Source organism: Serratia grimesii, from assembly GCF_900186025.1.
Taxonomy (GTDB): Bacteria; Pseudomonadota; Gammaproteobacteria; order Enterobacterales; family Enterobacteriaceae; genus Serratia; species Serratia grimesii.
Map to the genome: position 1 here is coordinate 1506570 of NZ_LT883155.1, position 922746 is coordinate 2429315.

885 protein-coding genes, 11 tRNA genes, 1 other RNA gene, 7 pseudogenes and 2 other annotated features (2 of these 906 running past the window's edge) are annotated in these 922746 nt (G+C 51.6%); of the genes and pseudogenes, 492 read left to right on the forward strand and 412 right to left on the reverse strand.

Annotation, left to right across the window (positions count from 1 at the left end):
• The 3 genes in view from SGBXF1_RS07055 to SGBXF1_RS07065 are tightly spaced (at most 11 nt apart) and all read left to right on the forward strand, a layout consistent with a single transcriptional unit that may run on beyond the window.
• Window positions 1-592: the 3' portion of an ABC transporter ATP-binding protein gene (locus tag SGBXF1_RS07055; protein ID WP_037422629.1), read on the forward strand. The gene continues 344 nt to the left of window position 1, outside the view; only the last 592 of its 936 coding nucleotides appear in the window; its start codon lies beyond the left edge, outside the window; its stop codon occupies window positions 590-592.
• Window positions 589-1365: an ABC transporter permease gene (locus SGBXF1_RS07060; RefSeq protein WP_238321010.1), complete on the forward strand. Its 777-nt coding sequence runs from the start codon at window positions 589-591 to the stop codon at window positions 1363-1365. Before SGBXF1_RS07055 ends, SGBXF1_RS07060 begins: the two co-directional genes overlap by 4 nt.
• 11 nt (window positions 1366-1376) lie before the next feature.
• Entirely contained in the window at window positions 1377-2156 is a 780-nt protein-coding gene (locus SGBXF1_RS07065; protein WP_082797609.1) for a phosphate/phosphite/phosphonate ABC transporter substrate-binding protein, read from the forward strand.
• 2 nt (window positions 2157-2158) lie between these two features.
• Here SGBXF1_RS07065 and SGBXF1_RS07070 read toward each other — a convergent pair whose 3' ends face one another.
• Window positions 2159-2893, reverse strand: coding sequence for an SDR family oxidoreductase (locus SGBXF1_RS07070; protein WP_037422627.1), 735 nt, complete (start codon window positions 2891-2893; stop codon window positions 2159-2161).
• Window positions 2894-3021: 128 nt separating this feature from the next.
• Between SGBXF1_RS07070 and SGBXF1_RS07075 the strand changes: the two genes are divergently transcribed.
• The gene (locus SGBXF1_RS07075; protein WP_186428049.1) at window positions 3022-3933 is read left to right on the forward strand and encodes a LysR family transcriptional regulator; all 912 of its coding nucleotides are present in this window, start codon (window positions 3022-3024) and stop codon (window positions 3931-3933) included.
• On the opposite strand, the gene SGBXF1_RS07080 is transcribed toward SGBXF1_RS07075, so the two are convergent.
• The 3 genes from SGBXF1_RS07080 to SGBXF1_RS07090 form a co-directional block, all read right to left on the reverse strand.
• On the reverse strand, window positions 3921-4097 hold the full coding sequence (locus tag SGBXF1_RS07080) for a hypothetical protein (protein ID WP_165392849.1): 177 nt from the start codon (window positions 4095-4097) through the stop codon (window positions 3921-3923). The genes SGBXF1_RS07075 and SGBXF1_RS07080 overlap by 13 nt on opposite strands.
• A gap of 166 nt (window positions 4098-4263) precedes the next feature.
• Window positions 4264-5178, reverse strand: coding sequence for a drug/metabolite exporter YedA (gene yedA, locus SGBXF1_RS07085; RefSeq protein ID WP_037422624.1), 915 nt, complete (start codon window positions 5176-5178; stop codon window positions 4264-4266).
• A gap of 167 nt (window positions 5179-5345) precedes the next feature.
• The gene (locus tag SGBXF1_RS07090) at window positions 5346-5999 is read right to left on the reverse strand and encodes a helix-turn-helix transcriptional regulator (protein WP_037422621.1); all 654 of its coding nucleotides are present in this window, start codon (window positions 5997-5999) and stop codon (window positions 5346-5348) included.
• Between the two features lie 104 nt (window positions 6000-6103).
• Here SGBXF1_RS07090 and SGBXF1_RS07095 point away from each other — a divergent pair, with 104 nt between their 5' ends.
• The 3 genes from SGBXF1_RS07095 to SGBXF1_RS07105 all read left to right on the forward strand — a co-directional run bounded on the left by SGBXF1_RS07095 (window position 6104) and on the right by SGBXF1_RS07105 (window position 8792).
• The gene (locus SGBXF1_RS07095; RefSeq protein ID WP_061807015.1) at window positions 6104-7582 is read left to right on the forward strand and encodes an MFS transporter; all 1479 of its coding nucleotides are present in this window, start codon (window positions 6104-6106) and stop codon (window positions 7580-7582) included.
• 119 nt (window positions 7583-7701) lie between these two features.
• Window positions 7702-8271 carry a helix-turn-helix domain-containing protein gene (locus SGBXF1_RS07100; protein WP_186428050.1) on the forward strand — a complete coding sequence of 190 codons (570 nt, stop codon included), beginning with the start codon at window positions 7702-7704 and terminating at the stop codon, window positions 8269-8271.
• A gap of 2 nt (window positions 8272-8273) precedes the next feature.
• A complete protein-coding gene (locus SGBXF1_RS07105; RefSeq protein ID WP_186428051.1) occupies window positions 8274-8792 on the forward strand; it encodes a GNAT family N-acetyltransferase in 519 nt (172 codons plus the stop codon).
• A gap of 64 nt (window positions 8793-8856) precedes the next feature.
• Here SGBXF1_RS07105 and SGBXF1_RS07110 read toward each other — a convergent pair whose 3' ends face one another.
• The 3 genes from SGBXF1_RS07110 to ompC (SGBXF1_RS07120) all read right to left on the reverse strand — a co-directional run bounded on the left by SGBXF1_RS07110 (window position 8857) and on the right by ompC (SGBXF1_RS07120) (window position 11989).
• Entirely contained in the window at window positions 8857-9687 is an 831-nt protein-coding gene (locus tag SGBXF1_RS07110; protein WP_037422612.1) for a 5'-nucleotidase, lipoprotein e(P4) family, read from the reverse strand.
• Window positions 9688-9708: 21 nt separating this feature from the next.
• Window positions 9709-10560 (reverse strand): GNAT family N-acetyltransferase, encoded by an 852-nt coding sequence (locus SGBXF1_RS07115; RefSeq protein WP_186428052.1) that lies wholly within the window; start codon window positions 10558-10560, stop codon window positions 9709-9711.
• Between the two features lie 331 nt (window positions 10561-10891).
• Window positions 10892-11989 (reverse strand): porin OmpC, encoded by a 1098-nt coding sequence (gene ompC, locus SGBXF1_RS07120; protein ID WP_037422609.1) that lies wholly within the window; start codon window positions 11987-11989, stop codon window positions 10892-10894.
• A gap of 393 nt (window positions 11990-12382) precedes the next feature.
• Here ompC (SGBXF1_RS07120) and SGBXF1_RS07125 point away from each other — a divergent pair, with 393 nt between their 5' ends.
• The 3 genes from SGBXF1_RS07125 (at window position 12383) to dinG (ending at window position 15352) form a co-directional block, all read left to right on the forward strand.
• A complete protein-coding gene (locus SGBXF1_RS07125) occupies window positions 12383-12715 on the forward strand; it encodes a carboxymuconolactone decarboxylase family protein (protein WP_037422607.1) in 333 nt (110 codons plus the stop codon).
• On the forward strand, window positions 12705-13091 hold the full coding sequence (locus tag SGBXF1_RS07130) for a tautomerase family protein (RefSeq protein WP_037422605.1): 387 nt from the start codon (window positions 12705-12707) through the stop codon (window positions 13089-13091). Before SGBXF1_RS07125 ends, SGBXF1_RS07130 begins: the two co-directional genes overlap by 11 nt.
• A 62-nt stretch (window positions 13092-13153) precedes the next feature.
• Window positions 13154-15352 (forward strand): ATP-dependent DNA helicase DinG, encoded by a 2199-nt coding sequence (gene dinG, locus SGBXF1_RS07135; RefSeq protein WP_037422604.1) that lies wholly within the window; start codon window positions 13154-13156, stop codon window positions 15350-15352.
• On the opposite strand, the gene SGBXF1_RS07140 is transcribed toward dinG, so the two are convergent.
• Window positions 15353-15787 (reverse strand): Lrp/AsnC family transcriptional regulator, encoded by a 435-nt coding sequence (locus SGBXF1_RS07140; protein ID WP_061807018.1) that lies wholly within the window; start codon window positions 15785-15787, stop codon window positions 15353-15355.
• Window positions 15788-15922: 135 nt separating this feature from the next.
• Between SGBXF1_RS07140 and SGBXF1_RS07145 the strand changes: the two genes are divergently transcribed.
• Window positions 15923-16837: a DMT family transporter gene (locus SGBXF1_RS07145; protein ID WP_186428053.1), complete on the forward strand. Its 915-nt coding sequence runs from the start codon at window positions 15923-15925 to the stop codon at window positions 16835-16837.
• Here SGBXF1_RS07145 and SGBXF1_RS07150 read toward each other — a convergent pair.
• A complete protein-coding gene (locus SGBXF1_RS07150) occupies window positions 16796-18148 on the reverse strand; it encodes a DHA2 family efflux MFS transporter permease subunit (RefSeq protein WP_130379757.1) in 1353 nt (450 codons plus the stop codon). The two genes, SGBXF1_RS07145 and SGBXF1_RS07150, sit on opposite strands and share 42 nt — an antisense overlap.
• A gap of 113 nt (window positions 18149-18261) precedes the next feature.
• Between SGBXF1_RS07150 and SGBXF1_RS07155 the strand changes: the two genes are divergently transcribed.
• Both SGBXF1_RS07155 and SGBXF1_RS07160 read left to right on the forward strand, forming a co-directional pair.
• A complete protein-coding gene (locus SGBXF1_RS07155) occupies window positions 18262-19176 on the forward strand; it encodes a LysR family transcriptional regulator (RefSeq protein WP_186428054.1) in 915 nt (304 codons plus the stop codon).
• A 73-nt stretch (window positions 19177-19249) separates the two neighbouring features.
• Window positions 19250-19879, forward strand: coding sequence for a LysE family translocator (locus tag SGBXF1_RS07160; protein WP_186428055.1), 630 nt, complete (start codon window positions 19250-19252; stop codon window positions 19877-19879).
• A gap of 2 nt (window positions 19880-19881) precedes the next feature.
• Here SGBXF1_RS07160 and SGBXF1_RS07165 read toward each other — a convergent pair whose 3' ends face one another.
• On the reverse strand, window positions 19882-20718 hold the full coding sequence (locus tag SGBXF1_RS07165; protein WP_037425399.1) for a helix-turn-helix transcriptional regulator: 837 nt from the start codon (window positions 20716-20718) through the stop codon (window positions 19882-19884).
• Between the two features lie 100 nt (window positions 20719-20818).
• Here SGBXF1_RS07165 and SGBXF1_RS07170 point away from each other — a divergent pair, with 100 nt between their 5' ends.
• The 4 genes from SGBXF1_RS07170 (at window position 20819) to SGBXF1_RS07185 (ending at window position 25841) form a co-directional block, all read left to right on the forward strand.
• Window positions 20819-22240: an MFS transporter gene (locus SGBXF1_RS07170; RefSeq protein ID WP_186428056.1), complete on the forward strand. Its 1422-nt coding sequence runs from the start codon at window positions 20819-20821 to the stop codon at window positions 22238-22240.
• A 62-nt stretch (window positions 22241-22302) separates the two neighbouring features.
• On the forward strand, window positions 22303-22935 hold the full coding sequence (locus tag SGBXF1_RS07175) for an FMN-binding negative transcriptional regulator (RefSeq protein WP_037425397.1): 633 nt from the start codon (window positions 22303-22305) through the stop codon (window positions 22933-22935).
• 38 nt (window positions 22936-22973) lie between these two features.
• Entirely contained in the window at window positions 22974-23933 is a 960-nt protein-coding gene (gene ybiB, locus SGBXF1_RS07180) for a DNA-binding protein YbiB (protein WP_186428057.1), read from the forward strand.
• A gap of 51 nt (window positions 23934-23984) precedes the next feature.
• A complete protein-coding gene (locus SGBXF1_RS07185) occupies window positions 23985-25841 on the forward strand; it encodes a M3 family metallopeptidase (protein ID WP_037425389.1) in 1857 nt (618 codons plus the stop codon).
• A gap of 65 nt (window positions 25842-25906) precedes the next feature.
• On the opposite strand, the gene bhsA is transcribed toward SGBXF1_RS07185, so the two are convergent.
• Both bhsA and SGBXF1_RS07195 read right to left on the reverse strand, forming a co-directional pair.
• Window positions 25907-26167: a multiple stress resistance protein BhsA gene (gene bhsA, locus SGBXF1_RS07190; RefSeq protein ID WP_037425385.1), complete on the reverse strand. Its 261-nt coding sequence runs from the start codon at window positions 26165-26167 to the stop codon at window positions 25907-25909.
• Between the two features lie 165 nt (window positions 26168-26332).
• A complete protein-coding gene (locus SGBXF1_RS07195) occupies window positions 26333-26971 on the reverse strand; it encodes a flavin reductase family protein (RefSeq protein WP_037425382.1) in 639 nt (212 codons plus the stop codon).
• A 119-nt stretch (window positions 26972-27090) separates the two neighbouring features.
• On the opposite strand from SGBXF1_RS07195, the gene rlmF reads away from it, so the two are divergent.
• From rlmF to SGBXF1_RS07220, 5 genes are all read left to right on the forward strand, one after another.
• Window positions 27091-28056: a 23S rRNA (adenine(1618)-N(6))-methyltransferase RlmF gene (gene rlmF, locus SGBXF1_RS07200; RefSeq protein ID WP_167348751.1), complete on the forward strand. Its 966-nt coding sequence runs from the start codon at window positions 27091-27093 to the stop codon at window positions 28054-28056.
• Window positions 28057-28359: 303 nt separating this feature from the next.
• Complete coding sequence (locus SGBXF1_RS07205) at window positions 28360-29664, forward strand: methyl-accepting chemotaxis protein (RefSeq protein ID WP_186428058.1); 1305 nt, start codon at window positions 28360-28362, stop codon at window positions 29662-29664.
• 191 nt (window positions 29665-29855) lie between these two features.
• Entirely contained in the window at window positions 29856-30419 is a 564-nt protein-coding gene (locus SGBXF1_RS07210) for a TetR/AcrR family transcriptional regulator (protein ID WP_186428059.1), read from the forward strand.
• Between the two features lie 10 nt (window positions 30420-30429).
• Window positions 30430-31059, forward strand: coding sequence for a GNAT family N-acetyltransferase (locus tag SGBXF1_RS07215; protein ID WP_186428060.1), 630 nt, complete (start codon window positions 30430-30432; stop codon window positions 31057-31059).
• Entirely contained in the window at window positions 31056-32063 is a 1008-nt protein-coding gene (locus SGBXF1_RS07220; RefSeq protein ID WP_186428061.1) for an alpha/beta hydrolase family protein, read from the forward strand. The genes SGBXF1_RS07215 and SGBXF1_RS07220 overlap by 4 nt, the downstream gene beginning before the upstream one ends.
• A gap of 6 nt (window positions 32064-32069) precedes the next feature.
• Here the strand turns inward: SGBXF1_RS07220 and ybiO are convergent, their stop codons facing one another.
• The 6 genes from ybiO to dps all read right to left on the reverse strand — a co-directional run bounded on the left by ybiO (window position 32070) and on the right by dps (window position 37952).
• A complete protein-coding gene (gene ybiO / locus SGBXF1_RS07225; RefSeq protein WP_186428062.1) occupies window positions 32070-34289 on the reverse strand; it encodes a mechanosensitive channel protein in 2220 nt (739 codons plus the stop codon).
• A gap of 154 nt (window positions 34290-34443) precedes the next feature.
• Window positions 34444-35166: a glutamine ABC transporter ATP-binding protein GlnQ gene (gene glnQ, locus SGBXF1_RS07230; protein WP_037425370.1), complete on the reverse strand. Its 723-nt coding sequence runs from the start codon at window positions 35164-35166 to the stop codon at window positions 34444-34446.
• Complete coding sequence (glnP, locus tag SGBXF1_RS07235; RefSeq protein WP_037425367.1) at window positions 35163-35822, reverse strand: glutamine ABC transporter permease GlnP; 660 nt, start codon at window positions 35820-35822, stop codon at window positions 35163-35165. The genes glnQ and glnP overlap by 4 nt, the downstream gene beginning before the upstream one ends.
• A 105-nt stretch (window positions 35823-35927) precedes the next feature.
• Window positions 35928-36671 (reverse strand): glutamine ABC transporter substrate-binding protein GlnH, encoded by a 744-nt coding sequence (gene glnH, locus SGBXF1_RS07240; protein ID WP_037425364.1) that lies wholly within the window; start codon window positions 36669-36671, stop codon window positions 35928-35930.
• A gap of 349 nt (window positions 36672-37020) precedes the next feature.
• Window positions 37021-37287 (reverse strand): DksA/TraR family C4-type zinc finger protein, encoded by a 267-nt coding sequence (locus SGBXF1_RS07245; protein ID WP_037425403.1) that lies wholly within the window; start codon window positions 37285-37287, stop codon window positions 37021-37023.
• Window positions 37288-37448: 161 nt separating this feature from the next.
• A complete protein-coding gene (dps, locus tag SGBXF1_RS07250; RefSeq protein ID WP_037425361.1) occupies window positions 37449-37952 on the reverse strand; it encodes a DNA starvation/stationary phase protection protein Dps in 504 nt (167 codons plus the stop codon).
• A 394-nt stretch (window positions 37953-38346) separates the two neighbouring features.
• Here dps and SGBXF1_RS07255 point away from each other — a divergent pair, with 394 nt between their 5' ends.
• Entirely contained in the window at window positions 38347-38883 is a 537-nt protein-coding gene (locus tag SGBXF1_RS07255; RefSeq protein WP_186428063.1) for a P-loop NTPase family protein, read from the forward strand.
• Window positions 38884-38971: 88 nt separating this feature from the next.
• Here SGBXF1_RS07255 and nanQ read toward each other — a convergent pair whose 3' ends face one another.
• Window positions 38972-39439 carry an N-acetylneuraminate anomerase gene (nanQ, locus tag SGBXF1_RS07260; RefSeq protein ID WP_186428064.1) on the reverse strand — a complete coding sequence of 156 codons (468 nt, stop codon included), beginning with the start codon at window positions 39437-39439 and terminating at the stop codon, window positions 38972-38974.
• A 145-nt stretch (window positions 39440-39584) separates the two neighbouring features.
• The gene (gene rhtA, locus SGBXF1_RS07265) at window positions 39585-40472 is read right to left on the reverse strand and encodes a threonine/homoserine exporter RhtA (protein ID WP_061807034.1); all 888 of its coding nucleotides are present in this window, start codon (window positions 40470-40472) and stop codon (window positions 39585-39587) included.
• Between the two features lie 398 nt (window positions 40473-40870).
• On the opposite strand from rhtA, the gene ompX reads away from it, so the two are divergent.
• Window positions 40871-41389 (forward strand): outer membrane protein OmpX, encoded by a 519-nt coding sequence (gene ompX / locus SGBXF1_RS07270; RefSeq protein WP_037425349.1) that lies wholly within the window; start codon window positions 40871-40873, stop codon window positions 41387-41389.
• Between the two features lie 101 nt (window positions 41390-41490).
• Here ompX and SGBXF1_RS07275 read toward each other — a convergent pair whose 3' ends face one another.
• Entirely contained in the window at window positions 41491-42474 is a 984-nt protein-coding gene (locus tag SGBXF1_RS07275; protein ID WP_037425346.1) for a nitrilase family protein, read from the reverse strand.
• 94 nt (window positions 42475-42568) lie between these two features.
• Between SGBXF1_RS07275 and SGBXF1_RS07280 the strand changes: the two genes are divergently transcribed.
• The gene (locus SGBXF1_RS07280; RefSeq protein WP_186428065.1) at window positions 42569-43459 is read left to right on the forward strand and encodes a LysR family transcriptional regulator; all 891 of its coding nucleotides are present in this window, start codon (window positions 42569-42571) and stop codon (window positions 43457-43459) included.
• On the opposite strand, the gene SGBXF1_RS07285 is transcribed toward SGBXF1_RS07280, so the two are convergent.
• The 6 genes from SGBXF1_RS07285 to ltnD form a co-directional block, all read right to left on the reverse strand.
• Window positions 43454-43984, reverse strand: coding sequence for a GNAT family N-acetyltransferase (locus SGBXF1_RS07285; RefSeq protein ID WP_186428066.1), 531 nt, complete (start codon window positions 43982-43984; stop codon window positions 43454-43456). The two genes, SGBXF1_RS07280 and SGBXF1_RS07285, sit on opposite strands and share 6 nt — an antisense overlap.
• A gap of 51 nt (window positions 43985-44035) precedes the next feature.
• Complete coding sequence (locus SGBXF1_RS07290; protein ID WP_186428067.1) at window positions 44036-45406, reverse strand: GntP family transporter; 1371 nt, start codon at window positions 45404-45406, stop codon at window positions 44036-44038.
• A 107-nt stretch (window positions 45407-45513) separates the two neighbouring features.
• Window positions 45514-46290 (reverse strand): HPr family phosphocarrier protein, encoded by a 777-nt coding sequence (locus tag SGBXF1_RS07295; RefSeq protein WP_186428068.1) that lies wholly within the window; start codon window positions 46288-46290, stop codon window positions 45514-45516.
• A gap of 3 nt (window positions 46291-46293) precedes the next feature.
• Window positions 46294-46926 (reverse strand): 3-oxo-tetronate 4-phosphate decarboxylase, encoded by a 633-nt coding sequence (otnC, locus tag SGBXF1_RS07300; RefSeq protein WP_037425334.1) that lies wholly within the window; start codon window positions 46924-46926, stop codon window positions 46294-46296.
• The gene (gene otnK, locus SGBXF1_RS07305) at window positions 46923-48185 is read right to left on the reverse strand and encodes a 3-oxo-tetronate kinase (protein ID WP_272947693.1); all 1263 of its coding nucleotides are present in this window, start codon (window positions 48183-48185) and stop codon (window positions 46923-46925) included. The genes otnC and otnK overlap by 4 nt, the downstream gene beginning before the upstream one ends.
• Window positions 48185-49099, reverse strand: a complete 915-nt coding sequence (gene ltnD, locus SGBXF1_RS07310) for an L-threonate dehydrogenase (protein WP_186428069.1) — start codon at window positions 49097-49099, stop codon at window positions 48185-48187. Before ltnD ends, otnK begins: the two co-directional genes overlap by 1 nt.
• A gap of 280 nt (window positions 49100-49379) precedes the next feature.
• Here ltnD and ygbI point away from each other — a divergent pair, with 280 nt between their 5' ends.
• Window positions 49380-50144, forward strand: a complete 765-nt coding sequence (gene ygbI, locus SGBXF1_RS07315; protein WP_186428070.1) for a DNA-binding transcriptional repressor YgbI — start codon at window positions 49380-49382, stop codon at window positions 50142-50144.
• Between the two features lie 170 nt (window positions 50145-50314).
• Here the strand turns inward: ygbI and SGBXF1_RS07320 are convergent, their stop codons facing one another.
• The 3 genes from SGBXF1_RS07320 to SGBXF1_RS07330 are packed head-to-tail and all read right to left on the reverse strand — an operon-like array spanning window position 50315 to window position 52365.
• Complete coding sequence (locus tag SGBXF1_RS07320) at window positions 50315-51082, reverse strand: molybdopterin-dependent oxidoreductase (protein ID WP_037425324.1); 768 nt, start codon at window positions 51080-51082, stop codon at window positions 50315-50317.
• On the reverse strand, window positions 51075-51680 hold the full coding sequence (locus tag SGBXF1_RS07325; protein WP_037425321.1) for a cytochrome b/b6 domain-containing protein: 606 nt from the start codon (window positions 51678-51680) through the stop codon (window positions 51075-51077). The genes SGBXF1_RS07320 and SGBXF1_RS07325 overlap by 8 nt, the downstream gene beginning before the upstream one ends.
• A gap of 58 nt (window positions 51681-51738) precedes the next feature.
• The gene (locus SGBXF1_RS07330) at window positions 51739-52365 is read right to left on the reverse strand and encodes a hypothetical protein (protein WP_037425318.1); all 627 of its coding nucleotides are present in this window, start codon (window positions 52363-52365) and stop codon (window positions 51739-51741) included.
• 140 nt (window positions 52366-52505) lie between these two features.
• On the opposite strand from SGBXF1_RS07330, the gene SGBXF1_RS07335 reads away from it, so the two are divergent.
• The 9 genes from SGBXF1_RS07335 to SGBXF1_RS07375 all read left to right on the forward strand — a co-directional run bounded on the left by SGBXF1_RS07335 (window position 52506) and on the right by SGBXF1_RS07375 (window position 63627).
• Entirely contained in the window at window positions 52506-53177 is a 672-nt protein-coding gene (locus SGBXF1_RS07335) for a heavy metal response regulator transcription factor (protein ID WP_061807042.1), read from the forward strand.
• Window positions 53174-54598: a heavy metal sensor histidine kinase gene (locus SGBXF1_RS07340; protein WP_186428071.1), complete on the forward strand. Its 1425-nt coding sequence runs from the start codon at window positions 53174-53176 to the stop codon at window positions 54596-54598. Before SGBXF1_RS07335 ends, SGBXF1_RS07340 begins: the two co-directional genes overlap by 4 nt.
• 548 nt (window positions 54599-55146) lie before the next feature.
• A complete protein-coding gene (locus SGBXF1_RS07345; protein ID WP_061807043.1) occupies window positions 55147-55986 on the forward strand; it encodes a winged helix-turn-helix domain-containing protein in 840 nt (279 codons plus the stop codon).
• 205 nt (window positions 55987-56191) lie between these two features.
• Window positions 56192-56821, forward strand: coding sequence for a helix-turn-helix transcriptional regulator (locus SGBXF1_RS07350; protein ID WP_186428072.1), 630 nt, complete (start codon window positions 56192-56194; stop codon window positions 56819-56821).
• Between the two features lie 464 nt (window positions 56822-57285).
• Window positions 57286-57873: a common pilus major fimbrillin subunit EcpA gene (gene ecpA, locus SGBXF1_RS07355; RefSeq protein WP_037424538.1), complete on the forward strand. Its 588-nt coding sequence runs from the start codon at window positions 57286-57288 to the stop codon at window positions 57871-57873.
• A 197-nt stretch (window positions 57874-58070) separates the two neighbouring features.
• Window positions 58071-58730: an EcpB family pilus assembly chaperone gene (locus SGBXF1_RS07360; protein WP_186428073.1), complete on the forward strand. Its 660-nt coding sequence runs from the start codon at window positions 58071-58073 to the stop codon at window positions 58728-58730.
• A gap of 101 nt (window positions 58731-58831) precedes the next feature.
• Window positions 58832-61333 (forward strand): fimbrial biogenesis outer membrane usher protein, encoded by a 2502-nt coding sequence (locus SGBXF1_RS07365; protein ID WP_061807294.1) that lies wholly within the window; start codon window positions 58832-58834, stop codon window positions 61331-61333.
• A complete protein-coding gene (gene ecpD / locus SGBXF1_RS07370) occupies window positions 61323-62954 on the forward strand; it encodes a fimbrial adhesin EcpD (protein ID WP_186428074.1) in 1632 nt (543 codons plus the stop codon). Before SGBXF1_RS07365 ends, ecpD begins: the two co-directional genes overlap by 11 nt.
• 10 nt (window positions 62955-62964) lie before the next feature.
• Entirely contained in the window at window positions 62965-63627 is a 663-nt protein-coding gene (locus SGBXF1_RS07375) for a fimbria/pilus periplasmic chaperone (protein WP_186428075.1), read from the forward strand.
• 217 nt (window positions 63628-63844) lie between these two features.
• On the opposite strand, the gene SGBXF1_RS07380 is transcribed toward SGBXF1_RS07375, so the two are convergent.
• The gene (locus SGBXF1_RS07380) at window positions 63845-65311 is read right to left on the reverse strand and encodes a sensor histidine kinase (RefSeq protein ID WP_130379806.1); all 1467 of its coding nucleotides are present in this window, start codon (window positions 65309-65311) and stop codon (window positions 63845-63847) included.
• Window positions 65312-65314: 3 nt separating this feature from the next.
• Window positions 65315-66028, reverse strand: a complete 714-nt coding sequence (locus SGBXF1_RS07385) for a response regulator transcription factor (RefSeq protein ID WP_130379808.1) — start codon at window positions 66026-66028, stop codon at window positions 65315-65317.
• A 150-nt stretch (window positions 66029-66178) separates the two neighbouring features.
• On the opposite strand from SGBXF1_RS07385, the gene SGBXF1_RS07390 reads away from it, so the two are divergent.
• The 4 genes from SGBXF1_RS07390 (at window position 66179) to SGBXF1_RS07405 (ending at window position 68264) form a co-directional block, all read left to right on the forward strand.
• Window positions 66179-66790, forward strand: a complete 612-nt coding sequence (locus SGBXF1_RS07390; RefSeq protein WP_186428076.1) for a cytochrome b/b6 domain-containing protein — start codon at window positions 66179-66181, stop codon at window positions 66788-66790.
• Between the two features lie 10 nt (window positions 66791-66800).
• The gene (locus SGBXF1_RS07395) at window positions 66801-67589 is read left to right on the forward strand and encodes a molybdopterin-dependent oxidoreductase (RefSeq protein WP_186428077.1); all 789 of its coding nucleotides are present in this window, start codon (window positions 66801-66803) and stop codon (window positions 67587-67589) included.
• 58 nt (window positions 67590-67647) lie between these two features.
• A complete protein-coding gene (locus SGBXF1_RS07400) occupies window positions 67648-67953 on the forward strand; it encodes a pentapeptide MXKDX repeat protein (protein WP_186428078.1) in 306 nt (101 codons plus the stop codon).
• Between the two features lie 62 nt (window positions 67954-68015).
• On the forward strand, window positions 68016-68264 hold the full coding sequence (locus SGBXF1_RS07405; RefSeq protein ID WP_186428079.1) for a YdgH/BhsA/McbA-like domain containing protein: 249 nt from the start codon (window positions 68016-68018) through the stop codon (window positions 68262-68264).
• 77 nt (window positions 68265-68341) lie between these two features.
• Here the strand turns inward: SGBXF1_RS07405 and SGBXF1_RS07410 are convergent, their stop codons facing one another.
• Window positions 68342-70381 (reverse strand): choline transporter, encoded by a 2040-nt coding sequence (locus SGBXF1_RS07410; RefSeq protein WP_130379814.1) that lies wholly within the window; start codon window positions 70379-70381, stop codon window positions 68342-68344.
• A 413-nt stretch (window positions 70382-70794) separates the two neighbouring features.
• Here SGBXF1_RS07410 and betI point away from each other — a divergent pair, with 413 nt between their 5' ends.
• The 3 genes from betI (at window position 70795) to betA (ending at window position 74749) form a co-directional block, all read left to right on the forward strand.
• Window positions 70795-71391: a transcriptional regulator BetI gene (betI, locus tag SGBXF1_RS07415; RefSeq protein WP_061807051.1), complete on the forward strand. Its 597-nt coding sequence runs from the start codon at window positions 70795-70797 to the stop codon at window positions 71389-71391.
• Window positions 71392-71411: 20 nt separating this feature from the next.
• On the forward strand, window positions 71412-72884 hold the full coding sequence (gene betB, locus SGBXF1_RS07420; protein WP_186428080.1) for a betaine-aldehyde dehydrogenase: 1473 nt from the start codon (window positions 71412-71414) through the stop codon (window positions 72882-72884).
• 197 nt (window positions 72885-73081) lie between these two features.
• Complete coding sequence (gene betA / locus SGBXF1_RS07425; protein WP_186428081.1) at window positions 73082-74749, forward strand: choline dehydrogenase; 1668 nt, start codon at window positions 73082-73084, stop codon at window positions 74747-74749.
• A 128-nt stretch (window positions 74750-74877) separates the two neighbouring features.
• On the opposite strand, the gene SGBXF1_RS07430 is transcribed toward betA, so the two are convergent.
• From SGBXF1_RS07430 to SGBXF1_RS07440, 3 genes are all read right to left on the reverse strand, one after another.
• The gene (locus tag SGBXF1_RS07430) at window positions 74878-76500 is read right to left on the reverse strand and encodes an FMN-binding glutamate synthase family protein (protein WP_186428082.1); all 1623 of its coding nucleotides are present in this window, start codon (window positions 76498-76500) and stop codon (window positions 74878-74880) included.
• Between the two features lie 173 nt (window positions 76501-76673).
• Window positions 76674-77264: a LuxR family transcriptional regulator gene (locus tag SGBXF1_RS07435; RefSeq protein ID WP_061807054.1), complete on the reverse strand. Its 591-nt coding sequence runs from the start codon at window positions 77262-77264 to the stop codon at window positions 76674-76676.
• Between the two features lie 22 nt (window positions 77265-77286).
• The gene (locus SGBXF1_RS07440) at window positions 77287-78003 is read right to left on the reverse strand and encodes an EAL domain-containing protein (RefSeq protein ID WP_037424564.1); all 717 of its coding nucleotides are present in this window, start codon (window positions 78001-78003) and stop codon (window positions 77287-77289) included.
• A 515-nt stretch (window positions 78004-78518) separates the two neighbouring features.
• On the opposite strand from SGBXF1_RS07440, the gene SGBXF1_RS07445 reads away from it, so the two are divergent.
• The 4 genes from SGBXF1_RS07445 to SGBXF1_RS07460 are packed head-to-tail and all read left to right on the forward strand — an operon-like array spanning window position 78519 to window position 83483.
• The gene (locus SGBXF1_RS07445) at window positions 78519-79058 is read left to right on the forward strand and encodes a fimbrial protein (protein ID WP_037424566.1); all 540 of its coding nucleotides are present in this window, start codon (window positions 78519-78521) and stop codon (window positions 79056-79058) included.
• A gap of 49 nt (window positions 79059-79107) precedes the next feature.
• Complete coding sequence (locus tag SGBXF1_RS07450; protein WP_037424568.1) at window positions 79108-79794, forward strand: fimbrial biogenesis chaperone; 687 nt, start codon at window positions 79108-79110, stop codon at window positions 79792-79794.
• Between the two features lie 12 nt (window positions 79795-79806).
• Window positions 79807-82401: a fimbria/pilus outer membrane usher protein gene (locus SGBXF1_RS07455; RefSeq protein ID WP_037424570.1), complete on the forward strand. Its 2595-nt coding sequence runs from the start codon at window positions 79807-79809 to the stop codon at window positions 82399-82401.
• Window positions 82402-82409: 8 nt separating this feature from the next.
• Entirely contained in the window at window positions 82410-83483 is a 1074-nt protein-coding gene (locus SGBXF1_RS07460) for a fimbrial protein (protein ID WP_061807056.1), read from the forward strand.
• A gap of 86 nt (window positions 83484-83569) precedes the next feature.
• Here the strand turns inward: SGBXF1_RS07460 and SGBXF1_RS07465 are convergent, their stop codons facing one another.
• The 3 genes from SGBXF1_RS07465 to SGBXF1_RS07475 form a co-directional block, all read right to left on the reverse strand.
• Complete coding sequence (locus SGBXF1_RS07465; protein WP_061807057.1) at window positions 83570-84025, reverse strand: helix-turn-helix domain-containing protein; 456 nt, start codon at window positions 84023-84025, stop codon at window positions 83570-83572.
• 201 nt (window positions 84026-84226) lie between these two features.
• Window positions 84227-85804, reverse strand: coding sequence for a malate dehydrogenase (quinone) (gene mqo, locus SGBXF1_RS07470; RefSeq protein ID WP_037424576.1), 1578 nt, complete (start codon window positions 85802-85804; stop codon window positions 84227-84229).
• A gap of 558 nt (window positions 85805-86362) precedes the next feature.
• A complete protein-coding gene (locus SGBXF1_RS07475) occupies window positions 86363-87202 on the reverse strand; it encodes an NmrA family NAD(P)-binding protein (RefSeq protein WP_186428083.1) in 840 nt (279 codons plus the stop codon).
• A 93-nt stretch (window positions 87203-87295) separates the two neighbouring features.
• Here SGBXF1_RS07475 and SGBXF1_RS07480 point away from each other — a divergent pair, with 93 nt between their 5' ends.
• Window positions 87296-87922 (forward strand): TetR/AcrR family transcriptional regulator, encoded by a 627-nt coding sequence (locus SGBXF1_RS07480; RefSeq protein ID WP_238321011.1) that lies wholly within the window; start codon window positions 87296-87298, stop codon window positions 87920-87922.
• On the opposite strand, the gene SGBXF1_RS07485 is transcribed toward SGBXF1_RS07480, so the two are convergent.
• From SGBXF1_RS07485 to SGBXF1_RS07500, 4 genes are all read right to left on the reverse strand, one after another.
• Window positions 87919-88491 carry a GNAT family N-acetyltransferase gene (locus SGBXF1_RS07485; protein ID WP_186428084.1) on the reverse strand — a complete coding sequence of 191 codons (573 nt, stop codon included), beginning with the start codon at window positions 88489-88491 and terminating at the stop codon, window positions 87919-87921. The genes SGBXF1_RS07480 and SGBXF1_RS07485 overlap by 4 nt on opposite strands.
• Before the next feature lie 223 nt (window positions 88492-88714).
• Window positions 88715-90142, reverse strand: coding sequence for an alkaline phosphatase (phoA, locus tag SGBXF1_RS07490; protein WP_186428085.1), 1428 nt, complete (start codon window positions 90140-90142; stop codon window positions 88715-88717).
• A 134-nt stretch (window positions 90143-90276) separates the two neighbouring features.
• Window positions 90277-90984 carry a glutathione S-transferase N-terminal domain-containing protein gene (locus SGBXF1_RS07495; protein ID WP_186428086.1) on the reverse strand — a complete coding sequence of 236 codons (708 nt, stop codon included), beginning with the start codon at window positions 90982-90984 and terminating at the stop codon, window positions 90277-90279.
• A gap of 63 nt (window positions 90985-91047) precedes the next feature.
• Entirely contained in the window at window positions 91048-91731 is a 684-nt protein-coding gene (locus SGBXF1_RS07500) for an ArsR/SmtB family transcription factor (protein WP_130379826.1), read from the reverse strand.
• Between the two features lie 81 nt (window positions 91732-91812).
• Here SGBXF1_RS07500 and SGBXF1_RS07505 point away from each other — a divergent pair, with 81 nt between their 5' ends.
• The 3 genes from SGBXF1_RS07505 (at window position 91813) to SGBXF1_RS07515 (ending at window position 94077) form a co-directional block, all read left to right on the forward strand.
• Window positions 91813-92880 carry a cytochrome P450 family protein gene (locus SGBXF1_RS07505; RefSeq protein WP_186428087.1) on the forward strand — a complete coding sequence of 356 codons (1068 nt, stop codon included), beginning with the start codon at window positions 91813-91815 and terminating at the stop codon, window positions 92878-92880.
• Window positions 92877-93239 (forward strand): antibiotic biosynthesis monooxygenase family protein, encoded by a 363-nt coding sequence (locus tag SGBXF1_RS07510; protein WP_130379830.1) that lies wholly within the window; start codon window positions 92877-92879, stop codon window positions 93237-93239. Before SGBXF1_RS07505 ends, SGBXF1_RS07510 begins: the two co-directional genes overlap by 4 nt.
• Before the next feature lie 346 nt (window positions 93240-93585).
• Window positions 93586-94077 carry a P-loop nucleotide/nucleoside kinase family protein gene (locus SGBXF1_RS07515; protein ID WP_186428088.1) on the forward strand — a complete coding sequence of 164 codons (492 nt, stop codon included), beginning with the start codon at window positions 93586-93588 and terminating at the stop codon, window positions 94075-94077.
• A gap of 52 nt (window positions 94078-94129) precedes the next feature.
• Here the strand turns inward: SGBXF1_RS07515 and SGBXF1_RS07520 are convergent, their stop codons facing one another.
• The 4 genes from SGBXF1_RS07520 to SGBXF1_RS07535 form a co-directional block, all read right to left on the reverse strand.
• Entirely contained in the window at window positions 94130-94636 is a 507-nt protein-coding gene (locus SGBXF1_RS07520; RefSeq protein ID WP_061807065.1) for a GNAT family N-acetyltransferase, read from the reverse strand.
• A gap of 62 nt (window positions 94637-94698) precedes the next feature.
• On the reverse strand, window positions 94699-94956 hold the full coding sequence (locus SGBXF1_RS07525; protein ID WP_012005965.1) for a YjhX family toxin: 258 nt from the start codon (window positions 94954-94956) through the stop codon (window positions 94699-94701).
• A gap of 236 nt (window positions 94957-95192) precedes the next feature.
• Complete coding sequence (cynS, locus tag SGBXF1_RS07530; protein ID WP_186428089.1) at window positions 95193-95663, reverse strand: cyanase; 471 nt, start codon at window positions 95661-95663, stop codon at window positions 95193-95195.
• 21 nt (window positions 95664-95684) lie between these two features.
• The gene (locus SGBXF1_RS07535) at window positions 95685-96338 is read right to left on the reverse strand and encodes a carbonic anhydrase (RefSeq protein WP_037424600.1); all 654 of its coding nucleotides are present in this window, start codon (window positions 96336-96338) and stop codon (window positions 95685-95687) included.
• A gap of 114 nt (window positions 96339-96452) precedes the next feature.
• Here SGBXF1_RS07535 and cynR point away from each other — a divergent pair, with 114 nt between their 5' ends.
• Together cynR and mchS3 are read left to right on the forward strand one after the other, a co-directional pair.
• Window positions 96453-97355, forward strand: a complete 903-nt coding sequence (cynR, locus tag SGBXF1_RS07540; RefSeq protein WP_186428090.1) for a transcriptional regulator CynR — start codon at window positions 96453-96455, stop codon at window positions 97353-97355.
• 24 nt (window positions 97356-97379) lie between these two features.
• A complete protein-coding gene (gene mchS3, locus SGBXF1_RS07545) occupies window positions 97380-97796 on the forward strand; it encodes an MchS3 family protein (protein ID WP_186428091.1) in 417 nt (138 codons plus the stop codon).
• Between the two features lie 78 nt (window positions 97797-97874).
• Here mchS3 and SGBXF1_RS07550 read toward each other — a convergent pair whose 3' ends face one another.
• Complete coding sequence (locus tag SGBXF1_RS07550; protein WP_061807068.1) at window positions 97875-98792, reverse strand: LysR family transcriptional regulator; 918 nt, start codon at window positions 98790-98792, stop codon at window positions 97875-97877.
• 91 nt (window positions 98793-98883) lie between these two features.
• Here SGBXF1_RS07550 and SGBXF1_RS07555 point away from each other — a divergent pair, with 91 nt between their 5' ends.
• Both SGBXF1_RS07555 and SGBXF1_RS07560 read left to right on the forward strand, forming a co-directional pair.
• A complete protein-coding gene (locus SGBXF1_RS07555; RefSeq protein ID WP_061807069.1) occupies window positions 98884-99693 on the forward strand; it encodes an isocitrate lyase/PEP mutase family protein in 810 nt (269 codons plus the stop codon).
• Between the two features lie 183 nt (window positions 99694-99876).
• On the forward strand, window positions 99877-101469 hold the full coding sequence (locus SGBXF1_RS07560; RefSeq protein WP_073963419.1) for an ABC-F family ATPase: 1593 nt from the start codon (window positions 99877-99879) through the stop codon (window positions 101467-101469).
• Window positions 101470-101557: 88 nt separating this feature from the next.
• On the opposite strand, the gene moeB is transcribed toward SGBXF1_RS07560, so the two are convergent.
• Together moeB and moeA are read right to left on the reverse strand one after the other, a co-directional pair.
• A complete protein-coding gene (moeB, locus tag SGBXF1_RS07565; protein WP_186428092.1) occupies window positions 101558-102313 on the reverse strand; it encodes a molybdopterin-synthase adenylyltransferase MoeB in 756 nt (251 codons plus the stop codon).
• Window positions 102314-102315: 2 nt separating this feature from the next.
• Window positions 102316-103554 (reverse strand): molybdopterin molybdotransferase MoeA, encoded by a 1239-nt coding sequence (gene moeA, locus SGBXF1_RS07570; protein ID WP_186428093.1) that lies wholly within the window; start codon window positions 103552-103554, stop codon window positions 102316-102318.
• A 93-nt stretch (window positions 103555-103647) separates the two neighbouring features.
• On the opposite strand from moeA, the gene SGBXF1_RS07575 reads away from it, so the two are divergent.
• The 7 genes from SGBXF1_RS07575 (at window position 103648) to SGBXF1_RS07605 (ending at window position 111092) form a co-directional block, all read left to right on the forward strand.
• Window positions 103648-104184 (forward strand): DUF924 family protein, encoded by a 537-nt coding sequence (locus SGBXF1_RS07575; RefSeq protein ID WP_186428094.1) that lies wholly within the window; start codon window positions 103648-103650, stop codon window positions 104182-104184.
• Between the two features lie 346 nt (window positions 104185-104530).
• Window positions 104531-105487 carry an isoaspartyl peptidase/L-asparaginase family protein gene (locus tag SGBXF1_RS07580; RefSeq protein WP_186428095.1) on the forward strand — a complete coding sequence of 319 codons (957 nt, stop codon included), beginning with the start codon at window positions 104531-104533 and terminating at the stop codon, window positions 105485-105487.
• Between the two features lie 19 nt (window positions 105488-105506).
• Window positions 105507-107384: a dipeptide ABC transporter ATP-binding protein gene (locus SGBXF1_RS07585; protein WP_186428096.1), complete on the forward strand. Its 1878-nt coding sequence runs from the start codon at window positions 105507-105509 to the stop codon at window positions 107382-107384.
• A 23-nt stretch (window positions 107385-107407) separates the two neighbouring features.
• Window positions 107408-108946, forward strand: coding sequence for a glutathione ABC transporter substrate-binding protein GsiB (gene gsiB / locus SGBXF1_RS07590; RefSeq protein WP_186428097.1), 1539 nt, complete (start codon window positions 107408-107410; stop codon window positions 108944-108946).
• 50 nt (window positions 108947-108996) lie between these two features.
• A complete protein-coding gene (gene gsiC / locus SGBXF1_RS07595) occupies window positions 108997-109917 on the forward strand; it encodes a glutathione ABC transporter permease GsiC (protein ID WP_130379846.1) in 921 nt (306 codons plus the stop codon).
• Window positions 109918-109926: 9 nt separating this feature from the next.
• Window positions 109927-110835 carry a glutathione ABC transporter permease GsiD gene (gene gsiD, locus SGBXF1_RS07600; protein WP_186428098.1) on the forward strand — a complete coding sequence of 303 codons (909 nt, stop codon included), beginning with the start codon at window positions 109927-109929 and terminating at the stop codon, window positions 110833-110835.
• 26 nt (window positions 110836-110861) lie between these two features.
• The gene (locus SGBXF1_RS07605) at window positions 110862-111092 is read left to right on the forward strand and encodes a hypothetical protein (RefSeq protein WP_037420231.1); all 231 of its coding nucleotides are present in this window, start codon (window positions 110862-110864) and stop codon (window positions 111090-111092) included.
• A gap of 46 nt (window positions 111093-111138) precedes the next feature.
• On the opposite strand, the gene fghA is transcribed toward SGBXF1_RS07605, so the two are convergent.
• The 3 genes from fghA to ptrR all read right to left on the reverse strand — a co-directional run bounded on the left by fghA (window position 111139) and on the right by ptrR (window position 114194).
• Window positions 111139-111981 (reverse strand): S-formylglutathione hydrolase, encoded by an 843-nt coding sequence (gene fghA, locus SGBXF1_RS07610; protein WP_061807076.1) that lies wholly within the window; start codon window positions 111979-111981, stop codon window positions 111139-111141.
• Window positions 111982-111995: 14 nt separating this feature from the next.
• Window positions 111996-113123, reverse strand: coding sequence for an S-(hydroxymethyl)glutathione dehydrogenase/class III alcohol dehydrogenase (locus SGBXF1_RS07615; protein WP_037420225.1), 1128 nt, complete (start codon window positions 113121-113123; stop codon window positions 111996-111998).
• 153 nt (window positions 113124-113276) lie between these two features.
• A complete protein-coding gene (gene ptrR, locus SGBXF1_RS07620) occupies window positions 113277-114194 on the reverse strand; it encodes a putrescine utilization regulator PtrR (RefSeq protein ID WP_186428099.1) in 918 nt (305 codons plus the stop codon).
• 107 nt (window positions 114195-114301) lie between these two features.
• Here ptrR and SGBXF1_RS07625 point away from each other — a divergent pair, with 107 nt between their 5' ends.
• The 9 genes from SGBXF1_RS07625 to mglC all read left to right on the forward strand — a co-directional run bounded on the left by SGBXF1_RS07625 (window position 114302) and on the right by mglC (window position 125180).
• Window positions 114302-115459, forward strand: coding sequence for a YbfB/YjiJ family MFS transporter (locus SGBXF1_RS07625; protein ID WP_037420218.1), 1158 nt, complete (start codon window positions 114302-114304; stop codon window positions 115457-115459).
• Window positions 115460-115948: 489 nt separating this feature from the next.
• On the forward strand, window positions 115949-116773 hold the full coding sequence (locus SGBXF1_RS07630; RefSeq protein WP_061807079.1) for an acid phosphatase: 825 nt from the start codon (window positions 115949-115951) through the stop codon (window positions 116771-116773).
• 26 nt (window positions 116774-116799) lie between these two features.
• On the forward strand, window positions 116800-117564 hold the full coding sequence (locus tag SGBXF1_RS07635) for a hypothetical protein (RefSeq protein WP_202819437.1): 765 nt from the start codon (window positions 116800-116802) through the stop codon (window positions 117562-117564).
• Window positions 117565-118003: 439 nt separating this feature from the next.
• Window positions 118004-118669, forward strand: coding sequence for a GTP cyclohydrolase I FolE (gene folE, locus SGBXF1_RS07640; protein ID WP_012005993.1), 666 nt, complete (start codon window positions 118004-118006; stop codon window positions 118667-118669).
• Window positions 118670-118739: 70 nt separating this feature from the next.
• The gene (gene yeiB / locus SGBXF1_RS07645) at window positions 118740-119921 is read left to right on the forward strand and encodes a DUF418 domain-containing protein YeiB (protein ID WP_272947694.1); all 1182 of its coding nucleotides are present in this window, start codon (window positions 118740-118742) and stop codon (window positions 119919-119921) included.
• A 129-nt stretch (window positions 119922-120050) separates the two neighbouring features.
• Window positions 120051-121088, forward strand: coding sequence for an HTH-type transcriptional regulator GalS (gene galS, locus SGBXF1_RS07650; protein ID WP_186428101.1), 1038 nt, complete (start codon window positions 120051-120053; stop codon window positions 121086-121088).
• A 254-nt stretch (window positions 121089-121342) separates the two neighbouring features.
• Window positions 121343-122335, forward strand: a complete 993-nt coding sequence (mglB, locus tag SGBXF1_RS07655) for a galactose/glucose ABC transporter substrate-binding protein MglB (protein ID WP_037420206.1) — start codon at window positions 121343-121345, stop codon at window positions 122333-122335.
• A gap of 314 nt (window positions 122336-122649) precedes the next feature.
• Window positions 122650-124158, forward strand: coding sequence for a galactose/methyl galactoside ABC transporter ATP-binding protein MglA (gene mglA, locus SGBXF1_RS07660; RefSeq protein ID WP_037420203.1), 1509 nt, complete (start codon window positions 122650-122652; stop codon window positions 124156-124158).
• 11 nt (window positions 124159-124169) lie between these two features.
• The gene (gene mglC, locus SGBXF1_RS07665; RefSeq protein ID WP_012005998.1) at window positions 124170-125180 is read left to right on the forward strand and encodes a galactose/methyl galactoside ABC transporter permease MglC; all 1011 of its coding nucleotides are present in this window, start codon (window positions 124170-124172) and stop codon (window positions 125178-125180) included.
• A 66-nt stretch (window positions 125181-125246) separates the two neighbouring features.
• Here the strand turns inward: mglC and sanA are convergent, their stop codons facing one another.
• The 8 genes from sanA to metG form a co-directional block, all read right to left on the reverse strand.
• The gene (gene sanA / locus SGBXF1_RS07670) at window positions 125247-125984 is read right to left on the reverse strand and encodes an outer membrane permeability protein SanA (RefSeq protein ID WP_061807084.1); all 738 of its coding nucleotides are present in this window, start codon (window positions 125982-125984) and stop codon (window positions 125247-125249) included.
• Window positions 125985-126154: 170 nt separating this feature from the next.
• A complete protein-coding gene (locus SGBXF1_RS07675) occupies window positions 126155-127852 on the reverse strand; it encodes an NAD-dependent malic enzyme (RefSeq protein WP_037420197.1) in 1698 nt (565 codons plus the stop codon).
• A 221-nt stretch (window positions 127853-128073) separates the two neighbouring features.
• Window positions 128074-128958, reverse strand: coding sequence for a cytidine deaminase (gene cdd, locus SGBXF1_RS07680; RefSeq protein WP_186428102.1), 885 nt, complete (start codon window positions 128956-128958; stop codon window positions 128074-128076).
• 137 nt (window positions 128959-129095) lie between these two features.
• Window positions 129096-129791, reverse strand: coding sequence for a CidB/LrgB family autolysis modulator (locus SGBXF1_RS07685; RefSeq protein WP_037420194.1), 696 nt, complete (start codon window positions 129789-129791; stop codon window positions 129096-129098).
• Complete coding sequence (locus tag SGBXF1_RS07690) at window positions 129788-130195, reverse strand: CidA/LrgA family protein (RefSeq protein ID WP_130379858.1); 408 nt, start codon at window positions 130193-130195, stop codon at window positions 129788-129790. Before SGBXF1_RS07690 ends, SGBXF1_RS07685 begins: the two co-directional genes overlap by 4 nt.
• 137 nt (window positions 130196-130332) lie before the next feature.
• The gene (locus SGBXF1_RS07695) at window positions 130333-131559 is read right to left on the reverse strand and encodes an MFS transporter (RefSeq protein ID WP_061807086.1); all 1227 of its coding nucleotides are present in this window, start codon (window positions 131557-131559) and stop codon (window positions 130333-130335) included.
• Window positions 131560-131691: 132 nt separating this feature from the next.
• Window positions 131692-132762, reverse strand: a complete 1071-nt coding sequence (locus tag SGBXF1_RS07700) for a sugar ABC transporter substrate-binding protein (protein ID WP_186428103.1) — start codon at window positions 132760-132762, stop codon at window positions 131692-131694.
• 230 nt (window positions 132763-132992) lie between these two features.
• The gene (metG, locus tag SGBXF1_RS07705) at window positions 132993-135020 is read right to left on the reverse strand and encodes a methionine--tRNA ligase (RefSeq protein ID WP_061807088.1); all 2028 of its coding nucleotides are present in this window, start codon (window positions 135018-135020) and stop codon (window positions 132993-132995) included.
• A gap of 160 nt (window positions 135021-135180) precedes the next feature.
• Between metG and apbC the strand changes: the two genes are divergently transcribed.
• Window positions 135181-136293: an iron-sulfur cluster carrier protein ApbC gene (gene apbC, locus SGBXF1_RS07710; RefSeq protein ID WP_037420181.1), complete on the forward strand. Its 1113-nt coding sequence runs from the start codon at window positions 135181-135183 to the stop codon at window positions 136291-136293.
• A 48-nt stretch (window positions 136294-136341) separates the two neighbouring features.
• On the opposite strand, the gene SGBXF1_RS07715 is transcribed toward apbC, so the two are convergent.
• Window positions 136342-136971 (reverse strand): phosphatase PAP2 family protein, encoded by a 630-nt coding sequence (locus tag SGBXF1_RS07715; RefSeq protein WP_037420180.1) that lies wholly within the window; start codon window positions 136969-136971, stop codon window positions 136342-136344.
• Window positions 136972-137216: 245 nt separating this feature from the next.
• On the opposite strand from SGBXF1_RS07715, the gene udk reads away from it, so the two are divergent.
• From udk to dcuC, 4 genes are all read left to right on the forward strand, one after another.
• Window positions 137217-137858 (forward strand): uridine kinase, encoded by a 642-nt coding sequence (udk, locus tag SGBXF1_RS07720; protein WP_004942376.1) that lies wholly within the window; start codon window positions 137217-137219, stop codon window positions 137856-137858.
• Window positions 137859-137984: 126 nt separating this feature from the next.
• Window positions 137985-138566, forward strand: a complete 582-nt coding sequence (dcd, locus tag SGBXF1_RS07725) for a dCTP deaminase (RefSeq protein WP_012006010.1) — start codon at window positions 137985-137987, stop codon at window positions 138564-138566.
• A gap of 44 nt (window positions 138567-138610) precedes the next feature.
• The gene (gene asmA, locus SGBXF1_RS07730) at window positions 138611-140449 is read left to right on the forward strand and encodes an outer membrane assembly protein AsmA (protein ID WP_186428104.1); all 1839 of its coding nucleotides are present in this window, start codon (window positions 138611-138613) and stop codon (window positions 140447-140449) included.
• 188 nt (window positions 140450-140637) lie between these two features.
• Window positions 140638-141996, forward strand: a complete 1359-nt coding sequence (dcuC, locus tag SGBXF1_RS07735) for an anaerobic C4-dicarboxylate transporter DcuC (protein WP_130379868.1) — start codon at window positions 140638-140640, stop codon at window positions 141994-141996.
• 33 nt (window positions 141997-142029) lie between these two features.
• Here dcuC and SGBXF1_RS07740 read toward each other — a convergent pair whose 3' ends face one another.
• The gene (locus tag SGBXF1_RS07740; protein WP_130379870.1) at window positions 142030-143616 is read right to left on the reverse strand and encodes a TerC family protein; all 1587 of its coding nucleotides are present in this window, start codon (window positions 143614-143616) and stop codon (window positions 142030-142032) included.
• 679 nt (window positions 143617-144295) lie between these two features.
• On the opposite strand from SGBXF1_RS07740, the gene galU reads away from it, so the two are divergent.
• The 34 genes and pseudogenes from galU to gndA all read left to right on the forward strand — a co-directional run bounded on the left by galU (window position 144296) and on the right by gndA (window position 191490).
• Window positions 144296-145195 (forward strand): UTP--glucose-1-phosphate uridylyltransferase GalU, encoded by a 900-nt coding sequence (galU, locus tag SGBXF1_RS07745; RefSeq protein WP_130379872.1) that lies wholly within the window; start codon window positions 144296-144298, stop codon window positions 145193-145195.
• A 45-nt stretch (window positions 145196-145240) separates the two neighbouring features.
• Window positions 145241-146134 (forward strand): UTP--glucose-1-phosphate uridylyltransferase, encoded by an 894-nt coding sequence (locus SGBXF1_RS07750; RefSeq protein ID WP_186428105.1) that lies wholly within the window; start codon window positions 145241-145243, stop codon window positions 146132-146134.
• A gap of 290 nt (window positions 146135-146424) precedes the next feature.
• Window positions 146425-147558 (forward strand): polysaccharide export protein, encoded by a 1134-nt coding sequence (locus tag SGBXF1_RS07755; RefSeq protein WP_186428106.1) that lies wholly within the window; start codon window positions 146425-146427, stop codon window positions 147556-147558.
• Window positions 147559-147562: 4 nt separating this feature from the next.
• The gene (locus SGBXF1_RS07760) at window positions 147563-147997 is read left to right on the forward strand and encodes an arsenate reductase/protein-tyrosine-phosphatase family protein (protein WP_186428107.1); all 435 of its coding nucleotides are present in this window, start codon (window positions 147563-147565) and stop codon (window positions 147995-147997) included.
• 12 nt (window positions 147998-148009) lie between these two features.
• The gene (gene wzc, locus SGBXF1_RS07765; RefSeq protein WP_186428108.1) at window positions 148010-150181 is read left to right on the forward strand and encodes a tyrosine-protein kinase Wzc; all 2172 of its coding nucleotides are present in this window, start codon (window positions 148010-148012) and stop codon (window positions 150179-150181) included.
• Window positions 150182-150344: 163 nt separating this feature from the next.
• Window positions 150345-151466: a glycosyltransferase family 4 protein gene (locus tag SGBXF1_RS07770; protein WP_186428109.1), complete on the forward strand. Its 1122-nt coding sequence runs from the start codon at window positions 150345-150347 to the stop codon at window positions 151464-151466.
• Between the two features lie 398 nt (window positions 151467-151864).
• Window positions 151865-152962, forward strand: coding sequence for a hypothetical protein (locus SGBXF1_RS07775; protein WP_186428110.1), 1098 nt, complete (start codon window positions 151865-151867; stop codon window positions 152960-152962).
• Complete coding sequence (locus SGBXF1_RS07780) at window positions 152959-154017, forward strand: glycosyltransferase family 4 protein (RefSeq protein WP_186428111.1); 1059 nt, start codon at window positions 152959-152961, stop codon at window positions 154015-154017. The genes SGBXF1_RS07775 and SGBXF1_RS07780 overlap by 4 nt, the downstream gene beginning before the upstream one ends.
• Window positions 154018-154074: 57 nt before the next feature.
• Window positions 154075-155231 (forward strand): annotated as a pseudogene (locus SGBXF1_RS07785) (glycosyltransferase family 4 protein).
• A gap of 151 nt (window positions 155232-155382) precedes the next feature.
• A complete protein-coding gene (gene wbaP, locus SGBXF1_RS07790; protein WP_186428112.1) occupies window positions 155383-156816 on the forward strand; it encodes an undecaprenyl-phosphate galactose phosphotransferase WbaP in 1434 nt (477 codons plus the stop codon).
• Between the two features lie 181 nt (window positions 156817-156997).
• Window positions 156998-158605, forward strand: coding sequence for a hypothetical protein (locus tag SGBXF1_RS07795; RefSeq protein ID WP_186428113.1), 1608 nt, complete (start codon window positions 156998-157000; stop codon window positions 158603-158605).
• Window positions 158606-159211: 606 nt separating this feature from the next.
• Complete coding sequence (locus tag SGBXF1_RS07800) at window positions 159212-162211, forward strand: beta strand repeat-containing protein (RefSeq protein ID WP_186428114.1); 3000 nt, start codon at window positions 159212-159214, stop codon at window positions 162209-162211.
• Between the two features lie 388 nt (window positions 162212-162599).
• Entirely contained in the window at window positions 162600-164366 is a 1767-nt protein-coding gene (locus tag SGBXF1_RS07805; RefSeq protein ID WP_037420148.1) for a type I secretion system permease/ATPase, read from the forward strand.
• 54 nt (window positions 164367-164420) lie between these two features.
• The gene (locus SGBXF1_RS07810) at window positions 164421-165752 is read left to right on the forward strand and encodes an HlyD family type I secretion periplasmic adaptor subunit (RefSeq protein ID WP_186428115.1); all 1332 of its coding nucleotides are present in this window, start codon (window positions 164421-164423) and stop codon (window positions 165750-165752) included.
• A 2-nt stretch (window positions 165753-165754) separates the two neighbouring features.
• Window positions 165755-167131 (forward strand): TolC family outer membrane protein, encoded by a 1377-nt coding sequence (locus SGBXF1_RS07815; RefSeq protein ID WP_186428116.1) that lies wholly within the window; start codon window positions 165755-165757, stop codon window positions 167129-167131.
• A gap of 615 nt (window positions 167132-167746) precedes the next feature.
• Window positions 167747-168982: a flippase gene (locus tag SGBXF1_RS07820; RefSeq protein WP_186428117.1), complete on the forward strand. Its 1236-nt coding sequence runs from the start codon at window positions 167747-167749 to the stop codon at window positions 168980-168982.
• On the forward strand, window positions 168982-170079 hold the full coding sequence (gene glf, locus SGBXF1_RS07825; RefSeq protein ID WP_186428118.1) for a UDP-galactopyranose mutase: 1098 nt from the start codon (window positions 168982-168984) through the stop codon (window positions 170077-170079). The genes SGBXF1_RS07820 and glf overlap by 1 nt, the downstream gene beginning before the upstream one ends.
• Window positions 170080-170087: 8 nt before the next feature.
• Window positions 170088-171071 carry a hypothetical protein gene (locus SGBXF1_RS07830; protein WP_186428119.1) on the forward strand — a complete coding sequence of 328 codons (984 nt, stop codon included), beginning with the start codon at window positions 170088-170090 and terminating at the stop codon, window positions 171069-171071.
• Window positions 171072-171256: 185 nt separating this feature from the next.
• A complete protein-coding gene (locus tag SGBXF1_RS07835; RefSeq protein WP_186428120.1) occupies window positions 171257-172681 on the forward strand; it encodes a mannose-1-phosphate guanylyltransferase/mannose-6-phosphate isomerase in 1425 nt (474 codons plus the stop codon).
• A 15-nt stretch (window positions 172682-172696) separates the two neighbouring features.
• Entirely contained in the window at window positions 172697-174073 is a 1377-nt protein-coding gene (gene cpsG, locus SGBXF1_RS07840; protein ID WP_186428121.1) for a phosphomannomutase CpsG, read from the forward strand.
• Window positions 174074-174228: 155 nt separating this feature from the next.
• A complete protein-coding gene (galE, locus tag SGBXF1_RS07845) occupies window positions 174229-175242 on the forward strand; it encodes a UDP-glucose 4-epimerase GalE (RefSeq protein ID WP_186428122.1) in 1014 nt (337 codons plus the stop codon).
• Between the two features lie 142 nt (window positions 175243-175384).
• Window positions 175385-176449, forward strand: a complete 1065-nt coding sequence (gene rfbB / locus SGBXF1_RS07850) for a dTDP-glucose 4,6-dehydratase (protein WP_186428123.1) — start codon at window positions 175385-175387, stop codon at window positions 176447-176449.
• 20 nt (window positions 176450-176469) lie between these two features.
• Window positions 176470-177339, forward strand: coding sequence for a glucose-1-phosphate thymidylyltransferase RfbA (gene rfbA / locus SGBXF1_RS07855; RefSeq protein ID WP_186428124.1), 870 nt, complete (start codon window positions 176470-176472; stop codon window positions 177337-177339).
• 1 nt (window position 177340) lies between these two features.
• A complete protein-coding gene (gene rfbC, locus SGBXF1_RS07860) occupies window positions 177341-177874 on the forward strand; it encodes a dTDP-4-dehydrorhamnose 3,5-epimerase (RefSeq protein WP_186428125.1) in 534 nt (177 codons plus the stop codon).
• Complete coding sequence (gene rfbD, locus SGBXF1_RS07865) at window positions 177874-178737, forward strand: dTDP-4-dehydrorhamnose reductase (RefSeq protein ID WP_186428126.1); 864 nt, start codon at window positions 177874-177876, stop codon at window positions 178735-178737. Before rfbC (SGBXF1_RS07860) ends, rfbD (SGBXF1_RS07865) begins: the two co-directional genes overlap by 1 nt.
• A 128-nt stretch (window positions 178738-178865) precedes the next feature.
• A complete protein-coding gene (locus tag SGBXF1_RS07870) occupies window positions 178866-179729 on the forward strand; it encodes a glycosyl transferase (protein ID WP_186428127.1) in 864 nt (287 codons plus the stop codon).
• Between the two features lie 562 nt (window positions 179730-180291).
• On the forward strand, window positions 180292-180825 hold the full coding sequence (gene rfbC / locus SGBXF1_RS07875; RefSeq protein ID WP_186428128.1) for a dTDP-4-dehydrorhamnose 3,5-epimerase: 534 nt from the start codon (window positions 180292-180294) through the stop codon (window positions 180823-180825).
• 107 nt (window positions 180826-180932) lie between these two features.
• Window positions 180933-181808 (forward strand): dTDP-4-dehydrorhamnose reductase, encoded by an 876-nt coding sequence (rfbD, locus tag SGBXF1_RS07880; protein WP_186428129.1) that lies wholly within the window; start codon window positions 180933-180935, stop codon window positions 181806-181808.
• Window positions 181809-181829: 21 nt separating this feature from the next.
• A complete protein-coding gene (locus tag SGBXF1_RS07885; protein WP_186428130.1) occupies window positions 181830-182618 on the forward strand; it encodes an ABC transporter permease in 789 nt (262 codons plus the stop codon).
• Between the two features lie 19 nt (window positions 182619-182637).
• Window positions 182638-183999 (forward strand): ABC transporter ATP-binding protein, encoded by a 1362-nt coding sequence (locus SGBXF1_RS07890; RefSeq protein WP_238321012.1) that lies wholly within the window; start codon window positions 182638-182640, stop codon window positions 183997-183999.
• A 1-nt stretch (window position 184000) separates the two neighbouring features.
• Window positions 184001-188008 (forward strand): rhamnan synthesis F family protein, encoded by a 4008-nt coding sequence (locus SGBXF1_RS07895; protein ID WP_238321013.1) that lies wholly within the window; start codon window positions 184001-184003, stop codon window positions 188006-188008.
• A gap of 62 nt (window positions 188009-188070) precedes the next feature.
• Window positions 188071-188997 (forward strand): glycosyltransferase family 2 protein, encoded by a 927-nt coding sequence (locus tag SGBXF1_RS07900; RefSeq protein ID WP_186428133.1) that lies wholly within the window; start codon window positions 188071-188073, stop codon window positions 188995-188997.
• Window positions 188998-189011: 14 nt separating this feature from the next.
• Window positions 189012-189830, forward strand: coding sequence for a glycosyltransferase (locus SGBXF1_RS07905; protein WP_186428134.1), 819 nt, complete (start codon window positions 189012-189014; stop codon window positions 189828-189830).
• Between the two features lie 253 nt (window positions 189831-190083).
• A complete protein-coding gene (gene gndA / locus SGBXF1_RS07910; protein ID WP_037420113.1) occupies window positions 190084-191490 on the forward strand; it encodes an NADP-dependent phosphogluconate dehydrogenase in 1407 nt (468 codons plus the stop codon).
• Between the two features lie 74 nt (window positions 191491-191564).
• Here gndA and hisIE read toward each other — a convergent pair whose 3' ends face one another.
• The 9 genes from hisIE to hisL all read right to left on the reverse strand — a co-directional run bounded on the left by hisIE (window position 191565) and on the right by hisL (window position 198844).
• On the reverse strand, window positions 191565-192179 hold the full coding sequence (gene hisIE, locus SGBXF1_RS07915) for a bifunctional phosphoribosyl-AMP cyclohydrolase/phosphoribosyl-ATP diphosphatase HisIE (protein WP_061807139.1): 615 nt from the start codon (window positions 192177-192179) through the stop codon (window positions 191565-191567).
• Window positions 192173-192949 carry an imidazole glycerol phosphate synthase subunit HisF gene (gene hisF, locus SGBXF1_RS07920; RefSeq protein WP_061807141.1) on the reverse strand — a complete coding sequence of 259 codons (777 nt, stop codon included), beginning with the start codon at window positions 192947-192949 and terminating at the stop codon, window positions 192173-192175. Before hisF ends, hisIE begins: the two co-directional genes overlap by 7 nt.
• The gene (gene hisA, locus SGBXF1_RS07925; protein WP_037420104.1) at window positions 192931-193668 is read right to left on the reverse strand and encodes a 1-(5-phosphoribosyl)-5-[(5-phosphoribosylamino)methylideneamino]imidazole-4-carboxamide isomerase; all 738 of its coding nucleotides are present in this window, start codon (window positions 193666-193668) and stop codon (window positions 192931-192933) included. Before hisA ends, hisF begins: the two co-directional genes overlap by 19 nt.
• A gap of 5 nt (window positions 193669-193673) precedes the next feature.
• Complete coding sequence (gene hisH / locus SGBXF1_RS07930) at window positions 193674-194264, reverse strand: imidazole glycerol phosphate synthase subunit HisH (protein WP_037420102.1); 591 nt, start codon at window positions 194262-194264, stop codon at window positions 193674-193676.
• On the reverse strand, window positions 194264-195331 hold the full coding sequence (gene hisB, locus SGBXF1_RS07935; RefSeq protein WP_061807145.1) for a bifunctional histidinol-phosphatase/imidazoleglycerol-phosphate dehydratase HisB: 1068 nt from the start codon (window positions 195329-195331) through the stop codon (window positions 194264-194266). Before hisB ends, hisH begins: the two co-directional genes overlap by 1 nt.
• Window positions 195328-196416, reverse strand: coding sequence for a histidinol-phosphate transaminase (gene hisC, locus SGBXF1_RS07940; protein ID WP_061807147.1), 1089 nt, complete (start codon window positions 196414-196416; stop codon window positions 195328-195330). The genes hisB and hisC overlap by 4 nt, the downstream gene beginning before the upstream one ends.
• Window positions 196413-197720: a histidinol dehydrogenase gene (gene hisD / locus SGBXF1_RS07945; RefSeq protein WP_186428135.1), complete on the reverse strand. Its 1308-nt coding sequence runs from the start codon at window positions 197718-197720 to the stop codon at window positions 196413-196415. Before hisD ends, hisC begins: the two co-directional genes overlap by 4 nt.
• A gap of 4 nt (window positions 197721-197724) precedes the next feature.
• The gene (hisG, locus tag SGBXF1_RS07950) at window positions 197725-198624 is read right to left on the reverse strand and encodes an ATP phosphoribosyltransferase (RefSeq protein ID WP_012006049.1); all 900 of its coding nucleotides are present in this window, start codon (window positions 198622-198624) and stop codon (window positions 197725-197727) included.
• A gap of 70 nt (window positions 198625-198694) precedes the next feature.
• Window positions 198695-198821 (reverse strand) — a sequence feature (His leader region).
• Window positions 198797-198844, reverse strand: coding sequence for a his operon leader peptide (gene hisL / locus SGBXF1_RS07955; protein WP_101495319.1), 48 nt, complete (start codon window positions 198842-198844; stop codon window positions 198797-198799). Its footprint overlaps the feature before it by 25 nt.
• A gap of 229 nt (window positions 198845-199073) precedes the next feature.
• Between hisL and SGBXF1_RS07960 the strand changes: the two genes are divergently transcribed.
• Window positions 199074-199898, forward strand: a complete 825-nt coding sequence (locus tag SGBXF1_RS07960) for an SDR family oxidoreductase (RefSeq protein ID WP_037420092.1) — start codon at window positions 199074-199076, stop codon at window positions 199896-199898.
• A 60-nt stretch (window positions 199899-199958) separates the two neighbouring features.
• Here SGBXF1_RS07960 and SGBXF1_RS07965 read toward each other — a convergent pair whose 3' ends face one another.
• Entirely contained in the window at window positions 199959-200873 is a 915-nt protein-coding gene (locus SGBXF1_RS07965; protein WP_186428136.1) for a LysR family transcriptional regulator, read from the reverse strand.
• 248 nt (window positions 200874-201121) lie between these two features.
• Between SGBXF1_RS07965 and speB the strand changes: the two genes are divergently transcribed.
• Complete coding sequence (gene speB / locus SGBXF1_RS07970) at window positions 201122-202054, forward strand: agmatinase (RefSeq protein WP_186428137.1); 933 nt, start codon at window positions 201122-201124, stop codon at window positions 202052-202054.
• A 73-nt stretch (window positions 202055-202127) separates the two neighbouring features.
• Window positions 202128-203510, forward strand: coding sequence for a sodium:solute symporter family protein (locus tag SGBXF1_RS07975; protein WP_186428138.1), 1383 nt, complete (start codon window positions 202128-202130; stop codon window positions 203508-203510).
• 40 nt (window positions 203511-203550) lie between these two features.
• Here the strand turns inward: SGBXF1_RS07975 and corA are convergent, their stop codons facing one another.
• Window positions 203551-204531, reverse strand: coding sequence for a magnesium/cobalt transporter CorA (gene corA / locus SGBXF1_RS07980; protein ID WP_186428139.1), 981 nt, complete (start codon window positions 204529-204531; stop codon window positions 203551-203553).
• Window positions 204532-204542: 11 nt separating this feature from the next.
• Window positions 204543-204962: a GNAT family N-acetyltransferase gene (locus tag SGBXF1_RS07985; RefSeq protein ID WP_037420089.1), complete on the reverse strand. Its 420-nt coding sequence runs from the start codon at window positions 204960-204962 to the stop codon at window positions 204543-204545.
• Between the two features lie 131 nt (window positions 204963-205093).
• Here SGBXF1_RS07985 and SGBXF1_RS07990 point away from each other — a divergent pair, with 131 nt between their 5' ends.
• A complete protein-coding gene (locus tag SGBXF1_RS07990; RefSeq protein ID WP_186428140.1) occupies window positions 205094-206203 on the forward strand; it encodes a PQQ-dependent sugar dehydrogenase in 1110 nt (369 codons plus the stop codon).
• 23 nt (window positions 206204-206226) lie between these two features.
• On the opposite strand, the gene SGBXF1_RS07995 is transcribed toward SGBXF1_RS07990, so the two are convergent.
• Entirely contained in the window at window positions 206227-206847 is a 621-nt protein-coding gene (locus SGBXF1_RS07995) for a glutathione S-transferase family protein (RefSeq protein WP_037420083.1), read from the reverse strand.
• A gap of 161 nt (window positions 206848-207008) precedes the next feature.
• Window positions 207009-207665, reverse strand: coding sequence for an HAD family hydrolase (locus SGBXF1_RS08000; RefSeq protein WP_186428141.1), 657 nt, complete (start codon window positions 207663-207665; stop codon window positions 207009-207011).
• A gap of 291 nt (window positions 207666-207956) precedes the next feature.
• Between SGBXF1_RS08000 and SGBXF1_RS08005 the strand changes: the two genes are divergently transcribed.
• On the forward strand, window positions 207957-208988 hold the full coding sequence (locus SGBXF1_RS08005) for an isopenicillin N synthase family dioxygenase (RefSeq protein ID WP_186428142.1): 1032 nt from the start codon (window positions 207957-207959) through the stop codon (window positions 208986-208988).
• 189 nt (window positions 208989-209177) lie between these two features.
• Here the strand turns inward: SGBXF1_RS08005 and SGBXF1_RS08010 are convergent, their stop codons facing one another.
• Together SGBXF1_RS08010 and SGBXF1_RS08015 are read right to left on the reverse strand one after the other, a co-directional pair.
• Window positions 209178-210323 carry a trans-sulfuration enzyme family protein gene (locus tag SGBXF1_RS08010; RefSeq protein WP_186428143.1) on the reverse strand — a complete coding sequence of 382 codons (1146 nt, stop codon included), beginning with the start codon at window positions 210321-210323 and terminating at the stop codon, window positions 209178-209180.
• A gap of 13 nt (window positions 210324-210336) precedes the next feature.
• Entirely contained in the window at window positions 210337-211704 is a 1368-nt protein-coding gene (locus SGBXF1_RS08015; RefSeq protein ID WP_186428144.1) for a pyridoxal-phosphate dependent enzyme, read from the reverse strand.
• Window positions 211705-212168: 464 nt separating this feature from the next.
• Here SGBXF1_RS08015 and SGBXF1_RS08020 point away from each other — a divergent pair, with 464 nt between their 5' ends.
• Window positions 212169-213374 carry a serine hydrolase gene (locus SGBXF1_RS08020; RefSeq protein ID WP_037420071.1) on the forward strand — a complete coding sequence of 402 codons (1206 nt, stop codon included), beginning with the start codon at window positions 212169-212171 and terminating at the stop codon, window positions 213372-213374.
• Window positions 213375-213537: 163 nt separating this feature from the next.
• On the opposite strand, the gene SGBXF1_RS08025 is transcribed toward SGBXF1_RS08020, so the two are convergent.
• The 4 genes from SGBXF1_RS08025 to deoC form a co-directional block, all read right to left on the reverse strand.
• Window positions 213538-214905: an L-serine ammonia-lyase gene (locus tag SGBXF1_RS08025; protein WP_061807160.1), complete on the reverse strand. Its 1368-nt coding sequence runs from the start codon at window positions 214903-214905 to the stop codon at window positions 213538-213540.
• A gap of 90 nt (window positions 214906-214995) precedes the next feature.
• The gene (locus SGBXF1_RS08030; protein ID WP_037420066.1) at window positions 214996-216291 is read right to left on the reverse strand and encodes an HAAAP family serine/threonine permease; all 1296 of its coding nucleotides are present in this window, start codon (window positions 216289-216291) and stop codon (window positions 214996-214998) included.
• Between the two features lie 969 nt (window positions 216292-217260).
• A complete protein-coding gene (deoR, locus tag SGBXF1_RS08035; RefSeq protein ID WP_037420063.1) occupies window positions 217261-218025 on the reverse strand; it encodes a DNA-binding transcriptional repressor DeoR in 765 nt (254 codons plus the stop codon).
• Window positions 218026-218316: 291 nt separating this feature from the next.
• Complete coding sequence (gene deoC / locus SGBXF1_RS08040; RefSeq protein WP_037420061.1) at window positions 218317-218997, reverse strand: deoxyribose-phosphate aldolase; 681 nt, start codon at window positions 218995-218997, stop codon at window positions 218317-218319.
• A 224-nt stretch (window positions 218998-219221) separates the two neighbouring features.
• Between deoC and SGBXF1_RS08045 the strand changes: the two genes are divergently transcribed.
• Window positions 219222-220055 (forward strand): aldose epimerase family protein, encoded by an 834-nt coding sequence (locus tag SGBXF1_RS08045; RefSeq protein WP_130379954.1) that lies wholly within the window; start codon window positions 219222-219224, stop codon window positions 220053-220055.
• A 40-nt stretch (window positions 220056-220095) separates the two neighbouring features.
• Here SGBXF1_RS08045 and ybjG read toward each other — a convergent pair whose 3' ends face one another.
• Window positions 220096-220701: an undecaprenyl-diphosphate phosphatase gene (gene ybjG, locus SGBXF1_RS08050; RefSeq protein WP_037420055.1), complete on the reverse strand. Its 606-nt coding sequence runs from the start codon at window positions 220699-220701 to the stop codon at window positions 220096-220098.
• A gap of 5 nt (window positions 220702-220706) precedes the next feature.
• The gene (locus SGBXF1_RS08055; protein WP_315902255.1) at window positions 220707-221459 is read right to left on the reverse strand and encodes a phosphatase PAP2 family protein; all 753 of its coding nucleotides are present in this window, start codon (window positions 221457-221459) and stop codon (window positions 220707-220709) included.
• A gap of 137 nt (window positions 221460-221596) precedes the next feature.
• Between SGBXF1_RS08055 and SGBXF1_RS08060 the strand changes: the two genes are divergently transcribed.
• The 3 genes from SGBXF1_RS08060 to SGBXF1_RS08070 all read left to right on the forward strand — a co-directional run bounded on the left by SGBXF1_RS08060 (window position 221597) and on the right by SGBXF1_RS08070 (window position 224319).
• Window positions 221597-222445 carry a 5'-methylthioadenosine/S-adenosylhomocysteine nucleosidase gene (locus tag SGBXF1_RS08060; RefSeq protein ID WP_061807164.1) on the forward strand — a complete coding sequence of 283 codons (849 nt, stop codon included), beginning with the start codon at window positions 221597-221599 and terminating at the stop codon, window positions 222443-222445.
• Between the two features lie 140 nt (window positions 222446-222585).
• The gene (gene eco / locus SGBXF1_RS08065) at window positions 222586-223098 is read left to right on the forward strand and encodes a serine protease inhibitor ecotin (protein WP_061807165.1); all 513 of its coding nucleotides are present in this window, start codon (window positions 222586-222588) and stop codon (window positions 223096-223098) included.
• A 252-nt stretch (window positions 223099-223350) separates the two neighbouring features.
• Window positions 223351-224319: a threonine ammonia-lyase gene (locus SGBXF1_RS08070; protein WP_186428146.1), complete on the forward strand. Its 969-nt coding sequence runs from the start codon at window positions 223351-223353 to the stop codon at window positions 224317-224319.
• Between the two features lie 203 nt (window positions 224320-224522).
• Here the strand turns inward: SGBXF1_RS08070 and SGBXF1_RS08075 are convergent, their stop codons facing one another.
• Entirely contained in the window at window positions 224523-226211 is a 1689-nt protein-coding gene (locus tag SGBXF1_RS08075) for an aspartate:alanine antiporter (protein ID WP_061807167.1), read from the reverse strand.
• Between the two features lie 315 nt (window positions 226212-226526).
• On the opposite strand from SGBXF1_RS08075, the gene SGBXF1_RS08080 reads away from it, so the two are divergent.
• On the forward strand, window positions 226527-226916 hold the full coding sequence (locus SGBXF1_RS08080; RefSeq protein ID WP_037420044.1) for an inner membrane protein YbjM: 390 nt from the start codon (window positions 226527-226529) through the stop codon (window positions 226914-226916).
• Window positions 226917-226958: 42 nt separating this feature from the next.
• Here the strand turns inward: SGBXF1_RS08080 and SGBXF1_RS08085 are convergent, their stop codons facing one another.
• Complete coding sequence (locus tag SGBXF1_RS08085; RefSeq protein ID WP_012006074.1) at window positions 226959-227222, reverse strand: GrxA family glutaredoxin; 264 nt, start codon at window positions 227220-227222, stop codon at window positions 226959-226961.
• 241 nt (window positions 227223-227463) lie between these two features.
• Here SGBXF1_RS08085 and SGBXF1_RS08090 point away from each other — a divergent pair, with 241 nt between their 5' ends.
• The 9 genes from SGBXF1_RS08090 to rlmC all read left to right on the forward strand — a co-directional run bounded on the left by SGBXF1_RS08090 (window position 227464) and on the right by rlmC (window position 235885).
• Window positions 227464-227778: a YbjC family protein gene (locus SGBXF1_RS08090; RefSeq protein ID WP_130379958.1), complete on the forward strand. Its 315-nt coding sequence runs from the start codon at window positions 227464-227466 to the stop codon at window positions 227776-227778.
• 57 nt (window positions 227779-227835) lie between these two features.
• The gene (gene rimK / locus SGBXF1_RS08095; RefSeq protein WP_186428147.1) at window positions 227836-228738 is read left to right on the forward strand and encodes a 30S ribosomal protein S6--L-glutamate ligase; all 903 of its coding nucleotides are present in this window, start codon (window positions 227836-227838) and stop codon (window positions 228736-228738) included.
• A 161-nt stretch (window positions 228739-228899) separates the two neighbouring features.
• Entirely contained in the window at window positions 228900-229379 is a 480-nt protein-coding gene (locus tag SGBXF1_RS08100; RefSeq protein ID WP_037420038.1) for a type III secretion system chaperone family protein, read from the forward strand.
• A gap of 408 nt (window positions 229380-229787) precedes the next feature.
• Window positions 229788-230897, forward strand: coding sequence for a spermidine/putrescine ABC transporter substrate-binding protein PotF (potF, locus tag SGBXF1_RS08105; RefSeq protein WP_037420035.1), 1110 nt, complete (start codon window positions 229788-229790; stop codon window positions 230895-230897).
• Between the two features lie 139 nt (window positions 230898-231036).
• Window positions 231037-232170, forward strand: a complete 1134-nt coding sequence (gene potG, locus SGBXF1_RS08110) for a putrescine ABC transporter ATP-binding subunit PotG (RefSeq protein ID WP_037420032.1) — start codon at window positions 231037-231039, stop codon at window positions 232168-232170.
• A 19-nt stretch (window positions 232171-232189) separates the two neighbouring features.
• A complete protein-coding gene (potH, locus tag SGBXF1_RS08115) occupies window positions 232190-233155 on the forward strand; it encodes a putrescine ABC transporter permease PotH (RefSeq protein WP_082797612.1) in 966 nt (321 codons plus the stop codon).
• On the forward strand, window positions 233152-233997 hold the full coding sequence (gene potI / locus SGBXF1_RS08120) for a putrescine ABC transporter permease PotI (protein WP_037420026.1): 846 nt from the start codon (window positions 233152-233154) through the stop codon (window positions 233995-233997). The genes potH and potI overlap by 4 nt, the downstream gene beginning before the upstream one ends.
• Before the next feature lie 154 nt (window positions 233998-234151).
• A complete protein-coding gene (locus SGBXF1_RS08125) occupies window positions 234152-234631 on the forward strand; it encodes a YbjO family protein (RefSeq protein WP_130379960.1) in 480 nt (159 codons plus the stop codon).
• A gap of 126 nt (window positions 234632-234757) precedes the next feature.
• Window positions 234758-235885, forward strand: coding sequence for a 23S rRNA (uracil(747)-C(5))-methyltransferase RlmC (gene rlmC / locus SGBXF1_RS08130; RefSeq protein ID WP_186428148.1), 1128 nt, complete (start codon window positions 234758-234760; stop codon window positions 235883-235885).
• Window positions 235886-235935: 50 nt separating this feature from the next.
• Here the strand turns inward: rlmC and SGBXF1_RS08135 are convergent, their stop codons facing one another.
• From SGBXF1_RS08135 to SGBXF1_RS08160, 6 genes are all read right to left on the reverse strand, one after another.
• Window positions 235936-236670, reverse strand: a complete 735-nt coding sequence (locus SGBXF1_RS08135; protein WP_061807174.1) for an arginine ABC transporter substrate-binding protein — start codon at window positions 236668-236670, stop codon at window positions 235936-235938.
• A 208-nt stretch (window positions 236671-236878) separates the two neighbouring features.
• Window positions 236879-237547, reverse strand: coding sequence for an arginine ABC transporter permease ArtM (gene artM / locus SGBXF1_RS08140; RefSeq protein WP_037426533.1), 669 nt, complete (start codon window positions 237545-237547; stop codon window positions 236879-236881).
• Window positions 237547-238263 (reverse strand): arginine ABC transporter permease ArtQ, encoded by a 717-nt coding sequence (artQ, locus tag SGBXF1_RS08145; protein WP_037426530.1) that lies wholly within the window; start codon window positions 238261-238263, stop codon window positions 237547-237549. The genes artM and artQ overlap by 1 nt, the downstream gene beginning before the upstream one ends.
• Before the next feature lie 9 nt (window positions 238264-238272).
• Window positions 238273-239004, reverse strand: coding sequence for an arginine ABC transporter substrate-binding protein (artJ, locus tag SGBXF1_RS08150; protein ID WP_037426527.1), 732 nt, complete (start codon window positions 239002-239004; stop codon window positions 238273-238275).
• A 33-nt stretch (window positions 239005-239037) separates the two neighbouring features.
• On the reverse strand, window positions 239038-239766 hold the full coding sequence (artP, locus tag SGBXF1_RS08155; protein ID WP_037426524.1) for an arginine ABC transporter ATP-binding protein ArtP: 729 nt from the start codon (window positions 239764-239766) through the stop codon (window positions 239038-239040).
• 260 nt (window positions 239767-240026) lie between these two features.
• Window positions 240027-240575, reverse strand: a complete 549-nt coding sequence (locus SGBXF1_RS08160) for a lipoprotein (RefSeq protein WP_130379964.1) — start codon at window positions 240573-240575, stop codon at window positions 240027-240029.
• Window positions 240576-240736: 161 nt separating this feature from the next.
• On the opposite strand from SGBXF1_RS08160, the gene SGBXF1_RS08165 reads away from it, so the two are divergent.
• Window positions 240737-241060 (forward strand): heavy metal-binding domain-containing protein, encoded by a 324-nt coding sequence (locus SGBXF1_RS08165; protein WP_037426521.1) that lies wholly within the window; start codon window positions 240737-240739, stop codon window positions 241058-241060.
• A 43-nt stretch (window positions 241061-241103) separates the two neighbouring features.
• On the opposite strand, the gene SGBXF1_RS08170 is transcribed toward SGBXF1_RS08165, so the two are convergent.
• The gene (locus SGBXF1_RS08170; RefSeq protein ID WP_037426518.1) at window positions 241104-242690 is read right to left on the reverse strand and encodes a DUF3300 domain-containing protein; all 1587 of its coding nucleotides are present in this window, start codon (window positions 242688-242690) and stop codon (window positions 241104-241106) included.
• 189 nt (window positions 242691-242879) lie between these two features.
• On the opposite strand from SGBXF1_RS08170, the gene SGBXF1_RS08175 reads away from it, so the two are divergent.
• Window positions 242880-243716 carry an N-acetylmuramoyl-L-alanine amidase gene (locus SGBXF1_RS08175; protein WP_037426516.1) on the forward strand — a complete coding sequence of 279 codons (837 nt, stop codon included), beginning with the start codon at window positions 242880-242882 and terminating at the stop codon, window positions 243714-243716.
• Here SGBXF1_RS08175 and SGBXF1_RS08180 read toward each other — a convergent pair whose 3' ends face one another.
• Together SGBXF1_RS08180 and SGBXF1_RS08185 are read right to left on the reverse strand one after the other, a co-directional pair.
• Entirely contained in the window at window positions 243717-244727 is a 1011-nt protein-coding gene (locus SGBXF1_RS08180) for an NAD-dependent epimerase/dehydratase family protein (protein ID WP_061807182.1), read from the reverse strand.
• A 169-nt stretch (window positions 244728-244896) separates the two neighbouring features.
• Window positions 244897-246336, reverse strand: coding sequence for a DUF2867 domain-containing protein (locus SGBXF1_RS08185; protein ID WP_186428149.1), 1440 nt, complete (start codon window positions 246334-246336; stop codon window positions 244897-244899).
• 146 nt (window positions 246337-246482) lie between these two features.
• Here SGBXF1_RS08185 and SGBXF1_RS08190 point away from each other — a divergent pair, with 146 nt between their 5' ends.
• Window positions 246483-246830 (forward strand): DUF1294 domain-containing protein, encoded by a 348-nt coding sequence (locus SGBXF1_RS08190; protein WP_186428150.1) that lies wholly within the window; start codon window positions 246483-246485, stop codon window positions 246828-246830.
• A 35-nt stretch (window positions 246831-246865) separates the two neighbouring features.
• On the opposite strand, the gene ltaE is transcribed toward SGBXF1_RS08190, so the two are convergent.
• The 5 genes from ltaE to SGBXF1_RS08215 form a co-directional block, all read right to left on the reverse strand.
• Window positions 246866-247882 carry a low-specificity L-threonine aldolase gene (gene ltaE, locus SGBXF1_RS08195; protein ID WP_130379971.1) on the reverse strand — a complete coding sequence of 339 codons (1017 nt, stop codon included), beginning with the start codon at window positions 247880-247882 and terminating at the stop codon, window positions 246866-246868.
• 102 nt (window positions 247883-247984) lie between these two features.
• Complete coding sequence (gene poxB, locus SGBXF1_RS08200) at window positions 247985-249706, reverse strand: ubiquinone-dependent pyruvate dehydrogenase (protein ID WP_037426538.1); 1722 nt, start codon at window positions 249704-249706, stop codon at window positions 247985-247987.
• A 180-nt stretch (window positions 249707-249886) separates the two neighbouring features.
• Window positions 249887-250891, reverse strand: a complete 1005-nt coding sequence (gene hcr, locus SGBXF1_RS08205) for an NADH oxidoreductase (RefSeq protein WP_186428151.1) — start codon at window positions 250889-250891, stop codon at window positions 249887-249889.
• 130 nt (window positions 250892-251021) lie between these two features.
• On the reverse strand, window positions 251022-252671 hold the full coding sequence (hcp, locus tag SGBXF1_RS08210; protein WP_186428152.1) for a hydroxylamine reductase: 1650 nt from the start codon (window positions 252669-252671) through the stop codon (window positions 251022-251024).
• A gap of 172 nt (window positions 252672-252843) precedes the next feature.
• Complete coding sequence (locus SGBXF1_RS08215; RefSeq protein WP_037421871.1) at window positions 252844-253740, reverse strand: LysO family transporter; 897 nt, start codon at window positions 253738-253740, stop codon at window positions 252844-252846.
• Window positions 253741-253930: 190 nt separating this feature from the next.
• Between SGBXF1_RS08215 and SGBXF1_RS08220 the strand changes: the two genes are divergently transcribed.
• A complete protein-coding gene (locus SGBXF1_RS08220) occupies window positions 253931-255595 on the forward strand; it encodes an ATP-dependent endonuclease (RefSeq protein ID WP_037421873.1) in 1665 nt (554 codons plus the stop codon).
• Here SGBXF1_RS08220 and SGBXF1_RS08225 read toward each other — a convergent pair.
• Window positions 255592-256560 (reverse strand): VirK/YbjX family protein, encoded by a 969-nt coding sequence (locus SGBXF1_RS08225; protein WP_037421874.1) that lies wholly within the window; start codon window positions 256558-256560, stop codon window positions 255592-255594. The two genes, SGBXF1_RS08220 and SGBXF1_RS08225, sit on opposite strands and share 4 nt — an antisense overlap.
• A gap of 191 nt (window positions 256561-256751) precedes the next feature.
• Here SGBXF1_RS08225 and macA point away from each other — a divergent pair, with 191 nt between their 5' ends.
• Window positions 256752-257867: a macrolide transporter subunit MacA gene (macA, locus tag SGBXF1_RS08230; RefSeq protein WP_370452783.1), complete on the forward strand. Its 1116-nt coding sequence runs from the start codon at window positions 256752-256754 to the stop codon at window positions 257865-257867.
• Window positions 257864-259810 carry a macrolide ABC transporter ATP-binding protein/permease MacB gene (gene macB, locus SGBXF1_RS08235; protein ID WP_061807192.1) on the forward strand — a complete coding sequence of 649 codons (1947 nt, stop codon included), beginning with the start codon at window positions 257864-257866 and terminating at the stop codon, window positions 259808-259810. The genes macA and macB overlap by 4 nt, the downstream gene beginning before the upstream one ends.
• A gap of 77 nt (window positions 259811-259887) precedes the next feature.
• On the opposite strand, the gene cspD is transcribed toward macB, so the two are convergent.
• On the reverse strand, window positions 259888-260109 hold the full coding sequence (gene cspD, locus SGBXF1_RS08240; protein ID WP_037421878.1) for a cold shock-like protein CspD: 222 nt from the start codon (window positions 260107-260109) through the stop codon (window positions 259888-259890).
• Between the two features lie 359 nt (window positions 260110-260468).
• On the opposite strand from cspD, the gene clpS reads away from it, so the two are divergent.
• Both clpS and clpA read left to right on the forward strand, forming a co-directional pair.
• On the forward strand, window positions 260469-260789 hold the full coding sequence (clpS, locus tag SGBXF1_RS08245) for an ATP-dependent Clp protease adapter ClpS (protein WP_186428153.1): 321 nt from the start codon (window positions 260469-260471) through the stop codon (window positions 260787-260789).
• Window positions 260790-260816: 27 nt separating this feature from the next.
• A complete protein-coding gene (gene clpA / locus SGBXF1_RS08250; RefSeq protein WP_037421883.1) occupies window positions 260817-263096 on the forward strand; it encodes an ATP-dependent Clp protease ATP-binding subunit ClpA in 2280 nt (759 codons plus the stop codon).
• Between the two features lie 205 nt (window positions 263097-263301).
• Here clpA and infA read toward each other — a convergent pair whose 3' ends face one another.
• From infA to trxB, 7 genes are all read right to left on the reverse strand, one after another.
• On the reverse strand, window positions 263302-263520 hold the full coding sequence (gene infA, locus SGBXF1_RS08255) for a translation initiation factor IF-1 (RefSeq protein ID WP_002211347.1): 219 nt from the start codon (window positions 263518-263520) through the stop codon (window positions 263302-263304).
• 106 nt (window positions 263521-263626) lie between these two features.
• Window positions 263627-264352: a leucyl/phenylalanyl-tRNA--protein transferase gene (gene aat / locus SGBXF1_RS08260; protein ID WP_037421886.1), complete on the reverse strand. Its 726-nt coding sequence runs from the start codon at window positions 264350-264352 to the stop codon at window positions 263627-263629.
• Window positions 264353-264382: 30 nt separating this feature from the next.
• Window positions 264383-266119, reverse strand: a complete 1737-nt coding sequence (gene cydC / locus SGBXF1_RS08265) for a heme ABC transporter ATP-binding protein/permease CydC (protein ID WP_186428154.1) — start codon at window positions 266117-266119, stop codon at window positions 264383-264385.
• 2 nt (window positions 266120-266121) lie between these two features.
• The gene (cydD, locus tag SGBXF1_RS08270; RefSeq protein WP_186428155.1) at window positions 266122-267888 is read right to left on the reverse strand and encodes a heme ABC transporter permease/ATP-binding protein CydD; all 1767 of its coding nucleotides are present in this window, start codon (window positions 267886-267888) and stop codon (window positions 266122-266124) included.
• A 176-nt stretch (window positions 267889-268064) separates the two neighbouring features.
• The gene (gene gstA / locus SGBXF1_RS08275; protein ID WP_037421892.1) at window positions 268065-268682 is read right to left on the reverse strand and encodes a glutathione transferase GstA; all 618 of its coding nucleotides are present in this window, start codon (window positions 268680-268682) and stop codon (window positions 268065-268067) included.
• A 96-nt stretch (window positions 268683-268778) separates the two neighbouring features.
• On the reverse strand, window positions 268779-269666 hold the full coding sequence (locus SGBXF1_RS08280; RefSeq protein ID WP_130379992.1) for a LysR family transcriptional regulator: 888 nt from the start codon (window positions 269664-269666) through the stop codon (window positions 268779-268781).
• 79 nt (window positions 269667-269745) lie between these two features.
• Window positions 269746-270717 carry a thioredoxin-disulfide reductase gene (gene trxB / locus SGBXF1_RS08285; protein ID WP_037421897.1) on the reverse strand — a complete coding sequence of 324 codons (972 nt, stop codon included), beginning with the start codon at window positions 270715-270717 and terminating at the stop codon, window positions 269746-269748.
• A gap of 672 nt (window positions 270718-271389) precedes the next feature.
• Between trxB and lrp the strand changes: the two genes are divergently transcribed.
• From lrp to dmsD, 6 genes are all read left to right on the forward strand, one after another.
• Window positions 271390-271884 carry a leucine-responsive transcriptional regulator Lrp gene (lrp, locus tag SGBXF1_RS08290; RefSeq protein ID WP_004928318.1) on the forward strand — a complete coding sequence of 165 codons (495 nt, stop codon included), beginning with the start codon at window positions 271390-271392 and terminating at the stop codon, window positions 271882-271884.
• Between the two features lie 120 nt (window positions 271885-272004).
• Window positions 272005-275598 carry a DNA translocase FtsK 4TM domain-containing protein gene (locus tag SGBXF1_RS08295; protein ID WP_186428156.1) on the forward strand — a complete coding sequence of 1198 codons (3594 nt, stop codon included), beginning with the start codon at window positions 272005-272007 and terminating at the stop codon, window positions 275596-275598.
• A gap of 198 nt (window positions 275599-275796) precedes the next feature.
• The gene (gene lolA, locus SGBXF1_RS08300; protein ID WP_037421903.1) at window positions 275797-276408 is read left to right on the forward strand and encodes an outer membrane lipoprotein periplasmic chaperone LolA; all 612 of its coding nucleotides are present in this window, start codon (window positions 275797-275799) and stop codon (window positions 276406-276408) included.
• 7 nt (window positions 276409-276415) lie between these two features.
• Window positions 276416-277759 (forward strand): replication-associated recombination protein A, encoded by a 1344-nt coding sequence (locus tag SGBXF1_RS08305; protein ID WP_073963420.1) that lies wholly within the window; start codon window positions 276416-276418, stop codon window positions 277757-277759.
• A 110-nt stretch (window positions 277760-277869) separates the two neighbouring features.
• A complete protein-coding gene (gene serS, locus SGBXF1_RS08310) occupies window positions 277870-279162 on the forward strand; it encodes a serine--tRNA ligase (RefSeq protein WP_037421909.1) in 1293 nt (430 codons plus the stop codon).
• A gap of 336 nt (window positions 279163-279498) precedes the next feature.
• A complete protein-coding gene (gene dmsD / locus SGBXF1_RS08315) occupies window positions 279499-280116 on the forward strand; it encodes a Tat proofreading chaperone DmsD (protein WP_037421912.1) in 618 nt (205 codons plus the stop codon).
• 82 nt (window positions 280117-280198) lie between these two features.
• Here the strand turns inward: dmsD and SGBXF1_RS08320 are convergent, their stop codons facing one another.
• Complete coding sequence (locus SGBXF1_RS08320) at window positions 280199-280567, reverse strand: DUF1801 domain-containing protein (protein ID WP_037421915.1); 369 nt, start codon at window positions 280565-280567, stop codon at window positions 280199-280201.
• Between the two features lie 179 nt (window positions 280568-280746).
• Between SGBXF1_RS08320 and SGBXF1_RS08325 the strand changes: the two genes are divergently transcribed.
• A complete protein-coding gene (locus SGBXF1_RS08325; RefSeq protein ID WP_037421919.1) occupies window positions 280747-281892 on the forward strand; it encodes an MFS transporter in 1146 nt (381 codons plus the stop codon).
• Between the two features lie 56 nt (window positions 281893-281948).
• On the opposite strand, the gene pflA is transcribed toward SGBXF1_RS08325, so the two are convergent.
• From pflA to ycaO, 4 genes are all read right to left on the reverse strand, one after another.
• Window positions 281949-282689: a pyruvate formate lyase 1-activating protein gene (gene pflA, locus SGBXF1_RS08330; RefSeq protein ID WP_037421923.1), complete on the reverse strand. Its 741-nt coding sequence runs from the start codon at window positions 282687-282689 to the stop codon at window positions 281949-281951.
• A 295-nt stretch (window positions 282690-282984) separates the two neighbouring features.
• Window positions 282985-285267, reverse strand: a complete 2283-nt coding sequence (gene pflB, locus SGBXF1_RS08335; RefSeq protein ID WP_037421926.1) for a formate C-acetyltransferase — start codon at window positions 285265-285267, stop codon at window positions 282985-282987.
• A gap of 54 nt (window positions 285268-285321) precedes the next feature.
• Window positions 285322-286182, reverse strand: coding sequence for a formate transporter FocA (focA, locus tag SGBXF1_RS08340; RefSeq protein WP_037421929.1), 861 nt, complete (start codon window positions 286180-286182; stop codon window positions 285322-285324).
• A gap of 482 nt (window positions 286183-286664) precedes the next feature.
• Window positions 286665-288428: a 30S ribosomal protein S12 methylthiotransferase accessory factor YcaO gene (gene ycaO, locus SGBXF1_RS08345; RefSeq protein WP_186428157.1), complete on the reverse strand. Its 1764-nt coding sequence runs from the start codon at window positions 288426-288428 to the stop codon at window positions 286665-286667.
• A gap of 148 nt (window positions 288429-288576) precedes the next feature.
• On the opposite strand from ycaO, the gene ansB reads away from it, so the two are divergent.
• From ansB to lpxK, 9 genes are all read left to right on the forward strand, one after another.
• Window positions 288577-289623, forward strand: coding sequence for an L-asparaginase 2 (gene ansB / locus SGBXF1_RS08350; protein ID WP_037421934.1), 1047 nt, complete (start codon window positions 288577-288579; stop codon window positions 289621-289623).
• A 287-nt stretch (window positions 289624-289910) separates the two neighbouring features.
• Window positions 289911-290996, forward strand: coding sequence for a 3-phosphoserine/phosphohydroxythreonine transaminase (gene serC / locus SGBXF1_RS08355; RefSeq protein WP_037421937.1), 1086 nt, complete (start codon window positions 289911-289913; stop codon window positions 290994-290996).
• Between the two features lie 115 nt (window positions 290997-291111).
• The gene (gene aroA, locus SGBXF1_RS08360; RefSeq protein WP_061807211.1) at window positions 291112-292398 is read left to right on the forward strand and encodes a 3-phosphoshikimate 1-carboxyvinyltransferase; all 1287 of its coding nucleotides are present in this window, start codon (window positions 291112-291114) and stop codon (window positions 292396-292398) included.
• A gap of 279 nt (window positions 292399-292677) precedes the next feature.
• Window positions 292678-293367, forward strand: a complete 690-nt coding sequence (cmk, locus tag SGBXF1_RS08365) for a (d)CMP kinase (protein WP_037421943.1) — start codon at window positions 292678-292680, stop codon at window positions 293365-293367.
• A gap of 181 nt (window positions 293368-293548) precedes the next feature.
• Window positions 293549-295222 carry a 30S ribosomal protein S1 gene (gene rpsA / locus SGBXF1_RS08370; RefSeq protein ID WP_020826130.1) on the forward strand — a complete coding sequence of 558 codons (1674 nt, stop codon included), beginning with the start codon at window positions 293549-293551 and terminating at the stop codon, window positions 295220-295222.
• A 63-nt stretch (window positions 295223-295285) separates the two neighbouring features.
• A complete protein-coding gene (gene ihfB, locus SGBXF1_RS08375) occupies window positions 295286-295570 on the forward strand; it encodes an integration host factor subunit beta (RefSeq protein ID WP_004942652.1) in 285 nt (94 codons plus the stop codon).
• A 256-nt stretch (window positions 295571-295826) separates the two neighbouring features.
• Complete coding sequence (locus tag SGBXF1_RS08380) at window positions 295827-298121, forward strand: ComEC family protein (protein ID WP_420329901.1); 2295 nt, start codon at window positions 295827-295829, stop codon at window positions 298119-298121.
• Between the two features lie 35 nt (window positions 298122-298156).
• On the forward strand, window positions 298157-299905 hold the full coding sequence (msbA, locus tag SGBXF1_RS08385; RefSeq protein WP_130380008.1) for a lipid A ABC transporter ATP-binding protein/permease MsbA: 1749 nt from the start codon (window positions 298157-298159) through the stop codon (window positions 299903-299905).
• Complete coding sequence (lpxK, locus tag SGBXF1_RS08390; RefSeq protein WP_186428158.1) at window positions 299905-300885, forward strand: tetraacyldisaccharide 4'-kinase; 981 nt, start codon at window positions 299905-299907, stop codon at window positions 300883-300885. The genes msbA and lpxK overlap by 1 nt, the downstream gene beginning before the upstream one ends.
• Before the next feature lies 1 nt (window position 300886).
• Here lpxK and hglS read toward each other — a convergent pair whose 3' ends face one another.
• A complete protein-coding gene (gene hglS, locus SGBXF1_RS08395; protein ID WP_186428159.1) occupies window positions 300887-302293 on the reverse strand; it encodes a 2-oxoadipate dioxygenase/decarboxylase HglS in 1407 nt (468 codons plus the stop codon).
• Between the two features lie 526 nt (window positions 302294-302819).
• Here hglS and cspE (SGBXF1_RS08400) point away from each other — a divergent pair.
• From cspE (SGBXF1_RS08400) to SGBXF1_RS08425, 6 genes are all read left to right on the forward strand, one after another.
• Entirely contained in the window at window positions 302820-303029 is a 210-nt protein-coding gene (gene cspE / locus SGBXF1_RS08400; RefSeq protein ID WP_020826136.1) for a transcription antiterminator/RNA stability regulator CspE, read from the forward strand.
• 222 nt (window positions 303030-303251) lie between these two features.
• Window positions 303252-303473, forward strand: a complete 222-nt coding sequence (locus tag SGBXF1_RS08405; RefSeq protein WP_186428160.1) for a cold-shock protein — start codon at window positions 303252-303254, stop codon at window positions 303471-303473.
• Window positions 303474-303583: 110 nt separating this feature from the next.
• Window positions 303584-304810, forward strand: a complete 1227-nt coding sequence (locus tag SGBXF1_RS08410; RefSeq protein WP_186428161.1) for a winged helix-turn-helix domain-containing protein — start codon at window positions 303584-303586, stop codon at window positions 304808-304810.
• Between the two features lie 289 nt (window positions 304811-305099).
• The gene (locus SGBXF1_RS08415) at window positions 305100-305282 is read left to right on the forward strand and encodes a Trm112 family protein (protein ID WP_006320791.1); all 183 of its coding nucleotides are present in this window, start codon (window positions 305100-305102) and stop codon (window positions 305280-305282) included.
• Window positions 305279-306028: a 3-deoxy-manno-octulosonate cytidylyltransferase gene (gene kdsB, locus SGBXF1_RS08420; RefSeq protein ID WP_037421962.1), complete on the forward strand. Its 750-nt coding sequence runs from the start codon at window positions 305279-305281 to the stop codon at window positions 306026-306028. The genes SGBXF1_RS08415 and kdsB overlap by 4 nt, the downstream gene beginning before the upstream one ends.
• A gap of 147 nt (window positions 306029-306175) precedes the next feature.
• Window positions 306176-307072, forward strand: a complete 897-nt coding sequence (locus tag SGBXF1_RS08425; RefSeq protein WP_037421965.1) for a YcbJ family phosphotransferase — start codon at window positions 306176-306178, stop codon at window positions 307070-307072.
• A 6-nt stretch (window positions 307073-307078) separates the two neighbouring features.
• Here SGBXF1_RS08425 and elyC read toward each other — a convergent pair whose 3' ends face one another.
• Window positions 307079-307852 carry an envelope biogenesis factor ElyC gene (gene elyC, locus SGBXF1_RS08430; protein WP_186428480.1) on the reverse strand — a complete coding sequence of 258 codons (774 nt, stop codon included), beginning with the start codon at window positions 307850-307852 and terminating at the stop codon, window positions 307079-307081.
• 151 nt (window positions 307853-308003) lie between these two features.
• Here elyC and cmoM point away from each other — a divergent pair, with 151 nt between their 5' ends.
• The 7 genes from cmoM (at window position 308004) to SGBXF1_RS08465 (ending at window position 318777) form a co-directional block, all read left to right on the forward strand.
• Window positions 308004-308789: a tRNA uridine 5-oxyacetic acid(34) methyltransferase CmoM gene (gene cmoM / locus SGBXF1_RS08435; RefSeq protein ID WP_037421971.1), complete on the forward strand. Its 786-nt coding sequence runs from the start codon at window positions 308004-308006 to the stop codon at window positions 308787-308789.
• Window positions 308786-310108 (forward strand): chromosome partition protein MukF, encoded by a 1323-nt coding sequence (gene mukF, locus SGBXF1_RS08440; protein ID WP_037421974.1) that lies wholly within the window; start codon window positions 308786-308788, stop codon window positions 310106-310108. Before cmoM ends, mukF begins: the two co-directional genes overlap by 4 nt.
• The gene (mukE, locus tag SGBXF1_RS08445) at window positions 310089-310817 is read left to right on the forward strand and encodes a chromosome partition protein MukE (protein ID WP_037421977.1); all 729 of its coding nucleotides are present in this window, start codon (window positions 310089-310091) and stop codon (window positions 310815-310817) included. The genes mukF and mukE overlap by 20 nt, the downstream gene beginning before the upstream one ends.
• Window positions 310814-315262, forward strand: coding sequence for a chromosome partition protein MukB (mukB, locus tag SGBXF1_RS08450; protein WP_186428162.1), 4449 nt, complete (start codon window positions 310814-310816; stop codon window positions 315260-315262). Before mukE ends, mukB begins: the two co-directional genes overlap by 4 nt.
• A gap of 223 nt (window positions 315263-315485) precedes the next feature.
• A complete protein-coding gene (gene ldtD, locus SGBXF1_RS08455) occupies window positions 315486-317333 on the forward strand; it encodes a L,D-transpeptidase (RefSeq protein WP_186428163.1) in 1848 nt (615 codons plus the stop codon).
• 181 nt (window positions 317334-317514) lie between these two features.
• Window positions 317515-318063: a peptidoglycan L,D-endopeptidase MepK gene (mepK, locus tag SGBXF1_RS08460; protein WP_037421985.1), complete on the forward strand. Its 549-nt coding sequence runs from the start codon at window positions 317515-317517 to the stop codon at window positions 318061-318063.
• Window positions 318064-318129: 66 nt separating this feature from the next.
• Entirely contained in the window at window positions 318130-318777 is a 648-nt protein-coding gene (locus SGBXF1_RS08465) for an MBL fold metallo-hydrolase (protein ID WP_037421989.1), read from the forward strand.
• A gap of 70 nt (window positions 318778-318847) precedes the next feature.
• On the opposite strand, the gene SGBXF1_RS08470 is transcribed toward SGBXF1_RS08465, so the two are convergent.
• The 5 genes from SGBXF1_RS08470 to SGBXF1_RS08490 form a co-directional block, all read right to left on the reverse strand.
• The gene (locus SGBXF1_RS08470; protein WP_130380022.1) at window positions 318848-320038 is read right to left on the reverse strand and encodes an amino acid aminotransferase; all 1191 of its coding nucleotides are present in this window, start codon (window positions 320036-320038) and stop codon (window positions 318848-318850) included.
• A 245-nt stretch (window positions 320039-320283) separates the two neighbouring features.
• On the reverse strand, window positions 320284-321408 hold the full coding sequence (gene ompC / locus SGBXF1_RS08475) for a porin OmpC (protein WP_037421995.1): 1125 nt from the start codon (window positions 321406-321408) through the stop codon (window positions 320284-320286).
• 302 nt (window positions 321409-321710) lie between these two features.
• Window positions 321711-323111, reverse strand: coding sequence for an asparagine--tRNA ligase (gene asnS, locus SGBXF1_RS08480; protein WP_037421998.1), 1401 nt, complete (start codon window positions 323109-323111; stop codon window positions 321711-321713).
• Between the two features lie 226 nt (window positions 323112-323337).
• Window positions 323338-324543: a nicotinate phosphoribosyltransferase gene (gene pncB / locus SGBXF1_RS08485; protein WP_061807228.1), complete on the reverse strand. Its 1206-nt coding sequence runs from the start codon at window positions 324541-324543 to the stop codon at window positions 323338-323340.
• Between the two features lie 254 nt (window positions 324544-324797).
• On the reverse strand, window positions 324798-326498 hold the full coding sequence (locus SGBXF1_RS08490; RefSeq protein ID WP_130380026.1) for a GGDEF domain-containing protein: 1701 nt from the start codon (window positions 326496-326498) through the stop codon (window positions 324798-324800).
• A 448-nt stretch (window positions 326499-326946) separates the two neighbouring features.
• On the opposite strand from SGBXF1_RS08490, the gene pepN reads away from it, so the two are divergent.
• Entirely contained in the window at window positions 326947-329562 is a 2616-nt protein-coding gene (gene pepN, locus SGBXF1_RS08495; RefSeq protein ID WP_186428164.1) for an aminopeptidase N, read from the forward strand.
• A 31-nt stretch (window positions 329563-329593) separates the two neighbouring features.
• Here pepN and ssuB read toward each other — a convergent pair whose 3' ends face one another.
• Genes ssuB through ssuE form a run of 5 tightly spaced genes read right to left on the reverse strand, consistent with a single transcriptional unit; the run spans window position 329594 to window position 333907 of the window.
• A complete protein-coding gene (gene ssuB / locus SGBXF1_RS08500) occupies window positions 329594-330370 on the reverse strand; it encodes an aliphatic sulfonates ABC transporter ATP-binding protein (protein ID WP_061807234.1) in 777 nt (258 codons plus the stop codon).
• On the reverse strand, window positions 330367-331161 hold the full coding sequence (gene ssuC, locus SGBXF1_RS08505; protein ID WP_061807235.1) for an aliphatic sulfonate ABC transporter permease SsuC: 795 nt from the start codon (window positions 331159-331161) through the stop codon (window positions 330367-330369). The genes ssuB and ssuC overlap by 4 nt, the downstream gene beginning before the upstream one ends.
• Window positions 331162-331172: 11 nt before the next feature.
• Window positions 331173-332321, reverse strand: coding sequence for an FMNH2-dependent alkanesulfonate monooxygenase (ssuD, locus tag SGBXF1_RS08510; protein ID WP_186428165.1), 1149 nt, complete (start codon window positions 332319-332321; stop codon window positions 331173-331175).
• A 16-nt stretch (window positions 332322-332337) separates the two neighbouring features.
• Entirely contained in the window at window positions 332338-333303 is a 966-nt protein-coding gene (locus SGBXF1_RS08515; RefSeq protein WP_186428166.1) for a sulfonate ABC transporter substrate-binding protein, read from the reverse strand.
• A gap of 25 nt (window positions 333304-333328) precedes the next feature.
• A complete protein-coding gene (gene ssuE / locus SGBXF1_RS08520) occupies window positions 333329-333907 on the reverse strand; it encodes an NADPH-dependent FMN reductase (RefSeq protein WP_037422018.1) in 579 nt (192 codons plus the stop codon).
• A 259-nt stretch (window positions 333908-334166) separates the two neighbouring features.
• Here ssuE and pyrD point away from each other — a divergent pair, with 259 nt between their 5' ends.
• On the forward strand, window positions 334167-335177 hold the full coding sequence (gene pyrD / locus SGBXF1_RS08525; protein ID WP_037422021.1) for a quinone-dependent dihydroorotate dehydrogenase: 1011 nt from the start codon (window positions 334167-334169) through the stop codon (window positions 335175-335177).
• A gap of 175 nt (window positions 335178-335352) precedes the next feature.
• A complete protein-coding gene (locus SGBXF1_RS08530) occupies window positions 335353-335901 on the forward strand; it encodes a cell division protein ZapC (protein WP_037422023.1) in 549 nt (182 codons plus the stop codon).
• Between the two features lie 6 nt (window positions 335902-335907).
• Here SGBXF1_RS08530 and SGBXF1_RS08535 read toward each other — a convergent pair whose 3' ends face one another.
• Window positions 335908-337011, reverse strand: a complete 1104-nt coding sequence (locus SGBXF1_RS08535) for a YcbX family protein (protein WP_061807237.1) — start codon at window positions 337009-337011, stop codon at window positions 335908-335910.
• Window positions 337012-337114: 103 nt separating this feature from the next.
• On the opposite strand from SGBXF1_RS08535, the gene rlmKL reads away from it, so the two are divergent.
• From rlmKL to rmf, 6 genes are all read left to right on the forward strand, one after another.
• Window positions 337115-339235 (forward strand): bifunctional 23S rRNA (guanine(2069)-N(7))-methyltransferase RlmK/23S rRNA (guanine(2445)-N(2))-methyltransferase RlmL, encoded by a 2121-nt coding sequence (gene rlmKL, locus SGBXF1_RS08540; protein WP_130382976.1) that lies wholly within the window; start codon window positions 337115-337117, stop codon window positions 339233-339235.
• A 5-nt stretch (window positions 339236-339240) separates the two neighbouring features.
• Entirely contained in the window at window positions 339241-341145 is a 1905-nt protein-coding gene (locus SGBXF1_RS08545) for an ABC transporter ATP-binding protein (protein WP_037422033.1), read from the forward strand.
• A gap of 74 nt (window positions 341146-341219) precedes the next feature.
• On the forward strand, window positions 341220-342536 hold the full coding sequence (gene pqiA, locus SGBXF1_RS08550; RefSeq protein ID WP_051922596.1) for a membrane integrity-associated transporter subunit PqiA: 1317 nt from the start codon (window positions 341220-341222) through the stop codon (window positions 342534-342536).
• Window positions 342523-344169, forward strand: coding sequence for an intermembrane transport protein PqiB (pqiB, locus tag SGBXF1_RS08555; RefSeq protein WP_186428167.1), 1647 nt, complete (start codon window positions 342523-342525; stop codon window positions 344167-344169). The genes pqiA and pqiB overlap by 14 nt, the downstream gene beginning before the upstream one ends.
• Window positions 344166-344723, forward strand: a complete 558-nt coding sequence (gene pqiC, locus SGBXF1_RS08560; RefSeq protein WP_061807244.1) for a membrane integrity-associated transporter subunit PqiC — start codon at window positions 344166-344168, stop codon at window positions 344721-344723. The genes pqiB and pqiC overlap by 4 nt, the downstream gene beginning before the upstream one ends.
• Before the next feature lie 271 nt (window positions 344724-344994).
• Window positions 344995-345165: a ribosome modulation factor gene (rmf, locus tag SGBXF1_RS08565; protein WP_071827009.1), complete on the forward strand. Its 171-nt coding sequence runs from the start codon at window positions 344995-344997 to the stop codon at window positions 345163-345165.
• Window positions 345166-345229: 64 nt separating this feature from the next.
• On the opposite strand, the gene fabF (SGBXF1_RS08570) is transcribed toward rmf, so the two are convergent.
• The 4 genes from fabF (SGBXF1_RS08570) to SGBXF1_RS08585 form a co-directional block, all read right to left on the reverse strand.
• Window positions 345230-346504, reverse strand: a complete 1275-nt coding sequence (fabF, locus tag SGBXF1_RS08570) for a beta-ketoacyl-ACP synthase II (protein ID WP_130380040.1) — start codon at window positions 346502-346504, stop codon at window positions 345230-345232.
• A complete protein-coding gene (locus SGBXF1_RS08575; RefSeq protein WP_130380042.1) occupies window positions 346501-347028 on the reverse strand; it encodes a winged helix-turn-helix transcriptional regulator in 528 nt (175 codons plus the stop codon). The genes fabF (SGBXF1_RS08570) and SGBXF1_RS08575 overlap by 4 nt, the downstream gene beginning before the upstream one ends.
• Before the next feature lie 128 nt (window positions 347029-347156).
• A complete protein-coding gene (gene fabA / locus SGBXF1_RS08580; RefSeq protein ID WP_037419266.1) occupies window positions 347157-347675 on the reverse strand; it encodes a bifunctional 3-hydroxydecanoyl-ACP dehydratase/trans-2-decenoyl-ACP isomerase in 519 nt (172 codons plus the stop codon).
• Window positions 347676-347743: 68 nt separating this feature from the next.
• Window positions 347744-349495 carry an AAA family ATPase gene (locus tag SGBXF1_RS08585; RefSeq protein WP_172479775.1) on the reverse strand — a complete coding sequence of 584 codons (1752 nt, stop codon included), beginning with the start codon at window positions 349493-349495 and terminating at the stop codon, window positions 347744-347746.
• A 209-nt stretch (window positions 349496-349704) separates the two neighbouring features.
• On the opposite strand from SGBXF1_RS08585, the gene matP reads away from it, so the two are divergent.
• A complete protein-coding gene (gene matP, locus SGBXF1_RS08590; RefSeq protein ID WP_037419281.1) occupies window positions 349705-350163 on the forward strand; it encodes a macrodomain Ter protein MatP in 459 nt (152 codons plus the stop codon).
• A 102-nt stretch (window positions 350164-350265) separates the two neighbouring features.
• Here the strand turns inward: matP and ompA are convergent, their stop codons facing one another.
• Window positions 350266-351348 carry a porin OmpA gene (gene ompA / locus SGBXF1_RS08595; protein ID WP_061807249.1) on the reverse strand — a complete coding sequence of 361 codons (1083 nt, stop codon included), beginning with the start codon at window positions 351346-351348 and terminating at the stop codon, window positions 350266-350268.
• A 358-nt stretch (window positions 351349-351706) separates the two neighbouring features.
• On the reverse strand, window positions 351707-352213 hold the full coding sequence (gene sulA, locus SGBXF1_RS08600; protein WP_186428168.1) for an SOS-induced cell division inhibitor SulA: 507 nt from the start codon (window positions 352211-352213) through the stop codon (window positions 351707-351709).
• 232 nt (window positions 352214-352445) lie between these two features.
• Between sulA and SGBXF1_RS08605 the strand changes: the two genes are divergently transcribed.
• Complete coding sequence (locus tag SGBXF1_RS08605; protein ID WP_186428169.1) at window positions 352446-353105, forward strand: TfoX/Sxy family protein; 660 nt, start codon at window positions 352446-352448, stop codon at window positions 353103-353105.
• On the opposite strand, the gene yccS is transcribed toward SGBXF1_RS08605, so the two are convergent.
• Together yccS and SGBXF1_RS08615 are read right to left on the reverse strand one after the other, a co-directional pair.
• A complete protein-coding gene (yccS, locus tag SGBXF1_RS08610) occupies window positions 353106-355241 on the reverse strand; it encodes a YccS family putative transporter (RefSeq protein WP_186428170.1) in 2136 nt (711 codons plus the stop codon). It lies immediately after the preceding gene.
• 26 nt (window positions 355242-355267) lie between these two features.
• Complete coding sequence (locus SGBXF1_RS08615) at window positions 355268-355720, reverse strand: YccF domain-containing protein (protein ID WP_130380046.1); 453 nt, start codon at window positions 355718-355720, stop codon at window positions 355268-355270.
• 360 nt (window positions 355721-356080) lie between these two features.
• On the opposite strand from SGBXF1_RS08615, the gene helD reads away from it, so the two are divergent.
• Complete coding sequence (helD, locus tag SGBXF1_RS08620) at window positions 356081-358135, forward strand: DNA helicase IV (RefSeq protein WP_186428171.1); 2055 nt, start codon at window positions 356081-356083, stop codon at window positions 358133-358135.
• A gap of 33 nt (window positions 358136-358168) precedes the next feature.
• On the opposite strand, the gene SGBXF1_RS08625 is transcribed toward helD, so the two are convergent.
• Both SGBXF1_RS08625 and SGBXF1_RS08630 read right to left on the reverse strand, forming a co-directional pair.
• Window positions 358169-358627 (reverse strand): methylglyoxal synthase, encoded by a 459-nt coding sequence (locus SGBXF1_RS08625; protein WP_186428172.1) that lies wholly within the window; start codon window positions 358625-358627, stop codon window positions 358169-358171.
• A gap of 120 nt (window positions 358628-358747) precedes the next feature.
• The gene (locus SGBXF1_RS08630; protein WP_186428173.1) at window positions 358748-359419 is read right to left on the reverse strand and encodes a DUF2057 family protein; all 672 of its coding nucleotides are present in this window, start codon (window positions 359417-359419) and stop codon (window positions 358748-358750) included.
• Window positions 359420-359680: 261 nt separating this feature from the next.
• Here SGBXF1_RS08630 and SGBXF1_RS08635 point away from each other — a divergent pair, with 261 nt between their 5' ends.
• Window positions 359681-360094, forward strand: a complete 414-nt coding sequence (locus SGBXF1_RS08635) for a CoA-binding protein (RefSeq protein ID WP_186428174.1) — start codon at window positions 359681-359683, stop codon at window positions 360092-360094.
• A 61-nt stretch (window positions 360095-360155) separates the two neighbouring features.
• On the opposite strand, the gene hspQ is transcribed toward SGBXF1_RS08635, so the two are convergent.
• Both hspQ and rlmI read right to left on the reverse strand, forming a co-directional pair.
• Window positions 360156-360473, reverse strand: coding sequence for a heat shock protein HspQ (gene hspQ / locus SGBXF1_RS08640; RefSeq protein WP_020826181.1), 318 nt, complete (start codon window positions 360471-360473; stop codon window positions 360156-360158).
• Window positions 360474-360534: 61 nt separating this feature from the next.
• Entirely contained in the window at window positions 360535-361725 is a 1191-nt protein-coding gene (gene rlmI / locus SGBXF1_RS08645; protein WP_061807260.1) for a 23S rRNA (cytosine(1962)-C(5))-methyltransferase RlmI, read from the reverse strand.
• 91 nt (window positions 361726-361816) lie between these two features.
• On the opposite strand from rlmI, the gene yccX reads away from it, so the two are divergent.
• On the forward strand, window positions 361817-362095 hold the full coding sequence (yccX, locus tag SGBXF1_RS08650; RefSeq protein ID WP_037419320.1) for an acylphosphatase: 279 nt from the start codon (window positions 361817-361819) through the stop codon (window positions 362093-362095).
• A 4-nt stretch (window positions 362096-362099) separates the two neighbouring features.
• Here yccX and tusE read toward each other — a convergent pair whose 3' ends face one another.
• Together tusE and yccA are read right to left on the reverse strand one after the other, a co-directional pair.
• Window positions 362100-362429 (reverse strand): sulfurtransferase TusE, encoded by a 330-nt coding sequence (tusE, locus tag SGBXF1_RS08655; RefSeq protein ID WP_037419323.1) that lies wholly within the window; start codon window positions 362427-362429, stop codon window positions 362100-362102.
• A 110-nt stretch (window positions 362430-362539) separates the two neighbouring features.
• Complete coding sequence (gene yccA / locus SGBXF1_RS08660) at window positions 362540-363199, reverse strand: FtsH protease modulator YccA (protein ID WP_004942825.1); 660 nt, start codon at window positions 363197-363199, stop codon at window positions 362540-362542.
• Window positions 363200-363427: 228 nt separating this feature from the next.
• On the opposite strand from yccA, the gene SGBXF1_RS08665 reads away from it, so the two are divergent.
• Window positions 363428-363515, forward strand: a tRNA-Ser gene (locus SGBXF1_RS08665).
• A gap of 119 nt (window positions 363516-363634) precedes the next feature.
• Here the strand turns inward: SGBXF1_RS08665 and SGBXF1_RS08670 are convergent.
• A complete protein-coding gene (locus SGBXF1_RS08670; RefSeq protein WP_037419325.1) occupies window positions 363635-365629 on the reverse strand; it encodes a BCCT family transporter in 1995 nt (664 codons plus the stop codon).
• A gap of 469 nt (window positions 365630-366098) precedes the next feature.
• On the opposite strand from SGBXF1_RS08670, the gene SGBXF1_RS08675 reads away from it, so the two are divergent.
• Window positions 366099-366314 (forward strand): hypothetical protein, encoded by a 216-nt coding sequence (locus SGBXF1_RS08675; RefSeq protein ID WP_037419327.1) that lies wholly within the window; start codon window positions 366099-366101, stop codon window positions 366312-366314.
• A gap of 107 nt (window positions 366315-366421) precedes the next feature.
• On the opposite strand, the gene SGBXF1_RS08680 is transcribed toward SGBXF1_RS08675, so the two are convergent.
• The 8 genes from SGBXF1_RS08680 to SGBXF1_RS08715 form a co-directional block, all read right to left on the reverse strand.
• Window positions 366422-367831 (reverse strand): cytochrome c, encoded by a 1410-nt coding sequence (locus SGBXF1_RS08680; protein ID WP_186428175.1) that lies wholly within the window; start codon window positions 367829-367831, stop codon window positions 366422-366424.
• Window positions 367828-369483: a GMC family oxidoreductase gene (locus SGBXF1_RS08685; RefSeq protein WP_186428176.1), complete on the reverse strand. Its 1656-nt coding sequence runs from the start codon at window positions 369481-369483 to the stop codon at window positions 367828-367830. Before SGBXF1_RS08685 ends, SGBXF1_RS08680 begins: the two co-directional genes overlap by 4 nt.
• A gap of 15 nt (window positions 369484-369498) precedes the next feature.
• Complete coding sequence (locus SGBXF1_RS08690) at window positions 369499-370059, reverse strand: sorbitol dehydrogenase family protein (RefSeq protein WP_037419335.1); 561 nt, start codon at window positions 370057-370059, stop codon at window positions 369499-369501.
• A gap of 412 nt (window positions 370060-370471) precedes the next feature.
• The gene (locus SGBXF1_RS08695; protein WP_037419338.1) at window positions 370472-371269 is read right to left on the reverse strand and encodes a DNA/RNA non-specific endonuclease; all 798 of its coding nucleotides are present in this window, start codon (window positions 371267-371269) and stop codon (window positions 370472-370474) included.
• Window positions 371270-371437: 168 nt separating this feature from the next.
• Complete coding sequence (locus tag SGBXF1_RS08700; RefSeq protein WP_186428177.1) at window positions 371438-372898, reverse strand: TrkH family potassium uptake protein; 1461 nt, start codon at window positions 372896-372898, stop codon at window positions 371438-371440.
• 137 nt (window positions 372899-373035) lie between these two features.
• Window positions 373036-373347 carry a hypothetical protein gene (locus SGBXF1_RS08705; RefSeq protein ID WP_186428178.1) on the reverse strand — a complete coding sequence of 104 codons (312 nt, stop codon included), beginning with the start codon at window positions 373345-373347 and terminating at the stop codon, window positions 373036-373038.
• 239 nt (window positions 373348-373586) lie between these two features.
• Window positions 373587-374186, reverse strand: coding sequence for an NAD(P)H:quinone oxidoreductase (gene wrbA, locus SGBXF1_RS08710; RefSeq protein WP_037419347.1), 600 nt, complete (start codon window positions 374184-374186; stop codon window positions 373587-373589).
• Between the two features lie 77 nt (window positions 374187-374263).
• Window positions 374264-374884, reverse strand: coding sequence for a LysE family transporter (locus SGBXF1_RS08715; protein ID WP_037419350.1), 621 nt, complete (start codon window positions 374882-374884; stop codon window positions 374264-374266).
• Between the two features lie 68 nt (window positions 374885-374952).
• Here SGBXF1_RS08715 and SGBXF1_RS08720 point away from each other — a divergent pair, with 68 nt between their 5' ends.
• Window positions 374953-375876, forward strand: a complete 924-nt coding sequence (locus SGBXF1_RS08720) for a LysR family transcriptional regulator (protein WP_186428179.1) — start codon at window positions 374953-374955, stop codon at window positions 375874-375876.
• On the opposite strand, the gene SGBXF1_RS08725 is transcribed toward SGBXF1_RS08720, so the two are convergent.
• Both SGBXF1_RS08725 and SGBXF1_RS08730 read right to left on the reverse strand, forming a co-directional pair.
• Complete coding sequence (locus SGBXF1_RS08725; RefSeq protein ID WP_186428180.1) at window positions 375860-376330, reverse strand: helix-turn-helix domain-containing protein; 471 nt, start codon at window positions 376328-376330, stop codon at window positions 375860-375862. The two genes, SGBXF1_RS08720 and SGBXF1_RS08725, sit on opposite strands and share 17 nt — an antisense overlap.
• Before the next feature lie 130 nt (window positions 376331-376460).
• On the reverse strand, window positions 376461-377036 hold the full coding sequence (locus SGBXF1_RS08730; protein WP_061807271.1) for an XRE family transcriptional regulator: 576 nt from the start codon (window positions 377034-377036) through the stop codon (window positions 376461-376463).
• A gap of 67 nt (window positions 377037-377103) precedes the next feature.
• On the opposite strand from SGBXF1_RS08730, the gene SGBXF1_RS08735 reads away from it, so the two are divergent.
• Window positions 377104-378021 carry a DMT family transporter gene (locus SGBXF1_RS08735; protein WP_061807273.1) on the forward strand — a complete coding sequence of 306 codons (918 nt, stop codon included), beginning with the start codon at window positions 377104-377106 and terminating at the stop codon, window positions 378019-378021.
• 28 nt (window positions 378022-378049) lie between these two features.
• Here the strand turns inward: SGBXF1_RS08735 and rutG are convergent, their stop codons facing one another.
• From rutG to rutA, 6 genes are all read right to left on the reverse strand, one after another.
• Window positions 378050-379369, reverse strand: coding sequence for a pyrimidine utilization transport protein G (rutG, locus tag SGBXF1_RS08740; protein WP_186428181.1), 1320 nt, complete (start codon window positions 379367-379369; stop codon window positions 378050-378052).
• A 70-nt stretch (window positions 379370-379439) separates the two neighbouring features.
• On the reverse strand, window positions 379440-379967 hold the full coding sequence (gene rutF, locus SGBXF1_RS08745) for an NADH-dependent FMN reductase RutF (protein WP_037419366.1): 528 nt from the start codon (window positions 379965-379967) through the stop codon (window positions 379440-379442).
• A 15-nt stretch (window positions 379968-379982) separates the two neighbouring features.
• Complete coding sequence (gene rutD, locus SGBXF1_RS08750; RefSeq protein ID WP_186428182.1) at window positions 379983-380786, reverse strand: pyrimidine utilization protein D; 804 nt, start codon at window positions 380784-380786, stop codon at window positions 379983-379985.
• Window positions 380787-380810: 24 nt separating this feature from the next.
• A complete protein-coding gene (gene rutC, locus SGBXF1_RS08755) occupies window positions 380811-381197 on the reverse strand; it encodes a pyrimidine utilization protein C (RefSeq protein WP_130380066.1) in 387 nt (128 codons plus the stop codon).
• A 48-nt stretch (window positions 381198-381245) separates the two neighbouring features.
• On the reverse strand, window positions 381246-381992 hold the full coding sequence (gene rutB, locus SGBXF1_RS08760; RefSeq protein WP_186428481.1) for a pyrimidine utilization protein B: 747 nt from the start codon (window positions 381990-381992) through the stop codon (window positions 381246-381248).
• Complete coding sequence (gene rutA, locus SGBXF1_RS08765; RefSeq protein ID WP_037419374.1) at window positions 381992-383092, reverse strand: pyrimidine utilization protein A; 1101 nt, start codon at window positions 383090-383092, stop codon at window positions 381992-381994. Before rutA ends, rutB begins: the two co-directional genes overlap by 1 nt.
• Window positions 383093-383379: 287 nt before the next feature.
• Here rutA and rutR point away from each other — a divergent pair, with 287 nt between their 5' ends.
• Window positions 383380-384054, forward strand: a complete 675-nt coding sequence (gene rutR / locus SGBXF1_RS08770; RefSeq protein ID WP_186428183.1) for an HTH-type transcriptional regulator RutR — start codon at window positions 383380-383382, stop codon at window positions 384052-384054.
• A 51-nt stretch (window positions 384055-384105) separates the two neighbouring features.
• Here rutR and cycA read toward each other — a convergent pair whose 3' ends face one another.
• A complete protein-coding gene (gene cycA, locus SGBXF1_RS08775; RefSeq protein WP_037419378.1) occupies window positions 384106-385506 on the reverse strand; it encodes a D-serine/D-alanine/glycine transporter in 1401 nt (466 codons plus the stop codon).
• A 349-nt stretch (window positions 385507-385855) separates the two neighbouring features.
• On the opposite strand from cycA, the gene SGBXF1_RS08780 reads away from it, so the two are divergent.
• Window positions 385856-385931, forward strand: a tRNA-Lys gene (locus SGBXF1_RS08780).
• Window positions 385932-385946: 15 nt separating this feature from the next.
• On the opposite strand, the gene SGBXF1_RS08785 is transcribed toward SGBXF1_RS08780, so the two are convergent.
• The 21 genes and pseudogenes from SGBXF1_RS08785 to SGBXF1_RS08880 all read right to left on the reverse strand — a co-directional run bounded on the left by SGBXF1_RS08785 (window position 385947) and on the right by SGBXF1_RS08880 (window position 396791).
• On the reverse strand, window positions 385947-387110 hold the full coding sequence (locus SGBXF1_RS08785; RefSeq protein WP_130380070.1) for an integrase: 1164 nt from the start codon (window positions 387108-387110) through the stop codon (window positions 385947-385949).
• 89 nt (window positions 387111-387199) lie between these two features.
• Window positions 387200-387334 (reverse strand): annotated as a pseudogene (locus SGBXF1_RS23805) (helix-turn-helix domain-containing protein); the annotation flags it as partial.
• A 157-nt stretch (window positions 387335-387491) separates the two neighbouring features.
• Complete coding sequence (locus SGBXF1_RS08795; RefSeq protein WP_186428184.1) at window positions 387492-388154, reverse strand: MT-A70 family methyltransferase; 663 nt, start codon at window positions 388152-388154, stop codon at window positions 387492-387494.
• Between the two features lie 2 nt (window positions 388155-388156).
• The gene (locus SGBXF1_RS24025) at window positions 388157-388339 is read right to left on the reverse strand and encodes an ANR family transcriptional regulator (RefSeq protein ID WP_129939022.1); all 183 of its coding nucleotides are present in this window, start codon (window positions 388337-388339) and stop codon (window positions 388157-388159) included.
• Between the two features lie 15 nt (window positions 388340-388354).
• On the reverse strand, window positions 388355-388744 hold the full coding sequence (locus SGBXF1_RS08805; protein WP_186428185.1) for a hypothetical protein: 390 nt from the start codon (window positions 388742-388744) through the stop codon (window positions 388355-388357).
• The gene (locus tag SGBXF1_RS24030; RefSeq protein ID WP_420329896.1) at window positions 388741-388950 is read right to left on the reverse strand and encodes a ParE family toxin-like protein; all 210 of its coding nucleotides are present in this window, start codon (window positions 388948-388950) and stop codon (window positions 388741-388743) included. The genes SGBXF1_RS08805 and SGBXF1_RS24030 overlap by 4 nt, the downstream gene beginning before the upstream one ends.
• Window positions 388951-389202: 252 nt before the next feature.
• Window positions 389203-389460: a hypothetical protein gene (locus tag SGBXF1_RS08810; protein ID WP_186428186.1), complete on the reverse strand. Its 258-nt coding sequence runs from the start codon at window positions 389458-389460 to the stop codon at window positions 389203-389205.
• A 420-nt stretch (window positions 389461-389880) separates the two neighbouring features.
• On the reverse strand, window positions 389881-390060 hold the full coding sequence (locus SGBXF1_RS08815) for a hypothetical protein (protein ID WP_186428187.1): 180 nt from the start codon (window positions 390058-390060) through the stop codon (window positions 389881-389883).
• A gap of 2 nt (window positions 390061-390062) precedes the next feature.
• Window positions 390063-390467 carry a hypothetical protein gene (locus SGBXF1_RS08820; protein WP_186428188.1) on the reverse strand — a complete coding sequence of 135 codons (405 nt, stop codon included), beginning with the start codon at window positions 390465-390467 and terminating at the stop codon, window positions 390063-390065.
• Window positions 390467-390676 (reverse strand): hypothetical protein, encoded by a 210-nt coding sequence (locus SGBXF1_RS08825; RefSeq protein ID WP_186428189.1) that lies wholly within the window; start codon window positions 390674-390676, stop codon window positions 390467-390469. Before SGBXF1_RS08825 ends, SGBXF1_RS08820 begins: the two co-directional genes overlap by 1 nt.
• Window positions 390673-391101 (reverse strand): HNH endonuclease, encoded by a 429-nt coding sequence (locus SGBXF1_RS08830; RefSeq protein ID WP_186428190.1) that lies wholly within the window; start codon window positions 391099-391101, stop codon window positions 390673-390675. The genes SGBXF1_RS08825 and SGBXF1_RS08830 overlap by 4 nt, the downstream gene beginning before the upstream one ends.
• Window positions 391094-391609: a class I SAM-dependent methyltransferase gene (locus SGBXF1_RS08835; protein ID WP_186428191.1), complete on the reverse strand. Its 516-nt coding sequence runs from the start codon at window positions 391607-391609 to the stop codon at window positions 391094-391096. Before SGBXF1_RS08835 ends, SGBXF1_RS08830 begins: the two co-directional genes overlap by 8 nt.
• Window positions 391596-392219 carry an ASCH domain-containing protein gene (locus SGBXF1_RS08840; RefSeq protein ID WP_186428192.1) on the reverse strand — a complete coding sequence of 208 codons (624 nt, stop codon included), beginning with the start codon at window positions 392217-392219 and terminating at the stop codon, window positions 391596-391598. The genes SGBXF1_RS08835 and SGBXF1_RS08840 overlap by 14 nt, the downstream gene beginning before the upstream one ends.
• Entirely contained in the window at window positions 392216-392710 is a 495-nt protein-coding gene (locus SGBXF1_RS08845) for a hypothetical protein (RefSeq protein ID WP_186428193.1), read from the reverse strand. Before SGBXF1_RS08845 ends, SGBXF1_RS08840 begins: the two co-directional genes overlap by 4 nt.
• Before the next feature lie 2 nt (window positions 392711-392712).
• Entirely contained in the window at window positions 392713-392856 is a 144-nt protein-coding gene (locus tag SGBXF1_RS08850; protein WP_186428194.1) for a hypothetical protein, read from the reverse strand.
• 593 nt (window positions 392857-393449) lie between these two features.
• Window positions 393450-393626: a hypothetical protein gene (locus tag SGBXF1_RS08855; protein WP_186428195.1), complete on the reverse strand. Its 177-nt coding sequence runs from the start codon at window positions 393624-393626 to the stop codon at window positions 393450-393452.
• Between the two features lie 36 nt (window positions 393627-393662).
• A complete protein-coding gene (locus SGBXF1_RS08860; RefSeq protein WP_186428196.1) occupies window positions 393663-394001 on the reverse strand; it encodes a hypothetical protein in 339 nt (112 codons plus the stop codon).
• A 674-nt stretch (window positions 394002-394675) separates the two neighbouring features.
• Complete coding sequence (locus tag SGBXF1_RS08865; RefSeq protein ID WP_186428197.1) at window positions 394676-395074, reverse strand: hypothetical protein; 399 nt, start codon at window positions 395072-395074, stop codon at window positions 394676-394678.
• Entirely contained in the window at window positions 395071-395736 is a 666-nt protein-coding gene (locus tag SGBXF1_RS08870; protein WP_186428482.1) for a helix-turn-helix domain-containing protein, read from the reverse strand. Before SGBXF1_RS08870 ends, SGBXF1_RS08865 begins: the two co-directional genes overlap by 4 nt.
• Window positions 395736-396020, reverse strand: a complete 285-nt coding sequence (locus tag SGBXF1_RS08875) for a type II toxin-antitoxin system HigB family toxin (RefSeq protein ID WP_037419418.1) — start codon at window positions 396018-396020, stop codon at window positions 395736-395738. Before SGBXF1_RS08875 ends, SGBXF1_RS08870 begins: the two co-directional genes overlap by 1 nt.
• Window positions 396021-396146: 126 nt before the next feature.
• Window positions 396147-396791: a S24 family peptidase gene (locus tag SGBXF1_RS08880; protein ID WP_186428198.1), complete on the reverse strand. Its 645-nt coding sequence runs from the start codon at window positions 396789-396791 to the stop codon at window positions 396147-396149.
• Between the two features lie 91 nt (window positions 396792-396882).
• Between SGBXF1_RS08880 and SGBXF1_RS08885 the strand changes: the two genes are divergently transcribed.
• The 18 genes and pseudogenes from SGBXF1_RS08885 to SGBXF1_RS08965 all read left to right on the forward strand — a co-directional run bounded on the left by SGBXF1_RS08885 (window position 396883) and on the right by SGBXF1_RS08965 (window position 407337).
• Window positions 396883-397110: a transcriptional regulator gene (locus SGBXF1_RS08885; RefSeq protein ID WP_037419424.1), complete on the forward strand. Its 228-nt coding sequence runs from the start codon at window positions 396883-396885 to the stop codon at window positions 397108-397110.
• Window positions 397111-397125: 15 nt separating this feature from the next.
• Window positions 397126-397452 (forward strand): CII family transcriptional regulator, encoded by a 327-nt coding sequence (locus tag SGBXF1_RS08890; protein WP_186428199.1) that lies wholly within the window; start codon window positions 397126-397128, stop codon window positions 397450-397452.
• 283 nt (window positions 397453-397735) lie between these two features.
• Window positions 397736-398500, forward strand: coding sequence for a phage antirepressor KilAC domain-containing protein (locus tag SGBXF1_RS08895; protein ID WP_238321016.1), 765 nt, complete (start codon window positions 397736-397738; stop codon window positions 398498-398500).
• Window positions 398501-398502: 2 nt separating this feature from the next.
• Window positions 398503-398679, forward strand: coding sequence for a DUF4222 domain-containing protein (locus SGBXF1_RS08900; RefSeq protein ID WP_186428200.1), 177 nt, complete (start codon window positions 398503-398505; stop codon window positions 398677-398679).
• Window positions 398676-399698 (forward strand): helix-turn-helix domain-containing protein, encoded by a 1023-nt coding sequence (locus SGBXF1_RS24035; protein ID WP_186428201.1) that lies wholly within the window; start codon window positions 398676-398678, stop codon window positions 399696-399698. The genes SGBXF1_RS08900 and SGBXF1_RS24035 overlap by 4 nt, the downstream gene beginning before the upstream one ends.
• On the forward strand, window positions 399695-400666 hold the full coding sequence (locus tag SGBXF1_RS08910; protein WP_186428202.1) for a DUF968 domain-containing protein: 972 nt from the start codon (window positions 399695-399697) through the stop codon (window positions 400664-400666). Before SGBXF1_RS24035 ends, SGBXF1_RS08910 begins: the two co-directional genes overlap by 4 nt.
• 197 nt (window positions 400667-400863) lie before the next feature.
• Entirely contained in the window at window positions 400864-400986 is a 123-nt protein-coding gene (locus SGBXF1_RS23820) for a RusA family crossover junction endodeoxyribonuclease (RefSeq protein WP_238321041.1), read from the forward strand.
• 30 nt (window positions 400987-401016) lie between these two features.
• Window positions 401017-401415 (forward strand): antiterminator Q family protein, encoded by a 399-nt coding sequence (locus tag SGBXF1_RS08920; protein WP_186428204.1) that lies wholly within the window; start codon window positions 401017-401019, stop codon window positions 401413-401415.
• A 518-nt stretch (window positions 401416-401933) separates the two neighbouring features.
• Window positions 401934-402527: a DUF4760 domain-containing protein gene (locus SGBXF1_RS08925; RefSeq protein WP_238321017.1), complete on the forward strand. Its 594-nt coding sequence runs from the start codon at window positions 401934-401936 to the stop codon at window positions 402525-402527.
• A 264-nt stretch (window positions 402528-402791) separates the two neighbouring features.
• Window positions 402792-403139 (forward strand): hypothetical protein, encoded by a 348-nt coding sequence (locus SGBXF1_RS08930; protein WP_186428206.1) that lies wholly within the window; start codon window positions 402792-402794, stop codon window positions 403137-403139.
• 270 nt (window positions 403140-403409) lie between these two features.
• A complete protein-coding gene (locus SGBXF1_RS08935) occupies window positions 403410-403763 on the forward strand; it encodes a hypothetical protein (protein ID WP_186428207.1) in 354 nt (117 codons plus the stop codon).
• Between the two features lie 82 nt (window positions 403764-403845).
• Window positions 403846-404091 (forward strand): phage holin, encoded by a 246-nt coding sequence (locus SGBXF1_RS08940; RefSeq protein WP_037419444.1) that lies wholly within the window; start codon window positions 403846-403848, stop codon window positions 404089-404091.
• A gap of 2 nt (window positions 404092-404093) precedes the next feature.
• On the forward strand, window positions 404094-404579 hold the full coding sequence (locus tag SGBXF1_RS08945; protein WP_186428208.1) for a lysozyme: 486 nt from the start codon (window positions 404094-404096) through the stop codon (window positions 404577-404579).
• Entirely contained in the window at window positions 404576-404950 is a 375-nt protein-coding gene (locus tag SGBXF1_RS08950) for a DUF2570 family protein (RefSeq protein WP_186428209.1), read from the forward strand. Before SGBXF1_RS08945 ends, SGBXF1_RS08950 begins: the two co-directional genes overlap by 4 nt.
• Window positions 404934-405140, forward strand: a complete 207-nt coding sequence (gene lysC / locus SGBXF1_RS24040; protein ID WP_420329897.1) for an Rz1-like lysis system protein LysC — start codon at window positions 404934-404936, stop codon at window positions 405138-405140. Before SGBXF1_RS08950 ends, lysC begins: the two co-directional genes overlap by 17 nt.
• A gap of 402 nt (window positions 405141-405542) precedes the next feature.
• Window positions 405543-405797 (forward strand): DNA polymerase III subunit theta, encoded by a 255-nt coding sequence (locus tag SGBXF1_RS08955; RefSeq protein ID WP_186428210.1) that lies wholly within the window; start codon window positions 405543-405545, stop codon window positions 405795-405797.
• A 352-nt stretch (window positions 405798-406149) separates the two neighbouring features.
• Window positions 406150-406500 (forward strand): annotated as a pseudogene (locus SGBXF1_RS08960) (putative metallopeptidase); the annotation flags it as partial.
• A 159-nt stretch (window positions 406501-406659) separates the two neighbouring features.
• Window positions 406660-407337, forward strand: a complete 678-nt coding sequence (locus tag SGBXF1_RS08965) for a DUF4145 domain-containing protein (protein WP_186428211.1) — start codon at window positions 406660-406662, stop codon at window positions 407335-407337.
• Between the two features lie 100 nt (window positions 407338-407437).
• Here the strand turns inward: SGBXF1_RS08965 and SGBXF1_RS23825 are convergent, their stop codons facing one another.
• Entirely contained in the window at window positions 407438-407725 is a 288-nt protein-coding gene (locus SGBXF1_RS23825; RefSeq protein ID WP_420329902.1) for a DUF6953 family protein, read from the reverse strand.
• Window positions 407722-407937, reverse strand: coding sequence for a DUF2158 domain-containing protein (locus tag SGBXF1_RS08970; protein ID WP_186428212.1), 216 nt, complete (start codon window positions 407935-407937; stop codon window positions 407722-407724). The genes SGBXF1_RS23825 and SGBXF1_RS08970 overlap by 4 nt, the downstream gene beginning before the upstream one ends.
• A gap of 26 nt (window positions 407938-407963) precedes the next feature.
• On the opposite strand from SGBXF1_RS08970, the gene SGBXF1_RS08975 reads away from it, so the two are divergent.
• The 18 genes from SGBXF1_RS08975 (at window position 407964) to SGBXF1_RS09060 (ending at window position 420275) form a co-directional block, all read left to right on the forward strand.
• Complete coding sequence (locus SGBXF1_RS08975) at window positions 407964-408494, forward strand: terminase small subunit (protein ID WP_186428213.1); 531 nt, start codon at window positions 407964-407966, stop codon at window positions 408492-408494.
• Window positions 408491-409750, forward strand: a complete 1260-nt coding sequence (locus SGBXF1_RS08980) for a PBSX family phage terminase large subunit (RefSeq protein WP_186428214.1) — start codon at window positions 408491-408493, stop codon at window positions 409748-409750. Before SGBXF1_RS08975 ends, SGBXF1_RS08980 begins: the two co-directional genes overlap by 4 nt.
• A 55-nt stretch (window positions 409751-409805) precedes the next feature.
• Window positions 409806-410000 (forward strand): hypothetical protein, encoded by a 195-nt coding sequence (locus tag SGBXF1_RS08985; protein WP_186428215.1) that lies wholly within the window; start codon window positions 409806-409808, stop codon window positions 409998-410000.
• A 55-nt stretch (window positions 410001-410055) separates the two neighbouring features.
• Window positions 410056-411384, forward strand: coding sequence for an anti-CBASS protein Acb1 family protein (locus SGBXF1_RS08990; protein WP_186428216.1), 1329 nt, complete (start codon window positions 410056-410058; stop codon window positions 411382-411384).
• Window positions 411368-412294: a phage minor head protein gene (locus SGBXF1_RS08995; protein WP_186428217.1), complete on the forward strand. Its 927-nt coding sequence runs from the start codon at window positions 411368-411370 to the stop codon at window positions 412292-412294. The genes SGBXF1_RS08990 and SGBXF1_RS08995 overlap by 17 nt, the downstream gene beginning before the upstream one ends.
• A gap of 3 nt (window positions 412295-412297) precedes the next feature.
• The gene (locus SGBXF1_RS09000; protein ID WP_186428218.1) at window positions 412298-413563 is read left to right on the forward strand and encodes a hypothetical protein; all 1266 of its coding nucleotides are present in this window, start codon (window positions 412298-412300) and stop codon (window positions 413561-413563) included.
• Window positions 413564-413575: 12 nt separating this feature from the next.
• Window positions 413576-414028 carry a gp53 minor capsid family protein gene (locus SGBXF1_RS09005; RefSeq protein WP_186428219.1) on the forward strand — a complete coding sequence of 151 codons (453 nt, stop codon included), beginning with the start codon at window positions 413576-413578 and terminating at the stop codon, window positions 414026-414028.
• An 11-nt stretch (window positions 414029-414039) separates the two neighbouring features.
• Window positions 414040-415116, forward strand: coding sequence for a major capsid protein (locus SGBXF1_RS09010; RefSeq protein ID WP_186428220.1), 1077 nt, complete (start codon window positions 414040-414042; stop codon window positions 415114-415116).
• Window positions 415117-415125: 9 nt separating this feature from the next.
• Window positions 415126-415419 (forward strand): hypothetical protein, encoded by a 294-nt coding sequence (locus SGBXF1_RS09015; RefSeq protein WP_186428221.1) that lies wholly within the window; start codon window positions 415126-415128, stop codon window positions 415417-415419.
• A gap of 67 nt (window positions 415420-415486) precedes the next feature.
• The gene (locus tag SGBXF1_RS09020) at window positions 415487-415885 is read left to right on the forward strand and encodes a DUF7370 family protein (protein WP_186428222.1); all 399 of its coding nucleotides are present in this window, start codon (window positions 415487-415489) and stop codon (window positions 415883-415885) included.
• A gap of 171 nt (window positions 415886-416056) precedes the next feature.
• Window positions 416057-416404 carry a hypothetical protein gene (locus SGBXF1_RS09025; RefSeq protein ID WP_186428223.1) on the forward strand — a complete coding sequence of 116 codons (348 nt, stop codon included), beginning with the start codon at window positions 416057-416059 and terminating at the stop codon, window positions 416402-416404.
• A 2-nt stretch (window positions 416405-416406) separates the two neighbouring features.
• Window positions 416407-416805, forward strand: coding sequence for a hypothetical protein (locus SGBXF1_RS09030; protein WP_037419490.1), 399 nt, complete (start codon window positions 416407-416409; stop codon window positions 416803-416805).
• Entirely contained in the window at window positions 416802-417191 is a 390-nt protein-coding gene (locus SGBXF1_RS09035; RefSeq protein ID WP_186428224.1) for a phage tail termination protein, read from the forward strand. The genes SGBXF1_RS09030 and SGBXF1_RS09035 overlap by 4 nt, the downstream gene beginning before the upstream one ends.
• Window positions 417192-417252: 61 nt before the next feature.
• On the forward strand, window positions 417253-418002 hold the full coding sequence (locus SGBXF1_RS09040) for an Ig-like domain-containing protein (protein ID WP_186428225.1): 750 nt from the start codon (window positions 417253-417255) through the stop codon (window positions 418000-418002).
• Between the two features lie 53 nt (window positions 418003-418055).
• Window positions 418056-418733 (forward strand): DUF6246 family protein, encoded by a 678-nt coding sequence (locus SGBXF1_RS09045; protein WP_186428226.1) that lies wholly within the window; start codon window positions 418056-418058, stop codon window positions 418731-418733.
• A 201-nt stretch (window positions 418734-418934) separates the two neighbouring features.
• The gene (locus SGBXF1_RS09050; protein WP_037419502.1) at window positions 418935-419144 is read left to right on the forward strand and encodes a hypothetical protein; all 210 of its coding nucleotides are present in this window, start codon (window positions 418935-418937) and stop codon (window positions 419142-419144) included.
• Window positions 419145-419147: 3 nt separating this feature from the next.
• The gene (locus tag SGBXF1_RS09055) at window positions 419148-419978 is read left to right on the forward strand and encodes a hypothetical protein (protein WP_037419505.1); all 831 of its coding nucleotides are present in this window, start codon (window positions 419148-419150) and stop codon (window positions 419976-419978) included.
• 147 nt (window positions 419979-420125) lie between these two features.
• Window positions 420126-420275, forward strand: coding sequence for a hypothetical protein (locus SGBXF1_RS09060; RefSeq protein ID WP_186428227.1), 150 nt, complete (start codon window positions 420126-420128; stop codon window positions 420273-420275).
• Between the two features lie 71 nt (window positions 420276-420346).
• On the opposite strand, the gene SGBXF1_RS09065 is transcribed toward SGBXF1_RS09060, so the two are convergent.
• Complete coding sequence (locus SGBXF1_RS09065; RefSeq protein WP_186428228.1) at window positions 420347-421252, reverse strand: phage antirepressor N-terminal domain-containing protein; 906 nt, start codon at window positions 421250-421252, stop codon at window positions 420347-420349.
• Between the two features lie 160 nt (window positions 421253-421412).
• On the opposite strand from SGBXF1_RS09065, the gene SGBXF1_RS09070 reads away from it, so the two are divergent.
• From SGBXF1_RS09070 to SGBXF1_RS09115, 10 genes are all read left to right on the forward strand, one after another.
• Complete coding sequence (locus SGBXF1_RS09070) at window positions 421413-421697, forward strand: Arc family DNA-binding protein (RefSeq protein WP_238321019.1); 285 nt, start codon at window positions 421413-421415, stop codon at window positions 421695-421697.
• Between the two features lie 109 nt (window positions 421698-421806).
• Complete coding sequence (locus SGBXF1_RS09075) at window positions 421807-422088, forward strand: hypothetical protein (protein WP_186428230.1); 282 nt, start codon at window positions 421807-421809, stop codon at window positions 422086-422088.
• 68 nt (window positions 422089-422156) lie between these two features.
• Complete coding sequence (locus tag SGBXF1_RS09080; RefSeq protein WP_186428231.1) at window positions 422157-425339, forward strand: phage tail tape measure protein; 3183 nt, start codon at window positions 422157-422159, stop codon at window positions 425337-425339.
• Window positions 425340-425341: 2 nt separating this feature from the next.
• Window positions 425342-425965, forward strand: a complete 624-nt coding sequence (locus tag SGBXF1_RS09085) for a hypothetical protein (protein ID WP_186428232.1) — start codon at window positions 425342-425344, stop codon at window positions 425963-425965.
• Between the two features lie 37 nt (window positions 425966-426002).
• Window positions 426003-426470, forward strand: coding sequence for a hypothetical protein (locus tag SGBXF1_RS09090; protein ID WP_186428233.1), 468 nt, complete (start codon window positions 426003-426005; stop codon window positions 426468-426470).
• Entirely contained in the window at window positions 426471-426941 is a 471-nt protein-coding gene (locus SGBXF1_RS09095) for a DUF1833 family protein (RefSeq protein ID WP_186428234.1), read from the forward strand.
• Window positions 426934-427365 carry an NlpC/P60 family protein gene (locus SGBXF1_RS09100; protein ID WP_238321020.1) on the forward strand — a complete coding sequence of 144 codons (432 nt, stop codon included), beginning with the start codon at window positions 426934-426936 and terminating at the stop codon, window positions 427363-427365. The genes SGBXF1_RS09095 and SGBXF1_RS09100 overlap by 8 nt, the downstream gene beginning before the upstream one ends.
• A complete protein-coding gene (locus SGBXF1_RS09105) occupies window positions 427313-429808 on the forward strand; it encodes a host specificity factor TipJ family phage tail protein (RefSeq protein ID WP_186428235.1) in 2496 nt (831 codons plus the stop codon). Before SGBXF1_RS09100 ends, SGBXF1_RS09105 begins: the two co-directional genes overlap by 53 nt.
• Window positions 429809-431761 (forward strand): tail fiber/spike domain-containing protein, encoded by a 1953-nt coding sequence (locus SGBXF1_RS09110; RefSeq protein ID WP_186428236.1) that lies wholly within the window; start codon window positions 429809-429811, stop codon window positions 431759-431761.
• Window positions 431762-431771: 10 nt separating this feature from the next.
• Window positions 431772-431969 carry a hypothetical protein gene (locus tag SGBXF1_RS09115; RefSeq protein WP_186428237.1) on the forward strand — a complete coding sequence of 66 codons (198 nt, stop codon included), beginning with the start codon at window positions 431772-431774 and terminating at the stop codon, window positions 431967-431969.
• Window positions 431970-432455: 486 nt separating this feature from the next.
• On the opposite strand, the gene cho is transcribed toward SGBXF1_RS09115, so the two are convergent.
• Together cho and SGBXF1_RS09125 are read right to left on the reverse strand one after the other, a co-directional pair.
• The gene (cho, locus tag SGBXF1_RS09120; RefSeq protein WP_186428238.1) at window positions 432456-433280 is read right to left on the reverse strand and encodes an excinuclease Cho; all 825 of its coding nucleotides are present in this window, start codon (window positions 433278-433280) and stop codon (window positions 432456-432458) included.
• An 84-nt stretch (window positions 433281-433364) separates the two neighbouring features.
• A complete protein-coding gene (locus SGBXF1_RS09125) occupies window positions 433365-433580 on the reverse strand; it encodes a hypothetical protein (protein WP_186428239.1) in 216 nt (71 codons plus the stop codon).
• Window positions 433581-433611: 31 nt separating this feature from the next.
• On the opposite strand from SGBXF1_RS09125, the gene SGBXF1_RS09130 reads away from it, so the two are divergent.
• Window positions 433612-433812 carry a membrane lipoprotein lipid attachment site-containing protein gene (locus SGBXF1_RS09130; protein WP_061807278.1) on the forward strand — a complete coding sequence of 67 codons (201 nt, stop codon included), beginning with the start codon at window positions 433612-433614 and terminating at the stop codon, window positions 433810-433812.
• Between the two features lie 138 nt (window positions 433813-433950).
• The gene (tolA, locus tag SGBXF1_RS09135) at window positions 433951-434394 is read left to right on the forward strand and encodes a cell envelope integrity protein TolA (protein ID WP_186428240.1); all 444 of its coding nucleotides are present in this window, start codon (window positions 433951-433953) and stop codon (window positions 434392-434394) included.
• Window positions 434395-434473: 79 nt separating this feature from the next.
• Here tolA and SGBXF1_RS09140 read toward each other — a convergent pair whose 3' ends face one another.
• On the reverse strand, window positions 434474-434968 hold the full coding sequence (locus tag SGBXF1_RS09140) for a DedA family protein (protein ID WP_186428241.1): 495 nt from the start codon (window positions 434966-434968) through the stop codon (window positions 434474-434476).
• A gap of 86 nt (window positions 434969-435054) precedes the next feature.
• Window positions 435055-436293: an MFS transporter gene (locus SGBXF1_RS09145; protein ID WP_314727905.1), complete on the reverse strand. Its 1239-nt coding sequence runs from the start codon at window positions 436291-436293 to the stop codon at window positions 435055-435057.
• 474 nt (window positions 436294-436767) lie between these two features.
• On the opposite strand from SGBXF1_RS09145, the gene SGBXF1_RS09150 reads away from it, so the two are divergent.
• Entirely contained in the window at window positions 436768-437067 is a 300-nt protein-coding gene (locus SGBXF1_RS09150; protein WP_186428243.1) for a putative quinol monooxygenase, read from the forward strand.
• Between the two features lie 149 nt (window positions 437068-437216).
• Here the strand turns inward: SGBXF1_RS09150 and SGBXF1_RS09155 are convergent, their stop codons facing one another.
• Window positions 437217-438398, reverse strand: a complete 1182-nt coding sequence (locus SGBXF1_RS09155) for an MFS transporter (RefSeq protein WP_186428244.1) — start codon at window positions 438396-438398, stop codon at window positions 437217-437219.
• A gap of 443 nt (window positions 438399-438841) precedes the next feature.
• On the opposite strand from SGBXF1_RS09155, the gene SGBXF1_RS09160 reads away from it, so the two are divergent.
• Both SGBXF1_RS09160 and SGBXF1_RS09165 read left to right on the forward strand, forming a co-directional pair.
• On the forward strand, window positions 438842-439534 hold the full coding sequence (locus SGBXF1_RS09160; protein ID WP_152555886.1) for an autoinducer binding domain-containing protein: 693 nt from the start codon (window positions 438842-438844) through the stop codon (window positions 439532-439534).
• Between the two features lie 177 nt (window positions 439535-439711).
• Window positions 439712-440140, forward strand: a complete 429-nt coding sequence (locus SGBXF1_RS09165) for a universal stress protein (protein WP_037419540.1) — start codon at window positions 439712-439714, stop codon at window positions 440138-440140.
• A gap of 45 nt (window positions 440141-440185) precedes the next feature.
• On the opposite strand, the gene SGBXF1_RS09170 is transcribed toward SGBXF1_RS09165, so the two are convergent.
• From SGBXF1_RS09170 to SGBXF1_RS09190, 5 genes are all read right to left on the reverse strand, one after another.
• A complete protein-coding gene (locus SGBXF1_RS09170; protein ID WP_186428245.1) occupies window positions 440186-441199 on the reverse strand; it encodes an Ldh family oxidoreductase in 1014 nt (337 codons plus the stop codon).
• Between the two features lie 18 nt (window positions 441200-441217).
• On the reverse strand, window positions 441218-442783 hold the full coding sequence (locus SGBXF1_RS09175; protein WP_037419546.1) for an APC family permease: 1566 nt from the start codon (window positions 442781-442783) through the stop codon (window positions 441218-441220).
• Window positions 442784-442827: 44 nt separating this feature from the next.
• Window positions 442828-444438: an aldehyde dehydrogenase (NADP(+)) gene (locus SGBXF1_RS09180; protein WP_186428246.1), complete on the reverse strand. Its 1611-nt coding sequence runs from the start codon at window positions 444436-444438 to the stop codon at window positions 442828-442830.
• Between the two features lie 61 nt (window positions 444439-444499).
• Window positions 444500-445420 carry a dihydrodipicolinate synthase family protein gene (locus SGBXF1_RS09185; RefSeq protein WP_061807285.1) on the reverse strand — a complete coding sequence of 307 codons (921 nt, stop codon included), beginning with the start codon at window positions 445418-445420 and terminating at the stop codon, window positions 444500-444502.
• A 208-nt stretch (window positions 445421-445628) separates the two neighbouring features.
• A complete protein-coding gene (locus tag SGBXF1_RS09190) occupies window positions 445629-446474 on the reverse strand; it encodes an AraC family transcriptional regulator (protein ID WP_037419554.1) in 846 nt (281 codons plus the stop codon).
• A gap of 283 nt (window positions 446475-446757) precedes the next feature.
• Here SGBXF1_RS09190 and SGBXF1_RS09195 point away from each other — a divergent pair, with 283 nt between their 5' ends.
• The 5 genes from SGBXF1_RS09195 to SGBXF1_RS09215 are packed head-to-tail and all read left to right on the forward strand — an operon-like array spanning window position 446758 to window position 450545.
• Entirely contained in the window at window positions 446758-447705 is a 948-nt protein-coding gene (locus SGBXF1_RS09195; protein WP_186428247.1) for a 4-hydroxyproline epimerase, read from the forward strand.
• Entirely contained in the window at window positions 447705-448829 is a 1125-nt protein-coding gene (locus tag SGBXF1_RS09200; RefSeq protein ID WP_186428248.1) for an NAD(P)/FAD-dependent oxidoreductase, read from the forward strand. Before SGBXF1_RS09195 ends, SGBXF1_RS09200 begins: the two co-directional genes overlap by 1 nt.
• Complete coding sequence (locus SGBXF1_RS09205) at window positions 448826-449086, forward strand: (2Fe-2S)-binding protein (RefSeq protein ID WP_130380182.1); 261 nt, start codon at window positions 448826-448828, stop codon at window positions 449084-449086. Before SGBXF1_RS09200 ends, SGBXF1_RS09205 begins: the two co-directional genes overlap by 4 nt.
• Entirely contained in the window at window positions 449079-450341 is a 1263-nt protein-coding gene (locus SGBXF1_RS09210; protein WP_186428249.1) for an NAD(P)/FAD-dependent oxidoreductase, read from the forward strand. The genes SGBXF1_RS09205 and SGBXF1_RS09210 overlap by 8 nt, the downstream gene beginning before the upstream one ends.
• Window positions 450342-450389: 48 nt before the next feature.
• Window positions 450390-450545, forward strand: coding sequence for a hypothetical protein (locus tag SGBXF1_RS09215; RefSeq protein WP_165392859.1), 156 nt, complete (start codon window positions 450390-450392; stop codon window positions 450543-450545).
• A 57-nt stretch (window positions 450546-450602) separates the two neighbouring features.
• Here SGBXF1_RS09215 and SGBXF1_RS09220 read toward each other — a convergent pair whose 3' ends face one another.
• Window positions 450603-450962 carry a hypothetical protein gene (locus SGBXF1_RS09220; RefSeq protein WP_037419565.1) on the reverse strand — a complete coding sequence of 120 codons (360 nt, stop codon included), beginning with the start codon at window positions 450960-450962 and terminating at the stop codon, window positions 450603-450605.
• 418 nt (window positions 450963-451380) lie between these two features.
• On the opposite strand from SGBXF1_RS09220, the gene SGBXF1_RS09225 reads away from it, so the two are divergent.
• Together SGBXF1_RS09225 and SGBXF1_RS09230 are read left to right on the forward strand one after the other, a co-directional pair.
• The gene (locus tag SGBXF1_RS09225; protein ID WP_186336847.1) at window positions 451381-451740 is read left to right on the forward strand and encodes a hypothetical protein; all 360 of its coding nucleotides are present in this window, start codon (window positions 451381-451383) and stop codon (window positions 451738-451740) included.
• Window positions 451741-451966: 226 nt separating this feature from the next.
• Complete coding sequence (locus SGBXF1_RS09230) at window positions 451967-452398, forward strand: hypothetical protein (RefSeq protein WP_186428250.1); 432 nt, start codon at window positions 451967-451969, stop codon at window positions 452396-452398.
• Window positions 452399-452414: 16 nt separating this feature from the next.
• On the opposite strand, the gene SGBXF1_RS09235 is transcribed toward SGBXF1_RS09230, so the two are convergent.
• Both SGBXF1_RS09235 and SGBXF1_RS09240 read right to left on the reverse strand, forming a co-directional pair.
• Window positions 452415-452756 carry a GlpM family protein gene (locus SGBXF1_RS09235; RefSeq protein WP_037419573.1) on the reverse strand — a complete coding sequence of 114 codons (342 nt, stop codon included), beginning with the start codon at window positions 452754-452756 and terminating at the stop codon, window positions 452415-452417.
• Between the two features lie 115 nt (window positions 452757-452871).
• On the reverse strand, window positions 452872-453096 hold the full coding sequence (locus tag SGBXF1_RS09240) for a DUF2594 family protein (RefSeq protein WP_020826235.1): 225 nt from the start codon (window positions 453094-453096) through the stop codon (window positions 452872-452874).
• A gap of 780 nt (window positions 453097-453876) precedes the next feature.
• Here SGBXF1_RS09240 and uvrY point away from each other — a divergent pair.
• The 6 genes from uvrY (at window position 453877) to SGBXF1_RS09270 (ending at window position 457413) form a co-directional block, all read left to right on the forward strand.
• Window positions 453877-454533: a UvrY/SirA/GacA family response regulator transcription factor gene (gene uvrY, locus SGBXF1_RS09245; RefSeq protein WP_037419577.1), complete on the forward strand. Its 657-nt coding sequence runs from the start codon at window positions 453877-453879 to the stop codon at window positions 454531-454533.
• Window positions 454526-456358, forward strand: a complete 1833-nt coding sequence (gene uvrC / locus SGBXF1_RS09250) for an excinuclease ABC subunit UvrC (protein ID WP_037419580.1) — start codon at window positions 454526-454528, stop codon at window positions 456356-456358. Before uvrY ends, uvrC begins: the two co-directional genes overlap by 8 nt.
• Window positions 456359-456416: 58 nt before the next feature.
• Complete coding sequence (pgsA, locus tag SGBXF1_RS09255; RefSeq protein WP_037419583.1) at window positions 456417-456965, forward strand: CDP-diacylglycerol--glycerol-3-phosphate 3-phosphatidyltransferase; 549 nt, start codon at window positions 456417-456419, stop codon at window positions 456963-456965.
• Window positions 456966-457110: 145 nt separating this feature from the next.
• Window positions 457111-457186, forward strand: a tRNA-Gly gene (locus SGBXF1_RS09260).
• 57 nt (window positions 457187-457243) lie between these two features.
• Window positions 457244-457317, forward strand: a tRNA-Cys gene (locus SGBXF1_RS09265).
• Window positions 457318-457327: 10 nt separating this feature from the next.
• A tRNA-Leu gene (locus tag SGBXF1_RS09270) sits at window positions 457328-457413 on the forward strand.
• A 262-nt stretch (window positions 457414-457675) separates the two neighbouring features.
• Here SGBXF1_RS09270 and SGBXF1_RS09275 read toward each other — a convergent pair.
• The 3 genes from SGBXF1_RS09275 to SGBXF1_RS09285 form a co-directional block, all read right to left on the reverse strand.
• Window positions 457676-458578, reverse strand: coding sequence for an AbaSI family restriction endonuclease (locus SGBXF1_RS09275; protein ID WP_238321021.1), 903 nt, complete (start codon window positions 458576-458578; stop codon window positions 457676-457678).
• Window positions 458579-459710: 1132 nt separating this feature from the next.
• The gene (locus tag SGBXF1_RS09280) at window positions 459711-459941 is read right to left on the reverse strand and encodes a hypothetical protein (RefSeq protein WP_037419586.1); all 231 of its coding nucleotides are present in this window, start codon (window positions 459939-459941) and stop codon (window positions 459711-459713) included.
• A gap of 241 nt (window positions 459942-460182) precedes the next feature.
• Window positions 460183-461325 carry a MurR/RpiR family transcriptional regulator gene (locus tag SGBXF1_RS09285; protein ID WP_186428251.1) on the reverse strand — a complete coding sequence of 381 codons (1143 nt, stop codon included), beginning with the start codon at window positions 461323-461325 and terminating at the stop codon, window positions 460183-460185.
• A 408-nt stretch (window positions 461326-461733) separates the two neighbouring features.
• On the opposite strand from SGBXF1_RS09285, the gene SGBXF1_RS09290 reads away from it, so the two are divergent.
• The 4 genes from SGBXF1_RS09290 (at window position 461734) to celB (ending at window position 465191) form a co-directional block, all read left to right on the forward strand.
• Window positions 461734-462039, forward strand: coding sequence for a PTS sugar transporter subunit IIB (locus SGBXF1_RS09290; protein WP_037419593.1), 306 nt, complete (start codon window positions 461734-461736; stop codon window positions 462037-462039).
• A 111-nt stretch (window positions 462040-462150) separates the two neighbouring features.
• Complete coding sequence (locus SGBXF1_RS09295; RefSeq protein WP_061807749.1) at window positions 462151-462477, forward strand: PTS lactose/cellobiose transporter subunit IIA; 327 nt, start codon at window positions 462151-462153, stop codon at window positions 462475-462477.
• Entirely contained in the window at window positions 462470-463771 is a 1302-nt protein-coding gene (locus SGBXF1_RS09300; protein WP_186428252.1) for a 6-phospho-beta-glucosidase, read from the forward strand. The genes SGBXF1_RS09295 and SGBXF1_RS09300 overlap by 8 nt, the downstream gene beginning before the upstream one ends.
• A 58-nt stretch (window positions 463772-463829) precedes the next feature.
• Window positions 463830-465191, forward strand: a complete 1362-nt coding sequence (gene celB, locus SGBXF1_RS09305) for a PTS cellobiose transporter subunit IIC (protein WP_037419600.1) — start codon at window positions 463830-463832, stop codon at window positions 465189-465191.
• Window positions 465192-465315: 124 nt separating this feature from the next.
• Here celB and SGBXF1_RS23940 read toward each other — a convergent pair whose 3' ends face one another.
• Entirely contained in the window at window positions 465316-465450 is a 135-nt protein-coding gene (locus tag SGBXF1_RS23940; RefSeq protein WP_255212230.1) for a hypothetical protein, read from the reverse strand.
• Window positions 465451-465614: 164 nt separating this feature from the next.
• On the opposite strand from SGBXF1_RS23940, the gene SGBXF1_RS09310 reads away from it, so the two are divergent.
• Window positions 465615-466172: a GNAT family N-acetyltransferase gene (locus tag SGBXF1_RS09310; protein ID WP_130382998.1), complete on the forward strand. Its 558-nt coding sequence runs from the start codon at window positions 465615-465617 to the stop codon at window positions 466170-466172.
• A gap of 59 nt (window positions 466173-466231) precedes the next feature.
• On the opposite strand, the gene proP is transcribed toward SGBXF1_RS09310, so the two are convergent.
• The 4 genes from proP to etsA form a co-directional block, all read right to left on the reverse strand.
• Entirely contained in the window at window positions 466232-467734 is a 1503-nt protein-coding gene (proP, locus tag SGBXF1_RS09315) for a glycine betaine/L-proline transporter ProP (RefSeq protein ID WP_037419606.1), read from the reverse strand.
• A 405-nt stretch (window positions 467735-468139) separates the two neighbouring features.
• The gene (etsC, locus tag SGBXF1_RS09320; RefSeq protein ID WP_186428253.1) at window positions 468140-469504 is read right to left on the reverse strand and encodes a macrolide efflux RND transporter outer membrane subunit EtsC; all 1365 of its coding nucleotides are present in this window, start codon (window positions 469502-469504) and stop codon (window positions 468140-468142) included.
• 3 nt (window positions 469505-469507) lie between these two features.
• Window positions 469508-471448: a MacB family efflux pump subunit gene (locus SGBXF1_RS09325; RefSeq protein ID WP_186428254.1), complete on the reverse strand. Its 1941-nt coding sequence runs from the start codon at window positions 471446-471448 to the stop codon at window positions 469508-469510.
• Entirely contained in the window at window positions 471445-472629 is a 1185-nt protein-coding gene (gene etsA, locus SGBXF1_RS09330) for a macrolide efflux RND transporter periplasmic adaptor subunit EtsA (RefSeq protein ID WP_037419612.1), read from the reverse strand. Before etsA ends, SGBXF1_RS09325 begins: the two co-directional genes overlap by 4 nt.
• 257 nt (window positions 472630-472886) lie before the next feature.
• Between etsA and SGBXF1_RS09335 the strand changes: the two genes are divergently transcribed.
• From SGBXF1_RS09335 to SGBXF1_RS23945, 4 genes are all read left to right on the forward strand, one after another.
• A tRNA-OTHER gene (locus tag SGBXF1_RS09335) sits at window positions 472887-472982 on the forward strand.
• A gap of 189 nt (window positions 472983-473171) precedes the next feature.
• The gene (locus tag SGBXF1_RS09340) at window positions 473172-473471 is read left to right on the forward strand and encodes a sigma-S stabilization anti-adapter protein IraP (protein ID WP_037419614.1); all 300 of its coding nucleotides are present in this window, start codon (window positions 473172-473174) and stop codon (window positions 473469-473471) included.
• A gap of 127 nt (window positions 473472-473598) precedes the next feature.
• Window positions 473599-474102, forward strand: coding sequence for a YlaC family protein (locus tag SGBXF1_RS09345; protein WP_037419616.1), 504 nt, complete (start codon window positions 473599-473601; stop codon window positions 474100-474102).
• A 69-nt stretch (window positions 474103-474171) separates the two neighbouring features.
• Window positions 474172-474303, forward strand: a complete 132-nt coding sequence (locus SGBXF1_RS23945; protein ID WP_017892391.1) for a hypothetical protein — start codon at window positions 474172-474174, stop codon at window positions 474301-474303.
• 630 nt (window positions 474304-474933) lie between these two features.
• Here SGBXF1_RS23945 and SGBXF1_RS09350 read toward each other — a convergent pair.
• The 3 genes from SGBXF1_RS09350 to mdoC form a co-directional block, all read right to left on the reverse strand.
• Entirely contained in the window at window positions 474934-476655 is a 1722-nt protein-coding gene (locus tag SGBXF1_RS09350; RefSeq protein ID WP_037419621.1) for a potassium/proton antiporter, read from the reverse strand.
• Between the two features lie 302 nt (window positions 476656-476957).
• Window positions 476958-477185 (reverse strand): hypothetical protein, encoded by a 228-nt coding sequence (locus tag SGBXF1_RS09355; RefSeq protein WP_037419623.1) that lies wholly within the window; start codon window positions 477183-477185, stop codon window positions 476958-476960.
• Between the two features lie 324 nt (window positions 477186-477509).
• A complete protein-coding gene (mdoC, locus tag SGBXF1_RS09360) occupies window positions 477510-478640 on the reverse strand; it encodes a glucans biosynthesis protein MdoC (protein ID WP_130380192.1) in 1131 nt (376 codons plus the stop codon).
• A gap of 259 nt (window positions 478641-478899) precedes the next feature.
• Between mdoC and mdoG the strand changes: the two genes are divergently transcribed.
• The 3 genes from mdoG (at window position 478900) to SGBXF1_RS09375 (ending at window position 483429) form a co-directional block, all read left to right on the forward strand.
• Window positions 478900-480468: a glucans biosynthesis protein MdoG gene (mdoG, locus tag SGBXF1_RS09365; protein WP_172479776.1), complete on the forward strand. Its 1569-nt coding sequence runs from the start codon at window positions 478900-478902 to the stop codon at window positions 480466-480468.
• Window positions 480461-483022, forward strand: coding sequence for a glucans biosynthesis glucosyltransferase MdoH (mdoH, locus tag SGBXF1_RS09370; RefSeq protein WP_061807743.1), 2562 nt, complete (start codon window positions 480461-480463; stop codon window positions 483020-483022). The genes mdoG and mdoH overlap by 8 nt, the downstream gene beginning before the upstream one ends.
• Before the next feature lie 161 nt (window positions 483023-483183).
• Window positions 483184-483429 (forward strand): YceK/YidQ family lipoprotein, encoded by a 246-nt coding sequence (locus SGBXF1_RS09375; RefSeq protein WP_172479777.1) that lies wholly within the window; start codon window positions 483184-483186, stop codon window positions 483427-483429.
• A 2-nt stretch (window positions 483430-483431) separates the two neighbouring features.
• On the opposite strand, the gene SGBXF1_RS09380 is transcribed toward SGBXF1_RS09375, so the two are convergent.
• A complete protein-coding gene (locus SGBXF1_RS09380; RefSeq protein WP_186428255.1) occupies window positions 483432-483980 on the reverse strand; it encodes a GNAT family N-acetyltransferase in 549 nt (182 codons plus the stop codon).
• A gap of 65 nt (window positions 483981-484045) precedes the next feature.
• Entirely contained in the window at window positions 484046-484423 is a 378-nt protein-coding gene (locus SGBXF1_RS09385) for a MysB family protein (RefSeq protein WP_037423934.1), read from the reverse strand.
• A gap of 208 nt (window positions 484424-484631) precedes the next feature.
• Here SGBXF1_RS09385 and leuA point away from each other — a divergent pair, with 208 nt between their 5' ends.
• On the forward strand, window positions 484632-486302 hold the full coding sequence (leuA, locus tag SGBXF1_RS09390; protein ID WP_186428256.1) for a 2-isopropylmalate synthase: 1671 nt from the start codon (window positions 484632-484634) through the stop codon (window positions 486300-486302).
• On the opposite strand, the gene SGBXF1_RS09395 is transcribed toward leuA, so the two are convergent.
• Window positions 486287-487048 carry an AraC family transcriptional regulator gene (locus tag SGBXF1_RS09395; protein WP_061807766.1) on the reverse strand — a complete coding sequence of 254 codons (762 nt, stop codon included), beginning with the start codon at window positions 487046-487048 and terminating at the stop codon, window positions 486287-486289. The two genes, leuA and SGBXF1_RS09395, sit on opposite strands and share 16 nt — an antisense overlap.
• A gap of 141 nt (window positions 487049-487189) precedes the next feature.
• Between SGBXF1_RS09395 and SGBXF1_RS09400 the strand changes: the two genes are divergently transcribed.
• From SGBXF1_RS09400 to SGBXF1_RS09415, 4 genes are read left to right on the forward strand one after another with little or no spacing between them, the layout of a single operon-like run.
• On the forward strand, window positions 487190-487501 hold the full coding sequence (locus tag SGBXF1_RS09400) for an ArsR/SmtB family transcription factor (protein ID WP_186428257.1): 312 nt from the start codon (window positions 487190-487192) through the stop codon (window positions 487499-487501).
• Complete coding sequence (locus SGBXF1_RS09405) at window positions 487498-487932, forward strand: YeeE/YedE family protein (RefSeq protein WP_186428258.1); 435 nt, start codon at window positions 487498-487500, stop codon at window positions 487930-487932. The genes SGBXF1_RS09400 and SGBXF1_RS09405 overlap by 4 nt, the downstream gene beginning before the upstream one ends.
• 4 nt (window positions 487933-487936) lie before the next feature.
• Window positions 487937-488356 (forward strand): YeeE/YedE family protein, encoded by a 420-nt coding sequence (locus SGBXF1_RS09410; RefSeq protein ID WP_037423924.1) that lies wholly within the window; start codon window positions 487937-487939, stop codon window positions 488354-488356.
• Window positions 488356-488754, forward strand: coding sequence for a VOC family protein (locus tag SGBXF1_RS09415; RefSeq protein ID WP_130380204.1), 399 nt, complete (start codon window positions 488356-488358; stop codon window positions 488752-488754). Before SGBXF1_RS09410 ends, SGBXF1_RS09415 begins: the two co-directional genes overlap by 1 nt.
• 49 nt (window positions 488755-488803) lie before the next feature.
• On the opposite strand, the gene SGBXF1_RS09420 is transcribed toward SGBXF1_RS09415, so the two are convergent.
• The 5 genes from SGBXF1_RS09420 to SGBXF1_RS09440 form a co-directional block, all read right to left on the reverse strand.
• Complete coding sequence (locus SGBXF1_RS09420) at window positions 488804-490357, reverse strand: peptide MFS transporter (protein ID WP_037423918.1); 1554 nt, start codon at window positions 490355-490357, stop codon at window positions 488804-488806.
• A gap of 473 nt (window positions 490358-490830) precedes the next feature.
• Window positions 490831-492069, reverse strand: a complete 1239-nt coding sequence (mdtG, locus tag SGBXF1_RS09425) for a multidrug efflux MFS transporter MdtG (RefSeq protein WP_061807737.1) — start codon at window positions 492067-492069, stop codon at window positions 490831-490833.
• Between the two features lie 198 nt (window positions 492070-492267).
• Window positions 492268-492552 (reverse strand): YciI family protein, encoded by a 285-nt coding sequence (locus SGBXF1_RS09430; protein WP_186428259.1) that lies wholly within the window; start codon window positions 492550-492552, stop codon window positions 492268-492270.
• Between the two features lie 100 nt (window positions 492553-492652).
• Window positions 492653-493573, reverse strand: coding sequence for a Kdo(2)-lipid IV(A) acyltransferase (locus tag SGBXF1_RS09435; RefSeq protein ID WP_037423910.1), 921 nt, complete (start codon window positions 493571-493573; stop codon window positions 492653-492655).
• Between the two features lie 455 nt (window positions 493574-494028).
• A complete protein-coding gene (locus tag SGBXF1_RS09440; RefSeq protein ID WP_130380206.1) occupies window positions 494029-495126 on the reverse strand; it encodes an NADH:flavin oxidoreductase/NADH oxidase in 1098 nt (365 codons plus the stop codon).
• Window positions 495127-495335: 209 nt separating this feature from the next.
• Here SGBXF1_RS09440 and trhO point away from each other — a divergent pair, with 209 nt between their 5' ends.
• Window positions 495336-496403 (forward strand): oxygen-dependent tRNA uridine(34) hydroxylase TrhO, encoded by a 1068-nt coding sequence (gene trhO / locus SGBXF1_RS09445; protein WP_037423905.1) that lies wholly within the window; start codon window positions 495336-495338, stop codon window positions 496401-496403.
• Window positions 496404-496544: 141 nt separating this feature from the next.
• Here trhO and SGBXF1_RS09450 read toward each other — a convergent pair whose 3' ends face one another.
• The gene (locus SGBXF1_RS09450; protein ID WP_037423903.1) at window positions 496545-497123 is read right to left on the reverse strand and encodes a YceI family protein; all 579 of its coding nucleotides are present in this window, start codon (window positions 497121-497123) and stop codon (window positions 496545-496547) included.
• 23 nt (window positions 497124-497146) lie between these two features.
• The gene (locus SGBXF1_RS09455) at window positions 497147-497701 is read right to left on the reverse strand and encodes a cytochrome b (RefSeq protein ID WP_037423902.1); all 555 of its coding nucleotides are present in this window, start codon (window positions 497699-497701) and stop codon (window positions 497147-497149) included.
• A 426-nt stretch (window positions 497702-498127) separates the two neighbouring features.
• Between SGBXF1_RS09455 and SGBXF1_RS09460 the strand changes: the two genes are divergently transcribed.
• The gene (locus SGBXF1_RS09460; RefSeq protein ID WP_186428260.1) at window positions 498128-499180 is read left to right on the forward strand and encodes an AI-2E family transporter; all 1053 of its coding nucleotides are present in this window, start codon (window positions 498128-498130) and stop codon (window positions 499178-499180) included.
• Here the strand turns inward: SGBXF1_RS09460 and SGBXF1_RS09465 are convergent.
• From SGBXF1_RS09465 to pyrC, 8 genes and pseudogenes are all read right to left on the reverse strand, one after another.
• Entirely contained in the window at window positions 499167-500147 is a 981-nt protein-coding gene (locus SGBXF1_RS09465; protein ID WP_186428261.1) for a zinc-dependent alcohol dehydrogenase family protein, read from the reverse strand. The two genes, SGBXF1_RS09460 and SGBXF1_RS09465, sit on opposite strands and share 14 nt — an antisense overlap.
• A 3-nt stretch (window positions 500148-500150) precedes the next feature.
• Window positions 500151-500267 carry a DUF2770 family protein gene (locus SGBXF1_RS09470; protein ID WP_037423894.1) on the reverse strand — a complete coding sequence of 39 codons (117 nt, stop codon included), beginning with the start codon at window positions 500265-500267 and terminating at the stop codon, window positions 500151-500153.
• A gap of 134 nt (window positions 500268-500401) precedes the next feature.
• A complete protein-coding gene (locus SGBXF1_RS09475) occupies window positions 500402-501028 on the reverse strand; it encodes a helix-turn-helix transcriptional regulator (RefSeq protein WP_037423891.1) in 627 nt (208 codons plus the stop codon).
• Between the two features lie 224 nt (window positions 501029-501252).
• Window positions 501253-502372 (reverse strand): annotated as a pseudogene (solA, locus tag SGBXF1_RS09480) (N-methyl-L-tryptophan oxidase).
• 143 nt (window positions 502373-502515) lie between these two features.
• A complete protein-coding gene (gene bssS, locus SGBXF1_RS09485; RefSeq protein ID WP_037423884.1) occupies window positions 502516-502770 on the reverse strand; it encodes a biofilm formation regulator BssS in 255 nt (84 codons plus the stop codon).
• A 191-nt stretch (window positions 502771-502961) separates the two neighbouring features.
• The gene (locus SGBXF1_RS09490) at window positions 502962-503240 is read right to left on the reverse strand and encodes a hypothetical protein (protein WP_037423881.1); all 279 of its coding nucleotides are present in this window, start codon (window positions 503238-503240) and stop codon (window positions 502962-502964) included.
• 134 nt (window positions 503241-503374) lie between these two features.
• A complete protein-coding gene (gene dinI / locus SGBXF1_RS09495) occupies window positions 503375-503614 on the reverse strand; it encodes a DNA damage-inducible protein I (protein WP_037423878.1) in 240 nt (79 codons plus the stop codon).
• Between the two features lie 80 nt (window positions 503615-503694).
• Window positions 503695-504741, reverse strand: coding sequence for a dihydroorotase (gene pyrC / locus SGBXF1_RS09500; RefSeq protein WP_061807730.1), 1047 nt, complete (start codon window positions 504739-504741; stop codon window positions 503695-503697).
• Between the two features lie 224 nt (window positions 504742-504965).
• On the opposite strand from pyrC, the gene SGBXF1_RS09505 reads away from it, so the two are divergent.
• Window positions 504966-505253, forward strand: a complete 288-nt coding sequence (locus tag SGBXF1_RS09505) for a putative quinol monooxygenase (RefSeq protein ID WP_061807729.1) — start codon at window positions 504966-504968, stop codon at window positions 505251-505253.
• Between the two features lie 69 nt (window positions 505254-505322).
• Here the strand turns inward: SGBXF1_RS09505 and rne are convergent, their stop codons facing one another.
• A complete protein-coding gene (rne, locus tag SGBXF1_RS09510; protein WP_186428262.1) occupies window positions 505323-508652 on the reverse strand; it encodes a ribonuclease E in 3330 nt (1109 codons plus the stop codon).
• A gap of 552 nt (window positions 508653-509204) precedes the next feature.
• Between rne and rluC the strand changes: the two genes are divergently transcribed.
• Window positions 509205-510167 carry a 23S rRNA pseudouridine(955/2504/2580) synthase RluC gene (gene rluC / locus SGBXF1_RS09515; RefSeq protein WP_186428263.1) on the forward strand — a complete coding sequence of 321 codons (963 nt, stop codon included), beginning with the start codon at window positions 509205-509207 and terminating at the stop codon, window positions 510165-510167.
• 8 nt (window positions 510168-510175) lie between these two features.
• Here rluC and SGBXF1_RS09520 read toward each other — a convergent pair whose 3' ends face one another.
• Window positions 510176-510757: a Maf family protein gene (locus tag SGBXF1_RS09520; protein WP_186428264.1), complete on the reverse strand. Its 582-nt coding sequence runs from the start codon at window positions 510755-510757 to the stop codon at window positions 510176-510178.
• 141 nt (window positions 510758-510898) lie between these two features.
• Between SGBXF1_RS09520 and yceD the strand changes: the two genes are divergently transcribed.
• The 14 genes from yceD (at window position 510899) to ptsG (ending at window position 523229) form a co-directional block, all read left to right on the forward strand.
• On the forward strand, window positions 510899-511420 hold the full coding sequence (yceD, locus tag SGBXF1_RS09525; protein WP_037423869.1) for a 23S rRNA accumulation protein YceD: 522 nt from the start codon (window positions 510899-510901) through the stop codon (window positions 511418-511420).
• Between the two features lie 16 nt (window positions 511421-511436).
• Window positions 511437-511604: a 50S ribosomal protein L32 gene (gene rpmF, locus SGBXF1_RS09530; RefSeq protein WP_004943042.1), complete on the forward strand. Its 168-nt coding sequence runs from the start codon at window positions 511437-511439 to the stop codon at window positions 511602-511604.
• An 11-nt stretch (window positions 511605-511615) separates the two neighbouring features.
• Window positions 511616-512650 (forward strand): phosphate acyltransferase PlsX, encoded by a 1035-nt coding sequence (gene plsX, locus SGBXF1_RS09535; RefSeq protein ID WP_073963455.1) that lies wholly within the window; start codon window positions 511616-511618, stop codon window positions 512648-512650.
• 6 nt (window positions 512651-512656) lie between these two features.
• Window positions 512657-513610 (forward strand): beta-ketoacyl-ACP synthase III, encoded by a 954-nt coding sequence (locus tag SGBXF1_RS09540; RefSeq protein WP_037423865.1) that lies wholly within the window; start codon window positions 512657-512659, stop codon window positions 513608-513610.
• A gap of 16 nt (window positions 513611-513626) precedes the next feature.
• Window positions 513627-514556: an ACP S-malonyltransferase gene (fabD, locus tag SGBXF1_RS09545; protein ID WP_037423862.1), complete on the forward strand. Its 930-nt coding sequence runs from the start codon at window positions 513627-513629 to the stop codon at window positions 514554-514556.
• Window positions 514557-514567: 11 nt separating this feature from the next.
• Window positions 514568-515302 carry a 3-oxoacyl-ACP reductase FabG gene (gene fabG / locus SGBXF1_RS09550; protein ID WP_020826338.1) on the forward strand — a complete coding sequence of 245 codons (735 nt, stop codon included), beginning with the start codon at window positions 514568-514570 and terminating at the stop codon, window positions 515300-515302.
• A 154-nt stretch (window positions 515303-515456) separates the two neighbouring features.
• Window positions 515457-515693 (forward strand): acyl carrier protein, encoded by a 237-nt coding sequence (gene acpP / locus SGBXF1_RS09555; RefSeq protein ID WP_004719003.1) that lies wholly within the window; start codon window positions 515457-515459, stop codon window positions 515691-515693.
• Window positions 515694-515774: 81 nt separating this feature from the next.
• Complete coding sequence (gene fabF, locus SGBXF1_RS09560; RefSeq protein ID WP_037423859.1) at window positions 515775-517016, forward strand: beta-ketoacyl-ACP synthase II; 1242 nt, start codon at window positions 515775-515777, stop codon at window positions 517014-517016.
• Window positions 517017-517193: 177 nt separating this feature from the next.
• Window positions 517194-517991, forward strand: coding sequence for an aminodeoxychorismate lyase (gene pabC, locus SGBXF1_RS09565; RefSeq protein ID WP_061807725.1), 798 nt, complete (start codon window positions 517194-517196; stop codon window positions 517989-517991).
• 13 nt (window positions 517992-518004) lie between these two features.
• Window positions 518005-519030, forward strand: a complete 1026-nt coding sequence (gene mltG / locus SGBXF1_RS09570) for an endolytic transglycosylase MltG (protein ID WP_186428265.1) — start codon at window positions 518005-518007, stop codon at window positions 519028-519030.
• Window positions 519020-519658, forward strand: a complete 639-nt coding sequence (gene tmk / locus SGBXF1_RS09575; protein ID WP_061807723.1) for a dTMP kinase — start codon at window positions 519020-519022, stop codon at window positions 519656-519658. The genes mltG and tmk overlap by 11 nt, the downstream gene beginning before the upstream one ends.
• Window positions 519658-520665 carry a DNA polymerase III subunit delta' gene (gene holB, locus SGBXF1_RS09580; protein WP_186428266.1) on the forward strand — a complete coding sequence of 336 codons (1008 nt, stop codon included), beginning with the start codon at window positions 519658-519660 and terminating at the stop codon, window positions 520663-520665. Before tmk ends, holB begins: the two co-directional genes overlap by 1 nt.
• Before the next feature lie 15 nt (window positions 520666-520680).
• Window positions 520681-521457, forward strand: coding sequence for a metal-dependent hydrolase (locus SGBXF1_RS09585; RefSeq protein ID WP_186428267.1), 777 nt, complete (start codon window positions 520681-520683; stop codon window positions 521455-521457).
• Between the two features lie 338 nt (window positions 521458-521795).
• On the forward strand, window positions 521796-523229 hold the full coding sequence (gene ptsG / locus SGBXF1_RS09590) for a PTS glucose transporter subunit IIBC (RefSeq protein WP_037423844.1): 1434 nt from the start codon (window positions 521796-521798) through the stop codon (window positions 523227-523229).
• 56 nt (window positions 523230-523285) lie between these two features.
• Here ptsG and mntR read toward each other — a convergent pair whose 3' ends face one another.
• Window positions 523286-523756 carry a manganese-binding transcriptional regulator MntR gene (mntR, locus tag SGBXF1_RS09595; RefSeq protein ID WP_061807720.1) on the reverse strand — a complete coding sequence of 157 codons (471 nt, stop codon included), beginning with the start codon at window positions 523754-523756 and terminating at the stop codon, window positions 523286-523288.
• Between the two features lie 229 nt (window positions 523757-523985).
• On the opposite strand from mntR, the gene SGBXF1_RS09600 reads away from it, so the two are divergent.
• Window positions 523986-525290 (forward strand): Nramp family divalent metal transporter, encoded by a 1305-nt coding sequence (locus tag SGBXF1_RS09600; protein WP_037423838.1) that lies wholly within the window; start codon window positions 523986-523988, stop codon window positions 525288-525290.
• A 71-nt stretch (window positions 525291-525361) separates the two neighbouring features.
• On the opposite strand, the gene SGBXF1_RS09605 is transcribed toward SGBXF1_RS09600, so the two are convergent.
• Complete coding sequence (locus SGBXF1_RS09605; RefSeq protein WP_051922611.1) at window positions 525362-525628, reverse strand: hypothetical protein; 267 nt, start codon at window positions 525626-525628, stop codon at window positions 525362-525364.
• A gap of 297 nt (window positions 525629-525925) precedes the next feature.
• Window positions 525926-526837, reverse strand: a complete 912-nt coding sequence (locus SGBXF1_RS09610) for a LysR family transcriptional regulator (RefSeq protein WP_186428268.1) — start codon at window positions 526835-526837, stop codon at window positions 525926-525928.
• A 155-nt stretch (window positions 526838-526992) separates the two neighbouring features.
• Between SGBXF1_RS09610 and SGBXF1_RS09615 the strand changes: the two genes are divergently transcribed.
• A complete protein-coding gene (locus SGBXF1_RS09615; RefSeq protein ID WP_186428269.1) occupies window positions 526993-527511 on the forward strand; it encodes a YybH family protein in 519 nt (172 codons plus the stop codon).
• 53 nt (window positions 527512-527564) lie between these two features.
• Here the strand turns inward: SGBXF1_RS09615 and SGBXF1_RS09620 are convergent, their stop codons facing one another.
• A complete protein-coding gene (locus SGBXF1_RS09620) occupies window positions 527565-528311 on the reverse strand; it encodes an SDR family oxidoreductase (RefSeq protein WP_186428270.1) in 747 nt (248 codons plus the stop codon).
• A 99-nt stretch (window positions 528312-528410) separates the two neighbouring features.
• Here SGBXF1_RS09620 and SGBXF1_RS09625 point away from each other — a divergent pair, with 99 nt between their 5' ends.
• On the forward strand, window positions 528411-528788 hold the full coding sequence (locus SGBXF1_RS09625) for a winged helix-turn-helix transcriptional regulator (protein WP_073963454.1): 378 nt from the start codon (window positions 528411-528413) through the stop codon (window positions 528786-528788).
• Here SGBXF1_RS09625 and SGBXF1_RS09630 read toward each other — a convergent pair.
• Complete coding sequence (locus tag SGBXF1_RS09630; RefSeq protein WP_037423829.1) at window positions 528785-529690, reverse strand: transporter substrate-binding domain-containing protein; 906 nt, start codon at window positions 529688-529690, stop codon at window positions 528785-528787. The two genes, SGBXF1_RS09625 and SGBXF1_RS09630, sit on opposite strands and share 4 nt — an antisense overlap.
• Before the next feature lie 253 nt (window positions 529691-529943).
• Here SGBXF1_RS09630 and hinT point away from each other — a divergent pair, with 253 nt between their 5' ends.
• From hinT to SGBXF1_RS09675, 9 genes are all read left to right on the forward strand, one after another.
• Window positions 529944-530294: a purine nucleoside phosphoramidase gene (gene hinT / locus SGBXF1_RS09635; protein WP_037423826.1), complete on the forward strand. Its 351-nt coding sequence runs from the start codon at window positions 529944-529946 to the stop codon at window positions 530292-530294.
• 12 nt (window positions 530295-530306) lie between these two features.
• Window positions 530307-530693, forward strand: coding sequence for a YcfL family putative periplasmic lipoprotein (locus tag SGBXF1_RS09640; protein ID WP_186428271.1), 387 nt, complete (start codon window positions 530307-530309; stop codon window positions 530691-530693).
• A gap of 27 nt (window positions 530694-530720) precedes the next feature.
• Window positions 530721-531305 (forward strand): penicillin-binding protein activator LpoB, encoded by a 585-nt coding sequence (lpoB, locus tag SGBXF1_RS09645; protein WP_037423820.1) that lies wholly within the window; start codon window positions 530721-530723, stop codon window positions 531303-531305.
• Entirely contained in the window at window positions 531286-532161 is an 876-nt protein-coding gene (gene thiK / locus SGBXF1_RS09650) for a thiamine kinase (RefSeq protein WP_186428272.1), read from the forward strand. The genes lpoB and thiK overlap by 20 nt, the downstream gene beginning before the upstream one ends.
• A 93-nt stretch (window positions 532162-532254) precedes the next feature.
• On the forward strand, window positions 532255-533274 hold the full coding sequence (gene nagZ / locus SGBXF1_RS09655; RefSeq protein WP_061807765.1) for a beta-N-acetylhexosaminidase: 1020 nt from the start codon (window positions 532255-532257) through the stop codon (window positions 533272-533274).
• Window positions 533275-533346: 72 nt separating this feature from the next.
• The gene (gene ycfP / locus SGBXF1_RS09660) at window positions 533347-533889 is read left to right on the forward strand and encodes an alpha/beta hydrolase YcfP (protein ID WP_037423812.1); all 543 of its coding nucleotides are present in this window, start codon (window positions 533347-533349) and stop codon (window positions 533887-533889) included.
• A 332-nt stretch (window positions 533890-534221) separates the two neighbouring features.
• Window positions 534222-535526 (forward strand): NAD(P)/FAD-dependent oxidoreductase, encoded by a 1305-nt coding sequence (locus SGBXF1_RS09665; RefSeq protein ID WP_037423809.1) that lies wholly within the window; start codon window positions 534222-534224, stop codon window positions 535524-535526.
• A gap of 362 nt (window positions 535527-535888) precedes the next feature.
• A complete protein-coding gene (locus SGBXF1_RS09670) occupies window positions 535889-536425 on the forward strand; it encodes a glycine zipper 2TM domain-containing protein (protein WP_227021811.1) in 537 nt (178 codons plus the stop codon).
• Between the two features lie 336 nt (window positions 536426-536761).
• Entirely contained in the window at window positions 536762-537247 is a 486-nt protein-coding gene (locus tag SGBXF1_RS09675; protein ID WP_037423804.1) for an RrF2 family transcriptional regulator, read from the forward strand.
• Window positions 537248-537330: 83 nt separating this feature from the next.
• Here the strand turns inward: SGBXF1_RS09675 and sdeB are convergent, their stop codons facing one another.
• The gene (gene sdeB, locus SGBXF1_RS09680) at window positions 537331-540477 is read right to left on the reverse strand and encodes a multidrug efflux RND transporter permease subunit SdeB (protein ID WP_037423801.1); all 3147 of its coding nucleotides are present in this window, start codon (window positions 540475-540477) and stop codon (window positions 537331-537333) included.
• Window positions 540478-540500: 23 nt separating this feature from the next.
• Window positions 540501-541688, reverse strand: coding sequence for an efflux RND transporter periplasmic adaptor subunit (locus SGBXF1_RS09685; protein ID WP_186428273.1), 1188 nt, complete (start codon window positions 541686-541688; stop codon window positions 540501-540503).
• A 295-nt stretch (window positions 541689-541983) separates the two neighbouring features.
• On the opposite strand from SGBXF1_RS09685, the gene SGBXF1_RS09690 reads away from it, so the two are divergent.
• Window positions 541984-542340, forward strand: a complete 357-nt coding sequence (locus tag SGBXF1_RS09690; protein WP_037423795.1) for a helix-turn-helix domain-containing protein — start codon at window positions 541984-541986, stop codon at window positions 542338-542340.
• 315 nt (window positions 542341-542655) lie between these two features.
• On the opposite strand, the gene SGBXF1_RS09695 is transcribed toward SGBXF1_RS09690, so the two are convergent.
• Together SGBXF1_RS09695 and SGBXF1_RS09700 are read right to left on the reverse strand one after the other, a co-directional pair.
• A tRNA-Ser gene (locus SGBXF1_RS09695) sits at window positions 542656-542745 on the reverse strand.
• Window positions 542746-543126: 381 nt separating this feature from the next.
• A tRNA-Ser gene (locus SGBXF1_RS09700) sits at window positions 543127-543216 on the reverse strand.
• A 412-nt stretch (window positions 543217-543628) separates the two neighbouring features.
• On the opposite strand from SGBXF1_RS09700, the gene SGBXF1_RS09705 reads away from it, so the two are divergent.
• The 6 genes from SGBXF1_RS09705 to SGBXF1_RS09730 all read left to right on the forward strand — a co-directional run bounded on the left by SGBXF1_RS09705 (window position 543629) and on the right by SGBXF1_RS09730 (window position 550593).
• A complete protein-coding gene (locus SGBXF1_RS09705) occupies window positions 543629-545131 on the forward strand; it encodes a peptide MFS transporter (protein ID WP_082797626.1) in 1503 nt (500 codons plus the stop codon).
• 127 nt (window positions 545132-545258) lie between these two features.
• Entirely contained in the window at window positions 545259-546200 is a 942-nt protein-coding gene (ghrA, locus tag SGBXF1_RS09710) for a glyoxylate/hydroxypyruvate reductase GhrA (protein ID WP_037420289.1), read from the forward strand.
• Between the two features lie 88 nt (window positions 546201-546288).
• Window positions 546289-547026: a phosphatase gene (locus SGBXF1_RS09715; protein WP_037420292.1), complete on the forward strand. Its 738-nt coding sequence runs from the start codon at window positions 546289-546291 to the stop codon at window positions 547024-547026.
• 42 nt (window positions 547027-547068) lie between these two features.
• Window positions 547069-547656, forward strand: coding sequence for a TorD/DmsD family molecular chaperone (locus SGBXF1_RS09720; RefSeq protein ID WP_061807712.1), 588 nt, complete (start codon window positions 547069-547071; stop codon window positions 547654-547656).
• Between the two features lie 181 nt (window positions 547657-547837).
• Window positions 547838-548491, forward strand: a complete 654-nt coding sequence (locus SGBXF1_RS09725; protein ID WP_186428274.1) for a tellurite resistance TerB family protein — start codon at window positions 547838-547840, stop codon at window positions 548489-548491.
• Between the two features lie 68 nt (window positions 548492-548559).
• Complete coding sequence (locus SGBXF1_RS09730) at window positions 548560-550593, forward strand: S9 family peptidase (protein WP_186428275.1); 2034 nt, start codon at window positions 548560-548562, stop codon at window positions 550591-550593.
• Window positions 550594-550627: 34 nt separating this feature from the next.
• Here the strand turns inward: SGBXF1_RS09730 and exoX are convergent, their stop codons facing one another.
• A complete protein-coding gene (gene exoX, locus SGBXF1_RS09735; RefSeq protein WP_061807764.1) occupies window positions 550628-551296 on the reverse strand; it encodes an exodeoxyribonuclease X in 669 nt (222 codons plus the stop codon).
• A 431-nt stretch (window positions 551297-551727) separates the two neighbouring features.
• Between exoX and dksA the strand changes: the two genes are divergently transcribed.
• Entirely contained in the window at window positions 551728-552153 is a 426-nt protein-coding gene (dksA, locus tag SGBXF1_RS09740; RefSeq protein ID WP_037420302.1) for an RNA polymerase-binding protein DksA, read from the forward strand.
• Here dksA and SGBXF1_RS09745 read toward each other — a convergent pair.
• Entirely contained in the window at window positions 552150-553046 is an 897-nt protein-coding gene (locus tag SGBXF1_RS09745) for a LysR family transcriptional regulator (protein WP_186428276.1), read from the reverse strand. The two genes, dksA and SGBXF1_RS09745, sit on opposite strands and share 4 nt — an antisense overlap.
• A gap of 149 nt (window positions 553047-553195) precedes the next feature.
• On the opposite strand from SGBXF1_RS09745, the gene SGBXF1_RS09750 reads away from it, so the two are divergent.
• Both SGBXF1_RS09750 and pip read left to right on the forward strand, forming a co-directional pair.
• Window positions 553196-553591 (forward strand): RidA family protein, encoded by a 396-nt coding sequence (locus SGBXF1_RS09750; RefSeq protein WP_186428277.1) that lies wholly within the window; start codon window positions 553196-553198, stop codon window positions 553589-553591.
• Window positions 553592-553746: 155 nt separating this feature from the next.
• On the forward strand, window positions 553747-554700 hold the full coding sequence (gene pip, locus SGBXF1_RS09755; protein WP_130380250.1) for a prolyl aminopeptidase: 954 nt from the start codon (window positions 553747-553749) through the stop codon (window positions 554698-554700).
• A 29-nt stretch (window positions 554701-554729) separates the two neighbouring features.
• Here the strand turns inward: pip and SGBXF1_RS09760 are convergent, their stop codons facing one another.
• A complete protein-coding gene (locus SGBXF1_RS09760; protein ID WP_037420309.1) occupies window positions 554730-554960 on the reverse strand; it encodes a DNA polymerase III subunit theta in 231 nt (76 codons plus the stop codon).
• Between the two features lie 374 nt (window positions 554961-555334).
• Here SGBXF1_RS09760 and ftnA point away from each other — a divergent pair, with 374 nt between their 5' ends.
• The 5 genes from ftnA (at window position 555335) to SGBXF1_RS09785 (ending at window position 558972) form a co-directional block, all read left to right on the forward strand.
• Window positions 555335-555853: a non-heme ferritin gene (gene ftnA / locus SGBXF1_RS09765; protein ID WP_037420311.1), complete on the forward strand. Its 519-nt coding sequence runs from the start codon at window positions 555335-555337 to the stop codon at window positions 555851-555853.
• A gap of 325 nt (window positions 555854-556178) precedes the next feature.
• Entirely contained in the window at window positions 556179-556562 is a 384-nt protein-coding gene (gene yobA / locus SGBXF1_RS09770; RefSeq protein WP_186428278.1) for a CopC domain-containing protein YobA, read from the forward strand.
• A gap of 3 nt (window positions 556563-556565) precedes the next feature.
• Complete coding sequence (gene copD, locus SGBXF1_RS09775; protein WP_037420316.1) at window positions 556566-557447, forward strand: copper homeostasis membrane protein CopD; 882 nt, start codon at window positions 556566-556568, stop codon at window positions 557445-557447.
• A gap of 70 nt (window positions 557448-557517) precedes the next feature.
• Window positions 557518-557859: a YebY family protein gene (locus SGBXF1_RS09780; protein ID WP_037420318.1), complete on the forward strand. Its 342-nt coding sequence runs from the start codon at window positions 557518-557520 to the stop codon at window positions 557857-557859.
• A 399-nt stretch (window positions 557860-558258) separates the two neighbouring features.
• On the forward strand, window positions 558259-558972 hold the full coding sequence (locus tag SGBXF1_RS09785; RefSeq protein WP_186428279.1) for a GNAT family N-acetyltransferase: 714 nt from the start codon (window positions 558259-558261) through the stop codon (window positions 558970-558972).
• A 128-nt stretch (window positions 558973-559100) separates the two neighbouring features.
• Here SGBXF1_RS09785 and SGBXF1_RS09790 read toward each other — a convergent pair whose 3' ends face one another.
• Window positions 559101-559637, reverse strand: coding sequence for a DUF4136 domain-containing protein (locus SGBXF1_RS09790; protein WP_238321023.1), 537 nt, complete (start codon window positions 559635-559637; stop codon window positions 559101-559103).
• A 244-nt stretch (window positions 559638-559881) separates the two neighbouring features.
• Between SGBXF1_RS09790 and SGBXF1_RS09795 the strand changes: the two genes are divergently transcribed.
• From SGBXF1_RS09795 to SGBXF1_RS09820, 6 genes are all read left to right on the forward strand, one after another.
• Window positions 559882-560232, forward strand: a complete 351-nt coding sequence (locus SGBXF1_RS09795) for a DUF4377 domain-containing protein (protein WP_186428281.1) — start codon at window positions 559882-559884, stop codon at window positions 560230-560232.
• A gap of 218 nt (window positions 560233-560450) precedes the next feature.
• Window positions 560451-561650, forward strand: coding sequence for an enoyl-ACP reductase FabV (fabV, locus tag SGBXF1_RS09800; RefSeq protein ID WP_061807652.1), 1200 nt, complete (start codon window positions 560451-560453; stop codon window positions 561648-561650).
• Between the two features lie 147 nt (window positions 561651-561797).
• Window positions 561798-562361 (forward strand): DUF2975 domain-containing protein, encoded by a 564-nt coding sequence (locus SGBXF1_RS09805; RefSeq protein ID WP_037420332.1) that lies wholly within the window; start codon window positions 561798-561800, stop codon window positions 562359-562361.
• A 7-nt stretch (window positions 562362-562368) separates the two neighbouring features.
• Window positions 562369-562584 carry a helix-turn-helix domain-containing protein gene (locus tag SGBXF1_RS09810; protein WP_037420335.1) on the forward strand — a complete coding sequence of 72 codons (216 nt, stop codon included), beginning with the start codon at window positions 562369-562371 and terminating at the stop codon, window positions 562582-562584.
• 227 nt (window positions 562585-562811) lie between these two features.
• A complete protein-coding gene (locus SGBXF1_RS09815; protein ID WP_073963441.1) occupies window positions 562812-563030 on the forward strand; it encodes a hypothetical protein in 219 nt (72 codons plus the stop codon).
• A 514-nt stretch (window positions 563031-563544) separates the two neighbouring features.
• On the forward strand, window positions 563545-563898 hold the full coding sequence (locus SGBXF1_RS09820) for a hypothetical protein (RefSeq protein WP_061807651.1): 354 nt from the start codon (window positions 563545-563547) through the stop codon (window positions 563896-563898).
• Between the two features lie 24 nt (window positions 563899-563922).
• Here the strand turns inward: SGBXF1_RS09820 and SGBXF1_RS09825 are convergent, their stop codons facing one another.
• On the reverse strand, window positions 563923-564855 hold the full coding sequence (locus SGBXF1_RS09825; RefSeq protein WP_186428282.1) for a LysR family transcriptional regulator: 933 nt from the start codon (window positions 564853-564855) through the stop codon (window positions 563923-563925).
• A gap of 118 nt (window positions 564856-564973) precedes the next feature.
• On the opposite strand from SGBXF1_RS09825, the gene SGBXF1_RS09830 reads away from it, so the two are divergent.
• A complete protein-coding gene (locus tag SGBXF1_RS09830) occupies window positions 564974-566083 on the forward strand; it encodes an NAD(P)-dependent alcohol dehydrogenase (RefSeq protein ID WP_186428283.1) in 1110 nt (369 codons plus the stop codon).
• A 20-nt stretch (window positions 566084-566103) separates the two neighbouring features.
• A complete protein-coding gene (locus SGBXF1_RS09835) occupies window positions 566104-566652 on the forward strand; it encodes a nuclear transport factor 2 family protein (RefSeq protein ID WP_037420344.1) in 549 nt (182 codons plus the stop codon).
• Between the two features lie 39 nt (window positions 566653-566691).
• Here the strand turns inward: SGBXF1_RS09835 and dcuR are convergent, their stop codons facing one another.
• The 3 genes from dcuR to SGBXF1_RS09850 form a co-directional block, all read right to left on the reverse strand.
• Entirely contained in the window at window positions 566692-567405 is a 714-nt protein-coding gene (gene dcuR, locus SGBXF1_RS09840) for a two-component system response regulator DcuR (RefSeq protein ID WP_037420347.1), read from the reverse strand.
• A gap of 3 nt (window positions 567406-567408) precedes the next feature.
• Window positions 567409-569010, reverse strand: coding sequence for a sensor histidine kinase (locus SGBXF1_RS09845; RefSeq protein WP_037420350.1), 1602 nt, complete (start codon window positions 569008-569010; stop codon window positions 567409-567411).
• Window positions 569011-569134: 124 nt separating this feature from the next.
• Window positions 569135-569977 (reverse strand): class I fructose-bisphosphate aldolase, encoded by an 843-nt coding sequence (locus SGBXF1_RS09850; RefSeq protein ID WP_186428284.1) that lies wholly within the window; start codon window positions 569975-569977, stop codon window positions 569135-569137.
• 534 nt (window positions 569978-570511) lie between these two features.
• Between SGBXF1_RS09850 and SGBXF1_RS09855 the strand changes: the two genes are divergently transcribed.
• From SGBXF1_RS09855 to SGBXF1_RS09870, 4 genes are all read left to right on the forward strand, one after another.
• A complete protein-coding gene (locus SGBXF1_RS09855; RefSeq protein ID WP_037420357.1) occupies window positions 570512-571441 on the forward strand; it encodes a sugar ABC transporter substrate-binding protein in 930 nt (309 codons plus the stop codon).
• A gap of 96 nt (window positions 571442-571537) precedes the next feature.
• Complete coding sequence (locus SGBXF1_RS09860; RefSeq protein ID WP_186428285.1) at window positions 571538-573022, forward strand: sugar ABC transporter ATP-binding protein; 1485 nt, start codon at window positions 571538-571540, stop codon at window positions 573020-573022.
• Window positions 573023-573039: 17 nt separating this feature from the next.
• Window positions 573040-574068, forward strand: a complete 1029-nt coding sequence (locus tag SGBXF1_RS09865) for an ABC transporter permease (RefSeq protein ID WP_037420359.1) — start codon at window positions 573040-573042, stop codon at window positions 574066-574068.
• A gap of 61 nt (window positions 574069-574129) precedes the next feature.
• A complete protein-coding gene (locus tag SGBXF1_RS09870; protein WP_037420362.1) occupies window positions 574130-575047 on the forward strand; it encodes a sugar ABC transporter substrate-binding protein in 918 nt (305 codons plus the stop codon).
• A 34-nt stretch (window positions 575048-575081) separates the two neighbouring features.
• Here SGBXF1_RS09870 and lhgO read toward each other — a convergent pair whose 3' ends face one another.
• The 6 genes from lhgO to SGBXF1_RS09900 form a co-directional block, all read right to left on the reverse strand.
• Window positions 575082-576272, reverse strand: a complete 1191-nt coding sequence (gene lhgO, locus SGBXF1_RS09875) for an L-2-hydroxyglutarate oxidase (RefSeq protein WP_186428286.1) — start codon at window positions 576270-576272, stop codon at window positions 575082-575084.
• Window positions 576273-576274: 2 nt separating this feature from the next.
• Window positions 576275-576991, reverse strand: a complete 717-nt coding sequence (locus SGBXF1_RS09880; protein WP_186428287.1) for a FadR/GntR family transcriptional regulator — start codon at window positions 576989-576991, stop codon at window positions 576275-576277.
• Window positions 576984-578939 (reverse strand): TRAP transporter permease, encoded by a 1956-nt coding sequence (locus SGBXF1_RS09885; protein WP_186428288.1) that lies wholly within the window; start codon window positions 578937-578939, stop codon window positions 576984-576986. The genes SGBXF1_RS09880 and SGBXF1_RS09885 overlap by 8 nt, the downstream gene beginning before the upstream one ends.
• Before the next feature lie 9 nt (window positions 578940-578948).
• Window positions 578949-579983 (reverse strand): TAXI family TRAP transporter solute-binding subunit, encoded by a 1035-nt coding sequence (locus SGBXF1_RS09890; RefSeq protein ID WP_037420377.1) that lies wholly within the window; start codon window positions 579981-579983, stop codon window positions 578949-578951.
• Window positions 579984-580165: 182 nt separating this feature from the next.
• Window positions 580166-580981: a methionine ABC transporter substrate-binding lipoprotein MetQ gene (gene metQ, locus SGBXF1_RS09895; protein ID WP_061807645.1), complete on the reverse strand. Its 816-nt coding sequence runs from the start codon at window positions 580979-580981 to the stop codon at window positions 580166-580168.
• 130 nt (window positions 580982-581111) lie between these two features.
• Window positions 581112-581891 carry a helix-turn-helix transcriptional regulator gene (locus SGBXF1_RS09900; RefSeq protein ID WP_202819438.1) on the reverse strand — a complete coding sequence of 260 codons (780 nt, stop codon included), beginning with the start codon at window positions 581889-581891 and terminating at the stop codon, window positions 581112-581114.
• An 87-nt stretch (window positions 581892-581978) separates the two neighbouring features.
• On the opposite strand from SGBXF1_RS09900, the gene SGBXF1_RS09905 reads away from it, so the two are divergent.
• The 3 genes from SGBXF1_RS09905 (at window position 581979) to SGBXF1_RS09915 (ending at window position 584009) form a co-directional block, all read left to right on the forward strand.
• Window positions 581979-582803, forward strand: a complete 825-nt coding sequence (locus SGBXF1_RS09905) for a carbon-nitrogen hydrolase family protein (RefSeq protein ID WP_186428289.1) — start codon at window positions 581979-581981, stop codon at window positions 582801-582803.
• A 116-nt stretch (window positions 582804-582919) separates the two neighbouring features.
• Entirely contained in the window at window positions 582920-583438 is a 519-nt protein-coding gene (locus SGBXF1_RS09910; RefSeq protein ID WP_037420385.1) for a hypothetical protein, read from the forward strand.
• A 145-nt stretch (window positions 583439-583583) separates the two neighbouring features.
• The gene (locus tag SGBXF1_RS09915) at window positions 583584-584009 is read left to right on the forward strand and encodes a universal stress protein (protein WP_037420387.1); all 426 of its coding nucleotides are present in this window, start codon (window positions 583584-583586) and stop codon (window positions 584007-584009) included.
• Between the two features lie 45 nt (window positions 584010-584054).
• Here SGBXF1_RS09915 and ygjK read toward each other — a convergent pair whose 3' ends face one another.
• Window positions 584055-586424, reverse strand: coding sequence for an alpha-glucosidase (gene ygjK, locus SGBXF1_RS09920; RefSeq protein WP_420329903.1), 2370 nt, complete (start codon window positions 586422-586424; stop codon window positions 584055-584057).
• A gap of 26 nt (window positions 586425-586450) precedes the next feature.
• Window positions 586451-587518, reverse strand: coding sequence for a protein YgjJ (gene ygjJ, locus SGBXF1_RS09925; protein WP_186428291.1), 1068 nt, complete (start codon window positions 587516-587518; stop codon window positions 586451-586453).
• 423 nt (window positions 587519-587941) lie between these two features.
• On the opposite strand from ygjJ, the gene ebgR reads away from it, so the two are divergent.
• The 11 genes from ebgR to SGBXF1_RS09980 all read left to right on the forward strand — a co-directional run bounded on the left by ebgR (window position 587942) and on the right by SGBXF1_RS09980 (window position 599968).
• Window positions 587942-588922 (forward strand): transcriptional regulator EbgR, encoded by a 981-nt coding sequence (gene ebgR, locus SGBXF1_RS09930; protein ID WP_186428292.1) that lies wholly within the window; start codon window positions 587942-587944, stop codon window positions 588920-588922.
• Window positions 588923-589108: 186 nt separating this feature from the next.
• The gene (gene ebgA, locus SGBXF1_RS09935; RefSeq protein WP_186428293.1) at window positions 589109-592204 is read left to right on the forward strand and encodes a beta-galactosidase subunit alpha; all 3096 of its coding nucleotides are present in this window, start codon (window positions 589109-589111) and stop codon (window positions 592202-592204) included.
• Window positions 592201-592653, forward strand: a complete 453-nt coding sequence (locus SGBXF1_RS09940) for a beta-galactosidase subunit beta (RefSeq protein WP_037420399.1) — start codon at window positions 592201-592203, stop codon at window positions 592651-592653. The genes ebgA and SGBXF1_RS09940 overlap by 4 nt, the downstream gene beginning before the upstream one ends.
• A gap of 100 nt (window positions 592654-592753) precedes the next feature.
• A complete protein-coding gene (locus SGBXF1_RS09945; protein ID WP_186428294.1) occupies window positions 592754-594250 on the forward strand; it encodes an amino acid permease in 1497 nt (498 codons plus the stop codon).
• A gap of 438 nt (window positions 594251-594688) precedes the next feature.
• On the forward strand, window positions 594689-595780 hold the full coding sequence (locus tag SGBXF1_RS09950) for a PfkB family carbohydrate kinase (protein ID WP_390899939.1): 1092 nt from the start codon (window positions 594689-594691) through the stop codon (window positions 595778-595780).
• A complete protein-coding gene (locus SGBXF1_RS09955) occupies window positions 595777-596715 on the forward strand; it encodes a pseudouridine-5'-phosphate glycosidase (RefSeq protein WP_186428295.1) in 939 nt (312 codons plus the stop codon). The genes SGBXF1_RS09950 and SGBXF1_RS09955 overlap by 4 nt, the downstream gene beginning before the upstream one ends.
• Before the next feature lie 173 nt (window positions 596716-596888).
• Window positions 596889-598160, forward strand: a complete 1272-nt coding sequence (locus SGBXF1_RS09960) for a NupC/NupG family nucleoside CNT transporter (protein WP_037420411.1) — start codon at window positions 596889-596891, stop codon at window positions 598158-598160.
• Window positions 598157-598630 carry a DUF1097 domain-containing protein gene (locus SGBXF1_RS09965; RefSeq protein WP_061807637.1) on the forward strand — a complete coding sequence of 158 codons (474 nt, stop codon included), beginning with the start codon at window positions 598157-598159 and terminating at the stop codon, window positions 598628-598630. The genes SGBXF1_RS09960 and SGBXF1_RS09965 overlap by 4 nt, the downstream gene beginning before the upstream one ends.
• 53 nt (window positions 598631-598683) lie before the next feature.
• A complete protein-coding gene (locus tag SGBXF1_RS09970) occupies window positions 598684-598998 on the forward strand; it encodes an ArsR/SmtB family transcription factor (RefSeq protein WP_186428296.1) in 315 nt (104 codons plus the stop codon).
• The gene (locus SGBXF1_RS09975; protein WP_186428297.1) at window positions 598995-599333 is read left to right on the forward strand and encodes an SRPBCC family protein; all 339 of its coding nucleotides are present in this window, start codon (window positions 598995-598997) and stop codon (window positions 599331-599333) included. Before SGBXF1_RS09970 ends, SGBXF1_RS09975 begins: the two co-directional genes overlap by 4 nt.
• 41 nt (window positions 599334-599374) lie before the next feature.
• The gene (locus tag SGBXF1_RS09980) at window positions 599375-599968 is read left to right on the forward strand and encodes an ATP-dependent Clp protease proteolytic subunit (protein WP_037420423.1); all 594 of its coding nucleotides are present in this window, start codon (window positions 599375-599377) and stop codon (window positions 599966-599968) included.
• Here SGBXF1_RS09980 and SGBXF1_RS09985 read toward each other — a convergent pair.
• The 3 genes from SGBXF1_RS09985 to ychF form a co-directional block, all read right to left on the reverse strand.
• On the reverse strand, window positions 599954-600517 hold the full coding sequence (locus tag SGBXF1_RS09985) for a TetR/AcrR family transcriptional regulator (RefSeq protein WP_186428298.1): 564 nt from the start codon (window positions 600515-600517) through the stop codon (window positions 599954-599956). The two genes, SGBXF1_RS09980 and SGBXF1_RS09985, sit on opposite strands and share 15 nt — an antisense overlap.
• Window positions 600514-601053, reverse strand: a complete 540-nt coding sequence (locus SGBXF1_RS09990) for a dihydrofolate reductase family protein (protein WP_130380296.1) — start codon at window positions 601051-601053, stop codon at window positions 600514-600516. The genes SGBXF1_RS09985 and SGBXF1_RS09990 overlap by 4 nt, the downstream gene beginning before the upstream one ends.
• Before the next feature lie 124 nt (window positions 601054-601177).
• Window positions 601178-602269 carry a redox-regulated ATPase YchF gene (ychF, locus tag SGBXF1_RS09995; RefSeq protein ID WP_186428299.1) on the reverse strand — a complete coding sequence of 364 codons (1092 nt, stop codon included), beginning with the start codon at window positions 602267-602269 and terminating at the stop codon, window positions 601178-601180.
• Window positions 602270-603366: 1097 nt separating this feature from the next.
• On the opposite strand from ychF, the gene SGBXF1_RS10000 reads away from it, so the two are divergent.
• Window positions 603367-604896 carry a SulP family inorganic anion transporter gene (locus SGBXF1_RS10000; RefSeq protein WP_186428300.1) on the forward strand — a complete coding sequence of 510 codons (1530 nt, stop codon included), beginning with the start codon at window positions 603367-603369 and terminating at the stop codon, window positions 604894-604896.
• Between the two features lie 43 nt (window positions 604897-604939).
• Here the strand turns inward: SGBXF1_RS10000 and pth are convergent, their stop codons facing one another.
• The gene (gene pth / locus SGBXF1_RS10005; RefSeq protein WP_061807756.1) at window positions 604940-605530 is read right to left on the reverse strand and encodes an aminoacyl-tRNA hydrolase; all 591 of its coding nucleotides are present in this window, start codon (window positions 605528-605530) and stop codon (window positions 604940-604942) included.
• A gap of 312 nt (window positions 605531-605842) precedes the next feature.
• Between pth and ychH the strand changes: the two genes are divergently transcribed.
• The gene (gene ychH, locus SGBXF1_RS10010; RefSeq protein ID WP_037420452.1) at window positions 605843-606121 is read left to right on the forward strand and encodes a stress-induced protein YchH; all 279 of its coding nucleotides are present in this window, start codon (window positions 605843-605845) and stop codon (window positions 606119-606121) included.
• Window positions 606122-606306: 185 nt separating this feature from the next.
• On the opposite strand, the gene prs is transcribed toward ychH, so the two are convergent.
• The 3 genes from prs to lolB form a co-directional block, all read right to left on the reverse strand.
• Complete coding sequence (prs, locus tag SGBXF1_RS10015; RefSeq protein ID WP_012006410.1) at window positions 606307-607254, reverse strand: ribose-phosphate diphosphokinase; 948 nt, start codon at window positions 607252-607254, stop codon at window positions 606307-606309.
• Between the two features lie 172 nt (window positions 607255-607426).
• Complete coding sequence (gene ispE, locus SGBXF1_RS10020; protein ID WP_186428301.1) at window positions 607427-608293, reverse strand: 4-(cytidine 5'-diphospho)-2-C-methyl-D-erythritol kinase; 867 nt, start codon at window positions 608291-608293, stop codon at window positions 607427-607429.
• On the reverse strand, window positions 608290-608913 hold the full coding sequence (gene lolB, locus SGBXF1_RS10025; protein WP_037420458.1) for a lipoprotein insertase outer membrane protein LolB: 624 nt from the start codon (window positions 608911-608913) through the stop codon (window positions 608290-608292). The genes ispE and lolB overlap by 4 nt, the downstream gene beginning before the upstream one ends.
• Window positions 608914-609627: 714 nt before the next feature.
• Here lolB and hemA point away from each other — a divergent pair.
• The 6 genes from hemA to kdsA all read left to right on the forward strand — a co-directional run bounded on the left by hemA (window position 609628) and on the right by kdsA (window position 615111).
• Complete coding sequence (gene hemA, locus SGBXF1_RS10030; protein ID WP_037420462.1) at window positions 609628-610890, forward strand: glutamyl-tRNA reductase; 1263 nt, start codon at window positions 609628-609630, stop codon at window positions 610888-610890.
• Window positions 610891-610921: 31 nt separating this feature from the next.
• On the forward strand, window positions 610922-612007 hold the full coding sequence (gene prfA, locus SGBXF1_RS10035; RefSeq protein WP_037420465.1) for a peptide chain release factor 1: 1086 nt from the start codon (window positions 610922-610924) through the stop codon (window positions 612005-612007).
• Window positions 612007-612843 carry a peptide chain release factor N(5)-glutamine methyltransferase gene (prmC, locus tag SGBXF1_RS10040; protein ID WP_186428302.1) on the forward strand — a complete coding sequence of 279 codons (837 nt, stop codon included), beginning with the start codon at window positions 612007-612009 and terminating at the stop codon, window positions 612841-612843. The genes prfA and prmC overlap by 1 nt, the downstream gene beginning before the upstream one ends.
• Before the next feature lie 175 nt (window positions 612844-613018).
• Complete coding sequence (locus SGBXF1_RS10045; RefSeq protein WP_061807633.1) at window positions 613019-613417, forward strand: SirB2 family protein; 399 nt, start codon at window positions 613019-613021, stop codon at window positions 613415-613417.
• Window positions 613414-614223 carry an invasion regulator SirB1 gene (sirB1, locus tag SGBXF1_RS10050; RefSeq protein ID WP_037420474.1) on the forward strand — a complete coding sequence of 270 codons (810 nt, stop codon included), beginning with the start codon at window positions 613414-613416 and terminating at the stop codon, window positions 614221-614223. Before SGBXF1_RS10045 ends, sirB1 begins: the two co-directional genes overlap by 4 nt.
• Window positions 614224-614256: 33 nt before the next feature.
• Window positions 614257-615111, forward strand: coding sequence for a 3-deoxy-8-phosphooctulonate synthase (kdsA, locus tag SGBXF1_RS10055; protein ID WP_037420478.1), 855 nt, complete (start codon window positions 614257-614259; stop codon window positions 615109-615111).
• Window positions 615112-615160: 49 nt separating this feature from the next.
• On the opposite strand, the gene dauA is transcribed toward kdsA, so the two are convergent.
• The gene (dauA, locus tag SGBXF1_RS10060) at window positions 615161-616849 is read right to left on the reverse strand and encodes a C4-dicarboxylic acid transporter DauA (RefSeq protein ID WP_037420481.1); all 1689 of its coding nucleotides are present in this window, start codon (window positions 616847-616849) and stop codon (window positions 615161-615163) included.
• Between the two features lie 231 nt (window positions 616850-617080).
• Window positions 617081-617566 carry a heme-degrading domain-containing protein gene (locus SGBXF1_RS10065; protein WP_130380312.1) on the reverse strand — a complete coding sequence of 162 codons (486 nt, stop codon included), beginning with the start codon at window positions 617564-617566 and terminating at the stop codon, window positions 617081-617083.
• A gap of 200 nt (window positions 617567-617766) precedes the next feature.
• Here SGBXF1_RS10065 and SGBXF1_RS10070 point away from each other — a divergent pair, with 200 nt between their 5' ends.
• The gene (locus tag SGBXF1_RS10070) at window positions 617767-618867 is read left to right on the forward strand and encodes a GGDEF domain-containing protein (RefSeq protein WP_186428303.1); all 1101 of its coding nucleotides are present in this window, start codon (window positions 617767-617769) and stop codon (window positions 618865-618867) included.
• A gap of 33 nt (window positions 618868-618900) precedes the next feature.
• Here SGBXF1_RS10070 and mfd read toward each other — a convergent pair whose 3' ends face one another.
• Both mfd and SGBXF1_RS10080 read right to left on the reverse strand, forming a co-directional pair.
• The gene (mfd, locus tag SGBXF1_RS10075) at window positions 618901-622383 is read right to left on the reverse strand and encodes a transcription-repair coupling factor (RefSeq protein WP_186428304.1); all 3483 of its coding nucleotides are present in this window, start codon (window positions 622381-622383) and stop codon (window positions 618901-618903) included.
• 151 nt (window positions 622384-622534) lie between these two features.
• Window positions 622535-623518 carry a threo-3-hydroxy-L-aspartate ammonia-lyase gene (locus tag SGBXF1_RS10080; protein ID WP_130380318.1) on the reverse strand — a complete coding sequence of 328 codons (984 nt, stop codon included), beginning with the start codon at window positions 623516-623518 and terminating at the stop codon, window positions 622535-622537.
• An 86-nt stretch (window positions 623519-623604) separates the two neighbouring features.
• Between SGBXF1_RS10080 and SGBXF1_RS10085 the strand changes: the two genes are divergently transcribed.
• From SGBXF1_RS10085 to SGBXF1_RS10120, 8 genes are all read left to right on the forward strand, one after another.
• The gene (locus SGBXF1_RS10085) at window positions 623605-624246 is read left to right on the forward strand and encodes a helix-turn-helix transcriptional regulator (RefSeq protein WP_037420493.1); all 642 of its coding nucleotides are present in this window, start codon (window positions 623605-623607) and stop codon (window positions 624244-624246) included.
• Window positions 624247-624363: 117 nt separating this feature from the next.
• Entirely contained in the window at window positions 624364-625566 is a 1203-nt protein-coding gene (gene lolC / locus SGBXF1_RS10090; protein WP_061807627.1) for a lipoprotein-releasing ABC transporter permease subunit LolC, read from the forward strand.
• Entirely contained in the window at window positions 625559-626263 is a 705-nt protein-coding gene (gene lolD / locus SGBXF1_RS10095; RefSeq protein WP_020826458.1) for a lipoprotein-releasing ABC transporter ATP-binding protein LolD, read from the forward strand. The genes lolC and lolD overlap by 8 nt, the downstream gene beginning before the upstream one ends.
• Window positions 626263-627510 (forward strand): lipoprotein-releasing ABC transporter permease subunit LolE, encoded by a 1248-nt coding sequence (gene lolE / locus SGBXF1_RS10100; RefSeq protein ID WP_037420498.1) that lies wholly within the window; start codon window positions 626263-626265, stop codon window positions 627508-627510. Before lolD ends, lolE begins: the two co-directional genes overlap by 1 nt.
• Before the next feature lie 55 nt (window positions 627511-627565).
• Window positions 627566-628486: an N-acetylglucosamine kinase gene (gene nagK / locus SGBXF1_RS10105; RefSeq protein ID WP_061807625.1), complete on the forward strand. Its 921-nt coding sequence runs from the start codon at window positions 627566-627568 to the stop codon at window positions 628484-628486.
• An 11-nt stretch (window positions 628487-628497) separates the two neighbouring features.
• Window positions 628498-629334, forward strand: coding sequence for a Sir2 family NAD+-dependent deacetylase (gene cobB, locus SGBXF1_RS10110; protein ID WP_061807624.1), 837 nt, complete (start codon window positions 628498-628500; stop codon window positions 629332-629334).
• 253 nt (window positions 629335-629587) lie between these two features.
• Window positions 629588-630817: a peptidase T gene (gene pepT, locus SGBXF1_RS10115; RefSeq protein WP_186428305.1), complete on the forward strand. Its 1230-nt coding sequence runs from the start codon at window positions 629588-629590 to the stop codon at window positions 630815-630817.
• An 85-nt stretch (window positions 630818-630902) separates the two neighbouring features.
• Entirely contained in the window at window positions 630903-631991 is a 1089-nt protein-coding gene (locus SGBXF1_RS10120; protein ID WP_186428306.1) for a malate/lactate/ureidoglycolate dehydrogenase, read from the forward strand.
• Between the two features lie 51 nt (window positions 631992-632042).
• Here SGBXF1_RS10120 and SGBXF1_RS10125 read toward each other — a convergent pair whose 3' ends face one another.
• From SGBXF1_RS10125 to phoP, 3 genes are all read right to left on the reverse strand, one after another.
• Window positions 632043-633164, reverse strand: coding sequence for a ribosomal protein uL16 3-hydroxylase (locus SGBXF1_RS10125; protein ID WP_130380326.1), 1122 nt, complete (start codon window positions 633162-633164; stop codon window positions 632043-632045).
• 84 nt (window positions 633165-633248) lie between these two features.
• Window positions 633249-634706, reverse strand: a complete 1458-nt coding sequence (gene phoQ / locus SGBXF1_RS10130) for a two-component system sensor histidine kinase PhoQ (protein ID WP_037420513.1) — start codon at window positions 634704-634706, stop codon at window positions 633249-633251.
• Between the two features lie 5 nt (window positions 634707-634711).
• On the reverse strand, window positions 634712-635383 hold the full coding sequence (gene phoP, locus SGBXF1_RS10135; protein WP_020826469.1) for a two-component system response regulator PhoP: 672 nt from the start codon (window positions 635381-635383) through the stop codon (window positions 634712-634714).
• A 411-nt stretch (window positions 635384-635794) separates the two neighbouring features.
• Between phoP and pdxR the strand changes: the two genes are divergently transcribed.
• The 3 genes from pdxR (at window position 635795) to SGBXF1_RS10150 (ending at window position 638608) form a co-directional block, all read left to right on the forward strand.
• A complete protein-coding gene (pdxR, locus tag SGBXF1_RS10140) occupies window positions 635795-637318 on the forward strand; it encodes a MocR-like pyridoxine biosynthesis transcription factor PdxR (RefSeq protein WP_186428487.1) in 1524 nt (507 codons plus the stop codon).
• 115 nt (window positions 637319-637433) lie between these two features.
• Window positions 637434-637886 carry a GNAT family N-acetyltransferase gene (locus tag SGBXF1_RS10145; RefSeq protein WP_037420566.1) on the forward strand — a complete coding sequence of 151 codons (453 nt, stop codon included), beginning with the start codon at window positions 637434-637436 and terminating at the stop codon, window positions 637884-637886.
• A 20-nt stretch (window positions 637887-637906) separates the two neighbouring features.
• Complete coding sequence (locus tag SGBXF1_RS10150; protein ID WP_130380330.1) at window positions 637907-638608, forward strand: GNAT family N-acetyltransferase; 702 nt, start codon at window positions 637907-637909, stop codon at window positions 638606-638608.
• Between the two features lie 45 nt (window positions 638609-638653).
• On the opposite strand, the gene purB is transcribed toward SGBXF1_RS10150, so the two are convergent.
• From purB to rluE, 6 genes are all read right to left on the reverse strand, one after another.
• A complete protein-coding gene (gene purB, locus SGBXF1_RS10155) occupies window positions 638654-640024 on the reverse strand; it encodes an adenylosuccinate lyase (protein WP_061807620.1) in 1371 nt (456 codons plus the stop codon).
• A gap of 22 nt (window positions 640025-640046) precedes the next feature.
• Window positions 640047-640673: a high frequency lysogenization protein HflD gene (hflD, locus tag SGBXF1_RS10160; protein WP_061807619.1), complete on the reverse strand. Its 627-nt coding sequence runs from the start codon at window positions 640671-640673 to the stop codon at window positions 640047-640049.
• Window positions 640674-640675: 2 nt separating this feature from the next.
• A complete protein-coding gene (gene mnmA / locus SGBXF1_RS10165; protein ID WP_037420569.1) occupies window positions 640676-641779 on the reverse strand; it encodes a tRNA 2-thiouridine(34) synthase MnmA in 1104 nt (367 codons plus the stop codon).
• 95 nt (window positions 641780-641874) lie between these two features.
• A complete protein-coding gene (locus SGBXF1_RS10170; RefSeq protein WP_037420524.1) occupies window positions 641875-642321 on the reverse strand; it encodes an NUDIX hydrolase in 447 nt (148 codons plus the stop codon).
• A 9-nt stretch (window positions 642322-642330) separates the two neighbouring features.
• Entirely contained in the window at window positions 642331-642666 is a 336-nt protein-coding gene (locus SGBXF1_RS10175; RefSeq protein ID WP_037420527.1) for a lysozyme inhibitor LprI family protein, read from the reverse strand.
• Between the two features lie 21 nt (window positions 642667-642687).
• A complete protein-coding gene (gene rluE, locus SGBXF1_RS10180) occupies window positions 642688-643314 on the reverse strand; it encodes a 23S rRNA pseudouridine(2457) synthase RluE (RefSeq protein WP_186428307.1) in 627 nt (208 codons plus the stop codon).
• Window positions 643315-643446: 132 nt separating this feature from the next.
• On the opposite strand from rluE, the gene icd reads away from it, so the two are divergent.
• From icd to SGBXF1_RS10205, 5 genes are all read left to right on the forward strand, one after another.
• Window positions 643447-644700: an NADP-dependent isocitrate dehydrogenase gene (gene icd, locus SGBXF1_RS10185; protein WP_012006449.1), complete on the forward strand. Its 1254-nt coding sequence runs from the start codon at window positions 643447-643449 to the stop codon at window positions 644698-644700.
• 234 nt (window positions 644701-644934) lie between these two features.
• Complete coding sequence (locus SGBXF1_RS10190; RefSeq protein ID WP_186428308.1) at window positions 644935-645834, forward strand: HNH endonuclease; 900 nt, start codon at window positions 644935-644937, stop codon at window positions 645832-645834.
• Between the two features lie 253 nt (window positions 645835-646087).
• Entirely contained in the window at window positions 646088-647590 is a 1503-nt protein-coding gene (locus tag SGBXF1_RS10195; protein WP_186428309.1) for a PIN domain-containing protein, read from the forward strand.
• A gap of 368 nt (window positions 647591-647958) precedes the next feature.
• Entirely contained in the window at window positions 647959-648390 is a 432-nt protein-coding gene (locus tag SGBXF1_RS23835; RefSeq protein ID WP_238321024.1) for a hypothetical protein, read from the forward strand.
• Window positions 648391-648444: 54 nt separating this feature from the next.
• Entirely contained in the window at window positions 648445-649074 is a 630-nt protein-coding gene (locus SGBXF1_RS10205; protein ID WP_186428310.1) for a hypothetical protein, read from the forward strand.
• Between the two features lie 165 nt (window positions 649075-649239).
• Here SGBXF1_RS10205 and SGBXF1_RS10210 read toward each other — a convergent pair whose 3' ends face one another.
• The 3 genes from SGBXF1_RS10210 to SGBXF1_RS10220 are packed head-to-tail and all read right to left on the reverse strand — an operon-like array spanning window position 649240 to window position 651207.
• The gene (locus tag SGBXF1_RS10210; RefSeq protein WP_186428311.1) at window positions 649240-650364 is read right to left on the reverse strand and encodes a site-specific integrase; all 1125 of its coding nucleotides are present in this window, start codon (window positions 650362-650364) and stop codon (window positions 649240-649242) included.
• Window positions 650345-650590 (reverse strand): excisionase, encoded by a 246-nt coding sequence (locus SGBXF1_RS10215; protein ID WP_186428312.1) that lies wholly within the window; start codon window positions 650588-650590, stop codon window positions 650345-650347. Before SGBXF1_RS10215 ends, SGBXF1_RS10210 begins: the two co-directional genes overlap by 20 nt.
• Entirely contained in the window at window positions 650590-651207 is a 618-nt protein-coding gene (locus SGBXF1_RS10220) for a 3'-5' exonuclease (RefSeq protein WP_186428313.1), read from the reverse strand. The genes SGBXF1_RS10215 and SGBXF1_RS10220 overlap by 1 nt, the downstream gene beginning before the upstream one ends.
• A gap of 259 nt (window positions 651208-651466) precedes the next feature.
• Between SGBXF1_RS10220 and SGBXF1_RS10225 the strand changes: the two genes are divergently transcribed.
• Window positions 651467-651955 (forward strand): hypothetical protein, encoded by a 489-nt coding sequence (locus tag SGBXF1_RS10225; protein WP_186428314.1) that lies wholly within the window; start codon window positions 651467-651469, stop codon window positions 651953-651955.
• 445 nt (window positions 651956-652400) lie between these two features.
• Here SGBXF1_RS10225 and SGBXF1_RS10230 read toward each other — a convergent pair whose 3' ends face one another.
• Window positions 652401-652691 (reverse strand): YdgH/BhsA/McbA family protein, encoded by a 291-nt coding sequence (locus tag SGBXF1_RS10230; protein WP_037420536.1) that lies wholly within the window; start codon window positions 652689-652691, stop codon window positions 652401-652403.
• 135 nt (window positions 652692-652826) lie between these two features.
• Between SGBXF1_RS10230 and SGBXF1_RS10235 the strand changes: the two genes are divergently transcribed.
• The gene (locus SGBXF1_RS10235; protein ID WP_186428315.1) at window positions 652827-653258 is read left to right on the forward strand and encodes a GNAT family N-acetyltransferase; all 432 of its coding nucleotides are present in this window, start codon (window positions 652827-652829) and stop codon (window positions 653256-653258) included.
• Between the two features lie 142 nt (window positions 653259-653400).
• Here SGBXF1_RS10235 and SGBXF1_RS10240 read toward each other — a convergent pair whose 3' ends face one another.
• From SGBXF1_RS10240 to SGBXF1_RS10250, 3 genes are all read right to left on the reverse strand, one after another.
• Complete coding sequence (locus SGBXF1_RS10240; RefSeq protein WP_061807616.1) at window positions 653401-654522, reverse strand: AI-2E family transporter; 1122 nt, start codon at window positions 654520-654522, stop codon at window positions 653401-653403.
• Window positions 654523-655042: 520 nt separating this feature from the next.
• Entirely contained in the window at window positions 655043-655504 is a 462-nt protein-coding gene (locus SGBXF1_RS10245; protein ID WP_061807615.1) for a GyrI-like domain-containing protein, read from the reverse strand.
• 121 nt (window positions 655505-655625) lie between these two features.
• The gene (locus SGBXF1_RS10250) at window positions 655626-662804 is read right to left on the reverse strand and encodes a type I polyketide synthase (protein WP_186428316.1); all 7179 of its coding nucleotides are present in this window, start codon (window positions 662802-662804) and stop codon (window positions 655626-655628) included.
• A 556-nt stretch (window positions 662805-663360) separates the two neighbouring features.
• On the opposite strand from SGBXF1_RS10250, the gene SGBXF1_RS10255 reads away from it, so the two are divergent.
• The 4 genes from SGBXF1_RS10255 to SGBXF1_RS10270 all read left to right on the forward strand — a co-directional run bounded on the left by SGBXF1_RS10255 (window position 663361) and on the right by SGBXF1_RS10270 (window position 667249).
• Complete coding sequence (locus SGBXF1_RS10255) at window positions 663361-663777, forward strand: DUF2000 family protein (protein WP_037422338.1); 417 nt, start codon at window positions 663361-663363, stop codon at window positions 663775-663777.
• Window positions 663778-663890: 113 nt separating this feature from the next.
• Window positions 663891-664928, forward strand: a complete 1038-nt coding sequence (locus tag SGBXF1_RS10260) for a LacI family DNA-binding transcriptional regulator (protein WP_130380342.1) — start codon at window positions 663891-663893, stop codon at window positions 664926-664928.
• A gap of 210 nt (window positions 664929-665138) precedes the next feature.
• Window positions 665139-666062: a TIM barrel protein gene (locus tag SGBXF1_RS10265; protein WP_130383002.1), complete on the forward strand. Its 924-nt coding sequence runs from the start codon at window positions 665139-665141 to the stop codon at window positions 666060-666062.
• A 14-nt stretch (window positions 666063-666076) separates the two neighbouring features.
• Complete coding sequence (locus SGBXF1_RS10270) at window positions 666077-667249, forward strand: Gfo/Idh/MocA family protein (RefSeq protein ID WP_186428317.1); 1173 nt, start codon at window positions 666077-666079, stop codon at window positions 667247-667249.
• 82 nt (window positions 667250-667331) lie between these two features.
• Here SGBXF1_RS10270 and SGBXF1_RS10275 read toward each other — a convergent pair whose 3' ends face one another.
• A complete protein-coding gene (locus SGBXF1_RS10275; RefSeq protein ID WP_186428318.1) occupies window positions 667332-667682 on the reverse strand; it encodes a GFA family protein in 351 nt (116 codons plus the stop codon).
• 174 nt (window positions 667683-667856) lie between these two features.
• Between SGBXF1_RS10275 and SGBXF1_RS10280 the strand changes: the two genes are divergently transcribed.
• From SGBXF1_RS10280 to cspE (SGBXF1_RS10300), 5 genes are all read left to right on the forward strand, one after another.
• The gene (locus SGBXF1_RS10280; RefSeq protein ID WP_037422351.1) at window positions 667857-668066 is read left to right on the forward strand and encodes a hypothetical protein; all 210 of its coding nucleotides are present in this window, start codon (window positions 667857-667859) and stop codon (window positions 668064-668066) included.
• Between the two features lie 186 nt (window positions 668067-668252).
• Complete coding sequence (locus SGBXF1_RS10285) at window positions 668253-669329, forward strand: SMP-30/gluconolactonase/LRE family protein (RefSeq protein WP_186428319.1); 1077 nt, start codon at window positions 668253-668255, stop codon at window positions 669327-669329.
• Window positions 669330-669565: 236 nt separating this feature from the next.
• On the forward strand, window positions 669566-670309 hold the full coding sequence (locus SGBXF1_RS10290) for a DUF3658 domain-containing protein (protein WP_186428320.1): 744 nt from the start codon (window positions 669566-669568) through the stop codon (window positions 670307-670309).
• A gap of 115 nt (window positions 670310-670424) precedes the next feature.
• Entirely contained in the window at window positions 670425-671069 is a 645-nt protein-coding gene (locus SGBXF1_RS10295) for a Qnr family pentapeptide repeat protein (protein WP_037422359.1), read from the forward strand.
• A 317-nt stretch (window positions 671070-671386) separates the two neighbouring features.
• Entirely contained in the window at window positions 671387-671599 is a 213-nt protein-coding gene (cspE, locus tag SGBXF1_RS10300) for a transcription antiterminator/RNA stability regulator CspE (RefSeq protein WP_012006483.1), read from the forward strand.
• 368 nt (window positions 671600-671967) lie between these two features.
• Here cspE (SGBXF1_RS10300) and SGBXF1_RS10305 read toward each other — a convergent pair.
• A pseudogene (locus tag SGBXF1_RS10305) lies at window positions 671968-672140 on the reverse strand (hydrolase); the annotation flags it as partial.
• Window positions 672141-672335: 195 nt separating this feature from the next.
• On the opposite strand from SGBXF1_RS10305, the gene SGBXF1_RS10310 reads away from it, so the two are divergent.
• Window positions 672336-672764 carry a universal stress protein gene (locus SGBXF1_RS10310; protein WP_061807607.1) on the forward strand — a complete coding sequence of 143 codons (429 nt, stop codon included), beginning with the start codon at window positions 672336-672338 and terminating at the stop codon, window positions 672762-672764.
• A gap of 324 nt (window positions 672765-673088) precedes the next feature.
• Entirely contained in the window at window positions 673089-673844 is a 756-nt protein-coding gene (gene budC / locus SGBXF1_RS10315; protein WP_061807606.1) for a meso-2,3-butanediol dehydrogenase, read from the forward strand.
• Window positions 673845-673884: 40 nt separating this feature from the next.
• Here the strand turns inward: budC and SGBXF1_RS10320 are convergent, their stop codons facing one another.
• From SGBXF1_RS10320 to puuD, 4 genes are read right to left on the reverse strand one after another with little or no spacing between them, the layout of a single operon-like run.
• Window positions 673885-675165 (reverse strand): NAD(P)/FAD-dependent oxidoreductase, encoded by a 1281-nt coding sequence (locus SGBXF1_RS10320; RefSeq protein WP_186428321.1) that lies wholly within the window; start codon window positions 675163-675165, stop codon window positions 673885-673887.
• Between the two features lie 11 nt (window positions 675166-675176).
• Window positions 675177-676673 (reverse strand): aldehyde dehydrogenase PuuC, encoded by a 1497-nt coding sequence (gene puuC / locus SGBXF1_RS10325; protein ID WP_186428322.1) that lies wholly within the window; start codon window positions 676671-676673, stop codon window positions 675177-675179.
• A 15-nt stretch (window positions 676674-676688) separates the two neighbouring features.
• The gene (gene puuR, locus SGBXF1_RS10330; protein ID WP_037422370.1) at window positions 676689-677246 is read right to left on the reverse strand and encodes an HTH-type transcriptional regulator PuuR; all 558 of its coding nucleotides are present in this window, start codon (window positions 677244-677246) and stop codon (window positions 676689-676691) included.
• Window positions 677243-678004, reverse strand: coding sequence for a gamma-glutamyl-gamma-aminobutyrate hydrolase (gene puuD / locus SGBXF1_RS10335; protein ID WP_037422372.1), 762 nt, complete (start codon window positions 678002-678004; stop codon window positions 677243-677245). The genes puuR and puuD overlap by 4 nt, the downstream gene beginning before the upstream one ends.
• Before the next feature lie 239 nt (window positions 678005-678243).
• Between puuD and SGBXF1_RS10340 the strand changes: the two genes are divergently transcribed.
• The 6 genes from SGBXF1_RS10340 (at window position 678244) to SGBXF1_RS10360 (ending at window position 684086) form a co-directional block, all read left to right on the forward strand.
• On the forward strand, window positions 678244-679662 hold the full coding sequence (locus tag SGBXF1_RS10340; protein WP_186428323.1) for a glutamine synthetase family protein: 1419 nt from the start codon (window positions 678244-678246) through the stop codon (window positions 679660-679662).
• A gap of 130 nt (window positions 679663-679792) precedes the next feature.
• Window positions 679793-679990, forward strand: coding sequence for a hypothetical protein (locus tag SGBXF1_RS23840; RefSeq protein ID WP_238321025.1), 198 nt, complete (start codon window positions 679793-679795; stop codon window positions 679988-679990).
• Entirely contained in the window at window positions 679980-681350 is a 1371-nt protein-coding gene (locus tag SGBXF1_RS10345; RefSeq protein WP_037422378.1) for an APC family permease, read from the forward strand. The genes SGBXF1_RS23840 and SGBXF1_RS10345 overlap by 11 nt, the downstream gene beginning before the upstream one ends.
• A gap of 221 nt (window positions 681351-681571) precedes the next feature.
• Window positions 681572-682465 (forward strand): aromatic amino acid DMT transporter YddG, encoded by an 894-nt coding sequence (yddG, locus tag SGBXF1_RS10350; RefSeq protein ID WP_186428324.1) that lies wholly within the window; start codon window positions 681572-681574, stop codon window positions 682463-682465.
• Window positions 682466-682537: 72 nt separating this feature from the next.
• Window positions 682538-682810, forward strand: coding sequence for a hypothetical protein (locus SGBXF1_RS10355; protein WP_037422383.1), 273 nt, complete (start codon window positions 682538-682540; stop codon window positions 682808-682810).
• 394 nt (window positions 682811-683204) lie between these two features.
• The gene (locus tag SGBXF1_RS10360) at window positions 683205-684086 is read left to right on the forward strand and encodes a nucleoside-specific channel-forming protein Tsx (RefSeq protein ID WP_037422392.1); all 882 of its coding nucleotides are present in this window, start codon (window positions 683205-683207) and stop codon (window positions 684084-684086) included.
• 55 nt (window positions 684087-684141) lie between these two features.
• On the opposite strand, the gene SGBXF1_RS10365 is transcribed toward SGBXF1_RS10360, so the two are convergent.
• Window positions 684142-684321 (reverse strand): hypothetical protein, encoded by a 180-nt coding sequence (locus tag SGBXF1_RS10365; RefSeq protein ID WP_037422395.1) that lies wholly within the window; start codon window positions 684319-684321, stop codon window positions 684142-684144.
• Window positions 684322-684782: 461 nt separating this feature from the next.
• Between SGBXF1_RS10365 and SGBXF1_RS10375 the strand changes: the two genes are divergently transcribed.
• Together SGBXF1_RS10375 and SGBXF1_RS10380 are read left to right on the forward strand one after the other, a co-directional pair.
• Window positions 684783-685265 (forward strand): anti-virulence regulator CigR family protein, encoded by a 483-nt coding sequence (locus SGBXF1_RS10375; protein ID WP_061807603.1) that lies wholly within the window; start codon window positions 684783-684785, stop codon window positions 685263-685265.
• A gap of 112 nt (window positions 685266-685377) precedes the next feature.
• Window positions 685378-685908 carry a chorismate mutase gene (locus SGBXF1_RS10380; protein WP_061807602.1) on the forward strand — a complete coding sequence of 177 codons (531 nt, stop codon included), beginning with the start codon at window positions 685378-685380 and terminating at the stop codon, window positions 685906-685908.
• Window positions 685909-685916: 8 nt separating this feature from the next.
• Here the strand turns inward: SGBXF1_RS10380 and SGBXF1_RS10385 are convergent, their stop codons facing one another.
• The 4 genes from SGBXF1_RS10385 to hutC all read right to left on the reverse strand — a co-directional run bounded on the left by SGBXF1_RS10385 (window position 685917) and on the right by hutC (window position 690644).
• A complete protein-coding gene (locus SGBXF1_RS10385) occupies window positions 685917-687452 on the reverse strand; it encodes a serine hydrolase domain-containing protein (RefSeq protein ID WP_186428325.1) in 1536 nt (511 codons plus the stop codon).
• Window positions 687453-687705: 253 nt separating this feature from the next.
• Complete coding sequence (hutG, locus tag SGBXF1_RS10390; RefSeq protein WP_186428326.1) at window positions 687706-688509, reverse strand: N-formylglutamate deformylase; 804 nt, start codon at window positions 688507-688509, stop codon at window positions 687706-687708.
• Window positions 688506-689729, reverse strand: a complete 1224-nt coding sequence (hutI, locus tag SGBXF1_RS10395) for an imidazolonepropionase (protein WP_037422413.1) — start codon at window positions 689727-689729, stop codon at window positions 688506-688508. Before hutI ends, hutG begins: the two co-directional genes overlap by 4 nt.
• A gap of 159 nt (window positions 689730-689888) precedes the next feature.
• Window positions 689889-690644 carry a histidine utilization repressor gene (gene hutC, locus SGBXF1_RS10400; RefSeq protein WP_061807599.1) on the reverse strand — a complete coding sequence of 252 codons (756 nt, stop codon included), beginning with the start codon at window positions 690642-690644 and terminating at the stop codon, window positions 689889-689891.
• Window positions 690645-690821: 177 nt separating this feature from the next.
• Between hutC and SGBXF1_RS10405 the strand changes: the two genes are divergently transcribed.
• From SGBXF1_RS10405 to SGBXF1_RS10415, 3 genes are all read left to right on the forward strand, one after another.
• Window positions 690822-692192 carry a formimidoylglutamate deiminase gene (locus SGBXF1_RS10405; protein ID WP_186428327.1) on the forward strand — a complete coding sequence of 457 codons (1371 nt, stop codon included), beginning with the start codon at window positions 690822-690824 and terminating at the stop codon, window positions 692190-692192.
• On the forward strand, window positions 692192-692755 hold the full coding sequence (locus SGBXF1_RS10410; RefSeq protein ID WP_186428328.1) for a HutD/Ves family protein: 564 nt from the start codon (window positions 692192-692194) through the stop codon (window positions 692753-692755). The genes SGBXF1_RS10405 and SGBXF1_RS10410 overlap by 1 nt, the downstream gene beginning before the upstream one ends.
• A 67-nt stretch (window positions 692756-692822) precedes the next feature.
• Entirely contained in the window at window positions 692823-693824 is a 1002-nt protein-coding gene (locus tag SGBXF1_RS10415; protein WP_037422417.1) for a LacI family DNA-binding transcriptional regulator, read from the forward strand.
• Window positions 693825-693945: 121 nt separating this feature from the next.
• On the opposite strand, the gene SGBXF1_RS10420 is transcribed toward SGBXF1_RS10415, so the two are convergent.
• The 4 genes from SGBXF1_RS10420 to SGBXF1_RS10435 form a co-directional block, all read right to left on the reverse strand.
• Window positions 693946-695388 carry a glycoside hydrolase family 32 protein gene (locus tag SGBXF1_RS10420; RefSeq protein WP_186428329.1) on the reverse strand — a complete coding sequence of 481 codons (1443 nt, stop codon included), beginning with the start codon at window positions 695386-695388 and terminating at the stop codon, window positions 693946-693948.
• Window positions 695385-696644, reverse strand: a complete 1260-nt coding sequence (locus tag SGBXF1_RS10425) for an MFS transporter (RefSeq protein WP_186428330.1) — start codon at window positions 696642-696644, stop codon at window positions 695385-695387. The genes SGBXF1_RS10420 and SGBXF1_RS10425 overlap by 4 nt, the downstream gene beginning before the upstream one ends.
• A 174-nt stretch (window positions 696645-696818) precedes the next feature.
• Window positions 696819-698129, reverse strand: a complete 1311-nt coding sequence (locus SGBXF1_RS10430) for an MFS transporter (RefSeq protein WP_037422426.1) — start codon at window positions 698127-698129, stop codon at window positions 696819-696821.
• A gap of 93 nt (window positions 698130-698222) precedes the next feature.
• Complete coding sequence (locus tag SGBXF1_RS10435; RefSeq protein WP_130380378.1) at window positions 698223-698921, reverse strand: DAPG hydrolase family protein; 699 nt, start codon at window positions 698919-698921, stop codon at window positions 698223-698225.
• Window positions 698922-699014: 93 nt separating this feature from the next.
• On the opposite strand from SGBXF1_RS10435, the gene SGBXF1_RS10440 reads away from it, so the two are divergent.
• Window positions 699015-699671, forward strand: coding sequence for a TetR/AcrR family transcriptional regulator (locus SGBXF1_RS10440; RefSeq protein WP_186428331.1), 657 nt, complete (start codon window positions 699015-699017; stop codon window positions 699669-699671).
• Between the two features lie 20 nt (window positions 699672-699691).
• Here SGBXF1_RS10440 and SGBXF1_RS10445 read toward each other — a convergent pair whose 3' ends face one another.
• The 5 genes from SGBXF1_RS10445 to SGBXF1_RS10465 form a co-directional block, all read right to left on the reverse strand.
• Entirely contained in the window at window positions 699692-701338 is a 1647-nt protein-coding gene (locus SGBXF1_RS10445) for an HAL/PAL/TAL family ammonia-lyase (RefSeq protein WP_186428332.1), read from the reverse strand.
• Between the two features lie 52 nt (window positions 701339-701390).
• Window positions 701391-702734 (reverse strand): MFS transporter, encoded by a 1344-nt coding sequence (locus SGBXF1_RS10450; RefSeq protein ID WP_186428333.1) that lies wholly within the window; start codon window positions 702732-702734, stop codon window positions 701391-701393.
• Complete coding sequence (locus SGBXF1_RS10455; RefSeq protein WP_186428334.1) at window positions 702731-704389, reverse strand: urocanate hydratase; 1659 nt, start codon at window positions 704387-704389, stop codon at window positions 702731-702733. Before SGBXF1_RS10455 ends, SGBXF1_RS10450 begins: the two co-directional genes overlap by 4 nt.
• Window positions 704386-705477: a DUF917 domain-containing protein gene (locus SGBXF1_RS10460; RefSeq protein WP_186428335.1), complete on the reverse strand. Its 1092-nt coding sequence runs from the start codon at window positions 705475-705477 to the stop codon at window positions 704386-704388. The genes SGBXF1_RS10455 and SGBXF1_RS10460 overlap by 4 nt, the downstream gene beginning before the upstream one ends.
• 213 nt (window positions 705478-705690) lie before the next feature.
• On the reverse strand, window positions 705691-706587 hold the full coding sequence (locus SGBXF1_RS10465) for a LysR family transcriptional regulator (RefSeq protein ID WP_037422454.1): 897 nt from the start codon (window positions 706585-706587) through the stop codon (window positions 705691-705693).
• 180 nt (window positions 706588-706767) lie between these two features.
• Here SGBXF1_RS10465 and SGBXF1_RS10470 point away from each other — a divergent pair, with 180 nt between their 5' ends.
• The gene (locus tag SGBXF1_RS10470; RefSeq protein ID WP_186428336.1) at window positions 706768-708147 is read left to right on the forward strand and encodes a dihydroorotase; all 1380 of its coding nucleotides are present in this window, start codon (window positions 706768-706770) and stop codon (window positions 708145-708147) included.
• The gene (locus SGBXF1_RS10475; protein WP_186428337.1) at window positions 708144-709394 is read left to right on the forward strand and encodes a Zn-dependent hydrolase; all 1251 of its coding nucleotides are present in this window, start codon (window positions 708144-708146) and stop codon (window positions 709392-709394) included. Before SGBXF1_RS10470 ends, SGBXF1_RS10475 begins: the two co-directional genes overlap by 4 nt.
• 128 nt (window positions 709395-709522) lie before the next feature.
• On the opposite strand, the gene pckA is transcribed toward SGBXF1_RS10475, so the two are convergent.
• Entirely contained in the window at window positions 709523-711142 is a 1620-nt protein-coding gene (gene pckA, locus SGBXF1_RS10480) for a phosphoenolpyruvate carboxykinase (ATP) (protein ID WP_186428338.1), read from the reverse strand.
• A gap of 482 nt (window positions 711143-711624) precedes the next feature.
• Here pckA and SGBXF1_RS10485 point away from each other — a divergent pair, with 482 nt between their 5' ends.
• Entirely contained in the window at window positions 711625-712968 is a 1344-nt protein-coding gene (locus SGBXF1_RS10485; RefSeq protein ID WP_037422471.1) for a 2-hydroxycarboxylate transporter family protein, read from the forward strand.
• A gap of 306 nt (window positions 712969-713274) precedes the next feature.
• A pseudogene (locus SGBXF1_RS10490) lies at window positions 713275-714703 on the forward strand (serralysin family metalloprotease).
• 150 nt (window positions 714704-714853) lie between these two features.
• Here SGBXF1_RS10490 and SGBXF1_RS10495 read toward each other — a convergent pair.
• On the reverse strand, window positions 714854-715063 hold the full coding sequence (locus SGBXF1_RS10495) for a hypothetical protein (RefSeq protein WP_037422475.1): 210 nt from the start codon (window positions 715061-715063) through the stop codon (window positions 714854-714856).
• Window positions 715064-715228: 165 nt separating this feature from the next.
• On the opposite strand from SGBXF1_RS10495, the gene SGBXF1_RS10500 reads away from it, so the two are divergent.
• Window positions 715229-715399 carry a hypothetical protein gene (locus SGBXF1_RS10500; protein WP_186428553.1) on the forward strand — a complete coding sequence of 57 codons (171 nt, stop codon included), beginning with the start codon at window positions 715229-715231 and terminating at the stop codon, window positions 715397-715399.
• Window positions 715400-715432: 33 nt separating this feature from the next.
• Here the strand turns inward: SGBXF1_RS10500 and SGBXF1_RS10505 are convergent, their stop codons facing one another.
• Window positions 715433-715570, reverse strand: a complete 138-nt coding sequence (locus SGBXF1_RS10505; RefSeq protein ID WP_156479096.1) for a hypothetical protein — start codon at window positions 715568-715570, stop codon at window positions 715433-715435.
• An 18-nt stretch (window positions 715571-715588) separates the two neighbouring features.
• A complete protein-coding gene (gene yniD / locus SGBXF1_RS23845; RefSeq protein ID WP_012144841.1) occupies window positions 715589-715696 on the reverse strand; it encodes a small membrane protein YniD in 108 nt (35 codons plus the stop codon).
• A 329-nt stretch (window positions 715697-716025) separates the two neighbouring features.
• On the opposite strand from yniD, the gene SGBXF1_RS10510 reads away from it, so the two are divergent.
• Both SGBXF1_RS10510 and SGBXF1_RS10515 read left to right on the forward strand, forming a co-directional pair.
• On the forward strand, window positions 716026-716418 hold the full coding sequence (locus SGBXF1_RS10510) for an ASCH domain-containing protein (protein ID WP_037422476.1): 393 nt from the start codon (window positions 716026-716028) through the stop codon (window positions 716416-716418).
• A gap of 1 nt (window position 716419) precedes the next feature.
• A complete protein-coding gene (locus SGBXF1_RS10515) occupies window positions 716420-717022 on the forward strand; it encodes a C39 family peptidase (RefSeq protein ID WP_130380386.1) in 603 nt (200 codons plus the stop codon).
• A gap of 53 nt (window positions 717023-717075) precedes the next feature.
• On the opposite strand, the gene SGBXF1_RS10520 is transcribed toward SGBXF1_RS10515, so the two are convergent.
• The 10 genes from SGBXF1_RS10520 to yebS form a co-directional block, all read right to left on the reverse strand.
• Window positions 717076-717315 carry a YebV family protein gene (locus tag SGBXF1_RS10520; protein WP_037422480.1) on the reverse strand — a complete coding sequence of 80 codons (240 nt, stop codon included), beginning with the start codon at window positions 717313-717315 and terminating at the stop codon, window positions 717076-717078.
• Window positions 717316-717451: 136 nt separating this feature from the next.
• On the reverse strand, window positions 717452-718384 hold the full coding sequence (locus SGBXF1_RS10525; RefSeq protein ID WP_037422490.1) for a Csu type fimbrial protein: 933 nt from the start codon (window positions 718382-718384) through the stop codon (window positions 717452-717454).
• 21 nt (window positions 718385-718405) lie between these two features.
• On the reverse strand, window positions 718406-720817 hold the full coding sequence (locus tag SGBXF1_RS10530) for a fimbria/pilus outer membrane usher protein (RefSeq protein ID WP_420329904.1): 2412 nt from the start codon (window positions 720815-720817) through the stop codon (window positions 718406-718408).
• A gap of 82 nt (window positions 720818-720899) precedes the next feature.
• The gene (locus tag SGBXF1_RS10535) at window positions 720900-721664 is read right to left on the reverse strand and encodes a fimbrial biogenesis chaperone (RefSeq protein ID WP_037422492.1); all 765 of its coding nucleotides are present in this window, start codon (window positions 721662-721664) and stop codon (window positions 720900-720902) included.
• Between the two features lie 20 nt (window positions 721665-721684).
• The gene (locus tag SGBXF1_RS10540) at window positions 721685-722221 is read right to left on the reverse strand and encodes a Csu type fimbrial protein (protein WP_130380390.1); all 537 of its coding nucleotides are present in this window, start codon (window positions 722219-722221) and stop codon (window positions 721685-721687) included.
• The gene (locus SGBXF1_RS10545; RefSeq protein WP_037422498.1) at window positions 722221-722721 is read right to left on the reverse strand and encodes a Csu type fimbrial protein; all 501 of its coding nucleotides are present in this window, start codon (window positions 722719-722721) and stop codon (window positions 722221-722223) included. The genes SGBXF1_RS10540 and SGBXF1_RS10545 overlap by 1 nt, the downstream gene beginning before the upstream one ends.
• Window positions 722722-722724: 3 nt before the next feature.
• Complete coding sequence (locus tag SGBXF1_RS10550; protein WP_037422500.1) at window positions 722725-723261, reverse strand: Csu type fimbrial protein; 537 nt, start codon at window positions 723259-723261, stop codon at window positions 722725-722727.
• Window positions 723262-723548: 287 nt separating this feature from the next.
• Window positions 723549-724988 (reverse strand): 16S rRNA (cytosine(1407)-C(5))-methyltransferase RsmF, encoded by a 1440-nt coding sequence (gene rsmF / locus SGBXF1_RS10555; protein WP_037422503.1) that lies wholly within the window; start codon window positions 724986-724988, stop codon window positions 723549-723551.
• Window positions 724989-725093: 105 nt separating this feature from the next.
• Window positions 725094-727724 carry a PqiB family protein gene (locus tag SGBXF1_RS10560; protein WP_037422506.1) on the reverse strand — a complete coding sequence of 877 codons (2631 nt, stop codon included), beginning with the start codon at window positions 727722-727724 and terminating at the stop codon, window positions 725094-725096.
• Window positions 727693-728940: a membrane integrity lipid transport subunit YebS gene (yebS, locus tag SGBXF1_RS10565; RefSeq protein WP_037422578.1), complete on the reverse strand. Its 1248-nt coding sequence runs from the start codon at window positions 728938-728940 to the stop codon at window positions 727693-727695. Before yebS ends, SGBXF1_RS10560 begins: the two co-directional genes overlap by 32 nt.
• A gap of 538 nt (window positions 728941-729478) precedes the next feature.
• On the opposite strand from yebS, the gene SGBXF1_RS10570 reads away from it, so the two are divergent.
• From SGBXF1_RS10570 to htpX, 5 genes are all read left to right on the forward strand, one after another.
• Window positions 729479-729976 carry a GAF domain-containing protein gene (locus tag SGBXF1_RS10570; RefSeq protein ID WP_186428339.1) on the forward strand — a complete coding sequence of 166 codons (498 nt, stop codon included), beginning with the start codon at window positions 729479-729481 and terminating at the stop codon, window positions 729974-729976.
• 95 nt (window positions 729977-730071) lie between these two features.
• Window positions 730072-730782 carry an RNA chaperone ProQ gene (proQ, locus tag SGBXF1_RS10575; protein WP_061807583.1) on the forward strand — a complete coding sequence of 237 codons (711 nt, stop codon included), beginning with the start codon at window positions 730072-730074 and terminating at the stop codon, window positions 730780-730782.
• Between the two features lie 19 nt (window positions 730783-730801).
• Window positions 730802-732838 carry a carboxy terminal-processing peptidase gene (gene prc / locus SGBXF1_RS10580; RefSeq protein WP_130380398.1) on the forward strand — a complete coding sequence of 679 codons (2037 nt, stop codon included), beginning with the start codon at window positions 730802-730804 and terminating at the stop codon, window positions 732836-732838.
• 100 nt (window positions 732839-732938) lie between these two features.
• On the forward strand, window positions 732939-733322 hold the full coding sequence (locus SGBXF1_RS10585) for a DUF4260 domain-containing protein (protein WP_238321026.1): 384 nt from the start codon (window positions 732939-732941) through the stop codon (window positions 733320-733322).
• Between the two features lie 196 nt (window positions 733323-733518).
• The gene (htpX, locus tag SGBXF1_RS10590; RefSeq protein ID WP_012144856.1) at window positions 733519-734397 is read left to right on the forward strand and encodes a protease HtpX; all 879 of its coding nucleotides are present in this window, start codon (window positions 733519-733521) and stop codon (window positions 734395-734397) included.
• 48 nt (window positions 734398-734445) lie between these two features.
• Here the strand turns inward: htpX and SGBXF1_RS10595 are convergent, their stop codons facing one another.
• Window positions 734446-735840 carry an MFS transporter gene (locus SGBXF1_RS10595; protein ID WP_037422514.1) on the reverse strand — a complete coding sequence of 465 codons (1395 nt, stop codon included), beginning with the start codon at window positions 735838-735840 and terminating at the stop codon, window positions 734446-734448.
• Between the two features lie 226 nt (window positions 735841-736066).
• On the opposite strand from SGBXF1_RS10595, the gene kdgR reads away from it, so the two are divergent.
• Window positions 736067-736858: a DNA-binding transcriptional regulator KdgR gene (gene kdgR / locus SGBXF1_RS10600; RefSeq protein ID WP_037422517.1), complete on the forward strand. Its 792-nt coding sequence runs from the start codon at window positions 736067-736069 to the stop codon at window positions 736856-736858.
• A gap of 61 nt (window positions 736859-736919) precedes the next feature.
• On the opposite strand, the gene phnR is transcribed toward kdgR, so the two are convergent.
• Complete coding sequence (gene phnR / locus SGBXF1_RS10605) at window positions 736920-737642, reverse strand: phosphonate utilization transcriptional regulator PhnR (RefSeq protein ID WP_186428340.1); 723 nt, start codon at window positions 737640-737642, stop codon at window positions 736920-736922.
• A gap of 143 nt (window positions 737643-737785) precedes the next feature.
• Here phnR and phnW point away from each other — a divergent pair, with 143 nt between their 5' ends.
• Both phnW and phnX read left to right on the forward strand, forming a co-directional pair.
• Window positions 737786-738889 (forward strand): 2-aminoethylphosphonate--pyruvate transaminase, encoded by a 1104-nt coding sequence (phnW, locus tag SGBXF1_RS10610; RefSeq protein ID WP_186428341.1) that lies wholly within the window; start codon window positions 737786-737788, stop codon window positions 738887-738889.
• An 8-nt stretch (window positions 738890-738897) separates the two neighbouring features.
• Entirely contained in the window at window positions 738898-739707 is an 810-nt protein-coding gene (gene phnX, locus SGBXF1_RS10615; RefSeq protein WP_186428342.1) for a phosphonoacetaldehyde hydrolase, read from the forward strand.
• A 65-nt stretch (window positions 739708-739772) separates the two neighbouring features.
• Here the strand turns inward: phnX and SGBXF1_RS10620 are convergent, their stop codons facing one another.
• The 4 genes from SGBXF1_RS10620 to SGBXF1_RS10635 all read right to left on the reverse strand — a co-directional run bounded on the left by SGBXF1_RS10620 (window position 739773) and on the right by SGBXF1_RS10635 (window position 744314).
• A complete protein-coding gene (locus SGBXF1_RS10620; RefSeq protein WP_186428343.1) occupies window positions 739773-741164 on the reverse strand; it encodes an L-cystine transporter in 1392 nt (463 codons plus the stop codon).
• A 183-nt stretch (window positions 741165-741347) separates the two neighbouring features.
• Window positions 741348-741896 (reverse strand): metal-dependent hydrolase, encoded by a 549-nt coding sequence (locus tag SGBXF1_RS10625; protein WP_037422530.1) that lies wholly within the window; start codon window positions 741894-741896, stop codon window positions 741348-741350.
• A gap of 401 nt (window positions 741897-742297) precedes the next feature.
• A complete protein-coding gene (gene hxpB / locus SGBXF1_RS10630) occupies window positions 742298-742963 on the reverse strand; it encodes a hexitol phosphatase HxpB (RefSeq protein ID WP_037422533.1) in 666 nt (221 codons plus the stop codon).
• 64 nt (window positions 742964-743027) lie between these two features.
• Window positions 743028-744314 (reverse strand): hypothetical protein, encoded by a 1287-nt coding sequence (locus SGBXF1_RS10635; RefSeq protein WP_061807578.1) that lies wholly within the window; start codon window positions 744312-744314, stop codon window positions 743028-743030.
• 195 nt (window positions 744315-744509) lie between these two features.
• Here SGBXF1_RS10635 and SGBXF1_RS10640 point away from each other — a divergent pair, with 195 nt between their 5' ends.
• Window positions 744510-745070: a YniB family protein gene (locus tag SGBXF1_RS10640; protein WP_037418522.1), complete on the forward strand. Its 561-nt coding sequence runs from the start codon at window positions 744510-744512 to the stop codon at window positions 745068-745070.
• Window positions 745071-745110: 40 nt separating this feature from the next.
• Here the strand turns inward: SGBXF1_RS10640 and SGBXF1_RS10645 are convergent, their stop codons facing one another.
• Window positions 745111-745980, reverse strand: a complete 870-nt coding sequence (locus SGBXF1_RS10645; RefSeq protein WP_186428344.1) for a fructosamine kinase family protein — start codon at window positions 745978-745980, stop codon at window positions 745111-745113.
• A 619-nt stretch (window positions 745981-746599) separates the two neighbouring features.
• Between SGBXF1_RS10645 and SGBXF1_RS10650 the strand changes: the two genes are divergently transcribed.
• The gene (locus SGBXF1_RS10650) at window positions 746600-747565 is read left to right on the forward strand and encodes a hypothetical protein (RefSeq protein WP_186428345.1); all 966 of its coding nucleotides are present in this window, start codon (window positions 746600-746602) and stop codon (window positions 747563-747565) included.
• 244 nt (window positions 747566-747809) lie between these two features.
• A complete protein-coding gene (locus tag SGBXF1_RS10655; RefSeq protein ID WP_061807576.1) occupies window positions 747810-748259 on the forward strand; it encodes a GNAT family N-acetyltransferase in 450 nt (149 codons plus the stop codon).
• A gap of 36 nt (window positions 748260-748295) precedes the next feature.
• Here SGBXF1_RS10655 and SGBXF1_RS10660 read toward each other — a convergent pair whose 3' ends face one another.
• From SGBXF1_RS10660 to ghoS, 5 genes are all read right to left on the reverse strand, one after another.
• Window positions 748296-749156, reverse strand: coding sequence for a metal ABC transporter permease (locus SGBXF1_RS10660; protein WP_186428346.1), 861 nt, complete (start codon window positions 749154-749156; stop codon window positions 748296-748298).
• Complete coding sequence (gene yfeC / locus SGBXF1_RS10665; protein WP_186428347.1) at window positions 749156-750016, reverse strand: iron/manganese ABC transporter permease subunit YfeC; 861 nt, start codon at window positions 750014-750016, stop codon at window positions 749156-749158. The genes SGBXF1_RS10660 and yfeC overlap by 1 nt, the downstream gene beginning before the upstream one ends.
• Window positions 750016-750906 carry a manganese/iron ABC transporter ATP-binding protein gene (locus tag SGBXF1_RS10670; RefSeq protein ID WP_186428348.1) on the reverse strand — a complete coding sequence of 297 codons (891 nt, stop codon included), beginning with the start codon at window positions 750904-750906 and terminating at the stop codon, window positions 750016-750018. Before SGBXF1_RS10670 ends, yfeC begins: the two co-directional genes overlap by 1 nt.
• Complete coding sequence (locus tag SGBXF1_RS10675) at window positions 750903-751847, reverse strand: metal ABC transporter substrate-binding protein (protein ID WP_186428349.1); 945 nt, start codon at window positions 751845-751847, stop codon at window positions 750903-750905. Before SGBXF1_RS10675 ends, SGBXF1_RS10670 begins: the two co-directional genes overlap by 4 nt.
• A gap of 131 nt (window positions 751848-751978) precedes the next feature.
• Window positions 751979-752278 (reverse strand): type V toxin-antitoxin system endoribonuclease antitoxin GhoS, encoded by a 300-nt coding sequence (gene ghoS, locus SGBXF1_RS10680; protein ID WP_037418544.1) that lies wholly within the window; start codon window positions 752276-752278, stop codon window positions 751979-751981.
• Window positions 752279-752387: 109 nt separating this feature from the next.
• Between ghoS and SGBXF1_RS10685 the strand changes: the two genes are divergently transcribed.
• The 6 genes from SGBXF1_RS10685 to SGBXF1_RS10710 all read left to right on the forward strand — a co-directional run bounded on the left by SGBXF1_RS10685 (window position 752388) and on the right by SGBXF1_RS10710 (window position 760047).
• Window positions 752388-753053, forward strand: coding sequence for a transglycosylase SLT domain-containing protein (locus SGBXF1_RS10685; RefSeq protein ID WP_037418547.1), 666 nt, complete (start codon window positions 752388-752390; stop codon window positions 753051-753053).
• A 309-nt stretch (window positions 753054-753362) separates the two neighbouring features.
• Entirely contained in the window at window positions 753363-754088 is a 726-nt protein-coding gene (locus SGBXF1_RS10690; RefSeq protein WP_037418550.1) for a gluconate 2-dehydrogenase subunit 3 family protein, read from the forward strand.
• 2 nt (window positions 754089-754090) lie between these two features.
• On the forward strand, window positions 754091-755872 hold the full coding sequence (locus tag SGBXF1_RS10695; protein ID WP_037418554.1) for a GMC family oxidoreductase: 1782 nt from the start codon (window positions 754091-754093) through the stop codon (window positions 755870-755872).
• A gap of 12 nt (window positions 755873-755884) precedes the next feature.
• Complete coding sequence (locus SGBXF1_RS10700) at window positions 755885-757222, forward strand: cytochrome c (RefSeq protein ID WP_061807573.1); 1338 nt, start codon at window positions 755885-755887, stop codon at window positions 757220-757222.
• Window positions 757223-757480: 258 nt separating this feature from the next.
• Window positions 757481-758764 carry an SLC5/6 family protein gene (locus SGBXF1_RS10705; protein WP_037418560.1) on the forward strand — a complete coding sequence of 428 codons (1284 nt, stop codon included), beginning with the start codon at window positions 757481-757483 and terminating at the stop codon, window positions 758762-758764.
• A gap of 149 nt (window positions 758765-758913) precedes the next feature.
• The gene (locus SGBXF1_RS10710) at window positions 758914-760047 is read left to right on the forward strand and encodes an ABC transporter substrate-binding protein (RefSeq protein WP_061807571.1); all 1134 of its coding nucleotides are present in this window, start codon (window positions 758914-758916) and stop codon (window positions 760045-760047) included.
• 36 nt (window positions 760048-760083) lie between these two features.
• Here the strand turns inward: SGBXF1_RS10710 and SGBXF1_RS10715 are convergent, their stop codons facing one another.
• Window positions 760084-760773 carry a MarC family NAAT transporter gene (locus SGBXF1_RS10715; protein ID WP_037418566.1) on the reverse strand — a complete coding sequence of 230 codons (690 nt, stop codon included), beginning with the start codon at window positions 760771-760773 and terminating at the stop codon, window positions 760084-760086.
• Window positions 760774-761648: 875 nt separating this feature from the next.
• Here SGBXF1_RS10715 and thrS point away from each other — a divergent pair.
• The 8 genes from thrS (at window position 761649) to ihfA (ending at window position 768874) form a co-directional block, all read left to right on the forward strand.
• A complete protein-coding gene (thrS, locus tag SGBXF1_RS10720) occupies window positions 761649-763577 on the forward strand; it encodes a threonine--tRNA ligase (RefSeq protein WP_037418568.1) in 1929 nt (642 codons plus the stop codon).
• A gap of 3 nt (window positions 763578-763580) precedes the next feature.
• Window positions 763581-764132 carry a translation initiation factor IF-3 gene (gene infC, locus SGBXF1_RS10725; RefSeq protein ID WP_013812633.1) on the forward strand — a complete coding sequence of 184 codons (552 nt, stop codon included), beginning with the start codon at window positions 763581-763583 and terminating at the stop codon, window positions 764130-764132.
• Between the two features lie 98 nt (window positions 764133-764230).
• Window positions 764231-764428 carry a 50S ribosomal protein L35 gene (gene rpmI, locus SGBXF1_RS10730; protein WP_004931418.1) on the forward strand — a complete coding sequence of 66 codons (198 nt, stop codon included), beginning with the start codon at window positions 764231-764233 and terminating at the stop codon, window positions 764426-764428.
• 43 nt (window positions 764429-764471) lie between these two features.
• Window positions 764472-764828, forward strand: a complete 357-nt coding sequence (gene rplT / locus SGBXF1_RS10735; protein WP_004943595.1) for a 50S ribosomal protein L20 — start codon at window positions 764472-764474, stop codon at window positions 764826-764828.
• A 115-nt stretch (window positions 764829-764943) separates the two neighbouring features.
• Window positions 764944-765066 (forward strand) — a sequence feature (Phe leader region).
• Window positions 764948-764992 (forward strand): pheST operon leader peptide PheM, encoded by a 45-nt coding sequence (gene pheM / locus SGBXF1_RS10740; RefSeq protein WP_130383008.1) that lies wholly within the window; start codon window positions 764948-764950, stop codon window positions 764990-764992. Its footprint overlaps the feature before it by 45 nt.
• Window positions 765067-765187: 121 nt before the next feature.
• The gene (pheS, locus tag SGBXF1_RS10745; protein WP_037418571.1) at window positions 765188-766171 is read left to right on the forward strand and encodes a phenylalanine--tRNA ligase subunit alpha; all 984 of its coding nucleotides are present in this window, start codon (window positions 765188-765190) and stop codon (window positions 766169-766171) included.
• A 14-nt stretch (window positions 766172-766185) separates the two neighbouring features.
• Entirely contained in the window at window positions 766186-768573 is a 2388-nt protein-coding gene (pheT, locus tag SGBXF1_RS10750) for a phenylalanine--tRNA ligase subunit beta (protein WP_186428350.1), read from the forward strand.
• A gap of 4 nt (window positions 768574-768577) precedes the next feature.
• Entirely contained in the window at window positions 768578-768874 is a 297-nt protein-coding gene (gene ihfA, locus SGBXF1_RS10755; protein ID WP_004943604.1) for an integration host factor subunit alpha, read from the forward strand.
• Between the two features lie 213 nt (window positions 768875-769087).
• On the opposite strand, the gene SGBXF1_RS23950 is transcribed toward ihfA, so the two are convergent.
• Window positions 769088-769219, reverse strand: a complete 132-nt coding sequence (locus SGBXF1_RS23950) for a hypothetical protein (protein ID WP_037418578.1) — start codon at window positions 769217-769219, stop codon at window positions 769088-769090.
• Window positions 769220-769453: 234 nt separating this feature from the next.
• On the opposite strand from SGBXF1_RS23950, the gene SGBXF1_RS10760 reads away from it, so the two are divergent.
• The 15 genes from SGBXF1_RS10760 (at window position 769454) to SGBXF1_RS10830 (ending at window position 784923) form a co-directional block, all read left to right on the forward strand.
• The gene (locus tag SGBXF1_RS10760; protein WP_130380422.1) at window positions 769454-769876 is read left to right on the forward strand and encodes a DUF2502 domain-containing protein; all 423 of its coding nucleotides are present in this window, start codon (window positions 769454-769456) and stop codon (window positions 769874-769876) included.
• Window positions 769877-770052: 176 nt separating this feature from the next.
• On the forward strand, window positions 770053-771060 hold the full coding sequence (gene btuC, locus SGBXF1_RS10765; protein ID WP_186428351.1) for a vitamin B12 ABC transporter permease BtuC: 1008 nt from the start codon (window positions 770053-770055) through the stop codon (window positions 771058-771060).
• Window positions 771061-771101: 41 nt separating this feature from the next.
• The gene (locus SGBXF1_RS10770) at window positions 771102-771653 is read left to right on the forward strand and encodes a glutathione peroxidase (protein ID WP_186428352.1); all 552 of its coding nucleotides are present in this window, start codon (window positions 771102-771104) and stop codon (window positions 771651-771653) included.
• 22 nt (window positions 771654-771675) lie between these two features.
• Window positions 771676-772431 carry a vitamin B12 ABC transporter ATP-binding protein BtuD gene (gene btuD / locus SGBXF1_RS10775; RefSeq protein ID WP_037418589.1) on the forward strand — a complete coding sequence of 252 codons (756 nt, stop codon included), beginning with the start codon at window positions 771676-771678 and terminating at the stop codon, window positions 772429-772431.
• A 400-nt stretch (window positions 772432-772831) separates the two neighbouring features.
• Complete coding sequence (arnB, locus tag SGBXF1_RS10780) at window positions 772832-773986, forward strand: UDP-4-amino-4-deoxy-L-arabinose aminotransferase (protein WP_037418591.1); 1155 nt, start codon at window positions 772832-772834, stop codon at window positions 773984-773986.
• Window positions 773973-774953, forward strand: coding sequence for an undecaprenyl-phosphate 4-deoxy-4-formamido-L-arabinose transferase (gene arnC / locus SGBXF1_RS10785; protein ID WP_037418594.1), 981 nt, complete (start codon window positions 773973-773975; stop codon window positions 774951-774953). The genes arnB and arnC overlap by 14 nt, the downstream gene beginning before the upstream one ends.
• Window positions 774953-776935 carry a bifunctional UDP-4-amino-4-deoxy-L-arabinose formyltransferase/UDP-glucuronic acid oxidase ArnA gene (gene arnA / locus SGBXF1_RS10790; RefSeq protein WP_037418597.1) on the forward strand — a complete coding sequence of 661 codons (1983 nt, stop codon included), beginning with the start codon at window positions 774953-774955 and terminating at the stop codon, window positions 776933-776935. Before arnC ends, arnA begins: the two co-directional genes overlap by 1 nt.
• Entirely contained in the window at window positions 776932-777837 is a 906-nt protein-coding gene (gene arnD / locus SGBXF1_RS10795) for a 4-deoxy-4-formamido-L-arabinose-phosphoundecaprenol deformylase (RefSeq protein ID WP_130380430.1), read from the forward strand. Before arnA ends, arnD begins: the two co-directional genes overlap by 4 nt.
• The gene (gene arnT / locus SGBXF1_RS10800) at window positions 777834-779501 is read left to right on the forward strand and encodes a lipid IV(A) 4-amino-4-deoxy-L-arabinosyltransferase (protein WP_186428353.1); all 1668 of its coding nucleotides are present in this window, start codon (window positions 777834-777836) and stop codon (window positions 779499-779501) included. Before arnD ends, arnT begins: the two co-directional genes overlap by 4 nt.
• A complete protein-coding gene (gene arnE, locus SGBXF1_RS10805; RefSeq protein ID WP_061807563.1) occupies window positions 779498-779845 on the forward strand; it encodes a 4-amino-4-deoxy-L-arabinose-phosphoundecaprenol flippase subunit ArnE in 348 nt (115 codons plus the stop codon). Before arnT ends, arnE begins: the two co-directional genes overlap by 4 nt.
• Window positions 779842-780234 (forward strand): 4-amino-4-deoxy-L-arabinose-phosphoundecaprenol flippase subunit ArnF, encoded by a 393-nt coding sequence (gene arnF / locus SGBXF1_RS10810; RefSeq protein ID WP_037418607.1) that lies wholly within the window; start codon window positions 779842-779844, stop codon window positions 780232-780234. Before arnE ends, arnF begins: the two co-directional genes overlap by 4 nt.
• A 172-nt stretch (window positions 780235-780406) precedes the next feature.
• A complete protein-coding gene (locus SGBXF1_RS10815) occupies window positions 780407-780871 on the forward strand; it encodes an NlpC/P60 family protein (protein ID WP_037418610.1) in 465 nt (154 codons plus the stop codon).
• 57 nt (window positions 780872-780928) lie between these two features.
• Window positions 780929-781942: a lipoate--protein ligase gene (locus SGBXF1_RS10820; protein ID WP_130380434.1), complete on the forward strand. Its 1014-nt coding sequence runs from the start codon at window positions 780929-780931 to the stop codon at window positions 781940-781942.
• A 552-nt stretch (window positions 781943-782494) separates the two neighbouring features.
• On the forward strand, window positions 782495-783232 hold the full coding sequence (locus SGBXF1_RS10825; RefSeq protein WP_037418614.1) for an EAL domain-containing protein: 738 nt from the start codon (window positions 782495-782497) through the stop codon (window positions 783230-783232).
• A 248-nt stretch (window positions 783233-783480) separates the two neighbouring features.
• A complete protein-coding gene (locus SGBXF1_RS10830) occupies window positions 783481-784923 on the forward strand; it encodes a protein adenylyltransferase SelO (RefSeq protein WP_130380436.1) in 1443 nt (480 codons plus the stop codon).
• 45 nt (window positions 784924-784968) lie between these two features.
• On the opposite strand, the gene SGBXF1_RS10835 is transcribed toward SGBXF1_RS10830, so the two are convergent.
• From SGBXF1_RS10835 to ppsR, 9 genes are all read right to left on the reverse strand, one after another.
• The gene (locus SGBXF1_RS10835) at window positions 784969-785754 is read right to left on the reverse strand and encodes a heme ABC transporter ATP-binding protein (protein ID WP_037418616.1); all 786 of its coding nucleotides are present in this window, start codon (window positions 785752-785754) and stop codon (window positions 784969-784971) included.
• The gene (locus tag SGBXF1_RS10840) at window positions 785747-786751 is read right to left on the reverse strand and encodes a FecCD family ABC transporter permease (RefSeq protein WP_037418618.1); all 1005 of its coding nucleotides are present in this window, start codon (window positions 786749-786751) and stop codon (window positions 785747-785749) included. The genes SGBXF1_RS10835 and SGBXF1_RS10840 overlap by 8 nt, the downstream gene beginning before the upstream one ends.
• The gene (locus tag SGBXF1_RS10845; protein ID WP_186428354.1) at window positions 786751-787581 is read right to left on the reverse strand and encodes a heme/hemin ABC transporter substrate-binding protein; all 831 of its coding nucleotides are present in this window, start codon (window positions 787579-787581) and stop codon (window positions 786751-786753) included. The genes SGBXF1_RS10840 and SGBXF1_RS10845 overlap by 1 nt, the downstream gene beginning before the upstream one ends.
• A complete protein-coding gene (locus tag SGBXF1_RS10850) occupies window positions 787578-788612 on the reverse strand; it encodes a hemin-degrading factor (protein WP_186428355.1) in 1035 nt (344 codons plus the stop codon). The genes SGBXF1_RS10845 and SGBXF1_RS10850 overlap by 4 nt, the downstream gene beginning before the upstream one ends.
• A 63-nt stretch (window positions 788613-788675) precedes the next feature.
• Window positions 788676-790766: a TonB-dependent hemoglobin/transferrin/lactoferrin family receptor gene (locus tag SGBXF1_RS10855; RefSeq protein WP_186428356.1), complete on the reverse strand. Its 2091-nt coding sequence runs from the start codon at window positions 790764-790766 to the stop codon at window positions 788676-788678.
• Window positions 790767-790859: 93 nt separating this feature from the next.
• Window positions 790860-791045 carry a hemin uptake protein HemP gene (hemP, locus tag SGBXF1_RS10860; protein ID WP_130383010.1) on the reverse strand — a complete coding sequence of 62 codons (186 nt, stop codon included), beginning with the start codon at window positions 791043-791045 and terminating at the stop codon, window positions 790860-790862.
• A 166-nt stretch (window positions 791046-791211) separates the two neighbouring features.
• Window positions 791212-791697: a glutathione peroxidase gene (locus SGBXF1_RS10865; protein WP_037418626.1), complete on the reverse strand. Its 486-nt coding sequence runs from the start codon at window positions 791695-791697 to the stop codon at window positions 791212-791214.
• Window positions 791698-791809: 112 nt separating this feature from the next.
• On the reverse strand, window positions 791810-792856 hold the full coding sequence (locus SGBXF1_RS10870) for a 3-deoxy-7-phosphoheptulonate synthase (protein WP_130380442.1): 1047 nt from the start codon (window positions 792854-792856) through the stop codon (window positions 791810-791812).
• 194 nt (window positions 792857-793050) lie between these two features.
• Complete coding sequence (gene ppsR, locus SGBXF1_RS10875; RefSeq protein WP_037418633.1) at window positions 793051-793872, reverse strand: posphoenolpyruvate synthetase regulatory kinase/phosphorylase PpsR; 822 nt, start codon at window positions 793870-793872, stop codon at window positions 793051-793053.
• Between the two features lie 529 nt (window positions 793873-794401).
• On the opposite strand from ppsR, the gene ppsA reads away from it, so the two are divergent.
• Entirely contained in the window at window positions 794402-796780 is a 2379-nt protein-coding gene (ppsA, locus tag SGBXF1_RS10880) for a phosphoenolpyruvate synthase (protein ID WP_186428357.1), read from the forward strand.
• Between the two features lie 110 nt (window positions 796781-796890).
• On the opposite strand, the gene rprA is transcribed toward ppsA, so the two are convergent.
• Window positions 796891-797001, reverse strand: an RNA gene (gene rprA / locus SGBXF1_RS10885) — antisense sRNA RprA.
• Between the two features lie 257 nt (window positions 797002-797258).
• Window positions 797259-798359, reverse strand: coding sequence for an AI-2E family transporter YdiK (ydiK, locus tag SGBXF1_RS10890; protein WP_186428358.1), 1101 nt, complete (start codon window positions 798357-798359; stop codon window positions 797259-797261).
• 252 nt (window positions 798360-798611) lie between these two features.
• Between ydiK and ydiJ the strand changes: the two genes are divergently transcribed.
• Together ydiJ and menI are read left to right on the forward strand one after the other, a co-directional pair.
• Window positions 798612-801668, forward strand: coding sequence for a D-2-hydroxyglutarate dehydrogenase YdiJ (gene ydiJ, locus SGBXF1_RS10895; protein WP_186428359.1), 3057 nt, complete (start codon window positions 798612-798614; stop codon window positions 801666-801668).
• Window positions 801665-802081, forward strand: a complete 417-nt coding sequence (gene menI, locus SGBXF1_RS10900) for a 1,4-dihydroxy-2-naphthoyl-CoA hydrolase (RefSeq protein WP_037418647.1) — start codon at window positions 801665-801667, stop codon at window positions 802079-802081. The genes ydiJ and menI overlap by 4 nt, the downstream gene beginning before the upstream one ends.
• A 51-nt stretch (window positions 802082-802132) precedes the next feature.
• On the opposite strand, the gene SGBXF1_RS10905 is transcribed toward menI, so the two are convergent.
• Window positions 802133-802537, reverse strand: a complete 405-nt coding sequence (locus SGBXF1_RS10905; protein ID WP_037418867.1) for a hypothetical protein — start codon at window positions 802535-802537, stop codon at window positions 802133-802135.
• A 555-nt stretch (window positions 802538-803092) separates the two neighbouring features.
• Between SGBXF1_RS10905 and sufA the strand changes: the two genes are divergently transcribed.
• The 7 genes from sufA (at window position 803093) to SGBXF1_RS10940 (ending at window position 810055) form a co-directional block, all read left to right on the forward strand.
• Window positions 803093-803464 carry a Fe-S cluster assembly scaffold SufA gene (gene sufA, locus SGBXF1_RS10910; protein WP_037418650.1) on the forward strand — a complete coding sequence of 124 codons (372 nt, stop codon included), beginning with the start codon at window positions 803093-803095 and terminating at the stop codon, window positions 803462-803464.
• 14 nt (window positions 803465-803478) lie between these two features.
• Entirely contained in the window at window positions 803479-804975 is a 1497-nt protein-coding gene (sufB, locus tag SGBXF1_RS10915; RefSeq protein ID WP_037418869.1) for a Fe-S cluster assembly protein SufB, read from the forward strand.
• A 42-nt stretch (window positions 804976-805017) separates the two neighbouring features.
• Entirely contained in the window at window positions 805018-805764 is a 747-nt protein-coding gene (gene sufC, locus SGBXF1_RS10920) for a Fe-S cluster assembly ATPase SufC (RefSeq protein WP_037418653.1), read from the forward strand.
• The gene (sufD, locus tag SGBXF1_RS10925) at window positions 805739-807025 is read left to right on the forward strand and encodes a Fe-S cluster assembly protein SufD (protein ID WP_186428360.1); all 1287 of its coding nucleotides are present in this window, start codon (window positions 805739-805741) and stop codon (window positions 807023-807025) included. The genes sufC and sufD overlap by 26 nt, the downstream gene beginning before the upstream one ends.
• Window positions 807022-808242 carry a cysteine desulfurase SufS gene (sufS, locus tag SGBXF1_RS10930; RefSeq protein ID WP_037418659.1) on the forward strand — a complete coding sequence of 407 codons (1221 nt, stop codon included), beginning with the start codon at window positions 807022-807024 and terminating at the stop codon, window positions 808240-808242. The genes sufD and sufS overlap by 4 nt, the downstream gene beginning before the upstream one ends.
• Before the next feature lie 95 nt (window positions 808243-808337).
• A complete protein-coding gene (gene sufE / locus SGBXF1_RS10935) occupies window positions 808338-808751 on the forward strand; it encodes a cysteine desulfuration protein SufE (protein WP_061807551.1) in 414 nt (137 codons plus the stop codon).
• A gap of 290 nt (window positions 808752-809041) precedes the next feature.
• Window positions 809042-810055: a L,D-transpeptidase family protein gene (locus SGBXF1_RS10940; RefSeq protein WP_037418666.1), complete on the forward strand. Its 1014-nt coding sequence runs from the start codon at window positions 809042-809044 to the stop codon at window positions 810053-810055.
• Window positions 810056-810199: 144 nt separating this feature from the next.
• Here SGBXF1_RS10940 and SGBXF1_RS10945 read toward each other — a convergent pair whose 3' ends face one another.
• The 7 genes from SGBXF1_RS10945 to SGBXF1_RS10975 all read right to left on the reverse strand — a co-directional run bounded on the left by SGBXF1_RS10945 (window position 810200) and on the right by SGBXF1_RS10975 (window position 814842).
• Window positions 810200-810436 (reverse strand): major outer membrane lipoprotein, encoded by a 237-nt coding sequence (locus SGBXF1_RS10945; RefSeq protein ID WP_004943717.1) that lies wholly within the window; start codon window positions 810434-810436, stop codon window positions 810200-810202.
• 308 nt (window positions 810437-810744) lie between these two features.
• Complete coding sequence (pykF, locus tag SGBXF1_RS10950; RefSeq protein ID WP_186428361.1) at window positions 810745-812157, reverse strand: pyruvate kinase PykF; 1413 nt, start codon at window positions 812155-812157, stop codon at window positions 810745-810747.
• Between the two features lie 405 nt (window positions 812158-812562).
• A complete protein-coding gene (locus SGBXF1_RS10955) occupies window positions 812563-812868 on the reverse strand; it encodes a cupin domain-containing protein (RefSeq protein ID WP_037418671.1) in 306 nt (101 codons plus the stop codon).
• Window positions 812869-813003: 135 nt separating this feature from the next.
• Window positions 813004-813080: transfer RNA gene (locus SGBXF1_RS10960), tRNA-Val, on the reverse strand.
• Between the two features lie 20 nt (window positions 813081-813100).
• Window positions 813101-813177, reverse strand: a tRNA-Val gene (locus SGBXF1_RS10965).
• A gap of 19 nt (window positions 813178-813196) precedes the next feature.
• Window positions 813197-813273, reverse strand: a tRNA-Val gene (locus SGBXF1_RS10970).
• 192 nt (window positions 813274-813465) lie between these two features.
• Complete coding sequence (locus tag SGBXF1_RS10975) at window positions 813466-814842, reverse strand: MATE family efflux transporter (RefSeq protein ID WP_186428362.1); 1377 nt, start codon at window positions 814840-814842, stop codon at window positions 813466-813468.
• 241 nt (window positions 814843-815083) lie between these two features.
• Between SGBXF1_RS10975 and SGBXF1_RS10980 the strand changes: the two genes are divergently transcribed.
• Both SGBXF1_RS10980 and SGBXF1_RS10985 read left to right on the forward strand, forming a co-directional pair.
• A complete protein-coding gene (locus SGBXF1_RS10980) occupies window positions 815084-815734 on the forward strand; it encodes a riboflavin synthase (RefSeq protein ID WP_037418675.1) in 651 nt (216 codons plus the stop codon).
• A gap of 29 nt (window positions 815735-815763) precedes the next feature.
• Window positions 815764-816060 (forward strand): I78 family peptidase inhibitor, encoded by a 297-nt coding sequence (locus SGBXF1_RS10985; protein WP_186428363.1) that lies wholly within the window; start codon window positions 815764-815766, stop codon window positions 816058-816060.
• Between the two features lie 68 nt (window positions 816061-816128).
• Here the strand turns inward: SGBXF1_RS10985 and cfa are convergent, their stop codons facing one another.
• Together cfa and punC are read right to left on the reverse strand one after the other, a co-directional pair.
• The gene (gene cfa / locus SGBXF1_RS10990) at window positions 816129-817280 is read right to left on the reverse strand and encodes a cyclopropane fatty acyl phospholipid synthase (RefSeq protein ID WP_186428364.1); all 1152 of its coding nucleotides are present in this window, start codon (window positions 817278-817280) and stop codon (window positions 816129-816131) included.
• Window positions 817281-817620: 340 nt separating this feature from the next.
• The gene (gene punC / locus SGBXF1_RS10995; protein WP_186428365.1) at window positions 817621-818829 is read right to left on the reverse strand and encodes a purine nucleoside transporter PunC; all 1209 of its coding nucleotides are present in this window, start codon (window positions 818827-818829) and stop codon (window positions 817621-817623) included.
• 123 nt (window positions 818830-818952) lie between these two features.
• Between punC and punR the strand changes: the two genes are divergently transcribed.
• On the forward strand, window positions 818953-819897 hold the full coding sequence (gene punR / locus SGBXF1_RS11000) for a DNA-binding transcriptional activator PunR (RefSeq protein ID WP_037418873.1): 945 nt from the start codon (window positions 818953-818955) through the stop codon (window positions 819895-819897).
• Here the strand turns inward: punR and purR are convergent.
• Window positions 819894-820919, reverse strand: a complete 1026-nt coding sequence (gene purR / locus SGBXF1_RS11005) for an HTH-type transcriptional repressor PurR (protein WP_037418687.1) — start codon at window positions 820917-820919, stop codon at window positions 819894-819896. The genes punR and purR overlap by 4 nt on opposite strands.
• 323 nt (window positions 820920-821242) lie before the next feature.
• Here purR and cydH point away from each other — a divergent pair, with 323 nt between their 5' ends.
• A complete protein-coding gene (gene cydH, locus SGBXF1_RS11010) occupies window positions 821243-821332 on the forward strand; it encodes a cytochrome bd-I oxidase subunit CydH (protein ID WP_004943739.1) in 90 nt (29 codons plus the stop codon).
• 53 nt (window positions 821333-821385) lie between these two features.
• Here the strand turns inward: cydH and sodB are convergent, their stop codons facing one another.
• Together sodB and SGBXF1_RS11020 are read right to left on the reverse strand one after the other, a co-directional pair.
• On the reverse strand, window positions 821386-821964 hold the full coding sequence (gene sodB / locus SGBXF1_RS11015; protein ID WP_186428366.1) for a superoxide dismutase [Fe]: 579 nt from the start codon (window positions 821962-821964) through the stop codon (window positions 821386-821388).
• Window positions 821965-822160: 196 nt separating this feature from the next.
• Window positions 822161-822982, reverse strand: coding sequence for a C40 family peptidase (locus SGBXF1_RS11020; RefSeq protein ID WP_037418692.1), 822 nt, complete (start codon window positions 822980-822982; stop codon window positions 822161-822163).
• 414 nt (window positions 822983-823396) lie between these two features.
• On the opposite strand from SGBXF1_RS11020, the gene SGBXF1_RS11025 reads away from it, so the two are divergent.
• Window positions 823397-823744: a Grx4 family monothiol glutaredoxin gene (locus SGBXF1_RS11025; RefSeq protein ID WP_061807546.1), complete on the forward strand. Its 348-nt coding sequence runs from the start codon at window positions 823397-823399 to the stop codon at window positions 823742-823744.
• Between the two features lie 151 nt (window positions 823745-823895).
• Here SGBXF1_RS11025 and rnt read toward each other — a convergent pair whose 3' ends face one another.
• Window positions 823896-824585, reverse strand: coding sequence for a ribonuclease T (gene rnt, locus SGBXF1_RS11030; protein ID WP_037418878.1), 690 nt, complete (start codon window positions 824583-824585; stop codon window positions 823896-823898).
• 82 nt (window positions 824586-824667) lie between these two features.
• A complete protein-coding gene (gene gloA, locus SGBXF1_RS11035; protein ID WP_037418695.1) occupies window positions 824668-825075 on the reverse strand; it encodes a lactoylglutathione lyase in 408 nt (135 codons plus the stop codon).
• Between the two features lie 338 nt (window positions 825076-825413).
• Between gloA and idi the strand changes: the two genes are divergently transcribed.
• Window positions 825414-825953 (forward strand): isopentenyl-diphosphate Delta-isomerase, encoded by a 540-nt coding sequence (gene idi, locus SGBXF1_RS11040; RefSeq protein WP_186428367.1) that lies wholly within the window; start codon window positions 825414-825416, stop codon window positions 825951-825953.
• Between the two features lie 118 nt (window positions 825954-826071).
• Here the strand turns inward: idi and nemA are convergent, their stop codons facing one another.
• The 4 genes from nemA to SGBXF1_RS11060 all read right to left on the reverse strand — a co-directional run bounded on the left by nemA (window position 826072) and on the right by SGBXF1_RS11060 (window position 830417).
• A complete protein-coding gene (gene nemA / locus SGBXF1_RS11045; protein WP_037418701.1) occupies window positions 826072-827178 on the reverse strand; it encodes an alkene reductase in 1107 nt (368 codons plus the stop codon).
• A gap of 89 nt (window positions 827179-827267) precedes the next feature.
• Complete coding sequence (locus SGBXF1_RS11050; RefSeq protein WP_037418704.1) at window positions 827268-827888, reverse strand: TetR/AcrR family transcriptional regulator; 621 nt, start codon at window positions 827886-827888, stop codon at window positions 827268-827270.
• A gap of 103 nt (window positions 827889-827991) precedes the next feature.
• A complete protein-coding gene (gene eptA, locus SGBXF1_RS11055; protein ID WP_186428491.1) occupies window positions 827992-829629 on the reverse strand; it encodes a phosphoethanolamine transferase EptA in 1638 nt (545 codons plus the stop codon).
• 146 nt (window positions 829630-829775) lie between these two features.
• The gene (locus SGBXF1_RS11060; protein ID WP_037418709.1) at window positions 829776-830417 is read right to left on the reverse strand and encodes an NAD(P)-dependent oxidoreductase; all 642 of its coding nucleotides are present in this window, start codon (window positions 830415-830417) and stop codon (window positions 829776-829778) included.
• 141 nt (window positions 830418-830558) lie between these two features.
• Here SGBXF1_RS11060 and SGBXF1_RS11065 point away from each other — a divergent pair, with 141 nt between their 5' ends.
• The 3 genes from SGBXF1_RS11065 (at window position 830559) to SGBXF1_RS11075 (ending at window position 832745) form a co-directional block, all read left to right on the forward strand.
• The gene (locus SGBXF1_RS11065) at window positions 830559-831488 is read left to right on the forward strand and encodes a LysR substrate-binding domain-containing protein (RefSeq protein ID WP_037418712.1); all 930 of its coding nucleotides are present in this window, start codon (window positions 830559-830561) and stop codon (window positions 831486-831488) included.
• Window positions 831489-831509: 21 nt separating this feature from the next.
• Window positions 831510-831749 (forward strand): DUF1289 domain-containing protein, encoded by a 240-nt coding sequence (locus SGBXF1_RS11070; RefSeq protein WP_037418715.1) that lies wholly within the window; start codon window positions 831510-831512, stop codon window positions 831747-831749.
• 99 nt (window positions 831750-831848) lie between these two features.
• Complete coding sequence (locus tag SGBXF1_RS11075) at window positions 831849-832745, forward strand: aldo/keto reductase (RefSeq protein ID WP_186428368.1); 897 nt, start codon at window positions 831849-831851, stop codon at window positions 832743-832745.
• Window positions 832746-832784: 39 nt separating this feature from the next.
• Here the strand turns inward: SGBXF1_RS11075 and SGBXF1_RS11080 are convergent, their stop codons facing one another.
• Complete coding sequence (locus SGBXF1_RS11080) at window positions 832785-834632, reverse strand: polyurethane esterase (protein ID WP_186428369.1); 1848 nt, start codon at window positions 834630-834632, stop codon at window positions 832785-832787.
• A 240-nt stretch (window positions 834633-834872) separates the two neighbouring features.
• Between SGBXF1_RS11080 and sodC the strand changes: the two genes are divergently transcribed.
• The gene (gene sodC / locus SGBXF1_RS11085) at window positions 834873-835397 is read left to right on the forward strand and encodes a superoxide dismutase family protein (protein WP_037418725.1); all 525 of its coding nucleotides are present in this window, start codon (window positions 834873-834875) and stop codon (window positions 835395-835397) included.
• 6 nt (window positions 835398-835403) lie between these two features.
• Here the strand turns inward: sodC and SGBXF1_RS11090 are convergent, their stop codons facing one another.
• The 3 genes from SGBXF1_RS11090 to SGBXF1_RS11100 are packed head-to-tail and all read right to left on the reverse strand — an operon-like array spanning window position 835404 to window position 838544.
• On the reverse strand, window positions 835404-837437 hold the full coding sequence (locus SGBXF1_RS11090) for an FUSC family protein (RefSeq protein WP_130380459.1): 2034 nt from the start codon (window positions 837435-837437) through the stop codon (window positions 835404-835406).
• A 9-nt stretch (window positions 837438-837446) separates the two neighbouring features.
• Window positions 837447-838304, reverse strand: coding sequence for an efflux RND transporter periplasmic adaptor subunit (locus tag SGBXF1_RS11095; RefSeq protein ID WP_037418730.1), 858 nt, complete (start codon window positions 838302-838304; stop codon window positions 837447-837449).
• A gap of 3 nt (window positions 838305-838307) precedes the next feature.
• Window positions 838308-838544, reverse strand: coding sequence for a DUF1656 domain-containing protein (locus SGBXF1_RS11100; RefSeq protein WP_073963435.1), 237 nt, complete (start codon window positions 838542-838544; stop codon window positions 838308-838310).
• Window positions 838545-838724: 180 nt separating this feature from the next.
• On the opposite strand from SGBXF1_RS11100, the gene slyA reads away from it, so the two are divergent.
• On the forward strand, window positions 838725-839159 hold the full coding sequence (slyA, locus tag SGBXF1_RS11105; protein WP_037418732.1) for a transcriptional regulator SlyA: 435 nt from the start codon (window positions 838725-838727) through the stop codon (window positions 839157-839159).
• Between the two features lie 89 nt (window positions 839160-839248).
• Here the strand turns inward: slyA and SGBXF1_RS11110 are convergent, their stop codons facing one another.
• Window positions 839249-839713 carry an outer membrane lipoprotein gene (locus tag SGBXF1_RS11110; RefSeq protein WP_026142354.1) on the reverse strand — a complete coding sequence of 155 codons (465 nt, stop codon included), beginning with the start codon at window positions 839711-839713 and terminating at the stop codon, window positions 839249-839251.
• 370 nt (window positions 839714-840083) lie between these two features.
• Between SGBXF1_RS11110 and anmK the strand changes: the two genes are divergently transcribed.
• From anmK to pdxY, 5 genes are all read left to right on the forward strand, one after another.
• Window positions 840084-841205 (forward strand): anhydro-N-acetylmuramic acid kinase, encoded by a 1122-nt coding sequence (gene anmK, locus SGBXF1_RS11115; protein ID WP_037418734.1) that lies wholly within the window; start codon window positions 840084-840086, stop codon window positions 841203-841205.
• Between the two features lie 45 nt (window positions 841206-841250).
• Window positions 841251-841553 (forward strand): MliC family protein, encoded by a 303-nt coding sequence (locus tag SGBXF1_RS11120; RefSeq protein ID WP_037418736.1) that lies wholly within the window; start codon window positions 841251-841253, stop codon window positions 841551-841553.
• A gap of 87 nt (window positions 841554-841640) precedes the next feature.
• Window positions 841641-842294 carry a pyridoxamine 5'-phosphate oxidase gene (pdxH, locus tag SGBXF1_RS11125; protein ID WP_037418739.1) on the forward strand — a complete coding sequence of 218 codons (654 nt, stop codon included), beginning with the start codon at window positions 841641-841643 and terminating at the stop codon, window positions 842292-842294.
• A gap of 139 nt (window positions 842295-842433) precedes the next feature.
• Window positions 842434-843708 (forward strand): tyrosine--tRNA ligase, encoded by a 1275-nt coding sequence (gene tyrS / locus SGBXF1_RS11130; RefSeq protein WP_037418742.1) that lies wholly within the window; start codon window positions 842434-842436, stop codon window positions 843706-843708.
• A 65-nt stretch (window positions 843709-843773) separates the two neighbouring features.
• Window positions 843774-844634 carry a pyridoxal kinase PdxY gene (gene pdxY, locus SGBXF1_RS11135; RefSeq protein WP_186428370.1) on the forward strand — a complete coding sequence of 287 codons (861 nt, stop codon included), beginning with the start codon at window positions 843774-843776 and terminating at the stop codon, window positions 844632-844634.
• 45 nt (window positions 844635-844679) lie between these two features.
• On the opposite strand, the gene gstA (SGBXF1_RS11140) is transcribed toward pdxY, so the two are convergent.
• From gstA (SGBXF1_RS11140) to SGBXF1_RS11155, 4 genes are all read right to left on the reverse strand, one after another.
• Window positions 844680-845285: a glutathione transferase GstA gene (gene gstA, locus SGBXF1_RS11140; RefSeq protein ID WP_037418749.1), complete on the reverse strand. Its 606-nt coding sequence runs from the start codon at window positions 845283-845285 to the stop codon at window positions 844680-844682.
• Window positions 845286-845377: 92 nt separating this feature from the next.
• A complete protein-coding gene (gene dapA / locus SGBXF1_RS11145; protein WP_186428371.1) occupies window positions 845378-846262 on the reverse strand; it encodes a 4-hydroxy-tetrahydrodipicolinate synthase in 885 nt (294 codons plus the stop codon).
• A gap of 369 nt (window positions 846263-846631) precedes the next feature.
• Complete coding sequence (yjbD, locus tag SGBXF1_RS11150; protein ID WP_037418754.1) at window positions 846632-846898, reverse strand: DUF3811 domain-containing protein; 267 nt, start codon at window positions 846896-846898, stop codon at window positions 846632-846634.
• A 105-nt stretch (window positions 846899-847003) separates the two neighbouring features.
• Window positions 847004-847666, reverse strand: a complete 663-nt coding sequence (locus tag SGBXF1_RS11155) for an HD domain-containing protein (protein WP_420329898.1) — start codon at window positions 847664-847666, stop codon at window positions 847004-847006.
• 234 nt (window positions 847667-847900) lie between these two features.
• Between SGBXF1_RS11155 and SGBXF1_RS11160 the strand changes: the two genes are divergently transcribed.
• Window positions 847901-848296, forward strand: a complete 396-nt coding sequence (locus SGBXF1_RS11160; RefSeq protein WP_186428373.1) for a nuclear transport factor 2 family protein — start codon at window positions 847901-847903, stop codon at window positions 848294-848296.
• Here SGBXF1_RS11160 and SGBXF1_RS11165 read toward each other — a convergent pair.
• Entirely contained in the window at window positions 848293-848562 is a 270-nt protein-coding gene (locus SGBXF1_RS11165) for a hypothetical protein (RefSeq protein WP_037418759.1), read from the reverse strand. The genes SGBXF1_RS11160 and SGBXF1_RS11165 overlap by 4 nt on opposite strands.
• 313 nt (window positions 848563-848875) lie before the next feature.
• Between SGBXF1_RS11165 and SGBXF1_RS11170 the strand changes: the two genes are divergently transcribed.
• The gene (locus SGBXF1_RS11170; RefSeq protein WP_186428492.1) at window positions 848876-849256 is read left to right on the forward strand and encodes a nuclear transport factor 2 family protein; all 381 of its coding nucleotides are present in this window, start codon (window positions 848876-848878) and stop codon (window positions 849254-849256) included.
• Between the two features lie 10 nt (window positions 849257-849266).
• On the opposite strand, the gene SGBXF1_RS11175 is transcribed toward SGBXF1_RS11170, so the two are convergent.
• Entirely contained in the window at window positions 849267-849644 is a 378-nt protein-coding gene (locus SGBXF1_RS11175) for a RidA family protein (protein WP_186428374.1), read from the reverse strand.
• 143 nt (window positions 849645-849787) lie between these two features.
• Here SGBXF1_RS11175 and SGBXF1_RS11180 point away from each other — a divergent pair, with 143 nt between their 5' ends.
• Window positions 849788-850642: an aminoglycoside phosphotransferase family protein gene (locus tag SGBXF1_RS11180; RefSeq protein ID WP_037418767.1), complete on the forward strand. Its 855-nt coding sequence runs from the start codon at window positions 849788-849790 to the stop codon at window positions 850640-850642.
• Here the strand turns inward: SGBXF1_RS11180 and SGBXF1_RS11185 are convergent.
• Genes SGBXF1_RS11185 through SGBXF1_RS11195 form a run of 3 tightly spaced genes read right to left on the reverse strand, consistent with a single transcriptional unit; the run spans window position 850607 to window position 852274 of the window.
• Window positions 850607-851110 (reverse strand): cupin domain-containing protein, encoded by a 504-nt coding sequence (locus SGBXF1_RS11185; protein ID WP_186428375.1) that lies wholly within the window; start codon window positions 851108-851110, stop codon window positions 850607-850609. The genes SGBXF1_RS11180 and SGBXF1_RS11185 overlap by 36 nt on opposite strands.
• A gap of 23 nt (window positions 851111-851133) precedes the next feature.
• Window positions 851134-851799, reverse strand: a complete 666-nt coding sequence (locus SGBXF1_RS11190) for an O-methyltransferase (RefSeq protein WP_061807535.1) — start codon at window positions 851797-851799, stop codon at window positions 851134-851136.
• On the reverse strand, window positions 851786-852274 hold the full coding sequence (locus SGBXF1_RS11195; RefSeq protein WP_186428376.1) for an MEKHLA domain-containing protein: 489 nt from the start codon (window positions 852272-852274) through the stop codon (window positions 851786-851788). The genes SGBXF1_RS11190 and SGBXF1_RS11195 overlap by 14 nt, the downstream gene beginning before the upstream one ends.
• Before the next feature lie 138 nt (window positions 852275-852412).
• On the opposite strand from SGBXF1_RS11195, the gene SGBXF1_RS11200 reads away from it, so the two are divergent.
• Together SGBXF1_RS11200 and SGBXF1_RS11205 are read left to right on the forward strand one after the other, a co-directional pair.
• A complete protein-coding gene (locus SGBXF1_RS11200; protein ID WP_238321028.1) occupies window positions 852413-853282 on the forward strand; it encodes an AraC family transcriptional regulator in 870 nt (289 codons plus the stop codon).
• Between the two features lie 49 nt (window positions 853283-853331).
• On the forward strand, window positions 853332-853766 hold the full coding sequence (locus SGBXF1_RS11205) for a DUF2000 domain-containing protein (protein ID WP_238321029.1): 435 nt from the start codon (window positions 853332-853334) through the stop codon (window positions 853764-853766).
• Here the strand turns inward: SGBXF1_RS11205 and SGBXF1_RS11210 are convergent.
• A complete protein-coding gene (locus SGBXF1_RS11210; protein WP_186428377.1) occupies window positions 853750-854943 on the reverse strand; it encodes a benzoate/H(+) symporter BenE family transporter in 1194 nt (397 codons plus the stop codon). The genes SGBXF1_RS11205 and SGBXF1_RS11210 overlap by 17 nt on opposite strands.
• 112 nt (window positions 854944-855055) lie before the next feature.
• Between SGBXF1_RS11210 and SGBXF1_RS11215 the strand changes: the two genes are divergently transcribed.
• Both SGBXF1_RS11215 and SGBXF1_RS11220 read left to right on the forward strand, forming a co-directional pair.
• Window positions 855056-855619 carry a helix-turn-helix domain-containing protein gene (locus SGBXF1_RS11215; protein ID WP_186428378.1) on the forward strand — a complete coding sequence of 188 codons (564 nt, stop codon included), beginning with the start codon at window positions 855056-855058 and terminating at the stop codon, window positions 855617-855619.
• Between the two features lie 159 nt (window positions 855620-855778).
• Entirely contained in the window at window positions 855779-857869 is a 2091-nt protein-coding gene (locus tag SGBXF1_RS11220) for a prolyl oligopeptidase family serine peptidase (RefSeq protein WP_186428379.1), read from the forward strand.
• Between the two features lie 70 nt (window positions 857870-857939).
• Here the strand turns inward: SGBXF1_RS11220 and dtpA are convergent, their stop codons facing one another.
• The 5 genes from dtpA to rsxD form a co-directional block, all read right to left on the reverse strand.
• On the reverse strand, window positions 857940-859460 hold the full coding sequence (gene dtpA / locus SGBXF1_RS11225; protein WP_037418787.1) for a dipeptide/tripeptide permease DtpA: 1521 nt from the start codon (window positions 859458-859460) through the stop codon (window positions 857940-857942).
• A 607-nt stretch (window positions 859461-860067) separates the two neighbouring features.
• Entirely contained in the window at window positions 860068-860709 is a 642-nt protein-coding gene (nth, locus tag SGBXF1_RS11230) for an endonuclease III (RefSeq protein ID WP_061807531.1), read from the reverse strand.
• Entirely contained in the window at window positions 860709-861407 is a 699-nt protein-coding gene (locus SGBXF1_RS11235; protein WP_037418793.1) for an electron transport complex subunit E, read from the reverse strand. Before SGBXF1_RS11235 ends, nth begins: the two co-directional genes overlap by 1 nt.
• Window positions 861404-862033 carry an electron transport complex subunit RsxG gene (rsxG, locus tag SGBXF1_RS11240; protein WP_186428380.1) on the reverse strand — a complete coding sequence of 210 codons (630 nt, stop codon included), beginning with the start codon at window positions 862031-862033 and terminating at the stop codon, window positions 861404-861406. The genes SGBXF1_RS11235 and rsxG overlap by 4 nt, the downstream gene beginning before the upstream one ends.
• 9 nt (window positions 862034-862042) lie before the next feature.
• Entirely contained in the window at window positions 862043-863128 is a 1086-nt protein-coding gene (gene rsxD / locus SGBXF1_RS11245) for an electron transport complex subunit RsxD (RefSeq protein WP_037418799.1), read from the reverse strand.
• A gap of 381 nt (window positions 863129-863509) precedes the next feature.
• On the opposite strand from rsxD, the gene SGBXF1_RS11250 reads away from it, so the two are divergent.
• Window positions 863510-864403 (forward strand): helix-turn-helix domain-containing protein, encoded by an 894-nt coding sequence (locus tag SGBXF1_RS11250; protein WP_061807529.1) that lies wholly within the window; start codon window positions 863510-863512, stop codon window positions 864401-864403.
• Window positions 864404-864548: 145 nt separating this feature from the next.
• Here the strand turns inward: SGBXF1_RS11250 and rsxC are convergent, their stop codons facing one another.
• The 6 genes from rsxC to SGBXF1_RS11280 form a co-directional block, all read right to left on the reverse strand.
• Window positions 864549-867014, reverse strand: a complete 2466-nt coding sequence (gene rsxC / locus SGBXF1_RS11255) for an electron transport complex subunit RsxC (RefSeq protein ID WP_186428381.1) — start codon at window positions 867012-867014, stop codon at window positions 864549-864551.
• Complete coding sequence (rsxB, locus tag SGBXF1_RS11260; protein WP_037414757.1) at window positions 867007-867579, reverse strand: electron transport complex subunit RsxB; 573 nt, start codon at window positions 867577-867579, stop codon at window positions 867007-867009. Before rsxB ends, rsxC begins: the two co-directional genes overlap by 8 nt.
• On the reverse strand, window positions 867579-868160 hold the full coding sequence (gene rsxA / locus SGBXF1_RS11265) for an electron transport complex subunit RsxA (protein WP_004938443.1): 582 nt from the start codon (window positions 868158-868160) through the stop codon (window positions 867579-867581). Before rsxA ends, rsxB begins: the two co-directional genes overlap by 1 nt.
• Before the next feature lie 145 nt (window positions 868161-868305).
• Window positions 868306-868746, reverse strand: a complete 441-nt coding sequence (locus SGBXF1_RS11270) for a DUF2569 domain-containing protein (protein WP_037414760.1) — start codon at window positions 868744-868746, stop codon at window positions 868306-868308.
• A gap of 159 nt (window positions 868747-868905) precedes the next feature.
• The gene (gene araA, locus SGBXF1_RS11275; RefSeq protein WP_186428382.1) at window positions 868906-870411 is read right to left on the reverse strand and encodes an L-arabinose isomerase; all 1506 of its coding nucleotides are present in this window, start codon (window positions 870409-870411) and stop codon (window positions 868906-868908) included.
• Between the two features lie 31 nt (window positions 870412-870442).
• Complete coding sequence (locus SGBXF1_RS11280) at window positions 870443-872128, reverse strand: ribulokinase (RefSeq protein WP_186428383.1); 1686 nt, start codon at window positions 872126-872128, stop codon at window positions 870443-870445.
• Window positions 872129-872488: 360 nt separating this feature from the next.
• Between SGBXF1_RS11280 and SGBXF1_RS11285 the strand changes: the two genes are divergently transcribed.
• From SGBXF1_RS11285 to SGBXF1_RS11325, 9 genes and pseudogenes are all read left to right on the forward strand, one after another.
• On the forward strand, window positions 872489-873472 hold the full coding sequence (locus SGBXF1_RS11285) for an arabinose ABC transporter substrate-binding protein (RefSeq protein WP_037414770.1): 984 nt from the start codon (window positions 872489-872491) through the stop codon (window positions 873470-873472).
• 60 nt (window positions 873473-873532) lie between these two features.
• Window positions 873533-875068, forward strand: coding sequence for an L-arabinose ABC transporter ATP-binding protein AraG (araG, locus tag SGBXF1_RS11290; RefSeq protein ID WP_186428384.1), 1536 nt, complete (start codon window positions 873533-873535; stop codon window positions 875066-875068).
• A 17-nt stretch (window positions 875069-875085) separates the two neighbouring features.
• Window positions 875086-876069 carry an L-arabinose ABC transporter permease AraH gene (araH, locus tag SGBXF1_RS11295; protein WP_037414784.1) on the forward strand — a complete coding sequence of 328 codons (984 nt, stop codon included), beginning with the start codon at window positions 875086-875088 and terminating at the stop codon, window positions 876067-876069.
• A gap of 101 nt (window positions 876070-876170) precedes the next feature.
• Complete coding sequence (gene araC / locus SGBXF1_RS11300) at window positions 876171-877088, forward strand: arabinose operon transcriptional regulator AraC (RefSeq protein ID WP_130380498.1); 918 nt, start codon at window positions 876171-876173, stop codon at window positions 877086-877088.
• 81 nt (window positions 877089-877169) lie between these two features.
• On the forward strand, window positions 877170-878210 hold the full coding sequence (locus tag SGBXF1_RS11305) for an oxidoreductase (protein ID WP_186428385.1): 1041 nt from the start codon (window positions 877170-877172) through the stop codon (window positions 878208-878210).
• Between the two features lie 66 nt (window positions 878211-878276).
• Window positions 878277-879275, forward strand: a complete 999-nt coding sequence (locus SGBXF1_RS11310) for a bile acid:sodium symporter family protein (RefSeq protein WP_130380502.1) — start codon at window positions 878277-878279, stop codon at window positions 879273-879275.
• A gap of 241 nt (window positions 879276-879516) precedes the next feature.
• Window positions 879517-879639: pseudogene (locus tag SGBXF1_RS24065) on the forward strand (hypothetical protein); the annotation flags it as partial.
• 54 nt (window positions 879640-879693) lie between these two features.
• A complete protein-coding gene (locus SGBXF1_RS24070; protein WP_238321030.1) occupies window positions 879694-880005 on the forward strand; it encodes a colicin E3/pyocin S6 family cytotoxin in 312 nt (103 codons plus the stop codon).
• A 14-nt stretch (window positions 880006-880019) separates the two neighbouring features.
• On the forward strand, window positions 880020-880274 hold the full coding sequence (locus SGBXF1_RS11325; RefSeq protein ID WP_186428386.1) for a colicin E3-like toxin immunity protein: 255 nt from the start codon (window positions 880020-880022) through the stop codon (window positions 880272-880274).
• 152 nt (window positions 880275-880426) lie between these two features.
• On the opposite strand, the gene add is transcribed toward SGBXF1_RS11325, so the two are convergent.
• The 9 genes from add to SGBXF1_RS11370 form a co-directional block, all read right to left on the reverse strand.
• Window positions 880427-881425 carry an adenosine deaminase gene (add, locus tag SGBXF1_RS11330; protein ID WP_037414796.1) on the reverse strand — a complete coding sequence of 333 codons (999 nt, stop codon included), beginning with the start codon at window positions 881423-881425 and terminating at the stop codon, window positions 880427-880429.
• A 186-nt stretch (window positions 881426-881611) separates the two neighbouring features.
• The gene (locus SGBXF1_RS11335) at window positions 881612-882208 is read right to left on the reverse strand and encodes a P-loop nucleotide/nucleoside kinase family protein (RefSeq protein WP_130380504.1); all 597 of its coding nucleotides are present in this window, start codon (window positions 882206-882208) and stop codon (window positions 881612-881614) included.
• A complete protein-coding gene (locus SGBXF1_RS11340; RefSeq protein ID WP_130380506.1) occupies window positions 882205-882642 on the reverse strand; it encodes a PTS sugar transporter subunit IIA in 438 nt (145 codons plus the stop codon). Before SGBXF1_RS11340 ends, SGBXF1_RS11335 begins: the two co-directional genes overlap by 4 nt.
• 9 nt (window positions 882643-882651) lie before the next feature.
• Window positions 882652-882921, reverse strand: a complete 270-nt coding sequence (locus tag SGBXF1_RS11345) for a hypothetical protein (RefSeq protein ID WP_130380508.1) — start codon at window positions 882919-882921, stop codon at window positions 882652-882654.
• Window positions 882922-882987: 66 nt separating this feature from the next.
• Entirely contained in the window at window positions 882988-883830 is an 843-nt protein-coding gene (locus SGBXF1_RS11350) for a class II fructose-bisphosphate aldolase (protein ID WP_037414809.1), read from the reverse strand.
• Window positions 883817-885184 carry a PTS sugar transporter subunit IIC gene (locus SGBXF1_RS11355; RefSeq protein ID WP_186428387.1) on the reverse strand — a complete coding sequence of 456 codons (1368 nt, stop codon included), beginning with the start codon at window positions 885182-885184 and terminating at the stop codon, window positions 883817-883819. Before SGBXF1_RS11355 ends, SGBXF1_RS11350 begins: the two co-directional genes overlap by 14 nt.
• Complete coding sequence (locus SGBXF1_RS11360) at window positions 885177-885491, reverse strand: PTS sugar transporter subunit IIB (RefSeq protein ID WP_012144987.1); 315 nt, start codon at window positions 885489-885491, stop codon at window positions 885177-885179. Before SGBXF1_RS11360 ends, SGBXF1_RS11355 begins: the two co-directional genes overlap by 8 nt.
• 10 nt (window positions 885492-885501) lie before the next feature.
• The gene (locus SGBXF1_RS11365; protein WP_186428388.1) at window positions 885502-886482 is read right to left on the reverse strand and encodes a 6-phosphofructokinase; all 981 of its coding nucleotides are present in this window, start codon (window positions 886480-886482) and stop codon (window positions 885502-885504) included.
• Window positions 886483-886866: 384 nt separating this feature from the next.
• Window positions 886867-887622, reverse strand: coding sequence for a DeoR/GlpR family DNA-binding transcription regulator (locus SGBXF1_RS11370; RefSeq protein ID WP_037414818.1), 756 nt, complete (start codon window positions 887620-887622; stop codon window positions 886867-886869).
• Between the two features lie 100 nt (window positions 887623-887722).
• Between SGBXF1_RS11370 and SGBXF1_RS11375 the strand changes: the two genes are divergently transcribed.
• Complete coding sequence (locus SGBXF1_RS11375) at window positions 887723-888316, forward strand: NUDIX hydrolase (protein ID WP_061806119.1); 594 nt, start codon at window positions 887723-887725, stop codon at window positions 888314-888316.
• Complete coding sequence (locus SGBXF1_RS11380; RefSeq protein ID WP_037415882.1) at window positions 888316-888684, forward strand: hypothetical protein; 369 nt, start codon at window positions 888316-888318, stop codon at window positions 888682-888684. Before SGBXF1_RS11375 ends, SGBXF1_RS11380 begins: the two co-directional genes overlap by 1 nt.
• A 68-nt stretch (window positions 888685-888752) precedes the next feature.
• Here SGBXF1_RS11380 and SGBXF1_RS11385 read toward each other — a convergent pair whose 3' ends face one another.
• Complete coding sequence (locus tag SGBXF1_RS11385) at window positions 888753-889934, reverse strand: MalY/PatB family protein (protein WP_186428389.1); 1182 nt, start codon at window positions 889932-889934, stop codon at window positions 888753-888755.
• Window positions 889927-891546 (reverse strand): maltose/glucose-specific PTS transporter subunit IIBC, encoded by a 1620-nt coding sequence (gene malX / locus SGBXF1_RS11390; protein ID WP_037414827.1) that lies wholly within the window; start codon window positions 891544-891546, stop codon window positions 889927-889929. The genes SGBXF1_RS11385 and malX overlap by 8 nt, the downstream gene beginning before the upstream one ends.
• A 275-nt stretch (window positions 891547-891821) precedes the next feature.
• Between malX and SGBXF1_RS11395 the strand changes: the two genes are divergently transcribed.
• Window positions 891822-892853, forward strand: a complete 1032-nt coding sequence (locus tag SGBXF1_RS11395; protein WP_061806121.1) for a Mal regulon transcriptional regulator MalI — start codon at window positions 891822-891824, stop codon at window positions 892851-892853.
• Between the two features lie 2 nt (window positions 892854-892855).
• Here SGBXF1_RS11395 and SGBXF1_RS11400 read toward each other — a convergent pair whose 3' ends face one another.
• Entirely contained in the window at window positions 892856-893743 is an 888-nt protein-coding gene (locus SGBXF1_RS11400; RefSeq protein WP_200875962.1) for a LysR family transcriptional regulator, read from the reverse strand.
• Window positions 893744-893935: 192 nt separating this feature from the next.
• Between SGBXF1_RS11400 and ampC the strand changes: the two genes are divergently transcribed.
• Window positions 893936-895072: a class C beta-lactamase gene (gene ampC / locus SGBXF1_RS11405; RefSeq protein WP_037414833.1), complete on the forward strand. Its 1137-nt coding sequence runs from the start codon at window positions 893936-893938 to the stop codon at window positions 895070-895072.
• Between the two features lie 36 nt (window positions 895073-895108).
• Here the strand turns inward: ampC and SGBXF1_RS11410 are convergent, their stop codons facing one another.
• The 3 genes from SGBXF1_RS11410 to SGBXF1_RS11420 all read right to left on the reverse strand — a co-directional run bounded on the left by SGBXF1_RS11410 (window position 895109) and on the right by SGBXF1_RS11420 (window position 898005).
• Complete coding sequence (locus tag SGBXF1_RS11410) at window positions 895109-896263, reverse strand: MFS transporter (RefSeq protein WP_130380518.1); 1155 nt, start codon at window positions 896261-896263, stop codon at window positions 895109-895111.
• 77 nt (window positions 896264-896340) lie between these two features.
• Entirely contained in the window at window positions 896341-896943 is a 603-nt protein-coding gene (locus SGBXF1_RS11415) for a TetR/AcrR family transcriptional regulator (protein WP_037414838.1), read from the reverse strand.
• Window positions 896944-897090: 147 nt separating this feature from the next.
• The gene (locus tag SGBXF1_RS11420) at window positions 897091-898005 is read right to left on the reverse strand and encodes a LysR family transcriptional regulator (protein WP_186428390.1); all 915 of its coding nucleotides are present in this window, start codon (window positions 898003-898005) and stop codon (window positions 897091-897093) included.
• Window positions 898006-898107: 102 nt separating this feature from the next.
• Between SGBXF1_RS11420 and SGBXF1_RS11425 the strand changes: the two genes are divergently transcribed.
• Window positions 898108-899259: a serine hydrolase domain-containing protein gene (locus SGBXF1_RS11425; RefSeq protein WP_186428391.1), complete on the forward strand. Its 1152-nt coding sequence runs from the start codon at window positions 898108-898110 to the stop codon at window positions 899257-899259.
• 50 nt (window positions 899260-899309) lie between these two features.
• On the opposite strand, the gene SGBXF1_RS11430 is transcribed toward SGBXF1_RS11425, so the two are convergent.
• Both SGBXF1_RS11430 and manA read right to left on the reverse strand, forming a co-directional pair.
• Window positions 899310-900833, reverse strand: a complete 1524-nt coding sequence (locus SGBXF1_RS11430; protein WP_186428392.1) for a YdgA family protein — start codon at window positions 900831-900833, stop codon at window positions 899310-899312.
• A gap of 141 nt (window positions 900834-900974) precedes the next feature.
• Window positions 900975-902153 (reverse strand): mannose-6-phosphate isomerase, encoded by a 1179-nt coding sequence (gene manA, locus SGBXF1_RS11435; protein ID WP_037414847.1) that lies wholly within the window; start codon window positions 902151-902153, stop codon window positions 900975-900977.
• A gap of 556 nt (window positions 902154-902709) precedes the next feature.
• On the opposite strand from manA, the gene SGBXF1_RS11440 reads away from it, so the two are divergent.
• The 4 genes from SGBXF1_RS11440 to SGBXF1_RS11455 all read left to right on the forward strand — a co-directional run bounded on the left by SGBXF1_RS11440 (window position 902710) and on the right by SGBXF1_RS11455 (window position 905932).
• On the forward strand, window positions 902710-903063 hold the full coding sequence (locus SGBXF1_RS11440; protein WP_186428393.1) for a hypothetical protein: 354 nt from the start codon (window positions 902710-902712) through the stop codon (window positions 903061-903063).
• 260 nt (window positions 903064-903323) lie between these two features.
• On the forward strand, window positions 903324-904721 hold the full coding sequence (fumC, locus tag SGBXF1_RS11445; RefSeq protein WP_037414854.1) for a class II fumarate hydratase: 1398 nt from the start codon (window positions 903324-903326) through the stop codon (window positions 904719-904721).
• 61 nt (window positions 904722-904782) lie between these two features.
• Window positions 904783-905472, forward strand: a complete 690-nt coding sequence (locus SGBXF1_RS11450) for a helix-turn-helix transcriptional regulator (protein ID WP_037414857.1) — start codon at window positions 904783-904785, stop codon at window positions 905470-905472.
• Window positions 905473-905563: 91 nt separating this feature from the next.
• The gene (locus SGBXF1_RS11455; RefSeq protein WP_061806128.1) at window positions 905564-905932 is read left to right on the forward strand and encodes a VOC family protein; all 369 of its coding nucleotides are present in this window, start codon (window positions 905564-905566) and stop codon (window positions 905930-905932) included.
• Here SGBXF1_RS11455 and tus read toward each other — a convergent pair.
• Window positions 905922-906860, reverse strand: a complete 939-nt coding sequence (gene tus / locus SGBXF1_RS11460; RefSeq protein WP_186428494.1) for a DNA replication terminus site-binding protein — start codon at window positions 906858-906860, stop codon at window positions 905922-905924. The genes SGBXF1_RS11455 and tus overlap by 11 nt on opposite strands.
• A 162-nt stretch (window positions 906861-907022) precedes the next feature.
• Window positions 907023-908288 carry an MFS transporter gene (locus tag SGBXF1_RS11465; protein WP_172479810.1) on the reverse strand — a complete coding sequence of 422 codons (1266 nt, stop codon included), beginning with the start codon at window positions 908286-908288 and terminating at the stop codon, window positions 907023-907025.
• A gap of 274 nt (window positions 908289-908562) precedes the next feature.
• Here SGBXF1_RS11465 and SGBXF1_RS11470 point away from each other — a divergent pair, with 274 nt between their 5' ends.
• From SGBXF1_RS11470 to bioD, 3 genes are all read left to right on the forward strand, one after another.
• Window positions 908563-909453 (forward strand): LysR family transcriptional regulator, encoded by an 891-nt coding sequence (locus SGBXF1_RS11470; RefSeq protein ID WP_186428394.1) that lies wholly within the window; start codon window positions 908563-908565, stop codon window positions 909451-909453.
• Window positions 909454-909612: 159 nt separating this feature from the next.
• On the forward strand, window positions 909613-910830 hold the full coding sequence (gene mlc, locus SGBXF1_RS11475) for a sugar metabolism global transcriptional regulator Mlc (protein WP_037414867.1): 1218 nt from the start codon (window positions 909613-909615) through the stop codon (window positions 910828-910830).
• Window positions 910831-910996: 166 nt separating this feature from the next.
• Complete coding sequence (gene bioD, locus SGBXF1_RS11480; RefSeq protein WP_037414870.1) at window positions 910997-911668, forward strand: dethiobiotin synthase; 672 nt, start codon at window positions 910997-910999, stop codon at window positions 911666-911668.
• Here the strand turns inward: bioD and clcB are convergent.
• The gene (gene clcB / locus SGBXF1_RS11485; RefSeq protein ID WP_186428395.1) at window positions 911665-912945 is read right to left on the reverse strand and encodes a voltage-gated ClC-type chloride channel ClcB; all 1281 of its coding nucleotides are present in this window, start codon (window positions 912943-912945) and stop codon (window positions 911665-911667) included. The two genes, bioD and clcB, sit on opposite strands and share 4 nt — an antisense overlap.
• 276 nt (window positions 912946-913221) lie before the next feature.
• Here clcB and SGBXF1_RS11490 point away from each other — a divergent pair, with 276 nt between their 5' ends.
• Window positions 913222-914709 carry an MDR family MFS transporter gene (locus SGBXF1_RS11490; protein WP_061806131.1) on the forward strand — a complete coding sequence of 496 codons (1488 nt, stop codon included), beginning with the start codon at window positions 913222-913224 and terminating at the stop codon, window positions 914707-914709.
• 35 nt (window positions 914710-914744) lie between these two features.
• On the opposite strand, the gene SGBXF1_RS11495 is transcribed toward SGBXF1_RS11490, so the two are convergent.
• Both SGBXF1_RS11495 and SGBXF1_RS11500 read right to left on the reverse strand, forming a co-directional pair.
• A complete protein-coding gene (locus SGBXF1_RS11495; protein ID WP_037414878.1) occupies window positions 914745-915044 on the reverse strand; it encodes a DUF1161 domain-containing protein in 300 nt (99 codons plus the stop codon).
• Window positions 915045-915133: 89 nt separating this feature from the next.
• Complete coding sequence (locus SGBXF1_RS11500) at window positions 915134-915502, reverse strand: DUF1283 family protein (RefSeq protein ID WP_061806132.1); 369 nt, start codon at window positions 915500-915502, stop codon at window positions 915134-915136.
• 146 nt (window positions 915503-915648) lie between these two features.
• Between SGBXF1_RS11500 and SGBXF1_RS11505 the strand changes: the two genes are divergently transcribed.
• On the forward strand, window positions 915649-915975 hold the full coding sequence (locus SGBXF1_RS11505; RefSeq protein WP_037414885.1) for a YnfA family protein: 327 nt from the start codon (window positions 915649-915651) through the stop codon (window positions 915973-915975).
• Window positions 915976-916011: 36 nt separating this feature from the next.
• Here the strand turns inward: SGBXF1_RS11505 and ydfG are convergent, their stop codons facing one another.
• From ydfG to fecI, 6 genes are all read right to left on the reverse strand, one after another.
• Complete coding sequence (ydfG, locus tag SGBXF1_RS11510) at window positions 916012-916761, reverse strand: bifunctional NADP-dependent 3-hydroxy acid dehydrogenase/3-hydroxypropionate dehydrogenase YdfG (RefSeq protein ID WP_037414888.1); 750 nt, start codon at window positions 916759-916761, stop codon at window positions 916012-916014.
• A 184-nt stretch (window positions 916762-916945) separates the two neighbouring features.
• A complete protein-coding gene (locus SGBXF1_RS11515; RefSeq protein ID WP_186428396.1) occupies window positions 916946-917467 on the reverse strand; it encodes a GNAT family N-acetyltransferase in 522 nt (173 codons plus the stop codon).
• Between the two features lie 97 nt (window positions 917468-917564).
• Complete coding sequence (locus SGBXF1_RS11520; protein ID WP_186428397.1) at window positions 917565-919007, reverse strand: MFS transporter; 1443 nt, start codon at window positions 919005-919007, stop codon at window positions 917565-917567.
• Window positions 919008-919173: 166 nt separating this feature from the next.
• The gene (gene fecA / locus SGBXF1_RS11525; RefSeq protein ID WP_186428398.1) at window positions 919174-921495 is read right to left on the reverse strand and encodes a TonB-dependent Fe(3+) dicitrate receptor FecA; all 2322 of its coding nucleotides are present in this window, start codon (window positions 921493-921495) and stop codon (window positions 919174-919176) included.
• Between the two features lie 111 nt (window positions 921496-921606).
• Complete coding sequence (gene fecR, locus SGBXF1_RS11530; protein WP_186428399.1) at window positions 921607-922563, reverse strand: ferric citrate uptake sigma factor regulator FecR; 957 nt, start codon at window positions 922561-922563, stop codon at window positions 921607-921609.
• Window positions 922563-922746, reverse strand: partial view of a ferric citrate uptake sigma factor FecI gene (fecI, locus tag SGBXF1_RS11535; RefSeq protein WP_037414902.1) — the 3' end only. It continues 338 nt past the right edge of the window; the window shows 184 of its 522 coding nt (coding positions 339-522); its start codon lies beyond the right edge, outside the window; the stop codon is at window positions 922563-922565. The genes fecR and fecI overlap by 1 nt, the downstream gene beginning before the upstream one ends.

Sequence of the window (922746 nt, forward strand, 5' to 3'; positions counted from 1 at the left end):
GGAATTGCTGGAGCTGTTGCATCTGGAACCGGATTTGTTCCGTCATCGTTATCCGCACCAGCTTTCCGGTGGGCAGCAGCAGCGGGTTGGGGTGGCGCGTGCATTGGCTGCTGATCCCGAAGTGTTGCTGATGGACGAACCTTTTGGTGCACTCGATCCAGTGACGCGTGCGGCGCTACAAGCGGAGATTGCACGTATTCATCATCTCTCCGGCCGTACCATTGTGCTGGTGACGCACGACATTGACGAAGCACTGGCACTGGCCGACCGTATCGTGTTGCTCGATCAGGGCCGCATCGTGCAGCAGGGCACACCGCTCGCGCTATTGACGGCACCAGTCAACGATTTTGTACGTGATTTCTTTGGCCGCAGCGATCGTGGTATCAAATTACTGTCGCTAGGTACCGTGGCCGAGAGAGTACGCCCTGGTCATGCCGAAGGGGAGCCTATCACTGCCGCCATGAGTCTGCGTGAAGCGCTGTCGGTGTTTGTGGCTCGCAGCACTGAATGTTTACCCGTGATTGGCGACCAAGGTGAGGCGCTTGGCGTGCTGCATTTCAGCGATCTGATTACTCAAAAGGCGCTGTCATGAGTGCGTCTCAAACCCTGCGCTGGCTGCGCGATCCGTTGCCCTGGACCTTTGCCCTGTTGCTGGCATTGGTGTTTGGCATGAATCACTTGCATGGTCTGTTTGCCGCCTGGTTTCCTGATCTGGATCGGCCGGTGTATCAGCAGGACAGTTTTATCTCACTGGTATGGGCGCATCTGTTGTTGGTGGCTGTTTCCAGCCTGATTGCGGTCGTAATTGGCGTGGCGGCTGGGATTGGGGTGACGCGGCGTGCCGGTAAAGAGTTCCGTTCTCTGGTGGAAACTGTGGTGGCGGTGGGGCAGACTTTTCCGCCAGTCGCGGTGTTGGCGGTTGCGGTACCGGTGATGGGGTTTAGCGAACAGCCGGCAATTATTGCGCTGGTACTGTACGGTTTGTTGCCAATATTACAGGGCACGTTGGCGGGCATTGAGTCGGTGCCCAGTGCCACCCGCGAGATTGCGCAAGGGGTGGGGATGAGTCCCCGACAAATCCTGTGGCGCGTCGAACTGCCGTTGGCAGCACCGGTGATTGTTGCCGGTATCCGCACCTCGGTAATCATTAATATTGGTACGGCTGCGATCGCCTCTACCGTCGGCACTAAAACGCTCGGTTCACCGATTATCATTGGCCTTAGCGGCTTTAATACCGCCTATGTGATCCAGGGTGCCGTGGTCGTAGCCCTATTGGCGATCATCACCGACATGCTGTTTGAGCGCTGGGTGCGCCATCTCACCGCCTGGCGTCAGCAGACGCTCATGGCCACTTCTGCGGAATAAGGGAAAACATGATGCAGGTATCCTTGCCGATGTACGGTGTCACTCATCAAATGTCTGAGTCCTTCTGGCACGTGCTGCGCGGAAAATTGCTGCAACTGGGGTTGCCGCAAGCGCCCGAACGGCTCAGTTGGCCACAAGACTTGGCGCAGCACTGGCAGCGGGATGACTTATTGCTCAGCCAAACTTGCGGTTATCCCTTGGTCAGCAGCCTTCAACGGGTTCAGTTGATTGGGACTTACCACTACCGTGTTGAGGGCTGTGAAGGACCGAATTATAGCAGTTGGTTAGTGGTGCGGGATGATGAACCCGGCGAGCGTCTGGCAGACTTTCGTGGTCGGATCGCAGCCTATAACAGCACCGACTCTCAATCAGGTCATAACAGTCTGCGGGCACTGATTGCGCCACTGGCGCAGGAAGGCAAATTCTTTCGTGCCGCCGTGGCGTCCGGTGCACATTACCAGTCGATAAAATTGATCAAAGAGCGGCAGGCGGATATTGCCGCTGTTGATTGTGTCAGCCTGGAACTGTTGAAACGAGCGCAGCCACAGGCGTTGGCAGGGCTGAAAATTATTGGACGAACAGCCATCGTGCCAGGGCTGCCGCTTATTACCTCGGCGCAAACGCCAGCGGCACAGTTGGAAATATTGCGCGCCGGGGCGAGGGCGATGGTGGGCGAAGCGATAAGCGACGACCTGTTGATCGGTGATTTTAGTTTGGTACCGCGTTCGGCATACCAAAAAATCACGGAACTGGAACAACAGGCCGCGGCGCTTGGAGTGACGGTGCTGTAAGCCTACAGCAGCCCACCGCCATCAATATCGATCACGCTGCCGGTGATAAAGCCGTTCTCCATCGCCAACAGATAGCCTGCTGCGACGTCTGCCGCCTGGCCGACACGCCCGACGGGTAACCCTGAGCCTGCCTTGGTAAACATCGCCTGACGTTGCTCGGCACTCAGTGCATCGTAGGCTTCTGTGGCGGTAATGCCTGGGCTGACCACGTTCACCCGCCGTGGCGCCAACTCTTTCGCCAATTGCTTACCGATAGCTTCCAATGCTGCATTTATGCCGGTTTTTATGAGCTGCCCGCTGAGGTATTTACGCGAGAGTTGACCGGAAGTCAGGGTGATAGAGCCTCGCGGTGACAGAGTGGGTAATGCGGCTTGAACGGTACGAAGCGCACCCCACATTTTGACATCGAAGTTGGCTTGCGCCTCGCGAAAGTCGATATCTGCCAATAGCTTGGCCTGCACAATCGGTCCGGCGGTGAAGACCAGATGATCAAACTCACCGACTTCCGCGAACAGTGCACGCAGCGAATTTTCATCGGTTACATCTGCCTGCATGATGTGCAGGTTGCCGTTTTTGTCTGTCGATGGATATTGCTGCATGCTACCGGTACGGCGTGAGGCCAATACGACACTGGCACCGCGAGCGAGCGCGGCATAGGCCACTGCCGCACCTATGCCACTATTGCCGCCCAGTATCACCAGTTTTTGTCGATTCAGAGAAGAAGAAGGGGAAGTCATAAAGTGCCTCAATTTCAGTTAATTTCTGTGTTATCTATCATTCATTATTGAAAATTCGCGAGCAATTGGCCTAAATGGCAAACACTTGTTAAATAATTTTAATAATCAGTACGGCACAGGAATAATCCATGACTTCCTTTATCGATCTTGAGGTGTTTGTCCGTACCGTGGAGGGCGGGAGTTTTTCAGCAGCAGCACGTGCGTTGGATATCACGCCGGCGGCGGCCAGCATTGCGATAAAAAGGTTGGAGCAGCGATTGAGCGTCCGGCTGCTGGTGCGATCTACACGTAGTCTGCGCCTGACGGAAGAAGGGCAGCGGTACCTCGACAGCGCCCGGCTGGCGCTGGGGGCGCTGGCAGAAGGAGAACAGGCAATACGCGAGAAACATCAGGGGCTCTCTGGCGTGTTGCAAATTTCCGCTCCCTCGGATTTTGGTCGTAACTTGCTGCTGGGCTGGCTTGATGAGTTCAAGCAGCAACATCCGCATATCCAACTGCAATTACTGATTAACGATCGCCATGCTGATTTATTTCGCGAACCGGTGGATATTGCGCTGCGCTTTGGTCAATTGGCGGACTCTTCGCTGGTGGCGTTACCGATTCTGCCGCAGCACCGGCGTCTGATTTGTGCCAGCCCCAGTTATCTGCAACAGCATGGTGTGCCACAGACACCCGCTGAACTCACTCAACACAGCATCCTGATTTATCAACCCAGTGGGCGCAGACAGGCACAATGGCGTTTGTGGCGAGGCGATGAGTCGATTGAGGTGGCTCTGAGTGGACGTTATTTTACGGATGACGGTGAGATTGCGCGGCGTTGGGCGCTGGCAGGGCACGGTATTGTCCGCAAGTCGGCGATTGATGTGGTCGCAGACATACATGCCGGACGGTTAGTCCCCGTGTTGCCGGAATGGCAAAGTGACGCAGTGCCCATCAGCCTGGTTTGTCCGCACCGTTCACAGGTGTCGGAGCGCGTCAGGCTGTTACAGCGTTTTTTACAACAGCGCTGTCAGGGCTGGATGGCAGATTACTTGGTGTGAATACTGTCTGCCGGCGTAGCGGTAACAGTAGCTTCACTGGACGCTGGAGCTTCTTCCTGTGGCGTGGTGGAGCGGGTGTACATATTCAGCCCAGCCAGGAATACGCCGCCGAGTGAGCCAAAGGCACACAGAAAGATAACGATAATGAACGATTTTTTCAGCATTGGGATGATTTCGCAGGTTGCTCGGAACAGCGGGAATTATAGTCTCTTTGCCAAGTGAAACAAGAATCGTTTTTATACCCGTCGTCTTTCACGCTGCTTCCGTGATTGTTGGGGGCGAACATATTCGCCCCGATGAATGCGGGCGCGGCATGCGGCGCCCTACATTTTATTCCACGTTTTTTATACGGCTGGTCGGTCGTACAAACAAGAATTTACCCAGCGTTACCAACACCACCGCTGCGACGATAATGACCAGCGCCATCCATTCACGTGGTGCCAGGGATTCGCCGGCAAAACCGATCCCGAGTAGCACTGCCACTACCGGATTGACATAGGCATAACTGGTCGCGACTGCCGGACGCACGTTTTTCAGCAAAAACATATAAGCGCTGATCGCCAGCATTGAACCAAAGATAATCAGATAGCCTAGCGCGAAGAAGCCTTTGGCACTCGGCATCTGTGTGAGGTGTTCGCCGCTCAGTTGGCTAACGATCAACAGCACCACGCCAGCGACCAGCATTTCAGCAGCTCCTGCCATCGGCCCTGCCGGCAACGAAATACGCGATCCTAGCACCGATCCAAAGGCCCAACTGGCGGAAGCCAACAGGATCAACAGTGCACCCGTTGGGTTACCAACCAGGTTATTACCGGTATTCAACAGTACGATCCCAACAAGCCCTAACCCGATACCTGCCCACTCCAGTTTGGTATTACGCATGCCCCAAAACAGGCTGAAGCACAGCGTGAACAGGGGCACGGTTGCCACCATCACGGCGGCAATGCCGGAAGGTACGTGTTGATGTTCTGCAACAGTCACCAGACCGTTGCCTACCGCCAGAAGCAAAATACCGATGGTTCCCGCCGCTAACCATTGCTTTGGGGTGGGTAGCGCGTGGCCACGCAGCGCCAAAAAGCTAAATAGCACAATGCCGGCGACCAAAAAGCGAATGCCAGCCATCATCAACGGCGGCCAGCTTTCTACCCCAAGGCGAATCACGAAGTAGGTCGAACCCCAGACAATATATAACGTGAACAGCGCCCCGATTAACGGCAGGACGTTACGGCTATTTTGGCTCAGCATGGATTTTTATTCTGCAGGGAAAGTTATTATTAGAGCGCTCAGTAAACCCGATCGGACAGAGGATAAGCAACGCTTTTCATGACTTTTTAACGGAATGGTAGGCTGGTGGATCCAGGATAATTCGCCTGATGACACCAGCCAGCACGCTGCTTGATTTTGCGGGTCAGTTATAGCAATGAAATACGATAGGCACAGCGTCGTGCGCCAGCCAGAATGTGTTCGGAGCGTTCAACCTGTGCCTGAAGTACCTCGGTGAAAATGCTCAATTCTGCGCGACAGAACCCTTGGCAAACTGTGGCGGCAGCGCAAATAGGGCAATGGTTTTCCACCAGCAGAAAGGAACCGTCCTCCTGTGTGCGCCATTCGGCCATATAGCCCTCACGAGATCGGATTGCGGTCAGCCGTTCAATGCGTTCCTGCAAATCGGCCGCGCCGATCATCGCCTGTTTGTAGTTAATGCGTGTTTCTTGTTCCCGCGTGTCGATCAATAGCTCGATCGCTTGTTCGCCCAGCTTATCTCGGACGGTACGCAGCAGTTGTACCGTCAGTTCGGAATGGGTATCCGGAAAGCGCGCGTTGCCTGCGGCAGTAAGGTGCCAAAGTTGCACCGGACGGCCAACGCCACGCGTTTCTGCCACGGCTTCCACCAACCCATCTTTTGCCAGTTTAACGAACTGCTGGCGTGCTGCCTCGCCAGTGGTACCAAGGACTTTTCCTGCATCAGACGCTTGCTGTGGGCCGCGGGTTTTTAGAAGTGTCAGCAAACGGTCACTGACCGATTGTGCGGGACTACCGCCATTTTCCAAGTTTATTCTTGACATATTTCTCCGCCTCGCCCTACCATTATTCCAAGTTAACTCTTGTTAAATTTAACGCAATATCACTATTAACTCAATGCCATTCCTCTGAAAACAGGACGACAACCGTGATAACCCATGATGATAGCCGTTGGGCCGATCTCTTTTCCGGCAAAAATGGTGCCAGTGCGATCGCGCTCTCACTCGGCGTAGCCTTGCATGCAATCAATATTCTGGTCGCCACCACCATTTTGCCCTCGGTGGTGCAGGATATTGGTGGTCTGAATCTTTATGCCTGGAACACCACATTGTTTGTTGTGGCATCGATTCTGGGGTCGGCATTATCGGCACGTTTACTCAGTGGCTATGGTGCACGCAGTGCCTATGTGGTGGCATCGCTGTTCTTTATCGTCGGGGCGATGTTATGCGCACTGGCGCCGTCGATGCCGATAATGCTCATAGGTCGAACCGTACAGGGCTTCGGTGGCGGGCTGATTTTCGCGCTTTCGTACGCCATGATCAATCTGGTGTTTGAGCAAAAGCTGTGGCCGCGCGCAATGGCATTGATTTCAGCGATGTGGGGGATCGCGACTTTGGTCGGTCCGGCCGTGGGGGGCATTTTCGCTGAATTGAACGCCTGGCGTTGGGCTTTTGGCATTCTACTGCCGATCATGGTGTTGTATGCCGGGTTTACCTTCCTGATCCTACCGAAAGGCAAGCCGCAACAACAGGCGGCACCGTTGCCGGTAGCCCAGTTATTGCTATTGGCTACTGCGGTGCTGGTGGTTTCCGCGGGTAGTCTGGCGGATAGCGCGTGGGTTAATCTGGGCGGTATTGCGTTGTCTGTGTTGATGATGGCCTGGTTGATACAACGTGAGACGCACTCCCAGGCTCGTCTACTGCCACAGGGCGCTTTACGTCGTGGCTCACCGTTAGCCTCGTTGTATATCACCGTCTCTTTGCTGGTGGTGGGCATGACCAGTGAAATCTTTGTGCCTTATTTTCTGCAAACGCTGCATGGCCAGTCACCACTGATTTCCGGCTATATTGCCGCGACGATGGCGGCTGGCTGGACACTTTCGGAGATCCTCAGTTCCGGTTGGCGCAGTGCGGGTATCCGGCGTGCAATCATCAGCGGGCCGCTGTTTGTGTTGGTTGGCTTGCTGGCGTTGGCAGTGCTGATGCCGACGCCATCTGGCGGCCATTGGGTGGCGTTGACGCCAATTGTGATTGCCTTGACGCTGGTAGGGTTCGGTATCGGGTTTGGGTGGCCGCACCTGCTGACGCGAATTTTGCAGGTATCGCCTGAGGCCGATAAGGACATTGCCGGTGCATCGATCACCACAGTGCAACTGTTTGCGACGGCGTTTGGTGCGGCACTGGCCGGGATGATTGCTAACCTGGCGGGGCTGAATGTGCCGGGCGGGGCGCCAGGGGCAGCCTCGGCGGCGCGTTGGTTGTTCCTGCTGTTCGCCTTGGCACCGCTGCTGGCGGTATTTAGCGCCTGGCGCTGTGCGGCGATTGCACCACCAGCCGTTGCAGTGGATGATGTGGAATCAGACTCGTCATCCACGGAATGCCCGGCGATGCCACGTAATAGTGCGTAAGGAGTGCTGATAGTCTGCTGATTCTTGCGTTTTGTTCGACCGCGTGAAAATTTGATTGACGAATCCCGTATTTGAGATTATTTCTCTTATATGGGATTTTTTGTATCAGAGACGCAATAATGGATAACGGATTGGAAAGTGCCGATCTCCGGCTGGCACAACGGCTGTCTGATTTACGCCAACAGCAGGGCTGGTCACTGGAGGAGTTGGCACAGCAAACCGGTATTAGCCGGGCTACGCTGTCGCGAGTAGAGCGCGCTGAAACCAGCCCGACGGCCTCGTTGCTGAATAAACTGTGTTCGGCGTATGGGTTGACTATGTCGCGGTTGCTCAGTGAGGTTGAGGGCGAACCACCGGAATTACTGCCTCGCGAAGCGCAAACGGTGTGGATTGACTCGGCCAACGGTTTTCATCGTCGTTCAGTATCCCCGCCCGCCGCTTTGTACAAGGCCGAATTTATCGAGTGCCGGCTTGATGCCGGGGCAGTGATTGCCTATGACGGACCCTCAGTACATGCACTTGAGCACCATTTGTGGCTGCTGGAAGGCCAACTCGAACTGACGCTGGAAGCGCGCACTTTTCAGCTTAAACCAGGCGACTGCCTGCGTTATCGGCTGTTTGGCGCTTCAAAATTTCATGCCCCCGGCCCTGAGCCGGCCCATTACACCCTCGTTATCAGCAGGCCTTAACCATGATTGAAATACAGCAACTGAATGCCGACGCAGTACAAAGCGTGATTCCTGAACTGGCGGTGATGCTACAAGCCAGTGTTTCTCAGGGCGCGAGCATTGGTTTTATCATGCCGTTCAGCCTTGAGCAGGCGCAAGCGTTCTGGCATCGACTGTTACCGGCGATTGAGCGTGGAGAAAGGGTGTTGCTGGTCGCCCGCGATGCCGGGCGCGTTGTCGGTACTGTGCAGTTGCTGCTGGATATGCCTGACAACGGCCGCCACCGTGCGGAAGTGGTAAAACTGATGGTGCACCCGGATGCCCGTCGTCAAGGTATCGCTCGTAATCTGATGCTGCAGGTGGAGCGAAAAGCGATTGAGCTTCAGCGGCACTTGCTGGTGCTGGATACCTTGACCGGTGACACCGCGGAGGGCATGTATCATCGATTGGGTTTTCAACTGGCAGGCAGCATTCCGCAATATGCCCGCGCCAGCCAGAGTAGTGCGCTGGATGCCACCAGTTATATGTATAAGTTGCTGTAATTTTCCCCGTCGTCCGTAGGGGGTGGATGCATCCGCCCCCTACAAGACTTGAGTATGTACGGGGTTACTGCCCGTTCCAAGCCTTGATAGCCTGTTGGCGTATCAGCAGTTTTTGCTCTGGCGTCAGTTTGTTATAGTCCTTCGCCATACCGCTCTCCCAGTCGCCGTACAACGGGTTCGGCAGCACGATAAACTCAGTGCCAAACTTGCTCTGGTTATCGCTGACAAACGCCCGACGCTGTACGTTATCTTTGTGGTAGGTCGCCGCACCGAAATCGTTCAGGTTGTCACCGGCGTACACCACGATGTCGTAACCTGCGTTTTTGATGGCGTCGAAACGTGGCTGTTTGTTGGAGGTGTCACCGCTAAGCAGCACGGTTTTTTCCGACATGCCGGTAAAGCCCAGTTTCTGCATATTGGCGACTGTGGCGGCGTATTCAGACTGTTTGCGGTTTGAAACGTAGAACATGGTGCCCTGATGGCTGTTAACGTACCGAGCAAATTGCACGGCACCCGGCACTGCGCCGGCTTGTTCTGCCTGTGACCATTTCGCCCAGGTAGCGCCTGCAAAAGGTTGGCCTTGCTGTGCTTGCCAGCCAGAATACGGGCTGTTATCCAGCATGGTTTCGTCCAGATCCACAACCACCGCTTTCTTCTTGCCAGGCGCGACCTTGGCGTGATCAAACGCCAGCCGGGCGCTGTTGAAAGCCTGATGCGTCAATGCCTGATATTCCCCGGACTGCTGGAACCAGTTCAGTGCCAGCACTGATTGATCCGCCAAGCGCTGTTGGGCTTGCAGATCTGTTTTCGGTGGTTGCGCACAACCGGCCAGGGTCAGTAGCGCAATACCGATTGCTGCGCCAAGGGTCACCTTTTGTCTATTTATTCCTGCCATAAAGGGATAGCTCTCTGTTTGTTATTGTGGTGTCTCTAAGGTCATGGTCATCTCAAACTGACGTAACGGATCTTGCTGCCAGCCGAGTCGATCAAAGAAGGGGGCGGCCACCTCGGGAACGTAAACATTAGCCACTAACGGTAAGGGTGAAAACCGTGCTTGTAGCGCTGCTAACATAGCGCGGGCATGACCTTGGTTGCGGTGCTCTGGTGGCACGTAAATCATGCGCAGAAAACACTTATCCGCACCCACCTGCACTACGCCATAGGCATGGTGTTGTCCAAGGCTAAAGGCGTGAGGTTTACCGGGCAGTTTGAACAGCGATTCTGGGGCGATTAGCCAAGGCAGGTTGGTGGCACCCTCGGCGACCAACCGGTGAGAAACGAATAACGGATCGATCTCCTGCAGGGGCGCAACGGCGGCCGTACTTTGTTCCCCGGCCAAGTGGCCGGTCAGCGTACGGACGATGCGCAATCCGGCCTGGTGGTACAGTGCAATGGCTGGATCGTTACCTTCGATCACCTCCAGCGACAGTTGACGATCGCCACGCTCATGCGCGTCGGCGACAATCCGTTGCATCAGCGCTTTCCCCAATCCTTTTCCGCGCATTTCCGGTCGGATGGACAGTGCCGACACCCGGCGGTGTAAGCCACGTCGACTAATCAACGCCAGTGCTACCGGTTGTTGTTGATGGGTGACGATAATGCTGTCGTTCAGGCTGAGATCTTCCGCGCCAAAGCGGCGAGCGAAGGTATCGCCGTCAATAGCAAAACGTACAATGTAGTTTTCAAAACAATGGCAGAGGATCTGCGCCAGCGCGTTACTGCTGTAGTGCAGCGCGGAGTGGTATTCGAATGGAGAAGTGTTTTGCATGAGTCATCCAGATTGATTTGCGCAAGTATACCCCTCGTCTTGCAAGCCGCGGGGTAGTTGCTCCCCTGAGAGGATGAAGGCATTCACCCGGCCGCATGCAGCCCCTACAATACCTTGGGGTACCCGGTTATAGCGTGAAACCCATAGGGTATATAGATGTAGACCCGTTTGTTTTGTAAGGCAAGTTCTCTGATGCGGTCATGAGAGGCAAGACGTAAAGATAGGGCGAGAAGAGGGAGCGCTAAATGAAAAAAACCGGGCGTAACCGCCCGGTGAAGTAACTCTGGGTATCAAGTGAAGCTAAGGTTTGCAGTGGTGGTTATTCATCACATCAGAACTGGTAAGTCAGGGCGACGGCGATGACGTTGTCATCTTTCAGACCCAACTTATTGTTGCTGTCGAGTTGGTTGATTTTATAATCAACATAGGTCGACATGTTCTTGTTGAAATAGTAGTAAGTACCGATATCGATATATTTCACCAGGTCGGCGTCGCCGATGCCTTCAATATCTTTACCCTTCTGCTGCACATAACCCAGTGATGGGCGCAGACCGAAGTCGAACTGATATTGTGCAACCAGTTCCAGACCTTCCGCTTTATTGGCAAAGCCGCTAACGGAGGTTGAGGTATTATTAATGGTCGCAGTGCCAGAAATAGGCGCGATATTACGGCTTTGTGAATAGGTTGCTGCCAGATAAACGGCATTGTTGTCGTATTTCAGACCGCCAGCCCAGATATCGGCTTTATCGCCTTTGCCGTAAGTGCCCGCTTTTTGGCCTGCTGTACGGTTAGAAGAGGCATAGGCTGCACCCACGCTCAGACCGTCGATAATTTCATAGCTGGAAGACAAGCCCCAACCGTCGCCGTTCGCCTTGCTACCAGCACGACCGTCGTTTTCGTTCTTGCCTTGGTACTGAATGGCAAACTTCAGGCCGTCAACCAGACCGAAGAAGTCGTTATTACGGTAGGTTGCAACACCGTTGGTACGACCATTCATAAAGTTGTCGGTTTTGACGTAAGCATCATCACCGAACTCAGGCAGCATATCCGTCCAGGCGCCGACGTCATAAATAATGCCGTAGTTGCGACCGTAGTCGAATGAACCGAGGTTTTTGTATTTCAAACCGGCGAAGCCCAAACGCGTTTTGGTATCTTTCGCACTGTCGGATTCAGAATGGTTAGCTGAAATCTGATATTCCCACTGGCCATAACCAGTCAGCATATCGTTAATTTGAGTAGCGCCTTTAAAACCGATACGCACATAGGTTTTGTCGCCATCATTGCCGGCATCGTCAGAGAAATAGTGCAGTGCTTTTACGCGGCCGTAAAAATCAAGTTTGTTGCCGTCTTTATTGTAGATTTCTGCTGCCTGTGCTGTCTGCGCAATTAAAAGTGCCGGAATAATAACGGCCAGAAGATTACGTTTCATGATTTACCCTGCTTTATTCGATTGAAAGACGCTTATCATCAGTTGTACTGCTGTTTCACTGTGCCGCTTGATTGTTTGCAGCGCAGGTTTTTTACCGTAGTTATGTGATCTATTTATGACAAAATATTCATTTCCATGTCGAACGATTAAAAAAGTTGCGGAAAGAGTGAATTTCTTCATCGGACAACTGTCGGCGGCGGATCCCACCGCTCGCAATGCTGTTTCTGAATTGTGGAGAAATCATGCATAAGGTTTATACATTGGGTTTACAGGTAGAAAGCTTTACCGCGCTAACCATCCGGTTTTTCAGGATTGTCGGTGTGAAAAATCCCGATTTTCATCCCTGTGGTTAATAGGTAGCGTAATGCTATCCCTTTACAGCAGGAGTGTGTGATGCAACCTTCCCAACAGACAGCCCAGCAAGCATTCGGTGATATTGCCCCCAAGCTGGCGCAACTCAGCGACAGCGTATTATTCGACGACGTTTGGCAGCGACCGGGACTCAGCCCGCGTGAGCGCAGCCTAATTACGGTAGCGGCACTGGTGGCGCTTAACCGTGTAGAGCAATTGCCGTTTCATCTGCACTTGGCCGAACGTCATGGCGTGAGTATTGAACAGCTTGCCGAGTTGATTACCCATTTGGCTTTCTATGCCGGCTGGCCTGCGGCAGCCTCAGCCGTGGCGCGTCTGCGTGAACTGAAACAGGAGCCGTCTCATGCCATTTAGTCGCATCGCTTTGCATCAGGGTAAATCAGAGCAATACCTGAAAACTCTGTCCGACAGTCTTCATCAGGCATTGGTCGAAACCTTCAATGTGCCAGCGGCCGATAAGTTTCAGGCCATCGATCAATACCGCCCAGGTGAGCTGATTTATGATCGTGACTATTTGGGTGGTCCACGTTCTGAAGATTATGTGCTGTTTTACATCACCATTGGACGTCCGCGAGATACCGGCACCAAACAGCGCTTTTACCAGCGGTTGGCAGAGCTGCTGGGGGAAAACATACAGTTACGCCCGCAAGATGTGATGGTGGTAATCACCACAACGCAACGGGATGAGTGGTCGTTCAGTGCGGGCCGCGCCTCAATGATTGAAGGCTAGGCTGACGCGGCAGCCGGTCTGTGGGACAATAGCGCCATCATTTCGTAACGATATAGAGTTGAATGGCGCTCTCCCCCGCAGTTAAAGATCAGATTGGCCAGTGGTACAAAGCCCTGCAGCAACAAATACCGGATTTTATTTCCCGTGCACCGCAACGGCAGATGATCGCCGAAGTCGCTAAAACGCTGGCGGGTGATTATTCACGCCACTTGGCGATTGAAGCACCCACTGGTGTAGGAAAAACCTTGTCGTACCTGATCCCGGGGATCGCCGTTGGTCGTGCCGAAAGTAAACCCTTGGTGGTCAGTACTGCCAACGTGGCGCTACAGGATCAGATCTACAGCAAGGATTTACCGCTGCTGAAGAAGATCATTCCCGATCTGAAGTTTACCGGCGCTTTTGGCCGTGGCCGCTATGTTTGCCCACGTAATTTAGCGGCACTGAGTACAGACGTCAGCGAGCAGGGTGATCTGACACTGTTTTTGGATGACGAACTGGCGCCTTCCAGCGGTGAAGAGCAAGCGTTATGCCAAAAACTCAGCAAAGCACTCAGTCGCCATGAGTGGGACGGATTGCGCGATCACTATCAGTTGTCGATTGACGATCCACTGTGGATCAAGCTGAGTACCGATAAAGCCAACTGCCTGGGGCGCAATTGCCACTATATCCGTGAATGCCCGTTTTATATTGCCCGCAAAGAGATTGAAACTGCCGATGTGGTCGTGGCTAACCATGCGCTGGTGATGGCGGCATTGGAAACCGAATCGGTGCTGCCGAATCCGAAAGAACTGCTGTTGGTGCTAGATGAAGGCCATCATCTGCCGGAAGTTGCGCGTGATGCGTTGGAGATTGACGGTGAAATTACTGCGTTGTCGACCAATCTGCAGCTGGACATGATCGTGCGCCATGTTGAACAGTGCATGACGCAATATCGCCCCAAAAATCCACCGGGCCTGACGAACGACGAACGCTTGAAGAACCACTGTGAAGAGATGCGTGAACTGATCCAGATCTTTGAACATCAGGTCAGCGCGTTTCTGCCGACGGATACGGTGATCGCCGAACACCGCTTTGAAATGGGTGAACTGCCAGTGGAAATGGTGGAAACCAGCGCACGCTTATTCAAACTGACGGATGCCTTACGCGGGGTGGCAGAGTTCATACTGAACGATCTCAGCGAACAGACCGGCAAGCACGACATTGTGCGACTGCACCGTTCGATTATTCAGATGAGCCGCACCCTGGGGTATCTGGAGGCCATGAGTAAACTCTGGCGGTTAGCGGCATTAGACAAGTCATCCAATGCCCCCATTTCAAAATGGGTCACGCGTGATCTGCGTGATAACGTGACGCATCTGTACTTGCACTGCGTGGGCATTCGCGTCAGCGATCAGCTGGAAAAACTGCTGTGGCGCAAGGTGCCGCACGTGGTGATCACGTCGGCGACGCTGCGTTCGTTGAACAGTTTTGCGCGTCTGCAAGAAATGAGCGGGTTGAGCGAAAAAGCCGGCGATCGTTTCGAAGCGCTGTCCTCACCGTTTAATCACGTGGAGCAGGGCAAAATTGTCATTCCGAACATGCGATTTGAACCGGCGATGGCCAATGAAGCCGAGCATCTGGAAGAAATGGCGCGCTTTTTCCGAGCTGAACAGGCCGGTGGCAAGCACAAAGGTATGCTGATTTTGTTCAGTAGCCACCGGGCGATGCAAACCTTCCTCAGCTATGTTACGGATCTGCGCCTGATGTTGCTGGTTCAGGGCGATCAGCCGCGATACCGGTTGGTGGAAGAGCACCGTAAACGTGTCGAGAAGGGCACCGCCAGTGTGCTGGTTGGCCTGCAGTCATTTGCCGAAGGGTTGGATTTGAAAGGTGAACTGCTGACCCAAGTGCATATTCACAAGATTGCCTTCCCACCGATCGACAGTCCGGTGATCTTGACTGAAGGTGAGTGGCTAAAATCGCTGAAGCGTTATCCGTTTGAAGTGCAGAGCCTGCCGAGCGCCTCCTTCAACCTGATCCAACAGGTGGGGCGACTGATCCGCAGCAATGAGTGCCATGGCGAGATCGTGATTTACGATCGCCGCTTGTTGACCAAAAGCTACGGTTCGCGTCTGTTGGCTGCATTACCCGTGTTCCCCATTGAACAGCGGGAAGTTCCGGAAGCCGACAAGGCGCACAAGGCTGCGCTCAAATCCGCCGCTGCGGCGGAGAAAAAAGACAAAAAGCGTAAGAGTCCGTTTCCCCGTCGACGTACGCGTTAATCAAAGCAACGGTGGCAGGCGGCGCTTCACTGGCGTGGTTTTGACGATGGAGGTGTTGCTCTGCGCCCGCTCGGCCAGTTGATCGAGGATCTGGTCGAGCTGCTCCATAGAATGTGCCACCAACCGCACGATAAAGCAGTCTTCACCAGTCACCTTGTCACACTCAATCACCTCTGGGATATCCTGAATCATCTGTTCGACCTTCTTCAGCATGCCCGGCAGCGGCTTGATGCGCACCAGTGACTGAAAAGCATAACCTAACGCCTGCAAATTGACGTTCAGCGTATAGCCCTGAATAACACCATTTTCTTCTAGCCGCCGTAGGCGCTCGGAAGTGCTGGGCGACGACAGTCCCACGCTGGCGCTGAGGGTTTTGAGCGATACTCTTGCATCCTCAGCAACCAGCGTCAGGATCTGGCGATCTATATCATCCATATACCCTCCATTAGGTGATTTTTGTTTTATGCCTTCGATAAAAAGGCAGTTAAGCATATTGTCCTTTTTTATGCCATGGAATCCTGCACGGCAAAGTCGCATGCTAAGCATATGGGCTTATTTGAGGAAACGACGATGAATGCAGAGATAAAACGTGGCTCGCTGGAAATGATTGCCGCAATGCTGATTTCCGGCACCATTGGCTGGTTTGTGCTGATGTCCGGTCAACCGGTGATTAATGTGGTGTTTTGGCGCTGTGCCGTGGGCGCACTGGTGCTGCTGGCAATCTGTGCCGCACTCGGTCAGCTGCGACGTGATGTTTTAACGCGGACCACCTTGCTGTTGGCGATTGCCGGCGGCGTTGCATTGGTGGTCAACTGGTTGCTGCTGTTTGCAGCTTATTCTTATGCGTCGATCTCCATTGCTACCGCGGTGTATAACACCCAACCTTTTATGTTGGTGGCACTGGGCGCGCTGTTTCTGGGAGAGAAACTGACAGCCCGTAAGCTGTTATGGCTGGTCTTGGCGTTTGTCGGCATGATGCTGGTGGTACTGGCACAGCCTAAGCAGCTGGGTGGTCAGAGCAACTACCTGATGGGAATTCTGCTGTCGTTGGGGGCGGCATTTTTTTATGCGCTGATGGCGCTGGCCGCCAAACGGCTGAAAGGGACGCCACCGCACCTGATTGCGCTGATCCAGGTCAAGGTCGGCGTGGTGATGTTGTTGCCGTGGGTTGATTTCCACGCGTCAGCCAGTGCTGGGCAATGGGGAATGCTGGTGACGCTTGGCGTATTACACACCGGACTCATGTATGTGTTGCTGTATGGTGCGATCCAAAAGTTGCCAACCAACCTGATTGGTTCGCTGTCGTTTATTTATCCGGTCGCCGCTATGTTGGTTGATCGGTTGGCGTTTGGTCATCGGTTGGTCGCGCTTCAATTTGCCGGCGCCGCGATCATCTTGCTGGCTGCCGCAGGCATGAACGTGTTGGGTGAGCGTCGCCTGCGGCTAACGGCGATGCGAGACAGCAAGCAGGCACCCGAACAGTGATAGCGCCAGCAGCAACAGCATCACGGCTTGGTAGCCATAGATTGGATAAATCAGTGCCGCCAGGGCCAGTCCGACCGCGCCACCAAGATTGTGCAGCGTCCAGGTGACCCCCAATGCACCGCCGCTTTGCGCTTCGCTGACGGTGCTCAGCGTTGCCAGCACTAATGGACCGAGGATGCATCCCCATCCCAGTCCCATGAGGGCAAAGGCTCCGAGCAATAAGGGGAGCGGACTGTCGGCGTTAAACTGACTTTGCAGTGCGGCAGAAGCGGCCAAAGCGGCAAAACCGAGGACCAACGCCGGCTGTGGGCCGGACTTATCCACCCACCTGCCGACCCAAGGCGAAATCAATGCCATAACGGCAGTTGTCGGCAGCAGTAGCAACCCTAGCATCACGCCCTCATAATGGCGGGTGTTTTCCAGATAAATGGGCATCAGGAAGAAGGCGGCGCAGTAGAAGAAGGCTAACAATGCGCTTAACAGACAGACACGCAATAACGCCGGATGCTGCAATAGCGTTAAGGGTACCAATGGAGAATGCGCCTTACGTTCGACCGGTAACAGCAGGAGCAACGCAGCCGCCGCTAATGACGTCGTGAGCAACGTTTTCATGCTCAGCCACCCCCACTGACCACCTTGGCTGATGGCCAGCAGCAACCCAGCGAGACCAATCACCAGCAATAATAGGCCAGTAATATCCAACCTTGCGCTTTGCTGTACGCGAGATTCCTGCACCGTGCTCAGGCAGAAGGCGAAACTCAGCGCGATCAGCGGTACGTTCAACAAAAAGACCCAGCGCCAGCCAAGTGTGCCGACCAACAGGCCACCGGCGACCGGACCGATTGCCAGCCCCAGACCGTTAACCGCCAATAAAATGCCAATTGCGCGACCGCGCTGCTGTGGTGGCCAGGCATCTGCGACAATGGCGGTGGTGGCGGTATACAACACTGCGCAAGCCGCGCCCTGTACAAAGCGCCAAACATTAAGATGTTCAACACTGCCCGCCAGCCCGGCCCCCAGTGATGCCCCGGCGAAAACCAACATCCCGCAATACAGTACCCGTCGACGACCGTACAGATCTGCCAGTCGCCCGGCGCTGACCATAAAGGCGCACAATGCCATTACGAACAACGTCATTACCCATTGCACCTGACTCAAAGGGGCTGCCAATTCGCGCTGAATGGCGGGAATGGTGGTATTGACGATAGTGAAATCGATGCAGCCCAAAAAGCTGGCGATACTGATGCCAATCAGCAGCCGCCACAGGCGCGGTGTACTGGTGTCGGTCAGAAGTTCGCTGCGTTCGCTCATCGGGTATTTCCTCGGTTAAAAAGCGTGTGTTCAGTTTACTCAGTGCTTGTTATAGCCAGTGGCGGTGTTTCATCGTTTAATAGGCGAATTAATATCGTCAATGAGAGGCCAGCATGATTTCCAGCGAACGGCTACATGCGATCCGCGCTTTTGTACAGGCGGTGCAAGCGGGGGGTTTTAGTCGTGCAGCAGAGCAATTGGGTCTTTCCCGTTCCACCGTGGGGAAAGCGGTAGCGCGATTGGAACAGCGGTTGCAGGTACAGTTATTTCAACGCACTACCCGCAGTCTGTCATTGACTGACGAAGGGCAGCTGTTTTATGACGATTGCCTAAAAGCATTAGCAGCGCTGGAAGCGGCGGAAAGTCATCTCGCAGCCAGAGCCCACACGCCAGAAGGGCGATTGCGGGTATCGCTACCGGTATTGTTCGGCCAAAAGTGGGTTATGCCACCGCTATTGTCGTTGGCGGATCGTTACCCTCAGTTGCAGATCGATGCGCTGTTTTCCAATCGTACAGTTGATCTGGCGGAAGAGGGGATCGATCTGGCGGTACGTATCGGTTCACCAGGCGATGCTGCGGCGATCACTGCCCGCCAATTAGGGGAGCAACAACAAATATTGTGTGCAGCTCCGTCGTATCTGGCAAGGCAAAGTGAGCCAGATACGGTGGCTGCGTTATTGCAGTATCAGGCGGTTGGTCTGTTACGAGATGGGCGCAGCCCTCCCTGGCAGTTAACGGATGAACGGGGAAAAGTGCAACGACTGACGCTGCCGACCCGTTTGCGGTTGAGCAATATGGAGGCGGTACTCAGTGCTGTTTGTGCAGGACAGGGGATTGCCATGCTACCGCGTTGGCTGGCGCACGATGCACTCACTGCGGGGAAACTGCGAGAGATTTTGCCAGGCAGTTGTGGTGCGGGACTGGCGATTAACGTGGTGTGGCTGAAAGGCACGACTATGCCGCTACGGGTACGAGTGGCCATTGACGCTCTGCTGTCGGCTTTCACTCCCAAAGCACCGTGGCAATGATTTAGCGCTGGCAAAAGACGGCGGTATAGCTATGATAAAACCTGCCCCCAGCCCTATTGCACTTAGGTGATTAATGATTGATATTTCAACAATTTTGTTGTTTTCTGGCGCCTGCCTTGCGTTAACGATAACCCCAGGCCCGGATATGCTGCTGATCGCATCGCGCAGTGTCAGCCAAGGACGTCGAGCCGGTTTTGCCTCACTGGCAGGTATCCAACTTGGTACCTACTGCCATGCTTTGGCGGCAGCGCTGGGTCTATCGCAACTGTTCGTTGCAGTACCGCTGGCCTACGATACGGTGCGGCTAGTTGGGGCGACCTATTTACTGTATTTGGCATGGAAAACGTTAGGTTCTGGCAGCAGTTTGCAGGCATCTGCTGGATTAACGGCAGTACCAACCGTCCGCATTTTCCGGCAAGGATTGTTCACCAATATCCTCAATCCCAAAATGGCGCTGTTCGTTTTGGCCCTGTTTCCACAGTTTATCGATCCGCATGCCGGTTCACTGGTGGCGCAAATGTTGCTGCTGGCGACAGTGCTAAATCTGGTGGGCTTGGTGATAAACGGCGGGCTGATCATGGCGGTCAGCAGCATGAAAAGTCGCTTTGTTGGCCGCCAACTCAGTGCCCGTTGGCCGAACTATCTGCTGAGCAGTGTGTTCGCCGGGTTGGCCTGCAAGTTGATTTTTGACAGCCGTAAATAGCCTTACACCTGCAATAATGCTTCAAACGCCGCGCTGGTCGGGCATTGCGCCAGCGCGCTGTACATCACCAATCGCAAATGATTTTCCTCATCGACAATGAACGACGCATGTTCAAAAGTCACCTGACCGGCACCAGGGACATTGAACGTGCGCTCTCCCTGACAACGGCCGTGAATGTCATGCTGTTGCCACAGTTGACGAAACTGTGGTGAGACCTGTTCCAGCGCCTGTACCCGTTGTTGCATGGTGGCGTCCTCCGGGGCGCGGGCGTAGTCACGACGAAAGCTGGCAAGGATTTGTGGCGCTTGCGCCTGCCATTCCACCAGTCGCTGGTTGAGGTGTGGATCGGCGAACAGCATCCACAGCATGTTGCGTTGTTCTGCCGGGCGATCGCCAATGGCGAACAGTCGCTCTGCCGCAGGGTTCCAGGCAATGATGTCCCAACTTAGGTTCATGACGTAAGCCGGGCGAAGTTGCAGGTCGTCCAGCAGGCGACGTACCAGTGGCGACACCTGGCACCATTGATGACCGACCGGTACTGGCGGGCGTTGATGCGCCAGCAAAAACAGATGATAACGCGCGGTTGCATCCAGCTTCAGTACGCGTGCCAGGTTCTCCAGAAAATCCACCGATACGTTGATTTCCCGTCCTTGCTCCAGCCAGGTGTACCAAGTGAGGCCGACGCCTGCCAGCGCAGCGACCTCTTCACGCCGCAGCCCCGGTGTACGGCGTCGGGTGCCGCTCGGCAAACCGACAGCCTGCGGTGACAATTTTTCGCGCTTTTGACGCAGAAAATCCGCCAGATCCTGACGGGTTCGGTTGAGGGTACGCGGCGGCATAGCGACTGTCCTGTTGTTCTTAGTAATAGTATAACTGGCTATATAGTAACAGTTTAGGACATGTTCCATACTGCTGCCATCTCAATATTTGGAGGCATTTATGGAACAGTCATTAACAGATGGCGAGCGTGGCCTGGTCGGGTTGCCGGTGTTGCTGTTGGGGGGCTTTGTTACCGTATTCGACTTGTTCGTGGTGAACGTGGCAGCACCGGTCATTCAGCAGCAGTTCGCTGCTGATTTTGCCAGTATAGGGCTGATTATTGCCGGCTATGAGTTGGCCTTTGGCGTGTTATTGATTGCGGGCGGCCGTCTGGGGGATCGTTTTGGTCGACGCCGCATGTTCAGCCTCGGCATGCTGGGGTTTACGCTGGCGTCGGCATTGTGTGGTGTAGCGGCGTCTCTCCCCATGCTCATCACCGCGCGTTTTCTGCAGGGGGCGATGGCGGCACTGTTGTTTCCGCAGATCTATGCGCTGCTGCGTGTGTTGTACGGCCCACACCAGCGGCGGCGTGCTTTTTCCTGGTTGGGGATGACCTTGGGGCTGGCCGCTATTTTGGGGCAGATCTTCGGTGGCTTCATTATTGAAGCCAATATTTTCGGCAGCGGTTGGCGCATGATTTTTCTGATTAACGTGCCGATTGGTGCATTGGCGATCTTGGCGGCGCGGAGCATCCCGGAATCACGTCTTGAACAGGCACAACGGTTGGATGGCATGGGATTACTGCTGGCCGCGACAGGGTTGTTACTGCTGTTAGTTCCGCTGTTGGAAGGGCCATCACGTGGTTGGCCCTGGTGGGTGTTGCAGGTATTGGCGCTGGGCCTGGGGGTGTTATGGGGTTTTATACGCTGGGAGCGTCGGCTGGCGATGTGTTCCGGAGATGCGGTGTTGGACCCGGCGCTGCTTCGTCAGGGGAGTTTTGCCCCAGGTGTGCTGGTGGTACTGGCGATTTACTCGACGGCGTCTTCATTCTTTCTGTGCTTTGCCCTGTTGTTGCAGTCGGGAATGGGTCTGACGCCGTTTCAGGCAGGCAGCCTGTTTGCGCCCGCCAGCGCGGCGTTTATGTTGGCCTCATTCCTTGCCCCAACACTGTCACAACGTTGGGGAAATGGGGTATTGGCGTTCGGCGTGGTGATTTACGCCGCGGGATTAGCGCTGTTGGTTGTGCAAGTGCTTTGGGGAACCGCGTTGGCACAGCCATTGTGGTTACTGCCGGGGTTGGTGATTTTGGGTTTTGGTCAGGCTATGAGTATGACGCCATTACTTAATCTGGTTCTCGGGCTGGCCAAGGAAGATCAAGCTGGCATGGCTGCGGGGGTGCTCTCCACTGTACAGCAGATTGGCGGCGCAATGGGCATTGCCGCCAGCGGAGCGTTTTTTGTCCCCTTGTTGGTGGGCGGCGCGGGTGCAGAACGATATGGACAGGCGTTTGCCGGAGCGATGATCTACAACCTGTTGGCCATGGCCGTCGCCTTTGTGCTGTTAAGGTGGATCATTCAACAACAGCGCAAAGTGGCTCTTTAATCAACCGGTGTCGGGTGCTATTGCTATCTCATCATTCCATTGCGTTAAGGAAGCCTGACACCATGTATCAACCTGCCTCATTCCGCGACGATTGTTTGGAAAGCCAAATTGCGCTGGTGCGTGCCAACCCGTTGGGGATGCTTATTAGCCATGGGGACCAAGGCTTGGTGGCGGATCCGTTGCCATTTTTGATTGATGCCGATGAACAGGGGCATCTCCAACTGCGGGCGCACCTGTCACGTGCCAACCCACACGGGTCATTGTTGCTGAACGTGCAGGAATGTCTGGTGGTGTTTCAGGGACGGGAAGGCTATATCTCACCGGGTTGGTATGAAACCAAACGGCAAACCGGTAAAGCCGTACCAACCTGGAATTACAGCGTGGTACAACTGCGTGGCGTACCACGAGTGACAGAGGACGCAGGCTGGTTGCGGCAACAGTTGGACGGATTGACGGCGCTGCAAGAGGGTCGTCAACCTGAACCCTGGCATATTGACGATGCGCCTGCCAATTATATCGCCGCGCAGATTAAGGGCATTGTCGGCATTGAAATCACGGTGACCCATCGGGAAGGTAAATGGAAGATGAGCCAAAACCGGAGTGCTGAAGACGTTGACGGGGTAATCGCTGCGTTACGTGCCGGTGACGCAGCCCAACAGCAACTGGCGGATGAGGTTGAGAGACGGCGTGGATAAGGTATGCTAATCCCAGACTGAATCAGGGGAAGCAGGCGATGGATTACACCAAAATTATCAAAGAAATAGGCCGTGGCAAGAACCACGCGCGTGATCTCGACCGGGAAACAGCCTTTCAGCTCTATCAAAAGATGTTGGCCGGTGAGGTGGGGGAGCTTGAGCTAGGCGGTATCTTGATCGCCATGCGCATTAAAGGGGAAGCCGAAGAAGAAATGCTTGGCTTTTACCAAGCGATGCAGCAACAGGTGATGCGCTTGCAGGCACCGCACGGGCGACCGATGCCAGTGGTGTTACCCAGCTATAATGGTGCGCGTAAACAGGCGAACCTGACGCCATTATTGGCACTGCTGCTGACACGTGTTGGCTTACCAGTGGTGGTACACGGTGTGTTGGATGACAGTACGCGTGTGACCAGCGCCGACACCTTCAAGTTGCTTGGCCTGCCCTGGTCACAAGACGCAGCCCATGCCCAACAACGTCTGGATAAGGGGGAAACAGTGTTTGTCCCCGTCTCTGCCCTGTCAGCTCCCCTGGAACGTCAGCTTGGTATGCGCTGGCGCATGGGGGTACGCAACAGCGCCCATACGCTGGCCAAACTGGCGACGCCATTTGCCGAGCAGGACGTGTTGCGTATCGCCAGTGTGTCGCATCCTGAGTACGTTGGTCGTGTAGCGTCATTCTTCCGCCAGATTGGGGCCCGCGGGTTATTGATGCACGGCACCGAAGGTGAAGCCTATGCCAACCCGCAGCGTTGCCCGCAGATTCATTACATTGTTGACGGTGAACAGCACGTGCTGCTAGAGCGCCCGGTGCAGGATGAAATGCCTGATCTACCGGCAGCGAAAGATGCAGAGACTACTGCACGTTGGACCGAACGTTGTCTGGCGGGTGACATCGCGATCCCGCTGGCGATCCAACGCCAGATTGCCTGTTGCCTGGTGGCAACCGGTGAAGTTGACACCCTGGAACAGGGATTGGAACGTTTACGCGACGCGTAAATCCCTTGGCTATACTGGAATATTTCGCTAATCGGCTCTGAAAGGATGGTTATGCAACAGGCTCTCGATTACTTCAATCAATTGAATCAGGATTACCTTGACGTTCACCGCACCAAAGAAGATCTGTTCTGGCAGAATTATATGGGCACAGGCGGTGATGACGTTTCAACGCGTTTCTCTGCGGCAGAGAGCGCTTATAAGCGCTTTATCGCCGAGCCGCGCCGATTGGCGGAAATTCGTCAGTTGTTGGCTGGGCTGGAAGTTCTGCCGCAGGACGCACAGCGCGACGCGCTGCAACATGGGCTGAACGGTTGGCTGCGTTTTTTTGATTGTAACGCGATTGAAGACGCTGAAGCCCAGACATTGTTGGACCAAATTATCAGTGCCGAGGCGGATCTTTATACCCGCCGCAAGAGTCACCCTGTCAGCCATCTGAATGCGGCAGGGCAGCGGGTGAACGCCTCGCTCGGTGAACTGTTAACCAACCAGGCTACTAACGAAAATGAAGAATACCGCCGCAGTTCGCAAAACGCGTTGCGCGAGCTGGAGCAATGGTTGCTGCATAATGGTTTACCGGAGTTGATCAGTCTGCGGAATCGCTTTGCGCGTCAGATGGGTTTTCGTAACTACTTTGACTATAAAGTGAATAAAACCGAGCGTATGACGCCGGAGCAGTTGTTCGCCATTCTGGATCGTTTCGAACAGCAAACCCGCGAAGCGAACTCACGCAGCTTACAGCAGCTGGCGGCGGAAAAAGGCGAGCAAGCGTTAGAGCCCTGGAATGTGCGCTTTGCCAGTGCCGGTGATGTAACCCGCCAACTGGATCCTTACTTCCCATTTGCCCAGTCGCTCGAGCGTTGGATCAACAGTTTTAAGCGTCTGCATATCGGCTTCCGGGGTGCGCAAATGGATCTCGATCTGTTGGTACGCCAGGGTAAATATGAAAATGGTTTTATGCATGGCCCGGTGCCCCCGTTCATTCAAGAGGGCAAATGGTTGCCAGCACGCATTAACTTCACCAGTCTGGCGCAGCCGGATCAGGTGGGTAGTGGTGCATATGGCTTGAACACGTTGTTCCACGAAGGCGGCCACGCGGCACACTTTGCCAATATTTGTCAGAATGCCCCCTGTTTCTCACAAGAGTTTCCGCCGACCTCGATGGCCTATGCTGAAACCCAGTCGATGTTTTGCGACAGCCTGCTGGACGACGCTGATTGGTTGAAGCGCTATGCGAAAAATGCCGCCGGTGAGTCGGTGCCGGATGCATTGATTGAGGCCAGTATCGCTGCGCGTCAACCGATGCGTGCGTTCAACGAACGCCATATTCTGCTGGTGCCTTACTTTGAGTGGGCGCTGTATCAGTGGGATGATGAACAGCGTACGCCAGAAGCGATTACCGCGTTGGCACGTGAGGTTGAAAGTAAAATTCTGGGCATTAGCGGTAGCCCGCGCCCAACGTTGGCAATCCCACACTTGTTGTCTCTGGAATCGGCGTGTTCCTATCAAGGCTATTTGCTGGCGCTTATGGCCGTTGAACAGACGCGCCAATTCTTCCTGCAACGCGACGGTTATCTTACTGATAACCCGGCTATTGGCCCTGACCTGGCACATCACTATTGGCGACCAGGAAACGGTGTTAGCCATGACGATACGTTGCGCAGCCTGACGGGGGAAGGTTTTAACCCCGATTATCTGGCGGAGTCTTGTAACTTGACGGTGGCTCAGGCATGGCAGGATGCGCGTCAAACTATTGCCGATGCTGCTGTACGGCCTCAACCCGCAGCGGATTTTGATCTGTCGGCGCATATCCGTGTGGTAGATGGTGAGCAAGTGCTGGCGGATAACGCGGAAGGCGATGAAAAGATGTGTCATGATTTCGCTGCGGCGATTAACGCACGCATGGCCTGACGACAATGAAAAAAAGCCCGCCGATAGCGTGTATCGGCGGGCTTTTTTATTTTTTAATCGGTCGATCAGTTATAGATGACTGCTGTTGCATGCATCAGATTGTTGCCGCTGGTGGACGTAATGGTGAAAGCTTTGGCACCTGCCGCATCGGCTTTGGCTGAGAGCTGGGCTTTCAGGCTGCTCAGATCGGTTGCACCACTGGCGGAGATCACACCGGCTTTTTCAAACTGCACGGCATCCTGTGCGCTGACGTGCTCTGCCGCTAAAGAAGTGAAAGAAACAGCAGTCAGAGCGATAACAGCAGCAAAAGTTTTGATGTTTTTCATTGTGGTCATTCCTGTCAAGTTTGTAAGTTTGAAAGGGGGTTGCCTTTCGATGGAATGATTATTGCGCAGCGACAGGAAGGATGAAATCGGAGAGTATTGATAATCTTTTTCAGATTTTTTGATTATTAATTAACCCTCTCTCCAAACGGAGAAAGGGCGGCTTACTCAGCGTTTTTGCGCGTCCGGACGAATCATATCGAAACGGTGTCGTTCCGAGATACCGTAGTAGGCAGTGGGTCCCCCCGCTCGCAGGATCGGTTCGGCAGCGGCGGTCTGATAAATGCCGTGCTCGTCCAGCAAGGCAGGATCGATATGCACTGCGACCACTTCCCCCAGTACCAGCCAGGTTTCCAACTGGGTGCCTGTTGCACTTTGCAGTTGAATACACTGTGACAGGCGGCATTCAAAGTTAACCGGACTTTCTGCCACACGCTCGGCTTTTATCTTACTGCTGGGCAGTGGTGTTACACCGGCAAAGGCAAATTCGTCTTCACCGTGTGCCAGGCTGGCGGAGCTGTTATTCATGGCTTCGGCGAGTGGGCGCGTTGCCAGATTCCAGACAAACTCGCCGGTTTCGACGATATTCGCGACGCTGTCTTTCCAGCCACTGCTGGCGAAGCCGATGATTGGCGGGCGGTAGTTGAAGCAATTAAAAAAGCTATAGGGTGCCAGATTACGTTGGCCGGCAGCGCTGATTGATGAGATCCAACCGATCGGGCGTGGGCCGATGATGGCGTTCAGCGGATCGTGCGGCAGTCCATGGCCTGCGGCGGGTTCATAATAATAGCGAGACTCACTGCTCATAAGCGACCTGATAGGAGATAAGCGAGCTTTTATTCTGACGTGTTTCCCGCCAGCTGCAAGTTTGCCGCTGCTTTATGGTATCTTACGCGCCAGAAATACCTTTAAGAGAGCCCGTCACGGTGGAAAAAAAGAAAAGCTTCCCGCAGCAGAAAAGCGGTCTGCACCCGCGTAACCGTCATCGCTCACGCTATGACTTTCCGGCGCTGATCGCCAGTTGCCCGGCGTTGGAGCCGTTCGTCAAGCCGAACGCCTGGGGCGATATCTCGGTAGATTTTGCCGATCCGGCTGCGGTTAAAATGCTCAACCGTGCGTTGCTGCAACATTTTTATGGTATCGAGCACTGGGATATTCCCGCCGATTACCTGTGCCCACCGATCCCTGGGCGTGCCGATTACTTGCACCACCTGGCGGACTTGTTGGCAACCAGCAACAACGGCGAGATTCCGCGCGGTAAAGGTGTGGCGATCCTCGACGTGGGTATTGGTGCCAACTGTATTTACCCCATTGTCGGCCTGCGTGAGTACGGCTGGCGCTTTACCGGTTCTGAGATTGACCCTGTGTCGCTTAATTCGGCCAAAATGATCGTCGAGATGAACCCGACGCTGAGAAACAGTGTGCGTTTGCGGTTGCAAAAACAACCGGAATTCATCTTTAACGGTATCATCGGTGTGGCTGAGAAGTTTGACGCCACATTATGCAACCCACCGTTCCACGGCTCTGAGCAAGAAGCGCACGCGAGCACCCGCCGCAAACTGCACAAGCTGGGCAAAGGCGAAGTGGCGGATAAGCCGGTACAGAACTTTGGTGGCAAAAATAATGAGCTGTGGTGTGAAGGCGGTGAAGAAGCATTTGTACGTAAAATGGTCGAGGAAAGCGTCAGCAAGGCGCAGAATTGCCTGTGGTTCACCTCATTGATTTCTAAAAACACCACTCTGCCGTCGATTTATCATGCGTTGAAATTGGCGGGTGCAGCCGAAGTCCGCACCATTGAGATGGCGCAGGGACAAAAGATCAGCCGTTTCGTGGCCTGGACCTTCCATGACGCCGAACAGCAGGCTGCTTGGGCGGCAGAACGCTGGCGTTAATTCCTCGGGTGCCGGTTATTTAACCGGCACCAACAAAACTTCGCGTTTCCCTTTCAATTTCTTCAACTTGCGTTATTCTCAATGCAGCCTTTAATAACAAAAATCCTAATTTAATTATTTATTCAAAAAATAATAATCACATTACTAAATTGATGTATTTAACTCGGTCAATATCGTCTATCCGGGGAAATAGGCTCGTCTATTTCTCAGGGTATTGCACGTCTGTGTGTGGGCGCAACGTGTGAAAAAATAAAATGAAAAGCGTTTGCTCGCTAAATCATCTGCCAGAAGGATACCCACCCTATGCTGTTACGATTCAGTCAGTTAAATACCCACAGTCGCGCTGAGTTGAGTGCGATAGAAAATGCCGTTGCCATGATTGTATTTAAACCTGATGGGACTGTGCTGCGTGCTAATGATTTATTTTTACAGACCATGAAATTCCAACGACTGGAGGTGATTGGTCAGCATCACCGTATTTTCTGTGATCCGCAATACGTCGTGAGTTCTGCCTATCGCAAGCATTGGGATATGTTAAATAATGGCAAGCCGATTACGGATAATATAAAGCGCATTCGCAAAGACGGTGAAGCCGTCTGGTTACAGGGCACTTATACGCCGGTCTTAGACAAGAAAGGGCGGGTGATAGAGATCGTCAAAATCGCCAGCGTTGTGACAGAGCGCATTATTCAGGCGCAGGAACATCAGAGTTTATTGGCGGCGTTAAATCGTTCCATGGCGATGATCACGTTCAGCGCGCAGGGAACGATTCTCGACGCCAACGACAATATGCTGAATTTAATTGGTTATCGGATAGAAGAAGCACGCGGACAGTCGCACGCTGTGCTTTGCCCGCCTGAATTTGCTGCCTCTGATGATTACCGTCAGCACTGGCAGCGGCTGTCTCGTGGTGAGTTTATCACCGGGCGCTTTGAACGAGTCAACCGGCGTGGGGAGAGAGTCTGGCTGGAAGCCAGCTACAACCCGATCCTCGATGGAAATGGGCGGTTGGTAAAGGTTGTAAAAATCGCCCAAGACATCACCCGACTCATGATGCAGCAACAGCATGAAGAGGAGATGGTACGCAACGTGCACCATTTGTCGTTAGATACTGACAGGCAGGCATCACAGGGTGCACTCATCGTTCAGCAAGCCGTGGAAGGCATGCGGCAGGTTGAGGCGGCAGCGCGTCAAACATCTGATGTGATCAGTGAATTGGGCCAGTGCTCGCAGCAGATTGGTACCATCGTTGAGGCTATCCGCAAAATTGCTTCCCAGACAAACCTCTTGGCGATCAACGCATCGATCGAGGCCGCTCATGCGGGTGAGCACGGGCGGGGTTTCGCCGTGGTGGCCAATGAAGTGCGCACGCTGGCAGAACAATCGCGTAAGGCGGCGACGGAGATAGAGCGGATGACCAAATCTATCCAGCACGGCGTGGCAGCGGCGATTGCCGGCATGGCAACCTGTGTGGATCAGGCCGGTGGTGGCGTGACTCTGACGCACGACGCCGGGGAAGTGATCAATCAGGTGAATGTTGGTATGCAAGATGTCGTGAAACTGATGCAGGCCTTCACCTCGGTTAAGCAGGAAGGTGCACTGCACTGATCGCCTCTGCGCTAACCCTGGGCTGCGGGGTTAGCGCCTTTACTGCCTTATCATCCCCCTGCTTGTTTATCTTTGGTTCAAGATCGTCGGTTTGACATTCTGTATGCTGCTGCTAAAAATGAACGAACGTTCGTTCATTTATTTTAATCGTTTGAATGTCGCTAGCCATCTTTCGACCGCGAGGCAGGACCATGGGAAACCGAGAAAAAATCGTTGATGCTGCACTGCACAGCTTTACCCACAAGGGTTTTCACCAGACCAGTATGCGAGATATCGCACTGGCAGCAGGTGTCAGCGTGGGCAACCTTTACAACCATTTTGCCGGTAAGGACGCCTTAATCGGCGAAATAGCGCTCCTGGAGAATGCGTTCTTCACGGAGTTCGCTGCACAGTTGGCTGAGGGGAAACAACAGCCCAAGCAGGCGCTGTCCGACTTTTTTACCGCTTATCACGCTTTTGTCTCTTCACCGGACAGCGTGCAGTTATCGACGGAAATAGTGGCGGAGGTCGCGCGCAATCCTACCTTGGCGGAAAAATTTGATGCTAACCAGCAGCAACTGACGGAGGCACTGGTACAGGTTATCGTCCTGGCACAGCAAGCTGGCGAGATTGCGGTGGCGTTAAATCCACATGAGCTTGCCCAACTGATCCTCGACGTGATTGAAAGCCAGGCCTGGCGGCAGGTGATTTTTCCGCGCAAGGCGTCGACGGTGGCGAATCACACGCTGGAAAAGTTGATTTTCACGCAAGCGTAATGGGGGACGAATGCTTGATATACAACCTTACCGTGAATCCTGCCGGTTACAGACAGCTGCGCTGATTTACGCTGCTTTTGACGACAAATTCCAACGCCAGTGCGGGCTGAGCGCACGTCAACAATGGCGGTTGTTTTACTGGCTATGGAGCTGGAAACAAAGTAACAGTCAGGAGCACAGCTTTGTTGTTCGGCGAGCGGGCAAGGTGGTGGCAGCATTTGGGCTCAAGTCCGTTGATCGCCTGGGCAATTCTGCCTTGAGGGAACGCCCGTTGCCGATAATGCGTTTGTGCCGCCGCTACGGCATGCTTAACTTTTGGCGCATGTACCTGCAAATAGTGACGTTGCAGCATGTGCCTGCTGCCGGTGAACTGTATCTCTCCTACCTTGCGGTGGATGAAAAGCAGCGGGGTAAAGGCGTGGGGAAAATGTTGATCCAATGGATAACGGATTATGCAGCGGCACAGCGGCCTAACCGTTGGCTGCGTTTGCACGTTAGCCAACAAAATACCGGTGCACGGCGACTGTATCAACAATGCGGTTTCAGCATCGGGCGGCGGGAAAGCCATGCTTCGCTGTGGTTGCTGTTTCGTCAGGCAAACTGGCTGGTAATGGAAAAACGCATCGGGGAAACACGATGAAAAAAATCGTGATTTGTTTACTGGCGTTGATTGTGGTGGCATTAGGCTGGATCTTCTACGTCAATGACTATCAATATGTCACTGAGCCGGTGGGCGTGACTGCGGGTGGCAACTCACTTGCCGGTACCCTGGTGCTGCCGAAAAACATACATGGAAAGCCGGGTGTGATTGTTTTTGTTCATGGTGATGGCCCTGCCAATGCCAGCCGTGATGAGGCCTATTACCGTGTTTGGGAAACCATGGCCGAACAGGGATATGCCGTTTTATCGTTTGATAAAGCGGGTGTTGGCGGCTCTTCCGGTAACTGGTTGCACCAATCCATGGGCGACCGGGCAAAAGAAACGGCGGACATTATTGACTGGGCAAGAAAAGATGGGCGCTTCAATCCGCAGTGTGTCGGATTGTGGGGAACAAGCCAGGCTGGCTGGGTGATGCCGGAAGTCGCACGACTGCGGCCAGATATCGCTTTTACGTTGGTTTTGTCTCCGGCGATCAACTGGCTAACGCAGGGGCGTTATAACACCCGAGCGGAAATGGAGGCCGCGGGTATTGATGAGCAGCGAATCCAGGAGCGTGAAGCAGTGGGACGGCATGTGTTGTCACTGCTGAGACAGTCGGATGGTTACACGCAATACCGCCGGGAATATGGCGAGGCGGCGACGTTGAGCGCTGATCGTTGGCAGTTTATTCGTGCCAATATGTCCAGTGACGCCACCGGGGGGCTGAGCAATTACAAAACACCGGTGCACCTGATGTTGGGTGGGCGTGATATTAACGTTGATGTGAACGAGACAGAGCGCGTATACCGGCAAGTCATTCCTTCCGCTCTGTTGACGGTGATGCGGATCGAACAGGCTGACCATGCCATGGTTAAACCTTTGTTTGTACGTTACCCGTCGTTGATCAACATTATCGGCCTGTTTGCACCGCGAACGATACAGTATGACGCTTATCTGCAGGATGTGGCGGCTTTCCTTGCCGCCCAACCTTGCACGCAGCGGTGATGTTCGTCAGGGCGATGCCGGTTGTGTTCCCGCGCTAGGTGCATAAGACAGTTGCATCGCCTGCTGCGGCATTGCAATGCCCGCCTGTTCAAAATGTATCTTCACCAGCCTATCGAGGGCGTATTGTACGACCCACTGTTTCAGCGCCTGAGTGCGCACGGTTACGCGGGTAGTGAAAGAGCGATCGCCCAGAGCCACCACGCCGTTGAACACCGGTTCGCCAATCAGAAAGTGCTTCACCTGTTCATCCTGTTTCAGCGCGGCAACGGCTTGATGTAGCACGTCGTGGACATGATCAATATCTTCATCACGGCTTACGGTGTAATTGGCCCGGTATACGCCAAATTCGCGGGCGTAGTTCGCCAGTGTGGTGATCGAAGAGAAAGGAACGATGTGATAAACACCAAAGTCATCCCGCAGGCCGATTGAACGGATAGTCATGCGCTCCACCGTGCCAGTAATGCCGCTGACGGTGACGTATTCACCGGTATTCATACCGTTCTCAAACTGGATGAATACGCCGGTAATCACGTCTTTCACCAACGTTTGCGCACCAAAGCTGATGGCAAGGCCCAGCGCTCCGGCGCCTGCCAGCAGAGGCGCAATGTTAATTCCGACCTGCGACAGCACAATCATGATTGTAATGGTGCTGATAACGATGGCCAGAACGTTACGGAACAGTGTCAACAGAGTACGCTCACGTGCGCTTGGGCGAATGCCATTGCTCAGCTCCAGCGCCAGTCGGTGCTCGATGACGCTGGCCATCAACGTCCAACTGAAGACGGCAATGACCAGAATCAGCAGAATATGCATCAGCCCGCCAATTACCTTCCCGCCGTTGTCGCTATTTGCCCATTGATACAGGTTGATCAGATGCCAGGCGTCGAACAGGAACAACGTCACTGCCAATACCACCATCACCCGCAAGATCTTCAAGCCGTTTGGGATATAGGCGTTAATGCGTCTTTCCAGCATGGGATAACGCAGATTAACGTCGGCCGGTAGTGAGATACGGCGAAATATCCAGCGGGTTAACATGCCGGAAAGTAAGGCGCCCAGGCCGATCACCAGCAGGCTTTTCACCGTAGCCGTCATCATAAAGCGCAGGCTGTTGCCAATATCGAATTGCGAAAGCACGAACAGCACCAGGAAATAGGCGATCGCCAACAGATGCCAGACGTGTCCCAGACCGCGAAGAATGACGCTGAAAAACGCCATCGACCGTTCTGCCAGTAGGTTGATTTGATGCTGTATCGGTTTGCGATTGTGCAAAATCAACATGAGGGCGTACAACGTTAAGGCCAGCATCACAGCCAGATTGACCGCCGCCGCCGCTGGGTAGCTGATTTGTACCGCTACCACGGGCACGACAACCATCAGACCATAGCCGATCAGACCGCTAAGCCAGGCGAGGCGTGTATTCCAGTAGTGGGCCGAGGCGTCGCTGAACGGGAAAGGGCGCAGGTAATCAAAGTTGGGGGCAAAGATCAGCCGCAGTACCGCTTTGAAGAATTCAATCACCGCAAAAGCACTCAGAAACAATGTTTGCAGACGCAGTATGGTGGCGCTGTCAGCATTGACATGGCGAGCGAACAGGTTGCCCGCTGCGAGAGCCAACAGTAACACCAGCAGGTCGATAGCAAAGGCACCGAGGATGGCGACAGGGCGTTTATACCAAGGACCGTGTTGCACTCTGGCGTTGTGGCCCCAGTTGCCCATGCGCTTGTACAACGGTGCGATCAGACGACGGATCAGATGGAACAGGGCGAAGGTTACCGCAACAGTCAGCAGGAAGTAGCCCAGGGCGCGGAAAAAACTGTCGGCATTAAACGTGCGTTTTGGGCCGGAGTCGATCAGCTTTTGTAGCGAATTCAACCTTTGGTTGACGGTACTGATGCCTCCCTGCGCCAAATTGCTCAGGTTATCGCTCAGCGATTCGGCAGGTTCTGGTGTATCGGTTTGCGGCGGTGTTGTGGGAGACTCGCCGGCCTGCTGCCTCAGATGACTGATCAGCCCGGCACGGGCTTTGTCATCTTGCAGGATATCCGCCAGCGCGGCGTAAGACGCTTTCTGTTGTTCCGTTTGGTCACCAGGAGTGGCATTTTGTGTGGGTTGCGCTATCGCTAGTGGGGACGCTGCACTGATTATCAGTAGCAATAGCAATGGGAATAAGCGTAAACGTTCTCGCAGATGAGAACCGAATCGGGAGTATGCGGTTGTGGGCATTGATCCTCTCTTGGGGCTCTGTAAATCAGCGGGTTAAATACAAATGCTATAAAAAACAAACCACATAGTAGGAAATGAAGAGGGATGCAGAGTGGGAACGCGTGCTAAATAGAAACGGCGGGTGCAGAGTGCGCCCGCCGTTAAGCAGGATAAATCAGGAAACGTGTTGCAGGAACTCTTTCAAACGCGGGCTTGGTGGGTTGTTGATCAACTCGTGAGGGTTGCCATCTTCCGCAATCCGTCCCTTATCAATAAAGATAAGTCGTGACGCCACTTTTTCGGCAAAGCCGACTTCGTGGGTGACGATCACCATGGTCATGCCTTCTTCCGCCAGATCCTGCATTACCTTCAGTACTTCATGGCGCAGTTCCGGGTCAAGTGCAGAGGTCGGCTCATCAAACAGCATCATTTTCGGCTTGACCGCCAGCGCACGTGCGATCGCTACGCGCTGTTGCTGGCCACCGGACAGCTCGGAAGGATAATGATGTGCGCGTTCGGCCAGGCCAACTTTGGCCAGCAGTTCACGTGCCAGTTTTTCTGCGTCGGACTTCTTCAATCCGCGTACGCGGATTGGGCCAAAGGCGACGTTTTCCAGCGCAGTCAGGTGCGGGAACAGGTAGAACTGCTGGAACACCATACCGGCTTCCTGGCGGATCAGACGATCGTCAACTTTCGGATCGTTGGCTTTCAGGCCGTCGACGAAAAGATCGCCACTGGTGATCTCTTCGAGCTTGTTGATGCAACGCAGCAGGGTCGATTTACCGGAACCAGAAGGGCCGATAATCACCACAACTTCACCTTTTTCGATTTTCAAATCGATGTTATGCAGCACCTGGGTTTGGCCAAAATGCTTGGAGACGTTTTTAAATTCAATCACAGGATTTTCATCCTTCTTTCCAGACGACGCAGAACGAAGCTCAGCACCAGGGTAATAATCAGATAAATAACCGCTACGGCGCTCCAGATTTCTAGCGCACGGAAGTTACCGGCAATAATTTCCTGCCCTTGACGGGTCAGTTCCGCCACGCCAATCACGATGAACAGTGAGGTGTCCTTGATGCTGATGATCCACTGGTTGCCCAGCGGTGGCAGCATACGGCGCAGCGCCAGCGGCATGATGACATAGCGGATGGTTTCACGCCGTGACAAGCCGAGCGCCAGGCCGGCTTCACGGAAGCCGTTATGGATCGACAGCACCGCACCGCGGGTAATTTCCGCAATATAGGCGCCGGAGTTGATCATTATGGTGACTACTGCCGCGCTGAAGGGATCGATGCGTAAATCATTGAACGCCATCGGCAGGGCGAAGTAGATGAACATTACCTGCACCACGATAGGCGTGCCGCGGATAACTTCAATGAATACCAAAGCGACGTGATTGGCAATCCAACCGCCATAGGTACGAGCAAAACCGGCAACAAGGCCGATGATGAGGCCGCCAACAAGACCGAGGACCGAAATCCACAATGTCATTTTGGCGCCTTCTAACAGGATAGGGATGGCGGGCCAGATGGCGCTCCAGTCGAACTGCATGGTGTTTTCTCCCGGTGATCCCAAACGTGGGAATCAGATACAACAAAGCGCAGGGGCTAAGACACCACCCCTGTGCTTAAGTGAATCAGTGACTGACTTCATCCGTTATTTAGGTTCAGTACCGAACCATTTTTTGTAGATTTCGTTGTAAGTGCCGTTTTCGCGCAGGGTTTTCAGTGCGCCATTGACCTTCACGCGTAGCTCGTCACTGCCTTTAGGGAAGGCAATGCCGTATTGCTGAGCTTCCAGTGATTCGCCGACGGTTTTGAACTTGCCAGCACCGGCTGTTTTAATGAAGTACAGGATGTTTGGTGTGTCGTGCAGCACAGCGTCAGCGCGTTTGGTGCCCAGTTCCATATAGGCGTTATCGATGTTCGGGAACTGGCGCAGATCTTTGGTTTTGATGTGCTGTTTAGCGTAATCCACGGAACCGGTGCCGCTCTTCACCGCTACCACTTTACCGTTCAGATCATCAATGCCCTTGATGCTGTTGTCGTTGGCATTAACCATCACCAGCAGACCGCTTTTGTAGTAGCCGTCAGAGAATTCGATGGCTTTTTTACGTTCGTCTGTAATGGTGATACCGGCCAGCGCCAGGTCGATATTTTTGGTTTGCAGTGCCGGGATGATACCGCTGAAATCCATAGGCTTCAGGGTGTAGTCCAGTTTCAGTTCTTTGGCGATTGCGGCCCACAGGTCGATATCGAAACCAACGTACTGATCACCTTGCTTGAACTCAAATGGAACGAATGCGGTGTCGGTGGCGACGACCAGTTTGTCTGCTGCGTGGGAGCTTACGGCAAAGGCCAACGAAAGTGCGGCCAGGGAGACTTTAAAAATTGACTTCATGAGAGGAATTTCCTGTACAGGTTGCGGATTACCCATTTTTTATATTGCAGTTGGTGCCATGAAAAAATCGTGCCATGTTTTCAACTACTATAAAAACAAAGAGTTGTGGTGTGATGTTGTGTCTGAAGGTCGAATTATTATTTTTATGCACCAAATGGAGGCACCAAAATGGTGCTGATGGCTGCTTATTGGTGCACTGCTCTATCATTAACCAAATAATGGGGGTGAAACAACCGATAGTTAACGATTTAGCTTCAATATTGATAACTAACTCTAACTTTTATGCCGCAAAGTTGTTTCATCTGGTGCAGATGTGTTCAGTAAGAGCGGTTCGGAGGGCACCGTTTCCTTATCGTAGCTGACTGTCTTTACTGCCACGGCGGTTATACAGGCTACTCGCCGCCTGTTTTTTATCCAGCTCGGTTTGGCAAGCAAGACAATAGCGCACACCTTTCAGTGCTTGCTGGCGTGCCAATGGAATTTCCTCTCCGCATTCCTGACAATAATGTGCACTTTCGCCCTGACCCAGTGCATGTCTTGCACGTTGCACTGCATCATCTACGGTGGAATCAATTTGATCCTGTACGGCGCCGTCTGACGCCCATCCGCTTGCCATGATGACCTCACTTTGCAGAGCCGCCACGCCCTCTATCTATTTACTATGGGCGATTTTTTGAGCAATTCAAGCGGCGAAAATAAAAGAAAAACAGGCTGGGGCAAAGCCCGCAGCCTGTTCAACCCCGCTACGCGGGCCGTAATTTTCGGTTTTTAAGTGGCTTATTCTATGTTGGATTCGATAAACCACAGGAACTTGTCCAGATCTCGAGATGCTGCAGTGAACATATCGGCAGTATCTTCGTCTTCTACTTCTGTGATGGCTTTGCGAATGTCATTTGCGACTTCGCCGTAACGATCGGCCAACGCTTTCAGGTGTTCCTGTACGCTATGTATGTTGGTTGGATAGCTTTTCAGTGGGGTTTTATCGTTCACCACCTGTACGGTGCCCAGTGCCACGCCACCCAATTGCACAATGCGCTCGGCAAAAGTGTCCTGATGATCGATGATCGCAGTGCGGAACCCGTCCAGCATTTCATGCACGGCAATAAAGTTAGCCCCCCGCATGTTCCAGTGGGCCTGTTTGGTGATCAACGACAGGTCAATAAACTGGATAACCTGGCGGTTGAGTGCCTTGATGGCCTCCAGCTTGGTTTTTTCGTCCATGTTATTGCGTGTATAAAGCAGCTCAGAAGATTTCGTTTTCACCAGTTTAGCGGTACTCATATCAGATATCCTCTTGATGGGTCATGGTCCTATTTTTTCCACGAGAGAAATTATAGCAGTGATAGCGTTTTTTGCAGGAAAAAAATAGCTATGGAATAAATAGGTTTTAACGAATTGAATATTTAATTTAAGAGGAGTAGATTTTTTTGGTTAAATTATTTTTGTTTTAATATACTGTAATTCATGGAAAATATTTTATGTTCTCTCGGTTTTTAATTTCGTAATGTGATTATTTTTTAAATGAGTTTCATCCTCTCTGTAATTTCTATTTTCAATGCCAAAGCTTTTGGCTTAATGATTAAGTGTCCAATCGATAAAACGTCCGTTAATTCATATTGATAGGTTAGTCGCAACTCGCTAAAATATTCTCCCCCCATTTCAGATCTACACGCCTATGAAAATCAATGTCGTTGGGACCAGTGGCAGTGGCAAAAGCACGGTAGCGCGTCAGTTGGCTGAAAAGTTTGCACTGCCTTATATCGAGCTAGACACGCTATTTTGGCGTCCGGACTGGCAAGGTACACCGGATGACATGCTTTTGGCGCGTGTGACACAGGTGTTGGCTGTCGCAGAAAGCGGATGGATACTCGATGGCAACTATAGCCGAACTAAAGCGGTAAAATGGGATGGCGTTGATTGGGTGGTGTGGGTGGACTATGGGTTCTGTCGTACACTGTACCAGGCCGTTCGTCGTGCCGCCACGCGGGCATGGGCGGGTACCGAACTATGGCCAGGGACGGGAAATCGTGAAAGTTTTCGCCGGTCCTTTTTCAGTCGCGATTCCATCATTCTGTGGACCATAAAAACTTACCGTAAAAACCGTCGCGGCTACCTTGCTGATATGAGCAATAGTCAGTATCAACATATCCGCTTTATCCGGCTGCGTTCACCTGAGCAGACTCAACGCTTTATTCGTGAATTGCCCCTTTAATTGCCATCATTGCAGTAATAAGGATGTGTGAGTCTTCACAACGAGAATGTAACACTGAGAAAGCCGGCCATGCAGACCGGCGAACCTGTTACAACAGCAGTGTGTAATGCACTCTCACCACCGTTTTTTTGATGAGCGTCGGTGCGTTCAACTGACAACCGGCTTTATGCGGTTCGTGGGGAAAAAATAGTGCGTACGCGCCAGGGAACATCGCGAGTGTTTGGCGATGGCGCTTAATGTCCACTTGCTGGGTATCCTGAGTCTCGTCATAGGGGGACTCGCTTTGCCAATCACCCGGCATACCATAATCAATGCGTTCTTCACCGCTGATGAGCAAATGAATGTCGGCATACTCATGATGAAGCTTTGCATGCTGAGTCTCCGCTAACCCTGTGGTTAACGTCATCACCTCCATAAAGATCTTGTCACCGTCTATGTCATGGCGTCCCAATGCCAGTGCAGGCAGGTCGTATTGACGAAGCGTGGTAAGGGTTTCGATCAGAACAGGTGACAGCCCACGACCATAGCGTGGGTTAAACAGGGTGTTATAAATCACTTTACTTCTCCATGTGGTAAACCCTGCTGGGTTTGGTTCCATAAACGCGTGGGGGTACTGCGGGGAAAAGTATGCCTGTTTACCGGTGCGAAAACAGTTAACCCGCCTGCATTCCGCTTTTGGCTAATGCAGGCGTTGCTGATTTTTAGGACAAGCTTTCGATTTGTGGTTTTGGCTTGATGGTCAGAGTCGCCCCCATTGATGCCGCGATGATTGCACCTAACGCCAACCATTGCACTGTAGTCAGGTGTTCGTTGAGGAACAACATGCCTGAAAGTGCTGCCATCGCGGGTTCCAGGCTCATCAAGGTGCCAAAGGTGCGTGCCGGTATTCTGGGTAACGCAATAATCTCCAACGAATAAGGTAGTGCGGTGGATAAAACCGCCACGGCCAATGCAATGGGCAGAATATCGATATTGAGTAGCGCACTACCTGCTTGCCAGGCACCGATTGGGCAAAATACTGCCGCAGCGATCAGTGACCCGACCGCCACGGTCCCAGGGCCGTGGTCACCCCCCGCTTTCTGCCCGCAGATAATGTAGACCGCCCAACAGGCACCCGCACCTAATGCGCAGGCGGCGCCTAAGGGATCAATGCTGTCCATGTTATGGCCCAGAGGCAGCAAGAACCACAGCCCAACTACCGCCAGTATGACCCATAAAAAGTCGATCGCGCGGCGTGAGGAGAACATGGCGACCGCGAGGGGGCCGGTGAACTCCAACGCAACGGCGATACCCAGTGGCAGGGTGCGTAAAGAAAGATAAAACAGATAATTCATTGCGCCCAATGTCAGGCCATAGATGAACAAGGGCAGGCGGCTGCCGGCGGCGAAGCGCATGCGCCACGGGCGGAAGATAATAAACAGGATCAGTGTGCCAATACTCAAGCGCAACGTGGTGATGCCTTCTGCACCGACCAATGGAAACAGGCTTTTGGCCAATGACGCGCCGGTCTGGATCGACACCATGGCGATGAGTAGCAAGCAGATAGGCAGCAGCGTGGAAGACGCTTTAGCAGTTGCAGACGAGGACATCCTTTAGAGCCTTTTATGCGTTTCCCACAACCTGGGAAGACTGTCGATATTCGGATGACGGCAGTGTAAATGAAATGAGGTAAATGTGTCTGAGAAATGCGTGTGCAATGGAGAAAAGTGCCAACTCTAGGGTGAGGTGCTGGTTTTTTCGCTCATAAAATGCGCATTTTTTAGGAATTGTCTGGATATTAAATAGGTGATTGTTGTCACAGAAACGAGTAGAATGCGGCTCGAAAATGGAGCGAAAAGAAGAAGATACACTGTTCTTGAAATCTAATGTTACACGATATAAAGCATTAGACACTCATTTTAAGGCAGAGTTTCACGCTAATTTTTGCTATATTTTCAAAGCATGAACAAATGGATTTACTTAAAAATATAACGCGTTTGAGGTGGTTATGAAAAAAATTGCATGTCTTTCCGCAGTAGCAGCCTGTGTATTAGCAGTAACCGCAGGTACCGCATTCGCTGGTCAGAGCACCGTATCCGCTGGCTATGCGCAGGGTGATCTCCAAGGCGTTGCTAACAAAGCCGACGGTTTCAACCTGAAGTATCGTTACGAGTTCGACAACAACCCACTGGGTGTGATCGGTTCCTTTACCCACGTGGAAAAGAACGGTTCTGAGAACGGTTACTACGGTAAATCACAGTACAACTCTATCACTGCTGGTCCAGCTTACCGCTTCAACGACTGGGCAAGCATCTACGGTGTGATCGGTGTTGGCTACGGCAAAAACATCGACAATGCTCAGAACGGCACTGACCGTAACGGCAACAGCGACTACGGCTTCACCTACGGTGCTGGTCTGCAGTTCAACCCAATCCAGGACGTTGCTCTGGATGTAGGTTACGAGCAGAGCCGTATCCGCAGTGTTGACGTTGGTATCTGGAGCGTTGGCGTAGGCTACCGTTTCTAAGATTTCTCCATGCCTACGGGCATGAGTATGTGGCGTAATTGGTCGCATCAGATAAAAATCCGCCTTCGGGCGGATTTTTTTTGCCTGTAGCTCAGGGGCGGTTACTTACCCAGCTTGTGCACCGGCTCTGACGAAAAGCGCGCGCTGCGGGCATCACGTTCGTAACCTTGTGGTTGCGTGAGTATTTCATACAGTGCCGGTCGGCGACCGTGGATCCAGCGGCGTCCGGTGCTAAGCGGGATAAGGGAAAGATCGAGTTCTGCTATAACCATTTGATTTTCGGCCACCCAGGTTTCTGCCAGAATACGGCCATAAGGGTCGAGAATCATCGCGTTGCCAGTGCGCACTTCGTCATCATCACGCCCCACACCGTTGCTAAACAAAACAAACAGGCCATTGTCATGTGCGCGTGCCGGTAACCAGCGTAGCAACCAACCACGGCCATGCTCACCACGAAAAGCCGCTTCTATTGCTGCTGGATTTTCCTGTCGCTGTTGCCAGAGCTCCAGTGGGATAGGCTTCATACCGTGCGGACTGCGTGAATGAGTGCCGCCCGTTTGGTGTGGTGCCAGCAACACCTCTGCCCCTAACAGTGCCGTCGCACGTACGTTCTCCACCAGGTTATTGTCCCAGCAGATGAGCACCCCCATCCGTACGCCCCATGGCGTGTCGAAAACGGTAAAACTGTCGCCGCTGGCTATTGCTGGATGCTCAAAGGCATGCAGTTTGCGGTGGACGTGAAGTGCACCGTCGGGCAAACAGACGGCATAAGCGTTGTAATACTTACCATCTTCACCTTGTTCAATCAGCCCGACGCCGATGGCCATATTGTAGCGTTCTGCCAGTGGACGGATACGTGCCAGTGAAGGGCTGGTGGCTATCGGTTCCGCCAGCGCGGCGATTTCGCCGTCACTGAGGTGCCGTACATGCCAATAGCCGGTAATGCACATTTCTGGGAAGACCAGCACCTGAATGTGTTCGGTAGCGGCTTGGGCGATAAAGCCCTCGATCACCGACAGGTTGTAGTTTTTATCATTGGCACGATGGTGGAATTGCACCGTGGCGGCGCGCAGAGAGGTTGTCATAAGGTTACCTTTTCGCAGTTGTCTGGCGTTGATTACAGCAAAGTGATTGATTACTGTATAATCAATTAAATTCCTTATTTGATAACCTGATGGAATGGATATTCGACAATTACGCGCCTTCGTGGTGCTGGCAGAGCAGGGCAACTATCGTCTGGCGGCAGAGTTGCTGTGTATTACCCAACCGGCGCTGAGCAAACAGATTCAGGCGTTGGAGACGTTGCTCGGTGCTCGTCTGTTTAACCGCGGTCGTCAGGGGGCGCAGCTTACTGCCAGCGGGCAGCGGCTATATCCTGAAGCACAGACGCTGGTTGGACAGCATATGCAATTTCAACAGCGGGCGTTACGCGTGGTGAAGGGAGAAGCAGGGCGCTTGGCCATCGGATTTGGCTTGTCCAGCTTTCATCTGGCACCGCAGCTGGTTGCGTCCTTCCGTGGGCGCTTTCCCGAGGTTGCCGTAGGGTTGGAGGACTTGCCTTCTGAACGGCAATATCAGCTGTTATTACGTGGTGAGCTGCAGATAGGGTTTGTGCGGCTGCCTGTCAACGCGCCATTGCAGGCCAGCGCATTGCTGTGTGATCGGCTGGTGCTGGCAGCACCGACAGCCCTGGCGCTGCGGATAGAGACGCTGATGAGGCAGTTCAATTCGTTGCCATTATTGCAGTTAACACCCAAACGCGGGCGGGGTCTTAGTGACCAGTCGCTCCGTTTTATTGCTGCGAATCAACTGACCCCGAACGTGGTGCAGCAGGCGGGTGATATCCAGACGTTGCTGGCGCTGGTTGCTGCCGGTATAGGTGTGGCCCTGTTGCCGCACAGTGTCACGCATATTGCACCGGCAGGTATCGATATTTTGCCGTTGAGTGGCGAGCAAACCGAATGGCAAGTCGGTATTGCCTGGAATCCGCAGCAACCTGATGCGCTGCGGGATAACTTTATCCAGGTTGCATTGGCTGGGGCGCCGGGAGATAAACCGCCGGTGTTATAACGGACAGTGCATCACCAGTATCGGGCTCTGATGGTATTCACTGCGGTGACTTTCGTTGAAGCCAACCTTCTTTGCCAGTGCTACCGAAGGCTGGTTTTGCGGTGAAATAATACACACTGCCTTATTACCCGGTAAATGGTCTTTCCCCCAAGCGAGTGCGGCACGCAGTGCTTCTGTCGCATAACCTTTTCCGTGTGCCGTCGTCACCAGTGTCCAGCCCATTTCGGGGGCGTCGAGCGCTGGGGTAATATCACGTTGGAAATCGGAAAAACCAATGCCGCCAAGGTAGGCACCGCTGATTTTATCTCGTACCGCCCAGTAGCCATAACCCAGCAGAGCCCAGTGGCCGGCGTAACGCATCAGACGTCCCCAGGAGTCCTCCCGATCCCTCGGTGTACCACCGATATAACGCACGACATCAGGATCGGCCCACATGGCGGCCAGCGAGTCAAAGTCGGCTAGCGTATGCGCGTCCAGGCGTAAGCGTTCGGTGAGCAACTGAGGGGCGGTTGTGATTAGGGTCATTATTTTTTCCTGCACAGAGCCAAAGGCGGTCTGTGCAGTATGCCAGAGAAATTACACTACCAGCCACAGTAACCAGGTGAACAGGAAACCACTGAGGCCGAGAATCGTGGTCAGCACTGTCCAGGTTTTCAGCCCATCGGCGACGGAGAGACCGAGGTATTTGGTGACAATCCAAAAACCGGAGTCATTCACATGTGACAACCCCAATCCACCGAAGCAGGTAGCCAGAGTCACCAAAACCAACTGCAAGTGGTTCAAGCCGCTGACCGCTTCTGACAGCAAGCCGCCGGTGGTCAGGATAGCTACAGTGGCAGATCCCTGCGAGGCGCGTAGGGCCAGAGAGATGATAAATGCGGCGGGGATCAGCGGCAGGCCGATCGTGGTCAAAACATCCGCCAATGCTTTGCCCACCCCGGACTCCACTAAAACCTTGCCGAACACGCCACCAGCACCGGTCACCAGAATCACCACGGCAGCGGTCGGCAGTGCTCCTCCCATGACGTCACTGGTGTGTTGCAGGCTCCAGCCACGACGCATCGCCAGAAAATAGAATGCTAACAGCAGGGCGATCATCAGCGCGACTGCTGGGGAGCCGATCAGCGACAGGGTGTCGCGCAGCGCCGAGCCCGGTTCGAGCAGCGTGGCGGAAACGGTACCCAGCATGATAATAGCAATGGGAATGACGATCAGTGCGGCGACCAGCCCGGCACTCGGCGGGTTAATGCGATCGCTTAATGGCGCTTTGCCCTCCGGGGCGGGTTCTGGGGCTGCTAACTGCAATTGTTCCAGCACTTCAATCGACAACGGATAGGCCTTACGATTCAGCCTCTTGGCGGTAAAGTAGCCGATAATACCCACCGGAATGCAGATGGCGAGGCCAAGAATAGTCAGCCAGCCGATGTCTGCATTCAATAACCCGGCAGCAGCCACCGGGCCGGGGTGTGGCGGCAGTGCAACGTGTACTGTCAGCATCACACCAGCCATGGGCAGGCCGAACTTCAGGGGGGAAACTTTAGCGACCTTGGCAAAACCGTAGATGATAGGGGCGAGGATGATAAAGCCGACGTCGAAAAAGACCGGAATGCCGAGAATAAATGCAGCAATGGTCAGTGCAGCTATAGTACGTTTCGGTCCCAACGCCTTACTGAAGCGTTGGGCCAGCGACTCGGCACCACCGGAATGTTCGATCATTCTGCCAAGCATGGCGCCAAGGCCAATAATGATGGTCACCGACCCTAACACACCCCCCATTCCGGCGGTCATGACTTTCATCACTTCACCGGTCGGGATGCCGCTGGCCAATGCCACCAGCAAACTCACGACCAGCAGGGCGACAAACGGCTGGATCTTGGCTTTGATCACCATCAACAAGAGCAGCACGACACCGAATACGGCAATCATCAAAAGCATAGAGGTAGACATGGGATAGCCTTTAATTGGGTAAGCGTCAGGCACCGCGATCGCCGGTTGGCGATACGGGTGCGTTTAATTTTTATGTTGTTGCTGTGCAGGTGTGGAGGAACGGCCTGTTACAGGTAAGGCCTTATCCAACCCAGTCCGGCGCGGGTGTCGTCACGCGGCTTGTATTCGCAGCCAATCCAGCCGTCATAACCGATGCGATCCAGCTGTGCGAACAACCACGGATAATTCAGTTCTCCGTTGTCTGGCTCATGGCGATCGGGCACTGATGCGATCTGAATATGGGCGTAACGCCCAGCCAATAAGCGCATTAGGCCGCTGATATTACCGTCCACTAGCTGAGCATGGAAAAAATCAAACTGAATGAAGACGTTTGGGCGATCAATTGCGTCGACCAGCTCTGCCGCCTGATGTTGGCTGGAGAACAGATAGTTGGGTTTAACCTGTGGGCTCAGCGCTTCGATCAACACCTTGATGCCCTGTTTAGCGAAGCTATCGGCGGCATAGCGGATATTGTCTATAAAGGTATCGCGGTAGCGCTGCCAGTCTTCCCCCGGGGGAACCACACCGGCCATGACGTGTACGCTGGGGCAACCCAGCGCGATGGCGTAGGCGAGTGCACGATCGATATCAGCGCGAGCAGCTTGTTCACGACCAGGCACGGCGGCCAGGCCCCATTCACCGGCGTCGACATTGCCGGGGGCAGTATTGAACAGGGCTTGTTGCAGACCGTTATGATGCAGTTTTTCCGCCAACAACGCAGCCGGATACTCATAAGGGAACAGGAATTCCACGGCTTGGAATCCCTCCTTTGCAGCGGCCTCGAAACGTTCAAGGAACGGCAACTCGTTAAACATCATTGATAAATTGGCAGCAAATTTAGGCATGGTTCAGCTCCGTAACTCGGCAATTTCATCATCGGTCAAATAACGAATGGGGCGGTTGCCGAGGGTAAAAATCAGCTTCGCCGCATCCTCCATTTCTTCAGTATTATCCGCCGCGGCTCGCAGATCCTTACCTGTGACTACCGGGCCGTGATTAGCCAATAAAAAGGCGCGATGCGTCGGGGCCAATTTGGCCAGGTCTTCTGCCAGTCGTAGGTCGCCGGGACGATAATAAGGAACCACCGGCACCTTGCCGACCCGCATCACCACATAAGGTGTAAAGGGTTTAATGGCGTTCTCTACGTCCAGTCCTTGCAGGCAGGAGAGGGCGGTGAGATACGTGCAATGCAGGTGCACCACGGCTTTACACTCCGGGTTGTTCAAATACAGTGCGCGATGGAAACTGATCTCTTTTGACGGTTTATCACCCGACAGCCATTCGCCGCTCAGGCTAACCTTCGACAAGCGTTCGGCCTGCAATTCTCCCAGACAGGAACCGGTGGGTGTTGCCAGTAGCGTGCCGTCTGCCAACAACAGTGAAAGGTTGCCGGCTGAACCGGTGGCGTAGCCACGCTGGAAAAATGAGGCGCCCAAGCGGACCATTTCTTCACGTGCCTGCTGTTCAGTCGTCGGTGTCATAATGGAAACTCCGTTTGCGCGCGGGCGAAAAAGTTTTCATCGCCAAAATTGCCCGATTTCAGGGCCAGTGAAACAGGTTGATCAATGGCACGTACCCAAGGAACACCGGGAGAAATACAGGGACCGATATGGAAACCACGAATGCCCAACGCCTGCGTCACCACACCGGATGTCTCACCGCCAGCAACGATAAATCGGCGGAAGCCGTGCTGCTGGAGTTGTTTGACCACGTTAGCGAACAGCGACTCTACCGCTTGGCTGGCGGCGGCCATACCGTATTGCTGCTGTATGTGTTGTAGCTTTTCCGGTTCGGCTGTGGCGTAAAGCAACGGAGCCAGTGGATCATCTGCATGCTGCTGCGCCCAGTTGGCCAGTTCTGTGGCATAGGCCATACGGTCAGACTCGGTGAGGCAACGGGCCACATCGATAGCCTTGGCTGCCGCTTGCTGACGGTAACGCGCGACTTGCTGATTGGTCATGATGGAGCAGGAACCGGATAACACTGCGGCTTTTTCTCCCTGCGGGGCACCTGCAACGTGAGGGTTGTTTTGCCCCGGCTGCGCCCATTGACGCGCCAGACCGATCGCCAGACCAGAACCACCGGTGACCAGCTTCATGTTTTTCAGCGCTGCACCCTGAGTGAGCAAATGCTGTTCATTCAGCGTATCCATTACGGCGTATCGCACACCCTGTTGCACTAACTGCTGCAATTTTTTCGTGACTGTTTCGACGCCGCGATCCATTTCTGCGGCCGTCACCAGCCCACATCGGCCCTGAGCCTGTGCTTCCATCAGTCGCAGTAAGTTACTGTCAGTCATTGGCGTAACCGGGTGATGGCGCATACCGGACTCCGACAGCAACTGATCCAACACGAACAAATACCCTTGATACACCGTACGGCCGTTGACCGGCAACGCTGGCGAAATCACCGTTTGGTTTTCGCCCAAGGCATCAAGTAGGGCATCGGTCACTGGGCCGATATTTCCCTGTGCGGTGCTGTCGAAAGTCGAACAATATTTGAAGTAAAATTGTTGGCACCCTTGGCGTTGTAACCACGCCAAGGCGTGCAACGATTGTTCTATCGCCTGTGCCGCCGGGCAGGAGCGTGATTTTAAGCTGATGACCACGGCCTGCGACTCGATGGGAACATCATCTTGTGGAACCCCATTCAACTGGACAGTTGATAGCCCGTTTTCAACCAGAAAACTGGCAATATCGGTGGCTCCGGTAAAATCATCTGCGATGACGCCGAGCAGCATTATGTGTTCTCCTTTTTCTGTGGCAGGTCGATACCAGCGAAGATCTTGATCACTGCGCTGTCGTCTTCTTTACCAAAACCGGCATTGCTGGCAGCGGTGAACATATTGAAGGCGGTGGAGGCCAGGGGCAGCGGGAAATGCAGTTCTTTGGCGGTATCCGCCACCAGCCCCAGATCCTTCACGAAAATATCTACCGCTGATTTAGGGGCATAGTCACCATCGACCACGTGTTGCATACGGTTCTCGAACATCCATGAATTGCCGGCTGCATGGGTGACGACATCGTACATTACGTCCAATGGGATGCCTGCGCGGGCCGCCAGCGCCATGGCTTCTGCTCCGGCGGCAATATGCACACCGGCCAGCAGTTGGTGGATGATTTTCACGGTGGCGCCCAGGCCAATATCTTCGCCAATGCGGTAGACTTTACCGGCAATGGCATCTAATACCGGTTGTAGCTGACGGAACGTCGATTCCGCGCCAGATGCCATCACGGTCATTTGCCCTTCAGCGGCTTTCGCTGCTCCACCGGAAACGGGGGCATCCAGCATGTTCAGGCCCAATGCCAGCAACTGTTGTTCGATGTCTTTGGCATCAGTGGCAGAAATGGTGGAGGACACCATGACCGGCGTATTGGGCTTCAGTTTCGCTGCCAGGCCGTTATCACCAAACAGAATTTGTTTCACCTGCGCGGCATTTACCACCAGCAGTAACAACGCGTCCAAATCCGACGCGAAACCGTCACCGTTGTTAGCGGCTTGCTTGGCCCCGGCCTGTTGTAATGCGGTCAGTGCCTGCGGATTAAGATCGACACCATAAGTCGTTAGCCCGGCGTTAATGCACGACTTTGCTGCGCCCATTCCCATGGAGCCTAATCCAACGATGCAAACTGCAAAATCACGTGGCTGTGTCATGCAACACCTCATGTTAATTTTAGTGATAATTTGTTTTGTTGTGTTAAATGTAAGCACTTTTTTGTACGGTGTCAGCGATCGGTATCACAATTATTAACAGTTGATTTATCAGGCTCACATGGCAAGTAAAATAAGAATGAAGGCTATCTAACTGTTTTAAATATTAAAAATAAACTATCGATAGTATGACTAGCCTCACGGCCTGGAAAGAGGACGCTTTCACAGAACGAAAATTGACGTAAAATCACAATTATTATCACTGCGGTAAAGAGAGGGAACCGTGATACCTGTAGAACGCCACCAGCAAATATTAGCGCTGGTATCAGAACGCGGGGTTGTCAGCATTGCTGAATTGACCGAACGGTTGGGGGTATCGCATATGACCATCCGCCGCGATGTGCAAAAACTCGAAGAGCAGGGAGCGGTGCTGGCGGTCTCGGGGGGCGTGCAGTCTGCAGAGCGGGTGGCGATTGAGCCTTCTCATCAGGACAAAGAAGGGATGTACAGTCAGCAGAAAGCGGCTATCGGTCAGTTGGCGGCTCGACAGATCCCTCCCAATAGTTGTATCTATCTGGATGCAGGGACCACTACGCTGGCACTGGCGAAATACATCAGCGATCGTGAAGATCTGACGGTGGTCACTAATGATTTTGTGATCGCGGGTTTCCTGATCGAACACAGCCAGTGCAAGATCATTCACACTGGCGGTACCGTCTGCCGTGAGAACCGCTCATGTGTCGGTGAAGCTGCGGCGCAGGCCTTACGAGGGCTGTTTATCGATTTGGCGTTTATTTCCGCCTCGTCATGGGGCATGCGTGGCCTGTCGACACCGAATGAAGACAAGGTGATGGTGAAGAAAGCCATTGTTGACGCCAGTCGCCGCTGCATCCTGCTCAGCGACACCTCTAAATACGGCAAAATCGCCACCTATCTGGCGCTGCCGATTGCCGTATTTGACGCCATTATTACCGATGACAATTTACCCACCGCAGCGCGAGAGGCCATTTTGCAGGCAGATATTACGCTGATGACAACGGGGGAGTAAGGTTAAAACAAGAACCCCCTGACGGGGGGATGGCATTGTGTTGAAAGGGGCAAGTTTGACTACGAACTATGGCCCACAGAGGCAACGTTGTTCACATCAAGCCTTACCTTGTGAGCGCCAGTCGGCATCATAGAAAGCGGAATAGCGTGCTGCCGTGACATGCTTTAAACCTAAATTCCGCTGAACCAGTTATAACCCTGATCTTCCCAGTAGCCGCCAGGGTTGGTGTCACTGACAAAAATGGCGGCGATATGTTTGGCGTTCTTAAATCCCAACTTGGTTGGCACTCGCAGCCGCAGCGGATAGCCGTAATCGGCTGGCAGTGGCTTACCCGCGAAATCTAACGCCAGAATGGTTTGTGGATGCAGTGCGGTGGCCATGTCGATACTGGAGTAATAACGGTCCGCGCATTTGAACCCCACATAGCGTGCGTTTAGATCGGCGCCGACATGCTGTAGGAAATTGCGTAGCGGTACGCCGCCCCATTGACCGATGGCGCTCCACCCCTCAATGCAGATCAACCGGGTTATTTGGCTCTGTTGCGGCAAGCGTTGTAACTGTTCCAGTGTCCAGGGGGCTGTTTTCGCGACTTTGCCGGAGACTTCCAGACGATAACTGGCAAGATCCACCTCTGGGACGTTGTACTCCGGGTAGAACGCGTTGAACGGAAACGGATGGGTAATTTGATCCGGGCGATAGGTTTGCGCCAGCTTTTGACCGTTAAACAGCCAGGCTTGCACCCGATCGTTCCAGCGTGACATTGCCCACAGCACTTTATCTACCTGGTCACCGTCTTGTAAGTTGCAACCGGTTAGCATGGCGATACCGCCTAGCGTCAGACCCGAACGTAGCATGAGACGGCGCTGTAGATTGACCAGTTGTTTCTTTTGGTCCGGCTCCAGCGTCGGTGCTAAAGGGCGTTGTTTTTTATCATTCATGTTTGCCACCCGTAATCATTGCCCACAACGTGCGCGGCACGATAATCACCATCAGCAGGTGAATGACCACAAATAAGCCAATACCGGACATGGCAAAAAAGTGAACGTAACGTGCAGTATCAAAGCCACCAAACAGACTCACCAATTCTTGTAATTGCACCGGTTTCCAGATTGCCAGGCCGGAGAGCACCAGTAGCAGTCCCAAAATCAACACGCCGAGGTACATCAGTTTTTGAATGGCGTTATAACGACCATGCTGATGTTTTAGCCGTAACGTCAGTGCTTGCCAGATATCCTGTCGTAGTGCGCCGGGGCTAAGTGGTAACAGGTCACGACGGAAATGGCCGCTGAACAGGCTCCACAGCAAATAACACAGTGCGTTGCAGGCCAGCAGCCACATTACTGCCAGATGCCAGCCAATCGCGCCGCCCAGCCAACCGCCGAGCGTAACCTGAGGCGGAAAGCGAAAACCGAACAAGGGTGAGGCGTTGTAGATCTCCCAGCCGCTCATAAACATGCAGACCATGGCGAACAGGTTAATCCAATGGGTGATGCGGACTGGCCAGCGATGCACTGGCCGTTGTGCGCGGGTTTTCATTATGCACTCCTTAGATGATGCCCCGTCATTACATTGCCAATGGCGGGGCACAACCTAATTACATCGGTGGAACGGTGCCGTCTTTTCCAGCGGAAATACGGGTGGCGACGCGTTCACCTTTGTCGTCCGTGGCTGAGAACAGCACGATGTGTGCACCTGGTTTTAACAGACTGCGGTCGCCGGGATCCAGGGTGACGATCGGTACATCTTCCGGTACGTTAACGGTTTTCTGCTGGTTACCGTAGGTCACAGTCAGCGTGCGGCCCTTGGATTTAACCAGCTTGCCAACGGTGCCGTTGGTCATGGTATCGACTTTGCCGTCGGCAGATTCCCAGGCGGAGTGCCCTTCACCGGTGCCGCGCAGGCTGGCGGCGAAGACATGTACTTCCAGCGCCTTCAGTGTACCGTCGGGTTGTGGTACCGCAGCGGTACCGATAAAGCTATCCGGCTTGATGTCATCCAGAGTGCCTTTCGAGACGCTCAGCACCCGGGTTTGATCGTTGAGTTTAACGCTGACTTTTTCCCCTTTACGGTCGGTGACCTGCAGACTGCTGTCGGTGACCTGATCGATAGTGCCACGCAGTGGGGCAATGACCTTTCCTGTTGTCTGGGCCGCAGCGGCGACCCCGCTGCACAGCATGAGGGTAGACAGCAGCAAACCGGCAAAACGATGACGGGTAATCATAAAGTTTTCCTCTGTTAAGGTTGCCGATTAAGCATGGTTGAACAATGGGGACAGCACCATGTCTGTTTGATGACATTAATGTCATCAAGAATGTCCGCCGAAACTGCTAGTATTTCCGTTGGTGTAATGAGGTGATGACAATGCGAATACTGGTGGTTGAAGATGACATCAGCACGGGCGATTACCTGAAGAAAGGGCTGGCGGAAGCAGGATACAGTGTCGATTTGGCGCGTAACGGTACCGATGGTCTGTTTCAGGCGCTGGAGCATGGTTACGACGCTATCGTGCTCGACGTAATGCTACCAGGGTTGGATGGCTGGCAGATTATTGAGGTTCTACGCAAGAAAAGCGACGTGCCAATTCTGTTTTTGACCGCACGCGACGGGGTGCAGGACCGTATCCATGGTCTGGAGTTGGGCGCTGACGACTATTTGATTAAACCCTTTTCTTTTACTGAGTTGGTGCTGCGCCTACGGACGTTGCTGCGCCGCGGTACGGTGCGAGAAGCTGACCACTATGCAATTGCCGATTTACAGCTTGACGTTCTGCGGCGTAAAGCCGTGCGGCAAGACGTGGTAATTCCGCTGACAAACAAAGAGTTTATGCTGTTGCATCTGCTGGTGCGACGGGAAGGTGAGGTGCTGTCGCGCACCATGATTGCGTCCCAAGTGTGGGACATGAATTTTGACAGTGATACCAATGTAGTGGATGTGGCGATCAAGCGGTTGCGCGCAAAGATTGATCGGCCGTTTGACGTCAAGCTGATCCACAGCGTGCGTGGCATTGGCTACGTTTGTGAGCCGCGCTCATGAAAATACTCACCCAACGTTGGCGTTCACTGTCGCTGACGCTTCGCAGTGCCATGCTGTTTGCGCTGGTCGCGGCATTGGTCGTCAGCGGTGCGGGGTGGTATCTGTATGGTGCGATGCGTCAGGAGATGATCACCCGCAGCGATTTACAGGTCACCGGTCGGGTCGAGTATTACCGCAATTTGCTCAGTCAGCGTTTCCCTCTCGAGCGGCTGACGGCGAATACCGGGTTGTTTGAAAATATGTTGGGTAACGAGCAGGATGTGTTGATTTTTCAACAGCCGGGACAAAAGCCGTTAATCAATGTTAACCCCGCCAAACTGAGCCTGCCGCCGATCACACCAACGCCCGTTGATATACCGCAACGGTTGAGTGCGGTGCAAAGTGGGCAGACGGCACAAGGTGTGCCATTACGCGTCGCGTCGGCGCTTATCAAGCTGGAGGACGGTAACCTGCTGCAAATCTCGGCTGCCCACGTGATGATCAACGAACAGAAGATGCTGGCGCGTTACCTTTGGCGGATAGTGGTGGCTGTTATTGTGGCATTTATCTTGATCGCGTTGCTAGGGTATTGGGTGATGAGGCGCGGTTTACAACCGCTCTGGCGTATGGCAGCTCAGGCAGCAGTGATAACGCCCAATACGCTGTCGACCCGTCTGAGTGAACAAGGAGCACCGAAGGAACTGCAACAGTTGACCCGTTCGTTCAACGCCATGCTCGATCGTCTGAACGAAGGTTATCAGCGCCTGACGCAGTTTTCCGCCGATTTAGCGCATGAAATTCGTACTCCAGTGGGTGCACTGATGGGGCATTGTCAGGTGGCGTTGTATCAGTCACGCAGCGTGGAAGAGTATGAAACTCTGCTGTCGAATAACATGGATGAACTGGAACGCATTTCCCGCATGGTGGAAAACATTCTGTTTTTGGCGCGTGCCGGTGAGGGGCAGGCGGTACTGAACTATAGCCGTCTTGACGTGGCGAAAGAGTTGCAGCGGGTAGCCGACTATTTCGAAGGCTTGGCGGAGGAGCGCGGGATTACGTTGGTTTGTCAGGGAGAAGGGCACTTGCTGGCCGACGCAATGTTGTTCCAGCGCGCCTTGAGCAATCTGGTATCTAATGCTGTGCGTTATGCCGACGAAAACAGCCGGATACGGTTACGGGTTGACGTTCAAGCGACTGGAGAAGTCGCGATACAGGTGGTTAATCAGGGGCCGCCGATTGCACCGGCTCATAGGGATAAGCTGTTTGATCGCTTCTACCGTGCTGATGCTGCCCGCAGTGCCGGTAACCACGCCAGCGGTTTGGGGCTGGCAATTGTCCGGGCGATCATGACGCTGCATGGCGGTACGGCGATCGTCCACTGCACTGAATATGATAAATCTGCACGCATTGTTTTCAGTCTGGTATTTCCTGCCTCAGAGTAATGTATTCCCTGTATTCATGCGTTTTCGTGTTACTCGTCTGAAGCCATTAGGCGGGGCCGATATCGTATTTTATTCGTAACTATTTTCTTTCATTTCCCTCGCGGTTTGCTAAAGCACCACCAAATCAAAAGATGAATTCTGCCTTTAATCGCATAAATTCCGCGTTTTAACGCTGATTTTTGGGCTGAATCCAATGTAGTCAAAATTCACCTTTCATTACTTTCCTATTAAAAGTACTTGCATTAAATGAATGGTGAGGATTTTTAGCTTAAAGGTGGTAATTTACAAAACAAAAAACTAACTTTAAGTTATTTTACATATAAATATATCAATGATAGTGATGTTTGTATAATCTTTGGTTAAGGCTTATGAGAAAAATCTTATATCAAATGCGATAAGGTGGAAAAACATCTAATTTTGGCGTTAATTGATAGTCATTGTCGTTGATGGCCACACTTTGAAAATCAACCTGATTAAATATTGATTAATGTTCTATTAACATTTAGCGCCAGGCGATAAATAATAACTAGAGTGAAACCTGTGAAAAAATGAAATATAGATTAAACGATCACATAATTTTTGATGCGGATACGGGTACCCTGAGCCTGACGGAGTTCTCTGATGATCCAATCTCTATTTCCAACCCTTCAAAGCGATTGCTGCTGCTATTGCTTGCACATCACGGTGAGGCCGTTAGCCGTGACGTGATATTCAAGAAGGTTTGGGACGATTACGGGATGGTTTCAGGTAACAATAATCTTAACCAATGTGTGAGTAAGTTACGTCGGGTCATTAAAAACCTGGGTATTGAGGATGAGGTAATCGCTACCGTCCCCAAGGTGGGTTTTATGTTGCGCTATGAAATTATGGTTGAGTCTTGCGAAGGGCCTGAAAGCCGGCCACCGGACGTAGAAATACCCTTCACTCCGCGCATATCACCCAAACCGGAAATAACGCACTCAACAAAAGATATTGAAAGAGAGGGGGCAGTGTATGCCGGCTACTCTTTACGCTGGTGGGCGATAGCTAGCGTCGTCGCGTTAGGGGTGATCATGCTGGTGGCTGGGATCACGACCTACCTTTCTGGCTCGATTGCCCGACAGGAAATCTATCTGGGTAAAGCCAACAGCTGTAAGGTGTTTATGTCTATGCCGGGGGCTTCGACTATGGTCGGTACAGGTCTAAGCCGCGATATTCTGGCTTATGCCGGTATGCAGGCGGCAGAATGCAACGGTGACGAGTTTTTGCTGGTAGTGCGCAGTAATCAGGTACGCTCATACATTTCCGGCATTTCCCGACTATTTGTTCTGCGCTGCCGCATTTTGCGTGAGCACAGGGTAGAGGTTTGTTCAGGTCTTGAAAGCGACAACGCAGCAATTATCAATTAATCATTAATCGGTGTCAGGATGAACGCCGCCCCGGGGGAAAGGAATATGCCGCCAATATTATTACCGTAATATTAAATACTTAACTTTCGCCTTTTGGTTAATAATGCAGCATTTATTCGACGCAAGTCTTATATTCTGTTAACTGGCAATGTCTAAAATTTCCGCTTCAATCGCTACTTTTATACCTAATTTATGGTAATGGATTATGACGAATACCACTTTCAGGGAGGCTATTCTCTTTTTTGAACCCAATCCCTGGGTGAGAAAAGGATTACGGGCACTTATTGATCCCGAGCCGATAGACTATCAATTTGTTCACAGCACAAGGGGAATAGATGCTGAATTGAAGGAGAATGAGAAGCAAATACTAATTATGGAATTGTATAATGAAAGTGAAAGTTTGTATGATGTATTACGTTACATTCTGACGATAAATGATATCTGGCCGAATACATCACTGATAATATTTACGTCAGTGACTAATGCCAGCATATTGACCATTTTGTCTACACACGTGCATTTATCTTTGGTCGCGAAAGAAGATTCTTTGGATTGTCTGTTTGATGCCATCGCTGCCACTGATACGGGGGCAGGCTATCGTAGCCCGAGTATTAAGGCTGTGCTAAATCCATCTGTAGAACCGCTTTCTCGCAGTGAATGGCGAATACTGGCAATGATGATTGCCGGCGCCAATCCGCAACGTATTGCCAGCCTTACCCATCGCAGTTACAAAACGGTTAGCACACATAAACTGAATATCATGCGCAAGCTGGGCCTTAACCAGGCTGGATTTATGTATTTGATTTTGGCCTTTAGGATCCAACAACCTGTTTGAAATCGGCTGCCGGCATATCTTGTTTTAAGATGGGTCGGCAGCGAATGATATTTCCTGCGTAAGACGACGTATTGATTCTCCTCCCTGCCGTTCTGGCAAAAATTGATTTAAATCAAATTAAACATCCTACAAAAAATAATGGGGTCAACCCTATTTTGACTTGGTGCGTCAGTGCGTTTTATATACAGAAAAAGTAGCGCAATTGGCACGGAAAACAATAAGCATTTTATTCTTACTGAGCTTATCGTCTGGTTTTTTAATGTTAATAAAGGCGATTTAAATATTAATATTAGAATTAAAATCTAAATATTTGTGATTTGATAGTTAATGATTCTTTTTTGACTTCATGGGGTTAGTATTTCTCTCGTCAGGCAGACTGGCTAAAAGCACTCATGTAAGTGACTGACTAAAGCACGTCACGCTAATGGACGCACAATCATTTTAAAGTTGAAGGGAGTTTTACCATGAAGAAAATTACACTGGCTTTGGCAATCATTTCAGCCTTCGCAGCAGTTAGCACGGCACAAGCAGCTGACGTGACTGCTCAAGCGTTGGCGACCTGGTCTGCTACCGCGAAGAAAGACACTACCAGCAAACTGGTTGTTACCCCACTCGGCAGTCTGTCTTTCAACTATGCAGAAGGTATTAAGGGCTTTAACAGCCAGAAAGGTCTGTTTGACGTGACCGTGGAAGGGGATGTTACCGCTACCGCCTTCAAACTGACCTCCAAACTGGTTTCCAACAAATTGACTCAGCTCGACACCTCTGGCTCTACCCTGGACGTTGGCGTGACCTACAACGGGGCTGCTGTAGAGAAAACGGCTGAAACCACCATGATCGACACTTCTGCCGGCATCCTGGGCGGTAACCTGAGCGCATTGTCTAACGCTTACGACAAAGCTTCTCGTACCAGTGCACAGGATCAATTCACCTTTAGCATCATCGGTGCTACCTCAGACGGCACCACTGCCGTGACTGACTTCAGCGCTCTGCCAGAGGGTATCTGGAGTGGTGATGTGAGCGTCGAGTTCAACGCTACCTGGACTGCTTGATCCCCTAAGCTATCACAGCAAAACAGGGAGGCACCCCTAATATTGACGACGTACGTTCAGTATTAGGGGAACCGGGGATGGGCTTTCGATCAGGATGCCCACCTCGGGTTGCCTTGGGTATGTCAATCTCTTGAACGACGGATATTGGTACCCCTCTATTTTTCATCGCTACTGAAGCATGCTACTGGAATACCGTCATGAAACGCATCGCTCTCCTGTTGTTATCGCTGTCTCAACCTGTTCTTGCGCTTGATGTCGGTGAAATTAGCTCTTTCATGCACAGCGATAGCGTGCGTCTGAGTAAAGAAATCAAAAATACCACTGACAGCGGTCGTTTGGTGAACATAAAAATCGAGCGTATTTCAAGCCCGCTGGAGTCCGGTACCGTGATCGCGATGGGCAGCAAAGATGAAATGTTGCTGTCACCAGCCAGTTTGATATTGCCAGCTAACGCCAGCGATGTGATTCGCTTCTATTACAAAGGCCCTAACGATAACCAGGAACGCTATTACCGCATCGTCTGGTTTGATCAGGCGCTGAGTGACGTGGGCCAAAATTCGGCTAAACGCAATGCTGTCGCAACGACGTCGGCGCGTATTGGCACCATTTTGGTTGTGGCGCCAAGACAGGATCAATTCAACTATCAGTTTGCCGACGGCCAGATAAAAAACAGCGGTAACGCCACCTTCAAGGTGGTCGCCTACGGTAACTGCCGCAACAAGAAAGACGGTAATGACTGCAAGGAAAACTACTTTGTCATGCCGGGTAAGACACGCGGTTTTAGCAAAGTGGACGTCACCGATAAAAAAGGCCGCATAGCCCTGTGGCATGGCGAGCAGTTTATTCCGGTGAAGTAGCGCAGAGCATGATCCACTTTGAGGTCAATGCGGAACGGGACTCATAAAAAGAACTCAGGGAGTGGGACGTGAAAGATGCGCTGGATACTGTGCTGTTGAAAATGTTGTTTGCCACTGGTGCGATATTGCTCCCCGCAGTGTTGTTACCGGGCCAATCCGTGATTGCTGCTGGGCTGACTCAAATTGATGGTGTGTTGATCCCGCAAACCTTCAGTCTGGCGTTACGGGAGGGTATGAGCATCCCGTTATTGCTGCACTTTGAAAAAAACAGCGGTGTAAAAGACGATATTCGAATCGGCCATGCTTTCTTGTACCTGGATAACAATCATCTAAAAATCCGCCAGGTCACACTGGAAGACGGTGATGAGGGTACGCCGCTGACCGCAGAGACCATCAAGCAACTGCAACTGCTGCAGGATGTGGAATTTGACCAAAAGCAGCGTATCGCCCTGACCGAAGATGCGTGGTTGGCGCTGGATTTTCGTCAGCTTAATTTGCAATTGGTAGTGAAAGAGTCCGCGATGGGAACCTTGCTGCGTGCGCGCTCTAGCGATATCGGCGCATCCAGCGTGGATGCCATCAGTAGTACGCTGGACTATAACTTCGGGGTTTATGATAACCGTACCCGCGCCAGTGAAGGGAATACATCCAGTTATTTATCGCTCAACAGTGTTACTGCCCTACGTGAGCATCATGTGGAAGTGAACGGCTCAGTGTATGGCATCGGCAGCGGTGATGAGAATGCCACACTGTATAAAGTGATGTATGAACGCGATTTTGCCGGACGCCGTTTTGCCGCTGGGATGCTCGATAGCTGGAATTTACAATCGCTGGGGCCTGTTACCACCGTCAACTCCAGCAAGATTTACGGCATGTCTTATGGCAATCGTGCCAACTCTACCGTTTTCGATAATAGCCAGTCGCTGACGCCAATCGTGGCGTTTTTCCCCTCGGCAGGCGAAGTACATTTATCCCGTGATGGACGGTTGCTGAGCGTGCAGAACTTTGCCATGGGTAACCATGAAGTAGACACCGGCAATTTGCCCTACGGTATTTATGATGTTGAAGTCGAAGTGGTGGCCAACGGCAGGGTGATAGACAAGCGGATACAGCGGGTGAACAAATTATTTAGCCCTAACCGTGGTACCAACGCACCTTTGGCGTGGCAGTTTTGGGGCGGAATGATCCGCATGGATGATTGGCGTGGTGATGGCCAGCGTCATCGACCGGCAAAAGATTCTTATCTGATCGGTGCTTCCGCAACCGGTAACCTGCATACGTTGAACTGGGCGTTGTCTGGTTACTCGTTTGACAGCAATGCCGTTGGCGAAAGCCGTCTCAGCGTACCGCTGAGCGAGTCTATTCAGTTCAATGTGCAGAACATGGCGGCGTCTGACAGCTCCTGGAGCATGGTCAATAGCGTTAGCGCTGCGCTACCCGGCGGTTTTAGTAGCCTGTGGGTCAACCAGGAAAAAACGGTGATCGGTGACAAGTTGCTGCAAAACGATGCGCATAATCGCGCCATCGGCGGCACGATGAACTTTGGTGCGCTTTGGTCACCGCTTGGGAGTTTAAGCCTCAGTTACAACGACGATAAAAAGAACGATAGCCATTATTACAACGCAGATTATTACCAGAATATTTTCACCGGCCGTTTCGGCACGCTGGGCGTGCGTGCCGGGGTACAGCGTTATAACAACGGCGGTAACCGTTCCAATACCGGAAAATACGTCGCTCTGGATTTCACACTGCCGATGGGCAACTGGCTCAGTGCTGGGGTTTCAAACCAGAACGGTTACACCACTGCCAATCTGGCCGCACGTAAAGACATTCAAAACGGACCGATCCGCACCGTCGGGGCCAACTTGTCGCGTGCAATTTCCGGTGATACACACGGCGATAATAGCGTGAACGGCGGTGCCTATGCGCGTTTTGACACCAAGTATTCTACCGGTACGGTCAACGTCAGCAGCTCTGCCGACGGTTATGTTAACTCAAGCTTGAGTGCCAGCGGCAGTGTTGGTTGGCAGGGGCGTGATATTGCGGCCAGCGGTAGGAATGAGGGCAATGCAGGCATCATCTTTAACACCGGTATTGAAAACGACGGCATGCTAACTGCCCGGGTGGACGGGCGGACAGTGAAGCTGACCGGCAATAAGAACTATGTCCCTCTATCGCCTTATGGCCAGTACGAAGTCGAACTGATGAACAATAAAAACTCGGCAGAAAGCTTTGATATTGTCACGAAGCGTAAGAGCAAGCTGACCTTGTATCCAGGCAACGTAGCGGTGATCTCGCCGGAAATTAAACAGATGGTGACGGTGTTCGGCCGTATCAAAGCCGAAGATGGAACGTTGCTGGCTAACGCCTACATCAAAAATCATATCGGCCGTACCCGCACCGATGAAAAAGGCGAATTTATCATGGACGTCGATAAGAAATTCCCGGTGATCGACTTTACCCACAGCGGTGATCAAAGCTGCGAAGTGGGTCTGGACTTGAGTAAGGCGCAAGGCGCCGTTTGGGTCGGTGACGTGATTTGCATTGGGCTGAAAACCTACGCCGGCAATCTGCAAGCAGGAGAAATGACCAATGAAGGTTAAGGCTACGTTGTTGCTCATGCTGATGGCTGCATTTCCACTGCAGGCGGTGAACGTCACCAACTGGCCTGATGCCGCGACAGTGAAGTTTGTATTCGTCGAGAACAACGCTGACGATAATTTTTTTGTCACCCCCGCAGGGGCGTTGGACCCGCGCATGACAGGCGCCAATAAATGGACCGGGCTAAAATACGGCGGGTCCGGCACTATCTATCAGCAAAGCCTGGGTTATGTGGATAACGGCTACAACACGGGGCTGTCGGCGAATAACCGTTTTGACATGTGGTTGGAAAATGCACCGATCAAGAATCCGTTCCTCGGACTGCGCTGCATTAACTGGTATGCCGGCTGTAATATGGATACCAGCTTGATTTTGCCGCAAAGCACCGATGAAAAGGGGTTTTATGGGGCAGTGGTGACTTCTGGTGGGGCCAAATGGATGCACGGTATGATGTCACCGAGCTTCTATCAATATTTGAAGCAATTGGCAGCGGGTGATGCATTTAGCATGGAGATCAATAGCTGTCAGTCTCCCGATGTTTACGATGCCAGTAACGGGGAACGTTGCCAAAATCAAGCCAGAGGCAACTGGTATAAACGTACCGTGACCCACAGCAAGGCAGCCCATTTGCGTTTTATCAATACCAACGCGGTGTCGGAAGTGTTCGTCAACAGCGATGGCGTGCCGATCATCGGTGAGGGTAATGCCGATTGCAAAAATCAGACTATCGGCTCACGCACTGGCATCATGTGTAAAATGGTCAGTTACGATCTGCAGACCGACGGCAGCGTCAGTAATACCTCCATTCATGTGTTTCCGACGATCAACAATGCCGCGCTGACGTCGGCGGTTAACGCGGCTGACTTGCAGTTCAGCCTGAACGGCAACAACTGGAAGAATACCTCAGGTACAGGCAGCTACTACACCTTTAACGATCTGAAGAGCAGCAACGCGATCTACGTCTTTTTCGGCAGTAATTTCTTTAAACAGATGGTGAAACTGGGTATTTCCGACAGTGGCACCCGTGAATTGATTAATTTCCGTTTCCAAAATACGACCTCGCCGGAATCTGGCTGGTATGAGTTTTCCACCTCTAATCAGCTCATCATCAAACCACGTGATTTCAGCATCAGCATCATTGCTGACGACTTCGACAACCGTCCCTATCGAGAAGGCTATGTCGGCCCCGCGGAACCTCCGCTGGAGTTCGGTTATGTCGTTACTACCAGCGGGAAGACGGCTGCCGATCAGGTGAGAGTGATGGCCACCGGGCCGACGCAGGTCATCAATGGAATGAGTTATTGCGTGTTTTCTTCGGCGGATAGTCAGACACGGGTACCGTTCCCTGCGACGCTAAGCATAACCACCAGCACTAACAGCGAACAACGCTATGACGCCGGTTGCGATGGACAGTGGCATGACATGACCAATGCGCTATGGAGCAGCACGCCGTGGAATGACATTTCCGGTGAGGTTGGCATCCTGAATAAAACCCGTGTGAAGTTTAGTATTCCAATGAACAACCCAGTCTCACTGAGGACGGTAGAAGGCCGTGGTTGGTTCGGCGACGTTAGCGCTGCGGGTGAGATCCACGTTGAAGCCACTTGGCGCAATATTAACTAGGGGCGACATCGTGAGAATCTGGCTGTTTTGGTTACTGTGTCTGCCATTTAGCGTGGCGGCAATTAATGTCGGCACGCTGACGTTCACCATGGACCAAGACCAATCGTTCACAGCCAAACGGGTGTTGAACAATAATCGCAGTGCACGTATTTATCAGGTGACGCTGCGTGCGATTGATCGGCCGGGAGAAAATGAAGCACGCAGTCGCCCAGCAGATGGAGAACTGCTGTTTGCTCCCCGCCAGCTCCAATTGCAGGCAGGACAGGGTGAGTATTACAAGTTCTTCTATCGTGGCCCACAGGATAACCGTGAGCGTTATTACCGGGTGTCATTCCGCGAAATTCCGACTCGTTTTATCGACCCGGCGGCGCGCCAAACTACAGGCGTCAATCTGGAGCCGATAGTGGTGATGGACACCATTCTGGTGGTGCGTCCACGCCAAAGTAACTTCGCCTATCGGCTTGATTCGCAACGTGGGACGCTGACGAATACCGGCAACACCTACTTTAAGTTTCTGCTCAAGCCTGGCTGCGATAGCACCGATGAGGAAGGCATAACCGAATACCTGCGCCCCGGTGATACGCTCACCCATGCCGGTATTAGGCTGAAAGGGCAGAAATTTATTATCTATAACGACAAATTTATCAGCGTCGATAAAAGCTGCATTAACTAATGCAGTAAAGGCTGCTGCCAAAGCCCGTTATTAGGGAAAGCGTACCTCTGGGGGAGTAGCTGAACTGCCGCCGACCAATTTGCGGGAACAAATTGGAGCGTCGTCCAGTCGGCCCGTAGGGTGGGGCACATGGATGTGCCCCATCATGGTCTCGGCGCGCTAGGTCCGGGTATCTCTGACTACAAGACAACGTCGCCATTAAACTGAGCAGCCTTGATTAGCGCAGCGGGATCGAGAAGCGGAAGCAGGCACCGGTTTGCGGCCGCTCGACCAGTTGGATATCGCTGTCATGCAGTAGCAAAATACGCCGAACGATCATTAACCCCAAACCACTGGCATGACGTCGGGCACTGCTCAGAATTGAAGGGCGCATAAACAAGTCGGCGCGTAATTCTTGCGGGATACCCGGGCCACTGTCATTAACCTGCACCAGTACCTTGCCTGCCTGTTGCCATAGACGTACCTCGATCTCACCGCCTTGTGGCGTGTGACGGATGGCATTATCCAATAGATTGGTTAGCACCCGTTCAATCATGCTGACATCGGCAAACACCAACGGAATACCAGGGGTGATATCCGCCAGCAGCCTTTGTTGGCGAGCTTCTGCCGCCAACTCGAACTTCTGGAATACGTCCTGTACTAACTCACTCAGAGAGAACGGTTCTTTCTGTGGTTTTACGACGCCATATTCCAACCGTGCCAACTCAAACAGCTCTTGTGCAAGCCTGCCCACTTTACGGCTCTGCGCCAAGGCGATCTCCAGATAACGCTGCCGATCGTTTTCACTCAGGCTGGCAGATTTTACTGACAGAGTCTCCAGGTAGCCGTGTAATGACGTTAGCGGGGTACGCAGGTCGTGTGAAATATTGGCAATAAACTCGCGGCGCTGTTGGTCCTGTTGCGAAAGCGACTGCCATTGTTCGGCGATACGCCGAGACATGCTACTGAACGCTTGCTGTAAGCGGCTGACTTCGTCACGCCCGCCGCTGTCAGCAGGCAGTGCTGCATAGGCTTGCACCGCGGCAATTCCGCCGCTGTCCAGTTCACTGACCTGACGGGTAAGACGACGGATCGGTCGCGTAACCCAGTAGAAAGCGCAACCGCCAGCCACCAGGCTAAATAGCACCATCAGGCCTGATGACCACAGCGCCATTGTCACTGCTGAATTAAACAACGCATTGCTGGCCAGAGCGTCATAGTCTTCGCCGAGCAGCACCACATATAAATAGCCTTCAATCTGACCATTCACCTTTAACGGCGCGGCACTGAAGACTTTTTTTGCATCAGGGTTACGTGGATCATCGCCGTAAACTGGCATGCTCGCACCATCGAGTAGTGCCTGTATCGGTAGCAAATCCACTTTCTGCCGTTTCAGATGACCTGCCGGGGCAGCGTTACCGATGATGTCACCCTGTTTGTCGAGCAGGTATACCTCGACGCTGGGATTTACGGCCATCAGTTGATTGAACAAGCCATGCACCGAATCTGCATTTAGCCCATTTTGTCCCAGCAGTGGGTTGCTGTCGGCAATGTGCTGCGCCAAATTACCGGACAATCGTTGGATCACGGCTTGGCTGTACTGGGTGCTACTGCGTACCTGCATCCAGCCGGAAATAGCGCAGCTGACCACCATCAGCAGAGCGAAAATCAAGGTCAGACGTTGCGTTAGCGTAAGATTTTTCATGGTTCACTCTTGCGGCGCTGCCGCGAATTTATAGCCCATACCCCACACAGTGAGGATGCGCTCGGGTTCCGCTGGGTTGGTTTCGATCTTGATACGCAGCCGGTTGATATGAGTATTCACGGTGTGCTCATAGCCTTCGTGCTGGTAGCCCCACACCTGATTGAGCAAGCTAAGGCGAGAAAAGACTTTGCCGGGGTGCCTGGCAAAAAAATACAACAGGTCAAATTCACGTGGGGTCAGATCGATTGCCTGTTGATTCAAATGCACCTCACGCGCAATCGGATCGATGATTAACCCGTCAAAACTCAGCGTACCGGCATCCATCTTCAAATTACGACTCATCGCTTCCTGACGACGAAACAGAGCTTTGACCCTGGCCACCAGTTCTAACATTGAAAAGGGTTTGGCGAGATAGTCGTCAGCCCCCAGCTCCAACCCGAGCACGCGGTGTACTTCGCTTGATCGCGCGCTGGTGATAATGATCGGTGTGTAACGCGTCATATTGCGTGCACGACGGCAGATCTCCAGCCCATCAATCCCAGGCAGCATCAGATCGAGGATCAGCGCATCCCAACCGCCTTGTTCCAACATCGCCATACCCAGATTGCCATCGGCGGCATGGCTGATGTCATAGCCCTCGTCACGCAGATGTAATTGCAGCAGCTCCGCGATATTACCGTCATCCTCGACGATTAAAATTTTCTTTGGCTTTTCCATTCTTCTCACCGCTGATTGCCAGACCTTATTGAAGTCTACACAACCCCCGTAGTCGGAGTTATCACATTTTATTTAACTTTACGTGAGGTCTTGGGGAACAAATCAGTTGGATACTCAAGTCATCGAAATCACACCGTCTGGAGAGGCATCATGGCTATGTCCATTACGCCGGATAAAACCGAGTTGATTCATCCGTTGTGGCTGCGTTTGACGCACTGGCTGAATGCGCTGGCGATGCTGATCATGGTGACCAGCGGCTGGCGCATCTACAACGCCTCACCCTTGTTTAACTTCAGCTTTATGAACGAGCTGACGCTGGGCGGTTGGTTGGGAGGCGCGTTGCAGTGGCATTTTGCCGGTATGTGGCTGTTTGGGATTAATGGCTTGTGTTATCTGCTGATGAATCTGTTCAGTGGTCGCCTGAAACGCAAATTTTGGCCACTCAGCCCCAAAGTCTTGTTGAGTGATTTGTTTGTAGCGTTGCGGGGCAAGCTTGGGCACAGCGATTTACGGCATTACAACATGGTGCAACGAGCGGCTTATCTGTTTGTCATGGTTGCTGGCGTGGTGATGGTGCTCTCTGGCCTGGTGTTGTGGAAGTCGGTGCAATTTCCGTTGCTGCGTGAGCTGCTCGGTGGCTATGACGCGGCACGCTATATCCACTTTTTTGCCATGTCAGGGCTGGTGGGTTTTGTACTGGTGCATTTGGTGATGGTGGCGTTGGTGCCACGCACGCTGTTGGCCATGTTGCGTGGACGTTAAGGAGAGCGTGATGAAAGCGGAAAAACAACCGATCAGTCTAAGCGAAGGGCGGGAGATCGTGAAAGAAGCGCAGCAATTGCTGGCACGCCAACTGGCGTCATCTTCGCGCCGTCGTTTCCTGCGTAATGGGCTGACACTCGGTGGTATCGCGATGCTCACCGGCTGTGACATCAGCAGTAATGCCAATGTGGAACAAGCGCTGAATCGTATCTCTCGGTTTAACGATCGGGTACAGGGCTGGCTGTTCAATGCTGACCATTTAGCACCTGTATATGCCGAGTCGATGATCACCCGTCCGTTTCCCTTTAACGCGTTTTACGCCGAGGAAGATGCACCGGATATTAATGGTGATGACTACCGGTTGGAGGTCAGTGGCTTGGTGTTGAATAAACAGCCCTGGACACTGCCGCAATTGCACAAAATGACACAAATCAGCCAAGTGACGCGCCATATCTGTGTTGAAGGTTGGAGTGCTATCGGTAAGTGGGGCGGGGTGCCATTTGCACAATTCCTTCAGGCGATCGGCGCGGATCTGAGCGCCAACTATGTCAGCTTTAAATGCGCCGACGATTACTACACCAGCATCGATATGGCTACGGCGCTGCATCCGCAAACCATTATGGCGCTGACCTACGACGGTCAGATCCTGCCGCGAAAATACGGCTATCCGATGAAGCTGCGTATGCCGACCAAGCTTGGCTACAAGAATCCGAAACATATTCAGGTGATTGAAGTCACCAACCGTTTTCCCGGCGGTTACTGGGAAGATCAAGGTTACAACTGGTTTGGCGGCAGCTAACGGCGGCCACAACTATCCCCGGCACACAGGTGCTTTTTAAATGAGAGAAGGAAATACCATGAAAAAGTTATTCGCAGTGATGATGTGCAGCGCGTTGATGTTGGGTTCTATCGGTGCCAATGCTGCAGACAGCATGAGCAAAGACGCGATGAAAAAGGACAATATGGGCCAGATGTCTCATGACGGCATGGCTAAAGATGGCATGAAAAAAGACGCCATGAAGAAAGACTGCATGGGCAAGGACTGCATGAAGAAAGACTCTATGAGTAAGGATGCAATGAAACATGACAGCATGAAGAAAGACGGCATGGCCAAAGACGGCATGAAAAAAGATGAAATGAAAAAAGACGCGATGGGGCAGTAAATCCCGCGCCAACTCCGGCGGCTCGGGTCGCCGGTCTTTTCAGCAATAACGAGGTGTTTATCATGAGAAACCTTATCCTGGCCGTGGTATTGGCCTGCATCAGCGGGGCTGCACTGGCAGCAACACCGGTAACAGCAGAAAACGCCCAGCAACTGCAAAAAATTGGTGTAGTTTCCAGTCAGGCATCAACATTAAATGACTTTGAACAGTCAATAGCTGCCGATGCCAAGCAACAAGGTGCTAGCGGCTATCGCATCACTTCGGTCACCGTCAACAATCATGTCTACGGTACGGCGGATTTGTATAAATAAGGGAAGGTAGGGTGCGATGCAGAGAACATATCCGGTGAGAAGGGGCACAGCTAAGCTGAGCCCCTTTTTTTATCGAGTTACATATCCGGGAAGGTGAGAGTGTTGCCTGGTGCCTCACGGTGGATATGCACAAAGTTCAGGTGTTTCTCGTACTGATCAAGGATATCGCCGATCACCTGCTCCTTGCTGTAATCCATCAGGTCATTGCCTTGGGTGCCTTCCATCAGGAAGGTTTCCAACCGGTAATAGTGCGACTTACCCGAGCGGGCGCGATAGGTAAAGCCCGGTACGGAGTAGCGTTGCGGCCAAATCTGATAGATAAAGTTCTGTTCGTCACCTAAATGTACCAGCAATTCCAGATGGTTTAAGCGTTCATCTTCGGCTGGCGGTACCTCGCTGAACTCCACTTTTGCACCACGCAGTTCCAACTCACGGGCGACTTCTTGCATCGCTGGTCGGCAGCGGGTGTCCAACATTTTTTGAGTGTACTGAGTGCCTGGATAGTTCATTACTCGTGACAGGCGTTGTTTCCAGTTCAGCACGTCGTTGCTGGACACCGGCATCGGTGCGGACGTGTTCAGTGCACTGGCTTTGCGGTAGTCCTCCACCCGTAGCGATTTATACAGCCCGGCCATCACAAAGAAGATCACAAAGCTGAACGGCAGGCCCATGATCACGGTGGTTTTCTGCAATGCAGGTACGCCGTCGGTCATCAGCATGCCGATAGTCAACAAACCAATCGCCACTGACCAGAAGATACGCAGCCAGTTGGGGGCATCGTTATTGATGTCGCTCAGACGTGAGGTGAAATTGCCCAGCACCAGAGAACCGGAATCCGCTGAAGTCACGTAGAACAGCAAACCGGTAATCGTCGCGACGGAAGCGCTGAAGGTAAAGCCCGGATACTGTGCCAGCAGGCTGTAGAAACCGCGTTCAGGATATTGCATGACTTCCTGCGCGAAGGCAGCATTGCCGTGAATAATCTGGTAAAGCGCACTGTTACCGAAGATCGACAGCCAGAGCAGGGTAAACACGAAAGGAATAATCAACGTACCAAGCACAAATTGACGGATGGTGCGTCCGCGAGAGATTCGCGCCAGGAACAAGCCGACAAACGGCGCCCAGGCAACCCACCAGGCCCAGAAGAACAGCGTCCAGTTGTTCATCCATTCTACAGGACGATCAAAGGCGAAACTGTTGAGCGTCATCCCCATAAAGCGGTTGATATAGTCGCCGACATTGAGCACCAGGGCATTGAGCAGGAACTCAGTATCACCGAAGAACAACACAAACAGGATCAACCCCAGTGCCAACAGCACATTGAGTTCGGACAGAATACGGATGCCCTTATTGACGCCAGAGGTCACCGAAATCGTGGCCATAATCACTGAAAGCAGGATCAGTGCGCCCTGTACCGTCAGGTTTTCCGGTATGTGGAACAGCACTTTCAACCCGTAGTTCAACTGCACTACGCCAATGCCGAGAGTTGTGGCGATACCGAAAATGGTGCCCAGTACCGCAGCAATATCCACGCTGTGACCGATTGGGCCGTTGATCCGTTTACCAAAGATGGGATAGAGCGCCGAACGAATGGTCAGCGGCAGGTTATAGCGGTAGCTGAAATAGCCGAGTGCGATACCCATCAATGCATACATCGACCAGCCGGTCAGGCCGTAGTGGAACAGCGTCCACACCATTGCCTGACGTGCAGCCTCCAATGTTTGGCCCTGACCTTCCGGGGGCATCATATATTGTGTCACCGGTTCGGCGACCGAGAAGAACATCAGATCTATGCCGATACCGGCGGCGAACAGCATAGCTGCCCAACTCATCAGGCTGAACTCAGGTTTCGACTGCTCAGGCCCAAGCTTGATCGAACCAAAGCGTGAGGCTGCGATAAACACAACAAATACGATGTACAAGGTAGCGGCCAGTAAGTAGTACCAGCCGAAGGTGGTTGACACCCAATTCAGGGTGCGGGTGATCCATCGCCCGGAGAAATCGGTAAAAAAGATGGTCATCAGTGAGAAGGCCAGTATCAGCCCTGCCGAGGTAAAGAAAACCACAGGATTAAGCCCATCCTGTTGTGGTTTTGAGGAGGTTTCGCGTGTTGTCATCGTCTTCCTCTGTTTTTTAACAACTGAGTAAAATCGTGCCCACACACCAGCCTGAACGACACGCAGGTGCCGTCCGGAAACAGTGCGGATAAAAGCCGCGGCAATCGCTATTTCGCTTGCCAAAGATTGCCGCTTTGCTTGTTAACGAAACGGAAAATCGCTTCGTGGGTGGGAACCGCTTACAGACACTGATTTTGGTCAGATTCGTTAAATACCTCACAAAAATCAGCCAGTTCCACAACCGAAAAGTACATATTTGTAACCAAGCGGTAATAAAATATATGCAATTTTTATTGAACGTTCAATCAAAAAAAAGTTTAATGGTTGGCATGAAGACCACGTTCAGCAGGCGAAAATACCGTGATATTTCGCCGCTGAGATGAGGCCGAAGTCGGTTTTGTGAGAGTCGAATTATGCCAAAGGTAGGAATGCAGCCCATCAGAAGGCAGCAGTTGATAGATGCCACGCTGGCCGCAGTAAACGAAGTCGGAATGCATGACGCCACGATTGCGCAGATAGCGCGTCGGGCGGGCGTTTCCAACGGCATCATCAGCCATTATTTCAAGGATAAGAATGGCCTGCTTGAGGCCACAATGCGCTATTTGATTAGCCATCTGGGCGAGGCGGTAAAGCTGCGGTTACAGGCGTTGAGTGACCACAGCCCGGCATCACGGCTACAGGCAATCGTTGCCGGTAATTTTGACGACAGCCAAATCAACAGCGCCGCGATGAAAACCTGGCTGGCCTTTTGGGCGAGCAGTCTGCACCAACCGCAGCTTAACCGGCTGCAACAGGTAAACGGCCGCCGTCTGTATTCCAATCTGTGTGCTGAATTTAGTCGTGTATTGCCGAAGGCAGAGGCGCGACTGGCCGCAAAAGGGCTGGCGGCGTTGATCGACGGCCTGTGGCTGCGCAGCGCATTGCGTGGTGCGGCGTTCAATCAGACACAGGCGATCGCACTCACGACCGATTACATTACGTTTCAACTCAGGGGGCACACGCCACCTTGAGGACAACCCAAGGAGAACCTATGTCCCGTTTTGGCTTACAGAAGCTCTATATTAATGGCGCCTATGTAGACAGTACCGATGGAAAAACCTTCAGTGCAGTGAACCCGGCGAATGGCGAAGTGCTTGCCGAGATCCAATCTGCCAGCGCTGAAGACGTCAACCGTGCGGTTGCCAGCGCAGCCAGCGGGCAGAAGGTGTGGGCGGCAATGACGGCGATGGCGCGTTCTCGCATCTTGCGTCGTGCGGTGGATATTCTGCGTGAACGCAATGACGAACTGGCTGCGTTGGAAACGCTGGATACCGGCAAGGCAATGTCAGAAACCACGGCAGTGGATATCGTCACCGGTGCCGACGTACTGGAATATTACGCGGGACTGATCCCGGCGATCGAAGGCCAGCAGATCCCGCTGCGCGACAGCGCATTTGTTTATACCCGCCGTGAACCCTTGGGTGTGGTCGCCGGTATCGGTGCCTGGAACTACCCGATCCAAATCGCCTTATGGAAGTCTGCCCCCGCTCTGGCGGCAGGCAATGCGATGATCTTCAAACCGAGTGAAGTGACCTCACTGACGGCGTTGAAACTGGCGGAAATCTACACCGAAGCCGGTTTGCCTGATGGCGTATTCAACGTGGTTACCGGCAGTGGCGCAGAAGTCGGCCAGTACCTGACCGATCATCCGGGTATCGCCAAGGTGTCGTTCACTGGTGGGGTGAAAACCGGCAAAAAAGTGATGGCTAACGCCTCAAGTTCGACGTTGAAAGAAGTCACCATGGAACTGGGGGGCAAATCACCGCTGATCATCTTTGATGACGCCGATCTGGATCGCGCGGCTGATATTGCCATGATGGCCAACTTCTACAGCTCCGGCCAGGTCTGCACCAACGGTACTCGCGTATTTGTGCCGTCAGCGCTACAGGCACAGTTTGAAGCCAAAATCCTTGAGCGTGTAAAACGCATTCGTCTGGGTGATCCCACCGATCCACAAACCAACTTTGGCCCATTGGTCAGCTTCGCGCATATGGAATCAGTGCTGCGCTTTATCGAGAGCGGCAAAAACAGCGGTGCACGCCTGTTGTGTGGCGGTGAACGTGTAACGGCTGGCGAATATGCCAAGGGAGCTTATGTGGCACCGACCGTCTTTACCGATTGCCGTGATGACATGGAAATCGTGCGTGAAGAGATCTTCGGACCGGTCATGAGCATTCTCAGCTATCACACAGAAGACGAAGTGGTACGTCGCGCCAACGACACGACTTTCGGCCTGGCTGCTGGACTGGTGACGAATGATTTGACACGTGCTCACCGGGTGATCCACCAGTTGGAAGCCGGTATCTGCTGGATTAACACCTGGGGCGAATCGGCGGCGGAAATGCCGGTCGGCGGCTACAAGCAGTCCGGCGTTGGCCGTGAGAACGGCCTGACGACGTTGGAGCACTACACCCAGATCAAATCGGTGCAGGTGGAGCTGGGCGAATATATTTCCATCTTTTAAACACCCCATTATCGATTAAATGCTTGTCCGGGCATCCTAAGCTATTAATCATAAAAATATATACCCAATGGATTTCAAGTCACAGCTAGGCGGCAAGTGCGGGAGTCCCCAGGAGCTTACTTAAGTAAGTGACTGGGGTGAGCGCATGCAGCTAACAACGCTGTGGCTTGAAAGACGAAGGGGATAAGGAGATATCGATGGAATACGATTACATTATCATCGGGGCCGGGTCTGCCGGTAACGTATTAGCCACCCGTTTGACCGAAGACGCAGACGTCAGCGTCCTGCTGCTGGAAGCCGGTGGCCCGGACTACCGGATGGATTTCCGTACTCAGATGCCGGCAGCGCTGGCATTTCCGTTGCAAGGCCGCCGTTATAATTGGGCATATGAAACTGACCCTGAGCCACACATGAATAATCGCCGCATGGAGTGTGGTCGTGGCAAGGGGTTGGGTGGCTCGTCTCTGATTAACGGCATGTGTTATATCCGCGGCAACGCGATGGACTTTGATAACTGGGCGAAGGCTCCGGGTCTGGAAGACTGGACTTATTTGGATTGCCTGCCGTATTTCCGCAAGGCGGAAACCCGTGATATTGGACCGAATGATTTTCACGGTGGCGATGGCCCGGTGAGTGTCACTACACCGAAAGCCGGTAACAACGAATTGTTCCACGCGATGGTGGAAGCCGGTGTTCAGGCAGGTTATCCGCGCACCGACGATCTAAACGGCTACCAGCAGGAAGGCTTTGGCCCGATGGATCGCACGGTCACACCGAAAGGCCGTCGTGCCAGTACTGCTCGAGGCTATCTGGATCAGGCGCGTTCTCGCGCTAATCTGAAGATTGTGACTCACGCGCTTACCGATCGCATCCGTTTTGACGGCAAGCGCGCGGTCGGGGTCGATTATTTGCAGGGGGAGAGCAACCAGATCATCAGTGCAGGTGCGCGTCGAGAAGTATTGTTGTGTGCCGGTGCGATTGCTTCGCCGCAGATCTTGCAGCGTTCCGGCGTGGGCCCTGCGTCGTTGCTGAACCGCCTGGATATTAATCTGGTGCATGATTTACCTGGCGTGGGTGAGAACTTGCAGGATCATCTGGAAATGTACCTGCAATACGCGTGCAAAAAACCGGTGTCGTTGTACCCGGCGTTACAGTGGTTTAACCAACCGAAAATTGGTGCGGAATGGCTGTTCAACGGGACCGGTATTGGTGCCAGCAACCAATTTGAAGCGGGTGGCTTTATCCGCAGCCGTGAAGAGTTCGCGTGGCCGAACATTCAGTACCATTTCTTGCCGGTAGCAATTAACTACAACGGCAGCAATGCGGTGAAAGAGCATGGTTTCCAGGCGCATGTTGGCTCGATGCGTTCCCCAAGCCGTGGCCGTGTGCAGGTGAAATCAAAAGATCCGCGCCAGCACCCTAGCATCTTGTTCAACTATATGGCGACCGAGCAGGACTGGCAGGAATTCCGCGACGCTATTCGCATCACGCGCGAAATCATGGCGCAGCCGGCACTGGATGAATACCGTGGCCGTGAAATCAGCCCGGGGCCGGAAGTCCAGACCGACGAGCAATTGGACGCTTTTGTACGTGAACATGCCGAAACCGCTTTCCATCCTTCCTGCTCATGCAAAATGGGTGAAGACGAGATGGCTGTGGTGGATGGGCAGGGCCGAGTGCACGGTATGGAAGGGCTGCGGGTTGTCGATGCGTCAATTATGCCGCTGATCATTACCGGCAACCTGAATGCCACCACTATCATGATTGCTGAGAAAATTGCTGATCGCATCCGTCAGCGCACGCCGCTGCCACGAAGTACTGCCGAGTATTACGTGGCTGGCGACGCCCCGGTGCGCAAGCTGTAATCCAACATGTCCTCTCGCCGCTGAAGGGAAGGGCTGCTGTAGCAAGCAACCCCCTCTCCAAGGCCCTTCCCCGAGGCGGGGGGCACCTCATACCGCTGCAACTTGTAAGCTGTGACGTATAAGTCTGCTTAAGCCGGCAGGGAGATCGCCTGATCAAAACTGTTTGGTGTCGCCATACGCCACATGCGCGCATAGAAATCACTTTCTATCTCTTTTTGCAGTAACGCACCTGGTTCCAGATAGTAATAGATGTCGGCATAAACCTTTATTTCGGTCGAGGTAATGCGGCGTAACATATGGTGCGATGTGAGCTGTTCCGGTCGACTGACCCCGGCCGCCGCCAGCATTTCTGCCAGTGCTTTCACGGTATTTTGGTGGAAATGGTAAACGCGCTCTGCTTTGTTCGGGACCACCAAGGCTTTCTGCCGTAGTGGATCTTGGGTAGCAACACCGGTTGGGCAATGGTTGGTATGGCAACTCTGTGATTGAATACAACCGACGGCAAACATAAAGCCACGTGCTGAATTCACCCAATCGGCACCCAACACCAATACACTGGCGATATCAAAGGCGCTGATGATTTTGCCGCTGGCACCTATCTTGATTTGGTCACGTAGTCCGCAGCCTACCAGGGTGTTGTGCACGAACAATAACCCTTCGCGCAGCGGCATACCCATGTAGTTGGATAACTCGAGCGGCGCGGCACCGGTACCGCCTTCTTTGCCGTCCACCACGATAAAGTCTGGCAATATTTGGGTTTGCAACATCGCTTTGGCGATGGCGACAAATTCCCATGGGTGACCGATACACAGCTTGAAGCCCACGGGTTTGCCGCCGGACAATTCACGTAACTGTTGGATGAAGTGCATCATTTCCACAGGCGTGGAGAAGGCGCTGTGTGACGCTGGCGAAATGCAGTCTACCCCTTCAGGCACACCTCGCGTTGCTGCAATTTCTGCATCCACTTTTTTAGCCGGCAGAATACCGCCATGCCCCGGTTTTGCCCCTTGGCTAAGTTTGATTTCAATCATTTTCACCTGTGGGGTTTTAGCCTGCTCGGCGAAGCGTTGTGGATCAAAATGGCCGTCTGCGGTGCGGCAGCCGAAATAACCACTTCCCAGTTCCCACACTAAATCGCCACCATTTTCACGGTGATAGCGGCTGATGCTGCCTTCGCCGGTGTCATGGTAGAAATTTCCTTTTGCCGCTCCCAGATTGAGTGCACGAATAGCGTTGGCCGACAGTGCGCCGAAACTCATGGCCGAGATATTAAAAATTGAGGCGGAGTAGGGTTTGCTGCAATCCGGGCCGCCGATCGCGACGCGAAAACTGGTTGGATCGGATACGGCGACAGGCCGCATAGAGTGGCCAATGCATTCGTAACCGGTTTGATAAACGTCTAACTGAGTCCCAAAGGGCTTGTCACCCATCTCATTTTTGGCACGGCGGTAGACCAGTGTGCGTTGGGTGCGTGAGAACGGGATCTGCGCGTTATCTTCTTCCAATAAGTACTGGCGTATTTCTGGTCGAATAAATTCGAAGAAAAAACGCAAACGGCCGATGATTGGGTAGTTACGGCAGATAGCATGGCGTTGTTGGGTGAGGTCATAAATACCCAATACGCTCAGTGCACCAAAAATGATCGTCGATAGCCAAAACCAGGGCTGGTGGGGTAATAGCGCCAATGACGCCAGCGTCAGCAAGATACTCAAGACAAAGCAGGTATAACGGCTGAATAACGATGACTTCATAACATCTCCTGATGTTTTTTTAATCCAGACGACATGACTCTCGGGATAATCCCGTGAGTGAATCGTAACCAATAGGCAGGAGTGTTATGTGGCTGTTGCTGCTTTGTCGTTCGTTGTTACATAAATTTAACGAGGTGGAGAGTATTCAGGCCGCCGAGTGGCGGCCTGAAGGATCACTTGCTGGCGACAAAAATCGTGCTCATGCTACGCAGTCGCAGTTTTTTCATCGCACTGTATTTCTGCGAGAAAATCGTTTTGGGGTGAGTACCACGCTTTTGAGCAATATGCAGCAGGCTGTCACCGCGCAGCAGATTGAAGATAACATCACTTTCTGCCGGGCTAAGCTCCCGGGTTTTCTGCATTTTTATCCCACCAGGCTCTTTGCTTTCCAACAGGTTTTGTATTTTTTCCTGTAACGAATAAAGTGGAATACGTGTAGAGACCAATTCAACCGAGATCCCGAGGATCGACAACAGCTTTACAACACGCTCGTCGTCATAAAAAACCAGCAGGCGCGTTTTAGAGTTGTATTGCTGATGAAGAGATACAAGGCTTTCGATGACGTTGACACTTTGTTCCAGATTTTGTGAGGTGAAGATCAGCGCGATATCGTGCTTAATTATTTTCTCCGCCTTAGCTCCGCCATGCATAAAATCCGAAAACAGTCTGATATCGTATTTGCCGTAATGTTTTTTCAGTAACACCGAAAGGCCGACATAGCTGTACTTACACTCACTAATAACAAGGACATTGTTTTTAGACATAATGGTAAACACCCATAATGAGTTAAAAGTATTCAGCTGTAAGAAGCGAGTTCAAATCCTTGATGTCGGATTCCTTCCACAGCTTTCCCTGCAGTGCGTAATATGGCATCTCATCCAGCCATTTTTTATGTTCGGGAGTTTCTACTCCTTCGATAATTACCTTGTAATGATTAAGGTAAAAAAAGCGCAATAAAGCGCGCATTAAACCGTCGCCACCGGACTTCTTCATAAAGTCCCATAATAAAAAGCGGTCGAGTTTAACGAATCGGAACTGGCTGTTATACAACGCGGAAAAACCCGCATAGCCAGAACCAAAATCATCGAGCCAAAATGAATAGCTCTTCAGTGAGGGATCGCCATGAACACGGTCCTTTACCAACCGAGTTGAGTTCTCACTGATTTCGAAATGAATACATCTTGTGGCACTAATTCTTTCTGCAAAATGGCTATTAGCTAAAGATCGAAGAGAATGGTCGTCTACATTTAATGTGGCGATCACCTGATTTTCACGAAACCAGTGATTATATTTCTCTATCAGACTGACCTGATCTAACAAAATCTCAATTCGAGTGGCGCTATCAGCAGTACGAAAGAACTGTTCAGGAGAGAAATGCGCATATTCACTATTAAAAGTGAATCGTGATAGACACTCAACGGCCAGCAATTGTCCGGATTTTGCGAACATAGGCTGGAAAACATAATTAATTCCGTTATTTTTCTCTCTAAAAGAACCGCGCATTCCTCAATCCTTTGATTGATGTACAACTGTTTGTTTTTTAAAAATAATTTAATGAGATTTGGCTATTTATAGGTAAATATCTTATTTAAAGCAGCCAAGGTGTGCAATGCCGCTTACAGACCATCAAAGGTTCATTTTGTCGCGAAGTCTAAAGCGTTCAAAAGGTAACAAAATGTAAATATACGGAATAATGTACTGATAATTAGGTCTTAAGGCAAAATGACTGACTGCATGGCTTTCCAAAACACAGATTATTCCTATTCGATTGAATCGTCAACATCGATCGATAGGTATTTGTTGATAGTTTATTCCTATCAAGAGGGGGGTTATGAATGTTTTAAACGATTTAACAATAAGAATGCCGTTGGTCTATATTTCGTCCGGCAATGGGTTCATCGAGGCAACACTCCTTTTAAGCAAGGAGTGCTATCGCTGAGTGTATGCTCAGTGCCGGGGATTAATATATTCGTCTGTCACTGAATCGATTATTTTATTGTTTTTCTATGGAGCTGGAAATGAAAAAAGTATTATTGCCTTTGGCTGCGCTGGTATTGTCTGTAACTGCTTCTAACGCAATGGCTGCGAACGGCACTGTTAAATTCACCGGTGAAATCAAACAGTCTACCTGCCAGGTAACTAGCGATACTCAAAATAAAGAAGTTTATTTGGGTACTTATCCTACTTCTGCATTCCAAAATGTTGGTGATAAGTCTGCATCTAAAGCTTTCCAGATCTCTCTGGAAAAATGTGATGCTGGCGATTACAGCCTGCGTTTCGACGGTAACACCGTTGCTGGCAACCCTGACCTGCTGTCTGTAAGCAACGTTGGCGGCACTGGTACAGCGGCTACCGGTGTTGGTATCGAAATTACCGACAACAATGGCAAGCCTTTCGCTATCGGCGATGGCAGCAACATCAATGACGACGTAGCTAAAGTGAGCGTTGATGCTGCCGGTACCGCGACCTTCAACCTGCAGGCTCGCTACCGTTCATTCGCTGGTGTGACCGCTGGTCTGGCAAACGCCACCAGCCCGTTCACCATCGAATACAAATAATTGATCTTTTAGGACATAAACGGCCAAGGATGGCCCGTAGAGGAAACCGATGAAAAAGTTCTTTGCTGCTCTGCTGATGCTGGGCACTTTTAGCAGCTACGCCGGGATCCAGGTAGATGCCACCCGGGTAATCTATAAAGGCTCAGATAAATCAGCCTCGTTGCCGATTCATAATGATGCTGCTGAAGCTTATATGGTGCAAACCTGGTTGGATACTGGCGATAGAAATCAGGTGCCGAAAAATCTGCCCATTGTAGTCGTTCCACCGATCCTGAAACTGGATGCGACAAAAACCGCTATTTTACGCTTTATTTATTCCGGCACTGGTCTTCCACAAGATAAAGAAACTTTGCTGTGGATTAACGTGCAGGAAATACCACCCGCACCGAAGCAGGCGAATGTGCTTCAGGTTGCAGTGCGTACTCGAATTAAACTTTTTTATCGACCGGTGGCGTTGAAAACGACGCTGGACGAGCAAGTGCAAAAATTACGCTGGCAGCGTGAAGGTTCGCGTTTACAGGTGATTAACGATGGCCCTCTGCATATTACCTTTGGGGCGCTACATTTGAAAAATAGCGCAGGTAAGACCGTGGATGTGGATGCCAACATGGTGAGTCCAGGTGATCGCCTTGCGATCAACATCCCAGCAGGCGTCAGCGTGAGTAATAAAATTTCGTTCAGTTATATCAATGATTTTGGCGGTAGAACGGAAGTCAAGGACGTTCCAGTACAATAAGAGAGACAGGGAATGGCACATCAACGAAAAGTAGCATGCGGAACGACACGGCTGACACAGTTGATCCGGATTGCAATCATCGCCGCCGCCGCGCCGATGTTATGGAGTGAAGCAGCGCTGGCAGAATTTAACATGTCGTTTGTACACGGCAATGAAAACTTGAGTAACGCCGAAGCTGTGGCTCAGGGTGATGCTTTGCAACCGGGCGTCTATCCATTTGATATCTATGTCAACTTGACCCAAGTCGATCATAAAGATGTTACTTTTCGTCAGGAAAAAGGGCAGGCTGCGTCTCAGCCTTGCCTTAAAGTTGAAGACCTGCTGAATTACGGTATTAAACTGCCGGAAACCCTGCCCGCAGGCAGCTGTGTTGATTTACCTGCGGTGATTAAAGACGCCACTGTTAGTTATGATGCAGGGGTGCAGCAAATTAATATTTCTGTACCACAGACCATGATGGATTTGAGCGCTGTAGGTGCAATTCCATCGAGCATGTACGATGAAGGCATTAATGCCCTGTTCGCCAACTATACTTTCAATTACAACAAGAACAGCTATCGCCGCGATGACGCAGATGACAGTGAATATACTTTCCTGTCACTGAACAGTGGCCTCAACGTGGGAAGATGGCGCTTGCGCAATAACTCCACGTTGGATAAGCAAAGCGGCAGCGGTGCAAACTGGACTAACCTCTCGTCTTGGGCGGAAACTGACATTGCGCCATGGCGCAGCCGTTTGATCATGGGTCAGGCCAGTACTAATAACAATGTGTTTAACAGTTTTCAGTTCCGTGGTGTTCAGCTCTCCAGTGTAGACGACATGCTGCCTGACAGCTTGCGCGGTTATGCGCCAGTGGTTCGCGGCATAGCGGCAACCAATGCTCGCGTAGAGATCCGCCAAAACGGTTACGTCATTTACAGTACTAACGTGGCGCCGGGTCCTTTTGAGATCCACGATGTTTATCCGCATACTAACAACGGCGACTTGATTGTTACCGTGAATGAAGCCGATGGTTCCCATAAAACCTTCAGCGTAGCCTATTCATCCGTGGCAAATATGCTGCGTGAAGGCATTTGGAACTTCCAACTGACGGCCGGTAAGTATCACAATGGCAATGGTGGCTATCAGCCTAATTTGATCCAGGGTACGTTGGCACGTGGTTTGAACTATGGCCTGACGCCTTTTGGCGGGGTGGTTATGGCTGAGCACTATCGCTCCGCTGCTTTGGGCGTAGGTAAAAGCCTGGGGTCATGGGGTGCAGTGTCGGTTGACGGTTCTATTTCAGATACTGAACTGGCTAATGGTGATCGTAAACAAGGCCAGAGCTTCCGCTTCCTATATTCCAAATCGCTTAACCAGATGGGAACCAACTTCCAACTGGCGGGCTATCGCTATGCCACTTCGGGCTATTACGATCTCAGCGACGCAGTTGAAGAGCGTAATCGCTGGCGCAATGGTGTTTACGCGAATGATTACTGGGATCCGAATGATTTGCAGCCGGGACAGCCATCCTGGAGCAATAACCAGAAGCGAACGCGTTACACTGCTCGCTATGGTAACAAACGTGAACGTGTTGAATTGTCGCTCAGCCAACAATTGTGGGCTGGTGCCAGTTTATATGCCAACGTTAGCCATCAGAACTACTGGGGCGTTTCCGGTAACGATCGCACCATTCAGATGGGCTATAACGATGGCTACAAACGTATTTCCTACGGCGTGTATCTGCAAGATACCCGTGGTCAATATGGTTATTCCGATCGCAGCGTAAACTTCACCGTTTCGGTACCGCTGGATTGGGGTCAGAACAATAATTCGACCACTGCCAACTTCAGTGCAGCGCACAGTAAACAGAGTGGCGACAGCTATTCCACTGGTATCAGTGGAACCATGCTGGACGATCGTCGTATGAACTACTCGGTGTCTACTGGGCATACGCAGTCTTCGGGACAGAATAGCAACCTGAACCTGGGTTACAGCAGTAGCATCGGTAATATCGACGGTAGTTACGCTTATAGCAATAACTATCGCCAAGCTGGACTTGGCCTGTCCGGTGGTCTGTTGGTGCACTCTGGTGGTGCAACCTTAACGCAACCATTGCAGAACACAATTTTGCTGGTAGAAGCCAAAGACGCCAAAGGCGTACGCCTGGAAAACCAACCGGGTGTGACGATCGACCGTTTCGGTTATGCAGTGGTGCCATCGGCTAACCCGTATCGCTACAACTATGTTGCTTTGCGTACCGAAGACTTTGGGCCAGGACTGGATGTGCCGATCGCCAGTAAGCAAGTGGTTCCGACAGAAAAATCAGTGGTGAAAGTTACCTTTGATACCTTCAAAGGGGTCAGCTTGTTGATTCATGCACGCCTTGGGGAAGATAACTTCCCAGCGATTGGTGCTGGCGTGTTTAATGAAGATGGCCGGAACAGCGGTACTGTGGGTCTCAATGGCGACACTTATGTTTCCGGTGTAAAACCGGGTGAAAAACTGACGATTAAATGGGGCCCGAAAGCCGATCAGCAGTGCGTACTGCAGATTCCAGCCAGTGTGGGTAATCAACAAGCTGCTATGGGATATCAGGAACTGACCCTGCAATGCCAAAAACTCTAAGGTGCACCATGAACTTAAGCAAATTCGGACGAAATACACTTCTGTCACTGGTGGGGTTGGCAGGGTTGGCAATGGCACAGCAAGCAGCGGCAATGCAATGCCGCTTCGGTAACTCAACCAGTTCCAGCCGGCCAACCGGCAGCGTCACGCAGGATATCGACGTTGGTCGCCCGATCGTGCTGGCCGCCAGTGACTTTGTTAAAGGCAATTTGATCTGGCGTTCGCAGCCCTTCACGTCCACCTTTACCTGCTGGGATACCGATGGTTACCCGCAGGGGGAACACGCCTATATCTACTGGAATCCGCAAAACGCCTTCGGTGGGTTGGACAAATCACTGGAAATTGGGGTTTCGATCAACGGACGTGACTATGACGCGATCAACCTCAAGCAGAGTTCTAATCGGCCAACCGGCCCTGACCTCGGCCCGGGTACCGTGCGTACCAATGGTAGAAACAAGGCGGCTCCTCAGGCAGTAACAGCGAGTTACTCGGTATACATTAAAGCCACCGGGGTTAAACCACCAGCGGGTAATTTTGCGCCATTGGCGCGTGCTTCATTGTTCCAGATTGACGGTGAACTGGGCCTGAATGCTACCAAAGACAGTAACTTTAACGCCTACATCAAAGGACTGGACAAGATCCGCGTGATTCAGTGTAACCCGCAGATCAGCGTGCTGGCGAATAACGGCGCCAGTGTTGATTTTGGTGTATTGAGCACTACCAGCGCCAAAACGGGGACCGTCGCTAAACAGGTACCCTTTGATATCAAAGCTACCTTGACGGGGGGGGAGTGCGCAGGACAGTCATTGCAGGCAAGTTTTAGCAGCACCAACTCGGATCCTTCAGATAACACGCAGATTTTGCCTACAACCAAACCAGGTGTAGCGATCTTTTTGACCCAGCAGCGTGATACTAATAAGAAGCCGATCCCTTTACAGACCAACGTAGACTTTGGTGGTGTATTACAGGATAAGCAGAACGAAGTGTCTGAAACCTTTATTGCTAACCTGAAATGGCTGACGAATACGCCGACACCAGGGGTATTCAACGCGACGGCTAACGTAGACGTCACGTTCAAATAAATGTCGCTGCAGTAAATAATGCCACCGCTATTAAAACACCAACATGGTGCTTAAAAGGGGTGGCATTTTGCCATTCTATTGATGCCTTATTGGCCCATCCAATTACCACATTTACCATCCAGACATTTACCCGCATACCACAGATGCACCCCCGGTGACTCATGGCGATGCCCGTTCAGTGGTTCTATCGGCTGTGGGGTCATCTCTGCGACATCCCAGCGGGTCGTGCGGCGATATACCGCCGGTGTTTTGCCAAATTGTTTTTTAAATGCGCGTGAAAATGACGGTTGGGAATCGAAATGATATTGCAGGGCGATATCGAGAATGGGGCGAGGACTTGAACGCAGCGCCTGCGCGGCCTGCGACAGACGGCGTTCGCGGATATAGCTGCCCAACGCATGCCCGGTGGTGGTGCGGAACATCCTTTGTAAGTGCCACTTGGAGTAGCCTGACTTGGCCGCCACGTTGTCTAACAACAGCGGCTGATCAAGATGAGTTTCAATCCAGTCCAGCAAATCATGAATGATATTAACGCGATCCATTGTTTAAGTTCTCCCGCGGGTACGACATTCAGGTCACAGTAGGTAAAGTAATTATCCAAGCTAGTTCTTTGATAATAGGCTGCGCATTCGGGTTACGCAAGTGTTAACTGGGGTGCGAAAGGTAGCGAAAAGTGCTCTTGCAGTGGCGGGGGAATAAAAAAGGCCGCACGAGGCGGCCTTGAGATAAGGGGGAAACGGGTATCAGTTTGTTTCCGGCTTCACTTCGATATAGTCCAACTGCAACACGCTGCTGGTGTAGCCGCGGATCTTGTTGGTCATTTCAATATCGCCGTTCAGCTTGTGGCCGTAGGACGGAATGATTTCTTTCAGCTTGCTCTGCCATTCCGGTGTCGCCACTTTATCTTTGAACACGGTTTCCATCAGATGCAGCATGATCGGTGCGGCAGTAGATGCGCCCGGTGATGCACCCAGCAGGGCGGCAATGCTGCCATCTTTAGCGCTGACCACTTCAGTACCGAACTGCAGCAGGCCGCCTTTTTCATCATCTTTCTTGATGATTTGTACACGTTGGCCGGCAGTCCACAGCTTCCAGTCCGCCTGTTTGGCTTCAGGGAAATACTCTTTTAGCGCAGCGAAACGGTCGTCGTCGTTCATCATCAACTGACCCACCAGATATTTCACCAGGTCGAAGTTATCCAGACCGACGTGAGTCATTGGCATCAGGTTGGAGGTGCTCAGGGAATGCAGCAGATCAAACAGTGAACCGTTTTTCAGGAACTTGCCGGAGAAAGTGGCGAATGGCCCGAACAGCAGGACGCGTTTGCCATCCAGCATGCGGGTATCCAGGTGTGGAACCGACATCGGTGGTGAACCTACGCTGGCCAGGCCATAAACCTTGGCCAAATGCTGGTTAGCAATTTCCGGGTTGGTGGTAACCAGGAACTGACCGCCGACCGGGAAGGCGCCGTAACCTTCGGCTTCAGGAATGCCGGTTTTCTGCAGCAGCGTCAGTGAAGCACCACCTGCGCCGATAAACACGAACTTGGCGTTAACGGTGGTTTCTTTACCGTCGCGGTTCAAGTCGGCCACGGTTACGCGCCAGGTGTTGTCAGCGTTACGTTTGATATCACGCACTTCATGGCTCAGGTTCAGCTTGAAGTTTGGATTTTTGGTCAGCGTATCCACCAATTGATGGGTGATCACGCCAAAGTTGACGTCGGTACCCAGTGGCATGCGGGTCGCAGCAATTTTTTGCTTCGGATCGCGACCGTCCATCACCAGTGGTGCCCACTGTTTAATTTGGTTGGCGTCTTCTGAGTACTCCATACCACGGAACAGGGTGCTATGTTGCAGCGCCGCATAGCGTTTGCGCAGGAAGTTGACGTTATCGTCACCCCAAACAAAGCTCATGTGTGGCACGCTGTTAATAAAGGATTTTGGATCTTTCAGGACATTGTTTTTCACCTGATAAGACCAGAATTGACGAGAGATTTCAAAAGACTCGTTCACCACCACGGCTTTGCTGATATCAATGGTGCCATCTTTTTTCTCTGGGGTGTAATTCATTTCAGCGAAAGCTGAGTGGCCTGTCCCGGCGTTATTCCAGCCGTTGGAGCTCTCTTCTGCCACGCCGTTCATGCGTTCGTACATGTCGATGGACCAGTTTGGCTCCAACTCATGCAGGTAAGTCCCCAGCGTGGCGCTCATGATGCCGCCGCCAATCAGTACCACATCAACGGTCTTATTCTCTTCTGCTGCGGCCTGTTGCGTGACGCCAAACAGGTTCAGACAGAAAATCAGGACGAGTAATTTTTTCATTTAATCAAATCTCTTGTGTGTATACCCGTCGCCTTTCAAGTTGCGCGTTGTTACCTACACTCGCTCACCCCAGTTACTTACTGAAGTAAGCGCCTGGAGATGAGCGAGCTGGGCGCCTGGCCGCAACTTGAAATTCATAGGGTATAAATTCTACTCATTGCAGGTGAAAGAATTTATCGGGAGCTACCCTGGAAATAAGTAAAACTAACCCGCCCGGCAAAACCGAGTCGCAGTGATAATGTCTTTTTGTTAATCGTTTTTTTAACGAAAAGTAGATTATTACAGGCTGTCTGGGGACAGGTTGTTCAACTCTGGTTACTGAGGGGATATTATTGTTTGCAATATTGTTAAAAACTACTTTTGTAATTAAAAAAAGCGGATTAAAGGCAGGAATAATTCATTTATTATTTTTATCTAAATATAACCGCTATATTTGCAGGGTTTAATTGTCGCTGATTTAAACGATATTCCGTTATCACACAATATTTATGGAATAATGACAATCGGCTTTCGGTAACAAAAAGAAAATGGCCGCTCTACATGCCGGCCATGAGTAGGCTAACGCGGTTGCCACACGCCGCTGTTGAGAGTGTCAGCAATATAGGCACTGAAATCACGCGGCGCACGCCCCAGACTCTGCTGAATGCCTTCGGTCACGGAAGCGTTGCGTCCGTCCAGTACCGTGCTAAATAGATATTCCAGTAGCGTGACCATTTCCGCCGGCAGTTGCGCTTCTCGCAGGTAACCGACGTAATCTGCGACAGGCACTTGCTGGTAGTGAATCTCATGCCCGCTGGCAAGGGCTATTTCGCCAACAGCCTGTGCAAAGGTCATCAAACGCGGGCCGCTCAACTCATACAGCGTATTGCTGTGACCAGGCTGGGTGAGGGCCGCGACAGCAGCGTCGGCGATATCTTCTGCATCAATAAAGGGTTCGGGGATCTCGCCAGGTGGCAAATAGACCTGGCCATTTAACAGGTCGTCGAGAATAAAACTCTCACTGAAGTTTTGCATAAACCAACTGGCGCGCAACACCGTCCAATCCACACCGCTGTTTTTAACCACGTCTTCCGCTTGGTGGGCTTCGTTTTCACCGCGGCCACTAAGCAGCACAATTTTTTGCACACCGCTGTTTACCGCCTGCCGACAAAAGCGCTCCACGGTATCGATGGCGCCGGGTACGGCAAGATCGGGTTGGAAACTGAGGTACAGCTTTTTCACACCTTGTAAGGCCGGTTGCCAGGTGGTGTTATTTTGCCAGTCAAAAGGAAGAGTTGCACTACGATGCCCGGCCCGTACGGGGATCCCCAGCTGTTGTAACCGTGTTGCCACACGGCTGCCAGTTTTCCCGGTAGCGCCTAAAACCAGAATTGGTGACTCGTTTTGGTTGTTGTTCATGGTGTCGCTCCAAATGTGAGTATTACTCATGTTTTGTAAATATGATAAACCCTCGTATTATTGTCAAGGCAGTTTTTGTTCAAAGGACGACGCATGATGAATGATAAGCAAAAAAAATCGCCCGCACTGCGGCGTAAACCCAGCCAAACGCGTAGCCGGGAAAAGGTAAAATTGATTCTTGACTGTGCGACGGCACTGATAGCCGCGCAGGGCAGCGATACGATGCGTATGAGTGAAGTGGCGCAGAATGCCGGTATTTCTATCGGGGCGCTGTATCAGTATTTCCCGGATAAAACGGCGATCGTCCGCGTGTTGGCACAACGCTATAACCAAGAAGCGCGTGAATGTATTGAACAGGGGCTCGTTCAGGTCCAGACGTTACCCCAGTTAATCGAAGCATTTAACTGCCTGATCGATGAATATTATGCGTTGTTTATGGCTGAGCCGGTCATGCGGGATATCTGGGCGGCGACTCAGGCCAACAAAACCCTGCGTGAAGAGGAAGTGACGGAAAGCCGGCTGAACGGCGCATTGCTGGCAGCGGCAATACGTCGGCTGCGGCCGCAAGCGGATCCCGCATCGGTTGAAAATGCGGCCTTCTTGCTGATGCATTTGGGGGAAGCCACAATGCGGCTGGCGGTGAGTACCGGCCCAGATGAGGGCCGTGATTTGGTGGCGAGTTATAAACAGATGGCAGCAAAGATGCTGGCAGATGCCTAAAGGTTGTCTTGTGCCAATGCCTGATTCCACTCTTCATTCAGCATTGCATAAATCAGCTCATCGCCCCATTCGCCGTTGAAGCGATCATTTTGTCGCAGGTGCGCTTCTTTACGCATACCCAAACGTTCAACCACGCCGATCGACCCGCGATTAGCGGCATCGAGACGGGCAAAAATGCGGTGAAAACCCACTTGGCTAAACCCACGTTCCAGGACTGACCGCACTGCCTCAATGGCATAGCCCTTACCCGCGTAGGCTGGGTTGAAGATATAGCCGATCTCCCCTTGTAACGCGGCGCGATTAGCCAGCTTTAACAGGACTTCACCGATCAGATCGCCACTGTCTTTCAAAGTGACGGCACAATAAAAAACGTCGCCGTCTTTGCTGAAACGCGAAGCTACCGCTTCGGTAAGCAAGTCAGTGAGTTGCATGTCGTTGGGTGTTGGTGCGTACAGATAACGATAGACCTCTGGCAAGCGATGGTAAGTTGCATAGGCATCGAGATCGGCAGGCGTAAAGCGGCGTAGTTGCAAGCGTTCAGTAGCGAAGGGCAAAGTAATCAAATTCAAAAGCTGGTCCTTATTTTTTGGCCGGCTCATACTGGTTTTTTTAACAGGCTGGGAAACAATAAACTGACTAGCATAAATAAACGCAGTAACGCCATGAAGAGCCTTTCTCGAAAGTGAAAGCGTTCTTCAATATAGCAGTTGCCTGCTGTTTATAAAGGGTAAAAACGCTATTCATCCCTGGAGCACCAGGCGATGAACAGCGTTTGGATTTCTGGCTATTAACTTACTTAATCGCCATAGCGTCACGCATGGTATAGAACAGATCAGTTTGATCGGTCAGTCCAACCACGTTGGCGGCATGCGGGCCGTAGGCAGCAACCCGTAATTGTGTGCCGGTGTGTCCCTGAGAATCTTCTTCTGAATTACCGTAGCTGATGGTCATTGGTGCACCATCTTTGGTGGTCAGCATTTGCGTCAGACCAGGCGCCTTGGCATCGGCAGCGATAATCTGGCTGGAGTGGGCATGGTCAGCGGTGACGATCACCAGGGTATTGCCATCGGCACGGGCGAATTCCAGCGCTTTCTGTACTGCTTCATCCAAATCGACAGTTTCACCAAATTGACCGCATGGGTTGGCGGCATGATCCTGCTTGTCGATCGATGCCCCTTCAACCTGCAAGAAGAAACCGTTTTGATTGGTTTTCAGCAGGTCGATTGCTTTTTCAGTCATGGCTGCCAGCGTTGGGATATCCGCAGTGCGTGTCGGATTGTTCTCGCAGGTTACCGCAGGTTTGTCGATATTGCCGTGGTAAGTGGCTTTTGGCCCTTGCCAGCGAACCGGCATATTACCTGCGGCAAACAGCCCCAACAGCGGTTTTTGCTGATTAGCCACGCTGACGGCGTTCAGGGCATCAAGGTTTTCGACCCACTGATAACCGAGAGCAGTTGCTTGGTCTTTCAGCGATTTTCCTTGCCATTCACCGCTTTTCGCTAGCTGATTAAAGGATTTGGCACCCCCACCCAATGTGACGTCAGCGCGGGCTTTGAGTAACTGCTCAGTGATGGAACCGCGACCGCCGTTTTCCAGCGCGTTGGTTGCACATTTTTCACTGGTCTCTTCCGGGCCGTAGCATTTACGCGAGGTGACGTGAGAAATTTGTGCTGCCGGCGTCGCATCCTGCAGCTCGGCAGTGGAGACGTTACCGGTGGCTTTACCCGCAGCTTTGGCGATCTCTAACAGTGTCGGCTGGTCTTTACCATTGACGTCGACGCCGAGTGCACCGTTATAGGTTTTAACGCCGCTTGACCATGCAGTCGCTGAGGCGGCGGAGTCGGTAACATAATCTGGCTTATGGGTTTTTTTATCGAGCGAGTAATGGGTGTATTGGCCGGTCAGCGGCAGGGCATCGATACCCTTAAAATAACCGCCGGCACCTTCGGCATAGTTACGTGCCGAAGTAATTTCCGAATCGCCCATGCCATCGCCGATCAGCAAAATCACGTTTTTGGCTGTTTTGTTAGACAGTGACGCTTTTAGCGCAGCGGTTTGATCGCCGTTCAGTCGGCGTGCGCCGCCGGGTTCGACGATGTCGCCGCGTGCTGCACGTTCGGAAAGGCTTGCGGTATTGACAGAAGTGTCATCGGCGAAGGCGGTGGAACATAATAAGGCGGATAATACGGCACCGGCGATCAGGGAAACGGATTGCTGCATGGGGAAAGCTCCTTGTCGTAATATAACAACATAAATAGCATCAATTTGTTACGCAGGGAGAGTAGTGCAGGGGTGTGACATTTTTATGACGGTTGTGAGAATGGGATAACCGGGCGGCTATCCCAGGCAATAAACTACGCGTTACGGGCGGGAATATTCAAACCACGCTGCACTGCTGGACGTGCCTGGCCGCGTTCCAGCCATTGTCCCACGCGAGGGAAGCTGTCGAACTCAACCAGCTCGCGGGCTTCGTAGAAGCCGATCAGATTACGCACCCAACCCAGAAGTGAAATGTCAGCGATGGTGTAATCTTGGCCCATGATCCAATCGCGGCCTTCAAGTCGGCTTTCCAGCACGCCGAGCAGGCGTTTGGATTCATTTTTATAGCGTTCTAATGGGCGTTTATCCTCATATTCACGACCGGCGAATTTGTGGAAGAAACCGAGCTGACCAAACATTGGGCCGACCGCCGCCATCTGGAAAAATACCCACTGGATAGTTTCATAACGTCGGGCGGGATCCTGTGGTAGAAATTTCCCGGTTTTTTCCGCCAGATATAACAGGATGGCACCGGATTCAAACAGGGCCAGTGGTTTGCCATCAGGGCCATCGGGATCGATGATCGACGGGATTTTGCCGTTCGGATTCAGCGACAGAAACTCTGGTGTCCAGGTTTCGTTCTTGCCGATATCGATCAGGTGCGGCTCATAAGGCAGACCTATCTCTTCCAACATGATGGAAACCTTTACGCCGTTGGGCGTCGGCAGAGAGTAAAGTTGCAGCCTTTCCGGATGCTGGGCGGGCCAGCGTTTGACGATCGGGAATTGGGTTTGATCGATCATGAAGAGTCCTCGGGTTGACGGTGTGCTTTCTCAGTATTGCAGCAAAGCTAACGCGGCGCAGGGTTAAAGCGTGATATCAAAATGTGCTTTCAGTACTTTTTTACCGGTGGGGGTGAGTTGCAACTCGCGACTATCGAGTTGGCGTCGGATCCAACTGCGTTCGATAAATGTATTGAGCAGCGCCGCGCCAAGTGCACCACCAAGGTGAGCTTTACGTTCGCTCCAGTCCAGACAGCTGCAGGCGAATCGTCGTCGCGAAAGAGCCGCAGAACAGTCAACGCCCAACTGAGTTAAAGCCGTACGGCCCATATCACTTAGCCGGTAATTTTCGTCGCCCTCCAGCCAGCGTAACTGGTGCAAACGGTCATGCAGTTTTACCGCGATTTCACCCGCCATATGGTCATAACAGGTACGGGCGAACTGTAGGGATGTTGGGGTACTGCTTTTTACGATAGGCTTTTCGACACCGGCCAGCGCCATCAGCGTTTCCAGCGCAGCCGCCACAGCCGGTCCGGTCAGGCGGAAATAGCGATAGCGCCCCTGTTTGATACATACGATCAATCGCTGTTCCAGCAAGCGAGCCAGATGCCCGCTGGCGGTAGAGGCCGCCACCTCAACCGCAGCGCTGAGCTCGGTTGCGGTATAGGCGCGTCCATCCATCAGCAGGCACAGCATGCGTGCCCGGGTGCGGTCGGCAATTGCGGCGGTCAGCGCCGCCAGGCGATCTTCAATATCGATGTTATTCATACTTCGAGCTTAGGCGAAGTATGGCTGTCAGTCTAGCGCTAGGATATGTCCTCACACTGGCTTAGCCTGATGGAGAACAACATGACAGTTTGTCCTTATACCCGTGCCATCTCTGCCGTCACGGCTGATGATCCACTTGCGGATTATTTACAGATGGCACCGATGGCGTTTCAGTCGAGTTTGAATAGTTGGGTTGTGGCTTCCCCGGTAGCAGTGCGAGACGTGCTGCACAATGCCGACTTTGGGGTGCGTCCTGCACATGAACCCATCCCCGCCGCTTTATTAAACACACCAGCGCAGCCTATTTTTGGTGCGCTGGTACGCATGCAGGATGGTGAACAACATCTCAAACTGAAAGTGGCCATCCAGCAAACGTTAGCTACGTTTGATGCCACGCTGATCCAGCAAACCGCATGGGACGTAGCGCAAAAATTAATGCCTTCCCCACCGTCAGACGCACTTCAAATTACCCGTTTCAACTATGCGCTACCGGTTTGTGTTATTGCCGCGCTTCTGGGCGCCCCTGCGGAGGCTTGGCCGGCGTTAGTCGATGACATACTGGATTTTTCTCGTTGCATTGCGCCGGGTGGCAGTGAACAACAGGTTGAACGTGGGATCTTGGCCGGGCGGCGCCTGTCAGTACATCTGGCAGAATGTAGTGGGCCGTTATGGTTAGGTTTACAGCAGACATGCATGACACAAGGTATTGACGGTCAGGTAGTCATGTCCAATGCCATTGGGTTGATGTTTCAGGCATGTGAAGGAACTGCCGGCTTGATCGGACAGGCATTGCTGCTGATGCGGAGCCAACCGGGGAACGCGCAGGAACTGATTGCGCAAGTCCTGTCCGACACTCCCTCGATTCAGAACACCCGTCGTTTTGCGCTCAGGGATACGCGAGTTGCGGGATGCCCGATATTGGCTGGACAGAGCGTCTTGGTATTGTTGTGCGCAGGGGGTGAAAGTTTTGCTTTTGGTGAGGGCGCACATCGTTGTCCAGGAGCAGATTGGGCGGAAATTATCGCGCAGTGCGGCATTGAACATTTATCCGGATTGAGTATTGATCTACAGATGTTGAACAACGTCCATTGGCGGTCTTCGCAAAACGCACGAGTACCTGAATTTACCTCTGGCAGGAGCGCATTATGATTGCCGTTATTTTTGAATTACAGGCTGCCGATGGGCAGCGTGAAACCTATCTTAATTTGGCTGCTGAGTTGAAGCCGCTTCTGGCGGAGATTGACGGGTTTATTTCCATTGAACGTTTTCAAAGTCTGGCCGATCCGCAGCGGTTGCTGTCGCTTTCCTTCTGGCGGGATGAGGCCGCAGTTCAACAGTGGCGGAACATCGAACAGCACCGAGCTGCACAGGCACGTGGCCGCCATGACGTGTTGGCGCACTATCGCCTGCGGGTGGCCGAAGTGGTGCGCGACTATGGTCTGGATCAGCGAGAACAGGCCCCTCAGGACAGTCGCGGCTATCACGTCGGTTCAGAAAAAACCGCCTGAGTGGGCTATCAGGGCGCCATTATTTGGCTTGGCTGTCGACGTTCATCGTGCCAGCGTAGTTTACACCTATACCCCAGTACCTCAGCTTGCACGATGCTCAGCATAGAGCAAGGCTGTTTGCCGATTTCTTCGTGAAACCCGGTGCGCTTAGCGCGTTTCAGTTGGCCGTTGACAGCCTTATCCTTTTATCTTATTGATAACGGATGAACAGAAGCCTTTTTTCATTCGCGCAGATTATTATCACCATTCTCAGAGTGGTGGGATAGCGCGTCTGTTTTAAGCGAAACCCCGCCAGTCAGGCGGGGCAAAAACGTCCTCCGACTGGCAATATCCTCAGGAGGAAGTTATGGAGAATCATCCCCCCGCAGTTTTGCACTTGATGTGTGGTAAAGCCGGTTCCGGCAAGTCAACATTGGCCAATAGCCTCGCACAACAGCCCCATACATTGTTGCTGGTTGAAGACAGTTGGCTGGCAACGCTGTATGAACAACAGATGGAGACTCTGCAAGACTACGTTCGCTATTCAGCCCGGCTACGCCAGGCATTGAGTGAGCATATTGTGCAACTGCTGCGTAATGGGCTGTCGGTGGTGCTGGATTTCCCAATGAATACGCCGGATCGACGGCTGTGGGCACGGCAATTAGCCGAGCAAGCTGGTGTTGAGCATTGCCTGCATTTTTTGGATGTTAGCGATACGCAGTGTAAGGACCGGATAAAAATCAGAAATGAGCGAGGTGATCATCCCTTTGTGTTAACCGAAGAGGCATTTGATCTGCTCACTCAGTACTTTGTTGTTCCCACTGAAGAAGAGCGTTTGTCCATTGCCCGATATGCCTGAGAACCGGAGCGAAGGCAGGCCTAATTAGGCACTGCCTTCTTCAATATTATGATTATGCCGTTGCGTCAAACGCAGAGTGGAAAGCGACCTCACCACCAGGTAGCGTGCCGTCGAATGCAATTACCTGGAAATATTCTGCTGGGATACCCGGTAATATCAGGCCGTCCTGTGCCTTGAAACCAAAGCGTCCATAGTAATCAGGGTTGCCCAGTACCACACAGCCTGCACCGCCGATATCGCGAAGTTGGGCCAGTAACTGACGGATCAACTCACTGCCTACGCCTTGATTTTGCTTCTCCGGTAACACCGAAACCGGTGCCAGCCCGTACCAGCCTTGTGCGCCGTCGCTGACTGTTACCGGTGATAAGGAAGCGTGACCAATCAGTCGGCCATGCTGCTCGGCAACCAAAGACAGAGAAAGTGCACCGGCACGGCGCAACGCGTTGACGATAAACTGCTCGGTATGACTACTGTGTTCTGCATCCATAAATGCTGCCGTGGTCAGGGCTTCGATGGCTCGGATGTCGGTCGATGTTTCATGACGGATAATAAAAGTCATAGTGGTATCCAAATAAATACGTGTGAAACCGGCCGAAGCATACGCCCGGCCGATAAAAATGATTAGCGGTTATCCAATTGCGCGCGTACGGCCTTAAGCCCGTCGATAGTGACGCGATAAGGGCGTCCCTGGCGGGAAAGGATCAGGCGCTTGGTTTTGAGCTTGGTGAAGACGGCCAGAGAACAATCGGCCAGGCCTAACCCTTCGCGGGTTAAGCATTGAACGTGGGTCACACGACCCGCGTCATCACGGGTGAATGCGATATAGCCGCCTTTGGCCAACACGTGCAGCACGCGTTGTTCCGCTTTGGAAATGTTCATGTTGGAAAATCCTGCAGTAAACCCAGATACGCGTATCCCCACGCAAATGCGTGTCAGATACGTCAGAATCCCCCTGCCAAAACGGCAAGGAAATGACTATCGGGTGACTACAATCTCCAACATACAGGCCTCGGGTAGTGATAAACGCCAGAAAGGCGTTAAAGCGCAGTTAATTTAGCCAAAGGTGATTGGGTTGTCAATTTGCCGATGGTGTTGAGGCCATCGGCAATGGGCTATCAGAAAGGCTTGGTCGGCAGGTATTTACCGTCCAGGGTGATCACCGCGCGTTCGCCACCGTCCGGATCCGGCACTTTTTTGATATCCAGTTTGAAGTTAATCGCGCTGATAATGCCGTCGCCAAACTGCTCATGTACCAGTGCTTTCAGCGTGGAACCGTAAATTTGCACCATTTCGTAAAAGCGATAAATGGTCGGATCGGTCGGTACACCGCCAGGGATGCTGCCGCGTAGCGGAATGGTTTGCAGCAGACGCACGGCGTCTTCGTCCAGATCAAGCTTAGCGGCAACAACGCGGGCAGCTTGTTCTGGTAGCGGATGCTGGCCCAGCAGTGCCGCGGTGACAAACGCCAAACTCAGGCCAGTACCTTCATTAATCGCTTCGAAGGTCAGATTTTTGCGGATCTTAGCGTTCATAATGATGTCGGTTAAGGCTTCGCGTGAAGATGAGTGATGCAGTGACTGTGTCATATTGTCTCCTTAATAATGAAATTAAAAACGTGGTACGGCAGGGGTTGCCGTGACATCAGGATTAGTGGCCAGTGGAATAAAACGACGGGTTTCACCGTCCAGCGCTTCAATGCAACCGCTGGCGATGTCATAAACCCAGCCGTGCAGTTTCAATCGCCCTTGTTCAAGCGCCAGGGCAACGGACGGATGGGTTTTAATATTGGTCAACTGTGCGATGACGTTTTCACGTACCATCGAACTGACGCGCTCCTCCTTGGATATGTGCTGATACGCCTGATTTACCGCCTTGGCGGAATCGGCATAGCGCAGCCAGTTAGCCACGGTTGGCATATGATCCAGGCACTGGCAAGTAGCAATCGCAGTCATCGCACCACAGTCGGAATGCCCGCAGATCACGATATCTTCCACTTCGAGTGCAGAGACGGCATATTCCACCGATGCGCAGACGCCACCGGGCTCTGGACCAAATGAAGGCACAATATTGCCGGCATTACGGATCACAAACAGGTCGCCAGGTTCTCGCTGGGTAATCAGTTCTGGCACCAGACGGCTGTCAGAACATGAGATAAACAGGGTGCGTGGGCTTTGTTGAGTAGCCAATTGCTGGAACAATGCCGTACGTTCGACGAATGCTTCGCGCTGGAACTTCAGAAAACCCTCGATCACTTCTTTCATAATTTCTCCATCGGGTTGCTGTTAAGCGATGGATGTATCTTGCGCTGTGCTAGCTATAGGGTCTAAGACCCATTTATAATGATAGTCATAGGAATTACTAATAGTAGGTGCGCTATGTTGTTACGACATATCCGTTATTTTCTTGCTGTAGCCGAGCAGGGCAATTTCACCCGCGCGGCCGAAGCCTTGCATGTCTCACAACCGACGTTATCGCAGCAAATCAAACAGTTGGAAGAGCAACTTGGCACACCCCTGTTTGATCGCAGTGGCCGTGCGGTGCGTTTGACCGACGCTGGCGTTGCCTGGATGCGTTATGCCCGACTGGCATTGCAAGATCTGGAAGCGGGAACGCGGGCAATTCACGATGTGGCGACATTGGAACGTGGCTGCCTACGGTTAGCGATGACACCAACGTTTACTGCCTATTTGGTTGGTCCGGTTATTGATGCTTTTTATCAGCGCCATCCGGGGATATCGTTGAGTATTCAAGAGTTGACGCAGGACAGAATCGAGGCGTTGTTGGCGGAGGACCGACTGGATCTGGGCATAGCTTTCGGCCAGGCACAATCGACGGATATTACGGCTGAAGACCTATTTAGTGAGTCCTTGGAGATGATGGTGGGTGTGAACCACCCCCTGGCCCAACAGCAACACCCTTTGACGGCGGAAGAGTTTGGCCGGCAACCCCTTGCGTTGCTGAGCGAGGATTTCGCGACCCGCCAGTTTATCGACAGTTATTGCCGCCAGCAGGGTATCCGGCCACAGGTGGCCGTTGAGGCCAATGCTATTGGCGCTATCGTTGAAATTGTACGCCGCGGTCAGCTCGCCACTGTGTTACCCGCGGCGATTTCCCAGGCAAATCCGCAGTTGCGCTCAGTGCCGTTGAATAGCACGATGCCTGCTCGTCGGGCGGTATTGTTGCAACGGAAAGACGCGTACCGCAGTGCGGCATTGCGGGCATTTGTGACTGTTTTGCATCAGCAGGATTTGATGTTGGCACATTCCAACCCGGTATAAAACCGGTTGAATAGGGAGACTTTTATGAAAATGATTTTTCGCGTTGTGACTTTGCTTGTTGTTTCTTTCTGTTCCCTCAACGCTTACACCGCTGAGCAAAGCAGTGAAGAGACAGAAAATGTTTTATCCAAAGTCAGCAATTTCTCTTTGGGAATGAATGGGTTTGTTGGCATTGGCAGCGTTGGCGAAACCGAGTTAATAAAAATCCTGACCTATCAGGATGCGGGAGCCATTTTCTTGCGTATTGCCAAAAAACCGCAGGCAACGCCAGAAGCGAAACTTTATGCCGCCTGTGGCTTAAAAAAGCTAAATAACAACGACGGCGAAGCCGATTTTACCCAAGAATGGGATAAACCGGTTTCGGTATTGAAAGGGGATGTTTTAAGGACAGAAAAGTTTAAAGATGTTTATTTCAGTATCTTAAAACATGGCTGCTGGTGATTTCGTTAGTCCAGAAAGCACATTGGCACAGGATTCCCCGCCAGATGGATAATACCGGGTTGGCGGTATCCGGTTCTGTCACCTAATTATGGCGCTTTGCAAACAAGGTTCCTGCTGCCAGCGGTGGCTAAGAAATTCGACCAACGCCCGAGCCGCTGGCCCCACAGGCCCCGGTGGATAAACGGAATAAACCCCTGTCTCTCTACCCGTCCATTGCGGCAACACCTGCACCAACTGACCCAAACTGATGGCGTCGGCCATGGTAGCTGCGGAATGAAACGCGATACCTTGTCCATCGAGACAAAACTGTTTAACTGCATCACTGTTGTCTGCACGCATCCTGCCCTTGGGGCGAAAAAGGGTTTCGCCTTCAGGGCCAAACAGGCGCCAATTATCACCGTCGTGGCTCGCGGTAGAAACCAGACACTCGTGCCATTGCAACTCCTTCAGGGTTTCCGGTATACCACGCTGCTGCAGGTAGTTCGGCGCGGCAACAAGAATGCGCCGATTATTGAGCAACTTGCGTGCTACAAGGCTCGAGTCTGGCAGGCGGCCGATACGGATTGCCACGGCTACGTGTTCTGCGACTATGTCGACATAACGGTCAGTCATCAGCAGGTCTATCCGTAATTTGGGATAGTGCATCATAAAGGCTGACAGGTGCGGCGCGACGTGAAGGCGACCAAAGGACAGAGAAGTACTAACCCGCAGTGTTCCCCGAGGCTGGTTTTGCTCATCGCGCATACGTTCATATGCTATGTGCAATTGCTCAAGTGCGGCACTGCAATCGGTGAAGTAACGCTGGCCGGCATCGGTCAGCGACATGGCCCGAGTGGTGCGATTGATCAGCAGCATATCAACCTGCAGCTCAAGTTTTTTGACCAGGCGACTAATCGCCGAAGGGGTCATATTGAGCCTTTGTGCCGCCTTGGCGAAGCTTTGGTGTTCCGCCACAGTGACAAAGACTTTCACCAGATGCAGGGAAGGTTCTTCCATTCGTTCTCCTGAGGAATGAATATCTGAAATTCGCGGCTATTATCATCCAGATTGACGATGGTTAGAATGCGTTTTTTCTTGGGAGAATTTTATGGACCTCAACAGTAACGCCACCATTTTTGCCAATTTACACCGCCAGCGACATCCCTTGCGTCTGCCCAATGCCTGGGATGCCGGCAGTGCATTGTTGATTGAAAGCCTCGGTGCGGCGGCGATCGCGACTACCAGCGCCGGTGTTGCCTGGTCACTTGGCTACCGCGACGGGGATCAGTTGCCGTTGGAACCCCATCTGGCGAGCATAGCGGCAATAGCCCGGGTGATTAAAGTGCCGCTCAGTGTCGACATTGAAGGCGGCTATGCCACGCATGAACATAGCTTCGAAAATGTAGTAGCCCGCTTTATTGATGTTGGTGCGGTTGGCATCAATATTCAGGATGGTGCAGGCTCCCCGCAAATACTGTGCGAAAAAATTAGTCAGGCGCGTAGTGTGGCGGAACGCTTGGGCGTCAAACTGTATATTAATGCCCGAACGGATGTTTATGCGCGTAATCTGACTTCTGCCGCCAAGCGGATGGATGAGACGCTGTTGCGAGCAAAACTTTATCGCGACGCCGGAGCCGACGGTCTGTTCGTTCTGGGGGTGACAGATCCGGAAGCGATCCGTCAGATTGCCGGCAATACTGATCTGTTACTCAACGTAATCACCTGGCCTGGTCTTCTGCCCGCCGACAGGCTGGCTGAACTTGGCGTTCGGCGAGTGAGTGTTGGTTCATGGATCCCGCAAACGCTGTGGGCAAGCACTATCAAATTAGCCGCGGGCTTTTTGGCTGACGGCAACTCAGAGCCGTTATTCACAGATGCGGCATCTTATGCGGATATCAACGGTCATTTTCCGGATTAACCCGCTTGTCTGTCGGGTGGGGGTTACCGCATCCGACCGTTCTGGCAAACAATCTGCTTGCCTGGCTTCCACCACCGCCGCATCTTTGCTCAAATTGTCACCGAAACTTCCCGCGATCTCTTATCCCCGTTATGGCATAATGCGCGCCAAATCACATTCCCAATGATATGAAGAGCGAGCGCTGTGTTAAGCACTAACAACATCACTATGCAGTTTGGCAGTAAGCCGCTGTTTGAAAACATCTCCGTCAAGTTTGGCGGCGGTAACCGTTATGGTTTGATCGGGGCCAACGGCTGCGGTAAATCCACCTTTATGAAAATCCTGGGTGGCGATCTGGTACCGAGCGGCGGCAACGTGTTCCTCGACCCGAACGAGCGTCTGGGTAAACTGCGTCAGGATCAGTTCGCTTTTGAGCAATACAGCGTGCTGGACACCGTTATCATGGGCCACCATGAACTGTGGGCAGTGAAAGAAGAGCGTGACCGTATTTACGCGATGGCCGAAATGAGCGAAGAAGACGGCTATAAAGTGGCCGATCTGGAAGTGGCTTACGGCGAAATGGACGGTTACACTGCCGAAGCGCGTGCCGGCGAACTGTTGCTCGGTGTAGGCATTCCGGTTGAACAGCATTACGGCCCAATGAGCGAAATTGCACCGGGTTTCAAGCTGCGTGTATTGCTGGCACAGGCGCTGTTCTCCGATCCGGAAATCCTGCTACTCGATGAACCGACGAACAACCTGGACATCGATACTATTCGTTGGCTGGAGCAGGTGCTGAACGAACGTAACAGCACCATGGTTATCATTTCGCACGACCGTCACTTCCTGAACATGGTGTGTACTCACATGGCGGATCTGGATTACGGCGAACTGCGTGTCTATCCAGGCAACTACGACGAATACATGACGGCAGCGACTCAGTCGCGTGAACGTCTGATGGCGGATAACGCGAAGAAAAAGGCACAGATTAACGAACTGCAATCGTTCGTGAGCCGCTTTAGCGCCAACGCCTCCAAATCAAAACAAGCAACCTCACGTGCCCGCCAGATAGACAAAATCCAGCTGGAAGAAGTGAAGGCGTCAAGCCGTCAGAACCCGTTCATCCGTTTCGATCAGGACAAGAAACTGTTCCGTAACGCGTTGGAAGTCGAAGCATTGACCAAAGGCTTCGACAACGGTCCACTGTTCAGCAAGCTTAACCTGATGGTTGAAGTCGGCGAAAAAGTCGCGGTATTGGGTCCGAACGGTATTGGTAAGTCTACCTTGCTGAAAACGTTGGTTGGCGATTCACAGCCGGACAGCGGCAGCGTGAAATGGTCTGAAAACGCCAAGATCGGTTACTACGCGCAGGATCACGAATACGAGTTCGATGACACCCTGACGGTGTTTGACTGGATGAGCCAGTGGAAACAGGAAAAAGACGACGAGCAAGCGGTGCGTAGCGTGCTGGGTCGTTTGCTGTTCAGCCAGGACGATATCAAGAAGAAAGTGAAGGTGTTGTCTGGTGGTGAGAAAGGCCGCATGTTGTTCGGTAAGCTGATGATGCAGCGCCCTAACATCCTGATTATGGATGAACCGACGAACCACCTGGACATGGAATCCATCGAGTCGCTGAACATGGCGTTGGAAATGTATGAAGGCACCTTGATCTTCGTTTCCCACGATCGCGAATTCGTTAGCTCGCTGGCAACCCGCGTACTGGAAATGACACCGACCAAGGTGATCGACTTTACCGGCAACTACGAAGACTATCTGCGTAGCCAGGGTATCGTATAACTCTCAGGTAGGGGCGCTGCATGCTGCGCCCAAAGAAGATAACCAGTGATAATCTAAGGCGGGAATATTCCCGCCTTTTTTGTGTCTGCTATTCTCCGCCACACACCTCGCACTGCGGATTCTTCGGCAGTTTCATTTCGCGGAACTGCATGGTCATGGCATCAAACATAAGTAGTTTACCGGTGAGGGGCTGACCGTATTGTGTCAGTAGCTTGATGGCTTCCATGGCCTGTAAGGTGCCAATCGTGCCGACCAGCGGTGCCATCACTCCGGCTTCAACGCAGGTTAACGCGTTATCACCGAATAATCGGCTCAGGCAGCGGTAACAAGGTTCGTCAGGTTGATAGGTAAAGACACTGAGTTGCCCCTCCATGCGGATCGCCGCACCGGATACTAACGGTGTGCGTTGTGCATGACACAGACGGTTCAGCAAGTCGCGTGTCGCCACGTTGTCTGTGCAATCCAGCACCAAATCACAGGCGGTAATCTGCGCCGCCATCTGTTCATCGTCCAGTTGCCCATCAAGTGTATCAATGTGGACATGGGGATTGATCCCGCTTAATTCGATGCGGGCAGATTCCACTTTTGCCATGCCGATGCGCGCATCGCGATGCAGAATCTGGCGTTGCAGGTTGGAGAGCGAAACGGTGTCGAAATCAACCAACGTCAGGTGACCCACGCCCGCCGCAGCCAGATAGGGGGCGGCGGCGCAACCTAACCCACCGAGGCCGACAATCAGCACCCGTGCGGATTTCAGTTTCTCTTGGCCGTCGAAGTCGAAGCCACGCAGGATAATTTGGCGGTTATAGCGGAGTGCTTCGGCATCGGTTAATTCCGGCAGCATATTCAGTTCCTCAGCAGGGCGTTGAAGGGCTCAATTTCGACCATTTCGCCTGCAGCAACAGAGCCGCGTTCACGCTCCAAGACGATAAAGCAGTTACCCTGACTGAACGAACTGAATATGTGTGACCCTTGATGCCCGGTGGTACTCACTTCTAACTCACCCTGCACATTGCTGGTAAACACACCACGCTGAAAATCGAGGCGGCCAGGTGCCTTCTTCAATGGCGTCAATGCACGTGCTTTTAGACGCGGTGGCAAATGCCAGTCGCTGTGTCCGACCAGTTTTGCCAAGAGGGGTTGTACCAGTTGGTAGAAGGTCAGGGCTGCGGAAACCGGATTGCCCGGCAGGCCGCAGAACCAGGCATGTTTTAATTTACCGAAAGCGAAAGGTTTACCCGGCTTGATTGCCAGCTTCCAGAAACTGACTTCGCCCAATTCATCCAGCATCTGCTTGGTGTAGTCGGCTTCACCCACGGAGACGCCACCGCTGCTGATCACCACATCGGCCTGACTGTCCGCCTGCTCGAAAGCGGCGCGCAGCGCTTCTTGATTATCGCGGATAATACCCAGGTCGATCACCTCGCAGCCCAGCTGTTCCAGCATCAGGCGTACCGCAAAGCGATTGGTATCGTAGATTTGCCCAGCCTGTAACGGCTGGCCGACCGGTTGTAACTCGTCGCCGGTAGAGAACACCGCGACTTTCAGTTTGCGCATCACCTGGACTTCGGCAACGCCGAGCGAGGCCAACAACGGTAACTGTGCTGCACCCAATCTCACACCTGCCGGCAACACGCCTGCACCCTGACGAATATCTTCCCCCGCCAAACGGATGTTTTGCCCGTTTTGCACTTCAGCGGTGAAGCGTACGCCGACATCGCTCACCTCTGCTTGCTCCTGCATGATTACGGCCTCTGTGCCGGCAGGGACAGGCGCGCCGGTCATGATGCGAATACAGGTATTTAGCGGCCAGTCACCGTTGAACGGTGCACCAGCAAAGGCTTTCCCCGCCACAGGCAGCGGCGTGTTAGCCTGCAAATCGGCGAGACGAACAGCGTAACCGTCCATGGCCGAGTTGGCGAACGGTGGCACATCAATAGGAGATATCACCGGTGCAGCAGTAATGCGGCCCGCGGCGGCGGTCAGGGCAATGGATTCAGACTGCTGTAGGGGAGAAAGCTGGCTGAGCATCTTCTCTAATGCCTGCTCCAGGGAAATGAGATCGGATGTATGACAATGATCCATTGGGGGAACTCCGTAATCAGGGTGCGCGAAATTTTCGGCAAAGTAGGGGTATTATGAAGGATGCTATGCTGAAGTAAACAACAGGAGGCAGTGATGCACAGACAGGTATTAGACTTCTGGTTCGATGAGATCGAACCGGCTTTGTGGTTCAAAAAGGATGATGATTTTGATCGCCTTCTGCATACGCGTTTTAATGAGATTTGGCATGGTGCTGCCGCCGGGGAGTTGGCGCACTGGCGAGAAACCATTGAGGGGCGGCTGGCGGAGGTGATTGTGCTCGATCAGTTTAGCCGCAACCTGTTCCGTGGTACGCCACGTTCATTTGCCAGCGATTGCATGGCGCTGGTGTTGGCGCAAGAGGCGATCCGCAGTGGGGAGTGTGAGCAACTCAGCAAGGAACAACGGGGTTTTCTCTATTTGCCGTTTATGCACTCGGAATCGGCGCTGATTCATCAGCAGGCGCTGGTGTTGTATACCGAGCTGGATAATGGTGACCAGCTGGAGTTTGAATTGCGGCATAAAGCCATTATTGACCGTTTTGGTCGTTACCCACATCGTAATGCGATATTAGGCCGCGTCTCAACCCCGGAAGAAGAGGCATTTTTGTTGTTGCCGGGTTCGGGGTTCTGAATATTGATCATCTGCGTTCAGCCTGCAAAAAAACAGCAGGTTGAACGTGTAGCCGCGAGATATTCAGAGATATCGGTTATTTCTCTAGATAATACTTCTCTATCTGCCAGGTGTTTTTACCAAAAATCCCAATCGTTATTTGTGACATTTTGAGTGCGTTCTAACTCTCTGTTTTTATTCCATTAAGCTATTTCAATGTGCGAAATAATCTAAGCGGGCTACGCTAAATGCAGAGTGATGACTTAATGCTTTACATAGAATGCTGGGCTAAATATAGTCGGGAAAAGATAAAATAAATAATTATCAGCCCGGGAACGGTGCGGGATTAACACAGGGTGTCAGGCAAATGAGCAAACCAGTGATTGCTATTCATGGCGGTGCGGGTGCGATTACCCGTGCGGCGCTGAGTGTTGAAAAGGAACACGAGTATATTTTGGCGTTATCCAGCATTGTCGGTGCGGGCCAGGAAATTCTGGCCAGAGGCGGCAGCGCATTGGATGCGGTTACCGAAGCCGTAAGGCTACTGGAAGAGTGCCCGTTGTTTAATGCAGGCAAAGGTTCCGTATTTACTCATCAGGGCACGCATGAATTGGATGCCTGTGTGATGGATGGACGCACGTGTGATGCTGGTGCTGTGGCATGCGTGAGTCGGATACGCAATCCGGTGCTGGCTGCGCGCGCGGTATTGGAAAATAGCCAGCATGTCTTGTTCGCCGCTGAGGGCGCAGAGAAATTCGCTGCCGCCCATGGCCTGGAAATGGTCTCTCCTGACTTCTTCTTTACCCAACAACGTTTTGACCAGTTGCACCGTGCTCAGGCGGAGCAGGGACGCGTGCTGCTCGATCATGATGGTGCAGCACAGGCCAGTGAGCCTATCGATCCCGATCGTAAATTCGGCACCGTGGGTGCGGTGGCGCTGGATGCATTAGGCAACCTGGCGGCGGCCACATCGACCGGTGGTATGACGAACAAACAAGCAGGCCGAGTGGGCGACACGCCAATTATCGGCGCCGGTTGTTACGCCAATAATGCCACCGTGGCCGTGTCCAGTACCGGCACGGGCGAAATATTCATGCGCGGCGTGTCGGCTTATGACGTTTCTGCCTTGATGGAGTATGCCGGCTTCAGTCTGCAGCAGGCCAGCGACCGGGTAGTAATGGAAAAGCTGCTGGCGATGGGCGGCAGCGGCGGCATGATCGCCATCGACAGTCACGGTAACGTGGCGCTACCTTTCAATAGTGAAGGCATGTACCGCGGTTTTGGTTATGTCGGCGATGCGCCGTCGGTAGGGATTTATCGCTAATCGATCACCAGGAGGGTGCATGACCGAGACCTTGATGCCACCAGCGGCCGACAGTGGGCTAGTGCTGCCACCACAGCGTGTACTGTCGGTGCGTGATCTGAGTATTCATTTTAGCCAACAAGGCGACACCGTAGAAGCGGTACGTCACCTGTCATTTGATGTTGATCGCGGTGAAACGCTGGCGATAGTCGGTGAGTCCGGTTCAGGAAAATCTGTCACTTCTCTGGCATTGATGCGCCTGGTCGAACAGGGCGGGGGGCAAATCGTCAGTGGTGCTATGCCATTTCGGCGGCGTAACGGTGAAGTGCTGGATCTGGTCCGTGCGCGTCAGGGTACGCTGCGCACGGTACGCGGTGCCGATATGGCGATGATTTTTCAAGAGCCCATGACCTCGCTGAATCCGGTATTCCCGGTAGGTGAACAGATCGCCGAGTCTTTGCGCCTGCATCAGGCAATGGATCACCGTACCGCAAAACATGCCGCTTTACAGATGCTCGATCTGGTACGAATCCCTGAAGCCAAAGACGTGCTTAACCGCTATCCGCATCAGCTTTCCGGCGGTATGCGCCAGCGAGTGATGATCGCGATGGCGTTATCTTGCAAACCTGCATTGTTAATCGCCGACGAGCCGACTACCGCGCTGGACGTTACCATCCAGGCGCAGATCCTGCAGCTCATCCGAGTGCTTCAGCAGGAAATGCAGATGGGGGTGATTTTCATCACTCACGACATGGGTGTGGTGGCGGAAATTGCCGATCGGGTACTGGTGATGCGTCAAGGGGAAAGCGTCGAACAGGGGGCCGTGAGAGAACTGTTTACTGCCCCACAACAGCCTTATACCCAGGCATTGCTGGCCGCGGTACCGAGGCTCGGTTCAATGGCGACCCAAGACTTTCCAGCCAAATTTCCGTTGCCAAAGGGGACGGAAAATGGCGGGCCGCAGGATACCGTTCCGCCCGGTGTGGCACCGATCCTACAGGTAGAAAACCTGGTCACCCGCTTTGATCTGCGCAGCGGCATTTTGAACCGTGTTACCCGCCGGGTACACGCGGTGGAAAATGTCAGCTTTGAACTTTATCCCGGAGAAACGCTGGGTTTGGTGGGGGAGTCAGGTTGCGGTAAGTCTACTACCGGCCGTTCGCTGCTCAAGCTGGTGGACAGCCAGCGCGGCACCATCACCTTTGACGGCCGCCAAATTAATCAGTTGAAAGGCCCGGCATTGCAGCACCTGCGGCGGGATATTCAGTTTATCTTTCAGGATCCTTACGCCTCGCTCGATCCACGTTTGACCGTCGGTTTCTCGATTATGGAACCCTTGTTGGTGCATAACGTGATGCGCGGTAAGGCAGCACAAGAAAGGGTGGCCTGGTTGCTGGAACGCGTCGGGTTGAAGCCGGAACACGCTCGCCGCTACCCGCATGAATTCTCTGGCGGGCAGCGGCAGCGTATCTGCATTGCACGCGCGTTGGCACTCAATCCTAAAGTCGTGATTGCCGACGAGTCAGTATCGGCACTCGATGTGTCGATTCAGGCGCAGATCGTCAACCTGTTGCTCGATTTACAGCGTGAATTTGGCATCGCCTTTTTGTTTATTTCCCATGATATGGCCGTGGTGGAGCGTATTAGCCATCGCGTTGCGGTGATGTACCTTGGACAAATCGTTGAAATCGGCCCACGTCGTGCGGTGTTTAATAATCCCCAGCATGCCTACACGCGCAAGCTGATGGCGGCAGTGCCGGTGGCCGATCCGGCCCATGCTCACAGACGCCAGCCGTTGTTGGTAGATGAAATCCCCAGCCCGATCCGCGCATTGGGTGATGAACCCGTTACCGCACCGCTGGTGCAGGTTGGCCCCGGGCACTTTGTTGCCCGTCACCCGATCGCCGGTGCCTTTTAGTGACCTCAGGAGAAGCAAGCACCATGAAGCACACATTCAAACGTAAGGCATTAGCGGCCGTTGTGCTGCTGGCGGCGGTGGGCGTAGGCCCAGCTTGGGCTGCAAAGGATGCGGTGATCGCCGTCGCGTCCAACTTCACCACACTTGATCCGTATGATGCCAATGACACGTTGTCACAGGCGGTGGCCAAATCCTTCTATCAGGGCCTGTTCGGTTTCGACAAGGACATGAAGCTGGTGAACGTGCTGGCAGACAGCTATGAGGTGAGTCCGGATGGCCTGACTTACACCGTCAAACTGCATCCGGGGGTGAAATTCCATGACGGTACTGACTTTAACGCCGAAGCGGTGAAGGTGAACCTGGATCGTGCCAGTAACCCGGACAATCATCTCAAACGCTACAACCTGTTCAAGATGATCGACAAAACCGAGGTGGTGGATGCCACTACAGTGAAGATCGTGCTGAAAGCGCCGTTCTCCGCGTTTATCAACAATCTGGCGCACCCGGCTGCGGTGATCATTTCCCCGGCGGCACTGAAACAATACGGTAAAGAGATCGGTTTCCATCCGGTCGGCACCGGCCCTTATCAGTTCGTGACCTGGAACCAGACCGATTTTGTTAAGGTGAAGAAGTTTGATGGCTACTGGAAACCGGGGCTACCGAAGCTCGACAGCATCACCTGGCGACCGATAGTGGACAACAACACTCGAGCAGCGATGTTGCAAACCGGTGAGGCGACCTTTGCCTTCCCGATCCCTTATGAGCAGGCCAAGGTGCTGGAAGGCAATACCAAGCTTGATCTGGTGGCAGCGCCCTCGATCCTGCAGCGTTATATCAGCCTGAATGTGACTCAAAAACCTTTTGATAATCTGAAGGTACGTCAGGCGCTAAACTACGCCATCAACAAAGATGCGTTGATCAAAGTGGCGTTCTCCGGTTACGCGGTACCGGCAGAAGGCCCGGTGCCACCGGCAATCGACTTTGCTACCCGTTACAAACCATGGCCGTACGATCCAGCCAAGGCACGCGAACTGCTGAAAGAGGCTGGCTATCCGAACGGTTTCACGACCACATTGTGGTCTTCTCATAACCACAGCACTGCGCAAAAAGTACTGCAGTTTGCTCAGCAACAGTTGGCGCAGGTTGGGGTGAAAGTGACGGTAACCGCGATGGATGCCGGCCAGCGCGCAGCGCAGGTAGAAAGTGTTGGGGTGAAAGACACCGGCGTACGCATGTTCTATACCGGCTGGTCTGCGTCAACCGGTGAGGCGGATTGGGCACTGTCGCCGTTGTTCTCTACCCAGGCCGCACCGCCTAAGCAGTTCAACACGGCGTTCTACAGCAATCCGCAGGTGGATCAGGATCTGACCAGCGCGCTGGCAACCACCGATCGTGCCGAAAAGCAAAAGCTGTACAAGGACGCGCAGGATCGTATTTGGGCTGACGCACCGTGGATCTTCCTGGCGACAGAACGTCTGCTGTCGGCCAATAACAAACAGTTGAGTGGTTTCTATGTGATGCCAGATACCTCGTTCAACTTTGACAATGCCGACCTTAAATAAGGCACCCATCCCCGCTCTCGTTGAGGGCGGGGTGAGGGGACTCACGCGAGATGCTTAATTATTTTCTGAAACGACTTCTGGGCCTGATCCCGACGCTACTGATTGTTGCGGTGCTGGTGTTTCTGTTCGTCCATATGTTGCCTGGTGACCCGGCGCGATTGGCAGCAGGGCCGGAGGCCGACGACGCGGTGGTGCAATTGGTCCGTAAGGATTTGGGGCTGGATAAGCCATTACCTCAACAGTTTGTACACTTTTTTGTCAATGCGTTGCAGGGGGATTTCGGTACCTCGATGGTATCCAAGCGCCCAGTGAGCGAAGAAATCGGTTCGCGTTTTCTGCCGACTTTGTGGCTGACCCTGACCAGCATGCTATGGGCGACGATCTTCGGTATGGGGATTGGCATGGTCTCCGCGGTGTGGCGTAACCGATGGCCCGATCGTCTTGGTATGACGCTGGCTGTCTCTGGGATTTCATTCCCTGCGTTTGCACTCGGCATGCTGCTGATGCAGGTGTTTTCCGTCAATCTGGGTTGGTTGCCGACGGTGGGTGCCGACAGCTGGCGGCACTATATTTTGCCTTCCATCACGTTGGGCGCCGCAGTGGCAGCGGTGATGGCGCGGTTTACCCGTGCTTCATTCGTGGAAGTGTTGCAAGAGGATTATATGCGCACTGCACGGGCCAAGGGGGTACGGGAAACCATGGTGGTGGTCAAGCATGGGATGCGCAATGCGATGATCCCGGTGGTCACCATGATGGGGCTACAGTTTGGCTTTTTGCTCGGCGGTTCTATCGTCGTGGAGAAAGTATTCAACTGGCCGGGTCTGGGCAGGCTGTTGGTCGACTCGGTGGAGATGCGTGATTATCCGGTGATCCAAGCCGAAGTTTTGCTGTTTTCGTTGGAGTTTATTTTGATTAACTTGTTGGTGGATCTGCTGTACGCGGCAATTAACCCGGCGATACGCTACAAATGAGGACGCTGGATGATTAAGCATTGGCGACGTAATGCCGTACTGAAAGCGATACCGACGATAGATTCTAACGCGGTGCGTACGCCATGGCATGAATTCTGGCGGCGTTTCCGGCAACAACGCGTGGCGCTGTTGGCCGGCGTGTTGGTGTTGCTGCTGGCGGTAGCTGCATTGCTGGCTCCTTATCTGGTGCCCTTTGACGCGGAAAACTACTTTGATTACGACCGATTGAACGAGGGCCCTTCGTTAGTGCATTGGCTGGGTGTGGATTCCCTGGGGCGAGATATTTTTAGCCGTATTCTGATGGGGGCACGTATCTCGCTGGCTGCCGGAGTATTCTCAGTGCTGGTCGGCGGAGTTATTGGCACGCTATTGGGGCTGCTGGCGGGTTACTACGAAGGCTGGTGGGATCGCATCACTATGCGCATTTGCGATGTGCTGTTTGCTTTTCCCGGCATTTTGCTGGCAATCGGCGTGGTGGCGATTATGGGCAGCGGCATGGCGAATGTGATCATTGCGGTGGCCATTTTCAGCATCCCGGCGTTTGCCCGGCTGGTACGAGGCAATACGCTGGTGTTGAAGCACCTGACCTATATAGAGTCGGCACGCAGCATTGGTGCGTCTGACAGGACCATTATCATGCGACATATACTGCCTGGGACGATTTCGTCGATCGTGGTCTATTTTACCATGCGTATAGGGACTTCAATCATTACCGCCGCCAGCCTGTCATTCCTTGGCCTGGGGGCGCAACCTCCGACGCCAGAATGGGGGGCGATGCTTAATGAAGCGCGAGCGGATATGGTGATTGCACCACACGTGGCGATTTTCCCCAGTCTGGCTATATTTATCACCGTGTTGGCGTTCAACCTGCTGGGTGATGGGCTACGCGACGCGCTGGATCCGAAGGTAAAAGGGTAATTTTATGTTGTCAAAAGGGATTAATGATGAGTAATAAAACCCAAAGAAATAACGCACTGGTCGCCATGATCAGTGTTTGGGGTGGGCAAATTTTGGTGCACCGGTCGTCATTATTGATAGCGCAACCCTGTACCCGCTATGTCGATGTTATCATTGGTGTGCTGATATTTTTCGGCATCTGGAAAGTTTGCAATCTGGTGCAAGCCTTCTACCGTTGGTTCAACGGTATCGAGAAGGTTTCTTCTCATCCCGAGTAAGGGATTTGGCAGTTATACACCGCCAACCCCCTTTATTTAGACTTATTCAGCGGAACAGATGTTCGGCGTGGAAACGCAAATGGTCTTCAATAAAACTGGCGATGGTAAAATAGCTGTGATCGTAACCCGGCTGGATGCGCAAGGTCAGCGGCCAGTCGCGTTGACGTGCCAGTTCGGCCAGCTTCGCCGGTTGTAGTTGATCGGCCAGGAATTGATCGTCATCCCCTTGATCTACCAGCACCGGCATTTTTTCTGCACCGCTCGCCAGCAGGTGGCAACTGTCATATTGCAGCCACTGACTTTCGTCATCACCCAAATAGGTGCTGAAGGCTTTACGCCCCCATGGCACCTGGCAGGGGTTAACGATCGGCGCGAATGCCGATACCGAACGGAAGCGCTGTGGATTGCGCAGCGCCATCACCAGTGCGCCGTGTCCCCCCATTGAGTGACCGAAAATCGACTGACGATCACTAACGCTGAAATGCTGATGAATCAACGCCGGCAGTTCATCGCTGATGTAGTCGTACATACGGAAGTGTTTGTCCCAAGGAGCCTGGGTGGCATTCAAATAGAAACCGGCTCCCTGGCCCAGATCGTACCCTTCATCATTGGGGACATCATCGCCGCGTGGACTGGTATCAGCCATCACCAGTACCAGCCCCAGTTCAGCCGCAATGCGTTGTGCGCCAGCCTTCAACGTGAAGTTTTCATCATTGCAGGTCAGCCCCGACAGCCAGTACAGAACTGGCGGCGGGTTATCATCGCGCGGTGGTGGCAGATAGATGCTGAAAGTCATGTTGCAATTCAGGCTCTGCGCCGCATGGCGGTAGCGCTGTTGCCAGCCGCCGAACATACGATGCTCTTCGAGAAGTTCTAATGACAAAGTCATCTCTGCCTCCTGGCTTATTTTTTATCGAAGTGAATAACGGAACGGATAGATTTGCCTTCGTGCATCAAATCGAACGCCTCGTTAATCTGCTCGAGTCCCATGGTGTGGGTGATAAAGTCATTCAGAGCGAACTCGCCGTCCATATAGCGTTGGACGATACCTGGCAGTTGCGAACGGCCCTTCACGCCGCCAAAGGCGGAACCGCGCCACACGCGGCCGGTCACCAGTTGGAACGGACGGGTAGAGATCTCTTGACCAGCCCCGGCGACACCGATAATCACGGATTCGCCCCAGCCTTTATGACAGCATTCCAACGCTGAACGCATCACGTTAACGTTGCCGATACACTCGAAGGAGAAATCAACGCCGCCGTCGGTCAGTTCGACGATCACGTCCTGAATTGGCTTATCGTAATCTTTCGGGTTGATCAGATCGGTAGCGCCCAATTTGCGTGCCAAATCGAACTTGCTGGTGTTGATATCAATACCGATGATACGGCCTGCACCAGCCATCTGTGCACCGATGATTGCCGACAGGCCGATGCCCCCGAGGCCAAAGATGGCAACGGTATCGCCTTTCTGCACTTTGGCAGTATTGATCACTGCGCCCATACCGGTGGTGACGCCGCAACCCAGCAGGCAGACTTCTTCCAGTGGGGCCTCTTTGCTGATTTTTGCCAGTGAGATTTCCGGCACCACGGTGTATTCGGAGAACGTGGAAGTGCCCATGTAGTGGAAGATGGGCTTGCCGTCTTTGAAGAAGCGCGTTGTACCGTCCGGCATCAGGCCCTTACCCTGTGTGGTACGGATCGCCTGGCAAAGGTTGGTTTTGCCGGATTTACAGAATTTGCACTCACCACATTCTGGGGTGTACAGCGGGATCACATGATCGCCGACGGCTACGCTGGTGACACCTTCACCGATGGCTTCTACCACGCCACCGCCTTCATGGCCGAGGATCGCCGGGAACACGCCTTCGGGATCTGCACCTGACAGAGTGTAGGCATCGGTGTGGCAGACGCCGGTGGCGACGATCCGCACCAATACTTCGCCTTTTTGCGGTGGCATCAGATCGACTTCTTCAATCTTCAACGGCTGGTTCGGGCCCCAGGCAACGGCGGCACGGGTTTTGATCATTTTCATCATAGTCTCCAGTGGTCTACCCTTCTTACTTGATGCTGCGACATCGTTGGCGACATGAACTCACCTCCAATTCACTGACGTTAATCACGTTCTTGGGGATTCATACACTTGTCGTCTGACTGCAACGCCAATTAATCAGGGTCTATATTTTTATCAGGCTATGCCAGTAACACCCGATGAAACAGGGTCTGTGTTTTCAACAATAGCGATTTCGGTTTGTTCAATAATTAATTCTTTCAGAGCGCGGACATTCGGGCCAAAGGCATCCCGTCGCCATAACAACCATGTGGCGGTTTGGGCAATATCATCCGGCAGGCTATGTACTTTTACGCGTTCATGACCCGGTAGCAGGCTGAGTACAGAATGGGGGATCATCGCCAATCCGGCGCCGCTGGCAACGCAGGCCAGCATCGCGTGGTAGGACTGGATTTCCATGACTTGGCCTGGCAGCACACCTTCGCGCTTGAACCAGGATTCTAACCGCAGGCGATAAGAGCAACTGGCGCGGAAGGCGAACAACGTTTCACCCTTGGCGTCTTTGGCGTTATTGATCGGCAGGTGATCGAGGCAGGAGATCACCACCATACGTTCGGGAAAGGCGATACAGCCGTTGAGTTCGTCGTATTGAACCGGCCCGTCGACCAACGCTGCTGCCAGCGTACCGGCGCGCACGCGTTCCGTGATTTCGCCAGAGGTTCCGGTGGTCAGCGACAGAGACACCTGCGAGAAACGCTGGTGATATGCCGCCAGCAATTTGGGCAGACGGGTGGCTGCCGTGCTTTCCATTGAACCAATGGCGAAGTTGCCTGCTGGTTCACCGGCGTGGGTGATGCTCATGGCTTCTTCGCTCAGCGCCAGGATGCGATGGGCGTAACAGAGAAAATTATGACCCATTGGTGAGAGCCGCAGGCGTTGTTTTTCGCGGATAAACAGATCGGTACCCAGTTCCACTTCGAGCTGACGCAGGCGCGTGGTCAGGTTCGACGGCACACGGTGCAATTGCTCAGCGGCACGGGCGACAGAGCCAGTTTCGGCAACGCTGCAGAACATTCGGAGCTGGGTCAGATCCATGATCTTCTCTTTTCGTGATGAACTTGATGAGTATTATTCAGTTTTTGTAAGTGTAATGCTGCGGCATGATACTGGCAACTTTCTTTTAACAGTTTGGATAACTCAACATGGCCATAAGAATTGCCCTGAGCGGTTTTATTGCGTTGATCGTCGCTATGGGGATTGGCCGCTTTGCCTTCACCCCGCAGGTGCCGCTGATGATTGCCGAACACCAGTTCACCCTAACCGGTGCTGGGTTGGTGGCAGCCATCAACTATTTGGGATATTTGTGTGGAGCCTACGACGCTATGCGTGCCAGTCGGCATGTCGAACGTCGACTGTGGCTGGGCGTATGGGGTGCGGTGCTCTTGACGCTGCTTTCTGCGTGGGTGCAGGGGGAGTGGTGGCATGGTGCGGTGCGGTTTTTCATAGGTTGGGCCAGTGGTTGGTCGATGGTCTTGGTCGCGGCCTGGACCAACGAGCGGTTGGCACACTATGGCCGACCGGCGCTCAGTGCCGCGGTGTTTGCCGGCCCTGGGGCCGGGATTTTTATCAGCGGCATGCTGGCAGTAGGTATTCACAGTATGGCGCTGACAGCGTCACAAGCCTGGATGGTGTACGGTGTATTGGCACTGGTGTTGATTGGCGCAATCAGCATCAACCTGCCGAAGGCCGGTGAATTACATCGCCCGAATGTTGCACCAGAGCCGTTGCTGCTAACGCCGGCGCTGAAGCGTCTGGTATGGAGCTACAGTTTGGCAGGTTTTGGCTATATTCTGCCGGCAACATTCCTGTCGCAAATGGCAGCCGCGCGTTTTCCCGGCAGTGTCTTCGCACAATTTGTTTGGCCGATCTTCGGTGGGGCGGCAGTCCTGGGGATTATTCTCGGCATTCTAACCCGACACCGACTGACGACCCAGACGCGTTTGGCTATTACTCTGTGGGTACAGGCGTTGGGGGTATTGAGTGCGGAAATTGTACCGGGGGTTGCCGGGTTAGCGTTGGGGGCGTTGCTGACCGGTGGCGGTTTCCTCAGTGTGGTGCAGCTCTCAATTCAACATGGCCGTGAACTGGCGCCCAACCATGCACGTTACATGGCGGGTTTATTGACTACCGGTTATGCGATTGGTCAGTTAGTCGGCCCTACGTTGTCGGCATTATCAACCGCACTGACCCATCGTTTGGAGCCTGCATTATATGTTGCCGTTGTGGCTTTGATCGTGGCAGGTCTGCTGGTAGTGAATACGCCAGCGCGGGAGTTGGCTCGAAAACCGATGTCGTTATGATTCATGTAGACCACGTCAATTTCCCCACTGCGCTGGCAGTGGGGTTCAACAATCAATAAACTGTGCGCAAGGTACAGTAATGATAAATATCGTTAGTACATTATGTCATATCACAATATTTCATTGTTAATGAAAGCGGCGTTTTATTTCTACCTCTTTGGGATGGAGTGACTGTTTTTCTGTTAATTGAATTGACTACTATAGAAAGTAAAGGATACTCAGTAATTATCCTGATTAAAAATAATCTTATCTGGCTAATAATTAATTTTTGCAGGTGATTTCTTATTTTAATTAATATTATTTGTTTATTGTCATGACCAGTGGTAACCCATTTCTATCGGGGGGATTGGATTATTCATAACGCATTGTCCCTTCGAGATATTTTTAGTCACCATTTTCGTAAGTGCGATTAATTCAAAAAGTTATGATGATGCTAACCACTCTGGCTCAGGGGGGCATCTTCCGAGGCAATCAATAAGGATGAATATAATGATGATCTCCGGGTCTTTGCGTTACCGTTTGGTGCCGTTACTTTCTCTATTATGTACGACGTCTGTCTTTGCTACTCAAGAAGTAAAACCCAAGGTGACGGATCCGCATTTCAGTTTAGCCCCCGGTTATTTAGACTCAGCTGAGTTGCCGGCTCGTCTGGCGCTGCTTGGCGCACCGCCGACCCCAGATTCGGCAGCCTTTGCTCGTGATGAAGAAGCTCGTCGCGCTGCTCTTGCTTTACGGGGGACGATTCGCGAGAAACTGGCAGCAGAAGACGCCGAGCTGACTTTCCCGGCACCAGCCACCACCTTTTCCTGCGCACTCGGGGTGAATATCACCGAAAAGGACACTCCCCGTCTTTATACCCTGATGCGCCGTGTCCTGACTGATGCCGGTATTTCTACCTATAGTGCCAAGAACGCATTCAATCGCACCCGGCCATTTGTTATGCATAACGAAGGGACTTGCCGTAAAGATATGGAGGCTGTCTTGCGCCATGATGGCTCTTGGCCATCGGGTCACTCGGCTGCCGGTTGGGGTTGGGGGCTGGTGTTGGCGGAAATACAACCCAAGCGCGCCACTGAACTACTGGCCCGTGGTTTGGCCTTCGGTCAGAGTCGGGTGATTTGTGATGCTCACTGGCAGAGCGACGTGGATGCGGGGCGCATCATGGGAGCGGCCACCGTAGCGAGATTGCATGCAGAGCCGGCTTTCCTGGCCGATGTGGCTGCGGCCCGGGCGGAAGTCCAGGCAGCAGAAAAAAAGGGTCTGAAACCGACTCAGGATTGTGCGGCTGAACGCACCGCCTTGTTCTTGCGCTAATACTGATGAGGATAACGGGGATGGGCATGGCGTACAAAGCGAGTCTTTGTCTCGGTGTTTACCTGCTGCTGCCCGCAGCAACCAGCGCGGCGGGGGGATCTTCATCCGGAGCGCCGATGACGGCGGATGCGCAAGAGTGGCATTTTTCGGTAAGCCCTTATATCTGGGGGGCGGGGGTTGAAGGGGATGTGGGCCATAAAAGGACCGGTAAATCCCACGTGAAGTTAGATTTCTCAGATGTTGCCCGTAACCTTGACGTGGCGTTTATGGGGCTGATGGAAGCGAGAAAAGGGCCCTACAGTATCTTGGCGGATATCATGTATAGCGACTCAACCACGAAAACGGATCTGCCATCCAGCCGCTTGGATACGAAATCAAAAACGGCGTCTGGCTTTCTGGGGGCGGGATACACCTTACTTCAGGATGGAAAAAGTCATCTGGATGTTATTGCCGGCGGGCGAATATGGTACAGCAAAACCACGCTGGCTCTGCATGGTGGTGCTATTGACGGGACACAGAGAAGCGACAGTGCCACCTGGGTTGATGCGGTGGCCGGTATGCGTGGCCACTATGCTATGACCGAACACATATTCCTGACCGGATGGGGCACGGCTGGCGGGGGGCAGGCACGGTTCGACTGGGATATGGCGGGGCTGTTGGGATATCAGTTTGGTTCTACCGTTGCCGTGCTTGCAGGATATCGTGCAATGGGCGTGAATTATCAGCATGACGGGTTTGTCTATGACATGGTGCAGCAGGGACCGGTTATCGGCATGACCGTAGGATTCTGATTGCGGTGTGTCCGCCTGGTGATAATGGCTTCCTCTGAAACAGATTTGGCCGGCGGACAATTTTTGGCAATAGTACTGTTATGATCTTACGCATAGGTGAGGAAGCCCGGGAGATCTCATTGAATAGGTCGCATTTTTTCGCAAAGGCTAAATTTTGAGCGGAAGTTTAAACCGAGCCTTTTAACCGCGAAGGTGCTTTCCTCTCCCGCCGACAGGGTAACGCTGAAAAAACCACGGGCAGGAAAATGCGAATATTTCACCTGCTGATGAAGCACAATCACTGGATAATCGCCGCACTCTCATCTACAGTGGAGCCAAAATCTTGACCAGGTTCACGTTATTAACGACGTAAAGATCTGTTGTCAGGAGAGTACGCAATTCACCAGTTTGCTCGGTAAAGCAGCCGGATTGGCGAGTTCAAGTCCGTTGGAGAGATGAAATGACATCATTAAGTAAAGAAGCTGTACTGGTTCATGCTGCGCTTGAAGAGCGCGGTCTTGAAACACCGTTGCGTGGAGAAGTGCTGGATCGCGAGACACGTAAGCGTCGCATTAAAGAGCACATGACGGAAATCATGCAGCTGCTTAATCTCGATCTGTCCGACGATAGCCTGGCAGAAACCCCACACCGTATCGCCAAAATGTACGTTGATGAGATCTTCTCCGGTCTGGACTACGCCAACTTCCCGAAAATTACCGTCATCGAGAACAAGATGAAGGTAGACGAAATGGTCACTGTTCGCGACATTACCTTGACCAGTACGTGCGAACACCATTTTGTGACTATCGACGGTAAGGCGACAGTTGCCTATATTCCAAAAGATGCCGTTATCGGCTTGTCTAAAATCAACCGTATCGTGCAGTTTTTCTCCCAGCGACCACAGGTGCAAGAGCGTTTGACTCAGCAAATCCTGGTGGCTTTGCAAACCTTGCTGGGGACCAATAACGTGGCAGTATCGATTGATGCGGTCCATTATTGTGTTAAAGCGCGCGGTATCCGTGACGCGACCAGCGCCACTACCACCACCTCGTTGGGTGGGCTGTTCAAGTCCAGCCAGAACACTCGCCAGGAATTCCTGCGCGCGGTGCGTCATCATCAGGGGTGATGAGAGTTTGCTAAACAAGAACAGGCGCCTGCGGGCGCCTTTTTAATGACCGGAATACAGCGGTAAAATAATGAACAACGCTCCGATAACGCCGCTGCCGCGCATCGCCACTCTGGACTGTGTGCGCGGCATCGCCATCCTTGGCATTCTGCTGCTGAATATCAGCGCCTTTGGACTGCCGAAAGCGGCCTACCTTAATCCCGCTTACCTGGGGCTACCGTCGTCGCGCGATGCCTGGACCTGGGCGCTGTTGGATATTTTCGCTCAGGCCAAATTTCTGGCGATGTTTGCGCTGCTATTTGGTGCCGGTTTGCAGATGCTGCTTCGCCGCGGTAAAGGCTGGATACGGGCACGATTGTCTTGGTTGGTGCTCTTTGGCTTGGCACATGCCATCTTCCTCTGGGATGGCGACATTCTGTTGGCCTATGGCCTGATTGGTCTCGTGTGCTGGCGGATGATCCGCGATGCCAAAGAAACCTACCAATTGCTGAAAACGGGTGTGGTGTTGTACCTGATCGGTGTGGGGGTGTTGCTGCTGCTGGGTTTCATATCGCACGGTGAACCGGGCGGTTTTTGGCAGCCCGGTGTAGCAGAACTGCAGTATGAGAAGTTCTGGAAATTACAGGGGGGTATGGAGGCATGGCGCAGTCGTACAGATATGCTCTCTTCCAGCCTTTTGGCCATTGGCGCGCAATATGGCTGGGAGTTGGCGGGGCTGATGCTATTCGGTGCCGGATTGATGCGTAGCGGCTGGCTGCGTGGGACTTATTCACTGGGTTACTATCGTCGGCAGGCGGCTTGGCTGATACCGCTTTCATTGATGATCCAATTACCGGCAGTGGTATTGCAATGGCATCTTCACTGGGACTACCGCTGGAGCGGTTTTTTATTGCAGGTGCCACGTGAACTGGGGGCGCCCTTGCAGGCCATGGGATATCTGGCCTTGTGCTACGGTTTCTGGCCGACGTTGTCGCGTCTACGTATCGGTCATTGGCTGACGCAGGTCGGGCGTATGGCGTTGAGTAATTACCTGCTGCAAACGCTGATTTGCACCACGTTGTTCTACCGCTTTGGTTTGTACCAGCAATTTGACCGTCTGCAACTCTTGGCGTTTGTTCCCGCAGTTTGGTTGGCTAACCTGTTGTTTTCAAACTTGTGGTTGCGTTATTTTTCCCAAGGCCCAGTGGAGTGGCTATGGCGCAAATTGACCACTTTGGCTGCCGGCAAGACGGAGTCCAAGGCACTGAACTGAGATCTGGCGCAGGTAGGTTAAAAAAATGTATGTAAACGTTTTCTTTCCTGTGACGTAATTCACGCAGAGGAGGATGATAAACGGGGTAGGATAGCGCCACTGTCAACTACCCCGACCTCAGGATCTTTCATGACCTCTGTTCACCCAACCACCATTCGCGACGTGGCGAAGCGTGCGGGCGTGTCTGTGGCGACCGTCTCCCGTGTGCTCAACCACAGCGCCCTGACCAGCAAAGAAACGCGTGAACAGGTGCTGAAAGCGGTGGCCGAACTGGGTTATCGGCCCAATGCCAATGCACAAGCATTGGCGACGCAGAGCAGTGATACCCTCGGGGTTGTGGTGATGGATGTCTCCGATCCCTTTTTTGGCGCATTGGTGAAAGCGGTAGACACTGTCGCACAGCAACACCATAAATATCTGTTGATCGGCAACAGTTACCATCAGGCGGATAAAGAACGTCACGCCATTGAGGTGTTGCTCAGGCAGAGATGCAATGCCTTGATTGTTCATGCAAAAACCTTATGTGATGCAGAGTTGATCGGTTTTCTCGATCAGGTGCCAGGTATGGTATTGATCAACAGAATTATCGCCGGTTATGAGCATCGCTGCGTTGGTTTGGACAATGTCAGCGGCGCGGAGATGGCAATGCGTTTGTTGTTATCGCAGGGCCATCAGCGTATCGGCTATCTGGGCTCCAACCACCCCATTGAAGATGGTCCGTTACGCCAGCAAGGCTATACGCAGGCGATGGGGGCCGCAGGCCTCGCGACGCCAGACAATTGGCGCGCTTACGGTTCGCCGGACTTGCAGGGTGGGGAGTCTGCAATGATTGAGTTGCTGGGGCGTAATCTGCACTTGAGCGCAGTGTTTGCCTACAATGACGCCATGGCCGCCGGTGCCATGGCCGTGTTGAAAGAAAACGGTATCACCGTACCGCAAAATTTTTCGCTGGTGGGATTCGATGACATCCCTATCGCGCGTTATACCAGCCCCAAACTCACCACGGTACGCTATCCCATTGTTACCATGGCGACTTTGGCTACTGAACTGGCCCTGCGTGGTGCAGCAGGCCAGCTGGAGCCTCAGGCCCGTCATTTGTTCATGCCCACCTTGGTACGCCGCCATTCTGTCGCCCCTTGGCAAAGTGAGGCGGCGGTCACTCTCTGAACATTTAATCTTGTGTAACCGTTTTCAATCTGTGAGAAAATTCACAGATTATTAACATCACGCCGTCTATGCTCTAGACGTTTTCCAGCGCAAAGGCTCTTGCCGCTGCTGTTTTTAACTCGCGCTGTCAGCATATTTTCAGGAATAACATGATTCACGGATGACAGGGAAACTGCCAGGCCCGGTCGTGCACTTACCGCCGGTTACCTTTGGCTTAATACCGAGCAAGACCCTACATAAACCGGAGACACACAATGAATAAGAAGGTTTTCACCCTGGCCGCGACGGCCGCAGCCATGATGTTTGGCGCCGCAGCACATGCAGATACCCGTATTGGCGTCACTATTTATAAATATGATGACAACTTTATGTCGGTGGTACGCAAGGCGATTGAGAAAGACGCTAAAGCCTCTCCGGATGTCACTTTGCTGATGAATGACTCGCAGAATGACCAATCCAAACAGAACGATCAGATCGACGTGCTGATTGCCAAGGGTGTTAAAGCACTGGCGATCAACCTGGTGGACCCGGCCGCTGCCCCGGTAGTTATTGATAAGGCACGCGCAAACGATATCCCAATCGTGTTCTACAACAAAGAGCCTTCACGTAAAGCATTGGACAGCTATGACAAAGCTTATTACGTGGGGACCGACTCTAAAGAGTCCGGTGTGATCCAGGGCCAGTTGATTGAGAAACACTGGAAGGCTAACCCGAACTGGGATCTGAACAAAGATGGTCAGATTCAGTATGTGTTGCTGAAAGGTGAACCAGGTCATCCGGACGCTGAAGCTCGCACCACCTATGTGGTGAAAACGCTCAATGATGACGGCATTAAGACTCAGCAGCTGCAAATGGATACCGCAATGTGGGATACCGCACAGGCGAAAGACAAGATGGATGCCTGGCTGTCTGGCCCTAACGCCAACAAAATTGAAGTGGTTATCGCCAACAACGATGCAATGGCGATGGGTGCGGTAGAAGCGCTGAAAGCACATAACAAATCCAGCATTCCGGTATTCGGTGTGGATGCGTTACCTGAAGCGCTGGCGATGGTGAAATCCGGCGCGATGGCGGGAACAGTACTGAACGATGCCGACAATCAGGCTAAAGCCACTTTTGAATTGGCGAAAAACCTGGCTGCGGGCAAACCGGCTGCCGATGGCACCAAATATAAGATCGAAAATAAAGTGGTCCGTATTCCTTACGTTGGTGTTGATAAAGACAACCTGTCTCAGTTTGTTAAATAAGTTCTGAGATAACACACAATGCCCCCGCTTGTGGTGCGCTGACCGGCGCCAACACCAGGAAAGCTGCAGGCGGGGCATTTATGATTAATATCAAGTCCATACCCTATGAATTTCAAGTTACAGCAAGGCGGCCAGCACGCTCGGCCCAGGCGCTTACACAGATAAGTCACTGGGGGTGAGTGACAGGTCTGTCGGGAACAGATTTGAACGCTGCTTGCAGTGGCCCCACAGGGGCAAGACCCAAGGATGGGCTTGTAAAGCAGATAACAACGCTGTGACTTGAAAGGCGACAGGTATACTAGCCAGGTGTATTTATGGCCGACAGCCCACGCGAATTTTTGCTGGAAATGACCGATATCAGTAAGTCATTTCCCGGCGTTAAGGCATTGGATAATGTGAATCTACGCGTTCGTCCGCACTCCATTCATGCGTTAATGGGGGAGAACGGCGCGGGCAAATCGACATTATTAAAATGCCTGTTTGGCATTTATAAAAAAGATGCCGGCAGTATTATTTTTCAAGGCCAGGAAGTTGATTTCAAAAGCTCTAAAGAGGCGTTGGAACACGGCGTTTCAATGGTGCACCAAGAATTGAACCTGGTTTTGCAGCGCACCGTGATGGACAACATGTGGCTGGGTCGTTACCCGACCAAAGGCATGTTTGTCGATCAGGACAAGATGCTGAAAGATACCCAGGCAATATTTGACGAGTTGGATATTGATATCAACCCACGGGATAAAGTGGGTACGTTATCGGTATCACAGATGCAAATGATCGAAATTGCCAAGGCGTTCTCCTACGACGCCAAGATCGTCATTATGGATGAGCCGACCTCATCGCTGACGGAAAAAGAGGTGAACCATCTGTTCACCATTATCCGTAAGCTGAAGGAGCGTGGCTGCGGTATTGTTTATATCTCGCACAAGATGGAGGAAATTTTCCAACTGTGTGATGAAATCACCATTCTGCGCGATGGGCAGTGGATCGCGACCCAGCCGCTGGAAGGGCTGGATATGGACAAAATCATTTCGATGATGGTGGGCCGTTCACTCAGCCAGCGTTTCCCCGACAGACAAAATACGCCGGGTGAAGTGATCCTGGAGGTGAAAGGCCTGACCTCAATGCGCCAGCCTTCTATTCGCGATGTTTCCTTTGATTTACATCAGGGTGAAATTCTCGGCATTGCAGGGCTGGTGGGGGCCAAACGTACCGACATCGTGGAAACCCTGTTCGGCATTCGTGAAAAAGTCGCGGGCACCATCAAGCTGCATGGCAAAGCCATCAATAACCACAGCGCCAATGAAGCGATAAACCACGGTTTTGCATTGGTGACGGAAGAGCGCCGATCTACCGGGATTTACGCCTACCTGGACGTTGGTTTTAACTCGCTGATCTCCAACATCCGCAATTATAAAAATAAAATCGGCCTGCTGGACAATGCGCGAATGAAAAGCGATACCCAGTGGGTGATCGATGCCATGCGAGTCAAAACGCCAGGCCACCATACCAACATTGGTTCGTTGTCCGGCGGTAACCAGCAGAAGGTGATCATCGGCCGTTGGTTGCTGACTCAGCCTGAAATATTAATGCTGGATGAGCCGACGCGCGGCATTGATGTGGGTGCCAAATTCGAAATTTATCAGTTGATGACCGAACTGGCGAAGAAGGGCAAGGGGATCATTATTGTCTCGTCTGAAATGCCGGAGCTTTTGGGAATTACCGACAGAATATTGGTGATGAGTAATGGTCAGGTTGCGGGCATCGTTAATACCAAACAGACCTCGCAAAATGAAATTTTACGTCTCGCATCCCTGCACCTTTAAGGATCAGAATTATGAACGCGCTGAATAAGAAAACTTTGTTCACCTATTTCAAGGAAGGTGGCATTTACGTGGTATTGCTGGTGCTGCTGGCAATTATTATTATCCAGGATCCGACATTCCTCAGTTTAATGAACCTGAGTAACATTCTGACGCAGTCCTCAGTGCGTATCATTATTGCATTGGGCGTGGCCGGACTGATAGTTACCCAGGGTACTGACCTGTCTGCTGGTCGCCAGGTTGGGTTGGCCGCGGTGATCGCGGCGACGTTGTTGCAGTCGATGGATAACGTCAATAAGGTGTTTCCGCACATGGAAACCTGGTCGATTCCGTTAGTGATTCTGCTGGTGTGTGCCGTTGGTGCCGTGATCGGTTTGGTTAACGGGTTGATTATCGCTTACCTCAATGTGACACCTTTTATTACCACGTTGGGCACCATGATTATCGTGTACGGCATTAACTCGCTGTATTACGACTCTGTCGGTGCATCGCCAGTGGCGGGTTTTGATCCCAAGTTTTCAACCTTTGCGCAAGGGTTCTTGCGTTTCGGGGATTTTAAGCTGTCGTACATTACCTTCTACGCCATCATTGCGATTATTTTTGTCTGGATCCTGTGGAACAAAACCCGCTTCGGTAAAAATATCTTCGCCATTGGTGGTAACCCAGAGGCGGCAAAGGTTTCCGGCGTGAACGTGCCACTGAACCTGATCATGATTTATGCGTTGTCTGGTGTGTTCTATGCGTTCGGCGGTTTACTGGAGGCGGGTCGTATCGGCAGTGCTACCAACAACCTCGGCTTTATGTATGAGCTGGATGCGATTGCTGCCTGCGTGGTGGGGGGCGTGTCCTTTGCCGGTGGGGTGGGGACTGTGCTGGGGGTGGTGACCGGGGTTATCATCTTCACCGTCATCAACTACGGTCTGACCTACATTGGCGTTAACCCTTACTGGCAGTACATCATCAAGGGCGGCATCATTATCTTCGCGGTAGCGCTGGATTCACTGAAGTACGCCAAGAAAAAATAAACCTCCGTAGCAAGAGAAACGGCCAGCAAATGCTGGCCGTGTCTATTTTTAGTGTTGGGTTTCAGGCTACTTGGCCTTTTGTTTTTCCGCCGCTAACTTGTGTTCCAACTCGACTAACTGTTCTGGCGACACAGCCGGATAACCTTGAGCATCTTCGGGTACGGTGTGCATGGCGGAAATAGGGATCAGTGGGCCAAGGAAACGCGGTTCGCGTTTGAGAATGTACAGATCGGTCAGCGCACCAAGGCGGGCGAAGATCTCGCGAGCACGCACTGTCATCATATCTTTCGGCGAAGGCACCGCATAACACTGTGCCTGGATCCCCATATGCAACGCAATAAACAGCGCGCGCTCGCAGTGGAAGCGTTGAGTGATGATGATGAAGTCGTTAGTGTCGAACACTTTTCGAGTACGGACGATCGAATCCAGAGTGCGGAACCCCGCGTAATCCAGCACGATGTCGCTAGGTGCCACGCCTGCTGCAATCAAATCGCGGCGCATGGTCATAGGTTCGTTGTAGCTTTGCTGAGCATTGTCACCGCTCAGCAGCAGGTATTTTACCTTACCGCTGTTGTAGGCGTTGATCGCACCTTGAATGCGGTAGCGATAATATTGGTTGATCACGCCGGTACGGTAATATTTGGCGGTGCCGAGTACTACACCAACCTGCCGATGGGGCAGACCTTGTAGCTCGTCATAGACGTAAGGCGCGGTTTTCCAACTGATCCAGCGATCAAGCGCGAGAGCCGAAATCATCACCAGGGCAGTGATGATGAACAGGCTGATGATCAGGCGTTTCCACATGTTATTGCCTTACGCGCACAGGGGCCAAAAAAGATGGCTCAAGGCTACTTTACCTGACTGGCTGAAGCAAGCTTGTCCCTCTCTCAAGCACGCATTACGCGGCATTTTTAGGCAGTTTTGCCAATAAAAAAGCCCGGCGAACCGGGCTTGATAACCATCATCTGTTTCAATCAGAATGAGGTGCGCTTATAGCTGCGATATTGTGGACGCCAGAAGTTGTGTTCGATGGCTTTTGACAGCGCTTCTTCAGAGGTGACGACGGCCATTCCCTGCAGTTGCGCCGCTTTACCAACTTCCATTGCGATGCATTTTGACACGCCCTGAATATCATCGATATCCGGCAGTAATGCGCCATGCCCATCGGTCGCCAATGGCGAACATTCTGCCAGCGCACGGCTCGCGGCCATTAACATGGCATCCGTAACGCGGGTGGCGCCGGAAGCCAGAACACCCAAACCAATTCCTGGGAAGATATAGGAGTTGTTGCACTGGGCGATAGGGAACAGCTGGTCTTTATAGGTCACGGGTGCAAACGGGCTGCCAGTTGCGACTAACGCAGCGCCATCGGTCCAGTTGATGATGTCTTCTGGACGGGCTTCCACACGGGAAGTTGGGTTGGACAACGGCATCACGATCGGACGCGGACAATGCTTGTGCATTTCGCGGATCAGTTCTTCTGTGAACAGGCCTGGCTGACCAGAAACGCCAATCAAAATGGTTGGTTTAGCGTTACGCACAACATCCAGAAGTGAAATGGCATCGCTTTCTGTCTGCCATTCGATCAGGTTTTCGCTCTTCTGTACCAGTTTGCTTTGGAAATCGAGCAGGTTAGGCAGTTTGTCGGTCAGCAGACCGAAACGGTCGACCATGAAGACACGTGCACGTGCTTCATCTTCGCTCAAGCCTTCGGATTTCATCTGCGCGATAATTTGCTCGGCAATACCACAACCGGCGGATCCTGCGCCAAGGAAGGTCACAGTTTGATCGCGCAGTTGGCTGCCCGCGGCACGGCTGGCAGCGATCAGGCTGCCAAGCGTGACGGCGGCGGTGCCCTGAATATCGTCGTTAAAGCAGCAGATTTCGTTGCGATAGCGGTTCAACAGAGGGGTAGCGTTATTCTGCGCAAAGTCCTCAAACTGCAACAATACATTCGGCCAGCGGCGTTTTACCGCTTGAATAAATTCCTCTACGAAAGCGTGGTATTCATCACCGGAAATACGCGGATGGCGCCAGCCCATGTACAGTGGATCATTCAGGCGTTGTGGGTTGTTAGTCCCGACATCCAGCACTACCGGTAGGGTATAGGCGGGGCTGATGCCGCCGCAGGCGGTGTACAGAGACAGCTTACCGATAGGAATGCCCATGCCGCCAATGCCCTGGTCGCCCAGGCCGAGAATACGTTCACCGTCAGTGACAACGATCACCTTGACGTTTTGCTTGGTGGCATTTTGCAGCATGTCATCAATACGATCGCGGTTCGGGTAGGAAATAAACAGCCCACGAGCACGGCGATAAATATCGGAGAAATGCTCACAAGCCTCACCCACCGTTGGTGTGTAGATGATTGGCATCATCTCACTCAAGTGTGAGTCAAGCAGACGGTAGAACAGGGTTTCGTTGGTGTCCTGAATGTTACGCAGGTAAATATGCTTATCGCTGTCGTTTTTGAAATCCTGATACTGGCGATAGGCGCGTTCTGCTTGTTCCTCAATGGTTTCTACCGCATCAGGTAGTAAGCCTTGCAGGTTGAAATGGCTGCGTTCTTCTTCAGTGAAGGCGCTACCTTTATTCAGCAGCGGGAATTCCAGCAGAATAGGGCCGGCATAAGGGATGTAGAGGGGGCGTTTGCTTTCGTATTCAAGTTCCATGGCTTTTGCTCTTCAACGTATCGGATAACTTTATGGGGTAGATCCTAAAAGATCGGGAAAATATGTACAGCAATTGTTATCGGATCATGAGGTAATTTGGCGTAATTATCGACGATCACGTCCTAATTTAACTAAAGAAAGTGTTTTAAGACGTGAATGCCATTGTAATCGGCTTGCGGGGCTGTTAACAGCGGTGCCAGGCAGCACCGCCAAGAGCAGGATTAGAAAGTGATGCGGCTGACGTTTTGGCAGCCGAGCGCGGCCAGTGTCGCACGCGTAGCATCCCACTGTGTGAGGATGGCACTTTCCGGTTCAGCCAGCACTGCACGGCTCACTTTTTGGCAATCGCGGCCGGAGACATTCATGAGGATCAATGCGGCTTGCAATGGAGGCAGGCTTGGGTTGAACGCGGCGTTTTCAGCATAGCGACCAGTGTAAATAGTACCGTCTTCGGCTTCGAGCGCGACACCACTGTGGGCATTGCTGTATGGCGCATGACTCTGATTGGCTGCGGCCAACGCGGCTTTTTCCAGTTCGCTGGTTAGCGTCAGTCGGAAACCGTGATCAACCCGGTCCATCAGCAGTGTGGCGATATCCAGGTCTTTAGGGCCGAAGGCATCAGGCAAATAATCGCCAAGCGTTGCCGGTTCACGGCCGGGCAGGCGGATTTTCAGTGCGGCGCCGCTGTTGAGTTCATTCATAAACTGGCGGCAGTGACCACATGGTGTGTAGTTAACCGTGATAGAGACCAAGGCTGTTTCGCCGCGTAGCCAGGCATGGGTCACGGCACACTGCTCTGCATGAATGGTCTGTTGCATCGGCGCGCCACTGAACTCCATATTGGCACCAAAATACAGGTTGCCGCTCTGCCCACGGGCAATGGCGCCGACATAGAACCTGGAGATTGGAGCTAACGAGCAGGCCGCCGCCAGGGGCAACAGAGCGAATGCCAGAGCATCATCATCCAGCCCGCAGCGCTGCTTAATCGCATCCACCTGTTCTGCCTTAAACATGGCCGGAAAATCAGGCGCATCAATATAAGGTAATAGGGCGGATTGCAATGTGGCGGGCAGTTCACCGAAAGCGGTTTGAAAACGCGGGTGCATAGAAACTCTCTCTACAGGTTAACGGGATAACATTCTAGGCAGCTCAGCGTGAATAAAGTGTGATTTAAATCTCTTTATTGATGAAATCAATGCAATGAAATTCATAATTGCGAGACGAATCGCAAGTTTTAAGCCTTTCAACCGAACAGATGCAGTAACACCGGGAACAGAAATGGTGCCAATAGCGAGGTAATGATCCCGCAGATCACTAACGCGAGTGAACCGAATGCACCTTCCTGGTAGTCCATTTCGGCACAGCGTGCGGTGCCCAGTGCATGTGATGCGGTCCCCATTGCCAGCCCGCGTGCCGAACGGGTTGTGATTCCCAATATTTTGAACAAGGTATGTCCAAACACGGCGCCAAGAATGCCGACGAAGATAACGCAGACTGCGCTGATCGCCGGGATGCCGCCGAGCGATTCTGCGACTGCCATGGCGATGGGCGTCGTGACCGATTTCGGCATGATGGATGCGGCAATCTCCGGCGTGGCCCCCATCCATAATGCGATAGCACCACCGCTTATCATGGCTGTCATGCTGCCGATAAAACAGACGGCGATGATAGACTTCCAGCGAGCGCGGATCTGGTGCAGTTGTTCATACAGCGGGTATGCCAGTGCCACTACCGCCGGTTGTAACAAGTCATTGAGGGTTTTGCTGCCCTGAAAATAACGTTCATAAGGAATGCCCGTCAGCAATAGCAGGGGAATGATCACTGCCATTGACACCAGAAGTGGGTTGAGCAGTGGCATATTCAGCCACTGGGCCAGCTTGCGTGCTGCAAAGTAGACCGCCAGCGTCAGCGGCAATGACCACCAGATTTCATGGATCATTTTTCGCCCTCCACCGCATCAGGTTTACCGACGATGCGGCGCTCTCGATGGAAGTAATGTGAGGTATAGCCGACGACGACCAACACCATCAGAGTACTAACGACGCATGAGATCACAAGGGGGCCGAGGTGTTCGATAATCTGGTCATAGTATTTCATCACGCCAACACCGATAGGCACGAACAAAAGCACCATATAGCGGATCAACAGATGGCAACCAGGCTTGACCCACTTGGCAGGCATAATTTGTGTGGAAAGTAGAGCGAACAGCAGCAGCATACCGATAATGCTGCCGGGTATGGCGATCGGCAACAACGCCGCGACCGCATTGCCGATAAACAAACAAAGGTAGATAAGGGCGATTGCCCTTAAGTATTTCCAGCACAGAGTGAGTAGCTTGGTCATAACTTAATCCTGTTTAACCGATGCATTCATCATACAATTAAACTGTGACCTTAGCCACAAATCACACCATGAATTCGCTCTATGGCTACTATGCCGATTGAGTAGGTTGACAGCCTTACACTAAGCCGCATGTATGCTCATTCCGCACTGAGCGCGTTAGGGGTGTCCAACTGCTGTTTCTGCGCCAAGCGGTGCCCGAGGAAAAAGAATAACAGGCTAAATAACGCGGCGGCAATTAACATCAGAAACATCATGTGTGGTGCGGCGTAGCTGAGAATAAAACCGCAGAGCACCGGGTTAATGGCACCGCCCAGCGCGCTGAGGTTTTGCACGCCGTAGTAACTGCCTTTTAGATGTTGCGGCGCGATAAAATCGATAAACATGTATTCCACTGGGATCACAATAATCTCGCCCAGGGTAAATATGGCCATTGCCGCGATCCACAACCAAAGCGATTGCCCGGCCAGGCTAAAACCGATCAACCCGAGAATGAAAAACAGCGTGCCCAACACCAGCCAGCGCAGCATGTTTTCCTGACGCATACCTCGACTTAGCAGGTACTGCAGGGCGATGACGATACAGGCGTTAACGATCATCACTGCACCAATCACCTGGTAGGCGAACTCTGCGTTGGAAACCAGGATCAGGTATTGCGACAAATAGCCGGTGAACTGGCCGAAAACGACCGCCCCGAGGGTGCTGCCGAGGGTAAAGTAAATCAGCCGACGATCGTTGCGCAGGATTTTCAGCGTCTGGCGGAAATTAGGCGATGCGGCCGGTATCACACCGCTTGCTGGTGGTGGTGCAGCGTGTTGTCGGCGCAGACTAAAACTCAACGTTGCCACAGTGAACAACGCCAACCCGCCGGAAAGGTAGAAGGGCAATAACGGGTTCAGCCCTGCGACCATCACTCCCAGTGATGATCCGACCGCCCAACCAACGTTCACCAGTGTGTAATTAATTGAAAAGGCTTTGATACGTTGTGCCACCGGCAGCCAGTCGGCAAAACAGGCCTTGATGGTAATGCCCAGTACTGAATAGGCGGTATGTAGGATAGCCAAGACTACAATGATGCCGCCCGGATGTGGGATCCAAGGGATAGCAAAAAAGCTCAAAGAAAACAGTAGAATGGAGGTCAGGATAAGTGTGTTTTTGTTGAATTTATCTACCAGGTAACCGCCGTACAAACTGGCGAAAATACCGATTGCCAGACTGATGCCCAGAATAATCCCGACACTTTTCGGCAGCAGGTGGAAATGCCCGGTGAGATAAATGGTAATGAACGGCAGAGTGACACCGCGGCCGATGGTTAATACCAGCGAACTCGCCAGCAGTGCGTTGATCAGTGGTGGGAATCCCTTCATGTCAGACCTGTTTATGCATACAGTTATTAATCTTATAGGGATAACATAGCTTATTTTGACCAACATGGCAGGGGAGAAATGGGGAGTTGTGTGAAAAAAGAGGCTACCGGGATAGCCTCGGGCGGAAAGTGATTATTTGCCAGTTTTGGCCTGTAACGTGGCGAACCATGGCTGAATGAAAGCATCGCTACTGCCCCAGCCTGGAATGATTTTGGCCAGACTGGCGACGTTGACAGGACCAGGCTGGCTGACCAGTAACGCCTGTGGGATAGAGGCGGCTTTAAATTCGTAGGTTGCCGGCGTCGGTTCCCCGGCAATTTTGTTCGCCACCAAACGCAAGTTGACTGCACCTATCAGCTTGGTATCCACCGCTACGCTGACTTTCCATGGGCTGTTGGCTTCGCGCATCAGTTGCAGATCCTGATTGGATATGTCGATGCTGTAGAGTTTGATTTCGGTACGGCCATTTTCTTTTAGTGCTTTATAAGCTCCCTGACTGAAAGCATCCCAGGTGCCCCAGATAGCATCAATCTTGCCTTTCGGGTATTTGGCCAGCACAGCACCGACTTTATTGGCGGTATCCCCTTGTACGTCGGATGAGACTGCACCAATCGATTCCAGCTCATGAATGCCCGGGTTTTGTTTCAGTAACTGTTGATAGGCTGCTTGCCGGCGTTCCATTGGTGGAAAGCCCGCTACCCAGAGCTTAATAATATTGGCTTTGCCGTTGAAGTCCTTGACCAGCTGTCCGAAGGATTCATTCGCCAACGAGGCGTCATCCTGCTGTGAAACCGTGACGCCGGGAATACTGCCGCTGATATCGGTATCAAAGGCGGATACGGCAATGCCTGCTGCGGTCATGCGTTTGACCAGCTCGGTAGAATAAGGCGCACGTCCTTGCGAGAGGATAATACCGTCATATTTCTGGCTGATGGCTTGGTTCACGAAATCTTGAAAGCGTGCGTCATCACCATTGCTGAGAAAGGTGTCGACCTTAAAGCCTAGCTTGCGTCCTTCCTGAAGAGTACCTGCTAGAAACTGGGTAGTGTTGTCGTCAGAACCCAAATTGCGGATTACCGCAATACGGATTGGTCCCTGATGTTGCGCGATGGTGGCGGGCACTGGCGCAGGTGTTTCTGCTGCGAACAGTGGCAAAACGGTCAGCAGGCCAATGGCCAGCAGCGGGGTCTTTAAGGTTTTCATTATTATTGGCTCCGAAAGCAGATGAGGACTATCCCGGTAAGACAATATTTATAGCAGTCTTTCCTTCTGGACGTCTACTTGTAATGTCGGAACCTCGTAACGGACCCAAGCTTCACGGGGGATGAGCCTGGTATTGCCCTTTGCTGAGTAGGACAGTGAATCGATAGCATTAGAGATTGAAAATAAAAAGGGCCGAGCAAGCTCGACCCTTGTGGCAGTGGAAGCGGGTGTTATTTCACCTGCATCCCTGGTTGTGCGCCGCTGTCTGGGCTAAGCAGGAAGATCTCTTTACCACCTGGGCCGGCAGCCATCACCATGCCTTCGGAAATGCCGAAGCGCATTTTACGAGGTGCAAGGTTGGCAACCATAATGGTCAGTCGGCCTTCAAGCGCTTTCGGATCTGGGTAAGCGGAGCGAATGCCAGAGAAGATCTGACGCATTTCACCGCCCAGATCTAACTGCAGCTTAAGCAGCTTATCCGAACCTTCAACAAAATCGGCGCTTTTGATCAGTGCGATCCGCATGTCAACTTTGGCGAAATCGTCAAAGGTGATCGTGTCCTGAATGGGATCGTCAGCCAGCGGGCCGGTGACAACTTTAGCCGCTGTCATGTCTTCTTTCGACGCGCTTACCATTTCATTCACCTTGTCCAGATCGATACGGTTGAACAGCGCTTTGAATGGATTGACCTGATGGCTCAGCAACGGCTGCTGAATGCTATCCCAGCTAAGCTCGCAGTTGAGGAAAGCTTCGGTACGTTCGGTCAGTGACGGCAGCACCGGCTTCAAGTAGGTCATCAATACGCGGAACAGGTTGATGCCCATTGAACAGATGGCTTGTAAATCGGCATCGCGGCCTTCTTGTTTCGCCACGACCCACGGCGCCTGCTCATCCACATAACGGTTAGCCAGGTCGGCCAATGCCATGATTTCGCGGATTGCCCGGCCAGACTCACGGCTGGCATAGGCGTCGGCGATACTTTGTGCCGCGTCAACGAAGGTCTGGTACAGCGCAGGGGCCGCCAGTTTGTCGGCCAGTTGGCCACCAAAGCGTTTGCTGATAAAACCAGCGTTGCGAGAGGCCAGGTTCACCACTTTGTTCACGATGTCGGCGTTCACGCGCTGCACGAAATCTTCCAGATTCAGGTCGATATCGTCAATGCGTGAAGACAGCTTAGCGGCGTAGTAGTAACGCAGGCAATCGGCATCCAGGTGTTGCAGATAGGTGCCGGCCTTGATAAAGGTGCCGCGAGACTTGGACATCTTGGCGCCGTTCACCGTCACATAACCGTGTACGAACAGGTTAGTCGGTTTGCGGAAGTTACTGCCTTCCAGCATTGCCGGCCAGAACAGGCTGTGGAAATAAACGATGTCCTTGCCAATAAAGTGATACAGCTCGGTGGTGGAGTCTTTGCGCCAGAACTCGTCAAAGTCCAGGTCACCACGCTTGTCACACAGGTTTTTGAATGAGCCCATGTAGCCGATTGGCGCATCCAGCCAGACGTAGAAGTATTTGCCTGGGGCATCCGGGATTTCAAAGCCGAAATACGGCGCATCACGGGAGATATCCCACTGTTGCAGACCGGACTCAAACCACTCCTGCATCTTGTTCGCGACTTGCTCTTGCAGCGCGCCGGAACGGGTCCACGCTTGCAGCATGGCGCTGAACTCAGGCAGATCAAAGAAGAAGTGCTCGGAATCGCGCAGTACCGGCGTAGAGCCAGATACCACGGATTTCGGATCGATCAGTTCGGTCGGGCTATAGGTTGCACCGCAAACTTCGCAGTTATCACCGTATTGATCTGGTGATTTGCATTTTGGGCAGGTGCCTTTTACGAAGCGGTCAGGCAGGAACATGCCTTTCTCCGGATCGTACAGCTGAGAAATTGTCCGGTTTTTGATAAAGCCGTTTTCTTTCAGGCGACCATAAATCAGGCTCGACAGCTCACGGTTCTCATCGCTATGGGTTGAATGATAGTTATCATAGCTGATGCCAAAACCGGCGAAATCCTGTTGGTGCTCTTGGCTCATCTCCGCAATCATTTCTTCTGGCTGAATGCCCAACTGCTGCGCTTTCAGCATGATCGGCGTGCCGTGCGCGTCGTCCGCACAGATGAAATGAACCTCGTTGCCGCGCATTCGTTGGTAACGAACCCAGATATCTGCCTGGATGTGCTCGAGCATGTGGCCGAGATGGATGGAACCATTTGCGTACGGTAGCGCGCACGTCACCAATAATTTTTTCGCGACTTGAGCCATAGTGAGAACTTGGTTTCTGTAATGAATAAAAAGGGTCTTCGATGTTACCCGATCGTGCTCGCCACGGCTAGGGCGGTTTCTTTATGCAGACATGCGTCGGCGGGCGCGCAGTTCTGATATGCTAAGCAGGAAGCTATCCATTCAAAATCAAGGAGCCGGGATGAGCGCAAAATCCCCTGAGCAGACTAACCCCGAAGTTCTGCGTGCCCTGGTGACCGGAGTACTGGCCGCCTTTGAACACCCGACGTTAAAAAATAATCTGACCGCGCTGAAGGCAATTCACCATTGTGCGCTGCTGGACGATGTACTGCATATTGAATTGACCATGCCATTTGCCTGGCAGAGCGGTTTCGACGTCCTGAAGGACACCGTCAGCGCAGAGTTACTCCGCGTGACGGGGGCTGAGGCGATCGACTGGAAGCTGAAGCATGACATCACCACGCTGAAACGTGCCAACGATCAGGCTGGCATCAAGGGCGTGCGTAATATTATTGCTATCAGTTCCGGCAAAGGCGGGGTGGGTAAATCTACCACTGCGGTTAACCTCGCATTAGCGCTGGCAGCGGAAGGGGCCAAGGTCGGTATTTTGGATGCTGACATTTATGGACCGTCGATCCCGAATATGCTGGGCACTGAAAATGAACGCCCAACGTCACCAGACGGTCAGCATATGGCACCGATTGTGGCGCATGGTCTGGCAACCAATTCGATTGGTTATCTGGTGACTGACGACAATGCTATGGTTTGGCGTGGTCCTATGGCCAGCAAAGCGCTGATGCAGTTGCTGCAAGATACGTTGTGGCCAGATTTGGACTATTTGGTACTGGATATGCCACCGGGCACTGGCGATATTCAGTTGACCTTGTCGCAGAACATCCCGGTTACCGGGGCATTGGTGGTCACTACGCCGCAGGACATTGCGTTGCTTGACGCTGCCAAGGGTATTGTCATGTTCGAAAAGGTTCACGTGCCGGTTTTGGGTATTGTGGAAAATATGAGCGTGCATATTTGCAGCAATTGCGGTCACCATGAGCCGATCTTCGGGACCGGCGGGGCTGAGAAGTTGGTGAAAAAATACCACAGCCGTCTGTTGGGACAATTGCCGCTGCATATTTCACTGCGTGAGGATTTGGATCGCGGTGAACCGACGGTGATCAGTCGCCCGGACAGTGAGTTTGCCGAACTGTACCGTCAACTTGCCGGTCGTGTTGCCGCGCAAATGTACTGGCAGGGTGAAGCGATCCCGACGGAAATCTCTTTCCGCGCGTTGTAATCATCACTGGCTAAAAAACAAAACCCCGGACAAGTTCCGGGGTTTTGCTTATGGGACGATAGCCTGTTTGTGCAAATCAGCCCGGGTATACGGGCGTTCGATCTTCGCCAAAACAGTCGCAATATGTTCCAGCAGCCCTTGCGTCGGCGCGGGTTGTCGTACCCCCATCAGCACCATTGGCAGTGCCAGTGCAACGACGATCTGCGGTGTTGATAGCTGAGGGCGCGGCTTACCGCGCTGCAACCACAAAAACAGCGTACTGGCCAGATAGCCAAGTATCAGGCCGCTCACGACTTCCGAAGGTGAATGGACATGGATAGCTAACCGCGATAGCCCTATGGTGACAGGCAATACCAACCCCACAACCAGTGCCATGCTGCGTACGGCGTGTGAGAAACGTCCGGTCAGTGCCCAGAGCAGTACCGGCCAGATACTGGCCGCCAATGCAGAGTGGCCGCTAAAGCCGGTAAAGTCATAACTTTTTATCCCAATGCCCCAACCCATAAAAGCCAGTTTGGATATGCATACCACACCACCGGCGCAGCCGAAGATCAGCGCCCATTGCCAGCCAGCGGTCCGTGTGGTGCGTGAGGCGACTAATACGGCAAAAAGAATCAGCGAGCAGGGCAACAGCAACATGCTGTCGCCAAAAAATGTCAAAAAATGCCAGTCCAGCACGTTAGTCTCCGGTGAAATACAGCATCCTCGGTCAAGGAGCATCATCAAGCCACGGAGTTTACCTTGTGACGTTGAATTGCCCTAGACGCAATAATCTTAAAACCGTTGAATGCCACTTCTGGCAAAATAACCAGAGATAGCGCCCTTGTGCCGACAATATAGTCTGGCGCAATGCCCGCTAACTCCCTATAATTGTCGCGTTTTAGTTCCCCCCCTTCACACTACGAAATCAGGTCTTCAATTTTATGACTGACAAGCCGCATCAGTGCGTCATTATTGGTATAGCTGGCGCATCTGCCTCCGGAAAAAGCCTTATCGCCAGTACGTTATATCGTGAACTTCGCGATCAGGTTGGCGATGAACACATCGGCGTTATTCCTGAAGACAGTTACTACAAAGACCAGACTCATCTCACCATGGAAGAACGGGTCAAAACAAACTATGACCACCCGAGTGCCATGGATCACAACCTGCTGTTCCAGCATTTGCAAATGCTGAAATCGGGCAAGGCGATAGAGTTACCCTTGTACAGTTACACTGAACACACGCGTAAGAAAGAGACCATTCACCTGGAACCCAAAAAGGTGATTATTCTTGAGGGGATCCTGCTGTTGACGGATATCCGTTTGCGCCAGGAAATGAATTTCTCGATCTTTGTCGATACGCCGCTGGATATTTGCCTGATGCGTCGAATGAAGCGTGACGTGAATGAACGTGGTCGCTCGATGGATTCGGTGATGGCGCAATACCAGAAAACCGTCCGTCCGATGTTCCTGCAGTTTATCGAACCTTCCAAACAATACGCCGACATTATCGTTCCACGTGGCGGGAAAAACCGTATTGCGATCGACATTCTTAAAGCCAAAATTAGCCAATTCTTTGAGTAATGCCACTCAATGGCCGGAAAACCCATGTTTCCGGCCTGCGGGCAACTATTTACGCCGCGGCGTAGACCTTTTGCCCGTTGTGTGGCAATTTTTGTTTTAGTGACACGCCTTGATGGAGATGAATAAATGAGACTGTGCGACCGTGATATAGAAGCCTGGCTGGATTGTGAAAAACTGGTGATTTCACCGCGTCCGCCGATTGAGCGTATTAACGGGGCCACAGTGGATGTCCGTTTAGGCAATCAGTTCCGTGTGTTTCGTGGTCACACTGCGGCATTTATCGACCTCAGCGGGCCGAAAGACGAAGTCAGCGCTGCGTTGGACCGCGTGATGAGTGACGAAATCGTCCTGCCGGAAGGCGAAGCCTTCTTCCTGCATCCGGGGGAACTGGCACTGGCAGTCACTTTGGAGTCGGTCACGCTGCCAAACGATCTGGTGGGTTGGCTGGATGGCCGCTCCTCCTTAGCGCGCTTGGGGCTGATGGTTCACGTTACCGCGCACCGTATCGATCCCGGCTGGCAGGGCCGCATTGTTCTGGAGTTCTATAATTCAGGTAAGCTGCCGCTGGCATTGCGTCCGGGTATGCTGATCGGCGCGTTGAGCTTTGAACCGTTGTCCGGACCGGCAGCACGTCCTTACAATAGCCGCCAGGATGCAAAATACCGCGATCAACAGGGTGCAGTAGCCAGTCGAATTGACAAGGACTAACAGCGCTGGTGATAGGGTTAGTGTGGCGCTGACAAGAGGATGGCATGAGAAGATTACTGACGACTTTGGCGATTTTACTGGTGGTGCTGGTGGCGGGAATATCCGCGCTGGTACTTTTGGTTAATCCGAATGATTTTCGTGCCTATATGGTCACGAAAGTCGAACAAAAGAGCGGTTATCATCTGACATTGGATGGCGATCTGCGTTGGCATATTTGGCCGCAGCTAAGCATTCTGGCAGGGCGTATGACGCTGACCGCTCCCGGAGCCAACGCGCCCGTGGTGAGTGCGGATAACATGCGCCTTGATGTCAAGTTGCTGCCGTTGTTGTCACATCAGCTGTTTGTGAAACAGGTGATGCTGAAAAATGCCGTCATCCGCCTTACACCCGACAGTGAAGAACAAAATCAGCCAGATGCGCCTATCGCGCCCGCGGGCAATCCTACAGAGTCGGTGGATACACCGTGGAAGTTTGACATTGATAATCTGAAGGTGGTAGATAGCCTGCTGATCTGGCAGCGCGCCAACAATGAACAAATCAACGTTCGCGATATTAATCTTACCCTTAAACAAAATGCCAAACGCCAGGCGCAAATGGAACTTTCCAGCCGGGTGAACCGAGATCAACGCGATCTGAGTTTCAACATGGTGGCAGATATCGATCTGCAGCAATATCCGCGACGCATTACGGCCAATATCAGCCAATTCAATTACCAGCTTGAAGGTGCAGATATTTTGGTCGGTGGTATCAAGGGTGATGGCAGCGCTCAGATGGTATATCAACAAATGCCGCAGCAAGTCGCGTTAAGTCAACTGACCCTGAGCGCTAATGACAGTCAATTCTCAGGCGGCGCCAGTGTACAGATTGGTGATGTGCCAACCTATGTGTTAAACCTGACATCCACCACGGTAGATTTAGACGCACTTTCTGGTTGGCAGTCCAAGTCCGGTTCGCAAGTGCAGCCAACACAAGGCACGACATCCGCACCAGTGATTGCCAATCAAATGGACGATCCACAGCAAAATCTCGAAGTGTTGCGAGACTTCAACGCACAACTTAATTTGAGCGTTGATCAACTGACCTACCGCGGCATGAATATTGCCCATTTATCAACGCAAGCGGAAAATCAGCAGGGTTTGCTAACGGTACATTCACTCTCAGGACAGTTAGCCGGCGGCGACTTTGCTTTGCCTGGTTCGCTGGATGCGCGCCACAACCGGCCGGTTATCGCGGTGAAGCCGGTATTGAGGCAGGTTGAGCTGGGCACGGTATTGAAAGCGTTCGATATGCCACAGGTATTAACTGGCAAACTCAGCATGCAAGGGGATTTGACCGGCGATCGCCTGACGTCACAATCGTTTGAGCGGCGTTGGCAAGGAACTGCTCAGTTGGCGATGCAAGATGCACAGTTGCACGGCCTGAATATTCAACAGTTGATTCAGCAAGCGGTGGCTCGCAACGACAGTAGCGTGCGTGGGCAGAACGATTACCAGCGTTATACCGAAGTGAAGCAGCTGTCGGCAAAAGCCAGTTTGAATAGCGGTACGGTAAAAATCACTGAACTGGGCGCCGATTCTCCGTTGTTGAATTTGAGCGGGAGCGGCACGGTGGATATGCCAGGTAAACAGTGCGATATGGCGCTTAATGTACGAGTAACCGGTGGTTGGCAAGGGCGTAGTGATCTTATCGAACAGCTGCAGAAAACGCCTATCCCGCTGCGTGTATACGGTCCATGGAGCCAGCTCAACTACCAGTTACAGGTTGATCAGATATTGCGTAAAACGTTGCAGGACCGGGCGAAAGAAGCGTTAAATAAGTGGGCTGATAAGAACAAGGATTCGCGTGAAGGCCAGGATCTGAAAAAACTGCTCGATAAGCTCTAATCACGAATAGTGTGGGCCGTTTAGCGGCCCGCACACTCTGTGACCCCCTCAAAACTATTCCTCTTTTCCAATAATTTCCTCCTGTAACTTTGACGGATATCATGACGTCTTTGAATGAGTTTGTGCAGAGTGTGCCCAGTTAAATGATTTCTACATTTCAGCACGGTCAAACAATAAGTTGAGGGAATATGATAGAACTTCTGATCGGGGCGGTCGTTGCGGCGGGTGTTGGACGCTACATCATCAAAGGCTACTCCGCTACTGGCGTATTGATGGTGGGGGGACTGCTTTTATTGGCAATCAGCGCCCTGATGGGCAAGAGCCTGCTGCCTGCCAACGCGACATCTACAGGGTGGCGCGCGACGGATATCATTGAGTACGTCAAAATCTTGCTGATGAGCCGCGGTGGCGATCTTGGCATGATGATCATGATGCTGTGCGGGTTTGCGGCGTATATGACCCACATTGGTGCTAATGACGTGGTCGTAAAGCTGGCTTCACGTCCATTACAGATGATCAACTCCCCCTATCTTTTGATGGTGGCAGCCTATTTTGTCGCTTGCCTGATGTCACTGGCTGTTTCCTCCGCAACCGGTTTGGGGGTACTGCTGATGGCCACATTATTCCCACTGATGGTCAACGTGGGTATTAGCCGCGGTGCTGCGGCAGCTATCTGTGCTTCACCGGCGGCGATTATCCTTGCACCAACTTCAGGTGATGTGGTGCTGGCTGCCAAGGCTGCGGAAATGCCGCTAGTCGATTTTGCGTTTAAAACCACCTTACCGATATCCATTGCGGCGATTGTCTGCATGGCCGTTGCGCATTTTTTCTGGCAACGCTACCTCGACAAGAAGAATAACGAACAGCACCACATTATGGATGTGAGTGAAATAACTACGCATGCGCCAGGGTTCTACGCCATTTTACCCTTTACGCCGATCCTCGGGGTATTGGTGTTTGACGGTAAATGGGGACCGGAACTGCACATTATCACCGTGTTGGTAGGGTGCATGTTATTGGCGGCAGTGATTGAGTTCTTGCGAAGCTTCAGTGCCAAACAGGTGTTTACCGGCCTGGAAGTTGCCTACCGGGGAATGGCGGATGCCTTTGCCAGTGTGGTAATGCTGTTGGTTGCGGCGGGCGTATTTGCTCAGGGGTTGAGTACCGTAGGCTTTATCAGCGGGCTGATCAGCCTGGCACAGTCGTTTGGCACCGGCGGCATTATCATGATGCTGGTACTGGTGGTGATTACCATGCTGGCGGCAATGACGACCGGTTCGGGGAACGCACCTTTCTATGCTTTCGTTGAGCTCATTCCCAAGCTGGCGGCGCAGATGGGGGTCAATCCGGCGTATTTGGTGATCCCGATGCTACAGGCGTCGAATCTGGGTCGTACGTTGTCACCGGTTTCTGGTGTAGTAGTAGCGGTATCAGGCATGGCGAAAATCTCTCCGTTCGAAGTCGTAAAACGCACGTCGGTACCGGTGATTGTCGGATTGATTGTTGTGATTGTGGCGACAGAACTGCTGGTTCCTCAGCATTTGTAATAGGTCGCCGGGCGATGGGTGCCCGGCTCCTGTTTATACTTCGTAGTCAGGTTCTGGCACTAACAGTGGGGTGATCTTTACTTTCAAAATACGGTGGCTACTGACTTCCAGCGGTTCAAACAGATAGTCACCAATTCGTAATTGTTCACCCTCTTGAGGAATACGCTGGCTGTGTTCCATCAGTAAGCCGGCCAGCGTGTGATACTCACGTTTCTCCTCCAGCGGGAGCGGTAAATACAACACCAGGTCTTCCAGCGGCATATAACCATTGGCGGTCCAACTGCCATCATCATTTTGCTGGATGTCATGCCGTGCATCGACTTCTTCACCCGCTTCCGGCAGATTACCGGCAATGGTTTCCATCACGTCTGTCAGTGTCACAATTCCTTCGACCGAGCCAAACTCATCGACAACAAAGGCAAAATGCGTCTGTGCCTGGCGGAATTGCTCCAACGCGCTCAACAGAGTTAATTGCTCTGGGAATATCAGCGGCTGAAGGACCAATGCCCGTAAATCGAGCGGCGCCTGAGCTAATTGCTGTTTCAGCACATCAATAGTATGGATGACGCCGAGCGGTTCATCGCTGGCACTGTTCTCCACCACGACAATGCGCGTATGCTGATTTCGCTCAAGCAACTGTGTCAGCTTTTCTTGCGGATCATTCAGCTCAAGATATTCCACATCGTGGCGTGAAGTCATGATGCTGCTTACTGTGCGCTGCGCCATGCCTAACACCCTTTCTATCATATGGCGTTCTTGCTGATTGAAAATCTCACCGCTTTCACTGGTACTATCGGCCAACAGGTTGGCTGAGTGGCTATCCACTTCGGCTTCTTCGTGCTTCCCACTCAGCATGCGCAATACGGCTTCCGCAGTTCGTTCTCGCAACGGTCGCACTGTTGACAGGAAACGACGGCGGTTGAACTGGGACAATTGGTTTAACGCTTCAATCATCACCGAGAAACCAATGGCAGCATACAAATAGCCTTTCGGAATATGGTAGCCGAATCCTTCAGCAACCAAACTGAAGCCAATCATCAACAAGAAGCTCAGGCACAGGATAACGATCGTCGGGTGGGCGTTGACGAATCGCGTGAGCGGCTTGCTGGCCAGCAACATCAGTCCGATCGCGATACAAACTGCTATCATCATCACTGCCAGGTGATCGACCATGCCGACGGCGGTAATCACTGAGTCGAGCGAGAAGACGGCATCCAATACCACGATTTGCGCTACAACAGGCCAGAAACGGGCGCCTTTGCGCTGGCCATGTTGTTGTTCATCTTTACCCTCCAGCCGCTCGTTCAACTCCATTGTGGCTTTAAATAGCAGGAAGATACCCCCGACCAGCATAATAAGATCGCGGCCGCTGAAAGGGTGTCCAGAAGCAAAGAACAGCGGTTGGGTGAGTGTGGCCAGCCATGAGATGGATGCCAACAGCGCTAAGCGCATCAACAATGCGAGCAATAAGCCGACAACACGAGCCTTATCCCTTTGATGTTTTGGTAATTTCTCCGCCAGAATGGCAATAAAGATAAGGTTGTCTATACCCAGAACGATTTCCAGCACGACCAGAGTGGCCAGGCCGGCCCAAATTGTTGGATCTGCGATCCATTCCATACGCCCAATTTCACCTGTAAGTTCGACGGCTTATGCCGCAGGGGAATGATGGGTGCTGAGGCGGGAAAATTCAACTTTTAAACCCTGCTTTGGCAATGTGCATCTAAGATAGGATGGGGTTAAGCCAAAATAATGCATAAAAAATCACCCTCTTATTGGGCTCGTCGGATGAGATTATGCGGTCAGAGGTTTTTTTTGATGCAAAAGGGACGAGTCTTAAGAAAAGGGAGGGGTTAATTGTAGATGAAATGGTGGAAATATAATTTAAAAATATCAATTAGTTATATGTGATTTGGCCTGCTACACTTTGTTCAGTTCACGCCGATGGGTAGTCTTAATCTGAAAAGGGCACTCAGCAGGTATCTTAGACTTGTATCGATAAGTTAATAGTATAAGAATCTTAGCCACATAAACATTTACAAGTATCATCGTTTGGTTTTAAGAGCGCAGTTATTTTTGCTTTTATGTGACATGAGCGTCACTTAGCAAAGAGCATGGCCTTTAATTTACATTGCAAAGCGATTGGGCCTCCTGATTGCTCTATAGAAAATGATGACAGTGCATTGGTAGCTGAGAGCCAGGGGCGGTAGCGTGTCTGCACCACTCGGTTCCTGTTTTGATAAGCGTTCTGGATAAGGCTTAGTTCGGCTACGTCAAAATTATTGATTGGATGAAAAATATGCAAAAGAGACTGAAGGCTGTGATCCCCGTAGCTGGCCTGGGAACCCGTATGTTGCCTGCGACAAAAGCCATTCCTAAAGAAATGCTGCCGGTGGTCGATAAACCATTGATTCAGTACATTGTTAATGAATGTGTGGCCGCAGGGATTAAAGATATTGTATTGGTTACCCATTCCTCTAAAAATGCGATTGAGAACCACTTCGATACCTCTTTTGAACTCGAGGCGGTTCTGGAGTCACGTGTTAAGCGCCAACTTCTCGAAGAAGTACAGACTATCTGCCCAGACGATGTGACGGTAATGCAAGTGCGCCAAGGTCAGGCAAAAGGCTTGGGCCATGCCGTTCTATGCGCTAAACCAATGGTCGGCGATGATCCTTTTGTGGTGTTGTTACCTGATGTATTGTTGGATGATTCGACAGCCGATCTGCGTAAAGAGAACCTAGCCAAAATGATCCAACGTTTCACCGAAACTGGCTATAGCCAGATTATGGTGGAACCGGTACCGGAGCAGGATGTTTCGAAATACGGTGTGGTGGACTGTGGTGGTGCGGCGTTGTCGGCAGGAGAGAGTACTCCGATGACTGCGGTAGTGGAAAAACCTGCTCGTGAGGACGCGCCATCCAATCTGGCTGTAGTGGGCCGTTATGTTCTGTCCGCCGATATCTGGCCGTTGCTGGAAAAAACGTTGCCGGGGGCGGGAGATGAAATCCAGCTTACTGATGCGATTGCCATGCTGATGGATGCACAAACCGTAGAGGCTTTCCATATGAGCGGCAAGTCGCACGACTGTGGTGATAAGCTGGGTTACATGAAAGCGTTTGTGCAATATGGCTTGCGTCATGCCTCTGAAGGGGAGGGTTTTACCCAATGGCTGAAGCAGACATTAAATAGCAAGTAACGGTTGCGGCTGAAAATACGATCACAATATTGAAAGAGGATTATCATGACCACGTTGAAAGCTGTCATTCCTGTTGCAGGCTTGGGTATGCGTATGCTGCCTGCAACCAAGGCCATTCCAAAAGAAATGTTGCCGATCGTAGATAAACCGTTGATTCAATACATTGTCAATGAGTGCGTCGCTGCTGGAATCAAAGAAATTATCCTGGTGACACACTCATCGAAAAACGCGATTGAAAACCACTTTGATACTTCATTTGAATTGGAAGCGATGCTTGAAGCTCGCGTGAAGCGTCAACTGCTGGAAGAAGTTCAGTCAATTACCCCTAAAGGCGTAACGCTGATGCACATTCGTCAGGGGCAGCCAAAGGGGTTAGGTCATGCGGTACTTTGTGCCAAACCCTTGGTAGGGGATTCACCTTTTGTGGTTCTGTTGCCCGATGTCCTGCTTGATGACGCCAAAGCCGACCTGAAGAAAGATAATTTACCTCATATGATTGCCCGCTTTGAACAGACGGGACTGAGCCAGGTATTGGTACAGGCTGCTGATGAGCATGTGCTGTACGATTACTCGGTAGTTGAATGTGAAGCGAATAAATTGCAACCGGGCGAAAGTTCTCGCATGACGTCTATTATCGAAAAACCGGGCCGTGAAGTTCAGTTGAAATCCAATTACTCCGCGGTAGGGCGCTATGTTCTCTCCGCCGATATCTGGCCTATTTTAGAAAAAACCGAACCGGGCGCTTGGGGGCGTATCCAACTAACAGACGCTATTGCTGAATTGCTGAAACACAAACCAGTTGAAGCGACTGAGTTAGTAGGGGAGTCTTTTAACTGCGGTGAAAAAATGGGCTACCTACGCGCGTTTGTTACTTACGGTTTACGCCATCCTACGCAAGGTAAAGCTTTTCGCGAGTGGGCAGAGCAGCTTTCATTATAAATAATTAATGCCGCGAAAAATTTTGAGGGCTGACTAAGTGCAATACCTAGGCGGCCTTCAGTTACGTTTGGTTGACGTGCATACTCTTTTCTTTGATTATTATGTAATAATGCTCTCAACTTAGTGCTTATACTAGCAGACCAAAATTCAATGCTTGCTCAATGAATGCGAATTTTCATATGCGCTTGGGCAGATGACAAACCATTTTGCTGAGTGCCGCGATAAGCGCCACGGTTGGCCAGGGGCTTAGCACCGCAAACGTTCTAACTTTTGATAGTGATGATAACTCGATGGCAAAAAAACAATGGAAACTGATACCACTCCTGGTATCAATTAGTGTGATTAGCGGGTGTACGGTCGTGCCTGGTTCAGGTCTTTCAACGATGGGGAAAGATGTTGTTAAACAAGATGATAGCGATTTCGATCTTGACAAATTGGTGAATATTTACCCAATGACGCCAGGATTGGTTGAAAAAATGCGTCCAAAGGCAGTGACTGCGCAGACTAACCCAGGGCTAGAGCGAGAGCTACAGAATTACGAATACCGGATTGGTGTTGGCGATGTATTGATGGTGACAGTATGGGACCATCCTGAACTGACAACTCCGGCAGGGCAATACCGTAGTGCCAGTGATACCGGGAACTGGGTGAATTCGGATGGTACCATTTTCTATCCTTATATCGGTAAGGTTAAAGTTGCGGGTAAAACCGTTAGCCAGATTCGTTCTGATATTGCTGGGCGACTGGCTCAATATATTGAAAGCCCACAAGTTGATGTAAGTATTGCAGCATTCCGTTCTCAGAAGGCTTACATTACCGGTGAGGTAAAAAACTCTGGGCAGCAGCCGATTACTAATGTGCCGTTAACTGTCATGGATGCAATTAATGCGGCGGGTGGGCTTTCGGAAGATGCGGATTGGCGAAATCTAGTATTAACCCACAATGGGAAAGAAAAACGAATTTCACTGCAGGCCTTGATGCAAAAAGGCGATCTTATGCAGAATCAGCTCCTGTATCCAGGTGATATTCTTTATATTCCACGTAATGATGACCTGAAAATCTTTGTTATGGGGGAAGTCAAAAAGCAAACCACGCTGAAGATGGACCGCAGCGGTATGACGCTGACCGAAGCTTTGGGTAATGCCGAAGGTATGGACCAAGCTGTGGCAGATGCTACAGGGGTATTTATTATTCGCCCTCTACGTGGAAATGAAGGACGGAAAATAGCAAATATTTACCAATTGAATGCCTCAGATGCCTCCGCATTGGTCATGGGAACTGAATTCCAATTACAGCCTTACGATATTGTGTATGTAACCACAGCGCCAATTATTCGTTGGAATCGAGTCATCAGTCAATTGGTGCCAACCATTGCTGGTGTTCATGATATGACTGAAACTGTTCGCTACATTCATACATGGTAAGCTTATGTTTAATTCGATCTTGGTTGTTTGTGTAGGTAATATCTGCCGCTCCCCCACCGGGGAGCGGTTGTTAAAGCAAGCCCTTGATGGTAAGAAGGTGAGTTCTGCAGGGCTTGGTGCTTTAGTCGGTAAAGCGGCTGATGCCACGGCAATTGAGGTTGCCAATGCACATGGTCTATCACTCGAAGGACATCAAGCGCAGCAATTAACCGCAAAAATGTGTCGTGAGTATGACCTTATCCTAGTAATGGAAAAAGAGCATATCGATGGTGTTTGTCGCTTAGCACCAGAAGTCCGTGGAAAAACGATGTTGTTTGCTCATTGGCTTAATCAGCGAGATGTTACGGATCCTTATGGGAAAAGCACTGAAGCCTTCACATTCGTTTACCAATTACTTTCCGAAGCCGCAGATAAATGGGCACAGGCATTAAATCGTTAAACAGAGATAACAATGACTGAGACTACTAAGATGAAGACTGCGGTAAGCAGTAGTAATGATGAAATAGATTTAGGAAGACTAATTGGTAATTTATTAGATAACCGCTGGCTTATTGTTGGCGTTACAACATTGTTTGCTGTTATTGGCATCGTCTATTCATTATTCGCAACCCCAGAATATCAATCAGATTCTTTAATTCAGGTAGAGCAGAATGCAGGTAATTCGCTACTGAATAATTTATCAGAGATGATACCAACAAGCCAACCCGCTTCATCTACTGAAATAGAGCTAATTCAATCGCGAATGGTTATTGGGAAAGCAATTGACGATTTGAATTTGGATACATCAGTTAAAGAAGAATTCTTCCCTATATTTGGTCGCGGCTGGGCCCGATTAACTGGGAAAAAGTCTGGGAAAATAGCACTGTCGCGTTTCAATATGCCATCATCCATGATGGATCAATCTTTAGTTTTGACGGTTACGGGTGAAAATAGTTATACCTTATCTGCAGATTCTAAAGTAATTATTGACGGAAAAGTTGGTGATTTTGTCAGTAAGGACGGCATATCATTATTGGTTAGTGATATTGTTGCTGACGTAGGTACAGAGTTCAAAATAGAAAAAAGGCCAAGATTGGTAACGGTTAATGATATATTGGCTTCATTATCAGTAGAGGATAAAGGAAAAGATACCGGTGTCCTTTCACTGAGCTATGTAGGCGATGACCCAGTCTTGGTGCAAAAAACTTTAGATAGTATTAGCAACAACTATCTATTGCAAAATGTTGAACGAAAATCTGAAGAGGCGGCGAAAAGTCTAGACTTCTTAAAAGATCAATTGCCTTCTGTTCGTAATTCTTTAGATAAAGCTGAAGACAAGCTAAATCAATTCCGCCAACAAAATGATTCAGTAGACTTGTCGTTGGAAGCTAAATCAGTACTAGATACCATAGTATCAGTTGATACACAGTTGAATGAACTTACGTTTAAAGAAGCTGAAATTTCAAAGTTGTATACAAAAGAGCATCCTGCCTACAGAGCTCTCTTAGAGAAAAGAGGCACTCTTGAAAAGGAAAGTGAGCGTCTAAACAAACGTGTCAGTGCGATGCCGAAAACGCAGCAAGAAATCCTTCGTTTAACGCGAGATGTTGATGCGGGGAAAGAAATTTATATGCAATTGCTGAATAAACAGCAAGAGCTAAGCATCACTAAAGCTAGCACTGTCGGTAATGTCAGAATTGTTGATTCTGCCGTTACACAGCCAAAACCAGTGAAACCGAAGAAAGCCATTATTATATTTTTGGCTGTGTTTCTTGGTGCTGTTCTTTCAATTGCAATTGTATTGTTGAAGACAATATTCCGCAAAGGAATTGAAACGCCAGAAGAGCTCGAGCAAGAGGGGATCAATGTCTACGCAAGCATTCCTCTTTCTGAGTGGCAGCAGAAGAAGGACAGAGAAAGTTTTGCTGTTGCAAAGAGAAAGTCAAATACCAGGTCACTGAATTTATTGGCTGTGGGCAATCCAGCGGATCTAGCTATTGAAGCAATCCGAAGCTTGCGAACAAGTTTGCACTTTGCAATGTTAGAGGCAAAAAACAATGTTTTAATGATTTCGGGGGCAAGCCCAAATATTGGTAAGACATTTGTTAGCATGAACTTGGCAGCAGTAATTGCGCAATCAGGACTACGTATTTTAGTGATTGACGCTGATATGCGTAAAGGTTATTCGCATACATTGTTGGGTCTATCTTGGCAAAATGGTCTTTCAGATATCCTGTCAAAGCAGATCACCGCAGCGAACGCAGTTAAAAAGACAAGTATTGATAGTATGGACTTTATTTCTCGAGGACAAATTCCGCCAAACCCATCGGAATTGCTAATGCGACCTGAGTTTAGTGAGTTTGTTAAATGGGCTTCAGAGAGTTATGATCTTGTATTAATTGATACACCACCAATATTAGCGGTTACTGATGCTGCAATTATTGGTAATCATGCAGGCACATCATTAATGATTGTTCGATTTGGCCTAAATACAGTTAAAGAAATTGATGTTAGTATCCGTCGCTTTGATCAGAATGGTGTTGATATTAAAGGCGTCATTCTTAATGCTGTTGAGAAAAGGGCGAGTAGTTATTACGGAAACTACGGGTACTATCAATACGAGTACAAGTCCGAAAATAAATAAATGAATCACGGTGGCATATAGGTTATGCCACCGTGTATATTTATGTTCAGTATTGTATCTGCTTGCTGATTTTTAGATGTCATTTTTTAGCATGAAATAATCATCATGTTTTATTTATTTTGATAAAAAATCAAGTATTAAAATTTAAATCTTAGGAGTACTGGTGAATATATTGATGATTAATACATTATATACTCCTAATGCAATCGGTGGTGCTGAGGTATCTGTGCAGCTTTTAGCCGAGGAGTTAGTTAGGAATGGGAATAAAGTAAGAGTTGTTACACTACACGAATCGGCTAAAAGAGAAGAAAAGGAAATAAATGGTGTTGAAGTCGTTTATTTGCCATTGAAAAATATTTATTGGCCATTCGGAAAAACAAAAAATAAGTTGTCCAAGTTAATATGGCATATCATTGATATGTATAACCCATTTATGTATCATCAGGTAGGCAAGGAAGTTGAAATATTCCAGCCACAAGTTGTACATACAAATAATATATCTGGTTTTTCGGTTTCAATTTGGAAAGCGATAAAAAAAAGAAACATAAAATTAGTTCATACGTCGAGAGATTATTATTTGTTCCATCCTAATTCAACCATGTTTAATCATGGCGAAAACATGGATGTTGATATACTTTCTGTGCGGATTTGGTCTTTTTTAAAGCGTCGAATGAGTCGGTATGTTGATACCTATATTGGGATCAGTAAGTATATAACTCATTTTCACCAAGATGATGGCTTCTTTCCAAATGCGGTAAAAGGTCATATCTATAACTCTGTAGATATGATTGATGTGATATCAGAGTCTTCAGATATTTTAAAAATTGGTTTTATCGGAAGGCTAACAGAGGATAAAGGATTTAGTATATTTTGTGATATTGCAGGAAAAAGAAAAAAAGATCCGTCAATTGAATTCTATGCAGCAGGAAGATTCAATAATGACGAAATAAAACTAAAAGAGTTAGCTGAAAACAGTGGTGTCACTTTACTTGGTTTTATACCGGTGAACGCGTTTTTGGAAAAGGTTGATATAGTTGTTTTACCTGTCAAATGGAGGGAACCATTTGGTCGCGTAGTGGCGGAGTGTGCAATGGCTGGCAAGGTTGTTATTACCAATTTTGTAGGCGGTATCACTGAGATAAGTCAGCAGATTGAAAATATTTATCAGTTGGAAGATATTGATGATTTGATTCTTTCTAGAAAGAAAGGTCTCTTATTTGATAGGGGCAGTAATCCGTTTGAGAATAAAACTATTTCTCTACGCTATCTACAATACTACCAATGAAGCATATATGCCAAATATAAACTGCGAGAAGTAAATGGAAGTGGTCTCATTTCAAGATGGTATAGTCGGAGAGTTATGTGGGTAGCCTAATAATTTTAGACTCAATAGTGTTCTTTATTACATTGATAATTGGGTTTTTATATGTGTGGCGATTTAATAAAAAAAATAATATAGGATTTTCTTTTCTTGTCCTAATGTTTTTTTACATAATATGTTCTTATTCGTCATATAACATAATGGTGAAGCCAATACATGATTATAATTTGGCTATACCAAGAACATTTATATTCCATTTTAAAGTTTTCGGCCCTCTAGTTCCATTAGATATTTTATCGGTGCTCGTATTATTTTTCATCATTATTAGGAAGTTATCTAGCTCCAATCCTCGAATTTTTTCAATGAACTCAACTGTATCCATCTATATAAAATATATGGTTCTACAAGGTGTGTTCTTTGCGATTTTATCAACGGTATCATTCTTTGTTTATATCCAGAGTGGCGGAAAGGGAGGGATCACCGATCAGTTAATTAGCTTCCGAGGGGTAATATATTTCATAATATTTATTTATCTTTTCCAGCTGTGCACAGAAAAAATAAAAGGAATGGATTTTTATACGCTGTTTAAGTTTTTTGTTATTATTGATTTTATTAATGCGGCATCAGGTTTTATATCAAGTGTGATCTACAAGGATTATGTCTGGTCACGCTACGGGATGAATATATCTATTATTGACCAGGATGATGTTTATAACTTCTTCACAATTTATGGGCTTTTATTGATATCATTCTTCTTAACCAAACCACTAAAAAGAAAATTGATATATGTACTCTCCATAATCATTGGCATTTTAGTATATGCTAATATGTACAAATATGTATTTGTTGTAGGGGCTATATATTTCATTTACGACTTTGTGGTAAATGCCTTAAAGGGTCGTATTGCTATTATAAAACTTGGAGCAGTGGCCGTCGCTCTAGTATTCTTGGCATCAACGGTATTAATGCTATCGACAAGTAAGTCAATGAATACACGTTCGGGGCAAATTAGTGACTATTGGGAATATACCGGTAGTAAGTTCCCTGCAATTCTTATAGGTATCGGCAATGGAGGTCAATTTTACTCTCCAACGGATACGGATGATGACGGTGAAATTAAAGTCATCGACAAGGAGAATAATTCTGCTAGTTATAGAAAAAGCATACAAACTCCATTCGTGTCTTTCGTAAAAGTAGTTGGTCCTTTAGGTGTCATTATTCTGATGGTGTTCTCAATATTTGCAATTATTAGAGTTTCCATCCTAAATATTTCATTGCCTTATAATGCTATATATAACGCCGTTCTCTTTAACCTTTTGTGGATATTGGCTGTCTCTACTCCGTTGTTCCAAGTGACGCCATTTACCATGTTGACTGTGGTTAAATTACTTATTTTCGTTTGCGCATTTAGAAGTGAAAATAATATGGATGATAATTTTTCCACTGAGAGGAAGAGATGATATATATCAATTCTAGATTTTTAACTCAAGAACTTACAGGTGTCCAGCGATTTGCTGAGCAAATATGTTTGGCCCTTCAGGATATCCGAAGCGATGTTGTCTTTTTATCTCCTGAGAATATTAAAAGAACAAAAACTGCAAGCAAGCTAAATTTAGAAATAATAGGAAAAAATACTGGACATGCATGGGAGCAAATGGATTTACCTCGTTATCTCAAAGGGATAAACAGTCCATTGCTCGTAAACTTAGGTAACACTGGCCCTATTTTTTATAAGAATAAAATTGTAACTCAGCATGACGTAACTTATAAACGATTCCCACAAAGTTATTCGTGGAAATTCAAGTTGATATACAATCTATTAGTTCCATTATTATTGAAGAATGCAAAGTCGATAGTGACTGTTAGTAACTTTTCCAAGGCAGAGTTGATAGATGTTTACCATTGTGATAGTGACAAGATACATGTCATATATAACTCAGCCAGCGAGATTTTTAGAAGTGATGGGAGAGATGTAAAGAAGGGGGGGTATTTTTTGGCCGTCTCCTCTACAAACTATCATAAGAATTTTCATGGGTTAATTAGTGAATTCTCTAACTTACCTAAAGATCTTAACATAAAATTAAAAATCATAGGCGGGATGGCGAAGAGTTTTACCAACATGGATTTTGAATCACTTGTTGAATCGACCGATCGTGTGGATTTTTTAGGTAGAGTATCTGATGAAGAGCTGTTGGAGCTTTATGCTAATGCCTCAGCATTCGTTTTTCCTTCATTATATGAGGGCTTTGGTATTCCTCCTCTTGAAGCTCAGGCATGTGCTTGTCCTGTCATTTCCTCAAATATGGCTTCGATGCCAGAGGTGTTAGGTAGTAGTGCATTGTATTTTGATCCCTTAAAGCCGGGAGAAATGGCGTCAGCGCTTGAAAAAGTGGCCAGGGACAGTGACCTCAGGAGCCAGTTGGTAACTAGCGGGCTTGACAATATTAAAAGATTTTCTTGGGCTAAATCAGCTGAAGAATTGCATAATTTAATAAATCGATTGTCAAAAAAATGATATAGAATATATGCCTAGTGATTTTCATTTCACTTATGACGTATTTGGAGATGACATATGTCAGGTAAGATAGGTAATGTGGGTATTGTCGCTGATTGGCTCGTGACATATGCTGGTGCGGAAAAGGTAATTAAAGAATTTATTGACATATACCCGGAATCTCAACTCTACTCTGTTGTTGATTTTATTTCGGATAAAGATCGAGTCAACTTCAAAGGTAAAAAGGCAAAGACCACATTCATTCAGTCATTGCCAAAGTCGAATAAGAAATACCAGAAATATTTACCACTAATGCCATTGGCTATTGAGCAGCTCGATGTTTCATCGCATGATATCATTTTATCAAGCAGCCATGCGGTGGCTAAAGGGGTATTGACTGGTCCTGATCAAATGCATGTTAGCTATGTTCATTCACCAATACGCTATGCTTGGGATTTACAGCATCAATATCTCAAAGAGGCTGCTTTTGATAAAGGATTAAAGGGATGGTTGGCGAAGATCGTTCTTCATAAAATGAGAATGTGGGATTGTAGAACAGCAAATGGAGTTGATTATTTTATTGCCAACTCACATTTTATAGCCAGAAGAATAAAAAAAGTTTATGGGCGTAGTGCGGAGGTTATCTATCCTCCTGTTGATGTGACCAAGTTCACATTTAATGAAGATAAAGATGATTATTATCTTACAGCATCCCGACTTGTACCTTATAAAAGAATTGATTTAGTCGTTGAAGCATTTTCGATGATGCCAGAAAAAAACTGGTGGTTATCGGTGATGGTTCAGAAATGAAAAAAATAAAAAGTAAGGCAGGCAAGAATATCGAAATACTTGGTTACCAAAGTAATGAAATTTTAGAGCAACATATGAGAAAAGCAAAAGCATTTGTTTTTGCAGCTGAAGAGGATTTTGGCATCACACCCGTCGAGGCTCAAGCTTGCGGGACGCCAGTGATCGCTTACGGTAAAGGTGGCTCTTTAGAGACTGTTAGACCATATGGGACTGAGCGACCATCAGGCATATTCTTTGATAAGCAAACCGCATCATCTATTATAGACGCAATTCGAATGTTTGAACTCGTTTCAGATAAAATAATTCCCAATGACTGTCGGGAAAATGCGCTTAGATTTTCAACTGAGAGATTTAAACTAGAGATTGACGGATTTATATCATCTAGATGGGATGAGTTCCAGAACGGGAAGAAGATCGTTTATTAGTCGCCTAAGTGACTTGTCTTGATTTTTAGGAACTGGTTTAAGACTAATTCCAAGCATGACAAGCCATACCATGGTATATGTTTTTTGTTTTATAATTATTATATTGGTTGATGTGAGTTAAAAATAAAAAAGCTTATTAGGCGGGCGACTTATGAAGAAAAAGTATGGTTCTTTAATTGGTATTACTTCAAAACTATCATTGGCTATTTCAGATATATTGTTTTTTAACTTTTCAATTATTATATCATATCTTATTATCTATAAATTATTTGGTGGTATTAGTAATTTCGTCCCAAATGATGAATTTTGGGCTCGAATTTTTGCACACTTTGCACTTTCAGTAATCTGTGTTGCGTGGTTTTGGACGCGATTAAGACACTACTCATACAGAAAACCTTTTTGGTTCGAATTGAAAGAGGTTATTAGAACCATTGTTATTTTTGCTGTATTGGATCTTGCTTTAGTCGCATTTTCAAAATGGAATTTTTCACGCTATGTATGGATGTTAACGTGGGTTTTTGTGCTTCTTTTAGTTCCTCTTGGTCGGCATTTTTGTAAAAAGGGATTGGACAAGCTTGGTTTATGGAAAAAGAACGCTGTCATTATTGGTTCGGGAGAGAATGCGTTTGAGGCATATGCTGCATTGCAAAGTGAAGAGGTCCTTGGCTTTAATGTTGTTGCATTTATTTGTACAGATTCCCCATGTGAAGAAGAGTACCTGGGAGTACCCGTAATTAAAACTGAGAAGGAGTTATGGGCATTAGATGATATTAAGAACACACAATTTATCGTTGCATTAGAGTTCGTGCAACACAATTTGAGAGATTGGTGGCTTAAGAACCTCGCTAAGCATAATTGTCGCTCGGTTTCAGTGATTCCTACCCTCCGTGGGGTTCCTCTTTACGGCACAGATATGTCATTTATATTTAGTCATGAGGTCATTATTCTTCGCGTCAATAATAACCTTGCGAAGCTTTCATCACGGATGCTAAAGCGGGCTTTTGATATTATTGGTGCCTTGGGAGCCATAATCACATTGTCGCCGGTATTGTTATTCCTCGCTTATAAAGTGTCACGTGATGGTGGAAAGTCAATATATGGCCATGAACGTATTGGCAAAGGCGGTGAGAAATTTAAGTGTTTGAAGTTCCGTTCAATGGTAACCAACTCTCAAGAAGTCTTGAAAAATTTACTCGAAAATGATCAAGAAGCTAAGGCTGAGTGGGATAAAGATTTTAAATTAAAGAACGACCCTCGGATTACGAAGATTGGCGCATTTATACGTAGAACTAGTCTGGACGAGCTTCCACAGTTATGGAATGTGCTAGTGGGAGAAATGAGTTTGGTTGGTCCTCGGCCAGTTGTTGAGGCTGAACTTGAAAGATATGCAGGTGATGTGGATTATTATTTGATGGCCAAACCTGGTATGACAGGCTTGTGGCAAGTTAGCGGGCGTAATAACATTGATTACGATACTCGAGTTTATTTTGATGCTTGGTATGTTAAGAATTGGGCGCTATGGAATGATATTGTCATTCTTTTCAAGACAATTGGTGTTGTATTGAAAAAAGATGGTGCATATTAGTTTTGCAAATTAACTGGTTTTTATTTATTAAATAAAACTTGGCTGGATTAGGGTAGGTGGCGAGCCTATCCTCCATTTTAGAGCAGTGACTCTTTCTCTGGTGTTTTCCGTTAAACTACAATGAGGTTCATGATTAAATCATGTCCTTAACCAATTAATTTTTACTAGAGGTTAGTTTTTAATGGATAAGAAGCGCAGAGAAATATTGTCATTAGCTTTACCTTCTGCCTTGCTCGCACTAACTCCGGTGACTGTAAGGGCTGGTTCGAAGGAAATAGATAAATCAGTTGCTACCCAAAGTACTACGAACCTTAATATTGAGTCTATGTCATTCAGTAGATTCTTGAGGGAAAAGAAAGGTACCGTTGATGCGACTCAAGCATTAATTGATGCCATCACTTCTGGTTCGCCTGTTGAAATTCCGCATGATTATATCTTGCGTATTGAGTCATCAGATATTCCGACTATTCCAGGATCTCGTCTTTTTGGTCAGGCTGGGACAATGCCACGGATACTTATTGATCACACGGATATCCGAAATCCACAGTTCGTCCTAAAAGGGAGGAACAGATTTGAAAATTTGCTATTTCGCTATCCTAACCAAAGGCTTAGTTTGGCGGCAGGGCAAGAACCTATAAAATACAAGCCCCTTTTCTATGGCGCTGGGTATTTTTCTGAGTTTATAAACATTGATATTGGTAATGCATATTATGGTTTTCTTTTTGGAACCAAAGAAATTTCTTCATCCCATGTAGTGATGAACAATATCATAGGTTCCCCCATATTTCGTGGGTTATCTCTAGATTGTTGTCTTGATATACCCAGGGTCTCGGATGTCCATTTTAATTACAATTATTTGATCGGCGATGGCTTTAGTTATGACCAAACCTTGAAACAATGGATGTATGATCATGCGACAGCATTTCATATAGGTAGGTGTGATTTTTCAACATTTTTCAGACTTTTTTCTTATGGGTATCACAGAGGGATTTATCTACGCTCTGAGAGGTCTACTGGGTCTGCTGATAATTGCCGCTTTATTTCATGTGATATGGATATGTCTAGGCATCCCATATGGTTTCAAAATTGGCAAAATAAAGTTTCAATTACAGACTCTAAATTAGTCGGTAATGCCAAAGGGATTGATATGGGGTTTTCAGCAGGCCCAGCAAGCTATAATGTCATCCGAAATAGTGAAAATGGTTTGGCCGTGCTGGACAATCTCGATGTTAATGGTTACACAAGTCACGCATTAGTGACACAGGCAGATACTGTTGTATCTAATTCACGGTTTGGGGCATATGGTTTTGCCGGTAAGGCTTCTGCGGGGATTTTTGTAAACAGTGATGTACCTCTTAGTCTTGATACAACAACGATAGATGGTGGTGCTGGGAAAAAAACAACGGGAATTTACTCAGATCTTTCGACTCATTTTTTGAATATAGGTAATGGAGTTGAAATAGCTAATCAAGCTGATAAGTCATTTAGTTGGGTTAAAGGGGCTGTATCAATAGGTAATGGGGTTAACCTTGGTGGGAAGGAGGGCGAAAGCGATCTTTCTATTATCTCCCATATTCCAAAAACCTTTTTCTCTGCAAGTGCACCTGTGAAAGGTAGATATTTTATGCCTGGTGATAGTGTCGTATTAACTAACCCTATTAATATTGTGAAAGACCTCAATAATGTAAGTTATATAGTTACAGGCTTTAAAAGATTAACCGCATCTAATGATAACGGGGATAATCATGCTATAGGTATTGACTGGCTTGAGACTCGTTCTTATTTTTAACTTTATGTAAGCTCCTTTCCACTGGGAGCTTATTTCACTTTCTATTGGTGTTCGCATTTTATTCTTCACTACTCATCCCCTCATTTTCTCCCCTGGCTGACGTGGCCTCGTGATTCTTCTGGGTTCTAACCTAATTATTTCTATCCTCCCTTTGTTGTCTCTTGAGTACTTTTAGTTTAAATGAATCAAAAGCGATTCAACTATCACAGGAGATTTATGAACTATTAAACTTCAATAATTAATTTGTTATTTTGTCTGTTATTTTTATTTTTAATCTTTCTGGGTTCCTTTGGGTTTACTTTTGAATTTAATTGCAACTTGAATAGTAACCAGTGAAATCATTTTGAGTGCTTGCTTATCTGTTGGCTCAACTTCTAATCTAATAGCAATAAATGCCTTGGGATTTTTCTTACTAATTAATTTTAATGAGTTTTTACTTTTCCAGGCATCATTGACAAGACAGAAATGATGCACTTAACTTAAATTCAAGCCATATAAAAGCGAAAGCGTATACTGGCTTGAATTCTTTGGTAATACATTAAAGTGCTTAAGTTGCGGAAAAATAATATTTTTCTGATTTAACTACCTGAACTAGTAGGGGGTTTTATGGCTTCTCTGTATTCGCAGCGCGAAGCAGCTGCAATTTTGTATGCTGTACTGGGGCAAAATTCATCACTGGCAAATTATGATGCGATTGGTAATCAGTTACAAAGTGGGGTGATGTTAAATAGTGATTATATCGCTAGCCTGTTGGGTTCTACCGCAGGTCAGGCCTTGTATGGCTCTTCCAGCAACACTGTAATTCTACAAGCAATTTATACTAATGTGTATGGGACGCCTGCAACAGCAGGGCAGTTATCTGCATTACTTGGGGCAGGCTCACTGCAAAGTGCCGCGAGCAGTGTGATTGATGGCCTGTTGAATTATAATGGTTTTGACTCTACGATTTTGGCTGCACAGAACACTTTTAATAATACTGTTTCAACAATACTGTATCCATCGGTTTCTACTCCCGCATCTGGGCAAGGTGCATCAGATGTTTTGGCAATTTATTACACTCTTGGGCTTGTTGCTGAGGCTGCTACAGTAAATGCTTATGGTGTTTTAATTAATGCTGGTTCTACGACTCTGACAGGTGTTTCTCAGGCGTTTGTTACCGGTAAGAGCTTCATTAAAAATATGAGTAACACTGATTTTGTGACATTGCTTTTCACTAGTGGTTACGAGCGTACACCAAGTAGTGCTGAGTTATCACATTATTTGAATGAATTGACCTCTGGCACATCGCGGGGCGCTGTTCTTGCGGAAGTCATCACCTCTTTACGTGGCACAGTCGCTCCTAGCGATGCTCAAGCTAAAGCTGATTTTAATGCTTCTACAATCCAGTATGTACCAGGACAACTTCCTTCATTGGCCGCCCAGGAGCAAGTTGCTGCCGTTTACCTTGCTGTTCCAGATCGGGGTGTTGATGCTAGCGGACTTGATAACTGGAGCAAATATTTAGCTGTAAGTAAAAATACGTACAATAGTTTTATTACTAAAGTTTTATCCTCAAGCGAGTTCCAAAATAAAGGAGCCTCTCTTACTGGCAATGATTTCATCCAGCATGTTTATACTTTGGTACATGGCACAGCGGCTAATGCTGCCCAGTTAGCAACCTACAGCGCGTTAGGATCTAATCAATCAGTCATTACTCAAGCTATTATCAACGATCTACGCACTTCAACTGCAACTGACGCCACAACGGTTACCCAGCAGCACGGCTTTGAATTTGATATAGGTACCAGCCTGCTATATAAAACTGCCGCCTCACTGACGGCAACAGCGGCTGGCGGTAATGCTACAGGCACCGTGAATACCGGCTCTTCACACCAGATCAGTAATGCCGAAACTGCGGTTTTGCAAAATGTTCAGTTGAACGCCAACGCAGCTAGCATCGTTAACCTGAAGTTCGCTGACCATCTGGCGAATCTGACAATTAATGGTACCAGCGCAGCTACGGTCAATCTGTCTGACAACGGCGTTAACCCGGGTGTAGACATTACTGTAAATAACGGCAATGTCATTCTGAATGCCAGTTCTGGTTCGGACGCTGTGGTAGTGACCTCGACCGCGAATATTGCCACCGGTACAGGCCAGTTTAACCTTGGTGCCGGCAACGACAGCTTGCAGTGGGCTGGTAATGGGGTGTCAAACGGCGCTAACACAGTAGCGACTACTATCAAAGCTGACGGGGGCATTGGCACAGACTCTATTTCCGCCAACTTTATCACCAAATCTGTAGTGACTAACCAAAATGCTTTGGGTGTTCGCACCAGCGTTGTAACCAGTAATGCCAATAACTTCTCAAACTTCGAGCAAATTGATCTGACAGGGTACATCGGTAAATCCGTTGGTACTCTGATTACCACACCATTGATTGGTTCACCAACCACCACCAGTGTAACAACTCCAACTCACGTCTTTGATTTTGGTTTAACCAACGGGACGGCTACGGTTGAAGGGACAACTGGGGGCACGGTCACTCAAGGCGCTGCAGCCACTAACCTGGGTGCTCAGGGCTTTGTGATTTCTGGTTTGGCCAATGCCAGCGTGATTAACGCTGCTGGCGGGACTGCGGCACAATTGGAAGTCAAAGGTGATGCAACATCGGCAAGTACGTTGAGCTTCACTTTTGTCCAGAATGCGACTGACCATTTCAATATTAACTTTGATGCGGTGAGTTCTGCGAACGTGAATGCAGGTGCTATCAGCTTGAACAGCAGCAGTAGCGCATTGCTGGGTACTGCGTTGGGTACGGTGAATATTGCTTCTGGTGGTACGGGGTCATTCAGCAACATTATGTCTTTGGCTGGTACCAATGCACAGGTTCAGACCATCAATGTAACAGGTGACCATGCTCTGAATTTAGCGGTAGGTAGCGGTTTTAGCAATGTCCGTGATATCAATGCCTCCACTAATACCGGTGGCCTGAATCTTGATTCAAGCCATGCAGGGACGGGTGATGGTATCATCGTACAGCTGTTGAATGTTCTGCCACTGAGTGCGGTAACTACTGCTCTGTTAACGCCACTGCTAAATACACTGGGTCTGAATGGTTATCAGCTAACAGTTGAAGGTTCTACTACTGCTGATAGCTTCAACATATTGGGAAACACTACTCTGACGGGTGGTGCGGGTGCCAATACGTACGACTTGAAGTCCAGTAACTCACAAGCAGGTGTTACCATCACCGATTTCAGTACCGCGAAGGATAAGATTGTCGATGCTGCATCTGGCTTGACTTTGTCCAATACGGGGAATGCGGTTGGCGACTATGGTACACGTTCAGCGGATACTTTGGACGCCTTGTTAGGTTCATTGGTTGGCGGGTTGACTACCGGTGTTGTGGGGCTGTTGGGGGGAATTCTTGGTCTGAGTAACCCGAACTCACTGACTTCTAAAGTTGGTGTGGCATCAGTGGTGTTCAGCGGAACGGGTAATAATGCTGATTCTTATGTGATTATTGATAACAATAATAACCACACACTTGATGCTAACGATACTGTCGTTTATTTGACAGGTCAAAACCACCAGCAATTAGTGGACAATCTGCACTACGCGTGAGTGTAAGCTCTGCAAAGTAATAGTTCTCATGATAACTGTTACTTATTAAATAATACGGGGAGGTTATTCTCCCCGTTTCTTTAATTTGTGATCGGTATCATTATCTATAAATTATTCCTTTTCATAATAACCTCTCTTGTGTCTTCCTTTCATTTTATCTTGTTGTTTTCACTCGCTTTGACTGTCACTGCTTCCTTGGTTTTTTTTCGTGTTGTACCTTGCTGATATGTGCTTTCTCTACCTATAGTTAAAAAAAGTATCTGCAGTCTCGAGCATGTTTGGGGAGTCTTCTTGAGGATTTTCTTTGTTTTTATTTTCTTTTTAAGAATTTCCTTAGAAGTAATTGATGCGGATTGGGCTGACAGTGCACATGATGTAAGGGCAGAAAGTGAATCAATTTATACCGCGTAATGAAATTGCGGATGTTATACGGACACGTACCAAAGTCTTTTGGACCGTTGGCATATTCACCGCATTTATTAATCTGTTAATGCTCGTTCCTTCAATCTATATGCTCCAGGTTTATGACCGGGTACTTCCATCACGCAATGAGATCACGTTGCTGATGTTAACGCTGATTATGCTGGGAATGTTCGGCATGATGGCGTTGCTGGAGTATGTGCGTAGCATGGTTGTTATCCGTATCGGCAGTCAGCTGGATATGCGTTTAAATACGCGGGTTTACACTGCTGCATATGAGTCTAATCTAAAAAATGGTTCCTCTGATGCAGGACAAATGCTCGGTGATTTGACCACCGTACGGCAGTTTCTGACGGGCAGCGCGTTATTTGCATTTTTCGATGCGCCGTGGTTCCCAATTTATCTGCTGGTGATTTTTCTGTTTAACCCTTGGTTAGGATTGTTCGCGTTGGTTGGTTCGTTGTTGCTGATAGCGCTGGCCGTGATCAACGAAATGGTATCGAAAAAACCTTTGGCTGAAGCCAGCAAGCTCTCAATTATGTCCTCGAGCTTGGCTAGCACCAATCTGCGTAATGCTGAAGTGATCGAAGCATTAGGCATGTTGCCTAACTTAAAAGGCCGCTGGTTTAACTTGCATCAACGGTTCTTGAATAGTCAACGTATAGCAAGTGAGCGCGCCACTACAGTCACCTCAATCACTAAGTTCGTTCGTCTCTCACTACAGTCTTTAGTGCTAGGGTTGGGCGGCTGGTTGGCGATTGACGGCCATATCACTCCAGGAATGATGATTGCCGGTTCTATCCTTATGGGACGCACGCTCGCTCCTATCGAGCAGGTCATTAACGTTTGGAAAAGCTGGAGCTCAGCCAAATTATCCTATCAGCGTCTGGTGAAATTGCTGGATAAGCACCCACCGCGTGGTATGGGTATGTCCTTGCCACGTCCGGAAGGGATTGTCTCTGTTGAAGGTGTAACTGCTACACCTCCGGGTTCGAAGGCTGATGCGGTATTACATAATGTCAGCTTTGCTATCCAACCAGGTGATGTATTGGGGATTATCGGCCCAAGTGCTTCCGGCAAGTCAACGTTGGCGCGTTTGCTTGTTGGTATCTGGCCGGTCAGTGAAGGTATCGTGCGGCTCGATAATGCCGACATATATCAATGGAACAAAGACGAGCTGGGTCCTTATATCGGTTATTTACCGCAGGATATTGAGCTGTTTGGTGGCACTATCGCCGAAAATATCGCACGGTTTAACGATTTAGATGCAGAAAAGGTTATCGAAGCTGCCAAACTGGCCGGCGTGCATGAGCTGATACTGCGCTTCCCAAACGGTTATGACACGATCATCGGCAGTGGTGGGGCAGGGTTATCCGGCGGACAAAAACAGCGTATTGGTCTGGCGCGTGCACTGTATGGCGATCCTTCCCTGGTCGTATTGGATGAACCTAATTCCAATCTCGATGATGCCGGTGAAAAAGCGTTGAATCAGGCAATATTGTTCCTTAAACAGCGTAATAAAACGGTGATTCTGATTACCCACCGTACCAACTTGCTATCAATGACCAGCAAGCTATTGCTGTTAGTGAACGGCACCGTCAATGCATTCGGTCCTACACAGCAGGTGTTGCAAGCACTGACAAATGCGCAAAAGGCGCAAACTCCGCAGCAAGCGGTGCGTGCAGTCAATTCTGAGCCGGATGAAGGCAATATCCCAAAAACTCAAATTAATTAAGCTGTGAACTTGCCGGGCGGCGCTGAAGCGCTGCCTGCAGTCAAAGGAGTTGGTATGTCTACGCACATTGGCGAGCCGCAAGACTCGTATTCAGAACAAATCCCACAGGATGAGCGGCGTTTTACCCGTATGGGATGGTTAGTGATTGGTCTTGGTCTGTTTGGTTTTTTTGCATGGGCAGCGTTTGCACCACTGGATAAAGGGGTTGCGTCACCCGGCTCAGTCACTGTATCTGGCAATCGCAAAACGGTGCAAGCACCGGCCAGCGGTATTATCAAAAGCATTACAGTAAAAGAAGGCGACAAAGTTAAAGCGGGCGAGGTGTTGGTGCAATTGAGCCAGGTACAGGCTCAGGCACAGGTTGATTCTCTTCGCGATCAGTATTACACCACATTGGCCACTGAAGGCCGCCTGCTTGCTGAACGCGACGGCTTAAGCAAAGTCACTTTTTCCCCTGTTTTCGAACAAATCCAGGCTCAGCCACGCGTAGCCGAGATCATCGCACTACAAACGCAGTTATTTTCTTCTCGTCGCCAAGGCTTACAAAGCGAAGTTGATGGCTATAAGCAGTCAATGGACGGTATGCGCTTTCAGCTAAAAGGGTTACAGGATTCCCGGATTAACAAGCAGATCCAACTTTCCAGCCTCCGCGAACAGATGAATAGCATGAAGCAATTAGCCGCAGACGGCTATTTACCACGTAACCGCTATCTGGAAGTGCAGCGTCAATTTGCGGAAGTGAACAGCAGCATTGATGAAACAGTCGGGCGAATTGGTCAGGTACAAAAACAGCTACAGGAGTCTCAGCAACGGATCGATCAGCGGTTTGCTGACTATCAGCGTGAAGTCCGAACCCAACTGGCACAGACTCAGATGGATACCAGCGAGTTCAGAAACAAGCTGGAAATGGCGAACTTTGATCTCGGCAATACGGCTATTACCTCACCGGTGGATGGCACAGTAGTTGGATTGAATATCTTTACTCAGGGGGGCGTCGTGGGAGCGGGTGACCACCTGATGGATGTTGTACCCAGCCAGGCTACGCTGGTGGTTGATTCTCGCCTCAAAGTCGAGTTGATCGACAAGGTGTACAACGGGTTGCCGGTGGATCTGATGTTTACTGCCTTCAACCAGAACAAGACCCCGAAAATACCGGGGACGGTGACATTGGTTTCTGCCGACCGATTGGTGGACAAAACCAATGGCGAACCCTATTACCAAATGCAGGTTACTGTTTCTCCTGAGGGCATGAAATTGCTCAGTGGGGAAGACATTAAACCAGGTATGCCTGTTGAGGTGTTTGTGAAGACCGGTTCGCGCTCACTGCTGAGTTATCTGTTTAAACCTATTTTGGATCGCGCTCATACTTCATTAACCGAGGAATAATTTTGATTCAATTTAAACGACAGGTTGCTGGCCTTACTATCAGTACCCTCTTGTTTGCGATATCTGCGCCGGTTCATTCGATAGGGATTATAGACGCATATTCGCTGGCACTTGAGAAAGATCCGACCTTCCGGGCGGCAATAAAAGAGAAAGAAGCGGGAGACGAAAACGAAAACATCGGCAGGGCGGGGCTGCTGCCGAAGGTATCACTTAATTATCAAAACTCGCCGAGAAACTGGCAGACGCAAAAGTATCCGTCGAGTGACTTTTTTGGCAATGTGAGCGAAGTGACTCAACGGCAGCAGTACCGCAGTTATTCCAGTTCGGTAACGTTGACGCAGCCGTTGTTCGACTATGAGGCCTACGCACGCTATAAGGCTGGTGTAGCGCAAACATTGATGTCTGACGAACGCTACCGCGGCAAGTTTCTGGATCTGGCGGTACGGGTGATCTCTGCCTATGTCGAAGTGGCCTATTCCAAAGATCAAATCGCTTTGGCTTCTGCACAAAAAGCGGCTTATAAAGAGCAGCTGGCGCTGAACGATCGTTTAATGAGTGCAGGGGAAGGCACCATTACAGACGTTTCTGAAACTCAGGCTCGCTATAGCTTGGCAGAAGCTCAAGAGATCGAAGCGCGTGATGCGCTAGATTCGGCTCAGCGTGAGCTCGAGGTTATTATTGGCGTGCCGCTCAACCAACTAGATGAGGTACAGGTCTTGCGTCCTGGGAAATTCCAGGTAGCCCCATTGATTCCTTCAAAGTTTGAAGAGTGGCAAAAAATTGCTCTCGAAAATAACCCGATGCTGGCTGCATCACGTCACGGCGTTGATGCAGCGAAGTATGAAGTAGAGCGTAACCGTGCGGGCTTTATGCCGCAGGTGCAACTTTATGCTTCACACTCGGAGAACGACTCCAGTAGCGATAATACGGTCAACCAGAAATACCGTACTGATAGCATTGGCGTACAGGTGAGCATGCCAATCTATGCCGGTGGTGGTGTTTCTGCATCAACTCGCCAGGCCGCGGCACGATATGGCCAGGCGATGTACGAAATGGATACGCAAGTCGGCAGCACGCTGAACGATCTGCGTAAACAATTCAACCTGTGCATCAGTAGCCGCGCCAAGTTAGCTGCGTACGAACTGGCGGTTAAATCAGCGACCACGCAGGTAACGGCGACACGTCAGAGCGTGTTGGCAGGGCAGCGTGTTAACGTTGATGTGCTCAATGCCGAACAACAGCTCTATAGCGCCCAGCGCGACCTGGCTTCAGCCAAGTACACTTACATAAAATCTTGGATCACATTGTTGAGTGATTCGGGGACGCTTGATGAAAGTGATGTTAAGCGTGTGGCGCAGTATTTTTCGATGAGCCGCTGAGTAATAAAACGCCAAATGATAGGGTTAGTTCTGCGTATTATTCTGAAAGAGCAGCTCAATGCTGCTCTTTCTTCTCTCAATAAGTTATGTTATCCACGTCACGCTCGCAACGGTACAAGCTAATCAAAGAACGAGAATTTTCATTTTGAACATTTGATACAATGTCAATATTTATTTATGCATTGACTTTTTGTATTAGTGTTGTTTATGTCTATGCTAAAAAGGTGGGTTGTAATTATCCATTTGATTTTTAAGGTTATTTTCTGTTGGCGGTGTAGACTGCCATACATGACATTGAACTAGTGGGAATATCGATAAGTGGGCGGTAGTTAAACAGACTTTGGTATCTGAAAGCCAGGGGCGGTAGCGTGGTTTCGTAGTGGCCCCTAAAGTTTACATTTATCTATCCTTTGGAGAACACGAAAAGCTTTTTGTCTAATGGTGATCAATGGAGTGGTACAGGCCTTTTTTATAGGAAAAGTCTTGGTTGGTTGAATTTCAGGCAGCAAAGATATGATGTACTTATCAATGCAGTAACTGAGAAATAATTAAATCTTATAGCGGTAGTAACATTTTTACTGTTGTCGCAAGGGGCATCGTTTGGACAGGAAAATATTGAAAAATATAATTTCACTCATTGGTATTCAAGGAGTGAACTATATAATACCACTAATTACTTTGCCTTACTTAGTTCGAATCCTTCAACCTGCTGGTTACGGAAGTTTAGGTTTCTCTCTTGCAATCATCCAGTACTTTACAATTCTGACGGATTATGGTTTCAACCTATCTGTGACGCAAAAAATAGCTGTCAATAGAGATGATAAACCTTATATAAGTAAAATATTTTGGTCAGTTATTAGTTGTAAGTTGTTATTAGGTGTCGGTGGTGGTGTTGTTTTATCTATGATGTTATTAATAAACGATGACATGTACAATCTCCGCTGGATTCTTATTGCTAGTTATATCACTGTCTTCGGTTCTGCAATCTTTCCCGTCTGGCTATTCCAAGGTAAAGAAAGCATGGGGTGGATTGCATTATCTAATATTACTGCTCGCCTTACCACAATTCCACTAATTTTTGCATTGGTCAAACAGCCTGAGGATGCATGGATGGCGGGTGGGATAACTGGCATGACATCTATCTTGGCTGGATGCATAGCGTTGTTCCTGATTTGGAAGAATCGCTGGGTTTATTGGATTAAACCCGATTGGGATACAATAAGAAAAGAATATCAAGAAGGTTGGCACGTGTTTATATCAAATGCGGCAATTAGTCTTTATACGACAAGTACAACTGTTATCCTTGGTTTTATAGCTGGCCCTATTGCGGTGGGATATTTTGTAGCGGCAGACAAATTACGTCAGGCAGCTCAAGGGTTAATCTCTCCAGTATCTCAGTCATTTTTCCCTCGAGTTAACTCTGCGATGGCGGAGGATCATCGATTAGGATTCCTAGTTGTAAGGAAATTGCTTGCAATCCTTTCTATCATAGGTGTGTCGGCCAGTGCATTTCTATTTGTATTTAGTCCTGACCTGATCATAATTGTTTACGGGGAGAATTACGAGCCGGCTATTACAGTGTTGAGGATTATTTCGTTTATACCGATAATAATTTGTCTTAGTAATGTTTTTGGAATTCAGGTGTTGTTGGTGCTCGGTAAAAAGAAAGTATTTAGTAGAGTGTTGATCCTCTCTGGATTGGTTAATCTATCAATCCTTGTTCCTCTAGCCTATTACTTTAAGCAAGATGGTGCCGCTATCTCTATATTGGTTACGGAATTTTTTGTGACATCCGCAATGCTTTATTTTATTTTTAAATTAAAAATCCCTCTTTTTAAAAAGGAAAAGTAATGAAATATGATTACCTGATTGTTGGTGCTGGACTTTTTGGTGCTACGTGTGCTCATGAACTAAAAAGTAAAGGAAAAAAAGTTCTGGTCATTGAGCAGAGAGATCATATTGGTGGAAATATCTATACGGAGAATCATGATGGAATTCACGTCCATAAGTATGGTGCTCATATTTTCCACACTAATGACAAGAGAGTATGGGATTATGTGAATTTTTTTGCTGATTTTAACCGTTTTACAAATTCACCACTAGCAAACTATGAAGGAAACCTTTTTAACCTGCCGTTTAACATGAATACTTTTCATCAACTTTGGGGAGTTAAAACACCTGCTGAGGCGGAGAGGAAAATTGACGAACAACGTCAGGAAATGGTTGGGAGAGCTCCTGGTAACTTGGAAGAACAAGCAATCGCATTAGTAGGGCGAGATATTTATGAGATTCTTATCAAAGGGTATACAGAAAAGCAGTGGGGTCGTAAGGCAACTGAGTTGCCAGCATTTATTATTAGACGATTGCCAGTTCGGATGACTTATGACAATAATTATTTCTCTGATCGTTACCAAGGAATTCCTATTGGCGGTTATACACAGATTGCAGAAAAAATGCTTGATGGGATTGAAGTGAAAATGGGCACCGATTTCCTTGAGAATAGAGATCATTTCTCGGGACTTGCAGATAAAATTATTTATACTGGCCCTATCGACGAATATTTCCATTTCCAATTTGGAAAACTAGAGTACCGCTCTCTGCGTTTTGACACGGAAACACTACGCAATACTGAAAATTATCAAGGCAATGCAGTTATAAATTATACGGAAAACTCAATACCCTACACTAGGATTATTGAACATAAGCACTTTGATCCGGTTGAAACTGAACATACAGTGATAACAAAGGAATATCCTGAGGAGTGGCGGGAGGGGAGTGAACCTTACTATCCTGTAAATGATGATAAAAACATGGTGCTATTTAAAAAATACAGAGAGTTAGCTAAAGCCGAAAATAATGTTTATTTCGGTGGGCGGCTTGCTGAATATAAGTATTATGATATGCATCAGGTTATTCGTTCGGCGTTCAATTTGGTTGATGATTTATAAGGTCGGTTATGAGCAAGAAAATATATATTTGTTGCCCAGGTGATAGTGTTACTGGTGGTCCTGAATTGTTGCATCAACTCTGTGATGAGTTGTGCGGAATAGGCGTTGATGCAAGTATCGTTTATTATCCGTTTAATGTGAATTTTTCAGTGCCAAAACAATATGAACATTATAATGTTTCTGTAACAGAAAAAGATGATGTACAACAGGACGACGCTATCGTCATTATTCCTGAAATTTCGACGCAACTAGCGAGATTTTTTGGTAAGGCAAATATTTGTATCTGGTGGTTGTCTGTTGATAACTATTATGGAAGAAGAAAATATAACTGGTTTGTTCGAAGGTATTTGGGGCATGCAAAGTCAGTATTAGCTGGGCAGCGTTTGCCAATTAGCTCGATGAAGAACTACTTTCATTTATCTCAGAGCGAATATGCAAAGATATTTCTTAAATCTAGAGGTATCAGATGTGAGATGCTAACTGATTATCTGAATGAAACTCATTTAAGTAAAGTTGATAATGATATAATTCGTGAGAATATTATTGCATATAACCCTAAGAAAGGGAGTGTTTACTCTAAACGATTAATTGCTCGCTTTCCTAACTATCAATTTGTTCCCATCCAAAATATGACGGCTGAACAAGTTCGTACGCTGTTGGAAAGAAGTAAGATTTATATCGATTTTGGTGAGCATCCAGGGAAAGATCGCTTTCCAAGAGAGGCTGTTATGGCTGGGTGCTGTGTTATTACTGGCCGTTGCGGCAGTGCTGCAAATGCGCTGGATGTTCCTATCCCTTCTCGTTATAAACTTGATCAATTTGCTGGTGACTTTGAGTCGAAATTCGAAGTGGTTGCTGATGCTATTTTGGCTGACTACTCCAAAAGCTATTCTGATTTCGCAGAGTATAGAGTTAAAATATTGCAAGAGTTTGATGCTTTCAAAAATCAAGTGAGATCCTTTGCAAATAAATTTTGCAACACTACCAAGTAGAATTTATTGCATGAGTAGTTAAGTTTTTTTATGATTTTAATGCATTCATATTTAATTAAGGCTTTCTTGATGATTGAATTATCCACTATGGATATAAATGTATAGGTTTTAAAATTTTTGTTTTTGTATTTAAATATATATCTGCGTTAATTTAACATTAACTGAAAAATATAAGGGATTCGTTCATGTCTAAGTTAATTCCGGTCATCATGGCAGGAGGGACTGGGAGCCGTCTCTGGCCATTATCACGGGAGTCATTCCCCAAACAGTTTCTGTCTATTGACAATAGCGGATTCAGTCTGTTGCAGCAAACACTCCAGCGCTTAACAGGATTGAGTGGAGTCAAGGTGGCTGAACCCTTGGTTATCTGTAATGAAAATCATCGTTTTTTGGTTGCTGAGCAATTACGCGAGATCAACCAACTCGGGACAAATATTATTTTGGAACCCGTAGGAAGAAATACTGCACCTGCCGTTGCTTTAGCTGCTCATCTTGCAGCTGAGGAGGCTGATGACAGCATTCTTCTCATTCTGGCCGCTGACCATTTAATTAAAAAAATAGATAACTTTCATTCTGCTATCAATGCCGCTACCCAGTTTGCCGATAGTAATTATTTTGTCACGTTTGGCATTATTCCTGGGCATCCAGAAACGGGTTACGGCTATATCAAGCGCGGTAGTGCGCTTTCTAGCGAATGCTTTAAAGTCGACGCCTTTGTAGAGAAGCCGTGTCTGGAAAAAGCCGTTGAATATTTGGCCAGCGGCGAATTCAGCTGGAACAGTGGCATGTTCATGTTCAAGACGGCCAAGTTCCTACAAGAGTTGGAACAGTTCAGCCCAGAGATCTTCAGTACAACACAACAATCTGTGGTCGACAGCCAGCGTGACATGAACTTTATCCGTGTTGACCAGGAAATTTTTAAGCACTGCCCAAGTGACTCCATCGATTATGCCGTGATGGAAAAAACACGAGATGCAGTGGTAATCCCTATTGATGCCGGCTGGAGCGATGTTGGTTCATGGTCATCGCTTTGGGAAGTTTCCGAAAAAGATGAATTAGGGAATGTTAACGTCGGTGAGATTATTTCCATTGATTCAAACAATAACTATATTTCATCTGATGCTGCGCTAGTTGCAACCATCGGCTTGGACGATCTGATCGTGATCAACACCAATGATGCGTTGTTGATTTCGACTAAGGATAGAGTTCAAGACGTTAAGAAAGTGGTTGATGAGCTCAAAAAACGCAATCTCCATCACTTCCGTCAACACTCTTCATCTTATCGTCCTTGGGGTAAGATTTGTGATATCGACAGCGGTGAGCACTTCCAGGTCAAAAAAATCATTGTTCGTCCAGGTGAAGGGTTGTCTGTGCAACGTCACCTTCATCGTGCAGAGCACTGGGTAGTCGTCAGTGGTACAGCAAAAGTGAATGTTGATGATAAAGCGTTCTTCTTATCAGAAAATCAATCCACCTTCATACCCGCTGGTAGTGTCCATACACTGGAAAACCCAGGGAAAATCGATCTTGAGATCATCGAGGTCAGATCAGGGTTTTACCTCGAAGAAGATGATATTGAGCGTTTGCACGATCGGTACGGCAGAGTCTAATTAAAGGGTTTGGTGATGGAAAAGTTAACGTGTTTTAAAGCTTATGATGTGCGCGGTAAATTGGGTGAAGAACTGAACGATAATATTGCCTATCGTATCGGTCGCGCTTATGGTGAGTTCCTAAAACCAAAAACTATTGTGCTGGGTAGCGACGTTCGTCTGACCAGTGAAAGTTTGAAACTGTCCCTGGCAAAAGGTTTGCAGGACGCTGGCACTGACGTTATCGATATTGGCATGACGGGGACTGAAGAAGTTTATTTTGCCACTTCGTATCTGAATGCTGATGGCGGCGTGGAAGTGACTGCCAGCCATAACCCGATCGACTATAATGGTATGAAATTAGTCCGTGAAGGCTCGCGCCCTATCAGTGGTGATACCGGTCTGCGAGCTATACAAGAGTTAGCGGAAAACAACCAATTCCCGGCCCCTTCTGCAGCGCGTGGCAGCTATGTTCGTCAGGACGTGCTTGGTGCATATGTAGAACACATACTTTCATACGTTGACGTAAAAAATTTCAAACCGCTAAAACTGGTGATCAACTCAGGTAATGGTGCAGCCGGTCATGTGATCGATGCCATTGAAGCATCTCTTAATGCGTTGAACGTCCCGTTGGAGTTTATCAAGGTTCATCATCAGCCGGACGGCACATTCCCTAATGGTATTCCCAATCCATTATTGCCTGAATGTCGTGCAGATACCGCCAATGCGGTACGCGAACACGGCGCAGATATGGGGATCGCTTTCGATGGTGATTTTGACCGTTGTTTCCTGTTTGACGAAAAAGGCGACTTTATTGAGGGATATTATATTGTTGGTCTGCTGGCGGAAGCTTTCCTACAAAAACAACCAGGTGCAAAAATCATTCATGATCCGCGCCTGAGCTGGAACACGATTGATGTGGTGAGCCAGGCTGGTGGTGTGCCGGTCATGTCAAAAACAGGTCATGCTTTCATTAAAGAGCGTATGCGTTCAGAAGACGCTATCTACGGTGGTGAGATGAGTGCCCATCACTATTTCCGCGATTTTGCCTATTGCGATAGCGGCATGATCCCATGGTTGCTGGTGGCTGAATTGGTCAGTGTAAAAGGCCAAACGTTGGGGCAACTAGTGCAGGATCGTATTGCTGCTTACCCATCTTCTGGCGAAATCAACATCAAGTTGGCCCAGCCAGCGGAGTCTATTGAAAGCGTAAAACAGCATTATTTGGCACTGGGCGGCGAGGCCGATTATACCGACGGCATCAGCATGGAGTTTGCTGAGTGGCGTTTCAACTTGCGTTCATCTAACACTGAGCCTGTAGTTCGATTGAATGTGGAGTCACGTGCTGATGCGGCATTAATGCAGGAAAAAACTGCAGAAATTCTTGATATGCTTTCGAATTCCGCTATGTGAATATAATCTAAAGGTTGTTACTGGAGGGGAATAGTGAATGCGTACCTGAATACAGGAAAGTCCCTACTTTTTGTTCGATCTTTGTCACGTATTTACTCGTTTAAAGTACCTCATCTTCCCACTTAGGACACCTAGTAGGTGTAAATGGAGTTTTCATGGCAATTTTAGTCACTGGCGGTGCTGGTTATATTGGCTCACATACCGTGCTGGCCTTGCTGCAACGTGATGAGGAAGTTGTGGTGTTGGATAATCTGGCCAACTCATCTGAAGAATCCCTCCATCGCGTGGAACAACTGACTGGCAAGGCTGCTGTGTTCTATCCTGGGGATGTGCTGGATCCTGATTGTTTAGGGCGGATTTTTGCAAGCCACAAAATTACTTCTGTCATTCATTTTGCTGGCTTGAAGGCTGTGGGCGAGTCTACTCGCATACCGCTCGAGTACTATCAAAATAATGTTACCGGTACTCTTGTCTTGTTGGGAGAAATGCGCAAAGCAGGGGTGCATCAGTTTATCTTCAGCTCTTCAGCAACGGTATATGGTGCCAACTCCCCGGTACCCTATATTGAAACTACCCCGATTGGTGGAACAACCAGCCCTTACGGCACATCTAAACTAATGGTCGAGCAAATTCTACAGGATTTCGCCAAGGCAGAACCTAAGTTTTCCATCATTGCGTTGCGCTATTTCAATCCAGTTGGTGCCCATGAGTCTGGCTTAATTGGGGAGGATCCAAATGGTATTCCTAACAATCTGCTACCCTATATTTCTCAGGTTGCTATTGGCAAACTAGAAAAATTAGGGGTGTTTGGCGGTGATTACCCGACAAAAGATGGTACCGGTGTCCGTGATTATATCCATGTAATGGATCTTGCAGAAGGCCATCTGGCAGCAATGGATCAGCTGAACATTACAGAGGGTTTCAAGGCTTATAATCTGGGGGCTGGTATAGGGTATTCCGTGCTGGAAATGATAGCCGCATTTGAAAACGCGTCCAACACTACCATCCCATTCCAAATTTTACCGCGTAGGGAAGGTGACCTACCTGCTTTTTGGGCTGATGCCGAACTTGCTAAACGCGAATTAAGCTGGGCGGTTCACCGTGATATTGATGTAATGATGCGTGATACTTGGAATTGGCAGAGTAAAAATCCAAATGGTTATCGTTGAATTGCGTTAAGTGGTATCAATAATTGCTGGTGAAATTGAGTGTGTTTTGGAATATCACCTATTTCAAATGATGAAAATATTCTTCATGAAAAGTTTTAAAATATAGTCGACTGTCGCTGCTTAGTGTGGTCTAGAGAGGTCTATGAAAATTATAGTTACTGGCGGTGCCGGTTTTATTGGTTCGGCGGTTGCCCGGCATATCATTAATGATACGAATGACAAAGTTCTGGTGTTGGATAGTTTGACTTATGCCGGCAACCCAGAATCCTTGGTGAGTATTACAGGCAATGAACGTTTTTCGTTCGAAAAGGTGGATATCTGTAACCGCCAAGAGCTGGACCGCGTATTTTTCGCTTTTAAACCCGATGCTATAATGCATCTGGCAGCCGAAAGCCATGTTGATCGTTCTATTGATGGCCCTGCCGCATTTATTGAAACGAATATTGTTGGTACTTATACGTTGCTTGAGGCGGCGCGCCAATATTGGTCAGGTTTAGATGCTCAGGCGAAGCAAGGTTTCCGTTTTCATCATATATCAACAGATGAAGTTTATGGCGATCTGCATGGCACCGACGATTTATTCACTGAAACAACACCTTATTCTCCAAGCAGCCCATATTCAGCATCGAAAGCTGCCAGTGATCATTTAGTTCGAGCGTGGTTGCGCACTTATGGCTTGCCAACAATCGTCACCAACTGCTCTAACAACTATGGTCCGTACCATTTCCCTGAAAAGCTGATTCCACTCATTATATTGAATGCTTTAGAAGGGAAGCCATTACCGGTGTATGGAAATGGTGCTCAGGTTCGAGATTGGCTTTATGTTGAGGATCACGCCCGCGCTCTATATACCGTGATGACGAAAGGTGTTGTGGGAGATACTTATAATATCGGTGGCCACAATGAACGCCAAAATATTGAGGTGGTTCAAAGTATTTGTCGTCTTCTAGATGAGTTGGCGCCAGAAAAACCTGCGGGAGTCGTTAAATACGAAACATTGATAACTTATGTTGCCGATCGGCCAGGCCATGATATGCGCTATGCCATTGATGCTACGAAGATTGAAGAAGAACTCGGCTGGGCACCAGAGGAAACGTTTGAGAGCGGTATACGCAAAACGGTTGAGTGGTATCTGGCAAATGAACAGTGGTGGAGCCGCGTAAAAGATGGTTCTTATGCAGGTGAACGCTTAGGGCTGACTAGCTAGACAATTTTAAGGAATTAATAATGAAAGGTATTGTTTTGGCTGGCGGATCAGGTACACGCCTGTATCCGATTACGCGTGGCGTATCCAAGCAGCTGTTGCCTATTTATGACAAACCGATGGTATATTATCCAATTTCGGTGCTGATGCTTGCGGGGATCAGGGACATTCTGTTGATTACTACTCCGGAAGACTTGCCATCGTTCAAGCGCTTATTGGGGGACGGTAGCAGTTTCGGTATAAATTTAAGCTATGAGGTACAACCCAATCCGGACGGGCTGGCACAGGCATTTATTATTGGTGAAGAATTTATCAATGGAGATCGCTGCGCATTGGTATTGGGCGATAATATCTACTTTGGTCAAAGCTTTGGCAAGAAACTGGAGAACGTAGCTGAACGCCCTGAAGGTGCTACTGTGTTTGGTTACCAGGTAATGGATCCTGAACGTTTTGGTGTTGTGGAGTTTGACGAGAATTTCCGGGCTTTGTCGCTAGAAGAGAAACCGGCAGCGCCTAAATCCAATTGGGCAGTAACCGGTCTCTATTTCTACGATAGAGATGTGGTTGAAATGGCTAAGCAAGTTAAACCGTCATCCCGCGGCGAATTAGAAATTACTACGCTTAACCAAATGTATTTGGAGCGGGGGAAACTTAACGTTGAGATTTTGGGACGTGGTTTCGCTTGGTTGGATACTGGAACTCACGATAGTCTGATTGAGGCTGCCCAATTTATTCATACTATTGAGCATCGACAGGGATTCAAGATCGCTTGTTTAGAAGAGTTAGCTTACCGCAAAGGTTGGCTGACACGGGAACAGGTGGCAGAAGAAGCTCGCCGCCTCAGTAAAACGCAATATGGTCAATATTTAACTCAGCTACTGGTGGAGAAATAACATGCAAGTCACCAATACTCGCATTGACGGTGTAAAAATTATTCAACCTAAAGTATTTGGCGATGCGCGTGGGTTCTTTCTGGAAACGTTCGAAAAAAAACGTTATCAGGAAATGTTAAAGATTGATCTGGATTTCGTACAAGACAACCACTCGCGTTCCTCAAAAGGCGTTTTGAGAGGTTTGCATTTTCAGAAGTTGAACCCACAGGGAAAACTGGTTCGCGTTGTGCGTGGTGAGGTGTTTGATGTTGTAGTAGATATCCGCAAGGGGTCACCAACCTACGGCGCCTGGGAAGGAGTTGTACTTTCGGAAGAAAATAAAACCCAGTTTTGGGTTCCGCCAGGCTTAGCACATGGTTTTGTAGTCCTATCTGAGACGGCTGATTTCGAATACAAGTGCACAGATTATTATAACCCGGTTCATGAAGGTTGTTTATTATGGAACGATCCTGCCATCGGCATTGAGTGGCCCATCGAAAATCCATTATTATCTGAGAAGGATAAAATCGGGAAGCTGCTTGAGGATCTAGCATAATGAAAGTTCTACTCACTGGTGCAAGAGGACAATTGGGAAGTTGTTTCCAGGATCGTCTTCCTGAGGGATGGCATGTTTGGGCTACAGATTCTGATGTTCTGGATATTACCGATTTTGAGACAGTGAGGCGCGCTGTGCTCGAGTACCAGCCTGACTTTGTTGTGAATGCAGCGGCATTCACTGCAGTTGATAAAGCAGAAGCAGAGCATGAAATTTCCATGCTGATTAACGAAGTTGGGCCAAAAAACCTTGCTCAAGCAGCGAATGAGGTTGGTGCTCGTTTGGTACATATCTCGACTGATTATGTGTTCGATGGCGAAGCCAGTACACCCTATATTGAAACAGCGATAACTAATCCTCTCGGGGTGTATGGTAAGACAAAACTGGCTGGTGAAATTGGTGTTCTTAATATTCAGCCTGCAGCCTTGATTATTCGTACAGCTTGGGTTTTCAGCGAGTACGGCAATAATTTTGTTAAAACAATGCTGAGATTGGCACAGAATCGCGATGCGCTGGGGGTGGTTTCCGATCAGTTTGGGTGTCCTACATATGCAGGGGATATTGCACAAGCAATAATTATTCTCTTGCAGAGAAAATCAGACGGCGGTATTTATCATTTTTGCGGTGATGAAATAGTTGCTTGGAACGAATTTGCGGAGGTTATCTTTGCATCTGCATTACGGCAGGGGGTGTTAGCCAAAAAACCGATAGTAAATGGTATCACCACAGAGCAGTATCCTACGCCGGCCAAGCGACCAAAATATTCCGTCCTTGATTGTGAAAAGATAAAGAGTCAAGGTGTAACTCTTTCCTTATGGAAACAACGCGTCGATGACGTTATTTCTGTTTGCCATAGTGAATAGCGAACCAAGATCTAAAAACCTATTTTAATATAAAAACCGTTTGCTACTTTATTCTAGTAGTTATAAACGGTTTTTTATTGAACACTCACCGTTAGTTGTGGCTTGTGTTTTGCTTTAGAGGGGCTGTAATGCGATATGATAATGCGATAGTTGTGGTTGTTTATAATAAAAATGTAGAGGATTCAATCACTATAAATACTCTAACAGAGTATAACTTCCTTAATAGTAAGCTTGTCATTCACAACAATGGACCAAAGAGTATCTCCTTAGTTGGTGAAGTGGCAAGAAAATTAAACGATAAGTTTAAAGATGTGGAGTTAATTAACTGCTTATCCAATTCTCCATTGAGCATATTGTATAACGAATTTATTAATAATAACCTTGATGCCAAGCAATTTATTATATTAGATGATGATTCTACAATTACCAATGAGTTCGTGCGAGCAATAAACGCTAACGAAGCTGATATGGAGTTGCCGCGTATTATATCTCGTACTGATCATGTTACTTACTATCCCATTGAGGCGAAAAAAGTCGTCACTGTCGATCGTGAGCTCGATCCTAGGACCTCATTTTCGATTGGTTCGGGGTTGGTTATTCATCACTCTTTGGTCGAAAAATTTCATAAGCACAATGTTAGTCTATTCGATGAAAACTATGCATTGTATGGTGTTGATGTAAGTATTTTTCGCAGAATTTATCAATTAATGGATAAAGGTGAGCGCTTTAAAATAAAAACCTCTTCGCACCTCAAACATTCCCTTTCCCGCACTGAAGGGAAGGAAAGTCCGTTCAGAATAAAAGAACGCCTTATTGATGTTGCTATCACAACAAGAAGATACCCTACGTTACGGATGCATATTCATCTTTTGAAGAGGATTTTAATTAATCTTGTTGGTTTTAAATTGGATAATGTTTTATCAACCATTAAAGCATATTTTTCTGGAATGCACCCTCGATGTAAGCCTATATCCTCTCGCCGTCGTCCTTGAATGAAAAAGTATTATTCATTCAGGACGATTCTTTGGCTGTCTGTTAATGGTGTGACTATTACGCCTTCTGTTTTATTTTTCCCACCGAACGACTGACTTATACTCCTCATTTAAATTATCCTTCAACCTGAATCCATAATTAATTATCCAAAATAATATCAATCATATTAAATGACATGTGATATTTTGATAAGATACACGGCGTGTATTATTCTAATTAAAAAATTTTCAATTCAGGGATGTATAATTACAAGGTGTTATTAAATTAATTTTATGTAAAATGCAAGGCTTAGTTGTTGCCAATAGTAATATCTGTTATTTCTTATGTCAATAAAGATTGAGCTGGTATAATTGGAGGTAATATTTGATACCATCATATAGCGGTTAAAACTGCAGATCTGTATGGATGTTTTGTCTATTCGTGCTACTCTATACTATTTGATTGACTGCTCCGTTTGGGTTTAATTTAAGAGCGGTAGGGTAGCATACTGCTACCTTCATCTGCCGCGGTGCGGCCTTCACGGCATCGTTGATTTAAGCATTATATATGGGTAAGTTTTGAATGATTGTACATGACACGAGAGTTGCGGGTGTTAAGTTGATAGAGCCGAAGGTTTTCGGTGACCAGCGTGGTTTCTTTCTTGAGACCTTCAACAGTGCTCGCTATTGTGAGCTTTTGAATATCAATTTTGATTTTGTCCAAGATAACCATTCTCGTTCATCGCAAGGCGTATTGCGCGGGTTGCACTTCCAGACAGCGAGGCCACAGGGTAAGCTGGTGCGCTGTGTGCGTGGCGAGGTTTATGACGTAGTTGTTGATATCAGGCCCGAATCCTCCACTTTTAAACAATGGGTCGGTGTCTATCTATCTGAAGATAATAAGAATCAACTCTGGGTTCCACCTGGGCTGGCCCATGGCTTTGTAGTCATTTCAGAATTTGCTGATTTTGAATACAAATGTACCGACTACTATGATCCCCAGAATGAGGGATGTCTGATTTGGAATGATGCGGATATAGGAGTAGAATGGCCGGTCGAAAATCCTTTGCTTTCGGCGAAAGATAAGCTTGGTAAGCGTTTTTCAGAGCTTTTTTAAGCGGAGTTAGTCGTTCTATTTCTAGGCCTCGGGAGGATGTCCGAGGCTTTTTGCATTAAAGGTGCGGGCGCGTTGTATTTCATCGGATATAGGTATTTGGTAATACTATGAAAGTGATGATTGTAGGAAGTGCAGGGCAGGTGGGGCAGGAACTGGTAAAACGAGCTCCTTCCGGGTGGGAGATTTTGGCTACGGACCGTTCGCAGCTCGATATCACCGATGCGCAGCAAGTGAACAGACTCGTTTCCTCATTCTGTCCCCATGTTATCATCAATGCGGCGGCGTATACGGCAGTTGATAAAGCTGAGTTGGAGCCTGCCCTAGCGTTCGCTATCAATAGAGATGGGCCAAAATACCTAGCTCGCGCAGCTAAAGTCTGTGGCGCAAAAATCATACATATTTCAACAGATTATGTTTTCCCCGGTGATAAGAGCGGCCTCTACATGGAATCCGACGCAACCGGTCCAACCGGCGTATATGGCCTTAGTAAACTTGAAGGCGAGCTCGCCATCGCTCAGGAGTGTTCTGAGCATATAATTCTGCGTACTGCATGGGTATTTGGTGAGCACGGTCATAATTTCGTGAAGACCATAATTCGTCTTGCGAGTGAAAGAACAAAGCTATCCGTGGTGGGTGATCAATTCGGCAGCCCAACTTATGCGGGTGATATCGCTGATTCGCTACTGACTATTGCTCGTAAAGTGACCTGTAAATCGGACTCACGGATGTGGGGGATTTATCATTTTTCAGGCACTGAATATGTTTGCTGGGCCGATTTCGCGATAGCTATCATCAACTCTGCTTACGAAAATAATTTGATTACCCAAAAACCTGACGTTCATGCCATAGCGACTAGTCAATATCCTACACCAGCAAAACGTCCCGCAAACTCCAAGTTGGATTGTAGCAAAATTCAGGAGATTTTCACTTTGAAATCAAGTGATTGGCGTGCTGCGCTGAAAAATATTTATCTTTATGCTTAGTGGCTTGAATAGGATTTAATCATGTTTCAATCTGTAATCAGAAATAGATCGCTAATTTATAAATTGGCTAAGCGTGATATTGAGGCTCGCTACAAAGGTTCAGCTATTGGGACCTTGTGGGCCATTGTCAATCCCATCATCATGCTTTGTGTGTATTCCTTTGTTTTTTCGGTGGTTTTTCAAGCCAAGTGGGGAGCTCTGCCTGGGGGAAAAGGTGTATTTGCTATCGTTCTGTTTGCGGGGCTAATTATTTTCAATTTCTTAGCTGAGTGTATTGGGCGAGGGCCATCTATATTTCTTGGTAATGTCAACTATGTGAAAAAGGTAGTGTTCCCGTTAGGATGTTTACCAATAAGTGCAGGGTTATCTGCCTTGTTCAATTTTATGATTAGTTTTATCATTTTGTTGGTTGCGCAGTTAGTTGTATTTGGTAAAGTCCCAGCTACCGCACTATTATTCCCTGTTTTTTTTCTACCAATATTTATTATTGGGCTAGCATTGTTATTCCTTTTTTCATCTATTGGGGTTTATCTTCGTGATTTATCTCAGGCTGTGCCGCTGATCATTACATTTCTGATGTTTCTCTCACCGATTTTTTATCCGCTCAGTGCTATTCCAGTAGAATACCGGCCGTTAATGAGTATCAATCCTCTGGCATTTCTCATCGAGAATACCCGGGAACTACTGATCATGGGTAATATGGTACCTGTTTCTAGTTTCATGACACTTTATCTGAGCAGCGCTTGCCTGTTGGCTTTTGCAGTGTACGTCTTCAAAAAAACCAAAAAAGGGTTTGCAGATGTCATTTGATAAAGGAAAGGAGACTACTGTGGATAATGTGATCGAAGTAAAAAATGTATCCAAAGTATTTCGCATCTATGAATCACCAAAAGACCGTTTAGTCGAGTTTACTGTTAATCGCTTACGGGGAATGTTTGGCGCCGAACCTCGTACGTATCATAAAGAATTTCGCTCGTTAAGTGATGTATCATTGTCGATTAAGCGGGGTGAAACTGTTGGAATTATCGGTGCTAATGGTGCAGGAAAGTCCACTCTGTTGCAGATCATCTGTGGGACGTTATCACCTACACAAGGATCCGTATCGGTTAACGGACGTGTCGCAGCATTATTGGAACTTGGCGCTGGCTTTAATCCGGATTTCACTGGACGTGACAACGTTTTCATTTCTGCTTCAATCATGGGATTGACAGACGAACAGATTAGGGCTCGCTTTCAAAGCATCGTTGATTTCTCCGAAATCGGTGAATTTATCGATCAGCCAGTTAAAACATATTCCAGCGGAATGTTTGTGCGGTTGGCATTTGCAATTATTGCACATGTAGATGCAGATGTGCTGATTGTTGACGAGGCGTTGTCAGTTGGAGATGCTTTTTTTGTTCAGAAATGCATGCGTTTTTTGCGTGATTTCATGAGCAAAGGCACTGTGCTTTTTGTGAGTCATGACACCGCCTCAATCATCAATCTTTGCGACCGTGCTATTTGGATCAACCACGGTGTTAAGCAAATGGAAGGTCCTGCTAAAGATGTGTCTGAATCTTATTTAGCAGCGTTATTTAAACAAAAGAATAGTGTCGGTCAAAAAGGTGAAAAGCTAAAAAATAATAAAAGAATGGTGTTTAAGGATATGCGCCAAGACTTTATTAACACTACAACACTTAGAAATGATATTGAGCTTTTCACTTTTAGTGATGAAGGGAAGCATTTTGGCGCTAAAGGCGTAGAAATCATTAATGTTTACCTAAAAAATACTGATGGTGAGGCGCTCTCCTGGGTTGTTGGAGGCGAAGATGTACGCCTTAAAATAGATGCACGCTGCATTAAATCACTTTATAGTCCGATTGTTGGATTCTTTATAAAAGATCGTTTAGGGCAGACACTGTTTGGCGATAACACATTTTTAACATATTTAGAGCAACCTCTGTCAGTTGCAGAGGGAGAAATGTTAGAGTGTGAGTTTGATTTTTGCATGCCGACGTTACCTATAGGAAACTACAGTATCTGTGTTGCAGTTGCTGAGGGAACTCAAGAGGATCATGTCCAGCATCATTGGATTCATGATGCTGTTATGTTTAAATCACATGCCTCCAGTTCAGTCACTGGGCTTGTCGGAATTCCAATGAAAGATATAAAACTCACTGCTAATCAACAGGGTGTTAACCAGAATGTTTAAAATGAATAAGACTATGCTATATCGTCCTCGTAAATTAACCTGGCCATTTGGCTGGTGCGGACATATACCTTTTGTTGGTTGGCTAGTAGAAGAACAACGTCCGAAGACGATTGTTGAATTAGGTACCCACTCCGGCAATTCTTATTTGGCTATCTGTCAGTCTGTACTGGAAAATAACGTTGGCGCAAAATGTTATGCTGTTGATACTTGGATGGGTGATGAACATGCAGGGAACTACGGTGAAGATGTTTACAATGAGCTTTCTGCATATAATCAAGAGCAGTACGCGGCATTTTCTAATCTAATGCGTATGACTTTCGATGAAGCGAATGCATACTTCAGTGACAAAAGCGTAGATCTACTGCACATTGACGGTCTTCACACTTATGATGCGGTTAAGCATGACTTTGAGAGCTGGTTGCCAAAAATGTCTGAACGAGGCATCGTATTGTTTCATGATACCAATGTTCATGAGCGCAATTTTGGTGTATGGCAGCTTTGGGAAGAGCTTTGCACGCAATATCCTCACTTTGAATTTAAGCATTCGCACGGGCTGGGGGTGCTTTTTGTCGGTAAGAAAAGCCATTCAATACTGTTTGAAAAATTGAATGCTATTGTGGGCGACGAGGTCTTGCATGATGTATTTGCCCGTCTTGGAGAATTAGTGACTCTGCAAGCGGCTAGCAAGAGGGAGCGTGAACAGGCTGCAGCATTACAAAATGAACTTCATCAACATCTTGAGTATGTGAAACAACATGCTGAGAAGCTTGAAAACCATGTTAAACATCTTGAGGATGTAGCGCATGAGCGTGCACTTGAGATTAATTCTCGAGACATAGATCTTGAAAAAAACAAATTGTTGATCGACGAGTTGAATAGAAAACTTGACGAGCGTACGTCAAAAGAGGCTGAGACCAATATCTTGTTGAGTGAGCACAAAGAGAAGCTCACGAATACTCTTGAACTATTAAAAAAAAATGAGTATACGGCCAAAAATCAAAATGAACTGCATTCGTTAAGCATGTCGAAGCATTCAGAAAAAATCGAACTGCTTACGTCAATTTTAGAAAATAAGCAGCAGGAGTTAGATTCTTTGCTGCAGACTCGCTCCTGGAAAATAACCAAACCGTTGCGTTTTATTTTCCGTCTGTTACGTGGTCAGCATCATATAGCGTTGCAACCTGTCAAAGGAGCGGTGCGCGAGCAATTAAAACTGATGTATTATAAGGCCCCGGCTCACTATCGCATGTCATTATTGAAAGCGGCATTTAAGCTGCGTCCAAGTTGGTTCCAACATCATCCACAGTATTTGCAGAGTAAAGGAGATACTTTTCAGCGTGTAAGTGAAAGCCATAGCTTGCTCATGGATATAAATCAGCACCGCGACGAGTTTAACGATTCTCCTGGAAAGGTGGCAGTCCATTGCCATATCTATTACTATGATCTGATCGACGAGTTCCGTCAGCATCTGGCGACGGTGCCTTTCCGGCTTGATGTTTATGTTTCCGTAACCACTCAAGAGGCGCAGGATGTTTGTGAGCGTGAATTACGTAAAGTGTCTAACATTGGCAATCTGTACGTTAATATTGTTCCAAACCGAGGCCGAGATATAGCTCCGATGTTTGCTGAGTTTGGCGATAAACTGAAACAGTATGACTACGTCGGCCATATTCAGAGTAAAAAGTCGCTTTATAATGGAGGTACTACGCTAGGATGGCGTGAATATTTATTCAACGCTTTGTTTGGCTCAACATCTAATGTAAAACGCATTTTCTCGTTGTTTGCGCAAAATGAACAGTTGGGTATTGTTTATCCGCAGGTGTTTACTCAGGTTCCATATGCTGCCTTCACTTGGCTGGCAAACCGTTCTGACGGCATAAAACTCTGCAATCGCATGGGGATTTCCATGCCAGAAAGCTATTTTAACTTCCCTGCGGGATCTATGTTCTGGGCTCGTATGGATGCTATGCGTCCATTGTTTGATTTAAACTTGAAGTGGGAAGATTTCCCCGAAGAGCAAGGGCAAACAGATGGCACCACCGCTCATGCCATTGAGCGTTTGCTGGGAGTCGTGCCGACTGCCACAGGATATGAAACTTGCATTATCAAAGATATGCAAACCCCATCATGGTCCCCTTTTCGTTTAGATCACCAATATCTTCCGCGTAATAAGGGAACTTACAATTATGCGATTGAAGATGTAAATACTAAGGTTGTAGCCTTTGACATATTCGATACGCTTTTAGTTAGACCTCTGCTTAACCCAGATCACACAAAAAAATTGGTTTCGCTGCAACTTAATTCTAAAGAGAGAGAGGCATTTGAAGCATATAGGGTGATGGCTGAGTCACAATCTCGCAATAAGAAGGGGAAAGATGTTGGTCTGGATGAAATCTATGTAGAATTTACAAGCTTATCCGGGTTGTCAACAAGTCAGGTTGAGGTTATTCGTAATATCGAAGAGAAAGTTGAGATTGCTTCGGTATCGCCGCGCCCTGAAGTTGTTGAATTGATAGCCATAGCGAAGAATGCTGGTAAGCGAGTCGTTTTAATCAGCGATATGTTTCTGCCGAAAGTGACCGTAGAAGCGATGCTGGAAAATAACGGAGTTACCGGTTGGGACCGCTTGTACCTTTCCTCCGATTGTGGCGTGCGTAAAGATAGTGGCAAACTCTATGAGTTAATGATGCAGCAAGAAAATGTTGAAGGGAAAGAGGTTGTGATGATTGGCGACAATGAACGTTCTGATCTTCAACTGCCTTCAGATTTCTTTGGTATACGCTGTATTCACTTGTTCCGTGCCAATGATATGGCTCGATCTTTACCCGCCTATGAACACTATGTTTCTGCAGAGATTGTTGGAAGTGATATCAATAATGAGCTAACTCTGGGGCTGTTGGTTAAGCAGAATTTGAATAAGATCGCAGATTTCCAAGAGAATGATATTAACCTCTTCGGAACAGATCCACGTCAGATAGGTTATAACGTTGTTGGGCCGGTGGTATTGGCGTTTTGTCAATGGCTTATTGCCCAGGCTAAAGCAGACAAGGTTAACCGTTTGTACTTCCTGGCGCGTGAAGGGAAATTAATCAAGCAAGTCTATGATGCATGGTCAGCATCAATACCTAATGCGCCAAAAAGCTATTATCTTCAGGTATCGCGGCGTGCAGTTAATGTTCCTAACATTGTTTCCTTTGACGATGTAAAACTGATTGCGCAGGGAGATTATTTCCCTAATAAGATTGAGAGTTTCCTGTTCGAGCGCTTTGGACTGGAGTTGAGTGAGTTGCGCTGGAATGAAATTTACAGTAAAGGGCTATGGCGTGAAAGTGATGCGCTTGAGATTCGAAATAAAAATATTCAGCATTTGGAACCGCTGCTGCAGTTTTTGCTCCCGGATATTTTGAACGAAGCGAAAGAAGAAAAGCGAGCAATGATGCGTTATCTGAAGGAGAGCGAGTTTACTTCGGGAGGCAGCATAGCGGTAGTGGATGTCGGTTACTCAGGAACTATTCAAAAATCTCTGAATCGCTTGGTGGCTGATCCAGTTCATGGTTATTACTTTGCTACCGCCGATAATATTCGTGAGGGTATGGCTCCTCTGGCTATTTCTCGCGGTTGTTATGTTAATGAATCAATTCCTGTCTTTAATGATTCACGTATTTTCTCAGATAGCTTCAGTCTGGAGAAGTTATTGAGTGCCAATGACGCGCAAATTATCAAATATGTGATCACAGAAGAGGGGGAGTTAGACCGCAAATTTAAGCTTCTGCGGGAAGGGGAGTTGATGACCAAACCCGTCAGAGATGAACTACAGCTTGGCAGTATGGAGTTTGTTTCTCATGCCGTGGACGTTCGAGAAAATTTATATTCAGGATTCAAGCCTTCGTTGACCGTTGCGGATGAGATTTACCGTGGATTTACTCTTAACGCGCATGAGAAGCCCAATCAAGTTTTAGAGAAATTGATTCTTGATGATGACTACTGTGGCCGCGGTTTAATCAGTTAATTCTAAAGCCCCAGCGATCACTGGGGCTTTTTATCTATGCAAGGCCAATATCACGAGGCTACATGAGTAGAAAAGCTGAAAAAGTCGCAATTTTGCTTGGTGCCCGAAATGGCGCTGAGTACTTATCAGCCCAATTAGAGTCTTTTCGTCGTCAAACCTTTCAGAATTGGTCACTATGGGTCTCTGATGACGGTTCGACTGATACCAGCCGAGATATTGTTGCGGATTTCATTTCACAACCGGGTATTAGCGGCTATTTATTAAGTGGGCCACAGCAGGGTTTCTGCGCTAATTTTATGTCATTGGTCGCTAATCCTGAAATCCAGGCGACATACTATGCTTTTTCCGATCAGGATGATGTTTGGTTGGATGATAAGTTGACGCGTGCTACGCAGTGGTTGCAATCCATTGAAGCGGACATTCCGGCTGTTTATTGTTCGCGAACTAGGTTGACCGATAGCACAGGGGGTGTGAACGGTTTTTCTCCTGACTATGAAAAAGTACCGGGCTTTGGCAACGCGTTATTGCAAAATATTGCCAGTGGAAACACCATGGTTTTCAACCATAGCGCGCGGGAGCTGCTAAGGAAAGCGCAGCGGGCCCCGATGGTAGTGCATGACTGGTCCTTATACCAGATCGTAACCGGCTGTGGCGGGACGGTATTTTACGATCGAGAACCTACTGTGTTGTACCGTCAGCATAACAATAATGTTATTGGCAATGGGATGTCGCCATTACACCGTTTACAAAACTTTATCGCTGCTCATGGCGGACGTACCGCCCAGTGGAACGATCAGAATCGCCAAGTTTTAGCCTGCGTTTCAGAAAATCTTACTCCTGAAGCTAAGCAATCGCTCGCAACATTCAGTGCGATTCGTGATAATAGCGTATTGAATCGGCTGCGTTTGATGCGGCGATCAGGCATATATCATCAACAGTGGATCGGCAGTCTGACCACGCTGACTTATGTCCTGCTTAATAAAATTTAAATTTGGTGTTATTTGTGAAAATTGTAGCTTCCCTCGTGCTATTTAAGCATGAATATCAGGATATTAAGCAGACGCTTTCCTCACTGTTTGCGGAGGATAGCGTGTCCAAAGTGGTGATTGTCGACAATGGTAGCTTCTGCCAGTGGCTTACGACTTTCAGCCATGAGAAGTTGGAAGTGATCCGACTGCCTGTAAATGAGGGATTTGGTGCTGGTCATAACGCTGTTTTTACTCGTTATGCCAGCATTGCGCCGTTTATACTGATCTGCAACCCCGATATATCTTTCACCAAGGGCGAGGTGGATAAACTTTACCAGTTCAGTCTTAATGAAGGCGTTGGGTTATCAATACCTAAAGTTGTTTACCCTGACGGTAGTCTTCAGCACGGTACAAAACTGCTGCCCTCACCTTACCAACTGTTAATTCGCCGTTTCCTATCTTCTTTCTCACAGACGGTTAACAATAACTACGAATTACGTCAGGCAGATTACAGCAAACCTTTCTTTGCGCCATCATTGTCTGGCTGTTTTATGCTCATCAGCCAACAGGCGTTGCGTGAAATTAAAGGATTCGACACCCGTTTCTTTCTCTATCTAGAAGATGTCGATTTGTCGCGTCGAGTTTGCCTCGCTAACTATCAGGTGTCCTACTTTCCTGGAGCCTTGGTTGTGCATGAATCACAGCGTCGCTCTTATACCAATCTCCGCTTCCTTTGTTATCACATGGTCTCTGCAGTTCGTTATTTCAGCAAGTGGGGTTGGTTTTGCGATCGTCAACGTGACAGCTTAAACAAGCGTTGTTTGGATAATCTACCCCTGATAAAGAAAATCTGAATAGGAAGAGAAAAGCACTTCTTAGCGCTTCTCTTTTTCAATGTTACCGGTAATGTAGTGGGAGGCGGCATGCAGACTCTTCCGACCACTGCATGTTTGAAGAATGTTATGGCTATGATAGGTACATGCTTTGATATACTCATGTACAATGTTCTCGTTCAACAGTACAGCATTGAGCAGTCAATAACCCATTTAATTTCAGTGGATTATTGATTTTTCAAGACTGGTATATATTTCAGACAGGAGTTTCTCAATGTCCAAGCAACAAATCGGCGTTGTCGGCATGGCGGTAATGGGCCGCAATCTGGCACTGAACATCGAAAGCCGTGGTTACACCGTTTCGATCTTTAACCGTTCAGGCGATAAAACTGATGAAGTTATTGCTGAGAATCCAGGTAAAAACCTGGTGCCGTACTACACCGTCGAAGAGTTCGTTGAATCGCTGGAAAAACCACGCCGTATCTTGCTGATGGTGAAAGCGGGCGAAGCGACTGACAAGACCATTGCTTCCCTGACTCCGCACCTGGATAAAGGTGACATTCTGATCGATGGTGGTAACACCTACTATCAGGACACCATCCGCCGTAACCGCGAACTGTCTGACCAAGGTTTCAACTTCATCGGCACCGGCGTTTCCGGTGGTGAAGAGGGCGCATTGAAAGGCCCTTCAATCATGCCAGGTGGCCAGAAAGAAGCTTACGAACTGGTTGCCCCAATCCTGAAGAAAATCGCTGCAGTAGCAGAAGGCGAGCCTTGCGTGACCTATATTGGCGCTGACGGTGCCGGTCACTATGTGAAGATGGTGCACAACGGTATCGAGTACGGCGACATGCAGCTGATTGCAGAAGCTTACTCACTGTTGAAGCAGGCATTGAACCTGAGTAATGAACAGTTGGCTGAGACCTTCGCAGAGTGGAACAAAGGTGAACTGAACAGCTACCTGATCGACATCACCAAAGATATCTTCACTAAGAAAGATGAAGAAGGTAAATACCTGGTTGATGTGATTCTGGACGAAGCCGCCAACAAGGGCACCGGGAAATGGACCAGTCAGAGCTCTCTGGATCTGGGCGAACCGCTGTCATTGATCACCGAATCGGTGTTCGCGCGTTACCTGTCTTCACTGAAAGACCAACGTGTTGCTGCGTCTAAAGTGCTGACCGGTCCTAAAGCGACGCCAGTAAGTGGTGACAAAGCTGAATTTATTGAGAAAGTGCGCCGTGCACTGTACCTGGGCAAAATCGTTTCTTATGCACAGGGCTTCTCGCAGCTGAAAGCCGCTTCCAAAGAAAACAACTGGGATCTGCACTACGGCGACATTGCCAAGATCTTCCGTGCCGGTTGCATCATCCGCGCCCAGTTCCTGCAGAAAATCACTGACGCTTACGCACATGATGCGGATATTGCCAACCTGCTGTTGGCACCGTACTTCAAGCAGATTGCTGATGAATACCAGCAGGCGCTGCGTGATGTAGTATCCTATGCAGTACAGAACGGCATCCCTACGCCGACCTTCTCTGCGGCCATTGCATACTACGACAGCTACCGTTCAGCAGTACTGCCTGCCAACCTGATCCAGGCGCAGCGTGACTACTTCGGTGCTCACACTTACAAACGTATCGACAAAGAAGGCGTATTCCATACCGAATGGATGGAATAATCCCAACGTTTGAAGTATAAAAAAAGCCGCCGAGGTTTACGCCCGGCGGCTTTTTTATTACCTGTAAAACAAACTTATTTCTGATGCCGCTCGCGCAGGCGGCCAATCACTTTGCTCAAGTCCAAATCCTGATCTTGCAGCAGCACCAACAGGTGATAAATCAGATCGGAAGCTTCGTTGGTCAGTTCTTCACGGTCGTTTACTGTGGCGGCCAGCGCGGTTTCTACGCCTTCTTCCCCCACTTTCTGCGCGATGCGTTTAGTGCCACTGGCATACAGACTTGCCGTGTAAGAGCTGTCCGGGCTGGCAGTCTTGCGCTCAGCGAGCAGTTGTTCTAGCTGATAGAGAAAACCCCAATCGCTGTTGGCTGGGTAGAAACAGCTGGTGTTACCCAGGTGGCAGGTTGGGCCGATCGGGTTGACCAGAATCAACAGCGTATCATTGTCACAGTCTGGTGTGATGCTTACCACGTTGAGGAAGTGCCCAGAGCTTTCACCTTTGGTCCACAACCGTTGTTTGGTGCGAGAGAAGAAGGTGACCTTGCCGCTTTGCTCGGTCGCGGCCAGTGCTTCCTGGTTCATATAACCAAGCATCAGCACCTCGCCAGAGACGGCGTGTTGCACGATAGCTGGCATCAGATTGTCGGTTTTTTCCCAGTCCAGCTGGTTTTTCTGTTGTTCTGTTAACACACGCGAATCTCCACGCCTTGTTCGACCAGGAACCTTTTCAGGTCGCCAATATTAATGATTTGCTTATGGAACACTGACGCCGCCAGTGCGCCATCAACGTCCGCATCACGGAACGCTTCCAGGAAGTGCTCCATGGTGCCCGCGCCACCGGAGGCGATCAACGGCACCTTACAGACTTCCCGTACCTGCCGCAGCTGTTCTAAATCGTAACCGTTGCGCACGCCATCCTGATTCATCATATTCAGCACAATCTCGCCTGCACCACGTTTTTGCACTTCTTTAACCCAATCGAGAGTTTCCCATTGGGTGACGCGGGTACGGCTTTCATCGCCAGTGTATTGGTTGACGTGATACTTGCCGGTTTCGCTGTCAAACCAGGTATCAATACCGACGACAATGCATTGCACGCCGAAACGATCCGCCAGACGGCTAATCAATGTAGGATCGGCCAGCGCTGGTGAGTTGATAGAAATCTTGTCGGCGCCGAAAGAGAGGATCTGGCTAGCATCTTCCGGGCTTTTGATGCCACCCGCGACGCAGAACGGAATATCGATCACTTCTGCTACTCGTGATACCCAGCTTTTATCGACAACCCGACCGTCGGAGGATGCGGTAATGTCGTAAAACACCAGTTCATCTGCGCCTTCTTGCGCATAGCGTTGCGCCAGCGGTACGATGTCGCCAATGATTTCATGGTTGCGGAATTGCACGCCCTTCACGACTTGCCCGTCTTTAACATCCAGGCAGGGGATTATCCGTTTTGCCAGCATGCGATTGCCTCCTCAACGCTAAACTTACCTTCCAGCAGGGCACGCCCTACAATCACACCTTCAACACCACTGCCGCGTAGCTGGGCGATATCGTCCAGATTGCCAATGCCGCCGGACGCCTGGAAGGCGATCTGCGGATAGCGCTGACTAATTTCCTGATACAGCGCGACGTTGGAACCGGCCAGTGTGCCATCACGGGAAATATCGGTGCACAATACATGCTTCAGGCCATAAGGCAGAAATTGCTCAACCACCTGCTCCAGCGTGGCGTCAGAATTCTCTTGCCAGCCACTGATGGCTACGCGTTTGGTACCGTCAGCATCGATGCGTACGTCCAGCGCAAGCACCATGGCATCTGCGCCGTAACGTTCAAACCAGCCTTGCACCATTTGCGGTTGTTTTACCGCGGTAGAGCCGATCACTACGCGAGATGCACCGGCCTCCAATAAAGCAGAAACGTCTTGTTCGTTACGAATGCCACCACCAACCTGTACCGGCACGTTAACCCCCGCCAGTAACTTACGCAGTAGAGGGATCTGACGTGCAGTCGGATCTTTGGCACCGGTCAGATCGACCAAATGCAATACCTGTGCACCTTGTTGTTGGTAGTCCTGCAGACGCAGCAGCGGATCGTTACCGTAGTCGCGTTGCTGGCCGTAATCGCCCTGATGCAAGCGCACCACGTTACCGTCGATCAAGTCCAAAGCCGGAATAATCATGCTGCCTACATCTCCAGAAAGTTTTTCAACAGTTGCGCACCGGCCGCTCCAGATCGCTCTGGATGAAACTGCACGCCGAAGAAATTGTCTTTTTGCACGGCGGCGGTGAAGGGCTCGCCGTAGTTCGCCTGGGCGATGGTGCTTGGGCATATCGGCATCGCATAGCTGTGAACGAAGTAGAAGTAAGCACCGTCTTCGATGCCGCGGAACAGGTGATGGCCTGCCTGTGCGGAAACCTGATTCCAGCCCATATGTGGCAGAGGCAGGCCGAAGTCGGTCATCTGCACCACCGGGGTATCGATAATACCCAGCGTATTGATGCCGCCGTTCTCTTCGCTGCTTTTTGCCAGCAATTGCATACCGAGGCAAATCCCCAATACCGGCTGGGTGCAGGCTTTGATCAACTCAATGAGTTCACGCTGTTCCAGTTGATCCATCGCTGCCTGCGCGGTGCCGACGCCGGGTAGAAAGAGCTTGTCGGCGCGCAACACGATCTCAGGATCACGACTGACATCGGGTTGGTAGCCCAAGCGCTGCACCGCATAGGTGACAGAGGCGAGGTTAGCGCAACCTGTATCCAGAATCACCACGTTCATCACAGCACTCCTTTCGAACTCGGGAGGGTAGTGCCCTCAACGCGGATTGCCTGGCGCAGCGTACGACCAAACACTTTGAACAGGCTTTCGACACGGTGGTGGTCGTTTTTGCCTTTGGTTTTCAGGTGCAGCGTACAACCCATGGTGTAGGACAATGAGCGGAAGAAATGTTCGACCATTTCGGTACTAAGATCGCCAACACGTTGATAGTTGAACTCGGCTTTATATTCCAGGTGTGGACGCCCGGAGATATCCAGCGCACAGCGTGCCAGGCACTCGTCCATCGGCAGCACAAAGCCGAAGCGTGCGATACCGCGTTTGTCGCCCAGCGCCTTGTTCAAGGCTTCGCCGAGCGCCAGCCCGGTATCCTCCACCGTGTGGTGATCGTCAATATACAGGTCGCCTTTCACGTCGATGTCCATACGGAAACCGCCGTGGGTGGCTATCTGATCCAGCATGTGGTCGAAGAAACCGACGCCGGTTTTGATCTTGCTGCCACCTTCACGATCCAGCCAGACGTTGACGTCGATTTGTGTTTCTTTGGTTACACGGTTAACCCGAGCGTGGCGATCTCGTTGGGTCAACTGACGAACGATCTCCTTCCAACCCAGCGTTTCACGTTGGTAACGCAATCCCTGAATGCCCATGTTTTCCGCCAACTGCACGTCGGTCGGCCGATCGCCGATCACATAGCAATGGGCAGTATCCATCACACCAGGTTCGAGGTAGCTCTTTACCAGCGCAGTTTTCGGTTTGCGGCAGTCGCAATTGTCCGCTGGAAGGTGCGGACAAATCAAAATATCGTCAAAGTGAATGCCTTGCGAACTGAGGATCTGCATCATCAGGTTGTGCGGTGGGTCGAAGGTTTCCTGCGGGAAACTGGCGGTGCCGAGCCCATCCTGATTGGTGATCATTACCAGCTGATAACCTGCCTGCTGCAAAGCCAGCAGTGAAGGGATCACGTCCGGTTCCAGCGCCAGCTTATCCAGACGATCGACCTGGAAGTCTTCTGGTGGTTCGGCAATCAGCGTACCGTCACGGTCAATAAAGAGGATTTTTTGGCTCACATTGGCTCCTGGCGAGTCTTGTTGGCGCCGGGTAGGGCAGACAGCGCGTCAACCACGCGTTGGCATTCATCACGGGTGCCTATAGTAATACGCAGGCAACCGGATAACCCGGGTTGTTTATTTTGGTCTCTTAAGATAATGCCCTGATCCCACAAGGTTTTAAACACATTACTTGAAGCAGTGAAACGTACCAGCAGGTAGTTACTGTCGCTGGTGAAAACCTGTTCGACGCAGGCACAGTTTTGCAGCGCCTGCTGTAGCCAACTGCGGTTGGCTGCAATCTCGGTAACCCGTTGACGCATCACGCGGATACCTTCGGTACTGAGTGCTTGCGCAGCGATATCTGCGACTGGGGTCGACAGTGGATAAGGGGCGATAACCTTCAGCAACAAGGCGATCAGATCTTCATTACCCAAGGTAAAACCACAACGCAAACCGGCTAACGCAAAGGCTTTGGATAAGGTACGCAGAACAGCCAAGTGTGGGTAGTCGCTCAGCCAACCAGCCACACTGGCCTGCGGGCAGAACTCGATATAGGCTTCGTCAACCGCGACGATCGCCTTGCCTTTGGCCATTTCGAGCAGAGTACGCAGATCGTTCGGGTCGATCAGGTTCCCTGTCGGATTGTTAGGGCTGCAAACATAAATCAGTTTAACGTTGTCCAGGCTGTCAGCGATAGCAGGCAAATCCAGTTGCCAATCCTGCTTGGTCGCTACAGTACGACGTTCTACACCGAAGGTTTCTGAGCTGACGGCATACATTCCGTAGGTCGGTGGGCAGAACAGAATGGCGTCTTTGCCCGGTTCGCAGAAGGCGCGGATCAGCAGTTCAATGCCTTCGTCCGCCCCACGACTGACCAGCACCTGTTCCTTTTTAACCCCTGCATAATCGGCATAGCGCTCGATTACCAGCGCCGGTTGGCACTCCGGGTAGCGGTTAAAGGTCTGCGCGGTCAGTTGGAATTCCGGGGCGATCGGGTATTCGTTGGCGTTTAACCACACGTCGCCGTTCCCCCCCAAGCGGCGGGCTGATTGATACGGGGTCAGCTCGCGAACGTTGGCGCGCGCCAGGTTTTCAATGCTCATGCTTGCTCCTTCAATGCGGCAACGCGCAGGGTTACGGCGTTTTTGTGGGCAATCAACTGCTCGGCAGCTGCCAGGGTTTCAATGGTGGCGGCCAGGTTCATAAAGCCCTGCGGCGTCAGCTCTTGTACCGTCATGCGCTTTTGGAAGTCCGCCAGCCCCAAACTGGAGCAGGTGGCGGTGTAACCATAGGTCGGCAGTACGTGGTTGGTGCCGGATGCATAGTCACCGGCAGACTCCGGTGACCAGTCACCGAGAAACACCGAACCGGCGCTGGTGATGCTGTCGACCAGAGCGCGGGCGTCGCGGGTCTGAATGATCAGGTGTTCCGGACCATATTGATTGCTGATGTCTACGCATTCAGCCAAATCTTTGGTGACGATCAATCGGCTACTGGCCAGCGCCTGACGTGCAGTTTCGGCGCGTGGTAATTGTGCCAGTTGCTGTTCTACGGCATCGCGGACTGCCTGCGCCATTGCGGCATCGGGGGTTAACAAGATCACCTGCGAGTCCGGGCCGTGCTCTGCCTGCGACAGCAGATCCGAGGCAACGAATGCCGGGGTGGCACCAGCATCGGCGATCACCAGCACTTCGGAAGGGCCGGCTGGCATATCGATGGCAGCCCCGTCCAGCCGTTGGCTGATTTGGCGTTTGGCTTCGGTAACAAAGGCATTGCCCGGCCCGAAGATTTTCGCCACGCGTGGTACGGAGTCGGTACCGAAAGCCATGGCGGCAATTGCCTGCGCGCCACCGACCTGAAAAACTTCTTTGACGCCGCACAGTTGTGCAGCATACAAAATTTCATCGGCAATCGGCGGCGGTGAACACAGCACTACGCGACGGCAACCGGCGATACGTGCCGGTGTTGCCAGCATCAATACGGTAGAAAACAGCGGCGCGGAGCCGCCGGGAATATACAGACCGACTGAATCGATCGGGCGGGTTACTTGCTGGCAACGCACGCCCGGCTGGGTTTCCACATCAACCGGTGGCAGTTGTTGTGCATTGTGGAAAGTCTCCACATTAGCGACCGCTACGGCCATCGCCTGTTTGATCTCATCACCCAGGCGGGCGCTGGCAGCGGCTATTTGCTCTGCGGTGACGCGCAGTGCACCAACTTCGGTTTTATCAAATTTGGCGCTGTAATCGCGCAACGCTTGATCGCCATTGGCCTTCACGTTGTCGAGGATTTCGCTCACCGTGCGGGTGATGCTGTCCGAGGCGGAGATTGCCGGACGCATCAGCAATGCTGTGCGCTGTTCGGCGCTGCAGTCTGCCCAGTTGACCAGAGTATTGAAGTTCGACATGGCCTTACTCCATCATCTTCTCAATAGGCAACACCAGGATCGAGCTGGCACCGAGCGCTTTCAGTTTTTCCATGGTTTCCCAGAACAGGGTTTCGCTACTGACCATGTGCATTGCGACGCGGTTTTGCGCACCGGCCAGAGGCAGAATGGTTGGGCGTTCGGCACCCGGCAGCAGCGCGACGATTTCGTCCAGGCGCTCACTTGGCGCGTGCAGCATGATGTACTTGGATTCACGCGCCTGGATCACGCCTTGAATACGGGTCATCAGGCGGTCGATCAATTGCTGTTTGGCTTCCGGCATTTCGCCATCGCGTTGGATCAGGCAGGCTTTCGAGCGATAGATGACTTCAACTTCACGCAGGCCGTTAGCCTCCAGCGTGGCGCCGGTGGAAACCAGGTCACAAATGGCGTCGGCCAAACCGGCACGCGGGGCGACTTCAACTGAACCGTTCAGCAGGCAGGACTTGAAACGTACGCCTTGTTTATCGAGGTACTGTTTCAACAAGTGCGGGTAAGAGGTTGCGATGCGGGCGTCTTGCAGGCTTTGCGGGCCGGTATATTCACTGTCGAGTGAGGTTGCCAGTGACAGTCGGCAACCACCGAAGTCCAGGCGACGTAGCGTGAAGTAGCGCGGGTCTTCGCCCTGAGCGCGGCGAGTGAGCAGCTCTTCTTCCAGCACGTTCTCACCAATAATGCCCAGATCAACCACGCCGTCCATCACCAGGCCCGGGATATCGTCATCACGTACGCGCAGGATATCAATCGGCATATTCTCTGCGAAGGCAATCAAGCGCTGTTGCTGCAGGTTGATTTTGATGCCACAGCGCGCCAGCAACTCCTGGGATTCATCACTCAGGCGGCCCGACTTCTGCATTGCTATCCGTAAACGTGTTTTGTCCAGCATGGTAACCTCTGTTTAATCTGTAAATTTATGAATTTATTTTAAAAATTATTTTTTCTGTCTGTCCAAAGCCAAAAAAAAACCCTCGGAAGAAATCTTCCGAGGGCTCTCTCTTGCATTCTGCGCGCCACTGGAAGATTAAAAAACCGTCTTCCAGCACACATCGCCTGAAAGACTAGTCAGGATGATGGTGATGATGGTGGCTGAACTGAATGCGTGTCATGGTGTTTTCTCTGTATAAAGTCGCTACAAACTCAATTGCTAATTAACCTAAACTATCCGTCGTCATTCACGCAACCCTTTTTTATCGTCATAAATTTAATTTATTGAAACGGGTTGAGTTATTAGCTATACGCGGTTTTACCTAAGCTTAAGCAGGGTGGATTGTATCACTACACGGAGTGGCGTAGCCTTAACGGGTAAAGCGCTGCAATCTTCAAGAGAGGAAGATAATGAAAAAGGTCGCCATTATTGGTTTGGGTTGGCTGGGAATGCCGTTGGCCCTGTCGCTGATGAGCCGTGGGTTTGACGTCGTTGGCAGTAAAACGACGCCAGACGGCGTTGAAGCCGCGCGGATGAGCGGAATTGAATGCTATCAGCTGGAAATGACGCCAGAGCTGATTTGCGAACCGGACGATTTAGAGCCGCTGCTGCGTGTTGACGCGCTGGTGATAACGTTGCCGGCCCGCCGCACGGTTGAAGGCAGCGAGAACTATTTTAATGCGGTGCGCATGCTGGTGGACAGCGCGATGGCTTTCGGTGTGCCACGCATCCTGTTTACCAGTTCTACCTCGGTATACGGTGAAACCACAGGTACGGTACGTGAAGATTCACCGCTGAAGCCGGTGTCACCTTCTGGGCAAGTGTTGGCTGAGCTGGAGCGCTGGTTGCATGAGTTACCAAACACCTCGGTGGATATTTTGCGTCTGGCAGGTTTGGTGGGGGTAGATCGCCATCCAGGACGTTTTCTTGCAGGTAAAGTCGATGTCAAGGGGGGCTCACAAGGGGTCAATCTGGTGCATCAGGACGATGTAATTGCCGCCATCCAACTGTTATTAAAATTGCCGAAAGGCGGTCATGTTTATAACTTGTGCGCACCGGGCCACCCGACAAAGCGCGAGTTTTACCCGGCGTTGGCTGAACAGTTACACCTGACACCACCGCAGTTTGCTGTCGAAGCTGAGCAAGATGGGCGGTTGGTCGACGGCAGCCGTATCAGTAATGAGTTGGGGTTTGAGTATCAATACCCTGACCCTGCACGTATGCCGCTAAATTAATCGTTTGAATAAGCCCTGCCGATTGCGGGGCATTTTTTTATGCTGTTCGCACGGTGGTTATTACATCAACGCCATAGCAACTGAAATCTCTCCGGCGCGCTGCAAATCCTCCAGCAATGCGCTCAGTGCCTCCTTCGGCAATCCCGGTCGGGTCACCAGACTCAATGCTGCCTGATAAGACAGCGCTTGCCCCCCCAGCTGTTTCAATACGCCTTGTTCTACCCAACGTGCAGCGTAATGGGTGGGCAGGTAACCGAGATACTCGCCGCTGAGCACCAAATGAGCGACCCCTTCCATATGATGGGCGACGGCGCCAAGGTTTAACGGTGCCAGCGGACAAAGTTGCTGTGCCAACAAATAGCCACGTTTAACCCAGCGTGCATTTTCAATCTGTTCACGCCCCGGTTGCTCCAGTGTAAACAGCGGGTGATCGCTGCTGCAATAAACCGCCTGCGTCTCTGCTATCCAGGGCTGATACTGCAACTCGTCCAACTGCTGACCGAAATAACCGATGCCCAAATCGAGCTGCTGATTCAGCAGACCCTGTTCCAGTTCGCCGGGGGCGCAAATGCGGCACTGCAACTGCACATCCTGATGGCGGCGTTGAAACTGTTTGATGGCATGGCTGAAGGGATTGCCCGGCAGCGACACCAGATTATCTACCAGGCCAATCTGCAAATCCCCGGTCAGCAGGCCGTTCAGGGACTGACTGACGCGGGTAAAGTCACGAGCGGCGTTGAACAGGGTGCGGCAGGCGATCAGCATGCGTTCACCTTTCGGCGTCAGCATAAAACCGGAGCGGCCCCGCTGACACAGACGAAATCCCAGCCGGGTCTCCAGGGTGGCGAGATGGGTGCTGATGGTCGACTGGTTCATCAGCAACGTTTCCTGGGCAGCGCTGACGCCATGGGCTTCGGCGACGGCGACGAAGACCCGCAGCAGCCGCAAATCAATATCGCTTAGGTTGGTGAGCATCCGTTCCTCCGCAGTAATAGCGCGTAATTAACCATTTTATAACACCCCGAAAATGAAGCTGGTAGCCGTCAATCTGTCTGTTTATGTCACGAATGTTAAATAAAATACAATTTTTCAATGCGTTACAAATCATCGGCGTTTTCAATGCTTACATCCGAAAGATGGAATGGTAGCCCTGTCAGGGGGCGGGTAGCCTGTAATTGTTATCCAAATGTTGAAATTATCTGATAGCCGAATAAGGAAAGATCATGCTGAATCAACCCCAAAGCGGTAACGATATGCCGCGTTTTGCCGGCATCCCTACCATGATGCGTCTCCCCGTAGCTGATGATGCACGAGGTCTAAATGCGGCCTTCGTCGGTATTCCCCTCGATATTGGTACCTCAAACCGCAGCGGCACGCGCTATGGACCGCGGCAAATCCGTCAGGAATCGGTGATGATCCGCCCTTACAACATGGGCACCGCTGCCGCTCCTTTTGAACGGCTGCAGGTTGCCGACCTGGGGGATGTCGCCATCAATCCTTACAGCCTGGAAGACAGCGTTCGCCGCATTGAGCTGGCCTATAACGGCATTCTGGCCCACGGCTGCATTCCACTGACGCTGGGGGGCGACCATACGTTGACGTTGCCTGTCCTGCGTGCCATGGCCAGCCGATATGGGCCGGTCGGATTAATTCACGTGGATGCTCACTCAGACACCAACGAAGAGATGTTTGGGGAAAAGTTGGCGCACGGAACGACTTTCCGGCGAGCCTTTGAAGAGGGGCTATTGCAGCCACAAAAGATCATTCAGATTGGCCTGCGCGGCAGCGGCTATGAGGCCGATGATTTTGATTGGTCGCGTAAACAGGGATTCCGCGTGGTCCCGGCAGAAGCCTGCTGGTACCGCTCGTTGGCACCGCTGATGGCGGAAGTGCGCGAGCAGATGGGCAATGCGCCGGTTTACCTCAGTTTCGACATCGACGGTCTGGATCCGGCATTTGCACCGGGTACCGGCACCCCGGAGGTCGGTGGGCTGTCAGTCTGGCAGGGGCTGGAAATTGTCAGAGGCTGCCGGGGACTGAATCTGGTCGGCAGCGACGTGGTGGAGGTCTCGCCGCCTTACGATCGTTCCGGCAACACCGCGCTACTGGCGGCCAACCTGTTGTTTGAAATGCTGTGCGTACTGCCTGAGCGATAAGGCGACGGCGATAACCTGATCGGCGGAGCCGTTGCGCCTGATACCGAATAATAACAAGCATGCGGAGTGACCGATGAATCTCGACCTGCTGGTAGTGGTGTTTTACTTTTTGGTGATAGGGGCGGTGGGTTGGCTTGGCGTTCGCCGGGCCACCACCAAGGAAGATTATCTGGTGGCCGGCCGCAATCTGGGGCCCTGTTTATACCTGGGTACGCTGTCCGCCGTGGTGCTTGGCGGCGCGTCTACCATTGGCAGCGTTAAGCTGGGTTACACCTATGGGATCTCGGGCGTGTGGCTTTGTGGTGCGCTGGGCGCGGGGATTGTGGTGTTGAGCATGGTGTTGGCCAAACCGCTGCTCAAGCTAAAGCTCTACACCGTCAGCCAGGTGCTGGCGCGGCGCTATCATCCGGCCGCCAGGGTCACCAGCGGTGCCATTATGCTGGCTTATGACCTGATGGTGGCGGTGACCTCGATTATTGCTATCGGCAGTGTGATGCAGGTGATGTTTGATTTGTCGTTCACCGCTTCGATTCTGCTCGGTGGCGGTTTGGTGGTGCTTTATTCCACGCTGGGCGGCATGTGGTCACTGACGCTAACCGACATCATTCAGTTTATCATCATGACTGTCGGCATGATGCTGGTGTTGATGCCGATGAGCATCGTCAAGGCAGGTGGCTGGGCGGCGTTCAGTCACCTGTTGCCGGACAGCTACTACCAGTTGTCGTCGATCGGGCTTGATACCATCCTGGTGTTCTTCCTGATCTATTTCTTCGGTATTCTGATTGGTCAGGATATCTGGCAGCGGGTATTTACTGCCCGTAGCACCAATATTGCTCGCTATGCCGGGTTGGGGGCTGGGGTGTACTGCGTGCTGTATGGGGTGGCCGGCGCTCTGATTGGCATGGCCGGCAAGTTGGTGCTGCCGCAACTGACCAATACCGACGGCGCTTTTGCCGCCATTGCTCAGGCGGTGCTGCCGCCGGGCGTTAGCGGGCTGGTGGCTGCGGCGGCGTTGGCAGCGCTGATGTCGACGGCCAGCGCCTGTCTGTTGGCGTCCTCAACCATCGCGCTGGAAGATGTATTGCCAGCTGTCCGCAAGCGGCCCTCCGGTGGGCTGGTGGCCGGGCGCTTCACAACCTTTGTTATGGGCTGCATTATGTTGGGACTGGCGTTTGTGGTGCGAGACGTGATGATGGCGCTGACGCTGGCTTATAACCTGCTGGTGGGCGGTATGTTGATCCCGCTGATCGGTGCGATTTTCTGGCAACGTGCCACCAGCACCGGTGCTATCGCCAGCATGCTGACCGGCAGTCTGAGCGTATTGGCACTGATGTATTACCATGGCATTGAGGCCAACAGCCCGATCTACGGTGGTCTGTTGGCGGGCGGGGCGGCTTTTCTGATTGGCAGCCTGTTGACCCGGGCAAGCCCACAGCCGCAGGTGCAGCCGGAATAATGGGTAGCCATGGGGCTGTGTATGACAGCCCCGTTATTGGCTAGAGCCAGCCGGATTTTTTCAGTTTCTGATACAGGAAGAAGCAGCCGACGGCGGTCACCCCGAGGATGGTGTGATAAGCCCACGGGAACTTCAGTTCCGGCATATTGGCGAAGTTCATGCCATACAGACTGAATATTACCGTTGGGATCGCCAGAATTGCCCCCCAGCCTGCGAGCCGTTTCACCACTTCGTTCTGTTTCACGGTGACGAGGGCCAGATTGACGTGCATCGCGTTGGTCAGCATTTCGCGCATATCGTCAATGTTGCTGACCACCTGGCGTGCGTGGTCCTGCACGTCGCGCACATAGGCGCGCAATTCTTTTGGGATCACCTCTTCATGCAGGCGAATTAGCTGGTTGCAGATTTCCTCCATTGGCATTGCCGCATTGCGCAGCGCCAGCAGATGCCGCCTTAGCGTATAAACATTCTCAATGGCGGCTTCGTCAAACTCAGATTTGAACATGTTGGCTTCGATGGCTTCGATATCTGCCTCGAACTTCGCTACCACGCTGCGGTAGTTATCCACCACAAAGTCCATCACTGAGTACAATGCAAAACCCGGCCCGCGGCACATTTGTTTATGGTTTTCTTCAGCCTTGGCACGAATTGGCGCGTAGCTGGGGGATGCACCATGGCGCACCGTGACCAGGAAATTCTTGCCCACGAAAAAGTGTGTTTCACCGTACTCGACTCCGTCTTTGCCCCACTGTGCGGTTTTGACCACGATAAACAATGAATCACCGTAGGTTTCGAGTTTCGGTCGCTGGTGGGCGCACAATGCGTCCTCAATTGCCAGATCATGCAGCCCAAACTCTTCCTGCACCTTGCGCATAAAGGCGTCTTCCGGCTGCCATAAACCGAGCCAGACAAAGGTATCCGGCTGTTTGACCACCTCACTGATGTCGTCAATGGTCACTTCACCTAGCCGTTTACCGGCTTTGTATGCCACGCAGTTCACAACCATGGTTGTGGTTTCCATCAGGTCACCTGTTATTCAGTCAGTGTTTTGGTAAGAAAGTAGCACTCATGCTCTGTTGGGTAATTTTTCAGTGTCATCTGCAGTTGATAGCCGAGCTTCTCGTAGAAGGGGCGCGCCTGAAAACTGAAAGTATCTAAACGAACGTAACGACAGCCACGTGCAATAGCTTCTTGTTCAGCTGCCAGCAGTACTTTACGGCCCAACCCGCTACCACGCTGCGAGTCCGCCACCCACAACCAATCAACGCTTAGCCAATTGCCCCAGGTTTCGGCTGTCACCCCGGCGATAACTTCGCCAGCATCATTCTGGCTGTAGACAGCAAGCGGCTTACGCTGAGTCGGGTCAATGTACGGGCTATTGTGCGCTCTCAGGCCTCTGCTGATGGCGTCTCGGACTTCTTCGCTGAGTGAATCGGTTACTGTAATGTGCATACATCCTCCTTGTTTATCCGTTAACTTAAGCACAGTCTGGCTAAAAGGCAACATATTGAAAATTAAAACAAACGTTGCAAGTGGTCTGCTGGACTACACTGAATGAACCCGTTTCTATCCAGGAGGATGCCATGCGGAGATTCGCCATGATGATTGCACTGCTGCTATTTAGCGGTTTGCTGCATGCTGCGCTGAAGGTTACGCAATTACAGGATAAATTAGAGCACCCTTGGTCGCTGGCATTTTTGCCTGGTGAGCAGAGCATGTTAATCACAGAACGACCGGGCCGTCTGCGGTTGTGGCAACAGGATAAAGGTTTGTCAGCGCCAATTATCGGTGTGCCACAGGTGTATGCAGAAGGCCAGGGCGGGTTGCTTGAAGTGCTGTTAGCGCCAGACTTTGCTGACAGCAGACGAGTCTACCTCAGCTTTGCCGAAGTGGGTGAGAACGGTAAGGCGGGGACGGCAGTGGGCTATGGTCGGCTAAGTGCCGACAACCGGCGACTGGAAAATTTCAGGGTGATTTTCCGTCAGCAACCGAAACTGTCGGTCGGTAATCACTTCGGTGGCAAGTTGGCATTTGATCGTCAGGGCTACCTGTTTATTGCTTTAGGCGAAAATAATCAGCGGCCGACGGCACAGGATCTGGACAAGTTGCAGGGCAAGATCGTGCGGTTAACTGCCGACGGGGCGGTACCACCGGATAATCCGTTTGTTGGCCAGGCGGACAAAGGGGCCGAAATCTGGTCCTATGGTCACCGTAACCCACAGGGCTTGGCACTGAATCCCTGGAGTGGCGTCATTTGGGAGCATGAGCACGGTCCGCGCGGTGGTGATGAGATCAATCTTCCGCAGGCAGGAAAAAACTACGGTTGGCCGATCGCCACTTACGGTATCAATTACTCCGGACTGGCGATCCCAGAGGCGCAGGGGCAAAAAGTGGCAGGTACCGAACAGCCATTACATTACTGGCCGGTGTCGCCAGGGATCAGCGGCATGGCCTTCTATGACGGCAAACGCTTTGCTGATTGGCAAGGGTCTTTGTTTATTGGCGCGCTGGCGCAAGAGGCGTTGATTCGTCTAACACTACAGGGTGATAAGGTAATTGCTGAACAACGGCTACTGGAAGAGCGTGGGGAACGCATTCGTGAGGTGCGGACCGGGCCGGATGGCTATCTTTATCTATTAACCGATTCGAGTAATGGAAAGTTGCTACGGGTTGGGTTGACTGAGAAATCATAGCGCCCCAGAGGGGCGCATAAAACTCAGGTTAGCTCACTCATTACACCGCGTTGGTAAGCTGGGCGTTCGGTCAGTTTCTGGTACCAACGCTCCATGTTCGGGCGTGGTTGGCGCGTAATCGGCATGGAGAACCAGGCGTAAGCAAAGCTACCCAGTGGGATGTCGCCAATACCGAACGACTCACCGGAAAGATAAGGCTGACGGCCCAACGTTTCTTCCACGATGTCGAAGTGCTTTTCCAGCGTGGCGATCGCCGCTTCAATCTTGGCCATGTCGCGCAGTTCCGGCTTGGTACGTACCAGGCCCCAGAACACCACGCTAAAGTGGCTGACAATGGTAGCGGTGGTCCAGTCCATCCATTTTTCTGCACTGGCACGAGCCTGTAGGTCCTGCGGGTAGAATGGCTCGCTGCCATATTTAGCCGCCAGATAGCGGACTATGGTATTGGACTCCCACAGCACGAAATCATCGTCTTGCAGCAGTGGCACCAGACCGTTCGGATTCAATGAACGGTAGAGTTCATCGTTCACCTTACCGAATGCACCACCGGCATTAATGTGGGCGTAATTCAGCTCTAACTCGGCTGCGCACCACAGTACTTTCCTGACGTTATTCGAATTTTCTCGACCCCAAATGGTCAGCATAGAACGCCTCTTTATGTGGGTTAATTGACCTAAGCTGTTATACCTGTTGCCTTTCAAGCTGCAGGTATCTGGCTGCAACTTGAAATTCATAGGGTATATACGTACGCCACAATTGTGCGGTTGTCACACTGGAAGGCATTTTTTGCCGACGGTGACGATATTTAGCGTTCCCAGCGGCAGATTTCCCAACCGTGCTCAACGGCCAGCGCGTTGAGTTCACTGTCTGGGTTAATCACCGTAGCGCTGTCGACATATTGCAGCATGGCTTTGTCGTTAAGTGAGTCGCTGTAACCGTGGCTGTGTTCAAAGATCAATTCCGGGTGTTCTGCCAGCCACTGTTTCAAACGGGTCACTTTGCCCTGTTGGTAAGTCATCGTGCCGTAGGTGTTGCCGGTGAAGCGGTCGTCTTGCACTTCGACACCAATCGCCAGTGCGCCATCAGCACCGAGCTGCTCGGCAATCGGGGCCACCAGATGTTCACCGGTGGCGGAAATAACCAGAATGCAGTCACCGCGCTCGCGGTGCCACAACAGCCGCTCACGGGCGGACGGGTAGACACGCGGCAGAATATCGCGACGGATATAACGTTGTACCCAACCGGCAACCGTTTGGGTACTCATGCCGGTCAGGGGGGCCAGGGTGGCTTGCATGTAGTCCTCCATGGACAGCTTTCCCTGGTAATAGAGCTGCATGAGCTGCTGTTCCTGCTGTTCCAGTTCTGCCGGCGCAAACCCCTCGGCGACCAGCCAGCGGATCCACAGGCTGGCGCTGTCATCATCAATCAGGGTTTCATCCAGGTCGAATAAGGCTAAATCCATCAGTATTTCTCCGGCATGCAGGGAGGGAAATGAGGTGTATACAGAATAGCGGATACCCTAAGCCGCCAGCCAGTGGCGACAACGAAATTGCGCAGAGCATAAGAAACATTGATGACAGTTTTGCGACACTTTGTTGAACGTTTGCATAACTTAGAACGCAACAATATTGGCTCGGTTCTTTGGCAGGGTGGTAACTATAGGGTAATGCACTGGCCATCCAGGAGTTAAAGATGCTGATAATTCGCCTTTATACCGGTCCGATTTTTGTCGGGAATGATGAGGAACAGGATAATGAAACGACCACCACTGACGCTGAAGACACTGCCGCTGCTGGATCTTTCGCAGCTTGATGGTGATGCGCGTCAGCGGCAGGCGTTTCTTGACAGGCTGCGTGTTGCGGCACGCGACGTCGGCTTTTTTTATCTGCGTGGGCATGGCATTGATAGCGCCCTCAATACGCAACTGCAACAGCGGGCCAGGCAGTTTTTTGCCTTACCGGAAGCCGAGAAATTGGCGGTACAAATGGTGCGATCGCCGCACTTTCGCGGCTATAACCGCGCTGCGGACGAACTGACTCGAGGACAACCGGATTGGCGCGAACAGTTCGACATCGGCGCAGAACGCCCTGCGCTGCAATTGGCGTATGAAACGCCGCGTTGGGCGCGTTTACAGGGGCCGAATCAATGGCCTGAAGCGCTGCCTGAACTGAAACCCTTGTTGTTGCAGTGGCAGCAAGCGATGACCGTGATGTCGTTGCGCCTGCTGCGTGCCTTCGCGTTAGCACTTTCATTACCGGAACACGCATTTGATTCGCTCTACGGCGATAAACCCAATGAACATATCAAACTGATACGGTATCCGGGACGTGAGGCCACCACCAGCGGGCAAGGGGTGGGGGCCCATAAGGACTCTGGCTTTCTTAGCTTTTTACTGCAGGACCGGCAGAAAGGTTTGCAGGTTGAAATTGATGAAGGACGGTGGGTAGACGCGGAACCGCGCGAAGATACTTTTGTGGTCAATATCGGCGAATTACTGGAGCTGGCGACCAATGGCTATCTACGTGCCACGGTACATCGGGTGGAAACGCCGCCCGCCGGGAGTGATCGTCTGTCGATAGCCTTCTTCCTCGGGGCTCGGCTTGACGCTGTGGTGCCACTGTATCAACTGCCTGCACATCTGGCGGCCGAGGCTCACGGCCCGGTTAGCGATCCGCATAATCCGCTGCTACGCGATGTGGGCTTTAACTACCTGAAGGGGCGAATTCGTTCTCACCCTGATGTGGCGCAACGCTATTATCAGGATGTTATTGGTGCCGGAATTTGAAAAACAAAAGGTCCGAATTCAAACGACTGATAATGTCGGTTATTAGGGAGAGCGTGCCGAAGGGGTCGTAGCAGCTTTAGCTGCCAGAGTGCCCCTCGGTGCGCCAGGCCCGGGTATATCAAACTGAAAGGCAACGGAAAAAGGTCTGGCACCTAGCCAGGCCTTCCCATTTTAACCCGAGGGCTACGATTACTCCGCCAGAGCCTGTTGCAGATCAGCAATCAGATCTTCCGTATCTTCAATGCCCACCGACAAACGCAGCAACTGTGGTGTGATGCCGGTTTTCAAGCGTTGCTCCAATGGGATCGACGCATGGGTCATGCTGAAAGGTTGACTGATCAGGCTTTCCACACCCCCCAAGCTTTCTGCCAGCGTGAACAGGTGTGAGCGCTTAATGACCCGACGTGCGAAGGCATCGTCACCTTTCAATCGTACCGAAATCATACCGCCAAAACTGCGCATCTGTTTTGTTGCCAGTGCATGCTGCGGGTGGCTCGGCAGGCCCGGGTAGTAGACTTCTTCCACCTGCGGCTGGTTTTCCAACCACTGAGCGATATGCAAGGCGCTTTGGCTGTGGCGTTCCATACGTAGTGCCAGCGTACGGATGCCGCGCAGCGTCAGGAAGCTGCTGAATGGATCAAGAATGCCGCCTACCGCGTTCTGCAAAAAGCCAAGCTGTTCGGCCAATTCTGGGTTATCCCCTACGGCCGCAACCCCTGCAACCACATCGGAATGGCCGTTGAGGTATTTAGTTGCAGAATGCACCACGACATCAAAACCAAGATCCAGCGGGCGCTGAATGTAAGGTGAGGCGAAGGTGTTGTCTGCTACGCTGATCAAACCGTGCTTTTTGGCGATGGTAGCGATGGCGCTCAGATCGGCCAGTTTCAGTAGCGGGTTGGTCGGCGTTTCCACCCAGATCATTTTTGTATCTGGTTCAATGGCTTGTTCCAGGGCAGCAATGTCTGCTGGGGAAACATAGGTAACGCGCAAGCCGGCAGTACGGCTACGTACTTTTTCCAGTAAGCGGTAGGTACCGCCGTATAAGTCGTCAACAGCCACTAAATGGCTACCCTGATCGAGCAATTCCAATACCGTTGAGCAGGCAGCCAGGCCGGAAGCAAAGGCATAACCGCGGCTGCCGCCTTCCAGTTCAGCAATGGCGCTTTCTAATGCGGTACGCGTTGGGTTGGCGCTGCGTGAATACTCGTAACCAGTATGCTCACCCGGTGCTGGCTGGGCATAGGTGGATGTGGCATAAATAGCAGGCATTACTGCCCCAGTAGCGTCCGGCGTGTAGCCGGCATGAACGGTCAACGTATCAAACTTGGCCATACAATCATCCTTATTAACGTAATTTTTGGCGCCAGGCGTTAAGTACGTCTGTGCGGGTAATCAAACCGAGGAAGCGTTCGCCATCGAGTACCACAGCGACGTGCCCGTGATTAAAGGTGGCGAGCAAATCCTGATAACTGGCTTCTTTTTGCAACGTCTTGACCGAATGGGTCATGGCGCGGGTGGCGGGTAGGCTGAAGTGGTTGGCATCCGCCTGTACGGCATTGAGTAGATCCCATTCGTCGATCAGACCGACCACGCGATCGCCTTCCAGTACCGGTAATTGCGAGATGTCATACAGACGCATACGGGCATGAACGATCGCCAGAGTGTCTTCCGGTGCTACCGATACCGCAGCACCTTCGTCATGACGGTAGGCGATCAGATCGCGTAGATCGCCATGCTGTGGTTTGCTTAACAGACCTTGTTCCAGCATCCAGTGGTCGTTATACATTTTAGACAGGTATTTATTGCCGCTGTCGCAGACGAACGTGACCACGCGTTTTGGTTCAGTCTGTGCCTGGCAATAGCGCAATGCGGCTGCCAACAGTGTGCCGGTGGATGACCCCGCCAGCACACCTTCTTTGCGTAACAGATCGCGCGCAGTAGTGAACGCCTCGGCGTCGCCGATACGGTAGGCATTACGTACTTGATTGAAGTCGCTCAGTGGTGGAATGAAATCTTCGCCGATGCCTTCTACCAGCCAACTGCCAGCCTCACCGATCTGGCAGTTATCGAGATAGTCCGCCAGGATTGAACCTGCGGGGTCAGCCAACACAAACTCGGTCTGCGGTGATACCTCTGCGAAATATTGACTCAGCCCACCCAACGTACCACCGGAACCGACGCCGACGACGATGGCATCGACCTGGTGATCCATCTGCTGCCAAAGTTCTGGTGCGGTGGTACGGGTATGAGCGGCAGGGTTGGCCGGGTTGTTAAACTGATCGATATAGAACGCTCCGGGGATCTCGCTCGCCAGACGTTTGGCATAATCCTGATAGTAAGCCGGATGGCCTTTACCCACATCGGAACGGGTTAAGACGACGTCCACACCCAGTGCACGCAGATGGAAAATCTTCTCCCGGCTCATTTTGTCCGGCACCACCAGCACCAGCTTATACCCCTTCAGTGCTGCCACCAGGGCCAGCCCCAAACCGGTATTTCCCGCAGTGGCTTCAATAATGGTGCCGCCGGGTTGCAAGCGGCCCTCACGTTCTGCCTGTTCGATCATCGATAAGGCAACGCGATCTTTGATCGATCCGCCGGGGTTTTGATTCTCCAGCTTGACGAACAGCCGGCAGGGGCCGGTTTCGAACTGGGTCAGTTCCAACATCGGGGTGTTGCCGATCATATCGATGACGGAGTGCGGTATTGCCATGAGGATCTCCAGAATAATTCGGTTTAAAGGCCGTTATCTGGATGATAGCGCTGCAAATATGTGTATTAAAAAGAACAAATAACCTATCAATATGCATTTTTGGAATATATTAATCTAATTTGGACGTATGGATAGACAGATGTTCAGCAGTTAAGAAGTTTAGCCGTGTAGCCATGGGTGGCATAAAAAACAGGCATGCGGGTGGCTTTTCATCCAATTTTCGCCTGAGAGCGTACAGTTATGTAAAAATGCTGAAAATTCACGCTAAACCCTGCAAAAATAAGATGAATCTAATAAACTCACAGCAAGGGCATTTTTGGTGCGCCGTTCACCCGTCATGGGGCCGCAGGGAGTCTGCGGTTGGCAAACGCGTGCCGGGCTACTCTCGCTGGTTGGCTGAAAACGTGAATATGTTTGAAAGTTAACGCTATTTCAATGATTTGAATGGACACTCTGGCGACGTCATGATGAAAAGAAACTTATCCACCACCCTGAAAAAATTAACGTTTAGCGTCAGCATACTGTTGTTGGCTGCTCCTGTTGTACAGGCGGCCGAAGCGCCGGCTGCTCCGCAGATTGATGCCAAGGCCTACGTGCTGATGGATTACAACAGCGGTAAAATCCTGACGGAGGGCAACGCCGATACTCGTTTAGATCCCGCCAGTCTGACCAAGATCATGTCCAGCTATGTGATTGGACAGGCGATCAAAGCCGGTAAGATCAAGCCGGAAGATATGGTGACAGTAGGCAAAGACGCATGGGCAACCGGTAATCCGGCGTTGCGTGGTTCTTCACTGATGTTTATCAAACCGGGCGATCAGGTACCGGTGATGGAGCTGAACAAAGGCATTGTCATTCAGTCGGGTAACGACGCCAGTATTGCGCTGGCCGATTATGTCGCGGGTAGCCAGGATTCGTTTGTCGGGTTAATGAACAACTACGCCAAATCGCTGGGTCTGCAGAACACCCATTTCCTGACGGTACATGGACTGGATGCGGAAGGGCAGTACAGTACAGCACGTGACATGGCGTTGCTGAGTCAGGCGCTGATCCGCGATGTGCCGGATGAGTACGCGCTGCATAAAGAAAAAGAGTTCACCTTCAACAAAATCCGCCAGATTAACCGCAACCGTCTGCTGTGGAGTTCCAATCTGAACGTGGATGGCATTAAAACCGGTTATACCGGTGGTGCCGGTCACAACTTGGTCGCATCGGCTACTGACGGTCCGATGCGTTTGATCTCGGTAGTGCTGGGTGCACCGAGCGATCGTATCCGCTTTAGTGAAAGTGAAAAATTGCTGACCTGGGGTTTCCGCTTCTACGAAACGGCCACGCCGATCAAAACTGACAAGCCGTTTGTTACCCAGAAAGTGTGGTTTGGCGATGTCAGTGAAGTGCCGTTGGGCGTAGCGAAAGATGCAGCAGTGACTATCCCGAAAGGGCAGATGAAAAACCTGAAGGCCAGTTACAAACTGAACCAGGCGACACTGGAAGCACCACTGGCGAAAAACCAGGTCGTTGGCACCATTGATTTCCAGCTCGACGGTAAAACTATTGAGCAATACCCGCTGGTGGCGATGCAGGAAGTGAAAGAAGGTAACTTCTTCAGCCGTATCTGGGACATGGTGATGATGAAACTGACCCAGTGGTTTGGGAGCGTATTCGGTTAACTTCCCGGTTAATATCGACAAATGAAAAGGGCGCATTTAACTGCGCCCTTTTTGATTTGTTATAGCCAAAATAATTGGATTTTCAGCAAGTACGTGAGTCCCCAGAAGCTTACTCAGGTAAGTGACTGGGCAATACAGATGCTGCTTCAAGCATGAAGGGCATTCAGTTACAGGCCACTACTTTGATTGCCAACCCGCCTTGCGACGTTTCACGGTATTTGGCGTTCATGTCTTTGCCCGTCTCATACATGGTTTCGATGACCTTATCCAGGCATACACGCGGCTCGCTGGTGCGACGCAATGCCATACGTGCGGCATTGACTGCCTTCACAGCGGAAATCGCGTTACGCTCGATACAGGGCACCTGAACCTGACCCGCCAGTGGATCGCAAGTTAACCCCAGATGGTGTTCCATGGCGATCTCGGCCGCAATACAAACCTGCGCCGGGCTAGCACCCATCAATTCCGCCAATCCTGCTGCTGCCATTGAACAGGCAACGCCCACTTCCCCTTGGCAGCCCACTTCGGCACCGGAAATAGACGCGTTCATCTTATACAACGCGCCGATCACGCCGGATGTCAGGAAGTAACGGCTATATGAATTAGGGTTCACCGGGCGAATAAATTGGTCGTAATAGGCTAACACCGCAGGAATGATGCCACAGGCACCGTTAGTTGGGGCGGTCACCACGCGGCCGCCGGCGGCGTTTTCTTCGTTAACGGCAAAGGCGAACATGTTGATCCAGTCAACCACATTCATTGGGTCGATATTGTTCTTATCGCCAGTGACCAGCATACGGCGCAGGGCGGCGGCGCGGCGTTGGACCTTCATCGGGCCAGGCAATAGGCCTTCGGTGTTCATGCCTCGTTCGATACCGGCGCGCATCACCTGCCAGACGTCGGCGAAATGAGCGTCGATCTCGGCCTTGCTGTGCAATGCCAATTCGTTTTGCATCACCAGGCCGGACAGCGACAGACCGGCGTCTTTGCAGTGTTGCTGTAAGTCACGTGCTGAGGTGAATGGGAAGGGGACCTGTACCGGGTTTGTCGCGGCCAGACCGAAATGCTCTTCATCGACGATAAAACCGCCGCCAGTCGAGTAATAGGTTTTACTGTGCAGCAGTTGCTCATCAGCGAATGCGCTGATACGCATGCCGTTTTCATGCAGCGGCAAATTATCACCGTGGAAGTTCATGCTGGTTTCCAGCGGGAAATCCACTTCGTGATGGCCATTGGCCAGCAACAGGCGACCACGTTGCCCAACATCGTGAATAAAACCGGCAATACCGTCGATATCCACGTCATGTGGCAGGTTGCCTGCCAATCCCATGATGATGGCGATATCGGTGTGGTGACCTTTGCCGGTTAACGACAATGAACCGTATACGTCCACCACTACGCGAGTGGTATCCATCAACTGCTGGTTGGCGATCAACTCATCGGTAAATAGCTTGCCGGCTTTCATCGGGCCGACGGTATGGGAGCTGGATGGGCCAATACCAATTTTGAAAATATCGAAAACGCTGACCATAGTCTCGCCTCCTTCTTCAGGTGTTAGGCGTTAATACAGGAAAGGGGGTCGTGCAGAGAAGCCGGCGCAGGGGGCGCCGGCTGGTCTTAATTAGAAGCTGTACAGGATTGCGGAGATGGCGATCAGGCCCATCACTACCACGAACACGTTGCTGATATGGCCACTGTATTTGCGCATTGCAGGCACTTTACGGATAGCGTACATCGGCATCAGGAACAGCAGCATGGCGATGATTGGACCACCGAGGTTTTCGATCATGCCGAGAATGCTTGGGTTCAGGGTCGCAACAATCCAGGTAGTCACCAGCATAAAGATGGCAGTGATACGGTTCAGTTTGTTGGTGCTGATGGTTTTGCCACGGCTCTTCATCGACTTGGCAATCAGACCGTTAAAGCCTTCACGTGCACCCAGGTAGTGACCGAGGAACGACTTGGTGATGGCGATAAAGGCGATAACCGGCGCGATGTAAGCGATCATCGGGTTATTAAAGTGGTTAGCCAGGTAAGACAGGATAGAGATGTTTTGAGCCTTGGCTTCTGCCAGGTTTTCTGGTGACAGGCTCAGCACGCAGCTGAACACGAAGAACATCACGGTCAACACCATCATGATGTGGGCGAAGCCCAGAATGCGGGAGCATTTCTTCTCGGCTTCTTCCTGGCCGTACTCTTCACGTTTGGCGACTGCAAAGGCGGAGATGATAGGTGAATGGTTAAAGGAGAACACCATTACCGGGATTGCCAGCCACAGGGTGATAACCAGGCCATGACCCATGCCGGTGCCCGCGCCAGACAGAGACACGTTGTCGAAGATGGCGGTGCTCCAGTTAGGGATCAGGTACAGCGCCAGCAACATCAGCACACCAACAAACGGGAATACCAGGATACTCATGGTCTTCACGATAGCTTGCTCACCGAAACGCACAATGGTCATCAGGCCGACAATCAGAATCAGCGACAGAATGGCACGTGGCGGCGAAGTCATACCCAATTGGTGGGTAATGAAGCTGTCAACGGTGTTAGTGATGGCGACGCTATACACCAACAGAATTGGGTAGATAGCAAAGAAGTAAAGCAGAGTGATCAGCTTACCGGCGCTGATACCAAAGTGCTCTTCTACAACTTCGGTGATGTCTTCACCGGCATTTTTGCCTGAGAGAACGAAACGGCACAGGCCACGGTGAGCGAAGAAGGTCATCGGGAAAGCGATGATGGCCATGATGATCAAGGGAATCAGCCCGCCGATACCGGCGTTGATTGGCAGGAACAAAACGCCCGCGCCGATCGCGGTGCCGTACAGGCCCAACATCCACATGGTGTCGGTTTTACGCCAGGTACTGGTAGAGCCAGAAGCCGCAGAGGCAATGGTGCCGGTCTGTGTAGTGTCCATAAATATCTCCGAAGTGAACACGATAATTTAAAATTAAAGGCAAAACTTAAGGTTAAGACCGAATGACGCAATATGAGATCGCGGCATCGGTAAGAATCAGGTGCTGCTTGCGGGGATAACTGGCGTCCCCCTGGTTGTTAATTATGCTAATTACCGTGGACATATATGCCGGATAATTAATCAAATGATATTTAGCCTGTTGAGGGCATCCTATCGGTACCGCTGCCGGAAGGTCGTTGCCTGCCGATTTTCGTTGGCGGCAAGATAACGATTTACAGTAGAAACAACCGTGATCATGCTCTCAAATGCGTAATGTGTGCGGCTAACTGCTTTTTTATTGGTTTTTCATGCATATGTTGCGCGCTTGTGTAAAATTTCATGCTGAAAACGCTCTCATTAATGTTTCAGAGTTTATCTAGTATGGATAATCTGTAACCAGATAAAACACTGCCGTTGTCAGCAAGCCGAGCAATATATTTTAAGCGTGGGTTTGGATCTAGCTAAAAACCCGGATTAAACGGTTTTAGTGACGTAGATCACATTGTTATTTTAAATGAAATCACATTCAATGCATTGTTTTATATGTGTTTATATAAAATATCCCGTTAATAACGTGGGTGAACTAGTTGAGTGGCATTCGGAGGAAAATACGCACGTATTTATCATATAAATACGCTTCGCTGGTTATATTTAAAGCGAATTAGTTACGTAATTGTTGATATTTATCGTGTGGAGGTTATTGCGATTTATCATATAAACGCGTTGTAATGTAGAAGAAAGAAGTAATATTACGTCAGATTTATCTGTGCGTGAGGAATAAGCCTGCTGAACTGTTGCAATTTATTAACCTGATTTAGGTTAGAGATAATAAAACAATTGAATCAATTGCGCATTATTTGCACAGTATATTGCCGAAATAGAGGGGCGAGTGAAGGGCACCGCCGACCGGGGTCGACGGTAGGGTGCAGATTAAAAACGAATGGCTATCGCATTTTCGCTGAAAAATTCCGCAAACTGTGGGTCGGGCTGGCGATCGGTGATGACGCGGTCGAAATGGGTCAATGGGCCGATACAGGCAGGTTTGGTTTTGCCGAATTTGCTGTGATCGGCCACCAGGATCTTTTGTTGCGACATCTCAAGTGCCCGGTGCTTCATTTCTAACTCATCAAAGTTAAAACAAGTTGCACCATGCTGTAGGCTCAGGCCGGCGGCAGAAATGAAGGCGATATTGGGGCAGATATGATCCAGCTCGTTGTGGCGACCGACCGCCGTGAAAATGTAGTTGTTCGGCCGAAATTCACCACCGCACAAGATCACTTTACAGTTAGGTTTGTCCTGTAACGCCAGGAAGGTATTCAGCGAGTGGCATACTGCGGTAAAGACCAATTCATCAGCAATGGCATCGATGATCGCTGGGGTGGTGGTGCCGCAGTCGAAAAATACCGTGTCATTCTCGCTGATCAGTGCTGCAGCAAGTAAACCGATGCGGCGTTTTTCGGTAACTTGTTTTGCCTTTTGATCGGAAACAAAGTAGTTAGTCACGCCGTTACTGCGGGGATCGGCCACCACATAGCCACCCAGTAATACCACGGCGGCCGGTTCCGAGCTGAGATCGCGGCGGATGGTCATTTCAGAAACGCCCAACAGCACGGCTGCTTCTTTTAGGTGGATCTTGTCAGAGCGCTTTAACGCTTGTACTAACCGGTTGATACGTTCTTCGCGCCGTGTTTCCATCTGTCTGTCTTCCCACAGGGTTAAGAGCCAATATATTAGGCTGTGTCCCATAATTGCCCGCAGCTCGAAGGACTTGGCCATTTGCAGGCATTTATACGTTTCGAGCGGCTTACTTGGCCATTACGCTTCACACCACGATCAGTACTCACATGCAATGACGGGATACAGCCTCGGTTTTCTCTAGGGCCGAACACACAAATGCGGGGTAATAGGTGACCAGCCATTGGCTGGACATATTACCCCGCATCAGATTATCACGGCGCGCGCCCGAAATTGGGGCGCCTCAGGTTATCAGTAGCTGCCGGCGGCAGCCTGATCACCGGAAACGATTGCTACGCCAGAGCTGGTGCCGATACGCGTAGCACCTGCTTTAATCATCTTCTCGGCGGTTGCGCGATCGCGCACGGCGCCGGATGCTTTAACACCCATCTCACTGCCTACTGTCGCGCGCATCAATTTGACGTGCTCTTCACGAGCACCACCGGTGCTGAAGCCAGTAGAGGTTTTAACGAAAGCCACATCGAGTTCGCGACACATTTCACAAACCTGAACGATCTGTTCATCGCTGAGCAGGCAGGTTTCTAATATTACCTTCAACGGGATCGCCGCGCAAACCTCGCGCACTGCGGCGATGTCAGCTTTGACTTCTTCCAGTAAGCCGCTTTTCAACCAACCCACGTTGATCACCATGTCAATTTCCTGAGCGCCAGCTGCAATCGCTGCTTTGGCTTCGAAGACTTTTGCTACGGTCAGGCCGGCACCCAGAGGGAAGCCAATTACTGAGCAGATTTTCACTTCGCTTTCTTGCAGCAGATGTGCAGCCAACGGCACATAGCCTGAGTTTACGCAGACAGCATAGAAGTTGTGCTGTTGAGCTTCTTCACACAGTTTAGCGATTTGCGCTTCCGTGGCATCCATCGCCAGCAGGGTGTGGTCGACATAGCGGGCGTAGTCAATGTTTTCGGTAGTCATCTTGATTCCTTATTGAAGTTTAAACAAAGCATGATGTGAACGATGTTAGAATAGTAACATTGTAATGCCGCTAAACATAGCGTCATTTTAAAATTGAAGCACAGATCATCGTTTTTTGGCTGTTTGGTGTGTAACATGGGGGGTGTTGAATGTTATTTAAATAACATTTCAATGCCGAGTAGAGGGTTACCCACGAGAAAAACCAGGGGGAAAGAATGAATATAATGATAAATCTGGCGCCAGAGCAGTTTAAGGCGCAACCGGATGAAATTTTCCGCAATGCGGATTTTGTTGTTACAGCGTTCAGCACTGAAGAAACAGGGGAAGTGCTGATGTTGGCCAACAGCCGCGGAGTGCTAAGAGTACTTCCTTTTCGGGACCTGACGATTTGGGATGCTGATTTTGACGGCTACTCATTGAAGTCAGGTCGTCGTAGCGCCAGATTTGTCAGGAGAAAACTGGAGGGCAGTTCTGCCTTTCATTCACCCTGGCCTTATCAGGACGGCTCAGTATTGAGTAAACAGAAAGTATGGCTACAGATAGAAGATAATACGATGTCGCTTTATGCGTCAGGAGAACCCGCTGATCAACGATGTCGGCTGCGTCCGGCCGTGCGCTTAACGGCTGACAGCGCACAGTTCACCCTTGAAATGCATATCACCAACCTTGCGGATGAACCGCTACCGTTACGTTATGTTTGCCAGCTTAACTATGGTTGTATTCCTACGGCGATCTTTCGACAGAATCTGCCTGCACCGGCTCTGGCACCTCCAGGCCATATTGCTGAAAAAGGGATATTGTGTTCAGACGATCTGTCACTGTATGTCGATCAGGCGGAGTTCTTTATGTTGGCTTCAAAAGGAAGGCGGTATGTCACGCGCTTTTCCACAGCGCAGTTCAACTATGGTTTGCGCCCTATAACGCAACAGGGGGGGCTTCACGCATTCAGGTTTATTCAACCGGCCACGTGCAGTCCGCATGGAGAGAGTCAATTGCCGGGAATGATGTTGGCAGCGGGAAAAACGCGTGAGTTTTGTGTAACGACCGGTGTGGTGTGATAGCAGGGGCTGAGTTGCCCCTGCTGTAATGCACAATGACTTACTCTTTCACCCAGCCCTTACGGATAGGGAAGGCGAACAGGAACCGGTACAGGCGTGCCAGTTTGGTGGCGATGACGTCGCCAAACAGATTCCATACCAGCTGGGCAAACAAGCAACCTACCAAGCCAAGCAGGAAGCCACCTACCATGTCCAACGGCCAGTGCACGCCAAGATAAACCCGTGACCAGGCAATGCCACCTGCGACGATCAGCAACAAAATACCCGACCAGACCCGATGCCAGAACAAGAAGGCCAGGGCGAAGGTAAAGATAGCGGTGCCGTGATCGCTAGGGAATGAGCTGTCCGGGGCATGCGCCAGGAAGGTATAGCCAATACCCGCAACGAATGGTCGTTCATGTGGTAGCAGCATGCCGATAGTGGCGGCTGCAAGCATGGCAAATAACAGAGCTATCGTCGTTTTGGCAACCACTTCACGTTGTGATACCAGCTGGCTCTGCGGTCCCCATAGCCATAACCCGATGATCAGCGCTGGCACGATAATGATCAGATCGCGCGCCAAAAAAGTGGCAACATCAATTAACCATTCTGGGGACGCCGGGGTCGCATTGATCCAGGCGAAAAGTAGATGATTCAACTGCTCCATAATATTTACCTCGTCTTGCGGCGGATAAGACCGCTTACCGTCCAATAAACAGCCAATTGGCTGAACCAAACCCACCACCCCGCCCACAGGTTATGGGTAAGAAAATGTGCACCGCGCATCACCTGACCAAAGCCCATCAACATGCCGAGCGCAATGCCACCGAACCAGCACCAGTAAGCCAGGCGCGGGCGCTGTGGATAAAACAGAAAAAACAGTGCCATTACGGCAAAGCCACTGGAAGCGTGACCACCGGGGAAGCAGCGACCCGGTCCAGGCTCTACAGGTACTGTGCCGAAGAGCGGGAAGGACATCGCTTTGCCACCGTACTCGATCAAATCCCACGGGCAAGAATGCGCGCTGGTGGCTTTTAGGATCCCAACGACCAATGGCCCTATACCGATCAACACCATAGTGACGATCATGCGCGGGTTACGGCGGTAAACTCCCCAAAATAGCGCCAATACTGCACCGGTAATGACACCAATCTTCAGCAAGCGGTGGTTAATCAAATCCAACCAATGATTGTTCTGCCAAGGGAAATGCCCACTGACTGGGTCGAACCAGTAATTGCTGATTGTCCAGTCAAGTTGTTCGTTGCGTGAAAGCCAAAGGAATAACAACCCAGTGACCATCAATCCTAAAACCTGCCAACGGTAAAAGGATGCTGGTAGGGAGTAAAGGGCGTTAGTCTTAATTTGAGGTGTTGTTGAGGATTGATTTAATGAAGGTTTTGGGTTCACGCGCAGGCTCAGTGACATCAATAGATAGTCGTACTGTAATAATTCTGTCTTAAGAAAACCTTAATGCAGCTAAGCATTGGCGGTCAGAACGCGGTAGGCGGGCTTACGGCTTTACGCTAAGGTAATCGTTTGCTTTTTATTGGGATGATGTAGGGATGACAAGAAAATTAAATTTTGCGCTGTTGGTTGCCTGTAATACGTTTTTTTCACCGTTGGTCATGGCGCAGCAGAGCGTTGCTGCCGGGCCGATTGTGGTACAGGGGGCAATGCCGGTAGAAGCAGAACGCTTTGCCCAGCGCCTGGATAACCCACGTGAAACGCAGATTGGCGGCTGGCGCTTTTGGCACGGAACTGTAGATGGCTATCCTGTAGTGGTGTCAGAAACCCTGAAAGGCACGTCCAATGCCGCGGCGGCTACAGCGATTGCCGCTACTCAGTTTCATCCGGTGGCGATCATCAACCAGGGTACCGCAGGTGGACACGATCCGGCACTGAAGGTGTATGACATTGTATTGGGCAAGTATTCGCTCAGCCTGGGGGCGTTTAAAACACCGAAGAAAGCGGCCGGCGAAGGCAGTGACTCACGACAGTGGCAGCCGATGGATCTGTTGGCGTCGAAAGGTAGCGCGGGTGAAGATAAAAATGCCCACACGATCCGACAATTCCCTGCAGATGCCAAACTGCTGGCCGTCGCAGAGGGTGTTAAAGGCAGCTATACCCAGGGTAAGGTGGTTGAGGGCGTGATTGGGTCCGCTGATGTGTGGAACAGCGAGCTGGATCGGATCGATTATTTCCACACAAATTATCATACCTCGGTTGAAGAAATGGAGACGGCTTCTGCCGCACAGATTGCAGCCGCCTTTAACATCCCGTTTGTTGGTATTCGCGTGCTGTCTAACAATATGACTAATCAGGGTAAATACGACCCGCAGACGGGTCTTGCGTGCCAGGATTACGTCTATCAAGTGGTGAAGGCTTATATTGCCCAAAATGCACCCCGTTAATGATTTATCCTAATTAATGGCTGGTGTCGGGTTTTTGTCACTGATCATTGCTTATTGTAAAGAAGATTAAACTACTGGCGAGCTAGTCAGTAGTGTATTAGCTTATGGGCGGTGAGTTTAATAAACTGTAGGGATAAAACATGAACAAGGTATCTGTTGTATTTTCCGGCCTGCTGATGGCCGTTTCTGCCAGCGCCATTGCTGCCACCTCTGCCGAAGACACTGATATCAGCAAACAACCGCTGGAGAAGGTCGCGCCATATCCGAAGGCCGAAAAAGGCATGAACCGTCAGGTAATTTACCTGCCGAAGCAGGAACATGAAGAAAATTTCAAAGTGGAATTGCTGATCGGCAAAACGCTGGAAGTGGACTGTAACCGCCATATGATCGGCGGCACGCTGGAAAGCAAAACTCTTTCTGGCTGGGGCTACGACTACCTGGTATTGGACAAGCTGTCTGAGCCGGCTTCTACAATGATGGCTTGCCCAGATAACACCAAGCAGCAGAAATTTATCGCCGCTAACCTCGGTGACGCTGCCATGCAACGTTACAACAGCCGCCTGCCAATCGTGGTCTACGTGCCGAAAGATGTCGAAGTGAAATACCGCGTGTGGAAAGCCGAAGACACCGTGAGCAAAGCTGAGCAGAAGTAATGCCAATGTGTGCTAACCATTAGCACGGTTAAATGATTTTCCGAAAATGAGACCGCCTGGAGAGTGAATTGCGTTGCCGGCAATCCTTCCCAGACGGTTTTTTTTTGCATCACATAATAGCTTTAACCAATAGAAAGCGACGGTGAAAATCTGTATTTTTAGGAGCGAGCAATTACCGATAAAGGCCGCAGGATTAAAAAGTTAGCTTTAATGTCATGCGTGCAATAACGAAATTCACCTGACTGGGCAAAAATGACAAAATTAATTGAATTTAGCGCCATTACTGAAGCGGCTGAGCGGCTAGCCGGAAAGGTTATTCGAACTCCCGCCATTCCTGGATCAAAATTAACGGAAAAGATTCAGAGACCGGTTTTTTTTAAACTTGAAAACACTCAGTTGGGGGGCTCCTTTAAAGCTCGGGGTGTGCTTAACAAGTTTTTGAGCTTGGCGGACGATGTTAAAAATAACCGGTTTGTGGCGGTGAGTGGCGGTAATTTTGGCATTGCGATAGCCGAGGCGGCGAAGATCTTTGGGGCTGAGGTCGCTATTATTATGCCGAAAAGTGCCCCGGCAACCGCCATCGACCGGGTGGGTGAACTGGGTAGCACCGTTATCGTGGAATCTGATGTTCACGCTGCGTTTGAGCGGGCTAAAGCTTTGGCTGAACAGGGATATGTAGTCATTGATGATTGCAACGATTCGCTAATTGCCGAAGGGCATGGAACCCTGGCGCTTGAGTTCATTGCCGACTGCCCAGAGCTTACCGACGTCCTGGTTGCGGTGGGGGGGGGCGGTATGCTGGCCGGTGTGGCTACCGCGCTAAAAGCCATAAAGCCAGAGATTAGAATTTGGGGGGTTGAAACCTCTGGGGCAAGTTCGATGCATCAGGCGTTGCGTGCAGGCAAGCCGGTTAACATTGAGGTCACTTCAATTATCTCTACCCTTGGGGTGCCAGCCATTGATGAAATGATGCTGGCCCATGCTCAAGCTTATATCGAGGAAGTGGTTGTGGTATCGGATAAGTCCGCGATAGAGGGAATGGTGGCCTTTGGCGAAGAGGCAAAATTATGGGTTGAACTGGCTTCCGGAACGCTGATACCTGCGGTTATGGCTATTGCTCCCCAACTGCCCGCTGACGCCGTCATTGGGCTCGTAGTGTGCGGTGGAAATATCTCCCATCAGGACATGTCTAAATGGGTCAGCTACTCGCAAACCTTGTGATTTTGCCCCTGTGGATTTTATTCAGGCAATAAAAAACCCGCTAGTCTTGAACCTAAATAGGCGGGACTAACGGGCTCCACAAAATGGGGACATCAAAGAAAAGCAGTGGCACTAATTCAGACTACCCCCGGAAAGGAAAGTTCTCACCGGGGATAAAAATTTCAAAATATTTTTGCCACTGATTCATCTTTGTTGCTTATCAGTTAGCCGAGGATCCCCGGCCACAACACCACGATCAGCGAGCCCGCGAGGGTTAACAACACGTTAGCGATAGCGTAGGTCCCGGCATAGCCCAGGGCTGGGATATTGCTGCGTGCGGTGTCACTGATGATTTCCATTGCCGGTGCGCAGGTACGGGCCCCCATAATTGCACCGAACAGCAGTGCGCGGTTCATGCGCAGTACATAGGCACCGAACAGGAAGCAGATAATCACTGGCACCAGACTGACGATTAACCCGGCGATCAGCATCTGGCCACCGACGGCACCCAGGCTATTGCCAATACCCGCGCCGGCGCTGAGGCCTACGCCAGCCATAAATACCATCAGGCCAAACTCTTTCACCATATTCAGCGCACCCTGCGGGATGTAGCCAAAGGTTGGGTGGTTGGCCCGCAGGAAGCCGAGCATGATGCCGGACATCAGCAGACCGGCGGCGTTGCCAATGCCGAACGAGAAATTGCTGAATTGAATGGTAATCTGGCCAATCAAGAGGCCGATGATAAAGAAGGCGCAGAATGCCAACAGGTCGGTCACCTGGCTGTGAATGGAGATAAAGCCAATCTTCTCCGCCACACTTTTTACTCGGCGCGCGTCGCCACTGACTTGCAGTACGTCACCTTTGTTGAGCACGATGCTGTCGTCGATAGGCATTTCAATCTGACTGCGGATCACGCGGTTGAGGAAGCAGCCGTGATCGGTCAACTTCAACTGACTCAGACGCTTATTTACCGCATTGCTGTTCTTGACCACGATCTCTTCGGTGACGATACGCATGTCCAGCAAATCCCGGTCGAAGACCTCTTTGCCGTTGCGGAAGCTGGGATCCAGTCGCGCATGGGCATCAGGGTAGCCGACCAGTGAAATCTCATCACCCACTTGTAGCACTGCGTCGCCGTCCGGGTTAGCCAAAATGCCGTTACGACGAATACGTTCGATATAGCAGCCGGTCTGGCGATAGATACCCAGTTCACGCAGATTTTTGCCGTCGGCCCAGGCGACCAATTCCGGTCCAACGCGATAAGCGCGGATGACCGGCAGATAAACCTTACGTTGGCTGTCCGTGTCCAGGCCACGTTCGCGGGCAATCTGTTGGGCGGAAGTAGAGAGGTCCTGATGCTGCAGCTTAGGCAGGTAACGCGCGCCGAAAATCAGGCTGACCAGACCAATCAAGTAGGTCAGGGCGTAGCCGAGGCTCAGATGATCTTGCGCTGCGAGAAGTGCCGGGCCGTTGGTAATGGTATTGCGTAACGTATCGCCTGCACCCACCAATACCGGGGTTGAGGTCATCGACCCGGCTAGCATCCCGGCGGTCAGGCCAATATCCCAATGGAACAGTTTGCCGAGCCCAATGGCGATCACCATCGCGGAACCGACCATCACCAGTGCCAGCATCAGATAATTTTTGCCGTCACGGAAAAAAATCGAGAAAAAGTTCGGTCCGGCTTCCACGCCAACGCAGAAAATAAACAGCATAAAGCCGAGATTGAGGGCTTCTGTGTTAATGGCGAAATGTTGTTGGCCCAGCAGTAGTGAAACCACTAAAACGCCAATGGAATTACCGAGTTGAACGGAGCCCAAACGGACTTTACCGAGGCACAGCCCCAGTGCGAGTACCACGAACAGTAACAGGATGTAGTTACCGTTTAACAAACTAGCGACGTTTATGTTCACGTAGGATAACTTATTGTTTACCAGTAAGTGCTTGATATAAATAACTATAAGATATAAATTCAGTCAAAAAGCGACGTCATAAATAACTAACCAGCGGAAGGCGATTCGAACCATCGATCGGCGGCGTTTATTCTAGTCGCAATGGCGCGTGACAGCCAGCATAAAGCTGCGTTCCTGCGCCGCCGTACGCATTTAACCCTCTTTAAGCCAAGGAAAAAGTTCAGTTCAGCGTTGTCGGTTTACGGCAAGGCGTCACGGGTTTTGTGGCACAGCTGATTTTTATGGTGTGGTAATGCGGTTAAGCGGGAGGGGCACATGGCGAGTGAACGGTATTGGTGGGGGATTTTAAGCTGTTTTCTGCTGTTCAGCCTGGTGTATCTCGGCCAGCAGAGTGGGGCATTTGGCAGTACGGATCATGAGCATCAGGGTGAAACCGGCCTGCTGTTGTTTGTGATACCTGGCGTGATCGCCAGCTATCTGTCGAGTAAAAAACGTATTCTTTGCCCGCTACTGGGTGCGCTATATGCGTTGCCACTGTGTCTGATCATCCGCCATTTTTGGCTTACGCCGTCCTCTTCGTTCTGGCAGGAACTGGCTTATGCCACCAGCGCGGTGTTCTGGTGTGTATTCGGTGCGCTGCTGGCTTTATTTGTTCGCGGTTTGTTGCAAGCCTATCAGCACTGCCATCCTCGTGAACGGCAATAAAAAAAGGCGCTATAAGCGCCTTTTTGTCGTTCAGTCTGAAGTTTACTGGAACAGATTCAGGTTTTCTTTAGCATAGGCTTCGAAATCGGTGCAGCCGCCGATGTGTTTCTCATCGAGGAAGATCTGCGGTACGGTTTCTACTGGCTTGCCAACGGTTTTTTCCAGATCAGCCTTGGTGATGCCTTCAGCGTGGATATCAACATAACGGAAGTTGAAATCGTCACGTTCTTCAGTCAGTTTTTCCGCCAACTCTTTCGCACGGACACAATAAGGACAGCCTGGGCGCCCGAAGATAACTGCAAACATGCAACACTCCTTAGATTGATATTTAAATATTTAATCGCAACTGCAATGACATTCTGTCAGTCCAAAAAGACTAAAGCCAAGCATTACCCGCGTTAATGACGGTTACTATGCCCGTTGAGTCGACGAAAAAAAAGCAGGAATTACCTGTTAATCCGATTCATGTAACCGATTAAGCTGCCGGGGCTGTCGCCGCTGGTTGGAATTCACTACACTGAAGACAGAGCTTTGGGAGAAGAAAAATATGCGTTCATTCGGTGACTTACCGCGTCCGGTGCTGGTTTTGGAAGGCCTGGGTATGCTGTTGTTGGTGCTGGCTTATCTGAGCATTCACCATCATGTCGAACTTCCGGGTTGGTTGGCGTCGCCACAGGCGGCGGTAGGCATGATCTTTCTCGGTGTAGCACTGATGGTGCCCGCCGCTGCATTTCTGGTCTGGCGCGTGGTGCAAGGTTTTGGCCCACTGATGCGCGGTGGTGAACCGCCGCAAAACGATCGCCGTAAACCCGAAGTGAAACCTATGCCAGATGATAAAAACGATCGTGAGCCGCGCGTCTGAGTGATGGCCGTCGGTGATATGCCTGCCTGACAGGTGTTTGTCTTTTTGGGGTGACGAGTGAAAATTGCCATTCTTTCGCGCGATGGAACGCTGTATTCATGCAAGCGCTTGGTAGAGGCGGCGGAACAGCGTGGCCACTGCATTGATATTATTGACCCACTCTCCTGTTATATGAACATTAATCCGGCTGCGCCCACTATCCATTATCGTGGCCGTCAGTTGGAGCGTTACGACGCCGTAATTCCCCGTATCGGCTCCGCAATCACCTTTTACGGCACTGCGGTGCTACGCCAGTTTGAGCTATTGGGCAGCTATCCGCTGAATGAGTCGGTGGCCATTACGCGTGCGCGCGACAAGCTGCGTTCTTTGCAATTGCTGGCACGCCAAGGCATAGACCTGCCGATCACCGGTTTTGCGCATTCACCGGACGATACCGGTGATTTGATTGAACTGGTCGGCGGCGCTCCGTTAGTGGTCAAACTGGTAGAAGGCACGCAGGGTATCGGTGTGGTGTTGGCGGAAACTCGCCAGGCCGCAGAAAGCGTGATTGATGCCTTCCGCGGCCTTAATGCCCATATTTTGGTGCAAGAATATATCCGCGAGGCCCAGGGCAGTGACGTGCGCTGTTTGGTGGTGGGCGGGAAGGTTGTGGCAGCCATTGAGCGGCAGGCCAAGCCCGGCGAGTTCCGTTCTAACCTGCATCGTGGTGGCACGGCCCGCAAAGTGGTTATCACAGCCAAAGAGAGAACGATGGCTGTGAAGGCCGCCACCACGCTGGGGTTGGATGTTGCCGGGGTTGATATCTTGCGTGCGGATCGTGGCCCGTTGGTGATGGAGGTCAACGCCTCACCGGGTTTGGAAGGCGTGGAAAGCACCACTGGGTTGGATATTGCGGGCATGATGATCGAGTATATCGAACAGCGTGGCAGACCGGGTTTCCGTCTGAAGTCGGGGGGCTAATGGCCCCGAAGCGAATCTGTTTTTCTGCACGCGGTGATACGACCTTTTCTCTGCCATATTTGCCCTAATAGCGAATTAAGCCGCATTGATCGTGGCATAGCGGGGCAATATTCCGTAAGCTATGCGCCTTTTCGTGTTTTGAATATTGTGAGGCTGGTATTATGGATTCACTCATTGTCCCTGATTTGGCGTTGTTACGACGTTGGCTGGATCAATCGGGCATTTCATTCTTTGAGTGCGATTCCTGTCAGGCGCTGCACCTGCCGCACATGCAAAACTTCGACGGCGTTTTCGATGCCAAGCTTGATCTGGTTGATAACGTGCTTCTGTTCTCCGCACTGGCCGAAGTGAAACCGACTGCGCTGATCCCATTGGTGGCTGATCTCAGCCAAATCAATGCTAGTTCGCTGACCATCAAAGCATTTGTTGATATCCAGGATGACAACCTACCGAAGTTGATCGTTTGTCAGGCGCTCAGCATTGCCGTTGGTGTCACGCTGGAGCAGTTCACCCACTTTATGCAGCAGGGTGAAGAACAAATCTCAATGGTCATCCTCGAGGCGCGGGCGAACGATCTGCTGTTTATGGGTGACGAAGAAGAGAACACGGCTGCAGCTGACCGCCATCCAATGCTGCACTGATCCCCACTGTACATTATGTGTGCCGCCCCTCTGGCGGCATGCTGCCATTATTCCCTTCCGCAATAATATATTCTGCGTTTTACCCTCTGTTGCCAGATATTTCTCGCCGTTTATGCCATTAATGGCGTATCACATAGAGAGAAACTGCATAAAAAATCGATAAAAGCCGGTTTTAACCCCGGAGGCTGGTGCGTTCCGGCAACAGCGGTTATGCTGCTGATTCTGCTAAGGGCTTGCGATTCCCCTGGTGACCTTGCGGGCTGGGCAATAGAAAAAGGCACATGCAATCAACTGCATAGCCATTCAATCCGCGGTTGCAACGATTGCGCTCGATCAGGAAAGGTTTTGTATCATTTCGCGATACAAGTTCAATTCTATGATTCACCCCTGTTTTGGAGGTAGTTACGGATGGTCACCCAACGTAAAAAGTGGTTATCGGGTGTTGTTGCCGGCCTGCTGATGGCCGCGTCCGTCACAGCGTCAGCCGAGGAAAAAACGCTGCACGTCTATAACTGGTCCGACTATATTGCGCCGGACACCTTAGCCAAATTCCAAAAAGAAACCGGTATTAAAGTGGTGTATGACGTCTTTGACTCCAACGAAGTGTTGGAAGGCAAACTGATGGCAGGCAGCACCGGTTATGATCTGGTTGTACCATCATCCAATTTCCTTGAGCGTCAGTCGCAGGCCGGCATCTTTGAGCCGCTCGACAAGAGCAAAATACCGAATTACAAAAACCTTGATCCAGAGATGCTGAAGCTGGTGGCTCATAACGACAAGGATAACAAATACGGCATCCCATACATGATGGTGACCACCGGTATCGGCTATAACGTTGATAAGGTGAAAGCCGTATTGGGCAAAGATGCACCGGTCAACAGTTGGGATCTGATCCTTAAACCGGAAAATCTCGAGAAGCTAAAAAGTTGTGGAGTTTCCTTCCTGGATGCGCCAAGCGAAGTTTACGCCACCGTACTGCATTATCTGGGTAAAGATCCTAACAGCACCAACGCTGCGGATTACACCGGTGCGGCAAATGATCTGCTGCTCAAGCTGCGCCCGAACATCCGTTATTTCCATTCTTCACAGTACATCAACGATCTGGCGAATGGTGACATCTGTGTCGCGATCGGCTGGTCCGGTGACGTCATGCAAGCCGCCAACCGTGCCAAAGAGGCGAAGAACGGCGTGAACATTGCTTACGCCATTCCAAAAGAGGGGGCGTTGACTTACTTTGATATGTTTGCCATGCCGGCAGATGCCAAAAGTAAAGATGCCGCTTATCAGTTCCTGAATTTCTTACTGAAGCCGGACATCATGGCTGATATCAGTAACCATGTTTACTATGCTAATGCGGTCAAGGACTCTACACCACTGGTGAACGCCGACGTGCGTGATAACCCGAACGTGTATCCGCCTGCGGATATTCGCGCCAAGCTGTTCACGTTGAATGTACAGTCGCCGAAACTGGACCGCGTCATTACCCGTGCCTGGACTAAAGTTAAAAGCGGGAAGTAATACTCAGGGCTCAGTATACCGGGCCCGGTTTTCCCCGTTGTATTAACCAGCAGGTGGGTCCTCCCCGCCTGCGTTGCCATTTTGGGCCATGGCAATCGCCGTGGTTTTTTGTCCTGTTTTGCACCGGAGAGCACCCCGATTGAACGACGTCATCCCTCGTCCTCAAGCCAAATCGCAGAAGGTTTTCACTCCTCTGCTGGAAATCCGTAACCTCACTAAAACCTTTGATGGCCAAAATGCGGTCGAAGACGTTAGCCTGACCATCTATAAAGGCGAAATATTTGCATTATTGGGCCCTTCGGGCTGCGGCAAGTCGACGTTGTTACGTATGCTGGCCGGCTTTGAACAGCCGACGGAAGGGCAAATAGTGCTCGATGGGCAGGATATGTCGCACGTGCCACCTTACCAGCGGCCGATCAACATGATGTTCCAGTCCTACGCGCTGTTCCCACACATGACGGTAGAGCAAAACATCGCTTTTGGCCTGAAACAGGACAAAATGCCGCGTGCAGAAATCACCGACCGGGTGGCGGAAATGCTGTCACTGGTACATATGCAGGAGTTCGCCAAACGTAAACCTCACCAGCTTTCCGGTGGTCAACGCCAACGTGTGGCGCTGGCACGTAGCTTGGCTAAACGACCGAAATTGCTGTTACTCGATGAACCTATGGGTGCGCTGGATAAAAAGCTACGAGATCGGATGCAGCTGGAAGTAACGGACATTCTTGAGCGTGTCGGTGTGACCTGCGTGATGGTAACTCACGATCAAGAAGAAGCGATGACCATGGCAGGTCGCATTGCCATTATGAACCGCGGTAAGTTTGTGCAGATTGGCGAGCCGGAAGAGATCTACGAGCATCCGAACAGCCGCTTTAGCGCGGAGTTTATCGGCTCAGTCAATGTGTTTGATTGTGTGCTGCAAGAGCGCCATGAGGACGCATTGATCCTGCAAAGCCCCGGCTTGCGTCACGCGATCAAAGTAGATTCTGATGCCTCGGTGGTAGACGGAGTGCCGATCCAGGTCGCCCTGAGACCAGAAAAAATCATGTTATGCGAAGACGTGCCGCAAGATGGCTGCAACTTTGCGGTAGGGGAAGTTGCGCATATCGCCTATCTCGGTGACTTGTCTATCTATCACGTGAAATTACTTAGCGGCCAGATGATCAGTGCCCAGTTGCAAAACGGCCATCGTTTCCGCAAAGGGATGCCGACCTGGGGCGATGAAGTGCGTCTGTGCTGGGAAGCCGACAGCTGTGTCGTGTTGACGGTGTAGAAGGTGGGGAAAAATCATTATGACAATGCTTGCTGAACGCACGCCGCCGGAACCGCCGGCTAAAACGTCCGGTCCATTGAAAGCGTTTTTCCAGCGTTTGCAGATGGCCCATGGCCGCAAGCTGGTGATTGCGGTCCCATTGCTGTGGCTGACGTTATTGTTCCTGTTGCCGTTCCTGATTGTGTTCAAGATAAGCCTGGCAGAACTGGCGCTGGCCGTCCCACCTTATACTGACTTGATGAGTTGGGCAGAGGGTAAGCTGGATATTGCACTTAACTTTGCCAACTACCTGCAACTGACCGACGACCCGCTGTATCTGGACGCCTATTTGCAATCGCTGCAAGTTGCAGCGGTGTCGACAGTGTGCTGCCTGATCATTGGGTATCCGTTGGCCTGGGCAGTGGCACACAGCAAGGCGTCGACCCGCAATATTTTGCTGTTGCTGGTGATCTTGCCCTCGTGGACCTCGTTTTTAATCCGGGTTTATGCCTGGATGGGCATTTTGAAAAACAACGGTATTCTTAACAACTTCTTGTTGTGGCTGGGTGTGATTGATCAGCCATTGGTGATTCTGCACACCAATCTGGCAGTGTATATCGGTGTTGTGTATTCCTACCTGCCGTTTATGGTGTTGCCGATTTATACCGCGCTAACACGGTTGGATTACTCGTTGGTGGAGGCCTCACTTGATCTGGGCGCCAAACCGTTGAAAACCTTTTTCAGTGTGATTATGCCGTTGACGCGTGGCGGCATCATTGCTGGATCGATGCTGGTGTTTATCCCGGCGGTCGGCGAATTTGTCATCCCTGAACTATTGGGCGGGCCCGACAGTATTATGATTGGGCGGGTGTTGTGGCAGGAGTTCTTTAATAACCGCGACTGGCCGGTGGCCTCGGCGGTCGCCACCGTCATGCTGTTGCTGTTGATCGTACCGATTCTCTGGTTCCACAAGCACCAGAACAAGGAAATGGGAGGGCAGGGATGAACAACTTGCCGGTAGTACGTTCACCATGGCGCATCGCTATTTTAGTCATTGGTTTCACGTTTTTGTATGCACCGATGCTGATGCTGGTGGTTTACTCGTTTAACAGTTCCAAGCTGGTGACGGTGTGGGCTGGCTGGTCGACGCGTTGGTATGTTGAGTTGTTCCATGATTCGGCGATGATCAGTGCCGTTGGGCTGAGCTTGACGATTGCTGCTGCCTCCGCGACCGCTGCCGTTGTGCTTGGCGCTATAGCGGCAGTTGTTATGGTACGTTTTGGCCGTTTCCGCGGTTCAACTGGTTTTGCCTTTATGCTGACGGCTCCCTTGGTTATGCCGGATGTGATCACCGGTCTGTCCCTGCTGCTGCTGTTTGTGGCGATGGGGCATGCGTTTGGCTGGCCGTCGGAACGTGGCATGTTTACCATTTGGCTGGCCCATGTCACCTTTTGTACTGCTTATGTATCGGTGGTGATCAGTTCGCGTTTGCGCGAGTTGGATCGCTCTATCGAAGAAGCCGCCATGGATTTGGGTGCGACACCGCTGAAAGTGTTCTTTGTGATCACTTTGCCAATGATTGCACCCGCGCTGATCGCCGGTTGGATGCTGGCTTTCACCCTGTCGCTGGACGACCTGGTTATCGCCAGCTTTGTCGCCGGGCCGGGCGCTACCACTTTGCCGATGCTGGTGTTCTCCAGTGTACGCATGGGGGTGAACCCAGAAATTAACGCGTTGGCGAGTTTAATTCTGCTGGTGGTTGGGGTTATTGGCTTGATTGCTTGGTGGTTTATGGCGCGCTCGGAAAAACAGCGATCGCGCGAATTACAAAAGGCTGCCCGTAGCTGAGTCTGAGCAAACCTGCTATTTTTGCAATAATTGGTATTGCAATTGATTACCTGACTTTATATACGCCGTTTAAACAGCCCCAATGAAGGTCGAATTGCCGTGTTATTGGCGGTGGTTTGCAAGGGGCTATGGCGTTTCGTTACGGAACATGGATATGTCAGACATGCTGAACAGCAGGCAGGGAATGGGAACGACTTCAGATGCGCCAGTACCGGTGATGGTTGCGGGTACAGCGATGGTAGCTATCAAATGCGTCAGCGTGCTGTTGCTGTTGGGTGAGCTGGGCGTCGATGGCGCGCAGGAGTTTGTCAGTACCAGTGCGCAGGCCTGGGATTCTACCTTGATCTTTCTTGCGGGTTTGTTACTGCTGTGTCTGCAAATCAGTTGTGGTTTCGCGGTGATGCGTGGTCGCAATTGGGGGCGTTGGATCTATGTTGTCTGTCAGTGTCTCGTGGTCGGTTATCTGCTGTTGGCTACCATTGGCAGTTTTCTGCCGGAAGTATTTACCGTTGAGGGAGAAAGCAGTGCGCAGATCCTGCACGAACTGATTCTGCAAAAAATCCCTGACGTTGTCATTCTGGCATTACTGTTTATCCCTACGACCAGCCGCCGGTTTTTCGCTGCACATCATTGAGATTTTCTACCCAGTGCTTTTCAGACCGTCACGTTGCGGCTGCAACTTGAAAGCTATAGGGTATAGCGGCGCAGAGTGCTAAACTCTGCGCCCTTAATTCTTCATCCTGAACCTAGAGTACTCTTCATGCATTGCGCTTTGTATACGGCGGGCACTTGCCGTTCCTGTCAGTGGCTGGAAAAGCCCTACCCGCAGCAACTGACAGACAAACAGCACCATCTGCAATCACTGCTGGCCGACCGTGATGTCGCACAGTGGTTGGAGCCGATTGCCGGCGAGCAGAGCGCATTTCGCAATAAAGCAAAAATGGTGGTCAGTGGCAGCGTAGAGCGTCCGTTGCTCGGCATGTTGCATCGTGATGGCACCTCGGTTGATCTCAGCGCCTGTCCGCTCTATCCCGCCAGTTTTGCCCCAATGTTTGATGTGCTGAAAAGCTTTATTGCTCGGGCTGGCCTGACGCCTTACAACGTGGCGCGGAAGCGCGGCGAACTGAAATACCTGTTGTTAACTGAAAGCACCCATAGCGGCGGCGTGATGCTGCGCTTTGTGCTGCGTTCAGAGAGTAAACTGGCGCAGTTACGTGCTGCGCTGCCGTGGTTACAGCAACAGTTGCCGCAGCTCAGGGTGATCTCTGCCAATATTCAGCCGGTGCATATGGCGATTATGGAAGGGGAGCGTGAAATTCCTCTGACCGAGTTGCAGGCACTGGAAGAGCAGTTTAATCAGGTGCCGTTGTATATCCGCCCGCAAAGTTTTTTCCAGACCAATCCGCAAGTGGCTGCCGACCTGTATGCCACCGCCCGTGACTGGGTGCGCGCGTTAGGCATCAATAGCATGTGGGATCTGTTCTGCGGTGTGGGTGGCTTTGGACTGCACTGCGCGCAGCCGGAAACGCGTTTGACGGGGATTGAGATCAGCGCAGAGGCTATTGCCTGTGCACGCCAGTCGGCGAAAGCCTTGGGTTTGCAACATGTTGACTTTCAGGCGCTGGATTCTACGCAGTTCGCCACCGCTGAGGGCAGCGTACCTCAACTGGTGTTGGTCAACCCGCCGCGACGTGGTATTGGTAAGGCATTGTGTGACTATTTAAACCAGATGGCTCCCGGCTATATTTTGTATTCGAGTTGCAACGCCGAGAGTATGGCAAAAGACATTCAAATGTTGCCGGATTACCGCATTGAACGCGTGCAGCTGTTTGATATGTTCCCTCATACTGCCCATTACGAAGTGCTGACGCTGCTGGTGCGTAATTAAAAAGGCCCGATAAATCGGGCCTTGAAAGTGTCAGATTTGATCTCACGTTTTTACTGTGGGAACCACTTGTCACTGATGGCTTTGTAAGTGCCGTCGGCCTTGATGGCATCCAGCGCACTGTTCAGTTTGGCCAACAGCGCTTGGTTATCCGGTCGTACGGCAATGCCCAGGCCGGTTCCGAAGTATTGTGCGTCTGTCACGTGTTCACCGACCGGAGCCAACTGAGGGTTATTCTTCAGCCATTCATTCACTACCGCAGTATCACCGAATACGCCGTCAATGCGGCCATTTTTGAGTTCGAGAATGGCATTCTGATAGCTGTCGTAAGAGACGGTATTAATCTCCGGATGCTTATCCTGCATGTATTTCTGATGGGTAGTGCCATTCTCCATGCCGATTTTTTTGCCTTTCAGATCGGCCAGCGAGCTGAATTTGCCTTTTTGAGCAATCACAATTGCCGAATTTGCGTAATAGGGTTGAGTAAAGGCTACTTGCTTGCTGCGCTCTGGCGTGATGTCCATACCGGAGATTACCGCATCGTATTTTTTGAATTTCAGCGCAGCGATCAGACTGTCGAACGCCTGATTGGTGAAGGTGCATTCGGCCTTCATTTGTTTGCATAATGCGTTAGCCAAGTCGATATCAAAACCCACAATCTTGTTACTGGCATCCAGCGATTCGAACGGCGGGTAGGTGGCTGAAGAGGCAAAGCGAATGGTCTCTGCGGCACTGGCATTAAAGGCTAAAGTCGCGAGTACTGTAGCGGCCAGTATTAGTTTTTTCATGCGTAAAGCTCCTGTCTGTAAGCCTGCGTATTTTTATCTCGTCACCGCTTGATTTTAATGACAATAACCCAAAGGTTTTGGCGGCTGTTGGTCGTCATTAACCCTGCCATTTAATGAATTAATATGCAATATAAATGATTAAAAATTATCATGGGACATAAAAAAGCCCTGCACAATGTCAGGGCTTAGAGGCTTTCTTTCAGCGTACTCAGTTGCGACGCTCAAATGCTAGCGCCCGACGCTCTACCACACGCATCAGTAGTGTCAGCAGGCCATTAACGCACAGGTATACCAGCCCGGCAGCGCCAAACACCATCACGTCGTAGGTACGGCCATACATCAGCTGGCTGTAGCCCATCACTTCCATCAGGGTAATGGTGTAGGCCAGTGAAGTACTCTTGAACACCAGCACGACTTCGTTGGAATAAGAGGACAACGCACGTTTAAAGGCGAAGGGCAGCAGGATACGCAGTGACTGCGTACGCGACATGCCGAGCGCTTCACAGGATTGCCATTGACCCGCTGGGATTGCGCGTACCGCCCCGTAAAACAGCTGGGTGGTGTAAGCCGCGCTGTTCAGCGCCAGTGCGACCATCGCACAGAGCCAGGGTTGCGACAGCAAGTCCCATAACCATGGATATTCGCGGATCGCCGGGAACTGACCTGGACCGTAGTAGATCAGGAATATCTGCACCAGCAATGGCGTACCGGTAAACAGTGTGATGTAGATTTTCACCAATGGCGTCAGGATCGGTGTTTTCAGCGTCAGGATCACCGTCAGCACCAGTGACAGTATGAGTGCCACGATCAGTGCGGTAATGGTCAACGTCAGACTGGTATGCAGCCCTTTGATTATCTCTGGCAAGAACTCAAACATCAGGATGGCCCTCGCTCAAAACGCGTGGTGCGCAGTTCGATGCGTTTAATGATGTACTGGCTGAACAGGGTGACCACCAGATAAATCGCCGCCGCTATCACGTACCAGGTAAAAGGTTCCTGGGTGCGGGTGGCGATGCTTTTGGTTTGCAGCATCAGATCATTAACGCTGATCAACGACACCAGTGCAGTATCTTTCAACAAAACCAGCCATTGGTTGCCAAGGCCCGGCAGGGCATGGCGCCACATCTGCGGCATGATCAGGCGAAAGAAAATCGCTGCGGTGCTCATCCCCAGTGCCTGACCGGATTCCCATTGCCCTTGTGGAACGGCTTTCAACGCACCACGCAACGTTTGCGACGCATAGGCAGAATAGAGCAGGGCGAGCGCAATGACACCGCACAGGAACGGACTGACTTCGAAGTTATCAATCGCTAACTGGATGGGCAGTTGGAACAGACCGAAATTCAGGGTGAAGCCATCGGACAGCATCAATAGCAGCTGCGATGAACCGAAATAGATGAACAGCACCACCAGAATTTCCGGCAGGCCGCGCAGCAGGGTGACCCAGGCAGTGCCGAGCCAGCTAACCACTTTCCAGCGTGATGACTCCCAGACGGCAAACAGCATCGCCAGGATCAGCCCAAGGATAAGGGCACAAACGGCAAGGCCGACGGTCATCCCGGCGGCGCTTGCTAAAGGTTGGATTTCATTCATCAGGGTTGATTACTGCTGGAACCATTTTTTGTAGATGGTTTCGTAAGTCCCATCCTGTTTGATCTTGTCCAGAGCAGCGTTGAATTTGCCCTGCAGATCGGTGTTTTTCTGGCGAACGGCAATACCCAACCCAGTACCGAAGTAGTCTTTATCGGTCACTTTATCGCCCACGGCGGCCAGCGCGGTGTTTTGTTTCAGCCATTCGTTGACGACTGCGGTGTCACCGAATACCGCATCAACACGACCGTTTTTCAGATCCAAAATGGCGTTCTGATAGCTGTCGTAAGGCACGGTGGTGATTTCCGGGTGTTTGTCGGTCAGGTATTTCTGGTGAGTCGTGCCGTTCTGCACGCCCACTTTCTTACCTTTCAGTGCAGCCACGTCGGCAACTTTGCCTTTTTGGGCGACAAACAGTGCGGAGTTATCGTAATACGGCTTGGTAAACAGAACCTGTTTTTCACGCTCTGGCGTGATGTCCATACCGGCCATGACTGCATCAAAACGCTTGAACTTCAGGCTTGGGATCAGGCTGTCAAAGGCTTGATTCGTGAAGGTACACTCAGCCTGGATCTCTTTACACAGCGCATTGGCCAGGTCGACGTCAAAACCCTGGATTTTGTTGCCGGCGTCAATAAATTCAAATGGAGGATAAGACGCTTCAGTAGCGAAACGGATCGTTTCGGCTGCAGAGGCGGAAACGCTGATGCCAGCCAAGACGGCGGCGATTATTAGTTTTTTCATCGCAAACTCCCCAAATTACAGCAAGTAAAATTGTTAGTGTGATAGGTAATTAGCAAACTCGGTGGTCTGTGGATTCTTGAAGTGGCTGGCATCGCCTTGTTCCACTACGTGGCCGTTTTCCATGTACACCACGCGGCTGGCGGTTTTGCGCGCCACTTCCACTTCGTGGGTGACGATCACCTGGGTGATCCCGGTGCCGGCCAATTCACGAATGATGCTGACGATCTGGGCGGTAATTTCAGGATCCAGCGCGGCAGTCGGTTCATCGAACAGCAGTACCTGCGGTTCCATCATTAGCGCCCGGGCGATAGCGACACGCTGCTGCTGTCCGCCGGAAAGGTGCAGTGGGAAGCGATCGGCAAAGTCGGTCAGGCGCAAGCGTTTCAGCAGTTTTTCGGCACGCTCCATCGCCTGAGCCTTGGTCAGGCCCAGCACGCGGCATGGCGCTTCGATCAAGTTTTGCACTACGGTGAGGTGAGGCCAGAGATTGTATTGCTGGAAAACCATACCGACGTTTTGACGCAGCTCGCGAATGGCTTTTTCACCAGGAGCCTGCTTGAAGTCGAATTGATTACCGGCGATCTGCAATTGGCCCGAACGTGGCATTTCCAACAGGTTCAACACCCGCAATAACGAGCTTTTCCCTGCGCCGCTTGGACCAAGCAGCACTAAGGTTTCCCCTGCTGGGCAATCCAGCGTGATGTCAAACAGCGCCTGATGTGCGCCGTAATAGCAGTTGATACCGTTAAGTTGAATGCTCATGCGCCAGAATTGAATAGATATTGATGCCGCGAATGTTAACTTCCACAGAATACTTATGCAATCTTTGTGCGTTAAAATTTATTACTGCGCGGCATGATAGTAAAAGAATAGCACAAGATACCGCGTGTCAGGTTCGAAGGGGGGATTTGTCGTGCATGCTGTGAGGTATGTAGCGAAATTTCTTAAATTGAACAAATATTGAGCGCAATCAACGTATTTTTCTGCCTACCGGCCTTGGCCAGGCCGGTAGGCGATAGAGTTTACTGGTTTTCCAACACTTGGCGCAGCGTACCGCTGGTGGCATGAGGCGGCACGTTCAGGTAGCGGATATCATCCACCACCCAACAGGTGCCTTCGCGCACCATCAGCACTTCATCCTGCCAGTTGACTGCGCTGCCACCGTCTTTCTGGTAGCTGAGCTGAACGCGCAACGGGATATTTTTGGCATCGGTATTAGGAATGGTCGACGCGCTGGCGACGGTGGCGCTGGTCGGCCCCTGAGCATTGCCGGTAAACAGATCGCCGGTGACCTGATGTTTGCCCGGATTCTGGTTAGCCGCCACCAGATCTTGGTACAGCACTTTACTCAGGTAAGGCTGCAGTTGCGCCAGACGGTTGCTGTCCGGCAGGGTAGTACCGGCACCTTGCTGCAGGCGCAAATCGTAAAATTTCTGTGCGACCGCATCCGGGCCGCCTTCCACACAACCGCCGGTACGGGTGCCGATATCCTTGAATGCCGGCTCGACGGTGGTACAGGCACTCAGTAACAGCGCTAAGGGCAAAACAGCCGCAATCGTTTTTGTTTTCATCTCATTACCTTATGTGAAAGTCTCTACCATGAAGACCATTAGCCTACAGTATAAATGCGATTTCAGGCCTTGCATTCGTACTGCGTGCCATTTCATAACAGAACATAATGCCAAACTGATGGTCAGATAAATGCGATGAATCAATCAAGCAAGGAGTTTTGATGCAGCTTTCTACTACCCCGACCCTGGAAGGGTTTACCATTACCGAATATTGCGGCGTTGTCACCGGTGAGGCCATTTTGGGGGCCAATATTTTTCGTGATTTCTTTGCCGGCGTGCGTGACATCGTGGGCGGGCGTTCCGGTGCCTATGAGAAAGAGCTGCGTAAAGCGCGTCTGATCGCCTTCAAGGAACTGGAAGAGCAGGCACAGGAGTTGGGCGCAAATGCGGTCGTCGGTATCGATATTGATTACGAAACCGTCGGGAAAGACAGCAGTATGCTCATGGTGACCGTCAGTGGCACCGCAGTGAAAGTCAGTCGTTAATCCTTTTCTCTGATGCCCCGGCGTTTGCCGGGGCATTCTCTTCTTATTCTGTTTTGCGTTCTTCAATTTTGACTGGACGGTGTTCCTGCGGCCTGACCGCGGGGGCAGGGCGATGTTGCACCTGTTGAACTTGCTGCGGGTGGAATAGGCGCGGCGCGTTATTGTTAGGTGGTGTCAGGGTATTCGGACGTTGTTGAACGGGTTGTGGGCGAAAAACGTTGGCTGCGGGCGCCGTATGGACTACCGGTTTAGGTGCCGGTATATGGGCTGCCTGCTGTACAGCCTGCGGCGCAGGTGTCCGTTGCTCTGGTTGGCGTATTGGCCGATTATCAGTCTGATGAGCGGGAACTGGCGCTGCCTGTACTCTTGGCGCTGCCTGAATTTTTGGCGGTTGTTTCACTGCTGCAGGGGCAGTATGGCTAAAATTAGGCATGGTCATGGGTTGCTGACTGTGGGCTGAAGGTGCCGTTACATGTGGTGCAGTAACTGTGCCCGTATGGGTAAAGTTCGGGGCAACCATTGGCTGACGGCCTGCTGCTGCCACCGGAGCCTGCGTAGCAAAGTGAGGCTGTTGCATAGTCGCGACATTAGGCGCCGGATGAGCAACTGGGGCGGCAAAACGCGGTGCCTGATTCACCGGTGCGTTGTTGAAGTTGTTTACAGTGTTGCTGCGGTTCACATTGTTTACAGTGCTACTGCGGTTCACATTATTGTATTGGTTAATATTGGTCACACGGTTAACCACCGTGGTGGAGTGCGAAATATAGGGGGCATTGTTGTAGACCACCGGTTGCCGCCGATTATTCCAGTGCACATCCCAGCTATGCCAGTCGTCATGATGATTCTGATTAATCAATGCCCCGACCACGATACCTACACCAAAGCTGATAACGCCGGTTGCCAGCATATCGCCGCTGCTATAGCTGGACGCGCTTTGATAGTTGTAATTGGGGTAGGCGGGGATGGGTTCGCCATAGGCAACCCAAGGGTCGTAACGCGGGACGTAAACCACATCCGGCTGGCTGGGTTCAATAACAATGGTCTGAGCTGGGGCCGTCACTATACTTTGCGGGTAAGGTTGTTGCTCAACGTATTGTGTAGTCGGTGCCACAATCACTCTTTGCTGAGGTGATGTTTTGAGCGTGCCTTTAGCCGATGCACGTTGACGCAACACCTGAATGGCATTCATCACATCAGTGGGATCGTTGAGATAAGCACTGCCCAACGCCGTGGTCCAGGGGATATTTTTCGCCATCTGGTCTAATACATCAGGAAATTGAACCAAACTACGTACGCTGGGATCCCAGGGCTGGGTGTCTGCAGCCGTGGTGAGTGCCGCCGGTTGCAGGCCGCGGTTTTGCCCCAGCCAGTTATCCGCAGCACTGATTTGATCAGGATAACCCGCACCGGCGAGGACCTGAGCCAACAGCTTGTCAGGGAAAAGTGCCACCGGGCTAACTAATTGATACAGTTGATCGGCGCTCAACGGCGTATAGGCCGGAGGAGGGGCAGGCGATGCTGCGGTTGGGGAACCTCCCCCCATGGTGTTGGCCACTGTTTTTTGATCACATCCACTGAGCGGCAGCATGGCGATACAAATCAGCCATGTTAAATAGCTTGGCTTGAACATGAGTGACTCACTTTTATCAGCGCAGGTAATATTATGAGCCTAACAGCTGCTGTGCACTCTGCTAGCCAGGCGTAACACTCGCTTGCACATCTGGCTGATCTGTCATCATTTATTGATTAACTTGATTATTGGATACAGGTTAATCAACCTGAGTTACAAATTCGGGCATCAAAAACGCAGGAGGGAGTCTTGAAAATTTGGCCTGGGATATGTGTCGCGGTGCTGCTCGCAGGTTGCCAAAGTGAGCAGCTGGGTACGACGGTTGATCGCGGCGATTACCAGCTTGAAACTCTGCATCAGGCGCAGGGCGCGGACCAACGTATTCGTTTTTTGGTGATGCATTACACTGCGGAGGATTTCCATTCTTCGTTAAAAACCCTGACGGATGAACACGTCAGTGCACATTATCTGTTGCCTGCGCACCCGCCGTTGGTGGAGGGCAAACCGGTTGCTTTCCAACTGGTGCCGGAAGCTCTGCGTGCCTGGCATGCTGGGGCCAGCAGTTGGCGTGGCAGAACCAACCTGAATGACACGTCGATCGGCATCGAAATTGTCAATCGCGGATTCAACCGCACGCTGCTGTTTACCCATTGGCAACCGTATACGCCGCAACAAATCGCGCTGCTGGTCTCACTGAGCCGCGATATTATTCAGCGCTACGGTATTCAACCGATGGACGTGGTGGGCCACAGCGATATCGCGCCGCAGCGCAAGCAGGATCCAGGCCCGCTATTCCCCTGGCAACAACTGGCTCAGGCAGGCATAGGTGCCTGGCCGGATGAGGATCAGGTGCATAAACTGTTGGCCGGGCGGGATAAGCATGCCGAAGTGCCGCTGGCACCGTTGATGGCCAAGCTGGCGCGTTACGGTTATGGCATGGATGCGCAGTGGGATGTTCGGCAGCAGAAAAACGTACTGGCGGCGTTTCAGATGCATTTCCGGCCCAGCGATTATCGTGGTGAGCCGGATGCGGAGAGTGAGGCGATTGTCGACGCGCTGTTGCTGAAATACGGAGCTGCCCGTTAATTACAGACCGTGCAGCTTGCCGTGTTCTTTTAGCCAGCGGGCGGTGCGGGAAATGCCTTCATCCAACGAAACAATGGGGTGATAGTCCAGCTCTTGTTGGGCGCGCGTGATGTCCAGCGTCAGATCAAAATTTAGCTTGGCGACACCATAGTGTGTCAGTACCGGCTCTTTTTCGCTTTTGCTGCCGAGTTTTTCCATTCCACGGGCCATCATATCGAGCATGGGATAGGGCACAGAACGGATCCGGCACTTCATGCCAAGCTCGTCGATCAATTGCTGCACGACGCTGCGTAACTGGCGTGGTTGCTGGTTGGTAATGTTATAAGCGCGACCGGATGGCGTATTTTCTTTCTGGGTTGCCAGCCACATGGCATGGACCGCATTCTCCAGATAAGTCATGTCCACCAGTGCTGCACCGCCGCGCGGCAACAGCAGATTGCCATAGCGTTTTATCATTTGCAGCAGACGCGGCAGCATCACTTTGTCGTGCGGTCCGAATAACCCCTGAGGACGCAGGATAGTGAAGTGTGTTTGCGGGTTGGATAGCGCCAACTGCTGGATCACGTGTTCACCGGCGGCCTTGCTGCGAGCGAACTCATTCGCATAACGCACGGGGCGGAAGTCTTCGGTAATGTTGCGGTGGTGGTGATAATCGAAGTAAACCGCCGGCGAGGAGATATGGATAAACTGCGACACACCGTAGGCTGCCGCCCATTCTCCCAAGCGGCGGGTTGCGCGCACATTGGCCAGTTCGAACGCTTCTTCAGTACCCCAAGGGGAAGTAAAACTGGAGCAGTGCCACAGAACGTCCACGTCGGCCAGCATAGCTTTGGCCTGCGATGAGATCAGATTGGTGAGATCGGCATGAATGAATTCCGCGCCCATTTTTTCCAGCAAACTGCCCATGGCCAGGTTGCGGCCGGTGGCGCGCACTTTTATGCCCTGACGACGGAGATATTCAACGGCGTTACGGCCTAATCCACTGGTTGCACCGGTGACCAATACCTTCATAACGAACTCTATTCTCACCAAAAATCAGAATGCTGACGGCCTTCAGCGGCGCTACAGCAAATAAGATGCCATTCTTCCGTTATTTCGTGCTCTATGCAATCGGAAAGGGCCTAACCGCAGCAGCAAACTGTGCGGTTGATCGACAATTAAGCACCGGGATACGACTTAATTATGGCAAAGTACGCTGATGCTGTTCAGCCAACCGGGCGATACGTCGCGCCATGCCGCGAAAAATAAATAGATGAGCCGGCATCATAGCGAACCAATACAGCAGCCCACTGAATCCCGCCGGGTGCCACCAGGCGCGCACATCCAGGGTGCGGTAATCACCGTGGTCCTTGATTGTGAAGGCGAGGCGGCCTAATCCGGGGGCTTTCATACCGAACAATAACGCCAGTAACCGCTGTGGTTTGATGGTGATGACTTTCCAGCCGTCGACCAAATCGCCAACAGCCAGCGTGTCGCGCTCTGGTCGGCCATAAACCACACGGTTGCCGATCATATCGTCCATACGGGCGCGGATCTGCCACAGGATGTTGGCATAAAAATAGCCCTCTTTACCGCCCAGTTGTTGCACCGTATGCCACAGTGCCTGGCTGGATGCCGAGGTTTCCAGCGAACAACCCGCTTGTTTCGGGTAGAAGCCATAGCCCGGTCGCCAACGTGCCCTCGCTTCTGGGTCGTAACCCCAATCGGCGGAATCAACCACGTCTTCCTCACGTTTCAGCGTCGCGGTCACCGCCTGATCAAAGGTTTGCAGTCTTTGCGGGATCAGCGCTTGTATGGGTTTACCGTCGGCGGGCAGGTCGTGATTCAACCCCTGGATTAGCGCACTGGCAATAGAAGTCGGCACCGAGGTAATCATGCTGATGAACCACACCGAGATAAAGCGCGTCGGCAGCGGGATAGGGATCAGCCAACGTTTTTTACCACTGATTGCGATGAAGCGTTCAAACATGGTCTGGTAACTGATGTACTCCGGGCCAGCGACATCAAAAATACGATTTTCTTCTGCCGGATGTTCTAGCAGATCGGCCAGATAGACCAGCAGGTTTTCTAACGCGACCGGTGACGATTTGGAGCGCACCCAGCGCGGTGGCGTCAGTATCGGTAGGTTGTAGACCATATCACGCATGATTTCGAAGGCGGCGGAGCCGGGGCCGACGATGATACTGGCGCGCAGCTCGGTGATCGGGATGCCGCTTTGGCGCAAGATCTCACCGGTCAGCTTGCGCGCGACCAGATGCGGCGAACTTTCTCCGGCCGGTTGCAGTGCGCCAAGAAAAATAACCTGTTTGACGCTGGAGCTGCGCAACGCATCACGCAGGTTTTCCGCTGCCTGACGCTCTTTTTCAATAAAGTCATCGCCGTCACCCATACCGTGGATCAGGTAATAAACGGCATCTATCTCCCACAGTGCGGCGGCCAGCGTGTCCGGCTGGTAGACGTCGACATACTGGCAGTTAACGTGTGGCCAGTGCTGTTCTTGCAGCCATTCGATACGACGCGCGGCAGCGGTAATGTCATGCCCCTGCTCAATCAGGTGGGGGATCAGGTTTTGGCCGATGTAGCCGCTGGCTCCAAGAACCAGAATGCGTTGGGGTGTCATTAGCGCCGCCTTATGCGGTGAAGTTCATGGTCACAGGATGCCAAATTCACAGTTTAAATGCACTTTTTGTGTGGTTATGAGGGCATTGCATCCGCTGTCGAGCGGCGTCACACTACGCACCGTTTGTCTGTGCTAAGCCGGAATATATGAAACTCAATGCTGTTTGTTATGCCCTGTTGGGACTGGCGCTGATCGCCAGTTTATTTTTCCTGCATCCGATCTGGATGTGGTGGTTGTTGGCTAACCTGCTGACGTTAGTTGTATACGGTGCGGATAAGTTTGCTGCACGCAAAGGGTGGCAACGGGTACCAGAAAGCACACTGCTGGTATTCGGTTTGGTAGGTGGTTGGGTTGGGGCGATCGCTGGCCAGCAATTGTTTCGCCACAAAACCCAGAAACAGCCGTTTAAAAGCTGGTTTATCGTCAGCGTGATACTGAATGTCGTGGCGATCTTGGCAATTTGGTATTGGGTCTATGGCCGTTGGATACTCTGAGGATGGGGGCGTTGGCGCCCCATCCAAACAAGGGCTCAGGCATGCTGTTTGAGGAATTGCTGCCACAAGTCGACTACGTGTTGCAAATCCTGACGGCTGACGTCAAGGTGCGTCAAAATGCGCGTCAACGGCCCGCTGCTGATCAATACGCCATGTTCACGCATCCAGGGGCCCAGCTTAGCTGCCAGTTCAGGCGATTGACGTAGGTACAACACGTTGGTTTGTGCCCCCGGTTCAGCGATCTCCACGCCAATTCCTTGCAGTTGTTGCTCCAGCCACTTGGCGTTGTCGTGATCTTCACGCAACCGTTCTACATTGTGCTCCAGCGCATAGAGACCTGCTGCGGCCAGGATACCAGCCTGGCGCAGGCCACCACCGGTCATTTTACGCCAGCGTAAGGCTTGCTGGATAAAGGCTTTACTGCCGCACAGCAACGATCCTACCGGTGCGCCTAGCCCTTTCGACAGGCAAATAGTGAAGGTATCGCAGTACTGCACAATCTCTTTCAATGGCACGTTCAGCGCGACGGCCGCGTTGAAAATGCGTGCGCCGTCGATGTGTAACGCCAGTTGATGTTCACGACTAAACTGCCAGGCTTGTTGCAGGTACGTCAGTGGCAACACGCGGCCGCTGATGGTGTTTTCCAGGCTCAGCAAACGCGTCTTGGCGAAATGAATATCATCGGGTTTGATCGCGGCGGCGACCTTATCGAGTGGCAAAGTGCCGTCTGGGTTTGCTTCAATCGGCTGTGGCTGAATACTGCCGAGCACTGCCGCGCCGCCAGCTTCATATTTATAGTTATGTGCCTGTTGGCCGACAACATATTCGTCACCGCGTTGACAATGGCTGAGTAGCGCCACCAGATTGGCCTGAGTGCCGCTTGGCAAGAACAGTGCAGCCTCTTTACCAGACAGACGGACGGCTTCTGCCTCCAGAGCGTTTACCGTGGGGTCATCCCCGTAAACGTCATCACCCACTTCAGCACGTACCATGGCGTCGCGCATCGCGGCGCTGGGGCGGGTCACGGTGTCACTGCGTAAATCGATAAGCATACAACTCCTTTATCCCCTTCATCTTTCAAGCTGCAGCGTTGTTGGCTGCAGCTTGAAATCGATTAGGGATAGCGATAACTGATGGAAAAGAGGGTACGATTATTAACGCAACCAGTTGGTTTTTGCCAGCTCGACCACTTCGTCACCGCGGCCGTTGATAATGGCGCGCAGCATATACAGGCTAAAGCCTTTGGCCTGTTCGAATTTGATCTGCGGCGGCATTGCCAGTTCTTGTTTTGCAGTGACAACGTCCAACAACGTCGGGCCGGGGTGCGTCAGCATTTCCTGTAACGCGGCGTCCAGATCCGACGCTTTTTCCACGCGAATGCCTTTCACGCCAGCGGCGTTGGCAATCGCTGCAAAATCTGGGTTGTGCAGATCGGTTCCATCGGTCAGATAGCCACCAGCTTTCATTTCCATCGCCACAAAGCCCAGCACGCTGTTGTTGAATATCACAATCTTGACCGGCAGTTTCAACTGCGCCAATGAAAGGAAATCCCCCATCAACATGGCGAAACCACCGTCACCGCACATGGCGATCACCTGTTTGTGCGGTTCGGTGGCCTGTGCACCTATCGCCTGTGGCATAGCATTGGCCATCGAACCGTGGTTGAACGACCCCAGTAAGCGGCGTTTGCCGTTCATCTTCAAATAGCGGGCTGCCCACACGGTGGGCGTGCCGACGTCACAGGTGAAAATGGCGTCGTCGCTGGCATATTGGCTGAGTTGTTGTGCCAGATACTGTGGGTGAATGGGTTGATCGTCATTGGCAGTCGCCAGTCCGTCCAGATCTTTACGCGCGTTGCGGTAGTGTTCCAATGCCTTATCGAGAAATGCGTGGTCACTCTTAGGTTCCAACTGCGGCAGCAGTGCGGTAAGGGTCGTATTGATATCGCCTACCAGCGCCATATTGACTGGGCAGTGTGCGCCGATACTACCGGGGTTGATGTCGATCTGAATGATATTGGCATTGGTTGGATAGAACGCGCGGTACGGGAATTGGGTACCAAGCAACACCAAGGTATCGGCATTCATCATCGCGTGGTAGCCGGAAGAAAAACCGATCAAGCCGGTCATACCGACGCTATAAGGGTTATCCCACTCGATATGTTCTTTTCCACGCAGTGCGTGTACGACCGGTGCTTGCAGCAGTTCTGCCAGTTTGACCACTTCGTCATGCGAACCGGCGCACCCGCTGCCGCACATCAATGTAATGTTTTTCGCCTTATTCAAGGTTGTCGCGAGTTTGTTCAGTTCGCTCATTGGTGGCTGCACCAGTGGCAGCGCCGGGGTATGCCATACCATGCTGGCATCTTCCGGGGCCATACGCAGCGCCACATCGCCTGGCAGTACGATCACTGAGACGCCGCGATTGAGGATCGCTTTGCGCATGGCGATTTCCAGTACCCGTGGTAACTGTTCCGGGTTGGAAACGAGTTCACAGTAATGGCTGCATTCGCGGAACAGTTCTTGTGGGTGAGTTTCTTGAAAATAACCACTGCCGATTTCGCTGGAGGGAATATGTGCGGCAATCGCCAATACGGGTACATGGTTACGGTGGCAATCGAACAGACCGTTAATCAGATGTAGGTTACCGGGGCCGCAAGAACCGGCGCAGACTGCCAGCTCACCGGTCAGTTGGGCTTCCGCACCGGCAGCGAAGGCGGCGACCTCCTCGTGGCGTGTGCCCAGCCATTCGATGGTCCCCATACGATGCAGGCTGTCGCTGAGACCGTTGAGAGAATCACCGGTGACGCCCCAAATGCGTTTCACACCGGCCTGTTCCAGAGTTTTGGCGATCAGTGTGGCTACGGTTTGCTTCATAGTTCCCCCAAATATGATAGAAATACCCTGTTTTTTCAAATGATTGAAATCCATTGGGTACAGCTTTTTAGATATTGAGCAGATGAGCCTGATAAAAGCTTGGAACCGGGAAAGTGTAGAAGGGGAAGGTAAAGCTTGCTTGCCGATAAATGCCCCATCCTGACCGACGGGGCGCAAATATCAGGCGAGGGTGACGTCACCTTGCAGTTGGCAACTGCAGGCCAGCACATAACCTTGGGCGATTTCAGCCGCAGTCAGAGTCATGCTGCTGGTGGTGGTGTAATCGCCTTCGAGGATACGGGTTTTGCATGAACCACATACTCCCGCCCGGCAGGCGGCGTTGACTGGCAACGCATGGGTTTCCATTGCAGCCAGTAATGTACTGCCGACCGGTACGCGGAACTCACGCAGAGGGCGGGCGGTGCGCAAGGTTAATCCTTCGCTCTGTTCGCCATCGGTGGCTGCCGGGGTATGGAACTGCTCTTTATGGAAACGCGCCGCCGGAACGCCGAATTGCAGGCACAGTTGTTCTACCTGGGCCATATAAGGGGCAGGACCGCAGGTCATCACCGTACGATTGATGAGATCAGGTACGGTTTGGCGCAGCACTTCAGCATTGATGCGTCCGTTGAGATAACCGGGTTGAATATCCTGCTCAGCCATCAGCGTTAACTGCAATTGAGGATGTTTGGCGCATAACGCATGCCATTGCTTGGCGAAAATGGTGTCGGCCGGAGTACGAACGTTAAAGATTACAGCGATATCACAGGTTGGGCGGTTTGCTACCAGCCAGCGGCACATAGAGATAATTGGCGTTACGCCGCAGCCGGCTGCCAACATCAGGTAACGATCGGACGGGTGTTGTTCACAGCTGAATTCACCCTGAGCATCAGACAGCCACAACGTATTGCCGGGTTTAACCTCGTGCGTTAACCAACGAGAGCCAATGCCATCCGGCAGACAGCGCACGCTGATGCTGAGGAAACGGCTTTGGCCTGGCGAAGAGGATAGTGTATAGGCGCGCAGTGTTTCTTCGCTGTTGCGAATGCTGACCAGTGCAAACTGACCGGGTTGATAAGGGTAAAAAACGTCGCAGATCAGGTTTAACGTCCAAACGTCGGCCGTTTCCTGTTGGATTGAATGTACATGCATGCGGTTGGGGCAAAGCGGACTAGGTTGGGTCATCGGGCACCTCAAAGCAAAGGGGCCGGCATCTACGGCCCCAAAAAATAACGTTATGTCCGTTATGCGTCGCGTTGCAGCTGTGTGGGCTACCTTTGTTCCCCGAGCTGCCACTCGACGCATTTAGGCGATATCACCCGAGAAGGGCATTCAGATCCTGCTCAACCGTGGTAATCGGGCGCATGCCAAATTTATCGTTCAGGACAGCCATCAGGTTGTCGGTCAAGAAGCCTGGCGCGGTGGGGCCGGTGACAATGTTTTTTACCCCCAGTGACAGTAGCGTCAGCAGAATAACGATCGCCTTTTGCTCAAACCATGACAGTACCAGGCTCAGTGGCAGTTCGTTGACCGAGCAGCCAAGGGTATCGGCCAGTTTGACTGCCAACATAATGGCAGAATAGGCATCGTTACATTGACCGACATCCAGCAGGCGCGGTAGCCCTTCCAGGGTGCCGAAATCCAGCTTGTTGAAGCGGTATTTACCGCAGGCTAGCGTCATGATCAGGCAGTCTTGCGGAACGCTGCGAGCGAAGTCAGTGAAGTAGCTACGTTCGTCACGGCTACCGTCACAACCGCCGACCAAAAATACGTGGCGCAGTTTCTTTTGTGCGACTAAATCAATCACTGTATCAGCCGCGTTGAGCAGCGTCTGGCGGCCAAAACCGACGGTGATCATATGTTCGATTTCGGTATACGGGAAACCGTTCATTCCCTGTGCCTGCGTGATCACTTGGGTGAAATCGTCCCCTTCCAAATGGTTCACACCCGGCCAACCGACAATGCTACGCGTCCAAATACGATCGCCGTAGTTACCGACGTTTGGATCGATAATACAGTTAGAGGTCATCACTATCGGCCCCGGGAATTTGGCGAACTCAATCTGCTGGTTCTGCCAACCACTGCCGTAATTGCCCACCAGATGTTTGAATTTTTTCAGTTCCGGGTAACCGTGTGCCGGCAACATTTCGCCGTGGGTGTAGATGTTCACGCCCTGGCCCTCGGTTTGTTCCAGCAGCATGCGCAGATCTTTCAGATCATGGCCGGAGATCAGAATAGCTTTACCGGCCACAGGACGCACATTCACCGCGCTAGGCAGTGGGTCACCGTAGGCTTGAGTTTCGCCGTGATCGAGGATCGCCATTACATTGAAGTTCATTTTGCCAATGCCCATGGCGTTATTCAGCAGGGTATCGACGTCGCGTGGCTGGGTGCCGAGCCAGGCCATAAAAGCATGGTAATCGGCATAAATCTGGATGTCGGACTGGCCCAGTACATGGGCGTGTTCCATATAGGCTGCGGCACCTTTCAGGCCATACAGACATAGCATGCGAAGACCGTGCACGTCGTCGCCGACCTCGGCCTTGTCGGTATTCAAGGCAAACTGAGCGGCTTGTTGCAACAGTGTCGCTATGTCGTCACCGGCCAATTGCAGCGTAGCCAACGGATGGTCGACGCGGACGTCAGCATCCAGTAACCGGCAGCGAGCGGCCAGAGATTCACGCAGGGCGATGGTTTCGCGTGCATAACCGATGATGCGATCTGAATCGAAGTTGACGTTGGTCAGAGTAGAGAAGAAGGCGCGTGGGGCAAAACTGTCGATATCGTGATCGACGATGCCGAGTGCTCTGGCCTGCAACGCCCAGGCGGATAGGCCTTGTAACGCAGCGACCAGCAGATCTTGCAGATCGGAGGTTTCTGCCGTTTTGCCACACATACCTTGGGCATAAGAGCAGCCGTTACCAGCAGGGGTACGGATGGTTTGTTCACATTGCACACAGAACATAATCGCTTCCTTTTTAAAGTTGCATTTATAATGCTTGTTTAAAAGCATAGATCGGCAACCGAGGCTTAAAAAGGCTTTTGTGATGCAACCAAGAGCAAGTTTGATTTAGCGCAATTTTGCTGTGAGGATGGGAATTATTCCGGTTTCCGGGGGCAATGCCCCCGGAGAGAGATCAAGAGAACAGGGCGATAAGTATCGGTGCCAGTAGGCTTAACAGAAAGCCATGCACGATGGCCGGTGGCACTATCTCCATACCCCCGCTGCGTTGCAGCACCGGCAGGGTAAAGTCCATGGAGGTGGCGCCACACAGACCCAGCGCTGAGGAGCGGCTACGACGTACCAGTGTTGGGATCAGCACTATTGCTATCAGCTCACGCGCCAGATCGTTAAAGAAGGCCGCGCTCCCCAGTACCGGGCCGTAAGCGTCGGTGATTAAAATGCCGGAAAGCGAATACCAACCAAAACCGGATGCCATTGCCAGCCCGGCCTTAATCGGCAGCCCGAGCAGTTGTGCTGCCAGCGCACCCCCGGCCAGCGAACTGACCACTACCACCACGGCTACCATCATGCCGCGTCGGTTAAGCACGATTTGGCGTAATGTCATACCGCTGTTGCGCAGTTGAATACCTACCAACAGCAGCAAGAAAATCAATGCATATTCGCTACCTTTGTTGGCAAATTGCAGCCATTGCCACTGTGTGAGGCCAAGCAGGAAGCCACCGAGCACGACGCCGCATAACTTGAGTGATTCCAGTGCCATATGCAGGCGTGAAGGCAATTTTTCCTGTTTATGGTTGTTGTGCCACGGCATTTTGCGTTCCAGCAACATCAACATCAGCAAACTGGCGGCGAGAATGCACAGGAAAAACACGGAGGCATACTGGAAAATCAGCACCAAATTACTGCTCAGATCCTCCAGGAACGCCAGGCTGATGCCCATGAAAAACAGGATCACGTACACCATCCAACTCAGCAGACGGTTGATGGTTTGCAGTAACGTTCGACTGCGCAACGGAACGAGGTAACCGGCAATCAGCGGTAACAGAATAATCAGCAGTCCTGAATACATGGTGAAGCTTGCGTCCTTTGTTCGGAGGGGCGCCTGGATGAACGGCGAGGCCCCACACGCTAACCAAAACAGCGGCTAGAGTAAAGCGGCAGATTTGACGTTGTCCGCTTGACCTGCAAGGGGTTTTTTGACCATGCTCTGAGGAGGTCACCCCATTAAGGACGGTGGCAGTGCGCACGGGAGGCGACAGATGTTCTTAGAGCGTATCGAGATTGTAGGTTTCCGCGGCATTAACCGGCTGTCATTGATGCTGGACGACAACACGCTGCTGCTCGGCGAAAATGCCTGGGGCAAATCCAGTCTGCTGGACGCACTGACGCTGCTGTTGGCACCAGAGCCAAAGCTGTACCGTTTTGAAGCGCATGATTTTCACTTTCCACCTGGTGAAGAGGACGCCAAAGATCGGCATTTACAGGTGGTATTTACCTTCTGTGAAAAAGACATCGGCCATGCGCATTTGCCCCGTTACCGCCATCTGTCACCACTCTGGGTCAAGGGTGACGATAACCTGAACCGCATTTATTACCGTTGTGAAGGTGAACTGGCCGACGACGGTACGGTGTGTACCTGGCGCGGTTTTCTGGACGCCGACGGTAACGCGATGCCGTTACATCATATTGAACAGCTGGCACACGCTATTATTCGTATCCATCCAGTGTTACGTCTGCGCGATGCGCGGTTTATCCGTCGCCTACGGCCCAGCACGTTGAATGACGAGCATCCGGCCGACAACCAGGCACTGGCTCAGCAGTTGGATCAACTGACGCGTGAGCTGGTGCGTAACCCACAAAAATTAACTAATTCCGAACTTCGCCAGGGACTGGCGGCAATGCAGCAATTGCTGGAACACTACTTTGCCGAGCAGGGCTCGCAGGTGACGCGCCCGCGCAGGAAGCGGCTGGGTCAAGATCAGGATCAACAGGCATGGCGCTCGTTGGACAGCATCAACCGCATGGTGGCTGAACCAAATAGTCGCAGTATGCGACTGATTCTGCTGGGGATGTTTTCTACGTTATTGCAGGCCAAAGGCAGCATCAAGTTGGATCCTCATGCGAGACCGCTGTTGCTGGTAGAGGATCCGGAAACCCGCTTGCATCCGATCATGTTGTCGGTGGCCTGGGGGTTGCTCAACCAACTGCCGTTACAACGCATCACCACCACCAACTCCAGCGAACTGGTGTCGCTGGTACCGGTAGAGCACGTTTGTCGGTTGGTACGTGAATCAGGCCGGGTTGCCACTTACCGGCTTGGGCCGCGTGGGCTGAGCCCGGAGGACGGGCGGCGTATTTCTTTTCATATTCGTTTTAACCGACCCTCATCACTGTTTGCCCGTTGTTGGTTGCTGGTGGAAGGGGAAACAGAAGTCTGGTTGCTGAACGAACTGGCTCGCCAGTGTGGTTATCACTTTGAGGCGGAAGGCGTGCGGGTGATTGAGTTTGCCCAGTGCGGCTTGAAGCCACTGTTGAGGTTTGCCCGACGTATGGGTATTGAGTGGCATGCGTTGGTGGACGGCGATGAAGCGGGGCGAAAATACGCTGCCACCGTACGCGGCATGCTGGATAACCATGAAGACAACGAGCGTGATCGGCTAACCGCGTTACCGGCGCCGGACATGGAACATTTCATGTTCCGCGAAGGTTTCAGCGCAGTTTATTATCGGGTGGCGTCAGTGCCGAGTAACGCCCAAATGCCAATGCGTAAAGTGATTCTGAAGGCGGTACATCATTCATCAAAACCTGATCTGGCGATCGAGGTGGCGATGCAAGCCGGTGAGCGTGGCACCGACTCGGTGCCGCCACTGCTCAAGAAAATGTTCTCACGCGTGATTTGGCTGGCGCGCGGCCGGGCCGACTAGGCCCCGGCAAAGCGGGATTGGGTACTGAAATGTGTAGCCATTCCTTGTTCCAGTTCGTCCAACAGTTGATAGCGCCGACGGTATTCGGCGCGTTTTTTACTGGCCACGTCATCGATCGGTTTACGGGCCACGTGTTCCGGCAACAGGAAATAGCCGCTTTCCAGCATCTTGCCGCCCATTGATGTCCAGAATTGGTCATAATCGGCATGAAGCTTGTCTTTCTTTTTACTGCGATAGCGCCAGTTTTGGTAGATATGTGTGGCATTGCCGACTGCCACAATTTGCTGAATGCCCAAGTGGCGTGCCAGAGTACAAAGCCCTTCCAGTACCAGCCGTTTCGGGAACAACCCGTGACACTCTTTGGTGGTCGACTGGATTTCAGCGTGCGGCACCTGATGATTGGCTCCCTGCAACCCACCGATAAAGAGCGTAGGCTGTTGCTGATAGTGCATCAGTGCAAACGTGATTTCTGCCAACATAATGCCACTGGCGTTACGCAGCAACAGGGTTGCTTCCCCTTCTTTATTCAGATTATCTATGGCCGCCAATTCCAGTGAAACGGTTGTACCGCTCTTGCCGCTAGCACTGGCGAGTACAAAAGGTTTGTTCAGATGACCGAGCAACATCTTCATGGGCATGCGTTGCAGGCTGAGATCGTAGTGATCGCGCAGGGCGAACAAGCATTCGATTTTGCTCATGTTCGCCGCCAGATACGGGCGGTGTAACTTGCACGGTAGATTGGGTTGCGCGTTCAGGATCTCATCCAACAGGGGATTTGATGCCAGCGTGCTGAGCAAACCGCTGGTGGTGCGCCAGCAAAATAATGAACGGGCGATAAACTTCAGGCGGAATGATGTTTTTTTCCACGCTTTGCTCGGTGCCTTGTCGCCATTGGCCAGCGCCGTCATCAATTGCAAGCCATTAAGCGGGCGTGCAGATACGAGTGGATAGCTGAGCTGAGACATGATGAAATCCTTGGCTGTATTGAATAACGCTATTTCACCAAGCCTTCACTAAACGGGAGTTCAATGTTGAATGTAACAAAGGGTGTCTCCACATTGTGTTGAGCTAAGGTTTAGTTATTCATTACTGTGCGTGATAATTTAGCCTCGCTGCCGCTATTGGCAGTATGAATTGCAACAGGCAGGAACCTATTTTGACGTGGTTTAAAGGATATAAGCGACGCTGGGTCATGGTGCTGATTGTGGTGGTAGCGCTCGCCGCAATGGTGGCCTGGCACTTTGGTCATCCGGCGCCAACGCAGTTTAAAACAGTGAAGGTCGTCAAGGGCGATCTGCAACAGAACGTGCTTGCGACTGGGCAGCTTGATGCAGTGCGCAAGGTTGACGTGGGTGCGCAGGTTAGCGGGCAGTTAGAAAGCTTGTTTGTTGAGATTGGCGACCGGGTGAAAAAGGGCCAGTTGCTGGGCGTGATTGATCCACAACAAGCGAAGAACAGCATCCGCGAGGGTGAGGCAACGCTGCGAGAATTGCATGCCCAGTTACAGCAGGCACAGGCAGAGCAACAGTTGGCCGCGGTAACGCTGCAACGCAACCAGGCGTTGGCGAAGTTGCAAGCAGTATCGCGCCAGGACTTGGATCAAGCCGCCACGCAGTTAGCGGTGAAGAAAGCGCAGGTGGGCACTATCCATGCGCAAATCGCCAAGAATCAGGCTAGCCTGGACACGGCAAAGATTAATCTGGCATTTACCCGCATTGAAGCACCGATGGACGGTGATGTGGTACAGATCACCACGCTGCAGGGCCAGACGGTGATTGCTGCTCAGCAGGCACCGAACATTCTGACCTTGGCAGATCTCAGCACCATGCTGGTAAAGGCTCAGGTCTCGGAGGCAGACATTATCAGCCTCAAACCGGGCCAAAAAGCGTGGTTTACTGTACTGGGCGATCCTAACCGACGCTTTGACGGCGTGCTGAAAGACATTCAACCTACTCCCGAGAAGGTCAATAACGCTATCTTCTATTATGCGCGTTTTGAAGTGCCGAATCCGGAAGGGTTATTGCGGCTGCAAATGACCGCACAGGTGCATATTCAGCTGGCAGGTGTTAACCAGGCGCTGGTGATCCCGTTGGCAGCCTTGGGCGATCAAATTGCCGATAACCGCTACCATGTTTCGATCGTGAAGCAAGGTAAGGAAGAAAAGCGCGAGGTTACTATTGGCCTGCGTAATAACATTGACGTACAAATTCTCAGTGGGCTGAATATCGGCGATGAGGTGATTGTCAGCCGTGGCGGCGTGGAGGCCATCTGATGGCGCTGTTAGAACTGAGCGGCATTAGCCGTAGCTATCAGTCGGGCGATCAGACAGTGGCGGTGCTGAAGAACGTGAGTCTACGCATCGACGCCGGTGAAATGGTAGCCATTATGGGCGCTTCTGGTTCCGGTAAATCGACGCTGATGAATATTTTGGGTTGCCTGGATAAACCCAGCGCCGGCGTGTATCGGGTGGCGGGGCAAGACGTGGCAACACTCAATGGTGACGCGCTGGCCCGGCTGCGGCGTGAGCATTTTGGCTTTATCTTCCAGCGTTATCATTTATTACCCCATTTAAGTGCAGCACATAACGTCGAGGTACCGGCTGTGTACGCCGGGCTGGGTAAGGCGGCGCGTCGCGAAAGAGCCGTGGCATTGCTGCAACGTCTTGGACTGAGTGAACGCGTTGGTTATCGTCCGAGCCAGCTTTCAGGCGGTCAACAACAGCGAGTCAGTATTGCTCGTGCGTTGATGAACGGCGGCCAGGTGATTTTGGCAGATGAACCTACCGGTGCACTTGATAGCCATTCCGGTGAAGAGGTAATGACGATCCTCAAGCAACTGCGCGAACAGGGGCACACGGTGATTATCGTAACCCACGATCCGGCTGTGGCGCAGCAGGCTGAACGAGTGATTGAAATCCGTGACGGGGAGATCATTGCTGATTCGTGTCCGGATCAACGGAGCAATCCAAACGCCAAGCCATTGGAAATGGCTGCGCCAGCACCGTCCTGGCAGCAAACAGCCGGTCGTTTTCGCGAGGCATTGGTGATGGCTTGGCGAGCGATGGCTGCGAGTAAAATGCGTACTGCGTTGACCATGCTGGGCATTATTATCGGTATTGCCTCTGTGGTATCGATCCTGGTGATCGGTGATGCTGCCAAACAGATGGTACTGGCGGATATCAAATCTATCGGCACCAATACGGTCGACATTTATCCCGGCAAGGATTTTGGGGATGACGACCCGACCTTCCGACAAGCGCTGAAGTACGACGATCTTGCTGCACTGCGTGAGCAACCTTACGTCAGTGCGCTGTCACCCACTATTGCCAGCAGTATGCGGCTGCGGTTGGGCAACGTCGATGTGGCAGCCAATGTCACCGGGGTCAGTGAACAGTTTTTCCGCGTGTATGGCATGACCTTTACCCAAGGCACCGGCATTGATCAACTGCAGGTGCAATCGCATTCACAAACGGTCGTGATAGATGCCAATACCCAGCGCCGATTATTCCCACACCAGAAGGATGTGGTAGGGAAGGTGATTTTGGTGGGTAATATGCCGGCGACGGTCGTCGGGGTGGCGAAAGAGAAACAGTCGATGTTTGGCAGCAGCAAGACGCTGAACGTTTGGGTGCCCTACAGCACTATGGCCAACCGGCTGATGGGCAACGCCTATTTTGATTCGATCACCGTGCGTATTCGCGAGGGCTACAATAGCCAGGAAGCGGAACAGCAGTTGACGCGTTTGCTGACGTTGCGCCATGGCAAGAAAGACATTTTCACCTATAACATGGACAGTCTGGTGCAGACCGCGGAGAAGACCACGCGCACGCTTCAACTGTTCCTGACGTTGGTGGCGGTGATTTCACTGGTGGTTGGCGGGATCGGCGTAATGAACATCATGTTGGTGTCGGTGACAGAGCGCACGCGCGAAATCGGGATTCGTATGGCAGTGGGTGCCCGTTCCGGTGATGTGTTGCAGCAATTTTTGATTGAAGCTGTGTTGGTGTGCCTGGTCGGCGGTGCGCTGGGGATTACGTTGTCCTTCGCCATTGGCCTGTTGGTTCAGGTGGTATTGCCAGGGTGGCAAATCAGTTTCCCACCAGCGGCGTTACTGAGCGCGTTTGTGTGTTCCACCGCAATTGGTGTGGTATTCGGTTATCTGCCCGCACGCAGTGCTGCACGGCTTAATCCGATTGACGCGCTGGCCCGCGAATAGCATGATAATAAAAAATGCCAGTCATACAGCGGCTGGCATTTTTAGCGGAGTATTTCGGACTGACTCTGTGGACGCGTTTAAACCAACGCCTCGTTTTCCACTGGCACAATGAGACTCGCATGGTTCCCTTTTGGCCCTTGGTGCACGTCAAAACTGACCTGCTGGCCAGCCTTCAGCGTCCGGTACCCATCCATCTTAATCGTAGAATAATGGGCGAAAATGTCTTCGCCGCCGCCTTCAGGGCAGATAAACCCAAACCCTTTGGCGTTGTTGAACCATTTAACAGTACCCGTCTCCATGCTTTTACATCCCTCGCAACGCTATTTTTAGGTGAGATGAATAACTGAATTCGTACCCGCCAACGGCAGGTAGCAGATGAGCCTGAAAGTGGTTAAAACACCACCAGGTCACGAATTTACACTCTAGAGCAAATGATCATCACGTCAAGGGATCGGCTTTTGTCGGCGAGGAGCAGTTCATCAAAGTTTGAAGCAGGTAACGATATTGACATTGTTTGGTAACAATTTGTCAGAGATTTTAGCGCACGTTCCAGTGCGGCGGGATGATGGCGAAGATGGTAAAATAGTAATGATACCCCACTTTGAATAACCGGAACCTGTCCCCATATTAAAGGACAGAGCAGAGAAGATGAGCAGCGATGGGCAATAACAACGATTGGCTAAATTTTGAACGCTTAGCCGAAGAAAAACAAATCGATGCGGTAAAACCGCCGTCTATGTATAAAGTTATACTTAACAACGACGATTACACACCGATGGAATTTGTGATTGACGTTCTGCAAAAGTTCTTTTCTTATGATATTGAACGCGCAACGCAACTGATGCTCACGGTCCACTATCAAGGCAAGGCGATTTGTGGTGTTTTTACCGCCGAGGTGGCGGAAACCAAAGTCGTACATGTGAACCGTTATGCAAGGGAGAACGAGCATCCGTTGCTTTGTACGCTGGAAAAAGCCTGATTAAGGCAATCTATTGGGGAGGTGCTTATGCTCAATCAAGAACTGGAACTCAGTCTCAACATGGCTTTCGCCAGAGCGCGTGAGCACAGACACGAGTTTATGACCGTGGAGCACCTGTTGCTGGCGTTACTCAGCAACCCTGCCGCGAGGGAAGCGCTTGAGGCATGCACAGTGGATCTGGCCGCACTGCGCCAGGAGCTGGAAGCCTTTATCGAACAAACCACGCCAACGCTGCCCGCCAGCGAAGAAGAGCGCGACACACAGCCGACGCTCAGCTTCCAGCGCGTGTTACAGCGTGCGGTATTTCATGTGCAATCCTCCGGCCGCAGCGAAGTTAGCGGCGCCAACGTGCTGGTGGCAATTTTCAGCGAGCAGGAGTCGCAAGCGGCCTACCTGCTGCGCAAACACGACGTCAGCCGTCTTGACGTAGTGAATTTCATTTCACATGGCACACGTAAAGACGAGCCGGGCCAAGCGCCAAATGCGGAAAACCCGGTGAATGAAGAGCAGTCCGGAGGGGAAGACCGTATGGAAAACTTCACCACCAACCTCAATCAACTGGCCCGGGTGGGCGGCATTGATCCATTGATTGGCCGTGATCCTGAGCTGGAACGTGCTATCCAGGTGCTGTGCCGTCGTCGCAAGAACAACCCGCTGTTGGTTGGGGAGTCCGGCGTGGGCAAAACCGCGATTGCTGAAGGGCTGGCTTGGCGCATTGTGCAGGGTGACGTCCCGGAAGTGATGGCGGATTGCACACTGTATTCACTGGACATCGGTTCGCTGCTGGCGGGTACGAAATACCGCGGCGACTTTGAGAAACGCTTTAAAGCGTTACTGAAACAGCTGGAGCAGGATAAGAACAGTATTCTGTTTATTGATGAAATTCACACCATCATCGGTGCCGGTGCGGCTTCCGGTGGTCAGGTCGATGCCGCCAATTTGATCAAACCGCTGCTGTCCAGCGGCAAGATCCGTGTCATCGGTTCGACCACCTACCAAGAATTCAGCAACATCTTTGAAAAAGACCGTGCGTTGGCCCGCCGCTTCCAGAAGATCGACATTACTGAACCGACGCCGGAAGAAACCATCCAGATCATCAATGGCCTGAAAACCAAGTACGAAGCACACCATGATGTGCGTTATACCGCGAAAGCGGTGCGTGCTGCGGTTGAGCTGTCGGTGAAATATATCAACGACCGTCATTTGCCGGATAAGGCCATTGACGTGATCGACGAGGCGGGTGCTCGCAGCCGCTTAATGCCGATCAGCAAGCGCAAGAAAACCGTCAACGTTGCCGATATTGAATCGGTAGTGGCACGTATAGCGCGCATCCCGGAAAAAACCGTGTCGGCGAGCGATCGTGATGTATTGAGAAGTCTGGGCGACCGTCTGAAAATGCTGGTGTTCGGGCAGGATCAAGCGATTGAAGCACTGACCGAAGCGATCAAAATGAGCCGGGCAGGTCTGGGCCACGATCGCAAACCTGTCGGTTCATTCCTGTTTGCCGGGCCAACAGGCGTCGGGAAAACCGAGGTGACGGTTCAGTTGGCGAAGGCGATGGATATCAAGCTGCTGCGTTTTGATATGTCCGAGTATATGGAACGTCATACCGTTAGCCGCCTGATTGGTGCTCCTCCGGGCTATGTCGGTTACGATCAGGGTGGTTTGCTGACTGACGCGGTGCTTAAGCATCCGCACTCGGTCGTGCTGCTGGACGAAATCGAGAAGGCACACCCGGATGTGTTCAACCTGCTGTTGCAGGTCATGGACAACGGGACCCTGACCGACAACAACGGCCGTAAAGCGGATTTCCGCAACGTGATCCTGGTGATGACCACTAACGCCGGTGTGCGTGAAACAGAGCGTAAATCGATTGGTCTGGTTCAGCAGGACAACAGCACCGATGCGATGGAAGAGATCAAAAAAGTGTTCACGCCGGAATTCCGTAACCGTCTGGACAACATTCTCTGGTTCAACCATCTGTCGACTGAGGTGATTCAGCAGGTTGTCGACAAGTTTATCGTCGAACTGCAAGCGCAGCTGGATGCGAAGGGTGTGTCACTGGAAGTGAGCGACGAAGCGCGTGACTGGCTGTCAGTTAAAGGCTATGACCGTGCGATGGGCGCACGTCCGATGGCGCGTGTCATGCAGGAAAACCTGAAGAAACCACTGGCTAACGAACTGCTGTTCGGCTCGCTGGTGGACGGTGGTTCAGTCAAGGTTGAGCTGGACAAGGACAACCAGAAACTGACGTACCACTTCCTCAGCGCATCGATGCGCAAAGCGGATGAAGGTGCAGTGCACTAAGCCTGGGCCAGATAACGAAAAAGCGATGCTTCGGCATCGCTTTTTTTATGGGTGGCAATCATCACCACAACAGAAATGATTGAGCCCTCTCAGTTTACCTGCGCTCCTGCAACTCGATGTTGAACGTTGCTACGGGGGTAAACGGAAAGGGCTCCGGAGGCATTACATCCTCGGTGCCGCCATCGGCTGGCGACGAGTGAGCCGATTAACGGCTACGGAAGACAATGCGGCCTTTGCTCAGGTCGTACGGGGTCAGCTCTACAGTGACTTTGTCGCCCGTCAGGATGCGGATGTAGTTCTTACGCATTTTACCGGAGATATGTGCGGTTACCACGTGCCCGTTTTCTAATTCAACGCGGAACATGGTGTTCGGCAGCGTATCAAGAACGGTGCCCTGCATTTCAATATTGTCTTCTTTGGCCATCGAATCCTCTAGGTCTAACTACCTTAGTTTTTAACCGGCAAGATAATGCCGAAAAACCCACATTATGTAAAGAAGTGTCGGTGAACATTGCACCGTTTCCGCAAAATTAGTTTGTTGGGGAGGGTGGTTCAACCTGCTGTGGGGGTAACACTTGCGGTGCCCAGCACTCTGGCGCTAATGGCTTGCGCTGAAGTTGACTGAGCTGCTGCAAAAATTGTCGTCGGGGGATCTCTTTCGCTCCCAGCGTGGCAGTGTGAGCGTTAAGCACCTGACAGTCAATCAATTCTCCGCCATAAGCGGCAAAATGCTGACAAAAAGCCATCAGGGCACACTTGGATGCGTTGGTTGTACGGCTGAACATCGATTCACCGCAAAACAGCGCGCCCTGAGCCACGCCGTACATGCCGCCTACCAGCACGTCATCCTGCCAGACTTCGATAGAATGAGCGAAACCGAGGCGATGCAGGTGCAGATAAGCACGCTGAACCTCTGGGCCAATCCAGGTGCCTTCCTGCGGACGATCGGCGCAGGCGGCGATGACTGCCGCAAAGTCGTGATTGAGCGTAACGCGGAAAGGATCACTGCGCAGAAAGCGTTTCAGACTACGGCTGATATGGCGTTCGGCAGGGAACAACACCGCGCGTGGGTCAGGTGACCACCACAGAATGGCTTCCCCCGGCGAAAACCAGGGGAAGATGCCGCGTTCATAGGCGGCCAGCAACCGCGGCGCGGTCAGGTCACCGCCAATGGCCAACAGACCGTTAGGATCGCGCAGAGCGCCCTCAGGAGAGGGAAATACCAGTGACTGCGGTGACAGCTTAACAATACGCATATAAGGTCTCAGCGTGCTCTACAGGCCATTTTACAGAGGTATATCACTGATACGCTGGCGGAAGCGAGCATAACGCCCTTGCAAACCCATCAGCGTGGCATGATCACCTTGCTCGACAATTCGGCCACCATCCATCACGCAGATACGGTCAAGATGTTCTAAGCCGTAGAGACGGTGAGTAACCAGAATCAGCGTTTTACCCTGACAGTGTTGGCGCAGCAGCGCCAGGATCTGCTGTTCGGTCTCGGCATCCAAACCTTCGGTGGGTTCATCGAGCAACAGTAACGGTGCCTGATGCAACAGCGCGCGGGCAATGCCCAGGCGGCGCTGCTCACCACCAGACAGCTGACGACCCCCATCCCCAAGCCAGGCGTTCAACCCCTCGTTTTCCAGCAACTTGTCCAATCCCACCTGCTGTAGTACTTCGCGCAACTGTTCATCGGTTGCAGCAGGCGCAGCAATACGCAGGTTTTCACGCAGTGTATCGCTGAAGATATGCACGCGCTGGCTGACGACGGTTGTCATCTGGCGTAGCGTCGTTTCATCGTACGTGCACAATGGTTGTCCGTTGAGCAGCATTTGCCCGCTATTGGCATCCCAGGCGCGAGTCAGCAATTGCAACAAGGTCGATTTACCGCATCCGGTACGCCCAAGCAGTGCAATGTGTTCACCGGCGGCAATCTCCAGCGTGACGTCCTGCAACACCGGCAGCGGTTGGTCGGGGTAGGTAAACGTAAGTTGTTGCAGACTCAGTGTCGCACCGCTTTCAGCTGCTGATCCATGGGCTGGGAACGTGACTTCTGGTTTTCGGTCGATCACCTGTTTCACGCGTGTGGCGGAAGCGATCACTTGCCCCAGATGCTGGAAGGCACCCGCGACCGGCATCAGTGCTTCAAACGAGGCCAGTGCGGCAAAAACAAACAACGCAATCAATGCGCCGGGCTGGCTGTCACCACCGACACCTGCGGCCGTAAGCCACAGCAACAGCGTGACCGTTAAACCGCTGGCCAGGATCATTAACGCCTGTGCCATGCCGCCTAGCGAAGCCTGCTGCCATTGGCGACGCTGCCAGTGTTGTTCTGTGGTATCCAGGGCAGCGCGGAAGCTATCAACTGCACCGAACACCACCAGTTCAGCCTGGCCTTGCAGCCACGCGGTCAGATCGGTGCGATATTGACCACGCAAGGCAGTTAACTGGCCGCCAATGGGTTTGCCGGCGCGGTAAAATACTGGGGGGACCAGTAACAGCAGCAGCAGCAGAATACCGCCCAGCGTCAGTGCCAGAGTCGTATCTAACCAGCTCAGACCGTATGTAACGACGGCGATCACCACGGCGGCACTGACCAGTGGCGAGATGACCCGCAGATATAAATGATCCAGCGTATCGACATCGGCGACCAGTCGGTTAAGCAGATCGGCCTGACGGAAACGGGCAATACCGCCCGGTGACAGCGGCAGGATCTTTTTAAAGGTAAACACCCGTAGATGGGACAGCACGCGGAAGGTCGCGTCATGGCTGACAACACGTTCGGCGTAGCGCCCGGCCGTGCGGAAAATTGCGGCACCACGTACGCCGGCAGCCGGCAGCATGTAGTTGAAGGTAAATAGACCCGCCAACCCAGCCAGGGCTGACGCGGCAAGGAACCAACCAGATAGCGCCAGTAGACCGATGCTGGCTAGCAGGGTGACGATGGCTAAAACAATGCCCAGGCAGATCAACAGGCTGTGGCGACGGTATAGTGCCAGGAACGGCAGCAAAACACGCATGATTAGAGATCCCCGCGGCGGTGTGCGATCAGGTTGGCAAACAGGCCCGGCTGAGCGCTCAGCGTGGCGTAATCGCCTTGCTGGACAATTTGCCCGCCTTCCATGACCCAAATCTGGTCGTAATCTTCGGTATCTTCCAACTGGTGAGTAACCAGCAGGGTGGTTTGCTGATGCGAGGCGGCATTCAGAGCCTGCATGACTCGCCGCTCGCTGTGAGCATCAAGGCTGGCGGCCGGCTCATCCAGCAGCAGTAAACGACGTGGGCTGATGAGTGCCCGGGCAACCGCGACACGTTGAGCCTGGCCGACGGACAAACGTGCCGCATTATCGCCGACCTCGGTCTCTAATCCCTGTGGCAGATGTGGCAGAATTTCACCGACGTAGGCTTGTTCTACGGCCTGCTGCAACTGCGCCTCGCTGGCCTGCGGGTTTCCTAACAGGATATTGGCTCGCAATGTCAGCGCCGGAAGGTGCGGGTTCTGTCCTACCCAGCCAAGCTGTTGGCGCCAGCCTTCGGCAGCCAGTTCGCGCAACTCGATACCATTGACCGTCAGTGAGCCGCGATAGGGCAGGAAGCCAAGCAGCAGGTTCAACAACGAACTTTTACCGGCACCGCTCAGGCCGACCAACGCAATGCGCTGGTGGGCGCCAAGCGTAAAGCTCAGCGGGCCAGCCAGTAATACGCCATTCGGTGACAGGATTTCCAGATTCTGTGCTTGCAGTTCCAGTGGAGTATCCGTATTTAGCGTTTGCGTGCCGTTGCCCATTTGTTCGCCTTCTGCACTGAGGAAGGTTTCCAGGGCTTCAGCCGCGCCCACGGCTTGCGCTTTGGCATGGTAGAAGGCCCCCAGGTCACGCAGAGGTTGGAAAAACTCTGGCGCCAGGATCAGCACCAGGAAGCCGGCAAACAGCGTGACACCGGTGCCGTAACTACCGAAATTAAGTTCACCAAGGAAGGAAAAACCAAAATAGACCGCGACCACCGCGATGGAGATGGAGGCAAAGAACTCCAATACTGCCGAAGACAGGAATGCCAACCGCAACACTTCCATGGTGCGGCTGCGGAAATCCTCCGACGATTTGGCGATGTGTGCAGTTTCTGCTTCAGCGCGGTTAAACAGGCGCAGCGTATCCAGCCCACGCAGGCGGTCGAGGAAATTGCCGCTCAGTCGTGCCAGTGCGACAAAGTTGCGGCGGTTGGCGTCGGCGGCACCCATACCAACCAACGCCATAAACATCGGGATCAGTGGCGCGGTGGTTAACAGAATCAGGCCCGCGGCCCAGTTAATTGGAAAGACGGTAATCAGGATCAATAATGGGATAAACACCGCCAGATACATCTGTGGCAGATAGCGGGAGTAATAATCCTGCATGTCTTCAATCTGTTCGACGATGATACTGGCCCAGCTACCGGCCGGTTTTCCCTGGATCCAGGCAGGACCGAGTTGTTGCAGTTTATCCAGTACCTGACGACGCATCCGCTGGCGGATCACCTGTCCGCAGATAAACCCAACACGCTCCCGCAACCAGCTCAATATTGCCCGCAATGCGAAGGTGGCGGCAAGCCAGAGAAACGAGGGGATCAACTGTTCACGCGGGGTGTGTTCGATAATCAGGGCGTGGAGCAGGGCGGCTAACAGCCACGCCTGTGCGACAATCAGCATGCCGCTTATCAGCCCTAATACCATGGAAAGACGCAGCCAACGCTGCGCCAGGGTGCTCTGAGTTTTGAGCCAACGGGTTAACTGTTGCTGTCTGGTTTTTTTCATCAGATAAGAGTCTGCGTCGCCGGCGCCTGTTGTTACAGACAAGGTTAACGTACTGTTAAAAAAAGTGTTTGCCCCAACCTGAAGCGAACAAGTGAAGGCCAATGTTACCTCTTCACCCGGCAGACTGAAAATAATAAAGCGGTCAAATATCGGTATAACAGACAGCGGCAACCGGGTTATTTCACTTCTTGGCTGGCTGTTTCCGCAGCCAGGGCGGTTTGTACGGATTTACGTTGGGCGATCAGCGCCATATATCGGGTTAATGATGGCCAGTCTGTTAAATCGACAGAAAATTGGGCCATCCAGCGCAAAACCGTGAACAGATAGGCATCGGCCACGCCGAAACGCTCTCCCTGTAGGAATGTCTGCTCGTCCAAAACCTGAGCGACATAATCGAGACGGCGGCGCAGCTTATCGCGAAACAGTGTTTTAACCTCTTCCGGGAGGCGTGTATTGAATAGCGGACTGGAGCCTGAGTGAATCTCACTGGTAATAAAATTCAGCCATTCTTGTAATCGTACGCGGTCGAATGACCCATTTGGGGGCGCCAGTGCGGCTTCAGGGCGCAGATCCGCCAGATATTGCACGATGGCGGCACCTTCGGTGATTACCTGTTCGTCATCCAGCATCAGGGCGGCAACATAACCTTTGGGATTCACGTGAGAGAAGTCTTTTCCGTCAGCGCTGCGTTTAGTGCGGTTATTCACGCGGATCAGTTCGAACGGCAGACCCAGCTCGCGCAGAACAATGTGCGGGGAAAGTGAGCAGGTATTGGGTGCAAAGTAGAGTTTCATGACAGTTCCTGAGACAAGAAGCAAGATTGCTTAGCCATCAGAATGTCGTCAGCACCGCCGAGAGAAAAATTAGAATGTCAGAAACCCGCTATTAGTTCAGCTACTGACGGGCAGGGGGAGATGATCCTGCAGATACTGTAATAAGGTCTGTACCGGCGCGGAGCTTGCACCGCTGAACGAACAGACCAAGCCAAAATGACGGTAAAGCGGTGAACGCAGTGGAAGAGTACAAATGCCTGGCGCATCAGGCGGTATCACTGATGCGGGCATGAGCGATACACCGATCCCTTCGCGAACCAGCGTTATCGCGGTGCTCCAGTCACTGACCGTCACGCGCACATTTGATAGTTCAAAACCGGACATTTGTGCCAGCCGCTGTGCATTAAGTTGGCAGCCGCCGGTAGCCAGCACAAAGGGGTGTTCAGCCAGTGCGCTGAAATCTACGGGGTGCCGTCCCCTGGCTAATGGATGCCCGTTGGTGGTCACCGCCAGCCACAGATCTTGCCCCAGTGGGTAGCTTTGCCTGCCTTTTCCAGGATTCAATACGACGCCAACGTCGACGGTTTCCAGAGCCAACCAGTTTTCGACTTCCTGATCGGTGCCTTCCAACTGAACTAACTCTATGGCGGGATAGCGTCGTTTGAATTTACGCAATAACGGTGGCAGCAACAGGGAAAATGCAGAGGGGAAGCTGGCCAGACGTATTTTACCGGCGTGCGTGCTTTTCGCCTGATGCGCGTAATGTTGAATGGCATCAAGTTCAGCCAGCATAGCGCGGGCGTGGATAACGATCTGTTCACCGCTTTGTGTGAGTACCACACTGTGTGGCAGGCGGACCAACAACGGGGTATTCATCGTGTCCTCTAACTGAGCGATAGCCTGGCTGGCACCGGACTGAGTCATGCCACATTGATGTGCCGCCAGAGTGATTGTGCCGCTGTCGGCCACGGCAACCAACAAACGCCAGTGGAGAAGATTCTGCATTGAATACCTGTCTGGTTGATGTTGCAGGTACAAAAAAAGCGGCTAAGGTAGCCGCTTTTCAATATGGCAGAGGGTGCTGTTACAGCACTTCTGCGTTGGCGATGCCATCCAGGTAACGCTCAGCATCCAGTGCCGCCATACAACCGGTACCGGCAGAGGTGATCGCCTGGCGGTAGATGTGGTCCATCACGTCGCCAGCGGCGAATACGCCAGGAATGGTTGTCTGGGTGGCATTACCGTGAATACCGGACTGCACTTTGATATACCCGTTCTCCAATTCCAACTGACCACCGAAGATGCTGGTGTTCGGGCTGTGACCGATAGCGATAAACACGCCGGCCAACGCCAGTTCCCGTGTTTCGTTTTCTTCTTTGGTGCTGCGGATACGTACACCGGTAACGCCCATTTCATCGCCCAGCACTTCGTCCAGAGTATGGTCGGTATGCAGTACGATGTTGCCGTTTTTCACTTTCTCCATCAGCCGGTTGATCAGGATCTTCTCTGAACGGAAGCTATCACGGCGGTGAATCAGGTGAACCTCAGCTGCAATATTGGACAGATACAGCGCTTCTTCTACGGCAGTGTTGCCGCCACCGACGACCGCGACTTTCTGATTGCGGTAGAAGAAACCGTCGCAGGTAGCACAGGCGGAAACGCCTTTGCCTTTAAATGCTTCTTCGGTAGGCAGGCCAAGGTAACGGGCCGAAGCACCAGTGGCGATGATCAATGCATCACAGGTGTATTCACCGTTGTCGCCAAACAGACGGAACGGACGGTTTTGCAGATCAACACTGTTGATATGGTCAAACACAATTTCGGTCTGGAATTTTTCTGCATGCTCACGCATACGTTCCATGAGCGCTGGGCCAGTCAGGCCTTCGGCATCACCTGGCCAGTTTTCCACTTCGGTGGTGGTGGTCAGTTGACCCCCTTGTTCCATACCGGTAATCAGTACCGGGCTCAGGTTGGCGCGCGCAGCATAAACTGCGGCGGTGTAGCCAGCCGGGCCGGAGCCCAGAATCAATAATTTGCTGTGTTTAGCCGTGCCCATGAATAACCTCTTTTCCCACAATGGCGGACAATGGATCCGATTGTAGGGAAAATGCAGCATTAAAAAAAGCGTCAGGGGATGTTGTTAACGATTTGTTTGATAGTCATTGCCTATTAATTATTATTTTGATGCTAAATCGAGCGTAAAACGCAGCAATTTAACTTATGGAAACCACACACCGCAATTTTGTGTTCACCTGACCGGAAACAGCACGTTAAGCGGGTTTAAGCGCCTTCTCTGCGGGGTTTTTAAGCCAGCGATTCATAACTAAAAACGGGGTGCTAACTTTTCATGACGGTACGTTCTTCTGATTTTGCTTCTTTTACTTTGACAATCCGCTGCGCATTTGCGAAAACATCATAGGAAGAAGAAATTATCCCCGCACCTGCAGTAAATCGTACGTATTTACGGCGTTGGCGCAGAGTTTTACGCCGTTGATGAAACCTTGTGCGGCAGGTGAGTCGATATCGCGCAGGCGAGTAGCAAATTTCTTCTTGCGATTAACGTCATTTAAACACGCTGTGCAGGGTTTGACAGACAGACTGCACAACGGTGGATGATGGTAGTGAAACATATGACAGGCATTGGGTCTTCGCTTGGAACGAGCCCTTACACATTGACGTTGGCTAGGGTGTGGCAAGTGCAGGGAAGAAAATAAGAGAGACAATAATAATGGCAGACAATAAGAAACGCCCGGGTAAAGATCTCGACCGTATCGACCGCAATATCCTGAACGAGCTGCAGAAGGATGGGCGTATTTCGAACGTTGAGCTTTCGAAGCGCGTGGGGCTATCCCCAACACCATGTTTAGAACGCGTGCGCCGCCTCGAGCGTCAGGGTTTCATTCATGGGTATACCGCTTTGCTCAACCCGCATTATCTGGATGCGTCCCTGTTGGTCTTCGTGGAAATCACGTTGAACCGCGGTGCACCAGATGTGTTTGAGCAATTCAACTCAGCAGTGCAGAAGCTTGAAGAAATTCAGGAGTGTCATCTGGTGTCCGGTGATTTCGACTATCTGTTGAAAACCCGTGTACCGGATATGTCTGCTTACCGTAAGTTGCTCGGTGAAACCTTGCTGCGTCTGCCGGGGGTTAACGACACCCGTACGTACGTTGTAATGGAAGAAGTGAAACAGAGTAACCGTCTGGTTATCAAAACACGGTAGGGTGCAGGTGCAAAACCTGATTAAATTGGTTACACTCCTGTTTATTCATACAGTTTCGGCGCCGGGGAAGCTTCTCGGCGCTGTTGCTATGTCAGCTAACAGGAACCTGGAGAGCCTTTCTTGAGCCAGGAATATACAGAAGATAAAGAAGTTACCTTGAGAAAACTCAGCAGCGGTCGCCGTTTGCTCGAAGCTGTGTTGATCGTGGTGGCCATTTTTGCCATTTACCTCATGGCTGCCTTGGTCAGTTTTAATCCATCTGACCCAAGCTGGTCGCAGACCGCGTGGCATGAGCCGATTCATAACCTGGGCGGTGGCGTCGGGGCCTGGATGGCCGACACGCTGTTCTTCACCTTCGGGGTACTCGCCTATGCGATACCACCGATCATGCTAATGTTGTGCTGGGCGGCTTACCGTCAGCGCGGCAACGGCGAGTACATCGACTATTTTGCGCTTTCATTGCGCTTGATCGGCACGTTGGCGCTGGTGCTCACTTCGTGTGGCTTGGCGGCATTGAATGTCGACGATCTCTATTACTTCGCTTCCGGCGGCGTTATCGGTAGTTTGCTGAGTAATGCCATGTTGCCGTGGTTCAACGGCATCGGTGCAACCTTAGGGCTGCTGTGCGTCTGGGCTGCGGGGCTTACGCTGTTTACCGGTTGGTCTTGGCTGGTGATCGCCGAAAGAATCGGTGGTGCGGTACTGGGTACGGCGACCTTTATGACCAATCGCTCACGCCGTGAAGACCGTTATCACGACGACGACGACCGTTATGTTGAAGAACAACCCGAATCTGCACAGAAAGAAGCTGCGCTTGCTGCTGCCACCACTGCGGCTGCGGCTAATGCGGCGGAAGACGACGTGTTGTTCTCTGCTCCTTCAGTAACGGAAACCGCCAAGTTGGCGGCAGAATTGGCGGCAGAAGATGCTCAGGATCCCTTACTCAGCGTCCTGCGGGCTAATGATGACGATACTGTTAATGGCGAACCCGTTGCACCAGCGGTAGCCAGCGCACCTGTCACTGCGGCGCCTGTCGTAGCACAGGCTCCGTCTGTTACCGTGGCCCCGACCGCGCCTGCATCAGTGAACCAACACCCGATGAGCACGGTCGCGGAAAACACGACGCCGCCATTATATTCGTTCGAGATCCCTGAAGAGACACCGACGCCGACGTTGACGCGCCCGGCTGATCCTTATCTGGATGATGAGAATGAACCGCGCTTGGGTAATTGGGATGTTCCGGCCGCATCACCGGTGCACGAACGTTCCCCGTTTGATTTTTCTGCCGCCCAGCGTGATAGTGCAGACCTCAGTGCTCCGGCTGGTTTTAGTGCCGGTGAGCTTGGCGCTACGCCGTTTGGTAACGTGAAACCTCAGGCTCCTGCCGCAGCAGCTGCGGTTGCGGGGGCTGTCGCCGCCAATACGTTTATGCCGGCATTTACCGCTACCAGTGAGGCTAACTCGCAGGTGAAACAAGGCCTTGGCCCTGAGTTGCCACGCCCGAACCCTGTGCGCATTCCTACCCGACGCGAACTGGCTTCTTACGGTATCAAGCTGCCTTCACAGCGCATTGCCGAACAGGAACAGCGTAGCCGTGGAGATGACGAGCCATTGCCGATTGCCGATAGTCTTGCACCCGAGCAGGATGATGAAGCTTTGCAGGAAGCTGCGTTGCGCCAAGCGTTTGCCGAACAGCAAAACCAACGTTATGGCGAGGAATACGCGCAAGATAATCAGGATGATGAGGCAGCTCTGCAAGAGGCCGCACTGCGTCAGGCGTTTGCTGAACAACAAAACCAGCGCTATGGGCAACAAGAAGCTGCACCATCAGCACAGACAACCACGCCGGTAGACACGCGCAATGCGTTTGGTTTCTCGCCGATGGATGATTTGGTTGATGATGGCCCAGTTGAGCCCTTGTTCACCTTGTCGCCACAGCTTGAAGACCGTATTGAGCAGCAAAGCGAGCGTGAAGATGATGTGCCATTCGGTCAGTTTGAGCCTGCAGCGCCGGTTTATCAGCCGCAAGCTCAGCCTCAGACACCACCGGTACAACCATACCAACCGGCCTATCAACAACCGCAGCAGCAACCGGCTGCTCAGCAACAGCAACCAGCTTATCAGCAACCTGTCGCGCAACCGGCACCAGCTGCTCCGCAGCAGCCAGCGATGGATAGCCTGATTCACCCGTTCCTGATGCGTAATGATATGCCGCTGCAAAAACCAACCACGCCGTTGCCGACGCTGGATCTGCTGACTGAAGCCCCGAAAGAGGTTGAACCGATAGATACCTTTGCGTTGGAACAAAAGGCGCGTTTGGTCGAAGCCAGCCTGGCCGATTACCGTGTGAAGGCCGACGTAGTCGATATCCTCCCTGGCCCGGTGATTACTCGTTTTGAGTTGGATCTGGCTCCAGGTGTTAAGGCTGCGCGTATTTCAAATCTGTCTCGCGATTTGGCTCGTTCACTGTCAACCTCTGCGGTTCGTGTGGTCGAGGTGATCCCCGGCAAACCTTACGTTGGGTTAGAACTGCCTAACGTTAAACGCCAAACAGTCTATCTGCGAGAAGTGCTGGATTGCCCAGCGTTCCGTGATAATCCATCGCCGTTGGCAATCGTATTGGGTAAAGACATTTCCGGTGAACCGGTGGTGGCTGATCTGGCGAAAATGCCACACCTGTTGGTCGCGGGGACGACGGGTTCCGGTAAGTCGGTAGGGGTCAATGCCATGATCCTGAGCATCTTGTATAAGGCCACGCCGAAAGAAGTGCGCTTTATCATGATTGACCCGAAAATGCTGGAACTGTCGGTCTATGAAGGCATTCCGCACTTGTTGACGGACGTGGTAACCGACATGAAAGACGCTGCTAACGCATTGCGTTGGTGTGTCGCCGAGATGGAACGCCGTTATAAGCTGATGTCTGCGCTCGGTGTGCGTAATCTGGCCGGTTATAACGAACGTGTCGACCAGGCCGAGGCGATGGGACGCCCAATCCCGGATCCATTCTGGAAACCAACTGACAGTATGGACATCACACCGCCGGTATTGGAGAAAGAACCTTATATCGTGGTGATGGTGGATGAGTTTGCTGACTTGATCATGACGGTTGGTAAAAAGGTTGAGGAGTTGATCGCTCGTCTGGCGCAGAAAGCGCGAGCTGCGGGGATCCACCTGGTGCTGGCAACTCAGCGCCCTTCGGTGGATGTGATCACTGGTCTGATCAAGGCCAACATCCCAACCCGTATCGCCTTCACCGTGTCCAGCAAGATTGACTCGCGTACCATTCTCGATCAGGGCGGTGCTGAATCCTTGCTGGGTATGGGTGACATGCTCTATCTGGCGCCTAACTCGTCCATTCCTGTACGTGTACACGGTGCATTTGTGCGCGATCAGGAAGTGCATGCAGTGGTTAAGGATTGGAAAGCGCGTGAGCGACCTCAATATAAAGAGGGTATCCTTAGCAGCAGTGATGACGGTGAGGGCGGTGCTGGTGGCGGCCTGGACGGCGACGAAGAGCTGGATCCGCTGTTTGACCAGGCGGTTGAGTTTGTGGTGGATAAACGCCGCGCCTCTATTTCCGGTGTACAACGTCAGTTCCGCATTGGTTATAACCGAGCTGCGCGTATCATCGAACAGATGGAAGCTCAGGGCATTGTCAGTGAGCAGGGGCATAACGGCAACCGCGAGGTGCTGGCACCGCCACGGCATGATTGATGAAGCTTTAATCGTTGTTATTAAATAATAAAGGGCCGCTTAGCGGCCCTTGTGCAAAGAAGCGTAAACCCATCGGCTTCTCGGAGCATTGGCCTATATGCAGGTTGATGGATTCGGGTAGAGTAAGGGTGTTAAGGGTTAATTTGACCCGCACGGCACCGCCTTGCGGTTAACGCATTTCATAAGGTATCTGGAATAATGAAAAAACTGTTAGTTGCCTGTTGTCTGCTTTCGGGATTCGCTTCCACCTCTGTGTTGGCCGACGCCGCACAGGATCTGCAAAGTCGCCTGGCGAAAGTGAACAGTTTCCACGCCAGCTTCTCCCAGACCGTAACCAGTAGCGATGGCGCTGCGGTACAGCAGGGTGAAGGTGAACTTTGGGTGAAACGTCCGAACCTGTTTAATTGGCACATGACCTCGCCGGACGAGAGCGTGCTGGTATCAGACGGTCAGACCCTGTGGTTCTACAACCCCTTTGTTGAGCAGGTGACCGCCACCTGGCTGAAAAATGCCACCGGCAATACGCCGTTTATGCTGATCACCCGTAATAACGCCAATGACTGGAAACAGTACAACGTTAAACAGAAGGGTAATGATTTTGAGCTCACGCCAAAATCCAGCAGCGGCAACCTGAAACAGTTCGCCATTAGCGTGGATAACAGCGGCACTATCCGCAGTTTTGCCGCGGTTGAGCAGGACGGCCAGCGCAGCTCTTACACGCTGAAAAGTCAGCAGAATGTTGCTGCCGATGCCAGCAAATTTAAATTTACCCCGCCGAAGGGGGTGACGCTGGACGACCAGCGCCAGTGAGGTCTGCGTGAGTAATATGTCGCTCGATTTTTCCCAGAATGAGTTCCAGCCGTTGGCCGCGCGTATGCGGCCGACGACGCTGGCACAGTACATCGGCCAGCAGCATCTGTTGGCTGCGGGTAAGCCTTTACCGCGCGCTATCGAAGCGGGGCAACTGCATTCGATGATTCTGTGGGGGCCGCCGGGTACAGGGAAAACGACGCTGGCGGAATTGATTGGTCGTTACGGCCACGCGGACGTCGAGCGGATTTCGGCCGTGACGTCCGGTATTAAAGAGATCCGTGAGGCGATCGAGCGTGCGCGTCAGAACCGTGACGCCGGTCGTCGCACTATCTTGTTTGTTGATGAAGTGCACCGTTTTAATAAAAGTCAGCAGGATGCTTTCCTGCCGCATATTGAAGACGGCACCATTACTTTTATCGGTGCGACAACCGAAAACCCGTCCTTTGAACTTAACTCTGCTCTGCTGTCACGTGCTCGTGTGTATCTGTTGAAAGCATTAACTGCCGACGATATCAGCCAGGTGTTGGATCAGGCGATGCAGGACAACAGCCGGGGGTTTGGCGGGCAGAATATCGAGTTGCCGGATGAGACGCGCCGCATGTTGTCAGAGCTGGTGGGCGGTGATGCACGCCGGGCGTTGAACAGCCTGGAAATGATGGCGGACATGGCGGAGATCAACGCCAAAGGTATCCGTGTGTTGACGCCGGAATTACTGAAAGAAGTGTCTGGCGAACGCAGTGCGCGTTTTGATAATAAAGGCGACCGCTTTTACGATCTGATTTCGGCGTTGCATAAATCGGTGCGTGGTTCAGCGCCGGATGCTGCGTTGTACTGGTATGCACGTATTATTACCGCTGGCGGCGATCCGCTGTATGTGGCACGTCGGTTGCTGGCGATTGCTTCCGAAGATGTGGGCAACGCCGATCCGCGTGGCATGCAGGTCGCTATCGCGGCCTGGGACTGCTTTACCCGCGTCGGTCCGGCGGAAGGCGAACGGGCGATTGCCCAGGCTATCGTTTATTTGGCTTGCGCGCCAAAGAGCAACGCGGTTTACACAGCCTTCAAAGCGGCAATACGCGATGCCAAAGAGATGGCTGATTATGATGTACCTGAGCACCTGCGCAATGCGCCAACCAAGCTGATGAAAGAAATGGGGTTGGGTGCAGAGTACCGTTACGCTCACGATGAACCCAATGCTTATGCAGCCGGCGAAGATTACTTCCCGCCAGAAATGGCCAAGACGCGTTACTATCATCCAACCACACGCGGTCTGGAAGGTAAAATTGGTGAAAAGCTGGCATGGCTGGCTGAGCAGGATCAAAATAGCCAGACAAAACGCTACCGCTAGCGTTGCCGTTGCGGTAAGGTTAGCGGGTATCACTCTTCCTTTATACGGCTTCAAATTCAGCCGAATAAAACATCAAATTTTCTTTCAATAACAATAAGCACAGGATTAGCATGCTCGATCCCAATCTGCTGCGTAATGAGCTAGACGCAGTCGCCGTCAAACTGGCTCGCCGAGGCTTTAAACTCGATCTGGATCTGCTGCGTTCTCAAGAAGAGCGCCGCAAAGTTCTGCAGGTAGAAACTGAAACACTGCAGGCCGAACGTAACTCCCGATCGAAATCCATCGGCGCGGCTAAAGCGCGCGGGGAAGACATTGAGCCGCTGCGTCGCGAAGTAAACGAACTGGGTGACAAGCTGGATACTGCCAAGGCCGCACTGGATCAGCTGCAGGCTGAGATCCGTGATTATGCGTTGGCGATACCGAACTTGCCGGACGATGCTGTGCCAGACGGTAAAGACGACAGTGACAACCAGGAAGTCAGCCGCTGGGGTGAACCACGCCAGTACGATTTCCCGGTCCGCGATCATGTCGATCTGGGCGAAATGGCCGGTGGTCTGGACTTTGCCGCTGCAGTTAAGTTGACGGGTTCACGCTTTGTGGTGATGAAAGGGCAAATCGCTCGCATGCACCGTGCGTTATCCCAATTCATGCTGGATCTGCACACGGAACAGCACGGCTACCTGGAAACTTACGTGCCTTACCTGGTGAACCACGCAACCTTGTACGGTACCGGCCAGTTGCCTAAGTTTGGTGAAGACCTGTTCCACACCAAACCACTGGAAGAAGAATCGGACAGCAGCAACTATGCGTTGATCCCAACAGCAGAAGTGCCGTTGACCAACCTGGTACGCGACGAGATCCTTGAAGAGGAATCTCTGCCACTGAAGATGACCGCGCATACGCCATGTTTCCGTGCCGAAGCAGGCTCCTATGGTCGTGATACTCGCGGTTTGATCCGTATGCACCAGTTCGATAAGGTCGAGATGGTGCAGATCGTACGTCCAGAAGACTCAATGGCTACGCTGGAAGAGCTGACCGGTCATGCAGAGAAAGTGCTGCAGTTGTTGAACCTGCCTTACCGTAAAATGTTGCTGTGTACCGGTGACATGGGGGCAGGCTCATGCAAAACCTACGATCTGGAAGTATGGCTGCCGGCTCAAAACACTTACCGTGAGATCTCTTCCTGCTCGAACATGTGGGATTATCAGGCTCGCCGTATGCAAGCGCGCTGCCGTAGCAAAACCGAGAAGAAGCCGCGTCTGGTGCACACGCTGAACGGTTCTGGTCTGGCCGTGGGTCGTACGCTGGTGGCCGTGCTGGAAAACTACCAGCAAGCTGACGGCCGCATTCAGGTACCAGAAGTATTACGCCCATATATGGGTGGCCTGGAATATATCGGTTAAAGAGTTACATGCTCCACGAAGAGCGCCTACGGGCGCTTTTTTTATGAGGGTAAAATTCGGCGTGTATCCCACCCAGTATGTGCGCCAAACGCACAATAGTGTCCGTTAATTATTGTGCGATTGGAATTGTCATGCAGGGATGAAACCGCTGAATTTCCCCCTGTTGCGCTATGGTAAAGTAGGCGTGATGGGTATTGCTTGATTCTGGTTATCGCCGATGAACGGGGTGAATGTGGTGCGTTCTATGGCCAGTATTTGACTGTTGGTACGACGAAAACCGATTAATATTGTTGTGAGGCACCGCGTTTGCTGTGCCCTTAATAGGATCCTTGATTTATGACGCTTGAAAATATCGCTTTAACGGGCCGTGTGCTGGGTGTGTTGTTGTATGCACCGCCAGAAAGTGAAGACGGTCAACGGTTGTTGGCCAGCTTGTCTGAATCTGAGTGGGTCAAAGAGTGGCCATATGGCGACGCTGAACAACGTCAAGCGGCGGCTGCGCTGATCGCTACCGGTCTGGAAGATGAGCAGGAAGAATCGCTCGCGGAGGCATACCAACGCCTGTTTGTTGGTCCTGAAACCTTACCCGCACCATTGTGGGGCTCAGTGTATCTGGATAAAGAGAACGTGCTGTTTGGCGATTCTACTTTGCGTCTGCGTCGGTGGTTACGGTCGAATGGCATTGAAGCACAACATGATCGTAATGAACCAGAAGATCATATTGGCACCTTGTTGATGATGGTGGCATGGTTGGCTGAAGAGCGGCAGGGTGGCTTGGTAGAGCAACTGCTGACGAAACATGTGCTGCCTTGGGCACCACGCTATCTGGAATTGCTGCAAGCAAATGCAGGACACCCATTCTACTTAGGGCTGGCGCAATTGGCGCAACTTACCCTGAGTGCCTGGGGCGAAGAATGCTCTGCCGAAGTTGAGTCTTTAGAGCTGCACTTCTGATAGAAAATGAACAGCCGACAGGTGCGCGAAGTCGCAGTGCTGGCGGCTGTTCATCGAAAATATGCCGTGAGTGTATGTCAGTTTAGCGTGACAGTTCTAGCTCATAAGCCTGTCTGACATACTCTGCCAGTTGTTTCTTATCGATATCGGCAATCGAGTAAAGCTTAATATGACGGCGATACTTGCCATTACCTTCTAGCAGACTATGGGTGTCTTTGAGCTGGTAGCCATGACCGAATTCTACCGAGACATGGCTGCTGTAGGTGAATACGCCGCAGAAAAATGCCGTATGGGAAAACATAATGCCGCCGTATTTGACGGATTCGCAGACATTGTCGCTCATTGTTGTGACAACCTGGCGAACGCGTTCAACAATGGCTAAAAGCTCGCCGTGAGTGCTGCCAATATCGCTCAGCAATGCGGTGACGGTAGCCTCTGTTTTACCTTCCATAATAAGCCCTCCTTACAGCGAATTTTATAAGTAACCAGCATAGCGTTTTATGCTCTGTGTTGCGCCTATCTACCCGAGAAATACAAATTGTGCGGTGGATATATAAGTGCTGATTGACTTTTTTATCGCCAGTGTCATGATGCGCGCACTCTCATTGCGCGTTCGGTTTCAATCTCACTATGTCCGCATATTCTCGCCCAGTGCTCCTGCTGCTCTGTGGTCTGTTGTTGCTCACGGTTTCCATTGCCGTATTGAATACGTTAGTTCCTCTTTGGTTAACTCATGCTCAATTGTCAACCTGGCAGATTGGAATGGTGAGTTCCTCTTACTTTACCGGCAACCTGATTGGCACGTTGATTGCGGGTAAACTGATCCAGCGCATTGGGTTTACTCGCAGCTATCATCTTGCCTGTGTAGTGTTCGCTGTGGCGACTGCCGGTATGGCATTATCTCTCGATTTTTGGAGCTGGATGGGCTGGCGTTTCTTTGCGGGTGTTGGCTGTGCTTGGATTTGGGTGATCGTGGAAAGCGCACTGCTGCGCAGTGGTAACCTGTCCAACCGTGGCCAACTGCTGGCGGCCTATATGATGGTTTACTACCTGGGGACGGTCGTCGGCCAGTTGCTGCTGAGTATGGTATCAACTGAATTGCTGAACGTAGTTCCGTGGGTGGTTGCCATTGTGATCAGCGCTATGTTGCCGATGTTGTTTGCCAGAGTGAACAGCCAACATGACGAACCGCAGCAGGCCGCGGTATGGCCGATGTTGAAACGTCGCAGTGCGCGACTGGGTATCAATGGCTGCATTATTTCCGGCATTGTGCTTGGTTCGCTGTACGGTTTGATGCCGTTATATTTATCTCATCAGGGCATGAGCGACGCGAATGTTGGTTACTGGATGGCATTGCTGGTCAGTTCCGGGATCGTTGGTCAATGGCCGGTCGGTCGGTTGGCAGACCGCTATGGTCGTCTGTTGGTCCTGCGTATCCAGGTGTTTGTGGTGATCCTCGCCAGTATGGCGATGCTGGGTAACTATGCCATGGCACCGGCCTTGTTCATCCTCGGTTGTGCTGGGTTCACTCTGTATCCGGTTGCGATGTCTTGGGCCTGTGAGAAGGCGATGCCGCATGAGCTGGTGGCAATGAATCAGGCGCTGCTAATGAGTTACACGATTGGCAGTTTGCTCGGTCCATCGATGACCGCGTTGTTGATGCAAAATTATTCCGATCAACTGCTGTTTGTGATGATCGCCGCTGTTGCACTGGTCTATCTGATGATGCTGTTGAAAAAGCCAGATCCTCAACACACGCCGTTTGCTGCCGCCTGAGCATAAAAAAACCGGCCACTGTTGTGTGCCGGTTTTTTTGTTGCTGCCTACAGGGCTCAGTACATCACTTTGTGACCGTAGCTTTCCAGAATGCCTTTGACGCGTTCCATAGTGTCTGCCTTCGGCGGATGGACACCGTCCAGCTTGTACTCTTCCCCCATCGCCACCCACTTATGCTTGCCCAGTTCGTGGTAGGGTAGAAGTTCGATTTTCTCGATGTTAGTCATGTCCTTGGTGAATTCGCCCAGCAGGTGCGTAGACGCGTCATCATCTGACCAACCCGGAACAACCACATAACGAATCCAGGTGCGCTGGTTGCGTTTCGCCAAATAGCGGGCGAAGTCCAGCGTACGATGGTTAGAAACCCCGACCAGATTCTGGTGAATATCATCGTTCATCTGTTTAAGGTCCAACATCACCAGGTCAGTAGCATCCAACAATTCGTCAATCACCGGATCATAACGACGTACAAAACCATTGGTATCCAGACAGGTACTGATACCTTCTGCATGGCAGGCGCGGAACCAGTCGCGGACGAACTCGGCCTGTAAAATGGCCTCGCCGCCGGAAGCCGTGACGCCGCCACCAGAGGCATTCATAAAGTGGCGATAAGAGACGGTATCTTTCATCAGTTCTTCTACCGTCACTTCTTTTCCGCCGTGGGTATCCCAGGTGTCACGGTTATGGCAATACAGGCAGCGCATCAGGCAGCCCTGGAAGAAAACGATAAAGCGGATCCCGGGTCCGTCTACGGTGCCACAGGATTCGAAGGAGTGGATGCGACCTTTCACTGACATTGCGGGGTTTTCTCCAATATTGACTGTCAAACGCAGTCTAAAAGTAGGCTTATAACCGCCAGCCAGGGATCAGCGATGCAGTAAACGGGCAGGGCCCGGCGACTGGGGTGGAACGATTCCTGTTGGCCGGTTATTACACCGGATAACTGTTTTGCCGGATATCCATTTAGTATAGCTATCTGGCAAAACAGACTCATGCTGAGTCAGGGAACGGTATTTGCTAAAAAGGCCGGAAAGATCCGGCCCCGGGTTTCAGCTTAACCACCGAGCGGGAAACCCCGCCCGGATGGGGCAATTACATCGACTGAGTGAAAGTACGGGTAATTACGTCTTGCTGTTGTTCTTTGGTCAGCGAGTTGAAGCGAACAGCATAACCGGATACGCGGATGGTCAGCTGAGGATACTTCTCAGGGTTTTCCATCGCGTCCAGCAGCATTTCACGGTTCATCACGTTAACGTTCAGGTGCTGGCCGCCTTCGATAGACGCTTCGTGATGGAAGTAACCGTCCATCAGGCCTGCCAGGTTAGCTTTACGGACATCGTCGTCTTTACCCAGTGCGTTTGGCACGATGGAGAAGGTGTAGGAGATCCCGTCCTTCGCATAGGCAAACGGTAGTTTGGCTACGGAGGTCAGGGATGCTACAGCACCTTTCTGGTCACGGCCGTGCATTGGGTTAGCACCTGGACCGAATGGAGCACCAGCGCGGCGACCATCTGGGGTGTTACCGGTTTTCTTGCCGTAAACCACGTTAGACGTGATGGTCAGTACTGACTGAGTCGCTACTGCATTACGGTAGGTACGCAGTTTCTGAATTTTCTTCATGAAACGTTCTACCAGGTCACAAGCGATGTCATCAACGCGGGCATCGTTGTTACCGAACTGCGGGTATTCACCTTCGATTTTGAAGTCTACGGCCAGGCCGTCTTCATCACGGATGGTAGATACTTTAGCGTACTTGATAGCAGACAGGGAGTCAGCTGCAACCGACAGACCGGCGATGCCGCAGGCCATAGTGCGATAAACGTCACGGTCATGCAGCGCCATCAGTGCAGCTTCATAGCTGTACTTGTCGTGCATGTAGTGAATGATGTTCAGCGCGGTCACGTACTGCTTGGCCAGCCAATCCATAAAGTGGTCCATACGTTCCATGACTTTGTCATAGTCCAGTACGGTATCCATCATTGGCGCTTCTTTCGGGCCAACCTGGATTTTCAGTTTTTCATCAACACCGCCGTTGATAGCGTACAACATGGTTTTCGCCAGGTTGGCACGTGCACCGAAGAACTGCATTTGTTTGCCGACAATCATCGGGCTGACGCAACAAGCGATAGCATAGTCATCGTTGTTGAAGTCAGGACGCATCAGGTCGTCATTTTCATACTGTACGGAGGAGGTGTCGATAGACACTTTCGCAGCGTATTTTTTGAAGTTCAATGGCAGCTTTTCAGACCACAGGATGGTCATGTTCGGCTCCGGAGACGGCCCCATGGTGTACAGGGTGTTCAGGAAGCGGAAGCTGTTTTTGGTGACCAGAGTACGGCCGTCAACGCCCATACCAGCCAAGGATTCAGTCGCCCAGATTGGGTCGCCAGAGAACAGTTCATCATATTCTGGGGTACGCAGGAAACGCACCATACGCAGTTTCATAACCAGGTGGTCAATCAGCTCTTGCGCTTGTTCTTCGTTCAGTTTGCCCGCTTCGATGTCGCGTTGGATGAACACGTCAAGGAAGGTAGACACACGGCCAAAGGACATTGCTGCACCGTTCTGGGATTTCACTGCGGCCAGGTAGCCGAAGTAGGTCCACTGTACGGCTTCTTGTGCGGTGGTCGCTGGGCCTGAGATATCGTAGCCGTATTTGGCAGCCATTTCTTTAATCTGGCCCAGAGCGCGGTGCTGTTCAGCAATTTCTTCACGCAGCTGGATAGTCATTTCCAGATCTTCGCCGTTTTCCAGTTTGGTTTGCAGTGACTTGAACTGGTTCAGTTTGTCGGCCATCAGGAAATCGATGCCGTACAGTGCTACGCGGCGATAGTCACCGATGATACGACCACGGCCGTAAGCATCTGGCAGACCGGTCAGAACGCCAGATTTACGGCAGTTCAGAATGTCTTTGGTGTAAACGTCGAATACGCCCTGGTTATGGGTTTTACGGTACTCGGTGAATACTTTTTTCAGTTGTGGGTCCAGTTCGCGGCCATAGACCTTACAAGAACCTTCCACCATTTTGATGCCGCCGAATGGGATCAGCGCGCGTTTCAGAGGGGCATCAGTCTGCAAACCAACGATGGTTTCCAGCTCTTTAGCAATGTAGCCCGCATCGTGAGAAGTGATGGTAGCGGCAACGTTGGTGTCGAAATCAACTGGCGCATGGGTGCGGTTTTCCAGTTTGATCCCTTCCATAACCTTTTCCCACAAGGTGGAGGTGGCCTCAGTAGCACCAGCCAGGAAGGATTCATCACCCTCGTAAGGAGTATAGTTTTTCTGGATGAAGTCACGAACGTTGACTTCTTTCTGCCAGTCACCCTTGCTGAAACCTTCCCAAGCTTTGGCTAACTTCTCGTTAAGTTCGGTCATTATACACCTACCTTTAATTGTGGATTTCTAACTCGGCACGCGGTAACTAACAGCTTAGTGCTGTTGTTCACCACCGCGCAGATAAATTACCCAGTAAGTCAACCCAACCAGTAAGCCGCCGCCAATGATGTTACCTATGGTGACAGGGATCAGATTGTCGATGATAAAGTTGCTTACGGTCAGATGAGCAAATTGCTCGGGTGTTGCCCCTACGGCTTGCCAGAACTCTGGCGTGGCGAAGTTTTTAACCACGATACCCATAGGGATCATAAACATGTTTGCGATGCTGTGTTCGAAACCGCTGGCGACAAACATACCGACTGGCAGGATCATGGCGAACATTTTGTCCATCAGGCTGCGACCGGAGTAGCTCATCCACACTGCCAGGCAAACCATCAGGTTGGCCAGAATGCCAAGGCAAACGGCTTCAATAAAGGTGTGATGCAGCTTATGGTCAGCAGTCTGCAGGACGTTCAAGCCCCATTGACCATTGGCTACCATGTGTTCGCCAGAAAACCAGATGAGTGCCACAAAGAACAATGCGCCAATCAGGTTACCAATATAGACATTTAGCCAGTTAGCGCCCAGTTGGCACCAGCTGATGCGGCCGCTGGCCTTGGCGATAACAATCAGCACGGTGGACGTGAACAGGTCGGCGCCTGAAACCACCACCAGCATTAACCCCAGAGAGAAGCAGATGCCACCGACCAGTTTTGCCAAGCCGAAAGGCACACCGGCAGTGCCGGTAGTCGCAGTGATATAAAATACGAATGCGATTGAAATAAAGACGCCGGCAGTGATCGCCAAATAAAATGTTTTCAGCGGATGCTTGGTGGCTTTATACACACCTGCATCCTCAGCGATTTTCGCCGTTGCTGCAGGTAATATCAGATCGAAGGGGTTGTCAGCTTTCACACTAACTCTCGCTTTTAAGGGTTAAAACAACGCAATGAGATACTAGCAAAGCAGTATAGGGTAAAAATTGATTTGGATCATAAGGCGAGGAACTAAAGCGGCCAAAAACCGGATAATTCGCAGGGTTTATTTGGTTATGATATTGATTTTAAATGAAAAACATTTTTTTAATGTTTATAAAAAATTTTGAATTCTTGGCCGGGACAACCCCAATAAGGTTAAATTTTCATGTGTTTTGTCACTTTACGGCAGTTAAGGTTTAATTATCGGTTAATTATTATTTCACCGACGTGTAACAATTGCTGTTTTATTTATCTTGTTTGCCGATAAGTGCGTAATTAGCTGAAAAAAATAAAAGGAAAAAGCGTCTATTTAACCGTCAAAATAAGGTTTTAATATTTTTTGAAGGACAACAGGTGGGGCAAGAGGGGCGGTGTTTTGTATCGCGCCGGCAAGGGGCTGCCGGCGCACAGAGACTGAGATTATGCCTGAGCCCAATAGCGGCGTTTGGCGTTCTGCAGTTTTTCGTAGGCCGCTAACAGCGCCTGATGAGCGGGTAATGCTTTCAAATCGCTATCGACAGCGAACAGGCCATTAAAGCGCTCTTCGCCGCTGATAGCTGCTGAGGCAGCATCTACCGCTTCCTGACCATACATCTTCACGAAGGCCGTGTAATACTGTGCAGGATCACGATCAGGTTCCTGCGTCAGCAACAGCAGGGTTTGCAGGCAACGGTAGTAGTTGCTGCGTTCCGGGCTCAATACAGAAGCGTTGAAATCCTGCGTCCACTCGGCCCAGATCAGTGCCTGGTCCATATCGCCGCCCGCCAGAGCCAGCATTGACTTCAGTTCACCGACGCGCAGGGTATACCAGGCGTTGTCTTTACCAGAAGCAATCCCCAGCAACTCACGCACACGAGTGAAGTCGTCCAAACCTTCATCGTCCAGGCGTTCAATCAGCGCCAGGTATTCTTCTGGCTCCCACTCACTGCCTGGCAATGCCAGCAGCGTATCGCGCAGGTGTGCACCCATACTGTTGTTGGCCAACAGAAGGTCTTCCGCCGGATAGATGTCGGACATGCCCGGCACGATGATACGGCAGGCGTAAACATCCAGATGTTCGTAGTCAGCGATGTACACTTCAGCACCTTCTTTATCGAAGATACTCATCAGGGTAGAGAACTCTTCCTGCGTACTGCCGCTGAAGCTCCAGTCGACAAACGGATAATCTGCATCCTGTTTGAACATGTCCCAAGAGATTAAACCGCTGGAATCGATAAAGTGGGTTTCCAGGTTGGTATGCTCTGCCACTTCTTCGTCGTCGAAGGTTGGCGCGGTGAACACGTCCAGATCTTTCAGGCTACGGCCTTGCAGCAGTTCAGTGACGGTACGTTCAAGTGCCACGCCAAAATCAGGGTGGGCACCGAATGACGCGAAACAGGTACCGTTAGCGGGGTTGAACAGCACGACACAAATCACCGGGTAGTTACCACCCAAAGAGGCGTCATAAGACAGGATTGGGAACCCTTCCTCTTCCAGCTTGGCAATGGCTTCTACCACGCCAGGATAGCGGTTCAGGACCTCGGCCGGGATCTCTGGCAGGCTGATGGATTCGGCGATAATGCGGTTTTTCACATAACGCTCGAACACTTCAGACAGACCTTGCACGCGGGCTTCATTGGCGGTGTTACCGGCTGACATGCCATTGGACACGTACAGGTTACCGATGATGTTCATCGGGATATAAACAGTTTGTTGATCTGATTGACGCGCGAAAGGCAGCGCGCAGATGCCGCGATCGCCGTTGCCGGATTGCAGATCGATCAAATCGCTGGCGTTAACATCCTGATCAGGGTTATAGAACGCATGCAGGCGTTCGTCGAGAATGCCGGCCGGCAGCGAATCATCGGCTGGAATCGGGAACCATTTCTCATTCGGGTAATGCACGAAATCGCCTTCGGCAATTTGTTTACCCAGGTAGAAATCGGCGAAGAAGTAATTAGTAGAAAGGCGTTCAAAGTATTCGCCCAAAGCCGAGGCCAGGGCCGCTTTTTTGCTGGCGCCTTTACCATTGGTGAAGCACAACGGGCAATCACGATCGCGGATGTGAACGGACCATACGTGTGGAACCGGGTTCAGCCAGGAAGCTTCTTCGATATTAAAACCCAGATCGCTTAATTTTTGTTGGAAACGGGCGATAGAGTCTTCCAGCGCAGCGTCTTTGCCAGGGATAAAAGTTTGCGTCATTGTCTTCACTTTTTGAGCGTACTAAAAACGCGCAATGATACGGGGTTTTGCGCTCAAGCTCCATGTATTCCTAAAGCGATGGCAAAGTCACAGTTTTTTTGTGGATAAAGACCATAATTCAGCGGGTTATCTATCATGGAGAAACCCAATGAAATCAGTGAAACTCAGTGTTCTGGCGCTACTGTTGGCAGGCGCAAGCGGTTCTGCGCTGGCATTGCCAAATATCACCCTGTTGGCGACCGGCGGCACCATTGCCGGTGGCGGCGAGTCGGCGACAAAATCCAACTATACGGCAGGCAAACTGGGCGTTGATGCTCTGGTGAATGCCGTACCGGAGCTGAAAAATGTCGCCAATGTGCAGGGGGAGCAGGTAGTGAACATCGGTTCACAGGATATGAATGATGAAGTGTGGTTGACGCTGGCGAAGAAAATCAACGCTGACTGTGCCAAGACTGATGGTTTTGTCATTACCCATGGCACGGACACGTTGGAAGAAACCGCCTACTTTCTTGATCTGACCGTTAAATGCGACAAGCCAGTGGTGATTGTCGGGGCGATGCGTCCGGCCACGGCAATGAGTGCTGACGGACCGTTCAATTTGTATAACGCAGTAGTGACAGCGGCAGATCCGCAATCAGCTAAACGTGGGGTGCTGGTAGCGATGAACGACAGCGTGCTGGATGCCCGCGATGTGACCAAAACCAATACCACTTCGGTACAGACTTTCCAGTCACCTAACTATGGCCCGCTTGGTTATCTACATAACGGTAAGGTCGACTACCAGCGTTCGCCGCAGCGTAAGCACACGACAGAAACCCCGTTTGACGTGTCCAACCTGACCGTTCTGCCTAAAGTCGGCATTATCTATAATTACGCCAATGCGTCTGATGCGCCCGCCAAGGCGTTGATCGCCGAAGGCTATCAGGGGATCGTCAGCGCAGGGGTGGGTAACGGTAACTTATACAAAACGGTGTTCGACACCTTGGCAACGGCTGCACATAACGGCGTAGCGGTAGTACGTTCTTCGAGAGTGCCTACGGGGTCCACGACTGAAGACGCCGAAGTGGATGATACCAAGTTTGGCTTTGTCGCCGCGGGCACGTTGAACCCACAGAAAGCGAGGGTCCTGCTGCAATTAGCACTGACGCAGACTAAAGATCCAAAACAGATCCAGCAAATGTTCAATCAATATTGAGTTGAATGCATTTTCTTCATTCGGGGGCCTGTGAGCCCCCTAGCTATGTCGGCTGAATACAGCATAAAAAACCGCGTTAACCCACTGAATTGGCCATTGTCACAGCGTTTTATTGTAGAAAAGAGCGGTCATTTGGCAGAGCCTGTTATTGCCGAGAGAAAGGGTTTCCCCGCATCGGGCGAATAACCATTGCAGGCGGGGGACGCGAGTGATAAAACCGATGGAATAATTCGGGCGTATTTCGGTAGGCCAGTATCATTGGCGAATAGTGAATGTGGTGAGGGGAAATGACTCAGGTTTATAATTTTAGCTCTGGTCCGGCCATGCTGCCGGTTGAAGTATTGCGTCGTGCTGAACAGGAACTGTGCAACTGGCATGGTCTTGGCACCTCGGTGATGGAAATCAGCCACCGTAGTAAAGAGTTTATTGAAGTTGCTCAGCAGTCCGAACAGGACCTGCGCGATCTGCTGAAAATCCCCTCCAACTATAAAGTGCTGTTCTGCCACGGCGGTGCCCGCGCACAGTTTGCCGCGCTGCCGCTGAACCTGCTGGGAGAAAAAACCACCGCAGACTACATCGACGGCGGCTATTGGGCGCACAGCGCCATCACCGAAGCGAAAAAATACTGCACACCAAACACCATTGACGTAAAAACGTCTGTTGACGGCCTGCTCGGTATCAAACCGATGAAAGAGTGGCAGTTAAGCGACGACGCGGCCTACGTGCACTATTGCCCGAATGAAACCATCGACGGCGTGGCCATCGATGAGATTCCTGACTTCGGCGATAAAGTGGTGATCGGCGATTACTCTTCCACCATTCTTTCTGGTCCGCTGGACGTTAGTCGTTTTGGTGTGATTTATGCCGGTGCGCAAAAAAACATTGGTCCTGCAGGCTTGACGCTGGTGATCGTGCGTGAAGATCTACTGGGTAAAGCGCGTCGTGAAGTGCCATCGATTCTCGATTACACCGTGCTGGCCGAAAACGATTCTATGTTTAATACCCCGCCAACCTTTGCCTGGTATCTGTCTGGCTTAGTGTTCAAATGGCTGAAAGAGCAGGGGGGCTTGGTGGAAATGCACAAACGCAATCAGGCTAAAGCCGAGTTGTTGTATGCGACCATTGATAACTCCGACTTCTACCGTAGTCGTGTGGCTCTTGCTAACCGTTCCTGGATGAACGTGCCGTTCCAGTTAGCTGACTCCGCGTTGGATAAAGTGTTCCTCAGTGAAGCTGAGGCCATTGGCTTGCAGGCGCTGAAAGGCCACCGAGTGGTTGGCGGTATGCGTGCTTCCATTTACAATGCAATGCCGCTGGCCGGCGTGCAGACATTAACCGACTTTATGGCTGACTTCGAACGTCGTCACGGTTAAGCCGGGTTGCCCGCATTACGTGGGCAACTCTCGCTGTTGTCCTTTTGAGTTAAAGCGGCTCCGGCATTATTTCCGGGGCCGTTTCGTTTATCAGATTTTGGAGATTTTTGTTCACATGGTGGATTCCCTGACGTTACAACCGGTCGCCTTGGTCAATGGCACCGTCAACTTACCCGGCTCCAAGAGCGTCTCCAACCGTGCTCTGCTGCTGGCTGCACTGGCGGAGGGGACGACGACGTTGACCAACTTGCTGGACAGCGACGACGTGCGCCATATGTTGAATGCGCTGCAGGCGCTGGGCGTGAGCTATCAACTGTCTGACGATCGCACCACCTGTAAAGTTGAGGGTGTTGCCGGCCCGCTGGTGGCCAACCAACCACTTGAACTGTTCCTCGGTAATGCTGGTACCGCAATGCGCCCTTTGGCGGCGGCACTGTGCCTGGGTAGCAATGATGTGGTGTTGACAGGTGAACCACGTATGAAAGAACGCCCGATCGGTCATCTGGTTGATGCCTTACGCCAGGGCGGCGCGCAAATTGATTATTTAGAGCAAACGGATTATCCCCCGTTGCGTCTGCGCGGCGGTTTCCATGGCGGCGATGTGACCGTTGACGGCAGTGTTTCCAGCCAGTTCCTGACAGCATTGCTGATGACAGCACCTTTGGCACACCAAGACACCAATATTCATATCAAGGGTGAATTGGTTTCCAAGCCGTACATTGATATTACGCTGCACCTGATGCGTACTTTCGGTGTTGAGGTCAGCCACGACAACTACCGCGTATTCCACATTAATGGCCGTCAAAACTACCGTTCACCAGGCGACTATCTGGTGGAAGGTGACGCCTCTTCAGCGTCTTACTTCCTGGCGGCGGCGGCAATTAAGGGCGGAACCGTGCGCGTAACGGGCATTGGCAAAAAAAGCGTTCAAGGGGACACTAAGTTTGCCGACGTGCTGGAGAAAATGGGCGCGCGCATCACCTGGGGTGATGACTATATCGAATGTACTCGCGGTGAACTGCACGGTATCGATATGGATATGAATCATATCCCGGATGCAGCGATGACCATCGCAACCGCCGCTTTATTTGCCGAAGGCCCGACGACTATCCGTAATATCTATAACTGGCGAGTGAAAGAGACTGACCGTCTGGCTGCAATGGCGACTGAGCTGCGTAAAGTGGGGGCCGAAGTGGATGAAGGGGAAGACTATATTCATGTGGTACCGCCGGCTAAACTGACGTTTGCTGATATCGGGACCTACAATGACCATCGCATGGCGATGTGTTTCTCATTGGTGGCGTTATCGGATACGCCGGTCACGATCCTCGACCCGAAATGCACCGCGAAAACTTTCCCGGACTATTTCGAACAGCTGGCGCGCATCAGTCAATTAGCCTAACCGTAGTCAGATACTGTCTTTTAAGGCCCTTCATTGGGCCTTTGTCGTTTTTTAATCCTCATTGCCTGGGGCGTCCGCTATACTTTTGCGCGGTCATACGCTTATTTTCAACAACCAGACAGTTCCAGGGTAACAGTTCGCCGCTTGGCAGCGTATAATGCGCCACCGTGACTGACTGCCCCGACTGGGCGGACGACAGGGACGCGTTTAATTATGCTTTCGCATTGTGCTGATGGCAGGTTATGTCCCTGTGAGGTTTTCTACCTGAAGGAGAGAGAAATGACGGCTACAGCCCCGGTGATAACCGTTGATGGACCAAGTGGCGCAGGCAAAGGCACGTTGTGTAAAGCGTTGGCCGAATCCCTTGGTTGGCGTTTGCTTGATTCCGGCGCGATTTATCGCGTGCTGGCGTTAGCGGCGCTGCATCATCAGGTCGATATCACGTCTGAGGAGGCGCTGGTTCCACTGGCCGCACATCTCGATGTTCGTTTTATTGCCCAGGATGGCAAACTGCAGGTTATTTTGGAAGGTGAGGATGTCAGCAATGAGATCCGCACTGAAACTGTCGGTAATACCGCTTCGCAGGCCGCCGCTTTCCCGCGTGTACGTGAAGCCTTGTTACGTCGCCAGCGGGCGTTCCGTGAGTCCCCGGGCCTGATTGCCGATGGTCGTGACATGGGCACAGTGGTGTTCCCTGATGCGCCAGTCAAAATTTTCCTGGACGCCAGCTCTGAGGAGCGTGCGCACCGCCGCATGCTACAGTTGCAGGAAAAGGGCTTTAATGTTAACTTTGAACGTCTTTTAGCCGAGATAAAGGAACGGGATGACCGTGACCGTAATCGGCCTATCGCGCCACTGGTGCCGGCTTCTGACGCCCTTGTGCTGGATTCAACCAGCATGTCGATCGACGAAGTCATCCAGCGTGCGCTGACTTATGCACATGAAGTTTTAGCGTTGCCGCAGCAGTAAGCGCGGCGACGTTATTGGCTTTTTGTCATATTTGTCATGGTAGTATCGAACTATATCGGGTAAAATTTTACCCCTGTAACCTAAACCCTGTCGGCATGGAGCCAATGGCGGGGTATGTGAAACAACCCCATTCGGCGGGATGCTAAATGGACGTTAAACTATAGAACCCTGAAGATTAAACATGACTGAATCTTTCGCTCAACTCTTTGAAGAATCCCTGAAAACAATCGAAACCCGTCCGGGTTCCATCGTTCGTGGCGTTGTAGTTGCTATCGACAAAGACGTAGTACTGGTTGACGCCGGTCTGAAATCTGAGTCTGCCATCCCGGCTGAGCAATTCAAAAACGCACAGGGCGAGCTGGAAATCCAGGTAGGCGACGAAGTTGATGTTGCGCTGGACGCTGTTGAAGATGGCTTCGGTGAAACTCTGCTGTCCCGTGAGAAAGCTAAGCGTCACGAAGCTTGGATCACGCTGGAAAAAGCTTACGAAGAAGCTGAAACTGTCGTCGGTGTTATCAACGGCAAAGTTAAGGGTGGCTTCACTGTAGAGCTGAACGGTATTCGTGCGTTCCTGCCAGGTTCCCTGGTAGACGTGCGTCCAGTACGTGACACTCTGCACCTGGAAGGCAAAGAGCTTGAGTTCAAAGTCATCAAGCTGGACCAGAAACGCAACAACGTTGTAGTTTCTCGCCGTGCGGTTATCGAATCAGAGAACAGCGCAGAACGTGATCAACTGCTGGAAAACCTGCAGGAAGGCATGGAAGTTAAAGGTATCGTTAAGAACCTGACTGACTACGGTGCATTCGTTGATCTGGGCGGCGTTGACGGCCTGCTGCACATCACTGATATGGCTTGGAAACGCGTTAAGCATCCGAGCGAAATCGTCAACGTTGGCGACGAAATCACTGTTAAAGTGCTGAAGTTCGACCGCGAGCGTACTCGTGTATCCCTGGGCCTGAAGCAACTGGGCGAAGATCCATGGGTTGCTATCGCGAAACGTTACCCAGAAGGCACTAAGCTGACTGGTCGTGTAACCAACCTGACTGATTACGGCTGCTTCGTAGAAATCGAAGAAGGCGTTGAAGGTCTGGTACACGTTTCTGAAATGGATTGGACCAACAAAAACATCCATCCGTCCAAAGTTGTTAACGTGGGCGATGTAGTGGAAGTTATGGTTCTGGACATCGATGAAGAGCGTCGTCGTATCTCCCTGGGTCTGAAGCAGTGCAAAAACAACCCATGGCAGCAGTTTGCAGAAACCCACAACAAGGGCGACCGCGTTGAAGGTAAAATCAAGTCTATCACTGACTTCGGTATCTTCATCGGCCTGGACGGCGGCATCGACGGCCTGGTTCACCTGTCTGACATCTCCTGGAACGTTGCAGGCGAAGAAGCAGTTCGTGAATACAAGAAAGGCGACGAAATCGCAGCGGTTGTTCTGCAAGTTGACGCAGAGCGCGAGCGTATCTCCCTGGGCGTGAAGCAACTGGCTGAAGACCCGTTCAATAACTACCTGTCTATGAACAAGAAAGGTACTATTGTTACTGGTAAAGTCACTGCAGTTGACGCCAAAGGTGCTACAGTTGAATTAGCAGGCGGCGTAGAAGGTTACCTGCGTGCTTCTGAAGCCTCTCGCGACCGCATTGAAGATGCAACTCTGGTTCTGAATGTGGGTGACGACGTTGAAGCTAAATTCACCGGCGTTGACCGTAAGAACCGCGTAGTAAGCCTGTCCGTACGTGCTAAGGACGAAGCTGACGAGAAAGATGCAATCGCTACTGTTAACAACAAACAGGAAGAAAGCAACTTCTCTAACGCTATGGCTGAAGCTTTCAAAGCGGCTAAAGGCGAGTAATGACGGGGGGCGGTTTGTTAACCGCCCCGATACGGTAGTTTAGCTGCAAAGCTTGGAGGAACTATGACCAAGTCTGAACTTATTGAAAGACTTGCTGGCCAGCAATCTCATGTACCGGCGAAAGCCGTTGAGGATGCAGTGAAAGAGATGCTAGAACATATGGCTGCTACGCTAGCCGATGGTGAGCGCATCGAGATCCGCGGATTCGGCAGTTTTTCTCTTCACTACCGTGCTCCGCGTGTGGGTCGCAACCCGAAAACTGGCGATAAAGTCGAGCTGGACGGTAAGTACGTTCCTCACTTTAAGCCAGGTAAAGAGCTGCGTGACCGTGCCAATATCTATGGTTAGTCGCTGACTACCATAGAGTTGTTGCTTGTGAAAAAATATAAAACGGTGCCTTTGGGCGCCGTTTTTTTTTGCCTACCATTTGGCCGGCCCGCTGTTTTTTTGTATTTTCTTGCGTGCGATACCGCAAGCTTCAGGTAGTAACAGCAACGGCGGCCGTTATTGTGCGGCATCAGCCGTGAACACTTTAATTACACCTGTTACACGCTGATCTATATGTGAACAATCCCGTGATACCGGCGGCTTGGATAGCTGCCTTATACCGGGAGAAAGGCCTATCAAGACTTCGCTGGATCTGGCGATAAGCGCGGTTATTTGCGGTATTTTACCGCTGCTTATCATGCCGTACGTACCCGATATGCGCATAACGCTGCTGGTTATGTTACCCGTTTGTCTTGGGCTGTGGCGTAAGGGCATTGTAGGCCGGTTTATGGCGTGGAGTGCCATTGGCTTTCTGTGGGCCGTATTCACGGCGGGGACCTTGGTTGGCCAAATTAACCGCCTGAGTCAGGGGCCTGTGATGAACGCTGTTGTCCAGGTCAGCAGCATTACTTTGTCTGCAGAGGAACGCAAGCGGACGGTGATGCATATTGAGCAGATCGATGGTCGGTGGCTGGTACCCTCCATCGCGTTCTCTACCCTCTGGCAACCTAAAGATCGCCCTCTGTGTGCCGGGCAACGCTGGCGTTTGCAACTGCGCTTGCGGCCAATGCATGGCAATTTAAATGAAGGGGGCTTTGACAGCCAGCGCTGGGCGATAGCGCAGCGACAACCACTGACTGCACAGGTTAAGAGTGCTGTTCTCCTGGAACAAAGCTGCAGTTGGCGGCAGCGCTTGATCAAACATACCGAACGCAATATGGGAACTCTGCGTTATAAGGCTGTTTTGCTTGCTCTGGCATTTGGTGAAAGGGCAGCGCTGGAACCGGCACTACGAACCTTAATGTTGAAAACCGGTATTGCCCACTTGATGGCTATTTCGGGTCTGCATGTGGCAATGGTGGCCATTTTAATTTGGTCTGTGTTGCGGGTCGTGCAGTTTTTCTTGCCTGCTAACCTGATTAGCTACCGTTTCCCGTTGATCATTAGTTGGCTCGGTGCGTTAGGCTATGTTTGGTTAGCGGGTGCGCATCCACCTGCGGTAAGAACTGGCCTGGCGTTGACACTCTGGATGCTGTTACGTATACGCGGTATCCATTGCTCTTCCTGGCAAATCTGGCTGTGGTGCATCGGGGTCATATTGATTTGCGATCCGCTGGCGGTACTGTCTGACAGTTTTTGGTTATCAGCAACGGCTGTATTTTGCCTGATTTTTTGGTTCGAATGGGTACCGCTGAGTCCTCGATTCCGTACAGGATGGTATTGGGCACCGTTACGCTGGCTGCATATTCAATGTGGCATCACGTTATTATTGATCCCCATGCAGGCTGGGTTGTTCCTTGGGCTGACGCTCACCTCAATCCCGGCCAACCTTTGGGCTGTACCTTTGGTTTCTCTGGTCACTGTGCCGCTAATTTTGCTGGCGGTTGTCCTCGGTATGTTCCCCCTATTAAGTACCGGGCTTTGGTGGCTGGCGGATCTCACCTTGGCATGGGTATTTACTCCATTACAGTATTTGCAACGGGGCTGGGTTGATCTCGGTGCTGCATCGCTGGTCGTCAGTGTTGCCGGTTGGCTATTGGTGATTTTCTGGCGTTTCCATTGGTGGTGGCGTCATGTGTCGGTGCTGGCAACGTTGGTGGTGTGTTGCGTTCTGTGGCGTGAAAGAATTCCATCTTATCACTGGCGTGTAGACATGCTTGATATTGGGCATGGATTAGCGATGGTGATTGAAAAGAACGGGCAGGCAATCGTGTATGATACTGGCCCTCGTTGGGGGACGGGGAGTGCCGCAGCCAGAAATATTCTGCCTTTTATTAACTGGCGGGGGCTTTCTGTAGAGCAGATTATTATCAGTCATGATCATATGGATCACATCGGCGGTCTAGTCGAGATACAACGCGCATTTCCTAAGGCTACGGTAAGGAGCCCACGATTTGGTGCGGGTCATTTACCTTGCGTAGCGGGTGAGCGCTGGGAATGGCAATCGCTTCAGTTTCACGTATTGTGGCCGCCGAAGACGGTAAAAATGGCGGGAAATGACGATTCATGTGTTATACGCGTCGATGATGGGAAGTACAGCGTGTTGTTGACGGGGGATGCAGAAAAAAGGGCGGAGACACAGTTGGTTCGAACGCAACGCCATTTATTGCCTGCTACGGTACTGCAGGTACCGCACCATGGCAGCAAAACTTCATCCACACCGCCGTTTTTACGTGCAGTAGCGCCGGTGGCGGCAATTGCGTCGGCATCACGGTACAATAAATGGCGTTTACCTGCGGCTAAAGTCGTCTCCAGATATCTGGCAAATGACATCGTATGGCGAGATACTTCGCGCTCAGGTCAGTTATCTGTACTTTTTTTCGACAACAATTGGCAAATTAAAGGCTTTCGTGAACAATTAATGCCCCGTTGGTACCATCAGCGGTTTGGCGTAGAGGGTGATAATGAGTAAAATAGGCCGCTATTTCTTCCGATGCTGGTATTTGCATGATGAATGATAAAGATCTCTCCACCTGGCAGACTTTCCGTCGCCTCTGGCCGATGATCACACCTTTTAAGACCGGGCTGATTGTGGCCGCCATTGCGTTAGTACTGAACGCGGCCAGCGACGCCTTCATGTTGTCTTTGCTTAAACCTTTATTGGATGACGGTTTTGGGAAAACAGAAAGCAGTATCCTGCTGTGGATGCCACTGGCTGTTATTGGTCTGATGGTCGTGCGCGGGGCAACTGGCTTTGTTTCCAGCTACTGTATTTCATGGGTATCGGGCATGGTGGTGATGCATATGCGCCGCCGGCTGTTCGGCCACATGATGAGAATGCCAGTATCGTTCTTCGATCAGCAGTCTACCGGTACTTTGTTGTCACGAATCACCTATGATTCCGAGCAGGTAGCGTCATCGTCCTCCAGCGCGCTGGTGACTGTAGTGCGTGAAGGGGCATCGATCATCGCGCTGTTCACCATGATGTTCTACTACAGCTGGCAACTGTCGGTGATCCTGATCGTACTGGCGCCGGTTGTCTCTATTGCTATCCGCGTTGTTTCCAAACGCTTCCGCAATATCAGCAAAAACATGCAAAATACGATGGGGCAGGTAACGACCAGTGCCGAGCAGATGCTTAAAGGTCATAAAGAAGTTCTGATCTTTGGCGGCCAGCAGGTTGAAACTGACCGCTTTAACTCCGTCAGTAATCGCATGCGGCAACAAGGTATGAAGCTGGTTTCCGCTTCCTCGATCTCTGACCCGATTATTCAGCTTATTGCCTCACTGGCGCTGGCCTTTGTGCTGTATGCCGCCAGCTTCCCAAGCGTAATGGCTACCCTGACGGCCGGTACTATCACCGTGGTATTCTCTTCAATGATCGCTCTGATGCGCCCATTGAAATCACTGACTAACGTCAATGCCCAGTTCCAGCGTGGGATGGCAGCGTGCCAAACGCTTTTCTCGATTCTGGATATGGAGCAGGAAAAAGATACCGGTACGCGTGAAGTTGCGCGGGCGAAAGGCGATATCGAATTCCGTAACGTGACTTTCTACTACCCAGGCAAAGAAACGCCGGCGCTGCGTGATATCAATCTGAGTATTTCAGAAGGTAAAACGGTAGCACTGGTCGGCCGTTCCGGCTCGGGTAAATCGACTATTGCCAATCTGTTGACGCGTTTTTATGACGTGCAGGAAGGCGAGATCCTGATGGACGGTCACGATCTGCGTGAGTATACGTTGGCATCGTTGCGCGACCAGGTTGCATTGGTTTCGCAAAATGTGCATTTGTTCAATGACACTATTGCCAACAACATCGCTTACGCGCGCGAGGAACGCTATAGCCGCGAAGAGATTGAGAAGGCCGCACGTATGGCCTACGCCATGGATTTCATTGAAAAAATGGAGAATGGCCTGGATACGGTCATCGGCGAGAATGGCGTGATGCTGTCCGGTGGCCAACGTCAGCGTATTGCTATTGCTCGTGCATTGCTGCGTGACTGCCCGATCCTGATTCTTGATGAAGCCACCTCGGCACTGGACACTGAGTCGGAACGTGCTATTCAGGCGGCGCTGGATGAATTACAGAAGAACCGTACTTCGTTGGTCATTGCACACCGCCTGTCAACTATTGAGAAGGCCGATGAAATCCTGGTGGTTGAGGATGGTCGTATCGTGGAGCGTGGTGAGCATGCCGTATTGCTCGAAAAGCAGGGTGCTTATGCCCAGCTCCATCGCATGCAGTTTGGTCAATAATGATTGAGCGTATCTGGTCAGGAAGTTCGCTGATCTATCTGCTGTTGTTGCCACTGTCTTGGTTGTATGGTTTGGTTAGCAGCCTGATTCGACTCAGTTACCGGTGTGGCCTGCGTAAAAGTTGGCGCGCACCGGTGCCGGTCGTGGTGGTGGGAAATCTCACCGCCGGTGGCAATGGCAAAACGCCAATGGTGATCTGGCTGGTGGAGCAGTTGCAGCAACGCGGATACCGGGCAGGTGTGGTTTCGCGCGGTTACGGCGGTAAAGCAGAGACTTATCCGCTGTTACTCAATGCGGATACCACTACTCAGCAGGCGGGTGATGAGCCGGTGTTGATTTATCAGCGTACCGGTGCCCCAGTTGCTATCTCACCTAAGCGTGCTGAGGCGGTGCAAGCACTCCTTAAGCAGCAACCGCTTGATGTGATCATTACCGATGACGGTTTGCAGCATTATGCGTTGCAGCGCGACTTTGAATTGGTTGTCATTGACGGTGTGCGTCGTTTTGGCAACGGTTGGTGGTTGCCTGCGGGTCCGATGCGTGAACGTGCTTCGCGTTTGAACAGCGTGGATGCGTTGATTGCTAACGGGGGTGTGGCACAGACGGGTGAAATCGCCATGCAACTGCAGGCGCGTGATGCGGTGAACATCGCCAGCGGTGAGCGCAGGCCAGCCGTTGAGCTACCGCACGTGGTGGCGATGGCCGGCATTGGTCATCCACCGCGCTTTTTTGCCACGTTGGAAAAGCTGGGTGTTGGTGTCGAAAAAGAAGTGGCGTTTGCCGATCATCAGGAATATCAGTATGGACCATTGGCTGCCCTGGTATCCTCTGATCAAACGTTATTGATGACTGAAAAGGACGCAGTCAAATGCCGTGCTTTTGCCCAGCCCAACTGGTGGTATTTACCGGTCGATGCGGTACTTCCCCCCGATCAGGCTGAGCAACTGCTGCATAGCGTTGAAAAACTGCTGAAAAAGTAAATCAAACAGCCAGCGCGTGAAGCCCCAGAGCTTGCGCGCAGGTTTCTATCGAGCGCTGCTGCGTTTGTTCATACAACGATAACTCATCGATCACCGCCGCACCCAACGCTGATTCAAACGCTGCTCTGCTTGAGCTCGCATTGTACTGCGCGTGCCGACTTTCACCCAGGTTAGACTGAAAAATACCCGCCGCACTGACAGGCAGAAAATCCTCATAGACCAGGGGTTGGAAACGAATGTATTCCTGCGCAATCAGTTGTTCTAGCGTGCTGTGCGGATCCAGCGAGTCTTTTGCCGCCAGCCCGCATTCTGTCGGGAAGTAGCGGAACCAAGCCAGCTGTTGCTCACGCAAGGTCGCGTAGTCATCCGGGAATGCCTGGAAATGCTCCGCCAGTAATTGATTGTAGCGGTCCGCATTTTTTTCACTGGGCGGTGCCTGTAAAGCATCATTGGTTGCTTGTAATAGGCGATCGTACAGCGCACGGCCTTTCGTTGTCAGCGCGACGCCGCGTTGTTCAATTTCACCGAACCGTGCAGTGTGGTGTCCGGAGACGGCGCTGCCATCATGTTCAACAAAGTTGACGTTTTCCTCCAACGCTTTAAAACTGGTTTGACGCAGAAGAATAGGGCGACGGCGCGGTGGTGGGCCTTCAATGACGGCTTTAGGCGTGATACCGCGGCTAGGCATAGACTGTTGGACAAGGTCTATATCGAGCGTGCGTGGCGTCAAATGGTTAATGTGCGGGCCTTTGAACGCCACTACGTCGGCAATCAGGCGATGCTGGTCGTGTAGCTGCTGATATTCGGCTGCACTGACCGTCGCCCGGCTGTGCCAACGGAAGGTTTCCAGTGCCTGTTCGACAAATTCATCTGCCTGACTGTTGTCCAGTCCGCCCTGAGCTTCTTGTAACACGATCAGCTCCAGTGCCCGTTCAGTAAATATGCGGCGGCGAGCCAGCAGTTGTTGTGCCAGTTCGCGTAGCTCTGGATTTTCAATCAGCTCAAGTCGTAATAGTGAGGTGAAAACACGGAAGGGACTTATCTGCAACGCATCTTCATGTACTGCACGAAATGCGGTGGAGTGTACCGGGACACCGGCCACTGCCAGATCGTAGTAACCGACAGGAGACATACCCATCACCTTGAACAGTCGTCGTAAGGTGGCTAATTCATCTGCGGTACCCACCCGAATAGCGCCATGACGTTCCATAGCCAGCCGTTCAATTTCGCCGGTAATTTGTAATTGATGAGCCAGTGCGGCATCTTCGCGCAGAACCTGTCGGTTAGTCTCCGCCACCAGTTCAAGCAAATCACCATACAGAGGTACCTCTTTCTGGTACATATCTGACATGGCATGGGAGAATCTGGCGCGGATTTCATTCGGTGAGACGAACTGCTGGGCGGTCATGCGCATAGCTCCTTCATTCAGTATAATCTGAAAAATATTATTTTTGACGGTAAAAGTACTGGCTAAAAGGCCATCCGCCTTGTTTTCACCTCAAGTTTAGCTATGTGAATTAGGTTTTGTTATAGCTTGGGCAAGCATATTAGATTTTTATGCGTTAGCTCTCATTTGAACAAAGAATAACGGGTGAAATAGACATCCAGAAGGCAATGAGGCTAAGAGTTTTACGTAAAAAAAGATAAATTAATCCATGCACAATCATAGACATAAAAAATTAACTGTAGGAATGATAAAAATAGGGCAATAAACCTCTTGTGCAAATGATGGATTTATGAGTAAATGCAAGTCGGCCTGTGATGCAGACCTATTTATGTTCGAGTATAGAGTTAAGTAGTTCCTCCCAAAACGTTATCATCTGATTCCGCTTCAAAGACGAACCTTCTAAGTACCTCCCATAAGTAATGTTTCTAAAAACGGCCTAAATTGCCTTATGGCAGGTTTTGTATATATATTTAAAAGGTAAATGTTAATGTCTAAGAAGACTGGTCAGGTGAAGTGGTTCAATGAAAGCAAAGGTTTTGGTTTTATTGAACAGAACGACGGTGGTAAAGATGTATTCGTACACTTCTCCGCAATCGCGACCGACGGTTTCAAGACTCTGGCTGAAGGCCAGCGTGTTGAGTATACCATCCAGGACAGCCCGCGCGGGCCGGCTGCCGCCAACGTTGTTGCTCTGTAAGTAAACAGGGAATAACGTAAAGAGATCTTAATACAACCATGATGAGGCGTTTACGCTGATTCATTGCGGAAGATATTAAGTTCAACAAGCCCGCCATTGTGCGGGTTTTTTAATTTTTTGCTCACGAGAGGTTTCTTACGAAAAACTTTAGGATGGGCTGGTAGCGTCCAACAATAATAAAAATGACGTTGTTAAGGATGCTCAAGTAAAAGGATATAAGTTATGTTTAAAAATACTGTGTTACAAATGGGCCGTGTGAAATGGTTTGATCAGGTTGCAGGCTATGGTTTTATTTCACCGGTAGATGGCAGCGACGAAATTTATGTAAGTCGTCGTGCTATCGCGAATACAAAAAATAAATCGTTAAACGAAGGTCAGAACGTCGAGTTCTCGATCTATCGCAGCTCTCATGGGCTGTCAGCGGCAGACGTTATCGCGTTCTGACCCACCCCCTTCCTCGCCAGTGCCGGTGCCGCCACCCCAAGCACTGGCGAAGATAAATTTCCCGATATCCACTATTATCAAACGATTGTTTAATCGTTTCGGATTTCAGGATGCTTACCCCTGTTATTTCTCTGACTGCCGCCCGCGCACTCCATCTTGCTGCACAAGGGCTGTTATCCCCAATGAAACGCAAAGCCAAACCCGATGATGTGGTTGTCGCTATTGGGCGTATGGGGCTCCTGCAAATCGATACCATCAGCGTGGTCGCACGTAGCCCTTATCTTGTACTGTTCAGTCGCCTGGGTGACTACCAGCCAGAGTGGTTGGAGCAGGCCCTGGCGGGCCGTCGATTGTTTGAGTATTGGGCACATGAAGCCTGTTTTTTACCCATTGAAGACTTTGGCCTGTTGCGTCATCGCATGTTGCAGCCGCAGGGGATGGGATGGAAGTACTCTGAAGAATGGATGCAAGAGCACCAGTCGGCAATTGCGTCGCTGTTAGAACATATTAAAGTCGGTGGTCCGGTTCGTTCGGCGGATTTCAGCGCTGAGAAAAAAGGGAATAGTGGCTGGTGGGATTGGAAACCGGAAAAACGTCATCTTGAAATTTTATTCACCGCCGGTAAGTTGATGGTCGCTGAACGACGTAACTTTCACCGTGTCTACGATTTAACGGAAAGGTTATTGCCGCACTGGGATGATAGCCGACACACTCTACCCATCGAGCATGCGCGGCATGAGATGCTCAGTCGCACCTGCCGTTTCCTGGGGCTCTTCAAGGCCGAATGGTTGGCAGATTACTACCGTTTGAAACGTGTTGCTCCAAAAGCACTGCTGGCGTCATTACAACAAAAGGGCGAGGTGTTACCTGTATTGATCGACGGCTTGGACGGCGAGTTTTACGTGCACCATTCACTGTCGCAGGAACTACAACTGGCAGTACAAGGAACGTTAAAATCCAGTGTGACCACCTTACTTTCCCCATTCGATCCCGTGGTCTGGGATCGCCGTCGTGCGCTGGAACTGTTCAATTTTGACTATCGACTAGAATGCTATACGCCAAAAGAAAAACGGCAATATGGCTACTTCACGCTGCCGGTATTGCAGCGGGGTGAGTTGATTGGTCGTATTGATGCAAAAATGCATCGTCGGCACGGTGTTTTTGAAATTATCAGTTTCCATCCGCAGGCCAAGGTTCGTTTTGGTAAACAGCGTGTGCAGGATATTCGCCAGGCGATAACGCGCAGTGCGAAATGGCATGGGGCGACGCAGGTTACTTTGGGCAATATTCCGGCGCAACTGGCCGCTGAGTGGGGAGAGGGCTGGGTGGTGGAATAACGAACGGCACTATGGGCGTGGGTAAAACGAATTCCAGCACCGCTCGTTACAATGGGTTGCCTCAGTTGCTAAAGTTGGCAAACAGGGCGATGATCTTATGAATACGTTTGATCATGATAAATTTATTTTTGTGATTCAAGTCACAAAATTCTACGCTTGCGTTGAAGGCAATTCAATCCCCTTTTCAGATTAAAAGTGCCGTGGTAAACAGCCGATGATTAACCTGGCGCATAGCGTTATGCTATCCTCATCCACTTTCCGTAAGTTAGATCTCCACCCTGGAGGAAGCATGGACCACCGTTTACTCGAAATCGTTGCCTGCCCGGTCTGCAACGGTAAGCTCTATTTCAATAAAGAAAACCAGGAATTGGTGTGTAAAGTGGATGGCCTGGCCTATCCGCTGCGCGATGGTATTCCCGTCTTGCTGGAAAATGAAGCGCGGGCGCTGTCATTGGATGAGAAACACGCATGAGTTTTATCGCTATTATTCCAGCCCGTTATGCATCAACCCGTTTGCCGGGTAAGCCGTTAGCTGATATTCACGGTAAGCCAATGGTGGTGCATGTCATGGAGCGCGCACGTGAGTCAGGTGCTAGCCGCGTGATTGTTGCGACAGATCACCCAGCGGTGGCTGACGCAGTGAAAGCGGCAGGCGGTGAAGTCTGTATGACCCGGGCCGATCATAATTCCGGCACCGAACGTCTCGCGGAGGTGATCGAGCACTATGGTTTTAGCGATGACGAAATCATTGTTAACGTCCAGGGTGACGAGCCACTGATCCCACCGGTCATAGTACGTCAGGTGGCTGAAAACCTGGCGGGAAGCCAAGCGGGTATGGCGACCCTTGCGGTACCCATCGACAGTGCAGAAGAAGCGTTTAACCCCAATGCGGTCAAGGTCGTAATGGATGCTCAGGGTTATGCACTTTATTTTTCGCGTGCCACTATTCCTTGGGATCGTGAGCGTTTTGCGCAATCCAAAGAAAGCATCGGTGACAGCCTGTTACGCCATATCGGTATTTACGCTTATCGTGCCGGGTTTGTGCGCCGCTATGTCACTTGGGCGCCCAGCCAACTTGAGCAAATAGAGTTGCTGGAACAGTTGCGGGTGCTTTGGTATGGTGAAAAAATCCACGTAGCGGTTGCCAAAGCAATGCCGACAGTGGGTGTTGATACGCCGGAAGATCTGCAGCGAGTGCGCGACAGCATCAAAGGCTGAGCATTGAACGTCGGCGCGTCACGCAGCGCGTCGGCGACATGATTTCCCTTCTCAATATCCCCATTTTGTTGATCTGCGTTGAAGAATTTTTCTGCTCACCGTTCGATGATGTCAGCGTCTCTTCTTTTCCTCTTGAGGCCATTTTTTATGGAGCAGTTACGCGCCGAACTGAGTATTGTGCTGGGTGAGCCGATCAGCCGGCTGGAACGCGTTAGCGAACAGCCTTATGCACACATGTATTCGCTGTATGACCAACAAGGTCATGCGATCCCGCTGATGGCGAAAAGCTTTGTCTGTCAGGGTATCGCCCAGCAAGAATCTTACAAGTTGTCGATGCTGTCGCGAGAAGGGGATATTCGCCTGCCCGCAGTGTATGGCGTGGTCTATACCCATCAATCGCCCTATAAAGAAATTTTGTTGATCGAACGGTTACGTGGTGTGTCCGCAGAAGCACCGACGCGTACGCCGAACCGCTGGAATTCGCTTATGGAACAGATTGTCGATGGTGTGCTGGCCTGGCACCGTATCGACAGTCATGGTTGCGTCGGTACAGTTGACAGTACCCAGGAAAATGATTGGTTTTGTTGGTATCAACAGCGGATCGAGGTGTTGTGGTCGACGGTCGGCAACCTCAACTCGCCGCAGTTAACCATGGCCGACCGCCGTTTGTTGTACCGTACACGCGAAGCGCTGACCCATTTCTTTGTCGGATTTGACGATCCCTGCGTGCTGGTGCATGGCAACTTGTCGTTGCGCAGCATGCTGAAAGATCCGAAAAGTGACCAGCTGTTGGCAATGCTGAATCCAGGAATGATGCTGTGGGCGCCACGTGAATATGAATTATTCCGCCTGTGTGAAGCGGGGATGCCAAGTCAGCTCTTGTTCTATTATTTGCAACGGGCACCCGTTGCGGAGTCCTTCCTGGCGCGGCGTTGGTTGTATGTGGTGTGGGAGGCGGTTGGGCGGTTGATCCATACCGGCAAGCTTGAGCGACAACCCTTTGATTATGCCTCAAAACAGCTGTTGCCCTGGCTTGCCGGTTAAGGCCAGTTAGTCGACAGAAACTTCATCGGCTCCTTTCAGCCACTGCCAGAGGCTGCCCAGTGTCTCATACCAGGCGCGCTCGCTGTGGCTAAGGAACATTGCCGACGGCACTACGCGATCCCAAATATTCAAACGCGAGCTGATGGCCAACTGATTGGCTGGTGCTGGGATTGGGTGAAGTCCCTTTGCTTCAAAGAAACGCATGGCCCTTGGCAAATGGTTAGCCGACGTCACCAAAATAAACGGCTGCTGGCCAACCAGTTTTGATACCTGTGATGCTTCCTGCTCTGTATCCATTGGGCGATCCAACAATACAATGTCACTGTTCGGTACACCCAGACTCTCCGCGACGCGCGCTGCTGTCGCCGCATTGCTCAAAGTATGCGGACCACCGGCTCCGGTGAACACCATTTTCGCCCCAGGGTGCGTGAGATATAAGCGCACGCCTTCTGTTACCCTTGGCAAGCTGTTGCCGATCAGATTAGAGCTGGGTGCCCAGTCCGGATTAAAGGTATAGCCACCCCCCAGTACCACGATATAGTTTACCGGGTCAGTGCCGCGATAGGTGACATACTCTGATTCTATTGGCCGTAATAGTCTATCGGCCACGGGTTGCAGGCTGAAAAGCAACAAAAACAGCCAGCTCAGCGTCAAAATGACCTTGCCGCTTTTTTGCCAACGGGTGAACCAGAGCAGTAACAGCGCCAGTCCCATGAGTAGCAGCAGCGCAGGTAACGGCATTAAAATGGCGCCAATGAACTTTTTCAGGTTAAACAGCATCAAAAATCAGGTCCTTTTGGGCGAAAAAACGACATCTGGGCACAATCAGGCCGCAAGAAGATTCATTCTAAGCCAGTCTGTGCCAAAATAGCAGGTTTGAATGGGCTGGCACTTTGCCCCCAAAAGAATAAGATCAGCGGAGCCGTTGTCCATGCAGGATCGCAATTTTGACGATATTGCTGAAAAGTTTGCGCGTAATATTTACGGCACCACCAAAGGGAAAATCCGCCAGGCCGTTGTCTGGCAGGATCTGACCACGCTGCTGGCCCAGTTGCCGCAGCGGCCGCTGCGCATTCTGGATGCCGGCGGTGGCGAAGGCCATATGGCCTGCCAACTGGCAGAATTAGGACATCAGGTGTTGTTGTGCGATCTTTCTGGTGAGATGATCCAACGCGCCGCGTCGCTGGCTGAGCAGAAAGGTGTGAGCCAGAACATGCAATTCATACAAAGTTCTGCGCAGGATATTGGTCAACACTTGGAACAGCCGGTTGATCTGATATTGTTTCATGCGGTGCTTGAATGGATCGCTGAACCTGAAGCAGCTTTACAGGCGTTGTCTGACTGTCTGTTGCCGGGTGGTGCACTGTCATTGATGTTCTTTAATGCTAATGGCCTCTTGATGCGTAACGTGGTGTTGGGTAATTTCCAACTGGTGAACCCAGAGGTCAGAAGACGCAGAAAGCGTTCGTTGTCGCCACAGTATCCGCATAGCCCGCCACAGGTATATGGCTGGCTGGAACAGTTGGGCATGCGTATCAGCGGGAAAACCGGGGTGCGGGTGTTCCACGATTATCTGCAAAGTAGGCAGCTTCAGACACAAAAATTTGAAGAGTTATTGGCGCTTGAACAGCACTATTGCCGGCAGGAGCCGTACGTGAGTTTGGGGCGCTATATTCACGTCATGGCGCATAAACCAAACCTGAAGGACGAACTATGAGTGAATTTTCCCAGACAGTACCCGAACTGGTCGCCTGGGCACGGAAAAATGATTTCTCTATTTCGCTCCCTACGGAGCGTCTTGCGTTTTTGCTCGCTATTGCCACATTAAATGGCGAGCGACTGGACGGCGAGATGAGCGAAGGTGAGCTGGTTGATGCATTTCGCCATGTCAGCAAAGGTTTCGAACAGACGCATGAAACGGTAGCGGTCCGCGCCAACAATGCGATTAACGACATGGTGCGCCAGCGCCTGTTAAACCGTTTTACCAGCGAACTGGCGGACGGCAATGCGATTTACCGTCTGACACCGCTGGGCATAGGTATTACTGATTACTATATCCGTCAGCGCGAATTCTCTACGTTGCGTTTGTCGATGCAGTTATCGATCGTCGCGCAGGAACTGAAACGTGCCGCTGATGCGGCCGAAGAGGGTGGCGATGATTTCCACTGGCACCGCAACGTGTTTGCACCGTTGAAATATTCAGTGGCGGAAATATTCGACAGCATCGACATGACCCAACGGGTGATGGATGAGCAACAGCAAGGCGTGAAGGAAGATATCGCTGCATTGCTGAATCAGGATTGGCGCGCAGCGATCTCCAGCTGTGAAATGCTACTATCCGAGACCTCGGGCACCTTACGTGAACTGCAAGATACGCTGGAAGCGGCTGGCGACAAGCTGCAAGCCAACCTGCTGCGTATTCAGGATGCAACGTTGGGTGGGGTAGAGTTGGGCTTTGTCGACAAACTGGTGTTTGATCTGCAAAGCAAGCTCGACCGTATTATCAGCTGGGGCCAACAGGCAATTGATCTGTGGATTGGCTACGACCGTCACGTGCATAAATTTATCCGTACCGCTATCGATATGGATAAAAATCGTGTGTTCGCACAGCGCCTGCGTCAGTCGGTGCAAAATTATTTCGATAATCCATGGACACTGACCCATGCCAACGCCGACCGCCTGCTGGATATGCGTGACGAAGAACTGGCTTTGCGCAGTGAGGAAGTGACGGGTGAATTGCCTCCAGACCTGGAGTTCGAAGAGTTCAGCGAAATCCGCGAACAGCTGGCGTTGATGATCGAACAAGCATTGAAGATTTATCAGGAACAACAGATGCCGCTCAATTTAGGGGCGGTAATGCGCGATTATCTGGCGCAATATCCGCGTGCTCGTCACTTCGACGTGGCACGTTTAGTGGTCGACCAGGCAGTGCGCCTTGGTGTGGCTGAAGCAGATTTTTCAGGGTTGCCGGCTCAATGGCAGGCAATCAATGATTACGGAGCCAAGGTCCAGGCCCATGTCATCGACAAATATTGAACAAGTAATGCCAGTTAAGCTGGCCAAGGCATTGTCTAACGCGCTTTTCCCGGCGCTGGACAGCCAATTGCGTGCGGGTCGTCACATCGGTATCGATGAACTGGACAACCACGCTTTCTTAATGGATTTCCAGGATGAACTGGAAGAGTTTTATGCCCGCTACAGCGTGGAATTGATCCGTGCGCCGGAAGGATTCTTCTACCTGCGTCCACGTTCTACGACGTTGATTCCGCGTTCAGTATTATCTGAGCTGGATATGATGGTGGGGAAAATCCTGTGTTATCTCTATCTCAGCCCGGAACGTCTGGCGCATGAAGGGATTTTCAGCCATCAGGAGTTGTACGACGAGCTTTTAAGCCTGGCTGACGAAACCAAATTGCTGAAATTCGTTAACCAACGCTCCACGGGGTCGGATCTCGATCGCCAAAAGCTGCACGAAAAAGTGCGTACGTCACTGAACCGCCTGCGTCGTCTGGGCATGATCTATTTTATGGGCAACGACAGCAGCAAGTTCCGCATCACTGAGGCAGTGTTCCGCTTTGGCGCTGACGTGCGTAGTGGTGATGATCCGCGTGAAGCACAGTTGCGTATGATTCGTGACGGCGAAGCTATGCCGGTTGAAAACAGCCTGTCGTTGAATGATGAAAGCGATGCTGAAGACTCGCAGCTTGATAACACTCCGGACAGTGCAGAGGATGAACAGGAATGATTGAACGCGGTAAATTTCGCTCGCTGACGCTGGTCAACTGGAACGGTTTTTTCGCCCGCACCTTTGATCTCGATGAGTTGGTGACCACGCTGTCTGGCGGTAACGGGGCAGGGAAATCCACCACCATGGCGGCTTTCGTCACTGCGTTGATTCCTGATTTAACGCTGTTGCACTTCCGTAATACCACCGAAGCTGGTGCTACCAGTGGTTCCCGAGACAAGGGCTTGCACGGTAAGTTGCGCGCAGGGGTGTGTTATTCGACGCTTGATGTGATCAACTCGCGCCATCAGCGAGTGGTCGTTGGCGTGCGTCTTCAGCAGGTGGCGGGGCGTGATCGCAAGGTTGATATCAAGCCGTTTACCATCCAGGGCCTGCCAACGGCGGTACAGCCAACGGAGCTTCTGACTCAAACGGTTGGCGAACGTCAGGCACGTGTGCTGACGTTGCAGGAACTGAAAGATCGCGTTGAAGAGATGGAGGGTGTGCAGTTCAAGCAGTTCAACTCCATCACCGACTATCACTCATTAATGTTCGATTTGGGCGTGATCCCGAAACGCTTGCGCTCATCGTCTGATCGCAGCAAGTTTTATCGCCTGATCGAAGCTTCATTGTATGGCGGTATTTCCAGCGCCATCACCCGCTCGTTGCGTGACTATTTGTTGCCGGAAAACAGCGGGGTGCGTAAAGCATTCCAGGACATGGAAGCGGCGTTGCGTGAAAACCGCATGACGCTGGAAGCTATCCGCGTTACCCAGACTGATCGTGACCTGTTCAAACACCTGATTTCCGAAGCCACATCCTATGTGGCGGCTGACTATATGCGTCATGCCAATGAACGCCGCATTCATTTGGACGGCGCGTTGGCTCTGCGCAGCGATCTGCTGGGCAGCCGTAAGCAGTTGGCAGCGGAGCAATATCGCCATGTGGAAATGGCACGTGAACTGGCGGAACAGAGCGGCGCGGAATCTGATCTGGAAACCGATTACCAGGCTGCCAGCGATCACCTGAATCTGGTGCAAACGGCGATGCGTCAGCAGGAAAAGATCGAGCGTTATGAAGGCGATCTGGAAGAGCTGACCTACCGACTGGAAGAACAGAATGAAGTGGTTGCGGAAGCCAGCGAGCAGCAGGCTGAAAATGAAGCGCGCGCTGAGGCGGCTGAACTGGAAGTGGATGAGCTGAAAAGCCAACTCGCCGACTACCAGCAGGCACTTGACGTGCAGCAGACCCGTGCCATTCAGTATCAACAGGCGTTGCAGGCGCTGGAGCGTGCTCGTGCACTGTGCCAATTACCGGAACTGACTGCTGAAAATGCTGAAGAGTGGCTGGATACTTTCCAGGCACGTGAGCAGGAAGCGACGGAAGCGTTGCTGATGCTTGAACAGAAGCTGAGTGTGGCCGACGCCGCGCATGGTCAGTTTGAACAAGCCTATCAGCTGGTAGGCAAAATCGCCGGCCAGGTTAGTCGTAGCGAAGCCTGGCAGTGCGCGCGCGAATTGCTGCGCGATTGGCCATCACAACAACACCTGGCCGAGCGTGTGCAGCCGTTGCGTATGCGTCTGAGTGAGCTGGAACAACGTTTACGTTCTCAACAAGACGCCGAGCGTCTGTTGCAAGAGTTCTGCAAACGTCATGGCCAACAGTATCAACCGGACGATCTCGATGCATTGCAGCAAGAGCTGGAAGAGCGTCTTGAATCCTTGTCGCAAAGCGTCAGTGACGCTGGCGAACGCCGGATGGAAATGCGCCAGGAACTGGAGCAAATTCAACAGCGCATTCGTGAACTGACGGCCCGAGCTCCTATTTGGTTGGCAGCGCAGGACTCACTGAGTCAACTTAGTGAGCAAAGTGGTGAAGCGCTTGAAAGCAGCCAGCAAGTCACCGAGTACATGCAGCAGTTGTTGGAGCGGGAACGTGAAACCACGGTAGAGCGTGACGAAGTAGCTGCAGCCAAACGTGCTGTTGAGGCGCAGATCGAACGTCTCAGCCAGCCAGGCGGTGCCGAAGATCAGCGTCTGGTCACGTTGGCCGAGCGTTTTGGCGGCGTACTGCTCTCTGAAATTTATGACGATGTCACCATCGATGATGCGCCGTATTTCTCTGCACTGTACGGCCCGTCACGTCACGCCATTGTGGTACCAGATCTGTCACTGGTACGTGAGATGTTGGAAGGGTTGGAAGACTGCCCGGAAGATCTCTATCTGATCGAAGGGGATCCGCAGTCATTTGATGACAGCGTATTTGCCGTCGAAGAGCAAGACAGGGCGGTATTGGTGAAAACCGCTGAGCGCCAGTGGCGTTACTCGCGTTATCCGGACGTGCCGTTGTTTGGCCGCGCCGCACGTGAGAACCGCCTGGAAGTGCTGCATGCCGAACGGGAAAAACTGGCGGAGCGTTACGCGACGTTGTCCTTCGACGTGCAGAAGACTCAGCGTTCACATCAGGCCTTCAGCCGTTTCATTGGTACCCATCTGGCTGTGGCATTTGACGCTGATCCAGAAGCGGAAATCCGTGGCCTTACGACACGCCGTGGTGAAATCGAGCGTGCTCTGAACAACCATGAAGCACAGAATCAGCAACAACGTCAGCAATATGATCAGGCGAAAGAGGGTATCTCTGCGCTGAATCGTCTGATGCCGCTGGTTTCATTGTTAAACGATGAAACCTTGCAGGATCGCGTGGAAGAAATCCGTGAAGAACTGGAAGAGGCGCAGGATGCTGCACGTCATATCCAACAGCATGGTGTTTCACTGACTAAGCTGGAGCCATTGTTATCGGTGCTGCAGAGCGATCCGCAGCAGCATGAACAGTTGCAACAGGATTACACTCAGGCGCAGAGCGTGCAGCGTCAGGCCAAACAACAGGCGTTTGCGCTGACTGAAGTGGTACAGCGTCGTGCACACTTCAGCTATACCGATTCTGCCGGCATGCAAAATGCCAACAACGATTTGAATGACAAGCTGCGCCAACGTTTGGAGCACGCGGAAGCGGAACGTACCCGCGCCCGTGAACAGTTGCGTCAGTATCAGACTCAATTTACCCAGTACAGCCAGGTGTTAGCGTCGCTTAAAAGCTCGTATGACGCTAAGCGCGATATGCTGAAAGAGTTGAGCCAAGAGCTGGTGGACATTGGCGTGCAGGCGGATGCCAATGCCGAAGCACGTGCGCGTGCGCGTCGTGATGAATTACATGCCGGCTTGAGCAACAACCGTGCGCGCCGTAATCAGCTGGAAAAACAGCTGACCTTCTGCGAAGCGGAAATGGACAGCTTTCAGAAGATGCTGCGTAAGCTTGAGCGTGATTATTATCAGCTGCGTGAGCAGGTTGTCACTGCCAAAGCGGGCTGGTGTGCGGTCATGCGGATGGTGAAAGACAACGGGGTTGAACGGCGTCTGCATCGTCGTGAACTGGCCTATATGGACGGTGACGAGTTGCGTTCTATGTCGGATAAGGCGCTCGGTGCGTTGCGTCTGGCGGTGTCGGATAACGAACACCTGCGTGATGTACTGCGTCTGTCTGAAGATCCTAAGCGCCCAGAACGCAAGATTCAGTTCTATATTGCGGTGTATCAGCATCTGCGTGAGCGTATCCGTCAGGATATCATCCGCACGGACGACCCGGTTGAAGCCATCGAACAGATGGAGATTGAACTGGGCCGCCTGACCGAAGAATTGACGGCACGTGAGCAGAAGCTGGCGATCAGTTCCAAGAGCGTGGCGAACATCATTCGCAAAACTATCCAGCGTGAACAGAACCGTATCCGCATGCTCAACCAGGGCTTGCAGGCGGTTTCCTTCGGGCAGGTGAAGAGCGTTCGACTGAACGTCAACGTGCGTGAAGCTCATGCGACGCTGTTGGATGTACTTTCTGAACAGCAGGAACAACATCAGGATCTGTTTAACAGTAACCGCCTGACCTTCTCTGAGGCATTGGCCAAACTCTACCAGCGTCTGAATCCGCAGATTGATATGGGGCAACGCACGCCGCAAACTATTGGCGAAGAGTTGCTGGATTACCGTAACTATCTGGAACTGGAAGTAGAAGTCTTCCGTGGCTCCGATGGTTGGTTGCGTGCAGAGAGTGGTGCGCTGTCGACCGGGGAAGCGATCGGGACCGGGATGTCGATTCTGGTGATGGTTGTACAAAGCTGGGAAGAAGAATCCCGTCGCCTGCGCGGTAAAGATATTTCCCCATGTCGCCTGCTGTTCCTCGACGAAGCAGCACGACTGGATGCCAAATCCATCGCGACGTTGTTTGAGTTGTGTGATCGTCTGGAAATGCAGTTGATCATCGCAGCACCTGAAAACATCAGCCCGGAAAAAGGCACAACGTATAAGTTGGTGCGTAAGGTGTTCCAGAACCATGAACACGTACATGTCGTGGGGCTACGCGGTTTCGCCAACGAACCACCTGCGTTAGGTGTGACTGCGGCAGAAACGCCGTAAACGCAGAAAAGCCCACTAATAATCTGAAAATAGCCGCCTTGGGGTGGCTATTTTTTTGTGCGCATGGATGATGGTCCTGCTTTTTTATCCGTTTAAAACCGGGTAGCTTAATGAAATAACAGTTATTCATAAGTGCCCAAGGGCAAAATGGCTTTTCTGTTCGTATACTGAAACTAATAAGCTGTCTTGGTTGTATTTTTTGTGAGCATACAGGGGGCAATGGATGTTGCTTAGAAATGGAAACACGGTACGGCGTCTGGCGCTGAGTTGCGCAATTGCATGTGGTCTTACGTCGTCGTTACCCGTATGGGCAACCGTTCCTGCCTTTCCGGTAGCGTCATCTGGCATGTCAGTTGCGCAAAGTCGTTCGGAATTACTCGCTGCCTTGCCTAAAGGCATTACGCCACATTATCTTTCAACGCTTGCTCCTCTGTACGCAGCGAACCGGATGCAATTAATGTGGCAGGATCGCGAAGCGGTTCAGCAGTTTCAGCAACAACTGGCCGAATTGGCGATGTCTGGCGTGCAGCCACAATTTACCCAATGGGTAAAACAGCTGACTGATCCAGCCATTACCGATGTGGGACGAGATGTCGTACTGTCTGATGCGATGCTGGGTTATTTGCAGTTCGTGTCATCTATTGGTGCTAATGGCAATAGCTGGTTATACAGCAATATTCCGTACAAACTCGGTTTACCGCCCAATACGGTGATTAATCAATGGCAACTGGCGGTGCGTCAGGGCAAGACTCTGGCGTATGTCACCTCGCTGGCGCCGCAGCACCCGCAATACGCCAAGATGCATCAGGCATTACGCGATATGCTGGCCGACAATCGCCCATGGCCGCAGATGGCGAATGGTCCGAGCCTGCGCCCTGATCAACTGAGCAATGATATTCCTGCCCTGCGTGAGATTTTAACGCGCAACGGCATGCTAACCGCGATAGCCACTACTGCGCCGGATGAAACACAGGACCCGCCTGCGGTATTAACGGGTTCGCGTAATGAACCCGATGACGGTGGCCTATCTGTCGATGAAGAAAAAAATCGCGAGGCCAAGAGTGCTGTTGTCAGTCCGGCGGCTGCGCCGGTCAAAGATATCGTACCATCACCACAATCCCCGTTTACGCAGCAGTCTGAAAGCCCAGTGACGGTCACTGATAATCGCTATACCAACGATCTGGTTGAGGGTGTTAAACGCTTCCAGAAATGGCAAGGGTTGAGTGCTGATGGCGTGATTGGCCCACGTACGCGTGAATGGCTAAACGTTACGCCACGAATGCGTGCCTCACTGTTGGCGCTGAATATCCAACGTTTACGCATTCTTCCCGGCCATGTTGGCACCGGGATCATGGTGAATATACCTAACTACTCATTGACGTATTATCAGAACGGCAATGAAGTGCTTTCTTCGCGAGTGATTGTCGGCAGGCCAAGCCGTAAGACGCCATTGATGAACAGTGCGCTGAATAATGTGGTGGTTAACCCGCCGTGGAACGTGCCGACTACGCTGGTGCGTGAGGACATTGTGCCGAAGGCAATGCGTGATGGAAGCTACTTCCAAAAACACGGTTATACCGTGCTTTCCGGTTGGAGCAACGATGCTGAAGTGATTAACCCAGCGATGATTGACTGGAACATGGTTTCTGCCCGGAACTTCCCGTATCGGATTCGTCAGGCGCCAGGTGCCACCAACTCGTTGGGTCGCTTCAAATTCAACATGCCGAGTTCGGATGCCATCTACTTGCACGATACGCCTAACCATAACCTGTTCCAGAAAGACATTCGCGCTTTGAGCTCCGGCTGTGTGCGTGTCAATAAGGCATCGGATTTGGCAAACATGCTGTTACAGGATGCGGGTTGGAATAACACGCGAGTGTCGTCCACCTTGAAAGAGGGGAATACTACCTACGTGAATATCCGCCAGCATATTCCGGTTAAATTGTATTATTTAACCGCCTGGGTTTCTGATGATGGAAAACCACAATTCCGCACAGATATTTACAATTATGATGATACGGTGAGATCGGGTGCACAAATTTTGGCTCAGGCCGAAAAATTAATGCAATAAATGCAGTAATTATAAATAAATAACGGTCAGAATATCGGGCCATGATGCAGGCACCTATTCCTTGGGTGCCTGCAAACCGCGGGACATCACGGGTTGACTCAGCTTGTGTAGGCGGTTATGGTTCGGGCAGTGCGCTGTTTTGTGCATATATTTTGATATTCTTGCCGGGTTTAACAGAAACATGGACAAAATTGATCATCATCGCCGTAAATGGCTGGCGTTAGGTAGCGCTGCCATGGGCATAGCGCTGCTCCCAGGGCAAGCCTTTGCCAGTCTTTCTACTTCGCGCCCGCGTATTTTGGTTGTAAATAACATGCATACGGGCGAATCACTGAAGGCCGAATTCTTCGACGGGAAGGGATATAATAAAGACGAATTAGTTCGTCTTAATCATCTTTTCCGTGATTATCGTGCCAATAAGGTTAAGTCGATCGATCCCCGCTTGTTTGATCATCTCTATCGCTTGCAAGGTCTGTTGGGTACTAACAAGCCGGTACAGCTGGTATCAGGTTATCGTTCTCTGGATACCAATAATGAACTGCGTGAGCGCAGTCGCGGTGTGGCTAAGCATAGCTACCACACTAAGGGCCAGGCGATGGACTTCCATATCGAAGGCATCCAATTGAGTAATATCCGTAAAGCGGCGTTAAAAATGAGCGCCGGTGGTGTAGGATATTACCCACGTAGCAACTTTGTACACATCGATACCGGCCCGGTGCGGACCTGGTAATCGTTGTGCACCATAAGTGAGTAGCGCCAGCCCGTCAGGGTATGGCGCTGTTGTCGTTGGAGCCTTATGAAATACCAAATTATTCCCGTTACCGCCTTTAGTCAGAACTGCAGCGTGATCTGGTGTGAGAGCACCCAACAGGCGGCGTTGGTCGATCCCGGTGGCGATGCGGAAAAACTGAAGGCTGAAATAGCAAAGCAGGGCGTGACTGTCACGCAGATACTGCTAACGCATGGCCATCTCGATCACGTAGGTGCAGCTGCTGAGCTGGCTGAACATTATCAGGTGCCGATCTACGGCCCGGATAAAAAAGACGCTTTCTGGCTGGATGGCTTGCCTGCACAGAGTCGTATGTTTGGACTCGAAGAATGTGCGCCGCTGACACCAACAAAGTGGTTGGAAGAAGGGGACAGTGTGCAGGTGGGCGAGATGACGCTTAAGGTGCTGCATTGCCCAGGCCATACTCCCGGCCATATCGTGTTTATTAATGAACAGGCGAGATTGGCGCTGGTGGGTGACGTGCTGTTTAACGGCGGTGTGGGGCGTAGTGATTTCCCGCAAGGTGATCACCAGGCGTTGATCAACTCGATTCGCACCAAGCTATTGCCGCAAGGTGACGACATGGCGTTTATTCCTGGTCATGGGCCAATGTCTACCTTCGGTCAAGAACGTGAAACAAATCCGTTCCTGCGTGAAGAGCCCGCTATCTGGTAGGATTATTTCCCGGCAGAAATAACTAAGGGGCGCTTTTAGCGCCCCTTTTGCTATATATCCGCAATGACTTTTACAGCACGGCGACGATGGCTTCGCACAGCGGTGCCATATTGTCCGGGGTCATGCCCGCAACGTTCACGCGACCAGAGTTAACGGCATAGACGCCAAACTCTTCGCGCAGGCGCAGTACTTGTTCTTTGGTTAGCCCGCTGAACGAGAACATGCCGTTCTGATTGATGATAAAGCTGAAGTCCTGCTCCGCGCCTTTCTCCTGTAGGGTATTCACGAACAGCTGACGCATACGGTGAATGCGTTGACGCATATCTGTCAGCTCTTGCTCCCACAATGCACGTAGTGCGTCGTTACCCAAGATTGTCGCAACAATGGCGGCGCCATGTGACGGTGGGTTGGAGTAGTTGGCACGAATGGCGGCTTTCACCTGACTGAAGGCACGATCGGCGGTTTCGGCATCCGCGGCAACAATGGTGCAGGCACCGACGCGCTCGTTGTAAAGACCGAAGTTCTTTGAGTAAGAACTGGCAACGATCAGTTCCTTATGCTTGGCAGCAAAAATGCGCAGGCCCTGGGCATCTTCTTCCAGGCCTTTTGCAAAACCCTGGTAAGCAAAGTCGAACAGCGGCAGCCAACCGTTAGCCACGGACAATTCTGCCAACTGAGCCCATTGCTCTGCTGTTGGATCAATGCCGGTTGGGTTATGGCAGCAGCCGTGGAACAGGACCACATCACCGGCCTGAGCCTGTTTTAGGCTATTTAGCAAACCATCGAAGTCTAATGAATGATTGGCGGCATCGTAGTAAGCATATTCCAACACTTCAAGGCCGACGGCGCCGAATACGTTATTGTGGTTCGGCCAGCTTGGATTACTGATCCAGATACGCTTTGCGCTGGTCTGATTGGCGATGAAGTCAGCTGCCACACGCAGGCCACCGGTGCCGCCTGGTGTTTGTGCGGTACGTGCACGCTTGTCAGCGATGATAGGGCTTTGTTTGCCGAACAGTAGCTCTTGCGTACAGTTGGCGAACGCAGGAATCCCCTCAATGCCGAGATAGTTTTTGGTGGTCTCATTTTCCAGCAGATACTGTTCAGCTTTTTTAACGCTAGTCAGCACCGGGGTTTTACCGGTTTCATCTTTGTATACGCCAATCCCCAGGTTGATTTTGTTAGGGCGTGCGTCAGCGCGGAAAATGTCGGTCAGACCCAAGATTGGATCGGCAGGTGCAGCAGTGATTTTTTCAAACATGTCAGGTGCTTCCATGGCTCGGAGTTAAGCAGACAGAGGCATCAGGGTAGCGCCAGTTATGCCCTTTGCCAACCGTTTGCGAGAAAAACACCTCGATCTTGTGAAGGTTGCATATTCGGCATAAAAAATGATGGGGAAGGGGGGATTAGCAGGATAAAAATTTACGCGTTATACAAAAACAAAAACAGGGCCGAAGCCCTGTTTTTTAACTTGTCCGACGGTAAATCGTCGTTAAGTGTGACAACTTAGAACTGGTAAACCAGACCAACAGCTACGATATCGTCGGTAGCAGTGCCAGTGGCTTTAGTGAATTCGTTGTCGTCCAGCAGGTTGATTTTGTAATCAACATAGGTAGACATGTTTTTGTTGAAGTAGTAAGTGGTACCAACAGAAACATATTTAACCAGATCTTGGTCAGAACCTGCGCCTGGGACGTTCAGGTTCTTACCTTTAGACTGCAGGTAAGATACTTCTGGACGCAGACCGAAGTCAAACTGGTACTGAGCAGTCACTTCGAAGTTCTGAGTTTTGCTAGCAAAACCGCCGCAATCTGTAGAAGCATTACAGGTTGAGCTGAAGTTACCACCGCCGTATGGTGTCATGTTACGGGTTTCGGAGTACATGGTTGCCAGGTAAACGTTGTTCGCGTCATATTTAGCACCAACAGTCCATGCATCAGCCTTGTCGCCACGTTCGTTAGAACGCAGTTTCTGATCATCGGTACGGTTAGAAGAAGCATATGCAGCACCTACGCTGATGCCTTCGCCGATGTCATAAGTAGAAGACAGGCCCCAACCGTCGCCGTTTTGTTTCTTAACATCACGACCGTCGTTCTGGTTTTTACCTTGGTACTGAATTGCGAAGTTCAGACCGTCAACCAGACCGAAGAAGTTGTTGTTACGGTAAGTAGCAACGCCGTTAGTACGGCCAGTCATGAAGTTGTCAGTGTAGGTATAAGTATCGCCACCGAATTCTGGCAGCATATCTGTCCAGCCTTCTACGTCGTACAGTACGCCGTAGTTACGACCGTAGTCGAATGAACCGTAGTCAGCGAATTTCAGACCAGCGAAGCCCAGACGAGTCTTGGTGCCTTCGGTGCCTTGAGATTCAGAGTGGTTAGCTTGAACGTTGTATTCCCACTGGCCGTAACCGGTCAGTTGGTCAGTAATCTGGGTTTCACCTTTGAAGCCGAAACGAACATAGGTCTGATCGCCATCATTACCTTTGTCGTCTGAGAAGTAGTGCAGACCGTCAACTTTGCCGTACAGATCCAGCTTGTTGCCGTCTTTGTTGTAGATTTCAGCAGCGTTTGCTGCACCAGCTGCTAACAGAGCTGGGATTACCACTGCAAGAATGTTGCGCTTCATCATTATATTACCCTCATTGGTGTTATTCGGACACCTTTGCCACTGCCGCCAATAATTCTTTTGAACTATTGTTGATAGATTGGTGTCGTCCTGTGTCTGCACGCAGTGTTCCATTCACAGCCGGGTTAATCTAGAACGAAAATGCTACCAATGTCGCAATGAGGTTTCAAAAAGAAAGTATTTGTAACTAAATGTAATATTCAGGGAACTTTGTGACGTGGGTCAATATTAAAAAATGCGAAAGGCCAGCAAAGCTGGCCTTGGTTTTGTAACTAAATTAATTAAAAAATGTATTATCTGATTAATTAAAAGCTTGCATTACGTGGCGTACGCGGGAATGGAATGACATCACGCACGTTTTGTACACCGGTCACATAGGCGATTAAACGTTCAAAGCCCAAACCGAAGCCAGCATGAGGTACGGTGCCGTAACGACGCAGATCACGATACCACCAGTAATCTTCTTTATTCAGGCCCATAGCTTCCAGACGTTGATCCAGCACATCCAAACGTTCTTCACGCTGTGCGCCACCGATGATTTCACCAATGCCTGGGGCTAACACGTCCATCGCTGCAACGGTTTTGCCATCTTCGTTCATACGCATATAGAAAGCTTTGATGTCTTTCGGGTAGTTTTTTACGACAACCGGTGCTTTGAAGTGTTTCTCCGCCAGGTAGCGCTCATGCTCGGAAGACAGATCGATACCCCAGGAGACTGGGTTTTCGAACGTCTGACCTGATGCGATCAGAATTTCCACGGCTTCTGTGTAATCCACCTGAGCGAAATCGGAAGAGACAAAACGCTGCAGGCGGTCGATTGCATCTTTGTCTACGCGCTCGGCGAAGAACTGCATGTCATCCATACGTTCGTTCAATACGGCCTGGAACACATACTTCAACATTTTTTCTGCCAGCTCGGCGATGTCTTCTAAATTTGCAAACGCCACTTCTGGTTCGATCATCCAAAACTCCGCCAGGTGGCGGCTGGTGTTGGAATTCTCAGCGCGGAATGTTGGGCCGAACGTGTAAATTTTAGACAATGCGCAGGCGTAGGTTTCGCCGTTCAGCTGGCCGGAAACGGTCAGGAATGCTTCTTTACCGAAAAAGTCCTGGCTGAAATCGACAGCCCCTTTATCAGTACGCGGCAGGTTTTCCAGATCCAGCGTTGAAACGCGGAACATTTCGCCAGCGCCTTCAGTATCGGAAGCGGTGATCAGCGGAGTGGAAACCCAGAAGAAGCCATTTTCGTGATAGAAACGGTGAATGGCCTGCGCCAGCGTATGACGCACGCGCGCAACGGCACCGATCAGGTTGGTTCGTGGACGAAGGTGAGCGACCTCGCGTAGGTATTCGATGCTATGGCGCTTAGCCGCCATCGGGTAGGTGTCCGGATCGTCAACCCAGCCAACGACTTTAATCGCGGTTGCTTGCAGCTCGAAACTCTGGCCTTCACCCGGAGAGGCGACGACTTTACCCGTAACTTCAATCGAACAGCCTGTGGTCAGATGCAGCACTTCATCCTGATAATTCGGCAGAGAATTATTAACGACGGCCTGTAACGGATCAAAGCAGGAACCGTCATAGACGGCCAGGAAGGAGATACCAGCTTTAGAATCTCTCCGGGTACGCACCCAACCGCGCACGGTGACTTCACTGTCAACCGCAGCACGGCCTTGCAGTACGTCGACTACAGGCACTACGCTCATAGATTTCTCTCTTTAATTATTTGGTTTAGAAATAGCTTACAACCCAAGAATATGGGGATGTTGCTATGTTACTTGCCGCGGTGCAGAGCACAAGCAGAAATCGCCGGATTGATGCAACATTTCTTGGGGAAGCGCGAAAAGGGAGCAACGAAAAGTATCTTATAAAGAAGAAAAAGCCGGCGGGGGAAATTCAGCCGGCTTTTTAGCGTACGCAGAACGGGGGCGCTTAGCTCGCCTTCTTCACCAGCGGTAGGTCGAAAGCCTTACGTAATGCTTTTACAAAGGCTTGATCCTGGCAGATGGTTTTGCCTGGGCTATCGGAGAGTTTCGCCACCGGTTTGCCTTTGCATTCAACGAGCTTAATCACGATGTTCAGCGGTTTTACGCCGGGAATATCGCAGGTCAGGCGTGTACCTATGCCGAACACCAGGTTGACGCGTTGGTAAAAGTGCCGGTAGAGCGCCAGTGCTTTGTCCAAATCCAGGTTATCAGAGAACACCAACGTTTTACTCATCGGATCAATACCGAGCTTCTGGTAATGCGCTATGGCTTTCTCACCCCATTCGAACGGGTCACCTGAGTCGTGCCGCAGGCCCTGATAACGTTGGGCGAATTGCAGGCCGAAATCTCGCAGGAAGGCATCCATGGTGATGCAGTCGGTCAGTGCGATGCCGAGCTGGTCTGGGTATTCGTCCAGCCAAGCCTGCAATGCCGCTCGCTGGCTGTTAGCCAACACCGGGCTGATCTGCTGGTGCGCCTGGAACCATTCATGAGCTTGAGTACCTACCGGTGCCAGACCAAGCTGATGTGCAAGATCGTAATTGCTGGTACCGACCAGATACGGGAATTCTTCCTTCAGTGTACTGACGATGGATTGCTGTACTGCCTGCGAGAAGCGGCGGCGGGTGCCGAAGTCCATCAGTTTGAAGCGAGAAATATCCACATCGCTACTCATGGCTTTAAACTGCGCCAGTTTACTGCGCAAATGGGCTACCGCCATGTCCGGTGTGACATCTGGCGAGCGGTGACGGTGTACCACTTCGCTGATGACTGCCAGTAACGGGACTTCCCACATGATCACTTCGCGCCATGGACCGGCAATCCGGATATGCAGTTTTCCCGCGCGATTTTCGATCTGAACCTGTTGCGGATCGTAACGGAACTTGCGCAACCAGCTCAGGTAATCCTCACGGAAGAACGGGAGTCCTGATAGATAGTGGAATTCGGCGTCTGTCAGTGCCAACTGGCTCATCAGTGCAATCTGCGCACGGATTTCGTCGGCATATTCGCCAAGCAGCTCATCACCACGGCAGCGGAATTCCGCCGCCACGCTGATAGCGGGATAGCGATGGAACACTGCTTGCTGCATATGAAGCTTGTAGGCATCAGTATCAAGCAGTGATGTCAAAATCGGGGAGGCGTATTGAGTCATAGCGCGTTACTGCATCCTCGTCAGGCGCGTGTCCAAATCCGGATAATCAAAAAAAGTGGGGGGAGTATACCCGGATTATCCTGTTATTGAAGCTGCATCACACCACAATTCATTGGAGCGGGTCGAGGATTAAACGTGCCTTTATGCGAGCTTGCCATCAGGACACCGGCAGAAAAGCCAGATTCACCTGTAAGGTGAATGACTTAGCCTAATTAGTCATAAAAATTATAATGTTAATTATTTTAAACAACAATTCAGATAAAACCGGTTGGTGTATGAATGCCGATACGGTCTTTGCCGTTATTCTTGCAGAAATAGAGGGCTTCATCTGCTTGTTTGATCGCCGTTGGCAACAGCCCAATGTCGCACACCTGAGCAATGCCACAGCTGGTAGTGAAACGGACTGTTTGCCCATTGGCTAATGTCAGGGTGAGTTGATGGGTCAGCTCGCGTAACGTTGACATGACTTCACGTGCATTTTCCAGCGTACAATTACCCAAAATCACGGCGAATTCCTCCCCCCCATAGCGACAGAAAATGTCGCTGGAACGGAATGTGCTTTGTAATAACTTGCCGAATTCGACCAGGACAAGGTCGCCAACATGATGACCAAAGTTGTCATTGAGGTTTTTGAAGTTATCAATATCGATCAGGCAGAAGGCCAGCGGGTAACTATTGGCTGCCAGAGATTCACACTCGAGAAAAAACTTACGACGGTTATAAATATTGGTTAACGGGTCAAGATACGAGGAGGCTTCCAGTTCCTTGATCAGCAAGTGTTTTTCATTTTCCAATGTCACCTTTTCCAACTGATACTGTTTAAGCTGTTTAATGGCATCGCTGATGGCCATTAGCTCTTGACCGTAAAACACCTCATTGCGATCAATATTCATATTCCCGCGTGATAAGCGCAAAATATTGTTATGTGTTTTTGTCAGCCAGCGGCTGATATTTGAACAATAAACCAGTGTTGGTAGAAAAATAAACAGGGTGATCAGCCCACCCAAGGAAATCATGCCGTAAATCGCTGTCTGGCTGTCATAGATCTTATGCTGTGAAGCGGCGATTTCCATTTCAAAACTACGCTGATAAAGCTGTTGTGAGAGGTCGCTCAGGTTCTTAACGTACTGGTAGATAGAATCAGCGGGGTAGGTGGTGTGCGTATCAACCGCGCTATACAACCCTTCGGTAATACGGCTGATTTGTTTTACAGACAGTTGTTCAAGGATCTCATTCACTAAGAATGTGGTTTGCATGTCGTTATAGGTCAGCTTGATAAAAATTAGCCGGGTACTTAATGCACTCAATACCCCGGTGAGCTGAATTGCTTTTAGATAAGCATCTTTACGTGCGAGTTGGTTGGTATTGACATCAATAACCTGGTCGATCAGTTCGGTCACGGACATATTCAGCCGATTATTCAGCCGCACGGCTTCCAGGAAAAGGAATGAGTCGGCATCAACCATGCGGGTGTCATAGGTGTAGCGGTAATAGCTCTTACTGGCTTGGGAAATGTAGTAAGCACTATTGATATTAAACAGATTGGCCGTGGCATCGGTGACATGTGAAAGTTGCAGGTTGTCATTATTGAGCAACTGCTCCATTAAACTGAGCATGGAGAGCGCGGCGATTTTCTGCCGTATACCAAGCTGTTGCGATATCTCGCTGTCGATGTGTGGCTGAAAACGGGCGATTTTTGCGCGCGCCACGCGATCGGCATCCATCCATTGAGCTGGGGTAATGTGTGGGTTTATCAGACTTAAACGCTTTAAACGGTGCGCCAACAGCGTGGCCTGGAAAGCCTCTGAAATCTCTTTGGTACGGGTAATTTTGTACAGGTTCAGTTGGTTGTCGCGATAGTCGGTTTCTGCCTCAACCAGTTCATCGGAAATAAACAGGGCGAATGAGGACATCAGGGCAAAGGTAAAAAAATAGATCAGATATTTTACTTTCATGTGCGCCGCGCGTCCTTGAGCCAGATGGGTTAATTATACCATTGTGGTTTGCAGGCTGTCTTAACTATACCCGACGGGACGTGGCTGCCGAGTGGGCGCTGCGGGGCAATTGCTGGTTGCCCATGCCCACTGAGAAAAATGGACTTTTTAACCCGAGAAAGGAACCTGAGAGCGTGATGAACACAATGCGGGTTTTTTAGCATTAAATGCTGATTTTTATCCTGCATTAGGTGAAGGAGCCTGACTGGCTGGGTAATTCATCGACAATATTAGGATCCACCTCCGATTTCTCTGCTCTGGTCCCTTGGCATCTCTGGGTTTTTTTTGTAGCTGTGATACAGTTTATTTACAATCAGGCTCATCGAAATTTCTGCTCTTTCTCAACGGCGAAATAAATGCATGATGAAAGCCTGGAACCTGTAACTCACTGAGACGTCAAAGGGTTTTTATGACACAACAGCCACAGGCGAAGTATCGCCACGATTATCGCGCGCCAGATTATACCATCACTGATATTGACCTGGATTTTGAGCTGGATGCAGAGACAACACGCGTAACCGCAGTCAGCAAGATTAAGCGTCAAGGTGCTGCCGACGCGCCATTGGTACTCAACGGTGAAGATCTGACGTTGGTGAGTATTGAGATCGACGGCCAGCCGTGGACGACTTATCAGTTGCAGGATAACAAACTGGTTATCGAGAAACTGCCAGCACAATTTACCATGACCATCGTTAATGATATCCACCCGGCAAAAAACACCGCGCTGGAAGGGTTATATCTGTCTGGCGAAGCGCTGTGCACACAATGTGAGGCAGAAGGCTTCCGCCACATTACCTATTATCTTGATCGTCCAGATGTGCTTGCCCGCTTTACCACTCGTATTGTGGCCGACAAGGCGCGTTACCCGTTCCTGTTGTCAAACGGCAACCGCGTTGGGCAGGGTGAACTGGAAGATGGTCGTCACTGGGTGCAGTGGCAAGATCCGTTCCCAAAACCTTGCTACCTGTTTGCATTGGTTGCCGGGGATTTTGACGTGCTGCGAGACAGCTTCACTACCCGTTCAGGGCGTGATGTTGCGTTGGAGCTGTTTGTTGACCGTGGCAACCTGGATCGCGCTGATTGGGCGATGACTTCCTTGAAGAACTCGATGAAATGGGATGAAACCCGTTTTGGGCTGGAATACGATCTCGACATTTATATGATCGTTGCCGTCGACTTCTTCAACATGGGCGCGATGGAGAATAAAGGGTTAAATATTTTTAACTCCAAGTATGTGCTGGCGAAGGCGGAAACTGCGACCGACAAAGATTACCTGAATATCGAAGCGGTGATTGGTCACGAATACTTCCATAACTGGACTGGCAACCGTGTGACCTGCCGCGATTGGTTCCAGCTCAGCCTGAAAGAAGGTTTGACGGTATTCCGCGATCAGGAATTCAGTTCAGATTTGGGTTCACGTCCGGTTAACCGTATCGATAACGTGCGCGTTATGCGTGGCGCACAATTTGCGGAAGACGCCAGTCCGATGGCGCACGCAATTCGGCCGGACAAAGTTATCGAGATGAACAACTTCTACACTCTGACAGTGTATGAAAAAGGTTCTGAAGTGATCCGCATGCTGCACACACTACTGGGCGAAGAACAATTCCAGAAAGGCATCCAACTGTATTTCGAACGCCATGATGGCAGTGCGGCTACCTGTGATGATTTTGTTCAGGCAATGGAAGACGCGTCTAACGTCGATTTGTCATTGTTCCGCCGTTGGTACAGCCAGTCTGGTACGCCGCAGCTGACCGTGCGTGACGAATATGATGCCGAGCATCAACAGTACCGTCTGCATGTTAGCCAAAAAACGGAACCGACAGCTGATCAACCAGAGAAGTTGCCGCTGCATATTCCACTGGACATCGAATTGTACGACGCAGAAGGTAATGTGATTGCTCTGCAGAAAGACGGTTCGGCGATCAATAACGTACTGAACGTAACCGAAGCCGAACAGACCTTTGTGTTTGACGGTGTCGCACACAAACCGGTGCCGTCTCTGTTGCGTGAGTTTTCAGCACCGGTGAAGCTGGATTACCCGTACAGCGATCAGCAACTGACCTTCCTGATGCAGCACGCCCGTAATGACTTTGCTCGTTGGGATGCGGCGCAAAGCTTGCTGGCTACCTATATCAAGCTGAATGTGGCCAGACACCAGCAGAAACAGCCTTTGTCGCTGCCACTGCATGTTGCTGATGCTTTCCGTGCCGTGCTATTGGACGAGACACTGGATCCGGCATTAGCCGCACAGATCCTGACGTTGCCTTCTGAAAGTGAAATGGCAGAATTGTTCGCTACCATCGATCCGGAAGCCATTGCTGCGGTACACGAAGCAATCGTACGTTGTCTGGCGAAGGAAATGGCCGATGAGTGGTTAGCCGTGTATAACGCCAATAAAACCGACGGTTATCGGGTGGAACACGCTGATATTGCCAAACGTTCCCTGCGCAATGTGTGCCTGGGATACCTGGCCTTTGGTGACGCAGTGCTAGCCGATCGTCTTGTGTCGGAGCAATACCGCCAGGCAGACAACATGACTGATTCTCTGGCGGCGTTGGCTGCGGCGGTAGCTGCACAGTTGCCGTGCCGCGACGCGCTGCTAACGGCATTTGATGAGCGTTGGCACCAGGATGGTCTGGTCATGGACAAATGGTTTGTTTTGCAGGCGACCAGCCCGGCGGCTGACGTGCTGACCAAGGTCCGCAGTTTGCTGACACACCGTTCATTCAGCCTGAGTAATCCAAACCGCACTCGCTCGTTGATCGGTGGCTTTGCTTCAGCTAACCCAGCGGCGTTCCATGCCGCAGACGGCAGTGGTTATCAGTTCCTGGCCGAGATCCTCAGCGATTTGAACCAGCGTAACCCACAGATTGCTGCTCGCCTGATCGAACCGCTGATCCGCCTGAAACGCTATGATGCGTCGCGCCAGGCGTTGATGCGTAAGGCGCTTGAGCAGTTGAAAGGGCTTGAGAACTTGTCTGGCGACCTGTTCGAGAAGATCAGTAAAGCGCTCGACGCATAACTTAAAAAGGGACGGCAATGCCGTCCCTTTTTTAATTCGCGACTCGACGTGAGGTTTCGGTCAGTGTCGGGGGCGGAGACAGCACTCTGTCCAATACTTCAGCCTCCAGCTCTGCCAACTTACTCGATCCTTTACGGCGCGGTCGCGGCAAGTCAATGGTCAGATCCAATCCGATACGTCCTTCCTCAATCAAAATCACCCGATCTGCCAGCGCAATGGCTTCACTGACGTCATGCGTCACCAACAACACGGTGAAACCATGCTGTTGCCATAGTCCTTCGATCAACCCCTGCATTTCGATCCGCGTTAACGCATCCAAGGCGCCTAAAGGTTCATCCAAAAGCAGGAGACGTGGACGATGGATCAATGCGCGGGCCAATGCCACCCGCTGTTTTTGCCCACCGGATAATGCCGCCGGCCACTCACTGGCGCGATCGGCCAATCCGACAGCGTTCAATGCCTGTAACGCATCCTCCCGCCAGTGGCCGCGTAATCCGAGACCGACATTGTCGATCACCTTTTTCCATGGCAGCAGGCGTGCGTCCTGAAACATCAGGCGCGTATCGTCTCTGGCACTGGCGAGCGGTGCATTACCGCTCAGCAATACACCACTGCTGGCGTTTTCCAGCCCGGCCATCAGACGCAGTAGGGTACTTTTACCGCAGCCACTGCGACCGACAACGGCAATAAACTGGCCAGCGCTGATGCGCAACTGAATATTTTCTAGCACCGTGCGGTTGCCGTAGCGTTTGGCAATAGATTCCAGCGTGACCGGGGTGCCTTGGGGAATACGGGCGGGAGCCGTCATAGCGCTTCTCCTTGTTTCAGTTGGTAGGCTGGATGCCAGCGTAACCAGATACGTTCCAGCAACTGGGCACTGACGTCAGCCAACTTGCCGAGTAGGGCATACAGCACAATCGCTACTACCACGACATCTGTCTGTAAGAATTCACGGGCATTCATCGCCAGATAACCGATCCCCGAGTTGGCAGAAATGGTTTCCGCCACGATCAGGGTGAGCCACATAAAACCTAACGCGAAACGTACACCGACCATGATCGAAGGCAGAGCGCCCGGCAAAACCACTTGGGTAAATAACTGAAAACCACTCAGGCCATAGCTGCGCGCCATTTCAAGCAGACCGCGATCGATATTCTTAATGCCGTGATAAGTGTTCAGATAGATAGGAAATAGAGTGCCCAATGCGACCAGAAAGATCTTGGCGGATTCATCGATGCCAAACCACAGGATCACCAGCGGTATCAGTGCCAAATGCGGCACGTTGCGGATCATCTGCACGGAACTGTCCAGCAGACGTTCGCCCCAAGGTGACAGACCGGTTATAAAACCCAGCACAAGCCCAATGCTGCCACCGATGCTAAAGCCGATCAGTGCACGCCAACTGCTGATCGTCAGGTGTTGCCACAGCTCGCCGCTTTTGGTCAGCGTCCAAAAGGCGGTAACCACGGCGCTTGGTGCCGGCAGAATACGGTTCGACAGCCAGCCAGCCTCAACGGATATTTGCCAGATAACCACCAACGCTACTGGCAATGCCCAGGGGGCGAGACGATGCAAGATACGTTGTGTGCCGTTTGCCATAGTGTGGCTCCTCAGCTTTGCGACGCTTTTTGCGGAATATAGATATTGGCCACCACTTCACCCTGTGCTTTGACCGGTCGGCGTTGCGTGGGCGCTTCATTTTCTGCCAGGTCAAGATGTGGGAACAACAGTTCACCAACGTGGTAGGCTTCTTCCAAATGCGGGTAGCCGGACAAGATAAAGGTATCGATACCCAGATCGGCATATTCCTGCATACGCGCCGCCACCGTCGGGCCATCACCCACCAATGCGGTACCGGCTCCGCCACGCACCAGACCAACGCCAGCCCACAGATTAGGGCTGATCTCCAGATTATCTTTCTTGCCGCCGTGCAATGCTGCCATGCGTTGTTGTCCAACGGAGTCAAAGCGAGTAAAGGCCTTCTGGGCGTCGGCGATGGTCTTCTCATCGAGATTGGCGATTAACCGATCGGCGGCCCGCCAGGCTTCTTCTGTGGTTTCACGTACGATCACATGCAGACGTATCCCAAAACGTACCTTGCGACCTTTGGCCGCCGCTTTGGCGCGAACTTCGGCAATTTTTTCTTTTACCTGCGCTGGGGGTTCACCCCAGGTGAGGTACATTTCAACCTGTTCGGCTGCCAGATCCTGCGCAGCGGCGGAGGATCCGCCAAAATAGAGCGGTGGACGTGGCTGTTGCACCGGCGGGTACAGCAGTTTTGCGCCCTTTACCTGAATATGTTTACCGTTAAAATCGACGGTTTCACCTTCCAGTACCTTGCGCCAGACGTGGGTGAACTCTGCTGAGGCTTCGTAACGTTCTTCGTGATTTAGATGCAGACCTTCTGCTGCCAGCTCTTCAGGATCACCGCCGGTGACTAGGTTAAAGAGTGCCCGGCCGTTGGAGAGGCGATCCAGCGTTGCCGCCTGACGCGCCGCCAGTGTGGGTGAAATGATACCTGGGCGTAGCGCGACCAGGAACTTCAGTCGCTGGGTGACTGGAATCAGCGAGGCAGCCACCAGCCAAGAGTCCTCGCATGAACGGCCGGTCGGGATCAATACACCGCCGAAGCCCAGTCGGTCAGCTGCTTGCGCGATTTGCTGTAAATAGCCGTAATCAACACTGCGAGCACCTTCAGTGCTGCCCAGATAGTGGCCGTCGCCATGAGTGGGTAAAAACCAGAATACGTTCAGGCTCATTGTCCGTTCTCCTAAATTATTGGGCGCTTGGGTGCCAGATGCGTTGAGAAATATCGACTTTCACGGGCACCAAATGATTGGCATAAAACAGGTCGGCGGTTTGCTGCTGAGCGGCAATGGTGTGCGCGTCTAAAGGTTTAATAGACGTCGGCGGACGGTGATCCAGATAAGCGGAGATCACGTTCTCTGGCAGACCCATCGCGTTTGCCAACAGTGTGACGCTTTGCGCACGATCGCTGTGGGTCAGTGCATCGGCCTGTGTCAGTACATCGAGCACTTGTTGAATGAACGGTCCGTTGGCTTCGGTATAAGGGCGTACTGCAAGGTAGAAAGAGCCTGTTTGATTAAGCTCGGTACCGTCACCCAGTACCCGCACGCCACCCTGTAGCAAAGCGGCAGAATAGTAGGGATCCCAGATAGTCCAGGCATCGACATTGCCTTGTTGGAAGGCGGCACGGGCATCAGCAGGGGTCAGATAGATAGGCTGAATATCGGTGAATTTTAGCCCTGCTTTTTGCAGTGAGCGCAGCAGTAAGTTGTGGGAGCTGGAACCTTTCTGGAAAGCGACTTTACGCCCTTTCAGATCCGCGACGGTTTTGATTGGGCTGTTCTCCGGCACCAAGATCACTTCCGCCTTGGGCTTTGGTGGCTCTACACCGACATACAGCAAATCCGCCCCGGCGGCTTGGGCGAAGATCGGTGGAATATCGCCAGTACTGCCTAAGTCGATGCTGCCCACGTTCAGAGCTTCGAGCATTTGCGGACCTGCGGGGAATTCGATCCAACTGATTTTGGTATTAGGAAACCGTTGTTCCAGAAGCTGGTGTGATTTCGCCAATACCAGGCTAATCGATCCTTTTTGGTAACCAATGCGGAACTGCGCCGGATCTTGCGCCCTGGCGGTATTGATCCATACCAGTGAGATAATGCCTGCCAATGCGCTGGTACCAAGCCAGCGGCCGAGTGAAGAAAGTCGTTTCATCCTTATTTCCTTATATGCGGTTCTTTCAGGCCGTTTGGCGGGCAAGCAGCGCCGGGGAGATCTTTACCCTTGGCGGTTTACGGCGACCGAGGGCCAGATAAAAGCTTTCCAAGGCTTCTTCCAACCGGGCTGCCATATTTTCGGACAGCGTAACTTCTTCACCGCTAAGCACCACCTGGCTGTCATCGGCAAACACCCCGTGCAACACCTCCTGTGCTTTCAGCGCGGCCAGCACTGGTTTCAAGGCGTAATCCACTGCCAACATATGGCCAATGGATCCGCCAGTGGCCAGCGGCAGCACCACCTTATGGTCTAGTGCGCGCTCGGGCAGCAGATCCAACAAGGTTTTCAAGGCACCGGAGAATGACGCTTTATACACTGGCGTAGAAACCAGCAAGCCGTCGGCTTGCGCCAGTTGTTCAGTAAAGGCTTTGATCGCGGGGCTATTAAAGTTGGCATACAGCAAATCTTCGGCATCAAAGTCGTGCAGGGTGTAGGCAATCACTTCCACGCCTTGCTGTTGCAACCAACGTTGACTCAGGGAAAGCAGTGCAGCTGATCGTGAAGGGATGCGAGGACTGCCGGCCAGTGATATAACGCGCATTACCACTCCTTATAACTAAAAGTTAGGTTTAATGAGTAAATTGTCGAGAAGTGTTTTAAACGTATCAGCAAAGGGGCGGGTTACTTAAATCTCATTTTTTGATTTTGATATGCACAAATGCGGATTGGCGATGGTTTAAACCTTGGCGAGGGGAAACGGTTGCGTAAAAAACACTTTTTTTGCTTTTAATCAATTCCAATTGGCCTGGGGATACCGGATAATACGCCCCCGGTTTGCAACCGGGAAATCAGGAGAGTACATGTACTACCCCATCATCAGAAAAGCGTTGTTCCAGCTCGATCCCGAGCGTGCGCATGAATTGACTTTTCATCAGCTTCGCCGTGTCACCGGCACCCCGTTAGAATTCCTTATTCGTCAGGCTGTGCCGACCAAGCCGGTAAGCTGCATGGGGCTCTCTTTTAAAAACCCATTGGGTTTGGCTGCCGGTCTGGATAAAGACGGTGAATGTATCGATGCGTTTGGTGCCATGGGTTTTGGCTTTGTCGAAGTCGGCACTGTGACGCCGCGCCCGCAGGCAGGTAATGATAAGCCGCGTCTGTTCCGTATTGTGGAAGCGGAAGGCCTGATCAACCGTATGGGCTTTAATAACCGGGGTGTAGATAACCTGGTTGAAAACGTTAAGAAATCTCATTTCGGCGGTATTCTTGGGATTAATATCGGCAAGAATAAAGATACCCCGGTTGAGCAAGGAAAAGACGATTATCTGATCTGCATGGATAAAGTTTATCCGTATGCCGGATATATCGCGATTAACATTTCGTCACCAAATACTCCGGGATTACGTTCTTTACAGTACGGGGAAGCGTTGGACGATCTTCTGGCCGCGATTAAAAATAAACAGCAGGAATTGCATGCGCGGCATCACAAATATGTGCCTGTCGCTGTAAAGATCGCGCCGGATCTTTCTGAAGAAGAGTTGATCCAAATAGCGGACAGTTTGGTTCGCCATAATATCGATGGCGTGATCGCGACCAATACCACACTGGATCGTAAATTGATCCAGGGGCTGAATTATTGCGAACAAATGGGTGGCCTAAGTGGTCGCCCGCTACAGGCGAGTAGCACCGACGTGATCCGCCGTCTGTCACTTGAGCTGCAAGGGCGTTTGCCAATTATTGGTGTTGGCGGAATTGATTCCCTGATGGCGGCGCGTGAAAAAATGGCAGCCGGGGCTTCCTTGGTACAAATTTATTCCGGATTTATCTTCAAAGGTCCGCGCCTGATTAAAGATATCGTTAACTACATCTAATATTTTTCCTTTCATTTTCGGCCGGGGGTTTATTTCTTCTCCCGGCTCGTCTATATTTTGTCCACTAGCATAAATATCGTTCGCGGAATTATCCGATGTTTAAGCGACTTTAGTGGTGATAAAATCACCTTTTAGGGTAAATACAGCGTGGCATGGGCAGCGAGAAGGATAAGAGATGAAGATAAAACCTGACGATAATTGGCGTTGGTATTTTGACGCTGAACATGATCGGCTAATGCTGGATTTAGCAAATGGTATGATCTTTCGTTCGCGTTTCCCTGCCAAAATGTTAACGCCGGATGCCTTCGATGAATGCTCTTTCTGTGTCGATGACGCGGCGCTTTATTTTAATTATGAAGAGCAGTGCAAACAGATAAAGCTGAGTCACGAGCAACGTGCTGAGCTGGTATTAAATGCCTTGGTGGCTTATCGATTCTTGAAACCGCTAATGCCGAAAAGCTGGCATTTTTCTCAGCAACATTATCCGTTACAGCCAAAGAATGGTGAACTGGCGGCAGTGAAGGTGATGGAAAGCGGGGTTGAAGCCCGTTTGCTGGTGGTGGAAGCCGGCGATAACGCTAGCCTTTGTCTGCTTGCGCAAAATCAGCTGTCAGTCGCTGGCCGTACCATGGTGTTGGGTGATGCAATCAAAGTGATGCACGATCGCCTTAAACCCTGTGCGCAAGATGAAGCTTCCGTTCCGGCTTACGACAGGGCAATGTAAGGCTAATTACGCCAAGGTTAAATCACTTTTTGGAATACAGCTGCAGGAGAGGATGGTGCCATTGTTGGCTACCGCACTTTTCTTCAGCGGCGCCACTTCGCCACTGACCAATGTCATGCGACAACTCCCGCAAATCCCCGCACGGCACGAATAAGGCACGCGGAGCCCTTGTTGTTCTAACTGCTCAAGCAAGATCTGCTGATTATTACCGGTAAACACCGTTCCTGCGTATTCAATAGTGACGCTATGCGCGCTGTCTTGTGGTGCCTGTACGCTTTCAACGACTTTACCCGCGCCATAGGGGCGTGCCGGTTTAGTGGATAAGACTTCCACCGTATCGCCAACGCGGATAATGCCACTGTTGCGCGCCACCATATTTTGGCCAAAATCGATATCGCCGTTGTCAGCAGTGCGGAATTTCTGCAGGGTGCTGAGTGGTTCACCGCTCGGATGCTTACGCCCGCGTTCAATACTCACGGTAGTCAGCACGCAACGGCTGCAAGGTTTCACCAGATCAAACATCACGTCACCGACGCGGATCACCTGCCAGCCATCTTCTGCCCACGCACTGGCACCTGTCACCACCAGATTGGGACGGAATTGCTCCAGCTTGATACTGCCGGGACAGCGTTGTTGTAAGTCGTTGAATGACGCTTCGTTAATCAGCAGATACGGGTAACCATCGGCGAAAGACAGGGGGATTTCAGGGAGTTTTTTAACGCGACGGGTGGGTTCTGGGCCGAGCCAGCGCAGCTGCACGTCACGCTGGAAATAGCCACTTAGCCAGCTGTTAATTGGCTGCGGTGCAATCAGCGCGGTGAAATGGTTTCCCCAGACTTCAGTGGGTTGCGCCTCGGGGGCGAAATCATTGAAGCGAATGGCAGCGCTTTCGCCGTCCGGCGCGGTGAGGAATAAACCGTCAGCCAATAGCGCTGGAGTGAACAGTACCATTTGCGGATATTGGCGCGCGGTAATAAAGGTGCCATCCGGTTCGGTGATCATAAAGGTGCGATCAAACGCCAATCCACTACTGGAAACCTGAGCGTGAGAAAGCTGCAAACCCCGGAGCGATTTCACCGGATGAACGTAAAGTTTGGAAAGCGTAATCACCCTTATCCCCGTGCGATAATGAAATAGAAGGGAGCAACTTTATGACAAGCGGTCTGGATTAGCTATAATGCGCAACAATTTTCTTTTTGGTGATAAGTACGATATGAACTCTCTGTTTGCCAGCACGGCGCGTGGACTGGAAGAACTGTTAAAAAGCGAACTCGAAGCGCTGGGCGCTCACGCCTGTAAAGTCGTACAGGGTGGGGTACATTTTCAGGGTGACGATCGTCTTCTGTACCAAAGCTTGCTGTGGAGCCGTCTGGCCTCACGTATTTTGCTGCCACTGAATGAATTTCGTGTGCACAGCGACCTGGATTTGTATCTGGGTGTGCAGGCGATCGACTGGACGAACATCTTTGGCGTGGATAAAACCTTCGCCGTTCACTTCAGTGGCGTTAACGAAGAGATTCGCAACAGCCAATACGGCGCGTTGAAAGTCAAAGACGCCATTGTCGACAGCTTTACCCGCAAGATCGATCAGCGTCCGACAGTGGCGAAGCAGCAGCCGGACATTCGCGTTAATGTATTCCTGCAACGCGATATGGCCAGTGTTGCACTTGATTTAAGCGGTGAAGGCTTGCACCAGCGTGGCTACCGTGACTTAACCGGTCAGGCGCCGTTGAAAGAAAGTCTGGCGGCAGCGATTGTGCAGCGTTCAGGTTGGCAGTTGGGTACGCCGATGGTTGATCCAATGTGTGGTTCAGGCACGCTATTGATCGAAGCCGCGATGATTGCTTCCGATCGTGCACCAGGCCTGCATCGTCAGCATTGGGGCTTTACCGCCTGGAATGGTCATAATGCCGATCTGTGGCGTGAAGTGATCACCGAAGCACAGGTGCGTGCACGTCGCGGCTTGCAGGAAACCACTTCGCGTTTCTTTGGTTCCGACATTGATCGCCGGGTGATTGAAATGGCTCGTGGCAACGCCCGTCGTGCCGGCGTTGCCGAACTGATCACCTTTAACGTCAACGACGTTAGTAAGCTGACTAACCCGCTGCCGGAAGGCCCGACGGGGACAGTGGTCAGTAACCCGCCGTACGGCGAGCGTCTGGAAAGTGAACCCGCGCTGATTGCTTTGCATAACATGCTGGGCCGTATCATGAAGAGCGCTTTCGGTGGCTGGCAACTGTCGCTGTTCAGCGCATCACCCGAGCTACTGAGCTGCTTACAGTTACGTGCGGAACGCCAGTTTAAGGCCAAAAATGGCCCGTTGGACTGTGTGCAGAAAAATTACCAACTGGCGGAAAACCCGCAGGGTGCCGGTGGCGTGCAGGTAGCGGAAGATTTTGCCAACCGCCTGCGTAAAAACCTGAAGAAGCTCGACAAGTGGGCTAAGCAACAAGGCATCGAATGCTACCGCTTGTATGATGCTGACCTGCCTGACTATAACGTGGCTGTGGATCGTTACGGTAGCAAGATCGTGGTGCAGGAGTATGCGCCGCCAAAAACCATTGATGCGCAGAAAGCGCGTCAGCGTCTGTTTGATGTGATCAACGCCACGCTGGCAGTGCTGGAATTGCCGTCGAATCAGTTAATCCTGAAAACACGTGAACGCCAGAAAGGCAAAAATCAGTACGAAAAGTTAGCGCAGAAGGGCGAATTCTTGCTGGTGGAAGAATTCAACGCCAAGCTGTGGGTTAACCTGACAGACTATCTCGATACCGGTCTGTTCCTCGATCACCGTATTGCTCGTCGCATGCTGGGTGAGATGAGTAAAGGCAAAGACTTCCTCAACCTGTTTGCTTATACCGGCACAGCCAGCGTGCATGCGGGTCTGGGCGGCGCGCGTAGCACCACCACGGTGGACATGTCGCGCACCTACCTGGAATGGGCAGAGAAGAACTTGCGTGTGAATGGCCTGACCGGCAAACAGCACAGATTGATCCATGCAGATTGCTTGTCATGGCTGCAAAATGCCGACGAGCAATTTGACGTGATCTTTATCGATCCGCCAACGTTCTCCAACTCCAAGCGTATGGAGAATACTTTTGACGTTCAGCGCGATCACCTGGTGTTGATGCAAGATTTGAAACGGTTACTGCGTCGTAACGGAACCATCATGTTCTCGAACAACAAGCGCGGTTTCCAGATGGATATGGCTGGCCTGAGTGCGTTGGGTCTGGAGGCGAAAGAAATCACTGCCCAGACACAGTCGCAGGACTTTGCCCGTAACCGTCAAATTCATAACTGCTGGCTGGTTACCCATGCCGGCGAAGGAAAATAATTACTATGTCGTTAATTAGCATGTCCGGTGCCTGGTTGTCCTTCAGCGATGCACCCCTTTTAGACAACACCGAAATTCATATTGAAGACAACGAACGCGTTTGTCTTGTTGGGCGTAACGGCGCCGGTAAGTCCACGCTGTTGAAGATCCTCGGTAAAGAAATCCCGCTGGATGACGGCCGTGTGATATACGAGCAAGATCTGATTGTGGCGCGTCTACAACAGGATCCACCGCGCAATATCGGCGGCACAGTCTTCGACTTTGTGGCGGAAGGCGTGGCTGAGCAGGCAGAACATCTGAAGGCGTATCATGCGATCTCGCATTTGGTAGAAACCGATCCAAGCGAGAAAAACCTGACGCGCATGGCGCAGATTATGGAAATCCTTGATCACCAGGGATTGTGGCAGCTCGACAGCCGTATCAGCGAAGTGCTGTTGCAGTTGGGCCTGAACGGCGATGCAGAACTTTCCTCGCTCTCTGGCGGCTGGCTGCGTAAAGCGGCGCTGGGCCGTGCGCTGGTGAGCTCCCCACGCGTACTGTTGCTCGACGAACCGACGAACCACCTGGATATTTCAACCATCGATTGGCTGGAAGGATTCCTGAAAGAATTCCAGGGCAGTATCGTGTTCATTTCTCACGACCGTTCCTTTATCCGTAACATGGCAACGCGTATTGTCGATCTCGATCGCGGTAAGTTGGTCTCCTGGCCGGGTAACTATGACCTGTACCTGCTGAGCAAAGAAGAAGCGTTGCGTGTGGAAGAATTACAAAACGCTGAATTCGACCGCAAGCTGGCACAGGAAGAAGTGTGGATCCGTCAGGGCATCAAAGCGCGCCGAACCCGTAACGAAGGCCGAGTACGTGCGCTGAAGGCATTACGTAATGAGCGCTCGGAACGCCGTGAAGTCATGGGCACTGCCAAAATGCAGGTGGAAGAGGCTGTACGCTCTGGCAAAATCGTGTTTGAAATGGAAGACGTTAACTATCAGGTTGGCGGTAAAGTGCTGGTGCGTGATTTCTCCGCCCAGGTACAGCGTGGTGACAAAATTGCGTTAGTCGGCCCAAATGGCTGTGGTAAAACGACGCTGCTGAAACTGATGCTCGGCCAGTTGAAAGCCGATAGCGGTCGCGTGCATTGCGGGACCAAGCTGGAAGTGGCTTACTTCGACCAACACCGTGCCGATCTGGATCCAGAGCGCACGGTGATGGACAACCTGGCAGAAGGCAAGCAGGAAGTGATGGTCAACGGCCGTTCCCGCCACGTACTGGGTTACTTACAGGACTTCCTGTTCCACCCGAAACGTGCGATGACGCCGGTAAAAGCCTTGTCAGGTGGTGAGCGTAACCGTTTGTTGCTGGCTAAGCTGTTCCTGAAGCCAAGTAACTTATTAATCCTCGATGAACCGACCAACGACCTTGACGTTGAAACGCTGGAATTGCTGGAAGAGCTGATCGACGGTTATCAAGGTACCGTGATGTTGGTGAGCCACGATCGTCAATTCGTTGATAACTCCGTGACCGAGTGCTGGATCTTTGAAGGCAACGGTGTGATCAGCACCTTTGTCGGTGGTTACTACGACGCGCACCATCAACGTGCGACGGCAAAACCGATCCGTCAGGTAGCGGCCGATCAGAACAAGCCTGTGGCGGAAAAAAAGGCTGAACAGTCGAAGAAACCTGCAGCTAAACTGAGCTATAACTTGTTACGTGAGCTGGAACAGTTACCGCAGCGCCTCGAACAGCTGGAAACGGAAATTACAGCGTTGCAGGCGCAAATGAATGATGCGGATTTCTTCACGCGTCCTCACAGTGAAACACAGCAAGTACTGACGGCACTGGCCGCAGCCGAAGGGGCGCTGGAAGAAGCGTTTGCCCGCTGGGAAGAGTTGGAAGCGATGAAAAACGGCTAACCGTTGATAATACCGCCCGCGCGCTGCTGCGGGCGGTATTGCCGTATCGGCGAGCAACGTTATTAAGGAGGAATATGGTGTGTTCCCACGCGAATCACGAGCAGCACAGTCACGCAACGCACGTACAACAGCAACAGGACAATCTGATGCTGTGTCCACAGTGCGACATGCTGGTGGCATTGCCGCCGCTGGCATATGGTTCCAAAGCGATATGCCCGCGTTGTAAAACAACCCTCAGCTCCCGCTGGGATGAACCGCGTAAGCGGCCGATCGGTTACGCCCTCAGTGCATTGTTCATGCTGGTGCTGGCGAATATTTTCCCTTTTATTAATATGCGCGTTGCCGGTCTCGGTAACGAAATCAAACTGATCCAGATCCCGCAGGTGATGGTGGCGGAAGATTACGCCAGCATGGCCACGCTGTTTATGGTGTTCGTTCAACTGATCCCGGCATTTTGCATGGTGGCGATCATTCTTTTGTGCGCCAGGGTATCTATTCCCATACGCCTGAAAGAGTGGATGGCCAAGATGTTGTTCCAGTTTAAAACCTGGTGCATGGTGGAAATTTTTCTGGCTGGGGTTTTGGTCAGCTTCGTTAAGCTGATGGCCTACGGTGATATTGGTGTGGGTAGCAGCTTTGTGCCTTATTGCCTATTTTGTCTGTTACAGGTGCGTGCCTTTCAATGTGTGGATCGCCGTTGGCTGTGGAATGATATTGAACCGGCACCGCGTCTCACACAACCGATGGAAGTCGGGCGCACGGGGCTGCGTCAAGGGCTGCGTTCCTGCCAGTGTTGCACGGCAATCCTGCCGGCGGACTTAACCGAATGTCCACGCTGCCATAGCCGTGGTTATGTGCGCCGCCGTCATAGCCTACAATGGACGTTGGCACTGCTGCTCACGTCGATCCTGCTGTATATCCCGGCTAATCTGATGCCTATTATGGTCACTGAGGCGCTGGGCAATAAACTTACCTCCACCATCATGGCTGGGGTGATCCTGTTGTGGGGCGAAGGATCTTACCCGGTGGCAATGGTGATCTTCATTGCCAGTATTATGGTTCCTTCGTTGAAAATGATGGCAATTGGCTGGTTGTGTTGGGATGCAAACGGCACGGGGAAAGCCAGAGCTGACAGCGAGCGCATGCACCTGATTTATGAAGTGGTTGAGTTTGTTGGTCGTTGGTCAATGATTGACGTATTTGTCATTGCCGTACTGTCGGCACTGGTACGGATGGGGCAATTGATGAGCATTTATCCTGACATTGGCGCACTGTTGTTCGCCATGGTCGTGATCCTCACTATGTTTGCAGCCATGACGTTTGATCCCCGGTTGACCTGGGATCGCGTAAACGAAACAAGAAAAAAGGAGCCGCAAGGTGACGGAAAATAATCATAGCGTCGCAGACGTTGAGAAGATCAAACGCTGGTCGCCAGTGTGGATCATCCCCATTGTCACAGCACTGATCGGCGCCTGGATCCTGTTTTACCATTTCAGCCATCAAGGCCCGGTGGTGACGTTAGTCACAACCACCGCAGAAGGACTGGAAGCGGGGAAAACTAAAATAAAAAGCCGCAGTGTCGACGTCGGTATTGTGGAGACGGTCACTCTGAGCGAAGACTTGAGCAAGGTGGTGGTCGAGGCGCGCCTGAACTCCGGCATGGAGAAACTGTTGCGTCAGGACTCGGCCTTCTGGGTCGTGAAACCGCAAATTGGTCGCGGGGGCGTTTCCGGTCTGGGGACGCTGCTTTCCGGTGCCTATATCGAGCTGCAACCGGGTACTAAAGGCAAGGCAGGCAAGAACAATTATCAACTGCTGGACGCGCCGCCATTGGCTTCCCCTGACGCTAAAGGGTTACGCGTTGTACTGGATAGCGAAAGATCCGGACAGTTGAACGCCGGTGATCCGGTGTTGTTCCGCGGTTATCGCGTTGGCTCGGTGGAGACAAGTTATTTTGATCCCAAGATGCGTGCCATGCGTTATCAATTATTCATTTCCGCACCTTACGATCAATTGGTGACCAGTAACGTACGTTTCTGGAAAGACAGCGGTGTGGCGTTCGATATGTCGGCGCAGGGGATGAGGGTGGAAATGGGCTCGTTGGCGACCTTGTTCAGCGGTGGCGTCAGCTTTGACGTGCCGGACGGATGGGACCGAGGTGAACTGGCGCAACCGAAAGCGGAGTACCACCTGTTCGACAACCAGCGCAGCATCCAGGATTCGCTGTATACCGTGCATAAAGACTACCTGCTGTTCTTCGCCGATTCGGTTCGCGGGTTGCAACCAGGCGCTCCGGTGGAATTCCGCGGCATCCGTCTGGGCACCGTTGGCCAGGTGCCGTTCTACCAAAAAGGCATGGTTCAGCGTCTGGATACTGACTACCGTATTCCGGTATTGATCCGCATCGAGCCGGATCGCTTCCAGAAGGAATTGGGCGGTAACTTCGATATTGAAGGCCATCTGAAAGATGCCGAGTCACGCGGTATGCGCGCTTCGTTGAAGTCTGCCAACCTGCTGACGGGCTCGTTATATGTCGATCTGGACTTCTATCCACAAGTGAAAGCCTGGAAAGGGCCGCGAGAGATGTTTGGTTATCCGTTGATGCCAACCACCAGCGGTGGCCTGGCGCAGATCCAGCAGAAACTGATGCAGACGCTGGATAAAATCAACTCGATGCCGCTCAATCCGATGATCGATGAAGCGACCAAAACGTTGGCTGAAAGCCAGAAAACCATGCAGACAACGCAGAAAACCATGCAGTCGTTGAATGACATCATCGCCAGCAGAGAGATGAAAGCGTTGCCGCAGGATATGCAGAAAACCTTGCAAGAACTCAATCGCAGCATGAAAGGGTTCCAACCAGGTTCTCCGGCTTACAATAAGATGGTCGGCGATATGCAACGTCTTGATCAGGTGCTACGCGAACTGCAGCCGGTGTTGCGTACTCTGAATGAAAAGAGCAACGCGCTGGTATTTGAAGCCGCGGGCAGTAACGATCCTCAGCCGAAGAAGGCCAATAAATGATGAAATGGATTCCGGTAGCCTTGGCGCTGTTACTCAGCGCCTGTAGCAGTACGCCACAGAAAACCTACTACCAATTGCCGGCATTGGGTACGCCGGCGCAGGTCAGCGGTGGCTCGACGTCGCGCCAACTGTGGCTGGAACACGTTAGCGTAGCGGATTATTTGGCGCAGAGTGGGGTGGTTTACCAGACCAATGATGTGCAGTACGTGATCGCCCAGAACAACCTCTGGGCCAGTCCGCTTGACCAACAGTTGCAGCAGACACTGGTCACTAACCTGAGCAGCGCCATGCCAGGTTGGGTCGTGTCTTCTCAGCCGATGAGCAGCGAGCAAGACGTACTTAACGTCAACGTTAGTGGCTTCCATGGACGTTTTGATGGCAAGGCTATTATTCGTGGCGAATGGGTGCTGAACCATCAAGGTAATCTGATCAAGCGACCGTTTAATCTGGAACTAAAGCAGGGTGAAGACGGCTACGATGCATTGGTGCGGACACTGGCACAAGGGTGGCAGCAAGAAGCACAAGACATTGCTGCTCAGGCCAGTCGTTTTTAGTCATAATTTGTACTAAAAGAGTCTAATCCCTCCCAGCGTGAAATTTTAAATTTACACGCTGGGAGGGTTTTTTGTTTTATTTCAATAGATTAACTTATTTTTGGCAGATCAGCCACTTAGCAAATTCTACGTGTGTAGCTCACAAATATGACATTGGCGTGAATTTTGCGCATTGATCTTCCCGTCATTTAGCGCTATTGGTTAAACGTGGCTGCGCAAAAAGCAGCCATTGTTTTCTTTCCACCAGACCAAAAAATGAGGGAAACGAGGCATGAAGAGACAGAAACGCGATCGTCTGGAAAGGGCGCATTCGAGAGGTTATCAAGCAGGTATTTTAGGGCGTTCCAGGGAATATTGTCCCTACCAATCATCGGTGGACGCCCGGTCTCAGTGGCTGGGAGGTTGGCGAGAAGCCATGGAAGACAGGGCTGTGACCGCTTAAGCGGCTCCCTGTCAAAAAAAGGAACAACCTCCGCCAAGCGCGGAGGTTTTTGTTTCAGGTAATATTATCCCTGCCAACGCTTCAGCAAAATACTTGCATTCACACCGCCAAAACCAAAGCCGTTCGACAGCGCATAGGTGATGGCCATAGGTTCAGCTTTCTTCGCCACCAGATGTAATCCTGCCGCCGCAGGATCTGGATTGTCCAAATTCAGTGTGGCCGGTGCGATTTGATCGCGCAGTGCCAGCGCGGTAAAAATGGTCTCTAAACCGCCAGCAGCACCCAATAAATGACCCGTAGCTGATTTGGTCGATGTGACGGCTACACTGCCATTCGTGCCGAACAGATGCTTGATGGCGTTAATTTCCCCTAAATCCCCCACCGGCGTGGAAGTTGCGTGCGCATTCAGGTGTTGAACCTGTTCTGGTGTTACGCCTGCTTGCCTGAGGGCAATTTTCATTGCGCGGTAGGCTCCGTCGCCATCTTCGGCACCAGAGGTCATGTGGTAGGCGTCTGCGCTGGTGCCGTAGCCGACAATTTCCGCCAAGGGCGTCGCTCCCCGAGCGAGCGCATGTTCCAGTGTTTCAATCACCAGCATGCCGGCACCTTCACCCATAACAAAGCCGTTACGCTCGCTATCAAAAGGGCGTGAAGCCGTAACTGCAGCATCTGCTGGCGCTGTAGACATGGCGCGCGCTGCGGCAAAGCCACCAAGGCTAACAGTGTCAATTGCTGCTTCTGTACCGCCACACAGCGCGATATCGGCCTCATCGTTACGAATCATACGCACGGCATCGCCAATCGCTTGTACACCTGCTGCACAGGCTGTCACAGGGGCGCCAATCGGGCCTTTGAACTGATGTTTAATTGAAACGTGGCCTGCGGCCAGGTTAACCAGGAAGGAAGGGATGGTGAAAGGTGACAGGCGTTTGGCACCTCGGCTGTCGGTAGTGCGTACCGCCTGCGCGATGGCGGGGAAACCACCAATGCCGGAGGCGATCACCGTTGCAGTGCGTTCCTGCTTATCTTCGGTGTCGGCTTTCCAGCCTGCTTGTTGAATCGCCTCATCTGCTGCTGCCATGGCGAGAAGGATAAAGCGATCCATTTTCTTTTGATCTTTTGGCGCAACAGAACGATCCGGATCGAAACCAGCCTCGGCATCTTGTTCTAATGAAGGTACCTGGCCACCGACTTTAACTTGCAGGTCGGCAACGATCTCTTCCGGTAATGGGCGAATGCCTGACTGACCTTTCAGCAGACGCTGCCAGATAGCCTCTACGCCGCATCCCAATGGTGAAACGGCGCCCATGCCGGTAATGACTATACGACGATTGTTCATAGTGACTCCTTGGATGATTCTGGGGGGAATGCAGAAAGGTGCTGCTGCATCAGGGCTGCACGTTGGCGCATACCTTCTGTCGCCGCAGGTCCTGGTGCCAAAGTAATATTATGCAGCGCGATAGGCTGCTGGGTAATGCTGTCAATCAGTTGTACACGTATCGGTTGTCCGGTGCGGCGATCGACCAATTCTGCGCTAATACCGTCATCGGCCAAGTGGGTGTTGCCCCAGTGAAACAGCGCAGCAAGCACGGGGAAAAAATCGTTGCCACGCTCGGTGAGCAGATACTCGTATCGAACTGGCCGTGTTTGATATCGCTGTTTATGCAGAATACCGCTTTCCACCAGGAACTTTAGACGACGGGTCAATATGGTGGGCGAAAGCCCAAGGCTTTGCTGGAATTCATCAAATCTAGATAAGCCATGAAACGCATCGCGAAGTATCAGGATACTCCACCATTCACCGACACGATCAAGAGAGCGTGCGACTGGGCATGGCATGTTATCAAAACGAGTTTTTTGCATGGCACACCTCTTTGTAACTACAATAATTGTAGTTACTATTTAGCCGTTACGAATGTGTGCATATGAAGGCACAATATAACCACGGCGGGAAAATAAACGGCGACCGGGAAGGGCCGCCGTGACTGCGGTTAGAACGCAGCAGTGTCCTTGAACAGGCCCACTTTCAGATCGCTTGCAGTGTAAATGACTTGACCGTCGACCAAGACTTCACCATCTGCTACACCCATAATCAGTTTACGGATGATCACGCGTTTGAAGTTGATGCGGTAGGTCACTTTCTTCGCGGTTGGCAGTACCTGGCCGGTGAATTTAACTTCACCCACGCCCAGTGCACGACCTTTACCTTCGCCACCCAACCAGCCGAGGTAGAAGCCAACCAATTGCCACATGGCATCCAGACCCAGGCAGCCTGGCATCACCGGATCGCCGATAAAGTGGCAACCAAAGAACCATAGGTCCGGATTGATATCCAGTTCCGCTTCCACATAACCCTTGTTGTAGGTACCACCGTCTTCAGTCATTTTGACCACGCGGTCCATCATCAACATGTTACCTGCCGGCAACGGCGGGCCGCCAGCGCCAAACAGCTCGCCACGGCCGGATGCTTCGAGGTCTTCTTTCGTATAGGAGTCGCGTTTTTCTACCATGTTCTCAGTAAACCTTATTTTATTGAAGGGCGCAGATTAGCTTACACGTGTACGCTGAACAAGTCCGATCAGCCGTGGTTGAACCAGTTAAGCCAGCGAAGCGGCCATGGCCAGCGCCGACGTTCCTGTGGATTCACCTGTGCAATCCGTTCCTGAATAGCAGCTAATAGATTCGGCTGTTGTTCATCAGAGTAGGGGTAACCGGTGAGTAATGGCAAGGCCTCAGCGGCGCTATCGACGGCCCACAGATGGAACTGGCCTTCGCGTACCGCATCGACCACATCCTGGCGTAGACACAGATGGCGCACGTTGGTTGCGGGCAGGATGATGCCCTGTTTGCCTGTCAAACCACGACGTTGGCAAACTTCAAAAAAGCCTTCGATCTTCTCGTTGACGCCGCCAATTGGCTGCACATTGCCGAATTGGTCTACAGAGCCAGTAACCGCAATTTGCTGTGTGATCGGCTGCAATGACAGCGCACTGATGAGCGCACACAACTCAGCGAGTGAGGCACTGTCGCCATCTACTTCACCGTAAGATTGCTCAAAGACGATTGACGCGGAGAAGGGCAGCGGTTGGTCCAGTTCAAGTTCTGAAATCAGGAATGCCTGCATAATCATCATGCCTTTGGCATGAAGATTACCGCCAAGCTCGGCTTTACGCTCGACGTCGGTGAATTCGCCATCGCCAAGGTGGACGACACAGCTGATGCGAGAGGGCTCACCGAAACTGCGTGGATGACCTGGGTACTCTAATACCGACAGGCCATTGATCTGACCGACGACTTCGCCTTCAGTCTCAATCAGGATTTGGCCCAGTTCAATTTCATCCTGCATTCGTTCGGCAAGGTAGCTTTCACGCCATTCACGCGCATTCAACGCGGCTTCAAACGCTTTGGCAGTGATGTTTTCTTCTTCGACATACAGTGCTGCTTCAGAAAGCTGCTGGACGAGCCACAGTGGGGACAGCGGCAGATTGCCCTGATCGCCACTGTAACGTACCGCCTGTATCATCAGAGGGTACCAGGCGTCGGCTGCCAGAGGCGGTAGCTGCTTCTCATCAATCAGCGTATTGACGTAGCCACACCATTGAACCATGTCATCGATTTCGGTGAGTTGCAGGTCTTCTTCGTACTCACCGTAGACAGCTTGCTCACTCAGTTCCGGCTCAATATCATGGAAATCCGCAAGACCGTGACGATCGCCAACCACGATCAACCGCAACTCCAGCGGCATCGCCGGAATAGTGATTGGCAAAGGACGTGTTTCATCTGGGGAAACCCAATGGAACTGACGTTGGGTGATCATCTGCTTCAAACGCAACCACAGCAGCGGTTGGGCGAGCAAAGAACGCGCCGACAGGATCAGTACACCGCCATTGGCCTGATGCACCAGACCGGGTTGCAGGCTGATCTCGTCATTGTGGATCCTGACGCAGCCAAACAACTGTTCTGGTTCAACCCACTCCTGAAATACGCAGGCACCCCCGGCGGAAAATGGCTCATCACCGCGGCTGGCAGGTTCTACACTTACCTTGCTGCCTTGGATCACATAGTGACTGCCCTTGAACGCCGTATTTTTGGGTTGCAGTTGCTCAACTGCATGAGCGATCAGCGCCAAATACTCACGCGTTTCCTGCGCTTTCAACAGCATGAAACGCGGTGGCGATTGTGGATGGCAAAACAGCGTCAGTGCATTTTCCAGACGTGGCTGAATAGTGGCAAAGGACACGGGAGCCAACTGCGCGGCGGTATCAAATATCGCTTGATAAGGCGTAACGTCCGGCAACAGTGATTGCCATTCAAGTCGGTTATTGGTCAAAGTGTTAGATGCAATCGTCAAAAAGGGAAAGGGCGATTATACAAGAATAACGGCAGCTTGATACATGCAGAGTAGAAGTTGGTGTCAGGGAGTTTGACATCACGCGGCGACTGTGCAAAAAACAGTCTAAATGGGGGCGTAATTGCCGGGGAAATTCGGCGCAAAGCTGTTATGCTTAATAAAGTTACGCGGTCACTGAAGAGCTCACGATGAAATATCAGCAACTGGAAAATCTGGAGAGCGGTTGGAAATGGAAGTACCTGGTGAAAAAGCACCGGGAAGGGGAAGCTATTACCCGCCATATTGAAAACAGCGTTGCTCAGGAAGCCATTGACGAGCTGCTTAAGCTGGAAAATGAGCCGGTAAAAGTGCTGACGTGGATTAGCCGCCACATGAATCCGGACCTGGATAACCGGATGAAGCAAACCATCCGCGCACGACGTAAGCGTCATTTTAATGCAGAACATCAACACACGCGTAAAAAATCTATCGATCTGGAATTTTTAGTTTGGCAGCGTCTTGCCGCACTTGCCCGCCGCAGAGGGGTAACATTGTCAGAGACGGTGGTGCAGTTGATCGAAGATGCGGAACGTAAAGAGAAGTACGCGAGCCAGATGTCGCTTTTGAAGCAGGATTTAAAAGCCATTCTCGGTAAAGACGACGAGTAAGTTGCTAACTCGCGAGCTGCGAGGAGGCTGTTATTGCCAGTATCACTGGTTCTAGACGAAAAAAAACCCCGCAATGCGGGGTTTTTTACTAAGAGTGGTAGCTTAGCCTTGTGGCTGAGTTACAACGTCTTTGATACCTTTAACTTCGATCTCTACGCGACGATCTGGTGCCAGGCAATCGATCTGTGCTTTAGTAGCACGGCCAGCTTTGTAGCCACAGGTGTTACCAGTGACGGAATCAGCTTTGCCCATACCACGTGCAGAGATTTTGTCTGAAGGAATACCTTTAGATACCAGGTAGTCAACAACGCTTTGAGCGCGTTTTTCAGACAGTTTCTGGTTGTATTGCTCTGAACCAACTGCGTCGGTGTAACCCAGAACTACAACAGAGCCATCTTTAGGATCCATGGAGCTCAGCTGAGTGTACAGCTGGTCCAGAGCCTGTTGGCCTTGTGCTTTCAGAGTAGATTTGTTGAAGTTGAACAGCACGTCAGACTTCAGAGTGAAACGCTTGGTTTCAACAACTGGAGCTGGAGCTGGTGCTGGAGCAACTGGAGCAACAACATCATCCTGACCGAAACGGTAAGAAACACCCAGGCTCAGCATGGTGTTGTCTGGACGAGCGCCGACAGTACCTGCATCACCGATGTTGCTAACGAACTGGTAGTCCAGGCGGGTAGCCCAGTTTTTGGTCAGTGCGTATTCAACACCCACTGCTGCCAACGGAGAAACGCCAGTGTCGTGATCGCTCAGACGTTGGCCAGTTGCACCGTAGTTAGCTTTGGAGTCTGCACGCCATACCATGCCGCCCAGACGAGTGTAGATGTCCAGATCGTCCATGATTGGGTAGCTCAGTTTAGCGGCCAGTTGAACGCCCTGCGCTTTGAAAGCACCGTTGTTCACGCTGCCTTTGTAAGGCATACGGCCAAGCCAGTCATAGCCCAGCTCGAAGCCCAGGTATTGGTTCGCCTGGTAACCCAGGAACGCGCCAGCACCCAGTTGATCTTTATGGGTCGGACCATTGCCGATACCATTCTGGTAACCGTTGCCGTAGAAACCAGTGTCATGATACTGGGACCAGCCCAGTTTAGCACCAGTGTACCAGGTATTATCTTTTGGGGCGGCTTGCGCTACGGTAGCGAAACCAGCCAGTGCCACTGCTAATGCGATAGCTGTCTTTTTCATTTTGCGCCTCGTTATCATCCAAATAGGCAATGAGCTTTAAAGCTGTTTTAAGCCCTTGGTTAAATTCCTTCGCCAAGGTTTGAGCCCTCGTTTGTTACTCGGCCAGTTTATCTGGCGTTATAGAGCAACCTTGGCGATGTAAAGTCTACAACGTGGCGCGAAAGTTACAAGTGTGATGTGATAAAGCTCTAAAAAAAAACGCAGAATTGTACATATTTGCTAACATTAACCGACAAAAAAACGAGCGATTTTACGCTCGTTTTTGGGTGCGGAACCGCAGCCGCACTCGCTTTGTCCCTGATCCCAGAAAGGTTCCCTTAGAGGGAGATGAAAATGATGGGAAAAATCCTAAATTTACTTAATGATACAAAGAAGAGTGAATTTTTAGGGTAGAACAGTGTCCGTGAATCGGGTTTATGTCACGTTGAGGACGCATAATGAACCCATAAGCGTTACCTAATTCTGCCGCACGCCTTAATTTTAGACGATCTTCTTCTGTAAGATCCGGTAGCCATCCGAGTACGACACTATAGTTACCTGTCAGTAACGCCTTTTCCATAGCTTCAACCGTATCCAGCGAGTTGATTTGGCTAAGCTGCACCACTTTTTCGACCGGTAGACCGGACTGCTGCAACCATAATTTACTCAGCTTTTGCTGCGGAGTCAGCCATAACAGCCAGCGAGACTGCAGACCTAATTGCTGCAACAGAGGCAACAATAATTGTGCCACTGCGGGCTGATGCTCGTTGTAAACAAGTTCACTGATAAGGCCATTCTTTTTGCCGGCATCTGTGTTTTCTGCAGCATTGTTCACCGCAAAAGAGGTGTGGCTGAAATGGGGTTTGTAGAGTGATTGAGTACGCATAAAGTATCCCGCCCGTAGTGTCACTGTATGTTTATACAGTACATCCTGTTGTGAATAAGATCAACCCAAAAATTCGTAGTACCTCTCATAATTGCGATTATTTTTTATACGGTGGGCTTTAGTGATTGGCATCGTTGCGGATAGTGCGTATTTTTCTAATTACTTGTTCACGTTACCTTTATTTCATTGATGAGGGGAATGATAAGACGGTAACCTACACCAGGAGAACGTTATGAAAGGGATATCATCGGGAAGGGTTGTACAGGCTAAAGCCTGTTTTTACGCATTAGGGGTCATCACCACACGCTCACAATTCGGCGGTTACGGGCTACTGGCCGACGGCGTTATGTTCGCCTTGATTGCTGAAGGGGAGCTATATCTTCGAGCAACGGATTCCCTGGAACCCGCCTTCCGTGCCCGCGGGATGGTCAATATGGTTTACTCCAAGCGAGGGATGCCAATTACCATGCGCTATTACTGGGTAGATGAAACTCTGTGGCGGGATCGGGATGAGCTTGTTGGACTAGCCTGGCAGGCCATTCGCGAAGCTCGTCGAGAGCTTCAAGACAAAACGGATAACCAGAGCCGGCTGAAAACCTTGCCAAACATCGATATCAATATGGAGCGCTTACTCTGGCGAGCGGGTATTCGTAATGTCTATGACTTGCGGTTGAACGGCGCTAAACGCAGCTATCTTCGCTTATTGCAGCAGCAACATAACCTGGGCCTGCGGGCACTGCTCGCTCTGGGCGGGGCTATTGCCGGCTATCACCATGCGGCGTTACCCTCTGAATTACGCAGCGAGTTGACCTGTTGGTTTGAGCGAACCGTGTTATTGCTTCGCCATGGACATCATCCTGATGTTCGGGGCCTCATAAAAGACCCCGAATGATCACGCCGATTTGCCTATTTGTGCATTAAGCATTGTGAGTTCAGGCAACAGTTCAATCACCAGCCCAATTTGCTGCAATACCAATTGATCTTTGCTTTCCGGCTCTGGTGCCGCGTGTTGGATACGTTCAGCCAGGCTTTCCAATGCCTGGGTAATGCGCAGATTATCTTGTTCTTCCAGGTGTAGGGCGCCATCGACATAACATACGGCGTCATTCAGAAGATCCAGCGTTGAGGAATTATTCAGCCGTTCACGGTGTGCACCCAGTGCAGAGATATAGCTCAGTAATGTATGGTTCAGACACAGCAGCCGGAAGGCTGCATCCTGAACCTCTTTATTCGCTTTAGGGTCGGCAGACATATTTGAAATCACCGAAGCCAATTCTGCATCACTGTTGTGCGCATCCCGGCGAGCGATACGGTATGGAAGGCCGTTGTCTTTACCCTGATGGTACTGCACCAGAATTGCATCCAGATAACGGCAGTTTGCGTTCATTGTTTTACTGACCACTGCCGGTAATTGGCGGAATTTCCAGTCTGGCCAAATGAAACTGACCGCTGCCCAAGCGATGGCACACCCTAAAAGGGTGTCGTAAACGCGGGGGGCAGCCACTTCAAAACCTTCACCCAACAGATTAAAGCACAGCAACACCAGCAAGGTAATAAACATGGTGGCGTGTGCATACTGCACGGTTCGAAAAGCGAAGAACAGGACACCGCTAATGACAATCAGCACCATTTGCCCTTCCAGCGAAGGCACAAAATAGAGAATTGGCAGGCCGACAAGAATACCGGCCAGTGTACCTATAATACGCAGGGCAAGCCTGCGACGCGTGGCATTGTAATTGGGTTGACAGACAAACAAGCTGGTTAACAGGATCCAATAACCGTGTTGCATACCGGTAAGCTGGATAAAGGCATAACCGATGCACAGCACTACTGACATGCGAATGGCGTGGCGGAACAGGGCCGACTGAGGTGTCAAATGGCGACTAATACGTAAGCGGATATCGCTCCAGCCGGTGAGCCGGTCGTCTGACAAACTGTTTTCTTCTGCTTGGCCGTTAGCCAGGGCTTGTTCAGACTCGATATTCGCTAACTGTGCATCAATCGCGCGTAAATTTTTCAACAGGTGCGACAGGGCTTTAGTTAACTCACGGTTTTCTGAGGTAATGGTAATCTGTGCTAACGCTTCTTCAATACGGCCAAAGGCTGGTTCAAAGCGAGGGTTATGTTGGTACTTTTGCCGCAGCAGAATCGATTGTGCCAATTGTTGGCATGCACGTGCCTGCATACTGAGTAAGCGCTGAAAACGGAATAGGATATCGCTATGACGGAATTGGCGGCTGAGCTCCCGATATTGAACGTGAGCGGAACTGGCACGCTCATGTATGTCTTGTGCAACAAAATAATAGTGCAATGTGCGGCGGGTACCACGCTGGCCTCGGTCGCCTTTTAATCGGGTCAGTAATGAAACTTTGGCCTGGTTAAGTGTCGTCATCAACACACTATTAGCCATGGCAACGTCCATCCACGGCAGATCTGCATCATGTTCGACATCGGGATCAAACAGGTTGGCCTTGGCATCCAGATAATTCGCCAACTGATTATAACAACGCGCCAAATTTTCCTGCAAAGGGCGGATGGGGAAAATCAGATGACCAATCAATGTCAGCAGGTTGTACCAGAGAGCGCCGATGATCAGCAACGTCGGTTGTTGATACCAGGCGTCATACATTGAGGCACCGAGCATGGTATACACTGCGATCAGCAGAGCACCAAACGCAATGGTGGCGTAACGTTGCCCCAAAGCGCCCAGCAATATAAAGCCGCAAGTGGACGTGGTTAGACCAAGAGCAAACAGCCAGGGATAAGCGAACAGCAGTTCAATGGAGGCGGACGCAACAAAAAAACACACCAGTGTGATCACCAGATTGCGCAGTCTGCCTGCCAAGCGATCATCCAGATCGGTCAATGCTGCTGCCACGACACCCAATGTCAGAGGAATAGTGAGCTTGGGGATGGCGAGCCACCAAGGTACGGCGGCTGCGCCAGCCAGCGCGATAAAAATGCGCAGGTCATAAAGCAGGTTGCTGTTGTATGCATAACGGCGTATTGCGGGTGCAAAAGAAAGCACGAAAAACTCCTCAGACGGAGAAAAAATTAACGCTGTTGATACTGACGCCGTGCATTTTCAGTTCTGGCTTGTTGTGCCATCTCAACTGATACCACGCGGCGACCCACTGGCCACAGGGCAATAGCGGCAATTTTGAAATTGGCAATACCCACAGGAATACCAATGATTGTTACGCACTGCACAATACCTGCGGCGATATGCGACAGGCACAGCCACCAGCCGAACAGAACCAGCCAGATAATGTTAAGTAGCGAACCGCTGGCGGAAAGTAGCGCGTTGCTTTTTTCCGGGTACAGTTCATTAACGTGAATGGCTTCGTTGCCGAAAGGTAATAAAGACAGCTTGGTGATTTCCCAGCAAGAACGGGTCAACGGCAGGGTGATGATCAGGACAACGCTAAATATTGTTGCGATCAGCCAGCCAAGGGTGGTGAAAAAACCGCCCAACACAAAATTAAGAATATTCAGTACAGTACGCATAGTCGTCATTCTGCTCTAATGATGGCCAAACCGCGATGCGGTTGCGCTTGGTATCAAAACGCAAAATCTATTCTACCCTTTTTTTAGCGCTAGAGTGCCACTGCTTATAGCAGGTAAACTGGCAGATATCCGTTATACCCTTCATCTTTCAAATTGCAGGGGGTTGGCAGACTTCACTCACCCCAGTCACTCGGGGGCCAAGCCCTGGGGTTATGAACCTCGTCTCTGAGGTTCACCCTTTTGGTTCGTGCAAGCGCTGTTCAAATCGGTTCTCGACTGATTTGTCATTCAGTAGCCGCCTACCTACAACTTGAAAGCTATTGGGTATATTTAAACTCAACATGGTCATGGCGCGACGATATGGAACTTAAAGCGACATCGCTGGGGAAACACCTGGCGCAGCATCCTTACAACCGTGTGCGGTTGCTGCACGCTGGTGTTGAGGTGAGCGGTGAAAAGCATGAATACCTGATTCCTTTCAATCAATTAATTCAAGTCAGATGCAAGCGCGGTATTGTCTGGGGCGAGCTGGAGTTTGAGCTGCCAGATGAAAAAGTGGTGCGCTTGCATGGTACTGAATGGCAGGAAACCCAACGCTTCTATCATTACTTGCAACAGGCTTGGCAGCAGTGGAGCGCCGAGATGAGCGTGGTCAGCGCGGGTGTGTTGCAGGAACAGGTTGAGCATATCCAGCGCATTGAACAACAGGATAAGTGGTTTAAAAAATCCGAACTGGGCAAATTACAGCAACAAATACGCCAGTCATTTGGTGCTCTCCCAATGCCGGTGGCGCGTCTGGAGGCGTTCGACAACTGTCGAGATGATTATCAGCTTTGCCAGCAGTGGTTGCAGCACGGATTGCGCAGCGTAGCGCAGCGCAACCAACAGTGGACGGAACGCATGCTGGAGACGCATCACGATTTCTTCCAACACATCGAAAGTTCACCGCTGAATGATTCGCAAAGCCGTGCAGTGGTCAATGGAGAAGACTCCGTATTAGTACTGGCAGGGGCTGGCAGTGGCAAAACCTCGGTGCTGGTGGCGCGTGCAGGTTGGTTACTCCGCCGTCAGGAGGCTGAGCCTGGACAGATATTGTTGTTGGCGTTTGGTCGTCAGGCAGCAGAAGAGATGAATGAACGTATTCAGGAGCGTTTGGGCAAGGTGGCTGTTCAGGCCAAAACGTTTCATGCGCTGGCGCTGCAGATTATCCAGCAGGGTAATCGTAAAGTGCCGGCGATCAGTAAGCTGGAAACCGACAGCAAGGCGCGACGGGCTTTGCTAATTACTCATTGGCAACAGCAGTGTGCAGAGAAAAAACCTCAGGCCAAAGGGTGGCGCCAATGGTTAACGGAGGAGCTTGAGTGGGAGGTGCCTGAAGGCGACTTTTGGCACGATAAGCGTCTGGCTGAACGTCTGGCGGGGCGGCTCGAGCGCTGGTTGGGGCTGATGCGCATGCATGGGGGTAGCCAGGCGGACATGATCGAGCAGGCTGATGAAGAGGTCCGTGACCTGTTTTCAAAACGCATCCGGCTAATGGCACCGTTACTGAAAGCCTGGAAGGGGGCGTTGAAAGAGGAAGGTGCGGTGGATTTCTCCGGCCTGATTCATCAGGCAGTCAATATTTTGGAGAAAGGGCGCTTTGTCAGCCCATGGAAACATATCCTGGTGGACGAATTCCAGGATATCTCACCGCAACGTGCTCAATTGCTGGCTGCACTGCGTAAACAGAACAAACAGACTTGCCTGTTTGCCGTGGGTGATGACTGGCAGGCGATTTACCGCTTCAGCGGTGCTGAACTAACACTCACCACAGCGTTTGCTGAGAACTTTGGCGAAGGCGCCCAGTGCGCGCTCGATACCACTTATCGTTTCAACGAGCGCATCGGTGAGGTGGCAAATCGTTTTGTGCAGCAAAACCCCCATCAATTGAAAAAACCGTTGAACAGTCTGAGTAAAGGCAATAAGAAGTCGGTAGTCCTTTTACCGCATGAACAGCTTGAAAATTTATTGGATAAGCTGAGTGGTTACGCTAAACCTGATGAGCGCATTTTAGTGTTGGCGCGTTACCATCATCTGAAACCGCAAGTGCTGTCTAAAGCTGCGACCCGTTGGCCCAAACTGACCATCGAGTTTATGACTATCCATGCCAGTAAAGGGCAGCAGGCTGAATATGTGATTATTGCCGGTTTGCACGAAGGCAACGATGGCTTCCCTGCTGTTGCACGTGAGTCGGTTCTGGAAGATGTATTGTTACCTCAACCGGAAGATTTCCCGGATGCGGAGGAGCGACGGTTGCTGTATGTGGCACTGACTCGCGCCAAACACCAAGTGTGGCTATTGCAGGATCGAGAACGTCCGTCAGTGTTTGTTGAACAACTGCAAGATCTCGGCGTACCGTCGCAGAAGAAACCTTAAACGTAAGGCCTGGCGGTGGCCAGGCCGTCATCGTTACTTCAGACGATCCTGCAAATAGCGCTGATAGTCTGGGATCGCGATTTCAACTTCGCTTTTGAACAGCGAGGAGTCGATCAGGAAGTCGGCAGTAGAGCGGTTGGTCGCGACGGGGATATTCCATACTGTGGCCAGGCGCAGCAGCGCTTTCACATCGGGATCATGCGGAACTGCATTCAGCGGGTCCCAGAAGAAAATCAACATGTCGATTTTGCCTTCGGCAATCAGTGCGCCGACCTGTTGATCACCGCCCATAGGTCCACTCAGCATGCTTTTTACAGGAATACCGCTGGCACGTTGAATCAGGTTGCCCGTGGTGCCGGTGGCATACAGTTGATGCTGTTCCAGCACGGACTTATTGTTTTCAACCCATGCTAGCAGGGCTTGTTTACGGTGATCATGTGCCACCAGCGCAATATGTTTGCGCGCGGCGATAGTGCGGGTGGTAAATTCCATCTTGGTGTCCTTCGCTAATCAGGTGATGTGCGACAGATTACTGAAACTGCTTTTCACTGCCTAGCGTTTACACCTGAAAATGCGAAGAAAGCGCGCCTTTAGATAAAAGGCGCCAGAAGCTTAGTGTACAGGCTGCTTGTTTGCCCAATGGAGAAAGCGCTTCTGTGTCTCTTTGTCTGCTTGTAAGAACCAGTATTGCAGCATCTGTTCAGAAACGTTTTCACCTTTCAGTGTCACCGTGGGGGCGTTTAACGCTGCACTGGCCAAAGGGGAGGCTGGTGCGGTGGCACGAACCTGTTTAAAGGCTGGCACTGAGGCTGGGCGATTCTGGCTGTTGTAATCAGACATCACTTTTTCCAGATCAGCACTGAGCGTAGCGCCGTCAGGGTGCAGTACGTCGTGTTTCATGGTCAGCGCGTTGCCATTTTTATCAATAACCTGATAGTTAAGTGTTTTATCGAATCTCTGGCCATCCCGAACAGTTTCAATGCGCGGCAACTCAATGGCGACAGAACTCACATTCTGCGTATTGAAGGTCGCGATCAGTGGTAGCGAGGTATAGGCAGTGCGGTCGTTCTGCCCTGTGCGTACTGACTTAGCCACTTTAAACAGCAACTGATGCTGCCCACCATCCAGTTCTAAACTGTCGGCACCTTTTAACAACGATCCTGTCATTTTCTTGCCGTCGACCACCAAAAGGTCGATGTCGGGGGAGAGTTTCAGGGTCGTAGCTACGGCAGGCATGCTGATACTGATGCTGAGCAGCCCCGCAACCATCAGACCAAATTTCATTGTTATCTCCTTATAATTGGCATCGCTATTAGTGTTGAACACGCCACAGACTGTGTCAAAGTTTTTCAGCATCACCATTTAATTTACAAATGTACACACTTATATTCATTTTGACATTTATTGGTTGAGGTACATGCTGGCAGTGACAGCATCAGACCGCAAAACTGGCTGGGAGTTTCCGTGTTCGTGCGTTTAGCCGATTCAAGGTCAATGGGTTACACTCGATGTAGGGAAATACCCGTGAAAAATTGGGAGCGGAGAATGCAAGATAATGACATTGCTGGCCTGTTACAGCAGGTGAAAACCATTGCACTGGTTGGCGCCAGTGATAAACCCAGCCGGCCGAGCTTTGGTGTGATGGCCTATCTACTTTCACAGGGTTATCAGGTTATACCGGTCAGCCCAAAGTTGGCGGGGCAAACACTGCTCGGTCAGCAGGTCTATGCCACGCTAAATGATGTTCCGCATCCGGTAGATATGGTCGATGTTTTCCGGAATTCAGAAGCGGCATATGAGGTGGCGCAAGAAGCCATTGCGATCGGTGCCAAGGCATTATGGTTACAAATCGGTGTCATTAATGAGCCGGCAGCGGCATTGGCAAACGAGGCAGGGCTGAAGGTGGTGATGGATCGTTGCCCTAAAATAGAGATCCCGCGTTTGGGGTTAGAGCGCTGAATAAAATAAAAGGCCTGGCATTGTGCCAGGCCCTTACAGGGTGTTTCTCAGGCCTGGAGCATTAATTGCGCAGGCGGGGGGCTTGTAACTGGTGACGGATAGATTCCGCCAATTCATCCAGCGATGGCTGTTCAGGATGGGCGTCCTGCGCTTCTCCATCTAACTGTGCTTCCGCCAGATAGGTATGCACCGGTTGACCTTCTTCGTCTTCCATCACCACGTGGTACCAAGGGGCGAAACGCAGGTCTGTATTCGCTGCTATTTCATCAGCTTTAGGCTGTTCCATAGAGTATTCAGGATCGATATCAATCACGACCCCCAAATACCCCAGCAGCTTATGCCGAACTTGTTGTCCGATACCGAATTTGCTGGCAATCATGATGACCTCCTGAGAAACAATGCCTTGCTCTCTATATGAGGGCAAAACAGCGTATTTCAAGTTACATCACCCGACACGCAAACCCTTTCAAATACAGCCCTTCAGGATAAGTCGCGATAACCGGGTGATCGGCAGCCTGACGATACTGCTCTATAAATTGTACATCACGTCCGGCGTCTACAGCGGCATCGGCCAAAATTTTCTGGAATAGATCAGTTGGCATCAGGCCGGAACACGAGAAGCTGAGCAAAATGCCACCCGGATTCAGCAACTGCAGCGCCAACATGTTGATATCTTTATATCCGCGGCAGGCACTGGCCAGTTGGTTTTTGTTTTCGACGAACTTCGGCGGATCCATAATGATCAGATCGAATTTTTCACCCTGCGTGCGGTAGGCGCGCAACAGCTGGAACACGTCATCACGCACAAACTCGGCTTTGCTCAGATCAAGCTGGTTCAGTTCGACGTTCTGTTTGGCAATATCCAGTGCCGCTTGCGACGTGTCGACGCTAATAACCTGAGTACAACCGCCCATCAGTGCCGAGACGGCGAAGGCACCAGTATAGGAGAAGCAGTTAAGTACACGTCGACCGGCAGAATAATTACGGGCAGCCAGGCGACTGTCGCGCTGATCAAGGTAAAAACCGGTTTTATGGCCTTGCTGGATATCGACCAGCAGTTTCATGCCATGTTCGGTGATCGGCAATAAATCAGGGGGCAGATCGCCAACAACCAAGCCCTGTGCCAACGGCAAGCCTTCTTTCTTACGCACCGCAACGTCTGAACGATCGTAGATGGCACATTCCGGGTAGCAATGTTGCAACGCGGTAATGAGCGCAGCACGCTGATATTCGGCACCAGCGGAAAGCAATTGCAGCACCAGGAAATTCTGGAAGCGGTCGATAGTGATCCCCGGCATACCGTCGGATTCACCGGCGATCAGGCGGTAGCCATCTAGCCCGTCACGTTCTGCTACCCAGTCACGCCAGCTTTGCGCCTGTTGTAAGCGGCGGATGAAGAATTCGATGTTAATCTCTTCGTCCTGCTGGAAAGTCCAGACACGGGCGCGGATTTGCGATTCTGGCGAGTAGGCGCCGCGCGCTAACCATTTTCCCTGCGCGTCATGAATATCAATGGTTTCACCGGAAAGGGCTTTACCTTCAATACGTTGAACAGCGCCAGAGAATACCCATGGGTGGCGACGAAGTAAGGACTTTTCACGTCCTTTGGCGAGAAACAGGCGTACGGTCATAATTAAGAATGCTGCCAGCTAGGTAAAAAGGGTGATATCGCCGTGCGCGTGCACAGGCAACATCATAAACGAAAGTGATAAGGGGTCGATTATGACACAAGTTTGCATTGCTGCGTATGTCTATGGCGTGGTGCAGGGAGTCGGGTTTCGCTATAACACTCAGCATCAGGCGACTGCGTTGGGATTAAGCGGCTATGCGCGTAATCTTGATGACGGCAGCGTTGAAGTGGTGGCCTGCGGTGAACAACCGCAGGTAGATAAGCTGGTGGAGTGGCTAAAAAAGGGTGGCCCGCGTAGCGCACGTGTCGATCGCGTGCTGGTAGAACCGCGTGGTACGGCCGATTATCAAGGTTTTAGCATTCGCTATTAGCGCATCAGATGCATTTTACCGGTTTTGGCAGGCCCGCTATTTTTGTTGCCTGCTTGGCTGGCCCCTTGGGGAATAAACGGTAGAGATAGCGGCTGTTGCCTTTCTCTTCACCGTATTTCTGCGCCATGGCTTTCACCAGCATGCGGATTGCCGGTGAGGTATTAAACTCCAGGTAAAAGCCACGTACGAAACGCACGACTTCCCAATGTGCCTCGGTAAGCGTTATTTCTTCCTGGGCGGCTAGCAATGGTGCCAGGGCCTCATGCCAATCGGCGCTGTTTTTCAGGTAACCCTGTGCGTCAGTTTCAATAACCTGACCTTCATACTCCAACATACTGCCTCGGTAACGGGTAATTCAGAACAGTCGCCAGTTTAGCAAACTTTGCCGCTGCAAAAAATAAAGCCCCGCCGGAGCGGGGCTTTAAGTATTTATCACGTGCGATATCAGTTGCTGCGTGCGAAGCCCAAAATGCTCAACAGGCTGATGAACATGTTGTACAGCGACACGTACAAGCTGACGGTGGCGCGGATGTAGTTAGTCTCGCCGCCGTGAATAATGTTGCTGGTCTCCCACAGGATTGCGCCCGCAGAGAACAAGATAAACAGCGCGCTGATAGCCAGATGCAGGGCAGGGATCTGCAAGAACAGGTTAGCGATGACCGCAACCAGCAGTACCACAAACCCAGCCATCATCATCCCAGACAGGAATGACATATCCTTGCGTGTTGTCAGCACATAGGCTGAACAGCAGAAGAACACGACTGCAGTGCCGCCCAACGCCAGCATAATCAGATCGCCAGCACCGGTATTAATGAATGAACTGAGGATTGGCCCCAGGGCATAGCCCATAAAACCGGTCAGTGCGAACGCTGCCAGAATGCCCGCAGGGCTGTTCGCCAGTTTGTGGGTCAAGAACATCAGCCCATAAAAACCGACCAGCATCAGCAATAGACCCGGTGCCGGCAGCCCCAGCATGGTGCTGGCAGTTGCGGTCAGTGCCGAAAACGCCAGCGTCAAAGAAAGTAGAAAATAAGTGTTACGCAAAACCTTATGCGTGCTCAGCAACGAGTCACGCGAGGAGGATGAGACGACAATACGGTCCATAATGATCTCTCTTATCAGGTCATCACAAAATTAGTGACGATGATAGGCAGCGCAAGCGTTTGATTAAAGTTTGTTTACCAATCTTTACCCTTAGTTATCATTGTTGCAACCTTAAGCGGGAGTTGATGGTTTCTTCAACGCTTGCGCGTCAGGTGCTGTTTTTTCGTTCGGTTGAACCGTAATGGGCTTTACAAGCGGATCAGCTCTGTTTATAGTTCGGCTCGTTGCGGAGGGGTGGCCGAGTGGCTGAAGGCAACGGTCTTGAAAACCGTCGACGGGAAACCGTTCCAGAGTTCGAATCTCTGCTCCTCCGCCATAAATTATGACCCCGTGCTCTCTGAGCACGGGGTTTTTTGTTGCGTCCGGAAAATGGTTTGGTAGCACGGGCATAAAAAAGCCGCCCGGATGGGGCGGCTGTAGTCGTCGTTGAGGGAACTAACGAACCAAATGCAGGAAGTGCAGATGTTTCTCGTACTGGTCGAGAATATCGTGAATGATCTGCTCTTGCGTCCAGCCCATCACATCGTAATCCTGTCCACCTTCTTTTAGGTGAACTTCACCGCGATAGTATTTATGTTCTTCGTCACGTTCCTCATCGTTCAATCCAGCCAGGGCAAAGGCCGGTTGAATGTAAGCACGCAGGCGAACTTCATAAACAAAGTTGAGATCCTCACCCAGATCAACCTCAAAACGGATGCGATCGTCCTGTGAATCGTCAATCGAAGACGTGGTGTTTTGCTTAGCTAATTCAGCTTCGACCAGCATCATGGCGGGCTGAACCACTTCACTGACAAAACGTTTTACCTGGGAGCGCTTCGGGAAGTAGGCAATATTACGTAAGCGTCGTTGCCACGAGATCGGGTTACGTGCGGCGGTCGGCGCAATCGTGGTCATCACTTGGCTATCGCGCTTATAGGCATCGATACGCAAGGCTTTTAATAACCCGTAGATAGACACCAGCAAGATCATCGAGAACGGCAGGGCACTGGCAATCGTTACGGTTTGCAACGCGCTCAGCCCGCCGGCAATCAGTAATGCAATCGCGACGACCCCCATCATCGAGGCCCAGAATATCCGCTGCCAGACCGGCGTTTTATCGGTACCACCGGAAGCTAATGTATCAACGACCATCGCCCCTGAATCCGCAGAAGTGACAAAGAACACCACGACCATGGCCATCGCGATAAACGACAGAATATTAGAGAACGGGAAGTGCTCCAGGAAGTTAAACAGCGCCAGGGCTACATCGTTTTGTACCGTGTTAGCCAGATCGCGCGCACCTTCGTTCATGATCAGATTGATGGCGCTGTTGCCGAAAACGGTCATCCAAAGCAGCGTAAAGCCAGCCGGAACAAACAGCACACCGGTGACAAACTCACGAATGGTACGTCCGCGTGAAACGCGGGCAATGAACATACCCACGAATGGCGACCATGATAACCACCAACCCCAATACAGCAGCGTCCAACCGCCCAACCAGTTGCTGGATTTTGGTTCGTAAGCGTACAGGTTAAAGGTTTTACTGACGATATCCGAGAGATAGCCCCCGGTATTTTCAACAAAGGATTTTAATAGCAGTACGGTTGGCCCAAGCGCAGCGACCAAAACCAGTAACAATACGGCCAGACCGAGGTTCAGTTCGGACAGAATGCGGATGCCTTTGTCCAGACCAGACACTACCGACAGCGTTGCCAGCCCGGTAATCACTACGATCAGGATCACCTGTACCGTGGCGTTGATCGGCAAACCGAATAGGTGGTTGAGGCCGGCATTAACCTGCAATACGCCGTAACCCAATGAGGTTGCGACGCCAAACACGGTACCGATCACCGCAAAAATATCTACCGCATGACCAATGGGCCCATAAATGCGATCACCAATGATCGGATACAGAGCGGAGCGTAGCGTCAGCGGTAGGCCGTGCCGATAGCTAAAGAACGCCAAAATCAAAGCGACGATGGCATAAATCGCCCAAGCATGCAGGCCCCAGTGGAAGAAGGTTAGGCGCATTGCCTGTTTAGCCGCTTCCACTGTTTCCGGCGTCCCGGTTGGGGGCGAAAGGTAGTGCATCACCGGCTCGGCGACGCCAAAGAACATCAGGCCGATACCCATTCCGGCAGAAAATAGCATGGCGAACCATGAAACATAGCTAAAGTCTGGCTGGGCGTGATCAGGCCCAAGCTTGATATTGCCGTAACGCGATAAACCCAGATAGGTCACGCTTAACAGGATCAGTGCGACTGCCAGAATGTAAAACCAGCTGGCGTTAGTGAATATACCCTGTTGCAACGCTTTGAATTTGCGATCGGCTAATTCAGGATAGAGGGCGGCAAATGCCACCAGGACGATGATTAATGCGGCAGAGATAAAAAATACCGGAGGATTGATATGGCTACGACGTGCCACAATTTCAGTGTCGTTTTGGCTCATAGAATACCTTCTAGCTAGTCCGTTAGGGAATTGGGGTTAATCCTTTAAAACAACTCCATAAAAAATAGGCGAACAACGTGCCCGTGAAATTTAACCCGGTAAGTATATCGAAAAAACGACCTAATTGTCATTTTTTCGGTCAAAACGGCTATTTTAAATGGTTTTATTAGACGTTTTAGCTATATAAAAATAACGCAGTCAGGATGGGTAATTCACTCTTTTCGAAGGGAAAAGTGCCGCCGCCATATCAGGAATACCAGAGTGCACATAAATACAGCGTCAGGCTGCAAAGAGGAGGCACTTTCGTCATACAACGGTGACCTTAGCGGCATGGTAGAGCAGATCATGATAGAAACGCCTATAACAGCCGCCAGAACCCAGGCGGATGTGCCGTTAACTATTGATCAGGGCAATGCAAAGGTTAGAATAGGGTTACGCGATTGTGTTTAGCTCTGTCATGGAGATCAAGATGAGTGGGTATCAAATAGCATTGTGGACGATGATCTTTCTGAAGTCTGGTGCATTTCTGGTGTTCGTTTGGTGGTGGATGTTCAAGCGTGCAACCAAGCCTTATGTCCGTCCGCAAGATGTTGTGATTGACGAAACGCCGGATGATGACAATCTGACAATGGAAGAAGTGATGAAGAAGCACGGTATTACCCGTGTGGAAAATCAAACCCACTAAAGTATTCCTTGCCGTATCCTTTCCGAATAAGACAGAGCCGATCCCTACATGACTTGCAGCCACGCCTGCAAGCCAGGGATAATTCCCCAGCTTGCAAGTTTCAGGGGTTAACGCCGCTTTCTTCCTACCAACCACACCAGGATGAGCAACGCCAGTACCACAATGCCGATTGCCGGGGCCATATAAGGCTGCAACCGGGCAAGTAGCGGGATCGGACCGCCTTGGCGCAATATGGCGACGTCTACAGCACTGACCTTAACCGTCGGATTACCATACTGTTGCAGGACATAATTGCTGATAGCAGCGATCTGCTGATCGTTTAGCGGATTAACATATGATTGTGGGCCAAAGTTCGGCATGAGCACGTGCTGGTCGCCGACCTTTCGTTCTACACCGAACAATATGGCTGAGATCAGGTTGGCTGGGTTGCTGGCACCGGTGGCGGTATTGTTGAACAACGAGGGATAAGCCTGATTTTTACTGCCGCTACCGTCCGCCTGGTGACAGCTGGCGCAGTTGCCGCTGAACAGTGCCGCGCCGCCGGTCACGGTGTTATTTGCCGTGGCAGGATGTAACCCGCGCAACTGGGCTTCAACATTAAACGGCTTGCCGTAACTGTCTGCAGCCTGGTGGTCGTTGGCGTCTCTGATTGGCGTCGTGCTTTTCAGGTAAACCGCAATGGCCGATAAATCCTCATTGGAGAAATACTGCAGGCTGTTTTCGATGGCTTCCGCCATGCCGCCAGCTGCCTGGTTCTTCCCGGCTACCTGGCCTGTTTTCAAATACTGCACCAATTGCTGTTCGTTCCAGCCGCCAATACCGCTGATGGGATCAGAAGTAATGTTCGGGGCATACCAACTGCCGACCATGCCGCCTGCCAACGCCTGACTATTGTCTTCCGCCATTAACACGTTGCGTGGAGTATGACAGGTATCGCAGTGCCCAGGCCCATTGACCAGATAGGCGCCCCGGTTCCACTGTTCGCTTTGGCTGGCATCCGGTGCGAATCGACCGTCTTTCAGGAACAGCAGATTCCAGGCTGCCATGCTAAAACGCAGATTGAACGGGAATGGCAGATCGGTCAGCGTATTTTTCTGATCGACAGGTTTCACACCGTGCATAAAGTAGGCATACAGTGCCTTGATATCCGCGTCGCTCAACCGGGTGTAAGAGGTATAGGGCATTGCAGGGTAGAGATGGGTGCCATCGGCGCGAATACCGTCCCTGACTGCACGGGCAAACTGCTGTTCGCTATAACTACCAATGCCCTCGGTGTTGGACGGGGTGATATTGGTAGCATAAATCACCCCCATGGGGGAACTGATGCCATAGCCGCCAGCAAACGGCGTACCGCCTTCCGGTTTGGTATGGCAGGCCTGGCAGTCGGAGGCGATGGCAATCTGTTCGCCTTTTTTAATCAACGCCACGCCGCTCAGGTCAGCTTCGTTTGCCGCCTGTACAGCGCTGCTGCCGAGTAACAGCAGGGATAGCAGTGTCAGTCTCGCCTGTTTTTTCATGACTTCACCGCCAGCTTGCGTGCAATGTCATCGGCGGCCTTGATGCCCAACGCCGCCATGGTCAGGGTACTGTTCACCACACTGGCGGAAGGAATGGCACCGCCGCCCGGCAACCAAAGATTGGCATGGTCATGCGTCCGGCAGTTGCCGTCTACTACCGAATCTTCGGGACTGTGCCCCATGATGGTTCCGCCCATAATGTGGTTATTGGCATTTAGGCTGGTGGTGATGTTGAACTCTTCGGCATCGAACAGTTGGCCAATATGTTCAAGCTGCTTATGTGCAGCTTCGGCGCCTTTGCGTACGTAATCACCTACATCGTAATGGATATCTGGGCAGGGTAGACCATGGGCGTCTGTACGGGTTTTACTCAATGTCAGGCGGTTATTTGGGTCTGGTAACGGTTCCAGACTAATGGACAGATCGACGCCATAGGCGGCGCGCCGGCGGATCTCAGCATCCAGCTCTTTACCGACCAACCCTTTTTCCAACGCCTGCTGTGTTGCAGGAACCACCCGATTGATGTTGTTGAGGATCATTTTATTGGCTGAGTAATCCTTGCGGAACTCACCGTCACGTGGGCCAACCAGGCAGCTGCTTTGCGCGGGACCCCGTCCCAGCCAGAGGGGTTCTTTCGCCAGGAAAGTACAGTGAAAACCAGAGTGGTCCATCATATTGCGACCAACCTGATCGGAAGCGTTGGCAATGCCATTCGGGTTGCGTTCATTTGCCGCCATTAGCAGCAGACGCGGGGTTTCTATGCCGTTGCAGGCTAGTGCGAAAGCCTTGGCCGTGGCCTTGTGGGATTGTTTTTTATTGTCCAGCCAATGTACGGCGGTAACCTGGTTCTGATCATCGGTATCAATCTTGTAGACCACGGCTTCTGCCAGTACCACTGCACCTTTCATCTCCGCACGTTCAACGTGATGGATACCGTTGTACATTGCCCCTATCGGGCAAATAGGTTGGCAGTTGTTATTACCGCAGCAGGTTGGGCGGCCTTTCCACGGGTGGATGCTTCGCCCCTGTGGAATAGGGACTGAACGGTAGCCGTGTGGGTTAACCACTTCAGCAAAACGGATATCGCCATGAGCCCAGGGCACCATATCCATCGGGTAGGGTTTGCTGCGCTCAACCGGAGACTGTTGTTGCGGATCGTTGGGACCGGCGACACCGATCTCTTCCTCTGCCCGGCAATAGTAGGGTTCCAGTTCGTCATAAGAAATGGGCCAGTCGCGGCCAACGCCGTATAACGTCTTCATTTGGAAATCACTTGGCACGTGTCTCCAACAAGAGGCTGCCCAATGCCAAGTGGTACCGCCGACGGTACGCAGATAACCTTGTTTGAAACTGCTGGCACTGGGGCCACTCAGGGCAACGTAGTTGTTTTCCGGGAAATAAAGTGGTGCGGTGGCGAACTCTGATTGCGGGTACAGTCCCTGATAATCGGAGCCAGCACGGTTGTCAAAAGGCATATTGCGCCAGTTTTCAACGGCCTGAGCACGCTCTATACGTAGACCCGCTTCCAATACCAACACGGAAAAGCCTTGGCTGACCAATTGATCGGCCATCATGCCACCGACAATACCGGAGCCTACGATCACAATATCTGCCGATGCATTGCCATCGGCGGTAAATACAGGTTTTTTCATCAGAAATCTCTCAGATCACAGGGGAACATTGACGGCTGGCGGGGTTGCGGTCCACCACAGCGGGCCATTGCCACAATAGGTGGGAACGATCAGCGCATCGCTGGCGGGGCGATACATCAGCGCATCTTTATAGGCGATCAGTTCTGCCGTTTGCCCATGACCGACGGTGCCGGTGTACCATGCGGTAATGATTGCCGTGAGCACGTCTTGCAGGCCAGCCTGTGTGGCTTGTTGTTGCAACTGCTTTGCACTTTGGTCCTGTTGCAAAAAGCGGCTGATCTGTTCAACCTTCGAAGTAAACTGGGCATCGTGGTTATGTAGCGCCGTAAAAATACGCGCTGACATGCCCTGATCGATATCGTTATGTTCAGTTAATGTCTGAGAAATTTTGAAGAAGCGCGCAAACTGCAACGGGTTGGTCGCCGCGGTATGTTGTTCAGCCTGGCTAAGGAAAGGATAGCTAAGCAGGGACGTTGCCAGGAGGGTTGAGGCCAGTCCGAGTAAGACTTCCCTTCGACTGAAACCGGTTCCATTTTTGGCTGGTAGCCCACCATCGTCTGATAACAAATTTTCCATGTGTTTTTCTCACAACAGGTGTTAGTGCCGAATAAGGCAAAGGAGAGCGGGTAAAGAGTGATAATAAAAAATAATAAACAATGAAATAACTCCATTGTTTATGGTTTTATGTCTAATAGTTTTGGCGGATATTAACTTGGCGATAACTTTTCAGCAATAATCTTGCCCAGATACCGTGACAAAACAGCACATAAAGAATAAAAAAAGCAGGTACAACGGCAAGTTAGGGTAGGCGAGAGCGCTAGAGTTAGGGCTATTGAGCGGTAAATACTCAGTCTTGAGAGCGGTATTATCCTCGGGATTTTGAGGATTAAATAGGGGATTAATGAGTCATGCTTATATTTAAGCTACCGTTATTATTCTTAATCCAAACCAATAAAAAACCCGCCGCAGCGGGTTCCCGGTGATCACGTTAGCTCTTGCAACCCATCAGTTCCGGCAGGACTCCAGGCTTGGCCTTCAATGAAGCCTGTACATCATCCGGCAGACCCGCCCAGATAATTAAACCAGTGCGCTTTTCGATTTCACTTACCGTCACACGGTACTGGCAGAAATCGGCATTTTTCGGGGTGTTTTGATCAAACAGAAACGCGGCATAGTGGTTCACTTCCGGGCTGTTGTTGATGAAAATGACCTTCCAATAAGCACTAGGAATCGTGTGTGCTTTCTGAGTACCCGGCAATTTGCCCATATTACGTTCGTACAGTGGACCGGTCACGGTATACACCGAGCTGATGTCTGCCCGGTCAATCAGTTTGCGTTCCTGGTCTTCCAGTCGCGCCCAAGAGCCTTGGTTCAGATCGGCCATTTGTGGCGTGATGTTGGAAAGATAGTTCAAGGATTCCCAGTCAGACACCCCAGCCAATGACGCCAGCGGTGCCTGATGCCCACGATCCACCTTCAGCGCTGCATTGGCACCGGTATAGTCTGCCGGCACCAACGTATCAGCCGGGTTCAGTGCAGGGTCGGTTTTCCAGTTGCGTGTCTTGCCACTGGCCGGTGTGTCCTTGGTAATGTGATAAGCCACCCAATTGGCGAATTTGGTGGTGCTGTTGTTGTTCAAAGTATAAGCATGGCGAACGATTGACACATTACTGCTGCCGCCAGTTGGGCAACCGACCGCACAGTTGTCGATAGACTCCAGCGTCTCGGCGGAGGCCTGGGCGGCAAACAACAGTGCGGCGATAGCTAACATCTTGTTAAAGCGCATATTCATATCCTCAATAAGTTAAATTTGTACTGTATATTTGTACAGTAAAGGTAACTTATCGCAATGAAACGAATACAACAATGCAACACATTCATGTTGCGAATGTGTCAGCGTTGGTACAGCACAGTGGGTGATAAAGAGGCCTGGGCTGAGAGGGTCGCAAAAGTATTAAAAACGCCAGAAGGCACGCGAACACAGGATCAACATAGGGTAGATCTCAAGACGACCAAGCAGCATTGCCGCGCACATCAGCCATTTGGCTGCGTCGCTGAGCGTGCCAAACCCGGCAGCTGTTTCCCCGAACCCCAATCCCATATTATTGATACAGGCGGCGACGGTCGCAAAGGAGGTGACCAGGTCATAGCCCATCAGGTTCAGCAACCAGACGAAGAAGCAGCTGAAAAAGACGTAGAGAAAGAAGAAGCTCCACACAGAACGTAACACGCGATCCTGAATGGGAGCGTTGCCGACTTTGATCGTGAAAACGGCGTTGGGATGGACCAGTTGGTTAATCTCATGTCGGCTCTGTTTGTACATGATCAGAAAACGCAGCGCTTTGATGCCGCCGCAGGTTGATCCGACGCAGCCGCCGAAAAAGCTCGCTGCCAAGAGTAGCATAATCGTGTGAGAAGGCATTTTGGCATAGTCAGCGGTGGCTAATCCATTATCGGTCATCATCGAACTGGTGAGGAAAAAACCGTGTACGAAGGCGTCTTTGGCACCGTACATCCCCGAGCGGTAAAGTTCGAAACAGACAATCGCCACGATAATCGACAGCACCAGCAGGAAAAAGCGCAGCTCCGGGTTTTTATACAGAGGTTTCAGGCTGCGGCGCCCTACGGCCACGAAATACAGGGTGAAATTTACTGCCGCCAAAATAGAAAAAATGCCGCCGACCATTTCCACTGCCGAACTGTCGTAATAGCCCAGGCTTTCATTACGGGTGGAGAATCCCCCAAGTGAGACGGTGGAGATCCCATGACAAAGGGCATCGAACCACGGCATACCGGCAACGCGAAATGCGACCGTACAAGCCAGTCCCAAACCGAGATAGATCAGCCACAGATTTTTAGAAGTGTCGGCCAGGCGCGGGGTCAGACGTTCTTCTTTGAATGGCCCTGGCATTTCCGATTGATAAAGCTTGGCGCCACCAATTCCCAACAGCGGCAGCACTGCTACTGCCAAGACAATGACACCGAGACCGCCGATAAAATTGAGTTGAGAGCGGTAGTAGAGGACGGATTTAGGCAGGCCTGATACGTCATTAAGTACCGAAGCACCCGTGGTGGTGATACCGGAGACGCCTTCAAACATGGCATCAGTCAGACTGATGTTTAACGTGTTGTCCATCCATAATGGCAGGGCACTGACAACAGAAAACAGCAGCCAAAACATCACAATGATCAGAAACCCGTCTTGAGTGCGTAATTGTACCTTTGACTGTCGGGTACTGAACCAGCCCAGGCCGCCGAATGAGCCGGCAATCACTAACGTATAGAAGAAGGAAAAAACGCTTTTTTCTTTATATAACAGTGCCACCAATAGGGGGGGGATCATCGACAAGCTGTAAAGAAAAACTAAAAAACTGCAAAGATGAATAACGACCAGAATCTGCTTGTTCTTGACCATACTTGCGTCCGAGTTGCCTGTCGGCAATGCGTCAATTTATTCTTTAAGTATATAAAGAATAAGGCAGACGATATAAAAAAAGCGTAAAAATTCATATCGTCTGAGAAGGTTGGCACGTTTTTTAACCGTGCTGGTGATTATTCCAACAGGTTGTTTACGGTGCGACGCACGTATTGCGTCATTTGCGCCAGATCCTCGGATGACACCGGGCCGCCGCCGGCACGCACCACTTGTTGTTCGATTTGAGCGATCTCTTGCTCGACCTTGTTGGCAATCTGCACCTTAACGATTTTATCTACCGATGAGAGCAGGACTTTAAGTACCACTTTCAGTGCCACATTTTCGCAGAACGAATCGTAGTGATGGATCGCAGGCGGCGCCGCAGGTGGTTCGGGTGCGCGCGGGGCCATAGCCTTAAAACTGTCTACATTTTCAATAATAAGATCCATGTCTCTTATTAGTTCATCAAAATCTTTAGACACTGACTTATTTCCCTTCGCTATGCGCAAAAACAGAACGCCCGTCATCATGACAAATGCCGATGATTGACGGGCAGAACGAATTTCGACCGTGACGTTCAGGTAGTGAATGGCAGGCTGAGCGGCATTTTAACCTTGCGGCGGGTTGGCAACAAGATGGGGCCGAACGAATCAACGGCCCCGTCAGGCAGGTAACGGCAGGTTATCGCTTAACTTTTCAGCTTGGCCGTGATTTTCGCCACGTGTTCACCCTGGTAGCGGGCAATCGTCAGCTCTTCTTGGCTGGGCTGGCGTGAGCCGTCAGCACCGGCAATGGTCGTGGCACCATAAGGCGTGCCACCGCGCGTATGGGAAACGTCAAACAATTCTGGGGTCGCGTAACCGATCGGCACAATAATAAAACCGTGGTGCGCCAGCGTGGTCCAGGTGGAGGTGATAGTGTGCTCCTGGCCGCCGCCGGTACCGGTAGAGGAAAAGACGCTACCTACTTTGCCGTACAGTGCGCCAGAAGCCCACAGCCCGCCAGTTTGGTCGAGGAAGGTGCGCATTTGCCCAGCCATGTTACCAAAACGAGTTGGTGTGCCGAAGATAATGCCATCGTAATCGGCCAACTCCTGTGGCGAGGCGATAGGCGCTTTTTGATTTTGCTTACCGCCAGCTTTGGCAAAGGCGTCAGCCGGGATGGTTTCCGGAACGCGTTTCAGTGTGACTTCAACACCACTGACTCTGCGGGCGCCTTCTGCTACCGCTTCCGCCAGGGTTTCAATATGTCCGTACATTGAGTAATAAAGAACCAAAATTTTCGCCATGTTCCTTGCTCCATTCGGGGGATTGAAAGAGATGCTCCCTAAGCATAGGAGTGAATGATGAACTTATCCTTACGGCTTTATTTTATCCCTGCCATTGCCAACAGTGCACCGAAAGCGATCAGCAAACCACCAAACGCCCTGTCTATACCTTTACGCAGGCGCAGGAGGCGTGCATTAATGCCAGGCGCGGAAAACAGCAGGGCGACGGCACTGAACCAGAGGATATGAGCTAGTGCAATGAATAATCCGTAACCTATTTGCACCCCCAGTGGCGTTTGGGGGTTAACCACTTGCATAAACAGGCTGACGATAAAAATGGTGGTTTTGGGGTTTAGCACGTTAGTTAAAAAGCCGGTTTTCAGCGCGGCAAAGTCGCTAACGGCAGTCGGTGTAGCTGAAGAAGAAGCTGCCACACTAGTGCCTGCGTGACGTAGCATACTAATACCGAGGTAAATCAGATAGGCAGCACCCACCGCTTTCAACAGCGTGAACAGCCACAGTGACTGTTGGATCAACACACCGACACCAATCAGGGTATAGCTGACGTGGATAAGCACACCAGCGCCAATGCCGCAGGCGGTTAACACACCGGCACGACGGGAAAGCAGCAGACTGTTACGTGACACCATAGCGAAATCTGGTCCCGGGCTGATGACGGCGAGTAAAGTGATAGTGACGACAGCGATGAGTTCGGTCATAGTGATCCTGTAAGAAAATCAGCAGAGAGTGGCTGATTTATAAAAGGAATGGTCAACGGTGACAAACGATGAAAACTGACGATATCGGTGAGAAAAACTCACGCAAGGTTAACCGGCCGCTGTCGTTGGGGGGATTGCGCTGTTTTGAGGCTGCAGCAAGGTTGGAAAGTTTCACCCAAGCGGCAAATAGCCTGAGCCTGACGCACGGGGCGGTCAGCAGAGCGGTCAGGGCGCTGGAAGATGAACTCGGCGTTGCATTGTTCGAACGTCACCATCGGCGGGTATACCTCACTGGCGCAGGGAGAATGCTGCTACAAGCATCACAACAGGCGTTCGGTATTCTGGAACATACGGCACAAACGTTGCGACAGCAGGCGCAGAATGCACCGCTGGTGTTGTCTTGTGAGCCGACGCTGCTGATGCGTTGGCTGATACCGCGTTTACCCGCATTTCAGTTAGCGCACCCCGATATCAACCTTCAGTTGGTTGCTGGTGGTGGGCCGTTTTCGTTTCAAGACGGCATTAGTGCGGCTATCCGTCGTAACGATTTTGATTGGGGCGATAAGTTGCACAGCGTGGCGCTGTTCAACGAGCGGGTCGGACCGGTGTGCAAACCCGAAATGGTGCCGCGTTTTATTACCGTTAATGCTGGTCAGTCCACCCTGCGTCATGATGCCGTATTGCTGCACTCCGCTACCCGGCCAGATGCCTGGCAGAAGTGGGCGCAGTCCCAGGATATGGCTCTTGAGGGGCGACCAGACCAGCGATTCGACCATTTTTACTTCAGTTTGCAGGCGGCGGTGGCGGGGATAGGGGTTGCTATTGGCCCATGGCAGCAGGTGCGTGATGACGTTGCATCCGGGCTGCTGAGTGCGCCTTTTGGCTTCATACCAGATGGCAGCGGCTACTGTTTGCTGACGCCGCAGGAAATCCAGCCGGACAGCGCTATGGCCCGGCTGGCTGGTTGGCTACAGCTTACGGCATACGCCTGAGTTTTTGTGCCAGACGTTGTTGTTGCCAGCGACTGAGCGCGTCACGTAACAGCAGGGTTCGCATAGCCCGCATCAGAATCGCGAAACTCATGCCGCCGATGGCCCACAGTGACCAGAGATATTGCGGATGGGTAAACCAGTTGATGGCAAACAACATCAGGCCGATAAGGGCAAAACGTACCGCCATGCTAAGCAACTTGGCCTCCGCTTCAACCTGCCGACGAATTGTTTGTTCGGTCTCACCCGGGTTTTCGTCTTGTGCTGGTATTGGCTGGTAGAGGTCGCTGACCTGTACTCCCAATGCGGCTGCGATCGCGGTCAGGGTTTCCAGACTGGCTTGCTCGCCATTTTCAATACGTTGTACGGTGCGGGTACTGAGGCCGGCGATAGTGGCTAATTGTTCCTGCGACCAGCCTTTGTCCAGCCGTAGTTGCCTGATGCGGTAGGTTTGCATTGCGTTCTCCAACGTGAGTCATCACTGAGGCAAAGTGTAGGGGCAGACATTGCCGATCGCCACGACAGCAACATGACATATGCACGACAGACAGGTGACAACCCACGGAATACACGGGCTGCCGTGGTGATCAGAAGGTGACGTTGCGAATAAAACGCAATGGATGATCTGTACGGTTAGCATAAGCATAGTGCTGATCGCTGTTGAATACCTGGGTTTGGCCAGCATCCAAAATCAATGTTTGCTGTTCCAACAACAACGTCAGACTGCCGGCGATCACATAGATAATTTCGCTCCAGCCTTCAGCGTCAGGTACGGAGTCATAATGTTCGCCCGGCATCAGTGTCCATTCCCACAGTTCAACCCGTTGGCGTGCAGGCACGCTAGCGGCGAACAGCGCCTGACTTTCTGGTTGTCGCCCTTGCCAGGCTAATTCACCCACCAGATGGTTACCACGCGCTTCAGGCGCTTGGATCAGATCGGTGAAGGCGATATTCAGCGCGTCGGCGAGTTTGTCCAGCACCGCCAGACTGACGTTGCGGTCACCGGCTTCAATACCGGCCAGCATGCGGCGACTGACACAAGATCTTTCTGCCAACGCCACTTGGCTTAGTCCTGCTTGTTGGCGATAGCTGCGCAGGTTGCTGCTCAGATATTGCAGCACCTTGGGGGCTTCATGTTTACCGCTGTTCTCTGCATTGCTCATCCGCGGGCTTTACCTCATACTGGCAGGATCTGTGCATTATATTGCACCCAGCAGGAAGGGCAAGCCGGTGTCTGCAGTAAAAAAATCCTTTATTTCCACCTTTATACCCACAATAAAGCGGCAGGAAGCGGTGTTGATTTTCATCACCATGATCTGGGGCGGTACCTTCCTGGCGGTACATTACGCAATGCAGGTCAGCGGCCCGTTCTTTTTCGTGGGGTTGCGCTTTGCCGCTGCCACATTGGTATTGATGGTGTTTTCCCTGCGGGCTATGCGTGGGCTGACCTGGTATGAGCTGAAAGCGGGCGTATTTATCGGCATTGCCATTATGTTCGGCTACGGCCTGCAAACGGTAGGACTACAGACGATCAGCAGCAGCCAGTCGGCGTTTATTACCGCCATGTATGTGCCGATGGTACCGTTGTTGCAATGGCTCGTGCTGGGGCGTTTCCCCGGCGTGATGGCGTGGGTCGGTGTGTTACTGGCATTCACCGGTTTGATGCTACTGGCAGCACCGAGCAGCACTGATATGACACTCAGCATTGGTGAGGTACTGACGTTGATTGGTACGTTGGGAATGGCTGCCGAGATCATTTTAATTGGTGCCTATGCAGGCAAGGTCAATGTTAAACGGGTAACGGTGGTGCAATTGGCGACAGCCTCGATGACTGCGTTCTTGATGATGGTCCCGACCGGTGAGTCTGTGCCGCCATACTCCAATTATTTGCTCTACAGCGCGGTCGGGCTGGGGCTTGCCAGTGCCATCATTCAGCTGACGATGAACTGGGCACAGCGCAGTGTTTCACCGACACGTGCCACCGTCATTTACGCGGGGGAGCCAGTGTGGGCAGGGCTGGTTGGACGCCTTGCCGGTGAGCGTCTGCCTGGGATCGCTTTGTTAGGTTGTGCGTTAATCGTGTTGGGTGTGTTGGTCAGCGAACTGCGCATACGCCGCAAAGGAAAAGCGGCAGCACTTGCTGAATAAGGCCCGATCTTCGGGCCACGGTAATTCATTAACGTATGGGACTGTCCGCCAGTGGCAATGTTTTACGCTTGCGCAGCAGGGCATTGAGAATAATGGCACCGAATGTGGCGGTGCCTATCCCGCCCATGGTGAAGTTGCCAATGGTCAAGGCAAAATCCCCGGCGCCCAGCACAAGCGTAACCGCCACCATAATCAGGTTACCGTTGTCGCCAAGATCCACCTTGTTCTGCACCCAAATGCGTGCGCCAGCGACGGCAATTAAACCGAACACCACGACCGATGCCCCCCCCAGCACGGGGCCGGGAATCGTATGAATCAGCGCGCCGAACTTCGGTGAAAAGCCCAATACGATCGCCACGATCGCTGCTGCGACGAATACCAGCGTAGAGTAAATCTTGGTCACCGCCATTACACCGATATTTTCAGCATAGGTGGTCACCCCGGTACCGCCCACAGAGCCGGATAGCATGGTAGCCAGCCCATCACCGACGAAAGCGCGGCCGATGTAAGGATCGAGATCCCGTCCGGTCATGCCCGCTACCGCTTTCACATGCCCGAGGTTTTCTGCCACTAAAATAATCGCTACCGGGGCGATCAGCAGCATCGCGTGCAGGTTAAATGCTGGCGCGGTGAATTGTGGCAATCCCAACCAGGCTGCTTGGCTCAATGCGCTGTAATCAACCGGTTTGCCAAGTCCAAAACCGTTGGTTGCCACCACGTAAATCAGATAGGCGGCGATCAACCCCACCAGAATCAGTAGCCGTTGCATCAATCCGCGGGTAAATACCGCCACCGATCCAATACAGAGAATGGTGACTACTGCCATCCAGCTGTCAAAATGAGAAGCCGATACGCTACGTACGGCGATAGGTGCCAGGTTCAGCCCGATCGCCATGACCACGGCACCGGTTACCACCGGTGGCATCAGACGTTCTATCCAGCGTGTCCCCACGCTCATCACCACAAAGCCGATCAACAGATACACCAGTCCACAGGCGATGATACCGCCGAGCGCCAGCGCAATATTGGGGTTGGCACCCTGGCCGCTATATCCTGTCAAAGTGATGACCAACCCGACAAATGCCGCACTGGAACCGAGATAGCTGGGTACCCGGCCGCCAACCACCAGGAAAAACAGCAGCGTGCCGATGCCGGACATTAAAATCGCCAGGTTGGCGTCAAAACCCATCAGGAGTGGCATCAGAACTGTGGCACCAAACATCGCCACCGCATGCTGTAAACCCATCACCAGCGTCTGTGCAAGCGGTAATCGTTCATCGGGTGCGACGATTGCACCGTCCAGACTGCCTTGTTTCATGCGCCATTGAGGAAACCAGGTATTCGCCATCGTCATCTCCAAAATTGTGTGGGGCAGGTTTGAGGTGCAGGTGAGTGTGCTTCAGGCTGTTATTTTGCAGTCACTGTTTCAGCAGAGAATGATAGCGACGATCGAAGTAGGCCAGACCGTGGCTGTCATCATTACGCGTTAGCGCCACGACCTGACAGAACAGAATGTCGTGGGTGCCGACACTGACAATTTGGCTAATCTGGCAATCGAAAGATACGATCGCACCGTGCAGCATCGGCGCACCAGTCGCCAGCGTAGACCAGCGCGCCGCAGAGAATCGCATGTCCATCGGTGTTTTACCGCCGAACAGATTCGACAGCGACTCATGTTCCGCCGCCAGTGTATTGACGCACAGCGTTTGGTTTTGCTTGAACACCGAATAGACAGATGCAGATCGGTTCAAACACACCAACAATGTGGGCGGTGTGTCGGTGACACTGCATACGGCTGAGGCAGTAAAACCGGCGCGACCGCCAGGGCCATCAGTGGTGATGATATTGACTGCCGAACCCAGGCGCGCCATGGCGTTGCGGAAGTCCTGTTTTTCGACGGGCTGCGGCAGTGGCGGTGCATCGGCAAGCAGCATTTGGCTTTGCATGAGGTTTCTCCGGGTCTAGTGTACGAGACTGGTTTTGGCGTTTTGTGTTTTCAACAACCAATCCAGCAAGATGCGATTAAAGTTATCTGCGTCGGTCACGCTCATGGCGTGGCCGCCGTACGCCATCTCTGCCAGTTCACCGTTTGGCAGACTTGCTGCCAGCTGATGCGAACAGTGATAGGGCACCAAGAGATCGTCGCGGGAACACAGTGCCAATGTCGGAGTGGTGATGTCTGCCAAATATGGCCGGAAATCAGTATTCATCAGGGCATTCAGGCGGCACAGCAGGTTTTCCGTTCCCTGAAAATGCGCAGTCTGATGCCGTAACTCGTCATCCAGCAGAACGTCGTGCTGTGACAGCCAGTCGGCGGGGAACAGGAACAGAGGTTGGGCACGTACGTAGGCTTCCACGCCGCTGTTGAGGAGCAGATCCTGGCGCACGTTGAAGCAGCGTCGGGTCTGGCTGTCCAGTGTGGTCCAGCCGTTGACCACCACCAGTTTGCCAACCAGCTGCGGATGGGTAAGTGCTAATTGCAGGCCAATCATGCCGCCAAGCGCGTGGCCGACGAAATAACAACGTTCAATACTGAGACTGCGCAGCAACTGTGCCACTTCATCCGCCATATCGGCCATGCTGTAACCCTCCGGCACCCTCCCTTTACTGCTGGCGGTACCGAAATGGTCGTAAACCACCACCTGGAAATGCTGGCTCAGCGCGTCAATCTGCGGTTGCCAGAAGCTGCCTGCACCACCCAGTCCAGCGGAAAGGACCAGTGTTGGAGCCAGTGACGTGTCTTTTCCTAAAATCTCAAAGTACATGCTCGATCCTCTACGGATGTTGGCTCAGCGACCGATATGGGCGACGGTGGCGATTTCGATCAGTGCGTCCGGTTTCACTAATCCGCATTGAATGCAGTAGCGAGCCGGTTTATCGCCTGGGAAGTACTCGGCATACACTTGATTGACGGCAGCATAGTTTTGCCAGTCGGTGAGGAATATCGCGTTAAAGGTTACGTCATCCATATTGCCGCCGGCGGTTTCAATCACGGTCTTGATGGTTTCCAGCACGTGTCGGGTTTGTGCTGCGGCATCACCGACATGCACCACGTTATTGTCTTTATCGAATGCCAGCGTACCCGAGACATAAACCACGCCGTCGGCCAATGTACCGGGGACAAATGGCGCAAGCGGTTTACCGGTACCCGGTGGTGTAATTATTGTTTTTGGCATCGTTGTGCTCCTGGTGAATGATTTTGTTCGCCTTAGGGCAGGCAAAACTCATGCCGTTTGGCTGAGTGGGGTGGAAAGTGCATCACAGAAGCTGTCGACGTCCGATACCCAACCAAAGAAGGTCTCGATGTTGTACAGCGCAGCTTGCTGAGCAAAGAGCGGCCCGGCTTGGTGCGTGGCGTCGGCGAGCACAATGCCGAAGTACTCGAGAAAAAAGCCGTCGCGCAGCGTAGATTCGACACAGACGTTAGTGGCGATGCCGGTAAACACCAGATGATGAATGCCATAAGAGCGCAGCAGGCTGTCGAGCTGTGTATTGAAGAAGCCGCTGTAACGTGGTTTCGGGATCACAATATCGCCCGGCTGTGGTTGCAATTCGTCAACCAGATCGTAATCCCAGTCGCCCTTGGCCAGCAGTTTACCCATGAGTTCTGGGTGTTTGCGTATGGTCTTCAGCGCGTTGGATTTATGCCAGTTTGGCGATCCTTGGCCGCCAGCTTCGACGTACTGGTTGTCCCAGCCGTTTTGGAAGAAGATCACTTTAACGCCAGCCGCGCGCGCGGTACTGATGGCACGTTTAATGTTAGCGATCACTGGAGCGGTGGCGGAAACATCAAAACCGGCAAGGTCCAGATAACCGCCTTGCGAAGCGTAGGCATTTTGCATATCGACCACGATCAATGCAGTTTCCTGCGGTGCAAAAGCGATGGCCTCCGGGCGGGCGGGCAGGGTTACTGTGCTTCCAACCAACGGTGACTGACGGCGTACTACGGGTTGGCTCTCGACAATTTTCATCATGCCACCTCGCGGTTTGTAGCGGTCTGCGGGCAAACGTCGGCGCGGCTTTTCATCAGAGGCTGGATACGCTCACCGAAGTCTTCCACCCCTTTGACGAAGTCATCAAAGGTCAGCAGCACGCCTTCGGTACCGGGCACAGTGGCGATGTCATCCATCATGCGTGCCACATTGGCGTAGGAACCTACCAGCGTACCCATATTGATGTTAACGGCAGAGGTCGGGTCCGCCATCTGACGCACGTTAGTGTCGGCACCGGATTTGGTGTCCTTGCCGCTTTGCTCGGTTAGCCAGGCCAGCGCCTCGGTATCGGCCCCGGCTTTATAGCTTTCCCATTTGGTGCGGGCGGCCTCGTCGGTTTCATCGGCAATAATCATAAACAACACATAGCAGGCCACACTGCGACCTTCGCTGTCGGCGGCACTTTTCAAGCGTGCAGCGGTTGGTGCAAAGGCGGTTGGCGTGTTGACGCCTTTGCCAAAGCAGAAGTTGTAATCGGCATATTTAGCCGAGAAGGCCATGCCCGCGTCGCTTTGTCCGGCGCAGATCACCTTGATGTCCGCCTGTGGTTGGGGGCTAACGCGGCAGTCGTCCATCTGAAAGAACTCGCCTTTGAAGTCGGATTTGCCCGTGCCCCACAGATCGCGCAGTACATTGACGTATTCCGCCAGATAGTCGTAGCGACGCCCAAAGTAATCGTCACCCGGCCACATGCCCATTTGCTCGTATTCCGGTTTTTGCCAACCGGTCACCACATTCAGGCCAAAGCGCCCGTTGGAGATTGAATCAATGGTGGAGGCCATGCGAGCGACAATCGCTGGTGGCATGGTCAACGTGGCCGCCGTGGCGTAAATCTTGATGCGTGAGGTGACGGCAGCCAGCCCGGCCATCAGGGTGAAGGATTCCATGTTGTGATCCCAGAACTCGGTTTTACCGCCGAAGCCGCGCAATTTTATCATCGACAAAGCGAAATCGAAGTTGTAGTGCTCGGCCTTCTGCACGATGGTTTTGTTGAGTTCAAACGTAGGTTTGTACTGTGGTGCATTGCTGGATATCAGCCAGCCGTTGTTACCGATGGGAATAAATACGCCAATTTTCATTTGAACACCTCGGGTCTGCGAATAGAGCGGTACGCACGTTGCCTGAATATGTTCTGTTGGCAGCGTGGGATACGGTGGTTATTGCAAACCCAGTGCCAGTTTTAAAAATGACTTGATTATCAATTGATTGTTTTTAAAGCGTGATGATTTGGTTGAGCAAACGGTCTAAAACAGACCATTTGGTCAAAAATGGCTGCACAAAAAACAGGCGTTGCTGCGCATTAAAGGTGCAAAGAATCACTCGGAAGGGGTAGGCAAAAGCGTGGGTTTCACCTGACGGCTTTGTTATGCTTGCTCGAATTATGTTGCGCCAAGGAGCCGCAGTGAAGCCACAAGCCGTTAAACCTCCCACACGCCGCTCGCGTGCGGTGGCCGCAAAACGCAGCACCATCATGGACGCGGCGCTGGAGTTTTTCTCGCTGTACGGTATTCATGGCACTAGCCTGGAGCAGGTGGCGGAACGCGCCGACGTCTCCAAAACCAATCTGCTGTATTACTTCCCTTCCAAAGAAGAGCTCTATGTTGCGGTGTTGAAAGGCATTCTCGGGGTGTGGCTGGCGCCGTTAAAGGCGCTACGTGCCGATCAGGAACCTTTGCAGGCTATTCGTGAATATATCCGATTGAAACTTGAGGTCTCTCGCCATCATCCGCAGGCTTCACGGCTTTTTTGTCTGGAGATGATCCAAGGCGCACCGCTGCTAAAACAGGAACTGCAAGGTGGGCTGAAGGCGCTGGTGGACGAAAAGTCTGCCATGATTGAGCGCTGGATTGCCGAAGGCCATATCGCAGCGGTAGAGCCGCACCATCTGATTTTCATGCTGTGGGCGACCACCCAGCACTATGCCGATTTTTGGGTGCAGGTAGAAGCTGTGACCGGTAAGACCTTAGAGGATGAGGCATTTTTTCAGCAGACGGTGGAAAACGTGCAGAGAGTGATTATCGATGGGATCCGGCCGCGTTAGGCACCGGCAGAGAGGAGTCAGGGGGACAGTGAACTATCCCCCTGAAGAGCGTTAAGATACTTTCTTCTTGCGCAGGAACACGTAGGACAGACCGAGCACCACAAACCACAGCGGCGTGACGATAAGCGCCTGACGGGTGTCATCACGCAGTGTCAGTAGTACCAGTACAAAGGCAAAGAACGCCATACATACCCAGCACATCAGTTTGCCGGCTGGCATCTTGTAGATCGATTTCTGGTGCAGCGCCGGGCGTTGCTTACGATAAACCAGATACGAACACAGAATGATGGTCCATACGAACATAAACAGGATTGCCGAAACGGTGGTGACCAGCGTGAATACCGTCATGACGTTCGGGATCAGGTAAATCAGCACCACGCCACCCAGCAGGCAGATACACGAGAAGGTCAGGCCGTTAGCCGGTACTGCTCTTTTGGACAAGTTAGCGAACGACTTCGGTGCATCGCCTTCCTGTGCCAGACCAAACAACATACGGCTGGTGGAGAACACCCCACTGTTGGCGGAAGAGGCCGCGGAGGTCAGCACCACAAAGTTGATCACGCTGGCTGCTGCAGGCAGACCAATCAGCACGAACAGTTCTACGAACGGGCTCTTGTCGGCAACCACTGAACTCCATGGTGTGACCGACATAATCACGATCAGAGCGAATACGTAGAACATGATGATACGGATTGGAATTGAGTTGATGGCGCGTGGCAGCACTTTTTCAGGATCTTTGGTTTCAGCTGCGGTAGTACCCACCAGTTCAATGCCGACAAAGGCGAACACTGCAATCTGGAAACCGGCGAAGAAGCCGCTGATGCCTTTCGGGAACATACCGCCGTCATTCCACAGGTGTGAGAACGATGCGACGGTACCGGTAGGCGACTGGAATTGCATAGCGATCATTACCAGCCCGGCTACGATCAGCCCAACAATGGCGACGATTTTGATCATCGCGAACCAGAATTCCATCTCACCAAACATCTTCACCGTTGCCAGATTCAGGCCCAGCAATAACAAGATACACAGCAACGAGGCGATCCACTGTGACAGTCCGGGGAACCAGAATTGCGCGTAGGCGGTAATCGCCACTACGTCGGCGATACCGGTGACGACCCAACAGAACCAGTAGGTCCAACCGGTGAAGAAGCCAGCCCAAGGGCCAAGCAAGTCGGCAGCGAAATCACTGAAGGACTTGTATTCAAGATTGGAGAGCAACAGCTCGCCCATGGCTCGCATCACGAAGAACAGCATAAAGCCGATAATCATGTACACGAAGATGATGGAAGGCCCGGCCAGACTGATGGTTTTTCCAGAACCCATAAACAGACCGGTACCGATAGCGCCACCAATGGCAATCAGTTGAATATGTCGGTTGGTTAGGTTTCGCCGTAGATGATCTTCTGATTCTGGCGATGCCTCTGCGGCTATTTTAGATTGATCTACCATCTGATGATGTCCTGTTTTACCTGTCATGAGTGAAATAGCGAGCTCTGAAGTGGCTCTTTTTTATACGATTATCCGGTTTTCCCGGCTTTAGTAAGGTAGTGCAATAACGCCACCTTTGTGCAACATGTTTACAACATTTATGCGAGGGATAAAAGTCGATTGTTCTTTACACTGCGGAGGCAAATCGGACGTCTTGGGGGCGGAAGATTACTCTGGCTCGTAGCAGATTAATAGCCCTAATGTGACTTATCTCATTGATAAAACAAGAGGTTAAAAATATCGCATGAAAAAAACTAATGAGTGTAAGCGTTTGACATTCGAGGTGGGGAGGCGAATAATTTAACCCGTTGGGTCGTTAGCTCAGTTGGTAGACCAGTTGACTCTTAATCAATTGGTCACAGGTTCGAACCCTGTACGACCCACCATTTAAAATCATATACTTAGCCGTTATTTGTCCCGTCTAAATTTTCGTGGTGGGACAAAATTGGGACACACTCCGCAAAAATTGCATCTATTTGGCGGGAATGTTCAGTTAAGTGATCTGGCGCAAGATGAGCATACCGACGCACCATTTCTATCGACTCCCAACCTCCCATTTCCTGCAAAATTGATAATGGTACTCCTGACTGAATTAACCAACTTGCCCATGTATGTCTCAGGTCATGAAATCGGAAGTTTTCTATACCCGCACGTTTTTTCGCCAACCGCCAGGCTGTATTCGAATCAACGCGCATTTTTCTCATCGCCGGTGCAATAGTTCCGTCAGATCGGGTTTTTGGTTCTGTGTGAACAAAAACCCATTTGCTGTGGCGACCAATCTGGTCACGAAGAACCTTGCAAGCTGTATCGTTCAGGGCAACGCCAATTGCCCTGGTCGATTTGCTTTGTTCTGGGTGTATCCAGGTTACTTTCCTTTGCATGTCGATTTGTGACCACTCAAGGTCGAGAATGTTGGAGCGTCTCAACCCTGTAGCCAAAGCGAATTTAACAACCGATTTCAACGGCTCTGGACATTCTTCTATCAGCCGTTGTGCTTCATGAGGTTCTAGCCATCTGATCCGCCTGTTTTTAGGTTGGGGGATTTTGATGATTGGCGCTCGGTCTAACCATTTCCATTCACGCTCTGCGGCTCTTAGAAGGGACTTCATAAACGCCAGATAGGCAGCCTTGGTAGCAACAGAAACAGGCTTATGTTTGAACTCCGGGGCTTCCTTGCCTTGTTTAGCAAGAGCCTCGGCACTTCTGCGCCAGTTCTCATGATGCACCCGGTTTGTCATTTTACTCACGGTCGAATAAATCTTCGCTTCCGTGATATTCTTCAATTTCATACCTTCAAAATAATTCAGCCAGAAGCCGATTAGCACCTTGTCCGTGTCAATCGACTTCTTGTCTGCTTTTTCCTCTAGCCAGCGCAAGCAGGCTTCCTCGAAAGTTACATCCGGCATTTCTCCCAGACGATTTATTCTCCAAAGCTCTGCTTTTCGCTTGTCGTGCAACTCCTGTGCTTGGCGCTTGTCCGTTGTGCCAAGGCTTTCCTTAATACGCTGGCCGCCCGGTTGCGAGTAACTCGCGTACCAGGTTTGGCCTCTACGGAAGATAGACATGGTGTTTCCTCTGTCGTATCAGCCGCGCTCACCGGAACAGTGTGGATCGGAATGTTGAGTGCGGCAATACATGCATTTCTGGTTATGAGGTAAGGAGATTTTGGTTTGGTTGGATCTTTGCGGGTGGCTGATAGCCTCCCTGAGCGAATCCACGCTGTAAGTGTTGGCGCGGATACACCCAGAAAAGCGCAAGCCTCATCCTTTGTAAGGCTGTATTTATCCATCTATGCCTCTGTTATTTCCCTTCACGAACCCTATGGACTTCGCAGCAAAGGCGCAGCCATACCGGTGGAGTTTTAGGCCAGTAGGGGGTTATCTTTACTGCGTGTTTGTCGAGTAGCTGTCGAAAGGTGGATTTGTTGGTGGGGGATTCGAATTCGTTTAGAAGTTCTCGGGCTGTGCTACGGAGAAGGTTTTTCTGAACACTGAGGGAATCAGGCTCAGGCTGTTTACTGGGCATTCATTCCCCCAATGATCCCAACCAGGCGCATCGCCCCGGCTGAACAGTTCTATTCTGGAAACGTCGCCATAAAGCATTTCGAGACGGCGACGAACCTCCCACGGCTTTTGACTGTGCTCACCAAGGCAACTGAACACCACTTGCTTAATGGAGGCGCTGGCACGTTCAATGCCTTGTCCGCGAACGGCTATCAGCACGTCCTCAGAGTTGGCGCGGGTGTAATTGCCGCCGTTCATCCGGGTTTCAGCATTGAGCATGTCGAGCAGATCGGTAAAGTCGAAGATGGTTTGTTGCTCTAGCGCTTTATTGATCCGTAGTTCGGCCTGCTGATTCAGTTTTACCCACGTGAAGGCCTTCATCGTCCTGACGCTGAACCCCCACGCTTCGGCCAGCGCTATCGCTTCTTGGCTGTGATTGCCTGTGTACCACATTGCAAGAACGCTATCTGGTGCTGCGGCGGTCCATACAGGGAGCCGTTTTAAATCGGTTATGTTCATTGTGCTGTAATGGTTATCAGCAGCACCATTACTGATCGTGTTGCCGTAACTCCACGGAGGGTCAGCATAGATAAGTTGATAGGTCATCGTCATCTGCCCCAGTTTCGCGATGCCGCGTTGACACAAAAATCGATGCGAATTTGCACCCACACCACATCGACAGCCCGTGCTACCTCATATGCTTTAAGCCAAATGCTGGCCGCGTCGGAATAATGGGCACGGCGTTCTGCCTCAGCGGCCTGGTGCGCTAAGTTTTTATATCCAAATGTCATGATGATGCTCCGGTGTTAGTAGGCGCGCTGGTGGGTTACTGGGGCTAAAAGCTTATTTAATTGCTGGACGAGCAGTATTGCGCGAGCTTCTGTTTCATGCCCATAGGTGAGGTAGCTATCGGCTATTCTGTCCCGGAGTTTGTCCGAAGGTGCTTTTGCGTGTATCTCGTAGCGGGGATCTACAGATATAACCCTCATTGCCTTTTGGCGACTTCTGGCAATGTAGGAGTCACAAACTACATGGTTAGACTCCGAAATTTGCCTGCGAAGCCGTCTGACGATTTTTATGTCAATCTCTGACCAAGGGAATGCCTTTTGCAGGATTTCCAGGTGCCCAACAACATCGTAATAGCCGGTGTCTTTCACCAAGAATTTTAAAAAGTCATAATTCGTTTTTTCGCTCATTTCTTTATCTCTACGTTGTATTTTTCGTGACTCATAACTTTCCATGAGTGACCATTGTCTTTTGAAAGCAATCGCCAGCAGCGGGCCACTGGAAGCGTTAAATGGTTATGCTGATAGGTTCGTGCTGGTATCTTCTTACCAGCTCTGAAGGCGCACAGAACCCCCTCAGCTTTGATGCTGATTCGTTGCGGAATTCGAGGTTTCATTTTTACCAGTGGGGAAGGTTATTTTGTGGTTGGTGCCCAGCAGATTTTTTTGATGTCTGGGCGGCGAACGCGTTGAACAGCTTTTTCTTTTTCCAGCTTCTGTAATCGTCTGCGGATGGCTATGCCGGTCATGCCTTTGTAACCGGCGCAGCGGAGGAGGTTTGCAACCGAATCAGGGGTGGATCCGGTAGCGCTGAGCCGTGCGAGTATTTCGTTGTCGTCAGGCATTAAGAGCAACGTGTAGTTTCCTTCTTAAGTCAGTTTGAAATCGTCATCAAATACAGTAAAGCTACTCTCGGCCATTTCCATCGCTAAAATGAACTGGATACCTTCAAACAGCGACGTAGGCCGCTCTAATCCGAATATGAACGCATCGTGATAGGTTCGTCCGAGCCAGTAGCCGCCGCCATACTCCTTGAGTCGCTGGAAGAAAACCCAGCGGCCTTCTCTGATATAAGTGATTGTTTCGCCTCTGTAGACGACGTCAAAGCCGATATCCTTTGAACCCATGATATTCACCTTTAAAAATACTGTGTATACATACAGTATAATTAAGCGTGAACGGGAGTCAATTCCCACCCTCTGGTGCTGTTGCAAGCATTGCGGCGCGGCAGGCGTTCCATAATTCATCTGCCACCAAACATGCGGAATCCCCACATGCCGAACTAAGGATCGAATACACACTCTCCGGTATATCCTTCGGCACTGCTGGCGCTGGCGAGGCGGTGTAAATGGCGGTGTCATCTGCAGGCGCACCGTTATGCCAAACCACACCTCCTCGGCCAGATACAGTGGTATAGAACCCCACAGGCTGCGACTCCCGGTTAGCTAGGAGTTCGCGGGCCATTGATTTGTATTCATCCCAGCTGCACTTACAAATCATGTTCGGATCGGCTAACTCTTTCAATCTCTCAGTCGTTAGTGTCTGTGTCATGGTTTCACCTTCATTTCTTTTTCCATCGCTTCAACGACTTCAGCAAGAGACTGCTTGAACCAGTTCATAGGCCTTGTGTAACCATCGAACTTGTTGCCCTTGGCGTTAATTTTCGCAACGGTGATATCGCTTGCCGCCTTGATGGCTGCTATTGCAATCTGCTCTGATAATTCCATAGTTACTCATCCCCCTCTACGGTGAAGCCCTGTTTTTTCAGCAGTGCGGCTTGTTCAATGCGGTTGGCATTCCAGCCTTTAACATGGCCGGTGTCATAATCATCTTCACCCGCCCATAGTGTCCGCTCATCAGTCAACTGCAACGGCGTTGCCAGCTTACGCTCAGCTATTGCTGCTCTGGCTCCCAATCTCCCACACTGCCTCGCTAATTCCTGATTTTGCTTCATAGCGGCCTCCAGCTCTGCCAGCAGGGCGGATACGTACTCTTGCGAGTAGAGCGGGGATGCTGTGCTCATCTTCTCAACGTACCAATTAGCGTACTCTTCGCTGGTTGTTAAGTTTTTGCATTCTTTGGTTCCTAGAAACCACGCAACAGGCTTGCTCAGTTCGCTCAGCTTATTGTCCATCACTCGTAATCCTCAATTTCTGCCAACGCATCACGCACATCGCTACCACGAATAAATTCGAATGCATCACACGCCATTTCCCACACCAATTTTTCTGCCGGGTGAGGTGATTCGTAATACTTGAATCCTGGACGATGGATATATCCCTGCGCGGAGTAAAACTTACCGGCCAACTCCACCGCAGCCGCGATTAGATCTTCATTGCTCATGATGCTTTCTCCAGGGATTCGGCCCGTTCAAACCAAAAAACAACTGGAGCCTCCTTCACTTCAACTAGCCCGAAGCGTTCAGCGGTACGGAAATTGACGCTGTACTGACGCGCTCGTTCTGCTTGTGTCGCTATCTGCTCACGGAACGTCTCGAGGCTGAATGTCGTTTTGAACAGATTGCACGGTGCGCATGCTGGGTTGAGGTTCTCTATGCAGTCTCGGTTTTCGTGCAAGACCTTGCCAGTGACCTTCAGCTTGAACTGGCCTTTAGCCGCTGCCGCCATGTCCTGCTCTGATTCACGCATAACAGGTTCGACGTGGTCGGCATGCCATCCTTTCTCTGGCAGCACGCAACCGCAGTACGCGCACCTGCCGCCGAACTTTTCCCTCAATACTGAGCGTTGCGCTTTAGTCAGCTTAGCCATGCTGGGCCTCCACGGAGTCTTTGAAGAACGCGATCCAGTGAGTGTTAGCTCGCTTTCCTGACGGATGCCCGAACGTAGGTTTCTGGTCAGTCAGTGCGAGAATTTCACTGGTTTTAATCTGCGTTTCGTTCCACTTAAAAATCAGCGTTCCCATTGGCTTAAGTACCCGGAATGCTTCGCTGAAACCTTTGGCCAGATCATCGCGCCATGTATCTCGGTTGAGTGCGCCATACTTGGCTCGGAGCCAGCTGGTTTCACCGGCAAACTTAAGGTGCGGAGGATCGAACACAACCAGACTAAACTGCTCGTCATCGAATGGCAGTGCGCGGAAGTCCAGCAGCACATCGGGTTTGATACGCAAAGGGCGTCCATCACAAAGCACATAAGATTCGTCGCGGATGTCACCGAACACAACACGCGGATCTGTGCGGTCGAACCAGAACATCCGGGAGCCGCAGCACATGTCGAGAATGCTTTTGCCGTTGAGGTTGGTTTCATTTGCTGGCATCACTACCTCCCACGCGACGAAACTCGATTACCCAGACCCAAGGGTTAGCGTTCCAGCTTTCCTCCCCGTAGATGGAAGCCCACAGCGGCCCGAACCAATCAATGTTGAAATGCTTGGTGCCACCCTCGGCGATAGCATCTGCCTCGCTGATGTCCTGCAACCGCTCGACACGTACGGCGGTGATTTCCAGCGTGAGACGTGAGGCCCAGCGCGGCATGTGGATTGATGGGCGCCAGCCTTGGCGGACGTTGTCGTCCAAATCACAAAACTCAGGGCGTGCACCACCATCGGCGGCGTACTCGCAAAATTCCGGGGTTTGAAACTTGTCGGCATTGGCTCGGTAATCTTCGAAACGCTCTTCATCGACCAACGGGCCTTGCCACGTTTCCCGCACCCACAGCCGATCGCCTACCTGTCCGAATGGGCATAACCCATACATTGGTGCATCCATGACGTGCGTATAAATCCCGTCTTTAGTTTTGGTTTGCTTTTGCAGCGGAATGCAGTTATCAGCGCCTACATTGGCGATAACCCGGCGCGTCTGCGTCTTTCGACCTTCGAGAAGGGCCCGAACCATTTCACCGTTGAAAATCACTGGGCGCTCTTTCATTTGGCCTCCCGCAGCTCGGCAGAGAACATTTCAGCCATTTTTGCTGAGACACGAATATTGATGACTTCTGATTTTTTTCCGCCTTCAGCAACAAGTTCATTGCTGCGTTTCCACAGATAAGCGGCAAGACTCTCAACTCCCCGCGCTTCGATAGCGGCAAGGGCGGCGTCAGTGTTTGGCGTTAGCAGCGCGAAGCAGTTAACAACCGACTGCGGTGCTGGGCCGAAATCGTCGTTATCACTTTCATACTCCTGTAGCTCAGAGCACAAGCTGCTGTTCATTTCCTTCAGCGCCGCATTCTCCACAGCCAGCGCATCGGCTCGTTTCTGCTGCGCATCGCGATCAGCCTTCACCAACTCCAGCTCAGAAAACAAAGTTGCATAGTCGCCGTGTGCCACGTAGCCGCCCTCCGGGGTTTCACGCATATAAGCAAGTTCATGGGAAATACTCAGAGAGAAATCAGGGTTGTAGCGCTTGATTTTTATTACCATGATTAACTCCAGACAGCGCCAGCAGTGAGCAGGAACAAGGTAAAAATGAGCAGGTAGAAGAGGTGTTTACCGTGGTGACGTTTAGGGGCGAAATCGCCCCCTGTGAGGTCGTGTTTATGCTGAATACGTGCGTTTAGGCTCACCATGCTGACCTCCGTTGCATTGTGTGAAGGCGGCGCTGCAGGGTTTTAATGTTGTTACGGGTGACGTAGAAACTGGAGCAGGTGTCTGTACACACCAGAATGCTCACGTTTTTATATCTACCACCTTCCCAACGCTGAACGGTCACGAAATTACACTCGGTTCTTTCGCGCTGTTTTTGGCAGTGCTCACAGGTGATCTGGGCAATGGTATGCATGACATGTCCTCTCAATGAAATTTACATGGGTAAAGGCACTGCCTGAGTTGATGCACGCGCTCGGTTTCCCTACGGTTCCAGCACTCTGGAGCTGTGGGCAGCACCTTTATTGATGTAAAAAAGAGCCCCGGCGAGCGGGGCAAAGGATGACAAGGGAAGTGGTACTGAGCAGGTTCGTGATGACTCACGCACCTGGTGGCGCACCGAACCGGGGATTTATACTGTGTGGGTTAAAATTAGAACCGGAACGATACGCCACCAGATAAGTGAGACGCCGGTATTACCCGGCGATGTAGACACAGCCTGCAATGGTAGTGGCCCACAGAAACAGGCCGATAACGACGCTGTATGTCAGCGCCTTCCATCCGTTTAAGCTCATGATTAATTCACCTGTAAGTGAGGATCCCAGCCTTCGAACTGGGGAAGATCGTCATATTCAAGGGCTACAGTGCCATTGTCCGCGTCGATGTTAATTTCCCATTCAGGGAAGAGGGCGTGCAGGTTTACCAGCGACCAGAACTGAAGCAGGGCCTGGTCATTTTGAAGTTTCAGGGACATGATTGCCTCGGTGCGCCCCGTAGGGCGCGGTGGGTGCTATGCGTTTACTATGAAATTACGTGCGCCAGTTTTCCCTGTGGCGGCTACATAGGCCGCGTATTTAGGGTTTACTGTTCCTTTAAATGCACCCGCTAACGGCTCAAGCAGGGTGTACATTAGTGCGGCAAAGTTGGCGCGTTGGTCTTCGTTGAAAGTCACGTATTCAACAGTCATCTGCTGTTGCTTCGTGAAGAAACTCAGAATTTCGTCTTGAATGACTTGCATGATTTTTTCGGCTGCCATGTCGTTTGTAATGCGTGTTTTTACGTTCCCGACGATAGCCGGTGCTACCTTTTTGAATTGCGCGATCTGCTGTGCTACGTCTGCGTGTGCCATCGTGTAACTCTCCGCTGTAGTGGTCTTAATGAAGCGCCCCAGAGGACGCTTTATAAGTTCACTGCATGACCTGTCAGCCTCCCACTGCGTAATCCTCTACGTAAGCTATCGCCCTCAAGCGATTCGCCTACCTGCCTGGTATCCGTACCGGCGCTATTTCGTTTTGCCAGGGCGCGGCGGTTAGCCTGTCATGCGGTTCTGATTGTTAAAGAGCGTCCCGGTGGTTTGGGGTGACGTTGTTGCTGTCGATGAAATGAGTTTAATAAATAATAAACTTTATCGTCAAGTAAACACTAAACATAAACTTGCAGTTTATCGTTAACTTATTGAGTGTTTAGAGAATTTAGTTTTTTTGAATTTACTTGCAGGGGATGGTTTGGTGGCCCCTGCGGGTGTTTCGAGTGGAAATTGTACGAAGACGACTATGGCAGACCCAGATTCAGATCTGGTTTAGGACGAGGCGTGCGGGATAGTGGGATAGTCTTGTTTGATGTTGGAGCAGAATGGCGACGAGATATGCCGCGCACAGGTGGCATACCAGCTTAATCAAATCCACTGGCAGATCATGGAAGAAACCAGGGAGTTGAATTTACCAACTAAGCTGGCGATAGAGCAGTTAGATGAAGGGTTTTAGTCATAAAAAACCCGGCTCTGAGGCCGGGTAGCAGGGTTTATCATTTCTTATTGGGTTCCAGAGGTTCACTGAAAAAGTCGAAATATGGCAAATTATAGTTGCCAAGTCCAGACATGCTAATCAGCTGTTCTGCATACCCTTTAATATAAGGATACGCCATAGAAGGCACTGACGTTCTGACCTCATCAGATTTAGCAACTTCCTCTAAAAAATCTTCCTCTGATTTAAAATCAAAGTCATATGTGAGTTCGATCTGTAGTCTTGACTCAATGGTTACAAGTGCGTGATATCTAACCCTAAATACCTTTGGATCTTTAACATTAGAATAAAGCTCATTGTTTAAGGTAACCTTAGCAGTCATTGTCTTTTTAGACGACTCGCCTTCCAATGGCTGGAGAGTAAGTGATGCGACTTTTTTACCAATAAGTTCTATTTTCATGATATTAATGAAAAATCCCTGTCAATTTGTAATTCTTCAGATAATTCATAAACTGGTGCTGTAAAGTACCCACCCAGTTCAGTAAGCTGTTTAAACATACCTGTCTCTCCTCGTCTTGGGTCTGTGTTTCTTTTTTGTTGGGGAGACATACTTAGCGACGCTGCAGCCACAAAATGTTCAGGGAAAACACGATCGAATCCTGGTGTCATAATCGCAGTGCAGAATTGCAATAATTTACCTGTAACATTAACTTCTTTTTCAACCACATCGACCAAATTCCATTCTATGGCGCTCATATCTTGGATCAAGATATCGGCCGGGATTCCAAGACCGTCATGGATACGCCTTATCATTGAAAGGCTAAGTGGTCTTTTTCTGTTAAGAACCTCCGAAACTTTTGATGCAGGGCCAATGAATTGCGTCATATCTGCTTGAGACAAGCCCTGTTGGTCCATTCTGAATTTAATCGCTTCAATGGGATCAGGAGTTTCAATTGAATAATTCTTATTCTCATAATGACCAATCAGAAGGTTCAACATTTCGAACTCATCATAATCGTCAGTGCCTGGTGTAAGATCACTATTGGCAAGCTGTAAGAACCGATCCATGCCACGAGTGTAGTCGTTATGGTCTTTAAATATTTTCCAACTAATCTGAGCCATCATAACCTCCACTTATCATACTCGGCATGTGTCCCAATACGTTCAATGATTACAACTCCAGCGATGTAAACGACTTGAACAACCAAGCGGTAATCATTGCCTTTTATGTTAAAAATCACTTTATTATCTGCTATGAAGTCGGCTGACGCGTATCTGCGTTTGATATCTTGTGATGTTTTCCACACAGCACGATTAACCTCATCTTTCCAAGCTGTAAGGGGGCCTTTAGCTTGGTTATGTTTTCTGCAGAAATCGTGAATTTTGTCTAATCCTCTGACATCCATCTTCTCAGCAAGTTCCCCGTTTGGGAATTATAGACACAATTCCCATAAAGGGAATCTGTAGTTTTATCCAGATATGCTCTGCACAACGAAACATGCTTACTCAATATTATCGGTTTCATCCTATAGCTATCCGTGACGTTTGAATGCCTGCGACTGGCTCAATAGCACCCTACCTATAACCTTGAGTTTGTGTTCGTTTTCTTCGGTGATTGCCCAGTCGGTGTACTGTGCATTATCAGAGTGAACAAGCAGGTGATCAGGCAGCATCTGAAGTCTTTTCACATGAAGATGGTTTTTGTACAGGAATACATAGATGCCATCTCCGCTGAAGTAGTCCTTGCTCACATCAACAAAAATCGCATCCCCGAGTTCGATAGTCCCGGCCATGCTGTCACCATCTACGGTGATCATCTTTACCTGTGAAGCTTGCTTACCGCCGAACATCATCGACGCGTGCTCATCGGTATACTCAATCGAACGTATTGTCTGAACCACTTCGCTATTAATCACTCCTGGCCCAGCGCTCGCCTGTACGTCAAGGACTTCGATCCGGTAATTTGAGTTTTCCTGCTGTGATAATCGGTCGTCGCTGACGTCATCAAGAAACCCCACAGGCATTCCATAAGTTGTTTCAAGGCGTCTTGCCGCTCTTTCACCAAAAGAAGCCTTACCCGTCATTAACTGAGATAGGTAGCTTTTTTCATTGGCTGGTAGCGTCTTATCTGCGAACCAAGCCTTCAGGCGTTCACGCCGATTCTCTGTCGTATTCATTTTTCCATTCTGCGTAGTAGTTACTAAACAAGCAAATACTTGACGTTTAGTTTAGTGTTCAATAAACTTCAATTAACTTATGAGGTGACCTATGCAACTAAAGCAATACATCGACGAACTAGAGCGGGGAGAGGCAAAAAAGCTTGCTGAGCGTTTGTTTGTTTCCAGCTCCTATTTATCTCAGATGGCTTCTGGCCGGTGCTCAATTTCACCTGCACGTTGCGTTGAGATCGAAACAGCAACAAACGGCAAAGTTGCCCGACAGGATCTTCGTCCAGATGACTGGCAGAAGATTTGGCCGGAGTTATCTGCTGCTTAACAAGGACAATTATCAATGGAAAACAATGCAATAGCACGCAAGTCAGAACTGCCAAAACTCAAGCCAGTTGAAATGGAGGGCTTGATTCTCAATCGCCTTTCGTCTGTTGGGCAAAAACCAGTGGCGGATGCAATCAGCGTAGATGAGTCGACGCTTAGCCGGTGGAAGGGAAAGGGCGGCCAAATTGAGCAATTTTGCCGATTGTTGACGGAGTTGGGGATCCAGCTAGCTCCGCCTGGCGCGGTTCTTGTTCGCCGTGACTATCTCTTTTCGATGGAGACGCTGGCAGAGATTGGAATGAAGGCTGAACGCATGCGGCCAGAGCCGCTGGGATGGGACTAAATGGCTTGGGACACTTTTGTTTACGACAACGTCAGGAAGCAACTGATAGCTGAGGGATTCAGTGAGGCATTGGCGGTTGTGGGGGGGCATCACGCAGCGGATCTGTATCGCCGGAAGTCACAGGCGAGCAAGAAAGGTGCGATGTATGACGACTGTCTCTCAATGGCTCGGCGGTATGTCTTGGGGAGCTGTACAAAGGACGAGAAGCCGGGATCAGGGAAGAAAAAAAGCCGAACAGCTGCAACTGGTCGGCCATCACTTTTCTAACTAAGAGAGGAATGTCATGAACTATCAAAACAACCATAGCAAGGTCGATATGACAAACCAGAACCTGATTATGGCAAACAGTCCAGCACCTGGCAATAACGTTGCTCTGGCTGGTGGCGATTTCATCGGCACTGATGAGCTTCTGGGGATTATCAATAAGGCGCGTTCTGTTCATGGAGAGAAGCCGGTACGTAACAACGATTTTGTTTTGCGTGTGAAAGATGAGCTTGAAGGTGACCACTACGAAACTTTCGTAGTTCAAAATTTGAACGGAACAAAGTCGGAGCAACTCCGCATTTCCAACGATCAGGCTGCATTGGTTGGTATGCGCGAATCTAAGGCTGTCCGCCGCAATGTTCTTGAAATTCTGAAACAGAAACGGGGCCCGGCATTGCCGCAGACCCTCCCTGAAGCTTTGCGACTGGCCGCTGATATCGCTGAACAAAAAGCTGTGCTTCAACAGAAGGTTCAGGAAGATGCCCCGAAAGTGGCTTTTGTAGATCACTACGTCGAAAGCGCTGGTTCCAAAAGCCTCCGCGCAACGGCCAAGGTTCTCAACATGCCAGAAAGAGCCATGATCGACGCTCTTATCCGCGACAAGGTTCTGTTCCGTCAGTCTGGGAATCTGTTGCCGTATGCCAGCCATCATCACTCAGGAAACTTCACTGTCAAAACTGGTACCGCCGAGCAGTCTGGTCACGCCTTTACGCAGACCAGGGTAACGCCCCGCGGTATTCAGTGGATTGCTGAGCGCTATGCATCCGAACTGATGGCGAGTTAACCATGAGCCAATCCGTCCCATTAAACCGGCCATACCTTGATGATCACGGTAATCGCGTGACTGTCATTCGCTGGGATCGGGCGGCGCAACAGGTGATTTTTATGCGAGAGGGCTACCCGTATGAATGCATGCAGCCACTTGAGCGATTTAAAGAAAAATTTAAGCGAGTCGAAGTATGAGCATGAATCTGATGGCGCAGGCTATGAGCATCAAAGTGGGTAATCCACTGCGCAAGCTGGTGCTGATCAAGATAGCCGACAACGCAAACGATAAGGGTGAATGCTGGCCTTCATATCAGCATGTCGCTGACCACTGCGAGTGCAGTAAAAGCGCTGTGAGGGCGCACATAGAGGCGCTGATTAAGATGGGTTTAATCACAAAAGAGAACCGTTTGGGCGTGAACAACGGCAAAGGTAATACCTCGAATCTTTACTACCTGACGTTGGACACCCCTGTGTCAGCAGGAAGCATAGCCCCCTGTGCCGTCAAAAAGCATAGCCCTATGCCGTCAAAAAGCACAGGGCTATGTCAGCAGGTGGCACCCCCTATGTCGTCAGAAAGCACACCCCCTATGTCACCTGATGGCACCAGAACCAGTCACTCTCTTGAACCTATCATTGAACCAAAAGAAAAACCCCCTATAGCCCCCCAGAGCGAACAACCTGCGATGGACACTTCGGGCATGGCTGGGGAAGTGCTGGATTTTTTGAATCTGAAAATCAACGGCAAAACACCAAAGCGTGTCAGCACGCTTTTGGAAATTACCGAACGCCTGACGGAAGGGAACACCGTGGAAGAACTGAAGTTGGTGGCAGAACACCGTGCAAGCCTGCTGCTGAGCAATCCAGAAATGGGGCACATGCTCAGTGCCAAGATGATTTTTGACCCGGTACGCTTCAGCGGCTACCTGGCCGCGGCCAACACCTGGAACAGCCAGCGCACTCGCAAAGCTGCAATGGCCGATGCCGTCGAGCAACAACGTCAGGATCCGCCTGCTGGTGATATTCCAAAAATAGATTTCGAAGAGTCCTTCGACCGCCTAATTCGTGATGCAGGTATGCCAGTAAACGCCGCAGAAAAACGCGCTCAGCAGCAGGCTCGCAAGAACGGTTTTGGAGATGTTGAAGAGGCTGGAGCACGTCAGAAATGGCGTCCAATGTTAACCAGAGCCTACGCAATGACAGGAGCACAGGCATGAGAGCGATTGTCAAAGCAGCATTACAGCGTGATATGGGGATTGCCCTGATCCCTGTGAATGATGAACTAGCGCTACACATGACGGGGCGTGTCATGGTTTCAACGTTGCCAAAAGAGTTCAAGGATACGCCAGAGGGCATTCTTCCTGCGGTAGAGCATGAAATTGCAAATGACCCACGACTGCAATCATTCTTCCAGCATGAGCGGGTTACGAACGCTTGTGGCGGCATCAACGCTATTGAAGCCTGGGCTACTCAGTTCACGAAATGCCAGTACAAGAAACATGAACGCCCATCAACAATTCTGGACACTGAGCGTTTAGGCCATTCTGCCGTTCGCATTTGCCCTGGGTGCTACAAACAGGGTGTTAACTCTGAAAAGCTGGACAGAATCGCCGCCCGCAATACCGCTCGTTGGATTGTGGCAACAGCCAAGCATCGCCTGAAATCTGATGGGCAGTTAACGATCCCTGAACTGATGCTGTGGGCGATGCTGTCAGGCGTATTCGATCTGATCCCAGAGGACGTGGCGCGCACTGTCACCAACATTCCTGAGCCAAAAGTCATTACGGGCACCCGCAAAGAGTCCGATATGGACTGTATGCCATCGGTTAATGAAATCATCGCTAAGCAGGCTGTTAAGTGTTTCACCGTTGACCCTGAGCCGCCGAAGGCATTCATGCTGAGGCCAAAACTGATACGCGTTGAGGACAGCAAATATACCCGCTGGGTAAAGACTCAGCCTTGCTGTGCTTGCGGAGCGCGCTCTGATGACCCTCACCACATTATCGGGCATGGTCTTGGCGGTATGGGCACCAAGCCAAGTGACTACCTGACAATCCCGTTGTGCCGTACCTGCCACCGCAACCTGCATGACAACCCAACTGCGTGGGAAGCGGAAAATGGTAGCCAAACGGACCTGTTCGCGCAGTTCTTTGACTACTCGGTTGGTATGGGGGCTATCTCGTGAAGGAATACCTAATCACACCAATCCCAAAACCACGCCAAACACAAAGAGACCGGTGGGCCAAGCGCCCGCCAGTTCTCCGCTATCGGGCATTCTGCGACGAAGTGAGATTAAACCGGATATCGCTGCCTGAGAGCGGCTATCACGTGACTTTCGTCATGCCGATGCCAGATAGCTGGAGCAAGAAGAAACGCGCTGAGATGGCGGGTAAGCCGCATAAGCAGAAACCAGATGCAGACAACCTACTAACAGCCCTTATGGACGCCATCTACTCTGAGGATTGCGCTGTTTGGGATGTCCGCGTAACCAAACGCTGGGGGTAATGCCGGCGAGATAATCATCAAGGAAATTATATGAGAGATATCCAGTTGGTATTAGAGCGTTGGGGCCAGTGGGCAAAGGACAACAGTGGTGTTGATTACTCACCGATTGCCGCTGGTTTTAAGGGGCTGTTGGAAGACACAAGCAAGAATAAACCATCCTGTTGCGATAATGATGGAATCATCATCGATGGCGCTGTTGGGCGACTGAAGAAGGTACGGGACGAGAAGGAACTTGGTGTGATTATGCTGCATTACCGTCACGGTGTTTCAAAGTCGGCGATAGCGCGTCGGTGGAAAATCTCAGAGGGTAGTGTCAGGCAGAAGTTGATGATGGCTGAAAGCTTTATCGAAGGGTGCCTAGTAATGACTGGCACTACTTTGGAAATGGATGCTTGGACGCACAAATCAGTAATTGCAGAAGTCGCGTAAAATTCTGCTTTTCGTTACGAATTTTACTGTCTATTGTGATAAGAGTGGTTACGCAGTCACGTAGCTTAAATCGTATCAATGTATTGAGTGATCAGTGCTCACCCTGTACAATGCAGCTAAAAGCTGCATTGTACAGGGTGAGCTCGTCAGTATTCGTATGATAGCTAGTGATGTGATTAAGGCTGCTCAACAATCGTTAAAATCTATTGATAATGTGTTATAATGATGTTTAAGAAAGGAGCAACGCCAACACATGGCACATGTTGAAAAGTGGTTGTTAAGCCCAAATCATCATGGTAACGTGAGCCCCTCTAGATGGGCTTATGAAGCTCCAAAAAGATTTTGGTTGGTAGGTTTACTTACTAGCGGAGTAACGGAGATGAGAGATATGAACGCATTCGTACGTACTTTTGATGAAGAGAACTGGGACGTCTAACTCGTTCTTTCTAGTTTTTGTAAATGATATAGAATGGGAGCTTATGCTCCCATTTTTCATTTTAAAGGGCTGGAGACCAGCGTTGGACATTATTGAAGTCATAAAAGCAATTTGGGTATTCATCAAAACCATTTGGGCCAATAGCCCGACCTTCTTTCCTGCAGCAGTTGGCGCTTTAATAGCAGTTTTTAGCATTCGAACGCAGAGGAAAACCTCAAAAGAAAAAAACTCCTTAGATTTTGAAGCAGCATACAAGCGTAATGAAAAGGTTGTTGAGGCTTGGTCGGAAGTTCTACGTATCTACGCAGACCGTGGGAATGTGCCACTTGAGGAATGGGGGAAACCTGAAAACTCTCAAAGTGATGGTTCAAAGGCTCTAAAAATTATCTTTAATGAGTGGGAACGGTGTGCAAATGCAGTTCACCACAAACTTTATGATGAGGAGTATCTATATAAGGTTTATGGCTCGACTCTAATATTCTTAGACGTATGCTTTGAACCATATATTCAGGAGTGCTGGAAGAAAAATCATAGATTCTACAGGAATATGAAGATGTTAGCTCTTCGTTGGCGAGTTCGTAGAGCATATGAAGATGATGATGGTGATCTTATCGAATATAAAAAAGTGTTGAAAGAAGCTAAAGCCTGCGTAGATAAATTAAAGATTAGATATTAAAAGTAAGATGTTTACTTCTAAAAATTGATTAGAAATCATAGACGGTTCGAATTAATTCAAAATTCAAAGGCTGCCTCTGGGTGGCCTTTTTTATTTTCACCACCTGACGATCGGGAGCAACCTCGACAGGGGGAGGTATGACTATGTTGTGTAAGGAATGGCACTTCCCTGACCGTTGTTAATGATCTCCACTCTCGTTGTAAGGTTTGGTTGTCGCCCGATAGAACAAGGCGGCTTTCAAATAATTTACAAGGAGATATGAACATGCAAGCTGCAGAAACTCATTACTTAGACAATGGTTTCACTTTCAACATTCCACCTGCGCCTTACCGTCGCCGAATTTGTGTTCCACTTTTAATGGCTATCGCTCCTGGTGGTAAATCAGAAGCTAAGCATATGCTGGTATATAAAGGTGCATGGGTGACTGAGGCTAAAGCAGTGGGGGGCCGCGTTTTAGCAGCGGGCACTTTCGTACCCGTACCCGGTTCCGCCTGCAACTCCTGGAATACTTACATCGAGCCTAACCAGTCCGTATCAATTCAAGCGGTAGGTGAAAGCTCTGACGGCGCATATGTACTGCCAAGTATTACTGTGTTGATTGGCCAGGATTAACCTGAAATTAACACCAACAAATTTTATTTGTTCTATGGCCTCGGTATATCCGGGGCTTTTTGCATTTCAGCCCCAGCCAACATCCGACACACACCTGGCACACCCATATCGCCGACTCGTTTACGGCTGGCGGCTGAACCCTATTTTCTTTAGTGATTACTCTGCGTTGTGTGACCTTTGAGACAGCGGCCACCATGTGATGCTTGGCTTCTAAATTGATAATGTTGATGTGCTGTATATGGATACAGTGTCAATGATAAGGAACCTCACATGGCAAATCTGATTATTAGCGAAAACAACGACATTACTTTGACCCCAGAGCAAGCTAAGGCTCTTACTAAGGTTGAAGTCGCAGGCCAGTTTGAAAATGCTGTACTGCTGAACAAATACCTTGGCCGCATGTCTGTGCCAATGGAACCAGGTACTGAATTCGATGAGGTACTGAACACAGTACCTGCATACTCGCTGGCCATCTCTGTCGAAGGGCGTTGTTTTTCTGGCGTAGGAGCTCCGACTGTATCAGCAGCTGGAGATACCTGGGAATTCAAGTATCCATTTTACTTGTTCGAAAGTTACGCCGATCAGGTAACTACTCAACACATTCCGGTTTCGCAACCGTCATAACCAAAATAAATCAATCCCGGCTTATGTCGGGATTTTTACTTTTATTACCCGGTACCGGGACAGAGCCCCGGAAGGGGGAGGTATGAAAATCATGCCGGAGAAAATCACTACATTCATTTCTTACTGCACCTCTGCAACGCTGGTGTGTGGAGGCAGCATTTTGCAATGGCTACATGACCTCGACTGGAATCAGGTTGCAGTAGTGGGCGGTTTCGTGATCGGTGCGATCACTGCCGTGATGAACTTCTATTTCAAAAGCCGCCAGACGAAGGCCTATGAGAAGGCCCTTAAAGCTGGATATGTCACACCACCGCCAGCGGAGGACTAAGGATGGCGCTCATAGCTTCGTTAAAGAAAAAACTCAGCGCAGCCTTTGCTGGTGGAGCCATGGCGATTGCAGCAGTGCTCATTCCTTCACTCGAAGGCGTGGAGTACAAGCCATACCGTGATGTAGTCGGCGTGCTGACAGTCTGCTACGGACACACTGGCGCTGACATCATACCCACCAAAATCTACACCCCCGCTGAATGCAAAACCATGCTGGATAAAGACCTAGTGCCTTTTGCCCGTTCTGTAGAACGGTCAGTGAAAGTGCCAGCGAGTGAATACCAGAAAGCAGCGCTTATCAGTTTCAGTTACAACGTAGGTGTTAAGGCCTTCGAGTCCTCTACGCTGCTGAAAAAACTCAATGCTGGTGACAGTTCAGGAGCCTGTGATGAAATGCGCCGCTGGAATAAAGCTGGTGGCAAGGTATGGAAGGGACTGATTAATCGGCGCGAGGTTGAGCGTGAGATCTGCAACTGGGGCCAAAAATGAACCGAGGTGCCGCAGCCACTGCTGTTGTTTTACTGCTCATTTTCATTTTACTGGCATGGTTGGCATTTCACTTCCACGGTAGCGCAGTAAAGGCTGGTGAGCAGGTTAAAGAACAGGAAAAAACGCTGGCGCAGCAGTCAGGACTAATCTCAACCCTGCAAGAACAAGACCGGAAGAACAGAGCCTTAGCAGCAGAACAACAGCAAAGAGAGCAGCAACTGCGCCAGCAGGGTGAACGCTACCAGAGGGCATTACGTGAAGCACTTAAAAACGACAAATGTGGGAATAGTCCTATGCCTGCCGCTGTTATTGACCTCCTGCAGCAAAACGTTGCCACCGGCACCGCAACCGGTAGTGCTGTTACCCCCTGAGTCAGTATTCACCCCATGTGAGCAACCAACGCTGCAAGGAAACACCTGGGGCGATGCAGTCAGCTATACGTTGGCACTGCAAACAGTTTTATCAGTATGCTCTGGGCAGGTAACGACTCTTAACCAATGGCGTTCATCTTTACTTCGTTATGGTCAACAGGAATGGTTAACTCAGTCTCATAAGAACTAAAAACTAATCTTGAAATAAAGATAAAAACGTGGAAAATCAATACCGTCTTTATCAAAGAATGGAGGGATAATTTTGACCCAATTTTTGAACTTCAGTCGGGAACTGGTGCTTTTTGCACATAGCTGATACTGGTCTAATTGCCAGCGGTAGAACTGATTAAGACTTAGGGGGGAAATCGTGCGACACCTTTACTCCGCCGCTTAGACGTACAGGCGGACAATACTGAGTTGGCGCGACCAAATGGAAGCCCGTGCAACCGGACGATGTTGTCTACCTTGATAACCCAAACAACATCCCCCCACTTTGACATTTCAACTTCACTACTGTGACATTTGCAGCAATATGAGTAATGAAACTAATATCTGAGAATGTATAACCCTCACAACTAACATGAGGATTACCATGTCATATAATCTCGGCAATCTGCCAAAAGAAGACATGGACAAGGTGAACGTAGACCTTGCAGCGTCAGGCGTAGCGTACAAAGAGCGCATGAACCAGCCGGTGATAGCTGAGCAGGTAGAGCGAGAACAACCTGAGCATCTGCGCGAATACTTCCGCGAGCGGGTGGCGCACTACCGAGAGGTAAGCAAAAGGTTACCTAACGGCTCTGCGCCGGTTTATCTGCAGATGGCAGAGGCCAACGGGAAAAGATAAGCAAATAAAATCGCGCCAAAAATACTGTTCGACTTAGTCGAGTCAGCCAGGAAAGTGCCTTTTTTTAGTGTTTCAGCCATATCTATGCCTCGCAAACTAAATAAGTGTGAGGATGGATAAACTCTCCATCTATATTTTGCAAGGAGACACCAATGGCTGGGAAAACAGATTTCTACCATTTGAAGCCTTGGGAGATTCCAGTAGAAACTGATGCCGCTGAGCTCATTTTCTGGGTCCCCAATACAGGTTTTACCATCTTCCGCTATCGCTGATAGTGGGAGACAACAAACCGCCGATTACTATGGCCACTTAACTAAACCCGCTATGGCGGGTTTTTTAATGGGAGGAATTCATGGCAACGCCCGCGCAGAATGAGGGTCATGATAGACGGCCATTCCCACCCCTACAGTTCATAGAGTCACATCAACTGATGCCATACATCGGCCTTGTCCCAGCAAATGAAGTCTATGAGTGGATGCATAGTCAAATCCTGAGTGATGCCGAGAGTCTGTATAACCCTGACCATTCCCACCTGATAGATGCTGATGTGCGCTTTATGTGGGCATCCTCAGCCTTTGAGAAGAAAGGGCGGCATGTACTCGGACAGGCAGAGGAAGTTGCTATGCGAGCCGGTGGTTGGCAGAAGGCCAGAATGGAGCAGCAGATGCATGAGTGGTTCGGCGAGGTTCTGAAGTTCATCATCCTTACTGACGCCGCTCGACGTGTTTATTTCGCCAGTACAGAGCGAATAGAAATAGCTTGAAAGGAAATCGCGGAATTGCAGCACTATCTCAAAGAGCAGTGTATTAAGTGTTTTTTTTGTTTATTGTATGGTGAATACACACTCGCGATAGGGAAAATTATGGCAAGCTGGCTTTGTCCGTTCTGTAATCATCTTTCCACAAAAGAGGCGGTTACAATTGAAACATCTTCGCACGATATATCAAGAACAGCTCAGGGGGCTTCGAATGTTGAGATAACGACTTCTACCTGTCCAAACCCCGACTGTATGGAAGTTCAGGTTGAGGCGGCTTTTTTTAGAAGATACTTTGAGCCAACCGGCTACAAGTATGAATTACTCGACTTTTGGACATTACGTCCACAGGGTAAAGCTAAGATTTTTCCAGATTACGTTCCCCAAGCTATATTGTCCGACTATAAAGAGGCATGTCTCATCCAGGAATTATCTCCTAAAGCCTCCGCAACTCTATCTCGTCGTTGTTTACAGGGAATGATTAGGGATTTCTGGAAGGTCAAAGAGAAAAACCTCTTTGAGGAAATTAAAGCAATTGAACAAAAAATCGATACTGATACTTGGCATGCAATAGATGCTATCAGAAGCATTGGCAACATTGGTGCTCACATGGAAAAGGATATTAATGTGATCATCGAAGTGGATGGCGATGAGGCAGCTTTGCTCATTAGCCTCATTGAAACGTTGCTGAATGATTGGTATATAGAAAGAGAAAACAGACGATTACGCTCGCAAAAAATAATTGAGGCAGCTGCAGAGAAAAAACAACTCAAGCATCAGAAATGATCTTTCTTTAACGATAATATTTTTCATTTTGGTTCCATTCACAAAGGCCACCTCCGGGTGGCTTTTATGATGAATTGCAAAAGGAAGCTCGCCATCTGACTTAGCCGCGAGCTTCACGGCTAGCCTCGTCCTCGGGGACTCGGAACCGCCAGTACTTATCTGGTTTAACCCAAACGACGTTTTCTGCACTATCAACTCTGAATTTATTGATAACTTTAGTTGAAAGAGCTTGGTTGCCATCAGCATTTTCTCTGAGATGCTGCTCGTTACTTTCCTTGACGAGATAATCGACAACATCCTGCTGATAAAGGCAACCGTCTTTTGATAGGGCTGACACCATCCAAGATGAAACGTCGTCAACAGATAAAACAAGAGCGTTTGGGTTTATGGCTTTGGGTTTGTTGATGTCAAAGATTCTTCTGGAAAAGTTCCATGATCAAGTTTTTTACCAGAAAACCACTGACACTTGTATTCACCAGTATGAACCCATCCCACATTAGTATCATACTCTTTGACTTGTTCAGCAACAGACATGCTGGGGCCGCCACTAACTAGATAAACAATATTGCCAACGTTGAATTTAAGAGATTTTTTTGACATAAAACATCCTTTCAAAAGAGATAATTATGGCACTTACCGACAAGCAAGAAATGTTCTGTCGCGAGTACCTCATCGATTTAAACGCCACACAAGCGGCTATTCGGGCTGGATATAGCGTAAAAACAGCTAATCGCACCGCGTCTGAAAACCTGTCAAAACCTGACATTCAGTTAAGGATCTCTGAACTGAAGGTTCAACGCAATGATCTGGTTGGCATAAATGCGACATACGTCCTAAATCGTTTGGTTCAGATAGACCAGATGGATGTTCTCGACATACTTAACAGTTCTGGCGAGCTAAAACCAGTGTCTGAATGGCCTAAAGTCTGGCGAACAACTATTTCCGGCTTAGATGTCATAGAAATGGTTTCAGAAGGAAACTCTTCAGCGCTTTCCAAAAAGATTAAATGGCCTGACAAGGTGAAGAACCTTGAATTGCTTGGTAAGCATATAGAGGTGAATGCTTTCAAAGAGACGGTAGATCACAAGTCATCAGATGGAACTATGACGACAAAGCCGACCGTGATTCAGCTTCTACCCATTGAGCCAAAAACATGAGTGAAGTCGTACAACTACCGATACCGGCAAAACTAGCGCCATTGTTCATCGCCATAAATAGGCGCTATCGCTGCTCTCATGGTGGTCGCGGTAGTGCAAAAACGCGCACGTTCGCCTTGATGACAGCGGTGAAAGCCTACCAGTCGATGATGAATGGCGAGAGCGGTGTTGTGCTTTGCGCTCGTGAATTCATGAATTCATTGGAAGAGTCGAGCATGCAGGAGGTGAAACAGGCGATCCTGTCTGTTCCATGGCTGGCTGCTAACTTCGATATTGGTGAAAAGTACATTCGCACCATCGACAAGAGTGTGAACTATGTATTCTGCGGTTTGCGCCACAACCTAGACAGCATCAAGTCAAAGGCGCGGATCCTGCTCTGTTGGGTTGATGAGGCTGAGTCAGTCAGTGAAATAGCCTGGCAGAAGCTCAGCCCTACAGTGCGCGAGGAAGGTTCGGAGATTTGGGTGACTTGGAACCCGGAGCGGGACGGTAGCGCCACGGATAAGCGGTTTCGGAAAGAAGCCGGTGAAGACTGCATAACAGTCGAAATGAATTACACGGATAATCCGTGGTTTCCTGATGTGCTGGAGGGTGAGCGCATTAATGACCAGCGCCGACTCGACCCTGCAACGTATGCATGGGTATGGGAAGGTGCTTACCTCGAAAACTCCGATAAGCAGGTTCTGGCTGGCAAATACAGAATCGCTGAATTCTCCCACAACCTCTGGAAAGAAGCGGAACGGCTGCATATCGGGGCGGACTTCGGTTTCGCTAAAGATCCAAACACTCTGATCCGCTCGTTCATTCTGCACAATCGTCTCTATATCGAATATGAGGCTTACGGTGTTCATACTGAACTGGATCACATGCCGGAACTCTACGACTCCATACCCGGCGTGCGGGATTGGCCCATCAAAGCAGACTCAGCACGTCCAGAAACAATCAGCTACCTAAAACGGCAGGGGTTTAACATTTCTTCGGCTGAAAAGTGGCAGGGTAGTGTGGAAGATGGTATCGCTTACCTGCGCGGTTTCGATGAAATAATCATTCACCCCCGTTGTAAGAATGTGGCGCGTGAAGCGCGGTTGTGGTCGTACAAAACAGATCGCATTACAGGTGAGGTCCTGCCAAAGCTGGCAGATGGCAATGAACACTGCTGGGATGGCATTCGTTATAGCCTCGACGGTTATATCAAGCGCAAGACTTTGGTGATGGGGATGATGATACCCAAACGGTTGAGAGTTGAAAGATTATAAAGACTTAACATGGATTGCCGATAACCATATTCTCAACATGAGCAGGAGAATAGAAGTGCAAGGACAAGAATGGTTTGTTTATTTCCAGATAACGTATCCTAATGGTGAGTTTGAAGAAAAAGAGTTGGTTTGGTATTCGGATTTAGGTGTGTTTGGCTCTGTAGCTCTCACAAGGTTAAAGGAACATTTATCCTCCATTCATAAAGTCTCCTTAGATAAGATAATTGTGAAGACATTTAATAAAATTTAAGTGAAAGGCCGCCTATGCGGCCTTTTTTATTGCCCCCCCACCAAGTGGACAAAGTATGAATAAAAACCTCCAACTGGCCGTCAACCACGCGTTGAACGACGCCAGGATTGAGCGTGCCCGTATGGGGATGCTGGGGCCATCTATGGGCCTGGACAATAAACGTGGATCAGCATGGTGTGAATACGGTTTTCCTGACCAGATTACGTATGACAACCTTTACTCTCTCTATCGTCGCGGTGGTATTGCTCACGGCGCAGTAGAAAAGCTGGTGGGTAAATGCTGGAAAACCAACCCAGAAATTATTGAGGGTGATAAGTCAGACGAGAAGCGCAAGGAAACAGCTTGGGAGAAAAAGCTAAAACAGGTGTTCACTAACCGGCTGTGGCGAGCCTTTTCTGATGCCGACCGCAGGCGTCTCGTAGGTCGTTACTCAGGCATTCTGTTGCACATCCGCGACGACAAAGCATGGAACCTCGAAGTAACGAAAGGTCGCGGCCTCGATAAAGTCACGGTGGCTTGGGCTGGCTCGTTGAATGTTAGCGAATGGGATGGTGGGCTCAACTCGAAAACATACGGCAAGCCGAAGATGTGGCAGTACACCGAACGCCTGTCGAATGGTTCGACCCGCCGTGTTGATATTCATCCTGACCGAATATTTATCCTCGGTGACTACACCGACGATGCTATTGGCTTCCTGGAGCCTGCGTATAACGCTTTCGTCAGCTTGGAGAAGGTAGAAGGCGGATCTGGCGAGTCATTCCTGAAGAACGCAGCTCGCCAGCTTGCGCTTAGCTTCGACAAAGAGATCGACTTTGGCAGTCTCGCGTCAATGTATGGCGTGAGTGTTGATGAGTTGCAGGACAAGTTCAACGAAGCAGCTCGTGAGATGAACCGCGGCAACGACGTCCTCATGAGTCTTCAGGGAGCCAGCGTGACCTCTTTGGTTTCGCCGGTATCAGACCCCAGCCCGACCTATAACGTAAACCTGCAGACGGCCTCTGCTGGCGTTGATATCCCGACGCGGATACTGGTGGGGAACCAACAGGCTGAGCGCTCAAGCACAGAAGACCAGAAGTATATGAACGGTCGCTGCCAGAGCCGCCGCGGCGATCTGTCGTTTGAAATTGAGGACTTCTGCGACAAGCTGATTGACCTGAAAATTATCGATTCAGTTGGACAGAAGACGGTTATTTGGGATGACCTCAATCAGCAGACGCGCGCTGAACGCCTTGCTGACTCCAAAACTATGGCTGAGGTGAACAAGGCCATGGTGGAAAGTGGAGACGTAGCCCCATTCAGTGGTGATGAAATTCGAACTGCTGCAGGATTCGAGACAGAAGGCGGTGACCCGCTTGGGGAGGCAGAGGATGAAGAAGAAACCTAAGCCTCCAATACTGCCGAGTAACATCAAAGACCCCACCGGAGTCGATAAGCTTGAGCGAGGTGCCATGCGGGAGTTTGCAAAACGCATGAAGCTGATAACGAAAGGTTACATCGATATTCTTAACCGGATCCCCTCAGAACCAGTAGTCAACGAACGTTATACCTTCCGACTTGATCAGGGCCTTCTCTCAATGTTGCTGCAAAACGGAGAGGCGCTGGTGGATGACATTTTGTTGGAAGGTGGAGAGTTTAACCTCTGGTTCTTTGGGCGCTATGTCTCCGTGGCATACCAGCGTGGCACCGCCCAGGAATATTACAACCTTTCCCAGCAATCCTCTGCTTACGCTGCCGGTCAACAGGATGTTCCCAGCATCCTGTTAAGTGAGCCATATCAACTTCGTCTGATTCTGGTTAGAGCTCGTGAGTTCGAAGAGATGAAAGGGCTCAGCGCGCAAGTAAAAAGCGACATGGCGCGCATCCTGACAGACGGTATAGCCAGGGGGCTGAATCCACGGGACGTGGCTAAAAACCTGAACGAGCAAACAGGTATAGAAACCCGGCGTGCTAATCGCATAGCCAGAACGGAAATCACCACCGCTCTCCGCCGCGCTCGCTGGGACGAAGCACAAGACGCTCAAGACCGCTACGGCATCAAAACAAAGCTGATGCACATCTCTGCACTAAGCCCCACGACCCGCGCCACACACGCCGCCAGGCATGCTCATCTGTACACACAAGATGAGGTTAGGGAGTGGTACACCAAAAACGGCAACGCCATTAACTGCAAATGCTCTCAGATTTCTGTGCTGGTGGATGAAAAAGGGAACCCTCTCACCCCCTCAGTCATCGACAAAGCCAAGCAGACACTCAGTGACATGAAGGAGAGAGGCTACAAATGGGCAGAGGGTTAATCCATGAAAGTTCAAGTTAACGTAACCACGAAGGTAAACAGTCAGGCTATCCGCCGTGAGACGTATAACGGGCGAGAACACCTTATTTTGCCAAGCTACACGCTACCGGCAAACGTCGTCATGAATGACGGTCTCTATACGGCCAGCGAAATCGATGCTCATTACGCAGGGCTGGAAGGCACCCTGGCACCATTAGGGCATCCGCAACTCAACGGCGCATTCATCTCCGCTTTTTCTCCTGAAGGCATCAATCAGGGCCATATCGGTGCTTGGAACAGGAACGTTAAAAAATCAGGCAACCGAATTTACCTGGAAAAATGGGTTGATACCCAGACCGCCAATCAAAGCGAAGGCGGAAGGGAACTGATCGAACGTGTCGCTGCAATTGAGCGTGGTGAAGACGTTCCCCCGATTCATACAAGCGTAGCGGTATTCCTTGACCAGTTGGAGCCAAACGAGCAGCAGAAGTCTACCGGTGCCAAATGGGTAGCGAAAATTCACGGCATGGATCACGACGCCATTCTGTTGCATGAGGTGGGTGCAGCGACGCCTGAACAGGGCGTTGGCCTAATGGTTAACGCCGACCTCGCGACGCCGCTCAAGGTCAATTCTGGTGCGCTGGTGGGTGAGTCTTATCGTGATCGCGAATTGCGGCTTGATAGGGCAGCGAAAGCAAAATTTGCGCCCGGTGAAAATGAGTATGCCTGGGTTGCTGATTTTACCGATTCGCAAGTCGTAATCATGCGTAATGGCGGAACCGCGCAGGTTTACGGTTATTCCTCTGACGGCGGGAAGATCACCTTTGACGATACCGGCACACCGGTAGCGCGCCAAGAGTCCTGGGTGACGGTCGTCGCCAACAAAGTTAAATCCTTATTTACTCCGCAGGGACAACCTGCACCAAACCACCAAACGGAGGGCGACATGCCTTTAACCACTGAAGAGAAACAAGAGCTGATCACCGAAATCGGCAAAGGCCTGGCTGCCAACTTCGCCGAGGCGCTAAAGCCGATCACTGACAAAGTTGATGCGCTGCAGACCAACCATAACCAACTGGCCGAAACGCTCACCGCCAACTCTCGCGCTGAGGAGAAAACCAAGCGTGAAGCTGTTGCGAAGGTTCATGGCGATGTCGTAGCCAACGCGCTCAAAGGTGACGCTCTGGACGTAATGTTCAAGTCTCTGGGCGAAGCCGCTCCTCTGGCAGGTAACTCCGGCCAGCAGCAGCAAGAAACCGGTGCGCCTGTTGCCAATACATATTTCAAATAAGAGGGCCAGCCAATGCCACGTTATCGTCGCGTAAATATCGACGGTCAGTCTCTGTACAAGACCGAAACCCGCACCACTGCTGCGGCACTTCTGCCGGGCACTGCTGCTGTCATCAACGCCAGCGATGAGTTTGCACAGGCAGCCGCGCTTAAAGGCCGTATCTACATTATCGATGTTGCTTACCATCAGGGGCTGAAAATCACGGATGCTATCCCTATCGGTGACTCCGCTGTAGGCAACTACGTGGAAGAAGGCCGCGAGCTGGCTCTACTGTGCGTGCCTGGTGCGTATAAGAAGGACAGCCCGATCAAGCTCGGCGCTAATGGTCAATTCACTTTAGCGACGGCTGATACTGACTCAGTGATCGGTTACAGCCAGGATGAAGCAACCATCGCAGCCAGCACTACCGATTTCATCCGCGTGCGTATGCGCGTTGGCACCGTCGCAGCAGCGCCTGCACCGTAAAAGGAAAATATATGTATTTCTCCAAAGATACACTGGCTGCAAACAGCCGCCTTGGCGGTCACTGGAATGAATTGTGGGCAAACCGCAACATCTGGAACGCAAACCACAACTCCATGATTGCCGTAAACCGTGCGCACATGACTCCTGAAATGCTGGCATGTAACGCTGTTGGCGGGTTCGCTCGTGAGTTTTGGGCTGAGGTAGACAACCAGATCCTTCAAATGCGCGACCAGGAAGATGGAATGGAAATCATCAACGATTTGATGGGTGTCCAGACCGTACTTTCTGTCGGTAAAACCGCCAAACTTTATAACGTTGTTGGCGATATTGCTGATGATGTTTCGGTAAGCATTGATGGTCAGGCGCCGTTCTCATTTGACCATACTGACTACGACAGTGACGGCGACCCGATTCCGGTGTTCACTTCCGGTTACGGGGTAAACTGGCGCCATGCTGCAGGCCTTAACTCCGTGGGCATCGATCTGGTACTGGATTCACAGTCGGCTAAGTTGAGGAAGGTTAACAAGCGCCGGGTTGCCTATTACCTGAGTGGTGACGAGAACATTCAGGTTCAGGGCTACAAAGCCCAGGGGATGAAAAACCACCGCAACACCAAGAAGATTAATCTAGGTTCTGGTGCCGGTGGTGCGAACATCGATCTAACTACGGCTAATGCTGTGCAATGGATTGAATTCTTCGGTAAAGGTGCATTTGGTTCCAACGCTCGCGTGAATAAGGTTTCCAAGTATGACGTTATGTGGGTTAGTGACGAAATCTGGGCAAACCTTGCACAGCCGTATGTAGTTAACGGGGTAATCAGCGGCAACGTTTTGCAGGCCGTTTTGCCGTTTGCTGCAGTAAAAGAGATCCGACCCACGTTTGCGCTGAGCGGTAATGAGTTCATCGCCTACGTTCGCCGCAAAGATGTTATCTCTCCGCTGGTTGGCATGGCTCAGGGTGTCATTCCTTTGCCGCGTCCACTTCCGAACGTCAACTACAACTTCCAGATCATGTCTGCTGAAGGTCTGCAAATTACCGCAGATGATCAGGGGCTGTCCGGTGTTGTTTACGGTGCCAATCTGGCGTAAGGGGTGAGCATGGCTAAGTACGAAGTAATTCGCCCCTGGAATGGCGTAAAACTCGGTGAAGTTTTGGAGCTGGACAATCTGCACCCGGCATTGAAATCCAATGTTCGGCTCATGCTTGGTGAGGCTAGTGGTGAATTGACACCGGCAACCCCTGGCGCGAGGAACGAAGCCAAGTCTCGGAAAGAGACTATCGCGAACCGGCTGACTGAACTGGCTATCGAATTCAAGGGTAACCTTGGCGCGGATCGGCTTGCCGAGTTGCTGCCTGATGGCGAACTTGAAAAATTGTTCCCTGCTGAATAACCGCCGCCGTTAAAGGCGGTTTTTTTATGCCCCGTTTCGGCGGGGTAACTCTTTACAGGAATCAGCCATGGTGACTATCGAACAGGCCAAAGAATACTTGCAGTCACAAGGTATCACTCTGCCTGATTTCGTCCTGTCCGCGCTGGTGGAACAGGCGAACAGTATTCAGGAATGCTTGGACGCACATTACCCTGCTTCTACCTCATTGCTGATACAGCTCTATCTGCTGGCTCTTATGGGATTAGGCCAGGGCGATAAGTATATAAGCTCACAAACAGCACCAAGCGGTGCATCAAGGTCATTCCGCTATCAATCATTTTCTGACCGGTGGAAGGGCGCGGTTAACCTGCTTCGCGGGCTCGATAAATACGGTTGTGCGACATCGATAACGCCACCTGACCCAACAAATAAAGCTTTCGCAGGTCTCTGGGTTGGGAAGGGCGGCTGTATGTGTGGTGGTAAGTGATGGTGTGGGTTCCGGTGGTTGAACGCCTACCCAAGCCATTTGAGCGAGTTTGGGTAAAAACCGATACCGGTAGGCAAACCACAGGGTTCGTGAGCAGTGACGGTAAATGGACAATCAATTGCCCAAAAATCGCAACTGAGCGGTCATCAGTGGTTAGCTGGAGGGAATGATATGTCTTCAGTAGCTGATTGGTCGTATACGGCGGAGGCCACTTTCTGGCGGAGCCTTGGCATCAGTGAAGCAGGGGATCCGCTTGGGTGGGCTACACCTGAAATCATTATGTGCGATTACGAAGGTGGGCTATCGAAAAAACTCAGCAATATCGGTTCAGAGATAACGGTAAAAAATACCATCTGGACAGAGTTCACAGGGGCTAAAGCTGGCGATTACCTGTTTATAGGGAAGTCTACGATCACAGACCCGATCGCCGCGGGTGCCGATGAGGTTGTTCAGGTGGTGCGCTATGCCGATACGTTTGAACGCCTAGCTGAAGACATCGCCATCCTTACGGGAGGGTAACCATGGGCGTAAAGATAAAGGGCATCAAGGCAGCACAGCGACGCTTGGATGCTGTCGTAGAGGATGTTCGGACACGTAAAGCGGTTAGGGCAATCAAATCCGCAATGTTCATTATCGGTGCAGAGTCAGCACTGATGACACCGATGGATACCGGCACCCTGGTGAATTCTCAGTTCCAAGAAACCATGATCAACGGTACTCGTATTACAGGCCGCATCGGCTATTCCGCCAATTACGCTGTTTATGTCCACAACGCCAGCGGCATCATGAAGGGGCTGCCTCGACCAAACAATCGCGGTAATTATTGGGATCCGTCTGGTGAGCCTAAATTCCTGACAAAAGCAGCTGAGAGAACTCGACGTCAGGTGGATGACATAATCCGGAAGGAGATGAAGCTGTGACCCCTCCAATGTATCGCCGCCTCCGCGACCATTTCCAAGATGCAGGGCTGACCGCTGGACTCACCATTCAAACGCTGATGTGGAATGACACTGGCAAGTTGTCTGAAGCTTTCATTGTGTTCCGCTCAGGCGGAGGATCTGATGTTCAACATGACCGTGGCGGTAATTTTTTCGTGATGGTTGATGTAATTGGCGCAAAGGGCATGGGTAAGAACGATGAGGTCGATGCGACCGCAAACAGAATCGCTGAATTTATCAGTGATCAGGAAGGTGCTGATGGTTGCGTTGGCGCTATGCGATTGCTTGGCGGTTTGCCCCCTCCGGTAACCTCTACTGAAGGTCGCCTAATCTACCGACTAATGGTCTGCTGCACCTACGGTGAATAACCACACATATCTATCCATCAGGCTGCCCTCGGGTGGCCTTTTTTATTTGAAGAGGTAACACATGCAAGGTTGTCCAAATGACACCGGCAAGCTGATCGGTAAAGTTGCCGTTCTTCGTGCTGCATTCGGTTGTGCTGATGCAATGCCTGCTCTAAGTGACTGGAAGCGCCTTGGAGCGCTAACAACTAAAGGCTTTGACTTCTCCCCTAACACGGTGACGTCTGAGGCAGACGATACCAAAGGGCTCGTTGAGAGCCTTGTCACGAACATGGATTTCACCATTTCGGGAGAAGGTGAGTTCCGTAAGAAGGACAAAACCACCGAGATTGGCGCGATTCATATCTCCAAATACATCTTTGATGAAGTGCAGGCGGGGCGGCAGCCAACCTTATGGCTTCGTTTCGACTTCGTTGGCGAAGATTCTAGCACCTACATCATGGGGTACTTCAACACCACGTCCTGGTCTGGTGATTTCGGCGGCACTGATATCTCCACTTTCTCTGGCGAGTGGAAAGTAGCTGATTCCGATACCGTGGTGTTTGAGGTTGGTGATGATATTCCGGTTACCAGTGTCACTGTTGCTCCTGCAACCGCAAGTATTGCCGTCAGCGCTACTCAGCAACTTAGCACTACGTTTGTGCCTGCTGATGCCAGTGACAAAACCGGCACCTGGTCATCCTCTGCAACCGGCAAAGCCACTGTTAACCAATCAGGGCTAGTGACTGGAGTTTCAGCTGGTTCGGCGATTATCACTTTCACCTCTAACGATGGTGCTAAGACATCGACCAGCGCGATCACTGTCACAGCGTAACTATCACAAAGGGCATGCACGTGCCCTTGATGATAATTATTCGAGGTTACCCAATGATACCGTTCACCGAAATTGGCGAGATGCTTATCTCAGATGCTGACCGCGATTACTTTTTCAGGCCATCGTTCGCCAACATGTCCCGCATAGGTTCGCCAGCAGCGATTGTAGAGCGCTTTGCTGAGCTGCATACCAGCGACGCACCTCGCTTACTTGAAGCTGCCATAGCGGCATATGGTGCGATCCCTGCGTGGTTGCTGGAACATATCAATGCACCTTCCTTCAGTAGCTACGCCATCTACGCCGGAATGATCGTCATGCAGGCATGTTGTGATGATGATATCAGCGCGCTGGTGGGGGAGCTTAAGCCGAGCAAGCGAGGTAAGAGAGCATTTGTTTTTCGCCAGGGCAAGATGCCTGTAAGCGATATTATCGTACTTGGTCAGGCACTCATTACTCACGGCATCATCGGTAAGGCGAAGGTGCGAAAGCTGCAACGCCATGAGTCGAACAACTACGTGAACGAGTTCAAAGCATTTGAGTACATCAGCGCAGCGCGTAACCACTTCAACATGCCGAGAGCGGAAGCAGAACAGCTCACCATGACCGAATTTCAGCAACTACTTGCCGCCAAGTACCCTGAGCAGAAAGGCTTCACACGTGAAGAGTATGACCAGGTAATGGACGAAGATGAGAAGCGCTGGCAGGCGATGATGGCGAATTCATCTAAGTAGATAAGTGGTCTACAATTGAGTTGAAAGTGTGACGTGTCACAACACAAAGTTTGTTGGTGTCACACTTGACCACCAGATCAACATAACTTAATCTTCAAGCACAACAATAAATACTGTTGAAATTTTTTCGATTTAGGGCTTGGTGAAACATTGATTCGCTAAGCTCTTTTTGCACCCCAACGAGGCGGATAAGGAGGAGCTATGTTTGGTTTCTCGTTCAAAGGCAAACCAACCCACAGAGTCGACACCTCTGTCGACCGGTTAACAAATATTCTTATCGATAACCAAGATAGACTGACTATCGATCGAGACGGTGTGATCAGTCTCAATCTGAACAACGAAAAAGTTCGCAATGAAATGAAGCGTCAGCTTCAGCATCTTGCAAAAGTTGAACCTGCAAAGGCCAGGTGATCGATGGGGACACTGTTATTATCAGCCATTCTAGTTAGTGGCTACATCTTCACGATTACTTCAGTATCCTCTAGATATAAATTTAAGCGCTCCGATGGTTGGGGCGCTTACTTTTATGTGGCAACGTGGGGAACTGGCTTCTGCATTCTGAGTTGGATGATATGTTCGTTCATGGGATTTGTGGGGCTAATCGATTTCTTTGCCCAGCACGCAGGGATCAATAAAAACAATGTCAAAATGCTTATCCCGCTTTCTGCTGATGCAGTTGCTACAGGTAAAAGTTTAAAGATAGCTCTATGGATCGTTGGAACGGTCGTGCTTGCTACGGTTTGTGGTCTTCTGAATAAGGTTTGGCATGCATGCGGTGACCACCGATTTAAAGCCCTTGCCAAGGCAGCTAAAAACCATCCTCTAGAAACAATGGCGATAGAAGCTTCTGCAACCTTAGCGCCAGTTATCTTTACTTTGAAATCAAAAAAGTTTTATGTCGGTTGGGTAATTCGACCTCCGCTGGAGCATGGGAAGATTGAGCACATGGCCTTCATCCCTCTACTAAGCGGATATAGGGATAAAGATACACTGAAAATTGTGGTGACCACTAACTATGATACTCACTATGAAAGCATAGGATTATTCGGTGATATTACTGGTGTGGAAGGCCCGCCGAAGATTGATAGTAACTTGACGCTCAATGATTTCAGGGTTGTTTGCCCAGTGTCTGAAATCGAAAACTTGTCATTCTTTGACTTTCAGACCTATAACCGGTTTAAAGAACTGGAAGAGAAGGAAGAAAAAAAACAGCGCAGGTTTAGGCCCAGAACTTCAAAAGCTTGATGATGCTAATAGAACCCACCCAATAGGTGGGTTTTTGCTTTCTGGTCCCATGTGGTTTTCGTCCTCGTTTTGCTGGCCTTTTTCATGGTCGTTCTTTGGTTTGTGGTGCAATCTTGTTGCTCTTTTTTAATCCATGGAGTTGAAACAATGGAAAAACTGCTAGCACTTGTCACCAACCAATACTTCCTGGCATGTGTCGCTGCAACCAAAGTGTTTGTAGCAACGGGAGACCAAAGCTATTTCAAGAACAGCATCGACTACGGCCTGCAGGCTGTCTTCGAAGCAAAAAATAGATAGCCTCCAAACCCGCTGCGGCGGGTTTTCTATTTCTAACCATAGAAAAGCCCACCGAAGTGGGCCAGGAATACTTACTCACCTATCTGCGGTGATATGTCGCGCTCACGACGCATCCGGTAAAACACTCTAAAGTTGTCTTGTCTAAACAAGCCTGATTCTATGTGTGACGTCTCTCTACATAGAATGGTTCGTGCCGCGTTGATTGTCCGAGGGGACTCAAGAGGCATTGAGTAATACGCGCCAGCCAATTTATGCTCTGCTGCTCGAAGTATTGGGTAAACCTGCTTCATGTAGTCGCACATGTAGGTGGCATAACTCCACAGCCAAGAGAGTGTGCAAAGTTCATCATCTGTGAATTGACTGGCTACTTGTGGAAGTTCTATCTGCTTACCAAGGTATTCGCCATCAAGCACAACGCGGTGGACGTACTCTATAGCTTGCGGAATCTGTTCGGAGGTTAATTCCTCTATGCTTTCTACAGCAAAGCGCTGGTGGATGATGGAGTAAGCCTCTGGGTACATCAGGTGCTTCTTACTGACCAGCATATTAACCGCGTCGCGTAATGGCGTTCGTTCATCAACGGTTGTTCCTGGCTTGCGGACGGCAGCGCCTTTTGTCCAGTAGTCGTGCAGAACGGTAAAGCACTCCTCCTGATAGGCGATCAGCTTGTCGCGGATGTCGGCGCGGACCTTTGAAGGGTTGATGCTGAACAGCCAGCCGTTGAGCTTCTTTAGTGGGATGCAGAGCAGCTTACGAACCCTGCCGTCAGCAGCAACCATAGAGATATCTCTACAGTCGAATTTTTCTCTTTGGGTTCTCAGTTTTACTGATTGTCCTGTCCAGTCAATCCCTATGTTCTCGACCACGGTTCTCATCGCTACATAAGCCGCACCGACGACCATAGCTGTGATGATAGGTTGTCCATGGAACTGGACGGATGAAGTGTTAACTGCCTCAAGAATTGATATACTGTTCATGTCTTTTATCCTTGTGGGGATGGGGGGCAAATCAGAAGCCCTGACTGTTCGCGCAGTTGGGGCTTCGCTATATTGGTGGTAGTGTTTTGCTACCACGATTGACATGCTAGTAGTGTTTTACTACCATGTCAACATGTTGTTCAACTGGTAGCCGGTGCTTATGAGAGAGCCACAATTTAACGTTAGAATGTCGCAAGAGCTTAAAGATAAGGTAGCGGCATTGGCAGAGAAGAATAAGCGCTCAATGAACGCTGAAATTGTCGCTGCGATAGAAGACGCGGTTAGAAAGCCGCTTATGGCTCAGATAGAAGAGTTGAGAAAAGAGCGTGATTATGCAGAAGTGGATGCGTTTATGAGTGAAAGAGCTTATGGTCAGGATGTCTTTGAAGAAAAACTTGTGAAGCTAGAAGAAATAACTAAGAAGTTGCAAGACTTGCTAAAATAATTATTCTGCCTCTTAAACATCCTGCTTAGCTGCGGGTTTTTTCGTTGCCACCGCTGCCCCCTCTGCTACCATGTAACGACTTGTTACTTGTCTATGGGAATGGAGTGAAATGCTAAAATTAATTGGCGGGTTATTAATTGCAGTAGGGGTTATTTCTGCTGGTTATGCACTTGGTATGGAAGTAACTGTTGGGTATGCGGATAAAGTTTATAACACTGGCTTAATGGCAACACGTGAGGTGTTCACCATTGCCGGTAGTGCAATTGCTATTATTGGAACCTTAGTTGCCATGTCTGGAGTCATTATTGAGCTGATTGAAAAAAAAGAAAATGAAAAGCTTGATGTGCTGAAAAACATAAGTAATGGATTGGCAGATCACTTAGAAAAGTAAGGCGTTAGCAGTTGGCAGAAACCAAAGCCCCGCATCTGCGGGGTTTTTTATTGCCTGGAGAAAAGTGAATGGCAGAGCAAGATGGCGGTAAGTTGGTTTATGAAGTTGATATAGATGTTGCCCCGCTGCTGAGTGGTAGCAACAAAGCTAAGGCTGAATTAGCATCATTGGGTGATGCGGCCAATGATACCGCTCCAGGCTTCGAAAAACTAAGCAAGGGGGCCAAGGGGGTTGCATCAGCGCTCGCCATGCCAGAGGTAAATAAGCTCTCCACCAAGTTGGCTCAGCTTTCTGGGAAAATTGGGGCGTCGTCTGAATCTGCTGCTGTAGCTACTGATTCGCAAAACAAGTTTCATGGCGCATTAAGCACAGTAGCAAGCCAATTGGGTGCTGGGTATGTATCTAACGTTGGCTCTGCAACCTCAGCATTAATCAAACATGCGAAGGAAGCGATCGCAGCCACCAATGCACAATTAGAAAACGCAGTTGCAGCTAAAAAAGAAGCAACGGCATTGCAAGAGTCAGCAACGCAGCTTGTCACGAAGGCCGCTGCTGAGAAAAAACTTGCGGAAGAGGCAACCAATACAGCGACATCGGAGTTAAAAGTAGCTGAAGCGGTCTTTGCTCGGAAAGAAGCCGATATATCCTCCCTTGAGGCATTATTGGTGCGCCAGAAAGAGTCTTTGCGCCAATCAGAAGCAAACCTGGAAATAACCAACTCAGAGAAAGCCGTAGCTCAGGCGCTGAGAGACAGGAATGCCGTTGAAACCACGCAAGCAAAAATCATTAAGCAGTCTAATCAGGCTGTAAAAGAAGTTACTGCGGCTGAGGATAGGGTAAAAGCAGCTAAACTCGCCTCAGCTACGGCCAGTGAAAAATTAACCCAGTCTGTAGCCCTTGAGGCCGTTGCAGTTGCGACTGTAGCCAAGGCCAGTGATGCTGCCACTATCGCAACCGAAAGGCTGACAACCGCCTCAAAGGTTCAGGCAGCGGCTGTATCGGGTGCTAGAGGAGCGCTCGCTTTACTGGGTGGCCCTTCTGGCATTTTATTATTGGCTGCTGCTGGCGTTTATTCGCTTTATCAGGCGATGAACGACACATCTAAAATTGAAAAATATAAGCAAGAAATAGATGACGCAGCAAAACGCACTGAATACCTAACCAAAGTGCAGGCTGATGCAGCTTCAGCGAAAACAAAAATACGGCTTGATATAGATCAGGAATCATTGAAAGGGGCCGAAGCAGATATTGAAGCTATTAAAAACTCAATCAACACCATAAAATCAATTAGTGGCTCACCAAAACTAATTGCTGATTTAGAGAAGGATCTCACACTTGCTAAAGAGAAGGCGTCTGAGTTCGCCGACTCGGTGCGAGTTGCAAACGATCGTATTGATAAATTCACTCAGCAATCACGGAAATCCGGTGACGCCACAACAGCCACAGCCATTGCTAATGAAGTCTATGACAAGTCCATGAAGGGTGTCATAGAGTCCAATGTAATTCTTGAAAAGGCAATACATGGGAGCCTGTCAGCTGCTGAAGAAATGGCTGCCGAAAAAGGGTTGCGAAAGGCCCTGGAAGACATCGGAATAACCGGGAAGGAGGCCGAGGCACAAGTAATAAAACTCAAAGAAGCTTTTGCCAAAAAGAGGGAGCTAACATTTGAGCAGGAACTGAAATCTGTTGAACAAAATATTGCTGCCCTACGCCTTGAAATGGTCAGAGGGAAAGAAGCGGCAATAGCATATCGTGCATCCATCGCTGCAACTAACATGGGCTTAAAGCCTGAAGAAGCCCAAATGTATGTGGATGCCAAAAAGGAAGAATTTGAGTTAACCAAAAAACTTTCCGACCAGAAGAAAAAAGACACTTCGGATAGATCATCTGCAAAACGGGATGCTAACGCGGCTGAAAGTGTTGCCCAGAAGCTGTCAAATCTTAAGCAGCAGGCTGCTCTTGCCGCCGAATCGACCACCGAGCTAAGCAGGGCACAAGCCATCCTCAATGCTCAGCAGTCCCTTGGTAAAGGTGCAACGCAAGCGCAGATCGCTGAGGCTGGTGCGTACGCCGCCAAAAAATGGGATACAGCGAACGCCATCAAGGCGCAAGCAGCGGCTGAAAAACTACTGCCTGAAGCGCGAGAGAACGCGAGCTATAAGCAGGATGTGAAGGATTTAAACACTGCCCTCGCTGCGAAGAAAATCAGCCAGGAACAATACAACACCACCTCTGAACAACTCGAACAGCAGCATCAGGTTGCCCTGGCCCAAATACGTGCTGGGCGAGCGGTAACGCCAATGCAGGAGGCTCAAGGTAGTGTGGATCCTGTGCAGGCGCTCGCTAATGAGCATGCCAAAAAGCTGGCACTGATTCAGCAGTTTGAAACACAGAAAGGGGTAATTACCGCCAACGGACTAGCATTAATGAATGCTGCCAATATGGAATATGAAAAGGCACGCACCGATGCTCAGTGGGCGCTGTTTACTCAACAAAGTGTCGGAATGGAAGCCCTGGGAGCCGCAGTAGACTCTTTTGGACAAGGGGCTAGTTCAGCTCTGTCCGGAGTTATAACTGGCACTCAGTCAGCGTCGGACGCCATGAGAGGTTTAGCTGATACCGTCTTAAGCAGCGTAATTCAAACTTTCGTTGAGATGGGTTTGCAGCAAGCCAAGTCAGCCATCATGGGGGCATCCGTTCAGCAATCAGCCATTGCCGCTACTACTGCTACACAAGTAGGGGCTCTGGGAACCACTACAGCAGCAAGCGTCACATCAGCAGGCACGACAATGGCAGCATGGTTACCGGCTGCGCTGGTGGCTTCTGTTGGCTCGTTTGGTGCTGCTGCAATCATTGGTGGTGCTGCGCTGGTGGGTGCCTTTGCTCTGTCCAAGACGCTATCCGGTAAACGCAAGAATGGCGGCCCAGTATCTGCTGGTGGGATGTATCAAATCGGGGAGGGTGGTAAACCGGAAATTCTTCAGTCCAGTAATGGGAGAAATTACCTTTTACCGGGTGATGGTGGCGGCAACGTCCTAAGTAACAAGCAGATTAATTCTGGTGGGGGCGGTGGGACGACAATTATAATCGAGAACTATTCTTCAGGTGCTGGAGTTCAGGATACGCAAACCAGTACTGGGGTAGATGGTCGAGAGGTAACGCGAATTGTACTTGCTGATTTGCAACAGGGTGGGCAAATTAGCCAAGGAATCTCTCAATATCATCAGGCACCGCGCCGCGCGACGGAGTAATAATGTCATCACTAATTTTCTATCTTCATAAGGATATGGCTATTGTTGTTACAGACACTCTGGCTGTAGATAAAGAAGGCAATCCTTTCATCTTTACCAATAAAGCATCGTACATTCCAACTTTAAAAACGGTTGTCGCCGGAACTGGCATTGGTCGGTTTTCGTCAGAGTGGGCCAATTTTGTAAGCAATGAAATGGTTCTATTTGATATCGAAAATTTGAATGTTCACACGCAACATCATCTATCTAGGTTATGGACGGAGTTCAAATCCAGATTCCAGTTGCAAGAAGGATTGACGACAACTATTTATCAGTTTGGGTATTCCATTGAAGGTCAGTGTATTAAAGGTTTTGCTTATCGCTCATCAAATGGTTTTTCTCCTGAGGAACTGGATTATGGGACATTCGCCAAACCTGCATGTGACATTATTGTTGGGAATTTAGATGAGGCATTTCCACAAATGATGAGGCAGCAACGCACCATGCAAGAAGCTTTGCCAAGTGAGTCTCGTGTTTATATTGGAGGTGAAATGCATGCAATGGTACTCACAGCCAACGAATGCAGGCAAATGAAAATTGGTGAGTTCGATGATTATCAGCACCAACTAGACCAACTCTTACAATAACCCGCTTCGGCGGGTTTTTTATTACCGGGAGAAAACCGTGGCAATACCTTATCCCGACTGGCTATCCCTTCCTCAGAAGGCCAACAAGAGCCGCACAATTGATAGCGGATTTCGCACCGATCAACCTGCAGTGGGTGCTCCTATCTTTCAGCGGCTAACTGATGACCTAAAAACCACCTGGTCACTGAACTGGATTTTCACGCTGCAGGAAGACCGAGCATTTGAGCAGTGGTATCGCAGTCCGCGCTATCTCGATAACGGCAACCAGTGGTTCACCATGCTGTGCAATCTGGGTGGTTCTGGTCTGCAAGTGCAGGAGCTGCATTTTATCGCGCCACCGGTACAGACGAGTATCAACGGCAATACCACAACATGGACGGCCAGCGTTATCACTCGGAAAGTCTACAACCCGGATGATGAATACTCAGATGTCATTGTTGAGCTGCCGCCGTACCAGTGGGGGATTATTGACGAGGTAGTTAACCGAGATTTACCGGAGTTTTAAATGCCAACGTTACGCGAATTTCAGTCTCAGCGTCCTAACCGCATTTTGTACTACACCATGACGTTCTATCACTCGACATTCGGCTATATCCGCCTTGTGAACCGGCAAATTTATCCCAAGACGTTTGCGGGGCAGGTTTACACGCCATGCAGAATGGAAGTGTCAGAGAGCCAGCAAAGCAACACGCCGGTAATCAACGCCACAGTGAAGTTTGGCAGACTGGCGCAGGACTTTAAGCAGCAGTTGAAGCTGTGGCGTGCCTATTCACGGATAACGCCAATATCAGCCACTTACCAGCGCTTTGATGCCGCCGACATGAACACGCCACTAAAGCCGTGGACGCTCTACGTTAAAGATGTGTCGATGGATGAGAGTGATGTCACGTGCTCACTGACTCTACAGAACCCGCTAAACAACAACATCGCCTTTCTCTACAACACAACCGACTTCCCAGGGCTAGCCAATGCATAAATCTGACTTTGTGGACGTCATGGATGGCAAGCCGTGGCGCGATAGAGCATGTTCTTTTGAGGCGGCGGATTGTTGGGGCCTTGTTGTTCTGTATTACCGCTATGTGCTGGGCATTGAGATACACCAGACACCGGACTACGAAGCCGGTAGCGACTTCCTGACGTGCTTTACGGGTGATGTTGTGTTTTGGCAACGGGCCGAAAAGTCCGCCGACAGTAGCATCTTTATCGCGTATTACGGCGCTGAGCCAAAGCATGTCGGTTTGGTGGTGGATGGGCAAGCATTCCATAGCCGTGGCGAATCAGGCCAGGTGCGCTTTGACAAGCTTCGGACTTTAGAAAAAGTATTCACCAAAGTGGAGTTTTACGATTATGCCGTTGATCGAAGTTCAGCGCGTGCCGGGGATACCCAAAGAGAGACATAACCTCGCAGCAGGCAGTATGTTTTACCCTTGGCTGAAAAAAGCCAACCTGCATTGTGATGTTGAGATACTGAGGAACGGAGTTAAGTTAAAACCTGAAGATGAGCTGAATTTCCCACTGAACCAAGGCGACGTTATCAGCGTATTTGACCAGCCTAAGAGTGGTGCACTCGGCACAATCTTGAACCCACTTGAGCATTTCAACCCAATTAAGTTTACCCAGAAAATCCTCTCGTCACTCATCGCGCAACCGAACGCTAACGCTGCGACGAATAACTCCAAGACATCCCCGAACAATAGCCTTAAAGGGCAGACCAATATTGCCCGCAACGGCGAGGCGAAGCCGGATAACTACGGGCAAGTAAGGGCCTTTCCTGACCTTATTCAAGAGTCTCTATTCGAGTACACCAACAACATCAAGAAGGTGACCGAGTGGATGAACTTCGGGCTGGGTAAATATGACGTGACGTCTGTTCGATACTCAGAGTCAAACCTCGGCGCGTTGGCTGGTGCTTCGTACCAGATTTTTCAGCCAGGGCAGAATATACCGGTCATCAATGAAGGTTTTGCTTTTGATGACATTGACGGTCAAGAATTGCCGGGGCCTAACGAGAGTGAGGATTTTCCGGCTGAAACAGCCACAACAACCACAGGTATGGTTTCCGGTGAGTTCGTAGCAGGTCAGGCACTCGTGAAGATTAAGCAAAATAGCGACTTTGATTACTTCTATGACCTGTCGAAACCACACTCTGTATCCTTTGTCGTCAATGTCACTTACAACACGGTATCTGATCCAGTAACGCGGGATATTACTGTTTTTGCCGACTTAACCAATGCAGCGACTTCAGACGATGGCGCACCGATTGAACCGCAGTTTTTCTATGAGTTCACATTTGCCAACCTTAGCGGTAACGATATCAGCCAGATCCCTGGTGACGCGGTAATCAACACGACAATTTTTACATTGAATGACAATGAGCCACTGGTGATCGGTCCTTCGTTCTCTCCAGTAGAAGGAACTCAGTTGTGGGTACATCTACAAGCCCAGTTAGGTCATGGTGACTACGCCAGAACCAATATCACCTTTTACAAAGTAGATGACGATAATAACCTGATCCCTGGCACTTTAGAGAGCTACAACGTCGGCCTCAATAATGACGATGAAAATTCAGACACCAAATATGAGACATACAAGTTTACACCGGCTGCAGGCACTGGTCGTTACGCGGTGTCTTTTATCCGATCGAATAACAGCAACGATCACTCCGTACTGAAAGTAGAAGCCGTTCACATTGTTAGGTCGCGTAACAACGTCGTTTATCCGCACGATACGCTTGTCACGGTCACGGTATCAGCCACGGAAAAAGCTACCAGCGCTAGGGAGCGCAAATACAACGCCCTGATCACCCGTCACGTCATCAGTTATAACCTCGCTACTCAGACGGTCGATTACACAGAAAGGCCATCACGTTCGTTTGCAGATGCTGTGCTGCACACCTGGGTAAGAATGGGCGGGCAGGCAGAGTCCAGCATCGATATTTACGAGTTGTATTCAATTGCGGCTTCATTACCGGATCCGCGTCTGGGTTACTTCGACTACACGTTTGACGATGAAGACATTTCGCTCGGGGCCAGGGTACAGACCATTTGCGACGCGGCCACCGTTACGGCGTTCTGGGATGATGGCGTGCTGTCCTTTACACGTGACGAGCGCAAGCCGAATGCTGTGACCTTGTTTAGCCGTGCCAATACCAAAGCCGAGGATTACAGCCTTTCGTATGACATGACGCTACCTGGTGGCTTCGATGGGGTTCAGGTTACTTATAAGAACCCCACGACAAACAAACAGGCATTCATCCGCTATCGGATCACCGGCACAACGATTGAAGAGGGAGAGCCAGTCAAGGCGAAGAAGTTAGACATGCTGTATGTCAGGAACTCGTATCAAGCCAGGGACAGGGCGCTTAAGGAGATTCGTCGTCTTCTCTATTCACGGCAGACGATGTCTATTCGGGCACTAGCCGATGGTGAATGGGTGAATGTAGGACAAATGGTGCAGGTTGCCGATACATACGATACCAATCAGCAAGCCGGTTACATCAAATCACGACAAGGGAATGACTTTTACACCAGTGAGCGTATCGAATGGCAAGGTGACATGTTTGTCATTGTCACTGATGCGAATGGAACCCCAACGGAAAGAACCCAGGCATTTCCTCGTAGCGACACGATATTTGGATTCACCGCGGCAGTATCCGCAATACCACTCAATATTTTTGACGGCTACAACGTCCAGTCACCCTCTCGCTATGTCATTGCCACGCAAGTGGAGATGGATGCGACGAAGTGGACGATCACCGAAAAGAAACCAAATGGCGACGGAACGACATCACTGACCATGTCTGAATATAACGACGACATGTATAATTACGAGGTGACTGAATAAATGGCTACCACACCTACAAAGAAACCAATACCAAGTGAAGATGTAAAAGATTTAAAATTTAATGCCGGTAAAATTGATGAGGAGGTTAGTAGTAATTCTTCAGAGTTTTACATTGATAGATTTGAAGTTAAGCACCTTACAAACTTCGGGCGAAATAAATTAGCCAAAGATGCCATTGCTAACTACGGGTATATAACCTTAGATAGCTTTGAAGATGGTGCGATTATAACATTGCCTAACCAAACGCTTAGGCTGAAGTCCAATGGTGAGTATTATCGTTGGGATGGTGACTTTGGGCAGGGGGGGAAGGTCGTTCCTGTAGGTTCAACGCCTGAAAGTACGGGTGGTATTGGGCTGGGTAAATGGGTATCTGTTGGGGATGGTTCGTTAAGGAATAATCTGGCAAGTGGAAACATGGGGTCGGTATTTGTTGATCACATGCATGTAACCAATGGAACCTCAGTTTCATTTAGAAAATTTCTTAATATTAAGAATGGCAGTGTGAATGCTACTCAGGCACTGATTGATGCTGCAACATCTGGTTATGCAGTGGAAATTCCGCATGACTATGTACTCCGTGTTGAGTCCGCTAATATTCCCACAATTAGCGGCGCGAGACTTTTTGGTCAAAGCGGTTCACGTCCAAGCATCTTGATTGATCATACAGATACTAGCAATCCGCAAATTGCTATTAGTCCATTCAACTATATTGCCAACCTGCGTTTTAGATATCCTAACCAAAAATTGATTCTTGGAACTGGAGAGGAGCCAATTCCCTATGGTGCCCTTTTTGATGGAGGTGGATATTTCTCTGAGTTTCATAATCTTGACATTGGTAACGCTTATTACGCCTTTAAACTAGGCAATGAGATAAGCTCAAGTTCAAAAATTACAATGAGTAATATCATTGGAGCGCCGTTGTATCGAGGGTTGTCGCTTGATAGGGTGATGGACGTACCGCGTGTTTCAGATGTTCATTGGAATTACAATTTCATGCGCGATTACCTGTTGCCGGGGGAGAATTATACCTATGATGACTCCTTGAAGGCATGGATGCAGAACAATGCTACTGCCTATCATATTGGCCGCTGCGATTTCGCTACCTTCTTTCGCCTGTTTTCATACGGTTACTTCCGTGGGTTATATACGCGCTCTGAGCGTTACACTGGTTCGGCAGATAACTGCCGTTTTGTTGGTTGTGATCAGGATATGTGTACTCATCCCATTTGGTTCCAGAACTGGGAGAATCGTATTTCTGTTGTTGATACGAAACTTGTTGGCGGCATTAATTCTGGCATGCCTCTAAAAGAACCGTCATCAAATGTGATTTTCGATAACGGTAGTACCACTGCTATTGCCATTATCGATGGTGTTGATATGGGGTACCTGAGTTCTAATGCTTTGGCTACCGGAACGAATACTGTTATCACAAACAGCAAGATTCATCATTACGGGGTTACTGCGGGTTCTCAGGGTAATGCAATAATCCAAACAGCAGATCGTCCGATTTACATTGATAGCACGTCGATAGACGGATCATCCGGTGCTCAGACGCGCGGTATTTTCAGTAGTGTTTCTACTAAGCAGCTCACTCTGGGGGATGGTGTGGACATTTCAGGAACTACATTGGCCTCGTATGATTGGCGATTTGGATCCGTACCACCATCACGCAATGCACGCCTCGGTGGGAGTCCTGGACATAATGGCATATCTTTTGTCAGTAACATTCCTAAAACTTATCCTTGTGAGGTTATTCCTACAGCAGGTAATTACTTTAAAAAAGGTGATTATGCGCAAAATACTAAACCGACAATAAAATCAGCTCCAGGAGTGCCAGCGTACATCGTGAAAGGATGGAATAGAATAACCGAAGCAAATAACTCGGGCACTAATCATGTACTAAATACAGATTGGACTGAGGATAGAAATTACTTTAATGGGTTTACGGTATAAGAGGTGGTGAATGCTAGTAGCTAAAATAAAGCTTGCGAACGGGAAGGAGAATGGTTGTGAAATTAAAGAGTGGTGGAGAGATGCTGATGGCACGGTCAGACTGAAAAAGTATGATGATACGATTGACGTTGTAGAGCTTTCAGAAAATGACATTGTCTATATCACTGACACATCAGAAAGTGGTAACACAATCGCCGTATACCGGTAAGGGACGATAAGGGGTTGCTATTGTGCCTCATTGGGAAAGTGACGGATAAGTGGGGATTGGGATGGGACAAACTTGGGACAGGGATGTTTTCACATCTGTTGATATTGTTTTCTAACTTTTTGCATCTTGGGACGTGTGAGCGCGGTCTGATGCGGTAAGTTGGTGATATGAATACTAAATCATACAACTCTTAATCAATTGGTCACAGGTTCGAACCCTGTACGACCCACCAACAAATCATGCAGTTAGCGTGTCTTCTTCCTTTCTGATTTTTCTTTGCGTGCCCTAATTGGGACACACTTCTCAAAAATTGCATTAATCCAGCGTGAATATTCAGTTAAGTGATCTGGCGCAAGGTGAGCATATCGATCCCCCATTTCTATGGCCTTCTCACTGCCGATTTCCTACAAAATTGATAATGTAACTTCTTATGAGGTGAGCCTGCTTGTTTGGGGGTTCCGCAAGGGAGGTTTGTTTGTGTAGGTGTTAAACCTTGTCAATCAAGTGAATGTGCTCGCGGCTTTCATGGAATAGTCGTCGACAAAGAATACGATAACAGTCTCGGTCGAATTCATCGGCTGGGAAACTGAGTTTTTCAGCTTCATGCAGCGATGGCGCAGTACCGAGGTAGAACCAGTTACTGATTATATGGAAGGCTGTGAGTTGGCCTTGCCGTTCCTCGATAGCGATCCTTCCAGGGAATGGCCAGTGTCGTACCTGGGCCTGCTCCAGGGCACTGAGCAGTCTGGTCTGGTGGGCTTGCGAGGTTTCCTTCCCGCAGCATACTCCTGCGCACTTGCCTAATTGGTGGCGAAAGCAGGGTTGCCCGGGGCGCCCTTTTTCAATATCCAGGTGAGTCAGACAGAGTCGTTCCTGATCGGCAATATCGAGCAGAAAGTCGACGGCCGCCGAGCGTCGCAGAAACAGACCGTATAAGTTCGGCGTTCGGGAAAAGTCCAGCGCATCACTGTAAACGATACGCGTCTGGGAGTCCTGTACTTGCAACGCACAAAGTCGCCGAATTTTACGCAGCCGCTTGTTGTAAAGAGGACTTTGCTGTTTAACCATGGATGATTCAAGCAGTAGCGCCCCAATCTCACCCACTGTCTCGATGCAGGTTATACGACGGGTAGCGGCAAGTAATCGCGCTTCACGCGGATTACGCAGATGAGACTGAACACGGCGGCGAATATTGACACTCTTACCTATGTATAGAGGATGAGCGTCGCTGTCCCCGTGAAAGAAATAGACGCCACAGGTTTGCGGCAGATTGGCGACTTCTTCGGTCAGATGTTCAGGGTATTGATACATGGGCTATCAGGGACTCACTGCTTATGCCGACGTGGCGTATCACGCCAATGATAATATTTTCTAATTATAAGCCGTATCACCTCCTCAGGTAATGCCAAGAATCGTTCCGAAGTGCATTTGCGTAACGTCGTGGTCGTCATCAAGCATGCTTTTGACCTGATCCACATTGATGCCACCAGCGGCAATAAGCTTGCCAGGTTGGGTGTGAATGAAAGTATCTGGTACTTCGCGCACCATACTGGGATGTCTATTTTTGCTTTCAGGCCAGTGCTTTATCTCGTAATTGAGATTTGTTATCATTTGTGCGAATTTTACCTATAAGGATATAGACATGCGTAAATTGCTAATAGTGGCTCTGGGCGTGGTTGTGCTGTCAGGATGCGCGGACCAAAAAGATGATTATGAGTTGCATAGCAAGACATCTACAGACCCATCGGGTGGTAAAGAGTGGAAAGAGTTTGTCGCACCTCTTTCAGTCAAAACACAATCGCCGGGTGAGCGGGAAATGAAGCGCGCTATCCGCCAGAACTGAATGAGAATAGGCCCACCTGAGTGGGCTTTTGCAGTTTAACGAGGTAATTATAAGGTAACAGTAAGTGGGGTGGCATTGTCTGCTCTACCTGGGTCTGTATATGGCCAGCCCACAGGCTGTTTTAAAAGGAAGGGAATCGTGAGGAAAGTTAATTTAGGGTTTGGCGTTAGCGTACCGACATTATTGCTTGTGATTGCCACGCTGCTGTTGGCAGGGTGCTCTAAGCCCCGTTCTACGATTAAACCAGGGGCATCTGAAGACGGTGTAGATGCGCTTTTTGCTGGCCTGGAAGGTAAAACTACGCCAGCATCTGGGGATGAGGTCAATACGTACATCACGCAGGTAAGAGCGGCTATTCAAAGCCATTTTCAAAATGTCGATGCCTACGCCGGTAAGGAATGCTCGTTGAGAATTAAACTGGCTCCAAATGGCATGCTTATAGATGTCAAAGCCGAAGGTGGTGACCCCGTTCTTTGCCACGCAGCCATAGTGGCAACCGCAAATGCCAGCTTTCCCAAACCGCCCTCACCAGCTGTTTATCGTGTCGTTAAAAATGCCGCGCTGGAATTTCGTCCACAATAACCGGAATGACAACAGGATTGTGATGGCAAGGTGAGTTTCATCTCTTTGTCATTTTGGCATCGTTAACCAATAACAGCACTCAAAATAGCTGCCCAACTGACATCAGGGCCACGGACCAAACCCCGGCAGACAACGCACTGGCACAATAGACCTGCTTGCGTGGCAGAGAGATCATACCGGCGACCAAAGGTACGGTGTAGCGCATCACAGCCAAAAAACGCGATATGAACAAGAGCGGGATCCCGTTTTTCTGTAGCGCCGATTTCGCGTTGTGCAATGCGCCATGATATCGGGCTGGCAACCAGTTTCCGCTTCCGCGCTTTTGAAGCCATGCACCGCAATGGAAGGATAAAATGGAGCCGAGCAGGGCCCCCAGAGTAATCGCCGCCCAGACATGCATGTCGGCCAGTACCGGCTTACCGGCGACAATACCCAACATCAGCGTCACTGACGCGGGCGGCAGCACTGAAGAAATGAAAATGACCGACTTACCCAACGCAAACAGAAAAATGAGCAGCAACAGGAAGCCGGGCTCCGGGCCATACTTGGCGATAATAGCGCTTAATGCCTCCATGGAAGACCCTCCGAAAATGTGCCTGAGGGTCAGTCTCCCATTAACCACTTCAATATAAGCTAAATCGAATGGCTTCAATTGCGAGATTATCTACTGACCTGAGCGTTTTTTCTGGTGCTGTTCGCTGCCCAACCTTTTAGGGCGAAGATGAGCGCGGCGCACAGCAATGAGAACATTGCCAGCACGATCAAGCCTGCATGCGGGCTATTGAAGCGCAGTTCCGCCTCGGTCCGTATTAACGGCGCCAGGAAACTGAACAGTGCGCCCAATGTGGTGCAAAAGCCGATGCCAGCCGCCAGCGCAGGGCCTGAAAGGATCTGTGCCGGAAGGGTCCAGAATATCGGTTGCACTGCCAGAAAGCTGACGGCGCAAAAGCACAGTGCAATAATGGCAAGAATCGGACCGGCATAGGAAGAGACAACCAATCCCAACGCGGCAATGACCATGCAGCCGATAGCTATGGGTAAACGGCGGGCGGTTTTGCGGTCTGCATAACGCGGGATGTAATAGACCCCAAATGCAGACACTGCCCACGGGATCGCCGCTACCAATGATGCTTTAAACCCAATATTGGTGCCCATCAGTGAGGCCACTTGCGAGGGCAGGAAAAACAACAGGCCGTACACGCCGACCTGAATGGTGCCGTAAATAAAAGCCAGGTGCCAAACCTTGGTATTCCTCAGCGCATCTTTCACGCTGCTGGTCTCTGTATTTTTTTGCTCCAGGGCTAATTGTGACACTAACGCCTGCTTTTCTTCCGGAGTCAGATAACGTGCCTTAGCCGGGCTATCGTCAAGATAGAAATAGGCGAAGATCCCCAGTGCTACGGCCGGCAATCCTTCCAGCACAAACATCCAGAACCAACCTGGCCGCCCCAGCACGCCGTGCATTTCGAGCAATGCACCAGAAATAGGCGAACCGAGGGTCAAGGCTGCGGGAACGCCGAGCACAAAGATACCTATTACAGAGGCCCGGATCTTGTTGGGGAAATAAATTGAAGCGAGCAATAAGATCCCGGGGTAGAAACCAGCCTCGGCCAACCCCAGCAGGAAGCGTAGGGCGATAAATTGATATTCGTTGCTGACGAAACCGGTGCAGGCCGATAGTCCACCCCACACTGCTGTGGTGGCGCTGAGCCAAACCTTCGCTCCCAATCTATTCATCATCAGATTGGCTGGAATACCGAAGATGGCGTAAGCAGCGAAGAAAATCCCCGCACCCAAGGCAAAGGCGGATTGCGACAAGGCGATATCAATAGACATCGCGTCCTTGGCAAAACCCACGTTCACGCGATCGATAAAGGCGACGAAATATAAAGAGAACATCAGGGGGATCAATCTGCGCCAGGTCTTCTTGATGGCTGAATTGAGCGCGGGACTGGTGTAGGTCGTATTGTTCACTGGGTTAAACCTCTCAAACAGGTTGAACGATTGGGGCCGGCGTAAGACCGGCCGCTTTCCTGCATCCATTGCCACTACGGATCATTCGCCCTCGATTTTCAGGTTTCCCTAAAGGTCTAAAGGACTATTGGTCAGGCCTTTGTAGTCAAAAAAAACCGCGATGAACGCGATCCTGGCCGTGCGGTCACGGAAGATCTTTTTGTATGCACCAAAAATTGACAATTAATTAACTTAACGTTCACATGTGCGCGAGCTTGATTCAAGCCTGGTGATGAATATCTGTGCGCGTAATCACCGAATGCCAAGCTTTGAATCATCACCGCGATGAATAAAGGTAAAGTTTGTTTTTCACAGGTAGAGTGACTCCACGAAATAGTTACGCTAAAAAGAAAGGACGCCATGCTAAAGGTGATTGCAGAAGATTTTATCAAGCTTGATTGTGTTGAAACGGTGATGCCGCTGTATCAGGAGCTGGTGGAGAAAACCCGGCAGGAACCACTTTGCCTTTCCTATGAACTGTTCATTGATCATCAGGATCCGGGACATTTTATTTTTGTTGAAGAGTGGCCTGATCGGGCCGCGCTGGATATCCATTGCCAAACTGAACATTTCAAACGATTAGTACCGTTGATCAATCAGCACCAAAGCAAACCTTGTAGCTTCATATTTATGCAGCCTTTCCCTTCCGTGGAACGTTAAAAGTCCAAAAAATCCCCGCAGAGCGGGGTCAATGGCTTCTCAAATACTGTCTTGTAGTGATTAAAAATTAGACGGACAATGATGGCCATTCCCTAAGAATGCTCTTAAAAAATCCTGTTGTTACGCTTTCTCCCCCAGCTTGATGACATTCACTTATCCGACAGGGGAGTCGCGGTTTTTTCTTTCTGGAAGCACAGCCATGTCAACAGCAGGGCGATGGCCCCCAGCGGCAACGAAAATAGCGGCAGATAATAAACGGGCAGAGTATATAGCGTCAGACCACCTAGCATACTTCCTGCCGCAATCCCGGCATACAATACTGAACTGTTTAGTGAAACGGTCAGTGCGCCAACGTGTTTTGACAGTGACAATAAGTGATGTTGAATAGGCACCAGATACATCCAGCCGGTAATGCCCCACACCAGAAAAATCGTCAGTACCCACCAAGGGGAGGTGATGTAAAACGTCAGCAGGAATAGCGAGCCGGTTTGAACAGATATCGAAAACAGCAGCACAAATTTGCTGCCAAAGATATCGGTCAACAGACCGGAAACGACGTTGCCAATGATTGCGCCGATACCAAACACCAGTAGCGCGATGGGGAGAATAGCTCCCGGACCAAACTGGGTATTTTGCAGCAGTATACTGACATAGCTGTAAACAATGTGCTCGGAACAGACGGCGAAGAAAGTGATAAGCAAAGTCGTCAGTACCGTTTTTTGCCGCAGCGGGGCAAGCCGTTCTTTCAGCGTATGTTTACCCGGTGCCGCTATGGTGTTTAGTACCCGTGAAAGGCCCAGCAGCGAGAAAGCACCCAGCAGCGCGATCAGCAAAAAGATCTCTCGCCAGCCGCTTAGCTTGGCCAGGAAGGTACCAAAAGGAATGCCCAAGGCGATAGCCAGCGTCATACCACCATAAACAATCGATATTGCCAGCCCGCTGTGTTTCTTCGCCACGAGCCCGGCCGCAGTGGCGGCGGCCTGTGGGGTATAGCAAGCCGCGCCTAACGCAGCCAGTACGCGCCCGGCGGACATCTGCAAAAAATTGTCGGCAGAAGCACAGACCAGGTTACCGGCGATAAATAGCCCCAGAGCGAGCTGCAAAATATATTTACGGTTGACGTTGCCCAGCAGCCACGCTGTCAATGGGGCAAACATCATATATGCCAGGGAAAAGACCGATATTAGTTGCCCTGCCTGTGCGGGGCTAACTGCAAATGTCTCGGAAATCTGATGAAGTATGCCAGCCACAATGAACGCATCAGTGCCGATGGCAAAGGTGCCAGTTGCCATCAGGCACAGTGTCAGGAAATGACCATTATAATCCGTCATAGTAGTGGGCCTGATTTAGATGATTGCTGTTGTGATTGTAAAACCGTGTTTGTATGTCGTTCAGTACCAATGAATAACTCTTTGCCATAAAATCTCAGTGTGTCTTTTATGTTTGCAAAGGTTTTATATTTTATTCGGGTTTAAATTGATTCGGGTCTCACTGGCAAAGTTAATGGGGGAGGACGCTGATGTCCACCAGTAGAAATGACAGGTTCCCAATACGTGTTTTTTATGTTCTGCGGGGGATATCAGTAATCTGATGGTTTAACGTGGTTATTTATTCACATTTGAATGTCGTGGTTATTTTTAGTTATAGCCATGGTATTTTTTATTATATGAAACGGCTGTTGTCACCATACCCCCTCCACTATAGTTAATATCAGTTATTGGTTCCCAAGCGTTATGGAGAGCGGTACACGTTGGACACTCACCTACCATCTTTGATGGATGTATTACTCAGCAGCGTGCCTGATCGCGAGAGCTTTTTGTGCCGCTTGGAATCCTGCGCTCAGGCGATGGGTTTTGACTACTTTTCCTATTCTGTTTTTTCCTGTTACCCGGCCAGTCGACCCAAAATGTTGATAGAAGGGAATCTCCCTGCGCTCTATATGGAAGAGTACCGCAAGTTACGCCTCTACTTGCAGGACCCGGTGATTGCGCAGGCCCATCACTCTACGTTGCAGTTCCATTGGGACGAACACTTCTATCAGAATGAGCCATTGTTATGGCAAAGGATGGCGCAGTTCGGTGCACATGAAGGTTGGTCGCAATCGATCAAGGATTGCTACGGCCGGCTGGGTGTCCTCACTTTCGCCGGTAAAAATATTTCTGCCCAGTCAACGCAGGCCAGTGCGCGTAACGAAACCTTCTTCTTGTGGTTGGCGCAGACCGCCCATAAAACCCTACGTGAAGCATTACTGTCGGTGAACGATGAGGCGATCAAAGATGTTCTGACACCGCGTGAGAAGACAATCTTGCGTTGGTGTAGTGAAGGAAAAACCGCTGAAGAAACTGCCATGCTAATGGGGCTGAGTGAGCGGACAGTGAATTTTCATATTGGCAATTCGATTAAAAAACTCTCGGTAGCCAATAAAACCGCTGCGGCGGTGAAGGCCGTGTATTTACAGCTTATTTGATCATGTTTTAAATAATTATTCGGCTAGTTGTTAGGGCTGTGGTGTTTATATTTTGTTAAATAAGGAATTATCTTAACCAGTATTTACCGCCGATCACAAAAGCGTGAGAAAGCGGTTCACCCTTATCTCTCTCGGCAGTACCCTGTAAGCACTACGGTTACATAGAAGGGATGTGATATGTACAAGACAATATTAGTGCCGATAGATATTGAAGAAGATCTGTTGACCGAGCATGCGTTGAAGCATGTTGAGTATCTGGCGAACCTTTCTGGAGCCAAAGTGCATTTCCTTCATACGCTGCCGGATGCTTCGGCGTTCGTCACTGCGTATTCGTTTGGCATTAAAGAGTTTGAAAACCAGGCGGAAGTGAAGGCCATCGATAAGCTCAAGAAAATCATGTCGGAAATCGATATTCCGCTGGAACGTCTCGATTATACCGTCAGCTTCGGTTCGCCACGCGATCAGGTACTGGAACTGGCGGAAGAAATTGACGCTGATCTGATCATCATCGGTTCGCGCCGCCCAAGTGTGAAAACTTATCTGCTGGGTTCCAATGCTGCGGCCATTGTGCGACATGCCAACATTTCCGTTATGGTGGTCAGGTAACCTTTCTATTAAGGCCCGCAGTTCACAGCTGCGGGCCTGTGTCATTCAGCGGCAGAGAGCCACAATTTCTTCATACAGCGCCTGTGGCAGGGTAATGCCATGCCGCTCGCTGTATTGTCGTTGCTGATAACGCCGTTCCCCTGGAATACGCGCTCCTTGCTCATTCATATCAGCGAATAAAGCTTCCGCCCTGGCTAAATGGGCGACTTTGTCTGCACCCAGAAAACGATCGGGATCCATCGCGATAATAAGCTCACCACCGTAAGGCGATGAGCCGGTCTGCTCATCATAGGCCAGCGACTCTTTACTGGTCATATCACCAATCAATGGTCCAGCAAGCAGTTCTACCATCGCCGCCAACGCCGATCCTTTATGACCGCCAAAGGTCAGCATCGCGCCTTGCAACACACTGGCGGCATCGGTAGAAGGTTCTCCCTGTTGGTCTATGCCCCAACCTGGTGGTAGCGGCGTACCAGCGCGACGATGCAGTTCAATCTCCCCACGCGCCGCCGCACTGGTAGCCATATCAAAAATAAAGGGAGGGCGGTGTGGGCGAGGCCAACCGAAGGCGATAGGGTTAGTGCCAAATAATGGCCGGGTTCCACCGGCAGGAGTGACCCAGGCATGGCTAGGTGTACAGGCCAGCGCAACCAGCCCCTGATCGGTTAACGGTTCGATATCGGCCCATAGCGCGGAGTAATGGACACAGTGGTTAATGGCCAGCGCGGCTATGCCATTAGTTTGCACCTTGTCGATAAAGGTGGGCAGTGCCGTACGGTAGGCCAGCAACGAGAAAGCGCCGTGGGCGTTTACCCGCAAAATTCCTGGGGCCTGATCGATCAGCGTTGGGATGGCGTCGGCAGAGACTTTGCCGGCCAACAGCGAACGCACGCAACCGAGTACGCGGTACAAGCCGTGTGAAGCGCAGCCGTCGCGTTCACCGGCAGTGACATTTTGCGCGACCGCATCGGCATGCTCTGTGCTGAAGCCGTTGCTGCGCAATGCGCGCAGCGCAAGATCATAGGCTTCGTTCAGCGACAGGTGTTGGGTTTGCGTCATCAGATATCTCCTCCGCAGTTACTCTTCTTCATCGCCGGTAAAATTCGCCTGAGGTAAACAGGTATAGGCACCCCAGTAATAGATCACTAACGCAATGACCGCCACTGTGAGGGTGTCCCACGGGTGGCCGATAGCGTTGATACCGCCAAAACTACCGAGATAGGACGTGATAATAATCAGCGCATAGAAGGCGATCAGCCACAGTGAGGACCAAACTTGTTGCTTCAGGCTGACGGCGTGGGTTGGCACCTTGTTTTTGAACAGGATATAGACCACAAACATCAGGATTTGCAGACCGAGCAGCCAGGAAACCGTGTTCCAGCCGGACCAGTAGACGATTAACGCCGAGATGATAAAAGATACCGGGCCAAGCACGCAGAACCCACGCACGAAGAAGGGGCGCGGCAGATCAGGTGCATTGCGGCGTAGACCCGCAGCGGTAACAGGCGCAATGGCGTAACTCAGTACCAGTGCGGCGGACACCACGCCGATCAGCTTTTCCCAAGAGGGGAAAGGCAGCGTCCAGAAGATTGAGAGTGCAAATGTCAGCCACAGCGCAGGGCGTGGGATACCGGACTCACCGTCGACACGGGTAAAGATCTTAAAGAAAGTACCGGCGCGCGCCCAGCCGTACACCACACGCGGCGTGGCATTCATATAAATGTTGCCGGTGCCGCTCGGCGAGATAATCGCGTCACTTACCACCAGAAATGCCAACCAGCCCATACCCAATGTGATAGCGATATCCCGGTAGGGCAGTGAAAATTGCTGGCTGATGCCGGCCCAGCCACCGCTTAGCATTTCGCTGGGAATACTGCCGAGGAAGGCCACCTGGAGCAGTACATAAATAATCGTGGACAACACCACCGACAGGATCAGTGCAATAGGAATGGTGCGTTGTGGATTTTGTACTTCGCTGGCGACCGAGATAATCGGTGTCAGACCCAAATAGGCGAAAATAATGCCGCCGGCTGAAATGGCCGCTTCCACCCCGGCGGAGCCGAAGGGCGCAAACCCCTGGCTGTGCAGGTTTTCAGGTTTGAAGAAGCTGAACAGCACCACGATAACCAACAGCGGCACCACGAACTTGATCACGCTGATCAAATTGTTGGATTTCGCAAAGGTTTTGACACTGTAGTAGTTCAGGGCGAAGAAAAAACACAGCAACACTAACTGCACCAGCCAGCCGATCAACGTCGGGTTGCCCGAGCCGGGTTGGCTCAGAAAAGGAAACCAGGCGGCGGCGTATTGGCGGGCAGCGACAATCTCTATCGATATTAGGCTGGAGAACGCGATAAGGGTAATAAACCCCAGTAAATAGCCCATCAGTTCCCCGTGTGAGAACACCGGGTAACGAATAATGCCGCCAGCGCGTGGAAGTGCGGCACCGAGTTCACAATAAACAATCCCGAGCAGTAAGACGGCCAGGCCACCTATCAGCCAGGAGTAGATACCGGCTGGGCCGGCGATGGAGGAGACGTGGCTGGCGGCGAACAGCCAGCCTGAACCAAATATTGCGCCCAGGCCGATAAACGTTAAATCGGTGAGCGTAAGCTGCTTCTTGAATTTGCCTTGGGTTGTCATGGGTTTACCCTTTTGTTATTAGGTGGCATGCAGATGCGGCCTGGCTAGTTGTTGGCAGATGGGTGGATTGGGTCACGAGTGTAGCTACCGTTAACCAGCCGCAGCAGGCCAAGCGGATTACTGTCTTGCAACGGCGGTGGTAGCAGTGCTGTCGGATAATTCTGTAAGCAAACCGGGCGCAGGAAGCGTTCAATAGCCAGCGTGCCCACTGAGGTGCCGCGTGCATCGCTGGTGGCTGGATAAGGGCCGCCGTGCACCATGGCATCACACACTTCTACCCCGGTCGGATAGCCGTTAAACAGTACACGCCCCGCTTTGCGAGTCAGCTGTTGGGCCAGCGGTGCCGCGTCATTTAAATCGTCTTCGTCGGTCAGTAAGGTGGCGGTTAATTGCCCTTGCAGGCTATCCAGCGCGCTCATCAGTTGCTGGTTATTTTCCACCGTCACCAAAATGGCCACGGGGCCAAACACTTCTTCCTGCAATAGCGGGTTTCCGCTGAGCAGCAAGTTGATGTCGGCCTGGTACAGTTGCGGCGCAGCCAGATAAGGGTGTTCTTCACGGTTACCGGCAAGATGGCGAATACCTGTTTGTTTTTCTAGTGCAGCCAACCCGCTGCGGAAATGTGTCAGTGTGCCGGTGTTCAGCATTGCCTGTGGCGTGGCAGCGTTCACCTTCAAGGCGATATCTTGGACAAATTGGTCAAATGCTTCACCACGCTGGACGATGATCAACCCAGGTTTGGTGCAAAACTGTCCACTGCCCAAGGTGAAAGAGGCGACCAGTTCGTGTGCAATCTGCTGTCCACGGCGGGCTAACGCTTGTGGCATAACGATCAGTGGGTTGATGCTCGACATCTCGGCAAATACCGGGATAGGGTGCGGCCGGCGCATAGCGAGATCGAACAAGGCTCTTCCCCCACGTAACGAGCCGGTAAAGCCCACCGCCTGAATTACGGGGTGCTGGACCAGATCGGCACCGATACGATCGCCGTAAATCATGTTGAAGACGCCAGCCGGGATGTTTTGCTGTTCTCTTGCCCGCTCAATTGCCTGTGCAGTCAATTCGGCAGTGATCATATGGCTGCTGTGCGCTTTGAACACCACCGGGCAACCTGCAGCGAGTGCGGCGGCGGTATCCCCACCTGCCGTGGAGAATGCCAGAGGAAAATTACTGGCACCAAATACGGCGACTGGGCCGATAGCAGTGCGATATTGCCGTAGATCTGGGCGTGGCAACGGTGTTCGCTGCGGCAATGCGCTGTCTATGCGCACGCCATGTACATCCCCTCGGCGTAACAAGGTGGCAAATAGCCGCATCTGACCACTGGTTCTGGCTCGCTCGCCACTAAGACGCGCGAATGGCAACGCGGTTTCCTGCATGGCGAAGTTGAAGAAATCTTCACTCAGGGCATCCAATTGGTCGGCAATAGCCTCGAGAAAATCGGCGCGGCGTTCGGCGCTGAGTTGTGAATAAGCCGTGAATGCTTGTGCGGCAGCATCAGCGGCTGCGGCAGCTTCTGTGGCACTGGCTGAGAAAAAAGTGTGACCAGTCGGCAGACCGTTATCAGCACGCAGGCTGACAAGATCGGCCTCGCCGCTGGCGTGGCGCTGGCCGCCGATAAACTGTCGACCACTGATGGTATAGGCGTTGGGCATGGGTTCCCTCGTTTAGCAAGTGGTTAGGCCCGGCAGTGAACCGGGCGAGCGAGAGTGGCGATTAGAGGCCGACGTCCGGCAATGCCGGACGGTTTGCCAGCGCTTTTTTGACCACTGCAGTGACGTCGGCAAGCGTATCGCCTTGCAGCGCTAAACGTGGTGGGCGGGTAACTGCGCTGCCACGGCCCACTAGCTCTTCACACAACTTGATGCACTGCACCAAATCCGGTCGCGCATCCAGGTGCAGCAACGGCATAAACCAGCTGTACAGCGCCAGCGCTTCCTCAAAGCGTTTTTGCTTCGCCAGGCGGAACAGCGTTTCGCCTTCACGTGGGAAGGCGTTAGACATTCCGGAGATCCACCCTTCGGCACCGACAGCGATGCTTTCCAGTACGACGTCATCCAATCCAGCGAACAACACAAAGCGGTCGCCTACCTCATTACGCAAATCGATAAAGCGACGGGTATCACCAGAAGAGTCTTTAAAGCACACAATATTTTCGCAGTCGACCAGCGACGTCAGGATGTCGGGTGTCACGTCGTTTTTATAAATAGGGGGATTGTTGTAGACCATGATCGGCAGATCGGTGGCGGTGGCAACGCTGCGAAAATGTGTGGCGGTTTCATGGGGTTTGGCAGAGTAGACCAATGCCGGCATGACCATAATGCCGTCGACGCCGACCTTCTGAGCTTCACGCGCCATATTCTGTGCAAAGGCGGTGGTGAATTCGGCGATGCCGGCAATGACGGGCACTTTGCCCTGTGCAGCATCACGTGCGACTTCAATGACTGACAGTTTTTCCTGCATTGTCAGCGACGTATTTTCGCCAACGGTGCCGCAGACCACCAGGCCCGAAACGCCGTCTTTGACCAGGTTTTTGATCACCGTATGGGTGGCGTCGAGATCCAAAGAAAAGTCGCTGCGGAACTGAGTGCTGACCGCCGGGAATACGCCGCTCCAGCTAATGGCTTTATGGCTCATAGTGTTTGTCCTGTCGTCCAAGTTTGTTAATCAATGGTGAATTATTGGTAAAATCCAATCACAGATTGACGTGTATTGTTCGCAGGGGCTTGACGGTTTTCTCCGAATGCCATGACGAAATTGGCACAGTGGTGCAGAGTCTCAGGCGAAGAAAACCCTGACCTTCGAAGCGCCAAAAAGAAAGGTATTGGTAATTTAAATCAGTGGGTTATGGCGTAAGTGTGATGCGGAAATCACGTGGTGTAGAGCCGGTCATCGCCTTGAACTGGCGGCTGAATGCGCTGTGATCGGTGTAGCCGCACTGCAAGGCTATGTCGGTAATGGGCAGATCACTGGCCAGCAGTTCGGTGGCTTTTTCCAGACGTACTTTGTGGATCATCTGGCGTGGTGTGAGATGAAAAATGCGTTTGCAGTAACGTTCGATCTGCGCCACAGAAAGCGCAGTGAGCGCCGTCAGTTCCTCGAGAGCAATTGGGCGAGCGTAATGCTGACGAATGTATACGTCGATGGCGGCAAGCCGTTGATAGGCAGGGTGATTAGCTTTGGCCTCCTGAAGATCATGCGAGATGCCCGCCATGCCGATGATTTTGCCCTGAGTATCGTACAGCGCCAGCTTTTGTGTCAGGCACCAGCCGGTTTCACGACCACTGTAAAGGTGCATTTCCAGCTGATCCTGGATCATCACTCCGTGGAGCAGTACACGGCGATCCTGTTCGGTATAACCCGAACCGAGCTGGGCTGGGAACACGTCCGCCGAGGTTTTACCCAGCAGCGGTGTGACGGTTTTAAATCCGCAACGTTTAGCCAGTGTCAGGTTGGCCAACAGGTAACGTGCCTGTACATCTTTGATAAAGAAGACAACGTTGGGAATGGCGTTGAGCAGCGGCACGATCAGCGCCAGTGAGTTGAGCAGGTCATGCAGGGTGTTTGGGCGCTGTTGTGCCAGGCCATCACACCAGCGAGAGAGTTGCTCAATGGCAAAAACGTCATCTTCCTGTTCATCAAGAACGGGCCGGGGGGCAGTAATAACCTGATGGTCTTGGGCTAATCGCATAGCAATACCTTTTCCCGTTGAGTGACTCAAATCTGAGGCGGTCGGACAGGCCGTTTTGAAGCGCTTAATCAATATTAACTTTCTTGTAACTTTTCAAGCGTAGCTGCCAATTATGCGGATCACCGCATACTTTTGTGCAGTGCTGAACGGGGATCCGGTTAAATGCCAAGGCGAGAATTGTGCTGATTTCTGCATTCCCTGCGCCGAAATGCATCAAGCCGTCGTCAGCATATTCGGTCAGGCTAACTCCATCGGTAACATTTCATTAACCCAGGAGACTCCGATGGCTCTTTCTTCGCAATTCACCCTGCTGCACGCGATCGATTCCCATACAGGCGGTGAGCCAACACGACTGATCGTCGATGGATTCCCCTCATTGGGCACCGGCAGTATGGCGGAACGCAAGGCACTGTTTGCCCAACACTATGACGACTGGCGCAGCGCCATTATTCTGGAGCCTCGCGGCAATGACGTGCTGGTGGGGGCTTTGCTGTGCGAGCCCTGTTCACCGCAGGCTACCGCAGGGGTGATTTTCTTTAACAACGCCGGTTATCTGGGGATGTGTGGCCACGGTACCATCGGACTGGTGGCCTCGCTGGCCTATCTGGGGCGGATTGACGTAGGGGAACACCTGATCGAAACCCCGGTGGGTACGGTGAATGCGACGTTGCATACGGATGGCAGTGTAACGGTGGAAAACGTGCCCGCTTACCGATATCGCCGACAGGTTACGGTTGAGGTGAACGGTTACGGAACAGTGATGGGCGATATCGCGTGGGGAGGGAACTGGTTTTTCCTGATTGGCGAACATCATCTGGCAATCAATACGCAAAATCTGGAGGCACTCACGGCCTTTTGTTGGGCTGTGCGTCAGGCTCTGGAGCTGACGGGGGTTCATGGAGAAGACGGTGGCGTTATTGATCACATCGAACTGTTTGCCGCCGATCCGCAAGCTGACAGCCGCAACTTTGTACTGTGCCCGGGCAAGGCTTATGACCGTTCGCCCTGCGGTACCGGCACCAGTGCAAAGTTGGCCTGTCTGGCCGCAGACGGAAAATTGCAGCCAGGAGAGATTTGGCGTCAGGCAAGTGTGATTGGCAGCCAGTTCAGTGGCTATTACCAGCATAACGGCGATCGCGTGACGCCGTTTATTCGTGGGCAAGCCTATGTGTGTGCTGACAGCCAACTGTTGTTAGATGAACGTGATCCCTTTATTTGGGGGATCCGTTAATGGTTGCCGGCAGGCGTGCTGAGGCGATTGTGGTCGGTGCCGGCATCATTGGTGCTGCCTGCGCCTGGCAGCTGGCACGACAGGGGGTTCAAGTCCTGCTGGTAGACAACCAGCGTGCTGGTGCGACAGCGGCAGGCATGGGGCATCTGGTCTGTATGGATGATAACCCGGCAGAACTGGCCTTAAGCGCCTATTCGTTGCAACTGTGGCGTAGTGTGGTGGACCGGATGCCGGAAAGCTGTGCCTGGCGCGGTTGTGGTACGTTGTGGCTGGCTGAGCGGGACGATGAAATGGCCATTGCCGAGGCTAAGCGGCAGCGTATGGCGGAATACGAAGTTGCCAGTGAAACATTGAGTGCAGCACAGGTTGCGGGGCTTGAACCTATGCTGCGTTCTGGTCTGGCGGGTGGGTTACGCGTGCCGGGTGATGGCATAGTGTATGCACCTAACGTTGCCCATTGGTTAATCGCTGATGCTGGGCCCGCGGTCAGGGTGATTACTGGCGAGGCTATCGCGCTGGAAGCACAGTCCGTTGTGTTGGCCAGTGGGGAACGTCTAACGGCGCCGATTGTGGTACTTGCCAGTGGTCTACAGGCCGATAGGCTGTTGGAACAGCCCTTATTACGTGCCAAGAAAGGGCATCTTGCGATCACCGATCGCTACCCAAAGCGGGTGCATCATCAATTGGTTGAACTGGGTTATGGCGCCAGTGCCCATGCCAGTGACGGCACGTCGGTAGCATTCAACGTTCAGGCGCGCCCAACAGGCCAGTTGTTGATTGGCTCTTCACGCCAGTTTGATGCTCCAGAGAGTGCCATTGATATGCCGTTATTGGCCGCCATGTTGGCACGCGCGAACACCTTCCTGCCTGCACTGGCGCAAATGAACATCATCCGTTGCTGGACAGGCCAACGCGCCGCGTCTGCCGACGGCTTGCCGCTGCTGGGACCGCATCCCAAACATCGCTGGTTATGGTTGGCATTGGGTCACGAAGGTCTGGGTGTAACAACGGCGCTGGGCAGCGCAGCACTGATTGCGTCGCAGATCCATAATCATCGACCGGCCATTGATGACACGCCTTATCTGGCATCGCGTATGTTTCGGAAAGAGGTGTTGCCAGTATGAACAAAAAACAGAGGTTACTTACGTTAAACCTTAACGGTGAAAATCTCTGCGTGCCGGAGGGGATCACTGTGGCAGCGGCGCTGAGCCTGAGCGGGCAGGACTGGTGTCGTCTTTCTGCCAGTGGTCAATTACGTGCGCCGTTTTGTGGTATGGGTATCTGTCAGGAGTGTCGTGTCACGGTGAATGGGATGCGGAGGCTGGCATGCCAGACGCTGTGCCAACCTGGAATGCATATTGAAAGGACAGAGAATGAGTGAGCTCACGTGTGGTGTGCTGATTGTCGGTGCTGGTCCGGCAGGGTTAGCAGCGGCTTGCGCTGCGGCAGAAAGCGGCCGATCGGTGTTGGTGCTCGACGACAACCTCCGTCCGGGTGGGCAAATCTGGCGTGATGGACCGAACGTGGCACTACCTGCGCTAGCGCAGCAATACCGACAGGCGGTTGAGGCACAGAGTAATATAACGCTGCTCAACGGCGTCAAAATTGTAGCTCAGTGTGGTCCGCAGAAAATTCTCTACGAAGATGCAACGGACAGTGGCACCGTGGAATTTCAAAAACTGATCCTATGCTGTGGCGCCCGGGAACTGCTGCTCCCGTTTCCTGGTTGGACGTTACCGGGTGTGACTGGCGCTGGTGGCCTACAGGCGCAAATTAAACAAGGGCTAGCCGTTAAAGGGGAACGGGTGGTTATTGCGGGTAGTGGCCCATTGCTACTGGCCGTTGCCCACAGTGTTGTCGGCGCTGGGGGGGAGGTGATAATGCTGGCAGAGCAAGCACCCGCCCCGCGGATAGCGGCTTTTGCCGGTGGGTTATGGCGTTGGCCTGTGAAGTTACGCCAGTCCTTTGCTCTCTCTAATAGACATTATCGTCCGGGCAGCCATGTGCTGGAGGCGCTGGGTGATCAGCGGTTAAAAGCGGTGCGGATTCAAAAAGGCGCTCGCGTGGTGACGCTGGACTGCGAACGTTTAGCCTGTGGTTTTGGGCTGGTGGCGAATATCGAACTGGCGATGCTATTGGGATGCCATATCGATAATGATGTTATTGTTGTGAGCGATGATCAGCGGACCAGCCAAGCGCATATTTATGCTGCCGGTGAATGTACCGGTATTGGCGGTAGTGAACTGGCGCTGACTGAGGGAGCTATTGCTGGCTATGCTGCAACCGACAATTTGAAGAATGTGCAAGCATTAATGGCGCAACGAGCAAAGTGGCGGCAATTTTCTGATGCGGTGGCGCGAACCTTTGTGCTTAATCCTGCATTGAAAGCGTTGGCGACACCAGAAACGTTGTTGTGTCGTTGTGAAGATGTGCCGTTGGGTGAGATAAATGGCTTGCCTGACTGGACGTCGGCCAAGTTAAGTCGTCGCTGCGGTATGGGGGCTTGTCAGGGTAAGATTTGTGCGACAGCGGCACGCCACTTGTTCGGCTGGCCGTTATTAACCCCACGCATCCCATTAACGCCAGTAAGGGGGGCAACATTGGCGCGGTTGGGGAGGATAAAAACCGACGAATAAGCCTGCTACACTCAGACTGAGTGACTGGAAAAGTTGGGCGGAGAACGGATGACAAATGCACTGATTACGCTGGGGTTGTGCCTGCTGCTAATGCCGCTGTTGTTGTGGTTGATTGGCCGGGCATTATCGGCCGCAAAAGATAAGAAGCCGGAAGAGGGCAAACATAAACCCAAGTCCGGCATGCCGCACGGTGACGATGAATAATCTCCGGCGGCACGCGGTATCAGTGACGGCGTTATGCCAACGGGATCATCGCTATACCTAATACTGTGGCCAGTAATACGTTTTTTCATGCCAGCCTTTGCCGTACATACAGGCTTCTATGGTTGCCGAACGGGCTCCCTCATTACGATCATTTTGTACCGTTTTAAATGAGGGCTGTTTTTCGTAGCGGTAACCGTCTGGGCAGTTCTTCTTATCTTTTTCGCAAGTCTGATATTTGTTTTCGTAGCTAAATTCAACATCTCTCACCACGTCGGGTGGAAAACGCTCGAAGCCACGTCCTTTACATTCAGCATATTCAGCATCGCGAGTGGCGTCGCCTGCACCCGGTCTTTCCCATTGTGTACAGGCAGTTAATGTCATTAATGGCAATATAATCAAAAATCTATACGTCTTCATGGTGTCCCTAACTCTTCCTTTCGTCCTATACGCACTCTCTAAGAATCTTCTTAGTTGAGGTGGGGGGAGTGTAATGAATTGATGCCAAAAATGGAAATGATAATGGTTATTGTTTAGATGGGGTTGATGTAGTCTTGCCGCTGTCGATCGAAGGTGAGGAGTTTACTGATTATTGAAATAGTCGTTGTTTGTGATAATGCCTGCGCTAAGTTATTTTCGGATTTTATATTCCTGCATTTTTAAGATATTTACCTAAGGGTTTATCTTTATTCTTGGTTAAGAAAGGATATTTAAAGTATGTGCAATTAAGTGTGGGATATTTATATTGCTTTTTATGAATTCTCACAATTAAAACTATTATTGAATTTTCAGGTAATACGATTGCAATTTATGTGTAAATTTTCTAGATTCAGGATCGATGGGTGATTGTCATGATGATGAAGACATTAAAGGGAGTTTTATTTTGGCGAATAAACCGGAAGTACCTAAAGGCAGTGCTGGTTTACCTTCATTATCAGATGATTATGAAGGAATGAGAAACCTTTCCGATGTGGGTGATTCATTGGGTTATGGTCGTACTCGTTTTTATCAATGGTGTCGAGGACGAGGATTTCTCACCCTGATGAATGCACCTTCTTCGGAGATGATCAGTGCCGGTTATATGGTGACTGCATTATCAGAAAATGGCTATTCGCGAGTTTATGTGACAGATAAAGGCTTTAACTATGTAAGTGGCGTTTTTCAAGATGACATTAAAAAGCGTATGGTTAAACTTTAAGGGGATCATAAAAATCCTATCTATTTCAATATAATAACACCAGAATATTCTTATATCGTCAGCCGTTATACCTGAAAAAATGCGGGTCGGCGGAGATGGCCCCATTTCTTCATCCTTCCTCAGCCCACTGGAAGTTATCCTATTTTTCTACCAATAGCGCTTCAATGCTACGGCTGGCGGTTATTCTCTTGCTACTATGAAGATCGTTTTTTTTCAGGAGCTCAGGATGAAGCATTACGCCGCTTTACTCGTTACGACCTTGTTGTTGTCTGGCTGCGCGACCCAGAGCGTTCCGTTGCAACAGGCGGAGTTACCACCCCCAAGCCGGTTGCTGCTTTATCAGAATGTGCCGCAAACGCCATTTGCAACGGTAGTTGTTGTTCGTGACAGTGGAATGTTGGCGGGGAGTTGCCGTACCGGGGTTTATATCAACGGAGAGTTTGCTGCATCATTGGCGGTCAAAGAGAAGGCTGAGTTTCGGGTGCCGGTGGGTAATAACGAAATCAGCATTGGGCAGGATATGATCGAAAACAACCTGTGCATTTGGCGCGATACCAGTGGCCGGTTACCGATGACATTGCGTGCCAGTGAGAGCCGTTATTTCCGAATCGCTGGCGATATGCAACGCGGGTTTGTCCTGCAGGCCAGCAAACCGTGAATCTGGCGGGGGGCAGTCAGCGCCCCTGCCACCAACCCCATAGGGTAACTAATAGCCACGCTGCGGCGATCCAGCACAACACAGCAGCCAACAGTGCCCAAGACAACCTCATGCTGTTGATAAAGCAATATAGTGAGATCAGGTATACCAGATAGGGTAAAACGGCCCACATACCGAAAATCAGCGTGGTTCTCAGCGCTTCTATCGAACGTTCACTGCCGACAATGTAATGAGCAATCAGTGCAAAAGTGGGGAACAACGGCACAAGACCGGCGATATAGTAACTGCGACTTTTGGCAAGCAGCGCAATTAATACCACCACCAACGCGCCGATCAACGCTTTAACCACGATGCCCATATGTTTCTCTGGCGTAAATAAAAATCACATTGCCTGAAATAACCAAGGGAATCAATTCGTCGGAAACAGCAGAGGAAACGGGCCCGCGCTGACGGCAGGCCTGAGGGGCGACAGATTATTGACGGTAGGCGTGCTTAATCTGTTGAATGCTGTTTTTGAAGATTTCGGCCTGGGTCGGATCTTCGATTTGTGCAATAAAGCGTTCCATGTTGATAATGACTTTCCCGGCATCAGCCTGGCCGATCGATTTCAGGATCAGCGTCAGCGTGGCTTTAAGACAGGCGACTTCTGTTGCCAGCGTTTCCGGGTTTGCAGACGTAGTGAAATCAACGTTGCTCATTTTCTCTCCTGATTTTTGAGGCCGAAGCCTGAAACAATATGCATTTTGATGCGCACCCACACGGGCCTCATTCACTCTGGCGTGCAGATGCGTCTTTAACTGGGCGCGGAGTATAGCATAGCATGCAGAAATGCATCTGCACCGATGGGGCTGTGTTAGCTGGCATCTGGTAGCGGGGACCGGGCGAAGGTTTAGCAGCCGCCGTATTAGGGGACATACTCATTATTGATTAATGCATCGGCAGTTGCTGTCTGAGCTCAGGTTTTCTGGAGAATAATACCTTAGTTATTTTTCAAAACTTAATAAGTATTTGATCGCCAGCTCGCAGTTAACGTGTGCAGTTATTTAAATTATCAATGCTATCCACTTGCTGTGTGTTGCCCGAATGGGAAGGAAATAATTTCTTCCATAATGGTCACCAAGAGGGCAGATAAATGGATGGTTGCTATTTTGTTCATTTTCAATGAATTACAATGGTATTGTATTCGTGTTAATATTATCAGTGTTGCGATTGCTTACACTGATTTTACCTGTGGTTAACCTTTGTCGCTGTATCATGAAGCAAAGGTATGCACTGTAATATTTACATCGCCTATTTTCATAGGCAGGCTAGGCTTTATCGAGCTGTGTTAGTGACTAAAATTCAAAAGTCAGGCCCATTCCGCAAAGTTAATCGAGAGTAAGTATTAATCTGTGTTCATTCTTGTCTGAAAAACAAGTAATATCTCTGGCTATAACAGAGGCTGATTGCGTTACTCCCTTCTTTTTGGAGATTTTTCCTTGATTAGCGTTCTTCTTGTTGATGACCACGAACTGGTGCGCGCAGGGATACGACGCATTCTTGAAGATATCAAAGGTATAAAAGTTGTCGGTGAGGCCCAGTGCGGTGAGGATGCCGTAAAATGGTGCCGTGGCAATGCTGTAGATATCGTTCTTATGGATATGAATATGCCGGGTATTGGTGGATTGGAAGCCACGCGCAAAATTGTACGTTATGCGCCCGACGTTAAAGTCATCATGCTGACTATTCATACGGAAAATCCATTGCCGGCCAAAGTAATGCAGGCGGGCGCTGCGGGTTACTTGAGCAAGGGTGCGGCCCCACAGGATGTGATCAATGCTATTCGTGCCGTACAGGCAGGGCAGCGATATATTGCGTCCGATATCGCCCAGCAGATGGCCCTGAGCCAGCTAGAGCCGCAGACGGAAACGCCGTTTAGCTGCCTGTCTGAGCGCGAACTGCAAATTATGCTGATGATCACCAAAGGCAAAAAGGTGAATGAGATCTCAGAGCAACTGAGCCTCAGTCCTAAAACAGTGAACAGTTACCGTTACCGCATGTTCAGTAAGCTGAATATCAGCGGTGATGTTGAATTGACACACCTGGCTATCCGACACGGATTGTTCAATGCGGAGACGTTGTTAAGCAGTGAGTGACCGTTTTGATGCCAAAGCCTTTCTAAGCACCGTAACCAGCCAACCTGGCGTCTACCGTATGTACGACGCTACTGGCACGGTTATCTATGTCGGCAAAGCCAAAGATCTGAAAAAACGTCTCGCCAGCTACTTCCGCCAGCAGGTTGGTAGTCGCAAAACTGAGACGTTGGTTAAAAATATCGCGCAAATAGACGTAACTGTTACGCATACCGAAACAGAAGCGCTGCTGCTGGAACATAACTACATAAAGTTATACCAGCCGCGATATAATGTTCTTTTGCGAGACGATAAATCTTATCCGCTGATCTTCCTTAGCGCGGACAGCCATCCGCGGCTGGCTGTGCATCGTGGTGCCAAACACGCCAAGGGCGAATATTTTGGCCCATTCCCCAATTCCTATGCCGTACGTGAAACGCTGGCGCTGCTGCAGAAACTGTTCCCGATACGACAATGTGAGAACAGTGTGTACCGCAACCGCTCACGGCCTTGCCTGCAGTACCAGATTGGTCGTTGCCTGGGGCCTTGTGTCGCCGGGTTAGTCAGCGAGGATGAATACCAGCAGCAGGTGGACTATGTGCGTCTGTTCCTGTCGGGTAAAGATCAGCAAGTATTGCATCAGTTGATCGAACGGATGGAAAACGCCAGCAAGGCATTGAACTTCGAAGAGGCGGCGCGCATACGCGATCAAATCCAAGCGGTTCGGCGGGTGACTGAACGTCAGTTTGTTTCCGGCAATAGTGACGATCTGGATGTGATCGGCGTGGCGTTTGAGGCGGGTATGGCTTGCCTGCACGTGCTGTTTATTCGTCAGGGCAAAGTGTTGGGCAGCCGCAGTTATTTCCCGAAAGTACCTGGCGGTACTGAAATGAGCGAAGTTGTACAAACATTTGTCGGCCAGTTCTATTTACAGGGGAGCCAGATGCGCACCTTGCCGTCCGAAATCCTGTTGGATTTCACCTTGCCGGAAAAAGACCTGCTTGCTGAGTCTCTCTCTGAATTGGCCGGCCGTAAAATCCAGATCCAGAGTAAGCCACGGGGTGACCGTGCACGTTATCTTAAACTGGCTCGGACCAACGCGGCGACGGCACTGACGACCAAACTTTCTCAACAGTCGACGATTCACCAGCGCCTGGCCGAATTGGCGAAGGTGTTGAACCTGACCGAAATTAACCGCATGGAATGCTTCGACATCAGCCATACCATGGGTGAACAAACGGTCGCGTCCTGTGTGGTGTTTGATGGTAATGGGCCGCTGCGTTCTGAATATCGGCGCTATAATATCACCGGCATTACGCCGGGAGATGACTATGCCGCGATGGCGCAAGTGCTGAAACGCCGCTACGGTAAGGCTCTGGAAGAGAAAAAGATCCCTGACGTTATCTTTATTGATGGGGGTAAAGGGCAACTGGGTATGGCGATTGATGTGTTTAATTCGCTGAATGTAACCTGGGATAAGAACAAACCTTTGCTGATTGGTATCGCTAAAGGTGCCGATCGCAAAGCCGGGCTAGAGACGTTGTTCTTTGTGCCGGAAGGCGAAGGCATTGCGCTGCCGTCAGATTCGCCGGCGCTGCATGTGATCCAGCATATCCGCGATGATTCGCATAACCATGCGATCACCGGGCACCGCCAGAGAAGGGCAAAAGTAAGAAATACCAGCGCGTTGGAGCTGATCGACGGCGTTGGGCCAAAAAGGCGACAGGTGTTGTTGAAGTATATGGGTGGACTTCAACCATTATTGAACGCCAGCGTGGAGGAAATTGCAAAAGTGCCGGGTATTTCACAAGCATTGGCAGAAAAGATCTACAATGCATTGAAACACTGAGGGCAATGTAGCAACATACTCTTAATTCCCACTCCAGCCAGATAGTTACCGTAGCATTATGCAATTGAATATACCGACTTGGCTTACTCTGTTCCGCGTAGTTCTGATCCCATTCTTTGTTCTGGCATTTTATCTGCCGTTCACCTGGGCTCCGATGGTATGCGCCGTTATCTTTGTGTTTGCAGCCATAACCGACTGGTTTGATGGTTTTCTCGCCCGTCGCTGGAAGCAAACCACCCGTTTCGGGGCGTTCCTCGACCCGGTAGCGGATAAGGTGATGGTGGCTGTGGCACTGGTGCTGGTGGCGGAACATTACCACACCTGGTGGATTACTCTGCCTGCGGCGACCATGATTGCCCGTGAAATTATTATCTCGTCACTGCGTGAGTGGATGGCGGAGATTGGTAAACGTAGCAGTGTGGCGGTGTCCTGGATTGGTAAAGTAAAAACCATGGCGCAAATGATGTCGCTGGTTGGATTGTTGTGGCGTCCAGACCGCTCCGTTGAGTATGTATCTTTTGGTTTGTTGTACATCGCAGCGGTGCTGACTTTCTGGTCAATGTTCCAATATTTGAACGCTGCCAGGAAAGATTTGCTGGAACCCTGATCAAAGCGCTGCAAAAATCGTCAAACAAACGTAATGAGCCAACAATTTTATTGACTCATTACGTCAGGTAAGTAGAATGCATCGCATCAGACGGCAGCAGTGATTTGCCGAAAGATAGCAAAAAAATCAGTAAGTTCTGATTGATGCGGGAATAGCTCAGTTGGTAGAGCACGACCTTGCCAAGGTCGGGGTCGCGAGTTCGAGTCTCGTTTCCCGCTCCAAATTTGATAAAGCTGGTGTTTCACGAGCTTTAGCCTGAACAAGGCAAATAGAATTTAGGCGCGTTAACAAAGCGGTTATGTAGCGGATTGCAAATCCGTCTAGTCCGGTTCGACTCCGGAACGCGCCTCCAATTTTCCCGAGCCCGGGTGGTGAAATCGGTAGACACAAGGGATTTAAAATCCCTCGGCTTATGGCTGTGCGGGTTCAAGTCCCGCCCCGGGTACCAGGAAAATAAATTCAAGAATAACAAAGCAATAAGTAGTAATGTCGTGACCGCCGGAAGGCGGTTTTTTTGTATCTGAAATTTGGCTGGCCGTGACAAAATGATACCAGCTTGAAAACGTAGGATTCGAAGCAAAAGGTAGAAAGAGCCCGCCGCAGTTTGTCACGGACTCAATATTGTACAGAGTATTATGGGCCCGACATAATGCAAGCAGACTTGGTGCTACTCAGGATATAGTGGCAATGGACTATCACGAAAAAATGTACTACTCGACAGTTTGCTCCACGGGCTTATGAGAATAGGTCTTGGCGCGTATAGCGATGCGCTTCCAGCAAAGGCCATCGTTGATATTACTGTTCTTGCGGTCTATCTGATACAGCCCTTTAAAGCGATATAGGACACTCCCAAGATTATCTTTGGCCTTGGCAAAAACTAAACGCTTATCTGGGCTTGATCTATCTAACCAGTGTTGGAAATGCTCTTCGACTTTTCCAGCATGCTTGTCTTTACTTAACTCCCAAATAATTTCTTCATCTTCAGAAATGCGATTGTTCCATAAATCATTTTCAAAGAGCTTAGGGAACCAAAGTAGTATATCTGGCTCATGGGGATGCTTGGCACCAGCTCGTTGATAGTGTTTATAGTCGTGACCGAAGCAATTGCATGCATCAGTAATACGACGGAACGCGATGTTATCATGTAAGTCAATGTAACCGCGCTTGATGTGTGGTTCTATGGAGAATTCACTTTCCATATCCCATGGAGTAAAATCCGCTCCCAATTCAGATATTTTTCTTCTTATAGTTGTAACACATTTGTCAATAGAGCGATTTATCTCTTCGAGGGTAGATGCAATAGGGATGTGCAATACCTCATGTCCAGTGGCGTCAATGATATCAGCTTCACGTAATTGATCTTGAGGCACTTGACTGAGGTGATGTGGTTCGTCTACTTCGATATGCAAGTTGAGTAATGGGAAATAGAGGTCTGTTAGCGCACGTCCTGAATCGCGTTTTACATACTGCTGAGTGATGAATTTAACATCATGCCGGTTTAATCGATGAATAACACCAGTTACTGCATACAGTTCATGTTTTTTGTTGTGGGTTCTAGCGAGTTGCCGAGCGATATATTCGTATTGGGTAATCATTTTACTAAAATAATGCATGTTATAATCGGTGAGTTGATAGTAACAGTTTGTTTAAGAAAATACTGGTGAAGTCGGCGATTACTGGTTGGTAAATCCTATATGTTAACCGGTAACTAATTGTAATTATTAATGTGATTGGAAATTGCAATGAGTAATTATTAGTTAGGCTAATATAGGCAATGTTGCTTATTACACATTGAGAAGTACACCTAGATGTTAGTAATGCCGCATGTGATTTATTGGGGTATTACTGACTGTATATTGTATCTAATCCTAGAGGAAGGTGGTAAAAAATCTGTGTTTTTTAAGCCGATGGGGTTGACTTTACACAGTACCTGATTGGTTATACTTACGGCTCGGAAAAGATCGACAAGGTTGTGATTATCAGAAAAATGTTCACAGCCTAAACACTCATATTCATACATCCTTCAGTGTACCCACCATATCCACTTCCTCTACATACAGAGGGTTATGTCTACACAAACTAGCAGATGCAGGTACCATCATGGTTGCTATCGGTCATTCCATAAGCATTTCTGACGTCGCCTCACAACGCCGGTCTATGAGCTTGTGCAATCTGCATAAGAGTCATAATGTTAATTGCCTTGAGACGCAGATTCTTACATGAAAGTGAGCCGTTTTTTAAGGACGACTGGCGATAAGTGATATATAACCAAATAGTGCAAAAGATAAGGGGAATCGGATGAGAGGGGGATTATTTTTGCTGGCTGTTTTAATGCTATCTGGTTGCTCAGGGCCTTTGGGATCAATCTTGGGTGTTATTCCTCAGCATTCTGACATTTGCCCACAGGGGAGAAACTCGATTACTGGTGAATGCCGTTAGTCATCAGAGCTTAAGACGTCGTATCTAAAACGATTCACTCCGTGCCTGCATTGTTTGGTCAACGTGTACATTTTCCCAACACACCACGCTGTTATGATGTGGTCAGCCTGGCATGTAGCCTGCCACATAACGTCATTAAGACCCTATCCGGTTATGTAAAACCGGATATTGCCTTTTTAAGCATCAGATCTTAACTCCCCCCCAGTAGTGGAATCTCATCCGCACTACAGTTCGCCACTAACATCATAGCTACGACGACGAGGATGGAGATGATGGTGCATAGATCCGACTTGCGCATGCTGCTCCTTAGCGTCCAGTGACACCGATGACTTCGATTGCTGCCCTGTGCAGCTTTTGGCAGTAGTCGTCGGGTTGTTTTTCGATCTCTTTGATCAGATAGGCGAGAATACTTTGCTTGCTGATAGGTGTGTTCGCAGAAAGCACCTGAATGACGCTTTTACCGACCAGATGATATATGTGCTCACGGTACGTCTCGATATCTTTATCGCTGAGTCCGTAAAGGGAATAATCGATCATAAAAGTTTACCGCTGGTGGAATTTAAAATGCCAGCCGAAGCTGGCAGAGAAGCCATATAAAAATAAAGTCCTGCAAATTCCACTTAGGTTGATATCTATGTGGAAGGTTTACGATAACGTAGTAAGAATATTCCTATCAATAGGTAACGGCAATCCAGATGGCTAATTAGGAAAATCCTCAGGTTATGCGCATAGTGCGGGCCGTGCCGGAGGAGGAACTGAACGGTATAGAGATACAGATTTAATCTTCCGTCTGCGAGCTCAGGCTCTCAGGCAGTAGATGCGCCAGCAGCAGGTCGAGAGTTAACATCAGTCCATAACGTGCAGCGCTACCGCCACTGAGTGGCAATACTTTATCGGCCAATTCGGCAAGTGTACTGCCTGCTGGGGCCACGGCTATACGGTAAGCTCCAGTAGCGCCGGCCAGCTTTGCGGCGTTAAGCAAATCAGTGTTTTCCCCACTCATTGATAGCAGAACTACGCATTGCTGCGTGCTAAGTGTGGACGCTGTCATCCGCATTAGCGCAGCGTCCTGACAGGCGAAGGCGGGATAGCCAAGTCCGACCAAGCGTTGCTGCAATTCATTGACGTACAGCGCCATGCTATTTACACCAAAAATATGCACACTTTTGGACTGGCTTAATTGTTGGCAGGCTTCGATCAATGCAGCATGCTCTACCTGCTGCAGTTGCTGATGCAACGTGGTTTCTATGTCATTAACGCGTTGCAGCCACAGGCGCGGTGGTCCATTGGGGGCCGTTTGCGCGGTTAAATAGCGTGAACCGCTGACGCTGGCCTGGGCCAATTTCATTCGCAAATCGCGAATATCATCACAACCAATAGTTTTGGCAAAGCGCGTGATAGTTGCCGGACTGACACCCGCCTGGCTGGCGAGTAGCTCAATGGTAGCGGAGGAGGCGAAGGCGATATCGTCCAAAATGGTTTGCGCGACCTTTGCTTCCTGCTGGCTGAGCTGATTTTGGCGTGCGCGGATCTGATAGACAATGTCGCCAATATCTTCACAACCAATGGATTTAGCAAAACGACTGAGCGTTGTAGAACTGACGCCAGGCAGCTTACCGATACAGGCGGCTGATGCGAAAGCGATATCCATGCCGCCCAATACGGGTTGAGCCACCGCGGCTTCAGCCTTTGCCGGCACGGGCTGGGTACGCATCAAAGAGATAAAGTCGTTAAGATCCTGGCAGCCAAGGGACTGAGCAAAATGAGCGACGATCTCGGTACTGACACCAGCACGTTCGGCCAACTGTTCAATGGTTGCCTTTGACGTGAATCCGGGATTATCCAGGATGGTCCGGGCAATTTTCGCTTCCTGGCGATTGAACGGGCTTTGGCGAAACTGAATGTGGTAAACGAGATCCATGACTGCAATGCCCCTTCTGTTATGCCAATCGGCGATCTGTGCTCCAAACTAGCCTGTTTTTCACACGGCATAAAGCAATACACAGAAGAATAAAGTACTGAAAATAATTTTCAATTCATCCTGCATGAAAACGAGATGCTCCTCTCATCGTTTAATTGTTGATAATTTATCCTGCTGTTTTTAAAGAATAAAACGGATTTTTTAATTCTGTCTCCAAATAAAACTCAATCGTTGATCACAGCGTTGAAAAAAATTTTCATGATAATTTTTATTTAACATTTTGTTTTTAAAGGATTAAGTAAAAAACATAATCAAATCCTATGGATCTAAGGTATTTACAAGCGTGTTACAGCATTGTTTTATATTTGCACAGCCGAGGTGGCTAGTAACAATCGGGACACCCAAAAAATGCAAACAATCGTCTTATGCTGCGCTGCAGGAATGTCTACCAGCATGCTGGTACAAAAAATGAAAACCGAGGCACAAAAACGTGCTTTGGATATCGAAATTGAAGCCGTGCCCGTAGCGGATTTTGAACGCATCGTTGAAAGGGCGGACATTGTGCTACTGGGGCCACAGGTGAAATATGAACATGCGCGGCTTTCGGAACTGGCTGCCCCATTAGGCAAAACCGTCGCGGTTATTGACATGTTGGATTACGGCACCATGCGTGGTGATAAGGTGCTGGATAAGGCACTGGGCCTGTTGGGCTGATAACACCCTGTGGGGCATAGCCCCTCACACCCTATTATTGATTGATTTAGAACGGGTTATTTTATTAATCCGTCGGGGATTGCTGTGCCTGGAATCAGGCGAGGGGAGGTAATGATGGATTTGGAAACGAGCGTTATGGAGCTGTTGGTTCATGCTGGCAGTGCACGCAGTTCGCTGCTTTCGGCACTGCAACTGGCACGGCGCGGTGAGTTTGATGCTGCGGATGCCAAACTGGAAGAAGCAAAGTCTGGCATCGGTCGGGCGCATAGCATGCAGACGGAACTGATAGGCATGGACGAAGGCTGTGGAAAAATACCGGTCAGTTTAATTCTGGTGCATGCGCAGGACCATTTGATGAATGCAATGCTGATCCAGGATCTGGCCACCGACATGATCGAGCTTTATCGTCGTTTACCTCAAGGGGCAGGCAATGACTAAAATAACCGTAATTGGTGGCGGCAGTAGTTACACGCCAGAGCTGGTCGAAGGATTGATTGCACATTATCAGGATGTGCCATTGACCGAGCTGGCGCTGGTGGATGTTGAATCCGGTCGTGAAAAAGTGGGCATCATTGCCGAACTGACCAAAAGAATGTTCAGGCGTAACGGGCTGGAACAGGTGGTCGTTTCGGTGCATTTTTCGCTGGAAGCGGCCATTCGTGGTGCCAGCTTCGTGTTAACTCAACTCCGTGTGGGGCAATTGGCAGCCCGCGCTGCTGATGAACGTCTGGGGCTCAAATATCAACGTCTGGGGCAGGAGACAACCGGAGTCGGTGGTTTTGCCAAAGCGCTGCGGACCATTCCGGTGATGTTGGCGGTCGCACGTACGGTAGAAGCGGTCGCACCAGATGCCTGGATTATCAACTTCACCAATCCTGCCGGGATCGTCACCGAAGCGGTATCACGCTACAGCAAGGCGAAGATCATTGGGGTGTGTAATGTGCCAATCACAATGCACCACATGATTGCCGACATGCTGAAAGCGCCGCACGATCAGGTGGATCTGCGTTTCGCCGGGTTGAATCATATGGTGTGGGTACACCAGGTGACGCAAAGCGGGAAGGATGTCACCGCCGACGTATTGGACATGCTGAGTAATGGCGAAACACTGTCGATGAATAACATCAAAGACCTGCCGTGGCCTCCCGCTTTTTTACAGGCCCTGGGGGCGATTCCGTGCCCATATCATCGCTATTTCTATCAAACGGCGGGAATGCTGGAGGAAGAGATAGAAGCGGCTGCGGCGCAAGGGACCCGGGCTGAGCAAGTGATGAAAGTTGAGGCGGAGCTATTTGCTTTGTATGCCGACCCGGCATTGGATAAGAAACCAGAGCAACTGAGCTTCCGTGGCGGCGCGTTCTATTCAGAGGTGGCGGTCGAGTTGATCCGTGCCATTCATAACAACAGCGGCAAGGTGCTGGTGGTGAACACCCGCAATAACGGCGCTATTCAGGGACTGCCGGACGATGCGGTGATTGAAACTAACTGCGTGATCGATGCGCAGGGTGCACACCCACTGAGTTTTGGCCCGATGCCACTGGCAATGAATGGGTTGACTCAGCAGGTAAAAGATTTTGAACGGCTGACGATTGAGGCCGCAGTGCATGGCGATCGTCAAAGTGCACTGTTGGCGCTGGTCGTGAATCCATTGATTGGTGGTGTTGGCATTGCGCAACCCTTGCTCGATGAGGTGCTGAGCCTGAACCAAGCCTATTTACCGCAGTTTAATTAAGTCGAAATTCCATAATAACAATCACGACAGAACCGGTTTTGCCGGGCAGGGGGGGATGATGGCGGGTTTAAATAGCATTCTTGAACGTTACGTATTGCCGACGGCGTTAAAAATCGCAGGGCAAAAACATATTTTGTCGGTGCGGGACGGCATAATTCTCAATATGCCGTTTATGTTGATTGGGTCGTTCTTCCTGATCTTCGCCTATTTGCCGATCCCAAGTTATGCCAACCTGATGGGGGAGGTGTTTGGTGCAGCCTGGCGGGACAAACTGCTGTACCCGGTTAAGGCAACCTACGACATCATGGCAATTATCTCCAGCTTTGGTATTGCCTACCGGTTGGCGGAAAAATACCGTGGCATGGACCCGCTGAGTACCGGTGCTGTTTCGCTGGTGGCGTTCATCATGACGATTCCCCAACACACGCTGTTTGCGCCTGTGAAAGGGGCTGCCGAGCAGATCGTCAAAGGTGTGTTGCCGATGAATTTTATCGGCAGTCAGGGGTTGTTTGTGGCAATTGTCGTGGCGTTGCTATCGACGGAAATCTACCGTTTTGTGCATAACCGCAATCTGGTGATCAATATGCCGGAAGGGGTTCCGCCAGCGGTAGCTAAATCCTTCTTGGCGCTGATTCCGGGCTTTTGTGTGTTGGCGGTAATTTTGTTGTTGCGTCTGATCGTCGAAGCCACGCCGTTTGGTGATATCAACACCATGATTGCTACGTTGATCGGTATTCCGATGCACCATGTGGGTGGAACACTGCCGGGGATGATTTTCTCGGTTATCCTGATCGGCCTGCTATGGACGTTGGGACTGCATGGGGATGCCATTGTATTGGTATTTATTCAGCCGGTTTGGCTGGCAAACATGTCGGAAAATTTGGTCGCGTTTCAGAACAACCAACCGATCCCACACATCATTACTCAGCAATTTTATGATCTGTGGATCGCCCCCGGCGGAACAGGGGCCTTATTGGGATTGGTCATCTTTATGCTGGTGCGCAGCCGTAGTGCGCAGATGAAACAGTTGGGTAAAATTGCCGCGCCAGGTTGTCTGTTCAACATCAGCGAACCCATGGTATTCGGTATTCCGTTGGTGATGAACCCGTACTTCTTCCTGCCGTTTATTTTGACGCCGGTCGTCTTGGTGATCGTGACTTACAGTGCGATGGCAACCGGGTTGGTAACGCCTCCGGTCGGTATTGCGTTGCCATTCACCACACCGATTTTCATTAGCGGCTATTTAGCCACCGGTGGGCATATATCGGGAACGGTGATTCAAGTCGTCAACTTGCTTATTTCAATGGCCATTTACTACCCGTTCTTCCGGGCCTGGGACAAGCAAAAATACCGCGAAGAAAACCAGGCTTCGGCATCGGTACAAAATGCCGTGACGGGTGAACAACCGTTGACGCCATAACCAGGCGCACCCTCTGCGTCGGTCAGCACCACCGATGTAGAGGGTGACGAAAGTTGCGTGTCATGACCATGCTAATGCCGCCGCAAGGCGGTTTTTTATTTGGTATCGTGGGCGATCAAGCACGTTAGCGGAGGCTTTCGATCCAGTGGAAAATGCGTGCAAGGTTGGGGGTGATATCGCCGATATTAAATATCGCACCTACCCATACTGCAATCATGATTGCCACTCCAATGACAACCGGCAAATCCATTTTACTCATTGGTTATCGTCTTCAATGGGTTAACAAGTTTTCAAGCCTAGCATTAATCGCTGCCAGGATAAAATTTCAGTCTATTCTTGCTTGGGTTTGGCAGCCTAAAAGGCTCCCTGCATGGGCGCAGTGTTACGCTATTCTATTGGATTAGTGAATTAAGGAGGAGGGTGATGAAAGAGTTAACTTTAGTTGGAAATGACCTGCGACTGAAGATTTTGACGGTTGAAGATACGGATATCGTTCATCGTTACTTCCACGAAAATCAGCATCACCTCTCACAGTGGGAGCCGATTCGGCCTGAAGATTTTTATCGTGCAGAGGTAATTCGTCAGCGGTTATGCCATGCACACAGTGACGCTGAGCAGGGGCTGGCTTATCAGTTCGGGATTGTTAATGGTACTGGTACCGAAATGCTGGGCGCCTGCAATTTTTCCAATATTGCTCGTGGCCCTTTTCAGGCCTGCCATTTGGGGTATTCAATTGCTGCACGCCATGAAGGCAAAGGCATTATGAGTCAGGCATTGAGTGCTACCATCGAGTACATGTTGGGAGAATTGGATCTACACCGGATTATGGCCGCTTATATTCCGACAAATACCCGGAGTGAAAAGTTGTTGCTGCGTTTGGGTTTCGAAAAAGAAGGCTATGCAAAATCCTATCTCAAAATTGCCGGCCGCTGGCAGGATCACGTACTAACCTCGTTGATCAACCGACGGCATGCAGAGTAACCATCAGCGTAGAAAGCCAAAAAAAGCCACCCGAAGGTGGCTTATCGTCAGAACGTCGGTTAGTCCAGTTTAGGGTGCTGGTCGATCAACGTTTGTTTTTTCTTTTCCAGCTCGGCGATCTGCTCATTGATATCATCGACTTTTTGTTCGATGTTGTCGTAGGTCTCTTGCAGCAGTTCCTTGGCTTCCGAACGGTCTGAAGCAGCCGGTGTGGCACCGCGTAGCGGTTTATTAGCGGTTTCCTTCATGTACAACCCGGTGATCAGACCGATCACCGCGACGACCATCAGGTAGTAGGCCGGCATATAGAGGTTGCCGGTTGATTCGACTAACCAGGCGGCAACTGTCGGCGTTGCACCGGCAACCAGTACCGAGATGTTGAACGAGATCGCCAAGGCGCTGTAGCGAATGTGTGTTGGGAACATCGCAGGCAGAATAGATGCCATCACGCCAGTGAAGGAGTTGAGCAATACGGCCAATACTAATAGGCCAACGAAGATCAAACCAATTACATTACTGTTGATCAAAATGAAGCACGGAATAGCCAGTGCGAGCAGGCCTATACTACCGCCGATAATAAACGGCTTACGGCCGATGCGGTCACTGGTCAGGCCGATGACCGGTTGCACAAACAGCATACCGATCATGACGGCGATGATGATCAGGACACCGTGGTCTTCCGAATAATGCAGATTATGCGACAGGTAACTCGGCATGTAGGTCAACAACATGTAATAAGTCACGTTGGTCGAAATGACGATACCGACACATACCAGCAGGCTTCTCCAGTGCTTGGCTGCAATCTCCTTGAATGAAGTCTTCGGTGGGTTTTCGATGGCGTTGCGATCTTCTTTCTCCATCTTATCCACATGTTGCTGGAACGCAGGCGTTTCTTCCAATGCATGACGCAGATAGAGACCAATTAAGCCTAATGGCGCAGCGATAAAGAACGGAATACGCCAACCCCAGTCGAGGAAATTAGTTTCACCAACGATGCTGGAAATCAGCACGACGACGCCAGCACCCATCACGAAACCAGCAATGGAACCGAAATCAAGCCAGCTTCCCATAAAGCCACGCTTTCTGTCTGGTGAGTATTCGGCAACGAAGATTGCTGCACCAGAGTATTCGCCACCTACTGAAAAGCCCTGCGCCAGTTTGGCCAGCAGCAGTAAGATTGGTGCCCAGATACCGATCGACGCATAAGAGGGGATCAGGCCGATGCAGAAGGTACTTACCGCCATAATAATAATGGTGATGGAAAGGACTTTTTGGCGGCCGAATTTATCGCCCATCGAACCAAAGAAGATGCCACCGAGCGGACGAACCAGGAAGGGGACAGAGAAGGTTGCCAGTGCGGCAATCATCTGTACGCCGGGAGTGGCGCCAGGGAAAAAGACTTGTCCAAGCGCGTAGGCCACGAAACCATAGACACCAAAGTCGAACCACTCCATTGCGTTGCCTAATGCAGCCGCGGTAATTGCCTTCTTGAGTTTGCTGTCGTCAATAATGGTGATGTCATTAATATGCATCGGCTTATGTCGTTTTTTTCTTAACTTCATATAATCATCCCTTAATCAATTTTAGTCGTACGTAAATTCGCAATCCTTCTGCCCAGTTATCAATTTGGCTAATCTGAGTGCTTTGCACAGAGATCGGCTATTGCCATTTTTTGTGTGACGCGAATCACGTAATATCTCAATTTTCACCGAGAATATGTCATTTAGGTGACTAATTATTTTGCATGTATAGCTTAACGTTATATCTGGCAGCGATCAAATTTAGCAGTTTATCTTATGTATTTGCACCGAATTAGTGCAAGAATAGGTTAACTATTGTGCGTATTGGTGTTTTTTTGTCTGGTTGCGGATGCGTAAAGTATAGGAAGAAATGCGACAAAAACAGGCAATATTAATGTATTTTGCTGGGGGTGAAAAATGGCCCGGCGGGAATGCCAGGCCGATGTGTTATTGCGGGGAGCCCCCAAATTCCAGATAAAGTTGCGCCAGGTTTTGATACTGGTCAAAACGATTTTCATCCAGAGCCAACTCCGCCAGTCGGCGGCGATGTTGTGCATCTAGCCAGAAATTAATGGGGACAGCGCCTTGCCGGTAACGGCTCTCATTTAGTTGTTCAGATTTACGCGCTAATGCCAGTGCAGACTGAAAATGCTTCTCTTGCGCGAGTAATTGCGTTCGCAACGATAAGGCATTATCGACATCGGCCATGGCTTTATAGAGTGCCTGTTTAAACTCAAGGACCTGCAGTTCATAGTCACTGCGGGCAATTTTGATATCGACGTTCATTTGCCGCCATTCCAGGAACGGCAACGACAATCCAGCCCCCACAGTGGCCAGCGGATTACGCAAAAACTCCAGCAAGGCACTGCTACTGGCACCTAAAGAGCCGGTCAGGCTAAAAGCCGGATAGTACTGAGTGCGTTTTATGTCGACGTTGGCCAGCGATTCACGCAAGCGAAGTTCTTTGGCACTGATATCCGGGCGATGATGCAGGACGCTAACTGGAATACCTGCATTGATTTGTGGTAGCGGGCCGGTTGGCAGACGTGTGGGTTCAACTAATGCGCTGCCCGGCGGTGCACCTAACAGAAGCGTCTGTTCGTTCAACGCTTGCTGACGTTCACGCAGCAGGGCCAGATGGCTGCTTTCTTGATTGATCAGGCTCTGCTCGGCATCCACGACGTCCAACGAAGAGACGCTACCTGCACGGTAACGGGCGTTTGCCAATTGCAGTGTTTGTCGAGAGTACGCAATGCTTTGCTGACTGACGCCGATCCGTTGATTGATAAAGCCGATATGCCAATAGTTTTTACTGACGCTGGCGAGCAACGCTAAGCGTGCACTTTGTAAATCCTGTTGGGTAGCTTGGCTTGCCCATTCTGCTGCATCCCGTTGCCGTGCCAATTTACCCCACAGGTCTACCTCATAGCTGACACCAAGGTTAGCACTGCTGCTTTTGTTCCAAGCCGATGAATCGGAAAGGGTAGTATTTGCACCGCTATTGAGTGACGCGTTCACGCTAGGTGCCGTGCCGATATTGACTCGCTGTGCTGCCAACTGGGCACGGTAGACGCGTAACGCCGCGGCGGCCAGATCGTTGTTGCTTATCATCACCTGTTGCAGCAAACGGTCTAACTGGGGATCGTGGAAATCATGCCAGTCAAAGGGAACCGGTGTGGCAGTTTCGGTACTTGAATGCCAGTGGGCTGGGTAGCTCACCTTTGGTGGCTGATACTCACTTTTAAGGGTGTTGCCGCAACCAGCACTGAGAAGAGCTGCGACACCTAAAGCCAGGGGGGATAAAATTTTCATAAGTTACTCGCTGGCCAGTGAAATGACCGGATCCATCCGCGCCGCTTTGCGGGCCGGGAGATAACCAAAGATCATGCCGATTAGAGTGGAGCAGCAAAAAGCCACGGCGGCGGCCTGCCAGGAATAGATGGCGGTCAACATGCCGCCTGCCAGCAGGGTAAACATCGAGCCGGCAGCGAACGACAGCAAAATACCCAATACGCCGCCGATAAGGCAAACCAGCACGGCTTCGATCATAAATTGCTGCATTATGTCGCTACGTCTTGCACCTACCGCCATGCGCACGCCGATCTCATGTGTCCGTTCTGTCACTGAAACCAGCATGATATTCATCACACCGAGGCTGCCGATGATCAGCGAAACCGAAGCAACCATCAGAATTAGCAGATTCAGGGTCATTGACGTGTGCTCGATCGATTTGCGGTATTTATCGAGATTGAACAGCATAAAGTCTTTGGCACCGTGGCGCTGGGTAAGTAACTGATTAATGGCGCTGACGGCGGCTTTATTGGAGACATCATCTTTCAAACGTACACTGATACTGCTAAGCGTCGGCTTACCCACCATGCGGTACATCACAGTGGTATAAGGCATCCAGACTCTGATGCGGTTAGGCGCGGAATCTTGATTACTTTGAACTACGCCAATAACCCGTGCAGGCACCGAGCCGAGAAACACGATTTGCCCCAATGGCTCTACGCCGAACTCACCAAACAGCGAGAGGCGTGCATTATCGTCAATGATCACTTCCTGCAACGCGTTACGATCATCCCGGAAAGTGCTGCCTTGTAACAATGTCAGGCCGTTAACGCGAAAATAATCGCGTCCTACGCCGTTGATCGAGGCCGTTGCCGATTTGCTGCGGAAACGAATACTGTCAGAGGCGGTAACCTCAGGGCTGACGCTATCGACAAAGCTCTGGTGAGCCAGTGCGTCTGCGTCTGCGGGCACCAAGGTACGAATGCTGTCGATTGCGTCATCAAAAAAATCGCGTCCGGGATAGATGCTGACGACGTTCGTGCCCAGTCCTTTAATGTTCTCCAGTGTGCGCTGTTTGGCTCCTTCGCCCAGGGCAACCACCGTCACCACCGCCGCAATGCCGAAAATGATGCCGGTCATGGTCAGCGCAGTGCGCAGGCGATGGGCGTTCATAGCCTTCAGCGCCATCTGTAACGATTCGCGGGTGCGATCGAGCAAGCTCTGCCAGTAACCTTGTACCACTGGCTGGCTTTTTTGCATGGAGGGAAGAGGATCAGGTGATTTGCGCCCGCTGTCGGCAACGATCTCGCCGTCCTGCAGTTCGATGATACGTTGCGCATGCTGTGCCACTTTCATATCGTGGGTCACAATGACAACAGTATGGCCGCGTTGATTAAGCTCGTTGAGGATTTCCAGCACTTCCCGCCCGGATTTCGAGTCCAATGCGCCGGTGGGTTCATCCGCCAGGATGATTTCGGCACCGTTGATTAATGAACGGGCGATACTCACACGCTGTTGTTGGCCGCCGGAAAGCTGGCCAGGTTTGTGGTGTTCACGGCCTTCTAACCCGAGTCGAGCCAGAAGTTGTGCGGCGTGTTGGCGACGTTGGTCACGTTTGCTGTTGGCGTAGATCGCTGGGATTTCAACATTCCCCAACGCGCTGATATCCGGCATTAAATGATAACGCTGGAAAATAAATCCGATATGTTCACGGCGTAGTTTGGCCAGTTCGTCTGGTGACAGGTGAGCGGCATTATGCCCATTGATGTAATAGTCACCTTGGTCCGGCACGTCCAGACAGCCAATAATATTCATTAACGTTGACTTACCTGAACCTGATGCACCGATGATGGCGACCAATTCCCCGGAGGCGATCGTCAGGTTGATGTTTTTCAGTACGGTCAGTGGCTGGCTGCTGTTGGTGTAGGTGCGACCAATGCCTTTCAACTCAATGATGGTATTCACAGTGATAAACCATCCTCGCCAGCTTTGGCATTTTCCTGTGCCAATACGACGTTTTCACCGGCTGTCAGTCCTGACAAGATCTGAATATCAACGTTATTGGTAATACCGGTTTTTACGTCGCGCATTTCCAAGCGGTTATCACTGGTCAGTACTTGCACTTGCTGTTTTTTGTCGGCGGTTTTATGTACTGCCTGAGCGGGTATCAGTAACGTGTTCTTTGCTTCGCCCAGCAGCAGTGAAACCTGAGCTGTCATGGCAATTCGCAGCCGATTGTCTGCATTGGGCACGTCCAAAAGCGCGTTGTAATACACTGACGCATTGGACGTCCCAGAGCCTGACGCTGAACTGCTACCGGAGAGAGAGTCGTCTTTCATTACCGACTCAGGGGCTAACTCGACAGTGCGCAGTGTGGCGGCATAACGCTTGTCTGGTTCGGAAAAAATCGTGAAGTAGGCTTTTTGTCCCTGAGATACGCGAGTAATGTCGGCCTCGGAAATCTGCGCCTTGATGGTCATTACGTCCAACTGAGCCAGTTTAACGATGGTGGGGGCGCTTTGGTTGGCGTTCACCGTTTGCCCTTGCTGTGTAATCACTGCAATCACGATACCGTCCATGGGAGCCAGGATTCGGGTATAGCTCAGATCGACCTTTTTCTTGTCTACCTCAATCTGTGCTTGCACGATACGAGCATTCAACGCGACCAGTTCAGCGCGTGTGGCGGCGAGAGTAGCCTCTGCCGTTTCAAAATCTTCACGTGAACCTGCTTCATCATCGAGCATGCGCTTTTGGCGTTTAAAGCGAGACTCAGCCTGTTTCAACAGCGCTTGTTTGGCCTGCAAATCAGCCTTGGCAACGTTCAGCGCGGCTTCGGCGTTGCGCAGATCATTGCGTTGTGGCAGATCATCAATGTCGGCGATGGGTTGGCCTTTGGTGACTCGCTCGCCGAGTTTAACCTTCAGGGATTTGACCTGACCAGACACCTGCGCGCCCACGTTAACCCGCTCGAATGCATCCAGCTTACCGGTGGCCAATACGGCATTTTCAATACTGCCCTGACGGACCGGAGCGGTAACATAGGCCGCCTGAGAAGGGGTTTGCAGAGAGAAGATTGCAACCAAGATGAGTACGACCAGTAAAGCACCGGCGAGGATAAACGCCAAATGGCGCGGTGTGACTTTCATTGTGTTATCCATAACAGAGAAAACGATGATCCCAGAAAGTGTAATAGTCGCATCCAGCGCTTTAACTAACAATAAACACGCTGCAGTCGATGCTATAAAAGTTTCATTTGCTAACTATCGCAGGGTGAAAGCAATGGGTGGGCCTGAAGATAAAGCAGGCGGAAACATAAGATTTCTCTGTAAAATCAGTTGGTCATGTCTCGATAACTTGAATCCATAGCATTAATATGGATAATGGCGCCCCGAAGCGAAGGAATGCGCTATTAACTCAGTTGGCAGAGTGATTGGTTTTATCATGCTTATTTTGGCTACAAAATTGATAGACGCGGGTTCGAGTCCTGCATAGCGCGCCAGCTTCCTTCTTAAGGAATAGCTATCGTAAAGCGCACCCGGGTTGATTTGCACTATCGGCTCCTTGTTGGGATTTTCGGGTGTGCTTTCCCGTAACCGTTTCTCTTCCTTTCTTTTATCTCCTTCTCTTGTGATCGTTCTTTGCTAAACTGAGATCAGGCAGGTGTGCTGCCCGGCAACAGGAGATCGCTATGTCTGAGTCCGATCAACTGCAGGAATTATTGCAACGTGTAGCGGCACTTGAGGCCAGAGAAAAGTCGCTAACGGCTGCTTCCAACGCCTATCAGGCGATCATCACTACTATGCTCGGTAACCTGGAACAACAGGAGCGGGACAAGATTATTGCGATGATCGATCAGGCCCATGAGCTTGCCTATGCACGTGCTATTCAACGTTGCAATGAGCCACAGAAACAAAAAATCAAACAAGCCGACGATATCGCCCAGCGAATGTTTATGTTTGCCCAAGGCAAAAACTCTCTGCAACGCTAGTTGCCATGGGTATAACAGTTGCCGATTTTAAATTGCATAACTGATCTACCTGGGCGAACTGTACTTGTGTTAATTTGAAGAAAGATTATTGCTATCAATAATGCCCCCCAGGCATAAGGTTGTAACGATGGACGCGATTAAAAGCATCTTGGTAAAGGAAATCGAGCGGATCAATCGACAGGAAGGGCGCGACGGCAAGCTGCGGTTTAACAGCGAATTTGCCCGTGATCACCGTTACCTGTGCCTCGCTATGTTTGCCGGTTATTTCGCTGTGATCGCCGTGATGTACCAGGTTCCTTATATGGGCTTCATTTCGTTTTTAGCATTCACCGCCTTTGTTTTATTCATGTTCGCGATGCTGCTGATTGAAATCAAACCGGTTTATCGTTTTGAGGACATCGGGGTGTTGGATCTGCGTGTATGCTATAACGGCGAATGGTATTTCACTCGCGCACTCTCTCCACAGTCGGTAAAGGCCCTGTTGGATGAGCCGATGATCGGTGCGGCGATGAAAACACGCATGCAGGAAATCATCGCCAATAAAGGCGAGATCGATTTTTATGACGTCTACGATCTGGCGTATTCAAAGAAGCCGCAGGATGAGCAGCCGCAGGTGGCAGTGCTTAACTGAAGGGTTTCAGACTGCGCGGTTGTCGATTATACTCACGCTTTGAAGCCTGATAAGCGTGTGGAGTTTACGATGAGTGATGATATTTTCGATTTTGATATCGATGCAGAATTAGCGCAAGCAGAAGAAAAAGCGGCGCAGAAGGCGAAAGAGCTCCCCGAGATCCTTGAGGACGAGGCGGACTGCGAAGGTTGTAAGATCTGATTGCCATCGCCAATAAAAAAACCGCTGCGGCGGTTTTTTTATGTCTGAATCGAGATATTGCAGGCAAAAAAAAGCCCGTTTCAGGCGGGCCAACACTTAAGTAGTATGAGGGTTTATTTTTATTACTGTCTACATTGAGCATACGCGCAATGGTCTTCAAGAGATGTCGGTGTATTGTAACAAAATGGTTGTTGCTATGTTTCTCTGTTACTTGCGCCAGGCTGATGCTTAATCCAGCACGAATCCCCAAATCAGCAGCACTGCCACGGTAATCAGGCAGAGCGCGGAGACGGTAACCAGTACTTTTCCTAGAATATCTTTTTCTTGTTGCTGCTGTGCCACGTTACAGTTATCCAATTAAGAGTCTATGGATCAAATCGGCGATACCTAAATCCAGCACTATGATCGTCAGTGCAATACCGAGCATGGCCGATAGAAATCGAGTTTTACTGTTCAAATCAATACCCATCACCGCAGTGCGGTGTTCCCAGAGTAAAGGTTAAAACGTCGGGCTGAACGCCCAGTTTTGATAATTACAGAGTTTAAGAACCTTTCTCAACCTATAAGTTCCGTCTGTTTTGAGGTGGCCGCTGCGGGCAATGACACGCAACGGCCTATGTTGCTGAAGGATCAGTCAGTAACAATTCTTACGCCAATCTTACTGATCGCATTGCCATCCATTTCGGCAATGGTCCAGGTCAGGCCATCCCATTCAACCTGATCGCCCACCACAGGTTCACCCCCAATCAGTTGAATCACGAATTGGCCGAGTGTTTGCTGCTCATCCACACCTTCTTGCAGGTTAAGCCCATACACTTGAGAAATGTCGCTCAGACGCGCGTCCGACTGCAATATAAAGTCGCCGAAGAAGCGCTCATCCAACGTCACCACCGGTGCCTGACTGAACAGTTTCCCCAAGACAGGTAAATCATGCTCATGGCCGATAACGCACAGAATGTCATCTTCACGTAGTCGTGTGCTGCCGCTTGGGTGCAACAACTCCTTTCCGCGGAAGAGTGCAGCAATGCGCGTGCCGGGGGGCATTTTAAGCTCCCGCAGGGCAGCCCCTACACACCAATTTTCTGACGAGAGTTGATAAACAAACTGTTCCCACTGGTTTTCCGGGTGTACGTCTAACCCAACCCGTGAAATCGGCGCCAGTGCAGGTGGCACGATCACCTTGGCTTTCTTCGCAGCGAATGACAGCGTTGTACCTTGCAGTAGCAATGAAACCAATACGACGAAGAAAGCCACATTGAAGAACAGCTGCGCATTCGGCAACCCAGCCATCATTGGGAAAACGGCAAGAATGACCGGTACGGCACCGCGTAAACCGACCCAGGAGATAAAGCTGCGTTCGCGCAGGGTAAAACTACGGAACGGCAGCAACCCGATAAACACCGAAAGTGGTCGGGCGAACAAAATCATCCACAGCGATAACAGCAGGGCAGGGATGGCGATAGGCAACAACTCGTGTGGATTGAGTAGCAGCCCCAACACTAAAAACATGCCGATTTGGCTTAACCAAGCTAAACCGTCAAAGGTTTGAACAATGCCATGCCGGTTGCGGATAGGGCGATTGCCCAGCATCAGGCCACACAGATACACCGCCAGGATGCCGCTGCCGTCCAGTGCTGTTGTCAGCGCAAAGATTAAAATGCCGCCGCTCACGGCCAGCAGTGGATACAAGCCTTCAGCCAGCTTGATATGGTTGATTAACGTCAGTAACAGCCAGCCGCCGCCAAGACCAAATACGATCCCCATACCAAACTGTTGCAGCAGGTGGAGAGGGAACATCCAGCTCAGGGTGGTTTCGCCGGCGGCGATCATCGCAATCAGGGTGATGGTAAGAAACACCGCCATTGGGTCGTTGCTACCGGATTCAATTTCCAGTGTGGCACTGACACGCTCGTTAAGTCCTTTTCCTCCCAGCAGTGAAAATACTGCAGCGGCATCGGTGGAACCGATAATGGCGCCAATCAGCATACCCTGCAGCAGATCGAGGTTGAACAGCCAGGCGGCTGCTAGCCCGGTCAACCCGGCGGTGATCACCACGCCGATGGTTGCAAGAGAAAGGGCTGGCCAAAGTGCAACACGGAATGAACTGACGCGGGTACGCATACCGCCGTCCAGCAGAATCACGGCGAGAGCCAGGTTGCTGACGAGATAGGCCACAGGATAATTACTGAATACGATGCCGCCTGGCCCATCGACACCTGCCAACATGCCTATGGCCAGGAAGATGACCAGGATGGGGATACCCAGACGTGAAGAAAATGAACTGAGAAGAATACTTGCTCCCACCAACACGGCACCGATGATGAACAAACTGTTAATGGTGCTGGCATCCAAAATAACGTTCTCCTGCAGGCTGGGGGAAAGGCGTTGCGCGCGGGCGCAGATACCCCATGATGATAGCCTGTTTTTTAGGTAAAACGCCAAGGCTGATTCGCAAAACATTTTGCATTTATTGTCATTTAAGGGGGAAAGCCTGATGAAGAGGGGAGAAAGCGGTGAACTTCCTGCTTTTATCTATATTTATCAGCTTGCTGTGGTTCTATTCGGACAATAAAACCCGTTTTTCATTGCGGTGAGGGAAAGAAAAACCATTAAACCCCCGCGAGGAGGCTTAATGGTTTGCAGGCAGGGTGTCGTTAATGATCGAGTGATTGCAGGGCTCGCTTGATCAGCTCAGAAGCCAGTTTTCGTTCTGACTCTGAAATGCCATCAAGGTTAAGGCTGGAAAGCTCGGTGACCAGAATGCTGCGATCCTTGCCGCTGATTGACGAATCCAGCGCGGAGAGTAACCGACCAAGGATTTTCAGTAGGGTGGCATTTTCCGGTACGGCTTCCTGAGCCGAAGTGTCTTTATCATCAGTCATTAAAAATCCTCTCTGTCGTGACGGAAGGGAGATACTGCAAGCATTGCCGTGATAACGACAACGCCGCCCCTCAGGGTTCATTGAGCCCAATCGCTACCGTAAGGCAGGGATGTGGATTTCTGCTTATGCGTTGCAGTTATAACAACTCGCAACAATATGCTCCAGCATAACTTTGCCTTAACTTTCGCCATCGGTGTGAGCAATGTGTGCTCAGTACCTGAAATGGGGGGCAGTTCTGGCGTGAAGCGAATGATATCGGTTCTGATGTACAGCGGTATGACAATGAAAAGCCCGGCCAGCTGAAACGATGACCGGGCGATTGGATTATTGCGGTTTTCCCGAGAACAAGAAACGGATCAGCGGAATGCGTTTGTGCAACTCATATAAGGCGAAGGCACAGGAGAAGACAAACACCAAACCCACCACGAATCCCAGCAGGTTATTGTTGATATACGGTGTCACAAAAGCGCCATATATCAAGGTTAGCGGATGGTGCACCAGATATATAAACAGAGACGCATTGACCAGATAAGTGATACGCGGCGAGTGATAGTTCAGCAGGTTATGTCCGAATGAGAAAATCACGTTGGCCATCAAGATCCCCAACACGGTTTTGATCAGCACTTCCAGCTCAAACATATAGCTACTGTGGGCCAGATACTTCTGATTCAGCATGTAGGCTATGAACAACAGCACGGAGCCCAGCAGCGACCAAGCCGAAGGTTTGAGAAAAATCTCTTTAAGCCACACGTACTTAAATGCGTATGCGCCAAGGATGAAGAACGGCAGGTAGAACATCGTCTCCATCACCACGAAATTGAACAAGCCGTTGGAAAGTAAATGAGGTGCGAAAATTAAAATAATACGGTGCGCGGCCGAATAGCATAACGCATAAATAAGAAAGAACAGTGAGATGTTTCCTAATCCAGTCATTTTATTTATTGGATAGGGAATTACATGGTTTTTTTGCGCCTTGATTTTTTTGAAAAGATAAAAACAGGCGGTGGTCAGTAATGACAGTGTTAATAAAAACCACAGGTGAGAAACCAGTTCCCAAACTGTTACATTTATTTTTTGGTAGAGCGAAAAATTGTCCCAGCCGTTTAATTTATCTGTGAAATATTTCAGCATGAAAAATTGTGGAACAGTTATTAAGGGGATCGAACTCAGCAATGGGATTGCGACGCGTTCCAGTCTGACCTTCAACCACTTATGGCGTTCATAGCGCTCATAGAGCATGTAGGAGAAGTAGCCTGAAATCACGAAGAACACCTGCATGCGGAAGGCATGGATGAAGTCGTTCAGCACTGTCAGCGAGAAGGAGGGCGTGGCACTGTTCACTGCCCAGGCATGGCTGGAATAGATCAGAGAGAGATGAAAAGGGATGCCGAGCAACATCAAATAAGCCCGGATCGAATCGAGGAAAAACTCGCGTTGGTTGCTGCCGTTTGTCATAGGTTACCGCTGGTGATTTTATCGAGTGGTCATTAACACGCTTAATAAGTCGGCAATAGTTAAATCGCAATCCCAAACCCTACTATACCGTTTCACATTTTTCCATAGCGTCTTGTTGCGCGGCTTGCTACGCTGGTGTTTAGTCAGCTGCTTAAACAATGAGCCATAAACATGAACCATCCATTTATCATGTTGTCGGAAAGCTGAATAATCCATTAATATGGATTTAAATGATTTGAGCACACGAATAGGGGGGGATGTGCTAGTTAATATATTATCCAAAAAACCACGCGCCGCGAGCGTACGTTGGTTAGGTGCGACCGTATTGTTCACGCTGTTTACTTCGCAAGCATGGGCTTTTTCTATTGATGATGTTGCCAAGCAGGCACAGGATCTGGCAGGAAAAGGCTTTGAGGCTCCGAAGAGCAACCTTCCTTCTCAATTCCGTGAGATGAAATTCGCGGATTACCAGCAGATTCAGTTCAATCACGATAAAGCCTATTGGAACAAACTGAAAACCCCTTTCAAGCTTGAGTTTTATCATCAGGGGATGTACTTCGACACGCCGGTGAAAATCAATGAGGTCACTTCGACCACCGTCAAGCAGATCAAGTACAGCCCGGACTACTTCAACTTTGGTTCGGTGAAGCACGATCCTGATTCGGTAAAAAACCTCGGCTTTGCCGGTTTCAAGGTAATTTATCCGATCAACAGTGCGGATAAGAACGACGAAATTATGAGCCTGCTGGGCGCGAGTTATTTCCGCGTAGTGGGTAAAGGGCAGGTTTACGGGCTTTCCGCGCGTGGTCTGGCGATTGATACTGCACTGCCTTCAGGCGAAGAGTTCCCGCGTTTCCGCGAGTTCTGGGTCGAACGTCCTAAGCAAGGCGACAAACACCTGGTGATTTACGCGCTGCTAGATTCACCGCGCGCCACCGGGGCTTATCGTTTTGTCGTCTATCCGGGCCGCGATACCACCGTGGATGTCGAGTCTAAAGTATTCCTGCGCGACAAGGTCGGCAAGCTGGGCATGGCACCGCTGACCAGCATGTACCTGTTCGGGCCGAACCAACCTTCGCCAACCCTGAACTACCGCCCGGCGCTGCATGACTCCAATGGTCTGTCAATCCATGCCGGCAACGGCGAGTGGATCTGGCGTCCGCTGAATAATCCGAAGCATTTGTCTGTCAGCACCTATCAGGTCGAGAACCCTAAAGGTTTCGGTCTACTGCAGCGCGGCCGCAACTTCAAGGATTATGAAGATCTGGATGATCGTTACGATCTGCGTCCAAGCGCCTGGATCGAGCCGCGTGGCGATTGGGGCAAGGGTAAGGTTGAACTGGTGGAAATCCCAACGGCGGATGAAACCAATGACAACATCGTTGCTTTCTGGACCCCGGACGTATTGCCGGATGCCAAAACGCCGCTGGCGCTGAGCTATCGCCTGCATTTCACCCGTGACGAAGACAAACTGCATTCGCAGGACATTGCCTATGTTAGCCAAACCATGCGTTCTACTGGTGACGTGAAACAGTCGAACTTGATCCGCGAGCCAGACGGTAGCGTGGCATTCTTGGTTGACTTCGTTGGTCCAGTGCTGAAAGGCCTGGACGGCGCTACGCCGGTTGCCGCGCAAGTGAGCATTGGTGATAACGGCGAAATGGTAGAAAACAATGTCCGCTATAACCCCGTGACCAAAGGCTGGCGTTTGACGCTGCGTCTGAAAGTTAAAGACGACAAGAAGCCGGTAGAAATGCGCGCAGCGCTGGTCAATGGTGATAAGACCCTGTCTGAAACCTGGAGCTATCAGCTACCTGCCAATGAATAAGTCTACTCAACTTGCCCAAGATTATCTTGCGGCAATGCCTCTGACCGCTGAGCGGTCAGAGGCGCTTAAACCACAACCGGGTGTAGATGACGCTCAGGCACTGGAGGCGCTCCATCGTAAGATGGGCGCTGCCGATGCCAACGTTAATACGCTGTCGGCGGATGACGTGGCGTTGGCCTCGGTCAAGGCGCGTATTGAAAGCGCCTGGCCGGATGCGGTCAGCGACGACGATTTTGATACCGATGTGGAAGGGCGTAGCATTCTTAAGGCCACGCCGCCGATTAAACGTACCCGTATGTTCCCAGAAGCTTGGCGCACCAATCCAGTCGCGCGCTTTTGGGATTCTCTATTGGGCCGTTCGCCGCACAATCGCCATGCATCCAAAGAGGAAGCCGCTGCGGAAAACCGCTGGCGTGTGGTCGGCTCTATGCGTCGTTATGTGCTGTTGGTACTGATGCTGGTGCAGACAGGTATCGCTACGTGGTACATGAAAACCATTTTGCCGTACCAGGGTTGGGCGTTGATCGATCCGATGGCCATGTGGGATCAGGACTTGATGCAGTCAGTGTTGCAACTGCTGCCTTATGTGTTGCAAACCGGCATTCTGATCCTCTTCGCTATTCTGTTCTGCTGGGTATCGGCGGGGTTCTGGACTGCGCTGATGGGCTTCTTGCAGTTGCTGATCGGCAAAGACAAATACAGTATCTCCTCTACCATCAAGGGTGATGAGCCAATCGACCCGGCGCACCGCACCGCGTTGATTATGCCGATCTGTAACGAAGACGTTGAACGCGTGTTCGCCGGCCTGCGTGCGACCTATGAGTCCGTTGCCGCCACCGGCCAGCTCGAACATTTCGATATCTACGTGCTGAGTGACAGCTATGATCCGGATATCTGCATGGCGGAACAGAAAGCCTGGATGGAACTGTGCCGCGACGTAGACGGTCATGGTCGTATCTTCTACCGCCGTCGCCGTCGTCGTGTGAAGCGTAAAAGCGGCAACATCGATGACTTCTGTCGTCGCTGGGGCGGTGAGTACAGCTACATGGTGATTCTGGATGCTGACAGCGTGATGAGCGGTGAGTGCCTCACCGGTTTGGTACGCTTGATGGAAGCTAACCCGAACGCCGGTATTATCCAGTCTGCGCCGAAAGCGTCAGGCATGGATACGCTGTATGCTCGCGTGCAACAGTTTGCTACCCGGGTCTACGGGCCGTTGTTTACGGCAGGCCTGCATTTCTGGCAGTTGGGTGAATCTCACTACTGGGGTCATAACGCGATTATCCGCGTGAAGCCGTTTATTGAGCACTGTGCGTTGGCACCGTTGCCGGGTGAAGGCTCCTTTGCTGGTTCTATCTTGTCACATGACTTCGTAGAAGCTGCGCTGATGCGCCGTGCCGGTTGGGGGGTGTGGATTGCTTATGATCTGCCGGGCAGCTATGAAGAGTTACCGCCAAACCTGCTGGATGAACTGAAACGTGACCGCCGCTGGTGTCACGGTAACCTGATGAACTTCCGCCTGTTCCTGGTCAAAGGCATGCACCCAGTACACCGTGCAGTGTTCTTGACCGGCGTGATGTCCTATTTGTCGGCACCGCTATGGTTTATGTTCCTGGCCTTATCTACTGCGTTGCAGGTGGTGCATACCCTGATGGAGCCGCAGTACTTCCTGCAGCCACGTCAGCTGTTCCCGGTATGGCCGCAGTGGCGTCCTGAACTGGCGATCGCGCTGTTCTCTACCACCCTGGTGCTGTTATTCCTACCTAAGTTGCTCAGTATCGTGTTGATTTGGGCGAAAGGTGCCAAGGAATACGGCGGTGGTGTGCGTCTGTTCCTGTCAATGCTGTTGGAAATGCTGTTCTCGGTGTTACTGGCGCCTGTACGTATGCTGTTCCATACGGTGTTTGTGGTCAGTGCTTTCCTCGGTTGGGAAGTGGTGTGGAACTCGCCACAACGTGACGATGATGACACGCCATGGAGTGAAGCTTTTAAACGTCATGGTTCACAGATGTTGCTTGGTCTGGTTTGGGCGGGTGGTATGGCCTGGCTGGATCTACGTTTCCTGTGGTGGCTGTCGCCGATCGTCTTCTCGCTGATCCTGTCACCGATCGTTTCGTCTCTGTCGAGCCGTGCGACGTTGGGGATCAAGAGTAAGCGCGCCAAGTTGTTCCTGATCCCGGAAGAGTATTCTCCTCCGCGTGAGCTGTTGGCGACCGAAGAGTATTTGCAGCTTAACCGTGAGCGTGCCCTGGCGAATGGCTTTATGCATGCGGTGGTTAACCCGTCATTTAACGCATTGGCGGCGGCGCTGGCGACCGCGCGTCACCACTTGCGCGGTGCTATCGAACGCAATCGTGAAGAGCGGGTGAATGAGGCGCTGCAATTGGGTCCTGAGAAGTTGGTGAAGGGCAAACGCCTGGAGCTGCTAAGCGATCCTGTTGCACTGTCGCGCTTGCATCAGCGTGTTTGGTTGCTGCCGGAGGGTGTCGCCTGGCGTGAACACTACCAGCAATTACCGCACAATGAAAAGGCACATCCGGTAGGTCAGCGTTAAACGCTGAACCGGTAGTCTAAACGGGGAACATGCTAAGCGTGTTCCCCGTTTTTTTGGCTTGTTGCTTACGTAATGCTGACAATCTGAAAGGCAAAAACTATGTTAAAATTTGCTCCGGGCGTTGTTTACTTTCAGAACAACCAGGGCTAAGAGTCAATGTGGTGAATTTCTCTTCTTTTCTTCGGCTGGCATTATTGGCAACAGGCGTGGCGCTGTTAACCGGCTGCGGCAGTATTATCAGCCGCACAGTACCGGGCGCCGGGCACGGCCATCAATACTACCCGGGTGTGCAATGGGATCTGCGTGATACCCCATGGCGTTATGTCACGGTGATCGATGTGCCACTGTCGATGGTGGTGGATACCTTTATGCTGCCGTTCGATGCACAGCACGGGCCTTACGAGTAAGCCTATTCCCGGGTGGCAAACACCAATAGCTGATACCCATGTGGGCCGCAGTGGAAGGGCGCCAGCACCGTCATATTTAGTCCTTGCTGATGGGCAGCCAGTGAATGCGGGTTGCTGTCGTCAATAAACAGGGCGCCAACGTCGAAATCTTCCTGGGTGTGCGCTTTAACGGCGGCGAACAGCTGTTTCAGTACGCCTTTGCCGCGCCAGGCGGGAGCCAGGCATACTGGACCGTACATAAACACCCGTTGTTCACTCAAAGGTCGTCCCTTGAATGACTCTTCGGCAAGCTTTTCCAGCATCGCATCCACTACCGGCGGGCGCGGTTGTGCGTCCGTGGTCATCAGGCAAACAAAGCCGGCCAACGTCTGGTCTTCAACCGCTACCAGAATACCGAGGGCCTGGTTAATACGGGCCAGTTGCGCTTCGTTCATACTCGAAACAATAAAACCCTGACGCTTTTGGCTGTCGCTTAAATTGGCAGGGGTATTTTGTGTTTGTAGCTGCAGAATTGCAGAGTAATCTTCGGGGCGCGCCTGGCGGATAATCATACTGCCTCTCTGAAAATGATGGGGAGTTTATGGGCGGGATATTGCTCGCTCCCGCCCGCTATCATTCAACGTTCATCCCACTCGTCGGCGGCAGTCTGGCCCTCTTCGGTATCCAATGGCGGATCGAGTTGGAAATCACCTTCTTCCCACTCGTGCAGCGTGTTTTCCTCTATCCATTCGGCGCTAATTTCGACTTCGTCATAATCACCGTCAAAAATGGCTTGGGCAGCTGCACCACTGCGAAGTGTCAGACATTCGACCGATTCGCCCTCTTGCTCGAAAAACTCGGCCTGCCACATGGTATCACCATCCAGCATCACGTATTTTTGCAGATTGAATTGTTGTGGTACCGGCGGTTCCTCATCGTTACCACCTTCTGCAGATTCAATAAATTCCTCGCGTGCTGCTTCAATCGCATCTTCCAGGGTTGCATACAGGCTCATATTCGTCTCCCGTCCCATGAGGTTAATAAAGGATCTTTAAGGGCGCAAAGCGCCATGGCTAACATCAGAATTAATTGTTGCCGCACTGGCGCAGGATGCAAATTTTTTTGTTGTCCGTTTTGCGACGAAGGTTGTCCGCTAAGCAGGAGCAGGGGATCACGCCGCGGGAAATAATAAGCCATTGCTTATGACTGCCCAGGAGATCGCCATGTTAACCAATCCATCAATCAAATATCGCCCGTTCCCACCGGTGACGTTACCTGACCGCCAGTGGCCAGGGCGCAGCTTGCAGCAGGCACCACGCTGGTGTTCCAGCGATCTGCGTGACGGCAATCAGGCATTGGCGGAACCCATGGATAATGTTCGCAAACGCCAGTTCTATCAGTTGTTGTTGGCGTGTGGATTCAAAGAGATTGAGGTGGCATTTCCTTCTGCGTCCAAAACGGATTTTGATTTTGTCCGCTCGTTGATCGATGAACGACTGATCCCGGATGACGTCAACATTCAGGTATTGACTCAGTCACGTGATGATCTGATTGATCGAACTTTCGAGTCGCTGCGTGGCATTCCGCGTGCCATCGTGCACTTGTATAACGCTACAGCGCCGATGTTCCGTGAAATTGTGTTCAAACAGGACAAGGCGGCGACGGTTGCGCTGGCGGTGAACGGTGCGCTGCGCATTCGCCAGCAGTGCGAGCAGCAACCGGAAACGGCCTGGACCTTTGAGTACTCACCGGAAACGTTTTGTTTTACCGAGCTGGAGTTTGCGCTGGAGATTTGTGAAGCGGTTGCTGATGTGTGGCAGCCCGGCCCAGGGCGGCCCATGATTATCAACCTGCCGGCTACGGTAGAAGTGAGTACTCCGAATGTGTATGCCGATCAGATTGAGTGGTTCTGTCGTCGCTTCAGTCAGCGTAATAGGGTGACCATTAGCGTACATCCGCATAATGATCGGGGGACTGGAGTGGCCTGTGCCGAACTGGCGATGCTGGCCGGTGCTGATCGGGTGGAAGGCTGCCTGTTCGGTAACGGTGAACGCACCGGCAATGTTGACCTGGTGACGCTGGCGCTCAATCTGTATACCCAAGGCATTGCGCCGGGGCTGGATTTCAGCCAATTGAAGCAAGTTGTTGAGGTGGTCGAACAGTGTAACCAATTACCGGTACACCCACGGCATCCTTATGCTGGCGAGCTGGTTTTTACTGCCTTCTCCGGCTCACATCAAGATGCGATCAAAAAAGGGTTTGCCGCCCAGCAACATCGACAGGATGGTCTGTGGCAGGTGCCTTATCTGCCGCTTGATCCGGCGGACGTCGGTTGCAATTATGAAGCGGTGATTCGGGTTAATAGCCAATCAGGAAAAAGTGGTGCGGCTTGGTTACTGGAACAAAACCATGGGTTGTCGTTGCCGCGTGGGTTGCAGATTGATTTCAGCAAGGTGGTACAGCAAGAGACGGATGGCAGTGGCAAAGAGATGACCACTGCCGAACTGTGGCGTTTGTTCCGTATCAACTATGGCTTGGTGGAACAACCGCGCTTGCAATTGTTGAGCTATCAGACTGAAAGCCACAGCATCGAGGCCTACAGCTTCAGTGCTCGCGTGTTGTTCGATGGGCATCAACAACGGTTACTGGGGGTTGGGAACGGACTGCTGTCCAGTGCGGTGGATGCGTTGCGCCAACGTTTTGGCTTGAGTATGGCAATAGAGGACTATCATGAGCACACGCTGGGGCATCAGAGCCACAGCCGTGCGGTTGCCTATATTCGCTGTACTCTGGCGCATGGTGAGGCGGCTTACGGTGTGGGTATCGATGTCGATTCCGCCAGCGCCTCGCTGCAAGCGTTATTTAACGTCGCGGCGCGCTACCTGGCGAAGTAAGCGCTGGGTGCAACGCCCATCAAACGACGAAACATGGCGCTGAAAGCACTTGGGCTGTCGTAGCCTAAATCCAGCGCCACTTCCAGCACTGAATGCCCAGCAGCCAGGGCGTTCAATGCGGCCAGTAAACGGGCACGGCGTACCCAATCACCGAAGCGCAATCCTGTTTCTCGTTGGAATCGGCGTGACAGTGTGCGGCCGCTAACGTTGATGTAACGGGCTGCCTGCTCTAATTCCCAAGGGTGTGCCAAGGATTGCTGAATATGCCTGCACAACGTCAGCAAGGCTTCGCTGCGTGGTTCTGGCAAATTCAACGGCAGAATTGGCAGGATACGCAACTCATCGAGGATCAGTTCCATGATTCGCTCTTCACGCCCGCCGACGGGATAATCCGCCGCAATATCCATCGCGCAAACAATCAGTTCACGCAGCAGCGGTGAGATTTGTACTACCTCGCAGCATGCGGGTAGGTCAGCGCGTGCCAGCGGATCGACCAACAGGGCCCTTGCAGCCACTTTGCCGGTGATGCGTAGGCTGTGTTCAACCAGTGCCGGCAGCCAGACACCACGCCCCGGTGGCACCACCCAGCTGCCCTGACGGGTATTAACCTGTACGACACCACTAAGGCTATGAATTAATTGCGCGCAGTCATGGTAGTGAGGCGGCTCGAAGTCGCCGTGTTGATAATCTTTGGAGACCGGCACAATTGAGCGATTGGCGGGCACGGCGCCATGGAAAAGCAGCATTATTAGGGCATCCGAATACACGTAAAAATCATAACGGCAGCATGCCATGCTGACACCTTTCGTACCAGCCTGTGGCAGAGTGATAAATAATAGTATATAAATATATAATATATTATTTGGTAAATTGTTTGGGGTGAAGCAATGAACATTAACAGTATGCGACAGGCCGCAGCGCAAGCAGGAACGCTCCTGCGGGCATTGGGTAATGAGGACCGTTTACTGCTGCTTTGCCAGCTCAGCCAAGGCGAAATGTCGGTAGGAGAGTTGGCACTGGCGCTGGATATTCGCCAGCCAACCCTTTCACAACAGCTTGGTGTATTGCGGCAGGAAGGGTTGGTGTCAACACGTCGTGAGGGTAAGCAAATCTACTACGCCGTGAGTGACGAAAAAGCCTTGGCGGTTCTCCATACGTTGTATCAACTCTATTGCCCACAAGCCGGAGAGGCACAATGACCATTGACTGGCTGCACTTCACACCTGTGTCCTCTCTGATTGGGGGCGGCATTATCGGTATTGCGGTGGCGCTGCTGTTGCTGTTTAACGGCCGCATCGCGGGTATCAGTGGAATTACCGGTGGCCTGTTAACACCACAAGGTAAAGAGAAGCTTTGGCGGGCCGCATTTCTTGTCGGGTTGCTAATGTCTCCCTGGCTGTATCGTATGGCGGCGCCGTTACCAGAAATGTCGGTCAGCGGCAGCAGTTTATGGTTGATTGCTGCTGGCTTGCTGGTTGGTTTGGGAACACGGTTAGGCGGTGGCTGCACCAGTGGTCACGGTGTTTGCGGCACGGCGAGATTAGCTCCGCGTTCGCTGGCGGCCACGGCGGTATTTATGTTGCTGGGCTTTATTACGGTATGGGTAGTCCGTCACTTGGTGGGAGCTTAACACCATGTTCAAATTACTGTTTGCTTTACTGAGTGGCGTTATCTTCGGTCTTGGTTTGATTATTGCCGGGATGGCTAATCCGGCCAAGGTAGTGGCTTTTCTCGATATTACCGGTCGGTGGGATCCGTCATTGGCTTTGGTCATGGTGGGGGCGATAGCAGTGGCGGCTCCCGCATTCCTCTGGGCACGCCATCGGCAGCGTACTTTGCTGGGCGAGGAGATGCAGATTCCAACCAACAGACGCCTTGATCGTCGTTTACTGGTCGGCAGCGCGCTGTTTGGCATTGGCTGGGGTATGGCAGGCATTTGCCCGGGACCAGCCTGGGTACTTGCCGGGGCAGGATCCTTGGCTGGCATACAGTTCGTTGTGGCGATGTTGGTGGGAATGGCCCTGTATGAAACGATTATGATACGGAGAAAATAATGGCAATAGCTCATGCTGTACTGCGCATTGCGCGTCCGACTGATCGCCTGCAGGCAATTGCGACTATGTATTGTCAGGGGTTGGGGTTTGCACGGTTGGGTGAGTTTGAAAATCATCAGGGTTTTGATGGCGTGATGGTTGGGCATCCGCAGCACGGTTACCACCTGGAATTCACCCACCATCGTGGGGTCAAAGTAGGGCAGGCGCCGACCCAGGACCATTTGCTGGTATTTTATCTACCCAGCGAGGATGACTGGCGTGACGGTTGCTGTCGTATGCTGGCTGCCGGTTTCCGGCGCGTCACCGCTTACAATCCTTACTGGGATCAGAGTGGGCAAACATTCGAAGATCTGGACGGTTATCGGGTGGTGTTGCAACAAAGGGGCTGGGAAGCATAAAAAAGCCAGCGCACGGGGGCGCTGGCTAGAGGGTTAAGCAAAACCGTTATTAGGCATTGGTTGCCGGTTTTTGTGTGCTTTTACCCTGGGTATTTTCCATCATGCGACGGATCGGTACGATCAGCAGAGTCAATACTGCAGCACAGATCAACAGCGCAATAGAGCAGCGGGCGAACAGGTTTGGCAGCATTTCCAGTTGGTCGGCTTTCACGTGGCCACCAATCAGACCCGCGGCCAGATTGCCCAGCGCACTGGCACAGAACCACAGACCCATCATCTGGCCGCGCATTCTCTCTGGCGCTAACAGGGTCATGGTTGCCAGCCCGATTGGGCTAAGGCATAGCTCGCCCAGCGTCAGCATCAAAATACTGCCGACCAGCCACAGCGGGGATACGCCTGCGCCACCATTGCCCAGAACATTCTGTGCTGCCAGCATCATCAGACCAAAACCTGCAGCGGCAAACAGAATACCGATAACAAATTTGGTGATGCTGCTCAGGCGCACTTTATTGCGTGCCAGAGCCGGCCATGCCCAGCTAAACACCGGAGCAAGCAGAATAATGAACAGGGCATTGATTGACTGGAACCACACCGCAGGGATTTCGAAGTCGCCAATCATACGGTTGGTATAGTCGTTGGCGAACAAGTTGAACGATGTTGGTTTCTGTTCGAACGCTGACCAGAAGAAGGCTGCGGACACCAGCAAAATAAAGCATACCAGCAGGCGTGCGCGTTCTTTACGGCTAAGGCCCGCAAACACGAACAGGTAAATGAAGTACAGGGTTACCGAGGCGGCAATGACGTATACCAACATGCTGGCTACGGCGACAGGGTTAATCACGATGATGCCTTGGGCAATCAGGGTAACAACCACGGCTACGCCGATGGCCAGTGCAATCAACCAGGCGCCAACACCATTTTTCTTGGCAACGGGGCTATTCCAGGTCGAGTCCAGGCCAACTTCGCTGTCATAGCGTTTCATTGCCGGTACGGCAAAGACGCGGAAGATCACCAGCGCTACCAGCATACCGATACCGCCGATGCCGAAGCCCCAATGCCAGCCGTGAGAACGGATCAACCAGCCGGAAATCAGCGGGGCGATAAACGAACCCATGTTGATGCCCATATAGAACAGCGAGAAGCCACCGTCACGACGGTTATCGCCTTTCTTATACAGTGTGCCGACCATCACCGAGATACAGGTTTTAAATAAACCAGAACCCAGCACGATAAACATCAGGCCGATGAAGAACAGGTTATTGCCCATGACTGCGGACAGCGCGATCGACAGATGACCGAGGGCGATCATAATCGAGCCGTACCAGACGGCTTTTTGCTGGCCAAGCCAGTTATCTGCTAACCAGCCGCCAGGCAGTGCGGCAAGATACATACTGCCGGCGAAAATACCCACAATTGCGGAGGCGTTTTCACGTGCCAGCCCCATACCGCCGTCATAGACCGTCGCGGCCATAAACAGGATCAGTAACGGGCGAATACCATAAAACGAGAACCGCTCCCACATTTCTGTAAAGAATAGGGATCCCAGCGGATAAGGATGGCCGAAGAAGGTCCGACTTTCTTGTTTATTAACAGAGGATTGCATAACGTCTTCCCAATAAAATGCGCCGCATTGATGCAGCTTATACTGTGGTATGTATGTGTATTTAAGGAAGGTGACCCACCCAATGCGGATTACCCGACAAAACCGCTGCCGCAGCGCCCGTTAACCGTGGAAAGCGCATTGGCCTTTTTTCACTTAGCCAATGGTTTACATTGGGCGTGATATTATTTAACCATTTGATAACTGGATGATGGTTTTGTCTAGTCCCTGTATCCCATTTTTTAGATGAAAAGTCGACAAACATCTCCTTTTCTGGTTTTTATGTTGGTTACGAAAGGAATGTTATTGACAGGTGGTTTATTGCGCTAAAGATTGATTATTTGTATAAAAACAAATGGTTAAATTAGACTTGTGTTTGTTGTCGTTACCGGAGGGACTGTGTGAGGTATCAATACTAAAAGTAGGGTAAACAGGCCATCGGCCCATTTAGGTGAGGGAGTTGGTGATAAATACAGCTATTGCTCTTCCTGCAGGGTATCTTCTCTCATTCGTGCCGGACGCCGTTGGAGACACCACCAGGAATAAATGGCGTTGAATAGCACGACCAATGCAGTGACGCAGAATACCGTGCGAAAGCCATAACTGGCGGACACCGCTGCACCCAATAGCGGACCACTGACGTTGCCGATATCACGGAAAGACTGGTTATAACTAAATATTCGTCCGGCGACTTGGTTGGTACAGTTGTAGATCAGCAGTGTTTGTACAGCCGGTAATAGCGCTCCGTCGGCAGCGCCAAGCAAGAAACGCAACACGCCCAGTTGCCATGGCGTTTGCACGAAGGCCATTGGGATCAGCAACAACACCGAGACAATCAGCATAACTACCAGAATGCGTTCAGGGCCGATCCTATCGCCCAGTTTGCCCAACCGGGGGGCACTCATCAGCGCTGCAACACCGGGCACCGAGGCGATCAGGCCGCTGACAAAGGCCAGGTTATGGATATTGCCCGCTAAATCGCGGACATATAGCGTCAGAATGGGGGCAATGGATCCGGTAGCAATTTGAATAATCATGGTCGTGACAAACAGACTGAGGATCAGCTTGGGGCTTTTTAGCGCAGCGAACACTTGTCGGGCGTGCAACATGTCCTTTTTCTGTACTGGAGTGAATTGTTCTTTGACGTACAGTAGCGTTAGAACAAAGCAGACCATTAGCACGGCAGCAGTGATATAGAACACCGGTCGTAAGCCGTATTGGTCGGCTAACAGACCGCCAATCAGTGGCCCAATCAGTGCACCGCTGACGCCGCCGGTGGACAGAGTGCCCAAAGCCCAACCGCTGCGATTGCGTGGCACCTGCGTGGCAATCAACGCGTTGGCATTGGGAATAAAACCCCCGAGAAGACCCAGTACCGCCCGCAGCGCCAAAAACTGCCATATGTTCTGCGCCATTCCCATCAACAACATCACAATCGACATACCCAACGCCGATCGTAGCAGCATGAGCTTACGTCCACGGCGGTCAGCTAATCCACCCCAGAATGGGGAGGCAATAGCGGAAAACAGGAAAGTGATACTGAACACCAATCCCGACCACATATTCAACGCTTCGTGGCCGGTAACACCAAGAGTCTCCACATAAAGCGGAAGGAAAGGCATGATCAGGCTGAATGCGGCACCGGTGAGAAAACACCCTAGCCAAGTGACAAAAAGATTGCGTTTCCAGTTGATGGGTTCTGGTGCCGAAGCCATAAGTGCCTGCTGCAGAAGAGGACGCTTTGTTTTTGCGTGGTGGCAAAGGGACAAAGCAAAAAAAGTTAGCCTGGTAAGTATGCGCTTAATTATAGACGGCATCAATTGATGTGGCAGGGGATGTAAGGAAAATGAAATAAAGTTTTAAAAATAGAATATTGGCAATATTCCGCGCTGTGCGCGCGGAAAAAAGCGTATTTAAAGCCCGGCGAGCAGTTCGAAACCGCTGGCGGTGGTTGAGAGAGCGACATCGGTAATGTCATAGTGGGCAACGGCGTTGAAGGGATCCTGCGCCACAATGGCATCCAATTGCGAACGTTCGATATCTTTTACCAAGATGACACCGCCGGTACGTGGGTTCTTGCGGCCGGAGGCGAGAAAGGTGCCGTCCTGAAAATATTTTTTCAACCAGGCGATATGCCCTTCAAGGTGGCTGTCCACTTCTTCTATCGGGCGGTGGTAGGTGAGGTTAACGATGTACATAACAACTCCAGGATTAGCGGCAAAGACTTACCATCCCACCGTTGCATAGGTTTCTCAAGATCTGCGGTATAAAAAAACCCGCCATGCGGCGGGTTAGTGGTCAGTAGAGTGAAGGCTCGCCTTCCGGCCGGGTTTTGAAGCGGCGATGCAGCCACATGTATTGATCCGGCGCCATCAGGATTTCTTTCTCTACCACTTTATTCATAAAAGCGGCAGCTTCGAGCTCATTATCCAGCGGGAAGTTTTCCACCGCCGGCTGCATAATCAACTCATACCCTTTGGCATCGGGTAAGCGGCGTGGAGTAAAGGGAATAATGGCGGGCTTACCCATTCGCACCAACACGTAGCTGCCCGTGGTGGTAGCGGCTTTTTCCACGGCGAACAGTGGCGCAAACACACTGCTGCGCGGGCCGTAGTCGTGATCTGGGGCGTACCAGATGATGTCACCTTGTTTCAACGCCCGGATCATCCCTTTGACGTCCTTACGGTCCAACATGGATTTGTTGGAGCGCATACGACCCCAGGTTTGCAGCCAGTCCATCAGTTTGTTGTCATGTGGCCGGTAAACACCGATACCCGGATTGTGGATGCCGAATATGCGGGCACCCAGTTCCAACGTCAGAAAGTGCAGACCGATCAGCAAAACGCCCTGATGGTTATCTTTTGCTTTCTGAATATGTTCCAGCCCACTGACCTGGAACCAGCGCTCGATTCGCCAGTTTGGCCAAAACCATGCCATACCGGTTTCAAACAGTCCCATGCCGACAGATTCAAAATTCTGTACAACTAAAGCATCGCGCTCTGCCTGTGGCATGTCCGGGAAGCACAACACCAGATTACGTTGAGCAATCGCGACTCTGCGCTTAAGAAAGCGCATGGAGAAACGACCCAGCGAGGTGCCAAGGCGATAGATAACGGGGTAAGGCAACAAGACCAGCAAATAGAGCAAACCGATGCCGAACCAGGTAAGCCAGTAACGTGGATGCAGTAAAGAGCGATTAAAAGAAGGAACTTGAGTCATGTGTTCTCAGCTTAGAAGCAGTCATTTAACGATAATAACAGAGTAATACCAGGGGCCATCACCCAAAGGCAATTTCGCCAGGTATTCTTTTTCTGCCGTTTATAACCAACTATTGTGACATTTTTCTCGCACAACGTGAAAAGGCACCGCATTAAAACATCATTTTCGGTGATGAATCGATATCAATTGATGAATAATCCGGCGATACCGCTCGAAAGGACAAAGCCTGTCAGCGACAGATGCGTATCATCCCGCGCAATTATTTAGGGGGTATTATGTTGGCATCATGGATAAGCGCGGGGCTTTTGGTCACGGGAACACTGTTAGGGAGCCTTGGCGCACATCTCCAGTTTAACCCTTTGCTGGTTACGGCAGGGATTGTCCTGTTGGCGGGAATAGTGATTTCCGGGTTTACCGAATGCCGGGGGGGACACTGAGCATCCACCCCGGATTTATCAGGCGTTTTTAAACAGGCCTTTTAGCACATGGGGTTCTGAGCGCCAGTATTGCGGTGGCGCGCTGACTTTTTCACCCAGTTTCGCCGCGGCGTGCCATGGCCAGCGTGGGTTATAAAGGATGCCGCGCGCCAGTGCGATCATATCCGCTTGCCCGGTAGCGACAATCGCCTCGGCCTGCTCGGGTTCGGTGATTAACCCGACTGCAATCGTCGGCAAACCGCTTTCTCGCTTGATGGTTTCGGCGAATGGGACCTGATAATTAGGCCCAACCGGGATTTTTTGTAAGGGTGAAATCCCTCCGCTGGAAACATGAATGTAGTCACAGCCTAGCTCTTTCAGCGCTTTTGCCAGCATGACCGATTGCTGCTCATCCCATCCCCCGTCTACCCAGTCACTGGCAGAGATGCGTACGCCGAGCGCCTTATGCGGCGGAAAGACTGCACGCACTTCATTGAAAATCTCCAGCAACAGACGCATGCGATTTTGCAATGAGCCACCGTACTGATCGTTGCGCTGATTGGACAGCGGTGAAAGAAATTGATGCAACAGGTAGCCGTGCGCGCCATGTAGCTCAATCAGTTCAAAACCCAGCCGGTCTGCACGTTTTGCTGATGCAACAAATTGCGCTTTTAATTGTTCAATCTCCTCTAGACTCATCGCCATCGGTTTTTCATCATGTGGGGCAAAGGGCACGGTGGAGGCGGATAGTGTTTGCCAGCCTCCGTTTGCGGCGCTGAGCTGCCCACCGCCAGCCCAAGGCACAGCACAGGAGGCTTTACGCCCTGCATGGGCGAGCTGAATGCCTAACGGCATTGTGGTGTGTTTTTTTACTGCGCTCACCACTTCTGCTAGTGCATGTTCGGTGGTGTCATCCCACAAACCGAGATCGCTGGGTGTGATACGGCCTTCTGGGGCTACTGAAGTGGCTTCCACAATCAGCAGGCCGGCACCGGACAATGACAGGTTGCCCAGATGCATGGTATGCCATTCCGTTGCCTTGCCGTTGTCGGCTGAATACTGGCACATTGGCGCGATGATAATACGGTTGGGCAAATTCAGTTTTCCCAACGTAATCGGGGTAAATAACTGACTCATAATATCCTCCAGGTCCGTGGTAAATGGGGTGTGTAAGATATCCTTAGGCTTATCGGTATTTGTGAACAACGTCAAGTTTTCGCACTCAACCGCGTCAGTGGGTTAATGCTGTGTTGAGCCGGTTTTTCGGGTATTATGTGCGCCGCGCGTGGGCCAGCAGCCTGCGCGCGTTCAAATCAGTCACCTCCCGAAAGACAGGAAAGTACACCATGCCAGTGTTACATAACCGAATTTCTAATGAGGAACTGAAGGCGCGCATGCTGGCAGAAACCGAGCCGCGCACTACAGTTTCTTTTTATAAATATTTCACTATCGACGATCCCAAAGCGTTTCGTGACAGCCTGTATGTCCAGTTCGACAAGCTGAAGGTCTTCGGCCGCATTTATGTGGCAAAAGAAGGCATCAACGCGCAGATCAGTGTGCCGCAAAATAAGTTTGAGGCGTTTAAGGCCGCGCTGTTTGCTTCGCATCCGGCACTGGACCAGGTTCGCCTGAATATTGCTCTGGAAGACGACGGTAAATCCTTCTGGGTACTGCGCCTGAAGGTGCGTGATCGCATTGTCGCTGATGGCATTGATGACGAGAGCTTCAACCCGGCTAACATCGGTGAATATTTGCAAGCCGATCGCGTTAACCAAATGATTGACGACCCGGATACGCTGTTTGTCGATATGCGTAATCACTACGAATACGAAGTTGGTCACTTTGAGAATGCTATCGAAGTGCCTTCAGACACATTCCGTGATCAACTGCCAATGGCTGTCGAAATGCTGCAAGACAATAAAGACAAAAATATTGTCATGTATTGCACCGGTGGTATCCGTTGTGAAAAAGCCAGTGCTTATATGTTGCATAACGGCTTTAAAAACGTCTATCACGTGGAAGGCGGCATTATCGAGTACGCACGTAAAGCAAAAGAGCAGGGACTGCCGCTGAAATTTGTCGGTAAGAACTTTGTGTTTGACGAACGTATGGGCGAGCGGATTTCTGATGATGTGATTGCCAACTGTCACCAGTGCGGTGCTGCTTGTGATACTCATACCAACTGCAAGAATGACGGCTGCCATTTACTGTTTATTCAGTGCCCGAGCTGTGCCGCTAAATTTGAAGGTTGTTGCAGCGAAATCTGCCGTGAAGAGCTGAAACTGCCGCGTGAAGAACAGCGTGCACGCAGAGCAGGTCGAGAGAATGGCATCAAAATTTTCAATAAGTCGAAAGGGTTATTGCAGACCACGATGCACATTCCTGCACCGGAAGATGAAGGCCCAGCGAACTGAGCCTGAAATAAGCGCGGCAGCCTTGCCGCGCTTTATACCCATAATCATCTACATCTGTTTCCTGCACTCCTCCAATCAAGTGACTGTAGAGATTCGCTACGCTTAACGCAGATGCCAGGCTATAACTTGAAGAGACAGGTATTACTTCTCGCGTACGCCTTCCACAGAAATAATCAGCTCTACATCCTGCGATGCCGGGCCGAGATCGGTAGTGATACCAAAGTCTTTCAGCTTGATTTTGCCGTTGGCTTCAAAGCCTGCACGGTATCCACCCCACGGGTCGTTACCCTGGCCGATCAGTTTGGCGTCCAACGTAACCGGCTTGGTCACGCCGTTCAGTGTCAAGTTGCCGACGACCGCATAGCCTTCGCCGTTCTTTTTCACTTCAGTGGATTCAAACTTGGCCTGTTTGTTTTTTTCCACATTCAGGAATTCTGCACTGCGCAGGTGTTTGTCACGCTCAGCGTGGTTGGTATCGACGCTCGCGGTGTTGATTGTGACGTTCACCTTGTCTTTGGACGGATCTTTATCGTCGAAAGTGAAGCCGCCGTCAAAATCCTTGAAGGAGCCGTACAACCAGCTGTAACCCAGGTGCTGGATGCGGAATTCGATAAAGGCGTGCTGACCTTGTTTGTCAATTTTGTAGTCAGCAGCCAGCGCGGAACCGGCGCTCAGCAGCAGTGCACCTGTAGCCAGGCCCAGTACGGTTTTCTTCAACATAGCAATCTCCATAAATCCAAAGGTTAATCGGCGCTGCTACCCAGCATCCGTTTCAACGTAACATCACGATCAACGAAGTGATGTTTAAGCGCAGCCAAACCGTGCAGTACTGAAAGCACTACTACGACCCAGGCCAGGTAAAGGTGAATTGTACCGGCTGTATCGGCCTGTTCCGCCATGCCGGTGACGGTGGCGGGGATGTTGAACCAGCCGAAAACGCTGATGGGTTGCCCATCGGCGGTAGATATCAGGTAGCCACTAATCAGGATGCTGAACAGCACTACGTAAAGCGCCAAATGTGCCAGGATTGCACTTATACGGGTGAAGCGACCATAGCTGGCCAGTGGTTTAGGCGGCGGTGAAACAAAACGCCAGATCACCCGTATCACCATGATGATAAACAGCAACGTGCCGATGCTTTTATGAATTTCCGGTGCCTGGTGGTACCAGACATCATAGTAGCCAAGTGTGACCATCCATAGGCCAAGGGCAAACATGCCGTACACCGTCAGCGCAACCAACCAGTGAATCAGCACAGAGATATGGCCAAATCGGTTAGCCGTATTTTTCCAGAGCATCCTGTTTCCTTACATTCCTCATTTTCTGGCTGCAATAATTAAACTTTAAGAAACATAAAATCAATAATAAATTTCACTATGTTACTTCTTATTAATATTAATCAGTGAATTTGGTTAAGATAGCGATAAGTTAATCAGTGAAATAGTTGAAGTTAATACGTTTTCTCTTAAATTAATTTTTTGTTATGGTTTGAAAGATAACGAATTTATTTATTATTGTCAGCTTTTGTCATTTTGCGTAAATATGACGAGTGTTTTTAACAAATAAACCCTAGTCAAGATTGTCGATTATTTCCAGGTGATGTTTAGAAAAAGGCTGTTTTCTCTCCGAACCGCAATACCTGTGCGGCGCAAGAGCAGAGTTTGCTAACATAACGCGCATCTGGTGGCCTGTTGGGCCAACGCTATTAACGCAAAGGAAATGTCATGGGCCGAACTGAGTTGACCGATCGCAGCCTGCGCCTGGCTATAATGCTGGCAATGGTGGTGATTATTCTCGCGGGTGTCAAAGCAGCTGCGGATGTCGTGGTGCCATTCTTACTGGCGGTATTTCTCGCTATGGTACTGAATCCGCTTGTGACGCAGCTTGAACGCTGGCGGATACCGCGAGCGTTGGGCGTGACCTTGTTGGTGGTGGCCGTAGTCGTCATATTAATGTTGTTCATCGGAATATTGGGTGCATCGCTAAACGAATTTGCCCGTTCGTTGCCGCAATACCGAGGCATGATGATGGAAAAGTTGGGAGAGCTGCAACATTACGCAGATCGCTTCAATATCACCATTTCTACCGAGGCAATGTTGCAGTATGTCGATCCCAGTGCTGCCATGAATATGGTGACCCGCCTGTTGAGCCGTTTCTCAGGGGCAATGACCAATATCTTTCTGTTGCTGATGACAGTGGTATTTATGCTGTTTGAAGTACAACTCTTGCCTTACAAATTACAGCAAGCACTCGATAAACCTAATGAAGGTATTGCCAATATTCAGCGTGCGCTGGATGGTGTCACCCGTTATTTGGTGATCAAAACGGTCATCAGTTTGGCGACTGGCGTTATTGTCTGGGGCTTTCTTGCTGCGGTCGATGTGCGTTTTGCATTTATCTGGGGACTGCTGGCGTTCCTGTTGAATTATATTCCCAATATCGGCTCGGTGATTGCCGCGGTGCCTCCTCTGGTCCAGGCTATGTTGTTTAATGGTTTTGGCGATGCACTGGTGGTGGCTGCGGGCTTTATCGCTATCAACCTGGTGATTGGCAATATGCTGGAGCCACGCGTTATGGGACGGGGATTGGGACTGTCGACGCTGGTGGTATTCTTGTCTCTGATTTTCTGGGGCTGGTTAATGGGGCCTGTGGGGATGTTGCTGTCGGTGCCACTGACCATTATTACTCGTATTGCACTCGAGACCACCGAAGGAGGGCATAAATTAGCGGTGATTCTCGGCGATGGGCAGCCAGGAAAGCAGGTTACTCCGGAGTAAAGAAGACTTTCCCCTGCGTTTTGCTGTCGGCGGCGTGTTGCAGTGCCAGTTTATAGTGTCGCAGGGGATAGATAGCTGCTGGGGGCTGTAGGGTCAGTTGACCACTTCGTACCAGATAAAAAAGCTGTTGGAATGCGGCATGCCACATAGCCAGGGTGGCTTGGGCATTCCACTTGCGCAGATGAAACAGTGAAGTACGTAGCCGCAATTGGTGAGCAATATACTGCCAGTCAACTTGCTGGCCGCTGAGTAATCCCAAGGCAACAAAATCACCTGAAAGGCTCACTGAGCGTGCCAACTCCAAACCGTCCTCGCCACCGATACAGTCGATCGCTGCCCGTGCTGTATGGCCTGTGAGTTGCTGCAACCTGTATTGCTGCAACAAACTCGTTTCGTAGACTCGCCAGGCACCGGCGTTCAGTAACGCCTGCCGATGCGCCGTATTGCGTACGACCACGACCAATTTGATGCCACGCAGTGCTGCTAATTGGCAAAATAGCAGACTTATTGCCGAGCCTCCCGCATTAATCAGCAGGATGTCGCCAGCATTCAGCGACAGCCACTGTGTCAGTAGTACCCAACAGGTAAGTGGGTTGATATAGATTTGTGCCGCACTGGCGTCATCAATATCATCCGGCACCCAGATAACTCTGGCCTTTTCGACTGTGATGAAGGTTTGCCAACTGCCATCACCCATGATTGCCAGCGCCCGTCTGTCGGTAGGGCAACCATGAGAATCGACAACAACTCCCATTCCTTCGTAGCCGGGCACCTGAGGCAGGGCGGTACGATGTGCATATTGTCCGTGTATGGGGATCAGATCAGATGGATTGATCGGTGCATAGTGCATCCGCAAATGCAGGTGATTGGGCTTTTGCGTAGGAATACGAGTCTGTTCCAGATCAAGGACTTGATCTGGAATGCCAAAACGGCTAAAGCACAGGCGCGGAAAGAAAGCAGAAGACATGCGTTAAGGTATAAAGAAGAAATAGACGTCCAGCGCCAATAACACCAGCCATAGACAGATGTACAGCACCAGATGTTCGCGCACGTTGTTGACAATCGCCGACAGTATTTTGTTTAGCATTCTCAGAAGCCACAAGGTAAGGACTGGCAGATTATAGTATTTTTGCGGCCGGCGTTAATACTGTCGAGAGAACAAAGCGTGGGGCAGAAGCATATCTCAAGATTAAAATCAGCCTGCTATGACGCAGGCTCTGGTTATACCGCCAGTAAAGACAGTGGCATTGAGCTGGAAGGTACGCTTGGTGGATAGAAGTAACGCAGTACGTTATACAGTGAATAAAATTCCAGCCGGTTGCGGGCGTTGATTTTTTCTGTGATATGGCGTTTGTGAACGTAGACCGTATGCGAACTGATTTGCAGTTTTTTCGCGATACGGTAATTGGGCATTTCTGCCATCCAATGCTTCATTACCGTCAGCTCTTGCGGGCTAAACAGCGAATGTTCAGCGCTGCAGTCCATCAGTGAGACGGGTTTTTCTCGCATCATGCGTAATGTGACCGGAAGCGTGGCTTTATTGAACAGGAAAGCGTGGTCGGCGATGCGCATTGGCGTTTCGCTGTAGGGATAGGGGGTGTCCAGATAAATAAACAACAGTGCCGATGATGTGGCCTCAATAAAGGCCTGAAGTTGGGCGTCATCTTCGCTATGGCGGCATTGTTTGGTCAGGTTCACCAGAATATGACTTGGCCGGTAGTGGTCTAGCAGGGGGGTAGCCTGTTCAAGGCTATGGCAACATTTTACCTGGGCGAAAACATTGTCAGTAAAATAGTTATCTATCCCGACCCGAGTGAAGCAGCATTCGTCCACGACAAGCAGTTTCATGGTGACGTCCTTGTTGATCGAAGAATTACTATGGCATATCAGCTGTAAAATAGAACTTACACCAGAGCGGATCAATTCGGAAATCCGGATACTTACATCAGAAATTTCCGTTGAAATATTTTTTACAATAAATTTCAGATTGTTATGATGATTTTTGGTTGTAACTGAGGTGCTAAACCGCAGCCCGCACGTGGTGGCGGGCGCGATTGAGTGAAGCGAAGGGGTTAATCAAATCGTTTTAGTGAGAAGGGCAGGATGTCCACGGGGGGCGTTTTGTCTTCAGCAAACAGCGCAGCAATTTCACCTAATACACTGGCAAACTTAAAGCCATGGCCACTCAGGCCAGTGATAACCATTAAGCGATCGCACTCTGGCAGCGTATCGATAATAAAGTCTTCATCTGGGCTCATGTCATAACTGCATGCTTCACCGTGTAAACATACCCCTACACCTGGCAAAAATTGGCGCAGGAAATGGAAAACTTCGGTTCCGTCACTGGCAAAACTGCCAAAAGGTTTGCGCTGTTCAGGCTTATCTATAGGTTGACCACCATCGTGTTTACCCACCTTTAACCCGTCGTTATCGGCAGGGAAACCATAGTAATGATTGCCGTCTTGTGCTTCGACAGTAAAGGCCGGGAACCGGTTATTGATGCTGTAACGGCCATCGGCCTGATGCCAGGAAAACACTTTACGCAGCCGGGTGATAGGTAGCTGTGGTAGCAAAGCGTTTACCCAGGTACCGGTGGTTACTACGGCTTTACGCCCCTGAAAATGGCCTTCAGCGGTAATGACTTCAACCCCTCCGTCGATAGGCTGCACTGCGCTCACTGGGCAATTGAACAACTGACTGCAACCGGCCTCTTTAGCGAGTTTGATCAGGCTAGTGATAGCCTTTTCCGAACGCAGGAACCCCGCATCCGGCTCAAATACGCCGACGTAACCATCCGGCGCATTGAATTCCGGCCAGCGTTGATTTATCTCTTCCGCACTCAGGTTTTGTGTATTGAGACGGAATTTTTGCGCACTGTGCGTGCTGAGCATTACGAATAAACTCAGACTGTTCCGGTCCCATGTTCAACACACCGCAGTCCTGGAACAATTCTTCGCCGGTTTGTTTAATCAGGGCGTTCCATAAGGCTTGGGCGCGTAGAATCAACGGCACATATTTTTCACCTTCGCCGTAGGCATGGCGAATGATACGTGTATCGCCGTGGTGGCTACCGTTACGGTGTGGAGGCATCGCACTGTCTATCATTAATACTTTAAGGCCAGCCCGTGTCGCGTAGTAACCCGCCGCTGCACCTACCGAACCGCTGCCCACAACAATTAAGTCATATTCCACGTGCCATAACCTCTCTGTGACATATCTCTTATGTCGTCATGATAAAAGGTTGGGCGCTGCAATGCACTTGTTGCACGAGTTACAGGCAAAGAAAAAGGCGCCAGAGATAAATGCTGGCGCCTTAGGCTTTTTGGTTCAGTGAATTAGTGTTTTTTACGATCAAGGTCCTGGTAATCCGTTGCTTCAATCTTGGCGATGCCAGCTTCTAAAATATTGATTAATTGGCGTGCGACATCTGTAGTTAGCCAAAGCGTTCTGTCTACTTGGGCGTCTTCGGGTGTCTGGTCTAGTGAAGACAGGTAATGAAGGCGTATCATCATGGCGTCATAAACGTCGACAGTACTGATATCCCAACCAACAAGCGGGTGTGTCTGAATTACTTCATCATTTCTGTCCATAAAGACCCCTTATTGAGTAGTGACTACCGTGAGTGACTAACGAGGATCAATGCGGCTCATCATCATGTGAGCAATTACAGTATACGCATCTGGTTTCGGTGGTGGAGCTTTTCACACCTTCTTTTGCAAAATAAATATTTATTTGAGTGATTATTCTACAGGTTCGCTCGCGAAACACGACAAGCCATGTGCTATGTAATGTCGGGAGGGAGTGAGCCGCCGTGCAGTCGCTTCTCTAGCTCGGAGGCCAGATGGGCGAAGTGCTGCTGTGTTTCGGCATCGCGATTTTGATTTTGCGATTCTAGCTTCAGACTGTGAATCAACAATTGGTTGGCTTTGTCATCAAGACCAAAGGCAAGATAGGAGAATGCAACTTCCAGTACGCTTAAACGTCGTTTTTGATCGGCGATCAGTGCCAGCAGTTCGCCAAATGTCATCGCTTCTTCGTTTTTTACCTTATCCGGGGCCATGTCAAATACCTCCTGTTAAAGCATTCAGTACAGACCAGATAAAGCGTTTCTTCCAGCAGAAAATTACACCGTTTGCCAGACTTCAAATACAAAAAAGCCGGAGAGCGACCCCCGGCAAAAACTACATTGCAGTATTATTCTGCGCTAAACCAGTCGTCAGCACTTTCCCAGGTTTCCTGGAGGATGTCTGCGATCAGGTCTTTATCTGTTTTGAGGCCGCCAAGTACCGAGAGCCCATTAGAGCCGGCATAGCGCACCTGAACCACGGTGTCTGGAAATTGGCGATTGACTCGCTTACTCAGCTCGCCGGTCAGAGCTTCGATGGCCCCTGACGGTAGCGGTTTGGTTTTATCTATAGTGACTTCAACACGCATAATTGCCCCCGAAGCGATTTACTGGATATTTATACAGTTAACCGCGACTGGGGGCAAGAGGCTACGTTAAAAAAAGATTGTTACGCCTTTACTGACCAGTTCAGGCTCTCTCCTGCCAGGAATGGCACAACCGTTTCGTTACCCATCAGGATCTCTTCCGGCTGGGTGGTCGGGACACGTTGCAGTTCGATAAAATCGGCATTGACCGGCAAACCATAAAAACGCGGGCCGTTCAGTGAGCAGAATGCTTCCAGATGCTCTAGTGCGCCCAGTTGTTCAAATACGCTGGCGTAGGCCGGGATGGCGTTAGGAGCATTGAATACACCCGCACAGCCACAGCTTGATTCCTTACGGTGTTTGGCATGTGGGGCTGAGTCGGTACCGAGGAAGAAGCGCTCTGAGCCGCTGGCAACGGCTTTGCGCAATGCATCCTGATGAATGTTGCGTTTGAGGATAGGCAGGCAGAACAAGTGCGGACGGATACCACCAACCAACATGTGGTTACGGTTAAACATCAGGTGCTGCGGGGTGATGGTGGCACCAAGGAATCGATTGCCTTCCTGCACATATTGAGCCGCTTCTTTGGTGGTGATGTGCTCGAAAACGATTTTCAGTTCTGGGAACTGTTGGCGAATAGGCTCCATAACCTGCTCAATAAAGCGAGCCTCACGATCGAAAATATCAACAGCGGCATCGGTCACTTCACCATGAATCAGCAGTGGCATGCCGATTTTCTGCATTTGTTCGAACAGTGGGTAGATGGCCTTCACATCGCTGACACCGTGGCTGGAATTGGTGGTGGCATTGGCAGGATACAGCTTGGCAGCAGTGAACACACCTTGCTCGAACCCAGTGACCAGTTCGGTGGCGGCCAGCGAATTCGTCAGGTAGCAGGTCATCAGTGGAGTGAAGCTATGTCCCTGTGGGACGGCAGCCAGAATGCGGTCGCGATAAGCGCGCGCGGCATCGACGGTCGTAATTGGCGGAGCCAGGTTCGGCATCACAATCGCCCGGCCAAAGACCTGACTGGTATAGGGCAAAACCGTTTTCAGCATGTCATCATCACGCAGATGGATGTGCCAGTCGTCAGGGCGGCGGATTTTCAGGGCTTGAGGTTGTGCGGTCATGTTGCAAGGCTCCGGCGGTTAGAAACGGGTCTACATAAAAGCGAATAATGAGGGTTATTCACGCCGGGGTGTAAGGATAAGCTGAAAGCGCTTGCGATGCATCTGTTTGTTCACAGCAAGTTGAAATCAATTGGCTATCGGGCGCATAGTGGGAGAGATTTTTATGATACCCGGGTGAGAACTACTCGGTAATCAACGTTAATCATGTGGAATGGGAGAAAAAAATGGAAGTGCGAGTGATTGCCACCCTACAGGCGAAGCCTGAATTTGTATCCGCCGTCAGCGATGCGGTGCATGCGATTATCGAACCAAGCCGTCAGGAGTTGGGCAACCTGCAATATGATTTGCACCGTGAGTTGGAACAGCCGGGCACCTTCGTCTTTTTTGAACGCTGGGCAAGCGAAGAAGCGCTGGAAAAGCACAATGCCACCGAGCATTTTAAGCAATTTGTCAGCCAGCTTGATGGCAAGCTGGAGTTGCTGGATATCAAACGCTTGAAGAAAATTGCCTGAGCCGATTTTGTTGCAATAAAAAACCCGCCGAGTGGCGGGTTTTTTTATCGGAGCAGATTGCGTTAATCGTTAATCGTTAACCGGCTGCGGTTTGGTTGCCGGTGCAGTGGCTTGGTTTGCCGCCGCATGGCCACCGGCTGAACCTTTACCTTCGAAGTTGAAGGAAGGGCGCTGCCAATCACTGCGTTGCTGCTGTTCCGGCACATAATCCGGCGCAGGAGCCTTGGTCATTGGTGCCGTTGCGATATGCTTATACAGCGGTGCTGGTTGCTGTTGTACAACAGGCACTTTCTCTTCAGCAACGGTCTGCACAGGTTCGGCTGCAATGACCGGCTCTGCGGACACTGACACTGGCACAACAATCGTGTCTTCAGCAACGGTTACAGCCGTTTCAACTACCGGCGTTTCTTCTACCACAGGGGCAGTTTCAACAGCTGGCGTTTCTTCAACTACCGGTGTGGTTTCAACAACAGTCGCTTCTTCTACGGCAGGCGCTTCAACCACAGGTGCTGCTGTGATTTCTTCAGCCTGAGCAGCGATCATCGGCTCAACGGCTTCATCAACCGGCTGGGCTTCTTCTTCAACTACTGTAGTCACAACGTCTGTTGCGCTAACGGCTTGTACGGCTGCTTCAACGACCGCTGGTGCGGCTACGCTGGCGGCTTCCGGTGCCATCACATTGTCAGTAGCGATCTCGATAGCTTCAGCTTGAACTTCCGCTTCTTCAATCACTTGTGCCGCTTGTGTGACAGGGTAACTTACCCAAACCTTGCCTGAAGCCATTTCCGGAGAGGCGAAAGCCCCTGTCAATGGCATTGGCGACTGAGTCGGGTAACGCTCATCACGGTAACGGCGACGACGTTGACCACTGACGCGCAGATGGCGAGGAGAGCGACGTGAGCGGCGTGGCATGCCGTTTTCGCCGTTAGCACGGTTGTCACCTTGCGCATCATCTTCGGTCTGTTCAAGGGTTTCTGGCAGCAGTTTAACGCTGTCTTCAACATGTGCAGATGGGACAGACTTCACTTCAGCTTTTGCTACTGGCGCTTTAGGTGCCAGTAATTCTTCAGCTGCGCGATGCAGTTCTTCTTCCGCAGACAATACACGAACTTTCTGTGGCAGATTACGACGCTGACGGCGCTGCATGTTCTGCATCTGACGTTCTTCGAGATCTTCGTCATTGCTGTTGCTGGCAGTGGTAGTTTCTACGCTTTCGAGCGCTGCCACTTCCTGCTGAGCTTGACGTTTTTCTTCCTGACGACGACGCTGACGTTCGGCACGTTGGTCACGGCGCTGTTGCTGTTCTTCACGCTGTGCCTTGGCGGCTTCTTCAGACTGCGGCTCATCGACCGGTGCAGAAGCTTGTGGTGCATTGCGACGGTTACGACGCTGCTCATCACGCACTTCACGTGTCTCACGGCCTTCGCGGTTTTCACGCGGCTCACGATTATCACGGCCATCGCGATCGCGGTTGTCACCACGTTCTTTACGCTCGCCACGTTCTGGACGGTCGCTACGCTCACCGCGTTCTTTACGGCCGGTACCCTGACGACGTTGACCACGACGATCCTGGCGGCGGTTTTCACCGTTACCTTCTTGTTTCGGCGCTTCAACAACCGGTTTGACTTCGACAACGGGTTGTTCTTCACCGGCAAACAGGGCTTTCAGACCACCGAACAGACGGCCCAAGAGACCCGGCTTAGCGGCAGCTGGTGCGACGTGCTTGGTTGCAGCAGCAACGGCGACGGTAGACTTAGCCACTGCCGGTTCTTCAGCCGGTGGTGGTGCGTCAGCAGCCAGAGAGAACGAAGCCAGTGCTGGTTGCTCTGGACGCTTACGTTCCATTGGCACATCTTCCAGCGGCTGAGCCATTTCTTCTTCGTGCAGTTTCGGCAACAGATAGCTCAGGGTTGGTGTCTCTTCACCCTTACGTACGCGCAGCACAGAGTAGTGCGGGGTTTGCATTTGATCGTTCGGCACGATGATCGCTTTCACGCCACCCTGACGTTTCTCGATCGCGCTCACCGATTCACGTTTTTCGTTCAGCAGGTATGAAGCAACCTGAACTGGCACGATAGCGTGAACTTCTTTGGTATTTTCTTTCAGCGCTTCTTCTTCGATCAAACGAAGAATGGACAGTGCCAGTGATTCGTTATCACGGATGGTGCCGGTGCCATTACAGCGTGGGCAGACGTGATGGCTGGACTCGCCTAACGACGGGCTGAGGCGCTGACGCGACATCTCAAGCAGGCCGAAACGGGAAATGCGACCGATTTGGATACGTGCACGGTCTTGACGTACTGCATCACGCAGGCGGTTTTCCACTTCGCGTTGATGACGAACCGGGGTCATATCGATAAAGTCGATAACGATCAGACCACCAAGGTCACGCAAACGTAACTGACGTGCGATCTCGTCTGCGGCTTCCAGGTTGGTGTTGAATGCCGTTTCTTCGATATCGCCGCCGCGAGTTGCGCGTGCGGAGTTGATATCGATAGCGGTCAATGCTTCGGTGGAGTCGATAACAATCGAGCCGCCGGAAGGCAGGCGCACTTCACGCTGGAAAGCGGATTCGATTTGAGATTCGATTTGGTAGTGGCTGAACAGAGGGATTTCACCGCTGTACAGTTTGATTTTGCTGCTGAAATCCGGGCGACCCAAGGCAGCAATGTGCTCTTTGGCCAGATCGAGAACTTTTGGATTGTCGATCAGGATTTCGCCGATGTCTGGGCGCAGATAGTCGCGGAATGCACGCACGATAACGTTGCTTTCCTGATGGATCAGGAAGGGGGCAGCGCGGCCTTCAGCAGCTTTTTTAATGGCTTCCCAGTGCTTCAGGCGGAAAGACAGATCCCACTGCAACGCATCGGCAGATTTGCCAACGCCAGCGGTGCGAACGATCAGGCCCATACCATCAGGCAGTTGCAGGGACGAAAGCGCTTCTTTCAATTCGGTGCGATCATCACCTTCGATGCGGCGTGAAATACCACCGGCACGAGGGTTGTTCGGCATCAGTACCAAATAACTGCCGGCCAAGCTGATGAACGTGGTTAAGGCGGCGCCTTTGTTGCCACGTTCTTCTTTATCAACTTGAACGATCACTTCCTGGCCTTCGCGCAGCACATCTTTGATGTTCGGGCGACCATGAGAAGAGTAATTACTTGGGAAGTATTCGCGGGCGATTTCTTTAAGAGGGAGGAAACCATGTCGTTCGGCGCCGTAATCAACGAACGCTGCTTCAAGACTTGGTTCTATACGAGTGATTTTACCTTTGTAAATATTCGCTTTTTTCTGTTCATGACCCGGACTTTCAATATCCAAATCATACAGCCGCTGTCCATCTACGAGGGCAACACGCAACTCTTCCTGCTGAGTTGCGTTAATCAACATTCTTTTCATCTTAACTTACTCGTTATTTTTACATTATCGACAAAGCTGCGGGCAAAATAACCTCATGGCCGGATTAAAACCGAAAACCCCGTGTCTTCTCGCAAAGCCGTCAACCTCACGGTTGTCGCCTGCATAGGGGCGCATTATCTCGGTAAGCCTGTCTTTCTTTGTGAAAAACAGCACTTTTACTAGGGGAATAGCCTCTGATTTACGTCGACAGATCTGATTCCGTTTGCCGGCCAAGCTGCAACCCGCAGCCCGCTAATTGTTTGATTTCACATTACGTCTTACGCCATTGCTGCGTTTTTGTGCCATCAGACAAATTTTATAATTCCACAGTTTTCCCTGTTTAACGAGAATCAACGTGGAAAGTAAACACATTATTCCACTGCTGATACGGTTATAGCAAGGTGACTTTTCCTTAACTGCGGAAGAAATCGCAAACGTTCAAACCGGCTTGCTGCCTTATTGTCCGCCAGTGTTTCACCCACAGTCAGAGAGACAGTTAAGCACATAAAAAGAAGTGGCGCTATTTACGCGCTCTATTTAGAATCCTGCTCCATGAAAACGAACATTCCTGCAGTACAATTAATCACGATTTCCGAAGACGAAGCTGGTCAACGAATCGACAACTTTCTGCTTGCTCGCCTTAAAGGCGTGCCGAAGAGCATGATTTATCGCATCGTCCGTAAAGGCGAAGTGCGGGTCAATAAGGGACGCATTAAGGTTGAATATAAACTGGCACCTGGCGACATCGTGCGTATACCGCCTGTGCGGGTCGCTGAGCGTGAAGATGCGCCGGTTTCCGCCAAGCTGGATAAAGTCGCCGCATTGGCAGATTGCATCCTGTATGAAGATGATCATCTGCTGTTGCTGAACAAACCCTCCGGCACTGCGGTGCACGGTGGTAGTGGCCTGAGCTTTGGCGTGATCGAAGCTCTGCGTGCGTTGCGCCCGGAAGCGCGCTTCCTGGAGCTGGTGCACCGTTTGGACCGCGATACCTCGGGCGTGCTGCTGGTGGCAAAAAAACGTTCTGCACTGCGCTCCTTGCATGAGCAACTTCGCATGAAAGGGATGCAGAAGGATTATTTGGCGCTGGTACGCGGTGAGTGGCAGTCGCATTGCAAAGCGGTGCAGGCACCGTTGCTGAAAAACATTCTGCAGAGCGGTGAACGCATCGTGCGTGTCAGCAGCGAAGGCAAGCCGTCGGAAACCCGCTTCAAGGTGGAAGAGCGCTTTGAGCATGCGACGCTGGTCAAGGCCAGCCCGATCACCGGGCGTACCCACCAGATCCGCGTTCACGCGCTGCACGCCGGACATCCGATAGCCTTTGATGATCGCTATGGCGATCGTGAGTTCGATCGCCAATTGGCGGGCACCGGGCTTAAGCGCCTGTTCCTGCATGCCGTTGCGCTGCGTTTCGAACATCCAGGCACTGGCGAGACGATGCGTATCGAAGCGCCGATGGATCAAGAGTTGCGCCACTGCCTGCAGGTATTGCGTAAGCAGTCTAAAGCCCAGTAAACCGTATTTTATGCCAGCGGGTTGATACCTTCAGCCCGCAGCATCTCCAGCAATGCAATCAGCGGCAGGCCGATCAGCGCATTCGGATCCCGTCCTTCCAGTTTGTCGAACAATGCGATGCCCAAACCTTCACTTTTAAAACTGCCTGCACAGTTGAGCGGTTGCTCAAGGCGCACATAGGTGGTGATTTCAGCGTCGCTTAGTGTACGAAAATGCACATGGAAAGGCTCACACACGGCTTGAAGGTGGTTACTGCGGCTGTTGTATAACGCCAGGCCGGTATAAAACGTGACCGTTTTACCGCTGGCCTGACGTAACTGTGCCCGGGCGTTGTCCTCGGTGTGGGGTTTTCCGGTGATTTTTCCGTCGATCACGCAGACCTGATCGGAACCGATAATCAGCGTGTCAGGGTAGGCGAGGGCCAATGCCTGTGCCTTCGCCGCCGCCAATCGTAGCACCAACGCCTCTGCGTTTTCGCCGGATAGCGGGGTTTCATCGATGTGGGGTGCGGCACAGATAAAAGGCAGATGGAGCTTTTCCAGCAGCATCTTGCGGTAGGCCGAGGTGGAGGCAAGGAGTAGTCTCTGCATAATTTTTTTCGTAAACCGTAGCGTAAATAGAGTGGGCATTTTAAACTGTCCGCCGCTGAGGAAGCGAATATTGGTGAAAGGTGCCGTTTTACGGCCTTTTTCTTTGACTCTATGTCGTTACAAAGTTAATATGCGCGCCCTATGCAAAAGGTAAAATTACCCTTGACCATTGATGCGGTACGTACCGCTCAGAAACGTTTGGACTATGTTGGGTCCTATTCGCCTGAGCAGGTTACACGTGTCGCCGCCTCTGTGGTCAGTGTGGACAGTGATGTTGAGGTCTCGTTATCTTTTAATATTGATAACCAGCGCCTCGCGGTGATAACAGGGCATGCGGACGTCCAGGTAATGCTGATGTGCCAACGCTGTGGAGTTCCGTTCGAGCATCATGTACACACAACATATTGTTTTAGCCCGGTCGTCAATGATGAGCAGGCTGAGGCATTACCGGGAGCGTACGAGCCGATCGAAGTCGATGAATTTGGCGAAGTTGATCTGCTGGCAATGATTGAAGACGAAATTATTCTTTCACTGCCTGTCGTCCCGGTACATGAATCTGAACACTGTGAAGTGTCCGAAGCGGACATGGTCTTTGGCAAACTGCCTGCAGAGGCGGAGAAACCAAACCCATTTGCCGTATTAGCCAGTTTAAAGCGTAAGTAATTAAGGAGTAAGGTCCATGGCCGTACAACAAAATAAACCAACCCGTTCCAAGCGTGGCATGCGTCGTTCACACGATGCCCTGACCACCACCACTTTGTCTGTTGATGCGACTTCCGGTGAAACTCATCGTCGTCACCACATCACTGCCGACGGTTTCTACCGCGGTCGCAAGGTTATCGGCTAAGTAGCGGTACCTTGACTCGTCTAACCCTGGCGTTAGATGCAATGGGCGGGGACTTCGGTCCCTGCGTCACAGTGCCTGCTTCATTGCAGGCACTGGCCTCTAATTTACAGCTTCATCTTCTGCTGGTCGGCAATCCCGACACCCTCTCTCCTTTACTTGCCAAAGCCGATCCAGTTCTTCTGGAACGTTTGCAAGTCGTGCCCGCTGAATCAGTGATTGCCGGCGACGCCAAACCCTCACAAGCGATACGTGCCAGCCGTGGTACTTCTATGCGCATTGCGCTGGAACTGACCAAAAATGGTGATGCGCAGGGCTGTGTCAGCGCGGGGAATACCGGCGCGTTGATGGGACTGGCGAAAATGCTGATTAAGCCGCTGGACGGCATTGAACGCCCCGCACTGATGACGGTGATTCCGAATCAGCTAGGCGGTAAAACCGTAGTGCTGGATCTTGGAGCTAATGTCGAATGCGACAGCACCATGTTGGTCCAGTTTGCGGTGATGGGCGCGGTGATGGCCGAAGAGGTCGTGGGGATTGCGCAACCTCGTGTGGCGCTGCTGAATATTGGTGAAGAAGAAACCAAAGGCCTGGATAATATCCGCGAAGCGGCAGTCGTGCTAAAAAATACTCCGGCAATCAACTATATTGGTTACCTGGAAGGCAACGATCTTCTCACCGGTAAAACCGATGTGATGGTTTGCGACGGCTTTGTGGGTAACGTCACCCTGAAAACCATGGAAGGGGTGGTAAGAGTCTTTTTATCGCTGCTGAAATCATCCGGAGACGGTGGCAAGCAGGCGTGGTGGTTAAAATTGTTAGGCCGTTGGTTGCAAAAACGGGTGGTAAAGCGGTTCGGCCACCTGAACCCCGACCAGTATAATGGCGCATGTCTGTTAGGATTGCGCAGCACCGTAATCAAGAGCCACGGCGCTGCGAACCCACACGCGTTTGCAGTTGCAATCGAACAGGCTGTGCAGGCGGTGCAGCGGCAAGTCCCTGACAGGATTGCTGCGCGCCTTGAAGCTGTATTACCTAAGAGTGACTGATCGTACATGTATACAAAGATTCTCGGTACGGGGAGTTATTTACCCGTACAAGTGCGCACCAACGCTGACCTAGAAAAAATGGTGGATACCTCTGACGAGTGGATCGTCTCACGTACGGGTATCCGTGAACGCCGTATCGCCGCTGCTGACGAAACCGTGGCGACGATGGGCTTCCATGCGGCTGAAAAAGCGCTGGAAATGGCTGGTGTGGCTAAAGAAGACATCGGGTTGATCGTAGTGGCTACCACTACCTCGAGCCACGCATTCCCAAGTTCCGCCTGCCAAGTGCAGCAGATGCTCGGCATTAAAGACTGTGCGGCGTTCGATCTGGCTGCAGCTTGTGCCGGTTTCACCTATGCGTTGAGTGTCGCCGATCAGTACGTTAAGAATGGCGCAGTTAAACATGCACTGGTGATCGGCGCGGATGTGCTATCGCGCACATTGGATCCGCAAGATCGCGGCACTATCATCCTGTTTGGTGACGGTGCAGGTGCAGTCTTGCTGGGTGCCTCAGAAGAGCCAGGCATTCTTTCGACCCACCTGCATGCCGACGGCAGCTACGGTGGCCTGTTGACGTTACCGTTCAAGGATCGTCAGGAACAGGACAAACCGGCTTACGTGACTATGGCCGGTAATGAAGTATTCAAAGTTGCGGTGACCGAGTTGGCCCACATCGTTGATGAGACGTTGCAGGCTAATAATCTGGATCGCAGCGCGCTGGACTGGCTGGTACCGCACCAGGCCAATTTGCGCATTATCAGCGCAACGGCGAAAAAACTGGGTATGGGGCTGGATAAAGTGGTAGTGACGCTCGATCGTCACGGTAACACTTCTGCCGCCTCTGTCCCTGCAGCGCTCGACGAAGCGGTGCGTGATGGGCGGATCCAGCGCGGCCAACTGGTGCTGCTGGAAGCCTTTGGCGGCGGCTTTACCTGGGGCTCGGCGCTGGTTCGTTTCTGATTAACAGGAAGAAAAAATGACGCAATTTGCTTTTGTTTTTCCAGGTCAGGGGTCACAGACTCTTGGCATGCTGGCCGATTTGGCCACTGAATATCCGATTGTTGAAGCGACCTTCAGCGAAGCCTCTTCCGTCCTGGGTTACGACCTGTGGCAACTGGTGCAGCAAGGGCCTGCGGAAGAGCTAAACAAAACCTGGCAGACGCAGCCGGCATTGCTGGCCGCCTCCGTGGCGATTTTCCGCGTCTGGCAGCAGCAGGGCGGTAAAATGCCTGCAATCATGGCCGGCCACAGCCTGGGTGAATACTCGGCGCTGGTGTGTGCGGGCGTGTTGGATTTCCAGGCGGCAATCCGTCTGGTTGAACTGCGCGGCAAACTGATGCAGGAAGCGGTACCGGAAGGCACGGGTGCGATGTCCGCCATTATCGGTCTGGACAACGCCGCGATCGCCAAAGCCTGTGAAGAGTCTGCCCAGGGGCAGGTTGTTTCTCCGGTGAACTTTAACTCACCGGGCCAGGTTGTCATTGCTGGCAATAAAGAAGCGGTTGAGCGTGCAGGGGCTGCCTGTAAAGCCGCTGGCGCTAAACGTGCGTTGCCGTTGCCGGTGAGCGTACCTTCGCACTGTGCACTGATGAAACCGGCGGCAGACAAACTGGCCGTTGCGTTGCAAGAAATCACTTTCAGCGCGCCACAGGTTGCAGTGGTGAATAACGTCGACGTGCGCACCGAAACCGATCCTGAAGCGATCCGCAGTGCGTTGGTGCGTCAGTTGTACAGCCCGGTACGTTGGACTGAGAGCGTAGAGTTTATGGCAGCACAGGGCGTTACGTTGCTGCTAGAGGTTGGTCCGGGTAAAGTTCTGACCGGTCTGACTAAACGTATTGTTGATACCCTGACGGCGGCGGCAGTTAATGACACCGCCAGCCTGTCAGCGGCGCTTGAACAATAAAGAGGAAAACAATGAGCTTCGAAGGTAAAGTTGTTCTGGTCACCGGCGCTAGCCGGGGTATTGGCCGGGCTATTGCAGAAACGTTTGTGGCACGCGGCGCTAAAGTGATCGGCACCGCCACCAGTGAAAGCGGCGCTGAAGCTATCAGCAGCTACCTGGGTGCAAACGGCAAAGGGTTTGCGTTGAACGTGGTTGATGCTCAATCTATCGACAGCGTTCTGGCATCTATTCGTGCTGAATTTGGCGAAATCGACATTTTAGTGAATAATGCCGGTATTACGCGTGATAACCTGCTGATGCGTATGAAGGACGATGAGTGGCAGGATATCCTGAACACCAATCTGACTTCCGTATTCCGTCTGTCAAAAGCGGTAATGCGAGCTATGATGAAAAAGCGGTTTGGCCGGATCATCACCATCGGTTCCGTTGTTGGTACCATGGGGAACGCAGGGCAGGCTAATTACGCGGCGGCTAAAGCCGGTTTGATTGGCTTTAGTAAGTCTTTGGCACGTGAAGTTGCTTCACGTGGCATTACAGTCAACGTCGTGGCACCTGGCTTTATTGAGACGGACATGACACGGGCGTTGACAGATGATCAACGTGCAGGCATTTTGTCATCAGTTCCAGCCAATCGGCTGGGGGATGCTAAAGAAATCGCCAGCGCTGTTGCATTTTTAGCCTCTGATGAGGCTGGCTACATCACCGGTGAAACGTTACATGTCAATGGCGGCATGTACATGATTTAAAAAATGCGAAAACTATTTGCGTTATTTGGGGTAAAAACCGCAGAATAGCGTAAAATCGTGGTTTGACCAGCCGGGATTTAGTTGCATCTTTTTCAACATTTTATACACTACGAAAACCATCGCGAAAGCGAGTTTTGATAGGAAATTTAAGAGTATGAGCACTATCGAAGAACGCGTTAAGAAAATCATTGTTGAGCAATTGGGTGTTAAACAGGAAGAAGTTTTAAATAACGCTTCTTTCGTTGAAGATCTGGGTGCTGATTCTCTTGACACTGTTGAGCTGGTAATGGCACTGGAAGAAGAATTCGACACTGAGATTCCAGACGAAGAAGCTGAGAAAATCACTACTGTTCAGGCAGCTATTGATTTCATCAACGCTAGCCAGCAGTAAGAGAACATATCTAGGCGGTCACTCGACCGCCTAAGTTTTTTCTATCCCTAGTGTTATATTTTCCCTCCTTGGAGGACAAACGTGTCTAAGCGTCGAGTAGTTGTGACCGGACTGGGCATGTTGTCTCCTGTCGGCAATACGGTAGAGTCCACATGGAACGCTCTTCTTGCCGGTCAGAGTGGCATCAGCCTGATCGACCATTTCGATACTACTGCCTATGCAACGCGTTTTGCTGGCTTGGTAAAGAATTTTAACGTTGAAGATTTCATCTCCCGCAAAGATGCGCGCAAGATGGATGCCTTCATCCAGTACGGTATCGCTGCCGGCATGCAAGCTATGCAGGATGCTGGGCTAGATATCACCGAGGCTAACGCCAACCGCATTGGTGCCGCTATCGGCTCCGGTATCGGCGGCCTGGGTTTGATTGAAGAGAACCACAGTTCACTGGTTAACGGTGGCCCACGGAAAATCAGTCCGTTCTTTGTGCCGTCAACCATTGTTAACATGATTGCAGGCCATCTGACTATCATGTACGGCATGCGTGGCCCGAGCATTTCGATCGCCACCGCCTGTACTTCAGGTGTGCACAACATTGGCCATGCTGCGCGTATCATTGCTTACAATGATGCCGACGTGATGCTGGCCGGTGGGGCAGAGAAAGCCAGTACCCCGTTGGGCGTCGGCGGCTTTGGCGCAGCACGCGCGTTGTCGACCCGTAACGAAGATCCTCAAGCGGCTAGCCGCCCATGGGATAAAGACCGTGACGGTTTTGTTCTGGGTGATGGTGCCGGCATGATGGTGCTGGAAGAGTACGAACACGCTAAAAAACGCGGCGCCAAGATTTATGCTGAAATCGTCGGCTTTGGGATGAGCAGCGATGCTTATCACATGACGTCACCACCTGAGAACGGTGCGGGCGCAGCGCTGGCGATGGAAAATGCGTTGCTTGATGCCGGTGTGACTACGTCACAAATCGGTTATATCAATGCGCACGGCACTTCAACGCCAGCTGGCGATAAAGCCGAAACGCAAGCAGTGAAGTCGGTCTTTGGCAGTGATGCACAGCGTGTGTTGGTCAGTTCGACCAAATCGATGACTGGCCACCTGTTAGGTGCTGCGGGTGCGATTGAGTCGATCTTCACCGTACTGGCATTGCGTGATCAAGCTGTACCACCAACCATCAACCTGGATAATCCAGATGAAGGTTGCGATCTGGACTTCGTTGCACATGAAGCTCGTCAAGTAAGTGATATGCAGTATACGCTGTGTAACTCCTTTGGCTTCGGCGGCACCAACGGTTCATTGATCTTCCGCAAGGTGTAATACCTCTGCTGGCAGACGACATAAAAGCCCGGTTTTTTAAACCGGGCTTTTTTTATGGCGTAGACCTGTGACTCGGAAAACTCTGCTTGTCGGTGCATTTGCTCAATAGCAAGCTGCTGCTAACGGCATCTGTGCCTGTTATTCTGTACGGAAAGTCATAGTGGCCAGGGGGAGTCTATGTACTGGATTAATGGGCATCAGCACGATGCGCTCGCGCCAAGCGATCGCGGTTTGCAGTTTGGTGACGGCTGCTTCACTACAGCTCGGGTGATGGACGGCAAAATCGACCTATTGCCCTGGCATATCGAACGCCTAAAGCTGGCGGCGCAACGGCTGATGCTGCCTGTTTGCGACTGGGCTGCATTAGAACGTGAAATGGTGCATGCAGCAGAATCTATTTCGCTGGGTGTGGTCAAAGCGATACTGACACGAGGCAGCGGTGGGCGAGGTTACAGCCCAAAAGGGTGTGAAAATCCCACACGCATTGTCTCTCGCAGCACTTTCCCTGTGCATTATCTGCAATGGCGTGAACAAGGTATCAGCCTGACGCTCAGCCCGGTCGCGCTGTCGCGCAACCCGCTGCTGGCAGGGCTGAAACACCTGAATCGTTTGGAGCAAGTGTTGATCCGCACGCATCTTGACCAGACAACTGCCGACGAGGCGCTGGTGCTTGACACTGCGGGTATGCTGGTGGAATGCTGTGCGGCTAATTTGTTCTGGCGTAAGGGAAATGCGGTATTCACGCCAGATTTGAGTCAGGCCGGCGTAGCTGGCCTGATGCGTCGCCGAGTCATTGAGTTGCTGGCGGACAGTGGCTACGCGTTGCATTGCGTCAGTGAGCCGCTGGAGACGCTGGCAGACGCCGAGGAAGTGCTGGTGAGCAACGCGTTGATGCCGTTGTTGCCGGTGAATATCGCGCAATCATGGCGTTATCCGTCTCGCCAACTCTATGATTTTTTGCGCCCACATTGTTAACGATGGCTGATTGATGAAGAAAAGAAAGCTGAAGTTCGTTTCTATTACGCTTGTTCTGGTGTTAGGCCTGCTTTTTTGGGGGTACCAGAAGGTTGAACGTTTCGCGGATACCCCGCTGGCCATCCAGCAGGACGCCATTTTTAAATTACCAGCAGGCACTGGACGGGTTGCATTGGAAGGGCTGCTGGTACGCGATAAGCTGATCCACAATGGTACGTGGTTCCCGTGGTTGCTACGCCTGGAGCCACAACTGGCGGAGTTTAAGGCAGGAACCTACCGCTTTACACCGGGTATGACCGTGCGCCAGATGCTTAAATTGCTGGCCAGCGGTAAAGAGGCCCAGTTTAGCGCTCGCTTTATTGAAGGCTCTCGCCTGCGTGACTGGCTGACGGTGCTACAACAGTCGAAATACCTTAAACATACGCTGGCAGGTAAAAGCGAGGCGGAGATCGCCGTGGCGCTGGGGATGCCAGAAGGCAGCAACCCAGAAGGGCGTCTGTATCCCGACACCTATTCGTACACTGCCGGCATGAGTGATCTGGCCTTGTTGAAGCGTGCACACCTGCGAATGACCAAAGCCTTGGATGAAGCCTGGCAGGGGCGTGATACCAGTTTGCCGTACAAAACACCTGAAGACCTGCTAACCATGGCCTCAATCATTGAGAAAGAGACGGCGGTGCCAGAAGAGCGCACCAAGGTGGCCTCGGTGTTTATCAACCGCCTGCGCATCGGCATGCGTTTGCAGACGGACCCAACGGTGATCTACGGCATGGGCGAGGGTTATAATGGCAACATTACCCGCAAAGATTTGGAAACGGCGACACCGTATAACACCTACGTGATCAACGGCCTGCCGCCAACGCCGATTGCCATGCCAGGACAAGCATCGCTGGAAGCTGCGGCCAACCCGGCGAAGACGCCTTATCTGTACTTTGTTGCCGACGGCAAGGGAGGCCATCAATTTACCACTAACCTGGCCAGTCATAATCAGGCAGTGAGAGCCTATCGCCAGGCGTTAAAGGAAAAGAATGAAAAGTAAATTCGTGGTTATCGAAGGCCTTGAGGGCGCAGGTAAAACTACCGCGCGCGATACCGTTGTAAGCGTACTGCGTGAGCATGGCGTCAACGAAATTGTCTTTACCCGAGAACCCGGCGGCACACCCTTGGCAGAGAAGCTACGCGACCTGTTTAAACGTGGTGTGGACGGTGAGTTGCCAACGATCAAGGCCGAAGTGCTGATGCTGTATGCGGCCCGTGTACAATTGGTGGAAACGGTAATCAAACCGGCGATGGCGCGTGGTGCCTGGGTTGTTGGCGACCGTCATGACCTGTCTTCGCAAGCCTACCAGGGCGGTGGTCGAGGGGTTGACCAACAACTGATGGCCTCACTGCGCGATACGGTATTGGGAGACTTTCGTCCGGACCTGACACTTTATCTGGATTTACCGCCATTAGTGGGTTTGCAACGCGCCCGTGCTCGTGGCGAACTGGATCGTATCGAGCAAGAAGCCTTGCCGTTTTTTGAACGTACCCGCGCACGTTACCTGGCGTTGGCGGCGCAGGACGAGTCCATTGTTACTGTTGATGCCTCTCAATCGCTGGAGCAGGTAACCGCAGCGATTCGGGATTGTGTCAGCCAATGGCTACAGCAGCAGGAAGGCGCGTAATGAACTGGTACCCGTGGCTGAATACCCCTTACCGGCAGTTGGTCGGGCAATATGCTGCCGGGCGCGGTCACCACGCATTATTGTTACATGCCGCAGTGGGCAACGGTGAGGACGCATTGGCCTATGGCCTGAGTCGCTGGTTGATCTGTCAGCGCCGCAACGGTGAGAAAAGCTGCGGAGAATGTCATAGCTGTCGGTTAATGCTTGCGGGGAATCACCCGGACTATCACGTGCTGACGCCAGAAAAAGGCAAAAGCAGCTTGGGGGTCGAACCCATCCGTCAGGTCATTGAGATCCTTTACTCCCATGCGCAGCAGGGCGGTGCCAAGGTTATCTGGTTACCTCAGGCGGAGTTGCTGACCGAAGCTGCCGCTAATGCCCTGCTAAAAACGCTGGAAGAACCGCCGGAGAAAACCTATTTCCTGTTGAGTTGCCGTGAGCCATCACGTTTGTTGGCGACGTTACGCAGTCGTTGTTTGTACTGGCACCTGGCTAGCCCGGATGAGCAACTCAGCCTGCAATGGCTCAACCGTCAAACACCGGGTAACCAGGTTGATCTTCTGACCGCGTTACGTTTACACGATGGCGCACCACTGGCTGCTGAGCAGTTGCTGCAGCCGGAACGTTGGCAGCAGCGTGGGGCATTATGTGCCGCTCTGAGTGCAGCCCTGCCACAACGTGACATGTTGTCGTTGCTGCCGGTGTTGAACCACGAAGACGTCGCAGAACGGCTACACTGGTTATGCGCGTTGTTGGTGGATGCCATGAAATGGCAGCAGGGTGCGGCAAGCTTTGCACTTAACCAGGATCAACAAACGCTGGTGCACCAATTGGCCAGTGGTTTGAGCAGTACTTCACTACAGCAAGTGGTGCAACAATGGCTTAATTGCCGCCACCAATTGCTCAGTGTGGTTGGCGTTAACCGCGAGCTGCTGCTGACCGAACAGTTACTCAGCTGGGAGCAAATGCTCGACGCAACCGGCTATTCTCATCCTCATTCGCTGTAAAGAGCTAAAAATATTATGTTGTTAGTAGATTCTCATTGTCACCTGGACGGCCTGGATTACCAAACGTTGCACCAAAACGTAGATGACGCACTTGCAAAGGCCAAGGCGCGCGATGTCGGCTACGTACTGGCTGTCGCAACCACTTTGCCAGGTTATCAAGCGATGACGCAGTTGATCGGCTCTCGCGATGATGTGGCGTTCTCTTGCGGTGTACATCCACTCAATATTGACGGCGGTTACGATTTCGCGGAATTACGTCGTTTGGCGGCGGCAGAACAGGTCGTTGCTCTGGGTGAGACTGGGCTGGATTACTTCTATCAGAAGGACAATCTGGAACTGCAACAAGCGTCGTTCCGCGAGCATATCCGTATCGGCCGTGATCTTAATAAACCGGTGATCGTGCATACTCGCGATGCACGTGAAGACACACTGGCGATCCTACGAGAAGAAAATGCCCAAGATTGCGGTGGTGTGCTGCATTGCTTCACTGAAGATTGCGCTACCGCAGAAGCGCTGCTTGATCTGGGGTTCTACATTTCGTTCTCCGGTATTTTAACCTTCCGTAATGCCGAACAGCTGCGTGAGGTGGCGCGTTATGTACCGCTTGATCGCATTCTGGTGGAAACCGACTCGCCGTATCTGGCACCCGTGCCACATCGCGGCAAAGAAAACCAACCTGCCTTTGTGCGTGATGTGGCTGAATACATGGCGGTATTGAAAGGCGTGAGCCTGGAAACGCTGGCCGAAACCACCACCGCCAATTTTTCACGCTTATTTCACATCGACCTCTAATCTTTGACCTAGGCTATAGCTGTAGTCATTGATGTCGGAATTTTTTTTAAGCTCGTAATTAATCACCGAAACGGGTAATGTTCCCACCCGTTTTCGGGCGAGGCGTGGGCGTTTTTCCCTCTTTTTTGATAAAAAATAGGCAATTTAAGAAAAACACTCGGTTTTGTTCATCGAAACGTGACTGTCATCAAACATTGCGCAGCCTATTTATTTTACTCTGCGTAAAAATTCAAGGGGTGCTCAGACACCCTGAATTGCAGGGGTTTTTTCTCCCCCCCTTGCAACGCGAAGAATCGCGGAAAGTAGCAAAGCACTATTACTCAGGAGCACACTCAACTATGTTCAAGAACGCATTTGCAAACCTGCAAAAAGTAGGTAAGTCGCTAATGCTGCCGGTGTCCGTATTGCCTATAGCAGGTATTCTGCTGGGCGTCGGTTCCGCCAACTTTAGCTGGCTACCTGCGGTAGTCTCCCACGTGATGGCGGAAGCCGGCGGTTCTGTTTTCGCCAATATGCCGTTAATTTTCGCCATCGGTGTTGCCCTGGGCTTCACCAACAACGACGGTGTATCCGCACTGGCTGCAGTCGTGGCTTACGGCATCATGGTGAAAACCATGGCGGTGGTTGCACCTTTGGTGCTGCACTTGCCGGCTGAAGAGATTGCGGCCAAACATTTGGCGGATACCGGTGTGCTCGGGGGGATTATCTCCGGCTCCATCGCTGCCTATATGTTCAACCGCTTCTTCCGCATTCAATTGCCGGAATACCTGGGTTTCTTTGCAGGTAAGCGTTTTGTGCCGATTATCTCTGGCCTGGCGGCGATCGTTCTGGGCGTAGTATTGTCCTTCATCTGGCCTCCAATCGGTACGGCTATCCAGACCTTCTCCCAATGGGCTGCTTATCAGAACCCGGTAGTGGCGTTTGGTATTTACGGCGTGGTTGAACGTGCGCTGGTGCCATTTGGTCTGCACCATATCTGGAACGTACCGTTCCAAATGCAGATTGGTGAGTACACCAACGCAGCAGGTCAGGTATTCCACGGCGATATCCCACGTTATATGGCGGGTGACCCAACTGCGGGTAAACTGTCCGGCGGCTTCCTGTTCAAAATGTACGGTCTGCCTGCTGCTGCGATTGCCATCTGGCACTCAGCCAAGCCGGAAAACCGTGCTAAAGTCGGCGGTATCATGATCTCCGCTGCCTTGACCTCGTTCCTGACCGGTATCACCGAACCGATCGAGTTCTCATTCATGTTCGTCGCGCCGATCCTGTACGCAATCCATGCCATCCTGGCTGGCCTGGCGTTCCCGATCTGTATCCTGCTGGGTATGCGTGACGGCACCAGCTTCTCACACGGTTTGATCGACTTTATCGTACTGAGCGGTAACAGCAGCAAAATTTGGCTGTTCCCAATCGTCGGTATCATCTACGGTCTGGTGTACTACACCATCTTCCGTGTGCTGATTGCCAAGCTGGATCTGAAAACCCCAGGTCGCGAAGACACTGTTTCTGAGCAGGTTGCGCAGGGCGGTTCTGAAATGTCTGCGGCGCTGGTTCAGGCTTTCGGCGGTAAAGAAAACATCACCAACCTGGATGCCTGCATCACCCGTCTGCGTGTTAGCGTGGCGGACGTGAGTAAGGTTGACCAGGCTGGCCTGAAAAAACTGGGTGCTGCCGGCGTAGTTGTCGCAGGCTCTGGTGTTCAGGCTATCTTTGGTACCAAATCTGATAACCTGAAAACGGATATGGACGAGTACATCCGTAACCATTAATTCAGGCAGGGGAGTTTTGAGGGAGGCGAAAGCCTCCCTTTTTTATTGGCGAGGATTTATTTTACTGCGTGCTTTTGCAGATACTGTTCAAACACTGCCAGAGTGTCGCTAGAAATGTGGTGCTCAATCCCTTCGCTGTCCAGCTCGGCGGTTTCATTCGGTACCCCGAGACACACCAGCAGGTCAACGACAATTCGGTGGCGACGCCGTACCTTCTGTGCCAATTGCTCGCCTTCTTCAGTCAGAAAAACTCCCCGGTAAGGGCGCGACTCGACCAAGCCAGCGCTTTTCAGCCGGGCGATGTTCTTGATCGCCGTCGGGTGTGAAACGCCGAAGCGTTTGGCAATGTCGGTGGTTCTGGCCTCGCGAGTGGTCATCAACAAGTCGGCAATCAGCTCGACATAATCCTCTATCAGCGCATTAGATTGCGCCTCACGAGCGCGGGTGAAGCGCAGGGCATGTTCAGCCTCGTCCGGCATTTCAGCCACCACGGGGCGTTCGGCGTCATCTGATGCGCTTGTAACCATATTCTGAGACGTCCTTTAAACGTTAAACCAGTAAGTTGCAGGTTGATGCAGTTCCGCCATACGTTAGTCCAAAGGCGACGCATTATCAATTCGGCTGGTGTATTCGATGACAATAAGAAATATTTGTACACAAAGGCAGTGAATCTTCCATTTTGCATAAAGTGTAGCCGATGCTACATTGCTGTGAGTGTTGGGTGAAAAATAACCAGAGAAAGATTGAGGGTAAACCATGCGTGATGCGGCAACCACCACATCGTTAACCGAACGAACCAATGCGGCAATTGGTAACGCACTTGCCGGGCGCAAGCGTGGAGCATTCACGCCGCTACTGTTCGCTGGGCCCGCTGTGATTGCCTCTATTGCCTATATGGATCCCGGTAATTTTGCCACCAATATTCAAGCCGGGTCGAAATACGGCTACAGCCTGTTATGGGTGGTCGTGATGGCTAACCTGATTGCCATGCTGTTTCAGGCGTTGTCGGCCAAGCTGGGGATCGTCACCAACCGTAATCTGGCCGAGATGTGCCGCGATCAATTTTCACGTCCGGTGGTCATCGGTATGTGGTTGCTCAGTGAAGTGGCCGCGATGGCGACAGATCTGGCTGAGTTTCTCGGCGGGGCTATAGCGTTGGCCTTGCTGTTTCACATGCCGTTGTTGCCGGGAATGGGGGTGACGGCGGTTATCACTTACGCGTTGCTGATGGTCGAGAAAAAAGGTTTCCGCCCGGTAGAACTGATGATTGGCGGCTTGGTCGCGGTGATTGCACTGTGTTATCTGGTCGAAATGTTTATCGTGCCAGTTGACTGGGCGGCAGCCGGTATTGGCATGGTAACGCCACAATTGCCGGATGCACAGGCACTGACCATTGCCGTCGGTATTATCGGTGCTACGGTGATGCCGCATGCTATTTTCCTGCACTCAGGTTTGACCCAGCACCGTGCGCCGGCCAGCGACAGCGGCGAGCGGCGTAAATTGCTGCGCTTTTCCAATATCGAAGTGGTGATTGCGTTGTCGATCGCGGGGCTGGTGAATATTGCTATGGTGATTATGGCCTCCAGCGCCTTCCATGCCGGTAATAGCGATGTGGCAGAAATAGGCACGGCTTACCACACATTGACTCCGTTGTTTGGCGCTGCCGCTGCTGGCATCTTCCTGATGTCGTTGATTGCCTCCGGCATTTCCAGTTCGGTGGTGGGCACCATGGCGGGCCAGATGATTATGCAGGGGTTTGTCGGTTTCCGCATTCCGGTCTGGGTACGCCGTATGGTAACCATGATCCCGGCATTCATTGTGGTGGCGTTAGGCGTGAATGCGACCGATGCGCTGGTTTACAGCCAGGTGGTGTTGAGTCTGGCGTTGCCGGCACCGATGATTGCGTTGGTGATGTTTACCCGTCGTCGCGATATTATGGGCGAGTTTGTCAATAGCCGTCTGACCAGCCTGGTATCGATCATCGGTACAGTGATTATTCTCCTGCTCAACATGGTGTTGTTGTTGCAGACTTTTGGTGTTGCCATCCCAGGGTTGGGATAATCGATAAGCCGTACAGCCAATGCTGTCACGGCTTGCCGCCTTTCTTTATCACGCTATCTCCCACAGTGGCGTCATTTTGACGTTGGGTTTTGACCATTGGTCAGTGCTTTCTCGTCGTTAGAAATACTGCCGGTATTTGCCGCCCATACGCCTTCCTGGGTTTTGGTGACCTTCTGGTGTGAGGCATTCAGGTTTTGACCTACGGCGGCAATGTGATTGGATTCAACACCGCCGGTATTTTCCCCCCAAGGGATTGTCTGGTCGTTGGCTTGGGCTATTCCCCCTAGCACCAACGGCATTAGCAGTAGCATGGTATTAATCAGGTATTTTACTCTCATCGTCTCAGTCTCCACTTATGCGTTCTGCACCTTACTTACTGGCGGGTGCATGGCACTATCAGGAAAAAAAGTATAAGAGGGTGAGGGATAGCTAGGGTCAGTCGGGGTTTTGGCTGGCGATAAGGGATCCACAATACGCCCTGTATATACAGTCTAGGTCTAACGGTCTGCGGTGTAGTGACGTTGATGTAAACGGAGTCGCTAATTTCTAAGCGAGTATGTAGGACTGTTTCATGAGAAATAATTCGCATGCTGGCAATGAGGGAGCCCCGTCTTATTAATGTGCCTTGAACAAAATTAACTCGATCTATTTTCTTGTTTTTCGGAGAAAAGCGCACTGATGAAATCGACGAACACACGTATTTTATGGCTGCGATCGCGTAGCCTTGGGTAAAGAATATTGACAGGTGCCCCGACGGGTGACCATTCCTGCAGCACAGGTTCCAGCGTGCCTGCACGCAGGTAACTTTCTAACGTGCAATCCAGGAGATAAACCAGGCCAAGATGGTTTTTTGCCACTTCGCACAAAGACTGCGAATGATTAAAGCTCAGCAGTGGGCTGGGTGCCAGTTGGTAGACGTGCTCATTACGTATAAATTGCCACGAGTCCACCATTGCCTCACCTGAGCGTATAAAACCAAGCCGCACGTGTTCTTGCAGCTGCTCCGGGTTTTTTGGCCGGCCATGGCGTTCAAAATAAACCCTTGAGCCGCAGCACAGGTAGTGCGGTTGGAAGAGCTTGAGGCTGACCATATCTGGCACGTCATTGGCACCGATCCGAATAAACACGTCTGCACGATCTTCCACTGGGTTCACCAGTCGATCGTTCACTGAAACGCTGAGCTGTATTTCTGGATATTGTGCCAAAAATGCCGGTAGTGCAGGGGCGATATGCATACTGCTAAGCATCGAGGCGATCTCAACGCGCAAGGGGCCACGAGGCTGTTCAAACTCACCGGACATATCATTCTTCAACTGATCAAACTGCTGCAATATCTCCTGTGCTGAACGATAGCAACGTTCGCCGGCGCCAGTGAGTGAGAACCGGCGGGTTGAGCGTTTAAATAAAGGCTGTTGAAATTGCTTCTCAAGCTGGTTAATGCTGTAAGTGATGCTCGCGGGTGATAATCCAAGTTTGGTTGCAGCCTGGCTGAACCCATCCATTTCCACTACCTGACAGAAAACGCGCAGGGCGTGCAATTCATTCATTTCGGCCACATCCATTATTTAAGTTTTTAAAAGAATATTTTTAAATCTGTCGGCTGTCAATCAAGGTGGAAGTTGGGTAAATTATTTTTCGTTACCTATCGTTTAATGATGGCTTGTTATTTTCGTGGTTAAATAAAATCCGTTAAGGAAAAAATATGAAAAAATTAATCGCTGCGTTATTGCTGGCGGGACCTGGTTTATTCACTCAAACCTATGCGGCTGAAAATGATTCAGCGCATCAACGTTATAAGGTTTCTGCTGACGCTAGTGTAGCGGCGGAACAAAAAGCGGTTTACGACACGGTCAATCGCTACCAGACTGCACTTAATGCAGGTGATACCAACACTATTTTGTCGTTGTTCGCTAAAGAGAGTTACTCGCAATGGAATGATAAACCAACGGCAGATACCAGTGAAAAACGTCGGCAGCAATATGATGACTTATTTAAAAAAGAAAAATTTGAAACGGAATTTGCTTATGACAGTATTAGTGTCAATGGCAATATGGCCTATGTGCGCACTCACCATCACCGCGGTGCGACAGTAAGCCGAATTAGCGATGGTGCGACGTTAATTGATTTAAATCGAGAGGTCTTTGTTTTGGAAAAACAGCAGGGGCGCTGGAATATTGTTGTTTACACATTTAATACTAACCCCATTCAAGGTGTAGGCTGATTTATTATTAGATAAAGACCGCATTTGCGGTCTTTATCTATGGTTTGATGTGACTAAAGGTTTCTTACACCACCGTCTAACAATAATTCACTGCCGACCATAAAGGCAGATTCATCGGATGCCAGAAACACCGCCGCTTTGGCCAATTCCAGCGGTGTGCCCATACGGCCAATGGGAACCAATTGGCGGATCTCGTCACGTAATAGCTGTTCATCGGCATCTTTCAAACCGAGCTTACCCAGTGCCGGAGTTTCTGTCGGTCCGGGGCTGAGACCATTGACCCGGATGCCGCGTGGATGCAGTTCACCGGACAGCGTTCTGGCCAGTGACAGCAGACCAGCTTTGCTGGCAGCATAGACATTACTTAACGGCAGGCCAATATGCGCGCTGACCGATCCGCACAAGATAATTGACGCGGGGTTAGCTAACAGCGGCAACAACGATTGGATCAGAAAAAAGGGCCCTTTAAGGTTAATGTCCATCAAGCGTTGATAGCTCTGTTCATCCCATTCTTGTAGAGGATGGTGAGTGACGTCACCTGCATTGATGTACAGCACATCGAGGCGTGGCCAATGGCTGGCCAATTGCTGCGCTAAAACACGTTGCTGCCCAATATCTCCTGCATCGCTGCGTAACAACAGTACGTTACCCAGTTCTTTCCCCGCCGCCTCTAGGCTGTTCTGATTGCGACCGGTAATCGCTACGGCGGCGCCTTCGGCGATAAACTGACGTGCAGTTTCCAAACCAATGCCGCTGGTACCACCGGTGATCAATGCGTACTTGCCTTTAAGTCGTGACATAACGTACTCCTGTTTATTGTCGGAACAGGCATTATTTGCGCTATAGTATCTTTTGCATAGTAGGCACCTTTTGGATACTAGAGGACAAGGTGGGATGAAATGACCAAAGCAGGGCTGTCGACAGCGGAAATAAATTTAGCGGCGTTGCCAGCAGCGGGGGAATCTTGCCCAATGGTAGGCTTCGTGAATCTGGTTGCGGGCAAATGGGCTATTCCAATCCTCTACCGGTTGATACTGATCGATAACCCGGTCCGTTTTAGCGAGCTGCAGCGCGCAGTTGCACCCATTGCCCAGAAAGAGTTGACGCGTCAACTGCGGCAGTTCGAACAACGCGGTTTGGTCACTCGGCAGGTGTTCCCGGAGGTTCCGCCGCGGGTTGAATATCAAATTACGCCACTGGGTAAAACGTTGCGCCCGACACTCGATTCTTTGGCCAACTGGATGCGCACCCACGCACCCCAGTTGATTGATAACTAGTCACCGATACCCGGCGGATTGATGACGGAACGTGGGACTTTCTCATCATGTTCCCCCCAGCGGTCCAAGACCTGAGCATATTCACCGCTGACGATCACACCATTGATGGCTGCGTTGATTGCTGTAACCAGACCATTATCTTTTTTAGTGGTCACTGCCACATAGGCGACGTTCGGGCCAATGCCGACCATTTTCGTCCTGCCAGTCAGTGCTGCTTTGTAGGCACCGGTTGAGTGGGGGCCGAAGAACGCATCGGCGCGTCCGGACTGAATGCTCAGGTTAGCGGCTGCGTCATCGGTGACATAAATAGGTTGTACCGGTGCCAAGCCATTAGTCTGGTTCTGCTTATCCCAACCCAGCAAGATATTTTCCTGATTGGTCCCTGAGCCGACAATAACCCGTAGCCCGGCAATGTCTGCAGGTTGGTTAATGGAACTGATTTTGCTGGTGGATTTGACGTAAAAGCCCAGCGTATCCACGCGATAGGTAGCGAAATCAAACTTGGTTTTCCGCAGCTTGGTCACAGCAATATTGAAAATTGCAGCATCATATTTACCGGAGCTGATACCGAGAGGCCAGTCCTCCCAAGACGTTGGTACCAGGTTCAGCTCTAGCCCCAGACTGTCTGCAACCAGTTGCGCTATGTCCGGGTCGCTGCCAATCAACGTTTTATTATCTTCGGCAAACAGCGCCAGTGGAGGGGAATTTTCAGATGCCACTGCTATGGTTAGCTTGCCCGGTACGGCAAAATGATAATTGGCTGGGATCAGCGCTACAGCGGCTGGGTTTTTCTCTGCACGCAAATGTTGTTGGTTGGCCTGTAGATCAATAATGCTTTTGGTTTCAGCCACAGAATGGCCGCATATCAGCAATGCGCTCAGTGCCAGAGTTTTGAATCGCATGTTGTTCTCTATCCTTTTTAATCATAGAGTTACTATTCGCGTCGACAGCTGGCAAGTAAAGCAACAATAGTGAATATCGAAAGTGAAAAAAATCAGATGATTGCCGCCGGACGGCAACGAGAGAGGGAGGATAATCCCGAAGGGTTGTCTGATTCTGCATCACTCAACGCGGAAAGTGCGCAATCAGGTTGAAAGCAGTAGAATTTGTCACTCATACTGCGTACAGCTTATTTTCCTCTACAAGGAACGCCAGATGGCCGAAGAAACGATTTTCAGTAAAATTATCCGCCGCGAAATCCCTGCTGATGTGGTCTACCAGGACGAATTGGTCACCGCTTTCCGTGATATTTCACCTCAGGCTCCGACGCATATTCTGATTGTACCCAATGTGCTGATCCCCACCATCAACGACGTCACTGTTGAACATGAAGCTGCACTTGGCCGTATGATCACTGCCGCGGCGAAAATCGCTGAACAAGAAGGCATTGCCGATGATGGCTACCGCCTGATTGTTAACTGCAATCGCCATGCGGGCCAAGAGGTCTATCATATTCATATGCATTTGGTCGGTGGCCGCTCGTTAGGGCCTTTGTTGTCTCGCTAATCGAGGAAAGTCATGCGCTATAGCAAATCCCTGCGTCTCTTGGCGCTGGCGTTGCCCGCTGTCATTTTGATGGGGTGTAGCAGCCCACGTGGCATCGCGGTGAACGAGCGGCAGACGGTAGTGATGGATTCGCCGGTGCTTACCGCAGGCATTCTGGCCGACAACCCGTCGATTTCGAATGCCTCCGGGCGCGTGATGGCTACCTCGGAGCTCAGTAACAGCCAACCTACGCCGGTAACGGTGCATTATCGCTTCTACTGGTATGACGATCAGGGGCTGGATATCCGGCCTTTTGAAGCGCAGCGTACAATCACTATTGCACCAAATTCAGACGCCACCATTTATTCACTCAATGGCAATCTCGATGCCAAACGCGTGCGTCTGTACCTATTCTTATAACCTCTTGGTTCAGTGGGAGAGAGATGAATGAAAAAGTATCTATTTGTGGCACTGGCCGCGTTGATGTTAACCGGTTGTCTGTCGCGCCCGCCGGAACCCGAACAACCTCAGCCGCCGGTGACTGTTGAACCGGTGACGCCGCCAGTCGTTGAGCCACAACCGCCAGTCACAGAACCTGTGCCTCAACCGCCGAAAATTCAGCAGCTCGACTGGCTGAGCAGTGTACAGCCACTGGTGAATCAGATGCTGAAAGCTGATGGTGTCAATCCAGGTAGCGTGTTGTTGCTGGACAGCGTAAAGAACAACACCAATGGTGCGTTACAGACCGCGAAGGCGACATCGGCTCTGCATAAAGCGTTAGCGTCGAATCAGACGTTCTCTATCGTGCCAGAAGCGCAGTTGGCAACCGCCAAACAGACCCTGGGCCTATCGGCGGATGATAGCCTGGGTTCGCGCAGCAAGGCCATTGGTCTGGCGCGTATCGTCAGTGCGCAATATGTGCTGTATAGCGACGTTAGCGGTGATGTGAAGTCTCCAACCTTGGACATGCAACTGATGTTGGTACAAACCGGTGAAATCGTCTGGTCAGGTAATGGCGCAGTCACACACTGAAGCCGCACTGCGAAAACTGATTGAAAGCGAGCTGCCGGCGGTGAAAACCGCCGGTTGTCGTTTCAGCCCGGTACAGGGGCTGACAGGCGAAAGTTGGCGTATTGAAGGTGACGGCATACAGCTTCTGGCGCGTCAACAAAGCGCAGAGAAAAGCGCGCTTGGTGTCAGTCGTCGGCGTGAGGCGCGCCTGCTTCGCCGTAGTGGAAGAAGAATCGGCCCGGAGGTTTTAGCGCAGAATAATCAGTGGATTATCCTGCAATGGCTTGATGGTGACGTTGTCACAGAGTCCGGTTTCATTCAGCTAAATGAGTGTGGAAACTTGTCAGAGTTGATGGCAAGTTTGCATCGCCAACCGCGCAGTGGCTACCCGCTAAATCTGCAGCGACAGTTTGCCCGTTATTGGCAGCAGTTGGATCGCCAGCGTCTTACGCCCGCTTGGTTACGGCTGCATCAGCGTTTCCTGCATCGCTGTCCGCCGACACCCTTGAAATTGGCACCGTTGCATATGGATATTCATCCGGGCAATCTGATAGCACAGGCCGAAGGCCTGAGATTGATTGACTGGGAGTATGCCGCTGACGGGGATATCGCGCTGGACATCGCTGCGCTGTTTCGTGGTAACGCCTGGTCGTCAGCCGACCAACAGCGTTTTTTACAGCGCTATGCGCAGATCGGTTATCTCAATGTGCAGGTGCTGAGCGCGCAGGTGCAGCGCTGGTTGCCGTGGGTAGATTATCTGATGTTGTTATGGTTTGAAGTGCGCTGGCAACAGACCGGCGATCCTGAATTTTTGCGCTGGGGTGCCGTGTTGCACCGGCGTTTTTGTTTAACATCCCATGTTCTATACCTAAAATAATTGGCGTTGTATTGAGGCGCAGCCAACAAAGATGCAGCTTCGAGTATGACAGGTATAAATGAATAATGAAGTGAGGTGGCCGTGGGCCCAGTAATGTTAGATGTCGCCAGCTATGAGCTGGATGCAGAAGAACGTGAGATCCTAAAACATCCGCTGGTGGGCGGTCTGATCCTGTTCACCCGTAATTTCCATGACGCAGAACAGTTGCGTGAATTGGTACGCCAGATCCGTGAGGCTTCCCACGATCGACTGGTGGTGGCGGTGGATCAGGAAGGTGGCCGCGTGCAGCGTTTCCGCGAAGGTTTCACCCGGTTACCGGCTGCGCAGTCGTTCGCGGCCCTGAACTCAGCCCATGAAGGTGGTCGACTGGCGCAGGAAGCCGGCTGGCTAATGGCGGCGGAAATGATCGCGCAGGATATCGACATCAGCTTTGCTCCAGTGCTTGATATTGGCCATGTTAGTGCAGCGATCGGCGAACGTTCTTTCCACAGCGATCCACAACAGGCGCTGGTGATGGCCGAACGCTTCATTTTGGGCATGCACAGCGCTGGAATGAAAACCACCGGTAAGCATTTCCCTGGTCACGGTGCAGTGAGCGCAGATTCGCATAAAGAAACGCCTCGCGATCCGCGTCCGTTGGCTGAGATCCGCGAACATGATATGGCGATCTTCCGTGAATTGATTAACCGTCAACTGTTGGACGCCGTGATGCCAGCGCACGTCATCTATACTGAAGCAGACCCACGTCCAGCCAGCGGCTCGCCTTACTGGCTAAAACAGATTTTGCGTCAGGAGTTGGGCTTCGACGGTGTTATCTTCTCGGACGATTTGTCGATGGAAGGGGCGGCGATTATGGGCAGCTATGCCGAACGTGGCCAGGCAGCATTGGATGCCGGCTGCGACATGATTCTGGTATGCAATAATCGCGCAGGGGCGGTCAGCGTGCTGGATAACCTGTCCCCGGTCAAAGCAGAGCGTGTTAAGCAGTTATATCATCGCGGTCAGTTCACTCGTCAGGAGCTGCGTGATTCTGCGCGCTGGCAGCAGGCGCATAAAGAGCTGAATGCGCTCAGCGAACGCTGGGAGGAGCACAAACAGCGTAATGCGGGGTGAACCCAGGGCGTCGTAATGCGGCGTAAATGATGAGGGCTGCGGCACGGCCCTCAGCTTGTTGCGAGGATCCACATGATTATCTATTTGCATGGTTTCGATTCCACCAGTCCCGGCAATCATGAAAAGGTGTTACAGCTACAGTTTATCGATCCGGACGTACGCTTTATTAGCTACAGCACCTTGCATCCACGCCATGACATGCAGCATTTATTGAAAGAAGTGGACAAGGCAGTTCAACAGGAAGGGGACAAGCATCCGCTAATCTGCGGTGTTGGTTTGGGCGGATTTTGGGCCGAGCGCATTGGCTTTCTGTGTGGTATCCGACAGGTGATCTTCAACCCCAACTTGTATCCTGAAGAACATATGCAAGGCAAAATCGATCGGCCGGAGGAGTATCGCGATATCGCCACCAAGTGCGTGGACGATTTCCGAGAAAAAAACCGCGATCGTTGCCTGGCGGTGCTTTCCCGTCATGATGAGGTACTCGACAGTCAGCGCAGTGCTGAATTGCTGCATAAGTACTATGAAATTGTCTGGGATGAACAGCAGACCCACAAGTTCAAAAATATCTCGCCACATTTGCAACGCATCAAAGCATTCAAGACGCTGGCGTAACAGTTTCATAACGCCTGAAGCCGCCGCAATGATTGCTTTTTACGGGCAAAAATTGCGGCATTTTTTTGCCAAAATGCCGGGTTTTGCCTCATGGGCGACAAAATTTAAAACTGTGACCCAGCGCTAACTATTTGAATCACAATCCTCAAAATTTCCCTTCGTCCAGGCTTTAACCAAAAAAGTTTGATGTACATCAATTTTGGTATGACCAAATAACCTCGCATGCTATTCTGGCTTCAGATAGCAGGTTTATTTTACGCGAACCCTATGTATTCTAAGGATATTATTTATTTACCCTTGGATAACAATTGGTTCACATTTAGGGGGTTATTTTGACAACGCCAAAGAAAAAAATCGTCATTGTGGGCGGTGGTGCTGGTGGTCTGGAACTGGCGACCAGCCTGGGCCATAAACTCGGTCGTAAGCACAAGGCAGACATCACACTGGTAGACCGTAATCACAGCCATCTGTGGAAACCTTTGCTGCATGAAGTCGCAACCGGTTCCCTTGATGACGGCGTCGATGCGCTGAGCTACCTGGCGCACGCACGTAATCATGCTTTCAGCTTCCAACTGGGTTCGCTGACCAATATTAACCGTGAGACGAAAACGATCCACCTGGCGCAAATCTGCGATGAACAGGGCGGCGAACTGGTACCTGAGCGCGAGTTGTCTTATGACATCTTGGTCATGGCGCTGGGCAGTACTTCGAACGATTTCGGCACGGCTGGCGTAAAAGATCACTGTATCTTCCTGGACAACCCTCACCAGGCGCGACGCTTCCACAACGAAATGCTTAACCTGTTCCTTAAGTTCTCGGCGCAGCCGGGGCAAAAAGAACGGGTAAACATCGCCATCGTCGGTGGTGGTGCTACCGGTGTTGAGCTGTCAGCTGAACTGCATAACGCGGTGAAGCAATTGCACAGCTATGGCTTTGAAGGCCTGGACAACAGCGCACTTAACGTGACGTTGGTTGAAGCAGGTGAACGTATTCTGCCTGCATTGCCGCCACGTATTTCTGCCGCTGCACATCAGGAATTGAACAAACTGGGCGTACGCGTACTGACCAACACTATGGTCACCAGCGCGGATGCCAAAGGTCTGAACACCAAAGGTGGCGAATTTATCGACGCTGATCTGATGGTGTGGGCTGCCGGTATCAAGGCGCCAGACTTTATGAAAGACATCGCCGGGCTGGAAACTAACCGTATTAACCAGCTGGTGGTAGAGCCAACGCTGCAGACCACGCGTGATCCGAACATTTTCGCTATCGGTGACTGCGCTTCCTGTCCGAAAGAGGGCGGCGGTTTCGTCCCGCCACGTGCACAATCGGCACATCAGATGGCATCGCGCTGCTTCACCAATATTCTGGCGCTGATGAATGGTCAGACGCTGAAGCCGTACGTGTACAAAGACCACGGTTCCTTGGTGTCTCTGTCTCGCTTCAGTACCGTTGGTAGCCTGATGGGCAACCTGATGCGTGGTTCAATGATGGTAGAAGGCCGCATAGCGCGTTTCGTCTATATCTCACTGTACCGTATGCACCAGGTCGCTTTGCACGGCTATATCAAAACCGGTCTGATGATGCTGGTCGGTGGCATTAACCGGGTGATCCGCCCGCGTTTGAAAATGCACTAACAGCTCGCGTTGTCGACTCCACCCACGCCGGTTCGCCCGCGTGGGTTTTTTTATGGCTTATCCCGGTGAAATAGGGCAGTTATGGACTGATTGTTCAGAACAATGTCTCGCCTCTATAGGTAAAAGTCTTAAGAATCCTCCTAAACACTGGGGGCAAACGTGATTTCCGGCATCTTTGGTCATATTGTCTTATTGCGAGGTTCTGGAACATTGTGCAGACTTTATCTCGTTTACAGACGGCGCGTCGCGCACGCCGTAAACCGGAATACCACGTGCCGCCAATGCGCAAAATAATAAGCGCGGTGCAATGTCGGTAAAGTCCCCGGTACAAATGCGTGGTAACACTTTCAGGAGGATTTCCTGTGAACAAGTCAATGTTAGCTGGTGTGGGTATTGGTATCGCTGCAGCTCTGGGTATTGCTGCGGTCGCCAGTCTTGATGTCTTTTCTTCTGGTCCGCAATACGCGCAGGTACTTGCTGCAACGCCGATCAAAGAAACGATCAAGACCCCGCGTCAGGAATGCCGCAATGTGACCGTGACTCACCGTGCGCCTGTACAGGATGAGAACCGTCTTGCCGGTTCTGTTCTGGGTGCAGTGGCGGGTGGGGTAATAGGCCATCAGTTCGGCGGGGGTCGTGGGCGTGATGTTGCGACGGTCGTCGGTGCTCTGGGTGGCGGCTACGCCGGTAATCAGGTACAGGGGGCGATGCAGAATAACGACACCACCACCAGTACGCAGCAGCGTTGCAGAACAGTCTACGACAAATCACAGAAAATGCTGGGTTACGATGTGACCTACAAGATCGGTACTCAGCAGGGCAAGATCCGTATGGATCATGATCCTGGTACCCAGATTCCGCTGGATAAAAGCGGCCAGCTGGTGCTGAATAAAGCCTGATCACAGTTTAAGAATTAAACCCGCGGACAGTGTTAGTTCTGATCGTTTAACGCAGTTAAGCGAGCGGCATTAATATTGACGCGGGTTTCTGCTTTTTGTCCCCGTAGTCGTTCAAACAGCAACAACGAGATTCATAGGGTTTTAATCCCTGCCATTTGCTATCAGGCCAGTTCTGACGCGATTTCCGACCTAATGTATCCGTGCGATTTATCCGGGCATACCTTCAATAGTGCAACAGTGTTTGTTATATTATTGTGCAGTTGAGTGGGTGTGATGACGTGCATCTTGCACCGACCCAGTCCAAGCATTTAGTCTCCCGGAGACAGAGATAAAAACATGTTAGATTTTCGCTTTCCGACTGCAATGCAAATGGTACTTAGCGTGGCCGTGGCTGAGAAGCTGGGCGTGCGTTCGACCAGCGCGGTGCTTGCCGCCGGTCTGGAAGCTAACCCCAGTTTTATCCGCAAGCTGATGGTGCCCTTGACCAAAAGTGGCATCATTGTCTCGACCCTAGGCCGTAATGGCTCGATTCATCTGGGCCGCCCGGCGGAACAGATCACCCTGCGGGATATCTATCTGTCTGTTATCGATGATAAACGCATCTGGGCAGCCAGACCGGAAGGGCCGGCACGTTGCCTGGTCAGTGCCAACGCCTGCTGGTATTTCAAGTCGGTGGTGAACGAGGCGGAAGAGGCATCGCTGAACGTACTGGCGCGCTACACGGTGGCGGATTCTCTGGCTGAACTGGAGCGTGGCGATAAGCGTGCCTGCGCGGCCTATGCAATGCAAGACGTAAAAGACGAAGAAACAGCGGAAAAATAGTCTGCGGTACACGCGATATAAAGAATAAAGCAAAGAAAAGCCCGGTTTAAAAACCGGGCTTTTTTGTGGCTGTGGCAGGCGTATTATTCGGCCACGTGTTGCCGCGTTTTGCGTGTCACCATACGGCGCAGAGTAACGTAGAACACCGGGGTCAGGAACAACCCAAACAGCGTGACGCCCAGCATGCCGGAAAACACCGTGATGCCGGTGACGCCACGGACTTCAGCACCGGCTCCGTGCCCCATGATCAGTGGGATAGTCCCGGCGATAAAGGCAATGGAGGTCATGACGATCGGCCGCAGTCGCAGACGACAGGCTTCAAGCGCTGCTTCCATAATACTTTTGCCTTGCAGTTCCAGCTCGCGAGCGAACTCAACGATCAAAATGGCGTTCTTACAAGCCAGCCCCATCAACACGACTAACCCCACTTGTACGAATACGTTGTTGTCACCGCCGGTCAGCCAGACGCCGAACAGTGCCGACAGCATGGTCATCGGCACGATCAGGATCACTGCCAACGGCAACGTCCAGCTTTCGTACAAGGCTGCCAGCGCCAGGAAAGCCAATAGCACGGCTACCGGGAACACAATAATCGCCGCATTGCCCTGGGTAGACTGCTGATAGCTCAGATCGGTCCATTGAATGTTCATGCCATTCGGCAACAGCTTGTTGGCCATCACGGTCAATTCACTCATGGCTTGTGAAGAAGACAATACGCGTGGATCGGCATCACCAATCAGGTCCGCCGCCGGGAAGCCGTTGTAACGGATTACCGGATCGGGGCCGTAAGTGGTACTGATGCTGACCATACTGCCAATGGGGACCATTTCACCCTTATCGTTACGGGTACGGAGGTTGGCAATATCCTCCACGCTGTCGCGGAACTGACCGTCGGCCTGCGCCATCACCTTCCAGGTACGGCCATAACGGTTGAAGTCATTGATATAAGACGAACCGAGATAGGTTTGCAGGGTGCTGAACAGGGCGTTGAGTGGGACACCTTGGGCTTTAGCCTTATCGCGGTCAATTTTCGCATCCAACTGTGGAACATTGGCCTGATAAGATGAGATTGGGAACCCCATGCCCGGTGTTTGCATGATCGCGCCTGACATCGTGTTGACTGCGGTTTGCAGCGCGCCATAGCCCAGACCTGCACGGTCCTGAATATACAGTGAGTAACCAGAACCTTGGCCGATGCCGAGGATCGGCGGTGGCATAATGGAGAACGCGAACCCTTCCTGGATCTGTGAAATCTTGGCGTTGATCTCGGCATTAATCTGCGCCGCACTGCGCGTGCGGGTGCTTAATGATTCCAGTGCAAAGAACACGGTGCCGGTGTTAGGCGTATTGGTAAATTGCAGCGCATTCAGCCCAGGGAAGGACACCGCATCCGTCACTCCGTCAACGCTTAGACCGATGGCGCTCATTTTGCGAATCACGGCATCAGTACGTTCCAGTGATGACCCCTCCGGCATTTTCACCCCGCCAATCAGATAAAGCTTATCCTGAGTCGGGATAAATCCGCCGGGCACGGTTTTAAACATTACTCCAGCGGCACACAGCAACAGCACATACACCACAAATACCGCGCCACGTTTGCCTAAAGCTCGTGAAACTCCACGTTGATACCGTTGTGAGCTGTTGGCAAAGAATCGGTTAAACGGACGGAACAGCCAACCAAACAGTCGATCAATCAGACGTGACGGCATGTCTTTAGGCGCACCGTGCGGCTTCAGCAGCAGTGCTGCCAATGCAGGTGATAAGGTCAGTGAGTTGATCGCGGATATCACGGTTGAAATAGCGATAGTGACAGCGAACTGTTTATAGAACTGACCGGTGACCCCAGACAAGAATGCCATCGGCACGAACACGGCGCACAGGACGACGGCAATCGCGATAATCGGGCCTGACACTTCACGCATTGCCTGATGCGCCGCTGCGAGCGGTGACAAGCCTTCTTCGATATTACGCTCGACGTTTTCCACCACGACGATGGCGTCATCGACCACGATGCCGATAGCCAATACCAACCCGAATAGGCTCAGTGTATTGAGCGAGAAACCCAACAGATAGAGCGCAGCGAAGGTACCGACGATAGAAATGGGTACTGCCAGCAGCGGGATGATTGATGCACGCCAGGTTTGCAGGAAGAGAATAACCACCAACACCACCAGCAACACCGCTTCGAGCAGGGTATCTATCACTGAGCTTATTGAATCACGCACGAACACAGTGGGATCGTACGGTGATTGCCAGCTCATCCCTTCAGGGAAACGGGTCGAGAGTTCGGCCATTTTGGCTCGCACTGCATTGGACAGTTCAATGGCATTAGCGCCCGGAGCCTGGAAGATACCGATCCCCACGGCATCTTTGTTATTCAACTGAGCACGTAGCGCGTAGCTGCCCGAGCCCATCTCAATGCGAGCGACGTCGCGCAGACGTACCACTTCGCCGTTGTCGCCATTCTTGAGGATAATATTGCCGAACTCTTCTTCGGTCTGCAGGCGGCCCTGTGCATTAATCGACAGCAGATAATCGCTGCGCGTCGGCATAGGTTCCGCGCCCAATTGGCCAGCGGAAACCTGCACGTTCTGCTCTTGCATCGCGGTGACAACGTCAGACGCCGTCAGCCCGCGTGAGGCGACTTTGTTTGGATCCAACCAGATGCGCATGGCGTACTCACCAGCACCAAAAATCTGCACCTGTCCAATCCCCGGTAAACGGGCAAGCTCATCTTTGACCTTCAGGGTGGCGTAGTTGCGCAGGTAGAGCGAATCGTATTTGCCTGACGGGGAGACCAGATGCACCACCAATGTCAGAGCTGGTGACTGTTTCTGAGTGGTAACCCCTTGGCGACGGACGTCTTCCGGCAAGCGCGCCTCGGCCTGCGCCACACGGTTTTGCACCTGCACCTGCGCCTGGTCCGGATCGGTTCCTGGGCGGAAGGTGACGGTAGTGACCAGCACGCCGTCAGAACCGGCTACCGACTTCATATACATCATGTTTTCGACGCCGTTGATCGCCTCTTCCAGTGGGGTTGCCACCGTTTCAGCGATCTCTTTCGGGTTAGCGCCGGGGTATTGGGCACGCACCTGCACGCTAGGCGGCACCACGTCCGGGTATTCACTGATCGGCAGCAATGGAATAGCGATAACGCCGCCGACAAAAATCAGGATCGACAGCACCGCGGCAAATATCGGCCGGTCAATGAAAAAACGGGAAAAGTCCATGGATCAGGATCCTTTGCTGGGGCTCAGTTAAGCGCGGACGCGTCGGCGTTGATCGCCACGTTTTTGGCTGCGACCGGCATACCCGGCATAAACACTTTTTGCATGCCGTCGACGATCACCCGGTCACCCGCAGAAAGGCCCTTTTGCACAATGCGCAGCCCGTCGGCTACCCGGCCCACTTCGATATCGCGTCGCTGTGCTTTACCGTCTTTATCGACGATATAAACAAATTTGCGATCCTGATCGGTCATGACGGATTTATCGTTGATCAGCATGGCATTGAACTCGGCGCTGCCAGGCATCTGTACGCGTGCGAACAGTCCTGGGGTAAAGCGGCGCTCAGCGTTTTCCAGCAGGGCACGCATGCGAATAGTGCCGGTACCGGCGTTCAACTGGTTGTCGGTAAAATCAACAGTTCCCTGATGCGGATAGCCGTCCTCGCCGACCAACCCGACTTTCACCGGCAGTTTTTCCGTGCGTCGGCCATCATTTTGGTAACGCAGAAAAGTGGCTTCATCCACGTCGAAATAGACATAGACCTTATCGAGTGACACCAGAGTGGTGAGTACGCTGGCGCTGTCGCCTGCGGTGACCAGGTTACCTGTGGTGATCATCGCACGGCTGGCACGGCCGTCGATGGGCGCGATCACACGGGTAAAGTCGAGGTTCAACTGTGCCATATCGAACTGTGCCTGTGCCGCCAATACGTTGCTTTGCGCTTGAGCGGCAGAGGCTTTGCGTTGTTCCCATACTTCAGTCGAAATCGCTTGGCTGCCGATCAGCTTTTCGGTACGGCCGGATTCGCTGCGTGCCAGTGCAGCTTGGTTACGTGCTCGCACTAGCTCGGCCTGTGCTTGTTCGCGCGCGGCGCGGTAGGTGCGATCGTCGATGGTGAATAGCACCTGGCCTTTCTTCACTTCATCGCCTTCGGTGTAATTGACTTTATCGATATAGCCGGAGACGCGTGGTCGCAGCTGTACACTTTGCACTGCCTCGATCCGGCCGTTAAAGGCATCCCATTGACTGATGGGTTTTATCACCACGTCGGCAGTGCTGACGGCGGGCGGTGGGGGGGCAGCATTGTGTGCGACGCTGTTATCACATCCGGCCAGCAGTACAGCCAACAGCGCGACGGCTGATAGATGTCCGCTGAAACCGAAACCGCGCTGACGGCTGCGTGGATGGAGCGATGTAGCAGGCTGGCTTGGCATTATTTTTATTTCCAGTAGTAAGTGCGTTCAGGCCATACACCCGGCCCTGTTATCCGGGTAACGTCCTTGGCCTGAGATCGGCGGCAGAGCAGTTGCACCCTTCATCGGTGCAACGGTTAGGTTTTGAAACACATTGTTGTCACATTAATGTATTAATATCGGGTACATTAATTGGCTGGATTATAGAAGTGCCTCTCCGTTAAATGCAATAATAAAAATTGCATTTAGTGCGAAACTGCTGCAACGTATCTACATCGGGCAGCGGATCTACCTGCCAAGTCATGGGAGCGTCAGCATGAACAGCACGGGTTTTATTACGGATTTGATTGAGTGGATTGATAACAATCTGGAAGAAAAGCTGGATATCAATACTGTGGCGGGCCGCGCCGGGTATTCCAAATGGCATTTGCAGCGAATGTTCAAACGCCAAACGGGCTATGCGCTGGGGGAATATATCCGCATGCAGAAGCTGAGGGTGTCGGCAGAGCGTTTGGCTAACAGTGGTGAGCCGATCGTCAGTGTGGCAATTTCACTCGGCTTCGACTCACAGCAATCTTTCAATCGCAGCTTTAAACGCCACTACGGTCAAACACCGGGTGACTGGCGCCGTGCCGTGATGCAGCCTTCGATGGCAGCTAGCCGCACGCACTGAGGCGGCTGGCAGGCAACAAAAAGCCTGAACTTGCGTGCAGGCTTTTTGTGAAATAGGACTGAGAGGGAAGAGGGGATTGCCACTTTCCCGGCCGATATTACAGGCATAAAAAAAGCCCGGAGGTTAATCCGGGCTCTCTCTTTAAAATATGGCGGTGAGGGAGGGCTTGATTCGCTGCGCTCACCCTGCGGGCCGCCTTTGGCGGTCCAAAACGCATGCGTTTTGTCAAACCCTGTCGAGGATTCTCGCCCCTCCTGGTCTGTGTAACATGCATAAAAAAAGCCCGGAGGTTAATCCGGGCTCTCTCTTTAAATATGGCGGTGAGGGAGGGGTTCGAACCCTCGATACACTTACGCGTATACACACTTTCCAGGCGTGCTCCTTCAGCCACTCAGACACCTCACCGTATTTTGTTGTTGCGTACTCTCTGCTGCAACGGGGCCGTACTATAGGGAGAGTGAGCGATCCGGTCAAGCAGAATTTCTACGTTCCGGTGTGTCCGCTTAACCTGTGTTCGCTTTGCTGAAAACTGCGGCGAACCTTACGGGCGGCAGGATTAGCTCCCGTACGGCGGACAACGAGAAAGCCTGAACTTGCGTTCAGGCTTTCTCGTGGAATATGGCGGTGATAGAGGGGGTGATTCGCTGCGCTCACCCTGCGGGCCGCCTTTGGCGGTCCAAAACGCACGCGTTTTGTCAAACCCTGTCGAGGGTTCTCGCCCCTCTCAGCCTGTGCAACAGGCATAAAAAAAGCCTGGAGGTTAATCCAGGCTCTCTCTTTAAAATATGGCGGTGAGAGAGGGGTTCGAACCCTCGATACACTTACGCGTATACACACTTTCCAGGCGTGCTCCTTCAGCCACTCAGACACCTCACCGTTTTACTTCATCGCTAACGCATTGCGCTGTCGACGGGCGCTAATGTAGGAGAATCTGATCCCAGCGTCAACCCTCTTGTGACATAACCATGACTGTTTAGCTAAACTTGCAGCAATTTGCTGATTTCCCGAGCGATAGGTTGGCATAAGGCACAGATTTCCAAGATGGTCACGGGACTAAATTATCGTTAAGACTGTTATTTGTACATTTCAGTGCGAGTTAGCTCAATATACCAGCAATGACATTATCTCTGGTGCAGTTATATGCATTAATACTGGATTATTAGTCATATGTGTCGCTAAATGGAGTGGTGCTGACGTGGGGTTTTGGCAAGGAATATCACACCCCCGCGCAGGTTGCCGGGCATTGTACTGGCGATAACACAGACAGGGACTGATCTATCAAATAATAATGCAGCAGAGGTTCACTTTGACTTCATCGGATTCCACAACGGCGGCGCCACAGCGTCATGCCATCCCCCCGGGTGCCGGGGCACTGTTCTTTATCCAAATCTTCGCCACACTGGGTTTTGCCGTGCTGTACTCCACGCTGGTGCTTTACGCCACCAAGCGTCTGGGTTTCAGCGAAGGTAATGCCAACGCCATGATGGGCGTATTCGGCGCGTTCAACTACGGTCTGCATATGTTCGGTGGCTACCTGGGCGGACGTTTTCTCAGTAACCGCAATTTATTCGTGCTGGGGATGGTGTTACAGGTGATCGGCTGCGCGTTGATCGCTGTTGCAGGCGTCTGGGGCCTTTACTGGGGGTTAGCGATGTTCCTGACCGGCAGCGGGCTGAACGTCACGTGCATTAATATGATGTTGACCCAGCGCTTTAAGCCGGACGACGATCGGCGCGAATCGGCCTTTTTGTGGAACTACGCCGGGATGAACCTGGGGTTCTTTGTCGGCTTTACCGTGGCCGGCTATTTCCAACTGACCGAAAATTATCGTGCTCTGTTCTTGTTTGCCACCTTGGGTAATGCGGCGGCGATCATTGTCGCCGTCAGCCGTTGGCGCATACTGGCCGATCTCAACACGCCGCTGCATGATGCCAGTCGTTCACAATACCGCTGGCGCATGCTGGTTGGATTAGCGGTGCTGGTGGCACTGGTACCGATCATCCGCGTGATGCTGACCCATGCTGAGTTCAGTGGTCATTTTGTTATTGGCCTCGGTGTGTTGATTTTCCTGATGCTGTGTGTGGTCACGTTACGTCATCATCCGCGTGATGAACGCCGTCGGATGACTGCATATCTCATTCTGGCGTTGGGTTCTCTGGTCTTCTGGGCGCTGTATCAGCTGGCTCCGATGGGGTTAATGCTGTTCTCTGAGCACAATATCAACCTGAACGTTTATGGCATTCAGGTGGCACCACAGTGGATTCAGAACATCAATACATTGGTGATTGTGGTGGGTGGCCCGTTGATGGCCTGGTGGTTTAATCGCCTGCGCGCACGCGGTTGCAAGATTGACATCCCAATGCAGTTTTCCGGTTCGCTGTTCTGTATCGGCTTGGGCATGCTGGTACTGCCGTTAGGCATCAGTCTGGCCGGTGGTGATGGGTTGGTGGCGTTTAAATGGATTGTCATCAGCTATGTGTTGCAGAGCATTGGTGAACTGATGATTTCCCCGATCGGCTACGCAATGATTGGTAAACTGGCACCGCCGCGCTATCAGGGGGTAATGATGGGGTGCTGGATGATGGTTACCGGGGTCGCATCGGTATTGGCTGGTTACGTCTCCGGTCTGATGCCTGAAAACAGTGGCAGCACTCCAGTGATGACCAATCCCGGTTACAGCGAAGTGTTCAGTGCGCTGGGTTGGGGGGCAGCAGGCGTTGGTGTGGTGATGTTAATCTTGATCCCATTGTTACGACGGCTAATACGGCACGATGCTCCTGTTGCAGCCTAATAGTATTCAGCATAAAAACAGCCCCACTGGTCGGGGCTGTTTTCATTTTGGGCTTTAACACTTGCATCTGTCAGCGAATCGCGGAAGTCTGGTTGCAAATACATAAAAACAGACAGGAGCAGCACAGATGAACATCCTTTTTTATCACCCTTTCTTTAATGACCAGGAATGGATAGCAGGTATGTCACAACGTTTGCCGCAGGCGACGGTGCGTGCCTGGCAACCGGGCGATGATCGTCCGGCAGATTACGCGTTGGTGTGGCGACCGCCGCACGAGATGTTGGCTAACCGTGGTGAGTTAAAAGGGGTGTTTGCCCTGGGGGCGGGCGTCGACGCTATTTTAGATCAAGAGCGCCAGTACCCAGGTACTCTGCCGGCAGGTGTACCGCTGGTACGCCTTGAGGATACTGGCATGGCGCAACAGATGCAGGAATATGCACTGAGCTATGTGCTGCGTTATTTCCGCCGTTTTGATGAGTATCAATTGCTGCAACAACAGCAGGAGTGGCGGCCGCTCGATCCTCATCAACAGGATAATTTCACCATTGGCATCCTCGGTGCCGGGGTGTTGGGGAAAAGCGTGGCTCAGAAGCTGACGGCGTTTGGTTTTAACGTGCGTTGCTGGAGCCGCAGCCCCAAGCAAATTGACGGCGTGCAGAGCTTTGCCGGAGCCGAACAGCGCGCCGCGTTTTTGGATGGTGTGCAATTGCTGATAAACCTATTGCCCAATACGCCGGAAACTACCGGCATCCTCAATCAGCAATTGTTTGCGCATCTGGCGCCGGGGGCTTATCTGATCAACCTGGCACGCGGTGCGCATCTGATTGAGGACGATTTGTTGCAGGCGCTGGAGCAAGGTCAACTGGCCGCCGCTACGCTGGATGTGTTCGTCAACGAGCCGCTGCCACAGACGCATCCGTTCTGGCGTCATCCGCGTGTCACCATTACCCCGCATATTGCTGCCATCACTTTGCCGGAAGTGGCAATGGATCAGATAGCGGCAAACATCCTCGCGCTTGAGGCCGGGCAAGCACCTGCCGGGTTGGTGGATGTACAACGTGGCTACTGACCTTTCGGTGATGCACCTGCTAAGCTAAATAAATAAGAAATCGCCGCCTGCCGTTGTACTCCTGGCAGGCCGCCCAGAAGGAGAAGCAATGTACCCCGTTGATTTACATATGCACACCGTCGCCAGCACCCACGCCTACAGCACGTTGCATGATTACATCGTCGAAGCCCAGCAAAAGGGCATCAAACTGTTCGCTATCACCGACCACGGCCCGGATATGGCTGATGCACCGCATTATTGGCACTTTATGAACATGCACGTGTGGCCGCGTCTGGTAGATGGCGTAGGTATTCTGCGTGGTATAGAGGCCAACATCAAAAACCTGCAGGGTGATATCGACTGCACCGGCCCGATGCTGGATAAAATCGACGTGATTATCGCCGGTTTCCACGAGCCGGTGTTTGCGCCACAGGACAAGGCCGCCAATACCGAAGCAATGATTGCCGCGATGGCGCAGGGGGATGTGCACATTATCAGCCACCCCGGTAACCCAAGATACCCGATTGATATTGCGGCGGTGGCCGCTGCGGCGGCTAAATACGAAGTGGCGCTGGAGCTGAATAACTCGTCGTTCACCCACTCGCGCAAGGGCAGCGAAGACAACTGCCGTGCGATTGCAGCAGCGGTACGTGATGCCGGCGGCTGGCTGGCGCTGGGCTCAGATTCACATATTGCTTTCTCACTTGGCGGTTTTGAACACTGTGAGCGAATTATTGCCGAAGTGGCGTTCCCGCAGGAACGTATCCTTAACGTCAGCCCACGGCGCCTGTTGGACTTTCTCGAACGACGTGGCAAGCCGGCGATTGCGGAACTGGCCGATTTGTGACATCGTCCCGGCAAATTTTTCCGTATTGTATAAGGCATTATCATGAATGAGTTTTCCGTTGTTTGCCGCGTGCTGGGTACGCTGTTTTACCGTCAGCCACAGGATCCGTTGTTGGTGCCGCTGTTCACGCTGATCAAAGAAGGCAAACTGAAACAACACTGGCCGCTGGAACAGGACGAATTGTTGGTACGTCTGCAACAAGGTTGCGATGTCAATCAACTGTCCACTGATTTCAACGCGATGTTTGTCGGCAGTGAATGCAGTGTGTCACCGTACCGTTCTGCCTATGTTGAAGGGGCATCGGAAGCTGAAGTACGTACGTTCTTGCAGCAACGTGGTATGCCACTGGGCGAAGCACCAGCTGATCATTTTGGTTCTTTGCTGCTGGCAGCCTCTTGGCTGGAGGATCAGTCACAGGAAGACGAAGCGCAGGCGCAAATCACCTTGTTTGACGAATACCTGCTGCCGTGGTGCGGCCGTTTCCTCGGCAAAGTAGAAGCTCATGCCACCACCGGTTTTTACCGTACGCTGTCGTTGTTGGCTCGCGAGTCGATCCAGGCGATGCGTGATGAACTGGCAGAATACGAACAGGAAGAAGAACAGCCGGGTGAAGAGGACGAACAGCCTTAATGCCGTGCTGGCCGGCTTACGCTTAACGGTGAAGCCGGCTTTTCCCCCTCGTAAATGCCTCGCTACACAGGTTTTCATCCCCCATACGTAAATTGACAAAAAATCCCCTAATCTGGCGGTTTACCGGCGGTCTGGCCTTCGTATGCCTGCGCGCCCTGTTTTCTCACGCAAAGGGTAGATCATGAAAAATAACTGGATGCAGCAGATCCAATCGATGATTGGGCAAAAGACCGGTTCAATTGGCGGTTCGGAAGGCATCGGCAAACTGCTGGCCCCCACCGCGCTGGGGGGGCTTGTGGGGGTCTTATTGGCGAATAAGTCTTCACGCAAACTGGTGGGGAAATTCGGCAAGAACGCGTTGATTATTGGCGGCAGCGCAGCGGTGGGGGCGGTGCTGTGGAATAAATACAAACAGCGGGTAAAAGAAACCCATCAGAGTGAACCGCAGTTCGGTCTGCAAACCACGCCAGTAGATTTACGCGCCAAACGGCTGGTGCAGGCGCTGGTGTTTGCCGCCAAGAGCGACGGCCATATTGATGCGGAAGAAAAACTCGCCATCGATCACAGCCTGGAGCAATTGCAGGTAGGTGAGGAAGCGCAAAAATGGGTGCAAGAGGCTATCGATCAACCGTTGAACCCGGATCTGATCGCCCAAAGCGTGAAAAATGAAGACGAAGCGCTAGAAGTGTATTACCTGAGCTGCATGGTAATCGACGTTGATCACTTTATGGAGCGTGGTTATCTTGACGCACTGGCGCAGTCGTTGAAGATCCCGGCGGATGTTAAGCAGGGCATTGAAAACGACGTGAATGAGAAAAAGCGCGAGCTGGCATAGCGCTGCTTGGCAAGTCGGGGGGAATCGTGTCACTCTTGCCGTAATCAAGGTAAGCGGATGATTTAGCAATGATGACACCCCCTAAGGCGGAAAAACGTCCTTATCCCATCACGACGCACGGTGACACGCGTGTTGATGACTATTATTGGCTGCGTGACGATGAGCGCGCAGACCCGCAGGTGCTGGACTATCTGCAGGCGGAAAATGCCTTTACTGACGCGGCATTGAAACCACAGCAGGCGTTGCGCGAAACGTTGTATGAGGAGATGGTTGCGCGTATTCCTCAGCAGGAACATTCGGTACCTTATGTTCGGCACGGTTACCGCTATCAGACGCGTTTCGAACCAGGCAATGAATATGCGATTTACGTCCGCCAGCCCGAGGCAGAGAACGCACATTGGGATACACTGATCGACGGTAATCAGCGTGCTGAGCAGCGTGAGTTTTATACTTTGGGTGGGTTGGAAGTCAGTCCAGATAACCAACAACTGGCGGTTGCAGAAGATTTTCTCTCTCGTCGCCAGTACGACATTCGTTTCAAAAACCTCAGCAACGATACCTGGGCTGACGAAGTGCTGGAAAACACGTCCGGTAGCTTTGAATGGGCAAACGACTCGTCCACCGTGTACTACGTTCGTAAACATGCCAAAACCTTGTTGCCTTACCAGGTGTATCGTCATGTGGTAGGCACGGATCCACAGCTGGATGAGCTCATCTACGAAGAACTGGATGATACTTTCTACGTCGGGCTGGAAAAAACCACCTCCGAACGTTTTATTTTGATCCACCTCAGCAGCACCACCACCTCAGAAATCCTGCTGCTGGACGCCGATCGCGCCGACAGCACGCCGCAGATGTTTGTGCCGCGCCGTAAGGATCATGAATACGGTATCGATCATTATCACCAGCATTTCTATATCCGTTCCAACAAGGACGGCAAAAACTTCGGTTTGTATCAAAGCGAACAGGCAGACGAAGCGCAGTGGCAGACATTGATTGCCCCACGCGTTGAAGTGATGCTGGAAGGTTTTAGCCTGTTCCGTGATTGGCTGGTGGTGGAAGAGCGTAGCGAAGGCCTGACCCAACTGCGTCAAATCCACTGGCAGAGCGGTGAAGAAAAACGTATTGCCTTCGATGATCCGACCTACACGACCTGGTTGGCATACAATCCTGAGCCGGAAACCGAGTTGTTGCGTTATGGCTACTCTTCGATGACCACACCGACCACACTGTATGAGCTCAATCTCGACAGCGGTGAGCGGGTGATGCTTAAACAGCAGGAAGTGAAAAATTTCACCCCGGAAAATTACCGCAGTGAGCGGGTGTGGGTGAAGGCGCGTGACGGTGTCGACGTGCCGGTTTCACTGGTTTATCGCTCTGATAGCTTTGTACGTGGTAGCAACCCACTGATGGTGTATGGCTACGGCTCATACGGCAGCAGTATGGACCCAGCCTTCAGCGCCAGCCGCTTAAGTCTGTTGGATCGCGGCTTTGTCTTTGTTCTGGCCCATATTCGCGGTGGCGGGGAACTGGGGCAATTGTGGTATGAAGATGGCAAGCTGTTCAAAAAGCAAAATACCTTTAACGATTTTATCGACGTGACAGAAACGTTGATCTCCCAAGGGTACGGTGACGCTAAACGGGTGTTCGCCATGGGCGGCAGCGCGGGTGGGTTGCTGATGGGGGCGGTGATTAATCAGGCACCACAGTTGTTTAATGGCATTGTGGCGCAGGTGCCATTTGTCGACGTGGTTACCACGATGCTGGACGAGTCTATTCCGCTGACTACCGGAGAATACGACGAATGGGGCAACCCGAACGATCCGGCGTATTACGACTATATCAAGCAATACAGCCCGTACGATCAAGTTAAGGCACAGGAATACCCGCATATGCTGGTCACCACTGGGCTGCATGATTCTCAGGTACAGTATTGGGAGCCGGCCAAATGGGTTGCCAAGCTGCGCGATCTGAAGACAGACGATCGCCAGTTGTTACTGTATACCGATATGGATTCCGGCCACGGCGGCAAGTCTGGGCGTTTTAAAGCCTATGAGGACATTGCGCTGGAATATGCCTTTATTCTGGCGTTGGCGGAGTAACTTTTGGGCGGGCAGCGAGTGCTGCCCGTTTTTTTCAGCCGATCAGATAATATTTCAGCGTGTACTTCATGTCTGGGCTGAGATCATCTATGGACTTCAACATCCAGCGCAAATAGCCGGGATCTTCCTGCGCGACGCGATCAATTTCCTGCCCACGATACTTACCGAACTTAAACTTCTTCAGCAGCACTGGCTGAGCAGTGATTTGCGCCATTTGTTCCGGCGTCCAACCTGAATCCCTGATGATGCGTTGTAACAGCGCAGCGGTCACGTAACAGTCGTATAGCGCCCGGTGTGGGTAAAGCGTGGTGTCCTGCGGCAGTTGAACATCGAGATTCAGCGCATAGCGTAGATATTGGTTGCCGTATTTGATGTCCGGGTACAGGTTGCGCGCAAGCTTCATGGTGCATATCCATGCGCCGCGCATTTCTGGCAGCACGCCGCGATCGAATGCCGCATTGTGCGCGACATAATAGGGGCTGCCCAAATAACGCCCGATCGCCACAGCGATACGTGGTTTCCCGTCAACCATTTGCTCGGTGATATGGTGAATTGCCATTGCGTCAATGCTAATTGGCCGATCGGGGCTGACCAGGTCGCTCATTGGGTTAGCGATTTGCCCGTCGATCAGGTCAACAGAGGCCACCTCTACTACGCCGCCTTCCAGCCCGCAGGTTTCAGTGTCTATTACACGTAAATTCATGGTTTCCTCAGAGTGACTGTAGAGGTTTAGCTTAACTGGCAGGCGCGGCGATGCCAACCGCTGAAAGGAGGCAATTTCAGGCAATAAAAAACCCGCCTTGGCGGGTTTAACTACGGTTCGAAGTTCGCTTACTCGCCGGAAGTCTGGCCTTTCTTAGCGCGTTTGTCTGCGCGTTTCTCTGCGGGGGTTTTCAACGGCTTCTTCTTCGCATTTTTTTTGCTATCCATTCCCTTACTCATGATGGCCTCTCAGTTACCTATGGTTGGGTGGGTTGCTCAACCATTAACCCCTTTACGCCTGCCGGATGCAAGCATGAAAGCAGCTGAAATAACTAATTGATTGTTTATCTGCGTAATTTTGTTTCGCATGAACGGCTGCTTAAAAGTTATGATATGTTATAATATAACAATTAAAAATAACCGGAGAGCGCAATGAACGTTGTGACCTTGTTAAACCCACAGCAGCTTTTGGCTATGCCGGAGTCTGATTACATGAATCCGGCACAGCGGGCATTTTTCCGCCAACGCTTGCTCGACGAGCAACAAAAGCTGTTGCAGCACATTGATGCGTTGAAACGGGATATCGATGGCGGTGAGGTGTCCGGCGACGAGGCGGACAAAGCCGCCCGAGAAGAGGACTTGCGGTTGTTGTTCCGTCAGTTGGATCGCGAAAGCCGCCTGCTGCCGAAAATCAGCGCGGCGCTGACGCGATTACATAACGGCGAATACGGCTATTGCCGTGAAAGTGGTGAGCCTATTGGTCTGGCGCGTTTGTTGTTGCGGCCAACAGCGGAGCTAAGCATTGAAGCCAAAACCGCCCAGGAAATGCGCGAACCGCATTTGCGCAAACGGGGCTAACTCCCCAATTCTTCAACCATCAGATCGATAAACCGTCTGACGCGGGGTTCCAGCAGGCGTTTGTTGGGGTAAAGTGTGACTATCCTGACTTCTTCCCCTTCAACGCCGGTTAACACCTGCTTCAGACGCCCTGTAGCCAACTCCTCGTTCACCAGAAAGTCTGGCAGATACGCGATGCCTAACCCGGACAGGGCGGCATCGCGGATCGCTTCACCGTTGTCGAGACGTAAACGGCTGCGGCCCATTGCTTTGACCCAAATACCTTGATCATCACGCAGACGCCAACTCTGTTTTTGATTCCGACTGCTGAACAGCAGGCAATCATGTCCTGCAAGCGCGTCCACATCACGAGGTTCTCCGTGTTTAGCGAGGTAAGTCGGTGAAGCGCATAGCACCGTCTGATATTTGGCGACCACACGCGAGACCAGCCGGGTATCTGGTGCAGTCACCCCCATCCTTACCGCCAGATCGAATCCTTCGTCGACCAGATCGGCCAGACGATCGGAAAAACTCATTTCAACCTGCACGTCGGGCCAGGCGGCCAGATACTTAGCCAACAGGGGCAGCAACAGCAACCGGCCGAAAGCCGCGGGGACGGTGAGCCGCAGTACACCACGTGCTGTACTTTTGGTTCCGGCCACACTGGCTTCCGCGTCATCGACCGAAGCGAGGATTTGCAAACCACGCTGGTAAAACTCCCGGCCTTCATCCGTGAGGCTCAGGGCACGAGTCGTACGGTTTAACAGACGTGTGCCTAACCGTTCTTCCAGGCGGGTGATGGCTTTTCCAGCAGCCGATCGCGACAGTCCCATGGCATGACTACCGGCAATAAAACTGCCGGCATCAACGACGGCCATAAAGACTTGAATGTCATTTAGATTTGCACGCAGCATGTGCGCTCCCGGTGTGCCATAAGTACGGTTACCAATGTAGCAGATTCAATACGTTAACCGTCTCAAACGATTCGCTTCTGTGTCGACGTCCATTCGTCAATCAACCGATTATAGTCTTCAGCGTAACGATAACCGGCAGGAGAACGGATATGACGAACAGTATTACTCATTACAATCATGGTGTGGCGTGGGAAGAAGGCAACGGCGTCACCCAAGGATATTGCGTTAACGGTACCCTCTATATTTCAGGTCAATTTTCTCATGATATGCAGGGCGTATTTGTCGGCGCAGGTGATATCGAACTTCAGACTCGTCAAACGTTGGACAATCTGGACCGGGTGCTTGCGGGATTTGGCGCTAGTCGGGCCAATCTGGCTTACGTGGAGATCTATTTAACGGATGTACAGGCCGATATTGAACCCTGCTTGGCTTTGTTCAAGGCCTATGTTGGCGAGCACCGGCCGGCGGGAAGTTTGATCGGCGTGACGCGTCTGGCGTCGCCAGATCAACTTATCGAGATCAGCGCGGTGGCGCACGTCAGTTGAGAAAAACCACTGGGATTTTGCCGGCAAGTCGTATTCATTTTAAGCAAACAAACCATAACTTGTTGGGTAGAGTAGGAGTTTTCAGGTTTTACCGTTGACCAAATGGGCTGCTTCAGCTTTGATGAGGGTATGACCCACAGAGAGACGGAAGCGCCATGGAACAATTACGAGGTTTGTACCCGCCGTTAGCAGCATATGACAGCGGTTGGCTGGACACTGGAGATGGCCACCGGATCTACTGGGAGCTGAGCGGAAACCCGAATGGGAAGCCGGCGGTCTTTATTCATGGTGGTCCGGGCGGCGGTATTTCACCTTATCACCGTCAGCTGTTCGATCCGCAGCGCTACAAGGTTTTGCTGTTCGATCAGCGTGGTTGTGGCCGTTCCAAGCCGCACGCCAGCCTGGATAACAACACCACCTGGCATCTGGTGCAGGATATTGAACGGCTGCGCGAAATGGCCGGTGTGGATCAATGGTTGGTCTTTGGTGGTTCATGGGGTTCTACGCTGGCTTTGGCCTATGCGCAAACCCATCCGCAATGTGTTAGCGAAATGGTACTGCGCGGCATCTTCACCCTGCGTAAGCAAGAGCTACATTGGTACTACCAGGACGGCGCTTCACGCTTCTTCCCGGAAAAATGGGAACGCGTACTGTCGATTCTTTCAGAGGAAGAGCGTAAGGACGTGATTGCGTCTTATCGTCAGCGCCTGACATCAACGGATCCTCAGATCCAACTCGAGGCGGCGAAGCTGTGGAGCGTGTGGGAAGGGGAGACGGTCACCCTGTTGCCAAGCAGCGAGTCGGCGTCCTTTGGAGAGGATGACTTTGCACTGGCGTTTGCCCGCATTGAAAACCACTATTTCACCCATCTGGGCTTCCTGGACAGTGACGATCAGCTGCTGCGTAATGTCCCGCTGATCCGCCATATCCCGGCAGTGATTATTCATGGTCGCTACGATATGGCCTGTCAGGTGCAAAACGCCTGGGATCTGGCGAAAGCGTGGCCAGAAGCCGAGCTGCATATCGTCGAGGGTGCAGGGCACTCCTTTGACGAGCCGGGTATCTTGCATCAGTTGATGTTGGCAACTGACAAGTTTGCCGGCAAATAACACAGAGCCCGCCAACAAGGCGGGCTTTATTATTTAGACTTCGGTTCGTAAGGCAGACGTGAGTATTTGTGTGATTCAACACGGTAGTGCGCCACACGTTCGCGGAAATAATCACGCAGATGTGCAGGCTGTTCGCGTTCAACCATTTCCGGGATCACCGGCATGTTGTAGCGTTCTTTAAACGCCACGCCAGACGCCGCGAGATCAACGTTCACTTTGTCCATCTCTTCTTTGGAAAGCTCTGCCAGATTGTAACCCACCGTATTCTCCTTACTTGTTACCGCATTGGATCAGCGCAGAAGGTAATGCACCAAGAGGCGCTTGGCAAGCCTGATACGTACAGAGGTGAGGACAGAGATAATAACGTACGATAGCGAAGGTGATTTATTGCACCAATGGCAATGCAATCTATTTATTCTTTTAAATAAGAATGATTCGTTTTTTGATTAAATGTACGGATGTAAATAGTTATCATAATAATTTAAATGCATAATCATAAAATAAATCAATTTACTGATTTTTAATAAATTTAAAATTAAATCATCCGTGATGTGAATCAAGTGTTTTTATTTTGTTTTCACCAAGGCATAATGCTGAAAAATTAAATTGATACCTGCAAAATAAGGGAATGATTATGCTGACGCCTGAAATGACCAAGAAGCTGAATGAGCAACTGAACCTGGAGTTTTACTCCGCTAACCTGTACCTGCAAATGAGTGCATGGTGCAGCGATAAAGGCTTTGAAGGCGCCGCCGCATTTCTTAAAGAGCATTCTCAGGAAGAGATGCAGCACATGCAGCGTCTGTTCGAATACCTGAGCGACACCGGTTCCCTGCCGCTGCTGGGTACCATCGCGGCGCCGCCAGTTGAATTTGCATCCCTGGCTGACGTATTCCAGCAAACTTATGAGCATGAGCAACTGATTACCCGCCAGATCAACGAGCTGGCGCATGCAGCAATGACGGCTCATGACTATTCTACCTTCAACTTCCTGCAGTGGTATGTTGCCGAACAGCACGAAGAAGAGAAACTGTTTAAATCTGTGCTGGATAAACTGGCGCTGGTGGGTAACAGCGGCAATGCACTGTTCTTCATTGATAAAGATTTGAAGAAAATGGGTGCGGCTGGCGAGAACGGCAACGGCCAGGTCTAATTATTGTTGTTAAAAACCGCGCTCCGGCTTTGTCTGGTGTGCGGTTTTTTTATGCCCTGCACTTATCGTGGCTTTACAGCGATATGTGCTACTGGATCTCAAAATGCCAGTGTTCTGCTCGACTTGCTGAATGGCACTCGTTATCATTTGACGTGATACGCTACAGGGATGGTAGAGAGTTAAAACAGTGGGTTATCATAATCCTATTCTTCTTCTGTTTACCCGTGGCGCAATCATCTGCGGTGGGTTGGGGCTGCTGATACATCGCCCAGGCGGTTAGCCTTAACCCTTATTACCCTCGATTATTGCTTTAAGGGATATCACTGTGATCGGTAAAATTCGTTCTTCTTATCGCCTGCTTTCCACTATTTTCGTGCTGTTTGTTGGTTTGTCTTCACAGCAGGCGCTGGCGCATGCCCATTTGAAAGTTGAAACACCAGCAGCAGATGCCAGCGTGAGCCCGGCACCGAAAGTGCTGACGCTTAACTTCTCCGAGGGTATTGAGCCTAATTTCAGCGGCATCAAAATCACCGGGCCGAACAACGCGGAAGTGAAAACCGGTAAATTGCAGCTCGACGCTAGCAACAACACCCAGGTTAACCTGCCTATCGAAGGTGAGCTGACCGCCGGTAAATACAATGTTAATTGGCACGTGGTTTCGGTCGACGGTCATAAAACCAAAGGCCAGTACAGCTTTACCGTAAACTAATCCATGAGTCTGGCGACCCTGTTTGTCCTGTGTCGCTTTGTGCACTTTGCGGCGGTGATGCTGATGTTTGGCTCCAGCCTGTTCACCGCCTTATTGTCGCCGCAGCGCCTTTCCCCGTATCTCACCCGTGATGTGCGTCCGTTGATGGTCTCTTGCACCTGGCTTGCCGGGCTTTCTGCCGTGGCATTATTGGCTATTCAGGCCGGGCAGATGGGGGACGGCTGGGTTGATACCTGGCGTCTGGACGTTTGGTGGGCAGTACTAGGTACTACATTTGGTGAAGTCTGGCGTTGGCACTTGGGCATTTCATTACTGGCACTGCTGAGCCTGTGGCTGGCAGAACCGCGCCGTACACAACTTTTGGCACTGCTTTCCACACTGTTGCTGGTCAGCATGGCATTTATTGGCCATGCGGCAATGCATGAAGGGGGGCTCGGCGTACTGCATCGTTTTAACCACGCACTGCACCTATTGGCGGCTGGTTACTGGTTCGGCAGCCTACTGCCATTATTGGTCTGCCTGCGTTATCTGGCCCAACCCCAGAGCCGCAACGATGCAATTACCACACTGATTCGTTTTTCACGCTGGGGCCACTTGGCGGTAGCGCTGGTGGTGCTGACCGGTGTGATTAACAGTTTGATTATTCTCGGCAGTTGGCCGTTGAACGTGGATTCCCCATATCAACGCCTGCTGTTGTTCAAGACCGCACTGGTGGCGCTGATGGTAATGGTGGCGCTGGCTAACCGTTACGCTATCGTTCCTGCAATGAGCAGCATGCCACGGCTGGCACAGCGCGGCCTGGTACTCGCCTGTTGGATTGAGGTGGGGTTGGGCGCAGGTGTGCTGCTGCTGGTCAGTTTATTTGCAACTTACGCGCCGGTATAACATTCCGGCTTGCCGGATGCCCCCAAACTGCGGGAAAATTGAGTCAAAATAGCAACCTTAAGGCCATAACATGAAATCGGTATTACTTGGCATGACGCTGTTGGCAACCGCGACCGGTGCGCTGGCGGCAGACCAACTGGTTAATATCACCAAGCTGGAATACGGTAAGCAGTGGGCGTTCACCAAAGAAGAAGTGACGCTTCAATGCCGCAGCGGCGGTGCACTGTTCGTACTCAACAACAGTACCTTGATGCAATACCCGCTTAATGCAGCCGCAGAAGCGCAGGTGAAAGCAGGGCAGCAGCGTGCCCAGCCACTGGATGTCATCCTGCTGGATGATGCCGCCAATCCCGGTAAGAAAATGAGTGTTGAGCCGTACCGTGAACGTGCCGAGAAGCTGTGCGCTAACTAATCACTTATCCCACAATGGCTTAGTATGAGATAAATCTGTGGTGAAAAATCATGCGAAATTAATTTCTTCATGAAACTATCACCAAGCCTGTGCTGGCTGGCAAAAATAGCGCGGTAAGCTACTCTTAAAGTGCACGGCTGAACAAGCTTTGCACAAAATGCCAACTTTTAGCGCACGGCTCTCTCCCAAGAGCCATTTCCCTAGACCGAATATAGGAATCGTATTCGGTCTTTTTTTGTGTGCTTGATTTTAAAGTGTTTTTTTGAGGAAGTTGAACCTCGACATTCGGTATTTCACTGCTTTATTTATTCTTTCCTCGCTTTATTTAAGCATGTTGTGAGGCCTGCACAGCCTCCTGTATGCTGGCCATAACAGACTTTCGCAGAAGGTTAATGATCGTTGAATACGAATAAATATGGTCAATCTGTAGGCTTTCCCTTGCCTGAATGGCAGCCCGCGACATTTCCGAGATTGAGTGAGTTAAACGGACAGTACTGTAAACTTTCGCCCCTTGAACTCGGTCATTGCGAAGCGCTTTTCGATGCATTTTCATTAGCAACAGATGACCGAGACTGGACCTGGCTTGGTGCAGAACAACCAGCCTGTCTGCAGGAAATGATGCTTTGGATTAAAAATAAAATTAACGACAGTAGTCTGGTTGCCTGGGCCGTGACGGAGGTAAAAAGTGGCCGCCCGGTTGGTGTTGTCTGCTATAGCTGCATTGATACTGTTAATGGCGCGCTGGAAATAGGGCATGTTACCTGGTCACCATTGATGCAACGAACCACCCTAGGTACAGAGGCCATACAACCGCTACTCAAAAATGCCTTTTCTCTGGGCTACCGCCGGGTTGCATGGCGTTGTGATTCACTGAATGTGGCGTCAAGAAAGGCAGCGGAAAGACTGGGGTTCTCGTTCGAAGGACGTTTCCGTCAGGCGATGACTCGTAAACAACGTAACCGCGATACGGACTGGTTATCTGTTATCGATATCGAATGGCCAGTTGTAGACAAGGCTCTTTCAGGTTGGCTTTCACCCGATAACTTCATTGAAGATGGAACTCAAAAGCGCAATCTTGAAACATTTTTCAAAATAACCGCAGTAGCGGGATGAGGTTAATTCATGCGCTGGCAAGGCAGCTAGAGAGCGTAGCGCTTTTAGACGTAAGATTTCAGAATTTATAAGCTGCATTAAGCCCTATTTATCGAAATAGGGCTGCCGCTTAGGTCAATACAAAACAATCAGCGGCTTGCGGGGCCGGCCTTAAACGAGTAAGTGGCGAATAAAGCTGTTACCGCCTGTTGAATTTGGGTTTGGCTGGCCGGTGTACCATCTGAGTTCAGCGTATTACTGGCGGTTCCGCGCCAGACCAGCTGTTTTTTCTTACTGTCCACCAGGTCAACCGTCAGTGTACCTTCGGTATAGCTCCATACGGTTTGATTATAACCGCCCCAGCCAGCGTAACCTCTGCGGCCAACCGGCACGGGCGCATCATTCACCTGCACTTTATTTTCTTTCATTGCACTGCTGTAGACCAATAGATCAGGTGTTGCGCTGAGTTGATAACCGCGCTGTTCCATCTGTTGTTTAATCGCGCTTTGAATGTATTTTCCGGTCAAGGTTTGGTATTGGCCCGCAGTCTCGGTGGCAAAACCATATGTATGGTATTGGGTGAAGTTAGCGCTATGGTCATAATCGCTGGTCACTTTAGGTTGGCTAGCACAGCCCGACAATAAAGCCATCGAACTCGCGATGAAAATATAAGAAAGTGAACGCATAGAAAACCCCTTTGGGATTATTGATTTCATAAAGTTAGACGCAGAAACTGTGGTTGGCAAATGGTGAACTGAAGTCATTTTGGGTTAGTAACATTGAGAAAGAGAGCACGCTCATTACTGCTAATGTGTTTCGCCGTAGTCCGTGCACATACTCAACCCATTCGCAATTCAGAACACACCGATGGCCTTGGTAGCAGCAGTTTTGTTACTATCACCTCACCTAAAGACTTAATGGTGTAGTACATTGAAAATCAAAGCGTTGTTATTTGTTGCCTTGGCCGGTCTGGCCGGCTGTAGCCAGGAGGGAGCGACAGTGAGCCAACCCGTGAAGAAAGACGGAAGCCATACGGAAGTGTTGCTGGTTAACAGCGCGCTGGTAAATTGTACGGGTGTTGCCCCGATGAGGTGCATGCAAGTGCGTCATTCTGCGCAAGAACCGTGGGGCTTGTTCTATACCGGGATTGAAGGTTTTACTTTTGAACCGGGCTACAATTATCGCTTAAAAGTGCAGGTGACGGAGGTAGAAAACCCGCCGGCCGATGCGTCTTCACTGCGTTATACCCTGATCGAACAGTTGGAAAAGAACAAAGTCTGATTGGTTTTTATCGGGCCGGGCGCATAACAGCCTGGCCTTGAAACCCGCCTAAAACTCCTCGTGCTTATCCTCATTATCCTGTCACGATGCAAGATTTTTACCGTTGCAACTGGTCTGTTCACTGTACTTGTTGCGATTCTGCCATGCACCCAGCTTAAGTATATTGAGAAAATCAGGTATATTGTCCTTCGGTTTTTAGCTACCAAGAAAAAATTACTATGATTATCAAACCTAAAATTCGTGGTTTTATCTGCACTACCGCTCACCCGGCAGGTTGTGAAGCCAATGTCCGTGAGCAAATTGCCTACGTTAAGTCACGTGGCGAACTGAAAAACGGCCCGAAAAAAGTGCTGGTGATCGGTGCTTCCACCGGTTACGGCCTGGCGTCACGTATCAATGCCGCATTCGGCAGCGGTGCAGCCACCATCGGCGTATTTTTTGAAAAGCCAGGCAGTGAAGGCAAAACCGGTTCTGCCGGTTGGTACAACTCTGCTGGTTTTGACAAGGCAGCTAAAGAAGAAGGCCTGTACGCGAAAAGCGTTAACGGTGACGCATTCTCCAATGAATGCCGCCAAACGGTTATCGATCTGATCAAACAGGACCTGGGCCAGATTGACATGGTGGTTTACTCGCTGGCTTCGCCAGTGCGTAAAATGCCAGAAACCGGTGAAGTGGTGCGCTCTGCGCTGAAACCTATCGGCGAACCGTACAAATCTGTAGCACTGGATACCAATAAAGACGTGCTGGTTGAAGCCGTGGTTGAACCGGCCAACGAGCAAGAAATTGCTGACACCGTTAAAGTGATGGGTGGCCAGGACTGGCAGCTGTGGATGGACGCATTGGAAGACGCCGGCGTGCTGGCAGACAACGTGCAGGCAGTGGCTTATTCCTACATTGGTACTGATCTGACCTGGCCAATCTACTGGCACGGTACGCTGGGCAAAGCGAAAGAAGATCTGGATCGCGCGGCTCAGGCTATCGATCAGAAACTGAAAGCCAAAGGCGGCGCGGCTTACGTTGCCGTGTTGAAGTCAGTGGTGACTCAGGCTTCTTCCGCTATCCCTGTAATGCCATTGTACATCTCCATCGTCTTCAAAATCATGAAGGCTCAAGGGATCCACGAAGGGTGTATCGAGCAAATCCAGCGTCTGTTTGCCACCAAACTGTACAGTGGTACTGCACCGGACACCGATGAGAAGCACCGTCTGCGTCTGGACGATTGGGAACTGCGCGACGATGTGCAGAACACCTGCCGTGAAATCTGGGCACAGATCGACGACAGCAACATCAATGAGCTGACTGATTACCTGGGCTATAAGGCTGAATTCCTGCGCCTGTTCGGTTTTGGTCTGCAAGGTGTTGATTACGAAGCCGATCTAAGCGGTGAAGTTAAGTTTGATGTGGTTGAGCTAGTCTAAACCTGTCGAACATTGAGGAAAGGCCGGGAGAGATCCCGGCCTTTTTTATTGTCTGTTATTCGGTAACTCATCAGTCCAGTTGATCATTGACAGCAATAAATTATCGTTTTACGATAACTTATTGCTGTTTTTATGGATGAACTTGTTATGGGCACTGTGCCACGGATCCACCTGCCGCTGTATGTACGTTGTTTGTGTTTGTTGATCATGACGATGCTGGTTGTCAGCACCGGCGTAGAAATGTTTATGATCGTCCAGGGTTGGGTGCAGGGTGAGGCGTTCAACAGCATCGTGGCCTCTTATCGTGACTATTATCCAGAGCTGAATGCTTACGCCATTCCACAGCAGGGTTGGGCGATTGGTGCAACCTTGTTATTAGACATGTGTGCCTATGTGCCTTATTACAGCGCATTGCTGTGTGGTGCGGGATTGTTTTATCAGTTTTATCGCGGCAATGTCTGGCACCGCAACAACATGTTGTTATTGCAGATCATTGGCATTTTACTGATTGTTGATGTGCTGTTTCCTTCGCTGGCAGGTATGTTGCAGGTGATGATACTGACCGCCAGTGAAAAAATGCTGCTAATAATCTATTATGGGGTCAACAGCGAGTCAGTGCGCTCGTTGGTCGTAGGCTGCGCAATCCTGGTGTTTAGCCGGGTATTCTTGGAAGCGTTGCGGCTGAATGAAGAACAGCTTTCTTTCGTGTGAGAATAGAGTGGCGATAATAGTAAGTCTTGATGTCATGTTGGCCAAAAGGAAGATGCGATCAAAGGAGCTTGCGGAGCAGGTGGGGATCACTGAGCAAAATTTGTCTCTGTTGAAGAATGGTAAGGTCAAAGGTGTCAGGCTAGAGACGCTAGATAAAATTTGCCGCATCCTCGACTGCCAGCCAGGCGATCTTCTCACCTGGCAACCGGATAACGAAGGCTAACGCACAGGCGTGCTCGGCACGCCATATCGCCATTATATTTAGACAATATTTATCCTGGCACGAACAGTCATTTTCTCTGTTTATTTTACGTTGAATTAATCCCCACATTATTTAAAATTAATGTGGTTTTTCTTGGTGTTCCTATTTTTTAATTTTAATTAATAAACTAAAAAAAGTAATTTTTTATTTACTGTTACTCATGGTTAAGTCTATTTTAAGGAGGATATATGATGTTTCGCCAGTGGATCCCTGCGTTATTAATTGTGTTGAGTGGTTGTAGTACTACCTATCCAAGCTCCTCTTATTCAGGTTGGGATCAGCTAAAGCAGGTAACTCGAGAGCAAAAACAACGTATTAGGGGTGGTGAGTCGGTCAATGCAGTATTGAATCAAGGTAGGGCCAGCATCGGTGGAACAATTGACTGGTCAAAATTATGGGATCGTTAACCGGCTAAATATATTATATCTACATATTATTCTCCTCAGTAATTCCTATTTCGATACGGTTTAGTGTTTATCAGCTAATCTATTTTTCAGGAAGCTGTTTGTTTAATTTTAAAAGGAATTCTCATAAATGAATGAAATGAGAATGTGCCTCCTCATGGGCCTTAATGGAGTTTAATATTTTGAAATTGTCTTCTGTGATGACTGCGGTATTAACGCTGCTGGCGTCTTCCTGTTGCTATTCGTTTGTCGATAGGCGCCCACCGACTTCTCCACCAGGAGAAGGTGACGTCACCATTGATTATCGGCAGCGCCTCCATGGGATGCTGCAACATGTGTGGTACGCAGAGCAAATACGCATGGAACAGGCGCAACTTGCCATTTTACGCGCTCAGCGAAAAGCGTTGGAGTCCACGCTTCAGCAGAGAAAGTGTGTAACGGCCCCGTTCGCGGCGGACCAAGCGTCGGCAGGTGTGTTGTCGACTCCGCAACCCGATTCAATTTCAGGAGTGCATCAATGAAACGGATTTTTCTTGCCTGCGTAGCGCAGTGCTTTTCCTTCTCAGCTTTGGCGTTGGTTGATTTGCAGTATCACGGCGAACAACCGTTGGATAATAAAATCTCTGAGAGCTATCAGCAAAAGCGCAGCGAACTAAAACATAAGATATGGAGCGCCGAGGCTGTGGCGCAGGCCAATGACGAAGCGATAGCACAGGAACAAGAGCGTGCAATTGCGGAACAGGCAAGTCGACAGCAACACAATACCCTGTATGGCGAATACCGCTGCGGAAAAAACAAACAGCAGCATGGTAAGCCTTGCTACCCGCGTAACGGGATGATGAACTTCCCCGACTTTAAACGCTTTCACTAAGGCCTGCCACTGGGTCCCGATGCGCTATTTTACCGCGCTTTTCTGCAACAGCGGCGGTACGTTCACTGCCAGAAAATCGACCAGTGCACGTACCGAAGGCAACATGCCACGCCGGGTCGGGAACACGGCGTGCATAATTAGCGGGGCGCAGGCCCATTGTGGCAATACGCGCACCAGCTCACCCTGTAACAGCGCCTGATGGCAGGTGATATCCGGCAGTAGCGCGATACCCAGGTGCTGATAAAGCGCACTGCGGACGATCCCCCATTCGCTGCACATCAGTCGTGGGCGTACGCGCACCGCTCTTTTTTCCCCTTCGGGGCCTTCCAGATCCCAGGTTTGTTGTTCGCCCACGTCGACCAAAGTGAGCAGATCGTGAGTGCTCAACTGTTGCGGATCGGTCAAGGGCGGGTGCTGCGCCAGATATTGCGGTGAAGCGACCAGAATCCGCACGCTTTGGCCCAGCTCACGGGCAATCATGCCTTCACTCATATCTTTGCGCTGGCGCAGACGCAGCGCGATATCGATCTTGTCGCCCACCGGATCAAAGCGGTTGTCGTTCGCCAACAGCTGCACCTGAATGCCGGGGTTCTCCGCCATAAAGGCAGGCAGGCAGGGTGATAGCAACACATCGGCCGCCAGTTTTGGGCAACTGACTCGCACCAGCCCGGAAGGTTCTGCCCGGCTTTGGTCGATAAGCTCCTGAGCAATTTCTGCCTCGTTGATCGCTATCTGCGCATGGCGCAGCAGCAGCGAACCGGTCTCCGTCAGCTTGACTCGCCGGGTGGTGCGCTGGAACAGCAACACGCCAAGACGATTCTCCAGCGCCAGCACGCGGGCGCTCAGTTTGGATTTTGGAATATCCAGCGCCCGACTGGCGGCGGAGAACCCGCCGTACTGGGCAACCTGGGCAAAATAATAGAGGTCGTTCAGGTCTTTCAATATGCCTTTCTGCATCACGTATTGTCCTTAATTCGGGAACAGTGAGTCAGAGTATGGCATCTTTTTACGCCCAATAGAGCATCTTATACTGCCCCACATCGACGCAATAGCATCAGACTCAGTGGGAGCGGATATGGAAATTACAGCAGCAGTCAGTGAGACCGTGGCGAGGGGATTTACCCTCAAGCAGTTGCAGCTTGGGGAACCTCGGGCTGATGAGGTGTTGGTGAAACTGGTGGCTACCGGCTTGTGTCATACCGACATTGCGGCACACAAGGGTGTTATACCTATGCCCGCGCCGGTGGTGCTTGGCCACGAAGGCGCTGGGGTTGTGGTGCGAGTCGGCGCCGCGGTCAATAAAGTGGTTCCCGGAGATCACGTGGTGTTGTCGTTGGCCTCTTGCGGCACCTGTGATAAATGCAGCATCGGCATGCCGACTTATTGCCGTCAGCATGTCCCGCTGAACTGGCAAGCACAGCGCGCTGACGGGTCGGTCAGTCTGCATGATGAACGTGGCGATGTGCATAGCCATTTCTTCGGTCAATCCTCCTTTGCACAGTATGCGGTTGTTAATGCCAGCAGTGTTGTGACTATCGATAAAGCAATCCCTCTGGAATACCTCGGGCCGTTAGCTTGCGGGTTGATGACCGGCGCGGGGGCAGTCATGAACACCTTGCGAGCGCATGCAGGATCTAGCTTGGTGGTTTTTGGTTTGGGTGCGGTGGGATTAGCGGCGGTGATGGCGGCGGTGATGGCGGCGCGCGTGGTGGGGTGTGGCCAAATTATCGCTGTGGATATCAAGGAGAACCGTCTGGCGCTGGCCAAAGAATTGGGAGCCACGGTGGTGATCAACCCGAAAACGGCAGACGTCGCGGAAGTGCTTCATCAACTGACCAACGGATATGGCGTGGACTACAGTGTTGAAGCCGCAGGACACGCGAGCGTAATGGCTGATGCAGTAAAGGTGTTGTCGGAAAATGGCAAATGCGTACTTACCGGCGTGGTACCGCAGGGCGAATCTTTGCCACTCGACATTATGCATTTGATTCGCGGCCGGGCGGTGCAAGGTTCCATTATGGGTGATGCGGCACCGACGGTATTTATCCCTATGTTGGCACAACTCTTTCAGCAGGGGCGTTTCCCAATCGATCGCCTTATCCGTTTTTATGACATGAATGACATCAACCAGGCGATGGCGGATTCACAGTCCGGTGAAACCATTAAAGCCGTTATTCGTATGTAACCCCTCATAAGGTAAATAACATGAAACGACTCTTTTCAGCGGCCTTGCTGGGGCTGATGGGCGCGGCTGCGTCTGCACAAGCCAATGACCATATTATCGAAAAGCAGGGATTATATTACCTGCAACCGGGATACGGTGTTAATGACGTCGCCGAATTTTACTGGCGTAGTCTGAATGGGTGGTCAGAAACACCGGGCAATGTAGCCAAATATTTTACGCCGCAAGGGGTGTTTGAACTGCCTTACGCGCCTGTGGAGGATTTCAGCTTCTTTTCCAAGGCATCCAAGGGGCGTGAAAATATAACTCGCTACTTTACCAACATGAGTGAATATCTCGGCGATCTGAAATACGCAGACTGGAAAGGGTGGAATAAAATCGTGACGGCAGAACCCGGTGTGTTTGTGTTCGAGTACACCAGCAGCGGAAAAATCAAACAAAGCGGTGGTGATTATAATCAGCAGTTTATCGCCATCGTGACCATCAGCCATGGTCAGATAGCGAACGCCCGTGAATATTGGGATCCGTACGTGGCGCTGCGTGATTTTGGCCTGATTCGTAAAACTCAATAATGGCCCATTGCTCCCCCGGCGTTCACCGGGGGACATTGGCTAGCGGCAATACTCTTTCAACATGGCAATCGCGTCCGGCTTTAACTGGTAAAGATAGACCGGCCTGCCGGTAGTGCCATAGAGAATCCGGGTCCCCAGAATGCCGCTTTCCGCCAGATAAATCAGGTATTTTCGACAGGAAACCCGTGAGATGCCGATGGCGTTAGCCAGGTTATCGGTAGAAAACTCCCCATCATGCTGTTGCTCAATCCATTCACACACCGTACTCAGCGTGATGCTGGTTAATCCCTTAGGCAGCTTTTTGCTTTCGCTGCTGCTGGGTTGGCGACGTAACAAACTGTCGACATCCCCCTGCGAAAATTCGCGTTGTGCCAGGATCTGTGATTGCTGTTGGTAGTTGCTCAACGCCTCTTTGAAACGACCAAACTGGAAAGGCTTGATCAGATAATCCACCACGCCGTAGTGCAAGGCACGTTGTACGGTGTCTACGTCGCTGGCGGAAGAGATGATAATGACGTCGGTTTTCTCACCCAGTTCGCGCAGGCCAGGTAATAGGTCTAATCCATTTTCCTGCTGCATATAAATATCCAACAGCACCAGATCGATACTTATGTCGGGGTCAGCCAGTAACGCACGTGCCTGTGCCAAGGTGGCGACCGTCGCCTGGCAGTGAAAGCCGTTGACCTGACTCAGGTAGTATTTGTTCAGCTCCGCCACCATTGGGTCGTCATCAATAATCAATACGTTAATCATGGTTCAGCCCTTGGCTTGATAGGGAATATGTACAAAGAACTGGGTCAGTTCACCCGGTTCAGATTCGAAATCAATGCTGCCGCCCAGTTTTTCCAGGCTGCTGCGGATCAGTGCCAGGCCAATACCGCGCCCGGGTCCTTTGGTGGAAACGCCTTGTTCAAAAATGCGTTCGCCGAGAGCAGGATCGATACCGGGGCCGTCGTCACTGACGATACAGTGTAAGTGATTATCATTGTGATGAAAGCTTAGGTTGATCTCATGCCCTTCAACGCCATCGATAGCGTCAATGGCATTTTCAATCAAGTTGCCCAGCACGCTGATCAGCACGTGGGTCGTTTCCGGATCGTCGGTTTCGGGCAGTAGGCTGGCTTCATCAATGGTCAATTCAATACCGGCTTCATGAGCACGGCTGATTTTGCCAATAAAGAAGCCCGCTACTTCCGGCGACTGTATTTTTCGCAACAACGCCCCAATCTCTTCCTGATAATTACTGGCGGTATTGATGATGTAATTTTCCAGTTGCTGATAGGCCTTCATGTGCAACATACCGAGGATCACATGCAGTTTGTTCATAAACTCATGGGATTGTACGCGCAACGCATCGGCATAATGCGCCATGCCACTCAGGCGTTGCACCAATTGGCTGATCTCGGTTTTATCGCGGAAGGTGGCGATAGCACCAATCACCTGGCCTTTGACGATCACCGGTACGGTGTTGGTTAACAGTTCGCTGCCATTAAAGTTGATCTGTTGATCACGCAGCGGTTTGCCACTGGCCAAGACTTCCGCCAGATGCAGTTGAGCCGGCCAATACCGGCTGGCTGATTCCAGCAGCAGGTTCTCGAATGGCCCGCTTTGGCGCAGCAGGCGCTTGGCTTCGTCATTAACAATGGTGATGCGTGACTGGTTATCGACCGCGATGACGCCTTCTTTAATGGATTGCAGCATGGCATTACGCTGTTCAAACAGGTTCGAGATTTCGTAAGGTTCAAAACCGAGCATGATGCGTTTCAGCGCTTTCACCAGGAAGAAGGTACCGAGTGTGCCGACCAGGGCGGCAAAAGCGATGGTCCAGTAGATTATCCAGCGGCTTTCGCCAACTACACGGTGTACGGTGTCGAGCGCAATGCCTAGAGCCACTACACCAATTTGCCGCCGCTCGCTATCATAGACAGGAGCAAACACGCGCAGTGAGGGGGCTAGTGCCCCACGGCTGATAGCGCTGTTGGTTTTGCCTTGCAATGCAGGTTCCAAATCGGTCCCGATAAAATGTTGACCGATCAGCCAAGGTTTGGGGTGCGAATAACGGATGCCCTTCATATCGACCACCACCACAAACAGTAATTCGTTTTGCTGGCGCACTTGTTCGGCGAAACGCTGGATTGCGCCGCTGCGATCCTCGTGTAACAGACCATCAATGACGTTGCTGGAGAGCGCCAACGTTTCGGCGATTGCCATCGCCTTCTGGCGTTGCTGATCTTGCCCCTCGTGATTCATCTGCACAAAAAACAGCGCATACACCACCAGCAATACCGAAGCGATGATGGCGGACACCATCAACGTGAGAGTAGTGCTGAGTTTCAACGGTATCCGTTGTTTTGGCATGGCGGTTCTCCGAATAGGGTATGTCAGGATAGTAGCGAGGAATGGCGTGCAGGGCAGCGACCGGCAGCAGGTTATAACATGCTGCCGCCGGGGGAGGGATTATTTTAATTACAAAAGCGGGATATCAGGGCTGATGGTAGATTTCCAGTGCCTGTTGGCCGCTGGCACCTTGATGGATGATCGCCATCAGCGCGCTAACCACTTTGGATGGATTGTTGTGTTGATACACATTGCGACCGTAAACCATACCGGATGCACCCTGTGCCATTAATGCAGCAGATTTCTCCAGCACTGCGCCCAGTTCGCCTTTCCCGCCGCCGCGCACTAATGTCGGGCAACGAGCCGCCTCAACGATGCGATGGAAGTCCTCCACACGTTCAGTAGGATCGGCCTTGATGATATCGGCACCCAGTTCGCGCGCCAGCCGCACCAGTGGCACCATCTTTTCGACGTCCCCTAGCGAACCGTATGCCGAGCCTTGGCCGGCGGGGGCCATCACCAGTGGTTCAATCATCAATGGCATGCCGTAGTGTTCACAGGCATGACGCAGGCGGCCAATATTTTCTACGCACTGGCGGAAAATGCCAGGTTCATCGGGGATGAGGTACAGGTTAACCACCACTGCCGCCGCATCCATTTGCAACGCCGCGAGGATGGGGGCTTCGGGGTTATGCAACACCGCCCACATTTCACGGTGACGTGCGGCGTTATAAGCGTTACCAACGTCGGTGCGCATCACTAACGCCGGTTTATCATGTTGCGCTGAACGTTGCAGCAAATCCGCCTGGCCGTAGTTGACCTGAATGGCGTCGGGCCGAGCGACGATCAGACTGCCCATCACGCGTTCGATATCTTCCAGACCGATTAAAAAATCGGGCTCATTGGCGATGCCATGATCAATCGCCACGTCGAGGCACTTGCCGTTATTAAACAGCCGGTTCATCCGTACCTTACTGCTGAGCTGCATGTCAGATCCTCCTGAAAATACTGTTCATTCAGTATTGTCGAGTAACGCGGGGGATGAAACAGCGGATCCGCAAACTGCGCGCTTGCTCGCATATTTTCTGAGAAACAGTGGCGCCATTTTTCATCGCGGCTGGGCATTCCGCGTAGCCTAACGCACTAAAGGAACAAGCGCGCTGGTGGCTTTTGCGTCATTTGTTAGATCCGTGTCATGTTTTTGTTACTTGGTTATTCCAAAACGCATGTTTCGCTTGTTTGGGTTAAAAAGTTTCAATAATCTCAATTATGAAATAAACATTTGATAGTGAGGTGGGGATATAAACACCCCTGTAGAATGTTTGTTTTAAGATATTGTTTCTAATCTATTTTGAGACATAGATCAAAATTCCATACACCGCCTGAATACGGTGAAAAAGCGATAAATCTGCCGTATCAAAGGGATAACATCGACCGGATTGTTGTTTGAATGTAAAAAATATTTTTCATTAGCTGTCAAATCAACAGGCCTCTTCACTCTAACAATTAAAGGGTACAGAACATGAAGCTGAAGAAACTGATCGTCACCTCGGTATTGATGTGCATGTTGCCGGCCACCGTGTTGGCAAAAGACATCAAAATCGGTGTTTCAATGGCTTATTTCGATGACAATTTCCTCACTATCCTACGTCAGTCAATGCAGAACAAAATGAAACAGGACGGCAATGTCAGCGGTCAGTTTGAAGATGCGAAAGGGGATATAGCCCAGCAGATCCAACAGATCGAGAACTTTGTCAGCCAAGGCGTCGACGCCATCATCCTCAACCCAGTCGATACCCAGGGCGTCAAGCCGATGATCAAACTGGCGGAAAACGCCAAGATCCCGTTGGTGTTTGTTAACCGCCGCCCAGAAGTCACGCTGCCTGCAGGCATGGCTTACGTTGGTTCAGACTCCAAACTGGCCGGCAAGCTGCAGATGGAAGAGTTAGCCAAGCTAATGAACGGCAAGGGTAACGTGATGATCCTGATGGGTGAACTCTCTAATGAAGCGACCCGCGACCGCACCCGTGGTGTGGAAGAAGTCGCGGCCAAGTATCCCGGAATCAAAATCCTCGACAAACAAACGGCCAAGTGGGGTCGTAAAGAAGCCGTCGACATTACTACCGACTGGGCGCTGACTGGCCAGAAAATTGACGCTATTGCTTCCAACAATGACGAAATGGCGATTGGTGCAATCCTCGCGCTGAAACAGGCGAAGAAAAGTGGCGTGTTAGTGGCTGGCGTTGACGGTACCCCAGACGCGCTGGAATTTATCAAGAAAGGCGATCTGGCACTGAGCGTGTTCCAGGACGCTAAAGGGCAGGGCGAAGGTGCGGTGCAAACGGCCATTCAACTGGTGAAAGGCGAGAAAGTGGAAAGCAACGTGCTGATCCCGTATCAGCTGATCACCAAGGCCAATTATCAAGAATTTGCCGATAAGAACAGAAAATAAGCGTTAAGGCAGCGCGGTTATATCCCTGCCGCATTTACCCGGAAGATGGCGGTAAATACGGCAGGGATGCATTGACGAACGGCGGAGGTTATTTGTATGTATCCTTATGTTCTTGAGGCTGAAGGCATCAGTAAGCAGTTTCCCGGCGTGAAGGCGCTGGATAAAGTCTCAATTAAAATCAAACCAGGCAGCGTACACGCATTAATGGGAGAAAACGGCGCGGGTAAATCCACGCTGATGAAATGTTTAATCGGCATTTATCACCCTGATGAAGGCACCATCAAAATAAAAGGCCAACCTGTGACATTCAGCGATACGTTGCAGGCACTGCATTCGGGTATTTCCATGATTCACCAGGAACTCAACCTGGTACCTTATATGACAGTGGCGGAAAACATCTGGCTGGGGCGCGAACCGGCAAAGCTTGGTTTTGTGAATCATGATCAACTGAACAAGAAAACCCGTGAATTACTGGCCCGACTGAACATCAAACTCAAGCCGGAAATGCTGGTGGGTGAATTGAGCATTGCTAACCAGCAAATGGTCGAGATTGCCAAGGCAGTTTCCTACAACGCGGATGTACTGATCATGGACGAACCTACGTCGGCACTGACCGAAGGCGAGGTAGTACATCTGTTTGCCATCATTCGTGAACTGCGTGAGCAGGGCAAAGGCATTATTTATATCAGCCACAAGATGGACGAGATTTTTGCTATCACCGATGAGGTGAGTATCTTCCGCGATGGTACGTTTATCGCCTGCGATAAAACCGAAAACCTGACTAAACAGTCGCTAATCACCATGATGGTTGGGCGCGAACTGACCCAGATGTTCCCCAAATTCAACAACAATATCGGTGAGGAAGTGCTTCGGGTCGAAGGGCTACGTCGTGCCGACTGGTTTCATGATGTCTCGTTCAGCGTTAAGCGCGGCGAAATCCTCGGTGTTGCCGGGTTGGTAGGCGCTGGTCGCAGCGAAGTAATGGAAAGCCTGTTTGGTATGCATCCGGCGGACGGCGGCAGCATTTTCATTGAGGGCAAGGCTACCAAGGTGGATTCCCCTTCACGGGCCATCGAGCTTGGGTTAGCGTTTCTCACCGAAGATCGCAAGAAGTCAGGGTTATTCCTGGTGCTGTCGGTGGTCGAGAACATGAGCATCGTCAATCTGTCGGAATATATTGGCAAAAATGGGTTTGTCAGCCATGTGCAGATGGCCAAAGACTGCATGGAGCAGATCAAAAAGCTCAATATCAAAACCCCGACCATGGACCAAATCATCAATAACCTGAGCGGCGGCAATCAGCAGAAAGTGTTAATTGCCCGTTGGCTGTTGGCTCAACCGAAAATACTGATCCTCGATGAACCTACGCGCGGCATAGATGTGGGCGCGAAGGCAGAAATCTATCGTCTGATCAGTGAGCTGGCGAACCGTGGCGTCGCCATTATTTTGGTGTCATCTGAATTACCGGAGATCCTCGGTATGAGCGATCGGGTGATGGTGATGCACGGCGGCCGTATTACCGGCATTTTGGATAAAGACGACGCGGATCAGGAAAAAATCCTGGCGCTGGCCTCTGAATAACGCAAAGGTGAACCACCATGAGTAATGTAAAAGTTGAGAAGCCGCTTGCGGGTAAAGCGCCACTGTTCTCTGGCCTGAGTGGCAAAATGCCGAAAGACACGGGCATCTTTATCGTGATGATCGGTATTGCGTTGGTGTTTGAAATTCTCGGTTGGTACATCCGTGACCAATCATTTCTGATGAACCCTAACCGCCTGCTGCTGATTGTGTTGCAGGTGGCAATTATCGGCATCATTGCCGTGGGGGTTACTCAGGTCATTATCACTACCGGTATCGATCTGTCCTCCGGCTCGTTGATTGCCTTGACCGCCGTGGTAGCCGCCAGCCTGGCGCAAACGTCCGACAGTATTTCACCGATGTACCCGGCACTGCTTGATCTGCCTGCAGCAATCCCGATTGGTGCGGGGATCGGCGTGGGCATTATTTGCGGCTTTATTAACGGATTCCTGATTACCCGCACCGGTATTCCGCCGTTCATCGCGACGTTAGGCATGATGGTGTCGGCACGCGGTTTGGCACAGTACTACACCCAGGGTAACCCGGTCAGCTTCCTGTCAGATGGGTTTACGTCCATTGGTCAGGGTGCGATGCCGGTGATTATCTTCCTGGTGATTGCGGTGATCTTCCATATCGCTCTGAAACATACCCGCTACGGTAAATACATCTACGCTATTGGCGGCAACATGACATCTGCCAGAGTGTCCGGTATTAACGTCAATAAATACCTGGTGATGGTCTATACCATTGCCGGGGGGTTAGCGGGCTTGGCGGGTGTGGTGTTGGCGGCGCGCGTTAGCAGTGGCCAGTCGAGCATGGGGATGTCTTATGAACTGGACGCTATCGCCGCAGCGGTGATTGGCGGCAGTAGTCTGATGGGGGGCGTCGGACGTATTACCGGCACATTGATCGGTGCGGTAATCCTCGGGCTGATTAAAAGTGGCTTCACCTTTGTCGGTGTGGACTCCTATATCCAGGACATTATCAAAGGCGTGATTATCGTCGCTGCCGTCTCTATCGACATGCGGCGCAACCGTAAAAAACACTGATTGCCGTGAATTTCCGCCGGAGCATTTTGCCCGGCGGTTTTTTTTACCCTGGGGAATCATCATGAAATATTTAAAAAGAATCGTGTTGGTCGCTGCGCTCAGTTGTTCCACGTCTGTGTTGGCGGAAACTATTGGCGTATCGATGGCCTACTTTGACCAAAACTTTCTGACCATCATTCGCCATTCGATCGACAAAGAAGCCAAGGTCCGCGGTATCAAGGTGCAATTTGAAGATGCACGCGGTGACGTTGGTCGCCAGGCCGATCAGGTACAGAACTTTATCAGCGCCGGGGTAGACGCCATTATTGTCGATCCGGTTAACTCGGCGGGCACGCCTGCGATTACCAAAATGGTGACGAAAGCCGGTATACCCCTGGTGTATGTGAATCGCACGCCGGGCGACAGCAAACTGCCTTCCGGCGTGGTGTTTGTTGGTTCCGACGAGAAGCAGTCCGGCACATTGCAGATGGAAGAACTGGCACGGCTGGCCAACTATCAGGGTAACGTAGCGGTGATGATCGGTAACCTGACCGACGCCGGTGCACTGCAACGTACCAAGGATGTGGAACAGGTGGTGGCGAAGTATCCAAAAATGAAGGTCGTGCAAAAGCAGAGTGCCAATTACTCGCGCAGCGAAGGGATGGATCTGATGCTGAATTGGATCACCAACGGTGAGTCTATCGATATTATCGCCGCCAATAACGATGAGATGGCGATTGGCGCGATCATGGCGTTGCAGCAAGCCGGTAAGCATGACAGCAAAGTGCTGATTGGCGGCATTGATGCGACACCCGATGGTCTGAAGGCACTATCTTCTGGCAAGATGCAGGTAACGGTCTTTCAGGATGCTGTCGGGCAAGGCAAGGCCTCGGTTGATGTAGCGCAACGTATGATTAAAGGTGAAAAGCTGGATCCTTACTATTGGATCCCGTTTGAGCTGGTGACCCCGGCCAATATGCAAAAGTATGCGGCGAAATAGCCACTAACGGCCCGCGATGACGGGCCGTTAGTACTCATAGAGCAGACAGGTGTTGCCGCACGATCTCTCGCCCAATCTCCAGTGAGGCAGTTGCTGCTGGGGAGGGGGCATTGCAGACATGCAGTGAGCGGCGACCCTTTACAAAATGGAAGTCATCCACCAGTTTCCCGTCGGCGGTCAGTGCTTGGGCACGAACCCCTGCGGGGCCGGGTTTAATGTCTTCCGGTTGCAGTGCGGGAATCAACTGCCGTGCATTTTCGGTAAAGCGCCGTCGCGATAGGGAACGGCGGACTTCTGCCAAACCTTCCCCCAAATAGTTGCCGGCAATTTTCCAAAAACCACGATAGCTGAGTACTTCGCCCAGATCTCGCAGATTGAAATCACATTTGCGGTAACCTTCGCGTTTGAATGCCAGTACAGCATTTGGGCCCACGTCGCGTTTACCGTTATACATGCGGGTAAAGTGTACGCCGAGGAACGGAAAGTCGGGATTAGGCACCGGATAGATCAGGTGATTCACCAGGTAGTTTTTTTCGTCGTTCAGCACGTAATATTCACCGCGGAAGGGTACGATTTTCATGCCTGTCTGGTAGCCCGCCAGGGCGGCGATGCGATCACTGAACAAACCGGCGCAGTTCACCAACCATTTGGCCTGATACTGCGTGTGCTGCGTGCGTATGCTTACGCCGTCGCTGTTTTCGCTGATGTCCTCGACCTGTTGTCCATAATGGATTACACCGCCACGTTGCTGAATAATTTCTGCCAGTTTTGCCGCCACCTCGCTGTAATTGACGATACCGGCGTCTGGCACCAGCAGCGCCTCGATCCCATTGACGTGTGGTTCACGTTCCTTGAGCTGTGCCTGCGACAGGCGGCTGACTGCCAGACCGTTCTGCAGCCCACGTTGGTATATGTTCTCCAGCAAATCCAGTTCCTTCAACTGGGTCGCCACGATCACCTTACCGCATTGGTCGTGATAGAGGTCGTGTTCCCGGCAGAAGGCAAACATGCTTTGGTTCCCCTGTTTTGCCAGTCGCGCTTTCAGGCTGCCGGGAGCATAGTAAATCCCCGAGTGCACCACGTTACTGTTATGGCCGCTTTGGTGCGCTGCCGGGCCGCTCTCTTTTTCCAGTATCAGGATGCGTTGTGTGGGGTTAGCCTCTTGCAGTGCATTGGCGACACCAAGACCCACCAGGCCAGCACCGATAATGATCACGTCATACATGGTTACCCTAACTCCTCACTGTCCAGGCGGCGTAATTTGCCGCGTACGTTGCTGAGATGGTTTTGCATGGCGGCTGTGGCCGCTGCCGGGTCACGGGCCTTGATCGCCAAAAACACCCGTTCATGTTCGTCGGTCACCCGTTGACGCTCGGCCTGTCGGCCCAAATTCTTGCTGAGTGAATACACCAACACACCCAAATACAGTTCGTGCATGTTATCGAGAATCTGCACGAAAAATGGGTTGTGCGAAGCCTGCATAATGGCGCGATGGAACAAATAATCCTGCCGGTGCCCAATGAGGCCGTCGTCGAGGGTGCAGCGTTTGAAGTCATTGAGTGCCCGTTCAATGGCCATAAGATCTTCCTCGGTATGACGTTCGGCAGCCATACAGGCTGCCTGTTGCTCAATCACTTCACGCATTTCCAACAGTGCTTCAACCTCATTGGGATCGGCAATTTCCATCACCAACGGTTGGTACTTGCTTAGTAACGAGTGTTGTTCAACCCGATGACCACCGCCCTGGCGTGAGGAGATAATGCCGCTGACCTCCAGTATGCCGAGTGCCTCGCGTACGGGTACCCGGCTGACGCCGAATGCTTCCGCCAGCGTGTTTTCTGACGGCAGTTTTTCCCCAACCGGGAAGGTGCCGTCGTTGATGCCGTCTTTTAACTGTGCCAGCACCTGATGAGACGCTTTCTGACGTGTGACTTTATTAACCATTCAGCGCCCCCTGCGCGTTGCTTCGCCTGAAACGTAACAGATGCGCGGAAGCTGCGGTGACAATCAACGCAGCACCGCCCAAATCGGTCAGCAGACCCGGTTTGATGAGCAGAATAGCGGCCAGAGTGAAGAGGACACGCTCCAGCCAGTGGGTTTTCATCATCCAGAAATTGGCGCTGGCAATCGACAGCGCATAAATCCCGACCAGTGCGCTGATGACCATATGGATCACTGACAGCGTGTTGAGATCGTTACCCTGCATCAGCAGCATCGGGTTGTAGACCAGAATAAACGGGATGATAAAGCCCGGTAGTGCCAACCGTACTGCGTCCCAGGACGTTTGCATCGGATCGGCCCGGGCGATACTGGCGGCGGTGTAGCTGGCCAGTGCAACCGGTGGGGTAATGTTGGATAAGGCACCAAACCAGAATACAAAGAAATGTGCTGCCAGTGGCATCACACCGGCCTTGATCAGTATCGGAGAGACCGTGACTGCAACCACGATATACAGTGCCGTGGACGGCAGACCCATGCTCAGTACGATACACACCAGCATCACCACCAGCAGGATCATCCACAGGGTATTGTTGGTCATGGCGACAATGTTGAAGGCCAGCGTCGAGCCAATGCCGGTCATGGTCACCACGCAGATAATTACCCCGATGGCGGCACAGGCAACCGTTACTTGAATCGACCCACGCGCTGCTTCGTTCAGAGCGGCGGCGATTTTCTTCGGGGTCATACGCACTGATGTATCAGGCGTGATCCAACTGGCGACGATGATTGAAATAATGCCGAGAAAACCTGCGTAAATCGGTGTTTTACCCCATAACAGGGTACCGATAACAATGATCAGCGGCAGTAACAGCAACCCGCGTGCTTTCAATACTGCCTTCACTTTGGGAATGTTTTCTTTGCTGATGCCTTTCAGACCCTGCTTTTTTGCCTCCAGATCGATGGCGATGATCAGCGCCGCGTAGTACAGCAATGCAGGGATAATGGCAGCAACCACAATAGTGGTGTACGAGATGCCGAGGAAGCCGGCCATGATAAAGGCTGCCGCGCCCATAATCGGTGGCATGATCATCCCGCCGGTGGAGGCGGTGGCTTCGACTGCGCCAGCGAAGCGGGCCGATAGCCCGATGCTTTTCATCAATGGAATGGTGAACGTGCCGGTGGTGGCGACGTTGGCGACGGCACTGCCGCTCAGAGATCCTGTCAGCGCGGAAGAGATCACCGCGACCTGCGCCGGGCCGCCGCGACGACGACCAGCAATCGCAAGTGCCAAATCGTTAAACAGCGCCGTGGCACCGCTGACGCTGAGAAATGCGCCAAACAGAATAAACACGACGATCGCGGTGGAAGCGGTGGACAAGGTGATGCCGAAGATCCCTTCGCTGGTCATAAACAGCCGATACAACAAGCGTTCAAGTGAAAAACCGCCATGGCCAAAGATGCCCATAAAGTATTGGCCGAACAGCGCATACACAATGGCGAAGGTTGCCAGACCGGGGATGAAATAGCCGGTGGTACGACGCGCAGCCTCAAACAACACACCGATACCGATCACCGCCATCACGTAGTCAGTAGTATTGGGGATGCTTTTGCGTACTACGTGCAAATCAAGATAGCTGGCATAGAAATAGCCGTAACTGACCAACGTCAGAATAATAAATAGGTAATCCCAACGGTTGAACTTGCTGGTGGCGTAGCGGCGAGAGACCGGGAACAAAATGAAACCCAGAATCAAAATGCCGCTGAGGAAGGTCGTATTGCGGTAAAACTCCTGGGTATTCGACAGCGCATTCGCATAGATAGCATACAGCGAAATCGCGATGGCCAGCGCCGTGGCCAACTGCAAATAGATGCCGCTCAACGGTCGGCTACCGGCACCGGCTTCTTTATCCAAATCGACGGCATCTTGCGGCGTTAGATTATTCATGCTCATACGGCCTCCTTATCGATTGGCAGCCAGTGTTGCCGCTTCCGGTGGGATTAGATAGTCGGGCACAGTGACCCCGGCTTCCAGATAATATTTATAGGCACCAATGTGCAGCGGAACCGAGACGCCTTTCAGTGCGTTTTCCAGTGAAATGTACTTGGCGGCACTGTGTACCTGATGAACTTCCGGCAGGTTTTCAAACAGCGTTTTGGTCAGGTCATACACCAGCTTTTCGTCGAGGCTGTTCAGGGCCACCAGAATATTAGGCTGGGCGATAGTGGCTACCGCTTTACTCTGGCGCGGATAGGTATCGGCTTTGATATCAAAGCGGAACCAGGAATTGGCGATAGCATTAATATTGGCCAGTTGTTCATCGGTGACGTCGAGAATGCGTGAAGGTACACCGCTGGCATACATGTCGGTCACCGCTGCGGCTGGTACGCCAGCGGGTAATGCCCCCCCGTCGAGTCGACCGTCGCGCATGGCCGACACGGTGTCGCCATAGCCCAGGTATTCTGGCGTCAGCGATTTTTTGCTCAGGTTAACGCCTTGCAGAATGATCAGCGTCGACTGCTCGGTGCCGCTGGCTTGTGGGCCCACGGAGAAACGGGTCCCGGCGATATCGTTGAGCGTGCCGTCCTTCACTTTGTTTTCCAGCATCACAAAATGCTCGACGTTTGGCCACAGCATGGAGATGGAACGCAAATGTCCGTAAGCGCGGCCTTCAAAATTACGCACACCCTCATAGGCTTCTACGGCGATCAGACTTTGCAGGATCGCCAGTTGAGCCTCATTTTTCTGCAGCAGGTCGATATTTTCAATCGATCCAGCGGAGGACTGACCGCTGACTTGAATACCGTCTTGTTTCAGCCGGTTGCTCCAGACGTTAGCCAGTCCGACGCCCATCGGATAATAGGTACCGCCAGTGGAGGCCGTCGCAACCGAAAGGAAAGTCTTGTCGGCGTTTTCTACCTTCCCGGCAACGGCCAGTGCCACGACGCCAACCATTGCACCAGCTATCAGTAACAGTTTGATTTTTCTATTTTTCATTATTTTCACCAGAGGTTTTTGAAACAAATAGAAAACATTTACACAAACTTGTATACAACATTGCAGCTTTTTTTACCTAGCAGGCATTGTTTGATTTGTGATCTTGATGGGTGAAAAGTGAACAAGAAATCGGGGGGAGACAGAAAGAACCCCATGACGATCGCCATGGGGTGATGTGCAAATTACCAGCCTTTAACCGCGTCGCCCTTATAGATTTCGACCGCGCTGGCGGCAACTTCATCGGTCTGATAGGCCTTGACCAGGTTTTTCACGTTTTCGTTATTTTGGTTATCCACCCGGCTGGCGAAGATATTGACGTAGGGTGAGTTCTTATCTTCGACAAACAACCCATCTTTGGCCGGTGACAGGCCGATTTGGCTGGAGTAGTTGGTGTTGATAATTGCCAGCGCAATCTTTTTGTCATCCAATGCTCGTGGCAACTGAGGTGCCTCGATCTCGACGATGTTCAGTTTCTTCGGATTGCTGACAATATCCAGCGCGGTAGGCAGTAGTCCAACACCCTCTTTCAGCACGATCAGCCCCTGTTTTTGCAACAGCAGCAGAGAACGCCCAAGGTTAGTTGGATCATTGGGTACGGCGACTTGTGCGCCGTCTGGCAGTTGGTTGAGCGCGGTGATTTTTTTCGAGTAACCGGCAATGGGGAAAACAAAGGTATTGCCCACCGCTACCAGCTTATAGCCGCGCTCCTGGCTCTGCTTTTCCAGATAAGGTTTATGTTGGAAGGCGTTGATATCAAGATCGCCATTATTCAGCGCTTCGTTGGGCAACACGTAATCATTGAATGTCACCACCTCAACATCCAGATCGTACTTCTGCTTTGCGACTTTTTGCACCACTGCCCACAATGACTGATCAATGCCGGCACTGATGCCGACTTTGATATGGTGATCGTCTTGCGCCGTAGGCCCACAGGCAGTCAGCAGAAGGGTACTGGTTATAGCCAGCGCCGCAGTGAGTTTTTTCAGTGTAAATGTCATTTCCCAGAGTCCTTGTCAAAATAGCCTGCTGGTTATCGCAGGCTGAATAGTGGCAGTGACTGTAGATAATCGCCTGGTTAAAATAAAATACTGATTCACTATGATTAATAACGATTTGCTATGAATCGTACTAAGCTCCGCGGTTGCGCCAGAACAACGCAAACAGTTCGGACTGCGTGTTGATGCTCAGTTTTGAATACAGGTGTTTTTTATGCGCTCGCACGGTTTCGATTGAAATCTGTAAGCGGCGGGCAATCTCCTTTGTGGAACAGCCAGCCAGCATCAGTTGGCTTACCTGATTTTCTCGCTCCGTTAGCTGTACACCGACAGGTAACGATGACAGTGAAAAATTGCCGTCGCCGTCATCGTTAGTGTTTTCAAAGCGGATTCGCTGGCGCATTAACGGCAGCAACCAACTTTTGACCAGCTCCAGTACGCCGATGTGGTGATCGTTATAACGTTGTGATGCGCCCAGCGACAGGCACAGCATACGCTGCGGCTCGACCAACAGGTTGAACTGCACCTCATCACCGCCAACGTTATAGTTAAAGTAGCGTTGGTAGTATTCCGTTGCCGTAAAATTGGCCGGGGCAACGTCATCCAGACGCAACAACCCACTGCGCTGTCGTGCCCAGGCGTCGAGATAGAAAGGATCGAGCAGGTACAACCCTTTTTGATAATCATCGAACAGTGCTTCATCACAACCATCACTTTCGTCACTGGCGGCAAGGATCTGCGGCGGATGCTGTGGAGAAAACAGTAACGCCACCCAGTTTTCGAACGGCAGATGGCCGCGCAGCAGGCGTGTGCAGTTGAGCCAGAAGTCAGGCCCGTCGAGGTTATCGACCAGTTGGCCAAAAGCCCGGTGCCAGGCCAATGTTTCGGTTGAAATAGGGCTGCTGTTACCCACTGATGTTACCCCTGTTATGGAATAGCCAGAACGGCTGTTTCGGGCATACTAGCATTAAAATTACTGTGTTCCCGTGTGGAGGATGATATGGAAATAACCTTGGCTCAGCTACCCAGCCGGGAAGGATGTGTTGCTGACAATTTGGCTCAGGCCTTGGCATTTATTGAACGCTACGGTCAAAGGAGCGGGGTAATCCTGTTTCCTGAAACTCACCTGACCGGCTTTGCCGCTGCGCAGGGTGACACTGATTATGCCTTGCAGAGGGACGGTGATGAGTTGGCACAACTGGTGCAGGTCAGCCGCCAATATGACGTTGCATTGGTGACAGGCTTTCTTGAGCGGACCCCCGAAGGGGTGTTTAACAGCACGGTGTTGATCACGCCCGAGCAGGGTATCTATCTGCATTACCGCAAAACACACTTGTGGCCAGATGAACGCACCAGTGTGCTCCCTGGCGATGCCTTGGTCTGTGGTGATTGGCGTGGTACACGTATTGGGTTACTGATTTGCTACGATCTGGAGTTCCCCGAAAACGCGCGAGCTTTAGCCATGATGGGCTGCCAGCTATTATTGATAACGAACGGCAATATGGATCCCTATGGTCCGGTGCATCGCCATGCGGCTATCGCTCGTGCACAGGATAACCAGATATTTGTCGCGATGACCAATCGTTGTGGTGACGGCGACGGACTGCAATTTGCCGGTGAAAGCCTGATTGTCGATCCGCTAGGGCGCGACGTTGCCGGACTGGGCCGAGACGCTGGGGCGCTGTCGGTTGAACTGGATTTCACCCTGTTGGAGCAGGCCCGTCGTCACTACCGTTATCTTGATGATCGGCGCTGGCGGTTAAGCGGTGAGGCGCAGTGGACTGAGGATAAAGCGGGACGTTGTCGGTGGCCATTGAGTAAATAAGGGCATATTTACCTTGTTTGTGCTCTGGTATTCAGTTTGTTTTGACGGAGGTTCCACCGGCTCATTATGATGACGGAAAGCCCTCCAGGGGCGCGAATAGCCAAAGGAAAATAAAAATGCAATTTAACATGTGGCGTAAGGCGCTGCTGCCGTTGGTGGTTTTGACTTGCGTATCAGCGATTCAGGTACAGGCGGCGGAGACCGTGGCGGAACCCATCCCTAAAACGTTGTTGGGCAACTGGCATGTCAGCAAGATCTTGCCGACGCAAACGGTGGGGTGCTGGGACGAACAACAGGCGAAAAGCCTGATCGGCGGTAAAATCAGCTATAAGACCGATGGTTTCAATTGGAATGGTACCGCGCTGAAAAGTGATGGTGCCACCGTCAGCACGGTAGAGGCGCAGGAGTTTGTCGAGGACAACTCCGGCAGCAGCTCTTATATTGACTTCCCAATGCTGGGGATCAGTACACCTGCGGTAGAGCGAGTCGTTATCCAGCATGCGGATACTCAGATCAAAGGTATCACCGATCAGGGCACTGACGGCGTGCCGGGGGATAATGTGTTGGTCAAAGACGCCAACACACTGATCCTATCGGTATGCAATGTGTGGTTTGAAGCACAACGCGTACGTTGAACCTGCCTGGCCCCGGTAACGGGGCCATTCCACCGTAATATCCCCGTTCATCCCACACGATTCTGAACTAAAATTATCTATAACGGGACAACATAAATGTTGCCGCGCAAGTTGGGGTCTCTATGAATCAATGACAGGAGGCGCTATGTGTTACCAACATATTGTGATTGCCACCGACCTGAGTGATGACGGCAAACGGCTGGTGGAAAAAGGCGCGAGGTTGGCCGACGCGTTGCAGGCAAAACTTTCCCTGATCTACGTCGATGTTCATTACGATACCTACCACGCGGCAATTGGCTTTTCAGAGAGAAGCTATGATGGCGTGTCGTTTGAGGACAAGATCAAAAAAGAGCTGGAACCGTTGACCCAAAACGTGAACCACCCCATTAACGAGGTGATTATTGGGCGTGGCGATTTCATTGAAGAATTGAAGAATGCCATTGTGGATAAAAACATCGATCTGGTGATCTTCGGCCATCATCACGACCTATGGAATAAGCTGTTTTCCTCCACCCAGCACGCCATTAACCAGTTGAACGTCGATGTATTGGTGATTCCGATTAAGTCATAGCCCATACCCCTGCCAGTAGCCTATTCTGGCAGGGAAACGGTGAGTTTACTGAGTGAAAAAGTCGTTATACAGCATGTAGAGGTGCGCCGCGCTCCAGGAGAAATTTGGTGCCCCCTGTTGCATACCCGTCAACGGATTGTAGTTTTCGCGGATGGGGCCGTCAGTGACCAGTCCGTCGGCGTGGTTGAAAAAGGCCTGTGCCATGGCAACGGCATCTGCGCGATAGCCATAGCTTTCCATTCCTTTAAGCCCGAAATAGAGCTGATCTACCCACACTCGTCCACGCCAGTAAATATCCGCACCAAACGCCGGATTGGTCAATGCTGCTGTGCCGAGTGGAACGTAGGTGTTGAACTCAGCGGGATCCTTCATTACTTTCACTACAGCATCGGCGTGTTGCTGGCTGGCGGCACCATTAAATAGAGGGGACCAACCTTCCGGTCCTTTACCGCGTTCGACGATGGGCTTACCGGCACAGCCATTGGGTAGCGGATTATCTTCTATGCGAATGTCATAGAAGAAGCCGCTGGGCTTATCGAACATGCAGGTATTGATATAGTCGGCCAGTTTGTCGGCTTTGCTACGGAAGGTCGCAGCATCGGCGGTGTAGCCTAAAATATCAGCCATCTTGGCCAGATACTTATTGTCGCTGTACATGTAACTGGCTTGATCTACCGACTCTTGCAGCAATGAATAACCAAGCAGAGTTCCGTCTGCGGTGCGGTTTTCAGCAAACTTCACCTGCCAGTCCTGTCGTTTGCCCCCCTTTGCCAGATAGCGGGCCAGTTGGTCTGGATCGATAAAACCAAAAGCGGCGGCGTCGTCGCGGCCCGATTCCCACGAGGCTGCAACCTGGGCGGGAATGTCGATACTGTCATAACGACCGGAACGCACGACCCGATCATAATTCTTCAGACCCGCCAGCGTTTCTTCCTGTTGGCCGCGTTTTACAGTGAACAGCATTCGGCCATCCAGCGTATTGTGTGCCTTATCCCGTGTGGCGCCGTATTCCGGTACGCCATTACCGTTATGATCCCGGTTAAGCAACCACCAGTCGTGGTAAGCGACCAGCTTGGGATACATTTCGGCTAGCCATTGCTTATCGCCGGTGGTGTTGTATACCTCCATGACCGCCCATGCCGCCAGGCTGGGTTTAGTATTGCGTTCATTCCAGTTACTGCCGTCCCCCCCGCGTTCCGGGCCAGGGTTGTAAGCGATCAGATCAGGGATAAAGCCGGCATCCCAGGGCCGCAGCGGATCGTCTGGCTGGATCTGGAAGGCAAATACAGCACGGATATTATCTTTTGCCACGTTGGGATTAAAATGCGCCATGGCGTAAGCCTGCTTCCAGGTATCCCAAGGCCAGGTCTGATTCCCTGAGAACCAGCGTCCGGTCACTGAGGGGGTCACCGAATCAAACTTCATTGCCCCGGCCGCGCCGCGCCAGTTACCGTTTAATGTTTCTATCGCTTTTACCGCGACGCGCTCTTGTGCCTGAGTGGCATGTGGGTTCGACAAACCTTTGTTTAGGTAGTTTTCCCAGCGCTGCTCGGAAGCCGCCATATAGTGCTGTGGATTGGCGAGAATAGCGGCAATCTTGCTTTGTTCCTGTTGCACTTCGGCGGCGGTGAGCAGGTGAGAGTAAGTGGTATACAGCGTGGTAGATCCTGCGATTTTAGCGCTAGACGTGAACTGATGCCCATTTACTGTCGTTTGCTGTGGCAGAGATTTGTGTATTTGGTACTCGGATTCGCCGGAGGTCATCAGTTGCGAAGCTGCTCGTACCTTACCAAAGGTGACTCGCAGACCGTCAGCCGTCGGTAGAATATGCCGCGTATAGCCCGGGAAGGCTTGCTCGATGGTTTGAGGAGACTGCGGTTTCTGCTCTTTGGCGTAGTATTTCTCCAGCAGTGCGCCGTCCCACACCAGTTCAAGTGGTGTATCGGTGGTGATTTGGGTTTCAAGCAGTGAGGTGCGTGCTGTCGCAAAACGCAGCGTCAGGGTCACCTTGATACCGGGCGCACTAAGCTGTTGAATAAGCGCGCCGGGAATGCTGTAGGCCGTCATGCTTAATGTGACTTTTTCACCGTTCTTATACAGACTCAGGCGATCGAAATTGTTGGCCATAAAATTGATATATTCTTCGGTGAGCAGAGCCGGGCCGGGGAAGCCGCCGGCCCCTTCGGGGCTATCCGGCAGTAGGTGGCCGTGCCAGGCACCAAGATCAAAGAAGGGATTAAAGCGTTGGTGTTCGTCAAAATCGTAGTCGAGCATGTAGTGAGGTGCACCGCTACGATTAATCACATTTTTGTAGTTGTCTGCTCGCAGAGCACTTTCGCCCTTAGGGTGAGAAGCGCAGCCCGAGATTGCCAGAGCGACAGAGAGTGCGACGGCCAGAGGCGGCAGTTTATTCATCATATTCATTATGTTTGCCTTATGCGTTACCAATAAAAATACTGCATCAAAAACACCGAATTGCTGGCATTGGTGCTGTCGTTGGTCATATAAAACTTACTGTCCAGTGCGGTGGCGAATTTGCTGCCGGCATACTCGTACCAAATACCGACTTGCGCGTAAGAGGTGGCGGTATCCGGTGCATTGTCCAGGCGATGGCGGGCATAACTGTAGGCCGTTGAGAAATACAACCCCTTGGTGGCCTCAACCATGGCACTTAGCATCAAGCCAGACTCTGTACCCGGGTGGCTGCCATCTCCTTTGCCGGTGTGATGCCAGATACGGCCGGCCAGGTTGTTACCTTTCAACCCCAGCAGATACAGTTGCCCCATGCCATCAGTTATTTCCAGGCCGTTTAGCAAGGTCAGGCCTTCTTGTAGATCGTATTGCGTATAACCGTTGATCATTGCGCGGTAGGTGTATTTGTCCGAATAGCGGTCATATTTGCCAAAGTGCAGCAGTGCCTTGCTCTCATCAATGCGACTTTCCGGCGCTGCGGTTACGCTGTAGCGGAATTTTCCAGTCAGGTTTTGCAGTTTTGCCGCGTAGGCGAGATCCCGGGTATTAGGGATCACATAGCCATATTCCGGGGTAAAGTCTGCCCACCATTGCAAATCATCCAGTGAGGAGTCATTGCGTATGCTAAGCATCATTTCGGTGCCGTCGTCGGTGCGGTAGCCACCGTAGAAACGGTTGATGCCGCCTTCAAAACCACCCCAGCTGTGGCCCGGTGTCCAGGCATTGCCCTGGTGGTCTGCTTGCACAGTCCAACCTTCGCCGTAGATCAGACCGAACCACTGACCGTGTTTGATTTCCAGTCCACCTTCGATGTAGGTACCGTCACTGTATTTATGTTGGTGTTCACCGTTCAAATAGACGCTGCCGCCAATACCCAGTTCGCCGTAAAAACGCAGGGCGGTAGGGCCAGAGTGTGTTAGCTCGGGTGGGGGGAGGACGTTATGTTCCGCGGGCACCACGGTTTCCTGAGCCGATAATTTCAACGGAAGAATTATCAGTAAAGCGGGTAATATTTTATTATTGAGTATTATTTTCATGTGGACACGCATCTGGTTTGGTTATTGGACGGCGCAGCAGGCAGGGCCTGCCAATGCAATCCGCTAACGCAATGTGGGTCGGCCCCATTTCCCTGGGAGAGATAAAATACCGCCTGAATCAGAACGGTAAACGGAGGGTATATTAGTAAAATATTTAGTAAAAAATATCGTTAAATCAGTAAATCGTTAACTTGATCACAAAGGGTGAAATCGGTATCTTCGCGAGTAGCATCACGACACACTGACCGCCAGGCAGGGTGCTATAAGGACGTTTATGGCGGGATATACCTGACGAATGGCTACGCAGGCTGTCTGGATGCAGCGTAAAATTCATTGGGTGAAAAGGGGGGAAGGATCATCTGGGCGTATACCTGGTTGCGCTGTCCCGGTAAGCTAGCGTTTTTGTCTATCCATTGAGACTTTATGGCCACACTGAAGGAAATCGCAGAAGCTGCGAACGTGTCCGTTGCAACCGTTTCGCGGGTGCTGAATGACGATCCCACTCTAAGCGTGAAGGCGCAAACCCGGCAAAAAATCCTGGAAGCCGCAGAGCGTCTTGAATACAAAGTTCAACCTTCAAAGCGTCACAATGGACATCGGCTGACGTTCGCTGCGTTGTTTACCTATAAACAGGGCATTGAGATTAACGATCCCTACTATCTGGCGATGCGTTATGGCATAGAAACTCAATGTGAAAAACTCGGCGTTTCGCTGGTGGCTTGCTATGACTTCAACGGTGAGAAATCGTTGCCCGTGGCGGATGGCCTGCTGGTGATTGGCCGACCACAGCCTGCGTTGTATGAGCAGTTAAGCCAACAAAAATTGCCGGTGGTATTCGTTGACGGCGTGGTTGAAGATCCGCAGTTCGATTGCGTCAACGTTGATTTGTTCAAGATCAGCCAAAAGGTGATCGACTACTTCATCGGACGGGGTTATTCGCGCATTGGGTTTATCGGTGGGCGTGACGATCCGGCCTTTGCCGATCAACGCGAGCAGGCGTTTGTGGAGTATGGTCGCCTGAAAAGTGTGGTACAGCCCAAGGATATTTACACCGGTGATTTTAGCAGCCAAGCGGGTTACCAGTGTGCCAAGAAGATGCTGGACGGTAACGCCGATTATCCTCCGGCGCTGTTTGTAGCAACCGACTCTATCGCCATCGGCGTATTACGTGCTTTGCACGAACATTCGATTCAGGTACCTGGGCAGATTGCGCTGATCAGCGTGAACGATATCCCGACCGCGCGCTTTATTTTCCCTGCCTTATCAACGGTTCGCATTCCGTCAGAAACCATGGGTGCTCAGGCAGTCAATTTGTTGACGGAGCGCATTCGTGATGAGCGGGCCGTCCCTTTATCTATCTTTGTTCCCAGTTCGCTTCAGCTACGCGACACCACCGTTGTGTAATCAACCCCTGTGTTACTGGCCGTTAGCCGTAGCGCAGGGGCACCCGCCAGAGTAAAAATTAACATCATGATTAAAAAAGATATTTAAAATTTAGTGTGATCCCGTCGGCATTGGGTAAATATGATCTGTAGTTTTTACTAAATATTTACTATCGTTCTCCCATTGAAAGATGTCGGGAGACGTGACGTGAATAATTGGGAAAACATAGAAAAGCAGTCAGAGAATCGCTTACCACCACGAGCGAGTTTCTTCAGCTATCAGGATGCCGAACAGGCATTGCGTTTTGACCGCAACGCAAGTTTGGGTTTCCAACTGCTGAGTGGGCGTTGGCAGTTCCGTTACTTCGAGCACCCTGATTTGGTACCGGCTGAGTTCTACAGCCAGCCAATGGCAGAATGGGGTGACATTGCCGTGCCGGGCATGTGGCAAATGGAAGGGCACGGTCAGCTGCAATATACCGACGAAGGGTATCCCTTCCCGATCGATGTACCTTATGTCCCAACGAATAACCCGACTGGCGCCTATCAACGTCATTTCACGCTGGATGCTGAGTGGGAAAATCAGCAGGTCATCATCAAGTTTGACGGTGTGGAAACCTATTTTGAGGTCTATCTCAATGGCCACTACATTGGGTTCAGCAAAGGTAGCCGGCTGTCCGCCGAGTTTGATCTCAGCGACCATGTGAAGCCAGGCGACAACCTGCTGTCTGTCCGTGTGATGCAGTGGGCCGACTCCACCTATATTGAAGATCAGGATATGTGGTGGATGGCCGGCATTTTTCGCGATGTTTACCTGATCGGCCAGAGACAGACGCACATCCATGATCTCCGGATAATCACGATCTTCGATGAGCAGTATTGCGATGCGATTCTGGCGGTAGACGTTGGGCTGCACACGCTTGGGCAGAAAGTGGCGGCGGGTTACCGTCTGACCGCGCAGCTTTTTGATGGTGAAACGTGTATTGCCGAACAGGGTGTGAACAACCTCAATATTGAAGGGCACAGCGATTGCCGATTTGAGATCCCGGTCCGTCAGCCGAAGCAGTGGAATGCGGAAGAACCCTACCTGTACCAATTACTGCTTAGCCTGTATGACAACAGCGGAAATCTGTTGTCAGTAGTGCCGCAGCGGGTGGGATTCCGTGAGATCAGCGTGCGTGACGGATTATTCTACGTCAACGGACGTTATCTAAAGCTACATGGTGTTAACCGCCATGATCACGATCATCGCAAGGGACGTGCCGTGGATATGGCAAGGGTTGAACGTGACATTGTGTTGATGAAACAGCACAACATTAACTCAGTGCGAACCGCGCATTACCCGAACGATCCCCGTTTTTACGAGTTGTGCGACATCTACGGCCTGTTTGTGATGGCCGAAACCGATCTGGAAAGCCACGGTTTCGCCAACGTGGGTGATATTAGCCGTATCACCGACGATCCACGTTGGGAAAATGCCTACGTCGAGCGTATTGAACGCCATGTGATGGCACAGAAAAACCACCCCTCAATCATCATCTGGTCATTGGGTAATGAATCGGGTTATGGCTGCAACATCCGCGCTATGGCTAAACGTTGTAAGGCACTCGATGCCACCCGATTGGTGCATTACGAAGAAGACCGGGATGCGGAAGTGGTCGACGTGATCAGCACCATGTATTCCCGCGTGGCGATGATGAATGCGTTTGGTGAATATCCTCATGCCAAACCACGCATTCTGTGTGAATACGCTCATGCGATGGGGAACGGACCGGGCGGCTTGTTCGAGTATCAGTCAGTGTTTAACCGTCATGCCAGTCTTCAGGGGCATTACATCTGGGAGTGGTGCGATCACGGATTACTGAGCCATGACGAACAAGGGCGTGAGCGCTATCAGTACGGCGGTGATTACGGCGATTATCCGAATAACTACAACTTCTGTATGGATGGACTGATCTACCCAGACCAGCGTCCTGGCCCTGGCTTACGTGAATACAAGCAGGTTCTGTGCCCGGTAGAGGTGAGTGGCGTGGGTGAAATGAAGCCGGTACTGCGGGTTAAAAACCGCTATTGGTTCAGTTCGCTTGCGGATATTACGCTGAAGGTCAGCATTAAGGCCGGTGGTCAACAACTGGCCAGCCACGAGATTAAACTGCCTCATTTACAACCAGGTGAATCCGAAGAGGTTCATCTTCCTGACGTGGTACTGGGCAGACAAGAAACCTTCATTGATATCGCCGTTTATAAAGACAGCGCAACCCGTTACAGCGAAAGTGGGGAATTGTTGGGGCAATATCAGCATTTGTTGCAACCTGCCACTGCGTCACTCAACCTACCACCGGCGGGCGATCGTGCTTCTGCGCTGCAATGCAAAGATGAAAACCACCAAGTTGTTATCACTGGCGAAAACTTCAGTCTGACATTCTCGCGCTTGAACGGTGAACTCCAGTCGTGGCGAGTCGCCGGGGACGAAGTGGTGGGACGTGCACCACACCTGTCTTTCTTCAAGCCGGTCATCGACAACCACAAACAGGAATACGAAGGCATCTGGTTGCCGAACCATTTGCAGATCATGCAGCACCATTTCCGAAGCCTGCATTGGGAACAGCAGGGCAATGACATTGTGATCGACGTTCAAACGTTGATTGCACCGCCGGTATTTGATTTTGGCATGCGCTGCCGTTACCGATGGCAGATCTCGCCACAAGGTCATGTCAGTCTGGATCTGTCAGGGACGCCTTATGGCGATTTCCAGCAGGTCATTCCAAAAATCGGCTTGGACTTTGGTCTTAGCCGCCGCTTTGAACAGGTGGCGTATTACGGTCGCGGTCCAGGTGAAAACTACGCGGATAGCTGTAAGGCCAATCTTATCGGCCATTACCAACAACAGGTTGGCGAGCTGTTTGAGCACTATCCATTCCCGCAGGATAACGGCAATCGTCAAGAGGTACGTTGGCTAAGCCTACATGATGGCAACGGCAACGGGATCTTTATCCAGCCACGACGACCAATCAATTTCAGCCTGTGGCCCTACAGCGCCGAGATGCTGCATCAGGCTCAGCATATTAACGAACTGCAAGAAAGCGACTACCTGACGTTAAACCTCGACGATCAAATTTTGGGGCTGGGTTCCAATTCCTGGGGTTCAGAGGTGCTGGATTCGTATCGAGTTTACCTGTCGCCATTCAGCTACGGCTTTACGCTGGTGCCCTTTAACCAACAAGAAACCGATGGTGCAACGCTTGCCGAATATCATTTCGCGCCAGTCAGTAATAACGCTCAGTCAGAAAAGGTGAACTCATGATTATTATCGAATCATTAGCCGAGTTTCAGCTTATTTATCGTGCAGGGAAAAAATGGCAGCGCTGTATGGAGGCCATTAACAATATTGAACGTATCGAGCCGAATGTTTTTTATTCGGTTGGCGATTCACTGGTTTATCGGCTGGCGTCTGGCCCAGGCCAGCAGCATGGCTGGTTGGAGGGGAATCGTCGTTATTTTGATCTGCACTATTACCTTGCCGGACAGGAAACGATCGAAGTTGCTGATAAAAGCGTGCTGACTTCGGTGGTGGCCTATCAGGATGAAACCGATCGTGAGTTTTTCAGTGGGCAGGGTGAAACACATCGCGTAGGGCAAGGCAACGTCGTTATCTTTGATAACCATCAGGCTCACCGATTTAAAGAAAGTAACCAGGTAAAAAAAGTCATTTTAAAAGTGACTATAGAAGACAGCTATTTCGTTAACAAATAGTTGAATAAAAATAAACCCCATAGCTTTCAAGCTGCTGGCAATAATGCTGCAGCTTGAAAGACGACGGGTATAAGTACCCTACATATTTCGGAGAGTGTCTATGGCTGTGTCGAATAGAAATACTATCGGCAAGTTCGGGTTGCTGGCAATGACGTTCGCGGCAGTGTTCAGCTTCAATAACGTAATTAATAATAATATCCAGCTTGGTATTGCGTCGGCACCGGTATTCTTGGTGGCGACCATCATCTATTTTATTCCGTTTTGTTTGATCATTGCGGAGTTCGTTTCTCTGAATAAAAACTCTGAAGCTGGCGTGTATGCGTGGGTAAAAAGCGCCCTGGGCGGGCGTTGGGCGTTTATGACGGCCTATACCTATTGGTTTGTGAATCTGTTTTTCTTTACCGCGTTGCTGCCGAGGGTAATCGCTTATGCGTCTTACGCGTTCCTCGGCTATGACTATGTCTTTACGCCATTAACGACCTCGATCATCAGTATCTTCCTGTTTGCATTCTCGGCCTATATCTCTAACAGCGGTGCCAAACTGTTAGGGCCGATGACGTCTGTGACATCTTCGTTGATGCTGTTGCTGACATTCTCCTACATCATCCTGGCCGGGGCGGCCGTGGTTGGCGGTATCGAGCCGGCGAACCCCATCACGGTTGAAGCCATTACACCAAACTTTAACTGGGCCTTCCTGGGGATTACCGCATGGATTTTCCAGGCTGCGGGTGGGGCAGAGTCCGTTGCGGTATATGTGAATGACGTGAAGGGCGGCAGCCGCTCCTTTGTGAAAGTGATCATCATTTCCGGGCTGGTTATCGGCGTGCTGTATTCCGTATCATCCTTACTGCTTAACGTGTTTGTAAGCCGTGCAGACTTGCACTTTACTGGCGGCACGGTGCAAGTATTTGAAGGGTTGTCGGCGCACTTTGGTCTGCCAGTCGTGCTGATGAACCGCTTTGTTGGTCTGGTTTCCTTTACCGCTATGTTCGGTTCATTGCTGATGTGGACCGCTGCGCCGGTGAAAATCTTCTTTACCGAGATCCCTAAAGGTATCTTCGGTGAGAAAACTATTCGGCTGAATAAGCATGGCGTCCCGACTCGCGCAGCTTGGTTGCAATTCTTTATCGTGATCCCGTTGATGCTGATCCCGACGCTGGGTTCTGACAGCGTGCAGGAATTAATGAATACGTTGATAAATATGACAGCTGCCGCATCGATGTTGCCGCCGCTGTTCATTATGTTGGCTTACCTGAACCTGCGCTTAAAGTACGACCGTGTGCAACGTGACTTCAAAATGGGTTCACGATTGCAGGGGATTGCGATTGTCAGCACGCTGATCGTTATTTTTGCTGTGGGTTTTGTCGCCTCAACATTCCCTACCGGCGCCAGCATCATGACCATTGTGTTTTATAACGTGGGTGGGCTGGTGATATTCCTCGGTTACGCCTGGTGGAAATATAACCGCTATGCGAAGAGTCTGAGTGCTCAAGCTCGCTATGATGAGGATACGCCGTTAGCGAAGATTGCGCTTGAGTCGCAGGACGGTAAAAAGAACCTCAGTGGGGATCTGGGTTGCAGTACCTTGTCATTGTGATTATCCATGCCCTTCGGCGTTTGCTGAGGGGCAGTAAATAACGACTGAGATTTTAGGCTGCTGTTCTGGTTTCCGTACAAATGTGAAAGCCATCTCTTTTCTGCGGGATGGCTTTTGTTCATGCTGCACCACAAACCGACAAAACTCTTCCAACCAAACAAATGTTAGGTTTAAAAGCTCAAAGAGCTATCCATTTGTTTTTCTAAGATTATTATAAGAATAAAATGCTGTGTTATGGCCAGTGTTTATTTTCAGCTGTTTTTAATCACTGAAACCGCATTTATAATTTGATGTTTATCACAAAATTACTGCTGAAACACTATTCATGCGCCTTACGATCGCCTTCCCAAATCCTCGCTAAAGATATCAATCTCACTTTACTGATTTTCATGGTCGTTATAAAACAAACTCATGTTTAAAAACAAACAAGTGTCCAATATGACCAGCAGAGAAAAACAGATATTGCATCTTCTGAGACGTGATCCTTTGATCCCACAGCAGGAAATTGCCGATGTTTTAGGTATTAGCCGCTCTGGTGTTGCCGGGCACATTATGAATTTAATGAATAAAGGATATATAAAAGGTAAGGGTTATATCTTGTCGGAGCACAGTTATGTGGTGACCGTCGGTTCGACAAATATGGACGTCTGTGGCTATTCCTCATCTAAATTAGTTTATGAAGATTCTAATCCAGGGAAAATAAAATGTACGCCCGGCGGTGTGGGCAGAAATATTGCGCAGAATGTCGCGTTGTTAGGTCAAGAATGCCACCTTATTTCCGTTGTCGGTGACGATTTCTATGGCGAAACCTTATTTGAACAGGCAAAACTGGCGGGTGTACATGTTGACGGCTTCCACAAATTGCACGGTGAAAATACGTCCACCTATGTCTCTTTGCTCGATAACAGTGGCGAAATGCTGGTAGCCATTAATGACATGCGGATCCTCGAAAAACTCACGCCGGCATTATTAGCCACCTCTAAAGATCTGATCCAGCATGCGGGTGTGTTAGTGGTTGATTGCAATCTTACGGAGGACGCACTGGCCTGGTTATTCGGCCATTCCGGCAGCGTACCGGTATTCGTTGACACCGTGTCGGCATTTAAAGCGCCCAAAATCCGCCGTTGGCTCTCGCATATTCATACGCTCAAACCTAACCGCCTCGAAGCCGAGATGCTCAGCGGCATGGCTATTCACGGTCCTCAGGATGCACCGCCAGTGGCCCAATGGTTCCATCAACAAGGGGTACAGCGACTGGCACTCAGCATGGGACCCGCTGGCGTTTATTACAGCGAAATTGATGGGCAAAACGGCTGGTCGCAGCCATTGGCCGTCAACATCGTCAATGTGACCGGTGCCGGGGACGCCATGATGGCGGGGCTGGCCCACTGCTGGCTGGAAGATATGACGCTGGCAGACAGTATTCGTTTTGCACAGGGCTGCTCGGCATTAACACTTTCTTGCGAATTCACCAATAACCCTAATCTGTCGAATGGCAGCGTTCAAAAACTGTTGGAGCTACAATCATGAAAAACACCCTTATTTCCCATGACTATCTGGATATTTCACCGGAGGTTGCCGAGGCTTTGGCCCATAAGCGCCCGGTTGTGGCTCTGGAGTCGACCATCATTTCTCACGGTATGCCGTACCCGCAAAACGCGCAGACTGCTCTGGAAGTTGAACAAAAGATCCGTGATAACGGCGCGGTGCCTGCCACTATTGCCATTATCAATGGCCGCATGAAAGCGGGGTTAACCCGAGAGGAGATCGAACTGTTGGGCAAAGAAGGCCATAAGGTGGCGAAAGTGAGCCGTCGTGATCTGCCTTTTATCCTGGCTGCCGGTAAACACGGTGCGACCACGGTGGCCTCCACCATGATTATCGCTGAGATGGCAGGTATCCACGTTTTTGCTACCGGTGGTATTGGCGGGGTGCATCGTGGTGCAGAACATACCTTTGATATCTCAGCGGATCTTCAGGAGTTGGCACGAACCAACGTTGCGGTGATCTGCGCTGGCGCTAAGTCCATTTTAGATTTAGGACTGACGACCGAATACCTTGAAACGCATGGTGTACCGCTGATTGGTTACCAGACATCAACGTTGCCGGCGTTCTTTTGTCGCACCAGTCCTTTCAGCGTGAGTATTCAGTTGGATGCTCCGGCGGAGATTGCCCGGGCTATGGCAACCAAGTGGCAGACGGGCCTGGAGGGGGGCATGGTGATTGCCAACCCGATCCCAGCGCAGTATGCGGTGCCGGAAGATAAAATTAATGCCGCCATTGAGCGGGCCGTGCGTGAATCGGTTGAACAGGGCGTTCAGGGTAAGGACAGCACACCATTTTTACTGGCTCGGGTAGCGGAATTGACCGGTGGCGACAGCCTGACTGCCAATATCCAACTGGTGTTCAACAACGCCAAATTGGCAGCGCAGATCGCTTGCTGTTATCAGGAAGAAGCTGCCTAAAACGACGCGTTACTCCTTAAGTTTTACCCTATAAACAATATTAAATAAAAACGCCAGCCTGAAAGGTGGAGGGGAATGCTTTTTCATTTTTCACCTTTTAGGTAGGTAAATTTACATACCCACAGGATTTTACGCCACGGCTTGAAATATGACGGGTATAAAGGGATGGATTTATGGACTTATTACGCAGCCTTTTAGGTATCTGTATTCTTCTCCTTATTGCTTTTGTTTTTTCCAACAACCGAAAAAGAATCAGTCTGAGAACCGTAGGCAGTGCATTAATCCTGCAAGTGTTACTCGGTGCGATAATGTTATACATCCCCGCCGGTAAGTGGGTGATTAATGCGATTGCCGGTGGGGTCAATAAAGTTATCTCGTACAGCGATGCGGGCAGCGCATTTATTTTTGGTGGCTTGGTTGGGCCGAAAATGAATGTCTTGTTTGATGGCGCCGGTTTTGTTTTCGCTTTCCATGTTCTACCAGCAATTATTTTTATTACTGCGCTGATCGCTATTCTTTATTACCTGGGTGTGATGGGGTGGGTGATTAACCTGCTGGGTTATGTTTTCCAGAAGATGCTACGGATTAGCAAAGTTGAAGCTTTTGCCGCGGTGACCACCATCTTTTTGGGGCAAAACGAACTGCCCGCAGTACTAAAGCCTTTTATTAACAAGATGAGCCGCAATGAGCTGTTTACCGTGATTTGCAGTGGAATGGCGTCGATCGCCGGATCGATGTTGGTGGGTTACGCTGGCCTGGGCGTACCGATTGAATATTTACTGGCGGCCTCATTGATGGCGATCCCCGGTGGGATTTTGTTCGCGCGGATGCTGAGCCCGGCAACCGAAGTGTCGCAGGTCGAGTTCAGCCAGATGTCATTTAGTGAAAAACGTCCGGCAAGTATTATTGAAGCTGCCGCGAGCGGGGCAATGCTCGGGCTAAAAATTGCGGTGGGTGTTGCCACCGTGGTGATGGCGTTCGTTGCGTTAATTGCGCTGATTAATGGTCTGATCGGCGGTGTGGGGGATTTGCTGGGATGGGAACACATGAGCCTGGAAAGGCTGTTCGGTTATCTGTTCTCGCCGTTGGCTTACATCATGGGGGTTAACTGGGACAGCGCAGGATTGGTTGGCGGTCTGATTGGGCAGAAGCTGGCGATCAATGAATTCGTCGCTTACGTAAATTTTTCAACCTACCTTAAAGACACGGTTGCAGTGCTGGATCCCAAGACTATCGCTGTGATTTCCTTCGCGCTGTGCGGCTTTGCCAATTTTGGTTCGATCGCCGTGGTGGTTGGGGCATTCAGCGCAGTAGCGCCAGAGCGAGCTTCGGATATTGCTAGCCTGGGCCTGCGCGCTTTATTGGCGGCGACGTTATCCAACCTGATGAGTGCCACTATCGCCGGGTTGTTTATCGGTCTTGGCGCCTTGACCGTGCCGTTATGAGTCCTCTCAGACTGGGGTTCTGCCTTGCGTTGAGCACCGGGGTGCTATCCGGCTGTTGGGCTTGGCTGGCGGAGACGCTGCAGTTGGCAAGCTGGATCGGCTTTTTGGGTTGCACGACCTATTTTGCCATTCCGCATAAAGGGCTGGGCGGATTGCTGCGTGGGATGGCGGCCAATATCAGCGGCGCATTATGGGCGGCCGGTGCCATTTTGTTAGCGGCACCGGCTGGCAGCATGTTGGGCGGCATTCTGACCGGTTTGATTTCATTTGCCATGTGTGTGCAAGCCCGCTTGCCGCTGTTGGGTTTTATCCCCGGCAGTTTTATGGGGGCCTGTGCAATGTTTGGTTCTTCCGACAATGGGGTGGCGGTGGTTGAGGCCTTGATCCTGGGAGGCATAATGGGCTTTTTGATGCAGACCAGTGGCCAGTGGCTGGCGACCAGTCAGTATCTTGCTTTGAAGCGTCAGTGATTATCTGCCCCTATAAACTTGCACGTTAGATAAGTGAGTACTAATGTGTAGTAATGAATGAAAATGACATCTTTAAGGCGCTGGCGGATCCAACCCGCCGTTCCATATTCGAAAAACTGGCTGCGGGCAGCATGAATGCCAGTGCCTTGCGCGAAGGTATGCTCATCAGCCAATCTGCGATGTCGCAGCACTTGGCGGTGCTGCGACAGGCTGGTTTGGTGGGGGAGGTGCGACAGGGGCGTTTCGTCAATTATCAGGTGGATCCACAGGGCCTGGCACTGATAGCCCAGTGGCTGGATAAATACCGTGCCTTCTGGCCAGCCCACATCGAAAAGCTGAATATTTTGCTTAAGGATATGGATCAATGAATCCGACTGATACCAAGCCGCAGCCATTGGTGCTGGAATATCAACTCGATGCACCGGCAGAGAAAGTCTGGCGGGCGATTGGCATCCCTGCATTGCGCGAACAATGGTTACCGAGTGCGGTGCTGGCCGATGCTGTGCCTGTCGTGGTGAAGCCGGGCACAGAAATCAGTTACCGGATGCGTGATGACCAGGCACCGTTCTTCGAAAGCACCGTGACCCTACAAATACTCCCCACCGCGGGTGGTGGCAGTCTGTTACGCGTTATTCACCGGTTGGACGACGCCCGGCTAACGGCGGCGAACGACAGTGGGCGGCACCTGATGCGCGCCGCCTGACGCTCAACTCATCATTCCAATCTGAAAACAGGAGTTCACCTATGCGTGAATCGATGCTGCTCGTCCCTATGGTGATCGAACAGACCAGTCAAGGAGAACGCTCCTTCGATATTTATTCGCGGTTGTTGCGTGACCGTATTGTTTTCCTGAACGGCGAGGTTAACGATCAGGTGGCCGAAATGCTCTGCGCCCAGTTGCTGTTTCTGGAAGCTGAAAACCCGGAGAAGCCGATTCACCTTTACATCAATTCGCCTGGTGGGGTGATCACCAGCGGCTTTGCCATTTATGACACCATGAATTACATCAATGCGCCGGTGCATACCCTGTGTATGGGCACCGCACGTTCGATGGGTTCCTTCCTGCTGATGGCCGGGGAGGCTGGGCATCGCATGGCGCTGCCCAATGCCAGCCTACATGTGCATCAGCCGTTGGGTGGTTTCCAGGGGCAAGCGTCGGATATCCTCATTCATGCGGAAGAGATGAAACGCACCAAGCATACCGTGATCCGCCTGTACGCCGAACATTGCGGCCGCAGCTACGAAGAGGTCGAGCGTGCACTTGATCGCGACCGCTTCATGAGTGCCGATGAAGCGGCAGAGTGGGGGCTGGTGGATAAGGTGTTACGGGCGCGATGACAAGCTGGCCAGCAGACGATCAAGGGCCTGCAGATACTGTTCTTGCAGACTCTGCGCCTGTAGGGAGTCTCCCCGCACCGCGACAAGGGCCAAACCACTGCCATGGGCATGATCAATCAAAATATCGCGCCACTGTAGAGGCTCTGTCGTCATTTCAGCCAGCAAGGCCGTAAGGCGATCGGTAATCTGACGGGTGACCCCGGCAAAGGCCTCCGGCGTGGCAAAGATTGCCAGCGTGAGTTGGGGATGGTAGCCAACTGCGCGGTGATAGCGAGTGAGCAATGTTCGAATTTCTGTCCGTGGATCATCCGATTCGCTCAACCCCTCCAGGGCTTCGGCATAAACGCGATCGGACAAAACTCGCAGCAGCCCGGCCAGATCACCAATATGGTGATACAGGCTCATCGGCGTGACGCCCAGCCGAGTGGCGAGGGCACGCATCGTCAACCCTTGTCCGCCACTTTCATCCAGCAGGCCAAGAGCGCAATCCAGAATATTCTCCCGTGTTACTCCTTTTCCGTTGGTCGGACGCCCGCGTGGACGGGTCATTGGGGCAATATCTGATAGTGGGATTGCACCAGGCCCGAAGGGAAGCTTCGGCTCGACAGTAATTTTAAATCAATGTCATGTTGCAGTGAGCCAAACAGAGGCCTGCCTGAACCAAGCAGTACGGGAACCTTGGTGATCATCATATCGCTAACCAGCCCCTCGCGCAGAAAGGACTGTATTAATTGCCCGCCATCAACATAGACGTTATGCACGTTCTGCGTAGCCAACTGCTCAAGCGCATGCTTTGGCGTGAGGTTGGAAAACCGGACTTTTCCTTCCAATGCCAGAGGAACCGGTTCATTGGCCAGTTGTTTGGACAGTACGAGTACCGGGAGGTCATAAGGCCAGCTATCGAAGGTGAGTACTTTTTCATACGTCCCTCTCCCCATCAGGATCATGTCTTTGTCAGCGATAAAGGCATTAAAGCCATGGTCTTCGGCAGATGTGTCGCGTTGCAATAACCAGTCGATGCTGCCATCCTGCCGCGCGATAAAACCATCCAGACTGGTGGCGATGAAAACGTGTGCAGTAACCATTGAATGCTCCATATTTATACGCTGTATATTATTGCGTTGACATGGCCCAAAATCAACACCACCGCATAAAACAAAAAATCCACGCCGGGGCGTGGATTTTAGAGTTTGCTTCAGAAGACGAGGTTTAGACGTTGAACAAGAAGTTCATCACGTCGCCATCTTTAACGATGTAATCTTTACCTTCTGAACGCATCTTGCCGGCTTCTTTAGCACCTTGTTCACCTTTGTAGGTGATGAAGTCTTCAAATGCGATGGTTTGTGCGCGGATGAAGCCTTTCTCGAAGTCGGTGTGGATCTTACCGGCTGCCTGCGGTGCGGTAGCGCCAACAGGGATGGTCCAGGCGCGGACTTCTTTCACACCAGCGGTGAAGTAGGTTTGCAGGTTCAGCAGTTCATAACCAGCGCGGATAACACGGTTCAGACCCGGCTCTTCCAGGCCCAGTTCTGCCATGAATTCTGCACGGTCTTCGTCATCCAGCTCGGCGATATCTGATTCCACAGCAGCACACACGGCAACCACGACAGAACCTTCACTGGCGGCGATTTCACGCACTTTATCCAGGTATGGGTTGTTCTCGAAGCCATCTTCGTTGACGTTGGCGATATACATGGTTGGCTTGAGCGTCAGGAAGCTCAGGTAGCGGATTGCCGCTTTATCTTCTTCGGTCAGGTCCAGCGCACGCAGCATACCGGCGTTTTCCAGCTGTGGCAGGCATTTTTCCAGTGCGGCCAGTTCGGCTTTCGCGTCTTTGTCGCCGCCTTTAGCTTTTTTCTGCACACGGTGAATAGCACGTTCGCACGTGTCGAGATCCGACAGTGCCAGCTCGGTGTTGATGACGTCAATGTCGTCAGCCGGGTCAACTTTGTTGTTAACGTGAATGATGTTGTCATTTTCAAAGCAACGAACCACATGGCCGATCGCTTCTGTTTCGCGGATGTTGGTCAGGAATTGGTTGCCCAGGCCTTCACCTTTGGACGCGCCTTTAACCAGGCCAGCGATGTCAACGAATTCCATGGTGGTTGGCAGGATGCGCTGTGGCTTAACGATCTCGGCCAGTTGGTCCAGACGCGGATCGGGCATCGGTACCACACCGGTGTTAGGTTCAATGGTACAGAACGGGAAGTTGGCTGCTTCGATACCCGCTTTGGTCAACGCGTTGAACAGGGTGGATTTGCCTACGTTAGGCAGGCCGACGATACCGCATTTGAATCCCATGTTGTTATCACCTTAAATATCTTAACTATCAGCCGGTTAGGTTTAACCCACTGCATAAAGGACGAAATAATGGCGCCATTATACACGTAATGGCCGTTTTTCTCGATCTGGCTGTGTATCTAAGGGAAATGTGCTGGCGCAGCCGGTGAGTTATTGATGTTTGAACACGTCGAGCCGGTTTTTTCACCTGGAATCTGGCTGAACAGGGTGCTTGTCACCGGTTTTGTTGGCGGTACAAAGCTTGTTACGCATTGTTGATGGACCTTAATTTACTTATATGGGGCTTGCAGAATGTGCTGTTTCCGGCGCATTGAACTATTACCGCGCGCTATTGTATTTATCTTTGGTTCGTTATTTTTAAATTTAATAATTCGACCAGTTGGTTAATAGAACCATTCATATATCATTTATAAAAATAGTTAAAACGTTGTTGTTATTCAATCAAGTAACGCACTGGTTTTTATTGATTATTTATTGTTGTCCGCGTTGTTATTTTGAGTTAGGGTTTTTAATTGTTCTTGATTGATTATTTATAGGTATTCACATAATGAATGGATTCTGTATTTTTATATTGCCACTGTTACTATTATTACTGTCATTCTTTTCTTTTTTTATTCACCGGAGGAATGTAAGGAGGCGAGCGCTATCACCGCGGTCCCGCTATTACATAACGAGAAGGACGCGGATGAAGAATTTGAGGGGATAAAATCCATGGGTTACTTCAACCTACAACGTTGATCCCTCCTGACATTATGAAACCCAGGCTGAAGGTAATCGCGCAGCTTGGGTCGAGAATTCAGTTAATCGTTTTCTATCGGCACATGCAATTTAATCCACCGCAAAGCAGGAGATATCAGAGCCCATTTTTCTCGCGCTGACGGTGTGGTGGGGATAAATGCAGCAACCCAGCCGGTTTTTTATTGAGATTTGGATCACATTTACACATACTGACACTTCTGATTAACCTACAGGAAACGTGTCGGATGTACTTCTTGCCCAGTCCACCATGAGTTGCCCCCTCCTGAGGTTTGCCGCGCCATGCGGTTCTGCTTCCCGTGCTTCGGGAATGTGTTTTATTTGTCAGAAGTGATTATTCCATGTTTAACCTGAACAATTTCAGGCTGTCAGCCGTCAAGAACGAGATGCTGGCGGGCTTTGTAGTGGCAGTGTCAATGATCCCGGAAGCGGTCGGCTTTTCATTGGTCGCGGGACTTTCTCCCATCGTCGGATTGCACACCGCGTTTATTATCGGTCTGGTGACCGCACTGTTTGGTGGCAAGCCGGGCATGGTGTCGGGCGCGGCTGGTTCGATAGTGGTTGTATTGATGAGTCTGGCTGCACAACAGGGTATGGCATATGTGTTGTGGGCAACGATTTTCGCCGGGGTTATCCAAATTCTGATCGGGGTGTTCCGACTGGGTAAATTTATTCGCCTGGTGCCACTGCCTGCTATCCACGGTTTTGTGAATGGCTTGGCGATCGTCATTATGTTGGCACAATTGCATATGATTGCGGGGCAGGGGCTGCTGATGTACGGGCTGGTGGCCCTGGCGATCCTGGTGGTGGTGTTATTCCCGCGGTTAACGCGGGCTATCCCAGCGTCGTTAGCGGCGCTAATCGTGGTTTCGGCTCTGGCGATTGGGTTTAATCTGCATACATTACGGGTTGGTGATCTGGCGGATATCTCCGGCGCGTTGCCACATTTCAGCCTGCCGATGGCACCTTTCAACCTGGAAATGCTGAAAGTAGTCTTGCCGTACGCTGTGGTTATCGCACTGGTGGGATTGATTGAGTCGCTGCTGACCATGACAGTGCTTGATGAAATGGGCGGTAAGAAGGGTAATGGCAACCGTGAGAGTATCGCCCAAGGTGCGGGTAATACCCTGTGCGGTTTGTTTGGCTGTTTTGCCGGCTGTGCGATGATTGGTCAGTCGATCATCAACTTCACCTCTGGCGGTCGTGGACGCATTTCTGGTGTCGTCGGTGCGGTACTGCTGATCCTTTTTGTCGTCAGTCTGTCTGGCTATATCGGCCTGCTGCCGGTCGCGGCACTGGCCGGAGTGATGCTGGTGGTGTGCTACAACACCTTTGAATGGAGTTCACTGCGTCGCTTACGCCGAATGCCGAAAGCGGATGCGTTAGTGATGCTATTGGTCACCTTGATTACTATCTTTACCGATCTGGCGATGGCGGTGATCAGTGGGGTAATTATCTCGGCGCTGGTGTTTGCCTGGCAGCAGGCGCGTATACGTGTGCGCCAACATCAGGTAGAAGGCGAGGTCGCCGTATATCAGTTGGACGGCCCACTGTTCTTTGGTTCCACCGCGGCCTTTTCCGACTTGTTCGATCCCAAAAATGATCCGCAAAATGTAGTACTGGATTTTGCCGGCACCCGGGTGATGGATTCCAGTGGGGTAGAAGCCATTGATAAGCTGACGGCCCGTTATCTGGCTGCGGGAAAAACCATTCGGTTACGCCACTTGAGCAGTGACTGCGTGCGTTTGTTGAAACAAGCCGGCCCGTTTTGCAGTCATGAATTGGATGATCCGCAATATTATGTGGCGGAGGAGGGTTATCAAACCGACGACGAGAGTGTTGGTGAAGAAACCTTCAAATTGAGAACCTAACACAGTCAGCAGCGGGCGAAATGCCCGCTGCAATCACTTACTATCAGGCTTGTGCCTTGAAACTGTGCAGACGGCGAACGGTTTTCTCCAATCCGTCCGTCAGCAAGAGCTCTGTGCAACGCGCCGCTTCATCGATTGCTTCATCAATCATTTTCTGCTCGCTGGCCGGTGGTTTGCCGAGTACGAAACCCACCACCTTGTTTTTATCACCCGGATGGCCAATACCGATACGCAGGCGATAGAAGTTCGGGTTATTACCAAACTTATTTTGAATATCTTTGAGCCCGTTGTGGCCGCCGTTGCCGCCACCCAGTTTGATTTTTGCGACACCGGGAGGGATATCCAATTCATCATGGGCCACCAGGATTTCGTCCGGCTCAATGCGGTAGAAATTGGCCATGGCCAACACAGCTTTGCCACTGAGGTTCATAAAGGTGGTAGGCACCAGCAGGCGTACGTCATTGCCCGCCAGGTTCAGCCGGGCGGTGTAGCCGAAGAATTTGCTCTCTTCCTTCAACTGCTGGTTGTGGCGCTGGGCCAGTAAATCGACGTACCAGGCACCGGCATTGTGGCGCGTTTGGGCATATTCGGCGCCTGGATTCGCCAGGCCGACTATCAATTTAATACTGCTCACTGGGAAATTCGCTTTGATCGACATAGTGGAAAGGGCATTAGTCTACCTTTCCAGGCACCGAATGACAAAATCCTGATGTACCTTCCGCACCGATGTGCCGTTATCGATAGAAGAAAGAATAATTCATTAGCGGAACCATTCAATTTGTTAGCTAATGACTCGAATAAGGTAAAGATTTGTCATGTTTTCTTTACCATTTGTGATCACTTCCTCAATCATCTTGTCGGGCCAGAGGCTATACTCAACTTATCAAAGTGGGTTAACCAGTTACTGAGTTATCCCAGTTGGCAAATGGCACTATGGAGGTGGCATATGAAACGCAGAAACGCGGACAGAATGGGCAACTTTTTTATGGGGCTGGGGCTGATCGTCATGGTCGGCGGCGTCGGATACACCATTGTTGCTGAAGTATCTCAGTTCAATTTACCGCAATTTTTCGCCCATGGCGCAATCATGAGTATTTTCGTGGGGGCGTTGTTATGGCTGGTCGGTGCCCGTATTGGCGGTCGTGAGCAGGTTGCAGATCGCTACTGGTGGGTAAAACACTTTGATAAACGTTGCCGTAACGATAATCATCGTCCGTCACATTGATTAAAAAGATAAAAGGGAGCTGGCACTACGGCAAAGGATATCTGCCGCGCATTAAGGTCTAAGGTCATGTTCGACTACCCGTAGAAAACCCGTTGTTGCTTATGCACCAACGGGTTTTTCTTTTTCTGCTATCGGGCAACTCATCAAGACGATGCGGCAGGGCGCCGCACCGAAAAGAGAAGTGATTAATGCTCGAACATCGCAGAAATTGACTCTTCATTGCTGATACGGCGGATGGCTTCAGCCAACATGCCAGACAGCGTCAGAGTACGTACGTTTTTCAGTGCTTTGATTTCTGCTGACAACGGAATGGTGTCGCAGACAATCACTTCATCAATCACCGAGTTCCTGATGTTTTCCACCGCGTTACCGGAGAAGATCGGGTGCGTCGCGTAGGCAAATACGCGTTTGGCACCGCGTTCTTTCAACGCTTCAGCTGCTTTACATAAGGTACCACCGGTATCGATCATGTCGTCAACCAGCACGCAGTCACGGCCTGCCACGTCACCAATAATGTGCATCACCTGAGAAACGTTCGCACGTGGGCGGCGTTTATCGATGATAGCCATGTCGGTATCGTTAAGCAGTTTGGCGATAGCGCGGGCGCGCACTACGCCGCCGATGTCTGGGGAAACCACGATTGGGTTCTCCAGGTTCTGTTGCAACATGTCTTCCAGCAGGATCGGGCTACCGAACACGTTATCTACCGGAACATCGAAGAAGCCTTGGATCTGTTCAGCGTGCAGATCCACCGTCAAAACGCGGTCAACCCCTACACTGGAGAGGAAATCGGCTACAACTTTGGCCGTGATTGGCACACGAGCAGAACGCACGCGGCGATCTTGGCGGGCATAACCGAAATAAGGGATAACAGCAGTAATACGACCTGCGGAGGCGCGACGCAGGGCATCTACCATAACAACCAGTTCCATCAGGTTGTCGTTGGTAGGGGCACAGGTGGACTGGATGATGAAAATATCACCGCCGCGTACATTTTCGTTGATTTGCACGCTCACTTCGCCGTCGCTAAAACGACCTACAGCGGCGTCACCAAGGCTGGTGTACAAACGGTTGGCAATACGTTGTGCTAGTTCCGGGGTGGCGTTACCAGCAAAAAGCTTCATATCAGGCACGAGAAGAACCTCAGGCATGCGTCCAGAGAAGATATTGTCATTCGGCCTCCGCTAAGGGGCAGTTAGCGACGCCGGCGCAATATCATACGGGTGTGTAAAAAAACAATTTGAACCGCAGCGGCGCAGGGATTACAGGGCCAGGTGTGAACGACTCTGCGCAGCGAAACGAGAACTACGGTTCAATCTGCCCGGAACGAATGCGATGTAGTGGAGAGACGTTAACGCCACGCGCTACAAAACCACGTATCCACTCCGGGGCTTGATTTAACACCTGACGGGCGGCGGTTTCTGTGTCGAATTCAGCAAACACACAAGCACCTGTGCCAGTCAGGCGTGACGGCGCGTATTCTAACAGCCAAGAAACAAGCTGTTCAACCTCGCGAAAACGTTTTCTTGCTATTGGTTCGCAATCATTTGCGTAAGTTGCCTGTAACAGCACATTTAACGGGCGAACCGGGGTATCTCTTTTTAAATCGACATCACCAAAAATGATCGGGGTGGGGATGTTGACGCCTGGATGAGCAACCAAATACCACTTTTCTTGTGGGTTCGCCGGTTGTAACTGCTCACCGATGCCTTCAGCAAAGGCGGCATGGCCCCGAACGAAAACCGGTACATCGGCGCCGAGGGTTAGCCCCAGCTCCGCTAATTGGTCATCACTCAAGCCGCAGTGCCACAGTTCATTTAACGCCACCAAGACCGTAGCCGCATTGGAGGAACCCCCTCCGAGGCCGCCACCCATTGGCAGACGCTTATCGATACTGATGTCAGCACCGCGCGGGGCGGTGTTCAGTCCGTGACTGTCGCAATACTGCTGCAATAGCCGAGCAGCACGGACGATCAGGTTTTGCTCGTCCGGCACGCCTGCGACAGGGGTCAGCAGGCGGATATTGTCATCCTGCCGTACGTCGATAGTCAGCGTGTCGCCGTAATCCAAAAATTGGAACAGCGTCTGCAGTAGATGATAACCGTCGGCACGTTGCCCGGTGATGTATAAAAACAGATTGAGTTTAGCTGGCGCTGGCCACTGGCGGATCATTTGAGTGTCCAATTATCCATTTTCAATTTGATGCGCTGGTCACCCTGTTTCAGCTCGAGGCGGCTTGGTAACTGTGGTGTGAGGCTGTTGTTGTAATCCTGGTAGTCCACGGTCCAGGTCTGGTTGCCTTGTTGGTAACTCAGTGAATTCAAGCGGTACTGGTCATCCAGCTTGAAGTCGCTGGCCTCACCTGGCAGGCCGAGCATCCATTGACGCAGGTTGTCCAGTGGAATGGCCATACCGGTCAGCTTGCGGATCATCTCTTCGGCGTTATCACTGACATAGCGCTTGCCCTGGTTATCGGTCAATTGCACCACGTTTTTCTGTACGTTGAGATCAAGCTCAGTGCTGCCAAGCGGGTTGGTCAGCAGCAGGCGATAACGTTCCGGGGAATACTGTTGCCAGAAGAAACGTGCATAGACTTTTTTCTGGTCTGACAGATAAGCAAAAGAGCCACGGGTCTGATACTGATCCAGCTGTTGCACCGCTTGTTCGTGGGCACGCCACTGTGGTGACGTCGGGCTGGTAGCTGGACCAGTCGGCTTGGTGGTAGTACAGGCCGCCAGCACCAGGCTGGCCAGCGGGATCAGGCGTAGCAAACTAACTTTGCGTATTGGCATAACTTTCTCTTGTCCTTTTGTCCTTACGGGCACGCACAGCGAAACCGTGGTATCACCATTTACGCTAGCGGGACTGCGCAGGCGCGTCAATTTTTTGCAGCATCACGTTGAATATTCCCGGCTTTGTCACGGCTATGTGGCTCGGGATTATGCGCAGTGTTTGTTGTTAAGATTAACACAATCACTCAACCATGCCGCTGCACGCACAAGAATATCTCTGGGTAAGCCTATTGCTTGCCGTTGGCGTTTAGTTGATGTCGCGAACTGTATGATGTGGGTGTTTATCGCCGGGAGGACACTCGAATATGAAGCTTTCAGTACGGATCATTATTTCGTTGTTATGCTTTGCGGGCTCTGCATTTTTCTACCTTCAGGCTAAACATGTTTTTTGCCAACAGGTCTCATTCCTTTTAGATCCTACCTTTCGTTGCGGTACTTTGGGCTGGTAAGCACCGGATGTTTGATAGCTACCGCCATACTCAGAGTGCATGTTTTACCCAATACTGTGCGGAATATCGCATACTGCACTAAAATTCAGTATGTAATGTCGCCAAATTATTATTTATCTCACTGTATTTATTACCGATTAATCAATTGATGCTGACTATTTCAGCGATTGAACGGAAGATGCGGTTGTGACTTTTATTGATCCCGCGCATCAAGTAGAATGCCGTTCAACGAGAACCCGTACCAAAAGAAGTATTACTCGAAGCAATGACCCTGCTGGCGTTAGGTATAAATCACAAAACCGCTCCGGTTTCTCTGCGTGAAAGGGTGACCTTCTCTCCAGAGTCAATCGAACAGGCGCTGACCAGCTTGCTCCAACAACCGTTGGTGCAGGGCGGTGTCGTGTTGTCTACCTGCAACCGTACCGAGCTTTATCTTAGCGTGGAGCAACAGGAACATATTCACGAACAGCTGGTTGCCTGGCTGTGTGAGTACCACCATCTGCGCCCGGAAGAAGTGAGTAAAAGCCTGTATTGGCACCACGGCAATGACGCGGTTAGCCATCTGATGCGTGTGGCCAGTGGGTTGGATTCATTGGTACTGGGCGAGCCGCAGATCCTCGGGCAGGTAAAAAAAGCCTTTGCCGAATCACAACGCGGTCAGTCACTGTCTGGTGAGCTTGAGCGTCTGTTCCAAAAATCCTTCTCTGTTGCCAAACGCGTGCGCACCGAAACCGAAATTGGTGCCAGTGCTGTATCTGTGGCTTTTGCCGCCTGTACTTTGGCTCGACAAATCTTCGAATCGCTTGCTGAACTGAATGTGCTGCTCGTCGGCGCAGGTGAGACGATAGAGCTGGTGGCGCGTCATCTGCGTGAGCATAAAGTACGGCACATGATTATCGCCAACCGTACCCGCGAGCGCGCCCAACTGTTGGCGGATGAAGTCGGGGCAGAAGTCATTACGCTGCCGGAAATCGACGAGCGTTTGGCTGACGCCGACATTATTATCAGCTCAACTGCCAGCCCGCTGCCGATCATCGGTAAAGGGATGGTGGAACGAGCGCTGAAAGCGCGCCGTAACCAGCCAATGCTATTGGTGGATATCGCCGTACCTCGCGATATTGAACCTGAAGTGGGCAAGCTGGCTAACGCCTATTTGTACAGCGTGGACGATCTGCACGCCATCATTCAAAGCAATCTGGCGCAGCGCAAGGCCGCGGCAGTGCAGGCGGAGTCGATCGTTCAGCAAGAAAGCACCAACTTTATGGCCTGGCTGCGCTCACAGGGCGCGGTGGAAACTATCCGCGATTATCGTTCGCAGGCCGACCAGATCCGTGCAGAAATGGAAGCCAAAGCGTTGGCTGCCATTGCGCAAGGCGCCGATGTGGAACAGGTTATTCACGAACTGGCCCACCGGCTGACCAACCGCCTTATTCATGCCCCTACCAAATCCCTCCAACAGGCCGCCGGCGATGGCGACGTGGAGCGGTTGCAATTATTACGCGACAGCCTCGGGCTGGATCAGCATTAGTTTTCTCTTTTAACAGGGTTTAATACCACGCATGAAGCCTTCTATTGTTGCCAAACTGGAAGCGTTACAAGAGCGCCATGAAGAAGTGCAGGCGCTGCTCGGCGATGCCGGCGTTATTGCCGACCAAGATCGGTTCCGCGCGTTGTCGCGCGAATATGCACAGCTGACCGACGTTAGCCGCTGTTTCCTGGAATGGCGTCAGGTGCAGGACGACCTGGCAACGGCGGAAATGATGCTGGACGATCCTGAAATGCGCGAAATGGCGCAGGAAGAGCTGAAGCAGGCCAAGGCGGCGACGGAAGAGTTGGAGCAACAGTTGCAGCTGCTACTGTTGCCGAAAGATCCGGATGACGAGCGCGATTGTTTCCTGGAAGTCCGTGCTGGTACCGGCGGTGACGAAGCGGCAATCTTTGCCGGTGATTTGTTCCGTATGTACAGCCGTTATGCCGAAACGCGTCGCTGGCGCGTTGAGATCATGAGCGCCAACGAAGGCGAGCATGGCGGCTATAAAGAAGTGATTGCCAAGGTTTCTGGCGATGGTGTTTTCGGTCAATTGAAATTTGAATCCGGCGGCCACCGCGTACAGCGTGTGCCGGAAACCGAGTCGCAGGGGCGTATTCATACCTCGGCCTGCACCGTGGCTGTAATGCCTGCCGTGCCGGAAGCTGAACTGCCGGAGATCAACGCAGGCGATCTGAAAATCGACACTTTCCGCTCTTCTGGTGCCGGTGGTCAGCACGTTAACACCACCGACTCGGCAATTCGTATTACTCACTTGCCGACCGGCATTGTGGTGGAATGCCAAGACGAGCGTTCACAGCACAAAAACAAAGCCAAGGCGATGTCAGTGCTGGGTGCACGTATTCGTGCAGCCGAGATGGCCAAACGCCAGCAGGCGGAGGCATCAACACGCCGAAACCTGTTGGGGAGCGGCGATCGTTCCGATCGCAACCGGACCTACAATTTCCCGCAGGGGCGAGTGACCGACCACCGTATCAACCTGACGCTGTACCGTCTGGATGAAGTAATGGAAGGCAAACTGGACATGTTGATCCAGCCGATTGTGCAGGAATACCAAGCCGACCAGCTTGCTGCGCTGTCCGCTGAGCCTGAGTAATGGATTATCAATCCTGGCTGAAGGCGGCGGTTGCCCGGCTGACGCAAAGTGAAAGTGCCCGGCGTGATGCCGAAATCCTCTTGGGTTTCGTGACTGGCCGGGCCAGAACTTTCCTGATGGCGTTTGGTGAAACATTACTGACGCAACAACAGCAGGAACAGTTGGAAAGGCTGCTGGCGCGCCGCGAACGTGGCGAGCCGGTGGCGTATCTGGTCGGCGAACGTGAGTTTTGGTCGCTGCCGCTGTCAGTCTCGCCGGCCACTTTGATCCCTCGTCCAGACACTGAATGTTTGGTAGAACTGGCGTTGGAGCGTCTACCGCCGTCCTCTTGCACCATCCTCGATCTCGGCACCGGCACTGGCGCCATTGCGCTGGCGCTGGCTAGTGAACGCCCGGACTGCAGCGTGACGGGCGTTGATTTGCAGCCTGAAGCCGTGGCGCTGGCACAGCATAATGCGCAGAAGCTGACGATCGCCAACGTGCAATTTCTTCAGGGTAGTTGGTTTGCGCCACTGACCGGGCAAACTTTCGCTTTGATCGCCAGCAATCCTCCGTACATTGACGCAGCCGATCCACACTTGGCGCAAGGTGACGTACGTTTTGAGCCTAGTAGTGCGCTGGTCGCGCAGCAGCATGGATTGGCGGATTTGTCCGCTATCGTGCAACAGGCACCACAGCATTTGCAGCCACAGGGCTGGCTTTTGCTTGAACACGGTTGGCAGCAAGGTGAGAGCGTACGTGCACTGCTGCAGGCCGCCGGTTTTATTTCGATCGCCACTCGCCGTGACTATGGTGACAACGATCGCGTGACGTTTGGCCAATGGCCGCAGCAGTAACTGAAAACCAACAAGACGCTAGCCTCGGGCTTTCAAGTTGTTACCCGGCAGCAAGTTTGCTCGCCTCCTGATGTTGGCTCAGGTAAGCCACTGGGATGCGTGAGCGTAGGTAATAACGCCGCAGCTTGAAAGACGGCGGGTATAAGCACACAGCGAATAAATCAAAGGAAGCAATATGGCAGTCTACTCGGCGTTAAAACATCTGCATTTGTTGACGGTAACCATCAGTATTGTCTTGTTTGTATTGCGTTTCTTCTGGAAGTGGCGTAATTCGGCTATGATGAACAAGCGCTGGGTGAAGATAACACCGCACATAAATGATACGGTGTTGTTTGCCAGTGGCATTGCGTTGGTCGTGATGTTCAAGCTTTATCCGCTGTTGGGTATGGACTCATGGCTGACCGAGAAGCTGTTTGGCGTTATTATCTATATCCTGCTTGGCTACGTCGCATTGGGCAAGAAGACCAAAAGCCAGAACCTACGCACACTGGCGTTTGTGCTGGCGTTAGGCTGTCTGTACCTGATAATTAAACTTGCCACGACGAAAATACCGTTTCTGATGGGATACTTATGAGTAGCATTGCTGATTTTGAATTTAACACCTCGCTGCTGAGCGAGGGCGTGATCCTGGTATCGCAGTCCGTACGGCGTGATTTCCCCGCCGTCGAGGTCGAACGTAAGCTGCAACAGCTGGTCGACGACGCGCGAGCGGCAGTGCCGCAGGATCTCAGCCAGGAACAGCAACTGGACGCGCTCATTGAATTGTTCTTCAAAACCTGGGGTTTTGGTGGTGCCAGCGGTGTGTATCGTCTGTCTGACGCTATCTGGTTGGATAAAGTGCTGGAAGGGCGCCAGGGTACGCCGGTTTCACTGGGCACCATTTTCCTGCATATTGCCGCGCATTTGGATTTACCGCTATTGCCGGTGATTTTCCCCACTCAGCTGATCCTGCGGGCAGACTGGCTGGATGACGAAATGTGGCTGATCAACCCGCTCAACGGCGAGACGCTGAACGAACACCAACTGGAAGTGTGGATCAAGGGCAACCTGGGTCTGGCCTCCGAGTTGGAAGACGATGATCTCGATGAGTCAGAAAACGTCATGGTGGTGCGTAAGATGCTGGATACGCTGAAAGCTGCCTTGATGGAAGAAAAACAGATGGAAATGGCACTACGCGCCAGCGAAACGGTACTGTGCTTCGATCCGGATGATCCTTACGAAATTCGCGATCGCGGGCTGATTTACGCCCAACTGGAATGTAACCATATCGCCATTTCCGATCTCAACTATTTTGTCGAACAGTGCCCTGAAGATCCGGTCAGCGAAGTGATCAAAATACAGATCCACTCGATTGAACCGAAACAGGTCACGCTGCATTAATTCATTTGATTTAACATCAACAAAGGCGAAAGCATGAAACAGAAAGTGGTTAGCATTGGTGACATCAACGTAGCGAACGATCTGCCGTTTGTGCTGTTTGGCGGTATGAACGTGCTGGAATCGCGTGATTTGGCGATGCGCATCTGCGAACACTACGTCACCGTGACGCAAAAACTGGGTATCCCTTACGTTTTCAAAGCCTCTTTTGATAAAGCAAACCGTTCTTCTATCCACTCGTACCGTGGTCCGGGTCTGGAAGAAGGGATGAAAATTTTCGAAGAAATCAAAAAAACCTTCGGCGTGAAAACCATCACTGACGTGCACGAAGCGTCACAAGCGCAGCCCGTGTCCGAAGTGGTTGACGTTATCCAGTTGCCGGCTTTCCTGGCACGCCAGACTGATCTGGTGGAAGCGATGGCGAAGACCGGCGCAGTGATCAACGTCAAGAAGCCTCAGTTCGTTAGCCCAGGCCAAATGGGTAATATCGTCGACAAGTTCAAGGAAGGCGGTAACGACCAGGTAATTTTGTGCGATCGCGGCAGTAACTTTGGTTACGATAACCTGGTCGTCGACATGCTGGGCATCAACGTGATGAAAAACGTCACAGGTGGCCACCCGGTGATCTTTGACGTCACCCATGCGCTGCAAACCCGTGATCCATTTGGCGCGGCTTCCGGTGGCCGTCGTGCGCAGGTTGCTGAGTTGGCGCGTGCTGGTATGGCGGTTGGCCTGGCTGGGCTGTTTATTGAAGCGCACCCAGAGCCAAATAGCGCCAAGTGTGATGGTCCGTCTGCGTTGCCGCTGGACAAGCTGGAGCCGTTCCTGGTACAGATGAAAGCCATCGACGATCTGGTGAAGAGTTTCCCAGAGCTCGATACCAGCAACTAAGCGAGTTTTCTCGTAGTAAAAAGCCCGACGTGTCGGGCTTTTTTGTTTTTTAGCGTTCTAGCGCTGCCAGCGCCTCGGGTAGCGTTGCGTAGAAATGCAGTTTCCCTTCAATCGGTTGTACCCGTGCCCGCGCCAGCGTTTTCAATGGCTGGAATGGCATGTCGGTGATCGCCAATTGCTTGCCTGGCGGCAGGGCTTCGATAAAACGCTGTAGGGCATCTAAACCACCGGCGTCCAATACGGGTACTGCATCCCACTGCAACACAATCACGTCATAGTTCTCGCTGCGCACCAGCAATTCATTGAAAATGCGCTCAGCGGCGGCGAAGAACAGCGGGCCATTCACACGCAGCACCAGACGGCCGTTTTCGGCGCTCAGTTCGCTCAGGCGGGTCATGCGTGCAATACGTCGCATGAACAGCAATGAAGCCAGCACGATACCCACAGTGATGGCAATCACCATATCAAACAGAACGGTCAGTGACATGCACAGCAGCATCACCAGAATGTCGTCTTTCGGTGCCCGTCGTAGTAGGTAAACGACCTTATGCGCCTCGCTCATGTTCCAGGCGACCATCAGCAACAATGATGCCATTGCGGCCAGTGGCAGCCAGGACAACCAGGGTGCCAGCACCAATAGTGCCAGTAACACCAGCAGCGCGTGGATAATGGCAGATACCGGCGAAGTAGCCCCTGCGCGCACGTTGGCCGCAGAGCGCGCGATTGCTGCGGTGGCGGTAATGCCACCAAAGAACGGCGCGATGATATTGCCGGCACCTTGGCCAATCAGTTCGGTATTAGAGTTGTGTTTCTTACCGGTCATACCGTCTAACACGACAGCACACAACAGGGATTCTATAGCGCCCAGCATGGCCATGGAAAACGCAGCAGGCAGCAAAGCGGAGATAGTTTGCCAGTTCAGGGCCATTGGTTTGCCATCGCCGGCGGGCAGATCCCACGGGAGCATCAATTGCGGCAGGATAGGCGGGATACCTTGGCCCTGAGTGCCGTCAGCCAATAGATAACTGAAACGTGAGCCGATAGTTGCTACGGGGTGATCAAACATCGCCAGAACGCCCATGACCGCTGTACCTGCCAACAACGCCGGCAAATGACCGGGCACCCGTAGACCGAGTTTCGGCCAGAATATCAGAATCAGCAGGGTCACTGCGCCGATCAGCGTATCGCCTATATCTAACGTAGGCAACGCTTGTACCAGCGCGTAAACCTTACCTACATAGTGTTCCGGCACCACTGCCAAGTGCAGGCCGAAGAAATCCTTCACCTGCATAGTTGCAATGGTAATGGCGATGCCGGAAGTAAAACCCAGCGTCACAGACAGAGGAATATATTCAATAAGCCGACCGAAGCGGGCTAATCCCATAAGCACTAAAAACAACCCGGAAAGCAGGGTGGCGATTAGCAACCCAGAGAGCCCGAACTGCTGGGAGACGGGGTACAGGATCACCACGAAGGCGGCAGTAGGACCGGACACGCTGTAGCGTGAACCACCACTGATGGCGATCACAATCCCGGCGACGGCCGACGTATAAAGTCCATATTGTGGGGGGACGCCGCTGGCAATCGCCAGTGCCATCGCCAAAGGGATGGCGATAATGCCGACAGTAACGCCTGCAATGGCGTCTTTAAGCAGGCGTTGCAGAGAGTAAGGTTCCCGCCAGCAGGCATCTATCAGCGCGCTGAACGGCCGGATGCCGTTAATTTCATGCGTTTTCATCTAAGGTGTAAACCAAGTCTATAAAAGAGAACGGAATGGCGGGCCGGAAAAGGTCCGTCTCGAATAGCTGATAGACACCATACGCCTGTTAGGGCAACGATTCATAGATGTACATCAATGCGGTGCTAAAAATCGGAGTTATACTCTTTCAGATTGAAGAATTGACACCAGATATTAGGCTGGCCGTGGTTTAAACGGCCATTCTAAATAGAATAAGTCTACTTTCATCCCTTAATGGACTACTGGCAGGGATAACCCGAGAAAGTGGGCTAAGGTACCAACCAGCAGATTATGGTCTTCCCGTTGTGGCGCGCCAGAAATGCTGATGGTGCCGATGCAACCGAGACCCGTTAAATTGACAGGAAAGGCGCCGCCATGAACCGAATAGTCGCGAACGCTCAGACCGTATCGTTCTTCCAGTGTTGATTGCCGCTGCTGCAGGCGCAGACCAATTGCATAAGAGCTTTTGTGGAAGTGGTTTACCACGTTGCGTTTACGCCGTACCCAGTCAGCAATATCGGGCGTGGTGCCTGGCATGGCATAGTAAAAGAGAGTCTGCCCTGCAAGCTGTATCTCTATGGCGATCGACAGGCGGCGTTGTTCCGCGGCAGATTTCAGTGCGGCCCCCAGTTCCCAGGCAGTATTATGATCAAAATGGTTAAAGGTTAACGCCGTTTCCTGTTCAGTAAGCGCGTGCAATTCATCATCAGTGTTCATTGTTGTCACCCCTCATTTGGTCGCTAACAGACTATCCTGAACCGGACACATGGGATAGATACCTTGGAAATAACATAGAACTGCTAATCTATTATTAATCTGGGTAATATCTCCGATGCTGAGCTGGATGAGACAGGGATTGGTTCTCAACATTTTTTGTTTAATCACCCTGTGATTCTCGTGGAGCATAGCGAATATTTATGACTTACGTTGCGTCAATTCCCACCCTGTATAGTGACGCTTGCATTACCTATGCCACACTGTCCATCAGCTATTTTGCTCTCAGCAAGAACGCCCCTTTTTCCTATCATTCCGAGCTATGGAAACGTCTGCTCTTTGGCGCACTGGCAGGCCTGGCGGTTCTTTTTCTAAATCAGGATAGATTAGAGTTGGTCGGTGACGTGCATTACAGCTTCGTGATGATCCCAATGATATTGGTGACGTTTTATGGTGGTGCCGTCAGTGGGTTCGCCTGTTATCTGATGTCGCTGATTTTCAGCGGGGGCTTTACTGTCGATAACCTGTTTATCGGCTCGATCATCATTCCATTATTGCTGTCGCGAGTTTGGCGGAGAAAATCGAATCGGGTGTTCTATCTCACCATTTGCCTCATTGCGCTGTATCGCATCGCGGTAGTCTGGTTTTTTGTGGATATGCGGGTGCTGTGGCCAGATGTGTTGCTGTACCAGGCTATTTCCGCCCTGTGTCTGGCCATTTGCTACCATGCGATCAACTTCAAAGAGCGGCACATTCATGCCTATTTCTCTATGCGTGATAAAGCCACCATCGACAGCCTTACCCATCTCAGTAACCGCGCCAGTGTGGACTACCGACTGATGCTGCAACAGGTGGAGCGTCGACCTTGTGGGTTGATGATTCTCGATTTGGATGATTTCAAACATATCAACGATACCTATGGCCATTTGGTTGGGGACGTGCTGTTGGCGCGAGTGGGTACGTTGTTAAAAAGCAGCGTACGCAGCGAAGATTTCGTCGGCCGCTATGGCGGTGAGGAGTTTATTGTTATTACGGCCAATTACGATCCAGCGACGATTGATGGCGTCGCAGAACGTATTCGCCGCAGCGTGGAAGCCACCACGTTTCTACTGGATGACGGCGGTGAGGCACACATCACGGTTTCTATCGGTGCGTCGCTGTATCTGCCCGGTATGGCGGTCGATAAGGCGATAGAGGTCACGGATGAAGCGCTATATGACGCCAAACGCAAAGGGAAAAATCAGGTGGTGTGCAGCCGGTTGATGCAGTTTTCACCGCTTGGTGCAGGCTTCCGCCGCGAATGATCCCCCTCCTGATATTCACAGGAGGGGAAAGGGTCAGGCTGCCAACGTATGCTCGCGGAATGCGGTCAGTAACTCCTCGGTAAACTTCAGGCGTTTCTGGCGGTCGGTCAAATCCAGCATAAATTTCAGCTTGGTTGGCCCATCCAGACGATAGATTTGTGGATTACTCTGTAGCAGACCAATCAAATAACCCGGGTCAACCAGGTTCTTCTCGCCAAACTCAATAAACCCGCCGCGTTCATTGCCTTCTATGCGTTTTATGCCCAGTTTTTGGGCATGTTGACGCAGAGCCGCACATTGCAGCAGGTTACGTGCTGGATCGGGCAGCAGACCGAAGCGGTCAATCAGCTCCACTTTCAGTTCTTCCAATTCACCGTCGTTTTTCGCACTGGCAATACGTTTATAGAACGACAGACGGGTGTTAACGTCGGGAATGAAATCATCCGGCAGCAGGGCAGGCATACGCAGCTCCACTTCCGTTTGGTTGCTGGTGAGGTCTTCGAGCGACGGCTCACGTCCGTGCTTAAGCGCATCAACTGCACTTTCCAACAGTTCCATATACAGTGAAAAACCAACGGTGGTCATCTGGCCACTCTGATCTTCACCCAGCAGTTCGCCCGCGCCACGAATCTCCAGATCGTGAGTGGCTAACGCAAAGCCGGCACCCAAATCTTCCAGCGACGCGATGGCCTCCAGACGTTTATGGGCGTCGGTGCTCATTGCTTTCGGATTCGGCGTCAGCAAATAGGCGTAGGCTTGATGGTGTGAACGCCCGACGCGGCCGCGTAGCTGATGCAACTGCGCGAGACCAAAGCGATCCGCCCGCTCAATGATAATGGTATTGGCGCTGGGGATATCGATGCCGGTTTCGATAATGGTGGTACAGACCAACACGTTGAAACGCTGGTGGTGGAAGTCGTTCATCACCCGTTCCAGATCGCGTTCACGCATCTGGCCGTGACCGATAGCGATACGCGCTTCTGGTACCAACTCGGCCAGTTTTTCTGCTGCTTTTTCGATGTTTTCTACATCGTTGTACAGGTAGTAAACCTGACCCCCACGCAATACTTCGCGCAGGATTGCTTCGCGCACGACCAAACTGTCGTACTCGCGGACAAAGGTTTTTACTGCCAGGCGACGGGCAGGTGGGGTAGCGATAATTGACAGGTCACGCATGCCACTCATGGCCATGTTCAGCGTACGCGGGATAGGTGTGGCAGTCAGCGTCAGAATATCTACGTCGGCGCGCATTGCTTTAATACGCTCTTTATGGCGAACACCGAAGCGGTGCTCTTCGTCGACGATCAACAGCCCCAGATCTTTCCAGCGCAGTTCGCTTTGCAGCAATTTGTGGGTACCAATGATGATGTCAACTTTACCATCGACGGCATCGTCCATCACTTGCTGCTGCTCTTTAGCGCTGCGGAAGCGTGACATCATCTCAATGCGGATTGGCCAGGTTGCGAAGCGATCGCGGAAGTTGTCAAAATGCTGCTGCGCCAGCAGGGTTGTCGGCACCAATACCGCAACTTGTTTGCCGTTTTCAACAGCCAGAAACGCGGCGCGCATTGCCACTTCGGTTTTGCCGAAGCCGACATCACCACACACCAACCTGTCCATGGCTAAGGGTTGGCACATGTCGCTCAGTACGGCGTTGATCGCCTGTTCCTGATCGGGGGTGGTTTCAAACGGGAAGCTCTGACAGAACAGCTGATATTGCTCACGGTTATGTTTAAACGCGAAGCCGGTTTTGGCAGCGCGTTGGGCATAGATATCCAGCAGCTCTGCCGCCACGTCCCGTACCCGCTCGGCCGCTTTCTGTCGTGCGCGTGACCAGGCATCACCACCCAGTTTATGCAGCGGGGCATTTTCGTCTGCGCCTCCCGCATAACGGCTGATAAGGTGTAATGAAGAAACTGGCACATACAGCTTGTCTTCACCGGCATAAGACAGGATCAAGTATTCGGCCTTGATGCCACCGGCTTCCAGCGTGGTTAAACCCACGTAGCGCCCGACGCCATGCTCCAGATGCACTACCGGCTGGCCGGGATGCAGTTCCGCCAGGTTGCGGATCAGAACATCGGTATTAATGGTGCGGCGGTTGTCTTGTCGACGGCGGCTGACGCGTTCGCCGAGCAGATCGCTTTCGCAGATCAGGGCCCGGTTGCGCATACCATCGAGGAAACCGCGCTCGGAGGCACCGACCATCATGTAACGGCCTGCTGGCTCGGCTTGATCGAGATGTTGGATCAACGAGGTGCCGAGCTTGATACGGCCTAGCAGGTCTTGCAACGTTTCACGGCGGCCTTCACTTTCGACCGAGAAAATAACGCTGCCGTCAAAGCTTTCAATAAAGCGGCGCAGATTATCCAGCGGTGCTTTTTGCTGCGCCTGCACGGCCAGATCGGGCAATGCGCGGTAATCCAGATTGGTGTTACCGGCTTTGGCTGGCAGCTCTTCGGTTTTTAGCGCCATGCGCGGCCAGGCTTTCAATTCGCTAAACAGCGTATCGACCCGAAGCCACAGACTGTCAGGTGACAGCAGTGGCCGCATTGGATCGACGCGGCGGCTCTCGTAACGTTGGTTAACGTCCAGCCAGAAACGTTCGGCGGCGCTTTCCAGATTGCCGGTATTGACGATCAGTGTATTGCCTGGCAGATAGCTGAACAGCGATGGCAGCGGTTGATTGAAGAACAGGGGTTGCCAATATTCGATACCGGCTGGCCAGGTCCCTTTACTCACCTGTTGATAAATATGTTCGGCGTCGCGGCGGACTTCAAACTGTTCACGCCATTGACTGCGGAACAGTTCGATAGCGTTTTTATCGGTCGGGAATTCATGCGCTGGCAGCAGGTTGATGGCGTCGACTTCGCTCAGTGTGCGTTGGTTGTCGACATCAAAGGTGCGCAGACTGTCGATTTCATCGTCGAAGAAATCGATGCGGTAGGGTTCTTCGCTACCCATTGGAAACAGATCAAGCAATGCGCCGCGGGTGGCGAACTCACCGTGCTCCATCACTTGATCGACACTGCGGTAGCCCGCTTGCTCGAGTTGGGCACGCAGTTTGTCGCGCGACAGGCGCTGGCCTTTTTTCATTACCAGCGCATGGCCGTGCAGGAACTCGTGTGGGCAAACACGCTGCATCAGGGTATTGACCGGCAGGATAATGACGCCGCGCACCATGGTCGGCAGGTGGTACAGGCTCGACAGACGCGCGGAGATAATTTCCTGATGTGGCGAGAAGCTGTCGTAGGGGAGGGTTTCCCAGTCTGACAGTGTCGTCACCATTTGATCGGTAAACTGCTGGATTTCGTCGCGCAGCCGCAGCGCATTTTGCATGTCCGGGGCGATCAACATCACCGGCCCGTTATGTCGTTCGATGATCTCGGCGCACTCTACGGCGCAGGCCGAGCCGGTCAGTTGCCCCAACTGGCGCAAATCGCCTGCACGCTCAGGCAAAGAATAACGGGAGGTTGTTGAGGATGCAGAACGCTTAGGGTTATCGGAGATGCTCATTAAGGTATCTTTAATCAATGTGTTAAATTTCGCCCCGGCACAAATAACACCGCGCCTTTACCCGGTAATACTAGCCCACTGGGCACTAAACTGACATAGGTAAAAGCGCAATGCGGCGGTCTATTGGCGTATGTTTAACCACCTGATGGCATTATTCTTGCGCCGCTATGGCGAGATAGTCGGCGATTTTGTCGACGTCAACATTACCGCCACTGACGATCACACCGACCTTTTTGCCGCGCAAATCGAGCAGCGAATTCATTGCTGCCGCTGCGGCCAGGCAACCTGTCGGCTCGACCACCATTTTCATCCGTTCCATGAAGAAGCGCATCTGCCGACATAACTGTGGGTCGCTGACCGTCAGGATATCCTCGACGTACTGCTGAATGATTGGGAAGGTCAGCGCGCCCACCTGTTGAGTCTGTGCGCCGTCGGCGATGGTTTTCGGTACCGGGATCTGTACCGGTTGGCCGCTACGAAATGCCTGTTGCACATCGTTGCCCGCCTGTGGCTCAACCCCGAACACCCGACAGTTTGGTGACCAATGTTTTGCTGCAACCGCGCTACCGGCCAACAGGCCACCGCCACCGGTACATACCAACAGCACATCCAGTGGCCCGATTTCCTCAATCAGTTCTTTGGTGGCGGTACCCTGGCCGGCGATCACTTGCGGGTAATCATAGGGTGGTACTACCGTCAGGCCGTGTTCGGCAGCCAGCCGCTGGGTAATGGCTTCGCGGTCTTCACTGTGGCGCTGGTAAATCACCACGTTGGCACCGTAACCGCGGGTTGCTGCCAGTTTGGTTGCCGGTGCGTCGTGTGGCATCACAATGGTCACATTGACCCCAAGTTCTCGCGCTGCCAGTGCCATTGCCTGAGCGTGATTGCCTGAGGAAAACGCAATCACGCCCGCTTTGCGTTGCGCAGCACTCAATTGGGCAATGGCGTTGTAAGCCCCGCGAAACTTGAAGGCACCCACACGTTGGAAATTCTCGCACTTGAAGAACAGTTGAGCACCGGTGAGATGGTCAGCTTGCTGAGAGGTCATCACGGGTGTTCGGATGGCATGTCCAGCCAGGATTTCTGCAGCGGTAGAAATATCGGCGGCGGTGATACAGTGTGGGGTTGAACTCATTGTGGCCTCGCGCAGGTGAAAGGTTGATTGATTACCCGAAGATTTTAATTTACTCTTTGTAAAGTTATTGTCAAATGGTTAAGTTGATGAGCGATATCAAGCAGGAAAACGCATTGTTACTGCGTGAAGCGGAAAAAATAGTCCAGGCATTGGGGGCCATGTTTGCACCGAGTTGCGAAGTGGTGCTGCACGATCTAACGCAACCAGGACGCGCCATTGTCGCTATCGCCAATAACCTGTCTAACCGTAGTATTGGCGATGCAGCTAGCGAAATGGGGTTGGAACGTATTGCCTCGCCGGATTTCCCTGATGTGGTACAGAACTATGCCAATGCTTTCCCGGATGGACGTCCGGCTAAGAGCACGTCAATCGGTTTGCGTAACAGCCAAGGGGTTTATGTGGCCGCAATCTGCCTCAACCTGGATGTCTCTATCTTCAACAGTGCGACCGCCATCCTGCAACAGTTAACGGCAGTGGTGCAAAGTGCGCCGCAGCCGGTGGCTGAAGGGGCGCGCTCGCTGTCGGACATCGCCTCAGTGATCAACAATTTTGCCGCCTCCTGTGCGACTGCGCCACGGGCGCTCTCTTCCGAACAGCGTTTTCAGGTGATCCAATTGCTAAAGCAACAGGGGTATCTGCAACTGCGCGGCGCAGCCACCATGGTAGCGGAAGCATTGGGTATTTCGCGGGTCTCGGTTTACAACCTGTTAAAGCGAGATGCCGGGTGACCTGCTGCTGTTAGCGCGATCGGCGGAATAAAAGGCATCAGGGTGGTTCCCTAAACGGGGTATAGCCTTTATTATCCTTGATCACTTTGCTTAAGCTACGGCCACAAAACGGATTTCATGTATCAACCTGTCGCGTTATTCATTGGCTTGCGCTACATGCGCGGGCGGGCCTCAGACCGCTTCGGGCGGTTTGTTTCCTGGCTTTCCACCATCGGCATTACGCTGGGGGTGATGGCGTTGGTTACCGTATTGTCGGTGATGAACGGTTTTGAAAAGGATCTGGAGAACAATATTCTCGGTCTGATGCCGCAGGCGTTGATCACCAGCCCTCAGGGGTCGATCAATCCTCAGCAAATTCCCGCCTCGGTGGCGCAGGGTCTGCAGGGCGTCAGCCGCGTTGCGCCGTTAACCACCGGTGACGTGGTACTGCAAAGCGCTCGCAGTGTTGCGGTCGGCGTTATGTTGGGGGTAAACCCGGACGAAGCTGATCCATTGACGCCGTTTCTGGTGAACGTCAAACAGCAACTATTGCAGCCGGGCCAGTACAACATCATCCTTGGTGAACAGCTCGCTGGGCAGCTTGGCGTCAAACGTGGCGATCCGCTGCGGGTGATGGTGCCGAGCGCCAGCCAGTTTACGCCTATGGGGCGCATTCCGATTCAACGCCTGTTTACTGTTGTCGGCACTTTCCATGCGAATAGTGAAGTTGACGGTACCCAGATGCTGGTCAATCAGCAGGATGCCTCACGCCTCTTACGTTATCCGGCAGGCAATATCACAGGATGGCGTTTGTTCCTGCAGCAGCCGCTGACGGTTGACACTCTTAGCCAACAAAAATTGCCTCAGGGCACCGAATGGAAAGACTGGCGCGAACGTAAAGGCGAGTTGTTCCAGGCTGTGCGTATGGAGAAAAACATGATGGGGCTGTTGCTCAGCTTGATCGTGGCAGTGGCGGCGTTCAACATCATTACGTCGCTCGGTCTGCTGGTGATGGAGAAGCAGGGTGAAGTCGCCATTTTGCAAACACAGGGCCTGACACGTCGACAGATCATGTCGGTGTTTATGGTACAGGGCGCGAGTGCGGGCATTATCGGTTCGTTGCTTGGCACGCTGTTGGGTGTGTTACTGGCGACCAACCTGAATAATCTGATGCCGATTCTCGGCGCATTGATTGACGGCGCATCGCTGCCGGTGGCGGTTGATCCGCTACAGGTGACGATCATTGCCGTGGCGGCGATGGCGGTTTCTCTGTTGTCCACGCTTTACCCTTCATGGCGCGCTGCCGCCGTACAACCCGCTGAGGCTTTACGTTATGAGTAACCATCTTTTGTTGCAGTGTGACAACCTGTGCAAGACCTATCAGGAAGGCAACCTGCATACCGACGTACTGCGCAATGTCAGTTTTGCTATGCAGCCGGGCGAGATGATGGCGATTGTCGGTAGCTCTGGCTCCGGCAAAAGTACCTTACTGCACCTGTTAGGGGGCCTGGATTCTCCAACGTCCGGTGAGGTCATCTACAAAGGTCAGTCACTAAATACCTTGTCTTCGGCGGCCAAGGCCGAGCTGCGCAACCGCCAGCTTGGTTTTATCTATCAGTTCCACCACTTGTTGCCGGACTTTACTGCACTGGAAAACGCCGCTATGCCGCTGTTGATCGGTGGCATGAAGCCGGCACAGGCGCAGGAAAAAGCGTTAGAGATGCTGACGGCGGTCGGCTTGGCAAAACGCAGCAAGCATCGGCCTTCAGAATTGTCCGGCGGTGAGCGTCAGCGCGTGGCCATTGCGCGTGCGTTGGTGAATAACCCGTCGCTGGTTTTAGCGGATGAACCGACCGGTAACCTGGATAAACGTACGGCTGACAGCATCTTTGATCTGCTCGGTGAGCTGAATGTACGCCAGGGTACGGCGTTCCTGGTGGTGACCCATGACCTGCAATTGGCGAAACGGCTTAGCCGCCAATTGGAAATGGCCGACGGCCATCTGCAGGCCCAGTTGACCCTGTTGGGGGCTGAGTAATGGCAGGTGCGTCACTTTCCTTCCTGACGGCTCTGCGTTTCAGCCGTGGGCGCAAGCGCGGTGGCATGGTGTCGTTGATCTCGGTGATCTCCACCATAGGTATCGCACTTGGCGTTGCCGTGTTGATTGTTGGCCTGAGCGCGATGAACGGTTTTGAGCGCGAACTGAAAAACCGTATTTTGGCCGTGGTGCCACACGGTGAAATTGAACCGGTGAAACAACCTTTCAAAGACTGGCCATCAATTCTACAGCGAGTGGAAAAGGTGCCAGGCATAGCGGCTGCGGCCCCTTATATCAACTTTACCGGCCTGATGGAAAATGGCGCGCAACTACGTGCGGTCGGGGTTAAAGGGGTTGATCCGCAGCAGGAAAATCAACTTAGTGCGTTGCCGAAATACGTTCAAGGTGACGCCTGGGCTAATTTTAAAAGCGGTGAGCAGCAGGTGATCCTGGGCAAGGGCGTTGCTGATGCATTGGGCGTCAAGCAAGGCAGTTATGTGACGGTGATGATCCCCAACAGCGATCCGCAAATGAAGCTGCTGCAACCGAAGCGTATCCGTTTACATGTCACGGGTATTTTGCAGCTCAGCGGCCAGCTTGATCACAGCCTGGCGATGGTGCCACTGGCTGACGCCCAGCAGTATCTGGATATGGGCGACAGCGTGACGGGCATTGCCATCAAGGTTAACGATGTGTTTGCCGCCAACAAGCTGGTGCGCGATGCCGGTGAAGTCACCAACTCTTATGTTTATATCAAGAGCTGGATTGGTACCTATGGCTACATGTACCGTGATATTCAGATGATTCGCGCCATCATGTATCTGGCAATGGTGCTGGTGATCGGCGTTGCCTGCTTTAATATCGTTTCTACGCTGGTGATGGCGGTGAAAGACAAGAGCGGTGATATCGCGGTGCTGCGTACTCTGGGTGCCAAAGACGGCTTTATTCGCGCCATCTTTATCTGGTACGGCCTGCTGGCTGGACTGGTGGGCAGCGTCAGCGGTGTCGTGGTTGGGGTTATCGCTTCATTGCAACTGACCAACATCATTAAAGGGCTGGAAAAACTGATGGGGCATTCATTCCTGTCGGGTGATATCTATTTCATCGACTTCCTGCCTTCGGAGCTGCACTGGCTGGACGTGTTGATTGTACTGGTGACGGCGTTGGTGCTCAGCCTATTGGCTAGCTGGTATCCGGCCAGGCGTGCCAGCCGTATCGATCCGGCACGCGTATTGAGCGGACAATAATCAAAATCAGGGGAGGCAGCGATGCCGCCCCATTTTTTTAGCCTAAGGGTGGGTTATGTACTACGGTTTCGATATGGGCGGCACCAAGATTGAGCTGGGCGTGTTCGATGCAGACCTACAACGCATTTGGCAAAAAAGGGTGCCGACACCGCGTGACGATTATCAGCAATTGCTGACTACGTTACGCGATCTGACCTTTGAAGCCGATGCGTTCTGTGGCCAAAAAGGTAAGGTAGGCATCGGTATTCCGGGGCTACCCAACGATGATGATGGCACGGTGTTCACCGCCAACGTACCCGCGGCTATGGGACAACGACTGCCACACGATCTGGCTGAACTGATTGACCGTGAAGTGCGTATTGATAACGACGCCAACTGTTTTGCACTGTCAGAGGCCTGGGATGACGAATTCCGCCACTATCCGACGGTACTGGGTATTATCCTTGGTACTGGGGTTGGTGGTGGGTTGATCGTCGATGGCAAAGTGGTCTCCGGCCGTAACTATATCGCCGGCGAATTTGGCCATTTCCGCCTGCCGGTGGATGCGCTTGAAGTGCTGGGGCATGATATACCTCGCGTCCCTTGTGGTTGCGGCCATCAGGGTTGCATTGAAAATTACATTTCTGGCCGCGGTTTTGAGTGGATGTACGCTCACTTTTATCAGCAGCACTTGCCTGCACAGCAGATCATTGCGCATTATCAGTCGGGTGAGCCGCAGGCAGTGGCTCATGTCGAACGTTTTATGGATGTTCTGGCGATATGCCTGGGCAATTTACTGACCATTATTGATCCACATCTGGTGGTGATCGGTGGCGGGTTATCGAATTTTGAAGCCATCTACCAGGCGTTACCACAGCGTTTACCTGCGCATCTGTTGCGGGTGGCCAAGTTGCCACGCATTGAAAAAGCGCGCTATGGGGACGCGGGTGGCGTACGTGGGGCTGCGTTCCTCAATTTGGTTCACAGGGAAAAGTAAGGAGAGAGTTAATGCACACTCGCCATCGGCTGTGTCAGTTTCGTAAGAGTAAGCATGTGCTGCATCAGCGCTTTCGTTCGCGGATTTTTCATCGCGATACCATGGCGGCGGCTGAGCTGAAAAAGCCGTTTGTCGTGGTGTTAACCGGGGCCGGGATCTCGGCTGAGTCGGGCATTCGTACTTTCCGCGCCGCAGACGGTTTGTGGGAAGAGCACAGTGTGGAAGATGTCGCAACGCCGGAAGGCTATCAGCGTGATCCGCAACTGGTGCAGGCGTTTTATAATGAACGCCGTCGGCAGCTACAGTCGCCGGAGATTGCCCCTAACGCGGCGCACCGCGCATTGGCGGATCTGGAAGCCTGGTTAGGGGATAACTTCCTGCTGGTGACGCAGAATATCGATAATCTGCATGAGCGTGCCGGCAGTTCACGTGTGTTGCACATGCATGGTGAACTGTTGAAAGTCCGCTGTACCAGTTCAGGGCAGGTATTTGATTGGCCGGAAGATCTCAGCGTGGATGATCGCTGCCATTGCTGCCAGTTCCCAGCACCGTTGCGGCCACACGTGGTGTGGTTCGGCGAAATGCCGCTGGGCATGGATGAAATCTATCAGGCGCTGGCCAAAGCCGATTTCTTTGTAGCCATTGGCACTTCGGGTCATGTTTACCCGGCTGCAGGTTTTGTCCACGAAGCACGCTTGGGCGGGGCGCACACCATGGAACTGAATCTGGAGCCAAGCCAGGTAGAAAGTCAGTTTGATGAAAAACACTATGGTCCTGCCAGTGCGGTAGTACCACGATTCGTGCACAAATTCCTGGTCGGGAAAGTCGAAAGAGCCGATCAACCTTAACGCCGATTTCAGGGCGCGGCCTGTTGCGCCCTGAATTCTCTAATTATTACCTCAACGTTTTCCTGCTTACCCACTTCGTACTCGCGTTCTACCGATATTGTCCAATGTTTAGCTATTGATGAACGAACGCGCACACCTGTAATTATCACTGCAATTAATGATTTCCGTTAAATCTGGGTAAAAATGACCTGTCTCAATATTTGATCCTGACCGGTTCCGCATAATGAGACGCGATATTCTGAGGGCGGATACCATGGATAAACTACTAGATCGCTTTTTTAACTACGTCTCATTCGACACGCAATCTAAAGCGAACGTCAAACATGTGCCGAGCACCGACGGGCAATTGAAGCTGGCGCGCGCGTTGCAGCAGGAAATGATTGAATTGGGGTTTGAACGGGTGTCGCTCAGCGAGCACGGCTGCGTCATGGGCACCTTGCCGGGGAACGTTGCCTGGCCCGTACCGGCAATTGGGTTTATTTCGCATCTGGATACATCGCCGGACTTTAGCGGTAAGCATGTTAATCCGCAGATCGTCGAAAATTACCGCGGTGGCGATATTGCCCTCGGTATCGGCGATGAAGTGTTGTCACCGGTGATGTTTCCGATCCTGCACCAAATGTTGGGGCAGACACTGATCACCACCGACGGTAAAACGCTACTCGGTGCTGATGATAAAGCGGGTATTGCTGAGATATTGACCGCCATGGTGCGGCTACAACAGCGTAAGATCCCACACGGTGATATCCGCGTAGCCTTTACGCCGGATGAAGAGGTCGGTAAAGGCGCACGGTTTTTTGATGTTGCAGAATTCAATGCCGAGTGGGCCTATACCGTAGATGGCGGCGGCGTTGGTGAACTGGAGTGTGAAAACTTCAATGCGGCATCAGTAACGGTGAAAATTGTCGGCAATAATGTGCACCCGGGGAGCGCTAAAGGGGTGATGGTGAACGCACTGTCGCTTGCGAGTCGTATTCAACAAGCATTACCGGCGGATGAAACCCCGGAAACCACCACGGGCTATGAAGGGTTTTATCACCTCAGCAGCCTTAAAGGGAGTGTTGAGCGTGCCGAAATGCACTATATCCTGCGTGACTTTGAGCGTGACGGTTTTGAAGCGCGCAAACGCCGGATGATCGAAGTCGCTCAGCAGGTGGGTAAAGGCCTGCCACGGGATTGTTATATCGAGGTGGCGATCGAAGACAGCTATTACAACATGCGCGAACAGGTGGCAGAACACCCCCATGTGATTGCGTTGGCGCAGCAGGCAATGCGTGACTGTGATATTGAACCGATCATGAAGCCGATTCGTGGTGGCACAGATGGTGCACAGTTATCGTTTCGTGGTCTGCCGTGTCCGAATCTGTTCACTGGCGGTTACAACTACCACTGCAAGCATGAGTTTGTTTCCCTTGAAGGGATGGAACAGGCGGTGGCGGTCATTATGCGCATTGCAGCACTGACGGCCGAACGCGCCAAATAACACCGATCACGATTATTATAATTGCTTGCCGTAACAATGATTTGCTCCTAGTGTGAGATATATTTCCAGCACAAGGAGCCGTATCATGAGCACTGAACACCGTATCGATCGCCAATGCCTTGAACAGTTTGTACAGGCTATTTGGCGCCATGCCGGCAGTACGGAGCGTGAAGCCGCGCTGGTGGCGGATCATTTAGTGCAGGCTAATCTGGCTGGGCACGATTCGCATGGCGTAGGCATGATCCCAAGCTATATGGCATCGTTGGCGCAAGGGCATCTACAACTGAATGTTCATGCTCGGGTGGTGCGCGATGCGGGGGCCGTGCTGACGGTTGACGGTGGTCAGGGGTTTGGCCAGGTGGTGGCTAGCGAAGCGATGGATAAAGGGATTGAGCGCGCCCGGCAATTGGGGCTGGCGGCGGTGGCGCTGCATAACTCACACCATATTGGCCGTATCGGTCACTGGGCTGAACAATGTGCACGTGCCGGTTTTATCTCCATTCATTTTGTCAATGTGGTGGGCGATCCGATGGTGGCGCCGTTCGGCGGCAGTGATCGTCGCTTCGGCACCAACCCCTTCTGCGTCATTTTCCCCCGTGCAGATAAAAAACCACTGCTGTTGGATTTTGCCACCAGTGGCATTGCCTTTGGTAAAACGCGCGTGGCTTACAACAAAGGCCAGAGCGTCGCACCTGGTTATCTGATTGATCAGCACGGTCAACCAACGACTGAACCTTGTGTGATGCACGAACCGCCATTTGGCTCGTTGTTGCCATTTGGTGCACATAAAGGGTATGCGCTGGCCACATTGTGCGAAATTCTCGGTGGGGCGCTGTCCGGCGGGCGTACGACGCATAGCGCCACGCTGAAATCCAACAGCGATGCCATTTTCAACTGTATGACGACCATCATCCTCAACCCAGAAGCATTCGCTGCGCCGGATATGCAGAATGAAGCAGAGGCGTTTATCGACTGGGTGAAGGCTTCACCTCCAAGCGATGGGCAACCTATTGCCGTACCCGGTGAATGGGAAGAGGCGAACCGTGAGATGCGATTGCAGCAGGGTATTCCGATAGATGCCAATACCTGGCAGCAAATTTGTGCGGCCGCGCAACAGGCGGGCATGCCGGACAATGAACTGGAAAACTACCGTGTGAAGGCGTTGCTGAGATAAATCAAGCCACCCGCCGAAAAGCGGGTGGCTTGATTGAGAAAGTACTTAGCTTCAGTCTTTGAAATACCAGTAGCCGTTATTAACCAGTGCGGTCAACAGCGCCAGGAATGACGGATCGTCAACCGCGTCGCCGAGCATGGCAGCATCAACGCTGAAATTCTGGCACATTGCATCGGCAGCCTGCAGATGCTCGGTATCCATCAGTTCACCGTTCACAAAGCACTGGTCACCAACGCGTAATACGCGCAGGCCGCCCAGACGTTGTAATGGCTCACCCTGTTGCAGCAGTTCGTAAATTTCCCCAGCCTGATAAGGGGGTTCCGGTGGTGCCGCGTCCAGTTCGTGGCGCGTCTGGGAGATAAACTCGCCGAACCACTGCTGGAAGTGCTCAGGTTGCTGAACCAAATCCAACATCATCTGGCGTAGCGCGTCGACTTCCTGTGGTAACACCTCTGCTGGGTGTTCACGTAGTTGAATATCTGGATCGCTGTAGCGTTTGCTACCCAGCTCGCGTGCCAGTACGTTGTCGGCAAAGCCGCTGATCAGCTCACGACCATTAGGTGCCCGGAAGCCTACTGAGTAATTCAGTGCATTCTCCAGCGCGTAACCTTCATGTGGGAAACCTGGTGGAATATACAGAATGTCACCCGGTTCCATTTCTTCATCAATAATGGCGTCGAAAGGTTCCACCTGTAGCAAATCAGGGTGTGGGCAATGCTGTTTCATCGGCACTTTTTCGCCCACACGCCAGCGGCGGCGGCCCGTGCCCTGTATGATAAAGACGTCGTACTGATCAAGGTGAGGACCAACGCCACCGCCAGGGACCGAGAATGAAATCATCAGGTCGTCCATCCGCCAGTCAGGCAGTTGACGGAATGGGCGCATCAGTGCGCTGGAAGGCTCATGCCAGTGATCCACTGCTTGCACCAGCAGTGACCAGTTGTTCTCGCTCAGGTGGTCAAAACTCTCGAAAGGCCCGTGCGCAACCTGCCAGCGGCCGTCCTGGTGGCTAACCAAACGGCTGTCCACTTCGTTTTCCATCGCCAGCCCAGCCAGCTCATCCGGGGAAATCGGATCGATAAAGTTTTTGAAGCCGCGCTTCAGAATCACCGGACGCTTTTGCCAATAACGTTGCAAAAAATCGTTCCAGTCCAGATCTAATTGATAATCCATGTTCTATTCCAGGATAGAGGAGTGAGCCTGAGTGCGATTATAACGGAAGATTGGCCCCGTGGATCGGGGCCTGAACAACAGAATTTACTCGTGATGGTGGGAATCGTGCTGGCGAGCGAACGTGACCTGCATGCGAGCACCTCCCAACGGGCTATCGCTAATGGTGATAGACCCGTCGTACTGCTCAATGATCTCTGCCGCTACCGACAATCCCAGGCCCTGACCGGGGCGAAGCGTGTCTACCCGCTGACCGCGTTGGAAGATCAGCTCGCGTTTGCTTTCCGGAATGCCTGGGCCATCGTCGTCGATGACGATAGTGAGGAATTTATCGGAGTGGAGGGAGGTGATTTCAACGAACTCCAGGCAGTATTTACAGGCGTTTTCCAGCACGTTGCCCATGACTTCCATAAAGTCGTTTTTCTCTCCCATAAAGGTCACTTCTGGTGAGATATCCAGCGTGATCACCACGCCTTTACGTTGATACACCTTGTTCAGTGCGACGGTGAGACTGTCCAGCAGTGCAGGGACCGAATGGATTTCACGCGTCAGTACCGTCTGCCCCGAGTTGATACTGGCACGGTGCAGGTAGTAACCAATTTGTTGGGAGATACGACTGATCTGATCGAGCATGATCGGCTCGACTTCCTCAATCGTGGTCTGTTTGCCGGTACGCAGTGAGCGTAATGTGGTTTGCAGCACCGCCAACGGCGTCTTCAGGCTATGCGTCAGATCGGAAAGTGTGGTGCGATATTTGGTGTAGCGTTGACGCTCGTTACGCACCAGAATATTCAGATTGCGCACCAGCCCGCGCAACTCACTCGGGGGATTCTCGTCGAGTTGTTCACGTTCACCGTTTTCCAGTTCTCCGACTTGATTGACCAACGCCTTGATAGGGCGCAGGCTCCAGTAAGCCGCCAACCACAACAATGGCACCACCAATAGCAGGTTGGCCAGCAGCACATAGCTGAACCATTCCCATACTACGTCCGAGCGCTGGAGCTCCTGTGGAATGGTGTCGACCACCACGATGCTCAGTGCCGGTAATCTTGCTGTTGCTGCGTAGGTGTTGACCGCCACGGAGTGGGTCAGTGCGTTTTGATCATTGTCGTCATAATCCTTGAGCTGATCTTGCGCTTTGGGGTTGTTGCCCAGCACTTCGCTACTGATACGGGTATCCGTATCAATTTCGTAGAAGCCGGACTCCTCCAGCCACTCTTTATTGATGCGCTTTTCCAACTCTGGCACCTGACGCTGGCTCCACAACAGATTGCCTTTATCGTCGTAAATGAAAACCAAAGTAGGAAAGTTGAGATCAATATCCGGTGGAATGGCGATGGTTAACTTGTTGTTATTCCATTGGGCCAGGCTGAAGAACAGATTGCTTTCACCGCGTAGCAAACGAAAGGCGGTTTTGTCGAAACTGACGATATAACCCACCACTGCCACCAGACCATAAGACAGCGATAGCGCCAGGATCACCCCGGCGGTTGCCATCAGAAAGCGGGCGCGCAGTGAAAACGGTTTTTTATCCTTGCTGAACATGATGTTCACTTCGCATCAAAACGATAGCCCTGGCCACGTACTGTGGTGATCACTTCCTGCGGGTATTCCGCCTGCAGTTTTTTACGCAAGCGCCCCATCAGCACGTCGATGGTATGGCTTTCACGCAGTTCAGCATCCGGATACAGTTGCAGCATTAAGGAATCTTTGCTGACCACCTTGCCAGCGTTACGAATTAAGGTCTCGATAATCGTGTATTCAAACGCGGTCAGTTTGATTTGCTGTTCGTTGACGCTGAGCTCGCGGCGCGAGAGATCGATTTGGAACGGCGGTAAAACGATGACCTGTGAAGCAAGGCCGCTATTGCGACGCATCAGCGCCTGCATGCGGGCAATGACTTCTTCCAGATGGAACGGCTTGGTGACATAGTCGTCGGCACCGGCTTCCAACACGGCCACTTTGTCTTGCCAGCTCTCACGCGCCGTCAGCACCAGAATCGGCAGCTTCATCTGGTGGGCACGCCAGCGGCGGATCAGGCTCAGGCCGTCTTCACCGGGCAGGCCGAGATCGACAATGGCGATGTCCGGCGCATGTTCTTGCAGGAAATAGTCGGCTTCCTTGGCATCTTCCGCTGCATCAACCTGGTGGCCCATTTCACGCATCTGTACAGAGAGGTGGTGGCGCAACAAACCATTATCTTCAACAACCAGTACTCGCATGACGGACTCCTGTAGATTGGCGGGTGAACATCCTGTCACCCGCGCTATAAAAGGTAACACGCTCTTTGGCGCATAAGGGATAGCGCGGCGACCTTACCCATCTGATCGTGTTGACGTTATGGTAGGTATAACCTGCACTTATCGCAAGGGACGCAGAGCCTTGGTTAAAAATAAGCGCTATCTATTTTTTGTACGTCGCCATTATCGGCAACGCCCAATAAACGCAGGATAAACAATGGCGGGGCAAAGCTAAACCAAACTTAAACAAACGAGGCCGTTAGCAGGAAAGCCAAGGCCTTTTGATAACGTTACGCCAGGACGGGTATCGCGCTGTTCGGTTGTGACATAATTCCCTGTATTACAGTACCTATTCGTGTGGGCAACATTGGCCTACTTTTGACCCGGAGCACTATGAAGCTCAGTAGCGATAATAAGCAGCACGCATCTCAGGATGCGATACACGTGACTTTTTACCGGCATTTACGGCAAGGAATGACGCGTAGAGCCGCGCTGCATCTGACGATTAAGCAGCTCGTGATCGCCGGGACGCTGGGTTATTTGGCGAAACTGCCACCCAGCAGGGTGTTGGCTGCGCGGCTGACTATTTCGCGTGATACCGTTGAATTAACCTACGCCCAACTGGAAGCCGAAGGCTACATTGCTCGCGCCGTAGGTCGTGGCAGCTTTGTCAGTTACCAGCAAAATACGTTGATCGGTCGCGAGTTGCTGGCGTCTGAGAATGCGGAAAGTACCCTTTTGTCAGAACGAGAGCTTAGCGTTCATGGCCGCTCCTTACTGGTTGCCGCACATGCTCCACACACTCGGCGTAGTGGTGCACTGACCCCCTCATTGCCCGATTTGCGCTTGTTTCCCATCGAAAGCTGGCTTCAACTGGAAAGGCTGGCTGTGCGTCAGGGAGCCGAGCCTCTGCTTGGCTATGCCGATCCCCAAGGACTGGTGGAGCTAAGAGCGGAAATCATTGAGTATCTGCGGCGTGAAAGGGGTGTTAAAGCCAGCGCAGATCAGGTCATTGTGGTGACCAGCTCTCAGCAGGCGTTATCATTGTGTACTCAGGTACTCTTTAATCCCGGTGACAGAGTTTTTGTTGAAGAGCCAGGCTACCAAGGGGCCAAAAAATTGGCTCAGTCTGCGGGACTAATCACCCATCCGATCGCTGTGGATCAATCCGGTATGGATATTGATGCGCTGATTCAGACGGAGGAGGGAGGGCGAGGTGTTTATATCACGGCCTCTCATCATTATCCCTTAGGCCATTCACTCAGCATTGAAAGAAGGCTGAAGCTTTTGGCGTGGGCGCAACATGAAAAAGCCTGGATTATTGAAGATGATTACGACTCAGAATTTAATTATAACGGCCTGACGACCGCCTCATTGCAAGGGTTAGATCAATATCAACGCACTTTATATATCGGTACGTTCAGCAAAACGTTATTTCCTGGCTTACGTATTGGGTTTCTTATCGTTCCGCAGGCGTTAATTAAACCTATGGTGGCGGCGAAGCAATTTCAGGATGGTTATACGTCTGCGTTACCACAAATGACGTTATTCAAATGCTTAAGTGGTGATTTTTATGCCGAGCATTTAAGAAACATGCGCAAGATATATCAGGCCCGGCTTGAGATCCTGCATGCCGCGGTGCATCAGTACCTTGGCACCTGGACTCAACCGAGATTGCCGCAGGGCGGCCTACAGCTGGTGTGCCCGTTGGTAGACGCAGCCACTGAGCGGCGGTTGATTCATGCCGCCGAGGCCCAAGGAATGAAAATCTACGGGCTGATTGACTTCTATACCAACTCTCCTACTAAAGGTGCATTGGTCTTCGGCTTTGCTGCCTACACCCCGGATGAGATTGTAAAATTTATCAAAAGGTTATCATCTATTTTTAGCGAACTTTCAGCACCCGCTTCAGAATGATAGTGCCGCTAAATTGGTCTGCTTGCTGTTGTTAATTGGTCTGTATTCAGCCCGCATTGGTGGGTGTATCCTGCTGGTATTACGTTATTTTTTCTCAGGAAATCAGCGAGGATCTATGCTTCCAGTTAACAATGAAGTTGTAGTGCGAAAAATACAAAGCGATGACAAATCACAGTGGTTGGATCTTTGGCAAGGGTACCTTCATTTTTACCGTGCGGAAGTTTCAGCACAGGTCACCGATCATACCTTTGAACGGTTATGCGAAGGGCATCAGGTTTATGGCCTGGTGGCAGAAGATAAAGACGGCACATTATTGGGGTTAATGAATCTGATTTTTCATCCATCCACCTGGAGCTCTGTCGGTTATTGTTATATTGAAGACCTTTATGTTTCTCCGGCAGCGCGTGGTAAGAAAGTGTCCGAAAAATTATTTGAGCAAGCTTATCTGTTGGCAAATGAAAAAGGAAGCGACCGGGTTTATTGGATGACGCAGGAATATAATGCTCCGGCTCGTTCGCTGTACGATAAAATAGGCAAAAGAACGTCGTTCATTGCTTACGAACGTTAACGGCAAATCGCGGAGGCTTTATGGTGATCAATCAATTCGGTCAGCCGGTGGGTGAGCCATTAACCGATTGGCAAGCGGCGAAACGGCCTACAGGGGAAATGATGGAAGGGCGCTTTTGCCAGTTGAAACGGCTTGAGCCACAGCGGGATCATGCCGCGTTATTCCATGCCTTCCAGCAGGCGCCGGATGGCCGAGATTGGACGTATTTGTCGATAGAGCGGCCTGAGAGCCCAGAGGCCATGCTGCAACATCTGACAGCGTTACAGGCGAATCCTACACTGGTTAATCTGACGGTGTTTGACTGTTCAAGTCAGCTTCCTGTTGGAACGGTTGCCTATATGCGTATCGACGAAGGTAACGGCGTGGCGGAGATTGGTCATGTCAGTTGGTCACCCGCGATGAAGCAGCGCTCGAGCGCCACCGAAGCGATTTATCTGATGTTGCGACACCTGTTTGAAGACTTGGGTTATCGCCGCTGTGAATGGAAGTGCGACAGCCATAACGCACCCTCCAAACAGGCAGCTGCGAGGTTTGGTTTCAACCATGAAGGCACGTTCAAGTACGCGGTGATCACCAAAGGTCGCAGCCGGAATACCGATTGGTTCGCCATCACGGTTGACCGCTGGCCGGCAATCAAAGCCGGGTTTGAACAATGGTTAAATCCCGATAACTTTAATGCGCACGGGCAGCAGAAAAAACGATTGCAGGATTTTATGGCATAAAAAAGGCGGCCAAACGGCCGCCTTTTTTAGCGCGAAACCAAACTGTTACTTCAGCTCATCAACCATGGTCGCGGCGCGACCAATGTAGTTAGCGGGAGTCATAGCTTTCAGGCGTGTTTTCTCTTCTTCTGGCAGTGCCAGCCCATCGATAAACGCTTGCATGCCAGCGGCATCCACACGTTTGCCGCGAGTCAGTTCTTTCAGCTTCTCATACGGCTTTTCGATGCCGTAACGGCGCATCACTGTTTGGATAGGCTCGGCCAGCACTTCCCAGTTGTGATCCAGCTCGTCCAGCAGGTGTGCCTGATTCACTTCCAGCTTGCTGATGCCTTTCATGGTCGCCTGATAGGCGATCAATGCATAACCCAGGCCAACACCCAGATTACGCAGCACAGTGGAGTCGGTCAGGTCGCGCTGCCAGCGGGAAACCGGCAGTTTACTGGCCAGATGGCCCAGTACTGCGTTTGACAGGCCCAGGTTGCCTTCGGAGTTTTCGAAGTCAATCGGGTTAACCTTGTGCGGCATGGTAGAAGAACCGATTTCACCGGCGATGGTCTTCTGCTTGAAGTGATTCAGGGCGATGTAACCCCAGATATCACGATCGAAGTCGATCAGGATGGTATTGAAGCGGGCCACACAGTCAAACAGTTCTGCAATGTAGTCGTGCGGTTCAATCTGCGTGGTGTACGGGTTCCAGGTGATGCCCAGTGACGTAACAAACTCTTCACTGAAGACATGCCAGTCCACTTCTGGGTAAGCGACGATGTGGGCGTTATAGTTGCCGACAGCACCGTTGATTTTACCCATGATTTCCACGCGCTCAAACTGACGGAACTGACGTTCCATACGGTAGGCGACGTTGGCGAATTCTTTCCCGACAGTAGACGGGGTTGCCGGCTGGCCATGGGTACGGGACAGCAACGGAATATCGCGGTATTCCAGCGCCAGGCCCTTGATCGAATCAATGATTTTACGCCAGTACGGCAGTACAACATCCTGACGCGCAGTTTGCAGCATCAGTGCGTGCGACAGGTTGTTGATGTCTTCTGAAGTACAAGCAAAGTGGATAAACTCGGACACCGCCTGCAGGGCAGGGATTGCTTCCACTTTTTCTTTCAGGAAATACTCAACCGCTTTCACGTCGTGGTTGGTGGTGCGTTCGATAGTCTTGATACGCTGCGCGTCTTCTTCGCTGAACTCTGCAACGATTTTGTCGAGGAAAGCGTTTGCGTCGGCGTCAAAAGCCGGAACTTCCTTGATTTCTGCGCAGGCGGCCAGTTTTTGCAGCCAACGTACTTCAACCTGCACGCGGAATTTCAGCAGACCGTATTCGCTGAAAATGGCGCGCAGTGCGCTGACTTTATCACCGTAGCGTCCATCAACGGGTGAGACGGCGGTCAGTGAGGATAATTCCATCGGTAGCAACTCCTGGGATCTATTAACAATGAGCAACGATATTTTGCGCCTGTTTGAACAGACGATTACGGGAAAACATTAACTGCAGGCGGCTGCCGCCAACCTGTTGCCACAGCACGGCGGCGCGGATGCCCGCCAGCAGTGTGGCACGAACCTTGGCCTGCACCTGCGGGTTTTGCAGGATAGCCGGTGAACCTGTCACCTGGATGCGCGGCCCGAGCGGACTGACCACGTCGACATAAATGCCGGCCAGTGCGCTGATAATTGTGTCGGATTCCAGATCAAAATGCGCCAGCTGACGTTCAAGTTGACCAAGACGTTCCCCAAGCTGATTCATGGCCTGTTTATTGGCGTTGAGTTTGCGCTCAAGCACCATCAGGCTGATGGTGTAGCGGGTCAGTTCGGCGCCCAACCCTTTATTATTGGCATTGAGCACACTCATCAGTGTCTCAAGACCTACTTTCAGATTACGCTCTTCACCGCCGAACACCGCCAGCGTTGAGGAGGGATCCATCTGCAGCAGGCTGCTCAGCGAGGTATGAAAAGCCTCGCGATCGCATTGGCCTTCGTGTGCCAACTGCTGGACCATACGCGCGGCCTGGCTGATTCCGGCCATTGCCAGCGTAATGTCATAATAATTCTTCGCCACGATTACTCCTGTAAACGCTGTTCGATAATGCCGCCGCCGAGGCAGATTTCATCCTGATAGAACACGGCAGACTGGCCTGGGGTGACGGCGGCGACCGGCTCGTCGAAACGCACTTCAATACGTTCTTCGTCAAGCGGGGTGACGGTGCATGGAATATCCTGCTGGCGATAACGCGTTTTCACCGTGCAGCGGAAGGGGCCAGTCAGTGGCAGACGATCGACCCAATGTAACTGCTGTGCGATCAGGCCGACGGACATCAGGCGCGGATGCTCATGCCCTTGGGCGACCACCAAAATGTTGTTGGCAACGTCTTTGTCGACGACGTACCACGGATCTTCACTGCTGTCCTTCATGCCGCCGATGCCCAGCCCTTTGCGCTGGCCAAGGGTATGGTACATCAAGCCCTGATGTTCACCGACTGTCTGGCCGTCGACACTGACGATTGGGCCAGGTTGTGCAGGCAGGTAACGACCGAGGAAATCACGGAATTTGCGTTCGCCGATAAAACAGATACCGGTGGAGTCTTTTTTCTTGGCGGTGACCAGTTCAAGCTGTTCGGCAATGCGGCGCACCTCTGGCTTTTCCAGTTCACCAACCGGGAACAGGCTTTGCGCAACCTGCTCGTGGCTGAGGGTGTAGAGGAAATAGCTCTGGTCTTTGTTGCCGTCGACACCGCGCAGTAAGCGGCTTTTACCATCCACGTCCTGGCGACGTACGTAGTGACCGGTAGCGATAAAATCAGCGCCCAAATCTTCTGCGGCGAATTCCAGGAACGCTTTGAATTTGATTTCTTTATTGCACAGAATGTCTGGGTTCGGCGTGCGGCCAGCTTTGTACTCTTCCAGGAACAGTTCAAAAACGTTGTCCCAGTACTCTGCTGCGAAATTTACCGTATGCAGTTCGATACCGAGTTTGTCGCATACTGCTTGCGCATCGGCCAAGTCGGTCGCTGCGGAGCAATATTCTTCGTCATCGTCTTCTTCCCAATTCTTCATAAACAGCCCAGCGACCTGATAGCCCTGTTGCTGTAACAGATAGGCAGTAACGGAAGAGTCGACGCCGCCGGACATACCGACGATTACTTTTTTCTGGCTGTTGTCTGACATGGGGATCTCACGAACTTGAACACGAACCGTGCTGATAAAAAACAAGCGCAGGATTTTACCACGTTGGCCGCGCCGGCGCACGGCACTTATTCATCTCAGAACGGCCAGTTATAGCTGCTGACCAGCGACAGTGGATAACGTTCCGGCTGTTGATAACAACGAACACTTTCCGCGACCAGCGCAGAACGCAGGTTGGGGGCCTGCAATATTTCGTCGGCAGTCAGCCACAGACAGCGATCGATATCGCTGTCGTGAGGCTCTGTCGGCAGTTGTTGCTCCAGCTCGATAACAAAGCAAAAGCGCAGAAACGGCGTGTTGTCCGGTGCGATCCACTGATGCAGCTTGAGGAATGACTGCGGCGTGGCGCGGATGCCGGTTTCCTCCCACAGTTCGCGTTCGGCGGCCTGTACCAAGGTTTCGTCAGCTTCGAGATGACCGGCCGGTTGGTTCCATAATGCCTTGTTGTTGATGGTCTCTTCGACGATCAAAAACTTACCCGCGGCGTGAACCACGCAGGCAACGGTAACGTGCGGTTTAAACATAGCGGCCTCTTACAGCGGTTTGTTAATGTGCTGATAGATATCATCCAACTCGGCGATGCGGGTTTTGTAGCTGGCTGACAGGCAATTGACGTCACTACCGCACAATTTACGTTGCTCCAACCAGCTTTGTTGCTGGTCTAGCATATCCCCGCGAACCCCCATGGCGAACAGACCATGCAGAAACTGGTATTTGGTGGCCATTTCCACATCTTTGTCGCTCAGCGTACGGCTGGCGCAGATTGCTTTTTCATCGGCGTTGACGGCTTTGGCGCAGTCGAAACTGGCAGCCTGTGCGGCAGAGACGGAAAGCAGAGTGGTGAACAGTAGCGCGGTTAATGTTTTCATCGTTGCTGCTCCATAGGCCAATTACAGTGAATCGAGGGTTTTCCATTCACCGGGTTGCAGTTCACCCAATGAAATATTGCCCATACTGTAGCGAATCAGTCGCAGAGTAGGAAAGCCGATATGTGCAGTCATGCGACGTACTTGGCGGTTTCTGCCTTCATACAGGGTGATTTTTAGCCAGGTGGTGGGGATCGATTTGCGTTCGCGGATGGGTGGGGTGCGTGGCCACAACCATTGTGGTTCGGCAACCAGCTCCACACCGGCAGGCAGCGTGGGGCCGTCTTTGAGCGTGACACTGCTACGCAAGGGGGCCAGATCGCTTTCCTGCGGCGCCCCTTCCACTTGCACGTAATACACTTTGCCGGTGCGTTTACCCGGCTGAGTTAGCTGTGCCTGCAGTTTGCCGTCATTGGTTAATACCAATAATCCTTCGCTGTCGCGATCCAGACGTCCGGCGGCGTAAACATCAGGAAAAGGAATGAATTCTTTCAGTGTCGTGCGGCCTGCTTCATCGGTGAATTGCGGTAGCACGTCGAATGGCTTATTGAATAACACGACGCGACGCGGCCCCTGTGCTACAGCAGGTTTGGCGGGCTCAGGCTTGCTGAATCGTTTAACTTTGTGATTTTTAACAGAGAATTTTTTCATAACAGTTGAGATTACGGATGATAGGCGCATTATAACCGAATCCGTTTCGGATTGGCGCGGACAGAAAATTCCAGTAGTATCTACACGCATCTTACAAAGCATTAACAAAAATTGCGCTTGAAGGAGAGGTTGATGGAAAGCAAAGTAGTTGTTCCGGCAGAAGGTAAAAAGATTACGGTCGATGCCCAGGGTAAACTGGTTGTTCCGAATAACCCGATCATTCCGTTTATCGAAGGCGACGGTATTGGCGTTGACGTTACCCCTGCTATGATTCACGTGGTTGATGCAGCTGTGAAAAAAGCCTACCACGGCGAACGTAAAATCTCCTGGATGGAAATCTACACCGGCGAAAAATCCACTCACGTTTACGGGAAAGACGTTTGGCTGCCGGAAGAAACCCTGGATCTGATCCGTGACTACCGCGTTGCCATCAAAGGCCCGCTGACTACCCCAGTCGGTGGCGGTATTCGCTCCCTGAACGTGGCTCTGCGCCAGCAACTGGATCTGTACGTGTGTCTGCGTCCAGTGCGTTACTACCAGGGCACCCCAAGCCCGGTTAAACAGCCAGAGCTGACCGACATGGTGATCTTCCGCGAAAACGCCGAAGACATCTATGCAGGTATCGAATGGAAAGCCGGTTCTGCCGAAGCAGACAAAGTGATCAAATTCCTGCGCGACGAAATGGGCGTGAAGAAAATCCGCTTCCCAGAGCAATGCGGTATCGGTGTGAAACCATGCTCTGAAGAAGGGACCAAACGTCTGGTTCGTGCAGCGATCGAGTACGCTATCACCAACGACCGTGACTCTGTGACTCTGGTTCACAAAGGCAACATCATGAAGTTCACCGAAGGTGCCTTCAAGGATTGGGGCTACGAACTGGCACGCGAAGAGTTCGGCGGTGAATTGATCGACGGCGGCCCATGGCTGAAAATCAAGAACCCGAACACCGGTAAAGAAATCGTTGTTAAAGACGTGATCGCCGATGCCTTCCTGCAGCAAATCCTGCTGCGTCCGGCTGAATACGACGTGATCGCCTGTATGAACCTGAACGGTGACTACATCTCCGACGCCCTGGCTGCACAGGTTGGTGGTATCGGTATTGCACCAGGTGCCAACATCGGTTCTGATTGTGCACTGTTCGAAGCGACCCACGGTACTGCACCTAAGTATGCTGGCCAGGATAAAGTGAACCCAGGTTCCATCATCCTGTCTGCAGAAATGATGCTGCGTCACATGGGCTGGTTCGAAGCGGCTGACCTGATTGTTAAGGGCATGGAAGGCGCAATTGCCGCCAAGACCGTGACCTATGACTTCGAACGCCTGATGGAAGGCGCTAAACTGCTGAAATGCTCAGAGTTTGGCGACGCTATCGTTAAACACATGTAATGATGTTTTAGCGTTGAATGATAACGGGAGCCTGATGGTTCCCGTTTTTTATTATTCAAATTGCAACGGTTATCAAAACATTATCAAAATAAGTTATCAAAACGCGGCCATTTTGGCGCCTTTCAGCGTATAGACCTAAAGGTTGAGCTGCGTCTAAACTTTGCTATGAAATGGACGATAAACTACCTGCAACTGCATTTTTGGGCATGAGATAAAATTCTACAAGGAGTGTTAATGAGCTTTTTTTGGGTGAATATTGGTAGCAGTTTTAATGAGGTTAAAGAACATAATTTCCTCTGGGCTCCGCAATATGGCATGAATAAGCATGGGAAAAAGTTTAATAATGCCTCTTGGGAAACAGTGAAGGATGTAAAAGTAGGTGACGTTATCTTTTGTAATAAGGATCGAGAGATTGTCTATGTAGCGACTGCTACAGCCGATGCTGATGATGCACCGCGGCCACCTAATCGATCTTTTGATAAGTGGGAGCGTGAAGGAACCAAGGTAGATGTAGATTTGACCGTTTTAGAGCATCCAATCGATATTTTGCAGTTCAGAGATACGTTTATGGCTGTGTTTAATGAGTTAAGTCGGCCAACAGTTTTTGCTGAGAACGGGTTTTGCACGCAGACCTACATGTGCGAAATACCCGAAACTGCAGCAAAAATGATAGCAAGTTTTATTAACGATAATATTTCAATAGACTTCAATAAACAGACTGCCACGGTGAAAGAGGCGAGAGGAAGTACTAAATCAACAGTCATTCAGGCTCGCGTTGGTCACGGTCCCTACCGCGATAAATTATTTAAGAAGTGGGGCGGAAAATGCGCGGTAACAGGCATTGCGCTTGAGTCAATGCTAACCGCGTCCCATATTGTTTCGTGGTCTATCTCAAATGACAAAGAGAAAGTTGACCCTTACAACGGATTCCCCCTCATTCCTAACCTGGACAGATTGTTTGATCGGGGTATGATCAGTTTTGATGATAATGGGTACTTATTGCACAAGAAAGAATTTGCAAGTCTGCTTCGTGATTTAAAAATTCCCTTGGACTCAAAAATTGATGGGCTGTTTGGTGAGAATAAAGAATACTTAAAACGGCACCGCATAACGTTTGGGTTTGAGAAAGAGTAAAAGCTTGAGGGGGACCCTCAGTTTATTAGTTCAGACTCGACACGGCACAGAGTCAAACCCAATCCGACAGGCAGCTCTGTGCCAGAAGCGGACCTGGATAAAAGATTGTTATGTCGATTTACAAGGAGAACAGGTCAGGAACATGTGATATTTTTTAACCTGACACCTGAGAGTACAATAATTATCTTTTAATAGTTATTTGATAACCATTATCATTTTCTCTTCAGACAAAATCGAACAAGTTGAGGTTTTAATGAGCAAAAAGCTGTATTTATTTCCCGACACAAACATTTTTTTGCAATGCATACCCTTATCACAGGTGAATTTTTCTGAAATCACTAATTGTGATGAAGTCTGTGTCATCATTACAAGGCCTATTCAGCAAGAGATTGACCGTCAGAAAGGGCAAGGGAATTCACGTCTATCAAAAAAAGCGAAGAACGCTGCTAGCCTATTTTCTGAAGTAGTGGATTCACCTAACATGACTCTTGTTATCCGTGAACGTTCGCCGCGCGTTTTTCTTACTATGGATTTAAGTCTGAAACCATCTGATCAGTTATCTGAACAACTGGATTATCAGGAGGCCGACGATCGCTTTGTAGGCATTGCGGCAGGATATTGTGCTGCCGATAAAGATCATGAAGTGGCAATTATTACCAATGATAGCGGTCCGCGTTTTTCTGCGATAAAACATAATATCACCTGCTACAAAGTACCTTCTTCCTGGATGCTTGCCGCTGAGACAGATGAAAAGGATAAACAAATTAAATTGCTGGAGACTAGGCTGAAGCAATTGACTCAGTCCATGCCTGAATTCAACATTAAAGTTGCTGACGATGAGCAATTAGAGGTTTTATTTCCCTATTATACAGCCTTGTCTGAAGATGAGCTTAGCAAATTACTTTTTCGACTAACTGATGCATTTCCATTAGTGACAGATTTTAGTAAGGAACAAACCAACTCACAATCTTTTACATCCTTAGAAAAAAGCCTTAAGACAATTAATGGACAAGAGTATGTTCCAGTCTCAGCAGATGAAATTGCACTTTATAAGGATATACGTTATCCGGAATGGCAAAAGCAATGTGAGGAAATGCTGAAAATCTGTCATGAGCATCTCAATCCGAAGGTAATTAAAAACCCATTGTCATTTTTGCTGCGAAACACAGGTTATGCTATCGCTGAACGGGCAGTAGTAACGTTTACAGCAAAGGGGGAATTTGTTCTATGTGGCAATAGTTGGAAGATAAGGGAAATTTTTTCTGAAAGCAAAGAGATCGATTTACCTTCAGCACCTACTGCACCGAAAGGGAAATGGCGTAGTATATGGAGCGTAGCAGAAAAAATGGCTTTCGCGCGGGATGTTCCAATGTCAGATATAATTTCTAGACACTATAATTCCTTATTGCCTCATATTCCAGCTGCGAGAGATAAAAACGATTTTTATTACAAAAATATGAGTGACCTGCCTGTTAAAGCCGTATCACTGGAATGCGAAGAGTGGCGTCATCAAATCGAAGAAGAAGAATTCCCATTGTTAATATATACAGCCAACAAGCCTAAGGAGATGACTGGTGCGATTGAAGTTCGGGTTGATGCAAATAATCTTCTTAACCCGATAACCAAAACATTTAAATTAAAAATAAATATTGAAGAACAAAGTGCATTTTCAGTCGTGATGAAAATGGTGCATACATTCATTCAGGAGCAACAAAGCAAAAAACAGTTATCTCTTAGCGAATTACTCAAAAACTGAGGGTTTTATTCCCTCAGTACAATGTAGTAGTTACCTATATATATAGCTATTTCCTGAATATTTCCAAATATCAGTGACAGGATGACAAAACATTCCAATATTCTTTGCAGGCTTCAGATAAACCCTATCGAAGCCTATTTCTTCAAGAATTCTACTTCCGTTTTTCGCTCATAGCTGTCCTAAGCTATTCCTGAGGCGGCTTAGAGCTAACCGGGTTAACCAAAATTGAATATTTATAACACAATCAATCGCCTACTGCGCAAAGGCTTTGATCTTTGCCGTTTGCATAGGTGTAAATTAAGTTGTCTAATTTGATGCAAACAATTGTTTGTCGGTATACACTCATTGCATATACGGAGGTATAAATTATGACCATATATCGCATGCCTGCGCTTACTGCCGAAGAGATTCGCAGCATCGGAGAAAAAGCCGTTGCGGATGTAGCTCGTCAGAAGATTACTACGACAAAAGTAGAAACTTCTGGCGCACTTAAGTCGCAAGAGAACCGCCATGCTAAAGGTAGAAAAGCGGTTCATCACAAGGTAACTAACGGACTGGTGAGCCCAGGTGCTGCTCGAGTGCAAAAATCACTCGCTGGTTCAGCCTTATCGCAGTCAGAAGAGCGAAACACGGGTGCTTCTGGAGTGCAAAAATCACTCACTGGTTCAGCCTTATCGCAGTCAGAAGGGCGAAACATGGGTGCTTCTGGAGTGCAAAAATCACTCGCTGGTTCAGTCTTATCGCAGTCAGAAGGGCGAAACTTCTTCAAAGAGGCCTTTAACAAAGCACGCAAAGGCTAAAAACAATATTTTTTGACGCCCCTATATTGGGGCGTTGTATTTTTGTGGTGAGAAATGACGACGCAGCCAAAAAAATGGGTGTTCACTGAACTCGTTAAAGATTCCGACGATCCAGAACAGTTGATAGCCTATGCAATGTATAAAGCCGACAAAGATGACCGCGCCAACCAATGCCGCTCGCGTATGATGACTGATGTTCGGGTTAATACTGAACTTGAAAGCTTTCATGACGGTATCGCTTATTCCGAGCGTCAGTTGGATGATTACCGCGCCAAAGCGCGGAGAGCCGTAGACCAACTGATTTTGACGGTTAGTCAGGGCGTTGAAAGTGCTTATGAACAGCGAATAACTGATATGAAAGCGGCTCATGATGAAGAATTAAAGAAAAAATGGGTTGAATGGGGTGAGAACGCTGCTGTCTATAGCGCCAATTTAACAACGCCGCATTTTGCGAAGCGGTTTGGTTCCTGGTTCTTAAATTGGATAAGTGGTGGTGTTTCCGGACTATTGGCTACGGTGGTTACAACCATTATTTTGGTAGGTATCATTTCTCTCGTAAAACCTGGTATTCGCGATACAGCCCGTGATGCACTTAAAAATGGTGTGGACACATTAATTCCCTCATCGCCGATACCGGGTGTAACCGATGTAGGCAATATAAACGAGCCAAAACAGCCCCAGTAATGGGCTGTTTGAATTCAGCCAGTACCATAGAATGGAATCAATAGAAATTCTCGCCTACCTATATGACTTAAACGTCCGTTTCCGCTCAAAGCCGACTGTCAGATAAGATAGCGCTATATCCACGGAAACTGTCAGTTCAGGTCTCAGCTAATACACATAAAGTTATCAGCTGACTTTGATCCAATCCTTGCCCCTATCATCATGATAGCGGTCCGTCTGAGATTGTGTTTTGTGTCCCAGAAGTATCTGCGTGTTTATGCCCTGGGATTTATACAGCCTTTCGGAGAGCGAACGCTGTTCATGAAACGTTGCTGGTGTTCCATCCACCCAATCAATATCAGTTTTATCTCTGGCTTTGCTGAAGTTGGTTGTCAGCGTATTACTTGGCACTCTGTCACCACGTTGAGCCATTGATGTCGAACGGAAGTAATGTATAAGATACTGACTAACAGCATAATCTCGGCAGCGCGAGATAATCTCACGTAAGCTTGTGTTCAAAGCATCGCATCGAAGTGAAAGAGGTAATGCCAATTTTGCCCCCGTTTTCTCCTGCAAAACATGTAAGTGGTCATCCCAGATATCGCTGAATTTCATTGCTGAGATATCACCCAATCGCTGCCCTGTAACTATGGCCAATAGCATCGCATTGCCCATGTAGCGATGCTGTTTATCAGCAATGTCGAAGATCTTCTGCCATTCCTCTAAATTCAAACGCTGCCTGGTAACCTTCCTGCGTGGTTGCTTTGTTGCGAGTGCGGGATTGTAGCCAGGCGGAACCTCACCAACATGCTGAGCCTCTTTGAATACATCGATCAGCACTGAGCGAACAACCTGGCCCATACGTGGCTGTCCGGCGTCGGTGTACTCATCCAACAACGAAGCGATATCTCTGGCATCTACCTCGGGCAAGGATTTCATTGCAAATTTTTGGCGTAGAAGGTCCACAGGCTTACGTTTTTGTTTAAACGTATTAGGTTTGATATCACCAGTGCTCAGTCGTTCTTCCTGTATTTTCCAATACCGATCGAGCCAGGTACTGACTGTTATATCTTTACCCTTAATTTGTGCCACGCGATCGCTAAGTGCCAGGATCTGCCGGCTACGTTGCTCCGCTAGTCGGCTATTGGCTTCGATCGCAATCTCACGAGCTTCCTGCTCATTGTCACCAAGAGCATGGTACTTCCCTGTAACCGGATGACGGTATCGCCAGTAGACCTTATTGGCCTTGCGGCTAAATAGGGGATACAGGTTAGGAATATCAACATTGTTCTTACGCGGTCTGGCTGCCATCTTTCAGTATCCTTTGGAGCTTCGGATTGTCATCGTGCTTAATGACCGGAGTAGTGAGTGGGCCAACTAGCTCAGCATCTTCTCGCACGCGCCATAACTTGCCTTCTTTACGTGCGGGCGGGGCGAAGTGCCCCTCTTTAGCGCAACGCCGCAAGGTATTAAGAGAGGGCGGTTTGCTGCGGTATCGCTCCGCAGCCCATTCTTCTAACGTCAGCATCTGCAGCATTAAGCACCTACCTGTCGGCTATTCAGACGATAGGCAATGGCCATCTGTTCTGCATCATTCATGGCATCATGTAGAGAGTGATGTTTAACCGTAGCAAAGCATGGTTGATGGGTTTTAGGCAGATAACCCTTGGTGCCTTTGACCATTGCATCAATGTAGGTGCGAACATCGCGCTTGCCAGCAAAATGCCACGGGTATGTTAGACCGCAAGAACGGTATGCACTTTCGAGGATAGACCCATCAAAATCGGTACCGCGGAAAAAGATACGTGCGCCTGGGTGTTGTTGAATCCAAGATGTCAGATTTACTAATGTTTGACTGAGTGGTTCCCAATTTCCAGCCAGCGCCTCATGGGCATCTTCATCTTGTTTTATCCACCACTGTTGTGTTTCGGCGCTAACAGTTCGTCCTTGCATTAACTGACCAAAGGTATCAACCAACCCATAAAATGCAGACTTGGTATAGTCGGCCAGCTCAGGATTCCGAACTACGTCCATGATTGAGTCCTGCACTCCATCGACATCTTCGATATCAAATGCAAAACCACCGATAGATAAGATCACCGCTGATGCCTGAACGTCCATTGTTTCTGTGTCGATCGTGATTGTGTAGATCATCGTTTATTACCCCACACTGATTTTCGGCAAAGCGAAGCCCTGCCAGAATTGGCAACGTTTCGCAGAGAGAAAATCGGGTTTTAAGAATGGAGGCCAGACACCCGCATAGCGCTGGCTTCCGGTTAATTACTCACACATCAGGTGACGCACCGCATTGCTATGCAGTTTTTAAAATACTGCAGAACGTCACATCATATGTTTTAATGTTAAAAATTTGTACGAAAGAAACTTATTGGCATTTTAAAAGTAAGGAGTTCTCGTGGCTAAGCTAAAACAAATCCCATACGAAGGTAACGAATATTATTATGGCGTTACTATCGATCATTTTAAGAACATTGCTCTGGGTGTATCGGGTGTGCTTATTTACAACATTATTAATGGAGCTGCCAACTGGGATAATCCAGGCATGTACGGAGTATTCACGCTGATCTTACTTTCAGGTGCCGTGCATCTATTTTTAAAAAGCCATAAAAATTGGGGGTGCGGAAGGGTATCTACCTTCAAGTATAAGGAGTTTGCTGCCAAGTTTATTAACATCATCCTACTCGGTTTTTGTGGGGTATTTTGCTCATACGCCTATGACATCATGATTGTTTCCAACGATGCCCTTGGGAAAACGCAATTCGATGTGTTTACTTATATTTGCAAAGCTGGGGTTTGGATGTTGGCTTATATTGCTTTATCAAGTTTGTTCACTCATTTTGCTATTAATAAAGTAATAGAACCTGCTGATATGCAGAAAGTTTGAATCCAGCCTTAATTAAGGCTGATTTACGCAGATTTTTAAAGAGCGAAAAAAGTGCGGCTGACACCAACCCAGCGAACAGCCGCCAGGACTACACACAGCATAAATTATTGCCGGGTATCTGCGCTTGCTTTCGCTGCAGGGCCGCCAGCGCGGCGCATAAGATGTGGCGGTTGGTAAACAACCCCCCCGAAGTTTCCAGCCTGACCACATCGATATGCTCACTCATGAGTTTCTGGATACTCCACCGTTCCTAGACTTAAGGGAAAGGATGAGTGAGTATGTCGCTATTTGCCAGTTTTTAACCATAACCGGCACATAGTTATGCGATATGATTTTTAATCTAATAACAACCAGGCGAGCGTGGAGAGCAGAAATTAATATTGCTGTTTTACGGCTGGTTGAGGTGAGTTGTGATGCCCTCGAACCAACGTATTTGCACAACCAATCACCGATACATCATTGCACTCATTCGCTCCACTTTATCTTTGCCGAAGCTACGCAGCGTCATTACGTAATAACGATAATGGTGTTTCTGCGCATATTCTCTGATCTGTTCTTCCGCAAACATGCCGGTAAAAGTTACCGTGGTGACGAACCTTAGCCCCTTCACCTCATAGGTGCTGATTTCCTGCGGGGTACCGATATAAGGTGGAGGGGAAACCGTCTGGCGTGACTGACAGCTGGCCAGGAACAAGGTAAACAATAAAACGGCGGACGTTTTGCGAGAAAGCTTCATTTGGGTTTATTCCATCCTTGGGGTATTTATTAACTTTATATAGGGTTACAGATTTATTCGGAGATGTAAAACCTATCCAAGCATGATTGTGGGTTGGTTGATGTGGGCCATTGTAGAACACAGGGGGGCAGAAAAATGATTGTTCGTCTTGCTACGATAGCTGACATTTCCGTGCTGACCGCTCTCGATACTGTTGTATCCCATGGGCCGCATCGCTGTGCCCAGATCAGGGAATGGTGTGCGGCAGGAATTTGTTATCTGGCGGAAAGTAGAGGTCAGGTGATGGCTTATGGTGTGTTGAATGCCCATTTCTTTGGCTGTGGTTTTATCGAAATGTTGATGGTGGCTGAAGGTTCTCGGCGACAGGGAGTGGGTTTAAAGCTGCTCCACACGCTGATATCACTTTGTCCAGAGCCGAAGCTTTTCACATCAACCAACCGTTCGAATGTACCCATGAGAAGATTGTTGCTAGCGGCTGGCTTTATCGAAAGCGGTCATATTGAAAATCTTGATGAGGGCGGTCCGGAAGTCATTTATTTCTATCCGAACAAGTGTGCGAGGAATTAACTGACCATTGAGGTCACTTTAACTTAAGTGATACGCGTTGTTATCCCTATTGAGCCGTGGGGGGCTTATAAGGCGTAACTTGGCCAGACGCGGATAAAAAAGCGGGGCCTGAACTGGCCCCGGAATGAAGAGTACTGACGTTTCAATCCACCTTAGTGGCATCAGGGTGATTTTTACCTTCCTCGATAAAATCTTCATCGATTTCATCAGTGGTTTCTGCGCTGTCGCGGCCGGAAAGAATATTCCAGCAGGCGATGAACAGGGCGGCGATCAATGGGCCGATGACGAAGCCGTTGATGCCGTAGATTTCCATCCCACCCAGAGTAGAGATCAAGATCAGGTAGTCAGGCATCTTGGTGTCTTTGCCGACCAGTAACGGGCGCAGAATGTTATCGACCAGGCCGATGATCACCACGAAGAAGCCCACCAGGAACAGGCCTTTCCACAACATGCCGGTGGCGAAGAAGTAGATGGCAGCAGGCACCCAGATAATGGCGGAACCCACGGCAGGGATGATCGACAGGAATGCCATCAATGCCGCCCATAACAGGCTACCTTCGATACCGGTGATGTAAAAAGCCAGGCCACCGAGTGCCCCTTGCACTACTGCAACTACTACTGTGCCTTTCACCGTCGCGCGGGAAACGGCAGCGAATTTCACGAACAGGTGATGCTTAACGTGTTCGGACAGTGGTAATGCTTCGAGTGACAGGTTAACCAGATAAGGGCCATCTTTCAGCAGGAAGAACAACAGATAAAGCATGACGCCAAAGCCAACGGCGAAGTTGAACGTGCCTTTGCCGATCAGGAACACGCTACCAGCAAGGTATTGTCCGCCCTGCAGTGCCACCTCTGAGAGTTTCTTTTGTATTTCAGCTGCATTGTCGAGATTATGTTCGGTCAGAAAATGACGTGCCCAACCAGGCAGTAATCGCAGGGTGTCGGCCAGAATGACCGGGAATTGCGTGTTGTTACCTTGCAATTTGGTATAGACAACGTTGAGTTCAATGGCCAATGAAGACGCGATGATCGCCAATGGGGTAAACACGATCAAACAGATTACTGCGACCGTCAAAAGCGAGACCAGCCCATTTCGTTCGCCCAGGTATTGTTTGAGCTTCTGTTTCACCGGGTGGAAAATCACCGCCAAAATGATAGCCCACAGCACTGACGAGTAGTAGGGACCCAATACGTCCAGAAAAGCAGCGGTAACAATAAAAAGGATCAGAATAAAGAATCCCTTTGAAATACCTTTAGACATCATACTCGTCCCTCAAATGATAAGTTTGCCAGCTATGGGCGCTGGTTGAAAACAACCCTATCATTACCAACGTTTAACCGGTAGCGGATTTTTAGCCCTACAAATCCCTGCTTTCTTATGGGGTAAGCGGCAGCACTCAGGATGCATGGCAATATGACAGACAGCACAAAGATGATTAATAAAATTTATTGTTTCATTTTGTGAGGCGTGCTTGAAGATGTGTAATGCGTCACCTAAGTTTGAAGTGGATCACATTTCACGTGAATAACCAGAGGGTTTGCCGATGGCTGAGCACAAGCGTCTTAGGGTTCTTGAGACAATGGCATTGATCGCCTTTGCCGGATTATTGTTATATCTGGCGGCGAGCGGGGCGTTGTCCTTATTCGGCCTGGATCATCACTGGCCTTATCCTTCCAGATAGGGCACTTTTTACCGGAAATGATGAGCGCTTCTAATAAAAGATACACGCCATTGTAATTGTCGGTTGAAAAGGGAAGCCTTCGCTTCCCCTGGTTCGATAACATCAGGCTATGATGCCAACATGAATCTGCACTTCTTCTGGGCCGGTGAAGAGTTCAAAGTCAGACAGATAGCTGCGGACAATATCGTCACGCTGCTCGAAATATTTCCAGACCCCATCCCATGCCTCAATGATGGCCTCTGGCATTTTCCCTCGTGCTTCAAATACCAAATACTGACCGCCATGCAGCACCACATTGCTGAAGTCAGCGTTAGGCTGATTGACCAACACGCCTGCAGTGGCGTCGTAGTAGTCATTAACATCGGAAGCATAATTGGAATAAACACCCACCAGTGGCGTATTCGGCAGCCTATGAGGGACATTATCGGCCAGGTTTTTGGCGAAAAAATCCTGCCACAGGCCGGCGATCTTGGCTGTTTCCGGATTGAATTCATCCTGGTTTTTGCTTCTGACGGTCAGGCCCGACACCAGTTTGCGGGAGACGAGTATTTTTCTCGGTTTCATAACGGTAATCCTGTTCAGTGTGAAAAGGTCAATGTTGCCTGCCGGGCGGCACAGTAACGTGCTTGCCGCACAGCGATGAAACCCCGTCCGACCGAGGCCGGACGGGGCACGGATGAAGCGCTTACTTACTTAACCATTGCGCCACCGCCAGCGCGATTTTCTCTCCTATAAACTCTTTGTTTCTGCTGACGAACCAGTGGTCGCCGTGCACCAGGAATTGCTGGAACTCTTGTGTGGTTTGCTCCTGCCAGGCGGTCATTTCTTCGACCAGGGTGACCTCGTCTTCGATCGCCGAGAAGACGCTGATCGGACAAGACAAGGGTTCAGCATGCTGATATTCGTAGCTCATCAATAAAGGCATATCACGTCGCATCCCCGGCATGATCTGTTTGACGAACTCCAGATCGTCGATGTAACTCAGCAGGCCAAGGATTTTTTGTTCCGAGTTAGACGCCTTGCCCGTTTCACGCAGTGCGTCGCGGTTTTTCCACGTACCGGTCAGCTGTGGCGCCATAGTGGCTGAAGAGAAGAAGTGTACAGGCAGTTTTTTGCCAGCGGCACGCAGAGAACGATAGAGTTCGAACATCACAATGCCGCCGTAACTGTGGCCATAGAAAGCGATTTCACCGTCCCAACCGAGCCGTTTTTCATCCTCCATCAAACGATCGAACGCCTGTTCCAGCTCTTCCAGCAATGGCGTCAGGTGGGTGTGGTTGGGCTCCTGCAGACGGTTTTCACGGCCAGGGGATTGAATGGCGTAAATTTCGCAATCCTCAGGGGCGTTATACAGGAAGTGAGCGAACATCGAGGCCCCCGCGCCCATAGGGTGCATCATGAACAGCTTAAGTTTCTTCGGTTGTTCACCCTTAGCCCGCTTGAGACGCACAAAGTAATCGTGCACCACTTCAATGTCCTCCTCAGAGGTTATGCCGGAAATATCGCCGGATTGTTGTTGTGGTGATTCCCCATTGGCCAATTCTTGCTGCAACTGTTCCGCCAGCTCCAGCAGGCTTGGGCCTTTCACCATGCGCATCAGCGGGTAGTTAATCTCCAGCTTTTGCTGGATCCAATGGCGCAGCTGATTGAGCATCAGCGAGTCCAGACCCATAGAGGAAAGCGATTTTTCTGCGGAGATCTTATCCCCCGTGGTACCCAAAATACGGGCCAAGGCTTCGATAAGATGCGCCTTTAGCGCCTGCACTGCGTCGGCCTCCGCTAGCGCTTGCACCTGCTCGCGTAGGCTCTCGTTGCCACCGCCCTGGCCTTTGATCTGCAGTGCCTCATTGGACAACAAATGGGCGAAACGTAGGTCATTGCGTAAATGATCGAAGTGTTCACGGAAACGCAGCCAATCGATATTGGCCGCCATTCTCACCACGTTGCCATCCAGCAATATGCGCTCTATTTTGGCCGTTATCTGTTTTTGGCTCATCGGCAGCCAACCTTGTTTCTCCAGCAGGTTCAACAACGAATCGGCGTTTTTGGTCAGCCCGGCGAAGTGGCCGAGTACGCCAATATTGATGGCCTGGGCCGGCAGCCCCTGCATTTGACGATACAGTGTCAGCTTGTCGACGAAGTTGTTGGCCGCGGAGTAACAGGTTTGGCCGCCAAAACCAAACACCGAGGCGATGGAAGACAGCGAGAGGAAGAACTCCAGCGCCTCGTGGTGCAAGGCTTGATGCAAATGCCAGCTGCCGAGCGCTTTGGCGGCGAATGCTGGCATCAATTCTTCGCGTTGAAGATTGCCGATCAACGCATTTTGCATGACCGCTGCGCCGTGGATCACACCACCTAATGGGGCAAGGGTTTTCACCTGTTCGAGCATTTTGTTCACTGCCTTGGCGCAGGACAGGTCAACTTCCGGCAGCAGGATCTCGACATCTTGCTGCCGAAGTTGCTGAATGGCACGCCGATCCTCCTCGTTTTTCGGGCCGCTGCGGCTGGCAAGCGCCAGTTTTCGCGCACCGTGGGCGACTAGCCATTTGGCCAACACGATCCCCAATCCGCTGGCGCCGCCGGTGATCAGGTAAATCTTCTCCGGCGCTAACTGCAGATGCAATGCAGGCAGCGCATTAACCTCTTGCCCTTCCAGGATAACCACTCGGGTAGCCGTCTTATCATCGTCATTCAGCGCAGTGCTAAGGTCTGCGATCGAAACCACCGAGCAATCTGGCAGCGGCATGGGGAGATTGCCATTGAGTAAACTGACGGCCTGCGTGAACAGCTCGGCGGCCTCTTGCGGTCGTTGACTAAGCAGAGCCAGAATGTCGACGGCGAAGTAGCTCAGGTTGATCGCCTGTCGTCTAACGTTCAACGTGTTGTCGGCACTATTGTATTGGGCATTCAGCTCAATGAAGCGACCGAAGGCACGCAGGCATTTTATGCTCTGTACCACTCCTTTACCGCGTAATTGGTTCAGAACGATATCAATCCCTTCGCCCTGACTATCGGCCATGATTTGTTCGCGGAAATCAAGGCGGCTGCTGTCGTAAACCTGATTAACACCTAGTGCACGCAATCTTTCGCGTCTGGCTTCGGTGTCGGCGCTGGCGTAAATCTCGGCCCGGGTCTGTTGGGCCAGATGAACGGCGGCTATCCCGACCGGGGTGTGCGCGTTATGGATCAGCACGCGCTCGCCCGGCTTGATGCGTGCAAGGCCAATCAGCGCATGCCAGGCGGTCAGGCATGCCAGTGGCGTCCGCGCGGCCTGTTCAAATGACAGCGCTACCGGTTTGTGGATCACGCAGTGTTCGCTTACGTTCAGCGTGCCGGACAAAGCATTGTCGGCAATAGCGATCACCTTATCACCGGTTTTGAAACGTCGGACGCCGGATCCTACGCGGGTAACGACGCCGCTGCATTCGTGGCTGAGAGTGTGCGATTCCGAGGTCCTGTCGAGCAGCGCCGCGGCTTTAACGGCGATTTCAACCTCGTCGTGTTTTGGTGCCTGCGGCGTAAACTGTCGCAGCTCAACCGAACTGATTACCCCAGGTTTAGCCAGCACGGCTTGATAATGACCGCCGCTGCCAGGCAGCGTCCTTGCGGCTTGCGCCTGGGCTTGAACGGGATCCACTGGCTCTAACCGATGGACGAAGAGGTGCTCGCCGCGAATGGCCAGCTCGGTTTCTTTGCCCGCGCTGTCGGTAGAGGTGATCAATTGAGCGAGCAGCCGCAGTTCATCTGCATTGGCTTCGCTTAAATCCACCACTTTGCAGATAGCGAGAGGGTACTCGTTATTCATGGTGCGGCTTACGCCATACATCGGCGCCTGCACCAGATTAAGCCGCCGATCTTCCTGTGTGACCAAATCGGAGCCGCAGTTGACGGTCCACAGTATTGGCTGTAGCTCATTCTCGATGATGGCATGGTTGATATTGACGCTTTTCCACAACATGGTCTCGATGCGCGGCGCCAGGTTGTCTTCGCCTGTTTGTGACATTGGCAGCAGGTTGACGATACGATTGAGCGCAGGATAGCGAGTTTTGACTTCGCCTAGGGCATTGAGCACCGCCTGTCGCTCTTGCAGATCGACCGGCCAGTCAAACTCTGGATGCTCCCCGAGTGTGATGACATTAGCGCCTAGCCGTTGCAATTCGGCGACGATCGCAGAGTGTGGGTGTGGCGCATCGGCGATCAGCAAAACGTCCGCGCCGGACTGCGGCTCGATATTAATGTCGTTTGCCGGCTGCCAGAGGTATTGGTAACTGCCGCTGTAAGCCACGTCTTCTTCGTTACTGCGCGAGCCGGTAATGTATTTAAATCGCAGACCCATAATCTGAGCGACGACATGGCCCGCATCGTCAAATACTGTCACATTACTTTGCAGATATTCTTCATCGGCCTGCTCGATGCAGAGGTAGTTCCATAAAATATCGCCATCTGGCTCTCGGAACAGACTGTAACGGTCGATATGAACCGGCAGATACACGCCCAACTCTTCGTCGGCTTCCAGTCGGCGAGTGGCGTAAATGGTATGGATAATGGTATCCATAATGGCTGGATGGGCAAAATAGCGATCCAGATCGTGTTTGAGGCTGTCCGGAATGACGATTTTTGCCAGTAACTTGCCAGGCGCATTCCAGAAATTCTGGATATTCTTGAATTTTTCCCCGTAGCTCAGGCCGCCGCGTTTCAGGCTGTTGTACATGGGCTGGACTGGCATTCGGTCACACACTTCGCGCTGCACATCGGCCAGAGAGATCGTCGGGGGAGTGGGCAGGGCGTCCAAACAGTTCATACGCCCGCTAGAGTGTCTCACCCATTCTGCATCCGGCTTGCCGGGATCGCGGCTGACCAGCCAGTAGCGGCCTTCTGCCGGGTCAAGCTCCAGATTAATGGCTAATGGTTCTCCTTCATCGGGTAAGAACAACCCACGCTCGAAGCTGATGTCCATCAGATAACGGAAAGATTCACCAAACGCTTTTTTCGCCGCCGCCATGGCGATCTCCAGATGACCGGAACCAGGGAAGAGGATCATGTCGTCCATGCGGTGTTCGCTGAGGTAAGGCTCGGCCTGGCTGTCGAGAAACACCTTGAACACGTGTCTGTCCGGGGTGACGCCTGAAGCCTGATGCTGCGTGATATTAGGGTGCAAACTTAATTGGAGGCGATGATGTTGGTGCGCGAGGCTCTCGTTCCAAAAACGTTTTTGTTGCCAGGCGTAACGCGGCAAGTCATGCAACCGTTTAGCCCCGGGGCAGACCTTAGCCCAGTTCATAGGCTGTCCGGCGACGTACAACGCGCCCAGCGTTTGCTTCAACCGCAGCGCTTCGTCTTCCTGGCGACGGATCGAGGGGTAGATGCGTGCGTCAGCATTGAGGTTGGCGAACAGTTCCTCAGCGCCACCGCTCAGGGCCGGATGAGGGCCGATTTCGATGAAGGTGTCGAAACCGTCTTCGATCATGCGCTGCAGCGCAGGGGCGAAATACACCGGATCGCGCACGTTTTGGTACCAATAATCGCTGACCAGGTGCAGGCCGTCTTCCCGCTTGCCACTGACCGTGGAATAGAGGGCGATCTGTGCTGCGCTGGGCTGCAGGTCGTTAAGCGAACCGATCAATTCTTCTTTGAGTGGTGCCATATGATGCGAGTGGAAAGGCACGTCCACCTTCAGGAAGCGGTGGAAGATGTCCTGTTGTTCCAACTGACGGGCAATCTCCTCCAGCGGGGCCCGATCGCCGGAGAGTGTGATGCTCTCCGGTCCGTTGATCGCCGCTACCGAAACGCGGTCGGCCACCTTGGCGATCAGCTTTTCGGCGGCAACCAGATCGACGCCGACCGCCAGCATTGCACCTTTGCCAGCGGCGGCATGCTGGCCGCGGCTGCGATGGAAGATCACTTGCACCGCCTGTTCCAACGTCAGGGCACCTGCGGTGTAGGCGGCGGCCACTTCGCCGATCGAGTGGCCGATCACACCTGCCGGTTCGATACCGTTGTGTTTCCACAGTTCAACCAGGGCGATCTGCAACGCCATGATGGCCGGTTGGGCGATGCGCGTATCGCTGACACGCGATTCTGTCTTGCCGCGGCTCATTTCCTCCAGCAGTGACCAGCCGGCGATATTGACGAACAGCTTGTCGACTGTAGCGATCACGTGGCGGAAGACCGGTTCGGTATCTATCAACTGGCGACCCATGGCGTACCACTGAGGCCCTTGGCCGGTAAATACGAAGGCCAACCGTGGTTTTTTCTCCTGTGGCTGTCCGGACACCGTACCTTCCAGTGGCTCATCGCTCAGGAAAGCACTAATTTTGCTGGACAATTCCTCAGGAGAACGGGCGGCGATGGCCAGGCGATGACGCAGTGAAGATCGATGCTGGCCGGCATTGAAACAGAGGTCGTTTAGATTGATTTTTCCGGCAGACAGATAGCTCTGATAGGCGTTCAGTTGGGCTTTCAGGGCTTCCTGCGTTTGCGCGCTGCAGGTGAACAAGTTGACCTCCGGCTCAATGTCTTCGGCCAGGTCCTGTCCAACAATGATCTCACTATCCGGCACATATTCTTCCATCACCACGTGGGCGTTGGTGCCGCCAGCGCCGAAGGAGTTGACGCCACCGACGCGAGGAGTTCCATCGGCTGGGGCCGGCCAGGGTTGGTTGTGCTCGACCACTTTCAGCCGCCAATTTTCAAAGTCAATTTTGGGATTCGGTCGATTGAAATGAAGGTTCGCGGGGATCTGTTTATGGTGAAGGCAGAGCGCTAGCTTGATAAACCCGGCAACGCCGGCGGCGCCTTCTAGGTGGCCGATATTGCTCTTTATTGAACCGATGAGCAGCGGTTGCGTCGCAGGCCGTTGACTAAACAGGTTGGCGAAGGCGCGCGTTTCCAAAGGATCGCCGACCGAGGTGCCGGTGCCGTGCGCTTCGATGTATTGCACGCGCCCGGGATCGATGCCAGCGCCCTGATAAGCTGCCTGCAGCATGGCGGTTTGGGAATCGGGGTTGGGAACAGTGAAACCTGCCGGGGTATAGCCGTCGGAGTTACATGCGCTGCCACGAATTAGCGCGTAGATTTTGTTGTTATCCGCCAGCGCTTTCGACAGCGGTTTTAAATAGATCATGCCCACGCCTTCGCCGCGCACGTAGCCGTTACCGCTTTCGTCGAAGCTCTTGCAAAGCCCGTCAGCGCTCAGGAAATTACCTTTAGATAGCATGATGGTTTGTGCGGGGTTGATATTAATATTTACGCCACCGGCGACGGCGCGATCCGCTTCGCGGTGCCAGATGCTTTGGCAGGCCAGATGAATGGCCACCAAAGAAGCGGAGCACGCGGTATCCAATGAAATGCTGGGACCTTTTAAATCGTACAAATAGGAAATACGGTTTGCCAACGAGGTCAGCGAGGTGCCCATTGTTGATTGCGGGCTGATACGATAACGGTTATTTGGATCAGCTAAAATATCCTGATAATCATTGGCGAACGATCCAACATAGACGGCAGTTCTGGAACCAAGGAAATCTTCAAGGCGATCGCCAGCATCCTCTAAGGCTTCGAACGTGGCCTGCAATAATAACCGTTGTTGCGGGTCAATGTTTTCTGCTTCTTTAGGGAAAATATTAAAAAATTCATTATCAAATTTATCAATTCCGTTGATAAAGCCACCGCGTGCGGTCTTGGTTTTTCCGGCTTTATTTGTATCTGGATCGTAGAATTTGTCTTTATTCCAGCGATCAGGCGGGACGTCAGTAATTCCGTCGGTGCCTTTCAGTAACATATTCCATAACTCTTTGTGATTATTCGCATTTCCAGGGGTTTTACAGCCAATCCCAATAATAGCAATAGGTTCTCTTTTCGTAGACATAAGGTGACCTCCATTATGAAAATATAGGATTTTTTTGAATGTAAGTGGTTTGTTAGTTGACTATTTAACTAGGGTTTATTCATTAATTTACTCTGTAGTGAGATATCAGCAAACTATTATAGATAGTTAATTTTTTTTTACATTTATATTTGGTTGTTTTTAATGATCTTTTCATATCGGCATGTTTTATTTGGTTTTTTATTTTTATTGAATTCATATGATATTATTTTTTTGGGTATATATAAAAAACTTTATATTTATTCACTGCGAAGAAATATGAATAATTATCAGGTAATATCCATATTTATTATTGGTATAGCTGTGTTGGTTTTAATTTTAATGTTTAGAGTTGGTTATTATCTTTATTTCTATAATTTCAAAACAGCTTTATTTCCTTTTTTGTCTGGTTCGATGGTGAGGCACTGTGATGAGGCACTGTGATGAGGCACTGTGATATTGATACGGTATGTCATTTTTTTACGGCAGCGCTGATCAATATCATTGAAGATTACAGCCCGTCTGAGTCACACTGACAGCAGTATCCAAGGAGAGACACATGTACAGCGACAATGAGAAGAAGTTCTATATCATCCTAAACCGCAACCACGAACCTGCAACCTTGTTCAACGCGTCCTGCCATTTGACGGCAGGCATTACCGATTTGATCGAGCAGCGTGAATTCCATCATTACCCTAGCGCTATTGAAGGCGTAAGCGCCAATATGAGTCATTACCCGATCGTGATCCTGCAGGCGAAAAACAGCAGCCAGCTCAGCAATTTGATCCTTAAATGTAAGGAAGAGGCGGTGCTGGCAAACTTCTTCACCACCACCATGTTGTCACATTCCGCAGAGCAGCAGATCGCTGATACTGCGAATACAGACTATGAAAAACTGGAGTTCGTTGCTGTGGCGCTGTACGGGGACACAGAACAACTTAAGCCGCTAACGAAAAAATTCTCCGTTTATCGGTAAACCCTGCCTCCGCCATACCTCATTAACGTGCCCGATCACACAAACGCTGCCGCCGGGTTTCTTCAGGCGCATTTGGCATGATAGCTTTTATCAAAATATGATAGGAGATGAGTATGGCAGGCAAGAAAACGACCCTGGCCGCCATCGCCAGAGAGGCGCATGTCGGCATTGCTACGGTTGACCGGGTGATAAATCAGCGTGCAACGGTGCGACCGGAAACGGAACGTAAGGTCATTGCGGCAGCGCAAAAATTGGGGTTCGCCTTAGAGAAATCGCACAGGCTATTCGAAGCGGCTGGGAAACCGGTTGTCCGGATAAAAATGGGGTTTATCCTGCTGCAAAAAGAGCACTCATTTTACGCACAGCTGGCGGAAAATTTGCGGGAACAAGCCGCATTATTTCACGAGCCGGCATGTCCCCCGCAGTTCATTTTTCATGATATCAGTGCAGTCAGTGAGACTGCCGCCGCCATTACACACTTAAGCCAGAGTGTGGATGTGATTGGGGTATTGGCGTTGGATAACCCGATGATTCGCTATGCGGTTGAAGAGGCGACCCGACGAGGCGTCAAGGTGTTCACGTTGTTGTCGGATCTGTCCGTGCAGAGCCGTACCGGTTACATCGGGTTGGATAACCAGCAGGCTGGCCGTACTGCGGCTTGGGCAGTGGAGCGGCTGTGCCGTCAACAAGGAGATGTTGGTGTGATCATCGGCGATAACCGATTTTTGTGCCAGGAAACCTGCGAAATTAGTTTTCGATCCTACCTGCGTGAACATCTGAGCGCTCATCGGGTACTTGAGCCGGTACGTAACCATGAACAGGCAGAAAGTGCCAGGCAAGTAACCCAGTCCTTACTGGCACAATACCCTGATCTCGTGGCCCTCTATGCACCGTGCGGTGGCGTGGAAGGCATTATCACTGCGTTGCGGGAGAGTGGCAGACAACATGAGGTGATGTTGGTTTGCCATGGTCCGGTGGACGGAGGGGATATGGCATTGTTTGACGGCACGTTGGATTTGATGCTCAGGCACCGCATTGCCGAATTCGCCGCGTCAGTTATCACCACTTTTGTGTCGGCTGTAGCCGGTGAGTCGTCCGGTTTTATGCATGCCATTAATCGTTTTGATCTGATCACTAAAGAAAATATCTGACTGTCAGGCTCCCTGTACGGGGGCCGTCCTCCGCTTTTAATTTCCTGATACCGTCTATACGCCGTCCTGTCTTGTTTTGATAAAAAACTATCATTTAAATGATTTAAATTAACGCGATCACTATCAAAAAATGAAAATTTCATCATTGATGGTTTCGAAACGTTTGTTTGATACTGACGTCACGCCCACCTCGAAACGGAACAAAAAATGATGACTTTGCCTATCGCCAATGCACCCTGCAGTTGGGGAGTGGATGACCCTACCAATCCCTTTCTTCCGCCTTACACTACTGTGCTGCAGGAGGCGAGCGCAGCAGGCTATCACAGTATAGAGCTAGGTCCGTGGGGCTATTTACCGACGGAGACTCAGACGTTGAATGCCGAGTTGCAGCGGCACGGATTATCGCTGGTGGCGGGGACCCTTTTTGACGATTTGGTCAGTGAGTATAACTTTGGCCATATCCTTGAGCTGACGCATAACATTTGCCGCAATTTGTCACTGTCAGCCAAAGCGCAACAAATCCGCGAAACCCATTTCTCGCCACCGTTTTTGGTGATCATCGATTTCGGCGATCCACAACGGGCTAAATTCGCCGGGCAGTCCGCTTTGGCACCGCGGTTGGCGCAAGCCGATTGGCAAAGAATGATGAACCATATTATTACCGTCAGCGAGATAGCCTGGCAGGAGTATGGCGTTCGGCCGGTTGTGCATCCTCATGCAGGGGGCTGTATCGAATTTGCCGATGAGATCGAGCAACTTACCATCGATATTCCACACCAAACCGCGGGTTTGTGCCTGGATACCGGGCACCTTTATTACGCAGGTATGGATCCCGTTACCTGGCTCGATCGTTACTTTACGCGCATTGATTATTTGCATTTCAAGGACGTTAACCCGCAGGTATTTCACGATGTATTGGTGCGCGGGTTGGATTTCTTTACGGCTTGTGCAGAAGGGGTTATGTGCCCTCTGGGCCAGGGGGCAATTGATTATCCAGCTGTGCGCGAACTGTTGGCGGTGCGCGGTTATCAGGGCTGGATCACCATTGAGCAAGAACGCGATCCGCGTCAGGCGCAGGGCAGTTTGCGTGATGTAACTGAAAGCCTCAATTATTTGCGAACCCGCGGTTTTTAATCAGGAGAGACGAGATGATCAACGGCATTAAACCTTTGGGAAGATCTCTGCGTTGGGGGATGGTGGGGGGCGGCGGCACTAGCCAGATCGGCTATATCCATCGTTCTGCGGCACTGCGCGATGGAACTTTCACTTTGCTGGCTGGCGCGTTTGACATAGACGCGCAACGCGGACGCAGCTTTGGGCAAAGCCTGGGAGTGGCGCAGGAACGTTGCTACCCGGATTACGCCACGCTATTTCGTGAGGAAGCTGCAAGAGCGGATGGCATCGAGGCGGTTTCCATTGCTACACCAAACAATACTCATTTCGCAATTTGTCAGGCGGCACTGGCGGCCGGTTTGCATGTGGTGTGTGAAAAGCCGCTGTGTTTCACTGCGGACGAGGCACAGTCGCTGGTCGAATTGAGCCAAAAGCAGCATAAGATTGTCGGTGTCACTTATGGCTACTCCGGGCACCAGTTAATACTTCAGGCGCGACAGATGATCGCCGATGGACTGCTGGGTGAAATACGCATTATTAACATGCAGTTCTCCCATGGGTTTCATGCTGCGCCGGTGGAACAAGAAAGCTCCAGTACGCGCTGGCGGGTAGATCCACGTTTTGTTGGCCCCAGTTATGTATTGGGTGATTTGGCTACACATCCCTTGTTCCTGTCGGAAACCATGGTGCCGCAGCTTAAGATCAAACGCCTGATGTGCAGCCGCCAGAGTTTTGTCAAAACCCGGGCACCGCTGGAAGACAACGCCTATGTACTGATGGAATATGAAAATGGTGCTGTTGGTTCCATGTGGTGTTCGGCGGTTAACAGTGGGTCGATGCACGGTCAGAAGGTACGTGTTGTCGGTGAAAAGGCGAGTCTGGAATGGTGGGATGAGCAGCCAAACCAACTGCGTTTTGAAGTACAGGGGGAACCAGTACGCATTTTGGAACGTGGCATGTCATATCTGGATCCTATGGCGTTGGCGGATGATCGTATTGGCGGCGGTCATCCGGAAGGATTATTTGAGGCGTGGTCAAATCTCTACAGGCGTTTTGCATTGGCCATGGACGCCAGCGATCGACGCGACGAGGAGTTTCTGGCCGATCTATGGTATCCCGACGTGCATGCCGGCGCGATGGGCGTGCGTTGGGTCGAAAACTGCGTGCGGTCGGCCGATGCAGGAGCCAGTTGGGTGGAGTTTCGCTGAGGTGCCCGGTGAGAGTTCACTGTAGGTGGTTATGGCGGATAGGCAGGCAAGCCCATTGGGCTGCCTGCCGAGCAATGACAGTTCAGGCGCTGGCGCCGTCATAGGGGTGAACTTGCAACGACTTGAGTGCCAGATCGGGCACACAGCGAAGGTTGACGGCGCACATCTCCGAACCGTCCGGACCTTTCCCATAGGCAAAAGCCTCGGTACCACAAGTTTGACAAAATTGGTGCTGAATAATGTGTTTGTTGAAGGTATAACCGCGCAGTAAGGCTTCACCGCTGTTCAGTACAAAGGTGTTGATCGGGAAGAACGCCAGCAACAAGCCTTTACGGCGACAGATTGAACAGTTGCAACTTAGTGCTTCATGAGGCAGATCGGCGTGCACCGTGAAGGTGACGGCACCGCAATGGCAGCTTCCTTGAAATGACATGATGGTTCACCTGCTGAAAATCTCAATTCGTCCAATTATAGTTCACTTATTCACCCTATCGATTTGCGCTTTGCACCGGACTCAAATTGATGAACAGTCTGGGTGGCTTGTTTTATTAGAAAAATCTTTAAATTCTGTTAAGTTAGTCGTTAAGGCAATGACAAGGAGATAGCGATGTTAGAGCAATACTACCCAGCCACCATGAGTTCCAAACCGATCACGGACGAACAACATAAAAGACTGGTGGCAGTGCAAGCCGCATTGGAGCTGATTAAGGCTACGTTATCCGATACCAACGATGGAAACGGTGTTGATTTCCAGTTAAAAGCGGCCGAAAAGCACATTGGCCCGATGGCCGACGCCATTCAGGAAGCGTTGAAATAAATTCCGAAAACGATAATGAACCGCCCAAGGGCGGTTTTTTTGTGCCGTTTTGCTGGCGAACCACGTTGAGCAATCCACCGCATGATTGCTGTGATTTTTTCATTAGCGTATTGCCTTTTCTCCAGCTAGTGCTGTTTTCAGCACCAACCTACTATGCAGATCCGGTTAATTATCAGGTTTCCTGTCATGTTCCAGAACACCGTATCATCAACTTCACCGCTGCGCTTTGGTGGGATTACGCTGCTGCTCAGCTTCGTCTTGTTCTTTGCGGCTGCCGCGCAGACCAAGGGCGTGCAAGTTATCAACTTTGTCCCCGATATCGCTGGGGGATATCCTGAGAGCATTGCCTGGAATGAACGCGCCGGGGCGTTTCTGGTTTCGTCGCTGCGTGGCGGACAGATTGGCCTGGTTTATGAGGACGGGCGCTACAGGCGCTTCGCCGGCAGTCGTTCACAAATCACGACTTCCGGTATTGTCGTTGACGCAGTGCGCAACCGCGTGCTGGTCTGCAACGAAGATGTAGGCATTGCGCTCAAATCTTCACCTGGTATGCGCAATCGCGTTGCGCAGGTGCTTGAGTTTGATCTCGACAGCGGTGCACTGCAGCATGTATATGATTTTTCGTCGTTGAGCAAAGGACCGACGCTTGCCAACGATCTGGCCATTGATGCGCAAGGCAATGTCTACGTTACCGATAGTTTTCAACCACAGATTTATAAAATCGACCAGACAACCAAGGCGGTTTCGATACTGGTGCGTTCCGAACGCCTGATGCCCGTCACGACCACTGCGGCATCGGGGGCAAAACCCTATCTCAACGGCATTGTTTACCACCCGGATGGCTATCTGATCGCCGGGGACTATTCCCGTGGTCTGTTGTGGAAGGTGGCGCTCGATGGAACGCACACGCTAAGCGAAATCAAGCTGCCACAGCGCTTGAAAGGGCCCGACGGGTTACGCCTCAAAAGCCCTGACACCCTGGTGGTGGTACAGTCTTTCCCTGGCGCCGGGCGAGGTATGTCGGGGGATGTGACGCTGCTTTCCTCATCCGACGGCTGGTCTAGCGCCCGCATTACCGCGGTTGCCACGCCGCCGGGATTGGATGGACCCACTGCGGCGGCCGTCAAGGATGGCGAGGTTTGGGTCGTCAATTCACGTTATCCTCGTCTCTTTGCCGATACGGTCCATGCTGATCGTACGCGTGAGTTTAGCATCGTCAAGGTGGCGTTTGGCGATGGCCAGAATATCGCCGGCTCGCCATGAAAGGCAGCAGCGCCCACCGACGGGGCGTGGATTGGCCGCTGAAAAGCACATTGACCCGATGGCTGACGCCATTGAGGAAGCGTTGAAATAAATTCCGAAAACGATAATGAACCGCCCAAGGGCGGTTTTTGCGCATGTTGATAAGTAGAATCAGATTATTTGGTATAGAGGAAACAGGCAAAAGTCGTCAAAATCTCCGCAGGATTATCTTGGGGAATAGCGTGAGGAGAGCGTTGATGAAGGATGTGCATATCGCATTGTCAGGGGGCTGCGTGCGGTTGGCTTACCCGGGAGAGAACGTACTGGATTTCTCCGACACCCTGTCATTTGGACCGCTGTGTGCACTGGATGACGAGCCGGGTCTGCAAGCCCGGGCCCGCTGGTTTCAAGATTTACATCAATCTGTTCATGCCCCTGAATGGGACACTTCCCCCCAGCGCCTGATGGCGATGGAAAACCTGAAAATGCAACTGGCCGCGGTCAGTGGGCAGGTGACCTTGTGGATTGGTGACAATCCCGATGAGCAATTGATGTTGCGGGCGCTATTGCCTTTGCTGGGGGAGCGCTCCGTGTTTGTGGTGAATGTCACCGAACTTGTCGGCTGCGATATCACGGGATACTGCCCGATTGAAACGCTGGAAGCTTTGTGGATCCGGCGGCGCGAGTTGACATCCGAAGATAAAGTCATGCTCATTGCCGATTGGCATCGCCTGTTGCAGGACAATGCACCGGTACGAATTTTTGTTCAGGGTGAAATTCAGGGAAAAACACAGGATTTCCACGATACGCTATTGTTGCAGCATTGCCCGAACGACTATACCCAAGGCTCCAGAGTCGTGGGCAACGCGATGGTGAACTCACCTTACCGGGTTGACGATACTTTCCTGAATTTTCGCCTGTACGCGTTGATTGAACAGGGGGTACTGCAAGCGCAGTCTGTCGGCGTTAACATGAACCGGCTCCAGGTCAAACTGGCGTAATTCTGTCGATCTACATTGTGTGTTTTTGTGCTCTGAGAGGGGGAAAGCATTTTTCTTCGACGCCGGGATCTGCTTATAATGCACCATTAACTGTACAAATAAACAGGTGTAGCGTATGGCACTGGTGTTAGAAGGTGAAAAGATTGCTCGCAACCGGTTTACCGGCGAAAAAATTGAAAACGGCAGTTTTATTAACTGCGACTTTTCGGGCGCAGACCTGACAGGCACCGAATTTATTGATTGCCAGTTTTATGATCGTGAGAGCCAGCAAGGCGGTAATTTCAGCCGCGCGCTGTTGAAGGACGCCAGCTTTAAAAACTGCGATCTGTCGATGGCGGACTTCAGGAATGCCAGTGCGCTTGGTATCGAAATCCGTGAGTGCAGAGCGCAGGGCGCGGACTTTCGTGGCGCCAGCTTTATGAACATGATCACGTCGCGCACCTGGTTTTGCAGTGCTTACATCACCAAAAGTAACCTGAGTTATGCCAATTTTTCGAAAGTGGTGCTGGAGAAGTGTGAACTGTGGGAAAACCGCTGGAATAGCGCACAAATTCTCGGTGCGACTTTTAGCGGCTCCGATCTGTCTGGCGGTGAATTCGCGTCGTTTGACTGGCGTGCAGCCAACTTTACCCACTGTGACCTTACTAACTCCGAATTGGGTGAACTGGATCTGCGTGGCACCGATTTGCAAGGTGTGAAACTGGACAGTTATCAAGTCTTCCAGATGATGGAACGACTGGGTATCGCGGTTATCGGCTAAGGGTATTGCTTCTGTGGGGCCGCTCGGCCCTTGTTGGACGCGGCTGAAGCGCTTGATGTAGAGAAATAATAAATGGTGTTTATAAATATAATAATAAATATTCCTTGCTTAAATAATCTTGCTGTGTGTAAATAGCGTCATCGGTTTGTAGTTCAGACCTTATGAAAGCAGTTTTAGTAAAGCAGTTCTCAGTATTAGTGATATCCATAGATACCTCTTCTTCCGCGAATTTCCTTCTTTAGTGCCCAATAAGTTTCCAACAAAAACAGACCTCTATCGCCATATTGGCGTCTCAAAAAAATATAAAGGAAATATCTATGTCTACTAAAATGACTGGTTTGGTAAAATGGTTTGATGCAGGTAAAGGTTTTGGCTTTATCTCCCCAGCAGACGGCAGCAAAGACGTGTTCGTACACTTCTCTGCTATCCAGAGCAATGATTTTAAAACGCTTGATGAAGGTCAGCGCGTTGAATTCACTATCGAAAACGGTCAGAAGGGTCCTTCTGCCGGCAACGTAGTCGTTTTATAATATCTAGGTAATAATTTATTTCTTGCGATAGCGATGATGGTTTAAACCGGAGCAGATGAGAAATAATATAATTGCCTGAATAAACTCCGGGAATACCCGGAGTTTATCTAAATATAATTGTGTTTGAAATATTTCAATAACGCGAGTTATTGGCAACAGTAAAAAAGATTGGTGTGACCAGAGCCCTGGTTATAATTATTCAGTCTATTTTTCTGTTGTGAAAAAGTTGTGCTTAGGCTGCGTAAGGTTGGAGTGTTGGATGGACGCTTACGCCATAACATGACGGTCGGGAAAGTAACCGGCAAACATAAAAAACCCTGGCCTGCGGCCGGGGTTTTTTTATACCCAATCACCAGGCTGGTCGGTTGTCAGGTTTGTTGACCGTCTAATACTTCACTATTCTTTACTACGTCCTGCGCTTTAACATAACTTTCAATTAACCACTGATACGCCGGGAAGTTTTGGTGTAAACCTCGGTCCATCGCAGTGCATCTTCACGGTTCCAACTCCCCTCAAGTTCAGACGTCACACCAGCAGTATCAGGAGTGCTCATTGTTGTATTCCTCTGCCATTGCGATGGGTGAAGTCAGGGGGCATTGTCCCATCAGAGGAACAATGACCCTGACGGGCGACAATTTTATCGCTGAACTAAACTTAAGTTGCATGAGAGACATGCGAAACGCCGATGGCAGGGAGCGCGATCCTGTTTACTGGCTCGATGTGGAGGGCAGTCACCATGACTTATCAACATATCGTTGTTGCAACCGATCTCAGTGAAGACGCTGAATTTCTGCTCGGTAAGGGGGCGGGGTTGGCTAGTGGGCTGAATGCCAAACTGTCCTTGATTTATATCGATATTCACCATAACGGCTATTACGCCGAACTGGGAGTTGGTGAATATAACTACACTGATCGCACCTTTTCTGAACGTGTGAAAAATATGCTCAATGCCATTAAGGGACGGTCATCTTACCCGATTGAAGAGGTGATTATTGGGCGTGGTGAACTGACAGAAGAGCTGAACCGGGCGGCAAAGGACAAAGGTTTTGATCTGATCATCTTTGGTCACCATCACGATATCTGGAGCCGATTGATGTCGTCGACACGCCAGGCGATCAACAAGCTGAATATCGATCTGTTGGTTGTACCCATTGATAAAAAATAGGCAACTCCGGGCTGCCCAAGACGCGGCCCGGTTTTTCTATAACAGTTGCTTACCGGTCAGATGAAGCATAGGTCAGTTACTAAACTTATTTATTGTTGATAATACAGCTTAAAAATAATCACGCATGATTATTTTATTAACTGCATCAAAGAGTTGGCTTAATTCCGATTATGGTTACCCTGGCGCATTGAATTTACAGTGAATACCTCTTTTTGATTAGAAAACCGCACGTTTTGACTCGCCCTTACCGCCCATGAGTTTTATCCTCGGATTTAATCAGGATTTGTATGACTTATAAAAATACATTCACATGGAGGAGTTCTTATGCGTTTCGACAATAAAGTGGTCGTGATCACCGGGGCAGGCAATGGGATGGGGGAAGCAGCAGCACGCCGATTCTCTGCCGAAGGGGCAACAGTAGTGCTGGCCGACTGGGCGAAGGATGCAGTAGACAAGGTCGCTGCATCACTGCCAAAAGGCAAGGCATTGGCGGTGCATATCGATGTTTCCGATCACGTTGCGGTTGAAAAGATGATGAACGACGTGGCGGAAAAATTGGGTCGCATCGACGTGTTATTGAACAATGCCGGTGTGCACGTGGCAGGCAGCGTGTTGGAAACCAGCGTGGCTGACTGGCGCCGCATTGCAGGCGTGGATATCGATGGTGTTGTGTTCTGTTCCAAATTCGCTATGCCGCATTTGCTGAAAACCAAAGGCTGTATCGTGAATACCGCTTCGGTCTCTGGTCTGGGTGGCGACTGGGGTGCAGCGTATTACTGTGCGGCGAAAGGGGCGGTGGTTAACCTGACTCGTGCGATGGCGCTGGATCACGGCGGTGATGGCGTACGGGTGAACTCAGTGTGCCCAAGCCTGGTAAAAACCAATATGACCAATGGCTGGCCGCAGGAGATCCGCGACAAGTTTAACGAACGTATTGCGTTGGGCCGCGCTGCTGAACCCGAGGAAGTGGCTGCAGTGATGGCGTTCCTGGCCAGTGACGACGCTAGCTTTATCAATGGTGCCAACATCCCGGTTGATGGTGGGGCGACAGCCTCAGACGGCCAACCGAAAATTGTTTAATCAGTAATGGTCAGGCCCGGTGTTGCCGGGCCTGTGAATGTTACACGCCAATCCGATCTCGCAGTTGGTAGTAAGCTGCACCAATCGCGGTGAAAGGAATTTGCAGGTTGCGGCCGCCGAAGAACGGCAGGTGTGGCAGCTTGGCAAAGGCGTCAAAGCGTTCCGCATCGCCCCGCATTAACTCCGCAATCAACTTGCCCGCTAAATGAGTACAGGTCACGCCGTGGCCACTGTAGCCCTGCATGTAATACACGTTATTTTCAAGACGGCCGAATTGCGGCATACGTGACAGCGTCAACAGGAAATTGCCTGTCCAGCGGTAGTCGATATTTACCCCTTTCAACTGCGGGAAGGTTTTTAGCAGTTTGGGGCGGATCAGATTGTCGATATCGTCCGGATCGCGGGCACCGTACACCACGCCACCGCCATACAGCAGGCGGTTATCACCGGTAATGCGGTAATAATCCAGCAGATAGTTACAGTCCTCGACGCAGTAATTCTGTGGGATCAGCGACTGGGCCACTTCAGGTGCCAACGGCTCGGTGGCCACCACCTGTGTGCCGCACGGCATGCTGCGTTTAGCCAGTCTTGGCTCCAGCTTATCGCCGAGATAGGCGTTACCAGCCACGATCACATAACGCGCCTTTACCTGCCCGTTGGCCGTGCTGACGATAGCCGGGTCACCGTGTAAGATGTTGGTGACCGCAGACTGTTCGAAGATCCGTCCGCCTTGCATGCGAACGGCTTCGGCTTCCCCGAGCGCTAGGTTCAGCGGATGGATATGACCACCGCTGTGATCGAGCAACGCACCGACGTAACGATCGCTGTTGACCTCTTGGCGGATCCGCCCAGCATCCAGCAGTTCAAGTTGCGTGTTACCGTAACGTTCCCAGTTTTGTTTTTGCTCTATCAGTGCATGATATTGCCGGTTGTTCAGTGCGGCAAAGATCCCACCAGGGCGATAGTCACATTCGATGGCGTATTGCTTGATACGACTGCGAATGATCTCTGCGCCCTCAAACATCATGCTGCCGAGCACGCGGGCGCTTTCAGGGCCATAGCGCTGTTCTATCACGTCGATATCGCGGCTGTAGGAATTCACCAATTGACCGCCGTTGCGGCCGCTAGCGCCAAAGCCAATACGGGCCGATTCCAGCAGGACGACGTTGTAGCCGGCTTCCACCAGAAACAGCGCTGAGGACAGGCCTGTGTAGCCGCCACCGACGATACAAACGTCGCATTCAATCGACTCACTCAACTGTGGATAGGGCGCGTGGCTGTTGGCCGAGGCCGCATAATAACTTTTTACGTGTTCAGTCATGGTATCTGCCCTTATTCCAGCGAAATCCAGGTGGTTTTCAGTTCGGTGAATTTATCCAGCGCATGCAGCGATTTGTCGCGTCCATTGCCGCTTTGCTTATAACCCCCGAAGGGTACGGTCATATCGCCGTCGTTGTAGTTATTGATGAACACCGTACCGGCTTTTAACTGGCGAGCCAGACGGTGTGCTCGGGACAGATCGCGCGTCCAGAGCGCAGCCCCCAGCCCGTAGTCGCTGTCGTTGGCCAGTTGTATGGCGTGTTGTTCGCCGTTGAATAGCGTGACGGCCAGCACCGGGCCGAAGATCTCATCGCGTGCAACGCTCATGGCATTATCAACCTGAGTGAGAATGGTCGGGCCAAGGTAGCCCGCGTGACCAGGCTGCGGGTGTTCACGCCCATCAAGGAACAGCATCGCACCTTGACTCAAGCCTTGTTCGATATAGTCCGCGACCTTCTCGCAGTGGCCTTGGTCGATCAATGTGCCCATCACCGTTGCAGGATCGAGCGGATTGCCGGGGGTGAATGCTGCGGCATGTCGGCGCAGTGCTTGCAAGAATTCTTGTTGAATGCTCTCTTCAACCAATAGCCGAGTGCCGGCAATGCACACTTGCCCCTGATTATAGAAAATGCCCGCTGCGGCACTCTGCGCCGCTTTATCCAGGTCAGGGCAGTCGGCAAAGATAATATTGGCGCTTTTACCACCGGCTTCCAGCCATACCCGTTTCATGTTGGATTGGCCGGCGTAGACCATCAGTTGCTTGGCGACCTGCGTGGATCCGGTGAAAGTGAGGGCGTCTACGTCATTGTGAAGTGCCAATGCCTTACCGGCATCGTGGCCGTAGCCGGGGACAATATTCAGCACGCCGTCCGGTAAGCCTGCCTGTTGCGCCAGTTTGCCCAGATAGATCGCCGTCAGTGGGGATTTTTCAGAGGGCTTGAGAATCACACTGTTGCCGGTAGCCAACGCTGGACCGAGCTTCCAGCAGGCTAACAAGAGCGGGAAGTTCCAGGGTACGATGGCACCTACTACGCCAATGGGTTCGCGTTCGATTAACGCCAGTGCATCGCTCGCGGTGGGGGCGATTTCGCCATAAACCTTGTCTATCGCCTCGGCATACCAACGCAAGCAGCGGATGGCGCCAGGCACATCGTCACGCAGGCTGTGGCGAATGGGCTTACCGGTATCCAACGTCTCCAACAGCGCCAGTTCCTCTTGATGCTGTTCCATCAACGTCGCCAACTGCAATAAGGTGGCTTTGCGCTGCGCAGGCGCGGCCCGTGACCAGTCGCCACGTTCAAACACCGCACGCGCCGCACTGACCGCCAGATCAATATCGACGCTGCTGCCTCGGGATACCTGCGTCAACTCGCGTTGCCCGGCAGGATCCTCCACGGCAAAGGTTTGGCCTTCGGCGGCCTGCTGATAGCGGCCATTGATAAACAGTCGGTTCTCAATATTCAGGGCTTGCGCCCGTTGTTGCCAATACTGTAGATGGTGGAAGTCCATGCCTTGCTCCGTTGATCAGAATGTCGTCGGCGTATGGGCGCTGATAATCCGGCAAATCCGCGCCGACGTGTTGCTGAAACTGTGGGGAATGCCGGTGTTGATGGCGTAGCTCTGGCCAGCAAGCAGGTGATAAGCCTGCCCATTGACCTGCAACACCACTTCGCCTTCCAGCAGGGTGCCAATCTCTTCCCCCTGATGCTTAATACGTTCGCCGGTGGTGGTACCCGGCTCATAGGTTTCGATCATCATCGCCAGAGTGCGGTTGGGGTCGCCGTTGTGGATCAATTTCATCGACACGCCCTGACTGCCAATTTCGATCAGATCCTGACTGTCGATAACAATTTGTGGTTCATCCGGTTTTTCCGGCTCGGCGAAGAACGCCGACAGTGACAGCCCGTACACCGTCAGCAGCTTTTGTAAGGTGCTGATGGCCGGACTGACTTTGTCCTGTTCGATGGTGCTAATGGCGCTGTGGGTTAATCCAGACAGTTCGGCCGCGCGGCGCTGCGACAATCCCAGTTGTTGGCGGATTTGTGACAGGCGTTTTCCCGGTGCCAAGCTGACATCGCTCATGGGCGTTTTTCCTTTTGATAGTTCCGGCAAGCGCTAATGAAACCTTCAAACAACAGACGCGACAGGGCGTACTCTTCACTGTTCCATTCTGGGTGCCACTGCACACCCAGCGCAAAGGGCTGATCACGTAGGCTGATGGCTTCTACCAGACCATCAGCGGCGTGGGCCTCAATACGTACGCCGGGCCCCAGGTTTTTAGCCCCTTGTCCATGCAGTGAATTCACCCAGAATCTGTTGCAATCCGGTATCAGTTGCGAGAGTAATCCGCCTTCCTGAACGATGACTTCGTGGGCAGGGGCGTATTGTTGTTCAAGCGGTAGGTCGTGATCTTCTCGGTGTTCGAGCAGCTCAGGCAATTCAAACAGTCGACGGTGGAGGGTACCTTGGGTGGCAACCACCATTTCCTGCATGCCGCGGCAAATGGCGAAAAGGGGAATGCGCCTGTCGAGCGTATGGCGGATTAACGCCAGGCTCAATTCATCTCGCCCAGGATCGGCGTCAGGCTCATCGCCGTTTTCACCATAAAGGTGCGGCTGCACATTACTGGGGCTGCCGGGCAATAAAATGCCGTCGAGGTGAGGCAGCAATTCATCCAGCAGTTTCGGCTCCGCGAGTGCGTGCGGCAGGGCGATTGGCAACCCTCCAGCGGCCACGACGGCATTTAGGTACTTTTCTTGCAAGGTCTGAGTGAGGTGCCCGTTTAACCTATACCTGCACATCACTACACCGACCACTGGTCTGTTAAATATATTGCCCATGCTATCCCCTTGGTATGTTCGAAATTATGAACGATAAGCTTCTCCACTGCCGTTTTCGTTCAATATTTTATAAATCTAGCAGTCAAATGGGCAATATTCAAACTCAAAGTAACACTTGCAAAACAATTTTGTTGCATCTATGTTTCATTGGTGGACATTATATTGAGCAAGATGGTCAAAAAACATCGACGACAATAAGTGTGAGAACCACAGACAAAAACATACATGGCGGGTGAATCATGCAGACCAACATAGTAGAAGTGGAAAACTTTGTTCAGCATCATGAAGAAAAGCGAAGTAGCGCGTTCCAGCGTGAAGTGAAGAAGTACCTGGAGCGTTATCCATTAACTCAGCACGTTGACGTTCTGCTGACTGATCTTAACGGCAGCTTCCGTGGCAAGCGCATTCCGGTCGGTGGGTTGAGTAAACTGGAGAAAGGGTGTTACTTCCCTGCATCGGTTTTCGCGATGGACATTCTCGGTAATGTGGTCGAAGAAGCTGGATTGGGGCAGGAGCTGGGCGAGCCGGATCATATCTGTGTGCCGGTATTGGGGACATTGACGCCTTCAGCGGCGGATCCGCAATACATCGGCCAGGTACTGCTCACCATGTTGGATGAAGATGGTACTCCCTTTGACGTTGAACCGCGCAATGTGCTGAACCGAGTGTGGCAGCGTTTGCGTCAGCGCGGGCTATCCCCCGTAGTAGCGGTAGAGTTGGAGTTCTATCTCATCGATCGCCAGCGCGATTCGGAAGGCTATCTTCAGCCGCCATGCGCGCCGGGGACTCAGGAACGCAACACCCAGAGCCAGGTGTATTCCGTCGATAACCTCAATCACTTTGCCGATGTGCTCAGTGAAATTGACGAACTGGCGCGTATGCAGGGATTACCGGCGGATGGTGCCGTGGCAGAAGCCTCCCCCGGCCAATTTGAAGTCAACCTGCACCATACCGACAACGTTCTGCAAGCCTGTGACCATGCGCTGGCGCTAAAACGCTTGATCCGCATGGTGGCGGAAAACCACAACATGCAAGCCACCTTTATGGCCAAGCCTTACGAAGAGCACGCTGGCAGTGGTATGCATGTACATATCAGCATACTGGACAGGCAGGGCAATAACGTTCTGGCGGATGACGACGGTGAAGACTCCGCGTTACTGAAACAGGCTCTGGCGGGAATGATTGCCCTGATGCCTTCTTCTATTGCGTTACTGGCACCGAACGTTAACGCCTATCGTCGTTTCCAACCGGGCATGTACGTGCCGACCCAGGCTTCCTGGGGCCACAACAACCGCACTGTGGCACTGCGCATTCCCTGTGGCGATCGTGACAGCCATCGCGTGGAGTATCGTGTGGCCGGTGCCGATGCCAACCCTTATCTGGTGATGGCGACGATTTTGGCGGGCATTGTCTATGGGCTGGAAACAACGTTGCCTCTGCAAGAACCGGTAACCGGTAATGGGTTGGAGCAGGAAGGTTTGCCGTTCCCGATTCGCCAAAGCGATGCGCTATACGAATTTGAACATCAGCCGGTACTGACTGCGCTGCTGGGTGAAAGGTTCAGCCATGTTTACCTGGCCTGTAAGACGGATGAGCTGGTGCAATTTGAGCGCCTGATCACCGAAACCGAAATCGAGTGGATGCTGAAAAACGCCTGACCCGCTCAATGCCAATCATACCGCGCGCGTCTGGCGCATTCCGCCGGCTATCCTGTGGCCTGCGAAGCTGCGCGCAGCGGTACAGCATTTCTTCCATTTTGGCGTACAGGACGCCAGCGAGGAAATAATCATGACTGCCATAACTCAACCACCAGTATGCTTGGACGTGTGTCTGAGCCGCAGTAAATACGGACCATTTGCTGTCCGGCTTTGCCTGTCGTTGTCTCGTCCCTCCCGCCGCCTGAGCAGCAGTTTCCCCGCGGCCTCTCTGAATGACGCTAAACAGTTACCAGCAGAGGACAAAGAGGGGAAGAGCCATGACGATTAATACCATTAACGGTAATGAAGCGGCCAAGCCGCAATTGCGTAAATCCCTGAAACTGTGGCAAGTGGTGATGATGGGCTTGGCTTATCTGACACCGATGACCGTATTTGACACCTTCGGTATTGTTTCCGGCCTGACCGACGGTCACGTACCGGCCTCTTATCTGCTGGCACTGGCTGGCGTACTCTTTACGGCCATCAGCTACGGCAAACTGGTGCGGCAGTTTCCGACGGCGGGTTCCGCCTATACCTATGCGCAAAAAGCCATCAATCCGCACGTCGGCTTTTTGGTGGGGTGGTCCTCGTTGCTCGATTATCTGTTCCTGCCGATGATTAATACGCTGTTGGCAAAAATCTACCTGACAGCATTGTTTCCGGAAGTGCCGCCATGGGTGTGGGTGGTGGGTTTTGTGATCATCATTACCGCCATCAACCTGAAAAGTGTCAATCTGGTAGCTAACTTCAATACTTTGTTTGTTCTGGCCCAGGTTGCCATCATTGTGGTGTTTATTTTCCTGGTGGTGCGCGGCCTGCACAGTGGCGAAGGGTTAGGTACCGTGTGGAGTCTACAACCGTTCGTGAGTGAGAACGCGCATCTGTTGCCGATTATTACCGGTGCCACTATTCTGTGTTTTTCATTCCTTGGCTTTGATGCGGTCACCACGTTATGTGAAGAAACACCTGACGCCGCCAAGGTGATTCCGCGAGCCATATTCTTGACTGCGCTGTATGGCGGGGTGATTTTCATCAGCGTATCGTTCTTTATTCAGTTGTTTTTCCCTTCGATTCAACGCTTCCACCAGCCAGATGCGGCATTGCCAGAAATCGCGCTGTATGTGGGTGGCAAGCTGTTCCAATCGATTTTCCTGTGTGTCACCTTTATTAACACGTTGGCGTCCGGCCTGGCCTCACACGCCAGCGTCTCACGGCTGTTATATGTGATGGGGCGCGATAACGTATTCCCTGAAAAGTATTTTGGCTATATCCATCCGAAGTGGCGCACACCGTCATTAAACGTGCTGTTGGTTGGGCTGGTGGCGTTGTCTGCGTTGTCATTCGATCTGGTCACGGCCACGGCGTTGATCAACTTCGGCGCGCTGGTGGCGTTCACCTTCGTCAATTTGTCGGTGATAAGTCATTTCTATATCCGCGAGGGCCGCAACAAATCGTGGAAGGACCATTTCAATTACCTGTTCCTGCCGCTGGTGGGGGCCCTGACGGTGGGCGTACTCTGGTTGAATCTGGAAAAAAGCTCGCTAACCATGGGATTGATCTGGGCAGTTCTGGGCTTTGGTTACCTGGCGTACCTTACTCGGCGTTTCCGCCAGCCGCCACCGCAGCTGGAACGACAACCGCAGCAATAAGGCTGTTGATGAACCTATGGAAGGGCAAATCGGCCGGGGTCGAACCTGTTCGACCCGATTTAAGCCATTGATTATGCTATAGGGCGCTGCGTGTAGCGCCTCTACCATGAAACAACGGCGCATGTTGTCAGCAGTCTCAGGCGGGTTTCCCGCCTTTCTTTTTTTTCCTCCGGGCAGTAGAGTGAAAATACCGATAAAAAATAACCGATTGGATCACATCCATGTCTTCACTCCCCGTTTCGTATAAAGCCACTTTGCTCGGCCTGTTGGCGATCTTGCTGTGGAGCAGCGTGGTTGGCCTAATACGTAGCGTTAGTGAGGGACTGGGGCCCATTGGTGGTGCGGCGATGATTTACAGCGTCAGCGCGATTTTCCTGCTGCTGGTGCTCCGCTTGCCAAATCTTCGCCATTTCCCGCGAGCCTATCTGATCCTCGGCAGCGTGTTGTTTGTCAGTTACGAGATCTGTCTTTCACTGTCACTGGGCTACGCAAATACCCGGTTGCAAGCCATTGAGGTTGGGATGATCAACTATCTCTGGCCTTGTTTTACCGTTCTGATGGCACTGGTGTTCAATGGGCAAAAAGCCAAATGGTGGTTGGTGCCAGGATTGTTGCTGTCATTATTCGGTATCGGCTGGATTATGAGCGGCGAGGGCGGCTGGTCACCGACGCAAATGCTGGATAATGTGCGTAGCGATCCGCTGAGCTATTCGCTGGCGTTTGGCGGTGCGGTGATTTGGGCACTGTATTGCAATCTGACCAAGAAAATTGCGCAGGGCCAAAACGGTGTCGTGTTGTTTATTACGCTGACCGCCATTGCGTTATGGCTGAAATACGCCTTTAGCACCGAAAGTGGTATGCAGTTTACTTTGCCCGTGACTCTGACACTGCTATGTGCAGGTATCGCGATGGGGGCGGGTTACGCTGCGTGGAACGTCGGTATTCTGCATGGCAATATGACGTTGTTAGCGACGGTGTCTTATTTTACGCCGGTGCTGTCGGCGGTATTTGCTGCCCTGGTGCTGGATACTGCGTTGACGGCCAATTTTTGGCAGGGGGTGGTGATGGTCACGTTGGGATCGTTAGTGTGCTGGCGGGCAACCCGAGGAAATTAACGGAAATTATCAACCGACTGTCCGATGTTGGACTAGAATCTAACTAGCGATTCTGCATGAAGGAACATGAAAATGAGAGACGATATCCAATTCATTCAGCAGCCAGTTATTGATGACGAAAGTTACATGCGCGGTGATACCGTGCGCCTGACCACGGCCAATTTGCGCCACGAATACCAACTGGACGTCAGCATTCTGCGTCGCGAGGGCAAATTGATTGTGGGGTCGGTGATCGCTGCCGCACCCAAAGTGGATATTCCGCCCAAAGAGTGGGAGATCGCTCCCGGGCAGGAGGTGGTCTTCCGTCAGGAGAATATCGCGAAAGCATTGCCCGCCGTTCGCTGAATTTTAGCCAACGGGTGTTTTATTCCCCACTTATCACCCTAGAATTCCCCAAAATGCCAGCGCTAAAAACGCTGGCATTTTCATTTGAGCGACAGACCTGGTTACTCTTTCGTGTTGAACATAATTGGCACAGAAACTGCTTAAAAAATTACCGGGCATGACAAAAATCACAGCGAACGTGAATTTTCATGAAACATAATTTGACAAATGTGAACGCAATCGATTACCTATTCGCAAAATGCATAACTGGATCACAGATTCTTACACCCAGTGATTTCTATAATGCGCGCGTCGCCCGAGAGTTTGTAAGCGGAGGCAACGCCAGGTGTCGTCAGACTCATTGTCATCTTTTCTAACGGGCAGGAAATGGCCCTTTAAGCATGTGGTAATAAAAATGAAAAAAATAGCTCTCGCAGCAGGTGTACTGCTCGCAGCGTCTTACAGTGCATCTTCAATGGCTGATAGCAAAGACAGCCAGTACGTTTCGGATTGGTGGCACCAGAGCGTTAACGTGGTAGGCAGCTATCACACCCGTTTCGGACCTCAGTTGAACAACGATGTCTACCTGGAGTACGAAGCCTTCGCGAAAAAAGATTGGTTCGACTTCTATGGCTACGTTGACGTGCCTAAGTTCTTCGGCGTTGGCAACACGCCAGACCGTGGCATCTGGGACAAAGGTTCACCGATGTTCATGGAGATTGAACCGCGCTTCTCCATCGACAAACTGACCGGTACCGATCTAAGCTTCGGCCCGTTCAAAGAATGGTACTTTGCTAACAACTACATCTATGACCTAGGCCACAATACCGACGGCCGCCAGAATACCTGGTACATGGGTCTGGGTACCGATATCGACACCGGCCTGCCAATGAGCCTGTCGATGAACATCTATGCTAAATATCAGTGGGAAAACTACCAGGCTGCCAACGAAAACAGCTGGGATGGTTATCGCTTCAAGGTGAAATACTTTGTGCCGTTGACTCAACTGTGGGGCGGCAATCTGAGCTATATCGGTTTCACCAACTTTGACTTTGGTTCCGATCTGGGCAAAGACAGCAACTGGACCGATGGCACTGGCAAACAGGTTCGCACCAGCAACTCAATTGCTTCAAGCCATATTTTGGCGCTGAACTACGATCACTGGCACTACTCCTTCGTGGCTCGTTATTTCCATAACGGTGGCCAGTGGCAGGATGGGGCTGATATCGGTACTCCGCAGGGCCCAATTAAATCCACCGGTTGGGGTTACTACCTGGTAGCCGGTTATAACTTCTGATTTTCCGTGGTATCAGAAACAGAAAACCCCGCTTCGGCGGGGTTTTTTTTCGTCATCACTGCGCGTGTTCACCAGGTAAATGTCTTACCGGCATAAATAATCGTCCTTTGATTACATGGCATTCATTATCGATCCAACTGATGATTTGTTCACGGCTCACGCCTTCGGATTGCGCGTAGCGGTGAAGATCGCCATTAAAGTGCTGTGTGATGTATTCCATGAGGGTCATTTGCATGTCTTTTGCTCCTGAACGCCCGTCAGTTGCCACCTGGCTACCGCGGGAGGTTAAGGTTTCTCAGACGCCGAATTTAAAGTATTGGCAACTAAATCTCAACAAAAAGCACTGGCTTGGTGCATTTGATGTCAGTATTTTAGCAAAAAGAATCCCGCACGGAGTGGCGGGAAGTATTCTGAATTATCACTTTGGGTGATGAAAAATAATTTGAGGTGCGACGAAAAAGAGCAGATTCACTCTTTTTGTGACCCTTCCAAACTACGACAAGGCTTATTTCGCTGCAAGAAAAATCTCAGCTTAAATATTCGGTATTAACGAATTATTCTGCGCTGCGGGGCCGTATTCCCCGCTAGCCTGTACCATCATCTTGCGATGAGATAAATATCTCAGAGTTTTCCGCATGCTTTATGTGGAGAATTACGCCTATAGTGAAGGTAATAACCTATGCAGGAAGTCACAAAATGAGCAAGCGTCGTACTACTCTCACCGCATTAGCGCTGATTGTTTCGTTGGGCCTGTCATCCGCACCGGTTCTGGCCGATAAAGGGGGCAACGGTAACGGCGGCGGTAATGGTCATGGCAACAGCGGCAATCATGGCAACAACGGTAATCATGGTAATAACGGTAACCACGGTAATAAAACCAAAGGAAACGACGGCGACCAAGGCATGGTATCCGTCAGTATTTCCCATGAGCGTGCACGTTCTTTGGCGTTAAATTATGGGCTGACCGGATACCGTTCTTTACCGCCGGGCATTGCCAAAAATTTGGCGCGTGGTAAGCCATTACCTCCAGGCATCGCCAAGAAAATGGTGCCTTCGTCCATGCTGCATGATCTGCCTTACTATCCGGGTTATGAATGGCGTATTGCCGGCGACGACCTGGTGCTGGTTGCGCTGAGCACTGCGCTGGTGGCATCAGTGATCAATGGCGTGTTTAATTAACACGTGGTTGCACTGTTTAGAGCCTCGCTTCGGCGGGGCTTTTTATTTGCCTGAACCAAGGGATCATGGTGAACTCTTATCCTGATTGTTTTAAGTAAATAAGGACATTGTCATGTTCAGGATGTTATTGATTGCCTGTTGTCTGGTCAGTTTTTCCGCGCTGGCTGAGGGTGGCATGGCACTCGGTGAGCTGGTTAACCAGCGGTTGGCATATATGAAAGATGTTGCAGGCTATAAGGCACAACACAATCTGCCGATCGAGGATTTGGCGCAAGAGGCCAAAGTGCTGGCAAGTACGGAGGCAGAAGCGGGGCGTTTAGGATTGGACCCGCTTTCTGTGCGACCTTTTATCAAGGCGCAAATGGACGCTGCCAAGGCAATTCAGTACCGTTATCGCGCAGACTGGCTGGCGCAGCCGGAAAGTGAGTGGCAGCCACGCCCGCTAGAAAGTGTACGACCGCAGATTGCTGAACTCAGTAGCCGCATTTTACAACGACTGGCGACGGATTTGAAAAACGGTCCGTTGACGGAGAGCACGCGCAGCGCATTTATCCACGCGATTGATCAGCCCAACCTGAGCGATGCTGATAAGCAGCGTTTATTTACCGCCTTGCTGGCCGTCAGGGTTAGCAAGGCGGGGTGACGATGGGGTTAATCGCAACCCACACCGCTGCGCTGAAAGGTTAGCACTCGGCTGCGATTGGCAATCAAATCCACGCTGTAACCACGGAAGTACAGGCAAAAGCGTTTTAACCATGGGCCGTCATTGCTTTCAACCAGCATGCGGCCCTGGCCGAGTGAACTGATCGTCCCGGTCTGTGCTGCGGGGCCAACCCCAATATGCACCTGATCACCGCAAATTTCGAAAGCGGTGCGGTACTGCGGGTGATACCACAAACCCTGCACGTGTTTGAGACAGTCTCGGTTGGGTGTCACGGGCAGAAAACTGCGTGTCACATGGCCCACTTCACCTTCAACGGCTTCACCGGTCCATTTGAGCCGTATCGGCATATGGGCTGAAAGCGACACGGCGTAACCATCATCAGCCTGATACAGGGGTTCATCGCTCCCCAAATAGGCGACGTTGCCGTTCTTAACTTCCAGCCAGTAGGGTTCTGCCACCGTGGCATAAATGCCGTCAGGAATCGCCGAACTCCGTTGTGGCAGCGCTTCGTCCAGCAAGGCGGCCATGACCTGCAATGCCATGGCAAAGCTGTCACAGTCCTCACGGTTGGCGACCAATACGACGCCAGCCTGATGGTCAGGCGCCAACAAGAAATAGGTTTTGTAGCCGGCATGTGAACCGCCGTGCCCCAGCAGGCGATGTTGGCCGAGCGGGGTTTGTGCCAGTCCCAGACCATAAGCGCTGAGTTGACCTTGATTGAGATGGCGCGGCGCGCCCAGTTGTGCCAATACCCCGCGGCCAGGGCCCTGATCGGCGAGCAGCGTTTGTAACCAGCGGGTGAGGGCATTGGCGCTGCCCGTCAGGCTACCGGATGCAGAAAGGTGCAGACCTGCACTGGCGAGTTGCCAACCCTGTGCTGAACGCCAGTAACCGGGTGTTAGGCCGGGCACGACGTCAAACCAACTTTCTGGCGCTCGTAGCTGCACCTGCAATGGCTGGGCGATGTGCTGTTGCACCAGTTGGTCAAAATCATAGCCCTTGGCTTGTAATGCGGCTTCGACCAGCCGGTAACCGGTATTGGTATAGGTGATTTCACTGCCAGCGGGGTAGTTCAACCCATTTAGACCTTGCAGAAACTGCATCACCGGTTGCGCCTCGCTGCGAGTGTGCACCGAGATGCCCAGCAACCCCAAGGTTTCACGCACGTCGGGGAGTCCGCTGGTCATATCAAGTGCCTGACCGACCGTGACATCTGCCAGCGGGGCTTGCAGTTCAGGCAGCAAGTTGCCAAGACGGTCATTCAGGCTGATGGCGTTGTCAGTGGCGTTCAGTGCCAGCGTGGCGAAAATATGCTTGGTGACAGAAGCGTAGCGGACCACGCTGTCGGCGGTAAAAGGGGTGTTTTGCGCCAGATCGGCAAGACCGGCGCTGGTGGTTGCCCGAATCTGCATAGCGTCGAACAGGGTAATCGCTCCACCGGGTTGGCCGTCGGGCTGCCAATCAGCCAACAGTCGGTTGGCAACCGCCTGTGCGGCGCGCCAGTTTAGCGGGATTTCAGACATATCTAGCCTCCAGGATGCGTTATCAATTTGTGCCCCAACGGGCTTTTCGCCAGATTGTCGCGTACCACGCAATCTGCGGGCCGCTGTTTTGTGCGCTGTTCCGACCAGATACGGTGATTTTCAGTCAAAACTGCGATGCAGTACGCAAATCGAAGCGGCAGAAGGGACGGAGGCAAAATGTGTGCCACAAGATAAGGCGTTAAAGCGGGGAAATGCGAGGCAAGAGCGGTGCCTCGCATCAAACTGAGAAGACTTAGTGCGGCAAGCCGCCCCAGGAAAGCAGACTGTCGATCATTTGTTTGAGCAGGCGTTGCAAGGAGGCAGCGCGTTGTGGATCAAAAGCAAAGGGATACTGCTCGGACATGTAATTCACCTGTGCCAGCTCAAGTTGAATGGCATGCTGCTGCTCTTGCGGCTTGCCATAAGCGCGGGTGATGTAACCGCCTTTGAAACGGCCGTTAAGCACGTGAGTGAACTGTTGCTGTTGTTCACAACAGGCGACCAGACGATCGCTCAGCGCAGGGGCACAGCTTTCACCGCTGTTGGTGCCTAAATTGAGGTCTGGCAGCTTACCGTCGAACAGGCGTGGGATCACCGAGGCAATAGAGTGTGCGTCAAAGAGCAGTGCGTAACCGTGTTTCGCTTTTAATCGTGCCAGTTCATCCTGCAATTGCTGGTGATAGGGTTGCCAGATATCTTGCAGATAACGGGCACGCTCCTCGTCAGACGGTGCCTTGCCAGGCAAAAAACTCGGACGGCCGTCAAACAGCATATCAGGATACAGACCGGTAGTGGCGGTGGTGTACAGCGGCTTATCATCTGCCGGACGGTTCAAGTCAATGACAAAGCGCGAATAATTGCCGACCAATACGCTGGCCCCCATCACACGGGCAAAGTCGTACAACTGCGGGATATGCCAGTCGGTGTCAGGCAGTGGTCGCGCATCGTCGGTCAAACCGGCTTCGACCGCCGGTGTTAATCGAGTACCTGCATGGGGAATGCTGATCAGCAACGGCAGGCTGCCGGCATGGAAATCAAAAGGATCGCGAATGGTCATTGACGTACTTCTCCTCGGAAAATCACCGTACAGGGCAGTTGTCCACCCAACCAGTAAGCCAGTTCAGCCGGTCGCGACAGCGGCCAGTGTACAAAATCTGCTACCTTGCCTGCTTCCAACGTGCCATGACTGGCTTGAAGGCCCAGCGCTTTAGCCGCGTGAACCGTGACACCGGCAAGGGCTTCTTCCGGTGTCAGGCGGAACAGGGTGCAGGCCATATTGATCATCAAACGCAATGACAGTGCCGGTGAGGTGCCTGGGTTGGCGTCACTGGCAATGGCCATCGCTACACCGTGCTTACGGAACAAATCAACCGGCGGACATTGGGTTTCGCGTAACAGGTAGTACGCCCCTGGTAGCAGCACCGCCACGGTACCGGCGTCACCCATTGCTCGGGCATCTTGCTCGGTGGCGTATTCCAGGTGATCGGCGGAAAGCGCATGGTGCTGTGCTGCCAATGTGCTGCCGCCCAGAGCGGAAAGTTGTTCGGCGTGCAGCTTCACTGGCAGGCCTGCGGCTTCAGCGGCAGCGAATACTTTAGCCACCTGCGCCGGTGAGAACGCCAGGTGCTCACAGAACGCGTCGACAGCGTCTGCCAACCCGGCGGCCGCAGCCTGAGGAATAATGGTGTTGCACACCAGATCGATATAGTCGTCGGCGCGGTTGGCGTACTCCGGTGGTAGAGCGTGCGCTGCCAGGCAGGTGGTTTTCACCTCGACCGGCAAGTGTTCGCCCAGTCGGCGTGCGACACGCAGCATTTTTAGTTCGCTTTCCGGTGTCAGGCCGTAGCCCGATTTGATCTCGACGCAGGTCACGCCTTCTGCCAGCAGAGGGCGCAGTCGGAACAGAGCCTGCTCCAATAACCGCTCTTCATCGGCGTCGCGGGTGGCTTTAACCGTGGAAATGATGCCGCCGCCTTGGGCGGCAATCTCGGCATAGCTCACACCGTTCAGACGTTGTTCGAATTCACCGCTGCGATTGCCACCGAACACCAGATGCGTATGGCAGTCGACAAAACCTGGGGTGATGATGCCGCCGTCGAATTTCACTGTTTCATCCGCGATCAGCGTAGCTGGCATTGCCGCGTGTTCACCCAGCCAGACAATTTTTCCGTCACGTACGGCGATCGCGCCGTTGCTGAGCGTGTGGTATTTGCCGTCGCGCATGGTGACGATATCGGCCCCGTGCCACAGGCTGTCGCAGTGAATCTCAGAGGTCATTGCTTTTCTCCGCTGGAGCCTTGGCTCCCACATGGTTGTATATACAATTAAAAACAACCTAGCGCATTCATTGGATTGTCACAAGAGGTGGGATAAAAATTTGTTATCGAGATGTGATCGTTGTGGAAGGGCGGGTGCAAAAGCAGCACCCGCAGGGGATTATACGTCAGTGGTGAAACGGCCGAACAATTGATAACGGCTACCGGGATACAGCAGTCGCGCTGAGGTCACCACGGTTTTTCCGGACCAGGTGCGGCGATGGATAAGCAGGCCTGGTTCATGGTCTTCCAGTTGCAGCAATTCACGCTCACGGTGGGTTGGCACCACCGCCTCCACGATATGCTCGCCAGCGGTCAGCGGTGCGGCCTGTGTCAGGTAGATATAGGGCGTGACGCGATCGAAATCCTGTTTCATGTAGTCAGGTGCGATTACGGGGTTCACGCAACGGTCTTCTACCTGAACTGGAATATCGTTTTCGTAATGCACGATCTGTGAGTAGAAAAGCTGTTGGCCTGGCTGGATACCCAACGCGAGCGCTTCTTCTTCGCTGGCTGGGCGTGCTTTGAACTGTAGAATCTTGCTGCTGTGTCTATGGCCACGGGCGGCAATTTCGTCGGCGATGTTATGCACTTCCAGCAGAGCGGTGTGCGCTTTGGCTTCGGCGACAAAAGTGCCAACACCCTGCATGCGGATCAAAAAGCCCTCGGTGGTCAGTTCGCGCAGTGCACGGTTGATGGTCATGCGGCTGACGCCAAGTTCGGCCACCAGTTCACTTTCCGAGGGGACGCGTTGGTGCGGCAACCAGTGGCCTGCACGGATTTGGTTTACGATCGCCTGCTTGACCCGTTGATAGATCGGGGCGGGGGTATCGCTCATTGCAGCAGCCAGTTGCAGCACGGTCTGTTGATCAACCAAGACGTTAACCTCGTCAAATAAAAAGATAATAACACCAGTTTACTGTTGGTGTTGGCGTATGTATATGTATATACAACTAAGGGCCGGTTCGCCACAGCAATGCGATGGGCCAGTGCATTTTTCGGATGCGCGATTATCGCGCGTTATCAGCCGTTACACTAACAGTGGAATACTGCCATGCCTGCTTATTTTGCCTCACGCGCTCTGCTCCCTGAAGGGTGGGCGCATAACGTCCGGTTGGATGTTGATGCGCAAGGTTACCTGACCCAGGTGACTGCCGATTCAGATCCCCAAGGCTGCACCCATTTGCACGGCGATGTGGTACCGGGCATGCCGAATCTTCATTCTCATGCTTTTCAGCGTGCGATGGCCGGGCTGGCAGAAATTGCGGGTAACCCACAGGACAGTTTCTGGACCTGGCGTGATCTGATGTATCGCCTGGTGCAGCGGTTGACGCCGGAGCAGGTGGAAGTGATCGCCCGTCAACTGTATATCGAAATGCTGAAAGGGGGGTATACCCAGGTTGCGGAGTTCCACTATCTGCATCATAGCGCTGATGGTAATCCTTATGCCGATCGCGGTGAAATGACGGGGCGTCTCAGCCTGGCAGCGGCACAGGCGGGGATCGGTATGACACTTTTGCCGGTGTTGTACAGTTATGCCGGGTTTGGCGGTCAGCCCGCGCAACCAGGGCAAAAGCGTTTTATTCAGAATGCGGAAAGTTATCTGGAACAGCAGCAGGTGATCGCGCGTCAGCTGGCGGATCAACCATTGCAGAATCAAGGTCTGTGTTTCCACTCACTGCGTGCGGTAGAACTGAGACAGATGCAGCAGATCCTGGCCGCGTCAGACAGCACACTGCCGGTGCATATTCATATCGCTGAACAGCAAAAAGAGGTCAACGATTGTCTGGCCTGGAGTGGCCGTCGTCCGGTGGCCTGGCTGTATGAACACCTGCCGGTGGATAGCCGTTGGTGCCTGGTACACGCTACTCATCTCGACCGTGACGAACTGGAGCAGTTGGCGCACAGCAAGGCGGTAGCGGGTCTGTGCCTGACCACTGAAGCGAATCTGGGCGACGGCATTTTCCCTGGCGACGCCTATCTACAACATCAGGGGCGTTGGGGGATCGGTTCCGACAGCCATGTATCACTCAATGTGGTCGAGGAACTGCGTTGGTTTGAGTACGGCCAGCGGTTGCGCGATCAGCGTCGTAACCGGTTGACCACACCAGAGCAACCGGCGGTGGCCGATGTGCTGTACCAGCAAGCCTTGCAGGGGGGATCACAGGCTTGTGGTGCACCGATTGGGCGTTTACAAAGTGGTTACCGTGCTGATTGGTTGGTTCTGGACGGTGATGATCCTTATCTGGCTGCTGCGCCTGACGCCTCAATTCTTAATCGCTGGCTGTTCGCCGGTGGCAAAGAGCAAATTCGCGACGTGTTTGTCGGTGGCCGTCAGGTGATTGATCAGGGACGTCATGCCCTGCAACAGCAGAGCAGCGCAGAGTTTCTGCAGGTGCTGAAAACCTTCCAGCAGGAGGCGTAATGAGCCTGACGCGTTTTGATTTTGCTTCGCTGCCAGTGACGCCGTGGCGCAATGGTGGGGGGGAAACCCGCGAGATTGCCTGTTGGCCTGCTGGCGATCAGGATTTTGATTGGCGCGCCAGCATTGCCACTATCGCGCAGAACGGCCCGTTTTCGGCGTTCAGCGGTATAGATCGCTCTATCACGCTGCTGGAGGGGGACGGTGTCCACCTGTTTAGCGAAGGGCAGATTGATCATCACCTTTCGCAGGTGGGTGAGCCGTTCGCTTTCTCCGGTGATGTGGCGCTGAATGCGACCCTATTGGGGGGCAGCAGCCAAGATTTTAATATCATGACCCGACGCGGGCGCTGGGCGGCCAATGTGCAGCGCGTAACAGCAGGGACTGTATTGCCAGCGCGTCATGCTGGTGTATTGTACGTGTTACAGGGAAGTTGGTTGCTGAGTGACGGTGTCACTTTTGCGGCGGGTGACGGGGGTTGGTGGGCGGCAAGTGAGCACTCCGGCTCGCTGACGCCGCTGACGGAGGATAGCGTTATTCTGTGGGCCGACATCACACCCGGCTAAAGCGGGCTAGAGTCCAGCGCTAAGTTATGGGATTATTTGGTTTTCTATCCCACACAGAGAAGGGCGCATGGCCTCGCTGAAAGACGTTGCAAAACTTGCCGGGGTATCGTTAATGACGGTATCCCGTGCTATCAACGAGCCCGATAAACTGCGGCCGGATACCTACCAACGCGTCAAATTGGCGATCGACCAACTGGATTATGTGCCCGATCTCGCGGCACGGCGCATTCGCGGTGACAGCAGCCGTGTGCAAACACTTGGCGTGCTGGCGCTGGATACTGCAACCACACCGTTTTCTGTAGAAATGATCCTGTCGATTGAAAAAACGGCACGTGAACACGGCTGGAACAGCTTTGTAGTTAACCTGTTCGCCGACGACAACGCTGAGCACACCATTGATCTGCTGCTGGCACATCGGCCGGATGGGGTGATTTTCACTACCATGGGGCTGCGTCAGGTGACCCTACCGGCCAAGCTACTGGATAAAAAACTGGTGCTGGCCAATTGCGTCAGCCCGGAACATCGGGTTGCCAGTTACATTCCTGATGATGAACAAGGCCAGTACGACGCAATGCGTACACTGATCGCCAAAGGGTATCGTGCGCCTCTGTGCATTCACCTGCCGGAAAATACTCTGGCGGCTGGGTTGCGCCGTCGTGGGCTGGAGCGGGCCTGGCGTGAGGCCGGTGGCGACGTTGAGCAGTTGCGGCAATATCATCTTGATCTGACCGACGGCGACGAGCATTACCGCGACAGCGTGGAACTGCTGGAAAGGCACTTTTCGCCAGGGCAGCGCGACTGTGATGTGGTGGTATGCGGTAACGACCGGGTGGCGTTTTTGGTCTACCAGGTGCTGTTGGCACAGGGCTGGGAAATTCCCCAGCAGGTCGGAGTGCTGGGCTATGACAATATGGTCGGCATTGGTCAACTGTTCCTGCCGCCGTTGACCACGGTACAACTACCGCACTACGAACTGGGCCGCCAGGCGGCGCTGCACCTGATTAATCAGCTCGATCACCGGGATACGCGAAAAGTAGCTTGCCCGCTGCTGCTGCGTGAATCACTTTAATCACCCAGTGCGCGGTATACGCGCACTGGTAATGAATGGCTGGAAACCGGTACGGGCGAACATGTTTGCCCCGTTTATCCCTTGATGATGCGATGCGGCTCCCTACCTTTAAACAAGGCGATCAGTCCCAGATGCTTTCCAACGCCCAGGCCTGTAATGCGGTAAACTGCGCCTGTCCACTTTCGGCAAATAAACTGACATTGCGTGAGTTATCGGTTGGATAAATACGGCTGGTCAGACAGGCAACGCCCTGATTGACGAACACCTCCAACGATGAACGATCAATAAAGACTCGTAACGATAGTTCGGCCCCCTCCGGTAGGGGAACGCTGCGACAACCGCACAGCCCTGGCTCTTCACTAAACCGCTCCAACACCAATCGATGCACCTGGTTATCGACGTACAGCCGCGCAGCCTTACCGATAGCGATACCGTAACGTTCGGCATCACTGTCAGCCAGATTCAGCGTCAGGATTAATTCCTGCACCTCACCAGCCAACACTTGGCGTTGGTTGCACAGCGACACCGTAGCCAGAGATTGTGGCTGTCCACGCAATGCCGTTAACTCCCGAGCTGGGTTCATAAGTACGTTTCCATCGGTCGCCAGCGTTAACTCACGGGGCAGAGTAAGGGCACCGGCCCAGCCATGAGCTTTGCTCGGCATGGGTGATTCCCACATGTCCATCCAGGCGAACAGCATGCGTCGGCCATCGGCGGTGGTAAAGGTTTGCGGCGCATAGAAATCGTGCCCACCATCCAGCTCGCAAAACGGTTGGGTAACACTGAAGCCATCACCGGGCTGCCAGTGACCAAGCAGATAGCCACTTTGGAATCGGTTGCGATTGCGGTAACCCTGTGCTGCCAATCCCTGCGGGGAGAACAACAACACCTGTTTTTCCCCTAGCGAGAAGAAGTCGGGACATTCCCACATGTAGCCCTGATGCAACGTCTGTGCAGCACTCAATACGCGGTCGAACTGCCAGTCGCGCAGATCATTTGAACGGTAAAGACGTGCTTGTCCCAACCCGTTTTCCTTAGCACCAACCACCATCCACCATTGGTCAGCAGTGCGCCAGACTTTCGGATCGCGAAAGTGCTGAATACCTTCTGGAGGCGTGAGTACCGGTCCGTGTTTAACAAAATGGATCCCATCTTCGCTGGTGGCCAGACACTGCACCTCGCGCACCTGATCGTCATCACCTGCTTTGCCCAGCCAGACGTGGCCGGTATAGATCAGTGCCAGTGTGCCGTTGTCATCTACCGCGCAGCCGGAGAAACAGCCGTCTTTGTCATAATCGTCACCGGGGGCCAGAGCGATCGGCTGGTGCTGCCAGTGCACGAGATCCCGGCTGGTGGCGTGACCCCAGTGCATTGGTCCCCAATTCTCATCATACGGGTGGTGTTGATAGAACGCGTGATAGACACCGTTAATACAGATCAGGCCATTGGGGTCATTGATCCAGCCTGCGGCCGGAGCCAGATGAAAGCGTGGGTAGTACGGATCCTGACGTTGTGCGCGTAGGGCTTCGACCGCATGGTCGGCTTGAGCTAAGGCATTTTTCATTGAGTTGGCTCACTTGATTTTATCGTGGATTGAAATGAATGCGTGCTGGTCACGGTCTCGCCGCGCAGCAAAAAACAGGAAATCAGAGTGGTACTGGCCACTGCGCAGCCCATCAGCAAATAAGTGTCAGCAAAGCCGATGCGGTCGTAACCGTAACCGGCCAGCGGTGCCAAAATGCCGGCAACGATCTGGCTGATAAACTGAAAACCGACCAGATACAGGGTGGAGGACAGGCGACTGTCGAAACGTGTGGTGATGTATTTGAACATGGCTACCAGCAAGATTGGCAACTCTACGGCATGCAGCAACTTCATGGCGGAAATCATCAGTGCGCCGCTGGCAATGCCGGAGCCGAACATGCGCAGTGCCATTACGCTGCTGGCCAGCAACAGGCTCTGTTTGATGCCGATACGGTTAACCAACAGCGGTGCCAGGAACATGCCACCGGCCTCCAGAAACACTTGCAGTGAGTTGAGGAAGCCGTACATGCGATTTCCTTCCTCGTGGGTAGCGAACTGCGAGGCGAAATAGACCGGGAATTGCTGGTCAAATACACCGTAGATGCTGGTGCCGAGTACGAATACCACGAGTGCCCAAAATCCCGGTAAACGCAGCAGTGCCAGTGCGTCCTGTAGCTTCAGGTTTTCTGGTTTGCCATACTCGAGACCAGCCATGGCATTGGGTTTCAGTTCACGCACTTGCCACAGTAACAGCAGAAACACTGCCGCTGAGGCTGAGGCGATCCAGAAGTTGATGTTGGGATTGATATTGTAGTTAAAACCGGCAAAGAAGGTGGCGCTGGCCCAGCCCAGTGAACCCCACATCCGCGCCCGGCCAAATTCGAAACCGACGATGCGGCTGACGCGCTCGGTATAGGATTCCAAAGCGCCAATACCGGCGTTGAACGCCAAACTGACAAAGACTCCGCCCACCAATGCGCCAGCCACCAAATTCGTTTGCAGCAACGGTGCGTAGACATAGATAAAAAAAGGACCGGTGAGCAACAGCAGCACGCCGACAAACAGCAGCAGGTGCTTACGCAGCCCTAATTTATCTTGAATAAAACCGTATAAGGGCTGTGCGCAGAGAGCCATGATCGACATTGCGGAGAAGATGAGGCCAGTTTCTGTCCCTTTAAGACCAATTTTCTGATTCAGCCAGATGGAAATCAGTGAAAAGCTGGATGACCAGGTAAAGAAGAAGAAAAACAACAGGCCGCTGAGAAGTGCGTAATATTTTTTTGTTTCGCGGTTCATGTGAAATGCCCTGATGGATTAAATTGGATCTATTGTTAACGTTAACTTTGCATCAGATAAAGCCATCAAAGTGAGAGGTTGCGATGTTAATCACAAAAGTTAACGTTAACATTTTGCGTGTGTGATCGAAATCACTTGGCGGGAAAATAGGGCGCGCAGGGCGCCCCAAGGGGATTAACGTTCGTTAAGTGAACGCAGATGATCGTCGCGCCGGAGGGTCATCAGCGCGAACAGGCTGACAACCGAGGTAGCGACCACATAGTAAGCGGGGATGTCAAGATTGCCGGTCTGTTTAATAAGGCCGGTGATGATTAACCCCGCGGAGCCGGAAAACACGGCATTGGATAGCGAATAGGCCAACCCCAGACCGGTATAACGCACTTGCGTTGGGAACATTTCTGCCAGCATAGCGGGACCGGGGCCAGCCAGTAGGCCGACGACTGCACCGGCGATCATTACCGCGATGCCTTTGGTCAGCAGTGAACTGTGCGGGTCCTGCAACAGGTGCAGCAGCGGGAAGGTAAACAGGATAACCGTCACCACTGCCGTCAGCATCACTGTTTTGCGTCCCAGCTTATCGCTGAGGATGCCGGCGGGCAGAATGGTCAGAGCGAAACCGATGTTGGCCAGCACGGTGGCGACCAGTGCCTGCTGGAAGGTGGCGTGCAGCGAGGTTTGCAGGTAAGACGGCATGACGACCAGGAAGGTGTAACCGGCGGCCGACCATCCCATCATACGGCCAATACCCAGAGCAATGGTTTTTGCTACGCCGCTCAGTTTTACCGCCGGTGGCTGCGTCGTTGAGCTACGGGTTTGCTGTGCCTGGGTAAATGTGGGTGTTTCCTGCAGTTTCAACCGCAGCCACAATGCCACCGCGCCCATCGGCAGTGCCAACAGGAAGGGAATACGCCAACCCCAGTCATGCAATTGTTCCGTCGTTAATAATGCGGCCAACAGTGCCACTAAACCGGCACCGGCCAACAGCCCGAACGCTACGGTCAATGATTGCCAGGCACCGAACAGGCCACGTTTACCTTTCGGCGCAAACTCGGTCATGAGCGACACTGCGCCGCCAAACTCACCGCCGGCAAACAGCCCCTGAAACATACGTAACAGAGTCAGCAGCAGTGGGGCGGCGACACCGATGGAGGCGTAAGTGGGCATCACGCCAATCAACGCAGTGGCCACTGTCATCAGCAGTAATACGGCAATTAACGTTGGCCTGCGGCCAATACGATCGCCAATGCGGCCGAAGATCACGGCACCAATCGGGCGACAGAAAAAGGCCAGCGCAAAGGCGGCATAGGTGAGGATCAGGCTGGTGATTTCACTTTCACCCTGTAGGGTGAAAAAATTGGCGGCGATCACGGTAGCGAGAAAGCCGTAAACGCCGAATTCATACCATTCGATAAAGTTGCCGACCGATCCGGCCAGCAACGCCTGACGCGACTGGCGCGCGTCAATCACCGTCGTTTGTGTGCCCATCCCCATTCCCGTGTGTTTGAATTATTGTCACCCAGTTCTAAATTCTTATGACAAAACAATCAATTATTTTCAGCAGGAAGTGTGAGGGGGGATTCACCACGGTAAGGGGGCTGCCTCTCGGCCGTTTTCAGCGTAATACAAAGAGGGTAGGAATTGAGCCAGATAGCTGAATTCATTGTAGCAATGGCGCATCAGGTTAAAACCGATCTCATCCGGTAATTCGTCATGAGCATTGGTACAGGATTTCCCCAGCAGGAAGCGGCTGCGCAACACGCAACCATAAGGGGTATCCCGTACCAGGTGCAGCATTTCTCCATCGCGAGGATCACCGTTATCGTCCAGTGCTACCTGTTCACCAAAACCGATACGGGCGCAAATCGCAGCCGATAACGCCTGGGTTTCGCGTGCCTGCTGCAAGGGGTGTACAGCAAAGAAGTCTTCGGCAGCATGAAACTTCAGTCGGGCCGGTGTTGGTGGCATTTCCGCCAGCCACTCTACCGCGTCGATGCTGGCACCGACATAGCTTTCACCTTTTTTCCAATGCGAGTCCCAGCCACGATGCTCGACGTGATCGTGCGGATGCCACCAACGGATGTGTTGTGTGGTTTCAAAAAAGGTAAACCACCACTCCAGCATCCGGCCCTTGCAACCGTGCAGGTCGGTACGAATAGCTACGGTCAACAAACCATCCGTGCTACGTGTCAGGCCCATCTCCAGGCGCAGTGGTTCCGGTTTAAGCAACGCATTGATATCATTAACGCCCCAAGGGAGCAACAGCGATTGATGTGTCATAACGGTCATCCTTCTTATTTTGGAAACAACATTTGTTTCCAAAATAAGGCTATGCCGGTATGCTAGCTCTGTCAACGCTGTAGAGGAATAATCATGGCAAATGAAATGGAGACACAATCGCGCTCACGCGGAAGGCCAGCGACCCCGGAAAGCGAGCTGCATGTCGCGGTGGTGGACGCTACCCTGACATTATTACTGACACAGGGCTATGCAGCCACCACCGTGGACGCGGTGGCCAAACAGGCGGGCATGGCCAAAAAAACCCTGTACCGCTTTGCTGAAAACCGAGAGGCACTGGTGATGCAGGCGATAGCAAGCTGGCCGGACGCTTTTTTGCCGGTGTTCGAAAAAGATGCACTACAGGCGGCAGAACTGCCGCAGCTGTTGGAGCAGGGCCTACGAGCGATTGCACGACAGGTCCTGAGCGCACAGGCCGTGGGCATGTTTCGTCTGTTGCAGGGCGAGTTCCCGGGCCGGGAAGCGTTGTTGGTTATCTACCAGCGCAACGGCATTGAGCGCGGTCGGGCTATTGTGGCTGATTGGTTGCAACGCCAACAGCGGCGTGGCTGGCTACGTGAGCTGGAATGCATACAAACCAGTGATCTGCTACTGGCGATGGTCATAGCGGAGCCGTTGCGGCAAATGGCACTTGGTCTGTTGCCACCGGGCAGTGAAATTGATGATCGTATTGCGGCTGCGGTGGCGATGTTATTGCCAGGATTGTTCAGGGCGCCGTTGCCAGCGCCCTGAGAGTGGGGGGGCGTACTGCCTTATTTACCGTATTGACGTAGTACTTGCTCGGCGGCCGCAAAATCGGGTGCCAGCGGGCGATCTGTCTCAATAAAGGGGACCTGCTTACGTACCGCAGCGTAGAGTGCCTCGGTAGGTGCAGAGAGCATAAAACCGTTGTGACGTTGCTGGCGTAAATCCACGGCCTGAGCGTCGTGAACAAGCAGGATTCCCAGCAATTGATAGCTGTTATCCACTTGCTGCTGAACGCGCTCAACCACCGATGGGGCATTGGTGGCGATGTCTTCGATATCACCGGCTACCGGGAAGTAATCGAGTGACACTGGCATTGCCAGCTCTTTGTTGCGCATTGCCAGCATCATGACCGGTTTTTCCATTGCGCCAAAGGCATGCACCGTGTGGTCGGTGCCGAGAAAACGTGTCAGGCCAGTAAATGCAGGGTTATTCAGTTTGACCACCTGTTGTGCGCTGGCCAGCGAGTTGTGTGCCAATGCTAACCCTAATTGTTCGAAGGCCAACACCCACGGCAGAGGCTCAAAGTTAGCACTGGGGAGCACGGCCCCCTTCAGGTCTCCTTCACTGACGTAACCGACGGCTTCTTGCGGTCGCTGTGACGGCGCGGTCACGTTGAGCGCAACACCCGGGTTGTCGTCAGAACTGTTCAACTGCACCAGCAACTGATCGTAAGCCTGTTGGTAGCTGTGTTGAAGTTCCCCCAACAAATAGACACCTGAGCGGAAGCTAAGCGGATCCTGCAAGGGACGGCTGTCGTCGTGTTGCCATAGGCTAGAACCTGTCAGCAGTTCACGCAGGTTTTTCCCCATGGCGGCCACTTCGGGATAAGGACGCAATGCCAGGGTATTGGCGAGGAAAGGGGATACGTTGCCATTTAGCGCTTGCAAGCTGAGTGCATAGGTCAAGGTATTGACTTGCATCAGATGGGACAACGAATCTAATGCCAATGCGCCGCTGGCGGCAGAGTAAGCATTGGAGCTGAGGATCGATAATGCGTCTTTGGCATAGGGATCAATGGGGGGCGTTTGGCTGCTTTGCAATGCGGTTTTGGCTGCTACCTTTTTGCCTTGATAATATACGTCACCTTCGCCGAGCATCGCCAATCCGACATGGCTAATGACTGTAATGTCGCCTTCACCTACCGAACCCTCTGCGGGGATGACGGGTGTGATGCCTTTATTCAGGAAGGCGACATAGGCGTCGACAATCGCTGGCTGAACGCCACCGCCACCGCTCAACAGGGCGTTGAGGCGGGTGACCATGGTCGCCCGAGCGACACGAATGCTCATGGGGTTACCTATACCGCCAGAGTGGGCATGCAACAGGCCGACGTTAAATTTTTTTGATGCGTCTACCACTTCTTGCGTTAGCTTGCCGTGCACGTCGACCATAGGGCGGTCTTTGTTCAGCCCTACACCGACCGTTAACCCATAAATTTTTAGCCCGCTCTGCGCAGCTTCTATCAATACTTTATGTGACAATGTCACTCGCTCTCTTGCTGCTGGAGCGAGGGTAACCGCTTCACCATCTGCGACGCTGGCGACAATCTGCGGAGTGAGAGAGTGACCGTCGAGGGTTACGGTGGTTAACCCGTACTGGCTGTAGCCGAGTGTGAGCACGACCAGCAGCGATAAGGTAAATTTTCCTGGCATGATGAATAGACCCTTATTATTGATTTTTATGATGTTGTAATCGCGACCTGGCTCAGGATTGTCGTTGTGGACGACGGGCGATCAAATACAGGGTGATCAGTGCCAATATGCTGGCGATCATCACGTACCAGGCCGGTGCGAAACGGGTACCGGTATTCTGGGTCAACCAAGTGAGGATTGCCGGGGCAAAACCACCGAACACGGTGACAGCCAGGTTATAAGAGACTGACATGCCGCTGGCACGAACTTCGGTAGGAAAGAGGTCTGATAACGCCGCAGGTGCCACGCCGACGAACAATGACACCAGTACGCAAAACAGTGTTTGCACCAATATCAGCATCGCTGTGGTGTGATAGGCATCCAGCAGCAACAATAATGGGTAGCTGGCGACCAGCAATAGTGCGGCCCCGGCCTGTAAGATCTTCAGCGTCCCTATCCGGTCTGACCAGGCACCGGCCGCTACGCAGCACACCACCATAAAGCAGTTGCCGATCAGCGCTGCCAGAAACGCCTGGTGGCTTTCGAAGTGCAGGACGCGCTGGACGTAAATCGGCATATAAATAATCAGCGCATAGATACTCACGGCCCATAGGATTGACAGCCCGGTCCCCAGCAGGACTGCATGGCGATGGGTACGGAATAACAATCGCAACGGCATCTCTGGTGCACGTTTTTCTTGCAGTCGTCGCGCCTGTTCCTCCGCGAACAGGGGCGTCTCTTCAAGCGTTTTACGCATCCATAAACCGATCGGTGCGATTGATAGACCGATGATGAATGGGATGCGCCAGCCCCAGTCGCCCACTTGCTCGTGGCTGAGTGTCAGCGTGACGGCCGTTGCCACAAGTGCGCCGAGGATATTGGATATCCCCATGCTGGCCTGTAGCCATGAAGCGTATTGGCCCTTTTGATTCGCGGGGGCATGTTCGATCAAAAAGGCCGCTGCACCACCAACTTCACCGCCCGCAGAAAAACCCTGTAGCACTCGACCACACAGGATCAGCAGTGGTGCGCCGATACCAATAGCGCTGTAGGGCGGAGCAAAGGCAATGATTGCGGTACCGACGGCCATGGTCATGATAGTCAGCGTCAGAGCGGCCTTGCGGCCGACCCTATCGCCATAAGCGCCGATCACCAATGCACCGAGTGGGCGAATGACAAACCCGAGACCGAAGGCCAGAAAGGCTTCGAACAATTGAGTACCGGGATCGTTCGGGTGAAAGAAGTTCTGCGCGATATATACCGCAAAAAAAGCGTATACCGAGAAGTCATACCACTCCAGCGCATTGCCGACAGAGGCGGCGGCAATCGCTTTGCGGCCACTGCTTTTTATGCGTGGTGTAACACTGGCGTCTGTGGCCAACAGCGGAGATATTGATGGGGCCGTGCTTTTATTCATCGTTCTTCTCCACGAGGCAGTGAGATATACGGCAGGGATTTTTCAGCAATCTCGTCCAGTGACTCTTGATAACCGGCGTCGGCGTAGCGCATCACGCCCGTGCTGGTGTCGTTGGTCATCGACAGCTGCAGGCGTTGGGCCGCCGCGTCGCTGCCGTCAGCAACGGTGGTGATACCAGAACTGGTCATATAACCGCTGTAACCGCCGCCACCGGAGTGGATAGCCACCAGATCTGCCATGGAGGCGCAGTTGACCAAGGCATTCAGCAGTGGCCAGTCGGCGATAGCATCGGAGCCGTCCTTCATCTTTTCAGTCATGATATTGGGGTGTGTCATTGCACCGGCATCGAGATGATCGCGTGTGAAGGCGATTGGGCCGGACAAACGACCGTCCGCCACCATACGGTTCACCTCTAGCGCCAGTTCGGTGCGTTCACCGTGGCCGAGCCAAGCGATGCGTGCCGGTAAGCCCTCGAACGGAACATGCTGACGTGCCAGGGCGATCCAATTACTGACGATGCGATTGTCGGCGAAGCGTTGCAGCAGATAGTCGTCAATCACACGAATGTCATCGCTATTATTGGACAGGGCTATCCAGCGGAATGGACCGATGGCACGGCAAAACAGCGGACGCAGGAAGGCTTCGGTGAAAATAGGGATCTCGAATGCACGCTCAACACCGCCCTGATGGGCGTGAGTGCGTATAAGATTGCCGTTGTCGAACACTACCGCTCCGCGATCCATAAAACCGAGCATGGCCTGTACGTGCTGAACGATAGAACGGCGACTGGCTTCCATCAGGGCATTGATGTCTTTTTCGCGCTGTGCCACGACGTGATCGAGGCTATACCCGGCAGGGACATAGCCGTATACCAGGTCATGCGCTGCTGTTTGGTCGGTGACGATATCCGGGATTACGCCACGGGCCAGAATCGCCGGGTAGACCTCGGCGGCATTACCTAGCAGGGCGACAGAAAGGGCTTCTTTGCGCTGCTGAGCGGCAGCGATCATCGCCAGTGCCTGGTTGAGATCTGCTGCTTGATGCTGAAGAAAACCATTTTTTAGCCGTTTGTCGATGCTGGCTTGATTGACTTCGATGGTCAGAATCGCGGCATTGGCCAGGGTGCCTGCCAGTGGTTGGGCGCCGCCCATGCCACCCAACCCGGCGGTAAGAATAAAACGCCCACGTAGATCGTTGTCAAAATGCCGTTCGGCAATGCGCGAGAAGATTTCATAGGTACCCTGGATCACACCCTGCGAACCAATATATTGCCAGTCGCCGGCGGTCAGTCCTCCCCAGCAGATCAGATTCTCTTTTTCCCAACGGTAGAAGTTTTCTGCTTTCGCCCATTGGCCGACCATATTGCAGTTGGCCATGATCACCAACGGTGCATTAGCGTGGGTTTGCAACAAGCCGATTGGTTTGCCGGACTGCACCAACAACGTCTGGTCTTCGCGCATGGTTTTCAGTGCGTGAACAATGGCATCGTGAGATGGCCAGTCACGTGCGGCCCGGCCAAGAGCGGCATATACCACCAGTTCATCCGGATTCTCACCTACTGCCAACACATTCTCCATCAGGCGCAGCAGGGCCTCTTGCCGCCATCCGCGGCAGCGTAACGTGGTGCCGGAGGTCACCCCAAAGGTTCTTTTCATGCGGCATCTCCTGTAGGCAGGTAACTGCGTAGATCGATACCCAGCGTTTTTTCCACCGGGGGATAGACCGCAGGATCAGTAACCGACGACGAGAGCGGGAACTGAGAGTGATGCATATGGAAAATTACGACGTCCATTCCGGGTTTCAATTGTCCAGCGCTGATCGGGTTACCGTTGATATCCAGCGTGGTGATGACGTCCGGATAGCTGGCAATTCGCTCACCGTGCGCATCTTCTACAGCCATATGTTCATTCATGACGTGGATACGGCGTAGCCCATTGCCCTGACCGATCGTCACAATGCCGACGTCAAACGCCTCGTCGGTATAGCGTAAGCTGTTGTCGGTAACGACACCGCTGCCGATAATTTGGCCACCGGTATGGCGGCAGATCGCATCAACAACATGACTGCCCCGTGCCTTCAGAATACTTTCACCTAATGAGAGCGCCTGGCTGATACCGCCCAGCGCTGCATGTTGACGTACATAGGCGGCCGGAATCGGGTTGCGGCAACTGGCGATAAATCCCCCCGACATGTCGGCCGCTTTACGCAGCACTGGCGATACCTTGGCGGTAGCACCTTTCACGACTAACTCGATATAAGCATTCTGTGTACGGTTACCACCGACGGCGGCCTGAATCATTGGTTGCGGACTGGAGGCCAGGCCAATTGAACCCATATCACCGGTTGGATGAGCGCGCAGATCGCCGACGGCATCAACGACCTTGCAACCCAGAATCGCCGCCGGCAACCAGCCGTTGAGGGTACTGGACATGCCATTTTGACCGACCATCAATCCCGCAATAGGGGCGCCCAATTCCTGTTGTACCAGTTGAACCGCCTTGACGTAGTCGACACCCAGCATCTGCCAATCGGTCAGGCCGCCGGGAGCGCCAATTGCCGCGGCGGTGGCGATCCAGGCATCATCAGCCAACTCATCAAGAGTGACCAACTCTGGTCGGCCAATCGTCACGGCCAACCGCCCCAGCTCTAGGCCGTGGGCAACCCAGCCACCGCCGCCGCAGGCAAATACCGAGCCGCCTTTTACTGCGGCTTCTACATCATCAAGTGTTAAAACACGCCCCATGGTCTGTGCTCCTGAAAGTATCGGTGAGATTGCGCTTGAATGAATAATCTGTGAATAGTTGCGCTACCGGAATTCGATACTAGGGGGCAGATAACCAAAATGTCGCATTACTTTTTATCACCTGTATATAACAAAATGTTAACCAATGGCATGCGGGGAATAATATGCCGCAATCATGAAAGATGGCGGCAAGAGGGAGGGCGGGAAAATGGCTTAACGCGACCAGTGGATCTGCACCGATTCCAGCGTTTGGATAAATGCTTGAGCCAAGCGGGACAGCGGTTCGTACATCCCATGCACGATACTGATGGGGGTGTTTGCGGTGGGTTCTATCGGCCGAAAAACCACCTTGGTCCATACCGGTCCGTTGGCGGTAATTTCGTCGATCAAGGCTATGCCCACCCCGGCTTGTACCAGTGCGCAGGCAACGTGGATCTGTTGCACCTCGACGGTGGGCCTCAGAAGAATGTCTGCATCGTTCAACAGTTTGCGTACCAGCTGGCCGATAGGGATGTCGGCACCGTAGCCAATAAAGGGTTGATCGATTAAATCTTCGATGCTAATCACATTTTTAGCTGTCAATGGATGAGAGGCGGGTAACGCCACCACTAACCGGTTCTCGTACAATTGACGCGAATGAACGTTGGGATGACCTTCATGCAGAAAGGCGACACCCAACTCAACCTGTTGTGTTAGTACCGCTTGCAAGAGCACATCCGGGATCATGGTGTGCAGAATTACCCGAGCTTCAGGCAGTTGTGCATGAAACTTGGCGATGGCACTGGGGATAAGGCCTTGCCCCAAACTTGGGCTACAGGCTATGCGCAGGTGCCCCATGCGGTTTTGTATCAAATCCTCAGCCACTTCGTTGACCCGCTGTACCCCTTGATACACCGAGTTGACTTCGACAAACAGGTGACGTGCTTCTGGTGTTGGGTACAGGCGCCCCTTGATGCGCTCAAACAACGTCAGGCCTAACCGTTGTTCGGTATAGGCGATGAGCCGTGAAACTGCTGGTTGAGAAACGTGTAGCAGTTTTGCGGCACCGCTGATCGAGCCGGTCAACATGATGGCGCGGAACACTTCGATTTGCTTGAGGTTTAAACGCACACGTCCTCCAGAGTGGTTAACATTTTGTTATGCATGAGTGATAAACAAGCATAAGACAGAATAGATAGCCTCACCCTACACTGGCCTTGGTATCGGCACAACTGGTCGATTGATAACCTGAGATATGTGCATTTTTATGCACTTATCGTATGAGGTGTAATGTAATAAGGGGGGAGCGTTATGAATTTGAATCAACGACCAGAGCTGGTGGTAAAGGGCAATTTGGTGGATGCCGAACGGGTGACACCTGACGGTTGGCTGGCGATCGCCGGCGGTAAAATCATAGGTAGCGGCAGTGGACCGGCTCCTGAGGCACACAAGGTCATTGATGCCAGCGGTAAATGGATCTTGCCCGGCGTGATTGACGGTCAGGTGCATTCTGGCAGTCAGGCTAATCAGGAAGGGCTGGGATGGGCATCGCGTGCGGCGGCGGCTGGCGGTATCACGGTGATGGTTGATATGCCCTATGACGATCCCGAGCCGGTGGCTTGCCGCGCACTGTTGGATGCTAAGATTGCCGAGGTCGAGCGTGACTGCCATGTCGACGTAGCCTTGTTTGGCACTCTTAATGCGACCTATGGTTTTGACGCTGCCGCGGGTCTGATCGAAGGTGGCGTATGTGCCTTTAAATTCTCTACTTTTGAGGCCACGCCGGGGCGCTTCCCTCGAGTAGATGAAGATGACCTGATGCACGCTTTTCAGTTGATTGCGCCCACCGGGCTGGCCTGCGCGGTACATAACCAAATGCAGGAGCTAACGCGTAAGAATATTCAACGGATGATCGACAATGGTGATACCGGCTGGGATGCTTTTATGCGTGCCCATACGCCCTTGATTGAAAATCTGGCAACGGCACTGATTTATGAGATGGGGGCAGAAAGCGGTGCTCGCGCCCATGCGGTGCATGTTTCCACGTCACGCGGTTTCGAGCTGTACCGGATGTATCGGCAGGCCGGATATCCCGTCAGTATTGAAACGTGCGTCCAGTACCTGATGCTTAATCACGAACAGCATACGCGCCAGTTTGGTGCCAAAACCAAGCATTACCCACCGATCCGCCCAAAAGCAGAAACGGAGCTACTGTGGAGTCATATTGCGCAGGGCGATTGTACTTTCGTTTCGTCCGACCACGTTAGTTGGGGGCTGGAGCGGAAAGGGGATACCAACGTGTTCAAAAACGCGTCCGGAGGACCCGGGTTGGAGACCTTGCTGCCCGCACTGTGGACGGGATGTGAGCAACACGGCATCGCACCGACGACCGTGGCACAGCTGTTGTGTCGCAATCCTGCTCGCCATTTCCTTCTAGACGATCGCAAAGGGGCGTTTAGCTCCGGCATGGACGCTGACTTTGTCATCCTGCGGCCGGAACATTATCGATTTGACCCGGCTCACAGCCTGTCTGCAGTCAAATGGAGCGCTTTCGAGGGCATGGAATTTAGCGTGCGGGTAGAAGCAACCTATTGCCGCGGGCAGGCGGTTTTCGCCGATGGGCATATTGTTAACGCGCCGGGGACGGGCCAGTTCCTGCGTCCGCACATTGCCAGAGGAGAAAACCAATGACAGGGTTAATCAATAGTGAACGCTTATGGGCACGGGTCAATCATCTGGCACAAATGACGCTGCCGGACGTACCTTGGACACGGCGTGCCTTTACACCGCTGTTCAGTGAGGCGCGCATCTGGCTCGCTGAGCAAATGCAGCTGGCCGGACTGACAGTGACGCTGGATGAGGGGGGCAATCTGATTGGACGTCGTGCTGGGTTACGCAATGATTTGGCGCCAATCGTCACGGGATCGCATTGCGATACCGTGGTTGGCGGCGGGCGCTATGACGGCATCATCGGTGTATTGGCGGGGATTGAAATAGCCCATTGTCTGCACCAACAGGCAATTGCTTTGCAGCATCCGTTTGAGGTGATCGACTTTCTGTCCGAGGAGCCGAGTGATTATGGCATTTCTTGTGTTGGTAGCCGGGCGCTCAGCGGTGAGTTGGACAGCGACATGCTGGCGGCGAAGAATGCACAGGGTGAAACTCTGGCGGAGGCCATGACGCGCATTGGTGCCCAGCCTGAAAAACTGACCCAACCGTTGCGCTTGCCTGGAGGCACCGCCGCTTATATTGAATTGCATATAGAACAGGGTCCCGTGCTGGAGCGTCAACAACTGCCAATAGGTGTTGTGACGCATATTGTCGGCATTCGACGGGTATTGGTGACGGTGATTGGGCAGCCGGATCACTCTGGCACTACGCCTATGGATATTCGGCGCGATGCGTTGGTCGGTGCTGCGCATGTTATCGAACAGGCCCATGCCGCGGCATCGCGACAGAGCGGAAACCCACATTATGTGGTGGCGACCGTGGGCCGTATCGCCATGACGCCTAATGTACCCAACGCAGTACCGGGGCGGGTGGAGTTGATGCTTGAAGTCCGGAGCGACAGCCAGCAAGTATTGGATAGCTTTCCTGAAGTGCTACGGGAGAATTGTCTTGCGCGGTTACAGGCATTGGGTTTGCAGGCGGAATTACAGCACGTTAGCCGAGCACGTCCTACCGCCTGCGCGGAAACGGTGATGCAGGCGATTGATAATGCGGCACAATCACTCGGGTTGGTCAGTCGCCGTCTGCCTAGCGGAGCCGGGCATGACGCTGTTTACATGGCACCGACCGGGCCGGTGGGAATGGTGTTTATTCCCTGCATGAACGGGCGTAGTCATTGCCCTGAAGAATCGATTACCGAGCAACAGTTGGCGGACGGCGCCAGGGTATTGGCGCAAGCATTGATTAATTTGGATAAGCAATTGGCGTAAAAAAGGGGCCTATTGCCCCCTCAGCGTGCAGACAACCTGCTGTGGGGGCGAACATGCCCCCACAAGTAAGGGCAGCATGCAGCACCCCCTGCCATTAAACCACCAGGCACTATTGTGCCCTTGCAGTCTTACAGTTTAGGGCCAGCGCCCACCAGCTTTTCACCCGCCGGTGTTACGGTGTATTTTGCGAAGTTATCGATAAAGCGCTGTGCCAGATCCTGCGCTTTCTCCTGCCACAGTGATTCGTCAGCGTAGGTTTTGCGCGGATCGAGGATCGAAGGATCAACGCCCGGCAATGCTGTCGGAACCGCAAGGCCAAAGATCGGCAAGGTGAAGGTCTCGGCGTGTTCTATCTCACCGTTCAAAATAGCGTCGATGATGCCGCGTGTGTCCTTAATGGAAATACGCTTGCCGCTGCCGTTCCAGCCGGTATTGACTAAATAGGCCTGCGCACCGGCGGCTTCCATGCGTTTAACCAGCACTTCGGCATACTGCGTCGGGTGCAGTGTCAGGAAGGCTGCACCGAAACAGGCAGAGAAGGTTGGGGTTGGCGTGGTGATCCCACGTTCAGTCCCCGCCAGCTTGGCAGTGAAACCGGACAGGAAGTGATACTGGGTTTGTTCCGGTGTCAAGCGTGACACCGGTGGCAACACCCCGAAAGCATCCGCAGTCAGGAAGATGATTTTCTTCGCATGGCCTGCTTTAGACACGGGTTTGACGATGTTTTCGATGTGGTCAATCGGGTAAGACACACGGGTGTTTTCGGTTTTGCTGGCATCATCGAAATCAATGCTGCCATCGGCCAATACCTGCACGTTTTCTAACAGCGCGTTACGGCGGATCGCCTGGTAGATCTCAGGCTCTGCCTGTTGAGACAGTTTGATGGTCTTGGCGTAGCAGCCGCCTTCAAAGTTAAACACGCCATCGTCATCCCAGCCATGTTCGTCATCGCCGATTAACTGACGTTTCGGATCGGTGGAAAGGGTAGTTTTACCGGTGCCGGACAGGCCAAAGAATACGGCAACGTCCCCCTGTTCACCCACGTTAGCGGAACAGTGCATTGACGCGATGCCCTGCAGTGGCAACAGGTAGTTCATGATCGAGAACAACCCTTTTTTCATTTCGCCGCCGTACCAGGTGCCGCCGATCAACTGCATGCGCTCGGTCAGGTTAAAGGCAACGAAGTTCTCCGAGTGCATCCCTTGCTGTTGCCAGTCCGGGTTGGTGCATTTGGCCCCGTTCATAACCACGAAATCCGGTTCAAAATTTTGCAGTTCTTCGTCGGTTGGGCGAATAAACATGTTTTTGACAAAGTGTGCCTGCCAGGCCACTTCGGTGATGAAGCGTACCTTCAGCCGGGTATCGGCATTGGCACCGCAGAACGCGTCCACAACAAACAGACGTTTTCCGGAAAGTTGGTTACCTACCAGCGTTTTCAGATGTTGCCAGATTTCTGGCGACAGCGGTTGGTTGTCATTTTTACCGGTGCCGTTGTCGGACCACCAGACGGTATCGCGCGTAGTGTCGTCACGCACGATGTATTTATCCTTCGGTGAACGGCCAGTGAACTCGCCGGTATCGACGTTGACCGCACCTAATGTTGTTAGCGTACCGCGTTCCAGTGCCGGCAGGTCGGCACGGGTTTCCTCAGTGAAGAGTTGCTCGTAGCTTGGGTTATGGACGATTTCGGTAGCCTGATGGATGCCGTAACGGGCCAGTGTTTGTGGGGTAATAGCGATTGAAGACATATCCTACTTCCTTATTAGTTCTATGCCCGCTGACGTTGAGGCCGCAGTAAAACTGCCAGCAATCAAAAAGCCGCAGGGCATATATTATGTGCCTGTTTTCTGCACGGTGCCGCGTACAGAGACAAGCTCGGGTACAGCTGACCGGATTCAGCTAATTACCGCTCCGGTTCTCATTAATAAACGCACGGATTTTTACTTCCACCTATAGCATAGCAGTGAATTTACGACTGATTATTTTAATTACAAAACGCTGACGATAATTAATTAAAACTAACATCAGCGAAGGCTCACAATATTGGATTAATAAGATGTAATTTGGTTTTGTATTTTTATTTTTTATCATATTGTCAGTGCTGTCTACTACTTTATTTATTATAAGAAATCTAACTTTTTCAAATAATGATTTGTTTTAACTCTTTAAATTACTTCACGTATCGTCAGACGATCCGCTCCATACTGAACACTTGTCAGCAGGGTGAATAATGAAACAGATAAATGCAGAAATTGCGTGTGAGAAAGATACGCCGCAGCCTGATCCATCAGGATTAATTAACCAAATCCGGCAGATGGATATCGGTGCAGTACCGGTCGCACTGTTTATCACTATTTGTGCCATTGTTGCTGTTTCGGCCTACGCCAACTTCTTGCCAAAGAATATGATTGGTGGTCTGGCGGTGATTATGACGCTGGGTTTTGCGCTGGCCCAGTTAGGGAAAAGTATTCCCGTGTTGCGCGATATTGGTGGCCCGGCGATTCTGTGCCTGATGGTGCCATCGGTATTGGTTTACTTTAATTTCTTCCAGCCGAACGTAATGGCTACCGTTCACCTGCTGATGAAAGATGCCAATCTGCTGTACTTTGTGATCGCCAGTCTGGTTGTCGGTAGTATTCTTGGCATGAATCGGGTGATCTTGATTCAGGGCATGATCCGCATGTTTGTGCCTTTGGTCGTAGGCACGGTGACGGCAGTGGTGACGGGGTTGTTGGTGGGTAAGCTATTTGGTTTTACCTTCTATCACACCTTCTTCTTTATCATTGTACCGATCATCGGAGGCGGTATTGGTGAAGGCATTTTGCCACTGTCACTGGCGTATTCTGCCATTTTGGGATCCACACCCGACGTGTATGTGGCGCAACTGGCACCCGCGGCGGTATTGGGTAACATCTTTGCCATTGTGGCGGCGGGTGTGCTGGCCCGTCTGGGTATGAAGCGCAAGGCATTAAGCGGTGATGGTATGCTCATCCGCTCGGCTCAAGAAAACGCAGTGTTTGCCATTAAAGAAACCAACGGTCATGTCGATTTCCAATTGATGGGAGGTGGGCTGCTGGTGATTTGCGCCTTCTTTATCGTCGGTGGCCTGTTCGAACACATTGTGCATATCCCAGGCCCGGTGCTGATGATCTTGTTCGCGGTACTGTGCAAATACTGCCGGGTGATACCAGCGTCAATGGAAACGGGGGCACACAGCTTTTATAAATTCGTCTCCACTGCTCTTGTGTGGCCGCTGATGATTGGCTTGGGCATGTTGTATGTGCCGCTGGAAAGCGTGGTGGCCGTTTTTTCAATAGGTTATGTGGTGGTCTGTGGTTCGGTGGTGTTGTCGATGGGGTTGGTGAGTTTCCTGATTGCACCTTACCTAAAAATGTACCCGGTTGAGGCGGCCATCGTCACCTGCTGCCACAGCGGGTTAGGCGGGACCGGTGACGTAGCGATCCTCTCGGCATCCAACCGCATGGGACTGATGCCTTTTGCGCAAATCGCCACGCGTATTGGCGGTGCTTCTACCGTAATTGGTGCCACGTTGTTATTAGGTTGGTTAATCTGAGTCCAAACGACATTATGGATACCGGGGTGGATTGCCCCGGTTTTTTTATTTGTGTCGCTGGCTAATAGTAAGCACTAAAGCGTAATGGGAAAGGGCACCGTTATTTTAATTAGAGGACGCGGTATTTTAATAAAAAGTGTCTATGCTTTTCGTTAAGGGATTATCGTTCTCATTAAGAGTGCTCATGGAGGGTGCCAGCCGCATTACCGAAATCCCCGTATTGACTCAGCACCGGACCCCGGCCATTCAGGCTATCCGTCAGTGATGCCCTCGGCTCACTGAAATGACGAATATGGAGATTTTGGTATGTCATCAAATAATCAACAGGCTAACGCTTCCGCGGAAGCTATAACCGTATTGGCCCTGCAGGGTGCTTATAAACCTGAAAGCGACTCACAACTTAATGTGATTCACCCATCAAAAAGTTTTGAGAATGCAGGGCTGGAATTGATTCGTGGCGATCGGAGCTGGCACGACAAAGGTGTGACAGAGACGGCGGTCAGCCTGAGCTATAGCTTCTGGGAACAGGCTCCAGGCAATATGTCGAGCATGGCGATCAGCGGCTTCAGCAGCTTTAATGCACAGCAGCGTGAACAGGCGAAACTTTCACTGCAATCTTGGTCAGACGTCGCCAATATCACCTTTACAGAAACCAGCAATACCCAAAGTGCAAACATCAAATTCGGCCTGTTTGATGTCAGTTCTCGTGGATCTTATGCTTTTGCCTATAATCCGGACTCATCGCCATCGGTGGCGGGACAAACCTGGTATAACGCCAAAAGTAACGTGTTCGTCAATAATTTGATTCACGAAAATGAATACGGACGCCAAACATTTACCCATGAGATTGGTCATGCGTTGGGCCTGGCAACATCCAGGGGATTACAACGCTGCGCCTGGCGTCAGCATCACCTACAGCAAAGATGCCACCTACTTTGAAGACAGTCGTGCTCACAGTGTCATGAGTTATTTCAGTGAAAGCAGCACGGGTCAGGACTTCAAAGGGGCATACTCCTCAGCGCCGTTGTTAAATGACATTACGGCGATTCAGCATTTTTATGGCGCCAATATGACGACGCGCAGCGGTGATACGGTTTATGGTTTTAATTCCAATACCGATCGTGATTTCCTCACAGCCACCCATGCACAGGACAAAATCGTTTTTACCGCGTGGGACGCTGGCGGTAACGACACGTTTGATTTCTCCGGTTTTAGTCAGAATCAACGTATTAATCTTAACGAGAAATCGTTCTCCGATGTGGGTGGCCTGAAGGGGAACGTTTCAATCGCTGCAGGTGTCACGATCGAGAATGCGATTGGTGGTGCGGGAAATGATGTATTGATTGGCAATGCTGCGGATAACCTGTTGCAAGGCGGAGCAGGCAACGACGTGCTGTTTGGTGGAGCCGGTGCTGATCACCTCTACGGTGGAGCGGGTAAAGACACCTTTGTTTATTTTGGGGCGTCGGAATCCCGTGCGTCCGCACCGGACTGGATCCACGATTTTGTTCGTGGTGAAGATAAGATCGATCTGTCGCTGTTTAATACCGGCAGCAATAGCATTGAATTTGTCAGCCAATTTAGCGGCAAGGCCGGAGAGGCTATGTTGACCTATGACCAACAGGCTCACGTCAGTGATGTGGCAATCAATATGGGCGGTGGGTTTGACGGCAGTGATTTTCTGGTGAAAGTGGTCGGGCAACCTTTGGAAACCAGTGATTTCGTGCTGGCGTGAAGCTAGATGGCAATAATAATTCGGTGTTTTGAGAAAAAACCCGACAATTCCTATTATATCCGTCATGTTAGCCTGACATAGTAATGCCCAGAAGGCCGGGCTTGCATACCTCGGGCTTCTGCCGAATCGCCAACCCTTAAGGTTGGCGATTCATTTTCCATCTTTCAGCATGTTGATCGCCGCGCCGATCAGGATCCGGCGTTCAATATCGTTGCTGTCGTCCAGTTGCTGTGTCAGGTGTCTTGCCAGCGTTTCTACCGTTAAAACCTCACCACGATGGCGTAATTGCATCACGCTGTCGCCGATCAAGCGTGCGACTTCATCCCACACGGGCTTTATCTCCTGCTCCGAGAACATCATCGTTTACCTCGGCTGGGTGATTTTTGGTCAATGTAGCAGGTGAGCCAGGGGTTCGCTACCACCGCGATCGCACAATTCTAAAAGCGGAAGTATAAAAAACAAGCCATCAGTGTTTCTTCTGGTTTTTTCATCCAATACTGACAGTGTTGAATATTTGGAGGATAAATGATGAAACTGATCGATCAATTGGCTGACTACCATCGCCGGAGTCAGCGGGCAGAGGTGCAGCATTGGTTGAGTCGTCTGTGGATACCGCAAGGGGAGGCACGAATCGCCTATCTGCGCGAGCTGCTGGAGCCTGAAGCCCAACAATCCGCAAAACGGGATCACCAATAGGATGGTGTTCGCCAGTGTCCGGCCGGACTGGCGTTACTCGAGAATATCTTCGATTTCTTCAAGCATCTGGTGACCTAAATCGGTGGTGATCATTAATATACCGCAGATCAAAATAACCAGTGCCAGCAGCAGTAAGGCAATTTGCACGCCGTTGCCATTGTGTTTTGCCATCGGTCTTGTTCCTTGCGGTTAGCCAAAGACGATCGCCGCCCAGCGTAATAACAGTAGGGCGAGACAGATCAGCAACAAAATCAAAAACATCTTCCAGTGTTTGGTGCGCATGCGTTTGGTTGCCAATGTGACCTCCTGTTTGTGTGATCAACTGAAATACCAGCCGCCGATAACAAAGATAACGATCACCACCACCGCCAGGACTTTTAGTAAGTCACTGAAGGTGTCATCTGGGTCTTTATCTGCATTTTTCATTTTACCGCCTGGCCGTAGCCATGGAGAGGATCTCGCCCACAGTATGCCTGTTGTGCTGGCACAGGCACAGGCATTTACCGTAAACGGCTTGTAAAAAATGTGGGAATAGGTCACTGCGGGGTGAATTCGGCAGGTGCAGGCAGCGGGGAATACGTTGTACTATTCTGTCTGCACAATGATTCATTCAATAAGGTATGGCAATGGCGAGCGAAATTCCGAAAAAATATGAAAACACCGAACGTTGGGCGTTTGGCAATACTGAGCAGCAGGCTGACGACATCGTTAAGCTGATCCTCAACGGCACTAAGACGGCAACCTGTGCCAATCTTGATGGTGAAGGTATCCCGCTGGCCGGTGATGTGTTTGTTGTTGTTGATGGTAAAGGTAACCCAATTTGCGCGGTAGAACTGACATCAGTAGAAATGAAAACCTACGATCAGGTTGATGAAGCGCATGCTTATGCTGAAGGCGAAGGTGACCGTTCACTGGCCTATTGGCGTAAAGAGCTGCAGAGTTTCTTTGAAGAGTATGAACTGTTCTCACCTGATATGACGCTGGTGCTGATGAATTTCAAAGTGGCAGAGACTTTCTGATTTGACACTTCCTGTTCCCTACGTCTGCCAGTGGGCGACACCTGAACTTGCAGCCGACTTGATTGCGGGGCGAGCGACGCTGGCGGATGACGCCAACTGGGCGCTCAGTGGTGCGTATGATCGTGCGGAATACATCGAATGGGCCAACCACGTCTGCGGTATGGCCTGTCTGAAAATGGTGCTGAGCCACCGCGACGGTGATGCGCCATCGCTGATGGAACTGGCACGCCGCAGCCTGCCTTACGGTGCTTACGTACGTGAGGGGGAGCGCATTAAGGGGCTGATCTACGCGCCATTTGTCGACTATGTGCGTGAACAGTTTGCGTTGGCGGCCGAGGTTCGGGTTGGGATTGAACCTGAGGCGTTGCTGCCGTTGTTAGCGCAACACCGTTATTTTATGGCCTCGGTGCATCCTGGTATTCGCCAGCCTGAGCAGATACCCCCACAACGAGGTGGTCATCTGGTACTGGTGACCGCGGTTGAGGCTGACCGTGTGACTTTCCACAATCCTTCCGGTGACAGCCTGGCGACACGCAGGCAGGTAACGTTACCGATGAGCCACTTTGGCCGTTTTTTTGCCGGCCGTGGTATCGCTATCGCATAAAAAAACGCGCCGTGTTCCTATGGGACACCGCGCGCTCTTCCGTTTACCGCCGTTCATTCCAATCGCATCACCCAGGCATCGGTCTGCCGATCATAATGTTGTTTATACAGCAGCGATTGCTTGCCATTCAACATAGCCGGGATACTGGTGTGTTCATCCCAACCGTCTAACTGCATACACAGGTCGGGATCCGACTTGCAAGGGATCGCCAGCGTACTGGCTTGCTCGGACGAAGAAGACAAATGCGCATCATCGACCTCAAAACTGCCTATTTTCACCACGGTTTTGCCCATTGGAACTCCTTGCCTGATCTTCTGGTATGAGGTGTGACCAGTTAGGTCATCAGTATCAGCATAGACAAATGAGCAAAAAATGCCACATAAAAAATACAAACTGGCAACATGCGCGAACGATAGCTACCGCATGACTTTAATATGTCACCACAAAACTGACGTTGTCCTGATAAGTACCGACCGGCGCTTCGGACTGTGCCGGATTGATGGCTGCCTTGAACGGGATGCTCTGAGTCAGGCCGGTGCCGGCACCGCTTTGCGGGTTGGTGCTGCTCCATACGGTCGATGTATTGGGCAGATAAATTTGGTACTGCAGGAAATTAGTGGTGCCATTAATCATCTGCCGCCAGCCGGTAATCGGGTTATTACCATTGGTGAAGTAGGTGGTGTAGCTCTGGCTCTTGGTGCAGGTGAGGGTAATGCTTTGGTTAATCGGATTAAATTGGCCAACCAGTGCCATACTGCCAAAGTTGACGCTGTTGGCGGTATTGATCAGACAACTTTTGGTGATAATTACCGTCACGGTGACGGTACTGGGTTGGTTTGTACCGTCCCACCAGACACAAATACCGAGTAAACCGAGGCCGCAGATATGGTAGTTCCACACCAGGTTGATGGTGTCGGTATAAGTCCCGGCGCTGACGTTCGCACCGGCAGTCGTTTTGATATACACCGGAAAGTTGACGTTGGGCGAGATAAGGATCAGCGTTAACAGATTCAGGGTGCTGTAGTTGATGGTCTGGCCCATGGTGTAGGGATACTGATAATTTGCGTCGGGATAAATCAGGTATGAGATTTTATCGCCTGAGCCATTGGTATTAAGCAATGCCATCGAGTTGGTGGTTGAGGCAATTTGTACCGTCACGGTATTTTGCGTCAGCAGTGACAGGCCAAGGCCGGTGCAGTTTAACCCTGCGGTGCCTTGGGCATTAATTTGCCCATTGTAAACAGCAAAAGAGCTGCTGCTGGGCAACGTTACCGTACCGCTGGTGGTGGTACAGTCTGCCAGTGCCCGTTGACAAAACATCAGCATCAACGCCGCCAAAACTATCTTGATTTCCCGATACATATTGCTTTTCTCCGTGTGGGTTTATTGGCAGACGATCGGCCCGATGCGTTGCATACCTTGCGGCTTATCCAGATTGAATGTGGCCTGACATGGCGCACCGCCATCGGCCGGAATAACGCTCAGGCGGTTATGTTGTTGTACCGGATCGATATAACTCATGCCGTCCCAACCCACATAGCTTTGCTGATTTGTACCGATAACGGCCACCTGGCTGCCATTGGCCAGATGTTTCCCTTGCGCATCCACCAGTTCAACGTCAGCGGCTGAAACACGTTTGACCGGGAAATCAACCAGATAACCACTGTGGTCTCGTACCGCTACTGTTTTTTCTACCGAGGGAACTGTCACATCCGCTGGCAGATTTAGAGGGTCGATTTGGAATTTGGCATGGTAATACGAGGTGACGGTAGGCACTAACAGATAGCCGTTGTCATTGGTTACGCCGATCCGTTGGTTTTCGTAACTCACCGGGATGCCGGCATAACCATCAGTTGAAATCAGTGCAAAGGCATCATTAATGGTATTGGTGGCATAGAAACTGCTGTTCATGGCAACTAGAGAGCCACTGACTTCACCCCAACGAGTGTAGTTATTGCTGTTGCCATACAGGCCTCCGCGGGTTTCAAGCAGTGACGTGCGCCAGGTGAGGTCAGCCTGTCGATAATCATTGCCACTGCCTTGGCTGTCAGCATAAGCCAGGTTCCATCCCAACCCTCCATCCGTAGGTGCCGAACGACTGTAACCCACACGTTCACTCCAGCGATTATTGGTGTCGCGGGTCGTGCTCACGCTGGCCGTTCCCCAGCTGTCGAATGGGATACTGAGTTGTATTTGCGAACTGTATCCGCTGCTGCCGATTTCACGGTTTACCGAGGCATATAAGCTAATGTTACGCCACAGCGAAAGGCTGTATGAAAAGTTGACCAGGCGTGTGCGGGTGCCAATGGCATCGCGGACGTCGAAATAACCGGCACCAATGCTACCGAAGCGATCGAGTCCAATGCTTCCGGTGAGTTGATCGGTACGGCGACTCAGGCGATAGCTGCTCTTATAGGCTGAAAGATCGCCGTAGCCTTCACTACGCAAAATCCGCTGGGCGTTCAGACTGAAAAGTGAATTGCTGTAGGTGTATCCCAGACTGGTTTGATCCCCACGCGTACTGGTGTATTGATAAATGTCGGTAGGTTCAGACGGTGTTATCGGCTGACCGGTGATTGGGTCATAGTAAATCTGCACAGGCAGCGGGGTACCGTTGAATGCGTCGCTGCCTGCCTGGCTATGGCTGTAAGAGGCGTTGAGTACCCCCCATTGCCCAACTCGAACGTCGGCACCGGCGCCAGCGACGGCCAGTTCCGCGGCACCTTCGGCACGGCCTTCCAGAGTTAACCAATCAGTGACGCCGTAACGCCCACTGCCGCTGGCAACCCACTGTCCGTAGTCACCCGAGCTGATACCGTAATTTTGCCGCAGTGCACCAGTCGATAAACTGAAATCACTCATGCCAGCCTGTAACAAGTTACTGGCGACGTAAAAGGGTACGGTAGTGCTAACCTGACGGCCAAGAGCATCGGTAGTCACTACCGTAGCTTGACCGGCACCATTAATGTAGGGAACGGTATTGAGCGTGAAAGGCCCTGGGTTTACATTCGTCGATGTATTTTTATAGCTGTTGATATACAGATCGACACTGGTGGGCACTGCGGCCTGTCCCGAAAACTGCGGTAATGGGTAGGTGATCACGTCCGGACGTGTGGCGAAGTCACGAGCCAGTTGTAGGCCGCCAATTCTGACCGCTGTTGTCCAGGGTAATGAACCCGTGGTGACATCGCCTGCGGTGTAACTCAACATGCTGTCTTCGTCACTGTAGCGCCATGAGCTGTCGTAACGGACGTAACGACTGTTTTGTTCGCTTGTACTGTCGTTATTGAAGCTGCCACGGTAAATACCGGTATTGGCGATCACGCCAAATCCGTCGAATAATCGCTGCTCGCTCCAGAGCGAAAAATACCCCGGATTGCCACTGCCGCTTTGGCTGGCATAAGCATCATAATTAAATAGAAAACCAAGGCTACTTTGGGCTTTCAGACGTTGTTCCGGATCGGTGGCACTAATGTTTTGATTCGGCAGCCAGTCGTTGGGCACATTAATCATCAGCTGTTGGGTTTCGCCACTGTAAGTGACATCCACTTTATCCAACTGGTCGACGGCAATCTCTTTCGCCTGCTTATCTGCCACGGGTAGGCCAGCGTCGATCAACTGCTGCGGGGTGAGGTAGTAGTGGCCGCCACGGTAGCTGATTGGGACCACATTGCCGGTTTGCCGCCCATTGATTACCGGCTCCAGATAGAGGGTGGTATCGGGCATAGTGATCGCATGAGGTGGCGGCGGCAGATCATCCGCTCGCGCATCTGCTAGCCACAGGTCTACCACCATACAGAGTACGGCAAGGGCTAACGGTTTTAGTCTCAATCCGTTGCCAATAGGGGGGCGTATCCGATTCAACCGCACCGAAGGCTCAATAGGCCGGGATAGTTATTGGCTGTTTATTATCGTTAACCGTTGCCTGTAGCTTACCGCCAGCAAAGCTGGCTGACGGCGGCAAGGCAAAACGCATCTGCGAGCCCGGTAATACGTAGCCCAGTAATCCTGCATCGAGAAGTTTGCCCTGCATGCTGACTTGTGAAAGCCGGGCATGCACCACACCGGTATTACGCACGTCGAGCCAGCGTTGGCTGTTTTGCTGCGACAGCCGGTAACTGAGCTGTGGTTGGCTGGCCGTCGCATAATCACGTGGATGCTCGTAATCTTGCTTGGTCCAGATCCCTTTACCGCTGACAAACAGGGGGACTGAATAACGCATTTGGAATTTTAATCCCATTTGTGCCCCTTTTTCCGGGGCTGTACCGTCTTGATCCTTAATCGGCACTTCATCGATCAGAATACGGTACGCCTGCTCTTTACCGTCCGGTGTCGGCGTTTGTCGGATTAAACGGATAAGTTGGCGCTTGCCAGGGGCGATAGTGGCAACCGGCGGGCTGGCGACCACGTTACTCTGGTTGTGGTAGTCATCTTTACCGTTAATCTGTTGCCACCCGAGAACACGTACTTGCATATAAACGGTTTTGCTGTCGCGATTCTCCAACCAGAGCGCGGTGGCCGGTTGATTGGCTTCAATGGCTGGGTCAATCGGCCAGATAAGGATGGATGCGGCGGCAAAAGCTTGTGGCTGGCTTGCGAGCAAGAGGGCTGTCATCAAAGACAGTCTAAAGGCGGTTCGCATAGTGTGATCCTTGTTAAAGCTTAATAAGTCACTGTTAATAAGACCGTATCACTATAGGTGCCACTGGTGGGCAGGATACTGGTCGACATTAAACGGGCATACATTTTGATTTCTTGTGTGCTGCCGGTGCTGGACACTGTATGTACGGTGCCACCGTTGGTACCGTCTCCCCAAATGGTTGAGTAGTTACTGTCCTGGTAGAGTTGGTACACCAGCGTTTCCAACGTGGTCGCGTTTTGTAATTTTCGGCCGGCCGAAATGGATCCGGTCACATTGCTGCCTACATTCAGCGCCAGTGTGACGCTTACATTTGGGTTGCAGCGAATCACTACCGAGCCAGCTCCGGCACTGGATACAATGCTGATATTGCTGCTGAGCGAAGAGACCTGACCGAAACTCAGGGTGCCGAATGTCGTAACATCGGTCACACCGCTCCCCAATACGCAGCCTTTGATAATGGAGGCATTAACCGTAAAGGCTTGGCTGACGGTGTCGGCAGAAGCCTCACCGGCGCTTATCAGGCCGGCTAACAGCAAGCAGGTCTTCGCGCTTTTCATTACCAATTTATTGTCACCTGCACCGTATCGGAGTAGTTACCGGTAGCGGGGGTTGTTTGCGCGGGAACCAAGCCATACACCGGTAGCCAGGTCGTTTGTCCGGTGGCTGTCATCGACACGCCGGTCACGTTGTCCCAAACCACAGTATGGGCAGCGTTGGTATAGAGGTTATAACTGACTTTTGCGCCAGCAGTGCTCTGCATATAACGCGCCGCCGTATTCCCACTCTGTCCACCGTTAAGCAACACGGTATAGCTGGTTCCATTATTGCAATTTACCTGCAAGGCCCCGGAGTTCTGCTGCCCGGTGACCTGTACAGCGGTATTAAGGAAATACACGGTGCCGAAGTTAAGCGTACCAAAACTGGTATTGCCACCGCTGGTGGTCCCCGCCACACAGGATTTAACCAGTGTGGCGTTGACTGTAACCGTGGCCGTTTTCACATCAGCGCGGCAATTTATAGCAACCAATAAGAGCAGGCAGGCACCAGCCAGGCGCATGGGTTACCAGGTTACCGTCATGGTTACCGTGTCGTTATAAGCTCCGGCGGCTGGCGTGGTGCCTGCGGCCGGTACCAGGCCATAGACCGTCAAGGGAACTACCGCTCCAGTACCTGTCCCGGCTAATACGTTTGTTGTGTTATCCCAGGTTTGAGTATGTGCAGCATCCTGATAGAGGTTATAGCTGATGTAGGCAGGGACGCTGCTGGCCATTCGGCGTTGACCACTGGAGGCGTTTAAACCGTTATCCAATGCGACGGTGTACGCCGTGCCGTCGGTGCAGTTCAGCCCAATAGAACTGCCCGCGCCGGCGGTGCCAGTGGAACTGGCGGTGATAATGTTAGACAGTGAGGAGTAGGTACCGAAACTGATAGAACCGAAGTTGTTGACGGTGCCAGTAGAAGTACCGCCGGTGACGACGCAACCATTACCGATGGTTAGTGAGACACCGAGTGTCCCCTGAATTGTGCCTGCGTTAGCTGCGCCATTTGCGCACAGCAGGGTGGCTACCGAGGTCAATGCCATCAGAATCTTTTTCATATTAGTTTCCTTGCTGTGTAAGGGAGAACCCCACAAAGTCGCCACCCGAAAATGGGTTAAACGCATTAATTTATTTACAGCTTAATTAATAGAATAAGAACTCGGAATTGTCTTGGTGAAAGATCGAAAATTTTCTTTGTTTTTGAAAGATGTCGCTATCTGTCAGCCTGTCAGGGGGATAATGCTTGGTTATGGAAATGATTAGAATAATAATATTTACGTATAGGAATATTATTAGGAGGATTAACCAGCCGGGAATTAACCGGCCAGTCAGGGCGAGAATGGGTTTATTGTTGGTGGAAATCCAACACGCCGTCACGAACCAGTTCGCGCGGCAGGTTGTTTTTTATCCGGCTGCCAATGCGTTTAGCGATACCTATCGGTTGTTGTTGGTAGGTGACAATACATTCATCGGTCTGCGGCGGTGGCTCTGGGTACAGATCTCGGCCGTGGAACCACTCTTGCGCCAGCGTAGCATCCAGTTCAAAACGCTGTTTGCTATTGTCCATCGCTAAGGCGATGACGGCTTCGTGCTGCCAGCGGTAACCCTTGGTGAAACGTTCGGCCAATTTCAGCCCGATGCGTGAGAATCGTACCTTATTGACCAGTGCTTCCAGCTCCGCTGGGAACAGCCAAATCTCCTTATCACGTGCCCACAGACGACTGGTTTCATCCCAGGCCAGCCCGGATGCGGCAGCTGCCTGAGCAATGTCTGCCGAGTCTTTAGCGGAAAGCGGGGTAAACGGAAACTTACCCAGTTTATAGTTTGGTTTTGCGAGCGGAGCAACAGAGTGGTGCTTACGCAAACGTGCCACGAAGAAGCCTTCGCTGTCGTAGATTTGTGGGAACACATGCAGGAAGCCTTCGGCAGTTAGCGCCCGTTTAGCGTCGGGGAACAGATCACCCAGCGGTTCAATGCTGACTGCATCGCCGTAGGCTGCAATCAGCCCGTTGACGATTTGCTGGTTTTCTTGCGTGTTTAGTGTGCAAGTCGAGTAGACCATCACGCCGCCGGGGGCCAAAGCATGGAAGGCACTGTCGATCAATTCGCGCTGGGTGTCAGCTATGGCGGCAACGCTTTCCAGCGACCAGTTGCTCATGGCGTCCGGATCTTTACGCACGACACCTTCACCGGAGCATGGAGCATCGAGCAATATGGCGTCAAAGCTTTCCGGCAGCGCAGCGCCGAAGACCCGACCGTCAAAGTGTGTTAGCGCCACGTTTTTCACGCCACAGCGACTGATGTTAGCGTGCAGTACTTTTACCCGACTGGCGGAGTATTCGTTAGCCACGATACCGCCCTGATTATTCATCAAGGCTGCAATTTGGGTGGTTTTGGAACCCGGTGCAGCAGCGACGTCCAGGACACGCCGTGGTGTTTCAGTGTCGGCGAACAGGGCAGTGACCGGCAGCATTGAGCTGGCTTCCTGAATGTAAAACAGGCCGCTCAGATGCTCTGCCGCGCTGCCCAAACGCAACTCCTCATCTTTACGTTCGATCCAAAAGCCTTCCGTACACCAGGGAATCGGCTCCAACTGCCAGTCATAGTCCTGCACCAACAACAGAAAGTCAGCAACACTGATCTTCAGGGTATTGACCCGCAGGCTGCGGCGTAATGGGCGTTGGCAGGCGGCAATAAAGTCGTCCATCGACAGGTCGGCGGGCATGATGGCGCGCGTCGCGTCGAGAAAAGCGGGCGGCAAAAAAACGGAGGCAGGTTTGGCCACGGGGTGAGCTCTCTGGCAGCAGTCAAAATAAGGGCGGGAGTTTATCACAAACCTGAGAACAGTAGGGGCCCAGCATTTTGCTGAGCCCCTGACGGTGTCGCGAAATTACTCTTTAGGGATAGCGGTACCCCAGGTTTTCCAGTCTTTCGGCTCTTCAGCATTCAGCATAAAGTGCTTGTTCGGCGTCGACTTCGGTGCCAAAGGAATGCTTGGCGGTGTGGCGAATGCAATACCGCCGCGAATGAACTGCTGGAATGTCCCACTCTTGATTACGCCACCGGTCAGACCGAACTGCAGGTTATAGCCAGAGGCTAGCCAGAACACGCTGTTGTTACGCACCAGATACTGGTATTTCTTGCTGATACGTAGCGCGACGTGAACGCGATCGGACATGGTACCCAGATAGAAACCTGTGACAGTGCCGACTTCCACACCGCGGAACAATACCGGCGTGCCGATTTGCAGCGACCCGGTTTCTGCTGCATCGAGGATGACACTCAGACCGTCCAGATAACGTGAGTCGGTGATACTGGCTTGCTGCAGTTCAAAGCTGCGCAGTTCGCGGCCCCGTCCCGGTTCAACGTTAATGTAGGGTTGTAGCAGGGTATCGAGGTTGCTCACCCCGGCAGCGGAAATCTCCGGAGATACGATGGAGAAACGGCTGCCCAGACGCGCGAAGGTTTGCACGTATTCCGGGTACAGCACCGCTTTAGCCAGGACTTCATTGCGTTCAGGAGCCAGTTTTAATGAATCTACCTGGCCGATATCAATGCCGAGATAGCGCAGTGGCATGCCTGGTGACAGTTTACTTGCGTCATAGGTTTTCAGGATAATCTGGCTGCCTACTGCACGGGCGGCGGTTTCTGTGGCGTACAACACGCGTTTGGCGCCTTTGTCCAGCGTCACACCTTGCAGATTGTCGAAACTGATGGCCCCTTTCAGCGCACGATTGAGTGGCGATGCCTGAACCGTTAGACCGCTGCCGTTCAATTGCACTTTGGCGCCGCCTTCGGCCCAGAAAATGCTTTCGTTAGTCAGCAGCTTACGGTATTCCGGGCTGATATAAACATCGACCTCAAATTCGTTGGCTTTAGGGCGGACGTTAACAATCTCGCCCACCTGGAATTTACGATACAACACCACCGATCCCGCCTGTACGTCTGGCAGACTGACAGCCGTCAGTGTCAGGGTGGGGGTCGGGCTATTGCCGATGATGCCAGCCTCTGCTTTTTCGCTATTGCCATATAACGGATACTGGCTGATGGGGTCGCCCTTGCTGCCGGGAATGATACGCACGCCACCGTCCAGCCATTCCTGGGCACTGGCGCCAAGAACCTCCATTCCGTCGAGTCCCAGTTTGACGTCAACGCGGCTATTGACCACGAACTTACTGTCTTTATGCAACAGACTACGATATTGCGCTTCAATGGCGGCAGTAAACACCACACCGTTGGCGGTCAGAGCGCGGCTCATTACCTGACCAACCTTGACGCCATGCACGACCAGCGGCTGACCAACGTCGATGCCATAGCTTTGCGGTGCATTGAGCGTCACGGTCAGGACGCCCGGTTGTTGTAACAGTGTTTCACTGCTATCCAGAACGTTGAAATGCTGCTGTGGTTCACCTTCACCCGGCACCAGCTCTAATGTATTGCCCGTCAACAGTTGGCTGAGCTTGGCGTCGTTGAGGCTCAAGCGCGGGCTGCGCATGACGATCCGTGTGCCACTACGCATCAAATCCACAACCGAGGGATCGATAGTCAGCTCGCCGGTGACCTTGCTGTCTTGCTGTAAGGTGAGCTTGGTCAGGGTACCCACTTGTAACCCTTGGTAAATCAGCGGAGTTCTGTTTTCGGTCAGATTGTTGCCGCTCGGCAGATCCAGAGTGATGTTGACGCCACGCTGGCTGTGCGCTAAATCGGGATACAGGGTATAGCTTTGATCGGCTTTAGCTTGTGGACTGTCGAGCGGTGAGTCAAAGGCAATGGCGCCATTGACCAAGGCTGTCAGGCTTTCCATCTCTACTGACGCGCCTGCCAGGCTAAAATCGCCTTTGAAGCCCGACACATTCCAAAAACGGCTGCTGCCTTTCACCAGGTTGGCAAAGCGGCGATCGATCAGCACGTCGATAGTGACGCCTTTATTGCCTTCGGAGATGGTGTAGTCATACACCTTGCCGACGGGAATTTTACGGTAGTACACCAGCGAACCTGTATTCAGTGAACCGAGATCGTCTGCGTGCAGATGAATCATGAGTTCGCCGGTGTTGAGCCGGTACTTGGGCTGGGTATCGAGCGCGGTAAAGTGGGTTTGCGGTTGCCCGCTGCCTGGCATCATGCCGATATAGTTACCACCGACCAGGGCATCAAGACCCGAAACACCGGCCAGCGAGGCTTTTGGTGTTACCAGCCAAAACTGGGTGCCGTCGCGTAGTGAGTCTTCGAGGTCACTTTTGATACTGGCTTCGACCACGATGCTGCGCAGATCCTTGCTCAGGCTGATGCTCTGCACGGTACCGACTTCTACCCCCTGATAGCGCACAGGAGTACGCCCGGCGACGATGCCCGCCGCAGACTGGAAGTCTATGGTTACTGTGGTGCCACGCTCCTGGAAGTTGTTATAGACCAACCACCCCGCGATCAGCAGAGCAATAAATGGCAGTAACCAGAATGGCGAAATACGGCGCTTGTTTTTGACCCGCGCCTCAGTCGGTGTATTCGGCGTTTCCTGTTGCATGTGCATCCCAAATCAATCGGCTATCCAGCCACTCTACGGCAAGAATAGTTAAAATAACCGCAGACCCAAAGTAAAAGGCCGCTGGTCCCATAGTAAAAGATAACAGTTGGTCGCGATTCACCAGCGACATCATTAACGCAATAACAAACAGATCGAGCATCGACCAGCGCCCGATCCAGGTCACCAGCCGCAGCAGACGGATACGTGTTTTCAAGCTGTGCGAGGTCTTGAAATGAATGCTGAACAGCAACGTAATCAACACAATGACCTTGGTAAAGGGTACCAGTACGCTGGCAATGAAGACGATTGCGGCAATGGGCGCATTGCCAGAGGTTGCCAGCGAGACGACGCCAGAGAAGATGGTATCTTCCAAACGCGCACCATTGGCGTAAATAATTGAGATAGGCAACAGGTTGGCCGGGATCAGCAAAATCATTGCTGCAATCAGGGCCGCCCAGGTTTTTTGCAAACTATACGGCTGACGATGGCACATCGGAACATGGCAGCGTGTACAGCGGCCACGTTCGTCAGGGTAGCCGGTGAAATGGCACGACAAACAGACATGCAGTGCCGCCGGGGGGCCTTCTGGCTGTTCCTGCGGGTAATAACGCTCCCATAATTGCTCCAGGTTGACATGGATCAGCGTGAGGATACTGAGCAAGGTGAGCAACAGGTACGCAATCAGCGCGCTGCCTGCCTGGATGTCGGCGTATTCCTTGACCTTGATTGTCGCAACCGCCATGCCAATCAGGTAAATATCGAGCATGACCCACTCTTTCAATCGGTCCAGCATCAGCAGAACCGGCCGCAAATTCATGCCCAGTGCATGACCAAACCGCAGGTAAAGCAGTGACAGCGCCAGCGTCAACGGGGCGCCAATGGTACAGAATGCCACCATACTGGCGGTGATGGGATCGCCCTGACGGCTCATCTGCCAGATACCTTCCAGCAGGCTGGCGTCGATACGCACGCCCAGCAAACGGATACTGATCAGTGGTTCACTGAAAGCGAATGGCATTAATAGCAGCATCGTGACTGCCATGGCGGTGAGTCGGGTCATTGACCAGTCGCGGCCACTCACTACTTTTGCCTCGCAACGCGGGCAGTAAGCTGCCTGGTTACCGCTGAGTGGCGGTAACACGAATAGCAGGTCACATTCGCAACAACGTTGGTGGCGAGCTTTGGAAAGTGGTGCGGTGATCGCGTGTATTTTCATCATGACAAAAGCTGCCCTAAAGCCCGCCGGATTTCATAGCGTAGCTGAAAAATAAACCTGGTATAACCTGCTGATGATAAAGCTCAGGGCGGCAACGCAGGGTAAACAGGGTTTCTGCGAGGCAAACATACCTTGCCCGACAGGGGTTTGTGAAGCAACAGTTCAACAACCCTAGGGCTATTGGCATTTAATGCTTATAGCACGGGGGATCAATTGCGTGATTGTGCAGGTTGGACAATGGCTTAATAACTGCCACCGGGGGGTATCCAATACATTGATATAAAAAGAATAAAACTTACGTCACTCGACAAGGTGACTGCCGGGCTAACTTGTTGTTTCAAAACGTCTCATGATTGGTTTGGACAACCCGATGTAATAGCAATTATGCTGAGGGTCAGCCTACAGAAAAATGGCAAGACAGCAAAACTACCTGCATGATATACAATAGAAAATCAAATCTCTTGTCGCTCATGCGCATTATGACTGACCCCTGTGTTTCTTTATATTAGGCGCAGGAATAGAAAACCATGGTTAACAAATGACTAAAGAAGAGTTCTACACAGATTTAAAACGTGATTTATGTGCGCTGCTCGACGGGGAAACCAACTTTATCGCTGCGTTGTCCAACGCCAGTGCGTTGATCAACGAGCGTCTTGACGACGTGAATTGGGCCGGCTTTTACCTGATCGACGGTAAGCAACTGGTGCTCGGTCCGTTCCAGGGAAAAATCGCCTGTGTGCGTATTCCGGTGGGTAAAGGCGTATGCGGTACCGCAGTGGCGAAAAACCGCGTTCAACGCGTTGGCGATGTCCACGCGTTCCCGGGACATATCGCCTGTGACGCGGCCAGTAATGCAGAAATTGTGCTGCCGCTGAATGTTAGCGGTCAGATTATCGGCGTTCTTGATATTGACAGCACAGTTTATCAACGTTTCGACGAACAGGACGAAAGGGGCCTGGAAGCAGTGGTGGCGGGGCTTTGCGCGCAGCTGGAACAGTGTGATAGTGCGAAATATGTCACTGTGGCAGCAAGTTGATCTACGGTTAACGTGGCATTTACCGATGGCGTCATTATAATGACGCCTGTTCATGCCTGCGCTGGTTGGCAAACCCGTTGTAATCAGGAAATTTCATGGAAAATCAACCTAAGTTGAACTCTAGTAAAGAAGTCATTGCTTTTCTTGCCGAGCGTTTTCCGCTCTGCTTTAGCGCCGAGGGCGAAGCTCGCCCGTTGAAAATCGGTATTTTTCAGGATCTGGTCGAGCGTGTTCAAGGGGAAGAAAACCTGAGTAAAACGCAATTGCGTTCTGCTCTGCGCCTATACACCTCAAGCTGGCGTTATCTGTACGGCGTCAAAGTTGGCGCACAGCGCGTCGATTTGGACGGTAATCCGTGCGGTGAGCTGGAACAGCAGCATGTCGATCATGCCCGTCAACAGCTTGAAGAAGCGAAAGCGCGCGTTCAGGCACAACGTGCCGAACAAAACGCGAAAAAACGTGAAGCTGCCGGTGAATCAGCCGATGCGGAACCACGCCGTCCGCGCCCAGCAGGTAAAAAGCCTGCCGTGCGTCGTGAAGGTGGAGCCGCACCGGAGAACCGCAAGCCGCGCCCACAAACTCGCCCACAGCCAGCTCGCCAACCTCGCCCAGTAAAAGAGGAAAGCCAGCAGCGTCATGTGCCAGTCACGGATATCTCTAAACTGCAAATTGGCCAAGAAATCAAAGTCAGAGCAGGCAAGAGCGCGATGGATGCTACCGTACTCGAAATCGCTAAAGATGGCGTACGTGTGCAGCTCTCTTCCGGTCTGGCGATGATTGTGCGCGCAGAACACTTGCAGTTCTGATACGGAGGCCAACCAAGGCATGAACAAATTTGTCAGATTAACAGCAGTCGCGGGTCTGTTGTGGGCAGGTGTAAGTTACGGAGCGGACACAGCCAACATCCGCATCGATCAACTGCCTCAGCTTCAGCAGGAACCGCAACATGCTACTGTGAGTGAGCGCGTAACTTCGCGCTTCACTCGCTCTCATTACCGCCAGTTTTCCCTCGACGCGGACTTTTCAGGCAAGATATTCGATCGTTACCTGAATATGTTGGACTACAACCATAATGTGTTGTTGGCCTCTGACGTGGCGCAATTCGCTAACAAGCGCAATCAGCTTGGCGAAGAACTGAAAAGCGGTAAGCTGGATACACCATACGCGCTGTACAATCTGGCTCAGAAACGCCGTTTTGAGCGTTTTACCTATGCCTTATCGCTGCTGGAAAAGCCAATGAGCTTCACCGGCAACGACACTATCGATCTCGACCGCAGCAAGGCGCCGTGGCCGAAAGACAAGGCCGAACTGGACAGCTTGTGGAATGCGAAAGTCAAATATGACGAGCTGAACCTTAAGCTTACCGGTAAGACCGACAAGGAAATACGCGATACGCTGACCAAGCGTTATCAGTTCGCGATTAAGCGCCTGACGCAAAGCAACAGCGAAGACGTATTCCAACTGGTGATGAATGCCTTTGCGCATGAAATCGACCCACATACCAACTACCTTTCTCCTCGCAACACCGAACAGTTCAATACCGAAATGAGCCTGTCATTGGAAGGCATTGGTGCTGTGTTGCAGATGGATGACGATTACACCCTCATCAATTCCATGGTGCCAGGTGGCCCAGCGGCGAAGAGCAAGGCGATCACCGTGGGTGACCGTATTGTTGGCGTTGGCCAGGCAGGCAAACCTATGGTTGATGTGATCGGCTGGCGTCTGGATGACGTGGTTTCCCTGATCAAAGGGCCAAAGGGCAGCAAAGTGCGCCTGGATATCCTGCCAGCAGGCAAGGGTACTAAAACGCGGGTGGTTACACTGACCCGTGAGCGTATCCGTCTGGAAGACCGTGCAGTGAAAATGACCATCAAGACTGTTGGCAATGAGAAAGTTGCGGTGATGGATATTCCCGGCTTCTACGTTGGCCTGACCGATGATGTGAAAGTGCAGTTGCAGAAAATGGCCAAGCAAAACGTCAAGAGCCTGATCATCGATCTGCGTACGAACGGTGGTGGTGCTCTGACTGAGGCGGTGTCGCTGTCTGGTCTGTTCATTCCGAGTGGTCCGGTTGTGCAGGTACGTGACAACAACGGTAAAGTGCGTGAAGACGCAGACACCGATGGCGTGACCTATTACAAAGGACCGCTGGTGGTACTTGTTGACCGTTTCAGCGCCTCGGCATCCGAAATTTTTGCTGCGGCAATGCAGGACTACGGCCGCGCATTGATCGTCGGTGAACCAACCTTCGGTAAAGGTACTGTTCAGCAGTACCGTTCGCTGAACCGTATTTACGATCAGATGCTGCGTCCTGAATGGCCGGCCCTGGGCTCTGTGCAGTACACCATTCAGAAGTTCTATCGCGTAAATGGCGGCAGTACTCAACGTAAGGGTGTGACGCCGGATATCCTGATGCCAACCGGCGTTGATCCAGCAGAAACCGGCGAAGCGTTTGAAGATAACGCGATGCCATGGGACAGCATCAATGCTGCGACCTACACTAAAACCGGGGATTTGAAGCCGTTCGAGCCTGAATTGCTGAAAGATCATGATCAGCGTATCGCGAAGGATCCTGAGTTCCAGTACATCGCGCAGGATATCGCGCATTACAAGGCACTGAAGGACAAGCGTAACATCGTTTCACTCAATCTCGCCCAGCGTGAGAAAGAGAACCACGATGATGATGCTACCCGCCTGCAGCGTATTAATGACCGTCTGCAGCGAGCCGGTAAGAAGCCGCTGAAGTCACTGGATGATCTGCCGAAGGATTACCAGGAACCAGACCCATACCTGGATGAAACAGTGCATATCGCACTGGATCTGGCGCACCTTGACCAGGCGCAGCCAGCGGCGGCAAAGTAACGCAGTCGAACATCAGTAAATGAAAAGCGCACCTTCGGGTGCGTTTTTTAATGGGCGCTCCTGAGGCGCTTGTCGACGTTAAACACGCGGTGGGGTCAATATGATGAGCAACCTAACGCCTACGATGCGTATCCTGCTGCGGCTTGAAGCGCTGCTGGTTCTGAGCCTGTCTGTCGCGATATATCATTACCAACACTATAGTTGGTGGGTATTTGCCGGTTGTTTTCTGCTGCCTGACATTTCATTTCTCGCCTATACACGGGGTAAAAAGGCCGGGGCGATAGGGTATAACATCGCACATTCCTATATAGGTCCAATACTGTGTGGGCTGGTGTTTGTATGGTTCCAACAGCCGGTTTGGTTGATGGTGGCACTGATTTGGTGTGCGCATATCGGCTTTGACCGCACGTTGGGTTATGGGCTGAAATACGCTGAAGGGTTCGTTTATACCCACCTCGGGCGTTTGAATAGCAAACAGCGCTGAATTTCCGTAGAAAACCCACCGCTTTACGCAACAATCGTTTACAATTTGAAAAGCATTGCTTGCACACCATTTTTGTAAAGTTTCGTATTTTTAGTAGGTTAATGGCGTGCAACTCTTGAAACTGTGACGAATGCCCATACGATCTAGGGTATCCGAGACAGCGTTTTGTTAACATTTATGAGGAAGTAAACATTTTATGATGCGTATAGCTCTGTTCCTGCTCACCAACCTGGCGGTGATGTTGGTTTTCGGGCTGGTACTCAGCCTGACGGGAATCCAATCCAGTAGCGTTCAGGGCCTGATGATCATGGCTGGTCTGTTCGGCTTCGGCGGTTCGTTTGTCTCATTGCTGATGTCTAAATGGATGGCGCTGCGCTCCGTTGGCGGGGAAGTGATTGAACAACCGCGTAACGAAACTGAAAACTGGTTGCTGGAAACAGTACGCCGTCAGTCACAACAGGCAGGCATCGCCATGCCGCAGGTGGCGATTTACCATGCACCGGATATTAACGCCTTTGCTACGGGGGCACGCCGTAATGCGTCGCTGGTTGCTGTCAGCACCGGTCTGTTGCAGAGCATGAGCCGTGACGAAGCAGAAGCGGTTATTGCCCACGAAATCAGCCACGTTGCCAACGGCGACATGGTCACCATGACGCTGATTCAGGGCATCGTGAACACCTTCGTAATCTTTATCTCACGTCTGATCGCACAGGCGGCCGCAGGCTTCCTGGGCAACCGTGACGGCGAAGGGGAAGGTAACGGTAACCCGATGATCTATTTCGGTGTGTCGATGGTATTGGAACTGGTGTTCGGCATCTTGGCCAGCATCATCACCATGTGGTTCTCACGTCACCGTGAGTTTTACGCCGATGCCGGCTCTGCCAAACTGGTTGGTCGCGAGAAGATGATTGCGGCATTGCAACGTTTGAAAACCAGTTACGAGCCGCAGGAAGCGGGCAACATGATGGCATTTTGCATCAACGGCAAATCCAAGTCGTTCAGCGAACTGTTCATGTCGCACCCGCCGCTCGATAAGCGTATCGAAGCGCTGCGTTCAGGTCAGTACCTGAAGTAGTCCTGATAACGTTTAAAACCCCGGCAAGCCGGGGTTTTTTTATGCCTGCTATTTGGCTTGTTGCTGACTTTCTGCCGGTTGTGCTCGCGGTTGGGTAATACGCAAGCTGCTGACCGCCGCCGCCAAAGTGGCAAAGGTGCCTGCCAGGATCAATGAGGCGTGAGTACCGGAGGTGGGGAACAGGTTAAACATCAGCGCCACCAATGCAGCGCCAGAAGTTTGCCCCAACAACCGTGCAGTACCGAGCATACCGCTGGCACCGCCGCTACGGTTACGTGGGGCGGCGGAAATAATCGTGTGGTTATTGGGCGATTGGAACAACCCAAAACCGGCACCGCACAGAACCATACGCCAGATAATATCCAGATCTGACGGGTTATGCGGCAGCATCGCCAGCAGGAACAACCCCAATGCAAATACCGCCAGGCCGATACATCCCAGCAGCCCGGCGTGGATATGTTCTACCAGCCGCCCTGCAAGTGGTGCCATGACGATAATTGCTAACGGCCAGGGCGTTAGCAGCAACCCGGTGGCGACCTCATCACGACCTAACGTGCTTTGCAGAAAGAAAGGCAACGAGACCATTGCCAACATCTGTGCCGCGAACGAACAAATTGAAGTGCCCATCGACAGTGCAAAAATGGGGATGCGCAGCAGATCTACTGGCAGCAAGGGGAATTCCTGACGCAACTGACGGCGAACGAAGAAGAAGCCAATCACCAGCAATGCAGCGATTTCACTGAAAATCAATGTCAGGCTCTGGCCTTGAGCAAAGCCGCTGATAGCGGTAATCAACAACCCAAAGGTCAGAGCGTTCATCACGGCGCTAGTCGGATCAAAACGCTGGTTAGTGCTTTTCTGGCTATTGGCCGGGAGATATTTCATCCCCAACAACAGCGCAACGATGCCGATCGGCAGGTTGATGGCAAACAACCATTGCCAGGACGCAACAGACAGGATCGCCGCTGCTACGGTGGGGCCTGCCGCTGAGGAAAAGGCGACAATCAGCGAGTTGATGCCCATACCACGCCCAAGGAAACGCTGCGGATAGATAATGCGGATCAATGCGGTGTTGACGCTCATGATGGCGGCGGCACCAAAACCTTGCAGAACGCGGGCAATGGTCAGTGTCGTCAGTGAGTCGGACAGGGCACAAAACAGTGACGTAATACTGAAAACCAACAGGCCAGCCTGGTAGATTCGGCGATAGCCAATCAAGTCACCGAGTGAGGCCAACGACAACAGTGAAATGGTAATGGCCAACTGATAGGCGTTCACTACCCAGATGGAGCTGGCTGGACTGGCATTCAGATCACGGGCGATGGTTGGCAGTGCCACGTTGGCAATCGCACCGTCGAGCACTGAAACAGTAATGCCCAAGGCAATGGCAAGGATAGCCCCATAGCGCTGCGGGACGGGGAGGCCGTCAGTACAAGGACGCATGTTGATCTCGGCGGTATTAATTCGGGGGAGTATTACCATGCTAATCATATTCGTCTGCGATTGCATCCACAGTTTCGCACGCAATTGTAATAACCAATGAGAGCAAAACGCCGAACCCTTTCCTTCTCAGGCATTTATCCCTTGGCTAGATTGCATGGTCTCTGAGGTACCGCGTATACTGAAACTCTTGTTCAAATTTCTTAAAAACAGAAGCTGGGTAGGATATATGGTTAACGCAGATCCAGATAAGCAACCGGATGCCGTGTCATCTGTGCTAAAGGTTTTTGGTATCTTGCAGGCGCTGGGCGAGGAACGCGAGATCGGCATTACTGAGCTTTCCCAGCGGGTGATGATGTCCAAAAGTACCGTCTACCGTTTTTTGCAAACCATGAAGTCCTTGGGCTATGTGTCGCAGGAAGACGAGTCGGAAAAATATGCGCTTACTCTGAAACTGTTTGAACTGGGCGCCAAGTCGTTACAGAGCGTTGATCTTATTCGCAGCGCTGATGTCCAAATGCGTGAGTTGTCGCATCACACCCGTGAAGCCATTCACCTTGGGGCATTGGATGAAGATAGCATTGTCTATATCCATAAAATCGACGCCATGTATAACTTGCGTATGTACTCGCGCATTGGCCGGCGTAACCCTCTGCACAGCACCGCAATCGGTAAAGTGCTGCTGGCCTGGCGTGACCGGGCGGAAGTAGCCCAAATCCTGTCTCAGATTGAATTTACCCGCAGTACCCCGAACACCCTGACCGACGCCACCGCGCTGCTGTCGTTGTTGGATCAGGTGCGTGAACAGGGTGTGGGTGAAGACATCGAAGAGCAAGAAGAAGGGCTGCGCTGTATTGCGGTGCCGGTATTTGACCGCTTTGGTGTGGTCACTGCGGGTCTGAGCATTTCGTTCCCTTCAATTCGTTACTCCGAAGACGCCAGAGCAGATTACATCCAACGTCTGCATACCGCCGCGCGTAACATTTCCGAGCAAATGGGTTACCACGACTACCCATTCTGATCCTGTCTGTCCGAGGACTTAAAGGCGTAGCCATTCACGGCCGCGCCTTTTTATTTTGGGCTTACATTTGCGTATCGACCTCAATACGCAGGCTGTCGTGACGCCAATATTCGATGTCGAAATCGAGGATGCGGCCTTGCTGATCGTAATTCAATCGTCGCAGTAGCAGGGCCGGCAGGCCAACCATCGCACCCAATGCGGTTGCGGCGTTGTGTGGCAGAGCGGTTGGGTAAAACGACAGATGCATTTTGTGGTAGGTCAGGTTGTAGTGTTGCTGATAAATTTCGGTCAGGCTGCCATTGAGATCTCGGCGAAGTAATTCCGGCACTCGTTCGGGCAGACAGTGGTTTTCGCAGTAACAAATTGCCCGGTCATCGGCATAGCGCACACGACGTAGCAGATAGATTTTATCTGATGGCGATAATGCCAGCGGTTGCATCACGTCATGCGGTACCGTGGTTTTTTCAGCGGATAATAGTGCGGTGCGAGCCATGCGCCCTTGTTCCTGACACAGCCGGTGAAAGTTGGTGTTCTGCGTCGGATCCAACCACAGCCGTTCTGGCGTCACAAACCACCCCCGGCGATCGGCACGGTAAATGGCCCCGGTCGCTTCCAGTTGCGCCAGACTTTCACGGACGGTGACCCGGGTTGTGGAGAAAATAGCGCACAACTCGCGCTCAGAAGGCAGTTTATCACCCGTCTGTAACTCGCCAAGGGTGATACGCGCCTGTAACTGATCCTTGATTTGCAGGTAGTGGGGTATCTCGCTCTGATGCTCTTTCATTTCAACTCGCTATGACATTTCGGCACGTGCTCATTATACATGCGCAGATGAATTTTTTGTTTCAGCTGCGGTTGTCGTTTGACCCGAGCGTAAATTTACCGCCACTATACCGCAATCTGGTATAGACCAATTGGGTGAATGAAATGTCTGAACATAATTACCTGTTGTTAACGCCTGGACCACTGACCACGTCAAAAACGGTGAAAGAGGCCATGTTGTTCGATAGCTGTACCTGGGATGAAGATTACAACCTGGGTGTAGTGCAGAGCATCCGTCAGCAGTTGGTGGGGTTGGCGACTCAATCAACAGGCTACACCTCGGTGTTATTACAGGGCAGTGGCAGTTTTGCCGTAGAAGCGGTGTTGGGAACGGTGATTGGCCCACAGGACAAACTGTTGATCGTCAACAACGGCGCTTACGGTGCACGCATGGTTGAAATGGCCAGGTTGATGGACATCAATCACCATGCATTTAACTGCGGTGAAGTGAACGAGCCGGATGTGGACGCAATGGAAGCGGTGCTGAAAAGCGATACGCGTATCAGCCATATCGCCATGGTGCATTGCGAAACCACGACGGGAATGCTCAATCCGCTGCAGCGAATCTCGGGCTTGGCGGCGCGTAATGGTAAAACGTTGATTGTGGACGCAATGAGCAGTTTCGGTGGTATTCCGCTGGATGTGGATGCATTGGGCATTGATTATCTGATCAGCTCTGCCAATAAATGCATTCAGGGCGTGCCGGGTTTTGCTTTTGTGATAGCCCGACATCGCGAGTTGGAAAAGTGCATTGGACGTTCCCGTTCGCTGTCGCTGGACTTGTATGCCCAGTGGCGCTGCATGGAAGATAACGCCGGCAAATGGCGTTTTACATCGCCCACTCACACCTTACTGGCTTTTGCGCAGGCGCTGCGCGAGCTGGAGCAAGAAGGGGGCATTAATGCGCGTAACGCCCGTTACTGCGCTAACCAGCAACGTTTAGTCGCAGGGATGCGCGCACTGGGGTTTGAAACGTTGCTGGATGACGAACTTCACTCACCGATCATCACTGCCTTTTATTCGCCTAAGGCAGAAAGTTACCGTTTCTCAGAGTTCTATCAGCGCCTGAAGCAACAGGGCTTCGTTATTTACCCAGGGAAGGTATCGCAGAGCGATTGCTTCCGTATTGGCAACATTGGCGAAGTGTATCCGCAGGATATAGACCGTTTGCTGGCCGCGGTCGGGCAGGCAATGTACTGGGAGCGATAAGGATAAGTATGAACCAGATTAATGCAGTGATTCTCGATTGGGCTGGCACGACGGTGGACTTTGGTTCTTTTGCGCCGACGCAGATTTTTGTCGAGGCCTTTAAGCGGACCTTTGATATCGACATTAGCTTGGCTGAAGCACGTGTTCCAATGGGGTTGGGCAAATGGCAGCACATTGAAGCCTTGGGTAAACTGCCGGCGATAGATGCACGCTGGCAGCAACAGCTCGGCCGTTCTATGAGTCATCAAGATATTGATAGGTTATACCAAGCCTTTATGCCGTTGCAAATTGCCAAGGTCGTCGACTTTGCCGACCCCATTGAGGGGGTTCCGCAGGTGATTGCAGCGTTACGTGCACAAGGGATCAAGATTGGCTCGTGCTCGGGTTATCCACGTGCGGTAATGGAGGTGCTGGCACCTGCGGCGGCGCAGCGTGGTTATGCTCCGGACCACTGGGTGGCGACGGATGATTTGGCCGTTGGCGGCCGTCCCGGTCCGTGGATGGCGTTGCAAAACGTGATTATGCTGGGTATTGATGCTGTGGCGCATTGCGTTAAGGTGGACGACGCCGTGCCAGGTATCAGTGAAGGCATCAACGCGGGAATGTGGAGCATCGGGTTGGCTCTGTCTGGTAACGAATTCGGCGCTACCTGGGAAGAATACCAGCAAATGGGTGGTGCGGAGATTGAACGGCGACGAAAGCTGGCGGCGGACAAGCTGTATGCTGCTGGGGCACACTATGTGATTGATACATTAGCACAACTGCCGGGGGTGATTGCCGAAATCAATCAGCGGTTGGCGAGTGGCGAACGGCCATAGTCGTTTCGCAAACATAAAAAAACCGGGGCTGATGAAAGCCCCGGTTTTTTTAGTGCTGACGAAATTTACTGGTGAGCCAGTTCGACTTCGTCTTCGCTGTCCATAATGGACTTGTCAGTTTGCTTCATCAACTGGCTGGTGATGGTACCGGCAGCCATAGAACCGTTAACGTTCAGTGCAGTACGACCCATGTCGATCAGCGGTTCAACCGAGATCAGCAGGGCAACCAGGGTAACTGGCAGGCCCATTGCCGGCAGAACGATCAGTGCGGCGAAGGTTGCACCGCCACCCACACCGGCAACACCAGCAGAGCTGATGGTGACGATACCGACCAGGGTGGCAATCCACACCGGGTCCAGCGGGTTAATACCGACGGTTGGGGCAACCATGACTGCCAGCATCGCCGGGTACAAGCCCGCACAGCCATTCTGGCCAATAGTGGCGCCGAACGAGGCCGAGAAGCTGGCAATGGATTCCGGAACGCCCAGACGACGGGTCTGCGCTTCCACGTTAAGTGGAATGCTGGCAGCGCTGGAGCGGCTGGTAAAGGCGAAAGTGATGACCGGCCATACCTTGCGGAAGAACTTCAGCGGGTTAACGCCGGTGAATGCCAACAGGGCGGCATGCACTGCAAACATGATCGCCAGACCCAGATATGAGGCGACGACGAAGCTACCCAGTTTGATGATATCGTGGACGTTAGAGCTGGCGACCACTTTGGTCATTAGCGCCAATACGCCGTATGGCGTCAGCTTCATCACCAGACGTACCAACTTCATTACCCAGGCCTGCAGGGTATCAATCGCCACCAGCACGCGTTCGCCTTTAGGCTTGTCGTCTTTCAGCAGTTGCAGCGACGCCACACCGAGGAAGGTCGCGAAGATCACCACGCTAATGATCGACGTTGGGCTGGCACCGGTCAGATCGGCAAACGGGTTTTTAGGAATGAAGGACAGCACCATCTGCGGTACGGTCAGATCAGCCAGTTTGCCCACGTAGTTGCTTTGGATCGCTGACAGACGCGCGCTTTCTTGCGCCCCTTGTACCAGACCTTCAGCGGTCAGGCCAAACAGGTTGGTCACCAGCACGCCCACCAGTGCCGAAATCAGCGTGGTGAACAACAGGGTACCGATAGTCAGGAAGCTGATTTTGCCCAAAGAAGAGGCGTTATGCAGCTTGGCAACCGCGCTCAGAATAGAGGCGAATACCAGCGGCATCACAATCATTTGCAGCAGTTGCACATAGCCGTTACCGACAATGTTGAACCAGCTGATGGATTCTTTCAGTACCGGGTTGTCCGAGCCGTATACCAGTTGCAGTGCCAGACCGAACACCACGCCCACGACCAGGCCGACCAGTACTTTTTTCGCCAGACTCCATTGCTTATGGCGGGTTTGCGCCAACAGCAAAAGGAGGGCGACAAAAATCACCACGTTAATAACGAGCGGAAGATTCATCCCCAATGTCTCCAATATTTTTTCTTATATAAAAATGGCTATGCACCATGGCGTAGCAATACTAAATATCGTAACAGTTTGCGCAGTGGCTCACTTATATCCAAATGGAATTTGATATAACTCCGCGCATTAATTTGTTTAATTAATGTACTCAATGGGTATTAAGTGGCCACTTTTTTGTGATCACAGTCTGATATTTTTTATTTGCTCAAAATATGACTGCACTGGGATGGTGCACCCGCCTTGCCAATAGATAGCGAAAGCCACCAGGCATAGACACAGAGCACGCTCAAGTTGATTGCCTTTCTGAGAATTGAGCAGTGGCAAGCGAAAACGCCAACGGCAGGGCCAAAGTAAGGGCACACCAGCAGGGGTAAGCATATCTGCCAGCAGGTGACTGAAGTAACCAATGATCATAGCGTGCAGTACATCGGGAGGGATAGGCCAGCTGCGCGGTACATCAAGCTGGAACAACGCCATCCCACCCGCGATCGCCAGTAAGCTATGGGTAAAGCCACGGTGGCCAAATGCGCGTGAAATGGGAATGGCAATCCAGCGCAGGCGCTGACCCAGCACCGATTTGGGGTGATCGATATCGGGGAGTAACGACGTCAACAGCGCGGCAGGGATGATATGCCACCAGTCGCCGGTGGCCAGCTCCGGTGTTACCTCGGCCTTCTTGGCGAAAATCGCGCAAGCGACAGAGAAAATAAGATGTCCTTCCGCGGTCATACTGCTGTTCCGGCTGATAAACTGTTAATTTATCCAGTATATGGGAAAATTCCCAGTAGTGGAAGCAGTTACCCTGTAACCAATTGTTTATTTTACCCGGTTTTACAAAGGCTTGTTGCCTCTCAATGATTAATTATCGGCCATTTTTCCAGGACAGGGTTTGTAACGCGGGAGAAAGCGCCGGGCGGTAGGGTTAGGGTGTGTGGCAGTGACAGCCTGCGCCAAACGCCCGGTACTTTCTTATTGCTCCAGCATAAAGAGGGCGGCACAGTAACTCAATAAAAATGAAATAACGTTTTATTTATTTTATGACGAAAGGCGGGTTTTATAAATTAACTGGTGCGTTTTAGGTGGGGCAAAGACATGCATCATGGCATCGGGGTAAACCGATGCCATGAAGATTACGCCAGGTGGTCGGGTGTCAGCTGTTCGAGACTTTCCAGCTTATGGTCCGCCAATGCCCAGCGTGCATCGTGCCGGTATTCGTGCGCAGGGATAACAATTGAACGCATTCTCGCGGCCTTGGTGGCAATCATACCGTTAAATGAATCTTCCAGCGTAATGCAGTGCAGCGGATCGCTGCCGAGGCGTTCGGCGGCGATCAGATACACCTCCGGATGCGGTTTGCTGTAAGGCAAATATTCGGCGGATACCAGTTGGTCAAAGTAGCCTTCGAGATCAAACATCTTCAGCACCTGCTGCTGCATGTGCAGTGGCGAAGCCGAAGCCAAACCGATATTCAGATCCAGACTGCGGCACAGCTCCAACGCTTGCTGTACGCCCGGCAGTAATGGCCGTCTCTCACGGACTAACTCGATGGCACGCTCGATAATCCGACCGGAAACCTCTTCCTGTGAAGCGCCTTGCCACGGCATGGCTTGGTACCACATTTTCACCACCAGATCGATGCGCAGACCCAGGGTATCTGGCAATTTGTGGCGGTCAGATAAATCCAGCCCCAGTGCGCCAAAGATATCCAGTTCCGCCTGTAGCCACAGAGGTTCTGAATCAATCAATAAACCGTCCATATCAAAAATAGCGGTTTCAATACGTTGCGAATAGGCCATTAGCGGTTAACTCCTGCCGACGCCGGTGAATGTGCCCGACACTTTACCATCGCCCGTGATGAGACTAAAACTTTTGCCTGCGCGGTTGAGCTTTGCCGTAGCGCAGAATCCGCCACATGTCCTGCAATTTTGGCCACCAGCGCTGGTGTTGACGTTCGGTAACTTGCTGTAGCATCCGTGCATAATCCAGCACCAACCCCGGTGTCCAGGTCATGCTTTCTCCACGGCTACGCAGGACCGCGAGCATCCACAAGTTAGGATCGAGTATCAGCAACAGGAAGCGCCGCCACAGATGTTTATCGCCCAGCACGCCTTCCAGTGCACTGTCGAGCGCCAAAATGACCGTGGTGGAACAGTTACGACGGGTCAGATTGTAGGTGGAGTCCTGATGATAGCGCTGCCAGAACGCGCGTAGCGCCGTGGGATTATAGCGATGGAACTGAATTTTCTTGTCCGGTGGGCACCAGGCTGCTACTTCTTGTTGCAAGTCCGGTAGAAAGCGGCCGTCAACGTTGTTTTTCTCGCCGGAATGCAGCAACTGGCGAAAGTCCTGTGCAGACTGGCTGATATCGTTAAGTGGGTAATGGCTGATATATACGTCCGGTGCCAGCGCCAGGGCGGCGTGACCGGTAGAGATATTACCGTTGCCGTCGACGGCAGCGATGTAGCGATCGACGATGTAACGTCGGCGGGCATCTTTTGCTGAACCTATCGGCGTCCAGATATACAGGGTGAGTGGGGTGGCTTCATCTGTCCCCGAAGACGTGGGGTGTGCTGGCTCGTGGTTCTTATTCAGTGCAAAAGTCTCTAACCGTCGGGCAATACGTAACAGTGCCCAACCGGAAAGCAGAATCATCACACCGAGGCAAAAAGGCACCGTCATCCGGTGAGGTACGGGCCAGCCGATAAAAATCATCAATGAAAGCAGGATTTCGCCACCCCCTGCCAATGCGACTGTCTTCCAGCGGCTGTGTTGGATGACCGTGGAAGAGGCAATTCGCACGGCACCGTCGAGCAGCAACGCGCTGCCAAATACCAGAGTGGCGACGATGTTATCGTCGGCTGGCACGTCCAGCACTAGAAAGGCCAGAAACAAGAAGCCGAGCCCCTTCAACAATACCGGGCGGCTGGCGGAGGAGCCAACCACCAGTGCGGCGGAAATGGCCACCAGTCCTTCGAGCGCCAACAGTACCGCCAGTGCATCCAATGCCAGTACGGAGCGGCCGTCCTGCAAAACGTCGAACAGCATCAGTGCACCGACAGCTATCCAAAACCAGCCAAACAGCACCAACATGCGTCGCTGGCTGTGCAGTGCCTTCGCACCCAGCAATAAGATAATCAGGCGAATCATGCGGGCTCCCGTCTAAACGAACTCATTTAACTATATAACGATTTAATGGTAACGCGCGGTCGCTATTAATCTGTCGACTTTGGATTATCCCGGCTACGCTTGTAGCACAGTAACGCTGAAGAAAACGATGGGCGAGCTTCAGTAACTACAGGTAGACTTAGGCAATTACGGTTACGTCACTTACAAGGGGAACACATGACGTATCAACAGGCTGGGCGGATCGCCATTATAAAACGTATTCTTGGTTGGGTGGTTTTCATCCCTGCATTGCTATCGACGCTGATCTCTATGTTGATGTTTGTGTATCAGCATAGTGAAAAGACGAAAGGCATTAATGCGGTGATGCTGGATTTCGTTCACGTAATGGTAGATATGGTGCGCTTCAATACGTCGTTTCTGAATATCTTTTGGTATAACTCGCCGGTGCCGGACGTTGAGAAAAGTTTGTTCAGTGGTTCTAATCTGATGTTCATCATCATTTATATTCTGATTTTTGTCGGGCTGGCACTCCAGGCTTCTGGCGCGCGTATGTCGCGTCAGGTGAAATTTATTCGCGAAGGATTGGAGGATCAAATGATCCTCGAGCAGGCCAAGGGCAGCGAAGGCCATACACGTGCGCAGCTGGAAGAACGTATCACTCTGCCGCATCACACCATTTTGCTGCAATACTTCCCGCTGTACATTTTGCCGGTGGTGATTGCTGTGATTGCCTGGTTTGTAATCAAGCTACTCGGCCAGTTGGCTGGCGCGGCTTGAAGTCAGATGAAGACAAGGCGCTGCGTTCAGCGCCTTGATGTTACTGTGGTTCAGGATGCAACAATACATCCACTGCTCGCTGAGCCCTGACCAAATGCTGCCCACCAAACAGATTGCTACGGTTAAGCAGATAATACAGCTGATACAGCGGCTGACGTTCGATAAAACCGCTCTCTAAGGGCCATACGCTCTGGTAGCCATCATAAATCTGCGGTGGCAACTCCGGATATAACGGCAGCATTGCCAAATCACATTCTCTGTCTCCCCAATAACAGGCCGGATCAAACAGCAGCGGACCGTCAGCGGTCATAGCGCAGTTAGCGGGCCACAAATCGCCGTGCAGCAGAGAAGGCTGTGGCTGATGGTGTTGGAGCCGCAGATAGACGATGTCGACAATTTCATCAATATCACCAAAGGTCATGCCTTTTTCCGCCGCCATTTGTAACTGCCAGCCAATGCGTTGTTCGGCAAAAAACTCTGACCAGCGTCGTTGCCAGGCATTGGGTTGGGGGGTAGTCGACAGATCGTTGTCGAAGTCGAGGCCGAACTGCGGTTGCTCACTCCACTTATGCAGAGAGGCCAGCTGTTGGCCAAGACAGTAAGCGCCGTGGGCGTCAAAGGGTTTAAGGGGGTGGTATTCCAGTAGTAGGAAACTGTAATCACGATCGCTGCCAACGCCGTACACCTTAGGTACCCGCACGGTTTTACTGCGTGCCAGTAATGCCAATTGGTCGGCTTCAGCGGTAAAGATGGGTAGCAGTTCCCGCGCATCGCATTTGACAAAGACCTGCTTGTCACCGTAACTCACGCGCCACGCCGGGTGAATATCGCCCCCGGGCAGTTCGATTCTTTCGCGAATTTCTGCGCTGCCAAGATGTTCACTTAACAGACGACTAACGGCTTGCCACATGGTACACCCCCTCTGTGCTGCCTGCGAATTCATTAGGTTAGCGTCTTTAGCCTTGTGAAAACACGACCTGGCGCACAGCTGGCACCAACAATCGGCGATTTTCTCGCCATCCGTGTTTGCTCAAAGTATATACGCTATTGATTAATTTAAGCACTGTGCATGTTGCAACTTGGTGGCATGAGGGTGATGTTTATTAGGCTGATTGCATATGTCGCAACAATAGAACCTTTAGATAGTCTTCGTTATCAATGAGATGAGAACAAATGGAGCCAAACCAGCAATGGCAGCGCGGTGAATACCTGATCACCTGTGATAAAGGCGATTTATGACTCACGTTACTGGAAAACATTCTGAGTGATGAGTGAAGCGATAAAATTTAAACAATACGTTATCTTTGTAGTGCGCGCTTATTTTCTACTGTCTCAAAACTCTTGGCATAACGTCATAGGAGTGTTCACTATTAAGTAATGTGGTTTGTCAATGGTGAGTCATTATGTATCGCTACGCCTATACGTGATTGGTTATCAATGGCACAACATAGATGGATTTTTTCTTCGTTAGAAAAGTAATAGCATCATAGAGCGATATTCAGATGCTGTTATTTTTTTAAGGAGAAAGTATGAAGCTTAAATATGTTTTTTTGATTTGGCTGATGAGTTGTTTCACATCCTCGGCGTTTGCAAATGAGAGTATCAAGTATTATGGTTATGACTGGTTGGATTTCTATGAGGTCGGAAATTCCTCTTTTAGTGCTACTGAAGCGTTTAATTCAATTTATGGGGCGGGGTATAGCGCAACAAACCTTAATGTTGTTCATTCAATTAAAAACTTGAGTCTGCCAATTTGCGCTAATGGAATGTGTGCGCTTAACATTCAAGCTGGCTCAGGTGTACCGGCTGGTTCACCGTTTGTGGATATCTGTCCCGGAGCAACCTCTAACAGCGAGTGTCAGGCTGCGGGTTCCTGGAAAAACATTTGGAAAATAATTCAGGATATTAGCACCGCCAAAAATAGACCTTCGGCTATTTATTTTATTGATGAACCTTTTGATGTGCCTGCATTACAGACAAACAAAACCTATGATGCTTATCAATATGCCAGTTATGTTTGTACATTAAGACAGGCCATGAAAAATTATGGGGTTTCCATCCCTATTTATACGATACTTTCATATCGTCACTCAAAGATCCCTGCATACCTCAATGAAATACAGAATGGAGCGCCTGCGTCAGCATGCCCGGCTACAGATAAAAGTACACCTGATTGGGTTGGTGTTGATAACTATGATTGGTCTTTGGCTGATATGTGGGAAACATATAATCGTATAGCACCTCAGTCTAATAAGGAAAGCCCTAAATGGGTATTGGTTCCGCCATCTACAGCATCATTAGGTATGAACGATGAAAAACTATCATCACAAATAAAGTTATATCGAGATTTTATTGACCAATATCCTAATGCACCTGTTGTTTATGTAATGAACTGGAGATTTGATCGGGATGTGACGGAGAAACGCGAAGTCTATAAGAAATCGACGGCGTTACTTTCTTGTATGGCTAACGCCATTGTTCTGAGGCTGAAATAGAGAAATGGTGGTGCCTTGCTGGAGTCTTTAACCTTGTGAAAACACGGCCTGGCGCACAGCTGGCACCAACAATCGGCGATTTTCTCGCCACCCGTGTTTGCTCAAAGTATATACGCTATTGATTAATTTAAGCACTGTGCATGTTGCAACTTGGTGGCATGCGGGTGATGTTTATTAGGCTGATTGCATATGTCGCGACAGTAGAACCTTTAGATAGTCTTCATTATCAATGAGATGAGAACAAATGGAGTCAAACCAGCAATGGCAGCGCGGTGAATACCTGATCACCAGTGATAAACGTGATTTAAATGTCGTCTTTACGCATGCTTTTTTGACCACTTCAACGTGGGCGAGTGGTATCTCGGTGCAGACGGTGCAACTGTCAATCGACAACAGCCTGTGTTTCGGTTTGTACCATCAGCAGCAACAGATTGGTTTTGCCCGTCTGGTGACGGATTACGCCACTTTCGGTTATTTGTGTGATGTGTTTGTCTCCCCGGATTATCAGGGGCAGGGGTTAGCGCGTTGGCTGATGGATTGCACGTTGGAACACCCTGTGCTGCAACGGTTACGACGGATTATGTTGGTGACGGGCACTGCGCCGTGGTTGTACAAAAAAGTGGGTTATGAAGCGGTGAATCGCGAAGATTTTGTTTGGCATATTGTTCGACCGGATATCTACCAGCAGCACTAAGAGAAGCGGCGGTGCCATGTTGCACCGCCGCCTGTTTTAGGGTTTTTCGCTGAGCAAACCTTCCTCGTGACGTTGTAACGGTTTAAGTTTGCTGTAGAGCAGGGCGAAAACGAACAAGATTGCCTGGACGATCACAATGCAGGGCCCTGTGGCACCATCGATGTGGAAGCTGATCAAGATGCCTAGCACGCAGGAGAATACCGACACCACCGTGGCAACGATCAGCATGCGATCGAAACTGCGGCACAGCATAAAGGCAATAATGCCCGGTGCAATCAGCATCGCAATCACCAAAATTACCCCCACCGCCTGTAGCGAAGCGACAATGGTCAGCGCCAGCAGACACAGTAGGCCGTAATGTAGCAGCTTCACTGGCAGGCCAATAACTCTGGCATGGTTAGGATCGAAACAGTAGAGCATCAGGTCTTTGCGTTTGAGCAACACCACAACCAGGGTGATACCGGCCATCACCAACGTTTGTTTCAGCTCTGCATTGGTAATGCCCAGCATGTTGCCGAATAGAATGTGGCTCAGGTGCTGATCGGTATCGACACGGGAGAACAGTACGAGTCCGAAGGCAAACATGCCGGAAAAGACGATGCCCATCACCGTGTCTTCTTTCACCCGACTGTTCTCTTTCAGGTAACCAGTAGCCACTGCGCAGAAAATGCCGGAAAAAAATGCGCCGATAACCACGGGAATGCCTAGCACGAAAGCCACCACAATACCGGGAAGTACCGCATGTGAGATGGCATCGCCCATCAGGGACCAGCCTTTAAGCACCAAATAGCAGGACAAAACGGCGCAGACGACACCGGTCACGATGGCGGCCAGGATCGCCCGTTGCATAAAGGAATAGGCGAAAGGCTCGCTAAACAGCTGATACAAGGTTTCCATCAGTGGCCTCCGGTCTGTTCATGCGCCACACGTCGTTTGGACGCCAGCAAGCCATGTTTGGGCGCGAAGAAAAATGCAGCCAGGAACACCAGCGTTTGCAAGGTTACGATCACGCCACCGGTCGCGCCGTCGAGGAAGAAGCTCAAGTATGCACCGAGACCACTGGTTAGGGCACCGATAATGATGGCAATGATCACCAACCGGCTGAAACGGTCAGTCAGCAGATAGGCGGTGGCACCTGGTGTGATCACCATGGCAATCACCAAAATTGCGCCAACGGTTTGCAATGCTGCGACGGTACAGGCGCTGAGAAGCGTGAAAAACAGGATTTTCAAACGTAGCGGTGACAGGCCGATAGACACGGCGTGGTTTTCATCAAAGAACACGGCCAGCAAGTCTTTCCATACCAGACAGAGAATCAGCAGAGAAACACCGATGATAATTTCGACCTGCAATACGTCTTCGTCAGCAATACCGAGAATGTTGCCGAAGATAATGGATTGCACGTTAACCGACGTTGGATTGAGCGAAACGATCAGCAAGCCTACGGCGAAGAAAGTGGAAAAGATAAAACCGATAATGGCGTCTTCGCGTAGGCGGGTGGCGTGACGTACCAGCGTCATGGCCAATGCGGCCAGCATACCGGTGAAGAAGGCGCCGGCAGCGTACGGCAGCCCAAGCGCATAAGCACCTGCAACACCGGGCACGACGGAGTGCGATAGCGCATCGCCCATCAGTGACCAGCCTTTCAACATCAAGTAGGCCGAAAGGAATGCACAAGCGGCACCGACGATAGCACTAACCCAAATGGCCTTGACCATGTAGTTGTAACTGAAGGGTTGTAACAGAAGTTCCAGCATCAGGGTTGTTTCTCCTTTGGCTGGCTCTGCGCGGGGGGATCGCTCTTGGTATGTCCATAGAACACCGCTGGGCGCTCGTCGTCGGTCAATACTGTTACGGTACGCGGGTCGTTATCGTCGTGCAGATCTGGGCCTGAGAGGTTGATATGACGTAATACGCCGCCGAAAGCCTGTTCCAGGTTGCTCTGGGTAAAGGTGGTTTCGGTCGGCCCAGCGGCCAGCACGGTACGGTTAATCAGGATGACCCGATCGCAAAATTCTGGCACGCTGCCCAGATTGTGGGTTGAGACCAGAATCAGGTGTCCTTCATCGCGCAGTGCACGTAGCAGGTCGATAATGGCGTTTTCGGTCTTGACGTCGACACCGGTAAAAGGCTCGTCCAATAGGAGTACAGTACCTTGTTGGGCCAGAGCCCTAGCCAGAAAAACACGTTTCTTCTGGCCGCCGGACAGTTCGCCAATCTGGCGGGTGCGCAATTCGCTCAGGCCAACGCGCTCTAATGCTTTATCGACCCGCAACCGGTCTTCCTTTGACGGAATACGCAGAAAGCTCATTTTGCCGTAGCGGCCCATCATCACCACATCTTCCACCAGCACAGGGAAATTCCAGTCGACGTCTTCGGTTTGTGGGACGTAGGCGATAACATTTTTCTTCAGTGCTTGCGCGACCGGCTGCTCGTTCAGTTGCACACGGCCGGTGGTGGGGCGAACCAGCCCCATGATGCTTTTGAATAGCGTTGACTTGCCACTGCCGTTGACACCAACCAGCGCGCAGATTGCACCGCCACTTAAGCTGAAGCTGGCGTTGTGGATCGCGGTATGACCGTTGTTGTAGGTCACGGTAACGTCGTCCACGCTTAACTCAGGGCGGACAAAAACCTCAGTGGTCATTGATCAAATCCTTTGGCGATGGTTTGTACGGTAACATTGAGCAGGTCGATATAGGTCGGGACCGGCCCGTCCTGAGTGGACAGCGAATCGACGTACAGCACGCCGCCATATTTTGCACCGGTTTCTTTCGCCACCTGTTTGGCTGGCTTGTCAGAAATGGTGCTTTCGCTGAATACCACGGGGATATGATTAGCGCGGACGGCGTCGATCACTCGGCGAACCTGCTGCGGTGAGCCTTGCTCATCAGCATTGATGGGCCACAGATACACTTCTTTTAACTGGTAGTCTTTCGCCAGATAGCTGAAGGCACCTTCACTGGTTACCAGCCAACGCTGGGCTGCTGGGATGCGTGCCAGGCGTTCGCGCAGCGGTGCGTCCAACGCGGCAATTTTGGCGGCATAGGCTTTGGCATTGCGGTTATAGGTTTCAGCATTGGCCGGGTCGTGTTGCACCAGTGCCTTGCGGATGTTTTCGATATACACCAGCGCGTTGCTGGCAGACATCCAGGCATGGGGATTCGGGTTGCCGTTATACGGGCCTTCACGGATCGGGAGCGGGGTGATGCCTTCAGTCACTACGGCAGCGGGCACCTGTTTAATGTTCTCGAAGAAACGTTGGAACCAGCGTTCCAGGTTCATGCCGTTCCACAAAATAAGATCTGCATGTTGCGCTTTGACGATATCGCGTGGTGTCGGTTGATAATCGTGGATTTCGGCGCCTGGTTTGGTAATTGACTCTACCACGGCAGCGTCACCGGCGACGTTTTGAGCGATGTCTTGAATGATGGTGAAGGTGGTCACCACGCGCAGTTTTTTTTCCGCTAACGCAGCATGGCTAGTAAGACTGACGGTCACTAATAGGCACAGCAGTGCGAAAGGGCGGCAACATGTCCACACCCGAATAATTGACAGGCGTGGAAAAGTGTGTTCTTTCAAAAGCATGGTGACATCTCCTGGCTCAAATGAAAATGATTATCAATATCAATTAGAGCAAAGTCAAGCGTCACCTGCAGATTCACTGCCGGTTATTTCCTCAACAGAAAAAATAATACCGTCCGGTAAGTTATAGCATTTTATGTATCAGTATGTAACCGCTTAACGTAGTCGTCATAGGTGACAATTTCGACCTCTGGGGTTTTTCGCAATGCCACCTCGCCAAGCTTCTGCGCCAATAACAGCACATCCTTTTGATCCAGTGGGGTTATTAACGCGAAACTGTTACTCCCCAGCTCGTGCGGAACGCCCTGTTCGTCAGTCACTGACGTGACAAATCCCTGAAGGGTTAATTGTCCTGTTAGCTTGGCTAAATCAGCTAATCCTTCTTCCTGATAACGAAAAGTCACCACAAAACACGTCGTTGCAGATTGACTCATAATTCACCTCTTGGTATACGAGTAGCTTGAGAGTAGACCAAAAAAAGCGTACAGGCGTCCTTACAAGTTGTATATGCTACGCAACTCATTGAAAGGAGTGAGGGATTCTGTGAAAACCAAAATAGGTTGCCTGACGGCAATTTTGCTGTTGTCGGGGTGCGCCAAAGACCCGCAAACCGCAAACAATAATTCAAGCAGTGGCACAACGCGTGGCGGTTGGTTAAAGACTCCCCCGCAGGCTCCGGTAAACCGCACAGGGACACCGATAGCTTATAACGATTACATTCGTCAGGCCGCCAACAGTTATGGCGTTGACGAAACGCTGATTAAAGCGATTATTCAGGTGGAGTCCGGGTTTAACCCGAACGCAGTCAGCACCTCGAACGCAGTGGGATTAATGCAGCTGAAACCTTCAACCGCCGGGCGTGACGCCTATCGACTAAAAGGAAGAAGCGGGCAACCAAGCTCGCGTGAGTTGAAGGATCCGGCGGTCAATATTGATCTGGGAACAGCCTATATCAATATTCTTCAAAGCCAGCAGCTAGCCGGGATCAATGATCCACAAACGTTGCGTTATGCCACCATTGTTTCTTATGTGAATGGGGCAGGTGCCATGTTACGTACCTTCTCATCCGATAAGCGCGTGGCGGTAAACCGCATCAATCAAATGAGCCCGGATGAGTTTTATCAACACATCCAGAAAAAGCACCCAGCCCCACAGGCGCCGCGCTATTTATGGAAGGTGACGACGGCCTACCAGGCAATGTCACCCTAGTTCAGCTGTCTTTGCTAAACCGGCCCCTCAATGGGGCCGTTTTTTTTAGTGGCGCGAAGTCAAATCGCGATGTATCTCTCATTTTTCGTTATTTCCCATCCTGTTACCTAAAAAACCGCACGAATAGTTAAATTTACATTAACAGCCAAATCTTTACGTTCATTCAATAAGTTACCGGTAACATTATTGCGTTTGATCACTTTTTGGCCTTCAATAAATGTACAAATAGGTAACAATTTATGTTTAAAACCCGCATCGACCGCAAGGTTGAGGTTAAATAGTTGTGATTATCTTTGGATGGAATGTGATATGTCGGACGATAAAACTAACAATTCACGGCGCGATTTCCTGTTGAAATCGATGACTTTAATCCCCGCAGCGGTAATTGGTGGCAGTGGCGTTAGCGCGCTGACAGCCACAATGCCGGCGGTTGCGGCAACAGATACCCCTAAACAAAATGACTACCAGCCCACGTTCTTCACCCCGGAAGAGTGGGCGTTCGTCAAGGCGGCGACGGCGCGGTTGATCCCTGCTGACGATCGCGGTCCTGGTGCGTTGGAAGCCGGTGTACCAGAATTTATCGATCGCCAGATGAATACCCCGTACGCGACCGGTTCTATTTGGTACATGCAGGGGCCGTTTAACCCGGATGTGCCGAAGGAAATGGGTTACCAACTGCCATTGGTGCCAAAGCAAATCTATAACCTCGGTATCGCTGATGCCGATGCTTACAGCAAGAAAACTGCCGGCAAAGTCTTTGCCGAATTGGACGCTGCACAGCAGGACGCCATGCTGCAGAAGTTTGAGTCCGGTGATGCAGAATTCGAGCAGCTACCTGCCAAGTTGTTTTTCTCCTACCTGCTGCAAAACACCCGCGAAGGCTTCTTCAGCGATCCGATCCATGGTGGCAATAAAGACATGGTCGGTTGGAAGCTGATTAATTTTCCGGGCGCGCGCGCCGATTTCATGGACTGGGTTGAGCGAGGGGAACGTTATCCCTTACCCCCGGTTTCAATTCGTGGGGAGAGGGGGTAACAATGGCAACGGTAATGAAAAAAGTAGACGCGGTGATCGTCGGCTTCGGCTGGGTTGGCGCCATTATGGCCAAGGAACTGACCGAGGCTGGCCTCAACGTGGTAGCGCTGGAACGCGGCCCGATGCGCGATACCTACCCGGACGGCTCCTACCCGCAGGTGATCGACGAACTGACCTATAATATTCGTCGCAAACTGTTCCAGGATCTGTCTAAAAGTACCGTGACAATTCGTCACAATACCAGTCAGACGGCAGTGCCTTATCGCCAGTTGGCGGCATTCCTGCCGGGTACCGGCGTGGGTGGTGCAGGCCTGCACTGGTCAGGTGTGCATTTCCGTATCGATCCTATCGAGCTGCGCATGCGTAGCCATTACGAAGAGCGTTATGGCAAAAGCTTCATTCCGAAGGACATGACCATCCAAGACTTCGGCGTAACCTATGACGAGCTGGAACCCTTCTTCGACAAGGCTGAGAAAGTGTTCGGCACTTCCGGCACGGCCTGGACAGTCAAGGGCCAAAAGATGGCGCCAAAGGGCGGCAACCCTTTCGCGGCAGACCGTTCCGACAACTTCCCGTTGCCCGCGCAAAAGAATACGTTTTCAGCACAGTTGTTTGAAAAAGCGGCACGGGACGTGGGTTATCACCCTTACAATCTGCCGTCAGCCAATACTTCAGACTCCTACACCAACCCGTATGGTGCGCAGATGGGGCCGTGCAACTTCTGCGGTTTCTGTAGTGGCTACGCCTGCTACATGTATTCCAAAGCGTCGCCAAACGTCAATATCTTGCCGGCGTTGCGGATGGAAAAACGCTTCGAGCTACGCACCAACGCCAACGTACTGAAGGTGAACCTGACTGACGATAAATCTCGTGCAACTGGCGTGAATTATATCGATGCGCAGGGCCGTGAAATCGAACAGCCGGCCGAGTTGGTGATCCTGGGCGCGTTCCAGTTCCACAACGTGCATTTGATGCTGCTGTCTGGCATTGGCAAGCCTTACGACCCCGTGACGGGTGAAGGTGTGGTAGGACGTAACTTTGCTTACCAAAATCTGACCACTATCAAGGCGTTCTTTGACAAGGACGTGTTTACCAACCCGTTCATTGGTGCCGGCGGTAATGGTGTGGGTGTGGACGACTTCAACGCCGACAACTTTGACCACGCAAAAGAAGGCTTCGTTGGTGGTTCGCCGTTCTGGGTTAACCAGGCAGGGACTAAACCTATCTCTGGATTGCCAACTCCTCCAGGCACTCCGACGTGGGGCAGCAAATGGAAAGCGGCGGTGGCGGATGCTTATACCCATCATGTCTCGATGGATGCCCACGGCGCGCACCAGTCATATCGCAGTAACTATCTGGATCTTGATCCTAACTACAAGAACGTGTTCGGCCAACCGCTGCTGCGTATGACGTTTGACTGGCAGGAAAACGACATCAAGATGGCGCAGTTCATGTTCGATAAAATGGCACCGATCGCCAAGGCCATGAACCCGAAACTGATTTCTGGCAGCCCGAAAAACGCCAACAGCCACTTTGATACTACCAGCTACCAAACCACGCATATGAATGGCGGTGCGGTAATGGGCGAAGATCCGAAGACCAGCGCGGTAAATCGCTACTTGCAAAGCTGGGACGTACATAACGTGTTCTCGATCGGCGCATCGGCTTTCCCGCAGGGGCTGGGTTACAACCCGACCGGCACCGTAGCCGCGTTGGCTTACTGGTCTGCACGCGCTATCCGCGAGCAGTATCTGAAAAACCCAGGCCCTTTGGTGCAGGCATAAGGACGGCGACTGATGAAAGCATTTGTTCCCGCACTGGTTCTCAGTGCACTGAGTTTCTCCGTCTGGGCGCAGGACGCCACGGTCAGCAGCGAGCTGATCAAACGCGGCGAATATCTGGCGCGTGCCGGTGACTGCGTGGCCTGCCATACCAATGGCAAAAGCGGTAAAGCGTTTGCTGGTGGTCTGGCGATGGAAACGCCGATCGGCACTATTTACTCCACCAACATCTCACCGGATAAGAAAACCGGCATTGGTGATTACAGTTTTGAAGACTTCGATAACGCAGTGCGTAAAGGGGTCGCCAAAAACGGCAGCACCTTGTACCCGGCAATGCCGTATCCGTCGTTTGCTCTGGTGAAAGAAGACGATATGCGTGCCATGTACGCCTATTTCATGCATGGCGTGGAACCGGTGGAGCAGGCTAATAAGGATTCCGACATTCCTTGGCCGCTGTCGATGCGTTGGCCGTTGAGCATCTGGCGCGGTATGTTTGCGCCATCGCCGGCGGACTTTGTGGCTGACGCTAAGGCCGATCCTGTGATTGAGCGGGGTCGTTATCTGGTAGAAGGTTTGGGCCACTGTGGTGCTTGCCATACGCCACGCAGCATCACGATGCAGGAAAAAGCACTGAGCAATAACGACGGTGACAACTATCTGTCCGGCAGCAATGCGCCGATCGACGGTTGGGTTGCATCCAGCTTGCGTGGTGACAATAAGGACGGACTGGGAACCTGGAGTGAAGCCGAGCTGACCGAATTCCTGAAAACCGGTCGTAATGACAAGTCGATCGTATTCGGCGGCATGAGTGACGTGGTCGAGCACAGCTTGCAGTACCTGAGCGATGAAGACCTGACGGCGATCTCGCGTTACCTGAAAACACTGCCGCCGAAAGATGGTAAGCAGCAGGCTGCGCCAGTCGAAGACAGTGTCGCTAAGGATCTGTGGCGTGGTAACGACAGCAAGCCAGGCGCGGCGTTGTACGTCGATAACTGTGCCGCCTGCCACCGTACTGACGGCATCGGCTACAAACGTGCGTTCCCGGCGCTTAAAGGCAACCCGGTCGTGCAGACTGAAGATGCGACATCGTTGATTCACATCGTGTTGACCGGTAACACTACGCCGGCGGTAAAAGGGGCTGTATCCAACATCACCATGCCGCCGTTTGGTTGGCGTCTGAATGACCAGCAGGTGGCGGATGTGGTTAACTTCATTCGCTCAAGCTGGGGCAATAGCGCCAAGCCTATCAGCGCCTCTGACGTGGCCAGCGTGCGTAAAGACCGTTCGATGATCCGCGATGAGAAGGAAATGGGTAGTGCAGCGGTGCCGGAACACCCGGACGCTAACAAGTAACTCCTACTGAGGCCTCGTAAGAGGCCTCAGCTTTTTGTGCTCCCCGCGGCGATTTTTAGCGCGATAATTGTTCACGAAGCAGACAGTCAGCAAGCGAAAGATAGACCCGGACAGCATTTTTAATTATCCTTTGCCGTCCTTTTATCAGGCATAAGAATGAAATTCTGAGTTAATCCACTGATTATTATTAAAAATTCGCGGAGAAGGATATCCCGTTAGGCGCAATCGTTGTCGCCGCAGATTAAGGTAAGCTTTCCTATGAGTACGATTTCTCCCGATTCAGGCACGCTGGCTTCGGCCCAGCCGGGCAAATGGAATAAGACTGACACCGTCTGGATGTTTGGTCTTTACGCCACTGCGGTGGGTGCAGGCACGTTATTCCTGCCAATCAATGCCGGGTTGAACGGCCCGTTGGTTCTGGTACTGATGGCGTTATTTGCCTTCCCACTGACCTATTTACCCCACCGCGCACTGAGCCGTTTTGTACTTTCCGGCTCCAGCCGCGACGGCAATATCCATGATGTAGTGGTTGAGCACTTCGGTGTACTGGCCGGCAAAATCATCATGGTACTGTACCTGATGGCGTTCTTCCCGATTGTGCTGGTGTACAGTATTTCGATTACCAACGCGCTCGACAGTTTCCTGATCCATCAGTTTCATATCACGCCATTGCCACGTATCTGGTTGAGCCTGGTCGTTGTGGTTGTGTTGAACCTGGTTCTGTTGCGTGGCAAAGACGCCATTGTTTCGGCGATGGGGATGCTGGTGTTCCCGCTGCTGGTGTTTTTGATGGGTATTTCACTGTACCTGATGCCAACCTGGCAAACGGCCAACTTTGTCAGTGGCCTGGCCAACACGCAATTCAACAGCCCTGATTTATGGCATTCATTGTGGTTGGCTGTACCGGTAATGGTATTTTCTTTTAGTCATGCGCCGATCATTTCGTCGTTTGCCTCGACCCAAAAGAGCCTGTATGGCGATCTGGCTGAACGTCGCTGCGCACGTATCATGCGCTACAGCTACGTCCTGATCTGCGTCACGGTACTGTTCTTTGTCTTCAGTTGCGTGTTAAGTCTGTCTCATGAGGATATGCAGCAGGCAAAAGAACAAAACATAACCGTGCTGACCACGCTGGCGAACAAATTCTCTAACCCATTGATCGCCTATCTTGGCCCGATGATGGCGATGTTGGCGATGGCCAAGTCTTATCTGGGTACCTCACTGGGCGTGACCGAGGGAGCGACCAGTCTGATTGACGGCGTGACACGTGCTGTTGGTAAACCCTTAAGCTCGCGTATTACGCACCGAATTTCCGCTGTGTTACTGTTCCTGCTGACCTGGGCGGCGACCGTCTGGAACCCAAGTGCGTTGCATATTATCGAAACCATCAGTGGCCCGCTGATCGCAGCGATCCTGTTTATTCTGCCGATGTATGCGGTACGCGCGGTACCTGCAATGCGTCGCTATCGTGCGTTAAGCAATATCTTCGTACTGGTGATGGGGCTGATTGCGTTGTCGGCGCTAATATACGGCCTGATTTAATCTCAGTGGTGCGCCGGTTCCGGCGCACCACCTTGTTTCTGTTCACATCTCTTTTCAATTAACCGAAAACTCGCCTGGCGTTCTCTTTGATAATGGGAGCAGTTCTCATTATTATTTCTGGATTAATTTCCTACGCTAAGGAGTGTTACGTGCACCGTCGAATGACCTTGTTGGCTTTAGCCTGCGCCTGTGGTTTGTCTGCTCAGGCGATGGCGACCACTTATCCGCTCACCCTGACGGATACCGCCGGTCAAACTCTGACCATTAAACAAGAGCCTAAACGCATTGTGGTGCAGGACGGTCGCGATATTCTGACCCTGGCCTTGCTTGACCGCGCCGATCCCTTTAACCGTCTGGTGGCGTGGAATAATCTGCTGAAGAAAAGTGATGGCGAGACCTGGAAAATCCTGCAAAGTAAGTGGCCTGAAGCAAACAACATTATTGATATGGGGTTCAGCGACAAGGGCGAGGTTAATCTGGAAAGCGTCATCGCTAAGCATCCCGATTTGATGGTGGCGCAGCTGCGTTCTAAACCGTCCCTGAGCCAGACTGGCGTACTGGACAAGCTGCAAGCACTGAATATCCCGGTGTTGTTTATCGATACTATGCTTAAGCCAGTGGAGAACACCCCGAAAAGCATCACCCTGTTGGGGGAAACGCTAAACCGTGAAAGTGAAGCGAAACAGTACACGGACTTTTATCAGCAGCACTATCAGCGCATCCTCGATAAAACCAAAACGGTAGAGCCAAAGCCTCTGGTATTTATTGAGGCGAAAGCCGGCCTGAATGGGCTGGAGTCTTGTTGTTTCACGCATGCACATGTCGGCTGGGGTGGGATGATTGAAGCGGTAGGCGCACGCAATGTGGGTTCGGAACTGTTACCGGGCGCGACGGGCGACGTATCGCTTGAGAAAGTGATCAGCATGAAGCCAGATGCCTATATTGTTTCCGGCTCCCAGTGGGCCAGTAAAACCAACGCCGCAGTGCCTTTTGGCTACGGTGTGACGCAACAGCAGGTGGATGATGCGTTCAACAGAATGAAACAGCGTCCGGGCTTTGCCCAGCTTTCCGCGGTAAAAGACGGTCGCTTCTATGGCATTTATCACAACTTCTACAATCATCCGTACAATATCGTTGGACTAGAGTATCTGGCGAAGTTTATCTATCCGAATCAGTTCAAGGATTTGGACCCGGCGAAAACCTACAGTGAGATCCTCAGTCGTTTTACCGAAGTGCCGGAAGGTAAGGGGATTTTAGGCGCGCAGGCGCCGGCAGGTAAATAAGTGAAGCGGGCGCGGCAATCGCGCCCGTTAAACGGATTAGGCGACGGCAGGGGTGTAGGTAGAGATGATCTCCAATATGCCGTTGATAATAAATTGCACACCCATACACACCAGTAAGAACCCCATCAGTCGAGATATTGCCTCAATGCCACTTTGACCCACGAGACGCATGATAGCGCCGGAGCTGCGCAAGCAGGCCCACAGGATCAACGAGACCGTCAGGAAGATAGACACGGGGGCGACCAGCAGTACCCAGTGTGCAAATCCCAGTGTGTTTTCTTTCACACTTGAGGCCGAACTGATGATCATGGCAATGGTCCCCGGGCCAGCGGTGCTGGGCATCGCTAGTGGGACAAAAGCGATATTGACGGAGGTTTTCTTGCGCAATTCGTTATTCTTGGTTTCAATCTCGGGCGCCTCTTCCGCGTGTTGTTGAGGGAACAACATACGAAAGCCAATAAATGCCACGATCAACCCACCGGCAATACGCAAGCCGGGAATAGAAATCCCGAAGGTGTTCATGACCAACTGACCGGCATAGAACGCCACTGTCATGATGAAGAACACATAGACTGACGCCATCAATGATTGTTGATTGCGCTCTTCACGCGTCATGTTGCCCGATAGCCCGAGCAATAGCGCGACCGTGGTGAGTGGATTGGCCAGCGGCAGCAGTAGCACCAAACCCAGCCCAATGGCCTGGAATAACTGCAGAATACTCGTCATGGATCAGACTTCCTGTTTTCAGTGAATATTGTGACGCAGCATAAAGTCATACCCTAACTTGTCGCGCGTTCAGCGGCAACGGGAGGGAAATCGACCTGTAAATATAGAGGAATGGTGTTCGCAGCTCATTATCCCTGAGTGCTGGAGGGGGTTAGCTCAGGAACAGCGTCAGTATTTGCATCATCGTCATTCACACAATCGCTGGTTATCTCTTGTGTATCCTCACACTCCATTGGGGGTTCGTTCACCGCAATGGCTCTTGGGTGGCGGTCTGCCCCCAGGTGCAACAGCGCAAAAATAGCCACTAACACGATGCAGGCACCAACGAGTAACTTCAATAACCGATTCATGATGCGGGATGCTGTCTCAACTCTGCCGTTAATGGCATCAGGATAGCGGGAGCGGGGCATGTTCGCCATAGCTGATTTACGCAATATTCTTGCTTGTCTACTCTGAACCGATTTGGGGTGGCGACATCCAAAATTTCGGTGTGTTGGCATCCTTGTCTCTAGATCCCAATTTAAGAGGTTAGGGCTTTGTAACTCACACCTACTGATTACTATTAAATATTTTATTTTAGTGCGGTGAGGCCAGGTGCCTTGATTGCAGAATAGACACTCTGGCTTAGACGGCCTCTTACTTTCCCCATTAGAAGCGTGGCAACAAACTCCGGGTAGATGGCGCGCTAATCATAGTGTTACACTGTTCGTTCCGTTATGGCGTCGCACCATGGCACATATGCATTATGTGTTCATGAGGGCATATATTCGGCAGGGTAAAGTTGAATAGCGTTCATAACATAATGTATTTAAACGATTTTGTATTTCTTCATGTGATCTGTCGTGTGGGTCACCACTGTAGATAAGGAATTATTAATGCCTGTTATTACTCTTCCTGACGGAAGTCAGCGTCATTTTGACCGTGCCGTTTCCCCCCTGGATGTTGCCCTTGATATCGGCCCTGGCTTGGCGAAAGCCTGTATTGCTGGCCGTGTAAACGGTGAATTGGTTGATGCCAGCGATCTGATCGAATCAGATGCGCAACTGGCGATCATCACCATCAAGGACGCCGAAGGTCTGGAAATCATGCGCCACTCCTGTGCGCACCTGTTGGGCCATGCGATCAAACAACTGTGGCCAGACACCAAAATGGCTATCGGCCCAGTGATTGACAACGGTTTCTACTATGACGTTGATATTGACCGTACCCTGACGCAGGAAGACCTGGATCTGCTTGAAAAGCGGATGCATGAGTTGGCTGACAAAGATTATGACGTCATCAAGAAAAAGGTTAGCTGGCAAGAAGCTCGCGACACCTTTGCTGCGCGTGGTGAAAACTACAAAGTGGCGATTCTGGATGAGAATATCAGCCATGACGACCGTCCTGGCCTGTATCACCACGAAGAATACGTCGACATGTGCCGCGGCCCGCACGTGCCGAACATGCGTTTCTGCCATCACTTCAAATTGCAGAAAACGTCTGGCGCTTACTGGCGTGGCGACAGCAAAAACAAAATGCTGCAGCGTATCTATGGTACTGCCTGGGCAGATAAGAAACAGCTGAATGCCTATTTGCAGCGTCTGGAAGAAGCGGCTAAGCGTGACCACCGCAAGATCGGCAAGCAGCTTGACCTGTACCATATGCAGGAAGAAGCGCCGGGTATGGTGTTCTGGCACAACGACGGCTGGACTATTTTCCGTGAATTGGAAGCCTTTGTGCGTATGAAGCTCAAAGAGTACCAGTATCAGGAAGTGAAAGGGCCATTTATGATGGACCGTGTGCTGTGGGAAAAAACCGGCCACTGGGAAAACTATAAAGATGCCATGTTCACTACCTCGTCGGAAAACCGCGAGTATTGCATCAAGCCAATGAACTGCCCGGGACACGTGCAGATCTTCAATCAGGGCTTGAAGTCTTACCGTGATTTGCCACTGCGTATGGGTGAGTTCGGCAGCTGCCACCGCAATGAGCCGTCAGGTTCACTGCATGGCTTGATGCGTGTGCGTGGTTTTACTCAGGATGACGCCCATATCTTCTGTACAGAAGAGCAGGTGCGTGCCGAAGTAAACGAATGCATCCGAATGGTCTATGATGTGTACGGCACTTTTGGTTTCGACAAGATTGCTGTGAAGCTCTCAACCCGCCCAGAGAAGCGTATCGGTACTGACGATATGTGGACTCGTGCAGAGGAAGATTTGGCTGCCGCGCTGACTGAAAACGGGATTCCGTTTGAATATCAGCCGGGTGAGGGTGCCTTCTACGGACCAAAAATTGAATTTACTCTGCATGATTGTTTGGATCGTGCATGGCAATGTGGTACCGTGCAGCTCGATTTCTTCTTACCGGGTCGTTTAGGCGCGTCGTATGTTGGCGAAAACAACGATCGCGTGGTTCCGGTAATGATTCACCGCGCTATTTTGGGCTCCATGGAGCGTTTCATCGGTATCCTTACCGAAGAATACGCAGGGTTCTACCCGACTTGGATTGCTCCGGTGCAGGTGGTGGTGATGAATATCACCGACAGTCAGTCTGATTATGTCCAGCAATTGACCAAAAAACTGCAGGACGCAGGTATTCGCGTGAAAGCGGACTTGAGAAATGAGAAGATTGGCTTTAAAATTCGCGAACATACTTTACGACGGGTTCCTTACATGTTGGTGTGCGGTGATAAAGAGGTCGAATCAGGCAAAGTTGCCGTTCGTACCCGCCGTGGCAAAGACCTGGGAAGCCTGGACGTAAATGAAGTCGTAGACAAGCTGCTGAAAGAGATTCGCAGCCGTAGTCTTCATCAACTGGAGGAATAAAGTATTAAAGGCGGAAAACGAGTTCAACCGGCGCGTCCTAATCGCATTAACAGAGAAATTCGCGCGCAAGAAGTTCGCCTAACCGGCGTCGATGGCGAGCAGATTGGTATTGTCAGTCTGAATGAAGCTCTTGAAAAAGCTGAGGAAGCGGGTGTTGATTTAGTAGAAATCAGCCCAAATGCCGAACCGCCAGTTTGTCGAATCATGGATTACGGCAAATTCCTCTACGAGAAGAGCAAGTCGACAAAAGAACAGAAGAAGAAGCAAAAAGTTATTCAGGTCAAGGAAATCAAATTCCGTCCTGGTACCGATGATGGCGACTATCAGGTAAAACTACGCAACCTGATTCGCTTTCTTGAAGATGGCGATAAAGCCAAAATCACCCTGCGTTTCCGTGGGCGTGAGATGGCGCACCAACAGATCGGTATGGAAGTGCTTAACCGCGTCCGTAAAGACCTGTGTGAAGATTCTGATTTGGCCATTGTCGAATCCTTCCCTACGAGGATCGAAGGCCGTCAGATGATCATGGTGCTCGCACCGAAGAAGAGGCAGTAAGGCCTCCAAGTAATAGAACTCACGCAGCGCTTGCGTTGTGTGGGTTTTATTCGCCTAACTGATTCGTTGTTTAACAATGCGAAGTGGATTTAATTAAAATGCCAAAGATTAAAACTGTACGTGGTGCAGCCAAACGCTTCAAAAAAACCGGCAGCGGTGGTTTTAAGCGCAAGCATGCTAACCTGCGTCATATTCTGACCAAAAAAGCAACCAAGCGTAAACGTCACCTGCGTCCGAAAGGCATGGTGTCTAAAAACGATCTGGTCCTGGTTACCGCGTGCCTTCCGTACGCATAAACCTTTTTTTTTGAATCTAGAATAAGACTTTAGGAGAGAGCATATGGCTCGCGTAAAACGTGGTGTAATTGCACGCGCACGTCACAAGAAAATTTTAAAACAAGCGAAAGGTTACTACGGTGCCCGTTCGCGCGTTTATCGTGTTGCCTTCCAGGCAGTAATCAAAGCAGGTCAGTATGCTTACCGTGACCGTCGTCAACGTAAGCGTCAGTTCCGTCAGCTGTGGATTGCACGTATCAACGCAGCTGCACGTGTAAACGGCCTGTCTTACAGCAAATTCATTAACGGCTTGAAAAAAGCTTCTATTGAAATTGACCGTAAGATCCTGGCTGATATCGCAGTCTTCGACAAAGTGGCCTTTGGCGCACTGGTTGAGAAAGCGAAAGCAGCACTGGCGTAAGTCAGTTATAAAGAGGGAGCTTGCTCCCTCTTTAATCTTTGTTTTTCAGCTACACACATTGACTTTTATTGACCACCGCTATATCACTGGTGGACAATCATTGACTAGGTAACGCAATCATGAAAGCTGCTATTTTTCGTTTCTTTTTTTACTTTAGCGCCTGAACTCAGGAGGCTTTGCGCGTAAGAAAAGAAACGAAAAGTAGCGCCTAAGCCTCCCTTGTGGAGGCTTTTTTGTTTCTAGCCATCTTCATTATTGCCTGACGGCAAGTTGAAATGCTTTGGAGATGCGCTAAAGGCGTGTTCGAATAATAGATAACAATTACTTAGAGCCATATCGGCCAGAGGAAGAGGAAAGCAATGCCACATCTCGCAGAGCTGGTTGCCAATGCCAAGGCAGCCGTAGAAGATGCCCAGGATGTTGCCGCGTTAGATTTGGTACGCGTCGAATATTTAGGCAAAAAAGGTCATTTCACCTTGCAGATGCAATCGCTGCGTGACGTGCCGGCGGAAGATCGCCCGGCTGCCGGTGCCGTGATCAACCAGGCGAAACAGGCGGTGCAGGAAGCGCTGAACGCGCGTAAAAACACGCTGGAATCTGCCGCGTTGAACGAGCGTCTGGCCGCAGAAACCATCGACGTCTCTTTGCCGGGCCGCCGTATGGAAAATGGTGGATTGCATCCGGTGACGCGTACTATCGATCGTATCGAAGCTTTCTTCGGCGAATTGGGCTTCTCCGTGGAGACCGGGCCGGAAATTGAAGATGACTATCACAACTTCGACGCGTTGAATATCCCGGGTCATCACCCGGCGCGTGCTGATCACGATACCTTCTGGTTCGATGCTACGCGCTTGCTGCGCACCCAGACTTCCGGCGTGCAGATCCGTACGATGAAGAACCAGCAGCCGCCAATCCGCATTATTGCACCAGGTCGTGTGTACCGTAACGATTACGACCAGACGCATACCCCGATGTTCCATCAGATGGAAGGCCTGATTGTTGATAAAGACATCAGCTTCACCAACCTGAAGGGGACGCTGCATGATTTCCTGAATAACTTCTTTGAAGAAGATTTGCAGGTTCGTTTCCGTCCTTCTTACTTCCCGTTTACCGAACCTTCCGCTGAAGTGGATGTGATGGGCAAAAATGGCAAGTGGCTGGAAGTTCTGGGCTGCGGCATGGTTCACCCGAACGTGCTGCGCAACGTGGGCATCGATCCGGAAATTTATTCTGGTTTCGCTTTCGGTATGGGTATGGAGCGTCTGACGATGCTGCGTTACGGCGTTACCGATCTGCGCGCGTTCTTCGAAAACGATCTGCGTTTCCTCAAACAGTTTAAGTAAGGCGGGAATATCACATGAAATTCAGTGAACTCTGGTTGCGCGAGTGGGTAAACCCGGCCATCAGCAGCGAAGCATTATCCGATCAAATTACTATGGCCGGCCTGGAAGTGGACGGCGTGGAGCCTGTAGCTGGTGCCTTCAATGGCGTAGTCGTGGGCCATGTTGTTGAGTGCGGTCAGCATCCGAACGCGGACAAACTGCGCGTAACCAAGATTAACGTGGGTGGCGATCGTCTGCTGGACATCGTCTGCGGCGCACCAAACTGCCGTGCTGGCTTGAAAGTGGCTGTTGCAACCGTGGGTGCAGTACTGCCGGGTGACTTCAAGATCAAAGCCGCTAAGCTGCGTGGCGAACCCTCTGAAGGTATGCTTTGCTCGTTCTCCGAACTGGGGATTACCGACGATCATGACGGTATCATTGAGCTACCGGAAGACGCGTCTATCGGAACAGATATTCGCGAATATCTGAAGCTGAACGATAACGCAATCGAAATCAGCGTAACCCCGAACCGTGCAGACTGCCTGGGGATTATTGGCGTTGCACGTGATGTTGGCGTTTTGAATCAGGTCGAGCTGATCGAACCGGATATGAGCCCGGTAGCCGCCACCATTAATGATACGCTGCCAATTCGTGTTGATGCGCCTCAGGCGTGCCCACGCTATCTTGGCCGCGTCGTAAAAGGCATCAACGTTAAGGCTGCCAGCCCTCTGTGGATGCGTGAAAAACTGCGTCGTTGCGGCATCCGCTCCATTGATGCCGTGGTTGATGTGACCAACTACGTACTGTTGGAATTGGGGCAACCCATGCATGCCTTCGATCTGAGCCGCATTGAAGGCGGTATCGTGGTGCGTATGGCAAGCGAAGGTGAAACCCTGACGCTGCTGGACGGTAACGAAGCCAAACTGAACGCCGATACTTTAGTGATTGCCGATCACCAAAAAGCCTTGGCGATGGGGGGCATCTTCGGTGGTGAACATTCCGGTGTCAACGAATCCACCCAGGATGTACTGCTGGAGTGCGCATTCTTTAGCCCGTTGTCCATTACCGGACGTGCGCGCCGCCATGGCTTACACACTGATGCATCACACCGTTACGAGCGTGGCGTTGATCCTGCGTTGCAATATAAAGCAATGGAGCGTGCGACTCGTCTGTTGATTGATATCTGCGGCGGTCAGGTTGGCCCGGTCATTGATGTGACCACTGAAAGCGAACTGCCTAAACGTGCCACCATTACTTTACGTCGTGAAAAACTGGATCGCCTGATTGGTCACGTTGTGCCAAGTGAACAAGTGAGCGACATTCTGCGTCGTTTGGGCTGCCAGGTGACCGAGCAGGGCGATAACTGGCTGGCGGTTGCGCCAAGCTGGCGTTTCGATATGGAAATCGAAGAAGATCTGGTGGAAGAAGTGGCGCGTGTTTACGGCTACAACAATATTCCTGACGTACCGGTACGCGCTGATCTGATCATGACCAAGCACCGTGAAGCGGATCTGACGCTGAAGCGTGTGAAGACCATGCTGGTCGATCACGGTTACCAGGAAGCCATCACCTATAGCTTTGTTGATCCTAAAGTTCAGGCCTTACTGCACCCGGGCGAAGAAGTCTTGATTCTGCCAAGCCCAATTTCGGTAGAAATGTCTGCGATGCGTCTGTCTCTGTGGACTGGCTTGCTGTCTGCGGTCGTCTATAACCAGAATCGTCAGCAAACGCGCCTGCGCATGTTTGAAAGCGGCCTGCGCTTTGTACCTGATACTGCGGCAAATCTGGGTATCCGCCAGGACGTCATGCTAGCAGGGGTTATTGCGGGTCATACGCATGAAGAACATTGGGATCTGGCGCGTAAGCCTGTCGACTTCTATGATTTAAAAGGGGATCTGGAGTCTGTTCTGGAGCTGACCGGTAAATTATCCGAAATTCAGTTCAAGGCAGAGACCAATCCGGCATTGCACCCAGGGCAGAGTGCGGGCATTTATTTCCAAGGTGAACGTGTAGGTTTCATCGGTGTAGTTCATCCGGAACTTGAACGTAAACTGGATCTTAACGGCCGTACCGTGGTGTTCGAACTGGAGTGGAACAAGGTCGCAAGCCGCGCCGTGCCTCAAGCGCGGGAGGTTTCTCGCTTCCCGGCAAACCGCCGTGATATCGCTGTTGTGGTGGCTGAAAACGTCCCCGCAGAAGATATTTTGGCAGAGTGTAAGAAAGTTGGCGCAAATCAGGTAGTTGGCGTAAACTTGTTTGATGTGTACCGTGGCAAGGGCGTGGCAGAGGGTTATAAGAGCCTGGCTATCAGTCTGGTATTGCAGGATACCGCTCGTACACTGGAAGAAGAGGAGATAGCCGTTACCGTTGCAAAATGTGTAGAGGCTCTAAAACAGCGATTCCAAGCATCCTTGAGGGATTGAACCTATGGCGCTTACTAAAGCTGAAATGTCAGAACACCTGTTTGAAAAGCTTGGGCTTAGCAAACGGGATGCCAAAGACCTGGTAGAACTGTTTTTCGAAGAGGTCCGTCGTGCTCTTGAGAACGGTGAGCAGGTGAAACTGTCAGGTTTTGGCAATTTTGATTTGCGTGACAAAAACCAACGTCCGGGGCGTAACCCGAAGACCGGCGAGGACATTCCGATTACGGCGCGCCGCGTGGTCACTTTCCGTCCGGGACAAAAGCTGAAAAGTCGGGTAGAGAACGCAAGCCCGAAAGAGTAAGTTACGTGCAACCAAAAAAGGCCGCTTTTGCGGCCTTTTTCTTTTTGTGTATTAAACCCAGTTTATTCTTAAATTAAAATGGAGGAAATATTCTCAAGTATTAATTGTTGATGGGATTTTTAGCTATAAAATAATATATCGTTTGCGGATTATTCTTATGGTTATTTTTTATTATTGATCATTATAAATAAAAGGGGCCGAAGCCCCTAATAATCAATAATGGTTGTAGTAGTGACCTGGGCCACCGCCTCCCCGGTGTCCACCACCGTAAGGCCCGAAGCAACAGGCGCTGAGCGCCGTAGTCAGCACAGCGACGGTCAGCAGCAGTACAATACGCTTAATCATAATAATATCTCTCTGGTGGGTGTCAGTTTAATTATAAGTGTCGGTAGGGTACCCAGTACGTCAGCTATTCGTTAAACGTTGTTAGCAGCTATAATTATTTAAATAACGGAAATTTGACTGTATGGATTGTGTAAGGGAGATGAAAACGATCTGAAAATAGGCTTTGGTGAGATAGGCGTGAAATAAACGTGCTGATATAACCACCTCAGCGAGAAAATAAAGTAGGAGCGTAAAATGAAAAAGATCCTGTTGCTGGTGTGTTTACCGCTGCTGCTACCGCTGGTGGCACAGGCGGATGTCTCTATCGATATCAACGTACCGGGTGTTGCGGTGCACCTGGGGGATCAGGACCGTCGCGGCTACTATTGGGATGGTTACGACTGGCGCCCACCACAGTGGTGGCATGAACACCAGGGCCGCGGTGTAGGGGAACGCAACAACCGTGGTATGTATTGGGATGGTGGTCGTTGGCAATCCTCGCCGCCGCGCGGATATGATCATCGTGGCCCTGAGCGGGGCGGTAACCCGTTCCACGGTGAACGTGATAATCGTGATAACGGCAATCATCATGACAATGGTGACCGCGATAATGGCCGCGACCATGACAATGGTCACGGCAAACCCTATCCGCAAAACAATAACGACCCACGCCGCTAATTGATTTAACGGCGGCTAATCTTGCCATCACCTGCGGGTAGTGGGCAGGTTTAGCCGCTGTTTTCCTGCTGTTATCCTTATGCAATGCTTTCCCTTCTGAGCCTAACCCCCTAATATTTGACCCAGACGTCAATTATTCGGCCGCTGATCACGGCTTGCAGGGAATCGCCACACTTATGTCAACCCGCCAGACTTTTACCTTATTGCTGCACAAGCAGCGTCATCGCGATAAACGGCATCTCATGTTGTTGACGTTGGGCGTTGCTGTTGCTTTTGTTTTCAGCCTCAGTGCAGGTGATGTATGGCTTTGGCCCACGCAGTGGTCGAGTGACGCGGCGCAGCTGTTTGTCTGGCAATTACGCTTGCCCCGTGCGCTGGCGGTGATGTTGGTGGGAGCGAGTTTGGCGGTTGCTGGTGCGGTAATGCAGGCGCTATTTGAGAATCCGTTGGCTGAACCCGGTTTGCTGGGGGTTGCAAATGGCGCTGGCGTAGCGCTGGTGCTAACGGTGTTGCTGGGGAACGGTCTGCTGCCGGTGGCGATGATGAGCCTAAGTGCTATTGCCGGTGCACTGATAATGACGTTCCTGTTGCTCAGCTTTGCGCGGCGCAAGCGCTTGACCAATGCGCGTTTACTGCTGGTCGGCGTTGCCTTGGGGATTGTGTGCAGTGCCGTGATGACCTGGGCGGTATATTTCAGTTCCAGCCTGGATTTGCGCCAGCTGATGTACTGGATGATGGGAGGATTCGGCGGCGTTGACTGGCGGCAGAAATGGTTGGTGTTGGCGCTGTTGCCCGTATTGTTGTGGTTGTGCGTTCAGGGCAAGGCGCTGAACTTTATGGCGCTGGGTGAAGTACAAGCACGCCAGCTTGGTCTTTCTCTGCACCTCTGGCGCAATCTGTTGGTGTTAGCGATTGGTTGGTTGGTGGGGGTTAGCGTCGCCTTGGCGGGGGTGATCGGTTTTGTCGGGTTGGTGATACCGCATATACTGCGCCTCAGTGGCCTGACCAATCAACGTTATTTATTACCGGGTTGTGCGTTGGCCGGTGCCGGCGTATTGCTTGCGGCCGATGTCATGGCGCGCATTACTCTGCTGTCGGCTGAATTACCCATCGGCGTAGTGACCGCTACGCTGGGTGCACCTCTATTTATCTGGTTACTGATCCGGGTAAAAAGCGTAAGGTAGTTTCTCTGTTCATCTGCAAACAAAACAAGAGGATAAAATCCATGACTCAACCGATTTATGACATTCCACTGAATACCATCCAAAACCAATCCACCACGCTGGGTGCGTATAAAGGCCGCGTGTTACTGGTGGTTAATGTGGCATCTGAGTGTGGCCTGACGAAACAGTACGAAGGGCTGGAAGCTTTGTATGAAACCTATCGGGAACAAGGCTTCGAAGTCCTGGGCTTTCCGTCTAACGAGTTCCTGGGGCAGGAGCCAGGGAGCAACGAAGAAATCCTGGCTTTTTGCCGTGGCACCTTTGGCGTCCAGTTCCCGATGTTTGCCAAACTCGAAGTCAACAGTGAAAACCGACATTCGTTGTATCAGGCATTGATTGCTGCAAAACCTCAAGCCGTTGCACCGCAAGGCAGTGAGTTCCTGGCGCGAATGAGCAGCAAGGGCCGGGCACCGAAGCAAACCGGTGATATTTTGTGGAACTTTGAGAAATTCCTGATCGGGCGTGATGGTACTGTGATTCAGCGTTTCTCCCCGGACACGACGCCGGAAGATCCTGCCTTGGTTGCCGCTATTAAACAGGCGTTGGCCAAATAAAAAGAAGGAGTGGTAATTAAGCATGCTGCAACTCAGTCAGGTTGGGGTAGAAGGGCGTTTTGCTCCGTTTTCAGCACAGGTCGATGCTGGGTTGCAGTTTCACCTTATTGGTCCGAACGGTGCCGGTAAAAGCACGCTGCTGGCGCGACTGGCGGGGATATTGCCAGGTACGGGGGATATCTTGCTCGCCGGGAAGCGATTGGAAGACTATCAGGGCAATGCGCTGGCGTTGCGCCGTGCCTATTTGAGCCAACAACAACCTCCTGTGGCGCTCATGCCCGTCTTCCAATATCTGGAACTGCATCGACCGGCGGGTGCTGCAGAAGAAGCTCTGGAAAGTACCATTCTTTATCTCTGTCAGCGTTTAAAACTGATGGACAAATTGTCCCGTATGTTGACTCAATTATCCGGCGGAGAATGGCAACGGGTGCGTCTGGCGGCCGTATTACTGCAAGCCTGGCCGACTGTCAATCCTCGGAGCCAACTGCTACTGCTGGACGAACCGACGAACAGTTTGGACGTGGCACAGAAGGTTGCTTTGGATAGGTTGTTGCGAGAGTTTTGTCAGAGTGGGCGCAGTGCATTAGTTTGCGCGCATGACCTCAATCATACGTTACAGCAGGCTGACCGAGTTTGGTTATTGCATGCAGGCCGCTTGGTTGCCCAAGGAACCACGCAGGAAGTGATGGAGCCGTTATTGCTTTCAACAATTTATGACGTGGATTTTCACCTGCAGGCGGTTGGCGATCAACGTTGGATTATGACCAAAACAGCATAGTTTGTTAGTGCGGTTAAAATTCGTGCTAAACGAAAATTAAACGGACCCGATATAAATAGCCGGGTAACGACCGGCGTTATTTCCCTTTTTGCTTAAAATTGTCTATCCAATCTTGAAAACCGTCGCTGACGTGCTACGATGATTAAGTTCAAAAACAATAAGTAAATAATTATATATAACTATAACTAATTGATTCTTAAATCAATTTAATTTTATGATGATGGCCCTCGCAGATCAGATAGTTAACTGATAATAAATCGCATCTTAAGGTTTAGTTAAGCTTGCGGCCGTACATTGGCAGTTAATCCACCAGGAACGATTCTCTCTGGCGTTTAATATTCGTTAAATAAAAGAGATCTACAGTGTCATTAAAAGAAGTTTGATACGTTTGGGGTTAACTATGGATCAATTTTTACCTTTCTCACGCCCAGCGATTGGCGATGAAGAAATCGCGGCGGTAGAAAGGGTATTGCGCTCAGGTTGGATTACTACCGGGCCGCAAAATCAGCAGTTGGAAAGTGAGTTTTGCGCTACCTTCGGCTGTAAACATGCCATTGCTGTTTGTTCCGCCACCGCTGGTATGCACATCACCCTGATGGCTCTGGGTATTGGCCCAGGCGACGAAGTTATCACACCCTCACAAACCTGGGTTTCTACCCTCAACATGATTGAATTGCTCGGCGCGACGCCGGTCATGATTGACGTTGATCGCGATACACTGATGGTCAGCGCCAGCGATGTTGAAGCTGCAATTACTGCAAAAACCAAAGCTATTGTTCCGGTACATTACGCTGGCGCGCCCCTGCAAATGGATGCATTGCGCGATGTGGCTCAACGCCACAACATTCCCCTGATTGAAGACGCCGCCCACGCAGTTGGTTCCCGTTACAATGGTGAGTGGGTGGGTGCACGTGGCACGGCAATTTTCTCATTCCACGCGATTAAAAACCTGACCTGTGCCGAAGGTGGCCTGATTGCCACCGACGATGACGAATTGGCGGATCGCCTGCGTTGTTTGAAATTCCACGGCCTGGCCGTTGATGCTTTTGATCGCCAGCAACTGGGGCGCAAACCTCAGGCCGAAGTGGTTGAGCCTGGCTACAAGTACAATCTTTCTGATATTCATGCAGCCATCGCCGTGGTGCAACTGGCCCGCTTACCGCAGCTTAATGCTCGCCGCAAAGCGCTGGCGCAGCGTTATCTCACCGCGCTGGAAGGCTCGCCTTTCTTGCCGTTGGGCTTGCCGGATTACCCGCATGATCACGCGTGGCATCTGTTTATGGTACGTGTTGACGCCGAGCGTTGTGGGATCGACCGTGACCAACTGATGGAGCGCTTGAAAGAAGTGGGTATTGGCACCGGTCTGCATTTCCGCGCGGCCCACACTCAAAAGTTTTACCGTGAACGTTATCCGCAGCTGTCCTTGCCGAATACTGAATGGAACTCGGCGCGCCTGTGTACCTTACCGTTATTCCCTGATATGACCGACGACGATGTTGATCGCGTGGTCAAAGCCTTGTCTTCTGTTGTGGAGTCGTTACGTGTCTCGCGTTGAACCGATTAAAAAAGTTTCGGTGGTTATTCCGGTATACAACGAGCAGGAAAGCTTACCTGCTTTGCTTGAGCGTACCAGTGCTGCCTGTAAACAATTGACCCAACCTTATGAAATTATCCTGGTCGATGACGGCAGCAGCGACAACTCTGCTGACATGTTGACCGCCGCGGCTGAACAGCCAGGCAGCTGTGTTATTGCTGTATTGCTTAACCGTAACTACGGCCAGCACTCGGCGATCATGGCCGGTTTCAATCAGGTGAGCGGCGATCTGGTGATTACGCTGGATGCCGATTTGCAAAACCCGCCAGAAGAGATCCCGCGTTTAGTGCGCGTGGCGGAAGAAGGCTATGACGTTGTGGGCACCGTACGTGCTAATCGTCAGGATTCCTGGTTCCGAAAAAGTGCCTCGCGCATTATCAATATGATGATCCAACGCGCTACCGGCAAATCGATGGGGGACTACGGTTGCATGCTACGTGCCTACCGCCGCCATATTATCGAGGCAATGTTGAACTGCCACGAACGCAGTACCTTTATCCCTATTCTGGCTAATACCTTCGCGCGCCGCACCACAGAAATTGAGGTGCTGCATGCTGAGCGTGAATTTGGCGATTCCAAATATAGCCTGATGAAGCTGATTAACCTGATGTATGACCTGATCACCTGTCTGACAACAACACCGCTGCGTTTGCTCAGCGTGGTGGGCAGCGTGATAGCTCTTTCAGGTTTCGTATTGGCAGTGCTGTTGATCGCTCTGCGTTTGATTATGGGACCTGAATGGTCAGGCGGCGGGGTGTTCACCCTGTTTGCCGTATTGTTTACCTTTATCGGCGCCCAATTTGTCGGCATGGGCCTGCTGGGAGAGTACATCGGTCGTATCTATACCGACGTGCGTGCTCGTCCCCGTTATTTTGTTCAGAAAGTGGTCGGCGAACAACCGACTCACAATACTCAGGAAGAAGAATAATGAAAGCTATTGTATTTGCTTACCATGATATTGGCTGCGCAGGTCTGAAAGCGCTGACTGACGCAGGCTATGATGTTCAGGCGGTATTCACGCATACCGACGATCCTGGTGAGAACAACTTCTTCTCCTCCGTTGCCCGCTTGGGTGCAGAATTGGAGTTGCCGGTTTATGCGCCGGATGACGTTAACCACCCGCTGTGGATCGAACGTATCCGTCAGATGCAGCCGGACGTTATTTTCTCATTCTATTATCGCAATCTGCTGAGCGACGAACTTCTGTCACTGGCACCGAAAGGCGGTTTCAACCTGCACGGTTCACTGCTGCCACACTACCGTGGTCGCGCACCAGTGAACTGGGTGTTGGTGAATGGTGAAACCGAAACCGGCGCGACGCTGCATAAAATGGTCAAGCGCCCAGATGCAGGTGACATCGTTGGTCAACGTAAAGTGGCGATCGCCGCGGATGACACTGCCCTGACGTTGCACAAAAAAGTATTGGAAGCAGCGCAGGTACTGCTGAAAGATGAGTTGCCAAAACTGAAAAACGGCACAGCCACTTTCACCGCGCAAAATGAAGCCGAAGCCAGCTATTTTGGTCGCCGCACTGCGGCAGACGGCGAAATTCTGTGGCATAAATCCGCTCAGGAAATCAACAACCTGGTGCGTGCTGTTACCGAACCTTACCCAGGTGCTTTCAGCTATCTCGGTCAGCGGAAATTGATCGTCTGGCGCGCCCGTGTACTGGATACTCAGCATGACAAGCAGCCGGGTACCGTGCTCAGCACTTCTCCGCTGATCATTGCCTGTGGTGAAGGTGCACTGGAAATTGTTGCTGGCCAAAACGATGTGGGCCTGTACGTGCAGGGCAGCCGTCTGGCACAGGAAATGGGTATCGTCACCGACGTGCGCCTGGCCGCGAAGCCAAACGCAGTGATGAAGCGCAGAACACGCGTGCTGATCCTCGGCGTTAACGGTTTCATCGGTAACCACCTGACCGAACGTTTGTTGCGTGATGACCGTTACGATATTTACGGTCTGGATATCGGCTCTGACGCTATCAGCCGTTTCCTGGATAACCCGCGTTTCCACTTTGTGGAAGGTGACATCAGCATTCACTCCGAGTGGATTGAGTATCACATTAAGAAATGTGATGTCGTTCTGCCGTTGGTGGCGATTGCGACGCCAATCGAATATACCCGCAACCCACTGCGTGTGTTCGAGCTGGATTTTGAAGAAAACCTGAAAATCGTCCGTGATTGCGTGAAATACAATAAGCGCATTATCTTCCCGTCCACCTCCGAAGTGTATGGCATGTGTGACGATAAGGAATTTGACGAAGACCACTCACGCCTGATTGTGGGTCCAATCAACAAACAGCGTTGGATTTACTCGGTGTCCAAGCAGTTGCTGGATCGGGTTATCTGGGCATACGGTGCCAAAGAAGGCCTGAAGTTCACACTGTTCCGTCCGTTTAACTGGATGGGGCCTCGTCTGGATAACCTGGATGCCGCGCGTATTGGTTCTTCCCGTGCCATTACCCAGCTGATCCTCAATCTGGTCGAAGGTTCTCCAATCAAATTGATGGATGGCGGGGCGCAAAAACGTTGCTTCACTGACATCAACGACGGTATCGAGGCACTGTTCCGTATTATCGAAAACCGCGATGGCCTGTGTGACGGTCAGATCGTTAACATCGGTAACCCGACCAATGAAGCCAGCATCCGCGAATTAGCAGAAATGCTGCTCGAAAGCTTCAATAACCACCCGTTGCGCGATCGCTTCCCGCCGTTTGCCGGTTTCAAAGATGTGGAAAGCAGCAGCTACTACGGTAAAGGTTATCAGGACGTTGAGCACCGTACGCCAAGCATCAAGAATGCACGTCGCTTGCTGGATTGGCAGCCGACTATCGCGATGCAGCAAACCGTTGCTGATACGCTGGATTACTTCTTGCGCACAACCGTTCAGGAAGGTGACGGTGCATGAAGAAAGTCGGTCTGCGAGTTGATGTAGATACCTTCAGCGGCACCCGGGAAGGGGTGCCGCAGTTGCTGGAGTTGTTCGATAAGTACAATATTCAGGCCAGTTTCTTTTTCAGCGTAGGACCGGACAATATGGGGCGCCATCTGTGGCGCCTTTTGCGTCCGAAATTCCTGTGGAAAATGCTGCGTTCTAACGCTGCATCACTGTATGGCTTGGATATTTTGCTGGCAGGTACCGCCTGGCCGGGACGCAATATCTCCCGTCGGCTGGGTCCGTTGATGAAACTTACCGCAGAGGCCGGGCATGAGGTCGGGTTACATGCCTGGGATCACCAGGGTTGGCAGGCCAAAGTTGGCCGCTGGTCTGAGGCTGAGCTGACGCAGCAGGTTCAACTTGGTGTGGACGCACTGGCTGCCAGTACCGGTCAGCCGGTTAAATGTTCGGCGGTTGCCGGCTGGCGTGCAGATACGCGGGTGTTGGAAGTGAAGCAGCGCTTTGGTTTTCACTACAACAGCGATTGCCGCGGTACGCATCCCTTCCGTCCTGTGTTAAGCGATGGTCGCCTGGGAACCGTACAGATTCCCGTCACGCTACCGACCTTTGATGAGGTGATTGGTAGTGAAGTGAGTATGGCTGACTTTAACGATTACATTCTGCGGGCCATTGAAAGCGATCAGGGTGTGCCGGTATATACCATTCACACTGAAGTAGAGGGTATGTCACAGGCAGCAATGTTTGAGCAGTTACTGCAGCGGGCGCAACGGCAGGGCATAGAATTCTGTCCGTTAAGCGCACTGTTGCCCCAAGATTTGGCTTCATTGCCATTGGGCCGCGTCGAGCGTGCTCCTTTCCCTGGCCGCGAAGGTTGGCTGGGCTGTCAAACCGATGTGAAGGACGATTCATGAAGGCGCTAAAAGGATCATGGGCCATTTTATTGGCCATTTTTTTTGCTTTGGTTTACCTGATTCCTCTCAACGGTCGCCTGTTGTGGCAACCGGATGAAACTCGCTATGCTGAAATCAGCCGAGAGATGCTGCAGCGTGGCGACTGGGTCGTGCCGCATTTGCTCGGTCTGCGCTATTTTGAAAAACCGGTCGCCGGCTATTGGTTCAACAACATCAGCCAATGGTTGTTTGGTGATACTAACTTTGCGGTGCGCTTTGGTTCGGTATTTAGCACCGGCATGACTGCGTTACTGGTGTTTGTACTGGCAATGCTGATGTGGCGCAATGCCCACCGCGCTTGCCTGGCGGTACTGATTTTCCTGTCTATGGTGCTGGTATTCAGCATCGGCACCTACAGCGTATTGGATCCGATGATATCGTTGTGGCTGGCTGCAGCCATGGTCAGTTATTACCTGACGCTGAAATCCACCACGGTTAAAGGCAAGCTGGGTGGCTACGTGCTGCTGGGCTTAGCTTGTGGAATGGGCTTTATGACCAAGGGCTTCCTGGCACTGGCGGTGCCGGTGATTGCGGTGATCCCGATTGTTATTCAGCAGCGGCGGATTAAAGATCTGTTGATTTATGGCCCTGTGGCGATCGTGGTTGCGGTACTGCTGAGCTTGCCTTGGGCGCTTGCCATTGCTCAACGTGAGCCGGACTTCTGGAATTACTTCTTCTGGGTTGAACATATTCAGCGTTTCGCTGAAGACAACGCCCAGCATAAAGCACCATTCTGGTATTACATCCCGATTCTGATGGCCGCCGTATTGCCATGGCTGGCACTCTTGCCGGGGGCGCTGCTCAAAGGCTGGCGTGAACGGGTTCAACGACCTGAACTGTTCTTCTTGCTGAGTTGGGTGATGATGCCGTTGATCTTCTTCAGCATCGCCAAGGGCAAGTTGCCAACCTATATTCTGCCATGCATGGCGCCGATGGCGCTGTTAATGGCGGCTTATGCTGAAGATTGCGTGGCGGCACTGCGCAGTAAGGTCTTCAAGGTTAACGCCGTATTAAACGGGTTGTTTGGATTGATCGGCATCTTGGCGCTGGTGGTTCTGGGCTCCGGGTTGTTGCCTAAAGTGCATTTGTTTACCGCACAAGAGTGGCCGAAGATCGTCATCGGTATTATCGCCTTTGCCGGTTGGTTGCTGTTTGCTGTCGTATCGGTGCGTAATAACGCAAAACGCTGGAGCTGGGCGGCGGCTTGTCCGTTGTTGCTGTGCCTGCTGATTGGTTATGCTATTCCACAACAGGTCACTGACTCCAAATTGCCGCAAAACTTCGCGCAGGCCAATATGGCGGAGTTAAGCCACAGTCGCTATGTATTGACTGATAGCGTTGGCGTGGCTGCGGGTTTGGCCTGGGAATTGAAGCGCAGCGATGTGCTGATGTTTAACCAGAAGGGCGAAGTTTCCTATGGGTTGGACTACGCGGATGCGCGTAGCCATTTCGTCAGCGATGCTGATTTCCCGCAGTGGTTGGCTCAGGCACGCAAGCAGGGTGATGTTTCACTGGTCTTGCAGTTGTCCCGAGGCGAAAGCATTGACCAGCAAAATCTGCCGAAAGCAGATAAGGTGCAGGTAATGAATCGTCTGGCATTGTTCTGGTACCAACAGCAGCCATGATCATCGGCTATCTGTTGGTCATTGTGGTCAGCTTGCTCACCTGTGGTGGGCAGCTGTGCCAGAAACAGGCCGCTCAGTGCTGGCAGTTAGCTCCCGCCGTCAGGCGGGGGCCAACGCTGCGTTGGCTGGCACTGGCGGTATTGCTGTTGGGGCTAGGTATGGCGGTGTGGCTTAACGTATTGCAACGTTTGCCGCTCAGTTTGGCCTATCCGACACTCAGCCTGAACTTTGTGCTGGTGACGCTTGCCGCCCGCTGGTTGTTTAAAGAACCGACTACCGTACGGCATTGGTGTGGTGTAGGTTCGATTATGCTGGGGATCCTGCTGATGAGTATAAATCCATGAGAGGTTATGCCTGGGGCGCTGCCAGCGTATTGCTGGTTACGCTGGCACAGCTGTTAATGAAATGGGGGATGTCGCAGATCCCACTGATGTCATTTGCTGATGTTACTCTCAGTTTGTTTAGTCAATATTGGCTACCGCTTCTGGCGGTCAGTGGCGGTATCTTTGGCTATGCATTGTCGATGCTATGCTGGTTCTTCGCGCTCCATCATTTGCCCCTTAACCGCGCTTATCCATTGCTGAGTGTCAGTTATGCATTGGTCTACCTGGCAGCGGTGATTTTGCCATGGTTTAACGAATCGGCCACCTTACTGAAAACATTGGGTACGCTGTTTATCCTGTTTGGCGTGTGGTTGATTAACAGCCAGACTAAGGTAAAAACGCCCCAATAACACAAAAACTGCCGCTAATACGATTATCTCCTTCACAGCGCTTGCCTTTTTCCCCCGGTGGGGGATAAATTAGCCCAAAATAGCGATCTCCTTACGTGGTGCCAGCTTTGCCTCGCAGGCGGTATGCTTTACCGGACGGCATGATGCGGCAGCGTGTTCAATGAAGGGATATATGCGGATGCGTATTTGGTTTTTACTCGCCAGTTTAATACTGGCTGGTTGCAGCAGCCATGCACCGCCTCCAAGCGGCCGGTTGGCGGACTCCATTGTGGTGGTGGCTCAGTTAAATGAGCAGCTGCGCCAATGGTACGGTGCACCTTATCGTTACGGTGGAGTGGATCGGGGCGGCGTTGATTGCTCCGGGTTCGTCTATCGCACCTTCCGCGACCGTTTCGATATGCAATTACCTCGCTCCACAGCAGAGCAAACGTCTCTGGGTACCAAAGTGTCACGTGATGAGCTAATGCCGGGCGATTTGGTCTTTTTCAAAACCGGTGCTGGCGAGAACGGTTTGCACGTGGGTATTTATGATACGAACGATCAGTTCATACACGCGTCCACCAGCCGGGGCGTGATGCGATCGTCACTGGACAACGTGTATTGGAAGAAAGCCTACTGGCAAGCTCGCCGCATTTAGTCTTAACTCTTTGATTTGGTGTATCATGGTGGTATCACGTATTTAACGGTGACCGCCATGACACGTTTACGCTTACTGATTTCCGATTCTTACGATCCTTGGTTCAATCTGGCTGTGGAAGAATGTATCTTCCGCGAAATGACGACGCAGAAAATTCTGTTCTTATGGCGCAACGCCGAAACAGTGGTCATTGGCCAGTCACAAAACCCGTGGAAAGAGTGCAATACCCGCAGGATGGAGCAGGACGGCATTCGCCTGGCTCGGCGTAGCAGCGGCGGTGGCGCGGTATTTCACGATCTGGGGAATACCTGCTTTACCTTTATGGCGGGCAAACCCGATTACGATAAGACGGTCTCCACCGGGATTATTTTGCAGGCGTTGGCACAGCTGGGTATTTCCGCCACCGCATCCGGGCGTAATGATCTGGTGATCGAGACCGCAGACGGCGTACGCAAAATCTCCGGTTCGGCCTACCGAGAAACGCAGGATCGCGGGTTCCACCACGGTACGTTATTGCTGAACGCCGATCTTAACCGCTTGGCGGACTACCTTAATCCGGACCCAAAAAAATTGCAGGCTAAAGGCATCACGTCCGTGCGTTCTCGCGTTGCCAATTTGTCCGAGTTTCAATCCGGTATCAGCCATGAGCAAGTGTGTGACGCCGTGACTCAGGCGTTCTTTGATTACTATGGAGAGACTGTCTCGGCGGAGATCATCTCACCTGATGTTTATCCCAACCTGCCGGATTTTGCCGCGCAGTTCGCCAAACAAAGCAGTTGGGAATGGAATTTTGGTAAAGCGCCGGCGTTTAGTCATTTGCTGAATGAACGTTTTGTCTGGGGCGGAGTAGATATCTTCTTTGACGTAGAAAAGGGACTCATCTGTCGGGCGCAAATCTTTACCGACAGCCTTAGCCCGGCACCATTACAACGTTTAGCCGAAATGCTGATTGGCTGTGCCTACCGTAGTGATGCATTGGCAGCTTGCTGTGACAGTCTGATTACCCAGTTCCCAGAACAGGGGACTGAATTGGCCGAGCTGCGGCAATGGCTGGTAGAGACGATTAAATAACATTCAGGTTCTGAATCTTCTGGGATGAGGCAACTCATCCCTTTTTTATGCCAGAAAGAAGGAGATACTGTCTTCCGTTATCCCCTCCTTGCTAAAAAATGCAGTTAAAACACTGGGGTAGCATAGATTTCTTAGAAATCAAGGTGGCATTTTTTTACAGTTTCAATGCAAGGAATAACGGGTGAAATTGATGCGTAATTAAATTTAATCAGTTTATGTGCTGCTTGTGCTTATGCAGGTTGTATGCCGTGTTAATAGATTACTGTCTTTAGGATTTTCTTTAATGAAAACAATGATAATAAGTCAAATTTTCAGCGTGACTATATCACTTAAGCTAAATATCGCTTTGGTTTTGGTGTAATGCTCGGGTTTTCCCTTAAGCCAAATTGTTTTTGTTTCAGTCTGTTGTAACCTGGATATAGCTTTAATCTATCAATTAAATGATAAGTTATGGATAACTGCATTGATATTTCCGATTAATCTCAGAGGGATTGATCGATAAAATATATTGATATACGATGAGGTGCTCGCCATTCAGCCTGTGGCATTGAAATGAAAATCCAATTCGAAGCTGACTTTATTAGTAGCTATGTTTTTCAACCTGTTTACTCAATGGAGGGCAGGCTGTTAGCGGTAGAAATCTTGAACCGTTTTAATAGTCTGGACGGTGATTTGGCTATGCCGGCTGACATTGGGATTAATTTATTGACCGCTGAGCAAAGGATTGAGTTATTTAATGAGCAATTGAAATTGGCAGAACAGAATGCATCCTGGTTTGCCGAAAACAACGTGTTGTTGACGCTTAATATCGAAGAAACTCTTGTCGATCTGATTCTCACTGATGATCAACTGTGCGAACGCATCAGGAAATGGCCATTTATTGCCTTTGAAATCAGTGAAGGTTTTCCAAATCTTTCGGCAGGTAAAAACAATGAAAAAATCTACCAGCTTAGCGAGAGGTTTTCGCTGTGGTTGGATGATTTTGGTTCTGGTCAGGCAACATTGACCGCATTGTATGATGGTTTGTTCGACTATGTGAAAATTGACAAGCGTTTTTACTGGCAGTTGTTTACCCATCAGGGATATGACGTGGTCATTGACTCGCTATTAAAAAATATCAATCTGCTGTGTAAGGGGGTGATCGTCGGAGGAATAGAGAAAGAGGAATACTTTAATAAGCTCAGACATGCTGGCGTTTTTGGGCTGCAAGGTTTTTTATGGCCTAGCGTCGGTGTGGGTAATCTGGCAGCGTTACGGGTAACACCCGATGAGTTTAAAAACAATAATTGAGAGTACTGCACACAACGGAGCCAATAATGGACTGGATGATTTTTTCTGTGATTCCGGCGCTGTTATTCATTATCATTTTTTCGCTGATTAAGTACTTTATCTACCAGCGTAAAAAAGCATTTAAGCCGTATCGGCATAAACGCTGATCTCCCCGCATCTGCCCACGTTTCAGGCAGATGCGTTCTCCCTACATTTCCTCTGTGTTAATCGCTCCGTCCTGGCTCTACACTAGCGGTAACGGAGGGCCTATGCCGCAGTTTGAAAATGCTTACCATCATCAGTTACCCGGTTTCTATACCGAATTGAATCCTACGCCGCTGAAAGGTGCCCACCTGCTGTATCACAGTGAGCCGCTCGCACGCGAGTTAGGGCTGGACGAAAGTTGGTTTACCCAAGATAAAACCGCGATTTGGGCGGGGGAAACGCTGTTGCCGGGGATGAAGCCGTTGGCTCAGGTGTACAGTGGGCACCAGTTCGGTGTTTGGGCTGGACAGTTGGGCGATGGACGCGGCATTCTGCTGGGTGAACAACGACTTGCCGATGGCCGCAGTATGGACTGGCATCTAAAAGGGGCCGGAATGACGCCCTATTCGCGTATGGGCGATGGCCGCGCGGTGCTACGCTCGGCCATCCGTGAGTTCCTGGCCTCTGAGGCAATGCATCATCTGGGTATCCCCACTACGCGAGCACTGACCATCGTGACCAGTGAGCAACCCGTCTACCGTGAACAGCCGGAACACGGCGCGATGCTATTGCGTGTAGCGGAAAGCCATGTCCGCTTCGGCCACTTTGAACATTTCTACTACCGCAAACAGCCAGTGCAGGTGCAACAATTGGCTGATTTTGTCATTGCCCGCCATTGGCCGCAGTTTCAAGATCAGAGTGATGGCTACTTGCTGTGGTTTACCGATGTCGTCGAACGTACCGCACGGCTTATCGCCCATTGGCAGACCGTTGGGTTCGCACACGGTGTGATGAATACCGATAATATGTCGATTCTTGGTATTACCATCGACTATGGTCCGTATGGCTTCCTCGACGATTACCAGCCCGACTATATCTGCAACCATTCTGACCACCAGGGTCGTTATGCATTCGACAATCAGCCAGCAGTCGCATTGTGGAACCTCCATCGCCTGGCACAGACTTTGTCTGGGCTGATGAGCACTGAACAGCTACAGATGGCGCTGGCGGCCTATGAGCCGGCCCTGATGCGAGCCTATGGGGAACAAATGCGGGCCAAGCTTGGTTTCTTCACGCAGTCACAGCAGGATAATGACCTGCTTACCGGGTTGTTGAGCATGATGGCGCAAGAAGGGCGGGATTATAGCCGCACCTTCCGTTTGTTGAGCCAAACGGAACAACAACAGGCACAATCGCCACTACGGGATGAGTTTATTGATCGCGCTGCGTTCGACAGTTGGTATCAGCAATACCGCCAGCGTTTGCAGCAAGAACAGGTGAGTGATGCCGAACGTCAACAGGCAATGAATGCTGTGAATCCTAAGTTAATCCTGCGCAATTATCTGGCGCAGCAGGCGATTGAAAGTGCTGAGCAGAATGATGTCAGCAAACTGGCACGTCTGCATCAGGCTTTGCTGACGCCGTTTGCTGATGCCGCACAATACGATGATCTCGCCGCATTGCCACCGGATTGGGGCAAACACCTGGAGATATCCTGCTCGAGTTGATTGGGGAAAGTGTCGGGCACGGTATACCGAGCCCGACACCAGGCACTATTGGCGTAGATATACTTGCGGTAAGGCAACTTCCGGATGATGTACCACACCCAAATCCGCCTGGTACCAGCGGGTGAGAATATCGGCCTGTAGGACTTCTTGTGGTGTTCCCGAGGCAACCAACTGCCCTTGATGCAGCAATAAAATACGATCTGCATACAGTGCGGCTAAATTGAGATCGTGAAGCACGCAACACACGGCAATGGGCTGTTGGCGTGTCAGTGTACGCAGCAATCTCAGCGTATGTTGCTGGTGGTAAAGATCCAGTGCTGAGGTTGGTTCATCAAGAAATAACCAGGCTGGCGTTGGTTGTGGTTGCCAAAGTTGAGCCAACACACGAGCAAGTTGCACTCGCTGCTGCTCACCGCCGGAAAGTTGGCGATAATCTCGTTGTGCCAAGTCGAGACAGTCGGTTTGCGCCATCACCTGTTGTATTGCTAGCTGCGCATCACGCTTACCATGTGGCGCTCGCCCCATGCTGACCACTTCCTCTACGGTAAAGGGAAAAGCCAAATCGCTATGTTGGCGCATCACCGCACGCACTTTCGCCAGTTGCTGGGGTTGCCACTGTTCCAACGGACGTCCAAGTAACTGGCATTCGCCACAGCCTGGAGCTAAATACCCGGTTAACAAACGCAGCAACGTCGATTTACCCGCACCGTTAGGTCCGATAATTGCGACCATTTCACCACTGTTGATGCTGAGTGAAACGTCGTTGATTAACCTGCGTGAACCCAGGCTGTAGCGTAATTGCTGCGCGGTCAGACTTGATGTGTTATCCACCCACACGCTCCCGCTGGCGCATAACCAGCCATAAGAAGTAAGGCCCGCCAATCAGACTGGTCATCAAACCGACGGGCATTTCCGCCGGTGCAACCAGCGTGCGTGCAAACGTATCACTGACCAACAACAGGCAGGCTCCCCCCAGAGCAGAGCAAGGTAACAGCCAGCGATGGTCACCGCCAAGGCGCATACGCACCAAATGCGGCACCACAAGGCCGATAAAGCCAATAACACCGCTCATCGCGACTGCCGCACCAATCAACAAGGCGCTCAATAACAACAACTGCAGTTTGGCACGTTGGACATTTACACCAAGGTAATGGGCCTCTTCATCACCCAGTTGCAATAAGTTCAGTCGACGTGCCTGCAACAGTGTGAGTAGGGTGGCGGGTAAGATAAGCGAGGCGGAAACGGCCAGCGTAGGCCACTGTGACTGGCTCAAGCTGCCCATCATCCACAATGAAAACTGACGCAATTGCTGATCATTACTGAGGTAAGACAGCACGCCAATTGCTGCCATACACAGCGCATTAATGGCAATGCCTGCCAGTAGCAGACGCGACAGGCTGCCGTGGCCACTGCGACTGATCCCGTAGATCAAGATCGATACCAGCATACTGCCGAGAAACGCTGCCAGCATGTGGCCATAGAGGGCGATCACCGGTGGCAAGGCCAGCGGCATGACAATAATCAGCGCGACAAACAGTGCGCCGCCACTGCTGATACCCAATAGACTGGGGTCCGCCAACGGGTTGCGGAACAGCCCCTGCATGACGGCGCCGGATACGGCCAACGCGCAACCAATCACCACCGCTAACAGGACGCGCGGCAGGCGGATATTCAACCAGATATGCCAGGTTGTGTCGCTAAAGGGTTGTTGCCACAAAGTGCGGAATGACAACGTCAGTGCCCCCATATTGGCGGCGCCCAGAGCCAGCACAGCCAGCAACACCAGCAGACCGGTAATCGCCAGGCGTGGGGAAGTGCGGCTGTGCATTACTTTTGCTCCGCCGCATTGCGCAATTTAGCCAGTGCGGCAGGTGTTTCTAACCCAAAGCCGAGCAGCGCCATATCATCAACGATCAGCACACGATGTTGTTTACCTGCGGGCGTGAGGGCGATGCCGGGTAATTTCCAAAGCTGTTCCTGTCCACCGAGAGTTTTAATGCCGTCAGTAGTGACCAGCAGCAGGTCGGGAGCGCTGGCGATCACGCCTTCCTGCGACAGTGGGCGGTAGCGGCTGAATCCTTGCATGGCGTTTTTCAGACCTGCAGCGGTAATGACAGCATCGGCCGCGGTGTGCTGCCCGGCAGCCATGGGTGTAATACCGCCATGGCTCATGACGAACAAGACCCTAACCGGCAAGGCATCCGTTTTTATCGCCGCCAGTTGTTGCTGGTAGCGGGTGTTTAACTGCTTACCTTGGTCGGTTCGTTGCAGCGCATCGGCGATGACGGTGATTTTTTCCGGCACGCTCTGCAACGTTGTATCGCCTGGAATGCGCACCACTTTAACGCCGCTTTCTTCCAGCTGTTTGAGTACCAGAGCCGGCTCGGCCAACGCAGTAGTCAGTACCAGCGTGGGTTTTAACGCCAGAATGCCTTCGGCATTGAGTTGGCGCATGTAGCCGACATCCGGCAGTTTTTTGACGACTTCCGGTTGCAGACTGGTACTGTCTCGCGCTATCACTTCATCGCCCGCGCCCAGTGCGAAGGCAATTTCGGTGACGTCACCACCTATCGAGACAATACGTTCGGCCGCTGACGCGGTGAACGGTAACGCCAGCGTAATACACAACGCCAGGCGACGGATCAATGAAGGTTTCATGCGGCAATGTCCTTAGGCTCAAGTGCGGCGACTTGTTCACGCCACTGGGTTTGTTCAGGTTGACCCTCAGTACGTTGGCCATAGAGCTGGGCAATTTGTGTGCCGTCAGCAGCGAACAATTCCAGGCTGGTGACAAAGCCGTCTTTGGTCGGTTTACGGGTGATCCAACTTTCGGCGATTGCATCTTCGATTAGATGCAGGGTAAAGCGACGGTTAAAGACGTTAATCCAGCCTTCCTGTGGCATCAGACGTTCAATCTGGCCGGTGAATATCTGCACGCAACCACGGTTGCCGACAAAAATCATGATCTCGTTTTGTAAGCTGTGGGCGGCATCAAGCAATTGCGCCAAGGCGCTGTTATCGACCCGATAAGCCAGATCATTACCGACGGCCTTGAAGGCCTGCTGGCGCGTCAGTTTGTTGCGGCTCAACAACTGGAAGAATTGGTGAACATCGGTCATTTCACGCCATTCGCGGTCGATCTTTTCGTTGTCCGGTGCGGCGTTACTGACGGTGGCGTCCGGGGCTTTCAGTTCCAACGTCGGATTGTCTGCACTCAGGTGACGTTCCACCAGTGCCATCCAGGCGGCCAGGTCGGTTTCGTCGGTGGTGTATACCTTATGCAACGCGTCCCCCTGATGATCGAAGAACTGAATGCTGTGACGTACACCGCGCTTGTTGGTTTCGCTCATGGCGAATACGCTGGCCCATTGATTGAGGAACAGCCGCAAATCCAATTCACGTGGGTTGAGGATCAGTCCAGCGTGGCCGTTCAGGTGCTGGTTACGGTACCGGCCCATTTGCTCATGCACTGCATAGCTGTTGCGAGTGATGGATTTGGTGACGCCAACCTGCTCCAGCTCGGTCAGCAGGGTACGAGCATCGGCCTGCAGACGACGAGTATCCTGACCAACGCGAGCATGGGTCAGTTCCGCTTCGCTGACGCCAAGCAGCTCGGCCAGATCGCGCGCGTATTTGCCTGGGTTATCAATTTTGGCCTGCTGGTAGCATTCGTAGAGGGTATTGCTCATAGATAGTTCTCCTGTGTGAGGTTCAATCGGCGGGCATTCGGGTTGCCCGCCGGAATTAAAACGTTACCACTGATAGCTGACCAGCAGTTTTGCGTTACGGCCATCCTGCGGAATGCCCTGTGGCGAGTAGTATTCTTTGTCGAATGCGTTACCCAGAACTACCGTAGTAGTGATGCCTTGCAGGCGTTCACGCCCTTTATAGCTCAGATAAAAATCGTTGATGCCGTAGCCACCTTGTTCTGGTGTGCCGGTTTCTACACGACTAGCGCGTTGGGTGAGAGTGGCTACCCAACCGGTTGACAAGCCTGTTTCACCCAGCGGGATATCCAGTGTGCTCGTGACGGTATCCGGATTGATGCTGTTTAGCCATTCGCCACTGGTTTCGTTCTTGCCGCGAGTACGGTTGTATGCCAAGTCCCAGCCAAAAATTGAAGTTTTATAACTCAGCATGGCGTCCCAACCCCAGATTTTTGCCCGGTCAATGTTGGTCGAGAAAGTGGTACAACTGATGCAATAAGGGCCACGCGGGCCACGACCCAATTCCATGGTGACATCTGTTGTGATGTAGTCCCGGGCCTTGGTGTCGAAGTAGCTGGCTTTGAATTGCAGGCTGTCATCAGCCAACAGCAGGTCGTCAAAGCGTAATCCGAAACCATATTCTTGGGTCGCATTGGTTTCAGGTTTCAGGTTTGGGTTGGGCACCCAATTGTTAGTAATAGTGGTTGGCCCCATAGGGATCGAAAAATGCTTGGAGTCGTTGTACATCTCACCCATCGTTGGGGCACGGAAGGCCTGCGAGTAGGAACCGAACAGCATCAACCAGTCAGTTGGCGTGATGCTGACTGCACCACGTGAGGACCACTTGTCGGCATCCACATCTGCATACCCGTCGCTAGAGCCTTTATAATTATCGTAACGCGTCCCAGCAAGCAGGGTGATTGGCAAATCACGCAAGGTAATTTCGTCTTGTAACCAGCCAGAAGCAAAGTTGATTTTTGCCTGTGGGAAGCTTTCCGTTGCGCCGCCTGGCGTTTGTTCCTGCTTGTAAGCTTCACTGCCGTAGGTAAACAAGTGGGAAGCGAAGGTGTCCGCGAACAATCGCGTGCGGTTTTCCAGCTTCGCACCACGGGTGGTTTGTTTGCGAGCCTCATCTTCACTGCCGTTGGTGTGCGCGTTAATCTCTACTTCGGAATAATAGACTTTGGCTTCTGCATCGAGCCAGTCTTGGTCTACAGGTTTCAATTTGTAGCTGAGTTGACCGTCACGTTGGATTGTCGAACGGTCAGTCATCCGGTTACCGCTGCTACTGGCGGACTCTTGCGGGTTTTTGGGCTCCTGAGCCCGGTTATTGTAGTAACGCAAATCCCCGCTTAACGACTGGTTCTCATCGAGCGTCCAGGTTCCTTTAGCCAGTACATTACTAATGGTTTCATCATTCGGCGCATCAAAACCGTTACCCTGGCGCAGATTACCGACATCGCGGGTGCCGAATGACAGCAGGCCGTCGAGGTTGTCAGTCTTGCCGTAGGCGCTGGCGCCCATACCCAGGCTGTGATCGCCGCTGCCGGCGGTGCCATAAACCCGGTAGCCGCTATTATGGCCTGGCAGCAACAAATCAGCGGCATTCACCGTTTCATAGGCAATTACGCCACCCAGAGCACCGCTGCCATACAGCAGGGCCGAAGGGCCTCGTACCACTTCGATACGTTTTACCAACGCAGGATCGAGGAAGGTCGCACCAAGGTGTCCTGTGTCGGTACCCTGACGGATGCCATCAACTAATGTCAGTACGCCATTTTTACCGTAACCGCGCATAAAAACGTCCTGGCCATTACTGCGGCCGGTGCCATTGACGGTAATACCCGGCACGCGGCGTAGCATATCGGCGGCGCTGGTGGCGGTTTGGCTTTGCGGCGTATCGCGATCGATCACTGTCACCATCATTGGGGCTTCAAAGCTGCTTCGCGCGTTGCCGGTGGCGGCCACGGTCATTGTTTCGTCGCTGGTTTTGTCCTTTTTCGCTGGCGAAGCCGCCGTCGTAGAAAGAGAAGAAGTCGTGCTGTTGGTTTGTGCAAAAGTCACCGTCGGCAGAGCGCAGGCAATCGCCAGACTCAATGCGGATAAACGCAGCCGGGTGTAAGGAATCAGAGGCATGTCGCAACTCTCCGTATGTTTTTAACATATCAATAGATTTGCTGGCTGCCTGGATCAAAAACGATCGGGGTGGCTGGCGTTAAGGGATAGGTATTACTTGGTCAGGATCAATTTCCCGGCTTTAGTCTGCCGCAACTGGTAGCGCTGGCCCTGATGGATGATGATCGCCACACCGTCAGCGTCGAGCAGTTGTACGCTGTCGTAGCAGGGAGGTGAGACCAGATCGCTGTCAGCGGAGGACGCGGTTTTGGCAGGCTGGTTGTGGTCGTTATGATCCATCGTCATGTGTGTATAAAGCCGATTTTAAATGGTAATTAATATCAAATTGAGAATCATTATCATGTGAACGAAAGGTTACATCAAGGAAAATTTTCTTACCAATGGAACCTTTTTGCAGGAAAGTGATGTGATACGGGCTGAGCAACTCAGCCCGTAAAAAATGCGGTTATTTCAGCAGAGTTTCAATGCGGTCAAATAAACGTTCGGGTTTGGTGATCGGTGCGAAACGTTTCACACGTTGTCCGTCGGCTGTCAGCAGGAACTTGGTGAAATTCCATTTGATGCGCTGGCTACCTAATACACCCGGTGCCAATCGCTTTAATTCGTTAAAGAGCGGGTGTGCGCCGGGGCCGTTTACCTCAACTTTACTGAACAACGGGAAGCTGACGCCGTAGTTCAGCGTGCAGAAGTTGGCAATTTCCAGTGGATCGCCGGGTTCTTGCGCCCCGAATTGATTGCAGGGAAAACCCAGTACCATCAGACCGCGCTCGCGGTAGTATTGCCAAAGGTTTTCCAACCCACGGTACTGCGGAGTAAACCCGCATTTGCTGGCGGTATTCACCACCAAATAAGCCCGGGCGGGAAAATCACCCAGGGTTTTGTGTTCCCCTTGCAATGTAATGCAGGGGATGGATAACAGTGAATTGCTCATGCAGGGAACTCCATATCCTGTGACAGAAGCGCTCTATAGCGCTGCAATAGGCATAATTATAGATGAGTCGCAGGCGGGTGGAAAAGCCGGGGCGGGCGCCCCGGTTAGTGGATCAGAAGCGGGTGTCTACCGCATCCGCGAGCATGGCCAGCAACTGTTCGCTGTCGGACCAGCTCAGGCAAGGATCGGTGATCGACTGGCCGTAGGTCAGTGGTTGTCCTGCAACGATTTTCTGTGTGCCTTCGACCAGGAAGCTTTCTGCCATCACACCGGCAACGGCGACAGAACCGGCGCGGATTTGCTGGCAAACATTTTCTGCCACTTCCAGTTGGCGACGATGCAATTTCTGGCAGTTGCCGTGGCTAAAATCGATCACCAGTTGCTCCGGTAAATCGAATTCGCGCAGGCTGTCGCAGGCGGCGACCACATCGGTAGCGTGGTAGTTCGGCGTCTTGCCGCCACGCATGATGATGTGGCCATAAGGATTGCCGCTGGTCTGATAGATTGTCATCTGGCCGTGCTTGTCCGGTGACAGGAACATATGGCCGGCGCGGGCTGCACGAATGGCGTCAATCGCAATACGGGTGTTGCCGTCGGTGCCGTTTTTAAAGCCTACCGGGCAGGACAGTGCCGAGGCCATTTCACGGTGGATCTGGCTTTCGGTGGTCCGTGCGCCAATCGCGCCCCAACTGATCAAATCAGCAATGTATTGGCCGACCACCATATCGAGGAACTCGGTGGCGGTTGGCAGGCCGAGTTGGTTCACTTCCAGCAGCAGTCTACGCGCCATTTCGATCCCGCGATTGACCTGGAAGGTGCCATCCAGGGCCGGATCGGAGATCAGGCCTTTCCAGCCCACCACGGTGCGCGGTTTTTCAAAATAGGTGCGCATCACGATTTCCAGGCGATCCTGATAACGAATGCGCAGGGCGTTCAGTCGGCCGGCATAATCAATGGCAGCGTCAAGATCGTGGATAGAGCAAGGACCGATAACCACCAGGAGACGGCGATCCTCACCGGTCAGGATTTTCTCAATTCGCTTACGTGACGCTGTCACGTTGTCAGCGATTTCCGCCGAGATCGGCAACGTCTCTGCCAACGCTTGCGGCGTCACGAGGCTGTCGATGCGCGCGGTCCGCAGTTCATCTGTTTTGTGCATGATTTTCTCTAAAGACTTTTCTTCGCTGCGGCAGGAGTGCCGGGAAGTGATGGCGATCACAATAACGTAAAAACCGATGAATTCAACCGGAGAAACAGTGTTCTCTTGATCAAAGCCGCGAAAAAAAGCACAAAAAATATGGGCCGTGAGGAAATCATCAACAGATGGCAGGGGGCTTCCCCGCCATCAGATAATCAGAACATGCGACGGCTCATTCCCAGAATATCCAGAATTTTTGTCGAGATTTCTTCTACCGAATAATTGGTCGTATTCAGATAGCGAATTTGATTTTTGCGGAACAGCGCTTCAACTTCAGCGAGTTCCATGCGGCACTGACGGATAGAGGCATAACGGCTATTCTCACGCCGTTCTTCACGGATCGCGGCTAAACGTTCCGGGTCGATAGTCAGGCCGAAAAGTTTGTGCTGAAACGGCTTCAGCGCGGCAGGAAGATGCAAATTGTCCATATCGTCGGCGGTAAACGGATAGTTGGCGGCGCGAATACCAAATTGCATCGCCAGGTACAGGCTGGTGGGGGTCTTTCCGCAGCGAGACACACCGAGCAAAATCACCTGAGCTTGATCGAGATTACGCAACGAAATTCCGTCATCGTGTGCCAACGTGTAGTCAATGGCGGCAATACGAGCGTCATATTTCCCAAGGTTGCTGGCAGTCAGCCCGTGGGTGCGGTTCGGTACTGGGGTCGGTTCCACATCCAGTTCGCCCTGCAGCGGGCCAACCAGCGCTTGCACGATATCCTGGCAAAACCCTTCACTCTGAGTAATCACATTGCGCACTTCCGGCGAGATGATCGAGTAAAACACCAGCGGCCGTACGCCTGTATCACGATAAATCTCGTTAATCTGCTGACAGACACCGCGGGCGCGCGCTTCAGTTTCCACAAAGGGCAGCGTAAAGGTTGTGGCCGTCACCGGAAATTGCGACAACACCGCATGACCCAAAACCTCGGCAGTGATCGCCGTACCGTCCGAAATATAAAAAACGCTTCTTTCCACCCTAGGCTCCTTACCTGAAACAGTGACGCAATTATCACACCTGCTTATCCTTATCATGGGCTCCAGATAATCCAGCGGTAAAGGGGCGGGCAGAAAAATTGTGATAATGCGGACAGAGTCGGTCATTAATTCTGCAGGAAGAGGGGGTGATGACGGGTAAAAACTTCAGTGAAACACTATTTCAATTTTAATGAAAAGTTTGAGATTATTTCCCCTGAATAATTATTCTTCATTATGGTGTTATTTTGGCCTAAAGCATGGCAAAGAATAGGGTTTTTAAAACTGAAGTTTAAAAAATACTTAATTTGTTGAGTTTTAAGCTTTTAGTGCGACAGGGAACGATTCCACCGTCATTTTCCCTTTCAGGAAGTTTTCCTAAAATCCACTTTCTTCACCGGGTTGATCGATTCACCTTTCCATTTCCTATGGATCATTGTGCTAGTCTGATTCGGCACCGTTTTAGCGGCGCTGAGAAAGCAAGCGAATTAAATCCGTCTATACCCTACTGATAGCAATAAGGATTGTCTCGATGTCCAACAATGGCCCAGACTTGCGTAATGTGCTTTGGTACAACCAGCTCGGCATGCACGACGTTGACCGTGTCGGCGGCAAAAATGCCTCCCTCGGTGAAATGATCACCAATCTTTCCGATTTGGGCGTTGCCGTGCCAAACGGTTTTGCCACCACCGCGCAGGCGTTTAACGATTTCCTCGAGCAAAGCGGTGTTAACCAGCGCATCTATCAGTTACTGGATCAAACTGACGTTGACGATATTGCTCAATTGACCAAGGCGGGCGCACAAATCCGCCAATGGATTATCGACACGCCATTCCATGCGGAATTCGAGCGTGAAATTAATCTGGCTTATCAGCAACTGGCTGACGGCGAGCCGGAAGCGTCATTTGCCGTGCGTTCTTCAGCGACCGCAGAGGACATGCCGGATGCCTCTTTCGCCGGCCAGCAGGAAACCTTCCTCAACGTGCAGGGTATCGACGCCGTCATGGTGGCGATTAAGCACGTATACGCCTCCCTGTTTAACGACCGTGCTATTTCCTACCGGGTGCATCAGGGTTATGACCATCGCGGCGTGGCCTTGTCGGCCGGCGTTCAGCGCATGGTGCGTTCTGACCTGGCATCTTCCGGCGTTATGTTCACCATCGATACCGAATCCGGTTTTGATCAGGTGGTGTTTATCACCTCCGCTTTCGGCCTGGGTGAAATGGTGGTACAGGGTGCGGTAAACCCTGACGAATTCTATGTACACAAACCGACGTTGCTGAAAGGCAAACCGTCGATCGTGCGCCGTAACCTTGGTTCGAAAAAAATACGCATGGTGTATGCACCTTCGCAGGATCATGGCAAGCAGGTGCAAATCGAAGACGTGCCAGAACAGCAACGCAATCGTTTCTCTCTGACTGACGAAGAAGTGCAAGGTCTGGCACATCAGGCACTGCTGATTGAAAAGCACTATGGCCGCCCGATGGATATCGAGTGGGCCAAAGACGGCCATACCGGAAAGCTCTTGATCGTGCAGGCGCGTCCGGAAACAGTGCGCTCTAACGAGCAAACCATGGAGCGCTACCAGCTTAATGGTTCCAGCCCGGTGCTGGTGGAAGGGCGTGCTATCGGTCATCGCATTGGCGCCGGCCCGGTGAAGGTCATCCACAATATCAGCGAGATGGATCGTATCGAGCCAGGTGACGTTCTGGTGACTGATATGACCGACCCGGACTGGGAACCGATCATGAAAAAGGCCGCCGCAATCGTCACTAACCGTGGCGGTCGTACCTGCCATGCGGCGATCATTGCGCGTGAACTGGGCATTCCGGCAGTGGTTGGCTGCGGTAACGCGACCGATCTGCTGAAAGAGGGCCAACAGGTCACCGTTTCTTGTGCAGAAGGCGATACCGGCTTCGTCTACAGCGATATCCTCGATTTTGACGTGCAGAGTTCCGAAGTGACCGAATTGCCGGTTCTGCCGCTGAAAATCATGATGAACGTCGGCAACCCTGATCGTGCCTTTGACTTCGCGCGTTTGCCGAATGAAGGTGTGGGCCTGGCCCGTCTGGAATTTATCATCAACCGTATGATTGGCGTGCATCCGAAAGCGTTGCTGGAGTTTGATCAGCAGACGCCAGAGCTGCAAGCGGAAATCAGGACGCTGATGCAGGGCTACGACCATCCGGCCGAGTTCTATGTCGGCCGTCTGACGGAAGGGATTGCTACGCTGGGTGCGGCGTTCTGGCCTAAGCGTGTGATTGTGCGTCTTTCGGACTTTAAGTCCAATGAATACGCCAATTTGGTTGGCGGTGATAAGTATGAGCCGCACGAAGAGAACCCAATGCTGGGCTTCCGTGGTGCCGGTCGTTATGTTTCGGATAACTTCCGTGACTGCTTCGCGATGGAATGCGATGCGGTGAAACGAGTACGTAATGAAATGGGCCTGACCAACGTTGAGATCATGGTGCCGTTTGTCCGCACCGTGGCACAAGCAGAAGCCGTAGTTGCCGAATTGGCGCGCCAGGGTTTGAAGCGCGGTGAGAATGGCCTGAAAGTGATCATGATGTGCGAGATCCCATCCAATGCGCTGTTGGCGGATCAGTTCCTGGAACATTTCGATGGCTTCTCAATCGGCTCTAACGACATGACTCAGTTAACGCTGGGGCTGGACCGTGACTCGGGTGTGGTATCTGAACTGTTTGATGAGCGTAACGAAGCAGTGAAAATTCTGTTGTCGATGGCGATTCAGGCGGCGAAGCGTCAGGGTAAATACGTTGGTATCTGCGGTCAGGGGCCTTCTGATCACGAGGACTTTGCGGAGTGGTTGATGGATCAGGGCATTGATAGCCTGTCACTCAATCCGGACACCGTAGTACAAACCTGGGTTAATCTGCCTAAGAGAAAGTAATTCTCACACGCTGATTTATCCCTAGCCATAAAGCCGTAACTTTGTTGCGGCTTTATTATTTCTGAATGTAAATAGAAAGGGTGAAAGGAATAATAACAGTCAAAAAAAGAATAAAAAAAAGCCCATCATAGGAGACGGGCAAAGACTACACACAGCAATTCACATGTATGGCATTACATTGTTTGGAAATCTTGCTTTAAATCAGGTATTTGAAGCAATATATGGCAATCATACTAGATATTTAAACACCATTAGTCATTAAGAATCATCCTAATCAATATTCATATTCCCATTTATTTTTAACACGAGTGAATATTATTGGGCTGAAAAAAAGATGCATTTATTCGGTATGTTTAATGTGTGCTCAAAAGAAAGTCACGGCGGTGATTTTATTATAGTGATCGGTTAATTCAGAAAAGCTGGTGAGATGCAGGGGCGAGGGAAGATCTCTGCCCGGCAGCCCGGGCAGAGTTGAGAGTTACATTTGTTCCAGGTCTTTAGCGACCTCTTTCACATCGGCGGTGGGTTCTGGCGCTTCGCTCATCCAGGCCGTGAGCAAGCGATAGGATACCGCCAACACCACTGGGCCGATAAACAGGCCAATCATACCGAACGCCAGTAAGCCGCCAATAACGCCAGACAGGATCAGCAACATCGGCAAATCGGCACCCATGCGGATCAGTACAGGACGCAGCACGTTATCCAGCGTGGCAACCACACAGCTCCACACCAGTAGCACAGTGCCCCAGGTCGTGTCGCCGCTCCAGTACAGCCAGATAATCGCCGGCACCAATACCAGTAGCGGTCCGAGCTGGGCAACGCAGCAGATGAAGATCAGCACGGTTAGCAGCGTCGCGGCAGGAATACCGGTTACTGCCAGGCCAATGCCGCCCAAGACTGACTGCACCAGCGCTGTTACTACAACACCCAGCGCTACTGCGCGGATCGCCTGTCCGGCCAGTACCACTGCCGCATCGCCGCGTGCTGCACCGAGACGTGTCGCAAAGTGGCGGATACCCAGAGCAACTTGCTCGCCGCGAGCATAGAGTAAAACGCTAAACAGCAGCATCAATGTGCAATGTAACAAGAGGCGGCCAATATGTGCCGCTTGCGCGACAAACCAGGTCGCTGTCTGACCGAAGTAAGGCTGGACCTTTGCCACCAGGGCCGTTCCGCCTGCACTCACCAGCGTGTGGTAACTGGTGTAGATCTTATCGCCGATCATCGGGATCGATTGCAGCCAGGCCAGATCGGGAATATGCAATTTGCCAGGCGTGCTAGCCCAGGCAACAACGGGAGCGCTGTTGTCCACTACGCTGCTCACTAGCAGAGATATCGGCAGTATGAACAGCAGGATCAGCAGTATCGTCATCACGACCACCGCCAATGAACGTCTGCCCCAAAGTATTTTTTGCAATTTAATGAGCAATGGCCACGTGGCGATGACCACCATGCCAGCCCAGGCAAAGCCGAGAATAAAGGGTTGAATGACCCAAAAGCAGGCGACGATCATAATGGCGATAAACAGCACGCCAAAAATAATCCGTGGCAAATCGTATCGGGATTGCGGGATTGTCATGAATGAGTTCTCATCCTGGTAAGTTAACTCCTTGGGACCGTTTAATCATGGTGCATATTGGTCAAAAATTACAGGGCGGCGCACCTTTTGTTGCGGGCCAATCTGCGGCAGGGCAATTGCAATAATGTGCATGCCTTCACTAAACGAGTATGTTAGTTTTTATCTCTAATAAAAAATAGGGCGGGTCTGAATAAAGGCCTGATTCAGCGTTCATTAACGCATATAAAACAGACAGACAGGGTCAAAAATCGAATGATCCCACAGATTTCTCAAGCGCCCGGCCTCGTTCAGCGGGTGCTCGACTTTTTGGAAGCGTTAAAGCAAAACGGATTCAACGGCGATATCGCCACCAGCTATGCCGATCGGCTGACGATGGCGACCGACAACAGTATCTATCAGTTGCTGCCCGATGCCGTCGTGTTCCCTCGTTCAACTGCAGATGTGGCGTTGATTGCGCGTCTGGCGGCAGAGGAGCGCTTCAGTGCACTGACCTTTAGCCCGCGCGGCGGCGGTACCGGCACTAACGGCCAGTCACTCAACACCGGTATCGTGGTGGATATGTCACGCCACATGAACCGCATTCTTGAGATCAATGTGGAGCAAGGCTGGGTCAAGGTTGAGGCGGGGGTCATTAAAGACCAACTTAACCAGTATTTGCGTCCATTCGGCTATTTTTTCTCGCCGGAACTTTCTACCAGTAATCGTGCCACGCTGGGCGGTATGATCAACACTGACGCCTCAGGTCAGGGATCCTTGGTGTACGGCAAAACATCGGATCACGTGTTGGGCTTGCGGGCCGTGTTGCTGGGTGGCGATATGCTCGACACGCGCGCTATGCCGACGCCATTGGCGGAAACGATTGCTCACGAAGATACGGTTGAAGGCCGGATCTACCACACTGTGCTCAATAGCTGCCGCGATCAGCGAGCACTGATTCTGGAAAAATTCCCCAAACTTAATCGCTTCCTGACCGGGTACGATCTACGGCACGTATTTAGCGATGACATGCAAACCTTCGATCTGACACGTATTCTGACCGGTGCAGAAGGGACGCTGGCCTTTATTACCGAAGCACGGCTGGATATTACGCCATTGCCGAAAGTACGCCGCTTGGTGAATGTTAAATACGATTCGTTTGATTCCGCACTGCGCAACGCCCCCTTTATGGTGGAAGCCAAGGCCCTGTCGGTCGAGACCATCGATTCCAAGGTCCTGAATCTGGCACGTGAAGACATTGTCTGGCATTCGGTGAGTGAATTAATTACCAATGTGCCAGATAAAGAAATGCTTGGTCTGAACATTGTCGAGTTTGCCGGGGATGACAAGGTGTTGATCGACAGGCAGATGGAGGATCTCTGCCAGCGGTTGGATGAATTGATCACCGAAAAGCAGGGCGGTGTGATCGGCTATCAGATCTGTGGAGATCTGGTCGGTATCGAACGCATTTATAACATGCGTAAAAAGGCTGTCGGGTTGTTAGGCAACGCCAAAGGGCGCGCCAAACCTATCCCGTTTGCCGAAGACACCTGTGTGCCACCACAACATTTGGCCGATTACATTGTCGAGTTCCGCCAGTTGTTGGACAGCCATAACCTTAGCTACGGCATGTTTGGCCATGTGGATGCCGGCGTATTGCATGTGCGTCCGGCACTCGATATGTGCGATCCACAGCAGGAAGTGTTGATGAAACAGCTTTCTGACCACGTGGTGGCGCTGACTGCCAAATATGGTGGGTTACTGTGGGGCGAACATGGTAAAGGGTTCCGTGCTGAATACAGCCCTGAATTCTTCGGTGATCAATTGTTCATGGAGCTGCGGCGTATTAAGGCCGTGTTTGATCCGAACAACCGTCTCAACCCCGGTAAAATCTGTCCGCCGTTAGGTGTTGATGCGCCGATGATGAAAGTGGATGCAGCCAAGCGTGGCACACTTGATCGTCGTATCCCGGTTGAAGTACGCACTTCGTTCCGTGGTGCAATGGAATGTAACGGCAATGGTTTGTGCTTCAATTTTGATGTACGCAGCCCAATGTGTCCGTCGATGAAGATCACCGGTAGCCGTATTCATTCACCCAAAGGTCGGGCAGCGTTGGTGCGTGAATGGTTGCGTTTGCTGTCCGAGCAGGGTGTCGATCCACTGGTGCTGGAAAAACAGCTGCCGCAACAACGTCTCAGTTTCCGGACTCTGATAGAGAAAACACGCAATAGTTGGTATGCCGGTAAAGGCGAATATGATTTTTCACACGAAGTGAAAGACGCCATGTCAGGTTGCTTGGCCTGTAAAGCCTGTTCCACCCAATGCCCGATTAAAATTGACGTGCCGGGCTTCCGTTCACGGTTCTTGCAGCTATACCACACGCGCTATTTACGGCCGGCACGCGACTATATGGTCGCGGGTGTGGAGAGTTACACGCCGCTGATGGCGAAAGCGCCGAAAGTGTTCAATTTCTTCTTCCGCCAGCCCTGGGTTCGTGAGTTAAGCCGTAACACCATTGGCATGGTTGATTTGCCTATGCTTTCCAGCCCGACATTGCGTCAGCAGCTTTCCGGTCATGGTGCCATGACGATGACACTGGAGCAGCTTGAAGCGCTGAGCGTGGAAAAGCGTGAGCAGTATGTACTGATCGTACAGGATCCCTTTACCAGCTATTACGACGCCAAAGTGGTGGCGGATTTTGTACGGCTGGTGGAAAAACTCGGTTACCGACCTGTGTTGTTGCCGTTCTCACCGAATGGCAAGGCCCAACATATCAAAGGGTTCCTGACAAAATTTGCTCGCACGGCGCGCAAGACTGCTGATTTTCTCAACCGAGTGGCAAAGCTTGGCATGCCGCTGGTGGGGGTCGATCCGGCGTTGGTGCTGTGCTATCGCGACGAATATAACGAAATCCTCGGTGAGGCGCGTGGGGATTTCCAGGTACAACTGGTGCACGAGTGGCTTCAGCAACGGTTAGCTGAACGTGCAGAACAACCTGCGACGGGCGAAGCCTGGTATTTATTCGGTCACTGTACGGAAACCACGGCGTTGCCGGCAAGCGGCCAACATTGGGCGTCCATCTTTGCGCGCTTTGGTGCAAAGTTGGAAAATGTCAGCGTCGGTTGCTGCGGCATGGCGGGGACTTACGGGCATGAAGTGAAGAACCTACAGAATTCACTCGGTATTTATGAGCTATCATGGCATCAGGCATTACAACGTCTGCCGCGGCAACGTTGTCTGGCGACCGGTTATTCCTGTCGCAGCCAGGTCAAACGTATTGAGGGTAACGGTGTAAGACACCCATTACAGGCACTTCTGGAGATGATTGAGTGAAACTGTGGAAACGAGAGACGACGCTGGAACAATTAAACCAGGCCGGTGAAGGCTGCATGGTCAGTCATGTGGGGATCCAATTTACCCGACTAGAGGACGATTACCTCGAAGCGACTATGCCGGTTGATCAGCGCACCCGCCAGCCGTTTGGCTTGTTGCACGGTGGTGCATCGGTAGTACTGGCAGAATCGATGGGATCGATGGCCGGTTACCTGTGTAGCGAAGGGGAACAGAAAGTGGTGGGGTTGGAGATCAACGCCAACCATCTGCGGGCGGTATTTGAAGGCCAGGTGCGTGGCGTGTGCCGTGCGCTGCATGTGGGCCGTCGTCATCAGGTGTGGCAGATAGAAATCTTCGATTCACGTGATCGTCTGTGCTGCACTTCACGCCTGACCACGGCCATTATCGACTAAGTTTACCCCGCAGGTAGCCTTACCTGCGGGTATTTTTGCCGTTCAGTCAGCTCATAGCTGAAACGGTACCCGCTTAACGAAGTCTTTCTGGAAGGCATTGGCCTTCTCCCAGGTACCTTCCATCGCATATTTCTGACAGATTAAGGTCAGAGTATGACGGGCAAAATGATAGCTCTGAACCCGGAACAGCTGACAACGCTGTGGGTTGTTGATTTCGACAATCAATCGGTTATGCAGTTTGCTCAACGCATGCAGGTAGCTTTCATCATCACCGTTCTCCAGACACAGATTGGCCATATTCAGGCTGACACTGTTGTAGCGTTTCAGATGGTTGATATTGCACTCCGGCCGTTTAAGTGACGCTTCCGCCATGTAGAAATCTACCGTGGCGTCGCGCACGCTGAATTTATAGTCATCAATTTTGCCCAGCAGCCACGCATTCATCGAGATATTCATTTGCCCGCGCTCAATTAGAATTGAATGATAATCATTATCATATTTATTGGTGCGTTCGTGATCAATCATTCTGTTGAAATTTTTATCGTCAGCAGGGGATGCATTAGGGTTGCGGCAACCCAACATAGTCAGTAGCGACTAAACTTTAATCAGAGAGAACCGCGTTTGTGGGGATGGACTGAAAGGCAAAAGGGCGGGAAATGCAGTTAATTGTCGATAAACGCATTTTTAAGACAGACAAAATTCAGAAATAGGTATTTTCTATGAATGTTTAAATCGACATTAAAAGCCCGGCTCTGTAAAGCGTTCGAGCCAGCGGGTAAGGGTTATGGTGTGACAGGATGTACTGTAAATTCATAAGGATAAAATGATGCCATTTCTCACCGGCAGCGTCTGACGCGCTGACTGTCCCACGCCGTTGCCGCACGGCGAAGCAAAAATCCGGGCTTTTGGCGGATAACCCCGCAAAACAAACGGTTGAAGTGATAATCGTTATCACTAACATAGTAGCAACCCAGATTGGCTGTGGTAAAACACGAGTGTGAGGTAGGCCATATGCAAACGGAAAATGTCGGCACTTTTTCTCTGGACGAAAATGTCTGGCAAGGCATTTTACTCAGTGACAACGCCGTACAACAAATAACGAAACTAATGCAGCAGGATCCACAAGTGAAGGGGCTGCAACTCGGGGTGAAGCAGTCAGGCTGCGCCGGGTTTGCCTATGTGCTGGATCTCACCCGTGCACCTGCTGACGACGACCTGCTGTTTGAGCGCGATGGCGCCAAATTGTATGTGCCGTTGAAAGCCATGCCGTTTATCGATGGCACCACGGTAGATTTTGTCCGTGAAGGGCTGAATCAGATATTCAAATTTAATAACCCTAAAGCTCAGCATGCCTGCGGGTGTGGCGAGAGTTTTGGCGTTTGAGCGATGCAATCAACATGACACGAAGCAATGTAGAAATGCCTAATGAAGTGCAGGCTTGGGTCAGCGAAGGTCGCTACAAAGAAGGTTTTTTTACCCAACTGGCCACTGATGAGTTAGCGAAGGGCATCAATGAAGACGTGGTGCGCGCCATCTCGGCCAAGCGTAATGAGCCTGAGTGGATGCTGGAATTCCGCCTTGAAGCGTACCGCGCCTGGCTGCAAATGGAAGAGCCACACTGGCTAAAAGCAAACTACGACCGGCTGAACTACCAGGACTACAGCTATTACTCAGCGCCGTCCTGTGGCAGCTGTGATGACGCTTGCGGATCGCAGCCCGGCGCTGAACAACAACCGGGCGCGCCGACAGATAACAACTACCTAACCAACGAGGTTGAACTGGCATTTAACCAGCTCGGCGTCCCTGTGCGTGAAGGCAGTGAAGTCGCGGTCGATGCGATCTTTGACTCGGTTTCGGTCTCGACGACCTACCGCGAAAAGTTGGCGGAAAGCGGGGTCATTTTCTGCTCGTTCGGTGAGGCTATCCACGAATATCCGGACCTGGTGCGTAAATACCTCGGTCGCGTCGTACCGTCCAACGACAATTTCTTTGCCGCGCTGAACGCGGCCGTGGCCTCCGACGGTACCTTTGTCTATGTGCCGAAAGGCGTACGTTGCCCAATGGAATTGTCGACGTATTTCCGCATCAACGCTGCTAAAACCGGCCAGTTCGAACGCACCATTCTGATCGCCGACGAAGGCAGTTATGTCAGCTATATCGAAGGCTGCTCGGCTCCGGTCCGCGACAGTTACCAGCTGCATGCAGCAGTAGTAGAAGTGATTCTGCACAAAGATGCCGAAGTGAAATATTCGACTGTGCAGAACTGGTTCTCTGGCGGTGACAGCAAGGGCGGCATCCTGAACTTTGTGACCAAGCGTGCGTTGTGTGAAGGTGCGGGGTCGAAAATGTCATGGACTCAGTCGGAAACCGGCTCGGCGATCACCTGGAAATACCCTAGCGTGATTCTGCAGGGTGATAATTCTATCGGTGAGTTCTTCTCGGTAGCGTTAACCAGCGGTCATCAACAGGCCGATACCGGTACCAAGATGATCCATATTGGCAAGAATACCCGGTCAACCATCATTGCCAAGGGTATCTCTGCCGGGCATAGCGAGAATACCTACCGCGGCCTGGTGAAGATCCTGCCGGGAGCAGAAAACGCGCGTAACTTTACCCAGTGTGACTCGATGTTGATTGGGCCGGACAGTGGGGCCCATACCTTCCCGTACGTTGAAGCGCGCAACAACAGTGCCCAGTTGGAGCATGAAGCTACGACATCAAAAATTGGCGATGACCAACTGTTCTATTGTTTGCAGCGCGGCATCAGCGAAGACAATGCTATTTCGATGATTGTTAACGGATTCTGTAAGGACGTGTTCTCTGAGCTGCCGCTGGAGTTCGCCGTCGAGGCGCAGAAGTTATTGGCTATCAGCCTGGAACACAGCGTGGGCTAAACGCCGGATTTACAGCGCGACAGCGCGATCTAAGGACACTGCATGTTAAGTATCAAGAATTTAAAAGTCAGCGCGGAAGGCAACGAAATCCTCAAGGGATTGGACCTGGAGATAAAACCGGGTGAAGTGCATGCCATCATGGGGCCGAATGGTTCAGGCAAAAGCACGCTTTCGGCAACGCTGGCAGGGCGTGAAGAGTACGAAGTGACCGAAGGTGAAGTGACCTTCAAAGGTAAGGATCTGCTTGAACTGGCTCCGGAAGACCGGGCGGGTGAAGGGGTATTCCTGGCGTTCCAGTATCCGGTAGAGATCCCTGGTGTCAGCAATCATTTCTTCCTGCAAACCTCGGTCAACGCAGTACGTAAATACCGCCAACAAGAACCGCTCGACCGCTTCGACTTCGCTGATTTTATTGAAGAAAAAATTGAATTATTGAATATGCCGCCTGATTTGCTGACCCGCTCGGTCAACGTCGGTTTCTCTGGCGGTGAGAAAAAACGTAATGACATCCTACAGATGGCAGCGCTGGAGCCGGATCTCTGTATTTTGGATGAAACCGACTCTGGTTTGGATATTGATGCGCTGAAGATTGTCGCTAACGGTGTTAACTCGCTGCGTGATGGCAAGCGTTCGTTCATTATCGTTACGCACTACCAACGTATTCTGGACTACATCAAGCCGGACTACGTTCATGTTCTCTCTCAGGGGCGCATCGTCAAGTCCGGCGATTTCTCTCTGGTGAAACAGTTGGAGGAGCAGGGTTATGGCTGGCTTACCGACGAACAATAACGCGCGCGCGCTGCAACAACTGTATAGCCTGTTTGAAGCACGCGGTGGTGAGCACTCTGCCCATGCATTGGCGCACTGGCAACAGGCTTTGCGCCTGGGCTGGCCGACCCGCAAACATGAAAATTGGAAATACACCCCGCTGGAAGGTCTGCTTGAACAGCAGTTCCTTGAGCCGCTAGTGGAGCAAGTCACGGCCGCTCAGTTGGATGCGCTGGCGCTGGAGATCGACGCTTATCGACTGGTCTTTGTTGACGGGCGATTTTGTGCGGCGTTGAGCGACAGCGACCTGGGTGTTTATCAGTTCGACATTGCACCCTACGGGACGCTACAGGCGCTACCCGAACCGATCCAGCCCGAGATTTTCTTGCATCTGACGGAAAGTCTGGCGCAGGAAACCAGCATTATTCGCGTAGCCGCCGGTAAAATCGCGGCGCGGCCGCTGTACCTGCTGCACATCAGCAGCGGACGTGGGGCTGAAGGTGAGGTTAATACCGTGCATCATCGGCATCACCTGGATATCGCGCGTAATGCGCAGGCCGAGGTGATAGAGCATTATGTCAGTCTGAACGAGGCTGCACATTTCACTGGTGCACGTCTCACCGCCAACATCGCTGATAATGCCCAATTTCACCATTGCAAGTTGGCGTTTGAGAGTCAGCCGAGTTACCACTTCGCTCATAACGATCTAGTGATTGGCCGTGATGCGCGGGTGAAGAGTGACAGTTTCCTTTTGGGTGCAGGGCTAACACGGCATAACACCAGTGCACAGCTTAATGGTGAAGGCTCTAATCTGGTGATCAATAGCCTGGTATTGCCGGTCGGTAAAGAGGTGTGCGACACCCGTACTTACCTTGAGCATAACAAAGGCTATTGCGAGAGCCGTCAGTTGCACAAAGTGGTGGTCAGCGATCGCGCTAAAGCGGTGTTTAACGGCATGATCAAAGTGGCTAAACACGCGATTAAAACCGATGGGCAGATGACCAACCATAACCTGTTGTTAGGTAAGGTGGCGGAAGTGGATACCAAGCCGCAATTGGAAATCTACGCCGACGATGTGAAGTGCAGCCATGGGGCTACCGTCGGGCGCATTGATGAAGAACAGCTGTTTTATCTGCAATCGCGTGGCATTGACAAGCATGCAGCGCAGCAGATGATCATCTTTGCTTTTGCCGCTGAGCTGACTGAGGGTATTGGTAACGATACTCTCCGTGAATCGGTGCTGGCACGCATTGCACAGCGCCTGCCGGGGGAGGCAGCATGAGTTTTCCGATTGAACGGGTACGCAGTGAATTCCCGCTGTTGGCGCGCGAGGTCAACGGTCAGCCGTTGGCTTACCTCGACAGCGCTGCCAGTGCGCAAAAACCGCAGTCGGTGATCGATCGTGAGCTGGATTTTTATCGTCATGGCTATGCGGCGGTACACCGTGGGATCCACTCCCTGAGTGCTGAGGCGACGCAGGATATGGAAGCCGTGCGTGAAAAAGTGGCGACGTTTATCAATGCCGCTTCGGTTGAAGAAATTGTGTTCGTTAAAGGCACTACCGAAGGCATTAACCTGGTGGCTAACAGCTTTGGCCGTCATTTCCTGCAACCCGGTGACAGCATTATCATTACCGAAATGGAGCATCACGCCAATATCGTACCTTGGCAGATGCTGGCGCAGGAACGTGGGCTAAATCTACGCATCTGGCCGCTTCAGCAAGATGGCACGCTGGATCTGGCGCAATTGCCTGGTCTTATCGACACGTCCACCAAATTGCTGGCGCTGACCCAGGTTTCTAATGTGTTGGGGACGGTGAACCCAGTGCAGGAAATTACGGTACTGGCGAAGGCTGCGGGTCTTAAGGTGTTGATCGACGGAGCACAGGCCGTGATGCACCAGCAGGTAGACGTACAGGCACTGGATTGTGACTTCTACGTGTTCTCTGGCCATAAGTTGTATGGACCTTCCGGTATTGGCATTCTTTATGGCAGGCAGGCCCTATTGCAGCAAATGCCGCCGTGGGAAGGCGGTGGCTCGATGATTCAGCAGGTCAGCCTGACACATGGCACAACGTATGCTGAGCCACCGTGGCGCTTTGAGGCGGGTTCACCAAATACCGCAGGCATCATGGGGTTGGGTGCGGCGATTGATTACGTGAATGCGCTGGGGCTGGCAGCGATTGGTGATTATGAGCAATCTTTAATGCATTACGCTCTGGAAGCCTTGCAACAGGTGCCAACACTGAAAATTTACGGCCCGGCAGAACGCGCCGGTGTTATCGCCTTCAATCTGGGGGAACACCATGCCTATGATGTTGGCAGCTTCCTGGATAAGTATGGTATCGCCATTCGGACCGGGCACCATTGCGCGATGCCATTGATGGCATTCTATAATGTACCGAGTATGTGTCGCGCTTCATTGGCGCTCTATAACACGCGTGATGAAGTGGATCGGCTGGTGGCCGGGTTACAACGCATCCAGAAACTGCTGGGATAGGGCGATCGGCGTGTGTGCTCCGCCGAGTGAATGAAAGGCTGTTGTATGAGACATGGGGTCGGCATGCCGACCCCTAAATTATTGAAAGGATCCTCATGGCGAACTTGCCGGACAAAGATAAGTTGGTGCGTAATTTTTCCCGTTGCCTTAACTGGGAAGATAAATATCTGTATGTCATCGAACTGGGTGCGAAGCTACCGGCGCTGGATGACTGTGAGCGTCAGGCGGAAAACCTGATTTCCGGTTGTCAGAGTCAAGTGTGGATTGTGATGCAGCTTGACGAGCAAGGGCACGTTGAATTTCACGGTGACAGCGATGCGGCGATTGTCAAAGGACTGCTGGCAGTGGTGTTTATTCTTTATCACCAGATGACGCCAGAGCAGATTATTGCATTGGATGTCCGCCCGTTTTTTGCCGAATTGGCGTTGAGCCAGCATTTGACACCTTCGCGCTCGCAAGGGTTGGAGGCAATGATCCGTGCTATCCGCGCTCAGGCTGCCAAGCTCTGACGTGCTGTAAGACTCATTGATACGTTGTGTTTCCTTGTGTCAGTGAGTCTTTACAAAGACCTGCCTACCTCTCTATTCATCCCGCAAATTAGTGACATATCAGCAGCTTACCTATTGACGTTATGTTGACAAATGCACAAAGCGATTACGTTATAACATGTTGATTTTTAGAGGACTTATTGCCTTTGACGTCAGCATTGCTAGTATTAATCAGGTCTTGTCTGATTTACCCGCGGTCAGGCGCCAGATAGCCTTGTGGCCGAACCGTAATAAGCATAATAGGGATGATAATGAAACGTGCGTTGAGTTTAATGGGCATGCTGTTTGCCACCGTACTGACCGGCACCCAAGCCGCCAGCGCGAGCGAATACCCGCTGCCACCACCAGACAGCCGCCTGATTGGCGAAAACACCACTTATACCGTACCGAACGACGGGCGTCCGCTGGAGGCCATTGCGGCTGACTATAAGATTGGTCTGCTGGGTATGTTGGAAGCCAATCCTGGTACAGACCCGTTTTTGCCAAAGCCGGGAACGGTATTGACCATCCCGACCCAAATGCTGTTGCCAGACACCAAGCGTGAGGGGATCGTGGTTAACCTGGCTGAGCTGCGTTTGTACTACTACCCGAAAGGTGAAAATAAGGTCATCGTTTATCCTATCGGTATCGGTCAGACGGGGATGCATACGCCGTTGCAAGTGACCTCCGTCAGCCAAAAAATCCCGAACCCGACCTGGACACCGACAGCCAACATCCGTAAACGCTATCAAGAAAAAGGTGTGACGTTGCCTGGCGTGGTTCCGGCCGGTCCTGAAAACCCAATGGGGTTGTTCGCTATGCGTTTGGCGATGGGGCACGGTGAGTATTTGATCCACGGTACCAATGCTAACTTCGGTATTGGCATGCGCGTGAGTTCCGGTTGTATCCGCTTGCGGCCAACCGATATCGAGGCGCTATTCAATATGGTGCCGCGTGGCACGCGAGTTCAAGTGATCAACGACCCGGTGAAAATTTCCGTTGAGCCGGACGGTAAACGCTATGTCGAGGTACATCAGCCGTTGTCGAGAGTCGAAAGCGATGATCCGCAAACCATGCCGATTACACTGTCTAAAGCCGAAAAAGCGTTTGTTGGCGATGCACAGACCGATCAGGCAGTGTTCGATAGTGCGGTTGTACGCCGCTCTGGCATGCCGGTACTGGTTAACCTTGGTCAGAACCCATCTGATGTTAGTTTAACGCCTGTAGCCTCACAGGAAGCGAATAAGGGCCTATTCAAGGGCGCACCTATCAGCTCGGTGAATTAAAACGCGGTTATAATGGATATTACAGAGGGGTTCAGCATGCTGAGCCCTTTTTTTTCGCCTGGTGGTAAGAGGGGACTCATCGGGGGAGCGACAGGCAAAAAAAACGGCGCACAATGTGCGCCGTTTTCATTAACCGAAGCTAACTTACTTTTTGTAAGCGTGAGCTTGGTTGTCCAGGCGCTGGTTAGCACGTGCTGCGTCGTCTTTAGCTGCTTGAACGTCAGAACGGATTGCGTTCACGTCGTTGCTCAGCTGGTCAACTTTAGCGTTCAGAGTCTGAACGTCAGAAGACAGTTGATCGATTTTAGCATTGCTAGAGCAGCCTGCCAGCAGAGTGGAACCCAGGATTACCGCGCCCAGTACCAGTTTAGTACGATTCATTATAACACCCTCTAGATTGAGTTAATCTCCATGTAGCGTTACAAGTATTACACAAACTTTTTTCGAAAGAGAATAATTTTTTTGTATTGGAGTGCTTTATTTTGATCGTTCGCTCAAACTTGCATCTTCTTTTGAGAAATAGTTAAAAAATGTAGGGAAAACAGCCGGATTCCATGGGACAACTCCGATTTATAATTAGCCAAATAATGAGCAATCGATGGTTGCGTTTTTGAGAAAATAGTTTACTACTGCTAAAAAAAACGCCGCAAAGCGGCGTTTTTGACAAAAGAATTATGTCACGTTTTATATTAGAGCACGTGAACCGAGGCAGTATTGGTGGTGCCACTTGGTACCAGGGCACCAGAAACCATCACCACAACGTCGCCTTTTTGTGCAAGACCGCTGGCCAACGCCGCTTCTTTACCAATGCGGTAGAAATCGTCGGTAGAGGCGATTTCCTTAACCATCTGTGGAATCACGCCTTTGCTCAGAATGAGCTGGTGAGCGGTGACTTCATTGGTGGTCAACGCCAGGATCACTGCGTTAGGGAAGTATTTACGCACGGATTTGGCTGATTTACCGCCGCTGGTGGCAACAACGATCAGTGGCGCATCCAGTTTTTCTGCGGTTTCAACAGCACCACGGCATACTGCTTCAGTGATGCGCAGTTTGCGGTTGTCATTCAGGCTGTCGATACGGCTTGGCATTACGCGATCTGTGCGCTCACAGATGGTCGCCATGATGGTAACGGCTTCCAGTGGGTACTTACCCTTGGCGCTCTCACCTGACAGCATGACAGCGTCGGTACCATCCAAAATGGCGTTAGCAACGTCGCCAGCTTCTGCGCGGGTAGGGCGCGGGTTTTTGATCATTGAATCGAGCATCTGCGTTGCGGTGATAACCACTTTGCGTGCACGATTACATTTTTCGATCATCATCTTCTGCGCGAAGATCACTTCTTCTACCGGAATTTCCACACCCAGATCACCACGAGCAACCATGATGCCGTCAGACGCTTCGAGGATCTCGTCGAAGTTGTTCAGGCCTTCCTGGTTTTCGATTTTAGAGATGATCTGGATTTGCTCACCACCGTGGGCTTTCAGGTGTTCACGGATTTCCAGCACGTCTGAACGTTTACGGATAAAGGACGCAGCAACGAAGTCCACACCTTGTTCGCAGCCGAAAATCAGATCGCGTTTGTCTTTTTCTGCCAGTGCAGGCAACTGAATAGAAACGCCTGGCAGGTTAACGCCTTTGTTCTCGCCCAGGTCACCGCTGTTCAGCACCTTACAAACCACTTCGTTTTCGGTCACGTTGGTGACTTCCATGCCGATCAGACCATCGTCTACCAGCACGGTGTTACCAATTTTTAGGTCAGCACTAAAGCCTGCGTAAGTGACTGCAACACGTTCGCTGTTGCCGATAACGCTCTGATCGGTGGTGAAAGTGAAAGTCTGACCGGCAACCAGTGCAGCGTCTTTGCCGCCTTCCAGTTTCATGGTGCGGATTTCCGGGCCTTTGGTATCCAACAGGATACCCGCGTTCTGACCGGTTTTCGCCATCACGGCGCGCATGTTCTTGATGCGGTTGCCGTGCTCTTCATAATCACCATGTGAGAAGTTCAGGCGCATTACGTTCATGCCGGCATTCAGCAGGTTGGTCAGCATTTCTTCCGATTCGGTTTTTGGACCGATGGTACAAACAATTTTGGTCTTTTTCATGACGGATTTTTCTACAAGTTGTGATGGATAAAGAAACGAATAAAACCAGCGGTCAGGCCACTGATAAGGGATTTGAGTCGTGCCTGGTGATGCAAAACACAGTTAAGGATAGGTGACCAGAGTCGAAATGGGGCGGAAAAATTCAGCCCGCGCCGGGATGCGGGGATGCTGCGCAACGTGATGAGGTGAAAATGTGTTGTTATTGCGTTTTCGCAGATCAAGGGCTGAAACCATTCAACTGAAAGACGTTGCGCATTATAAAGGCTAAGCGGCGGGAAACAAAATAAAAAACCGATGCTAAATCGCGGAACCGTCAAATCAGCAGCAAATGTGGCGCAAATGCAAACCAACAGCAGGTGTTTGTTGCGCAAATAACCCTTCTGTAAATACAAGTATTGCAGAAGGTTAGTTTGACGTGATGATTTCCCACAACGTACCGGCAGCCAAACAGAAGCAACCACTCGCGGTATTCGCGGGGATCGTGACGGTTTCACCGGCGAGCACTATCTGGGTGTCACTGCCTACAGTGAATTCAAACTCGCCCGAGACTACCCGTGTTTGCAAGGCGTGGGCGCGTTTTTGCAGCTGGCCGAAGGCGCCGGCGTCGAATTTTACTTCTGTGGCACGGGCGCCGTTGTTCATTATCCCTTGTCGGCGGGTGAGGCCGTTGTCGAGCTTCTCAAACGAAGTCTCTGCGGTAAATGTCAGCATGGGATCTGTCCTGATAAGGTTTTCGCCTTGATGATACAGTTTGCGATGGCAGAAGCTAAAGTATGGGATCGCGCTGGCGAGTTAACAATAGGGTGAGTGTTGAGCTGATAGGGCAAGTTTGAGAAAACAACGCTTTGGTGCGTCCGAGTGGACTCGAACCACCGACCCCCACCATGTCAAGGTGGTGCTCTAACCAACTGAGCTACGGACGCACTGCACTGCTTTAGAAATTTGGTGCGTCCGAGTGGACTCGAACCACCGACCCCCACCATGTCAAGGTGGTGCTCTAACCAACTGAGCTACGGACGCACTGTACTGCTCAGGAATTTGGTGCGTCCGAGTGGACTCGAACCACCGACCCCCACCATGTCAAGGTGGTGCTCTAACCAACTGAGCTACGGACGCATCTTTTCCTGTCTGTCATGGCTGACAGCGGGGACGAATATTAACGAGCTACCCGCTTGCTGGCAAGGAGAAAAACGTAATTTTATCCGGTATTTCACGCGATTGCTGCGCTTGTGTGCAGTGCGGTGGTTTTTTCTGCAAACTCTGGCCATGAAGCCGTCGGCCGGTTTAGCGACCGGCCGACGGTGATGTTTAGCGAGTCGAGCGTTGCAAGATGAGTGCGGCCGGTTGTCTTTGCAGCCAGCGCATACGCAAGGCCATCATAATGGCGGCAAAGGTGAGGCCAATGATAAACCCAATCCAGAATCCGCTTGGTCCCATTGCCGGTACAACGATATCGGTTAGCGCCAACAGATAACCACTCGGCAGACCCAGCACCCAATAAGCGATAAAGGTGATGAAGAAGATCGAACGGGTATCTTTATAACCGCGCAGAATACCGCTGCCAATCACCTGTATGGAGTCGGAGATCTGATAAATTGCCGCCAACAGCATCAGGTGTGACGCCATGGCCACAACGGCTGGGCTGTCGTTGTACAGCAAGGCAATGTGTTCGCGGAAGGTGGCGGTAAACAGCGCGGTACAGCAGGCCATCAAGATACCGACGCCGATCGACGCATAGGCGGCAATGCGTGCGCCTTCAACCGATCCTTCACCCAGTCGATAACCAACGCGAATAGTGGCACTGACGCCCAGTGACAGCGGCAAAACGAACATCAGGGCGCTGAAGTTCAGTGCAATCTGGTGCCCTGCGACGGAAACAATGCCGAGCGGTGACACCAACAGGGCAACAATCGCGAACAGCGTGACTTCAAAGAACAGAGCCAACGCAACCGGCAGGCCAATGCCGAACAAGCGTTTTATCGCTGGCCAGTCTGGTCGTTTGCTGCTGCCTTCGTGCGGTATAATATCGCGCTGCGACGGTGCTCGTCGGACGTACCACCGCATCGCCAGGAACATAAACCAGTAGACGCTTGCCGTTGCCACACCGCAACCGACGCCACCCAGTTCCGGCATACCGAACTTACCGTAGATGAAGATATAGTTGATCGGGATGTTGACCAACAAACCGAGAAAGCCAATAACCATACCGGGTTTGGTTTTTGACAGCCCCTCACATTGGCCACGTAGGACCTGGAAGAACAGATAGCCTGGCGCCCCCCACATGATGGCGTGCAGATAACCTACGGCTTTGTCTGCCAGCTGTGGATCAATGTTGTGCATCATGTCGATAACAAACTTGCTGTTATACAACACAGTAATCACCAGCACAGAGACGGCTCCAGCCAGCCAGAAACCTTGACGGACCTGATGGGCGATACGATCGCGTCGACCTGCACCATTAAGTTGTGCAATTACTGGTGTCAGTGCGAGCAACAAGCCGTGGCCGAAGAGAATGGCCGGCAACCAGATAGAGGTACCGACGGCTACGGCGGCCATATCTGTGGCGCTGTAAGCACCGGCCATGATGGTATCGACTACGCCCATTGCGGTTTGCGATATTTGCGCGATGATTACCGGGATTGCGAGGGCCAATAAGCTACGCGCTTCAATTAAGTACTTCTGCACGCATACACCTTTTCTATTTATTTATGATGAAGGGAAGGGTCGTCGCGAAAGGACAACAATTAAAAATAGCGGAATTTTGTCAAAAATATTGTACCCGCTCGGCGTCGTTAAGCAAATGCTGCGATGAAATAGTTATTAAATGCGCAGGCGCAGATTTTTTGTCGCCTCGGGTTTGGTTTTCCTCGCCAACTGGGGCAAACTGCCTCAAGCGCTTTAAACATTGTAGAAAGAAGAGGCCCACATGTTCACCGGTATCGTACAAGGCACCGCGCCGCTGGTCGCCATTGATGAAAAATCCAACTTCCGCACTCACGTTATCGATATGCCTACTGAACTGCTGCCAGGGCTAGAACTCGGGGCATCGGTGGCGCATAACGGCTGCTGCCTGACCGTCACTGCGGTGGAAGGCAACCGCGTCAGCTTTGATCTGATCAAAGAAACGCTGCGTTTGACTAACCTCGGTGATCTGGTGTTGGGGGATGTTGTCAACATTGAGCGGGCAGCCAAATTTAATGATGAAATTGGCGGTCACCTGATGTCCGGCCATATTATCTGCACGGCGGAGGTGGCCAAGATTTATACCTCTGAGAATAATCGCCAGGTGTGGCTGCGGATGCCAGACGCCGAATTGATGAAATACGTTCTGCATAAAGGCTTCATTGGCATCGATGGTATTAGTCTGACCATAGGTGAAGTCGTGAATAATCGTTTTTGCGTACATCTGATCCCGGAAACGCTGGAACGCACCACGCTGGGTAAAAAACGCCTGGGTGATAAGGTGAATATTGAGATCGACCCGCAAACACAGGCGGTGGTGGACACCGTTGAGCGTGTTTTAGCGAGCCGTGAAGCGGCGATGGCGGCGGCGAGCGCGCTGTCGCAGAAGATCTGACGGACGACAAACCAGAGAGGAGCAAACGCGTGAAGTTTTATGGGAAAACGTTGATGTTAACGGCGCTGTTGGCGCTGAGTGCTTGTAGCAGTTCGCCTGAACAGGGCGCAGCCAACCCGGCCGTGGACGCAGAAAATGATACCTGCGGTGCGGCACAGTATCAGAGCTATGTAGGTAAACCGCTGTCAGCGCTTGAAGGTGTGCGGATTGACTCACAGGTGCGCGCTATTCCGTATAACTCAGCAGTTACGATGGACTTTAATCTGCGCCGTCTGAACTTCCTGGGTGACAGTGATGATAAAATCATCCGCGTTTATTGCGGCTGATACCTATTAGGTCATCAAGGTATGAAAAGAACCCCGGCTGATTTACCGGGGTTTTTTATTGCGCAGTGTTATCGCGGAACGCGGATACCACCTTCAACGCCTTTCGGGCTGAATACCACCTGCCACAGTTGAATATCCCGCGCGCGAAATGCGCCGGCACAGGCGTTCAGATAATAACTGAACATGCGTTCGAAGCGATCGGAATAACGTTGGGCGAGTTCTGGCCACGCTTGTTTGAATCGCTCGTACCATGCCATCAGCGTGCGATCATAATCAGCGCCAATATTATGCCAGTCCTCCATCACAAAATGCCCTTCGCTGGCTTGGGCGATATGGGTAACGGAAGGCAAACAGCCATTCGGGAAGATATATTTGTTGATCCACGGGTCAACATTCATATCTGTCCGATTCGAACCGATGGTGTGTAGCAGGAATAAGCCGCCCGGTTTTAAATTACGCTCAACAACATTGAAGTAGGTGCGGTAATTTTTGGGGCCGACGTGCTCAAACATGCCGACAGAAACGATACGGTCAAACTGTAGGTGCAAATCGCGATAATCTTGCAGCAGAATTTCGACGTCCAGCCCGGCACAGCGCTCTTGCGCCAGCTTTTGTTGCTCGGCAGAAATGGTTACGCCCACCACGGACACGCCAAAGTTTTTTGCTGCATAGGCGGAAAGCCCACCCCAACCGCAGCCGATATCCAGCAAACGCATACCCGGTTGTAGCTGCAGTTTTTCGCAAATCATCCGCAGCTTGGCATCTTGCGCCTCTTCCAGCGTAGTTGCCTCTTTCCAGTAGGCGCAGGAATACTGCATATAAGGATCGAGCATCTGCGTAAACAGGTCGTTCCCCAGATCGTAATGCTCTTTACCGACAATCCAGGCGCGTTTTTTCGATTGCAAATTGGTTAATCGCGCAGCGGCAATTCGGAGAGTATCTTTTAGATGGCGGGGGAGTTTCTTTTCCAGACCGGCGCGGACAACATGTTGAAAGAATATATCCAGCCGTTCACATTCCCACCAACCGTCCATATAGCTTTCGCCAAGGCCGAGAGAACCCTCCTGTAGAACGCGTTTAAAAAAATCGGGGTTTTTAATCTGAATATCGAAAGGGCGTGAGCCGTTTATTTCAATACCGGCCATGCTGAGCATTTCATGAGCGATACGGTACCATTGGTTGTCCTGGATGCTCACATCTTCTATACACGATGAACTCATAGCTTCTCCATCACCTTCTTCTGACTTATGACCCGCCAAAAAATAGCTTAGACAAATTCTGCGGGTGCATACGTTTACCTACGGTAAAAAGTCCCGTGGCGTCTGATATCCGACTATGAACAGAGGAAAATTTTAAGAAGGTTCCAGCGCAAGAAACGCGGGAAAGACAATCCTTAAAAAAGTGTGACGCCATGCGCGTACACAACAGCAATTTGTGATAAAGAAATTATAAAAGTGTTATTTTAAAAGGTCGTTTTGAGTATAGGCTTGCCGAGGCGCTTACTCAACTGTAAATCGCACTCGGCAAAAATATTCTTTAAGTGATTATTAATAATGACAATTATGACGCAGAGTTAGCATGTTCCTGTCGCGTTGTCTGACTGTCATCCACCACTTTACCGCGTTGCAGCATATAGCCCATTCCAGCCAATACTACCGTCGACACCATCACCGTGACTGTTGCCAGCAGGGGTTGGGCAATAAATGCCGAAACCAGCATACTGGCGACAAAACACAGGCCCAACTGCAAGGTGTTTTGCAGGGCTGCGGCTTTACCTGTGCCTTCTGGGAATGGCGTTAGCGCATTCGCCACTACGATTGGGTAGGTGGCTCCGTTGACCAATGCCATCACGCAGAACGGAATCAACAATGTGGTCAGTGTCGGCTCAGTCAGCGTGGCAACCAAGTACAGAGACACCATACTCACACCATAAGCTACCAGCAGCCACGGCAGTAACGTGTTGCCATTAATGCGATTTAATGCGGTACGGCAGCCATAACCCCCTAATAAGAAGGCAAGGGTCTGCGGTACATAACTCAGGCCAATATCATTTGGGCTGTACCCCATATCACCAAGAATAAACGGTGAACCGGTCAGCCAGGCAAAAAATCCGGCCGAACAGGCGGCAAAGATGGTGACGTTCCCGCTAAAGGCCGGTGATTTCAACAGTTGCAGGAAGGTCAGGCTGTTTTTCTTTTCGGTGGTGGGTGCCGCCTTGGCGCTTTCTTTCAATAGCAGGGTAGGCAGCAGCAGTATAACGGTGATGCCCAGCAGCACGGCGAAAATAGCGCGCCAACCCATATGGTTTAACAGCCATGCCCCGACCAGCGGTGCCAGTGCGGGTGAAAGCGCCACCAGTGGCATAATAGTGGCGAAAACACGGTTTGCCTTACCTTCACGGTAACGGTCAATGACGAGCGCTTGCCAGGTGACCGCGGCGGAACAAACCCCAATGGCCTGGATAAAACGCAGCGACCAGAGCTGAACGGCATTCTCTACCCACAACATGCCCAGGCAACCCAGGGCAAACAGGGCCAGACCAATCAATAGTACGGGCTTGCGGCCAAGGTGATCGGAAAGCGGGCCCCAGAGTAATTGTGCAAAGGCAAAGCCGGCCAGGAAGATACTCAGGCTGGCGCTGATCGCCCCGGCAGAAATTTGCAGGTCTTGCTGCATCACACCAAAAGCGGGCAAGTACATGTCGGTAGCCAGGTAACCCAGCATACTCAGACCGGCAAGATAGAACATAAAACCAAAGGAATTTCGCATGGTATTTCTCGTTAATATTTTATTGTCGCAGGTTTTTAGCGCCGGCAAGTGTATCCGGCTGGATCTCTGCTTGTGAAACGGTAATATTTGCAAAGTGCTGTTAAAAAAATTGAAGGCAAAACCATGTGGTCTGAATATTCTCTGGATGTAGTGGATGCTGTTGCCCGAACCGGTAGCTTTAGCGCAGCGGCGCAGGAATTGCATCGGGTACCCTCAGCGGTAAGTTACACCGTGCGGCAACTTGAGCAATGGCTGGCGGTACCGTTGTTTGAGCGTCGTCATCGTGATGTGGAGCTGACGCCTGCGGGTGTGCTATTTATTCAGGAAGCGCGTGGTGTCATCAAAAAAATGCTCGACACCCGACGGCAGTGTCAGCAAGTAGCCAACGGCTGGCGTGGTCAGTTGAAGATTGCCGTAGATATTATCGTCAAGCCACAGCGTTGCCGTCAGTTGGTGTTGGATTTTTATCGGCATTTTCCTGACGTTGAATTATTGGTTCAGCCAGAAGTGTTTAATGGCGTGTGGGATGCATTGGTGGATGGCCGTGCTGACATGGCGATAGGTGCGACGCGGGCCGTGCCGGTCGGTGGTGGGTTTGCCTTTCGCGATATGGGCGACATGCGTTGGTTATGCGTCGCCAGCCCCCAGCACCCGCTGGCCGCTTTAGAGGGGTTACTGAACGATGACCAGCTCCGGCCTTTCCCGTCACTGTGTCTGGAAGATACCTCACGTAATCTCCCCAAGCGGGTCACCTGGACACTGGATAACCAACGGCGGTTGGTAGTGCCGGACTGGGCGTCGGCGGTGGATTGCCTGTGCGCCGGATTGTGTGTGGGGATGATGCCCGCACATCAGGTCTTGCCGTTAGTAGAACGTGGGGAACTGGTAGCGCTACAGTTGCAGCAGCCGTTTCCTGCCAGCCCCTGTTGCCTGACATGGCAGCAAAATACGCCATCACCGGCGATGGCCTGGCTATTGGACTATTTAGGCGACAGCGAAACGTTGAATCAGGAATGGTTAAGTGAAGTGACGCCGGAAACCGCAGTGGCTTCCGGCGTGAATGACTAACGGCGGTAATCGATAAACGGACCGTCAGCAACCGAACGGCGCTCAACCAACTTAGGATGAACCTCGATCACCTGTGACTCTTCACGCTTGCTGATGATGCGGTCCAATAACATGGTGAATGCCATCTCACCCAAGCGCTCTTTAGGTTGATGAATCGTGGTCAGTGCCGGGGTGAAATAGCGCGCATTGCGCACGTTATCATAGCCAATGACCGAGATATCTTGCGGCACGCGTAGCCCAAGCTCATCGGCGGCACAGATAGCCCCCATTGCCATGATATCGCCGCCACAGAATACCGCGGTTGGACGCTGCTTCTGCGACAGTATCTGGTGCATGGCCTTGTAGCCGGATTCTGGCTCAAAGTCACCCTGGACGACCCACTCGTCGCGCACGTCGATATTGGCTTCTTCCATGGCTTTTAAGAAGCCCTGATGGCGTCCGCCCCCAGTGTTACGCGCCAGTTGGCCGGGAATGGCACCGATATCGCGGTGTCCGCGCTCGATCAGATAACGTCCAGCCAGATAGCCACCTTCGAAGGCATTATCAATGATGGTATCAGTAAAATCACCGCGTGCTGCGCCCCAGTCCATCACGACCATCGGGATGTTGCGATAATCTTCCAACATGCCGAGCAATTGGTCTGGGTATTCTGAACACATCACCAACAAGCCATCGACGCGCTTTTGCGCCAGCATCGCCAGATAGGCGCGCTGTTTGTCCAAATTGTTGTGCGAGTTACACAGAATCAGCGTATAGCCTTTGCTGTAGCAACTGTTTTCTACCGCTTCGATCACTTCAGCAAAGTAGGGCGCTTCACTAGAGGTTGCCAGCAGACCAATCGATTTGGTGTGATTGACCTTCAGACTGCGCGCCACAGCACTGGGTGAATAATGCAGCTCTTTAATCGCGGCACCCACGGCCGCTTTTGTCTCTTCGGCGACGAAACGAGTCTTATTGATGACGTGCGAAACGGTGGTGGTGGAAACGCCAGCGCGTTTGGCCACATCTTTAATCGTTGCCATGTAAAGAATGACTCCTGAACTCACATGTTGCAGTATGTAAGTGTGATGTTAATCGTTTGCCTGCGTAGATCCTTCTCCAAAGAAGCGAAAACTGAGTTTTTAGTGTGTTGAAGTCGTCAGCGCTTGGTCAGGAGGGGCATTTTGCCGGTACACAGTTGTGAACTGCGAATTTTGTCCCATATTGAGCAAAAGGGGAAGAGGTAATCGGTATTATAAACCGGGAAATGATAACAAGATTTTATTGGCCAACTGTGTGAAAATGGTTTGACGCATTAATTGTGTGCCTTTTATCCTTGGGAAAACCAATCTGAAAAGGAGTTGTAATGGATACCGATCTGAAAATGTCACTGTTCACCACTGTCTGTGCGCTGGCCGTGATTATTGCTTTTAGCTTCACCGCAGCATTGAACTGATCCCCGAAGTAAAAACAGGCGCAGCTTAGTGCGCCTGTTTGCCTCAACCCGCGTTATGCCAGGTTTTTCTCCACAAATGCCCAGTTAACCAATGCCCAGAAATTCTCCAGGTAGGTCGGGCGTGCGTTGCGGTAATCGATATAGTAGGCGTGTTCCCACACGTCGACGGTCAGTAACGGTTTGTCTTCACCGGTCAGCGGCGTACCAGCGTTCGACGTATTAACAATAGCCAGCGAGCCGTCAGCCTTTTTCACCAGCCAGGTCCAGCCGGCGCCAAAGTTTTTGATTGCAGCCTCGCTAAATTGCTCTTTGAAGGCGGCGAAAGAACCAAACGCCTGATTGATAGCGGTAGCCAATGCGCCCTGAGGCTCACCACCGCCCTGTGGCGATAAGCAGTGCCAATAGAAGGTGTGGTTCCATACCTGAGCGGCATTGTTGAAAATGCCGCCACTGGACGCCTTGATAATCGCTTCCAGAGATAACCCGTCAAACTCGCTACCTTTCAGCAAATTGTTCAGATTGACCACATAGGCGTTGTGATGCTTACCATAGTGGTATTCCAGTGTTTCTGCTGAGATGTGGGGTTCGAGAGCGTTTTTCTCATACGGTAGTGCAGGTAGTTCAAACGACATTGCTTCCTCCTTATACAGGATCCATCCGGTACTCAATTACCTGGGTAACAGGTTGGCCTGTTTTTATTGTGGGTATTTAGCTTAGCAATTTTCGCAATAAAAATCAGTGATGAGTCTGAGAAAGGTACAGGTACGGCAGTAAGCGTTGGAGAATTAAACCGAAGAGAGCGGCTGGTAAGGCCAGCCGCAGAACGAATTATCGAATGGTTTTCGGTGTCACTACACGGCGTGCGCCGATGTAATGGTTTTGCCAGTAGTCATTGTCGAGCTGGCTGATACGAATTTCTTCACCGGTGCGCGGAGACTGAATAAATTTGCCGTTGCCCAGATAGACACCTACATGGTCGGCTACGCCGCGATTGTTAATGCGGAAGAACACCAGGTCACCACTTTCCAATTCATTTTTCTTGATCGGTGCGGCGTCACGCAGGTGATACATTTCGTTAGCGGTGCGTGGCATTTTGATTTTTACCACGTCTTTATAGGCGTAATAAATCAGACCGCTGCAGTCAAAACCGGTTCTTGGTGAAGTACCGCCCCAGCGGTAAGGTTTGCCCATTTGGTCCATCAGCTTGGCCATCGCGGTTTGCTTGGCGTGCTGGTAGCGTTTCTTATGTGCTGGGGTGAGCTTCAGCGGTTTTTCATCACGTGCCAATTTAGCGGTTGCCATACCGGCTTCACGATGACGACCATAGCCTTTTTTGTAACCCTTTTTCGGCGGGGTCACTTTGATTTTGGCGATTTGTTGAGTTTTGTGTTTCGATTTGGCGCTGACGATCTTTTTAGCGGCTTTTTCTGTTTTGGCTTTGGGAACCTTGGCTGTTTTTTGCGGGGTGGTGACTTTTACTTTTTTGCTGCTAGCCTTAACCGCTTTCTTTTTCTTACGGTCATCTGGCCGGGCTTCGTTTACGTGGCTCTTGCGCTGCTCAGCGGCAATACGCGCCTGTGGCGCTGCGTGCGCCAAATTGAAGAATAGCTGTGTAAACAACAGCACAAAAAGCGTAAGAATTAAACGCATGTCGACGTTACCAACCTTGGCCCCGGAACAGATATCGAAAGAATGACAGTATTCCCGAATTTCGCCATATAAAACAGCGAAGAACTCATAAATGATAATCCATATTGTGAGAAAACGTTAATGGCATTTTTTTTGCCGAAAAATCAAACCGTTAATGTATAAAAAACCAACAGAAAACGCGTGGGGAATAATTAAACGACGTGTTTTGGTGAAAAAATATATTAGTGAAATGGCCAGATTAAAAATGTTATTCTGTCCATATGTTTTGGTCGGAAAGGCCTTGCCGGTGATACGCGACTGACAATGGGGAATGCCCTTGCAAAAGATGGCGTTTTCTTGTGACGGTTTCAGCCGCTACAATAGCCCGTGTGATGCATGTTGTAGCCATGAGATTTGGCTTGAGGAAGCAATATAATGACGACGACGATTGAAAAAATTCAGCACCAGATCGCTGAGAACCCAATTTTGCTGTACATGAAAGGTTCACCGAAATTGCCAAACTGTGGTTTCTCCGCACAAGCCGTGCAGGCATTGTCTGCCTGTGGCGAGCGTTTTGCCTACGTTGACATTTTGCAGAACCCGGACATTCGTTCCGAGTTACCGAAGTATGCCAACTGGCCGACGTTCCCACAGCTGTGGGTCGACGGTGAGCTGGTCGGTGGCTGTGATATCATCATGGAAATGTATCAGCGTGGCGAACTGCAGCAGCTGATTAAAGAAACGGCAGAGAAGTACAAACAGCAGGAAGACCAGCAGCCATAACAGGCTTGGTTTTATTGTTGGACGAGATCGGGCGGTGCCAGCTAATACTGGGCCGCCCGATTTTTTTCTCTAAACGCGTCGTTTTTCTGCTGCTGTGTACAACGTTCTTGCAACAGCAGAGAACGTTGTCCGCCAGGCCGTGATATGTAATTTAGATATCTTCGTCGGTATTGGTGGCCGCTAGAGGCCAGCCACCAAGGCGCTTCCAGCGGTTAACCAGTTCACAGAACAACTGAGCAGTTTGCTCTGTGTCATATAATGCTGAGTGCGCTTGGGCGCTATCGAATGGAATGTTGGCGGCAATACAGGCTTTAGCCAGCACGGTTTGCCCGAGTACCAGTCCGCTCAATGCTGCAGTGTCAAAGGTGGCGAACGGATGGAAAGGGTTGCGTTTCAGACTGGCGCGTTCCGCCGCGGCCATCAGAAAGCTGTGATCAAAATTGGCGTTGTGCGCCACAATAATCGCTCGGTTACAGCCCCGGTCCTTAATACCTTTGCGCACGGCTTTGAAAATAGCGTGCAGCGCATCGTGCTCGCTGACGGCACCACGCAACGGGTTACTGGGATCGATGCCATTAAAGGCCAGCGCTTCTGGTTGCAGATTCGCGCCTTCAAAAGGTTCCACGTGGAAGTGCAGGGTTTCGTCCTGCTGCAACCAGCCGTTCTCGTCCATTTTTAACGTCACAGCGGCAATTTCCAACAATGCGTCAGTTTTGGCATTAAATCCGGCGGTTTCTATATCTATGACTACGGGGTAAAACCCACGAAAACGGCCACTCAGGGCGTTAAGATCACTTTTTTCGGCCATCAGTTTCTTATCTTCATCGAATGCAGCGCGCATTATGGCAAATTTTGCGCCCGGTTGCAGGCGGTTATCACGCGGATAAAAACAAGGGCGCAAAAAGCGCCCTTGTTGATCGATCTCAGTGGCCGAGACCATGGCCTGCGTGTTTATTCTCGATCAGCTCAATCTTGTAACCATCTGGGTCTTCAACAAAGGCGATGACCGTGGTGCCACCTTTGACAGGGCCGGCTTCGCGGGTGACTTTGCCGCCGGCTTTACGGATGCTGTCACAAGTCGCAGCTACATCGTCAACACCCAGTGCCAGATGACCGAACGCGGTGCCCATTTCGTAGCTGTCGGTGCCCCAGTTATAGGTCAGCTCAATCACCGCTCCTTCGCTTTCATCGGTATAGCCCACAAACGCCAACGAGTATTTGTATTCAGGGTTCTCGCTGGTACGCAGCAAGCGCATGCCTAATACCTTGGTATAGAAGTCGATGGAGCGTTGTAAATCACCGACGCGGATCATGGTATGGAGTAAGCGCATAATTCCTCTGATTGGATGTGCCGTTGCCAACGGCGGATGGATTGAAGCGAAATCCAGTATAGCGTTGCCGCATAAAGGATTTCAATGTACGCCACGGTAGGGCGCACAATGCGCCTATAGTGACATTGTCACTTATTATGACTGCGAGGAGATAAACGCACACTTTGTCGCCGAAAGGATCCTGAAAATCGCTACTATAAGCATTGTGAAGCACCGTGCGGCCTGACAGCGAAGTAAAGCCTGGGTTGGACTGGGTTAGTTCATTAATTAGGATCTTGTTTATATGGTTGTTTATTTTTCCAGTGTTGATTTACTCCCCTTGCTGGAGGAGCCAACAAATGGATGAAATGCTGATACTGGTTGATGCCGAGGACAACGTTATTGGTTCGCAAACCAAAATGCTGGTGCATCAGCAGGGTTTACTGCACCGGGCATTTTCAATATTTATATTTGATAGCCAAGGGCGTTTGCTGCTGCAGCAGCGGGCTTTCAGTAAATATCACTCGGCTGGTTTATGGACCAACAGTTGCTGCGGTCACCCACGATGGGGAGAGCAAACGGTAGCAGCAGCGCAACGTCGGCTGCATGAAGAAATGGGCTTCAGCAGTGAATTGCAGCAGGTAGCCAGTTTTACTTATCGTGCAGAGGTTCCAGGCGATTTAATTGAGCACGAGTTCGATCATATTTACGTGGGGCTATTTAACGGCGAACCGCAGGGGCATCCTGCAGAAGCGAATAGTTGGTTGTGGATTGACCTTCAGCAATTGACGAATGAGATGCAACGTAATCCAGGTGAATTTACCGTTTGGTTTAGAACAATAATGGAAAATGTCGATGCCAGTGAAATAGCACGCTGGGCGGCTCTGGTGGCCCGTTAAATTCATCTCTGAAGATTGCTCTACCTATGCTCACCAACACGGTCAGTTCAGCAAGGCGCGCATTCATCGATATAAAAATGGGCCACATTTGTTATGTGGCCCATTTATTTTATGCGTCTTATTTTTCAGATAAGAAAGGGTAGTCGGTATAACCCTCAGCACCACCACCGTAGAAGGTAGCAGGTTGCGGTTCGTTCAGTGCCGCATTTTGTTTGAGACGCTCAACCAAATCAGGGTTGGCAATATAGCTGCGTCCAAAGGCTACCGCATCGATAAAGCCTTTAGTGATCAGCTCTTCTGCTTTTTCAGCAGTGTAAGCACCCGCGCCGACAATCACCCCTTTAAAGTGGGCACGTACCGAGTCGCGGAATGCATCGGAATAAGGTTTACCACCAGCCCAGTCCGGTTCGGAAATGTGCAGGAAAGCAATGTTACGTTTGTTCAGTTCTTCAACCAGGTACAGCGCTGCGTCTTCCTGATCTTCACCGTTATCCAGGCCGTTAAACGGACCCAGTGGTGAAATACGGATACCGACATGTTCTGAACCCCACTCAGCAATGCTCGCATCAACCACTTCTAAGGTCAGGCGAGTGCGGTTTTCAATGCTACCACCGTATTGATCGGTACGCTGGTTAGATGCTGGAGCCATAAACTGGTGCAGCAAGTAGCCGTGCGCGGCGTGCAGTTCGATAAAGTCGAAACCGGCTTCACGTGCGTTGGCGGTTGCCTGGCGGAAATCGTTAATGATGCCTGGAATTTCTTCGGTTTCCAGCGCGCGTGGAGTAGAGGTTGGGACACGCACCCAGGCACCTGTTTCGTCACGTACGGTGGTGCGGGTTTCTGCATTGATCGCAGATGGGGCAACTGGGGCTTGCTGGCCCGGTTGCAGGCTGTTATGGGAAATACGGCCCACGTGCCACAGCTGAACGGCGATATGGCCGTTTTTGTCGTGTACGGCCTGGGTGATCTTTTTCCACGCGGCGATTTGTTCTGGAGTATGCAGCCCTGGTGCACCGGCATAGCCTTTCGCCTGGAAAGAGATCTGGGTTGCTTCAGTGACGATCAATCCCGCACTGGCACGTTGGGCATAATACTCTCCCATTAGAGGGGTAGGAATATCGCCCGGTTCAATGCTGCGCAGACGCGTCAGTGGGGCCATAAACACGCGGTTCGGCAGAGTTACAGCGCCAACCTTCAATGGGGAGAACAACTTTTCAATCTTCATAGCACATCCTATATTAATAGACCGGTCGACTAGTAACGGGCGTAGAATTGCCCAACAGGGTAATCCTTGGTAAATCCATTGTTGTTTGTTTAGGGTTGCGCTGGGCGCAACAATAACTCAATACTTTCCAGCGCGCTGGTCAGCGGGGCTAACGAGCGGCGGATTTTGGCGCGCAGTGAAGCACCAAGCCACAGTGAATACAACGTTTCTGCCGTTGCCGCCGGGCTCATGGCAATTGACAGTGAGCCCTCACGAATACCACGTTCAATGGCGTCCTGCAGATGGCCAATCACCCGGGCTGTGCCCGTTTCCAACGCATGGCGCATAGGCTCTGACAAATCGCTCACCTCAGCGGATAGCTTTACCGCAAGACAGGCGTTATGGCATTCGCTGCGGCAATGGTAGCTAATCGCCTGGGCGTAATAACTCAGCAACTGGTGGCGAGCATCCGTTTTATCATCGGCGAACAGCTGCTGCATTGCTGCATCATAGTGTTCGAAATAACGCTGTAGCATTGCTTCACCAAAGACTTCCTTCGAGCGGAAGTAATGATAAAACGAGCCTTTCGGCACACCCGCCGTTGTCAGTAGTTCACTCAATCCCATGCCGGTAAAACCGAGGCGCAGGCTGAGCGTCTCGCCAGTAGCGAGCAAATGTTCACGGGTATCTGTGGGGCAATGCGCATGTTTAGTCATAATGGATGCTAGCATAATAGACCGATCAGTCTAGGTCAATAACAATAAAAAAACCGGCGTAAAAACGCCGGTGACGATGAAGGGTATTTTGCCCGAGCGGGGCGCAAAAGTTAAGCCTTTATGCCCCAGTGCGGCAGCGTTGCAGGATATCCAACTGCGGCTGGTATTCACGCGTTTGTACGTTCAGCATGCCGATCATGGTGTGGAACAGGTTATCTTGTGAGACGTCATCTTTCTCAGCCAGGGTGCTCAGGCACTGACGGTCAACCTTGAAGTTGCGCTCATAGTCAGCGGACATCCACATCAGGAAGGGAACATGGGTCTGCTGGCTTGGGGCGAAGACATAAGGCGTACCGTGCAGATACATGCCATTTTCACCCAGTGATTCACCGTGGTCAGAGAGATACACCAGCGCCGTGTTGAACTTGTCGCTGTGTTTTTGTAGAAGTTTGATGGTGTCGTCCAACATGGCATCGGTATACAGCAGGGAATTGTCATAAGTATTCATCAACTGCTCATGCGTACAATCCTGGATCTGATTACTGTCGCAGGTTGGCGAGAATTTCTGGAACTCTGGCGTACTGCGGCGGTAATAAGCTGGCCCGTGGCTGCCCATCTGATGCAACACAATCACGCCATCGTCTTTCAGGCCGTTGATATAGTCGTTCAGTTTGTACAACAACACATTATCCATGCAGACGTCACCGTCACAATCCTGCGGTAGTTTCATCTTGGTCATGTCGACATGTGGTACGCGATCGCAGGCTCCTTTGCAACCCCCATCGTTTTCACGCCACAGTACGTTAACACCGGCATGTGCCAGTACATCAAGCATGCCTTCCTGATGCGTCGCCAGAGTCGCATCGTAATCCCTGCGCGGCATGTTGGAGAACATGCAGGGCACGGAAATCGCGGTTTCAGTCCCACAAGAGCTGGCGTTTTTAAAGTACACCACGTTGTCCTGCTTAAGACGTGGGTTGGTTTCACGGTCATAGCCGCCGAGTGAGAAGTTTTCAGCTCGCGCAGTTTCTCCCACGACCAGAATCACCAGCGTTTTCTTTTGCTGACCAGCGATCAACGGCCCTTTACGTGCATCTTCACCGATTTTCACCAGCGGGAGATTCCGAGTGAAATAACGTTGCTGAGTAAATTTGATGGTGCCGGAAACGAAGTTCGACGGCGTCAGCATTTTCACCACGCTTTTGTTATTACGGATCAACGACGCGTAATCTTTATAAAACAGCGCGGCGATAATCAGGATCACCACCACGGAAAGCATCACATTGGCGGCGCGTAACCCAACCATATACCACCATGGGCGCGTTTGACGGATATGGGTAAAGCAGACAAGGATCGCAGGCAGAATGCCCAGCAGAGCCAACCATAACCCCATGCGAGGCGTTAACAGCGCAGTGGCTTCCTGCGGGTTGGTCTCGAAGGCGTTCTGCATCATATTGCCATCGATCACCACGCCATAGCTGTACATAAAGTAGTTCGCAGCGGCACTGCCGAGCAGGAAAAAGATCATCAGCGGTTTACGCAGGAACGGTACCGTCAGCACGCTGAAAATAATATTCAGCGCACAGAAAATCACGACCGGCATGGTAGCGGCGAAAATAACGCTGTGGACGTTATCGAAGGTGATATACGACCAGGCTTTATGAAGGAATAACGCGTTTTGGAACAGAGTGAAGAACAAGGCGCAGGTGAGGATAAAACCTAAGCTGTTGCACTGTAAGCGTTGACGTAACCACATTGCCAAATCTAAATCCTGATATTGAGTAATGCGCTGAAATTTACAGGATGAAACTTAAGAAAACCTTAGAGATTCAGAAAGGTGGCGAGGTTGTTTACTTTTGGTTTAGGTAGGGAGATGCCAGACCCTGAGGTCTGGCGATGCGATTAATAAGCGGCGGTAAACTGTGCTTTGATAAACTGCGGTTTTTCGATCTCATCGATAATGGCTACAGACAGATCTTCAACCGAGATGCCGGCGGGTGCCTGGCCGTTCATCAATAATTTAGTGGTGCCAAGACGGAACTGGCCGGTGCGTTTGCCGGGCTCCAGTAATGCTGCTGGGGACAGGTAGGTCCAGTCGAGTGACGATTCATTACGCAGTTTGTTACGTAAGTCACGCACGGCCAGTGCACCTGGGCGGATATTGTCCGGAAACTCTGGGGTATCGACCAACTCAAGACCAGGTGCAACTTCCAGGCTGCCGGCCCCGCCAACCACCAACAGACGTTTGACACCTGATTTTTTCACTGCGTCCAGGATCTGCTGCGCGCCTTTGCTGGTTTTGTCGTACAGGTTGTCTTCAGCCCAACCCGGGTTATAGGCGCTGATCACTGCATCTTGACCGGCTAACTGTTTCGCCAGCCATTCTGTGTCGGCCACATCGCCCAAGGCAACAGTCAGGTTGGCATTGTCCGGTAAGTCTTTTTGCTGACGGGCAATGGCGGTGACGTGCAATCCACGGGCAAGTGCTTCCTCTACCACGCGACGACCTACAAAACCGGTTGCTCCAATAATGGCTACTTTCATCTGTTTGCTCCTGTCAGGAATACGTTCAGTGCGAAGTGTCAGGCCAGGTTGACCTGAGCAGGTGTATACACTGTAGTACTTAACAATAGCGCTGATTAGTGCCATATTCATGCTTTCTTGATTAAGTAAAACTTCATAATCATGGATAAATTGAATCGAATGGCAGTATTTGCCACTGTGGTGGCGGAGGGGTCGTTGGCTGGCGCAGCGCGGCGACTGGGCATGACGCCATCGGCGGTCAGCCAGCATATGCGTTCACTGGAAAAAGTGCTTGGCGTACCTTTGTTGCACCGTTCTACGCGACGGTTGGCGCTCACCGAGGCGGGGGCCGCCTTTTATCCTGGCTGTGAGGCCATGCTGTTTCAGGCGCAGCAGGCCGAACAACGGTTGGCAGAGCTGCGCGATACGCTGGTGGGAGAGCTGCGTATTGCCACCACCATTGGTATCGGCGGGCGTCCGCTGGCAGAAGCCATGGCACCGCTGTTACAAGCGCATCCCAAGCTGACGTTAAAGGTGCTGGCGGATGACCGAATCATCGATATGATCGAACATCGGATCGATATTGCACTGCGGGTTAATCGTCAACTGGCGGATGCCAATATGATCGCCCATCCATTGGCTGAATGGCCTATGGTACTGTGTGCTGCACCGCGTTATCTCAGTCAGCATGGCGTACCGGAGACACCACAGGATTTGGTGCAACACCGTTGGATCTCCGGTGCTTTCAGCGGTGCGCACTTGGATTTACACCACCAAGGGGGTCAGCAGCTTAAATTGCGTCTGGCGGAAGGGCAGATTGTTAGCGACAGTATGAACGTGATGCGCGCCTTTACTCGCAGCGGTCTGGGGATCTCGATTCAACCACTCTATGAAATTGAGGATGAACTGCAACGCGGCGAACTGATACAGCTGATGCCAGAGTGGCGACCTGCACCGTTACGGTTGCATGCGATGACGTTGGAGCGGGCAATGCCGGAGAAAACACGCCAGGCGCTGCGGTATCTACGCGATTATTTTCACCGTCATGCCGAAAAGTCACTTGCCAGCAGCAGCGATGGCGTCTTCAATTAGCTTAAGAACGCAGGAGGACGTGTGCCGCAGCAGCTTGAGTTTTTTGACATTCCCAGCCCGTGTCGTGGTATTTGCCAGGCCGATGAACGCGGTTTTTGCCGTGGTTGCCTGCGCAGCCGCGAGGAACGCTTTGGCTGGATGCAAATGAGCGATGCGCAAAAGCGTGACGTGCTGCGCTTGTGCCACCAGCGCTTCCTGCGCATGAAGCGTGCCAATAAACAGCCTGATGATCCGCAACCCGAACAACCGTCATTGTTCTGACGCATTCCTGATCTGCCGCACGTAAGCGCGGCTTTCCGCTTCCCACTGCGTTATCTGCTTGTGTATGCTGGCTTTAAACAATGTCATGAGGTTTCAATAATGGTAAACCGTATTCAACTTGCGCCGCAGGGGCCTGAATTTTCTCGCATGATTTGCGGATATTGGCGTTTGATGGAGTGGGGCATGTCACCGCAACAGTTGCTGGCTTTCATTGAGCAACATATCGAACTGGGGGTGACGACTGCCGATCACGCTGACATCTATGGTGGCTATGCGTGTGAACAAGCCTTTGGTGAAGCGATGCGCCTTAAGCCTTCGTTGCGTCAATCGATGGAGCTGGTGTCAAAATGCGGTATCGCGACCACTGCTAAACCGGGCAATCCCATTGGACACTACATTACTGAGCGTGAACATATCGTTGGCAGCGCGGAGCAGTCATTGGCGAATCTGCACACCGATTATCTTGACCTGTTACTGATCCACCGCCCAGACCCACTGATGGATGCTGATGAAGTGGCTGAGGCCTTTGTGGCGTTGCACAAAAGCGGCAAAGTCCGCCACTTCGGGGTTTCCAACTTCACACCAGCACAATTTACATTGCTGCAATCACGTTTACCTTTCTCGCTGGTAACCAATCAACTTGAAATTTCGCCGATCCACCAGCCAAGTATTCTTGATGGAACCTTGGATCAGTGCCAGCAGCTGAGAATCAAACCCATGGCGTGGTCTTGTCTGGGGGGCGGCCGTCTCTTCAATGATGCTGAGTTCCAGCCACTGCGTGACGAATTGCAGACCGTTGCGCAGGAAATTGGTGCAGATACGATTGAACAGGTCGTTTACGCTTGGGTTATGCGCTTGCCATCTGCACCGTTACCGATCATCGGCTCCGGCAAGATTGAACGCGTGCGTTCGGCGTTGAAGGCGCAAGCGTTGACGCTCAATCGCCAGCAGTGGTTCCGCATTCGTAAAGCGGCACTGGGCTACGACGTCCCATAATCGTTGGCAAGAAAATGGGCAGCAAGGCTGCCCATATTTTTACGCCAAAACGACCTGTCCGTCCGACAAGCTGTTCAACCCAAGCCCGACGAGCGTGACTGTATTGCCGCCAAAGTTAAACACCAGATTGTCGTTCACTTCGGAAACAAAATCGCGGTAATCACCGCCCGAACTGCTGCCTGGTGTCCCCATAAAGACCAGTTTGTCTTGCGCCTGATAGCCATAAATCTGATCTTGGCCAAAGTTGCCACTGAACAAGAAGGTGTTGTTGCCACCCTGACTGTGCATGATGTCATTGCCAGCGCCCCCGACAAACACGTCATTGCCTTTGCCGCCGAACAGTTGGTCATCCCCATCAAGACCGAATAACCAAGAGCCTGTGTCTTTCGCAGTCAGGATGTCATTGGTTGCGCCCCCTTTTTCCGAGCTGGCATAAGCAGTCAGCCCTTTATCGGAGAGCAACCCGTTGTCGGTGACCTGATGAGCAACGTCTTTGGTGAAAATTAGCAGGGATGACTCCGTGCTTTTCAGCGTATTAATCGATGTTGCCAGAGTGATATCGCCGTTAGTGTCGCGTAAGTAGAGGGTATTACCGTCGTAGGCAACTTCAGTCTTTTTTAAGGCGTGTTGCAGATCCAGCGTGTTATTGCCTTCTCCGCCGGAAATGATGTTAAAGCCGCCACTGTCGCGGAATGTGTCATTGCCGGCGCGGCCTTCAAGATAATCATTGCCTGCACCGCCCTTGATTAAATCATTGCCGTCACTGCCAACAATAAATGTCGGACCGCTGTGTTTTTCCGCGTTGCGGTTGAGATCCTCTACCCAGGTATTGCCACGCGTGACATCGGAGAGGTTAGAGACGATCACTGTCGAATCTTTACTGGTCAGAGAATAAAACTCGGAGTTCAGCACCCGCATTAACGCATCCTGATAAAAGAATGGCAGATGAGATAGCCAGGTTGGAACATTCAGAATGGAGAAGGGCAGGATATTCCAGGCTGCAGAGGCGTAGTGATCGTTAAAGTTAACGATATTATTGGTGGCAGATTCTTGTGGTGCATCGTGTACACCTAACGTGGATGGTGTGAGCGTTGACCCGTCAAGCGCGCGAAATACAGGGTCGTTTTCGTAACCGATGTTAATCACTTTGCCGCCCGTCTCGTATTGCGTCGGGGAGGCAAAGGCCACATAGCTCGATTGTGAATAGAAACCGCCCCAATTGCTGTCGCTGAGCGCTGCCATGCTGTTCACTGCCAATCCGCCAAGACTATGGCCGCTGATCGTCACATCGTCACCGCTAAGACCGTGCGCCTGGGCAAATTTGGCCACATCGGCCAATAGGGTGCCAAAGGCTTTCAGGCTGTAGTTGTCCGCGTAACCCTTTGGTCCGAACCCGGCCAGCACGTCATTGATCAAGTCACCAATAGTATCGGTGATTAACGATTCTCGCGGGCCACTGGTGCCACGAAAAGCAATGCCAATACCGGTGAGATGACCTGCGTCGTCATATTTTCCCAGCACCTCGGCTTGGGCTGTGGTATAGCCCAGCGTCTCTCCATAATAGGTACCTCGGGAATCTGTCTTTCCCTGGTAACCTAATTGATCAGCGCCAATCAAAGACCAACCGGCGTTATTTACCGCTGCCAGTGCTGCCTTTTCCGAATCAGGATTCCACGGAATACCGGGCAACCCGCCCTGTGATTGTGTGCTGCCAATCAACGCTGTCACCAGCGTTAACGGCAAGCCCAATCCAAAACCGGTAGTGTGGTAGCCTTCGTCAAAACCATTATCGATATTGTGATAGGCATAGGTAGAAATCGCCATGGCATCGGTAAATAACACTTTGGATTTCGCCTCATCGAGGCCTTGATAATTAAAGATTCCCATATCAGTTCCTTATGAATTTGCTGCATTGCCGGGTTAATCTTTGAATAGCCTTTGCAGCGAGTGCAGGTAAGCAGAGTGTATCCAACGACATCTGGTCAGAGGACCGACATCGGTAGAATTATTATTAGTATGAATTATTAATAATGCGAATTTGATGGTCGAAATTGTGCCTATTTTGAGTGGTGGCGTCACACATTCCCCTATACTGAATACTCACAGCTATTCAAAGGAGATTGATTAATGAAACATTATTGGTATGCGGCCTTCGGCCTAATGGCCTGCGGAGTCGCTCAGGCGGCGACGGTAGATGTTGACATGAATCTGGTGACCGGGCAGGGAATTGGCCAGGAGATTGGTAAAGTGACAATCAGTGAAACGCCTTACGGCCTGATGTTTACACCGCAACTAAAAGCGTTGCCGCCTGGCGTGCATGGTTTCCATGTACATGAAAATGGCAGTTGTGAGCCAGGCATGAAAGAGGGCAAGGCGGTTGCTGCGCTGGCAGCGGGCGGGCACTTTGACCCACAAAAAACCGGCAAGCACCTTGGCCCCTATGCCGACGGTCATTTGGGCGACCTGCCGGCTATTTACGTGACGGACGACGGTATGGCTACATATCCGGTGCTAGCGCCACGGCTGAAAAAAATCAGCGAAATAACCGGCAAGGCATTGATGGTGCATGCGGGTGGCGATAATAATGCCGACCATCCGAAACCTCTGGGCGGCGGCGGGGAACGCTTCGCCTGCGGTGTCATTAAATCATAATGTCGGTTAATGGGCGGCGGGCACCGCGGTTGCCGTGTCTGTTGGGGTAATCGCCTGTTGTAACTGTTGCAATGAGCAGTACAGCCGCCAAATGAGTCCGGCAAGATCGCGTGCCGCCTGATCCGGGTGGTGCGCTAGTGCGTTGCTCATGCGTAGCAACTCCTGCAACGTCGCATCCAGCGAGCTGTGCTGCACACCTTTCTCCGTCATAATGCCTCGCAAGCAGTGAATGCAGACGTCACGCACCGCTGAAAGCGGATCGGATCGAGTCTGCCAGTCACGTAATTGCCAGACAATATGGCTGCAGTTGAGTAACACGACACCCCAGCGTAATAACCAACTACGCGCTTCTTGATCCTGACTTTGATTCAATTGGCTGATGCGGTGATAAATCAGCGATTCAAACTGACTTTCGCTCTGCTGTGGTTTCTTACTCAATTGATCGATAAAGTCGCGCCGCAGGGCACGGATAATTCGCCGGCTTTTGCGTTTGTCCGAACTGGGCCGCAAGATCTGGAATGCCAGACCAGCCAGCAGTACACCAACAATCTTACCGATACTGTCATTAATAAAAGACTGATAATCGTAGCTTGGTGGGTTGGTGACGGAAAGGAAAGAGCCCATAAACACGATCAGTTGGCCCCATAATGCCGCGTAGGATGGATGTTGCAGCTTGAACATCTGCATGGTCACCAATACCGGAAACAGAAACGCGCAGAACAGCCAAAAATCATCAATCTGAATCATCAAACCGAACTTCACTACAAAACAGGCGATCGACAGCAGTAGCACGGCTTTTAACAGCGTCGTGATGCTGTTGATGGGAGAGGGTGTGGAGGAATACAGTACACAGCTGATAGCGATCAGTGTCAGGGCTGAGCTACCCGCGTCCCATTGGGTGTTAATCCAATAGGCGCAGCCGAGGACGATAGATAAGAAGGTGCGCAGGCCGTTATAGGCGGCCTCGTAGCTATCGGTATGACGTGCCAGCGAGGTCACACGCGGGGGTTGGATATCGCTGACAGGTGTTGCACTCTCGAGCCGCAGTAACCAACGGCTACAGTTCAGGTACAACCAACAGAAATGCCGCAGGCGTAGCCAAAAGGCGCGATGGCGGTAATCAGCCGGATCCTGTGGGGCGATCTGCTGCAAGATGCGTGCAAGGCGGTATTTGTCGGTGTCGGGATTACGGAGTTCGGTCAGCAATTGTTCTAAAACAGCCGCCAGATTCGCCGGGCGATCCGGCCAGTTCAGCAGCATACGGCGCAGGCTGGAGATGACGCTGGTAATGCGTAATTGCTGATGCAACATGTAATTGAGCAGGTTATTTTGCCGACGCAACCGGTAGTGACTCCAGAAGGCCTGAATACGCAACAGATTCATGGTCAGAATCTGGCCGATCACCCCTTCATGCGATGTGCGCATTTGCAGGGTGATTTCCGGCTGCCACAACATTGCGGCATGTTCCAGCAAGCGTAAATGCATGCGCCTTAACGAGGTCAACAGTGCTTCACCGTCCGAGGTGCTGGGTAAGATCATCATCATCAGACCGCCACACAGAATACCGGTGATCACTTCACAAACGCGCGCTTGCGCGATATCGAAGATTTGCTGGGTATCCGTCACGTTAACCGTGCTGAATGCAATGATAGCGGCGGTGTAGCCCGCGAGAGCAAAGGCGTAAGAGACGTTGTTCTGATAATGGTTGGAAATGTACGTGCACAGCCCGATCCACGCCGCAATAAACAGGGTGAATAGCCAAGGATCGTTCAGGCAATGCCCGGCGATGGCCACTGACGCTGCGGCGCCCACCAGGCTACCGAAAACGCGCCCAATACTTTTACTTATTACGCCGCCGACAGTGGGAAAACTGACCACCGCCGCCGACGTTAACGCCCAGTAAGGTTCATCAAGATTAAGGACGAATGCCACCCAAAGTGACAGGCACATTGCCAGTGAGTTGCGCAGTGCATAGCGCCATTGACCACCGGTGGCTTTTCCCCAAGGGGTACGGTTCCATTCCAAAAAGGGCAGGTTCACTCGTTAGCCTTACTGATGAATGGAGATGGTACAGGTCGTACCGGCCACTAACGGTAAATCAGCGGGTACGTTCAGCAATTTTATCCGTACCGGTACGCGTTGCGCCAAGCGAACCCATGGCACGTTGGGTTTTACGTCCATTAATAAATCACTGCTGCTTTCAACACTCTGATCGTAAATAGCGCGGCCAATACTCTCCACCTCGCCTTGAAGTGGTATGTTGCCATTATATAAAACGATATCCGCTTTATTGCCTTCTTTTATATGTTTTAGCTTGGTTTCCTCAAAATAACCGAGCACATAAAACGAGTGCACATCGACCAGTGCGACCAACGGAGTGCCCACGCTGGCATAGTTTCCAACCCGAGTTTGTAAATTGGTGATATAGCCATCGGTAGGGGCATAAATTTTAGTTTTACTTAAATTCCATTTAGCCTGTTCCAGATTAGCTTGGGCAGCTTTATATGCGGCTTTCATTGCCTGGGCCGCTAAATTTGACTCGTCCATATCTTCAGCAGAAATAACATTTTTCGGCAGACCGCGGCGTCGAGCCGCCTCATGGTCAGCCTTGGCCATGTCGGATTGCGCTTTTGCCAATGCGGCCTCAGCATTGTCGAGTGCAATCTGGTATGGCACGGGGTCGATCGTAAAAATCAGACTTCCCGCAGGTATGAACTGATTGTCATGAACAGTTATTTTCTCTAATCTTCCAGAAACTTCTGGTGTGATATTGACGAGCTCGGCACGCACCTTTCCATCACGGGTCCACGGGGATTGCATATAATAATTCCAGAGCCACCAACCGGCACAGATGGCAATGGCGCAGACGATTACCGTAGAAAAGTATTTTAATGTTTTATGCGTCATGGGTTACCAACTCGCTAAAATCCACAGGGAGCCGCTGACGGCGATGACGAAAATAGACAAGTCCATCAGCATGGGGTGCCAAATTTCACCAGAATAAATCCAGTCTCGCAACAACTGGTGTACCAGCAGCCATAAAACGAGTCCGAGCAAAAAAGCCTTAAATATGGGCGGAAAATAAAGTGAAGCGCCCAGGACCAAATCGGGCAGAGGGGAAGAGGCATGGAGCCATGAAGTATTCACATTAACAATCCCGATGAGTGAATATGCTGAGTATTTGCATAGATAATAAACAATAACTGATCAAAATGGTGGCTATTTCCACAATATACATTATATACATTTGTGTTTTTAATGTGAGTTACTCAAAATAGTCTAAGCTCTGGGAGGGTATGTTAGCATGCTAATTATAAGGAGGGGGAAGTGGAGTCAACATTAGGTTCAGATCTAGCACGATTAGTTCGTGTTTGGCGCGCGCTCATTGATCATCGGCTCAAGCCGTTGGCGCTTACGCAAACACACTGGGTTACTCTGCACAGTATCAATCGTTTGCCGCCGGAGCAGTCACAGATTCAACTGGCCAAGGCGATCGGCATTGAGCAACCATCATTGGTTCGTACGTTGGACCAGCTGGAAGAGAAGGGGCTGATTACTCGCCACACCTGCGCCAACGACCGGCGTGCTAAGCGTATCAAACTGACTGAAGCGGCCGACCCCATTATCAGGGAAGTGGACAGCGTCATCAGCTCTACGCGTGGTGAGATTCTGAGTGGTATTAGCATTGATGAAGTGCAGCTGTTGGTTGGTTTGATTGATAAGCTGGAACAAAACATAACTGAACTGCAAAACAAACAATAAGATATTCTTTCTTTTTTACGATTAGATTTCACAGCATCGGAAATGAAACCGGAGGCCTCAAGCCTCCGGTTTTACTTGATACGCTAAGCTTACAGCGGGGATACGGTAATGGTGTCGCCAGTGCGAGCCATACGAACGCGTTGACCCGGGCTGAACTTGGTATCACCTGCCTTCTGAACCACCACGATGTTCTCTTTCTGGTCGGTTTTGATTTCCAGCTCGTAGCCTGAAGTACGACCGGCCGCTTCGCCGATGCTGTTACCTGCTACACCACCTGCCACTGCGCCTGCAGCTGTCGCCAAGCTACGACCTGTACCGCCACCCACGGTATTACCGAGGAAACCACCCAATACGGCACCACCAATTGCGCCAATGGTATTCGACGTTTCACTACCCTGGATCTTGACCGGACGCACTGAAACCAGCGTACCGTAAGTCACGGTTTGCACCTGTTTGGCCTGCGAAGCGGAATACACGTCGCCGGACATGGAATCATTAGCACACCCTGCCAGCGTAACTGCGGCGATAGCAACGACGAGAAGACGCTTGATCATATAAAACTCCTGTTGGTAGTAGTCCATAACCTGGGGAACCTTTCCAGGCCATATTCAGTGAAAAAGATAGATAAAGTATGGCGTAAACGTGCGGATATCACCATGACCTGTTACTGCACGCAGCTTAACTTTGCACTGTTCAACCAATAATAAACGGTGGTTTAGCTTTATAACAGTATAGGAAGAAATTCCGTCGCAAATTGAGCTGTTGTTTAGCTGTGGTTATCACTATTAGAGAATAGGCGAATAAACAGGCGTATTGCTCACAGAGGTGAAAAAAGACATCATAATTCATGGCGTTAATGTTTCAATTCTGGTTTATTTATCAAGTCAAAATTTTGCTTCCCCGTCTGGGGTAAGGGATGTTGCTATGAGGTCAGGCCGCTATATAGGTGTTATGTCTGGCACCAGTCTGGATGGCGTCGACGTGGTGCTTGCTGCGATCGACGGACGAGTGGTCGCGCAACAGGCCAGCTACAGCCATCCGATACCGATTCAACTAAAACAAGACATCCTTGGCATGTGCCAGGGGCAGCAAACCACGCTTTCTGCGGTGGGGCGTCTAGATGCTCAGCTTGGCACACTGTTTGGTGAGGCGGTGCTTGGCCTGCTGAAACAAACAGGTATGACGGCTCAAGACATTACTGCCATTGGTTGTCATGGGCAGACGGTATGGCATGAACCCGACGGGGATGCACGTTTCTCTATGCAACTGGGCGACAATAATCGTATCGCCGCGCTAACCAATATCACCACCGTTGGTGATTTTCGTCGGCGCGATATGGCTTACGGTGGCCAAGGTGCTCCGTTAGTGCCAGCCTTCCATCAGGCACTGTTGGCGCATCCGGTTGAGCGCCGTATGGTGCTCAACATTGGCGGGATTGCCAATCTTTCGATGCTATTGCCGGGGACACCGGTACGTGGTTTTGATACCGGGCCGGGCAATATGCTCATGGATGCCTGGATATGGCGTCATCGCTCCCAGGCTTACGATAAAGACGGTGGTTGGGCTATGGAAGGGCGTGTCTGCCTGCCATTGTTACAGCAAATGCTGTCCGATCCTTACTTTGCGCTGCCGGCGCCGAAAAGCACGGGTCGAGAGTATTTCAATGCGGCCTGGCTGGAACGTCAATTGGTGGGACTGGCGGCGGTCAGCCCCGTTGATGTGCAAACGACGTTGGCGGAGCTGACGGCGATCACCATCTGTGAACAGGTCCAGTTGGCGGGAGGGTGCGAGCGGCTGCTGGTTTGTGGTGGTGGGGCACGTAATCCGTTGCTGATGGCGCGGATGTCAGCATTGTTGCCTGGTACAGAGGTGTGCCTGACGGATGATTTCGGTATCAGCGGGGATGATATGGAAGCGTTGGCCTTTGCGTGGCTGGCGTTTCGTACGCTGTCCGGGCAGTCCGGCAATCTGCCTTCAGTCACCGGTGCAAGCTGTGAAACGCTGCTGGGTGGGATTTATCCGGTTTTGCCTTTAGGGGGGCGTTAGCTCTGTTAGGATAGAAATCGACAGGTTTCCCTAAGGAGCAATCGCATGAAAAAAATCATTATTTCTGCCGGCGTACTGGCACTGGCTGGCTGTAGCTATGTTTTACCGCAAAACAGCCAGACGTTACATTACCAATGTGGCACCACGCCGTTGACGGTGTCATTGGACGGTAAGGAGAGCACCGTCAGCATGTTGATGGACGGTGAACAGCTGAAGTTGAAACAGGTGCTGGCCATGTCCGGTGCCAAATACAGCGACGGCAAATACACCTTTTGGTCGAAGGGCCAAAACGCCTATCTTGAGCGTAATGGCAAAGTGATCATGAGCGACTGCACGCTGGCTAATTGATCCAGCGGTTGCGGCGTCAGAGCGATTGAGATCCTGACGCCGCTGGCGCAGAATAGAATCACGATTTTTCAGTTGGTTGATAACCGGATGATTGAAAATAATGAGTTTGATGTTGCGGACCTGCGCCGTGAATACACTCGTGGTGGCTTACGCCGCAACGATCTGACTGCTAATCCATTAACGCTGTTTGAACGCTGGCTGAAACAGGCCTGCGACGCGCGTTTGGCCGACCCAACAGCGATGTGTGTGGCGACCGTGGATGAGAACGGGCAACCCTACCAGCGTATTGTGCTGCTGAAGCATTATGATGACAAAGGACTGGTGTTCTACACCAATCTGGGAAGCCGTAAGGCGCAACAGCTAGCGAACAACCCACATATTAGCCTGCTATTCCCGTGGCACATGCTTGAGCGCCAAGTGATTTTCCTCGGCAAAGCAGAGCGGTTATCCACTCTCGAAGTCATGAAATACTTCGCCAGCCGACCGAAAGACAGCCAAATTGGCGCATGGGTGTCGCAGCAGTCATCACGTATTTCTGCGCGTGGAGTATTGGAAAGTAAATTCCTCGAGCTGAAGCAAAAATTCCAACAGGGCGAAGTACCGCTGCCGAGTTTCTGGGGCGGATTCCGGGTTAATTTCGATTCCGTCGAGTTTTGGCAGGGCGGCGCCAACCGTCTGCATGACCGTTTCTTGTATCAACGGGACGGGAATGACTGGAAAATTGACCGACTGGCACCCTGAAGACCGAAAATCCCCCTTAAGCGCTGGTACTGATGTCGCCAGCGCTTTATTCTATGCGTTATTCTGAATTTAATATTTCGCCAGTGGGCGAAAGGTCGTGTACCGACAAAGGTGCATTCGTTTATACATGGAGTCATTGATGGCAAGCAGCAACTTGATTAAACAACTGCAAGAGCGGGGCCTCGTTGCCCAGGTTACGGATGAGGAAGCGTTAGCAGAGCGACTGGCGCAAGGGCCAATTGCACTGTATTGCGGTTTCGATCCAACCGCTGACAGCTTGCATTTGGGCCATCTGGTTCCTCTGTTGTGCCTGAAGCGCTTCCAGCTTGCCGGTCACAAGCCGGTAGCGTTGGTGGGCGGTGCTACCGGCTTGATCGGTGACCCGAGCTTCAAAGCGGCTGAGCGCAAGCTCAATACCACCGAAACGGTGAACGAGTGGGTGGATAAAATCCGCAAACAGGTTTCTCCGTTCCTCGATTTCGACTGTGGTAGCAACAGCGCAATTGCCGCCAACAACTACGACTGGTTCGGCGGCATGAATGTGCTGACCTTCCTGCGTGATATTGGTAAGCATTTCTCCGTCAACCAAATGATCAACAAGGAAGCGGTGAAGCAGCGCCTGAACCGTGACGACTCGGGTATTTCGTTCACCGAGTTCTCCTATAACTTGCTGCAAGGTTTCGACTTCTCCGAACTGTACAACCGTCATCAGGTTGAACTGCAGATCGGCGGCTCTGATCAGTGGGGTAATATCACCTCCGGTATCGATTTGACCCGTCGTATGCACCAGCAGCAGGTCTTCGGCCTGACAGTACCGTTGATCACCAAAGCTGACGGGACCAAGTTCGGTAAGACCGAAGGCGGCGCGGTCTGGTTAGCGCCAGAAAAAACCAGTCCTTATAAGTTCTACCAGTTCTGGATCAACACGGCCGATGCTGACGTATACCGTTTCCTGAAGTTCTTTACCTTTATGGATCTGGCAGAAATCAACGCGCTGGAAGAAGAAGACAAGAACAGCGGCAAGGCGCCACGTGCGCAGTATGTGCTGGCGGAAGAAGTGACCGGTATGGTGCACGGTGCTGAAGGCCTGGCTGCGGCCAAGCGCATCACACAAAGCCTCTTCTCCGGCGCGCTGCACGACATGACCGAAGCGGACTTTGCCCAGTTGGCGCAAGACGGTATGCCTACGATCAAACTTGATGGCGATGCGGATCTGCAACAGGCGTTGGTGAATGCCGAATTGGTGCCTTCACGCGGCCAGGCGCGCACCATGATCGGTTCCAATGCGGTAACCATCAACGGTGAGAAACAGTCCAACGCGGAATACACCTTCAGCGATGCCGATCGCCTGTTCGGTCGCTACACACTTCTGCGTCGTGGTAAAAAACATTACTGCCTGGTGGATTGGAAGTAATCAAAATTGCAGCAAAGGGGCCCTCAGAGGCCCCTTTATTTTTAAGGCGTCAGGGCAGGTTTTTGATGAAAAACATTCTTTCTATTCAATCTCATGTTGTTTTTGGCCATGCAGGTAATAGTGCTGCAGAGTTTCCGATGCGTCGCATGGGGGTAAACGTTTGGCCACTGAATACCGTACAGTTTTCTAATCATACTCAGTATGGCAAATGGACCGGCTGCGTGATGCCAGCCAACCATCTGACGGAAATTGCACAAGGCATTGCCGATATTGATCAACTGAAGCATTGCGATGCCGTGCTGAGTGGCTATATCGGTTCACCGGAACAGGGCAGCCATATTCTGGATATCGTGCGTCAGGTCAAGCAGGCTAACCCGAACGCCTGGTACTTTTGCGATCCCGTGATGGGCCACCCGGAAAAGGGGTGCATTGTGGCACCCGGCGTGGCGGAGTTTCACTGTCAGCAGGCATTGCCATGCAGTGACATGATCGCTCCCAATCTGCTGGAGCTGGAATTGTTGAGCCAGCAGACTATCGCAAACGTTGACCAAGCGGTAAGTGCTGCGCGCGAATTAATTGCCAAAGGGCCGAAAGTGGTGTTGGTCAAGCATTTGAGTCGCGCAGGTTATCATGTTGACTGTTTTGAAATGTTGTTGGTCACGGCCGATCAGGCTTGGCACATTAGCCGCCCGCTAGTGGATTTTGGCTCGCGGCAGCCTGTGGGCGTGGGCGATCTGACCAGCGGCTTGCTGTTGGTTAATTTGCTGAAGGGTGAGGCGTTGGATAAAGCGTTGGAACACGTGACGGCAGCAGTCTATGAGGTCATGCTGACCACGCAGGCAATGGGTGAGTACGAGTTGCAGGTAGTGGCGGCGCAAGACCGCATCGTACAACCGACTTGCGAATTTAAAGCGGTAAGCGTTTAACCCTGATACAGCGCCCCGGCAAGTTTTCTCGCCGGGGCGTGGGGATTATTTCAGGCCTTCGGCACTCAGCGTTGCATCCACCGCCGGTCGTGCGGCGACGCGATCAAAATAAGCCGATAAATGGGCGCGTTTTTTGAGATCAAACTGCATAGCAATTGCCCAGCGCAGGATGGTGAACAGATACGCGTCAGCGACGCTAAAACGAGCCCCTAACAAGAAATGCTGCGTCGCCAGCACTGAATCCAGATAGTCGAACTGCTTATCCAGCTTCTCCCGTGAAAGGGTTTTGTATTCTTCCGGTGTTTTCGGGTTAAACAGCGGGCTGAAGCCTTTATGCAACTCCGTCGCGATATAGTTCAACCACTCAATGGCATGGTAGCGTGACAGCGTGCCTGCCGCCGGGATCAGCCCGCGATCCGGGACACGATCAGCAAGATATTGCACAATCGCTACGCCTTCAGTCAGCAAGCTGCCATCATCAAGCAGCAACGCCGGCACTTGTCCTTTCGGGTTGATTGTCAGGTAATCTGCACCGCTTTCGGTCTTCTTCAGCGCGAGATCAACCTTTTCCGCCGTAAAATCCAGGCCCGCCTCACGCAGAACGATATGAGGGGACAGCGAACAGGCACCGGCTTTATAGAACAGTTTCATCGGAAGCTCCTTGATAGTGATAAGTGACAGGCATGCTTAACCTCTGATCCTAGCTCTATAACGTCAAAATTACAGCGGGTTAACCGACAAAATTAACTTATCAATGCCGCTTCCGGTTCCAGTAGAGCCAGGGTAGCGGCAATTTGCTGCTGCAATGCTTGCGGTACGGTTTGCATTGGCGAGCGCAACTCATTGCGGATAAACCCTTGTTGAGCTAATGCAGCCTTGACCGGTGCGGGGTTAGGGAAACTGAACATTTGGTGGATCATCGGCAACAGTGAGTAGAAGTTTGCACGTGCGGCAATCAGATCTCCGTCGGCAACCTGCTGCACCAGCTGCACAAAGCGCTCCGGGTGAATATGCGCTGAGGCGGAGATGGCACCCGTGCCGCCCAGGCACAGCGTGGTGAGGATCAGATTATCTTCACCTGTCAGCACGTCTATCTCACCATCGTTAATGAGCGCCATGGTTGTGTCCGGATTACCGCCGCAGTCCTTAATGGCTTTTACCTGTGGATGGCGGGCGATCTGACGAAGGGTGGCCAGTTCGATCACAATACCGGTGCGTTGCGGAATGTTGTACAGGATAACCGGCACGTTTGAGGCGTCGGCAAGCTGGGTGAAATAGTCTACCAGACCACATTGCGACGGGCGGATGTAATAGGGCGCGGGGATCAGTACACCAGCAATGTCACGCAGTTGGATCGCCTGCTGCATTTGCAGTGTGTCACTCATGTTATTACCGGACAGCCCCATCACCACTTGATGGGCCGGTGTCACGGCCAGTACCGCGTCGAGCACTGCCAGCTGTTCGTCGTTGCTAAGCGCGGCCGCTTCACCGGTAGTACCGCAGACGACCAACCCGTCGACGCCAGAGGCGATCAAGTGTTGAGCCAGCCGTTGAGTCGCAGGCAGGTCGACGGCGCTGTTATTAAATGGGGTAACCAGTGCAACCCAAATACCGGAGAATGAGGCCATATTAATTTCCTTCAATGCGTGCAATAAGAAGCCAGATGAGAAAACAAGAGAGGAGACGAGTCGCGTACCGCCCTGTCAGCTCATCTGACGGGACACTACGCCCCAGTCAAATGAGCGTCTGTTTCTTCGAAATAACCGCCAACAAACCATCAAGGCGCAATGTCGACATCTGAGGAGCGTCATTGTTGTTGAGGTTGGCCATAGCAGTCTCATGAAAAGTGGATATGCGATGATAATGAATATTCTGCATGATGCTGTCAATTTACAACCGCTTGATAACACGGTTATTCATGATTACGACGGGCTGATGAGTTTGGCTAATAAACCATGGGGGAGCAAAACCCCGCCAAAGCGGGGTTTAGGGGCGCGTTAGCGAGGGCGGCGTGTGCTGTTGATTGAGGCTGTCCAGCTAAAGGTTTCCCCAGTAGGTTGAATGCGGTTGGCTTTGCGCTCGGCACGCGTCGCTTTTTCGATTTTTGCGCGGGCGGCGGTGATGCGCGCGACAATTTCGTCCTTGATCTTGTTATTTTCGGCATTGGTTAATGCCCGGCCGAGGCTTTTGCGTGCCTTGTCCAGCTCGGTTTTTACTTCACGTTGCTCGCTTTCCGTCATGTCTTTCAGCGTCAGTTTTTTCATTATCGTCGTAGCCTGGTCAGTGAAGATAGCTGTCAGTGTACAGCAATTAGTGAGCCGAAGATGCCGCTGCCTTAACGGAAATTCCAGACTGGGGAAATTATCTGGTCACACTTCTTCCAGCAAATCGCTAAGGAAGCGTCGCATACGTTCGGTGCGCTCTTGCGCCATTTTTTTTCCGATGGCGGTTTGAAAATCGTCTTGTAGCTTGAACAGCTTGGTTTCGAAGTGGTCCAGCGTAAAACGTTTATCGTCATACTGACGATGGTGTGCCAACGGGTCGGCTGCATCGTACAGTGCGCTGCGCATGCGTCCACCAATATAAAAGCAACGTGCCACGCCAACCATACCGATGGCGTCCAAACGGTCTGCGTCTTGTAGGATTTTTGCTTCCAGTGTCTCTGGAGTAATAGCGGCGGAAAAGCTGTGTGCCTCAATGGCGTGAGCGGTTTTGGCGATATCTTGCATGTCCCAACCCAGCTGGGTCAGTAGCAAACCGGCTTTTTCGGCCGCCATGCGTGAGGCCAGGTGCCGCTGTGGCGAATTCTTTTCCACTGCCACACAATCATGCAGTAATACGGCAGCACATAGAATGCGGCGGTCACCGCCTTCATGTTGACTGATCTTGCAGGTGTTTTTCCACACTCGGTGCAAATGAGCCACGTCATGTGAGCCATCATCGGAATCGAGAGTCAGTGGCAGCAATGCTTGCGCCAGTTCCTGATAGGGTGAGAACGGCTGTAGTAGTGCTTGCGGCAGGGAAGAATGCACGTTTTGTTCCTTGTTGTCGGACAGCATCAGATTATAACAGCCGTCAATGAGCCGGTTATGACAATGCAGCAAAAGAATTGTTTACTATACTGCAACGGACTATTGCCATAATTGCGGTTTTTGCACCGGAATAAGCAACTTACAATGGCCTTATTCCGGTCATCCCCGCTTGGTGTAAACCTGTGTCCGTGGGGTATGGCCGGGATATCCCGCTCACGCCACCGGAGAAATGTCATGCCAACGAATCTTGAAATTGTACGCGCTACTTATGAGGGCGGCAGTGCCGAAGATAATGGTCGCAACCTGCTGGCGGCGTTAGCGCCTGATGCGGAATGGACTGAAGCCGCAGGGTTCCCTTATGCCGGTACCTATATTGGCCCACAGGCGATCTTTAAAAATGTTCATCAGCGCTTAGGAACGGAATGGCAGGGTTATCGTGCGGATGTTGACCATTTCTATGATGCGGGTGAGAACGTGATTGCCCAAGGATTCTATCATGGTACTTATGGTGCCACCGGCAAGTCTTTCACCGCATCCTTTGCGCATATCTATCAGTTACGTGAGGGGAAAATTGTGAAGTTTGTGCAAATAGTAGACAGTGCGAAAGTACTCGAGGCCATGCAGAGCTAAAGGCCACTGTGCTTGCCAAATTTGCGATCGTACTCCCGTCGGTAACCGCGCGCTTTGTTACGATCGCGGATCCATAAATACCCGCATACCAGCGCAACGGCGCCTGAAAAGGTAATGTTGCGCATATCCCGGTCATAAAAAAACACCAACACAGCGTCCATCGCCGCGATAAAAGCAATCCACTTATACATATGGGATTGCCGTCGCGTGGCGGCGTTGAGGCGCTTTAACTGTCTGGCTTCGTGCATAACCGGTTTTTGTTGCATAACGTCTCGTCGGTAATAAATTTCTTAGTGGTAAATTAGCAGAATATTCCTGATGGCGGCAAAGCTTAACGCATGCAGCGCCTCTGTTTTTCTTGCCGTCGGTACCCTATTGAAATTTTTTGCGCTGACTGGCGAACGCTTCGGAATGCATGCTAGTTTATTTATGCAGCATTGTGGGGTATTTATTCATTTTGTTGAGGCGTATGAATCTGCGAACTGACGTCACAAAAATGCAGCACGATAGCGTTAATGTGAAAGGTTCGGAGCGTATTGGGCGGAATTGATAATAATTTAGCTTTTACGAAGGGGCATGATGAACAATAAAACAGTACGGCCAGAAGACGTAGTTCAGCAGCAACTTGATGCTTATAACGCGCGTGATATTGATGCTTTTATGGCGTGTTGGGCGGAAGATGCACAGTATTATGAGCATCCGGATACATTGTTGGCTAGCGGCAAGGCGGAGATCCGCGAGCGTCACATCACTCGTTTCAAAGAACCCAGTTTGTACGGTGAGCGTATTAAGCGAATGGCTTTGGGGAGCATGGTCATTGATCAGGAAGTGGTGACACGCAATTTCCCACAGGGGCGCGGCAAAATGAATGTGATCGCCATTTATGAGGTTGAACAGGGCAAAATTACGAAGGCTTGGTTCAAAATTGGCCCATGTGAGCTGGATGAGGGCGCTTTATAGCGCCCCAATCTCATAGCGCCACTACGGCCTCGATCTCAACGCTAACCAGCGGTGAGAATAGTGCGCTGACCGCAACCAGTGAACAGGCTGGCAGCGCACCATCGAAATAATCAAACAGCACTGGCCGAATGGTCTGTAGATCGCTGATATTAGTTAAAAATACCGTTATTTTAATCAGCGCTTTTAGATTTGTGCCTTCCGCTGCGGTGATGGTCGCCAACTGTTCCAAAATAGCTTGTGTTTGTTGTTGCGTTGCTTGCCCTTGTGCCTCAGTGGCAAATGCCGTCAACCCGGAAATATACAATGTATCCCCATGGCGTACAGCATGGACATAGGGGGCGCCTGGTGTGGGCAAATGCGGATAATTAATGCGCTTCAATGATGTCATGATAAAAACCCCGAGAGATTAATTAAAAAAATAAACAAACTTGGTTAGGATGGAACGGTGAACATCGGAAGTACGCTGAGATCTATTGATTCCTAATAGTATCACTAACATTCATTTATAACTGTGAAGGATATTTCAGGGTAATGAATCAGGCCTTAATTCCCTATATGCAACGTTGGCAGTTGCAGCCCGACGGCCAGGCTTTTGAAACCCACAGCAGCTTGCTCATGCCGGTACGGTATCAAGGTGCCCCAGCGATGTTGAAAATCGCGCGCGAACAGGAAGAAAAATTCGGCGGACTATTAATGTGCTGGTGGCAGGGTGAAGGCGCGGCGCAAGTTCTCGCGTGGCACGACGATGGCATTTTGTTAGAGCGTGCGCAAGGGACGCGTTCGTTGGCACAGATGGTTCGTGATGGTGACGATCAGCAGGCAACGGCAATCCTTTGTCAGGTGGTTGCCCGCCTGCATGAGCCTCGTTCTAAACCATTGCCAGATCTTATCCCCTTACACCAGTGGTTCAATTCTCTGTGGCCAGCGGCTCAGGCCCACGGTGGCATGCTACGCCTCAGTGCTAGCGTGGCGGCGGAATTGTTGACCAGTCCGCGCGAACAGAGTGTATTGCATGGTGATATACACCATGACAACGTGTTGGACTTCGGTGAACGCGGCTGGTTGGTGATTGACCCAAAACGTCTCTATGGCGAACGTGCCTTCGACTACGCCAATATCTTCTGCAACCCGAATTACGGTGTCGCGACCGATCCTGACATTTTTTCCCGCCGGGTTGAACAGGTTTGTCAATTGGGCGGGTTCGAACGGCAGCGATTGTTGCAGTGGATCCTCGCTTGGGCAGGCTTGTCCGCGGCCTGGTTTATGGAAGACGGCGAGGCGGCTGATATTGATTTTCGTGTTGCCGAGCAGGCAGCGCGAGCATTAGGTCTCACGCTACCGGAAGGCGACTTAGGGTTCATCCTGCCAATAATCGAGCGACGCTGAAGGGCGTTGTATGTAACGCACCTGTTCACCATCTCCATACTGGGCTGCCGCCAAAAACTTTCCTGAGTCCGGATATTCCACCAGTTCGGGCAGTTCACGGGTGCTGATGGAAAGATATTTCAACGGCGCGTCTGACGTGTTGATGATTTGATGCGGGTATTCCGGTCCCGGCGGGATAAAAATAACGTCGCCGCTTTTGATCGGCAGCTGCTCTCCGGCAACCCGCAAGGTACCGGTTCCCTCAAGTACAATGAACATTTCTTCCTGTGCATAGTGGAAATGATAAGGGCAGGAGCGCATGCCCGGCGCCACAACGTCGATGGATGCCCCCAATTTGTTGGCAGCAGTGCCGGTACCCAAGCGAGTACCTATGCTGTCATAGAGTGGCGGACGGTGATCGTGCGTTTTTTCAACCTGCTCAATATTACGGATCAGACGCTGAGCTAACAGTCTGGCTTGGTCATTCATAGATTATCTCGTGACGGTGTCACCTAATGGTTAACTATGGCGATGGAAAAACCATCCCAACCCTTACTGCCTACGGTCTGTAACGCGGTGGCACTGAGCCGAGGTTCATTGGCCATCATGTCAAAAAAACGTCGTACACCCTGAACCCGTTCGTCACGGCTTGTTGGATCGGTGACTGCGCCATCACGTACGACGTTGTCGCCAATAATCACTGTTCCAGGGCGAGATAACGCCAGCGCCCATCGCAAATAATCCGGATTATTGGGTTTGTCGGCATCAATAAATATCAGATCAAAAGGCGCTTCTTGCTGTAATTGTGGCAGGCTATCGAGAGCCGGACCGACTCGTAACACGACACATTCACTCAGTCCTGCGCGGGCAATATTTTGTCTGGCTATCTCAGCATGGCGTGGATCGGCTTCCAGCGTCACCAATAAGCCGCCCGGCGGTAATGCGCGTGCCAACCAAATGGTGCTGTAACCGCCTAAGGTACCAATTTCCAGAATACGCTTGGCATTCACCATCAGGGCAAACAGATGCAGCAATTTGCCCTGATTTGGCGCTACGTCGTGTTCAGGCAATCCTGCTGCACTGTTGGTAGCCAACGCATGCAACAGAGCGTCATCCTGTTCTACAAGTTTGTCGACGAGATAAGCGTCAACCTGTGCCCAGCGGTTACTGTCTTGCATTGTTCACCTGATGTTGTTGGCTATACCAGCCAGGTCGGCGTTTTGGTTGTGGCCAGAACAGAGCACCTTGGCCGCCGCCAGGTATTTGCCACACCGCGCAGTCATAAATAGTGAAGGCATCACCAAATTTATCTACGCGCAGGCCACAATATCCCTGCGCAATACCTTTCAGAGTGACTTTATCCAGCAATTGCTGACGCTCTGCACGGTCTGTCGGTGAAGCACTCAGTCGTGAAGGCAATGCTATAAATTCATCAAAGGAATAACCAAAGCAGTGCTGAGCACAGTGGTTGGCATAGACAAACAACGGATCGTCGCCATCTGCGTGAGCCAGCAAGCTGTAAGGCGCTTGCTGATGTAGCCAGGATAGTCGCTCGTCAGCGATTGTCTGTGGACCGGGTAAACCATCGCCTGTCCAGTGGCGGTAGGCGGCGTCTATTTGTTGAATCAGATCAATTTGCACGGAAGATGGCATAGTGGCTCCCTTAACGGTCCAGTATGGGCAACAAGCTTTCCCCACTCTCAGTTAAGCAGAAGATTGCCGAAGGGGAAAATGACGTTCGTATATCTGGCGCGCACATTTGTTCCAGACGCTCGTGAGGACATCTGCTATATGAAAGGTTGGCTTAACAAAAATAGGGTGGCGATGAGCAGCTGGATCGAATTAAAGAAAGACCGGCCGACTGGTATAGAGTTGATTCGTGCCCATTTTGGCGGGCATGCGCATGCCTATGATCCCCACTGGCATGATGATTACCTGGTGGGGGTCACCGAACAGGGGGTACAGCAGTTCCATTGCCGGAGCCAACGTCATCGCAGTACGCCGGGGCAGGTGTTTTTGCTGGAGCCTGGAGAGCTGCATGACGGTGATGCACCGGCAGAAGAGGGTTTTACCTACCAGATGCTGTACCTCAATCCACAATGGTTGGATTTGCAGCTACGTCAGTTATTTGCCGAAGTTCCTGACAGCTTCTGCCTCAGTTTCGCTGCCACGTTATCCGACGATCGGCTCCTGGCGCAGGTGACGATGCGGGCTTTCTCGCAGTTACAGCAACCGGTTGAGGGCGAATTACAGCGTCAATTTGCGTTGGATAACCTGCTGTGTGCACTGACCCGTCATGTGCATTGGCGACGATCGTTACCGAGTGAAACCTCCGGTTATCAGGCGCGGCGAATTCGCGATTATCTTCATGCCAACAGCCATCAGGATATTCGTATGGAAACGCTGACAGCGTTAACCGGGCTGGATCGATTCCGACTGACCCGCTTGTTTCGCCAGACTTATGGTTTGCCGCCACATGCGTATTTGGTCCAGCTTCGGTTGGCGCAGGCGCGGCGGCTGTTAGCCACAGGAGCAAAACCCGTTGACGTTGCAGCACAGCTGGGTTTTGCCGATCAAAGTCATCTGGGCCGCTGGTTCCAGCGCGCCTATCGCCTCACACCAGCGCATTACCGGAAACAGTGCACAAATCTTCCAGATTAAGCCACTGCGGCTGGGTATCCTGCAGGCTTACTTATCGACAGGAAACCCAATGATGGAAGATCTCTCCTCAAAAACAACTCTCGCCGAGCGCTGTGTAATTGTGCTTAATCAAGACTTGCCGCTGGGTAATATTGCCAATGCGGCAGCGGTACTGGCGCTCACGCTGGGACAGCGTCATCCGATGCTGGTGGGTGAGGTATTGGCTGACAGTCATGGGCAATGTTGGCCGGGGTTGATCCCGATAGGCATCAGTGTGCTGGCTGCCAGTGAGGAACAGTTGAGCGCATTGTTGCAACAACCGCACGCAACGGAGGTCGACCGTATCCTGTTCCCGGTTGATGGCCAGCAAACGACCAATTATGCCCAATTCCTTGCGAGCGTCGCCAACCGGCCAAGTTCCGAATGGCGTCTATTGGGCATCGCCTTGGCCGGTGAGAAGAAAACCGTGCGTAAGTTGACAGCTAAACTCAATTTGTTGAGTTAGTTGTCCGTTGCGGCAACGACAAGATGATATGAGCGAGCGCGCCACCAATAATTCCCCAAAATGCAGAACCCACACCGAGCAAGGTCACACCGGACGCGGTGATCAGGAAGGCGATCAGTGCGGCGTCACGCTGCTTTTCATCTTGCAGTGCGCGTTGCAAACTGCCTGCGATAGTGCCCAGCAGTGCAAGTCCGGCAATGGTATGGATGAGCGCTGTAGGCAATGCGCTGAACAGCATGCTGATAACTCCGCCGAACAACCCGGCCAGTAGGTAAAATCCCCCGGCTGCCACCGCAGCCATATAGCGACGCTGTGGGTTCGGGTGTACGTCTGGGCCCATGCAGATGGCGGCGGTAATTGCGGCAATGCATACCGAAAACCCGCCAAACGGTGCTAACAACAGGGCAACCAGCGCCGTCCAACTGATCAGCGGTGAAGTGGGAACGCTGTAGCCAGCGGCCTTTAGTGTGGCAATTCCGGGGGCGTTTTGTGACGCCATGGTAACCACAAAGAACGGCACGCCAATCCCCAGCAGTGTCGACCAGCTAAAATGCGGTGTCATAAATTCCGGTATGGCAAGGGTCAGTGGTTGCTGTGAAAGATGAATATTGCCTTGCAGCGCTGCAATAGCCAGTCCGGCCAGCAGCGTTAACACAATCGCATAACGCGCCAAATAGCGGCGGGTGACTAAATATACTAACCCCATCCCCGCGCTGAGCACGAAATTGACCTGAAATGACGCGAAGGCGTCGAGACCAAAGCGCAGCAGAATCCCTGCTAACATCGCCGCCGAAATTGCTTGTGGAATATAATCCATGAGCCGGGCGAACAACCCAGTGACACCGCACAGCAGGATCAACCCGGACGCAAAGATAAACACGCCAATGGCTTCGTTGATCGGCGTACCGGGCAGACTGGTTACCAGCAGTGCCGCACCGGGAGTCGACCAGGCGGTTAAAATGGGTGTGCGGTAATACAAAGAAAGTCCCAGGGAAGTTACTCCCATCCCCAGGCCTAACATGCTTAACCAACCGCCGATCTGCAATGGTGTCGCCCCGGCGGCGGCGGCGGCCTGGAAGATAATGGCAGCAGAGCTGGTGTAGCCTACCAAAACCGCAACAAACCCAGCCATGACAGCGGGCAAAGACAGGTGACGCAGAGAGATGGCAGGGCGCATAGCACACTCCGATAGCAGTTGTGCGTTATAACGCACGGAGGGAGTGAGCATAGCATCGTGCGTTATAGCGCACAAGTGGCTATAATCAGCCAGAATTTCAGGGGAGACAAACATGCAGGAACTGTCCAGTCATCTGGCTCAGACACTCCGATCTTTGCGTATGCATCGCGGCTGGAGCCTGGCCCAGGCAGCTGAAAATACCGGTGTCAGTAAGGCCATGCTCGGACAGATAGAGCGCGGCGAATCCAGCCCGACGGTGGCGACACTGTGGAAGATAGCAACGGGCTTTAATGTGGCATTTTCTGCTTTTTTGGAAATATCACCGTTGCAACAGCAGGCGACACTGCACCGTTATGGTGATGCGCCAGTGTTCAATCAGAACAACGCCGATATGCGAGTCGTACCACTGTTTCCGTTCGATCGGCAACTGGGCTTTGATATGTTTGTTATCGATCTGGCCCCAGGAGCACTCAGCGAGTCTTCAGCGCATGAACCGGGGGTGATTGAGCATGTGATTGTCATCAGTGGTGAACTGGAGCTGGCGGTTGACGGGCAGTGGTATTCGCTGGCAAGCGGCGATGCGATGCGCTTTCAGGCCGATCGCCCACATGCCTACCGCAATGCCAGTCAGCAAAGCGTACGTATACATGATCTGATCCACTATCCTAAATTTTGACTCAACGGTAGGGGCACAAGCTTTGACTCTGTGTTGTCAAACACCTACTTTATTGAAAATGAGTCTTATTTATCCAAGAGAGGGAGCTTGATTTTGACGGTCACTAATCGACGCCAGTTTATTAAACTCAGTGCACAAACCGCAGGAGCCGTATTCGCGATGACTTCATTACCCAACAGTATCCGCCTGGCGATGGCAGCAGAAGGGGGCATTCATGCCACCGATGAGTTCCTGTGGCTGGAAGAGTTGCAGGGCAAGGCCGCACAGACGTGGATAAAACAGGAAAACCAGCGTACCACTGCTCGCTTTGCTCAAAGCGCAGACTTCCGGCAGGTGGAAACGCAGGTGTTGGACATCCTGAATAAAGACAGCCAAATTCCGTGGGTCGCCAAACGCGGCAATTACTATTACAACTTTTGGCAGGATCAAACCAACCCGCGAGGCTTATGGCGACGGACCACGCTTCAGGAGTACCGTAAAGCCAAACCCGCCTGGGAAACGGTGTTGGATATCGATGCGCTGGGCAAGGCAGAGGGCAAAGACTGGGTATTCCACGGTTCACAATCACTGGCACCCGAATACCGTTATTGCCTGGTAGAGCTGTCACCGGACGGAGGCGACGCCACTGAGATTCGCGAGTTTGACCTTGTCAGCAAACAGTTTGTGAAAGACGGCTTTGCCTTGTCAGTGGCGAAAAGCCAGGCTTCGTGGATTGATAAGGACACGTTGTTTGTCGCCACCGATTTTGGTGCGGGATCGATGACCCAGTCCGGTTATGCGCGCATTGCCAAGCGCTGGAAGCGCGGTACACCTTTGAGTACCGCCCAGACGCTGTATGAAGCGCAGCCACAGGACATGGCAGTGTTTGCCTATCACGACCACACGCCGGGGTTTGAACGGAACTACGTGGGTCGCAACCTGGATTTCTACCGCCGTGAAACCTATCTGCTGACCGCGCAAGACCAACAGGTCAAAATTGATATTCCCGCTGACGCTGAGTTCAGCACGCACCGTGAGTGGTTGTTGATTAAACCGAGCAGCGACTGGGACGTTGGCGGTGTGCGTTATCCTTCCGGCGCTCTGCTGGCGACCCATTTTGATGATTATTTAGCGGGCAAGCGTGAGCTGACAGTATTATTCACCCCGACGGCACAGGCTGCGCTGAGTGGTTACAGCACCACGCGCGACCATTTGATCCTCAGTATCATGGACAATGTGGTCAACCGATTGGAAGTACTGACGCCACAGGGCACAACCTGGCAACGCAAACCGCTGGGCAAACCTGGGGCGATCAGCACCATTTCGGCCGGTGGTATTGATGATGAAACCAACGATTATTTCCTGACCATCAGCGGATTCCTGCAACCAACTTCGCTGTATCTGGGCAATCTCGATGGCGGTGACGCCGAACTGTTGAAGCAGGGGCCACAGGACTTTGATGCCAGCGGTTATCAGGTCAGCCAGCATTTCGCTGCTTCTAAAGACGGTACACAGGTACCGTATTTCCAGATCGCGGCCAAGGGCATTAAATTGGATGGCAGCAACCCGACGCTGTTGTACGGCTATGGCGGATTCGAAGTGTCGTTGTTACCGGGCTATATGGGTGCGAAGGCACCGACCTGGCTTGAACGTGGTGGCGTATATGTAGTGGCGAATATCCGTGGTGGCGGCGAATATGGTCCCGCCTGGCATCAGGCTGCGCTAAAACAAAACCGCCACCGGGCTTATGAAGATTTTGCCGCCGTGGCACAGGATTTGATTGCCCGAAAAGTGACATCGTCACAACATCTGGGTGCGCGTGGTGGGAGCAATGGGGGGTTATTGGTAGGTAATATGCTGACACTTTACCCGCAGTTGTTTGGGTGTATTGTCTGTGAAGTGCCACTGCTGGATATGCAACGGTATACCCAGTTGTCTGCTGGTGCGTCGTGGATCGCTGAATATGGCGACCCGAGCAAACCGGAAGAGTGGGCCTACATCAAAACCTTCTCGCCGTATCACAATATCAAAGCCGGTGTGTCCTACCCGCCAGTGCTGTTTTACACCGCCACCAGTGACGACCGGGTTAACCCATCACATGCACGTAAAATGGCGGCTCGCATGCAGAATATGGGCTACCAGCAGGTCTACTTCTATGAAAACACAGAGGGTGGGCACAGTGCTGCGGCGGATAAAAAACAGTCCGCGTTTCATGGGGCATTGGTCAGTGAGTTCATGTGGGTCAATCTGAGCGCTAAAGCCACTGTTTGAGCCGCATAAAAAAGCCGGGGCAAATTAATGCCCCGGCTTTCTTTTACCTGTCTGAAACTGTCGTCAGCGATTAGTTGGCTACAGCAGCAGCCTGCGCTTTCTTATCGGTATCTTCTGCGGTATCCAGCGTCATGCGGTACAGCTTCGGCGCGGTCAGCATCATCAGGATGGCGATCACGGCGGTAGCAATACCGATTTGCATAAATACGTGGCTATAGATGGCCAATGAAGCGTGAGCATCGTTGATGTCGCTAGGAACGGCCGTCAACCCGGCAACCTTACCGGCGATCAGTGCAGCTGCCGCGGTGGTCAGGAACCAAGAGCCCATGATAAAGCCCATCAGGCGTTGTGGTACCAGTTGCGCCACCATGGCCAGACCCAAACCGGAAATCATCAGCTCACCGATACTCTGCAACGCATAGCTCAGGATCAGCCAGTTAACGGAAACGATGCCTTGGTCATTGGCAAAGCTGGCACCCCACGGCAGCACCAGGAACGCACCCGAACACAGAATCATGCCGAAAGCGAACTTGTGTGGCATTGGCAGACGGTCGCCCATCTTGTTATACAGGGCCGCCAGAATCGGGCTGGCCAGCATGATCCAGAACGGATTCAGCGCCTGATATTGCTCAGGTTCAAATGCCAGGCCGAGAATGTTGTGCTCAACGTTGTGGATGGCAAAGAAGTTCAGAGAGGTTGGCATCTGGGCGTACAGAACGAAGAACACCACGGCTTCCAGCATCAGCAGGAAGGCAACAATCATCTTACGACGTGCAGCACCGTGCATCGCAAAGGCTTCTTTGGCGAACACAATGACGATACCAACGGAGATAATTGCCAGTGCCCAACGTGCAATCACCTGGTTATGCAACAGCCAGCTTGAAATGGCGACCAGTGCAACGACACCTACCAGCACCATCAGCAATTTCTGCATGTGCAATGGTTTAAAGTCAGGCTTGGAACCGTGTTGTTTCACCCACTTGTGGCAAACCATAAAGTTCACCAGGGTGATCAGCATACCGACCACGCTCAGTGAGAACGCGACGCTCCAACCATATTTCACTGCCAGCCATGGCGTAGCCAACATTGACAGGAAAGAACCGATGTTAACGGACATATAGTACATGGTGAATGCACCGTCCAAACGCGGGTCGTCTTTCTCATAGCAGGTTGACAGCAGGGAGGATGGGTTGGCTTTGAACAGGCCGCTACCCACGGCGATGGTTGCCATACCCAGGTACACCCAGAAAATCTCATGACCGGAATACGCCACCATGGCATAACCGACGGCTAATACCAGCGCACCCAGCACGATCACGCGCTTGGAGCCCAGCACTTTGTCCCCAAGCCAGCCGCCGATGGCGACGAAACCATAGACCAGCGCACTGAAGGAGGAGAACAGGGTAATCGAGTCGGCTTCACTCAGGCCAAGCATTTTGACCAGGTAAACTGCCATGATGCCTTGCAGGCCGTAATAACCAAAACGTTCCCAGAGTTCGATCGAGAAGATCAGGTAAAACGCCTTAGGTTGTTTGAAAGCGTTCAAACTGACGCTTTCAGGGTGTTCACTGTTGTTGTTTGCTGTTGACACTGGTACCTCTGATTTTTCACTGCCCCGTCCCAGAGAGACGAGAAATTGCAAAAGGTGATGCAGGACTGCATCCTTCTGCGTTGTTATAGGATGGGATGACGGCGGTTAATGTTCACTATCTTTGTCAACGAGGCAAGGTGTTTGTCATATCCTGTTACATATAACGTTCGCGAAGTGAAACAACCATGTTACAAATGTTATGCAGCATTAACGTTCGACTTTATTTGTTTTGCCGAGTTTTTGTTTTGATTAAAAGCTATACGTAATTTAAACAGTGATATATTCTGCTGTAATGCATTTTGATAGTTCATATCAGTAGGTGGGGTGATTAATCCATTGGATTGTTGTGCATATGGCGGGTTTTGTAAAATTATAGAAATTTAGGAAAATGGTGCTGGTGGTTGTGACGATAATGTGATCGTCAAAACGTGAAGTTTGCCGCAATTTTTGACTAAATTTTCGCTTGAAAATAAGCGGGAAGTGGGTTTTCTACTGAAATCCTCGATAACACCAAGGTTACTGCTGTTTGATATCACATTTCTGATAAAAAATAGGCTGATGGTATCGGCGTGATGAAGCATGGGCGCGATGTTGGCGCCCAACAGGATCAGGCGTCAGGATAAACCTTCTCTTTAAACTCACAGAGATCTTCAATGATGCAGGAGCCGCAGCGCGGTTTACGTGCAATGCAGGTGTAGCGGCCGTGCAGAATCAGCCAGTGATGGCAGTCAACCTTAAATTCTGCGGGTACAACCTTTAATAGCTTCTCTTCAACCAAATCGACATTCTTGCCGGGTGCGAAATTAGTGCGATTGCAGACGCGGAAGATATGGGTATCTACAGCAATGGTTGGCCAGCCAAAGGCCGTATTAAGCACCACGTTAGCGGTTTTTCGGCCAACACCGGGCAGGGCTTCCAACGCTGCGCGATCTTCAGGTACCTCACCGCCGTGCAGCTCCAGCAGCATGCGACAGGTTTTGATCACGTTCTCGGCCTTGCTGTTAAACAGGCCGATGGTCTTGATATAGTTTTTAACGCCGTCGACACCCAATGCCAGCATCGCCGCCGGCGTATTGGCGACCGGATAAAGCTTGGCGGTCGCTTTATTTACGCTGACATCGGTGGCCTGTGCGGAAAGCAGCACTGAGATCAACAGTTCAAACGGCGTGGTGTACACCAATTCGGTGGTTGGCTGTGGGTTGTTGTCGCGCAGCCGGGTAAGAATTTCCAGCCGTTTTTGCTTGTTCATTATGCTTTCTCTGCCTGTCCTTGACCCAACACTGCTTCGGTAGTTAGCGCTTTTGCCGTGCGTGCTTTCATCCGTTCATCAATCAGGTATTTTACGGCCAACAACAATCCCAAACCGATGAAGGCTCCAGGTGGCAACATGGCCAGCAGGAAAGGACTGTCGAAATGAACGACTTCAATACGCAGTACCTTGGCCCAGCTCCCCAACAACATATCGGCACCGTCAAACAGGGTACCATTGCCCAGGAGTTCGCGCATTGCGCCCAAAGTTACCATCACACCGGTGGCGCCCAGACCAATCGCCAAACCATCCAGCGCTGAAAGACCAACCGGTTTTTTAGAGGCTACGGCTTCGGCACGACCTACCACTATGCAGTTGGTGACGATCAGCGGAATAAAGATCCCCAATGACTGGTAAAGGCCAAAGGCATAGGCGTTGATCAGCATTTGCACGATGCTTACCGCCGCCGCGATGATCATCACATATATCGGGATACGCACTTCATTGGGTACCCAGCGACGCACGGCAGATATCGAGGAGTTGGTCAGTACCAGGACCAGCGTAGTCGCCAATCCCAGCCCGAGGGCATTGGTCACCGTGGAGGTGACAGCCAGCAGTGGGCACATCCCCAGCAATTGCACCAGCGCGGAGTTATTCTTCCACAACCCTTGGACAATCAGATCTTTGGCTTCACTCATTCGCTGGCTCCACAAGCAGGTAAGCTATCAAGTTTAGGCGGCAGCGTTTCCATATACAATGCCGTACGCCGAACCGCATTGACCACTGCACGTGGGGTGATGGTGGCGCCTGTGAATTGATCGAACATCCCGCCGTCTTTCTTCACTGCCCAGCGTTTATCATCCGGGCCTTCAATCTTCTTGCCGCTGAAGAACGAGATCCAGTTCGAGATACGTAATTCAATTTTATCGCCCAGTCCTGGGGTTTCGTGGTGTTCCACCACTCGCGATCCGAACACGGTGCCCGTGAAATCAGCACCGACCAAGAGTTTAATGGCACCGGAGTACCCATCTGGTGCGGTGGTTTCCAATGCGGCTGCGACGGGTTGGCCGTTCTTCCGAGCCAGATACAAGCGATGCGGGGCGCTATTACCCAATGCCGGATCGCTGACCAGAAAACACTCGGCTTGCATATTGTTATCGTAAATTTCCGGCGGTACAACTTGATCGAGCAGCGCCTTTTGCTGCAAGGCTGCCTGGTGAGCGATGGTCTTCTGCGTCAGACTATGTACCACGGCAGTCAGGCCTGTGGTTACTGCGGCAAACACCGCCAGTGTGGTGCCATGCTTCCTCATTGAACTCAGCATTATGGCTCCTTAGCGATGGCCATACACGCGAGGCTGCGTGTAGTGGTCGATGAGCGGTACGGTAATGTTGGCCAGCAGTACTGCGAAGGCAACACCGTCCGGATAGCCACCGTAAACGCGGATGAGCCACACCAGAACGCCAACCAATGCGCCATAAATAAGGCGACCTTTAGGCGTTGTCGAGGCGCTGACCGGATCGGTAGCGATAAAGAACGCGCCCAACATACTGGCACCCGAGAACAGATGAATCAGTGGTGAGGCTTGCTGCGCTGGATCAAGCCACCAGGCCAGACCGGAGCACACTGCGATGGCTGCCAGCATGCTGAAAGGGATCTGCCAATGAATCAGTCTGCGGCCAAGCATAAACAGGCCGCCAGCCAGGAAACCGAGGTTGACCCATTGCCAACCGATACCGGCGAGCGCAGCACCGAAGAGCGGTTGTTGTAATACCTGCTCGACACTATGGCCGCTGCGCAGGCCGGTTTTGAAACCGTCCAATGGCGTCGCCTGGCTGATACCATCAATGCCCATTTGCAATTCATGGATAGTGGCGCCTTGTGCAGTATGGCCACTGAAAATAGCCAGCAGAGTATCCTGGAATGACAGTGCGGTGGCACGTAACTCATCCGGCGGCAACCAACTGGTCATCTGCACCGGGAAAGCAATCAGCAATACGACATAACCCACCATTGCTGGGTTAAATGGGTTTTGCCCAAGGCCGCCATACAGCTGTTTGGCAATGACAATGGCGAAGAAAGTACCGATAACAATCATCCACCAGGGTGCCAACGGCGGCAAACTGATACCCAGTAGCAAGGCGGTTAGCAGGGCAGAGTTATCCGCCAGCCGGGTGCGTACCGGCAGTTTACGCAAGGCGAGGATGGCACCTTCCGCCAGCAGTGCGACGATCATCGCCAGAGCGGTTTGAACCAAGGTGCCATAGCCAAAAAACCATACCTGTGCGGCAACACCGGGAATGCAGGCCAACATCACCCACAGCATAATACGGCTGGTGCTTTGCTGGTTGTGGGTGAAAGGAGAGCTGGCGATGTGCAAGCCTTTGGCGGCTGTGGGTTGTACCGGCCTGAACTTCATAGAATAACTACACCTATCTTTACCGTATATTGGCAAGTTCAACGCACCTCTCAGCGGAGGCGCAGGAAAAATTATAGCGCTGCATTCTACCTGAATCACTGCAAGGGTAATACGTCTTAATTGTAGGGCTATTAAGCTTTTAGCACGGTGTGTATGCCTTGGCGTAATGGGCAAATGGCGCGATTGGATTTTTCTTGATGAAAAAACCGGGATAGCTTGGTGTGGCAATCGTTAAACAGTCGTCATCACTGACCGGCGACAGGCGATAACCTTTAGATTAGCATGGGATTTTAGACCCCATTTTTCGCACAAAATAACAACTTTTGCATAATCTATGTGGGTTATTATCCCGGGTATTATTAAGTTAGTGAATGTATATTAATGACTAATGAAGATGTATTTTTTATTGAAGAATTAATTGAGTGGGTTGAGATACATCTGGAGAAACGGCCAAACCTGGACGAAGTCGCGCGTATTTCCGGCTATTCCAAGTGGCATCTGCAACGCAAGTTCAAACGTATCACCGGTATTCAGCTTGCCACCTATATTCGCTCACGCATTTTGACGCGCGCCGCGGTCGCGTTACGTATTACCCATCGTTCTATTATCGATATTTCAGACGAACTGGGTTTCGATTCCCAGCAGACTTTCACCCGGATGTTCAAACAGCGCTTCGACACCACACCTAACCGTTATCGTTCGATGGAGCGGTGGGATGTGAAGAACCTGATGCCACGCTTTAGTTTTGATGCCAACTTTGCGGCTGATTACTACCCGGAGGTTAAGCGCCTGACTTTGCCGGACATGCAACTGGTTGGTTTCTCGCGTCAGTTGGATTTTGTCGGCGAAACGGGGATCGAACATTCGTCTTGTATGGCGATGAAAGATGAAATCTTTACCGATTTCTTCCGTGGTCTGAATGTCGATTGCCACCGGGTTTACAGTATCCACTCGGTCCGTAATCGGGGGGGCAGCGAATGTTCCACGACGCACATCATGGCGGTGGATCCTGAGAATAAAAAGGACATTTTGTCAGGTTACCATATTGATAATATCCCTATTGCCGGGCGTGAATATATCTCTATCAATCATTTAGGCACAGCGAAAGAGTGTTCGCAGTTCTTTGCTTATCTGAGTACTCACGTGATGCCGGGATTACGCCATGAGGTAAAGGGGAGCGTTGAGATGGAAATTATTCAAACCAAAGAATGGAATCAGGATTCAAAAATGCGTCAGATTGACGTTGATTACACCTATCTGATCTCTATCGATTAGGCTACACCCTTGTAAGACGGGCCACAAGTTTTGCTCAGCTAGCCTCACGACTCGCACCGTGCTACGTGCTCAAATGGCCGCCAGCGGCATTCACGAATAATTAAGGAACAGAGGCACCTTGGGTTCTGCAAGGCGCCCCTGTTCGTTACTCTTTATCCATCTCTGCTGTAGACAGACTTTGCGCCGCTTTTTTAGCTTTGACGCGGGCGATGGCTGCTGCGACTGCTGCCTTACGCGGATCCTCTTCTGGTGCTGTGGCAACGGGCTCAGACGGTGTTTCAACCGGTGCTGCCTGCTGCGCGGCTTTTTTGGCCTTGGCACGCGCGATAGCTGCTGAGACTGCGGCCTTGCGCGGATCCTCTTCTGGTGCTGTGGCAACGGGCTCGGTCGGTGCTTCAACCGGTGCTGCCTGCTGCGCGGCTTTTTTGGCCTTGGCACGCGCGATAGCCGCTGCGACTGCGGCCTTGCGCGGATCCTCTTCTGGTGCGGTGGCAACGGGCTCGGCCGGTGCTTCAACAGGTGCTGTCTGCTGCGCGGCTTTTTTGGCCTTGGCACGCGCGATGGCCGCTGCGACTGCGGCCTTGCGCGGATCCTCTTCTGGTGCGGTGGCAACGGGCTCAGACGGTGTTTCAACCGGTGCTGCCTGCTGCGCGGCTTTTTTGGCCTTGGCACGCGCGATGGCTGCTGCGACTGCTGCCTTGCGCGGATCCTCTTCTGGTGCGGTGGCAACGGACTCGGCCGGTGCTTCAACCGGTGCTACTTGCTGCGCGGCTTTTTTGGCTTTGACTCGCGCCAATGCCGCAGCTACTGCTGCTTTACGCGGGTCGTTTTCTGTCTCTGTGGCGGCTGACTCGGTGGGTGTTTCAGTCGGGTCTGCCTGTTGTGAGGCCTTTTTGGCTTTGACTCGTGCTAATGCCGCAGCCACTGCCGCTTTACGTGGGTCATCGCCTTCTGCGGCAGACGCCACAGCACTTGGTGTAGAGGTTGTTTCCTGCTGGGCACGGCGCTCACGCGCTTGTGCTTTGCGGGCTTCGCGGGCAGCGATCATTTCGCTATTATCCGGTGCGTCACCGCTGATGGTGCCGGTTGCCGGTGCGGCGTTTTTACTGCGAACGCGCGCCAGGGCAGCCTGAACTGCATCTTGATCACCGTCGGTCAGCTTCACTGCGGCCTTCTTATGGCGCTCTTCACGCGCCAGTTTTTCACGTTCCAGACGTGCCAACTTGGCTTCGTAACGCGCTTTGGCTTCGGCGGTGCGTGCAGCTTCTTGATCAATGGCTTTGATTTCAGCCTTTTCCTGGCGGTAATACTGCACCAGTGGGATATTGCTCGGGCAGACAAAAGCACAGGCGCCGCACTCGATGCAATCGAACAAATTATGATTGCGGGCTTTTTCGTGTTCTTCCCCGCGGCTGAACCAGTAAAGCTGCTGCGGCAACAAACCCGCCGGGCAGGCGTCAACGCATAAACCACAGCGAATGCAGGACTGCTCAGGCTCCTGCGGTGCCATTTCGCTGACGGAGGGGGCCAGAATACAGTTGCTGATCTTCACGATCGGCACGTTAAGCGCGGGGAGGGTGAAGCCCATCAGTGGTCCGCCCATGACGACCATTTGCTGAGCCTGCGGCTGAAAACCGGCAAAATTCAACAGGTGTTGCACTGGCGTACCAATGCGCGCCCACAGGTTGCCCGGTTGGCTCAGGGCTTCACCGGTCAGGGTCACTACACGTTCGATCAGTGGTTCGCCATCGACAATGGCGCGTTTAATCGCAAAGGCGGTGCCGACGTTCTGCATTAGCACGCCAATAGCGGAGGAGTGCTTGCCGTGCGGCACTTCCTTGCCTGTCAGGATCTTGGTGAGCTGCTTGGCGCCGCCGGAAGGGTACTTGGTCGGGATCACGCGCAGAGCGATACCAGGCTGGTCACGTAACGCAAGTTTTAACGCGTCGATCGCTTCGGGTTTATTGTCCTCGATACCGATCAGCGTGACCTTGGGTTGCAGCAGGTGGCGCAGGATCTGCGTGCCTTCGATAATTTGATCGGCATGTTCCTGCATAAGACGATCATCGGCAGTGATGTACGGTTCACATTCTGCGGCATTCAGGATCAGGGTTTCCACCCCGTTCATACCACCTTGCAGCTTGCTGGCGGTCGGGAAACCGGCGCCACCCAGCCCGGCGATACCGGCCTGATGAATGCGTTGAATCAGTTCGTTCGTTGCCAGTTGACGGTAGTCTGCCACCGGTGAGCGCTCACACCAGCGGTCTTCGCCGTCAGGCTCAATGATCACACACAGTTCCGCCAACCCTGATGGGTGAGCAGTGATATGCGGTTTGATGGCGCTAACGGTACCAGAGGTTGGGGCGTGGACGGGCACGGTGCGGCCACGACCCACGGTCAGCGGTTGACCTTTAAGTACCCGATCACCCGTTTTGACGCACAGCTCGCCTTCCGGCCCCAGATGTTGCTGAAGCGGGATAACAAAAGTATCAGGCAGTGGAGCGATACGCAGCGGCACGCCGCTGGACAGGGTCTTCATTTCCGGTGGGTGGATCCCGCCGTCGAAATCCCAAATCCGGTCTTTTTTAAAGGCGGCGAACAGATTAAGCATGTTGCTCCACGTGAATCACTTGCACCGGGATCGTCTTCATATCCCACTTCCAGTTGGCGGTAGTGGTGGCGACCGGCCTCATTTCAATACAATCGGTAGGGCACGGCGCAACGCACAGGTCGCAGCCGGTACAAAGATCGGTAATGACGGTATGCATGGCGCGAGTGGCACCGACGATCGCGTCCACCGGGCAAGCCTGAATGCACTTGGTGCAGCCAATGCAATTGGCTTCGTCAATATAGGCAATCTGACGCACGGGCTCGATAGCCGCTTCGCTGCCCAGCGGTTGCGGTTCGACATTGAGCAATTCGGCCAGTTTCAGCATCACTTGCTCGCCACCCGGGGCGCATTTGTTGATCATCTCACCGTTAGCCACGGCCTCAGCATAGGGGCGGCAACCGGGATAGCCGCACTGACCGCACTGACTCTGCGGCAGGATCTCATCGACCTGCTCGGCTACAGGGTCTTCTTCTACTTCAAAACGGCGTGCGGCAAAGCCCAGCACCAGACCGAACAACAGGCCGAGGGCGCTCAATGCTGCAATCGCAATCCATAACGCAGTCATTAGAATTTCACCAGCCCGGTAAAGCCCATAAAGGCCAATGACATCAGCCCGGCGGTGATCAGTGCGATGGAGGAACCGCGGAAGGGGGCCGGTACGTCGGCGACGGCCAAGCGTTCGCGAATCGCGGCGAACAACACCATCACCAGTGAGAAGCCTGCGGCGGCGCTGAAGCCGTAAACCGCAGACTGTAGGAAATTGTAACCGAGATTGACGTTAAGCAATGCGACGCCAAGTACCGCGCAGTTGGTCGTGATCAGCGGCAGGAAAATACCCAGAAGGCGATACAGCGCCGGACTGGTTTTGCGTACCACCATCTCGGTAAATTGCACCACGACGGCGATCACCAGAATAAATGACAGCGTGCGCAGATACACCAGATCCAACGGAACCAGGATAAAGGTGTTGATCACCCAGGCACTGACGGAGGCCAGCGTCATAACAAACGTGGTAGCCATCCCCATACCAATGGCGCTTTCCAGTTTCTTGGAAACGCCGAGGAACGGGCACAGGCCAAGAAACTTCACCAGGACGAAGTTATTCACCAGTACGGTGCCGACAAACAGGAGCAGGTATTCGGTCATTGCGATGCCTAAAAAAATAAAAGCCGCCTATTATCGGGAATTGGCGGCCTGACCACAACATAGGGATAGCAGGGTTATTGCCCTTTTTGCCCATTTTTGGCGAATATTTACACAATTATCCGCACAAAACGTGCCACAACGAAGGTTAGCGCTCGGTAAAGGTGCCTTTGACCCGTTGTGAACGCTTCATATAAGGCACCAGCAATGCCGCCATTAACAGTGGCCAGCCAAGACTGCGCACTGCCAATTCATCCGGTACCGGCGCAAAGGCGAAGGCTTTCACCGCCAGCAACACGGTAATTAATAGCCACAACAGGAATAACTTGGGGAACCGCAGTGAGCGGTGGCAGAACAACCAAAGTAGCCACAGGGTAAAGCACCACATCGCCAGTGTGGTCAGCACAGAAAAATACCACTGCATGCTAAACGCCTGGGCGTTGGTCAGCAGGTATTCGCGTGATTCCGGCATGAAAATAGCCATGGCATACAGGAGCAGCATCAGGCTGGCACTAAGCAGGGTGACGATCAGATAGGCCATCGGGGCCAGCAACCAACCGCCGATACGGGTGTATTCAGCTTGAGACATAAACGGCTTCCTGGGTAAGTCATGATTCAATGTGACAGCCGCATAGCTTAGCGGGTAATGCGGGCTTAGTCATCAATATCAAGCGGATGGTCGGGTGCGAGGCGGCAGTGCAGCACGTTTGGCTACCGGTAGGCGAGTTTGCCACCGGTAGCCGGGCGATTAATGGCGATTAAGTTGGTAGTAAACTTCGTTCCAGCGCAGCTCGTTTTTGAACGCTGGCAAGCGGGTATCCTGGTCAATCAGCAAGAACTCGATGTTATGCATTTCGGCATACAGCCGCAGCATATCGGCATCCAGCGCTTGGGAGAACACCGTGTGGTGAGCACCGCCCGCCAGGATCCAGGCTTCGGCGGCAGTCGCCAGCGTGGGTTGGGCCCGCCAAATAGCGCGTGCCACTGGCAGTTTGGGCAGTGGATGCGGTTGTTCCACCGTATCCACCTGATTGACCAACAGGCGGAAGCGATCGCCCATGTCGATCAGGCTGGCGTTGATCGCCGGGCCGGCCGGAGTAGAGAAAATCAGCCGCGCGGGGTCTGCCTTGCCACCGATACCGAGCGGTTGGATATCCAACAGCGGTTTGGCTTCTTTGGCGATCGACGGGCAGACCTCCAGCATATGCGAGCCGACCACCAGATCGTTACCTAGTTGAAAGTGGTAGGTGTAATCTTCCATAAACGAAGTACCACCGTTTAACCCATCGGCCATCACTTTCAGGATGCGCAGCAGCGCCGCAGTTTTCCAGTCGCCTTCGCCGCCAAAACCGTAGCCCTGCTGCATCAGGCGTTGTACCGCCAGTCCAGGGAGCTGTTTCATGCCGTGCAAATCTTCAAAGTTGGTGGTGAAGGCCTGGAAGTTACCCTGTTCAAGGAAGCGCTTCATGCCCAGTTCGATCCGCGCAGCATCAAGCAGGTTTTCACGCTTTGCCCCGTTGATCTTCGCGGCGTCACTGAGTACATAGCAGGTTTCATACTCTTCAATTAGCGTGTCCACATCGCCACGGCTGACTTCATTGATCACGCTGACCAGATCACCGATGCCATAAGCGTTAACCGAGTAGCCAAACTGGATCTGTGCGCCGACTTTGTCGCCGTCGGTCACCGCCACTTCACGCATGTTGTCACCAAAACGAGCCACCTTCAGTTGTTGGCTGGCCTGTTTGGCTGCGGCTGCGCGCATCCACTGGCTAATGCGCCGGTGTGCTTCGGGATCTTGCCAGTGACCGGCAATCACATTGTGCTGCTGGCGCATACGGGCGCCGATAAAGCCGAATTCACGGCCGCCGTGGGCGGTTTGGTTGAGGTTCATAAAGTCCATATCCATACTGTCCCAGGGCACCTGGGCGTTGAATTGGGTATGGAACTGCAACAGAGGTTTGTGGAGGATAGATAATCCTGCGATCCACATTTTTGCTGGTGAGAAGGTGTGTAGCCAGGCCAGTATGCCAATACATTGCGGTTGATAGTTGGCATCACGACACAGGGCGGTGATTTCATCCGGCGTGGTGACCAGCGGTTTCAGCACCAGTTTTACCGGTAAGCCGGCTTCGCGGTTGAGACTGTCCACCACCTGTTCGGCGTGTGCCTTGACCTGTTGCAGGGTTTGTGGGCCGTATAAATGTTGGCTGCCGATGGCGAACCAGACTTCCCGCTGCTTGAATGCATTCATTAAAAAAGACTCCTCTGTATTGGATATAGGCTTAATTTGCTGAACCGGAGGTCGGGGCGTAGCGCGGCTCGGCGGCCTGGCACCATTGTTGATAGCGCTGATAAAGTTGTTGGTAGTGAACGACACGCTGTGAGTCTGGCTCCAATGTGCGTTCGATACCGCAGGCCATTTGGCGCTGAGCTTCGGGCACACTGCCAAAACGGCCCGCGGCAACGGCGGCGAAGATCGCCGCACCTAATGCGCAGCACTGATCAGAGGCGACAATGTGTAGGGGTCGGTTCATTACGTCGGCGCAGACCTGCATGATCGCCGTTGACTTACGTGCGATACCCCCCAAAGCCAGCACGTTATCGACGGGAATATCCTGCTGTTCAAAGCATTCCATAATGGCGCGGGCACCAAAGGCAGTGGCGGCAATAAATCCGCCAAACAGGGTTGGCGCATCGGTACCGAGATTGATATCGGCTATCACGCCTTTCAACCGCTGGTTGGCGTAAGGGGTGCGGCGGCCGTTAAACCAGTCCAGCACCACCGGCAGATGGTCCAATGAAGGGGCCTTGGCCCAAGAGCAGGTCAGCGCCGACAGTAAGTCCGTTTCAATTTCTTGCAACTGTGGCTTCATTTCAGGGTGATTTTTCGCGGCTTCAAGCAAAGGCCAGCTCAGTAAACGACTGAACCAGGCATACATATCGCCGAAAGCTGATTGCCCGGCCTCCATGCCGATCATCCCCGGTACCACGCTGCCATCAACCTGGCCACAAATGCCTTTAATGGTACGCCCATCTGCCCGATGGCGATCGGCAATCAGGATGTCGCAGGTAGAGGTTCCAATTACTTTCACCAAGGTATAAGGCTGGGCACCTGCACCGACAGCGCCCATATGGCAGTCAAAGGCACCTCCGGACAATGCCACCGTCGGCGGCAAGCCGAGGCGCGTGGCCCATTCGGCGCTCAACGTACCGACTGGCAGGTCGGCGGTGTAACAATCCTCAAACAGTGGCCAAGGCAAGTGTTCAACCAACAACGGATCGAGCGCAGCAAAAAAAGCCTTTGGCGGCAAACCACCCCAGTCCGGGTGCCATAACGTTTTGTGCCCCACGCTACAACGCCCACGTTTTAACTGATGCGGGGCGGTGGCACCGGCAAGCAGTGCCGGTATCCAATCACACAGCTCTACCCACGAGGTGGCTGCCTGACGTACCCCGGCGTCTTGACGCGTGATATGCAGGATTTTGGCCCAGAACCACTCCGAAGAGTAAACGCCGCCAATATAGCGGGAATAGTCGGGGAACTCGCCGCTGTGGCATAAACGGTTAATAGCCTCGGCTTCTTCAATGGCGGTGTGATCCTTCCACAGAATGAACATGGCGTTCGGGTTGTCGGCAAACTCTGGCCGAAGTGCCAGCACCTGGCCCTGTTCGTCAATCGGCGCCGGTGTGGAGCCTGTTGAGTCAACGCCAATGCCAATCACCTGCAGCCGTTGCTGCGGGGTCATACGTTGTACCAGACCAACAATGGCCTGTTCCATGGCTTCAATATAGTCGAGTGGGTGATGACGGAAACGGTTCTCCGCCGCATTGCAGAATTCACCTCGTTGCCAGCGGGGATAATAAACCACCTCGGTATCCAGTTCCGCGCCGTCTTGGCAGTCAACCGCCAACACCCGCACTGAATCGCTGCCGAAGTCTAATCCCAGGGCAATAGCACCTGCCGTCATGTGTTGGCTCCTGATGTGTTAATACGCTGTGACAACGATAGGAGCCGAAGGGGTAAGCAGGTGAGGAGCCGTTAGCTGGAAGTATGCACTTTTCTGCTTCACGCAGTGGTTTTGTGATGGCTGTCATAAGTTCTTGCTTGGCGAAATTCGCTAAATATATGCACATATCTGCTGTATTCCACGGATGTGATAGCGCTCTACATTTAAGTAACAAATACCCGCTAAAACTTAAGCCGTCTTACCCCTGTCGTGGGTTGGTGCCGCGTTATATGCGACACATCGACGGCAAAAAACCTAATGATAACGTTTTCACCGCGAGCGGGTTTCGTCGCTAAAGAGAACAAAATAGCGGAGAGCATCATGCATAAATTCACTAAGGCGCTGGCGACACTGGGTCTGGCGGCCGTTATGTCACATTCAGCTATCGCCGAGACGATGAAACTGGGTTTTTTGGTCAAGCAGCCGGAGGAGCCATGGTTCCAGACGGAATGGAAATTCGCTGACAAGGCCGGAAAAGATCTCGGTTTTGAGGTGATTAAAATCGCCGTGCCGGATGGAGAAAAAACACTGAATGCTATCGACAGTTTGGCGGCGAGTGGGGCCAAGGGCTTCGTGATTTGTACGCCGGATCCGAAGCTTGGATCGGCGATCGTTGCCAAAGCGCGCAGTTATAACCTGAAAGTGATTGCCGTGGATGACCAGTTTGTCACCGCTAAAGGCAAACCTATGGACACGGTGCCATTGGTGATGATGGCCGCCACAAAAATCGGCGAACGCCAAGGGCAGGAACTGTGGAAAGAGCAGAGCAAGCGTGGCTGGAAACTGTCGGATACCGCTGTGATGGCGATCACCGCCGATGAACTGGACACTGCCCGTCGCCGTACAGGGGGTTCAATTGCTGCGCTGAAGGCTGCCGGTTTCCCCGAAAAGCAAATTTATAAGGTACCGACCAAATCTAACGATATTCCAGGGGCGTTTGACGCCGCCAACTCAATGTTGGTGCAGCATCCGGAAGTAAAAAATTGGCTGATTGTCGGTATGAATGACAACACCGTGTTGGGAGGCGTGCGCGCTACTGAAGGCCAGGGGTTCAAAGCGCCAAACGTGATCGGCATTGGTATCAATGGGGTGGATGCGGTCAGTGAATTGTCCAAGGGGCAGGCGACCGGTTTCTACGGCTCACTGCTGCCAAGCCCGGATATCCATGGTTATAAGAGCATTCAGATGTTGCATGACTGGGTGGAAAAGGGCGTAGAACCACAGAAATTCACCGAAGTGACGGATGTTGTGTTGATCACCCGTGACAACTTCAAAACCGAACTGCAGAAAAAAGGCCTGATGTAATAAGCGAGCCGCCCACAGCACGCTGTCGGGCGGCATTTTTGACTGCAGGAGGAACACACTATGACCGCTGCATTGCCGTATTTGGCGTTTAAAGGCATAGGTAAGACCTTCCCGGGCGTGAAGGCGCTGGATGACATCAGCTTTAGCTGTCAGGCCGGGCAGATCCACGCGTTGATGGGGGAAAACGGCGCCGGGAAATCCACGCTACTGAAAATTCTCAGTGGCAATTACGCACCGACCCAGGGGGAAATTCAGTTGCAAGGCCGGGCGGTGCAGTTCACCAACACTACCGATGCGCTGAATGCTGGGGTCGCAATTATCTATCAGGAACTGCATTTGGTGCCGGAAATGACGGTGGCGGAGAACATTTATCTCGGTCAGTTGCCGACCAAACGTGGGCTGGTGGATAGAAAACTGCTGCGCTACGAATCTCGCTTGCAGCTGGAACACCTCGGGCTGGATATTGATCCGGATACGCCGCTCAAATATTTGTCGATCGGCCAGTGGCAGATGGTGGAAATCGCCAAGGCGCTGGCGCGTAATGCCAAGGTGATCGCCTTTGATGAGCCCACCAGTTCGCTGTCTGCCCGAGAGATTGAACAACTGTTCAGGGTGATCCGTGAGTTACGTGCCGAAGGGCGGGTGATTTTGTACGTTTCGCACCGTATGGAAGAAATCTTTGCCCTCAGCGACGCCATCACTGTGTTTAAAGACGGTCGTTATGTGCGTACCTTTGACGATATGCAGCAGGTGGATAACGCGCAGTTGGTGCAGGCGATGGTCGGGCGTGATCTGGGTGATGTGTATGGCTACCAGCCACGTGGGCTGGGACCGGTGCGGCTGGCGCTCAAGGGGCTGAAAGCGCCGGGCGTTAAAACCCCGATCGATTTGAACGTACGGGCCGGGGAGATTGTCGGGTTGTTCGGCCTGGTCGGTGCCGGGCGCAGTGAACTGATGAAGGGCATTTTTGGCGCTACGCGTATCAGCGGGGGGCAACTGGTGCTTGATGGACAGGCGATCACCATTCGTTCGCCGATTGATGCTATCCGTGCCGGCATCATGCTGTGCCCGGAGGATCGTAAAGCAGATGGCATCATCCCGGTGCACTCGGTGCGCGACAACATCAATATCAGCGCACGTCGTAACAGCATTCGTGCTGGGTGCCTGATCAACAACGACTGGGAAACCAGCAATGCCGAACACCATATCCGCGCGTTGAATATTAAAACCCCAAGTGCCGAGCAGCTCATTATGAATCTGTCCGGCGGCAATCAGCAGAAAGCCATTCTCGGCCGTTGGTTATCGGAAGAGATGAAAGTGATCCTGCTGGATGAACCGACACGTGGCATAGACGTGGGCGCCAAGCATGAAATTTACAACGTCATTTATCAACTGGCGCAGCGGGGCATTGCTGTGTTGTTCGCTTCCAGTGATTTACCCGAAGTGTTGGGATTGGCGGATCGCATTCTGGTAATGCGTGAAGGCGCCTTGTCTGGCGAATTACTGCATGATACTGCCAGCGAGGAAAAAGCCCTCAGTCTGGCAATGCTGCGCACCCCTGATATTGCCCCCGATGCTGCTGCGGCGGTGGCCTGATTGTGAAGGAGAAAGAGATGTCGACCCTAACGACCCATTCCGTTAAAAACCGTAGCGGCCAAGGGCTGGCGCGGATTTGGGACAGCTACGGCATGCTGGTGGTGTTCGCTGTACTGTTTATTGCCTGCGTGCTGTTTGTGCCCAACTTCGGTTCTTTTATCAATATGAAAGGGCTGGGACTGGCGATATCCATGTCCGGCATGGTGGCCTGTGGCATGCTGTTTTGCCTGGCTTCCGGTGATTTTGACCTGTCTGTCGCGTCAGTCATCGCCTGTGCTGGTGTCACTACCGCAGTGGTGATCAACATGACCGAAAGCCTATGGATCGGCGTGGCCGCTGGCCTGTTGTTGGGTATGGTTTCCGGATTGATTAACGGCTTTGTTATCGCTCGGCTGAAAATCAACGCGCTGATCACCACCTTGGCAACCATGCAGATTTTTCGCGGGTTGGCCTACATCATTTCTGACGGCAAGGCGGTGGGCATTGAAGACGAACGCTTCTTTACCTTGGGTTATGCCAACTGGTTGGGGTTGCCTGCGCCGATTTGGATCACCGTTGCCTGCCTGATCTTATTTGGTTTCTTGCTCAATAAAACCACCTTTGGGCGCAATACGCTGGCGATTGGCGGTAATGAAGAGGCCGCACGTCTGGCGGGGGTGCCGGTCGTGCGTACCAAGATCGTGATTTTTATGTTGTCTGGGCTGGTTTCCGCTGCCGCTGGCATCATCCTGGCGTCACGTATGACCAGCGGGCAGCCGATGACGTCGATCGGTTATGAATTGATCGTGATCTCCGCCTGCGTGCTGGGTGGCGTTTCCTTGAAAGGGGGTATTGGCAAAATTTCCTATGTGATCGCAGGTATTTTGATTCTTGGCACGGTGGAAAACGCCATGAACTTGTTGAACATCTCACCGTTCTCGCAATATGTGGTACGTGGTGTAATTTTGCTGGCTGCGGTGATTTTTGACCGGTACAAACAACAAGCCAAACGTACGGTCTAGAAAATTGAGACTGCTGTTCACAGTTCTGTTATCTGCCCGGGTTGTTATCCACCGGGCCGCTAAGCTATAGGATCGTTACCTAAGCCGTTCCGGGAGGACAGATGTATCATCGTATGGCACAGGAACCGCAACCAAACCCGTTGTTACCGGGTTATACCTTTAACGCCTATCTGGTGGCAGGGTTGACGCCGATCATGGCTGATGGCCCACTGGATTTCTTTATCGACCGCCCCGGTGGCATGAAGGGCTATATTCTTAACCTGACTATCAAAGGTCAGGGCAAGGTATTTGACGGTGAAGACACTTTTCACTGTAATCCCGGCGATCTGCTGCTGTTTCCTCCCAAAGCGGCCCATTATTACGGCCGATCGCCAGACAGCGATTGTTGGTATCACCGTTGGGTGTATTTTCGTCCACGTGCCTACTGGGCCGACTGGCTGGAGTGGCATAGCAAAACCCATGAGGTCGGGCGGTTGACGTTGCCGAACAATAACCTGTTGCTGGAGTTCGACCGGCTGTTCGCCAATATCGAGCAAACGCAACGTTCTGGTCGTCGGTTTGCCGAAGAACTGGGGATGAATTTGCTGGAGCGTCTGTTGCTGCGCGCGATGGAGGAAGACCCGCTGAGTCCGCAGAGAATCATGGATCCGCGGGTGATTGAAGCCTGTCAGTTTATTACCGGCAACCTGGCCGGGGAGCTGCGCATTGATGAAGTGGCGCGCCACGTCTGCCTGTCGCCATCGCGGTTGGCGCACTTATTCCGTGAGCAGGTGGGCATCAACATTCTGCGTTGGCGTGAAGACCAGCGGGTGATCCGTGCCAAGCTGCTGTTGCAGACCACGCAAGAGTCTATTGCCACGATCGGCCGGATGGTGGGTTATGACGATCAGCTCTATTTTTCCCGCGTATTTCGCAAACGGGTGGGCGTGAGCCCAAGTGATTTCCGCCGTCGCAGCCTGGAGATAAATTATCCGGTCAGAAATCAGCGCGAATCGCCCCATGTAGCGGTCACAAATTAACATTAAATTTACTTCTTGTTCCTGCCAGCATCATGGTGTCAAATCTGATGGGTCTATTACGAGCCAGTAAGAGGAAACACCATGGCAGAAAAAATTCGGGTTGGGCTGGTCGGTTACGGCTATGCCAGCAAAACCTTTCATGCGCCGTTGATCGTCGGTACGCCAGGCGTAGAACTGGCTGCCGTGTCCAGCAGCGATGCAGGTAAAGTACAGGCTGACTGGCCGTTGATGACGGTAGTCAGCGATCCGCAGGCGCTGTTCAACGACACCTCTATCGATCTGATCGTCATTCCAACCCCCAACGATACCCACTTCCCGTTAGCACAGCAGGCCATGGCTGCCGGTAAGCACGTGGTGGTAGATAAGCCTTTCACTGTGACGTTGTCACAGGCTCAGGAGCTGAAACAGCAGGCGGAACAAAGCGGCAAATTGCTGTCAGTGTTTCACAACCGTCGCTGGGACAGTGATTTCCTGACGCTCAAGGCGCTACTGAAAGAAGGTGTACTTGGCGAGGTGGTTTACTTCGAGTCTCATTTTGATCGCTTCCGGCCAGAAGTGCGTCAGCGCTGGCGGGAGTTGGGCGGTGCGGGCAGCGGCATTTGGTACGATTTGGGGCCGCACCTGATCGATCAGGCACTGCAATTGTTCGGCAAGCCAGACACGCTGTTTGTCGACTTGGGCGAACTGCGCCCAGGCGCACAGTCGGTGGATTATTTCCACGCGGTGCTTAATTACGGCAAACGTCGTGTGGTTCTGCATGGCACAGTGCTGGCTGCGGCAGAAACCGCCCGCTATATCGTGCACGGTACCCAAGGCAGCTTTATCAAGTTTGGGCTGGATCCGCAGGAAGACCGTCTGAAGGCTGGCGAGCGTCTACCGCAAGCTGACTGGGGTTACGACATGCGCGATGGTGTAGTGACGTTGTCACGTGATGGTGTGTTGGCGGAGAAGCCGTTGCTGAGTATTCCTGGTAACTACCCGGCTTATTATGCGGCAATCCGTGATGCGATTAACGGTGAGGGTGATAACCCGGTACCAGCGGCCGATGCCATCCAGGTGATGGAACTGATCGAGCTGGGTCTGGAATCGGCAAAACAGCAAAAAGCGCTGCCGGTAGCCTAACTGTCGTGCTTCATTTTCCGGGTTCGGCTTGCTGAACCCGTTTTACTCTTCGAGGGATCCCGATCCATGTCCTGGTTGCAGCGTCTGCGTATTGATAAATTTTTGCTGGTATTGATTCTGGTGGTGATTGTCGCTTCGGTTTTCCCCTGTGAAGGCGTGTGGAAGACCTTCTTTGATCACCTGACCACTGCTGCTATCGCGTTGTTGTTCTTCATGCATGGCGCCAAGCTATCACGTGAGGCGATCATCGCCGGGATGAGCCACTGGAAACTGCATTTGATGGTGTTTCTCAGCACCTTTGCGTTATTCCCGTTACTGGGCGTGGCGATGAACCTGATGGTGCCAGGCTTGATGACACCCACGGTGTATCTGGGTTTCCTTTACTTGTGTGCGCTACCAGCGACGGTTCAGTCGGCGATTGCCTTTACCTCGGCGGCGGGCGGTAACGTGGCTGCGGCGGTATGCAGTGCTTCGGCATCCAGTATTCTTGGCGTTTTTCTCTCACCGTTGCTGGTGGGGGCACTGATGCATACACAAGGCGGTGATACTGACGTGTTGCACGCCATTGGTTCAATCATTTTGCAATTAATGGTGCCCTTTGTGGTGGGCCACCTGGCACGACCGTTGATTGGCAAATGGGTCGATCGTCACCGCAAGCTGATCAATATCACTGACCGTTCATCCATTCTGCTGGTGGTGTATACCGCCTTTAGCGCCGCGGTGGTGGAAGGCATTTGGCACAAGATTGACGGCTGGTCGCTGCTGACCATTTTGGTAATGTCATTGGTGCTGCTGACGGTAGTGTTGGTTATCAATACTTATACTGCGCGCTGGTTAGGCTTCAGTACGGCTGACGAGATCACTATTGTGTTCTGTGGATCGAAAAAGAGCCTGGCGAATGGCATTCCAATGGCCAATGTGTTGTTCCCAGCGGCGGCAGTGGGGGCAATGGTGTTGCCGTTGATGATTTTCCATCAGGTGCAATTGATGGTGTGCGCCGTGTTAGCGCAGCGCTATGCGCGCAAAACCGCCAAACAGCGGGCAGAAGTGCTGGCGACGAAGTAAACAATGGTTTCGTTGACTGTTTCATTGTAGAGGTGTTGCACGCTGCGCCCAATTGCATAATCAATGGGTTAAATTAGGGCGAACCTGCTAGCCCCCAACCGGTTTAGCCCTGACACAGGTTTGTCATCTGTCTGAATGGGGGCATCTATACGCCCATTGTTAACCTCAACTCCCATAATGCTATCTCCAAGTTAGCGGTTATCAGATTATTGTCACACAGCTTGGCTCCCAACCTGGAAAACTGTATCGCGGTGGACATGTCGATGTTTCGAGCAAAGGAGAGCGAGTTACATTACCGTTAGTAGATGTTCAGAAAATTCATGACTATATTCTTGTACCGCCGGTAGAAAGTGGCCTTGACCCAATTTATGTCATGTTCAACAAACCACGGAAGAAGGCCGGAAAGGATGACAAACCCGTGTTTGTCAAACCTCGCAAAGGAACCGCAGAACGTGGGCATGAATATCACCCAACACCAAAGACGGGTGAAATTAAGGGGTTGGGAGAACTTAAACCAGGTAGACCAAAAACACCCAAGCAGTCAGGAGGAGGACTTCGGGCACGGTGGTATGGAGATAAAGGCCGTAAAATTTATGAGTGGGACTCACGGCATGGTGAGCTGGAAGGATATCGTGCCAGTGATGGTGAACACCTGGGTGCCTTTGATCCAAAAACTGGCAAACAGTTAGAAGGTCCAAATCCTAAACGTAATATTAAAAAATATTTATAGCGGAGATAATTGTCTTGGGATTAAAACTGCGGCTTACATGGTTTGACAAGAAAACCGATGAGTTTAATGGTGAAGAATACTCAAAAGATTTTGGGGATGATGATGCGCTCATTGAGCGTTTGGGGCTCCCTCTAGACGAGACAATGAACAACGGTGAATTTGATGTAGCAAAAGGTTGGGTGCCACTTATTCAACCCTATTTTAAAAATCAAATCTCCAGCGAAAAATTTGATTATTTTTTGGCATTCAATTACCGAGATAAGTGGTAATAGTTTTCCGTAATTGATGTGCAATGCCCAATAGTCGCTAGATGTTGGGCATTTTCATGTCTGAGGATTTTAAGTAACACATGGGAAGCAAATAAAAAAGGCCAATCAGGTATGACTGACTGGCCCTATGCGTTTATTAACTCATTCTTCAATTAGCCGCGAACTTTATCGCGCAGCGCTTGCTTTTCCTGCTCGCTGAGGAACGCCATTTTCAGGCCATTTTCTTGAGCGGTGCGGATCTCCGCCTCTGTCAGCCCGGCCTGTGGTGCCGCGACCAGGTATTCATGCTCAATTTCGATGCCCTGAACCGCCGGGTCGTCGGTGTTGATCGACGCCATTACGCCGTGGCGCAAGAATTTCGCCAGCGGATGCTGCGACAGTGACGGCACAGTGCTGGTCTGAATGTTAGAGGTCAGGCAGGACTCGATACCAATACCCTGTTCCGCCAGGAAATCCATCAATGCCGGATCTTCAACGGCTTTCACACCGTGGCCGATGCGTTCGGCACCCAGCTCGCGGATCGCCTGCCAGATGCTTTCCGGACCAGCGGCTTCACCGGCGTGCACGGTGATGCGCAGACCTGCATCACGGGCACGGTTGAAATGATTGAGGAACAGGCTGCCAGGGAAACCGAGTTCGTCACCGGCCAGATCCAGCGCGGTAATACCATCACGGTGTGCCAGCAGGCCTTCCAGTTCTTGCAAACAGGCGGCCTCGCCGAAGGTACGGCTCATGATGCCGATCAGGCGCACATCAATGCCCAAATCGCGAGAACCGGAACGAATGCCATCAATCACCGCTTCTACCACCCCAGCCACCGGTAACTGGTGTTTCATCGCCATGTAATACGGCGAGAAACGCAGTTCGGCATAGTGCAGACCGGCGTTGGCAGCATCTTCAACATTTTCGTAAGCGACGCGACGACAGGCGTCTAAATCGCCCAACACTGCCACACCCCAGTCCAGCTTTTGCAAAAAGCTGACCAGATCCGGTTCGGCATGGGTAATTTGCACGTGTGGACGCAGGGCTTCCAATTCGTCGGCCGGCAGGGAAAGGTTAAACTGACGGCCCAGATCGAGGATGGTTTGCGCACGGATGTTGCCGTCGAGGTGACGGTGGATATCGGTCAGCGGAAGGCGGGAGTCAATCATGATGTGCACTCGTTATTTTGTTGTAGGTAAAGTGCAGATCAGTATAAAAACAAAATGATGAAAATTGCCATGTCGTTGCATAAAAAAGTGACTGCAATCACATTAATTGCGATTGATGTCCCATTTTCAAACGAAGGCGGGAGGAAAATACTCCCGCGTCCTGGTGGACCAAGGCGCCTGAACACCTCAACCCACTTTCAGTTTGACGACATTTCCATCGGCCTTATCACCCACGCCATGTTGCATCAGCCAATCTACCAGCCGGTCGATCTCCAGCGGGAGCGCTTGATCAACGCGGATCACCGGGCCGATGGCCATCGGCATGGCACGTTCGGCCAGTGCCCGTAACTCTGGCAAGTATTCTGCGCCGGGGTGACCTGTCGATCGCTGGCCGAGGCGAGCAGCATAGCGTTCGGTCGCCAATTTTGCGGAGATCTGATTCCATACTTCCAAAACCTGAGTCACGCCCGCTTCGCGCAGGTATTGACGCAGCAACTCTCTGGGTTGAAAACCGTACCAGGCGTCAATCACATAGATACAGCGCTGCGGTGCCTGCTCCACCATAGACCAAATGGCCTGATAGGCGGCGTAACCTAGCCGACGGTTAAGCTCACGATCCACGTTGTCCAGTTGCTCCATAAAGGGCTCCTTGATGCTGTCGAGGCTCAAATAAGGCAGGCCAAAGTGCTGCGCCAGCGCACGGGCGAGGGTGCTCTTGCCAGAAGCTGGAATGCCATTGACCAAAATAACGGTTTTGCCGTCGCTGTCAGTTAGCGCAGTCATAAGATTTCTACCACCTCTTGCCACAGTTTGGCGGTGCGCAGTTGATCGAGCCGCTGTTTGTTGTCCAGCAACTCGACAATCGCCCGGATGCCTTCTTCAATATGCCGGTTGCTGTCCGTCGCGCCGAACAGGATGACGATATCGGCCTTTTCACTGTCCTGAAAGGCGATGGCCTGGTCCAGCAGCACCATGCTGAAGCAATTTTTGATCACGCCACACTCGGGCCGGGCATGGGGGATGGCAATCCCCTCGTCAAACACATAATAAGCGCCATGGGCAAGCGTATTGCTGATCACCGCCTGGTGATAGGAAGGGGAAATATAGCCGTTCTCGATCAGAGGCCGTGCCGCTAACTCAATCACCTTTTTCCAGTCCGTTTCCTGCACACCGACTTGTATTGCTCCGGCCTCGATCAACAGTTGTTTAATAGTCATTATGTTCCCTCAAAGAGACTTCCTGATAATATTGCGCAGCTCGTCCATTTTGATAAAAACCACATCTATTTCCTGGCGGTGATTTTTATTTTTGGCATAAATCTTTAATGCCCGATTATAGGCCAGCATTAATGTTTTATGAATTTCGCCATTTGCCGGCGTTGCTGCCAATTGCTGCTCCAATAAAGTAATTTCGGCTGATATATCATTGGCTTCAGCCTCATTGTGCCCGTCGGGTGTCGATTGTTTTTCGCGTAGACGTTTGATGAAGTTAAGCATGATTGTCTCCAGCCCTGACGGGTGCCAGGGCACCAGGGTTATATTAAAATGAAAGTAGAGTAGTATTTATCTAAACAGGCCGATTTTTTCCGTTAATACCTGAGTGACGGCATTATTGGCCGGGATCAGGAATTTACGCACGCTGTCATTCACCTTGCCCTTTTCGAATGTCTGCATGCAGCGGCCGACCCATTGTACATTCATTTCTGTGCCCACATTGACCTTTTCAATGCCACCTGCCACTGCTCGTCGCATGTCCTCATCGCTGACCCCGGTACCGCCGTGCAGGACCAGTGGGGTACGGGTGGCCGCGGTGATTTCCGCCAATCGCTGATGCTGGATATGTGCCTTCCCGGTGTACATGCCGTGAACGGTGCCGACCGAGACGGCTAACATGTCGACCCCGGTTTCATCGACAAAGCGTTTGGCGTCTTCCACTGTGGTAAAGGTGATGTCTTCTTCCGCGACCGCTTTGCCGTCCTCCGAGCCGCCGATAGCCCCCAATTCGGCCTCCACCGAAACGTTGCGCTGGCGTGCAATGTCGATCACCTTGCGGGTATTGGCGATGTTCTCGTCCATTTCCAGGTGCGAACCGTCGTACATCACCGAACTGAAACCGGCGTCGATCGCGGTCACGATGGAGGCGATGTCCGAGCAGTGATCCAGATGCAGGCACGTTGGCACATCTTCGCTTTCTGCCAGTGAGCGTACCGAATCAACCAGCAGTTTGTAGCCCAGATACTCGGCGGTGCCAGTTGAAATCTGGATCATCAGCGGGCTGTGGGTGTCCTTGGCCGCTTTGAAAAAGGCCGGCAGCATCTCCAGACAGTGGAGGTTGAATGAACCTATTGCCTTGAAATTACGGGCTTTAGCTACGGACAACAGCTCGTTGAAGTTATAGAGTTTCATGGACTTTTTCCTCATGGTGCTTGGTTGATTTACCGTTAACAAACCACGCAATCAGCGTGACGAAGATGATGAACAGAGCGATGAACAGCCAGTTACCCTGGAAGGCATGCCCCATTACCAGGCCGCTACTGATGACGTCGGAGTCGCTGAAGGTCACGCCGACAAAACCGTAGCTTTCCAGCATTGGCACCAGAATGGCGGGCAGGAAGGTGATAAACAGGCCGTGGACCACGCCGCCGATCATGGCACCGCGTCGGCCGCCAAGTGCGTTGCCGAAGATGCCTGCGGTTCCTCCTGCGAAAAAGTTGGTCAGCAGGCCGGGCAGGATCATTGCCAGCCCGAACATTGGGAAAACGATCATGCCGATGATGGAACCCAGCGTGGTAGCCAGGAAGCCAACGATCACCGCGTTAGGGGCGTAGGGGAACAGTACCGGGCAGTCCAGTGCAGGTTTGGCATCCGGTACGATGCGCATGGCGATACCACGAAAGGCCGGGACCAACTCATTGAGCAGCAGACGCACACCGCTGCAGAGGATAAATACCCCGGCGACAAACTGGATGGCCTGCATAAAGGAGTACATCAGGTAGTTCATGCCACCGGCATACTGAGCGATGTACTGCGGACCGGCTGCCAGCGCGGGGATCAGATACATCGGGATCATCACCACCGCCATCGACAGGTAAGTATCCTGCAGGAACTTGAAGTTGTCGGGCAGCTCCAGATCTTCGGTTGAGCGTGAGCCTTTACCGACCACCTTGGCGACCGCAGCCTGTACCAGATAACCGATGGTGCAGAAATGCCCCAAAGCTACGTCATCCGAACCGGTAATCTTACGGACTACCGGCTGGGCCAACGCCGGCATTAACACCGCCATCACGCCGCCAAATATGCCGCCGGTCAGGATCAGCGGCAGGCCGGTGAGTCCCGCTTTATAGCCGATCACCGCCCCTATGGTGGCCATCCACAGCAACGCCTGCCCGGTCAGGAAGATGTATTTGAACGGGGTGATACGCGCAATGATGATATTCACCGCGAAAATCACCATCAGTGTCATCGCCACTTCCGAGCCGAGCTCGCGGTTGGCCAGGCCGGCAATGGCGGCGACGTCGGTGATGTAGCCGGTCATGCCGAAGCCGTGGGTGAAGATGCTGTTCAAATAGGTCAGGGCGCCGACAATAATGTTGATGCCTGCCATCATGATCAGAAAGCCCAACAGGGTTTTAAAGGTACCCTCAGCCACTTTCCCGTTGGATTTTTTCTGCAGTATCAACCCCAGCATGGCGATAAAGGCGATCAGGATCGAAGCCTGACCGAGCAGGTCCTTGACGATAAAGTCAATCAGGCTATTCATGGTGGGCTTCCTTCATATCGCGCTCTTTCAAAAAGGCCACAATCTTTTGCTCAATTTCTGCCTTATCGGTGAGCCGGTGCAGAATAATCACCCGTTTCTTTTCCTCTTCGCTGGCGTCGGCATTTAAAATATCGGCGAAGGTTTTTTGGGTGAGAATAATATCTGATTTAAAGGCACTGGCCTCAGAGATAGTGGTGTGATCAATATCTGCCTCAATCTCTAATTTCTTCAGCACCGCTCTTGCGCTCATTTCGATAGCAAAGCTGGAGCCGAGGCCACAGCCACATACGCACAATATTTTAAGCATGAGTCTCTCCTCAGATTATATTTAATTGCCTGGCGAGTTTATAATGGTGTCCTTCGGTATCAACCAAACGTTTTTGCATGCTGATTAAATCAATAGGGATGGGTTGGTTAGCGGAATTAATAATGATCGCCTTGTTTTTCATGCCGGAGTGAATACAGCGAACCACTTCGCTGGCCATAATAGTGCCCTGATAAATCTCTTCACAGGTAGGGTCGCCATTGCGCAGGCCATAACCCATAATGGTTTTACGAATACGTACACCAATTTTTGGCTCAAGCTGTTTAATCATGGTGTCGATGGCACCCTGAAAACCCGGTGAATATTCTTTGGTATATCCCTCTGAACATAAAATAATAACGCTGTTTTGTTGTTCCAGACGCTGACTTATTTTCTCCGCCAGTTGGCTTAAGGCATATTGGCATTCCGGGATCAGGGCAAAATCCGCATTGGATTTGATCGCCGCCTGTAGCGTCAGTTCCCCGCAGTAACCGCCAAGCAGTTCAATCATGAACACGCGTCCAGGCAGGGCGCGCCCGGTGTTACGCAGTTTGGAAACTTCTTTGATCACCTGTTCGCAGGCGGTGGAAAACCCAATGCTGTAAAGGCTGCCAAAAACATCATTGTCGATGGTCATACCCACGCCAAAACAGTTAATGCCAAATTCGCTGAGGGTATTTAAAAACTGCAGCGAACCGTCGCCACCGGCCATAATAAGCACATCAATGTGCAAAGCCTTAAGCTGTTTGCTGATGATTTCATATTCACTGGCGACCAGTTTTTTGGCCGTGCGACCGGAAGACATTATGGGCATCGCTGAAATAGCGTAATCAACCAGATCACGTCGGCTGATAGCCTGGTGCTGATTAGTCAATAGTCCGGGTATTCCGCCGTTGAACAGAATGATATCGGCCTGCGCCAGCCTGGCAACCTGGAAAATAAAGTTATTGATGCCGGTGACGTCGCCGCCGCTTATTACTACACCGATTTTCATATAGCTGCTCCCAATCTGTTCCGTGGAGCTTATTGTCATTTTTGACATCGCTAAAATTTGCAGGCGATATCACAAAACAATCACAAATATTTTCGTGAATGACCTTGACATGCTGCTGGGTGGTAATGTTTTTGAGAAGTTGATCTCGTTTTTATTTAGGGGGAATGACGGGGTTTTAAATACTATTTATTAATAATCATCATGTTACCTCGGAATCGCTATAGAGGTATTTGCCAAGGGGGAAATGACTCTTCGGGAAAAAATAAGTTTAATGAAGTGTGATTGCTCTCGCATTTTTATCCGCTGCACAGAGATTAACAGTAATAAATACGCGGCCAGGATTAATAACCGCATATTTATTAAGTCATTTAATTGAGGGGTTACTCAAGCCTTAATCACCGTCACCCCGGCTTGTTCCAACGGGGTAATCAGTGTGGCATCGGTCGAGCGTTCGACAATAATGCTTTGCGCCAGGGTGATATCACCAATCGCATATTGTGAGGCGGCATTCAGCTTGGCGGCAGAGGCCAACACCACGGTTTCGGCCGCTCGCGCCGCCAGCGCGCGTTTAATATAGGCCTCTTCAAGATCGCCGGTGCTCAGGCCGGCGGTGGGGTGTACGCCGGTCACACCCATGAAGTAGATATCGGCACGAATGTGCGACATCGCCTCAACCGCCGCCGCGCCTACGCTGACGATCGAATGTTTGTACAACCGCCCACCAATCAGGATCACTTCCACTTTGGGGTGATCAACCAGACCGACCGCGACGCTGGGGCTGTGGGTGACAATGGTGGCCTCAAGCGTGGGCGGCAGGTGTTTCACCAATTCAGCGGAGGTGGTTCCACCATCGAGGATCACCACCTGTCCGGGGGCGATCATTGCCGCGGCGGCTTTGGCGATCGCCCGCTTGGCGGCGGATTCCTGGCCGTTTCTTTCGGCAAAGGTAGCAATGGCAGGGGAGACCGGCAGCGCCCCGCCGTGTACGCGTTGCAGCAAACCTTCACTGTCCAGTTCGCGTAGATCGCGTCGCAGTGTGTCTTCAGATAACCCAAACATCTCACTGAGTTGTTTGGCCAGAACCTGTCCGTCTTGGGCCAGTTTTTCCAGAATGATCTTTTTACGTTGGCTGGTGAGCATGGCGTTTCCCCGTTAAATTTGCTTTGCACGAAATATCTTGATCATACACGAAATTGCACGATAGTATCAATTTCCTTTCCTGCCTGTGGAGTTAACCAACATGACTGCTACCCAAGATCGGGTTCGTATTGTCGAAACCCGAGTGCTGTCCGATGACTGGTATCTGCTGAAAAAGACCACCTTTGATTTTTTACGACGTGATGGCGTATGGCAACGACAGAGCCGTGAAACCTACGATCGCGGTGACGGTGCGACTATTTTGTTGTTTAACCGGCAGGCGCAAACCGTGGTGTTGACGCGCCAGTTCCGTTTCCCGGTGTTCGTCAATGGCCATGATGGCATGCTGATCGAGGCCGCTGCTGGTCTGTTGGACAATGCATCGCCGGAAGAACGCATTCGTGCCGAAGCAGAAGAGGAAACCGGCTATTTCGTGCAAAATGTGCAAAAAGTATTCGAGGCTTACATGAGTCCCGGTTCGGTCACCGAGAAATTACATTTCTTTGTTGGTGAATACCACGCAGACAGCCGGGTCGGTGATGGTGGTGGAGTGGAAGCCGAAGGCGAGGATCTTGAAGTGCTGGAACTGCCGTTAACGGAAGCGTTGCAGGCAATTCGGCAGGGGGTAATCGTTGATGCTAAAACCATTATGCTATTGCAGTTTGTTGCTCTGAATCACACGCTGGACAAAATATGATGAAAGCTCAACTGATTTTGATTGCCGGTCCTTATCGTAGCGGCACGGATGGTGAACCCCAACGTATTGCCGCTAATTTGCAACGATTGGAGCAGGCCGCGCTTGAGGTGTATCAGCGTGGTCATGTGCCAGTGATTGGCGAGTGGTTGGCACTGCCCTTGGCAGCAGCGGCAGGTTCTACGCAGCATGGCGATGCTATTTGCGAAGAATACCTTTATCCGGTTGCCCACCGTCTGATTGCTCAGTGTCAGGCGGTTTATCGTATTGAAGGGGCGTCGGCAGGGGCTGACAATGACGTGCGGTTGGCCAATGAGCGTGGTCTTGCGGTGTATCACCGGCTGGCGGATATCCCCCAACTCTTGGCCTAAGCTTGCACTGGGTTCCGAGTGATATGTCTCCCTCTCCTAAAGGAGAGGGAGTTAACCGTGCGGGTATATCAAGCCTGTGCCAGCACAAACGTCAGTCCGCTAATCAGCTTGTCCATCCCGGCTTCAACCTTACTGCGCGGACAGCCGACGTTTAAGCGTAGGAAACCACGGCCTTCTTCACCGTAGGTGAAACCGGGCATGATGGCGACCTTCTCGCGCTCAATCAGCACCTGTTGTAACTGACGATCGTCAATACCTAACGGCCGCAGATCGATCCAGGCCAGATAGGTCGCCTGCGGTGGTTGCCAGCCCAGTACAGGGAATGCCTGATTCAATCGCTCTGCAACGTAGGTAAGATTGTCCTGCAGGTAATCGCGTAATGCATCCAGCCAGGGTTCTCCGTGGCGATATGCGGCAATATGCGCTGCTACAGCTAACACGGCGGGTGACGATAACCCATCGCGGGCCTTCAACTGTTGAGTGTAGGCATCACGAGCAGTGTCCTCGCTGATAAAACCGTAGGCGCCGGTCAGAGCCGGAATATTGAAGGTCTTGGAACCCGATGTCAGCAATGCCCAGGGAGTGGTTGCGATCTGGCTCCACGGGGTATGACGCTGTTTTCCCCATACCATATCCATATGGATTTCATCGCTGATCACACGCACATCGTGGCGCTCACAGAGCTCCGCCATGTGTTGCAGTTCCTCTACGCGCCACACTTTGCCGGTCGGGTTATGTGGGCTGCACAGCAACAAAATTTTGGTTTGAGGCCGTGCCAACAAGGCTTCCAGGTGCGCCATATCACACTGCCAATCATTGCCGTTTTTATGCAGGGGACAGGCCAGCAGTTGACGCTGATTCCCGAGGATTACCTTATAAAAAGCGTCATAAGCGGGGGTATGAGTGACCACGTATTCACCCGGTGCCGACCACTGGCGAATCAATTGTGCCACCATGTAAATCACCGATGGCCCATAGACCGCCATGTTGGTATCGATGGGGGTATTAAACCGCTGCTGATACCAGTGACGGACTGCACCAAGGAAATCTTCATGCTGCCAGCGACTGTAGCCGAGTACGCCATGCTGCAGGCGCTGTTGCAGCGCCTCAATAATGCAGGGGGCGGTGGCAAAATCCATATCGGAGATAGTGAACGGCAGCAGGTCATCGCTGCCAAAACGGTCGGCGATGTAATCCCATTGCGTGCACCAAGTGCCGTGCCGGTCGACCGGGGTAGAGAAATCAAACATGTGATGCTCCCTGCAAGGGTGCAGCAGGTTGTGCTGCAGCTATCAGTGAGTCTAATTCATCTTTCACCGATTGCACCTGCGGGCCGATCACCACCTGCAGATTGTGTTCATTGAGGTGTACCACGCCAATGGCGCGATGGGCTTTTAGCGCGGCGTCATCCACTTTGGTCATATCGTCGACCGACAGACGCAAACGGGTGATGCAGTTATCCAGTGAAATAATATTCTCACTCCCACCCAGTGCCGCCAGAATAGCGGGCACGTTGTAGCCTGACTTGCCGACTGAGCCCACAGGTGCGCTTTGGCTACCAGCCGTTTCGCTCTCGCGGCCCGGTGTCTTGATATTAAAGCGCTGAATGGAGAAGCGGAAAATGGCGTAATAGGCAGCGAACCAGATGGCGGCGACAAGGGGGACCAAATACCACTTTGTGGCGGTGCCGTGCAGGATGCCGAAGACGACAAAGTCGATAATATTGCCGTCGGTATTGCCGATGGTTACTCCCAGCAGTGCCATTACGGTAAAGCCCAGTCCGGTTAGAATGGCGTGAATGAGGTACAGGAAAGGTGCGACAAACAAGAACAAGAACTCGATCGGTTCGGTTGTACCGCCGACCACGCAGGCTACCACGCCGGAAATCAGCAGGCCTTTAATTTTATGGCGGTTTTCCGGTTTGGCACAGTGGTACATCGCCAATGCCGCACCTGGCAGCCCACCGAGAAAGGCTGGCATCTTGCCCTGTGACAGGAAGCGGGTCGCACTTTCGGCAAAGCCGGTCGTGGTCGGGCAGGAAAGCTGTGCCTGGAAGATAGTCAGTGCACCGCTAACGGTATGACCGCAGACATCCAGTGTGCCGCCCGCTTCGGTAAAGCGGATCAGCGCCACCAGAATGTGATGCAACCCAAACGGCAACAACAGTCGCTCGCCAGTGCCGAAAATCATCGGCCCAAAAGCACCAGCACCATTAATCACCCAGCCCAGACCGTTGATACCTGCGGCAAACCACGGCCAGATCAGCGGAATAACCAGCCCACACAGGCCCAGCACGACGGTCGTGACGATAGGTACAAAGCGGGTGCCACCGAAGAACGCCAGTGCATCCGGTAAGCGAATGGTATTGAAACGCTCATGCAGCAGATAAACGATAATCCCGACGATCACCGCACCCAGAATCCCGGTATCAATAGATTGAATACCGAGGATATTCTGGATGTTGTTGGCTTTCAGCACTAGCGGATCGGTCGTAGGCAAAATGCCGGTGGTAGTCAGGTAAAAGTTGGTCGCCAGGTTCAATACGGCGAACCCGACAAAACCGGAGAAGGCGGCAACCCCCTTGTTTTCACGCGCCATGCCCAACGGAATGGCAATGGCGAACATCACAGGCAGGAAGCTGAAGGCAAAGGAGCCGATCTTGCTCATCCAGGTGAACAGTAACTGAAAGGCAGGATGACCAATAAACGGCAGTAGGGTGATGACATCGCGGCTACTCAGCGAACTGCCGATCCCCAGCATGATGCCGCAGAACGACAGCAAGGCGACGGGCAGCATGAATGTCTTGCCCAGACTTTGGAAAAACTCCCAAAGCGTTATTTTTTGTTTTTTAGATGCTGGCATAACCGGCTGCTCCTGGCGAAAAAGCGTGCAAAAGTAATGTGTACCCTGTTAGGTAAAAATAAGATAAAACGTTTTACCTAGCAAAAATGCGCCGCTAATCACAATTCCAGCGTACGCTTTGCGGTGACAATGGTGATGTCAGTAAAACGTTTTACTGGCCAAACAGATTCGGTATACCATTTGTTTCAAGAGACATATTCCGTTGTCTTTCACGGCCTTGCTAAGCCGTGTAAGACGATGGGGACAAAATGCCCAGGATCGGGCTCGCAGAGGTTATGACCATCAAAAAAATCACCATCACCGATGTCGCCCAGCAAGCCGGTGTCTCTGTTACCACGGTTTCGCTGGTGCTCAGTGGCAAAGGGCGTATCTCATCTACCACCGTGGCACGGGTGAATCAGGCGATTGAACGCTTGGGCTATGTGCGTAACCGCCAGGCTGCGACACTGCGCGGCGGAGAGTCGGGCGTGATTGGACTGATTCTGCGTGATATATGCGAGCCCTTTTACGCAGAAATGACGGCGGGCTTGAGCGAGGTACTTGAGGCGCATGGCAAAGTGCTGTTTCTTACTCAAAGTGGCCGTGACGGTAAGGGGTTGATGCGGTGTTTTGATACTCTGCTAGAGCACGGGGTGGACGGCATTGTGCTGGCGGGGGGCGTCCGTCTGGCCGAAGGGCTGAAGGAAAAAGCGGCAGAACAGGGGGTGCCTTTGGTCTGTGCAGCACGCTCCAATGGGCTCGAAGGGGTTGACGTAGTGCGGCCCGACAACATGCAAGCGGCCAAAATGGCGACTGAATTCTTGATCAAACGTGGGCACAGCCAAATCGCTTATCTGGGCGGTGAAAGCAGTTCTCTGACCCGTGCCGAACGACTCGGAGGGTTTTGTTCCACGCTGGTACAGTATGGCCTGCCTTTCCGCTCCGATTGGATTATTGAGTGTGACTGCCATCAGCGTGCGGCGGCTGAAGCGGCTGAACGTTTGCTGCGGCAACACCCGAATATTAGCGCTCTGGTTTGCCATAAGGCATCGGTCGCGTTGGGCGCCTACTTTGGTATCGTGCGCAGTGGGCGCAGTATTGGTTCGGAAGGGGTAGACACCTACTACGGTCAGCAGGTGGCGTTGATTGGTTTTGGCGACGTGCCCGAAGCCGAACTGACCGAGCCGCCGTTGACATTGGTTTCCAGTTCGGCACGGGAAGTTGGCCGCAGTGCCGCTTCACGCCTGCTACAGCGGATTACGGATGCCGAACTGCCGCCGCAAAACGTCATCCTGCCACCGATGCTGATCAAACGCGGCTCGGCCTGATCTCAATCCTGCTCATCGTTGGCCTGTTGCAGCAGCCAACTGACAAACATTTTCATCGCTGGCGTCATATCGCGTGATTTCAGGTGGGTGAGCCAATACCCACCCAGATTCGCTTCGGCGGCGAAGGGGCGTTGCAAGACGCCTTCCCGGAGTTCTCGGGTAAACATACGTGCCGGGGCTAACGCTACACCGCTGCTGTGAATTGCGCCTTCCACCATCAGCCGAGACGAATCGAACACCGGGCCGTTAATACGCCACGGTGTGATCCCTGCTGCGGTGAACCAGCATTCCCATTCGTCTTTGCGGTAACTACGCATCAGCCGCTCATTTTGCAGGTCTTGCGGTGTGTGCAGGCGTTCAGCGACATCGGGTGGGCATAACACCGTCAGTGGTGCATCAAACAGTTTAACGTTATGGGTTGCCGGCCATCGGCCCTCACCAAAGCGGATAGCAAAATCCATCCCGTCAGCCGACAGATTGACCAGGTTGTTATTGGTCAGCACCCGCAAATCGATAAACGGGTGTGCTTCTCTGAAGGCTGCCAGGCGGGGCATTAGCCAACCGACGGCAAAGGTACCGACCACGGCGACTGTCAGCACCTCATGGAAATGCCCACCTTCAAACTGTTGCAACACTGATTCAATGCGGTCAAAAGCATCCGTCAATATTGGCAGCAGTGCCTGTCCTTCCTCGGTCAGATCCAGCCCACGCGGCAGGCGGCGGAACAGCTGAATACCCAACTGTTGTTCGAGTGTGCGTACCTGCTGACTGACAGCGGCTTGGGTCACACTCAGTTCCAACCCAGCGCGCGTAAAGTTCAGATGACGAGCGGAAGATTCAAACGCTCGCAGGGCATTCAGGGGAAGTCGGTTGCGCATAATGTTAGCCATAAGTTTTTCTTTATGCTGGCTGAAATTATTATCGCTTGTCAACTCAAGGCAAAACCACGATATTTTGCGCAGCTTTTGCGGTAATCACGCAGTCAGAAAAGGAATCACATCACCATCCAAGGATATTCGCGTGTTGAATGACAACAAAATCTTTTGTCATCGGCCGATACCCTGCAACCCATGAGCTTTTACATGATGAAAATAAATCGCCTGGCAGCTGCGCTGCTCGCCACATTGATCCTGCCTGCTGGCCATGCTGCCGATAAAGCAGACATTGACGCCATCGTTCAACCATTGATGCAGAAGTACGGTGTGCCGGGCATGGCAATCGCCGTGTCGGTGGGGGGAAAACAGCAGTTCTATCACTACGGCGTTGCGTCCAAACAGACGGGTAAACCGATCACCAACCAAACGCTGTTTGAGATTGGGTCATTGAGCAAGACTTTCACTGCCACACTGGCCGCGTATGCGCAAAATGAGGGCAAACTGTCGTTCTCTGAGCCAGCCAGTCGTTATCTACCTGAACTGCGCGGTAGCGCATTTGACCATGTCAGCTTGCTGAACCTGGCGACGCACACTTCCGGATTGCCATTGTTTGTGCCCGATGAGGTAACCAACAACACACAACTGATGGCTTATTATAAAAACTGGCAACCGCAGCACCCGGCAGGTAGCACGCGCGTATATTCGAACCTGGGTATTGGCATGCTGGGGATGATCACGGCGAAAAGCCTCAACCAGCCGTTTGCTCAAGCGATGGAAAAGACTTTGCTGCCGGCATTGGGCATGACGCATACCTATATCCATGTACCTACCGCTCAAATGGCCAATTATGCACAGGGCTACGACAAGCAAGATAAACCGGTGCGTGTCAATCCAGGTCCGTTGGACGCCGAATCCTACGGTATCAAGTCCAACGCCCGCGATCTGATCCGTTACCTGGACGCCAACCTGCAACAGATTAAAGTGACAGAAAAATGGCGTAGCGCACTTGCAGCGACTCATGTCGGTTACTACAAGGCAGGGGTTTTCACCCAAGATTTGATGTGGGAAAATTATGCTTACCCGGTCGATTTAGCTCGCCTGACCGAAGGCAACAACGCGGGGATGATCATGAACGGCACCCCAGCAACGGCTATCACGCCACCACAACAGGAACAGGCCGCCAGTTGGTATAACAAAACCGGCTCGACAGGCGGCTTCTCAACCTACGCTGTATTCATCCCATCGCAAAAAATCGCTGTGGTGATGCTGGCTAACAAATGGTTCCCGAATGATGATCGGGTTGCGGCGACCTACCGCATTGTTCAGCTACTAGATAAGCCGTGATCACCACAGGGGCGCCGTGGCGCCCCTGTTCTTATATTAACTCCAGCCTTTTTTACCGCGACGCAAATAAGGTAAAACGGAGGCTAATGCCAATATGGCTAATACCATCCCAATCCACAATGCTGAACGCAAATCATAACCTGATGCGATCGCCATACCGCCTAAATAGGAGCCACCACCTAAACCAATATTAATGACCGAGGTATGCACGGCATTAACCATTGGTCCCGGATGAGCTACGCTGACAATTCTCGCCATCATGGCAGGATTCATTGGTACGCCGGATAACCCAATCAGAATTACTGCGATAATAGCGATTGCTTGATATTCCGCGAATAACGCCATGCCCAATAAAGACAGACTCAGAATCGTTAATCCTACGACCATAATCGCCAGGCTGTGACGATATGCCAGTCGGCCCGTTATCATATTGCCCACGATATTGGCTAATCCATAAAGCATTAAAATAAAGGGCACGGCTTGCATACTAAAATTGCTTACATCGACCAATACAGGGACAAAGTAACTGAATGCCGCAAAGCTAGCACCCAGAATTAAACAGCTTGTTGTGCAGGCTTTCCAATAGGCTTTATTTTTAAATGCGTTGAGTTCCTCTGCCATTTTTAGCGTTCCACCTGCGGCCAAAGAAGGTAACAGGCGAGCCAGGGCGAGCAGGCAGATGAAAACCAGAACGGCAACCAGACCAAAGCTTATACGCCAGCCCCAGTGTTGATCAATGATGGTTGCAAGCGGGACGCCGAAAACGTTGGATACCATAAAACCAGCGATGACAACCGAAGCGGCGCGAGGGCGATGTTCGATAGGCACTAACGCCATGCTTGTTGCAAGCGAGAGACTCAAACATCCAGCACACAAAACGCCCGTCACAATTCGGATCGCAACTAAAAGGGAGTAATCCGAGATAAAGGCGCTCGAACCTTGCACGACGACATACAGAGATAATAGCCACAATAATGTGGTTCGATAGGGGGCTTTAAACTTGAGGAAAAAATAGGTTAATACAGGACCACCCAACATGACACCAAAGGCATAATAAGAGATCAAATGACCGACTTCACCTACTGTGATCCCAAAGGCTTCGGATAAGGTAGACATCATGCCTGCCACCATTAATTCGGCCGTGCCAAGTGAAAAAATAGACAGCCCCAAAACATACACTGCTAACGGCATAGTGTTAATATTCTCCTGGTATTTGAATGATCGTTACAAAAATAATTAATAAAATGGGTGGTTTTTTTATTTTTGTTTTATAAGTTGATTAACAGGCCAGCGACGACATCTTCGAGGGTATTTCTATCCGAAATGTTTTTATTCAACACACGTAAACCGTAATAACCGGCCATAAAGCCTCTGGCCATTTCAATTGCCGATGCGCGGGTACCGAGCTCTCCGTTCTGTTGGCCTTCGATAAACACGGCGACCAGTGTTTGTTCCAGGCGTTGCCGATATTCTTGATTCAGACTGGCGACCGCTTCATCTTTACTGCCTCGTTCCAGCGCGGAGAACAAGACCATGGCATCATGTTGTTCGGGCTGTGAGAGATCTTCGGCAATACCCCATAGCAGAAGAGTGCGTAATCGTTCTTTTACTAACCCCGGTTGTGTGAGAATCGCTAGTTGTGCTGACATAGTGTGCTCATGACTGCGCAACAACGCCTGCTCATACAGAGCTTGTTTGCTACCAAAGGCATTATATAAGCTTCCTCTCCCCAATCCGGTCCCATTGCATAAATCTTGCGCAGAAGTGCCAGCATAGCCATTGGCGCTAAAGACGGCCACGGCGGCATCAATGACATCCTCATCTTCGAACTGTCTTGGACGGCCTGGATAGATAGGTTTTTCAGCACTCATGGAGGATCGGGGGGCTTGAAATGAGTTGAGGCCGTATAGTATTGATTGTGGAACGATCAGTCAAATAATTTTCCATCTTATTCATCATGTTCCATGAAGGTTGTTTTTATTGTTATTTATCAATGTGTTGATTGTTTTTCATTATCTTTAGGCCTTGAGGTTGTGCTGCTGAGCCCGCTTCTCACGCATAAAATCAATAAACACCCGTAGCTTGAGCGGCATGTGTCGATTGGCGGGAAAGTAGATGAAAAAGCCGGGGAAGTCACTGCTGTAATCCGCCAGAATTTCCACCAACTGCCCATTGTTGAGCTCGTGCTGTACGGTACTGGCAAAGCGTTGGGTGATGCCCAGGCCTGCGAGCACGGCGTCTTTAATCAGCCTGTCTTCGTTAAATATCAGGCTGCCACTGGCTTCCAGTGTGAGTTGCCCGCCGTCCTGCCTGAAATACCAGGGCTCAAATTTTCCGCTGCCGGGGAAACGGTAGCGCAGGCAGTTATGCTCGCTCAGGGCCTGCGGTGTCTGAGGAGTGCCGTGCTGTGCCAGATAGCCCGGTGTGGCGATGATCACACGCCGTTGGTTATTGTCGATAGGCACCGCAACCATGTCTTTTTGCACCATGGCACGCATACGGATACCGGCATCGAAATTGTCTAGTACCAAGTCAGAAAAGTGGTCGTCAGTAAACAGCTCGAGCTGTACCTCAGGGTAACGCGTCAGAAACTCCGCCAGATAGGGCATAACTAATAACGAAGCGGCTAACTGCGGCAAAGTAATGCGCAACAAACCGGAAGGGCGGCCGTGCAGGCTGCGGACGTCATCAGCAGCCACGTCTATTTGTCCCATAGCCGGGGCCACTCGCTGGTAAAAAAGGCGTCCTTCATCGCTCAGCCGAACCGACCGGCTGGTACGATTAAATAATCGGACACCTAAACGTGTTTCCAGAGCCTGAATGTTTTGCGATACAGCAGGTGGGGTTACCCCAAGGTGATTGGCCGCCTGGGTAAAGCTGCCTAACCGGGCCACGGCTTCAAAAAATGGCAGTAACTGCAACAGTGAGCTCATCTATTGGTAATCCCTGCTTAATGATTCGTTAAGTAACCCGGTATTTAATTTTATAATAATCACTTTAGACTGATTTTATTACCCCTCAGAGAGCAATAAAACATGTCGACAGTGAATCCGTCATTAGCAGAAAGAGTTCAGGCGGTCAGCCTGCGGGCGATTGAAGAAGAGCGTATCGTCGGCAGTGTGGTGTTGGTGGCGCAACATGGCACAGTCATTTACGCTGAAGCCAACGGGTACGCTGACCGTGAACAACAGCGACCTATGCGGCGTAAGACGCAATTCCTGCTGTCGTCTGTGTCCAAGCCCTACATCACCTTGGCGGCGATGCGCATGATCGAACAGCAAAAACTGAGTTTGGATGATGCGGTCAGTCGCTGGTTACCTTGGTTCACGCCAAAATTGCCCGACGGCCGTTGCCCAGAGATTAAAATCCGCCATTTACTGAGCCACACATCCGGGTTGAGTTACCGCTTTAATCAGCCAACAGATGGGGCATATCAGCGCTTGGGCATTCAAGACGGTATGGCGCTGTCGTCATTGACGCTGGAGCAGAACTTGCGCTTGTTGGCGCAGGCGGACTTGTTGGCCGAACCTGGTCGCGAGTTTAATTACTCACTGTCTATCGACGTATTGGGGGCAGTGCTGGAGCAGGTGGTAGGTAAGCCATTGCCACAGTTATTCAATGACTGGGTCGCACACCCGTTGGGATTGGAGAATACCGGTTTTTACACCACCGATGCCGACAATCTGGCAACGGCTTATTACGATACGGCTGCCCGTCCAGAGCCGATTCGTGATGATATGCGCTTGGCATTGCCGGAAGGTTTTGGCTTCGATATTGAATTATCGCCCTCACGAGCGCGTGATCCTCAGGCCTATGCCTCCGGTGGAGCCGGTATGGTCGGTGATGCTGACGACGTGTTGCGGCTGGTGGAAACATTGCGCAACGGCCGCGAAGGTATTTTACAACCGGCCACAGCAGAACTGATGCGCCAACCTCATGTTGGGGCAGAGGCCGAAATTCAGGGCCCGGGTTGGGGTTTTGGTTTCGGTGGCGCGGTGTTAGTGGACGCGCAGTTGGCGGCGACACCACAGCATAATGGTACTTTGCAATGGGGCGGCGTGTATGGTCACAGTTGGTTTTATGATCCGCAGACGGCATTCAGTGTGGTGGCGTTGACCAACACGGCATTTGAGGGAATGAGTGGGCTCTATCCGCAGCAGATCCGCGATGCGGTGTACGGGATTTAGCGATAAAAAAAGGGCCCGCCAAGCGGGCCCCAACTTATGCGAACAGAGAGTTATTGGGCTGGAGCAGGCACTGCGTCCTGCGCCGGGGCACCGTCATCAGCTGGAGCACCCAGCAGACCGAACGTGCCGATGAACTCCTGCAGTGACATCTTGTTGCCGTTTAGATCAACCTGGTTGTCGGCGTAATGGAAGCTGCTGCCGATCACGCCGTCTTTCAATGTGGTCAGTTTGAACATCTGTCCCATTGCTGCCAGTCCTTGCACCTGTTGCTGCGCCAGTTTCTGTGCTTCTTCGGCACTGTAGCCCTGCAGTAACGCAGTTTGTGAGGTGGTTTCAGTTGCCATCGCGACAGGAATGCTCAGGTTCGCATCCAGTTTTTTCACTGAACGCGCAATCAGTTGGTCTGGCGACTCTGCCGGAGAGCCTGCTTGTGCAGGGTCGGTCAGGTCCAGGTTCAGGGTAAAGGTACTTTCACCCTTGCTGTTTTTCCAGCTCAACGGTGCGACGCTAATGGTCGGGTTGCCTTTCAACAACAGCGGCAGGTTTTGCAGCAGGATATCGGTGGTTTGTTGCTGATAGGCGACCGGATCCATCGTTTGTGCCTGTTGCAGCATTACCATCGCTTGTTGGTTGTAACGGTCGGCGAACTCTTTCAGTGATTTTGCATCCAGTTTGTCGATTTTCAACGTCAACTTACCGGAGCCGAAGTCACTGTTTTGGATCTTCAACGCGTCCATGGTGTAATCGATCTGGCCGTTCAGATTACTGTCTTTTTCACCGAATTGGCTTGCTAATTTAAAGCCGTCCAGCGTCAGGGTTTCTTTACCGTCAACGGCAACCTTGACCTGTTTCACGGCCATATTCTGGTTACCCAGGCTGAGATCGAACTGACCCGCGTGGGTATTGCTCTTCAGCGTAGCGCCCTGCAACTGGACTTGTTCGATTTGACCAAACTGGTTCGGGCCACTGATCACGGCGCTGTCGCTGCTGGCGTCCAGAGTGATGGCTTTCATATCGCGTGATACATCGGCATTGATGGTCGCACCGCTGAACTTCAGTGCTGACTTGTCTTTTTGGTATTCCAGCGGGATCACGTCAATAGCAGACGAGGTATCGCCTGAGTAAGAAATGCGTGATTCAGCGGTGAACAACGATTTGCCCTTGGTGATCTCAAACAGGCCTTTGGTTGCTGGGGTGTTTTCCAGTTCGGTATGTACCGATGCCATGCTTGGCAGCAGGTTGAATTTCTTTAATTGGGCCAACGGGAAGGGACCATGGTCAATGGTTTCCATGAACGCGACTTCGTCACCGGCTTTCAGGGGAGCATCGTCAGTCGTAACGCTGCCGTCAGCGCGCAAGACATAGCGAATTTTGCTGCTGAAGATACCACGTTGGTAATTTTCATAACCCAGTTTGACACCGGCTTTTGGCAGATAGGCTTTGAGTTGGCTGTTGGCGTTATCAACCACTTCACCCATCCGTTGTTCGATCAGTTTGCCGGTGTACCAGGAAGCCCCGGTCCATGCTGCGCCAAGAACCACAATGACGCTAACAGCGACTAACGATTTTTTCATAGTTCTGTTCATCCTTATTAAGCCATCTGTCTTAAGCAGATGGATGGGCAAGTTTGGGCCAATAAAAAAACGCCCGCAGGCGTTTAATTGTGAAGGTAAGCCACTCTTTCAGCAACCAATTTGCGGAAATTTACCGAGCGTTTACGACAACAGGTTATAAACACGGGCGATTCGGCCCGAACCACTGACGCTAACCGGCGATTCAAACGCGCCGATAAAGCAGGATTCACCCGGTTTCAGTACCAATTGCTGGTCTTGTTTAGTTAGCACGGCTTCGCCGTCAACGCAGAACAAGATGGCTGCGCTATTTTGTTTCAACGCCTGTGGATTGGCGGAAAGATCGTGCAATGAGAACGCGAAATCGTCAACCGGGATAGGGAAGAATAGCTCATCGCCGCGTTTTTGTGGCTCAGTCAGCAGGCCGGCAGCGGGTTGCGGGCGGAACTGTAGATTAGCCAGTAATTCTGGGATATCAATGAACTTTGGTGTCAGACCGGCACGCAGTACGTTGTCCGAGTTGGCCATTACTTCCAGTGCAACGCCTTTCAGATAAGCGTGTGGGGTTTCGGCATACAGGAACATGGCTTCACCTGGCTTGAGCTGAACCACGTTCAGCAGCAATGGTGAGAACAAGCCGCTGTCTTCCGGGTAGAAACCTGCGATAAAGCGCACGGTATCCCAAGGTTCACCCTGTTGGTTGTTCAACGCGGCTTTCAGTACGCCAAGCGCCAGCGCTTTTTGCTCGCCGCTCATCGCCAACAGGCTGGCAAACAGCGCTGACAAGTGGGTGACGTCAGGTTGTTGCAGGAACGCCGCAATATCGTGATGTGCACCGGCAAGTGGCTGCAACAGGGAAACAATATCGGACAATTCACGGAAGCCGTTCATCGCCAGGAATGGTGTCAGGGCAAACACCAGTTCAGGCTTGTGATTGGGATCTTTATAATTGCGCTCGGCCGCATCCAAAGGAATGCCCGCTGCGTTTTCTTTAGCAAAACCCATTTCAGCTGCGGACTTGCTTGGATGCACTTGAATCGACAGCGGCTGATCGGCGCACAGCACTTTAAACAGGAACGGCAACTCGCCAAAACGGCGGGCGACGTCGGTGCCCAACTGCTTGGACTGATCTTCATCAATGACATCGCGCAGTGAGCGCAAATTGCCGTCGGTACCCGCTACGCGTGAGCTGCTCTTCGGATGAGCGCCCATCCACAGCTCGGCCATCGGTAACCCTTGTGGGTTGGCGATACCATACAGCTGCGTTAATGCGTCGTGACTGCCCCACGCATAGTTTTGCACTGCGTTGATCATTTTTTGCATCTTGATAAACATCCTTTACGTTCGCCGCCGGGTGACGGTAAGTAGCTGACTGATTTATCCCCTTTGGTTTTCACGCTGCCATTTGAAAGCCAGAAGGGATAAAAGGCTAAAACAAACAAATTAGGTGAGCCCCATCCTACACCCGAACGACAGCGCGAAAGTGGTGTGTGATCAAACATGTGGCTCATCTGTGCCGCTGCCCCGCGGCGGGCAAAGTATAACGTGAGAGCACCAACAGTCACAATTCCCATATCCCTTGGCAAAGACTGCGGTGGCACAACAGAGCGCGGGGGAGGCGGAAAAAAAAGTGTGTTGCTACGGCACAGTTTAAATCTGATATGCATACCAAAATAAATATTATGGGCGCAGTGTTTTCCTCCAATATATTTCAATCTGTGTTTTTTGACGTGAATTATTACCGGGTGAATATATCTTTCATCTTAATTATTTCGATTCCATCTGCAATCACACAAATGGCTTAAATTGCCTAACAGCGTCGCTATACAGTGCACACCAATAAACCGACTCTTTGATAATTACTTACGCTGAGGCGCTAATGAAAAAACTTTTACTGGCTCTGGTTCTGTGCACATCGGGTGCTAATGCGGCTGTTGTTGTTACCCATGCTTATGGTTATGGCGTTGCCAGGCCCGTGGTGGTCGCGCCCAGACCGGTGATCGTGGCACCACGTCCGGTGGTCGTTGTACCGCGGCCGGTGGTTGTGACACCAGCACCTGTGGTGGTGACTGCCGCGCCGGTGGCAACAACCACGGTCGCTCATCCAGTCGCTGCGGTGGCCGGTGCTGTCGGTGTGGGAGTTTATCGTCATAATGAGCGTCAGGATGCCTACGATGAAATCAACCATCTGCAAGACCAAAGAATTAACGCCTATAATCAACACCACCATTAATACTGTAATAAGAGCTAAATATTAAGAGCGCCAGATGGCACTTTTTTATTATTCAGTGGTGTCAGGTCCAAAAAAGAGGCGGGAATAGGCTGTCAGAAAATAATGCCCGCACACTGTCTATGACAATGGGGGAAAAATGCTGTGAGGCAACTCTCTTAATGCGAATAGTTATTATGTCACTATACTGGATGGGTGTGCCGGCGGGCTTGAGCACGTTGGCGTAATCGTACATTTTTAGGAATTGTACTAAGGAGATCGTGATGGCAGCCGTTCGTATTGAAAAAGACTCTATGGGACCTATCGAAGTGCCGGCAGATCGGCTATGGGGCGCGCAAACGCAGCGTTCTCTGGAGCACTTTCGCATTTCTTCTGAAAAGATGCCGACCGCTTTGATTCACGCGCTGGCATTGACCAAGCGCGCCGCGGCCAGCGTGAATATGGACCTGGGACTGCTGCCGGCCGAGCGGGCCAATGCGATCATCCGCGCCGCCGATGAAGTGCTGGCTGACCAGCATACCGATGAATTCCCGTTGTCAATCTGGCAGACCGGCTCTGGCACCCAGACCAACATGAACATGAATGAGGTGTTAGCTAATCGAGCCAGCGAGCTGTTGGGGGGCGTACGTGGCGAAGAGCGGCGGGTGCACCCGAATGACGACGTCAACAAGAGCCAAAGTTCCAACGACGTGTTTCCGACCGCGATGCATGTCGCCGCTGTGATTGCTGTGCGTGAGCATCTGATCCCCGAATTGAAAGTGCTGCATAAAACCTTAAGCGATAAAGCGGATGCTTTCCGCGATATCGTTAAAATAGGCCGCACCCATCTACAGGACGCCACGCCGCTGACCCTTGGTCAGGAAATTTCCGGGTGGGCAGCGATGTTGACGCATAATTTGCACCATATTGAAGCCAGCATTCCACATATCTGCGAACTGGCGTTGGGCGGCACCGCCGTGGGCACCGGGCTGAATACGCATCCGGAATATGCCGTTCGGGTTGCCAAGGCGCTGGCCGATCTGACGCAACAGCCGTTTGTCACGGCACCCAACAAATTTGAAGCACTGGCAACCTGTGATGCGTTGGTACACGGTCACGGTGCACTCAAAGGGTTGGCAGCTTCGCTGATGAAAATTGCTAACGATGTGCGTTGGCTGTCATCCGGCCCACGTTGTGGCATTGGTGAAATCTCCATCCCTGAAAACGAACCGGGCAGCTCTATCATGCCGGGTAAGGTGAACCCGACTCAGTGCGAAGCGATGACCATGTTGTGCGCTCAGGTTCTGGGCAACGACGTCGCGGTGAATATTGGTGGTGCCTCTGGCAACTTTGAGTTGAACGTGTTCCGCCCGATGGTGATCCACAACTATTTGCAGTCCATTCGCCTGTTAGCCGACGGCATGCAAGGCTTTAACGAGCATTGTGCGGTGGGTATTGAACCTAACCGTGATCGCATCAGCCAGTTGCTGAATGAATCGTTGATGTTGGTGACAGCGCTGAATACGCATATTGGCTATGACAAAGCCGCAGAAATCGCTAAAAAAGCGCACAAAGAAGGACTGACCCTGAAGGCATCGGCGCTGAAACTGGGTTACCTGACAGAAGAACAGTTTGATCTGTGGGTACGCCCAGAAGAGATGGTTGGAAGTATGAAGAAGTAATTGATTGTCTCAATGGCGCAGGGCTTACTTAAGGTAAGCCCTTTTTTATGGAGAGAAATAGATGTCACGTACCGAGCGTTTACTCGATCTGATGCAGATACTGCGGCGGCATCGCTACCCGGTTACCGGCCATGCGTTAGCGCAGGAAATGAAGATCAGTATGCGTACGCTGTACCGCGATATTGCCACGTTGCAACAGCAAGGGGCTGAGATAGTCGGCGAGGCGGGTGTCGGTTATGTGCTGCGGCCTGGTTTTATGTTGCCACCGCTGATGTTTTCACAACAAGAAATAGAAGCGCTGGTCTTGGGGATGCGCTGGGTAGGTCGCCGTGGTGACAGTCAACTGGCGGGGGCAGCCAATAACGCGTTGGCGAAAATCGCCGACGTATTGCCTGCGGCGCTGCGCGATGAGCTCGAGTCCAGCACGTTACTGATTGGCCCGATGGATTTAGTGAAAGTCGCCGATGAGACGCTGGTGCTGATTCGTGGCGTCATCCGTCAGGAGCGTAAACTCGCGGTGGATTACTGCGATCGCGATGGTAAGGTCAGTGAACGTATTCTTTGGCCATTTGCGCTGGGGTATTTTGAACAGACGCGAATGCTGGTTGCCTGGTGCGAGCTACGCCAGTCATTTCGCCATTTCCGACTCGACCGCATTCACCGGGCGACGCCAATGGCGCAGCGCTATCCGAGAGGCCGCCGCTTGTTGATGAAAGAGTGGCATGAGGTTCATGGGATCCCTCCGCAGTAAATCATCACTGCTGCCAAAAACTGTCAGCAGACACGTTTAGCCTTGGGTTATCGGGAGCCAGTCGGTTCCCTTCAGCCATAAGGTGAGTACGATGACAACGCCGAATATGACCCTCCTGTACGTTGATAATCCAGAAAAGAGTGCTGCTTTTTACCGCCGGTTATTGGGGCTGGCACCGGTGGAACTTTCTCCCACCTTTGCGCTGTTTGTGCTGAGTAACGGCTTCAAATTGGCGATGTGGTCGAAACATACCGTGGAACCTGCCGCAACGGTTACCGGTGGTGGCGGAGAAATCGGCTTTATGTGTGAAGAGTCGCAACAAGTGGATGCGCTTTACCAGCAGTGGCATGAACAAGGACTTGAGATAATTCAGCCACCCGTGACGCTGGATTTTGGTTACAGCTTTGTCGCCATCGACCCGGACGGCCACCGTCTGCGAGTTTACAACCTCAGCGAGTAGGGACGTCGGTATAAAGATGCAGTCGTTTAACCAGCAGTCGTAGCGGTTTTGCGTCTGGCTTGTATTTGTGTTTGACCGCAGCGGCGTCGTAATTAAGCAATTCGCCAATTTTTGGCACCTTGGCGCCGTGTTCTACCTGACACAGGGCAATCAGCGGCAGCGGGCAGGGGTGTTGCACCTGCTTTTGCTGCGGTTGATACCAAACCCGAGCGATGGGCTGTACTTTTACCGGGCGTTTGATTTTTAGCGACGCTTGCTGTGGCAGACGGCTGACGTCATCGATCTCGCGGCTGACCAATTCGGCCCATTGCTCGCGATTATAGGGCGGGACTGCGCGGCCAGCCTTCAGACTTTTTTCCAACTGAGCCAGAATGTCGTCGCGTTTCACGTTCTTGATAATATGCTTGTTGGCCCAGCCGAAACGAACCGAATCCGGGTTCGTCAAAACGGTAAGAGTACGATAGGCGCTGAGGGTGATCAGGCCATGCAGGTGAGTGTGAACAAAGTCAAAACGTTGTTCCGGTGCCAGGCCTGAGTCGACGGTAATAATCTGCTCCAGCTCGGCCTTGAGCCGGTTAATCAAAGCAACGTGTTCTTGTATTCTCAGGTATTCCGGTTGTTCCACCGCCAGGCAGATCACGCCGGGCAGGCGTACCGCCGCTTTACTGCTGACATTATGCTTGTTGTGGTGGATAAACAGCCGTTGGAAGTGCTCTAGCGCTAAATCACGCGCAGTTTGGCCTAGGTGCTGTTCGACAGCGATCTGCTCCACTGTCACATGCTCTTTACCTTTTTCGATCTCCGGCAAACTGAACACCCGCCCAGCCAACAATCGCAGAGGAAGGATCTGCTGGTGGAGAGCGGCCAGCGCCTGTTCCAGCTCATTGAAACAAGCATTCATCCTGCTGATTAAATCGTACTTGTCCATCATTCACCTCTCATTTTAGTTACAACATACAATAAGAGAACAGCAAACAAAAGGGCAACATCAGCCACTGTGATGAATTTAACCTCGCGTTGTCCAAGTCTGGCAGGGGAATCAAGGTCACCGCCCGCATGAGTTAATCACTGGCAGGCGGTGAACAGAGGATTAAATGCGTGCGGCTTCCGGTAATTTCTTCAGGTAATGCACGACCAATAAAGCCAGCAGCAACATCACGCTGATAAACGCGACTACGCCATTCCAGCCGAAACTGTGCCAGAAAACGCCGCCAAGTGTCCCCGCGACGCTGGAACCTACGTAGTAACAGAACAGATAAAGCGAGGATGCCTGGCCTTTGGCCCGGCGAGCGCGACGGCCGATCCAACTACTGGCGACAGAGTGGGCGGCAAAGAAACCCGCAGTGAACAGCATCATGCCAATAAAAATAACCGCTACCGGAGCCAGGGCAGTGATCAGAATCCCGATCAGCATAATCAGCGTTGAAACCAGCAGCACGGGCCCGCGACCAAAACGGCTGGTCATGGCACCGGCTTTCGGTGAGCTGTATGAACCGGTCAGATACACCACCGACAGCAGGCCGACAATCGCTTGGCTGAGATGGTAAGGGTCCGACAGCAGGCGGTAGCCGATATAGTTAAACATGGTCACGAAGCTGCCCATCAGTAGAAAACCTTCGGCGAACAGCAATGGCAGCCCCTTGTCGTGCCAATGCAGACGAAAGTTGATCAGCAAGGTGCGTGGACGCAGTGAACTGGCGCGAAAATGCGTTGAAGCGGGCAAAATACGCCAGAACATACAGGCGGCGGCCAGGGCAAATAATCCGATTACGGCCAGTGACACACGCCAGGAGAAGAAATCGGTCAGCACCCCAGTCACCAAACGACCACTCATACCACCGATCGAGTTACCGCTGATATACAACCCCATTGAAAAAGCGACGAAGCTAGGATGGATCTCTTCGCTCAAATAGGTCATGCCGACGGCAGCGACACCGCTCAGTGAAAGCCCTATCAACGCGCGCATCAGCAGGATGCCTTGCCAACTGGTCATAAAGGCGCATATCAGGGTGCAGATTGCCGCCAGCAGCAGTGCCACAACCATGACCGGTTTGCGACCGATGGCATCAGAGAGTGGGCCGGTAAACATCAGGCCGAGTGCCAACAAGCCGGTGGAAACCGACAATGACAGGCTACTTTCGGCGGGGGAGATGCCAAAGTCTTGCGATAAAACCGGCAGAATCGGTTGCACACAATATAGCAAGGCGAACGTCGCCAGACCGGCAGAAAACAACGCTAGCGTGACACGTATAAATTGCGGCGTTCCGCGTTCGATGTAGGGAAGTTTGTTCAGGGTGGAACGTTGGGTTTTTGGCGCAGCAGCCGCATCGTCGTTGGCGGCTAGCGTCGACGGCATACTGGCCGTAGAACGCACAGGGGTTGTCACAGTTTTTCCTTACCGAACTTGGTGTGATTGATACCCGTCATCTTTCAAATTACAGCGTTGTTACCTGCATTCGCTTACGCCAGTCGCTTACTCAAGTAAGCGTTTGGGGATGTGCGAGCTGGGCGCCTGGCTGCAACTTGAAAGCTATTGGGCATATATCAGCATTTAATGAGTTAACAAAATCATAGGGAGAGGGCAGTTTTTTGTCTAATATATTAATAATTAAAATTGAGATGTTTAAAGTATGAATATTGAGTTGAGACACCTGCGTTATTTTGTCGCCGTGGCGGAAGAATTGCATTTTGGTCGTGCAGCAGAACGCTTGCGGATTTCACAGCCACCGCTTAGTCAGCAAATCCAGGCGTTAGAAGAAATGGTTGGTGCGCGTTTGTTGGCACGTAACAACCGCAATGTCAGCCTGACGCAGGCGGGAGAAATGTTCCTGAAAGAAGCTTATCAGGTACTCGATCAGGTCGGCCGGGCGGCGGAGAAAGCGGCCCGTTTGGAGCGCGGGGAATTGGGGGAATTAACCATAGGTTTCACGTCTTCAGCCCCTTTTATCAGCGTCGTATCGCGTAGCTTGCGGGCTTTTCGGCAACAACACCCACAGGTGCATATTAAAATGCGCGAAGTAAACACCAAACAGCAGATCGAACCCTTGCTCAATGGTGAGCTGGATCTGGGTGTTATGCGTAATACGCGTTTACCAGACGCATTGAAACATCAGCTTTTGCTGTGTGAGCCGTTGGTGGCCGTGGTGCCGGAAGGGCACCCGTTAACCTATGTTGCACCAGGCACATTGCGCTTCCAACATTTAGCCGAAGAGCCTTTCGTGTTTTTCTCACGTGAGGTAGGCACCGCGCTGCATGACGAAATTTTATCCTTGCTGGCCAAAGCGGGGATCATCCCTTACATCACGCAGGAGGTTGGCGAGGCGATGACCATTATCGGTCTGGTGTCTTCCGGATTGGGTATTTCTATTCTGCCGGCGTCTTTCGCACGCGTTAAAATCGACGGGGTGCAATATTTGCCGTTGGCAGAACCGGACGCAATGACGGAAGTGTGGCTAGTGCACCATCGACAAAGGCCATTGACCGCAGCGGCCAAATCGCTGATGACATTGCTGTTAACCTGAATGTCTGGCTGGGTAAATAAAACACAATCCGCAGTGAAAGTGGGGTGAATTTGTGCAGCAAATCACATAACGAATCAAATAGTTGACGCTGTATTACAAAAGCCCCACCATAGCCGATAGTCTTTATTTAGAAGCGCGAAAAATAGTAGGAGCAGGTTTGTGATTGCTGTTGGGCAGCCTGGGCATATTGATCAAATCAAGCAAACAAATGCAGGGGCAGTTTATCGGTTAATCGATCAACTGGGCCCCATTTCGCGTATTGAATTATCCAAACGCGCGCAGCTCGCCCCCGCCAGTATCACCAAAATCGTTCGCGAACTGCTGGAAGCGCATCTGGTTAAAGAAACCGAATACCAAGAAGTCGGCAGCCGTGGCCGTCCTGCAGTGGGGTTGGTGCTGGACACTGAAGCCTGGCACTATCTGTCCGCTCGCATCAGTCGTGGCACCATTACGCTGGCGCTGCGTGATATCAGCAGCAAATTGGTGGTCGAAGAGCTGTTGCCTTTAGCCGCCGAGCATCCCGACCCCCTGTTAAAACGTATTCTTGGTGAAGTTGACCAATTCTTCATTCGTCATCAAAGCAAGCTTGAGCGGCTTACGGCTATCGCTATTACGCTGCCAGGCATGGTTGACGCTGTTTCTGGTGTCGTGCACCGCATGCCATTTTACGACGTAGAAGACATGCCCTTAGGTCCGGCGCTGGAAACGCGTACCGGTCTGCCGGTTTATCTGCAACACGACATTAGCGCCTGGACAATGGCCGAAGCCTTATACGGTGCATCACGCGGCAGCCAAAACGTAATTCAGGTGGTGATCGACCACAACGTCGGGGCGGGTGTGATCACCGGTGGTAGAGTCCTGCACGCCGGTAGCCACAGCGTGGTTGAGATTGGTCATACTCAAGTGGATCCTTATGGCAAACGCTGTTACTGCGGTAACCACGGTTGTCTGGAAACTGTAGCCAGTATCGAAAACATGCTGGAAATCGCGCAGCAACGTCTTGGCACGTCGATGAGTTCAAGTCTGCATGGCGCACCACTGACGGTTGAGTCGTTGTGTGATGCCGCGATGGCGGGTGATCAACTGGCGAAAGACATCATCCTTGGGGTTGGACACAGCGTAGGCCGGATTTTGGCTATCATGGTCAATCTGTTCAATCCGGAAAAAATTCTGGTCGGTTCACCGTTGAACCGGGCGGCGGACATTCTTCATCCGGCAATTGCCTCCTGTATCCGCCAACAATCGCTACCGGCTTACAGTGAGCATGTGAAGGTAGAATCCACGCAGTTCTTCAATAAGGGCACTATGCCGGGTGCCGCGCTGGTAAAAGAAGCGTTATATAACGGCTCTCTGTTGGTGCAGTTGTTGCAAGGATAGGCCATATATCCTCATTACCAATCAGTAATTCTTATCGTTTAACGACAAAAGGTTGAGCTACCTCAAGCCCCGTCGCCCCGGCATCCTCTAGACTTTTCCCGTTCGTCTCTTTCGCCGTCTTTGCGGTGATATTTTGGTTAACGGTGCATCTCGGGGCAATTAAGTCATGTTAACGCGTTTATTTGTTACAGGTACGGATACCGATGTCGGTAAAACCGTGGTTTCCCGCGCTTTGTTGCAGGCATTTGCTGCACAAGGCCGCTCTGTGGCCGGCTATAAGCCTGTTGCCGCACGCTGTCAGGAAACCAGCGAAGGCCTTCGCAATAAAGACGCTTTGGTTTTACAGACATCCTCAACCATGCCGTTGTCGTATCAAGAAATTAATCCCATCACCTGCCTGGAAGAGGTGTTTCACGCCCAGCCTACCGACGACATCAACTACGGCGTGATGAGCAGCGGTTTGCAGCATTTATCCGCGAAAGCCGATACCGTGGTGGTTGAAGGAAGTGGCGGTTGGCGTGTGTTGATGAACGACATGCGGCCTTACGCCGAATGGGTTATCCAAGAGCAATTACCGGTGGTTTTGGTGGTAGGAATTAAACTGGGTTGTGTTAGCCACGCATTACTAACCGCACAATCCATTATCAATGATGGTCTGCCTTTATTGGGCTGGGTGGCAAACCGCATTAATCCAGGTTTGGCGCACTACGCTGAAACCATCGAGGCGTTGCAGCAGCGCATTCCTGCGCCGCTGCTGGGGGAGATTCCTTATTTGCCGCGCGCTGAGCAGCGTGAGCTGGCGCATTATCTGGATATTACGCCTCTGCTGGGCCGTTAAGCATTGTGATAGACCGATACTGAACGTAAGCCACGTGACACGGTGGTTGCGATCACGCAAGCCAGCAAGATGCCAGGCAGCAGCGTATATTCGCCGGTCATTTCGAACACCATTAATGCAGCCATAATTGGCGCGTGGGTGGTTGCAGCCAATAGCGTGGCCATGCCGGTTAACGCCATCAGAAGCGGCACCGCACTGCCTAATTCCGGCCAAAGGGCACACAATTGCCCAACCACTGAACCGAGTGCAGCGCCAACAAACAGGGTAGGCGTGAACACCCCGCCAGGCGCACCGGAACCGCTACTGGCGAGTACAGCCAGCAACTTGCAGAGCAGAATCGCGCCAACCAATAATACCCCGGGCGGCGCGCTAAGCAGTGACTGCACCACGCTGTAGCCGTTGCCCCACACTTCAGGAAACAGTAACGAGAGTAATCCCACAATCAACCCACCGAGCGCCAATTGCAGTGGCGGCTTCAGACGCAATGAGCGGAAAGCATGGCCGGAAGCCGACATTGCCCATAAAAATAGCGGCCCGCAGACACCGGCTAATATGCCGAGTAGCGCCATTAGCAGATATTGTATTGGCCAAGGTGCGGGCAAGGGTTCGACCAAATACAGCGGCGCTTGGCCACCATTGAGCAGGTTGGTTACCAGCAGTGCGCTGACGGCGGCAATGACCACCGGGCCGAGAGAGGCCAGCATCAGTGTACCAAACAGTATTTCAGCGATAAACAAGCTGCCTGCCAGTGGTGCATGGTAGGCGCTGGCCATCCCGGCTGCAGCGCCGCAGGCCACCCATAGCTTCCACTCTTTCTCGTGAGTGAAGCGTTGGGCAAAGACCGACCCCACCAATGCTGCCAACAGAATCATCGCGCCTTCGCGACCGATAGCGCTGCCGCTCGATACCACCAGCAGTGAAGCCAGACATTTGACCAGACTGGCGCTGACGTCGAGTCGGCCGTCGCCCGTTTCGATCGCTTCCATATAATCGGTGGGAGCTATCTGCCGCTGGTGCTGATAACGCTGATAAATCCACAGCAGCAAGCCGGCGGCCAGGCCACCCAGTGCAGGCGTTAATGCTCTGCGCCAGCCAGGTAACGCGGCTGCGGCAGCCACCAGGCTGCCTTCACCATGATCAAGCAACAACCACTCTAGCCCGAGCATTGCACGGTGAAACAACCAAACCACCAACGCGGCGGCAATACCAAGAAAAATGGCAATAAACAGACGGCGCAGCAGGGCGCGATAGTGGTGCAGGTGGACCAATCGTTTCATGCGTCAATAAAATCGTGAGAAAAATGAAAGGTTCAGCTTTGCATTGTGCTTGGCGGCCCGACCGAAGGCCAGAGAATCTTTACAGATTCGCCGATAGCTTCGCGCTTTGTTGGTTATGTAGATAAATTATCCTGACTTACAGTGACACTGTCACTATGCGTTCAAATGGTGCGCTTTACGCCAGTAAAAACAGCTAAGTAGACTCAGATAACGGCAGCGTTTCTTTCGGCTGGTATAATTGGGTGAAAATAAGAATCCACGGTTTGTAATAACGCTATGACAAATAACGAAGTATCTGCACCCATCGCACACCGTCCCTTGATCCTGATTGCCTGCATGTTGGCGATGTTTATGTCAGCGATTGAAGCAACCATCGTCGCCACGGCGATGCCGACCATTATTGGTGATCTTGGCGGGTTTTCCCTGCTCGGTTGGGTATTTGCGGTCTATTTACTGGCCCAGGCCATTACCATTCCAATTTATGGTCGACTGGCGGACCTGCTGGGGCGCAAGCGGGTATTTTTCTTTGGCGCATCGCTGTTCTTACTGGGTTCGGTACTGTGCGGTTTCTCGCCGAACATGTACTGGCTGATTGGTTTTCGGTTGCTGCAAGGGTTAGGAGCCGGGGCTATTATGCCAACAGCGACCACCATTATCGGTGATATCTACAGCCCTACCGAGCGGCCAAAGGTTATGGGCTACATTTCCAGTGTTTGGGGTGTGTCGGCGATTATTGGCCCTTTGCTGGGGGCGTTTATCGTCCAGCATTTACCTTGGGCGTTGGTATTCTGGGTAAATTTGCCGATCGGTCTGTTGGCGATGTTTTTCCTTGCTCGTTATCTCCCTTCTCGCCAACAGGTACGTAAACACGCGCTGGATCTGGCGGGTACCGCCTGGTTGACGCTATTTGTTACCGCGCTGCTGCTGTCACTGTTGCAGGCAGAAAACCTCGGTTGGTGGGTATTGCCTTTGTTGGTATTAGCGGCCGTCTCACTGATGTTACTGATCCGCCAGGAACGACGCGCACCAGAGCCTTTATTCCCGCTGGCGCTGTGGCAAAGCCGGGTAATTGTGGCCGGTAATATTGGGGGGCTGGTGATTGGTGCTGCGATGATGGGGATCAGCGCCTTCCTGCCAACCTTTATTCAGGGTGTGATGGGGGGAACGCCGTTGGAGGCCGGTACCACGCTGGCATTAATGTCGATCGGTTGGCCGTTGGCCAGCACCTTTAGTGGGCGGTTGATGCTCATGACCTCTTATCGAACCACTGCATTGCTGGGGGCTTTGCTGTTGTTGGCAGGGGGACTGATTCTGTTGCTGCTGCAACCTGCCGGCGGTCTGTTATGGGGAAGGGTCGCGGCCTTTATGGTTGGTGCAGGTATGGGGTTGTGCAACACGACATTTTTGGTGTCGGTGCAAAACGCTGCGCATCACAGCATTCGCGGTATCGCCACCGCCTGTACGGTGTTTACTCGAATGATGGGCTCAGCCATTGGTACCGCTATTTTGGGGGCGACGTTGAACATCAATCTGCAAATTCGTTTGCCACAAACGGTCGATCCAGTGCAGCAACTGATGGAACCTGCAGCGCGTAGCGCGATGACGCCAGAAATACTGGTGGATATGACGCAACAGGTTGCCGCTTCGCTACACTGGGTGTTTTTGGTTTCTGCGCTGTTGTCATTGCTGGCGCTGGCGGCGGCGATGCTGATCCCGGCGCGGCACCGGCCACAGGGTGAAGGTGAAGAGGCGGAACAGGCGTAAAAGAGAAAGGGCGCCTAGCGCGCCCTGAACGGCAATTATTGCGAGGTTTTTGTGTCCTGACTGGTGCCGGTTTGCGCCGCATCACCATTGTCATCACCGTTACTTATGCGGGTATAGACAATCTTCTGTGTGTCATTTTCGCAGTGGCCTACCACCAGCCCGCCAGCTTGTTGGGCCTGGTCATTAGGCACAATATCCAGCTTGAAACCGGATTCTGGCACACCGTTATTGACAATTTTCTGTGATATATCAGCCTTCACGCTCTCGCACGAGGCCAGGGCAGCTAGCGGTGCTGAGGCCATCAGCAGTGCACCCAGGATAAGCGCTTTTTTCATCAATTCATCCTTATTTGAGAATGGGCTTCCTTTATCAGGATAGCAGCAACGGTGTCGTGGGGTAACGACCGCCGCGTGCTGCGGCAAGATTAAGGATTAATCTGACGGCCCGTCTGGCGATCCAGGCACTTACGGGTGTTGGGTTCCCAGTAAGCATTAACATTCAGGCTGTCATCGCAGCGCTCTTCGTTATCAATGGCCTTATCTACCTTGTCGAACTCTTTCTCCACGCGGGTGTTGACCTTGTTGCGCAGGGATTTGGTGTCGTTGAACTGCTGTTTGCTCTGGCGAGCCGCTTCGGTGCTCATGGCACCGCTGTTACTGCCATCGACGGTAACGCAGGTACTGCCCTGAGTGCAGGTGGCGGCCAGTGCCGGCGCCTGCCAGGCACCCATCAGCATCAGCATAGCGACCGGCAGCATCCCGCGCAGCAGTCGTTGAGTCGAAAGTGTTTTCATCGTTTCATCCTTATGAGTTAGTGTTGCCTGAAAACGGCAACACTGGCTTACTGCGCCCTCTGGCGTGTTGATAAATATACCATCGCGCCCTTAGACTGCACCAGCCAAGCACGGCCTCGTTTACTTTATAGAGAGAAAGCTTTCCCATGGTCAAGACCACACTGTTATTTTTCGCCACGGCATTGGCCGAGATCATTGGCTGTTTCTTACCCTACCTGTGGCTGAAAAAAAGTGCCAGCGTCTGGCTGCTGCTGCCGGCGGCGGCGAGCCTGATGCTGTTTGTCTGGTTGCTGACGCTGCATCCTGCGGCCAGCGGGCGAGTGTATGCGGCTTACGGCGGTGTTTATGTGGCGACTGCGCTGTTGTGGCTGCGGGTGGTAGACGGCGTTAAATTGTCCGCGTTGGACTGGCTGGGGGCCGGTGTGGCCTTGGTGGGGATGTTGATTATTGTTTCCGGCTGGCGTACAGCCTGATAAACGGCGGCAGGGCAAGCCCTGCCACACACAGGATCAGGCATCGCGGTGGATGTTCAACCCGGCAAATGACTGACTAACCGGCATGATTTCCAGCGAGTTGATATTGACGTGACCCGGCAAGGTTGCCACCCAGAACACCGACTCGGCGATATCTTCAGGCGTCAATGCGTTGGCTCCGTCATATACCTTGTCAACTTTGCTGTCGTCACCTTTGAAGCGCACGTTAGAGAATTCGGTGCCACCTACCAGGCCCGGTTCAATGTCGGTAACGCGGATGCGCGTGCCGTGCAGATCGGCGCGTAGGCCGAGGCTGAACTGTTTCACGAAGGCTTTGGTGGCACCGTAAACGTTACCGCCTGCATAGGGCCAGTTAGCCGCGACGGAGCCGATGTTGATGACATGACCGATGTTACGTTCAACCATGCCAGGCAGCAGGGCGCGAGTCATGTTGACCAAACCTTTGGTATTGGTGTCGATCATCGTTTCCCAATCGTCAGCATTGGCTTTATGGGCCGGTTCCAGACCTAACGCTAGCCCGGCGTTATTCACCAGCACGTCAATTTGGCGGAGTGCCGCAGGCAGTTCGTCAATCACTTGCTGAATTGCCGCCCGGTTGCGTACGTCCAGGCGGACGATATGCAGCGGATCACCCAATTCGTCTTTCAATTCTTCCAGGCGTTCAATACGACGGCCGGAGGCAATCACCTGATGGCCTTCTCGGATAAAGCGTCGTGTAATAGCTTCGCCAAAACCGGATGTGGCGCCCGTGACAAAAATGATCATGTTGCTGTTCCTCAACTGTTTTTACCCTACATGCTAATAGGATTAGCATAATCCCACTTCAAGTGGCAGTGGTTATCGGCATCCACGATGAAAAACCGCCATCGCTGCTGCCAGACGGGCGGTTTTCGCTCAGTTTATCATGTGTGTTTTAAAGCCGGGCGAGTAGAGCGACCCGATAACGTGATTAGAGCTGTGGGGGAACGTGATACACCACGCAGTCGTATTTGGTATTTTCACGTCGACCGGCCACTACACCACCTAAAGATTCGGCGATGCGCCGACTCGGTGTATTTTGCTCTGCCACCGGATAGATAAAGTGTTGCGGGTGGTAGCGTTCACTGGCCCATACCGCCATAGCGTGGACAATTTCACGGCCATAACCTTTGCCGTGCAGGTTCTCTTTTACCCAGATGCCCAGCTCAGGCGTAGTGCCGTGCAAATCGTGTACGCCACCCACACCAACAAACTGTTTGCTGTCACGCAGGCGAGCGATAAAAATCATTTCCTCGCCTTCGCGGATTAACGGTAACCAGCCTTGCCACACGTTCTCAAACGCCTCCGGCGACTCCTCCGGTTCAAAATTCATAAAGCGCGTCAAGGTAGGGGTGATCGCCTGGTAAACATCGTCGGCGTCTGCTGCTGTAAAGGGGGCAATCAACAACCGGTCGGTGTTAACGCGGCACTGAGAAAGGTCACTGTGAATCATTATTATTACCTCGCTTTTCAGGCCAAAACGGCAAAAAATCCGCACCGGTGAAATGGGGCGGATCATCGATACTACGTTGATTGGCAGCAGATGCGACTTATTTTTGCAATCGTTGAGGTGCGTTCGTCAGTGGTGACTCTGGGGATTTTCTTTGACGAACCTCGCTACCGGCGTTTGCATTCAGGGTTGCACTGTCGAATACGGCCACCAGTGCAATCACACCGATGACCACAAATGCCCACTGAAAATCGGCCAATGGGATACGCTCAGTTGACTGTGGCATCAGCATCTCCGCCACTCGCAACGCTAGTGCGCCGATGGCAATACCCAGGCCGCTGCCCATTTGTTGTGACACATTAAACAGGGTGTTGGCACCGCTCATCTGTGATTGTGGTACTTCTGAAAATGCCAGCGTATTGAGTGCGGTGAACTGCATGGAACGCGTCAGCCCGCTGACGAACAGCAGTGCCAGAATCAGCCAGGTCGGGGTTTGTGGCGTCAGCAGGGCACAGGCGAAAATAGTGGCGGCGTTCAACAGGCCATTGACCACCAGCGTGGTGCGAAAGCGAAAACGGTACAGCACCGCCGAGGTAAACGGCTTCATCATCAGGTTACCGGCAAATACCGCCAGCACCAACAGCCCGGCGTCGAAGGCGTTCAGGCCAAAGCCGATCTGGAACAGCAGCGGCAGCAGGAAGGGCACGGCGCCAATGGCGATGCGGAACAGCGTACCGCCCCAAATAGTGACGGCGTAACTTTTTATGCGCATCGCCCACAGATTGATCAGCGGGTGCTCAGTGCGTTTGGCGTGACGAACCGCCAGTGCGCCTAATGCCAGGCTGCCGATAATACAGAGTGCAGGCACCCACCCGGAAAGTTGCGGGTGGTTGATCAAATCCAGACCGAACATCAGGCCGAAACAGGCAATCCCGGTTAACACGAAGCCGAGCGCGTCAAATGGCACGCCTTTCTGCGATCTTTCCTGTGGGATCAGTCGCCAGGCCAGCCACAGGGCGGCGATGCCCAAAGGTACGTTGAGAATAAAAATCCAGTGCCACGAGGCATAAGTCGTAATAAAACCGCCGACGGGGGGACCGAGAATGGGGGCAACCAATCCAGGCCAGGTAATGGTGGCAATGGCTTTGATCAAATCGGGTTTAGCGGTATTGCGTAGCACCACCAATCGGCCAACCGGCACCATCAGTGCGCCGCCAAAGCCTTGCAGGATACGGGCTGCGGTGAAAGTGGGCAGATTAATACTGGCAGCACACAACACCGATGCCAGGGTAAAAATCAGCACCGCTGCGGCAAAAATATTACGGGCGCCAAAACGGTTGGCAATCCAGCCGCTGGCGGGAATAAACACCGTTAACGTCAAAATGTAAGCAGAAATACCGATGTTCATGTCTACCGGTCGTACGCCAAAAGCCGCTGCCATCTGTGGCATGGCGGTAACAATCACTGTGCCGTCGAGATTCTCCATAAAAAAGGCACCGGCCACCAACAAAGGCAGTGCACTTGCACGTGAAAAAAAACTCATGGCAGAGCGCACCAAATGGCGCACAGACGGAATGCAGACATGACAAAAACCCCGTTTCAAAAATGTTAATGCCGGAAGGGTTTTTGAGCATAGCGCATTGGGCAGAGGTTAAAAAGAGGTTAGGTGGGTGATTATTAGCGGGCGCAGCGATTGCGCCCGCAGGGGCTTAGAACTTCACAGAGCCTTGTAGATACAAGGTACGTGGTTGGCCGATGTACAGCCCTTTATTATTGTCGTCATAAGCACGAGTGAAATACTCATGGTTAAACAAATTCTTAACGCCGACGCCCAGGTTCAGCCCAGCCATTTCTGGCCCAAAGTCATAAGCGGCGCGCATGCCCCACAGCATATAGCCAGGAATGCGCCCGGTGCTGCCGTCAGCACTTTCGGCTACAGTGTTGGCGTTATCGGCAAACTGACTGGACTGGAATTCACTGTTGACATTAAACAGCCAATGTCCTGGGTTGTAATCCAGTCCCAGCGTACCCTTATGTTTTGGTGAGAACGGCACCTGATTTCCCCGGTAAGCACCATCTTCACGGATGGTTGCGTCGACATAGGCATAGCTGGCGTATACCGTCATATCATCAAGTGTCGGTGTCAGCTGTGACAGATCATAACGCAAGCTGCCTTCCAACCCGGCGTGACGGGTTTTGCCGCGCGCGGTGACGCTGTCGGTGACCTGATTGGAATCGTACTGATTATTGAAGTTGATCAGGAACAGGCCGATTTCCCCCTGCAGCGCATCGCCCTCATAGCGAGTTCCCAGCTCCCAGGTGCGCGCTTTTTCCGGCTCGATATTACCGCTGTCGACCGCTTTACCCATCTGGCTGTATTGCACGGTACCGAATGAGCCTTCAGTGTTCGCGTACAGATTCCAGTATTCATTCAGGTGATACATCACGTTCAGCGCTGGCAGTGGTGCGTTATAGCTCACATCCAGACGGTTATTCTTGATGTAGTTGTTCTGATACGAGGTGATATGTTCGTAACGCATGCCCGGCGTGATGGTCCAGTCGCCGATATCGATACGGTCATCGATATAAAATGCGTGGGCATCGGTACCGGATTGGGTATCACGATCGTAAGGGCTACTGGTTGACGGCAGTATGCCGTTGCTGGCCTTGCTGTAATAACGCAGCTCGTGAGTGGACTCGCTAACATAGCGGTAGCCCACACCAACTTCATGCGCCGATTGTCCCCAACGGAAGCTTTGGCTGTAACGGGGCTCCACGCCGCGAACCCAGTATTCACGTGGGGACAGTGTCAGGTTCTTGCCCTGATCCAGATAACCGCTGCGCAGGGTATAGGTATAGAAACTTTGTACGTCGAACTTGTGTTGCTGGTCCGGCTGGTACTGATAGCCGAAGTTTGCCAACTGGCGGCGGCCCCAGAATTTGTCGTACGGACGCGTCGATTGAAATGGGTTGGCATTGTAATCTGCCCGGCTCAGACCGCCTGGCATGTCCGCTTCACCTTCATAATATTGCAGCAGGCTATTAAAGGTGTGTACGTCGTTGGGGGCATAGCGGCTTTTCAGCATCACGTCGTCGATTTTGGTCGAACTGTGTTCGCGCCAATCGCTGCCACGGGTGCCGGAATAAAGCAGTGCGCTGCCAAAACCGTTGTCGGCGGTGCCGCCAATCATCAGGTTACTGGTACCTTTCGGATGATCCTGACGGGACGTCGGACTCAGTTGACCTTGCATCCCAGCTTCCATACCGAAGGTCTTCGGGATAGCGCGAGTAACAAAGTTGACTACGCCACCGACGCTCTGGGGCCCATAACGAACGGCACCGCCGCCACGCACCACATCAACGGCATCCATATTGCCGAGGGAAACTGGCGCCAGCGACAGCTGTGGCTGGCCATAAGGGGCGAAGGGAACCGGAATTCCGTCCATCAGTACCGTTGAACGACTGGCCAGACGCGGGTTTAGGCCGCGAATACCGAAATTGAGTGCCATATCGTGGCTACCGGTGCCATTGTTTTCTGGTGCAACAACGCCAGGAACGCGGTTTAGCACTTCACGTAGTGTAGTGGCACCGGTTTTGGCGAACTCTTCTCGGCGGACGACGTCACGTGCTCCTGCGTGTTCGAACACGTCAATTTGTCGGCCTTCAGCCAGCCAGTCGCCCACGACGGTGATGTCTTGTTCTTTCTGCGTGGTTGGAATATTGATCAGGGTGTAGCCATTGCCACCGAGCGCCTTGGCTTGCAAACCGCTGCCGGCCAGCAGTGCGTTCAACCCTTGGTCGAAGCTGTAGTTACCATTCAATCCCGGCGAACGTTTACCGGCGGTGAGTTTTCCGTCGACCGACAGCGCAATCCCGGCATGAGCAGCAAAGGTATTCAACGCGCTATCCAGATCACCTGCGGGAATATGGTATGCAGCAGCTGTTTGTTGTTCTGCTATCGCCGGTGCTGCGAATGCCAGACCTATAGCCATAGCCAGTGGCTGAAGTGGTTTTCCCCAAAAATTGGTCATGCTTTCTCCTGAATTATTCTATTTTTTGCTGCAGTGTTTTATCTGGAGTCGGATGAGAATGGAAAAGGGACAATCAAGAATGCGATTTTTTATCATTTTCATTTAAATAAATTAGGCGGGAACAATTTTTACCCAATAACGGGTAAAGCTTTGTACTCGTATCGGCAGGGTTTGGCTGAGTAAAAGAAGGGCGCGATCGGGGTCCCTCAGCGGGAAGCTGCCGCTGACACGCAAGTCAGCGACGGCGGGGTCGCATTCCAAACGGCCATGGCGGTAACGTGCCAGTTCGGTAATCACTTGGTCCAGACGCCATTGGCTTGCGTTGAGCACACCGCGGGTCCAGTCATCACCGGTATCCATTGCCTGTTGCGGGTTAAATGCTGTGGCACTAAAGCTGATTTTCTCGCCAGCGTTAACCCGGCGTTTTTCCTGTGGATGTTGTGCCAATTGGGCCTCGACGGCATGTTCAAGCACGGCCAACTGAGTGTGCCCTTCGGATTCACGTACCAGAAAATGGGTGCCAAGAGCGTGCATTGCGCCTTGCTGGCTCTCTACCCACAGTGGACGTGGGTCACGCCCGGTTATAAGGCTAATTTCACCGGTGTGCAGCAGGATCAGCCGCTTTTCAGTGGTGTAGTGCACATCGACTGCACTGGCGGTGTTGAGCACCAGTTGGCTGCCGTCGCTGAGGATGATCGGTTTGATTTCACCCGTGGCGGTGCGGTAGTCGGCACGCAGCTCACGCCCCAGCGGAGACTGATAGCCTATCCAACTACCTCCAACGCCGAGCAATAGGAGCAAGCTTTTCAACAGCGTGCGGCGATCCAGTGTGCTATGGCGATCGGCCTGGTCGAGCGTGCGATAGCTAAACTTGCCAGGAACGCCCTGTAATTGACTTTGTAGCGCTTCGACGCGTTGCCAGGCCCAACGGTGGTCATCATGTTGTTGATGCCAAGTCTGCCATTGCTGTCGTTGGCGCTCGGTGACATGTTCATCGCATAACAGGGCAAACCAGTGGGCGGCCATTTTTAGTGCATGGCGTTGTTCGGGGGTGATGTTGTGACTCATTACAGATATTCGTTTTCCAGGCTGAACAGCAGGCAGTGCTCGGTGGCTTTCGCCATATATTTCTTCACTGAACTGACCGACACACCAAGCCGCAACGCGATGTCGGCATAACCCAACCCTTCAAGCTGCGACAGTAAAAACGCCTGTTTGATTTTTGGGCCCAGTCCGTCGAGCATGCTGTCG

Excerpts from the sequence above, each read along its gene's own strand:
- sulA (WP_186428168.1), bottom strand. The coding sequence starts at position 352,213 with ATGCGTACTCAATCACTCTACAAACCCCATTTCAGCCACACCTCTTTT.
- SGBXF1_RS07985 (WP_037420089.1), bottom strand. The coding sequence starts at position 204,962 with ATGCACATTACAGTAACCGATTCACTCAGCGAAGAAGTCCGAGACGCC.
- yfeC (WP_186428347.1), bottom strand. The coding sequence starts at position 750,016 with ATGCTGGAACTTCTGTTACAACCCTTCAGTTACAACTACATGGTCAAG.
- SGBXF1_RS09470 (WP_037423894.1), bottom strand. The coding sequence starts at position 500,267 with ATGCTAAACAAAATACTGTCGGCGATTGTCAACAACGTGCGCGAACAT.
- SGBXF1_RS07390 (WP_186428076.1), top strand. The coding sequence starts at position 66,179 with ATGGCTATGTCCATTACGCCGGATAAAACCGAGTTGATTCATCCGTTG.
- poxB (WP_037426538.1), bottom strand. The coding sequence starts at position 249,706 with ATGAAGCAAACCGTAGCCACACTGATCGCCAAAACTCTGGAACAGGCC.
- SGBXF1_RS11365 (WP_186428388.1), bottom strand. The coding sequence starts at position 886,482 with ATGAAAATCGGTGTAGTAATAAGCGGCGGCGACGTCACCGGCATCAAT.
- SGBXF1_RS10255 (WP_037422338.1), top strand. The coding sequence starts at position 663,361 with ATGTACAGCGACAATGAGAAGAAGTTCTATATCATCCTAAACCGCAAC.
- SGBXF1_RS08055 (WP_315902255.1), bottom strand. The coding sequence starts at position 221,459 with ATGTCACTGAGCCTGCGCGTGAACCCAAAACCTTCATTAAATCAATCC.
- SGBXF1_RS09240 (WP_020826235.1), bottom strand. The coding sequence starts at position 453,096 with ATGAGCAACGTTGATTTCACTACGTCTGCAAACCCGGAAACGCTGGCA.
- mqo (WP_037424576.1), bottom strand. The coding sequence starts at position 85,804 with ATGAAAAAATTACTCGTCCTGATTTTCTGTCTGAACCTGTTTGGCGTC.
- SGBXF1_RS08165 (WP_037426521.1), top strand. The coding sequence starts at position 240,737 with ATGCAGCTTTCTACTACCCCGACCCTGGAAGGGTTTACCATTACCGAA.
- SGBXF1_RS09025 (WP_186428223.1), top strand. The coding sequence starts at position 416,057 with ATGTCTTCAGTAGCTGATTGGTCGTATACGGCGGAGGCCACTTTCTGG.
- lpxK (WP_186428158.1), top strand. The coding sequence starts at position 299,905 with ATGATTGAGCGTATCTGGTCAGGAAGTTCGCTGATCTATCTGCTGTTG.
- budC (WP_061807606.1), top strand. The coding sequence starts at position 673,089 with ATGCGTTTCGACAATAAAGTGGTCGTGATCACCGGGGCAGGCAATGGG.
- SGBXF1_RS24035 (WP_186428201.1), top strand. The coding sequence starts at position 398,676 with ATGAGCATGAATCTGATGGCGCAGGCTATGAGCATCAAAGTGGGTAAT.
- gsiD (WP_186428098.1), top strand. The coding sequence starts at position 109,927 with ATGATTAAGCATTGGCGACGTAATGCCGTACTGAAAGCGATACCGACG.
- SGBXF1_RS11280 (WP_186428383.1), bottom strand. The coding sequence starts at position 872,128 with ATGACGGCAGGTGCTATTGCCCTGGGATTAGACTTCGGCAGCGATTCA.
- ansB (WP_037421934.1), top strand. The coding sequence starts at position 288,577 with ATGAAATCAGTGAAACTCAGTGTTCTGGCGCTACTGTTGGCAGGCGCA.
- SGBXF1_RS09410 (WP_037423924.1), top strand. The coding sequence starts at position 487,937 with ATGTTCAAATTACTGTTTGCTTTACTGAGTGGCGTTATCTTCGGTCTT.
- SGBXF1_RS08000 (WP_186428141.1), bottom strand. The coding sequence starts at position 207,665 with ATGGATTTAGCCTTATTCGACCTGGATGAAACCCTGATTGATGATGAC.
- ychF (WP_186428299.1), bottom strand. The coding sequence starts at position 602,269 with ATGGGATTCAAATGCGGTATCGTCGGCCTGCCTAACGTAGGCAAATCC.
- SGBXF1_RS07975 (WP_186428138.1), top strand. The coding sequence starts at position 202,128 with ATGAATCTCGACCTGCTGGTAGTGGTGTTTTACTTTTTGGTGATAGGG.
- SGBXF1_RS09210 (WP_186428249.1), top strand. The coding sequence starts at position 449,079 with ATGAGTGAGCTCACGTGTGGTGTGCTGATTGTCGGTGCTGGTCCGGCA.
- SGBXF1_RS07605 (WP_037420231.1), top strand. The coding sequence starts at position 110,862 with ATGAGTAATAAAACCCAAAGAAATAACGCACTGGTCGCCATGATCAGT.
- SGBXF1_RS09030 (WP_037419490.1), top strand. The coding sequence starts at position 416,407 with ATGGGCGTAAAGATAAAGGGCATCAAGGCAGCACAGCGACGCTTGGAT.
- SGBXF1_RS10415 (WP_037422417.1), top strand. The coding sequence starts at position 692,823 with ATGGCCTCGCTGAAAGACGTTGCAAAACTTGCCGGGGTATCGTTAATG.
- cpsG (WP_186428121.1), top strand. The coding sequence starts at position 172,697 with ATGGAAAAGTTAACGTGTTTTAAAGCTTATGATGTGCGCGGTAAATTG.
- ghoS (WP_037418544.1), bottom strand. The coding sequence starts at position 752,278 with ATGAGTCAATCTGCAACGACGTGTTTTGTGGTGACTTTTCGTTATCAG.
- SGBXF1_RS09505 (WP_061807729.1), top strand. The coding sequence starts at position 504,966 with ATGGAAGTGCGAGTGATTGCCACCCTACAGGCGAAGCCTGAATTTGTA.
- SGBXF1_RS08010 (WP_186428143.1), bottom strand. The coding sequence starts at position 210,323 with ATGGCCAAGTTTGATACGTTGACCGTTCATGCCGGCTACACGCCGGAC.
- SGBXF1_RS10450 (WP_186428333.1), bottom strand. The coding sequence starts at position 702,734 with ATGAATAAAAGCACGGCCCCATCAATATCTCCGCTGTTGGCCACAGAC.
- SGBXF1_RS07795 (WP_186428113.1), top strand. The coding sequence starts at position 156,998 with ATGGATAAGAAGCGCAGAGAAATATTGTCATTAGCTTTACCTTCTGCC.
- SGBXF1_RS09980 (WP_037420423.1), top strand. The coding sequence starts at position 599,375 with ATGCGTGAATCGATGCTGCTCGTCCCTATGGTGATCGAACAGACCAGT.
- SGBXF1_RS08190 (WP_186428150.1), top strand. The coding sequence starts at position 246,483 with ATGAAACTCAATGCTGTTTGTTATGCCCTGTTGGGACTGGCGCTGATC.
- SGBXF1_RS08530 (WP_037422023.1), top strand. The coding sequence starts at position 335,353 with ATGAAGATAAAACCTGACGATAATTGGCGTTGGTATTTTGACGCTGAA.
- rhtA (WP_061807034.1), bottom strand. The coding sequence starts at position 40,472 with ATGTCCTCGTCTGCAACTGCTAAAGCGTCTTCCACGCTGCTGCCTATC.
- SGBXF1_RS09540 (WP_037423865.1), top strand. The coding sequence starts at position 512,657 with ATGTATACAAAGATTCTCGGTACGGGGAGTTATTTACCCGTACAAGTG.
- SGBXF1_RS09095 (WP_186428234.1), top strand. The coding sequence starts at position 426,471 with ATGCCAACGTTACGCGAATTTCAGTCTCAGCGTCCTAACCGCATTTTG.
- rfbB (WP_186428123.1), top strand. The coding sequence starts at position 175,385 with ATGAAAATTATAGTTACTGGCGGTGCCGGTTTTATTGGTTCGGCGGTT.
- ftnA (WP_037420311.1), top strand. The coding sequence starts at position 555,335 with ATGCTGACGCCTGAAATGACCAAGAAGCTGAATGAGCAACTGAACCTG.
- SGBXF1_RS09945 (WP_186428294.1), top strand. The coding sequence starts at position 592,754 with ATGGCTGTGTCGAATAGAAATACTATCGGCAAGTTCGGGTTGCTGGCA.
- ompA (WP_061807249.1), bottom strand. The coding sequence starts at position 351,348 with ATGAAAAAGACAGCTATCGCATTAGCAGTGGCACTGGCTGGTTTCGCT.
- SGBXF1_RS10620 (WP_186428343.1), bottom strand. The coding sequence starts at position 741,164 with ATGAATCTTCCGCTCGTTATTAACGTGGTGATTTTTGTCGCCCTCCTT.
- SGBXF1_RS07900 (WP_186428133.1), top strand. The coding sequence starts at position 188,071 with ATGAGTAGAAAAGCTGAAAAAGTCGCAATTTTGCTTGGTGCCCGAAAT.
- SGBXF1_RS08545 (WP_037422033.1), top strand. The coding sequence starts at position 339,241 with ATGTCGTTAATTAGCATGTCCGGTGCCTGGTTGTCCTTCAGCGATGCA.
- SGBXF1_RS07295 (WP_186428068.1), bottom strand. The coding sequence starts at position 46,290 with ATGCCTAAATTTGCTGCCAATTTATCAATGATGTTTAACGAGTTGCCG.
- sdeB (WP_037423801.1), bottom strand. The coding sequence starts at position 540,477 with ATGGACTTTTCCCGTTTTTTCATTGACCGGCCGATATTTGCCGCGGTG.
- acpP (WP_004719003.1), top strand. The coding sequence starts at position 515,457 with ATGAGCACTATCGAAGAACGCGTTAAGAAAATCATTGTTGAGCAATTG.
- clcB (WP_186428395.1), bottom strand. The coding sequence starts at position 912,945 with ATGAAACGATTGGTCCACCTGCACCACTATCGCGCCCTGCTGCGCCGT.
- SGBXF1_RS10425 (WP_186428330.1), bottom strand. The coding sequence starts at position 696,644 with ATGAACCGCGAAACAAAAAAATATTACGCACTTCTCAGCGGCCTGTTG.
- rlmI (WP_061807260.1), bottom strand. The coding sequence starts at position 361,725 with ATGACCGTACGCCTGTTTCTCGCCAAAGGACGTGAAAAGTCCTTACTT.
- SGBXF1_RS09690 (WP_037423795.1), top strand. The coding sequence starts at position 541,984 with ATGAACAGCACGGGTTTTATTACGGATTTGATTGAGTGGATTGATAAC.
- SGBXF1_RS10955 (WP_037418671.1), bottom strand. The coding sequence starts at position 812,868 with ATGCTGACATTTACCGCAGAGACTTCGTTTGAGAAGCTCGACAACGGC.
- SGBXF1_RS07870 (WP_186428127.1), top strand. The coding sequence starts at position 178,866 with ATGCGATATGATAATGCGATAGTTGTGGTTGTTTATAATAAAAATGTA.
- SGBXF1_RS10505 (WP_156479096.1), bottom strand. The coding sequence starts at position 715,570 with ATGGCAAAACACAATGGCAACGGCGTGCAAATTGCCTTACTGCTGCTG.
- hisG (WP_012006049.1), bottom strand. The coding sequence starts at position 198,624 with ATGCTGGACAAAACACGTTTACGGATAGCAATGCAGAAGTCGGGCCGC.
- yebS (WP_037422578.1), bottom strand. The coding sequence starts at position 728,940 with ATGAAAATACACGCGATCACCGCACCACTTTCCAAAGCTCGCCACCAA.
- otnC (WP_037425334.1), bottom strand. The coding sequence starts at position 46,926 with ATGACACCGACGACTGAACAGCAGGCACGTGAAGAAATGGTCCGCTTG.
- SGBXF1_RS07500 (WP_130379826.1), bottom strand. The coding sequence starts at position 91,731 with ATGAATAACATCGATATTGAAGATCGCCTGGCGGCGCTGACCGCCGCA.
- holB (WP_186428266.1), top strand. The coding sequence starts at position 519,658 with ATGAACTGGTACCCGTGGCTGAATACCCCTTACCGGCAGTTGGTCGGG.
- rplT (WP_004943595.1), top strand. The coding sequence starts at position 764,472 with ATGGCTCGCGTAAAACGTGGTGTAATTGCACGCGCACGTCACAAGAAA.
- SGBXF1_RS07100 (WP_186428050.1), top strand. The coding sequence starts at position 7,702 with ATGGATAACGGATTGGAAAGTGCCGATCTCCGGCTGGCACAACGGCTG.
- SGBXF1_RS08820 (WP_186428188.1), bottom strand. The coding sequence starts at position 390,467 with ATGGACAATAAGCTGAGCGAACTGAGCAAGCCTGTTGCGTGGTTTCTA.
- SGBXF1_RS07585 (WP_186428096.1), top strand. The coding sequence starts at position 105,507 with ATGACCGAGACCTTGATGCCACCAGCGGCCGACAGTGGGCTAGTGCTG.
- SGBXF1_RS10525 (WP_037422490.1), bottom strand. The coding sequence starts at position 718,384 with ATGTATCGGGAAATCAAGATAGTTTTGGCGGCGTTGATGCTGATGTTT.
- ptsG (WP_037423844.1), top strand. The coding sequence starts at position 521,796 with ATGTTCAAGAACGCATTTGCAAACCTGCAAAAAGTAGGTAAGTCGCTA.
- SGBXF1_RS09145 (WP_314727905.1), bottom strand. The coding sequence starts at position 436,293 with ATGTTCTCTTTATATTTCGTCGCCTTTATCGATCGCGTGAACGTGGGT.
- SGBXF1_RS10440 (WP_186428331.1), top strand. The coding sequence starts at position 699,015 with ATGGCAAATGAAATGGAGACACAATCGCGCTCACGCGGAAGGCCAGCG.
- SGBXF1_RS08870 (WP_186428482.1), bottom strand. The coding sequence starts at position 395,736 with ATGGCTCAGATTAGTTGGAAAATATTTAAAGACCATAACGACTACACT.
- SGBXF1_RS07465 (WP_061807057.1), bottom strand. The coding sequence starts at position 84,025 with ATGGATCGCGTTAATATCATTCATGATTTGCTGGACTGGATTGAAACT.
- clpS (WP_186428153.1), top strand. The coding sequence starts at position 260,469 with ATGGGCAATAACAACGATTGGCTAAATTTTGAACGCTTAGCCGAAGAA.
- add (WP_037414796.1), bottom strand. The coding sequence starts at position 881,425 with ATGATTGACTCCCGCCTTCCGCTGACCGATATCCACCGTCACCTCGAC.
- ybjG (WP_037420055.1), bottom strand. The coding sequence starts at position 220,701 with ATGGAGCAGTTGAATCATCTACTTTTCGCCTGGATCAATGCGACCCCG.
- SGBXF1_RS07325 (WP_037425321.1), bottom strand. The coding sequence starts at position 51,680 with ATGAAAACCCGCGCACAACGGCCAGTGCATCGCTGGCCAGTCCGCATC.
- SGBXF1_RS08100 (WP_037420038.1), top strand. The coding sequence starts at position 228,900 with ATGGATTCACTCATTGTCCCTGATTTGGCGTTGTTACGACGTTGGCTG.
- SGBXF1_RS08685 (WP_186428176.1), bottom strand. The coding sequence starts at position 369,483 with ATGAAAAAACCTGTATTTACCGCCGATGGCAATGCATCGGCAGATATT.
- SGBXF1_RS09205 (WP_130380182.1), top strand. The coding sequence starts at position 448,826 with ATGAACAAAAAACAGAGGTTACTTACGTTAAACCTTAACGGTGAAAAT.
- SGBXF1_RS11205 (WP_238321029.1), top strand. The coding sequence starts at position 853,332 with ATGATGGAAGATCTCTCCTCAAAAACAACTCTCGCCGAGCGCTGTGTA.
- SGBXF1_RS09975 (WP_186428297.1), top strand. The coding sequence starts at position 598,995 with ATGAATCCGACTGATACCAAGCCGCAGCCATTGGTGCTGGAATATCAA.
- SGBXF1_RS10195 (WP_186428309.1), top strand. The coding sequence starts at position 646,088 with ATGAGCAAAAAGCTGTATTTATTTCCCGACACAAACATTTTTTTGCAA.
- SGBXF1_RS07360 (WP_186428073.1), top strand. The coding sequence starts at position 58,071 with ATGAAACGCATCGCTCTCCTGTTGTTATCGCTGTCTCAACCTGTTCTT.
- lolB (WP_037420458.1), bottom strand. The coding sequence starts at position 608,913 with ATGCCAATACGCAAAGTTAGTTTGCTACGCCTGATCCCGCTGGCCAGC.
- SGBXF1_RS07400 (WP_186428078.1), top strand. The coding sequence starts at position 67,648 with ATGAAAAAGTTATTCGCAGTGATGATGTGCAGCGCGTTGATGTTGGGT.
- SGBXF1_RS10150 (WP_130380330.1), top strand. The coding sequence starts at position 637,907 with ATGGTGATCAATCAATTCGGTCAGCCGGTGGGTGAGCCATTAACCGAT.
- SGBXF1_RS09185 (WP_061807285.1), bottom strand. The coding sequence starts at position 445,420 with ATGAGCCATAAAGCCATTAGCTGGAGCGGCGTATTCCCGGCGGTCAGC.
- SGBXF1_RS07450 (WP_037424568.1), top strand. The coding sequence starts at position 79,108 with ATGAAAAAGTTCTTTGCTGCTCTGCTGATGCTGGGCACTTTTAGCAGC.
- SGBXF1_RS07290 (WP_186428067.1), bottom strand. The coding sequence starts at position 45,406 with ATGTCTACCTCTATGCTTTTGATGATTGCCGTATTCGGTGTCGTGCTG.
- ydiJ (WP_186428359.1), top strand. The coding sequence starts at position 798,612 with ATGATCCCACAGATTTCTCAAGCGCCCGGCCTCGTTCAGCGGGTGCTC.
- SGBXF1_RS10770 (WP_186428352.1), top strand. The coding sequence starts at position 771,102 with ATGACTCAACCGATTTATGACATTCCACTGAATACCATCCAAAACCAA.
- SGBXF1_RS10235 (WP_186428315.1), top strand. The coding sequence starts at position 652,827 with ATGATTGTTCGTCTTGCTACGATAGCTGACATTTCCGTGCTGACCGCT.
- SGBXF1_RS11515 (WP_186428396.1), bottom strand. The coding sequence starts at position 917,467 with ATGATTCACAGTGACCTTTCTCAGTGCCGCGTTAACACCGACCGGTTG.
- SGBXF1_RS09220 (WP_037419565.1), bottom strand. The coding sequence starts at position 450,962 with ATGAAGACGTATAGATTTTTGATTATATTGCCATTAATGACATTAACT.
- SGBXF1_RS08220 (WP_037421873.1), top strand. The coding sequence starts at position 253,931 with ATGTTCTTAGAGCGTATCGAGATTGTAGGTTTCCGCGGCATTAACCGG.
- SGBXF1_RS09585 (WP_186428267.1), top strand. The coding sequence starts at position 520,681 with ATGTTGTTAGTAGATTCTCATTGTCACCTGGACGGCCTGGATTACCAA.
- SGBXF1_RS10205 (WP_186428310.1), top strand. The coding sequence starts at position 648,445 with ATGACGACGCAGCCAAAAAAATGGGTGTTCACTGAACTCGTTAAAGAT.
- SGBXF1_RS09610 (WP_186428268.1), bottom strand. The coding sequence starts at position 526,837 with ATGAATGAATTGCACGCCCTGCGCGTTTTCTGTCAGGTAGTGGAAATG.
- glnH (WP_037425364.1), bottom strand. The coding sequence starts at position 36,671 with ATGAAGTCAATTTTTAAAGTCTCCCTGGCCGCACTTTCGTTGGCCTTT.
- SGBXF1_RS10265 (WP_130383002.1), top strand. The coding sequence starts at position 665,139 with ATGACTTTGCCTATCGCCAATGCACCCTGCAGTTGGGGAGTGGATGAC.
- SGBXF1_RS07385 (WP_130379808.1), bottom strand. The coding sequence starts at position 66,028 with ATGGAAAAGCCAAAGAAAATTTTAATCGTCGAGGATGACGGTAATATC.
- hisA (WP_037420104.1), bottom strand. The coding sequence starts at position 193,668 with ATGATTATTCCGGCTTTGGACTTGATCGACGGTAACGTGGTGCGCTTG.
- cydH (WP_004943739.1), top strand. The coding sequence starts at position 821,243 with ATGGATACCGATCTGAAAATGTCACTGTTCACCACTGTCTGTGCGCTG.
- pepT (WP_186428305.1), top strand. The coding sequence starts at position 629,588 with ATGGATAAACTACTAGATCGCTTTTTTAACTACGTCTCATTCGACACG.
- serC (WP_037421937.1), top strand. The coding sequence starts at position 289,911 with ATGACTCAGGTTTATAATTTTAGCTCTGGTCCGGCCATGCTGCCGGTT.
- SGBXF1_RS09400 (WP_186428257.1), top strand. The coding sequence starts at position 487,190 with ATGAACATTAACAGTATGCGACAGGCCGCAGCGCAAGCAGGAACGCTC.
- SGBXF1_RS08045 (WP_130379954.1), top strand. The coding sequence starts at position 219,222 with ATGATAAATCTGGCGCCAGAGCAGTTTAAGGCGCAACCGGATGAAATT.
- fghA (WP_061807076.1), bottom strand. The coding sequence starts at position 111,981 with ATGACTTTGTCATTAGAACTTCTCGAAGAGCATCGTATGTTCGGCGGC.
- SGBXF1_RS09915 (WP_037420387.1), top strand. The coding sequence starts at position 583,584 with ATGTGTTACCAACATATTGTGATTGCCACCGACCTGAGTGATGACGGC.
- SGBXF1_RS10345 (WP_037422378.1), top strand. The coding sequence starts at position 679,980 with ATGACGATTAATACCATTAACGGTAATGAAGCGGCCAAGCCGCAATTG.
- SGBXF1_RS08325 (WP_037421919.1), top strand. The coding sequence starts at position 280,747 with ATGTCCGCATATTCTCGCCCAGTGCTCCTGCTGCTCTGTGGTCTGTTG.
- SGBXF1_RS09625 (WP_073963454.1), top strand. The coding sequence starts at position 528,411 with ATGACCAAAGCAGGGCTGTCGACAGCGGAAATAAATTTAGCGGCGTTG.
- SGBXF1_RS07140 (WP_061807018.1), bottom strand. The coding sequence starts at position 15,787 with ATGGATGATATAGATCGCCAGATCCTGACGCTGGTTGCTGAGGATGCA.
- SGBXF1_RS10530 (WP_420329904.1), bottom strand. The coding sequence starts at position 720,817 with ATGGTGGTAGACCTGTGGCTAGCAGATGCGCGAGCGGATGATCTGCCG.
- arnT (WP_186428353.1), top strand. The coding sequence starts at position 777,834 with ATGAAGGCGCTAAAAGGATCATGGGCCATTTTATTGGCCATTTTTTTT.
- rmf (WP_071827009.1), top strand. The coding sequence starts at position 344,995 with ATGAAGAGACAGAAACGCGATCGTCTGGAAAGGGCGCATTCGAGAGGT.
- SGBXF1_RS09010 (WP_186428220.1), top strand. The coding sequence starts at position 414,040 with ATGTATTTCTCCAAAGATACACTGGCTGCAAACAGCCGCCTTGGCGGT.
- SGBXF1_RS08875 (WP_037419418.1), bottom strand. The coding sequence starts at position 396,020 with ATGGATGTCAGAGGATTAGACAAAATTCACGATTTCTGCAGAAAACAT.
- SGBXF1_RS09960 (WP_037420411.1), top strand. The coding sequence starts at position 596,889 with ATGGACTTATTACGCAGCCTTTTAGGTATCTGTATTCTTCTCCTTATT.
- SGBXF1_RS08700 (WP_186428177.1), bottom strand. The coding sequence starts at position 372,898 with ATGGTCAAGAACAAGCAGATTCTGGTCGTTATTCATCTTTGCAGTTTT.
- SGBXF1_RS07480 (WP_238321011.1), top strand. The coding sequence starts at position 87,296 with ATGATGAATGATAAGCAAAAAAAATCGCCCGCACTGCGGCGTAAACCC.
- SGBXF1_RS10570 (WP_186428339.1), top strand. The coding sequence starts at position 729,479 with ATGACTAAAGAAGAGTTCTACACAGATTTAAAACGTGATTTATGTGCG.
- nemA (WP_037418701.1), bottom strand. The coding sequence starts at position 827,178 with ATGAAGATTGAAAAGTTGTTCTCCCCATTGAAGGTTGGCGCTGTAACT.
- cfa (WP_186428364.1), bottom strand. The coding sequence starts at position 817,280 with ATGAGTTCATCGTGTATAGAAGATGTGAGCATCCAGGACAACCAATGG.
- ampC (WP_037414833.1), top strand. The coding sequence starts at position 893,936 with ATGATGAAAATAAATCGCCTGGCAGCTGCGCTGCTCGCCACATTGATC.
- pabC (WP_061807725.1), top strand. The coding sequence starts at position 517,194 with ATGTACTGGATTAATGGGCATCAGCACGATGCGCTCGCGCCAAGCGAT.
- deoC (WP_037420061.1), bottom strand. The coding sequence starts at position 218,997 with ATGACTACCGAAAACATTGACTACGCCCGCTATGTCGACCACACCCTG.
- SGBXF1_RS07800 (WP_186428114.1), top strand. The coding sequence starts at position 159,212 with ATGGCTTCTCTGTATTCGCAGCGCGAAGCAGCTGCAATTTTGTATGCT.
- SGBXF1_RS09950 (WP_390899939.1), top strand. The coding sequence starts at position 594,689 with ATGACCAGCAGAGAAAAACAGATATTGCATCTTCTGAGACGTGATCCT.
- SGBXF1_RS09905 (WP_186428289.1), top strand. The coding sequence starts at position 581,979 with ATGGAAATAACCTTGGCTCAGCTACCCAGCCGGGAAGGATGTGTTGCT.
- sufE (WP_061807551.1), top strand. The coding sequence starts at position 808,338 with ATGGCGAACTTGCCGGACAAAGATAAGTTGGTGCGTAATTTTTCCCGT.
- SGBXF1_RS07990 (WP_186428140.1), top strand. The coding sequence starts at position 205,094 with ATGCGGAGATTCGCCATGATGATTGCACTGCTGCTATTTAGCGGTTTG.
- SGBXF1_RS08180 (WP_061807182.1), bottom strand. The coding sequence starts at position 244,727 with ATGAAGGTATTGGTCACCGGTGCAACCAGTGGATTAGGCCGTAACGCC.
- SGBXF1_RS08320 (WP_037421915.1), bottom strand. The coding sequence starts at position 280,567 with ATGGAAGGTAAAACAGAGGCTACCGTCACCGCATTGCTGAGCGATATT.
- SGBXF1_RS10310 (WP_061807607.1), top strand. The coding sequence starts at position 672,336 with ATGACTTATCAACATATCGTTGTTGCAACCGATCTCAGTGAAGACGCT.
- SGBXF1_RS09385 (WP_037423934.1), bottom strand. The coding sequence starts at position 484,423 with ATGAGCCTGTATGCAACCCTGGAAGATGCGATTGAAGCAGCACGCGAG.
- SGBXF1_RS08005 (WP_186428142.1), top strand. The coding sequence starts at position 207,957 with ATGAAACGACCACCACTGACGCTGAAGACACTGCCGCTGCTGGATCTT.
- SGBXF1_RS10545 (WP_037422498.1), bottom strand. The coding sequence starts at position 722,721 with ATGCGCCTGGCTGGTGCCTGCCTGCTCTTATTGGTTGCTATAAATTGC.
- SGBXF1_RS07525 (WP_012005965.1), bottom strand. The coding sequence starts at position 94,956 with ATGAACATTTCCAAAGCGGAACAACGCGTGCTGCACGTGTTGGCCAAA.
- SGBXF1_RS09345 (WP_037419616.1), top strand. The coding sequence starts at position 473,599 with ATGGACGCGATTAAAAGCATCTTGGTAAAGGAAATCGAGCGGATCAAT.
- SGBXF1_RS07330 (WP_037425318.1), bottom strand. The coding sequence starts at position 52,365 with ATGATTACCCGTCATCGTTTTGCCGGTTTGCTGCTGTCTACCCTCATG.
- SGBXF1_RS11360 (WP_012144987.1), bottom strand. The coding sequence starts at position 885,491 with ATGCTTAAAATATTGTGCGTATGTGGCTGTGGCCTCGGCTCCAGCTTT.
- SGBXF1_RS07205 (WP_186428058.1), top strand. The coding sequence starts at position 28,360 with ATGCTGTTACGATTCAGTCAGTTAAATACCCACAGTCGCGCTGAGTTG.
- SGBXF1_RS11415 (WP_037414838.1), bottom strand. The coding sequence starts at position 896,943 with ATGAGTGCTGAAAAACCTATCTATCCAGGCCGTCCAAGACAGTTCGAA.
- cmk (WP_037421943.1), top strand. The coding sequence starts at position 292,678 with ATGACGGCTACAGCCCCGGTGATAACCGTTGATGGACCAAGTGGCGCA.
- SGBXF1_RS10760 (WP_130380422.1), top strand. The coding sequence starts at position 769,454 with ATGAAAAAGATCCTGTTGCTGGTGTGTTTACCGCTGCTGCTACCGCTG.
- copD (WP_037420316.1), top strand. The coding sequence starts at position 556,566 with ATGAGTCTGGCGACCCTGTTTGTCCTGTGTCGCTTTGTGCACTTTGCG.
- SGBXF1_RS08025 (WP_061807160.1), bottom strand. The coding sequence starts at position 214,905 with ATGGTCAGCGTTTTCGATATTTTCAAAATTGGTATTGGCCCATCCAGC.
- SGBXF1_RS24025 (WP_129939022.1), bottom strand. The coding sequence starts at position 388,339 with ATGACATTTGGATATAAAAACTTAGCGCACCAGGCCGCTGAGGCAGAA.
- tus (WP_186428494.1), bottom strand. The coding sequence starts at position 906,860 with ATGGACAAGTACGATTTAATCAGCAGGATGAATGCTTGTTTCAATGAG.
- ltaE (WP_130379971.1), bottom strand. The coding sequence starts at position 247,882 with ATGCTTATCGATTTACGCAGTGACACCGTGACCCGCCCCAGCGCCGCG.
- SGBXF1_RS08705 (WP_186428178.1), bottom strand. The coding sequence starts at position 373,347 with ATGGATCTTATTATTGAAAATGTAGACAGTTTTAAGGCTATGGCCCCG.
- pyrC (WP_061807730.1), bottom strand. The coding sequence starts at position 504,741 with ATGACCGCACAACCTCAAGCCCTGAAAATCCGCCGCCCTGACGACTGG.
- SGBXF1_RS11185 (WP_186428375.1), bottom strand. The coding sequence starts at position 851,110 with ATGAATGACCAAGCCAGACTGTTAGCTCAGCGTCTGATCCGTAATATT.
- eptA (WP_186428491.1), bottom strand. The coding sequence starts at position 829,629 with ATGTGGTTACGTCAACGCTTACAGTGCAACAGCTTAGGTTTTATCCTC.
- hglS (WP_186428159.1), bottom strand. The coding sequence starts at position 302,293 with ATGACCGCCCAGCAGTTCGTCTCACCGAATGAAATCCGCGCCAGATTC.
- galU (WP_130379872.1), top strand. The coding sequence starts at position 144,296 with ATGCAAAAGAGACTGAAGGCTGTGATCCCCGTAGCTGGCCTGGGAACC.
- SGBXF1_RS10120 (WP_186428306.1), top strand. The coding sequence starts at position 630,903 with ATGAGCACTGAACACCGTATCGATCGCCAATGCCTTGAACAGTTTGTA.
- SGBXF1_RS10475 (WP_186428337.1), top strand. The coding sequence starts at position 708,144 with ATGACAGGGTTAATCAATAGTGAACGCTTATGGGCACGGGTCAATCAT.
- pdxY (WP_186428370.1), top strand. The coding sequence starts at position 843,774 with ATGAAAAACATTCTTTCTATTCAATCTCATGTTGTTTTTGGCCATGCA.
- glf (WP_186428118.1), top strand. The coding sequence starts at position 168,982 with ATGAAATATGATTACCTGATTGTTGGTGCTGGACTTTTTGGTGCTACG.
- SGBXF1_RS10385 (WP_186428325.1), bottom strand. The coding sequence starts at position 687,452 with ATGTCTGAAATCCCGCTAAACTGGCGCGCCGCACAGGCGGTTGCCAAC.
- SGBXF1_RS10355 (WP_037422383.1), top strand. The coding sequence starts at position 682,538 with ATGAGAGACGATATCCAATTCATTCAGCAGCCAGTTATTGATGACGAA.
- pip (WP_130380250.1), top strand. The coding sequence starts at position 553,747 with ATGGAACAATTACGAGGTTTGTACCCGCCGTTAGCAGCATATGACAGC.
- SGBXF1_RS08135 (WP_061807174.1), bottom strand. The coding sequence starts at position 236,670 with ATGAAAAAACTAATACTGGCCGCTACAGTACTCGCGACTTTAGCCTTT.
- artJ (WP_037426527.1), bottom strand. The coding sequence starts at position 239,004 with ATGAAAAAACTAATAATCGCCGCCGTCTTGGCTGGCATCAGCGTTTCC.
- SGBXF1_RS08215 (WP_037421871.1), bottom strand. The coding sequence starts at position 253,740 with ATGTATTCAGGACTGCTGATTATTCTGTTACCGCTGATTGCCGGTTAC.
- SGBXF1_RS07635 (WP_202819437.1), top strand. The coding sequence starts at position 116,800 with ATGGCGTACAAAGCGAGTCTTTGTCTCGGTGTTTACCTGCTGCTGCCC.
- SGBXF1_RS10430 (WP_037422426.1), bottom strand. The coding sequence starts at position 698,129 with ATGGGCACACAAACGACGGTGATTGACGCGCGCCAGTCGCGTCAGGCG.
- prmC (WP_186428302.1), top strand. The coding sequence starts at position 612,007 with ATGGATTATCAATCCTGGCTGAAGGCGGCGGTTGCCCGGCTGACGCAA.
- SGBXF1_RS07275 (WP_037425346.1), bottom strand. The coding sequence starts at position 42,474 with ATGACAACCTCTCTGCGCGCCGCCACGGTGCAATTCCACCATCGTGCC.
- rfbC (WP_186428128.1), top strand. The coding sequence starts at position 180,292 with ATGATTGTACATGACACGAGAGTTGCGGGTGTTAAGTTGATAGAGCCG.
- SGBXF1_RS10650 (WP_186428345.1), top strand. The coding sequence starts at position 746,600 with ATGAAGCTTAAATATGTTTTTTTGATTTGGCTGATGAGTTGTTTCACA.
- SGBXF1_RS11420 (WP_186428390.1), bottom strand. The coding sequence starts at position 898,005 with ATGAGCTCACTGTTGCAGTTACTGCCATTTTTTGAAGCCGTGGCCCGG.
- rutR (WP_186428183.1), top strand. The coding sequence starts at position 383,380 with ATGCTTGCTCGAATTATGTTGCGCCAAGGAGCCGCAGTGAAGCCACAA.
- SGBXF1_RS11060 (WP_037418709.1), bottom strand. The coding sequence starts at position 830,417 with ATGAAAGTAGCCATTATTGGAGCAACCGGTTTTGTAGGTCGTCGCGTG.
- sufS (WP_037418659.1), top strand. The coding sequence starts at position 807,022 with ATGAGTTTTCCGATTGAACGGGTACGCAGTGAATTCCCGCTGTTGGCG.
- SGBXF1_RS09490 (WP_037423881.1), bottom strand. The coding sequence starts at position 503,240 with ATGGCCCCGGATAAGGTAAAAAACGAAGAAGCGATGACATTTGGCGAA.
- SGBXF1_RS10865 (WP_037418626.1), bottom strand. The coding sequence starts at position 791,697 with ATGAGCAATTCACTGTTATCCATCCCCTGCATTACATTGCAAGGGGAA.
- SGBXF1_RS09215 (WP_165392859.1), top strand. The coding sequence starts at position 450,390 with ATGACAAATGCACTGATTACGCTGGGGTTGTGCCTGCTGCTAATGCCG.
- yeiB (WP_272947694.1), top strand. The coding sequence starts at position 118,740 with ATGAACAACGCTCCGATAACGCCGCTGCCGCGCATCGCCACTCTGGAC.
- exoX (WP_061807764.1), bottom strand. The coding sequence starts at position 551,296 with ATGAATTTACGTGTAATAGACACTGAAACCTGCGGGCTGGAAGGCGGC.
- SGBXF1_RS07170 (WP_186428056.1), top strand. The coding sequence starts at position 20,819 with ATGGAACAGTCATTAACAGATGGCGAGCGTGGCCTGGTCGGGTTGCCG.
- SGBXF1_RS09130 (WP_061807278.1), top strand. The coding sequence starts at position 433,612 with ATGCGTAAATTGCTAATAGTGGCTCTGGGCGTGGTTGTGCTGTCAGGA.
- proP (WP_037419606.1), bottom strand. The coding sequence starts at position 467,734 with ATGAAGTTAAGAAAAAAACGACATAAGCCGATGCATATTAATGACATC.
- SGBXF1_RS09285 (WP_186428251.1), bottom strand. The coding sequence starts at position 461,325 with ATGGATCTCGTTTACCACATTCAGTTTCGCCAAAGCCCGTTCAATCGC.
- trhO (WP_037423905.1), top strand. The coding sequence starts at position 495,336 with ATGCCAGTGTTACATAACCGAATTTCTAATGAGGAACTGAAGGCGCGC.
- SGBXF1_RS11305 (WP_186428385.1), top strand. The coding sequence starts at position 877,170 with ATGGCAGAAAAAATTCGGGTTGGGCTGGTCGGTTACGGCTATGCCAGC.
- SGBXF1_RS08715 (WP_037419350.1), bottom strand. The coding sequence starts at position 374,884 with ATGACCGAACTCATCGCTGTCGTCACTATCACTTTACTCGCCGTCATC.
- wbaP (WP_186428112.1), top strand. The coding sequence starts at position 155,383 with ATGAAGAAAAAGTATGGTTCTTTAATTGGTATTACTTCAAAACTATCA.
- SGBXF1_RS11190 (WP_061807535.1), bottom strand. The coding sequence starts at position 851,799 with ATGCAAGACAGTAACCGCTGGGCACAGGTTGACGCTTATCTCGTCGAC.
- SGBXF1_RS11450 (WP_037414857.1), top strand. The coding sequence starts at position 904,783 with ATGTCACGTACCGAGCGTTTACTCGATCTGATGCAGATACTGCGGCGG.
- rutG (WP_186428181.1), bottom strand. The coding sequence starts at position 379,369 with ATGGCGAATACCTGGTTTCCTCAATGGCGCATGAAACAAGGCAGTCTG.
- SGBXF1_RS07495 (WP_186428086.1), bottom strand. The coding sequence starts at position 90,984 with ATGATCGATCAAACCCAATTCCCGATCGTCAAACGCTGGCCCGCCCAG.
- SGBXF1_RS09955 (WP_186428295.1), top strand. The coding sequence starts at position 595,777 with ATGAAAAACACCCTTATTTCCCATGACTATCTGGATATTTCACCGGAG.
- SGBXF1_RS09725 (WP_186428274.1), top strand. The coding sequence starts at position 547,838 with ATGAAAAATAACTGGATGCAGCAGATCCAATCGATGATTGGGCAAAAG.
- cspE (WP_020826136.1), top strand. The coding sequence starts at position 302,820 with ATGTCTAAGAAGACTGGTCAGGTGAAGTGGTTCAATGAAAGCAAAGGT.
- yceD (WP_037423869.1), top strand. The coding sequence starts at position 510,899 with ATGCAAAAGGTAAAATTACCCTTGACCATTGATGCGGTACGTACCGCT.
- SGBXF1_RS11335 (WP_130380504.1), bottom strand. The coding sequence starts at position 882,208 with ATGACTGCGCTAACTGACAGCGACGGCAAAACCGTTATTTTGGTCAAT.
- SGBXF1_RS09705 (WP_082797626.1), top strand. The coding sequence starts at position 543,629 with ATGCAGCAGAGGTTCACTTTGACTTCATCGGATTCCACAACGGCGGCG.
- SGBXF1_RS10375 (WP_061807603.1), top strand. The coding sequence starts at position 684,783 with ATGAGCAAGCGTCGTACTACTCTCACCGCATTAGCGCTGATTGTTTCG.
- SGBXF1_RS10695 (WP_037418554.1), top strand. The coding sequence starts at position 754,091 with ATGGCAACGGTAATGAAAAAAGTAGACGCGGTGATCGTCGGCTTCGGC.
- SGBXF1_RS10940 (WP_037418666.1), top strand. The coding sequence starts at position 809,042 with ATGAAACGTGCGTTGAGTTTAATGGGCATGCTGTTTGCCACCGTACTG.
- SGBXF1_RS07350 (WP_186428072.1), top strand. The coding sequence starts at position 56,192 with ATGACGAATACCACTTTCAGGGAGGCTATTCTCTTTTTTGAACCCAAT.
- SGBXF1_RS09155 (WP_186428244.1), bottom strand. The coding sequence starts at position 438,398 with ATGACGGATTATAATGGTCATTTCCTGACACTGTGCCTGATGGCAACT.
- cydD (WP_186428155.1), bottom strand. The coding sequence starts at position 267,888 with ATGAAAAAAACCAGACAGCAACAGTTAACCCGTTGGCTCAAAACTCAG.
- SGBXF1_RS09630 (WP_037423829.1), bottom strand. The coding sequence starts at position 529,690 with ATGCGATTCAAAACTCTGGCACTGAGCGCATTGCTGATATGCGGCCAT.
- SGBXF1_RS07165 (WP_037425399.1), bottom strand. The coding sequence starts at position 20,718 with ATGCCGCCGCGTACCCTCAACCGAACCCGTCAGGATCTGGCGGATTTT.
- SGBXF1_RS08955 (WP_186428210.1), top strand. The coding sequence starts at position 405,543 with ATGTCATATAATCTCGGCAATCTGCCAAAAGAAGACATGGACAAGGTG.
- SGBXF1_RS10845 (WP_186428354.1), bottom strand. The coding sequence starts at position 787,581 with ATGAAACCTTCATTGATCCGTCGCCTGGCGTTGTGTATTACGCTGGCG.
- SGBXF1_RS09965 (WP_061807637.1), top strand. The coding sequence starts at position 598,157 with ATGAGTCCTCTCAGACTGGGGTTCTGCCTTGCGTTGAGCACCGGGGTG.
- SGBXF1_RS07575 (WP_186428094.1), top strand. The coding sequence starts at position 103,648 with ATGCACAGACAGGTATTAGACTTCTGGTTCGATGAGATCGAACCGGCT.
- SGBXF1_RS11080 (WP_186428369.1), bottom strand. The coding sequence starts at position 834,632 with ATGGGAATCTTTAATTATCAAGGCCTCGATGAGGCGAAATCCAAAGTG.
- gsiB (WP_186428097.1), top strand. The coding sequence starts at position 107,408 with ATGAAGCACACATTCAAACGTAAGGCATTAGCGGCCGTTGTGCTGCTG.
- SGBXF1_RS08805 (WP_186428185.1), bottom strand. The coding sequence starts at position 388,744 with ATGAGCGAAAAAACGAATTATGACTTTTTAAAATTCTTGGTGAAAGAC.
- SGBXF1_RS09020 (WP_186428222.1), top strand. The coding sequence starts at position 415,487 with ATGGTGACTATCGAACAGGCCAAAGAATACTTGCAGTCACAAGGTATC.
- SGBXF1_RS09150 (WP_186428243.1), top strand. The coding sequence starts at position 436,768 with ATGCTAAAGGTGATTGCAGAAGATTTTATCAAGCTTGATTGTGTTGAA.
- artM (WP_037426533.1), bottom strand. The coding sequence starts at position 237,547 with ATGTTTGAGTTCTTGCCAGAGATAATCAAAGGGCTGCATACCAGTCTG.
- araG (WP_186428384.1), top strand. The coding sequence starts at position 873,533 with ATGACCGCTGCATTGCCGTATTTGGCGTTTAAAGGCATAGGTAAGACC.
- SGBXF1_RS07515 (WP_186428088.1), top strand. The coding sequence starts at position 93,586 with ATGGAGAATCATCCCCCCGCAGTTTTGCACTTGATGTGTGGTAAAGCC.
- SGBXF1_RS07090 (WP_037422621.1), bottom strand. The coding sequence starts at position 5,999 with ATGTCAAGAATAAACTTGGAAAATGGCGGTAGTCCCGCACAATCGGTC.
- SGBXF1_RS08945 (WP_186428208.1), top strand. The coding sequence starts at position 404,094 with ATGGCGCTCATAGCTTCGTTAAAGAAAAAACTCAGCGCAGCCTTTGCT.
- SGBXF1_RS08415 (WP_006320791.1), top strand. The coding sequence starts at position 305,100 with ATGGACCACCGTTTACTCGAAATCGTTGCCTGCCCGGTCTGCAACGGT.
- thiK (WP_186428272.1), top strand. The coding sequence starts at position 531,286 with ATGGCGCAGTCACACACTGAAGCCGCACTGCGAAAACTGATTGAAAGC.
- SGBXF1_RS10700 (WP_061807573.1), top strand. The coding sequence starts at position 755,885 with ATGAAAGCATTTGTTCCCGCACTGGTTCTCAGTGCACTGAGTTTCTCC.
- ydfG (WP_037414888.1), bottom strand. The coding sequence starts at position 916,761 with ATGATCATTTTTGTCACGGGCGCCACATCCGGTTTTGGCGAAGCTATT.
- cynS (WP_186428089.1), bottom strand. The coding sequence starts at position 95,663 with ATGACACAGTCACTGCATCACTCATCTTCACGCGAAGCCTTAACCGAC.
- SGBXF1_RS08835 (WP_186428191.1), bottom strand. The coding sequence starts at position 391,609 with ATGCCAGCAAATGAAACCAACCTCAACGGCAAAAGCATTCTCGACATG.
- SGBXF1_RS10625 (WP_037422530.1), bottom strand. The coding sequence starts at position 741,896 with ATGACCGCGGAAGGACATCTTATTTTCTCTGTCGCTTGCGCGATTTTC.
- gsiC (WP_130379846.1), top strand. The coding sequence starts at position 108,997 with ATGCTTAATTATTTTCTGAAACGACTTCTGGGCCTGATCCCGACGCTA.
- SGBXF1_RS11410 (WP_130380518.1), bottom strand. The coding sequence starts at position 896,263 with ATGCCGTTAGCAGTGTATGTTTTGGGGCTGTCTATTTTTTCACTTGGC.
- ompX (WP_037425349.1), top strand. The coding sequence starts at position 40,871 with ATGAAAAAAATTGCATGTCTTTCCGCAGTAGCAGCCTGTGTATTAGCA.
- tmk (WP_061807723.1), top strand. The coding sequence starts at position 519,020 with ATGAAAAGTAAATTCGTGGTTATCGAAGGCCTTGAGGGCGCAGGTAAA.
- rluE (WP_186428307.1), bottom strand. The coding sequence starts at position 643,314 with ATGAAAAAATTCTCTGTTAAAAATCACAAAGTTAAACGATTCAGCAAG.
- SGBXF1_RS09835 (WP_037420344.1), top strand. The coding sequence starts at position 566,104 with ATGAAACGACTCTTTTCAGCGGCCTTGCTGGGGCTGATGGGCGCGGCT.
- SGBXF1_RS07405 (WP_186428079.1), top strand. The coding sequence starts at position 68,016 with ATGAGAAACCTTATCCTGGCCGTGGTATTGGCCTGCATCAGCGGGGCT.
- corA (WP_186428139.1), bottom strand. The coding sequence starts at position 204,531 with ATGGAAACCACAACCATGGTTGTGAACTGCGTGGCATACAAAGCCGGT.
- SGBXF1_RS08080 (WP_037420044.1), top strand. The coding sequence starts at position 226,527 with ATGGCGAGTGAACGGTATTGGTGGGGGATTTTAAGCTGTTTTCTGCTG.
- SGBXF1_RS23820 (WP_238321041.1), top strand. The coding sequence starts at position 400,864 with ATGGCGGGTAAGCCGCATAAGCAGAAACCAGATGCAGACAACCTACTA.
- SGBXF1_RS07510 (WP_130379830.1), top strand. The coding sequence starts at position 92,877 with ATGATTGCCGTTATTTTTGAATTACAGGCTGCCGATGGGCAGCGTGAA.
- SGBXF1_RS08170 (WP_037426518.1), bottom strand. The coding sequence starts at position 242,690 with ATGTTCAAGCCAAGCTATTTAACATGGCTGATTTGTATCGCCATGCTG.
- SGBXF1_RS10510 (WP_037422476.1), top strand. The coding sequence starts at position 716,026 with ATGGCGAGCGAAATTCCGAAAAAATATGAAAACACCGAACGTTGGGCG.
- SGBXF1_RS09830 (WP_186428283.1), top strand. The coding sequence starts at position 564,974 with ATGGAAATTACAGCAGCAGTCAGTGAGACCGTGGCGAGGGGATTTACC.
- SGBXF1_RS09310 (WP_130382998.1), top strand. The coding sequence starts at position 465,615 with ATGAAAGAGTTAACTTTAGTTGGAAATGACCTGCGACTGAAGATTTTG.
- SGBXF1_RS07440 (WP_037424564.1), bottom strand. The coding sequence starts at position 78,003 with ATGCGCGGTTCTTTTAGAGAGAAAAATAACGGAATTAATTATGTTTTC.
- SGBXF1_RS11065 (WP_037418712.1), top strand. The coding sequence starts at position 830,559 with ATGGATAAATTGAATCGAATGGCAGTATTTGCCACTGTGGTGGCGGAG.
- dcd (WP_012006010.1), top strand. The coding sequence starts at position 137,985 with ATGAGACTGTGCGACCGTGATATAGAAGCCTGGCTGGATTGTGAAAAA.
- rsxB (WP_037414757.1), bottom strand. The coding sequence starts at position 867,579 with ATGACTGCGTTATGGATTGCGATTGCAGCATTGAGCGCCCTCGGCCTG.
- SGBXF1_RS09890 (WP_037420377.1), bottom strand. The coding sequence starts at position 579,983 with ATGAAAAATAGAAAAATCAAACTGTTACTGATAGCTGGTGCAATGGTT.
- SGBXF1_RS07755 (WP_186428106.1), top strand. The coding sequence starts at position 146,425 with ATGGCAAAAAAACAATGGAAACTGATACCACTCCTGGTATCAATTAGT.
- araH (WP_037414784.1), top strand. The coding sequence starts at position 875,086 with ATGTCGACCCTAACGACCCATTCCGTTAAAAACCGTAGCGGCCAAGGG.
- moeB (WP_186428092.1), bottom strand. The coding sequence starts at position 102,313 with ATGCTGCCGGAATTAACCGATGCCGAAGCACTCCGCTATAACCGCCAA.
- SGBXF1_RS10170 (WP_037420524.1), bottom strand. The coding sequence starts at position 642,321 with ATGTTTAAACCGCACGTTACCGTTGCCTGCGTGGTTCACGCCGCGGGT.
- SGBXF1_RS09420 (WP_037423918.1), bottom strand. The coding sequence starts at position 490,357 with ATGCAATCCTCTGTTAATAAACAAGAAAGTCGGACCTTCTTCGGCCAT.
- SGBXF1_RS10495 (WP_037422475.1), bottom strand. The coding sequence starts at position 715,063 with ATGATGTTCTCGGAGCAGGAGATAAAGCCCGTGTGGGATGAAGTCGCA.
- SGBXF1_RS09085 (WP_186428232.1), top strand. The coding sequence starts at position 425,342 with ATGTCATCACTAATTTTCTATCTTCATAAGGATATGGCTATTGTTGTT.
- ybiO (WP_186428062.1), bottom strand. The coding sequence starts at position 34,289 with ATGCCCACAACCGCATACTCCCGATTCGGTTCTCATCTGCGAGAACGT.
- SGBXF1_RS09180 (WP_186428246.1), bottom strand. The coding sequence starts at position 444,438 with ATGCCCAACGCCTATACCATCAGTGGTCGACAGTTTATCGGCGGCCAG.
- SGBXF1_RS11340 (WP_130380506.1), bottom strand. The coding sequence starts at position 882,642 with ATGACTATTAAACAACTGTTGATCGAGGCCGGAGCAATACAAGTCGGT.
- helD (WP_186428171.1), top strand. The coding sequence starts at position 356,081 with ATGGAACTTAAAGCGACATCGCTGGGGAAACACCTGGCGCAGCATCCT.
- hcr (WP_186428151.1), bottom strand. The coding sequence starts at position 250,891 with ATGACCCAACCTAGTCCGCTTTGCCCCAACCGCATGCATGTACATTCA.
- SGBXF1_RS08070 (WP_186428146.1), top strand. The coding sequence starts at position 223,351 with ATGACAAAATTAATTGAATTTAGCGCCATTACTGAAGCGGCTGAGCGG.
- SGBXF1_RS08515 (WP_186428166.1), bottom strand. The coding sequence starts at position 333,303 with ATGAAACGACTTTCTTCACTCGGCCGCTGGCTTGGTACCAGCGCATTG.
- sodB (WP_186428366.1), bottom strand. The coding sequence starts at position 821,964 with ATGTCGTTTGAACTACCTGCACTACCGTATGAGAAAAACGCTCTCGAA.
- SGBXF1_RS09685 (WP_186428273.1), bottom strand. The coding sequence starts at position 541,688 with ATGCCAAGCCAGCCTGCTACATCGCTCCATCCACGCAGCCGTCAGCGC.
- SGBXF1_RS07065 (WP_082797609.1), top strand. The coding sequence starts at position 1,377 with ATGCAGGTATCCTTGCCGATGTACGGTGTCACTCATCAAATGTCTGAG.
- SGBXF1_RS07195 (WP_037425382.1), bottom strand. The coding sequence starts at position 26,971 with ATGAGCAGTGAGTCTCGCTATTATTATGAACCCGCCGCAGGCCATGGA.
- SGBXF1_RS07410 (WP_130379814.1), bottom strand. The coding sequence starts at position 70,381 with ATGACAACACGCGAAACCTCCTCAAAACCACAACAGGATGGGCTTAAT.
- sanA (WP_061807084.1), bottom strand. The coding sequence starts at position 125,984 with ATGTGGAAACGCCTGATCATCAGCCTGTTCATCATCACTGCCCTGGTG.
- ssuE (WP_037422018.1), bottom strand. The coding sequence starts at position 333,907 with ATGCGCGTTATATCACTGGCCGGCAGTCCTCGCATCCCTTCACGATCA.
- SGBXF1_RS09865 (WP_037420359.1), top strand. The coding sequence starts at position 573,040 with ATGAGTAATGTAAAAGTTGAGAAGCCGCTTGCGGGTAAAGCGCCACTG.
- SGBXF1_RS09125 (WP_186428239.1), bottom strand. The coding sequence starts at position 433,580 with ATGATAACAAATCTCAATTACGAGATAAAGCACTGGCCTGAAAGCAAA.
- potF (WP_037420035.1), top strand. The coding sequence starts at position 229,788 with ATGGTCACCCAACGTAAAAAGTGGTTATCGGGTGTTGTTGCCGGCCTG.
- rsxD (WP_037418799.1), bottom strand. The coding sequence starts at position 863,128 with ATGAAGTTCAGGCCGGTACAACCCACAGCCGCCAAAGGCTTGCACATC.
- SGBXF1_RS07160 (WP_186428055.1), top strand. The coding sequence starts at position 19,250 with ATGATTGATATTTCAACAATTTTGTTGTTTTCTGGCGCCTGCCTTGCG.
- SGBXF1_RS10270 (WP_186428317.1), top strand. The coding sequence starts at position 666,077 with ATGATCAACGGCATTAAACCTTTGGGAAGATCTCTGCGTTGGGGGATG.
- metG (WP_061807088.1), bottom strand. The coding sequence starts at position 135,020 with ATGGCTCAAGTCGCGAAAAAATTATTGGTGACGTGCGCGCTACCGTAC.
- SGBXF1_RS08940 (WP_037419444.1), top strand. The coding sequence starts at position 403,846 with ATGAAAATCATGCCGGAGAAAATCACTACATTCATTTCTTACTGCACC.
- manA (WP_037414847.1), bottom strand. The coding sequence starts at position 902,153 with ATGCAAAAAATGATCAACGCAGTGCAAAACTATGCGTGGGGCAGTCAC.
- fabF (WP_130380040.1), bottom strand. The coding sequence starts at position 346,504 with ATGAACAATCGTCGTATAGTCATTACCGGCATGGGCGCCGTTTCACCA.
- SGBXF1_RS07505 (WP_186428087.1), top strand. The coding sequence starts at position 91,813 with ATGACAGTTTGTCCTTATACCCGTGCCATCTCTGCCGTCACGGCTGAT.
- SGBXF1_RS10850 (WP_186428355.1), bottom strand. The coding sequence starts at position 788,612 with ATGAGCAATACCCTCTACGAATGCTACCAGCAGGCCAAAATTGATAAC.
- msbA (WP_130380008.1), top strand. The coding sequence starts at position 298,157 with ATGATGAATGATAAAGATCTCTCCACCTGGCAGACTTTCCGTCGCCTC.
- SGBXF1_RS23945 (WP_017892391.1), top strand. The coding sequence starts at position 474,172 with ATGAGTGATGATATTTTCGATTTTGATATCGATGCAGAATTAGCGCAA.
- SGBXF1_RS08410 (WP_186428161.1), top strand. The coding sequence starts at position 303,584 with ATGCTTACCCCTGTTATTTCTCTGACTGCCGCCCGCGCACTCCATCTT.
- SGBXF1_RS08860 (WP_186428196.1), bottom strand. The coding sequence starts at position 394,001 with ATGGCACACGCAGACGTAGCACAGCAGATCGCGCAATTCAAAAAGGTA.
- SGBXF1_RS11025 (WP_061807546.1), top strand. The coding sequence starts at position 823,397 with ATGACGACGACGATTGAAAAAATTCAGCACCAGATCGCTGAGAACCCA.
- SGBXF1_RS10655 (WP_061807576.1), top strand. The coding sequence starts at position 747,810 with ATGGAGTCAAACCAGCAATGGCAGCGCGGTGAATACCTGATCACCAGT.
- SGBXF1_RS08020 (WP_037420071.1), top strand. The coding sequence starts at position 212,169 with ATGATGAAAAGAAACTTATCCACCACCCTGAAAAAATTAACGTTTAGC.
- SGBXF1_RS09855 (WP_037420357.1), top strand. The coding sequence starts at position 570,512 with ATGAAGCTGAAGAAACTGATCGTCACCTCGGTATTGATGTGCATGTTG.
- SGBXF1_RS08615 (WP_130380046.1), bottom strand. The coding sequence starts at position 355,720 with ATGCGTACTGTACTGAATATTCTTAATTTTGTGTTGGGCGGTTTTTTC.
- SGBXF1_RS10585 (WP_238321026.1), top strand. The coding sequence starts at position 732,939 with ATGATGAGCAACCTAACGCCTACGATGCGTATCCTGCTGCGGCTTGAA.
- SGBXF1_RS07695 (WP_061807086.1), bottom strand. The coding sequence starts at position 131,559 with ATGAAGGGATTCCCACCACTGATCAACGCACTGCTGGCGAGTTCGCTG.
- SGBXF1_RS09355 (WP_037419623.1), bottom strand. The coding sequence starts at position 477,185 with ATGACTGATGATAAAGACACTTCGGCTCAGGAAGCCGTACCGGAAAAT.
- eco (WP_061807165.1), top strand. The coding sequence starts at position 222,586 with ATGAACAAGGTATCTGTTGTATTTTCCGGCCTGCTGATGGCCGTTTCT.
- pdxR (WP_186428487.1), top strand. The coding sequence starts at position 635,795 with ATGAAGCTCAGTAGCGATAATAAGCAGCACGCATCTCAGGATGCGATA.
- SGBXF1_RS09065 (WP_186428228.1), bottom strand. The coding sequence starts at position 421,252 with ATGAACAGTATATCAATTCTTGAGGCAGTTAACACTTCATCCGTCCAG.
- SGBXF1_RS07210 (WP_186428059.1), top strand. The coding sequence starts at position 29,856 with ATGGGAAACCGAGAAAAAATCGTTGATGCTGCACTGCACAGCTTTACC.
- mglA (WP_037420203.1), top strand. The coding sequence starts at position 122,650 with ATGGCCGACAGCCCACGCGAATTTTTGCTGGAAATGACCGATATCAGT.
- SGBXF1_RS07105 (WP_186428051.1), top strand. The coding sequence starts at position 8,274 with ATGATTGAAATACAGCAACTGAATGCCGACGCAGTACAAAGCGTGATT.
- SGBXF1_RS11050 (WP_037418704.1), bottom strand. The coding sequence starts at position 827,888 with ATGCTAGCATCCATTATGACTAAACATGCGCATTGCCCCACAGATACC.
- fecA (WP_186428398.1), bottom strand. The coding sequence starts at position 921,495 with ATGACCAATTTTTGGGGAAAACCACTTCAGCCACTGGCTATGGCTATA.
- wzc (WP_186428108.1), top strand. The coding sequence starts at position 148,010 with ATGACTGAGACTACTAAGATGAAGACTGCGGTAAGCAGTAGTAATGAT.
- SGBXF1_RS08895 (WP_238321016.1), top strand. The coding sequence starts at position 397,736 with ATGAACTATCAAAACAACCATAGCAAGGTCGATATGACAAACCAGAAC.
- nagK (WP_061807625.1), top strand. The coding sequence starts at position 627,566 with ATGTACTACGGTTTCGATATGGGCGGCACCAAGATTGAGCTGGGCGTG.
- SGBXF1_RS10125 (WP_130380326.1), bottom strand. The coding sequence starts at position 633,164 with ATGGATTATCAATTAGATCTGGACTGGAACGATTTTTTGCAACGTTAT.
- arnF (WP_037418607.1), top strand. The coding sequence starts at position 779,842 with ATGAGAGGTTATGCCTGGGGCGCTGCCAGCGTATTGCTGGTTACGCTG.
- SGBXF1_RS09275 (WP_238321021.1), bottom strand. The coding sequence starts at position 458,578 with ATGCATTATTTTAGTAAAATGATTACCCAATACGAATATATCGCTCGG.
- SGBXF1_RS09070 (WP_238321019.1), top strand. The coding sequence starts at position 421,413 with ATGAGAGAGCCACAATTTAACGTTAGAATGTCGCAAGAGCTTAAAGAT.
- btuC (WP_186428351.1), top strand. The coding sequence starts at position 770,053 with ATGTCAACCCGCCAGACTTTTACCTTATTGCTGCACAAGCAGCGTCAT.
- SGBXF1_RS07185 (WP_037425389.1), top strand. The coding sequence starts at position 23,985 with ATGCAACAGGCTCTCGATTACTTCAATCAATTGAATCAGGATTACCTT.
- arnB (WP_037418591.1), top strand. The coding sequence starts at position 772,832 with ATGGATCAATTTTTACCTTTCTCACGCCCAGCGATTGGCGATGAAGAA.
- SGBXF1_RS09105 (WP_186428235.1), top strand. The coding sequence starts at position 427,313 with ATGCCGTTGATCGAAGTTCAGCGCGTGCCGGGGATACCCAAAGAGAGA.
- SGBXF1_RS10690 (WP_037418550.1), top strand. The coding sequence starts at position 753,363 with ATGTCGGACGATAAAACTAACAATTCACGGCGCGATTTCCTGTTGAAA.
- ycfP (WP_037423812.1), top strand. The coding sequence starts at position 533,347 with ATGATTATCTATTTGCATGGTTTCGATTCCACCAGTCCCGGCAATCAT.
- celB (WP_037419600.1), top strand. The coding sequence starts at position 463,830 with ATGGCGGGTTTAAATAGCATTCTTGAACGTTACGTATTGCCGACGGCG.
- punR (WP_037418873.1), top strand. The coding sequence starts at position 818,953 with ATGTGGTCTGAATATTCTCTGGATGTAGTGGATGCTGTTGCCCGAACC.
- SGBXF1_RS10175 (WP_037420527.1), bottom strand. The coding sequence starts at position 642,666 with ATGAAAACATTAACCGCGCTACTGTTCACCACTCTGCTTTCCGTCTCT.
- SGBXF1_RS09005 (WP_186428219.1), top strand. The coding sequence starts at position 413,576 with ATGCCACGTTATCGTCGCGTAAATATCGACGGTCAGTCTCTGTACAAG.
- SGBXF1_RS07475 (WP_186428083.1), bottom strand. The coding sequence starts at position 87,202 with ATGAACAACAACCAAAACGAGTCACCAATTCTGGTTTTAGGCGCTACC.
- SGBXF1_RS11020 (WP_037418692.1), bottom strand. The coding sequence starts at position 822,982 with ATGCGTTTAATTCTTACGCTTTTTGTGCTGTTGTTTACACAGCTATTC.
- SGBXF1_RS08465 (WP_037421989.1), top strand. The coding sequence starts at position 318,130 with ATGAAATACCAAATTATTCCCGTTACCGCCTTTAGTCAGAACTGCAGC.
- mepK (WP_037421985.1), top strand. The coding sequence starts at position 317,515 with ATGGACAAAATTGATCATCATCGCCGTAAATGGCTGGCGTTAGGTAGC.
- SGBXF1_RS08630 (WP_186428173.1), bottom strand. The coding sequence starts at position 359,419 with ATGAAATTTGGTCTGATGGTTGCGGGGCTGCTCAGCATCAGTATCAGC.
- SGBXF1_RS09825 (WP_186428282.1), bottom strand. The coding sequence starts at position 564,855 with ATGCAGAAAGGCATATTGAAAGACCTGAACGACCTCTATTATTTTGCC.
- pdxH (WP_037418739.1), top strand. The coding sequence starts at position 841,641 with ATGATTGAAAATAATGAGTTTGATGTTGCGGACCTGCGCCGTGAATAC.
- SGBXF1_RS10360 (WP_037422392.1), top strand. The coding sequence starts at position 683,205 with ATGAAAAAAATAGCTCTCGCAGCAGGTGTACTGCTCGCAGCGTCTTAC.
- SGBXF1_RS07995 (WP_037420083.1), bottom strand. The coding sequence starts at position 206,847 with ATGCTGACCATTTGGGGTCGAGAAAATTCGAATAACGTCAGGAAAGTA.
- SGBXF1_RS07625 (WP_037420218.1), top strand. The coding sequence starts at position 114,302 with ATGGCCATAAGAATTGCCCTGAGCGGTTTTATTGCGTTGATCGTCGCT.
- SGBXF1_RS09235 (WP_037419573.1), bottom strand. The coding sequence starts at position 452,756 with ATGGGCATCGTGGTTAAAGCGTTGATCGGCGCGTTGGTGGTGGTATTA.
- SGBXF1_RS07335 (WP_061807042.1), top strand. The coding sequence starts at position 52,506 with ATGCGAATACTGGTGGTTGAAGATGACATCAGCACGGGCGATTACCTG.
- elyC (WP_186428480.1), bottom strand. The coding sequence starts at position 307,852 with ATGCTGTTTAACCTGAAAAAGTTCATTGGCGCCATTTTAATGCCGTTA.
- SGBXF1_RS08830 (WP_186428190.1), bottom strand. The coding sequence starts at position 391,101 with ATGGCTAAGCTGACTAAAGCGCAACGCTCAGTATTGAGGGAAAAGTTC.
- SGBXF1_RS07750 (WP_186428105.1), top strand. The coding sequence starts at position 145,241 with ATGACCACGTTGAAAGCTGTCATTCCTGTTGCAGGCTTGGGTATGCGT.
- SGBXF1_RS10905 (WP_037418867.1), bottom strand. The coding sequence starts at position 802,537 with ATGAATATCTCGATGAATGCGTGGCTGCTGGGCAAAATTGATGACTAT.
- SGBXF1_RS10230 (WP_037420536.1), bottom strand. The coding sequence starts at position 652,691 with ATGAAGCTTTCTCGCAAAACGTCCGCCGTTTTATTGTTTACCTTGTTC.
- SGBXF1_RS09715 (WP_037420292.1), top strand. The coding sequence starts at position 546,289 with ATGTACCCCGTTGATTTACATATGCACACCGTCGCCAGCACCCACGCC.
- SGBXF1_RS11215 (WP_186428378.1), top strand. The coding sequence starts at position 855,056 with ATGCAGGAACTGTCCAGTCATCTGGCTCAGACACTCCGATCTTTGCGT.
- SGBXF1_RS10560 (WP_037422506.1), bottom strand. The coding sequence starts at position 727,724 with ATGCAACAGGAAACGCCGAATACACCGACTGAGGCGCGGGTCAAAAAC.
- SGBXF1_RS07835 (WP_186428120.1), top strand. The coding sequence starts at position 171,257 with ATGTCTAAGTTAATTCCGGTCATCATGGCAGGAGGGACTGGGAGCCGT.
- SGBXF1_RS09850 (WP_186428284.1), bottom strand. The coding sequence starts at position 569,977 with ATGCAGCTCAGCAGTAAGGTACGGATGAACCGGCTGTTTAATAACGGC.
- araA (WP_186428382.1), bottom strand. The coding sequence starts at position 870,411 with ATGAATGCATTCAAGCAGCGGGAAGTCTGGTTCGCCATCGGCAGCCAA.
- SGBXF1_RS10945 (WP_004943717.1), bottom strand. The coding sequence starts at position 810,436 with ATGAATCGTACTAAACTGGTACTGGGCGCGGTAATCCTGGGTTCCACT.
- SGBXF1_RS10245 (WP_061807615.1), bottom strand. The coding sequence starts at position 655,504 with ATGAAACCGAGAAAAATACTCGTCTCCCGCAAACTGGTGTCGGGCCTG.
- ompC (WP_037422609.1), bottom strand. The coding sequence starts at position 11,989 with ATGAAACGTAATCTTCTGGCCGTTATTATTCCGGCACTTTTAATTGCG.
- SGBXF1_RS09460 (WP_186428260.1), top strand. The coding sequence starts at position 498,128 with ATGGGCCGAACTGAGTTGACCGATCGCAGCCTGCGCCTGGCTATAATG.
- SGBXF1_RS09160 (WP_152555886.1), top strand. The coding sequence starts at position 438,842 with ATGGATGTATTACTCAGCAGCGTGCCTGATCGCGAGAGCTTTTTGTGC.
- SGBXF1_RS10595 (WP_037422514.1), bottom strand. The coding sequence starts at position 735,840 with ATGCGTCCTTGTACTGACGGCCTCCCCGTCCCGCAGCGCTATGGGGCT.
- ygjK (WP_420329903.1), bottom strand. The coding sequence starts at position 586,424 with ATGAATAAACTGCCGCCTCTGGCCGTCGCACTCTCTGTCGCTCTGGCA.
- SGBXF1_RS07885 (WP_186428130.1), top strand. The coding sequence starts at position 181,830 with ATGTTTCAATCTGTAATCAGAAATAGATCGCTAATTTATAAATTGGCT.
- rfbA (WP_186428124.1), top strand. The coding sequence starts at position 176,470 with ATGAAAGGTATTGTTTTGGCTGGCGGATCAGGTACACGCCTGTATCCG.
- kdsB (WP_037421962.1), top strand. The coding sequence starts at position 305,279 with ATGAGTTTTATCGCTATTATTCCAGCCCGTTATGCATCAACCCGTTTG.
- SGBXF1_RS10705 (WP_037418560.1), top strand. The coding sequence starts at position 757,481 with ATGAGTACGATTTCTCCCGATTCAGGCACGCTGGCTTCGGCCCAGCCG.
- yccA (WP_004942825.1), bottom strand. The coding sequence starts at position 363,199 with ATGGACCGTATTGTCGTCTCATCCTCCTCGCGTGACTCGTTGCTGAGC.
- pheS (WP_037418571.1), top strand. The coding sequence starts at position 765,188 with ATGCCACATCTCGCAGAGCTGGTTGCCAATGCCAAGGCAGCCGTAGAA.
- SGBXF1_RS07115 (WP_186428052.1), bottom strand. The coding sequence starts at position 10,560 with ATGCAAAACACTTCTCCATTCGAATACCACTCCGCGCTGCACTACAGC.
- fecR (WP_186428399.1), bottom strand. The coding sequence starts at position 922,563 with ATGAGTCACAACATCACCCCCGAACAACGCCATGCACTAAAAATGGCC.
- SGBXF1_RS11075 (WP_186428368.1), top strand. The coding sequence starts at position 831,849 with ATGGTAAACCGTATTCAACTTGCGCCGCAGGGGCCTGAATTTTCTCGC.
- SGBXF1_RS07430 (WP_186428082.1), bottom strand. The coding sequence starts at position 76,500 with ATGAAGTCATCGTTATTCAGCCGTTATACCTGCTTTGTCTTGAGTATC.
- SGBXF1_RS08855 (WP_186428195.1), bottom strand. The coding sequence starts at position 393,626 with ATGTCCCTGAAACTTCAAAATGACCAGGCCCTGCTTCAGTTCTGGTCG.
- prc (WP_130380398.1), top strand. The coding sequence starts at position 730,802 with ATGAACAAATTTGTCAGATTAACAGCAGTCGCGGGTCTGTTGTGGGCA.
- SGBXF1_RS07740 (WP_130379870.1), bottom strand. The coding sequence starts at position 143,616 with ATGGAATGGATCGCAGATCCAACAATTTGGGCCGGCCTGGCCACTCTG.
- artQ (WP_037426530.1), bottom strand. The coding sequence starts at position 238,263 with ATGAATGAAATCCAACCTTTAGCAAGCGCCGCCGGGATGACCGTCGGC.
- pqiA (WP_051922596.1), top strand. The coding sequence starts at position 341,220 with ATGGTGTGTTCCCACGCGAATCACGAGCAGCACAGTCACGCAACGCAC.
- SGBXF1_RS07775 (WP_186428110.1), top strand. The coding sequence starts at position 151,865 with ATGAACTCAACTGTATCCATCTATATAAAATATATGGTTCTACAAGGT.
- SGBXF1_RS09225 (WP_186336847.1), top strand. The coding sequence starts at position 451,381 with ATGGGTGATTGTCATGATGATGAAGACATTAAAGGGAGTTTTATTTTG.
- ycaO (WP_186428157.1), bottom strand. The coding sequence starts at position 288,428 with ATGACGCAAACTTTTATCCCTGGCAAAGACGCTGCGCTGGAAGACTCT.
- SGBXF1_RS11200 (WP_238321028.1), top strand. The coding sequence starts at position 852,413 with ATGAAAGGTTGGCTTAACAAAAATAGGGTGGCGATGAGCAGCTGGATC.
- SGBXF1_RS10420 (WP_186428329.1), bottom strand. The coding sequence starts at position 695,388 with ATGAAAAATGCCTTAGCTCAAGCCGACCATGCGGTCGAAGCCCTACGC.
- cycA (WP_037419378.1), bottom strand. The coding sequence starts at position 385,506 with ATGGTAGATCAATCTAAAATAGCCGCAGAGGCATCGCCAGAATCAGAA.
- SGBXF1_RS08090 (WP_130379958.1), top strand. The coding sequence starts at position 227,464 with ATGCGTTCATTCGGTGACTTACCGCGTCCGGTGCTGGTTTTGGAAGGC.
- mntR (WP_061807720.1), bottom strand. The coding sequence starts at position 523,756 with ATGGTTACAAGCGCATCAGATGACGCCGAACGCCCCGTGGTGGCTGAA.
- SGBXF1_RS11430 (WP_186428392.1), bottom strand. The coding sequence starts at position 900,833 with ATGAAAAAATCGTTAGTCGCTGTTAGCGTCATTGTGGTTCTTGGCGCA.
- btuD (WP_037418589.1), top strand. The coding sequence starts at position 771,676 with ATGCTGCAACTCAGTCAGGTTGGGGTAGAAGGGCGTTTTGCTCCGTTT.
- fabD (WP_037423862.1), top strand. The coding sequence starts at position 513,627 with ATGACGCAATTTGCTTTTGTTTTTCCAGGTCAGGGGTCACAGACTCTT.
- SGBXF1_RS08890 (WP_186428199.1), top strand. The coding sequence starts at position 397,126 with ATGGAAAACAATGCAATAGCACGCAAGTCAGAACTGCCAAAACTCAAG.
- mglB (WP_037420206.1), top strand. The coding sequence starts at position 121,343 with ATGAATAAGAAGGTTTTCACCCTGGCCGCGACGGCCGCAGCCATGATG.
- infA (WP_002211347.1), bottom strand. The coding sequence starts at position 263,520 with ATGGCCAAAGAAGACAATATTGAAATGCAGGGCACCGTTCTTGATACG.
- SGBXF1_RS07965 (WP_186428136.1), bottom strand. The coding sequence starts at position 200,873 with ATGCTCACCAACCTAAGCGATATTGATTTGCGGCTGCTGCGGGTCTTC.
- potH (WP_082797612.1), top strand. The coding sequence starts at position 232,190 with ATGACAATGCTTGCTGAACGCACGCCGCCGGAACCGCCGGCTAAAACG.
- sodC (WP_037418725.1), top strand. The coding sequence starts at position 834,873 with ATGAAACATTATTGGTATGCGGCCTTCGGCCTAATGGCCTGCGGAGTC.
- SGBXF1_RS10640 (WP_037418522.1), top strand. The coding sequence starts at position 744,510 with ATGACGTATCAACAGGCTGGGCGGATCGCCATTATAAAACGTATTCTT.
- hisH (WP_037420102.1), bottom strand. The coding sequence starts at position 194,264 with ATGAACGTGGTGATTCTGGATACAGGTTGCGCTAACCTCGCCTCTGTC.
- udk (WP_004942376.1), top strand. The coding sequence starts at position 137,217 with ATGACTGACAAGCCGCATCAGTGCGTCATTATTGGTATAGCTGGCGCA.
- rlmC (WP_186428148.1), top strand. The coding sequence starts at position 234,758 with ATGCATTGCGCTTTGTATACGGCGGGCACTTGCCGTTCCTGTCAGTGG.
- SGBXF1_RS09295 (WP_061807749.1), top strand. The coding sequence starts at position 462,151 with ATGATGGATTTGGAAACGAGCGTTATGGAGCTGTTGGTTCATGCTGGC.
- SGBXF1_RS09435 (WP_037423910.1), bottom strand. The coding sequence starts at position 493,573 with ATGACTCAAGTTCCTTCTTTTAATCGCTCTTTACTGCATCCACGTTAC.
- rfbC (WP_186428125.1), top strand. The coding sequence starts at position 177,341 with ATGCAAGTCACCAATACTCGCATTGACGGTGTAAAAATTATTCAACCT.
- SGBXF1_RS09200 (WP_186428248.1), top strand. The coding sequence starts at position 447,705 with ATGGTTGCCGGCAGGCGTGCTGAGGCGATTGTGGTCGGTGCCGGCATC.
- SGBXF1_RS10470 (WP_186428336.1), top strand. The coding sequence starts at position 706,768 with ATGAATTTGAATCAACGACCAGAGCTGGTGGTAAAGGGCAATTTGGTG.
- SGBXF1_RS07125 (WP_037422607.1), top strand. The coding sequence starts at position 12,383 with ATGCAACCTTCCCAACAGACAGCCCAGCAAGCATTCGGTGATATTGCC.
- rpsA (WP_020826130.1), top strand. The coding sequence starts at position 293,549 with ATGACTGAATCTTTCGCTCAACTCTTTGAAGAATCCCTGAAAACAATC.
- SGBXF1_RS08910 (WP_186428202.1), top strand. The coding sequence starts at position 399,695 with ATGAGAGCGATTGTCAAAGCAGCATTACAGCGTGATATGGGGATTGCC.
- SGBXF1_RS09015 (WP_186428221.1), top strand. The coding sequence starts at position 415,126 with ATGGCTAAGTACGAAGTAATTCGCCCCTGGAATGGCGTAAAACTCGGT.
- SGBXF1_RS09195 (WP_186428247.1), top strand. The coding sequence starts at position 446,758 with ATGGCTCTTTCTTCGCAATTCACCCTGCTGCACGCGATCGATTCCCAT.
- SGBXF1_RS08060 (WP_061807164.1), top strand. The coding sequence starts at position 221,597 with ATGACAAGAAAATTAAATTTTGCGCTGTTGGTTGCCTGTAATACGTTT.
- SGBXF1_RS07155 (WP_186428054.1), top strand. The coding sequence starts at position 18,262 with ATGATTTCCAGCGAACGGCTACATGCGATCCGCGCTTTTGTACAGGCG.
- SGBXF1_RS08695 (WP_037419338.1), bottom strand. The coding sequence starts at position 371,269 with ATGCGCTTTAACAAGATGTTAGCTATCGCCGCACTGTTGTTTGCCGCC.
- icd (WP_012006449.1), top strand. The coding sequence starts at position 643,447 with ATGGAAAGCAAAGTAGTTGTTCCGGCAGAAGGTAAAAAGATTACGGTC.
- pqiC (WP_061807244.1), top strand. The coding sequence starts at position 344,166 with ATGATGAAATGGATTCCGGTAGCCTTGGCGCTGTTACTCAGCGCCTGT.
- SGBXF1_RS10435 (WP_130380378.1), bottom strand. The coding sequence starts at position 698,921 with ATGACACATCAATCGCTGTTGCTCCCTTGGGGCGTTAATGATATCAAT.
- SGBXF1_RS08850 (WP_186428194.1), bottom strand. The coding sequence starts at position 392,856 with ATGGTGAGCCTAAACGCACGTATTCAGCATAAACACGACCTCACAGGG.
- SGBXF1_RS08920 (WP_186428204.1), top strand. The coding sequence starts at position 401,017 with ATGAGAGATATCCAGTTGGTATTAGAGCGTTGGGGCCAGTGGGCAAAG.
- SGBXF1_RS10635 (WP_061807578.1), bottom strand. The coding sequence starts at position 744,314 with ATGATTCGCCTGATTATCTTATTGCTGGGTGCGAAGGCACTGCACAGC.
- arnD (WP_130380430.1), top strand. The coding sequence starts at position 776,932 with ATGAAGAAAGTCGGTCTGCGAGTTGATGTAGATACCTTCAGCGGCACC.
- SGBXF1_RS09600 (WP_037423838.1), top strand. The coding sequence starts at position 523,986 with ATGCGTGATGCGGCAACCACCACATCGTTAACCGAACGAACCAATGCG.
- SGBXF1_RS07285 (WP_186428066.1), bottom strand. The coding sequence starts at position 43,984 with ATGACCCTAATCACAACCGCCCCTCAGTTGCTCACCGAACGCTTACGC.
- kdgR (WP_037422517.1), top strand. The coding sequence starts at position 736,067 with ATGGTTAACGCAGATCCAGATAAGCAACCGGATGCCGTGTCATCTGTG.
- sufD (WP_186428360.1), top strand. The coding sequence starts at position 805,739 with ATGGCTGGCTTACCGACGAACAATAACGCGCGCGCGCTGCAACAACTG.
- ssuC (WP_061807235.1), bottom strand. The coding sequence starts at position 331,161 with ATGGCAAACGGCACACAACGTATCTTGCATCGTCTCGCCCCCTGGGCA.
- rfbD (WP_186428126.1), top strand. The coding sequence starts at position 177,874 with ATGAAAGTTCTACTCACTGGTGCAAGAGGACAATTGGGAAGTTGTTTC.
- pheT (WP_186428350.1), top strand. The coding sequence starts at position 766,186 with ATGAAATTCAGTGAACTCTGGTTGCGCGAGTGGGTAAACCCGGCCATC.
- puuC (WP_186428322.1), bottom strand. The coding sequence starts at position 676,673 with ATGGACTTCCACCATCTACAGTATTGGCAACAACGGGCGCAAGCCCTG.
- ppsA (WP_186428357.1), top strand. The coding sequence starts at position 794,402 with ATGTCCAACAATGGCCCAGACTTGCGTAATGTGCTTTGGTACAACCAG.
- SGBXF1_RS23835 (WP_238321024.1), top strand. The coding sequence starts at position 647,959 with ATGACCATATATCGCATGCCTGCGCTTACTGCCGAAGAGATTCGCAGC.
- SGBXF1_RS10825 (WP_037418614.1), top strand. The coding sequence starts at position 782,495 with ATGAAAATCCAATTCGAAGCTGACTTTATTAGTAGCTATGTTTTTCAA.
- SGBXF1_RS08865 (WP_186428197.1), bottom strand. The coding sequence starts at position 395,074 with ATGAAAATAGAACTTATTGGTAAAAAAGTCGCATCACTTACTCTCCAG.
- SGBXF1_RS07445 (WP_037424566.1), top strand. The coding sequence starts at position 78,519 with ATGAAAAAAGTATTATTGCCTTTGGCTGCGCTGGTATTGTCTGTAACT.
- htpX (WP_012144856.1), top strand. The coding sequence starts at position 733,519 with ATGATGCGTATAGCTCTGTTCCTGCTCACCAACCTGGCGGTGATGTTG.
- idi (WP_186428367.1), top strand. The coding sequence starts at position 825,414 with ATGGATGAAATGCTGATACTGGTTGATGCCGAGGACAACGTTATTGGT.
- hutG (WP_186428326.1), bottom strand. The coding sequence starts at position 688,509 with ATGACCATTCGCGATCCTTTTGATTTCCATGCCGGCAGCCTGCCGTTG.
- wrbA (WP_037419347.1), bottom strand. The coding sequence starts at position 374,186 with ATGGCGAAAATTTTGGTTCTTTATTACTCAATGTACGGACATATTGAA.
- SGBXF1_RS09720 (WP_061807712.1), top strand. The coding sequence starts at position 547,069 with ATGAATGAGTTTTCCGTTGTTTGCCGCGTGCTGGGTACGCTGTTTTAC.
- phoP (WP_020826469.1), bottom strand. The coding sequence starts at position 635,383 with ATGCGAGTACTGGTTGTTGAAGATAATGGTTTGTTGCGCCACCACCTC.
- SGBXF1_RS11495 (WP_037414878.1), bottom strand. The coding sequence starts at position 915,044 with ATGAAAAAAGCGCTTATCCTGGGTGCACTGCTGATGGCCTCAGCACCG.
- SGBXF1_RS07455 (WP_037424570.1), top strand. The coding sequence starts at position 79,807 with ATGGCACATCAACGAAAAGTAGCATGCGGAACGACACGGCTGACACAG.
- arnE (WP_061807563.1), top strand. The coding sequence starts at position 779,498 with ATGATCATCGGCTATCTGTTGGTCATTGTGGTCAGCTTGCTCACCTGT.
- SGBXF1_RS10240 (WP_061807616.1), bottom strand. The coding sequence starts at position 654,522 with ATGATGTCTAAAGGTATTTCAAAGGGATTCTTTATTCTGATCCTTTTT.
- fabG (WP_020826338.1), top strand. The coding sequence starts at position 514,568 with ATGAGCTTCGAAGGTAAAGTTGTTCTGGTCACCGGCGCTAGCCGGGGT.
- SGBXF1_RS08185 (WP_186428149.1), bottom strand. The coding sequence starts at position 246,336 with ATGACACCCCAACGCATTCTGGTTCTTGGAGCCAGCGGCTACATCGGC.
- dinI (WP_037423878.1), bottom strand. The coding sequence starts at position 503,614 with ATGCGTGTTGAAGTCACTATAGATAAAACCAAACCGCTACCGTCAGGG.
- rpmF (WP_004943042.1), top strand. The coding sequence starts at position 511,437 with ATGGCCGTACAACAAAATAAACCAACCCGTTCCAAGCGTGGCATGCGT.
- hemA (WP_037420462.1), top strand. The coding sequence starts at position 609,628 with ATGACCCTGCTGGCGTTAGGTATAAATCACAAAACCGCTCCGGTTTCT.
- SGBXF1_RS10145 (WP_037420566.1), top strand. The coding sequence starts at position 637,434 with ATGCTTCCAGTTAACAATGAAGTTGTAGTGCGAAAAATACAAAGCGAT.
- SGBXF1_RS08995 (WP_186428217.1), top strand. The coding sequence starts at position 411,368 with ATGAAGAAGAAACCTAAGCCTCCAATACTGCCGAGTAACATCAAAGAC.
- hspQ (WP_020826181.1), bottom strand. The coding sequence starts at position 360,473 with ATGATTGCCAGCAAATTCGGTATCGGACAACAAGTTCGGCATAAGCTG.
- SGBXF1_RS10085 (WP_037420493.1), top strand. The coding sequence starts at position 623,605 with ATGAGCGATATCAAGCAGGAAAACGCATTGTTACTGCGTGAAGCGGAA.
- SGBXF1_RS07175 (WP_037425397.1), top strand. The coding sequence starts at position 22,303 with ATGTATCAACCTGCCTCATTCCGCGACGATTGTTTGGAAAGCCAAATT.
- SGBXF1_RS11375 (WP_061806119.1), top strand. The coding sequence starts at position 887,723 with ATGACTGCTACCCAAGATCGGGTTCGTATTGTCGAAACCCGAGTGCTG.
- lolC (WP_061807627.1), top strand. The coding sequence starts at position 624,364 with ATGTATCAACCTGTCGCGTTATTCATTGGCTTGCGCTACATGCGCGGG.
- SGBXF1_RS09860 (WP_186428285.1), top strand. The coding sequence starts at position 571,538 with ATGTATCCTTATGTTCTTGAGGCTGAAGGCATCAGTAAGCAGTTTCCC.
- cynR (WP_186428090.1), top strand. The coding sequence starts at position 96,453 with ATGTTGTTACGACATATCCGTTATTTTCTTGCTGTAGCCGAGCAGGGC.
- mfd (WP_186428304.1), bottom strand. The coding sequence starts at position 622,383 with ATGAGCATCTCCGATAACCCTAAGCGTTCTGCATCCTCAACAACCTCC.
- SGBXF1_RS09380 (WP_186428255.1), bottom strand. The coding sequence starts at position 483,980 with ATGATTATCCGCCAGGCGCGCCCCGAAGATTACTCTGCAATTCTGCAG.
- SGBXF1_RS08900 (WP_186428200.1), top strand. The coding sequence starts at position 398,503 with ATGAGCCAATCCGTCCCATTAAACCGGCCATACCTTGATGATCACGGT.
- SGBXF1_RS11175 (WP_186428374.1), bottom strand. The coding sequence starts at position 849,644 with ATGACATCATTGAAGCGCATTAATTATCCGCATTTGCCCACACCAGGC.
- malX (WP_037414827.1), bottom strand. The coding sequence starts at position 891,546 with ATGCCAGCATCTAAAAAACAAAAAATAACGCTTTGGGAGTTTTTCCAA.
- SGBXF1_RS09745 (WP_186428276.1), bottom strand. The coding sequence starts at position 553,046 with ATGCTGCGTGCAAATCTAAATGACATTCAAGTCTTTATGGCCGTCGTT.
- hemP (WP_130383010.1), bottom strand. The coding sequence starts at position 791,045 with ATGGATCATAACGACCACAACCAGCCTGCCAAAACCGCGTCCTCCGCT.
- SGBXF1_RS07690 (WP_130379858.1), bottom strand. The coding sequence starts at position 130,195 with ATGACCAAGCTACTCACTCTGTGCTGGAAATACTTAAGGGCAATCGCC.
- SGBXF1_RS08160 (WP_130379964.1), bottom strand. The coding sequence starts at position 240,575 with ATGAAAACAAAAACGATTGCGGCTGTTTTGCCCTTAGCGCTGTTACTG.
- SGBXF1_RS09985 (WP_186428298.1), bottom strand. The coding sequence starts at position 600,517 with ATGACCCGTCCACGCGGGCGTCCGACCAACGGAAAAGGAGTAACACGG.
- rne (WP_186428262.1), bottom strand. The coding sequence starts at position 508,652 with ATGAAAAGAATGTTGATTAACGCAACTCAGCAGGAAGAGTTGCGTGTT.
- SGBXF1_RS11220 (WP_186428379.1), top strand. The coding sequence starts at position 855,779 with ATGACTTCATTACCCAACAGTATCCGCCTGGCGATGGCAGCAGAAGGG.
- gstA (WP_037421892.1), bottom strand. The coding sequence starts at position 268,682 with ATGAAACTCTACTTTGCACCCAATACCTGCTCACTTTCCCCGCACATT.
- SGBXF1_RS23840 (WP_238321025.1), top strand. The coding sequence starts at position 679,793 with ATGACTGCCATAACTCAACCACCAGTATGCTTGGACGTGTGTCTGAGC.
- clpA (WP_037421883.1), top strand. The coding sequence starts at position 260,817 with ATGCTCAATCAAGAACTGGAACTCAGTCTCAACATGGCTTTCGCCAGA.
- SGBXF1_RS07520 (WP_061807065.1), bottom strand. The coding sequence starts at position 94,636 with ATGACTTTTATTATCCGTCATGAAACATCGACCGACATCCGAGCCATC.
- SGBXF1_RS10830 (WP_130380436.1), top strand. The coding sequence starts at position 783,481 with ATGCCGCAGTTTGAAAATGCTTACCATCATCAGTTACCCGGTTTCTAT.
- SGBXF1_RS10260 (WP_130380342.1), top strand. The coding sequence starts at position 663,891 with ATGGCAGGCAAGAAAACGACCCTGGCCGCCATCGCCAGAGAGGCGCAT.
- fabV (WP_061807652.1), top strand. The coding sequence starts at position 560,451 with ATGATTATCAAACCTAAAATTCGTGGTTTTATCTGCACTACCGCTCAC.
- SGBXF1_RS11160 (WP_186428373.1), top strand. The coding sequence starts at position 847,901 with ATGCCAACGAATCTTGAAATTGTACGCGCTACTTATGAGGGCGGCAGT.
- SGBXF1_RS07060 (WP_238321010.1), top strand. The coding sequence starts at position 589 with ATGAGTGCGTCTCAAACCCTGCGCTGGCTGCGCGATCCGTTGCCCTGG.
- pgsA (WP_037419583.1), top strand. The coding sequence starts at position 456,417 with ATGCAATTGAATATACCGACTTGGCTTACTCTGTTCCGCGTAGTTCTG.
- SGBXF1_RS10000 (WP_186428300.1), top strand. The coding sequence starts at position 603,367 with ATGTTTAACCTGAACAATTTCAGGCTGTCAGCCGTCAAGAACGAGATG.
- SGBXF1_RS07460 (WP_061807056.1), top strand. The coding sequence starts at position 82,410 with ATGAACTTAAGCAAATTCGGACGAAATACACTTCTGTCACTGGTGGGG.
- mukB (WP_186428162.1), top strand. The coding sequence starts at position 310,814 with ATGATTGAACGCGGTAAATTTCGCTCGCTGACGCTGGTCAACTGGAAC.
- rluC (WP_186428263.1), top strand. The coding sequence starts at position 509,205 with ATGAAAACGAACATTCCTGCAGTACAATTAATCACGATTTCCGAAGAC.
- SGBXF1_RS11490 (WP_061806131.1), top strand. The coding sequence starts at position 913,222 with ATGACAAATAACGAAGTATCTGCACCCATCGCACACCGTCCCTTGATC.
- tusE (WP_037419323.1), bottom strand. The coding sequence starts at position 362,429 with ATGTTGGAGTATGAAGGTCAGGTTATTGAAACTGACGCACAGGGTTAC.
- SGBXF1_RS09620 (WP_186428270.1), bottom strand. The coding sequence starts at position 528,311 with ATGTCACGACTTAAAGGCAAGTACGCATTGATCACCGGTGGTACCAGC.
- sufA (WP_037418650.1), top strand. The coding sequence starts at position 803,093 with ATGCAAACGGAAAATGTCGGCACTTTTTCTCTGGACGAAAATGTCTGG.
- SGBXF1_RS08280 (WP_130379992.1), bottom strand. The coding sequence starts at position 269,666 with ATGCAGAATCTTCTCCACTGGCGTTTGTTGGTTGCCGTGGCCGACAGC.
- SGBXF1_RS09605 (WP_051922611.1), bottom strand. The coding sequence starts at position 525,628 with ATGAGAGTAAAATACCTGATTAATACCATGCTACTGCTAATGCCGTTG.
- SGBXF1_RS07340 (WP_186428071.1), top strand. The coding sequence starts at position 53,174 with ATGAAAATACTCACCCAACGTTGGCGTTCACTGTCGCTGACGCTTCGC.
- SGBXF1_RS08990 (WP_186428216.1), top strand. The coding sequence starts at position 410,056 with ATGAATAAAAACCTCCAACTGGCCGTCAACCACGCGTTGAACGACGCC.
- cydC (WP_186428154.1), bottom strand. The coding sequence starts at position 266,119 with ATGCGTGTTTTGCTGCCGTTCCTGGCACTATACCGTCGCCACAGCCTG.
- potI (WP_037420026.1), top strand. The coding sequence starts at position 233,152 with ATGAACAACTTGCCGGTAGTACGTTCACCATGGCGCATCGCTATTTTA.
- SGBXF1_RS07395 (WP_186428077.1), top strand. The coding sequence starts at position 66,801 with ATGAAAGCGGAAAAACAACCGATCAGTCTAAGCGAAGGGCGGGAGATC.
- SGBXF1_RS08470 (WP_130380022.1), bottom strand. The coding sequence starts at position 320,038 with ATGTTTGAAAAAATCACTGCTGCACCTGCCGATCCAATCTTGGGTCTG.
- SGBXF1_RS08125 (WP_130379960.1), top strand. The coding sequence starts at position 234,152 with ATGTCAGACATGCTGAACAGCAGGCAGGGAATGGGAACGACTTCAGAT.
- SGBXF1_RS08730 (WP_061807271.1), bottom strand. The coding sequence starts at position 377,036 with ATGAGCAATGCAGAGAACAGCGGTAAACATGAAGCCCCCAAGGTGCTG.
- SGBXF1_RS10645 (WP_186428344.1), bottom strand. The coding sequence starts at position 745,980 with ATGTGGCAAGCCGTTAGTCGTCTGTTAAGTGAACATCTTGGCAGCGCA.
- lolA (WP_037421903.1), top strand. The coding sequence starts at position 275,797 with ATGAAAAAACTGTTAGTTGCCTGTTGTCTGCTTTCGGGATTCGCTTCC.
- mukF (WP_037421974.1), top strand. The coding sequence starts at position 308,786 with ATGAGTGAATTTTCCCAGACAGTACCCGAACTGGTCGCCTGGGCACGG.
- SGBXF1_RS09910 (WP_037420385.1), top strand. The coding sequence starts at position 582,920 with ATGCAATTTAACATGTGGCGTAAGGCGCTGCTGCCGTTGGTGGTTTTG.
- SGBXF1_RS07130 (WP_037422605.1), top strand. The coding sequence starts at position 12,705 with ATGCCATTTAGTCGCATCGCTTTGCATCAGGGTAAATCAGAGCAATAC.
- SGBXF1_RS07345 (WP_061807043.1), top strand. The coding sequence starts at position 55,147 with ATGAAATATAGATTAAACGATCACATAATTTTTGATGCGGATACGGGT.
- SGBXF1_RS07895 (WP_238321013.1), top strand. The coding sequence starts at position 184,001 with ATGAATAAGACTATGCTATATCGTCCTCGTAAATTAACCTGGCCATTT.
- SGBXF1_RS10715 (WP_037418566.1), bottom strand. The coding sequence starts at position 760,773 with ATGACGAGTATTCTGCAGTTATTCCAGGCCATTGGGCTGGGTTTGGTG.
- matP (WP_037419281.1), top strand. The coding sequence starts at position 349,705 with ATGAAATATCAGCAACTGGAAAATCTGGAGAGCGGTTGGAAATGGAAG.
- SGBXF1_RS07675 (WP_037420197.1), bottom strand. The coding sequence starts at position 127,852 with ATGGAACTTGAATACGAAAGCAAACGCCCCCTCTACATCCCTTATGCC.
- SGBXF1_RS09465 (WP_186428261.1), bottom strand. The coding sequence starts at position 500,147 with ATGTCTTCTGCTTTCTTTCCGCGCCTGTGCTTTAGCCGTTTTGGCATT.
- SGBXF1_RS07380 (WP_130379806.1), bottom strand. The coding sequence starts at position 65,311 with ATGAAAAATCTTACGCTAACGCAACGTCTGACCTTGATTTTCGCTCTG.
- fabA (WP_037419266.1), bottom strand. The coding sequence starts at position 347,675 with ATGGTAGAAAAACGCGACTCCTATACGAAAGAAGACCTCGAAGCATCC.
- SGBXF1_RS08950 (WP_186428209.1), top strand. The coding sequence starts at position 404,576 with ATGAACCGAGGTGCCGCAGCCACTGCTGTTGTTTTACTGCTCATTTTC.
- SGBXF1_RS11310 (WP_130380502.1), top strand. The coding sequence starts at position 878,277 with ATGTCCTGGTTGCAGCGTCTGCGTATTGATAAATTTTTGCTGGTATTG.
- SGBXF1_RS09815 (WP_073963441.1), top strand. The coding sequence starts at position 562,812 with ATGATGTTTCGCCAGTGGATCCCTGCGTTATTAATTGTGTTGAGTGGT.
- SGBXF1_RS11470 (WP_186428394.1), top strand. The coding sequence starts at position 908,563 with ATGAATATTGAGTTGAGACACCTGCGTTATTTTGTCGCCGTGGCGGAA.
- SGBXF1_RS07550 (WP_061807068.1), bottom strand. The coding sequence starts at position 98,792 with ATGGAAGAACCTTCCCTGCATCTGGTGAAAGTCTTTGTCACTGTGGCG.
- SGBXF1_RS09675 (WP_037423804.1), top strand. The coding sequence starts at position 536,762 with ATGTTAGATTTTCGCTTTCCGACTGCAATGCAAATGGTACTTAGCGTG.
- SGBXF1_RS07245 (WP_037425403.1), bottom strand. The coding sequence starts at position 37,287 with ATGGCAAGCGGATGGGCGTCAGACGGCGCCGTACAGGATCAAATTGAT.
- SGBXF1_RS10065 (WP_130380312.1), bottom strand. The coding sequence starts at position 617,566 with ATGAACACTGATGATGAATTGCACGCGCTTACTGAACAGGAAACGGCG.
- SGBXF1_RS08030 (WP_037420066.1), bottom strand. The coding sequence starts at position 216,291 with ATGGACACTACACAGACCGGCACCATTGCCTCTGCGGCTTCTGGCTCT.
- lolE (WP_037420498.1), top strand. The coding sequence starts at position 626,263 with ATGGCAGGTGCGTCACTTTCCTTCCTGACGGCTCTGCGTTTCAGCCGT.
- ihfA (WP_004943604.1), top strand. The coding sequence starts at position 768,578 with ATGGCGCTTACTAAAGCTGAAATGTCAGAACACCTGTTTGAAAAGCTT.
- SGBXF1_RS08575 (WP_130380042.1), bottom strand. The coding sequence starts at position 347,028 with ATGCAAAAAACTCGTTTTGATAACATGCCATGCCCAGTCGCACGCTCT.
- folE (WP_012005993.1), top strand. The coding sequence starts at position 118,004 with ATGACATCATTAAGTAAAGAAGCTGTACTGGTTCATGCTGCGCTTGAA.
- rutF (WP_037419366.1), bottom strand. The coding sequence starts at position 379,967 with ATGCAAAGCCAAATGCTGCTTGCCGATGCACCGCCACTGCCGCAGCCC.
- SGBXF1_RS10980 (WP_037418675.1), top strand. The coding sequence starts at position 815,084 with ATGTTCACCGGTATCGTACAAGGCACCGCGCCGCTGGTCGCCATTGAT.
- rlmKL (WP_130382976.1), top strand. The coding sequence starts at position 337,115 with ATGAACTCTCTGTTTGCCAGCACGGCGCGTGGACTGGAAGAACTGTTA.
- purB (WP_061807620.1), bottom strand. The coding sequence starts at position 640,024 with ATGGAATTATCCTCACTGACCGCCGTCTCACCCGTTGATGGACGCTAC.
- kdsA (WP_037420478.1), top strand. The coding sequence starts at position 614,257 with ATGAAACAGAAAGTGGTTAGCATTGGTGACATCAACGTAGCGAACGAT.
- asmA (WP_186428104.1), top strand. The coding sequence starts at position 138,611 with ATGAGAAGATTACTGACGACTTTGGCGATTTTACTGGTGGTGCTGGTG.
- SGBXF1_RS09405 (WP_186428258.1), top strand. The coding sequence starts at position 487,498 with ATGACCATTGACTGGCTGCACTTCACACCTGTGTCCTCTCTGATTGGG.
- mdoH (WP_061807743.1), top strand. The coding sequence starts at position 480,461 with ATGAATAAGTCTACTCAACTTGCCCAAGATTATCTTGCGGCAATGCCT.
- SGBXF1_RS10455 (WP_186428334.1), bottom strand. The coding sequence starts at position 704,389 with ATGAAAAGAACCTTTGGGGTGACCTCCGGCACCACGTTACGCTGCCGC.
- lolD (WP_020826458.1), top strand. The coding sequence starts at position 625,559 with ATGAGTAACCATCTTTTGTTGCAGTGTGACAACCTGTGCAAGACCTAT.
- etsC (WP_186428253.1), bottom strand. The coding sequence starts at position 469,504 with ATGAAAATTTTATCCCCCCTGGCTTTAGGTGTCGCAGCTCTTCTCAGT.
- ygjJ (WP_186428291.1), bottom strand. The coding sequence starts at position 587,518 with ATGAAAATAATACTCAATAATAAAATATTACCCGCTTTACTGATAATT.
- sufB (WP_037418869.1), top strand. The coding sequence starts at position 803,479 with ATGACACGAAGCAATGTAGAAATGCCTAATGAAGTGCAGGCTTGGGTC.
- SGBXF1_RS10840 (WP_037418618.1), bottom strand. The coding sequence starts at position 786,751 with ATGCACAGCCGCACTTCCCCACGCCTGGCGATTACCGGTCTGCTGGTG.
- betB (WP_186428080.1), top strand. The coding sequence starts at position 71,412 with ATGTCCCGTTTTGGCTTACAGAAGCTCTATATTAATGGCGCCTATGTA.
- SGBXF1_RS09450 (WP_037423903.1), bottom strand. The coding sequence starts at position 497,123 with ATGTTGAAGAAAACCGTACTGGGCCTGGCTACAGGTGCACTGCTGCTG.
- leuA (WP_186428256.1), top strand. The coding sequence starts at position 484,632 with ATGTTAACCAATCCATCAATCAAATATCGCCCGTTCCCACCGGTGACG.
- SGBXF1_RS08680 (WP_186428175.1), bottom strand. The coding sequence starts at position 367,831 with ATGAAAAAACAGGCGAGACTGACACTGCTATCCCTGCTGTTACTCGGC.
- SGBXF1_RS10340 (WP_186428323.1), top strand. The coding sequence starts at position 678,244 with ATGCAGACCAACATAGTAGAAGTGGAAAACTTTGTTCAGCATCATGAA.
- SGBXF1_RS07615 (WP_037420225.1), bottom strand. The coding sequence starts at position 113,123 with ATGAAAATGATCAAAACCCGTGCCGCCGTTGCCTGGGGCCCGAACCAG.
- SGBXF1_RS11425 (WP_186428391.1), top strand. The coding sequence starts at position 898,108 with ATGTCGACAGTGAATCCGTCATTAGCAGAAAGAGTTCAGGCGGTCAGC.
- SGBXF1_RS08970 (WP_186428212.1), bottom strand. The coding sequence starts at position 407,937 with ATGTCAAAAAAATCTCTTAAATTCAACGTTGGCAATATTGTTTATCTA.
- SGBXF1_RS09415 (WP_130380204.1), top strand. The coding sequence starts at position 488,356 with ATGGCAATAGCTCATGCTGTACTGCGCATTGCGCGTCCGACTGATCGC.
- SGBXF1_RS07630 (WP_061807079.1), top strand. The coding sequence starts at position 115,949 with ATGATGATCTCCGGGTCTTTGCGTTACCGTTTGGTGCCGTTACTTTCT.
- SGBXF1_RS10295 (WP_037422359.1), top strand. The coding sequence starts at position 670,425 with ATGGCACTGGTGTTAGAAGGTGAAAAGATTGCTCGCAACCGGTTTACC.
- betA (WP_186428081.1), top strand. The coding sequence starts at position 73,082 with ATGGAATACGATTACATTATCATCGGGGCCGGGTCTGCCGGTAACGTA.
- SGBXF1_RS11370 (WP_037414818.1), bottom strand. The coding sequence starts at position 887,622 with ATGCTCACCAGCCAACGTAAAAAGATCATTCTGGAAAAACTGGCCCAA.
- hisD (WP_186428135.1), bottom strand. The coding sequence starts at position 197,720 with ATGTCGAACTTCAATACTCTGGTCAACTGGGCAGACTGCAGCGCCGAA.
- purR (WP_037418687.1), bottom strand. The coding sequence starts at position 820,919 with ATGGCAACGATTAAAGATGTGGCCAAACGCGCTGGCGTTTCCACCACC.
- rsxG (WP_186428380.1), bottom strand. The coding sequence starts at position 862,033 with ATGCTGAGTTCAATGAGGAAGCATGGCACCACACTGGCGGTGTTTGCC.
- SGBXF1_RS11455 (WP_061806128.1), top strand. The coding sequence starts at position 905,564 with ATGACAACGCCGAATATGACCCTCCTGTACGTTGATAATCCAGAAAAG.
- SGBXF1_RS09440 (WP_130380206.1), bottom strand. The coding sequence starts at position 495,126 with ATGAGTCAGTTATTTACCCCGATTACGTTGGGAAAACTGAATTTGCCC.
- SGBXF1_RS09175 (WP_037419546.1), bottom strand. The coding sequence starts at position 442,783 with ATGACAACCCAAGGCAAATTCAAGAAGCAGCTTACGCTCACCGATTTA.
- SGBXF1_RS11165 (WP_037418759.1), bottom strand. The coding sequence starts at position 848,562 with ATGCAACAAAAACCGGTTATGCACGAAGCCAGACAGTTAAAGCGCCTC.
- SGBXF1_RS07365 (WP_061807294.1), top strand. The coding sequence starts at position 58,832 with ATGTTGTTTGCCACTGGTGCGATATTGCTCCCCGCAGTGTTGTTACCG.
- SGBXF1_RS09055 (WP_037419505.1), top strand. The coding sequence starts at position 419,148 with ATGGGGACACTGTTATTATCAGCCATTCTAGTTAGTGGCTACATCTTC.
- SGBXF1_RS09520 (WP_186428264.1), bottom strand. The coding sequence starts at position 510,757 with ATGCAGAGACTACTCCTTGCCTCCACCTCGGCCTACCGCAAGATGCTG.
- SGBXF1_RS10410 (WP_186428328.1), top strand. The coding sequence starts at position 692,192 with ATGAGCCTGACGCGTTTTGATTTTGCTTCGCTGCCAGTGACGCCGTGG.
- SGBXF1_RS10285 (WP_186428319.1), top strand. The coding sequence starts at position 668,253 with ATGTTCCAGAACACCGTATCATCAACTTCACCGCTGCGCTTTGGTGGG.
- SGBXF1_RS10870 (WP_130380442.1), bottom strand. The coding sequence starts at position 792,856 with ATGCACAAAACAGATGAACTGCGGACCGCGCGCATCGACAGCCTCGTG.
- hinT (WP_037423826.1), top strand. The coding sequence starts at position 529,944 with ATGGCCGAAGAAACGATTTTCAGTAAAATTATCCGCCGCGAAATCCCT.
- SGBXF1_RS09730 (WP_186428275.1), top strand. The coding sequence starts at position 548,560 with ATGATGACACCCCCTAAGGCGGAAAAACGTCCTTATCCCATCACGACG.
- phnX (WP_186428342.1), top strand. The coding sequence starts at position 738,898 with ATGAACCAGATTAATGCAGTGATTCTCGATTGGGCTGGCACGACGGTG.
- SGBXF1_RS09170 (WP_186428245.1), bottom strand. The coding sequence starts at position 441,199 with ATGACGCAAACCCAACACCTGTCGCTGAACGAAGCCTATGATCTTGCG.
- SGBXF1_RS09075 (WP_186428230.1), top strand. The coding sequence starts at position 421,807 with ATGCTAAAATTAATTGGCGGGTTATTAATTGCAGTAGGGGTTATTTCT.
- phoA (WP_186428085.1), bottom strand. The coding sequence starts at position 90,142 with ATGCAGCAATCCGTTTCCCTGATCGCCGGTGCCGTATTATCCGCCTTA.
- asnS (WP_037421998.1), bottom strand. The coding sequence starts at position 323,111 with ATGAGCGTAGTGCCTGTAGTCGACGTACTGCAAGGCCGTGCTGCGGTT.
- yddG (WP_186428324.1), top strand. The coding sequence starts at position 681,572 with ATGTCTTCACTCCCCGTTTCGTATAAAGCCACTTTGCTCGGCCTGTTG.
- SGBXF1_RS09395 (WP_061807766.1), bottom strand. The coding sequence starts at position 487,048 with ATGCTGCTTTTCCATGGCGCCGTGCCCGCCAATCGCTCAATTGTGCCG.
- SGBXF1_RS09000 (WP_186428218.1), top strand. The coding sequence starts at position 412,298 with ATGAAAGTTCAAGTTAACGTAACCACGAAGGTAAACAGTCAGGCTATC.
- SGBXF1_RS11285 (WP_037414770.1), top strand. The coding sequence starts at position 872,489 with ATGCATAAATTCACTAAGGCGCTGGCGACACTGGGTCTGGCGGCCGTT.
- SGBXF1_RS09970 (WP_186428296.1), top strand. The coding sequence starts at position 598,684 with ATGAATGAAAATGACATCTTTAAGGCGCTGGCGGATCCAACCCGCCGT.
- SGBXF1_RS07080 (WP_165392849.1), bottom strand. The coding sequence starts at position 4,097 with ATGCTGAAAAAATCGTTCATTATCGTTATCTTTCTGTGTGCCTTTGGC.
- SGBXF1_RS10460 (WP_186428335.1), bottom strand. The coding sequence starts at position 705,477 with ATGGGGCGTGTTTTAACACTTGATGATGTAGAAGCCGCAGTAAAAGGC.
- phnR (WP_186428340.1), bottom strand. The coding sequence starts at position 737,642 with ATGAAAGAGCATCAGAGCGAGATACCCCACTACCTGCAAATCAAGGAT.
- SGBXF1_RS10220 (WP_186428313.1), bottom strand. The coding sequence starts at position 651,207 with ATGATCTACACAATCACGATCGACACAGAAACAATGGACGTTCAGGCA.
- hisC (WP_061807147.1), bottom strand. The coding sequence starts at position 196,416 with ATGAGCATTGAAAACCTGGCGCGCGCCAACGTTCGCGAGCTGACCCCG.
- SGBXF1_RS11520 (WP_186428397.1), bottom strand. The coding sequence starts at position 919,007 with ATGAGTTTTTTTTCACGTGCAAGTGCACTGCCTTTGTTGGTGGCCGGT.
- tyrS (WP_037418742.1), top strand. The coding sequence starts at position 842,434 with ATGGCAAGCAGCAACTTGATTAAACAACTGCAAGAGCGGGGCCTCGTT.
- dcuC (WP_130379868.1), top strand. The coding sequence starts at position 140,638 with ATGATAGAACTTCTGATCGGGGCGGTCGTTGCGGCGGGTGTTGGACGC.
- SGBXF1_RS09880 (WP_186428287.1), bottom strand. The coding sequence starts at position 576,991 with ATGGTTAATAAAGTCACACGTCAGAAAGCGTCTCATCAGGTGCTGGCA.
- sufC (WP_037418653.1), top strand. The coding sequence starts at position 805,018 with ATGTTAAGTATCAAGAATTTAAAAGTCAGCGCGGAAGGCAACGAAATC.
- sirB1 (WP_037420474.1), top strand. The coding sequence starts at position 613,414 with ATGAGTAGCATTGCTGATTTTGAATTTAACACCTCGCTGCTGAGCGAG.
- ssuB (WP_061807234.1), bottom strand. The coding sequence starts at position 330,370 with ATGACGGCTCCCGCCCGTATTCCCCAAGGCACCCCGGTCACGCTGGAA.
- ghrA (WP_037420289.1), top strand. The coding sequence starts at position 545,259 with ATGAACATCCTTTTTTATCACCCTTTCTTTAATGACCAGGAATGGATA.
- SGBXF1_RS11120 (WP_037418736.1), top strand. The coding sequence starts at position 841,251 with ATGAAAAAAATCATTATTTCTGCCGGCGTACTGGCACTGGCTGGCTGT.
- glnP (WP_037425367.1), bottom strand. The coding sequence starts at position 35,822 with ATGCAGTTCGACTGGAGCGCCATCTGGCCCGCCATCCCTATCCTGTTA.
- SGBXF1_RS11210 (WP_186428377.1), bottom strand. The coding sequence starts at position 854,943 with ATGCGCCCTGCCATCTCTCTGCGTCACCTGTCTTTGCCCGCTGTCATG.
- SGBXF1_RS09475 (WP_037423891.1), bottom strand. The coding sequence starts at position 501,028 with ATGAAACTGCTTGTCGTGGACGAATGCTGCTTCACTCGGGTCGGGATA.
- trxB (WP_037421897.1), bottom strand. The coding sequence starts at position 270,717 with ATGGGCACGGCTAAACACAGCAAATTATTGATTCTGGGCTCCGGCCCG.
- SGBXF1_RS08785 (WP_130380070.1), bottom strand. The coding sequence starts at position 387,110 with ATGTCTATCTTCCGTAGAGGCCAAACCTGGTACGCGAGTTACTCGCAA.
- SGBXF1_RS10275 (WP_186428318.1), bottom strand. The coding sequence starts at position 667,682 with ATGTCATTTCAAGGAAGCTGCCATTGCGGTGCCGTCACCTTCACGGTG.
- yjbD (WP_037418754.1), bottom strand. The coding sequence starts at position 846,898 with ATGAAAAAACTGACGCTGAAAGACATGACGGAAAGCGAGCAACGTGAA.
- araC (WP_130380498.1), top strand. The coding sequence starts at position 876,171 with ATGTATCATCGTATGGCACAGGAACCGCAACCAAACCCGTTGTTACCG.
- ssuD (WP_186428165.1), bottom strand. The coding sequence starts at position 332,321 with ATGAGCCTGAACGTATTCTGGTTTTTACCCACTCATGGCGACGGCCAC.
- dapA (WP_186428371.1), bottom strand. The coding sequence starts at position 846,262 with ATGGCCTCATTCTCCGGTATTTGGGTTGCACTGGTTACCCCATTTAAT.
- SGBXF1_RS10445 (WP_186428332.1), bottom strand. The coding sequence starts at position 701,338 with ATGCCAGGAAAATTTACCTTATCGCTGCTGGTCGTGCTCACACTCGGC.
- SGBXF1_RS10280 (WP_037422351.1), top strand. The coding sequence starts at position 667,857 with ATGTTAGAGCAATACTACCCAGCCACCATGAGTTCCAAACCGATCACG.
- pckA (WP_186428338.1), bottom strand. The coding sequence starts at position 711,142 with ATGTCTTCAATCGCTATTACCCCACAAACACTGGCCCGTTACGGCATC.
- mdoC (WP_130380192.1), bottom strand. The coding sequence starts at position 478,640 with ATGACAAACGGCAGCAACCAACGCGAGTTTTTCCTCGATTCGATCCGG.
- yccX (WP_037419320.1), top strand. The coding sequence starts at position 361,817 with ATGACACAAGTTTGCATTGCTGCGTATGTCTATGGCGTGGTGCAGGGA.
- SGBXF1_RS09100 (WP_238321020.1), top strand. The coding sequence starts at position 426,934 with ATGCATAAATCTGACTTTGTGGACGTCATGGATGGCAAGCCGTGGCGC.
- SGBXF1_RS09640 (WP_186428271.1), top strand. The coding sequence starts at position 530,307 with ATGCGCTATAGCAAATCCCTGCGTCTCTTGGCGCTGGCGTTGCCCGCT.
- SGBXF1_RS08635 (WP_186428174.1), top strand. The coding sequence starts at position 359,681 with ATGCAAGATAATGACATTGCTGGCCTGTTACAGCAGGTGAAAACCATT.
- hutI (WP_037422413.1), bottom strand. The coding sequence starts at position 689,729 with ATGACCTCTGAGATTCACTGCGACAGCCTGTGGCACGGGGCCGATATC.
- SGBXF1_RS10540 (WP_130380390.1), bottom strand. The coding sequence starts at position 722,221 with ATGAAAAGCGCGAAGACCTGCTTGCTGTTAGCCGGCCTGATAAGCGCC.
- SGBXF1_RS08490 (WP_130380026.1), bottom strand. The coding sequence starts at position 326,498 with ATGAAAGTAAAATATCTGATCTATTTTTTTACCTTTGCCCTGATGTCC.
- SGBXF1_RS07320 (WP_037425324.1), bottom strand. The coding sequence starts at position 51,082 with ATGAATGATAAAAAACAACGCCCTTTAGCACCGACGCTGGAGCCGGAC.
- hxpB (WP_037422533.1), bottom strand. The coding sequence starts at position 742,963 with ATGGCCTATTCGCAACGTATTGAAACCGCTATTTTTGATATGGACGGT.
- galE (WP_186428122.1), top strand. The coding sequence starts at position 174,229 with ATGGCAATTTTAGTCACTGGCGGTGCTGGTTATATTGGCTCACATACC.
- pncB (WP_061807228.1), bottom strand. The coding sequence starts at position 324,543 with ATGACTCAATACGCCTCCCCGATTTTGACATCACTGCTTGATACTGAT.
- SGBXF1_RS08015 (WP_186428144.1), bottom strand. The coding sequence starts at position 211,704 with ATGGCAATACCGCACTCCGTCATCGATATGATCGGCAACACCCCGATG.
- phoQ (WP_037420513.1), bottom strand. The coding sequence starts at position 634,706 with ATGTTCAGCAAGGATAAAAAACCGTTTTCACTGCGCGCCCGCTTTCTG.
- SGBXF1_RS10250 (WP_186428316.1), bottom strand. The coding sequence starts at position 662,804 with ATGTCTACGAAAAGAGAACCTATTGCTATTATTGGGATTGGCTGTAAA.
- puuR (WP_037422370.1), bottom strand. The coding sequence starts at position 677,246 with ATGAGCGATGTCAGCTTGGCACCGGGAAAACGCCTGTCACAAATCCGC.
- serS (WP_037421909.1), top strand. The coding sequence starts at position 277,870 with ATGCTCGATCCCAATCTGCTGCGTAATGAGCTAGACGCAGTCGCCGTC.
- SGBXF1_RS09080 (WP_186428231.1), top strand. The coding sequence starts at position 422,157 with ATGGCAGAGCAAGATGGCGGTAAGTTGGTTTATGAAGTTGATATAGAT.
- SGBXF1_RS11235 (WP_037418793.1), bottom strand. The coding sequence starts at position 861,407 with ATGAGTGAAGCCAAAGATCTGATTGTCCAAGGGTTGTGGAAGAATAAC.
- mltG (WP_186428265.1), top strand. The coding sequence starts at position 518,005 with ATGAAGAAAAGAAAGCTGAAGTTCGTTTCTATTACGCTTGTTCTGGTG.
- SGBXF1_RS11110 (WP_026142354.1), bottom strand. The coding sequence starts at position 839,713 with ATGATCAAGCGTCTTCTCGTCGTTGCTATCGCCGCAGTTACGCTGGCA.
- rfbD (WP_186428129.1), top strand. The coding sequence starts at position 180,933 with ATGAAAGTGATGATTGTAGGAAGTGCAGGGCAGGTGGGGCAGGAACTG.
- pepN (WP_186428164.1), top strand. The coding sequence starts at position 326,947 with ATGACACAACAGCCACAGGCGAAGTATCGCCACGATTATCGCGCGCCA.
- SGBXF1_RS08965 (WP_186428211.1), top strand. The coding sequence starts at position 406,660 with ATGGCAAGCTGGCTTTGTCCGTTCTGTAATCATCTTTCCACAAAAGAG.
- SGBXF1_RS11400 (WP_200875962.1), bottom strand. The coding sequence starts at position 893,743 with ATGGCTAACATTATGCGCAACCGACTTCCCCTGAATGCCCTGCGAGCG.
- SGBXF1_RS11350 (WP_037414809.1), bottom strand. The coding sequence starts at position 883,830 with ATGAAACTCTATAACTTCAACGAGCTGTTGTCCGTAGCTAAAGCCCGT.
- gndA (WP_037420113.1), top strand. The coding sequence starts at position 190,084 with ATGTCCAAGCAACAAATCGGCGTTGTCGGCATGGCGGTAATGGGCCGC.
- dps (WP_037425361.1), bottom strand. The coding sequence starts at position 37,952 with ATGAGTACCGCTAAACTGGTGAAAACGAAATCTTCTGAGCTGCTTTAT.
- betI (WP_061807051.1), top strand. The coding sequence starts at position 70,795 with ATGCCAAAGGTAGGAATGCAGCCCATCAGAAGGCAGCAGTTGATAGAT.
- SGBXF1_RS08810 (WP_186428186.1), bottom strand. The coding sequence starts at position 389,460 with ATGGGTTCAAAGGATATCGGCTTTGACGTCGTCTACAGAGGCGAAACA.
- SGBXF1_RS11505 (WP_037414885.1), top strand. The coding sequence starts at position 915,649 with ATGGTCAAGACCACACTGTTATTTTTCGCCACGGCATTGGCCGAGATC.
- SGBXF1_RS07145 (WP_186428053.1), top strand. The coding sequence starts at position 15,923 with ATGAATGCAGAGATAAAACGTGGCTCGCTGGAAATGATTGCCGCAATG.
- SGBXF1_RS09110 (WP_186428236.1), top strand. The coding sequence starts at position 429,809 with ATGGCTACCACACCTACAAAGAAACCAATACCAAGTGAAGATGTAAAA.
- SGBXF1_RS07535 (WP_037424600.1), bottom strand. The coding sequence starts at position 96,338 with ATGAAAGAAGTGATCGAGGGTTTTCTGAAGTTCCAGCGCGAAGCATTC.
- SGBXF1_RS07070 (WP_037422627.1), bottom strand. The coding sequence starts at position 2,893 with ATGACTTCCCCTTCTTCTTCTCTGAATCGACAAAAACTGGTGATACTG.
- anmK (WP_037418734.1), top strand. The coding sequence starts at position 840,084 with ATGAGGTCAGGCCGCTATATAGGTGTTATGTCTGGCACCAGTCTGGAT.
- SGBXF1_RS07075 (WP_186428049.1), top strand. The coding sequence starts at position 3,022 with ATGACTTCCTTTATCGATCTTGAGGTGTTTGTCCGTACCGTGGAGGGC.
- SGBXF1_RS08405 (WP_186428160.1), top strand. The coding sequence starts at position 303,252 with ATGTTTAAAAATACTGTGTTACAAATGGGCCGTGTGAAATGGTTTGAT.
- SGBXF1_RS08225 (WP_037421874.1), bottom strand. The coding sequence starts at position 256,560 with ATGTCTCAGCTCAGCTATCCACTCGTATCTGCACGCCCGCTTAATGGC.
- SGBXF1_RS09050 (WP_037419502.1), top strand. The coding sequence starts at position 418,935 with ATGTTTGGTTTCTCGTTCAAAGGCAAACCAACCCACAGAGTCGACACC.
- SGBXF1_RS08605 (WP_186428169.1), top strand. The coding sequence starts at position 352,446 with ATGAAAGGGATATCATCGGGAAGGGTTGTACAGGCTAAAGCCTGTTTT.
- apbC (WP_037420181.1), top strand. The coding sequence starts at position 135,181 with ATGAGCGCAAAATCCCCTGAGCAGACTAACCCCGAAGTTCTGCGTGCC.
- SGBXF1_RS08980 (WP_186428214.1), top strand. The coding sequence starts at position 408,491 with ATGAGTGAAGTCGTACAACTACCGATACCGGCAAAACTAGCGCCATTG.
- SGBXF1_RS08975 (WP_186428213.1), top strand. The coding sequence starts at position 407,964 with ATGGCACTTACCGACAAGCAAGAAATGTTCTGTCGCGAGTACCTCATC.
- ychH (WP_037420452.1), top strand. The coding sequence starts at position 605,843 with ATGAAACGCAGAAACGCGGACAGAATGGGCAACTTTTTTATGGGGCTG.
- SGBXF1_RS10070 (WP_186428303.1), top strand. The coding sequence starts at position 617,767 with ATGACTTACGTTGCGTCAATTCCCACCCTGTATAGTGACGCTTGCATT.
- pflA (WP_037421923.1), bottom strand. The coding sequence starts at position 282,689 with ATGTCAGTGAAAGGTCGCATCCACTCCTTCGAATCCTGTGGCACCGTA.
- galS (WP_186428101.1), top strand. The coding sequence starts at position 120,051 with ATGACCTCTGTTCACCCAACCACCATTCGCGACGTGGCGAAGCGTGCG.
- SGBXF1_RS09280 (WP_037419586.1), bottom strand. The coding sequence starts at position 459,941 with ATGATCGATTATTCCCTTTACGGACTCAGCGATAAAGATATCGAGACG.
- SGBXF1_RS07830 (WP_186428119.1), top strand. The coding sequence starts at position 170,088 with ATGAGCAAGAAAATATATATTTGTTGCCCAGGTGATAGTGTTACTGGT.
- cspE (WP_012006483.1), top strand. The coding sequence starts at position 671,387 with ATGTCTACTAAAATGACTGGTTTGGTAAAATGGTTTGATGCAGGTAAA.
- SGBXF1_RS10535 (WP_037422492.1), bottom strand. The coding sequence starts at position 721,664 with ATGCGAACCGCCTTTAGACTGTCTTTGATGACAGCCCTCTTGCTCGCA.
- cobB (WP_061807624.1), top strand. The coding sequence starts at position 628,498 with ATGCACACTCGCCATCGGCTGTGTCAGTTTCGTAAGAGTAAGCATGTG.
- SGBXF1_RS08720 (WP_186428179.1), top strand. The coding sequence starts at position 374,953 with ATGAAAACTGACGATATCGGTGAGAAAAACTCACGCAAGGTTAACCGG.
- dinG (WP_037422604.1), top strand. The coding sequence starts at position 13,154 with ATGGCGCTCTCCCCCGCAGTTAAAGATCAGATTGGCCAGTGGTACAAA.
- nth (WP_061807531.1), bottom strand. The coding sequence starts at position 860,709 with ATGAACAAGCAAAAACGGCTGGAAATTCTTACCCGGCTGCGCGACAAC.
- SGBXF1_RS09040 (WP_186428225.1), top strand. The coding sequence starts at position 417,253 with ATGCAAGGTTGTCCAAATGACACCGGCAAGCTGATCGGTAAAGTTGCC.
- bioD (WP_037414870.1), top strand. The coding sequence starts at position 910,997 with ATGTTAACGCGTTTATTTGTTACAGGTACGGATACCGATGTCGGTAAA.
- SGBXF1_RS07150 (WP_130379757.1), bottom strand. The coding sequence starts at position 18,148 with ATGAGCGAACGCAGCGAACTTCTGACCGACACCAGTACACCGCGCCTG.
- SGBXF1_RS09300 (WP_186428252.1), top strand. The coding sequence starts at position 462,470 with ATGACTAAAATAACCGTAATTGGTGGCGGCAGTAGTTACACGCCAGAG.
- SGBXF1_RS07810 (WP_186428115.1), top strand. The coding sequence starts at position 164,421 with ATGTCTACGCACATTGGCGAGCCGCAAGACTCGTATTCAGAACAAATC.
- SGBXF1_RS10320 (WP_186428321.1), bottom strand. The coding sequence starts at position 675,165 with ATGACTGAACACGTAAAAAGTTATTATGCGGCCTCGGCCAACAGCCAC.
- SGBXF1_RS09455 (WP_037423902.1), bottom strand. The coding sequence starts at position 497,701 with ATGCTCTGGAAAAATACGGCTAACCGATTTGGCCATATCTCTGTGCTG.
- ihfB (WP_004942652.1), top strand. The coding sequence starts at position 295,286 with ATGACCAAGTCTGAACTTATTGAAAGACTTGCTGGCCAGCAATCTCAT.
- SGBXF1_RS10820 (WP_130380434.1), top strand. The coding sequence starts at position 780,929 with ATGACACGTTTACGCTTACTGATTTCCGATTCTTACGATCCTTGGTTC.
- SGBXF1_RS08825 (WP_186428189.1), bottom strand. The coding sequence starts at position 390,676 with ATGAGCAATGAAGATCTAATCGCGGCTGCGGTGGAGTTGGCCGGTAAG.
- SGBXF1_RS11380 (WP_037415882.1), top strand. The coding sequence starts at position 888,316 with ATGAAAGCTCAACTGATTTTGATTGCCGGTCCTTATCGTAGCGGCACG.
- SGBXF1_RS09140 (WP_186428241.1), bottom strand. The coding sequence starts at position 434,968 with ATGGAGGCATTAAGCGCTATTATCGCCAAGTATGGCCCGGAGCCCGGC.
- SGBXF1_RS11355 (WP_186428387.1), bottom strand. The coding sequence starts at position 885,184 with ATGAATAGCCTGATTGACTTTATCGTCAAGGACCTGCTCGGTCAGGCT.
- SGBXF1_RS09870 (WP_037420362.1), top strand. The coding sequence starts at position 574,130 with ATGAAATATTTAAAAAGAATCGTGTTGGTCGCTGCGCTCAGTTGTTCC.
- SGBXF1_RS08725 (WP_186428180.1), bottom strand. The coding sequence starts at position 376,330 with ATGCAAACCTACCGCATCAGGCAACTACGGCTGGACAAAGGCTGGTCG.
- lhgO (WP_186428286.1), bottom strand. The coding sequence starts at position 576,272 with ATGTATGACGTGATCATTATCGGTGCTGGCCTGGTGGGTCTTGGTGTC.
- SGBXF1_RS10485 (WP_037422471.1), top strand. The coding sequence starts at position 711,625 with ATGAAACAGATAAATGCAGAAATTGCGTGTGAGAAAGATACGCCGCAG.
- SGBXF1_RS24030 (WP_420329896.1), bottom strand. The coding sequence starts at position 388,950 with ATGAAACCTCGAATTCCGCAACGAATCAGCATCAAAGCTGAGGGGGTT.
- SGBXF1_RS09290 (WP_037419593.1), top strand. The coding sequence starts at position 461,734 with ATGCAAACAATCGTCTTATGCTGCGCTGCAGGAATGTCTACCAGCATG.
- ispE (WP_186428301.1), bottom strand. The coding sequence starts at position 608,293 with ATGATCCGCCAGTGGCCAGCGCCAGCTAAACTCAATCTGTTTTTATAC.
- SGBXF1_RS10675 (WP_186428349.1), bottom strand. The coding sequence starts at position 751,847 with ATGCTTTTGAAAGAACACACTTTTCCACGCCTGTCAATTATTCGGGTG.
- SGBXF1_RS11180 (WP_037418767.1), top strand. The coding sequence starts at position 849,788 with ATGAATCAGGCCTTAATTCCCTATATGCAACGTTGGCAGTTGCAGCCC.
- SGBXF1_RS08425 (WP_037421965.1), top strand. The coding sequence starts at position 306,176 with ATGGAGCAGTTACGCGCCGAACTGAGTATTGTGCTGGGTGAGCCGATC.
- rpmI (WP_004931418.1), top strand. The coding sequence starts at position 764,231 with ATGCCAAAGATTAAAACTGTACGTGGTGCAGCCAAACGCTTCAAAAAA.
- SGBXF1_RS09940 (WP_037420399.1), top strand. The coding sequence starts at position 592,201 with ATGATTATTATCGAATCATTAGCCGAGTTTCAGCTTATTTATCGTGCA.
- pflB (WP_037421926.1), bottom strand. The coding sequence starts at position 285,267 with ATGACCGAACTTAACGAGAAGTTAGCCAAAGCTTGGGAAGGTTTCAGC.
- SGBXF1_RS08670 (WP_037419325.1), bottom strand. The coding sequence starts at position 365,629 with ATGAGCCAAAACGACACTGAAATTGTGGCACGTCGTAGCCATATCAAT.
- SGBXF1_RS10500 (WP_186428553.1), top strand. The coding sequence starts at position 715,229 with ATGATGAAACTGATCGATCAATTGGCTGACTACCATCGCCGGAGTCAG.
- bssS (WP_037423884.1), bottom strand. The coding sequence starts at position 502,770 with ATGGACAGAAATGATGAAGTAATTCAGACACACCCGCTTGTTGGTTGG.
- SGBXF1_RS08930 (WP_186428206.1), top strand. The coding sequence starts at position 402,792 with ATGCAAGCTGCAGAAACTCATTACTTAGACAATGGTTTCACTTTCAAC.
- proQ (WP_061807583.1), top strand. The coding sequence starts at position 730,072 with ATGGAAAATCAACCTAAGTTGAACTCTAGTAAAGAAGTCATTGCTTTT.
- deoR (WP_037420063.1), bottom strand. The coding sequence starts at position 218,025 with ATGGAAACACGGCGCGAAGAACGTATCAACCGGTTAGTACAAGCGTTA.
- SGBXF1_RS09990 (WP_130380296.1), bottom strand. The coding sequence starts at position 601,053 with ATGGTTACTGCACACGTTTTCATCGCCACCAGTCTGGATGGTTTTATC.
- speB (WP_186428137.1), top strand. The coding sequence starts at position 201,122 with ATGCTGAATCAACCCCAAAGCGGTAACGATATGCCGCGTTTTGCCGGC.
- nagZ (WP_061807765.1), top strand. The coding sequence starts at position 532,255 with ATGTTAGATGTCGCCAGCTATGAGCTGGATGCAGAAGAACGTGAGATC.
- ompC (WP_037421995.1), bottom strand. The coding sequence starts at position 321,408 with ATGATGAAGCGCAACATTCTTGCAGTGGTAATCCCAGCTCTGTTAGCA.
- rutD (WP_186428182.1), bottom strand. The coding sequence starts at position 380,786 with ATGTACTTTGAGATTTTAGGAAAAGACACGTCACTGGCTCCAACACTG.
- SGBXF1_RS10815 (WP_037418610.1), top strand. The coding sequence starts at position 780,407 with ATGCGGATGCGTATTTGGTTTTTACTCGCCAGTTTAATACTGGCTGGT.
- SGBXF1_RS11250 (WP_061807529.1), top strand. The coding sequence starts at position 863,510 with ATGACTAATGAAGATGTATTTTTTATTGAAGAATTAATTGAGTGGGTT.
- SGBXF1_RS10520 (WP_037422480.1), bottom strand. The coding sequence starts at position 717,315 with ATGGGCAAAACCGTGGTGAAAATAGGCAGTTTTGAGGTCGATGATGCG.
- arnA (WP_037418597.1), top strand. The coding sequence starts at position 774,953 with ATGAAAGCTATTGTATTTGCTTACCATGATATTGGCTGCGCAGGTCTG.
- ltnD (WP_186428069.1), bottom strand. The coding sequence starts at position 49,099 with ATGACACAGCCACGTGATTTTGCAGTTTGCATCGTTGGATTAGGCTCC.
- SGBXF1_RS11095 (WP_037418730.1), bottom strand. The coding sequence starts at position 838,304 with ATGACGCATAAAACATTAAAATACTTTTCTACGGTAATCGTCTGCGCC.
- SGBXF1_RS10215 (WP_186428312.1), bottom strand. The coding sequence starts at position 650,590 with ATGCTGCAGATGCTGACGTTAGAAGAATGGGCTGCGGAGCGATACCGC.
- aroA (WP_061807211.1), top strand. The coding sequence starts at position 291,112 with ATGGTGGATTCCCTGACGTTACAACCGGTCGCCTTGGTCAATGGCACC.
- SGBXF1_RS07255 (WP_186428063.1), top strand. The coding sequence starts at position 38,347 with ATGAAAATCAATGTCGTTGGGACCAGTGGCAGTGGCAAAAGCACGGTA.
- mdtG (WP_061807737.1), bottom strand. The coding sequence starts at position 492,069 with ATGGCTTCGGCACCAGAACCCATCAACTGGAAACGCAATCTTTTTGTC.
- rsxC (WP_186428381.1), bottom strand. The coding sequence starts at position 867,014 with ATGCTTAATCTGTTCGCCGCCTTTAAAAAAGACCGGATTTGGGATTTC.
- rutA (WP_037419374.1), bottom strand. The coding sequence starts at position 383,092 with ATGAAAATTGGCGTATTTATTCCCATCGGTAACAACGGCTGGCTGATA.
- thrS (WP_037418568.1), top strand. The coding sequence starts at position 761,649 with ATGCCTGTTATTACTCTTCCTGACGGAAGTCAGCGTCATTTTGACCGT.
- lpoB (WP_037423820.1), top strand. The coding sequence starts at position 530,721 with ATGAAAAAGTATCTATTTGTGGCACTGGCCGCGTTGATGTTAACCGGT.
- SGBXF1_RS09615 (WP_186428269.1), top strand. The coding sequence starts at position 526,993 with ATGAAAAAATTAATCGCTGCGTTATTGCTGGCGGGACCTGGTTTATTC.
- SGBXF1_RS09750 (WP_186428277.1), top strand. The coding sequence starts at position 553,196 with ATGACGAACAGTATTACTCATTACAATCATGGTGTGGCGTGGGAAGAA.
- SGBXF1_RS08815 (WP_186428187.1), bottom strand. The coding sequence starts at position 390,060 with ATGGAATTATCAGAGCAGATTGCAATAGCAGCCATCAAGGCGGCAAGC.
- lrp (WP_004928318.1), top strand. The coding sequence starts at position 271,390 with ATGGCAGACAATAAGAAACGCCCGGGTAAAGATCTCGACCGTATCGAC.
- pykF (WP_186428361.1), bottom strand. The coding sequence starts at position 812,157 with ATGAAAAAGACCAAAATTGTTTGTACCATCGGTCCAAAAACCGAATCG.
- SGBXF1_RS07580 (WP_186428095.1), top strand. The coding sequence starts at position 104,531 with ATGAGCAAACCAGTGATTGCTATTCATGGCGGTGCGGGTGCGATTACC.
- SGBXF1_RS11195 (WP_186428376.1), bottom strand. The coding sequence starts at position 852,274 with ATGCCATCTTCCGTGCAAATTGATCTGATTCAACAAATAGACGCCGCC.
- SGBXF1_RS10290 (WP_186428320.1), top strand. The coding sequence starts at position 669,566 with ATGAAGGATGTGCATATCGCATTGTCAGGGGGCTGCGTGCGGTTGGCT.
- dcuR (WP_037420347.1), bottom strand. The coding sequence starts at position 567,405 with ATGATTAACGTATTGATTATTGATGACGACCCAATGGTGGCGGAGCTG.
- SGBXF1_RS09805 (WP_037420332.1), top strand. The coding sequence starts at position 561,798 with ATGGGCACTGTGCCACGGATCCACCTGCCGCTGTATGTACGTTGTTTG.
- SGBXF1_RS10855 (WP_186428356.1), bottom strand. The coding sequence starts at position 790,766 with ATGCCTCTGATTCCTTACACCCGGCTGCGTTTATCCGCATTGAGTCTG.
- SGBXF1_RS07280 (WP_186428065.1), top strand. The coding sequence starts at position 42,569 with ATGGATATTCGACAATTACGCGCCTTCGTGGTGCTGGCAGAGCAGGGC.
- SGBXF1_RS09060 (WP_186428227.1), top strand. The coding sequence starts at position 420,126 with ATGGAAAAACTGCTAGCACTTGTCACCAACCAATACTTCCTGGCATGT.
- SGBXF1_RS08885 (WP_037419424.1), top strand. The coding sequence starts at position 396,883 with ATGCAACTAAAGCAATACATCGACGAACTAGAGCGGGGAGAGGCAAAA.
- SGBXF1_RS09045 (WP_186428226.1), top strand. The coding sequence starts at position 418,056 with ATGATACCGTTCACCGAAATTGGCGAGATGCTTATCTCAGATGCTGAC.
- SGBXF1_RS07780 (WP_186428111.1), top strand. The coding sequence starts at position 152,959 with ATGATATATATCAATTCTAGATTTTTAACTCAAGAACTTACAGGTGTC.
- SGBXF1_RS09165 (WP_037419540.1), top strand. The coding sequence starts at position 439,712 with ATGTACAAGACAATATTAGTGCCGATAGATATTGAAGAAGATCTGTTG.
- SGBXF1_RS11500 (WP_061806132.1), bottom strand. The coding sequence starts at position 915,502 with ATGAAAACACTTTCGACTCAACGACTGCTGCGCGGGATGCTGCCGGTC.
- SGBXF1_RS07960 (WP_037420092.1), top strand. The coding sequence starts at position 199,074 with ATGAAAAAGGTCGCCATTATTGGTTTGGGTTGGCTGGGAATGCCGTTG.
- SGBXF1_RS23950 (WP_037418578.1), bottom strand. The coding sequence starts at position 769,219 with ATGATTAAGCGTATTGTACTGCTGCTGACCGTCGCTGTGCTGACTACG.
- SGBXF1_RS10045 (WP_061807633.1), top strand. The coding sequence starts at position 613,019 with ATGGCAGTCTACTCGGCGTTAAAACATCTGCATTTGTTGACGGTAACC.
- metQ (WP_061807645.1), bottom strand. The coding sequence starts at position 580,981 with ATGACATTTACACTGAAAAAACTCACTGCGGCGCTGGCTATAACCAGT.
- fumC (WP_037414854.1), top strand. The coding sequence starts at position 903,324 with ATGGCAGCCGTTCGTATTGAAAAAGACTCTATGGGACCTATCGAAGTG.
- SGBXF1_RS09780 (WP_037420318.1), top strand. The coding sequence starts at position 557,518 with ATGAAATCGGTATTACTTGGCATGACGCTGTTGGCAACCGCGACCGGT.
- cdd (WP_186428102.1), bottom strand. The coding sequence starts at position 128,958 with ATGCACCCGCGTTTTCAAACCGCTTTCGGTGAACTGCCCGCCACATTG.
- aat (WP_037421886.1), bottom strand. The coding sequence starts at position 264,352 with ATGCGTATTGTTAAGCTGTCACCGCAGTCACTGGTATTTCCCTCTCCT.
- SGBXF1_RS08085 (WP_012006074.1), bottom strand. The coding sequence starts at position 227,222 with ATGTTTGCAGTTATCTTCGGGCGCCCAGGCTGTCCTTATTGTGTCCGT.
- SGBXF1_RS11385 (WP_186428389.1), bottom strand. The coding sequence starts at position 889,934 with ATGTTTGATTTCTCTACCCCGGTCGACCGGCACGGCACTTGGTGCACG.
- mglC (WP_012005998.1), top strand. The coding sequence starts at position 124,170 with ATGAACGCGCTGAATAAGAAAACTTTGTTCACCTATTTCAAGGAAGGT.
- SGBXF1_RS07760 (WP_186428107.1), top strand. The coding sequence starts at position 147,563 with ATGTTTAATTCGATCTTGGTTGTTTGTGTAGGTAATATCTGCCGCTCC.
- ecpD (WP_186428074.1), top strand. The coding sequence starts at position 61,323 with ATGAAGGTTAAGGCTACGTTGTTGCTCATGCTGATGGCTGCATTTCCA.
- SGBXF1_RS10190 (WP_186428308.1), top strand. The coding sequence starts at position 644,935 with ATGAGCTTTTTTTGGGTGAATATTGGTAGCAGTTTTAATGAGGTTAAA.
- prfA (WP_037420465.1), top strand. The coding sequence starts at position 610,922 with ATGAAGCCTTCTATTGTTGCCAAACTGGAAGCGTTACAAGAGCGCCAT.
- mukE (WP_037421977.1), top strand. The coding sequence starts at position 310,089 with ATGTCATCGACAAATATTGAACAAGTAATGCCAGTTAAGCTGGCCAAG.
- yedA (WP_037422624.1), bottom strand. The coding sequence starts at position 5,178 with ATGCTGAGCCAAAATAGCCGTAACGTCCTGCCGTTAATCGGGGCGCTG.
- SGBXF1_RS07685 (WP_037420194.1), bottom strand. The coding sequence starts at position 129,791 with ATGATCCATGAAATCTGGTGGTCATTGCCGCTGACGCTGGCGGTCTAC.
- gstA (WP_037418749.1), bottom strand. The coding sequence starts at position 845,285 with ATGAAACTGTTCTATAAAGCCGGTGCCTGTTCGCTGTCCCCTCATATC.
- etsA (WP_037419612.1), bottom strand. The coding sequence starts at position 472,629 with ATGAAAGTCACACCGCGCCATTTGGCGTTTATCCTCGCCGGTGCTTTA.
- dmsD (WP_037421912.1), top strand. The coding sequence starts at position 279,499 with ATGACGCTTGAAAATATCGCTTTAACGGGCCGTGTGCTGGGTGTGTTG.
- SGBXF1_RS10405 (WP_186428327.1), top strand. The coding sequence starts at position 690,822 with ATGCCTGCTTATTTTGCCTCACGCGCTCTGCTCCCTGAAGGGTGGGCG.
- SGBXF1_RS10080 (WP_130380318.1), bottom strand. The coding sequence starts at position 623,518 with ATGAGTTCAACCCCACACTGTATCACCGCCGCCGATATTTCTACCGCT.
- SGBXF1_RS10210 (WP_186428311.1), bottom strand. The coding sequence starts at position 650,364 with ATGGCAGCCAGACCGCGTAAGAACAATGTTGATATTCCTAACCTGTAT.
- punC (WP_186428365.1), bottom strand. The coding sequence starts at position 818,829 with ATGCGAAATTCCTTTGGTTTTATGTTCTATCTTGCCGGTCTGAGTATG.
- hcp (WP_186428152.1), bottom strand. The coding sequence starts at position 252,671 with ATGTTCTGTGTGCAATGTGAACAAACCATCCGTACCCCTGCTGGTAAC.
- ecpA (WP_037424538.1), top strand. The coding sequence starts at position 57,286 with ATGAAGAAAATTACACTGGCTTTGGCAATCATTTCAGCCTTCGCAGCA.
- bhsA (WP_037425385.1), bottom strand. The coding sequence starts at position 26,167 with ATGAAAAACATCAAAACTTTTGCTGCTGTTATCGCTCTGACTGCTGTT.
- ldtD (WP_186428163.1), top strand. The coding sequence starts at position 315,486 with ATGTTGCTTAGAAATGGAAACACGGTACGGCGTCTGGCGCTGAGTTGC.
- cho (WP_186428238.1), bottom strand. The coding sequence starts at position 433,280 with ATGTATCAATACCCTGAACATCTGACCGAAGAAGTCGCCAATCTGCCG.
- SGBXF1_RS11345 (WP_130380508.1), bottom strand. The coding sequence starts at position 882,921 with ATGCTTAACTTCATCAAACGTCTACGCGAAAAACAATCGACACCCGAC.
- SGBXF1_RS11270 (WP_037414760.1), bottom strand. The coding sequence starts at position 868,746 with ATGTCTCAAGCTGAATACACCCGTATCGGCGGTTGGTTGCTGGCCCCG.
- SGBXF1_RS08935 (WP_186428207.1), top strand. The coding sequence starts at position 403,410 with ATGGCAAATCTGATTATTAGCGAAAACAACGACATTACTTTGACCCCA.
- cmoM (WP_037421971.1), top strand. The coding sequence starts at position 308,004 with ATGCAGGATCGCAATTTTGACGATATTGCTGAAAAGTTTGCGCGTAAT.
- cspD (WP_037421878.1), bottom strand. The coding sequence starts at position 260,109 with ATGGAGACGGGTACTGTTAAATGGTTCAACAACGCCAAAGGGTTTGGG.
- SGBXF1_RS10550 (WP_037422500.1), bottom strand. The coding sequence starts at position 723,261 with ATGAAAAAGATTCTGATGGCATTGACCTCGGTAGCCACCCTGCTGTGC.
- SGBXF1_RS08840 (WP_186428192.1), bottom strand. The coding sequence starts at position 392,219 with ATGAAAGAGCGCCCAGTGATTTTCAACGGTGAAATGGTTCGGGCCCTT.
- mnmA (WP_037420569.1), bottom strand. The coding sequence starts at position 641,779 with ATGTCAGACAACAGCCAGAAAAAAGTAATCGTCGGTATGTCCGGCGGC.
- SGBXF1_RS09790 (WP_238321023.1), bottom strand. The coding sequence starts at position 559,637 with ATGCGTTCACTTTCTTATATTTTCATCGCGAGTTCGATGGCTTTATTG.
- SGBXF1_RS07220 (WP_186428061.1), top strand. The coding sequence starts at position 31,056 with ATGAAAAAAATCGTGATTTGTTTACTGGCGTTGATTGTGGTGGCATTA.
- SGBXF1_RS09885 (WP_186428288.1), bottom strand. The coding sequence starts at position 578,939 with ATGAGCATGAATAATCTAACGCCGCAAGATGCCGTCGATTTGGATAAA.
- SGBXF1_RS23940 (WP_255212230.1), bottom strand. The coding sequence starts at position 465,450 with ATGAGTAAAATGGATTTGCCGGTTGTCATTGGAGTGGCAATCATGATT.
- SGBXF1_RS08845 (WP_186428193.1), bottom strand. The coding sequence starts at position 392,710 with ATGGTAATAAAAATCAAGCGCTACAACCCTGATTTCTCTCTGAGTATT.
- SGBXF1_RS09115 (WP_186428237.1), top strand. The coding sequence starts at position 431,772 with ATGCTAGTAGCTAAAATAAAGCTTGCGAACGGGAAGGAGAATGGTTGT.
- puuD (WP_037422372.1), bottom strand. The coding sequence starts at position 678,004 with ATGGGCAATATATTTAACAGACCAGTGGTCGGTGTAGTGATGTGCAGG.
- ebgR (WP_186428292.1), top strand. The coding sequence starts at position 587,942 with ATGGCCACACTGAAGGAAATCGCAGAAGCTGCGAACGTGTCCGTTGCA.
- SGBXF1_RS07435 (WP_061807054.1), bottom strand. The coding sequence starts at position 77,264 with ATGTCTAAAAACAATGTCCTTGTTATTAGTGAGTGTAAGTACAGCTAT.
- rutC (WP_130380066.1), bottom strand. The coding sequence starts at position 381,197 with ATGCCAAAAACAATAATTACACCACCGGGTACCGGTAAACCGCTTGCG.
- SGBXF1_RS09230 (WP_186428250.1), top strand. The coding sequence starts at position 451,967 with ATGAAGCATTACGCCGCTTTACTCGTTACGACCTTGTTGTTGTCTGGC.
- SGBXF1_RS07555 (WP_061807069.1), top strand. The coding sequence starts at position 98,884 with ATGGACCTCAACAGTAACGCCACCATTTTTGCCAATTTACACCGCCAG.
- SGBXF1_RS09820 (WP_061807651.1), top strand. The coding sequence starts at position 563,545 with ATGAAACGGATTTTTCTTGCCTGCGTAGCGCAGTGCTTTTCCTTCTCA.
- phnW (WP_186428341.1), top strand. The coding sequence starts at position 737,786 with ATGTCTGAACATAATTACCTGTTGTTAACGCCTGGACCACTGACCACG.
- hisF (WP_061807141.1), bottom strand. The coding sequence starts at position 192,949 with ATGCTGGCAAAACGGATAATCCCCTGCCTGGATGTTAAAGACGGGCAA.
- dksA (WP_037420302.1), top strand. The coding sequence starts at position 551,728 with ATGAACGTTGTGACCTTGTTAAACCCACAGCAGCTTTTGGCTATGCCG.
- SGBXF1_RS08690 (WP_037419335.1), bottom strand. The coding sequence starts at position 370,059 with ATGGAAAATTTGTTATCAGACGATGGTGGGCTACCAGCCAAAAATGGA.
- SGBXF1_RS08625 (WP_186428172.1), bottom strand. The coding sequence starts at position 358,627 with ATGGAATTTACCACCCGCACTATCGCCGCGCGCAAACATATTGCGCTG.
- SGBXF1_RS11170 (WP_186428492.1), top strand. The coding sequence starts at position 848,876 with ATGAACAATAAAACAGTACGGCCAGAAGACGTAGTTCAGCAGCAACTT.
- ptrR (WP_186428099.1), bottom strand. The coding sequence starts at position 114,194 with ATGGATCTGACCCAGCTCCGAATGTTCTGCAGCGTTGCCGAAACTGGC.
- SGBXF1_RS07110 (WP_037422612.1), bottom strand. The coding sequence starts at position 9,687 with ATGGCAGGAATAAATAGACAAAAGGTGACCCTTGGCGCAGCAATCGGT.
- gloA (WP_037418695.1), bottom strand. The coding sequence starts at position 825,075 with ATGCGCTTACTCCATACCATGATCCGCGTCGGTGATTTACAACGCTCC.
- ybiB (WP_186428057.1), top strand. The coding sequence starts at position 22,974 with ATGGATTACACCAAAATTATCAAAGAAATAGGCCGTGGCAAGAACCAC.
- rsxA (WP_004938443.1), bottom strand. The coding sequence starts at position 868,160 with ATGACCGAATACCTGCTCCTGTTTGTCGGCACCGTACTGGTGAATAAC.
- SGBXF1_RS11440 (WP_186428393.1), top strand. The coding sequence starts at position 902,710 with ATGAAAAAACTTTTACTGGCTCTGGTTCTGTGCACATCGGGTGCTAAT.
- SGBXF1_RS09340 (WP_037419614.1), top strand. The coding sequence starts at position 473,172 with ATGTCTGAGTCCGATCAACTGCAGGAATTATTGCAACGTGTAGCGGCA.
- pyrD (WP_037422021.1), top strand. The coding sequence starts at position 334,167 with ATGTACTACCCCATCATCAGAAAAGCGTTGTTCCAGCTCGATCCCGAG.
- SGBXF1_RS10365 (WP_037422395.1), bottom strand. The coding sequence starts at position 684,321 with ATGCAAATGACCCTCATGGAATACATCACACAGCACTTTAATGGCGAT.
- rnt (WP_037418878.1), bottom strand. The coding sequence starts at position 824,585 with ATGCGCGCTGCATTCGATGAAGATAAGAAACTGATGGCCGAAAAAAGT.
- ydiK (WP_186428358.1), bottom strand. The coding sequence starts at position 798,359 with ATGACAATCCCGCAATCCCGATACGATTTGCCACGGATTATTTTTGGC.
- SGBXF1_RS09430 (WP_186428259.1), bottom strand. The coding sequence starts at position 492,552 with ATGTACATCGTTAACCTCACCTACCACCGCCCGATAGAAGAAGTGGAC.
- rutB (WP_186428481.1), bottom strand. The coding sequence starts at position 381,992 with ATGAAAATTGTCGAGAGCCAACCCGTAGTACGCCGTCAGTCACCGTTG.
- SGBXF1_RS11395 (WP_061806121.1), top strand. The coding sequence starts at position 891,822 with ATGACCATCAAAAAAATCACCATCACCGATGTCGCCCAGCAAGCCGGT.
- mchS3 (WP_186428091.1), top strand. The coding sequence starts at position 97,380 with ATGAAAATGATTTTTCGCGTTGTGACTTTGCTTGTTGTTTCTTTCTGT.
- SGBXF1_RS11465 (WP_172479810.1), bottom strand. The coding sequence starts at position 908,288 with ATGCCGTCGACGCTAGCCGCCAACGACGATGCGGCTGCTGCGCCAAAA.
- SGBXF1_RS07215 (WP_186428060.1), top strand. The coding sequence starts at position 30,430 with ATGCTTGATATACAACCTTACCGTGAATCCTGCCGGTTACAGACAGCT.
- artP (WP_037426524.1), bottom strand. The coding sequence starts at position 239,766 with ATGAGCATTCAACTTAACGGTATCAACTGCTATTACGGCGCACATCAG.
- SGBXF1_RS08880 (WP_186428198.1), bottom strand. The coding sequence starts at position 396,791 with ATGAATACGACAGAGAATCGGCGTGAACGCCTGAAGGCTTGGTTCGCA.
- otnK (WP_272947693.1), bottom strand. The coding sequence starts at position 48,185 with ATGCTGCTCGGCGTCATCGCAGATGATTTTACCGGAGCCACCGATATT.
- dauA (WP_037420481.1), bottom strand. The coding sequence starts at position 616,849 with ATGAAAACGCATGAAATTAACGGCATCCGGCCGTTCAGCGCGCTGATA.
- SGBXF1_RS10380 (WP_061807602.1), top strand. The coding sequence starts at position 685,378 with ATGTTCAGGATGTTATTGATTGCCTGTTGTCTGGTCAGTTTTTCCGCG.
- SGBXF1_RS09845 (WP_037420350.1), bottom strand. The coding sequence starts at position 569,010 with ATGCCAAAACAACGGATACCGTTGAAACTCAGCACTACTCTCACGTTG.
- SGBXF1_RS10660 (WP_186428346.1), bottom strand. The coding sequence starts at position 749,156 with ATGGAAACCTTGTATCAGCTGTTTAGCGAGCCTTTCGCCTATTCCTTT.
- SGBXF1_RS10670 (WP_186428348.1), bottom strand. The coding sequence starts at position 750,906 with ATGACCACTGAGGTTTTTGTCCGCCCTGAGTTAAGCGTGGACGACGTT.
- moeA (WP_186428093.1), bottom strand. The coding sequence starts at position 103,554 with ATGGATCATTGTCATACATCCGATCTCATTTCCCTGGAGCAGGCATTA.
- SGBXF1_RS07700 (WP_186428103.1), bottom strand. The coding sequence starts at position 132,762 with ATGAAAACCTTAAAGACCCCGCTGCTGGCCATTGGCCTGCTGACCGTT.
- SGBXF1_RS08675 (WP_037419327.1), top strand. The coding sequence starts at position 366,099 with ATGAGTGGGTATCAAATAGCATTGTGGACGATGATCTTTCTGAAGTCT.
- SGBXF1_RS08795 (WP_186428184.1), bottom strand. The coding sequence starts at position 388,154 with ATGACCTATCAACTTATCTATGCTGACCCTCCGTGGAGTTACGGCAAC.
- SGBXF1_RS09190 (WP_037419554.1), bottom strand. The coding sequence starts at position 446,474 with ATGCGATTAGCCCAAGACCATCAGGTTATTACTGCCCCCCGGCCCGTT.